Source organism: Pedobacter sp. W3I1 (assembly GCF_030816015.1).
In the GTDB taxonomy this organism is placed as follows: domain Bacteria; phylum Bacteroidota; class Bacteroidia; order Sphingobacteriales; family Sphingobacteriaceae; genus Pedobacter.
This window is the reverse complement of the sequence record NZ_JAUSXN010000001.1, coordinates 5,131,297-6,054,042: the sequence shown is the minus strand read 5'-3', so window position 1 is coordinate 6,054,042 and position 922,746 is coordinate 5,131,297. Positions and strand designations below refer to the sequence as shown.

General features: G+C 39.6%; 728 protein-coding genes, 11 tRNA genes, 7 rRNA genes, 1 other RNA gene and 5 pseudogenes (2 of these 752 cut by a window edge). 489 read left to right on the top strand and 263 right to left on the bottom strand.

Going from position 1 to position 922,746, the window contains the following annotated elements:
• Positions 1–330, bottom strand: partial view of an NAD(P)/FAD-dependent oxidoreductase gene (locus QF042_RS24735; protein ID WP_307532818.1) — the 5' portion only. Its footprint begins 1,152 nt before the window's first position; only the first 330 of its 1,482 coding nucleotides appear in the window; it begins with the start codon at positions 328–330; its stop codon lies beyond the left edge, outside the window.
• Positions 331–577: 247 nt separating this feature from the next.
• On the opposite strand from QF042_RS24735, the gene QF042_RS24730 reads away from it, so the two are divergent.
• The 3 genes from QF042_RS24730 to QF042_RS24720 all read left to right on the top strand — a co-directional run bounded on the left by QF042_RS24730 (position 578) and on the right by QF042_RS24720 (position 2,923).
• On the top strand, positions 578–1,108 hold the full coding sequence (locus QF042_RS24730) for a hypothetical protein (protein WP_307532817.1): 531 nt from the start codon (positions 578–580) through the stop codon (positions 1,106–1,108).
• A 1-nt stretch (position 1,109) separates the two neighbouring features.
• A complete protein-coding gene (locus QF042_RS24725; RefSeq protein WP_307532816.1) occupies positions 1,110–1,799 on the top strand; it encodes a lycopene cyclase domain-containing protein in 690 nt (229 codons plus the stop codon).
• Between the two features lie 881 nt (positions 1,800–2,680).
• Positions 2,681–2,923, top strand: a complete 243-nt coding sequence (locus QF042_RS24720) for a cytochrome b5 domain-containing protein (RefSeq protein WP_029280617.1) — start codon at positions 2,681–2,683, stop codon at positions 2,921–2,923.
• Positions 2,924–3,122: 199 nt separating this feature from the next.
• On the opposite strand, the gene QF042_RS24715 is transcribed toward QF042_RS24720, so the two are convergent.
• On the bottom strand, positions 3,123–4,043 hold the full coding sequence (locus QF042_RS24715) for a PfkB family carbohydrate kinase (protein WP_307532815.1): 921 nt from the start codon (positions 4,041–4,043) through the stop codon (positions 3,123–3,125).
• 144 nt (positions 4,044–4,187) lie between these two features.
• Here QF042_RS24715 and QF042_RS24710 point away from each other — a divergent pair.
• Positions 4,188–4,261 (top strand) — tRNA-Asn (locus tag QF042_RS24710).
• Positions 4,262–4,727: 466 nt separating this feature from the next.
• Positions 4,728–5,543: a lipoyl domain-containing protein gene (locus tag QF042_RS24705; protein WP_307532814.1), complete on the top strand. Its 816-nt coding sequence runs from the start codon at positions 4,728–4,730 to the stop codon at positions 5,541–5,543.
• 72 nt (positions 5,544–5,615) lie between these two features.
• On the opposite strand, the gene QF042_RS24700 is transcribed toward QF042_RS24705, so the two are convergent.
• Complete coding sequence (locus tag QF042_RS24700) at positions 5,616–7,802, bottom strand: SEL1-like repeat protein (protein ID WP_307532813.1); 2,187 nt, start codon at positions 7,800–7,802, stop codon at positions 5,616–5,618.
• 205 nt (positions 7,803–8,007) lie between these two features.
• Positions 8,008–8,160: a hypothetical protein gene (locus tag QF042_RS24695; RefSeq protein WP_307532812.1), complete on the bottom strand. Its 153-nt coding sequence runs from the start codon at positions 8,158–8,160 to the stop codon at positions 8,008–8,010.
• Between the two features lie 293 nt (positions 8,161–8,453).
• On the opposite strand from QF042_RS24695, the gene QF042_RS24690 reads away from it, so the two are divergent.
• From QF042_RS24690 to QF042_RS24660, 7 genes are all read left to right on the top strand, one after another.
• Positions 8,454–8,972, top strand: a complete 519-nt coding sequence (locus tag QF042_RS24690; RefSeq protein WP_307532811.1) for a hypothetical protein — start codon at positions 8,454–8,456, stop codon at positions 8,970–8,972.
• A gap of 508 nt (positions 8,973–9,480) precedes the next feature.
• Positions 9,481–9,804, top strand: coding sequence for a helix-turn-helix transcriptional regulator (locus QF042_RS24685; RefSeq protein WP_116253478.1), 324 nt, complete (start codon positions 9,481–9,483; stop codon positions 9,802–9,804).
• A gap of 6 nt (positions 9,805–9,810) precedes the next feature.
• The gene (locus QF042_RS24680) at positions 9,811–10,278 is read left to right on the top strand and encodes an SRPBCC domain-containing protein (protein WP_307532810.1); all 468 of its coding nucleotides are present in this window, start codon (positions 9,811–9,813) and stop codon (positions 10,276–10,278) included.
• A 6-nt stretch (positions 10,279–10,284) separates the two neighbouring features.
• On the top strand, positions 10,285–10,665 hold the full coding sequence (locus QF042_RS24675; RefSeq protein ID WP_307532809.1) for a DoxX family protein: 381 nt from the start codon (positions 10,285–10,287) through the stop codon (positions 10,663–10,665).
• 27 nt (positions 10,666–10,692) lie between these two features.
• Positions 10,693–11,544 carry a class I SAM-dependent methyltransferase gene (locus QF042_RS24670; RefSeq protein WP_307532808.1) on the top strand — a complete coding sequence of 284 codons (852 nt, stop codon included), beginning with the start codon at positions 10,693–10,695 and terminating at the stop codon, positions 11,542–11,544.
• 18 nt (positions 11,545–11,562) lie between these two features.
• Positions 11,563–12,147, top strand: a complete 585-nt coding sequence (locus tag QF042_RS24665; protein WP_307532807.1) for a YdeI family protein — start codon at positions 11,563–11,565, stop codon at positions 12,145–12,147.
• Between the two features lie 1,770 nt (positions 12,148–13,917).
• Positions 13,918–14,493 carry a DUF4256 domain-containing protein gene (locus tag QF042_RS24660; protein ID WP_307532806.1) on the top strand — a complete coding sequence of 192 codons (576 nt, stop codon included), beginning with the start codon at positions 13,918–13,920 and terminating at the stop codon, positions 14,491–14,493.
• A 5-nt stretch (positions 14,494–14,498) separates the two neighbouring features.
• On the opposite strand, the gene QF042_RS24655 is transcribed toward QF042_RS24660, so the two are convergent.
• A complete protein-coding gene (locus QF042_RS24655) occupies positions 14,499–14,999 on the bottom strand; it encodes a GNAT family N-acetyltransferase (protein ID WP_307532805.1) in 501 nt (166 codons plus the stop codon).
• 489 nt (positions 15,000–15,488) lie between these two features.
• Between QF042_RS24655 and QF042_RS24650 the strand changes: the two genes are divergently transcribed.
• The 4 genes from QF042_RS24650 (at position 15,489) to QF042_RS24635 (ending at position 24,157) form a co-directional block, all read left to right on the top strand.
• Entirely contained in the window at positions 15,489–18,740 is a 3,252-nt protein-coding gene (locus QF042_RS24650) for a carboxypeptidase regulatory-like domain-containing protein (protein ID WP_307532804.1), read from the top strand.
• Between the two features lie 341 nt (positions 18,741–19,081).
• Entirely contained in the window at positions 19,082–22,309 is a 3,228-nt protein-coding gene (locus QF042_RS24645) for a SusC/RagA family TonB-linked outer membrane protein (protein ID WP_307532803.1), read from the top strand.
• A 10-nt stretch (positions 22,310–22,319) separates the two neighbouring features.
• Positions 22,320–23,888 (top strand): SusD/RagB family nutrient-binding outer membrane lipoprotein, encoded by a 1,569-nt coding sequence (locus QF042_RS24640; RefSeq protein ID WP_307532802.1) that lies wholly within the window; start codon positions 22,320–22,322, stop codon positions 23,886–23,888.
• A gap of 195 nt (positions 23,889–24,083) precedes the next feature.
• Positions 24,084–24,157, top strand: a tRNA-Asn gene (locus tag QF042_RS24635).
• 758 nt (positions 24,158–24,915) lie between these two features.
• Here QF042_RS24635 and QF042_RS24630 read toward each other — a convergent pair.
• On the bottom strand, positions 24,916–25,305 hold the full coding sequence (locus QF042_RS24630) for a helix-turn-helix domain-containing protein (protein ID WP_307532801.1): 390 nt from the start codon (positions 25,303–25,305) through the stop codon (positions 24,916–24,918).
• Between the two features lie 109 nt (positions 25,306–25,414).
• Between QF042_RS24630 and QF042_RS24625 the strand changes: the two genes are divergently transcribed.
• Together QF042_RS24625 and QF042_RS24620 are read left to right on the top strand one after the other, a co-directional pair.
• Positions 25,415–25,789 carry a hypothetical protein gene (locus tag QF042_RS24625; RefSeq protein WP_307532800.1) on the top strand — a complete coding sequence of 125 codons (375 nt, stop codon included), beginning with the start codon at positions 25,415–25,417 and terminating at the stop codon, positions 25,787–25,789.
• Between the two features lie 51 nt (positions 25,790–25,840).
• Complete coding sequence (locus tag QF042_RS24620; protein ID WP_307532799.1) at positions 25,841–26,281, top strand: nuclear transport factor 2 family protein; 441 nt, start codon at positions 25,841–25,843, stop codon at positions 26,279–26,281.
• A gap of 281 nt (positions 26,282–26,562) precedes the next feature.
• Here the strand turns inward: QF042_RS24620 and QF042_RS24615 are convergent, their stop codons facing one another.
• The gene (locus QF042_RS24615; RefSeq protein ID WP_307532798.1) at positions 26,563–28,938 is read right to left on the bottom strand and encodes a TonB-dependent receptor domain-containing protein; all 2,376 of its coding nucleotides are present in this window, start codon (positions 28,936–28,938) and stop codon (positions 26,563–26,565) included.
• A gap of 109 nt (positions 28,939–29,047) precedes the next feature.
• On the opposite strand from QF042_RS24615, the gene QF042_RS24610 reads away from it, so the two are divergent.
• From QF042_RS24610 to QF042_RS24600, 3 genes are all read left to right on the top strand, one after another.
• The gene (locus tag QF042_RS24610) at positions 29,048–30,709 is read left to right on the top strand and encodes a histidine kinase (RefSeq protein WP_307532797.1); all 1,662 of its coding nucleotides are present in this window, start codon (positions 29,048–29,050) and stop codon (positions 30,707–30,709) included.
• Position 30,710: 1 nt separating this feature from the next.
• Positions 30,711–31,433, top strand: a complete 723-nt coding sequence (locus QF042_RS24605) for a LytTR family DNA-binding domain-containing protein (protein WP_307532796.1) — start codon at positions 30,711–30,713, stop codon at positions 31,431–31,433.
• A 524-nt stretch (positions 31,434–31,957) separates the two neighbouring features.
• Entirely contained in the window at positions 31,958–32,389 is a 432-nt protein-coding gene (locus QF042_RS24600; RefSeq protein ID WP_307532795.1) for an energy transducer TonB, read from the top strand.
• A 235-nt stretch (positions 32,390–32,624) separates the two neighbouring features.
• Here QF042_RS24600 and QF042_RS24595 read toward each other — a convergent pair whose 3' ends face one another.
• Positions 32,625–33,038, bottom strand: a complete 414-nt coding sequence (locus QF042_RS24595; protein WP_307532794.1) for a VOC family protein — start codon at positions 33,036–33,038, stop codon at positions 32,625–32,627.
• 161 nt (positions 33,039–33,199) lie between these two features.
• On the bottom strand, positions 33,200–33,814 hold the full coding sequence (locus QF042_RS24590) for a hypothetical protein (RefSeq protein WP_307532793.1): 615 nt from the start codon (positions 33,812–33,814) through the stop codon (positions 33,200–33,202).
• Between the two features lie 301 nt (positions 33,815–34,115).
• On the opposite strand from QF042_RS24590, the gene QF042_RS24585 reads away from it, so the two are divergent.
• Positions 34,116–34,934: an SDR family NAD(P)-dependent oxidoreductase gene (locus QF042_RS24585; protein ID WP_307532792.1), complete on the top strand. Its 819-nt coding sequence runs from the start codon at positions 34,116–34,118 to the stop codon at positions 34,932–34,934.
• A gap of 75 nt (positions 34,935–35,009) precedes the next feature.
• Entirely contained in the window at positions 35,010–35,900 is an 891-nt protein-coding gene (locus tag QF042_RS24580) for an AraC family transcriptional regulator (protein WP_307532791.1), read from the top strand.
• Positions 35,901–36,234: 334 nt separating this feature from the next.
• Here the strand turns inward: QF042_RS24580 and QF042_RS24575 are convergent, their stop codons facing one another.
• Positions 36,235–37,023 carry an AraC family transcriptional regulator gene (locus tag QF042_RS24575; RefSeq protein ID WP_307532790.1) on the bottom strand — a complete coding sequence of 263 codons (789 nt, stop codon included), beginning with the start codon at positions 37,021–37,023 and terminating at the stop codon, positions 36,235–36,237.
• Between the two features lie 93 nt (positions 37,024–37,116).
• On the opposite strand from QF042_RS24575, the gene QF042_RS24570 reads away from it, so the two are divergent.
• The 16 genes from QF042_RS24570 to QF042_RS24495 all read left to right on the top strand — a co-directional run bounded on the left by QF042_RS24570 (position 37,117) and on the right by QF042_RS24495 (position 61,040).
• Positions 37,117–38,175 (top strand): SDR family oxidoreductase, encoded by a 1,059-nt coding sequence (locus tag QF042_RS24570; RefSeq protein WP_307532789.1) that lies wholly within the window; start codon positions 37,117–37,119, stop codon positions 38,173–38,175.
• 117 nt (positions 38,176–38,292) lie between these two features.
• A complete protein-coding gene (locus QF042_RS24565) occupies positions 38,293–39,828 on the top strand; it encodes a SulP family inorganic anion transporter (protein ID WP_307532788.1) in 1,536 nt (511 codons plus the stop codon).
• Positions 39,829–40,506: 678 nt separating this feature from the next.
• The gene (locus QF042_RS24560) at positions 40,507–43,380 is read left to right on the top strand and encodes a SusC/RagA family TonB-linked outer membrane protein (protein WP_307532787.1); all 2,874 of its coding nucleotides are present in this window, start codon (positions 40,507–40,509) and stop codon (positions 43,378–43,380) included.
• A gap of 1 nt (position 43,381) precedes the next feature.
• Positions 43,382–44,545: a RagB/SusD family nutrient uptake outer membrane protein gene (locus QF042_RS24555; RefSeq protein WP_307532786.1), complete on the top strand. Its 1,164-nt coding sequence runs from the start codon at positions 43,382–43,384 to the stop codon at positions 44,543–44,545.
• Positions 44,546–44,573: 28 nt separating this feature from the next.
• Entirely contained in the window at positions 44,574–44,933 is a 360-nt protein-coding gene (locus QF042_RS24550) for a RagB/SusD family nutrient uptake outer membrane protein (protein ID WP_307532785.1), read from the top strand.
• 11 nt (positions 44,934–44,944) lie between these two features.
• Positions 44,945–45,583, top strand: a complete 639-nt coding sequence (locus QF042_RS24545) for a hypothetical protein (RefSeq protein WP_307532784.1) — start codon at positions 44,945–44,947, stop codon at positions 45,581–45,583.
• The gene (locus QF042_RS24540) at positions 45,546–46,055 is read left to right on the top strand and encodes a discoidin domain-containing protein (protein ID WP_307532783.1); all 510 of its coding nucleotides are present in this window, start codon (positions 45,546–45,548) and stop codon (positions 46,053–46,055) included. The genes QF042_RS24545 and QF042_RS24540 overlap by 38 nt, the downstream gene beginning before the upstream one ends.
• A gap of 35 nt (positions 46,056–46,090) precedes the next feature.
• The gene (locus QF042_RS24535; RefSeq protein ID WP_307532782.1) at positions 46,091–47,182 is read left to right on the top strand and encodes a DUF5007 domain-containing protein; all 1,092 of its coding nucleotides are present in this window, start codon (positions 46,091–46,093) and stop codon (positions 47,180–47,182) included.
• Positions 47,183–47,203: 21 nt separating this feature from the next.
• Positions 47,204–50,350, top strand: a complete 3,147-nt coding sequence (locus QF042_RS24530) for a SusC/RagA family TonB-linked outer membrane protein (RefSeq protein WP_307532781.1) — start codon at positions 47,204–47,206, stop codon at positions 50,348–50,350.
• A gap of 11 nt (positions 50,351–50,361) precedes the next feature.
• Positions 50,362–51,882 carry a RagB/SusD family nutrient uptake outer membrane protein gene (locus QF042_RS24525; protein WP_307532780.1) on the top strand — a complete coding sequence of 507 codons (1,521 nt, stop codon included), beginning with the start codon at positions 50,362–50,364 and terminating at the stop codon, positions 51,880–51,882.
• A 19-nt stretch (positions 51,883–51,901) separates the two neighbouring features.
• A complete protein-coding gene (locus QF042_RS24520) occupies positions 51,902–52,642 on the top strand; it encodes a fasciclin domain-containing protein (protein ID WP_307532779.1) in 741 nt (246 codons plus the stop codon).
• Positions 52,643–52,675: 33 nt separating this feature from the next.
• On the top strand, positions 52,676–54,295 hold the full coding sequence (locus QF042_RS24515; RefSeq protein ID WP_307532778.1) for a DUF5008 domain-containing protein: 1,620 nt from the start codon (positions 52,676–52,678) through the stop codon (positions 54,293–54,295).
• Positions 54,296–54,331: 36 nt separating this feature from the next.
• Positions 54,332–56,035: a DUF4983 domain-containing protein gene (locus QF042_RS24510; protein ID WP_307532777.1), complete on the top strand. Its 1,704-nt coding sequence runs from the start codon at positions 54,332–54,334 to the stop codon at positions 56,033–56,035.
• A 30-nt stretch (positions 56,036–56,065) separates the two neighbouring features.
• Entirely contained in the window at positions 56,066–57,502 is a 1,437-nt protein-coding gene (locus tag QF042_RS24505; protein WP_307532776.1) for a PA14 domain-containing protein, read from the top strand.
• Positions 57,503–57,515: 13 nt separating this feature from the next.
• Positions 57,516–58,358, top strand: coding sequence for a PKD domain-containing protein (locus tag QF042_RS24500; protein ID WP_307532775.1), 843 nt, complete (start codon positions 57,516–57,518; stop codon positions 58,356–58,358).
• 207 nt (positions 58,359–58,565) lie between these two features.
• Positions 58,566–61,040: a glutaminase domain-containing protein gene (locus QF042_RS24495; protein ID WP_373459108.1), complete on the top strand. Its 2,475-nt coding sequence runs from the start codon at positions 58,566–58,568 to the stop codon at positions 61,038–61,040.
• A gap of 529 nt (positions 61,041–61,569) precedes the next feature.
• Here the strand turns inward: QF042_RS24495 and dinB are convergent.
• A complete protein-coding gene (dinB, locus tag QF042_RS24490) occupies positions 61,570–62,670 on the bottom strand; it encodes a DNA polymerase IV (RefSeq protein ID WP_307532773.1) in 1,101 nt (366 codons plus the stop codon).
• A 91-nt stretch (positions 62,671–62,761) separates the two neighbouring features.
• Between dinB and QF042_RS24485 the strand changes: the two are divergent.
• Positions 62,762–63,100, top strand: a pseudogene (locus tag QF042_RS24485) (DUF6717 family protein); the annotation flags it as partial.
• A gap of 167 nt (positions 63,101–63,267) precedes the next feature.
• On the opposite strand, the gene QF042_RS24480 reads toward QF042_RS24485, so the two are convergent.
• The gene (locus tag QF042_RS24480) at positions 63,268–63,627 is read right to left on the bottom strand and encodes a PleD family two-component system response regulator (RefSeq protein WP_307532772.1); all 360 of its coding nucleotides are present in this window, start codon (positions 63,625–63,627) and stop codon (positions 63,268–63,270) included.
• Positions 63,628–63,921: 294 nt separating this feature from the next.
• Between QF042_RS24480 and QF042_RS24475 the strand changes: the two genes are divergently transcribed.
• The 17 genes from QF042_RS24475 to QF042_RS24395 all read left to right on the top strand — a co-directional run bounded on the left by QF042_RS24475 (position 63,922) and on the right by QF042_RS24395 (position 93,269).
• The gene (locus tag QF042_RS24475; RefSeq protein WP_307532771.1) at positions 63,922–64,935 is read left to right on the top strand and encodes a LacI family DNA-binding transcriptional regulator; all 1,014 of its coding nucleotides are present in this window, start codon (positions 63,922–63,924) and stop codon (positions 64,933–64,935) included.
• Positions 64,936–65,368: 433 nt separating this feature from the next.
• Positions 65,369–68,341, top strand: a complete 2,973-nt coding sequence (locus QF042_RS24470) for a TonB-dependent receptor (protein ID WP_307532770.1) — start codon at positions 65,369–65,371, stop codon at positions 68,339–68,341.
• A gap of 95 nt (positions 68,342–68,436) precedes the next feature.
• Entirely contained in the window at positions 68,437–70,041 is a 1,605-nt protein-coding gene (locus QF042_RS24465) for a RagB/SusD family nutrient uptake outer membrane protein (protein WP_307532769.1), read from the top strand.
• Positions 70,042–70,059: 18 nt separating this feature from the next.
• Positions 70,060–71,115 (top strand): SusE domain-containing protein, encoded by a 1,056-nt coding sequence (locus QF042_RS24460; protein ID WP_307532768.1) that lies wholly within the window; start codon positions 70,060–70,062, stop codon positions 71,113–71,115.
• Between the two features lie 123 nt (positions 71,116–71,238).
• The gene (locus QF042_RS24455; protein ID WP_307532767.1) at positions 71,239–73,083 is read left to right on the top strand and encodes a glycoside hydrolase family 13 protein; all 1,845 of its coding nucleotides are present in this window, start codon (positions 71,239–71,241) and stop codon (positions 73,081–73,083) included.
• A 91-nt stretch (positions 73,084–73,174) separates the two neighbouring features.
• Positions 73,175–73,873, top strand: coding sequence for a beta-phosphoglucomutase (gene pgmB, locus QF042_RS24450; RefSeq protein WP_307532766.1), 699 nt, complete (start codon positions 73,175–73,177; stop codon positions 73,871–73,873).
• Between the two features lie 100 nt (positions 73,874–73,973).
• A complete protein-coding gene (locus tag QF042_RS24445; protein ID WP_307532765.1) occupies positions 73,974–76,292 on the top strand; it encodes a glycoside hydrolase family 65 protein in 2,319 nt (772 codons plus the stop codon).
• A gap of 182 nt (positions 76,293–76,474) precedes the next feature.
• Complete coding sequence (locus QF042_RS24440) at positions 76,475–78,157, top strand: alpha-amylase family glycosyl hydrolase (RefSeq protein ID WP_307532764.1); 1,683 nt, start codon at positions 76,475–76,477, stop codon at positions 78,155–78,157.
• Positions 78,158–78,275: 118 nt separating this feature from the next.
• Positions 78,276–79,652: an MFS transporter gene (locus tag QF042_RS24435; protein WP_307532763.1), complete on the top strand. Its 1,377-nt coding sequence runs from the start codon at positions 78,276–78,278 to the stop codon at positions 79,650–79,652.
• A gap of 161 nt (positions 79,653–79,813) precedes the next feature.
• Positions 79,814–81,748, top strand: a complete 1,935-nt coding sequence (locus tag QF042_RS24430) for an alpha-amylase family glycosyl hydrolase (RefSeq protein WP_307532762.1) — start codon at positions 79,814–79,816, stop codon at positions 81,746–81,748.
• A gap of 205 nt (positions 81,749–81,953) precedes the next feature.
• The gene (locus tag QF042_RS24425) at positions 81,954–82,508 is read left to right on the top strand and encodes an RNA polymerase sigma factor (RefSeq protein ID WP_307532761.1); all 555 of its coding nucleotides are present in this window, start codon (positions 81,954–81,956) and stop codon (positions 82,506–82,508) included.
• 1,354 nt (positions 82,509–83,862) lie between these two features.
• Positions 83,863–84,930, top strand: a complete 1,068-nt coding sequence (locus QF042_RS24420; RefSeq protein WP_307532760.1) for a FecR family protein — start codon at positions 83,863–83,865, stop codon at positions 84,928–84,930.
• 186 nt (positions 84,931–85,116) lie between these two features.
• Positions 85,117–88,392: a SusC/RagA family TonB-linked outer membrane protein gene (locus QF042_RS24415; RefSeq protein WP_307532759.1), complete on the top strand. Its 3,276-nt coding sequence runs from the start codon at positions 85,117–85,119 to the stop codon at positions 88,390–88,392.
• Between the two features lie 19 nt (positions 88,393–88,411).
• On the top strand, positions 88,412–89,992 hold the full coding sequence (locus QF042_RS24410; RefSeq protein ID WP_307532758.1) for a SusD/RagB family nutrient-binding outer membrane lipoprotein: 1,581 nt from the start codon (positions 88,412–88,414) through the stop codon (positions 89,990–89,992).
• A gap of 187 nt (positions 89,993–90,179) precedes the next feature.
• Positions 90,180–91,595, top strand: coding sequence for a S10 family peptidase (locus tag QF042_RS24405; RefSeq protein WP_307532757.1), 1,416 nt, complete (start codon positions 90,180–90,182; stop codon positions 91,593–91,595).
• Positions 91,570–91,740, top strand: a complete 171-nt coding sequence (locus QF042_RS24400; protein WP_307532756.1) for a hypothetical protein — start codon at positions 91,570–91,572, stop codon at positions 91,738–91,740. The genes QF042_RS24405 and QF042_RS24400 overlap by 26 nt, the downstream gene beginning before the upstream one ends.
• A gap of 566 nt (positions 91,741–92,306) precedes the next feature.
• Entirely contained in the window at positions 92,307–93,269 is a 963-nt protein-coding gene (locus QF042_RS24395) for an acetyl-CoA carboxylase carboxyltransferase subunit alpha (RefSeq protein ID WP_307532755.1), read from the top strand.
• Between the two features lie 312 nt (positions 93,270–93,581).
• Here the strand turns inward: QF042_RS24395 and QF042_RS24390 are convergent, their stop codons facing one another.
• Both QF042_RS24390 and QF042_RS24385 read right to left on the bottom strand, forming a co-directional pair.
• Entirely contained in the window at positions 93,582–96,623 is a 3,042-nt protein-coding gene (locus QF042_RS24390; protein WP_307532754.1) for a DUF2723 domain-containing protein, read from the bottom strand.
• A gap of 216 nt (positions 96,624–96,839) precedes the next feature.
• Positions 96,840–99,866: a DUF2723 domain-containing protein gene (locus QF042_RS24385; protein ID WP_307532753.1), complete on the bottom strand. Its 3,027-nt coding sequence runs from the start codon at positions 99,864–99,866 to the stop codon at positions 96,840–96,842.
• Between the two features lie 370 nt (positions 99,867–100,236).
• Between QF042_RS24385 and QF042_RS24380 the strand changes: the two genes are divergently transcribed.
• The 3 genes from QF042_RS24380 (at position 100,237) to pth (ending at position 102,650) form a co-directional block, all read left to right on the top strand.
• Complete coding sequence (locus QF042_RS24380) at positions 100,237–101,178, top strand: ribose-phosphate pyrophosphokinase (protein ID WP_055909454.1); 942 nt, start codon at positions 100,237–100,239, stop codon at positions 101,176–101,178.
• Positions 101,179–101,267: 89 nt separating this feature from the next.
• Positions 101,268–101,852, top strand: coding sequence for a 50S ribosomal protein L25/general stress protein Ctc (locus QF042_RS24375; RefSeq protein ID WP_307532752.1), 585 nt, complete (start codon positions 101,268–101,270; stop codon positions 101,850–101,852).
• A gap of 237 nt (positions 101,853–102,089) precedes the next feature.
• Positions 102,090–102,650 (top strand): aminoacyl-tRNA hydrolase, encoded by a 561-nt coding sequence (gene pth, locus QF042_RS24370; protein WP_307532751.1) that lies wholly within the window; start codon positions 102,090–102,092, stop codon positions 102,648–102,650.
• Between the two features lie 1,283 nt (positions 102,651–103,933).
• On the opposite strand, the gene QF042_RS24365 is transcribed toward pth, so the two are convergent.
• Both QF042_RS24365 and QF042_RS24360 read right to left on the bottom strand, forming a co-directional pair.
• A complete protein-coding gene (locus tag QF042_RS24365; protein ID WP_307532750.1) occupies positions 103,934–104,599 on the bottom strand; it encodes a tetratricopeptide repeat protein in 666 nt (221 codons plus the stop codon).
• A 123-nt stretch (positions 104,600–104,722) separates the two neighbouring features.
• Positions 104,723–105,115: a hypothetical protein gene (locus QF042_RS24360; RefSeq protein WP_307532749.1), complete on the bottom strand. Its 393-nt coding sequence runs from the start codon at positions 105,113–105,115 to the stop codon at positions 104,723–104,725.
• A gap of 120 nt (positions 105,116–105,235) precedes the next feature.
• Here QF042_RS24360 and QF042_RS24355 point away from each other — a divergent pair, with 120 nt between their 5' ends.
• A complete protein-coding gene (locus QF042_RS24355) occupies positions 105,236–106,339 on the top strand; it encodes a DNA replication/repair protein RecF (RefSeq protein WP_307532748.1) in 1,104 nt (367 codons plus the stop codon).
• Positions 106,332–106,622, top strand: coding sequence for a DUF721 domain-containing protein (locus QF042_RS24350; protein WP_307532747.1), 291 nt, complete (start codon positions 106,332–106,334; stop codon positions 106,620–106,622). Before QF042_RS24355 ends, QF042_RS24350 begins: the two co-directional genes overlap by 8 nt.
• 115 nt (positions 106,623–106,737) lie before the next feature.
• On the opposite strand, the gene QF042_RS24345 is transcribed toward QF042_RS24350, so the two are convergent.
• From QF042_RS24345 to QF042_RS24335, 3 genes are all read right to left on the bottom strand, one after another.
• A complete protein-coding gene (locus tag QF042_RS24345) occupies positions 106,738–106,914 on the bottom strand; it encodes a hypothetical protein (RefSeq protein WP_307532746.1) in 177 nt (58 codons plus the stop codon).
• 392 nt (positions 106,915–107,306) lie between these two features.
• Positions 107,307–108,077, bottom strand: a complete 771-nt coding sequence (locus QF042_RS24340; RefSeq protein ID WP_307532745.1) for an FKBP-type peptidyl-prolyl cis-trans isomerase — start codon at positions 108,075–108,077, stop codon at positions 107,307–107,309.
• 134 nt (positions 108,078–108,211) lie between these two features.
• Complete coding sequence (locus QF042_RS24335) at positions 108,212–108,631, bottom strand: nucleoside-diphosphate kinase (RefSeq protein WP_307532744.1); 420 nt, start codon at positions 108,629–108,631, stop codon at positions 108,212–108,214.
• Positions 108,632–108,873: 242 nt separating this feature from the next.
• Between QF042_RS24335 and QF042_RS24330 the strand changes: the two genes are divergently transcribed.
• The 3 genes from QF042_RS24330 (at position 108,874) to QF042_RS24320 (ending at position 112,228) form a co-directional block, all read left to right on the top strand.
• A complete protein-coding gene (locus QF042_RS24330) occupies positions 108,874–109,884 on the top strand; it encodes a bifunctional oligoribonuclease/PAP phosphatase NrnA (protein ID WP_307532743.1) in 1,011 nt (336 codons plus the stop codon).
• Between the two features lie 46 nt (positions 109,885–109,930).
• Positions 109,931–110,926 (top strand): FKBP-type peptidyl-prolyl cis-trans isomerase, encoded by a 996-nt coding sequence (locus QF042_RS24325; protein WP_307532742.1) that lies wholly within the window; start codon positions 109,931–109,933, stop codon positions 110,924–110,926.
• A 333-nt stretch (positions 110,927–111,259) separates the two neighbouring features.
• Entirely contained in the window at positions 111,260–112,228 is a 969-nt protein-coding gene (locus tag QF042_RS24320; RefSeq protein WP_307532741.1) for an FKBP-type peptidyl-prolyl cis-trans isomerase, read from the top strand.
• A 52-nt stretch (positions 112,229–112,280) separates the two neighbouring features.
• On the opposite strand, the gene QF042_RS24315 is transcribed toward QF042_RS24320, so the two are convergent.
• The 12 genes from QF042_RS24315 to eat form a co-directional block, all read right to left on the bottom strand.
• Positions 112,281–112,553 carry a hypothetical protein gene (locus tag QF042_RS24315; RefSeq protein WP_307532740.1) on the bottom strand — a complete coding sequence of 91 codons (273 nt, stop codon included), beginning with the start codon at positions 112,551–112,553 and terminating at the stop codon, positions 112,281–112,283.
• The gene (locus QF042_RS24310) at positions 112,537–112,752 is read right to left on the bottom strand and encodes a CYTH domain-containing protein (RefSeq protein WP_307532739.1); all 216 of its coding nucleotides are present in this window, start codon (positions 112,750–112,752) and stop codon (positions 112,537–112,539) included. Before QF042_RS24310 ends, QF042_RS24315 begins: the two co-directional genes overlap by 17 nt.
• Entirely contained in the window at positions 112,752–113,144 is a 393-nt protein-coding gene (locus QF042_RS24305) for an ACT domain-containing protein (RefSeq protein WP_307532738.1), read from the bottom strand. Before QF042_RS24305 ends, QF042_RS24310 begins: the two co-directional genes overlap by 1 nt.
• 1 nt (position 113,145) lies before the next feature.
• Complete coding sequence (locus tag QF042_RS24300) at positions 113,146–115,095, bottom strand: beta-N-acetylhexosaminidase (protein ID WP_307532737.1); 1,950 nt, start codon at positions 115,093–115,095, stop codon at positions 113,146–113,148.
• A 272-nt stretch (positions 115,096–115,367) separates the two neighbouring features.
• On the bottom strand, positions 115,368–116,012 hold the full coding sequence (locus QF042_RS24295; protein WP_307532736.1) for a hypothetical protein: 645 nt from the start codon (positions 116,010–116,012) through the stop codon (positions 115,368–115,370).
• 30 nt (positions 116,013–116,042) lie between these two features.
• The gene (locus tag QF042_RS24290; RefSeq protein ID WP_307532735.1) at positions 116,043–116,645 is read right to left on the bottom strand and encodes a hypothetical protein; all 603 of its coding nucleotides are present in this window, start codon (positions 116,643–116,645) and stop codon (positions 116,043–116,045) included.
• Between the two features lie 59 nt (positions 116,646–116,704).
• On the bottom strand, positions 116,705–117,094 hold the full coding sequence (locus tag QF042_RS24285; protein ID WP_307532734.1) for an STAS/SEC14 domain-containing protein: 390 nt from the start codon (positions 117,092–117,094) through the stop codon (positions 116,705–116,707).
• A gap of 4 nt (positions 117,095–117,098) precedes the next feature.
• Positions 117,099–118,463 (bottom strand): aldehyde dehydrogenase family protein, encoded by a 1,365-nt coding sequence (locus QF042_RS24280; RefSeq protein WP_307532733.1) that lies wholly within the window; start codon positions 118,461–118,463, stop codon positions 117,099–117,101.
• 54 nt (positions 118,464–118,517) lie between these two features.
• On the bottom strand, positions 118,518–119,249 hold the full coding sequence (locus QF042_RS24275) for a gamma-glutamyl-gamma-aminobutyrate hydrolase family protein (RefSeq protein ID WP_307532732.1): 732 nt from the start codon (positions 119,247–119,249) through the stop codon (positions 118,518–118,520).
• Between the two features lie 123 nt (positions 119,250–119,372).
• Positions 119,373–120,521: an iron-containing alcohol dehydrogenase gene (locus QF042_RS24270; RefSeq protein WP_307532731.1), complete on the bottom strand. Its 1,149-nt coding sequence runs from the start codon at positions 120,519–120,521 to the stop codon at positions 119,373–119,375.
• A 428-nt stretch (positions 120,522–120,949) separates the two neighbouring features.
• Positions 120,950–122,311, bottom strand: coding sequence for a glutamine synthetase family protein (locus QF042_RS24265; protein WP_307532730.1), 1,362 nt, complete (start codon positions 122,309–122,311; stop codon positions 120,950–120,952).
• Positions 122,311–123,624, bottom strand: coding sequence for an ethanolamine permease (gene eat / locus QF042_RS24260; RefSeq protein ID WP_307532729.1), 1,314 nt, complete (start codon positions 123,622–123,624; stop codon positions 122,311–122,313). Before eat ends, QF042_RS24265 begins: the two co-directional genes overlap by 1 nt.
• Positions 123,625–123,878: 254 nt before the next feature.
• Here eat and QF042_RS24255 point away from each other — a divergent pair, with 254 nt between their 5' ends.
• On the top strand, positions 123,879–125,909 hold the full coding sequence (locus QF042_RS24255; protein WP_307532728.1) for a M48 family metallopeptidase: 2,031 nt from the start codon (positions 123,879–123,881) through the stop codon (positions 125,907–125,909).
• 39 nt (positions 125,910–125,948) lie between these two features.
• Here the strand turns inward: QF042_RS24255 and yiaA are convergent, their stop codons facing one another.
• Entirely contained in the window at positions 125,949–126,356 is a 408-nt protein-coding gene (gene yiaA / locus QF042_RS24250; protein ID WP_086549109.1) for an inner membrane protein YiaA, read from the bottom strand.
• Positions 126,357–126,525: 169 nt separating this feature from the next.
• Here yiaA and QF042_RS24245 point away from each other — a divergent pair, with 169 nt between their 5' ends.
• Positions 126,526–128,022: an NAD(P)H-hydrate dehydratase gene (locus QF042_RS24245; protein ID WP_307532727.1), complete on the top strand. Its 1,497-nt coding sequence runs from the start codon at positions 126,526–126,528 to the stop codon at positions 128,020–128,022.
• A 129-nt stretch (positions 128,023–128,151) separates the two neighbouring features.
• Complete coding sequence (locus tag QF042_RS24240; RefSeq protein ID WP_131027862.1) at positions 128,152–128,853, top strand: AIM24 family protein; 702 nt, start codon at positions 128,152–128,154, stop codon at positions 128,851–128,853.
• An 880-nt stretch (positions 128,854–129,733) separates the two neighbouring features.
• Here the strand turns inward: QF042_RS24240 and QF042_RS24235 are convergent.
• The 4 genes from QF042_RS24235 to QF042_RS24220 form a co-directional block, all read right to left on the bottom strand.
• A complete protein-coding gene (locus QF042_RS24235) occupies positions 129,734–130,591 on the bottom strand; it encodes an anti-sigma factor (protein ID WP_307532726.1) in 858 nt (285 codons plus the stop codon).
• A 2-nt stretch (positions 130,592–130,593) separates the two neighbouring features.
• Entirely contained in the window at positions 130,594–131,145 is a 552-nt protein-coding gene (locus QF042_RS24230) for an RNA polymerase sigma factor (protein WP_307532725.1), read from the bottom strand.
• Between the two features lie 113 nt (positions 131,146–131,258).
• Positions 131,259–132,152 carry a lipoyl synthase gene (lipA, locus tag QF042_RS24225; protein WP_307532724.1) on the bottom strand — a complete coding sequence of 298 codons (894 nt, stop codon included), beginning with the start codon at positions 132,150–132,152 and terminating at the stop codon, positions 131,259–131,261.
• A 214-nt stretch (positions 132,153–132,366) separates the two neighbouring features.
• Positions 132,367–132,798, bottom strand: a complete 432-nt coding sequence (locus QF042_RS24220; RefSeq protein WP_307532723.1) for a GNAT family N-acetyltransferase — start codon at positions 132,796–132,798, stop codon at positions 132,367–132,369.
• Positions 132,799–133,267: 469 nt separating this feature from the next.
• Here QF042_RS24220 and cysS point away from each other — a divergent pair, with 469 nt between their 5' ends.
• The 8 genes from cysS (at position 133,268) to QF042_RS24180 (ending at position 140,690) form a co-directional block, all read left to right on the top strand.
• Entirely contained in the window at positions 133,268–134,728 is a 1,461-nt protein-coding gene (gene cysS / locus QF042_RS24215) for a cysteine--tRNA ligase (RefSeq protein ID WP_307532722.1), read from the top strand.
• Between the two features lie 44 nt (positions 134,729–134,772).
• Entirely contained in the window at positions 134,773–135,315 is a 543-nt protein-coding gene (locus QF042_RS24210) for an aspartate/glutamate racemase family protein (RefSeq protein WP_307532721.1), read from the top strand.
• Positions 135,312–135,452, top strand: a complete 141-nt coding sequence (locus QF042_RS24205) for an aspartate/glutamate racemase family protein (protein ID WP_307532720.1) — start codon at positions 135,312–135,314, stop codon at positions 135,450–135,452. The genes QF042_RS24210 and QF042_RS24205 overlap by 4 nt, the downstream gene beginning before the upstream one ends.
• Before the next feature lie 152 nt (positions 135,453–135,604).
• Positions 135,605–136,993, top strand: a complete 1,389-nt coding sequence (locus tag QF042_RS24200) for an IS4 family transposase (protein ID WP_307527453.1) — start codon at positions 135,605–135,607, stop codon at positions 136,991–136,993.
• A 119-nt stretch (positions 136,994–137,112) separates the two neighbouring features.
• Entirely contained in the window at positions 137,113–137,502 is a 390-nt protein-coding gene (locus tag QF042_RS24195; RefSeq protein ID WP_307532719.1) for an endonuclease domain-containing protein, read from the top strand.
• Between the two features lie 147 nt (positions 137,503–137,649).
• Positions 137,650–138,630: a M28 family peptidase gene (locus QF042_RS24190; protein WP_307532718.1), complete on the top strand. Its 981-nt coding sequence runs from the start codon at positions 137,650–137,652 to the stop codon at positions 138,628–138,630.
• 88 nt (positions 138,631–138,718) lie between these two features.
• Entirely contained in the window at positions 138,719–139,576 is an 858-nt protein-coding gene (locus QF042_RS24185; protein ID WP_307532717.1) for a nuclear transport factor 2 family protein, read from the top strand.
• 229 nt (positions 139,577–139,805) lie between these two features.
• Positions 139,806–140,690 carry a glycerophosphodiester phosphodiesterase family protein gene (locus QF042_RS24180; RefSeq protein WP_307532716.1) on the top strand — a complete coding sequence of 295 codons (885 nt, stop codon included), beginning with the start codon at positions 139,806–139,808 and terminating at the stop codon, positions 140,688–140,690.
• Between the two features lie 78 nt (positions 140,691–140,768).
• On the opposite strand, the gene QF042_RS24175 is transcribed toward QF042_RS24180, so the two are convergent.
• The 6 genes from QF042_RS24175 to QF042_RS24150 all read right to left on the bottom strand — a co-directional run bounded on the left by QF042_RS24175 (position 140,769) and on the right by QF042_RS24150 (position 145,914).
• Positions 140,769–140,957, bottom strand: coding sequence for a hypothetical protein (locus tag QF042_RS24175; protein WP_029280597.1), 189 nt, complete (start codon positions 140,955–140,957; stop codon positions 140,769–140,771).
• A gap of 140 nt (positions 140,958–141,097) precedes the next feature.
• The gene (locus QF042_RS24170; RefSeq protein ID WP_307532715.1) at positions 141,098–141,619 is read right to left on the bottom strand and encodes a hypothetical protein; all 522 of its coding nucleotides are present in this window, start codon (positions 141,617–141,619) and stop codon (positions 141,098–141,100) included.
• A 241-nt stretch (positions 141,620–141,860) separates the two neighbouring features.
• On the bottom strand, positions 141,861–142,364 hold the full coding sequence (locus tag QF042_RS24165; RefSeq protein WP_307532714.1) for a DinB family protein: 504 nt from the start codon (positions 142,362–142,364) through the stop codon (positions 141,861–141,863).
• A gap of 644 nt (positions 142,365–143,008) precedes the next feature.
• Positions 143,009–143,971: a MoxR family ATPase gene (locus tag QF042_RS24160; protein WP_307532713.1), complete on the bottom strand. Its 963-nt coding sequence runs from the start codon at positions 143,969–143,971 to the stop codon at positions 143,009–143,011.
• A 5-nt stretch (positions 143,972–143,976) separates the two neighbouring features.
• Complete coding sequence (locus QF042_RS24155) at positions 143,977–145,335, bottom strand: peptidylprolyl isomerase (protein ID WP_307532712.1); 1,359 nt, start codon at positions 145,333–145,335, stop codon at positions 143,977–143,979.
• 54 nt (positions 145,336–145,389) lie between these two features.
• The gene (locus QF042_RS24150; protein ID WP_307532711.1) at positions 145,390–145,914 is read right to left on the bottom strand and encodes a hypothetical protein; all 525 of its coding nucleotides are present in this window, start codon (positions 145,912–145,914) and stop codon (positions 145,390–145,392) included.
• Positions 145,915–146,081: 167 nt separating this feature from the next.
• Here QF042_RS24150 and QF042_RS24145 point away from each other — a divergent pair, with 167 nt between their 5' ends.
• Positions 146,082–146,735: a hypothetical protein gene (locus QF042_RS24145; protein WP_307532710.1), complete on the top strand. Its 654-nt coding sequence runs from the start codon at positions 146,082–146,084 to the stop codon at positions 146,733–146,735.
• 117 nt (positions 146,736–146,852) lie between these two features.
• Positions 146,853–147,425, top strand: a complete 573-nt coding sequence (locus QF042_RS24140; RefSeq protein ID WP_307532709.1) for a non-canonical purine NTP diphosphatase — start codon at positions 146,853–146,855, stop codon at positions 147,423–147,425.
• Positions 147,426–147,556: 131 nt separating this feature from the next.
• Here the strand turns inward: QF042_RS24140 and QF042_RS24135 are convergent, their stop codons facing one another.
• Positions 147,557–149,992: an OstA-like protein gene (locus tag QF042_RS24135; protein ID WP_307532708.1), complete on the bottom strand. Its 2,436-nt coding sequence runs from the start codon at positions 149,990–149,992 to the stop codon at positions 147,557–147,559.
• Between the two features lie 65 nt (positions 149,993–150,057).
• Between QF042_RS24135 and tilS the strand changes: the two genes are divergently transcribed.
• From tilS to QF042_RS24110, 5 genes are all read left to right on the top strand, one after another.
• On the top strand, positions 150,058–151,389 hold the full coding sequence (gene tilS, locus QF042_RS24130) for a tRNA lysidine(34) synthetase TilS (protein WP_307532707.1): 1,332 nt from the start codon (positions 150,058–150,060) through the stop codon (positions 151,387–151,389).
• Positions 151,390–151,878 (top strand): hypothetical protein, encoded by a 489-nt coding sequence (locus QF042_RS24125; protein WP_307532706.1) that lies wholly within the window; start codon positions 151,390–151,392, stop codon positions 151,876–151,878. It begins immediately after the preceding gene.
• 175 nt (positions 151,879–152,053) lie between these two features.
• Positions 152,054–152,452, top strand: coding sequence for a GxxExxY protein (locus QF042_RS24120; protein ID WP_307532705.1), 399 nt, complete (start codon positions 152,054–152,056; stop codon positions 152,450–152,452).
• A gap of 139 nt (positions 152,453–152,591) precedes the next feature.
• Positions 152,592–153,734 (top strand): N-acetyl-alpha-D-glucosaminyl L-malate synthase BshA, encoded by a 1,143-nt coding sequence (bshA, locus tag QF042_RS24115; protein ID WP_307532704.1) that lies wholly within the window; start codon positions 152,592–152,594, stop codon positions 153,732–153,734.
• A 278-nt stretch (positions 153,735–154,012) separates the two neighbouring features.
• Positions 154,013–154,459 (top strand): KTSC domain-containing protein, encoded by a 447-nt coding sequence (locus tag QF042_RS24110; protein ID WP_307532703.1) that lies wholly within the window; start codon positions 154,013–154,015, stop codon positions 154,457–154,459.
• A gap of 51 nt (positions 154,460–154,510) precedes the next feature.
• Here QF042_RS24110 and QF042_RS24105 read toward each other — a convergent pair whose 3' ends face one another.
• The 6 genes from QF042_RS24105 to QF042_RS24080 all read right to left on the bottom strand — a co-directional run bounded on the left by QF042_RS24105 (position 154,511) and on the right by QF042_RS24080 (position 159,352).
• Positions 154,511–154,699, bottom strand: coding sequence for a hypothetical protein (locus QF042_RS24105; RefSeq protein ID WP_307532702.1), 189 nt, complete (start codon positions 154,697–154,699; stop codon positions 154,511–154,513).
• An 85-nt stretch (positions 154,700–154,784) separates the two neighbouring features.
• Positions 154,785–155,012 (bottom strand): hypothetical protein, encoded by a 228-nt coding sequence (locus QF042_RS24100; protein ID WP_307532701.1) that lies wholly within the window; start codon positions 155,010–155,012, stop codon positions 154,785–154,787.
• Between the two features lie 367 nt (positions 155,013–155,379).
• A complete protein-coding gene (locus QF042_RS24095) occupies positions 155,380–155,673 on the bottom strand; it encodes a GIY-YIG nuclease family protein (protein WP_307532700.1) in 294 nt (97 codons plus the stop codon).
• 222 nt (positions 155,674–155,895) lie between these two features.
• Complete coding sequence (locus QF042_RS24090) at positions 155,896–156,390, bottom strand: SRPBCC domain-containing protein (protein WP_307532699.1); 495 nt, start codon at positions 156,388–156,390, stop codon at positions 155,896–155,898.
• Between the two features lie 18 nt (positions 156,391–156,408).
• Positions 156,409–157,518 carry a lactonase family protein gene (locus tag QF042_RS24085; protein ID WP_307532698.1) on the bottom strand — a complete coding sequence of 370 codons (1,110 nt, stop codon included), beginning with the start codon at positions 157,516–157,518 and terminating at the stop codon, positions 156,409–156,411.
• Between the two features lie 247 nt (positions 157,519–157,765).
• Positions 157,766–159,352, bottom strand: coding sequence for a pseudouridine synthase (locus QF042_RS24080; protein WP_307532697.1), 1,587 nt, complete (start codon positions 159,350–159,352; stop codon positions 157,766–157,768).
• A 262-nt stretch (positions 159,353–159,614) separates the two neighbouring features.
• Here QF042_RS24080 and QF042_RS24075 point away from each other — a divergent pair, with 262 nt between their 5' ends.
• Entirely contained in the window at positions 159,615–160,397 is a 783-nt protein-coding gene (locus QF042_RS24075) for a lytic transglycosylase domain-containing protein (protein WP_307532696.1), read from the top strand.
• Between the two features lie 474 nt (positions 160,398–160,871).
• The gene (locus QF042_RS24070; RefSeq protein ID WP_307532695.1) at positions 160,872–161,918 is read left to right on the top strand and encodes a ferredoxin--NADP reductase; all 1,047 of its coding nucleotides are present in this window, start codon (positions 160,872–160,874) and stop codon (positions 161,916–161,918) included.
• A gap of 41 nt (positions 161,919–161,959) precedes the next feature.
• Here QF042_RS24070 and QF042_RS24065 read toward each other — a convergent pair whose 3' ends face one another.
• Positions 161,960–162,574, bottom strand: a complete 615-nt coding sequence (locus QF042_RS24065; RefSeq protein ID WP_307532694.1) for a hypothetical protein — start codon at positions 162,572–162,574, stop codon at positions 161,960–161,962.
• Between the two features lie 308 nt (positions 162,575–162,882).
• Between QF042_RS24065 and uvrA (QF042_RS24060) the strand changes: the two genes are divergently transcribed.
• The 5 genes from uvrA (QF042_RS24060) to QF042_RS24040 all read left to right on the top strand — a co-directional run bounded on the left by uvrA (QF042_RS24060) (position 162,883) and on the right by QF042_RS24040 (position 171,105).
• Positions 162,883–165,795 carry an excinuclease ABC subunit UvrA gene (uvrA, locus tag QF042_RS24060; protein WP_307532693.1) on the top strand — a complete coding sequence of 971 codons (2,913 nt, stop codon included), beginning with the start codon at positions 162,883–162,885 and terminating at the stop codon, positions 165,793–165,795.
• Positions 165,796–165,948: 153 nt separating this feature from the next.
• Entirely contained in the window at positions 165,949–166,716 is a 768-nt protein-coding gene (locus tag QF042_RS24055) for a TatD family hydrolase (RefSeq protein WP_307533332.1), read from the top strand.
• Positions 166,717–166,986: 270 nt separating this feature from the next.
• A complete protein-coding gene (locus QF042_RS24050; RefSeq protein ID WP_307532692.1) occupies positions 166,987–168,006 on the top strand; it encodes an asparaginase in 1,020 nt (339 codons plus the stop codon).
• 636 nt (positions 168,007–168,642) lie between these two features.
• The gene (locus tag QF042_RS24045) at positions 168,643–170,055 is read left to right on the top strand and encodes a rhodanese-like domain-containing protein (RefSeq protein WP_307532691.1); all 1,413 of its coding nucleotides are present in this window, start codon (positions 168,643–168,645) and stop codon (positions 170,053–170,055) included.
• An 84-nt stretch (positions 170,056–170,139) separates the two neighbouring features.
• Positions 170,140–171,105 (top strand): YpdA family putative bacillithiol disulfide reductase, encoded by a 966-nt coding sequence (locus tag QF042_RS24040; RefSeq protein ID WP_307532690.1) that lies wholly within the window; start codon positions 170,140–170,142, stop codon positions 171,103–171,105.
• A 263-nt stretch (positions 171,106–171,368) separates the two neighbouring features.
• Here the strand turns inward: QF042_RS24040 and QF042_RS24035 are convergent, their stop codons facing one another.
• Positions 171,369–172,361, bottom strand: a complete 993-nt coding sequence (locus QF042_RS24035) for a carboxylesterase (RefSeq protein ID WP_307532689.1) — start codon at positions 172,359–172,361, stop codon at positions 171,369–171,371.
• Positions 172,362–172,652: 291 nt separating this feature from the next.
• On the opposite strand from QF042_RS24035, the gene QF042_RS24030 reads away from it, so the two are divergent.
• The 3 genes from QF042_RS24030 (at position 172,653) to QF042_RS24020 (ending at position 176,320) form a co-directional block, all read left to right on the top strand.
• Positions 172,653–173,624, top strand: coding sequence for a polyprenyl synthetase family protein (locus QF042_RS24030; protein WP_307532688.1), 972 nt, complete (start codon positions 172,653–172,655; stop codon positions 173,622–173,624).
• The gene (locus tag QF042_RS24025) at positions 173,624–174,679 is read left to right on the top strand and encodes a TerC family protein (protein ID WP_307532687.1); all 1,056 of its coding nucleotides are present in this window, start codon (positions 173,624–173,626) and stop codon (positions 174,677–174,679) included. The genes QF042_RS24030 and QF042_RS24025 overlap by 1 nt, the downstream gene beginning before the upstream one ends.
• Before the next feature lie 192 nt (positions 174,680–174,871).
• Positions 174,872–176,320, top strand: coding sequence for a M20/M25/M40 family metallo-hydrolase (locus tag QF042_RS24020; protein ID WP_307532686.1), 1,449 nt, complete (start codon positions 174,872–174,874; stop codon positions 176,318–176,320).
• Between the two features lie 252 nt (positions 176,321–176,572).
• Here QF042_RS24020 and QF042_RS24015 read toward each other — a convergent pair whose 3' ends face one another.
• Together QF042_RS24015 and QF042_RS24010 are read right to left on the bottom strand one after the other, a co-directional pair.
• Entirely contained in the window at positions 176,573–177,001 is a 429-nt protein-coding gene (locus QF042_RS24015; protein ID WP_307532685.1) for a CBS domain-containing protein, read from the bottom strand.
• Positions 177,002–177,065: 64 nt separating this feature from the next.
• A complete protein-coding gene (locus QF042_RS24010; protein WP_307532684.1) occupies positions 177,066–177,542 on the bottom strand; it encodes a hypothetical protein in 477 nt (158 codons plus the stop codon).
• 380 nt (positions 177,543–177,922) lie between these two features.
• Here QF042_RS24010 and ahcY point away from each other — a divergent pair, with 380 nt between their 5' ends.
• Both ahcY and QF042_RS24000 read left to right on the top strand, forming a co-directional pair.
• Positions 177,923–179,239, top strand: a complete 1,317-nt coding sequence (gene ahcY / locus QF042_RS24005) for an adenosylhomocysteinase (protein ID WP_307532683.1) — start codon at positions 177,923–177,925, stop codon at positions 179,237–179,239.
• 309 nt (positions 179,240–179,548) lie between these two features.
• On the top strand, positions 179,549–179,890 hold the full coding sequence (locus QF042_RS24000; protein WP_307532682.1) for a DUF6370 family protein: 342 nt from the start codon (positions 179,549–179,551) through the stop codon (positions 179,888–179,890).
• Between the two features lie 119 nt (positions 179,891–180,009).
• On the opposite strand, the gene QF042_RS23995 is transcribed toward QF042_RS24000, so the two are convergent.
• The 4 genes from QF042_RS23995 to QF042_RS23980 all read right to left on the bottom strand — a co-directional run bounded on the left by QF042_RS23995 (position 180,010) and on the right by QF042_RS23980 (position 183,858).
• Positions 180,010–180,546 (bottom strand): hypothetical protein, encoded by a 537-nt coding sequence (locus QF042_RS23995; RefSeq protein WP_307532681.1) that lies wholly within the window; start codon positions 180,544–180,546, stop codon positions 180,010–180,012.
• Positions 180,536–180,991 (bottom strand): hypothetical protein, encoded by a 456-nt coding sequence (locus QF042_RS23990; protein WP_307532680.1) that lies wholly within the window; start codon positions 180,989–180,991, stop codon positions 180,536–180,538. The genes QF042_RS23995 and QF042_RS23990 overlap by 11 nt, the downstream gene beginning before the upstream one ends.
• An 844-nt stretch (positions 180,992–181,835) precedes the next feature.
• Positions 181,836–182,216 (bottom strand): GtrA family protein, encoded by a 381-nt coding sequence (locus QF042_RS23985; RefSeq protein ID WP_057931162.1) that lies wholly within the window; start codon positions 182,214–182,216, stop codon positions 181,836–181,838.
• A 1-nt stretch (position 182,217) separates the two neighbouring features.
• Positions 182,218–183,858, bottom strand: coding sequence for a glycosyltransferase family 39 protein (locus tag QF042_RS23980; RefSeq protein WP_307532679.1), 1,641 nt, complete (start codon positions 183,856–183,858; stop codon positions 182,218–182,220).
• 83 nt (positions 183,859–183,941) lie between these two features.
• Between QF042_RS23980 and QF042_RS23975 the strand changes: the two genes are divergently transcribed.
• The 3 genes from QF042_RS23975 (at position 183,942) to QF042_RS23965 (ending at position 186,436) form a co-directional block, all read left to right on the top strand.
• Complete coding sequence (locus QF042_RS23975; protein ID WP_307532678.1) at positions 183,942–184,658, top strand: pyridoxine 5'-phosphate synthase; 717 nt, start codon at positions 183,942–183,944, stop codon at positions 184,656–184,658.
• 124 nt (positions 184,659–184,782) lie between these two features.
• Positions 184,783–185,673, top strand: coding sequence for a DMT family transporter (locus tag QF042_RS23970; RefSeq protein WP_307532677.1), 891 nt, complete (start codon positions 184,783–184,785; stop codon positions 185,671–185,673).
• A 199-nt stretch (positions 185,674–185,872) separates the two neighbouring features.
• Entirely contained in the window at positions 185,873–186,436 is a 564-nt protein-coding gene (locus QF042_RS23965) for a hypothetical protein (RefSeq protein WP_307532676.1), read from the top strand.
• Positions 186,437–186,669: 233 nt separating this feature from the next.
• Here QF042_RS23965 and QF042_RS23960 read toward each other — a convergent pair whose 3' ends face one another.
• Entirely contained in the window at positions 186,670–187,521 is an 852-nt protein-coding gene (locus QF042_RS23960; RefSeq protein ID WP_307532675.1) for a hypothetical protein, read from the bottom strand.
• A 348-nt stretch (positions 187,522–187,869) separates the two neighbouring features.
• Between QF042_RS23960 and gcvP the strand changes: the two genes are divergently transcribed.
• Positions 187,870–190,746, top strand: a complete 2,877-nt coding sequence (gene gcvP, locus QF042_RS23955; protein ID WP_307532674.1) for an aminomethyl-transferring glycine dehydrogenase — start codon at positions 187,870–187,872, stop codon at positions 190,744–190,746.
• 499 nt (positions 190,747–191,245) lie between these two features.
• Here gcvP and QF042_RS23950 read toward each other — a convergent pair whose 3' ends face one another.
• Positions 191,246–191,563, bottom strand: coding sequence for a DUF4157 domain-containing protein (locus tag QF042_RS23950; protein WP_307532673.1), 318 nt, complete (start codon positions 191,561–191,563; stop codon positions 191,246–191,248).
• Between the two features lie 47 nt (positions 191,564–191,610).
• A complete protein-coding gene (locus QF042_RS23945; RefSeq protein ID WP_307532672.1) occupies positions 191,611–192,060 on the bottom strand; it encodes a hypothetical protein in 450 nt (149 codons plus the stop codon).
• A gap of 258 nt (positions 192,061–192,318) precedes the next feature.
• Here QF042_RS23945 and QF042_RS23940 point away from each other — a divergent pair, with 258 nt between their 5' ends.
• Complete coding sequence (locus QF042_RS23940; protein WP_307532671.1) at positions 192,319–192,906, top strand: YceI family protein; 588 nt, start codon at positions 192,319–192,321, stop codon at positions 192,904–192,906.
• Positions 192,907–193,156: 250 nt separating this feature from the next.
• Here the strand turns inward: QF042_RS23940 and QF042_RS23935 are convergent, their stop codons facing one another.
• Together QF042_RS23935 and QF042_RS23930 are read right to left on the bottom strand one after the other, a co-directional pair.
• Entirely contained in the window at positions 193,157–193,924 is a 768-nt protein-coding gene (locus QF042_RS23935; RefSeq protein ID WP_307532670.1) for an MBL fold metallo-hydrolase, read from the bottom strand.
• Between the two features lie 11 nt (positions 193,925–193,935).
• Positions 193,936–195,285 (bottom strand): Fic family protein, encoded by a 1,350-nt coding sequence (locus QF042_RS23930; RefSeq protein WP_307532669.1) that lies wholly within the window; start codon positions 195,283–195,285, stop codon positions 193,936–193,938.
• Between the two features lie 142 nt (positions 195,286–195,427).
• Here QF042_RS23930 and QF042_RS23925 point away from each other — a divergent pair, with 142 nt between their 5' ends.
• From QF042_RS23925 to QF042_RS23870, 12 genes are all read left to right on the top strand, one after another.
• Positions 195,428–196,753, top strand: a complete 1,326-nt coding sequence (locus tag QF042_RS23925; RefSeq protein ID WP_307532668.1) for a sulfatase-like hydrolase/transferase — start codon at positions 195,428–195,430, stop codon at positions 196,751–196,753.
• 102 nt (positions 196,754–196,855) lie between these two features.
• On the top strand, positions 196,856–198,556 hold the full coding sequence (recJ, locus tag QF042_RS23920) for a single-stranded-DNA-specific exonuclease RecJ (RefSeq protein ID WP_307532667.1): 1,701 nt from the start codon (positions 196,856–196,858) through the stop codon (positions 198,554–198,556).
• Positions 198,557–198,638: 82 nt separating this feature from the next.
• Positions 198,639–199,379, top strand: a complete 741-nt coding sequence (gene lptB / locus QF042_RS23915) for an LPS export ABC transporter ATP-binding protein (RefSeq protein WP_057931148.1) — start codon at positions 198,639–198,641, stop codon at positions 199,377–199,379.
• 158 nt (positions 199,380–199,537) lie between these two features.
• Complete coding sequence (locus QF042_RS23910) at positions 199,538–201,055, top strand: GH3 auxin-responsive promoter family protein (protein ID WP_307532666.1); 1,518 nt, start codon at positions 199,538–199,540, stop codon at positions 201,053–201,055.
• A 32-nt stretch (positions 201,056–201,087) separates the two neighbouring features.
• The gene (locus QF042_RS23905) at positions 201,088–201,312 is read left to right on the top strand and encodes a hypothetical protein (protein ID WP_307532665.1); all 225 of its coding nucleotides are present in this window, start codon (positions 201,088–201,090) and stop codon (positions 201,310–201,312) included.
• Positions 201,313–201,317: 5 nt separating this feature from the next.
• Positions 201,318–201,725: a putative toxin-antitoxin system toxin component, PIN family gene (locus tag QF042_RS23900; protein WP_307532664.1), complete on the top strand. Its 408-nt coding sequence runs from the start codon at positions 201,318–201,320 to the stop codon at positions 201,723–201,725.
• Between the two features lie 74 nt (positions 201,726–201,799).
• The gene (locus QF042_RS23895; RefSeq protein ID WP_307532663.1) at positions 201,800–202,426 is read left to right on the top strand and encodes a DUF2306 domain-containing protein; all 627 of its coding nucleotides are present in this window, start codon (positions 201,800–201,802) and stop codon (positions 202,424–202,426) included.
• 21 nt (positions 202,427–202,447) lie between these two features.
• Entirely contained in the window at positions 202,448–203,332 is an 885-nt protein-coding gene (locus QF042_RS23890; protein WP_307532662.1) for a YARHG domain-containing protein, read from the top strand.
• A 17-nt stretch (positions 203,333–203,349) separates the two neighbouring features.
• Positions 203,350–203,784, top strand: a complete 435-nt coding sequence (locus tag QF042_RS23885) for a YkvA family protein (RefSeq protein WP_307532661.1) — start codon at positions 203,350–203,352, stop codon at positions 203,782–203,784.
• Positions 203,765–204,085 (top strand): DUF2752 domain-containing protein, encoded by a 321-nt coding sequence (locus tag QF042_RS23880; RefSeq protein ID WP_307532660.1) that lies wholly within the window; start codon positions 203,765–203,767, stop codon positions 204,083–204,085. The genes QF042_RS23885 and QF042_RS23880 overlap by 20 nt, the downstream gene beginning before the upstream one ends.
• Before the next feature lie 8 nt (positions 204,086–204,093).
• A complete protein-coding gene (locus QF042_RS23875; protein WP_307532659.1) occupies positions 204,094–204,573 on the top strand; it encodes a CCC motif membrane protein in 480 nt (159 codons plus the stop codon).
• A gap of 97 nt (positions 204,574–204,670) precedes the next feature.
• A complete protein-coding gene (locus tag QF042_RS23870) occupies positions 204,671–205,081 on the top strand; it encodes a BrxA/BrxB family bacilliredoxin (protein WP_307532658.1) in 411 nt (136 codons plus the stop codon).
• A gap of 317 nt (positions 205,082–205,398) precedes the next feature.
• Here the strand turns inward: QF042_RS23870 and cdaA are convergent, their stop codons facing one another.
• On the bottom strand, positions 205,399–206,190 hold the full coding sequence (gene cdaA / locus QF042_RS23865) for a diadenylate cyclase CdaA (protein WP_307532657.1): 792 nt from the start codon (positions 206,188–206,190) through the stop codon (positions 205,399–205,401).
• Between the two features lie 272 nt (positions 206,191–206,462).
• Positions 206,463–207,314 carry a dihydropteroate synthase gene (folP, locus tag QF042_RS23860; protein WP_307532656.1) on the bottom strand — a complete coding sequence of 284 codons (852 nt, stop codon included), beginning with the start codon at positions 207,312–207,314 and terminating at the stop codon, positions 206,463–206,465.
• Positions 207,315–207,412: 98 nt separating this feature from the next.
• Here folP and QF042_RS23855 point away from each other — a divergent pair, with 98 nt between their 5' ends.
• The 5 genes from QF042_RS23855 to QF042_RS23835 are packed head-to-tail and all read left to right on the top strand — an operon-like array spanning position 207,413 to position 211,177.
• Complete coding sequence (locus QF042_RS23855) at positions 207,413–207,958, top strand: DUF1599 domain-containing protein (RefSeq protein WP_307532655.1); 546 nt, start codon at positions 207,413–207,415, stop codon at positions 207,956–207,958.
• Between the two features lie 35 nt (positions 207,959–207,993).
• Positions 207,994–209,145, top strand: coding sequence for a BT_3928 family protein (locus QF042_RS23850; protein ID WP_307532654.1), 1,152 nt, complete (start codon positions 207,994–207,996; stop codon positions 209,143–209,145).
• A gap of 2 nt (positions 209,146–209,147) precedes the next feature.
• A complete protein-coding gene (locus tag QF042_RS23845; protein ID WP_307532653.1) occupies positions 209,148–210,203 on the top strand; it encodes an ABC transporter permease in 1,056 nt (351 codons plus the stop codon).
• A 3-nt stretch (positions 210,204–210,206) separates the two neighbouring features.
• Positions 210,207–210,653, top strand: coding sequence for a DinB family protein (locus QF042_RS23840; RefSeq protein WP_307532652.1), 447 nt, complete (start codon positions 210,207–210,209; stop codon positions 210,651–210,653).
• A 23-nt stretch (positions 210,654–210,676) separates the two neighbouring features.
• On the top strand, positions 210,677–211,177 hold the full coding sequence (locus QF042_RS23835) for a shikimate kinase (protein WP_307532651.1): 501 nt from the start codon (positions 210,677–210,679) through the stop codon (positions 211,175–211,177).
• 201 nt (positions 211,178–211,378) lie between these two features.
• On the opposite strand, the gene crtD is transcribed toward QF042_RS23835, so the two are convergent.
• On the bottom strand, positions 211,379–212,851 hold the full coding sequence (gene crtD, locus QF042_RS23830) for a 1-hydroxycarotenoid 3,4-desaturase CrtD (protein ID WP_307532650.1): 1,473 nt from the start codon (positions 212,849–212,851) through the stop codon (positions 211,379–211,381).
• Between the two features lie 39 nt (positions 212,852–212,890).
• Between crtD and QF042_RS23825 the strand changes: the two genes are divergently transcribed.
• Together QF042_RS23825 and QF042_RS23820 are read left to right on the top strand one after the other, a co-directional pair.
• The gene (locus tag QF042_RS23825; RefSeq protein WP_307532649.1) at positions 212,891–213,664 is read left to right on the top strand and encodes a virulence RhuM family protein; all 774 of its coding nucleotides are present in this window, start codon (positions 212,891–212,893) and stop codon (positions 213,662–213,664) included.
• Positions 213,589–213,882, top strand: coding sequence for a type II toxin-antitoxin system death-on-curing family toxin (locus tag QF042_RS23820; protein WP_373459107.1), 294 nt, complete (start codon positions 213,589–213,591; stop codon positions 213,880–213,882). The genes QF042_RS23825 and QF042_RS23820 overlap by 76 nt, the downstream gene beginning before the upstream one ends.
• A 1-nt stretch (position 213,883) precedes the next feature.
• Here the strand turns inward: QF042_RS23820 and QF042_RS23815 are convergent, their stop codons facing one another.
• Together QF042_RS23815 and QF042_RS23810 are read right to left on the bottom strand one after the other, a co-directional pair.
• On the bottom strand, positions 213,884–215,587 hold the full coding sequence (locus QF042_RS23815; RefSeq protein WP_307532647.1) for a M28 family peptidase: 1,704 nt from the start codon (positions 215,585–215,587) through the stop codon (positions 213,884–213,886).
• A gap of 44 nt (positions 215,588–215,631) precedes the next feature.
• On the bottom strand, positions 215,632–216,090 hold the full coding sequence (locus QF042_RS23810) for a DoxX family protein (protein ID WP_057931136.1): 459 nt from the start codon (positions 216,088–216,090) through the stop codon (positions 215,632–215,634).
• A gap of 201 nt (positions 216,091–216,291) precedes the next feature.
• On the opposite strand from QF042_RS23810, the gene QF042_RS23805 reads away from it, so the two are divergent.
• The 3 genes from QF042_RS23805 to QF042_RS23795 all read left to right on the top strand — a co-directional run bounded on the left by QF042_RS23805 (position 216,292) and on the right by QF042_RS23795 (position 218,441).
• On the top strand, positions 216,292–216,402 hold the full coding sequence (locus QF042_RS23805) for a hypothetical protein (RefSeq protein WP_025145553.1): 111 nt from the start codon (positions 216,292–216,294) through the stop codon (positions 216,400–216,402).
• Positions 216,403–216,536: 134 nt separating this feature from the next.
• Positions 216,537–217,946: a 23S rRNA (uracil(1939)-C(5))-methyltransferase RlmD gene (rlmD, locus tag QF042_RS23800; protein ID WP_307532646.1), complete on the top strand. Its 1,410-nt coding sequence runs from the start codon at positions 216,537–216,539 to the stop codon at positions 217,944–217,946.
• A gap of 84 nt (positions 217,947–218,030) precedes the next feature.
• The gene (locus tag QF042_RS23795) at positions 218,031–218,441 is read left to right on the top strand and encodes a hypothetical protein (protein WP_307532645.1); all 411 of its coding nucleotides are present in this window, start codon (positions 218,031–218,033) and stop codon (positions 218,439–218,441) included.
• Between the two features lie 142 nt (positions 218,442–218,583).
• Here the strand turns inward: QF042_RS23795 and QF042_RS23790 are convergent, their stop codons facing one another.
• Positions 218,584–219,288: a head GIN domain-containing protein gene (locus tag QF042_RS23790; RefSeq protein WP_307532644.1), complete on the bottom strand. Its 705-nt coding sequence runs from the start codon at positions 219,286–219,288 to the stop codon at positions 218,584–218,586.
• A gap of 192 nt (positions 219,289–219,480) precedes the next feature.
• On the opposite strand from QF042_RS23790, the gene QF042_RS23785 reads away from it, so the two are divergent.
• The gene (locus QF042_RS23785) at positions 219,481–219,987 is read left to right on the top strand and encodes a phosphoribosyltransferase family protein (protein WP_029275623.1); all 507 of its coding nucleotides are present in this window, start codon (positions 219,481–219,483) and stop codon (positions 219,985–219,987) included.
• Between the two features lie 216 nt (positions 219,988–220,203).
• Here QF042_RS23785 and QF042_RS23780 read toward each other — a convergent pair whose 3' ends face one another.
• Positions 220,204–220,617 (bottom strand): transposase, encoded by a 414-nt coding sequence (locus QF042_RS23780; RefSeq protein WP_307533330.1) that lies wholly within the window; start codon positions 220,615–220,617, stop codon positions 220,204–220,206.
• 376 nt (positions 220,618–220,993) lie between these two features.
• Between QF042_RS23780 and QF042_RS23775 the strand changes: the two genes are divergently transcribed.
• The 9 genes from QF042_RS23775 (at position 220,994) to QF042_RS23735 (ending at position 227,648) form a co-directional block, all read left to right on the top strand.
• Positions 220,994–221,677, top strand: a complete 684-nt coding sequence (locus tag QF042_RS23775; protein WP_307532643.1) for a 1-acyl-sn-glycerol-3-phosphate acyltransferase — start codon at positions 220,994–220,996, stop codon at positions 221,675–221,677.
• Positions 221,674–222,771: a glycosyltransferase family 2 protein gene (locus QF042_RS23770; RefSeq protein ID WP_307532642.1), complete on the top strand. Its 1,098-nt coding sequence runs from the start codon at positions 221,674–221,676 to the stop codon at positions 222,769–222,771. The genes QF042_RS23775 and QF042_RS23770 overlap by 4 nt, the downstream gene beginning before the upstream one ends.
• Entirely contained in the window at positions 222,741–223,415 is a 675-nt protein-coding gene (locus tag QF042_RS23765) for a carotenoid biosynthesis protein (protein ID WP_307532641.1), read from the top strand. The genes QF042_RS23770 and QF042_RS23765 overlap by 31 nt, the downstream gene beginning before the upstream one ends.
• Before the next feature lie 31 nt (positions 223,416–223,446).
• The gene (locus tag QF042_RS23760; RefSeq protein WP_307532640.1) at positions 223,447–223,653 is read left to right on the top strand and encodes a DUF2683 family protein; all 207 of its coding nucleotides are present in this window, start codon (positions 223,447–223,449) and stop codon (positions 223,651–223,653) included.
• On the top strand, positions 223,635–223,916 hold the full coding sequence (locus tag QF042_RS23755) for a Txe/YoeB family addiction module toxin (protein ID WP_307532639.1): 282 nt from the start codon (positions 223,635–223,637) through the stop codon (positions 223,914–223,916). Before QF042_RS23760 ends, QF042_RS23755 begins: the two co-directional genes overlap by 19 nt.
• Before the next feature lie 16 nt (positions 223,917–223,932).
• Entirely contained in the window at positions 223,933–224,784 is an 852-nt protein-coding gene (locus QF042_RS23750; protein WP_307532638.1) for a 4-hydroxy-3-methylbut-2-enyl diphosphate reductase, read from the top strand.
• Positions 224,785–224,883: 99 nt separating this feature from the next.
• Positions 224,884–225,558: a fatty acid desaturase gene (locus QF042_RS23745; protein WP_307532637.1), complete on the top strand. Its 675-nt coding sequence runs from the start codon at positions 224,884–224,886 to the stop codon at positions 225,556–225,558.
• Positions 225,559–226,123: 565 nt separating this feature from the next.
• Positions 226,124–227,134, top strand: coding sequence for a ferrochelatase (gene hemH / locus QF042_RS23740; RefSeq protein ID WP_307532636.1), 1,011 nt, complete (start codon positions 226,124–226,126; stop codon positions 227,132–227,134).
• 7 nt (positions 227,135–227,141) lie between these two features.
• Positions 227,142–227,648 (top strand): gluconokinase, encoded by a 507-nt coding sequence (locus QF042_RS23735; protein ID WP_307532635.1) that lies wholly within the window; start codon positions 227,142–227,144, stop codon positions 227,646–227,648.
• On the opposite strand, the gene QF042_RS23730 is transcribed toward QF042_RS23735, so the two are convergent.
• Positions 227,626–228,885, bottom strand: a complete 1,260-nt coding sequence (locus tag QF042_RS23730) for a 3-deoxy-D-manno-octulosonic acid transferase (protein WP_307532634.1) — start codon at positions 228,883–228,885, stop codon at positions 227,626–227,628. The two genes, QF042_RS23735 and QF042_RS23730, sit on opposite strands and share 23 nt — an antisense overlap.
• A gap of 125 nt (positions 228,886–229,010) precedes the next feature.
• Between QF042_RS23730 and QF042_RS23725 the strand changes: the two genes are divergently transcribed.
• From QF042_RS23725 to QF042_RS23700, 6 genes are all read left to right on the top strand, one after another.
• Complete coding sequence (locus QF042_RS23725; RefSeq protein WP_307532633.1) at positions 229,011–230,342, top strand: UDP-glucose/GDP-mannose dehydrogenase family protein; 1,332 nt, start codon at positions 229,011–229,013, stop codon at positions 230,340–230,342.
• Positions 230,343–230,382: 40 nt separating this feature from the next.
• On the top strand, positions 230,383–231,411 hold the full coding sequence (locus tag QF042_RS23720) for a UDP-glucuronic acid decarboxylase family protein (protein ID WP_307532632.1): 1,029 nt from the start codon (positions 230,383–230,385) through the stop codon (positions 231,409–231,411).
• Position 231,412: 1 nt separating this feature from the next.
• Positions 231,413–232,435: a UDP-glucose 4-epimerase GalE gene (galE, locus tag QF042_RS23715; protein ID WP_307532631.1), complete on the top strand. Its 1,023-nt coding sequence runs from the start codon at positions 231,413–231,415 to the stop codon at positions 232,433–232,435.
• Positions 232,436–232,993, top strand: coding sequence for a hypothetical protein (locus QF042_RS23710; protein WP_307532630.1), 558 nt, complete (start codon positions 232,436–232,438; stop codon positions 232,991–232,993).
• 82 nt (positions 232,994–233,075) lie between these two features.
• Positions 233,076–233,501 (top strand): hypothetical protein, encoded by a 426-nt coding sequence (locus QF042_RS23705; protein ID WP_307532629.1) that lies wholly within the window; start codon positions 233,076–233,078, stop codon positions 233,499–233,501.
• A gap of 168 nt (positions 233,502–233,669) precedes the next feature.
• Positions 233,670–234,407 carry a tyrosine-protein phosphatase gene (locus tag QF042_RS23700; RefSeq protein ID WP_307532628.1) on the top strand — a complete coding sequence of 246 codons (738 nt, stop codon included), beginning with the start codon at positions 233,670–233,672 and terminating at the stop codon, positions 234,405–234,407.
• Positions 234,408–234,914: 507 nt separating this feature from the next.
• On the opposite strand, the gene QF042_RS23695 is transcribed toward QF042_RS23700, so the two are convergent.
• On the bottom strand, positions 234,915–236,144 hold the full coding sequence (locus QF042_RS23695; RefSeq protein ID WP_307532627.1) for an ABC transporter permease: 1,230 nt from the start codon (positions 236,142–236,144) through the stop codon (positions 234,915–234,917).
• A gap of 163 nt (positions 236,145–236,307) precedes the next feature.
• Positions 236,308–236,661: an iron-sulfur cluster assembly accessory protein gene (locus QF042_RS23690; protein ID WP_116252749.1), complete on the bottom strand. Its 354-nt coding sequence runs from the start codon at positions 236,659–236,661 to the stop codon at positions 236,308–236,310.
• A 92-nt stretch (positions 236,662–236,753) separates the two neighbouring features.
• On the opposite strand from QF042_RS23690, the gene QF042_RS23685 reads away from it, so the two are divergent.
• The 3 genes from QF042_RS23685 to dnaA all read left to right on the top strand — a co-directional run bounded on the left by QF042_RS23685 (position 236,754) and on the right by dnaA (position 240,948).
• On the top strand, positions 236,754–237,284 hold the full coding sequence (locus QF042_RS23685) for a hypothetical protein (RefSeq protein WP_307532626.1): 531 nt from the start codon (positions 236,754–236,756) through the stop codon (positions 237,282–237,284).
• A gap of 133 nt (positions 237,285–237,417) precedes the next feature.
• Positions 237,418–238,965, top strand: coding sequence for a methylmalonyl-CoA mutase (locus QF042_RS23680; RefSeq protein ID WP_307532625.1), 1,548 nt, complete (start codon positions 237,418–237,420; stop codon positions 238,963–238,965).
• Between the two features lie 552 nt (positions 238,966–239,517).
• On the top strand, positions 239,518–240,948 hold the full coding sequence (gene dnaA / locus QF042_RS23675) for a chromosomal replication initiator protein DnaA (protein WP_307532624.1): 1,431 nt from the start codon (positions 239,518–239,520) through the stop codon (positions 240,946–240,948).
• Positions 240,949–241,081: 133 nt separating this feature from the next.
• Here dnaA and QF042_RS23670 read toward each other — a convergent pair whose 3' ends face one another.
• The 5 genes from QF042_RS23670 to QF042_RS23650 all read right to left on the bottom strand — a co-directional run bounded on the left by QF042_RS23670 (position 241,082) and on the right by QF042_RS23650 (position 244,084).
• Positions 241,082–241,630, bottom strand: a complete 549-nt coding sequence (locus QF042_RS23670; RefSeq protein ID WP_307532623.1) for an NUDIX hydrolase — start codon at positions 241,628–241,630, stop codon at positions 241,082–241,084.
• A gap of 42 nt (positions 241,631–241,672) precedes the next feature.
• Positions 241,673–242,062 carry a hypothetical protein gene (locus tag QF042_RS23665; RefSeq protein ID WP_307532622.1) on the bottom strand — a complete coding sequence of 130 codons (390 nt, stop codon included), beginning with the start codon at positions 242,060–242,062 and terminating at the stop codon, positions 241,673–241,675.
• A gap of 132 nt (positions 242,063–242,194) precedes the next feature.
• Positions 242,195–242,971 carry a YgcG family protein gene (locus tag QF042_RS23660; protein WP_307532621.1) on the bottom strand — a complete coding sequence of 259 codons (777 nt, stop codon included), beginning with the start codon at positions 242,969–242,971 and terminating at the stop codon, positions 242,195–242,197.
• A gap of 3 nt (positions 242,972–242,974) precedes the next feature.
• Positions 242,975–243,418, bottom strand: coding sequence for a TPM domain-containing protein (locus QF042_RS23655; protein ID WP_307532620.1), 444 nt, complete (start codon positions 243,416–243,418; stop codon positions 242,975–242,977).
• 84 nt (positions 243,419–243,502) lie between these two features.
• On the bottom strand, positions 243,503–244,084 hold the full coding sequence (locus tag QF042_RS23650; protein ID WP_307532619.1) for a LemA family protein: 582 nt from the start codon (positions 244,082–244,084) through the stop codon (positions 243,503–243,505).
• 385 nt (positions 244,085–244,469) lie between these two features.
• Here QF042_RS23650 and QF042_RS23645 point away from each other — a divergent pair, with 385 nt between their 5' ends.
• From QF042_RS23645 to QF042_RS23565, 17 genes are all read left to right on the top strand, one after another.
• Positions 244,470–245,207: a FadR/GntR family transcriptional regulator gene (locus QF042_RS23645; RefSeq protein WP_307532618.1), complete on the top strand. Its 738-nt coding sequence runs from the start codon at positions 244,470–244,472 to the stop codon at positions 245,205–245,207.
• A gap of 69 nt (positions 245,208–245,276) precedes the next feature.
• Positions 245,277–247,412: a heparinase II/III family protein gene (locus tag QF042_RS23640; RefSeq protein ID WP_307532617.1), complete on the top strand. Its 2,136-nt coding sequence runs from the start codon at positions 245,277–245,279 to the stop codon at positions 247,410–247,412.
• A gap of 2 nt (positions 247,413–247,414) precedes the next feature.
• Positions 247,415–247,750 carry a cupin domain-containing protein gene (locus tag QF042_RS23635; protein ID WP_307532616.1) on the top strand — a complete coding sequence of 112 codons (336 nt, stop codon included), beginning with the start codon at positions 247,415–247,417 and terminating at the stop codon, positions 247,748–247,750.
• A gap of 33 nt (positions 247,751–247,783) precedes the next feature.
• On the top strand, positions 247,784–248,662 hold the full coding sequence (locus QF042_RS23630) for an alpha/beta hydrolase (protein ID WP_307532615.1): 879 nt from the start codon (positions 247,784–247,786) through the stop codon (positions 248,660–248,662).
• A gap of 21 nt (positions 248,663–248,683) precedes the next feature.
• Positions 248,684–249,970: an MFS transporter gene (locus tag QF042_RS23625; RefSeq protein ID WP_307532614.1), complete on the top strand. Its 1,287-nt coding sequence runs from the start codon at positions 248,684–248,686 to the stop codon at positions 249,968–249,970.
• Between the two features lie 110 nt (positions 249,971–250,080).
• The gene (locus tag QF042_RS23620) at positions 250,081–250,737 is read left to right on the top strand and encodes an SDR family NAD(P)-dependent oxidoreductase (RefSeq protein ID WP_307532613.1); all 657 of its coding nucleotides are present in this window, start codon (positions 250,081–250,083) and stop codon (positions 250,735–250,737) included.
• 171 nt (positions 250,738–250,908) lie between these two features.
• A complete protein-coding gene (locus tag QF042_RS23615; protein WP_307532612.1) occupies positions 250,909–253,953 on the top strand; it encodes a TonB-dependent receptor in 3,045 nt (1,014 codons plus the stop codon).
• A 10-nt stretch (positions 253,954–253,963) separates the two neighbouring features.
• Positions 253,964–255,352, top strand: a complete 1,389-nt coding sequence (locus QF042_RS23610) for a RagB/SusD family nutrient uptake outer membrane protein (protein ID WP_307532611.1) — start codon at positions 253,964–253,966, stop codon at positions 255,350–255,352.
• 261 nt (positions 255,353–255,613) lie between these two features.
• Positions 255,614–258,817 carry a TonB-dependent receptor gene (locus QF042_RS23605; protein ID WP_307532610.1) on the top strand — a complete coding sequence of 1,068 codons (3,204 nt, stop codon included), beginning with the start codon at positions 255,614–255,616 and terminating at the stop codon, positions 258,815–258,817.
• 42 nt (positions 258,818–258,859) lie between these two features.
• A complete protein-coding gene (locus QF042_RS23600) occupies positions 258,860–260,512 on the top strand; it encodes a RagB/SusD family nutrient uptake outer membrane protein (RefSeq protein WP_307532609.1) in 1,653 nt (550 codons plus the stop codon).
• Between the two features lie 14 nt (positions 260,513–260,526).
• Positions 260,527–262,104, top strand: coding sequence for a hypothetical protein (locus QF042_RS23595; protein WP_307532608.1), 1,578 nt, complete (start codon positions 260,527–260,529; stop codon positions 262,102–262,104).
• A gap of 4 nt (positions 262,105–262,108) precedes the next feature.
• Positions 262,109–262,555, top strand: a complete 447-nt coding sequence (locus QF042_RS23590) for a chondroitinase-B domain-containing protein (protein ID WP_307532607.1) — start codon at positions 262,109–262,111, stop codon at positions 262,553–262,555.
• The gene (locus QF042_RS23585) at positions 262,542–264,437 is read left to right on the top strand and encodes a polysaccharide lyase 6 family protein (RefSeq protein ID WP_307532606.1); all 1,896 of its coding nucleotides are present in this window, start codon (positions 262,542–262,544) and stop codon (positions 264,435–264,437) included. The genes QF042_RS23590 and QF042_RS23585 overlap by 14 nt, the downstream gene beginning before the upstream one ends.
• Positions 264,438–264,447: 10 nt before the next feature.
• Entirely contained in the window at positions 264,448–265,209 is a 762-nt protein-coding gene (locus QF042_RS23580) for a polysaccharide lyase family 7 protein (RefSeq protein WP_307532605.1), read from the top strand.
• Positions 265,210–265,325: 116 nt separating this feature from the next.
• Positions 265,326–266,867, top strand: a complete 1,542-nt coding sequence (locus QF042_RS23575) for an NAD(P)/FAD-dependent oxidoreductase (protein WP_307532604.1) — start codon at positions 265,326–265,328, stop codon at positions 266,865–266,867.
• 33 nt (positions 266,868–266,900) lie between these two features.
• A complete protein-coding gene (locus tag QF042_RS23570) occupies positions 266,901–267,368 on the top strand; it encodes a DinB family protein (RefSeq protein ID WP_307532603.1) in 468 nt (155 codons plus the stop codon).
• A gap of 33 nt (positions 267,369–267,401) precedes the next feature.
• Complete coding sequence (locus tag QF042_RS23565; RefSeq protein ID WP_307532602.1) at positions 267,402–267,761, top strand: CoA-binding protein; 360 nt, start codon at positions 267,402–267,404, stop codon at positions 267,759–267,761.
• Here the strand turns inward: QF042_RS23565 and QF042_RS23560 are convergent.
• Complete coding sequence (locus QF042_RS23560) at positions 267,758–268,867, bottom strand: acyloxyacyl hydrolase (RefSeq protein ID WP_307532601.1); 1,110 nt, start codon at positions 268,865–268,867, stop codon at positions 267,758–267,760. The two genes, QF042_RS23565 and QF042_RS23560, sit on opposite strands and share 4 nt — an antisense overlap.
• Entirely contained in the window at positions 268,867–269,823 is a 957-nt protein-coding gene (locus tag QF042_RS23555; protein ID WP_307532600.1) for a lipid A deacylase LpxR family protein, read from the bottom strand. Before QF042_RS23555 ends, QF042_RS23560 begins: the two co-directional genes overlap by 1 nt.
• Before the next feature lie 1,046 nt (positions 269,824–270,869).
• Here QF042_RS23555 and QF042_RS23550 point away from each other — a divergent pair.
• The 7 genes from QF042_RS23550 to QF042_RS23520 all read left to right on the top strand — a co-directional run bounded on the left by QF042_RS23550 (position 270,870) and on the right by QF042_RS23520 (position 279,462).
• Positions 270,870–272,391: ribosomal RNA gene (locus QF042_RS23550) — 16S ribosomal RNA — on the top strand.
• 289 nt (positions 272,392–272,680) lie between these two features.
• Positions 272,681–272,755 (top strand) — tRNA-Ile (locus tag QF042_RS23545).
• Between the two features lie 82 nt (positions 272,756–272,837).
• Positions 272,838–272,914, top strand: a tRNA-Ala gene (locus QF042_RS23540).
• Positions 272,915–273,339: 425 nt separating this feature from the next.
• A 23S ribosomal RNA gene (locus QF042_RS23535) occupies positions 273,340–276,216 on the top strand.
• 129 nt (positions 276,217–276,345) lie between these two features.
• Positions 276,346–276,457, top strand: a 5S ribosomal RNA gene (gene rrf, locus QF042_RS23530).
• 185 nt (positions 276,458–276,642) lie between these two features.
• A 5S ribosomal RNA gene (gene rrf / locus QF042_RS23525) occupies positions 276,643–276,754 on the top strand.
• The 16S, 23S and 5S rRNA genes sit together here with 2 tRNA genes alongside, the layout of an rRNA operon.
• A gap of 941 nt (positions 276,755–277,695) precedes the next feature.
• Positions 277,696–279,462: a S8 family peptidase gene (locus tag QF042_RS23520; RefSeq protein WP_307533328.1), complete on the top strand. Its 1,767-nt coding sequence runs from the start codon at positions 277,696–277,698 to the stop codon at positions 279,460–279,462.
• Positions 279,463–279,486: 24 nt separating this feature from the next.
• Here QF042_RS23520 and QF042_RS23515 read toward each other — a convergent pair whose 3' ends face one another.
• The 3 genes from QF042_RS23515 to QF042_RS23505 are packed head-to-tail and all read right to left on the bottom strand — an operon-like array spanning position 279,487 to position 282,384.
• Complete coding sequence (locus tag QF042_RS23515) at positions 279,487–280,269, bottom strand: polysaccharide deacetylase family protein (protein WP_307532599.1); 783 nt, start codon at positions 280,267–280,269, stop codon at positions 279,487–279,489.
• 1 nt (position 280,270) lies between these two features.
• On the bottom strand, positions 280,271–281,203 hold the full coding sequence (locus tag QF042_RS23510) for a glycosyltransferase family 2 protein (RefSeq protein WP_307532598.1): 933 nt from the start codon (positions 281,201–281,203) through the stop codon (positions 280,271–280,273).
• A complete protein-coding gene (locus tag QF042_RS23505; protein ID WP_307532597.1) occupies positions 281,200–282,384 on the bottom strand; it encodes a glycosyltransferase family 87 protein in 1,185 nt (394 codons plus the stop codon). Before QF042_RS23505 ends, QF042_RS23510 begins: the two co-directional genes overlap by 4 nt.
• Before the next feature lie 170 nt (positions 282,385–282,554).
• Here QF042_RS23505 and QF042_RS23500 point away from each other — a divergent pair, with 170 nt between their 5' ends.
• Positions 282,555–283,523, top strand: coding sequence for a phosphatidylinositol-specific phospholipase C (locus QF042_RS23500; protein ID WP_307532596.1), 969 nt, complete (start codon positions 282,555–282,557; stop codon positions 283,521–283,523).
• Between the two features lie 333 nt (positions 283,524–283,856).
• Here the strand turns inward: QF042_RS23500 and QF042_RS23495 are convergent, their stop codons facing one another.
• Together QF042_RS23495 and QF042_RS23490 are read right to left on the bottom strand one after the other, a co-directional pair.
• Positions 283,857–284,519: a Crp/Fnr family transcriptional regulator gene (locus QF042_RS23495; protein WP_307532595.1), complete on the bottom strand. Its 663-nt coding sequence runs from the start codon at positions 284,517–284,519 to the stop codon at positions 283,857–283,859.
• A 71-nt stretch (positions 284,520–284,590) separates the two neighbouring features.
• The gene (locus tag QF042_RS23490) at positions 284,591–284,815 is read right to left on the bottom strand and encodes a cold-shock protein (RefSeq protein WP_307532594.1); all 225 of its coding nucleotides are present in this window, start codon (positions 284,813–284,815) and stop codon (positions 284,591–284,593) included.
• A 454-nt stretch (positions 284,816–285,269) separates the two neighbouring features.
• On the opposite strand from QF042_RS23490, the gene QF042_RS26435 reads away from it, so the two are divergent.
• The 13 genes from QF042_RS26435 (at position 285,270) to QF042_RS23430 (ending at position 300,955) form a co-directional block, all read left to right on the top strand.
• Positions 285,270–285,347, top strand: a complete 78-nt coding sequence (locus QF042_RS26435; RefSeq protein WP_373459106.1) for a potassium-transporting ATPase subunit F — start codon at positions 285,270–285,272, stop codon at positions 285,345–285,347.
• Positions 285,348–285,387: 40 nt separating this feature from the next.
• Complete coding sequence (kdpA, locus tag QF042_RS23485; protein WP_307532593.1) at positions 285,388–287,106, top strand: potassium-transporting ATPase subunit KdpA; 1,719 nt, start codon at positions 285,388–285,390, stop codon at positions 287,104–287,106.
• A gap of 137 nt (positions 287,107–287,243) precedes the next feature.
• Positions 287,244–289,271, top strand: a complete 2,028-nt coding sequence (gene kdpB / locus QF042_RS23480) for a potassium-transporting ATPase subunit KdpB (RefSeq protein WP_307532592.1) — start codon at positions 287,244–287,246, stop codon at positions 289,269–289,271.
• 91 nt (positions 289,272–289,362) lie between these two features.
• Complete coding sequence (locus QF042_RS23475; protein WP_307532591.1) at positions 289,363–289,923, top strand: K(+)-transporting ATPase subunit C; 561 nt, start codon at positions 289,363–289,365, stop codon at positions 289,921–289,923.
• Positions 289,924–290,080: 157 nt separating this feature from the next.
• Positions 290,081–291,151, top strand: coding sequence for a porin (locus tag QF042_RS23470; protein ID WP_307532590.1), 1,071 nt, complete (start codon positions 290,081–290,083; stop codon positions 291,149–291,151).
• Between the two features lie 206 nt (positions 291,152–291,357).
• Positions 291,358–292,488: a sensor protein KdpD gene (locus QF042_RS23465; RefSeq protein ID WP_307532589.1), complete on the top strand. Its 1,131-nt coding sequence runs from the start codon at positions 291,358–291,360 to the stop codon at positions 292,486–292,488.
• Between the two features lie 489 nt (positions 292,489–292,977).
• Positions 292,978–294,072, top strand: a complete 1,095-nt coding sequence (locus tag QF042_RS23460) for a hypothetical protein (protein ID WP_307532588.1) — start codon at positions 292,978–292,980, stop codon at positions 294,070–294,072.
• Between the two features lie 140 nt (positions 294,073–294,212).
• Positions 294,213–294,815: an RNA polymerase sigma-70 factor gene (locus QF042_RS23455; RefSeq protein WP_307532587.1), complete on the top strand. Its 603-nt coding sequence runs from the start codon at positions 294,213–294,215 to the stop codon at positions 294,813–294,815.
• Positions 294,816–294,825: 10 nt separating this feature from the next.
• A complete protein-coding gene (locus QF042_RS23450) occupies positions 294,826–295,782 on the top strand; it encodes a FecR family protein (protein WP_307532586.1) in 957 nt (318 codons plus the stop codon).
• Positions 295,782–297,518 carry an STN and carboxypeptidase regulatory-like domain-containing protein gene (locus QF042_RS23445; RefSeq protein WP_307532585.1) on the top strand — a complete coding sequence of 579 codons (1,737 nt, stop codon included), beginning with the start codon at positions 295,782–295,784 and terminating at the stop codon, positions 297,516–297,518. The genes QF042_RS23450 and QF042_RS23445 overlap by 1 nt, the downstream gene beginning before the upstream one ends.
• Positions 297,519–297,836: 318 nt before the next feature.
• A complete protein-coding gene (locus QF042_RS23440) occupies positions 297,837–298,355 on the top strand; it encodes a DinB family protein (RefSeq protein ID WP_307532584.1) in 519 nt (172 codons plus the stop codon).
• A gap of 152 nt (positions 298,356–298,507) precedes the next feature.
• Positions 298,508–299,098, top strand: coding sequence for a YdeI family protein (locus QF042_RS23435; RefSeq protein ID WP_307532583.1), 591 nt, complete (start codon positions 298,508–298,510; stop codon positions 299,096–299,098).
• Positions 299,099–299,986: 888 nt separating this feature from the next.
• A complete protein-coding gene (locus QF042_RS23430) occupies positions 299,987–300,955 on the top strand; it encodes a YafY family protein (protein WP_307532582.1) in 969 nt (322 codons plus the stop codon).
• 124 nt (positions 300,956–301,079) lie between these two features.
• On the opposite strand, the gene QF042_RS23425 is transcribed toward QF042_RS23430, so the two are convergent.
• The gene (locus tag QF042_RS23425; protein WP_307532581.1) at positions 301,080–301,538 is read right to left on the bottom strand and encodes a DinB family protein; all 459 of its coding nucleotides are present in this window, start codon (positions 301,536–301,538) and stop codon (positions 301,080–301,082) included.
• A 173-nt stretch (positions 301,539–301,711) separates the two neighbouring features.
• Positions 301,712–302,104 carry a helix-turn-helix domain-containing protein gene (locus QF042_RS23420; protein ID WP_307532580.1) on the bottom strand — a complete coding sequence of 131 codons (393 nt, stop codon included), beginning with the start codon at positions 302,102–302,104 and terminating at the stop codon, positions 301,712–301,714.
• A gap of 93 nt (positions 302,105–302,197) precedes the next feature.
• On the opposite strand from QF042_RS23420, the gene QF042_RS23415 reads away from it, so the two are divergent.
• On the top strand, positions 302,198–302,938 hold the full coding sequence (locus QF042_RS23415; RefSeq protein ID WP_307532579.1) for an SDR family NAD(P)-dependent oxidoreductase: 741 nt from the start codon (positions 302,198–302,200) through the stop codon (positions 302,936–302,938).
• A gap of 366 nt (positions 302,939–303,304) precedes the next feature.
• On the top strand, positions 303,305–304,021 hold the full coding sequence (locus tag QF042_RS23410) for a DUF3667 domain-containing protein (protein ID WP_307532578.1): 717 nt from the start codon (positions 303,305–303,307) through the stop codon (positions 304,019–304,021).
• A 41-nt stretch (positions 304,022–304,062) separates the two neighbouring features.
• Here the strand turns inward: QF042_RS23410 and QF042_RS23405 are convergent, their stop codons facing one another.
• From QF042_RS23405 to QF042_RS23390, 4 genes are read right to left on the bottom strand one after another with little or no spacing between them, the layout of a single operon-like run.
• Entirely contained in the window at positions 304,063–305,385 is a 1,323-nt protein-coding gene (locus tag QF042_RS23405) for a HAMP domain-containing sensor histidine kinase (protein WP_307532577.1), read from the bottom strand.
• A gap of 1 nt (position 305,386) precedes the next feature.
• Entirely contained in the window at positions 305,387–306,061 is a 675-nt protein-coding gene (locus QF042_RS23400) for a response regulator transcription factor (protein WP_307532576.1), read from the bottom strand.
• Positions 306,062–306,066: 5 nt separating this feature from the next.
• Positions 306,067–306,918, bottom strand: coding sequence for a hypothetical protein (locus QF042_RS23395; RefSeq protein ID WP_307532575.1), 852 nt, complete (start codon positions 306,916–306,918; stop codon positions 306,067–306,069).
• Between the two features lie 4 nt (positions 306,919–306,922).
• The gene (locus QF042_RS23390) at positions 306,923–307,150 is read right to left on the bottom strand and encodes a hypothetical protein (RefSeq protein ID WP_307532574.1); all 228 of its coding nucleotides are present in this window, start codon (positions 307,148–307,150) and stop codon (positions 306,923–306,925) included.
• A 254-nt stretch (positions 307,151–307,404) separates the two neighbouring features.
• Here QF042_RS23390 and QF042_RS23385 point away from each other — a divergent pair, with 254 nt between their 5' ends.
• Both QF042_RS23385 and QF042_RS23380 read left to right on the top strand, forming a co-directional pair.
• On the top strand, positions 307,405–308,202 hold the full coding sequence (locus tag QF042_RS23385; RefSeq protein WP_307532573.1) for a DUF4382 domain-containing protein: 798 nt from the start codon (positions 307,405–307,407) through the stop codon (positions 308,200–308,202).
• Positions 308,203–308,233: 31 nt separating this feature from the next.
• Complete coding sequence (locus QF042_RS23380) at positions 308,234–308,743, top strand: hypothetical protein (protein ID WP_307532572.1); 510 nt, start codon at positions 308,234–308,236, stop codon at positions 308,741–308,743.
• A 51-nt stretch (positions 308,744–308,794) separates the two neighbouring features.
• Here QF042_RS23380 and QF042_RS23375 read toward each other — a convergent pair whose 3' ends face one another.
• Entirely contained in the window at positions 308,795–308,965 is a 171-nt protein-coding gene (locus tag QF042_RS23375; RefSeq protein ID WP_167346147.1) for a hypothetical protein, read from the bottom strand.
• Positions 308,966–309,230: 265 nt separating this feature from the next.
• Here QF042_RS23375 and QF042_RS23370 point away from each other — a divergent pair, with 265 nt between their 5' ends.
• Positions 309,231–310,049, top strand: a complete 819-nt coding sequence (locus QF042_RS23370) for an alpha/beta fold hydrolase (protein ID WP_307532571.1) — start codon at positions 309,231–309,233, stop codon at positions 310,047–310,049.
• Positions 310,050–311,007: 958 nt separating this feature from the next.
• On the opposite strand, the gene QF042_RS23365 is transcribed toward QF042_RS23370, so the two are convergent.
• From QF042_RS23365 to QF042_RS23355, 3 genes are all read right to left on the bottom strand, one after another.
• Positions 311,008–312,123, bottom strand: coding sequence for an acyltransferase (locus QF042_RS23365; RefSeq protein ID WP_307532570.1), 1,116 nt, complete (start codon positions 312,121–312,123; stop codon positions 311,008–311,010).
• Between the two features lie 216 nt (positions 312,124–312,339).
• Entirely contained in the window at positions 312,340–312,813 is a 474-nt protein-coding gene (locus QF042_RS23360) for a hypothetical protein (RefSeq protein ID WP_307532569.1), read from the bottom strand.
• 64 nt (positions 312,814–312,877) lie between these two features.
• A complete protein-coding gene (locus QF042_RS23355; RefSeq protein WP_307532568.1) occupies positions 312,878–313,096 on the bottom strand; it encodes a hypothetical protein in 219 nt (72 codons plus the stop codon).
• Positions 313,097–313,896: 800 nt separating this feature from the next.
• On the opposite strand from QF042_RS23355, the gene QF042_RS23350 reads away from it, so the two are divergent.
• Genes QF042_RS23350 through QF042_RS23340 form a run of 3 tightly spaced genes read left to right on the top strand, consistent with a single transcriptional unit; the run spans position 313,897 to position 319,458 of the window.
• Positions 313,897–314,580, top strand: coding sequence for an efflux RND transporter permease subunit (locus tag QF042_RS23350; protein WP_307532567.1), 684 nt, complete (start codon positions 313,897–313,899; stop codon positions 314,578–314,580).
• Positions 314,537–318,274 carry a CusA/CzcA family heavy metal efflux RND transporter gene (locus QF042_RS23345; protein WP_307532566.1) on the top strand — a complete coding sequence of 1,246 codons (3,738 nt, stop codon included), beginning with the start codon at positions 314,537–314,539 and terminating at the stop codon, positions 318,272–318,274. The genes QF042_RS23350 and QF042_RS23345 overlap by 44 nt, the downstream gene beginning before the upstream one ends.
• 11 nt (positions 318,275–318,285) lie before the next feature.
• Positions 318,286–319,458, top strand: a complete 1,173-nt coding sequence (locus QF042_RS23340) for an efflux RND transporter periplasmic adaptor subunit (protein WP_307532565.1) — start codon at positions 318,286–318,288, stop codon at positions 319,456–319,458.
• A gap of 155 nt (positions 319,459–319,613) precedes the next feature.
• On the opposite strand, the gene QF042_RS23335 is transcribed toward QF042_RS23340, so the two are convergent.
• A complete protein-coding gene (locus QF042_RS23335) occupies positions 319,614–320,120 on the bottom strand; it encodes a hypothetical protein (RefSeq protein WP_307532564.1) in 507 nt (168 codons plus the stop codon).
• Between the two features lie 459 nt (positions 320,121–320,579).
• Between QF042_RS23335 and QF042_RS23330 the strand changes: the two genes are divergently transcribed.
• A complete protein-coding gene (locus tag QF042_RS23330) occupies positions 320,580–321,698 on the top strand; it encodes a Gfo/Idh/MocA family protein (RefSeq protein ID WP_307532563.1) in 1,119 nt (372 codons plus the stop codon).
• A gap of 83 nt (positions 321,699–321,781) precedes the next feature.
• Complete coding sequence (locus QF042_RS23325) at positions 321,782–321,937, top strand: hypothetical protein (RefSeq protein ID WP_307532562.1); 156 nt, start codon at positions 321,782–321,784, stop codon at positions 321,935–321,937.
• Here the strand turns inward: QF042_RS23325 and QF042_RS23320 are convergent.
• Entirely contained in the window at positions 321,934–322,293 is a 360-nt protein-coding gene (locus QF042_RS23320; protein ID WP_307532561.1) for a helix-turn-helix domain-containing protein, read from the bottom strand. The two genes, QF042_RS23325 and QF042_RS23320, sit on opposite strands and share 4 nt — an antisense overlap.
• A gap of 117 nt (positions 322,294–322,410) precedes the next feature.
• Here QF042_RS23320 and QF042_RS23315 point away from each other — a divergent pair, with 117 nt between their 5' ends.
• From QF042_RS23315 to QF042_RS23300, 4 genes are all read left to right on the top strand, one after another.
• Positions 322,411–323,082, top strand: coding sequence for a VOC family protein (locus QF042_RS23315; protein ID WP_307532560.1), 672 nt, complete (start codon positions 322,411–322,413; stop codon positions 323,080–323,082).
• Positions 323,083–323,530: 448 nt separating this feature from the next.
• Positions 323,531–324,019: a hypothetical protein gene (locus QF042_RS23310; RefSeq protein WP_307532559.1), complete on the top strand. Its 489-nt coding sequence runs from the start codon at positions 323,531–323,533 to the stop codon at positions 324,017–324,019.
• 118 nt (positions 324,020–324,137) lie between these two features.
• A complete protein-coding gene (locus QF042_RS23305) occupies positions 324,138–324,572 on the top strand; it encodes a hypothetical protein (RefSeq protein ID WP_307532558.1) in 435 nt (144 codons plus the stop codon).
• 184 nt (positions 324,573–324,756) lie between these two features.
• Entirely contained in the window at positions 324,757–324,981 is a 225-nt protein-coding gene (locus QF042_RS23300; RefSeq protein WP_307532557.1) for a helix-turn-helix transcriptional regulator, read from the top strand.
• 109 nt (positions 324,982–325,090) lie between these two features.
• Here the strand turns inward: QF042_RS23300 and QF042_RS23295 are convergent, their stop codons facing one another.
• Positions 325,091–325,414 carry a nuclear transport factor 2 family protein gene (locus tag QF042_RS23295; RefSeq protein ID WP_307532556.1) on the bottom strand — a complete coding sequence of 108 codons (324 nt, stop codon included), beginning with the start codon at positions 325,412–325,414 and terminating at the stop codon, positions 325,091–325,093.
• A 137-nt stretch (positions 325,415–325,551) separates the two neighbouring features.
• Here QF042_RS23295 and QF042_RS23290 point away from each other — a divergent pair, with 137 nt between their 5' ends.
• The gene (locus tag QF042_RS23290; protein ID WP_307532555.1) at positions 325,552–325,917 is read left to right on the top strand and encodes a helix-turn-helix domain-containing protein; all 366 of its coding nucleotides are present in this window, start codon (positions 325,552–325,554) and stop codon (positions 325,915–325,917) included.
• A gap of 102 nt (positions 325,918–326,019) precedes the next feature.
• On the opposite strand, the gene QF042_RS23285 is transcribed toward QF042_RS23290, so the two are convergent.
• Positions 326,020–326,814, bottom strand: coding sequence for an SDR family oxidoreductase (locus QF042_RS23285; protein WP_307532554.1), 795 nt, complete (start codon positions 326,812–326,814; stop codon positions 326,020–326,022).
• A 301-nt stretch (positions 326,815–327,115) separates the two neighbouring features.
• Between QF042_RS23285 and QF042_RS23280 the strand changes: the two genes are divergently transcribed.
• Complete coding sequence (locus QF042_RS23280; protein WP_307532553.1) at positions 327,116–328,381, top strand: epoxide hydrolase family protein; 1,266 nt, start codon at positions 327,116–327,118, stop codon at positions 328,379–328,381.
• Between the two features lie 458 nt (positions 328,382–328,839).
• The gene (locus QF042_RS23275) at positions 328,840–329,106 is read left to right on the top strand and encodes a hypothetical protein (protein WP_307532552.1); all 267 of its coding nucleotides are present in this window, start codon (positions 328,840–328,842) and stop codon (positions 329,104–329,106) included.
• A gap of 254 nt (positions 329,107–329,360) precedes the next feature.
• Here the strand turns inward: QF042_RS23275 and QF042_RS23270 are convergent, their stop codons facing one another.
• On the bottom strand, positions 329,361–330,251 hold the full coding sequence (locus tag QF042_RS23270; protein ID WP_307532551.1) for a DUF2268 domain-containing putative Zn-dependent protease: 891 nt from the start codon (positions 330,249–330,251) through the stop codon (positions 329,361–329,363).
• A 363-nt stretch (positions 330,252–330,614) separates the two neighbouring features.
• On the opposite strand from QF042_RS23270, the gene QF042_RS23265 reads away from it, so the two are divergent.
• The 12 genes from QF042_RS23265 (at position 330,615) to QF042_RS23210 (ending at position 351,582) form a co-directional block, all read left to right on the top strand.
• A complete protein-coding gene (locus tag QF042_RS23265) occupies positions 330,615–331,208 on the top strand; it encodes an RNA polymerase sigma factor (RefSeq protein ID WP_307532550.1) in 594 nt (197 codons plus the stop codon).
• 99 nt (positions 331,209–331,307) lie between these two features.
• Positions 331,308–332,462 (top strand): FecR family protein, encoded by a 1,155-nt coding sequence (locus QF042_RS23260; protein ID WP_307532549.1) that lies wholly within the window; start codon positions 331,308–331,310, stop codon positions 332,460–332,462.
• Between the two features lie 287 nt (positions 332,463–332,749).
• On the top strand, positions 332,750–336,043 hold the full coding sequence (locus QF042_RS23255) for a SusC/RagA family TonB-linked outer membrane protein (protein ID WP_307532548.1): 3,294 nt from the start codon (positions 332,750–332,752) through the stop codon (positions 336,041–336,043).
• Positions 336,044–336,054: 11 nt separating this feature from the next.
• Positions 336,055–337,440: a RagB/SusD family nutrient uptake outer membrane protein gene (locus QF042_RS23250; RefSeq protein WP_307532547.1), complete on the top strand. Its 1,386-nt coding sequence runs from the start codon at positions 336,055–336,057 to the stop codon at positions 337,438–337,440.
• Positions 337,441–337,513: 73 nt separating this feature from the next.
• Entirely contained in the window at positions 337,514–339,004 is a 1,491-nt protein-coding gene (locus QF042_RS23245) for a TlpA disulfide reductase family protein (protein ID WP_307532546.1), read from the top strand.
• A gap of 592 nt (positions 339,005–339,596) precedes the next feature.
• The gene (locus QF042_RS23240; protein WP_307532545.1) at positions 339,597–341,570 is read left to right on the top strand and encodes a two-component regulator propeller domain-containing protein; all 1,974 of its coding nucleotides are present in this window, start codon (positions 339,597–339,599) and stop codon (positions 341,568–341,570) included.
• A 46-nt stretch (positions 341,571–341,616) separates the two neighbouring features.
• Positions 341,617–343,611, top strand: a complete 1,995-nt coding sequence (locus QF042_RS23235; protein ID WP_307532544.1) for a response regulator — start codon at positions 341,617–341,619, stop codon at positions 343,609–343,611.
• Between the two features lie 295 nt (positions 343,612–343,906).
• Positions 343,907–346,570 (top strand): SusC/RagA family TonB-linked outer membrane protein, encoded by a 2,664-nt coding sequence (locus tag QF042_RS23230; protein ID WP_307532543.1) that lies wholly within the window; start codon positions 343,907–343,909, stop codon positions 346,568–346,570.
• A complete protein-coding gene (locus QF042_RS23225) occupies positions 346,542–347,033 on the top strand; it encodes a hypothetical protein (RefSeq protein ID WP_307532542.1) in 492 nt (163 codons plus the stop codon). The genes QF042_RS23230 and QF042_RS23225 overlap by 29 nt, the downstream gene beginning before the upstream one ends.
• A gap of 26 nt (positions 347,034–347,059) precedes the next feature.
• On the top strand, positions 347,060–348,892 hold the full coding sequence (locus QF042_RS23220; protein WP_307532541.1) for a RagB/SusD family nutrient uptake outer membrane protein: 1,833 nt from the start codon (positions 347,060–347,062) through the stop codon (positions 348,890–348,892).
• 11 nt (positions 348,893–348,903) lie between these two features.
• Entirely contained in the window at positions 348,904–349,584 is a 681-nt protein-coding gene (locus tag QF042_RS23215) for a DUF3823 domain-containing protein (protein WP_307532540.1), read from the top strand.
• A gap of 78 nt (positions 349,585–349,662) precedes the next feature.
• Positions 349,663–351,582 carry a family 43 glycosylhydrolase gene (locus QF042_RS23210; protein ID WP_307532539.1) on the top strand — a complete coding sequence of 640 codons (1,920 nt, stop codon included), beginning with the start codon at positions 349,663–349,665 and terminating at the stop codon, positions 351,580–351,582.
• A 108-nt stretch (positions 351,583–351,690) separates the two neighbouring features.
• On the opposite strand, the pseudogene QF042_RS26430 reads toward QF042_RS23210, so the two are convergent.
• Both QF042_RS26430 and QF042_RS26425 read right to left on the bottom strand, forming a co-directional pair.
• A pseudogene (locus QF042_RS26430) lies at positions 351,691–351,957 on the bottom strand (DUF4397 domain-containing protein); the annotation flags it as partial.
• A 793-nt stretch (positions 351,958–352,750) separates the two neighbouring features.
• A complete protein-coding gene (locus tag QF042_RS26425) occupies positions 352,751–352,903 on the bottom strand; it encodes a substrate-binding domain-containing protein (protein ID WP_373459094.1) in 153 nt (50 codons plus the stop codon).
• Positions 352,904–353,215: 312 nt separating this feature from the next.
• Between QF042_RS26425 and QF042_RS23205 the strand changes: the two genes are divergently transcribed.
• From QF042_RS23205 to QF042_RS23175, 7 genes are all read left to right on the top strand, one after another.
• Positions 353,216–353,482, top strand: a complete 267-nt coding sequence (locus tag QF042_RS23205; protein ID WP_307532538.1) for a hypothetical protein — start codon at positions 353,216–353,218, stop codon at positions 353,480–353,482.
• Between the two features lie 131 nt (positions 353,483–353,613).
• Positions 353,614–356,667: a SusC/RagA family TonB-linked outer membrane protein gene (locus QF042_RS23200; protein ID WP_307532537.1), complete on the top strand. Its 3,054-nt coding sequence runs from the start codon at positions 353,614–353,616 to the stop codon at positions 356,665–356,667.
• Between the two features lie 18 nt (positions 356,668–356,685).
• A complete protein-coding gene (locus tag QF042_RS23195; protein WP_307532536.1) occupies positions 356,686–358,194 on the top strand; it encodes a RagB/SusD family nutrient uptake outer membrane protein in 1,509 nt (502 codons plus the stop codon).
• A gap of 740 nt (positions 358,195–358,934) precedes the next feature.
• Positions 358,935–359,768, top strand: coding sequence for a PAS domain S-box protein (locus QF042_RS23190; RefSeq protein ID WP_307532535.1), 834 nt, complete (start codon positions 358,935–358,937; stop codon positions 359,766–359,768).
• 59 nt (positions 359,769–359,827) lie between these two features.
• On the top strand, positions 359,828–360,190 hold the full coding sequence (locus tag QF042_RS23185) for a response regulator transcription factor (RefSeq protein ID WP_307532534.1): 363 nt from the start codon (positions 359,828–359,830) through the stop codon (positions 360,188–360,190).
• 17 nt (positions 360,191–360,207) lie between these two features.
• Entirely contained in the window at positions 360,208–360,735 is a 528-nt protein-coding gene (locus QF042_RS23180; protein ID WP_307532533.1) for a DUF892 family protein, read from the top strand.
• 463 nt (positions 360,736–361,198) lie between these two features.
• Positions 361,199–361,360, top strand: a complete 162-nt coding sequence (locus QF042_RS23175) for a hypothetical protein (RefSeq protein ID WP_307532532.1) — start codon at positions 361,199–361,201, stop codon at positions 361,358–361,360.
• Positions 361,361–361,508: 148 nt separating this feature from the next.
• Here QF042_RS23175 and QF042_RS23170 read toward each other — a convergent pair whose 3' ends face one another.
• Entirely contained in the window at positions 361,509–362,087 is a 579-nt protein-coding gene (locus tag QF042_RS23170; protein ID WP_307532531.1) for a hypothetical protein, read from the bottom strand.
• 11 nt (positions 362,088–362,098) lie between these two features.
• Complete coding sequence (locus tag QF042_RS23165) at positions 362,099–362,491, bottom strand: hypothetical protein (protein ID WP_307532530.1); 393 nt, start codon at positions 362,489–362,491, stop codon at positions 362,099–362,101.
• 909 nt (positions 362,492–363,400) lie between these two features.
• Between QF042_RS23165 and QF042_RS23160 the strand changes: the two genes are divergently transcribed.
• On the top strand, positions 363,401–364,642 hold the full coding sequence (locus QF042_RS23160) for a hypothetical protein (protein WP_307532529.1): 1,242 nt from the start codon (positions 363,401–363,403) through the stop codon (positions 364,640–364,642).
• A gap of 232 nt (positions 364,643–364,874) precedes the next feature.
• On the opposite strand, the gene QF042_RS23155 is transcribed toward QF042_RS23160, so the two are convergent.
• Positions 364,875–365,072, bottom strand: coding sequence for a hypothetical protein (locus tag QF042_RS23155; RefSeq protein WP_307532528.1), 198 nt, complete (start codon positions 365,070–365,072; stop codon positions 364,875–364,877).
• An 879-nt stretch (positions 365,073–365,951) separates the two neighbouring features.
• On the opposite strand from QF042_RS23155, the gene QF042_RS23150 reads away from it, so the two are divergent.
• On the top strand, positions 365,952–367,655 hold the full coding sequence (locus QF042_RS23150; protein ID WP_307532527.1) for an alpha-amylase family protein: 1,704 nt from the start codon (positions 365,952–365,954) through the stop codon (positions 367,653–367,655).
• 268 nt (positions 367,656–367,923) lie between these two features.
• Positions 367,924–368,541: a DUF4142 domain-containing protein gene (locus tag QF042_RS23145; protein ID WP_307532526.1), complete on the top strand. Its 618-nt coding sequence runs from the start codon at positions 367,924–367,926 to the stop codon at positions 368,539–368,541.
• Between the two features lie 121 nt (positions 368,542–368,662).
• Here QF042_RS23145 and QF042_RS23140 read toward each other — a convergent pair whose 3' ends face one another.
• The 4 genes from QF042_RS23140 to QF042_RS23125 form a co-directional block, all read right to left on the bottom strand.
• Positions 368,663–369,724: an SDR family oxidoreductase gene (locus QF042_RS23140; protein ID WP_307532525.1), complete on the bottom strand. Its 1,062-nt coding sequence runs from the start codon at positions 369,722–369,724 to the stop codon at positions 368,663–368,665.
• Positions 369,725–369,919: 195 nt separating this feature from the next.
• The gene (locus QF042_RS23135; RefSeq protein ID WP_307532524.1) at positions 369,920–370,798 is read right to left on the bottom strand and encodes a manganese catalase family protein; all 879 of its coding nucleotides are present in this window, start codon (positions 370,796–370,798) and stop codon (positions 369,920–369,922) included.
• A gap of 778 nt (positions 370,799–371,576) precedes the next feature.
• A complete protein-coding gene (locus QF042_RS23130) occupies positions 371,577–372,329 on the bottom strand; it encodes an SDR family NAD(P)-dependent oxidoreductase (protein WP_307532523.1) in 753 nt (250 codons plus the stop codon).
• A 92-nt stretch (positions 372,330–372,421) separates the two neighbouring features.
• Positions 372,422–373,009 carry a Crp/Fnr family transcriptional regulator gene (locus QF042_RS23125; RefSeq protein ID WP_307532522.1) on the bottom strand — a complete coding sequence of 196 codons (588 nt, stop codon included), beginning with the start codon at positions 373,007–373,009 and terminating at the stop codon, positions 372,422–372,424.
• Between the two features lie 203 nt (positions 373,010–373,212).
• Between QF042_RS23125 and QF042_RS23120 the strand changes: the two genes are divergently transcribed.
• Positions 373,213–373,407, top strand: a complete 195-nt coding sequence (locus tag QF042_RS23120; RefSeq protein ID WP_307532521.1) for a hypothetical protein — start codon at positions 373,213–373,215, stop codon at positions 373,405–373,407.
• A 156-nt stretch (positions 373,408–373,563) separates the two neighbouring features.
• Here the strand turns inward: QF042_RS23120 and QF042_RS23115 are convergent, their stop codons facing one another.
• Entirely contained in the window at positions 373,564–374,706 is a 1,143-nt protein-coding gene (locus QF042_RS23115) for an MFS transporter (RefSeq protein ID WP_307532520.1), read from the bottom strand.
• Positions 374,707–374,708: 2 nt separating this feature from the next.
• Positions 374,709–375,623: an alpha/beta hydrolase gene (locus tag QF042_RS23110; protein WP_307532519.1), complete on the bottom strand. Its 915-nt coding sequence runs from the start codon at positions 375,621–375,623 to the stop codon at positions 374,709–374,711.
• 126 nt (positions 375,624–375,749) lie between these two features.
• On the opposite strand from QF042_RS23110, the gene QF042_RS23105 reads away from it, so the two are divergent.
• Positions 375,750–376,079 carry a helix-turn-helix domain-containing protein gene (locus QF042_RS23105; protein WP_307532518.1) on the top strand — a complete coding sequence of 110 codons (330 nt, stop codon included), beginning with the start codon at positions 375,750–375,752 and terminating at the stop codon, positions 376,077–376,079.
• Positions 376,080–376,570: 491 nt separating this feature from the next.
• On the opposite strand, the gene QF042_RS23100 is transcribed toward QF042_RS23105, so the two are convergent.
• From QF042_RS23100 to QF042_RS23090, 3 genes are all read right to left on the bottom strand, one after another.
• Positions 376,571–378,637 carry a hypothetical protein gene (locus tag QF042_RS23100; RefSeq protein ID WP_307532517.1) on the bottom strand — a complete coding sequence of 689 codons (2,067 nt, stop codon included), beginning with the start codon at positions 378,635–378,637 and terminating at the stop codon, positions 376,571–376,573.
• Between the two features lie 465 nt (positions 378,638–379,102).
• The gene (locus tag QF042_RS23095; protein ID WP_307532516.1) at positions 379,103–380,137 is read right to left on the bottom strand and encodes a S41 family peptidase; all 1,035 of its coding nucleotides are present in this window, start codon (positions 380,135–380,137) and stop codon (positions 379,103–379,105) included.
• A 3-nt stretch (positions 380,138–380,140) separates the two neighbouring features.
• On the bottom strand, positions 380,141–380,578 hold the full coding sequence (locus QF042_RS23090; RefSeq protein WP_307532515.1) for a MarR family winged helix-turn-helix transcriptional regulator: 438 nt from the start codon (positions 380,576–380,578) through the stop codon (positions 380,141–380,143).
• Positions 380,579–381,099: 521 nt separating this feature from the next.
• Here QF042_RS23090 and QF042_RS23085 point away from each other — a divergent pair.
• The 9 genes from QF042_RS23085 to QF042_RS23045 all read left to right on the top strand — a co-directional run bounded on the left by QF042_RS23085 (position 381,100) and on the right by QF042_RS23045 (position 392,030).
• Complete coding sequence (locus tag QF042_RS23085; protein WP_307532514.1) at positions 381,100–381,423, top strand: hypothetical protein; 324 nt, start codon at positions 381,100–381,102, stop codon at positions 381,421–381,423.
• Positions 381,424–381,839: 416 nt separating this feature from the next.
• The gene (locus tag QF042_RS23080) at positions 381,840–382,673 is read left to right on the top strand and encodes an alpha/beta fold hydrolase (RefSeq protein WP_307532513.1); all 834 of its coding nucleotides are present in this window, start codon (positions 381,840–381,842) and stop codon (positions 382,671–382,673) included.
• Between the two features lie 684 nt (positions 382,674–383,357).
• Positions 383,358–383,966, top strand: a complete 609-nt coding sequence (locus QF042_RS23075; protein WP_307532512.1) for a TetR/AcrR family transcriptional regulator — start codon at positions 383,358–383,360, stop codon at positions 383,964–383,966.
• A gap of 44 nt (positions 383,967–384,010) precedes the next feature.
• Positions 384,011–385,384: a TolC family protein gene (locus QF042_RS23070; RefSeq protein ID WP_307532511.1), complete on the top strand. Its 1,374-nt coding sequence runs from the start codon at positions 384,011–384,013 to the stop codon at positions 385,382–385,384.
• A gap of 5 nt (positions 385,385–385,389) precedes the next feature.
• The gene (locus tag QF042_RS23065) at positions 385,390–386,436 is read left to right on the top strand and encodes an efflux RND transporter periplasmic adaptor subunit (RefSeq protein WP_307532510.1); all 1,047 of its coding nucleotides are present in this window, start codon (positions 385,390–385,392) and stop codon (positions 386,434–386,436) included.
• An 11-nt stretch (positions 386,437–386,447) separates the two neighbouring features.
• On the top strand, positions 386,448–389,498 hold the full coding sequence (locus tag QF042_RS23060) for an efflux RND transporter permease subunit (RefSeq protein WP_307532509.1): 3,051 nt from the start codon (positions 386,448–386,450) through the stop codon (positions 389,496–389,498).
• A 22-nt stretch (positions 389,499–389,520) separates the two neighbouring features.
• Complete coding sequence (locus tag QF042_RS23055) at positions 389,521–390,297, top strand: SDR family oxidoreductase (protein WP_307532508.1); 777 nt, start codon at positions 389,521–389,523, stop codon at positions 390,295–390,297.
• Between the two features lie 134 nt (positions 390,298–390,431).
• Positions 390,432–391,340, top strand: a complete 909-nt coding sequence (locus QF042_RS23050; RefSeq protein ID WP_307532507.1) for an NAD(P)/FAD-dependent oxidoreductase — start codon at positions 390,432–390,434, stop codon at positions 391,338–391,340.
• Between the two features lie 231 nt (positions 391,341–391,571).
• Positions 391,572–392,030, top strand: coding sequence for an isoprenylcysteine carboxylmethyltransferase family protein (locus tag QF042_RS23045; protein WP_307532506.1), 459 nt, complete (start codon positions 391,572–391,574; stop codon positions 392,028–392,030).
• A gap of 483 nt (positions 392,031–392,513) precedes the next feature.
• On the opposite strand, the gene QF042_RS23040 is transcribed toward QF042_RS23045, so the two are convergent.
• Positions 392,514–392,587, bottom strand: a tRNA-Met gene (locus QF042_RS23040).
• 1,041 nt (positions 392,588–393,628) lie between these two features.
• Here QF042_RS23040 and QF042_RS23035 point away from each other — a divergent pair.
• From QF042_RS23035 to QF042_RS23025, 3 genes are all read left to right on the top strand, one after another.
• Positions 393,629–394,009: an START-like domain-containing protein gene (locus QF042_RS23035; RefSeq protein WP_029278206.1), complete on the top strand. Its 381-nt coding sequence runs from the start codon at positions 393,629–393,631 to the stop codon at positions 394,007–394,009.
• A 39-nt stretch (positions 394,010–394,048) separates the two neighbouring features.
• Positions 394,049–395,464 carry an LptF/LptG family permease gene (locus QF042_RS23030; protein WP_307533326.1) on the top strand — a complete coding sequence of 472 codons (1,416 nt, stop codon included), beginning with the start codon at positions 394,049–394,051 and terminating at the stop codon, positions 395,462–395,464.
• A 139-nt stretch (positions 395,465–395,603) separates the two neighbouring features.
• Entirely contained in the window at positions 395,604–396,815 is a 1,212-nt protein-coding gene (locus QF042_RS23025) for a bifunctional 3,4-dihydroxy-2-butanone-4-phosphate synthase/GTP cyclohydrolase II (RefSeq protein WP_307532505.1), read from the top strand.
• A 933-nt stretch (positions 396,816–397,748) separates the two neighbouring features.
• Here QF042_RS23025 and QF042_RS23020 read toward each other — a convergent pair.
• Entirely contained in the window at positions 397,749–402,179 is a 4,431-nt protein-coding gene (locus tag QF042_RS23020; RefSeq protein WP_307532504.1) for a translocation/assembly module TamB domain-containing protein, read from the bottom strand.
• Positions 402,180–402,253: 74 nt separating this feature from the next.
• On the opposite strand from QF042_RS23020, the pseudogene tsaD reads away from it, so the two are divergent.
• Positions 402,254–403,256: pseudogene (gene tsaD / locus QF042_RS23015) on the top strand (tRNA (adenosine(37)-N6)-threonylcarbamoyltransferase complex transferase subunit TsaD).
• Between the two features lie 416 nt (positions 403,257–403,672).
• Positions 403,673–403,870, top strand: coding sequence for a hypothetical protein (locus QF042_RS23010; protein ID WP_307532503.1), 198 nt, complete (start codon positions 403,673–403,675; stop codon positions 403,868–403,870).
• Positions 403,871–404,084: 214 nt separating this feature from the next.
• Here the strand turns inward: QF042_RS23010 and recA are convergent, their stop codons facing one another.
• Together recA and nth are read right to left on the bottom strand one after the other, a co-directional pair.
• Positions 404,085–405,098 carry a recombinase RecA gene (gene recA / locus QF042_RS23005; RefSeq protein WP_307533323.1) on the bottom strand — a complete coding sequence of 338 codons (1,014 nt, stop codon included), beginning with the start codon at positions 405,096–405,098 and terminating at the stop codon, positions 404,085–404,087.
• Between the two features lie 135 nt (positions 405,099–405,233).
• Positions 405,234–405,899, bottom strand: a complete 666-nt coding sequence (gene nth / locus QF042_RS23000) for an endonuclease III (RefSeq protein WP_307532502.1) — start codon at positions 405,897–405,899, stop codon at positions 405,234–405,236.
• A gap of 544 nt (positions 405,900–406,443) precedes the next feature.
• On the opposite strand from nth, the gene QF042_RS22995 reads away from it, so the two are divergent.
• Together QF042_RS22995 and QF042_RS22990 are read left to right on the top strand one after the other, a co-directional pair.
• Positions 406,444–406,920: a DUF3347 domain-containing protein gene (locus QF042_RS22995; RefSeq protein ID WP_307532501.1), complete on the top strand. Its 477-nt coding sequence runs from the start codon at positions 406,444–406,446 to the stop codon at positions 406,918–406,920.
• 15 nt (positions 406,921–406,935) lie between these two features.
• Positions 406,936–409,221, top strand: coding sequence for a multicopper oxidase domain-containing protein (locus QF042_RS22990; RefSeq protein WP_307532500.1), 2,286 nt, complete (start codon positions 406,936–406,938; stop codon positions 409,219–409,221).
• Positions 409,222–409,235: 14 nt separating this feature from the next.
• On the opposite strand, the gene QF042_RS22985 is transcribed toward QF042_RS22990, so the two are convergent.
• A complete protein-coding gene (locus tag QF042_RS22985; RefSeq protein ID WP_307532499.1) occupies positions 409,236–410,195 on the bottom strand; it encodes a hypothetical protein in 960 nt (319 codons plus the stop codon).
• Positions 410,196–410,400: 205 nt separating this feature from the next.
• Here QF042_RS22985 and QF042_RS22980 point away from each other — a divergent pair, with 205 nt between their 5' ends.
• The 3 genes from QF042_RS22980 to QF042_RS22970 are packed head-to-tail and all read left to right on the top strand — an operon-like array spanning position 410,401 to position 413,160.
• Entirely contained in the window at positions 410,401–411,498 is a 1,098-nt protein-coding gene (locus tag QF042_RS22980; protein ID WP_307532498.1) for an acyl-CoA desaturase, read from the top strand.
• Positions 411,488–412,546: a fatty acid desaturase gene (locus tag QF042_RS22975; protein WP_307532497.1), complete on the top strand. Its 1,059-nt coding sequence runs from the start codon at positions 411,488–411,490 to the stop codon at positions 412,544–412,546. The genes QF042_RS22980 and QF042_RS22975 overlap by 11 nt, the downstream gene beginning before the upstream one ends.
• A gap of 20 nt (positions 412,547–412,566) precedes the next feature.
• Positions 412,567–413,160: a hypothetical protein gene (locus tag QF042_RS22970; protein WP_307532496.1), complete on the top strand. Its 594-nt coding sequence runs from the start codon at positions 412,567–412,569 to the stop codon at positions 413,158–413,160.
• Between the two features lie 245 nt (positions 413,161–413,405).
• On the opposite strand, the gene QF042_RS22965 is transcribed toward QF042_RS22970, so the two are convergent.
• Both QF042_RS22965 and QF042_RS22960 read right to left on the bottom strand, forming a co-directional pair.
• Positions 413,406–414,590, bottom strand: coding sequence for an MFS transporter (locus QF042_RS22965; RefSeq protein ID WP_307532495.1), 1,185 nt, complete (start codon positions 414,588–414,590; stop codon positions 413,406–413,408).
• A gap of 651 nt (positions 414,591–415,241) precedes the next feature.
• Positions 415,242–415,826 (bottom strand): RNA polymerase sigma factor, encoded by a 585-nt coding sequence (locus tag QF042_RS22960; protein ID WP_057933765.1) that lies wholly within the window; start codon positions 415,824–415,826, stop codon positions 415,242–415,244.
• A gap of 258 nt (positions 415,827–416,084) precedes the next feature.
• Here QF042_RS22960 and uvrA (QF042_RS22955) point away from each other — a divergent pair, with 258 nt between their 5' ends.
• Positions 416,085–418,898, top strand: a complete 2,814-nt coding sequence (gene uvrA / locus QF042_RS22955) for an excinuclease ABC subunit UvrA (protein WP_307532494.1) — start codon at positions 416,085–416,087, stop codon at positions 418,896–418,898.
• An 8-nt stretch (positions 418,899–418,906) separates the two neighbouring features.
• On the top strand, positions 418,907–419,560 hold the full coding sequence (locus tag QF042_RS22950; RefSeq protein ID WP_307532493.1) for a LysE family transporter: 654 nt from the start codon (positions 418,907–418,909) through the stop codon (positions 419,558–419,560).
• Between the two features lie 847 nt (positions 419,561–420,407).
• Here QF042_RS22950 and QF042_RS22945 read toward each other — a convergent pair.
• Positions 420,408–420,848: a hypothetical protein gene (locus tag QF042_RS22945; protein ID WP_307532492.1), complete on the bottom strand. Its 441-nt coding sequence runs from the start codon at positions 420,846–420,848 to the stop codon at positions 420,408–420,410.
• A gap of 196 nt (positions 420,849–421,044) precedes the next feature.
• On the opposite strand from QF042_RS22945, the gene QF042_RS22940 reads away from it, so the two are divergent.
• Genes QF042_RS22940 through QF042_RS22930 form a run of 3 tightly spaced genes read left to right on the top strand, consistent with a single transcriptional unit; the run spans position 421,045 to position 425,211 of the window.
• Positions 421,045–421,890: a metallophosphoesterase gene (locus tag QF042_RS22940; RefSeq protein ID WP_307532491.1), complete on the top strand. Its 846-nt coding sequence runs from the start codon at positions 421,045–421,047 to the stop codon at positions 421,888–421,890.
• Positions 421,891–421,905: 15 nt separating this feature from the next.
• On the top strand, positions 421,906–422,745 hold the full coding sequence (locus tag QF042_RS22935; RefSeq protein WP_307532490.1) for a hypothetical protein: 840 nt from the start codon (positions 421,906–421,908) through the stop codon (positions 422,743–422,745).
• A 24-nt stretch (positions 422,746–422,769) separates the two neighbouring features.
• Positions 422,770–425,211 (top strand): bifunctional YncE family protein/alkaline phosphatase family protein, encoded by a 2,442-nt coding sequence (locus QF042_RS22930; protein WP_307532489.1) that lies wholly within the window; start codon positions 422,770–422,772, stop codon positions 425,209–425,211.
• A gap of 599 nt (positions 425,212–425,810) precedes the next feature.
• On the opposite strand, the gene msrA is transcribed toward QF042_RS22930, so the two are convergent.
• Positions 425,811–426,299: a peptide-methionine (S)-S-oxide reductase MsrA gene (msrA, locus tag QF042_RS22925; protein WP_307532488.1), complete on the bottom strand. Its 489-nt coding sequence runs from the start codon at positions 426,297–426,299 to the stop codon at positions 425,811–425,813.
• Positions 426,300–426,848: 549 nt separating this feature from the next.
• On the opposite strand from msrA, the gene QF042_RS22920 reads away from it, so the two are divergent.
• A protein-coding gene (locus QF042_RS22920; RefSeq protein WP_307528534.1) for an IS3 family transposase occupies positions 426,849–428,002 on the top strand; the annotation gives its coding sequence in 2 pieces (ribosomal slippage) (positions 426,849–427,083 and positions 427,083–428,002; 1,155 coding nt in all).
• Between the two features lie 489 nt (positions 428,003–428,491).
• Here the strand turns inward: QF042_RS22920 and QF042_RS22915 are convergent.
• On the bottom strand, positions 428,492–429,139 hold the full coding sequence (locus QF042_RS22915; protein WP_307532487.1) for an XRE family transcriptional regulator: 648 nt from the start codon (positions 429,137–429,139) through the stop codon (positions 428,492–428,494).
• A 98-nt stretch (positions 429,140–429,237) separates the two neighbouring features.
• Here QF042_RS22915 and QF042_RS22910 point away from each other — a divergent pair, with 98 nt between their 5' ends.
• Both QF042_RS22910 and QF042_RS22905 read left to right on the top strand, forming a co-directional pair.
• On the top strand, positions 429,238–430,416 hold the full coding sequence (locus tag QF042_RS22910; protein ID WP_307532486.1) for a hypothetical protein: 1,179 nt from the start codon (positions 429,238–429,240) through the stop codon (positions 430,414–430,416).
• The gene (locus QF042_RS22905) at positions 430,391–431,251 is read left to right on the top strand and encodes a HEPN domain-containing protein (RefSeq protein WP_307532485.1); all 861 of its coding nucleotides are present in this window, start codon (positions 430,391–430,393) and stop codon (positions 431,249–431,251) included. Before QF042_RS22910 ends, QF042_RS22905 begins: the two co-directional genes overlap by 26 nt.
• Positions 431,252–431,549: 298 nt before the next feature.
• Here QF042_RS22905 and QF042_RS22900 read toward each other — a convergent pair whose 3' ends face one another.
• On the bottom strand, positions 431,550–435,596 hold the full coding sequence (locus QF042_RS22900) for a hybrid sensor histidine kinase/response regulator transcription factor (RefSeq protein WP_307532484.1): 4,047 nt from the start codon (positions 435,594–435,596) through the stop codon (positions 431,550–431,552).
• 354 nt (positions 435,597–435,950) lie between these two features.
• On the opposite strand from QF042_RS22900, the gene QF042_RS22895 reads away from it, so the two are divergent.
• From QF042_RS22895 to QF042_RS22865, 7 genes are all read left to right on the top strand, one after another.
• Positions 435,951–439,250, top strand: coding sequence for a TonB-dependent receptor (locus QF042_RS22895; protein WP_307532483.1), 3,300 nt, complete (start codon positions 435,951–435,953; stop codon positions 439,248–439,250).
• Positions 439,251–439,269: 19 nt separating this feature from the next.
• The gene (locus tag QF042_RS22890; RefSeq protein WP_307532482.1) at positions 439,270–441,030 is read left to right on the top strand and encodes a RagB/SusD family nutrient uptake outer membrane protein; all 1,761 of its coding nucleotides are present in this window, start codon (positions 439,270–439,272) and stop codon (positions 441,028–441,030) included.
• A gap of 433 nt (positions 441,031–441,463) precedes the next feature.
• Positions 441,464–443,494, top strand: coding sequence for a polysaccharide lyase family 8 super-sandwich domain-containing protein (locus QF042_RS22885; protein WP_307532481.1), 2,031 nt, complete (start codon positions 441,464–441,466; stop codon positions 443,492–443,494).
• Positions 443,495–443,597: 103 nt separating this feature from the next.
• Positions 443,598–444,782, top strand: coding sequence for a glycoside hydrolase family 88 protein (locus QF042_RS22880; protein WP_307532480.1), 1,185 nt, complete (start codon positions 443,598–443,600; stop codon positions 444,780–444,782).
• A 372-nt stretch (positions 444,783–445,154) separates the two neighbouring features.
• A complete protein-coding gene (locus QF042_RS22875) occupies positions 445,155–446,378 on the top strand; it encodes a DUF2264 domain-containing protein (RefSeq protein WP_307532479.1) in 1,224 nt (407 codons plus the stop codon).
• Between the two features lie 86 nt (positions 446,379–446,464).
• Positions 446,465–447,304, top strand: a complete 840-nt coding sequence (gene kduI, locus QF042_RS22870) for a 5-dehydro-4-deoxy-D-glucuronate isomerase (protein WP_307532478.1) — start codon at positions 446,465–446,467, stop codon at positions 447,302–447,304.
• A gap of 105 nt (positions 447,305–447,409) precedes the next feature.
• The gene (locus QF042_RS22865) at positions 447,410–448,174 is read left to right on the top strand and encodes an SDR family NAD(P)-dependent oxidoreductase (RefSeq protein WP_307532477.1); all 765 of its coding nucleotides are present in this window, start codon (positions 447,410–447,412) and stop codon (positions 448,172–448,174) included.
• Positions 448,175–448,303: 129 nt separating this feature from the next.
• Here the strand turns inward: QF042_RS22865 and QF042_RS22860 are convergent, their stop codons facing one another.
• The 4 genes from QF042_RS22860 to QF042_RS22845 form a co-directional block, all read right to left on the bottom strand.
• Complete coding sequence (locus tag QF042_RS22860; protein WP_307532476.1) at positions 448,304–448,930, bottom strand: carbonic anhydrase; 627 nt, start codon at positions 448,928–448,930, stop codon at positions 448,304–448,306.
• 148 nt (positions 448,931–449,078) lie between these two features.
• Positions 449,079–449,738: a hypothetical protein gene (locus tag QF042_RS22855; RefSeq protein WP_307532475.1), complete on the bottom strand. Its 660-nt coding sequence runs from the start codon at positions 449,736–449,738 to the stop codon at positions 449,079–449,081.
• Between the two features lie 236 nt (positions 449,739–449,974).
• A complete protein-coding gene (locus QF042_RS22850; protein WP_307532474.1) occupies positions 449,975–450,493 on the bottom strand; it encodes a hypothetical protein in 519 nt (172 codons plus the stop codon).
• 320 nt (positions 450,494–450,813) lie between these two features.
• Positions 450,814–451,455, bottom strand: coding sequence for a Crp/Fnr family transcriptional regulator (locus QF042_RS22845; protein ID WP_307532473.1), 642 nt, complete (start codon positions 451,453–451,455; stop codon positions 450,814–450,816).
• Positions 451,456–451,534: 79 nt separating this feature from the next.
• Here QF042_RS22845 and QF042_RS22840 point away from each other — a divergent pair, with 79 nt between their 5' ends.
• The 4 genes from QF042_RS22840 (at position 451,535) to QF042_RS22825 (ending at position 453,351) form a co-directional block, all read left to right on the top strand.
• Complete coding sequence (locus QF042_RS22840) at positions 451,535–452,230, top strand: HAD family hydrolase (protein ID WP_307532472.1); 696 nt, start codon at positions 451,535–451,537, stop codon at positions 452,228–452,230.
• Complete coding sequence (locus QF042_RS22835) at positions 452,227–452,889, top strand: chloramphenicol acetyltransferase (RefSeq protein WP_307532471.1); 663 nt, start codon at positions 452,227–452,229, stop codon at positions 452,887–452,889. Before QF042_RS22840 ends, QF042_RS22835 begins: the two co-directional genes overlap by 4 nt.
• A 58-nt stretch (positions 452,890–452,947) precedes the next feature.
• A complete protein-coding gene (locus QF042_RS22830; RefSeq protein WP_307532470.1) occupies positions 452,948–453,154 on the top strand; it encodes a hypothetical protein in 207 nt (68 codons plus the stop codon).
• A gap of 123 nt (positions 453,155–453,277) precedes the next feature.
• A tRNA-Ala gene (locus QF042_RS22825) sits at positions 453,278–453,351 on the top strand.
• Between the two features lie 510 nt (positions 453,352–453,861).
• Here the strand turns inward: QF042_RS22825 and QF042_RS22820 are convergent.
• The gene (locus QF042_RS22820) at positions 453,862–454,278 is read right to left on the bottom strand and encodes a hypothetical protein (RefSeq protein ID WP_307532469.1); all 417 of its coding nucleotides are present in this window, start codon (positions 454,276–454,278) and stop codon (positions 453,862–453,864) included.
• Between the two features lie 359 nt (positions 454,279–454,637).
• Between QF042_RS22820 and QF042_RS22815 the strand changes: the two genes are divergently transcribed.
• The 3 genes from QF042_RS22815 (at position 454,638) to QF042_RS22805 (ending at position 456,006) form a co-directional block, all read left to right on the top strand.
• Positions 454,638–454,838 (top strand): hypothetical protein, encoded by a 201-nt coding sequence (locus QF042_RS22815; RefSeq protein WP_307532468.1) that lies wholly within the window; start codon positions 454,638–454,640, stop codon positions 454,836–454,838.
• A 25-nt stretch (positions 454,839–454,863) separates the two neighbouring features.
• Complete coding sequence (locus QF042_RS22810) at positions 454,864–455,058, top strand: hypothetical protein (protein ID WP_307532467.1); 195 nt, start codon at positions 454,864–454,866, stop codon at positions 455,056–455,058.
• Between the two features lie 174 nt (positions 455,059–455,232).
• The gene (locus QF042_RS22805; RefSeq protein ID WP_307532466.1) at positions 455,233–456,006 is read left to right on the top strand and encodes a DNA-formamidopyrimidine glycosylase family protein; all 774 of its coding nucleotides are present in this window, start codon (positions 455,233–455,235) and stop codon (positions 456,004–456,006) included.
• 8 nt (positions 456,007–456,014) lie between these two features.
• Here QF042_RS22805 and QF042_RS22800 read toward each other — a convergent pair whose 3' ends face one another.
• The 3 genes from QF042_RS22800 to QF042_RS22790 form a co-directional block, all read right to left on the bottom strand.
• Positions 456,015–456,275, bottom strand: coding sequence for a hypothetical protein (locus QF042_RS22800; RefSeq protein WP_307532465.1), 261 nt, complete (start codon positions 456,273–456,275; stop codon positions 456,015–456,017).
• A gap of 183 nt (positions 456,276–456,458) precedes the next feature.
• A complete protein-coding gene (locus tag QF042_RS22795) occupies positions 456,459–457,187 on the bottom strand; it encodes a response regulator transcription factor (protein WP_307532464.1) in 729 nt (242 codons plus the stop codon).
• Positions 457,187–458,599, bottom strand: coding sequence for a sensor histidine kinase KdpD (locus QF042_RS22790; RefSeq protein WP_307532463.1), 1,413 nt, complete (start codon positions 458,597–458,599; stop codon positions 457,187–457,189). Before QF042_RS22790 ends, QF042_RS22795 begins: the two co-directional genes overlap by 1 nt.
• 159 nt (positions 458,600–458,758) lie before the next feature.
• On the opposite strand from QF042_RS22790, the gene QF042_RS22785 reads away from it, so the two are divergent.
• From QF042_RS22785 to QF042_RS22775, 3 genes are read left to right on the top strand one after another with little or no spacing between them, the layout of a single operon-like run.
• On the top strand, positions 458,759–459,670 hold the full coding sequence (locus tag QF042_RS22785; RefSeq protein WP_307532462.1) for an alpha/beta fold hydrolase: 912 nt from the start codon (positions 458,759–458,761) through the stop codon (positions 459,668–459,670).
• Between the two features lie 57 nt (positions 459,671–459,727).
• Positions 459,728–460,159, top strand: a complete 432-nt coding sequence (locus tag QF042_RS22780) for a RidA family protein (RefSeq protein WP_307532461.1) — start codon at positions 459,728–459,730, stop codon at positions 460,157–460,159.
• Positions 460,160–460,186: 27 nt separating this feature from the next.
• Positions 460,187–460,606 carry a cupin domain-containing protein gene (locus QF042_RS22775; protein WP_307532460.1) on the top strand — a complete coding sequence of 140 codons (420 nt, stop codon included), beginning with the start codon at positions 460,187–460,189 and terminating at the stop codon, positions 460,604–460,606.
• Positions 460,607–460,723: 117 nt separating this feature from the next.
• Here the strand turns inward: QF042_RS22775 and QF042_RS22770 are convergent, their stop codons facing one another.
• The gene (locus QF042_RS22770) at positions 460,724–460,894 is read right to left on the bottom strand and encodes a hypothetical protein (RefSeq protein ID WP_307532459.1); all 171 of its coding nucleotides are present in this window, start codon (positions 460,892–460,894) and stop codon (positions 460,724–460,726) included.
• Positions 460,895–461,255: 361 nt separating this feature from the next.
• Complete coding sequence (locus QF042_RS22765) at positions 461,256–461,846, bottom strand: GIN domain-containing protein (RefSeq protein ID WP_307532458.1); 591 nt, start codon at positions 461,844–461,846, stop codon at positions 461,256–461,258.
• A 464-nt stretch (positions 461,847–462,310) separates the two neighbouring features.
• On the opposite strand from QF042_RS22765, the gene QF042_RS22760 reads away from it, so the two are divergent.
• The 18 genes from QF042_RS22760 (at position 462,311) to QF042_RS22675 (ending at position 495,363) form a co-directional block, all read left to right on the top strand.
• Positions 462,311–463,201 (top strand): ROK family protein, encoded by an 891-nt coding sequence (locus tag QF042_RS22760; RefSeq protein ID WP_307532457.1) that lies wholly within the window; start codon positions 462,311–462,313, stop codon positions 463,199–463,201.
• 177 nt (positions 463,202–463,378) lie between these two features.
• On the top strand, positions 463,379–464,587 hold the full coding sequence (locus QF042_RS22755; protein ID WP_307532456.1) for a glycoside hydrolase family 88 protein: 1,209 nt from the start codon (positions 463,379–463,381) through the stop codon (positions 464,585–464,587).
• Between the two features lie 271 nt (positions 464,588–464,858).
• Positions 464,859–466,487, top strand: a complete 1,629-nt coding sequence (locus QF042_RS22750; RefSeq protein WP_307532455.1) for a glycoside hydrolase 43 family protein — start codon at positions 464,859–464,861, stop codon at positions 466,485–466,487.
• Between the two features lie 635 nt (positions 466,488–467,122).
• Positions 467,123–468,073, top strand: a complete 951-nt coding sequence (locus QF042_RS22745; protein WP_307532454.1) for a TonB-dependent receptor plug domain-containing protein — start codon at positions 467,123–467,125, stop codon at positions 468,071–468,073.
• Positions 468,051–470,285 (top strand): SusC/RagA family TonB-linked outer membrane protein, encoded by a 2,235-nt coding sequence (locus QF042_RS22740; protein WP_307532453.1) that lies wholly within the window; start codon positions 468,051–468,053, stop codon positions 470,283–470,285. Before QF042_RS22745 ends, QF042_RS22740 begins: the two co-directional genes overlap by 23 nt.
• A 12-nt stretch (positions 470,286–470,297) precedes the next feature.
• Positions 470,298–472,049, top strand: a complete 1,752-nt coding sequence (locus QF042_RS22735; protein WP_307532452.1) for a RagB/SusD family nutrient uptake outer membrane protein — start codon at positions 470,298–470,300, stop codon at positions 472,047–472,049.
• A gap of 22 nt (positions 472,050–472,071) precedes the next feature.
• Complete coding sequence (locus tag QF042_RS22730; RefSeq protein WP_307532451.1) at positions 472,072–475,155, top strand: TonB-dependent receptor; 3,084 nt, start codon at positions 472,072–472,074, stop codon at positions 475,153–475,155.
• A gap of 152 nt (positions 475,156–475,307) precedes the next feature.
• Positions 475,308–477,164, top strand: a complete 1,857-nt coding sequence (locus QF042_RS22725; RefSeq protein WP_307532450.1) for a RagB/SusD family nutrient uptake outer membrane protein — start codon at positions 475,308–475,310, stop codon at positions 477,162–477,164.
• Positions 477,165–477,191: 27 nt separating this feature from the next.
• Entirely contained in the window at positions 477,192–477,686 is a 495-nt protein-coding gene (locus tag QF042_RS22720; RefSeq protein ID WP_307532449.1) for a CHRD domain-containing protein, read from the top strand.
• Between the two features lie 192 nt (positions 477,687–477,878).
• Positions 477,879–479,267, top strand: a complete 1,389-nt coding sequence (locus QF042_RS22715; protein WP_307527453.1) for an IS4 family transposase — start codon at positions 477,879–477,881, stop codon at positions 479,265–479,267.
• A 364-nt stretch (positions 479,268–479,631) separates the two neighbouring features.
• The gene (locus tag QF042_RS22710) at positions 479,632–479,796 is read left to right on the top strand and encodes a hypothetical protein (RefSeq protein ID WP_307532448.1); all 165 of its coding nucleotides are present in this window, start codon (positions 479,632–479,634) and stop codon (positions 479,794–479,796) included.
• Positions 479,797–479,925: 129 nt separating this feature from the next.
• Positions 479,926–481,824, top strand: a complete 1,899-nt coding sequence (locus QF042_RS22705) for a glycoside hydrolase family 97 protein (RefSeq protein ID WP_307532447.1) — start codon at positions 479,926–479,928, stop codon at positions 481,822–481,824.
• 28 nt (positions 481,825–481,852) lie between these two features.
• The gene (gene fucP, locus QF042_RS22700) at positions 481,853–483,085 is read left to right on the top strand and encodes an L-fucose:H+ symporter permease (RefSeq protein ID WP_307532446.1); all 1,233 of its coding nucleotides are present in this window, start codon (positions 481,853–481,855) and stop codon (positions 483,083–483,085) included.
• Positions 483,086–483,414: 329 nt separating this feature from the next.
• Positions 483,415–486,738 (top strand): TonB-dependent receptor, encoded by a 3,324-nt coding sequence (locus QF042_RS22695; protein WP_307532445.1) that lies wholly within the window; start codon positions 483,415–483,417, stop codon positions 486,736–486,738.
• 9 nt (positions 486,739–486,747) lie between these two features.
• A complete protein-coding gene (locus tag QF042_RS22690; protein ID WP_307532444.1) occupies positions 486,748–488,556 on the top strand; it encodes a RagB/SusD family nutrient uptake outer membrane protein in 1,809 nt (602 codons plus the stop codon).
• An 885-nt stretch (positions 488,557–489,441) separates the two neighbouring features.
• On the top strand, positions 489,442–493,596 hold the full coding sequence (locus QF042_RS22685; RefSeq protein WP_307532443.1) for a hybrid sensor histidine kinase/response regulator transcription factor: 4,155 nt from the start codon (positions 489,442–489,444) through the stop codon (positions 493,594–493,596).
• Between the two features lie 154 nt (positions 493,597–493,750).
• On the top strand, positions 493,751–494,314 hold the full coding sequence (locus QF042_RS22680) for an RNA polymerase sigma factor (protein WP_307532442.1): 564 nt from the start codon (positions 493,751–493,753) through the stop codon (positions 494,312–494,314).
• A 20-nt stretch (positions 494,315–494,334) separates the two neighbouring features.
• A complete protein-coding gene (locus QF042_RS22675) occupies positions 494,335–495,363 on the top strand; it encodes a family 43 glycosylhydrolase (RefSeq protein WP_307532441.1) in 1,029 nt (342 codons plus the stop codon).
• Positions 495,364–495,619: 256 nt separating this feature from the next.
• Here the strand turns inward: QF042_RS22675 and QF042_RS22670 are convergent, their stop codons facing one another.
• Positions 495,620–497,449, bottom strand: a complete 1,830-nt coding sequence (locus tag QF042_RS22670; protein WP_307532440.1) for a glycoside hydrolase family 97 protein — start codon at positions 497,447–497,449, stop codon at positions 495,620–495,622.
• 220 nt (positions 497,450–497,669) lie between these two features.
• On the opposite strand from QF042_RS22670, the gene QF042_RS22665 reads away from it, so the two are divergent.
• From QF042_RS22665 to QF042_RS22590, 16 genes are all read left to right on the top strand, one after another.
• Positions 497,670–498,800 carry an alginate lyase family protein gene (locus QF042_RS22665; RefSeq protein WP_307532439.1) on the top strand — a complete coding sequence of 377 codons (1,131 nt, stop codon included), beginning with the start codon at positions 497,670–497,672 and terminating at the stop codon, positions 498,798–498,800.
• A 446-nt stretch (positions 498,801–499,246) separates the two neighbouring features.
• Positions 499,247–501,019 carry a right-handed parallel beta-helix repeat-containing protein gene (locus tag QF042_RS22660; protein WP_307532438.1) on the top strand — a complete coding sequence of 591 codons (1,773 nt, stop codon included), beginning with the start codon at positions 499,247–499,249 and terminating at the stop codon, positions 501,017–501,019.
• Between the two features lie 10 nt (positions 501,020–501,029).
• On the top strand, positions 501,030–502,235 hold the full coding sequence (locus tag QF042_RS22655; RefSeq protein ID WP_307532437.1) for an alginate lyase family protein: 1,206 nt from the start codon (positions 501,030–501,032) through the stop codon (positions 502,233–502,235).
• Between the two features lie 57 nt (positions 502,236–502,292).
• Entirely contained in the window at positions 502,293–503,897 is a 1,605-nt protein-coding gene (locus QF042_RS22650) for a hypothetical protein (protein WP_307532436.1), read from the top strand.
• Between the two features lie 27 nt (positions 503,898–503,924).
• Positions 503,925–504,947: a LacI family DNA-binding transcriptional regulator gene (locus tag QF042_RS22645; RefSeq protein ID WP_307532435.1), complete on the top strand. Its 1,023-nt coding sequence runs from the start codon at positions 503,925–503,927 to the stop codon at positions 504,945–504,947.
• Between the two features lie 27 nt (positions 504,948–504,974).
• Positions 504,975–505,097 (top strand): hypothetical protein, encoded by a 123-nt coding sequence (locus QF042_RS22640; protein WP_307532434.1) that lies wholly within the window; start codon positions 504,975–504,977, stop codon positions 505,095–505,097.
• A gap of 20 nt (positions 505,098–505,117) precedes the next feature.
• The gene (locus QF042_RS22635; RefSeq protein WP_307532433.1) at positions 505,118–506,572 is read left to right on the top strand and encodes a glycosyl hydrolase family 28 protein; all 1,455 of its coding nucleotides are present in this window, start codon (positions 505,118–505,120) and stop codon (positions 506,570–506,572) included.
• A gap of 236 nt (positions 506,573–506,808) precedes the next feature.
• Complete coding sequence (locus QF042_RS22630) at positions 506,809–513,912, top strand: cellulose binding domain-containing protein (protein ID WP_307532432.1); 7,104 nt, start codon at positions 506,809–506,811, stop codon at positions 513,910–513,912.
• 1,016 nt (positions 513,913–514,928) lie between these two features.
• On the top strand, positions 514,929–516,104 hold the full coding sequence (gene porV, locus QF042_RS22625; protein WP_307532431.1) for a type IX secretion system outer membrane channel protein PorV: 1,176 nt from the start codon (positions 514,929–514,931) through the stop codon (positions 516,102–516,104).
• 390 nt (positions 516,105–516,494) lie between these two features.
• Positions 516,495–517,727: a sugar MFS transporter gene (locus tag QF042_RS22620; RefSeq protein ID WP_307532430.1), complete on the top strand. Its 1,233-nt coding sequence runs from the start codon at positions 516,495–516,497 to the stop codon at positions 517,725–517,727.
• A 110-nt stretch (positions 517,728–517,837) separates the two neighbouring features.
• Positions 517,838–518,557, top strand: coding sequence for a hypothetical protein (locus QF042_RS22615; RefSeq protein WP_307532429.1), 720 nt, complete (start codon positions 517,838–517,840; stop codon positions 518,555–518,557).
• Positions 518,535–520,424: a helix-turn-helix domain-containing protein gene (locus tag QF042_RS22610; protein ID WP_307532428.1), complete on the top strand. Its 1,890-nt coding sequence runs from the start codon at positions 518,535–518,537 to the stop codon at positions 520,422–520,424. The genes QF042_RS22615 and QF042_RS22610 overlap by 23 nt, the downstream gene beginning before the upstream one ends.
• A gap of 74 nt (positions 520,425–520,498) precedes the next feature.
• On the top strand, positions 520,499–522,844 hold the full coding sequence (locus QF042_RS22605; RefSeq protein ID WP_307532427.1) for a TIM-barrel domain-containing protein: 2,346 nt from the start codon (positions 520,499–520,501) through the stop codon (positions 522,842–522,844).
• Positions 522,845–523,548: 704 nt separating this feature from the next.
• Positions 523,549–525,153, top strand: a complete 1,605-nt coding sequence (locus QF042_RS22600) for a glycoside hydrolase 43 family protein (RefSeq protein ID WP_307532426.1) — start codon at positions 523,549–523,551, stop codon at positions 525,151–525,153.
• A 743-nt stretch (positions 525,154–525,896) separates the two neighbouring features.
• Positions 525,897–526,262, top strand: a transfer-messenger RNA (tmRNA) gene (gene ssrA, locus QF042_RS22595).
• A 99-nt stretch (positions 526,263–526,361) separates the two neighbouring features.
• Positions 526,362–527,252, top strand: a complete 891-nt coding sequence (locus QF042_RS22590; RefSeq protein ID WP_307532425.1) for a toll/interleukin-1 receptor domain-containing protein — start codon at positions 526,362–526,364, stop codon at positions 527,250–527,252.
• Positions 527,253–527,517: 265 nt separating this feature from the next.
• Here QF042_RS22590 and QF042_RS22585 read toward each other — a convergent pair whose 3' ends face one another.
• Positions 527,518–527,688 (bottom strand): hypothetical protein, encoded by a 171-nt coding sequence (locus tag QF042_RS22585; protein ID WP_307532424.1) that lies wholly within the window; start codon positions 527,686–527,688, stop codon positions 527,518–527,520.
• A 518-nt stretch (positions 527,689–528,206) separates the two neighbouring features.
• Here QF042_RS22585 and QF042_RS22580 point away from each other — a divergent pair.
• The 10 genes from QF042_RS22580 to katG all read left to right on the top strand — a co-directional run bounded on the left by QF042_RS22580 (position 528,207) and on the right by katG (position 543,097).
• On the top strand, positions 528,207–528,542 hold the full coding sequence (locus tag QF042_RS22580) for a helix-turn-helix transcriptional regulator (RefSeq protein ID WP_307532423.1): 336 nt from the start codon (positions 528,207–528,209) through the stop codon (positions 528,540–528,542).
• Positions 528,529–529,008: an SRPBCC domain-containing protein gene (locus tag QF042_RS22575; protein WP_307532422.1), complete on the top strand. Its 480-nt coding sequence runs from the start codon at positions 528,529–528,531 to the stop codon at positions 529,006–529,008. Before QF042_RS22580 ends, QF042_RS22575 begins: the two co-directional genes overlap by 14 nt.
• A 4-nt stretch (positions 529,009–529,012) precedes the next feature.
• Entirely contained in the window at positions 529,013–529,516 is a 504-nt protein-coding gene (locus tag QF042_RS22570; protein ID WP_307532421.1) for an SRPBCC domain-containing protein, read from the top strand.
• Positions 529,517–530,303: 787 nt separating this feature from the next.
• The gene (locus QF042_RS22565; protein WP_307532420.1) at positions 530,304–531,647 is read left to right on the top strand and encodes a serine/threonine-protein kinase; all 1,344 of its coding nucleotides are present in this window, start codon (positions 530,304–530,306) and stop codon (positions 531,645–531,647) included.
• A 50-nt stretch (positions 531,648–531,697) separates the two neighbouring features.
• Positions 531,698–532,651 (top strand): hypothetical protein, encoded by a 954-nt coding sequence (locus tag QF042_RS22560; RefSeq protein ID WP_307532419.1) that lies wholly within the window; start codon positions 531,698–531,700, stop codon positions 532,649–532,651.
• Between the two features lie 94 nt (positions 532,652–532,745).
• Positions 532,746–534,191: a PP2C family serine/threonine-protein phosphatase gene (locus QF042_RS22555; protein ID WP_307532418.1), complete on the top strand. Its 1,446-nt coding sequence runs from the start codon at positions 532,746–532,748 to the stop codon at positions 534,189–534,191.
• A complete protein-coding gene (locus tag QF042_RS22550; protein WP_307532417.1) occupies positions 534,178–538,281 on the top strand; it encodes an FtsW/RodA/SpoVE family cell cycle protein in 4,104 nt (1,367 codons plus the stop codon). The genes QF042_RS22555 and QF042_RS22550 overlap by 14 nt, the downstream gene beginning before the upstream one ends.
• Before the next feature lie 107 nt (positions 538,282–538,388).
• Positions 538,389–539,189, top strand: coding sequence for an FHA domain-containing protein (locus QF042_RS22545; protein WP_307532416.1), 801 nt, complete (start codon positions 538,389–538,391; stop codon positions 539,187–539,189).
• Positions 539,182–540,567: a serine/threonine-protein kinase gene (locus QF042_RS22540; protein ID WP_307532415.1), complete on the top strand. Its 1,386-nt coding sequence runs from the start codon at positions 539,182–539,184 to the stop codon at positions 540,565–540,567. The genes QF042_RS22545 and QF042_RS22540 overlap by 8 nt, the downstream gene beginning before the upstream one ends.
• A 253-nt stretch (positions 540,568–540,820) precedes the next feature.
• On the top strand, positions 540,821–543,097 hold the full coding sequence (gene katG / locus QF042_RS22535; RefSeq protein WP_307532414.1) for a catalase/peroxidase HPI: 2,277 nt from the start codon (positions 540,821–540,823) through the stop codon (positions 543,095–543,097).
• A 201-nt stretch (positions 543,098–543,298) separates the two neighbouring features.
• Here katG and QF042_RS22530 read toward each other — a convergent pair whose 3' ends face one another.
• The 3 genes from QF042_RS22530 to QF042_RS22520 form a co-directional block, all read right to left on the bottom strand.
• Entirely contained in the window at positions 543,299–543,892 is a 594-nt protein-coding gene (locus QF042_RS22530) for a porin family protein (protein WP_307532413.1), read from the bottom strand.
• A gap of 282 nt (positions 543,893–544,174) precedes the next feature.
• A complete protein-coding gene (locus tag QF042_RS22525) occupies positions 544,175–544,939 on the bottom strand; it encodes a LytTR family DNA-binding domain-containing protein (RefSeq protein WP_307532412.1) in 765 nt (254 codons plus the stop codon).
• On the bottom strand, positions 544,920–545,957 hold the full coding sequence (locus QF042_RS22520) for a sensor histidine kinase (RefSeq protein ID WP_307532411.1): 1,038 nt from the start codon (positions 545,955–545,957) through the stop codon (positions 544,920–544,922). The genes QF042_RS22525 and QF042_RS22520 overlap by 20 nt, the downstream gene beginning before the upstream one ends.
• A 450-nt stretch (positions 545,958–546,407) precedes the next feature.
• Here QF042_RS22520 and QF042_RS22515 point away from each other — a divergent pair, with 450 nt between their 5' ends.
• The 14 genes from QF042_RS22515 (at position 546,408) to QF042_RS22450 (ending at position 574,510) form a co-directional block, all read left to right on the top strand.
• Positions 546,408–547,136: a hypothetical protein gene (locus QF042_RS22515; RefSeq protein ID WP_307532410.1), complete on the top strand. Its 729-nt coding sequence runs from the start codon at positions 546,408–546,410 to the stop codon at positions 547,134–547,136.
• 713 nt (positions 547,137–547,849) lie between these two features.
• Positions 547,850–551,050 carry a TonB-dependent receptor gene (locus tag QF042_RS22510; RefSeq protein WP_307532409.1) on the top strand — a complete coding sequence of 1,067 codons (3,201 nt, stop codon included), beginning with the start codon at positions 547,850–547,852 and terminating at the stop codon, positions 551,048–551,050.
• A 26-nt stretch (positions 551,051–551,076) separates the two neighbouring features.
• Positions 551,077–552,633: a RagB/SusD family nutrient uptake outer membrane protein gene (locus QF042_RS22505; protein WP_307532408.1), complete on the top strand. Its 1,557-nt coding sequence runs from the start codon at positions 551,077–551,079 to the stop codon at positions 552,631–552,633.
• Between the two features lie 925 nt (positions 552,634–553,558).
• Positions 553,559–556,702 carry a SusC/RagA family TonB-linked outer membrane protein gene (locus QF042_RS22500; RefSeq protein ID WP_307532407.1) on the top strand — a complete coding sequence of 1,048 codons (3,144 nt, stop codon included), beginning with the start codon at positions 553,559–553,561 and terminating at the stop codon, positions 556,700–556,702.
• An 11-nt stretch (positions 556,703–556,713) separates the two neighbouring features.
• On the top strand, positions 556,714–558,594 hold the full coding sequence (locus tag QF042_RS22495) for a RagB/SusD family nutrient uptake outer membrane protein (RefSeq protein WP_307532406.1): 1,881 nt from the start codon (positions 556,714–556,716) through the stop codon (positions 558,592–558,594).
• Positions 558,595–558,893: 299 nt separating this feature from the next.
• Positions 558,894–559,925: a LacI family DNA-binding transcriptional regulator gene (locus QF042_RS22490; protein ID WP_307532405.1), complete on the top strand. Its 1,032-nt coding sequence runs from the start codon at positions 558,894–558,896 to the stop codon at positions 559,923–559,925.
• A 252-nt stretch (positions 559,926–560,177) separates the two neighbouring features.
• Positions 560,178–561,053, top strand: a complete 876-nt coding sequence (locus QF042_RS22485) for a polysaccharide lyase (RefSeq protein WP_307532404.1) — start codon at positions 560,178–560,180, stop codon at positions 561,051–561,053.
• 415 nt (positions 561,054–561,468) lie between these two features.
• On the top strand, positions 561,469–562,308 hold the full coding sequence (locus tag QF042_RS22480; RefSeq protein WP_307532403.1) for a FimB/Mfa2 family fimbrial subunit: 840 nt from the start codon (positions 561,469–561,471) through the stop codon (positions 562,306–562,308).
• A 228-nt stretch (positions 562,309–562,536) separates the two neighbouring features.
• Positions 562,537–563,034 (top strand): phosphoheptose isomerase, encoded by a 498-nt coding sequence (locus QF042_RS22475; protein WP_025142534.1) that lies wholly within the window; start codon positions 562,537–562,539, stop codon positions 563,032–563,034.
• A gap of 140 nt (positions 563,035–563,174) precedes the next feature.
• Entirely contained in the window at positions 563,175–563,903 is a 729-nt protein-coding gene (locus tag QF042_RS22470; protein WP_307532402.1) for an acyl-CoA desaturase, read from the top strand.
• A 1,081-nt stretch (positions 563,904–564,984) separates the two neighbouring features.
• Positions 564,985–567,438: a TonB-dependent receptor domain-containing protein gene (locus QF042_RS22465; protein WP_307532401.1), complete on the top strand. Its 2,454-nt coding sequence runs from the start codon at positions 564,985–564,987 to the stop codon at positions 567,436–567,438.
• A 320-nt stretch (positions 567,439–567,758) separates the two neighbouring features.
• The gene (locus QF042_RS22460; protein WP_307532400.1) at positions 567,759–570,893 is read left to right on the top strand and encodes a SusC/RagA family TonB-linked outer membrane protein; all 3,135 of its coding nucleotides are present in this window, start codon (positions 567,759–567,761) and stop codon (positions 570,891–570,893) included.
• A gap of 11 nt (positions 570,894–570,904) precedes the next feature.
• Positions 570,905–572,338: a SusD/RagB family nutrient-binding outer membrane lipoprotein gene (locus tag QF042_RS22455; RefSeq protein WP_307532399.1), complete on the top strand. Its 1,434-nt coding sequence runs from the start codon at positions 570,905–570,907 to the stop codon at positions 572,336–572,338.
• Positions 572,339–572,422: 84 nt separating this feature from the next.
• Positions 572,423–574,510 carry a prolyl oligopeptidase family serine peptidase gene (locus QF042_RS22450; protein ID WP_307532398.1) on the top strand — a complete coding sequence of 696 codons (2,088 nt, stop codon included), beginning with the start codon at positions 572,423–572,425 and terminating at the stop codon, positions 574,508–574,510.
• A 231-nt stretch (positions 574,511–574,741) separates the two neighbouring features.
• On the opposite strand, the gene QF042_RS22445 is transcribed toward QF042_RS22450, so the two are convergent.
• On the bottom strand, positions 574,742–576,376 hold the full coding sequence (locus tag QF042_RS22445; protein ID WP_307532397.1) for an ABC transporter substrate-binding protein: 1,635 nt from the start codon (positions 576,374–576,376) through the stop codon (positions 574,742–574,744).
• A gap of 46 nt (positions 576,377–576,422) precedes the next feature.
• Here QF042_RS22445 and QF042_RS22440 point away from each other — a divergent pair, with 46 nt between their 5' ends.
• Positions 576,423–576,875: a hypothetical protein gene (locus QF042_RS22440; RefSeq protein WP_307532396.1), complete on the top strand. Its 453-nt coding sequence runs from the start codon at positions 576,423–576,425 to the stop codon at positions 576,873–576,875.
• Positions 576,876–577,075: 200 nt separating this feature from the next.
• On the opposite strand, the gene QF042_RS22435 is transcribed toward QF042_RS22440, so the two are convergent.
• Entirely contained in the window at positions 577,076–578,413 is a 1,338-nt protein-coding gene (locus tag QF042_RS22435) for a sigma-54 dependent transcriptional regulator (RefSeq protein WP_307532395.1), read from the bottom strand.
• Positions 578,414–579,003: 590 nt separating this feature from the next.
• Between QF042_RS22435 and QF042_RS22430 the strand changes: the two genes are divergently transcribed.
• From QF042_RS22430 to QF042_RS22365, 14 genes are all read left to right on the top strand, one after another.
• Positions 579,004–581,472: a PIG-L family deacetylase gene (locus QF042_RS22430; RefSeq protein ID WP_307532394.1), complete on the top strand. Its 2,469-nt coding sequence runs from the start codon at positions 579,004–579,006 to the stop codon at positions 581,470–581,472.
• Positions 581,473–581,527: 55 nt separating this feature from the next.
• Complete coding sequence (locus QF042_RS22425) at positions 581,528–581,749, top strand: hypothetical protein (RefSeq protein ID WP_307532393.1); 222 nt, start codon at positions 581,528–581,530, stop codon at positions 581,747–581,749.
• The gene (locus QF042_RS22420; protein ID WP_307532392.1) at positions 581,730–582,155 is read left to right on the top strand and encodes a putative toxin-antitoxin system toxin component, PIN family; all 426 of its coding nucleotides are present in this window, start codon (positions 581,730–581,732) and stop codon (positions 582,153–582,155) included. Before QF042_RS22425 ends, QF042_RS22420 begins: the two co-directional genes overlap by 20 nt.
• A 168-nt stretch (positions 582,156–582,323) precedes the next feature.
• Positions 582,324–584,018 (top strand): sodium:solute symporter, encoded by a 1,695-nt coding sequence (locus tag QF042_RS22415; protein ID WP_307532391.1) that lies wholly within the window; start codon positions 582,324–582,326, stop codon positions 584,016–584,018.
• Positions 584,019–584,107: 89 nt separating this feature from the next.
• Positions 584,108–584,731, top strand: a complete 624-nt coding sequence (locus QF042_RS22410) for a bifunctional 2-polyprenyl-6-hydroxyphenol methylase/3-demethylubiquinol 3-O-methyltransferase UbiG (protein ID WP_307532390.1) — start codon at positions 584,108–584,110, stop codon at positions 584,729–584,731.
• Positions 584,732–584,865: 134 nt separating this feature from the next.
• Complete coding sequence (locus QF042_RS22405; protein WP_307532389.1) at positions 584,866–585,384, top strand: DUF2911 domain-containing protein; 519 nt, start codon at positions 584,866–584,868, stop codon at positions 585,382–585,384.
• A 1,551-nt stretch (positions 585,385–586,935) separates the two neighbouring features.
• Positions 586,936–588,457, top strand: a 16S ribosomal RNA gene (locus QF042_RS22400).
• Between the two features lie 288 nt (positions 588,458–588,745).
• Positions 588,746–588,820 (top strand) — tRNA-Ile (locus QF042_RS22395).
• 82 nt (positions 588,821–588,902) lie between these two features.
• Positions 588,903–588,979, top strand: a tRNA-Ala gene (locus QF042_RS22390).
• Positions 588,980–589,404: 425 nt separating this feature from the next.
• Positions 589,405–592,281, top strand: a 23S ribosomal RNA gene (locus tag QF042_RS22385).
• Between the two features lie 129 nt (positions 592,282–592,410).
• Positions 592,411–592,522 (top strand): 5S ribosomal RNA (rrf, locus tag QF042_RS22380).
• A gap of 959 nt (positions 592,523–593,481) precedes the next feature.
• On the top strand, positions 593,482–594,348 hold the full coding sequence (locus tag QF042_RS22375; protein ID WP_307532388.1) for a DUF808 domain-containing protein: 867 nt from the start codon (positions 593,482–593,484) through the stop codon (positions 594,346–594,348).
• A gap of 489 nt (positions 594,349–594,837) precedes the next feature.
• Positions 594,838–595,029 (top strand): hypothetical protein, encoded by a 192-nt coding sequence (locus QF042_RS22370; protein ID WP_307532387.1) that lies wholly within the window; start codon positions 594,838–594,840, stop codon positions 595,027–595,029.
• A gap of 321 nt (positions 595,030–595,350) precedes the next feature.
• The gene (locus tag QF042_RS22365; protein WP_307532386.1) at positions 595,351–595,809 is read left to right on the top strand and encodes an NUDIX domain-containing protein; all 459 of its coding nucleotides are present in this window, start codon (positions 595,351–595,353) and stop codon (positions 595,807–595,809) included.
• On the opposite strand, the gene QF042_RS22360 is transcribed toward QF042_RS22365, so the two are convergent.
• Positions 595,798–596,901 (bottom strand): DNA alkylation repair protein, encoded by a 1,104-nt coding sequence (locus QF042_RS22360; protein ID WP_307532385.1) that lies wholly within the window; start codon positions 596,899–596,901, stop codon positions 595,798–595,800. The genes QF042_RS22365 and QF042_RS22360 overlap by 12 nt on opposite strands.
• A gap of 158 nt (positions 596,902–597,059) precedes the next feature.
• On the opposite strand from QF042_RS22360, the gene QF042_RS22355 reads away from it, so the two are divergent.
• The gene (locus QF042_RS22355) at positions 597,060–597,914 is read left to right on the top strand and encodes an NAD(P)-dependent oxidoreductase (RefSeq protein ID WP_307532384.1); all 855 of its coding nucleotides are present in this window, start codon (positions 597,060–597,062) and stop codon (positions 597,912–597,914) included.
• 145 nt (positions 597,915–598,059) lie between these two features.
• Here the strand turns inward: QF042_RS22355 and QF042_RS22350 are convergent, their stop codons facing one another.
• Both QF042_RS22350 and QF042_RS22345 read right to left on the bottom strand, forming a co-directional pair.
• A complete protein-coding gene (locus QF042_RS22350; protein WP_307532383.1) occupies positions 598,060–598,719 on the bottom strand; it encodes a hypothetical protein in 660 nt (219 codons plus the stop codon).
• Between the two features lie 427 nt (positions 598,720–599,146).
• Positions 599,147–600,193 carry a response regulator gene (locus tag QF042_RS22345; RefSeq protein WP_307532382.1) on the bottom strand — a complete coding sequence of 349 codons (1,047 nt, stop codon included), beginning with the start codon at positions 600,191–600,193 and terminating at the stop codon, positions 599,147–599,149.
• Positions 600,194–601,280: 1,087 nt separating this feature from the next.
• On the opposite strand from QF042_RS22345, the gene QF042_RS22340 reads away from it, so the two are divergent.
• The 3 genes from QF042_RS22340 to QF042_RS22330 are packed head-to-tail and all read left to right on the top strand — an operon-like array spanning position 601,281 to position 606,097.
• Positions 601,281–601,670: a BlaI/MecI/CopY family transcriptional regulator gene (locus tag QF042_RS22340; protein WP_307532381.1), complete on the top strand. Its 390-nt coding sequence runs from the start codon at positions 601,281–601,283 to the stop codon at positions 601,668–601,670.
• Positions 601,671–601,701: 31 nt separating this feature from the next.
• Positions 601,702–603,618, top strand: coding sequence for a M56 family metallopeptidase (locus QF042_RS22335; RefSeq protein ID WP_307532380.1), 1,917 nt, complete (start codon positions 601,702–601,704; stop codon positions 603,616–603,618).
• A gap of 31 nt (positions 603,619–603,649) precedes the next feature.
• Positions 603,650–606,097, top strand: a complete 2,448-nt coding sequence (locus QF042_RS22330; RefSeq protein ID WP_307532379.1) for a TonB-dependent receptor domain-containing protein — start codon at positions 603,650–603,652, stop codon at positions 606,095–606,097.
• A 984-nt stretch (positions 606,098–607,081) separates the two neighbouring features.
• On the opposite strand, the gene QF042_RS22325 is transcribed toward QF042_RS22330, so the two are convergent.
• From QF042_RS22325 to QF042_RS22315, 3 genes are read right to left on the bottom strand one after another with little or no spacing between them, the layout of a single operon-like run.
• Positions 607,082–608,371, bottom strand: coding sequence for a gluconate:H+ symporter (locus QF042_RS22325; protein WP_307532378.1), 1,290 nt, complete (start codon positions 608,369–608,371; stop codon positions 607,082–607,084).
• Positions 608,372–608,392: 21 nt separating this feature from the next.
• Positions 608,393–608,575, bottom strand: coding sequence for a hypothetical protein (locus QF042_RS22320; RefSeq protein ID WP_307532377.1), 183 nt, complete (start codon positions 608,573–608,575; stop codon positions 608,393–608,395).
• Positions 608,576–608,619: 44 nt separating this feature from the next.
• Positions 608,620–609,483 (bottom strand): helix-turn-helix domain-containing protein, encoded by an 864-nt coding sequence (locus tag QF042_RS22315; RefSeq protein WP_307532376.1) that lies wholly within the window; start codon positions 609,481–609,483, stop codon positions 608,620–608,622.
• 201 nt (positions 609,484–609,684) lie between these two features.
• Between QF042_RS22315 and hxlB the strand changes: the two genes are divergently transcribed.
• Complete coding sequence (gene hxlB / locus QF042_RS22310) at positions 609,685–610,314, top strand: 6-phospho-3-hexuloisomerase (protein WP_307532375.1); 630 nt, start codon at positions 609,685–609,687, stop codon at positions 610,312–610,314.
• Positions 610,315–610,343: 29 nt separating this feature from the next.
• Positions 610,344–610,976 (top strand): 3-hexulose-6-phosphate synthase, encoded by a 633-nt coding sequence (gene hxlA / locus QF042_RS22305; protein WP_307532374.1) that lies wholly within the window; start codon positions 610,344–610,346, stop codon positions 610,974–610,976.
• A 691-nt stretch (positions 610,977–611,667) separates the two neighbouring features.
• Here the strand turns inward: hxlA and QF042_RS22300 are convergent.
• Together QF042_RS22300 and QF042_RS22295 are read right to left on the bottom strand one after the other, a co-directional pair.
• A complete protein-coding gene (locus QF042_RS22300; RefSeq protein ID WP_307532373.1) occupies positions 611,668–614,202 on the bottom strand; it encodes an ABC transporter permease in 2,535 nt (844 codons plus the stop codon).
• The gene (locus QF042_RS22295; RefSeq protein ID WP_307532372.1) at positions 614,192–614,884 is read right to left on the bottom strand and encodes an ABC transporter ATP-binding protein; all 693 of its coding nucleotides are present in this window, start codon (positions 614,882–614,884) and stop codon (positions 614,192–614,194) included. The genes QF042_RS22300 and QF042_RS22295 overlap by 11 nt, the downstream gene beginning before the upstream one ends.
• A gap of 104 nt (positions 614,885–614,988) precedes the next feature.
• On the opposite strand from QF042_RS22295, the gene QF042_RS22290 reads away from it, so the two are divergent.
• The 3 genes from QF042_RS22290 (at position 614,989) to QF042_RS22280 (ending at position 617,241) form a co-directional block, all read left to right on the top strand.
• Positions 614,989–615,672, top strand: a complete 684-nt coding sequence (locus QF042_RS22290) for an arylesterase (RefSeq protein WP_307532371.1) — start codon at positions 614,989–614,991, stop codon at positions 615,670–615,672.
• Between the two features lie 420 nt (positions 615,673–616,092).
• Positions 616,093–616,587 (top strand): plasmid maintenance system antidote protein, encoded by a 495-nt coding sequence (locus QF042_RS22285; RefSeq protein WP_307532370.1) that lies wholly within the window; start codon positions 616,093–616,095, stop codon positions 616,585–616,587.
• Between the two features lie 6 nt (positions 616,588–616,593).
• Positions 616,594–617,241, top strand: coding sequence for a nucleotidyl transferase AbiEii/AbiGii toxin family protein (locus tag QF042_RS22280; RefSeq protein WP_307532369.1), 648 nt, complete (start codon positions 616,594–616,596; stop codon positions 617,239–617,241).
• Between the two features lie 36 nt (positions 617,242–617,277).
• Here the strand turns inward: QF042_RS22280 and QF042_RS22275 are convergent, their stop codons facing one another.
• Genes QF042_RS22275 through QF042_RS22260 form a run of 4 tightly spaced genes read right to left on the bottom strand, consistent with a single transcriptional unit; the run spans position 617,278 to position 619,711 of the window.
• Complete coding sequence (locus QF042_RS22275; RefSeq protein WP_307532368.1) at positions 617,278–618,165, bottom strand: hypothetical protein; 888 nt, start codon at positions 618,163–618,165, stop codon at positions 617,278–617,280.
• On the bottom strand, positions 618,165–619,154 hold the full coding sequence (locus QF042_RS22270) for a hypothetical protein (RefSeq protein ID WP_307532367.1): 990 nt from the start codon (positions 619,152–619,154) through the stop codon (positions 618,165–618,167). The genes QF042_RS22275 and QF042_RS22270 overlap by 1 nt, the downstream gene beginning before the upstream one ends.
• 51 nt (positions 619,155–619,205) lie before the next feature.
• Positions 619,206–619,370 (bottom strand): hypothetical protein, encoded by a 165-nt coding sequence (locus QF042_RS22265; RefSeq protein WP_307532366.1) that lies wholly within the window; start codon positions 619,368–619,370, stop codon positions 619,206–619,208.
• Between the two features lie 11 nt (positions 619,371–619,381).
• Positions 619,382–619,711: a DUF4870 domain-containing protein gene (locus tag QF042_RS22260; RefSeq protein ID WP_307532365.1), complete on the bottom strand. Its 330-nt coding sequence runs from the start codon at positions 619,709–619,711 to the stop codon at positions 619,382–619,384.
• Between the two features lie 230 nt (positions 619,712–619,941).
• Here QF042_RS22260 and QF042_RS22255 point away from each other — a divergent pair, with 230 nt between their 5' ends.
• The 4 genes from QF042_RS22255 to QF042_RS22240 all read left to right on the top strand — a co-directional run bounded on the left by QF042_RS22255 (position 619,942) and on the right by QF042_RS22240 (position 625,772).
• Positions 619,942–621,786, top strand: a complete 1,845-nt coding sequence (locus tag QF042_RS22255) for a hypothetical protein (protein ID WP_307532364.1) — start codon at positions 619,942–619,944, stop codon at positions 621,784–621,786.
• Positions 621,787–623,174: 1,388 nt separating this feature from the next.
• Positions 623,175–623,792, top strand: coding sequence for a YceI family protein (locus QF042_RS22250; protein WP_307532363.1), 618 nt, complete (start codon positions 623,175–623,177; stop codon positions 623,790–623,792).
• A 23-nt stretch (positions 623,793–623,815) separates the two neighbouring features.
• The gene (locus QF042_RS22245) at positions 623,816–625,132 is read left to right on the top strand and encodes a hypothetical protein (RefSeq protein WP_307532362.1); all 1,317 of its coding nucleotides are present in this window, start codon (positions 623,816–623,818) and stop codon (positions 625,130–625,132) included.
• A 49-nt stretch (positions 625,133–625,181) separates the two neighbouring features.
• On the top strand, positions 625,182–625,772 hold the full coding sequence (locus QF042_RS22240) for a YceI family protein (RefSeq protein ID WP_307532361.1): 591 nt from the start codon (positions 625,182–625,184) through the stop codon (positions 625,770–625,772).
• 31 nt (positions 625,773–625,803) lie between these two features.
• On the opposite strand, the gene QF042_RS22235 is transcribed toward QF042_RS22240, so the two are convergent.
• Positions 625,804–626,169, bottom strand: coding sequence for a helix-turn-helix domain-containing protein (locus QF042_RS22235; protein ID WP_307532360.1), 366 nt, complete (start codon positions 626,167–626,169; stop codon positions 625,804–625,806).
• A gap of 224 nt (positions 626,170–626,393) precedes the next feature.
• Between QF042_RS22235 and QF042_RS22230 the strand changes: the two genes are divergently transcribed.
• From QF042_RS22230 to QF042_RS22145, 18 genes are all read left to right on the top strand, one after another.
• Positions 626,394–627,269 carry a universal stress protein gene (locus QF042_RS22230; RefSeq protein WP_307532359.1) on the top strand — a complete coding sequence of 292 codons (876 nt, stop codon included), beginning with the start codon at positions 626,394–626,396 and terminating at the stop codon, positions 627,267–627,269.
• Between the two features lie 70 nt (positions 627,270–627,339).
• On the top strand, positions 627,340–628,359 hold the full coding sequence (gene adhP / locus QF042_RS22225) for an alcohol dehydrogenase AdhP (RefSeq protein ID WP_307532358.1): 1,020 nt from the start codon (positions 627,340–627,342) through the stop codon (positions 628,357–628,359).
• A 27-nt stretch (positions 628,360–628,386) separates the two neighbouring features.
• The gene (locus tag QF042_RS22220; protein ID WP_307532357.1) at positions 628,387–628,842 is read left to right on the top strand and encodes a pyridoxamine 5'-phosphate oxidase family protein; all 456 of its coding nucleotides are present in this window, start codon (positions 628,387–628,389) and stop codon (positions 628,840–628,842) included.
• A gap of 1,358 nt (positions 628,843–630,200) precedes the next feature.
• Entirely contained in the window at positions 630,201–631,982 is a 1,782-nt protein-coding gene (locus tag QF042_RS22215) for a hypothetical protein (protein ID WP_307532356.1), read from the top strand.
• A 55-nt stretch (positions 631,983–632,037) separates the two neighbouring features.
• Complete coding sequence (locus QF042_RS22210; RefSeq protein WP_307532354.1) at positions 632,038–633,228, top strand: PAS domain-containing sensor histidine kinase; 1,191 nt, start codon at positions 632,038–632,040, stop codon at positions 633,226–633,228.
• Between the two features lie 24 nt (positions 633,229–633,252).
• Positions 633,253–634,284 carry a response regulator gene (locus QF042_RS22205; protein WP_307532351.1) on the top strand — a complete coding sequence of 344 codons (1,032 nt, stop codon included), beginning with the start codon at positions 633,253–633,255 and terminating at the stop codon, positions 634,282–634,284.
• 676 nt (positions 634,285–634,960) lie between these two features.
• The gene (locus tag QF042_RS22200; RefSeq protein WP_307532349.1) at positions 634,961–635,389 is read left to right on the top strand and encodes a lactate dehydrogenase; all 429 of its coding nucleotides are present in this window, start codon (positions 634,961–634,963) and stop codon (positions 635,387–635,389) included.
• The gene (hemN, locus tag QF042_RS22195) at positions 635,389–636,735 is read left to right on the top strand and encodes an oxygen-independent coproporphyrinogen III oxidase (RefSeq protein ID WP_307532348.1); all 1,347 of its coding nucleotides are present in this window, start codon (positions 635,389–635,391) and stop codon (positions 636,733–636,735) included. The genes QF042_RS22200 and hemN overlap by 1 nt, the downstream gene beginning before the upstream one ends.
• Positions 636,736–636,747: 12 nt before the next feature.
• On the top strand, positions 636,748–639,132 hold the full coding sequence (locus QF042_RS22190) for a heavy metal translocating P-type ATPase metal-binding domain-containing protein (protein ID WP_307532346.1): 2,385 nt from the start codon (positions 636,748–636,750) through the stop codon (positions 639,130–639,132).
• The gene (ccoS, locus tag QF042_RS22185; protein ID WP_307532344.1) at positions 639,129–639,308 is read left to right on the top strand and encodes a cbb3-type cytochrome oxidase assembly protein CcoS; all 180 of its coding nucleotides are present in this window, start codon (positions 639,129–639,131) and stop codon (positions 639,306–639,308) included. The genes QF042_RS22190 and ccoS overlap by 4 nt, the downstream gene beginning before the upstream one ends.
• Positions 639,309–639,380: 72 nt before the next feature.
• Positions 639,381–641,522 (top strand): cytochrome-c oxidase, cbb3-type subunit I, encoded by a 2,142-nt coding sequence (gene ccoN, locus QF042_RS22180; protein ID WP_307532342.1) that lies wholly within the window; start codon positions 639,381–639,383, stop codon positions 641,520–641,522.
• Positions 641,523–641,525: 3 nt separating this feature from the next.
• Entirely contained in the window at positions 641,526–641,708 is a 183-nt protein-coding gene (locus QF042_RS22175) for a hypothetical protein (RefSeq protein WP_307532340.1), read from the top strand.
• Positions 641,695–642,663, top strand: coding sequence for a cbb3-type cytochrome c oxidase N-terminal domain-containing protein (locus QF042_RS22170; protein ID WP_307532338.1), 969 nt, complete (start codon positions 641,695–641,697; stop codon positions 642,661–642,663). The genes QF042_RS22175 and QF042_RS22170 overlap by 14 nt, the downstream gene beginning before the upstream one ends.
• Positions 642,647–644,020 carry a cytochrome c oxidase accessory protein CcoG gene (ccoG, locus tag QF042_RS22165; RefSeq protein WP_307532336.1) on the top strand — a complete coding sequence of 458 codons (1,374 nt, stop codon included), beginning with the start codon at positions 642,647–642,649 and terminating at the stop codon, positions 644,018–644,020. The genes QF042_RS22170 and ccoG overlap by 17 nt, the downstream gene beginning before the upstream one ends.
• A gap of 102 nt (positions 644,021–644,122) precedes the next feature.
• Positions 644,123–644,551, top strand: coding sequence for a FixH family protein (locus QF042_RS22160; protein ID WP_307532334.1), 429 nt, complete (start codon positions 644,123–644,125; stop codon positions 644,549–644,551).
• Positions 644,548–645,249, top strand: a complete 702-nt coding sequence (locus QF042_RS22155) for a sulfite exporter TauE/SafE family protein (protein ID WP_307532331.1) — start codon at positions 644,548–644,550, stop codon at positions 645,247–645,249. The genes QF042_RS22160 and QF042_RS22155 overlap by 4 nt, the downstream gene beginning before the upstream one ends.
• A gap of 287 nt (positions 645,250–645,536) precedes the next feature.
• Entirely contained in the window at positions 645,537–646,880 is a 1,344-nt protein-coding gene (locus tag QF042_RS22150) for a glycoside hydrolase family 27 protein (protein ID WP_307532329.1), read from the top strand.
• Positions 646,867–649,440 carry an alpha-L-arabinofuranosidase C-terminal domain-containing protein gene (locus tag QF042_RS22145; RefSeq protein ID WP_373459093.1) on the top strand — a complete coding sequence of 858 codons (2,574 nt, stop codon included), beginning with the start codon at positions 646,867–646,869 and terminating at the stop codon, positions 649,438–649,440. Before QF042_RS22150 ends, QF042_RS22145 begins: the two co-directional genes overlap by 14 nt.
• Before the next feature lie 130 nt (positions 649,441–649,570).
• Here QF042_RS22145 and QF042_RS22140 read toward each other — a convergent pair whose 3' ends face one another.
• The gene (locus tag QF042_RS22140) at positions 649,571–650,593 is read right to left on the bottom strand and encodes an IS110 family transposase (protein WP_307525625.1); all 1,023 of its coding nucleotides are present in this window, start codon (positions 650,591–650,593) and stop codon (positions 649,571–649,573) included.
• Positions 650,594–652,035: 1,442 nt separating this feature from the next.
• Here QF042_RS22140 and QF042_RS22135 point away from each other — a divergent pair.
• The 3 genes from QF042_RS22135 to QF042_RS22125 all read left to right on the top strand — a co-directional run bounded on the left by QF042_RS22135 (position 652,036) and on the right by QF042_RS22125 (position 657,078).
• Entirely contained in the window at positions 652,036–653,523 is a 1,488-nt protein-coding gene (locus QF042_RS22135; RefSeq protein ID WP_307532325.1) for a cellulase family glycosylhydrolase, read from the top strand.
• Positions 653,524–653,862: 339 nt separating this feature from the next.
• Positions 653,863–655,395, top strand: a complete 1,533-nt coding sequence (locus QF042_RS22130) for a glycoside hydrolase family 43 protein (RefSeq protein WP_307532323.1) — start codon at positions 653,863–653,865, stop codon at positions 655,393–655,395.
• 48 nt (positions 655,396–655,443) lie between these two features.
• Entirely contained in the window at positions 655,444–657,078 is a 1,635-nt protein-coding gene (locus tag QF042_RS22125; RefSeq protein WP_307532321.1) for a glycoside hydrolase 43 family protein, read from the top strand.
• Positions 657,079–657,365: 287 nt separating this feature from the next.
• On the opposite strand, the gene QF042_RS22120 is transcribed toward QF042_RS22125, so the two are convergent.
• A complete protein-coding gene (locus tag QF042_RS22120; RefSeq protein ID WP_307532320.1) occupies positions 657,366–657,863 on the bottom strand; it encodes a class I SAM-dependent methyltransferase in 498 nt (165 codons plus the stop codon).
• A gap of 177 nt (positions 657,864–658,040) precedes the next feature.
• Here QF042_RS22120 and QF042_RS22115 point away from each other — a divergent pair, with 177 nt between their 5' ends.
• From QF042_RS22115 to QF042_RS22070, 10 genes are all read left to right on the top strand, one after another.
• The gene (locus tag QF042_RS22115; protein WP_307532318.1) at positions 658,041–659,030 is read left to right on the top strand and encodes an AraC family transcriptional regulator; all 990 of its coding nucleotides are present in this window, start codon (positions 658,041–658,043) and stop codon (positions 659,028–659,030) included.
• 950 nt (positions 659,031–659,980) lie between these two features.
• The gene (locus QF042_RS22110) at positions 659,981–661,648 is read left to right on the top strand and encodes an RICIN domain-containing protein (protein WP_307532316.1); all 1,668 of its coding nucleotides are present in this window, start codon (positions 659,981–659,983) and stop codon (positions 661,646–661,648) included.
• Between the two features lie 1,554 nt (positions 661,649–663,202).
• On the top strand, positions 663,203–666,559 hold the full coding sequence (locus QF042_RS22105) for a hypothetical protein (protein WP_307532314.1): 3,357 nt from the start codon (positions 663,203–663,205) through the stop codon (positions 666,557–666,559).
• Positions 666,560–666,570: 11 nt separating this feature from the next.
• A complete protein-coding gene (locus tag QF042_RS22100; protein WP_307532312.1) occupies positions 666,571–667,026 on the top strand; it encodes a hypothetical protein in 456 nt (151 codons plus the stop codon).
• A 10-nt stretch (positions 667,027–667,036) separates the two neighbouring features.
• On the top strand, positions 667,037–667,573 hold the full coding sequence (locus QF042_RS22095) for a hypothetical protein (protein ID WP_307532310.1): 537 nt from the start codon (positions 667,037–667,039) through the stop codon (positions 667,571–667,573).
• 109 nt (positions 667,574–667,682) lie between these two features.
• Entirely contained in the window at positions 667,683–671,123 is a 3,441-nt protein-coding gene (locus tag QF042_RS22090; protein WP_307532308.1) for a DUF6443 domain-containing protein, read from the top strand.
• Between the two features lie 13 nt (positions 671,124–671,136).
• The gene (locus QF042_RS22085; protein ID WP_307532306.1) at positions 671,137–671,391 is read left to right on the top strand and encodes a hypothetical protein; all 255 of its coding nucleotides are present in this window, start codon (positions 671,137–671,139) and stop codon (positions 671,389–671,391) included.
• A 620-nt stretch (positions 671,392–672,011) separates the two neighbouring features.
• The gene (locus QF042_RS22080; protein WP_307532304.1) at positions 672,012–672,212 is read left to right on the top strand and encodes a hypothetical protein; all 201 of its coding nucleotides are present in this window, start codon (positions 672,012–672,014) and stop codon (positions 672,210–672,212) included.
• 94 nt (positions 672,213–672,306) lie between these two features.
• Positions 672,307–672,705, top strand: coding sequence for a hypothetical protein (locus QF042_RS22075; protein WP_307532302.1), 399 nt, complete (start codon positions 672,307–672,309; stop codon positions 672,703–672,705).
• Positions 672,706–672,791: 86 nt separating this feature from the next.
• Positions 672,792–673,211, top strand: a complete 420-nt coding sequence (locus QF042_RS22070) for a hypothetical protein (RefSeq protein ID WP_307532301.1) — start codon at positions 672,792–672,794, stop codon at positions 673,209–673,211.
• A 179-nt stretch (positions 673,212–673,390) separates the two neighbouring features.
• On the opposite strand, the gene QF042_RS22065 is transcribed toward QF042_RS22070, so the two are convergent.
• From QF042_RS22065 to QF042_RS22050, 4 genes are all read right to left on the bottom strand, one after another.
• A tRNA-Ser gene (locus QF042_RS22065) sits at positions 673,391–673,477 on the bottom strand.
• Positions 673,478–673,648: 171 nt separating this feature from the next.
• Positions 673,649–674,095 carry a DoxX family protein gene (locus QF042_RS22060; RefSeq protein WP_307532299.1) on the bottom strand — a complete coding sequence of 149 codons (447 nt, stop codon included), beginning with the start codon at positions 674,093–674,095 and terminating at the stop codon, positions 673,649–673,651.
• A gap of 70 nt (positions 674,096–674,165) precedes the next feature.
• Positions 674,166–674,990, bottom strand: a complete 825-nt coding sequence (locus QF042_RS22055; protein ID WP_307532297.1) for a response regulator — start codon at positions 674,988–674,990, stop codon at positions 674,166–674,168.
• Positions 674,975–678,145, bottom strand: coding sequence for a two-component regulator propeller domain-containing protein (locus tag QF042_RS22050; protein ID WP_307532295.1), 3,171 nt, complete (start codon positions 678,143–678,145; stop codon positions 674,975–674,977). The genes QF042_RS22055 and QF042_RS22050 overlap by 16 nt, the downstream gene beginning before the upstream one ends.
• Before the next feature lie 922 nt (positions 678,146–679,067).
• Between QF042_RS22050 and QF042_RS22045 the strand changes: the two genes are divergently transcribed.
• The 12 genes from QF042_RS22045 (at position 679,068) to QF042_RS21990 (ending at position 697,269) form a co-directional block, all read left to right on the top strand.
• The gene (locus tag QF042_RS22045; RefSeq protein ID WP_307525625.1) at positions 679,068–680,090 is read left to right on the top strand and encodes an IS110 family transposase; all 1,023 of its coding nucleotides are present in this window, start codon (positions 679,068–679,070) and stop codon (positions 680,088–680,090) included.
• A 367-nt stretch (positions 680,091–680,457) separates the two neighbouring features.
• On the top strand, positions 680,458–683,661 hold the full coding sequence (locus QF042_RS22040) for a TonB-dependent receptor (protein ID WP_307532293.1): 3,204 nt from the start codon (positions 680,458–680,460) through the stop codon (positions 683,659–683,661).
• A 19-nt stretch (positions 683,662–683,680) separates the two neighbouring features.
• Positions 683,681–685,585 carry a RagB/SusD family nutrient uptake outer membrane protein gene (locus tag QF042_RS22035; RefSeq protein ID WP_307532291.1) on the top strand — a complete coding sequence of 635 codons (1,905 nt, stop codon included), beginning with the start codon at positions 683,681–683,683 and terminating at the stop codon, positions 685,583–685,585.
• 14 nt (positions 685,586–685,599) lie between these two features.
• Positions 685,600–686,301 carry a DUF3823 domain-containing protein gene (locus QF042_RS22030; RefSeq protein ID WP_307532289.1) on the top strand — a complete coding sequence of 234 codons (702 nt, stop codon included), beginning with the start codon at positions 685,600–685,602 and terminating at the stop codon, positions 686,299–686,301.
• A gap of 189 nt (positions 686,302–686,490) precedes the next feature.
• A complete protein-coding gene (locus QF042_RS22025) occupies positions 686,491–687,474 on the top strand; it encodes a glycoside hydrolase family 43 protein (protein WP_307532287.1) in 984 nt (327 codons plus the stop codon).
• 122 nt (positions 687,475–687,596) lie between these two features.
• Positions 687,597–688,637 carry a glycoside hydrolase family 43 protein gene (locus QF042_RS22020; RefSeq protein ID WP_307532285.1) on the top strand — a complete coding sequence of 347 codons (1,041 nt, stop codon included), beginning with the start codon at positions 687,597–687,599 and terminating at the stop codon, positions 688,635–688,637.
• A 16-nt stretch (positions 688,638–688,653) separates the two neighbouring features.
• Entirely contained in the window at positions 688,654–689,733 is a 1,080-nt protein-coding gene (locus QF042_RS22015; protein WP_307532283.1) for a cellulase family glycosylhydrolase, read from the top strand.
• A 198-nt stretch (positions 689,734–689,931) separates the two neighbouring features.
• The gene (locus QF042_RS22010) at positions 689,932–691,785 is read left to right on the top strand and encodes a glycoside hydrolase family 2 protein (protein WP_307532280.1); all 1,854 of its coding nucleotides are present in this window, start codon (positions 689,932–689,934) and stop codon (positions 691,783–691,785) included.
• Positions 691,786–691,879: 94 nt separating this feature from the next.
• Positions 691,880–692,428 carry a GNAT family N-acetyltransferase gene (locus QF042_RS22005; RefSeq protein ID WP_307532278.1) on the top strand — a complete coding sequence of 183 codons (549 nt, stop codon included), beginning with the start codon at positions 691,880–691,882 and terminating at the stop codon, positions 692,426–692,428.
• Between the two features lie 184 nt (positions 692,429–692,612).
• A complete protein-coding gene (locus QF042_RS22000) occupies positions 692,613–693,575 on the top strand; it encodes a glycosyl hydrolase (RefSeq protein ID WP_307532275.1) in 963 nt (320 codons plus the stop codon).
• A complete protein-coding gene (locus tag QF042_RS21995) occupies positions 693,556–695,688 on the top strand; it encodes a glycosyl hydrolase (protein WP_307532273.1) in 2,133 nt (710 codons plus the stop codon). Before QF042_RS22000 ends, QF042_RS21995 begins: the two co-directional genes overlap by 20 nt.
• Positions 695,689–695,763: 75 nt before the next feature.
• The gene (locus QF042_RS21990; RefSeq protein WP_307532271.1) at positions 695,764–697,269 is read left to right on the top strand and encodes a glycoside hydrolase family 43 protein; all 1,506 of its coding nucleotides are present in this window, start codon (positions 695,764–695,766) and stop codon (positions 697,267–697,269) included.
• Between the two features lie 72 nt (positions 697,270–697,341).
• Here QF042_RS21990 and QF042_RS21985 read toward each other — a convergent pair whose 3' ends face one another.
• The 3 genes from QF042_RS21985 to QF042_RS21975 form a co-directional block, all read right to left on the bottom strand.
• Positions 697,342–698,163, bottom strand: coding sequence for an MOSC domain-containing protein (locus tag QF042_RS21985; protein ID WP_307532269.1), 822 nt, complete (start codon positions 698,161–698,163; stop codon positions 697,342–697,344).
• A gap of 101 nt (positions 698,164–698,264) precedes the next feature.
• A complete protein-coding gene (locus tag QF042_RS21980; protein WP_307532266.1) occupies positions 698,265–699,377 on the bottom strand; it encodes a Fic family protein in 1,113 nt (370 codons plus the stop codon).
• A gap of 418 nt (positions 699,378–699,795) precedes the next feature.
• Entirely contained in the window at positions 699,796–702,156 is a 2,361-nt protein-coding gene (locus QF042_RS21975) for a mechanosensitive ion channel family protein (RefSeq protein WP_307532264.1), read from the bottom strand.
• 296 nt (positions 702,157–702,452) lie between these two features.
• Between QF042_RS21975 and QF042_RS21970 the strand changes: the two genes are divergently transcribed.
• Positions 702,453–702,638, top strand: coding sequence for a hypothetical protein (locus QF042_RS21970; RefSeq protein WP_307532262.1), 186 nt, complete (start codon positions 702,453–702,455; stop codon positions 702,636–702,638).
• Between the two features lie 147 nt (positions 702,639–702,785).
• Here the strand turns inward: QF042_RS21970 and QF042_RS21965 are convergent, their stop codons facing one another.
• The 4 genes from QF042_RS21965 to QF042_RS21950 form a co-directional block, all read right to left on the bottom strand.
• On the bottom strand, positions 702,786–703,472 hold the full coding sequence (locus QF042_RS21965; protein ID WP_307532259.1) for an ATP-dependent Clp protease proteolytic subunit: 687 nt from the start codon (positions 703,470–703,472) through the stop codon (positions 702,786–702,788).
• A gap of 2 nt (positions 703,473–703,474) precedes the next feature.
• The gene (locus QF042_RS21960; protein WP_307532257.1) at positions 703,475–703,735 is read right to left on the bottom strand and encodes a hypothetical protein; all 261 of its coding nucleotides are present in this window, start codon (positions 703,733–703,735) and stop codon (positions 703,475–703,477) included.
• Positions 703,728–704,270 (bottom strand): RNA polymerase sigma factor, encoded by a 543-nt coding sequence (locus QF042_RS21955; RefSeq protein WP_307532256.1) that lies wholly within the window; start codon positions 704,268–704,270, stop codon positions 703,728–703,730. Before QF042_RS21955 ends, QF042_RS21960 begins: the two co-directional genes overlap by 8 nt.
• Before the next feature lie 1,044 nt (positions 704,271–705,314).
• Positions 705,315–706,310, bottom strand: a complete 996-nt coding sequence (locus tag QF042_RS21950) for a hypothetical protein (protein ID WP_307532254.1) — start codon at positions 706,308–706,310, stop codon at positions 705,315–705,317.
• A 630-nt stretch (positions 706,311–706,940) separates the two neighbouring features.
• Here QF042_RS21950 and QF042_RS21945 point away from each other — a divergent pair.
• From QF042_RS21945 to QF042_RS21935, 3 genes are read left to right on the top strand one after another with little or no spacing between them, the layout of a single operon-like run.
• Positions 706,941–710,234, top strand: a complete 3,294-nt coding sequence (locus QF042_RS21945; RefSeq protein ID WP_307532252.1) for an RHS repeat domain-containing protein — start codon at positions 706,941–706,943, stop codon at positions 710,232–710,234.
• A gap of 7 nt (positions 710,235–710,241) precedes the next feature.
• Positions 710,242–713,535 carry a DUF6443 domain-containing protein gene (locus tag QF042_RS21940; protein WP_307532249.1) on the top strand — a complete coding sequence of 1,098 codons (3,294 nt, stop codon included), beginning with the start codon at positions 710,242–710,244 and terminating at the stop codon, positions 713,533–713,535.
• Positions 713,522–714,079, top strand: a complete 558-nt coding sequence (locus tag QF042_RS21935) for a toxin-antitoxin system YwqK family antitoxin (protein ID WP_307532247.1) — start codon at positions 713,522–713,524, stop codon at positions 714,077–714,079. Before QF042_RS21940 ends, QF042_RS21935 begins: the two co-directional genes overlap by 14 nt.
• Before the next feature lie 869 nt (positions 714,080–714,948).
• On the opposite strand, the gene QF042_RS21930 is transcribed toward QF042_RS21935, so the two are convergent.
• On the bottom strand, positions 714,949–715,161 hold the full coding sequence (locus QF042_RS21930) for a hypothetical protein (protein ID WP_307532245.1): 213 nt from the start codon (positions 715,159–715,161) through the stop codon (positions 714,949–714,951).
• Between the two features lie 179 nt (positions 715,162–715,340).
• On the opposite strand from QF042_RS21930, the gene QF042_RS21925 reads away from it, so the two are divergent.
• Complete coding sequence (locus QF042_RS21925; protein ID WP_307532244.1) at positions 715,341–716,009, top strand: hypothetical protein; 669 nt, start codon at positions 715,341–715,343, stop codon at positions 716,007–716,009.
• A gap of 210 nt (positions 716,010–716,219) precedes the next feature.
• On the opposite strand, the gene QF042_RS21920 is transcribed toward QF042_RS21925, so the two are convergent.
• Positions 716,220–716,729 (bottom strand): PRC-barrel domain-containing protein, encoded by a 510-nt coding sequence (locus tag QF042_RS21920; RefSeq protein WP_307532241.1) that lies wholly within the window; start codon positions 716,727–716,729, stop codon positions 716,220–716,222.
• A gap of 286 nt (positions 716,730–717,015) precedes the next feature.
• Between QF042_RS21920 and QF042_RS21915 the strand changes: the two genes are divergently transcribed.
• Together QF042_RS21915 and QF042_RS21910 are read left to right on the top strand one after the other, a co-directional pair.
• On the top strand, positions 717,016–717,138 hold the full coding sequence (locus QF042_RS21915; protein WP_307532238.1) for a hypothetical protein: 123 nt from the start codon (positions 717,016–717,018) through the stop codon (positions 717,136–717,138).
• A gap of 18 nt (positions 717,139–717,156) precedes the next feature.
• Positions 717,157–717,309 (top strand): hypothetical protein, encoded by a 153-nt coding sequence (locus QF042_RS21910; RefSeq protein WP_307532236.1) that lies wholly within the window; start codon positions 717,157–717,159, stop codon positions 717,307–717,309.
• A 106-nt stretch (positions 717,310–717,415) separates the two neighbouring features.
• Here QF042_RS21910 and QF042_RS21905 read toward each other — a convergent pair whose 3' ends face one another.
• On the bottom strand, positions 717,416–719,689 hold the full coding sequence (locus QF042_RS21905) for a GH92 family glycosyl hydrolase (protein WP_307532235.1): 2,274 nt from the start codon (positions 719,687–719,689) through the stop codon (positions 717,416–717,418).
• A 330-nt stretch (positions 719,690–720,019) separates the two neighbouring features.
• Positions 720,020–720,619, bottom strand: coding sequence for a GIN domain-containing protein (locus tag QF042_RS21900; RefSeq protein WP_307532233.1), 600 nt, complete (start codon positions 720,617–720,619; stop codon positions 720,020–720,022).
• Positions 720,620–721,065: 446 nt separating this feature from the next.
• Here QF042_RS21900 and kaiC point away from each other — a divergent pair, with 446 nt between their 5' ends.
• From kaiC to QF042_RS21880, 4 genes are read left to right on the top strand one after another with little or no spacing between them, the layout of a single operon-like run.
• Positions 721,066–722,817, top strand: a complete 1,752-nt coding sequence (gene kaiC / locus QF042_RS21895; RefSeq protein WP_307532232.1) for a circadian clock protein KaiC — start codon at positions 721,066–721,068, stop codon at positions 722,815–722,817.
• Positions 722,817–723,104 carry a circadian clock protein KaiB gene (gene kaiB, locus QF042_RS21890; RefSeq protein ID WP_307532230.1) on the top strand — a complete coding sequence of 96 codons (288 nt, stop codon included), beginning with the start codon at positions 722,817–722,819 and terminating at the stop codon, positions 723,102–723,104. Before kaiC ends, kaiB begins: the two co-directional genes overlap by 1 nt.
• Positions 723,105–723,106: 2 nt before the next feature.
• On the top strand, positions 723,107–723,421 hold the full coding sequence (locus QF042_RS21885) for a circadian clock KaiB family protein (RefSeq protein ID WP_307532228.1): 315 nt from the start codon (positions 723,107–723,109) through the stop codon (positions 723,419–723,421).
• A 10-nt stretch (positions 723,422–723,431) separates the two neighbouring features.
• Positions 723,432–725,201 carry an ATP-binding protein gene (locus tag QF042_RS21880; protein ID WP_307532226.1) on the top strand — a complete coding sequence of 590 codons (1,770 nt, stop codon included), beginning with the start codon at positions 723,432–723,434 and terminating at the stop codon, positions 725,199–725,201.
• Between the two features lie 440 nt (positions 725,202–725,641).
• Here QF042_RS21880 and QF042_RS21875 read toward each other — a convergent pair whose 3' ends face one another.
• Positions 725,642–726,562: a hypothetical protein gene (locus QF042_RS21875; protein WP_307532225.1), complete on the bottom strand. Its 921-nt coding sequence runs from the start codon at positions 726,560–726,562 to the stop codon at positions 725,642–725,644.
• A gap of 70 nt (positions 726,563–726,632) precedes the next feature.
• Entirely contained in the window at positions 726,633–726,827 is a 195-nt protein-coding gene (locus QF042_RS21870) for a hypothetical protein (protein WP_307532223.1), read from the bottom strand.
• Between the two features lie 307 nt (positions 726,828–727,134).
• Here QF042_RS21870 and QF042_RS21865 point away from each other — a divergent pair, with 307 nt between their 5' ends.
• Positions 727,135–727,470 carry a nuclear transport factor 2 family protein gene (locus QF042_RS21865; RefSeq protein WP_307532221.1) on the top strand — a complete coding sequence of 112 codons (336 nt, stop codon included), beginning with the start codon at positions 727,135–727,137 and terminating at the stop codon, positions 727,468–727,470.
• Between the two features lie 10 nt (positions 727,471–727,480).
• On the opposite strand, the gene QF042_RS21860 is transcribed toward QF042_RS21865, so the two are convergent.
• Together QF042_RS21860 and QF042_RS21855 are read right to left on the bottom strand one after the other, a co-directional pair.
• Complete coding sequence (locus QF042_RS21860) at positions 727,481–728,011, bottom strand: antibiotic biosynthesis monooxygenase (protein WP_307532220.1); 531 nt, start codon at positions 728,009–728,011, stop codon at positions 727,481–727,483.
• Positions 728,012–728,085: 74 nt separating this feature from the next.
• Positions 728,086–730,857, bottom strand: coding sequence for a substrate-binding domain-containing protein (locus QF042_RS21855; RefSeq protein ID WP_307532219.1), 2,772 nt, complete (start codon positions 730,855–730,857; stop codon positions 728,086–728,088).
• Between the two features lie 335 nt (positions 730,858–731,192).
• On the opposite strand from QF042_RS21855, the gene QF042_RS21850 reads away from it, so the two are divergent.
• The 6 genes from QF042_RS21850 (at position 731,193) to QF042_RS21825 (ending at position 741,143) form a co-directional block, all read left to right on the top strand.
• On the top strand, positions 731,193–732,524 hold the full coding sequence (locus tag QF042_RS21850; protein ID WP_307532218.1) for a sugar porter family MFS transporter: 1,332 nt from the start codon (positions 731,193–731,195) through the stop codon (positions 732,522–732,524).
• Between the two features lie 18 nt (positions 732,525–732,542).
• The gene (locus QF042_RS21845) at positions 732,543–733,433 is read left to right on the top strand and encodes a carbohydrate kinase (RefSeq protein WP_307532217.1); all 891 of its coding nucleotides are present in this window, start codon (positions 732,543–732,545) and stop codon (positions 733,431–733,433) included.
• A gap of 31 nt (positions 733,434–733,464) precedes the next feature.
• Complete coding sequence (locus QF042_RS21840; protein ID WP_307532216.1) at positions 733,465–736,545, top strand: TonB-dependent receptor; 3,081 nt, start codon at positions 733,465–733,467, stop codon at positions 736,543–736,545.
• Between the two features lie 17 nt (positions 736,546–736,562).
• Positions 736,563–738,281: a RagB/SusD family nutrient uptake outer membrane protein gene (locus QF042_RS21835; protein ID WP_307532215.1), complete on the top strand. Its 1,719-nt coding sequence runs from the start codon at positions 736,563–736,565 to the stop codon at positions 738,279–738,281.
• Positions 738,282–738,621: 340 nt separating this feature from the next.
• On the top strand, positions 738,622–740,154 hold the full coding sequence (locus tag QF042_RS21830) for a glycoside hydrolase family 32 protein (RefSeq protein ID WP_307532214.1): 1,533 nt from the start codon (positions 738,622–738,624) through the stop codon (positions 740,152–740,154).
• Positions 740,155–740,513: 359 nt separating this feature from the next.
• Entirely contained in the window at positions 740,514–741,143 is a 630-nt protein-coding gene (locus tag QF042_RS21825; RefSeq protein WP_307532213.1) for a trans-aconitate 2-methyltransferase, read from the top strand.
• Here the strand turns inward: QF042_RS21825 and QF042_RS21820 are convergent.
• From QF042_RS21820 to QF042_RS21655, 34 genes and pseudogenes are all read right to left on the bottom strand, one after another.
• Positions 741,133–741,876 carry a polysaccharide deacetylase family protein gene (locus tag QF042_RS21820; protein ID WP_307532212.1) on the bottom strand — a complete coding sequence of 248 codons (744 nt, stop codon included), beginning with the start codon at positions 741,874–741,876 and terminating at the stop codon, positions 741,133–741,135. The genes QF042_RS21825 and QF042_RS21820 overlap by 11 nt on opposite strands.
• Before the next feature lie 2 nt (positions 741,877–741,878).
• On the bottom strand, positions 741,879–742,430 hold the full coding sequence (locus QF042_RS21815; RefSeq protein WP_307532211.1) for a WcaF family extracellular polysaccharide biosynthesis acetyltransferase: 552 nt from the start codon (positions 742,428–742,430) through the stop codon (positions 741,879–741,881).
• Positions 742,431–742,437: 7 nt separating this feature from the next.
• The gene (gene xrtY, locus QF042_RS21810; protein ID WP_307532210.1) at positions 742,438–743,058 is read right to left on the bottom strand and encodes an exosortase Y; all 621 of its coding nucleotides are present in this window, start codon (positions 743,056–743,058) and stop codon (positions 742,438–742,440) included.
• Between the two features lie 61 nt (positions 743,059–743,119).
• Positions 743,120–743,968 (bottom strand): glycosyltransferase family 2 protein, encoded by an 849-nt coding sequence (locus QF042_RS21805; protein WP_307532209.1) that lies wholly within the window; start codon positions 743,966–743,968, stop codon positions 743,120–743,122.
• On the bottom strand, positions 743,952–745,199 hold the full coding sequence (locus tag QF042_RS21800; protein ID WP_307532208.1) for an XrtY-associated glycosyltransferase XYAG1: 1,248 nt from the start codon (positions 745,197–745,199) through the stop codon (positions 743,952–743,954). Before QF042_RS21800 ends, QF042_RS21805 begins: the two co-directional genes overlap by 17 nt.
• Positions 745,200–746,594: a hypothetical protein gene (locus QF042_RS21795; RefSeq protein WP_307532207.1), complete on the bottom strand. Its 1,395-nt coding sequence runs from the start codon at positions 746,592–746,594 to the stop codon at positions 745,200–745,202.
• Positions 746,595–746,603: 9 nt separating this feature from the next.
• Positions 746,604–747,569 (bottom strand): glycosyltransferase family 2 protein, encoded by a 966-nt coding sequence (locus QF042_RS21790; protein ID WP_307532206.1) that lies wholly within the window; start codon positions 747,567–747,569, stop codon positions 746,604–746,606.
• Entirely contained in the window at positions 747,569–748,234 is a 666-nt protein-coding gene (locus QF042_RS21785; protein ID WP_307532205.1) for a class I SAM-dependent methyltransferase, read from the bottom strand. Before QF042_RS21785 ends, QF042_RS21790 begins: the two co-directional genes overlap by 1 nt.
• The gene (locus QF042_RS21780; protein ID WP_307532204.1) at positions 748,221–749,378 is read right to left on the bottom strand and encodes a glycosyltransferase family 4 protein; all 1,158 of its coding nucleotides are present in this window, start codon (positions 749,376–749,378) and stop codon (positions 748,221–748,223) included. Before QF042_RS21780 ends, QF042_RS21785 begins: the two co-directional genes overlap by 14 nt.
• Positions 749,375–750,664: a hypothetical protein gene (locus QF042_RS21775; RefSeq protein ID WP_307532202.1), complete on the bottom strand. Its 1,290-nt coding sequence runs from the start codon at positions 750,662–750,664 to the stop codon at positions 749,375–749,377. Before QF042_RS21775 ends, QF042_RS21780 begins: the two co-directional genes overlap by 4 nt.
• Positions 750,665–750,674: 10 nt before the next feature.
• The gene (locus tag QF042_RS21770; protein ID WP_307532201.1) at positions 750,675–751,403 is read right to left on the bottom strand and encodes a hypothetical protein; all 729 of its coding nucleotides are present in this window, start codon (positions 751,401–751,403) and stop codon (positions 750,675–750,677) included.
• A gap of 1 nt (position 751,404) precedes the next feature.
• Positions 751,405–752,628, bottom strand: a complete 1,224-nt coding sequence (locus QF042_RS21765; RefSeq protein WP_307532200.1) for a hypothetical protein — start codon at positions 752,626–752,628, stop codon at positions 751,405–751,407.
• Between the two features lie 38 nt (positions 752,629–752,666).
• Entirely contained in the window at positions 752,667–753,830 is a 1,164-nt protein-coding gene (locus tag QF042_RS21760) for a glycosyltransferase family 4 protein (RefSeq protein ID WP_307532199.1), read from the bottom strand.
• Positions 753,823–754,902: a glycosyltransferase family 4 protein gene (locus tag QF042_RS21755; RefSeq protein WP_307532198.1), complete on the bottom strand. Its 1,080-nt coding sequence runs from the start codon at positions 754,900–754,902 to the stop codon at positions 753,823–753,825. Before QF042_RS21755 ends, QF042_RS21760 begins: the two co-directional genes overlap by 8 nt.
• Complete coding sequence (locus QF042_RS21750; RefSeq protein ID WP_307532197.1) at positions 754,857–755,810, bottom strand: glycosyltransferase family A protein; 954 nt, start codon at positions 755,808–755,810, stop codon at positions 754,857–754,859. The genes QF042_RS21755 and QF042_RS21750 overlap by 46 nt, the downstream gene beginning before the upstream one ends.
• Positions 755,810–756,628: a glycosyltransferase gene (locus QF042_RS21745; protein WP_307532196.1), complete on the bottom strand. Its 819-nt coding sequence runs from the start codon at positions 756,626–756,628 to the stop codon at positions 755,810–755,812. Before QF042_RS21745 ends, QF042_RS21750 begins: the two co-directional genes overlap by 1 nt.
• Entirely contained in the window at positions 756,610–757,530 is a 921-nt protein-coding gene (locus QF042_RS21740; RefSeq protein ID WP_307532195.1) for a hypothetical protein, read from the bottom strand. Before QF042_RS21740 ends, QF042_RS21745 begins: the two co-directional genes overlap by 19 nt.
• A 1-nt stretch (position 757,531) precedes the next feature.
• Positions 757,532–758,608, bottom strand: a complete 1,077-nt coding sequence (locus QF042_RS21735) for an acyltransferase (RefSeq protein ID WP_307532194.1) — start codon at positions 758,606–758,608, stop codon at positions 757,532–757,534.
• An 11-nt stretch (positions 758,609–758,619) separates the two neighbouring features.
• Entirely contained in the window at positions 758,620–759,564 is a 945-nt protein-coding gene (locus tag QF042_RS21730) for a glycosyltransferase (protein WP_307532193.1), read from the bottom strand.
• Positions 759,554–760,777 carry a glycosyltransferase family 4 protein gene (locus tag QF042_RS21725; RefSeq protein ID WP_307532192.1) on the bottom strand — a complete coding sequence of 408 codons (1,224 nt, stop codon included), beginning with the start codon at positions 760,775–760,777 and terminating at the stop codon, positions 759,554–759,556. Before QF042_RS21725 ends, QF042_RS21730 begins: the two co-directional genes overlap by 11 nt.
• 11 nt (positions 760,778–760,788) lie before the next feature.
• Positions 760,789–761,925: a hypothetical protein gene (locus tag QF042_RS21720; protein ID WP_307532191.1), complete on the bottom strand. Its 1,137-nt coding sequence runs from the start codon at positions 761,923–761,925 to the stop codon at positions 760,789–760,791.
• 3 nt (positions 761,926–761,928) lie between these two features.
• Positions 761,929–763,080 (bottom strand): UDP-galactopyranose mutase, encoded by a 1,152-nt coding sequence (gene glf / locus QF042_RS21715; protein WP_307532190.1) that lies wholly within the window; start codon positions 763,078–763,080, stop codon positions 761,929–761,931.
• Complete coding sequence (locus QF042_RS21710) at positions 763,077–764,153, bottom strand: glycosyltransferase family 2 protein (protein WP_307532189.1); 1,077 nt, start codon at positions 764,151–764,153, stop codon at positions 763,077–763,079. The genes glf and QF042_RS21710 overlap by 4 nt, the downstream gene beginning before the upstream one ends.
• A 35-nt stretch (positions 764,154–764,188) precedes the next feature.
• Positions 764,189–765,265 carry a hypothetical protein gene (locus QF042_RS21705; RefSeq protein WP_307532188.1) on the bottom strand — a complete coding sequence of 359 codons (1,077 nt, stop codon included), beginning with the start codon at positions 765,263–765,265 and terminating at the stop codon, positions 764,189–764,191.
• Positions 765,249–765,939, bottom strand: a pseudogene (locus QF042_RS26420) (FkbM family methyltransferase). Before QF042_RS26420 ends, QF042_RS21705 begins: the two are co-directional and overlap by 17 nt.
• Positions 765,940–766,094: 155 nt before the next feature.
• Positions 766,095–766,706, bottom strand: a complete 612-nt coding sequence (locus QF042_RS21690) for a DapH/DapD/GlmU-related protein (protein WP_307532185.1) — start codon at positions 766,704–766,706, stop codon at positions 766,095–766,097.
• On the bottom strand, positions 766,690–767,955 hold the full coding sequence (locus tag QF042_RS21685; protein ID WP_307532184.1) for an ABC transporter ATP-binding protein: 1,266 nt from the start codon (positions 767,953–767,955) through the stop codon (positions 766,690–766,692). The genes QF042_RS21690 and QF042_RS21685 overlap by 17 nt, the downstream gene beginning before the upstream one ends.
• Positions 767,956–768,196: 241 nt before the next feature.
• On the bottom strand, positions 768,197–768,406 hold the full coding sequence (locus QF042_RS26415; protein WP_373459092.1) for a four helix bundle protein: 210 nt from the start codon (positions 768,404–768,406) through the stop codon (positions 768,197–768,199).
• A gap of 95 nt (positions 768,407–768,501) precedes the next feature.
• The gene (locus QF042_RS21680; RefSeq protein WP_307532183.1) at positions 768,502–769,356 is read right to left on the bottom strand and encodes an ABC transporter permease; all 855 of its coding nucleotides are present in this window, start codon (positions 769,354–769,356) and stop codon (positions 768,502–768,504) included.
• Between the two features lie 22 nt (positions 769,357–769,378).
• The gene (locus QF042_RS21675) at positions 769,379–770,488 is read right to left on the bottom strand and encodes a glycosyltransferase family 4 protein (protein ID WP_307532182.1); all 1,110 of its coding nucleotides are present in this window, start codon (positions 770,486–770,488) and stop codon (positions 769,379–769,381) included.
• A gap of 52 nt (positions 770,489–770,540) precedes the next feature.
• The gene (asnB, locus tag QF042_RS21670; protein ID WP_307532181.1) at positions 770,541–772,352 is read right to left on the bottom strand and encodes an asparagine synthase (glutamine-hydrolyzing); all 1,812 of its coding nucleotides are present in this window, start codon (positions 772,350–772,352) and stop codon (positions 770,541–770,543) included.
• Positions 772,353–772,590: 238 nt separating this feature from the next.
• Positions 772,591–773,094 (bottom strand): UpxY family transcription antiterminator, encoded by a 504-nt coding sequence (locus QF042_RS21665; protein WP_307532180.1) that lies wholly within the window; start codon positions 773,092–773,094, stop codon positions 772,591–772,593.
• Positions 773,095–773,382: 288 nt separating this feature from the next.
• The gene (locus QF042_RS21660; RefSeq protein ID WP_307532179.1) at positions 773,383–775,782 is read right to left on the bottom strand and encodes a tyrosine-protein kinase; all 2,400 of its coding nucleotides are present in this window, start codon (positions 775,780–775,782) and stop codon (positions 773,383–773,385) included.
• Entirely contained in the window at positions 775,782–776,606 is an 825-nt protein-coding gene (locus QF042_RS21655) for a polysaccharide biosynthesis/export family protein (RefSeq protein WP_307532178.1), read from the bottom strand. The genes QF042_RS21660 and QF042_RS21655 overlap by 1 nt, the downstream gene beginning before the upstream one ends.
• Before the next feature lie 277 nt (positions 776,607–776,883).
• Here QF042_RS21655 and QF042_RS21650 point away from each other — a divergent pair, with 277 nt between their 5' ends.
• The 7 genes from QF042_RS21650 to gap (QF042_RS21620) all read left to right on the top strand — a co-directional run bounded on the left by QF042_RS21650 (position 776,884) and on the right by gap (QF042_RS21620) (position 786,038).
• Positions 776,884–777,294 carry a hypothetical protein gene (locus tag QF042_RS21650; RefSeq protein ID WP_307532177.1) on the top strand — a complete coding sequence of 137 codons (411 nt, stop codon included), beginning with the start codon at positions 776,884–776,886 and terminating at the stop codon, positions 777,292–777,294.
• A gap of 1,459 nt (positions 777,295–778,753) precedes the next feature.
• Positions 778,754–779,152, top strand: coding sequence for a hypothetical protein (locus tag QF042_RS21645; RefSeq protein WP_307532176.1), 399 nt, complete (start codon positions 778,754–778,756; stop codon positions 779,150–779,152).
• Positions 779,153–779,519: 367 nt separating this feature from the next.
• Positions 779,520–780,092: a hypothetical protein gene (locus tag QF042_RS21640; protein ID WP_307532175.1), complete on the top strand. Its 573-nt coding sequence runs from the start codon at positions 779,520–779,522 to the stop codon at positions 780,090–780,092.
• Positions 780,093–780,234: 142 nt separating this feature from the next.
• The gene (locus QF042_RS21635; RefSeq protein WP_307532174.1) at positions 780,235–780,684 is read left to right on the top strand and encodes a hypothetical protein; all 450 of its coding nucleotides are present in this window, start codon (positions 780,235–780,237) and stop codon (positions 780,682–780,684) included.
• 123 nt (positions 780,685–780,807) lie between these two features.
• Positions 780,808–781,548, top strand: coding sequence for a glycosyltransferase family 2 protein (locus QF042_RS21630; RefSeq protein WP_307532173.1), 741 nt, complete (start codon positions 780,808–780,810; stop codon positions 781,546–781,548).
• A 1,068-nt stretch (positions 781,549–782,616) separates the two neighbouring features.
• On the top strand, positions 782,617–783,696 hold the full coding sequence (locus QF042_RS21625; RefSeq protein WP_307532172.1) for an MraY family glycosyltransferase: 1,080 nt from the start codon (positions 782,617–782,619) through the stop codon (positions 783,694–783,696).
• Positions 783,697–785,042: 1,346 nt separating this feature from the next.
• Complete coding sequence (gap, locus tag QF042_RS21620) at positions 785,043–786,038, top strand: type I glyceraldehyde-3-phosphate dehydrogenase (RefSeq protein ID WP_307532171.1); 996 nt, start codon at positions 785,043–785,045, stop codon at positions 786,036–786,038.
• Between the two features lie 279 nt (positions 786,039–786,317).
• Here the strand turns inward: gap (QF042_RS21620) and QF042_RS21615 are convergent, their stop codons facing one another.
• Complete coding sequence (locus QF042_RS21615) at positions 786,318–786,713, bottom strand: hypothetical protein (RefSeq protein ID WP_307532170.1); 396 nt, start codon at positions 786,711–786,713, stop codon at positions 786,318–786,320.
• Positions 786,714–787,083: 370 nt separating this feature from the next.
• On the opposite strand from QF042_RS21615, the gene QF042_RS21610 reads away from it, so the two are divergent.
• From QF042_RS21610 to pgk, 6 genes are all read left to right on the top strand, one after another.
• Positions 787,084–788,409, top strand: coding sequence for a paraquat-inducible protein A (locus QF042_RS21610; protein ID WP_307532169.1), 1,326 nt, complete (start codon positions 787,084–787,086; stop codon positions 788,407–788,409).
• Between the two features lie 35 nt (positions 788,410–788,444).
• On the top strand, positions 788,445–789,782 hold the full coding sequence (locus QF042_RS21605; RefSeq protein WP_307532168.1) for a paraquat-inducible protein A: 1,338 nt from the start codon (positions 788,445–788,447) through the stop codon (positions 789,780–789,782).
• A gap of 1,058 nt (positions 789,783–790,840) precedes the next feature.
• Positions 790,841–791,071, top strand: a complete 231-nt coding sequence (locus QF042_RS21600) for a hypothetical protein (RefSeq protein WP_307532167.1) — start codon at positions 790,841–790,843, stop codon at positions 791,069–791,071.
• A gap of 143 nt (positions 791,072–791,214) precedes the next feature.
• Positions 791,215–791,490, top strand: coding sequence for a hypothetical protein (locus tag QF042_RS21595; protein WP_307532166.1), 276 nt, complete (start codon positions 791,215–791,217; stop codon positions 791,488–791,490).
• A gap of 224 nt (positions 791,491–791,714) precedes the next feature.
• A complete protein-coding gene (locus QF042_RS21590; RefSeq protein WP_307532165.1) occupies positions 791,715–792,152 on the top strand; it encodes a GNAT family N-acetyltransferase in 438 nt (145 codons plus the stop codon).
• A 6-nt stretch (positions 792,153–792,158) separates the two neighbouring features.
• A complete protein-coding gene (gene pgk / locus QF042_RS21585; protein WP_307532164.1) occupies positions 792,159–793,352 on the top strand; it encodes a phosphoglycerate kinase in 1,194 nt (397 codons plus the stop codon).
• 77 nt (positions 793,353–793,429) lie between these two features.
• Here pgk and QF042_RS21580 read toward each other — a convergent pair whose 3' ends face one another.
• Positions 793,430–795,007, bottom strand: coding sequence for a SusD/RagB family nutrient-binding outer membrane lipoprotein (locus QF042_RS21580; protein WP_307532163.1), 1,578 nt, complete (start codon positions 795,005–795,007; stop codon positions 793,430–793,432).
• Positions 795,008–795,019: 12 nt separating this feature from the next.
• The gene (locus QF042_RS21575; RefSeq protein ID WP_307532162.1) at positions 795,020–798,175 is read right to left on the bottom strand and encodes a SusC/RagA family TonB-linked outer membrane protein; all 3,156 of its coding nucleotides are present in this window, start codon (positions 798,173–798,175) and stop codon (positions 795,020–795,022) included.
• A 601-nt stretch (positions 798,176–798,776) separates the two neighbouring features.
• Here QF042_RS21575 and QF042_RS21570 point away from each other — a divergent pair.
• Together QF042_RS21570 and QF042_RS21565 are read left to right on the top strand one after the other, a co-directional pair.
• Positions 798,777–799,751 (top strand): DUF1080 domain-containing protein, encoded by a 975-nt coding sequence (locus tag QF042_RS21570; RefSeq protein ID WP_307532161.1) that lies wholly within the window; start codon positions 798,777–798,779, stop codon positions 799,749–799,751.
• Between the two features lie 60 nt (positions 799,752–799,811).
• On the top strand, positions 799,812–800,333 hold the full coding sequence (locus tag QF042_RS21565; protein WP_307532160.1) for a hypothetical protein: 522 nt from the start codon (positions 799,812–799,814) through the stop codon (positions 800,331–800,333).
• A 207-nt stretch (positions 800,334–800,540) separates the two neighbouring features.
• Here the strand turns inward: QF042_RS21565 and QF042_RS21560 are convergent, their stop codons facing one another.
• On the bottom strand, positions 800,541–802,580 hold the full coding sequence (locus QF042_RS21560) for a beta-N-acetylhexosaminidase (RefSeq protein ID WP_307532159.1): 2,040 nt from the start codon (positions 802,578–802,580) through the stop codon (positions 800,541–800,543).
• 454 nt (positions 802,581–803,034) lie between these two features.
• Between QF042_RS21560 and mraZ the strand changes: the two genes are divergently transcribed.
• From mraZ to QF042_RS21475, 17 genes are all read left to right on the top strand, one after another.
• Positions 803,035–803,502 carry a division/cell wall cluster transcriptional repressor MraZ gene (gene mraZ, locus QF042_RS21555; protein ID WP_307532158.1) on the top strand — a complete coding sequence of 156 codons (468 nt, stop codon included), beginning with the start codon at positions 803,035–803,037 and terminating at the stop codon, positions 803,500–803,502.
• On the top strand, positions 803,492–804,397 hold the full coding sequence (gene rsmH / locus QF042_RS21550) for a 16S rRNA (cytosine(1402)-N(4))-methyltransferase RsmH (RefSeq protein ID WP_307532157.1): 906 nt from the start codon (positions 803,492–803,494) through the stop codon (positions 804,395–804,397). The genes mraZ and rsmH overlap by 11 nt, the downstream gene beginning before the upstream one ends.
• Positions 804,394–804,816 (top strand): FtsL-like putative cell division protein, encoded by a 423-nt coding sequence (locus QF042_RS21545; RefSeq protein ID WP_307532156.1) that lies wholly within the window; start codon positions 804,394–804,396, stop codon positions 804,814–804,816. Before rsmH ends, QF042_RS21545 begins: the two co-directional genes overlap by 4 nt.
• A complete protein-coding gene (locus QF042_RS21540) occupies positions 804,806–806,908 on the top strand; it encodes a penicillin-binding protein (RefSeq protein WP_307532155.1) in 2,103 nt (700 codons plus the stop codon). The genes QF042_RS21545 and QF042_RS21540 overlap by 11 nt, the downstream gene beginning before the upstream one ends.
• Positions 806,909–807,051: 143 nt before the next feature.
• A complete protein-coding gene (locus QF042_RS21535; protein ID WP_307532154.1) occupies positions 807,052–808,509 on the top strand; it encodes a UDP-N-acetylmuramoyl-L-alanyl-D-glutamate--2,6-diaminopimelate ligase in 1,458 nt (485 codons plus the stop codon).
• Positions 808,509–809,756, top strand: a complete 1,248-nt coding sequence (mraY, locus tag QF042_RS21530) for a phospho-N-acetylmuramoyl-pentapeptide-transferase (protein ID WP_307532153.1) — start codon at positions 808,509–808,511, stop codon at positions 809,754–809,756. The genes QF042_RS21535 and mraY overlap by 1 nt, the downstream gene beginning before the upstream one ends.
• Positions 809,757–809,953: 197 nt before the next feature.
• Positions 809,954–811,342: a UDP-N-acetylmuramoyl-L-alanine--D-glutamate ligase gene (gene murD / locus QF042_RS21525; RefSeq protein ID WP_307532152.1), complete on the top strand. Its 1,389-nt coding sequence runs from the start codon at positions 809,954–809,956 to the stop codon at positions 811,340–811,342.
• A 15-nt stretch (positions 811,343–811,357) separates the two neighbouring features.
• Positions 811,358–812,545: an FtsW/RodA/SpoVE family cell cycle protein gene (locus QF042_RS21520; protein WP_307532151.1), complete on the top strand. Its 1,188-nt coding sequence runs from the start codon at positions 811,358–811,360 to the stop codon at positions 812,543–812,545.
• A 261-nt stretch (positions 812,546–812,806) separates the two neighbouring features.
• The gene (gene murG / locus QF042_RS21515) at positions 812,807–813,910 is read left to right on the top strand and encodes an undecaprenyldiphospho-muramoylpentapeptide beta-N-acetylglucosaminyltransferase (protein ID WP_307532150.1); all 1,104 of its coding nucleotides are present in this window, start codon (positions 812,807–812,809) and stop codon (positions 813,908–813,910) included.
• A 132-nt stretch (positions 813,911–814,042) separates the two neighbouring features.
• Positions 814,043–815,398, top strand: coding sequence for a UDP-N-acetylmuramate--L-alanine ligase (gene murC, locus QF042_RS21510; protein ID WP_307532149.1), 1,356 nt, complete (start codon positions 814,043–814,045; stop codon positions 815,396–815,398).
• Positions 815,391–816,650, top strand: coding sequence for a cell division protein FtsQ (locus tag QF042_RS21505; protein ID WP_307532148.1), 1,260 nt, complete (start codon positions 815,391–815,393; stop codon positions 816,648–816,650). The genes murC and QF042_RS21505 overlap by 8 nt, the downstream gene beginning before the upstream one ends.
• A 5-nt stretch (positions 816,651–816,655) precedes the next feature.
• A complete protein-coding gene (gene ftsA / locus QF042_RS21500) occupies positions 816,656–818,014 on the top strand; it encodes a cell division protein FtsA (protein ID WP_086545007.1) in 1,359 nt (452 codons plus the stop codon).
• A 130-nt stretch (positions 818,015–818,144) separates the two neighbouring features.
• On the top strand, positions 818,145–819,776 hold the full coding sequence (gene ftsZ, locus QF042_RS21495) for a cell division protein FtsZ (RefSeq protein ID WP_307533321.1): 1,632 nt from the start codon (positions 818,145–818,147) through the stop codon (positions 819,774–819,776).
• Between the two features lie 166 nt (positions 819,777–819,942).
• A complete protein-coding gene (locus tag QF042_RS21490) occupies positions 819,943–821,184 on the top strand; it encodes an aminotransferase class I/II-fold pyridoxal phosphate-dependent enzyme (protein ID WP_307532147.1) in 1,242 nt (413 codons plus the stop codon).
• A gap of 261 nt (positions 821,185–821,445) precedes the next feature.
• The gene (locus QF042_RS21485; RefSeq protein WP_055915195.1) at positions 821,446–821,622 is read left to right on the top strand and encodes a hypothetical protein; all 177 of its coding nucleotides are present in this window, start codon (positions 821,446–821,448) and stop codon (positions 821,620–821,622) included.
• A gap of 308 nt (positions 821,623–821,930) precedes the next feature.
• Entirely contained in the window at positions 821,931–822,902 is a 972-nt protein-coding gene (locus QF042_RS21480) for a helix-turn-helix domain-containing protein (protein ID WP_307532146.1), read from the top strand.
• Between the two features lie 186 nt (positions 822,903–823,088).
• Complete coding sequence (locus tag QF042_RS21475; RefSeq protein WP_307532145.1) at positions 823,089–823,571, top strand: GNAT family N-acetyltransferase; 483 nt, start codon at positions 823,089–823,091, stop codon at positions 823,569–823,571.
• 246 nt (positions 823,572–823,817) lie between these two features.
• Here QF042_RS21475 and QF042_RS21470 read toward each other — a convergent pair whose 3' ends face one another.
• The 5 genes from QF042_RS21470 to QF042_RS21450 all read right to left on the bottom strand — a co-directional run bounded on the left by QF042_RS21470 (position 823,818) and on the right by QF042_RS21450 (position 828,553).
• The gene (locus QF042_RS21470; protein WP_307532144.1) at positions 823,818–824,093 is read right to left on the bottom strand and encodes a hypothetical protein; all 276 of its coding nucleotides are present in this window, start codon (positions 824,091–824,093) and stop codon (positions 823,818–823,820) included.
• Positions 824,094–824,280: 187 nt separating this feature from the next.
• Entirely contained in the window at positions 824,281–824,424 is a 144-nt protein-coding gene (locus QF042_RS21465; RefSeq protein WP_307532143.1) for a hypothetical protein, read from the bottom strand.
• A gap of 221 nt (positions 824,425–824,645) precedes the next feature.
• Positions 824,646–825,533, bottom strand: a complete 888-nt coding sequence (dapA, locus tag QF042_RS21460; RefSeq protein WP_307532142.1) for a 4-hydroxy-tetrahydrodipicolinate synthase — start codon at positions 825,531–825,533, stop codon at positions 824,646–824,648.
• A gap of 88 nt (positions 825,534–825,621) precedes the next feature.
• On the bottom strand, positions 825,622–827,634 hold the full coding sequence (ligA, locus tag QF042_RS21455; protein WP_307532141.1) for an NAD-dependent DNA ligase LigA: 2,013 nt from the start codon (positions 827,632–827,634) through the stop codon (positions 825,622–825,624).
• A gap of 241 nt (positions 827,635–827,875) precedes the next feature.
• The gene (locus QF042_RS21450; RefSeq protein WP_307532140.1) at positions 827,876–828,553 is read right to left on the bottom strand and encodes a hypothetical protein; all 678 of its coding nucleotides are present in this window, start codon (positions 828,551–828,553) and stop codon (positions 827,876–827,878) included.
• A gap of 119 nt (positions 828,554–828,672) precedes the next feature.
• On the opposite strand from QF042_RS21450, the gene QF042_RS21445 reads away from it, so the two are divergent.
• Together QF042_RS21445 and tyrS are read left to right on the top strand one after the other, a co-directional pair.
• Positions 828,673–829,974 (top strand): patatin-like phospholipase family protein, encoded by a 1,302-nt coding sequence (locus QF042_RS21445; RefSeq protein WP_307532139.1) that lies wholly within the window; start codon positions 828,673–828,675, stop codon positions 829,972–829,974.
• Positions 829,975–830,024: 50 nt separating this feature from the next.
• On the top strand, positions 830,025–831,311 hold the full coding sequence (tyrS, locus tag QF042_RS21440) for a tyrosine--tRNA ligase (RefSeq protein WP_307532138.1): 1,287 nt from the start codon (positions 830,025–830,027) through the stop codon (positions 831,309–831,311).
• Between the two features lie 125 nt (positions 831,312–831,436).
• Here tyrS and QF042_RS21435 read toward each other — a convergent pair whose 3' ends face one another.
• Both QF042_RS21435 and QF042_RS21430 read right to left on the bottom strand, forming a co-directional pair.
• Positions 831,437–832,228 (bottom strand): Fic family protein, encoded by a 792-nt coding sequence (locus QF042_RS21435; RefSeq protein ID WP_307532137.1) that lies wholly within the window; start codon positions 832,226–832,228, stop codon positions 831,437–831,439.
• 841 nt (positions 832,229–833,069) lie between these two features.
• Positions 833,070–834,272 carry a GTP-binding protein gene (locus QF042_RS21430; RefSeq protein WP_307532136.1) on the bottom strand — a complete coding sequence of 401 codons (1,203 nt, stop codon included), beginning with the start codon at positions 834,270–834,272 and terminating at the stop codon, positions 833,070–833,072.
• 86 nt (positions 834,273–834,358) lie between these two features.
• Between QF042_RS21430 and QF042_RS21425 the strand changes: the two genes are divergently transcribed.
• Genes QF042_RS21425 through QF042_RS21390 form a run of 8 tightly spaced genes read left to right on the top strand, consistent with a single transcriptional unit; the run spans position 834,359 to position 838,548 of the window.
• The gene (locus QF042_RS21425) at positions 834,359–834,748 is read left to right on the top strand and encodes a MerC domain-containing protein (RefSeq protein WP_307532135.1); all 390 of its coding nucleotides are present in this window, start codon (positions 834,359–834,361) and stop codon (positions 834,746–834,748) included.
• A gap of 13 nt (positions 834,749–834,761) precedes the next feature.
• Entirely contained in the window at positions 834,762–834,920 is a 159-nt protein-coding gene (locus tag QF042_RS21420; protein ID WP_307532134.1) for a hypothetical protein, read from the top strand.
• Positions 834,913–835,539: an ABC transporter ATP-binding protein gene (locus tag QF042_RS21415; RefSeq protein ID WP_307532133.1), complete on the top strand. Its 627-nt coding sequence runs from the start codon at positions 834,913–834,915 to the stop codon at positions 835,537–835,539. The genes QF042_RS21420 and QF042_RS21415 overlap by 8 nt, the downstream gene beginning before the upstream one ends.
• Positions 835,539–836,753 (top strand): FtsX-like permease family protein, encoded by a 1,215-nt coding sequence (locus QF042_RS21410; protein ID WP_307532132.1) that lies wholly within the window; start codon positions 835,539–835,541, stop codon positions 836,751–836,753. Before QF042_RS21415 ends, QF042_RS21410 begins: the two co-directional genes overlap by 1 nt.
• 19 nt (positions 836,754–836,772) lie before the next feature.
• Entirely contained in the window at positions 836,773–837,210 is a 438-nt protein-coding gene (locus QF042_RS21405) for a hypothetical protein (RefSeq protein ID WP_307532131.1), read from the top strand.
• On the top strand, positions 837,210–837,644 hold the full coding sequence (locus QF042_RS21400; protein ID WP_307532130.1) for a hypothetical protein: 435 nt from the start codon (positions 837,210–837,212) through the stop codon (positions 837,642–837,644). The genes QF042_RS21405 and QF042_RS21400 overlap by 1 nt, the downstream gene beginning before the upstream one ends.
• The gene (locus QF042_RS21395; RefSeq protein ID WP_307532129.1) at positions 837,641–838,090 is read left to right on the top strand and encodes a hypothetical protein; all 450 of its coding nucleotides are present in this window, start codon (positions 837,641–837,643) and stop codon (positions 838,088–838,090) included. Before QF042_RS21400 ends, QF042_RS21395 begins: the two co-directional genes overlap by 4 nt.
• Positions 838,091–838,110: 20 nt before the next feature.
• Positions 838,111–838,548, top strand: coding sequence for a Fur family transcriptional regulator (locus tag QF042_RS21390; RefSeq protein WP_307532128.1), 438 nt, complete (start codon positions 838,111–838,113; stop codon positions 838,546–838,548).
• A gap of 3 nt (positions 838,549–838,551) precedes the next feature.
• Here QF042_RS21390 and QF042_RS21385 read toward each other — a convergent pair whose 3' ends face one another.
• Genes QF042_RS21385 through QF042_RS21375 form a run of 3 tightly spaced genes read right to left on the bottom strand, consistent with a single transcriptional unit; the run spans position 838,552 to position 842,350 of the window.
• Positions 838,552–839,535: an acyl transferase gene (locus QF042_RS21385; RefSeq protein ID WP_307532127.1), complete on the bottom strand. Its 984-nt coding sequence runs from the start codon at positions 839,533–839,535 to the stop codon at positions 838,552–838,554.
• A gap of 19 nt (positions 839,536–839,554) precedes the next feature.
• Complete coding sequence (locus QF042_RS21380; RefSeq protein WP_307532126.1) at positions 839,555–839,914, bottom strand: hypothetical protein; 360 nt, start codon at positions 839,912–839,914, stop codon at positions 839,555–839,557.
• Positions 839,915–839,920: 6 nt separating this feature from the next.
• Positions 839,921–842,350 (bottom strand): penicillin acylase family protein, encoded by a 2,430-nt coding sequence (locus QF042_RS21375; RefSeq protein WP_307532125.1) that lies wholly within the window; start codon positions 842,348–842,350, stop codon positions 839,921–839,923.
• Between the two features lie 196 nt (positions 842,351–842,546).
• On the opposite strand from QF042_RS21375, the gene QF042_RS21370 reads away from it, so the two are divergent.
• On the top strand, positions 842,547–845,471 hold the full coding sequence (locus tag QF042_RS21370) for a TonB-dependent receptor (RefSeq protein WP_307532124.1): 2,925 nt from the start codon (positions 842,547–842,549) through the stop codon (positions 845,469–845,471).
• Positions 845,472–845,543: 72 nt separating this feature from the next.
• Here QF042_RS21370 and QF042_RS21365 read toward each other — a convergent pair whose 3' ends face one another.
• Positions 845,544–846,404: a nucleotidyl transferase AbiEii/AbiGii toxin family protein gene (locus QF042_RS21365; protein ID WP_307532123.1), complete on the bottom strand. Its 861-nt coding sequence runs from the start codon at positions 846,402–846,404 to the stop codon at positions 845,544–845,546.
• The gene (locus QF042_RS21360; protein ID WP_307532122.1) at positions 846,401–847,039 is read right to left on the bottom strand and encodes a hypothetical protein; all 639 of its coding nucleotides are present in this window, start codon (positions 847,037–847,039) and stop codon (positions 846,401–846,403) included. The genes QF042_RS21365 and QF042_RS21360 overlap by 4 nt, the downstream gene beginning before the upstream one ends.
• A gap of 338 nt (positions 847,040–847,377) precedes the next feature.
• On the opposite strand from QF042_RS21360, the gene QF042_RS21355 reads away from it, so the two are divergent.
• From QF042_RS21355 to QF042_RS21310, 10 genes are all read left to right on the top strand, one after another.
• Positions 847,378–849,840, top strand: coding sequence for a glycoside hydrolase family 31 protein (locus QF042_RS21355; protein ID WP_307532121.1), 2,463 nt, complete (start codon positions 847,378–847,380; stop codon positions 849,838–849,840).
• 58 nt (positions 849,841–849,898) lie between these two features.
• Entirely contained in the window at positions 849,899–851,848 is a 1,950-nt protein-coding gene (gene glgB / locus QF042_RS21350) for a 1,4-alpha-glucan branching protein GlgB (RefSeq protein ID WP_307532120.1), read from the top strand.
• A gap of 179 nt (positions 851,849–852,027) precedes the next feature.
• Positions 852,028–853,464 carry an ATP-binding protein gene (locus QF042_RS21345; protein WP_307532119.1) on the top strand — a complete coding sequence of 479 codons (1,437 nt, stop codon included), beginning with the start codon at positions 852,028–852,030 and terminating at the stop codon, positions 853,462–853,464.
• 513 nt (positions 853,465–853,977) lie between these two features.
• Positions 853,978–856,137, top strand: coding sequence for an Ig-like domain-containing protein (locus tag QF042_RS21340; RefSeq protein ID WP_307532118.1), 2,160 nt, complete (start codon positions 853,978–853,980; stop codon positions 856,135–856,137).
• A 38-nt stretch (positions 856,138–856,175) separates the two neighbouring features.
• On the top strand, positions 856,176–856,895 hold the full coding sequence (locus QF042_RS21335; RefSeq protein WP_307532117.1) for a hypothetical protein: 720 nt from the start codon (positions 856,176–856,178) through the stop codon (positions 856,893–856,895).
• 29 nt (positions 856,896–856,924) lie between these two features.
• Positions 856,925–857,863 carry a gliding motility-associated C-terminal domain-containing protein gene (locus tag QF042_RS21330; protein WP_307532116.1) on the top strand — a complete coding sequence of 313 codons (939 nt, stop codon included), beginning with the start codon at positions 856,925–856,927 and terminating at the stop codon, positions 857,861–857,863.
• A 20-nt stretch (positions 857,864–857,883) separates the two neighbouring features.
• Complete coding sequence (locus QF042_RS21325) at positions 857,884–858,855, top strand: type IX secretion system membrane protein PorP/SprF (protein ID WP_307532115.1); 972 nt, start codon at positions 857,884–857,886, stop codon at positions 858,853–858,855.
• 335 nt (positions 858,856–859,190) lie between these two features.
• A complete protein-coding gene (locus QF042_RS21320; protein WP_307532114.1) occupies positions 859,191–860,084 on the top strand; it encodes an IS982 family transposase in 894 nt (297 codons plus the stop codon).
• A 121-nt stretch (positions 860,085–860,205) separates the two neighbouring features.
• The gene (locus tag QF042_RS21315; protein ID WP_307532113.1) at positions 860,206–860,814 is read left to right on the top strand and encodes a Crp/Fnr family transcriptional regulator; all 609 of its coding nucleotides are present in this window, start codon (positions 860,206–860,208) and stop codon (positions 860,812–860,814) included.
• A 434-nt stretch (positions 860,815–861,248) separates the two neighbouring features.
• Entirely contained in the window at positions 861,249–861,497 is a 249-nt protein-coding gene (locus tag QF042_RS21310; protein ID WP_307532112.1) for a hypothetical protein, read from the top strand.
• A 296-nt stretch (positions 861,498–861,793) separates the two neighbouring features.
• On the opposite strand, the gene QF042_RS21305 is transcribed toward QF042_RS21310, so the two are convergent.
• Positions 861,794–862,348, bottom strand: a complete 555-nt coding sequence (locus tag QF042_RS21305) for a 5'(3')-deoxyribonucleotidase (protein WP_307532111.1) — start codon at positions 862,346–862,348, stop codon at positions 861,794–861,796.
• Between the two features lie 96 nt (positions 862,349–862,444).
• On the opposite strand from QF042_RS21305, the gene QF042_RS21300 reads away from it, so the two are divergent.
• Both QF042_RS21300 and QF042_RS21295 read left to right on the top strand, forming a co-directional pair.
• Positions 862,445–863,194 (top strand): DeoR/GlpR family DNA-binding transcription regulator, encoded by a 750-nt coding sequence (locus QF042_RS21300; RefSeq protein WP_307532110.1) that lies wholly within the window; start codon positions 862,445–862,447, stop codon positions 863,192–863,194.
• A gap of 32 nt (positions 863,195–863,226) precedes the next feature.
• The gene (locus QF042_RS21295; RefSeq protein WP_307532109.1) at positions 863,227–863,973 is read left to right on the top strand and encodes a metallophosphoesterase; all 747 of its coding nucleotides are present in this window, start codon (positions 863,227–863,229) and stop codon (positions 863,971–863,973) included.
• A 681-nt stretch (positions 863,974–864,654) separates the two neighbouring features.
• On the opposite strand, the gene gap (QF042_RS21290) is transcribed toward QF042_RS21295, so the two are convergent.
• From gap (QF042_RS21290) to pfkA, 3 genes are read right to left on the bottom strand one after another with little or no spacing between them, the layout of a single operon-like run.
• Positions 864,655–865,653: a type I glyceraldehyde-3-phosphate dehydrogenase gene (gene gap, locus QF042_RS21290; RefSeq protein ID WP_121282344.1), complete on the bottom strand. Its 999-nt coding sequence runs from the start codon at positions 865,651–865,653 to the stop codon at positions 864,655–864,657.
• Between the two features lie 7 nt (positions 865,654–865,660).
• The gene (locus QF042_RS21285; protein ID WP_307532108.1) at positions 865,661–866,503 is read right to left on the bottom strand and encodes a hypothetical protein; all 843 of its coding nucleotides are present in this window, start codon (positions 866,501–866,503) and stop codon (positions 865,661–865,663) included.
• A gap of 1 nt (position 866,504) precedes the next feature.
• Positions 866,505–867,491, bottom strand: a complete 987-nt coding sequence (gene pfkA / locus QF042_RS21280; protein ID WP_307532107.1) for a 6-phosphofructokinase — start codon at positions 867,489–867,491, stop codon at positions 866,505–866,507.
• A gap of 111 nt (positions 867,492–867,602) precedes the next feature.
• On the opposite strand from pfkA, the gene QF042_RS21275 reads away from it, so the two are divergent.
• The gene (locus QF042_RS21275; protein ID WP_051692040.1) at positions 867,603–868,292 is read left to right on the top strand and encodes an NUDIX domain-containing protein; all 690 of its coding nucleotides are present in this window, start codon (positions 867,603–867,605) and stop codon (positions 868,290–868,292) included.
• 200 nt (positions 868,293–868,492) lie between these two features.
• Here the strand turns inward: QF042_RS21275 and QF042_RS21270 are convergent, their stop codons facing one another.
• Positions 868,493–869,353, bottom strand: coding sequence for a hypothetical protein (locus QF042_RS21270; protein WP_055915110.1), 861 nt, complete (start codon positions 869,351–869,353; stop codon positions 868,493–868,495).
• 220 nt (positions 869,354–869,573) lie between these two features.
• On the opposite strand from QF042_RS21270, the gene QF042_RS21265 reads away from it, so the two are divergent.
• From QF042_RS21265 to QF042_RS21245, 5 genes are all read left to right on the top strand, one after another.
• Entirely contained in the window at positions 869,574–870,596 is a 1,023-nt protein-coding gene (locus tag QF042_RS21265) for a low specificity L-threonine aldolase (RefSeq protein WP_307532106.1), read from the top strand.
• Between the two features lie 102 nt (positions 870,597–870,698).
• Complete coding sequence (accC, locus tag QF042_RS21260; RefSeq protein WP_307532105.1) at positions 870,699–872,210, top strand: acetyl-CoA carboxylase biotin carboxylase subunit; 1,512 nt, start codon at positions 870,699–870,701, stop codon at positions 872,208–872,210.
• A 130-nt stretch (positions 872,211–872,340) separates the two neighbouring features.
• The gene (locus QF042_RS21255; protein WP_307532104.1) at positions 872,341–872,925 is read left to right on the top strand and encodes a riboflavin synthase; all 585 of its coding nucleotides are present in this window, start codon (positions 872,341–872,343) and stop codon (positions 872,923–872,925) included.
• A gap of 170 nt (positions 872,926–873,095) precedes the next feature.
• The gene (locus QF042_RS21250) at positions 873,096–875,744 is read left to right on the top strand and encodes a glycoside hydrolase family 78 protein (protein WP_307532103.1); all 2,649 of its coding nucleotides are present in this window, start codon (positions 873,096–873,098) and stop codon (positions 875,742–875,744) included.
• 234 nt (positions 875,745–875,978) lie between these two features.
• Positions 875,979–876,440, top strand: a complete 462-nt coding sequence (locus tag QF042_RS21245; RefSeq protein ID WP_307532102.1) for a DUF4268 domain-containing protein — start codon at positions 875,979–875,981, stop codon at positions 876,438–876,440.
• Here the strand turns inward: QF042_RS21245 and QF042_RS21240 are convergent.
• Positions 876,437–877,591, bottom strand: coding sequence for a lipopolysaccharide assembly protein LapB (locus QF042_RS21240; RefSeq protein WP_307532101.1), 1,155 nt, complete (start codon positions 877,589–877,591; stop codon positions 876,437–876,439). The genes QF042_RS21245 and QF042_RS21240 overlap by 4 nt on opposite strands.
• A 223-nt stretch (positions 877,592–877,814) precedes the next feature.
• On the opposite strand from QF042_RS21240, the gene QF042_RS21235 reads away from it, so the two are divergent.
• Both QF042_RS21235 and QF042_RS21230 read left to right on the top strand, forming a co-directional pair.
• The gene (locus QF042_RS21235; RefSeq protein WP_121282359.1) at positions 877,815–878,111 is read left to right on the top strand and encodes a hypothetical protein; all 297 of its coding nucleotides are present in this window, start codon (positions 877,815–877,817) and stop codon (positions 878,109–878,111) included.
• A 12-nt stretch (positions 878,112–878,123) separates the two neighbouring features.
• Entirely contained in the window at positions 878,124–878,615 is a 492-nt protein-coding gene (locus QF042_RS21230; RefSeq protein ID WP_307532100.1) for an outer membrane beta-barrel protein, read from the top strand.
• A 260-nt stretch (positions 878,616–878,875) separates the two neighbouring features.
• Here the strand turns inward: QF042_RS21230 and QF042_RS21225 are convergent, their stop codons facing one another.
• The 7 genes and pseudogenes from QF042_RS21225 to QF042_RS21195 all read right to left on the bottom strand — a co-directional run bounded on the left by QF042_RS21225 (position 878,876) and on the right by QF042_RS21195 (position 883,064).
• Positions 878,876–879,799 (bottom strand): YihY/virulence factor BrkB family protein, encoded by a 924-nt coding sequence (locus QF042_RS21225; protein WP_307532099.1) that lies wholly within the window; start codon positions 879,797–879,799, stop codon positions 878,876–878,878.
• 75 nt (positions 879,800–879,874) lie between these two features.
• Entirely contained in the window at positions 879,875–880,273 is a 399-nt protein-coding gene (locus QF042_RS21220; protein WP_307532098.1) for an META domain-containing protein, read from the bottom strand.
• Between the two features lie 76 nt (positions 880,274–880,349).
• Positions 880,350–880,800: pseudogene (locus QF042_RS21215) on the bottom strand (GNAT family N-acetyltransferase).
• 116 nt (positions 880,801–880,916) lie between these two features.
• A complete protein-coding gene (locus QF042_RS21210; protein ID WP_307532097.1) occupies positions 880,917–881,417 on the bottom strand; it encodes a DinB family protein in 501 nt (166 codons plus the stop codon).
• A gap of 49 nt (positions 881,418–881,466) precedes the next feature.
• Positions 881,467–881,817, bottom strand: coding sequence for a DHCW motif cupin fold protein (locus QF042_RS21205; protein WP_307532096.1), 351 nt, complete (start codon positions 881,815–881,817; stop codon positions 881,467–881,469).
• A 50-nt stretch (positions 881,818–881,867) separates the two neighbouring features.
• Complete coding sequence (locus tag QF042_RS21200; RefSeq protein WP_307532095.1) at positions 881,868–882,410, bottom strand: DUF4199 domain-containing protein; 543 nt, start codon at positions 882,408–882,410, stop codon at positions 881,868–881,870.
• A gap of 117 nt (positions 882,411–882,527) precedes the next feature.
• On the bottom strand, positions 882,528–883,064 hold the full coding sequence (locus QF042_RS21195; RefSeq protein ID WP_307532094.1) for a response regulator transcription factor: 537 nt from the start codon (positions 883,062–883,064) through the stop codon (positions 882,528–882,530).
• A 245-nt stretch (positions 883,065–883,309) separates the two neighbouring features.
• On the opposite strand from QF042_RS21195, the gene QF042_RS21190 reads away from it, so the two are divergent.
• Positions 883,310–884,098, top strand: a complete 789-nt coding sequence (locus tag QF042_RS21190) for a hypothetical protein (RefSeq protein WP_307532093.1) — start codon at positions 883,310–883,312, stop codon at positions 884,096–884,098.
• A 359-nt stretch (positions 884,099–884,457) separates the two neighbouring features.
• Here QF042_RS21190 and QF042_RS21185 read toward each other — a convergent pair whose 3' ends face one another.
• From QF042_RS21185 to QF042_RS21160, 6 genes are all read right to left on the bottom strand, one after another.
• Complete coding sequence (locus tag QF042_RS21185; RefSeq protein WP_307532092.1) at positions 884,458–885,066, bottom strand: alpha-ketoglutarate-dependent dioxygenase AlkB; 609 nt, start codon at positions 885,064–885,066, stop codon at positions 884,458–884,460.
• Positions 885,042–885,290, bottom strand: a complete 249-nt coding sequence (locus QF042_RS21180) for an Ada metal-binding domain-containing protein (protein WP_307532091.1) — start codon at positions 885,288–885,290, stop codon at positions 885,042–885,044. The genes QF042_RS21185 and QF042_RS21180 overlap by 25 nt, the downstream gene beginning before the upstream one ends.
• 6 nt (positions 885,291–885,296) lie before the next feature.
• Positions 885,297–886,136: a methylated-DNA--[protein]-cysteine S-methyltransferase gene (locus tag QF042_RS21175; RefSeq protein WP_307532090.1), complete on the bottom strand. Its 840-nt coding sequence runs from the start codon at positions 886,134–886,136 to the stop codon at positions 885,297–885,299.
• A 92-nt stretch (positions 886,137–886,228) separates the two neighbouring features.
• A complete protein-coding gene (locus QF042_RS21170) occupies positions 886,229–886,765 on the bottom strand; it encodes a MepB family protein (RefSeq protein WP_307532089.1) in 537 nt (178 codons plus the stop codon).
• A gap of 112 nt (positions 886,766–886,877) precedes the next feature.
• Positions 886,878–887,216 (bottom strand): n-acetylglutamate synthase, encoded by a 339-nt coding sequence (locus QF042_RS21165; RefSeq protein WP_307532088.1) that lies wholly within the window; start codon positions 887,214–887,216, stop codon positions 886,878–886,880.
• 230 nt (positions 887,217–887,446) lie between these two features.
• Positions 887,447–887,812, bottom strand: coding sequence for a hypothetical protein (locus QF042_RS21160; protein WP_307532087.1), 366 nt, complete (start codon positions 887,810–887,812; stop codon positions 887,447–887,449).
• 238 nt (positions 887,813–888,050) lie between these two features.
• On the opposite strand from QF042_RS21160, the gene QF042_RS21155 reads away from it, so the two are divergent.
• Positions 888,051–888,398: a single-stranded DNA-binding protein gene (locus QF042_RS21155; RefSeq protein ID WP_307532086.1), complete on the top strand. Its 348-nt coding sequence runs from the start codon at positions 888,051–888,053 to the stop codon at positions 888,396–888,398.
• Between the two features lie 55 nt (positions 888,399–888,453).
• On the opposite strand, the gene QF042_RS21150 is transcribed toward QF042_RS21155, so the two are convergent.
• The 5 genes from QF042_RS21150 to QF042_RS21130 form a co-directional block, all read right to left on the bottom strand.
• Positions 888,454–890,505 (bottom strand): TonB-dependent receptor, encoded by a 2,052-nt coding sequence (locus QF042_RS21150; protein ID WP_307532085.1) that lies wholly within the window; start codon positions 890,503–890,505, stop codon positions 888,454–888,456.
• Positions 890,506–890,586: 81 nt separating this feature from the next.
• Entirely contained in the window at positions 890,587–891,906 is a 1,320-nt protein-coding gene (locus tag QF042_RS21145; RefSeq protein WP_307532084.1) for a sorbosone dehydrogenase family protein, read from the bottom strand.
• Positions 891,907–892,317: 411 nt separating this feature from the next.
• Entirely contained in the window at positions 892,318–892,890 is a 573-nt protein-coding gene (locus QF042_RS21140; RefSeq protein WP_307532083.1) for a hypothetical protein, read from the bottom strand.
• Between the two features lie 212 nt (positions 892,891–893,102).
• A complete protein-coding gene (locus tag QF042_RS21135; protein WP_307532082.1) occupies positions 893,103–894,449 on the bottom strand; it encodes an ankyrin repeat domain-containing protein in 1,347 nt (448 codons plus the stop codon).
• Between the two features lie 9 nt (positions 894,450–894,458).
• Positions 894,459–895,661: an ankyrin repeat domain-containing protein gene (locus tag QF042_RS21130; protein ID WP_307532081.1), complete on the bottom strand. Its 1,203-nt coding sequence runs from the start codon at positions 895,659–895,661 to the stop codon at positions 894,459–894,461.
• A gap of 513 nt (positions 895,662–896,174) precedes the next feature.
• Between QF042_RS21130 and QF042_RS21125 the strand changes: the two genes are divergently transcribed.
• Together QF042_RS21125 and QF042_RS21120 are read left to right on the top strand one after the other, a co-directional pair.
• Positions 896,175–898,394, top strand: a complete 2,220-nt coding sequence (locus QF042_RS21125; RefSeq protein ID WP_307532080.1) for an NADP-dependent isocitrate dehydrogenase — start codon at positions 896,175–896,177, stop codon at positions 898,392–898,394.
• A 576-nt stretch (positions 898,395–898,970) separates the two neighbouring features.
• Positions 898,971–899,381: a hypothetical protein gene (locus QF042_RS21120; RefSeq protein ID WP_307532078.1), complete on the top strand. Its 411-nt coding sequence runs from the start codon at positions 898,971–898,973 to the stop codon at positions 899,379–899,381.
• A 59-nt stretch (positions 899,382–899,440) separates the two neighbouring features.
• On the opposite strand, the gene QF042_RS21115 is transcribed toward QF042_RS21120, so the two are convergent.
• Positions 899,441–901,264, bottom strand: coding sequence for a DNA polymerase III subunit gamma/tau (locus QF042_RS21115; RefSeq protein WP_307532076.1), 1,824 nt, complete (start codon positions 901,262–901,264; stop codon positions 899,441–899,443).
• A 136-nt stretch (positions 901,265–901,400) separates the two neighbouring features.
• Here QF042_RS21115 and QF042_RS21110 point away from each other — a divergent pair, with 136 nt between their 5' ends.
• A complete protein-coding gene (locus tag QF042_RS21110; protein WP_307532074.1) occupies positions 901,401–902,147 on the top strand; it encodes a hypothetical protein in 747 nt (248 codons plus the stop codon).
• On the opposite strand, the gene QF042_RS21105 is transcribed toward QF042_RS21110, so the two are convergent.
• The 3 genes from QF042_RS21105 to QF042_RS21095 all read right to left on the bottom strand — a co-directional run bounded on the left by QF042_RS21105 (position 902,144) and on the right by QF042_RS21095 (position 906,169).
• Complete coding sequence (locus tag QF042_RS21105; protein ID WP_307532072.1) at positions 902,144–902,902, bottom strand: DUF1570 domain-containing protein; 759 nt, start codon at positions 902,900–902,902, stop codon at positions 902,144–902,146. The genes QF042_RS21110 and QF042_RS21105 overlap by 4 nt on opposite strands.
• A gap of 23 nt (positions 902,903–902,925) precedes the next feature.
• Positions 902,926–905,229 carry a TlpA disulfide reductase family protein gene (locus QF042_RS21100; protein WP_307532070.1) on the bottom strand — a complete coding sequence of 768 codons (2,304 nt, stop codon included), beginning with the start codon at positions 905,227–905,229 and terminating at the stop codon, positions 902,926–902,928.
• Between the two features lie 76 nt (positions 905,230–905,305).
• A complete protein-coding gene (locus QF042_RS21095; RefSeq protein ID WP_307532068.1) occupies positions 905,306–906,169 on the bottom strand; it encodes an AraC family transcriptional regulator in 864 nt (287 codons plus the stop codon).
• Positions 906,170–906,351: 182 nt separating this feature from the next.
• Between QF042_RS21095 and QF042_RS21090 the strand changes: the two genes are divergently transcribed.
• From QF042_RS21090 to rplI, 4 genes are all read left to right on the top strand, one after another.
• Positions 906,352–906,945 carry a hypothetical protein gene (locus QF042_RS21090; RefSeq protein ID WP_307532066.1) on the top strand — a complete coding sequence of 198 codons (594 nt, stop codon included), beginning with the start codon at positions 906,352–906,354 and terminating at the stop codon, positions 906,943–906,945.
• A 249-nt stretch (positions 906,946–907,194) separates the two neighbouring features.
• A complete protein-coding gene (gene rpsF / locus QF042_RS21085) occupies positions 907,195–907,551 on the top strand; it encodes a 30S ribosomal protein S6 (protein WP_307532064.1) in 357 nt (118 codons plus the stop codon).
• A complete protein-coding gene (gene rpsR, locus QF042_RS21080) occupies positions 907,551–907,814 on the top strand; it encodes a 30S ribosomal protein S18 (protein ID WP_010599582.1) in 264 nt (87 codons plus the stop codon). Before rpsF ends, rpsR begins: the two co-directional genes overlap by 1 nt.
• A gap of 12 nt (positions 907,815–907,826) precedes the next feature.
• Positions 907,827–908,270 (top strand): 50S ribosomal protein L9, encoded by a 444-nt coding sequence (gene rplI, locus QF042_RS21075; protein WP_029277406.1) that lies wholly within the window; start codon positions 907,827–907,829, stop codon positions 908,268–908,270.
• A 459-nt stretch (positions 908,271–908,729) separates the two neighbouring features.
• On the opposite strand, the gene QF042_RS21070 is transcribed toward rplI, so the two are convergent.
• A complete protein-coding gene (locus QF042_RS21070) occupies positions 908,730–909,428 on the bottom strand; it encodes an SDR family oxidoreductase (RefSeq protein ID WP_307532060.1) in 699 nt (232 codons plus the stop codon).
• 30 nt (positions 909,429–909,458) lie between these two features.
• The gene (locus QF042_RS21065; protein WP_307532058.1) at positions 909,459–910,268 is read right to left on the bottom strand and encodes a DUF1080 domain-containing protein; all 810 of its coding nucleotides are present in this window, start codon (positions 910,266–910,268) and stop codon (positions 909,459–909,461) included.
• A gap of 185 nt (positions 910,269–910,453) precedes the next feature.
• Here QF042_RS21065 and mtgA point away from each other — a divergent pair, with 185 nt between their 5' ends.
• Positions 910,454–911,182: a monofunctional biosynthetic peptidoglycan transglycosylase gene (mtgA, locus tag QF042_RS21060; RefSeq protein ID WP_307532057.1), complete on the top strand. Its 729-nt coding sequence runs from the start codon at positions 910,454–910,456 to the stop codon at positions 911,180–911,182.
• A gap of 74 nt (positions 911,183–911,256) precedes the next feature.
• Here mtgA and QF042_RS21055 read toward each other — a convergent pair whose 3' ends face one another.
• The 3 genes from QF042_RS21055 to QF042_RS21045 all read right to left on the bottom strand — a co-directional run bounded on the left by QF042_RS21055 (position 911,257) and on the right by QF042_RS21045 (position 914,542).
• Positions 911,257–913,668, bottom strand: coding sequence for an AsmA-like C-terminal region-containing protein (locus QF042_RS21055; RefSeq protein WP_307532055.1), 2,412 nt, complete (start codon positions 913,666–913,668; stop codon positions 911,257–911,259).
• Between the two features lie 97 nt (positions 913,669–913,765).
• Positions 913,766–914,056: a YciI family protein gene (locus QF042_RS21050; RefSeq protein WP_307532053.1), complete on the bottom strand. Its 291-nt coding sequence runs from the start codon at positions 914,054–914,056 to the stop codon at positions 913,766–913,768.
• Between the two features lie 6 nt (positions 914,057–914,062).
• On the bottom strand, positions 914,063–914,542 hold the full coding sequence (locus QF042_RS21045; RefSeq protein ID WP_307532051.1) for an ABC transporter ATPase: 480 nt from the start codon (positions 914,540–914,542) through the stop codon (positions 914,063–914,065).
• Positions 914,543–914,592: 50 nt separating this feature from the next.
• Between QF042_RS21045 and QF042_RS21040 the strand changes: the two genes are divergently transcribed.
• On the top strand, positions 914,593–915,078 hold the full coding sequence (locus QF042_RS21040) for a hypothetical protein (RefSeq protein WP_307532049.1): 486 nt from the start codon (positions 914,593–914,595) through the stop codon (positions 915,076–915,078).
• Positions 915,079–915,808: 730 nt separating this feature from the next.
• Here QF042_RS21040 and QF042_RS21035 read toward each other — a convergent pair.
• On the bottom strand, positions 915,809–916,597 hold the full coding sequence (locus QF042_RS21035; protein ID WP_307532047.1) for a (Fe-S)-binding protein: 789 nt from the start codon (positions 916,595–916,597) through the stop codon (positions 915,809–915,811).
• Between the two features lie 80 nt (positions 916,598–916,677).
• Positions 916,678–917,973 carry a (Fe-S)-binding protein gene (locus QF042_RS21030; RefSeq protein ID WP_307532046.1) on the bottom strand — a complete coding sequence of 432 codons (1,296 nt, stop codon included), beginning with the start codon at positions 917,971–917,973 and terminating at the stop codon, positions 916,678–916,680.
• A 228-nt stretch (positions 917,974–918,201) separates the two neighbouring features.
• Between QF042_RS21030 and QF042_RS21025 the strand changes: the two genes are divergently transcribed.
• Both QF042_RS21025 and QF042_RS21020 read left to right on the top strand, forming a co-directional pair.
• A tRNA-Phe gene (locus tag QF042_RS21025) sits at positions 918,202–918,274 on the top strand.
• A 231-nt stretch (positions 918,275–918,505) separates the two neighbouring features.
• A tRNA-Phe gene (locus QF042_RS21020) sits at positions 918,506–918,578 on the top strand.
• A 61-nt stretch (positions 918,579–918,639) separates the two neighbouring features.
• On the opposite strand, the gene QF042_RS21015 is transcribed toward QF042_RS21020, so the two are convergent.
• Positions 918,640–919,089: an SRPBCC domain-containing protein gene (locus tag QF042_RS21015; RefSeq protein ID WP_307532044.1), complete on the bottom strand. Its 450-nt coding sequence runs from the start codon at positions 919,087–919,089 to the stop codon at positions 918,640–918,642.
• A 319-nt stretch (positions 919,090–919,408) separates the two neighbouring features.
• On the opposite strand from QF042_RS21015, the gene QF042_RS21010 reads away from it, so the two are divergent.
• Complete coding sequence (locus QF042_RS21010; protein WP_307532042.1) at positions 919,409–921,007, top strand: S41 family peptidase; 1,599 nt, start codon at positions 919,409–919,411, stop codon at positions 921,005–921,007.
• 67 nt (positions 921,008–921,074) lie between these two features.
• Here QF042_RS21010 and QF042_RS21005 read toward each other — a convergent pair whose 3' ends face one another.
• Positions 921,075–921,677: a hypothetical protein gene (locus QF042_RS21005; RefSeq protein WP_307532041.1), complete on the bottom strand. Its 603-nt coding sequence runs from the start codon at positions 921,675–921,677 to the stop codon at positions 921,075–921,077.
• 212 nt (positions 921,678–921,889) lie between these two features.
• Here QF042_RS21005 and QF042_RS21000 point away from each other — a divergent pair, with 212 nt between their 5' ends.
• Entirely contained in the window at positions 921,890–922,372 is a 483-nt protein-coding gene (locus QF042_RS21000; RefSeq protein WP_307532039.1) for a GNAT family N-acetyltransferase, read from the top strand.
• A gap of 100 nt (positions 922,373–922,472) precedes the next feature.
• Here QF042_RS21000 and QF042_RS20995 read toward each other — a convergent pair whose 3' ends face one another.
• A protein-coding gene (locus QF042_RS20995) for an outer membrane beta-barrel family protein (protein ID WP_307532036.1) crosses the window boundary here: on the bottom strand, positions 922,473–922,746 show its end. 2,144 nt of this gene lie beyond the right edge of the window; only the last 274 of its 2,418 coding nucleotides appear in the window; the start codon falls outside the window, past its right edge — the gene reads right to left on this strand; it ends in the stop codon at positions 922,473–922,475.

The following is a 922,746-nucleotide window of genomic DNA, read 5'->3' as shown; positions in this document are numbered from 1 at the left end:
ATATAAGTTATCTAATGTTGCCGGAACATCAATAGTATCTTTTTTGCCAAAATAAATCCGGTAAGAAGGATTTAACCTCTTTAACGTATAAAAATCAGAAGCAGTTTTTCCAAACAGGTTGTAATAATTTTCAAAGACATCGGGCATCCAGTACCAACTCGGACCCATATCGAAAAGGAAGCCGTCTTTTTGCCAGCTCCGGGCCCTGCCACCGGCCATTTCGTTTTTTTCGATAACTGTAACATCACAACCATCTTTAGCCAATAAAGCTGCAGCAGCCAGGCCTGCAAAACCGGCCCCTATAATGGTAACCGCGGGTTTTTTCTCCATGGTGTAAATAAAGGAATTTTATAGCGTTTTGTTTTTATTTTTTGTCATTCGGAACAGTTGTCATTCTGAACGCAGTGAAGAATCTTTAAAACATGTGGAGTATAGGCGATTAATAAAGTATATGTTTTACCATTAAGGAGTTAAGAAAGTTAAGAGGGATTATCTTAATGTCCTTAATTTCTTAATGTTGACGGGTGAATATCTGCGAAGAGAACTCTTGATAGATTTCTTACCTTTGCCCAAACTCATGATTAAACTACGCATTATATTTTTTCTGCTATTTGCAGTAAGCCATATTACTTACGCCCAGTTATCTACCCAAGAAATTGCGATATTAAAAACGAATATGATTAAAGCGGTAGAAAACTCAAAGCTAACCGACTCGTTGTTTACCCAGCTGAACAAACTGCCCAATAAAACCGCCCTAATTACGGGCTACACTGGAACGTTGGAGGCACTTAAAGCCAAGCACTCCTGGAATCCGTATAACAAAATCAAGTTCGTAGGCCAGTCGCTTAAAACCATGCAAAAAGCGATTGATATGGATAAGGAAAATCTGGAGATCCGTTTTATGCGGTTTTCGATCGAATTTTATACGCCTTCCTTTCTCGGTTTCAGTAAAGATTTAGCTCAGGATAAAAAAGAGATCATTAAACATTATCAACATGGAAATTTTGGTCTTGCCGATCGCGAACTGATTAAAAACGTAGCTAAATTTATGATCGACAGTAAAAAATGCAGCCCTGCTGAAGTTAAAATTTTGACAAAACACCTTTAGAATGAATTATATCTATCTGCTTATCAATCTTGCTGTAATTTTCTTTCCCTTGGTTTTATCATTCGATAAAAAGGTTCATTTTTTTAGCAAATGGAAGTTTGTATTGCCTGCAATATTGCTTACTGGTGTTGTTTTTTTAATTTGGGATATCCTGTTTACCAAACTTAATGTATGGTCTTTTAATCCCGATTACCTGATAGGGGTAAATCTTTTTGGACTACCCTTAGAAGAGATCTTATTCTTTTTAACTGTTCCGTATGCCTGTATATTTATTTACGAATGTTTAAACGCCTATTTCCCAAAAAACGATCTGCAAAAGTATAGCCTCGCATTAAGTAATTTGTTTCTGGGGCTTTGTATAGCCATTTTATTTTTTGGTTATAACAAGTGGTATACGCTAATCAATTTTGGCTTTTTATTTATGGTGCTGGCCTATGTAGAATATGTGAATGTGAAGTTCAGGTTTATGTACAAATTCTATAGGGCCTACCTGGTTTCGCTTATTCCTTTTTATATCGTAAACGGATTTTTAACTTCGATTCCAATTGTGCTGTACAACGATAAACAAAATCTGGGTTTTAGAGTGGGAACAATACCTTTCGAGGATCATTTTTATTTAATGGGTCTGTTGTTGATGAATATTTACCTGTACGAAGTTTTTAAAAACAAGGCTGGTAAAAGTCAAGCGTAAATAAAATTGTTTATTTTTTTTTAAACGAATATCCAGTAGCTTTTGGCGGGGTTCAGTACCGCTTTACGGTTTAGAGGTAATGGTTTCTGCAGCCTGCAACCCATCAAATGAAATGCTGCTTTGGCCACCTACCCCTCGGTTGAAGCGTTACCCTGCAGCAACGAGGTACGAGGATGCGAAGCGTAAAAGCATAAAACGGGAAGGAACCTGGTGTTTTGTACAGGCATTATTGCGCTCCAAATAATGAATATATTTTTATTTTGGAAATGAAAGGTTTGTGTTTCATAGGAGTGGGTTAGTCCTGCTGTACCTCCTGCCAATTGAAGGAATTGGCATCCGTCCCATCAGGTTTAGGAACAAAGTATTGCACCTACGGCCTATAAATGAAATGCTGCTTTAGCCACCTAGCCCCGGTTGAAGCGTTACCCTGCAGCAACGAGGTGTGAGGCAGCGAAGCGTATTAGCGTAAAACGGGAAGGAACCTGGTGTTTTGTACAGGCATTGCGCTCCAAATAATGAATATATTTTTTTTTGGAAATGAAAGGTTTGTGTTTAATAGGAGTGGGTTAGCCCTGCTGTACCTCCTGCCAATTGAAGGAATTGGCATCCGTCCCATCAGGTTTATGAACAAAGGTTTGCACCTACGGCCTATAAATGAAATAATGCTTTGGCCACCTAGCCCCGGTTGAAGCGTAAAAAGCGAAGAAACCTGGTGTTTTTGTAGCGCCTTGCGCTTCAAATGGGAATAATAAATTGATATACCCGGTATATAGGTCTTCGACTCCGCTCAGACTGACAATGGCTCCTTTAAAAAAGATGTCATCCTGAGCGTAGTCGAAGGACAATCTTTTTTAATTATCTTCAAGCCGAAATTAACTTAAATGGATTTACCCAGCTATACCAAACAGCAACTCGCCTTACGCAACGGACAAGACAAACCTCAAATATGGGTGGCTTACAAAGGTTTGATCTACGATATGACCGATAGCAGGCTGTGGCGGAACGGGAAACATTACGAGCACTGGGCCGGGCAGGATTTAACAGACGAACTACCCGATGCACCCCACACTGAAGCTGTTTTTGAAAAATTTATACCGATAGCCATATTGACTACACCTAATTAATTTTGGTAAGCGTTTTATGGTCATTAATTAATTGAGGGCTAAACAACCCGCAGCGGCTTGGTTTGATACAATCATTAGTTTGCCTTTTTCAGTTTGATGAAGGTTTACACGCTGCAATTGATATTGAGAGATGTCATGTTGAGCCTGTCGAAACAACTTGTGTGGAGTCCTTCGACAGGCTCAGGATGACAATTGAATATTAAACTTCTATCGTAAAAGCACTTAAGCTTACAAATTCTTGAATTCTGGCTGCAATTTCTTCATCGGTTAAGTTTAATAACCTTTCTGTTCCAAACTTCTCTACACAGAAAGAAGCCAGTGCAGAGCCATAAATGATTGCGTTTTTCATGTTGTTGAAGTTGATTGTACCCACTTTAGCCAAATAACCGATAAATCCTCCTGCGAAAGTATCGCCAGCACCCGTTGGATCAAATACTTCTGCCAAAGGCAAGGCCGGAGCGGAGAAAATCTGATCTTCGTGGAATAACAATGCACCATGTTCACCTTTTTTAATGATCAAATATTTTGGACCCATCGCCAAAATTTTCTTTGCTGCTTTCACCAACGAGTATTCACCCGATAACTGACGTGCTTCGGCATCATTAATTGTTAATACATCTACCATTTTAATGGTTTCCAATAAGTCATCCATCATAATATCCATCCAAAAGTTCATGGTGTCCATTACGATTAATTTCGGGCGGTTTTTAAGACGTTTAATTACGGTTTGCTGCACCTGTGGGGTGAGGTTGCCTAACATCAGGTATTCGCAGTCTTGATAGTGCTCTGGGATAATCGGGTCGAAATTTTCCAATACATTCAATTCCGTAATTAAAGTATCACGGCTATTCATGTCGTTATGGTATTTACCTGACCAGAAAAATGATTTTTCACCTGCTTTAATCTGTAATCCTTCGGTATCAATACCGTGTGCGGTGAAGATGTCGATGTCTGATTGATGAAAATCATCGCCCACTACTGCTACAATTTTTGCTTTATTATAAAAGTAAGAAGCCGCTAAACTTGCGTAAGTTGCTGCTCCACCTACAATTTTATCCGTTTTTCCGAAAGGAGTTTCAATAGCATCAAAAGCTACAGTACCTATGATTATCAGGCTCATATCTATGTGTTAATTTTTTTTTAAAATTTTTCACTGCAAATATTGCATAAATAATTTAAAAGCCCTAATATTGCATTCCCAAAACGAACAAGGCGATGTGTACTGCAAAGTACAAAGAACCTCGTTTTAGGAAACGACCAGTACTCCTTCTTAGCTCAGCTGGTTAGAGCATCTGACTGTTAATCAGAGGGTCGCTGGTTCGAGCCCAGCAGAGGGAGCTTCAAAACCCACAACGAAAGTTGTGGGTTTTTTGCGTTTATAGGCTGGGTGAGAAGTTTATCCTGAGCGTAGGCGAAGGGAGCCCAGCAGAGGGAGCAGAACCCGCAGCGAAAGTTGTGGGTTTTTTTGCGTTTAGGGCTGGGCGAGAAGTTTATCCTGAGCGCAGTCGAAGGGAGCCCAGCAGAGGGAGCTTTAAAAACCACTACGAAAGTTGTGGTTTTTTTGCGTTTAGGGCTGGGTGAGAAGTCTATTCGATTTATGACAAGGCGGATGCCTTTCAAGATATTGTGAAGGATGTTTCTGTTTTAGCTGATTCTATAAGCTTGAATCAAATCAAGCTTATATCTTGTTGTTAAGGTAAGTAATTGGTTTTTTGAAGAATATAGCGTCTTAAGACGGGCTATGATTTTTTCCGCCCTCAGCATGCGATTGGCAAATAATCTCTATCTTCGAGTATCAATAAGTATGCAGAATTATTATAAAATACATGCTGATGGGCTTCACCACTTCAAAAACGAAGCACGAAAAGCCTTTGCGGTTATCTGCAATAGTTTCGGTTTACAGGAAGAAAAGCTTATTCTAACAGATGCAGATAATTTATTTCAGGTAACATTTTCCAATAGTAAAATCCGGATTGTGGTAAAAGGAATTAACTGGGGCATGAATACAGACATTAATTTTGGGGTTAATGCCAGGGATGGTAATTTATATAGCATTTTGCAACTGATGAAAGAACGAAAACCTGAAATACCTGTTGACGGTAATCAGATTGATCAGCTTTTTGGATATGCTCATTACCTGTTAACCCATGCTGCAGATATTCTAAAAGGCGAAACCACATTCTTTAATCAGCAAGAAGCATTGATTAAGCAAGAAAAAGAAAATGCCCTTAGAGCTAAACAAGCCGAGTCGGACAAAAAACTTTCTGAAGGTTATTTGAAAATTGATGCACCTATAGGAGAACCCATCTGGCGAAAACCACGACCATTGCTGTCAACATATAACAGTATTAAAAATAAATTTCCGCATAGCTTTGAAGTGATATTTAATCCAGGTGATTTGCTAAGTTACTCTGAATATGGTGCAGCTTTCATTACCAATTGGAAAGTAGACCTGCATGACGCGGTTAAAGTGAATGAAATAATTTGTGAGATAAGTACAGACAAAGTTTCGATTGAAATTGTTGCTCCTCATACTGGCCGTCTTATATGGTTATTGGAAGAAGGTACAATCTTCAGATCTTCAACCTGTATTGCTTTACTAGATCTACATATTTATTAAATCCTGATCAAACACATCCCTATGGCAGCATCGCAGCCATCAAATGATCATTCTACATCCGGCATCTCCAGCTTAAAAACCAAACCAGCCTTTCTTTTTTACCAGAAGATCTTCAGGGATTTGCAAACCTGCTGCTCTTGCTGCATCTATATGCTGCTGTACTTTTTGTTCGTCATTAAAGCCCTTTTCATTTCGGTAAATTAAAGCAAGATCTATGTTTGCCTGATGATATCCACGATTTAACGAAAGTTTAAAGTTATCAATTGCCTTGGTTACATTTTTACTGGTTCCTAAACCATTTAAATGGAAAATACCAAGATTATAGAATGAAATGTCGATACCTTCATCAGCACCCAGCTGATAATATTTCAGGGCCTTTTCATAATCACCTTTTAAATCGTACAGGTATCCAAGCCAATTGTTTTCTGGCTCACCAAGCGCTGCAGCAGCCTGATAGTATTGAAGGGCCTTATCAGGATCAAATGGAAGCAGCAGGTTTTCAGAATATAAATCGCCAAGGTTATTATATGCTAACGCCAGTTGTGCATCAGCAGCTTTATTTAACCAGAATAAAGCATTTTCTATATTTACCGGGGTACCTATTCCATGTTTATAACACATTCCCAGCCCATTCATGGCATTTTCATTGCCGGCCATTGCACCTTTTTCGTACCAATAAAAAGCTTTATCATCATCAATAAAACCTTGAATATTATAGTAGATATGTGCAAGGTTATTCATAGAAAGGGCATATCCTTTCTCTGCTGCAAGGGTGTCATAATATATTGATTTTGCGTAGTCCTTATTATTAGAAGCGGCTATTGCCTTTACGCAAAGGTCGTAGGCTGTGCTAAGTTCATCTGTTACCTGTTCGCTGATTGTGCTAAGCCCCTTTCCATAAGCTAACAGCCTCTTTCTGATTTCGTACTCAAAATAATAAGCATAATCTTCTCCTGCATGTTCCAACGCAGCTGATTTATTAGCAGGGGCAATTGCATTTTCACTAACTGTATATACCTTGTCGTCTTTAAATGCATAGGCAAATCCATCCTCATTAGGCTTTTGTACAACCAGGTCAAATTCAAAACTGCTCATGTTATTGTTTGCTGCGTTAACGATGCCCCACATTTGGTTTTTTTGCAGCGCAAAAACGGTTTCATAAAGCCAAAGGATTTGCTCGTAATTGCCAAGGGGAATTAACCACGATGGCCTAATTGGATTGCCATCATAAACGCCCTTTTTGTCTGCCTGGTGGATTAATGCGATATCGCTTATTCCGCCATTAACCCTGGCACGAATATCCAGAATTGCATCATACTCGCAGGGCAACACATAAGATTCGTTTTTCCTGCTGATGGCACCGTGTTTTTTGTCTTTACGAATAACCAGCAGATCGTTGAAATTTGTTTGCCTGTTTACTTTTTCAAATCCGCTATCGAGCAGGGTTCCGTCCTTTTTATATAGCAAACTGGAATTAAGTCCTTTATAAGGTTTAATTAATATCAGCCCATTATCCAGATTTTCTACAGAATCAATTGGAAATTCACCCAGGTAGTTAAAAAACTCATTATAAATTTTTTGGCTTTTTTGTCCATTTGTTTGGGTATAATAAAAACCGTAGCCAGTTTCGACCATGTCCGCATGTTCGAAACCAATTACAACCTGTCCAGAGGCATCAATTACGCCCCAGTAAGATTCTTTTTTTGCATTAAAATAGCTTCCATCCCCAATAGTGTCTAGTTCGTCATAAACAAGGGGCGTAATTTCACGACCTTTTGTATCAATCAATCCTGATTTGGTTTGAAGTGTAACTACTGCAACACCTGAATATTCGAAATCAAAGGCATCTTCCCATATTAATGGAATTGCTATTCTTCCAATAGTGTGTACATATCCATATTTGCCATTTTTTGATACTACTGCCAGGTCCTGTGGGCCGAAGCTGTAAAATTCATCAAACTGGGGACTCAGTAAAACCCGGTCATCTTTATCCTTCAAGCCCCAAAGCTTGTTTTGCTCAAATATTTCATACAGCAATTCTTCTTCGGCAACTGCCCAGATACAAGACCAGCCATAATCATAGCCTTCGTAATTTAACAGTTCGGGAAAAGAGGTAAAACCAGGACTGACATCGTTAAAATCTTTATAATTCAGCAGGCTGATATCTCCTTTATCCATCGCCCTGGTAATTACCTGATTGTTATGGGCAATGTTAGCCAGCCAAATCCTGGCTTGTTCTGCATGAGATGTGTCGTCCATATTTAAAACATCCCAGATGTCTAAATGAAAGTAACTTCCTGTAAGCTTATCCAGGTAGCTGAACAGTTTGTTGCGGGCATCTTTAAACTTTTCTATATCAGTGATCAGGCCAGTCTGATTTTCAAGAAATTTATAAAACCGTTTCAGATTTTCAATTCCGGGTGCAGCATCATAGTATAATCCCGAATCATTAAATTCTACATGATTATTGTAATTGTTGCCTGAAATAAAGCCCCCCCGATATCAATAATGGCTGAAGCATAAGAGGCATTTCGTAACCCCATTCCATCATCATCTTATCTGAGTTTTCTGCAACAGAAGGGGTATTAATATTGTATAAATAGGTACGGTGTGACATTCGGTTTTATCTAAAAGCGGTTTTCAAATCGGATTCAGCAGAGCCAATTTTATGCCATTTATTAACGCAAACTTAATGTCTCATTTTTATAAACGTTAATGATAGCAGATGTCCAGAACCAAGCTTTAAAACAAACGGATAACTACACGGTTATAAAAAAAATGTGCAGTTTCGAAGTTTATGTATCTTTATATGAGATTAAAACCCTGACACTAATGCATACAGCATAAGCGGTAAACAATAATTTTTAAGAAAAGCAGATCAGCACTAAACGGTAAACTTGAATTAAATAAATGGCAGATTTTACTATCGACTACTTACAGGTAAAATTAGAAGAGAAAATTCCCTTAAGTGAGCAAGACATCAAACATATTGGTGAACAAAAAAGAGATTTTTTTAAAGATACTCCGGGGATTTTGCTTGCTTGTACACTTTTGATTATGGCTGTTGCTTATTATTTTTTACATGGCGAATGGACCAATTTACGGTACTACCATTATATTGTATTTGTTTTAGCCGGATTAGCATTGTTTAGTTTGTTATATTTAACTATCTGGCTGGTATTTCGAAATTTTAGAAATAATTGGGAAAGGGATATTAAAAATGGGAAAAACAAACTATCAAGTGTAATTATTAGCTATCACAAAACGGAACATGGAGAATACATTGTCACTTTTGCCGGACGGCATAAAGGAGAGAAAATTAGAATGCCGGTTAAAAAAACAGATTATTATAACTATCAAATAGGAACGAAAGTTCTTGTTACTTACTTAAAGTATAGTAAAGAAGTACTTGAGCTCACGGCAATCTGACACGACCAATCGGTTAACGCAGCATCTATCCAATCATAATACAAAAATATTAAGATTTTATTCAATCATATCATAAAAGGCTTTATTTAATAAAAAAGGTATCCATATTTAGCAAGAGAACAATACCTGGCTTACGCTGGCAAGTATTTATTAACTGCTAATAATCTAGAGCGCATACGTTATTAATGCTTTACCATCCGACCTGCCCTACTGAGCGTATCTGCTGATCAAGTCATCAATCAATTGCTCCCCTTTAAGCAGGCTATTAGGAGCTAACCCTCTTCTTTAACATGCGGCTATAGCAATTTCTAAAGAATATGCATAAACATTGATTGTAATTATGCAAGATGCATTAATGAGGCAGCTATTGCTCAAGCACGACAAAAACGCTCATTTTAAAAAAAAAAATAGAATTTGATGTGCCATCCTGCAGTTTTTTTTAAAAAAACGTTGAAAAAATTTGCGTAGTTAAATGACTACATGTATATTTGTAGTCAAATAGCTACATATGAATTTAAGAAGAGATGTATTTCAGGCCATTGCCGACCCTACCCGCAGGGCTATATTGTTGTTGGTGGCTTCGCAGTCTATGACAGCTGGTGCAATAGCCGCCAATTTCGACACGGCAAGGCCCACTGTTTCAAAACACCTGCAAATTCTTACCGAGTGCGAATTGTTAGCGCAAAAACAAAACGGTAGGGAAATTCACTACCACACTAACGCAAAAAAAATGAAAGAAATTGCCGATTTTATTGAGCCGTTCCGCAAAATGTGGGACGACAGATTTAATAAACTGGAAGATATTATGAAAAACTATAAACCAAGCAAATAGCATCACATGGAGCAGAAAACAAAAATTGATGCCGAAAATGGCAAACAGGAAATGATCATTACCAGAGAATTTGATTTACCTGTAGAATTGCTTTTTAAGGCTTATGTTGAACCTGAAATTATAGCACAATGGATGGGGACAAAAGTGCTGAAACTTGAAAATAAAAAGTACGGCAGTTACCAGTTCGAAACTGCTGATGCTAAAGGAAACGTCGCATTTGTAGCCACCGGTGTTATACATGAGTTTGTACTTGAGGAAAAAATTACGCGCACATTCGAAATGGAGCATACCCCTTTTGGGGTTCAGCTGGAGTTTTTAACCTTCGAAAAACTGACCGATGATAAGAGTAAACTCACCATGCATGTGGTTTACAGGTCTGTAGCGGTAAGGGATCAAATACTCGCCTTACCTTTTGCTCAGGGTATTAACATGGCACATAACCGTTTAGAAGACATTGTAAAACAAATAAAATAATACATCATGACAAAGAGAAATAAAATTATCTATTGGATTGCCACCGTTTGGCTTTCGCTAGGCATGTTATCAACTGGAATAGTACAATTGATAAAAATGAAAGAAGAAGTAGCGTTGTTTACCCAATTGGGCTATCCGCTCTATTTTCTGACGATATTAGGGATTTGGAAAATTTTGGGTGTTATTGCAGTGTTAATCCCTAAATTTACATTATTGAAAGAATGGGCTTATGCAGGCTTTTTCTTTGCCATGTCTGGCGCTGTTTTCTCGCACATTGCTATTGGCGATACCAGCATTTCGGCATATTTCGGGCCAATGTTACTACTTGTGTTAACTATACTATCATGGTATTTCAGGCCTGCAGATAGAAAGGTTAATTTCGCTTAAATTAATGATCAAAAGTTGAATGTTAAAATGAACCGGCACAAAAACACAACTGAACCAGATAATACGGCTGTAAGGACTGCTTTATGGAGAGCGCTACATGTGCAGGTAGATGCAAAGCCACATATTCTCGAAGATGAAATCGGGCTGAAATTGATTGCACCTCCTGACTATTGGATGGAACGCCCGGATATGAAATATACTAGGCGTCTTCGGGCTTCGATTGTTGCACGTAGCCGTTTTATCGAAGATTTAATTATAGCAGAAAGCAAGAAAGGAATTGATCAATATGTTACTCTGGGAGCGGGGCTTGATACTTTTGTGCAACGCAGACCGGATTTTGCTTCCAAACTGCAGATTTATGAAATTGATCAGCCTGGTACATTAACATGGAAACAAAAGCGCTTAGCTGATATTGGTTTGGCTAAACCCAATAATTTACATTTTGTGTCAGTAGATTTTGAAATGTCTTCATGGTGGAAAGAATTGTTGAAATCGGGTTTTGATCTTGGTAAACCTGCAGTTGTTGCATGTACAGGCGTAACTTTATACCTGAGCAGAGCAGCAATTATTGATACATTAAGTCAGATTGCGAAACTTGCATCCGGCTCAACCCTGGCCATGGCATTTTACCTGCCTATTGAGTTGCTGGATGAAGAAGATAAAGCCATGCAGGAAATAGCAGAGAAGGGTGCTCGTGCTGCCGGAACTCCATTCGAGAGTTTTTTTACACCACAGGAAGTATTAGATTTAGCGCATGCAGCACAGTTTAAAGAAGCAAAAACCATATCAACCAAAGATATGGAGCAACTTTATTTTACAGATAGAGCCGATGGTCTTTTCCCGGCGAGCGGAGAAGTATTTTTATTGGCAACAACATAACCACAAAATTCGACTGATATGCAAACGAATCCAAAAGTTGATTTTTATTTTAACAAAGCTAAAAAGTGGCAGGAAGAACTGCTGCTATTAAGGGCAATCGCACTAGATTGTGGCCTTACCGAAGAATTAAAATGGGGAGTGCCGTGTTATACCTTGGGAAACAGCAACATCGTTTTAATCCATGATTTTAAAGAATACTGTGCATTTTTGTTTTTTAAGGGCGTTTTATTGAATGATAGCGCTGGGATCTTGATTCAACAAACGGAGAATGTACAATCGGCGAGGCAGGCACGCTTTACTAATGCCCTCGAAATAGTAGAACTGAAGCCTATTTTGAAAACTTATATTGATGAAGCCATTGAGGTAGAAAGAGCTGGTTTGAAAGTAGATTTGAAAAAAACTACGGAATATAACATTCCTACTGAGTTTAAGAATAAATTAGACCACATCCCTGCATTGAAAACAGCATTCGAAGCATTAACGCCTGGTCGTCAGAGAGCTTACCTGCTTCATTTTGCTGCGCCTAAGCAAGCTAAAACCCGTGAGGCAAGGGTTGAGAAATTTATGCCGCAGATTATGAATGGCAAAGGGCTGAATGATTAGGAATTCTCCCGTTCGCCGGCCTTGCGGAGCTGGATGTTACCATTAGACGCTGGCATAATTATCCATCGATTTGTCATCCTGAGGGTTAATTTATTGTATAAAAATCAATATAAATGACGTATTAATTAATTATTCTTTACCCTACAGCACATGCTTTCCTCGGCTCACCGCCGCCGATGGGCTCTTTCTTTTTGGTGTCAAAAAGAAACAAAAAACACCGGCTGAAAATTTTTCTTTCGAAGTTAGTAGGTTGGCTGGGTCTGTGAAGCCCGAAAAATTTGTTAGGCCGGATTTAAGTAGAACGGGGATACGGTGCTACGGCCTTGTTGGGCGGAAATACGCGTCCGATATAAATAACGCATATTTAAGATAATTACAAATGTAGAGGTTAGAATTTTTCAAATACAATGGAGGGTCGATGACAGATTTGTAACTGATATATATAAAACACTTATTATCAGTCAAATAAAACATCTATCATTAATAGCGGAGTCGAAGGATTTTAGCGTAGCGTACAGGCGTTGTGCCTCATGTAGTAACTAGTTTTTAATATTAGGAAATGAGCGGCTTGTGGTTCTTGGAGTTATCAGTCCCGCCATTCGCTTTATCCAGATGAAAAATCTGGATGTCCGCTATTGTCGGGTTTAAGAACAAGGGCTTGTGCAGCTTGCAACCCCAAAATGAAATATTGCTTTGGCTATTTAACCCCGGTTGAAGTGTTACCCTGCAGCAACGAGGTACGAGGCAGCTAAGCGTAAAAGCGGAAAACGAGAAGAAACTTATTGTTTTGCAAGGTGTTGCGCTTCAAATAGAAATTGGGTGTTTTTGAAAATAGGAAATAAAGAATCGTGGTCCTTAAAGAGATGTTCGCATGAGCGGAGTCGAAGGATTTTACAGTGTAGCGTACAGGCGTTGCGCTCCAGGTGGTAACGAGTTTTTTAATATTAGGAAATGAGTGGTTTGTAGTTCTTGGCGGCTTGTAGTCCCGCCATTCGCTTTATCCAGATGAAAAATCTGGATGCCCGCTATTGTCGGGTTTAGGAACAAGGGTTTGTGCAGTTTGCAACCTCCAAAATGAAATACTGTTTTGGTCACTTAGCCCCGGTTGAAGTGTTACCCTGCAGCAACGAGGTACGAGGAAGCGAAGCGTAAAAGCGGAAAACGGGAAGAAACTTAGTGTTTTGCTCTGGTATTGCGCTTCAAATAGAAATTGGGTGTTTTTAAAAATAGGAAATAAAGAATCGTGGTCCTTAAAGAGATGTTCGCATGAGCAGAGTCGAAGGATTTTACAGCGTAGCGTATAGGCGTTGCGCTCTATATGGCAACTAGTTTTTTAAAATTAGGAAATGTGCGGTTTGTAGTTCTTGGCGGCTTGTAGTCCCGCCATTCGCTTTATCCAGATAAAAATCTGGATGCCCGCTATTGTCGGGTTTAGGAACCAAAGTTTGCACCCTGCAGCCCCAAATATGAAATGCTGTTTTGGCCACTTAGCCCCGGTTGAAGTGTTACCCTGCAGCAACGAGGTACGAGGAAGCGAAGCGTAAAAGCGGAAAACGGGAAGAAACTTAGTGTTTTGCTCTGGTATTGCGCTTCAAATAGAAATTGGGTGTTTTTGAAAATAGGAAATAAAGAATCATGGTTCTTAAAAGGAGATGTCCTCCTGAGCGGAGTCGAAGGACAATCTTTTTAGTTATATTGACTTTAAGTTAATTTACCAAACAGTTACGGCTTTGAGGGATGCGCAGCATATTTAACCGAAATATAAAACTTATGAGTAAAATAAATAACAATAAAAAAGAGTTATCGCCCGAGCAGGCCAAAGAACTACTCCATACTTTAAGAATCCGTTTCGAAAAAAACATGAACCGGCACAAAGGTCTTGAATGGACTAAAATACAGGCAAAGTTAGAAGCGAATGCCGAAAAGCTCTGGGTGCTCGATGAAATGGAAGTAACTGGTGGCGAACCCGATGTTGCTGATTATGATCAAAAAACAGGTGAATACATTTTTTACGATTGTTCGGCAGAAAGCCCTAAGGGCCGTAGAAGTATTTGTTATGATTTGGAAGGACTGGAATCAAGAAAGGAGCATCAGCCAGAAAATAATGCCATTGATATGGCTGCTACAATGGGGATAGCGCTTTTAACAGAAGAACAATATCGCTTTTTGCAGCAACTCGGAAAGTTCGATACCAAAACATCCAGCTGGATTGCTACTCCTCCGGCAATCAGAAAGTTAGGCGGTGCCCTTTTTGGCGATCGCCGTTACGATCATGTGTTCGTGTATCACAATGGTGCACAATCGTATTATGCTGCAAGAGCATTTCGTGGGTTGTTAAGCGTATAACTGAATTACAATAATTTTTGATAACAAAAGAAACGAAGTCCTGGGCGTTTAGCCAGGCTAATTTCACCGCTAAACAGATAACCAAGCTTCGGGAAAAGTGCCTGGGTGGCCATGTTTTCGCTATTGGTATCAACTCTTAAAATAGAAGTGTCCGAAGCTTTTGCTACCGCTTCCGCCTGGTTCATTAAAGCCTTGGCAATACCCATACCATGGCAGTCCGGGTCTACTGCCAAACGATGTGTAACAATGGCTTTTTCGTTAATATTCCAACCCGCATCTGCATACTCGGGATCTTGATCTGTAGTAATTGCAGAAACACCAACAAGCTTATCTTCCAATTCAGCTACCCATAACTGACCTTTGGTTATATCGTTGGCAAATACCTCGGGGTTTGGATAATCATCTCCCCACTGGAAATTTCCTGCAGCCCGCATTAATGGTACAACCTTGCTTACCAGGTACATTATTTTCGGAATATCTGCTGCTACGGCTAATCTAATTGTCATGACTGTAAAGATAATATATAGGTTCATTAGTTCATTTGTCATTGGTTAGTATAGTGCAGAAACTTGCATAATGGTTAACTGGTTAATTGTCAAATCGGTTAATCGACTCGAAACACCAAGCTCCCAACTCCCAACTACTCTGATGGTTCAATGGTCAATAGCTGATAGTCGAATTGTTCATAGATTCATTTGCTATTGGTTAATCGACTCTAAACGCTCAACGCCAAAAGCATGGCCGGTTAATCGACTTTAGACTTCCGGCTAATGACTTCGGACTAATTTAAACTTCATCAAAACTTCATCTTTCGTTTTCATATTTGAACTTTTATCCTTCATATGTTCCGGCCTGAAATATTGGTTATTAAGGAATTGTTTTCCTATTGTATTGTTCTGATTTTTATATTGTTAACATAGTGTTAAACTTAATTTAGTGTTAATATTGAATTAACATTAAGACTGTTGTTTTGTGCCAAAATAAAACAACAAAAAATGAAATCACGCATACTATTCCTGGTGAGTGCCTTGATACTCCTGGTCGGATTTGCTCAGGCACAGGTTACTACTTCTAGTATTAATGGAAAGATTAAAGATAACAAGGGAGTAATCCCAGGTGCAACCGTCGTTATGTTGCATGTTCCAACAGGCACCGTATCTAAAGGTTTATCAAACGAGAACGGCCTTTACCGTATCGGCAACTTAAACCCAGGCGGACCTTACAAAATCACGATAACCTTTGTTGGTTATAGTCCAGTGGTAAAAGAAAACATTTATCTAACCTTAGGTTCGGATGTAAAACTTGATATCGATCTTCAGGAACAGGGAAACCAATTGGCAGAAGTAAGTGTTAAGGGCCAAAAAGGCGGAACAAAGGCAGGTGCGGGTACCAGCATTGGCGAAGGTCAGATTAAAACCATGCCAACTATGAACCGCAGTTTGCAGGATGTAACCAGGGTTACGCCGCAGGGTAGCAAGGATAACACTTTTGGCGGAACCAATTTTAGATACAACAACGTAACCATTGATGGTGCAATTAATAATGATGCCATTGGTTTTAGTCCCTCATTAGGTGGTCAGAGTGGAAGTTCCGGTATGCCTGGCAGCAGTACACGTACCAACCCCGTTTCGCTAGATGCCATTCAGGATGTTACCGTTTTACTTTCCCCATACGATGTTAAAGTGGGTAACTTTTTAGGCGGTAGCATTAATGCGGTTACGCGCGGTGGTACCAATGAGGTAGTAGGTTCGGTTTACGGTTATGGTCGTAACGCATCATTAATCGGTAGAAATAAAATCGGCGATAACAGCAACGAGCCTTCCGCTTTTCACGATTACCAGACTGGTTTCCGTGTAGGTTTCCCGATTATAAAAGATAAATTGTTCTTCTTTACCAACGAAGAGATTACCCGACGTCAGGATCCGGTAATTTTAGGTGCAGGATCGTCTGACATGAAATTACTTACCTTAACTGAGGCACAGCAGATTTCAGACCGTATGAAAAATGCTTATGGGATAGATGCCGGTTCGTTCGGAGATTATAATATTTATTCGCAATCGAATAAGTTTTTTAACCGTTTAGATTGGAATATCAGCGAAAGCACCCAATTAACCATCAGAAATAACACCATTATTTCAAAAGCCACAAACTTGGAAAGAGATCAGTCTAACTTCAGGTTTGGGGGGATCGATTTCAGACAGAACAATAATCAGACATCAACAGTTGCCGATCTGAAAACACGTTTTGGGAATTCGGCGACCAACAACCTGATAGTTGGTTACTCTACTGTTCACGATTTCCGCAATCCGCTTTCTAATCCGGCATTGCCGCAGATCGAAATTGCTTCGAACGGGGGAACATTGTTTTTGGGTACCGACCGCGAGGCCAGTATTTTTAACATGAAACAGAATACTTTCGAGTTTACCGATAACTATACCTTCAGCAAAGGCAACCATACTTTTACCTTTGGTACGCACAATGAGTTTTACAACATCAATTATGGTTTCGTTAACTCATGGAACGGCCGTGTGGCCTATAGCAGTATTGCCGATTTCCTGGCCAACAAGCCAAACAGGGTGCGTACAAGTTATAACTACGATGATAATAGCCGTGATAATATTATTGCTAATCCAACAGCAGAGTTTAATGTAAACATGTACAGCGTTTATGGTCAGGATGAAATCCGCATCGGCGACCGTTTAAAATTAACACCAGGTTTACGTTTCGACATGACAAATCTACCTGATATGCCATCGTTAAGTACAAAAACAACCAATTCTCCGGTTGATGCAAATTACGGCACAACCTATACATATACTCAGCCTTCATCAATTACCGGGAAATTCCTGAATAAAATTCAGATTTCTCCACGTGTTGGCTTTAATTTCGATGTATTGGGCAACCAAAGTTTGATTGTTCGTGGTGGTACAGGTTTGTTTACCAGTCGTGTTCCTTTTGCCTGGATTGGTTATGCTTATTACAACAATGGTGTAAATTATGGTGCTTTCGATAAATCGTATGTGTATGCAAATGCAGACCCTACAAAAATAGTAACGCCTGCTGCTGGCTCAGATCCGATTAAAGATGCTTTAACCGGTAATGGCGAAGCGGGTTATGTAACCAAACAAGGTGTTAATGTTAAAGATGCTAAAGGTGCAACGCAGGTAGATTTAGTTGATAATAACTTTAAAATGCCAAAAGCATGGAGGAGTAATTTAGCCTTGGACTATAAAACAGACGATCAGTGGAAATTTACTATTGAAGGAATTTTTAGCCAGGTGATTAAAGATGTGCAGTTTCAGCAGATTAACTATGTTGATAACCCTACGTACATGGCTTATGATACCCAAAAACAACAGCCAATTTATTCAGGTACCAAAATCAATCCATTGTATACCAATGCTTACCTATTATCGAACACTGATAAAGGCTATAAATATAGCTTAACCGCTCAGGTGAGTAAATCGCTTCCTGTAGGTTTAGATATGATGGTGGCTTATACCTACGGAAGATCGAAAGATATTGCCAATGGTATCCGTAACTCAATGGAATCTAACTGGCAGTTAAACCAGGCGCTTAGTCCAAATAACCCAGGTTTGGCTTATTCTAACTTCGATATCCGCAACAGGATTATTTCGACCATCAATTACAGATTAGACTGGGCTAAAAATGGCAAATATGTGTCTAACTTCTCGTTATTTTTCAGTGGTCAGTCGGGCTCGCCCTATTCATTGGGTTTAGTTAATACCCGAATTAACGGAACCGGCCAAACCGTAAGTTTAATGTATATTCCGGCTGCAGGCGAAACCACTAAGTTTTTTGCCAATACACCTGATGGTATTGCGCAGGCTGCCGCATTTGATAACTACATTAACGGTGATAAATACTTAAGTACCCGTCGTGGCGATTTTACAGAGCGTAACGGTGCACGTACACCATGGAATGTTCAGGCCGATTTCCGATTCGCTCAGGATATTCAAGTAGCAAAAGGAAAACATCCACATGTACTTACTTTAACCTACGATATTATTAACCTGACTAATTTGGTAAATAAAGATTGGGGGATTCAGTATTTTTCTCCTAATACCTATAACTCAATGGCTAGTGTAGGCATTAAGGTGGCAACTGCAGGCACACCAACAGCATATCCGGTGTATACATTCGCACAAAAAGATGTGACCTCTTATTCAAAAGATTTCTTTGCCTCACGTTACCAGATGCAATTGGGATTAAGATATAGTTTCTAATCTTTTTTAATACATAAATGAAGCGGTCTGGCCAAAATAAGGTCAGGCCGTTTTTTGTTTTTTCTGTGGTCAGTCTTCACCCTGAACCGAGCTTACCGAAGGCAATTTAATTCAGGGTCTGTCTATAAGAAAGATGCTGACCACGAAGTAGCTACAAGACAATTGAAAATACTATTTTACTTGTAAAATAAATTCAGAATGACGTATATCCTCCATGAGTTGCATGTGTGGTAAGCGCATGACTAAATAGAAACAAGAGTTTTTGTTAACTGAAAGTTGGCATTAGGCTAACATGCACATCTTATCATTGCATCTATAAACCTAAAAATATTTATAGATAAATGAAACATCTCTACAAGATGAAGATGTGCATGGTAGCTTTGCTGCTATTGTGCCTCACGCCATATTTTACATGGGCGCAAACAAAGATTGCTGGTTTGGTTAAAGACGATGCGCAACAGCCAATTCCCGGTGTTAGTGTGCTGGTAAAAGGGACCAAAAAAGCTACCTCTACCGATTTATCGGGTCGCTTTACCCTCGATGCCAAAACAGGTGAAACACTTATTTTTAGTTCTATCGGATTTCTTCCGCAAGAGGTTCAGGTTACAGGTGCAAACCTGACCATAACTTTAAAAACAGATTCGAAAAACCTAAACGAGGTGGTGGTTACCGCTCTCGGTATCCGTAAAGAGAAAAGAAATCTGGGTTATGCCATTCAGGAAGTAAAAGGTGCCGACCTGGTAAAGGCCAGAGAAGCTAATCCGGTAAATGGATTGGTGGGTAAGGTTGCCGGCTTAACTGTTGGTGTATCTTCAGAGCTTTTGGGCCGTTCGTCGCTTTACCTTCGCGGTAACGATGTTAATTTAGTGGTGGTAGATGGGGTGCCCATTAATTCGGATACCTGGAACATCAATCCAGATGATATTGATACTTATACCGTACTTAAAGGCCCGGCTGCTGCGGCGCTGTATGGTTATCAGGCTTATAATGGCGCATTGTTAATCACTACTAAAAGAGGTAAACTGAGCGATAAAGTTTTTGCTGTGGAACTCAACTCGAGCACGCAGTTTAACAAGGGATTTATTGCATTACCAAAAAGTCAGGACGAATACGGACCAGGTGAGCACAGTGCCTATGCCTTTGGTGATGGAAAAGGTGGTGGTTTAAATGATGGCGATTATGATATCTGGGGACCAAAATTCGATGGGCAATTAATTCCACAGTACGATAGTCCTATTGTAAACGGTGTGCGTCAGGGTACGCCATGGGTAGCCCGTGGAAAAGATAACTTGAAGCGTTTTATCCAAACTGGATTGCTTTCTGCAAACAACATTGCGCTATCTTCTGCAACTGATAAGTATAATTTAAGGGTTTCTATTTCCAATAATTACCAAAAAGGAATAATACCGAACACACAATTAAATATCAACAATTTTAATGTGAGTGGTTCTTATAACATCAGCCCGAAATTAAGGGCTGAAGCTTATATCAATTACAGCCGTCAGTTTTCTGATAATATTCCAGATGTAAATTATGGTCCGAACAGTATTATTTATAACATGACACTTTGGGGCGGTGCCGATTGGAATATCGACGACATGAAAAATTACTGGCAGCCGGGCAAAGAAGGGATCCAGTCTATCTATGCCGAATACCAACGTTATCACAATCCTTATTTTATGTCGTATGAATGGTTGCGCGGACATCAAAAGAACGATATTAACGGTTATGCTTCATTAAACTATAATGTAATCAAAGGATTGGATGTATTGTTAAAAACACAGATTTCGACCTACGATCAGTTAAGAACCGAGAAAATGCCATTTTCTGCTCATCCTTACGGACGTGAAGAAGGTTTAGGCGATTACAGGGAAGACCGCCGTAGCATGTTCGAAAACAATACACAGTTGATTTTAAAGTACAACAAAAACATTGGCGATTTATTTGAGGTCAGCGCTTTTGGTGGAGGTAATGCCCGTAACTTCAGTTATAACTCGAGCTTTACCACAACCGATTATTTAAACGTTCCGAATGTATATAACTTCTCAAACTCTAAAAACCCGGTAAAAGCCTTCAATTTCAATTCTAAAATGTTGGTGTTAAGTGCTTTTTACTCAATTGATTTAAGCTTTAAAAAGTATCTGAATATCAACACTACTGGCCGTGTAGATAAAAACTCAGCGCTTCCTCCTGGCAACAACTCGGCATTCTATCCTTCGGTTTCGTTAAGCTCTGTAATTTCTGACTATGTAAAAATGCCTGCTTTTATTTCATTTGCAAAACTAAGGGCATCGTACGCAAACGTTAAAGATCCAGGTTTGGGTACGCAGGAATTTATAGGTGCAACGCCATTGCAAAGTTACCCAATTGGTTATGGTGCAGAATATACATCATCATATGGAGGTCCTGGTTATGGTCTTTCTTCACCATATAGCATCAGGCCAACCTATAATAACCAAACAGGTGCTTATTATACCAACAATCTTATCGATCTGAATGCGGTAAAAGCACAGAGCAGAACCAATTACGAAGGAGGTATCGATCTGAAATTCCTTAAAAACAGGTTAGGTTTCGAAGCTACTTATTTCAGGTATATTGATGGGCCGAAAATTATCAGGCAAAATATCTCAGCAGCTACAGGTTATCAAACCAATACCATCAACGGCCGTAAAACGCAAAACAGTGGTGTAGAGTTAAGTTTATCCGGCGCACCAATTCTGACTGATAAATTTGGCTGGGATGTGATGATCAACTGGTCTACCTACAAACAGACATATAAGGAACTTGCCCCAGGCGAAACATCAGTTGATCAGTTCTTTAAAACCGGCGACCGTATCGATAATATCTATGGTTCGGTATTGGCCAAAACGCCAAGCGGACAGGTGATCCATACCTCAAGCGGAACCCCAATTTCATTACTGGTAAACCAGCTGTTAGGCCATGCCGATCCAAACTGGGTGTGGAGTATCGGCAATAAATTCAGGTATGAGAATTTTTCTTTCAGCTTCCAGTTAGATGGTAAAGTGGGCGGCGTAATGCAAGATTACGTTAGGTTAAAATCCTTTCAGGGCGGTCGTCAGATCGAAACCATTCAGGGTAAAATGGGCGAGGCCAGATACCAGGATTACCTGCGTGTAAACGATCCAGCTTACAAAGGTACCTGGGTAGGTGATGGGGTGGTTATTGCCAATGGCGGTAAACTTAATTTCGATCCGGTTACAGGTGTAATTACCAATTACAGCGACCTTTCTTTTACATCAAACACTACTCCTCAATTATTGCAGGATTATCTGGGTGTTTTTTATGGTGCCAAAGAAAACACCATGATGAGCCGTACCTATGCCAAATTACGCGAAGTAACCTTTGGCTACCAGTTGCCCAAAAAGTTATTGGAACGCACATTTATCAAATCGGCCAATATTTCGGTAGTAGGGCGTAACCTGTTGTACTTTATCAATTCTACCTATAACGATGTGGATGTAGATCAGTATTCGGGTAGAGAAGGTACTTCTACGCTGCAAACACCCACTACAAGAAGTGTAGGTTTTAACCTTAATGTTACTTTTTAATCGCCAGAACATGAAATCAATATATAAAATACTGTTCCTCTTCATCATCGTTGCTGTTTGTGGCGGATGTAAGAAAGAATTTGAAGAAAATTTTAAAAATCCAAACCAGGCCGAAACCGTTCCGCCAAACTTATTGTTGAATGGTATTTTGTTCGATATGTATGAAGCACCGTTTTCGGGCTCGGAAAGGTGGAACCAGTACACGGCTGCCAATTATTTTTATTACGCAACCAATAACTATGATTGGACAGGTGCCACTTTAGATTATACGACTTTAAAAAATGTGGTAAAAATGGAAGAAGAAGCTAACCGTTTAGGTGGTGCAGTTGCGAAACCTTACCTGGCCCTTGCTAAATTCTTTAAAGCATATTTCTTTGTGAAAATGAGTTTGAAAGTGGGCGATTTGCCGATGACCGAAGCCTTAAAAGGTTTCGCTAACCTGACTCCAAAGTACGATACCCAAAAAGATATTTTTAAACAATCGTTAACCTGGTTAGAAGAATCGAACAACGATTTAACGGCTTTAATTGCTGCAGGCAACAAAGAATTAAAAGGCGACATCTATCTTAAAAATGACCTGATGGCCTGGCAAAAGGTAGTAAATACTTTTAAGTTGAGAACTTTGATTCAGTTGAGCGCCAAAGTAGATGATGCCGACCTGCAGGTAAAACAACAGTTTGCTGCGGTATTGGGTAATGCAACTAAATATCCGGTAATGGATAGCATGGCAGATAATCTGCAGTTTGTGTACAATGAAAGTTTTAATAAATACCCGAATAACAAAGATAATTTTGGTAACGATGCTTTGCGTTATAACATGGCTGGTACCTATTTAAATACCCTTTCGAGCTATAAAGATCCCAGGGCTTATATGGTTGCCGAGCCAGCAAGAGGAATAGCAGAAGCCAACGGTTATGCCATTACCGATTACCGCAATTTTATCGGTGCAAGCTCTGGTGAAGATCAGGGCGTAATGCTGGATAAGGTACAGAAAGGTTTATATTCGCTTATTGGCCGCAGCCGATACTACAGCGGTTATACTGCCGAAAATACCTTTATCATTTCTTATCCTGAACTGTGTTTTATTAAAGCCGAAGGCATTAACCGTGGCTGGGCTACTGGCGATGCTGAAAGCTGGTATAAAAAAGGGATCCAGGCTTCTATTGCTTTTTATGGCATTAAAGATGGCAGCAATGTGCTGACCTTTTTGAAAAAGGATGGTAAACTGGGCGAATTTGAAACCTTCAATGTAAACTTCACTTTCGAGACGGATTATTATGCACAACCTGTTATAAAATATGCAGGCAATACGGTTGCAGGTTTAACACAGATTCTTACCCAAAAATACCTGGCGTATTTCCGTAATTCGGGTTTTGAAGCTTATTATCAGTATCGCAGAACGGGTATACCAGAATTCCAGGTGGGGCCAGGTACAGGCAACAGCCAAAGGATTCCGAAACGTTTTCAGTATCCTGATATTGAAAGAACTACAAACGGCGAAAACCTAAAACAGGCTTTACTCCGCCAATATAACGGAACGGATGACATTAATCTGGCGCCCTGGATTGTTAAACCTTAATTGTTAATGATCTGATATTCAGTTTGAAGTATGAAAAACAATCCTCCGCTGTAAAGGGAGGATTGTTTTCTTAAATAATAATTGAATTAATTTTTGCATAAATAGTTTAAAAGCGCTAATATTGCACTCCCAAAACGAACAAGGGTATTAAGCTGCAAAGTGTAAATAAGCCTCGTTTTAGGAAACGACCAGTACTCCTTCTTAGCTCAGCTGGTTAGAGCATCTGACTGTTAATCAGAGGGTCGCTGGTTCGAGCCCAGCAGAGGGAGCTTCAAAACCCACAACGAAAGTTGTGGGTTTTTTGCGTTTGGGGCTGGGTGAGAAGTTTATCCTGAGCGCAGTCGAAGGGAGCCCAGCAGAGGGAGCTTCAAAAACCCGCAACGAAAGTTGTGGGTTTTTTGTGTTTAAGGCTGGGCGAGAAGTTTATCCTGAGCGCAGTCGAAGGGAGCCCAGCAGAGGGAGCAGAACCCGCAGCGAAAGTTGTCGGTTTTTTTGCGTTCTATGGAATTTTACATTTATATCCTCTATTCCCTTACTTCCGATATTTATTATGTTGGCTATACTAATGATTAGATGCGCAGGCTGGGTGAGCACAATGGATCTGAGCTGACAACTTTTACTTCTAAACACAGACCTTGGGCACTAAAAGCGGTATTCTCTTGTGGCGGGCAAGAGGTTGATGCAATACGGATCGAGAGGTTTATCAAAAGACAAAAGAGCAGGAGGTTGATTGAAAGGATGATCTGCGGTGAAATACTTAGAGGTCTACTCGCTCAGCTGGTTCGAGTCCCGCACGTGCGGGATTAATCAGAGGGTCGCTGGGGAGTAAGATCCCGATTCGTCGGGAAGCCCAGCAGAGGGAGCTTTAAAAAACCACTACGAAAGTTGTGGTTTTTTACGTTTAGCTCATTCTGAAATCGTTGCGTAGTGCAAATTTTCCCAACCATAATGTGCAAAGTCAATAGATTGCTATTCCATCATTAGGAAACGTCAATCAGAGGTTTGGATATTATACTGATATATCTTTTCACGAACTCTTGCTGGATCTCTCTTTCTTTATCTTCTCCCTGTGTTGCATACCCCATTTGGTCATTGCCTCTACAAGTTCCTCTAGGGTTTGGCTATATGGCAAAAGTTCATATTCTATAGTCACGGGATATCCCGATGTTACCTTCTTAACAATAAAGCCATTGGCTTCCAACTCCTTTAATTCGCTCGAAAGCACCCTTGCAGAAATCCCGGTTACCTGCCTTTGGAGTTCGGTAAACCTACTGTTGCCCCTTGCCATGGCAATGATGATCATCAATTTCCATTTACCGCCAATTACATACAGTGCATCACTTACCGCGAGCAAAACCTTTGTGCATTCCTCGGTAAATCCCTTGCCTTCTCCAGGTATTAACTTCTTTGTTTCCATCTTTATAACTTGAGTAACTTGATAACCTTTAGGTAATCACTAATAAATTGTAAGCAAATATACTTTAATTTTGTCAAACAATAAATAAGGAGATTCAATCAATAAAATTATGGCAATAAAAAATTTAAAAAAGATAATTATTATCGGACTTACCTCATTGGTAACACTGATGGTTAGCTTTAGCGGTTTTATGAAAGCAATTCATTCGCAGTGGTCGGTAGAAGGTCTGGTAAGATTCAATCTTCTCAATTCAGCAACCGTGCTGGGATTGATGGAGATGGCATTCATTATATTATTCGCTTTTTCAAAGACGATGCGTATCGGTTTCATTTTAATCAGTTGCTATTTAGCAGGTGCAATGGCGACTGAGTTATCGCACGATGGTTCTATGTTAAATCCAGGAATTCCCTTGGTATTAATCTGGGTAACAGCATTTCTGCGTGATGAATCGCTTTTCCTAGGTCCACCATCCACATTAAAATAAACAGGCAGATTAGCTCAATAGAAATATCAACAAACATTAATTTATATCATTATGACATTAGAAATTTTAAAAACAAAAGAAGAATTAAGAAACCTAATAGATGCCTACGCATCATTGGGAGATGAGAAAAAGATCGCGCAAATGATGGATGTATTCACGCCAGATGCCAATTACAAAGTTTATATGAACGGAGCATTGGTTGGAAATACAAACGGAAGGGATAATCTTGAAAAAGAATTTAGCGGCCATGCCTCGGTAGTAAAGACGTATTTTACCCTAAACGGACAACATACCGTGGAAATTGATGGTAATACGGCTACTGGAGTTTCTTTTACTCAGATCAAAATGATCAGGGAATCCGATGGAAAAGATATCCTTTCAGATTATAGCGTAAGATATGACGATAATTATATTTTTCAGGAGGGGAAATGGTTTATCAAAGAACGCGTTGCACACTTCTTAATTGTAGAGGCAAGAACATTAGGTAATTAGATAATCTTATCATCTCTGTCTTTTAGCTAGAGAACAACAATTTATGATATGTTGTTTTAAAATTAAGTCAATGAAATTTGCAAATTTGCATAATTTAAGCCATTTTTTTAATTATTCTAAATCATTCTCATTTATCCTTGAAATTCTAGTAAGGTCGTCAAGAAGGTTTCTAGAAAAGTAAATAGGCTTGAGAGCTTCAAAAACCACAACGAAATTTGTGGGTTTTTGCATTTAGGACTGGGCGAGAAGCTTATCCTGAGCGCAGGCGAAATTCTGCTTCTCTAACTCCTATTACCGCTCTTTGCCTGTCTAACCGCCTGATCTCCGGTTAAGTTAAGGCGATAAACAAAAGTTAGACGATATCTCGCTGCGTTTGGACTGTTTTCTTGAGTGATCTTGAAATCTTTTCCTACGGTAGTAGTGGAAAATCTTCGCAGGTTGAAAAGGTTGCTCACATCAAAAAGCAGACTTGCCTTATCTTTCAGGAAATTCTGAGCTATTCCCATATCAATAGCGTGTACCGCTTTCATATTATTCTGGGCATTATTGACTGCGCCGCTAAAATTGTATCGAGCCTGCAAGCTGGACTTGCTGGGCAATTTCACCTGAGCACCAAATCTCGAGGTGATCGTACTGCCTGAATAAGCGAAATCCTGACTTGCGTAAATCCCGGCCTGTCTAAAATGATAAGCATTAACTTCCATATTCATCTGTAGCCATTTGTAAGGATTATAAAGTATTGAAAGTTCTGCTCCCGAACGTTCTTCAAGGCTGATGTTGACCGGCATGGAAATAAAGAGCCCGTTTTCTCGGTAACTGTAATCAAGGATAACCCCAGTATTATGCTGGTAATACAAAGATGGATTGATAGTGAGTGTTCCGATGCGCTTCAACAAGCCTAGTTCGAAGACATTGGCATAGGACGGATTAAGATCTGGATTGCCTATGTACCTCGAATTGTAATCGGTGAGTTCGTTAAAGGGATACAGGCTGTAAAGCGACGGGCGGTTAATGCGTCTGCTGTAACTCCATTGAAGGGATGTGCCCTTGCCCAGTTCATAAGCCAAATGCACTGTCGGAAATAGCTTTACATAGTTTTTTTTATTGTCATATATTTCTTTCCTGTCGTTGATACTCACCTGTGTATATTCACTGCGAAGTCCTGCCTGGTAGGAAAAATGTTTGACCTTGCTTCTGAATTGCAGATAAGCACTACCTATAAATTCATTATAAGCCACGCCATTGTCTATATTATCAATGATGGTCCAAACGCTCCCTACTCTGCTTTCTGCTAAATAATTACTGCCTACTTTTCGGTTCTCACCCTTTACGCCGTATTCAAGTGTCGAATTACTATCTAATGGGATAACCATATCACTCTGGGCGGCAAAATCTTTACTCGAACCGATAGAAGTCGTCCTGATCTCAGGCCTTTGCTCTGGATATGGGCTTATTCTTTGAGTAGATAGATTCCAGTTTTTAGCGCTATTCCAGAAGTCATACTGCATATCTAAGGTTAATTTTTTGCCCGGTTTTTTGAAAAGCTTCGTATAGTTGAATTCAATCTGGTTATAATCTCTTTGCTCCCAGGATTCACCAGAACGGACAAGTGAGCTATCTGGAGCGGTGCTAAAATAATTATAGGCCAGTGTAGTTTTATCATGGTCTTTGGTTGCATTACGCAAATAGGCCATGGTAATGGTGTTTAAACTGTCAGGCTGGAAATCGGCACCAAAGTAAACCAACCGGCCGTCGTCATGCCGGTTCTCATCCTGCCTTTGGTTTAGCATGGAGTTTATGCCATTTTGATTTACGCTTTGATCGGTTTTGTATAGGCCTACATAGTCGGAAAAGCGCAGTCCGATGGTAGAAAAAAGATTTAATTTGTTTGATTTATAATTCAAGCTTGGCGAAAACCTAGTTTCGTTCGGGATACCTCCAACGACTCTTACCTGTCCGTTGAAGCCCCCTTTTTTATTCTTTTTAAGCACAATATTTATAATCCCTGCCGAACCTGAGGCATCATATTTAGATGAAGGATTGGCAATTACCTCTACTCTGTCAACCTGATCGGCAGATAACTGCCCCAAGGCTGTTCCGGCTGTTAAACCAGAACGCCGCCCATTGATGAGCACAAGCACACTGCTGTTGCCCCTAAGGCTTACTGCGCCGCCCGGAGCAACGCTTACCGATGGAACCCCAGAAAGCAGTTCAGTTACCGAACCCGATTGGGAGAGAATATCCTTTCCTACCTCAAAAACTTTTTTGTCCAGACTCAGGTTTACCGGCGATTTTATTGCCGTAACCGATACGTCTTTTAAAACTAAGGGATCAGGTTCCATTAAAATGGTTCCCAGATCAATTTTACTTTGGTCAGTATCTATTATCCGGCTTATTTTGCGGTAAGACATAAAGCTAAATTCGAGGGTAACTTTGCCTTGCAACATGGTGCTAACCGAAAACTTCCCCTTATCATCGGCCATAGCCGAGGCACCAGGTTTTCCTTCTGGGTTCAGGATAGCAATGCTTACAAATGGTATTTCTGCATTAGAAGATTTTTCCCTTATCTGGCCGAAAAACAGCCTTTGTTTCAACTGAGCTGAGGCATTTAATGAAAAGTAGATGATGAGCGTATAGATGATGGCAATATGTTTCATGCTGCAAGGTTAGCACGCCAAGGTGGGAGATCGATAAAAAAACATGCGAACGGCTCTATATCCTTTTGAAATGCACCTGCCCGAATGATCTTTATGCTACATTTGAATAATGAAACGCATACTCCTATCTGTACTTTTAACTATTTTGTTTTGTTCCTGTAAGCAGGAGGTGCTTTATGAAGAATATGATCCTGTTTTCAAAACAGGTGATAATGTAGCTTGGTCTGCGAAAAAGCTAAATGAAACGGGCTGGTCAAAGGACCGCGGCTTTACAGGCCACCATGTTTTCTGGGTCCGAGCGGATGTAAAACTAATTTCCAAACCTCCAAAACCCTTAGGGCTCCAGGTAGATGCTTTTGGCGCTCACCAGGTTTACTGGGACGGGGTTAAAATCGGCCTAAACGGAAAACCCGGGTCCCCATCAAGCAAAGAAGTTCCAGGAACAGAAGCAATGTGTTATCTGATCCCGGATTCGCTTTCCGGTCCAGGTATGCATAAGGTAGCTTTACGAAGTACACAGTTCGGTTATCCCAGGCTTCAGCGGGGAACAGGTTTAAAGCTCGATAGCTATGTCAATTTGATTAGAAGGCCACTGATGATTTCTTCGTTAATGTTTGTTATGGCCGGGGCTTTTCTTGTTGCTTCATTATACTATTTTTTTTTGTATTTCAACAGCCATAAAAAGCAATACTCGGTGCTTATCTTTTCGATAATCTGCCTGCTTTTCTTTTCGCTTCTGGTTATGGAATACCTTAAATTTTACATCGAAATTCTCTATACAGATTTTTTTATCCGCTTGAAAATTATCGGGTGGCTAACATTTTCCATTTCTTTACTCGTGCCGCTTTACTTCTGCATTGAGTTTGCGATAAAAAGAAAACACATTCTTCTTTTGCTGCTTTTTTGCGTGCTTTTGTTTCTGTTCATCAATAACTATGGACATTATGATCTTTCGGCGATGTATTACAGCAGAGCGATGTGGCTGGCGATGATGATTATTGCTGCAAATGCCATTTATAAAAAGCAAAAGGGTGGCCTGCTTGTAATGATAGGTGTTTTAGTCAGTGCAGGAATGAACTATTACCTGCTTTATGATTTTGGCATATTCATATTTTACACTTTCATTGTGCTGTCGATGCTTTACCTCCATACCATTAGAATGAAAAAAATAGAACAGGAACATTCTGACTCTCTGTTGCTTTCTTCCAGATTACAGCTTGAACTGATCAAGAAAAATATACAGCCTCATTTTATCAAAAACACTTTAACCTCACTAATGGACTGGGTAGAAGAATCGCCAAAGAAAGGAGCTGAATTTATTCAGGCACTGGCCAGCGAATTTGACATCATGAATTCAATTGCCGAACAGAGTTTAATCCCAGTCAGGCAGGAAATCCTGCTTTGTCAGATGCATCTGAAGGTTATGGGCTTTAGAAAGGAAATCCTTTATATTTGGGAAGAAGATATTTTAGAGTCAGAAAGTATCCCTCCTGCCGTTATTCATACCCTTTTGGAAAATGGGATTACCCACAATATGCCACAGAGGAATGGAACCATTACTTTTAGGCTTACTTTTATAAAAGCTGCAGACTATCGCGGATATATTTTTGAAACAATCGGAGAAAACAGGGAGGTAAGTGAAGGCAGAAATGGCGGAAATGGTTTCAAATACATCAGGGCCAGGCTGGAGGAAAGCTATCCGGGCAAATGGGAGTTCAGTTCCGCGGAAACCGAGCAGGGATGGTCAAGTAAAATTAAAATCAACAGCTGAAATGAGGATACTGATTATAGAAGATGAAGCGCGCATTGCCAGGAGGCTGGAGAGGATGGTGGGAGCTTATTTTGAAGGAAATGTTGTCGTCCATAGCTGTGATTCGCTAAAAAAAGGAGTCGATTTTCTGGAAAAAGAAACCATTGACATTTTACTGCTTGACTTAAATCTTAACGGAAAAGACGGGTTTGATATCCTACAGGCCTTTACCGTACGATCTTTCCAAACTATTATTGTTTCTGCAAATACCGAGAATGCAATGCGGGCATTTGAATTGGGGGTATTGGATTTTGTACCGAAACCTTTTGATCAGGAAAGGCTTTCGCTTGCCTTGAGCCGTGCAACAACTGGCAAAAAAGACATAAATAATTCGCTCCGGTTTCTTTCGGTTAGGAAAAATGGTAGCATTCACCTTATAGAACTTGCTCAGCTTAAGTTTATTAAAGGCGCGGGCATTTACAGTGAACTTCATCTGCTCGATGGCAGCAGCTTACTTCATGATAAGGGGCTAGATGCACTGGAGAAAATCCTGCCACCAGCTTTCCAGCGTATACATAAATCTTATATCGTTCAGATCAGCCAAACAGAGGTCATCTTGGTTTCTTCAGGAAGCAAATATTCATTGCGGCTCAAAAATGCAGAAATTATACCCATTGGCCGCTCAAGATACAGGGCTTTTAAAGCGGCTCTGGAGCCGAGAGGCGATGAAAATGAAATTGGTTAACTAAGAGCCTGTTTAAAATTGATATAAAATGTTTAGACTATCTGGCATAATTTACCCTACTTTTAATCACTTCCCCAGGCATTTCATATTTTAAATTCCATTCTTTCATGAATTAGTATAACAAAATTGCAATAAATTCCCATCTGGGAATCCTTGGTTCTACAGCCAAAACCTCGTTATTACCGTAAAACCCGTATGATTTCTCAAAATTGTGAATATTGCAATGATTTCTCCTAATGGCCTGTAAATTTTTTATTTATATCGATGTTTTCCGGCGGTGAATCCCAAATCGTTGCAATATTGTTAAGGTTGGTAAAGAGATTTTTCAAAAAATATAGCGTCTCGGAAGCAGAAGACGCAACGAAAGTTGTGGCTTTTTTTGTTTAGGACTGGGCGATAAATTTATCCTCATTTCAGATGGAAGAGCTAAGGAATTCATATTTTGTGTGAAAATTATTAAGTATATTCCCTACTAATTAGCTGGTAATAACTTTTAAGACTTGGTTGGTTTAAAAAATAATATTATGAAATATTTAATTCTGATTTTGTGTTTTTTAAGCTCGGAAGTGAAGCAGGATAAAAATGTCGAAACTTTTTTTCTATGCCGAAGCTATTACGATCAGTCTCTAAAACGTAATGTTTTTACAAGTGTCGATGAGATGCCCCTTTGTCCAGGTGGTATGCGCAAGCTTTCCTCATTTTTTGATAAGGTTAAATATGACGGAAGTTTTAACAACAGCGGTTGGCAACATGAAGTAGACCTCAATTTCGTAATCGATGAAAAAGGTTGTATAATAAATGCGGGCATAGATAAGAAAAAAACAGAAGAATATTCGAAGTTAGATTTGGAGTACATTCGCGCCGCAAAGAAAATGTCCAAATGGAAACCAGCCAAGTGTAATGGGAAAGCAGTACCCTATAAATTCAGCACTACTTTTAGGATAACTCCACAATAGGACAGATTATCCATAATCTTTAATTTAAAGATGGTATGAAAAGAACTATTCGTCCTGATTAGGAACTCTAACTCGTCTTAGCGTCTCGCTAAGGCCATATTCCCATATTCTTTCATAAAGCAAGATAACCTTACCACGGATCAATATCAGGTTAACCACATTCAAATAAATCCCAACAATAAAGGGCAAGCGACAAATTTTGGCGCTTGCCCTTTATTATTTAATTGATTATAAGTTACCCCTGGTGCTCAGGCGTTCCATTTGGATCCATCCATACATATTCCCAATGGTGTCCATCCAGATCGTCGAAACTGTGTTGGTACATAAAGCCATAATCGGTAGCCGGATTAGGGATGGTTGCGCCAGCAGCTACTGCTTTATCCACCATTTCGTTAACCGCATCTTTACTATCAGCCGATAAGGCGATAGAGCACTCTACCGCTTTGTGGGCATCAATAATTTCTTTTTGCGTAAAAGTTTGGAAAAAGGGCTTGGTAAGCAGCATTACATAAATGGTATCGCTGATGATCATGCAGGTTGCTTTCTCGTCGGTAAACTGAGGGTTAAAAGTATAACCAAGTTTGGTGAAAAATTCTACCGACTTGTTAAGGTCGCTAACGGACAGGTTCACGAAAATTTGAGTTGCCATATTGTTTTCTGATTTAGTTTATTCAAAGGTATAATAAAGCCATCCAGGTATTAATGTGTAAAAACGACAAGTTAAGGGGTTAAACGCGACTTAGATGACGAGACATCTTAAAAACCAAAAAGGAGGATGCATTTCGAACATGCTCCTTCTTTTATTTTCTATTAATCAATAAATTGTATCTGTTGTACCAAATAGGCTTTCCCAAATTTCTGCGGATCGTGTACCACTGTCGCTGTAATGGCCTTCCATTTTGGTCGCTGTCCTTTTTGCCAGTTCGCACGAATTTCCTGTGCATTTAGCCAGATTTCTTCAAGTTCGTTCTGAACGGTGCTGTTTGTGTAAGTAAGCTGCAACTTGTCTGGAATTAAATAATAATCGTCACCTGTTTTGCCCATTCTTATTACCGGTCCGCCGGGTATATATGAAGTAATCAGCTGAACTGGAAAAGATTCAGTCCCTTTGTATTGCGTTTTGTTGATAACCTTTTCGAACACAAAAGAATAACTTGGACCATCTTGAAGTGGGGGATCATAGACCTTAAATCTGGCTTTAACACGGTAAGTATAGCCTGGTTCTCTTTGGTCAAATTCTTCAAGAGAAGCACCCGCATTCACATTATCTGGATATTTTAAAAGCAGGTCCTTATCAGAGGCATAACGGTGGTCAACAAGCAATTCAACTTCCTGCCCGTTTTTTAAGTTCAGCGGACCATATCTTTCCGATTTTTTACAAGAAACAAATGTGAAAACAATTAATAGAATGAGTAGATTTTTCATCGGTGAGTGATTTTTAGATTAATGGTTGATCGTAAAACGTAAAAATGCCTATGGACGCTACAAAATATTGAAAGTTTTGCGCCATGCCCTAATTTAAGCGCTTGGTTATTGAACATCCTGATTTGGCAATGAAATAATTATTGATATTCCAATGCCTCAATATGGTTGATTTCAGGTTATTATTAAATATGTGTACACCTATTTGTCTAAACCTTGAAATGTGCTAATACTCCCGTGTTTTGTATAAATCGGTCTTAGCGCTCCACAATACTTTTGTTATCAATATTTAACAAAGAAAAAAATGTCGAAAATAATTTTAATTACCGGTGCCTCACGTGGCTTTGGTAAAATCTGGGCAAAGGCCCTTTTAGAGCGTGGCGATAAAGTAGCTGCAACTGCAAGAAATACAGCTGATTTAAACGATTTGGTAGAAACTTATGGTGATGCAGTGTTTCCGCTTCAGCTTGATGTTAACAATAGAGATGCCTGTTTTGCAGTAGTTGAAAAAGTAAAGCAACATTTTGGCCGCATTGATGTATTGATCAATAATGCTGGGTTTGGTTTATTCGGTGCAATTGAAGAAACCACTGAACAACAGGCCCGTGCACAAATGGAAACCAACTTTTTCGGATTGCTTTGGGTAACCCAGGCTGTTGTTCCGGTAATGCGCGAACAAAAAGCCGGACATATTATTCAGGTTTCCAGCTTCCTGGGCTTGGTGAGCTTGCCTGTATTGGGTTTATACAACGCATCTAAATACGCAGTAAATGGCTTAAGCGAAACGCTGGCTCAGGAGGTAAAAGGTTTTGGCATTAATGTAAGTTTAATCGAACCAAATGGTTTTTCTACCGATTGGTCGGGTGCTTCTGCTTTTCAAACAGAACCAATAGAAGTTTATGCACCTGTTAAAAAAGCATTTTTTGATGCTTCAACACCCGATAGTTGGGGTAAACCAGAAGCAACAGCACCTGCTGTATTGGCACTGATCGACAGCCCTAAACCTCCGTTACACTTCTTATTGGGCAAGGTAGCTTTGCCAGGAGTTAAACAGGTTTATGCAGAGCGCCTGGCCGAATTTGACGAATGGGCAACGGTAGCTGTTGATGCGCACGGTCATTAATAAATCATTTAAAATCTTTAACTACAGGCTGTACAGGGTAATTGTGTAGCTTGTAGTTAATCACCATTTAAAGGAATGAAACACTATAAAAATTTGGCCGAATTACATAGAGAAAATGCCTTTCCGCCGCCCGAGAACCCATTGTTTAGCATTTACAAATGCGACCATATGTGCACCATGGGCGACCGCGAATTTACCAGCGATTTCTATATGATCTGTTTTAAAAAAATCATTGCAGGTCATATCCTTTATGGGCGTACAAAATACGATCACGAGAGTGGATCGATGATGTTCTTTAAACCTCATCAGGTAATTGAAATGAAAAACCTGGAACTGGATGAAGATGGTTTCCTGATTTTTGTACACGAAGATTTTTTGAATGGACATATCTTACATGATACCATCAGAAAATACCACTACTTTGATTACGAAACTAATGAAGCGCTACATCTCTCGCCTAGCGAAGAAAGCACGGTATGGGAACTGTATCATAAAATTGAAACCGAATACCGCAACAACCAGGATGAATACAGTCGTGAACTGATTTTAGCTAATGTAGATACTTTACTTAAATACAGTCAACGTTTTTACAAAAGACAATTTCTTAATCGTACAGAGATTTCGGGCAAAACAGTAACCAGATTTAATGAAGAAATAAATAAATATGTTGCCAACGGATTATTGGCCACTAAAGGTTTGCCATCAGTGCATGATATGGCCGAACGTTTAAATATTTCGGCGGGCTACTTAACAGATGTTTTAAAACAGGAAAGTGGAAAAACGGCCTTAGAGCATATTCATATTTACCTGATATCTGAAGCAAAAAATCGGTTGATTGGTGAAAATAGGTCGGTTTCAGAAATCGCTTATGCATTGGGATTTGAAAACCTCTCTTATTTCTCGCGGTTGTTTAAAAAAGAAGTGGGGATTAGCCCGAATACATTTAAGAAGCAGTTGCTGAATTGATGTTTTAACCGCAAAGCACGCTAAGAGGAGGCGCAGAGATCGCAAAGTTAGGAGGAATTTTGCTTTGTAAACAGACTACTGTTGGCGCCGGGTGCTATTGATTTGTAATCCGTTTTAACTATTTATTTGTCCCGCAGATTTAAAAAATTAACGCAGAGGACACCAAGGCATGTTTTGTTCCTTTTGCAAAATAGATTTCGGACTTCCGACTAATCGATCATCCGTCTTTCATTATTTAACCACTAAGGCACCAAGCGCACAAATGGGTATTTCTTTTAGCAATAGACTCCGGACTTCCGACTCCAGACTTCGGACTAATCCACCTTCCATCCCTTCAGACTTTTCGTATCAGCTTACTTACATGACTTTCATCAACGAGTCCAAATTCAGCAGCAATTTGTTTTAACCCAAATCTTCCGCTTTCTATTCGTTGTTGAATTAAATTTTGACGGTAATCGTGGATATATTGACGTAAGGTTATACCTGTATTTCTTTTAAAATAAGGGCCTATGTAATCTTCTGAAAGATTGAAATGTGCCGCCATTACATTCGCTTTTAAATTTTTAGGCTGGTAAATGTATTTGTGCAGGTAACAGAAAATGGCTTGAATATCTTTCGTACGTTGTGCAGTGCTTTTAATTTCGGGCATGTTGCGCTGCATGATGGCAGAAAGCACTAAGATCTGTGTCCAGATTAAAGCTTCATTTTGCAACATGTTTATGTTGAGCGATAAGATTAATGTAATAATGTTTTCTACAATCGATTGGTCGGCGGGATTAAACTTAAAGCCAAGGGAATGTGTTTCCCGGCTTTTGATGAGGTATTCTAAATGCTGTATTTGGGTGAGGTTAACTTCTTTCTGATGAATGTATATATCGGTAAACTTGATATAAATGAAATATGTTTTTTCATCAATTTCGAACCTATGATTATCATCCGGGCTGATTAAGAAGAGGTTTCCTTTTTCATAAACAATTGGGAATTCATTAACGATATGAGAGCCAGATCCATTTTTAATGTAAATCAGTTCGTAATGGTTGTGCTGATGTACAGGGTGTTGCCATTTGCTTACTTCAAATGCTGAAATAACAATGGGTTGAAATTGGACGTATCGCTTCATCATAGATTTATACAAATCTATCATACTATTTTACAAAAACATATCTCTGGTTTGTCAGGATCTTTATAGTAAATGAATCAATTTAAATATAAAGAGATGAATAACAATAAAACAGCACTGGTTGTGGGTGCAAACGGGGTAATTGGAAGTAATTTAATTAGTTATTTAGAAAGTCTTGGCGATTGGGGTATTATCGGTTTATCGCGTCGGGGTGGACAGGATACGGCTAAAACAAAATACATTTCTGTAGACCTGCTCAATCCAGAAGATAGTAAAAGGCAATTAAGTTCCTTAACCAAGGTAACCCATATTTTTTATGCTGCGTACCAGGATAAGCCTACATGGGCGGAGTTGGTTGCACCCAATTTAGCTATGCTTGTAAATGTGGTTAACTCTATTGAAAGTATTGCAAAAGACTTAAGACATATTAGTTTAATGCAAGGCTATAAAGTATATGGAGCGCATTACGGCCCTTTTAAAACACCAGCAAAAGAAAGCGATGGCGGACATATGCCCCCAGAATTTAATGTAGATCAGCAGCAGTTTCTTGAGGCTCAGCAAAAGGGTAAGCAATGGAGCTGGTCTGCGCTCCGTCCATCAGTGGTTGCAGGTACTGCATTGGGCAATCCAATGAATTTAGTTTCTGTAATTGCAGTTTATGCATCCATATCGAAAGAATTGGGTTTGCCATTGCGCTTCCCTGGTAAATTAGGGGCTTATGATAAGCTTTTGGATATTACTGACGCTGGATTATTAGCTAAAGCAACCGTGTGGGCGGCAACAAACCCTGCATGTGCTAATCAGGCTTTCAATATTACCAATGGCGATCTGATCCGATGGAATGACCTTTGGCCTAAAATTGCAGGTTATTTTAAAATGGATATTGCCCCTCCACTTCAAATGCCTCTGCAAACCATCATGGCTGATAAATCGGCTTTGTGGACACATTTGCAAGAAAAACATAACCTGGTTAAACACAGTTATGAAGAAGTGTCTTCATGGGCCTTTGGTGACTTTGTTTTTTCATGGGACTACGATTTCTTCTCTGATGGTACCAAAGCCAGGCGAATGGGCTTTCACGAGTATATCGATACTGAAAAAATGTTTTTCGATCTGTTTGATGAACTTAAACGCAAAAGCGTTATCCCGAGATAGTTACATCATCTATCTTTTATTTGTCTTGCTGACGCTGAACTTTATTCAGCGTCTATTTTTATTGTAGAATTAATGTTCTTATAATTTAGATATTTGCAGCTGCAAATAATTTAACTGATGAAACCCTACCTGCAACTTTTCGATTTTTCTAAGAAAATAAATTATAAAACCGAAATTCTTGCGGGTTTAACGGTGGCCATGACCATGATTCCCGAATCGTTATCATTTGCTATTCTTGCAGGTTTTCCTCCTTTAACAGGTTTATATGCTGCTTTTATCATGGGTTTGGTAACCGCAGTTTTAGGTGGAAGGCCAGGCTTGGTTTCTGGTGGGGCAGGTGCAACGGTAATTGTACTTATTGCTTTAATGAAAAGCCAGGGCATAGAGTATGTTTTTGCAGCAGTGGCTTTAGCAGGAGTAATTCAGATTATGGTGGGGTTGTTTAAGCTTGGGAAATTTGTCAGGCTGGTTCCGCAGCCTGTAATGTTCGGCTTTGTTAACGGTTTGGCGGTTATTATTTTTATGTCGCAGTTAGAACAGTTCAAAATCCTTGTTAACGGCAGGATAGCGTGGTTAAGTGGTACTCCTTTGTATATTATGTTGGCTTTGGTATTGCTCACGGTAGCAATAGTGATTATCCTCCCTAAAATAACCAAAGCCATTCCATCCTCACTAGTGGCTATTATTGCGGTTTTTCTGATTGTTTTATGTTTTGGAATTGACACTAAACTGGTTAAGGATATTGCTTCAGTAAAGGGTGGGTTTCCTCCATTTCATATTCCTGAAGTACCGCTGAACCTGGATATGCTCAAAACCATTTTTCCTTATTCACTCATTATGGCCGGTGTGGGCTTAACAGAAGGCCTGCTTACCTTAAATCTGGTTGATGAAATTACAGAAACTAAAGGGAATAGGAACAGGGAGAGTATTGCACAAGGAATTGCCAATATTGCAAACGGCTTTTTTACGGGTATGGGTGGCTGTCCAATGATTGCCCAAACGCTGGTTAATCTTTCAGCTGGTGCGAGGGCAAGGTTATCGGGTATTATTGCGGCCTTAACTATACTGATTATTATTTTGGTAGGTGCTCCTGTAATAGATCGTGTACCTATGGCGGCCTTGGTTGGTGTAATGATGATGGTAGCCATTGGCACTTTTGAATGGATGAGCTTTAAAGTGATTAATAAAATGCCTGTGCAGGATATTATCATCGGTATTCTGGTGGCTGTAATTACAATTTGGCTGCATAACCTGGCCCTTGCTGTATTAATAGGTGTAATTATTTCGGCACTTGTTTTCGCCTGGGAAAGTTCTAAACGGATACGTACCAGTAAACATATCGATGCCGATGGGGTAAAAACCTACGAAATATTCGGTCCTCTGTTTTTTGGATCGATTGCTAATTTTAATGAGCTGTTTGATGTAGCCCACGACCCTCAGCATATCATAATTGATTTTAAGCACAGCCGTGTATTTGATATGTCGGGCATTGATGCGCTGAATAAGCTAACTGAACGCTACAGGTCAGTTAATAAGAAACTCCAGTTAAAGCACCTGAGTAACGACTGTAAGCGCTTGCTAAAAAATGCTGATCAGATTATAGCAGTAAACATAATAGAAGATCCTACCTACCGGGTGGCTACTGAAAGATAAATTAATTTAACCCTTCGTTTACGGTATAAACCACCATTGCCGCCCGGTTAATTTTTGCATACTATAATAAGGGTAATGGTTATGCTCGTGCCCGAACAATTACAAGCAGTTTAATTTTACTGCTTTCGCCATATTTCAGGTTTTTACTAAAACGTTTAAGTATTTTAAGAAATTACAACATAAAATTGTTCGAATTATTGTAATTCTTGGCTAAAAATATCCTTTTATGCTGTTTTATAGGATGTTAATTTTTTAAAGTATTCTGATAATATTTATTTTTTTACCTGTCTGGATGACAATTATTTTAATAGAATTAAATATTATTGCCCGGTTTTATAAAAATTTCATAAAAATGACAATTTGTTATTAAAACGTTTTAGTATATTATATATTTGAGTTAACCAAATACTAAATTTTATGAGAATACCTAACTACTACTACAGAAGTACCTATCCTTTTAACCTGGGATATATCTTGCCGTTTCCAAAAAAATAAGTTTTAGAAATCATTTTTTTACCAATTAAAGATCCATTAACTATGCGATACTTATGGGCGTGCCTTGTTTTTTTTGCCGCGTTTACATTAAACGTTTTACCTGTTTTTTCTGCGGGCAAAAAACTTCATAAAGGCCTAACAATTAATTATTTGATCTTTCAGGATACGACAAAAATTAAGTTCGTGTCACAGAAAGATTCATTACGAAAGGATAGCCTCGAGCAGATCAGGAAAAAAACAATTTACAACAAATTGTCTGGTGGTGTACAAAAAGAAACCAAAGATCTGTCGCTCTTCCCTGCTATTTCATTACAGCAAAACTTAAAGGGCAATTTTGCTGGTCTGTATGTTCAGGAGCCATCAGGCGAGCCTGGCTCTATCCAGAATATGTTTATCAGAGGGGCAGCAATGCCGCTATTGTCTAAAAAGGATTTATATGATGCACAGCCACTGGTTGTGCTTGATGGAATCCCGTTAGTACGTGAACATCCTTTTGCTTTTGATACGCAACAATTCGATTTTAATCGAATCGGCCCTGCAACTAATTTATTGGCAGGTATTGATATGAATAATATCGCATCCGTAGAAGTGCTTAAAGATTTAGCATCTACTTGTATTTACGGGCCAAGGGGTGTGAACGGCGTAATTGTTTTAACTTCTAAAACAGCTGTTGGTAAATATCGCGCCATATCCTTCAATTCATATATAGGAATGGTGCAAAAGCCAACTGTAAATACCATCAATGGTAAATATGAAAATGAGTTTAGACAGCGTTTTTATGATGTTTATACCACCAACGGAAGGTATTCTGATGATGAGGAGTATCCGGTATATTTAAGTGATTCACTAAATAATATATATAGTGGAAAATCAGACTGGACTGATTTATACTATAAAAACGCTTTAATATACGGTGTTAATTTTTCTCTTGCCGGTGGTACCGACAGGGCGAATTTTAGGTTTGCATTGGGCAACACCAAAAGTAAAGGTGTAGCGGATGATACGGGTATCGACCGTTATAGTGCCACTTTCAATATCAATATGAAGCCAACCAAATGGTTGCTGTTCTCCACAATGATTAATGCCAACAGGTTAAACCGCAATAGAAATAAAAGCTTGCGCGATCGGTTTACACAGCTTAATTATTTTCCTGATCTGAGTGCGCCACTTCCTCCAAATAAGGATTTCTATGGGTCTTATCTGCAGCAGTATACCAAGGGTTTTGATGATAACAAAACAAACAGTATTCAGGGCTATGCCAAATTAGAAGGAACTTTTGGCAAATTTAAAGTGATTTCCTCTTTTAATGCTGATTATAGTGAGGGCTACAGAGATGTTTTCTATGCCAGAACGCTTTTGCAGGGAAACAGTTACGCATCCAATTATTATGGTTTTAGCCAAAGATTAATAGTGGATAACAAGGTGACTTACGATTTAAATCTGAATAAGGTTCACGATTTCCATTTTGCCTTGGGACAATCCGTGCAATGGGATATTTATAAATACAGTAACGCTTATGCCTATAAAGGTGTTAACGATTACATCAAAATCAATTTGCTCGATTCGAAACCTAAAAACGATAACGGTTCGGATAATGGAAATTACTTAACTCCTGTGGCTTTCCCGAGAGAATTGACCTATCGTTTTCTTGATAAAACGGAAGATAACTTATTGTCTTTCTATGGAAAAGCCGATTATTCATTTAATGAAAAATACTTCTTGTCAGCCATATTACGTTTAGATGGCTCTTCAAACGCACAGCCAACAAGCCGCTGGTTTTATTCGCCAACTATTTCTGCAGCATGGAATATCAAAAATGAATTTTTGAAAGATAACAGGCTCGTTGATGATTTAGTATTACGTGCAAGCGTTGGTAGAATGGGACGTACGTTTAGTTACGATAATTATGCGCAGGGTCCACAATATACAGCCTCGGTTGGCTATACCGGTAATTTAACCGTGCCAGGATATAATGCGTTTGGTGTTTTAACCCGTTCTTACCAATTTGGTTGGGTAGGTTATGGTGTGCCATGGTCGTATTCTGATCAAGTTAATATTGGTGCTGATGCTGCGCTGCTAAAAAACCGTCTTCACCTTTCTGTTGACTTGTATAGCAAAACCGATAAAAATCAATTAATTGGTATTCCGGCTTATGCTGAATATGGTTACAAACAATCTATCGAAAGTGGTATGTCTGTTAATAATATGGGCATTGATGTAACCATTAGCGGTCAGGTAATAGCGAAAAGTAAATTTTCATGGAGTTCTGCCTTAAACTTTAACCACAACTCGAACGAACTGAAGGCATTGCCTAGAGGATTGGATCAGCTGATTGTAGGCAACAGGTTTTTAAAGGTTGGCCAGCCGGTAGACCAATATTGGTTATTGGTTAACAACGGTATTTATACCTCAGATGCTGATGTGCCGGTGGTTAACGGACAAAAATTAAAATATAAAGGAATCGCTTTAAAAGCTGGTGATCCACGTTGGCAAGATCAAAATGGCGATAATACAATTGATGATAATGATAAAGTATTAAAAGGACATTCTTTGCCAACCATTGCGGGTGGTTTTGATAACAACTTTAAATATGGCAATTGGAGTTTAGGTACAAGCTTTTACTTTAATTTAGGTAGAAAGCTAATCAACCAGGAAATGGCTAGCCGTTTCGATTTTGTAAACCGCGAAGGTAATACTGATATCAATTCTGTTAAAGAAATCACCTTCTGGGAAAAACGTGGAGATTACTCAAAATATCCACTTTATAACCCTTGGAGTACCGTAATTCCGTATCGTGCAGATCAGGATCTTTTCTTGGAGAATGCTTCATTCTTAAAATTAAGGCAAGTATCATTAGGTTACGAACTGGGTAACTTGCTCAATAAGAAAAACATCAAAATCAGCAAATTCTTCGTATACGGTTCAGTGAGTAACATTTTCACCATCACACCTTACACCGGTCAAGATCCTGAACTGGTTAGTTACGACGGTATCGATACCGGTTATGGCCAACCCATCCCAAGAACATATACCCTAGGTGTTAAAATGGATCTATAAGATGAAAACAAGAACTAACAATACATCAAGCGAGATGAAAAATATATTATACATACTTCTGATTTCTGTGGTAGCCTTTTCCAGCTGTAATAAAGCTTTAGAAACAGATTCTACCAGAGTTGTAGGCGAAAAAAATGCCTGGAATACGGTAGAAGATGCCCGCTCGGGAATTTTGGGTGTTTATGCCTTAACGCGCGCTGCTTTATCAGACAATAATGGGCACTGGATTTACGGTGATGTAAGAACCGGAGAATTTTTAAGCCCAAAAAGACAGGATCTGAAAGCGGTTATTGGCAATAATTTAAATGCTTCATATCCAGTGCTCGAATCGTTATCTGATTGGACAAGGTTTTACGCCATTGTAAACGGTGCCAATGTTTTCTTAGAAAATATTGCGCATGTTAAAGAAACGGATAAACGTTACACGAGCAATAACATGACCGTTGATATTGCACAAGCTAGATTTTTAAGAGCCTTTGCCTATTTCTATATGGTTAGGATTTGGGGTGATGTACCATTTATTACTTCATCGGATGAAGGTAAATTTACGAATAAGCCCCGCGAAAGCCAAGCCAGGATATTAGCATGGGCCGAACAGGAAATTTTAAAAGCAGCGGCTGACATGCCATTTATCTATAGTGGTGGTGATGTACAACAGCCAACTGATTATTACAATGAAACTTCGGGAAGATGGGGCGGAGCTCTGGCAACAAAAGTGACAGCCTACGCGGTATTAGCGCATTTAGCAGCCTGGAATAGCGATTATACCAACGTTGCTAAATATGCCAAGTTTGTTGAAGATAATTATGGCAGGAGTGCTGGCGGTTTTACCTCAACTGGTGACTTATCAAATTCTAACGGATTCTTCTACAATAAAAATACCAGGCAGATGTTCGGTTTCAACTCCGACTATGGGCATGTTGATGGTTCATCAACAGGACATATTGAAGAGTTAACCTTAGCGGAGCCGGTTATGACTAAATCAATTCCAGATATTTATCTTCCCAAAGATTCGATTCTGAAATATTTCAATATTGGAAAAGACCAGAGGTTTGCTGTTGATACTTTAGGACAGGCTAAATACGATGGGAGATATTTTACAAATCTGAACGGTAAGTATCCAATTTTCAGTAAAATTAAAGTGATCCAGGGCGGGTGGAACTGATCCGAACTTCAGATATTTTACCAGTGCTTTGATTTTTACCCGCCTGGAAGATATTATTCTTTTGCGTGCTGAGGCATTATCCGTTTTGGGCGATCAACTTGGTGCAATAAATGAGTTGGTAAGTGTTCAGGCAAGAAGGTATGAAGAAGGTACCGGATTCACTTTCAATCTCGGTACGGATGATATTATAAAATTAATCTTCGAGGAGCGTCACCGCGAATTGTTGGGCGAAGGCTCAAGATGGTATGATTTGATCCGCTACAACAAGATCAAACAAAACGATGCCAAATTTATGAACCTCATTAATTCTGGCGGAATTTACTGGCCAATATCAAGGAGGCTTATTTCTCAAAATAGTTTATTAACCCAAAATGCTTACTGGCGCTAATGATAACGGATATGAAAAATTCAATAAAATACATGAGCGCTTTAGCAATTTTATCGTTGCTAACGCTAATCCATTCGGCTTGCAAAAAAAACGGAGGGTTTTATGATGCTCCAGAACAGAATGTAACGTTTGCCGGAAATACTTACGAGTATTTGAAAAGTAAACCAGGGGTTTTCGATTCGCTAATCGTAGCGATTGATAGAATGGGCTTGAAAAAAACATTAACCGATAGTAATGTTACGCTATTTGCGGTTACCAACCCAAGCTTTCAGCTGGCTTTACGAAACTTAAATACCTTGAGAAAGCAGTCTGATAAGGATGCACTTTTTTTAGCCAATATTGATGCCGTTCAGTTAGATACCATGACTTCATACTATATCATCAGGGGTAAGAAAACGACCGATTCATTGACACTTCAGGATGGATTAGACCTAACCAGTGTACATATTGCTTACCCAATGCATGCGAGTGTAACTCATATTTCGGCTTCTGGCCAGGTTGGTGCGGGGCCGGCGATTATCAATTTTAACAATACCAAAAAAAGCAAGTTTATCCGCAACTGGGCAGCCAGTACAACCTCATCAAATAACATTAAAACCAAAAAACGGCATAGTGCATGTAATCAGTGCCGATCACGTATTTGGTTTTAACGAATTCGTTACCCGGCTAACCTTTGTACCGCCACCACCAAACCTGTTCCTTGAAATTGGCGGTGTATTTTCATCTAACCGCGAAAATGGCGGCGGTATAACCAGTGGAGAAAATTCGAGGAAAGTAATTGATGGTGATGATCACACTAAATTCCTAGCCGACTTACAGGGTGAGTTATGGATGAGGTTTGAACTTAAAACTCCGGCGGTTTCATCGGTATATACCTTAACCTCGGCAAATGATGCCAACGAAAGAGATCCTAAAGCCTGGACATATGAAGGCTCTATGGATGGTACGAATTGGGTAGAATTGGATAGAAGGTCTAACTTCTTCTTTGAAGAAAGATATCAGCAAAAGGTATTTAGATGTACAAACACTGTTGCCTATAAATTTTACCGTGTTGTTATCACCGAATTGAGAAACAGCGGAACATTCCAGTTGGCTGAGTTTACCATAAACAAAACGAAATAGTGATGCGAAATAGAAACATTAAAATAAATACTCCAATGAAATCTATCATAAATAAATATTTTGCGCTCCTTTTACTTGCTATCACTGTTTGCAGTAGCTGTAAAAAGATTTTCGACTTGCCAGATGAGAAAGATTATATCAGCAACAATGTGAATTTTAGCAATAAAATTCTTGAACCCATAATTGGTAGAACCAATCTTATCGGTGGTTTTAATAGTGATAACTCAACCAATCCAATTACGTTTGAAATTGTAAACGTTAGGTTTGGTGATGGAAAACCAGTGAACGATCTTTTTACAACGGCGCCTACTTATGTTTGGACCGCTCCTTACACGGGTTTAGAGAAAAGTCTGGCTGAAATTGAAGCGAAAAGAAAAATTGAAACGCATTCTATATTTGAAATACGTTCATCAGGTGAATTCATTTTGTGGCCTTCGGCAACCAATCAGATATTGAAGCCCCGTCCAACGGATAGTACCAATTTTGCACAGGATACCCGCTTTTTTGATGTGAAGGTTAAAAATACAGGCGGTGAAAGGCTGATCAGAGATTTTCAGATCAGACCTTTCAGAGAGCGCCCATACGAGCCATCGAATGATTTTAACGCCTATACGGGTTTGCCATCTCCTGACCCAAAATTTCCTTTAGATAAAAAATTGAGAGATTATATCCGCCCGTATTTAAATAACGTAATCGGCGCTACTTCTAACTTAAACTTAGTAAGTAACAATGATAAAAAGGATGCGATTGTTTACATCCGTCCATTTACTTCTGGAGGCAACGGACACTCATTGCGGATCGTGGTTTTGGGCAAAGATTCTTTACCGATTGATCCGAAGTTCTTCAATGAAACGGTTTGGGATAAAATGATCCATGGGTTTAATATGCAAAAAACAGATAAGTATGTTCAGTACGATGTTGCTTATCCAATTCCATTGGTAGAAATCCCTACATCTTACGCTAGAGGCGGATCGAGGGCAAAAGCAGAGTTGAGTTACTCCCGGATTGGTTTTGGGGGTACACGTACAGTGGGCAGTTTCGGTATCGATTTCGCTATTTACAAGGCTGGCGACTGGGAAATCGTCTTTTATTTCAAAAATGAGAACCCAAAATTTGCTAACGAATAGTTGATCAATAAAGCTAATATTATGAAAAGAAATATACTTTTATATACATTACTTATTGTATGTATAATATGTGGTACGAATGCCTATTCGCAAGAAAAAAATATTATTGTAAATGGTAGGGTTCTGGATAAAGATACCAAACAGGGGGTGCCAGGCGTATCGGTTATTTTGCAGAGCACAAATAAGGGCTTAACGCAAACCAATGGCGATGGAAAGTTTTCGGTTAACGTACCTGTTGGAGGAACACTTTTATTTAAATTTTTAGGTTACAACACCTCATCAGTTAAAATTACTGATCAAACCAATATTACAGTTAACATTAGCGAAGACCGTAAAGATCTGAGCGAGGTAATTATTGTAGCTTATCAGAATAGGCCGAAAGAAACTACTGCGGGTTCGGTAACCGTGCTAACCAATAAAGATGTAGCCGATGTTCCTGTATCCAATATAGAAACACTTTTACAGGGTAAAGTACCGGGATTAAATATCCAGAACAATACCGGCGCGCCGGGTTTCAGAGGATCGGTTCAGCTTCGTGGTTTGTCGAGTTTAAGTATATCTGGTAGTGGTAACGATTCATTTTTACAACCTACATCACCATTATATATTATTGATGGGGTGCCTTTAGATGCGGATAAAGCAGCAGAGTTTGGTTTTCAAACACAGGGCCCCGGGGTGAGCCCACTTTCGCTAATCCCTCAGGAGGATATCGAAAATATCCAAATCCTGAAAGATGCGCAGGCAACTTCCATGTATGGTTCGAGAGGTGCTTATGGCGTAATCATCATTACTACAAAAAGAGGTAACTCGAAAGTGCCGCGTATTAAATATGTCTCGAACTTTTTCGTTAATGCACCGCCTAAATTACGCGAAACATTAGGTGGTAATTCTGAACGTCAATTAAAGATTCAACAGATTATTTTAAACGCGCAGACCCTTAATCAAATCAGGGGGATTAGCAATACACCTTTCCTTGCCGACAGTTTAAACGCATATTGGAACAATTCCACTGATTGGCAGGATGTGTTTTACCAAACTACCTTTAACCAAAGTCATAACCTGGCTATGGATGGCGGTGATCAAAAGTTCAATTATAAAGCCAATATGGGTTATTATTCTGAAAAAGGCGTAATTAAAAATACAGGTTATAACCGTTACAATTTGAACATGAACATGGAGTTTAAACCGAATGATAAATTTAGATTTTTCGGTTTTGTTAACGGTTCGGTAGGTAAACAAAATAAAGGTAACGGTGCCGGCTTACTTCAATCGGGTGTAGCTGCAAACGGACAGGCATCAACACTATTACCACCTCCGTCGTTTTATCAGGCATCTGGTGGGGTGTTATCTGCTTTGCAAACGCTGAATGATAATAATTCGAGAAACTTAAGAGCGAATATCGATGCCCGTTATGAATTTATACCAGGTTTTGCGGCTTCATCTACCTTAAGTTATGATTATACTTCAGATACTGAAACAACATTTACGCCAGCTGCGGCCAACGGACAGTTTGCCAAACTTTATGATTATAACGGAAGAAACTTCCAGTTATATAATAGAAACGCGATCACTTACGCTAAAACCTTAGGCGAAAAGCATAATTTCTTTATTAACACATTTAACGAAATTTATAAACAAGGTTCACAATCATCCATAAGCAGACAGGAAAGAATTCCAAACGATCAGCTTCAGGGTCCAATCGGTTACGACGGTTATTACTCAAGGGGTGGTGGGGTTTTAAGTAGTTATAAAAATGCAACAATCGCGTCTTTTGCAGGTTCATTATCTTACGATTACGATAAGAAATATGTTGCTGAATTCTCTTACCGTTTAGATGGTACATCATCAAGCGGTTTGGAAAATCCATATTCTAAAAACTCTTCAGTGGGTTTGAGGTGGAATTTTAATAAAGAAAACTGGTTAACAGATCAAAAATGGTTAGATTATGGTAGTGTAAGATTAACATGGGGCCAAAATATTGTACCTACAGGTAATCTTCAAAGTATTTATGGTATTTATAACCTAAATGGAAATTACAACAATACGCAAACCATTGGTATCGACTATGATTTAATTCCAAATCCTTCATTAAAGCCAACTACTACCAGTCAGTACAATCTTGGTTTTGATTTAGGCTTCCTGAACAGATTCTCGATCGTTGTGGATACCTATTTCAAAAAGGTAGATAATTTATTGTTCGATCGTGTTTTATCAAATACCACGGGTTTTAACAAATTATCGAGTAATGATTTGGGTATCGCTAATTACGGTACTGAAATCAGCCTAAATGTAAAGGCCATCACCAGTAAAGATTTTGACTTATCTTTCTCCATAAACGGAGCGTATAACCGAGATGTGCTGTTAAAATTACCAGAAGAGTATAACGGGCAATATATCCGTTTCGATGGCTCTGGTTACCTGCAACACAATGTTTTCCGTGTGGGCAGAAATACCTTATCAAACTATTTAAGAATTAACCAGGGCGTTTATGGTACCGATGCGGATGTGCCAGTAGATCCGGTTACCGGAAAAAGATACCAAACCAATAACACCTTCTTTTACGGGGGAGACCCGATCTTAAAAGATGTAAATGGCGATTATATTCTGGATGGCAGAGATTACGAAATTACCGGAAACTCACAACCGTTGTTTACTGGTGGTTTATCATTTACCCTGCGGTATAAAAAATGGGGCCTAAATATGTACGCAAGTTATACCGCGGATAGAACAATCTTGAATAACGCTCTTGCCGATCGTATTGCCATCATGAGGGATCCTTTTGCCTTAAACGCGGTAGTACCTTTAGGTGATTTGAATATCTGGCAGGCACCTGGCGATGTGGCTAAATACCCATACCCTTACGATTTTGCCCGTTATGGAAATATTCAGCCATTAAGAGCCGATCAAACTTTATGGCAGGAAAGTGGATCCTATCTGAAAATTAACAACTTAACGCTTTCGTACATGTTCGATAAAAAGTTGATAAGCAGATTTGGACTTGCCAATTTAAGGATATTTGGTTCAACGAATAACTTGATTACATTTTCTAAGTACAGTGGTCCAAATCCAGAAAACGTAACTGCATTAGGTCGCGATATTTCTAACGGTTATCCTGTGCCACGTACGTATAACATTGGTTTAAACTTAGAACTTAATACAGGCAACTAAAAATATTTATTATGAAAAAAGTTATCATTTACACTTTAGTTATCGTGGCGTCTTTTTGCTTGCCTTCATGTAAAAAGTTTTTAAACATACAGCCTCTTGATAAATTAACGGGAAACAACTATTTCCAGTCTAAAGAAGACGTTGTGGCCAATATTTATGATTTATCGAGGATTGTTTTTAGCAAAATAAACGAAACACATTACATTGGTGCGGTTGGTGAATATAGGTCAGGCGAAGTATTGCACGAAAGCCAGTCAGACAACGCGTCATCGCGTGAATTCGTTGAATATTTAGGCAGAAACGATTTATTAAACCTGATCAGAAGAGGACAGCCATGGGATTACTACAATTTTGATAGAATAACAAATTGGACTAGCTATTATAGGGCCATTCAGGGCGCCAATATCTTGATCGCAAAATTAGATGAGGGCGTACCAGGAGTTACCGATACAGAAAAAGGACAGTTTAAAGCTGAGGCTGCGTTTATTCGCTCACTTTGCTACTTTACCATGGTTAGGTTATATGGAGATGTTGTTTATTATACAGATGCGTTTCATTCTACATCACTACCACGTGAAAATTTCGTATCGGTTCTCAATAAATGTATTGCCGATTTAAATAGTCACAAAAATGAAATTCCATTTACCTATAGCGACCCTGCTTTGAAAGGCGTACGGGCAAGTAGGGGAAGCATTATTGCTTTAATGATGGAAATGAATATGTGGAACGCTGGTTTTGACGGGGCTAACGCCAGCAAATATTATCAAGCTACCGCGGCTTTGGGCAAGGAATTGGTAGCGAGTAACGCCTATCGGTTATTGCCACTTTCAGAGTGGTCAACGGTTATTAAAGGCCGTTCCGAAGAAAGCTTATTTGAGTTTTATCAAAGTATAAACTATGGTGATGCGGTATTGAATGTTGCCCCTATTGCCGATATGTTTTTGCATTACCCATACAAAAGGCCTGAGTATACCCACCGTGTAAGTTTTGCTTACTACAGGGGAGAGTACATGCAGAAAATTTTTCAGGATGGCAGCGATAAAAGGATAACAACCTGGTTTAATGAAGATATTTTTTCAGATAATGGAAAGTTTATGTTGTTAAAATATGCCAAGAACTCTTTTATCGTTGGTGAGGAAGACGCCAATCCTGACAACACTTTTATGATTTTTAGGTATGGTGGAGAACTCCTGCTTGCGGCAGAGGCTCTTGCAAATATAAGTGAAGATACCGAAGCCATAAAACTGGTAAACCTGGTAAGAGCTCGCGCTGGTGCATCTCCATATACGCCTTCAAATGGAGACCTTAAAGAATTTATTTTTTACGAACGTTCAAGGGAATTGATTGGCGAGGGCCATCATTACTTCGATTTGGTAAGAACAAAGAGAATTTTAAATAGTCAATATTCTTACAATGTGCTTACATCAGATAAATTTAGTCGTGGTGCCTGGACCTGGCCTATAAGCCCAGATGCAGTGAACAACAATCCATATATGAAACTGAATGAGTATTGGGTTAATGGTGGTAATTAATTATTATAATAAAAGAAATATGAAAAAGCTAATTTTTGCTTGTGCTGCCCTATTGATATTCTTAAATGCTTGTAAAAAAGATGAATATTATCGAGATGGAGGCCTGGCTGATCCTAATTTCAAAGGCAATATGCTTCAATACTTGCAAGCTAAAACGGTACCCTTTGATACTGTGGCCAAAATTGTAAAGCTGGCGGGTTTAGAGAGTACCTTTTCAAATGAGGACTTTACTTTTTTTGCACCTGATGATGAAGTAATCAAAAAAACAATCGGAACAATCAGAACTGATGGATTAAATAATTTCCTTTTTTACTCCGGAAAAGATACCGTTAAAACTTTAGACCAGATTAGTCCGGTAATTTGGAGGAGATATTTGCAACGCTACATGTTTAAAGGGGTGAATAGATTAAAGGACTATCAGCAGATAGATTTTGATGTGAGGAGTGTGTATCCAGGTGGCTTATATTATTCCCTTGCAGGTAATATTTCTAACATAGGGGTAACCTATGCTACCGCAAATAATATCAAATATATTGGATACCGCCAACTCAATTTGACTTATATTCCTGATGCTTCAAAACCAAATGATAATTGGTATATCAATAAGGTATCATCATCTGATATAAAACCCACCAATGGTGTAGTGCATGCCTTGGCCTATAATGATATCGTTGGTGGTGCTTTTTTTGGATTTAACCGGAATGATTTTTTTAGTGATGTATATTTTAGTGGTTTAGCACCTTCTGATCCCTCAAAATAAGTCATAATTGGTTTTACCTCAAGAAATTAAACGATGAAAAAAATTAAATTTATATTCGCAATAATCACTTTGATTGCTTTTAGTTTTCAAGGATGTAAAAAGGCAGACGAAGTGCTGCCCGATCCTTATGCTGATGCAAAGTCACCCCTGGGTGTGGCCATTTCGCAAACCGATATACCTGTTCCGGCAATCGGACTGGTGGGTACAACTGTAACCATCAAAGCTGCTGGTTTTGATAAATATAAAGATCAGTTAAGCTTTATGTTTAACGGCGAAAAGGCCGAAGTGGTTAGTGTAACTGCCACTGAAATAAAGGTTAAAGTTCCCGAAAATGGAAGTACGGGCGTAACTTCAATCGCCATTGGTGACCAATTATTTATTGGGCCAACTTTTACCGTATCCGGGCTTATTCAAATCGATCCTACTTTTAAAGCGATAGCGGGTACAAATGGTTATGTAAGTCAGGTGTACGAAATGCTTGATGGAAGAGCTATTGTTGTAGGTAGGTTTACCAACTTTGATAACAAAGGCGGGGTGGTTCCAATCAATCGAATTGCCCGAACATCCATTGACGGAGAATACGATCGTACTTTCCGTACCGGAAAAGGGGCGAATGGTCCATTATTTAGGGTTTTGGAAATTGGCGGTCGCTTTATTATTGCGGGTAGTTTTAGCGGATTTAACCAGCGTACCGAAAATATCAGCAACATTACCAGTTTGTTTACTAGTGGAGCAATCGACACCATAAAAATCCAAACCAAAAGAAAGCCAACGCTTACCGATACGGTTACGCAAAAATGGTTCCCAAAATTTAATGGTGGTACCAATGGTTATATCAACCGTGTATATGCCCATCAGGGAAAAATTTTAGCAACAGGCGATTTTAGGTATTATGTAAAAAGAACCTATGATAAGTTTAATTATGATTTTTCCCGAGATACTGTAATACTGGACAGTACAGAAATTCGCCAGGTATTGCGCTTTAATTTAGATGGCAGCCTTGATAAAACTTTCCGTTTTAACACTACTACAAATAAAGGAAAGGAAAGTGGAAATGGAAATATCGATAGTTATATGCATACCGATGCCGAGAAATTGGAAAAACTGGTTGTATTTGGCAGCTTTAATACGTTTGATGGTCAACCGGCCAATCGTATTGTTCGCTTAAATCCTGACGGAAACATCGATCCTTCTTTTACTCCCGGTTCAGGGGCAGATAATACCATAAGTTCATGTACCTATAATGCTACTACAAAAAAATATGTAATCACTGGAATCTTTAGCCAATACAATGGTAAACCAGCATTTGGCATAGCGGTTTTAAATGATAATGGAACTTTAGATGAGACATTTGCTTCCAAATCATTTGAAGGTGGTTTTCCTGGTTTCGCCAAGCAGCTTAATAATGGATTAATTGTAGTGAGCGGCAACTTTATTAAATACAATAACGTTACCAGAAATGGTTTTATGGTGTTAACACCGACAGGAACATTGGCAAAAGGATACAATTCTACAGGTCCTTTTAATGGTGGCTTATCTGATGTGATCGAAACTAAATCTGCAGATGGTAAAAAAGCATTATTGTTAATTGGTGAATTCTATCGTTTTGATAATCTACCATTATATCACATTATCAGGGTAACCATCGAATAGTAGATTAAGCTAACCAAAATATAAATTAGGAAGAGTATGATGAAAAAATATAAATTATTGATTGGCTTAATCGCAGCAATAATCACCACGGCCATATTTTCTTGTAATAAGGAATTCGACAGAACAATTAGCGACAAGAATGCCAACGATACCACAACCGTAAAATTCGGTAACCGTAAGGTGCTCTATTTAGTGGTTGATGGAGCAAGGGGGCAATCGGTATTAGATGCAAATACACCAAATATCGATGCGATTTTGCCGCACGCTATCTATAGTTGGGTAGGTTTAAGCGATCCTGATGCAACTGCAAATGCAACCAATTGGGCAAATATGTTAACCGGGGTTAAAAAAGATAAACATAAAGTTACCACTGATGCATTAACGAATAACAATCTGCAGAATTACCCAATTATCTTCAATAGGATTAAAGAGGTAAGTGCAAAATCGAAAATTGTTACCTATACTTCATCAGCGGTTTTTAAATCGTTAAATACAGGAGCCGATGCGAGTAGCTTGGTGGCAGATGATGATGCCGTTAAAGCAGGCTTAATAAGTAATTTAACAAGCGATACAGCTGCTGTAGTTGTAGGCCACTTTACAGGGGTTAATGCGGCTGGTGCAGCTGCCGGATCTGGGTATGATATTTCTTTCCCAGCCTATAAAACAGCCATCGAAAAATTCGATACTTCGGTAGGTGAAATCTTAACAGCATTAAAAAAACGCCCAAACTATAATAATGAGCAGTGGTTGGTTGTGATCGCATCTAGCGCCGGTGGGCCGTATACATTACCTGCAAATGCCGATGACCAAACCATTTTTAGTCAGCCTAAAGCAAATTCATTTGTAATTTATTATGCACCAACCTACAGCAAACGAATTTTAACAAAGCCATTTACGGGTAACAGGTATTTAGGCAAAACCATCCGTTTTAAAGGAGAAGATGTGAGGGCACAGGTTGATGCTGCTGACGCAAATGTTTACAATATAGATGACACTACAAAAGTGACCATAGAACTTAAGGTTAAAAAGAACGAAGACAAATTTTTCTGGCCGAGTGTTTTAGGTAAACGTAACGAATGGTCTGGTGGCCACCCGAGCGTAGGTTGGGTAATTTATTTAGAAGAAGACTATTGGTATTTTGAGTGGCGAGGTACCAAAGATGGAGATTACCACCAATGTAGGGGGGGGAGTTTTACCAAGGGGAAATGGACAAATTTAACGGCAAAAATAGAGGTGCGTAATGGACAAAGGTTTGTTCGTACCTATACCAATGGTAGCTTTAATAATGAGCTCGAAATTACAGGTTCAGGTTCGTTGGCAAATTCGAATCCTTTAAAATTAGGATTTTTAAACGGAAATGGACACGGAGTACCAGATGTATATGTAAGTGACATCCGCTTTTTTAAATTTTCTGTTCCAGATGGAATGATCGGCAACTATGCCTGTCAAACTTCAATCGATCAAAGTCATCCATATTTTAATTTTCTCGTAGGGTATTGGCCCGCAACGGATGGTAACGGTAATATCATGGCTGATTTAAGTTCTCAGGCGCACGACTTTAAATTTCAGGGAACTTATACCTGGGAGAATTTTAACGATTTAATCTGCCCTCCTGCACCAGAAACACTCGCGATATTTGTTCCGCAAACATCAGATATTCCGGCGCAGATTATAAACTGGTTAAAGATTGCCAATAAACAGGCCTGGGGCCTTGATGGCCGGGTTTGGTTGGATCAATAACGATTATCTGATAATTTAAAACAGCATAAAATGAAAAAAATTATATATATCGCATTGGTAAGTTTAAGCATCATTGGTGTTTATTCTTGTCGCAAATCACAAGTAGATGATTTGAAGCTGCCAGATGCTGCCACCCGGAGTATAACAGGCGAGGGTATTGTGGTCGGAAATGTTTCAATCGATAATGAATACGTTAAAGTTCCCTTTAAAATCTCCTTAACCGGGGTGGCAGAAGAAGCTTTTCAGGTAGGTTTAACCTTAAATAACGATACGGTTACACAGTTAATTAACAACGGTACTATAGCAAATGGCGTACTCATGCCGTCTGCTGCGGTGGAATATCCCAATGTAATTAACGTTGCTTATGGAACCGATAACAGCGAAGGTATTGCCATTGTTCGCAGATCGGTATTGGAACGTAATTATGGTAAAAAGGTTGTTTTTGCCTTAAAACTATCAGCTCCGGGCAAAGGAAACAAAATTGCAGCAGGTAAATCGACCATTTTAGTAATTATTAATACTGCAGATCTGTTAAAACAAACTGATATACACTACTTAACTTTAAATGGTGGCGGTATATATAATGTGGTTTATCAGGGTGAATACATTGTAGGACCAGCTGGGGTAACCATTCCACTTATTGTAAGTTTAGAGAATCAGCCGTCTACTGCATTCAATATTAAAATTAAAGAAAATGTAGATACTATTGCCACTTTAGTAGGTAGGGGAACTTTGCCTGCAGATGCGATACATTTGGCTGCCAAGGATTACTCGCTTGATACTTTAGTTCGATTTGCTACAGGGGCATCCAGTGCAATCGTTAGACTTCAGATACCATGGCCGGTTTTTGATGCCAATATCGTTGCGAATAAGAAATTCGCGTTTGCTTTCAGTATTAGCGATGCTACAAACCATGTGATTCATCCTACAAAAAGCAAAATAATCGTGGTAGTAGATCCTAACGTAAATTTAGATAACAACTCTTATATCACGGGAACTGGTACAGGTTTGACAGCAAAATATTATACTAATACGCAATTGGATCCGGATGATGGGCGTGCACCATTTGTGACAAGAATTGATGAAACCATTAACTTTAGTGAGGATGGATGGCCAGACAATGTGAAAAATGCGGCTGAAACTAAATTAAGCCGGGATAACTTTGCGACCAGGTGGACAGGAGAGTTTTTAGCACCAGTGCGTGGTACCTATACTTTCTATCAAACCCGTTGGGATGATGGTGCCAGACTATATGTTAATGGCGTAGCGTTAGTAGACGATTATACCACCCAATGGAATAAAGATTCGCGTAAGGGTACCATATTTTTAGAACGTGGTAAAAGATATAAAATAGAAGCACATCACCGCGAAAATGTTGGCGGGCAGCAGGCTTATCTGGAAATTGAAGTTCCAAATATTTTGTCAAAAAGAGTAATACCAAAATCTCAATTATTTCCAACACCTTAAATATTAATAAGATATGAAAAATAACATAAAAAGATTATTCAGTATTCTATCTCTTTTAATACTTATTGTAATTACAACAGTAAAGTGTAAGAAAGATGCAGAAGAAGTGGTTCCAGTAGTAGATGAACCTAAACCTACAGCTGGTTTTACTTTTGTAAAACCCGATACATTGAAATTTTTAGAATACCAGTTCACCGGAAGTTCTACAAATTATAAAAGTTTATTGTGGCAGTTTGGCGATGACAGTACCTCTGTTGTGGTGAACCCAAAACATACTTACCGTTTCCCGGGGAAATATAAGGTAACCTTAACTACAAGAAATGGTCAGGGTTATACTGCAGCAAAAGAAGTAATGCTTAATGTGGTCGATCCGACCATAAATTACTCCATTTGTGGTGAAAATTACATGAAAACCATTGGCGGTAAATTTTCAGTTAACCTGGAAGCTGGTGCAGGGGCCGATTCTGGTGAAGGCTCCAAAAAACTGGTCGATCAGGATATCAATACGAAATTCCTACAGGCCGGTTTTGATGGTACGCAAAAATGTACCTTCGAGCTAAATACTCCAAAGATAGTGGGTGCTTATACGTTAACCTCGGGTAATGATGCACCAGACCGCGATCCAAGATTCTGGATTTTGCAGGGCTCATTAGATGGTATCCAGTATACCGATCTGCATACGGTTACGGTATGCCCTTGGTTAAATACAAATGAAAAGGATAGCAGAGGGGTTACTAAGCTTTTCCACTTCGATAACTACATTGCTTACAAATTTTACCGCCTTTACATTAAATCGAACAGAGGAAGTCGCGTGTTTCAATTGGCCGAGTGGACCATCAACAAAAAACAACCTTAGTTTATAGGTTTTATGCACAATTTGAAAGATACATGGAGCTTAATCACTTCATGTATTTTTTTGAGGGTTATTTTTAAATGTCATTTAGACAATTAAAAACAGACTTCTTTTGCAAAAAGTAAATTATATTTTATACTTTAGTAAAACGTTTAACCAGCGTTAAATCTAACCAAAATATAACATCCGATTTCAATACACACACAAATGATGAACAAAATCAACACTTTAAAATTCTTAGGCATACTGGGCTGCATGTTTGTAGGCGGGCTGCTAAAGGCACAAGAGCGAAAGGCACCATCTTATCCTTTAATTACACACAATACTTACTTTAGTATCTGGTCGAGCACCGATAAGTTAAACGAATCTTCTACCCAACATTGGACGGGTGCCGATCATTCTCTTTTAGGAATGATTAATGTTGATGGTGGTATTTATCGCTTTTTAGGTAAAGAAACCACTACCTATAAAACGGTTGTACCTGCTTCAGATGAAAAAGGTTACGAAGTAAAATATACAGAAACCGAACCTCAGGGCGATTGGAAGGCTGCAAACTACACCGCCAGTAACTGGCAAACAGGTAATGCACCAATAGGAGATGATGCCAAAAATGTAAAAACATTATGGAAATCGCACGATATATGGGTAAGAAGAGCATTTAACATCGCTAATCCTGCATCAATAAACGAACTGTTTTTAAAGATCAATCACGATGATAATATTGAGGTTTACCTAAACGGGAAGAAAATCTACACCAAAGAAGGCTGGACCAATAATTTCCAATATATTGCCTTAAGTAATAGCGATAAAAGTGCTTTAAAAGCCGGATCGAATGTAATTGCCATCCACCTGATTAATACTGCTGGTGGTCGTTTCCTCGATTTTGGTTTGGTAGAGCGTTTAAAAGATAATGCCGAAAAAGTACAGGTAGCTAAACAAAAAAGTGTTGATATTAATGCCACACAAACCATTTATAACTTTACCTGTGGTAAGATTGATTTAAAATTAACTTTTACCTCTCCCTTGTTAATGAACGATTTGGGTTTATTTGCACGCCCGGTTTCTTATGTTTCCTACCAGGTAAAAGCAAATGACGGTAAAACTCACCAGGTAAAAATATACCTCAGTGCGTCATCAAACATTGCGGTTTATCGTCCTACGCAAGAAGTTACGGCAAGTAAATACAACACAGCTAAATTATCGGTATTAAAAACGGGCACAGTAGAACAGCCGGTTCTTCAAAAAGCAAGTGATGATATGCGGATTGATTGGGGTTACTTTTATGTAGCTGCGCCAAAAACAAGCAATGCCATTCAGTTTGTAACGGCCGAAAAAGATGCTGCCGATGCTTTTAGGAAAGGCAATTCAGCTTCAACCGCTAAGCAGGGTAAAATGCTTGCATTAAATACCGTTATCCCTTTTGGAACAGTAGGTAAAGCCGCGGTAGAAAAATATGTTGAACTGGGTTATGATGAAATTTATTCGGTTCAATATTTTAACAAAAATTTAAGACCATGGTGGAATACCTCAGGTAAAGAAACCATTGAAGCACAACTAACCGCCGCTGCAGATGAGTACAAAACCGTGATCCAGAAATGCGAGGCCTTTAACCAAACTTTATATGCCGATGCTTTAAAATCGGGTGGTAAAGAATACGCCGATTTATGTGTTTTAGGTTACCGCCAGAGTATTGCAGCGCATACTTTGGTAAAGAGTCCACAAGGTGAGATTTTATGGTTATCTAAAGAAAACAACAGTGGTGGTTTCATCAACACCGTCGATGTAACTTACCCTTCGGCACCATTGTACCTGATTTATAATCCCGAGTTATTACAAGGCATGTTGAACGGTATTTTCTATTTCAGCGAAAGTGGAAAATATCCTCACCCTTGGGCAGCTCACGATTTGGGAACTTACCCATTGGCAAACGGACAAACTTATGGTGAGCCAATGCCGGTTGAAGAATCGGGTAATATGATTATTTTAACTGCTGCAATTGCCAAAGCGCAAGGAAATGCCGATTATGCCAAAGCACATTGGAAAACCTTAACCACATGGGTTGATTATTTAACCAAGGAGGGTTTAGATCCAAAAACACAATTATGTACCGATGATTTTGCTGGCCACCTGGCCCGCAATGCCAATTTATCGGTAAAAGCGATTGTAGGTATAGCCTGTTATGCGCAGATGGCCCAAACATTAGGTTATGATGATGTAGCCAAAAAATACAGGGCTATTGCCGAAAGTATGGTGCCGAAATGGATTGAAATGGCCGATGCCGGCGATCATTATGCCTTAACTTTTGATAATAAAAATACATGGAGCCAGAAGTATAACCTGGTTTGGGATAAGGTACTAAAGTTAAACCTGTTTCCGCAAAAGATATACGAAACAGAAACCAAATATTACCTGACTAAACAAAATAGATATGGCATTCCGTTGGATAGCAGAAAGGCCTACACTAAAAACGACTGGATTTTGTGGACCGCTACTTTTGCACCAACACAAAGAGAATTCGAGGCTTTGGTTCACCCGGTTTACAAACATGCTATCGAAACCGAATCGAGAGTGCCATTGAACGATTTTTATGATTCAAATACCGGTATCCGCGATAATTTTAAAGCACGGAGTGTAGTGGGCGGTTTTTATATGAAAATGCTTGCCGATAAATTAGCTGGCAAATAATTTACCCCTCAAAATGAATAATTAAAGGCTCTGTATCTGGTTACAGGGCCTTTTTCATTCCCCTCTTCAGAGGGGTGTCCGTAGGACGGGGTGTTAAACTTAGCCTATCAGTTAGTGTTTCGCTGACGAAATAAAGTATATTCCTATTCCTTGGTCTGTGTCCCCACAGACCGAAATTGACCATATTATATACACAAGTAAAAAAACTATTTAGTAGCTATTAGAATTAGGAAATGATTGGCTTGTGGTTCTTGGCAGGCTTCAGTCCCGCTTTACGCTTTACTCCGTTGCACTACGTGTTCGCTCCAATCTGGTTTAGTAACAATGGTTTTGCTCCTGCAACCCGTCAAATGACATTCTGCTGTGGCCACCTAGCCCCGGTTGCAGCGTTACCCTGTAGCAACGAGGTACGAGGAAGCGAAGCGTATAAGCGTAAAACGGGAAGGCATTTACTGATTTGCAGAGGCCTAGCGCTTCAAATGGAAATTGGCTTTTTAAATTACGAAATTCATGTATTAAGCATTAATCATCAAAACTCAAATTCCAGTTGATTGCTTTCTGGCTTTTCTATTTCCACATCATCATAAAATCGCGATAAGGTAATACCTAATAACCGTACCTGGGTTAAGCCGATAGCTGCCTCTTCCAAAAGTTTAATCGCCTCTGCATAAATTACCGCTGCTTTGTTTATTGGTGTAGCAAAAGAGCGGCTACGCGTAATGAGTTTAAAATCGGCGAATTTGATTTTTAAGGTTACTGTTTTTCCGCTTAGTTGATATTTTTCCAGACGTTTGGCTACCGTTTCACTGATCTGTTTGAGCAGATCGTGCATCACCGAATCTTCATTGGTGTCTTCTGCAAAGGTATCTTCTGCACCAACTGATTTGGTTTCGCGATGCGACTGAACCGGGCGATCATCAATACCACGCACAATTTTATAATAAAATCTTCCCGATTTCCCAAATTGGGCAATAAGCTGTGCTTCTGTTAATTTTTTTAAATCAGCACCCGTATTAATCTGCATGGCCTTCATTCTGGCGCCGGTAACTTTGCCTACCCCAAAGAATTTTTCTACCGGCAGGTCTTCCATAAAGGCTTTGATCTTCGATGGACCAATAAAAGTCAAACCGTCAGGTTTGTTCATGTCTGAAGCTACTTTGGCCACAAATTTATTAATCGATACGCCAGCCGAGGCAGTTAAATTTAACTCATTTTTAATGGCATCTTTAATGGATTGAGCAATGTCAATAGCCGATCCAATGCCGAGCTTGTCTTCAGTAACATCAAGGTAGGCCTCATCCAGCGATAGGGGTTCTATAATATCGGTGTGCCGACTAAAAATTTCCCTGATGGCTTTCGAAACCGCAGCATAAGCATCAAAACGGGGATATACGAAAATTGCTGTTGGGCAAAGCTGGTAAGCTTTACTGCACGACATTGCCGAGCGGATTCCATATTGGCGTGCTTCGTAACTTGCTGTAGCCACCACGCCCCGGCTATCGGGTTTACCTCCAACCACTATGGGTTTGCCCCGGTATTCAGGAAAATCACGTTGCTCTACAGATGCATAAAATGCATCCATATCAATATGAATTATTTTTCTTAAAACCGTTGGAGTTAAATCAGACATGCAATGATCTAAATTTCGTGATTTTTATCAGGATTATTGAGTTAGATTTTTTTTCTTTACAAAATATGGAAAGAGCAATTCGTTTTGTAAAAATGCAAAACACGAATGGTGTGCCGATTTACCAGAATGGGGTGGAGATATTGCCGATTTGCAAATGGTAGAAGGTGCCGATGATTTATTAAACTGGATAGCCTCTACCGAAAGTGAATGCAAATTATTGATGGCTGATGCGCCTATTGAAAATGCCGGGATTTTAGATCTTGTTTATGTACGCGAAGAGAATTTGGGCGGTGGTGAAGATTATCTGTTAGAAAACTTTAGAGGGGAATTTAATAACCATAAACTTTGGCTTTGCCAGGTAACGGAGTTTGTTTTTAAGCAATTGCCCCAATGGATTTATTTTAAGGAGATTAATGAACAGAAAGTTTGAGATTAAGATTATGTTATGTAGACCTCCCTTACGTTCGTCATCCTGAACTTGTTTCAGGATCCATTTAACTGCAATTCTTTAATTGATTCATTATTAATTTCCCTAACAGGATTATCATGTAAAAGACCCTGAAATAAATTCAGGGTGACGGTTCTAGGAATATTGAGCTAATCCAACAATACCTCTACCTTATTCAGTAACGAATCCATCTCAAATGGTTTCTCCATAAAATCATTTGCACCGGCATCCATTGCTGATTGCCTGATATCCCTGCTGGCGGAAATCATTAAAATAGGAATTTCCTTATATTGAGGGTCGTTTTTAAGCTGTTTGCATATGTCCCTGCCATCATGGCCACTCATCCAGATATCGAGCAAAATCAGATCTGGCTTATTTTTTACCGCGTCTATCACTGCCCCACCATCATATGTAAATTCAACATCATAACCCATCACTTCCAAAATCATCGTCACAGCATCAACAATTCCTTCGTCATCATCTGCGATGAGTATTTTCTTATTTCCCATTTTATAATTTATTTCATCTGTTTTGTTTTGCAATCGGTATAATGAGAAGATGATTAATAGCGTATAATAATTAATGTGGTAAAGATGCTTTTTGTTTTAAAAAAAAAGAATATTTATTTAAAGAATTTTACCAACGGATCAATCAAAGGCTTTTGAGACCAGATTTCTTAACAGAATGTTTAGCCACATAAATTCAATGCGAAATGCATAATTTTAAAGCTTATAAAATATTTCGGACATTTATAGTTTATATTTACAGCGTTTATTCAAATTAATTGGGTTTAATAGCCAAAAATGGATAGTATTAATATTAAGAAGTTAGCAGAAGCCTTAAATTTATCTACTTCTACAATTTCGAGGGCCTTTAGGGATAATAGTGACATTAATGGGGCTACCAAAGCGCGTATTTTAGCCAAAGCAAAGGAATTAAACTATCAGCCCAACCATTATGCCAGTAATTTAAGGGAACAAAAAAGTAAAACCATTGCCGTTATTGTTCCGGAGCTGGCCAATAATTATTTTTCGCAGGCCATTCATGGTATAGAGCGGGTAGCGCGGGAGAATGGTTACCACATCCTGATTTACGTTACCGACGATGATTACCAAAAAGAAGTAACTTTTATCCGCCACTTACACAACGGTAGGGCCGATGGCATTATCATGTCGGTTTCTGGAGAAGCCAACGATCATAATTACCTGAATAAATTTGGCAGTAAAAGATTGCCATTGGTGTTTTTCGATCGGATTTATGAAGACATTGATACCCCAAGGGTAATTACAAATGATTATAATAGTAGTTTTCTGGCAACAGAACATTTAATAGAGCAGGGCTGCAAAAGAATTGCTTATCTGGTGGTGAATAAAAGTTTATCAATTGGTAAAACCCGTATGCAGGGTTACATTGATGCCTTGTCCAAACACCAGATTCCTTTCGAAGAAAACCTTATTGTGGATTGCAGCAACAGTTATGAAGAAAATAGCGTTATCATCAAAGAGGCTTTAACACAATTAAAACCCGATGGTGTTTTCACCTCGGTAGAACGTTTGGCTTTTGCCACTTATTATGCCTGTTATGATCTCAGTATCATTATCCCCAAAGATTTAAAAGTGATCAGTTTCTCCAGTTTGGAAATCGCGCCTTTGTTAAATCCCTCACTCACCACCATCACCCAACCGGCTACCGAAATCGGAGAGGAATCGGCTAAATTACTGTTTACTATTTTAGATGATCATGCTGATAAAAACCTGTCAAATGAGGTGGTTTTAGAATCTAAAATTATCAAGCGGAATTCGACCGCAAACGGGTAAAAAAGACACCGAAAAAGAGGTTTGTTTTTAGCCTGAAATTCTCAAAAAATTTCTTCACTTAGTGTAAAATACGCAGAATTTTGATCGATTGTCGGGAACGTTCCCGAAAAATTGTTAAATTTTAACCTGCTTTTTTCGGGAACGTTCCCGAAAAAAGCCTTAAAAATTACTTAGTGTAATAGTTACACTTTAAATTAAAATTTAACTGTTTCAATATGTTGATTATGAAGTTGTTATAATTTTTGCAGTTATTTAATGCTGATTTTTACTTGTGCTAAAATGCTAATTTTTAGGTTCGTTTTCCTGCTGCAATTTTGATGCGAAATATATTTTTTAAATAAATTTTGAAATATCATTAACAGCTGTAAATTAGGCCTATGTGTAAATCACTATAATATTTAACCAAATTTTTATACTTAAACGAGCTTCAAATATGAGAGTATTTTACCTGTTAAAACAGGGGCTTTTGGTGCTGTTAGTTTTTTCAGCATTAATGGTAAAAGCACAAACCGGATCGGTGTCTGGTAAGGTGCTTGATGAAACCGGCCTGCCATTACCTGGCGCTTCTGTAGTTGTAAAAGGAACTACAAGAAGTACATCAACTGATGCGAATGGTAATTATAAACTAGCAAGTTTATCGAATGGTTCGATAACGCTATCTGCAAGTTTTATCGGTTATCAAACCCTAGATAAAACCGTAAGCATTTCAGCAAATGCTACTGTTAATTTTCAATTGGTACCCGATGCACAAAAACTGAACGAAGTTGTGGTAATCGGCTATGGTACTGCAGAAAAGAAAAACCTAACCGGATCTATCACCACAGTAAGTGCGAAAGATTTTCAAAAAGGTGCGATTACAACGCCCGAACAATTAATTCAGGGCAAGGTAGCAGGAGTGAACATCATCTCTAACAGTGGTCAGCCCGGAGTAGGTAGTCAGATCCGTATCCGTGGCGGAGCATCATTAAATGCCAGTAACGATCCATTAATTGTAATTGATGGCGTACCATTTAGCGGTAACACTATCGATAATGCACCAAGCCCGTTATCGCTAATCAACCCGAACGATATAGAAACTTTTACCGTACTGAAAGATGCAAATGCAACAGCTATTTATGGTTCAAGGGCATCAAACGGAGTAATTTTAATTACCACTAAAAAAGGTGGTTCTGGTGCACCAGTAATAAATTTCAGTACCAATAACTCCATTGCAACGGTTGCCAGAAAGGTAAATGTACTTTCTGCAGATCAGGTTCGCGCTTATGTTAATGCAAACGGAAACGCTACACAAAAGGCTTTGTTGGGAACGGCAAATACCGATTGGCAGGATGCCATTTATCAGCATGCATTTACTTCTGATAATAATCTGAGTATAGCAGGTTCATTCAAAGGTGTACCTTACCGTGTTTCTGCAGGTTACTTAGATCAGGATGGTTTATTGATTACTGATAAATTAAAACGTGGGACAGGTTCAATTACCTTGTCGCCTAGATTGTTTAAAGATCATTTAAAGATCGATTTAAACTTAAAAGGATCGCTAACCGATTCGCATTTTGCAAATGCTGGCGCAATTAACTCAGCCATTCAGTTCGATCCAACGCAGCCAATTAATGCTAATAATCAATACGGTAACTATTTCGAATGGACACAAGGTACAGGAAGTGCAATGGTTCCAAACCCAAATGCGCCACGTAACCCTGTTGCATTAATTAGATTACAGGATAATAACGGTAATGCAGCACGAAGTGTAGGTAACGCTAAATTCGATTACTCATTTCACTTTTTACCGGAATTACATGCCAACTTAAACCTTGGATACGATGTATCTAAAGGTTATGGAAACATCAGCGTGCCCACTTACGCGGCTCAGGCAGCAGCAACAAGTGGTTCATTTTCAAGGGCTTTAAAAACAGGAGCTGATAAGTTTTCCGAGTTCTATTTAAATTATGCACATACGGTAGAAAGCATTAAAAGTAGATTTGATGTAACTGCTGGTTACGGTTATTATGATATTGCAACCACTGGTTATAACTTTACCAATTACACGGGTTTAGGTGCGCCAATCGTTACACCGGTGTTTCCATTTTCTGTAGAACGTAATAAAATGCTTTCTTACTATGGAAGACTTAACTATACACTAGCAGATAAATATATCCTATCGGCCACGATGCGTGCTGATGCTTCTTCAAAATTTGCTGAAAGCAACCGTTGGGGATATTTCCCTTCAGTAGGTTTTACCTGGAGAATTATCGGAGAAAATTTCCTTAAAGACAGCAAAGTGCTTTCTGATCTGAAATTGAGATTAAGTTATGGCGAAACAGGTAACAAGGATGGTGCTGACATTGGTAACTACAATTACATTGCTAAATATTACGCCAGCAGCAATACCGGTCAATACCAGATTGGCAACACTTTTTACAATTATTATGCTCCAGCCGGATATGATCCTGATTTGAGATGGGAAACTACCACTACTTATAATGCAGGTTTAGATTATGGATTTTTAGGCGGAAGGTTATATGGTAGCATTGATGTTTATTATAAAAAAACCTCTGATTTATTGAGTAAGATTACCATTCCGGTAGGAACAAACTTCAGCAATGAACTGGTTACCAACGTAGGTAATATGGATGTTAAAGGCGCAGAAGTAAGCTTAAATTTTACAGCCATTAAAACTGAAAATACCACCTGGGATTTTGGTGTAAATGCTTCTTATAACAAAAGAAATGTAACCAATTTAACCTTGAACCCGAACTCTGGATTTAAAATCGATGCAGGCGATATCTCAGGCGGAACAGGAATCCACTTAAAATACAATGCGGTTAATCAGATTCCTCAATCGTATTTTGTGTACAAACAAGTTTACGATGCCAGCGGCAAACCATTGGAAGGTGTTTACCAGGATTTAAATGGTGATGGTAATATCACAACTGATGATCAGTATTTCTATAAATCGCCAGATCCTCAATTTACTTTTGGTTTCAATACCTCATTTACATACAAAAAATGGAGCGTTAATACGGTTTTAAGAGCCAGTTTAGGTAATTACGTTTATGATAACGTGAGTTCGAACTTTGGTATTAAATCAAATCTATTGAGCTCAGTAGGTATCCTTAATAATGCTAGCAGCGATATATTGAATACTGGTTTTACCAATACACAATACCTGAGCGATTACTACATCAAAAATGCATCCTTTCTGAAAATGGATAATTTAGGTTTAACCTATAATATTGGCAAATTATCTAAAGATGGAACTGCAACGATGAGACTTTCAGCAAACTGTCAGAATGTTTTTGTTGTAACGAAATATAAAGGTCTTGATCCGGAATTGGCTACAGGTATTGATTATAACCTGTATCCACGACCAAGAACATACACGCTAGGTTTAAACGTTGGTTTTTAATAGAAGAAATACAATGAAACCGTCATGATTTTCAAATCACACAATAGAATGAAATCATGGCAGCTTCATTACAAATGAAAACAAAATTTAAACAAATGAAAAACTCATTTAAAATAATATTGGCATCGGCGGTTTTAGTGCTATCATTAAACGCATGCAAAAAAGAAGCATTAAATCTAACACCAACCAATGATGTAACAGCAGATATTGCGTATGCTACGCCTGCAGGTTACAAACAACAATTGGTGAGGTTATATGCAAATTATGGATTAACAAGTCCATCGGGTTCAGATAATAGCGATGTTGGGGGCTTAAACGCTGGTTTCGCAGATTTTTTAAGGTTATTTTGGACCTCACAAGAATTGGTAACAGATGAAGCGGTATGTAATTGGGGCGATACAGGGATTCCTGAATTAGACAATGCTACCTGGTCTACCGATAACCAGTTTTTAAGAGGTTTATACTCACGCAGTATCTCGCAGATTACCCTGGTTAACGATTATTTACGTCAAAGCACTGCCGATAAATTGGCTTCCCGTAATATTACCGGAGCTGATGCAACTAGTGTTGCGCGTTACCGTGCAGAAGCACGTTTCTTACGCGCCTATCAGTATTGGGTGTTGTTAGATGCATTTGGAAATCCGCCGTTTGTAACGGAGGCTGATGAAATTGGAAAGGTTAATCCTAAACAGATTCAGCGTGCAGCATTGTTTACTTATGTAGAATCAGAATTAAAAGCTATAGAAAGCGACCTTGCTGAGCCTCGTGCTAACGATTATGGTCGTGCAGATAAAGGAGCAGACTGGGCATTATTAGCCAGGTTATATTTAAACGCTCAGGTTTATACAGGTACCGCAAAATACACAGAAGCAATTACCTATTCAAGCAAAGTTATTGCAGCCAGTTATAATTTAAATCCGAGTTACGCTAATCTGTTTAAAGCCGATAACAATATTGGAAACACCGAAAATATATTAACCATTAATTATGATGGTGTTAACGGAACCAATTATGGAGGTACCACTTTCCTAATCAATGCAGCAGTATACACATCAGCTGATGCTGCGGGTATGGTGGCAGGTGAGTATGGTGTGCCAAATGGTGGTTGGGCAGGTAACCGTACTCGTCAGAATTTGCCAGCCTTATTTCCAAATACCACAGGATCTATTGATAAACGCGGTGTTTTTGTTGGTCCGAAAGCAACAATAGATGCTATTTCAGATCCTAATGATGGTTTAAAGGTGACCAAGTTTAAAAATGTAACGTCAGGTGGTACAACTCCTGCATCATTAAATGGAACATTCAGCTCTTTAGATTTTGCCCTTTTCCGCTTGGCAGAGCAATATCTTATTTACGGGGAAGCCGTTGCCAGAGGTGGTTCAGGCGGTAATGTAACAGATGCTCTAACTTACGTAAATAGGTTGCGCCAAAGAGCTTATGGCAATACAAACGGTAATGTTACCGCAGCTGCTTTAACAACAGATTTTTATTTAGACGAAAGAGGTCGCGAGTTGTATTGGGAAGGTCACCGCCGTACCGATTTAGTACGTTATGGTAAATTTACAGGTGGTACTTACCTATGGCCGTTTAAAGGTGGGGTTAAAGCCGGAACATCTATTCCAGCTTACCGTAACATTTACCCGATTCCAGCGGCAGATTTAATTGCCAATCCGAATTTGGTTCAAAACACAGGTTATTAATTTCTAAAAATTAAAAAGATGAAATCGATTTTTTCTAAAATATTGATCTTTGGTTTGATAACCACTACAATTTGGTCTTGCAAAAAAGACGAAGTTCAAACTGTCACAAATGTAAGTCCGGCAGGTACTTTAACAGCATCGGCCACAGCTTTGAACCTAATACAGGCTAATCAAACAAGGCCTGCGCTAACATTGTCATTCCCAGCACCAACTGTAACCGGATACATTGTTCCGGTAAGCAATACGCTGCAATTTGACCTTAAAGGGAAGAATTTCAGTACAGCAAGAGAAGTAGTGGTTTCCAATGCCTCTTACACCCCAACGGTGAGTGAGTTTAATACCATGCTATTGGCCCTGGGTGGAGTAATTGGCACTTCGACACAAGTGGAAGTGAGATTAAAATCTGGCCCGGCAGTTAATGCCATGACGTATTCTAACGTGATTACCTTAACGGCAACACCATATTTAGCATCAGCATGGATTTATGCCCCCGGAGCTTACCAAGTTTCTCCAGATTGGAATCCACCAACAGCTGATAGTCTTGTATCTTTAACCAGTAATGGAATTTACAAAGGGGTGATCAACTATCCTACAGGCAAACTGGAATTTAAAATTACTCCTGAGAAAAAATGGGATGTGAATTACGGTGATGGTGGTAGTGGTACTTTAAATTCTACTGGCGGCAACCTTAATGCTGGTACAGCCGGATTAAAACAGGTGACTGTTGATATGAATGCCAAAACCTGGTCAATAAAACCTGTACTTCAACTTTGGTCAATTATTGGTGACGCTACGCCAGGTGGTTGGGGGACTGACACTGACATGAAATATATTAATGATGGAAAAGAATCCTGGAGGATTACTTTAGACCTCAAAGCTGGTCCGCTTAAATTCAGAATGAATCACGATTGGGCTGTTAACCTGGGAGGGGGAACTAACCTTACACTTGGAGGCGCTGATATTAACGTGGCAACTGCAGGAAACTATACCATCACCTTATCTGTGAATAACCCCGACCCAACCCTTGCTGCCACATCGGTTATCGGTGGTACCTATACAATAGTCAAGAATTAATCGTTAATTAACTTAATATTCCCCGCAGCGCGTTCTGTGCTGCGGGTTTTCTCCTTCTCAAAAGTTTTGCATGATGAATCCTCGCTCAATTATATCTATCACTTTAATAATGTGTAAACCCTAATGAAAAAAGTAATATTGGTGTTGGTTGTTTTTCTGGTCTGTAATAATGCATTCGCCCAAAAGCTGGAGCGTGTAGAGCCAATGTTCTGGTACGTGGGGATGCATAACCCTAAATTGCAATTATTGGTACATGGTGATAACATTGCCAATGCCACAGTTGCCTTAACCTATCCAGGGGTGAAACTCATTAAGGTTAACAAAGTAGAAAATCCCAATTATCTATTCCTAGATTTAACAATTGCCGCTACCGTAAAATCCGGGAGTTTCCCGATTAATTTTTCTGTAAAGGGCAAAAAGATATTCAGTTATACTTACGAATTAAAAAACCGCGATAAAAGTGCAGGCAGGATTCAGGGCGTAACCAACAAAGATTTTATTTACCTGCTCATGCCCGATCGTTTTTCGAACGGCGATAAAAGCAACGATGTGGTTCAGGGTTTAACCGAAACCGCATTAAACCGCGATAGCATGTATTACCGCCATGGCGGTGATATACAAGGCGTGATTAACCACCTCGATTACCTGAAGGATTTAGGGGTAACAACAGTTTGGATGACTCCAGAGGTAGAAAATGATATGCCACAAGCTTCATATCACGGCTACGCGGTAACCGATCATTATAAAATAGATCCCCGTTATGGTACGAATGCACTTTACAAAAAGTATGTAGAAATTGCCCATACCAAAGGATTAAAGGTGATTAAAGATATTGTACACAACCACATTGGCACCCAGCATTGGTTTTATAAAGATCTACCAATGAAAAGCTGGTTAAACCAATGGCCAAAATACACACAAACGAGTTACCGCGATCAGACTGTGATGGATGTGCATGCATCTGCGGCAGATCGTAAACAGATGTTAGATGGTTGGTTTGTGCCTTCAATGCCCGATTTAAACCAAACCAATCCTTATGTGCAGAATTACCTCACCCAAAACCACATTTGGTGGATCGAGTATGCTGGTATTGATGGTTTACGTTTGGATACTTACGGTTATAACGATCCGGTTTATATGGCCGATTGGGCTTTAAAAGTTCAGGCGGAATTTCCGCATCTATCCGTTTTTGGCGAAACATTGGTAACTGCGGTAGCTAATCAGGCCTTTTTTACAGGTGGAAATACCGTTAACCGTGGTTTCGATACTCATTTGCAGGGCATTACCGATGCCACTTTAAAAGATGCGATTTACGAAGGAATCAACGGCAAAAATGGTTGGGTAGACGGAATTAACCGTTTGTATGCAACATTGGCTCACGATTTTCTTTATAAAAATCCAAATACCAATTGCATCTTTTTAGATAATCACGATATGAGCCGCTTTTATTCGATGGTTGGCGAAGATTTTGATAAATACAAAATGGGAATGAGTATCTTGTTAACCATGCGCGGCATTCCCGAAATGTACTACGGAACAGAAATTTTAATGAAAAACTTTTCCAATCCTGATGGCTTGATCCGTTCTGATTTTCCTGGTGGTTGGGAAGGCGACAAAAAAGACAAATTTATGGCTGACGGCCGTACGAATAAAGAAAATGAAGCCTTCAGCTTTGTGAAAACCTTAGCCAATTTCCGCAAAAACAACGCAGCATTACAAACCGGTAAACTGATGCAGTTTGTGGCTCAAAATGATATTTATGTTTATTTCCGCTACAATGCAGAACCAAAAGGGACAGTAATGGTTATTGTAAACAATACCGAAAAAGAAAAAACCTTAAATACCGATCGTTTTGCCGAAAGAACAAAAGGGATTACAACCGCTAAAAACGTAATTACCGGTGAAAATATCAATTTTCAGAATATTAAAATACCAGCTAAGACTACTTTAGTGCTCGAATTAGGGTAGAAGGTTGAGGGTTTAAGGCGGAAGGTAATTGCCAATTGCCAAAAAAATGCTACGCCTTGAAACCTGATACGTAATTAAAATTATAATAAAGATGCAAAATAATAGTCATATAGAACCTTCTACCTTCAACCTTACGCCTTCTACCTCAATAAAGGCTTGTCTTTTCGACTTAGACGGTGTTCTAGTTGATACCGCAGTTTACCATTATAAAGCCTGGAAGCGTTTGGCCAACACCATGGGTTTCGATTTTACAGAAGAGCAGAACGAACAGCTGAAAGGCGTTAGCAGGGTAGAAAGTTTAAATAAAATTTTAACCTGGGGTGGCGTCGACAAAACTGATGCTGAAAAAGAAGAATTGGCTACTTTGAAAAATAGTTGGTATGTAGATATGATTACCAAAATGACACCTGCCGAAGTTTTACCCGGAACGGTTGATTTCTTAACCGCGATTCACAAAGCCGGCTACAAATTGGCTTTAGGCTCGGCAAGTAAAAACTCGGGTATCATTTTAGAAAAAACAAATTTGGCCCATTTTTTCGATGAAATTGTAGATGGAAACATGGTAACCAAATCAAAGCCCGATCCGGAGGTATTTTTAAAAGGGGCCGAACTTTTAGGTTTTAAACCTGATGAATGTGTAGTTTTTGAAGATGCTGTTGCTGGTGTAGAAGCTGCAAAAAGAGGCGGAATGAAAGCCATCGGTATAGGCGAAAAAAGTGTGCTTAGCCAGGCAGATGTGGTAGTAAGCGGATTAGACAAATTAACAGTTAAAGACTTAGAAGAGTTGTAAAGGAGTAGCAAGTATTAAGTAGTAAGGATCAAGTAGTAAATTTATCTTGATACCCGATTCTAATTACTTGATACTAGTTACTCGCTACTTGATACTAAATATGAAAAATTACATTAAAGCAGATGAGTGGAATATTATCGAAGAAGGCTTTGATCCTCATTTGAATAAAATTTCCGAAAGTATTTTCAGCCTGGGTAATGGCCGTATGGGCCAGCGTGCCAATTTTGAAGAAACTTATACCGGAGAAACCTTACCTGGAAATTATATTGCAGGCGTTTATTATCCAGATAAAACCCGTGTGGGCTGGTGGAAAAACGGGTATCCGGAATATTTCGCGAAAGTATTAAATGCGGCAAACTGGGTAGGTATTGAAGTAAAACTAGACGATGAAATCCTTGATCTGGCAACAGCTGAGGTAAGTGATTTCAAACGTACATTGAATATGCATGCCGGATACCTGGAACGTACCTTCATCGCAAAATTAAAAAGCGGTAAAACCTTAAAAGTTAAATCAACTCGCTTTTGCAGCATCGCCGATGATGAGGTTGGTGCCATCCGTTATAGCATTACCCCATTAAATTTCGATGGCAGATTAACATTAATGCCTTTTATTGATGGTGATGTTAAAAATCAGGACAGTAACTACGACGAAAAATTCTGGGATAAAATTGCAGATGAAATTTCGGGAACAGAAGCCTATATCAAACTAAGAACAAAGAAAACAGAATTTGAAGTTTGTACTGGGAGTAATATCGAATTGTATAAAAATGGGGAGAAATTAGATCTTAATCCGGAAGCAGTTCGCAAGGAGAAATTTGTTGGGCAAACTTTTTCTCTTGATGTTAAAGCAAACGAAGAGATCACCCTGATTAAAATTGCAGCGAATTTATCTTCAGAAAATTACCCAAAAGAATCACTTTTAAAAGAAACAAAATCGGTAATTGCCAAGGCGTCTGCCAAGAGTTTCGATACTTTATTAAAAGAACAGAGCGAAGCCTGGGCAAGCAAGTGGGAAGAAAGCGACATTATTATCGAAGGTGATGTTTCAGCTCAACAGGCTATTCGTTTTAATATTTTTCAGCTTTTTCAAACCTATACCGGTAAAGATGACCGATTGAACATTGGTCCGAAGGGTTTTACCGGAGAAAAATACGGCGGCTCTACCTATTGGGATACCGAAGCTTATTGCGTGCCGTTTTACCTGGCGACTGCTCCTCAGGAAGTGAGCAAAAACCTGTTGGTTTATCGCCATAAACAATTGGGTAAAGCGATTGAAAACGCAGCAAAATTAGGTTTTAAAGATGGCGCAGCGTTGTATCCAATGGTAACGATGAATGGGGAAGAATGTCATAATGAGTGGGAAATTACCTTCGAAGAAATCCATCGTAATGGTGCCATCGCTTTTGCCATTTTCAATTACATCCGTTATACTGGCGATGAAAGTTACCTTTCTGATTTTGGGTTAGAAGTGTTGATCGGTATTGCCCGTTTCTGGAAACAACGCGTTAACTGGAGCAACGATAAACAGCAATATGTAATGCTTGGTGTAACTGGTCCAAATGAATACGAAAACAATGTAAACAACAACTGGTACACCAATATTTTGGCTACATGGTGCATGAAATATGCAACCGAAGCTGCCGAAATCGTGAAAGTACAGCAGCCTGAAAAATACAATAGGCTGTTAAAAAGCCTAAATTTCGATCAAAAGGAATTTACCGACTGGGCCGATATCATCGAGAAAATGTATTATCCACAAGATGAAAAACTTGGTATTTTCTTACAACAGGATGGATATTTAGATAAAGAACAAACTTTGGTGAAAGACCTTCCTGCCAGCGAACGTCCAATTAATCAAAAATGGAGCTGGGACAGGATTTTACGCTCGTGTTTCATTAAACAGGCAGATGTTTTACAGGGATTATATTTCTTTGAAGAAGATTACGATCTGGATACATTGAAACGCAACTTTGATTTTTATGAGCCACGTACGGTACACGAAAGTTCATTGTCGCCATGTGTACACAGTATTTTAGCGGCAAAATTAAACGACGAAGCACGCGCATACGAATTCTACTTGCGTACCGCCCGTTTAGATCTCGATGATTATAACAATGATACCGAAGATGGTTTGCACATCACTTCGATGGCAGGAACCTGGATGAGTGTGGTAGAAGGTTTTGCAGGCATGCGTGTACGCGAGGGTAAATTGCAGTTTAATCCTTTCTTGCCGGGTAAATGGAAATCTTTTTCGTTTACCATCGGCTTCAGAGGAGCTACCTTAAAGATCAATATTACCGAAAGTGTTATCAGTATCAAAAACAATGCAGCTGTTGATTTAGAAATCAGTATCAGAAACCAGGTTTATAAATTGGCCGGAAATACCGAAATTGAAGTGAATAACGCAGCATTGGTATGAGAAAGGTAGAGGGTTTAAAGGTTGAGGGCAGAAGGGAAAACCCACAGTCTTCAATTCATAAGAGAAATTTTATCGCCCTATTCTTGTCCCCCTGTGGAGGGGGCAGGGGGAGGGTGTTGACGCTTTTTTCTATCTTTATAATACTCGCTACATCATCCTTTGCACAAAAACAGCATACAAAAATGAACGATAAGCAGATCGTTATTTACCAGTTATTGCCCCGCTTATTCGGGAATAAAAATACGACTAATACGCCTTATGGAACCATTGAACAAAATGGTTCTGGTAAGTTTAACGATATTACCGATAAAGCTTTAGATGGAATAAAAGAACTCCATGTAAACTACATTTGGTATACCGGCGCACTTGCCCATGCGAGTTTAACCGATTATTCTGCGTACGGAATTAAACCTGATGATGCAGATGTGGTAAAAGGTAGAGCGGGCTCGCCTTATGCCATCCGCGATTATTACGATGTAGATCCCGATCTGGCTGTTGATGTTAATAACAGAATGAAGGAGTTTGAATCACTGGTGAAAAGAACGCATGCCAAAAACTTAAAAGTGCTCATCGATTTTGTTCCCAATCACGTAGCCAGAAGTTACCATTCTTATGCAAAACCAAAAAAAGTAATCGATTTTGGAGCCCAGGATGATATAACGAAAGCTTTTAGTGCGAAGAACGATTTTTACTATACCCCGGGCCAGCCCTTTGCAGTGCCAACAAGTGGCGCAACACAAACACCGATTTCGGTTTTGCAGGATGGTAAGTTTAATGAGAACCCGGCAAAAGCTACTGGTAACAATGTATTTTCGCCACAGCCTAAATACGATGATTGGTACGAAACCATTAAATTAAATTACGGCGTAGATTATCAGAACGGCGAAAAACAATATTTTGATCCCATTCCACCTGTTTGGCTAAAAATGCGGGATATTTTAACCTATTGGACCAATAAAGGGGTGGATGGTTTTAGATGTGATATGGCCGAAATGGTACCTATTGCATTCTGGAACTGGGTAATTCCGCAAGTGAAAAAAGTTAATCCTGAATTAATTTTTCTGGGCGAAGCCTATAATCCAAAAGTTTACAAACAATATTTAGATGAAGGCAGATTCGATTACCTCTATGATAAAGTGGGTTTATACGACGGACTTAAAAAACTAATCAGAAATGAACCCACGGCAGATGTAGCTGCGATTAAACACGTATGGCAGGTAGAGAGTGCCGGTTTTGGCAAACACATGTTGCGCTTTTTAGAAAACCACGATGAAGAACGCATTGCATCTGCCGGATTTGCAGGCAAAGCCGAGCTAGCTTTACCTGCAATGGTTGTTTCGGCAACATTGGGCGCTGGGCCGGTGATGCTTTATTTCGGACAGGAAGTTGGCGAACCCGGAAAAGGACAGGAGGGTTTTGGCGGAGATGATAACCGGACCACTATCTTCGATTATTGGGGTGTTCCAAACCACCAGAGATGGATGAATGATGGCGCTTTTGATGGCAAAAAATTAACTGAAAACGAACAGAAATTACGTGCATATTATCAACAGTTATTAAAAGTTACTTCAACGAGCGATGCGGTAATGAATGGTGAAATTTATGAGGTGCCGGTTACAGGTAATATGAATAATCGTATATATGCTTTTATCCGTTATTCAGGCAAACAACGTTTATTGGTAGTGGTCAATTTTGATCGGACACAAACCTTAACCGCCAATATCGAAATTCCTGATCAGATTTTAAAAGTTAAACATTCATCTCCGGTTACAGAGCTGTTAACAGACAGAAAATTAAATATCCCGGCAGGAACAAGTATACCCGTAACCCTTACACCCGTTAGCGCACAGGTGATAGAATTTTAAAGGAATTAACCACAGAGAACACAAAGTAAAAGCACAGAGAAACACAAAGTATATTAGACCTCGGTACACTCTGTGTACAACTCAGTGCCCTCTGTGGTAAAACACAAAACCAAATACAATGAGCTTAAAAACAGTATTCGAGAACCCGAAATTAACACTTGTACAGATCATCAACATGAGCGTTGGTTTTTTTGGTATCCAGTTCGGTTGGGATTTACAGCGTGCAAACATGGGCCGTATTTACGAAAACCTGGGTGCCAATCCCGATCAGGTTCCATTATTGTTTTTGGCCGCGCCTTTAACCGGTTTATTGGTACAGCCGGTTATTGGGTATTTGAGCGACCGGACCTGGCACCCAAAATGGGGCAGAAGAAGACCTTATTTTATGATTGGGGCCATTGTGAGTAGCATTGCCTTAATCTTTATGCCGCATAGCAGTGTGTTATGGATGGCAGCTGGTTTACTTTGGATTCTGGATGTTTTTGGAAACATTGCTATGGAACCTTTTCGTGCTTTTGTGACGGATAAATTACCCGATAGTCAGGTTAACCGTGGTTTTATTATGCAGAGTATGATGATCGGTTTGGGTGGGAGTGTAGCCTCGGCCTTACCGTGGATTATGAATAATGTATTTCACTTAACCAATACTGCAGAACAGGGGAATATTCCAGAAAACGTAAAGTTCTCTTTTTATATCGGCGCATTTTTCTTCTTCGCGGCTGTATTGTGGACGGTTTTTACGACTAAAGAATATCCTCCACAGGATGTAGATTTTAAAGAAAAAGTAAAAGAAAGCAATAAAGGTTTTGGTGGCGGTGCGAGGGAAATTTTTCATGCCTTAAGGAATATGCCGAAAAGAATGCAAATTGTTTCTTTGGTTCAGTTTTTTACCTGGCCAGGTTTGTTTTTAATGTGGTTTTATTATACCACAGCCGTTGCTGTTAATGTTTTTGGTGGTAAAGATGCTGCTGATCCTGTTTATGCGCATGGCGCAGATTTTGGAAGTTTAACACTCGCGTACTATAGTGTTATTACTTTTCTTTTCGCACTGGTGCTGCCAAAAATTGCCGATGCGCTGGGCCGTAAAACTACACATGCCCTTTGTTTAATCTGTGGAGCCATTGGCTTGATCAGTGTGGCATGGGTGCATGATAAAAACATGTTGTATTTATGCATGACGGGTGTAGGAATTGCCTGGGCCAGCATCCTTTCTATGCCATACGCCATGTTGAGTGGATCTTTACCCAAAGATAAAATCGGGATTTACATGGGCATTTTCAACTTTTTTATTGTACTGCCTGAAATTATTGCTTCGCTCGGCTTCGGATGGCTCATGCGGAATGTATTAAATAACGATAGGCTTTTAGCCGTTCAATTGGGTGGTGGCTTAATGGTTTTAGCCGCTGTAATCTGTTATTTATTTATTCGCGAACCTAAGAAAACAGACGAAGTCTTAGCTTCTAAACTTGGAGTAGAAGAAAATAGATCGGTTTAATAAATCCATAGTTTATTCCGTGGTCTGTGTCCCCACAGACCACTAACAACATTTCGGTCTGTGGGGACACAGACCGAGGAGGTACGATAGTATTTCGGTATGTAGGTGACACAAATACTGAGGAGATAAACTGTGTCTAGAATTATAAAATCCCTAACCAAATGAAAAAAATAATTTACCGCCTCGGTTCGTGTCTCCACGAAACGAAAAAAGTAAGAAACATAGTCTATCTGTTTCTATTAGTAATGTTGTTTAATAGCGCATGTAAAAAAGCATCGACTGATGGAGGTATAGAGCCAACACGAACCAATCAAACAGCAGCTTTACCTGCAGGTGCTAAAGACGGTGTGGTATTTATCAATAATGGAACATCGGCTATTGTAACGCTTTATGCGCCGGGTAAAAAGTCAGTTTCATTGATTGGTGAACTTAACGATTGGTCTACGACTTCATTACCTATGCAAAATACACCAGATGGAAATTATTGGTGGATTCAGATAGATAATTTAAACCCAAATACAGAATATGCCTATCAGTTTTATGTAGATGGAAACTTAAAAGTTGCCGATCCTTATTGCGAAAAAATACTTGATCCTGATAATGATAAATACATTACTGCAGCAACCTATCCAAATTTAAAAACCTATCCAACAGGTAAAACAACTGGGATTGTAAGTGTGATGCAATCGAATCAGCCAACTTACACCTGGAAAAACACCAGTTTTTCCCGTCCGGCTAAAGATAACCTGGTCATTTACGAATTGCTGGTCCGCGATTTTACTACGGAGCATAACTACGCCTCAACATTGGCCAAACTCGATTATTTAATTGGTTTGGGGATTAACGCAATTGAGTTAATGCCCGTAAATGAGTTTGAAGGCAATTTGAGCTGGGGTTATAATCCGTCATTTTATTTTGCGCCCGATAAATATTACGGTGCCAAAACGGCGTTGCAGAATTTTATTGATGAATGCCATGGACGGGGTATTGCCGTGATTTTGGATATGGTGTTGAATCACTCCTTCGGTCAATCGCCAATGGTACAATTGTATTTCGATAGCTCAAAACCCACTGCAAATAGCCCATGGTTTAATGTTGAAGCTAAACATCCATTTAACGTAGGTTACGATTTTAACCATGAAAGCCCAGCCACTAAGAAATTTTCGAAAGATGTAATGAAATTTTGGATGCAGCAATATAAAATTGATGGTTTCCGTTTCGATCTGTCAAAAGGATTTACACAGAAACAGTCAGCAGATGATGCCCAATTTAGATTATATGATGCTGGCCGGATTGCAACATGGAAAGACTATAATGGCTATATCAAAGCCATTGATCCGAATTTTTACGTGATTTTGGAGCACTTTGCTGAAGAATCGGAAGAAAAGGTTTTGGCCGATGATGGCATGCTGCTGTGGAATAACATGAATTATAACATGAATGAGGCAACCATGGGTTGGTTGGATAATTCTAACTTTCAATGGGGTTTTTATGCTAATCACGGCTTTGCTAAATCAGAAAATTTGGTTGGCTATGGCGAAAGTCATGATGAGGAGCGGTTAAACTTTAAAAACATCACTTACGGAAATGCTTCAGGCAGTTATATAATCAAAGGAAATTTAGCCACTTCGTTAAAAAGGGAAGAATTGGTTGCCGCATTTTTATTCAGTATCCCCGGGCCAAAAATGATCTGGCAATTTGGTGAGCTTGGTTACGATGTCAACATCGATTTTAATGGAAGAACAGGCGAAAAACCGATTAAATGGGATTATTACGCTGATCCAAATCGCAAATCGCTGTACGATGCTTACGCTAAATTCATCCGATTGAAAAAGAATAACAGCATTTTTAACTCACCTAACTCAAGCTATAACCTTGCTGGTGGAATCAAATACATTAAATTAACAGAAGGTACAAATACGGTTATAGTAGTCGGTAATTTTGATGTGGTGAGCCAGGCAGCTAATATTGATTTTGGTTCATCAGGCACTTGGGTCGATGCGGTTGGAAGCAGCATTAACTTGTCATCAAATAGCTATAACCGAACTTTAGCGCCAGGAGAATATCACATTTTCAGTAAAACAGCTTTAAAATAAAGAGAGCTAGTCGGGATTTGTAATCCCGATTCTAGAACTAAGGATTTTTAATCCTTATAAAGTGCAAACATCATGTATAAATACCTTTATATAAATAGACTTACGATTTTTTATTTTCTTAGCCTCGGTTTGTGTCGCCACGAACCGAAACTTAGTAATAATCTTGTTGTTTTTAGTTAATATTGCGATAACAACTAACAGCTTAATGAACAGTAAACTAGCGCATCACTTATTATGGGAACGGTTACGGGTTGGCGATAAAGATGCGTTTTTTGATCTCTATTCGGCACTTTATTACCCGCTCGTAAATTTCGGGATCAGGGTTTGTGCCGATGCAGATACCGCTGGTGAAGCTACCGACCTTGTATTTACCACCATTTGGGAGAAACATGAAAGCCTAACCCGTGTTGATAATGTTGAAGCCTACCTGCGTACCTTTCTTAAACGCAAGCTGCTCAGGATATTAGAAAGAAAGCGCAAAATTAACGATGCACTTTTTAATGCAGGGGCCGATGGCGATTGGATGGAAATGAGTTATGAAGAGTTTATTGTTAAGGTGCAAAGCGACGAGCTGGTACAGCATCAGCTCAAAAATGCACTCGAAAAACTGACCTTTCGCCAGAAACAGCTCATCCATTTAAAGTTTTTTGACGGATTAAGTTACGAACAGATTGCCGAGCAAAGCAATCAGACCATTAAAACAGCCTACAACACCATTTACGATGCGCTTAAAATTCTGAGAAAAGAATTTAATGCGTAATCTCCGCGTTTCGTCATCTCCCGTAGTAGAGAGATCTATGGATAAATGGCCAATTGAATCTGATACCGATTGGCAAGCATGTTTTTATCTGAAAACGAACATTCCAGTCTTCGTAGGTGCTGTAGTCCCGTTATGCACTCCAATCTTTTTATTGCAGATAAACGTTATAGTTGAATATTGTTTTAAGCAATAAAAAGGACTTCCGTTACTACCGGGTTTAAGGATAAAAGGCTTGTACTTTTAATACCTATTTTGCACCCTGCAACCCCCAATAGTAAAATAAGCTGCGCCACCTAAACCTGACAGTAGCGGGCATCCCGATTTTTTTCATCGGGATAAAGCGAATGGCAGGACTATTGTTCCCTAAATATTACTGTCACTGCTTTCCAAAAATTGACTTGGATCCAGATTATTTAGGCGTAATGTGAAAACGAACATTCCAGTCTCCGTAGGTGCTGTAGCCCCGTTATGCACTCCAATCTTTTTATTGCAGATAAACGTATAGTTAAATATTGTTTTAAGCAATAAAAAGGATTTCCGTTACTACCGGGTTTAGGAATAAAGGGCTTGTGCTCATAATACCTGTTTTGCGCCCTGCAACCCTCAATAGTAAAACAGCCTGTGCCACCTAAACCTGACAGTAGCGGGCATCCCGATTTAAGCTCTATTTTTTTTGCCTTTTATGGTGTGCTTGCTTGTTTCACAGGTTTTCATCGGGATAAAGCGAATGGCAGGACTATTATTCCCTAAATATTACTGTAACTGCTTTCCAAAAATTGACTAGTTATCTAGATTATTTAGGCGTAATGTGAAAACGAACATTCCAGTCTCCGTAGGTGCTGTAGCCCCGTTATGCACTCCAATCTTTTTATTGCAGATAAACGTATAGTTAAATATTGTTTTAAGCAATAAAAAGGATTTCCGTTACTACCGGGTTTAGGAATAATGGGCATGTGATCCTTGGCGGTTTAACCGTTTTGCACTCTGCAGCCCTAAATAGTAAAGCAGGCCGTGCCACTTAAACCTGACAGTAGCGAGCATCCTGATTTAAGCACTATTTTTTTTGCCTTTTATGGTGTGCTTGCTTGTTTCACAGGTTTTTATCGGGATAAAGCGGATGGCAGGACGATCTCTCCCCATTGCTTCTGCACTTGCTTTCCAAAAACTTAAGATATTTAAACAATAAAAAGATCTGCCCGACTCTTTATAAACTTTAGAAACAGCATTCCTACAAATTTAATTTCTTTATTTAATCCACTTTCAGTGCACATATTTCGCCTTATTAAAAAAAAGTTAAAATTTCCTTAGGAAAAAGTAAAGTTTTTGGGCACTGATATATAAAAGGCAAATTAGAATGGTTGATAGAAGTAAATTTAATGCAGAAGATTTTCTTGTCGATAGTACTTTTCAGCAGTATTGCGCTGGAACCGATAAGCTTTGCATTGAATATTGGGAGAAATACATTAATGCCCACCCAGAGCAGGCTGCAGTAATTGCAGAAGCAAAAAAACTTTACGTGATATTGAGCGGGAATAAACGCCCATTAAATAAGCAGACTGAAAGTTTGAAAGAAACGATGTTTCCGGAAGCAAAAGTAGTTAAACTTAACCGTTATTTATGGCTTAAAATTGCAGCAGCATTAGTTTTAGTGTTGGGTTCGGTGTTGGTTTATAATACCTATTTTAATGATAGCCATACCAAAAACGTTGTGCAAGAGGTTTATACTTTTACTACAAAAAGTGGCGAACGTAAAAAAATTAAACTTCAGGATGGAACATCGGTACTCTTAAACGCCAAAAGTTCTTTATCGGTTACCAAAGGCTTTAACGATCAAAGTAGGGAAGTGACCTTAACCGGCGAGGCTTTTTTTGATGTAGCTCACGACAAAAATAAACCTTTTAAAGTGCATACAACCGATTTTAACATCAATGTACTGGGTACTGCTTTTAATGTAAAAGCTTATCCAGATGAAACAACATCAGAAGCGACTTTAATCCGTGGCCTAATCACCATGGAAGCTGTAAATGGAAATGGCGGAACCATTACTTTAAAACCAAGTCAGAAAGTTACTTTTTACAAGAGTGTTGCATCGCAACAAAAAAGCAAATTGCTTAAACCTACAGCTTTACAGCCCGAAATTACCATTAATCATTACACCAAAATTAAAGACAGCACCATTGTAGAAACTGCCTGGACACAGAACCGGATTGAAATATATGATCAGGATTTTGATGAGATTAAGAATGTTTTAGAAAAATGGTATAACGTAGAAATCAAATTTACAGATCCTTCAATTGAAAAATACCGTTTTACGGCAACCATAACAAACGAAAGTATTGAAGAAGTTTTACATGCTTTACAAGCAACCGAAAATAATTTTAAATATGAGATAAAAGGAAAACAGGTAACCATCTCGAAATAGGAAGAAAAAAGGACGGTGTTGGAGCACCGCCCTTAACAATTTCTCTTTTGATTAATTAATGGCAGTTTATGCGCAAACAGATTGCTGCCAAGAACTTTATGCAACCAAAAAAACAAAAATATGATTTATTATTACTTACTGCAAGGGCGCCCAAAATATAAAGCGCTTCTAAAATTCATTATGCTAATGAAACTAGCCTGTATTATGGTTTTCATTACCTGTCTTAATGTTTCGGCATCGGTTTTTTCCCAGGAAAAAATTTCTTTAGATGTTAAGAAAACAAAGCTAGCCAGGGTATTACAGATTATTGAGCAGCAAAGCAGTTACCATTTTGTTTACAGCTCTTCTTACGTTCCGGTAAACAAGGATGTAAGCATTACCGTAACCAATACTTTGGTTACTGATGTATTGGCAGCCATTTTAAACAGAACCAACTTGAAATATTCTGTTTCTGATGGCGGTTTAATTGTCATTAGCAAAAATAAAGAAGTCCCAATTTCTGGAACGGTGAAGGATGCACTTGGAGGTGCTTTGCCCGGAGCAACCGTTAGGGTTAAAGGAACAGGCATAGGCACTTCAACCGATGTGAATGGTGAATTCGCCTTAAATGCGCCTGAAAATGCCGTTTTAGTGGTTTCTTATGCAGGTTTTCAGACGAAAGAAATTTCAATTGGATCGCAAACCAGTATCTCGATCGTATTATCAGAAGATACCAAGCAACTTACCGATGTGGTGGTTACTGCTTTAGGTATTAAAAAAGAAAGAAGAGCTTTAGGCTATTCGGTTACGCAGATTGGGGGCGAAACCTTAACACAGGCACGCGAAAATAACATTACCAACTCTTTGGTAGGTAAAGTGGCAGGTCTAGATATTGCAGGTACTTCGGGTGGTGCTGGGGCTGCCACAAACGTTACTATCCGTGGCGTTTCGAGCATGGGGCCATCAAGTCAACCACTTTATGTTGTAAATGGTATTCCGATGGAAAGCGCTCCTGTTGGCTTTAATAGTGTTATTGGCATTGGTAATAATGGTGGGCAATACGATAATGCTCCGGATTTGGGCGATGCGATAAGTAACTTAAACCCAGATGATATTGAAAGTATTTCGGTATTGAAGGGAGCAGCAGCTTCGGCCCTTTATGGTAACAGAGCTAAAGCAGGTGTAATCCTGATCACCACAAAAAGTGGGAAAGGGAATAGCATCGAATTTAGCAGTAATTATGTTGCCGAGCAGGTAATGGATAGGACCAACTGGCAATATGTTTATGGTCAGGGCGCCAATGGTGTAAAGCCCACTGATGCAACAGCAGCCGCGCAAGTGGGCGGTTCGAGCTGGGGCGCAAAATTAGATGGATCTAATGTGGTTCAATTTGATGGGGTAAGCAGACCCTATTCAGCCCAGGAAAATAATATAGAAGATTTTTATAGAACAGGGGGAACCTTTACCAATACCCTGGCATTAAACAAATCTTTTACTGGTGGTGTAATGCGCTTATCGGCAAGCGATTTAACCAACAGGTCGGTTGTACCTAATTCTGGCTTAAACAGACAAAATTTTACCTTATCGGGCACTTTCGATCCCATTAAAAATTTGGTGATTGATGCACGTTTCAACTACATTTTAGAACAGGCAAATAATCGCCCAATGGTTTCAGATGGTGCAGGTAATGCCAATTATAATGCTGCGTTTTTACCAACCAGTGTTAACATCGAAACCTTAAAGCCTGGAAAAAAAGCTGATGAAAGCGAGCTTTCATACAATACAGGTAATACCTATGCTACCAACCCTTGGTTTGCCGCTTATGATTTTATCCACAATACAAAAAGAGAGCGTTTAATGAGCTCTGTTAGTGCAAAGTATACCTTCGACAACGGACTGTTTTTACAAGCACGAGCCGGTAGAGATGCTTATAACGATAATTATTTAGGCATTACCCCATCTGGTACGGCTTACGATGCCGATGGAGGCTATACCGAACAGATTAGTAAATTCTCCGACCTTAACGTTGATGCGTTGATTGGTAAATCATTTAAAATTGATGATTTTTCGATTACCCCTAATTTTGGTGCCAGTTATCGCCGTACGAAAGGTGCCGGAACCACCAATACAGGCGGATCTTTCCAGATTTTTGGCGTTTACAATTTAGCTAATACCGGAGGTAAGGCCGTTGGGATTTATCAAACTGATCAGGAAACACAATCTGTTTACGGAACTTTGGAGTTAACCTACAAAGATATTTTATATTTAACCGGAAGTGCGCGTAACGACTGGTTTTCTACCTTGGCAACCCCGGGGAAAGATAATAAACTCAATAGTATCTATCCGTCTATTAGCGGTTCATTTGTTTTCTCAGAGTTATGGAAACCATCTTTTTTGAGTTTTGGTAAATTGAGGGCGGGTTATGCAATGGTTGGACAGGCTACTTATCCGTTCCAAACCCAGCTATACTATAATTTACGTAGTGAAACAGTGAATGGAAACTCATTGGGTAATATTGTTAATTCTTCAATACCAAACGCTACTTTAAAAGCATCAAGTGCTACAGAATTAGAGATTGGTACTGAAATGAAGTTTTTTGGCGATCGCCTTAACTTCGATTTTACCTGGTACAGCAAAAAATCGAAAGATGAAATTCTGGCTGTTCCTGCTTCTACAACAACAGGTTATAGCGCTGCAATTTTAAATATCGGTCGATTACAGAATAAAGGAGTAGAAGCTTTAGTATCTGGTGTGGTGTTAAAGAATAAAGATTTTAGCTGGACCTCTACTTTAAATGGCTCTTATAACGATAATAAAGTGTTAACACTTGCTCCTGGTACAGCTTCTCAGCCACTAGCCACCTCAAGAAGCAACGTAGGCTTTTTACAAAACCTGGAAGGGCTTGCTATTGCACAGGTAATGGCTTACGATTATAAGTACGATGCCAATGGCAATATTGTTAAGGGTACCGACGGGATCCCGGAAAGAGGTGAATTGAAACCTTATGGTTCGGCCTATAATAAATGGACTGCTGGTTGGAATAATGAGTTTAATTATAAGGGCATTAATCTTTCCTTCCTGATTGATGGTAAATGGGGCGGTAAAATTTTCTCTGCCACTGATTATTATGGTTATGTATTTGGTTTGCACCAGGCCACTTTAGAAAACCGTGAGGCTTTAGGCGTAAATGCCGCAAATTATTACAGCACTTTCGCTAATAATGTTTCAAAACAGTTTGTTCAGGATGCAAGTTTTATCAAGTTCAGACAGGTTATTCTGGGTTATAATTTCCCTGGAAAGCTGTTCAATAATAAGATTAAAGGCTTAAATGTAAGTTTCGTTGGTCGTAACTTATTTATCATCATGAAAAAAACCGATAACATCGATCCCGAATCGAGCTATAATGCAACAATTCCGGGTATGGAGTTAGGTGGTGTGCCACCCGTGCGTACCTACGGTTTAAATTTAAGTGTTAAGTTATAATCCTTTAAACGAATTGAAAATGAAAACGATCATAAAATTATACGTACCACTTTTATTATCTGGATTAGTCCTGATAGCTGGTTGTACAAAAGACTTCGAAAAAATTAATACAGATCCAACAGCTATTGGCCAGGAGCAATATAATCCGAACTTCCTTTTATCTACGGCTCAGTTAAATTATACCGGGAGCATCGATTTTGCTTATGAAACCTGGAGAGGAAATTTAATTTATGCTTCTACGATGATGCAGGGCATGTCCTCCGTTATCAGTTATTGGGCAGGTGACAAATACATGCTAAATGAAGGTTATACAGCTGCTTATTGGGAAAAAGCTTATCCAGATCAGGTGAAGTACGCTGCAGATTTAGTGGAGTTTACCAAAGGAAAAACTCAATATAATAACGTCTATCAGATGGGTAGAATCTGGAAAGCCCTGATTTTTGAGCGATTAACAGATCTATACGGCGATATACCTTATTTTGATGCAGGAAGAGGATATTATACGGCAAACTTATATCCTAAATATGATACACAACAAGCTATATATACCGATCTGTTAAAAGAGGTTGATGAGGCGAGTACTGCCTTAAATGCCAGTGGTGATAAAGTAACAGGAGATCTTATTTTTGCTGGCGACATTGCAAAATGGAAACGTTTCGGAAATAGTTTAATGCTCCGCATGGCCATGAGGCTAACCAAAGCTGATGCTACTTTAGCGCAGGCCTACATCAATAAAGCAGTTGGCAAAACCATGACTGGCGATGCAGATAATGCTTTCTTTAAACACGATGCCAATGGTGCCCGGGTAACGCAAAATAGAAATGCGCAGGTTTTATTAGGCGATGGTGGTCAGGAGAATTATTACACCAGGTGGAGCAATACCTTTATCAATTATTTAAAGGCCAATAACGACCCTCGTTTAGGTAAGGTAGCGGTAACCAAATTGTATTTAACTGATGGCACCAAGGTTCAAAATCCTGCTTTCGTTACTAATCCTGCCGTACAAAAAGGGATGCCAAATGGTAAAGATTTAAGTGGTATTGGAGGAAGAGATGTTCGTCAGGACCCTTCTTATACCGATTTTACTGATTATTCTTCTCCAAACCCGGGGATGTTGAAAAGAGATGGCAATACCTTTATTCTTACCTATGCAGAAACCGAACTGCTTTGGGCAGAGGCGGCACAACGTTATGGTATTGGCGGTTCGGCTGCTACGCATTACAATGCTGGAGTTACCTCTGCAATGACTTATCTTTCTCAATATGATGCATCAATGGCGGTAAGCGGAACAGATGCCGCGACTTATTTAATCGCCCATCCATATGTAGCGGCCAACGGTTTAGATATGATCGGTACTCAATATTGGGCCCATACTATTACCATGCTCGATTTTTATGAGGCCTGGTCGAACTGGAGAAGAACAGGTATTCCTGCACTGGTGCCTATTGTATATCCAAATACCAATACGGGCGGTTCAATTCCGCGTAGGTTCCCTTATCCACTTTTCGAAGGCGTTACTAATGCAGTAAACTATAAAGCTGCATCAGCCGCTGTTCCGGGAGGCGATAAGCTCGTAGGAAAAGTTTGGTGGGATAAATAATTAATATCATCCCGGTTTTTTACTGGCCGACATTGCAATATGCAGTGTCGGCTTTTTTTATGCTTTTTGGTTTGTAAAACTCAAGTTAATACAGTACCACAAGCAATATGGGTTGTTTAGTAACATTTCTAATGCGCTTTTTGATTAACGCCGCAATAGTTTGATATTTAGAAACCAAACCAAAACAATGAAATTCAGATTTATACTCGCTACATTTTTAAGCATGGGCATTTTTGCATATGCACAACAAGAACCAAGGAAAAGCCAATCTAAAGAAACTGTAACCACTACCCAGGTTACCGTTAAAGACGAACCTAAATCTTCAGCAAACGAAAGGACCATTAAAGTGGAGAGCTCGGTCGTTACCAATCACGCGGTAACCATCGATGGTAAATCCGTTCCCTATAAGGCTATAACAGGTACGCTGCCTGTTTGGGATGAAGATGGAAAACCAATTGCAGGTTTGTTTTATACTTATTACGAACGCAGTGATGTGCAAAATCGTGATAAGCGACCTTTAGTAATCTCTTTTAACGGCGGCCCGGGTTCGGCTTCAGTTTGGATGCACATTGCCTATACTGGTCCTGTGGTTTTGAATATTGATGACGAAGGTTATCCCGTGCAGCCTTATGGTTATAAAGAAAATCCATATTCTATTTTAGATGTTGCCGATATTATCTACATCGATCCGGTTAACACAGGTTATTCGAGAGCAGTGAGCAAAGATATTCCCACCAATAAGTTTTTTGGTGTTCGTGTAGATATTAAGTATTTAGCTGAGTGGATCAATACTTTTGTAACCCGCAATAACCGTTGGGCATCGCCAAAATTTTTAATTGGCGAAAGTTATGGTACCACACGCGTTTCAGGCTTAGCTTTAGAGCTGCAGAACAGCCAGTGGATGTATTTAAACGGCGTGGTATTGGTTTCGCCAACCGAACTCGGCATTGAACGTAGCGGCCCAGTTGATGCAGCTTTGCGTTTACCGTATTTTGCAGCTACCGCCTGGTACCATAAAGCCTTGTCAGCCGATTTACAAAGTAAAGATTTAACGGCGATGCTTCCTGAAGTGGAAAGTTTTACCATTAATGAGTTAATTCCTGCAATTTCGCAAGGGGGGATGTTGAGCCCCGATAAAAAGAAAGCCATTGCCGTAAAAATGGCCCGTTATTCTGGTCTTTCAGAAAAAGTGATATTAGATTATAACCTTAATGTACCTGCTGATTTCTTTTGGAAAGAACTGTTAAGAGATAAAGGTTTTACCGTTGGCAGGTTAGATTCGCGCTATCGTGGTATCGATAAAATGAGTGCCGGCGAAGGACCTGATTACAATGCAGAACTAACTTCGTGGTTACATTCCTTTACGCCAGCCATTAATATGTACATCCGTAACGAACTGAATTATAAAACCGATTTAAAATACAATATGTTCGGTTCCGTGTATCCATGGGATAAATCTGGAGATCAGACCGGCGATAATCTCCGTCAGGCCATGGCACAGAATCCTTATCTGCATTTATTGGTGCAATCGGGTTATTATGATGGGGGCCTGCGATTATTTCAACGCCAAATACAGCATGTGGCAGTTAGATGCAGCTGGTAAACTGCAGGACCGTATGAGCTGGGAAGGTTACCGTAGTGGGCACATGATGTACCTACGTAAGGATGATTTGAAAACGGCGAATAACCATATCCGTGAGTTTATTAAAAAAGCATTACCAAAAGCAGGCGAGGCCGCTAAGTTCTAAAAATCGGTCGTCATTTCGACTGAAGTGCAACGGAATGGAGAAATCTTTGAGCGAATTCAGATAAATCGCTTAGAGATTTCACCTGCAAGCTAATTATTGTCAATGCTTTAAAGTAATTTTCGATTTATTCAGAGCGCAGGGTCAACATAAACATTATCGTTCGTCCTGCTTTACATTGCAAGTCCGCACTCGTGCCTCGCTTGCGTGCTTTCCATTGCAATCAGGGCTAGGTAGGTTAGGGCGGTGGCCCGGAAGCCCCTCATAGTTGCAGAAACCGGAATAAACTAAACCCGACCGGAGTGAGATGCCGATTTAAGCATCTGTTTTTGTTTACTTATGGTATTCTTGCTTGTTTCACAGGTTTTCAATCGGCAGAAACGGGGGCGGGACTGCTCTAACCGAAAAAATACTGTAATTGTTTTCCAAATCAAAAAAATGGAAAGGATAAACAGTGTATTTGCAATGCTAATTTGCCTATACGATAAAGCGATTTATTCCCTCAAAAACGCAAACAAAAAACTGTTCACTACAAACTAAAAATAATTACTTATTTTTGTGGTTCAATTATGCAGCAAATAAAAACATCATTCGATTTTGAAAAACCTATTGCCGATTTAGTTCAGCAGATAGAAAAGGTTAAGCAAGTTGCCGAAAAAACTAAGGTAGATATGTCTGCCACTTTAGACGAGCTTGATAGTAAATTAGATGAAACTACCAATAACTTATATAAAAATTTAACCGGTTGGAACAAGGTTCAGATGAGCCGTCACCCTGATCGCCCGCAAACCCTCGATTATATCAATATGATCTGCGATGATTTTATTGAAATGCACGGCGATAGAACGGTTAAAGATGATAAAGCAATTATTGGCGGTTTTGCTTCTATAAATGGTCAAACGGTAATGATTATTGGTCACCAAAAAGGTAAAAATACCAAAGAGCGTCAGTTTCGCAATTTCGGTATGGCCAATCCGGAAGGTTACCGTAAAGCTTTACGTTTAATGCGTTTGGCTGAAAAATTTAATAAACCGGTTGTTTCTTTTATTGATACTATGGGTGCTTACCCTGGTTTAGAGGCTGAAGAACGTGGACAAGGTGAGGCTATTGCCAGAAACTTATTGGAAATGTCTATCCTACGCGTGCCGATTATCTGCGTTGTTGTTGGTGAAGGTGCTTCCGGAGGTGCTTTAGGTATCGGTATCGGTGATAAAGTATATATGTTAGAGCACACCTGGTACTCGGTAATCTCTCCTGAATCTTGTTCCTCTATTTTATGGAGAAGCTGGGATTTTAAAGAGAAAGCTGCTGAATGCTTAAAATTGACTTCTGATGATATGTTTGGCAACAAACTAATTGATGGCATTATTCCTGAGCCGCTTGGAGGTGCACATCAGGATCCGGAGTTAATGGGCAGAACTTTAAAAGATTACCTGATTAAAGATTTAGCTGCTTTAGGTAAACTAAAAACGGATAAACTGATTGAACAAAGAATTGAAAAATTCTGCGCGATGGGTGTAGTAAACGAATAATCATTAACTAAAATAAATTTGAATCCTGTTTGGCAATGCCGAACGGGATTTTTTGTGGATAAATCCCTAGTTTTTAAGGATTTTACTAGGTTCGTCACCTGAATTTATTTCAGGGTCTTTGTAGCATGATAGATGCTGAAATAAATTCAGCATGACGATTGTAAGGATAACTGAGTGGAAAAATCAATTATTATTAATCCAACTTAGGCCATGATTCAAACCTATCAGGTTTTTAAAACCTGATAGGTTTGGCAAATAAAAAAGCAGCTACAAATTAATGCAGCTGCTCGTATAATCTATTTTCAGATCCGTTTACTGTTGTGGCCCCTGCTGTGGGAAAAACATCGACAAACGGCCTTCTAAACTGTTAAATGTTTTCTGCAGCTTATCGCTCAGTTTATCCTGACCTGCAGCTTTACTTGTTTTAATCATTCGATCCAGATAGTATAAGCCGGTTTGAATGTTCTGCGACCCGGTTAAACCTTTTGATTGTGAAATATCAGCCAGGTAGTTTAATTCCTTATTGATATAATCGCCGGATTTTTCCAAAATATCATTAGCCCTGACAGTTTCGCCTAGTTTATATAAATTTTCAGCCATGTAGAATTTCACTACAACCGTACGGATGCCGAAGAATTTATCAGGCATTACCTCGTAGTATTTATCTACTACTTTTTTGGCATCAGCAATTTTACCTTCTTTAATTAGGCTGTTAGTTAAGCTGCTGAAGAGATTGGTAAAAATGAAAGTATCATCTGATGACTGTGGATCTAAATATTTAGCAGTTTTCATATTTCCCCACTTAAATTTAGTCATCACATTATTATACAAAACAGGCGTGTTTAATTGCTCTGGTCTATCTTCTGATGATGTAGTATCAGCTTTAAGCGGTAATAAACGCATGGCTAAACCTTCGCTGTATAAATACTTATCTAAGCCGTTATACTGCTCAGAAGGCACTGTAGAAGCGAAATAAATCGGACGTTTCCAGTTGTTATGTGCAAGGATATCGAACATGGCTAACGTTCCTTTAGTCACATAACCTTTATTAAACTTCCAATCCATTGTGGTGGTAATTTTTGAAGCATCGGCTGCAGGTACTGTTCCTGTACTGATTACTTGTTGTGGATCTACCGTAATTTTAAGGTTCTTGGTTGGCAGGAAATTCGATTTTGTGCCATCCTGCATCGGTACTTTATCGCTCTCATTGTTTGATAACAATAAATCAACCACGTTTTTAAGCTCAACACTACCGGCAATTTTATAATCATCGTATGGCATTACATCTCTTTCTCCTTGTACATATTGCTCAGGTTTCATTGAAATTGGCAATGGAGCCGATTCATTTTGTTTTTGTCTTAATCCATTGATATACCAATCGGTATCAAACAAGCTTAAGTTTACAATACGAACATCAGGGCGAACATTTTCTACCTCCTGGATATACCAAAGCGGGTAGGTATCATTATCGCCATAAGTAAATAAGATGGCATTTGGCGCACAGGATTGTAGGTAATCCAAAGCAATATCATGCGGAACCATTTTCGTAGAACGGTCATGGTCATCCCATCCTTGCTCGGCCATAATTACCGGTGCTGCCAGTAATCCAATCACGGTTGCACCAATGGCACCGGCAGTTGGGGTTAGTTTTTTAAACAACCACTCTTTAATAGCGAGCGCCCCGAGCCCAATCCATATGGCAAAGGCATAGAAGGATCCTACGTAAGCGTAATCCCTTTCGCGAGGCTCCAATGGTTTTTGATTTAAGTATAATACAATGGCAATACCGGTAAAGAAGAATAATAATGCTACAACTCCGGCATCTTTCTGGTTACGTTTGAAATGCCAAAGTGCACCGATAACGCCTAAAATTAATGGTAAAAAGAAGAAACGGTTATACGCTTTGTTATCAACGGTTGATGGTGGCAGATTAGTCTGATTACCTCTCAACATGGCATCAATTGGTTTAATACCGCTAATCCAGGTGCCTTCATGTCCGCTACCCTGGCCTTGCTCGTCATTCTGGCGGCCGGCAAAATTCCACATGAAATAACGCATATACATGTAGCCAATCTGATAGCTGAACAAGAAACCAACATTATCTACTAAAGTAGGATTTTTAGTATCATCTAAGCGCATCCATTCTTTATAAAAAGCCGCATGTTTAGGATCATCGCTATACATACGAGGTAATAAAGTGTTGTTATTATACTCGTAGTCGGTTTTTTTACCTGCTACCTCATATTTGTCTTTTCCTTTTCTCCAGATGGTTTTACCTTCAGTTACACCTACTCTTTCAGAGTTATAATTAGGGCCGTAACCCAATGGCCTGTCGCCATATTGCTCACGGTTTAGGTAACTTAAGAAAGAGAAAGCATCTTTAGGCGCACTGTTGTTTAAGTTCGGGTCTGCCTTTGCCCTGATGATGATCATCGAGAAGGATGCATAACCGAAAATGATTAAAACGGTAGAGATTAAACCTAGGTTTAATAATTTCTTTTGGTGTTGGATCGAATAACGGATTCCCCAAACCAGCGCACCGATTAATAAAATGGCGAAGAATAAAACACCCGTTCCAAAACCTAAACCCAATGTGTTAACAAAGAATAAATCGAAATATGCACCAAACGAAACCAGGTATTGGATAATACCATATTGGATTACCGCCAAGATTAAAATACCAACAATAAGGGTTTTAATAATTCCTGATGTTGTTGCTTTATCTGTTCTTTTGAAATAATAAATAAAAGCAAGAGCCGGTATAGTTAACAAGTTTAACAAGTGGATACCAATTGATAAACCCATAATATAAGCAATAAACAATAACCAACGATCGGCGCGTGGCTCATCGGCATGTGCTTCCCATTTAAGGATGGCCCAAAATACAATCGCGGTGAATAACGATGATTGTGCATAAACTTCCGATTCTACTGCCGAAAACCAAAAACTATCAGAGAAAGTATAAGCCAAAGCACCAACGGCACCTGCACCCATAATACTGATCAATTTGCCGGTTGTCAGTTCTTCACCAGCTTTTAATACTGTTTTTTTAGCCAGTGCAGTGATGGTCCAAAATAAGAATAAGATAGTTGCCCCGCTAGAAACAGCCGAACCTACATTCATCCAGTAAGCGATTTTGGTTAAATCTCCAGCTGCAAAAATGGAGAAGAAACGTTGGAGCATTAAGAATAAAGGTGCACCAGGCTGGTGAACAACCTGCATTCTAAATGCTGATGCGATAAATTCACCGCAATCCCAAAAACTGGCAGAAGGCTCTAAGGTTAAAACGTAAGTTAGTGTAGCAATTAAAAAGCAGATCCAGCCTACTATATTATTAACTTTTGAATAATTCATTGGTTTATTTAATGATATTAAAAATTGTTTTCACATAAAAATGCTGCCGAAATTAACTATTCTAGTCGATAAAACAGGTAAAATTTCGGATTGATTTAACAATTTTTAACGGCTTAAGGCCTTTAACATAAAGGATTTTAATTTATTGGAGAAGCAAAAACCCATAAGCAAGAATGTAAAATCTGCCTATGGGTTAAAATTTAGAATGTTTTTTTGCTAACCCGTTGCAAATGGCGTAAATCTCGTGATTAAATCGTTGTATTGTTTTTCCAGGTTTTTACTCAACGCATCTTGCTTAAAAGCCTCGGTTAATTTTACCATTTGTCCTAAATAGCCAAGGTAGAAACGTACATCCTGCTCAGATGATAGTTGGTTTTTGCTCTCTGAAACATCAGCCAGGTGGCTCAGTTCCCTGCCTACATAATCGGCCGTTTTTTTGATCATCGCATTTGCACGATTCAGGTCATTTAAACGATAGAGACTTTCGGTGAAATAATAAGTGCTCATGACCTGGCGCATACTGTAAAATTTAGCAGGAATCACCTCAAAATATTTATTAGCCACTTTTTTGCTTTCAGTAATTTTACCTTCATTTATTAAGCCGTTTAATAAGCCATTAAACATATTCGAGAACATGGTTACATCATCAGCAGATTGCCTGTCTAAATGGTTGGCATTTTTAATGTTGCCAAAGCCATACACATTCATCAGGTTGTTGTACATTGGTTTCAGGTTTACACGATCAAAATCTTGTGTAATTGCCGTATCTGGTTTCAAAGGCAATAATCTTTTATTTAACCCCTCCATATAAAGGTATTTGTTTAACCCAATGTATTGCTCATCTGGCATTGCCCCTGTAAAATAAATTGGTCGTTCCCAGTTATTGTGCGCCAAAATATCAAATAAGGCCAATGTTCCTTTAGTTACATAATTCTGGTTAAAAGTCCACTCCATACTGCTTGCAATTTTACCTGCATCTTCTTTTGGTACCGTTCCGGTATCTAAAACCTGTTGCGGACTTACCGCCAGTTTAAGGTTTTTGGTAGGTAACACATTGTATTTAGAGCCATCAGTCATCGTTACTTTATCTTCATCGTGATCGGATAGGAGTACATCTAAAATTTCCTGCAATTCGATATGTTGTGCAATCTTATAATCCTGATAGTACATAATATCCCTGGTGCCTTCAACATATTGCTCATGCTTTAAGGTGATGGGTAAGGGAGCAGATTCATTTTGCTTTTTTCGCATTCCATCGATGTACCAATCGGCAGTAAATAAACTTAAATTTACCACACGTACATCCGGACGGATATTTTCAACCTCCTGTGCATACCACACCGGATAGGTATCATTATCGCCATAAGTGAACAAAATGGCGTTGGGTGCGCATGATTTTAGGTAACTGACAGACATATCTCTCGCTACATGGCTATCAGAGCGATCATGATCGTCCCAGCCCTGGTTGGCCATAATAATCGGAGCGCCAAATAAAGCAATAATCGAAGCAAAGATACTAGCCCGTACAGGCGTTAGTTTTTGAAAAACCCAATCCTTTAAACCCAATACGCCTAAACCTATCCAGATCGCAAATGCATAAAACGAGCCGACGTAGGCGTAATCTCTTTCGCGTGGCTCAACAGGGACAGAGTTAAGGTAAACCACAATAGCCACACCCGTAAAAACGAAGAGTAAACCGATAATACCTGCGTCTTTCTGGTTGCGCTTAAAATGCCAAACCGCACCAATTAAACCGATAATTAAAGGCAAAAAGAAAAATCTATTGTATGCTTTGTTTTCTACAATGGATGGTGGAAGATTTTTTTGATTGCCAAGCCTGATCGCATCCAAAGGTTTAATACCGCTTAGCCAATTGCCATCTTTTCCCCCAAACTGTCCATCTTCATTATCTTGCCTGCCCACAAAATTCCACATAAAATAACGCATGTACATTTGTCCGGTCTGGAAAGAGAACATGTATTTTAAGTTGTCCATCAAGGTAGGTTTGTACTCATCATCAAAACCCATGTAACTTTTGTAAAAATTAATATGTTCGGGTTTATCACTGTACATACGTGGCAGTAAAGTTTTATCGGCAAAAACATAAGCCGATTTTGTTCCGGCAAGCTCATATTTTTTTTCGCCTTTACGGATAATCTTGCCTGTTTCTTTAATGTCTATTTTTTCCGAATTATAGTTTTCTCCATAAAGTAGCGGCCTGTCGCCGTATTGGTCGCGACCAACATACCTCGAAAAAGAATATACATTATCTACGTTATAGTTATTTAAATTTGGTTTAGCCTGCGCCCTGATAATGAGGAGTGCAAAAGAGCTGTATCCAAAAAGCAGCAAAACGGTAAATAACATGGCCAGGTTTAAAACTCTTTTATTTTTAAGGATAGAATAACGGATGCCATAAACCAGACTCCCGATAACGAGCGCTGCAAAGAACAATATACCCGTTCCAAAGCCTAAGCCCATGGTGTTTACAAAAAAGTAATCAAAGTTTGCTGCAAAAGATATAACATATTGGATAATACCAAATTGCACGGCTGCCAGAACTGCAATTGAAACAAAAAATACTTTTAAAATGCTTTGCCAATTGGGCGATGGGTTCTTTTTGAAATAATAAACAAATATTAAGGCGGGGATGGTAAGAAGGTTTAAGATGTGTACACCAATAGAAATCCCCATGATATAAGCCACAAAAAGCAACCAACGGTCTGATCTTGGTTCATCAGCCTGCGATTCCCATTTTAATATGCCCCAAAATACAATAGCACTACAAAGCGACGATATGGCGTAAACTTCTGCTTCTACGGCAGAAAACCAAAAACTATCAGAAAATGCATAAGCCAAAGCCCCTACAAAACCGGCGCCCATAATGCCGATGATTTTTTGGTTGGTGATTTCCTCACCTTTTTTAATGACCGTTTTTTTGGCCAGTGCGGTAATTGTCCAAAAGAGAAAGAGGATGGTGCCTGCACTGGCAAGTGCAGAAGATATATTGATAAAATAAGCTACCTTGGTTTTATCGCCAAAAGCAAGTGCCGAAAATAACCTTTGAATCATGGAAACGATTGGAGCGCCCGGCTGGTGAACCACTTCCATTCGGAAGGCTGAAGAAATAAATTCGCCACAGTCCCAGAAACTTACAGATTGATCTAAAGTTAAGATGTAGGTGAGGGCGGCAACGATAAAACAGAGCCAGCCTCCAATGGTGTTGATCCTTGAGTAATTCATAGTTTAATTTTAGTCTTTGATAATAAATGATTTAAGTGGTTCGCAGTAAAAAAAGTCGCATAAAAAAATAAAATGTTGCACGCGATGTGATGATTTTTTTATCTTTGCATCGCAAACAGGAATAGCGGGAAAGAAATTAAAAATATTTTAAAATCACTCTTGCATATTTAAAATAAGGTTCCTACATTTGCATTCCCTTTCGAGGAGAATATCCTTGAGAAGTTTTTGTCCGATAGTATAAGGGTAGTACAACGGTTTTTGGTACCGTTTGTCTTGGTTCGAATCCAGGTCGGACAACGAAAATTTAATGTCGGATCATGTTTTAAATGGACATGATCCGATTTTTTTTAACCGTAAACTACACGAACCCATGCCATTGCAGTTTAACCCGGTAAAGCTTTTTTCCGGAACAGGTTCTAAGGGATTATCACTTAAGATTGCCGAACATTACGGCAAGCCACTTGGTAGCGTAACCATTCACAAATTCAGTGATGGCGAATTTCAACCTTCCTTTGATGAGTCAATTCGTGGTAGTGATGTTTTTCTAATCCAGTCTACTTATCAGCCCAGCGATAATTTAATGGAACTTTTGCTAATGGTTGATGCTGCTAAAAGAGCATCGGCACATTATATTACAGCAGTTGTTCCTTATTATGGTTTAGCTCGTCAGGACAGGAAAGATAAGCCGCGTGTAGCAATCGGCGCCAAATTGGTAGCTAACTTATTAAAATCAGCAGGCATTCACCGTATTATGACGATGGATCTACATGCTGCGCAGATACAGGGTTTCTTCGATATTCCGGTTGATCACTTAGATGGATCGGTAATTTTTGTGCCTTATATCAAAAGCTTAGGCTTAAAAAACTTAACTATTGCGTCGCCAGATATGGGCGGCTCGTACAGGGCACGTACTTTTGCCAAGTTTTTTAATGCTGAGGTAATTATTTGTGATAAACGCCGTAAACGCGCCAACGAAATCGAATCAATGTCGATTATTGGCGATGTAACCGGACAGGATGTCGTGTTAATCGATGATATTTGTGATACTGCCGGAACCTTATCAAAAGCTGCGGCTTTGATTATGGAAAACGGTGCAGCAAGTGTTAGAGCGGTTTGTACACATGCGGTATTATCGGGCAAGGCAATAGAAACGGTAGAAAATTCGGTATTAACCGAGTTGATCGTTACGGATACCATTCCATTAAGACAGGAAAGCCCGAAAATTAGAGTGCTAAGCACAGCCAGTTTATTTGCAAGGGCAATTGCCAATGTAAACGAACACGGTTCAATTAGTGATCTGTTTAGAGTATAAATTAAGGTTGAAGGTAGAGGGTTGAAGGCTTATGGTCTTGATACTCGATACTTAATACTGACTACTAATAAATATAAAATAAAAATAAAATGAAAACAATCGCAATTAGCGGTTCTCCAAGAGAGAACGTAGGGAAACGCGATGCCAAGGAACTTCGTTACGAAGGTAAAGTTCCGGCGGTATTGTATGGTGGAAAAGAGCAACAACACTTTGCTGTAGTTATTGCTGACTTAAGAGATGTTATTTATACCCCGGATGTAAACTTTGTGGAGATTGATGTTAACGGTACTAAAACTAAAGCTATCGTAAAAGACACTCAATTTCACCCACTTACCGACGTATTAATGCACATCGATTTTCTTCAGTTATTTGATGAGAAAGAAATCGTTATGGAGATCCCGGTTAAATTAACAGGAACTTCTCCAGGTGTTAAAATGGGGGGTAAATTAATCCAGAAATTACGTAAACTACGTGTTAAAGCATTACCAGCTAACATGCCACAAAACGTAGAGGTAAGCATAGAGAAATTAGAAGTTGGTAGTTTAGTTCGTGTTCGTGACCTTAAAGGTGATAAATACGCAATCACTAACACTCCTGAAGATACTATCGTTTCTGTTGCAATGTCTAGAGCATTAAAACAAGCAGAAACTGAAGCTGCTAAAGGTAAAAAATAATCAGGATTCTTAGGATTTCCTGATTTCAAGATTAAGCGTTTCGATTTAAAATCGGAGCGCTTTTTTTATTTACACCAAGGTTAATCAGCCAAACGCTTAGCGCTAACCACTCCACTATTCATTAAGAAGCTGTTTGAAAATAAATTAGTTAATTCGTGGTTTAGACTTCCGACATCGGACTTCTGACTTTTCGCTTTAGTCTTTGGTCTTTTCGCTTTAAGCTTCTACCTTTGCCCCATGAAATATCTTATAGTTGGCTTAGGAAATATCGGACCAGATTATGCACACACCAGGCATAACATCGGCTTTGATATTGCCGATGAACTGGTTAAAAATTTAGATGGCAGTTTCGAGAATATCCGCCTGGCTTATTATTCGGAAGTAAGCTTTAAAGGACGTAAACTTCATGTAATTAAACCAACCACTTTTATGAACCTAAGTGGTAAAGCCGTAAACTATTGGATGAAAGAGCTAAAAATAGCGCCAGAAAATGTGCTGGTTATTGTTGATGACCTTGCTTTGCCTCTTGGTAAGCTCAGGTTAAAACTCCAAGGTTCTAGCGCCGGCCATAATGGTTTAAAAAGCATTGAAGAGGTTTGTGGCGGACAAAACTATGCACGCTTACGCTTTGGTATTGGCAGCAACTATCCGAAAGGCAGACAGGTAGATTTCGTTTTGGGTCTATTCGATAAGAATGAACAATTGGAGCTCCCTGCGCTGATTGATAAAAGTGTTGAGTTGATTAAAAGTTATGTTACCGTTGGGCCCGCCCATACCATGACAGCTTTTAATAAGTAAAAGGTTCATTAGTCATTCGTTAATTGGCCATTGGTTACTAGCATTTCGTTCATTCTTCATGTACGTCGTCATTTCGACCGTAGCGGAGAAATCTACTGATAGTCCTGTTTTTGCTAAAATGCTGTTATCTTGAGCGAGGCGAAGGATCTTTTGTAATTTAAATCTCAAAGGTAATGTAGTCCAAAAAAGATCATTTGAAGAGCAATTGCAGAAGTTCTTTTTAATGTTCGTCCTGCTTTTCATTACAAGTCCGCACTCGTACCTCGCTTTCGGGCTTTCCATTTCAATCAGGTCTAAAGGGCAGTGGCTATACTGCTATTAAGGGTTAAATATCATAGTTTTATAGATTTCCTTTTCAAATCCGTGGTCTGTGTCCTCACAGACCACCTGATCTATTTTTCTGCAGTGGGTAATTCGGCACTGGGACAGATCAAGCAGAGTCCTTTCCTCTTTCTGCACTTGGCAACCCAAAATAGTATTGCTGACCGTGCCACCTAAACCCGATCGCAGTGGTTCCGATGCTTTTGATAAATTGGTTTTCAAAAAAATCAGCATCGGAAGGAACGGAGAGCGGGACTACACTAACCAAAAAGCATCTGCATCTGATTTCCAGAATAAATATATATATATTAAGCTTTCTATTGTTTGGTGAGTCACCAAACACGGAATAAGGAAAGCAATTGCAGAAGCTCTTTTTAATGTTCGTCCTGCTTTTTGCTTGTAGTCCCGATTAGAAGGAAATCGGGAGCTACCGCGTCAATCAGGTTTAGAAAGCAATGTCTTTACTGCTATTAAGGGTTGAATAACATAGCTTTATATAGATTTCCTTCCCCGAATCCAATTCCATGGTCTGTGTCCTCACAGACCATCTTGACTGATCTCTATGGAGGGGAAACGATACTATAGATCAAGCTGGGGCAATTTCCTCTTTCTGCACTTGGCAACCCAAAATAGTATTGCTGACCGCGCCACCTAAACCCGATCGCAGTGGTTCCGATGCTTTTGATAAATTGGTTTTAAAAAAAATCAGCATCGGAAGGAACGGAGAGCGGGACTATACAAGCCTAAAGCACCTGTACGTGATTTTCAAGAAAAATAATGATTAGGGGGAGGCTGTCTATCGTTTGGTGAGCCACCAAACACGGAATAAGGGGAGTAGCATCTAATTATCTAAAAAAAAGACCCTGAAATAAATTCAGGGTGACGATCAATTAACGCCGCTTCATTAAACAAAAAAAGACCATCTTTCGATGATCTTTTCATAAATATGTTTTAGTTAATGATTATTTAACTTGTTCTTGAGCTCTTGCAATGTAAGCATCAATTAATTGCGCTTCTGCGCTCTCAGGATATTGTGTTTTTACTTTAGTGTAAGCATCAACTGCGCCTTTAAAATCTTTTAGGTTTTCGTTAACCAATCCTAATTTCTTTAAAAACATTGGTGAAGTAAATTTACTTGCTTTATCTGCCGCTTTTTTATAATAAGTAGCTGCTTGTTTAAAGTCTTTCAATTCGCTGTAAGCATCACCTAGTAAACCTAAAGCCAATGGATCTGCAACTGGGCTGCCAGTAGCGCTATATTTACTTAATGCCTCTATAGCTTGTTTATATTCGCCCTTACGTAAGTAAATACCACCCAAATAAAGGTTAGCTAAATTTGCCGATTTTGTGTTATCGTATTCTTTAGCAATCTGTTCTAAGCCTGGGTAACCACCTTCGCCTTTAACAGCTCTGTTCGATAATGAATCTACCCCAACAAATTGCTCTGCTTTGTACATTTTGCTAGCGGCTTCTTCAGCACGACCTTTTAAATACACGCCTTGATACCAAAGATATATTAAAACTAATAAAACTACAGCACCTGCAATAAACAGTAAGCTCTTATTATTCTCTTGTAAAAATGAACCTTTTTTAGTTGGTTGAATTGTCTGGTTATCTGTTGTAGACATGTTTGTTTAAAAAATTTAAGATTGCAAAAATACATTTTTCAATCAAAGTATCAATCTTTATTTTGAAGTATTTAATTAAACATTAGTTATTTAGGCTTGTAGATTGTAAAATCGTCATGACCATTAGCGTAACAAGCTAATTAGTGTGTTAAACCAGGTTTGGTTATCGCTAAAAATACCAGTGTGGTTAATCACCAGGTATACCGTTTGACTTTCAGAGCGGCTTACAGTCGATCTAATTCTAATGGGCTGCCAGAATGCGCCGAAGTTTTTTGCTGATGAAGCTGGAAATAAATCGTCGAAGCCCATATAAACTTCTTCTATGTTCGATAATGGAAGTTCCAATTGTTCATCTCCAGTGATAAAAAGACCATTTGACGCCAATAAGATATTGCCCTCGTGATTATGAATTGGCTTTAAAAACGAAAACAAACCTGCGATTTTTTTAATCCAGCCCGAACTTTTCTCATCGGTTAGTTCATGATCATAAGACCATAGAACATTCCCTTCTAACATTTTTTGTGCAACCATCTAATTTTCCTTGCTATGAAAGTACAGTTTTTTTAAATGTTATTAACGTTTATTTTAAACAATGGATGTTAAGAGGCTAAAAAACGGTAAATTTGTGACATATTTATGTGGTTAAAAAATATTACCCTTCTAAATTTCAAGAACTATACCGATGCAGATCTCCATTTCTCGGAAACTGTAAATGTTTTTACGGGTAATAATGGCTCAGGTAAAACGAATATGCTCGATGCCATTCACTACCTCTGTCTATGTAAAAGTTACTTTAATCCCATCGATAGCCAGCAGATCAAAACGAATGAAGAAGTTTTTATGATTCAGGGCGATTTTGAGCGCAACGAAAGGAATGAAAAAATTTCTTGTGGCGTAAAACGCAATCAAAAAAAACAATTCAAACGCAATAAAAAAGAATACGAGAAATTGGCCGATCATGTTGGCCTTTTTCCGGTAGTGATGGTTTCTCCCTATGATGTAAACCTGATTATGGAAGGTAGTGAGGAGCGGAGAAAGTTTATTGATAATGTGATTTCGCAAACCGATGCTCATTACCTGGATCAGTTAATTACTTATAACCGTATTTTGTTAAATCGGAATGCCTTACTAAAGCAGATCGCCATTACCAGAAAGTACGATCCTACGCTGCTCGAAATTTTGGATGAACAGTTGATTATAGCCGGGAAAAAGATATTCGCCATCCGTAAAGCCTTTATGGATGAGTTTATTCCGCTATTTAATCAATATTATACCTACCTTACAAACAACAAGGAAACGGTGGAGCTGAATTATCAATCGCAATTGAATGAGGCAACTTTCGAAGAGCTGTTAAAAAAATCGGTAGAAAAAGATCGTGTGCTGGAGCGAACCACGACGGGCATTCATAAAGATGAACTGGCATTTGTAATCAGCGGAATGCCTTTAAAAAAGTTTGGCTCGCAAGGGCAGCAGAAGTCTTTTTTAATTGCTTTAAAAATTGCCCAGTATGCTTACCTTGCTAAAAACAAAGGATTTAAGCCATTGCTTTTGTTGGATGATATTTTTGATAAGTTGGATGATAACCGCGTTCAAAAATTAATGCAGATGGTTTCCCACCATGATTTTGGGCAAATATTTATTACAGATACAGGAAGAGAGAGAGTAAAATCAATTTTTGAAAAAATAGAAGTTGATGTAACTTTGTTCGAAGTAGATAACGGAACGATACAAAATGCGTAAACCCAATGATGTTACCGTAAAAGATGCCATCAGCAAAATGCTGGATGTATACCGTTTGCGCCGAAAATTCGACGAAACTTCGATCTTGTCAATCTGGCCAGAAATTATGGGCACCGCCATAGCAAACAGAACCAAGCAGATTTACATCCACGACAAAAAGCTGTTTTTGCGTATCGAATCTTCGGTAATCAAAAATGAATTGGTTATGGTGCGCCAGGGCATTATCCAAAAACTAAATGAACATGCCGGGAGCGAAGTAATTACGGAAATGGTATTTTTGTGAGGCTAATAAAAGGGCAAAAGTTTAAAACTCATGCCCTTTATATTTTAATAGGGATCCAAACTCCCGACTAAGAGCTGTAGACTTCGGACTCAGGACTAACCCCCCCAATTCCAAACTAACTTCTCCCTCCGCCAAATATCTTCGATAAAATCCAGATCAGCAGTGCAACCACTACTACAACTACAATAACGCCAACCCAAACGCCGGCTTTAAATATACCTTCTACTAGTTCACAACTGCTTAAGGTAGTGCATAAAAATGCGATCAGTACTAAAGGGAATGCTCTTTTCATATTCATGTTAATTTGTAATAGCTAACATTGAATACTGAAGAAAGTTTTGGTAAATACCAAGATTCGTCCTGCTGAACTTGTTCCAGCATCTTCATCGTGGTAACATCTGACTACCCTTTTAAGGCTACAGCCCGTTCTCTAATAAACCCGACAAAGCGGCATAGCCCGCAGCGTAGCGAGGACTATAAGCGGTGGCGGGACTACAGTTGCCACATCGCATTGAACGTTGTTTTCCAAAAAAAAAATACCTGCTCAATAAATAAGCAGGTATTTCGTAGTGGTGTCAAATGTTACGATCTGACACGATCTCTACTTCTTTTTCTAAAAGAAGTAATTATCTCACAATATTATTTGCATTAACAGTCAGATGGTAACATCTGACTGCACAAATCTTATTTCCCGTTCACTTTTAACAACTCAACCTCGAAGATTAACGTGCTATAAGGAGGAATGTCCTGTCCTGCGCCACGTTCGCCATAAGCCAGGTTGTAAGGAATAAAGAATTTATATTTTGAACCAGCAGGCATTAACTGTACACCTTCTGTCCAGCCTTTAATTACCTGGTTTAAAGGAAAAGAAATCGGTTCACCTCTATCGTAAGAGCTGTCAAATTGTTTTCCGTTTAATAATGTTCCTTTATAATGAACCAGTACCGAATCGGTTGCCAACGGTTTAACGCCAGTACCAGCGGTTAAAACTTCATACTGTAAACCGCTTGCAGTTGTTTGTACACCTGCACGTTTTTTGTTCTGTTCTAAGAAATCTTGTCCTTCTTTCATAATTGGTGCGTATTTAATTTTATTTGCTTCTGTTTCAGCTTTGTTTTTTACCGATGATGCCTTTGCTAATGCTTCATTTATACACTGTTGGGCCTGCTGCTGGGTTAACACAACCTTGCCGCCGGTAAATGCATCTTTCAAGCCTTTTAACAATACTTCGTAATTTAAGGTAGAAAGGCCAGTTGTTTTTAAGCCGGCACCGATTGAGGTACCAAAAGCATAACTGGTAGAATCTAACGTAGATTTTAAACCAGCAGATGCAAGAGTTGATGTTTTAGTGGCTGTGGTCGATTTTTTGGCAACAGGTTTCTTTGCCGTTTTGGTTTGTGCATAAGATGCAACAGCGATACCGGATAGACATACCGCTAAGAAAATTCTCTTCATTGATTATTTTATGGTGTAATTAATTCCAACAGGTTTAATGATGGATAATATTTAAAGCCCGAAAGATACAAAATAGATAAAACAATAAAACCCCGAATATTCGGGGCTTTATTGTAAATTTTTTGTGTGGAGAATTAGAAACGTTCGTCTGCTTTGAAGAAGAAGTTACCTTCAATTTCTGCATTCTCGTCAGAATCTGAACCGTGAACAGCGTTTGCATCGATTGATTTTGCATATTTCTGACGGATGGTGCCTTCTGCAGCTTCAGCCGGGTTAGTAGCGCCGATCAATTTTCTGAAATCTTCAACTGCGTTGTCTTTTTCTAAAATAGCAGCAACAATAGGTCCCGAAGACATAAAACTTACTAAATCTTTATAAAAAGGACGCTCAGCGTGAACAGCATAGAACTGACCTGCAGTTTCGGCTGTAAGTTTAGTATATTTTAATGCAATGATTTTGAAACCAGCATTAGTAATGTCGTTAATGATTGATCCGATATGGCCGTTTACTACTGCATCTGGCTTGATCATGGTAAAAGTTCTGTTAGTGCTCATTGTGCTTTTGATATCAAATTTTTTGCAAAAATACGTTTTAATTGATGAATAAGCAATAAACATTGTTCTTCGGTTGTGAATCGAGGTTAGTAATCGATCATTAGGCTTTAAAGGGATAATTGAGCTTTTTTTATGCTACATAATTCTGTTAATCTTAATCTCTTTTAAAACTATGATCTTACTAATCCTAAAATCCTTTAATCCTAATCTAAATTTACTTAGCTTTGCAGCGCAAAAAATATATGCTTACATTAACTGAATTAAAAACATTATTGGCTACGCCACAACGAATTGTGATCACTACGCATCACAAACCCGATGGCGATGCGATGGGTTCATCTCTTGGTTTATATGGATATTTAATTCAAAAAGGCCATCATGTTAAGGTAATCACACCAACAGATTACCCAACTTTTTTGCATTGGATGCCAAATAATGGCGATGTAATTATTTTTACTGAGCAACAAGAAGAAGCAGCCAGGTTAGTGGATGAAGCTTCGCTCATTTTTTGTCTTGATTTTAATACCCTTAGCCGCATTAATGAATTAGGCGAATTGGTTAGGGCTGCAGGTGCTAAAAAGATCATGATCGATCATCACCTCGAACCTGAAGATTTTGATGATTACCGCCATTGGGATATCAATGCCTGTGCTGCTGCGCAGTTGGTTTACGATTTTATTGTTAACCAATTGGAAGATAAAGCGGGGATCAATAAAGATGTTGCCGCTTGTTTGTATACTGGTATCATGACGGATTCCGGATCTTTCCGCTTTCCATCAGCAACAGCCGACGTTTATCGTATTGCTGCCGATCTGATAGATCTTGGTGCGGAGCATTCGAAAATCCACCAACTGGTATACGATAATGCGAGCGAAAATCGTTTACGCTTTTTGGGTTATTGCCTGTCAAACAAGTTAGAAGTAATAAGAGAATACAATACCGCCATTATTTCGGTTACAAAAGAAGAACTGGCACAATACCATAGCGCAACCGGTGATACAGAGGGTGTGGTAAACTATGCATTATCAATTAACGGTATCCGTTTAGCCGCATTAATTGTTGAACGTACGGATAAGGTTAAATTATCTGTGAGGTCTACAGGCGATTTTCCGGCCAACGAAATCTGTAAAAAGTATTTTAATGGCGGTGGCCATAGAAATGCGGCAGGTGGTGCAGCAGAAAAACCTTTAGCTGATGTAGTAAACGAATTTAAAACGATATTAGCAGAATACAAAGAACAATTGATTGCTTAAACACAAGAAATAAAACAATAAACTTAAAAAAGTCAAAATTAAATAAATGAAAAAAGGAATTATTATTCTAGCAGCAGCCACCTTAGGTTTAGCGGCATGTAACAAAGAGAAAAAGGGAGCCGGTGGGTTATTGTATACCATTCACCACTCGGCAGGTAACGAGAAAATCAAAGAAGGCGATATCGTTAAAATGAATTTTATCCAGAAAAACGATAAGGATTCAGTTTTATCAAGCACTTTCGATAGCGAAACTCCTGCAGTATTTCCTGCTCAGAAAAAAATGTATGCTGGTGATATGAACGATGTTTTAACATTGTTTGGAGAAGGCGATAGCGCTACTTTTAAAGTAAACTTAGATACTATGGCACTTCATAGTAAACAACCTAAACCAGAGCAGTTTAAAAATGATAAATACATTACTTTTACGGTTAAAATTGAAAAAGTGTTCAAGAAAAAAACTGGCGAAGCTGATTCTACCTTTAATAAAAGAGCCACAGAGTTTTTCCAGGCTGATTACAAAGCTGCTTCAGAAAAAAGAAAAGCTGCTGAACCTGCAAAATTGAAAAGCTATTTAGAAGATACTAAATTAGCAACCAAAACTACTGCAAGTGGTTTACACTACATCATTGAAAAACCAGGTAGTGCAGAAAAACCTGCTTTAGGCGATACCGTACTAATTGATTATACTGGTAGAGTAACTAAAAAAGGTAAAGATGGTAAATACAAAATCTTCGATACAAGTGATGAGAAACTGGCTAAAGCAGAAAACGAATTTAAACCAGGTAAACCTTACGGCCCGCAAAAAATGCCAGTTGGCGGTACAATCCCAGGATTTACTGAAGCTTTACAGTTAATTGGTAAAGGTGGTAAAATTAAAGTGATTATCCCTTCTAACTTAGGTTACGGCGAGCAAGGCGCACCACAAGTGGGTATCATGCCGTTCAGTCCAATTGCTTTCGATTTAGAAATCAAAGATATTATCAAAGGAAAACCAGCTGCAGCAGCTCCAGTACAAATGCCTGCGCCGGTAGTTAAAAAATAATTTCTTAAGATATTTTAAAATCCTGCTTATTATTTAGGCAGGATTTTTTTTTGGCTGTATCATAAGCTGTAATTCCATTCAATTTGTCACGTTGAGCTTGTCGAAACGCCTTTCGAGATATTTAAACAGTCCTTCGACAGACTCAGGATGACAATTCTATATTTATGATACAGTGGAGCCTCTTTTTTTGCCCATCTTTTTTTGATACTGGGCCGAGAAATAAAGCGTTTCAAAGATTTATAAAAACTTTTATAACCTATCTTTGTAGTGATCTAATAAAACAGTAAGCATTTTGAAATAGGATCTGTAAACTGTTTTTAATAAATAAACTAAATGAAAAAGGGAACTATTATACTCTTGGCAGCGGCATTAGGCCTGTCTGCCTGTAACAAATTCGAAAAGGGTGAAGGAGATATGACTTACAAGATCTATAAAAGTGATGGTAAGCCGAAAATTCAGGATGGCGATTATGTAAAGTTAAACGGTGTTCAAACGGTAGAAACCAATACCAACCCCGATTCGGTAATGGTAAATACCTATGATAATGAACGTCCGGCTTTCTTTGCCATTAGCAAATCGATGTTTAAAGGCGATTTAGCCTCTGGTTTAAAATTGCTTGGTGAAGGAGATAGCGCTGTTTTTAAGTTGAACCTGGATTCGATGGAGAAATATTCAGGTCAGCCTAAACCAAAAGGATTAAAATCAAATATTGCTTCTTTCACCATTAAAATTGAGAAAGTGTTGCATAAAGGGAAAGATCCCGATTCTATTTTCGAAGCGAAGAAACGTCTTTTTTTTGAATCGGAATACAAAGCACTAAATGAAAAAAATAAAGTAGTAGAACCTGCTAAAATTGCAAAATACGTTGCCGAGAATGATTTAAAGGTAACTACAGCGCCATCTGGACTGCAGTATGTAATTTATGCCCCAGGCAACTCAGAAAGAGCAACTTTAACCGATACGGTATTAATGGACTACACAGGCCAGTTTACCAATAAAAAATCGAATGGAACATTGAATGTTTTTGATACTTCAAATGCTAAAATTGCAAAAGAGGCTGGAATTTTCTCTGAAAGCGTTCAATATGTACCGCGCAGCTTACCATTAGGCCAATTGCCACAAGGGGTTATTCAGGGAATTCAGCTGATTGGCGTTGGTGGTAAGATTAAAATGATTTTGCCATCGAAACTGGGTTTCGGCGAAAACGGAGGTGGACCAATTAATCCATTTACACCCTTGGTTTTTGATGTAGAACTGAAAGGTATTATTAAGCCTGGCGTAACAACGCCCTTGGCTAAATAGAATAATTTTAGACCTTATAGGTTTTCGAAACCTATAAGGTCTCTTTATAAATCTAAACCCAATCTTTAAAAGGCTTAACCGTTAAATTGGAGTTATAATACTTTTCTTCTTTGGTAACTTCTGTGGTTACCCAATCTGGCAAATCGAAAACCTCGTCTTCGCTTTCAAGCTCAATTTCGGCAACGATTAAGCCTTTATTGTCACCTAAAAATACATCTATCTCCCAAACCTTACCGCTAACTGTAATTTCATAGCGTGTTTTCGAAAGCTCGGATAAGGAGAAATTATCTAATAATTCTGTGGCTTCGTCAACCCGGGATTTCATATTCGTACTCCATCCGTGTGGCACCAATCGTTTGACCTTTTATGGTTAAAAAGCCTTTGGTTGCTGTTGCTCTTACACGTATGGTTTTATCTTTGTCTGTAAGTAAATAACCTTGTCTAAAAAGTTTTCCTTCCGGTTTGCTCAGGTTATTCCACTTTTGCTGATCGATCAAAAACTTACGTTCTATTTCTTTACCCATTATTTGGAGAGTTGTTCTAAAATATTCATCGCTGCCCCGTTATCTTTCACATTCACAAATATATGGTCGTGATAATAGCCCGCGATTACATTGCAGCTTATGCCTTTTTCGGCTAGGGCAACTGAAAATGCTGCTGTTAAACCTACGGCTTCTAAAGAAGAGTGTACGGTTAATGTGATCCAAGAAGCGATAAAAGTATATTCAAGACCCAAATGATCTGCAATTTCTTTTTTTAAGACCACCGTGGTTGCTTCTTGTTCTTTGAATAAACAAATCGCCAGGTTGATATCTATTGTGTTTGGATGTTCAACCCTACAGAATACAAATTCGCCAGGGTTATGCACTGGTTTCATTGTTTTTAGCAGTTTTGCTAAACTTTTCTCTCCCGTCATTTTATCTTGCTCTTTTCTGCAGGTCAGCAACAGGCATACTGATCAATCTTCCAATCGGTTGTTTCCCACGATAAGTAATTACACGTAACATACTGGCATCTTTTGGTACCTGTAGTGCGGCTGTGTATTTCGGGTAAAAGCGATCAGGAGTAGAGTTGTCGAAGCTATAGTAGATATCCAAACCATCTATTTCTGGAGTTAATTCGATCATTAACTGTTTATCAGCACTGCGTTTTACCGTAAAAATCGGATCGTAAATAGCAGGTGAGTATTTAATCTCTGCTAAATCTAACCGTTTGAAGTGTTGTTGTGTACGGTCAACAAAATTTGTCCAGTTTTTCTTTTCAATGGGACTCCAGATCGATTCTGCAATGGCAAACGCACGTGGCCAAAGCATATATTCTACCTGGCGAAAAGTAAATACCTGTTCTGTCCAAAGGTTGGCCTGTGCACCGATAATATATTGCGCATTTACGCCTGCAGGTATCGGGTTAAACTGATAGGCTTTATTTAATCTTAGCGATGCGTAAACTTTAGGTTCGGTGATGGGGTCAGCCTGCATATAATCCAAGTAGGCGAAATCAGTCGGACTCATTACCACATTGTGTTTTTCGTTAGCTGCCTGGATGCCATATTTCATTCCTCTCCAGCTCATTACGGCTGCGGTTGGCGATACACCACCCTCAAGAATTTCGTCCCAACCCATAAACTTTTTACCTTTCGAAATCACGATTTGTTCAACACGTTTTTCAAAATAGGCCTGCACCTGAGGAATGGTTTTTAAACCTTCGCGTTGCATTAAAGCTTTAACCTGATCGTTCTTTTCCCAGAAATTATGAGGGGCTTCGTCGCCACCCATGTGGATGTACTCGAAAGGAAAAAGTTTCGCTACCTGGGTAAGTACCGAATCTAAAAAGACATAAACTTTCTCGTTTGCCGGGCAAAGCGTATTATCAAGCAAAGCTGTTGGCGGGGCACCACGGCTCCAATCCATAATTTTTTCGCCTGAGCGTACTTTATAATTAACCGCATCGGGTGTGCAGGATAATTCAGGGTAAGAAGCGATAATAGCTAAACTATGCCCCGGAACATCGATTTCTGGTAATATGTTTACAAAGCGGTCCTGTGCATACTGCACAAGTTCTTTAATATCTTCTTGTGTATAAAAACCCCCATAAGTACGGGGTTCATCAGGAGTAGGCGGGGTAAAATCGCCAAAAGTCCCAGTTTTTTTAACACTCCATGCACCTACTTCGGTTAATTTAGGCAAGCCTTTAATTTCGATTCTCCAGCCTTCATCATCTGCGAGATGTAAATGCAACAGATTGAATTTATAACGGACCATATCGTCAATAAACTGCTTTACTTCTTGCTTAGTAAAAAAATGACGGGCTACATCAAACATTAAACCTCTCCATCCTAATTTCGGATAATCTACCACATCAACACAAGGTGCCTTCCATTTAATATCATTTACCAGTTCCTTGCTTTCTATTTCGGCTGGGAAAAGTTGAAGCAATGACTGAACGCCATAAAAAATCCCTGCAGGCTGGTTAGCTGTAATTACAACCTGAGTGGGATTAACATTTAGTCTGTAACCTTCTTTACCTAGTTGAGTATCTTCCTGGGTGTTTAAGATCAGTTTAATAGTTGGGTGACTTGAATTACTTACGGTGCTTACAAATTTACCTGTTGCCATGCTAATCCGATCAGAAAGGTAAGTGATAGATTGTTTTAATTCTCCACTCTTAACAGTCTGGATGGTTACATTTTCTGGCAAGGTAAAAGTACCTGCCTTTTTCATTAAGGATACAGGCTCGGGGATGATGGCAATGGGTGTTTGCACAACTGCGCTTTCGGAATCGCCGATTTCAGTTTCTGTAACAATAGATTGAGCGAAGGTATTGGCTGCAAAAAAACAGCAGGAGATAATCAGGAATAATTTTTTCATTAAAATAATTAAAGCGGGTTAACCGAATAAGTATAATCCGCAATTTATTAAAAAAGATTTTAATAGGAGGTATTTGTGTGGAAGGAAATGTGCAAAACTAAATATTCGTCAGTATGAGCGGAGTCGAAGACTTAACCACAAATGGGTTGTATTGCTAGGTGATGAGCTAAGTTTACGGTGGTTCGTGAAGACACGTAAATGTTTTTGTCATTCTGAACGCAGTGAAGAATCTTTTAGAATAAATAGTGTTGTTTATTGGTTCCTTTTTGAGACTATTTTGCCTCAAATCCTTTTAATATCGTTTCAATAACACTGTATAAAACTCCTGTATTCCAATCATCTAAATAACTATATCCTTTATTGATATTTGATGGGTTTTGTTTTGAAAAGATGGCAAAATAAGTGCGGTAATTTTTGGTGCCTACATCAGGCCAAAGCAACGATTTTTCTTCTTCCTTAATAAATTTTGCGGATTTAATTTTGATGCCAGATTCCTCGAAAGTCACATTTGCCAAAATGAATGGTGTTTTTTGACTAAACAGTGCTAAATAATGGTCTACTAACCCATCGAAATAGCTTTCCCATAATTGATTTAATATTTCGGCATATTGATTATACAAATGGACTTTATTGATGCCATAATAAGAACCGAAACTTATTTTGATCATTTCCCCATCGCTGTTCTTAATCAATAATTGATACTTTCTTCCTACGATAAATTCAAATCCTCTAATCCATTTAATACCAAAACGGTATGCTAACGGCTCTTCTTTAGATAAATCAGTTATTGTAGGGACTGATAATTTTTGACTACCAAATAGTATTGATTGTGGCGTAAATGATAAATTTTTAGGCTTTCGATCAAAGTAGGTCTGTTTAATTAACCAATTCTTCTGATTGTTATCTGGAGCGATCATGCATTAATTATTAATATTGAATAACAAATTTTAGTCTTCTGCTTCTACCTTTTTTTTGTTAAATTTCTTAATAAGAGTTGTTAACGTACCTTTTCCTTTTTCCATACGTCTGATTTTTCCAGTATTTTCATGAATGAAATAGTCGATTACCTGCTGGCTGTACTTTTCCTTTCTGAAGATTTCTATGAGATCTGAAATAAGTGTGGCAGGTGTACCAAAAAGCCCTGGCCTCGACCACCAGCCTAATGCAAGTGTGGTGAGCATACTCTTTAAACGGAAACTTTTTGCACATGTTGAACATATGATCTGAAGTTTTTGTTCATGATTATACCAAATCAGATAGGATATTATCGTATTAAAGGTATAGCCATATAATTCGTTTTCATTGTTACAATGGGTACAAACAGAATTCTTGATCTCGTTAATTAAGTTCGTCCTTTCGATTCCCTCGTAAAAGTTAGTTTCCTCTGCTACAAATTTGATCAATTCTGTACCTAAATTCCTTTTTATGATTTCATCGTTCAATAAGGATACAACTTCTTTTCGTAACCCTTTAGCCTCTGAAATAATTTTTAGAATTGTAGTATCATCATACTTTTCATAGTTTTTGCGGATGTCTTCTAAGGGGATCATTGTGTTTTCTTCTTTTAAGGTTATCGGGATCAAAGCAAATTACACTGTTGAAGTTTAGTTTACAAAAATTGCCTTAACCATGCCCTGGCTTTTTCATCATCAGTAAATGATTTAATTGGGATAGGAGGGTTTTGAAACTTAAACAGGATCTTCATAATCAATTGAGCTAAGCCAGGTTTCGAAACCATTGCCATAGCCGTATAAATTTGAGGTAGCTGCTTTGTAGAAAATTTTCGTGTTTCTTTGTCCGGAACAGGGGAATTTTTTAAGTAAATTAACAATGGAACCCTCTTGTTATTGGTGATTTCCTTCACCAGTGCAACATTGGCCGAAATATTTTCTACCGTACGTAAAATGCTTTTACTGTAAGAAATCAGGATCCCATCATCAGTTAATAAATAATCGGCAATTTCGCCTTCAATAAGTTGATTATCGCTGTCGTTTCTCATTTTATTATCCCCTTAAATGATACGCTTTTGGTTTGGTAAAGGCTCTTAATCCCTGATGGGATAAGGTAGCGCCAATACCCGAATGCTTTCTTCCGCTCCAGGGCAGTGCTGCGCTTACCCTGTCGCAGCAATTCCAATAACCCGAACCAGCATCTAACTGGGCCAATATTTTTTCAGCCTTTGCCTGGCTGGCGGTATAAACCGATGCGGTTAATCCATAAGCGGTATCTTTCATCATATTTAAGGCCTCATTATCATCTTTCACCTTCATAATACCGATAATCGGTCCAAAACTTTCTTCCTGCATCACCAGCATATCGTTAGTAACATCGGTTAAAACGGTTGGTTCAAAATAATAACCTTTTCCCTCAATGGCTTTACCACCAGTTAATAATTTTGCGCCTTTACTTAAGGCATCTTTAACCTGATTTTCTAATACCGAAATCTGTTCTTTTCGTGTTAATGCACCAATGTACACACCATCGGTTGTGGGAAGGCCGGTTTTCCAGCTTTTAACCTCAGTAACGAAAGCATTCAAATAGTCATTGTAATTTTTCTCATGTACATAAATACGTTCTACAGCGCAGCAACTTTGTCCATTATTGTAAAAGGCACCATCGGCTGTGCCAATAGCAGCGGAGGTAACATCGGTTACATCTTCAGCTATGTACAATGGATCTTTTCCGCCTAATTCCAATTGGCAGGGAACCATTTTTGACGCCACTTTTTCGTAGATCAATTTCCCTGTTTTGTAGGAGCCGGTGAAGAAATAACCATCAAAGTCCATTTCTAATAATGCTGCTCCAGTTTCTTTTGCACCAACGGCAATTTGAAAAACATTGTCGGGTACCCCTGCTTTTTTTAATAGTTTTTCAATCTGTATTCCGGTTAAAGTGGCGTATTCTGATGGTTTATATAACACAGCATTGCCACTTAATAAGGCCGGAATAAAAACATTTAACCCAACAAGATAAGGATAATTCCAGGCAGAGATATTGCACACTACACCTAGTGGTTCATATTTAATTACTTCTTTTAAGCCTGGCTCATCAACCATCACTTCATCTGCCAGGTATTTTTCAGTATTGGCCAACATCCATTTGATACGGGCTCTTGCGCCATTAATTTCATTGCGCGATTGTTGCAATGGCTTGCCTACTTCGCTGGTTAGCACAGCGGCCAGTTCTTCTATTTCAATCTCCAGTAAATCACTAAACTGGATAATAACAGAAATTCTTTCGCTAAGGGTTTTGCTCGCCCATTGAGGTTGAGCCTTTTTTAAAGCATCAAATTTGGTTTGAAGCGTAGATGAATTGTCTTCCGCTAAACTGGTAATAATTTCTGCTGTTGCTGGGTTGATGATCTGCATGTTTTTGTATGATTTCTGGATTAAAGGGATTACACAGATTTAAGTTTCGTTAATTTATTTGCCTTGAATCTTAAAATCCAATAATCCGTTAATCTTAATTGAATTAATAAAAGCCTTGTGTATATTTTTACTAAAGGGCCCCTGTTGATCTTTTAACCTTTCGGGATGCCATTGTACAAATAACAGAAAGGATTTCCCTTCGGGTTCCATCCGCTCCATTGCTTCAGTAACGCCATCGGGAGAGATTGCACTTACCACCAAGCCTTTTCCGGTTTTATCGGTGCTTTGATGGTGGTTACTGTTTACTAAGCCTTTATCGGTATTCACAATCTGGTTTAGCCATGAGGATGGATTGATGATGATTTCGTGATAGCGGTCTGATTTATCGTGCATTTTGGAATGATCGAATTTTCCCCATGTTGGGATATCGGGAATCAAAGTTCCGCCAAAAAACACATTTCCCACCTGCATGCCCCGGCAAATGCCCAAAATGGGGATTGAATTGGCTTCGGTATAGGTTAAAACCTTAAATTCAAACTCATCACGTTCTTGGTCAATATCATCTTCATAACAATAAGGATAATATTCAGGTTGGTTGTAAAAACGAGGATGAACATCTTCACCTCCGGTTAAAACAATCCCATCGCATTTTTTGATCTCGTCGAAATTGTTAAGCTTGTACCCGAGCTGGATTACCTCTACATTTTTATTGTAGGATAAAACCCAATCCCGGTAGATGTCGAATTTACTACAGTCGGTAACACCAATTATTATTTTATCAGACATAGTCTTTTATATTTTAGCCACAGATTTTCACAGATGAGCACAGATTTAGATTGTAATTTTTTGATTTAAGTGATACAAAGACTTTATCCGTGTTTATCCTTTTTATCTGTGGTTAATATCGCTTTAGAGCGCATTTAGATATAACTGTTTAAAATCTTCTCTGCTTACCGGTTTAGGATTGTTTGGATGTGCAAAATCTGCAAAGGCTAAATCGGCAAGTGTTTCGATATGTTCATTTTTAACGCCAATATCACTCAATTTATGCGGAATATTCACCTTCGTGTTCAAATCGAACAGATATTTTACAACAGCTTCGCCATTTTCATCTTTGAGGTCCAATGTTCTGGCGATCTTTTTAAAACGGTCTTCAAAACCTGCAATATTAAACTGCATGCCATAAGGAATATTTACGGCATTGGCTAAACCGTGATGAGTATCTAACAATGATGAAAGGGGGTGAGCCAGTGAGTGCACCACACCCAACCCTTTTTGAAAGGCAATGGCTCCCATCATCGAAGCCATTAACATTTTACTACGGCTTTCTAAATCAGGATTGTTGGTTGCGCGCTCCAGCGAATCTTTGATCAGCGAAATTCCTTCCAATGCTATTCCATCACACATGGGATGGAAATTTTTGGCCAGGTAAGCTTCCATGTTGTGCGTTAAGGCATCCATACCTGTTGCGGCAGTGATAAAGGGCGGTAAATCCATCGTTAACTCCGGGTCTGCAAATACGATCTGCGCCATTAATTTTGGCGAGAACAGAATTTTTTTCTGGTGAGTTTCGTCATCAGCAATAATCGCACTGCGGCCAACCTCGCTTCCGGTGCCCGATGTGGTTGGAATGGTGATGAAATGCGGAACCTCATTGGTTACATAAATATCACCACCGATTAAATCATCATATTTGAATAAATCTTCGCGGTGGTTAACACGCAACACAATTGCACGGGCAACATCTAAAGCGGCACCACCGCCAATACCAATAATACTGTCGCGATTAGTGGCATCCCAAACCTCGGTGCCTTTGTAAACATCGCTTTTTACCGGATTTTTATGGATGTCGTTAAAAACCTCGACTGAAATGCCTTTTATCTTTAAATTTTCAACGATTTTTTTAAAAAAGGGAAGCTGTGCAATGGTAACGTCGGTAACAATTAACGGTGCCTTTAGATTGTTCTTAATGATGTAGGCAGGCAACTCTTTTACTGCGCCAGCACCAAAACGGATCGTTGTAGGGAAATTAAACTGATGGATTTTATCAAATATCATGACAATTGTTTTTTCTTTTGTTTAACCACCTTAGGTGTCTGAGTGCACCTAAGGGTGAGTTGTTATTTTACTGTTTATTAAAAACCTAACTATATACAGTTAGCTAAGGTGTTCTAAGGTGTTCTAAGGTGTTCTAAGGTGACTTAGGTGGTCAGACTTTTACTTGCTTTATTTTATCTTTTTACCACCTAAGCCACCTGAGTCATCTAAGATTGGGTGCTAAAAAACAAGTTTCTGAATCAAATGACTAATAACAGGTTAGAAAATCGATCGTCATTTCGACTGGAGCGCAGTCCCGAACTTTCGGGATAGAAATCTTTGAACTATGTTAAAAAGATTTCTCCACTACGGTCGAAATGACGATTCGCCTAAACTTATTATCCACCACTTTCCTTTCTTTTTCTTAAACTGCCTCTTAGAGCGATTTACTAAATAATTTCTAAATATCTTTTTAGCTCCCAGTCGGTTACTACTTTGGCATATTGTTTACATTCCCATTCGCGGGTCATGGTAAAATGATCAACGAAATCTGTACCCAATAATGCTGCGGCTAAGTCAGAATTTTTCATCTTTTGCGTTGCTTCAAATAAATTACGCGATAGTGTGCCGTTCGATAAATCGGTATATCCATTACCTTTGGTTGCCGGTTGTTCGAGTTTTAATTTATTTTTAACACCATACATTCCAGCAGCCAAACAGGCCGAAAGTGCCAGGTATGGATTGGTATCGGAACCTACTATCCGTGTTTCTAAACGCGAAGCCTTTTTGCTTCCAGGTAATGCACGCAATGCCGTTGTACGGTTATCAATTCCCCAGGTTACTGTTGTGGGTGCCCATGCGCCTTCAACTAAACGTTTATAACTGTTTATGGTAGGGGCTATCATTGGTAAAAGGTATGGAAGGCAATGCAGTTGACCAGCGATATAATTTTTCATTATTTCGCTCATTTTATCTGCATCTTTTTCATCATAGAACAAATTTGTCTTCTTGTCCGCATCCCACAGACTTTGGTGCACATGACCACTGCATCCCGGTAAATTTTCGCTTATTTTGGCCATAAATGTAGCGAGGATACCGTGTTTATAGGCGATTTCTTTTACGGCTGTTTTAAATAATATCGCTTGATCGGCAGCTTGTAAAGCAGGAGCATATTTTATAGCAGCTTCGTAAACCCCTGGACCGGTTTCGGTATGCAAACCTTCAATAGGGATGTCGAATTTGTTCAGCAGATCGAACAGATCACTCATAAATTCATTTTTGTAAGTACTCCTTAAAATAGAATAACCAAACATGCCCGGACTTAAGGGTTTTAAATTGGCAAAACCTTTCTCGTGGATGCTTTCTGGCGTTTCCGAAAAATTAAACCACTCAAATTCCTGTGCAAAAAGCGGCGAAAATCCTTCACTTTCACATTCGGTAATTACTTTTTTTAACAGCTGTCTTGGGCATACAAAATTTGCCTTATCCTGGTCATCAATAAAATCGCCCAAAAAGAAAGGTACTTCATTTTCCCATGGGATTTTCCGGAATGTCGACAGATCGATTTTAACCTGAGCGTCGGGATAGCCGGTATGCCAGCCTGTATATTTTCCATTTTCGTAAGCCACATCCCCCGCATCCCAACCAAAGGTAACGTCACAGAAACCCAGGCGACCTTCAACCAGGGATGCGAATTTTTCGGCAGCTACATATTTTCCTCTTAAAATACCGTCGATATCGGCAACGGCTAATTTTACTTTTCCAGCCGGGTGATTTTTAACGTAATCCAGAATTTCTTTGCTCGTACTCATTAATCTGCCTTTTTAAAGATTTTATATAGAAGAAATATGCCTAAAACAATGCCCGAATAAATTAAACCTAATTTAAGATTATATATCAGCATTGCGATGAAAGAAACGCAGGAAATAATTAAGGCAATAATGGGGAATAACGGATAAACCGGGGTTTTGAAAGGTCTTGCCATTTCGGGATTCTTTTTCCGCAGTACCATTACCGAAATCATCGAAATGATGTATAAAGTTAGTGCCCCAAACACAGAAATGATAATAATCTCAGCTGTTTTGCCCGATAAAAGGGCGATGATACCAATTACCATATTGCCAATTAACGCATTTGCGGGCGTTTGAAATTTAGGAGAAATTTTCCCTAGGAAACCCGGAATGCTTTTCACCCGTCCCATTTCGTAAGTAGAACGACCTGCTGCCAAAACCAGGCCATGGAAGGAGGCGACCAGACCAAATAAGCCAACTGTAATGAGTAAATGATACATCAGGTGGTTATCGCCTGTGATCATCGAAAGGGCAAGCGGTAAGGGCGAATCAGAGGTTTCGCCCGACTTTCCGTTTTTATATACGATGGCTTCCCAACCGCCAATGCCAACGGTGGAGATAAAAACAAGCACACATAATATCACCAACGTAAATATGCCCCAGCCAAAACCCTTGCTAATATCGCGCTGTGGATTCTTGGTTTCCTCTGCCACATTTGCAACGCCTTCAATGCCCAGGAAAAACCAGATGGCAAATGGAATAGCGGCAAAAACACCGCTCCAGCCATTTGGGAAATTGTTATGGATCAGGTTTTCTGTATGAAATTTAGGTAACGTAATTCCGGAGAATAACAGCAGTTCGCCAACAGCTAAAACGGTAATAATTACTTCGAATGAAGCCGCGGCTTTTACACCATATACATTTAGCGCTGTAAAGATAAAGTACACTGCAATTGCACTGGTAAGAATGGGTACCTGAGGAAAGAAAGCATTAAAATAAGCACCAATGGCAAATGCAATAGCAGGTGGTGCAAAGATAAATTCGACCATTTGGGCAATACCGGCAATAAAACCGATGTTTTTGCCGAGCGCCGCATTCGCATAATCGAAAACACCACCGGCTTTTGGTATAGCGCAGGCCAGTTCGGCATAACTGAAACTAAAGGTCACATACATGATCATGATGGCCACTGTGGCGATAGCCATGCCCAAGGTGCCACCTTTTTCGAGGCCAAGGTTCCAGCCAAAATACATTCCCGAAATCACATATCCTACGCCAAGCCCCCATAGCATAAAAGGGGTAAGTGTTTTTTTTAAGCTATCTTTTTGTTCCATTGGCAGGATTTACAAGATTGAAATAGGTTTATATTATTTGCTCGAAAATGATAAACTATTAGCCTCGGTATCTGATGTTTAAAGTAGTAATTATTTTTCGAATCATTTAGATAAACGGTGGCAATTGCCACAAGAATTTTATTGTTAATTTTTTAAAATACCTTTTAGGCATTTAGAGGTTTTGTTATCTTGCATGACCAAACAATATTTTTATGCACAAAAACGCTCTCCAGCCCTCCGAAAATTTCAAGAAGATGGCAGCCAAGTCTGTACAAGCCATTACCTTATTCGTTGCTACCTATATAGTATTAATAATATTTACATTGGCGCTAACCGCAGTTTCCTGTTATTTGGGGATAAAGCTGATGGAATACATCAGCTCTTCCATTACTTTTATTTTGGGCATCGGTTTGATAGGTTTTGGTTTTATGATCCTATTTTTTCTGGTCAAGTTTATGTTTAAGAGCAATAAGCTGGACAGGTCTCATTTATTGGAAATTACCAGGGCCGATCAGCCTGAAATCTTTAAAATGATTGATGAAATTGTTTTAAGCGTACAAACAGATTTTCCGAAAAAAGTATACCTATCGAATGAGGTTAATGCTGCCGTTTTTTACGATTCGAACTTTTGGAGCATGTTTTTTCCTGTGCGCAAAAACCTGATGATCGGATTTGGGCTGATCAATACTACCACTGCTGATGAACTGCGTGCAATATTGGCCCATGAGTTTGGCCACTTTTCGCAAAGGAGCATGAAGGTTGGTATTTATGTATACCAGTTTAATAAAATTATTTACGATATGCTTTATGATAATGAAAGTTATGATAAAGTAACACGGGGCATAGCGAGCGCAAGTTCTTATATTGGTATTTTTGTGTTAATTTCTGATAAGATAATCGGTTTGATGCAGCAGATCCTAGTGCGTGTTTATCAGGTTTTAAGTGAGAGTTATAGCAAACTTTCACACGAAATGGAATTTCATGCCGATGCAGTTGCCGCAGTAACCGTAGGTTCTAAACCGCTTGTTGATTCGTTATTGCGCATGCAGCTCGCAAACCGTTCAGTGGATATTATCTGTAACTACTACGAAAGAAAAATCGATGAGTGTGTTATTTCGGCAAATATTTTTCCGCAACAGATTTTAGTAATGAATTTTTTGGCTAAAAGGAATAAACTGCCTTTCGAAAATGGACTTCCGCAGGTAAGCATTGGCTATTACAACCGCTTTAACAAATCAAAAATATCCTTTTCCAATCAATATGGTTCACATCCCGAAACCGATGAGCGTATTAAAAGATTAAATGATCTCGGAATTCCTGTTGCAAAACCATACCATGAGATGGCGAACTCGCTACTTGTTGATCAGGAAAAAATAGCTGAAAAATTTACGGCACAGATATTTCAGCATGCGGTTTACCGAGAGCAACCATTGGTACAGCAATTTAGTGACTTTGAAGCGGATTTTTTGAAAGAAAATGATCAAAATTCTTATCCAGATATTTTTAATGGTTATTTCGATTATAGAAATCCCTATCATCAATTTAACATAGATGTATTTGATCTGCCAACAATTCCATCTGAATTGAGCGTTGAAGAGTTTTTTGATGATACCAACTTAAGCGTAATGTATGAGCTGAAGGCATTGGAAGCTGATCTGACTACGATAGATAATATAGATTCGCAGGTGATCAATGTTAAAACGTTTAATTACGACGGCAAAAAGTATTCGCTGGCTGATTGTAGGGCAATGATCGATTATTTGAAGGATGAAATAAGTAAAAAAAATGAGCAATTGGCCCTACTCGACGTAAAGGTTTTTGAATATTTCAGGTTTTTGGCAAAAGAAAATCAAACTGAAGCAACATTTAAATCGCTTTCAATCAAATATAAGCAGGTAGCTGAAGAGTTTACTGTTCAAGAGAATGCTTATTTAGATCTGGCCAATGCAACAAGATTTATGCATACATCAGCATCCAAAGAAATGATCAAAAGAAAGATGGTGGTGGTTAAAAAAGAAGAGAAAAAATTTAAGGATTGTTTGATTGCAATCGTTAACGATGATGAGTACGCCAATTTAATAACCGAAGAGGCAAAAACAGCCCTAGCGGAGTACTTAAAACATGATTACAAGTATTTTGGAGCAGATCTTTATTTTGATGAAGAGCTTAAGGACTTATTTTTTGCGATGAATTTTTTCGGAGGAGTAATATCCGAACGACATTTCCTTACTAAAAAAGAACTTCTGAACTTTGATGCAAAGTTGATAAATCCGGTATTTAGTTAACGTAAAAAAGCCAGTAATTAATCTTACTGGCTTTGATGCTTATTCCGAATCGCGGTTTTTATTCGCTATCTGGCTGTCTCTCGTGTTTTTCTGCACTGTAATGGCGCCAAACAGCGAGAGTAAAAAGGCAAAGGCATAAAACCCTTTTTCGCTGGGCAGCAAAGTAGCATTCCACAAACCAATCACCAATAAGGTAATGGTTAACAGCGTAGAGAACCAACTGATGCCGTAATAAATTTCAGTAACCGGAATTCCTTCCAATTTATCGCGAACAGCTTTTTGTAAAGAGATTACGGCGAAAAGGCCAAACATCAATACGGTAAAATAATATCCTTTTTCATTGAGAAGCATATCAGAACGCCACAGGCCTACAATAAAGCCGATCATTCCGATACCTAATGCAAGCCAGGCAGCTGCCACGAATGCATTCGATGGTTTTTGATTCATTGTTTTGAGATTTAATTTAATTCAATAGACAACGCTAAAGATTGGCAAAAGGTATAAAAATTAAAAGATAGTATTTTAAGTTATTTTAAAAAACTAGCTTACTGGGAAGTGCAGAACCAAACAAAATCAGATCTTTTGTATTATAGCTGTATAACCTTATCTTAGTTATATGCGAACATTGCTTACTTCTGCCCAAATGCGCAGTGCCGATCAGTTTACCATTGCCAATAAACCCATTGCCTCTATCGATCTGATGGAAAAAGCTGCAAGGGCTTTTGTTCAAACTTTTTTAAGAGATGAGTTCGATACGAATAAAAGTATTGCTATATGCTGTGGAAAGGGGAATAATGGGGGTGACGGACTGGCCATAGCTCATTTGCTGATTGCCAACGGATACGGGAATATAAAAGTCTATATTATTGACTTCGGTAAAAAACAGAGCGACGATTTTGCCATCAACCTGCAGCGGATTGAGGAAACACGTTGTAAAAAAACAATCATTACTCAGGCTTCTGATGTAAAGAATCTGAAAGCTGATTTAATTATCGACGCCATTTTAGGCTCTGGTTTAAATAAACCTTTAAGCGGAGAATTTGAGGCGCTGGTACAGGCCATTAACAAGCTGAATAAAAAAGTGTATGCGGTTGATGTACCTACTGGTTTTTTTGCTGAAGGTAAGCTGCCTAAAGATTACAATGGTATAAAAGCCTATAAAACAATTTGTTTTCAACGGCCGAAGATTAATTTTTTCTTCCCAGAGTCGGCCATGGCGACTGAAAAATATGAGGTGGTTGATATTGATCTGGATGAGGCTTTTATCCAAAAACAAGAGGCTGATTTCTATTTGGTGGAGGAAGGTGATATTGAAAAGATCCTTCAGCCCCGAAAATTGTTCAGTCATAAAGGAACTTACGGCCATGCACTGATTATTGCGGGAAATACCAATACCATGGGCGCGGCTTTGCTTTCTTCAATGGCCTGTTTAAATACAGGGGCAGGATTAACTACAGCCTGTATCCCACAGCATGGATTAACAGCTTTAAATACCGCCCTGCCAGAAGTAATGGCCCTGCCAAGGGATGAATATACAAGGATAGAAAACCCAAAGAAATATCAGGCAATTGCTATTGGTCCGGGCTTAGGTACCGAAGCTGAAAATGAAAAACTGCTGGAAAGCTTGATTATGGCCAACCTGGCAATGATCATCGATGCAGATGCTTTAAATATCTTAGGCGAAAGACCCGATCTAATCAATAAACTTGCCGCAAATACCATTATCACCCCACACATGAAAGAGTTCGATCGGTTATTTGGCGAACATGATAACTGGTGGGACAGGCTGCAAACAGCTAAAGGACAGGCCAGGAAGCAGAAGATCGTTATTGTGCTAAAAAACCAATATACCTTTATCTGCCTGCCTACAGGCAAGGTGCTCATCAATCCTACAGGCAATCCGGCGATGGCGCAGGGCGGAATGGGCGATATCTTAACTGGCATTATTGCAGGCTTTGTAGCACAGAAATATACCGCAACAGATGCCGCTATTTTGGCTTGCTACATCCATGGAAAAGCAGGCGATCATTTAGCACATGAACACTTTGTGGTTACTGCCTCGCAGGTTGCAGCCAGGGTGTCAAAAGAAATTAAAGTACTTGTATCCAAATAGTTTGTTTATGATGTCGTTAACCACAATTGTGGAAAAAAAACCGCATTAATCTACTATGCTTCTAGTTAATAATTTATAGTTTAAAGGAATATTAAAATAACAGATAGCTTAAAACGGAAAAAAATTATTATGGCACAAAAAGAGTATACACTGAATGAATTAATTCAGGAATCGGCAGAAAATCCAAATGAAAACGATTTTTTCGAATTAGAGAAACCGGCTATGCTGGAGGTAAATTTAAAAAATCAAAAAATCCTGGCAAAAGTAGGTTCGATGGTTGCTTACATCGGAAATATAGATTTTAAAAGAGAAGGGCTGTTGAGTAAAGGTTTGGGCGGTTTATTAAAGAAAGCCATATCAGGCGAAGGTACCTCATTGATGCACGCAACCGGAACAGGTAAACTATATTTAGCCGATGAAGGTAAGAAAGTAAAGATTATCAAACTACAAAACGAAGCAGTTTTTGTAAACGGAAATGATGTATTGGCTTTAGAAGAGAATATCAAAAACGAAATAAAAATGCTAAAAAGCATTGCAGGGATGATGAGTGGTGGTTTATTTCAGGTTAAATTATCGGGCAGTGGCTATATTGCCATTACCACGCATGGTGAGCCAATCTTATTGAGGGTTACAGGCAACCAGGCTGTATATACCGATCCTAATGCTACAGTGGCCTGGTCTGAAAACTTAACGCCAAACATTAAAACCAATTTAACTTTCGGTTCTTTTATCGGAAGAGGAAGCGGCGAATCTTTCCAATTGGAGTTTTTCGGAGAGGGTTGGGTATTGGTACAGCCTTACGAAGAGGTGAAGTACGCAGCTAAATCTTGATTTGGTAGAATCGTCATCTCGACCGCAGTGGAGAGATTTTAATCGATAAGGTTTCTCCATTTCGTTCACTCCAGTGGATAAGATTTACAAATTAAATGTATATGTATACGCTTTTTTTGGAAAGCAATTGCAGAAGCATTTAGGCAACGATAGTCCTGCCATCCGCTTTACCTCTCTGCGTTCGGTGCCCGCTACTGTCAGGTTTAGGGGGCACTGCTTGTTTTACTATTGAGGGTTGCAGGGTGCAGAATAATCACCTGCCCCCTCTATTCCTAAACCCGGTAGTAGCGGAAATCCTTTTTATTGCCTGGAAGGAAGTTTATCTATGCTTTTCGCCTGTAGGCAGAAATTGCAATAAAAAGATTGGAGTGTATAACGGGACTATAGTACCTACAGAGACTGGAATGTTCGTTTTCACATTACGCATAAATAATCTAGATAATTAGTCCTTTTTTTTGGAAAGCAATTGCAGGAGCATTTGGGGTTAGGTAGTCCTGCCATTCGCTTTACCTCTCTACGTTCGGTGTTCGCTGCTGCCAGGTTTAGGTGGCGCGGCCATTCATCCTATTTAGGGCTGCAGGGCGCAAAACCATTGCTTACAAAGGGCAGGCGAAAGGTCAAAACCCACAGCCCCATTGTTCCTAAACCCGGTAGTAACGGAAATCCTTTTTATTGCTTAAAATAGATTAGACTAAACGTATTGCCTGATGTATTGAATTTGCAATAAAAAGATTGGAGTGTATAACGAGACTGCAGCACCTACGGAGTCGGAACTGTTCGTTTTCTTATAATAAACATCAACGAAAATTAATGTTATAAAAACAAAAAATCCCAACATTAATAAATGCCGGGATTTAATATTTTAACTAATAATTTCTACTTAAACACCACCCATTACGGTTAGTTTTTCCATTGTTGGGTTAACACTTCCGCCCATAGGCTCTATAGTTACGGCGAAAGCCTGTGCTTCCTGAATGGCTTGCATTTTTAATAACGCTTCGTTGTTAGTTGAATCCGTTTTTCCGAATACGCCTAAACTTACCGGTTTGCCGTTTACCAAAGCCCATAGCTGGTATTGATGTTCTGCATCGGTTTTGGGTAAATCCATAGCTACATAGTTAATCAGTACACTTTTATCTTTCTTGTTCCAGTAAACTTTCATTTTCGAGCCAGGGCTAAAAGCCTGACCAGCCATTCTGATGGTTGCCCATTCTTTACTGTCGGCCATTGCAGCCATATTATCCAAGCCCTGGTTTTCAAATTCTAACTTGCTTACCAGGCCAGCAAATTTTTGTTTATCCAGGTTTAAACTTGCAATTTGGTCGTGTGCGGCATTTAGCTTGTTATACGTAATAAACAATGCTGCCGTACTTACCACCAATAAAGCTATACAAGCAACTAAGGCGTAACGCAAAGTTCTTACTTTGGCATCACTTCCATCTAAACGTATAATTCTTGGTTCTTCTGTATAAATAGGTTCGGGCTGAACATTCACATGCTCTTCAACTTCATTTAACCCCAACTTTTCGAATAATCTTGTTTCTACATCTGCAGATGGTTCCACAGCATTTTGCATAGCATATTGCTCCATAGCTTGCTCAATGGCAGCTATTTCATCTCTTACCTCAGGGTATTGAGATGCCATTTCCTCTACCTGCAACGCTTCTTCAGGTGATAAATCACCTAAAACGTACAGTTCGAGTACTCCAGATTCGATATATGCTTTTAAATTTTCCACGCTCAATTAAAATTCCTTCTCAATTCAATAATAGCCAACCGGATCCGGGTTTTCACCGTACCTAATGGCAGATCTAACTTTTCTGCGGCTTCCACATGGGTGAAACCCTTGTAATAAACTAAATCAAGAACTGCTTGTAAATCCGGTTTAAGGTTCTCTACAAGTTGCTTAACTCCAAGAACATCAGGATTAAACGTTACCTTGTTTTGTTCTTCAACGAAACTTACGTTATTTTCTATATCTTGGTTTTTGAGTGAATTCTTAAAGTCTTTAGAACGTAGTTTGTCGATCGATAAATTGCGGGCAATGTTCATCATCCACGTAAACAAACGTCCTTTAGTATTGTCATAGTGTGCAGCAGACTGCCAGATTTTTACAAAAGTTTCTTGTAGTACATCTTCAGCAAGCTCTGTGTGAGTGATAATACGCGAGATAACGCCGTAAAGCGCTGACGAATACATGCTGTACAGTGTTTTTAGAACCGCTGGATCTTTCGATTGCAGTGCTTGAACAAGTTCAGGCTCGGTTAGGGTTAATTTTTTTAATGCAGTCACTATTGGTTGCTAAGATACAATACAGAACAGTAAAAGCAAAAAAATGTTTTATAAAGGCATTCCGCTTAGGAGTACATTATAAAACGTTTGAAATTCCTGGTTAAATAAGTGAATTATGCAATTCCTTCAATCGGAAAAAGGTGTTTTTCGGCATGGTAAGATGAGCGTACCAGCGGACCACTTTCTACATACTTTAAACCTTTTGCTAAACCAGCCTCTTTATACATGGCAAAAGTATCAGGATGGATCCAATCTATAACCGGGTGGTGGTTGCGCGTAGGTTGTAAGTATTGCCCTAAAGTTAAAATATGCACACCATTGGCAACCAAATCGTCCATGGCTTCGAAAATATCTTCTTCGGTTTCGCCCAAGCCAAGCATAATACCTGTTTTTGTTCTTAAACCAAATTCTGAAATTCTTTTTAACGCTTCTAAACTTCTGTCGTATTTTGCCTGGATCCGCACTTGTTTGGTTAAACGCTTAACCGTTTCCATGTTGTGCGAAACCACTTCTGGTCTTTCTTCTAATACGTGATATAAATTATCCCACTGACCTTTAAAATCGGGGATTAGGGTTTCCAACGTGGTAATTGGACTTTCTCTGCGGATGGCCTGTAAGGTTTCTGCCCAGATGATTGAGCCGCCATCTTTTAAATCATCGCGATCTACCGAAGTAATTACGCAATGTTTAACACCCATTAATCTTACCGAATCGGCAATTCGGTTTGGTTCGTCAGCATCAACAGCCAAAGGACGTCCGGTTGCAACTGCGCAGAAAGAGCAGCTACGGGTACAGATGTTACCTAAAATCATGAATGTTGCCGTGCCTGCGCCCCAACATTCGCCCATATTTGGGCAATTGCCGCTTTCGCAGATGGTGTGGAGCTTGTGCGTGTCTACTAAACTGCGAACTTGTGCATATTCCTTACCAACAGGTAATTTTACACGTAACCAATCTGGTTTACGTTTAACTTCAGTCACAGCAGGTACTACCGGTAAATCAATCATGGTACAAAGTTAACGAATAGGATTGAAATGTTACAATGCTGAAATGTTTGAGGGTTGTAATAATTAGGGTGAATTGCTTAATTGTTTGAATTGGTTAAGCGGTTAACTGTGAGGGCGAACTTGCAAAGTCTGCCGGGCAGGAGCGGAGCTAGACTTCGCAAGTTTAGCAAGGGCCTGCTCTTAGTGTCAGATATTTCTATCTGATACGAAAAAGTTAATCCAGCTCCATTTCAAAAGCGATCTGCCGTTTATTCTCTTTAAAGCCAATCCGCTCATAAAACCGATGACTTTCGGTGCGTTTGGTATTACACCTTACCTTTAGTTTTTTTACCTGATGCGCTTTTGCCCAAAGGTTTACATGCTCAATCAACTGTTTGCCAATTTTTAGGTTTCGGTAATTTTCATCCACAATCAAGCCACCTATTTCGACAAATGGATCGGATTCTATCCGAAGGGTATAAAAACCATGAATCCAGCCTGCTACTTTGCCATCAACTAAAGCAACAAATGCGCAGTTTTCGTTACTGTTATTTATGCTTTTAATTCTGGCCGATGTTTGCTTGACGTCACTTTCGTAACCCAGTTGTGTAGAAAGTGCGGCTACGCTCTCGGCATCTTGCTCTAAAATTTCTCTGATCTGAACCATTTTTACTGATGTTTTGATAGATGAAGCTAAAATTAAAGATTAAATTTTGTTTTTACTGTCAGATGGTAACATCTGACAGCACACCGCGTGCCAGGGCAACTTGCGAAGTCTCACAAAGCCATAGGCTGGGCAGGCTTCGCAAGTTTGGCGCCGGTTTTTCACGCCAAAAGCACAGAAATAACCAAGCTAAACCCTATTGAAGCGGCAGCCTGAGCCCCTTCGGCGAAGCTACAGCGGAAAGAGGGACTGTTGTAACCGATAAGCAGCAATTACCTTTTCAAATGTTAAAGAAAAAACCCTAAGCTGGTAACAGACAGTATTAAATCATTTTTTTAAAGATCCTTCGACAGGCTCAGGATGACAATTCTAACGAAAGACTAATTGCTTTTCAAATGTTTGAGAAAAATCATAAGCGAAACATTGCAACTTTTAACGTTTCAACTTTCTAACTTAATCTTACATTTGCAATATGAATACTGGCTTACAGCTTTATAATACGCTTTCGCGCAAAAAAGAACTTTTTCAACCCTTAAATGCACCCAATGTTGGGATGTATGTTTGCGGCCCTACAGTTTATAGTGATGTGCACCTGGGTAATTGCCGTACGTTTATTTCTTTCGATTTAATTTTTAGGTATCTTAAATATGCGGGTTATAAAGTACGTTATGTACGTAATATTACTGATGCAGGTCACTTAGAGGGCGATAGGGACGAGGGTGACGATAAGTTTGCGAAACGTGCTAAATTAGAGCAGCTTGAGCCAATGGAAATTGTACAGAAGTACACTTTAGGTTTCCATGATGTATTGCGTATGTTTAATACCTTGCCACCAAGTATTGAGCCTACGGCTACAGGTCACATTATTGAGCAGATTGAAATGATTAAGGTAATTATTGCCAATGGTTATGGTTACGAGGTTGATGGTAACGTATATTTTGATGTAGAAAAATATAGCAAAGAATATAATTATACCATTTTAACCAACCGCAATCTGGAAGATATGCTGAACAATACCAGAGAACTGGGTGGCCAGGATGAGAAACGCGGAAGGCTGGATTTTGCACTCTGGATAAAAGCGAAACCTGAAACCCTAATGCAATGGCAATCGCCCTGGGGCATGGGTTTTCCGGGCTGGCATATCGAATGTTCGGCTATGAGTGCTAAATATTTGGGTGCCGAATTTGATATCCACGGTGGTGGAATGGATTTAGCGGCAACGCACCATACCAATGAAATTGCACAATCTGAAGCTTGTAGCCATAAACAGCCTGCCCGCTATTGGATGCACACCAATATGCTTACCGTAAACGGTACGAGAATGTCTAAATCAGCCGGGAATGGTTTTCTTCCTTTAGAATTATTTACTGGCGATCACCCTTTATTGAAAAAAGGCTTTAGCCCGATGACGGTTAAGTTTTTTATGTTACAGGCACACTACCGCAGTACTTTAGATTTTTCTAATGATGCATTGGATGCTTCAGAAAAGGGCTTTCGCCGCTTAATGGCTGCCATTGGTTTGTTAGATAAGTTGACCGTTTCGGAGCAGAACGATTTCGATATAGATGCACTGAAGGATAAATGCATCCACGCGATGAATGACGATTTTAACAGTCCGATTCTGATTGCCGAACTATTTGAAGCGGTAAGAATTATCAATACCGTTTACGATGGTAAAGGAAAAATCTCTGCCGAAGCTTTAGAAAAGTTAAAGCAGCTGATTAACGATTTCGTATTCGATATTTTAGGACTGAAAGATGAGGATGCCGGAGGTAACGACTTAAACGGCGTTTTGGATATGGTAATTAACTTAAGGACAGAAGCGAAAGCTAATAAAGATTATGCTACTTCTGATCGTATTCGTATCGGATTACAGGAATTGGGTATCCAGCTTAAGGATGGCAAAGAGGGTACGACCTGGAGTAAGTCTTAATTAGTCCTGAGTCTGTAGTCCAAAGTCATGAGTCGATTTTAATAATGAGAAAAATTGGTTTAGTAGGCGGCATTAGCTGGGTATCGACAATAGATTATTATCGTTTTATAAATGAGGGCGTAAATGAGCGGCTGGGTGGATTAAATTTCGCCGAATGTTTAATTTACTCCCTTAATTTTGCTGATGTTCAGGATAAAACCTGGGAAGGATCGTTTGATCTTTTGCTAGATGCCTGTGAGCGTTTAAAGCGTAGTGGTGTAGAAGCCATTGTGTTATGTGCCAATACAGCCCATCTTTTTGCCGATCAGCTTCAGGAAAAAATTGCTTTGCCGATTATCCATATCGGTACAGAAACTGCTAAAGCCATAAATGCTACAGGAATTAAAAAGGTAGGTTTATTGGGTACCGTACTTACCATGGAAAAGGACTTTTATATTAAAAAGCTCGAAGACCATGGATTAAACGTATTGGTGCCAGCCAGGAAAGAAACCCGTGATTACATACAGTTTACACTTAAAGAAGAACTGGGTAGAGGATTAATTTTAGCGGAAACCAGGGAGCAGTATATCAAAAAATTAATGATTTGATAGCAGATGGCGCTGAAGGCATTATTCTGGGATGCACAGAAATTCTAATGCTGATTAGTCAGGCTGACTTTGAAATTCCAATATTCGATACCACTAAAATTCATTGCCAGGCGATTGTAGATTATATTCTTTCTTAGAAGATTGCATTTATAAGCATCCCAAGCCCCCTTAAACTGAGAACGAGTTAAGCGCGGGAAAACAAAACCTGTACATTTAAAGTTCACCAAGGAATCCGTCCCCCTTTGAAGCTATCGTGTGGACACATCTTTTTATTTACTTTGCGCTTGATATGCATCGAGAATTTACAGATTTAGGGGATCATCGTTTACTTTTAAGAGGGAATAAGATTTTAAATGACCTTTTTAGCCGGAGTGTTCATTCGATACGGCAACTTACAGATGATGATGCATCCGCAAAAGGCTTCTACCGTTTTCTCCTGAATGAACGGATAAGCGAGGATGAACTCTTGTCCAACCTTATTGGGAACTGTAAAGCAGCATGTTCAGGCAGATATGTTATCTGCTTTCAGGACACTACCGAGATTAACCTTAGTAGTCACGGGAATAGGATAAATAAAACCAGTGGCCTAGGCACCACCAATGCAAACAAAGTTAAGGGGCTTGGCTTTTTTATACATCCAAGCCTGGTTGTTGATGCAGAGAACTGCATTCCCTATGGTTACTCTGACATTAAGATATGGAACCGACCGCTGGAGTTTAGCTCAAAATTTGAGCGTCAGTACCAATCGCTGCCTATAGAAGAGAAAGAATCCTATAAATGGATCGAGGCTTCGAACAATACCAAATCTGCATTAAGCGATGTTGTAAAGGGTATGCTGATCGTTCAGGACAGAGAGGGCGATATATATGAACAGTTTGCGCTCATTCCAGATGGGCACACCGATCTATTGGTCCGGGCAAGATCCAACAGAACGCTGGGCGATAAGACCAAGCTTTTCGATTGCCTTTCCGCCTATGAGTCAGCAGGATACTACGAACTTCCTGTAGCCGCCAAGGGGAAACGGAAAAAGCGGACTGCTAAAATAGAGGTCAGGTATAGAGATATCGAAATAAAAAGCACAAAGGGTACCAGCAAGGGGTTGCCCACTACAGTACCCCTGTTTATGGTAGAGGCAAAAGAGGTTGGCTACGCAGGAGAGGACAGTATCTGCTGGAGGTTGCTGACTACCCTTCCTGTAGAAAGTATCGAAATGGCAAAGGCCTGTATAGAATGGTACAGCTGGCGATGGACTATAGAGGAAGTATTCAAGATACTTAAGAAAGAGGGATACAACATAGAAGCATCGGAACTTGAATACGCCTCTTCGGTTAAAAAACTTTCTATACTGATCATGGAAGTGGTGATCAAACTGTTTCTCATGAGACTCTCCTATGCAGAGCCTGAGATAGAACTGTCAGCAGATTCCTGTTTTACGGCCCAGGAACAGGAGTTTCTTGATCATCGGATAATCCGTCTTGAAGGGAAAACCCAAAAGCAGAAAAACCCATATCAGGCAAAAGACCTAAAGAGGTATGTATGGGCAATAGCCAGACTTGGGGGATGGAAAGGCTACGAAAGTAACAGGCACCCAGGAATTACTACCCTTTGGATAGGCATCAAGTATTTTAAAGCATCAATGCAGGGTTGGGATATCCACAGAGATGTGTCCACACGATAGCCTTTGAAGGGGGCAGGGGGATGAAGAAGAGTACATTTATTTTAAAGATTAATAAAAAGAGCAGATTGATTGCTATATTCATTTCGACTTTTTACTTCTAAGAAAAGCGTTGAGATGTCATGGATAACAACCACTATAATTCTAAATTAAAAACTTTTGCCAGAGGCCATCGAAATGATAGTACCAAAGCCGAGATAAGAATGTGGTGTGAATTGTTGACGAATAAAAAAATGCTGGGATATTCTTTCTTAAGACAGCGGCCGATTGCGAATTATATTGCAGATTTTTTTTCAAAAGATTTAAAGTTGGTTATCGAGGTTGATGGACTTTCTCATGAATGGGAGGGGCAATTTGAAAAAGACAAAGCACGTGAAAATGTTTTGAAAGCATTGGGTTTTCATGTTCTGAGGTTTAGCGATGATGAGGTAATGAACGATATCGAGAATGTGAACAGGACGATTCAATGTTTTATAGAGAAGTGGGAGAAGGAGCATCCGAGATCCTGTTGAAGAAACAAGTTTTTGCCAGGTCATCCCCCTGCCCCCTTCAAAAGGGGGAATGGACTATTCTAGCAATTAATTCGTCCCCCTTTGAAGGGGGTAGGGGGATGAGAGATAAGTCACACTACTTTAAACAATTTTCCGTTAGATTAAACAATGAATAAAAAACTTTTCATCCTGCCTTTATTCGCTTTAATTGCATTTCAGGCTTGTCAGAATAAAACAAACCAAAATGCTGATGAAACTGGAGAGAAGCCACTAAGTTTAGCTTCTCCAGATTTTAATGCCGATAGTGCTTATGCCTATACCAAAACGCAGGTAGATTTCGGACCAAGAATTCCGGGAACGGAAGCACACCAAAAATGTGCAGATTATTTGGTGGCAAAATTAAAGTTGTTCGGTGCCGAAGTAAGTATCCAAGGCGAGAGAACGCAAACTTATGATGGGAAGAGCTTTCAACTGAAAAACATTGTTGCTGCATTTCATCCAGATAAAAAGAAGAGGGTTTTAATTACGGCACATTGGGATGCCCGCCCATTTTCTGATCAGGATACCGACCCTACAAATCATACAAAACCTTTTGATGCCGCAAATGATGGGGCGAGCGGAGTGGCGGTGATTTTGGAAATGGCACGTCAGATTCAGCAGAAACAGCCAGATGTTGGAATTGATTTCGTACTATGGGATTTGGAAGATTATGGCAAGGCCAATGATGAAACACCAGATGAAACCACATGGTGCTTAGGCTCTCAGTATTGGGCTAAAAAAGCAATTGCAACAGGATATAAAGCTCTGTATGGCATTAACCTTGATATGGTTGGTGGTGGTAGCGCACAGTTTACACAGGATGAAATTTCCCGTCAAGCTGCTCCAAACGTAGTAAACCTGGTTTGGGATATTGGTAATGAAATTGGCTATGCTTCTTACTTTACAAAAATACCAAGCGGAAAATTAGTTGATGATCATTTTTGGATGAACAAAGCCGGTGTTTCTTCTATCGATATTATCCATTACAGTGATAACAGTGGTTTTTATATTAATTGGCACACACAATTGGATAACTTAGCCAACATTGATAAAAATACCTTGAAGGCCACCGGGCAAACTGTTTTAGAAACCATTTATAGAGAAAAATAACTGGCCTTAATGTGTAATTGTTAATTACTTTTAAGGCCATACATTAAAGAAAATTTTATATTCGCAAAACATATTATCTTAATTAATAATGAAAAAATTATTTTCAACTGTAATAGCTTCGCTTTTAGCCCTAGGTGCTTTTGCCCAAAAAAGTGACGGAACAACCAAATCTTTAGTAAATGCGGAGAAGGATTTTGCTAAATCAATTGCCAAAAATGGAGATAAAGAAGCTTTTATAGACTATTCAACAACAAGCACTTTAGTGTTCAGGCCAAATCCGGTTAATGCCAAAACTTTTTACGCTGGTAAAGCAAATGCTGAAAACGACGTAACGTGGACACCAAACCTGGCGAAAGTATCACGTAGTGGCGATTTAGGTTTCACTACCGGGCCTTATGAAATTGGAACTTCGGAGAAAAAATACGGTCAATACTTATCGATCTGGAAACCAGAAAATGGAAGATGGAAATTAGCCATTGATTTAGGAACAGAGAGCAATAAACCTTTGGCTAAAGTTTCGCCACAGTTTATCGAACCTAAAGATCACGTTGCACCAAAGTTCTTAAATGAAAAAGAAATTAAGGCTGGGAAAGAAATTATCTTAACCACCGAGAAAACATTAAATACTTTGTTAAAAACGCATGGAATTGCAGCATTTGGAGGTTTTTTAACCAATGATGCCCGTTTGCTTTTCCCAGGTAACGAAGCCATTGATGGAAAAGGAAAAATTATTGCTTTTTATAACGGCATGATCAGCAAAATTAACCTGAAAACAACAGGCGTAGATAAAGCAATCGGCAGCGATTTGGCTTATACTTATGGTGTTGCTACTATCGATTACAAGGCCGATTTACGCGAAAGCTTTAACTATGTTTTTGTTTATGAAAAAGCAGCGGATGCAAGCTGGAACTTAATTGTACAAGCCTTTGTACCAGCAGAAAGATAAGTAACAAATGTGAATTAAAGAGGGCTCTCCATAAAAGAAGCCCTTTTTTTATTTCAGAACCTTGTTTTTACCAGCAGTTGCTTTGGGTTTAGCCCCGATTGAAACGGCATCCTCGTAGCGCAGCGAAAAGGATATAGTGGAAAGCGGGAGCAATGTTAAATATAAGCACAATTTTTGCGCTCCTGAAAATGATTATCATAATAAATTGTCCATTTTACGTTTAAAATTCATGCATAAAAAAGTACTTCTGCTCTCAATCCTAACTTTATTATTTTTTCAGGTTTCTGCACAAAAAAAGAAATTCGATGTACAGGGTAAAGCTGGTGCACGCGGTATTATGCCCGAGAATACCATTGAAGGCATGTTAAAAGCTATCGATTTAGGCGTTACCACCTTAGAAATGGATGCTGTGATTTCAAAAGATAAACAAGTGGTGCTTTCGCAAGAGCCTTATTTCAATAACGAGATTTCTTTGCAACCCAACGGGAAACCGATTACACTCAAAGATCAGAAGAATTATAACATCTACAAGATGGATTATGAGGAGATTAAAAAGTTTGATGTAGGAAGCAAAGTTCACAGCCGCTTTCCCGGGCAGATGAAATTTAAAGCTTACAAACCCCTGCTTTCTGAAACCATAAATGCGGTTGAGGCTTATGTTAAAGAACATAAACTCGCCAAACCTGTATATAGCATCGAAACGAAAACGATTAAAAATGGCGACAATGAATTTCATCCGGAACCTGCAGAATTTGTAGAGCTGATTATGGAGGTCATTAATTCGAAAAAACTTGCCAAAAGAGTCATTATCGAATCGTTTGATATGCGTACGCTACAATACCTGCACGAGAAATTCCCAAAAATACAAACCTCATTATTGATTGACGAAAAAGAACCTTTTGAAGATTATATTGAGAAATTAGGGTTTAAACCAACCATTTACAGCCCTTACTCGGTACTGGTAGGTAAAGGTTTGGTAGACCGCTGCCATGAAATGGGCATCAAAATTATCCCCTGGACGGTGAATACGGTAAAAGAAGTGAATTATTTTATGAGCTTGGGTGTAGATGGCATCATTACCGATTTCCCAAACATCATGGGGCAACTTAAATAGCAAGAATAAGGGGGTACAAAAAAAGCGTTCTGATTTTAAATCTGAACGCTTTTTTATGCTTTTATAACTGGAAACTTCCTAGTGATGTGCTTCTGGTTTTTCGTGCGCTGCTTCAGTTTTTTCATGGTGAGCAGGTGCTTCTTCGTGGTTAAAGATTGGTCTGGTGAAATAAACAACCAATAATAAAACCAGAATCCATGCCGTTAATGGTAAAGCCCAAATGCCTTTTGTTTGCTGAACCGGTGCGTGTGAATCGTGAGCTGACATATCGAATATTTTTGATTTAAAGATTTATGCTTTGTAATTGTGCGGTAAAGATAGTAACAAAATTAAAATAACAAGGGTAATTTGACGAATAGTATTTTAAGACAATCCAGCTAATTAAAAAGGATAAAAGGCAGCGCCTTTTATCCTTGTAGATCGTAAATCATTGCTTTTGTGCTATTCATTTTGCTTTTAATACGGTTTTGGTGCTCCAGTAAAGTGCTCTGTTCATCCTGAACGGCATTAAACAATTCTGCTTTTCTGAAATAGTTTGCCGCTTCTGCAAAATTTTGCTGTTGCTCGGCATGCAGCCCTAAACATTCGTAAATGTGCGCTTCACAAACACCAGGTACAAGCAAAGCCTTTTCTGCAACCTGCTTTACCAGTTTATGCATTTTAAGCGTAATCACAAGTTCCAGGTAGGGTTTATAAACCTCAGGAAAATCGGCATCCAACTCGATACAACGTTTGTAATAATAACCTGCAGTTTTATAATCTTTAAAATGATTCTGATAAATATCGCCTAGCTGAAAATAAGCTCTTGCATAATCAGGGTCGAAAACAATAATTTCGTTAAAATACTGAAGTGCTTTGGGTAATTCGCCCCAGTGCAATTCTTCAATGGCCTGTAGATATTTTTCTTCTACAGTGGTATAAATGTCCATAACGGATATAATTAATTTTGATAAGCGGTAAAAGGCTTAGCAAATGCGTAATAAAATGATTTTAATTTGGGTTTATGTGCCCTGGAGCTTAAAACCGCTTAAGGGTTTGGGAGGAAATTTAATTCAATACCCAAGCCCTTTATGCCACAAGACTGGCTAAAGTTTAATTGTTGGATATGTAGTTGACGTAGCATTTCTGTAAATTTTGATGCAAATATATTTATTTTCAGTGAATTGCAAATTATTTTTCTGCTAAGGACAAAAAATTAAACTTGGTCAAAGCATTTTTAATCTGCCTCCTATGTCTTAAAATATGAACAATAGCGTGCTCTAACATTTGTTCTACATCGTATTGCTGTCCCCACCTTGTGTTTATCTTTTTCGATTGATCGAACTCCTCCATGGTGATGTCGGGATTTCTGATGAAAAAGTCCTCGTTATATTTAAGTGCTTCCCCGAGTCTTGAAATATAAGGTGTAATGTGGTCAAACTTCAATCGGTCCGGCCTGACTGTTTTCAATCCAATAGAATTTTCGATATACACCGCATAACTAAACATCGAAGCAGTTACATGCGTTAAGATAGTTTGAATGGAAATGCAATCTGTATTTGAACTTTCTGGTTCAATGGTTTTAGTCAGTTGATGCGGACTAATTGGTTCGATTACCGCAATCAGTTCATCAACTGCTTTTTTATATTCATCCATTAGCGCAGCTATAGCGCCTGTAAGGTTATTGGTATCCATCTTAAAACAAATATAATTGTTTGGAATGATTTTATGTAGGTTCGGATTATAATCCCCACCAGCATAATGTAGATTTGTAATCCACAAATAGACAGTTGGAAATCCTGGCTCATCAGAGCTGCGTGTGGGCACATCTTTTTGAGGTTGATTTTTTAGGCGTTTTGCTAGCTCCTCAAATTACACATTGTCTTAACCGAAGAACGCCGTCAATCCCAAGGGCCCGAGAAATCAAAAAAACAGTTGCAGGAAATAGCAAATAGTACTACCAAACCTAAAACGCAGTGGTTTTGTGTTCATAGACGTTAACTTTAAAGCTTTGATAAGTATGAACACAAAACGAAGTGCCGCTGTTTTTTTGATGTGTGCAGGATTGTGTAAAAGGCCCATTGCTGGATTGACAGAGCGCTTTGGGTACTTTGGCGCTCCAAAGTACCATGCCCCGCGGCATAGAGCGGAAACATAATAAACATTTTTGTACTTAAAACGACAGTTTTTTGAACCGAACTTGTTAGTAGCACAAAAAGATGCTGAACTAAATTCAGCATGACGATCGCCTTAGGCAAGGGGCAAAACAAATATAGATTTAAAAGATGTCCACATGATAGCATCAGACTGGATCGTAAATCCCGTTTAGCTTAATGCTACTACAATAAATCTTTAATAATTTTTTCTATAGATAAACCTTCGGCTTCTGCGCGATAATTACGCACAATGCGGTGACGTAAAATAGGTTCGGCAACAGCTTTAACATCTTCGATATCAGGTGAGTATTTTCCGGTTACAGCGGCATGGCATTTTGCACCCAGTACTAAAAATTGAGAAGCCCGCGGACCAGCACCCCAGCTAATGTATTTGTTAATCGCATCTGTAGCAAATTCGCTGTTCGGACGGGTTTTAGCCGCTAATTTTACTGCATATTCTAAAACATTATCTGTAATTGGAATATCGCGGATCAGTTTCTGGAAATATTGAATATCATCTGCATGGATAATTTTCTGCAGCTGTATGGTTTTATTGCTTGTGGTGTTTTTTACGATGTTCAATTCATCTGCAAAGGCAGGATAATTTAATTGAATATTGAACATGAAACGATCTAATTGAGCTTCGGGTAGGGGGTAAGTTCCTTCCTGTTCAATCGGATTTTGTGTGGCCAAAACGAAAAATGGTTTTGGTAGGATATGGGTCTGGCCAGCTGCGGTAACCGATTTCTCCTGCATGGCTTCTAATAAAGCAGCTTGGGTTTTTGGCGGTGTACGGTTAATTTCATCAGCCAGGATAATATTAGAAAAAACAGGCCCTTTTATAAACTTAAAGTGCCTGTCTTCTCCTAAAATCTCTGCGCCAATAATGTCGCTTGGCATTAAATCCGGTGTAAACTGAATTCGATTGAAATCGAGATCTAAAACAGAAGCTACAGTTTGTACAAGTAAAGTTTTGGCTAATCCTGGTACGCCCACCAACAGACAATGTCCGTTACTAAATATGGCGATTAAAACAGATTTTATGATGTCATCTTGTCCAACTACTACTTTGCTTATTTCGGCTTTAATGTTGTTGAAAGATTGATGAAGTGCATCAACAGCTTCTACTTCGTTCTTATACTGCATTGGTGTTATTTTGCGGCTGTGGTTTTAGTCCAGATTTTTAATTCATCACAGGTATTAAATTCGTCATCGATTTTAATGTAAGTGCTTTCGCGACGTTTTTCAAACCATTCGCTTAAAGTACGATTAATTTTATCACTTTGTGCGGCATCTCTGATTTTTGGAAAATCTTGAGTTAAGTTTGCTTTGTGCGGTGGTATTTTAGATTTTAAATATAAAATACGGTAGCCTTGTTTTCCATCAGCTGCAGTAAATAAATCTGGTTTAGAAATGCCGCCAATTTTCATGCTATCGATGACCAAAAAAACCGAAGGATCTAATTTATCAACCGGAATAAAAGTACTTCTTGCCTGAACATTTTCGGCATTAAGCATCATACCACCATTGTATTTACTCTCTTTATTATCTGAATAAAGGTTTGCAGCAGCAGCGAAACTTAATTTTTTACCGATAATATTGTTGTAAATACTATCCGCATGTAATTTTAAACGGGTTAAACTTTCTGGTGTAGTTTTAGGCATAATTAAAATATGTCTAACGTGTACCTGCTCGCCTCTACGCTCTAAAACCTGTAAAAAGTGGAAGCCATAATCTGTTTCGAACACAGGCGAAATTTCTCCGGCTTTTAATTTAAATGCCCAGGCCGTAAATTCTTTAACCATCGTGTTCCTGTCAATAAAACCGTAATCACCACCATCGGCGGCTGAACCCGGATCTTCAGAATAAGTTTTTGCTAAAACACCCATATCCTCGCCACTTTTAACCCTTAAACGAAGGGCTTCAATTTTATCGCGGAATTTCTGTTTTTCTGCTCTGGTTAACTGCGGATTTAAAATCACCTCGCCAACTTCAACCTCCGTATTAAATTCAGGGATGCTATCACCTAAAGATTTGAAATATTTTTCAACCTCCATTGGTGTAACGTTAATGTTTTCGGTGATTTTTTGTTGCATTTTCTGTGCAATCAATTCATCTTTTACTGATGGTCTGATCTCGTCTTTGTACTGCAGAACAGATTTGTTTAAGAATTGCTCTAAACGCTCCTGGCCACCGGCACGTTGCATACTAAAGCGCATACGCTTGTTAACCTCATCATCAACGGCACCATCTTCAACCATTACCGAATCAATTTCGGCCTGTTGTTTAAGTAATTTTTGAGTTAAGGTTTGTTGTAATATTTTACACTTAATATCATTGTTAGCCTGGTTACCCTGATAAAGATATTGAGTATATTGTTGGTTTAAATCTGATAGCAGGATAATATTATTTCCTACAACAGCAGCAACTTTATCTACAGTGTGCTTTTGAGCGAAACTGTTTAAAAACAGGCAAATTAATGCGGTTGCTACTAAAAAAACTTTCTTCATTCTATTTGTTATATTTTGCAAATTTAATACTTATAGTCAAAAAAATCAGGTTGGCTATAACTTGGCAAGCTTTTTCAACTCGTTTTCGTTAATTTTGATCTGATATTTCTGTTTAAGGCTTTTTAGCCATTTTTCTTCTAAACTTAGTTGGTAATCGGCAATTACCTCTCCTCTAACTTCGCTTAAAGGTTTATTGTAATTTTGTTGGTTTTTGGTGTAAAATTCATTTATCGCCTGCTCGTCTTCCTGTGCCTTGTTCCAGATTTTCTGTTCAGAAACATTGAACATTAAAACCCCTTCGCGGTATTCATTCAATAAAAAATCGCGGTCTTTGTTACTTACCCCAACTTTTTTATGTGTGGTTAATGCATCTTCATAGGTTTTGATCTCCTCCTGGTAACTTGCATTTTTATCCAATCCCATCTCCCGGGCATCTAAAACTTTAAGTTTAAAATTTATGTACAAGTTTAAATAGACTTGTAAAGTATCATAAGCAGCACTAACGTTTCCGTTATGGCTTTTTTTGTATGCCCACATAAATTCTTTGGTACTTATTGATTTACCATTTATCACAGCCACGTTTTGCGCAAACGAAATGCTATAAATAAAGCTAAAAACAAATAGGCAGTAAGCTTTCTTCACGCAGAGCACTCTATAAATTTTAAGGGATAAAAGTAACAATTAGCGACGCTATTATAAGATATTTAACTAATTTTAACAGAAATTATTATCCGGCAAAAATACGAATGGAAAACCAGGTTACCAACAATGCGAATGCTTTACGTTTATTTTTTACAGAAGAGGTTTTCTTGGTGAAGGATGAAAGTGTTGAAATTCAGCCTTTACGTAGTCCAGAGCCAGTTTTTGCTATCGAAAATGTTTCTGTTACTGAAGCAAAAGAACCTGTTTTAAAACCAGAAATAACGCAAATTCCTGGAATTAATTCTACAAATGTGCCTAAAGTTTATCCGCAAGCTCCTGAAATTCCGCATATTGTGGCTGAACCTGCACCAGAAAAAACGTTTAAATTTTTAGGTGGAAATAAAAAATCGGTTCTGATTTTAGTGAACGATCATGAGCATGATGTAAGCACCGAACAGGGTAGGGAACTGCTGCGGAAAATTGTGAAGGCCGTTGATTTGGGTACGCCTGATTTTGCTATTCTAAATTATTCAAATTATAGGGGGACAGATTTTGCAGAACTGCATCAGTTTTTTAAACCTGCCATTATGTTATCTTTTGGAGTAGAAGTTGCCGACTTGAAACTGAACCTCATCTGGCAAAATGAAATCATCGTTTATGAAACCACCCGGATTATTTTTGCTCCTAATCTCCATCATCTGGATAGTGATTTAACCGCTAAGAAAACGCTTTGGGGCCACCTTCAGAAAATTAAATAGCAATTCGCAAGCGTATCAAGTATTGAGAATTAAGTATCAAGTGCTGAAATATCGCATTTCAATTCGGCTACAAAAAACCTTAAACCCTACGCCCTTAAACCTTTTACCTTCTCTAAAATGAAAAAACTTGTATTTGCAACCAATAATCAGTATAAAACAGAAGAAATACGCTCAGCGCTTGAAGGTAAATATGAGGTGCTGAATCTGGAAGATATTGGTTGTTTGGTTGATATTCCAGAAACTGCTGATACTTTTGAAGGAAATGCAACTTTAAAAAGTAACTATGTGGTAGAACATTTTAATTTAGACTGTTTTGCCGACGATAGTGGCTTAGAAGTAGATGCTTTGAACAACGAACCAGGCGTTTATTCTGCCCGATATTCGGGAAGCCGGGATAGCTTAGAAAATATTCAACTGGTTTTAATGAAACTTGAGGGCAACTCCAATAGAAAAGCAAGGTTTAAAACAGTGATCTCCTTAATGCAAGATGGTAAAAACCACATTTTTGAAGGCACAATTGAGGGAACCATCAGAACAGAATTATCCGGATCGAAAGGCTTTGGCTACGACCCTATTTTTCAGCCAGCTGGTTACGAGATTACCTTTGCCGAAATGGATATGGCTGAGAAGAATAAAATTAGTCACAGGGCTATTGCACTTAAAAAGATGATGGAATTTTTGAAGGGATAGGGGGGTAGGCTTTACCGGATTATTAAATTTTGATGGATCGTCATTTCGACCGTAGTGGAGAAATCTTTGAACTTTTCATCAAAAGATTTCTCCATTCCGCTGCGCTCCAGTCGAAATGACGATCACACTTACTACATTTTATCAACCACCTTTTTCATTTGAACAGAATCTTTTTTCACCTGCACAGCATCCTTTTTTGGTAAAATAGGTTTAATGCCAAAATTACTGGTGTCTGCCGGTTTGGTTTGTGGTATTTTATTGAGATTTAAACTATCTTTTCCTAATGTAACCTTCGGTTTTGGAATGGGTACCGTTGTTGGTGTTTTGCCTGCGGAAGTGGTTACTTTAGAACCAGTCACAGTTTTACCCACAACTGTTTTAGCCTTAACTTTGGGCTTTGGTTTCCCAGAAGAACCAATGGCATCTTTCTTTGATTTTGGCCTTTCTGTAGGTTTCCAGGAGAATCCTTTTAATACATGATCTTTTGCAATCGTGTTTTCGGGATTTAAGGCTCCTTCTATTCCTTTAATATAAACAATTTCCTCAATCGCATTTTCCTTATCCTTAAAAATGAATTTTATCCTGCTACTGAGAGTTTGGTTCATTTCCTTGTACACCTTTGTACTGTCATCTTGGGTATAATAAATGCTTTCGGCGTTGCCATCTACATAGAGGTTCTTAAATTTCCCATTTTTAAAGAAACCCGTCATCAACCGGCCTTTTATCTGATTAAACCTTAATGAATCTTTTGGTGTATTCACTAAAAATGCATTCCTGAAGGCCTGTAAGTTATTTAGTTTTTTATTTTTGAACTGAACAAATATGGTATCGCCAACCTGTTGCGAGCCTTCCGACCAGATGATCGGATTACTGTAGCAACGTAAAGTAGAATCGGCACTGGTATAAAACAGACTGTCGGTTTTGGCCTGTATGTTCGTTTTAAAAATCTTAACGCCATGATAAGCCTTAATGATTCGGGTTTGAACGGTATCAGCGGGGTTAAATTTGGTAGTATCAGTCTTTAATGCGCCGGGTTTTAAGTTTCCTAAAACTTTTGTTAAACTATCTTTTGCGCCAGACTTTGTTATCTTTTTTTGCAGACTATCGATCTTAGATTTTGAAATATCTTTAACCATCGGAGAAGCTTTGTCTGTGATCTTTTTTTGTAAACTATCGATTTTTGTTTTCGATACACCCTTTACTATCGAATTGGCTTTATCAGCTAGCTTATTCAGACTGTCTGTTTTAAGTTTAGGCAGGTTTTTGATTATAGAATCAGCCTTGCTCTTTAAGGTCTTATTTTTTTGCAGACTATCTGGATTAAGCGTTGGCAGTCCTTTAGCGAGTGAATCAACCTTTGACTTTAAGCTGTCTATACCCTTGTCTTTCAGATTAAGCGGATCATCTATTCCAGCATCGCCCTTGTTCTTTTTCTTTTTATCAGCCCTATTGTTTCGGGCTGCATTTCGTTTATTCTTGTCTTCCTTTTGGGTAGATCCAGTTTCTGGTTTATATTTTTCTTCCCCTTTTTCTTTCTTTTCGCCAGTTTGTTCATCATCTTCTCCAACCTGATTATCGGCTTTGATCGAAATTTTAGGAACTAATTTTAAGGTTTTTTGCAATACCATCTGGGTTTCTAAAGTATCGGCACCCATCCATAAACTATCAGGCCTTTTTTTATTCTTCACCATTATAGAATCTTCTGTGCCTATTCCTAAATATGCATTTCTGGTAACTAAAGTCCGCTGATCCAATTTATAGTAATAACCTAAATCGCCGAACATTTTCATCTTATCTTTCGTGTCAGAGAAAACGATGTTTTTTACAGCCTTGCCAATACCTTTCTTCCCATAATAATACAAACTATCACCTTTTAAAGATCTTGTACCTTGTGTATAAAGATTTTTCTTTCCAAAAAAGGCATCTTCACTAAGTGTATTGTATTGCCCGTTTTCGGTGTATAGGTTGTCGTCTTTTCCTTTAATATTGGTAGGGCCATAAAAATAGGTCCATTTATCCTGAGTATTGTAACTCATCGTATCCGATTTTATGACCGATTGAGGCGTAACCACTACCACATCATATTTAAAGTAGGCAACGTTTCTTTCACTAAAATAATAGCCGTTTTTACTTGTTAACGTTACTTCTTTGTTTACAATTTTACCCCCACTGGTATAAGTTCCTATTTTGGTAAGTGTATTATAATCTAAAATATTGGTCGTTAAAATCGATGTTGGATCAATCATTTTCACATTTCCGGTTAAATGTGCATGTTTTTTATTTCCATCATACTCCAGCTGATCTGAATAAATATCTGTTGTAAGCTGGTTGATGTGAACGTTTTTAAAAGCTTCGAAATAATTCCGTTCGCTGTAAAATACCGCGCTATCGCAGGTTAAAGTGGCATTGTCCTGTTGGAAAACGGGGTTGCGTAGATAACTGATTTTTTTCTTGGTATCTCCAGTTATTTTGGAAAACGAAACAATTTTAATCTTCGAAGCGGGTTGCTGGCCGAATAAAAATACCGGACTGATTAGAAAGAATAAAAAGACAAATAGTTTTTGCACACTACAAAGTTAGTTTTTTGTTCCGAACGTTCGGAATACCAGTTAAAATTAAATATTTTTGATGGATGTTACCCGTAAAACAATTTCAGGATTTTATTGAACAGCAACAGCTGTTTGTTCGGGCTAACAAGATTCTTTTGGCCGTAAGCGGAGGAAAAGACTCGGTATTAATGTTGCATTTATTTAAAGCAATAGGCATTGATATTGGTGTGGCACATTGTAATTTTAATTTAAGGACTGATGAAGCACAGCGTGATGAAAGTTTTGTTGCACTACTGGCCAAAAATTTAGAATTACCTTTTTATGTAACGCATTTTGACACCAAAAAATATGCTGCCGAAAATAAAATTTCTACCCAGATGGCAGCACGCGATCTTCGCTATAACTGGTTCGAAGAAATTAGAACAAAAGAAGGCTATGATTATATTGCCCTGGCCCAACACCAAAACGATGCGGTAGAGACCGTACTGATTAATCTTACCCGTGGTACAGGCATCAGCGGATTGCATGGTATTTTGCCTAAACGTGATTTGCTGATCAGACCCTTATTGTTTTTAAACCGACAGCAAATTGATGAAATTGTAAAGGCTAATCACATTGATTTTGTAGAAGACAGTTCGAACGCAAGCATAAATTATACACGGAATAAAATCAGACTACAGGTTATACCGCATTTGCAGGAAATCAATCCTAACCTCGAAAAAACATTTGCCGAAAATATCGCACGTTTTACTGAGTTGGAAGCTTTTTTAAATATTCAGGTTCAGAAACTTGCAAATAAAATCTTGAATAAAAGAAGTGATGGCATTTATATTCCCTTGGAAGAGGTTTCGAAATTAAACCCACAAAAACTGTTGCTTTACGAGCTGCTTAAACCTTTTAATTTTGGCGAAAACGTAGTGCAGGAAATTTTAGACAGTTTAAAAGCTTTAAGTGGTACACATTTTTTTAGCGCTACACATCAGGCCATTATCAATAGGCGTGATCTGGTTATTGTTGAAAAGAATACATCGGTTACAGCTAACCAGTTTATCCATCCAACAACAGAAAACATTGCTTTTGCTAATGATGAAATTTCGTTGACGTTTACAGATGAAGTGAAATTCGAAATGAATTCGAACAAAGCTTTTGTTAATGCCGATAAATTAATTTTCCCTTTGGTGCTGAGGAATTGGCAAAATGGAGATAGATTTATTCCACTGGGCATGCGTAACCCCAAAAAAGTGAGCGATTATTTTATAGACGAAAAAGTTCCTCTACATTTGAAAAGCGTTACGCCGATTTTGGTTAACGGGAACGGTGAAATTGTTTGGATTGCAGGTATGCGGCAGGATAACCGATATAAATTAACTACAGCAACAAAAAAAGTTGCTATATTCGAACTCAAAATTAAATAAGTGGAAAGCAAATACGCCTATATCGAAAAACAGTACATCGGCCGCGATTATGTCCGCATTTTTATTCGGTTGATTATGGCTGCTTTTTGTTTCGCCGTATACGTTTATGAGCGCGACCGCGACAATACGCAGGATTTATTCCTTGTTGTGGGTTTCGGAATTATGGGGGTTTCCATGCTTTTGCTTTTCCTGATCCAGTATAAAATTGTGGTAGATAATGGCAGCATGATCCTGGATGGCCTTTGGACAACCAAACGCGTTAAGATTGACTTGAACAGCATTGTTGATGTGCGTAAGGCAACTTATAGCCGTTATTTTTTTAATAATCCTGTTTATAACCTGCATACAAAAGGTACCATCCGCTTTTATTCATCGGGTAAGGATGCGGTTGTTTTAACCGATCGCGACGGCCTGGAATATTTTATCGGTACCCAAAGACCTAACGAACTGTTCCTTGTGATAAAAGAGGAAATGAGAAATCTCAAATAATAATTTGGGGAGAAATTTCCTCAATTTTCCTCATCTTACATTTTAGTGATTTCTATGTTGCCTGTTATTAAAGGTTACATGGAGGTTTTTTGATTTGGCATTTTAATTGAAAGTTTGCTGATATAAGGGAGGGTGTTTTTCGCCGCAGATTCGCAGATTAAATAAACTTATATTTATGGGAGATTCATATAGTGATATTGATTATCCTTTTCAGGAAGAATGTTATTTGTTAATTGGAATTACGATGGAAATACATCGTATTTTGGGGAAAGGATTTTCAGAAATTGTCTACAAAGATGCGCTAGAATTCGAACTTAGGAATAGAAATATCAAGTACGAAAGAGAGAAAGAATTTTCTGTAAATTACAAAGGGACTATACTTAAACATAAATTTTATGCTGATTTTGTTGTCGATGATAAGGTTATTATCGAGGTGAAATCTAAATCTGAGTTGATAAATGAACATTATGCACAAGTTTTGAATTATCTGGCTATATCAAAACTAAGAATAGGTTTGTTAATTAATTTTAATGAGAAATCTTTGCAGTACAAAAGAATCATTAGAAGCTATTAAGCTTCAATTTTTGAACTGAAATTAATCTGCGAATCTGCGGCAGTTGTTCTCGAAAAGCTATCTGTTTTTATTGCAATAAGCCGACATGCAATTATAGATTAAAATCGGGTACATTTGCGGTAACAACAATACATGTACAATGAAGATAGGAATTGTTTGCTACCCCACTTTTGGCGGTAGTGGAGTAGTTGCAACAGAGCTTGGCAAGGCACTTGCTAACGAGGGTCATCAGGTTCACTTTATTACCTATAGTCAGCCAGCGAGGCTTGATTTCTTTTCTGCCAACCTGTTTTATCATGAGGTTTCGGTAAGAGATTATCCACTCTTCGATTATGCACCATACGAATCGGCTTTGGCCAGCAAACTGGTAGATGTTGTCCGTTTTGAACAGCTTGATGTGTTACATGTTCATTATGCCATTCCACATGCCTCTGCGGCATTTATGGCGAAGCAGATTTTGGCAAGCTACGGTATCCATATCCCTGTGGTAACTACTTTGCACGGTACCGATATTACTTTGGTGGGTAAAGATCCAACGTATAAACCTGTGGTTACCTTTTCTATTAATCAAAGCGATGGTGTAACTACAGTGTCGGAAGATTTGAAAGAAGATACCTATAACCATTTCGAGATTACAAAAGAAATTAAGGTAATCCCAAATTTTATAGATTTTTCGCGATTCAGTTTACAGGCAAAAGGTCACTTCAAAAAAGCAATTGCACCAAATAACGAAAGGATTTTAATCCACACCAGTAATTTCAGGAAAGTGAAACGTACGGCTGATGTGATTAGGATTTTCGAAAAAGTACAGGCGGTTATTCCGTCGAAACTGTTAATGGTAGGCGATGGACCTGAGCGTGCTTACGATGAGCAGCTTTGCAGATCGTTAAATATTTGCGAAAACGTAAGGTTTTTAGGCAAACAAGATGCGGTGGAAGAAATCTTATCAGTTTCAGATCTTTTCTTAATGCCATCAGAATCGGAGAGCTTCGGTTTAGCTGCGTTAGAAGCAATGGCCTGTAAAGTGCCGGCAATTACGACAAACGCCGGTGGTTTGCCTGAGCTTAACGTCGACGGATTTTGTGGTTATATGAGTAATGTTGGAGATGTAGATGCAATGGCAGCCCATGCCATTGAAATATTAAAAGATGATGAAACCCTGAATCGTTTCAAAGAAAATGCTTTTGCTAGGGCACAGGATTTTGATCTGAAAAAGATCCTCCCGATTTATGTTAACTATTATAAGGAAGTAATCGAAAACTCATTACAGGCTAAATATTAACAAATTAACTCTTACGTTATATTTTAACCACGACCTGTCCCGATTTCGGGAGATAAAAACGATGCACACAGCTGATAAATCCGTGTGCATCTGTGATTAAAAAACTTAAGTAAGATACAGGAGAATTCGTTAGTAGATAATTCCTATCAGGAATATTTAAGAAATTAAACTTTCTCAAAATCAAATGATTATAAATCGTATCTTTGCGGCTTGAAACGGTTTTGCAGATTAAGATTCCTAAAATCATTTCGACAAAATTAAAAAAGAGGTTATCCCAAATGAAGAAAATAGTTGATTACAGAAAGCTTTTGAGCGTAGATAAAGATGCTGAATTAAAAGAGCTTAAATCTGTGTACCGTACATTGATGAAAGATTGTCACCCTGATAAATTTCAGCAGGAAGAAGAGAAATTAGATGCAGAAGCTAGGAGTAAAGAAATTATCGAAGCTTATCATTTCCTGGTAAGTATTGCGCCAGAAACACGCGAGCAGAATATCGAAACATACACGCAAACTACTACCTTATCGAATATTCAGGATTTCGAATACAAACAACAGGTTTTAAATATCCAGTTTTTTGATGGAAGTGCTTACGAATATTTCGATGTGCCAAAAGCAATTTATGTGAAATTGGTTAACGCCGATTCTCCAGGCCGTTTTGCCCGTAGACATATTTTTAATGAATTCCCTTATCGCAATGTAGCCAGGGTTGCAGAACCAGCATAATAAGCGATAGTATAATATTGAATGGCCTCGATTTTCATCGGGGCCATTTTTTTATTCTTTAATATTAAATAAAGTCAGTTTTTCCATCTCGTCTGTTTCCGGTAATTCTATTTTTATTTCAATATAGTTTTCTCTTTTATTGGATGGAGGAATAGGAACACCTCCTCCAAGACCAACAGAAGCTAAAAGAATCAGTAATACCAATCCAGTTAGCCTCATGGCTTTTTTGAACTGTTTCATGTTTCGATATAATGGTGCCTGTCGGTTAAATAACCAATAGACCTGTAAGTACTAATTAATGGCCTGATAATGGCTAGAGATTCAATTAGCTGATAAGAATTTCAGCAGGATATTGTGAGTTTGCTTCCTGAACAAAAAAGCGTGGTGTGTTTGATGTAGGTAAGAATGCTTTAGCAAGTTTTGTCAATTTAATTATTACTTTTTGGTTAAAAGTAGAAATTTGCAGATCGTATTCTTTTATTGAAATGGCTGTTTTTCTTGTTGACTTGTTGAAAATACTTGAATTAGAAAAACTCTTTTGTAATCCAGACACCCATTCTGTTTGAAAAACTGGATTCGATCGAAGGGTGATCGAACTGGCATGATTGCTCGAAAATGCGAACAAACTCAGAAACAGGACTAACATTGTCGTCCATTTTAAATGATTTTTTTCTAAGTATGTTGATTTACAATTCATTTCTTTAGCAAAGGTAGTATATTTCTGAGATTCGTCATGCTGAACTTGTTTCAGTATCTATCATGCTAGTTTGTTGTCATTAAGCCCCTGAAATGAATTCAGAGCGACGGGTCGAGTAGGCGTTTCGTCATACTGAACTTGTTTCAGTATCTATCATACTAATTTGTTGTCATTAAGACCCTGAAATGAATTCAAGGTGACGGATCGAGTGGGTGTTTCAGCTTTATTCTAGGGTTTCAAACAAATCCTCCCAATTTGAGTTATTTTGATTAATCAGATTAATTTTCCAGGCCCGCTTCCAGTTTTTCAACTGTTTTTCTTTCGCAATGGCTTCCTCAATAGAATCGAACTGTTCGTAATAAACAAGTTTGATACAATTGTATTTGGCTGTAAATGAATCTGGATATTTCTTCTTCGTGTGCTCAACTGTCCTGAAATATAAATCGGATGTTACGCCGATATACAAAACCGTATGTGTGTGATTCGTTAATATGTAAACGCAGCCGCCTCGTTCCATAACCTCTGTTGTTCTATTTCATTTCGTTTTCTGGCAATAAAGATGCTGAAATAAATTCAGCAGGACGCTCGCGTAAGATAATGGAACTTAATTTATTTACGCATTTACTCATATCGTCATACTGAACTTGTTTCAGTATCTATCATGCTATAAAGATCCTCGGCTGAACTCAGGATGACGATCGTATTTGGTGCTTTTTCTGCTAAAATTGTTTTTCAGTTCTCAATTATTCAGCATGGGTTTAAAGCGGTTATCCTTATTTCTTAAGTCCAACCCGCCTTCATAAACAGATTTTAGATTAATCAAATAGAAACTCCAGCCGTTATGGCAACCTAGTCGAATGTTTCTTTTTGCCTCATCATTTAAGGGGATGTCCCTCTGGGTCAACTCCACAATGGTGTATTCAAACTCTTCTCTAAGTTTAATATCAACAAAACATTCGCCTGCAAAAGTAAATTGAAGCTCATCTTTGCCATTGGCTTCGGTTATTGTCCCTTTTTCAATATCATCATACAGATACCAGATCCATTTGTATTTATCGCCTTTTAATACGTTTCGCGTTTTATTGAGCAATACGTTATTCTCGTCAGAAAATTCTGCCTCACTTAAAAACCATTTCTCAATTTCGCCGGCCTTTGTCCAGGCATTGTACATGTCCTCGAGTTTCGCTTTAACAGCAATCTTGATGGTGAATTTTGTCCAATCGAAGTTTTCCATTGGCTTAAATTTAGGTAATTAATTAAAAACCAAACAAACTGGTGCGCCGACATCAATGCGTTTGCCGCTATCGGTTAATTTACCTGTGGTTTTATTTCGGTTAAAAATAACGATGTTATTCGTGTATTGATGGCCGATCAATAGAAATTTTCCAGTCGGATCGATGGTGAAGTTTCTTGGTCCTTTGCCCAGTGTGCTTACTGTTTCGATAAATTTCAATTTTCCGGTCGGCAGAATTGAAAAGGCAGAAATGCTATTGGCGTCTCCACGGTTGGTTTCATAAAGAAATTTGCCATCAGCCGAAACATGGATATCAGCACCATCAACTTTTCCGGGAAAATCTTTTGGTGTAGTGCCAATTTCCTGAAGCTTGGTTAAGCTTCCATTCGAATAGGCGAAAACGGTTATGCTCCCATTAAATTCGTGCGCTAAGTAGGCAAATTTTCCATTTGGACTAAAAGTGATGTGCCTTGGACCAGTTCCCGCGTTGGTTTTAATTATTGATTTAACGGTGAGGATGTTTTCTTTTGCGGCAGGTTTGTAGTTGTAGATATAAGTTCGATCTTCTCCCAAATCGTTAACAATTAAATATTTGTGGTCTGGAGTAAATTTAACCATGTGTACATGCGCGCTTTCTTGTCTGCCTTTAGGATCTATGCTTTTTCCGGTATGTTTGATTATTTGTAAAGCTTCGGTTAAAGCTCCATCTGCTTTTCGTGAAAATACTGCTAAACTGCCTCCGCTATAATTAGCCACGATTACATTTTTGGCATCAACAGTAATAAAACAAGGATCAGCACCATGGCTGTCTACCTTATTTAAAAAAGTTAAATCGCCGGTTGCTGCGTTGTATTTAAAAGCACTGACTGTGCTGGTCGCTCCGGTTTCATTCACTACATAAACAAATTTCTGATCAGGAGAGATGGCCAGATAACTCGGGTTAGCTGTGTTTTTTGTGATGCTTTTTATCGTTGAGACTGCAGTTGAGGTGTTAAAATTATAGGTATAAATTCCTTCGCTTTTTCCTGGTGCGGTATAAGTGCCAACAATGAGGTTGTAATTGGTTTTTTGCGCAAATGTTAGGGTTGATAATATAGAGAGTATAAGCAATGAACTAAATTTTTTCATGAAAAAATAATATTGATTATAACAAATATGGGAAAAATTTTAATGCAAAGGAGATAACTATCATTCTGAACGCAGTGAAGAATCTGTTGTTGAGTTGCACAGGCGGTTGATGAATGCATTGATCTTTTTGCCGTACAGAAGTTGGGCATTAGGCTCCCCCCATTGACTAGGGATTCTTCACTGCGTTCAGAATGACAACCTCTGTTGTGTTCAACAAAAAAGGCAACCATTGGCTGCCTTTATATTTTTATTTTATTAAATGTTTAATCTGGATCAATTCATGATCTTCAAGATAGCGCCATCTGCCACGAGGTAGGTCTTTCTTGGTTAAATTGCCATATACAACACGATCTAATTTTTCAACATTGTAGCCCAGGTGTTCGAAAATACGGCGAACAATTCTGTTTTTACCGCTGTGGATCTGGATGCCGATTTCTTTTTTGGTTCCACCCGCAACGTAAGAAATGTTATCCGGTTTAATCAATCCATCTTCCAGCTCTAAACCAAAAGCAATTTTGTTTAAATCACCTTGTGATAAAGCTTTATCTAACTCAATATTGTAAATTTTGGTGATACCGTTTTTAGGATGGGATAATTTATCTGCTAAATCACCATCGTTAGTCATCAACAATAAACCTGTGGTGTTGCGATCTAAACGGCCAACCGGATAAATACGTTCACGGCTCGCTTTGTCAACCAATTGCATTACCGTACGGCGTTCCTGCGGATCGTCGGTAGTGGTGATGTAGTCTTTTGGTTTGTTCAATAAAACGTAAACTTTTTTCTCGCGTTTCAATAGCTCTCCGTTGTAACGCACTAAATCTTTTGCCGGGTCAACTTTATGCCCTAATTCGGTAATGGCTTCTCCGTTTACCGTAATAATGCCGGCAGCAATTAGCTCATCAGCCTTACGACGGGAGCAGATGCCTGCATTTGAAATATATCTGTTAAGGCGAATTAAGCCTTTGTCTTCATTGGTTTTGCGACCCTGGGCAATTACAGTACGCTCCGGGCGGTTAAATTCTGTATCTCTTGGTTGATCCTCGCGTTTTCTAAACGGACGAGTATCACCTTCCCTTGGTTCTTTAGGTTTTACATCTCTTGAACTTCCGGCACTTGGCTTGAAATCATCTGATTTGCCTCTTGATTTAAAATCTTTGTAACCACCTTCTCTCGGTTTGAAATCTCTTGGCCCACCATCTTTCGATTTGAAATCACGGTCGCCTGTTCTTGGTTTGTAATCTCTTGATCCGCCTTCTCTAGGTTTAAAGTCGCGGTCGCCAGTTCTCGGTTTAAAATCTCTCGAATCTCCATCCTTAGATTTGAAATCGCGTTCTCCTGTTCTTGGCTTATAATCTCTTGCACCACCTTCTCTGGGTTTAAAATCTCTGTCTCCTGTTCTCGGTTTATAGTCTCTTGATCCTCCCTCTCTCGATTTGAAATCACGATCTCCCGTTCTTGGTTTGTAATCTCTCGATCCACCTTCTCTGGGTTTGAAACTGCGGTCTTCTGAATTTGAGTTATTGTCTCTTGATTTAAATTCGCGGTCTCCAAATTTGAATCCCTTCGATTCTCCATCTTTCGATTTAAAATCACGGTCTCCCGTTCTTGGTCTGAAGTCTTTTTTGTCTCCGAAAGATTTTGATTTGAAATCTTTACCGTCTGAACTTCTAGGTTTGAAGCCGTCTTTTGAATCGGATGATTTTTTGAATTTGCTGTCTTTGTCGTCTGATCTTCTTCTGTCAGACCCGGCTGAACTACTTCTGCCTTCTGTTTTCCGACTGCCTGGTTTGGACTTGTCATCCCGACTGTTCCTGTTGTTTTTATTTATCATGATACACTATTAGCCACATAAAAATGCGGGTTGCAAATTTATGAAAAATTGATGAACATAACAATTTTAAGAGCGGAAAAATTAGATAAAAAAATAGCCTCTAAAATAGGAAAATTTGTCTGAAAATCAAAATTTAAAATCCACGTTTAAAGGGCTTTAGGGGCTGATTTTTGGGGTTGATTTTGTAACCATTTGATAATGTGCTTATTATTTTTTACCTTTGCCAACGTTTTTATATAAGTTCACCAAAAAAAGGAGGAAAATGTTAAAGAAACACATCGTACCATTTGCGGTAGTGGCAACACTATTTATTTTGGCAAAAGTGTTCGCTTACCAAATGCCCTTAGCACAAAAAAGTCTTTTAAAAGAAGAAAAATTAAACACTACAATACCCAAATCTGATAGCCTGAAAGTTGAAAGTGCGGAAAAGCCGCTATCTTTAATGGCACAGTTAAATTTTGCAGAAGAAACCTTGCCGTTAGGCGATAAAAAGGTAGAACGCAAAATGAAAAAAATCCTTGCAGCACACACTTACGGAAACACACAAACCAATAAATTGCATGCAAAAGCAGCAAAATGGTTTCCTGTAATTGAACCCATTCTCGCTGCCTACGGAATTCCTAACGATTTTAAGTATTTGGCCCTGGTCGAATCTGGAATGGCGGAAGGAGTTTCTCCAAAAGGCGCAGCCGGAATCTGGCAGTTTATGCCTGGCACAGCCCGTACTTATGGATTAAGAGTAAACGGAAATGTTGATGAACGCTATAATCTGCGTAAATCGACTATCGCTGCCTGCAAATACATTAAAGAAATGTATAAAGGTTTAGAAAGCTGGACATTGGTAGCTGCGGCTTACAATGTTGGCGACGGACGCTTACGCAAGCAGATCAATAATCAAAATCAGGATAATTACTACAAAATGAAGCTAAACCGCGAAACCGGAGGCTATGTTTATAAGGTAATTTCTATGAAACAGATTATGGAACATCCGAAACGTTACGGTTACGAAAAACCGAGAGTATTATTGGCCTACAACGCCGAATAACATATTAAGATAAAGACAAGCATTTGGTAAGGCGTCCCGGTTTAAATCGGGACGCTTTTTTTTGAAGATGATTACACAGATTGTTGGATTACACCGATTTGTTTTTGCTAACTGCTTTTTTCAGGAGCTACAGATATAACACAGAAATTTTCTGCATCACGCTAACCAATGAACCAATGGCAAAGAAACCAATGAACTATATTGCCACGGAAGCACAGATTAACACGGAATAGTTTACCATATAACAAATAGAAGGCCATTTAAGCGCATGTGTGTTTAAATACATTGGCCATTATCATATGTTTTTCATTATTATCAACACAAACTTGTGTCACAGTGTTTTCCCTAAACCCTAAACCCTAAACCCTAAACCCTAAACCCTAAACCCTAAACCCTAAACCCTAACTCAACATCATGCTAAACTAATGACCAATGAACGATTGAACTAATAAATCAATTTCTTTTCTTTGCATTATGTTCAAACTGCGTATCAATAAAATCATAAATCAGCCTGGCGATAATATTACTTTTCAATTTGAGGAGGTAGACCAACCATATCCAAAGTATTTAGCAGGTCAGTTTATTTCATTGATTTTTCAGGGAAAACATAAGGAAATAAGGAGGTCGTATTCTTTTAATAGCTCACCTGATGTGGATGAGCCTTTAGCGATTACCGTAAAAAGAGTGGAAAACGGAGAGATTTCGAGATTTTTGCACCATAAAACTTCGGTAAACGATATTCTCTTAGCGCTAGAACCACAAGGAATGTTCAGCTATTTGCCTGATGAAAACCTGGAACGTGATCTTTTTCTGTTCGCTGCAGGTGTCGGGATCACGCCATTATTCTCGATTTTGAAAACGGCCTTAGTGCGTGAGAAAAAATCGTTGATCACATTAGTATATAGTAACCGATCAATGGAAGAAACTTTGTTTTATGATGAACTGATCGAATGGCAAAACAAATATCCTGAAAGGTTAAAGATTGTTTGGGTTTTTAGTAATAGCAAAAACTTAATGACGGCCAGACTGAACAAATTCTATATCGAAAAGTTAATTAAAGAGCATTTACATTTTGATCGAAATGATGCACTTTATTATAGCTGCGGGCCGATAATTTACATGGATTTATGCCGGATTACTTTGCTTGGTATGGGTTTCGATATTAAACAGATTAAAAGAGAAACCTTTGTATTGCCAGAAGACGAGGTGGATGAAGATGATGGTTCGGCAGAAAAGGTGGTAGATAAAAATACCTATTCGGTCGTTTTAAACTTTAAAGGAGAAACTTACCATCTTGATGTGCCATGGCCAAAAAGAATTTTGGATGTTGCACTCGAAAATAAAATCAGACTCCCATATAGCTGTCGTGGAGGCGTGTGTAGTACCTGTGTGGCCAATTGTACCAAAGGTGGTGTAAGAATGGATTATAACGAAGTGCTTACCGATGATGAATTGGAAAGGGGTAGGGTGTTAGTTTGTACCGGGCACCCGACGGAAAATGGAACAACGATAGAGTGGTAAGATCTATTTCTATGGTGTGGTCAATCTATCATTTTATTGTACTAAACATATAATGACTTTACTTCATTGATTATTTCGTTGAAATAGTCAATATCTAAGGGTAATGCCCAGTTATTGATTAATTCAAAATCATTGCTGTCAAACAGTTCAGAAGACATTGGAGTTGTAGCTTCTGTGTACATGTTTTTTAATAATAGTTTCATTTCACTTAATTCTAACGGTGTGGCATCTTTGGATATCGCAACACCACAGCTACGATCTGGTATTGCCACAAAGTATCCTTCAGGAAAAAGCTTTTCAAGTTCTTTTGAAAGCAATATTCTACTCGATCCTATACCATCTTGATGCATGAATATAATAAAACTGAGATTTTTGGATAGTTCAGATTGCTGGAAATGAGTGCATAGATATTCATCCTCTTTTGTTAATCGCCTTAGATTTTCAAAAGACCTCCTTTGCCAATGCGATTGCGTTTCATTAAGATATTTATATTCTGCTCTGGTTAGATAGGTCATTGCTTCATCTCCTTGAAAACTTACCCATGTTAGAATAAACTGTGTTGCTGTTAAATCATGGTGGGGAAGATCCCATACCTCTGCTGAATAATAGCTTTGAGGAGCGATCAATGGGTATATGTGATCAATAAGAACTGGCATTTAACTATTTTATGTTTGGGTTCTGGAGATTCGGGTTATTGGTATGAATATATTCCTTTTTCTTTAAACATACAAAACCATTGTATCATTTACTGCGTTTGTGAAGTATGGCGAAAACTTTTTTTACGCTTTTAGTTCGTCTCTTCTGTTTACCTCTGATTTCCTACGAAATAGAAGTCGACATTATGACAATTAATCCTTAATCAAGATTGCATTAGACTTTCATTTTGATAAAATTTTTAGCATTTTTGCGGATTGGAATTTTGTCTTTTAAAAGACTCAATTTTGCCTCCAACTTTAAATAAAATATGAGCAATAAATCTATCGACCTCGGCGAGCAAAAAGATGTAGAAGTATATGGTGCGAGGGTACATAATTTAAAGAATATAGACGTTAGTTTTCCGCGAAACCAGCTTGTTGTTATAACGGGTTTAAGTGGTAGCGGCAAATCTTCACTGGCTTTTGATACCATTTACGCCGAAGGACAGCGCCGTTATATGGAAACATTTAGCGCTTATAGTCGCCAGTTTATGGGCGGAATGGAGCGCCCCGATGTAGATAAGGTTTCGGGTTTGAGTCCGGTTATTGCAATAGAGCAAAAAACCACCAGCAAAAACCCACGCTCTACGGTAGGTACCATTACCGAAATTTACGATTTTATGCGTTTGCTTTATGCGCGTGTTGCTGATGCCTATTCATACAATACCGGCGAGAAGATGGAGCGTATGAGTGAAGACCAGATCCTGCAGAATATCTTCAACAAATTTGATGGCGTAGCCGTAAATATCCTTGCGCCTGTTGTTAAAGGTAGAAAAGGGCATTACCGCGAGCTTTTTGAGCAGATTCGTAAACAGGGTTATGTAAAGGTTCGTGTAGATGGAGAAATAAAGGATATTTCTGCTAAAATGCAGGTAGATCGTTATAAAATTCACGATATCGAAGTGGTGATCGATCGCTTGATTATTGATGTGAAGGACAAAAAACGCCTGCTGGATTCATTGCAGATTGCTATGAAAATGGGTAAAGGCGTAATCAAAATCAGTGATAAGGATAACAACGTTGCGCATTTTAGTAAGTTTTTAATGTGCCCAACCACGGGTATTTCCTATGATGAACCCCAGCCGAACAGTTTTTCGTTTAACTCACCTTACGGTGCCTGCGAACGTTGTGATGGTTTGGGTTATATTTTCGTAGTGGATAAAGAATCGGTGATTCCGAATCCGAAGCTGAGTATTTTAAACGGTGGTTTAGCGCCTCTGGGTGAATACAGAGATATCTGGATGTTTCAGGTGTTAAAAGCCCTGGCTAAAAAATATAACTTTTCGCTTTCTACTCCGATCGAAAAATTGGGCGATGAAGTGATCAATATTATCTTAAACGGTACACACGATCTAATTAATGTAGCTGTTGAGTACAATAAATGGAACGTTCAGAATTATAATATCACCTTCGATGGTATTATTAAAATGCTCGAAGAGCAGAACGAAAAGCGGGGCGAGGCTGCGGTTGATGATATGGAAACTTTCCGTAAACTGAAAACCTGTCCGGAATGTAACGGCGCAAGGCTAAAGAAAGAAAGTTTGCATTTTAAGGTTGATGGTAAGAACATTTTCGAACTATCATCAATGGATATTTTCAACCTGAACACCTGGTTTGAAAAAGTAGATGAACGTCTTACCGACCGTCAGAACATTATTGCAAAGGAAATCTTAAAAGAGATTAAAGCCAGGATCGGTTTCTTAACTGATGTGGGTTTAACCTATTTAACGCTGGATAGAACAGCCCGTACACTTTCTGGTGGTGAGGCGCAACGGATTCGCTTGGCTACACAGATCGGTTCGCAGTTGATGAACGTGATGTACATTCTCGATGAGCCAAGTATCGGCTTGCACCAGCGCGATAACGAACGTTTGATCAATGCACTTAAAAATCTTCGTGATCTTGGAAATACCGTTTTGGTAGTGGAGCATGATAAGGATATGATTTTAGAAGCCGATTGGGTTATTGATGTTGGTCCGGGAGCAGGTATTCATGGCGGAACGGTAGTGGCAGAAGGAACAGCAGCAGATATCCTAAAATCGAAAACCTTAACAGCTGATTACCTCAACGGCAAAAAGAAAATTGAAACGCCAAAAACCCGCAGAAAAGGCAATGGACATAAATTATCAATTATTAAAGCCACCGGGCATAATTTAAAAGAGGTTTCGGTAGATTTTCCTTTGGGTAAGTTTATTGCGGTAACCGGTGTTTCAGGTAGTGGTAAATCGAGTTTGATTACCGAAACTTTGTATCCGATTTTAAATCACCATTTTTTCAGAGCGAAAAAACAACCTTTGCCTTACGAGAAAATTAACGGATTGAAAGAAATTGATAAGGTGATTGAAATCGATCAGGCGCCTATTGGCAGAACGCCTCGTTCTAATCCGTCTACTTATACCGGTGTTTTCTCTGATATCAGAAATCTGTTTGTACAGCTGCCTGAGGCGAAAATACGTGGCTATAAACCTGGTCGTTTCTCTTTTAACGTAAAAGGTGGCCGTTGCGAAACCTGCCAGGGCGCTGGTTTAAAGGTAATCGAAATGAATTTTTTGCCTGATGTACAGGTGCCTTGTGAAGAATGTGGGGGTAGAAGATACAACAGAGAAACTTTAGAAGTTCGTTTCCGTGGAAAATCGATTAGTGATGTGCTGGATATGAGTATCGAAGATGCCTGTAATTTCTTCGAAAACATTCCGATCATTTATAGAAAGATCAAAACATTGAAAGATGTTGGTTTAGGTTATATTACCTTAGGGCAATCGTCGGTTACCCTATCGGGAGGAGAGGCGCAGCGGGTTAAACTGGCTACCGAGCTTTCTAAAAAAGATACCGGAAAAACCTTCTACATTTTAGATGAACCTACAACAGGGCTTCATTTCGAAGATATTAATGTGCTTTTAGGTGTATTGCAAGAGCTGGTTGATAAAGGAAATACCATTTTGGTGATTGAACACAATTTAGATGTGGTTAAAGTGGCCGATTGGGTGATCGATCTAGGTGAAGAAGGCGGTGCTGGCGGCGGAAGGATTTTATTTGAAGGTACACCAGAAGGTTTAATCCAGAATCCGATTAGTTTAACCGGAAAGTTTTTGAAAAAGGAAATGGATTGGGAGAAGGGCTTCGAAAAGTCTGGAGTCAGTAGTCCGAAGTCTGAAGTCAAAGTGTCCAAGAAGAAGAAATAGTCCGAGGTTGGAGGTCAGAAAGACCGAGATTACAGGTTTTAGGCGATCGTCACCCTGAACTTGTTTCAGGGTCTTTATGTACAAAATAGATGCTGAAACGAGTTCAGCATGACGAACAAATTTAAACCCCACTACTCATTTTACATTATAAACATGATTTTCACCGATACCCATACCCATTTATATTACGAACAAGACACGGAGAAACAGGCGCAGTTAATGGAACGCTGTTTTGAGAACGACGTTAACCGTTTGTTTTTGCCAAATGTGGATGTAAAATCGATTGCGATGATTGATGATCTGGTAGCGAAATATCCGGCAAACTGTTTTGCAATGGCGGGACTACACCCCTGCGATGTAAAGGAAGATTATCTAAGCCAGTTAGAAGAAATTTACAAAAGTATTTCCGGGCGGAAAATTTATGCCATTGGCGAAATTGGTATCGATCTGTATTGGGATAAAACAACATTGGCTATTCAGCAAGACGCTTTTCGTAAACAGATTGCCTGGGCAAAAGATTTAGGTTTGCCAATTGTGATCCATTGCCGTGAAGCTTTTGATGAGGTTTTCGAGTTGTTGGAAAGTGAAAGAGACGAAAAACTGCGTGGAATATTCCATTGTTTTACTGGCAATTTAGCGCAGGCAAAGCGGGCCATCGATTTAAATTTCTATTTAGGCATTGGTGGGGTGGTTACTTATAAAAAAGCCGGATTGGATCTGGTATTATCAGAAATTCCTTTGGCTAACCTGGTTTTAGAAACAGATTCGCCTTATTTGGCTCCGGTTCCTTTCCGCGGAAAACCCAATGAAAGTAGTTATTTGATTTATATTGCCCAAAAACTAGCCGATATTTATGGTGTTCCTATTGAAGAAGTTGCAGCTATAACTACCGAAAATTCGAAGAAAATATTTGGGGTTTAGGATTGAGTCCGAAGTCCTCAGTCGGTTTAAGTCGGTCATCATTTCGACTGAAGTGCAACGTAATGGAGAAATCTCTTTCGCAAGATTTAGCAATTGATTTTTGAGACTACTTCATATTAATTAATTGTTAATTTGATAATTATTTGCTGTTTAAATTATTTAATTGGCAATTTAAGTGCTGTAATAACTCTTTTGGTTGCTAATTTAAAAATATCGTCCGATCATTTGTAATTTTTTAGTTTCTTTGCGGTGAGCAACCTTCACCAACAAATGACCAAAATACTTATAATTTATACCGGTGGTACCATCGGTATGATTAACGATCCTATAAATGGAATGTTAATTCCATTTGATTTCGAGCAGATAAAAGAAAACGTTCCCGAATTGAGTCGTTTAAATTACGATTTAGATGTGGATTCCTTCAATCCGGTATTGGATTCTTCAAACATGGATCCTGAAATATGGAAAACATTAGCAGAACTTGTTTACAATAAATATGATCAATACGATGGTTTTGTGATTCTACACGGATCTGATACCATGGCTTTTACGGCATCGGCATTGAGCTTTATGCTCGAAAATCTGGATAAACCTGTCGTTTTAACTGGATCGCAGCTTCCAATTGGCGAAATCAGAACAGATGCTAAAGAGAATTTAATTACTGCCTTGGAGATTGCAGCAACGAAAGAGGATGGAAGAGCATTGTTTCCAGAAGTATGCATTTACTTTGATGCCCAGTTATTTAGGGGTAACCGCTCTATAAAATACAACAGCGAAAAATTCGAGGCTTTCCGTTCTCCAAATTATCCGGTACTTGCCGAAGCAGGCGTTCACCTTCAGTTTTACAGGAATTATATTCTTAAAGCACCAACAGGAGAATTGAAATTACATACCAATTTTAATTCGAACATTGGTGTATTGAAATTATACCCTGGCATAACGCCACAGGCCGTTCAGGCGATAACAGATTCTAAAGTAGATGCCATTATTCTAGAAACTTTTGGTTCAGGTAACACCACAACTGCACAATGGTTTTTAGATAGTTTGCGTCAGGCTATTTTGAATGGAAAGATTATTATCGATATCTCTCAGTGTAAAAAAGGTTCTGTACAGTTAGGACGTTACGAAACCAGTAGAGAATTGCTGAAAATGGGTGTTTTAAGCGGTTACGATTTAACATTCGAAGCTACGGTAACCAAATTAATGTTTGTAATGGGCTTAGGATTATCCATAGAAGAAAGTCGTAAGTTAATGGAAGAATCGTTGCGTGGAGAGTTGACGAAGGATTAATGTTTCCAGCCGTTTAATTTCTAAGCTAATTGCGTATTATTTGTTTTTTAAGAAAATGAGCAGTTCCCCTCTTTTGGAGGTTTTCAGTCCCACTCACGCTTCTGCCGATGAAGAATCGGCATCTCGCTTCGATCGGGTTTAGAGATGAAGGATAAATGCAATTGGCTAAATTCAGCAAATTGCAGTATTTGATATCATAAAAGGAACAAGTCTTGGGTCATAAACCAGGCTCTTACCGCGGGTTTTGCGTTAGGAATTGTAAGGGTTTAGTGCCGATTAAGCATCTGTTTTTATTTAATTACGGTATGCTTGCTTGTTTCACAGCTCTTCATCGGTACCGGAGCGAAGCGCAGCCCTGGAAAGCCCGACCCTTGGGTAACGCCCAAATCAGTTGACAGTTGACAGTTTTCAGTTAGGGACTTTCCTAGACCTTATAGCTTTCGTAAACCTATAAGGTTTGTGTTATAATAAGTAAAACTTCTGCAATTATGACCAACATCATTTCGGTTATAAGTATTTAGCCCTATTTTTGCTAAGAAGGGTAGAGGGTGGTAAGGTTTAAGGCGTAAGGTTACGTCTTGATACTTGATACTCATGTCTCAACACTTGACACTCAACAACTCGATACTATTAAACATGAAAATAGAACAAATATATACAGGATGCCTGGCAGAAGCCGCTTATTACATCGAAAGTGATGGCGAAGCTGCAATTATTGATCCGCTAAGAGAGGTTGGAACGTACTTAAAGAAAGCCGAAAAAGCAGGAGCCACCATTAAATATATTTTTGAAACGCATTTTCATGCCGATTTTGTTTCCGGACATGTAGATCTGGCGGAGAAATCAGGTGCTGAAATTATCTATGGTCCAACCGCTAAAACGGAGTTTAAATCGCACATTGCTAAAGATGGAGAGCAGTTTAAAATCGGTAAACTAACGATTACAGCATTACACACCCCTGGGCATACTTTAGAATCGACCACTTATCTGCTAAGCGATGAAAATGGAAAAGACCACTGTGTTTTTAGTGGCGATACCTTATTTATAGGTGATGTTGGTCGCCCGGATTTAGCACAGAAAGGCCATTTAACGATGGAAGATTTGGCTGGAATGCTTTACGATTCGCTAAATGAGAAAATAAAACCTTTAGCTGATGATGTAATTGTTTACCCGGCACATGGTGCGGGTTCGGCCTGTGGTAAAAGCATGAGTAAAGAAACTTTCGATACTTTGGGGCATCAAAAAGAAGTAAACTATGCTTTAAAAGCCCAAACAAAAGAACAGTTTATTACAGAAGTAACCGATGGCATTATGCCGCCGCCGCAATATTTTGCTAAAAATGCAGCCATTAATAAAGGTGGTGTAGAAAGTATTGATGAAGTTTATGAGAAAGGTTTAAACGCTTTAACGCCTCAGCAATTTGAAGATACCGCCAACCAAACTGGTGCAATTATGCTCGATACCCGCGATCCGCAGGTTTTTGCCAAAGGTTTTATCCCAAATTCGATCAATATTGGCCTTAACGGACAGTTTGCACCCTGGGTTGGTGCTTTGATTACCGATTTACAGCAACCTATTTTATTGATTACTGATCAGGGTAAAGAAGAAGAAACCATTACCCGTTTAACCCGTGTTGGATACGATAGTACCATTGGTTATTTAGATGGTGGTTTCGAAAGATGGACAGATGCCGGTAAGGAAATTGATACTATTGAATCAATCTCCGCAGAGGCATTTGAAACAGCCAGTTTAAACGGGGAAATTACAGCGCTTGATGTGCGTAAACCAGGAGAATATGAAGCAGAACATCTGGAATTTACATTGAGCCGTCCTTTAGATTTTATAAATGATTGGACAGGCGAAATCAATCCAAAAGCTACTTATTACATTCACTGTGCAGGTGGTTACCGCTCGATGATTGCCGCATCTATTTTAAAATCGCGAGGAGTAGAAAATGTAATTGATGTAGCAGGCGGTTACGGCGCAATTAAAAATACCGGTTTAAAAAGAACCGATTTCGCATGCCCAAGTAAAGCAATGAAAGTTTAATAAAAGCAATTGTCACATTGAGCTTGTCGAAATGCAATTAAGGTTCTTCGACAGGCTCAGAATGACAACCTAAGATATAACCATTTGGCAAATCAAAATCATTACGACGTATTAATTATCGGTGCCGGCCCGATTGGGATGGCTTGCGCAATAGAAGCTCAAAAAGCAAACTTAAGTTATGTAATTGTAGAAAAAGGTGCACTGGTGAACAGTTTGTTTAACTATCCGGTTTTTATGACTTTTTTTTCTACTTCTCAAAAGTTAGAAATTGGAGGAGTGCCATTTGTAACCATTAGTCCGAAACCTAACAGAAATGAAGCGGTTGAGTACTATCGCCGTGTTGCAGAAAAATTTGATTTAAAAATTAACCTTTTCGAAAGGGTTCAGCAGGTAATTAAAAACGATAGCGATGTTTTCCAAATCAATACTTCTAAAACCAACTACACAGCCAATAATGTAATTGTAGCCACAGGTTTTTATGATGTTCCTTTATTGATGAACGTGCCGGGTGAAGAATTGCCAAAAGTGACCCATTATTATAAAGACCCACATTTATACGCCTTCCAGAATGTTGTGGTGGTTGGTGCCAATAATTCTGGTGTAGATGCTGCTTTAGAAACATATCGCAAAGGTGCAAACGTAACCATGGTTGTACGCAGCGGCGATCTCGGCCCTCATGTGAAATATTGGGTACGTCCGGATATACAAAACAGGATTAAAGAAGGTGAAGTTAAAGCACTTTTCAATTCTGAATTAATTGAAATAAGGGAGGGGGAAGTAGATATCAAAACACCAGAGGGAATAAAAACCATCCCAAATGATTTTGTAATTGCGATGACGGGTTACCAACCAGATTTTAACATGTTAAGAAAATTCGGTATCGAATTGCCCGAAACACTTTGCCCGGCTTATAACGAAGAAACCATGGAAACCAATGTAAAAGGTTTGTATCTGGCGGGCGTAGTTTGTGGCGGATTAGATACGCACAAGCTTTTTATCGAAAACTCGAGGGTACATGCCGAAATGATAGTGAAAAATATTTTGAGTTAAATTTCTTACGAAGTTTAGCCTGGGGATTAGCGATGGAAAAACTTCGTAAGGTTATAAGACTGCGTTCGATTAATCATTTCTTTAATTTTGCCTTTAAAGCATATGCAAGGCTAGGCGCTACGTCATGCTGAACTTGTTTTACAAGTAGAATAGTATTTTCAATTGTCTTGTAGCTACTACGTGGTCAGCATCCGTTTTGCAAGATATTAGTTAAATAGATCCTGAAATAAATTCAGGATGACGATCCTCCTGATATTACTAAATCAATGAGCTGGAATCTTTAACGTACTTTCCACAAAACCTTCAATAGCCTTTTCTACACTAGGCAAATCTTTGGAGGTAATATAAGATCCCATTACATGATTCCCTGCATCAGGGATGGCCACTTTTCTTTTTAAGTTGTTTGGCGTGCCGAGTTCATCAAACATCTTTAACATGGCATCTACACGAACAACGGGATCCTGTTCAAGTTCATTTTTGTAATAGTAGAGCATTAAAACGGGCTGTTTTACCTTTTTAAAAGTTGTTTTTACCATACTGCTCTCAATAAATTCTTCCAGTTCTACTAACGATTCAAGACGGTAATTGGTGTACCAGTATTTTTTATATTCGTCGGTGCGATCGTCTACTTTACGTTCATCGCCACCTACAACCTTTCTGGCAATTTGTAGCCCCCAGGGGTTGTTCAAAAGCCAGGCATTTTTATCGTTGATGGCTACATTTGGTGATAACAAGATTAAACTGTTAATTTCAGGATAGGTTGCCGCTAATTTTAAGGCAACCGTACCTCCTGTAGAAGTGCCCACTAAAATTACTTTTTTGCCTAATTTCTTACCAATGGCATAAGCTTGTTTGCTGGTTTCCCAAAGGCGATCGGCGGTAAAATATTGCATGGGAGCCAGTGTATCAATGCCGTGATCGGCCAATCGGGCGAGGTATAAATTGGCATTTAATTCTTTGGCTAAATTTAAATAGACCGGATTGCCTTCAGTTTTTGATGCCGAAAAGCCATGCAAGTAAACAATGGCATATTCGGTTTGCTGATGAAGGGTATCGGCCCAGATAATTTCTGCTTCATTGCCTGGCTTTATTTTATGCATCGATTCGATACTGGCTACATAACGGTCTAAATCTTCCAGATCGGGAACCTGGGTGAGTTCTTTGTTGTACACCGGCTTTTTGGGTTTTGGTCCCAATAAGTAGCCTGCAACAATTAATGCCGAAAGGCCGATAAGTACTTTGTAGCGTTTTTTCATCGTACAGTTAATATTGGTTTAAATGTAAAATTTGAAACTAAATAAAGCTAATATTTTTGAGGAATTAATTTCCATATTGAGGGGCTTTTGCCTGCACTTACCCCATAATGTTAAACCTGATAGCGCCAAATAGCCCACAGCCCGAAGCATGAGGGCGAGGACTATGGGCAATAGCAGGGCGAAAGATGTTAAGGATTACTGGCCATTGCTTTTCAAATCCTAATAATACGACTACACATTACCTTTTTATGGGAAATTAGCTTAAGTTTGCAATCAAAATTTTTCGACTTAATGCCGGGAATCGAACAGATAAAAACACCTATTGCTGCTGATATTAAAGCGTTTGAAAAAACCTTTAAAGAATCTATGCATAGCGACGCACCGTTGCTGGATAGGATTACCCATTATATTGTAAAGCAAAAGGGCAAACAAATGCGGCCAATGTTCGTGTTTTTTGCGGCTAAACTATGCGGTGGAATTACAGAGTCAACCCATCGTGGAGCTGCTTTGGTAGAGCTTTTACACACCGCTACTTTAGTGCATGATGATGTGGTAGACAATGCTTACGAGCGCCGTGGTTTTTTCTCTATCAATGCTTTATGGAAAAACAAGATTGCCGTTTTGGTTGGCGATTACCTCCTGGCTAAAGGATTGTTGCTTTCGGTAAACAATAATGAACACCGTTTGTTACAGATTGTATCGGAAGCGGTGAAACAGATGAGTGAGGGCGAATTGTTGCAGGTAGAAAAGGTACGGAGAATGGATATTTCGGAAGATTTATATTTTGATGTAATCCGACAGAAAACAGCTTCTTTAATTGCTTCTTGTTGTGCGGCGGGTGCTGCTTCGGCTGGTGCGGATGATGAAACGATAGAAAAAATGCGCTTGTTTGGCGAAAAAGTAGGAATTGCCTTTCAGATTAAGGATGATACCTTCGATTTTGGAACAGATGATGTAGGCAAACCTTTGGGGATTGATATTAAAGAGAAGAAAGTAACGCTGCCTTTAATTTATGCACTGAACAAAGCCGAAAAAACTGAACGTAAAAAAATAATCAACCTGGTGAAAAACCATCAGGATGATCCGGTTAAAATTCAGCAGATCATTGATTTCGTAAATGCCCAGGAAGGTGTGTATTACGCCAATCAGAAAATGCAGGAATACCAGAAAGAGGCATTTGATATTTTGCACAGTTTTGAGGCTGGCGAAGCACGAACTGGTTTAGAACAACTTGTACTGTACACTACTGAACGTAAAAAATAATGGGTAACGAATTACTTTTTAGCTTAGGTTTTCTCCTTTTTATTGTACTGATTCTCGCTTTAGATCTTGGTCTTTTTAGCAGGAAAGAGCATATAGTAAGCTTAAAACAGGCTGGAGTAATGAGTTTAATTATGGTGGCTTTGGCTATCGGTTTTTACTTTATTCTGTTAACCGAAGGACACCAGCTTCATGGAATAAAAGATTTTGCCCACCTACAACAAATTGTAACGCAGCACCAGCACCATATTAAATTAATCCCTAATGATTTTGAAGGCAGTTTAGCGGTTTATAAACAAAACCTTGGGCTTGAATTTTTAACCGGGTATGTGATTGAATATGCCCTTTCGGTAGATAATATCTTTGTGATTGTGCTCGTTTTTTCTGCCTTTGCCGTTGAAGAAAAATATTACCACCGCGTATTATTCTGGGGCATTTTGGGCGCCATTATCATGCGTTTCATCTTCATTTTTGTTGGTGCAGCACTAATTGCAAAATTTGCCTGGATACTCTATTTGTTTGGCGCTTTCCTTGTTTTTACGGGCATAAAAATGTTCTTCAGTAAAGATGAAGATGATAAGATTGATCCTGAAAATCACCCTGTGGTAAAATGGGCCTCGAAAATATTTTCTATCCACCCCAAGTATGAGGGCAAAAAATTCTTCGTAAAAATTAACCATAAAACGCTGGTGACGCCATTATTTTTGGTACTGCTGATTGTTGAATTTACCGATTTGTTATTCGCGGTCGATTCTATTCCAGCTATTTTTGCGGTAACAAAAGATCCTTACATTGTATTCTTTTCCAATATTTTTGCCATCATGGGTTTACGGTCTATGTTCTTCTTATTGGTGAATATCATTCATAAATTCCATTATTTAAAAACCGGATTAGCCATATTATTGGCCTTTATCGGCGTAAAAATGTTAGGGCATACCTATCTGGAAAAATGGGGTTTCACCACGGAGCATTCGCTTATCATTATATTGAGTATCTTGGTGATGAGCATTGTGGCTTCATTGGTTTTTCCGAAGAAAAAAGTGCAGGTAAAGCCTTAGTTTTATCGTTTTTGTCATTCTGAGCGCAGCGAAGAATCTGTTTCATCGGTTGCAGATGCTTCGTGCCTCAGCATGACAGCAAATAAGGGTTGGTGCGATAGACAATTAGTTCACCCCAAAGCAAAATATACGTTACAGCTAGCAATCTCTAGCTAAAATTTGTACTTTCAGCAACTAAAACTATTATTCTTAATGAAATATCTTTTCTCTGCAGCGCTTCTTTGTACAGGATTATTTGCAAATGCACAGGATAAATTCGGCGATGTTTTTACCAAAATCAACACCGATGTACAGCAAAACTCAAAAGCTTATCAAACACTTAAATACGAAACCGAAACCATCGGTCATCGTTTAACAGGTTCTACAAACGGCGCAAAAGCCGAGCAGTATGCTTTCGATTTATTAAAATCTTACGGTTGTGACGTGAAATTTCAACCTTTTGAAGTAGAAAGTTGGGCAAGGAAAACGATTAATGTAGAAATTGGTAATGATAAAAACAGTCTGACGAAAATGAAGGCTGTTACCTTAGCACATTCGCCAGTAAGTGCGGATGTTACTGGCGAAATTGTAGATGCAGGAAATGGACTGGAAGCAGATTATCAGACTAGTCCAGAGAAGTTTAAAGGTAAAATTGCCCTGATTTATTTAGGTGTATTATCAGGTTCTCCGGCCGGAACCAAATCATTGCACCGCTCAGAAAAGACTGCCATTGCAACAAAATATGGTGCGATTGGTGTAATCATCATCAATACGGTAAAAGGTGGAGTGCTTTTAACCGGAACTGCTTCGGTAACAGGTAAGTTGATCTCTATTCCTGCTATTTGTATTGGTTTAGAAGATGGTACAGCTTTGAAGGAAAAAATTAAATCACAACCGCAGATCGCGCATATTGCCATGACTAATTTCTCGGGTTTAATCAAAGCGAGAAACGTAGTGGCCACTTTTAAAGGAACCGAGTTGCCTAAGGATAAAATTGTAGTCGGCGGACATTTAGATAGCTGGGATTTAGCAACCGGTGCAATCGACAATGGAATTGGTTCTTTTGCCATTATGGATATGGCGCGTACTTTTAAAAAACTGAATTTAAAAACGAAACGTACCGTAGAGTTTGTGCTGTTTATGGGCGAAGAGCAAGGTTTGTTAGGCTCTAAAGCATATATCGATCAGGCGAAGAAAGACAACACGTTAAGCCAGGTTAAGTTTATGTTGAACTACGACATGACCAACGATCCGAAGGGTTTCTCTACCTCAAGATCAGAAATGAAAGAGCTGTTTACTGCCTGGGGAGCTGATATTGTAAAAATTGATACCGGATTTAAAAACCTGTTTAATGCTGGAGCGGGTTTACACAGCGATCACCAACCTTTTATGTTAGAAGGTATTCCTACTGGTGGGGGTTTCGGTGGTAAACTACCAAATAATTCTGGTCCGTTTTATCATTCAGATGGCGATAGTTTTAAACTGGTTGATGAGCAGGAATTGAAAAATACGGTACGGTACAGTGCCATGTTGACTTATGCTTTAGCCAATACACCAAAAATCCCGGTGGGTGTTCAAGGTGAAGAAGAATTAAGAACTTTCTTAGAATCTCAAAACCTAAAGGAACCTTTGAGTATTGCTGGCGAGTGGAGGTGGAAGTAATTTCATAGATTTTCTCGCCTTTTCCTTACGGGTTGATTACACAGATTTTGGGATTACACCGACTTTTATACAGTTAATTCGCGTAAGACAATTCGTCATTTCGACCGTAGTGGAGAAATCTTTGAGAACTGCCTTAAAAGATTTCTCGACTTCGCTGCGCTCCGCTCGAAATGACGGAAATAAAATTATACGCGGAATTTTTCCAACCGAAGCCTGCTGTAAACTAATTTAATACAATTACCCAAATCAGCGCTACCCGCTAATATAGCTTTCCAATTGCGAAATGGTCTGTTTTTGATCGGCAATAATAAATTTTACCACATCACCGATGGATACCATACCTTTTACTTCGTCGTTTTCTACAACAGGTAAATGGCGGATGTGTTTATCGGTCATCAGCTCCATGCAATAATCGATACTGTCGCTTAAACTTATGACGATCGGATTGGCCGTCATTGCTTCTTTAATCAGCGTATCTTTTGATGATTTACCCTGAAGGATGATTTTTCTGGCGTAATCGCGTTCCGTAAAAATGCCGTGTAGCCGATCGTTTTCCATGACCAATACCGCGCTGATGTTCTTTTCTGTCATTACCTTTAAGGCATCTAAAACAGAAATATTTTCTGATACCGAGATAATCCGTACCTGTTTGGTATCTAACAAGTGTTTTACGCTTTTCATAAAACTTAATTTGGTTATAACAATTTAAGAAATAATTAGCTGTAAATCAAAGTTATATTTAAGTTTAATTTGATTCTTTTTCAGTGTTTGCAGTCCCATCGCTATAAAGTTTTAACAGTTCAGATAGTTTTTTATTTCCAATGTCGAATCCCGATAGCTCGAAATCGTGCATGTATCCATCAACCCTATACTGCAAGTGATAGCTGCTGTTTTTCCCAATGCCTATTTTTACAACTTTTGCATTACTGATATTTTTCCAGCTGTAAAATGAAGCGCCTGCTGTCATTAAACCATTGTAGTTTATCACGATTTGGATTTTCCTGTTCATGATATTTTTAATGGCTATGTAAAGCGTATGTGTTCCGGCAAGAATCAACATTGTACCCATAAATTTTCTAAACAGTGAACCGAAAGTGAAAAAATACTTGTCTGGTACTAGTATTATAGTAAGTGCCAGGCCGATCATAAATACCGCTAAAAGAACATTTAAAAATTGTTTAAATCTTGAGAATCGAATGATCGTTTCAGGCGGTATTTCCATATCATCTTTAGCAGTGAGGCTATAAACTTAATTACTTTAACAATTTAAGGAATAATTAGCTGTAGTTCAATTTTATTCTAACACATTTCAGCTTATATACAGCGTAAATTTTATGTGATCTAAACCTGACAGGAACGGCAGCCTCCGTCTCGATTTTACATCGGGATTCATCGGAGCTATAGTGGATGGCAGGACCGAAGCTGAGCTAAGAACTACAAGATCTGCTTTTCAAAAAAAATAGCTAAGACATGAAGTATTGGAGCTTGTGGTGAAAAAATAGAAGTACTATTTTACAATCTGTAAACCTGCTTGCTCTTTTAATTATTTGGCTTTCACAAAGGGATGTGGTAACTTTGCATTTCATTTTAAAACAAATAATTATGTCATCAGTAGAGACTTCTTATATCCCTTACAAAGTTAAGGACATTTCACTGGCAGAATGGGGCCGTAAAGAAATCGAATTAGCCGAAGCAGAAATGCCAGGTTTAATGAGTTTACGTAAAGAATTCGGTCCAACACAACCATTAAAAGGTGCGCGTATTGCAGGCTGTCTGCACATGACCATCCAAACGGCTGTATTAATCGAAACATTAACTGCACTGGGTGCTGAAGTTACCTGGTCTTCTTGCAATATTTTTTCTACACAAGATCACGCCGCGGCTGCAATTGCTGCTGCTGGTATTCAGGTTTATGCCTGGAAAGGTTTAAACGAAGAAGAATTCGATTGGTGTATTGAGCAAACTTTACACTTCGGTCCGGAGCAACAACCATTAAACATGATTTTGGATGATGGTGGCGATTTAACCAACATGGTTTTTGATAAATACCCTGAGCTAATTGCAGCTATTAAAGGTTTATCAGAAGAAACCACCACTGGTGTTCACCGTTTATACGAAAGAATGAAAAACGGAACATTGCACTTACCTGCAATTAACGTAAACGATTCAGTTACCAAATCTAAATTCGATAACAAATACGGATGTCGTGAGTCATTGGTTGATGCGATCCGTCGTGCTACTGATGTAATGATGGCTGGTAAAGTGGCTGTTGTTTGTGGTTATGGCGATGTGGGTAAAGGTTCGGCAGAATCGTTAAGCTCGCAAGGTGTACGTGTTATTGTTACCGAAATTGACCCGATCTGTGCTTTACAGGCTGCAATGGAAGGTTACGAAGTTAAAAAATTAGCTACTGCAATTAAAGAAGCTGATATCGTGGTAACCACAACCGGTAACTGTGATATCGTTCGTGAACAACATTTCAGAGCATTAAAAGATAAAGCGATTGTTTGTAACATTGGTCACTTCGATAACGAAATCGATATGGCCTGGTTAAACGGCGCTTATGGCCATACTAAAGTGGAGATTAAACCACAGGTTGATAAATATACCATCGACGGTAAAGATGTAATTATTCTGGCCGAAGGCCGTTTGGTTAACTTAGGTTGTGCAACTGGTCACCCAAGTTTTGTAATGAGTAACTCATTCACCAACCAAACTTTAGCTCAATTAGAACTTTGGACCAACACTGGTGCTTACGAAAACAAAGTTTATACTTTGCCTAAACATTTAGATGAAAAAGTAGCACGTTTACACTTAGAAAAAATCGGTGTAGAGCTAGATGTTTTAGATCAACACCAGGCTGATTATATCGGTGTACCGGTAGAAGGTCCTTTTAAAGCAGATACATACAGATACTAGTTCAGTTTACAGTTTTCAGTTCGCAGTAACTGAAAATTAATAATATCAAAGGGATGTGCAAATTTTGCATATCCCTTTTTTTTATTCCCCTCTCCCAGGGGGGGTGCCTGTAAGGCGGGGTGTCCCTGAGATTAGGTGAGTTTCTTATTTTTTAGAAAACGTTAATACAGTGGTTCTTCGGAGGTTTCAGTCCTGCTGTACACTTTATCCCGATGGAAGAATCGGGATGTTCGTTTCCATCAGGTTTATTTTACAAAGAATTGTGGTTCTTTTGCCCTTGAAAACTTACATTTGAAAAAAGAAGAAATGATGAAAAAGTTAATATTTGCTTTAATTCTTTGTGTATTTGCTATTTCTGTAAATGCCCAAACCACGCCTCAAAAAGCTGCATCAGCAAAAGTAATCACCAAACAAACGGTAGATATTGCCTGTGGCGAATGCCAGTTTAAAATGAAAGGTAAAGATTGCGAGTTAGCAGTGAAAATAGATGGTAAATCTTATTTTGTTGACGGAAAAGGTATTGATGATTTTGGTGATGCCCATGGCGAACATGGTTTTTGCAACGCGGTAAGTAAAGCAGAAGTTACCGGCGAAATTGTGAGTAACCGTTTTAAGGCAACTTCGATAAAATTACTGCCAGTTAAGAAGTAGTTTTACCGCAAAGAAAGCAAAGTTTTTCGCAAAGTGACGCTAACCGGATTAAAAACTATCTGAACCCAGCTTTGCGTGCTCCGCGCCTTTCCTCTGTGTCCTTTGCGGTTAAAAGCAGGCTATTCGAATTCCTTTTCCAAGCCTTGTCTTAAGTCGAAAAGCAACCATTGTTTGTTTTTTACATCTGCCAGCCTGGTTTTTAATAACTGGATGAAATCTTTCACGCCAATTTCTTCATTCCCATTGCCGTGGATCAATACAATACTGCCGGTATTAGGTTGTTGTCCCTTGGCCAGCCAGGCATCACTCCCTACAGGAATTAATCCATAGGCTTCAATCTTTTCTACAATGGTCTTATCCGATACCAAACCGGGGAAACGGAAAAATACAGATGGTGTTAAACCATTTTTAAGCATCAATTTTTCGTTCTCCAATACTTCCACGTCTAAATTTGTTCCTGGAGCCAACAGAAAGTTTTCGGCTAAAGGCAGTTTATTTACTTCGTGGTTGTAGGTATGGTTTATCCAGGTGATGTCCAGTTCTTTTTTTGCTACCAGACTTTTCAGCCAGTTCAGGTCATCCTGATGCTTTAGCATCCATTTACCAGAAACAGAAACGGCTAGAGGGGCAGGCTGTTCTATCTTTTTAAATTTCATCAAAAACAGATTGAAAAATAATCCTGTCTAAAGCTTTATGCGATGGACAAAGATCGATGGTTAAGGTAATTCCTTTTTCGTTCGGAATGGCATGATCGATTCCTGCATCTTGAAGCTGGAGGTCTTTAGCCGCAGCGGCTTCGATTGATTTTATATAAGCCGTGTTTTTAAAAATCGCCAGTACATTCTGATACTGTAAGCTACTCGTGGAATAATTGCTGGCCAGATCTACTTTGGTATCTAAAGTTTCGGGATTCACCAACAATAAATATTTTTGATTATTGGCGGTGAAACTTCTGAATGCAATCAGTTTTTCATTAGCGTGTATGGCTACGGCAAAATTTACTTTATAGCGTTTAACATCATCGAAATTTTGTGCCAAAACTTTAACGCCAAAAAAGCTTATGGAAAAAATAATGAGGAGCAAAGATTTAGATAACTTCATATTTCCTTATTTAAAATCTTTCTAATTTAAGCCAAATCCATTATCTTTACAAACATCGCCATGAACAAAGAAAAAGTAAAATTATGGTTTAAACGGGTGGGGCTAGTTGGGTTTTTATTCTTCCTGATTAAAGGGTTGATCTGGCTTGTGGTGTTCTATGTTATCGGTAAAAACGTTACTTAATTGGTTCATTTGTTCACTGGTCATTCGTTCATTAGTCCGTGCCAATTACATAACTAAGTCTTTTAAGTCAATCGTCATCCTGAACTTGTTTCAGGATCCTCATTTGTAATCTATTCTTGAGGCATGAAACTTAGCTGTTCTCAGATGACAAGGTGGTCAAAAATTATGAGCAATTTAATCATGCTGTTTTTTCTTAATGCCCCTAATTCCTTCATGGTGAAGGTATTTTTTACCATTAAGCAGTTAAGAAAGTTAAGCTAGATTTTTGTGATCAAACTAGTTGTTCTTAGGTGACTAAGTGGTCGAAAAACAAAGCGTAATTTAAATCATTTGGTTTTTTCTTAATGCCCTTAATTCCTTAGTGGTGAAGCTATTTTTTACCATTGAGCAGTTAAGAAAGTTAAGCTGGATTTTGTGATCAAACTAGTGTTCTTAGGTGACTAAGTGGTCAAAAATTATGAGCAATTTTAATCATTCGGTTTTTTCTTAATGCCCTTAATTTCTTAATGGTGAAGGTATTTTACCATTAAGCAGTTAAGAAAGTTAAGCTGGATTTTGTGATCAAACTAGTTGTTCTTAGGTGACTAAGGTGGTTAAAATCATGAGCAATTTAATCCTGCGGTTTTATCTTATACTCTTAATTCCTTAATGGTGCAGAAATCTACCTAAAAGTAAATAACATATTCGCGAGGAAATTCCACACGAAAACAATTACTATTGCAAAGAATTTGGCCACATAAAAATTAGTTCCGTTTTTTCTTTGATGAAAGAGGTAAATAATAAAGGTATTTAGTCCTAAACCGATTAAACTCACCACTAAAAATTTGCTAAATTCTGTTCCCCAATGGCTATTGGTGCTCTGGAATGTCCATACGCGGTTAATGAGGTAGTTGTTGGTTACTGCCAAAGTAAAACCGATGGCATTAGAAATGTACTTATTTATCTTGATTTTCTCCTTACACAACCAGGTGGCGCCAAAATCGATTGCCATGCCGAGGAAACCTGTTAATCCAAATTTTAAGATGCGGAAGAATAAATCCATGTTAATGTATTTTAACCAGATAAAAGTGTTCTAAAACCTGAGGGCGAGTTTTCACGTTTAAAAATTTACCAGTCAGTTTCGTGGTATGAAAATATTCAAACGATTTTAGAATTTCAGCGTTGTATTCACTTTTCAATTTTGGCAGCTCCTGTTCCGAAATATAAATAACCAAATCTTTTAAGTGTTTTGATTTGTCGAGATCGTTGTAGTTATGCAGATATTTTACTTCTCCGGGCGCATAAAAATCAAAAGAGAAGGCATCTATATAATTTAATACTGCAGGTTTAGCAGCCGGATAATTTTGCTTTAACCAATTACCGGCCTGCATACCCGATTGATATTTTAAAAGAGATGGATAGAAAAAAACAAAGAGAAATACCATTAATCCAATTGATAAAAAAGCACTTCTGGCAATAATGGTTTCCAATAGAATGCCTTTAAACAGCAAGAATGAGATGGCGAAAACAACAATCAGAATCCCGATAATTAAATACGGGTTTTCGAACCCAAAGAAAAAGGTTAAGATGGAAAGTAAGGCAATAACTAAAATGAAAATGATGTTCTGGATAAAAAAGAAGGTTTTTAAGCCTTTGCTGCCAAGCTTCTTTAAGTACAGGGCTGTGATGATCGAAAACTGGGGAAAGATGATCAGGATATAATGGGGCAACTGAAATTTAGAAAGCGAAAAGATTAGAAAAGTAACCGCTGCACTTGCCCAGATCATCATGCTTTCGGGCGCTAAAGCAATTCTGTTTTTCTTTTGAAAAAGATTCACAACAGCCGTATAGAACAATACCGACCAAGGGAGAAATGCCCAGAGGGTAGTGTGTAGAAAAAATGAAATATCACCTTTCCCCTTAATTGGTCCATTATTAAAAAAACGCCCAAACTGACTGTCCCAGAAGAAGAATTTTAAGCCTGAAACACCTGTTCTTTCGAAAACAATTTTTTCAGGATGCAGATCGAATTGCGTGTAAAGCGAATACAGTTCTGGGGTAATGAAAACAAAAATCAAAAGGATAGCGATATACCATTTTGGTTTTAAAAGCTGCTGGTATTGTTTCGTAAGCAACCAATAAATAATGAAGCCCGCAAATACAGGGATCAGCACAAAAATTCCTTTGATTAATATCGCGCAGGCAGCAAAAAATGAACCTGCTACAATGTGCCAAAAAGAATTTTGGTGTGCCTTATAATAGTGGTAAATAGAGGCCAATGTGAAAGTGGTGAGGTAAATTTCGGCCCTCACATCAAAGGTAGAAGTAATAATATGTAATGCACTCAGAAAAATCACTGCGCTAATTAATCCGGTTTTTTCATCGTATATATCTTTGGCTAATTTGTATAAATACCACGCTCCCAGTAAACCGAACAGAAATGACGGTAATTTATAGGCAAAGGACGAAATACCAAAAATTTTAAAAGATGCTGCAGAAATCCAAAAAGTGAGGTGGGGTTTATCCAGCCAATCTGCCCCACGACCGTAAAGGTTAAACCAATCTTTAAAAAGGATGATGTTTTTAGACATGGAGGCATACAATGCTCCATCGGGCTCCATCACGCCTCCAAAAAGTGCTGGGATACTTGCAATTGCGAGTAAAACGATCAGGGATTTATATAATGTTGTATCTTTTAATTTCATTTACAAGAAGCAAATATGAGCAAAAAAAAGTCAATTTTTTTTAAGCTTTAAGATTAACAAAGGCAAAGCCTTATCTTTGCTTCATGACAAAGTTATCGGTTAATATCAATAAAATTGCTACACTTCGCAACAGTCGCGGAGGTAATAATCCTGATTTAGTTAAAGTTGCATTAGATTGTGAACGTTTCGGCGCTCAGGGAATTACAGTGCACCCACGCCCTGATGAACGCCATATTCGTTATCAGGATGTTTATGATTTAAAAGCTGTTATTGCTACTGAATTTAATATTGAAGGAAATTGTAAGGAAGATAAATTTGTCGATCTGGTTTTGGCCAACAAACCTGCGCAGGTTACTTTGGTGCCGGATGCCGAAGGTCAGATTACCTCTAATCATGGTTGGGATACAGTAAAACATAAAGATTACCTGAAAGAAATGGTTGCCGTCTTCCAGAAAGAAGGCATCCGTGTTTCTATTTTTGTAGATCCGCAGGTAGAAATGGTTGAAGGTGCAGTAGAAACCGGAACAGACCGTATTGAATTGTACACAGAGGCTTATGCGCATAATTATTTTGCCGATCGCGAGAAGGCTGTAGTGAGTTATATTGCGGCAGCACACCATGCTAACAAATTAGGCTTGGGAATTAATGCAGGTCACGATCTTGATTTACATAACCTGCATTATTTTGCACAGAGCACCCCCGGTTTACTGGAAGTTTCTATTGGTCACGCTTTAATTAGCGATGCACTTTACCTGGGCTTAGAAACAACCATTCAGAAATATTTGCAACAATTGGCTTAGTTATAACCGCAAAGACTGCAAAGAAGAAGTGCACAAAGAACGCAAAGTTAGGTGCGTCGGTTTAATCAAGCTCAGCGCTTCTTTGCAAAACACATAGCGTCCTTAGCGGTTAAAAAAGAAATATATGTTAAAAGGAATTCTCCTTGTTTTTTTCGGTGCCTGCAGTTTTGGTATCCTTTCTACTTTTGTTAAACTTGCTTACCATGAGGGCTATACCTTGGGTGATGTTACCGGTGCCCAGGCGTTCTTCGGAGCGGTGATTTTATGGGTGCTGTTTTTCTTCCAGAGCCGAACTGCTGGCTATAAAGCTAAAGCGACGGTTATTAAAACACCCTGGTGGAAAATGGTGCTGGCAGGAACCTGTACCGGTTTGGTAAGTATTTTTTACTATCAGTGTGTAAAACTTGTACCCAACTCGGTTGCTATTATTCTGTTGATGCAGTTTATTTGGATGAGTATTTTAATGGAGTACCTTATTTTTAAAAAGAAACCCACAGGCTTACAATTTCTGGCCATCTTATTGGTTTTAGGCGGAACGGTTTTAGCCAGCGGAATGGCAGAAACAAGTATTGAAAGTATGGATTTAAAGGGTATAGGTTTCGGATTATTGGCCGCAATCTGTTATGCCGGCTTTTTGTTGCTGAGTGGTAAGATTGGGAATGAATATGCTCCACTACAAAAAAGTGCGCTGATGATTACCGGTGCTTGTATGTTGATCTTCATTATTTTTCCGCCAACATTCTTATTTAATGGTGCCTTAACAGGAAGTTTATTGAAATGGGGTTTGATCATCTCCGTTTTCGGTACAGTTATTCCTCCATTATTTTATGCTGAAGGCGTACCCAGAATCGGGACGGCCATTAGTTCGATATTAAGTGCTGCAGAATTACCTGTTGCCGTAATGATGGCTGGTTTTGTGTTACAAGAACAGGTATCGTTTTTGAGGTGGGTTGGTGTTGTGGTAATTTTGTCGGCGATGGTTTTGCCTAACCTGAAATACTTAAAGCGAGATTAATCTCGCTTTTTACCGCAAAGAGCACCGAGTGAAGACGCAGAGGGCACAAAGTAGAGCTTTTGAAATTATTGTTATGCAATGAATGCAAACTTAGTGTTCTTGGTGCCTTTGTGGTTTAAGCCTTGAAGATTAATAAACTTCGCGTTCTTTGCGGTTAAACTAAAATTAAATATCTTTAAAAAGCATAAAGCGTTTACACATGAAAAAATTTACTGTTTATATCTTATCTGTTATCATCATTGGCTTAGCCGGATGTAAAACCAAAACTACCATCAATCAGGACGAGGCTGCTGAGGTAATCACTGATTATTTAAAAGCTAACCCCGAATATAAAACTACACGTTTCAACTTTGGGGAAATAAAATTTAACAGTACAAACGACATGTTTGAGCTTGGTAAATATAAAACTTTAGCGAGTAAAGGCTTGGTGACATTGGATTTGAAAGCAGCTAAAAAGAAGTTCCTTTCAAAAGATAGCAGTTTCGTTTATCAGATTACTTTAACTGACAAAGCGAGCCCATTGGTGTTGAAACAGGATGGAGATAAGGCAACCGTAAAAGTGGTAGAATATGTTTTAGCCGATGAAAAGCCTGTAGATTTTGCGCAGGTAAACTCGAGCACTGCAAAAGTTACCGTATCACTTAAAATGACAACTACCGATTTTGAACCCTTTGATAAAGACGCCAATAAAAACAGCAACTTCATTACCAAAACCTATAAATTAAAGTTGAGCAAAGATGAGGGCTGGAAAGTGCAGAAATAGCTAAAAGACTAAAGTTGAAAGACCAAAGATAAGAGCGTAATGCCTAATGCGCCCTGCAACCTCTGTTTCTTGTATTGTCTTGCGTGTTTAAACCCGACAGCAGCGAAAATCCTTTTTGTTTGCAGCAACCTTCAGCATGACAATGGAGTAGCAAAAAGATTGTAGCGAATGGCGGGAACAGACTTGAATTTTAGCACAGCCATTGCTTTTCAAACTTATATGATATGCAAAAATTAATTGCGAATTTTTTCCCACAGATAGGTTTTAATCTTCTTAAAAAAATCTTCTTTTTTTGGTTTTTCCTTACCATCATGAGTTAAATCATTGTCGTAATGCTTTTGGAGTTCAGTAGCATAATCTTTTTGAGATTGATTGCCTGAATTTAGCATCTCAATAAAGCGAACCACATTCGAATTCAGTGTACTGTTAAATGAAACGGCATAATACTCGCTCCGTTCAGATGGGGTTTTATTGTTATTGATTTCGTCTGAACCGTTTTCTGCAAAGCAATCGGCATGAAGAATTAAAGGGTTTAATTTTTTTAATCTTTGCGTGCCTTTGCGTTCATTTCTCCAGGGATGTTCGTTTTTATAAAGTTGAGCAAGTAGGAAATCTTTTCTCCAAAGTGTAATCTGGTGCGACATTAGAAATTGTGATGCTACATTGTCAAGCGCTGCAATATTAAATCCTTCGATAAAATTAGCCGTTTCTTTGGTTTTGTAAACGCTTGAACTATGGAGCTTAACCTGTTGCCAGCCGTTTTTATTAGCCTGTTCGAACAGGATTGTAAAAAATTTAGGATTAACCAGTTTACTTAACCACATATCTTCCTGGAAATAGAGGATATACTCCTCTTCTAAATTTGTTAATAGTGTTATTAAACGGTCGGCCCATTCGCCCTCACCTGATTTGATATTTCTAAAACCATTCACTTCCACTTCTTTTACTTCCGTAGCGAAATAATAGTTGCATGGTATTTTAAAATCCCAGTTTTCTGAGAAAGCGTAATCAAAACCTTTATAAAGAAATTCATAACGATCGCAGGCATGAACTAAAAGTGCGACGTTATTTTTAGCTATTGGCATAAGTAGGGCATGGTAGGTAAAATGCTTTTCAAATTTATAAAAATGCTTTTCCCCTTTCCTTTAGTAGCTGATATTTTACGTTGCAGACCTCTATTGATTTAGCGCAATTAGTTTCAAAAAGATTGAAGTTAACCATGGCGACAAACTTAAATTTCAGTACAGTTACTGCTTTCCAAATAATCAGTTAATGTATTAAAAATGAACAAACGTTTGTCTTCCTGTTTATGCATAAAATCTATCTACTTTGTCGCTTTTAAGTATAAATAGGACACCTTTTTTACACTGATTGATAGTGAAATACAGCTTCGTTTTTGCTACCTTTGCACGCAAATTTATTATTCATACCGCATGAGCTTAAATATCCATTACAAGGAAGATTTTCAAAATCGTCATATTGCACCAAATGAGGCAGATACAGCCGAAATGTTGCAAGCTGTTGGCGTAAATTCTATTGATGAGCTGATTGAACAAACTGTTCCGACAACAATTAGGTTAAAACAGCCTTTAAACTTGCCTGCAGCGAAATCAGAAACTGAATATCTTGGTGCTTTAAAACAAACTTCATTGTTGAATAAAGTTTTCAAAAGCTTTATCGGTCAAGGTTATTATGATACCATTACCCCAGGTGTAATTTTACGTAACGTATTCGAAAACCCAGGATGGTACACACAATATACGCCATACCAGGCAGAAATTGCTCAAGGTCGTTTACAGGCTTTGTTAAATTTCCAAACCATGGTTATCGATTTAACCGGAATGGAAATTGCCAACGCATCTTTATTGGATGAAGGTACTGCTGCTGCCGAGGCGATGTTTATGCAATACAGCTTGCGTAAAAATCAGGCAGCTAAAAAGTTCTTCGTTTCAGAATTGCTTTTCCCTCAAACAATCGATATTTTAAAAACACGTGCTAATCCTTATGGCATTGAGCTGGTTATTGGAAGTCATTTAGATTTAGTAGCTACTGAAGATTTCTTTGGTGCAATTGTTCAGTATCCGGCAGGAAACGGTGAGGTTTTCGATTACAAAGACTTTGCATCAGCGTTGCACAACCAGAATATTAAATTAACGGTAGTTGCCGATATTTTAAGCTTAACCTTATTAACGCCTCCGGGCGAGTGGGGAGCTGATGTAGTAGTTGGTACTACACAGCGTTTAGGTATACCAATGGGTTTTGGTGGGCCACATGCTGCATTTTTTGCAACTAAAGAAGAATATAAACGTAATATCCCGGGTCGTATCATTGGTGTAACCATTGATAGCCATGGCGATTATGCTTTACGTATGGCTTTGCAAACGCGCGAGCAGCATATCCGTAGAGATAAAGCAACATCAAACATCTGTACTGCACAGGCATTATTGGCCATTATGGCTGGTTTTTATGCTGCTTACCACGGTCCGAAAGGATTAAAAGCAATTGCAGAACGTACGCATGGTTTGGCCATTAGTTTAGCCTCTACCTTAAAGGGTTTAGGTTTTGAGCAGTTAAATGCTGCTTATTTCGATACGATTCGTTTCGATTTAGGCGATTTAAAAGGCGGTATCCATTCAGGATGTATCGATAACGAAATCAACTTAAACTATGTTGGTAACGTAGCAACCATTTCGTTCGATGAAACCAGCACTTTCGAAGATGTAGCTTTAATTGCTAAAATATTTGCTAAAGTCAAAGCTATCGCAGCAGATCAGGTTGAAGTGGTAGAAAATGTAGAAACCGTTATTCCAGCTACATTACAACGTACTTCTGCTTATTTAACACACCCAATCTTTAATCTGCACCATTCAGAACATGAAATGTTGCGTTACATCAAATCATTAGAAGCTAAAGATTTATCGCTTTGCCACTCGATGATTGCTTTGGGTAGCTGTACCATGAAATTAAATGCAACAGCAGAAATGATCCCGGTTACCTGGTCTCACTTCGGCCGCATCCATCCGTTTGCCCCTGCCGATCAGGTATTAGGTTATTATTCTGTTTTTAACGAACTGGATAAATGGTTAAGTGAAATTACCGGTTTCGCTGCGATGAGTTTACAGCCAAATGCTGGTGCTCAGGGCGAATATGCTGGTTTAATGGTTATCCGCGCTTATCACCATGATAGAGGCGATTTCCACCGTAACGTAGCGTTAATTCCTGCTTCGGCACATGGAACAAACCCTGCTTCTGCGGCAATGGCCGATATGAAAATTGTTGTAGTTAAATCTTTAGAAAACGGTAACATCGATGTTGAAGATTTAAAGGCAAAAGCAGAATTACACAAAGACAACTTATCGTGTTTGATGGTAACTTATCCATCTACTCACGGGGTATTTGAAGAAAGTATTATCGAAATCTGCGAAACCATTCACGCTAACGGTGGACAGGTATATATGGATGGTGCAAACATGAATGCGCAGGTTGGTTTAACAAGTCCGGCTAATATCGGTGCCGATGTTTGTCACTTAAACTTGCACAAAACATTCTGTATCCCTCATGGTGGTGGCGGTCCTGGTATGGGCCCGATCGGTGTTGCCAAACACCTGGTTCCTTATCTTCCTGGTCATACTGTGGTTGATATTGATAAAGGAAAATCAATTTCTGCAGTTTCATCTGCACCTTGGGGCTCGGCTTCGATCTTGATCATCTCTCATGCTTATATTGCGATGATGGGTGCTGAAGGTTTAACTAATGCCACTAAATATGCAATTTTAAACGCAAACTATATGAAAGCGCGTTTAGAGCAACACTACCCAGTACTTTATTCAGGTGCTCAGGGACGTTGTGCACACGAGATGATCTTAGATTGCCGTTCGTTTAAAGCGTTCGGAATCGAAGTTACCGATATTGCCAAACGTTTAATGGATTACGGTTTTCACGCACCAACGGTTTCGTTTCCGGTTGCGGGTACGTTGATGGTTGAACCTACAGAATCGGAGCCTAAACATGAATTAGACCGTTTCTGTGATGCCTTAATCGCGATTAAAAACGAAATTACCGCTGTAGAAAACGGTATATTAGATAAAATAGATAACCCATTAAAAAATGCGCCTCATACGGTTTCGGTAATTACGGCTAACGAATGGGATCATGCTTATAGCCGTCAAACAGCTGCTTTTCCACTCCCTTATGTGTTAGAACGCAAGTTCTGGCCTTCAGTTAGTCGTGTTAACGATAGCCATGGTGACAGGGCATTGATTTGTGCTTGTCCGCCGATAGAGAGTTATTTAGAAGAGATCGTACCTTAGTAAGGTAGAAGGCGGGAAGGTAGAGGGTTTAAGGTTTTTTGCAGGGTGCGTAAAGCATACAGCAGAAAATCTTAAACCTTTTTTTTGTGATTGTTACGCTGAACGTTGTTGAAGTTAAGAAGAGATCTTCTCTCGCGATATCGTCATTTCGAGCGGAGTGCAGCGAAGTCGAGAAATCTATCTCAAGATAGATCTCTCCATTCCACTGCGTTTCAGTCGAGATGACGATTTTTCTTATGAATATATCAATGGAAGATACAAAGCATTTTTTTTTGGAAACGAATGTCACTTTCCATCTGAGGCTGCAACCCTGCCATTCGCTTCAATCTTTTTGTGGTTTCTGCTCTCGTTACATCGTCATTGCGAGGAGGAACGACGAAGCAATCTTTTACTGTAAGTGCAAACAAAAAGGATTTTCGCTGCTGTCAGGTTTAGGAATGAAGGGGTTTGAAGTGTAAAGTAATAGGTCGAGAGAGCGATTCAATTATTCAATCTATCCTTAAAGATCAGCTGCTTTTGCCCCCATTTTGTCAGCTTCTTTTTCCAGGCCAGAATCATCAGTAATAACTTCATTAGATTTGAGCTGAGTGCTTGCTTTAACCCTGCCTTGTGTTTGTTGTACTACATGCCATGCTTCGTGCGGTAAATGTTCTTCCTGGCCCGATGCTAAATGGATGTCAATACCCTGTGCGTAGGCCAAAGCAGCCAATTGTGCAGGTTTATCCGAATTGAAGTGGACACGAACATCATCCATCGAAATACCCGAAAGTGCTTCAATGCCATTTTTTAACTTGTCTGGTAAATTTTTCTTAGCCATGCTTTAGTTGCCCGATTTCAATGCCTTTTATAGATCAAGGTTTCTTCCTATTTAAATAAACCTTCAGAATTAACATTATAACCTAAAACTTTAATCTGGTCGTTTTCTGCAGTTAAGGTAACTGTTTCTTTTGCTTGAAATTTTGCTCTTTCTACAACATAATATAGTACATACTTTGCAGATGGATTTGAGCCTCTGATTACTTTCGTTTCCCAGTGATCTAACTTTTTGTTTTTTATTTCACCTAGCTTGTTTACAGCCCCGGTTAAATAGTCATTTAATTTTTGTGTGCTGGTTGTTGCTTTAAATTGATCGCTAAGAAGAGGGCTTAGATTTTTCAAATCATTTTTCTCAACCAAAGCGTAAAATTGATCTGCTACTTTCTCTGCATCTTTTTTATCTTCCTCGCGATTGAGGTAAGCGCTATTAAAGTTGCATCCGGTTAAGGTAAAAAATAAGCATAGTAGGTACAGAGCAGCGTAAAATTTATTTTTCATGAATGGGTCTGGATTTTAATTTTTTAAAGATATGATATTATTTTTTCTAGAACGGAAAACCTTATGCCTTAAACCTTCAGCCTTCTACCTTTCTATATTTCACATTAAAAAGTAAACAAATTAAACCTTCACTACAATTGTGCAGTCAATAGAATGATTTTAAATAAATCCGATTACTTTTGAAAAAACTTAACATAGGTCAATAACAAGAGATCGGCAGTTAATCTATATTTGTATCAAATTTTAAAAAACCAGAAAATGAAATTAAAAATTAGCTCAATTTTTTTATTAGTAGCAGTAGTAGCCTTGTCAGCTTTTAAAAACCCTACTAAACCAGTAACTTATACTGTAGATGCAGCAAAATCGACCATCACTTGGGTTGGTAAAAAAGTAACAGGTTCTCACAACGGAACTGTAGCGTTACAATCAGGTACTTTAGCCGTTAACGGTAAAAATGTAACTGGTGGTACATTTGTGATTGATATGGCTTCAATTAAAGATGCTGATGGCAGCGCTAAATTAGAAGGTCACTTAAAAGCAGATGATTTCTTCGGTACAGCTAAATTCCCAACTTCAACCTTCGTAATTACTAAAGTGGTCGGTTCAGGTGCTAATGTAACGGTATCAGGTAATTTAACCATCAAAGGTATTACTAAACCATTAAGCTTCCCTGCAACTGTAACGGTTAATGCAGATGGTACAGCTTCAGCTTTGGCTGGTAAAATCGTTGTTGACAGAACTAAATATGACATCAAATATGGTTCTAAATCATTCTTCGACAGCATTGGCGACAAAGCAATCGATGATAACTTTGAATTAGCTGTTAAATTAGTAGCTAAAAAATAATTATTTCCGTCTCGGAAAAAGAAAAGCCTCGGCATGTGTCGAGGCTTTTTTTGTGCCAGCTGAAGCAGGCAACAATGAATGATTGGTAAGTAAATCAGGTGACGATGAATTTCATTGTGGTTCGGCTTTAGCCAACCACGATTTAAGAAAAATAATAAATCGCCTTTTTAGCCTCAAGTATACTAAATCCATTATAGGTCTGTTTTCCCCTAAACCCTAAACCCTAAACCCTAAACCCTAAACCCTAAACCTACCTAATCCTAAATCCGCCCTCAACAGCATCAACAAAACCGGTTGCGGCACTTTTGCCATGGTAAAATAAACATTCCCAGTTTTCTTCAGCTGCTCGTTTTCCAAATTCTTTACGCAGTTCCATTGCCTTGCGGCCATCGAAATCATATTTGGCTATAAAGTTTTTAACCAGCTCTTCAGGTTCAGGCAGTACGTCACCTCCAAAAAATATTTTCTGTTTGCCTTCTGTTAAAAGGAAAACCTGGTGATTGGGGCAGTGTGCGCCTGTAAATTCGAAAGCAGTGGTTTCATCTAATGCGCCATCGCCCTCTACAAATTTTAATTGAGCGTTACGCTGAACAAAATCGAAAATATCGGTATGGTAAGAAGATGAAGTGCTGCTAAATGCCGTTTCCCACTCACCACGGTTAATTACATATTCTGCATCAGGGAAACTCAGTTCGACTTTATCATTCCCCTGTTTATGGATCATTCCTCCGGAGTGGTCGTAATGTAAATGTGACATTAAAACCTTGGTTACATCAGTCGGGTCGAAACCCGCATTGCGGATATTTTTATGTAAAATCAATTCACCATGGTCATCACTAAACCCCAAACCTGTATCAAAAAGTATCAAATCATTCTTCAGCTCGACTAAAAAAGGCTGAACGCTAACAAATAGTGATGCGGGTCTATCTTTAAAATGATGTATGGCAGGGTCGAAAGGAACAAATTTCTTTGACGCATCAACTGAATAGGTGCCTTCGAATAGGGTATGAACTAGCAAAATGTATAAATTTATATGTTAAGATTTGTTGCTGATTTGATTTCATCTATGACATATGAAACTACTACTTTAACGATACTATCAATGTTGTGTTTTGATAAGAAAGTTTTATAAGGTAAAATGATTAACTCTTCATTTTTGAATTTATTTGAAATTCTATAATTATAGCCATCAAAATCAATCTGTAAAGTATAATTTATGTCTTTATGTCTTATTGTTTTCTTAAGAGCAGTACAATTAAAATTTATAATTGCTGCTTGTATTTCGTAAGCCTTGAAAGAACTTCCAAACAAAAAGTCATCTGACGTGAAAAATAATTGATCATGATATCCATTTGGCTTAACATGTGAGATTTGTATATTACATTCCGCTTTTACAAATAGATCTTTTATTTTGTCAATTTTTGAATTAAGCTCGAGAAACAAGGGGATAATACTGTTTTCCATAACGTTTGCAACATCCGAATAAGTTTTTTCTTGCTCAAATTCATTCGGGACTTGGTTAAGTTCCTGTTTCAATAATTCCAATTCCTTATCTAAATCATCATCCTCATCGATATCTTCTCCTTTAGCTGCTTTAATGCTCAAATCTAAACTCCATAAAAGCTGATTTCCAATATATTCAACAAAAGTACTTAAATCTCCAGTATCTGCACGGTTTAATGCAGCCAGATAATCTTTTTTAGCTGCACTTTTAATAATGACTAAAGGCAGATTATTTTTAGCAAAAACATAATTCATTAAAAGTCTCGCGGTTCTGCCATTACCATCATCGAAAGGATGGATCCGCACAAATCGGTAATGTAACAGTGCTGCTAAAAGTACAGGATCTTCTGTTCCGTTGTTTTCATTGAACCAGGCAACAAGTTCGGCCATTTCTTTTTGCACATCACCTGGAGCAGAATAACTAAAAATTTCTCCGTTAGAAAGTCTTACCGAATTTGGTGTTTTTTTATATTCACCTGGTATGATTTGTTTACGCGTATCTTGTCCATCTGCAGTGATGGCATCTTTCCAAAATGGTTTAACCAAGATTTTTGCATTTAAATCTCTTATGAAATTTTCCAATAAAGGTCTTTCTGTTTCGGCTGCTTCTTCTTGGATCATGCGTAAAGCAACATCATGTGCCTGCATTTCCTGATACTCACGATAATCGTGCGTTCCTTCTGTTTGATCAAAAATTAACAATAATTCAGTTTCGCCATAAGTTAGGGTATTGCCTTCTAAATGATTGGAATTAAAATTAAATTCTAAACGAAACTTCTTATCAAGTTTGGCTTGATTTTCAGGGCTTAAAGGCTTTAAGGAATTAAGCAGATCTGATTTTTCTTTAATTTCGGATAGCAAGTTTTTAGAAAGCATTGGCAAAGATTTAACTATTAATGAAAGATGTTAAATTAAGAATAATCTATAAACAAAGGTAACAATCTAAACTTGAGTATTTGTTTTGGTAAAAGCTTGGATACTTCCTTTTTTTGTAAAATATGATGCTTAAATTTCCAGCATGAATCTCCGAATCTTAATTTTTCTGCTGGCTATAAGTTTTTCTACACAGTTAAAAGCACAGCAAAAACCCAACGTAATTATCGTATTGGCTGATGATATGGGTTATGCCGATATTTCATGTTATGGAAGTCCGCTGATTAAGACGCCGTTTTTAGATGGAATGGCTGCGAATGGGATTAAAGCCACAAACTTTGTTACCACTTCACCAACCTGTACACCATCAAGAGCATCATTGCTAACAGGAAGATACTGTAGCAGGATGGATTTGCCATGGCCAATAGGCCCGGGCGATAAACGTGGCATACCTGAAGATGAAATTACCATTGCGCAGATGCTTAAACAATCAGGCTATGCTACTGCTTTAGTTGGAAAGTGGCATTTGGGCGATCATGGTGTTTCGCTACCTAATAAAAAGGGTTTTGATGAATTTTATGGTCTTTTGTATAGTCACGATTATAGAGCGCCTTACGTAAAAACGGATACCACGATTAAAGTTTTCAGAAATAATAAACCAGAAATTTACAAACCGCACGATAGTATTTTAACCAGTTCTTACACCCGCGAATCGATCAAATTTATCAAACAAAGTGCCGCAGCTAAGAAACCGTTTTTCCTGTACCTGGCGCAAAACATGCCACACTTACCTGTTGCCTTTGCGGCACAAAAAAGCCGAAGAATACCTTCGGCAGGTGGCGAACTGGGCGACGTGATTGAAGATATGGATGCCGGTTTAGCTGCAATCTGGAAACAGGTAGTCGCTTCCGGGCAGGCAGATAATACCATTTTTATCTTCACCAGTGATAATGGTCCCTGGATTAATGCGCCACAACGCATGTACGACGATGGTTTTACCAGGTTTTACCATGTGGGCTCAGCTGGAGTTTTTAGAGGATCGAAAGGTATTTCTTATGAAGGCGGACACCGTGTTCCCTTTATTGTATATTGGAAAGGCCATACACTTAATAATACCCAGTTAACCAAGCCCATTTCAAATCTGGATGTTTTTCCTACACTGGCCGAGTGGACAAAAAGCAAATTACCTCAAAAAGTGTATGATGGAGAATCGGTTTCAGCTTTGCTTACAACCAAAAATTACGATAAACCGCACCGCCCAATCTACTATCATAATTACGTTTTAGAAGGCGTAAAAGATGGCGACTGGAAACTGAGGATTACCAAAAAAGGCGATAAAGAACTTACTGAGCTGTACAATTTATCGTGGGATCCGGCTGAACGTGTAAATTTAATTGATGATGCAAAATATGCAAGCCAAAAGGCACATCTGATCAAGCTTTATCAAGAGTATCCCGGAAATTCCAAGTAAAATTTAACTTTTTGTTTTTAAAGGTCTTGTTCGTCAACCCATTAGATATTGCCTCCATCATATCCAATTAAAATGTATATTTACTGTTCGGAGACAGAATAAATGGAAAAAAGATGGGTACTGGCATCAGATTGCAATGATGCTGCGATAACAAAAATAGCAGAACAACTTAATATAGATCGCTCACTTGCACAAATACTCGTACAACGGAATATTTGTGATTTCGATCAGGCCAAAGATTTCTTCAGGCCAGATCTTGACCATCTTCATGATCCTTTTTTAATGAAGGATATGGATGTTGCTATAGCCCGCATTGAAACTGCATTGTCCAATCACGAAAAAATACTGATCTATGGCGATTATGATGTAGACGGTACAACTTCGGTTGCACTGGCCTTCAGTTTCTTTTCGCAGCTCACTAAAAACATCGAATATTATATTCCCGATCGCTATCTGGAAGGGTATGGCATTTCTACCGCGGGGATTGATTATGCCAGTGAAAATGGGTTCTCTTTAATTATTGCCTTAGATTGTGGAATAAAATCTATCGATAAAATTGATTACGCCAACAATTTAGGTGTCGATTTCATTATCTGCGATCACCATTTACCCGGAGATGAACTGCCTCAAGCCATTGCTGTTTTAGATCCTAAACGTTCAGACTGTGAATACCCTTTTAAAGAACTTGCAGGCTGCGGTATTGGCTTTAAACTTGCGCAAGCTTATGCGCAAAAACATCAGCTTCCGAAAGAAACTTACCTGCAATATTTAGATTTAGTGATGGTAAGCATCGCTGCTGATATTGTTCCGGTAGTGGGCGAGAATAGGATTTTAGCCTATTATGGCTTAAAAAAATTAAATACCAATCCATGCGAAGGTCTGCGTGCCCTGATGGAAGTGTCGGGTAAAACCGAAAACTACAGCATTACCGATGTGGTTTTTACATTAGGCCCGCGCATTAATGCCGCCGGAAGGATAGACCATGCTAAACATGCAGTTGCCATGTTGCTTTGCCAGGTAGATGGAAACGCATTGGAGCAAAGCGAACTAATAAACCTTAAAAATACAGAGCGTAAAACCTACGATCAGGACATTACCCGCGAGGCATTGGCTTTAATTGGGGAAAGTGATATCCTGATCAACAAAAAAACTACCGTTGTATTTAACGAAAACTGGCATAAGGGGGTAATCGGAATCGTAGCTTCGCGTTTAACTGAAAAGTATTATCGCCCAACAATTGTATTAACGAAATCTAACGGACATGTAGCAGGTTCTTGCCGATCGGTGGTTGGTTTTGATTTATACGAAGCTTTAAGCGGTTGTGCCGATTTATTGGATCAATATGGTGGACATAAATTTGCAGCAGGTTTAACTATGCAGCAACACAATGTAGATGCCCTTGCTGATAAATTTGAAGAAATTGTATCGGCCAGTATCACAGAAGAACTCCTTACACCGATGATCAGGATTGATGCTGAAATCGAACTGGCGCAGATAGATGGTAAATTCTATCGCGTTTTATCGCAAATGGGACCCTTTGGCCCAGAAAATATGGCTCCTATATTTGTTACCCATAACGTATATCTCGCACAGCACGCCATGGCTGTTGGCGCAAATCATTTAAAAATTAATATAAAACAACAAAATTCGCCTATTTTTGAAGGCATTGCATTCGGATTGGCCGAATTTGAAAATCTTTTACAACCAAAAGTGCCATTTTCGGTTTGTTATACGTTAGAAGAAAACGTATGGAGAGATAAGAAACGTTTGCAGTTAAATATTAAAGGAATAAAAGTTAATTAACTATTTCCAAGGTGTCATCCTGAGCCCGTCGAAGGACATTTCGACAAGCTCAATGTGACAGACCAAGGATAGCAATCAATATATGATATTAAGAGCCGAAAATCTCGTTAAAAAATATAAACAGCGTACCGTTGTAAACAATGTTTCCTTCAATGTAAGTCAAGGAGAAATTGTTGGTCTTTTGGGCCCCAATGGAGCCGGAAAAACAACTTCATTTTACATGATTGTGGGGCTGATCAAGCCAAATGAAGGCCGTATCTTTTTAGAGGAAGAAGATATTACCGAAGATCCGATGTACCGAAGGGCACAAAAAGGGATCGGTTATCTGGCTCAAGAAGCATCTGTTTTTAGAAAACTTACTGTTGAGGATAATATCCTGGCCATTTTGGAAATGAGCAAATTGACCAAGGAAGAACAGCGTGATAAACTCGAAGAACTAATTAACGAGTTTAGCTTGCATAAAGTGCGTAAAAACCGTGGCGATTTATTATCGGGAGGTGAACGTCGCCGTACCGAAATTGCGCGTGCTTTAGCCGCCAACCCTAATTTTATCTTATTAGATGAACCTTTTGCAGGGGTAGACCCAATTGCGGTAGAAGAAATCCAAAGTATTGTAGCCAAACTGAAACATAAAAATATAGGAATCTTAATTACCGATCACAACGTACAGGAAACACTTTCCATTACCGATAGGGCATACCTGCTTTTTGAAGGTAAAATTTTGGAACAGGGTGTTCCTGAAGTATTAGCTGAGAACGAGATGGTAAGAAAAGTTTATCTTGGGTCGAACTTTGTGCTGAAACGTAAGAAATTTGATGTTTAATATTAACCAATTCTTGTCCCGGTTTTCAGGAATAAAGATCATAAACACAGATAAAACTATTTCAGGTAAAGAGATCAGATTATTGTTGCAACAAAAACAACAGTATTTGTGTTTATCTGTCAACATCTGTGGTAAAAATCAGCTGTTTATTTTTTAATATGGCATTTGTAAATTCAATTTTTACCTGGTTAATGAAAAAGCGGATCCACCAGATCGAGCTTTTTATGAAATATCCGTACGATGTTCAGGAAGAGTGGTTCCATACCCTGATTGATAGTGCCGAAAATACCGAATGGGGCAAACTGTACGATTATAAATCAATCTTAACTCCACAACAATACCAGGAGCGTGTTCCGATCCAAAATTACGATACCTTAAAACCTTATATTGAGCGCATGCTTAATGGCGAACAGAATATTCTCTGGCCGTCTGATATCAAATGGTTTGCAAAATCATCAGGTACCACAAGTGATAGGAGTAAGTTTATTCCTGTTTCTCCGGAATCGTTAGAGGAATGCCATTTTAAAGGTGGTAAAGATATGCTTTCCATTTACTGTAATAACCGTCCCGATAACCAGATGTTTACCGGGAAAGGTTTGGTTTTAGGTGGCAGCCATCAGGTTAATCAGTTAAACGAAGATTGTTTTTATGGCGATTTATCTGCCGTATTGATTAAAAATCTTCCCATCTGGGCTGAATATTACCGAACGCCCGATATGTCTATTGCTTTGATGGACAATTACGAAATCAAGATGGATAGAATGGCTGAAGCCACCATCAATGAAAATGTAACCAGCATTTCGGGCGTACCCACCTGGACTATTGTACTGGCCAAAAAGGTGCTCGAACTTACCGGGAAGCAGAATTTACTGGAGGTTTGGCCAAACCTCGAATTGTATATCCACGGTGCGGTAAACTTCGCACCTTATCGTGAGCAGTTTAAACAGCTCATCCCATCCGATGAAATGTACTATCTGGAAACTTATAATGCCTCCGAAGGATTTTTCGGCATTCAGGATCAGGATAACTCAGAAGAAATGTTACTGATGCTGGATTATGGTATTTTCTATGAATTTGTGCCGATGGAGAATATCTGTGAAGAAAATCCAAAGGCATTGATGCTGGGTGAAGTTGAATTGCATAAAAATTACGCCATTGTTATTTCTACAAACGGTGGTTTATGGCGTTATATGATTGGTGATACCATTCAATTTACTTCTCTTTCTCCTTACCGCATTAAAATTACCGGGCGTACCAAACATTTCATTAATGCCTTTGGCGAAGAAGTGATTATTGATAATGCAGAACAGGCCTTAACCAAAGCTTGTCAGGAAACCGGTGCCGAAATTAAAGATTATACCGCCGGACCTATTTACTTTAAAGATGAAAAAGCTGGTGGGCACGAGTGGATCATAGAATTTGATAAACAGCCGAATGATTTTGAGAAATTTGTTGATGTTATGGACAATACACTCCGCGAGGTGAACTCTGATTATGATGCCAAACGTTTTAAGGATATGGCTTTAGCCCGCCCCAAAGTGCATAATGCGCCTGCCAATACCTTTTATAATTGGTTAAAAGCAAAAGATAAACTCGGCGGACAGCATAAAGTACCACGTTTAGCCAATGAGCGAAAATATGTAGATGATATTTTGGAGATGATGAAATCATCTTAGCATATTATTGATTATATTTGTTTTAGTTCACAATGAAAAATATGGAAGCGACAGGGAAATTGACAAATGTTCAGCTAGAGCTATTAAAATTATTTCAATATAATTTATCCGATAATCAATTGAATGATATTAAAGAAATGTTGACCAAATATTTCGCAAAATCGGCATCGGATGAAATGGATAAACTCTGGGATGAGAAAAATTGGGATGAAAGTACAATTGAATCTTGGAAGAATGAACATCTAAGAAAAAAATAAGATTAATGAAAGTTGTACTAGATATTAATGTACTTCTTGTCTCAATTCCTAAAAAATCAAAATATAGGCCGATTTTTGATGCTTTAATTAGTGGATATTTTCACACAGTAATTAGCAACGACATTCTTTCAGAATACGTCGAAATTTTAGAACAAAAAACAAATTTTCTTGTAGCAAGCAATATCGCTGAGTTGTTGCTAAATCTTAAAAATGTAGAAAAAGTTGACATATATTTTGAGTGGAAACTGATTTTATCTGATTTAGATGATAATAAGTATGTAGATGCCTATGTCTGTAGTAATGCTGATTACATTATAACAAATGACCATCATTTTAAAATATTAAAACAAATAGAATTTCCTAAAGTTAATATTCTAACAATCGATGAATTTCTATCAATAATCGAAGAATAACGCTGCTCAATCATGAAAAACATCCTCATCTTTTTATTCTTAGGATCATGAGTTATTACTGTTTAACAGAATAAATGAAAATCATCAGCTATAAACGCGTAGCCTGGCTATTGTTTTTTGCCTATTTCTTTGTGTTAATGGGGCAGATTACCCTACGTTATATTCCGCTGAGCAGTGAAGTGTCTTTTCTGCAGATTAAACAAACCGAAGTATCAGGGATCAAAGCCTATCTGCCTATATTTTATGTGCACGTTTACAGTGCCATATTTGTACTGCTGGCTGGTTTTACACAGTTTAATCCTAAAATTTTAGCTAAATATCCCAAAGTACATAAATGGTTGGGCTACTTGTATGCGGGCTTCGTATTGTTACTTGCCGCGCCGTCTGGTATTTTTATTGGCTGGTTTGCAAATGGCGGATTAATAGCTAAAACCTCATTTATTATTTTAGGAATTTCGTGGTTCTGGTTTACCCTAAAGGCGGTCCAGTTGATATTAAGCAGAAAAATAATAGCCCATAAAAAGTTTATGTACCGCAGTTTTGCTTTGGCAACTTCTGCGATAACATTAAGGCTATGGAAAGTTATTTTAGTATATTTATTTCACCCAGCCCCCATGGATGTTTACCAGATTATCGCCTGGTTAGGCTGGATACCCAATTTGTTAATCGCCGAGTGGCTGATCAAAAAGAAAATTATTTGACTTTAACATATATACATATCGATGAAAAAAATCTTATTATTCGCTCTGATTCCCTTTTTGATGCTTTCATGCAGAGATACCAAAAAAACGAAAAAAGAAAAAGTAACAGGCATTGCGCAGCAGGAAATTCACAAAGAACTTTATGGGTTTTGGGTTGGCGATTTTTACACAACAGATGAGTTAGAATATGAAGGAGATATGTCGGATGCGGTTAAAAAACTGAATATCAATATTAAAAAAATAACCAAAGATACCGTAATTGCACAAAGTGTAGTTTCAGGCAACAGCCGCCCGCTATTGGGCAAAATATCAGAAGATGGTGGTAAAATTACCTTCATTCTGGATGAACCTGGTACTGATAAATACGATGGGAAATTTGAAATTACCCTTGTTGGCGATACGCTGATCGGCAAGTGGAACGCTTATAAAAAGGAGCTGAAATGGCCTGAGAAAGAATTTAAATTATTAAAAAAAGCTTTCGAATATAATGCAAACCGTATGCTGCCAACAGAAATGGAATATGTAGACTGGAGCGACCACAAAATGGTAGAAAGTTTAGATACCCTTGAAGATGGAACAATTGATTCATTGGGAGCCAATACTTTTTACCGAAGTGCTTCTGAACAAATATTTAAATTGAATGCATCAACCGTTCTACTGAAGGAAGAAGATGTAAAGAATTTAAGGAAATTAGACTTACAGATTATTAAAAATACCATTTTCGCCAGGCATGGTTATGCCTTTAAAAAACAAACTTTTAGAAATTTTTTCGATCCTGTAGAATGGTATGTTCCCGTTAAAAACAACGTTGATAATGATTTAACCTCGATAGAAAATAAAAATATTAAGTTATTAGATCGTTTTACCAAATACGCGGAAGACAATTATGATGCTTTTGGCCGTTAATTTGTAAAGTATTAATTATGAAATTGAATAGAGAGAAAATACTTGGGTTCTTTAAGAAATCGCAAAGCAAAGCTTCGGTGATCTTAAGTGATAAAACCAAAGCCAACAATACGATTAAAGACGCACTTGGTAAGGCGGTAACCAATAAAAGTGATTTGGAAGGGGTTTGGGCGAAGCTGGTATTGTTGTTTGCCGTATCTAAAGATTATGTGAACGGCGATTATACCGAAATCCCTAAAAGATCTATTATTGCCATTTTAGGAGGGCTGATTTATTTCCTTTCGCCTATAGATGTAATCCCTGATTTTGTGCCAGTTTTAGGCTTTGTTGATGATATCTACATCTTAAACCTGGTGTATAGGCAAGTGCTTAAAGATCTGGAAAAATATAAAGCATGGAAAGATGGGCAAGTGAAATTTATTGGCAATATTGATGGCTCAACGGCAACATAGTTTTCTGGATTGGATAGGTGAGCATCTTTTTACCTGCCCGTTTAGAGCCCATTTTGGATTTGATTGCCCAGGCTGCGGCTTGCAGCGTTCGGTTCTGGCTTTATTTCGGGGCGATTTAATGGCTTCCATTAAGTTTTATCCTGCAACAATTCCACTTATTTTTGTCGTGGTATTTACCATTGTTCACCTTAAGGCCGATTTTATGTTTGGGGCACAGCTGATAAAAATCGTTTTTGCAGGAGTTGCAGTAATTATTTTAATCAATTACATTTACAAAATATACACTCACCAATTGATCTAAATATAACTATGTCAGAAGAACAGGAAAACCTTCAAGAAAATAAACCTATTGATCTTTCAAAAGATCAAAATCCAGAACCTGCGCCGTTTCAGCCTTTAGGTAATGGACCGGTAACCCCGCCGCCATTTCAGCAACCACCACCATTTGGACAGTTTGGGGGAGGAGGTTTTGGTCAGCAGAACCTGCCAAACGCTACAGCTTCGCTAGTATTGGGTATTATAGCTATACCCGCATGTTGCTTTTATGGCATATTTGGGTTAATATTTGGTGTAATTGCCTGGATATTAGGAGCAGGTGATATGAAAAAATATCAGCTTAACCCAAGTTTGTATACCGAATCATCGTATAAAAATGCTAAAGCAGGTAAAATCTGTGGAATGATTGCTACAATTTTAAGTTTACTTTTCATAGTAATCGTAGTATTGATAATAGCAGGTGCAATAGCTAATCCTCAGCTATTTGATGATTTTATAAAGGGTATGAAGTAGTTAATTAATTTTACCTTAAAAATATAAATCGGATGGTGCATGCCATTCGATTTTCTTATTTTTGTAGCATTGAAATTGTAAATAAAAAACTAAGATAATGTATCCAGAATATTTAGTAGAGCCAATGCGTAAGGAATTAACTAACGTAGGTTTTCAAGAATTAAAAAACGCAGAAGATGTAGATCAAGCTATTAAAGGCGAAGGGACTGTGTTGGTGGTGGTAAATTCGGTTTGCGGTTGCGCAGCAGCAAATGCACGTCCGGCGGCTAGAACAGCAGCAGCACACGAAAAACACCCTGATAAATTGGTTACTGTTTTTGCAGGAATGGAAAAAGAAGCGGTAGATCAGGCTAGAAATTACATGATGCCGTTCCCTCCATCTTCACCAGCAATGGCTTTGTTTAAAGATGGTAAATTGGTTCACATGATCGAACGTCACCAGATTGAAGGCCGTCCGGCACAAATGATTGCTGATAACCTGATTGGTGCTTTTGAACAATACTGCTAAAGATTGATTACACAGATTGAGGGATTACACCGATAAAAGGTGATTTAAATAATAATGAAATGGCGAGTGGAAACATTCACCATTTTTGCGTTTATTGTGATTTTTTGCCACGGAAACACAGAAAGCACGGAAACTCCTTTTGGTCTGTCAATCAAAATTTAACGCTTATTAAATTGTTTGCGATCGTCATTTCGAGCGGAGTGAAACGCAGTCGAGAAATCTAAAAGATAGATCTCTCCATTTCGCTGCGCTTCAGTCGAGATGACGATTCCTTGCTTTAATCTGTGTAATCACTAAAAATCCCCTTAATCGGTGCCTTAAAAATCTTTATTCAGTAATTTCTCCAGTTCTCCGAACGAAACATTCATCCTTACCCGGCCTTGTTTGGCATACGATATTTCTCCTGTTTCTTCAGATATGATTACCGCAACTGCATCTGTCGTTTCAGAAACACCAATACCTGCGCGGTGCCTTAGCCCAAATTGTGAGGGTAACTGGTCGTTATCTGTTAAAGGTAAAATACAACTGGCACTTTTAATTTTGTTTTCAGAAATAACCACGGCTCCATCATGCAGCGGACTGTTTTTCTGAAAGATACTTTCTAACAAACGTTTTGATATTTTAGCATCAACAAGCTCACAACTGTTGGCGAAAAATTGCTCGTCGTAAAATTTAACAAAAACGATTAATGCACCTGTACGGGTTTTTTTCATGCTTTTACAAGCATCAATAATGGGTTTTATTCTAGTTAAATTATTTCTTTCAATCTCTTTTCTACCGAATAAGTAACCCCACCAAGCTTTATTCTTTTGTAAAAAAGCATTTTTCCCGATCAGTAATAGGAAACGCCTGATCTCTGGATGGAAGATTACAATCAAAGCAATGATCCCCACACTCATAAATTTCTCAATGATAGCGGTAAGCAGCTTCATGTGCAAAGCATCAACAATACGATAGAATATCGCAATAATGAGCATCCCAACCAGCAGGTTAACAGCTAAGGTATTGCGGATTAGGGTATAAACGTAATAGATTAAAAGTGCCACAAGCACAATGTCTACCACGTCGGTAATGGTGAATTTTACGAAATCAAAATCTAATCCTTTCATCAACGGCAAGATAGTAAAACGGTTTTCAGTTTACAAGCAAGATAGGTTAACTGTTTGAACTGGTTAATCGGTTAATTTTTTTTGAAGATCGTCACCCTGATCTGTAGCGTAGCGGAAAGGTACGAAGTAAATTTATTTCAAGGTCTTTACCCGAAAAATAGATGCTGAAACCAGTTCAGCAGGACGAATCTATGGGGAATCGTCATCCTGAATTCATTTCAGGATCTAATAACAAATAATCGACCAATGTTGATTACTCCTATAACAGCCGCTTAACCCAGCATCTCCACCAACCGTACACACTCTGCCGCTTCCTTAACATCATGTACCCTTAAAATGCCCGCACCTTTTTGTAGTGCAATGGTATTGAGTACAGTTGTTCCGTTCAGGGCTTCTGCTGCCGAAGTGCCGAGTGTTTTGTAAATCATTCCTTTACGCGAGAAGCCCACTAAAATTGGAAGTTTAAAAATTTTAAAAGCTTCCAATTGGTTAAGCAACTCATAATTATGTTCAGTAGTTTTTCCGAAGCCAAAACCAGGGTCAATAATTACATCATGAATACGCAGCGCCTTAAGTGTCGCAACTTTTTTTGCCAGATAATCAATTACTTCTAACAATACATTGTTATAAACAGGATTTTGCTGCATATTTTGGGGAGTTCCCTGCATGTGCATCATTATGTAAGGTACCCGCAGTTTGGCTACGGTTTCTAACATTTGGTCGTCCAGGTCCCCAGCGGCAATATCGTTAATGATATGCGCACCTACCGAAATGGTTTCTTGGGCAACTTTTGCCCTGAAGGTATCGATAGAAATAACCGCTTCGGGAAATGCTTTTACTAAACTTTCTACCACGGGCACCAAACGATCAACCTCTTCATTGGTAGAAATATCTTTAGCGCCCGGTCTGGATGAGTATCCGCCTATATCGATAAATGTAGCACCTTCATTAAGAAACTGGGCAGCTTTGGTTAAAGCTTCGTCTATCGATTTTGTGCGACTATTGCTGTAAAAAGAATCGGGGGTGATATTTAAAATACCCATCACTTTTGGGCGGCTTAAATCGATAAGTTTACCTTTAATGTTTAAGCTTTGTTTGGGCTCAAAAAAGTTTTTTTCTGCCATAATAAACCTTTCGGGATTTGGGTTTCGCTTTAAAAATGTATCTTTAGCTTTTGTTTTTTCAGGACAAAAATACACTAAAAACTAAATAATTATTGGCTTTGGCACAAACAAATACCTCTACCGAATTTGATGAAGTGATTGCAGTTTGCAGATCATTATTTTTGAAAAAAACTAAAGATTACGGCACTGCATGGCGGATTTTAAGACTAAGTTCGATAACCGATCAGATTTTTATCAAAGCACAACGAATCCGTACCCTCGAAGAAAAAAAAGTAAGTAAGGTAGGAGAGGGTGTGATATCTGAATACATCGGGATTGTAAACTATTGCATTATTGCCATGATGCAACTCGAATTGACCGAGAGCGATCCGAACGAGATGCCTTATGCCGAAGTTGAAAAAAGATTTGAAGAAAAGGTAACGGAAACCAAAGATTTAATGTTTGCCAAAAACCACGATTATGGTGAGGCTTGGCGCGATATGCGCATTAGCTCATTAACCGACCTGATTTTGATGAAAATTTTTAGGGTAAAACAGATAGAAGACAACGAAGGGCAAACCCTGGCTTCGGAGGGTGTTCATGCGAATTATCAGGATATGTTGAACTATTCTGTTTTCGCACTGATCAAACTCGGCGTTAAATAAATAACGTAATAGCCTTTAAAAATAGATACATACAGATGCGAAACATACTTTTAAGATTCTCCAGGATTTTTGTCGGTGCTTTATTCATATTTTCAGGATTGATTAAAGCAAACGATCCACTTGGCTTTGGTTATAAACTACAGGAATATTTTGAAGTTTTTCACATGAATTTCCTGAGTGGAATGGCCACTGGTATTGCTATTTTACTTTGTACTTTAGAAATTGTTCTCGGTGCCTTATTGCTATTGGGTTTCTGGAGTAAAAAGGTAGCCTGGGGTTTATTGCTTCTCATTATCTTTTTTACCCTGCTCACATTTATATCGGCAGCTTTTAAAGTAGTTACCAGTTGTGGCTGTTTTGGCGATGCCATTCCACTTACCCCCTGGCAATCGTTCAGTAAAGATCTGATCCTATTAGCGCTGATTATTGTTGTTTTCTTAAACAAGAACCTCATTCAACCTTTATTCAAAAAAGAAACTACTCAGCGGAACATTGCCATCGCAGTTACAGTTATATCTTTAGGTTTTGGGTTATACACTTATAATGTTTTGCCGGTTATCGATTTTCTTCCTTATAAAGTTGGTGCACATATTCCATCATTAATGGTTATTCCTTCGGGAGAAAAACCAGATGAATTTGAGATCATGTATCACTTAAAAAACAAGAAAACCAATGAAGAGAAAGATATGAGCGATAAAGCCTATCTTAAAACTGAAATCTGGAAGGACAATAACTGGGAAATTATCGGAGAACCTACAAAAAGGCTGGTTAAAAAAGGTTTTGAACCTAAAATTAAGGACCTGAACATTACCGATGCTTCAGGTACTGATTACACCAAAGAACTGATCGAAAACCCTTATTATAATTTAATCTTTGTAGCTTACGATCTTCATGCGACAAACGAGGCGGCTATTGGTAAACTAAATGCCTTAGCTTTAAATGCTACGCAGCAGTTTAATATCCGCACGGTATTACTTACTTCCAATTCAGCTCAGGATGCACAGGCTTTTATCAAAAAGAACAACTTGTTTTCGGAGGTCTTTTATGCTGATGCTGTACCTTTAAAAAGTATGGTAAGGGCAAATCCTGGTGTTTTGTTGATGAGGAACGGAGTGGTGATCAATAAATGGCATTTTCATAACGTACCCACTTTCGACCAACTCAGCCGAAAATATTTCGATAAATAAAAATGATCGGGTACGCACTAAAAAAACTGATGTATGGGCTGCTGGTAATGGGCGGTGTAATATTGGTTGTTTTTGTGCTGTTTAATATTTTGCCCGGCGATCCGGCACGGATGACAATGGGACAGAGGGCAGATGTACAATCGCTCGAAGCCGTTCGTAAAGAATTTGGCTTAGACCGATCTAAGCCCGTTCAGTTCGTTTTATATATTAACGATTTATCGCCAATTAGCATTCTGGATAACGATAGCACCAATCAACAGAAATATCATTTCGCAAAACTGATGGCCTTTGAGAAAAAGGCGCTGGTAATAAAATGGCCTTATCTCCGCAGTTCTTACCAGACCAAACGCGATGTAACCGCTATACTTTCAGAAACGGTACCGAATACTTTTATCCTGGCTTTAACGGCGATGATTTTTGCCACCATAATCGGTGTGTTTTTGGGTGTGCTTTCAGCAGTTTATAAAGATTCGTGGATTGATAAATCGGCTAATGCATTTGCCATTCTGGGCATATCAGCACCTTCTTTTTTTGCCGGAATTATTATTGCCTGGCTGTTCGGCTTTGTACTGAGCAATTATACAGGCCTAAAAATGAGCGGAAGTTTGTATTCTTACGATCCTTTTAATGGTGAAGTATTAACCCTAAGAAACCTATGGCTGCCAATGATTACCCTTGGTTTGAGGCCTTTGGCGATTATTGTGCAGTTAACCAGAAGTGCAATGCTGGATGTTTTAGCACAGGATTATATCAGAACTGCCAGAGCCAAAGGCTTAAGTAGAAATGCCATCATTTATAAACACGCATTAAAAAATGCCATGAATCCCGTAATTACGGCCATTTCAGGATGGTTCGCCTCTTTGCTGGCAGGTTCTTTTTTTGTAGAGTATATTTTCGGTTATAATGGGTTAGGCAGAACAACAGTAACCGCTTTAGAAATGTCTGATTTTCCTGTGGTGATGGGATCTATTCTTTTTATCGCTTTCGTATTTGTGGTCATCAACATCCTGGTTGATATTTTATATGCCTACGTTGATCCAAGAGTTAAATTAAGTTAGGTTATGCGAGAGGAAGAAATTATAAATTATACTGAGCTTGCCGACCAACGTATTATCGAAATATTTAAGCTTTCAACAGTCGAAATGTCCGATGCAGAGCGATTGTTTAGTCACGTGCTTAATGCGCAGCATATATGGGCGCAACGAATTTCAGGTAAGAAGCCACTTTATGGTGTTTGGGATCTTCATCGTAAGGAAAACTTTGAGCGTATTGCTGCTGAAAATTTTAAGTTGATCAGGGAGGCATTGAAAGGAAATGCATTAGATAAAAAGATTTTGTACAGCAACTCACAGGGAGTTCAGTACGAAAACCGATTAGATGAAATTTTATTTCATTTATTTAATCATTCTACTTATCATCGCGGACAAGTTGTAACTTTATTAAAAAAAGAAGGCTTTACGCCACCTGTAACCGATTATATTATGTTAAAACGCGACCATTTATTATAAGGTCGAAGCTAAAAGAGAGATACATGAAAATTTTCCTTATCGGATACATGGGCTGCGGCAAAAGTACAAAAGCTAAACAGCTGGCACATCGTTTAGAATGCCCTGTGATTGATCTTGACGCCGAAATTGTTTCAAAAACTGGTAAAAGCATTGCCGAATATTTTGCTGAATATGGAGAAAGTGCTTTTAGGGATTACGAAAGTGAAACGCTTAAAACCTTCGATTATCCGGAAACTTGTGTGGTAGCTACTGGGGGCGGATTGCCGTGCTTCTTCGATAACATGGAATGGATGAATGCTAACGGTGAAACGGTTTACTTACAAATGGAGCCAGCGGCTTTGGTATCACGTTTACATAACCGTCAAAAACGTCCGTTAATTAAAGATTTAGATGATGAACAGCTTTTAGTGTTTATTAAAGAGAAACTCGAAGAACGTGATCCCTTTTATACCCAGGCCAAACTGATTGTAGACGCATTTGATTTAGATGGCGAAAAGTTGGAAGAAGCGATTAACAGGAGCTGAGTTTGGAGCTTGGAGTCAATTCACCGATTAAATATTCAGAAATCTGTAGCCTACGGCTAGAAGCCAATAAACGCTTTGCCTGTAGTTTGACCATCAAGAAGTTAAGAAAAGTTAAGGTTTAGCGATCGCTTTAACCTATGACTATTGAACTAATAAGCTATCAACCATAAACTATTGACCAATGAACCAATGCCTAATGAACTAAATATTATCATCAATTATCTTAGCCGATAGCAACGCAAGAGGAATTCCTCCGCCTGGATGTACGCTGCCTCCACAGAAATACAAATTTTTAACTTTCGAGCTGAAATTAGGATGCCTTAAAAAGGCAGAAAACTGATTGTTAGAACTGTTGCCGTATAAAGAACCCTGATACGATCCCGTTTTGCTTTCTATACTTCTTGGATCAAGGATCTGTTCGCAAATAATATCTTTTTGGATATTTCTGTTTAATACACGACTGATTTTTTTGATAATATTTGCCCTGGCTTCTTTAATCAAGAGATCCCAGTTTTGACCGTTATTGGCAGGGACGTTTATCATTACAAACCAGTTTTCGCTGTCAATAGGTGCATCATCCCTAATATGTTTACAGCTGATATTAATGTAAACGGTAGGGTCGTTGCTAATGGTTTTATCTTTCCACATCGAGTTAAACTCCTTTTTGTAATCCTCAGTGAAAAAGATGTTGTGTAAGCCCAGATCGCTATAATTTCCATCCATGCCCCAGTAAAAAATTAAAGCTGAACTACTCCGTTCCTGGTTTAATAATTTTTTCGGTTGAGATATGTTTTTAAGTAGGTTTTTATAAGTAAACCAGATATCAAGGTTCGAAACAACAACATCAGCCTTATAGGTTTTATCGTTAACTTTTGCACCCTGTATTTCGGGTTTATGTTCATTGGAATATATAATTTCTTCCACCTTTTGATTGTAATGAAACCTTATTCCTAACTCTTCTGCCAATTTTACCAAGGCAGTAACAATACTGTACATACCGTTTTTTGGGATAAAAGCGCCAAAATGATATTCAAAATGTGGAATTACATTCAATGTGGCTGGTGCCTGATAGGGATTGGAACCATTATAGGTTGCATAACGGTTAAAAAGCTGGGCTACTCTATCGTCCTTAAAGAAAGATTTATTTGCTTTTGCTTGTGTTCTAAAAGCATCAATCTGACCAAAACGGAGTATGGATTTTAAGGTATCCCAATACAGGTAGCTTTTAAGTTTATGCAAAGTTCTTTCCAGAAATACGCGGTGGGTGATATCGTAAATAGTTTTGCTTTTGTTTAAGTAATGATCAATTTCTTTGGCGGTCGAAGTTGTTTTTTCTTCAATTTCCTTTGCAAACTTATCGAGATCTGCGCTGGCATTTAGCCTTAAACCATCTTCATAAAAATAACGGCAAATTTCTTTTAGTTTTAAATATTCAAAATAATCTTTAGGGTTTTTACCGGCCAGCTTAAAAAGTTCATCCACGTACTGTGGCATCGTAAATAGACTTGGTCCTGCATCAAACCTGAAACCGTTCATTTTTATTTCCGACAGCTTACCACCTGGTTTCGAGTTGGCCTCAAAAACAGAGACTTCATAACCCTTCACAGCAAGGCGGATCGCAGATGCGATTCCCGCAATTCCGGCACCGATTACTATGGCTTTTGGTTTAGGCATGATGCGAAAATAAGATAAATATTTTACTAACTTGAAGTGATGATTAAGGATGAAATTATAATTTATAAAACAGAAGAGGGTCTACCTGCAATAGAAGTTACGTATGGAAATGAGACTGTTTGGCTAACGCAGCAGCAAATGCAACATCTTTTTAATAAAACTAAACAGAATATTAGTCTTCATATTAAGAATATATTTGAAGAGAATGAATTAGATAAAATATCAACTGTCAAGAAATCCTTGACAGTTCGAAAAGAAGGTAATAGGTCAGTTAGCAGAGAAATTGAATTTTATTCTTTGGATGTAGTTATTTCCATAGGTTACCGCGTAAAATCAAAAGAGGGTACCAAATTCCGTATTTGGGCTAATCAGATTTTAAAAGATTATTTAATAAAAGGATATGCGTTAAATAATAAAAAACTTAAAGCGCAGAACCAACAGCTGATAGAATTAAAGCAAGCGATTAAATTAGTTGGTGTTGTTCAAAATAATCAGTTGCTAAATGATGAAGAGCTAAAAAGTACTTTTAAAATTCTTACCGATTATGTTTATGCTTTAGATGTTTTGGACAGGTATGACCATCAGCAATTGGAAAATACTGTTTCTAATGTTAAAGGTAGTTTTAAAATCGATTATGATTCGGCAATTGAGGCGATAGATGATTTAAGATTGAAATTTGGAGGAAGTAAGCTTTTCGGAATGAAAAAGATCAATCATTTAAAAGTTCCTTATTCACCATTTATCAAACATTTGATGGAGATGAACTTTATCCGAGTTTGGAAGAAAAAGCGGCTAATTTATTGTACTTTGTAGTAAAAAATCATTCCTTTTCTGATGGGAACAAACGTATCGGTGCCTTTTTGTTCGTTTGGTTCCTCGATAAAAATAAAATGCTTTATCGCGCAGACGGAGCAAAGAGAATTGCCGATAATGCATTAGTTGCCCTTACTTTGCTTATAGCAGAAAGTGATCCCAAAGAAAAAGAAATGATGATTAAAGTTGTTATTAACCTAATAAACTATAAAAATTAACCTATTTCAACTCCTCTAAATATACCTTCGTTTGTTTTTCGATCTCGTTGGTGGCAAACTTAATTGCCGAACCAACTCTGGTGGTTTCGGATTTTACAGGCATTTTGTTTACTGTTGCCAAAGCATCTGTGTACCATTTGGCCCACACTTCAATAATGTGTTTCTCTTCCGTTGCGGTTTTCCCTTTTGCAATTTCTTTTTTGCTCAGTTCAAATTCAGTTCTTAAGCGGGTTAAAGCATCGGTTTTAACTTGCGAAACAGTAGCTATCGCAGTATTTTCATCTGCAGAAATTAAAGTATAGGCAGCAGTTAAACCACTTATCCCAACATTTTTCATTTCTGTAGGCGAAACTTTATCAATCCTGTCATTATCCGTATGGTAAAACACATCGGTAAAGTGCCACATCAATAACCCGGGGATTTTATTTTGCAAGAATGGCGTATGGTCGCTGCCACCTTCGAACGGATTATAATTAACCGTCCAGTTGGCAAATTTCCCCTGCGTTTTACAAATATCAAAAATGAAATCGTTAAAATAATGTGGGAAGAGATCTTTTTCGGTAACATCACCAGCGCCCCATTCGGTATGTTTATCTGTTCCTCTGGTCCAGATGGCCGATGGATCAGGCATTTTTTCAATCAGGAATGAGCAACCGGTTTTTTTTGTGTCCTCGCCAACCATATCCAAACTCATTCCCCACATAATGCCTTTGGCCCGGGTGGTATCTTCGGTAATATATCTTCTTGTTGACACAATTTCGTCGCCCCATAAAAAAGTTAGGGTACGGTTTGGCCTGATCTTTTTTGCCTGGTATAATGCTGCTGTTAACCTTGCCATTTCTGCCAATGTGCCAACACCACTGGCATTATCGTTTGCGCCCGGTTCCTGAACGTGAGCACTGAATACGAAGCGTTCAGTAGGATTTACACTTCCCTTAACATTTGCTATAATGGTTAATTCTTCTGAAGGATAAATTTTCGTCTGAATGTTTACTTTTAGTTTGGTTTCGCCTTTTAAGCAGGCCGCTTTTAACTTTTCTTTGGCAGCGTAAGATAAAAGCAATGTCCATACCTCACTATTGGCTTTCATACTCCCAAACTGGATAGACGTTTGGTGTACTTCTGGTTGCGTATATTTTGGCATCGAATAGCCCAACACGCCAATGGCTCCGGCTTTAGTGGCTATTTGAAGCAAACGTGATGGACTGTTCTCAGAAAATAGGATTTTCCCTTTCAGATCCATTTTTTCTATTTCGGCAGGCAATACGTTGGCAATGTAAACCACATTAGCTGTAACACCTCCTGCAGCTGTTGATCCGCAATTGATTGGAATCATGTTGCGATTGGTTTTATAAGAAATAAGCGGTTGAGATTCGCCAACGATATCAATATTGGCATCAACAGGTTCCCAAGTATTGTTTTTCATCGCTCTTTTTTCGATGCGATAAGTTAAAGGAGCCTCAAATTCATTCTGCTTCTGTTCAACAAAACCGGCCTTTTTAAGGATACTTTCTAAGTAATGGATACTGGCATTAAAGCCTGTGTTGCCGGGTACGCGGAAGTATTTTTCTACAAAAGCAGTGGTTTCGTAGGCATTTTTTTCTATGAAACCAGCCCGCGTTAGCTTGAAATATTCATCTGTCGAATTTTGTGCATAACATCCCAATCCCGCAAAAAGCAGTGCAAAAAGTATCTTCGTTTTCATGATCGTTTGTAAAAGCGAAAGATACTAAGAATATTTAACGTTGCTTAGGCGTACCGCTTGCCAGTTTTGCGTTTCAACCCTTCATCAACCGATAATGGGCCTGAACCTACTACCCAAAACATGATGAGCAGAAACAAGACCAATACCGAAAACCACAATTCCGAATTCGGTGTGGAGAAACCCGGCGTAAGGTTAACAAAAAATACCGCAAACAATAAGATTGGGATCTGAATTACAACGGCAAAGCGGGTAACTAAACCTAAAGTAATTAAAACACCCCCAACCAAATGCGCAAATGCAACAACATGAATGGCGACACTGATGAGCATGCCCGAAAAACCAAATACGTTGTTTTGTGTAATCATGTTCTGAAGAACCGAAGTGTCGCTAACAAAAGAAACACCTTTTCCAAAAATGATCAGGCCAAGTACAATCCGAAGATAATCCAGCCATTTTGAGTGATGAACATCTCCCCAATGTTCAATTTTACGGATAACGTTCATAATGAACCTCCATTTTTATGTGAATGATATATTAAGTTACGGATTTATATTGATTTGTCAAATAAAGATCTGAAAATCAATAAAATTTGATTAAGGTTATGCCAAGGCAGAGGTTTAACCATTTCGTGTAAAATTAATTTATACCGTTTCGGTTTTTGGTATGAATTTAGTATTATTGCTTAAATAGATAGGTTTTTTATCATGAGCAAAGAAATATTAGAGTTTTCTGTACAAGTAGATGAAAAATTTGACCTAAAATTTAATTGGTTAGATGGCTTTTGGGGCGCTGCATTTAAATTTTTTGGAAAATAATTTTTAATATCGAAAAATATGCTAAATCAGTCGTTTTGGACTGAATGGAAAAATATTGCCCAATCTTTCTTAATTTAAACCCTCCACCTTTCTACCTTCAACCTTTATCCTCTTTTTTCTATATTTGCAAAATAATGAGTAGAAGAAAACCTGGTACGGTAACTATTGTTCCAAACGTACATATAATTGATATTGCTGAAGAAGGAAAAGGTGTTGGCAAAGCTGACGAATTGGTCATTTTTGTGGATAAGGCCGTTCCTGGCGATGTGGTAGATGTTCGGTTGACCAAAAAGAAAAAGAATTTTGCAGAAGCAATTATTGAACAATTGCATGAAAAATCAGCATTGCGTACCGATCCTTTTTGTCCTCATTTCGGGACCTGTGGCGGCTGCAAGTGGCAGCACATGGGCTACGATGCTCAGTTAAAATTTAAACAGAAAAATGTTGAAGCAGCTTTACAGCGCTTAGGTAAAATAGATACTTCGGGAACTGAACCGATTTTAGGCTCAGAAAAAAACAGATATTACCGCAATAAATTAGAATTTACTTTTTCGAACAAACGTTGGTTAGAAAAAACTGATGTAGAACGCGATGAAGATTTCGATATGAATGCATTGGGCTTTCACGTACCCTTGCGTTTCGATAAAATTTTAGATATTGAGCATTGTTATCTGCAGGATGAACCTTCAAATTCGATCAGAAACGCAGTGCGTAAATATGCTTTGGAAAATGACTTGTCGTTTTACGATCTGCGTAATCATGAAGGCGTTTTGCGTAACCTGATTATACGTACTTCTAGTACCGGAGAGGTAATGGTTGCTGTGGTATTTGCTTATCCCGAACAGGCACAGGTTGATGGTTTGATGGCTTTCCTTCAAAATGAATTTCCACAGGTAACTTCATTATTGTATATCGTTAACCAAAAGAAAAATGATACCATTTTTGATCAGGATGTGGTGGTATTTGCTGGTCGCGATCATATTTTCGAAGAAATGGATGGCATCCGGTTTAAAATTGGTGTAAAATCTTTTTATCAGACCAATTCCGAGCAAGCCTTTGAGTTATATAAAATCACCAGGGATTTTGCCGGATTTAAAGGTGATGAGCTGGTTTATGATTTATATACTGGTGCTGGTACAATTGCGAATTTTATTGCAAAAAACGTGAAGCAGGTGGTAGGAGTAGAATATGTGCCAACGGCTATTGAAGATGCAAAATTTAACTCCGAGTTAAATGGCATCGACAATACTATTTTCTATGCCGGAGATATGAAAGATATTCTTACTTCCGAATTTATATTGGCTCATGGTAAACCAGATGTAGTTATTACCGATCCGCCACGCGCTGGTATGCATGCAGATGTAGTACAAAGATTACTGGAAATGGAATCTGAAAAAATTGTTTATGTAAGCTGTAATGCAGCCACTCAGGCACGAGACTTGGAGTTATTGAAAGAGAAATATGATGTGGTGCGCATTAAACCTGTAGATATGTTTCCGCACACGCAACACGTAGAGAATGTAGTATTGTTAAGGTTAAAGTAATAGAATGATTGAAGGATTAAATGAGAGAATTAAGGCAGCTGCTTTGAGCATTCAATCATTCAAAATTCGATTATTAGTTAAAGTATGGATAGAGAAGAATTATTAGGTGCAACGCCCGAAGAGAACGGAACACCACAAAAAAAGCAGGAAAGTCCGCTGGTAAGTTTAGAAAAAGACCTGGAGTTTTATGCTGATGCCATTAAAGAAGTAGCCTTTGAAATCTTGGTTGAAGGTATATCAGCCCATCCAATTTTTATTGCGCACCAGCACGAAGTAAACATTGGCGAACTTATTTTAAACAAAGAAGAACTTAATACCGATTGGACCATACAGGCTTCTACACTGGAAGAATTTGTAGAAAAAGGAATCATTAGTAAGGAGAAAAAAGAACCTTTCTTAAAGGTTTATAAAAAGCCTGAAGATTTTATGTGTGTATTCGTGGTCGTTCCTGAAGGTGCTAACTTTATTTATTATCCATACAAGAAGAGAGGGTAATTTTGAGTCGGAAGTCAGTTGTCGAAAAGTCTGAAATTTAGGCGATAAGACCTGATGAATACCAAATCTGTGCAATCATCCTTCAAAGATAACGCCGCTTTGCATCCACAAAGCAGCGCCTATTATTAACTAAACTAAACTTTTAATTTACGTGGTGCACATCTCCGCTTTTTGAGGTAGATGTTTTCTTGAGTGAAGCATTTCCTTTATAACTTACATCACCACCACCACTTGCACTTGCCTCCAGGCCTTTATTTACATAGAGATTTACATCAGAACCACCAGAAGCCTGCACCTTTGCATAATCTGCAATTAATTCATAAGCGTCAATATCGCTACCTCCACTAGATTGAATGGTCATATTTTCTGCTTTTCCTTTTAAATCGAGATCGCTGCCCCCGCTTGATTGAACAGATAGATCGTTGCAAACAACAGTTAGTTTTAAATCTGATCCGCCGGAAGAGCGAATGGCAAGTTTATCTGTCTTGATCTGGTTTTGCGTAAAAACATCCGAACCTCCAGATGCTGCAATTGCATTTAGGGTTTTAAAACTTACATAAGCTTTAATGGTGCGGTTTTTAAACATCCCGCCCCAGTTGATCCCGTCTTTGAACTTTATATTAACATTGCCGCCACTCTGTTCAACAACAATATCTTTTAATGTTTCCGAATCCGATTTTATGCTCACACTTTCGCTGCCGCCTTGGGTGAGGTACAAGTCAATTCCGCTGCTTACCCCAATGCTATTGAAGTTTTTAACTGTGAAACTTTTAGTTTCCTGTGCTTTAGCCATATAGCTGGTTACCACTATAAATAAAATGGCGGATGATTTGATAAGGATTTTCATAGTCGTTTTTTCGTTAAATGATTCTGAAGCTATCATTACACGGTATTTGTGCAACAAGGGCTTTGATTTGTGTTTTGGTTATTCATTAGACGCATCTCTGGCAGAAACGTTGCAAACAATCGAAATTATTTTTCAAATAGTTTGAATTTCATCCTTAAAATCGTTCTTTTTGTATTCAATCCTTTTTTATACATGGCATCGCAATTACTTATTCTTAACAAGAAACAAATTCAGCAGAAAATAGATCGTATTGCTTATCAGATTTTGGAAGATAACCTGAATGAGAAAGAAGTGGTGCTTGCCGGTATTTGGGACCGTGGTTACAAATTAGCGCTCAGGTTAGAAAAGGTGCTTAAAAAGATCTCAGGCTTTAAACTAACATTACTGCGCATCGACCTGCAGAAAGAAAGCAGCAAATTGGTTGCTTCAACAGATCTGGATGAAAGCCATTGGAAAAATAAGGTAATCATTATTGTTGATGACGTATTGAACAGTGGCAAAACACTTGCTTATGGCTTAGGCGTTTTCTTAAATACGCCGCATAAAAAGATCAGGACCGTTGTTTTGGTAGACAGAAGCCATAAAATTTTCCCTATTGCCACTGATTTTGTTGGTCTTGAACTGGCTACCATCTTAAAAGAACACGTAGATGTGGTGATGGATGTAGAGGGTGAAGAGGATAGGGTTTATTTGAGTTAAGTTGTTTTTTTTATGGCCAGATATCGTCCTTGTTTTTAACGAGGACGCAAGAGAATAGCGATTTAATCGCTAGGATACAGCTAAATTACAGTACTGTTGCACCACATTACAAATGTGGATCTCACTAATCCTCGTTACAAACGAGGACTATAAGACTGATATCGTCCTCGTTTGTAACGAGGATGCATGAGAACAGCGATTTCATCGCTATTATTTTTAAATTAACTCTACTTTCACTAGCCCCATAATTCCTGAATAATCTTTAGCGCTGCTGTAAGTATATTGTTCAGGAGATTCAACAATACCAGCTTTAACAGGATTTTCATGAATATAATGTAGCTTTTGATAAGGATCTATATCTTGTAAATCGATAGGATGATTGTCATCTTGCCAAATTTTGTAATTTTCTGCCCGATTGGTTTTCCTAGCTTCAAAACTAAACTTATCTAATAGCCAATCTCTTCTACTCTCTGGTATTTCTCTAATTGCGGCAGCAAGTTTTTTTGAGGTGAATTTTTTAAAATCCCTTAGAAAATCAGACATGTTGTATGGTTCTTGACACCTTCCAATAAAATGAATATGATTCGTCATCAGAACCCAGGCGTTTAATACTAATCCTTTATTGTCGATGCAATGGTTTAGCGAATCGACAATTATGTTCTATATTCAGGCCTTGTAAATAAATCAATCCAACCAACTATTGTACAGGTTACAAAATATGTCTGGTTTTGATCAGTAATAATATATCTGCTTCCTCCCATAATTGCATAAGTTTTTTTGTGGCTTAATTAAATTATTATCCCCATTTATAATGAGGATGTTTGGGAGATTTTTACTAAAGATAAGTAAAATATTTATTCATGTTAAAAATGCGATAATTATCGTCCTTGTTTGTAACGAGGACGCAAGAGAATAGCGATTTAATCGCTGATAATGAAATTGTTTTTAGAATTTTATCCCACATTACAAATGTGGATCTCGCTAATCCTCGTTACAAACGAGGACTATGATCATCGTAAAGAAAACCACATTTGCAATTCACCTCAATTTTTTGCAATTTCCCGAAATGTATCAGCCCAGAAAAAATAATCTGATTTTCAACTTTTTCTCTTGGTATATTCAATTCATTATCAAAAAAGATTTTGCTGCATTCAATTATGAGGGAGCGGAAACCAAACCGGATTCTTCAGTATTAATTTTAGCCAATCATTTCAGTTGGTGGGATGGGTTTTTCCTCTTTTATATCAACAAAAAGGTATTTAAAAAACAATTTCATGTTTTGGTAAATGCCGAAAATTACAATAAAGTAGGTTTCTTGAAATATCTTGGTGCTTTTGCAGCTGAAAATAAAGGGAAAGATGTTTTGGAAACGCTTAGTTATGCCGGCAAACTGTTAGATGATCCCACAAATCTGGTGCTTGTATTTCCCCAGGGCAAATTGTATTCGAACCACTTAAAAAATATCAGTTTCGAAAAAGGCGTAATGCAGATGATCAACGCAAGCCAGAAGAATATCAATATCATTTTTGCTGCTACCTTTATCGATTATTTTGCGAAAAGAAAGCCAACGGCTTATACTTATCTACAGCATTGGGAGAATGAGGAGTATGTGAGTTTGCAATTACTAAAAAGCGCCTACAATAAACATTACGATCAATCGGTTATTAAACAAACTCAGCTTATTGAATGACAATTTTTATTTACGCCGTTTTAATTTTCCTGGTAATTAGGTTTTCGGTTACCGTTTTCAATTTCCTTTCTAACCCGAAGTTGCCGAGAGTGGTTAAACACTATCATGATAAGGTTTCGATCCTAATCCCCGCGAGAAATGAAGACGAGAACATTTTAGAATTACTTGTTTCGATAAAAAATCAGGATTACACCAATTATGAGGTTATTGTTTTGGATGATAACAGCAGCGATAATACTTTCGGGGTAGTCGAAAAATTTTGCTTTACAAATCCGCAATTTAAAGTGGTAAGCGGTAAAGAGTTGCCTCAAAACTGGCTTGGAAAAAACTATGCTTGCCAGCAGCTTAGTGAACTGGCTACCGGGAAATATCTTTTGTTTATCGATGCAGATGAATCAATAAAAAGAGGATTGATTAATAGCCTGATTAACCGGATGGAAATTGGAAACCTAACATTGTTAAGTGTTTTTACCAATCAAACTATAAAATCGATAGGCGAGTGGTTAACCGTTCCATTAATGCATTTCATCCTATTAAATTTATTGCCTTTGCGTTTGGTTAAGCTTTCAAAAAATCCGGCATTTGCAGCGGCAAGTGGGCAATGTATGTTTTTTAATGCCAGTAATTACAAAGAAAACCGTTGGCATGAGCGGGTTAAACACCAGGTTGTAGAAGATGTGGAGATTATGAAGCTGGTAAAACAAGAAAAATTTAATGCTGAGGCCCTTTTAGCCAACGGACTGATTTATTGCAGGATGTACAAGAATTTAGGCGAAAGCTTAAATGGTTTTAGTAAAAATTTACTGGCAGGTTTTGGTAATAACATCATAATATTATTACTTTACCAGCTTTTGGTAACCATAGGGCCAGTAATTTTAATCTTAAACTTTAATGTTGCTTTACTTGTATTACCATTAACTTTAATCGTATTAAGCAGAATGATGATCTCTTATTTATCGGGACAAAATGTTTTGATCAATCTGATTTTACATCCTTTACAGATGTTATTCTTCTTAATCATTTCATTTATTTCTATAAAAAAACATATTTTTAAAACGAGCACATGGAAGGGCAGAACGATCAAAACGATTTAAAGATTAAAAGGATTGCAGTTGCTATAATTATCGTTTTTCATGTGGTTGGCTTGCTTGGCTTCTTAATCCCAGCTGCTCAGCCTTATTTTATCAAGCTTGTTCCCTTTCACTTGTTGTTAATGTTTGCAGTAATTGTTTTTTCATACAATGCCGATGTAAAACGTTTATTATTACTGGTTTCGGGTGTTTTTCTTTGTGGCTTTCTGGTGGAGGTATTGGGCGTGCATACCGGAAAAATATTTGGAAGCTATTACTATGGCGATACATTGGGCTACAAAGTTGCTGCGGTTCCATTACTAATGGGTGTAAATTGGGTAATCCTTATTTTCAGTGTTGGGCAAATGATGAAAAGTATGAAAATAAGGCATAGCATTTTGGCTTCGGTTATTGGCGCTTTTATACTTGTAGGTTTCGATTTCTTTTTGGAGCCTGTGGCCATGAAATTTAATTATTGGCAGTGGGACTGGCATGAAATTCCTGTTCAAAATTACGTGGCCTGGTTTATCGTTTCGGTAATATTGTTAAAATTTTACTATGCTTTGGGTTTAAAGCAACAGAAATATATTGGTGTCGCAATGTTTGCCTCACAGCTAATCTTTTTTGTTGTCTTATACATGACAACCGGAACAAATATTTTTGCTTAATTTTGTGATACTATTTGATAATTTTATAAAAATGGAAACACTAATCGTACAGCCTAAAAATAAAAAGCAACTTTTGGCAGTTGAGGCTGTGTTACAAGCATTGAACGTAACTTTTAAAAAAGAAAAAAGCTATAGTTCAGCATTTATTAATGAAATAGCTAAAGGTGAAGAGGATATTAAAAATGGACGTTTAACAAGAGTTAAGGATGTTCAGGATATATGGAAAAGTATTTTGTAGATATTACGGATCAAGCTAAAAAGCAATTAGCCATTATCCTTAAGTCTGGAGATCAGGCATCCATTAAGAAACTCCAACAAATTTTTATAGAATTAAGCATTCATCCTGCATCAGGTGTTGGTAAACCTGAAAAATTAAAATTTGAATTTTCTGGCTATTGGTCAAGACAAATAAATAAAAAAGATAGGTTAGTCTATAGGATCGATGAAGAGATTATTACAGTATTTGTAATTTCGGCAAAGGGACATTACGACGATAAATAACTAATCCTGGAAAAAAATGAGCAATTTAAACTTACAGGTCAACATCGATAAATCATCAGGCTTTTGCTTTGGCGTGGTATATGCTATAGAAATGGCCGAAGATATTCTGAATAACGAAGGTTATTTATACTGTCTTGGCGATATTGTTCATAACGACGAAGAAGTAGAACGTTTAACTAATCGCGGATTAAAAATCATCGATCACGAAGTGTTAAAAAACTTAAGGGATGAAAAGGTTTTGATCAGGGCACATGGTGAAGCGCCCTCAACTTATCAGCTGGCTTTAGAAAATAACCTGACTTTAATAGATGCTTCTTGCCCTGTTGTGCTGAAATTGCAAAACAGGATTAAAAATTCGCATGATGACGATGAGCAAGTACTTATTTTTGGTAAGCATGGCCATGCAGAAGTAATCGGGTTACAAGGACAAACTGATGGTAAAGCAATTGTTTTTCAGGATTTAGCTGAACTAGACAATGTAGAATTACCTGCTAAGTTTACCTTATACAGCCAAACCACCAAAAGCACCGATAAATTCTATCACATTAAAGATGAATTATTGAGCCGTGGTTATGAAGTTAAGGCAAACGATACCATTTGCAGGCAGGTATCTAACCGTTATGAAGAACTGGAAGATTTTGTAAGTCATTATGATAAGATCGTTTTCGTATCGGGTAAGAAATCTTCGAACGGAAAGGTACTTTATGATGTTTGTAAAAAATACAACGATAATTCTTACTTTATTTCTAACGTAGAAGAATTAGATCAAACCTGGTTTAATCAAAATGATAAAGTAGGTATCTGCGGTGCTACTTCTACCCCAATGTGGCTCATGGAGAAAGTTAAGGCTGCTTTAGAACAATATTAGATTTATCAAGAGAGGCGTCACCCTGAATTCAGTTCAGGGTCTTTATAATGGAGAAAGATGCTGAACTAAATTCAGCATGACGAAATAAAATAAAAGCCATTGAAAACTATAAATCCATATACTGGAATCCTGGTTGCGTTAACCGTAATTGCCTGTTGGTTTATTTCCCTTTATTTCTTGTTAACATGGGATTTCGCGTGGAATAATCCTTTGGTTTATCTGATGGTTTTTGTTCAGATGCATTTGTACACCGGTTTGTTTATTACCGCTCACGATGCCATGCATGGAACCATATCGCCGAACAAAAAAGCAAATAATTTTATTGGCTATCTTTCTGTTTTTCTGTATGCAGGTTTCTTTTACAATCGTTTGTATGCAAAACACCACCAGCACCACCGCTATGTACATACCGAAGAAGATCCTGATTTTGCACCACATGGCTTTTGGAAATGGTATTTCCGTTTCATGCTAAATTATGTCACAATTATCCAATTAGTGATTATGGCTATTGCATATAATGTGCTGAAAATCTGGGTTGATGAAAAGAATCTTCTTTTGTTTTGGGTACTCACTTCATTGTTAAGTACTTTTCAGCTGTTTTATTTTGGAACCTATTTGCCACATAAAGGGGAGCATGATAACGAATATCATTCTTCTACCTTGCAGAAAAATCATTTTATTGCCTTTATTACCTGCTATTTTTTTGGTTATCATTTAGAACACCATCAAAAACCAGCTATGCCTTGGTGGCAACTGTTTAAGATGAAGAGGTAGCACCGATCGTGGTATTGATGTTACCACCTGAACACTAATCAAACACTCACTTCTGATTTTAAGGACGTTCGAAACCTGCAGCAACTATGTTTATAAACCTGACTGTACGGAAATCCTTTTTGTGAACTGGATGATCAGGAATGTAATAACATTCACAAAAAGATTGTAGGAAAGGCAGGACTGAACCTTAATAGAATTACTGGATTTGCTTTTCTAATGATGTAACCAATTCTTTTTTGATTATCCATGGTGTTGGATGTTGCCATCCGACACTGACTAATTTCCACTATTGCAATCCAAGTTTTTTACTTGTTCGAACCGTCAGATGGTAACATCTGACAGCACGCTGAATGCGCTGATGTAATTTAAGTCCAATGTTAATAATTGCTGATAATCGTTGCATATAGCAGAAAGTTTCATTGTAAATTCAAAGTTTATTGCCAGATAGCATTTAGAAGTATGAAATAACAATTTTTGACTAAAAAATGTCGGCAATCACATTTTAAGCATAGGGAAAAAACAATAAAAAGGCGATATTTGCGCCACGAAACATATTCTTTATTAAATGAGCAAAAAGGGAATTTTACTGGTAAATTTAGGAACACCCGATAGTCCGGCAACGGCTGATGTAAGAAAATATTTAGATCAATTTCTGATGGATGAACGGGTAATCGATATTCCTAAACTGAACAGAACATTATTGGTTAAAGGTATTATTGTTCCTTTCCGTAGTCCTAAAACTGCTAAGCTATATAAAGAAATCTGGAATGAAAATGGTTCGCCACTATTGTTTTATAGTAGGTTACAGGCTAAAATGCTTCAGGAAAGATTAGGCGACGACTACCATGTAGAGCTAGCCATGCGCTACCAAAGCCCTTCAGTCGAATCAGCATTGGCAAATTTAAAGGCAGGTTTGGTAGAAAGTATACAGGTTATACCAATGTTCCCACAATATGCTTCTGCTAGTACGGGTTCGGTAATGCAACTGGTAATGGAACTGGTGAGCAAGTGGCCAACGGTTCCACCAATCTCGTTTGTTAATTCATTTCACGATAATGAATTGATGATTAAAGTTTTTGCAGAAAATGCTAAAAAGCATAACGTAGAAAGTTATGATCACGTGTTGTTCAGCTTCCATGGATTACCTGAGCGTCAACTGTTAAAGTGCGATCATACCGGAAGTTACTGCTTAAAAAGTACCGATTGCTGCCAGACATTAAATGACACCAATAAGTTCTGCTATTCTGCGCAAGGACACGATACCGCCAGGTTAATAGCCAAAGAATTAAATCTGTCAAAAGATCAATATACTGTTTGTTTCCAATCGCGCTTAGGGAAAGAGCCATGGGTACAACCCTATACTACCGATGTGCTGAAGAAATTGGCTGCCGAAGGCAAAAAACGTCTTTTGGTTTTTAGTCCTGCTTTTGTAGCCGATTGCCTGGAAACACTTTACGAAATCACGGTAGAATATCACGAAGAGTTTAAGGCTCTGGGTGGCGAGCATGTTCAACTGGTAGAAAGTTTAAACGATAGTCCTGTGTTTATCGAAGCTTTAGCAGGAATGGTTAAATAGTTTTACTATGGCAAGTTTTATTATTTTAATGGGCGTTTCGGGAAGTGGTAAAACAGTAATCGGAAAAGCTTTGGCGCCAAGAATAAATGCCGAATTTATAGACGGCGATAACCTGCATTCGCAACGGAATGTAGATAAAATGGCTTCCGGGATTCCCTTAACAGATGCCGATCGTTTAGATTGGCTACAGCTGATTGCTAAAGTGGGTCGAGAGCATGTTGCTCATGGTACCACCTGTATTATTGCTTGTTCTGCACTTAAAAAATCTTACCGAAATTTGCTGAGAACAGATAATACAACAATCCGGTTTGTTTATTTAAAAGGAAGTTTCGATTTAATTCACGATCGTATTGCCAAGCGTTCTCATCAATATATGCCTTCTAGTTTATTGAAAAGCCAGTTTGAAACATTAGAAGAACCACTGGATGATGAACGGGATGTTTTAACGGTCTCAATCGATCAAAGCATTCCTGAGATCGTTAATGAAATTGCTAAGGCTGATCTGATTTCGTAATCATCGAAATAATCTGATCGGTTGCACCTCTTTTATCTGCAACATATCTTTGAGCCTGGTCTGCAGCCTTTTTATTTTCTGCAAAGCTTTCAAAAGCCCTAATCAATTCCTCAACAGAAGAAATACTTTTGGCTGCCCCTATGGCAATTAAATCTTTTGCTTCCTGAAATTTATCGTATTTCGGACCGAAAATTACTGGCAATCCAAACGCTGCAGCTTCTAAAGTGTTGTGTATTCCCGTTCCAAAACCACCACCAATATACGCTACGTTTCCATATTGATATAGAGAAGAAAGCATGCCGATATTATCGATGATGAGCGTTTTGTGTTCGGCGTTTAGCGTTTGATTTGCGGAACTAAAAACTGAAAACCGCACACTGCCAACTGGAAACTGTTTCTCAATACTTTCGATATGACTTTCATGGATTTCATGTGGTGCGATGATAAATTTCCAATTTGGGTATTTTTGAGGCAAAGCCGATAATATTTTTTCATCTTCAGGCCAGGTACTCCCGCAAACTAAAGTAGGAGCGCTGCCAATAAAGCTTTCGATAAGGCTAAGCTGTTTGGGCGATTGTGCATTTTCATAAACACGATCGAAACGGGTATCGCCACTTATGGTTACATGATTTAATCCGATTGATTTTAAAAGGTTTTCACTTTCTTTATTTTGTACGAAAAAGTAAGTGACAGATTTTAAAATATTGCGGTAAAAGCCGCCATACCATTTAAAAAAAGCCTGACTTTCTCTAAAGATTCCGGATATCACATATAAAGGAATATGCTGAGCTTTCAGTTCTTTAAAATAAAAATGCCAAAATTCATATTTGGTAAAAATGGCCATTTCAGGATTAATGCTGGCTATAAAACGTTTGGCATTGGCTGCGGTATCAATGGGGAGATAAAATACATCTGCCATGGCATAATTTTTCCTGATTTCATACCCTGAAGGTGAAAAAAAAGTAACTACGATTTTCTTTGCAGGGTAAAGGGTTTTTATTTTTTCTAAAACGGGCCGGCCTTGTTCAAATTCGCCTAAAGAGGCAAAATGAAACCAAATATGTTTTTCGGCCGGATTAATTTTTTGAGCAATTTGTGTATAGACGTTTTTACGGCCATTTATAAACAGTTTAGCCTTAGGATTAAATAATGAAAATATCCTGACAAGCAAAGTGTAAAGCCGAATTCCGATTATGTAAAGCAAAAGCATTAGTGTAATTTCATATCTTCGTGCCAAGATAAAACGAATATATTTAAAAAGCTTAAAAAATATATGGAACCATCACGATTTGGCCTATCATTCAACGCAATAAATAGACGGGTCATGATCGCTCCAGGAAGCTAAAAAAATAAAATTAACAAATGAAGATAGCCGTTATTGGTACCGGATACGTAGGTTTAGTTACCGGAACCTGTTTAGCCGAAACAGGAAATGATGTAATATGTGTTGACATTAACGAAGCGAAAGTAAAACAGATGCAGGCTGGCGAAGTGCCAATTTATGAGCCTGGTTTAGACCTTTTGTTCCATAGAAATATTGAACAGGAAAGGTTGACTTTTACTACAAACCTTGCCGATGCCATAAAAGATGCACAGATTATTTTTATGGCTTTACCAACGCCTCCTGGTGGTGATGGTGCTGCCGATCTTTCTTATATTCTCGGTGCTGCAAAAGATATTTCCAAACTGATTACCGAATATAAGGTCATCGTAAATAAATCAACTGTTCCGGTTGGAACTGCCGATAAGGTTAAAGCTGTTTTTGCTGAAAATACTTCGATTGAAGTAGATGTAGTTTCGAACCCGGAGTTTTTAAGAGAAGGAGTAGCTGTTGATGACTTTATGAAGCCTGACCGTGTTGTGCTAGGTACAAAAAGCGAAAAGGCGAAAAAGTTAATGACAGAATTATATGGTCCTTACGTACGTCAGGGAAACCCAATTCTTTTTATGGATGAGCGTTCATCTGAACTGACCAAATATGCAGCAAACTCTTTCCTTGCCACCAAAATTACCTTTATGAACGAGGTTGCCAACCTTTGCGAACTGGTAGGTGCTGATGTTGATTCGGTAAGAAGGGGCATAGGTTCTGACGAGCGTATTGGTAAACGTTTCCTTTTTCCTGGCGTAGGCTATGGCGGTTCATGTTTTCCGAAAGACGTTCAGGCTTTGGTAAAATCATCCGATGATTATGCCTACGATTTTCAGATCCTGAAATCGGTAATGGAGGTTAACGAAAGGCAAAAAACAATCCTTGTTGATAAGGTATTGAAATATTATAAAGGTGATATAAAAGGCAAACATTTTGCACTTTGGGGTTTGGCCTTTAAACCGGAAACCGACGATATCCGAGAGGCACCAGCCCTATATATTATTGATGCATTGATTAAAAACGGCGCTACCGTTACCGTTTTCGATCCGGAGGCGATGACCAATGTTAAAAATATTATTGGCGATCAGGTAATCTACGCCAAAAATCAATACGAAGCTTTGGAAGGTGCTGACGCACTGTTGATTGCAACGGAATGGTCGGTTTTCCGTAACCCTGATTTTGATAAAATTGATAACATTTTAAAAAATAAAGTGGTTTTTGATGGTCGAAACTTGTACGATTTGCAAAAAATGATCGATCTTGGCTATTATTATAACAGCATAGGTAGAAAACTATTAACCCCTAGCCCCCTGGAGGGAAATTAAGTACAATGTGCAGTAGTAAGGGGGTTTTTTAAAAAAAAATATGAACGAAAGAAAGGAAAAGTCTCCGTCAGGGGATTTAGGGGGTCAAAAGAGAATATTGATTACAGGTGCAGCCGGGTTTTTAGGCTCACACCTTTGTGATCGTTTTGTGAAAGAGGGCTATCATGTTATCGGAATGGATAACCTGATTACCGGCGACATAGCAAATATCGAACACTTGTTCAAGCTGGAGAATTTTGAGTTTTACAACCATGATGTTTCCAAATTTGTGCATATTCCGGGTAAACTTCATTACATTTTACACTTTGCTTCACCTGCAAGTCCGATCGATTATCTTAAGATTCCGATACAAACACTTAAAGTAGGTTCATTGGGTACGCATAACCTTTTGGGTTTGGCCCGTAATAAAAATGCAAGGATGCTGATTGCATCAACCTCTGAAGTATATGGCGATCCAAGTGTAAACCCTCAACCAGAAGAATATTGGGGTAATGTAAATCCGGTTGGTCCGCGTGGTGTTTACGATGAGGCGAAACGCTTCCAGGAAGCCATTACCATGGCCTATCACACTTTCCATGGTGTAGAAACCAGGATCGTTCGGATTTTTAATACCTACGGACCGAGAATGCGCCTCAATGATGGACGTGTTTTACCTGCTTTTATTGGACAGGCTTTAAGAGGTGAAGATTTAACTATCTTTGGCGACGGAAGTCAGACACGTTCTTTTTGTTATGTTGATGATCTGATAGAAGGGATTTACCGTTTATTGATGAGTGATTATGCTCAACCGGTAAACATTGGTAATCCAGATGAAATCACCATCAAACAGTTCTGTGAAGAAATTATCAAGCTTACAGGTACTACACAGAAAATCGTCTATAAAGAACTTCCTCAGGATGATCCTAAACAGCGCAGACCGGATATAACGAAGGCAAGAGCGATATTGGGATGGGAGCCAAAAGTAGGTCGTGCAGAAGGATTGAAAATTACATACGAATATTTTAAATCATTGCCTGCAGAGGCCTTGGAGAAGATAGATCATAAAGATTTTACCACATTTAACCGTTAAAATGGCAAAAATATTAGTTACTGGTGGAACAGGATACATAGGTTCGCACACAGCAGTAGAGTTACACAACGCAGGATACGAAGTTGTAATCATCGATAACCTTTCTAACTCGAATATCAAAATTTTAACCCAGCTTCATGCCATTACTGGCAAATGGTTCGATTTTCATGAAATCGATCTGCAGGATGACAAAGCTGTTCAGGAATTTGCAGAAAACCATACCGATATTGATGGAATTATTCACTTTGCTGCATCAAAAGCGGTAGGCGAATCAGTAGAACAACCTTTAAAATATTATAAAAACAATTTCTACGGTTTAATTAACCTATTAACCTCATTTAACAGGAAGATTAATTTTGTATTTTCTTCATCTTGCACCGTTTATGGTCAGCCAGAAACTTTGCCGGTAACTGAAGCTGCTCCGGTACAAAAAGCAGAATCGCCATATGGAAATACCAAACAGATTGCTGAGGAAATATTGGCAGAAACTGCTGCGGTAACGCCTGACTTGAATGTTATCGCTTTGCGTTATTTTAATCCGGTTGGGGCCCACGAAACGGCTTTAATTGGCGAATTGCCAAATGGTGTACCTGCAAACCTTGTTCCTTTCATCACCCAATCGGCTATTGGCAAACGCGGTCCGATTACGGTTTATGGAAATGATTACAATACTCCCGATGGTTCTGCTATCCGCGATTATATCCATGTGGTTGATCTGGCAAAAGCACACGTTACCGCCATCAAAAAACTGGAAGAAGGAAATCCTAACGGTAATTATGATGTTTTCAATATCGGTACGGGTAAAGGTTCTTCAGTTTTAGAAATTATTGCAGCTTTCGAAAAAGTTAACGGAGAAAAACTTGATTATAAAATTGGCCCAAGAAGAGCTGGTGATATTGTTCAGATTTATGGCGATGTTACTAAATCCAACCAGGAGTTGGGCTGGAAAGCCAATCTTGATATCAATGAGATGATGCGCTCGGCATGGGAGTGGGAAAAATATATTAAGGCTAACCCTTTTTAAATGAAATTATCTGAGCATAAAGATTTAAAAGCTGCCATCACAGAATTGCCTGTTAAAGAAAAAGACAAGCTATTGCTTCGTTTGGTGGCCAAAGATAAAGTGCTTACAGAACATCTTCATTACAAATTATTAGAAGATGAAACCGATTTAGAAGATCGGAAGGAAAGGATTAAAGCCGATGTAGATGAACAGGTTATGGAACTGAAAAAACTAAACGCTAAAGAAGCTTTGGTAAAAGTTCGGAAGATGATTACATCGGTTAACCATTTCTACAAAGTGACCAAAGATCCGGTTGGTGAGGTTGAACTCAAATTATTTATCCTCAATGCCATCCCTTTTGATTATAAGAAATCAATTTTTGGTTACCGCGATTTTATGATGCTTTTTAGTATTTTTTACTTAAAAACGGTAGCGGTAACTATTAATAAATTCAAAAAATTACACGAGGACCTGCAGTTCGATTTAAGTGAAGACTTAAATAATTTGCTCGATAAAATCTATTCCTCTAAATTAGCTGGTGCAGCAGATGCAAGCAATTTGCCAAAAGAGATAAGTTAGCAGAAATTATAATAGACCATTAGTAACATTTAGAGATGTTAGCACTCATTTGAAAAAGATAGGCGAAACAGACAAATAAATTATGACAACTGATGACATGAATTTATGGCGAGAAAGGTGGCTTGTTTGCATTAACGAATTGACTTCGCTTAACCTTCAAAAGAAATCTTGGCTCGACATGACAAATGCGAATCCTCATTGGTCTTATGTCGAATTTATGTGTAGCTATTTTAACGACTTAGGAATTGACGACAACTATAAACATCCTTTGGACAAAGGTTGGCTGACAGACCAGGAGTTTGGAATAATTAAAGAATGGCACGAAGCATTAGACAAATATGACTCATCGAAAAATGACGACTACGGCCACATAGCAATATTAAACGACTCTAATTGGTTTGATATTTTGCAAATCGGGTTGACAATGAAAGAAAAATTAGTGGCGACACTAAGCGAAAGGGAAACGGAAATTTTGACTGAAGAAATTAACTATTTGAAGTTTGTTTAGAGATGACAAAAACGAATGTTAACACATGGATTCTTTTGTACCATTCGGGCTGAAGTGCAACGTTCAACATTTCTGCTTTCTTTGAACTTTTGTTCCAAATTCAAATTTTGTACATTTAATGCCTGAACGGCGCAAATCCCTGGCACATGAAAGCTATGATCTACCATTATGTTCGGAATATTTAAAAAGAAAAAAATAGCACCCGAATTTAATTTCTCTGGTATCGGAACAGATATGCATTCGCACATTATTCCGGGGATTGATGATGGTGCCCAGACCCTGAAAGATTCTTTGCTCCTGGCCAAAAAATTTAAAGCTTTAGGTTATAAGAAGCTTATTGCCACTCCGCATATTATGGCTGATTATTTCCGCAATACGCCAGATACCATTAACCGTGGATTAGATACGTTAAGAAAAGGCTTACAGGAAATAGAACTCGATTTGGAAGTTGATGCTGCTGCCGAATATTACCTGGATGAAACGCTGGAAAAAAAGATCAAACAAAAAGAGGTGTTAACTTTTGGGAATAATTATCTTCTGTTTGAATTATCCTATATAAATGCCCCTCAAAACCTGATCGATTTAATAAAGATGATGCAGGATGCCGGATATAAGCCTGTTTTGGCCCATCCTGAACGGTATCCTTATTACTACAATTCTTTTGAAAGCTATCATCAGATTAGAGCAACCGGCTGCCTGTTGCAAATGAACGGTATTGCTTTAACAGGTTATTATGGTGCTGGTGCAAAGAAAGTAGCAGGAGAAATGGTAGAAAACCATATGGTCGATTTTGTAGGCAGCGATATGCACCATTTAAAACATGCTGCAGCGCTCGAAGACAGCCTGAGTACGCCATTAATGCAACAATTACTTACTCAAACTCAATTGAATAATGCATTGCTTTAGCGCCGATTTGTAATATGAATTTTTGAGATTATGAGCGGTTTTTTTGCAGGTAAAGCATCCAGTCAAAAATAGCAACGCTTACCAAGCCACCTAGACCTGATTGGAGTGAACACGAAGCCGCAGGCAAAGTAAAACGGAAAGCGGGAGGAAACCCATATAGTTGCAGAAAACTGCTCTCCTAATTATTCTATAATCTTTATCCGAAAATGAACATTTCAGTACTGCTTCGGAAACAGCAGTCCCGTTATCCGCTTTAGCTCCGACGAAAAAATCGGAGGCTGCCGCTGCTACCGGGTTTATAAACAAAGGGTTGTCTAGGTAAGCACCCAGCCAGAAATAGCACTACCTAACGAGGAACCTAGACCTGATTAGAGTGAACAAGAAGCCGCAGGCAAAGTAAAACGGAAAGCAGGAACAAGCCTTAATAGTTGTATATAATTACGCTCCAAGCAATACCAAGATCAAAATTCAAATAACTTGTACCAAATTCTTCTTTTGGAGGCCGGCCTATTCGTATCTCAATGCCTCTACAGGATCTAGCTTTGATGCTTTTTTAGCAGGATAATATCCCGATAAAATTCCTACCAATACACATAATATAAAGCCGCCAATAATAAATAGCCAGGGGATTAAGAATGCACCACCCATTGCGAGAGAGATCAGGTTTCCTAAAACTATTCCCAGAAAAATGCCCAATGCACCGCCCATTAAACAGATTACTACAGCTTCAATTAAAAACTGGCGACGAATTACCTTCGGGTTTGCGCCAATCGCTTTACGGATACCAATTTCACGTGTACGTTCGGTAACTGAAACCAGCATAATATTCATTAAGCCGATTGAGGCCCCAATGAGGGTAATAATGCCAATGGCAACACCACCAATAGCCACAAAGGCCAAATTTTCGAATAATGTTTGCGCAATGGCATCACTCTTGGTAATCTCAAAATTATTGGTTTCATTCACTTTTACCTTGCGGATATTTCTGAATAGTGCAGTAGATTCGCCAATAATGTTTTCCTGCATCTCATTGCTGGGTACCATTACCGTTATGGTGTAAGAAGGGTTGGCATTGGCGTTAATCTGTTTGGCTTTTAGTAAAGGCACATATACGGCCCTATCGCCACTAAAGCCCATACTCGATCCTTTTTTCTCTAATATGCCAATAATTTTAAAACGGTTATTGCCTACATTGATCAGCTTATCTAATGGATCTGAATCTTTGAACAATTTTTCAACCACTTCGCCACCAACAATACAAACGTTGCTTCCGAGTTGTATTTCAGAAACACTAAAATTTCTTCCCTGTGATAAATTTAGACCTTGAGAGGCTAAACCATTTTCATCTATACCTTGAACGTTGATGTTCGGATTTGTTTTTAAACTGCCGTATTTTATGGTAGAACCACCGCTGGCAAACACACTTACGGCAACAGTTGCAGGGGTATTCAGGCTATCTTTAAATTTAACGGCATCTTCATAGCGGATGGCTTTAAAAGGTTTTGGCCGTTTGCCGTTTCCAATTCTAATTCCTGTACCGCGGTTTCTGATGGTAAAAGAGTTGGCCCCCATGCTACTAAAAGCATCAGTCATACTTTTCTTTACAGCATCCAGAGTGGTTAAAATCCCAACCAAAGCCATTAAACCAATGGCAATAATTAAGGCAGTAAGCATAGTACGCAAGCGGTTCGCTTTAATAGATTCTAATGCCAGTCTGATGTTTTCTCTGTAATTCATTTATTGTAAGTATCAAGTATCGGATCAAGTATTGAGTATCAAGTATTAAGATGGGTTAACCTTATACCCTATACCTTTTGCCTTCAACCTTTATGGGTAAAAATAAAAAAAGTCCCGATGTTTAGACAAGGGGACTGCACTATATGTTACAATAATATTTTATTTATGCCGAGAAACTCGTGCCACAGCCACAAGTGCTGGTTGCATTAGGGTTAACGAAGGTAAAGCCACGTGAATTTAATCCATCCTGCCAGTCGATCATCATGCCCATTAAATACATCTGGTGTGCTTTATTCATGAAAACCTTAATGCCATCAATAAAATACTCTTGATCGCCTTCTTTTCTTTGATCAAAACCTAAAATGTAATTCATGCCAGCACAGCCTCCACCCTCTACGCCAACACGTAATCCGTAATCTTCACTAATCTCCTGCTGATCCTTTAATTTATATAACTCTTTAGCTGCTCCTTCTGAAAAAGTAACTGGTGCAAATGCTGTATCAACTGTTGTGCTCATGTTATTTAAATTTTATCTGTTACAAATATAAATAATAATGCACATTTTTGCTTTTAACGGGCTGTTAATATTACCGTAATTAAACAATACTTATGAATACCCAACAAATTTTAGTTGATATAGTGATCTTATTTGCAGGCATTTTCGCTGCGCTAATAGCCGTTTATTATATTTTAAAGAACGATATCCAACGTTTCTTTAACTTAAAAACCCTCGAACTGAACAAAGAAAGCCGGGCACATATTTTACCCTTACGCTTACAGGCACACGAACGTTTAATTATATTTATCGATCGTATTAACCCGGCAAATTTGCTTGTTCGCCTGCACCAGCAGGGAATTGCCATTGCTACTTTGCAAGCTGGTATCTTAAATGAAATCCGCTCGGAATACCAACACAATGTTACCCAGCAATTGTATGTAGATTGTGTAACCTGGGGTGTAGTGCGAAAATTAAAAGACGATACCATTGCCATGATTAATAATGCAGTACAAGGTTTACCTGCCGATGCAAATGGAATTGAACTGAGTAAAGCAATTTTACAGCACATGGCCAGTATAGATGAAAATCCATATGACTTAACGATCGAGCTGATCAAAAAAGATATTCATAGGCTGTTTTAAGAGGGTTAACTGGTTAATTGTTTAAATCGGTTAATTAAAATCCGATCCCTAGCTAATTTTATAGTTAACCTCAATGCACAAGTTAACCAATTAACCAGTTTCAACAGTTAACCAAAGAATAAACTAACCAATTATGAGTGAAAAAAAGCACACTACCACCTCAGGTATTGAAATAAAGGCGCTGTACACCAAAGCGAAGCCAATGGAAGAGTTGCCGGGCGAATTTCCCTTTACCAGGGGAATCCAGAAGGATATGTACCGGGGGCGCCTATGGACGATGCGGCAGTATGCTGGTTTTTCAACCGCTGAAGAATCGAACAAGCGTTATCATTATTTATTGGCGCAAGGAACAACGGGGCTCTCTGTTGCTTTTGATCTTCCAACACAAATTGGTTACGACTCTGATCATGAAATGGCCGATGGAGAGGTGGGTAAGGTGGGCGTGGCTATCGACTCGTTAAAGGATATTGAAATTTTATTTGATGGTATTGAGCTAAAAGACATCACTACCTCGATGACGATCAATGCAACGGCTTCTATTTTATTGGCTATGTATATTGCGCTGGCCAAAAAACAAGGTGCAGATTTAAAGCAAATTTCGGGCACGATACAGAATGATATCTTAAAAGAATATGCTGCAAGAGGAACATATATCTATCCGCCAAAGCAATCAATGCGTTTGATTACCGATATTTTTGAGTTCTGTAGCAAAGAAGTGCCGAAGTGGAATACCATTTCCATATCGGGGTACCACATTCGCGAGGCTGGATCTACCGCGGTGCAAGAACTTGCTTTTACATTGGCTAACGGTAAAACCTATCTGAAAGCTGCTTTAGATAAGGGTTTAGATATTAACGTGTTTGCAAAACGCTTATCGTTCTTCTTTAATTGTCACAATAATTTCTTTGAGGAGATCGCAAAATTTAGAGCAGCGAGGCGCATGTGGGCCAAGATTACCAAAGATTTGGGTGCTACAGACGAAAAAGCGCAGATGTTAAGATTTCATACCCAAACCGGAGGCTCAACCTTAACGGCGCAACAGCCATTAAACAATATAATCAGGGTAAGCAATCAGGCTATGGCTGCTGTTTTAGGCGGAACTCAGTCTTTACATACTAACGGCTATGATGAAGCACTTTCACTTCCAACAGAATCGGCAGCAAAAATTGCTTTACGTACCCAGCAGATTATTGCCTTCGAGAGCGGCGTTACCGATACCGTAGACCCATTGGCGGGATCGTTCTTTGTAGAAAGCTTAACTGATGAAGTAGAGGTTGCTGCCTGGGCTTATATCGATCGGATAGACGCTATGGGTGGCTCGGTTAATGCCATCGAAAGCGAATATATGCAAAATGAGATTGCGGGTGCATCTTATCAGTATCAAAAAGAAATCGAAAATGGCGAAAGGATCTCGGTAGGGGTTAATAAGTTTACCCAGAAGGAAGAAGGCCTGACTGAAGTTTTTAATATTGATGATTCTATCCGTAAACTGCAATCTGAAAAGCTGGAACAGTTAAAAGCAACCCGCGATAACGATGCCGTAGAAAAAGCATTGCGAAGGTTGCATGAAGCTGCTAAGGGCGAAAACAATTTAATGCCATTGATTATAGATGCGGTTGAAAAATATGCTACACTTGGCGAAATTGCAGATGTATTTAGAAGTACTTTTGGTATTTATTAAATAAACTTAAATGTCTTGATTTTTGTGCTTCACTCCAGTTTAAAATTAAAGATATTCAGCTTTTGATGAAGTGATCATAATGAACAAATCTCTTGTTCATTAATGTTAAAAATATGGGTTGAACTGTCGTAAAATTCATACAAAAACAAAGCGTAATGAAATAATCTAAAATCAGTTTAAACGATCGGCTTAAATTAATATTAATTTATTTATCTTATAGCTTTGATTTTCAGTTTATTCGAATTTAAAAAAGACTAAAACGCTTAACTAGTTTCTAAAATGGCTTAGATTTTGCTTTTTCAACAGCTATTCGAAGTGATGGGGGTATATTGATGTTAAATAATGGTTAATGTGGATAACCAGTGTTAATAAATAGTTATCAACATAAAAAATTGAGGTTAAGCGGGCTACTATATTCCTTATCAGTGCGTTACGATTTATTTGAAATTTTTGTTTAAAATGTTGATAATTTTCTCAATATTCGTAGTCCCTAAACGGACCATCCCTTTAATTCGAATAGGCACTGTAAACCAATAAATTATAGAAATCGCAATGGAAAAAACTTGTACAGAAGTATGGAAGAACTGTCTTCAAATTATTAAGGATAACATTCCGAGTCAAAGTTTCAAAACTTGGTTCGAGCCAATAACAGCCCTTAAATTGGAAGGTAAGGTTTTAACTATACAGGTGCCAAGTTTGTTCTTTTACGAATGGCTTGAAGAACATTACGTAGGCTTGCTACGCAAGACTGTAAAAAAACAACTTGGAGAGGATGGCAGGTTGGAATATAACATCGTTGTAGATAAATCATCAAACAGCGGTAATCCTTATACTACCAATATGCCCTCAAATGGAAATGGAGCGGAGGCAAAGGTACAATCGATGCCGATTCCGGTTTCCATTAATAAGGATATTAAAAACCCATTTATTATCCCTGGATTAAAAAAATTAAATGTTGATCCACAATTAAACTCTAACTATACTTTCGAAAATTATATTGAGGGAGATTGCAACCGTTTGGCGCGTTCTGCAGGTTACGCTGTAGCTGCTAAACCAGGTGGTACATCTTTTAACCCTTTGATGATTTACGGTGGAGTAGGTTTGGGTAAAACGCATTTGGCACAGGCAATCGGTAACGAGATTAAACGCAGCATGCCAGATAAATTGGTAATCTATGTGAGCTGTGAGAAATTCTGCCAGCAGTTTGTAGATTCACTAAAAAACAATACCATTAACGATTTCGTTAACTTTTATCAGGCAATGGATGTGATCATTATGGATGATGTGCACAACTTTGCAGGTAAAGAAAAAACACAGGATATTTTCTTCCATATCTTTAATCACCTACACCAATCGGGCAAACAGGTAATCTTAACATCTGATAAAGCACCGAAAGATTTAGCTGGTTTGGAAGAGCGTTTGTTAAGCCGTTTTAAATGGGGTTTATCTGCAGATCTGCAGATCCCTGATCTGGAAACACGTATTGCTATTTTAAGAAAGAAAATGTATGCTGATGGTATTGAGTTACCAGGCGAGGTGGTAGAATATGTTGCACACAACATTGATAACAATGTGCGTGAATTAGAGGGTGCTATGGTATCTCTTTTGGCACAGGCTACTTTGAATAAAAAAGAAATCGATTTAGCTCTTGCTAAGCAAATGTTGAAGAACTTCATTAAAAATACTTCTAAAGAAATTTCAATGGAATACATCCAGAAATTGGTTTGCGAATATTTCGAGGTTCCTATTGACATGGTTAAATCGCAAACACGTAAACGCGAAATTGTTCAGGCACGTCAGATATCGATGTACCTTTCTAAAAGTCATACTAAATCATCATTGAAAACCATTGGTGCTTTCTTCGGTGGCCGCGATCACAGTACCGTAATTTATGCCTGCCAAACGGTAGAAGATTTAATCGATACCGATAAAAAGTTTAAAGCTTACGTACACGATATCCAAAAGAAATTAAAAATGAGCTAAACTAAGTTCAGGAACTGAAAGGTAGAAGGGTTTAAATAAAATCTTTCGTTCATGTTCTAAAGTTTATGCATTAATAATAAAGGCCAGGTATTTTATCTGGCCTTTATTGTATCTGTTTTGCTGGTAAAATAAATTAAAGTTTTTCCACTTCAGCCAAGCCATATAATAAGGCTGCAACATGTAATGCCTGAGCTATTTTATTGTCTTTTATCAGTTGCTTTACTTCCTCAACAGTATATTCTTCAACATTTAATATTTCATGCTCATCTAAATGCTGTTCATGCGTTTTAATCCCACCTGTTAAGAAATAGGTAAAGGTTCTGTTATTTGAAGTTGCAGGATTAGGATAAAGCTCGGCAATAAGTTTGCAGGTTTTAAAACTATAACCGGTTTCTTCTAAAAGTTCGCGTTTAACAGCGAACTCCGGTGCTTCATCGCCATCAATCACACCGCCCGGAACTTCAAGCGAGACAATATCAGCTGCATGGCGGTACTGGCGAACCATAATTATTTTTCCTGCTTCTGTAAGCGCAATCGCATTCACCCAGTTCGGATACTCTAAAACATAATAATCGTCTTTTATAATACCATCGGGAAGCTTAACCTCGTCTACCCTCAAGGTAGCCCACTTTTCTCTTACTAAATATTTAGAGGCAATTTTCTGCCACTTTTCTATAATCATTTATTTACGTTGTTTATTTGTTTAGCGCCATGCGCTTAGCGCTTAGCGAAGGTATTGCTGTATCGTTTTCTGACGGTGCAGGTTTACCAAATGTACAATCTTGTGCCGATCTGACAGGTATTGATAGACTAGATTCAGCTTTGGCGCAATCATTTGGTTTCTATCTTCACTTATACCCAACTCGTAATATAAAAATTCGCTGAGCGAGTCGAGTTTTTCGGGAGGGAGATTGCCTTCGGCTAACCAGTTTTCAAAAACGGAAAGATCTTCATTTTCAAGAATTTCTTTCGGCAATTGAAAGCCACCTTCCATGGTTTCGTCAAAAAGTTGATCGGCCTCAGCCAGTTTACCCTCTAACTTTAGTCCCATAATACGGGCCAAAACCTGTGCGAGTTTCTGTATTTCAGCTGTGATTAAATCTCTTCTGTACATTATTGTTGTAATGTTTTAATCTGTTGGAAAGTTGTAACGTTCAAAAGGGAACAGATTCTAACTTATGGACTATGGACTATGGACTATGGACTATGGACTATGGACTATGGACTATGGACTATGGACTATGGACTACCAGCTCCCGCTGCTACCACCTCCTCCAAAGCTTCCTCCGCCAAAACCACCGAATCCACCGCCGCCTCCACCAGAAGAACCACCCCCCCAGCCACCACTGCTTCGGCCACCGCCACCGCTTCCAAAAAGCATAGCCCAGAACAAAGCGTTAGATGCACCCCGACCGCCAATTACTTCGCTACCGCCCCCGCCACCTTTCCTCATGATGATGATGATGACGATTACAATAATGATAATAATCACAATACTGCCACCTCCGCCACCTTTCTTTGAAGAAGCTTTTGGGCTATCATTTTTATATTCACCTCTGGTATATTTTATAATCGATGTAGTACCTTCATCTAAGCCGGCATAATAATTTCCTGCTCTAAAATTGGGTTTAATATCATTATCAATAATACGCTTGGCATAAATATCAGGCAGTGCGCCTTCTAAGCCATAACCTGTTTGAATAGAGATTTTTCGATCGCCAACGGCCACGACAATCATAATACCGTTGTTTTTGCTACTTTGGCCAACTCCCCATTTTCTGCCTAGTTCTACCGCATATTCGTTAATATCATAATCGCCGACTGATTTAAGTATCGCTATAGCAATCTGTGTTGATGACGAATCATTAAAAGTAACTAATTTAGTTTCCAGTTGGTGCTTTTGATCGGCTGATAACACATTAGCGTAATCATTAACCAATGTGCCTGGTTTTTCTGGGAAATCCTGTGCAAAGGCGAAAGTGAATAATAAACTCAATAACGAGAAAAGGAATATTTTCTTCATCGCTTATTTATGCTCTAGGTTATCCATAAAAACAATATCATTTGGCAATTCATTAATGTCGCCTTTTTGAGGCGGGAAGAACAAGGCTAGCTTTTCTCCAGCCAACGCTACGCCTGCAATAATACCATCGGCTAAATTGCCTTTTGCAAAGTGTGCAGTCATCGCTATTTTGGCTGTTTCCCAAAAATTTTCAGGTACTACCTGGTTAATACCTATATCGCCAATAATGGCAAATTTATGATCGGCATGCGCCAGGTATATCAGTACCCCATTTCTTTTGGCTGTTTTGTCCATATCCAGCTTGGTAAAATACTCAATAGCTTTTTCGTATGGATCGCCTGTGCAATGTTTGTCAATAGCAATCCTAATTTCTCCAGAAGTTGCTCTTTCTGCATCGGAGATCGCGGTTGCTATTTTTTCTTGTTCAATATCTGAAAATAACGACATGTGCTTATTTTTGTATGAAGTAAAAAGGGTAATAAATGCCTAGTTAATAAACATTCACTACCCTTATATATTGTGTTGAGAATATTAAAATTCTACTTTAGGGGCGTCTTTTGCAGTAGCATCGGCCTCAAAATATCCTTTAGGTTTAAAGCCGAACATACCAGCAGTTAAATTGGTAGGGAATGATCTGATTTTGCCATTGTACTGTTGTACTGCATCGTTAAAATCTTTACGGGCAACAGTGATCCTGTTCTCGGTACTTTCTAACTGTGCCGATAAATCACTGAATTGCTGAGTGGCTCTTAATTCAGGGTAATTTTCAGTAATCGATAATAATTTACCCAAAGCCTGACTCAATTGTCCCTGAGCGGCCTGGTATTTCTGGATGTTTTCTGGTGTCAATTCATCAGCCTTAACCGTCATCTGTGTTGCTTTTGCACGTGCTTCGGTTACGGCAGTTAAAGTACCCTGCTCAAATTTAGCCGCTCCTTTTACAGTAGCTACTAAGTTCGGAATTAGATCTGCTCTTCTTTGATACTGGGTTTGCACAGTTCCCCATTTCGATTTAACGTTCTCATCAAGTTTAACCATGCTGTTATATCCGCATGAACTTAAAGTGCTCACTGCAATAACTGCAGCTAAAATTCCAAATATTAATCTTTTCATTTTTATGGTTTTTGTCTTTTTAATAGAATTGATTTATGGTCAATTTACGAATTAGATATCAAATTGCATGCCTTGTTACAATATGAATGATTACATGACAGGTTGGCAAGGACAGATTCGATTGTAAATCAGGTTGTCGGCCTAAATTAAGTGTTCATAAACCGTTGCTATCAGTATCTGTTTCTAATGCAGGAGTGCTTTCGGTTGGGCGAAATTGTATCAATGGTAATACATAAGCGGCTAAAAGGAAGCTTATTGGTGTTGTTAGCCTGATCTTTGAAATTTATCTGTATCAACGCATTAAATCTTCCAAAAAATATTTGGCACTATAGAATGTCTTTTATATATTTGGTTAACCAATTAATTGGTTAACCAAATATATATTATGAAATCCTTTATCGAAACTATCAAATCGATCGAAGTTGAGTCGCCGGTAGATAAAATCATCGGCCAGCTAAAACAACTTATTTCTACCGGGCAGCTTATGCCAGGTGATAGGCTACCGCCAGAAAGAATGCTTGCCGAAAAATTTGGCGTAGGCAGAAGTTATGTAAGAGAGGCGATTTTAAAACTTGAATTTTATGGTCTGCTAAAAACCAATCCTCAAAGTGGTACCTATGTAGCAGGTATGGGGATTAAAATCATGGATAATTTAATCACCGATATCATCAAATTCAATAAGGATGACTTTAATGCTTTGTTAGAGGCGCGTTATTATCTCGAACTTGATGCAGTAAAACTAGCAGCTGAGCGAAGAACCGAAGAAGATCTGGTTAGCCTGAGAGAAGCCATAGAGGATTTTGAACAAAAGATAGACAGTGGGCAGGATGCTGTGGAAGAGGATATGCTTTTTCATATTAAAATTGCAAGGGCTTCTAAAAACTCTGTGATCGAATCGATGATCCTCATCATTATTCCCGATCTGATTAAAAATATTAACGAAAACAAACTTTGCGGAGAAAATCGCGGACTTCAGTCAAAAAAAGAGCATCGTGAAATTTTAAGGGCGATAGAAAACCAGGATATTGATGCGGCCGAAAATGCGGTTGCCGGACACCTTCATGATATGTATCAGATAAGTAAAGCAGGCTATTTAGCACAAAAAATCATTCAGAAACCATAAGATAAAAAAGAAATAATCTACAGGTCTTCAACGCTTAAGACTTGTTTTTCATCCATTATTATTCCCTATATGAACGACTTAAAAAAGTTAGTAATACTATCCTTTTGCCTGATTTTATCATGGTCTGCAGGTGCTCAACAGCATCCAAGCATCATGATTACGGGTAAAAATGTTGCGGCTATAAGAAAGGGGATTCAGGCTTATCCTGTATTGGCAAAATCTTATTCAAAAGTGAAGGATGATGCCGATCAGGCGTTAAAAGAGGGGATTTCTGTTCCGCTACCTGCTGATGGCGGCGGTGGATTTACACACGAACAGCACAAAAAGAACTATATCCATATCCTTAACTGTGGTATTGCCTACCAGATTTCGGGCGATAAGAAATATGCCGATTATATCAAAAACATACTCTTAAAATATGCAGCAAGTTACGAACAATGGCCATTGCATCCTAAACGAAAAGATGGTCATCAGGGGGGAAGAATATTCTGGCAAAGTTTAAATGATTTTGTTTGGCAGGTTTATACCATTCAGGGTTACGATTTAGCGTATAATGCCATCGATGCCAAAGACCGGGAAACCATTGAGGAGCATCTTTTTATGCCCATCCTTCAATTTTTTACACAAGATTGTAAAGAAACTTTTGATAAGATCCATAACCATGGCACCTGGGATATTGCTGCTGTAGGTATGACAGGCTATGTACTCCACTTGCCAAATTATGTGGAAATGGCCCTTAAGGGCTCTAATAAGGATGGTAAAACAGGTTACCTGGCACAAATTGATCAGCTGTTTTCTCCTGATGGATATTACACTGAAGGTCCGTATTACCAACGCTATGCACTTTTGCCTTTTATTATCCTTGCCAAAACAATCAACAACTACGATCCTCAGCGCCAGATTTTTAATTATAGAAATCAGTTGCTTTCTAAAGCTATTAATACCTCTTTGCAGCTCACTTATACCACCGGTAATTTCTTCCCGATTAATGATGCCATAAAAGACAAAACTTTTGAATCAGCAGAACTGGTGTACGGTGTAGATATTGCCTATGCCGATATTAAGGCACAGCCAGAACTGTTGGATATAGCGCAAAGACAAAATGAAGTAATCGTATCAGATGCAGGTTTAAAAATTGCGGAAGCGATAAAGGCCGGAAAAAATCAACCTTTTGTTTACCATACCGAATGGATTGGCGATGGGTTAGATGGTACAGAGGGAGGCTTGGGTATTTTAAGATCGGGCAGTAATAGCGATCAGCAATGTGTATTGATCAAGGCGGCTTCGCAAGGCATGGGGCATGGCCATTTCGATCGGTTGAACATGCTCTACTATGATCATAGCGTTGAAGTTTTTCCTGATTACGGTGCAGCCCGTTTTTTAAACATCGAAACAAAAAAGGGTGGCGACTATTTACCTGAGAACAAAACCTGGGCTAAACAGACCGTGGCACATAACACGCTGGTTGTGGATGAAACCTCGAATTTTAATTTAGATGCTGATCTGGCCCAAACTGCCCATCCTGAAAAAATCTTCTTTAAAAACGATGGAAAGATAAAGGCTGTTAGCGCTGCTGAAACAAAAGCTTATCCTGGCGTAAATATGAAACGTACCACTGCACTGGTTACGATTGATGGTTTGAATAAGCCCATATTAATTGATGTGTTTCAGGCATTATCCAGCCAAAATCACCAATATGATCTCCCTTTCTGGTATAACGGACAATTAGTAATATCATCTTTTAAAATTAACGGGATTAAAAACAACTTAAAAGCATTAGGTGATGATAATGGTTACCAACACATTTGGCTTAATGCAGAAGAAACTGTACCTGCAAAAGGTGGTTACATTGGTGTGCTGAACAATAAACGCTTTTATACCACACACTTTACCACAGGATCAGAATTAAAGGTTAAACTACTTTCTTTAGGTGCAAACGACCCTGATATGAGTTTGGTAGAAAGTAAAGCTTTTATGCTCTCTCAAAAACAGGCAAAAAATCAGGTGTTTTTTAGTATTACAGAATCGCATGGAAAAGTAGACCCAGTTAACGAAACCACTGTTGGTGCAAATAGCAGCATCAGCGATTTACAGATTATTAGCGCCAATGAACAACAGGTAGCATTATCATTTAAAGTAAAAAACAAAACTTATCAATATACCATCAACTATCAGGACAAGAATAACCAAATACAACTCAAATAAATATGATACAGAGCGAATTATTTCAGATAGAGGCAGAAACTGAATGGCAGGATTTAGGAAACGGCGTAGCGAGAAAAATTTACGGTTACGACGACCGGATTATGCTGGTAAAAGCCCGGTTTGATGCAAAAGCTGTTGGTGTCTTACATGAACATCACCATACACAGGTTACTTATGTTGATAGCGGCGTTTTTGAAATGACTATAGGCGAAAATAAAAAAATAATCAGAAAAGGTGATGGCTATTATGTACCGCCTCACGAAATACACGGATGCGTATGTATTGAACCCGGAATCTTAATCGATATTTTTACCCCACACCGCGAAGATTTTTTATAGATAATTATACAACTTATTGAAAATTAAATAGATATGAAATATTTATTCATGTTATGTGGATTGTTATGCCTTAACTTTTCTACAAAAGCACAAGAGGCAGAGCCTAAGCAAGTTCAATTTCCTGCAGGTTTTACAGCACAGCTAGATGTGGTTTATACCAGGGTAAACGATTGGGAAGGCAAGATGGACCTTTATTTACCCCCTGCAACAAAAGGGTTAACGCCCATTGTCATCAACATTCACGGAGGGGGATGGAATAAAGGAACCAAAGAATCACAAAGCGGATTTAGTGGCTTTTTTAAACGCGGTTATGCTGTGGCCAATATCGAATATCGTTTAACCGGTGCCGCAACTGCACCAGCTGCTGTTGAGGATACCCGGTGTGCTTTAATATACCTCATCAAAAACGCAGCAAAACTGAATATAGATGTAAACAAGATTGTGATCATGGGCGGTTCGGCAGGTGGACATTTAGCCTTGATGGGTGGATATATGGAAAATAACCATCTTTTCGATACCAACTGTGGCGGCACTGAAAATATTAAAGTTGCAGCCATAATCGATAAATATGGCATTACCGATGTTTGGGATTGGGGCTATGGTGTACATAAAACAAGTAAATCGGCAACCAGCTGGTTGGGCGATAAAGCAAAAGATCAGGATTTTGCAAAATCTGTTTCTCCCTTATTCCAGGCGAAAAAAACAAGTCCGCCAACATTTATTGTACATGGTGATGCCGACCCGACAGTACCCTACGAACAATCTGTAGCGCTAAAAGCAAAATTAGATCAGCTGGGGGTGAAGAATGAGTTTATTACCGTTAAAGGTGGTTTACACGGAAAATTTACCAAAGAAGATAACGATGCGGTAAATGTGAAGATAATGGAGTTTTTAAAGGGTTTGGGATTATAAGCAGGTCAGAAATTAAGCGCAATGAAGATTAAAGGATTAAGGTGGTATATCATCGCATTGATTGCACTGGCAACAGTGATCAATTACATTGATAGGAGTGCCATTAATATTATGTGGCCATACATTTATAAAGATTTTGGCATTGCTGACTTGGACAATAAAAGTGCATTGGCACTGATTACCACTTTTTTTATGATCGCTTATGCACTTGGGCAAACCTTTACAGGAAAACTGATGGATGCAGTGGGCACCCGTTTGGGCATGACTTTATCGATTTTAGCCTGGAGCGTATCTATTGCACTGCACTCGTTTGCAAGGTCTTTGGCCTCGTTTAATATTTTCAGGTTTCTATTAGGCTTTAGTGAAGCGGGAAACTGGCCAGGTGCTACAAAAAGTAATGCAGAGTGGTTTCCTGCAAAAGAAAGGGCAATTGCCCAGGGGATTTTTGGTGCAGGCGCATCAATGGGCTCAGTAATTTCTGCGCCGATTATTGCCTTGTTGTATATCGCCTTTGGCTGGAAAATGACCTTTGTTCTGATTGCCATTTTGGGCCTAATCTGGATTATCCCATGGTGGATCATTAATAAAGCTACTCCCGATAAACATAGCTGGATCACACAGGAAGAAAGGGATTTTATAGCCGATAAATCATCTGGTAGAGAAAATATAGCTGATACTGCGCCTGTATTAACCTGGAAAGAACTTTTAAAGTTCAGAAATACCTGGGGCATCATTATGAGCAGGTTTTTTATCGATCCGGTTTGGTGGCTGTTTGTAACCTGGCTTCCTACTTTTTTAAAAGAACAGTTTATGTTCGATATTAAACAAATCGGATCATTTACCTGGGTACCCTATCTTTTTGCTGCAATTGGCGGTTTATTGGGCGGCTATTATTCATCGTGGAGAATTAAAAATGGTGCGACTGCTGTTAATGCCCGGAAAAATGCGATTGCAGTAGGCTGTGCCATTATGCTGCTTGCTTTGGTTGGCATCGTTTATTTTCTGGGCACTTTAAAGGAAAATCCGGGTTTAGCGATGGGATTAATAGGGGCTACCTTATTTGGCTTTCAGTTTCTGATCGGTAATATCCAAACCTTACCCAGTGATTATTTTAATGGTAAAAACGTAGGTACAGTTGCCGGCATGGGCGGAACAGCAGCTGTTGCCGGAACGCTTTTAACCACATGGGCAGTACCCATTATTACCAAAACAAGTTATGTATCCTTTTTTGTACTCGCCGCAGTGCTGGTACCAATTACCTGGATCTGTATAAAATACATTACCTCAAAAAAAACATTTACATCGTAACCAATTACATTTATGCGTTTAAAAAACAAAGTTGCCATCGTAACGGGTGGTTCTAGAGACATCGGCAGAGAGCCGTTTCCTGCCAACTGGCAGCACAAGGTGCAAAGGTGGTGGTCAACTACTACGGAAATATACAAAATGCAGAAGAAACACTTCAGCTGATCCAGGATGCTGGGGGTGAAGGTATCATCTTTAAGGCCGACGTAACCAAAGCCGCTGATGTTGAAAAATTAATAGCAGCCACACAAAGTGCATTTGGATCTGAAATCAATATTCTAGTCAACGTTGCCGGTGGCATGGTTGCCCGTAAACTTACAGCAGAACTTGACGAAGCATTCTGGGATCAGGTAATGGATCTGAATCTTAAAAGCGTATTTCTCGTTTCGAAAGCCACCATACCTCACATGCCTTCTGGCTCATCGATTGTAAATCTCTCTTCATTGGCGGGGCGCGATGGGGGTGGCCCGGGTGCCAGTGCCTATGCTACGGCAAAAGGCGGGATTATGACTTATACCAGGGCTTTGGCAAAAGAAGTTGGCCCTAAAAATATCAGGGTAAATGCGGTTTTACCAGGAATGATTGCGACCACTTTTCACGATACTTTCAGTAAGCCCGAAGTAAGGGTAAATGTGGCCAATGCCACTTTGCTAAAACGCGAGGGTGAGGCCAAAGAAGTGGCAGACCTGATCGTTTACCTGGCCTCTGACGAATCGAGTTATATCACCGGAACCAACATTGATATTAATGGAGGATTAAATTTCTCATAAGTATACCAGCTGTATTAAATGATAGGTTGACCAGGTTCTTACCAAAAAGCCAATCTGTTGTTTAATACAGCTCAAGCAAAATACCTCAGTTACAACCGCTGGGCTGCTACCGTAAATCTTGTATTTACCAAGTGCAAAAGATAACCTAACCAAATATAAACCAATACGATTATGAAAACGAAATTTTACTTTAGAGGCATATTGCTCTTAGTATTTTCCATTTTCCTGTTGAATCCTGTTTTTTCGCAAACTAAGCTAACCATTCAAGGCTTTGTAAAAGACGATAAGGGTGGTGTATTGCCAGGAGCATCTGTAACTGTTCAAGGTAGTAAGCAGGGAACTGTAACTGATGATAAAGGTGCTTTTTCGCTAACAATAGAAACAGGAAGCACTATTTTAATCAATTATCTGGGTTACCAATCTAAAACTTATGCGGTAACCAGGAGCGAAACCGTTACCATCAATCTTACTGCGCAAGAAAACACCATGAATACGGTTGTAGTAATCGGTTACGGAACCCAAAAGAAATCTTCTGTTACAGGTTCGGTAGCGAAACTGGTGAATGATAACCTGAACCAAATTCCGGTTTCGCGGGCAGACCAGGCACTTGCCGGAAAACTGGCTGGTGTACAGATCCAAACTACAGATGCCACTGCCGGTGCAGCTCCAGTAATTAAAATCCGCGGTGCAGCATCTATTACGGCTGGTACAAATCCCTTAATTGTTATAGATGGCTATCCGGTACCAACCGATTTATCGGCCGTAGATATGAACAATGTAGAAAGTATCGAGGTATTAAAAGATGCAGCTTCGGCTGCAATATATGGCTCCAGAGGGGCAAACGGCGTTATTTTAATTACAACCAAATCGGGTAAAAACGGTAAAACGGTTTTCGGTTTCAATACTTCGGTGGGTGTTAAAGATGTTTATAGAAGGTTAGAATTTCCAACATTATCGGAGTGGGCAGATCACGTAAAATCGGTTAACAATGGAAATCTTTCAGCCGAAATTATTGCGGCACAAAAATTTGATGTGCCGCTCGATCCTCAGGATATCGTTTTCAGGCAGGGTGCTTTTCAAAACGTACAAACTAACCTCAGCGGTGGAAGCAATACGGTAAAATATTATGTTTCGGGCGAAGCTTTGTTTGATAAGGGGGTAATTGCAACCAACGATTATAAAAGATATGGTTTGCAGGCCAATATTGATATTACCCCGAACAAAAAATGGAAAATCGGACTGAGTATTACACCATCTTATACGGTACAAAATGCACCAGTTTATAAAGTGCACGATTTGTTGAGGGCTTTTGCTACGTGGCTGCCACTATATGCAACTGAAAGCATTTCGCAGGCAACAGGATTGCCTGTTGGAAGCATGGTAAACCAAAGGGCGTTCGATCCTGCTACAAACACGAAGTACAAGGGCATTAATTTATCGGCCACAGCCAATAATAACGGTTACGCCAATTTATATGGTATTGACAATACAACCTACACTATAAAAACACTTGGTAATGCAAATGTCCAGTATAATTTTAGCGATGCCCTATCTTTAAAAATATCTGGAGGCGCCTTTATCAGCAATTCCAGAAATGAGTTTTTTCAAAAATCCTGGGCCACAAGAGATCCGGTTTTACAGGGTGCAGCAGTCGCACAGGCATCAACAAAAGGTACTTTGGCAAATACCCAAACAATTGATCTCTTGAATGAGAATATATTGAGCTATAACAAAAGTTTTAATAAACACGATCTGAATGTAATTGCTGGTTTTACCGCACAGAAAACACAGCTGACCAATAGCAGTTCAACAGCAACTAATTTTGCCACCGATAATATTCCGACGCTAAATGCAGGTACGTTAAGCGCTTTAACTTCTACCGAAGAACGCAGTGCACTGGCATCGGTACTGTTCAGGGCTAATTACGCCTATGACAATAAATACCTGCTATCTATCGGTTCGCGATGGGATGGCAGCTCGAGGTTTGGTGATCAGAACAGATGGGGCTATTTCCCTTCAGCATCTATTGGCTGGCGGATTAACAGAGAAGATTTTTACCCAGAAAATGCCTTTGTAAACGACCTCAAATTAAGGGCAAGTTATGGGGCAACCGGAAATAACAACATCGGTAATTACAGGGCCTTTGCCAATGTAAGCTCAGTGGGTGCCGTTTTGGGCGATGCGACCAGTTTAGGATTTAACTCTAGTTTTTATGATAACCCTGATTTAGGCTGGGAACGGAGCTTCAGTTTTAATGCAGGTGTAGACATGGCCTTTTTAAAAAACAGGTTTACCCTTACGGTAGATGCCTATAGCTCTTCGACCAAGGATTTACTTTTTTACCTGCCTATTAACACCATAACCGGGAGTAATGGTATTTGGACAAATATTGGAGAGGTGCAAAACCAGGGTTTAGAATTCGAACTGAGTGCTAAAATTATCGATAGCGAGAACCTAAAATGGAGCTTAAGTGCAAATGGTGCGACCAATAAAAATACCGTAAAAGCTCTGGGAAACAGCGATTTTATTATCGGAATCGGCGACCCTAAAAGGTTAAATTATTTCCTCACCCAGGTTGGGCAGCCCCTGGTTCAGTTTTATGGTTATGAATATGATAGTGATATAGAGGTGGCTGGTAATTATTGGCCTACCAATGTGCACTCCGACCGGATTATCGCGCGTGATATTAATGGCGATGGCGTGGTAAATGAACAAGACCGTGTGGTACTTGGACAGCCGACACCAAAATTTACCTGGGGACTAACGAGTAATCTGAAGTATAAAAATTTCGATCTCAGTTTTGTCATCCAGGGCTCAGAAGGTGCCAGTGTATTTAATGCCGATCCAAATTACTACGAAACACAGTTTTCGGCTACAGGAACTTCAGCTTATTTAAATCTATCTCCTGCTTTACAGGCCAGAACCAAATACAAAACAGAAAGCAGATATTCTATTGAAGATGCCTCTTTTATTGCGCTTCGGAACTTAAATGTAGGCTACACCATTAAAGCTAAATGGTTAAAAGCCATCAAAGCAAGCAATTTTAGGATCTATGCCTCGGCAGCCAACCTCTGGTACAAATTTGCGAAAGGTTACTCAAGCTACAATCCTGAAGGGGTAAATGAATATACCGAAGATCCGCTTAAAAATGGTTATCAGAGAGGGTCCGCTCCAATCACCAGAAACATCACATTTGGTATTAATGCTAACTTTTAAAACTTAAGCAATGAAACGTAAAATATGTATAGCAGCCTTAATCTTGTTGAATTTTACAGGTTGTAAAAAGTTTTTAGATGAGAAACCAATCTCCAACTTAATAGAGCAAACCTACTATGAAAATACCGAACAGGTAGAAACTGGTGTGATTGCCTGTTATGATGGTTTGCAGAAAGTATACGATATCGAGTTTAAACTTACCGAAATCAGAGCAGACAATACCTCCGGTGTTTCTTTGGAAGGCGATTGGGGTGCCATAAAATTCTTTCGGGATGCACCTTCCAATTTCTTTTTGCTCGACTACTGGCAACGCGCCTATAATACGATTGCTCGTTGCAATTTGGTGTTGAAATACATTAATAACGTAAGCGATCCTGTAAAAAAACGAAACTTCGAAGGCGAAGCTAAATTTATCCGATCATTGATGTACTTCAATTTAGTGCGGTTGTATGGCGATGTACCCTTACTCACAGAATCCATCAAATTTGATGATTTTGAAAAATTTAAAAGAATCAGTAAAGCGGAGATTTACACACAGATCAAAAAAGATCTTTTAACCTCGGTAGATTATTGCCCGGCATCATGGCCTACAGCGCAAGTGGCTAGGGTAACTAAAGGAGCATCGCAGGCCTTATTGGCAAATGTATACCTTACTTTAAAAGAATACGAAAATGCAAAATTACAGTTAATACCGTTATTGGGTACAAATTTTAAGGGTGGTACCTATGCACTTAATCCATCTTATGCGGCAATATTTAGCATTACCAGCGAAATGAGCAAAGAGATCTTATTTGCCGTGCGTTATAAAGCGAGTGCAAATGGAGAGGGCAATTCATTCTCCTACGAATATTCCAATAATGGCGATGCCAGAAACGTGAAAGCATCTGCTCCTTATCAAACCCTTTTCGAAACAAGCGATGTAAGAAAAGCAACTACATTTAATGCGGCGAATGGCCTGTGTACCAAATTTCTTGATGCAACAGCTCCACAAAGAGATGCAGGTAATGATTTTCCGGTAATTAGGTTTGCAGATGTACTTTTAATGTATGCAGAGGCATCGAACGAACTGTTAGCCGCTCCAAATAACGATGTGCTTGGTCCATTAAATGAAGTTAGAGCAAGGGCTGTTGCCAGTCAGTATATCACATTGAATACCAAAGAAGCAGCAAGGGAAGCCATTTTTAAGGAAAGAAAATTAGAATTTGGTTTCGAAAACTCAAGGTGGTACGATCTGGTGAGGATGGATCAGGCAAATACAATATCCACACTCAATGGCTACTTAACGGCAACAGGGAATCCAAATATTACCGTTCCGGCGTTTCGATTGATTTTTCCTATCCCACAAAGCGAAATAGATTTGAGCAAAGGGAATTTAAAGCAGAACCCAGGATATAATTAAGCTAGCTACATTAATCAGGAATGAATGATGAGGCCGTATCATAAATCGCAGTCAATTTAGATTTCTCATGTTGAGCTTCCCGATGAATCGGGACCAGTAGTCGAAATGCTTTGCAGGACATTTAAATAAATCCTTCGACAGGCTCAGGATGGCAATATATTTAAGATATAGCCTCACAAAACAATTAACTAAGGCGGTAGCTGGCCTTAGCTAATTTATGATTTACCAGTTGCACAGAAACTAACCAATTAATAAACCAATATGAAACAATTTTATTTGCAGCTGGTTGTGCTGGCAATATTATCATGTTTTCTGTTCCTAAATCAGGTAAGTGCTCAAAGCAAAGTTAAGGTGCAAGGAGTAGTTAAAAATACCGAAGGGGTAACCATGCCAGGTGCAACAGTGAAAGTGAAAGATGGAACACAGGGTGTAACCACAAATACCAAAGGCGAATTTTCAATTAATGTAGAAACCGGGAAAACACTGATTTTTAATTTTATTGGCTATCAGCCCCATGCACATCCGGTAAGCAAGAACGAAACCATCACCATTACACTTACCGAACTTAAAAACAACATGGACGATGTGGTGGTAATCGGTTATGGCGTACAGAAAAAATCGCATGTAACCGGCGCAGTAAGCAGGTTAAAAAACGATAACCTGGATGAGATCCCAACATCGAGATTGGATAATGCGCTGATTGGAAAACTTGCTGGCCTAACCATCCAGAATATCACATCAGAAGCAGGTTCAGACCCTACTCTGCGTGTGCGTGGCTCCACTTCTTTAAGTGCTAATGCCGATCCATTAGTGGTGGTAGATGGGCAACCCATTGCCGATGGTATGGCTTTTATTAACAGTTACGATGTAGAATCAATAGATGTTTTAAAAGATGCAGCTTCGGCCGCTATTTACGGCTCACGTGGAGCCAATGGCGTAATTTTAATTACCACCAAAAAAGGTGTTGCCGATAAGCCAAAGTACACATTCAAAACATTTTACGGTATAAAAGAAGCCTACGAGCTTCATCCTTTAATGACTACTTCTGAATATACCAGTCTGTTATTTGAGGAAGCTGCGCAAAGGATGACCGACCCAAGTGTTACCACCGGATTTAATAAAATAACCGACCTGGAAAGGACCTCCTATGTGATCGAAAATCAGATTAGCGGTACAGCTACCAATTGGCAACAGGAGGGTTTACGTAATGCTGCAATTTACAACGTACAACTTGGTGTTTCGGGAGGGAGCAAAAACCTGAGGTATTATATCTCCGGCAACATGCAGCAAGATCAAGGTGTAATGAAATACAGCGAAAACAATAAAGGTAATATCAGGGTAAAGATTGATGCCAATCTCTCGCCAAAACTTGCGTTGAGTGTAAATTTAAACCCTACCTATACCAAAACCCAGAAACCGGCAAATACCTATATCGATTATTACCGTTGGTATTCTTCTTTGCCAGTTTATCATACGGCATTTACAGCTGCTTTTGTCGATCAGACACCGCAATGGTCGAACATTCGCTCTGGCGATTATGTGCAGGCAAGGCATTTTGCAAGTTTAAATTATGCAGGTTTTATGCCTGATGGATCTTACTGGGCGAGTTCGGGAGCTTTAAATCCTTTTTCTACCAGTAACAACACCCCGGTTTCCATTGCATCGAGAGAAACACGCTTCTCGGAGGTGTACCGTGTGCAGGGTGGGGCAGATTTATCGTATACTTTCAGCAAAGGCTTAATTTTTAAATCTTCTTTAAGCGGTTATTACAGCGATTTGCAAAGTAACGTGCTTACGCAAAGCAATGCACGTAAAGATGGCGATGTAAATTCTGGTACCATTTACAACTCAAAAAATGTAGATGTGCTCTGGGAAAACACCTTAAATTATATCCACAGCATTGGTAAGCACAATTTTACAGGTTTATTGGGTTATACCATGCAAAAAACCACCCAGGAAATTTCGAACATGGTAGGATTAAATTCGCCAACTGATGATTTTACCACACTGGCCCAGGCTGCGCAGATTGATCAGGGGCAGACCTATACGGCAAAAGTTGGACCTGTTGGATTAATCTCCTACCTCGGTCGTATCAATTACGATTATAACGGAAAGTATCTTTTTTCGGCGAGTTTACGTACCGATGGAAGTTCTAAATTTAGTACGGGTAATAAATATGGCTGGTTCCCGGCAGTATCTGCCGGTTGGGTAATCAGCAGCGAAAAATTTATGGAAGGCAGCAAAAACTGGCTAAGCGGACTTAAGCTCAGGGCCAGTTATGGCGAAACGGGAAATAACCGGATTGCCGATTTCTCTTTCGAAGATTTACTCTACAAGGCAAATTATTCTTTTGGCGAAGGAACAGGAAATGTAAATGCAGGGCAGGCACCTAATGGAGCGGTAATAGCAGGGCGCAACATTACCTGGGAAACCAATAGATCGGCAAATTTAGGTTTAGATATCAGTTTGCTTAAAAACCGTATCATCCTTGGTGTAGAATATTATTACTCTACTACCAAAGACCTTTTATTGCAACAGGGGACAGAATCTTTTACAGGATCTGATTCGTATTGGAACAATAACGGAACCGTAAGAAATAAAGGAATAGAGATAGAGCTCAGTTCTACCAATATCAATAATAAAGCTTTCAGATGGAATACCTCCCTTAATTTTGCCGCTAACAGAAATAAATTAATTAAGCTAGGCGGCGAGCCCTATCAATACAATTATGGTGTAAGGAATGAAATTTATGCATCAATTGTTGGCGGTCCCGCGGTACAGTTTTTCGGCTATCAAACAGATGGCGTTTGGCTCTCGCAGGCAGATATTACAGCCAGCGGGCAAACAGGTTCTATCTTATCGAATTATTTAACACCGGGCAGCCTTAAAATCGTCGATCAGAATGGCGATCATGTAATCGATGAAAAAGACCGCACCGGTATCGGAAGCCCGTACCCTGATTTTACCTGGGGCATCACCAACACTTTCCGTTATAAAAATTTCGATTTAAGCATTTTACTTCAGGGGTCTCAAGGCGGAGATTTAATTAATGGAGATGTTTATTACAACGAAACCCGGAGATATGATAAAGCTTTTACCGATAACAGATGGGTGAGTGAGGCTTTCCCTGGCGATGGCAAAACACCTTATTATGGTATTGGTACCTATGCCGATGTAATGCTTACCGATTTTGTTGTCGAAGATGCTTCTTATGCCTATCTGCGCAACGTAATATTGGGTTATACTTTTAAACCAGCCTTTTTAAAGAAAGTGAAAGTGAACAGTCTGCGCATTTTCAGCTCTGCAGATAACGTTTATTTTATTACTGGCAAATCATACCGGGGCATTAATCCCGAAGCCAGAATCACAAGTGGCAATTACAGCTCTCCATTAGTTTCGGGTTACCAGAGCGGAGGCTTCCCCGTTAATAGAACGTTCACATTCGGTATCGATTTAAATTTTTAATGTATGAATGTCTTTCAAAAGTTAACCAGAAAATATAACCATATGATAACAACAGTTATTTTAATCAATAATATATGGTATCATAAAATTAAACACCAACCAGGGCATAAACTTTGTTATTTGTTTGCTGCGGTTTTTTTAACAGGGCTCGTATCCTGCAAGAAACTCATCGACGTTGAACCTCAGTCTAACGTTACCGTAAACAACTATTATCGAAATTATACTGAAGTAAATTCGGCACTTAATGGTTGTTATAACGGTTTGCAGGAGCCATTAAACTACGAATGGATGCTTACCGAATTGCGGAGCGATAATGTGGTGCAACATGCGCCCACAAGTGCATCGAGCATTAACGACGATTTTAATGATCTGAACCTTTACACGCTGAGTGCGCAGAACCCTCAGATTTACAATTACTATTTAAGCGTTTACAAAAACATCCGCAACATTAACTATGTGCTTAAAAGTTTAGGCGTAAGTTATAACAATGGCCAGTTAATTTATAGCGAAGCAACTGCAAAGGTAACAGCGGCTCAAAAAACACAGTTGATCGGGCAGGCTTTATACCTACGTGCGTACCATTACTTTAATCTGGTAAGGTTATTTGGTGGTATGTTTATCCTTACCGAACCCGTAATTCCGTCGGAGGCGAAACAGATTAACCGCTCTTCGGTACCCGCCACCTACCAGCTCATTTTAGCAGATCTTTTGGGCGCAAAAAACCAGTTCAGCAGAACTGCCTATGGAGCTATTGCCTCAGCCGAGCTTGGCCGTGCCAATGTTTGGGCCACCGAGGGTCTGCTGGCCAAAGTATATTTAACACTCAATCAGAAAACGGAGGCACTTGCCCTGTTAAACGATATAATCACCAACAGTGGTTATGGTTTGGAAAGTACTTATTCAAGAGTATTCAGCATTAACAACGAAATGAATAAAGAAATTCTTTTTGCAGTGCGTTATAAAGCTGGACTGGTTGGCCTTGGCAACCCCATGGCAAATTTTTATGCGCCATCAGGAAGTGGCGATGCCATAGTTCCAGGCGATGGGAGCTGGTACAACTGCCCTTCGCAGGTTGATCTGATCAGTGCTTTTAAAACACCTTCTGGAAACAATGCGATAGATAGTAGGAAAACAGTAAACATTGCTTCTTACGGTACAACATCAACCCCGTTTTACAACAACAAATTTATTTCTGCCGAACTGTATAAAAGTGATGCTGAAAATGATTTTCCCGTTTTACGTTATGCCGATATTTTATTGATGAAGGCAGAGGCTACGGGTTTTGATGGTGCTACAGGAACTGCTGTAACCATCATCAACCAGATCAGGCAACGTGCCGGAGCAGTAAATTATGTTAGTGGAACATTTAATACCGGTTTCTATTTGTATCCGGCTTCTGGTACCGGGGCAATTAGCGATGCCACATCTTTTCAAACCGCTTTGTTAAACGAGCGTCGGTTAGAGCTGGCTTTCGAAAATCAGCGTTTCTTCGATCTGGTGCGGAACAATGTGCTTGTTGCCACCATCAAAAATCACTATGTGCTTGATTATGCGCTTTTCTATACCAAATATAAAAGAGGTACGGCTGATGCATTGGGTGCAAATGTTACTGAGCAGAAAATGCTTTTACCCATCCCTCAGCGGGAAATTGATGTAAATAATGAGATCGTAATTCCACAGAATCCTGGTTATTAATGTATAAAAATTAAATGATGAGAACGTTATTAAAACCCATATGCTATTTTTTTGCAATAATTACCGTGTTAACATCCTGCAAAAAAAACGAGATTGAAAATGTAGGTACTTTTAGCGCCAAAGATTATACTTTCAACAGGGCAACCAAAACCTTTAGTACCCATACAGATGTAACGGCGAATATTACTTTGAGTGGAGGCATCCGTTATATATACTCTTATCTGGTAAGAAGTAATGCTACCGATTCGCTTATTTCGGTGGCCTCACCAAACAATGCATCAACCTATAGTTTAATCATCCCTACGGCTTCATTTCCGTTAAACAACATGAGCAAAGCCCTTGGCGTTAAAATATTAGCCAAACAGGATGATAACAGTACAATTGAAGGTTTTGTTAAAATCACTTACTTTGATCCCGCTTTCCCACAGTTAAAAGATTTACCGGCAAAAATCACAGCTGATCTGAATGGTGGCAAAACAGCGATAACAGCGAACATTAGCTCCGATTATGGATTGGCTCAGGTAGATATTTTCGACGATTACCAAACCGAAAGTACCTATGTATTGGTGAACAGCATTACAGGCTTAAATGCGGTAAAACAATATGCCTTAAATTATGCCTACACCTATCGCAGGGCATCTCAGCATATTAAAGTGGTGGCTAAGGATATTTACAACCAAACTACCGAACAGATTATCGCCATGCCGGTTGATGTTACTTTGTTCAAACCAAAATTTGTGGGTTTCCCAACCAATATTACGCCAAATTTAAGTGCTGTTACCACGGTATCAGGAAATATTACATCCGTAACCGGGCTTAAACGAATCGATATTTATGATGATTATCAGGGTGCTTTTTCACTCATATCGAGCCTTTCAAATTTAAACTCGAGCTTAAATTATAACCTGAGTTATAATTATACCTATCGTAAACGGGCAGCCAATTTAAAAATTGTTGGGGTAGATCTTGATGATGTACAGTCAGAATTAACCCTGCCGCTTAATGTAAATTATGCCAGTACGCTGTACCGTGATGTGGTAATGAATGCACAAACGACTGCTACTAACACCATTTTCTTTTCTGAAACCGGGACTACTTTGGGTAATTGCAATTTAAATGCAAGCGAGGCAACTATGGCCTTTTTATTTTATGGCACCAGTACAGGACCAGCATTTTACAGTCCAACAAATACTGGAAGTGTGGCAACAAACTTTAAGTGTAATGGCACATCGTGGACAATTGCCAACGCCGGCGCATTAAGGGCTACAAGATTCAGGGTTTTAGTACCAGGCGCTTCCGCAGGTATAGATAATGTGTATGCACAGTTTAACGCCAATAATATTGATGCCATAGATGATAATTTCTTTTTAACAATGAACAACATTGCGGCACCAGCAAGCAGCTCTTCGAGGTTTGATGCTACTGCTGCGGCAACTACAGGCATATTTAATACCACAACGGCTTACCTTATTTATGCCCGAATTCCGGATGTTGGTGCCAGCACCTACAAAAATGCATTGATCAGGGTAAAAGAAGCAACTTCTACTGCAGGTACATCAACCATCAAGTTTGATATTTATGTTCAAAAATAATGTTATGAGATTGGTTATTTTATTACTTCTTTCCTGCTTCAGTGTAAATGCCTTTGCACAGCTGGTAAAAGATAAAAGGGAACTCGAACAGTCACTTTCGAAAGCAAAGCCTGGCGACGTGATTACCATAGCCAACGGTGTTTGGAAAGATGTTACCTTAAAATTAAGTGCACAAGGGACAGCCCAAAAACCAATCAGGATAAAGGCGCAAACCCCAGGAGGCGTAATTATAAGTGGTGCATCAAACCTAAAAATCTCTGGCAATTACCTGGAAATATCAGGACTGCATTTTAAAGATGGATACAGTCCTGAAGGTGATCTTATTGTTTTTAAAACAGGTACCAATGCACTGGCCAATCACTGCAGGATAACCGATTTTGTAATAGAGGATTTTTCTCAGGCCGATCGTTTTAAGACTGATAATTGGATTGTGCTTTGTGGGCAAACATAACCGTATTGATCACTGTACCATCGGCAATAAAATGAATGCCGGGCCAACCCTGATTGTAGAGCTCAATGACGAAAGAAGTCAGGAAAACTACCACAGCATAGACCATAATTATTTTAACGGGCGGCAGCGGCTAGGCTCAAATGGAGGCGAAACCATGCGCATTGGCGTTTCACGTTATTCTTTAACGGCCTCGCGTACGATGATTAAGGATAATTATTTCGAGCATTGTAATGGAGAAGTGGAAATTGTTTCCATCAAATCCGGCGAAAACGAAGTGAGCAGCAATACCTTTTACGAATGCGAAGGAAGTGTAGTATTACGCCATGGCAGTAAAAATGTAGTAAACGGGAATCTTTTTTTAGGCAACGGCAAATCCTTTACTGGCGGGGTAAGAATCATTAATCCGGGGCATAAAGTTTTTGACAATGTTTTTAAAGATTTAAAAGGTTCTGCTTTCAGAGCAGCACTGGCGGTAATGAACGGTGTACCCAATTCAGCCATAAACCGTTATTATCAGGTAAAAGATGCCACCATTTACCACAATACCTTTATTGATTGCGATCATATCGATTTCGGAACAGGTAAAGATGCCGAACGTACTTTAGCTCCAGAAAATGTTCAGTTTAAACACAATTTAGTAGTTACAACAGCAGATGCTGTTTATACTGATTATAACCGGCAAGCAGGTTTGGTTTTTAGCGGCAATGCCGTAAGCACTACAAATAAATTAAATCCTCCACAAGGATTTGAATCTGTAAAAGTTAAAAATAAAACCATTAATGGAATCGGTATACCAATAAGTAATAAAACTTTTGGCATAGCGCAAACCGAAATTAAATGGGCCGAAAAGAAAAATGCAGGCGCTTCCTGGTTTAAGCCAAATGCTGCAGCTAGAACCTTAAAAAATAGAAAAGTAAGCATAAAACCTGCCGACGCAGAAAGCATCAACCAATTGTTGGCCGGACTTCAAAATGGCGATACCATCTTATTTAGCCAATCAGGCAATTATAAAGTTAAAGAAGAAATCATCATTAAAAAAGAATTGGTGCTAATGGCAGCGAAGGGGCTAAAGGAAAAACCTGTCCTTGTAAATGCAGCAACAGATCCTTTAGCTGCTTTTATTACGATAGAAAATGGAGGTAAACTATGGGTTGATGGTCTTGCCTTTTCAGGTACTTTCGAAAGTTTTGGCGATGTGCAGGCGGGCATTAAAAGTACCACTAAACCAATGAATAAACATTATAACCTTAATATATCCAACTGCCGGTTTTATAACTTTAGCGAAAGCACATTTAGTGCCATTAAAGCCACTAAAAGTACCTTTGCCGATAGCATCATCATCAAAAACACACTTTTCGATAATATTTCGGGAACAGCAATCGATTTTTCTGCAGAAAAGGAAGATAAAGGCATTTATAATGCAGAGCATATGCTGATCGAAAATTGCGTATTCAGCAATATTTTAGGTAGTGCAATTAATTTATACCGTGGCGGAAACGATGAAAGTACCCTGGGCCCGTTTCTAACCATCAATCAATGTAGTTTTAATAATGTAGATAACCGCGAGAAAGGTGCGGCAGTACGTTTAATCGGCGTACAGCGTGCAACTATTTTTAACAGTATATTTTATAAATCTGGTCAGGGCGGGAGCAGCATTAAATTTGAAGAATACCTTGCTGATGACCTGAATGTAAATTATTGCAATTTTTATCAATCCGGAAAAGTAAGTTCTACTTACGGTAAAGTAATGGGGAAACAAATCTATAACATCGATCCTGATTTTGCCCATGCTTCAGTAAATGATTTTACGATGAAAACCAATGATACAATAAAAAATAATACCCGAAATAAAAATTATCTGGGCGCCAACCTTAATCGCTAATCTTTAAGCAATGAAAATAAAATCGATATTCATTTTCCTGATCCTATTCTTTATTAATGGTTTTTCCTGGGCGCAAAAGGTCAAAAGTAATGAAACTGTTCCCGGCGAGGTATTGAATTTAGAAAACTGGAAACTTACGCTGCCGGTAAATACAGCGCACAATGGCAATCCCGACGAAATTAAGCAGCCCGAACTTAATCACTACAGTGATCAGAATTATTTCTTTCTGAATAAAAATAAAGATGCAGTAAGTTTTAAGGCTACGGTAGGTGGAGAAACGACTAGTGGTTCTAATTTTTCCCGATCAGAATTAAGGGAAATGCTCAATGATGGTAAAACGCCAGCTGCCTGGTCATCATCAGAAGGAAAACACAGCTTAACGATCGATCAGCGTGTGGTGCATCTTCCGGAAGTGAGAAAGCATATCGTAATCGGACAAATTCATGATGCCGATAAATATGTAATCTTTTTTCGGTTAGAAGGTTCAAAGCTATTGATATCGGCCAATGGGGCTGATCGGGTTACTTTAGATGCAAATTATATTTTAGGTACCAGGTTTACCGTTAAATTTGTAGTGGCCAACAATAAAACGGCCTGTTATTATAATGATGAATTAAAATATACTTTCGAAGGAAGTTACAGTAATGCTTATTTCAAAGCCGGTGCGTATGTGCAATCTTCTTGCAAAGGCAATAAAAAAGTAGAAGGAGAATCTTGTGATGCCTACGGAGAAGTTGAAATTTTCAACCTGCAGGTAAAACACGAAAACTGATTAAGAAATGGGTAATAAGGGCTGATGGTGAATTTCAATGCACTAGTTTAGCAGATGCTGTAAATCTTTTTCAGATGTTTATCTTTGTAGCGTTCGGGATAAAAACCCGACATGATATGCAAAAAGACATCGAAATTACACTGCTCCCGCATGAGGTAGAGCAAACAGAGGTGATTAATCAGAAGCTGGCTGAAACCTTAAAATTACCCGAATCAAGAATTAAGGGCTATGAAATCCTGAAGCGATCGATAGATGCCCGCTCGAGAAAAGTGATCTTCCGGCTTCAGGTAAAAGTGTTTGTGGATGAAGAAGCCATTCCCGAAGTATACACTATTAACTATAAAAATGTAAGCAATGCTAAACCTGTAATTATTATTGGTGCTGGCCCGGCTGGGTTATTCGCAGCCTTACAATGTATCGAAAATGGACTAAAGCCCATTATAATAGAACGTGGTAAAGATGTAAAGCAACGCCGGAGAGATTTGGCCGCCATAAATAAGCAGGGTTTAGTGAATACCGAATCTAATTATTGTTATGGCGAAGGCGGCGCAGGAACCTATTCGGATGGTAAACTGTATACCCGATCCAATAAACGGGGCGATATTAATAAGGTGCTCCAGGTTTTTGTAAATCATGGTGCAGAAGCTGATATTGCTATCGATGCCCGTCCACATATTGGCACGAATAAACTTCCACATATTATCACTTCCATTAAAGATACGATCCTAAATGCCGGGGGCGAAGTGATGTTCGATAGCCGAATGACTGATATTTTAATCGAATTTGGAAAAGTAAAAGGAATTGAGATCAATTTCGAAGAAAAATTGTTCGCAGATGATATTATCTTGGCAACAGGTCATTCCGCAAGAGATGTGTACGAATTATTGAACAGTAAAAATATCCTGATTGAGGCAAAACCATTTGCCTTGGGCGTGCGGATTGAGCATCCTCAGGAAATTATTGATTCAGCCCAGTATCATTGCGATATCAGATCGGAGTTTTTACCTCCCGCGTACTACAGTTTGGTGGAACAGGTGGGTACTCGTGGGGTGTTTTCTTTTTGCATGTGCCCCGGAGGTATTATTGCGCCTTGTTCCACTGGCGAAAATGAAATCGTGGTAAATGGTTGGTCGCCTTCTAAGCGAAATAATCCTTATGCTAATTCTGGGACAGTGGTTCAGGTTACCTTAAATGATGTTCAGGGCTACGATCCATTGAGGATGTTACATTTCCAGTCGGAAATTGAAAAAGCTGCCTTTGAGGCCGGAGGCGGTAACTTAGTAGCGCCTGCACAGCGGATGGTTGATTTTGTGAACAATAAATTGTCCATTGATCTGCCAAAGAACTCTTATCTGCCTGGTACCAAAAGTTCGATGCTGGATAATATTTTACCCGATTTTGTATCAGATAGTTTGCGCGCAGCATTACCTTTATTTGGTAAAAAAATCAGAGGTTATTATACTAATGAAGCCATTTTGGTTGGGGTAGAGAGCAGAACTTCCTCTCCGGTCAGAATTCCGAGAGATAAAGAGACTTATCAACATCCTCAGGTAAAGGGTTTGTATCCTTGCGCAGAAGGTGCGGGTTATGCGGGTGGAATTGTATCGGCCGCAATAGATGGAATTAACTGTGCAAATGCAATATTAAAGGCGTCTTAACAAACTTTATATTGCCCAAATTGTTGTTTTGGTATGTTTAATATCACGAATGAAATTAAAAAAGCATTTAATGGTGATGCCTGGCATGGCAACCATGTTATGCAAACCCTAAATAATGTTAACCCTGAAATTGCGTTTAGCCATTTAGTGCCGGGTGCGCATTCTATTGCCGAAATTGCGCTGCATTTAACCGCGTGGACAGAAGAAGTTACCTCAAGATTGACTGGTAAGCCATCTGCTGAGCCTACAAGAGGCGATTGGCCCGAACCAGAAGCGAGAACACCACAGGCCTGGGAACGCATCATCTTTGATTTTAAGATTGCAAACGAAGAACTCATCCGTCTGTGCGAAACCATGAAAAATAACCAATGGGATGATGAAGTAAAGAGTGAGCGAAATCCTGCTTCAGGTACAGGTGTAACCAACGTCGAACTCGTAAGTGGTTTGGCACAACATCATGCTTATCACTCAGGCCAAATCGCATTGCTATCAAAATTTTAATCTTTGTAATCTCTAAATCTGTGTTATCACATTATGAAAAAGACTTTGATTATTGGCGCTTCGCCAGATCCTTCCAGATATTCCTATAAAGCAGCCAATATGCTCAAACGTTTCAATCACGAAATTGTTAACGTGGGCATAAAAAAAGGAGAGGTTGCAGGCGTAGAAATTGAAAAACCTGGCGAAATCCACCACGATATTGATACCATAACCTTGTATATTGGCCCCGCGCTGCAACCACAATACCACGATTATATTCTGGCTACCAAACCCAAACGCGTAATTTTTAATCCCGGGACAGAAAATTACGAGCTAGAAAAATTATTGGATCAGCATGATATTGAGCCCGTTGAAGCTTGTACTTTAGTGTTGTTGAGTACCGGCCAATATTAAAACCGGTACACTACTCCCCAGTTTACATAGTCGGCCTGTGCAAAATGCATATAGGTTTTGGCCTGTAAGCCAATGTGCGGCGTAATATTAAAAGTAGGCCCGAATGTCCAGTACCAGGTTGCTTTTTCCATTAATCTATTATAGTGGATATATTTCCCAATCTGTGCCGCAACAGTTACCCGCCACAAGTTGATGTCAGCGCCAATACTGATCCCGGTACGCCATTTATCATAAGAAGTGCCGTAATTCTGGAAGGTTTCCCCATAATTATTAGGGTCAAATACAGTGTAATAGTAAACGGCATCCGCACCTGCCTTAAGCGATATTACATCGTTCAGGTAAAAATTGTAACCTGCATATAATCCGCTTTTGTATAAACTTTTTGTTCTGTTGGCAAATACCCCCCTTGCGCCTAAACCTGCACTAAGCTCAATTGAATTGCGTTGTAAAGTGGTATAGGTGCTTTTTCGCTCAGCTGTTAATGTTTTCTGATTATTAAGCTTAAGTCCGATATAAATATTTCCGGTATTCAATCCCCCATTCGGAACAGTGGCCCCTCCGTTGGATACATGCAGAAAACCGAAACCTACTAATAAATCGGTGTATTTACTCATGGGCAGTTCCATTCCTAAATCTGCTTTAATGGTTTCGTTAATCGGGCTTCCCAGAAATCTATTTTTGGTGTTGTTATAATAGTATTTATTCGTATAGCCTAAACCTACACCCGGGGTGAAGTTAAATTTAGTTTTTCCAACTTTGAATATTTGAAAATCCATCTGTGCCACTAAGCCATATACCTGTCCAAAGGCATTGGCTGAGGTATCTTGCGTTCCTTTCAGTTTGCTCAGATTTCTAAAAACAAATCCAATCCCGTAAGATTTAGCACCACTAAACCCGATCCATTTATCACTGTTCTGGCTGATATCCTTAAAGTAAGCAGCATCAAATCCTGTAATCTGATCCTGAAACAAGTGTCCCTGATCATTATTGATATGTGTGCCAAATATGGGTTTAAGAATAATCGAATGATTTTCCGGAGCAATTTGAGCCTTAGCAAATGTGCAGCCTGTAATAGCAAGAATAAAAGAGAGTAATTGTTTTTTCATTAGCTTTTACTAAAACGGTAAGCAAGACTATAAAAGGCATAACGGTAACCAGTAGCACTGTTTTTAACTTCGTTCGAAGTAAAGGTAGCAGTATAATTGGCTGTCCAGCGTGCAATGGCGAAAGTTAAACCTACCTGAGTGGTAAAAACAATCGGTTTAGGCTTAAAGGTGATTGGCCCTTTATCGTTCAAAAATAATCCGCCTTGCAAACTCGAATCGAAAGCAACGGCATGTAACTGAGGGCTAACCGAAAGGAAAAGTTCGTATTTGCGCTGCGCTTTGTTCGTATGGTTATTGCTTACCAGGCTGTTAAAAGCCGAGGAGCCATCCATATCATTAAATCTGCCAAAACGAAACATCGCGCCAAGGTTAGCTTTGGTAATCACATTACCAAGAGCTGCCGAAGTTGTTCCCGTAATATCGAATATTTTATTATTTGTACTCACTAAAAGTTTATTATACTCTGCCCCCAAGTTCAATGTTGGTTCGCTATTTAAACCGTATTCCCATCCTTCAATCTGGTTTTGGCCAACCAGTTTATGAAATGCTTTTTGAAACTCTTCGCCTAAAGCGTCTTTTCCGGTAAGTCCAATTTGTGCCGAAACCTTTAGCATTTGTTTGTTGGTATAAAAACGGCTATAATTTGCTTCGCCGTAAAGATATGCTGAAAAAGGGCGGTCGTGTAGGGCGGGGTTTGGTACAAAGCTGTAATAAGGGTTATATATTTTCTGGCCAAGCTCAAAACCGATAATCTCTTTGCTTCTCCCTGCTTTTAAATTCTCTCCATTCAGGGCATGCCTATATTTAATAAAAGCACCGTTTGTATAATAACGGTCGCTGGTAATATCGATATAAGCATCGTTCTCAGTGATAATAACAAGCTCGTTTTTATAATTTTGCGCATAACCGATTTCTGCTATGCATATAAATAGCAGAGAAAGGTATAGTTTGAGCATCAACTTCATTTATTGCAATGGTTTAATAAAGGCATAAAAGTATTAATTATTGTTCAAAATTCGATATGATAGTTGCCAATTGCGTGGGAGACCTTCCGAAGTTTAAAAAGGCCTAAGGGGTTGGAGAACTTCTATTCAGTCCATAGAGTGTTCCTACACTGTATATTTAGGGTGCTTTTGTTTTTTTAGCAAAGCAGTTTGGGTGCTACTATATAGGTTTGTTCCCGCTTTTCATTACAAGTCCTCGCATACGCTGTGGGCTTTTCATTCCAATCGGGTTTAATTGGCAGGGACTTCCGGGGTTTTAAACGGCATGGCGCAGGGAAAACCCGGGAAGTCTGAGGGAATAGGCAGCCTGAAACACCCTTTCGCTCAAAAAGTTTTATCTACGGTAACATTTTTTCTTGTTGAGAACCATGTGGTTACGTTGAACCCCGCATCATTCTATAAAAAAGCTTTGCAGGGGCGATTAAATTTCCTACTTTTGCATCCCGCTTCGGAGGAAGGGTTTTAATGAAAAGGTGGTAGGGTGATAAGGAGAGCGGATTTATTTTAAAATAGATCTTGCGAAAGAGGAAAAGATTGTTACCTTTGCAGCCCGGTTCGGAAGAACGGAAAGCCAGCTAAACCTGGCAATTGAAATAAAGGAGAGGAAGAAAAGAAGATCAGAAAATAAAATTTATTTTATTTGTGGTTTCAAAAAAGATCCTTACCTTTGCACTCCCAACGATAAGTAAAGGGAAAATAATCGGAACGGCGGATGTCGGGAAGATAGAAAAAAAAGATTGAAACGGGGTGAAACACAGGCTGGACGAAGAAGACCGGCTGAAACTGAAACCGACGATATATAAAGACCAACCGCGAGGTTAACGGTCAATAAGTTCTTAAAAGAGATGTCAATGTAGCGTAGCGAGGTAATGGAGTACTGATCAAAGTACATGATTACGTAGCTTTATTTTAAAGGTGGTGTCTAACAGACAACATAACAAAAAAGAAGACTATTTTTAACAATAGTTAAAACTGGTCAGCATCTTACAACACATTTTACAATGGAGAGTTTGATCCTGGCTCAGGATGAACGCTAGCGGCAGGCCTAATACATGCAAGTCGAACGAGATTATCCAGCTTGCTGGATATGAAAGTGGCGCACGGGTGCGTAACGCGTATGCAACCTACCTTAATCAGGGGGATAGCCCGGAGAAATCCGGATTAATACCGCATAAAATCACAGCACAGCATTGTGTAATGATCAAACATTTATGGGATTGAGATGGGCATGCGTGTCATTAGCTAGTTGGCGGGGTAACGGCCCACCAAGGCGACGATGACTAGGGGATCTGAGAGGATGACCCCCCACACTGGTACTGAGACACGGACCAGACTCCTACGGGAGGCAGCAGTAAGGAATATTGGTCAATGGAGGCAACTCTGAACCAGCCATGCCGCGTGCAGGAAGACTGCCCTATGGGTTGTAAACTGCTTTTATCCGGGAATAAACCTTTCTACGTGTAGAGAGCTGAATGTACCGGAAGAATAAGGATCGGCTAACTCCGTGCCAGCAGCCGCGGTAATACGGAGGATCCAAGCGTTATCCGGATTTATTGGGTTTAAAGGGTGCGTAGGCGGCCTGTTAAGTCAGGGGTGAAAGACGGTAGCTCAACTATCGCAGTGCCCTTGATACTGATGGGCTTGAATGGACTAGAGGTAGGCGGAATGAGACAAGTAGCGGTGAAATGCATAGATATGTCTCAGAACACCGATTGCGAAGGCAGCTTACTATGGTTTAATTGACGCTGAGGCACGAAAGCGTGGGGATCAAACAGGATTAGATACCCTGGTAGTCCACGCCCTAAACGATGAACACTCGCTGTTGGCGATACACAGTCAGCGGCTAAGCGAAAGCGTTAAGTGTTCCACCTGGGGAGTACGGTCGCAAGATTGAAACTCAAAGGAATTGACGGGGGCCCGCACAAGCGGAGGAGCATGTGGTTTAATTCGATGATACGCGAGGAACCTTACCCGGGCTTGAAAGTTAGTGAATTATCCAGAGATGGATAAGTGAGCAATCACACGAAACTAGGTGCTGCATGGCTGTCGTCAGCTCGTGCCGTGAGGTGTTGGGTTAAGTCCCGCAACGAGCGCAACCCCTATGTTTAGTTGCCAGCACGTTAAGGTGGGGACTCTAAACAGACTGCCTGTGCAAACAGAGAGGAAGGAGGGGACGACGTCAAGTCATCATGGCCCTTACGTCCGGGGCTACACACGTGCTACAATGGATGGTACAGAGGGCAGCTACATAGCAATATGATGCGAATCTCACAAAGCCATTCACAGTTCGGATTGGGGTCTGCAACTCGACCCCATGAAGTTGGATTCGCTAGTAATCGCGTATCAGCAATGACGCGGTGAATACGTTCCCGGGCCTTGTACACACCGCCCGTCAAGCCATGGAAGTTGGGGGTACCTAAAGTATGTAACCGCAAGGAGCGTCCTAGGGTAAAACCGATAACTGGGGCTAAGTCGTAACAAGGTAGCCGTACCGGAAGGTGCGGCTGGAATACCTCCTTTCTGGAGTAGCACCGCCTACTCGCCACGCAACATGATATTTCTAATTAAGGTAGAGGGTAATAAGGCTGAAGGTAAAAGGTATAGGGTTTAAGGCCTTACATTAATTAACCTGATACTTGATACTAAATACTTTATAAAAAAAAGAGAAAAAAAAGAAACACCCAGAAGAAACGGTGTGCAATAGCAATAGAGCGAAAGCATAACGGATATGAAGATGGGGAAAGCCAAAGGAAAAGCAGTAGCGGTAAGATACTATATACTGCATACTATAAGCCGACCTTAAATCAACAGTCCCGTAGCTCAGCCTGGTTAGAGCACTACACTGATAATGTAGGGGTCTCCAGTTCAAATCTGGACGGGACTACACGTTTTAAGTTTACGATTGGCAGTTTACAGTGGACAGTTTAAACTGAAAACTAACAACTGTTAACTGGTAACTAAAATCTGGGGGATTAGCTCAGCTGGCTAGAGCGCCTGCCTTGCACGCAGGAGGTCAACGGTTCGACTCCGTTATTCTCCACCATTAAAGGTTGAGGGTTAAAAGGTAGAAGGTGTAGGGTAAGACCTATAGCTGAACCACACCACAACAGAAATAACACCTTATTATCGGGATAGATAATATACATTGACATAAAGATTAAGAAAGAAGAAATAGCCGAAGGGGCAAGACAGGAAACTGTTGAATGGTTCGACTCCATGATTTTTACTAATAAGGCTGAACCGAGGCTTAGTTAGGGGACAATGAAACCCTCTACCTTTATACCCTCCACCTTCAACCTTAATAAAGTTCTTTGACATATTGGAAGAAGTTAAAAAAGAAGAGCAAACAACAATAGGCGACTGTTGTGTTTGTGCTCGCTTGAAGGGAGAGCAATCAACCAACAAGTATGAGACATCATAACAAGAGCAAAAAAAGCATACTGTACGGCGCAAAAGGCGTACAAGTAGAAGAAAGTAATAAAGAGTACACGGGGGATGCCTTGGCTCTCAGAGGCGATGAAGGACGTGATAAGCTGCGATAAGCTTCGGGTATTTGCAAATAGGAATTAATCCGAAGATTTCCGAATGGGGCAACCCGGCTAGTTGAAGACTAGTCACATATAATGAGCAAACCTGCCGAACTGAAACATCTAAGTAAGCAGAGGAAGAGAAAATAATAATGATTTCCTAAGTAGTGGCGAGCGAACGGGAAAGAGCCCAAACCTACTTTGTTACGGCAAAGTGGGGGTTGTAGGACTACAATGTGGCATTAGCAAACAGAAGTGGAATGGGATGGGAAGCCCAGCGATACACGGTGATAGCCCGGTACACGTATAGAATGCTAGCCTAGTAGTATCCTGAGTACCGCGAGGTCGGAGACGCCTTGTGGGAATCTGCCGGCACCATCCGGTAAGGCTAAATACTCCTGAGAGACCGATAGTGAACCAGTACCGTGAGGGAAAGGTGAAAAGAACCCCGAACAGGGGAGTGAAATAGAACCTGAAACCGTGTACTTACAAGCGGTCGGAGCGTACAAGTTGCGTGACGGCGTGCCTTTTGCATAATGAGCCTACGAGTTACTCCTCTCTGGCAAGGTTAAGTGTCTAAGGCACGGATCCGAAGCGAAAGCGAGTCTGAATAGGGCGTATAGTCAGAGGGGGTAGACGCGAAACCTTGTGATCTACCCATGGACAGGTTGAAGGTGCGGTAACACGTACTGGAGGACCGAACCGATAAACGTTGAAAAGTTTCCGGATGATCTGTGGGTAGGGGTGAAAGGCTAATCAAACTGGGAAATAGCTCGTACTCCCCGAAATGTTTTTAGGAACAGCGTGGATATTAAGTTTAATAGAGGTAGAGCTACTGATTGGGTGCGGGGGAGTCAAATCCTACCAAATCCAGACAAACTCCGAATGCTATTAAATATGATCTGCAGTGAGGCGCGGGGTGCTAAGGTCACGCGCCGAGAGGGAAAGAACCCAGACCATCAGCTAAGGTCCCCAAGTTACAGTTAAGTTGAACTAACGAGGTCCGATTGCACAGACAGCTAGGATGTTGGCTTGGAAGCAGCCATTCATTTAAAGAGTGCGTAACAGCTCACTAGTCGAGCGATCGGGCATGGATAATAAACGGGCATTAAATTGTACACCGAAGCTATGGGATTGAAATATATCGGTAGGGGAGCATTCTAGCGGCAGCGAAGGTATCTGGTAATGGGTGCTGGAGCTTCTAGAAAAGCAAATGTAGGCATAAGTAACGATAAGGCGGGAGAGAAACCCGCCCACCGAAAGGATAAGGTTTCCTGATCAACGCTAATCGGATCAGGGTTAGTCGGGACCTAAGGAGAACCCGAAGGGGAAATTCGATGGACAACTGGTTAATATTCCAGTACTTTTTATAACTGCGATGTGGGGACGGAGTAGTGACACTGCCGCGATCTGACGGAATAGATCGTTAAAGGCTGTAGGTATTAGAACGGTAGGCAAATCCGCCGATCTAGCTGAACGCTGATAGTACCACGAGGCTTCGGCTGAGTGGATAGCGCAGGTAATCAGACTTCCAAGAAAAACCGCTAAGCTTCAGGTTATAAAAACCCGTACCGCAAACCGACACAGGTATCCGGGAAGAGGATTCTAAGGTGCTCGAGTGAATCATGGCTAAGGAACTCGGCAAAATGGCCCTGTAACTTCGGGAGAAGGGGCGCTGGCAGCAATGTCAGCCGCAGTGAAAAGGCCCAGGCGACTGTTTAACAAAAACACATGGCTTTGCAAAATCGAAAGATGAGGTATAAGGCCTGACACCTGCCCGGTGCTGGAAGGTTAAGAGGGGATGTCATCCGCAAGGAGAAGCATTGAATCGAAGCCCCAGTAAACGGCGGCCGTAACTATAACGGTCCTAAGGTAGCGAAATTCCTTGTCGGGTAAGTTCCGACCTGCACGAATGGTGTAACGATCTGGGCGCTGTCTCAGCCATGAGCTCGGTGAAATTGTGGTCCCGGTGAAGACGCCGGGTACCCGCAACGGGACGGAAAGACCCCATGCACCTTCACTACAATTTAACATTGACATTGGATACAGGATGTGTAGGATAGGTGGGAGGCTTTGAAGCGGCGTCGCTAGGCGTCGTGGAGCCAACGTTGAAATACCACCCTTTCTGTATTCGGTGTCTAATCCGATCTTATCGGAGACATTGTTTGATGGGTAGTTTGACTGGGGTGGTCGCCTCCAAAAAGGTAACGGAGGCTTTCAAAGGTAAGCTCAGTACGCTTGGTAACCGTACGCGGAGTGCAATAGCATAAGCTTGCTTGACTGTGAGACAGACAAGTCGATCAGGGTCGAAAGACGGATATAGTGATCCGGTGGTTCTGCATGGAAGGGCCATCGCTCAAAGGATAAAAGGTACGCTGGGGATAACAGGCTGATCTCCCCCAAGAGCTCATATCGACGGGGAGGTTTGGCACCTCGATGTCGGCTCGTCACATCCTGGGGCTGGAGAAGGTCCCAAGGGTTCGGCTGTTCGCCGATTAAAGTGGCACGCGAGCTGGGTTCAGAACGTCGCGAGACAGTTCGGTCCCTATCTGTTGTGGGCGTAGGAATTTTGAGTGGGGCTGACCTTAGTACGAGAGGACCGGGTTGGACTAGCCTCTAGTGAATCTGTTGTTCCGCCAGGGGCATTGCAGAGTAGCTACGCTGGGAATAGATAAGCGCTGAAAGCATCTAAGTGCGAAACTAGCCACGAGATGAGAATTCCATATAGGACCGTAGAAGACTACTACGTTGATAGGCTACAGATGTAAAGCTGGCGACAGCACAGTCGAGTAGTACTAATCATCCGAAGCTTTCAAAGCAAACAGACTGTTGTTTGTTCTTCATAATAACTTCTTTCAATACTGTTTAAGGTTTAAGGCGAAAAGGCTTAAGGCGTAGGGTTTACCCTCCACCTTTATACCCTCTACCTTCTACCTCAATAAAATATTTAGGTGCCTATATCGGTGGTGTCCACCTCTTCCCATTCCGAACAGAGAAGTTAAGCCCACCAGAGCCGATGGTACTGCGGTAACACGTGGGAGAGTAGGTCGGTGCCAAATCTTAAAAGAAACCCTTTAGCAGTAATGCTCAAGGGTTTTCTTGGTTATATACAAGGCTATATAAATCCCGGAGCGGGTTTAGGTCCAATAAAATTGAAATAGAACAAAGGTTTAAGGCGAAAGGCTTAAGGCGTAGGGTTTACCCTCTACCTTTATACCCTCCACCTTCTACCTCAATAAAATATTCAGGTGCCTATATCGGTGGTGTCCACCTCTTCCCATTCCGAACAGAGAAGTTAAGCCCACCAGAGCCGATGGTACTGCGGTAACACGTGGGAGAGTAGGTCGGTGCCAAATCTTAAAAGAAACCCTTCAGCAGTAATGCTCAAGGGTTTTCTTGGTTTATAAGCATTTCTGATTTGCCTACCACTGTTCTTTCCACCATTAAGGAATGAAGAAAGTTAAGGGACTGTTCCATTATAATCTTCTTAATGCCCTTAACTTCTTAATGGTAAATAAACCTGGATGAGTTTCTGATCATTAAAGGAAGTAAAGAGCGTTAAGGTTTGTTCCCGCAGATTGCGCTGATCTCCGCAGAGTATATCCCATCAACCGTTTTACATCTTCCATCCCAGGTTAAATAGCCCTGATGGCAGCGTAAATCCCTTTTGGGCAGAGGTAGATTGTTTATCCCAAGGATTTCCCAAAAGGATTGTAGTGAACAGCAGGACGGAACCCAGCCTATATTTACTACTATTGCGCTCCGAAAATCTCAAAATAAATGGCTCTGGTTTTAGGTCTTGTTTGCATCCCTATAACTCCAAATGGTTATTTCTTCCATTAAGGAGTTAAGATAGTTAAGGTTTTGAATGAGTTATTTCTTAATGTCCTTAATCCCTTAATGGTAAAATGAATTGTAATAGAGTCTATTTCCACCATTAAGGAGTTAAGATAGTTAAGCGGTAGTATGCCGAAGCTTGCCCCATAGCCCTGATGGAAGTGACACGAAGCCAATTCTTCATTGGCGGAGTAAAACGGAGAGTAGGACGGAACCAGACATACATGTTACTGCTAGCGCGCTCCAAAAACCTTAAAATGAATGACTCTGGTTTTTAAGCCCTGTTGCATACCTATAACTTTAAATCCCATTTTTTTTAATAGCAGTAGGGAATACTAAGATCTAATGTTGTTAAAGCCATCTAAAGAAACATTACCTTACTCTTGTTAAAAAATGTAAAATCTTTCAGCCTCGAAGTAATAAAACCGTATTATTGTAGTATTACGTACATGTTATGATGATGAATGTGAATCTTAAGAAATTAACTTTTCTTGCTTTTATTTTGTGTATAAATTTGGGCGTTTTTGCCCAAAGTAAGAATGTACAACTCCCTGCAAACTGGTTTAATCTCGATTTATTGGAGAATGGATATTTCGGTATCAGTACGGAGAAAGCCTACCGCGAACTTTTAAAAGATAAAAAACCTAAGCAAAATATTATTGTAGCGGTAATTGACGGCGGAGTAGATACCAATCACCCTGATTTACAAGCTGTTTTATGGACGAATAAAAAAGAAATCCCGGGAAATGGAATAGACGATGATGGGAATGGCTATATCGACGATATCCATGGCTGGAATTTTATAGGTTCAAAAAAAGGTAATCTTGAATTTGACAATTTGGAATTGGTACGTTTATTAAGGATTTATACGCCAAAATATCAATCAACGACCAATTTAACACCTTTAGACAGTGCTCAAAAAGAAGAATTTAAACTATATAAAAAAATGGTTGGCGATTTCGGTAAGAAATATGAGGATGCCAGCAATACCTTTTCAGTTCTGATTGCTATTAACAAAGTTTTAGATTCCGTAGCCAAGATCAATAAAAAAGAAATCCCAACGATGGAGGATGTTGATCAATATAAAGCTGATGATGAAACTGAGGAGCAGGTGAAAAAAATTATCAGAAAAGGGTCTAAGGAAGATGGTAGTTTCGAGAAGTTTTATAAGAATATAAAGGAAGGGTATAAGCAATACGACGCTATGCTGAAGTACAACTTAAACCCAAAATATGATATGCGTGCAGAGCTGGTGGGGGATGACTACAGTAATCCTTACCAAAAAAATTATGGAAACAACGATGTAAAAGGCCCTGATGCTTTTCACGGTACCCACGTATCAGGAATTATTGGTGCTGATCGTACTAATTCGACAGGTATTTTGGGCGTAGCCAATTATGTAAGTATTATGGCCATTAGGGTAGTACCCACAGGTGATGAACGTGATAAAGATGTGGCCAATGGCATCAGATATGCCGTAGATAATGGTGCGAAAGTAATCAACATGAGTTTTGGTAAAAGTTACAAGTGGGATAAAAAAGCTGTAGACTCTGCAGTAAAATATGCAGAACTTAAGGGTGTATTATTGGTGCATGCAGCTGGAAACGATAACCAAAATAATGATCTTGAAGAGAATTACCCTAATAAGTTTTTTGACAGTAAAGAGGCCGAAGCTTATAAAGAAGCCAATAAAAAGCCTGGCAAGCCAGATTTTACTCCACCTAAGGCTCTGCCGCAAAACAATGGAATGGGTATGAGGCCATCTTATGACCGCTCTACATTAATAAAGCCTGTACCAATCGACTCCGCAAAGTTTAACCTACCTCATGCCAGTAATTGGATCGAAGTAGGAGCAAGTGCTTATAAAGATGACGACAATTTGAAAGCTGATTTTTCCAATTATGGCAAATATAGTGTAGATGTTTTTGCCCCTGGATTTTTAATCAACTCAACCATTCCTGGCAACAAATATGAAGAAGCTGATGGGACAAGCATGGCCTCGCCTGTTGTTGCTGGCCTGGCGGCGATGATTTTAAGCTATTACCCAGCGTTAAAACCAGTGCAGGTAAGAGAAATTATCATGAAATCTGTTTCGAAGGTTGCACACAAGATAAAGTACAAAAATGAAAAAGGTGAAAACGTTCGTGTACTTTTTAGCGAAATTTGTGTGAGCGGAGGAATTGTGAATGCTTATAATGCACTTAAATTGGCAGAGACGTATAAATAGTTATCAGTTTACAATTGGCAGTTTTCAGTTTGAAGAAATAGTACTGATAAAATCCTTAAAGGTTCCAAATGGATAATTTTTAGCCTTCATCCATGAAATAAGATCTTCCGTGCGCTTTACCATTTTTATACCTGTGTTTTTTCTTACATAACCCGGAAAACCAAAGCGATCAAAATCTTCTAAATCGGTAAATTCCCAGGGGTGGAAATAGATATTCAGGTATTTATCTTTTTTATAAGTCCAACTGGCTAATGTTTTGTAAATGCTTAGAGGCAAATTGTGAAAAGATAGCCAAAACAACGGGAACCTTATGATAGGGCTTACCGATGCTGGAATCTGCAGCACATTATTTTTAATGAAGTGTGTTCTGGAAATGTTGAAATTATTGTACCGCCCAGGCAAATAGGTTGGATTTATAGAAGTGTTATAAGTATATCCAGCCTTCTCAATTTCCCTTTCGTCAACAGGCATCATTCTCGCCATGCGGTAACCTGTAATTTCTTTACCAGAGAGTTCTTCTAGCTTCAGTTTCGATTGGAGAAGATGCTCGGGTTTAAAATCTGAATGATAATAACCATGCGAGGCAAGTTCGTGGCCTGTTTCGGTAATCCGTTTAATCAGATCTGGAATATTTTCGGCAAAAGTAACCGTACAAAAAAACGTAGCCTTCACCTCGTATTTATCTAAAATATCTAAAATAGCTATGGTACCTGCTCTCGAAATGGCGATCTGATCTTCAAAAGAAATATCTTTTCCATATTCAAAAGGCATATCAAACTCTTCGATATCAAAACTTAACAGAACCATTTTATTTTTGCTGAATATTGGTTGAACGGATAATATAATTAGGACGGTTTTTAGACTGCATAAACATTTTACCTACATAAATGCCTATAATGCCCAGGATAATGAGTTGTAGCCCTCCAAAAAAGACAATGGTCATAATTACAGAAGCCCAGCCTGAAACCTCTACATGGTTTACAAAAGCGTAAATAATGTAAGGGATATACAGTACAGAAGCAAACGACAGAATGAAACCCAGATAAACTGCCGAGTACAAGGGCTTTATACTGAAAGAGGTAACGCCATGCAGTGCCAGCCTTAACATCTTTTTAAAGGTATATTTGCTATTCCCCGAAAAACGTGCCGCAGGATTGTAGCGAATGGCAAATTGCTTAAAACCAAGCCACTTTACCAAACCACGTAGAAAGGGTTCGTTTTCATGAAAATTTCTGAAAACACTAACCACTTTTTGATCAAGTAAACGGAAATCGGCTGCGCCAGGTTCTAAATCAATATCCGATAACCAGTTTAAGGTTTTGTAGAATAAGCTTGAAGAGCTTCTTTTGCCTTTAGATAAACTTTTATCTTCTTCCCTTATCGTGTATACCACTTCGAAACCTTCCTGCCATTTCTGTAGCATTTCCGGAATCAACTCCGGAGGATGTTGCATATCGCAGTCCATAGAAATTACACAATCGCCAAAAGCATGGTCCATGCCCGCTTTAACCGCCAATTGATGACCAAAGTTTTTAGAAAACTCAAGGAAAAATATATTATTTGCTGTTGAGGCATAATCCTTTATTTTTTCGAGGGTATGATCGGCACTTCCATCATCCACCAGGATAATTTCATAATCATAATTGATGGTCGAAAAAACTTTTTTAATACTTTCGGCTATCACAAAAATATTATCGGCTTCGTTGTAAGCAGGGATTACTATAGAAACTAATTTATTCATTTATCGGCAATCAGATAAGACTCAAAATCTTCTTTCATCATTTGATAAATTATGGTTAGCCAAATGATAACGCAAGGTAGGGCTTTAAGCGAATATAGACGAATAAATTCTTTAACCGGCCTGGGGAAAATATCGGTTGGAGATAGGCTGGTTAATATAAACGCAAAAACAAACAAGGCTATTATCCATCCTTTTTTTGGGTTTTGCTGCACCATAAACCAAATGGCAACACCAGCAAAAGCTATAATATAGGTTGGCGATTCTGATCCACTGCTAAATATAACCGTAAAAATTAGGGTCGATGCCAATAACATTAACCTAAAGCCAATATGTTTATATTGCTTAATCCGTAAATAAGGCAAAGCAAATAGTATGAGGCCAACTAATAAAAACGGCGCATTAGGAAGGTTAATGTTTCCTGTTGCTCTTCTTACTATTCCCATCAAAGAAATATCCTGAAAGGAAGTTAATGATGCATTTAAATCATTTTTATGGGCAAGGGAATGATACCAATCTATATAAGACTGGATAACGAAGGCCGGTGATGAAATAAGCATTGGTAAAGCGAACAATACTGCAAAAGCAATTAAGCCACCTATGATAAATTTTAACTTATTTTTAGTGAAGAAGAAAAATGCCAATCCAACAATCCCGTAAAGTTTAACCAAGGTGCCGAAAGCAATAAAAAAAGCCGATTGTACTTCTTTCTTTTTAACCAGGCAGGAGAAACTAAGCAAGATTAATCCGGTTAATGCAATGTTAAACTGAAAACTGAAGAGTGCCGTTAAGGCTTCGTGCGCACAAATCCATGCAATAATAGTTCGTTTGTTTAACGATATAGGAAGACTATAAATTCCCCAAAGCAGTATCGATACATTGGCAATATTCCAAAGGATACAGCCTAAACCATCCGGCAATAATGCAAATGGAGCAATAAAAAGCGAAAACACCGGGCCATAATGGTTACTATCTAAGTATTCGGGATAATTATGATATAAGTTTTGAAGATCTGTGGTATGCCAGTAAACATACTTGAATATTAGGTAATTGTTATAAGCATGGTGATGGTACTGCTTAAATCCGGCAACTATAGCCAAGATGAGATAAACTACAATGACACATTCCTTTTTTAATAGAAATGAAGATAGCTTAGTCAGATTAATTTTTGTGAAAGTGTTCATTATGATTAATGCTGCTAATATAACCATTTCGGTCCGTCAATACGAAATAGATCAACTTACCCCAGCCAATATTAATTAATTATGAAATTATTTCTGGTATATCGATTTAGTAAAACCTTTTACTAGCTTTATTATCCTGAACCAAATAAATCATCAATCTTTTTAAAACTATGAGAAAATTACAACTGCCACTTTTTGTGGCCTTGGTGCTAACCTTTAGTGCCTGTAAAAAAGAAGAACAGCCAAAAGGTACCTTTTCAAATCCCAATCTAAAAAGCTCGGCAAATCCAAATGCTCAGCTGTTAAGCTTTTCATTAAACAATTGGATGAGTGTAGTAGCCGACCAAACCAGTATAGCTGCCATCTCCATTCCTGGTGCGCATGATTCTGGCGCAACACAAGAACAAGTTGCAGGTACTGCAAAATGCCAGAACCTGAGCATTACCGATCAATTAAATGCAGGCGTCCGTTATCTAGACATTCGCTGTAGGCACATTGATAATGCCTTCGCAATCCATCACGGGGCAATTTACCAGAACCTTAATTTTAATGACGTACTAAATGCCTGTATCAATTTTCTGAATAGCCATCCAACCGAAACGATCATCATGAGTGTTAAAGAGGAGCATACGCCATCAAACAACACCAGGTCGTTTGAGCAAACTTTTGATGCTTATGTTCAGCAAAATCCTGCAAAATGGGATTTGGGGAATAATATTCCAACACTGGGCAGTATACGTGGGAAAATCAGACTATTAAGAAGGTTTTCCGGATCATCACCGAAAGGAATCGATGCGACGGCCTGGGCCGATAATACTACATTTGACATCAATAATGCTGCTGCAAACTTAAAAGTCCAGGATTTTTACAATGTTAACGATGTGAATACCAAATGGACGAAAGTAGAAACCTTGTTAAATGAGGCAAAAAATGATGCTTCTAACAGGCTTTATCTGAACTACGCCAGTGGTTATAAGGCAGGCATATTCAGTATCCCAAGCATTACTACTGTGTCGAATTTCATCAATCCAAAAATCACTACCTTTTTTACCAACAATACCCATGGTAAATTCGGGATTATTCCACTTGATTTTGTTGATTCGGGCAGAAGCCAGTTAATCATTAATACAAATTTCTAATCTTAACGCATAGATTTATTGGTTCAGTATAATAAAAAGATGCACGGTATTGTAAAGTACGGTGCATCTTTTATAAATGCAACATCAAAGCAGATGTATGTGCCTATATGATTCCTAATTTTCACCGTAAAAACTTTTGCGATTGCATCTTACATGATTGGCCTTGATGGTAGCAATGAAGCTGCAGTAGATGAAATATCGATGATGATTGATATGATTAAAAAAGGTTAAACCCTTCGTGTTTACTGGAATTTTTAACCCTGTACAATAACTGGACGGGGTTTGTTTTTTGAAGGATTTTCATTCCAAACTAAAATTGCGGGGTTTAATGTACTAATCTTCTATTGATGCCGGAACGCCGCGATTTTTGGTTTTATGCAGCTCTTTGCTTCTGATCCTGCTTAAGGTTTCTAATCTCATTCCTAAATAGCTTGCCAGGTAGCGGAGCGGTATTTTGTTTAAGTCTACTTTTTTGCTTTCTGCCAACTTTTGGTACCGTCGCAACGCATTGGGTATTCTGGCCAGTATAGCTCTTTCGGATGCCGCATAATAGTGTACCGCTAACAGTTTTCGCCCGATAATGTTGGCCTCTTCGAAATGGGAGTACACATAGTCAATTAGTGTATAGGGAATACGGATCAGTTCACAATCTTCTAGCGCTTGTAAATATTCTATAGAGTGGTTAGCCTGTAAATCAGGATGACGAATGGCCCCTACAATATTATTCCCAAAGCAAAACCAGGTAGTAATGTCTTTGGTGCCATCTTTTACAAAACCACGAACAACACCACTATTTACAAAGTAAAGTGCTGCATTACTGTCAACAGGAGAAATAATGTGTTTATTCTTTCTGATTGATACTAAGGAGCAATGTTTTTCATACTGTGCGATAAGGCCATTCGAAAGCTCATGATATTGTTCCATATACTGGATAAGTGGTCGTACAAAAGAACTGTTGCTAGAATTGAGCATAATGTTATAAACTTTTAGGTTCAAAAAGGGATCTTTTTAAGATAAATAATCATCTTGCTATTTCATAATATACAAAATAATCTGAAAACTTGCATTTAAATAAGTAATAATACACGGAGGTTGGTTGCCTTAAGTCCATGCGCCATTAGTTCGATTTTAAATTCTACCAGGTCGCCGATATTAATATTTCCGTTAAGATTTGCTAAACAAAATGCGATTTCCTGTTCATTTTCATCTTGTATAAATCCGAGGCCAACCGATTGATCGATGTGTAGTATCGTGCCTTTCCTCATTGTATTTCTGTTGTTTTTAACTAACATACGTTTAACGCAGCAACAAAGTTTTTGGCATGCGCTGGTCTTAGCATCTCGATGGGCCTTAAGTTTTTGCCACGGAAACTCAGAAGACACGGAATTACATGATGAGTTTTTAGCGAGACGCTAAGACCAGCGCGTAGGACGTACAACCAGAGTATAACCAATAAAAGATTCTTCACTGCGTTCAGAATGACAAGAATATCGTCGTCTTCCCAAATGAAAAAAACCTTTCCAAAATGGAAGGGTTTTTTTATGATCAATTTTAATTAAGAAAATTTTTAAAGGTATAAATAACTGTTAGTCAGTTACTTATTTAGTATTTCTCTTTTGTGGTATAAGAGTTGGCTAATGGCATGCAAAAGCAATACAATCATGACCATACTAATTTTTTTAATCCTAATCCTGCTCTGCTGGGCTATTTACAAATCAATCGACTGGTTCGAAAAAATCTAACATTATGATCGCATTATTTATTATCGCCATCGCCGTATTGATCTATATGATCTACGTGCTGATTAAACCCGAAAAATTTTAATCTTTTTCTCCCTTACGGAGGGCAATTAACAAAACAAAAAATGAACACTGAATTAACAGGCATTATTGCCACATTCCTGCTCACCCTGGCCATTGCAATACCATTGGGTAAATACCTAGCTAAGGTTTTTGCAGGAGAAAAAGTCTGGACAGATTTTTTAAAACCATTGGAAACTGGTATTTACAAGCTTTCTGGAATCAATATTAAAGAACAGATGAACTGGAAACAGCAGTTAAAAGCACTGCTTACCATTAATATACTATGGCTGTTTTACGGTTTTTTTGTACTCATCTTTCAGGATAAACTCCCATTCAATCCGGATGGAAATCCTGGGATGACTCCGGATCTGGCCTTTAACACCATTATCAGCTTTGTTGCTAACTGTAACCTTCAGCATTATTCGGGTGAGAGTGGCGTAAGTTATCTTACCCAGCAATATGTATTGATGTTTCTTCAGTTTGTTAGTGCGGCGACAGGTATCGCCGCTGCCGTTGTCCTTTTTAAAGCTTTTAGAGATAAAACAACCAATGAGTTAGGTAACTTTTGGGAGTTCTTTGTAAAATCAATTACCCGTTTATTGTTGCCTTTATCTTTTGTGATGGCGCTAATCTTAACCTTTAATGGTACCCCCGCAAGTTATGAGGGCAAAGATCAATTTGTCTCCCTTCAAGGTGATACGGTGCATGTTTCGAGAGGACCAGCGGCTCAAATGATTGCCATTAAACATTTAGGCACCAATGGCGGAGGTTATTTTGGGGCCAATTCAGCTCACCCATTCGAAAACCCAAGCTACTTAACCAACATGGTGGAAATGATCGCACAAACGATTATTCCTTTAGCGATGATCATTGCCTTTGGTTACTTCATCCGTAGGAAAAAACTGGCATGGACCATTTTTGGTGTAATGACCATTGGTTTGTTTATGCTGCTTTTACCAACCTTAAGTTCGGAATTGGGCGGTAATCCGGCCCTGGCCAAAATGGGTATCTCGCAAACTACCGGCGCGATGGAAGGTAAAGAAGTACGTTTCGGTCCGGCAGCTACTGCTTATTGGAGTACGCTTACTACCGTAATTTCTACCGGATCGGTAAACGGAATGCACGATAGTACTATGCCTTTAACAGGATTATGGCAATTATTGGCCATGATGATCAACTCTTTTTACGGAGGCTGTGGCGTGGGGTTATTAAATTACTTTATTTACCTCATTGTTGCCGTATTTATTTCTGGATTGATGGTCGGCAGAACGCCGGAGTTTCTCGGACATAAGGTAGAAGCAAGAGAGATTAAGATTGCGGCCATTATCACTTTATTAAGCCCGTTTTTGATCCTTACCGGAACCGCAATTGCCAGTTACATCTTTACCTCCCACGGCGATGCTGCCTGGGCGGTGCAGCCTAAAAACTGGCTCAATAATTCCGGTTTCCACGGTTTCTCTGAGATGCTGTATGAAATGACTTCGTCCAATGCCAACAACGGTTCGGGATTTGAAGGACTGGGCGATAACAGTATCTTCTGGAATCTATCTACCGGTATTGTGATTTTCCTTGGCCGTTTCTTACCGATTATAGGGCCTGTTGCCATTGCTGGATTATTAGGTGCCAAAAAATTCATTCCAGAATCGGCCGGTACACTTAAAGCCGATACCAAAACCTTTGCCCTGATGACTTTTGCGGTAATCATCGTGTTAAATGCACTTTCTTATTTCCCTGCCCTGGCTTTAGGACCCTTGGCAGAATATTTTACCATGCTTAAATAAATGATAATTGTCATATTGAGCCTTCGGATAAAAAATCGAAACAAAGTAGTCTAAATGCATTCATCAAAGGTCCTTCGACAAGCTCAGGATGACAAACCACACCATAAATCTGTGAAATCACATAATAAATAAAAAAAATGAAACCCAATAATAAATTGTTCGAACCTGCCTTGGTGCAGACCGCACTAAAACAATCTTTCATCAAGCTTGATCCAAGGGTAATGGTTCGTAACCCGGTCATGTTTACTGTAGAAATAGGGACACTTGTAATGGCTTATGTTACCGTATATTCTTTCAGCCATAGCGGACAAGGATCACCTTTATACAATTTCTTCATCTTTTTAGTCTTATTGCTTACCGTGCTGTTTGCCAACTTCGCCGAGGCCATCGCAGAGGCAAGAGGTAAGGCACAGGCCGATAGTCTTCGTAAAACAAGAGAAGAAACACCAGCCAAAGTGCTATTGGCAAACGGAACCATCGAAATCCGTTCGTCCAACCAGTTGAAAAAAGGAGATGTTTTTGTTTGCGAAACAGGTGATACCATTCCAACTGACGGAGAGATTATCGAAGGTATTGCCACTATCGATGAATCGGCCATCACTGGAGAATCTGCCCCGGTAATTCGCGAGTCGGGAGGTGATAAATCTTCGGTAACCGGTGGTACAAAAGTTTTATCTGATGAAATTAAAGTTCAGGTGAGCACTGCCCCTGGGGAAAGTTTTTTAGATAAGATGATTGCTCTGGTTGAAGGTGCATCACGTCAGAAAACACCAAACGAAATTGCCTTAACCATTTTACTGGCCAGTTTTACCTTGGTATTTATCATTGTGTGTGTAACGTTGAAACCTTTTGCCGATTATGCTCATACACCGATTACCATTGCGGCATTAATCTCCCTTTTTGTATGTTTAATTCCAACCACCATCGGCGGACTTTTATCTGCCATCGGTATTGCCGGAATGGACAGAGCATTAAGAGCCAATGTAATTACCAAATCGGGTAAAGCCGTAGAAACTGCAGGCGACATTGATGTACTGCTTTTAGATAAAACCGGAACAATTACTATTGGTAACCGTAAAGCCACCAATTTTTATCCAACTGCAGGTATAAACATTAAAGTTTTTACCGATGCCTGCGTGCTGAGTTCACTGGCTGATGAAACCCCGGAAGGAAAATCGATCATTGAGTTAGCTGCTGAGCAAGGCATCAGATCTACTGGAACACCAGAAGGATCTACGTTCATCAAATTTACCGCCGAAACCCGTTCAAGTGGATTAGATACAGCCGAAGGGAGAAGGATTAGAAAAGGTGCTTTCGATTCGATCCGGAATATTGTTGAAAAAGCTGGAAATATTTTTCCTAATGATATCGAAAACCATGTAAAGGCTATCGCTACTAACGGAGGAACACCGCTAGTGGTATCTGAAAATGAGAAAGCACTAGGAGTAATCGAGTTACAGGATATTATTAAACCCGGAATCAGCGAACGTTTCGAACGTTTAAGGAAAATGGGTGTGAAAACGGTGATGGTTACAGGAGATAATCCGTTAACCGCTAAATATATTGCTGAGAAAGCTGGTGTTGACGATTTTATTGCAGAGGCCAAACCCGAGGATAAAATGAATTACATTAAAGATGAGCAGACCCTTGGCAAACTGGTAGCCATGATGGGTGATGGTACTAATGATGCACCTGCCCTGGCTCAGGCCGATGTTGGTGTAGCCATGAACAGTGGAACACAAGCGGCAAAAGAGGCCGGTAATATGGTCGATTTGGATAACGACCCTACTAAACTAATCGAGATCGTAGAAATTGGTAAACAACTGCTGATTACCCGTGGTACATTAACCACTTTCTCCATCGCGAATGATGTGGCCAAGTATTTCGCCATCGTTCCTGCATTGTTTATCGCTTCAATCCCTGCCTTGCAGAGTTTAAACATTATGGGACTACATTCACCAGAATCCGCCATCATGTCGGCTGTGATTTTTAACGCCATCATTATCCCTATCCTGATCCCGTTGGCATTAAAAGGTGTGGCTTATAAACCTATCGGCGCAACAGCTTTATTACGGAGAAACCTGTTTATATATGGTATAGGCGGGGTAGTTGCTCCATTTATAGGCATTAAAATTATCGATTTATTGGTCGGTTTATTTGTGTAAAAGAATCTGTCACGTTGAGCCCGTCGAAACGCAGCAACAAAAGTCCTTCGACAGGCTCAGGATGACAGCAAAGAAAAATAAAAATATCATCATGAAAAAGTATATCATTCAATCTATCCGCTTAACCTTAGTCCTATTGGTACTGTTATGCGTAGTATATCCAATCACTGTGGCCTTTATCGGCAAAATGTCTAAAGGAAACGGTGGAGGAGAAAAAGTCACTAAAAATGGTAAAACAGTGGGGTATGCCTTGCTGGGCCAATCTTTTACCAAACCAGAATATTTCTGGGGAAGACCATCGGCGGTTGCTTACAATGCAGCGGGTTCCGCAGGTTCTAACAAAGGCCCATCTAATCCTGATTATTTAAAAGAGGTACAGTCGCGTATTGATACTTTATTAAAATACAATCCGGGGATTAAAAAATCAGATATCCCTGCCGATATGGTTACCGCATCAGGAAGTGGACTTGACCCCAATATTTCTGAGCAAGGCGCCGCGATTCAGATTCAAAGGGTAGCAAAAGCCAGAAAGATAGATGAGAAAAAGGTGAAAGAACTTATTGCCATGAATACCCTCAAACCATTTATGGGTGTTTTTGGCCCTTCATCGGTAAATGTGCTGAAATTAAACCTTGCCCTTGATGAGCTTTAATTAGGGGTTTTAGGGAGAAATCGTCATCTCGACCGTAGTGGAGAGATCTAATTAAACCAGTTTAAAGATCTCTCCATTCCACTGCGTTACAGTCGAGATGACGAATAAGCTATACCATACCCAATAAAACAATCAGATAAAAATAAATAGAATACAGATGAAAAAATTACTATTACTTGCCGCTACACTTATTACAGGATTCTTTGCAAAAGCACAGGATGAACCAAAAATTAAAGTAAGCGGTTACCTTGAAGCCTATTATGGATACGATTTTAACAAACCAGCCGACCATAATCGTCCGGGTTTTATTTATTCTCATAACCGTGCAAACGAGGTGAACCTGAACCTTGGTTTTATTAAAGCGGCGTACGATAGTGGGAATATCCGTGCAAACTTAGCGGTAATGGCCGGAACTTATGCCAATGCAAACCTTGCGGCCGAGCCTGGTGTATTAAAAAATATCTTCGAGGCCAATGCTGGGGTAAAATTATCCAAATCGGAAAACCTTTGGGTGGATGCCGGAATCTTTTCTTCGCATATCGGTTTCGAAGGTGCGGTTTCAAAAGACTGTTGGGTACTCACCAGAAATATCTCATCGGAGAATACACCTTATTACGAGTCGGGTGCAAAAATTACTTATGGTACCCAAGATGGTAAATTTACCGCCACCGCACTTTACCTGAACGGATGGCAGCGCATTAGCCGCCAGAACGGAAATGATAAGCCTGCCGGCGGACTGCAACTCAGTTGGAAACCGACTGATAAAATCACGGTGAATTACAGCAACTATCTTGGAACTGAAGGTGTTGATTCGGTTAGGGTAAACAGATTTTATCATAATGTTTACGGTATCTTTCAGCTTACCGATAAATTTGGTGTGACCGTTGGATTTGATTATGGAACTCAACAGAAACAAAAAGGCAGTAAAGATAAAAACGAGGTAATCTCACCTGTAGCCATCGTTCAATACAAATTTGCGCCGAAATGGGCTGTTGCCGGAAGGTTCGAATATTATGAAGATAAAAACGGAATTTTTATTGCAACAGGAACTCCAAATGGCTTCAAAACAAAGGGCTATTCGTTAAACCTTGATTATGCGCCAATATCCAATGCGGTTATCCGCCTGGAAGGGAAAGCTTACGATAGCAAGGACCAAGTTTTTGCAAGAGATGCGGCAGCGGTAAATGCCAATGCAACGCTTACGGCCAGTATAGCAGTATCGTTTTAATAAGAGTCAGTTCGTCATTTCGAGCGGAGCACCGCGTAGTCGAGAAATCTATTATAGATCTCTCCATTGCACTGCGCTTCAGTCGAGATGACGACCATTTTAGAAATGAAATAACTTTTAAGACAGCTCTTTAATAAAAAACAATGCATCCTTACATAGAAATCTTGTTCAGCCTGTTTCTGGCTATATTGGGAACATAAAAGATCATGGAAGAAGAACAAAAAGAAGAATCAGTCAGGCACTTTTTAGATTTGGTTAAAAAATCCAGACGCGGAAAGCTCAAGATCTATATTGGCATGAGTGCTGGTGTGGGTAAAACTTACCGGATGCTCCAGGAATCGCATGCCTTGTTGCGAAATGGTGTAGACATTTGCATCGGCTATGTTGAAACCCATAAAAGAGCGGAAACAGAAGCACTTGTTGCAGGTCTTCCAATTATTCCTCGACGAAAAATCTTTTATCGGGGCAAAGAAATCGAGGAAATGGACCTCAAGGGGATCATGAACCGCCATCCAGAGATTGTTATTGTAGATGAACTTGCCCATACCAATGCCGAAGGCAGCAAAAACACTAAACGCTGGCAGGATGTTTTCGACTTGCTTGAGGCAGGGATTAGTGTCATCTCCGCCGTAAATATCCAGCACCTGGAAAGCATTAATGAGGAAATTGAGCAAATTACGGGTATAGTGGTTACGGAACGTATCCCTGATAAGATACTGGAGATTGCCGATGAAATCGTCAATATTGATCTTACCGCTGACGAATTGGTTACCCGCCTTAAAGAAGGCAAAATTTACGATCAATCAAAAATCGAAAAGGCACTGGCCAATTTTTTTCAATCTGATAAAATCCTTCAATTGCGCGAACTGGTGCTTAAAGAGGTGGTGCACCAGGTAGAGCGGAAAATCCAGACCGAAATTCCAAAATCCATTAAACTCCGGCCCGAACGTTTTTTAGCCTGTATTTCTTCTAATGCTGAAACCGCAGGGGTAGTGATCCGGAAAACAGCAAGACTGGCTTCCTATTACCGATCGCCATGGATTGTACTGTATGTGCAGCGTGATAGTGAAAGCATGGAACGCATTAAACTTGATAAACAACGCCATCTGATTAATCATTTTAAACTGGCTACCGAACTTGGGGCTGAAGTGATTAAAGTAAAAAGTAATGCCATAACCAAAACCATCATTGATATTGCAAATGAAAAAGAAATTACCACCATTTGTATAGGCAAACCCCATCTTAATATTTTTCAGGTCATCCTGCGTACTGCGGTTTTTAATGGCTTACTGAAGAATCTGGCGGTGAAAGATATCGATCTGGTTATTCTCTCTTAAAAAAGATGATCATTGTAATAGCCCTTCGACTACGCTATCAATGATAGATATTTTATTTGACTGATAATAAGCGTTTTGTATTTATTTACGAATCTTTCATCGACCCTCCATTGTATTTGAAAAATTCTAACCTCTATCAATGACAGAATCCAATAGAAGGATCGTCATTGCGAGGAGGAACGACGAAGCAATCTTTCCTGCTAGTGATCCTGCTATAAAGATTGCTTCGTCGGCTGAAAAAGCCTTCTCGCAATGACGATAATCTGAGGAGATTTACCCCTTAAAACCTCATGTTATTTATATTGATTTTTATGAAATAAATTGTTCCTCAGGATGACAATTCTATATGTATGATTACAGACTCTTTTATTTGGGTTTACGCTGGTATAATGTAATATCGGTGAAGGTATTGGCGAGCAAAGAAATATTTTTTTGCTGCACGTAGGGGTAAGTGTTGTATTTGTTGTCTCATTTTAAAATTAGACGGAAATGAATATAACTTCGACAAAAATTAAAAACAGCTTTACAGCAAACATCAATTTCAAAAAAGTACCTGGTGTTAAAGCATTAGGTTTAGCTATACTCTTAAGTGCAGGTTTAAATGGTTTTGCGCAGGAAAGCAAAAAAAATAAAGTAAACATTGGTTTGGTATACCCCGTAAGTACAAACGGAACCCATGCTGCGCTTGATACCAATGTATTTTCTTTAAATGCATTGGTTGGCGTTTCGGCAGCAGAAAAAGGACTCTCCTTCGCAGGCCTTTCCAATATCGTGCGTAAAAATGCAAGCGGTACACAGTTCGCAGGTTTTTCTAACCACATTGGGGGCAAAGCAAGTGGGGCACAGTTTGCTGGTTTCATTAATACTTATGGCGGTGGAAATGGAGCTGCTATCGCTGGCTTCGCCAATATCTCAAAAGAAAACAGTGGTGCCCAGGTAGCTGGTTTTATGAACTGGACTTCGAAAAATGTTTCTGCCGTGCAGGTTGGAGGTTTTATGAATAAAGCGGGCGATGTAAAAGGATCACAAATTGCTGGTTTTATTAATGTGGCAAAGAAAGTAAAGGGTGTTCAGCTTGCCGGTTTTATTAATGTGGCCGATAGCAGCGATTATCCGATCGGGATTATCAATATTGTTAAAAATGGGGAGAAAAGTATTGCTTTAACCACTAACCAGAATTTAACCACCATGGCCACATTCAGATCAGGCGGGAAAGTATTATACGGTATTATTGGTGCTGGCTATAACTTTAAAAATAAAGATGAAGTTTATGCTTTCGAAGCTGGTTTAGGGGCCCATTTTTTTCAATCAGAACACTTTAGGTTAAATGCAGAACTTACCGGGGGTTCATTACAAAACTTTAAACGGGGCAATTATTTCAAATCTACCTTTCAGTTATTGCCTTCACTTCGGATAGGCCAAAATTTAGAAATATTTGCGGGTCCGTCGTTCAATTTTGTATCAACCAATACCGAAGAAGGAAAAACCCTGCAGAAACACTATGTGAAAAGTTGGGATAGAAAAGACAATACCCTACATGCTTTGTTTTTAGGTTATACAGGTGGTTTGGCGATTAGTTTTTAAGATGAATGATTGAATTTTGAATGATTGAATTTGTGTACTCTCTAACATTCCATCATTCAATCCTTCAGTCATTCTCTCCTTCTCTCATTCAATTATTGTTCTCTCTCGTTCAAAATTCAATCATTAATAAACCTATATATTTGATTACAATTAAACCCGTGGAATTAACAGCTGTAGCTTCCGAAATTAACCATCACTATCATGATGATACCGCATTTGAACATTTGTTCAAAACGCATTATCATGCGCTGCACGCTTATGCTCAGGTAATTTTAAAAGATGAAGATGTTGCTGAAGAAATTGTACAGGGAATGTTCTTAAAGTTTTGGGAAAAAAGGGAAAGCCTTAAAATACAATCTATAAAAGCATATCTCTACAAATGTGTTTACAACGATAGCTTAAATTATATTAAACAGGAAAAAACCAAGAGTAAATACCAGGAATTTACGGTACACACCATGAACACAGAACATGAACCTGCCGCTGCAAAAGTAGAATTTACAGAGCTTCAGCAGCATTTAAGAGAAGCCCTGAATCATTTACCCGAGCAATGCCGCACCATTTTTCAAATGAGCAGGTTCGAAGAATTGAAATACCGCGAAATTGCCGATCATTTAGGTTTGTCAATCAAAACGGTAGAAAATCAAATGGGGAAGGCTTTACGGATTTTAAGACTAAAACTGGCTGATTTCCTCGTGTTTATTTTACTTGGGTTATGGTATTATAATGATTTTTTTAATTAGAAGAAAGCGCATGACTGATGAATTATTGATAAAGGTTCTTCTAAAAGAAAGTACTGAAGAAGAAAACGAAAAGGTCGAAAAGTGGCTAAAGGTTACCGAAGCCAATAAAAAACATTTCTCGCAGCTAGAAACCATCTGGCAGGTAAGCAATACCCTGAAAAACGAAAACAAAAGGGATGAAGAACAGGCATGGACAAGTTTTAAGGTGAGAAGAGCTGAAAAATTGCAGAGTGACAACGTCAAGCCGTTAAATGCTGGTAAAGTTTGGCTAAGGATAGCTGCGGTATTGTTTATTGCCGTAGGCGGATGGATTGCATACAGTTTATACGGCCCTGGAAAATATACTGAACTCACCGCTACTTACGAGGTACGTACCGAAACCTTACCTGATGGATCGGCACTTACCTTAAACAAGCATACTAAAATAAGCTATGCAGCAAACTTTAAAACCAACAGAAAACTGAAATTGGAACAAGGTGATGTGTTTTTTGATGTAGCCAAAGATAAAATCCATCCTTTTGTAATCGATATTGAAAAGATTAGTGTAGAAGTAGTGGGTACCTCGTTCAATATTAAGCACATAAAAAAGGATACCGAAATTAACGTAGAAACCGGAATTGTGAAGGTTCGCCAGGCCAATGATGAGATTAAGCTTTATAAGGGCGAAAAGCTACATATTGATGGCAATACCCGTAAACTGGTAAAAGAACAAAGCACCGATCAGCTTTACAACTATTATCGCAGCAATCTGTTTCAGGCGAATAACATTGCTTTATCCAAACTGGTGATTACCCTTAATGAAGCTTATGGAAGCAACATCACTTTGGATGAAAAGATTAAAGGCTTAACCATCAATACCACTTTAAAAATGGGATCGATTAACCAGAATCTTGAAATTATCTGCCAAACCTTAAATTTACAATTATCCCGTAACGGCAACACCATTTTGTTGTCTGATAAAAAATAATGAAGACAAAACTGATTATTTTATTGCTCTTTATTTCGGGCTACTGTATCGCACAGGTCACCACAGTTGATTATCGAAGAAATTTATCAAAAGGGGTAAGTTTAAATGTTAAGCAAGAACAGGTTAACCATGTTTTGCAGATGCTAAGCAAAGCCGGCGGTTTCTATTTTTCTTATAATGGTGTGTTATTCAAACAGGACAGTCTGGTTAACCTGAATGTGAAAAATGTTCCGGTACGTGAAGTTTTAGATCAGCTGTTTGATGGTAAGGTAGATTATAAAGAAAATGCCGAATACATTATTCTACGCTATGCCGTAAATCATTTAACAATAGAAGCAGAGCACATTGCTAACGGCGACAATGAATATGCAATAAGCGGTTATGTGGTTGATACCCGAACGGGGAATAAAGTTAAACAGGCCAGTGTTTATGAAAAAAAACTGCTCCAGGCTGCACTTACAGATGACAATGGCTATTTTACATTGCGTTTTAGAGGCGAGCACAGTGGCGTAATTTTAACGGCAAGTAAAGAAACCTATCGCGATACGACCCTGGTTTTCCTGGCTGATATCAATATAAAGCCTGAGAAATACGAAGATCCAGACAAAGAGAAAGGCGCATTTTTTACCAACACTTTTGGAGGGCGGGGCATATGGCGTTTTTTGCTCTCCTCAAAGCAACGCATCCAGAATCTGAATATTCCTGATTTTTTGGCAGAGACACCTTTTCAGGCATCGTTTACCCCTGGGTTAAGCTCTCACGGCAGCATGAGTTCTAGTGTAGTGAATAAAGCATCGTTAAATATCCTTGGTGGTTATACCGCCGGAACAAATGGTTTTGAAATAGCGGGTGTGTTTAATTTAACCAAAGGTGATATTAAAAAGATTCAGGTGGCGGGTCTGTTCAATGTAGTGGGTGGATCGGTAAAAGGTATTCAATTGTCAGGTGTGTACAACGATGTAAATATGAATGTAGATGGTGTACAGGTGGCCGGTTTGTTAAATAGGGTAGAAAGTAAGGTAAGGGGACTGCAATTGGCCGGGGTGGGCAATCTTGCAGGCAAAGATGTTAAAGGAGTGCAGGTAGCTGGACTGATTAATGTGAACAAAAATACCACAGGGGTTCAGCTGGCAGGTGTATTGAATAAAACCTCAGGCCGTTTAAGGGGTATGCAGCTTGCCGGATTAGTTAACCATGCTCAAAACATGAACGGTTTTCAACTTGGTGTGGTAAATCTGGCCGATTCATCATCGGGAATTAGTATTGGGTTAATCAATCTATCCAATAATGGCTACCGCAAAATAACAGTATATAGCAATGAAGTAATCAATACCAACATCGCTTTTAAAACCGGAAATGCCAAATTATATACCTTATTAATTGCAGGTAAAAATTTTTCAGATACTGCCCGGGCATTTACTTTTGGATTAGGTCTCGGCCATGATTTTATATTAAACAAACATTTTGCTATCTCCGTCGAAGGAACGATCCAATCCATATATCCCGGCAATTTTGAAGAAGCAAACAACCTCTATAGGTTACAGGCAAACCTGCAGTTTAATGCTTTGTCGAGACTTGCCTTTTTTGCCGGACCGGCCTATTCGTATTATGTGAAGGGAGAAGCTATTCCTGGTGAAAATTATAAAAAGGAAGTGGCGCCTGCCTGGCATCATAGCTTTAGAAACGGCACACAAGGTTGGCTAGGCTGGAACTTTGGGGTTATCGTTTCACTGTAAATTGCCTAATTTATAGGCCTCTAATTAGCCGCAATTAGGAAGTGGTTAATCAAATTTGTTTATATTAGATTACCAATTTTAATCTTATGTTATTATTCGCGGTTCCCTTATGTTTTATTGCCTTTTTTGGTTGGATCATTTACGCTGCCTTAGTTAAGAAAAACCTGAAACAACATATGCCTATGGTTTATTTTGGCGGGGTTTTTAGCATGATCTGGATTGTGATTATAACGATCGCATATATTTAATACATCAATCATTACCAAAATGAGGGTTATGGTTTCTTTAAATCGGATTTAAAGTTTTTAAAAAATATTAATGTCGCAGCAATTAGAAGTTTGGCAAAGAGGGTCACTGCCCGAAATTATTCCGATGTTACAACCTGTAGCACATGCATTATTACAGGCAAGAGAAGAGATTAATGAGTATATGGGTGGATTTCCAGTCGAACTGCTTTGGCTACGCCCTGCCGGGATGGCATCTACAGGTTTTCATCTTCAGCATTTAAGTGGGGTGCTCGATCGGGTATTTACTTATGCCAGGGCAGAAGGTCTTTCTGAATTTCAGTTTTCCCAGTTGGCAGAAGAGGGTAAAGATTCCGCAGAGGGCTATACCGTGGCAGATCTTGTTAACCGATTCAACAAGCAGGTAGATCTTGCATTAATGCAAATCAAAAATACAGATGAGTCAACATTGCCCGATTATAGGGGCGTAGGACGTGGAGGACTTCCTTCAACAGTTATTGGCTTACTCTTCCATGCCGCAGAGCACACCATGCGCCATGTAGGGCAATTGATGGTTACCGTAGCTGTAGTGAAGAATAATAAACAAGTTTAAATAATCTGGCAACCAATTATCGCCGTTAGTTTTATAAAAAATAAATCACCACTGCCATAGGGTTGTCACTAAGCCTACTAAATTTGCTTCATGGTTAAAAATTGATTTATGGATAATCTGTTCATGAAAATTATTTTATTGATTGCGAAATAGTGGAAAACAAAGTAAAAGATATAGAGACTTTTTGCCCAGGCAGCATCAAAGAATGGCGGAATTGGTTAGCAGCCTATCATGATCTTAAATTGTCGGTTTGGCTTGTTTATGGCAAGAAAGGTTCTGGTTTGCCCAGCATTACCTGGAGCGAAGCTGTAGATGAGGCCCTCTGTTTCGGCTGGATAGACAGTATAAAAAAGCCCATAGATGGGGAAAAGTTTATGCAGTTTTTCTGTAAACGGAAAGCCAATAGCGTTTGGTCGAAAATTAATAAAGAAAAGGTAAAGCGCCTGTTGGCACAAGAACTTATTGAAAAAGCAGGGTTAGAAGCCATTAAAAGGGCTAAGCAAAATGGATCATGGACAGCCTTAGATGCAGTAGAAACACTTAAAATACCTAAAGATTTAGCCTTAGAATTTAAAAACAGAAAAGAGGCAAAGATTTTTTTTCTTGGCCTAAGTAAATCGGTTAAGAAAGCCATCCTACAATGGATTATGCTGGCCAAAAAAAGCGAAACCCGGCAAAACAGAATTCTTGAACTCGTAAAATCTTCATCGGAAAACATATTGCCAAAGCAATTTCTCCGCTAAGGGATAATGTGATTAAGTTTAGGAGAATACAAAAACATTGTAATCCGGGGGTTTAATTTATTGTATAAAATCAATATTAATGACGTATATAATTGATCATTTTTTTACCCTACAGCACATGCTTTCCTCGGCTCACCGCCGCCGATGGGCTCTTTCTTTTTGGCGTCAAAAAGAAACAAAAAACACCGGCTGAAAATTTTTCTTTCGAAGTTAGTACGTTGGCTGGGTCGGTGGAGCCCGAAAAATTTGTTAGGCCGGATTTAAGTAGAACGGGGATACGGTGCTACGGCCTAGTTGGGCGGAAATACGAGTCGGAATAAACCGCTCATATTTAAATGATTACAAAATAACGTCAAATAGTAGGGTTAATTTATTGGATAAAAATCAATATAAATGATAAAGTGGATTTTAGTGGATCGATAGGCTGCGAGGGATCATTATTCCCCAGAAGTCAGTTTTTTAGCAAAAAACAAAGGAGTTGGGTGACAGGTAAGATAAATCGTCATCTCGACCGCAGTGGAGAGATCTTTTAACATAGTCCAAAGATCTCTCCACTCCCCATTTGCTTCGGTCGAGATGACGCCAATTTTAGAATCTGTCATTGGTAACTCGATTGGGAACCACGAAGTGCTCATCGCAGATAATCGTAATGCAAGCGCTTTAAGATTCCCGCCTTCGCGGAAATGACGACCTTTCTATAGGGATCTGTCAATGATAGCCAGCCTGCACTGAGCAAAGCCGAAGTGAAGGGCAAACGCTTTTTGTTTTTGGACTGGTAAAGCTCTTCGGGAGGCTCAGACTGACAACATGTATACTTAACTTAATGACATTCCACTAAGGGCAAACAAGCTAAATTAACTGTTAAAGTAAATACCAACATTTTTAAAAATGGATATTACCAAAAGATTTGACCGGATACTACAGATATTTTTTCTATTGCAATCTAAATCTGTAGTCACTACAATAGAATTACAAAAGCGGTTCGAAATCAGTTTAAGAACGATCTACAGGGATTTAAAAGCTTTGGAGATTGCCGGCATTCCGATCGTAAATGAATCAGGATCTGGCTATTCGATTATGGAAGGTTTTAGGCTGCAGCCATCGAGGTTTAGTCAGGAAGAAATTCTCAGCTTAATGGTTGCCGAAAAAGTGATGCAGAAACACGAAACCCAATTTGTCAAAAAACATTTTGAGGCAGCACTTATCAAAATAAAAAGCTCTTTTCAGGTGAATCAAAAAAGAGATTTCCTGCATCTAGAAGATGCCATACATCTTAAAAACGACTTTAAATCTAATGATTACCTGCCTAACATTATCGATGTTTTACTCAATAGTACTTTAAAGAAAAAAATAACCCGTATCGATTACCTCAAAAGTGGTGATGTTCATACGGTGGGCAGATCTGTAGAACCAATAGGCATATTCTACGAACACAGTCTTTGGTATGTTTTAGCCTATTGCCATTTAAGAAAAGATTACCGCAATTTTAGGTTAGACAGGATTAAAAAAGTTTTGGTACTCCAGGAAAACTTTACCATTACACACCCGCCAATTAATGAATTCCGCGATAAAGGCCTATCCGAAAATATGATTAAAATCGAAATCAGGGTGGACCGGAAGTATGCACATTATTTCTATTGGGAACGACAGATGTTCGGATTTACAGGAGAAGAAATTTCAGATGATTTTGTGGTCATGTATTTCGACTGTTCCCTTTCTGTGATTTCTTTTGTCCGCTGGTTTGTTAAATTTGTTGATGTGGCCGAAATTATAGAACCAGCCCATTTAAATAATGAGCTGGTTGAAATAATGGAATCTGGTTTGAAGAGAATACAGAACAAAGAGGTTGTATCATAAATATAGAATTGTCATCCTGAGCCTGTCGAAGGACTTATTTAAATACCTCATAAGGTGTTTCGACAGGCTCAACATGACAGCATCTGAGGTGAGATAGCCTTTATGATACAGTCTCTTGCTTTTTTTAATACCGGTCCCAAAAAAATGGAGGTTCAATACCTAAGGCCCTTAAATACACAAAGCCCTGACCGCGGTGGTGTATTTCGTTATCAATGAAATACAAAAGGTGGCTAATGATCGTAAACTCGTACTGCCCGAATAATTTAATTGTTTCGTGAAGCTGATCTTCAGAGATTTGGTTAAAGTACTCCACGATTTTTGGGGTATCCTCATCCCATTTGGTTAGGATCTCTTCCTTGGTATTCAGCGGAAGATCATGGCTAAAAGGCGCTGTTTCTCTGGTAACCATTTCTTTTAAACCGGGAACATTAATCGATAATAGCTCTTTAATTAATGCAGAAAAAGGCCTCATTTCACCGATCGAAAATTCGAACAAATCTTTTTCAGGAAATTTTTCAATGGTTTTTCTGGTTAGTTTTCTGTGGCCTAACCAATGCTGTAGTAATTCGCTTTTAGTAATCATAGTTGCTGACATCTTGTTATATTAATTTAATAGAACAAAGCTATGGCTGAACTATGACAGCGGTTTGTCAGTCGAAAAAGAGCATTATTATTTTTATTAAAATTTCCTTTTATTTTTTGAATCCGGAAAGCAGGACCAAGATCAAAGGCGGGCACAAGTTCATCAAGGTACCTTTATTGTGCTGGCACTACGGCAGCAGATAAATCTAGGGTATGGTTGATATGCTTCCGGTACATATTGCCCCAGTCAGACATCGCATCCAGCATTGGTTTCATGGTACGGCCTAAATCGGTTAGGCGGTATTCAACCCTTGGTGGTACCTCTGGAAAAACAACTCGGGTAATAATCTGGTCTTTCTCCAGTTCTCTTAACTGTGCCACTAACATCCGTTCTGATATACCAATAATGTCTTTTTTAAGTTCGCCATAGCGCATGGTGCCATAAGAAAGGCGACATAATATTGCAGGTTTCCACCTTCCACCTATTACCGCCAGCGATGAGGACATGCCACAACTGTCGATCATCATTTTTTCGTTCAAAGCATTGGTTGATGTTTCCTTTCTCATTTCTTACTTTTTTGTTAGTACCTAACAATTTGTTGCTTACCTGCAAATGTAAAGTATCTCTTTTACTTTAGCAGAAAATTTAAAAAAAGATACATGAAAAAATTAACAGATAAAATTGCGCTGGTAACAGGAGGAAGCCGGGGCATAGGTGCAGCTATTGTAAAAAGGTTGGCTGCAGAAGGTGCAAAAGTGGTGTTTACTTATGCCCATTCAGCCGAAAAAGCTTTGGACGTAGTGGCTGAGGTTGAAGCTGCTGGTGGAGTTGCAGTTGCATTAAAAGCAAGCAGTACAGTACCTGCTGAGGTAACCGGAGCAGTGGATAAAACCATTGCCGATTTTGGTCATATCGATGTGCTGGTCAGCAATGCAGGTATTTACATTGGCAAAGCTTTTGAAGAACACACCCTTGAAGATTATAATGAAATTATGGCTGTTAATGTACAGGCGGTTTTTGTAGCTGCTTTAGCCGCTGTAAAAGGCATGCCTGAGGGTGGCCGGATCATTACCATTGGCAGCAATATGGGCGATAACGCTGTTGGTCCTGAAACCACTTTGTATACCATGAGCAAATCAGCACTTCAGGGTTTTACCCGTGGTTTGGCACGCGATCTTGGCGCCCGAAAAATTACGGTAAACCTGATTCAACCCGGGCCAATCAATACCGATATGAATCCTGCTGATGCACCATTGGCTGATTTTCTGAGAACCCGCATGGCGTTGCCAGATTATGGAACAGTAGAAGATATTGCGGCATTTGTGAACTTTATTGCAAGTGAAGAAGCCAGATACATCACCGGTTCGTTTTTAACCATCGACGGTGGATTGAACGCTTAAGGCGATCTCCAATAAACTGAGTTTTGGTGGGGATGGCCTAATCATAAATTTTACACTAAAGTGTAGCCTTTGAAATATTTTTGTGCCCATTTTACAGTGAATATTTTTGTAACATGAAAAAAAATCCACAATTAAACTTAGTAGAATTGATCAGTGTAAATTGGCTTTAAAGATGCTATATTGTCCCTGATGATACTAGGTTTAGTTGTGGTATTTACAATATTTTTTTCTAAGCAAAAATTTATTTTATATATTCAGGCCATGTTGCTGTTTATGGCCTGGATACTCTTTAATTTTTAAAAATCGAAAGGTGAGGGAATCAAATAGGCAATACACCAAACTATAGTCATTTATGATACCCAAAACATGAACTGTTTAAATTGTAGCCAAACCGTTAATACTAACTTTTGTGGCCATTGCGGTCTGCCAATGCGTGTTAAAAGGGTAGATGCGCACTATATTCTGCACGAAATGCAACATATTCTACATTTCGAAAAAGGAATATTGTTTACCGTAAAAGAGCTGCTCATCAGGCCTGGCCAAAATATCCGAACATTCATTACCGAGAACAGGAGCCGATTGGTAAAGCCAATTATATTTATCATCATTAGCTCGTTAATTTATACAGTAATTAGTCATTTCTTCCATATCGAGGAAGGTTATGTTGAATTTAAAGAGGTAAAAAAAACAAGCATTGGTTTAATTTTCAATTGGGTGCAGGGACATTATGGTTATGCCAATATTTTAATGGGCGTTTGCATTTCCTTGTGGTTAAAACTATTTTTTAAAAAATACAGCTACAACTTTTTCGAAATATTAATCCTGCTGTGTTTTGTAATGGGGATTGGAATGTTGATCATTTCCGCTTTTGCCATTGTCGAAGGACTTAGTAAAATCAGTTTCATGAAGGTTTCGGGTATTACAGGGGTAGTCTACAGTACTTGGGCTATTGCACAGTTTTTCAACGGGAAAAAAGTGGTAAACTATTTGAAGGCAATTATTGCTTATAGCCTGGGGATGTTAACCTTTGGGCTTTTGTTAGTGCTTTTGGGCGTTTTAATCGATGTGTTGATAAAACATTAATTATTCAAATAGTAAGACATTGCCATTCCTTCCTGATCAAATTATTCGCGTTGCGTTGCTTCGAAAATAACTTTAAAAATTGTCCCTTCCCCCGGTCTTGAACTTACCTGGACCTTTAGGTTAAGATAATTGGCTATACTTTTAACAATGGCAAGGCCTAATCCATAACCTGTATTTTCGGCATGTCCGGTCTTTTTAAAACGATCAAATACATGCGGTAGATCTTCTGCTTTAATTCCCTGGCCACTATCGCTAACCTGAATAGAATAATAACCTTTTTCAATAAGATCAGAAATCTGGATATGCCCGTTTTCTTTGTTAAACTTAATGGCATTGTTAATTAAGTTATAAAAGAGCTGAAATAAAAGATCATGATTGATATGGCTTAAACGCTTGTTATGACTAAGGTTGATGTTGATCTGAATGTTTTTCTCTTCAAGCCTATGGCCAATTTCTTCTGCTATTTCATTAAAGAGGCTTTGCGGTTCTATTTCTTCCTGTTTGGAGAACTGCTCATTTTCTATTCTTGAAATCAGTAAAAGTGAACGCGATATTTTTTTTAACCGCTCCAGTGTTTTCATCATATCAACAATATGTTCCTGTACCGTTTCGGATGCCGATTCTTCAGTAAGCAGGTTTTCCATCTTGTTTTGTAATATACTAATAGGCGTCATAAACTCATGTGAGGCATTGGCTGTAAATTCCCGTTCTTTTTCAAAAGCCTCGTTGATCTGATCCATTAACGAAATGAGCGAATGATCGAGGTATTTAAAGTCTTGTGTACTGGTGTTAATATGGCCATGCTTCTTTTTGAAAGGAAACCGGCTATTGGTTAGCCTTAATTTGATGATGTGACCAAGTGGTTTAATTAACTGCCGGGTAAAAATCAAATCTATAATAATACTTAGCGCGATAAGAATGATGAGCACATATAAGGCAAAGCGCTGGAGCGCATCATTGTAAAGGTTGATACTGGCAGTAGTTTTGCCGATTTCTAAGAGATAGTTTTTTTTATTTTTTTGAAAGGTAAAACTCAGTACCCGATAAGCGATGGTATCTTGTTCTACAATACGTTTGGTATTGCGGATGGTATCTAATTTCAGCCTCCGCGCTACTGTTTCGAGTGCAATGTATTCATCTTTCAGCATGGTATAGCTCCCATAACTGTTATCGCCTTCGAAGTAATAATCTATTCCTTTTTTATTGATGTTTTGAAGTACTTTTTTCTGCTGGTTTCTAAGCGAAAAGTTGGTGTAGTTAAAAGCAATCTGCCCGATCAGAAAGGGGAGCAATAGAATAAACAGACCCACAATGGCGAGTTTAGATCCGGTAATAAATAAAATGAGTTTAGTAGATAGTTTCAAATTATTTTTTAATTCTATAACCAACGCCTCTAACGGTTTCTAACCATTCGGTAGGGGCGTAAACATTTAATTTTTTTCTGATATTTTTAATATGTGCATCAATGTAGTTCGAATCGTAATCATCATCTGCAAAGTTGCCCCAAATATGTTCGCTCAACTGCATCCGGGTAAGCACCCTGTTTTTGTGCAGTAAAAGGTAACTTAAAAGGTCAAATTCTTTGCGCGAAAGTTCAATCTGTTCCTCTTCAAAAAATACAAAGCGTTTTTGCAGATCGATACTAAAGTTTCCTAGGGGAATCAACTCTTCGGCAACTTTAAATTTTCGCCTGGCAATGGCCTGCATCCGCGACTGAAGTTCGGGTAAAAAAAAGGGTTTCGCTAAATAATCGTCTGCACCCATGTCTAAGCCCGCCACCCGGTCTTCTAATTTACCTCTGGCCGTAAGAATAATGTAAGCTGCATCCGGATTGCTTTTTTTTGCCTTGCCTAGCAGTTCAAAGCCGTCGCCATCCGGCAAACCTAAATCAATAAGCACATAATCATATTGGTTTAGCTCTAGTTTATTAAAACCCTGTTTAAAACTATGGGCCAGATCGCACAAGAAGAAAGCCTTTTTAAGAAACTTTTCCATTTCAAAGGCAAGTGTTTTTTCATCTTCTATGATCAGTACCTTCATGCCAATTAAAATTGATAGTAAACTGCTAAACCAAAGAAAGATTGCTGGTGTTTTACACCTTCTTCTTTTCTGTTGCCAAGTATAGAGAATTGATAACTGGCCTCTGCCAGGAAATTTCCATTACTCCAGTTTAAAGGTAACTTAAAATTGTACGACAGTAGTTTAAACTGATTCACTGTATTTTCGATTACTTCTGTCGTGTTTCCGTTAATGATTCCGGGTGCAGTATCACTTTTTCCCTTTCCGTTCCCATTCGAGTTCTGCCTTTTGTTTTTTTCGATGATATAGCTTTCGTAAAAATGGGTGGTACCTGCTGTAATCTCTACAGCTGGCGTAATTGAAATAAGATTCTTTTCGTTGAGCACCGTTCCAAGTTCGATTTCTTTTGAATTTCCAAAACTGATAAATCCATCGGTTTGCTTTCCGAAGGCCAAATCGAGGCTAAGATCTGTTTTAAACCAAGTCCATTGGTAGGCGGCCGATGCATTGATGTTATTGTTATTGGATGCCTGGAGCAAAGGAGAATTAGCAGGAAAAAAAGAATGGGTATAGGCTAATCCTGCAGTTAAGTTTTCGTTAAAATCATGATCGTAACCTATGCCTAAATCTGTTTCCGAAATGGTTGAACCGTAGTTTAAGAGTTTATAACCGCCGCCTGAAAAATACAAGCCGTTAGGGAATCGTAATGTGGCGTTAAAGAGTACATACGGATATTTTTCAGGCGTAACCTGTCCGTAATAGTTAATGTTACTATTGTACATGGCCGCAACGGTAAGGGTCGCTTTTGTCGAATCTTGCTGTGCCTTTACATTCGATACCATCAAAAACGAGAAGAAAATTAAGAGACGGATGCGCATATATTTACGGCCTTTTAATCTTTGGTTTAATAATCTTGATGGGTTTTACCTTTACATTAGGCTTTACTGCCATGGGTTTTAGCTGTTTTTTAGCTTTTGGCACTTCTTTAATTTGAAGCGGCTCGGGTTTTTGATTTTCAGGTTGTTTGTCTTTTTTTTCTTTATCCTGTTTTTTTATCACTTGTTCTTCTTGGAGATTGGATAGAGTTGAAGTGATAGAATCTTGTTGCATGGCTAAAACACCCGATAACGGGGCAATTGCCAGGCAAAAAATAACGGTGAATCGGATCATTTTATAAATATAAAAAAAGTTTACCCCCGAAGAGGTAAACCCTACCTAAAAACCACCATACATGGTGCGCTCACATTTCAAAAGTAGATAGGCAACATGAAATTAAGATGAAAAAAATAAAATTTAAATTTCATGTTGGTTTCATCTTCGGCCCTCAACTTTGAAGCGTAAAACTTTAAATAAAATCTACAATTATGAAAACAAATTTTATAAATACCATTTTTGCCGTCTTCGTCGTAATCGGGATGATTGCCTTTTATGGATGTAAAAAAAATGAATCAGGGCAGGGAACAACTAAAGTTCAGATTAAAATGACCGATGCCCCGGGTAACTTCGATAAGATTAACTTAAGTGTAAAAGAGATTGTACTGGTATCAGGCGATAAGCCTTATGTATTTGCAGCCAGTACCGGTATATTCGATATCCTTGATTTTAGAATTGGAACCAGCAACCCTGATATTTTGGTGGCTTCAGGCGAAATGCCATCTGGTGAAATTACCGAAATCAGACTGGTACTTAACGAAACCGGAAATACTATTGTGGTAAATGGTGTTCAGCAGGAACTTAAAACGCCTAGTGCACAAACATCTGGCTGGAAGGTGAAATTAACAGCTAATCCTGAACTGGTTGAAGGCGCTGCTTATACATTACTATTAGACTTTGATGCAGCGAAATCCATCGTAAGCACCGGAAACGGAAAATATTTATTAAAACCAGTAGTACGTGGAATTGCAGCAGCAACTACAGGATTAATTTCGGGAACTGTTTTGCCTTTGGCAAGTCATCCTGAAGTATTGGTTATTGCAGGTACAGATACTGTCGGTACTGTTGCCGATCCTTTAACGGGTAAATTTACTGTTGGTGGCCTGTCTTCTGGTACCTACTCGGTTAAATTTGTACCCCTTGTTGGTTATAGAGATAGTACCATTACTGCTGTTAAAGTAGCTTTAGGGCAAAATACACTGTTAGGAACGGTTACTTTAAAACCGTAAAAACGAATTATTCACATCTAAATTTAAACCGATGAAAAAGTTATTCCTATTGTTGTTACTGTTGGTAAGCAGTGGCCTTACTTTTAAATCTCAGGCTCAGGTAAGTGTAAACATAAACCTTGGAGCGCAGCCTGCATGGGGTCCAACTGGCTATGATTATGTAGATTATTACTACCTGCCCGATATTGAGAGCTATTATTATGTACCTAAAAAACAGTTTATTTATATGGGTGCAGGAGGCTGGGTTTTTACCACATCCCTACCGCCAAGATATAGCGGGTATGATTTATATAATGGTTACAAGGTTGTGATTAACTCACGTCAACCTTACCGTTATTTCGAAACCCACAAAGTAAAATATGCCAAATTTAAAGGCAACCATGGGCAATCGGCAATTGGGAAAAGCAAAGGCCGAAAATATTCACCTGCTAAGGGTAATGCCAAAATTTATAAAGGCGATAAAGGAAAACCCTCACCGCAGTTTAATAAAGGAAACGGAAATGGCAACAAAGGCCATGGAAACGGTAAGGGAAAACATTAGTTGTTTGTGTAATAAAGAAAGAAACCCTCCAAATTTGGAGGGTTTTCTTTTTTAATTTCTTTTTTGTTGCCCCGGAGCAAAAGGTCTGGCCGATTTTGAACCCGTTCCTTTTTTAGCCTGCCCTGGAGGAACTTTTCCGCTGTTACCAGCAGTTCTGGTACTATAACAAGCACTGGTAAGCAACATTGCTGATAACGCTACAATAAGATATATCTGTTTCATAATAAAGGATAAGCGATAACTGTGCCAATTGCATTCCTTCCTGTCTGTAGTGTTAAGCTTCGCATCTTTTATAGCGAAATGTATTGAGTTTCTAGACTCAATAATGCTTGCAAATTTGCGATTTTCTAAAGCATTTAGTACAAACAACCGAATTTGTAATGTCGCAATTCGCCACCGAAGTTGTCGTTTTTACGTCGCGTTAAAGCCCCGAATGAATCTCATATTTGTATAGTTAATATCGTTCAAACTAAATTTAAATAGCGTTATGAAAAATCTATTCCAAACAGGTAATATGCTTAAATCAGTACTATTCCTTGCAATCGTTATGTTTGCAGCAACTCAATCAAAAGGACAACAGCTTAAACCTGCCGAACGTGGTTATGCACCGGTTAATGGCCTTAAAGTTTATTATGAAGTATATGGCGAGGGTAAACCGCTGGTATTAATCCATGGCGCATTTATGACCATCGAAACAAACTGGGGGCAATTAATACCCCAATTGTCGAAAACCAGAAAAGTGATTGCAATCGAATTACAGGGGCACGGGCACACACCATTTTCAGACCGAAAATTAGATCAGGCTACCCTGGCAAGTGATGTGGAAGGCGTAATGAAACATTTAAAAATAGACAGTGCTGATGTTGCAGGGTATAGCATGGGTGGCGCTGTAGCTTACCAGTTGACCATACAAAGCCCTAAACGCGTAAAAAAATTAGTGATCATTTCTGCTACTTATAAAAGTACAGGCTGGAGGCCCGAAGTAAGAAATGCATTTAAAAATATGAAGCCCGAAATGTTTGCGAATACGCCTATGAAAACTGCCTATGATGCAGTAGCCCCTGACAAAACAAAATGGACAAAATTTATAGAACAGATGATTGTTTTTGCAGGGACAACATTCGACATGGGAGACGCCAATGTTGCGAAAATTACTTCACCTGTGTTAATCATTGCAGGAGATAATGATGGCCTGGATAAAATAGAACTGATTAAAACCTATCAGTTATTAGGCGGTGATAAATTTGCCGATATGGGACAATGCCAAAATCACATCTCGCTATTGTTCCTGACCAGGGGCATGTAAGTCTCATGATGCAGACGGAAACCATATTGGGTTACCTGAATGGTTTTTTAAAGTAACATAGACTAAAAGAAGAGTCTGTGTCACAAGTTGTAATTCCATTCGAACTTGTCAAGTTGAGCTTCCCGAAGAATCCTATCGTGTGGACACATCTTTTTCAAGAATGGTTTAGGCATCATGCTAGCTGGCTTTAATAAACCACAGTCTTTACCGAAGGACGCCGTCAATCCCAAGGGCCGGAGAAATCAAAAAAACAGTTGCAGGGAAGAACAAATAGTACTGCCAAACCTAAAACGCAGTGGTTTTGTGTTCATAGAGGCTAATTTAAAGCTTTAAGAAATATTGAACACAAACCCCGAAGGGCTCAATCAGCCCAAAGAAAACACAAACAAAACTGATTAAACGAAGTGCCGCTGTTTTTTTGATGCGTGTAGGATTGTGTAAAAGGCCCATTGCTGGATTGACAAAGCGCTTTGGGTACTTTGGCGCTCCAAAATGCGCTAGCATTCTTGAGCACAGCTAAAAACAACGTTGACTGCGAAAAACTACCATGCCCCCGCGGCATAGAGCGGCAAAAAAATCAACATTTATCTCCAAACTATAGTTTTTAAGATATCAAGCTTGTTATTAGCAGGAAAGATGCTGATCCCGAAGATTCGGGACAGCAGTACACTCGCCTTAGGGATATGCGCTAAAAACAATTACAGGCTGATGTAGATGTGTCCACACGATAGGAAGAATTGGGACAAGTAGTCGAAACGCTTTACGGGAATTTAAAGGCCCTTCGACAGGCTATCAATGACAGACCCAATAGAAAGATCGTCATTGCGAGAAGGAATCCCGAACTTTCGGGAAAGCAATCTTTCATGCTAGTGATCCTTGCCATAAGATTGCTTCGTCGGCTGAAAAAGCCTTCTCGCAATGACGATTCCTCACAGCTTCTTTTAAGCCTAACCCAATCTTAGGCAAGCTTTTTCCGCAACCATTTGCGTACCGGCTCATCGTACCATTTCAATGCGGCATAGGCCAAAACAACGCTGCCTATTAAAATGAGCAGGGCATACGGCCAGGCCTGAACAATAGTTGTGCCTTTATGATTACTAATCCAGGCTACATAAAAATAAACCAGCGGATAATGTACCAGGTATAACGGATAGGAGATCTCACCTAAAAATTTGCATATCTTGTGCTCCCTTTGTGTTTGCAGCACACCACTGGCGCCAAGATATACGATGAGCGGGAAAACGATGATAATACAAATAGATTCATAAATTCCGTTCATCCAAAGATGCCCGGCACCGCCGATGCGTGGCATATAAAGTACCAGAGCTACTAAAAGACTACACCATAAAAACGCGTTTTTAATCCGGGTCGGCTTCGCGATACGCGAAAGCAACAAACCCGCAAAGAAAGGGTATAGGGTACGGGTAAAGCCAATGCGAACCTGTTCTACATTCAGTGTCCAGCCGCCGCTTACGTCGCCGTTTGTAATGGCCAGATGTGCCAATGCGATGGCAGCGATAACCACTAAAATACTTAATGCCGTTTTAGAAAATTTCCTGATCCATACTGCATAAAGAATGTTAGCAATGTATTCAAAAAACAACGACCAGCCTACACTATTCAGGGGATGCATCTCCTGCCAGCCACGTATATCAAGCGATAATGGTATAGGCAGGATGGTATAACCAATCAGCAGCACCAGCAGCATCTTCCAGATAGAGATAGTATGAATGAGTGGCCATATGGTAGAATCTGTAAAATAGAATCCAATAGCACCGAGTGTCATCCCCAAAATTACCATGGGTTGAAGACGTACGATACGGCGTTTGAAAAAATTGCCGACCGTCATTTTAGGCCATCGGTCGTCATAGGCATAGCCCATTACAAAGCCTGATAATAAAAAGAAAAAATCTACAGCCAGATAACCGTGGTTAACCAGGATGTCCAGGTGCCCGGTTCCTAAGGGCTCGGTAAGGTGAAAAGTGACAACGATGATGGCTGCTACACCGCGAAGGCCATCTAATATAGGGTAGTGTGGCTTGGTGGCCAGCTCATTATTCAGGTTAGTACTCATGTAAGGGCTTGTAAAAATCGCAAGCCATAAAAATAACCAACATTCTTTACCCTATAACTTTGCATCTATAATGATACGTAATACATTAAGGCTGCGTGAAGAGGTTGATGGATAAGCCGATTAGGAACATTTTTTTAGGACTGTTAAATCTTGAAGGAGCTGAGTGTTTGGATAACAACAAGGCTTCTTTTGAAAGTCATTTCATTGGATAAGAAACTACCACTCGCTTTCTAACATTCTATCGATAACCCAAGGCACCATGATTTCAATTTCAATCTGAATCAAATCATTTTTGTCTTTAAAGTAGGTTAGATCATCGCCCTTCATAAAACCGATTTTAAAAGAATCTGTTATAGGATTTAGTTTAATTGCTTGTGAGTCATTAAGTGAGACTAAACAATCAGTGCCCTCAAAGCTTCCTTTAAAATGAAATATTACACTATAGCGGTGTGTACCGTCATTTTCTTTACACATTCGCCAAACCTCACTTTCTTTGTGGTAATCTACACCAAGTTGATTGAATAAACGTTTAACCTGTTCTGGGAATATCGTGCCTCTGTTCTGAATATAATTCAAGCAGTCATTACAATTACAATCCTCCGCACTACCATTTTCAACGGCAGCATAGGTTGATTTCGTGCTTTCATGATCAACTGTTAAAACCCAATTTTTAAATGTAAGTATGATCATTGGCATTATAGTCTAATTCTCCTTTCTAACGTTAGGTCGGTTTGTTAGTGATATGTGGTTTTAATTATTCAAACCACTCTTTTCGGTTTTCTAAACATTCTAAAAAATCGGTAAAGGAAATTCCTATTTCAATATGGGCATCTTCCTCAATTAGGAAGGGAGATAACACAATTCTTAAACTATTATCATTTAATTGTTCTATTGCAATGTACTCTCCACCACCATTTCCCCCAATTGCTAATGTGTTCGGTAAATGCTCGAAAATTTGATAGTCGATATTCATTTCAATTACTTCGTCGAAGTCCCAAAGTCTAACATATTGCTCCCCAATAAAACCCTCAAGTTCAGAATAATTAAAGCAAAAATTTTATAATCGTTAGGAAGTTTGAAGTTTATTATTTTTTCAGATTCCTCAAAAGTGGTCTTTGGTTTGTTGGTCCGTTTGGTAAAATTATATTTTGTTAGTATTTCTTCAAATCTTTCCATACAGATAGAGCATGATTGTTAATTTAGTTCCACAAGATATTAATTTTCGAGGGGAATGGTTATCAATTAATAAATAGACAGATGGTTTTTTAACGATCGAAACAGAACATGAATTAAAAGGGGCTTTATGAATTAAAAACTTTAATCATTACATTTGCCCTTAGTGAAAAACTTTGTATTCCTTTTTTCTCTTTATCTGATCCTTCTGGGCCTCATGCCCTGCCAGGACAAGGAAGATATGGTTTCCAAGTCCCACACTGAAAGCACTGAGCACAGCGATCAATCAAAAGCTGAGCATATGCATGGAGAATCCTGTCCGCCATTCTGCAGCTGTGCCTGCTGCTCGGTCGGTCAGCACTTTCCATCCGAAAAATTAACAGACCTGATTGTTCCGGTATTCAGGAAACCATATCCGGTTTTCCAGTGTTCGGCATTGAAAAAACAACCACTCGATATTTGGCAACCACCTAAACTCGTTTAATCAAACTCTTTTATTTCAGGGTTCTATCCATGAAAGTATGCTTTTTTGCATGCAGAATTTTGCACCATACTGTGCAATGGTATTCTGCTATTTATTGATTTTTGATTTAAACGACGATGCTGAACAGAATAATACAGTTCTCTATCAGGCAGAAACTGCTGGTGGGAATTATGATGCTGGCGCTGATTGCCTGGGGTATATACTCCCTTAAACAGTTGCCCATAGATGCCCTTCCCGATATTACCAATAATCAGGTGCAAATTATTACCTCCTCGCCGAGCAACGGTGCGGAGGATATAGAGCGCTTTGTAACCTATCCGGTCGAACAAACCATGGCCACCATTCCCGGAATAGAGGAAATCCGTTCCTTTAGCAGGTTCGGGCTTTCTGTTGTAACTGTGGTGTTTAAGGAAAATGTAGAGATTTACTGGGCCCGCCAACAGGTAAGCGAAAGGCTTGCCGGGGTGGAAAAGGCCATTCCGAAGGGGATCGGTACGCCCGAAATTGCGCCATTAACCACCGGACTGGGAGAGATTTATCAATACGTGATCCATCCCAAAAAAGGATACGAAAAGAAATATGATGCGACCGAGCTCCGTACCATTCAGGATTGGATTGTTCGCCGCCAGCTCCTGGGTGTAGAGGGTATAGCAGACGTGAGCAGTTTTGGGGGATACCTGAAGCAGTACGAGATTGCGCTCAATCCCGACAAGCTCAGGAGTATGGATATATCCATTAGCGATATTTTTAAGGCACTTGAAAAAAAACAACCAGAACACCGGCGGCTCTTATATCGATAAGAAGCCCAATGCTTATTTTATTAGGAGCGAGGGACTCATCAACAGTATGGAGGATATTGAGAACATTGTGGTTCGGACCAACGAAAACAGCATTCCGGTGCTAATCCGAAATGTGGCCGAAGTGAGGATCGGTGCGGCCACCAGGTACGGTGCCATGACCAGAAATGATCAGGGTGAAGTAGTTGGGGCCGTAGTGATGATGTTAAAGGGCGCCAATTCTTCCAAGGTTATTGCAAACGTAAAAACCCGGATGGATCAGATTGCGAAGAACCTTCCAGAAGGAGTGGTTATCGAGCCATTTCTCGACCGCACCAAACTGGTAAACAGTGCTATTGGTACAGTGACCAAAAACCTGGCAGAGGGCGCATTAATCGTCATCTTTGTGCTGGTACTGCTTTTGGGGAATTTCCGTGCCGGACTGATTGTGGCCTCGGTTATTCCACTTGCGATGCTTTTTGCGGTATGCCTGATGAACCTTTTTGGTGTCAGCGGAAACCTGATGAGCCTTGGTGCCATTGATTTTGGACTGGTTGTAGATGGTGCGGTAATCATTGTAGAAGCTTCACTTCATCATCTGGGGATCCGGAAAAACAAAAACAAGTTAAGCCAGCAGGAGATGGATGCAGAGATTTTTGAATCTGCTTCCAAGATCCGGAACAGCGCCGCCTTCGGTGAGATCATTATTCTCATCGTTTACCTGCCGATTCTGGCTCTGGTTGGTATAGAAGGCAAGATGTTCAGGCCAATGGCCCAAACAGTGGCTTTTGCTATCCTTGGTGCTTTTATCCTGTCGCTCACTTACGTACCGATGATGAGTGCACTGTTTTTAAACAAAACCATCAGCACCAAAAGAAATATCTCAGACAAAATCATATCTTTTTTTCAAAGGGTCTATACCCCAATGTTGAATTTTGCCCTTCGGGCAAGGCTAGCCGTTGTGGGCATCGCAATAGGATTATTTGCCATTTGCCTTATTATTTTCAATTACCTGGGCGCTGAATTTATTCCAACACTAGAAGAGGGCGATTTTGCAGTAGAAACCAGGGTGCTTACCGGAAGCAGTCTTTCACAGACTATTGAAGCGGCTACACGGGCTGCGAAGGTATTAAAGGCCAACTTCCCTGAAGTTAAGGAAGTTATTGGAAAGATCGGCTCTAGCGAGATTCCTACAGACCCTATGCCGGTAGAAGCCTGTGACCTGATCATCATCCTAAAGGATAAGGGCGACTGGACAAATGCTTCGACCAGAGACGAGCTTGCGGGAAAGATGCAGGCCAAGCTGGAACAGTATATTCCTGGAGTTACCTTCGGGTTTCAGCAGCCCATCCAGATGCGCTTTAATGAACTCATGACCGGTGCAAGGCAGGATGTTGTCATCAAGGTTTATGGAGAGGATTTTTCAAAACTGAGTACTTATGCATCAAAGATCGGTGCTATCGCCAGAAAAATCGATGGTGCCCAGGATGTTTATGTGGAACAGGCCTCAGGACTTCCGCAGGTCATTATCAAATTTCATCGGGAAAAGATCGCGCAGTTCGGATTGAATATTGAGGATGTGAATACCGCTATCCGCTCGGGATTTGCCGGAGAGGTTGCAGGCCTTGTATTTGAAGGAGAAAAACGATTTGATATGGTTGTTCGCCTGGAAAAAGAGAACAGGCAGTCGCTGGAAGATGTGAAGAACTTGTTTGTAACTGCACCCAATGGCAACCAGATCCCGCTTGAACAGCTTGCCGATATCGAGTACAAGGAAGGTCCGAACCAAATCCAGCGCGATGATGCAAAGCGGCGGATTACCGTTGGCTTTAATGTGAGGGGAAGGGATGTGGAAAGTATCGTGAAGGAAATCCAGCAGAAAATTGATGCGGAGGTTAAATTTTCGCCAGGATATTACCCAACCTTTGGCGGAACTTTTGAGAACCTGCAGGCAGCCAATAAAAGATTGGGTATTGCCGTGCCACTGGCCTTATTGCTCATTTTACTGTTGCTTTACCTCACCTTTTCATCCATTAAACATGCGCTTTTAATTTTTACCGCAATTCCATTGTCGGCCATTGGTGGCGTATTCGCCTTATGGGCAAGGGGCATGCCATTTAGCATCTCTGCAGGCATAGGCTTTATTGCACTTTTTGGTGTAGCGGTACTAAATGGTATTGTACTGATCAGTGAATTTAACAGGTTAAAAAAAGAAGGAATGAAAGATATTCAGGAAATAATTAAGACAGGAACTTCGGTCAGACTTCGCCCGGTGATTATGACGGCGCTTGTGGCCTCTCTGGGATTTCTGCCAATGGCTATCTCGGGCGGAAGCGGGGCTGAAGTGCAGCGCCCTCTGGCAACCGTTGTCATCGGCGGACTGATCTCTGCAACACTGCTCACCCTTTTGGTACTTCCGGTGCTTTATATCTGGGTAGAAAAAATGGGACGCAAAAAAGTACGCGTTGCGCCCGTAGCGGGAATAATCGTTATGTCTATTACTTTGTTTGGATTGCAGCCAGCTAAGGCCCAGACGCCATTAACCCTTGAACAGGCGGTATCTTCGGCATTGCAAAACAACAGGTCGATCAGCGGGGCGAGCCTTGGTGTAGGATTGCAGCGGGCGCTGCGGAAAAGCGCCTTTGAAATGCCCAAAACCGAAGTATCTATGCTTTACGGGCAGTACAACAGCCTGGTTAAAAACGACAACAACTTTACCGTTTCGCAAAGCATTCCTTTCCCAACACTTTTCGCTGCAAATGCGGCATTGGGCGATGAACGTATCAAAGCAGGCCAGCTTCAGGTTGCTTCGAGCAAAAATGAACTCATTTTCCAGGTTAAAACTGTTTATACGAATCTTCAGTACCTGTATTCGAAAGAAAAACTGCTGCTCGAACAAGACAGCATTTACAAGGGGTTCGTAAAATCGGCTTCGTTAAAGTACAAAACAGGCGAAGGCAACCTGCTTGAAAAGGTAACTGCTGAGACACAGCTCAAGGATGTACAGAACCTGCTCGATCAAAACAGATCTGATATAGAAATTTATAAAGCGCAGCTTGCTACGCTTCTGGGCAGGAGCGGGCTACCTGTAATCGCTGACAAGTTTTTAAGGGAAACGCCCGAGATTTCGGTTGGAGATACAGCACTTTTGAATGAAAATCCAGCCATTGCTTATTTCAGGCAACAAATTGTGATCGCCGAAAAACAGCGCAAGGTAGAGCTTGCTAAAGCACTTCCCGATTTTACCCTTGGCTATTTCAACCAGTCGCTAACCGGTTTTCAAAACGTTAATGGGAGTGATGTTTTCTTTAATCGCGCTAAACGTTTCCAGGGCTTCCAGGTTGGACTTTCTGTTCCGCTATTTTACAAATCTTATGCTGCAAAGGCAAAAGCTGCATCAATTAACAGGGATATTGCCTCGAACGACCTGGAGCTCCAGCAGCGAAAACTAACAGGCCAGTATCAGCAGGCCCTGGGAGAATATATGAAAAACAGGAAACGTTACGACTATTTTCTGACGTTGGCCCTGGCCAATGCGGCACTGATATTAAAAAACAGCCGAATTGCCTATCAAAACGGAGAAATAGGCTATTCGGAATACCTGTTGAGCCTTAAACAGGCAAATGGTATTTACGAATCGCGGCTGGTGGCGCTGCTTCAGTTAAGCCAGAGTATCAACCAGATTGAATTTTTAACCGGTAATAACAAATCATTTTAAGCATAAATCTCATGAGATCCATATATAAATATTTTATCCTGGTGTCTTTTCCGTTTTATTTAGCTGGCTGTAGCAGCCCCAATGCAGAAAAGGAGCCCGAAAAAGAGGCAGTTCACGAAAAAAGCGATATCGTAACCCTCACCCCAGAGCAATACAAGCTTTCGGAAATTACCCTGGGTGATATTGAATTGAAGGAATTAAGCGGAACAACAAAAGTAAACGGCGTACTTGATCTTCCCCCGCAAAGTCTGGTGTCTATTTCTACACCGCTGGAAGGGATTGTAAAAAGCACCAGTATGCTGCAGGGAAAGCGGGTAGCTAAGGGAGCCCTGGTGGCGGTAATGCAAAATCCGGAATTCATTCAGATGCAACAAGACTACCTGGATTATAAAAGCCAGCTGCAGTTTTTAAAGCAGGAGCTCGACCGCCAGGAAGAATTGGCAAAGGAAAACGTAAATTCCAAAAAAGCATTACAGAAAGCAAGGAGTGAATACCAGAGTGTGAGTGCCAGATTGCTGGGACAACGTTCAAAACTTTCCATTATGAATGTCAGTTTTTCGACACTGGAAAAAGGACAGATACAGAAGACTTTTAACCTCTATACACCAATGGCAGGTTATGTTACGCAGGTGAACACCAATATTGGCGCCTTTGCCAGCACAACCGATGTACTCTTCAAAATCGCCGATACCGAACACCTGCATGCCGAGCTTACAGTATTTGAAAAGGACGTTCCCAAGCTTAAACTGGGGCAAAAAGTCCGTTTTGTACTGGCCAATGAGGAGAAAGAACGCATGGCTACAGTTTACCTCATCGGCAGGGAAATTAGTAAAGAGCGTACCGTGCAAATTCACTGCCACCTGGACAAGGAGGATACACAACTGCTTCCGGGTATGTACCTTAAGGCTTATGTAGAAAGCGGCATGAACAAGGTAGAAGCATTACCGGATGTAGCTATTGTTGAATTTGAAGGCAAAAAATTCGTATTTATTGATCAACCGGCTGCTAAGGGCAGTAACACTTACCGATACCGGATGATGGAAGTGAAAACAGGTGTTGCTGAGAACGGTTATACCCAGGTTTCTTTTACCGGGCCGATCAATGATGTAAAGGTGGTGGTAAAGGGCGCTTATGATCTGTTGAGCAAGGTAAAGAATGCCGAAGAAGAAGGTGAGGAACATTAAATCAAGCCAAAAATGCCAGTATAGTAGCGGTGCGTCTTTTGGTGCTTGATTTTCTCATCAATCAACAGGTGACCATCGCTTTACCATTATAGAACTTGCTACAGGAAACCGATGAGACCATTAAAAACCTTTAAGGAAACTGGCCTCATCCACAGTTATGGTTTAGCAGCTACTTGTACCACAGGGATGCCAAGACTTTTTTTAAAAAGTACACAGAAGGCCTCATCTGCTTGTCCATATAGTTTTTCATAATCTACCAGATCATCAATATAATGACTTAATTCCTTGTTTGTTAAAGTGGTTGTTTTGGAAAGATCTTTTATTGTCCAGGGAAAGTTTCTATGATTCGGATTTGGTGTGTGTAGAAATAAGGCATCGTTATAACTGTTAAAGTCGATCAACGTTGCCCATATTTGATAATCAGTCTGTAAAGACTTCGCTTTTTCTGCGAGTAGATCAAAATGTCTAAATAGTTTGTCAAGATGAGGTTTACGTTTTTTAAAACTTTTATTACCATAACCGCGCCAGTCAAAATGTGTGTGCCATAAGTCAAACCAAGCCTGTTCAGGGGTATCGAAGTTCAATCCTGACCAGTTGCTGTTTTTTATCTTAAGATTTTTATAATAACGTCTAAGTCCCCTATGTTTTTTTATTCCGTTCATATTACTGTATTGTGGGCCTGCAATTATTGTGAATTTATACTTTTATCCGCCTGATGCAAAATCCATGGTAGCGTTTCGCCTTAATTTGTCGAAGAACTTTCCAGTCTATACACGTTGTTTGCTGTCAATAAGTCAAGTAATTCATTTCATATTTTTCTAAAAATAAGGAAATTCGAAAGATCTTCGAATCCGACTTCAAGATAAACTTCTGTGGGCTTTTTCCGCTCATGAAATACTGCCCTAAAGGCATCATTACAAAAAGGAATCGGGAGATTTTTGAGATGATCATGCAATTATTTTGTAGTTCAGACCAAGCTGCAAATCATATCGTGAAAACTAAATGGAACCGATTGGTGTTGTGTATCATGAAGTAAATCAGTTAATTAAGTAGCAAAAAAAGGGTGATCGCATATATTGCTTAATGTTTTGCTGAATAGGGTACATAGCTACAGGATGAAAATGAATACCAGAAGAGATTTTTTACAAAAAATGGGCGCATCAGCATTGATGCTGCAATTAGGTTCAATATTGGCATTTGCAAACGCTCCTGATCCAATCGAACAGCCTTACGAGGGTAGGGTACTCAGAGTAGCCATTATGGGTTTAGGTGGATATGGCACCCGTGTAGCAGAAGCTATGAAGGCCTGTACCAAGGCGAAGCTGGTAGGGGTAATTAGTGGCACGCCTTCAAAAATTAAAGAATGGCAAACGAAGTATAACATCCCGGAAAAGAATTGTTATAACTATGACAACTTCGATCAGGTAAAAAATAATCCGGATATAGATGCGATTTATGTGATTACTCCAAATGCACTGCACCGTAGTCAGGTTATCCGGGTAGCAAAAGCAGGAAAACATGCCATATGTGAGAAACCGATGGCATTGAATGCCAAAGAGGGACAAGAGATGGTTGATGCTTGCAAAAAAGCAAATGTAAAGTTACTGGTTGGCTATAGGTTACATTTTGAACCCCGTACACTCGAGGTGATCCGAATGAGAAATGCGGGCGACTTCGGTAAGATCATGTTTTTCCAGGGACAATGTGGTTTTAAAGCAGGCGATCCTTTGCAATGGCGATTAAACAAAGCGCTTGCAGGTGGGGGATCAATGATGGATATCGGAATCTATGCAATTAACGGGGCAAGGTATATGGTGGGCGAAGAGCCGATTTGGGTGACGGCTCAGGAAACCAAGACCGACCCGGTAAAGTTTAAAGAAGGTGTAGATGAAACCATACAATTTCAATTAGGTTTCCCGGGCGGTGCGGTAGCCTCCTGCTTGTCTAGTTATAACATCAATCACCTGGATAGATTTTTTATGAGCGGCGACAAAGGATTTGCAGAAATGCAACCTTCTACTGGTTATGGTCCGATTAAGGGTAGAACACATAAAGGAGAACTCACACAGCCCATCACTACTCACCAAACCGTACAGATGGATGAAATGGCAACTATTATTTTTGAAGATAAGAAGCCAGTCGTTCCTGTAAACGGCGAGGAAGGCTTGAAAGATCTTAAAATTATTGATGCCATCTACGAGGCTGTAAAAACAGGAAAAAAGGTCAAACTAACTGCTTAGCTAATGAGGGTTTTAAAGCATAAGGTAAAGAATGCCGAAGAAGAAGGTGAGGAACATTAAATCAGGCCAAAAAAACCAGTACAGTGACGCTGCGCCTTTTGGTGCCTGATTTTCTCATCAATCAACAGGTGACCATCAATTTTACCAATGTAGAACTTACTACAGGAAACTGGCCTCGTCCACCGTTATGGCTTAGTGGTTATTTGTACTACAACGATGCCCTATCCAGCCAAAATTAAATAGTGCTTTTTTCAATATTATCTGCTTCCAGCGTAATTAAGAGTTCACCATATTTTTTCAATGCCTCTATTGTAGGGAAAGCGTCCAGGGCACGTTGCATCAATGCATATTCAACCCTTGGAGGCTTCTCCCTGAAAACTTTCCGGCTGATCATTCGTTTACTTTCCAATTCCCTCAACTGCGTATGCAGCATCTTATCTGTTATGTGTGGGATCCTGCTCTTCAAGTCGCCGTATCTTACCGGACCTCCCTCCAGGCTAAGCAGGATGGGTATTTTCCATGTGCCACTGATATGGGAAAAGGCAAATTCAACCGGGCTGTAATAAAGTTTTTTATCGTGTATAAAATCCTGCATGATCAAATTTATCCAATTATTTTTAAAAGACCGGTAGCTTATCCTTTACTGTAAAAAAAGTATGTAAAGCAACGGAGTCATTTTGTACTTATACTTTTGACACTTTAAATAAAAGTTATGAAAGACAGAGAATGGATGAGCATACCCGTATTGAAATACGTTGCCATAGATGCAACACTTGCTTTTTGGGAAACACTGGGTTTTAAAATCACCTATAGACAGGACCGGCCATACAAATATGCGGTTATGGAAAGAAATGGATGCAACCTGCATCTATATCATAACAAAAGTATGGATATTTCAACACCAGGTAACGGTTGTCTGATCATCGTTAATGATATTCAAAATATTTACCAGGAACTTTCCGGCAGCCTTAAGCGTAAACTCGGAAGGGTCCCTTCATCAGGTTTACCAAGGATTTCAAGAATGAAACCTATGGGAACACGCTTCACGGTAACCGACCCTTCCGGTAATCCTGTAATACTCATACAGCGTGGAGATAAAGATAAAGCCGATTATGAAATCGCAGATCAAAAGGGCCTAACCGGGCTCGGCAAGTCCATTGCACTTGCTGTAAGGTTAAGAGATTTTAAAGAAGATTACCCGGCTGCTGCCAAAACACTCGATAATGCCCTTAAAAAACACCTGAGTGAGGTTGAGGAAGGCCAAAAAGCAGAAGCCCTGATTATACGAGCTGAACTTGCCAGGACATTAAATGACTACATCAAAGAAACGCAATGTTATAAATTACTGGCCGATCTTGATCTCTCCACCAACAAAAAAAGATGAGAGATGCAATAAAAAGGAGTATCAATATTAACACAGTCCTGTTTAAGGCGTTAGTTAGTTTTTTATCTATTGCTGCTTGTTTCATTACATTTTACCTCATTGCCAAGTCAGATCACAGCCCGGTATTTGATAAAGGTAGTTTTACACTATTGCTCTGTTTCAGCCTACCAATCCCAATATGTGTCTGGTTATATTGCGTGACTGATAAAGAGTAGAAGTAGTATATGAGAGGTAAAAAATCGCGGCGCTAAGATTTGCGCTAGAATGGTTGGACTTCTACGAATTGGTTAATAACCAAGCGTCTCTACAGACAGCGTGGTAGTCTGGCAACAACACACCCAGTCATTCTTGAACGAGATTACCAATTAATTGAACGAATAAACCAAACCCCTTAACCTTACTATAGCCACTTTTGTAAACAACAATTACATACTCAACAACAAAGACTATGGGACTATCAGGTTTAGGAATTTTTCATACCATAATTGGTATCGTAGCCATTGCAGCGGCAATCATTTCATTTGTACGCTTTGGCAAAATTAATTTAACGCATCTAAGCGGTAAAATATACTTTTATACGACTACTGTTACGGCTTTAACTGCATTAGGAATCTCCAAACATGGAGGCTTTAATCCAGGGCATATTTTTTCGGTATTTATTTTAATTTTAGTGTTGGTGGCTTTTTGGCTGTCGATAAAGCGAAATGCCAATAATAAGGCCCGTTATATAGAGAATTTATTGCTTTCTTTCAGCTTTTTTCTGTCGCTCATTCCCACCGTGAACGAAACCTTTACCCGGGTTCCACTGGGGCATCCACTGGCCAAAAATCCTACCGATCCTATCATTGCTCAAACGTTGCTGGTGCTCTTAATCGCGTTTATTGCTGGTGCCATCTACCAGTACATTAAACAACGCAATGCGGTTAAAATACCGTAAACCAAAGCTTGTGATTTTCAGATAAAGGATATGCTATACAGGATAAGCTCATGCATGGACGCAGAAAAGCCCAAACCATGCATTAGTTTTTCTATTTTTATAACTGAAGATTTTTAATATGATCATTGACCATAAAAAATACGATTTGTTTGGTAAAGCCATTATCCAAAACATCAGGATAAAGGCACCGTTTACCTTCGATTTTCCCATTACCGATAATGCCTGCTTTTTGTACATGTTACAGGGTGAAATGCAGTATCACCGCGACGAAGACCGGGTAAATATACCGCATAAACATGCTTTGTTTTTAAATTGTATACAAGCCAGCAAAACCATCAGTAACTTAAATAGGGGGGCTATTAACGAAATTATGGTTATTAATTTTCATCCCGATATTTTAAAGCGGATCTACGATCGAGAGATGCCTGTTATTCTTCAGGCACCCGATCAGCTGGTTTCGAACAAAAGTGCTGAAGTTTTAAACAGCAATTTTCTAATCGAAAAATATATCGAGGGCTTGCTGTTTTTATTTTCAGCATCCGGCACTGGTTAATGAAGATATACTGGTTTTAAAGTTAAAAGAAATTATTCTGCTGCTGGCTCAAACCGCTAATGCCCAAGCCATACAAATCATATTTGCGCAGCTTTTTTCGCCTACGACCTATACCTTTAAGCAGATTATTGAGGCCAACCTGTTTGCCCAACTCAGTATCGAAGCCCTGGCACAGCTTAATAATTTGAGCTTATCGTCTTTTAAACGCGAATTTGCCAGACATTACAACGATACACCAGCCAATTATATCAAAACCAAAAGGCTCGAAAAAGCTGCCGAACTGCTGTTAATTTCAGACGAAAGAATTAAAGACATTGCTTTTAATTGTGGTTACAATGATTTGGCCAATTTTACCAAAAGCTTTCGTGAAAGGTATAGCTGTACACCTAGTGATTTTCGGGAGCGCTGATAGAGGTAGCTAGCCAAAAAGATTTCAATAAGCAAATAGCAATGCTGCAAGATCTGTAGAACCAATATTGCGGCATCGCTACAGATGGTTACGTTTTGAATCTTTGGTGTTAACCAGTGATCTTAAGCGAATGGATTAAGCCATGCTCCAGAACCAGGTTAAAGTTAAGTATAGCCGGACTACCTGGAAATGTTCCCGAGATCTCAGCTGTAAATACCGAGCCCTTTTCACCTTCCTTATAACTAATCGGTTTTAAAGTAGTTTGATACGCCTGGTTCGAATCTTCAATCCATTTTTGAATGGCTGCTCTTCCTGTATGGTTCTTTCCCTCGTCAAATACTTCGGCGTTTTCAGCAAAAAGCGATGAATAGGTTATTGCATCATGGCTGTTCTGTGCTTCAACCAGGTCTGTTATTACTTTTGGTAAGTTCATGATATTATTTTTAGATTAACTTATTGTTGTACAAATTTCGGTGGTACTAGCGTGATGCACAAGTAGGGGGTTACGATTCGGATAGGGAAAAATTTATCCGTATTGTTTCATTAATGGCCTACATGTATCTTTGTTAGATGTACGAGAAAAAAACTTTTCCCAATTTAAACTGTGGCCTCGATTTAGTTGGAGAAGTGCTTTATGGCAAATGGAAAATACGGTTGTTGTGGTTTATCAACGAGGGTTACCTGCGTCCGAGCGAGCTGCAACGTAAGATACCTGATGCAAGCCGTAGGGTAATCAATATTCAGCTAAAGGAATTGGAAGAACATGAATTGGTGATCAGAACAATCTATCCGGTAATGCCACCAAAGGTAGAGTATTCACTTACTGCATTCGGCAAAACCTTGATACCGGTGATCGCCGCTATAGGAAATTGGGGAGATGAGTATCAGGATAGTTTGAAGCGTGTTATTCTGAAAGGATATCCGCAGTTGGCCTGATCTTTTCTGAGTGAGCATTAAACTAAATTATTGCCCAGGTCGATTTCGGTTAGCATATTAAGCTGACCCCAAATACAACCCAGGCTGGTATTGTCGTAATTTTTAAACGGTGGGCATGGTACCTCCGTCAATTACAAATTCGGTTCCGGTAATATAACTTGCCCTTGGTGAAACAAGAAAACCAACCATTTCTGCCACCTCTTGTGGCATAGCAGGCCGGCCGTATGGAATGCCGCCAAGTGCATTCATCACACTTTGTGTAGCCTGTTCTATTGTTATTGCTTCGCGCTGCGATATGCGTTCCATCATTCTCTTTGCGCCGTCAGTCATAATCCAGCCCGGAGAAACCGTTAAAACCCGAATTCCTTTTGGAGCAACTTCGTTAGAAAGTCCTTTGCTGTAATTAATCAGTCCGGCCTTTGCCGCCGCATAGGGTAGCGTACTCTCATATAAAGGCAGTTTCCCTTGAATAGAGGCGATGTGGATAATTACACCAGTTTTTTGTTTAATCATTTGTGGTAAAAAAGCCCTGTCCAACCTTACTGGCGCTAAAAGATTGGTCTGCAATGTTTCTTCCCAGTGTTCATCGGTCAAATTAGCAAAACCACCCGCAGGAGTTTCAGAACCACCAAGGCTATTGATCAGGATATCGAGTCTGCCAAATTTTGATAATACCGCTGTTACTACTTTAGCTGTTCCATCTGGCTTGCTTAGGTCTGCCGAAATAAAATATAACTTTTCATTGGGCGCTTCAGGCTTGTTCCTTGCGGTGATGATGACCTCTGCCCCGGCTGCCAGTAGCCTTATGGCAATTGCTTTTCCAGTGCCTTTAGTACCACCCGTTACCAGGGCAATCTTTCCCGATAGTTCATTATTGAAGTTAAATTCCTTTTCCATTATATATATTTTTTATGCAAAATTCAGGTATACTACAGGTTCCTACAATTACGGCATTACGATTCGGATAGCGTTAAATTTCTCCCTATGCCATTCTAAAATTACAGTCAGCCGGTATGTTGCTGTTATCAGTTTAAAGAAATGATACTGGCCCTTGTATCCTTCCGGAAACATAAAATTCAAGTCTGAAAATGTCCGATTCACGCTCAAATTTGGCTATTTAAGATGCTTCTTTATTGTCTCTGATGGGGTAGTAGAATACCTTCGTTATACAAATCCAAGGAATTTAAATATATAAAAAATGAAAACGTACAAAAACACATTCAGTAAAATGGCCACTGGTGCATTGGTACTGTTGTCGACTGCTGGTTTTGCACAAACCGTTCCGGCATCTGATGCAATCCGTCCCTTTCATGTCAACATCCCGGAAAAAAAACTCACTGATCTTAAACGCCGTATTTTGGCAACGGAATGGCCGGAGCGTGAAACAGTAAAAGATGAAACGCAAGGCGTGCAGTTAGCGACTATTCAGGAGCTTGCACGTTATTGGTCTAAAAATTACGATTGGCGTAAAACCGAAGCGAAATTGAACTCCTATCCGCAGTTTATCACCAATATTGACGGACTGGATATCCATTTCATCCACGTCCGTTCTAAACACAAAAATGCGCTACCGGTTATTATTACACATGGCTGGCCTGGTTCTATTATCGAACAGTTGAAAATCATCGCTCCCCTTACAGATCCAACAACGTTTGGTGGAAAAGCAGAAGATGCTTTTGATGTCGTTATTCCCTCACTGCCAGGATATGGTTTTTCAGGTAAGCCAATTACTACTGGCTGGGATCCTCAGCATATTGCACGGGCATGGACCATATTGATGAAACGTTTGGGATATAAACAGTTTGTAGCACAGGGCGGCGATTGGGGCAATGCAGTTACCGAACAGATGGCGCTACAGGCTCCGGCAGAGCTGATCGGTATTCATACCAATATGCCCGCTTCAGTTCCTGCCGATGTAGCTAAAGCGCTCCAGTTCAATGATCCAGCCTCATCCAATCTTTCTGCCGATGAAAAATATGCCTATAATCAGCTCGACTTTTTTTATAAACATGGATTGGGTTATGCCAGTGAAATGGCAAACAGGCCACAAACCTTATATGGTATCCAGGATTCACCTGTTGGCCTTGCCGCATGGATGCTTGACCACGATGCAGCAAGCCTGGCACTCATCACGCGCATTTTCAACGGTCAGTCTGAAGGTTTGACTAAGAACGATATTTTGGAAAATATCACTCTCTATTGGTTAACAGGAACAGCTGTGTCTTCGGCCCGTCTTTACTGGGAAAGTAAGCTTGCCTTCTTTGCACCAAAGGGTATTGCTATCCCGGTAGCGATAAGTGCCTTTCCGGATGAACTTTATCAGGCTCCAAAAAACTGGGCCGAAAAAGCCTATCCAAAGCTTATCTACTACAATAAACTCGAAAAGGGAGGCCACTTTGCTGCCTGGGAACAACCAAAGGTTTTTGTCGAAGAACTCCGCGCATCATTTAAAACATTGCGCTAGCCGATGCGAAGCCGGCCTTAATTCTTTTTATATCGCAAAAAACAAAAAGAAGGAACGGTTTCTTATGCAGGCTTTGCGCTATGGAAAGAAAATTAGCTGGTAAATGGTGATATTATTTATTTTATTGACTGGAAATGAAAAGGCAGCTTTTCATTGGAGATTGCAGCCCTGCTGTCCGCTATAGCCCTCATTCTTCGGGGCTGTCGCTGCCATCAGGTTTACGAAGAGCGTAAGTGCACCTTGTAAAGCCTAAAAGTGAAAGACTGTTTGCTAGCTAGCCCCGGGTGAAGCGTACCCCAATGTTATTAAGTTAAGGAGAAAACAAAAAAACATTGTCATTCAGAGCATACACAAGGACAGATGTTTTTTTGTTTTCGGTTATTAAAAGGTCTTCGACTACTCGTCCCGACTCATTCCTATGGTGTGGACACATCTTTTTTAAGAATGGTTTAGGCATCATGCTAGCCTGCTTTAAAAAGAACACAGGCTTTACCGAAGAACAGAGTCATCCCAAGTGGCAGAAGAATCAAAAAAACAGATGTAGAAAAGAACAAGTAGTATTACCAAGCCTAAAACGCAGTGGTTTTGTGTTCATAAGCGCTGCATTAAGGGTTTTAAGAATATTGAACACAAACCCCGAAGGGCTCAATCAGGCCGAAGAAAAACACAAACAATACCTGATTAAACAAAGTGCCGCTGTTTTTTTGATGAGTGTTGGGCGGTGAGAAGCCACGTGGTTAGATTGACAAAGCGCTTGGGTACTTTGGCGCTCCAAAATGCGCCAGCATTCTTGAGCACAGCTAAAAACAACGTTGACTGCGAAAAACTACCATGCCTCCGCGGCAGAGAGCGGTCAAAAAACGATCCCCTGATTGGGTTGTAAAAAGTCATTTATAGTATGCTACAGGTTAGATTTTCTTTATTTTTATGAGATAGACGGGGGATTTAACTTTAGTTTTTGCAATGGCGACTCTATAAGTTATTTAAACTTTGAAGCATATCCACTATCATTTAGAAATTTTTCAAAATTTCTGATATGAAGAATTTCTGAAATTGCTTTCTTCTTATCCATAGCCTTTCTATAATAGGCTTCCGTAATCTTATACCCCATCCAATATCCTAAATCAGCTGGGTACCCATTTTTAGGCTTGTAAACATACATCCAGTCATGGCTATCTTCACGGTCATCCATAATTTCTTTAAATTCCGCCCATAATTTCGCTTCATTTGCATTGCCGTAGAGGTGAGTTTGTCTATTTGGACCGCCTCCAGAAATGAGTTCTCCTATAAAATCAGCGCTGCCCTCATTAATGCAGGCCGCAAGTAAATTGAGGTTTTTCTTTGGTATGCTATCTTGTTGATAGTGAATAAGTTCATGAGCAACCATATATGGTACTGCTGATGATTGAGTCATTTCGGCTCCAATGATCAATCCTTTTGGGCTGGAGTGCCCTCCAGAATTAAATCTCCCTATCACAAAATATACATTCGGGAAAACTGCTTTAGGGTAAAGATATTTCAGTGCCATAAATGATGACCGGCATTGCTTTTCATTATCGAGAATTTTTAAGGTATTTGCTCTGACTTTTATATATTCATCCCTCTTTTCCGTAATTGTATTAAGTAAGTAACCCGCATTTTCTATTCTGCCTTTTATAAATGCTTGTATACCAGCGGACCCGGGCTTTAGATAGCCCTCCTCAAATGGATTAGTATGTGGATCAGCATCGATTTTATCGAAAGCATTCCAAAAGTTAGTAATGTCTTTTGTAACGAATGATACCTTTAACGGATCAGACACCGTTTGTGCAGAAGAGAAATTGAATTGGGTGGCTATGGCGAATATCGTTAACAAACAGTATTTCATCATGAATTTGTTTATCTACCTTAGGATACGGATGAACACTTAAAGACCTTTCAAACTATCACGAAGATAAAAATTTTCAACCAAAAAAGGGTCGTTTTAAGAGTGCTTTTATGTCTTGATATTTATAACCATCCTGTTCCCTGGCCTCACCATTTTGTAACATGAATACCCCATACCTGGGGAACCCATCGAAGTCACTAATTATTCCTGATTAGTTGCCATTTGTTTGTGCTTATTGTCAACAACTTTAAAATGGGTTTGACGTAAGCATTCAAGTGTTATGTAACAAAGTCAACTGAGGCAGCTATTCCATTATCTTAGCCTTTTAAATTTATTTTGTGCTTATATTCGTGTTCTTAGAAATCTATGGCTTCCCTTTTACATTTATCGGATAATGAGCTGCTGCTTTTACTGAAAAAGGGCGATGAATCTGCTTTTTCTGAAATTTACAATCGTTATTGGGAAAAGATGGCATCATACTCCATCAGATTAACAAAATCTGAAGATGAATCAGCTGATATTGTTCAGGAGATTTTTATTTCGCTCTGGCGCAGAAAAGAAGACTTAGTAATTAAAGGCAGTCTCGCTGCCTACCTGATTAAAAGTACTAGGAATTTGTCATTGCGATATATTGAAAGGAATATAAATGTAACCGATTTTGTAGAAAAACTGGCCGAATTTATTTCGGATAAAAGTCAGGATATTGAAGAAAACATTTCTTTTAGAGAATTACAGGAGCAAATAGACAAAGGAGTGGCAAAGCTTCCAAAGAAAATGCAGCAAATTTATCTTCTTAGTAGAGATGAGCAATTATCTTATCGTGAAATATCAGAAAAGCTGGGTATTTCGGAAGGAACGGTTAAAAAACAGATCAGTAATTCCCTTAAAATTATCTCAGAATCTCTAAAAGGCAAGCTTTCGATTACGATGAGCGCCATATTATTTCATTTTTTAAGATGAAATAATTTTATTTTAATTTTTTTTAAAATAAATCTACCACCAAAACATCTTTTTTGGAATATCTAAATATAACACGCATTCAAAACGTTTTATATATCTATGAAAACCGATCAAGCTAAAGCATTATTAAAGAAATATCTGGATGAGAGTGCAAGTCCTGGAGAACAACATGTAGTCGATTCTTTTATAGAAGAACAGTTACTGTCAAATTACTGGAACAGGTCAGAAACTGAAAAAGAACTTTTTGGAAAAAAAATAAAGCAAAAAATTGATCGCCAGGTTTTGGGTTATGATTCGGTTGTTTTGGTGCCCGAAACTAAAGGCAAACCCAAATTCCAAAAGCTTTGGTTTATTTCTACGGTAGCTGCGGCTATTGTTGTTTTGCTTCTTGGAGGATTATATTTCTTCAAAACCAGAAATGAATCTGTCGATAAAAGATACGCAAATGATGTTCAGCCAGGTAGTAATAAGGCCATCTTAACCTTGGCCGATGGCAGGAAAATTAATCTTGATAATAGCAATACAGGTGAACTTGCAAAGTTGGATGGAATAAGTATTCAGAAAGCGGCCAATGGTTTATTGGTATTTTCGGTATTGAAGGGTGCGGACCGAAAAAGTGCGGTAAGCTACAGTACTATTGAAACTCCTTTGGGTGGACAATATCAGGTAAACCTGCCTGACGGCACAAAAGTTTGGTTAAACGCAGGAAGCAAACTGAAATTTCCCAATCGTTTCGACGGTTTAAAACGTAATGTAGAACTTAATGGTGAGGCCTATTTTGAGGTTGCAAAGGATAAAGTACATGCATTTCTCGTAAACAGCGGTTCGCAGGAAGTAGAAGTTTTAGGAACGCATTTTAATATCAACAGTTATAGCAACGAACCCGTAATTAAAACTACGCTTTTAGAAGGTTCAGTAAAGTTAAGGAACGCTGATACTGAAAAAATTATAGCTCCAAATGAGCAGGCAATTTTAACCGGAAATAATTTCGATGTGAAACAGGTTGATGCTTCAACAGCGATTGACTGGAAAAACGGAGAATTCCGCTTTAAAGATGAAGGATTGAAAAGTATTCTGCGCAAGCTATCAAGATGGTATGGAGTAGATTTTGTGTTGGAAAACAGGCTCGATAATTTACCATCTTTTTCAGGTTCGGTCTCCCGTTTCGATCAGATTTCAGTTGTACTTAAAATGCTCGAAGAAACAGGAAATATTAAATTTTATATAAACGGTAAGGTGATAACCGTAAAATAATACGCCTCAGGGGTTAACCACCCTTGTAAAAAAATAAATTATCAACAAATTAAACCAAAAACATGAAGCAAAAACTACTCCAGCCGCGTTAAGGAACAGACAGGTTTACAGGAAAAAACCATGAATGTGTTACCAGCACATCCATGGCTAAAATATCTGAGTTAACCCTTTAAAAACAAATTTCAAGGTCCATTTTCGCATTAACCCAAACAAACAAAAATATGAATTTTAATCCTTATCATCAAGGAAGGCATTCCTCGTGCCTGCCCAAAAAAATCCTGCTTATTATGAAGCTCACCATTATGATCATGACCACCATTATCATGCATGCTAGTGCCAGTAGTTTCGCTCAGAAATTAACTTTTTCTGGAAAAAATGTAACCATTGATAACTTATTCAAGGAAGTAGAAAAACAAACCAACTACAGGATTTTATATGCTACCAATATCTTAAATGATGAAGCGAGAATTACTGTTAATTTCAAGGGTACGCCACTCGAACAGGTTTTAAATACAGTGCTTAAAAATAAATCGCTTACTTATACTATTGAGCAAAATACGATCCTGATTAAAAAAGAAGTCCCATCTTTCTTTGAAAAAGTGGCTTCTGTTTTCGCTTCATCACGATTTAATGGAAGAATTGTAGATGAAGATAAAAACCCGCTTGCAGGTGCAACAGTTACCGTAAAGGGAACTAAAAAATATGCAATAACGGGCTCAACAGGTGCTTTCGTTCTGGATTTAGAAGAAAACGATATTCTGGTGATTTCGTATATTGGTTATGAAACAAAAGAACTGAAAATAAGCCAGGGTTTGTTGCAAAGTGGCGTGGCAAGTTTGCTTGATATCAGCCTTTCAGTTTCGGCCTCCTCTCTAGATCAGGTTCAGGTAATTGGTTACGGAACCACAACAAAAAGAAACAATACAGGTTCGGTAAGTTCTATTACTGCTGCCGAGATTGGTAAACAAACGATCGAAAACCCATTACTGGCTCTTCAGGGAAGAATTTCAGGTGTGCAGGTTACCCAGGATAATGGTTTGCCGGGCGCTGGTGTAAGAATGAATATCCGTGGTGCTTTCACCGGGCTTTCCGGCGCAGGATTTATTCCACTATATGTTATCGATGGTGTTCCGTTTACACTTTTTAATGGTGCTCAACCCGCTACAGATAACCTTAACGCCAATGGTGTTTCGGCGGCAAATGGAGCAATTAGCCCATTTAGTATGATAGCTCCTGAAGATATCGAACGCATCGATATTTTAAAAGATGCTGATGCCACCGCTATTTACGGTTCGCGGGGTTCGAATGGTGTGGTATTAATTACCACCAAGAAAGGGAGCAAAGGAAAAACAAGCTATAATTTTAACTTAAACACTGGTTTGTCTGATGTAGCCAACTATATCCCGATGATGAATACGCAGGAATATCTGGCCATGCGTAAGGCTGCTTTTGCCAGGTCGGGCGTAACACCAACTGCCGCAAACGCTTTAGATTTGGTTACCTGGGATCAGAATGCCTATACCGACTGGCAGAAATATTTCATCGGACATACTGCACACACCACAAACCTAACGGCTTCAGTTTCTGGTGGCAATGCACAAAATTCTTTTCTGTTTTCTTCCACTTACCGCAAGCAGGGGACAGTTTATGGAAGTGATTTTGGTGCCACCACATTCTCCAGCAGGTTAACCGCAGGACATAAAAGTGCAGACGGAAAGTTTAGTATAGATGGTTCGGTAAACTATGCCTACATGAAAAATTTATTGCCGAATACCGATTTGAGCAGCATTTATACACTTGCACCAAACTATCCGCTGTATAATGCAAACGGAACGGTTAACTGGACATCAACCAGCCCCTTGTCTTACGATCCGAAAAGAACGGATGCACAAACTACAAATCTAATTTCTAACCTCAACTTATCGTATAAAATATTAAGCAACCTTACCTTAAGGGTAAATTTAGGTTATACCACTACCCGGTTAAAACAACAACAAATCATTCCGGCAAGCTCACAAAATCCTGCCACCTCGCGGGTGAGTACATTGCAGTATACAGATAACAATAACGATAATTACATTATTGAACCGCAGGCTGTTTATAATGCCAGAATTGGCGAGGGTAATTTAGAAGCTTTAGTAGGTACAACATTTCAAAAAACCAATGCAACCGGAATTTCCCTATTGGGTACTGGTTATAATAATGAGGGTTTATTGAACACACTAACGGGTGCATCTGCAATAACTACGTCTGGTAATGCAAGCAGCATTTATAAATACAATGCTGTTTTTGGCCGTTTAAATTATAACTGGAAAGGAAAATATATTGTTGATGGAACCTTTAGAAGAGATGGTTCTTCACGTTTCGGAGATAATAACAAGTTTGGTAATTTTGGTGCAGTTGGCGCATCGTGGATATTTACGCAGGAAGATTTTGCGAAAGATTTAACTTTCTTAAGCTTTGGTAAATTAAGGGCGAGTTATGGTATTACCGGTAACGATCAGATTCCGAATTATCAATACCTTGGGCTTTACGCCACTTCTGGCTCTGCTTCTAATTACGATGGTTCAACAACGATTATTCCCTCAAATATTCAAAATCCTGATCTGAAATGGGAAACCAATAAAAAACTTGATGTTGCTATAGAACTTGGGTTTTTGAAAGACAGGATTATGCTGAAAGCTGATTACTTTCGAAACCGTGTTTCTGACCTCTTAAATTTTGTCACAATCGCATCTCAAACCGGCAGTACCGGATACACCGCTAATCTTGATGCAACTGTACAGAACAAAGGTTTCGAATTTGAATTAACGACTGTTAACGTAGCAGCTGGCGATTTCAGGTGGACAACCAATATCAACCTGACCATAATCAGAAGTAAACTCCTTAAATTCGATAACCTGGCAAATACTTTTTATGCGAGTACTTATGTTGTGGGGGAACCGACTGATATCAAACGCTTTTATAAATACACTGGTGTTAATCCAGCCACAGGACTTCCAACTTACCAGGATTTAAACGGTGATGGTGCGATTAGTTTTGCTGCAGACCGTTATATCGGTTACTATGGTCACCCATATTTTGGAGGGATGAACAACAGCATCAGCTATAAAGGTTTTGCGCTGGATTTTATATTTCAGTACAATCACCGCTATGGTATTCTAAATTCTACATTAGGCTCAAATCCGGCAGGATTTAATTATACTAACCAAAGCACAGCGTTGCTGAACCGTTGGGCTGCGGTAGGCGATAACGCGCTTTTCCCGGCTGCATCTGTAGCAAGTGATCCATCGTATAATAATTTAACTTCTTCGGATGTAAACTGGGGCGATGCTTCTTACCTGAAACTAAAAACGGTAAGCTTAAATTATTCATTTCCTAAAGCTTTGGCCAATAAGCTAAAAATGTCAAATCTAACTGTATACGTTCAGGGGCAGAACCTGTATACCTGGGCCAAACAGAAATATACTTACGATCCTGATTCAACAGTGCCGGGCACTGGTCCTGCACTTGGAACCGGACAGTACATTGCTGCACCTCAGTTACGTACAATTGTTTTTGGTTTAAACTGTTCACTTTAATTCGGAGCGTTATGAAAATTAATTATATGTTTTTTAAAAAGATTATGATGCTGGGCGTACTTGTTATCGCTTTATCCTCATGTAAAAAATATCTGGAAGCTGATCTGGCAACAAACCTGATTTCCAGAGAAAATGCCTTCGCAAGTGATGCTTCGGCCACAAGCGCTACATTGGCACTATACTCTTATTATCCAACGGTAAATTCACTTCAGTACGTAAGCTGGTTAGGCGGCCTTTCTGCTGATGAATTACAAAATACCACCTCCACTTCCGATTTGATACAGTATAGTCAGAATGTGGTAGCCCCAACAAATGGGCTTTATGTCTATCTATGGGATTATCCTTATCAGGTGATCAGAGAAAGTAATCTGATTATCGATGGTATAAATAAATCAGCAGGGGTAACTGCTGCTGTAAAAAACCAGCTCACGGGCGAGGCTAAATTTTTTAGGGCGCTTATGTATTTCAACATGGTTAATTTTTATGGCGGTGTGCCCATTAGTTCGGATGTTACCGAACTGAACAATGCACTTACGCCACGATCAACCGTTGCAGAGAATTATACGCAAATAATTGCCGATTTGAAAGATGCACAGAGCCTTTTACCTTTAACCTACGCAGGTACAGCAACCTTAAAAATTAGGGCCAATAAATGGGCAGCTACTGCGCTATTAGCTAAGGTTTATCTATATAACAAAGATTACGTAAATGCAGAGGCTGAGGCCAGTAAGGTTATTGGATCTGGAGTGTATACTATGGCAACTTTGGCTAATGCCTTTATTAATACCAGCCCTGAAACCATTCTTCAGTTATCAACGCTTTATGGTGCTTCGGGTTTTTCCAGGTATCGTACAACTAGTTCTGCTAATAATGTTGCGCCTCCAGATTATGTGTTGTATAATAATTTCACAAAAGATTTTGAGTTAAATGATAACCGTAAAACAGCCTGGGTTGATTCTACCACTTTCAATGCGATTAAATATTACAGAATCAATAAATACAAAGTGCAAACAGCTACCGCAGCAACAGTAGGTAATGAATACACCGTACTTTTACGGCTTGCAGAGCTATATCTTATTCGTGCTGAGGCCAGAGCGCAACAAACGGATATAGCGGGTGCACAAAGTGATTTGAATATAATTCGTACAAGAGCAGGGCTGCCAAATACAACAGCTTCAACACAAGGCACATTGCTAACTGCAATTGCAAAAGAAAGAAAGCTGGAACTCTTCGGCGAATTTGGCAACAGGTGGTTCGATTTAAAGAGAACGGCAACGGCTGATGCAGTATTGGGTCCTTTGAAAACGACTTACAAAACCACAGCTCAACTCCTGCCAATTCCTTCCGCACAGTTATTATTGAATGCTAATCTAACTCAAAATCCGGGTTATAATTAAATGTTTTAATCTGTCCATCCGGTTTTTAAATCTGATGGACAGTTTCATTTACAATACTAAACAGAAAGTTACTATGAAATTTTTAAAAACGATCTGCGCTTTGCTTTCGCTAGTTGCAGTATTTAATGTGGTTAATGCACAAAGCAAACCAGCTGCAGATACAACCATAACCTATTTAAACAGATTGGTTTCATCTAAAGATTCATCCGATAAACAATTATTGAGAACCAAACTGGCCGAGCTGGCTGATGGCAAAACGGAGAAGATGGTGCTAACCGCTGCAAATTATTATTACAGATTGGGCGACGCAAAACAATCTGAAAAACTTTACAAAGATGTTGTAACCCGGTTTCCATTAGGAACACAGGCTAGGGGTGAAGCGTCAAAGGGTTTTTATGAACTAAAAACGGCCGCAGAAGCAGAAGCTGCCTACAGAACATGGATCAAAAAATTTCCACCAGAAAATTACGAAAACATAAAGGTTGATGACCGTTTAGCTTATGATTATGTCCGGGCTATGATAGCTGGAAAGTTTGCCGCAGAAAAAAATGTAGCTAAAGCCAATGCTTATGCAAAAATGCTGGAAGTAGATTTCTGGAAGGGAAACGCATACTCGGGACTTACAACTGCTTTTTATAAAAATGGCGATTTGGCCAATGCAGAGATTTACGCTAAAATGGCGATGGATAATGCTTTTTCTTACTTAGATGGTAAAAAAGGCAATGAAAACTGGGCAAAGTTTTCAGCATCGGGTTATGCAGGCTTAACCAGCACTTATGCCAATATTCTTTTCGAGCGTAAAAAGTATACAGAAGCATTAAAGTATTCAGAGATGGCTTATAAGAGTAGTACAGCGCTTAATCCACAGTTAAATTATCGCTATGCACAAATTCTCATGGGTTTAAACAGAAATCAAGAGGCTTACGAAAAACTGGAAGAGGTAGTTAAAGCCGGAAAAGCAAATACAGCTATGGCCGATGATTTTAAAAAACTCTATGTTAAGGTTAAAGGTAGTGATGCTGGTTTTGATGAATTTGCAGCTGCAATAAGAAAAAGCTACCTGGAAACTTTAAGTAAAAAACTGACAAAAGATATGGTTAAAGAGCCTGCAGCAAACTTTACTTTGACAGATTTGGATGGCAAGCAGGTTTCACTAACTGATTATAAAGGCAAAATTGTTATTCTTGATTTTTGGGCTACATGGTGCGGTCCTTGCAAGGCCTCTTTCCCGGCCATGCAAATGGCTGTAAACAAATACAAAGATGATTCGAACGTTAAATTTTTATTCATCCACACCTGGGAAAATGCTGCCAATCCTACAGAAGATGCAACCACTTTCATCAAAAGCATGAAATATAACTTTGAGGTTTTAATGGATCTTAAAGATGTACAAACTAAAAAGAACAAAGTGGTAAGCAGTTATAATGTGGCGGGTATTCCTGCTAAATTTGTAATTGATGGCATGGGTAACATCAGATTTAAGTTAACGGGTTTTGATGGAAGCAATGAAGCTGCCGTTGATGAATTAACCATGATGATCGATATGGCGAAGACCAAATCTTAGTCAAAAATGTGCAAACCCATATCAGGATCAGAAGTTTTTCCTCCTGGCCTGATCTGAAAAATCCATATCTTAAAGAATATGTCATAAATGCAGAATTGTCCTCCTGATCCCGTCGAAAGATTTAGTTATATTCACTTTAATGTGTTTGGACGGGTTCAGGAGAACAGCATCTGAGAATAACGTCTTTACGACATTTATCATTTGAAATTGATACATTTGATTTTGTCAACAACGCTTTCGCTACTTGTTTAGATCAACAGCGTTGAATTTCATCAATTGGCAATCGAAACCGGATATTTATAACTATGCTTTTACATCTAAACTTTACCAGACCTATTTTTGGCTATGGTTGTCCTCGTCTCATGCGCTGACAGTCCCAGGATACAGAAACAAACTTTGTATGGAAGATACTTAAGATTGACATCGTAGCTTATGGCGAGAAAAATAATGGATAGCTCATTATTATGGTGTTAAGACATATTTTTCCACTAACCTTCTATTTGAGAAATAAGAATTGTACCGAGATGATGAGTTCTACCAGGAACCGAAAATAGATTAAAGCTTTCTTGACCAGACTATTATATACAAGAGAATGAGGGTAATGCTTTTTCTGATTGCTTTTTTTTATGCTGCATCGCTGTTTGCACAGACAGGCGTGGTGAAATATTTGTCTTTGCAAGAAGGATTATCAAGCCAGCAGGCAATAGATGTTGCACACGATAAACATGGTTTTATCTGGGTTGCAACCGAACTTGGATTGAACCGGTTTGCGAGTAATTCATTTAAGCAGTATTACAAGACAAAAAAAGCAGTTGGGCTGTCAGTTAACAGCAATGAAATAAATACACTTTTGTGTGATAACGACCAGCTTTTTATAGGTACCCGTGCTAGCGGGTTGAATGTACTCGATATGAAAACGAACAGGTTTTCATACTATCTTCATGATCCTAAAAATAGTCGATCTATAGCAACAAATGATATTACAGATATCATAAAGAGTAAAAGTGGCAAGTTATGGTTGTCAACCTATCATCAGGGAGTTCAGTTGTTCGATCCGTTAACTAAGGAATTTGAGTGTTTCAACAGAAAAAATATCCCTTCTCTTCCAGAAAACAGTATCTGGACTGTAGCTGAGGACAAACAAGGGTTTCTTTATTTGGGGCATGTTCACAAGGGGGTTTCAATTTTAAATACCAGAAATCGGAAAGTTGAACTACTCAATACAGAAAATACCCATGGTATGTTACCCGAAAATGAGGTGAAAGCACTGTTTTGTGATAGTAAAAACAATATCTGGATCGGGACCCGGAAAGGTTTGGCGGTTTACAACCCTTCCACAAAAAGCATCCGAAGCATTAATCTGGCTGGTCAGTCTAAAAACGCGGATGAACCGTTTGTCCATTCCATAAAGGAAATCAATGGCGCTATATGGATAGGGGCTGAGTCGTCGCAGCTATTTATCCTAGAGCCTGATTATCATCCCAATGGTGAAATCCATCAGATCCGGAAAATAACTCCGGTTTATCTGAATAGTGGCAGCAATTCCTCGGTACAAAATATTGATCGTGATGAATTTGGCAATGTTTGGTTGGCTATTTATGGAGGAGGAGCAGCTTTTTTTAGTCATATAAAACCCTTTTTCTCGGTTTTCCCGACACAGGATATTATGCACGGTTCAGCTAAGCTGGCTACCGTGACAGGAATAGTGTACGATAAAAAGCGCACTGTCTGGTTAGCTACAGCCGGAGATGGTATTTTGCAGATACAGGCCAATGGAAAAGTGATCAAAACAACCATGCGCAACAGCGGCATTGGGGATGACTTCCTGCTATCTTGCTTTGAAGATAGCCAGAACAACAAATGGTTCGGACTGCAAAAGGGAGGTGTTTCTGTTTTGAATGCAAAAACCAACAACTGGCAGAGAATAAATGCTGGGGAAAAGATGTCAGCGGTAAGGGCTATCATAGAAGATACCAATGGGAATATATGTTTTGCAGCAGAAGAAGGGTTATTTATCCATAATCCAAAGCTAGGGACATTTCGAAAAATAATTACGAACACACCTATGCTCGGAGACTATGCTCCGCGTACCATCGTTGAGGATAGCAAGGGATATATGTGGGTGGGCACATATGGACAGGGCCTTTATATATTTGACCGCAATTGGAAAATTGTTCAAAAAATTTTAAAAGGGCATGGAATTAATAGTAATACGATCAATCACCTGTTCCGTGACCGGGGAAATAATATCTGGATTGCTACCAATGAAGGTTTGGCGTTTCAAAGCATCAATAGGGAAGTAGGTAGACTTGAAAACATTATTCTGCCCGACTCAGATGCGTGGTTAACTATAGATGCCGTTGCGGAGGACAATAACAGAAACATCTGGTGCTCTACCAGATTAGGTATACTGCGATATCTGCCAAAGGAAAAGCGACTGTTGCGTTATGATGAGTCTTTCGGCCTGCCTTTGGGCGGTTTCGCCAACAATAGTACTGCTGTTGATAAACGGGGCCGTTTGTTTTTTGGAATGCCGGGTGGGAGTCTGCTATTTCGACCCGGCTGAAATCCCATTGAAGCTTCCAAGGTCGCCCATAAGAATAAGCCACCTTATGGTGTTTAATACAGGGGAAAGAGAAGCACAATCTGAAAAATACCCTAGTCTAACCGATATGATAAGCCTGGAGCACGAAGAAAACAGCTTCCGGGTAGAACTTGCGGTGATGGATTATGCGTTGAATGACATCGTCGAGTTTAGTTATAAATTACAAGGTCTGGATGATAACTGGATTTTTCTTGGTAATGAAAAGAACCTGGACTTTAGGAATATCCCCTATGGAAAGTATGAGCTTCGGATACGCACACGTCAAAAAAATGAAAACTGGTCGGCCGATTATGAGCGTTTGTTCATCACCATATCACCGCCTTATTATCTGAGCATTCCTGCGCTGGTACTCTATAGTATTCTTATTGCAGTTGTTTCCTTTATTTTGCTCTCCTTGTACGTAAAAAAAATAAATGCAGAAGCTCAGCTCCGTGTGAAGAAGCTCCAGCTCGAACAGGATGGAAAACTGCACATGGAACGGATGAACTTTTATACCAACATTACCCATGAATTAAGGACACCACTAACCCTTATTCTCGGTCCCTTGGAGGATTTGCTGCATGAAGAAAAGTTGTCCTCTAAACATAAAGACTGGGTTTTTATTGTTCAGAAGAATGCAAACCGTCTTTTTTCACTGGTCAATCAATTGCTGGAATTCAGAAAAGTTGAATCCCAGTACAAACCGCTTGTACTGGGCGAAGGCTTTTTGAGTGAACTAGTGGCCGAAACTGTTCATAAACATGCGGTGGCTAACAATAATGACCGGTTAGAGATCATTTGTAAAATTGCACAAGTGGATATCAAAACCAATTTTGATGCAGAAATTGTACAAATGATACTGGATAATTTATTGTCTAACGCCTGCAAATACACTGCATCTGGTACTGTAGAAGTTTGTTTGCGCTATGAACACGAAACTTTGAGTACATGTGCACTAATAGAAGTGAAAGATACAGGCTGTGGTATTGCGCCGGAACACCTGAATAAAATATTTGATAAGTTTTATCAGGTACCCCGGTCGGTTAGCCAGGGAACTGGTGTCGGACTTGCGCTGGTTAAGGAACTCGCGGCAATCCATCATGGGAAAATTACGGTAAAAAGCGAACTGGGAATAGGAAGTGAGTTCTGTGTCCGTTTGCTGACCAGTGCGGTGGTTATTCCGCAAAATGAACCTGTAGTTTTGCTTCCAGAGGCAACTATGCCCAGCCCCGGTGAAGGCCCGCAGCAACTTCTTTTATTGGTAGAAGACGACAGAGATCTGCGGGAATATTTAAATTCGGTGTTATGCTCAAAATTTGAGGTGATCAAAGCTGAAAATGGAATTGAAGGGCTTGAGCTCGCAAAGAGCCGTATCCCCGACATTATAATAAGCGACCTCATGATGCCTGATATGGACGGCTTTGGTTTGCTCCAGGAGCTAAAAGGAGAAAGGGAAACCAGCCATATTCCAGTAATATTGCTAACAGCCAAAGATACCGAGCCTGATAAGGAGCGTGGATATGCCCTGGGGGTTGACTCGTACTTAACCAAGCCTATCAGTCCGCAACTGCTGCACCGCCGGATTGAAAACCTGCTCAGTAAACAAAAGAGCATGTATAACAAAGTATTAGCCCAGCTCTCCACTCAGATTAAGCAGGATAGTGCAACCGAATCGATCAATAGTCCTGAACTTTGGCGAGAGAATGCATTCGTACAGGAATTTGCTAACCTGGTAGAAGAATGCATCCAGGATGAGGTAATGGATACGGCTACACTCGCCAATAAAATGAACATGAGCCAGTCTACCCTCTACAGAAAACTTAAAGGCCTTACGGGAAAAAATATCAACCAGCTTGTGCGTAAAGTGCGTATCCAGAAAGCAGCTCAATTACTGCGTTCGGGGCAGTACAATATTACCGAGGTATCCTTGATGGTAGGCATCAACAGTTCTATTTATTTCCGTCAATGCTTCAAGGAAGAATTTGGACAACTGCCCTCTGAGTATCAAAAAAAGAAGCTCTAAAGTAAACAAAAGACCGTTTTTGACGAAAAAACAAATGTAAATTGACGGATCTGTATATGTCCATCGAAGGAAGATTCTATTATGTTTGACCCCGAAACCAACTATAAACCCATCTTAAAATAAACGCAGGCAATTCATGAGCCTTTTTTATTTTGATGGTTTCCAAATGAGCGAAATAGGGTCAGGATCACTAACTATGGTGTTGATTCACTTTTACAGAGCAATAATTACGCATTACGGAAAGGGTAAATATTTGGCGTCAGCTATTCATTACACTTAAAAACCAAATATTAAAATGAGAATTCTGAAGATTTTATTTATCTGCGTGATGATATGGGGAGTACCTACATATTCATTTGCACAACGTAAGATTTCAGGGCAGGTATTTAGCGAGAAAAATGAACCCCTAACGGGAGTCACCGTTTTTGTTGAAGGCAAGCCCACTGAAATCACCACCACAGACCAAAACGGCCGTTTCCAAATCCAGACAAGCAAAACAGCATTGGTATTCACCTACATAGGCTACAAAAACCAGCGTGTGCTTTTGGGTGAAAAGAGTGAACTCAACGTTATTCTTGAAAGTGACAACAAGGATCTGGATGAAGTAGTAGTGGTGGGCTATGGTAAGCAATCCAAACGCAATATTACCGGTGCTGTAAGTAACATCAAATCGGAAGATATCGTAAGGACTTCCTCCACAACAGCTGCAGGAGCATTGGCTGGTAAAGTACAGGGTATTTCGGTAAGGGCAAAAGATGCCCGTCCGGGAAGAGGTGCCGCCATTGAAATCCGTAACATGGGAAATCCATTATATGTAATCGACGGCGTAGCCTACGGCGGACAGACCGGAACAGATTGGGTTGGAACTCAAAATGCATCAGGAGCCGACATATTTAATGCACTGAATTTAGAGGATATTGAAAGTATTTCCATCCTTAAAGATGCGGCAGCAGCTGTATACGGTTTCCGTGCAGCAAGAGGGGTAGTCTTAATTACAACGAAGAAAGGTAGCAAAAACGAAACTGCGAAAATAAACATCAATGGATATCAGGGCTGGCAAAATATAACACGCTTCCCAACAATGGCCAATGCTGCCCAGTATACCAGGGGTTTAGTGGAGGCTGCCCAGAATGAGAACAGAAATCCCAGGTCTGTCTATACCCCTGCAGAACTTGCAAAATGGCAGGCAGGAACAGAACCAGGGTACCAAAATAACGATTATTATGACATGGTAATCCGCAAAAATATTCCACAGCGTTATATCAATGCGAATGTTACCGGAGGGTCAAAGAATTCGAACTATTTCCTTTCTGTAGGCAATCTGGATCAGGATGCGATGATCAAAGATTTTTCTTACAAACGAACAAATCTGCAGGCCAACATAGAAGCTACTATTCTGGAAGGTTTAACTGTTGGAGCACAAATTTCGGGCCGACAGGAAACAACAAAAGATGTAGGACTACCGGGAGGAGATGGTTATTTCTCTTCTATACTCGCTATTTTCAGAAACAGACCAACAGTCCCTGCTTACGCCAATGGGAATCCGGCATATCCTAACCATGTGAACGACTTTGCCTATAATCCAGCCCTGTTTAGCAGAGATATTGTAGGTTATAAAGATAATAAATATATCAGCGGCAACGTCAATCTTACCACATCATACAAAACCAAATTTGGTTTGTCAGCAAAAGGAACAGTATCCTATAACTATACCAATAATAAATTTGATGGTTTCCAGTATACTTATGATGTTTACCGATTTGAAAACAACAACTATAACCGTACCGGTGGTAGCGATGCCGGCTGGAGATATAAAACCGACCGTGTAGCGGTATCAAGATTTGCACAGTTCCAGTTAGATTATACGAAACAGATAGGCGACCATAACTTTTCGGCCACGATAGGTTATGAAAAATCAGATTGGGACAGAACTTATTCTGCATTAGGTTCAAACCCTACCAATAACTATATTCCATTAATGAAATTAGCTGAGCTGAATAGTCTTGGCGATGACTGGTCATACGAAGCCAGGGCTGGTTATATTGGTCGTTTTAATTACAATTACAAAGGCAAATACTTACTTGAAGTCCTTGGTCGTTACGATGGTTCATATTTATATTACAAAGGGAAGGAATGGGGGCTCTTTCCAGGTGCGAGTTTAGGTTGGCGTATTTCTGATGAGTCATTTTTTAAACCGCTTAAAGGTGTTGTAAATGAAATGAAAATCAGGGCATCAATCGGTCAAACAGGACTGGAAGAAGGTGTAGGTATGCACGGTTATTTAGCCGGCTATAACTTCGGCTCAGGAGATGCGGTACTTAACGGAACTTATTATCCGGGCATTCAGCCCAAGTCTCTTCCGGTAAGAAACCTTTCCTGGGTAAAAAACACCAACTATAACGTTGGTCTGGATTTGGGATTATTCGACAACAAATTGACCATCACAGCAGATGCATTTAAAATTATACGTACTGGCTACCCTGCACAGCGGTACGATGTATTGCTACCTAGCGAAATCGGATACGGATTACCAAATGAAAATCTGAATAAAAATGGATACTATGGCGTAGAGGGTATTGCAACTTATACCAGTAAGATAGGCGAATTGAATTATGTGGTGAGCGGTAATTTTACATTCTCACGTTATAGAGCTATCGAGTCATATAAACCACGTTTCAGCAATTCGTTGAATGAGTATAGAAACTCAGCAGAAGACCGCTGGGGTGGCGTTTGGTGGGGCTACCAGGTAGTTGGCCGTTTCGAATCGGAAGAACAGATTCGAAACTACGCGATAAACAACGATGGAAACAATAACAGAACGCAATTACCAGGCGATTTTATTTACAAAGATGTGAACGGCGATGGGGTGATTAACGGAATGGATGAACGTCCTATCGGTTATCCTACCGGATGGGCACCAATGATGACCTTTGGGGGGCAGAATTGGACTGAGTTATAAAGGAATAGACCTGAATGTAGATTTTGCAGGAGGTGCAATGCAATCATGGAACCAGGATTATGAGTTAAGAAACGCTTTTCATGGTGGTGGTAACTCACCGGCATATTTGCTGGAAGACAGGTGGCACCGGGCAGATCCCTACAATCCAAACAGTGAGTGGATTTCGGGTTACTATCCAGCCATTCGTAACGGAAATACTGGGCCAAATAGCAGAAACAGTGATTTCTGGTTAACCAATGTAAGATACCTGCGCGTTAGAAATTTAGAGCTGGCTTATACTTTGCCACAAAAGATTTCACAGAAGATTAAAGCACAAAAAATCCGTGTATATGTTAATGGCTCCAATCTGATCTCTTTTGACAATGTAAAAGACTTCCAGATCGATCCTGAAATTGAGGCTGCAGCAGCTGTTGTTTATCCTCAGCAAAAAGTTTTTATGGCTGGTTTCAATATAACGTTTTAAACAAGGACACCTTAAAATTGAGTAAAATGAAAAAAAATTATATATCTATCACTTTGCTGGCTTGCCTGATCATGAGCAGCTGTAAGCATGAAGACTGGTTTGACCGTGAATCAAAAAGCACGATCACTGATGAACAGTTATGGAATGATCCCAAATTACTGACCTCTTTGTTGGCCAATTATTATAACAGGTTACCTTCTCTACATGGTGTTTTTAATACCGGCGGGATGACTGAACTTGATGATGCCATGTGGTCAGGCCACCGTGACCAGAACTGGAGGAACGATTTTCAGTTCGGGGATGATTATGGGCGCTATTGGGACTATGGATTGATCAGGGATATTAACCTGTCTCTTGAAAATCTGGAAACGCAGAGCGTAAAGTTAACTGCAGACCAAAAACGCTTATTCAGAGCTGAATTTCGTTTTATGAGGGCATTTGTTTATTTTGAAATGGTAAAACGTATGGGTGGGGTACCGATTGTAGAAAAACAACTGATCTACGATTTTAGTGGCGACCCTACACCGCTTCAGGTTCCCCGTGCAAAAGAGCACGAAGTTTACGACTTCATCTATCGTGAACTGGAGGCAATTAAAGAAGACCTGGCACAAAACAACAGTAGCAAAACCAGATCAAATAAATATACCGCCCTTGCATTGGAAAGCAGAGCCATGCTTTACGCCGGATCAATTGCCAAATACAACAGTTTAATGGCCACCCCAATATCAACCCCTGGTGGCGAGGTTGGTATTCCAGCAGCAATGGCTACTGATTATTACAATAAATCATTAACCGCATCTAAGGAAATCATCAGCGGTCCATATTCACTTTTTAATGAGAATCCAGATAAAGGCGCTAATTTTTATGACATGCTGAACAAGAAAACGGGAAGTGAAGTTATTTTTGCTAAAGATTTTGCGCCCAGTGTTAAAGTACACCGTTTTGCCTATGATAATATTATCAAAAGCATGACAGAAGACAATGAATCTTCATCGACCATCTCACCATCACTGAGCTTTGTAGAAAGTTTCAACTATTTAGATGGATCTAAAGGTACGCTTCGTGACAAAGATGCAGCTGGTAACTACATTACCTATACAGGTATGATGGATATTTTTGCAGGTAAGGATGCCCGTTTATTTGGAACGGTAATTTACCCTGGTACAAACTTCAAAAATAATCCAGTAAGAATACAGGCAGGTGTTGCGGTTTGGAACAATGGAACCTATCAGCTAACTACTTCAGCAGAATTGGGTAAAAACTATACCGATGGGCAGCTTTGGACTGGATTTGACGGACCAAAAGATGATGCCATGGATGTAAGTAATACCGGATTTTACATCCGGAAATTTGTAAGTGACGCTTCGGCAGCAAGTACAAGGGGTACCGGTGCATCAAACTGGTGGCCATGGTTTCGTTTAGGGGAAATTTACCTTAATGCCGCAGAGGCGGCCTTTGAACTGGGGAGACCTGAAGGCCTTGGATATGTTAATTCGATAAGGGCCCGTGCCGGATTTCCTGCAAATAGCCTTGGTGCACTAACGACAGATATTATCCGTAATGAGCGGCGTGTAGAACTTGCTTTTGAAGATCATCGTTATTTTGATCTAAAAAGATGGCGTATCGCGCATATTGTTTGGGACGGTTCTGAAAATGATCCCAATGCAGTGGTTAGGGGACTTTACGGATACAGAGTGGTAAGACCAGGGCATCCTGATAATGGCAAATATATTTATGAACGCATCAGGCCAAGCCGTTTCCGCAGGGCAAGATTTTTCCGACTGGCCAATTATTATTCTTCAATCGCTCAGGATGTGTTAAACAACAATCCAAAAATTGTCAGAAATCCATTCAACTAATTTTTATGAATATGAAATTTAAATTCTTAATGATATTTGCTGCAACAACTAGTATATTGCTGGCAGGCTGTGAATATGATAATTTTGAGGCCCCTGAAGTAACCCTTGCAGGAAAAGTGGTTTATCAGGGAAGAGTGGTTGGCGTACGTAACAACGGCCCTCAGTTAGAGTTGTGGCAGGATGGTTATCCACTTAAATCACCCATTACGGTATATCTTAATCAGGATGGAACTTTTTCGGCAAAACTGTTTGATGGCCAGTACAAGTTGGTACGCAGAGCGGATGCACCCTGGTTGCAGCAGGCTACAGATACGGTAAGGATAGAGGTAAAGGGGGATACCAATCTTGATGTTCCTGTTACGCCTTATTTTACCATCACAGGTGAGTCTTTTCAAAAATCCGGAGATAACATCATTGCAAAGCTGGTGGTTAATAAAGTAGTGCAAACTGCAAATCTGGAGTTTGTACGGCTCTATCTTGGAAAATCGATTTTGACCGATCAGGTACAACGTGAAGTTCGGGTAGACGCGAACATAAGCAGTGTTGTGCTTGGCCAACAGATTGAAATATCTTCAGGAGCGTTGCCCGATAATTTGAAATCGTTGGATTATGTATATGCCAGATTGGGGGTTAAATCTACCGCTGCAGGAGAATATTACTATACCCAGGTACAAAAAATAGCTTTAAAATAATAGCAGAAAGGGTGCGGGTTCTCTTAACCGCACCCTATTTAATTCATACAGAACCTTAAAAAAATCTAGCCATCAAAAATGAAAAGTCTTCGATGTCAACGCCTGATTCTCCTTGCTTTATTACATATAGCTTTTATCGGAAACTTATCCGGTCAGGACTATAAATCTGGTCCGGCAGAAAAAGATTTTGCAGGATACCTGTTTACCTACTTTAAGGGTAATGCAGTGCAGGATGAGGCGGTCTGCTTTGCCATCAGTACCGATGGATACAATTACCGTGCGTTAAATAATAACCAGCCTGTTCTGGATTCAAAAATTATCAGTTCTACCGGAGGTGTACGCGACCCGCACATCCTTCGTGCGCAGGATGGGAAATCTTTTTACATGGTACTCACCGATATGACCTCCTCCAAAGGATGGGATTCCAATCGGGCATTGATTATGATGAAATCGGATGACCTGTTGAACTGGAAACATACTGTGATCAACATACAGAAACGTTTTAAAGGAAATGAAAATTTAAAACGGGTTTGGGCTCCTCAGACCATTTACGATCCGGCAAAAGGAAAATACTTGGTCTATTTGTCGATGCAGCATGGCACTGGTCCGGATATCATTTACTATGCTTATGCCAATAATGATTTTACCGATTTTGAATCTGAACCTGCCATACTGTTTCATCCGAAAAATGGCAAATCCTGCATTGATGGCGATATCATCAACAAAAACGGGTTGTTTTACCTGTTTTATAAAACCGAAGGCAATGGAAATGGGATAAAACTTGCACTTACTGATTCACTGGTTTCAGGGAAATGGATTGAGCAGGCAGGATATAAACAGCAGACAACAGACGCTGTAGAAGGTTCGGGTATATTCAAATTAAACGGCTCGGAAAAATACATACTGATGTACGATGTTTATGGCAAAGGAAAGTATCAGTTTTGCGAAAGTTATGATCTGGACAAATTCAAAGTGATTGACCACGAGGTGAAAATGGATTTTCATCCACGGCACGGAACGATTATCCCTTTATCCCGTAAAGAATTAACTGCACTTACTACCCGATGGGGCGTGCCTCAAGGCATGGAGTTGAAACTAAAAAAGAATCCTTTACTGGATGGCTTTTATGCAGATCCGGATGTGTTATATTCCAATAAAACTAAGAAATATTATATCTATCCAACCAGTGATGGCTTCGACGGTTGGGGAGGTACTTATTTTAAAACTTTTTCTTCTACAGATCTGGTTAACTGGAAAGATGAAGGCGTTATTCTTGATCTGAAAAAAGATGTTACCTGGGGCAAACGCAATGCATGGGCTCCCACTATCGCAGAGAAAAAGATAAAAGGTAATTACAAATATTACTATTATTTTACAGCAGCACAAAAAATCGGTGTAGCTGTATCAGATCTCCCGACAGGCCCGTTTATGGATTCTGGAAAACCGCTGATTAATTTTAAACCTGAGGGGATAAAAGGCGGACAGGAGATTGATCCAGCTGTGTTTACCGACCCTAAAACAGGTGCAAGTTATTTATATTGGGGAAATGGATACCTCGCGGTAGCTGAGCTGAATAAAGATATGGTATCCCTAAAAGCCAATACAACCAAAGTCCTCCAAACGGATAAAACTTTTAGAGAAGGTACCTATGTATTTTACCGTAAGGGAACTTATTATTTCTTATGGTCTGATGAGGATACTAGAAGTGAGAATTATCGCGTACGTTATGGTACATCAAGTTCTCCCACAGGACCTATTAAGATTTCAGAAAATAACCTGATTCTTCAAAAAGACCCATCCAGGGGTATTTACGGAACGGGCCATAATTCGGTGTTACAAATTCCGGGAAAAGATGAGTGGTATATTGTTTACCATAGATTTAGTTATCCCGATGGAATAAAAATGGGCGATGCGGCAGGCTTTAATCGCGAGGTTTGCATTGACCGGATGTATTTTGACGAACAGGGAAATATTGTGCCTGTAAAACCTACGCACTAAAATAAAGAGAATGATCCGATCGATTAAATATTCAATTTTTGTACTGGTTATATATTTATTTAACCCGTCAAACCTTTTTAGCCAGCCTGGATTCGGATAAGAAACATCTTTCTTAAAAGGAAAGGATGTTTTTCCGCTTATTACCATTTCTCCTTTTTTGATCATACTGAATTCGTTTGCTCCGGCATTAACCAAGCTATAATTGACAAATGAACCATAAGTGATCGGATCTTTTAACATAGCCTTACCGTTAAGGTTAACGGTGTAGTCTGGTGATCCTGGTGAGGCATGTAAAACGGCAACGCTCGCACAGCTTACAGGGGAGACTTTTGCATCTTTTTTACATGAAGTAAAACTTAATGCAATCAGCGCCAAAGATGCTAATGTTCCTGAAATGATGTTTTTGTTTCAAAGTGTTCATGATTTTTTTTTCAGATTATTTATGTGTAATTGAATCTTGTTATCTGTTATAACGGGATGGGCAGATCAAAGGCAACAGTGAAGAGTAAATATTTTATTCTTATAAAAACACATGTGGTGCTGCTGTCAAAATGGATAAATAAGGTAGGTCGTTAAGAAAAGGCGTATTTGTCTGCTTGCTTAAGGTTTTCTATAAATTATACAGTCAGTGTCCTGATTAGTAAGATCTAGGGCTACTGTTAAACCAGGCTTTTGGCCAGATTGTAATAAAACCTGGTCTTAGTCTACAAGAAGAAATCGACGGTTCGCAATGATCTTCTATTCTAGGGTGTCTGTACGGCCGATTAAAGAGATGCTGATGATGGTTCAAGGGTACCTAATTAATCTAATGAGCTTCCAAAGCTTAATACGAATGCTTTTTAAATTGAAAAACTATCGGGTTAAATTCCTTTACCTCCAAAGTGGGGAAGAAACCACTTTTGCCAAAATACACCTTATCGATAAGGAAGAAAATCGGTGCTTAAAAGCCTCACAAGTGTTACTGGAAAGGATCTGGACAAGTTTGCTCAATCGCAGTGTTATTTCGAAAATATCTAGCAGCTAAGGCTGTACCTCTCCTCTTCAGTATAAACGCTAATTTACTCCCATTCATTCAAGATCACAATGAACCTCCAGATACCAGTATTGATTGATCAATAATGGTTTGCGCTAGGAACTCCTGCAATGCATTTTATCATCCTGGCAAAAGCTAATTACCCAATTTGAACCCATTTGTTTCAGCATAGGTAATTTCCGGATAGAAAAGCTGAGGAATCACCCTAGCACTGATTGCGATAACGCCAATATCTTCTGGAACTTTAAGCCCTTTTCTCTGTAGGGCCTTCATTGCCCCGGCTAGCATTTCATCACTTAAAAAATGGCAAAATCCTTTTTAACAGGATAGAAAGCCCGTTTAGTACACTAAGTTCCCCTTCTTGAGAACTTTTTGCATGTATGATTCTCATTTCGATATCGGCATTTCCTTTAAAAAGAACCTCAGTAAACTTCGACAGGCGAACGTGGATGATAGACATATTCCGATCACCAAGGCCATTATTTCGCTTTTAAATAGACAAAGAAAAAATGACGGGCAGTTAGATCAATAAATACAATACATGCTTACATGTACTACATTTTTAGTAATTTAACAAAGTTGTATTCCAGAATATGAGTTATGAGATACATAAAAACCTATTTGATTTTTTCATTTGCAACCGCTTCAATAATCCTTTTTGGGCAAATACCAAAAGTTAATGCACCGGGTCAGGGCACAGAATCACCATTTGCAGCCATCAGGAACGGTGCATGGTGGAAAGAAGCTATCATTTACCAGATTTATCCCCGAAGTTTTAAAGATAGCAGTGATGATGGTATTGGCAATCCGAACGGAATTATTGCCAAACTGAATTACATTAAATTCCCGGCACATTCCCTAGTCTAGATAAATACAATATATTCTCAACTAACTAAAACTAAACATCATGAACAAGAGCAGAAAAAACAAATCCCCCTAGTTTAACCGATCACCTTTATATGGTCAATTAAATTTTTCTAACCAAAAATAAATCAACGATGAATATTACTTTACCAAAAAGCAATTGGGCTGTTTTATCCAACAAACAGAAATTGTATTTTTTGCAGAAACTTATGATGATAAGTTGCTGCATGCTGCTGCTCAGCGCACCAGCTTTTGCACAAAGTGTAATTAAGGGCACTGTGCTCGACAGCGATAAATTGCCAATGGCCGGTGTAACCATTCAAGTGAAACCAGGTACCGCAAAAGCACAGACAGATGCTGAGGGAAAATATGCCATTACTGTTCCCTCAGGCTCCACACAGCTCGTTTTCAGCTTTGTCGGTATGGAAACACAAACTGTAAGCATTAATAACCAAACGGTAATCAATATCACTATGGCATCCTTAAATAATCTGGAAGCAGTAGTTGTTATAGGTTACGCTTCAGTAAGGAAAAGCGATTTAACCGGTGCGGCTACAACTGTTTCGGCAAAGGATTTTAACAAAGGACCTTTAAACGCTCCGGATCAGTTAATTCAGGGCAAAGTTGCCGGTGTACAAATGATCAATAACAGCGGTCAGCCAGGTGGTGCCTCAACAGTACGCATCAGGGGGAATTCTGCTATAACCGGTACCGGACAGCCGCTGTATGTGGTAGATGGTGTCGCATTGGATGGAAGGTCGGCCAGACCATCAACCAATGCCGGTGTTGCAGGTTTAACTGCCAGTGCAGGTACCGGAACCACTCCTGATGGAAATCCTTTAAACTTTATAAACCCTGCCGATATCGAATCGATGGAAATCTTAAAAGATGCATCGGCAACGGCAATTTATGGTTCACGTGCAGCTTATGGCGTAGTGCTGATTACCACTAAAAGAGGAAAATCGGGAGAAACTAAAATTGATATCAGCGCATCAGCAGGTGTAGGCAGTATTGCCAGAAAGGTAGATGTTTTAAGCGGGGATGAATACCGGGCAGCCTTGAAAAAATACAACCTCACCACTGGTGATTTCGGCAATAGTGTGGATGCATTGGATGCCATTACGCGTACGGCTTACAACCAGAATTATGCTGTTGGCATCAGCGGTGGCAGCAACGGAAATACTTTCCGTGCCTCTCTGGGCTATCAGGATCAGCAGGGGATTATCAAATCGACCGATTTTAAAAAGTACAGCGCGGGCTTTAATGGTAATTTTAAATTTCTGAACAGTAAAAAACTAGGATTGGATGTTAACATGATCAGCAACCAGTACTTAGAGAATATTGCTCCTATTACCACCGATGCAGGCTTTACTGGCAGTTTGATCAGCCAGGCCTTGTCATGGAACCCAACACAGTCATTTTATAAACCCGATGGCAGTTTATTTATAGATTATGGCTCAACAACCATTAATCCACTTGCTGCTCTTGCCGCAAACAACGATAAGACCAAAGTATCTACCATTTTGGGCAGTGTTTCTCCTTATTACAAAATTACACCTTGGCTGGAATATAGAATGTTGGCAGGTGTAAATTACAGCAGCGGGATCAGAAGAGCGTCGACAAGGAGTTTCCTTAATTTACAGGGCATACAGCCCGACGGTAATTTTCTTGGCGGTTTTGCCAGTTATTCAACGACCGAACTCATTACCCAACAGTTTACCAACACCTTAAATTTTAACAAAGAAGTTGTAAGCAAGCTTAATCTGAATGCCATCATCGGCTATGAATATTCTAGTTTCATCAATAAAGGAACGATCAATACCGCTACTGGTTTTGGCGATATCGATGCGGATTATACCGATGCCTTCCAGACTACCGCTCCTGCAAACCGTATATTCGCAGCTTTTAACAATCCAACAACAGAATTACAGTCTTACTTTGCAAGGGCGATCTTCAATTACGACAGCAAGTATATTTTAACAGCTACCTTCAGGGCAGACGGTTCAACCAAATTCGGAAAGTCGAACCGATATGGTTATTTTCCATCATTTGCTGCTGCCTGGGATATCAAAAAAGAAGCATTTCTTAGCGATGCTGTCTGGATAGATCAACTAAAGCTAAGGGTTGGTTATGGCAAAACCGGTAACCAGGATTTTCCATCGGGATCTGCACAGCAGCGTTATGATTTCGGCAATACCAACGGACAGCCTACTTTAATAGCCATCAACAATGCAAACCCGAACCTGAAGTGGCAATCTGACAAACAGACAAATATTGGGGCTGATTTTGGTTTTTTAGGAAACAAGCTTACGGGATCTATCGATTATTTTAACAAAACCACTAACGATTTGCTATTTCCACAGATTTCGTTCGTACCTGCGGTCGGCGGCAATGTACCTACATGGGTAAATCTACCAGGGCAGATTATCAACAAAGGGCTGGAGCTAACATTGAATGGAACGATCATCGAAAACGATAACGTATCATGGTCTTTGGGAGGTAATGCAACCTTCATTAAAAATAAAGTCCAGAACATATCGGGGATCATCAAAACCGGATCGCTGAATGGTCAGGGATTAAGTGGAGTTACCACCGAGGTGATCCAAAATGGCCTGCCACTATTTGCTATGGTTACCAGACAATATAATGGTTTGGATGCCAGTGGATTTTCTATATACACCGATGATGGTTTTACCAATTATTATGTGGGCAACCCAAACCCAAAGGTAATTTTGGGCTTAAGTACAAATGTAAGGTATAAGAAATTTTCGTTTTCGGCCAATTTCAATGGTGCATTCGGACAGAGCATTTACAACAACACAGCAAACTCAGTACTGGCCATCTCAAATTTAGGTACACGTAATATTTCATCCGCGCTGGTTAACCTTCCAATAGCAGAATCCCTTGCCAACCCTATAGCAGCATCGTCAAGGTATATCGAAAAAGGAGACTATGTAAAACTGGCCAATGCAACCATCAGTTATAACTTTGGTAACATCGGCACCTCGATCAAATCCTTAAACCTCTACGTTAACGGCCAGAACCTTTTTGTAATTACCAATTACACCGGTTTCGATCCGGAGGTAAATGTAAACAAAAGTGTAAGCGGTGTGCCGTCTGCAGGTATAGATTATACTGCTTATCCCACCGCCAGGACTTTCAACTTTGGTGTTAATTTTTCTCTTTAATTTTTTAATTGTAAGCACATGAAAAATAAATGTATTATCAGTTTTGTAGTGGTTGCCCTGGGTTTATCGGGCTGTACCAAACTAAACGAAGACCTGAATGGTCAGGTAGGCAATTCGGGGGTAACATCAGGAAATGTTGCCAGTGTTTTGGGCGCGAGTTATGCGGCCATGGTTGGTCCCTATCAGGCCCCATGGAACTGGTCTGCCCTGCAGGAAGTAACCTCAGATGAGACCATTGTACCCACACGGGCAGGCGATTGGGATGACAACGGTGCCTGGCGTGCGCTGCACCTGCATAAATGGGCACCAGACCATTCCAGGATATCGGACGTATTTAGGGACTTAAACAGTATCAGTTATGTTGCAACAAGCGTTTTGGGTAGCAGTCCAACTCCAAGCCAGGCAGCACAGGCCCGTTTCTTACGTGCATTCGCCCAGTTTTCCATATTGGATGGCTGGGGACAGGTGCCTTACCGGGATGCAGGTGAAGACGTAACCAAGCCATCAAGGGTTAGAAATGCGGCTGATGAGTTGAGTTATCTGATCAGTGAGCTGACGGCAATTATCCCGGATTTGCCTACCGGACCTGCAAATATTGCAAACAAGAATGCCGCCAGAACACTTCTGATGAAAGTATACCTGAACAAGGGCGCATTTTTAAACCGCACTGCACCAACTTTTGATGCTGCTGATATGGCAAAAGTAATATCGCTCGCCGACGAAATTGCTACAGGAGGTTATACACTGACGGCAGGTTACTTCGATAATTTTGCACCCACCAATGATATTTTATCGAAAGAAAATATATTTACCGCACAAAATATCGCAGGTTCTTCAGGAAGCGACCTGGATGGGATGTGGAAATGCACCACACACTATAATCAGAACCCGAACGGCTATAACGGCTTTTCTACACTATCTAACTTTTATAATAAATTTGAAGCGACCGATACAAGAAGGGGTGGGAATTATACCGGGCAAACCAACGTCTCTGGAATCAGGGTAGGTTTTTTGGTAGGCCAACAATTTGATCAGAACGGTACTGCACTGAAAGACAGAAAAGGAAATCCTTTAGCCTTTACGCCTGAGGTAAGCATTATAGAACGTGATCCCAACCACCTGGAAGTTGCCGGCATAAGGGTGATCAAATATCCTATTGATTATGCCAATACCGGATCGAAAAAACCGGATAATGATTGGGTTTATTTCCGCTATGCTGACGTATTATTAATGAAAGCAGAAGCACAGTTGCGCACCTCGCAGGCGGCACAGGCGCTCATTACCGTTAATCTGATCAGAACCACAAGAGGCGCTTCGGCATTTACGAGCCTAACCTTAGACAATCTCCTTGATGAAAGGGGAAGGGAACTTTATTGGGAAGGCTTCAGGAGACAGGATCTGATCCGCTTCGGGAAATTCCTGGCCGCATGGCAGGAAAAACCTGCAAGTGAGGCCAAGTACCTATTGTTCCCTATTCCTGACAACCAACTTGGAAACCAGAACCTTATTCAAAATCCAGGGTATTAAATTTTATATTTTTCTTGCAGATAAGCCCGATATTAATCGGGCTTATCTGCTTTTATCCTACCCCCCTCACTGGCGTAAGTCTTAGCGCATAAGACAGTGGGCTGGATGAATGTGCATTTACGATATTTAACTATTAAATTTTCTATTGAAAGAATTTGTTAATTTAACGAAAGCACAGAAATATAGGTTAACTTCTGTATCTTTAATTAAAATAGTCTTACTTTCTTTACCATTAAACACTGTTATTGTGGTTTCTGCATCGGTAGCACCAGGTTTTGGATAATAGGTCTACACATCATACTTTCCCTGATTACCTTTGAGCGGAAATTCTCTATACTAACGCACAACACGATTTGCTCTAACCAGATGAGCAGGTTTTCCGCTGAAGCATTTTGGAGAACGGCATTTCCTTTTTTGCCGATGGCTGGTCACCTTGGATTCAAGAGCGGAAAGGGCAAATTGTAGCAGTAATTTTAACATTTTTTTGCAAGATAATAGAACTGAAGGTATATAACTCTTTGGTATTTGAGCAAGTCAATCGGACATATTATTTTCAATAGGTCTATAGGCATGGAATTGCAATTTTATTGACTTGGTCACAGAGCTGCCGAATGTGTTCGCAAAATTGACATAATCAATACGTTAGTATTGAATTAAAAACAATTTGGATAAGATTTGTATTTCAATTATGTCAACAAACAACAATTATTTAAAGGTAAGGATATGAGCCAGAATATGGAATGGGCAAGTTAAAATCTCAAAAGGTTTTTGACCTGGAGTATTTCTTTGAAGTTGCACCCGACTTGTTGTGCGTTGTGGGATTTGATGGGTATTTCAAAAAAATCAACCCGGCGGTTTGCAATGTGCTTGGTTATACGGAGGATGAACTATTTGCTTCGCCGATAAACGATTTTATCCATCATGATGATAGGGAACGGACGGCAGAAAAAGGGGCTGCGCTTTTGGAAGGGCGTTCGTTGCTTAACTTTGAGAACAGGTACGTTGCCAAGGATGGTAGCGTGATATGGCTGAGCTGGACATCGGTACCGATCAAAAGGGACAACTTGGTCTTTGCTATTGCAAAGGATATTACCTACCGCAGGCAGTTGGAAGAATATGAACGGATTTCTTCCATCCTCGGTATGATCAATGATGACCATCATAATCGTTTCAAACAGCATAGGCCTGCTGTAAACAGGACTTTTGTTGCATTTAAGGCAGATGATGGACAGAAGATGATTGAAGAGCCTTCCCAGTCGGACCAGTTCTGGCTTAACAGCCTGGAAACTATTGTTCGCCAGAATGCTGCGAAAACTGAACTTAATCTCGATCTGATCAGCGATGCTTTGGCGATTAGCCAGCGGCAGCTTTTTCGAAGGGTGCACAGTATATTGGGCATTACGCCAAATAAGCTGGTAAGGATCATCCGTTTGCAACTGGCATGGGAGGCGATTGCGTCAGGTAAATACCGCTCAGTCAAGGAAATAGCAAGTATAGCAGGCTACAGTTCCAGAGGTCATTTTAACAGGCTTTTCTACGAGGTTTATGGCATCCGGGTTGCCGAATTATTATAAGTGGTTGGACGTTGGCACTGAAATTTTGATAAACATTATGTAACCATATAACTATCCAAATGGCTAAACGTATATTAGTGATCGATGATGATGAGGATATCCTTTCTATTTTAGATATTCTTTTTGCAGAAGAGGGATATGAGGTTGTGCTTCAAAATACGGGCACCACTGCTGATCAGGTGAAGCTAATTGGTCCCGACCTCATTCTTTTGGATGTAAGGATTGTTGGATTTTCCAAAACCGGGGATGAAATTTGTGCGGAAATTAAGCGTGAGCTGGAGCTTAACGATATTCCGGTGCTACTGGTCTCTGCTGAGCATGATGTCCATCAGCGGGCAAGCACATGTGGGGCAAATGGTTATGTGAACAAACCATTTGACATCAATAAACTTCTTGAAAAAGTGAAAGAATTCATAACTTAGTACTATAAAGTGCTATTATGTCTGAAACACATGGAAAATCCCGCTCCTGGAAGAAAATTAACCTTGGCTCCGATAAGCTTAAAGTTTTTTTTATCAAGCATCTTGACCGTATATATGGTGCTAAGCTCCATTTGGTATCTAAACTGCCAACTCTAGCAAACGAAGTAGAGTTTGCCGATCTAAAGAATGCAATTAATGAGACTGTTGCGGATGTAGAAAAACAGATCGCAAGGATGGAAGTCATCTACTCGCTACTGGACGCTGAAGTTTCCAGGGGAAGTACTCACGGATTAATCGGCCTTATTCAAGATGCTTTCGAAGCAATTAATGAACAGATTGGCGAACCTGAACTCCGTGACCTATCAATTATTTTCTATCTGCAAAACATTGAAAGTGTTGAAATGGCGTCCTTTCAGATTCTACAGATGGCGGCTGTTAAACTCAAAAATAAGCATATTAACCAGCTCTTAAAAGAAAATTACGATGAGGCCAAGGCAGACCGTACTTTGCTGTTACTAATCTCCTCGAAATACATAACCAATTAATGCAGATCGTACGCCCATCAACTCCCTTCGTGTTTACTAAAATCTTGTTTACATCTTGTGAGAAGGCACCAGTTAATAAATTTCTAATGAGAATAATTTGTTAATTTAATTAGAGCACAACCCTCACTGCTCATTCTTAGTGCATAGGGCAAGCGGGCAGGATGAATGTGTATCTACGATATTTAAATAATAAAATTTAATGAAACCACAAGTCTGGCCATTGTTCAGAGCCGGGGCACTATAATGCGCTAGATAGGACCATATCTTAAGAATTCAAGGAGTTAAACAATAAAGGTCTGTTATCTGTTATCAGAAAAATTAAAAACTCATGCCGGAATAGTTGATAAAAAGACTGGAAGCTTCAAAGTCGCGATAGTCAATCTGCATCTCAGCACCTTTCATTAAAACCATCCTTTCTTTAGCATTGTTATCATATTATCATTTACCAAAGAAAGGAACAATTATGCCAAGAGGAACAAAAGTGGAAAGGAATTCGGTATCGAATCAGCCACACGAACTTAAATACGAAGCTGAAAAACTAGGTGTGAAAACATCGGACATTAGGGATGCTAAAAAAGATGGTTCGAATCAGCGGAAGGAGATTGAGAAAAAGACAAAAGGTTAAAAAGCAGTTATAACAATATCCGGCTGTTGTATTTAAATACAAGCCTTTGTTGAAATGAGCGGGGAAAGATCAGAAATGGTCATTCCCCGTTTTTTTGGTGCACCCGCAGGTGACCTTTTGAATAATCTAGCCAAGTATAGCGGTATAATTATTTTGCTTCGTTACCCTGTTTCCAATTGGTGAGCATCACATTCAGGCCCACTAAAGCTGTTAAGGCAATATTAAACATCAGTTCTTTTTTCGATTTACGAAATGGTCTGAAAAAGCTTTGCAATGCAAATTGACCAACATTTAACAGATCAATTTTACCGTGTGTATTAAATGGGATCAACCCTTTCACAGCCAGGGGTTGCCTGGTTAAAGCAATATAAGGTAATAAAATCAATGCTTCAGCTGCAAAGGTGCGCTTTGTTTTTTTGTTCAAGCTAAGTAAGGATGGTAAAACCAGTAAGCTTGCGACAAGTGCATAGTCAATTAACGCATGGCCTTTAGCGGATATTGGTTTGCCTATCGGGTGATTTGCATGGACAGGCCGTTCACCCTTATCAACAGTGAAAGCGGCCGGGGTACCTGCCTTGTCTCTTTCTGGCGCCGGATTATCTTTGGCGCTTTGTTGCATCTGTTCAAGCTGATCGGTCTCCTTGGCACCTTTTACAATATCCAGATCATCCTCACGAAATTGCTTTTTTGAGGTAGGCGACACCCTTTGGTTTTGTGAATTTTCCATCTTCTTTTAGTTTAGTCAGTTGCATCTGATTCTCTGGCCTGCTCCAGTTCTTCATTATCTTCAGCTATTACATCGGTATCCAGATCTCCGTCATCAAGACCGCTGCCGGGTTCTTCCTGATCCTGGCCTTTAGAAATGTCTGTTTCTGCGTCCTGATCCCTTGAAGCGCCTTGGTTAGTTAAGTTATCGCTTGCGGTTATAGCATCTGTTTCTTGGGGTATGCCGCCAAAGCCGATTCCTGCATTTTCTTCACTGTTTTCAGCGCTTGCATCAGTTAGGTCATTGCGCGCTGTTCCCTCACTTTTGCTAACAGGCCCATCGGATACCAGGGAGGAATTTTTGGTTGCTTGTTCCTGCTGCTGTTCCGGCAAAAGCTGCTCAGCGTTTTCTGGTGTATTTTCCATAGTTGTGATTTTGTCTAAGAAAAACATTTAGCAGCTAAAAACAGTTTCAATAAAATCTGGGATTTAACTGGCATTTCTACCTGTTTTTTGATGCGGTAAATACGTAATCTTGCAAAAAATTACCAAGGCATATAATAAATGAAGTTGTTGATCGTATTAGATACCGAGAGCGTTAATTTAGATGAGCGGGGAAAGATCGGGATGATTTTTCTCCGCTTCTTTTTTTTTAAACTGCTTGCTGAAATTCTTGAAGAAATATTTCTGCTCAGCGTCCGTTTCGCTTCCTTCATGAGCTGCGTCAGGTACTCCATCTGCTGATCGCTGCTTCGCCTCAGTGCTTTAGACTGCTCCATCAGATCACGCACCTTAGTGTAAATTCGACTTCATTAATCTGTCTTTGTTTTTGGTTACTCCCGGGCATACTTCCTGATAGCGCAAGTCATAGTGAAAGGGTAATGTGCTGGATGACTTGTGCATACAGAGTAATAATCAATTAAATCTTTCACAAAGCGATTAATTTAAATAAAGCACAAGTCTGGCCTTTTTTTGAGGACATGGCGTTAAGACTTCGCCAGCTGCGGCTTTGATCTAATCATTCTAAATTCGGTGAGTTAGCTTGTAAACTTAATTTTTATTAAATGTATTTATTTAGTAGTGATTTATGTCTGATTAATTTTTTTTGTTGAATCTCCATTCCATTATAGAACATTTGTGTGGAAGATGTACTTTTTATGATGATATGATGAATTAAATTTAATTATTTACTCACGATAGATGTACAAAATTGTACAAAGTAAAGCCCTTAAGAGTTAAACATATTTGCTAGAAAATTGGCTAATGTATCCATTTACAAAACAATGTAATGGCTAATTTTATGCGAATAATATTTATCTAACCAAAAAAAATCACATGAAAAAAAAACTATTTAGTGTATTTGCAATTGCGCTTATAATGGCTGGTTGTTCAAAAAATGAGACTGACATGTCGGATAAAAACGTCAATATGCAAGCGGATTCTTCAAAAAAGGCAACAGTAGAAGGAACTGCATCTATTGATGCATCAACAGTACAGCAAACCATTAAAGGCTTTGGCGGAGCAAATATTGTTGCCTGGACGGGAGATTTAACAAGCACACAAAGAACCACAGCTTTCTCACCAACAAATGGTATAGGTTTGAGTATCGTGCGGGTACGAGTGCCCAATTCCAGTTCAGAATTCGCCGCTGAAAAAGCAACTATTGATGCCTGTAAATCATTCGGCGGATCGGCTATTGCATCGGCATGGTCTGCACCCGCTTCTATTAAAACAAATAACAGCGTTGTAGGTGGTAAAATTAATACCGCCTCTTATGGTGCTTATGCTGCACATTTAAGTGCTTTTAATAGTGCTGTTGGAGGGCTCGCAGCCATTAGTCCTACCAATGAACCAGATTATAAGGTAAATTATGAATCAATGGAACTGACGGCATCAGAAGTGGCTGATTTTGTAGCCGCACAAGGTAACAATTGCGGTGCCCCCATTATGGCACCAGAACCTTTTCAGATGAATCAAACTTACATCAATACCTACCTCAGCAATGCCACAGCCAAATCTAAAACCAGTTTTATTTGCGGGCACATCTATGGCAAAACGCCTTATAACTTAGGGAATGTGGGTAAACCGGTTTGGATGACAGAACATTATACCAATTCCAGCATTAGTGGTGATGACTGGGCAAATGCCATGAATGCTGCCAAAGAAATCCACGATTGTATGAATGCCGGCTGGAGTGCCTATGTGTGGTGGTACATCAGAAGAAGCTACGGTCCAATGAGTGAAAGTGGCAATATCCAGAAAGTAGGTTATGTGATGGCGCATTATGCCCGTTATGTACGCCCCGGATATAGCAAAATATCCTGTACCTCCAATCCAACCCCAGGGGTTTACGTAACCGCATACAAAAGCGGATCTAAACTGGTTATTGTAATCGTAAACCAAAATAACGCAGTAACCTATCAAACATTTGGCTACAGCGGCATCAGCGTAAGTGGATTTGATCGTTACTTCACCACCAGTACAACCAACCTGGGTGCCAACAGTTTTGCTGTCACGGGGGGAAGCTTCGGGATTAACCTCGCGGCTTCAAGCGTAACCACCCTGGTATCTTATTAATGTAATTCGATATTTAGTTTATTTACATTTTACCCCCACTAGCGCAAGTCTTAGTGCATAGGAACTGGTCTGAGTGATGTGCATCACCATATTTAAATAGTAAAATTTTCTATTTAGTAATTTGTTAATTTAACGAAGGCACAAGACTGGCCGTTGTTTTAGGCCAGGGCACTAAACTTGCGCTAGATTGGGGTAGTACAAAAAAAGCAGCGGTTTTACCGCTGCAATCAGGTTATAATAGGCCTGCGATCCCGTTTGATGGCACCTTCCATTTCAGGTTGGCGATGGTGCCCGTAACCTCTTTTGGACGGCCCCGATCCTTTGGAGCTACCTGAGCGCTATCCTGCTGATGGAATTCTCTGCGCTTGTCATCATTGTTTTCTGCTATGGAGATCCTATCCCTTCTGGCATTGCTTTTCTCTTGTTCCATAATCTTTTTTTATTAGAAAACTGGCAGGACGGGAGGCTGGTTTTATTCTTTTGGATTTCAGGTAGTTTATGCCCTCTATTTAAATATAACACAGGTATTAAACGTTGCGTGAGACGGTATTTCGCTTCCAAACTGCATAGGCCTCGAACTGTTATGTTCAAATGCTTTATCGTATTAGCTAACGCATGTATAAAATCAAATCAGTGACAGGGAATGTCGTCTATCAGATTATCCAAGATCGTTTAAAAAACAGCAACGCGGATGGTATCGGTGATATCAGGGAAATACTTGTTAAACTGAATCTGAGCGGCTATATATTTACTGGGTAAGCTGTAAGCTAGCGGCCGAGATCTATATCGGATATATGCCGCTCTAATCTGTTACATCCTTCGGCACTGGCAATTAAAGGATAATGTTAAAACCAGGCACCTACAAATAATGTTTTTAATAAAAACTGGTAAAGCGATAAAGAGTTTACCAAAAGGTTGATCTCGGTCATCCGCCATAAGGAGCTCTTCCGATATTATTAACAGCGCGCTAATTGTGATCACTGGTTTTTTAGTAAGTCTATTTGTTTCACGCTATCTGCTGATAGCCTCAAATTTCGATTATGATTAAATTCCCTTATTTTTTTCTTGTTTTGATGGCCTTTTGTGCCTCAGGGTTCTGTCAGGTTCCAACCGGAACCAGACAACGGAGTACCGATGATACGCTAATCAAAAAAACTGTTCCAGGGGCTAATAAATATAATGCAAGATCCAGTAAATGGCCAAAGCATGACAGCCTGAAAAGCGTTGGTGCAAAAAAGGATACCAGTGGGCGCGGGCCGGTCAAACACCCTAAAACCAAAATTAAGCAGAATCTTTAATGCATTCGGTTATGAAGATTATAGATCAGCATGGATTCCTGTTAAATCACAAAATAGTGCTTTTTCTTTGTCTTTTCGGTATGGTTTCCTGCAGGCACGAAACCAAAGAATTCTCAGCATCAGTTCCTGATGAATGGTACCGCAATAGTATCGTGTACAATCTGGACGTTGACGTTTTTAATGACAGTGATGGTGATGGGATAGGAGATTTTAAAGGGCTGGCTGAAAAACTATCCTATCTGGATTCATTGGGGATAGAGGTGCTGTGGCTCTCTCCGTTCCAGCCAACTCCTGACAAAGATGACGGCTATGATGTGAGTGATTATTATGGTATCGACCCAAGACTTGGGACCATGGCCGATTTTGACGGTTTTATATCTGAGGCAAAAAAGCATAATATCAAGATCATTATGGATATGGTACTTAACCATACCTCCATTGAGCACCCCTGGTATAAAAAAGCACGTTCGGATAGTAGCGTGAAATACCGTTCCAGATATGTTTGGTCAAAAACCAAGCCTCGGGATTTTGATGAGGGGATGGTTTTTGAAGGATTCCAGAGCGAAACATGGTCTTATGATGAGGTAGCAGGTAGGTACTATTTTCACCGCTTTTATGATTTTCAGCCTGACCTGAACTACCGGAATAGGGAGGTACAGCAGGAAGCGATCAAGATTTTGCGGTTCTGGTCTGCAAAAGGTATAAAGGGTTTTAGACTTGATGCTGTGCCTTTCATCATCGATGTACCTGAATCTGGAGCGGCAAAACCGGCCAAGATGTTCGGTGTACTGGATTCAATCGTTAGGGGAGCAAAGTCAATTGATAACCAGACCCTTCTTTTAGGAGAGGCTAATGTAGAACCAAAGGAAAATATAGACTATTTCGGGGAAAAAGGCGAGCGGTTGCAGATGATGTTCAACTTTTATGTCAATCAGTACCTGTTTTATTCTATGGCTACAGGAAAAACCGGTACACTGATCAGGGCATTGAATGAAACCAGACTAAAGCCCCCACACTCACAATGGGCCTATTTTTTGCGGAACCATGATGAGATTGATTTGGGAAGGCTGAGTAAATCTCAGCGCAATAAAGTTTATGAGAAATTTGGACCGGAAGCTAATATGCAGCTTTACAAGCGGGGCATTAGGCGGCGTCTGGCGCCGATGCTGCACAATCCGGAACGGATTAAAATGGCTTATAGCATACTTTATTCGTTACCAGGGGCGCCGGTGATCCGCTCGGGAGAGGAAATTGGGATGGGTGATGATCTGACTTTGGCTGAAAGACTGTCTGTACGCACCCCGATGCAATGGAATAGTATGGAAAATGCCGGGTTCAGTACTGCACAGAAAACCTTTAGGCCTGTCGTTTCCATGGGAGAATATGCCTATCAGAAAGTTAACGTTGCCTCGCAATTATCAGATAAAGAGTCTTTACTGAATTTTATAAAATTGCTGATATCGGTACGCAAATCCCTGCCCGAACTGGGCGTTTCGGATTGGCAGGTGTTGGATTTGGGAAATGATGCGGTCCTGGCCATTGCGTATAAGACCCCATCTGGAAAAATCACTATCATCCATAATTTTGGTGATAAAGCCACCGAAGTAACGCTTCCACTTACCGGAAAACAAAAGGTGCTTGTTGGTAGTTGGCAGGCCGGAGAGAACGGGAGGCTGAAAATGGAGCCCTATGGACGGCTTTGGCTTAAAGGATAATTTTGGTTTGATAATATGGAGGGGAAACAAATTACATAAATAGAGCAGTGCTGATTAAACCTGCTGTTCAGTTCGGGTTGGTTACCTGGTTATGTTCAAAGTATATGTAGGCGCCTACACCGACGGGATTGCATTTATGCCAAATGGAGATGCTATGAAAAGTTAAATACCTGCAAATCCTGGAAATGTACCTGTTTTTTCTTTTGCAGGGCATCTGGGTCAACAATACCTAAAAGAGCTTGTTTTACTAGTAAAAAAACAAAATGTTATGATTAGAAGAACTTTCAAATTTACATCTGTAATTGCCATCACTGCAGTGGCAAGTCTGAGTTTGGGTTGCAACATGGCCGATAAGCGGTCATCAATGGAAAAAGATAGTGTTTCAAACGATACTGCAGTTAAAGATCATGTTGGTGGGGTTGAGACTTTTGAAACAAATATGGAAGAAGACGCTGCAGATTATTTAAAAGATGCCAGCCAGGCGCTGGTTATTCAGGATAGCTTGCTCACTGTTGCCTTGTCTTCAAAGGGCAATGCGGATGTGAAAGCCTACGCTAAAAATGCCAGGGATCGGGTTCGGTTTCAAAAGAAAAATCTGGAGAGCTTTTGCAATAAAAACAAAGTGCTTTTAAATGAAGACTTACGTACCGAACAAATTGATTCGCTCCGCTGGTTATCCCGGCAAGCAGGTGTTGTCTTCGACCGGCAATTTTATAATTACTTATCAGCAGAGCTGAATAAAAACATTAAAGCCTACCAGGCTGCAGCAAATGCCAGACAACAGCGGGTTAAAAACTTCGTAAAAGATGAGCTACCCAGAGTTAAAAAAGAACAGGAACTTTTAAATGTATTAGGAAGCAAGATTAAACAGAACAAAGCTGGTTAAATGCCCTGTTATGCTGCCAGGTGTCATTCATTGCATGAATACTTTATCACCATTGTATCTCAAATGGCCAGGAGCGGCAACTGGCCGTTGCCCCGGAGAGGGAATATAGAAAGGCAAACAGCTAATGCTTATGTTGCAGTTCCTTTTCTTTTTTTATTCGCTTTCGTACGCCATCGTCAACGCCGGTACCTTCCTTCATTGGTTTAAAAACTGAACCAGAAGTCGTATCCGCAGGTGGTGCCTTTCTGATCTGGTAGCGGTGAGCGATGTTTGCAGAAATACGTTCGGTAAATCCCGGCAAAAGCCAATGCGAAAATTTAGCCCCTTTGGCTTTCCATCCAACGCTAAGTTCTCTTCTTGGCCTGATTGAGGCACGGATGACCGCATTAACTACTTTAGACGGCGGATCTATAGCGGCCATTCTCGGCGTTCCGCCACTGTAATTGGCGGCATGACGCCAGAATGGAGTGTCTACAGCCCAGGGCTCAATTGTAACTACCTTAATTCGGTCATAACCCGCCAGCCTCAGCTCTTGACCGATTGTTTTAGAAAGATTCAGGACGCCGGCTTTTGTAGCTGAATAAGAAGCATGATAAGCAAGTGGATTGATACTTTCAATTGAGCCCATGTTTATCAATGTTCCAAAACCCTGATTTTTGAAGATCGTGATCGCGGCGTGACTTGCATAAATAAATCCCGTGAGATTTATTTCTACAATCCTCGCCTGATCTGCTATGGGAATTTCCCAAAATCTCCCGATGGCACCTACACCCGCCATGTTAATCCATACATCAACATGGCCAAATTCTTTAAGGGCAAGTGCCTGAATTTTGGCCAGATCTGCTGGCTTGCTGATATCCATTGGCATAGTGATCGCGGTTCCGCCATTAGACCGGACCGTGTGTGCCACCTCTTCCAGGGCCTCACCCCTTCGAGCAGCTATGATCACTTTTGCGCCGTAACTGCCCAGTTTTTCTGCCACTCCTCTGCCAAATCCGCTTGAAGCACCAATAATCACATATGTTTTCTGCGCTATTTTCTTCTGTAAGCCAATGCCAGGCGCAGAGGTAGCACAGCCACTGCATATTATGCCTAACAATGCCGCAAATCCCCCGTACAAAAATAGATTTCGCTTCGCTAAAAAGTTGGCCCTGGCCATGCTGTTTATGTATTTGATTTTCATCTTAAAAAATTTCTGTTTTGCGCCTCCATCCAGGCTGGAGGGATTAATTAGCAGATAAATGTATTTTTCAGTGCGGAATCGGGCCTATTTTAACATCCTTTCAAAATTGTTTTATTCAGGTATTCCTATTGAGCTAGAACTGATTGCGCAAACTCAGGTTTCGGCCTAAGTTTGCGCAATCAGGTGATGGAGTTTTTAAGGTAGGATGGTATCTTTAATATTCTCAATCAATCCTTTATCCCCACCAGTCATTTGCTGCTGCTGTGCATAACCTTTCACATCTGGAATACCCAAATCCGGAATCGGAGGACCAGGCTGAGCGGTAAGTACATGGAACTCACCTTTTCCATCAATTGATGGCCCACTTGACCACCTGCCCTGTGACTCTCCAGGCTTTTCGATATTGGTTGATACGAAAGCATAATCAAATCCAGGCACATGGTTTTCTCTTGGAAAAGTATTAGGAATGGGTAAATTCTCGCCTACACCACCCAAATCTTCCAGTACAGCAAGCCATTGATTTTGGTGCATGGCATCTCTGGTAATCAAAAAAGAAAGCATGTCCTTCATTCCTGAATCGTCGGTCAGTTCGTAAAGTCTGGTTGCTAAAACCCTCCCTGTTGATTCAGCCATCACGTTTGCATACATATCGGCTGCAATGTTTCCGCTACCTACCACCCACGATCCATTGAAAGGTACACCGTTACTGTCTACGGCCATAGCAGCTAAACCCGAAGATAAAACCTGGCGAGGATCCATCCCGCCAAGGATATTGCTGACAATCGGATTTTCCCCGGCAATTTTATCTTTCAGCTCATGGGTAGCGCCATCCAGATTCAATGCTACAGCGGTACAAAGCATTTCAATGTGGGAGATTTCTTCAGTCCCGGTGTCTAAAAGCATGTCGCGGTATTTATTTGGTCCGCGATTTCCCCATGCCTGAAATAAGTACTGTAGGCAAACCCTGATCTCTCCTTCAATGCCGCCGATAGCTTGCTGCAATAGTTTTGCAAATGCAGGATTAGGTTTGTCTACCCGAACCTTGTACTGCAGGTTGTTGTCATGATAAAACATAGATTAAGAATTTAGTTAAAAAATATTGATTGATTTTACACGTTCTACTGCTGCTTCACGACCCATCTGCCCATGTAACATCAGGATGCTTAAGGAACCATGGTGTTAATAAAACAGTCATCAACGCTGATTCCGTTTGTTGAATTACATTAGCAGCTGAAATATAAAACCCAATAAATGCGCTAAAAGTTGCTGGTGTAAATACCTGTTTTGAAAAGGGATGTACCTGTTTAAGGTGAATGTTCAGGTCAATTGGCATTTGTTCTGAGTATGTCACACAAAAACGTACCGTTTGCAAATTTCGAAAAACTGGTAGTTTTCGGCGACTTCCTCAAACAGCTTCTTCACCAATACGGCATTTTCTTTTACGATATTTTTGATGGTACATGACGCCAAAGTTGAGCAGGCCTCAAAAACGAAATGACCAAGGATAACGGTCCTTATTTTCTCGCGAGTTTGGTTCAAACCGTCTCTGCATGGATTGCCCGTTCTTTGTAGTTATTTCCATTTAACTTGTTGTCCTTCACTCAGGAGAACACCAAAGTTATATTTAAACAGACGGCTCCCCTGATGGCGCGTGCCAAATATGGTTATCCCGCCATGTTCAACCCTTTTTGAACACGGTGAAGCAATAGTGAATTTTGAAAAAGCATGGAGAAACAAGGTTGAAATAGCACTGAATTACACAGATGCATAACATTCTCAATATTTTATTACCGATTCATTAACATTTGGTAATCCCTGGTACGAGTTTGAATGCATACCAGGGAATAAGAAATTACTTAGCTAAGTAGGTCATGCCACCATCAACAAGAAGTTCGGCGCCAAGCAAGAATGAAGAATCTTCAGAAGCGAGGAAAACCGCTGTTTTACCAATGTCAGACGGCTGCCCGATCCTGCCTATCGGCATCACACTGGCAAATTGTGTTTTCACAGCCTCTATTTGTTCTGCAGGAACGAACTTATCAAATGCAGGTGTGTCTGTAGTACCCGGTGTGATTACATTTACCCTTATCTTTCTTGCTAACAAGTCATTTGAAAAGCTTTTCGCCAAAAAGATCACTGCAGCTTTTGCAGCGCCGTAAAGCCCAAATGATGGATATGCCCGATGTGCGGCATTTGACCCGATAAGAATGATAGACCCGCCATCATTCATATAAGGTAAGGCTTTTTGTACAGTGAAGTAAACGCTTTTCAGATTAAGGTCCATGGTTTTGTTGTAGTCAGCTTCGCTCACATCTGCCACTGTTCCGGTTGTTCCTGCACCGGCGTTGGCTACCAGTACATCTATTTTGCCAAATTTTTCGGCTGTATTTTTAAAAACTCTTTCTAAATCGGCAAAGTTAGTTACATCTGCATTGATGGCTATAAAATCATTGCCCAGTTGAGCAGCAGCAAGTTCTAAAGTTAGGTGATTTCTACCCACAATAGCTCCGGCAGCGCCTTCACTTTTAAATGCTTCAGCAATACCAAATCCAATACCGCTATTGCCGCCCGTAATTACGGCTACTTTGTTTTTTAATTTACTCATGATCTTTACTATTTAATGTTAGTCCAAAGATGCACTTGCGCCACGAACTGCATCTTATCAAAAGTCATTAAATAGGCTTGACAAAGATCAAGTTATTTTGAGGCGTTCTTCCTGATCCGGCTCAAGGTTTCCGGTGTTAAACCCAGGTAGGAAGCAATTAAGTTTTGCGGAAACCGCTGTATAAAGTGCGGATAATCGTTAACAAGTTCTTGAAATCGTTCTTCACCGGTTTGACTGATGGAAGATTGCATTCTTTTCTGAGCAGCTATGGTGTTGTTTTGACTCAGCACGTTCTGCATTGCTGAAAAGGCAGGAATAGGTTTTATGAATTCCTCTACCATGCTATGGGTTATTTGTAAGATCTCCATGTCTTCCAGCGCTTCTATGTTAAAGCGGCTTGGTGTCAACTTGTAAAAACTTTCAAAATCAGCTAACCACCAGTTTTCAATGCTTAATTTTAATATATGCTCATGTCCTTTTTCATCTATCGTAAACGTCTTGGCTGCGCCTTTCACAATGAATCCGGTATATTTACATACATCGCCTTCCTGTAAAAAGTATTGTCGCTTCCGGATTTTTTTAGGTTTGAAATGTGCGATAAATATTTGCTTATCGTCTGCTGAAAGCGTTTTGCCAGAAAATTTTTGAACGTAATCGAACAGCGCTTGAAAATTATCCATCTTTAGAGTTCTTGAGGAGAATCCTCAAAAATAAAACTTTCAGCTTATTTTTTGCTGCCCTTTTTTTTTATTCAAGCTGATTCTACTTAGTGGTATGAGTGCTACCTGCTGTGTGGAATACCTGGCACATGTGCTGACTACGTGATTTTTATTTGGTGCAAACCATGCAGTATGCCAGTTGTCGTATAAGAAAAGCACATGCCATGAAAAAGTATATCAAACTTATTTTTATTCCAATAACCTTACTGCTAACCAACTGTACTTCCGGACAGAACAGCCCAGCGGATTCCCATCCTGGAAGCGGATCAGTAAAAGCGGGCCGTAACGATAAAGCTGCAGAAAAGAAAGATACCAGTAAAGCAGATTCGACGAGGACAAGTAGTAAAAAGGTGCAGTAGTAGCTAGAATGTGAAATTCTTCTTGTTCAGATGAACTAAACTTTATGCCTGGAATTAATCCCCAACTTTTTTGCTTGTTCCGATGGAAAGAATCTTCCTTATTATTAAGTGTTTCTAAAAATTATCTAAGGTTTTCGCAACTGCCTTTTCTTGCGTCTAGTGTTTCTCTTCCAAAAAACTTCTTAACGCTATCATGAGAAATGCCAAAATACCGAAAATCAATCCTATCCACGGATTATATTCCACACCTTTTGTAATGATCATCCAGCCGCCTAAGGTTGTTCCCAACGTTACCCCCAAATTGCCGAATGAAGTTGCTAAACTGTTGGCAAATTCCAAACTATCGGGCGCGGATGAAATCATATAAGTAGAAGCGTTTAGAAAACTTGGTGAATAAAGAAAACCCCATATTCCAATGGCGATAATGGTCGCTATTGTATCTCCGCCTGAGAAATGCAATAATATGGGGATCAGAATAGTTCCCGACAGGAAAAAAGCGGTAGTTTTTGCTATGTTCTTGTTCAGCATTTTTCCTGCAACCCAATTGGAGAATACCCCGATAACGCCAAATACAAACAGCATGTAGCTGACCATTGTATTGTCCATACCTTTTGCTTTGTTCAGATACTCGGCAAAATAACTATATGTTGAGAACCAGGCCGTAATCATAAAAAAGTTCATTGCGGTACTGATGATAAAAGTAGGTTTCGTCAATATTTTCAACTGGCTTCCGTAAGATTTTTTTTCTTTTACGGGCATTGAGGGCAACAGAAAGAAAATTCCTGTTAAGGCCACAAAACTCACGATTGCCTGCACTACGAAAGAGTATTCCCAAGACCTTAAACTTGCCAGGAAAGTGGCAATCGGAACGGTGGTAACCATGGCAATAGCAACACCGCTGAATACGATACTCATCAGTTCGTTTTCGCGGTTTTTATCTGCCCTTGAAATTGCAACAGCCAAAGCAGTGGCAATATAAACAGGTTGCAGGAATGCAGGTAATATTCTAACTACCATCAACAGCCAGAAAGGCGGTGAAAAAGATGATACAATGCCTGTTATTAGAAAAATAAAGATAGCGGTAAGCATAACTTTTTTACGGTTAAAACCCGATGCCAATAAAGTCATAAAAGGACCGGTCAAGGCGATAACCAAAGCAAAGGCACTTAATAAATACCCTGCCTTATCGATGCTAATCTGGTAATGTTCAGCAACTTGTGGCAAAATGCCTATGATACCAAATTCAGTTGTAATTACTGCCAAAAAACCAAGACAACCGATGTACGCGTATTTTTTCATGATTAAGAATTTTGAGTTTTAATAAATTCGGCCATATCCTGCATTAAAACTTTTGTGTCATCAATAAAACCACCCATTTGAAAGAAACCGTGGGTTGTCCCCTTGTACAGCTTCAGGTTAATGTTTATGCCGTTTGCTTTGAGTTTTTCAGCATAAAGAATACCCTCATCTCTCAAAGGGTCATATTCGGCGACTGCAACAAAAGTTGGGGGTAAATTCTGTAAATCATCTGCCAGTAGTGGAACGGCATCTGGATTGTTCCGGTCCGCTGATCCGGATAAATACCAGTCCCAGGCCTGAATGCCCCCTTTTAAATCTAATAGAGGACCATTTTGAAACTCTTTCCAGGAAGGTGTTTTCAAAGAATTATCTGTTACAGGATAAATAAGTAGTTGAGCATTTATGTTTTTACGAAATTTTCTGGTAATTGTAGCTGCCAGAGTACCTCCTGCACTGTCTCCTGCTATAGTTATTTTAGTTGGATTGAGATTAAGAAAAGATGCATTTTCAATAATCCATTTCACGGCAAACTCACAATCATTTAAGCCAGCCGGAAAGGCATGTTCCGGTGCAAGCCGGTAATCTATCGCAATGATAACCGCCTGTGACAAGTTGGCTAGCTGGCGTAACGGAGTATCGTGGGTTTCAAGATTTCCGGCATTGAACCAGCCTCCATGAAAATAAATGATAAAAGGTGATCGGTCATGATCATTCGGCCGATAAATTCTTAGCCTGATCGAATGCGCATTATTGGTTAATTCTTTTTCATCGATTTTAAAAACAGTTTCTTTTTCTCCTGCTAGTGGTATAAATTTTTCATAAAAAACTCTTCCTGCTTCCCAGGGGCTTAGACCCTCCGGTACTTCAATATTTTGTATTTTCGTCAATACCTTTTGTACTTGTTCTGATAATTTCATTCTTTTTTATTGTAAAATAGACCACAAATTTATTGGGTAATCTTTATTTTTGCACGGTATACATTCAAATGTATGGTACTAACAAATTTGTAAGTAATGGGAGTCAGGAAAGAAAATTCAACCAATATGCAAAACGAGAAATGCATTACCGAGGGATGCAATTTGACGTATGCTGTCTGTAAAATAGGTGGGCGGTGGAAGTTAATCATCTTGTGTAAATTGGAAGAAGGTAAGTTGAGATTTAGTGAAATAAGAAAACAAATTCCAGGCATTACGGAGAGAATGCTCACACTTCAATTGCGTGACATGGAAAAAGAAGGATTGGTAAAACGTACCGTTTATGCGGAAGTTCCACCACGAGTAGATTATGAACTTACAGAAATTGCAAGCGATTTAATTCCGATTTGGCGCCAGTTAGAAAATTGGGGTGCAAAACATAAAGTTTTAATGAAATGATATTGTGGTAATAAGTAGTTTTCCCTAACCCAAAGATTTTGATGAGTTTAAAAGAAAGTTGATGTGCGGATAAATTTTTCTCCGTTCGCAATAAAAACAAAAGAAAATCTGGATGGATGAGCCATAGCCAGCGTATGCAGTTTGTGGCTTCCGCTTCTAATACCTTTCCTGGCCCTTACTAGCATCAATTAAGGCTTTCGCAAAGAGATTAATTTAAATAAAGCACAAGTCTGGCCATTGTTTTGGGCCGTGGCACTAAGACTTGCGAACTGGTGGCGAATTACAACTTCTTTAATCCTGCCAGGACATATGTATAGTATTTACGTTGAAACTGACAAATGCAAATTTATATAGGCCATTAATTAGCTGATTTCCAACACTCACAAGTTATTTCAGACGATAAAGTCTATATTTTGAACACTGAGCATAATCACAAAAAAACTCAATTACTTTCAAAAAGGTAAGTCCGCACTTAGTTGAATGAAGGTTCTCTAATTTTTAAGTGAGGCAATTTTCACATTTTTAATAACGCTTTTTTCCGACCTTAATAGCAAGTTTTCAACTTTTAAATCGGGACGGAAAGAAATCATCGTGCGCTGACCAGCAATTTCAGTATCAATTAATGATCCGCCAAATTTGTCTTCATATTTAACAATCATTCGAACTGTAAACGGTTTATCTGTACCAGACAAATTTTCAATAGCATAATTACGCACACTGTTTGGCGATCCCCCCTCATGTAAGGATTTCTCCGTACCAGAAAAATTCTGAAGCTGTCCATTTCCATATTGCGCCCTTTTATAGTTTGGACTGATTTGAACTTCAGAAGCATGGTCTTCATTGCCTGCGCCTAGAAAAAGTGCGCCTAGTTTTCCATTTAATTCGGTGCCAGGTTCTACGTCGAAGGTCAATAGGAATGAAGAAGAACCTGTAGGAAATGTGGAAGTTTTTTTAATTTCTTTTGACAGTAACCTTTCTTTTTGGATTGCAGGTATGATCTCGTTCATCCACTTTGTTCCAATTCTGCCGTCTGGCGCCTGTACCATTTCATGTATAGCTAGTGTTCCACCCCAAACTGCTATTGGAATCCAGCCAGCCAGCAAAAACCGGCCGTTGCTTATTTCTGTTACGGCTGGCACATTCATTCCATTGTAAAAGTCAAGCCCTGCTTTAACACCATCTACAAATTTGTCCTCTGTTGCACCTGCTGGTTTTGACCAAAAACCGGTAAAACCACCAATAACGTAGTCATAATTTTGCCAGCGAAAGAAAAATGTACAATCGCCGCCAGGAGGGAAGTTTGGATTTACGGATTGCCAGCCACCATTAATGGACTTAGATTCCCACGTCCCTTTTGCTCCATAATTCGCCAACATGCGCAAGCGTCCCTCCGGATCCGTATAAACACTAGGATTTTCGCAAGGATGAAATAAGATTTTTGATTTCTTAAAATTACTGATTCCATCTTCACTAATGGAATAGGTGGATCCGGCAGGATAGCCAGGAATGGTGTCGTATCGGAAAGAGCCCGTAATGCCATGTTTATTGTAGTAATCCCACTGTAAAGGCAACATGGTTTGTTCCTTAGGGTAGATCCGTGTGGTATGCAATCCGTAACTGATACAAAGTTTATTGTCAAAGATAAAAGGTGTACCAGTTCCAAACATCTCCCATTGTTCCTCTATAGGTGTGGCGGCATCGTGTTCAACCCAGGTTTTAAAATCAGTGGTGGAGAGGTGCTCAAAATAATGACCTCCTTTTCCAAATTTGCTGGCGTGACCACGGCGGTCAAATAAATAGAATAAATGGTAACGTCCCTTGTAAAAGAAAGTAGCAACATCTCCCACCCAGGCATTATGTCCCTGAGGTGTCCAGTATTGAATTTCAGCCACAGTTCTGGGTTTTTTCAAAGCCACTCTTTGTGGCTGCATTCCGGGGAAAAAAATTTCCGCTTTTAAAACAACGGAAGGATCTATGCTCCAGGTGCTTTGTTCGCCCCATTTTGGATATCCTATGGGAAAGTCATTATCAAGAAGCTCATTATCAACGTATAGCGTCCACCGAACTCCGGAAAAATGAAGCACGAGCTCATGTTCTCCATTTAGTTTTTCTAACATCGCTAAGGGAATACCGATAGACATATCCCGTGGACCATTAGGCTCCGTTAAAGAATGAAGCCGAAGAGACGCTTCTAACACTGGATCAGAACCATCTGGCAATAAATAGGCAGGATAGTTTTGACGTTTTCGATCTTTTGCGTCGTGCTGAAACATAGTCACTTTTAACACTTCAGGGATGTCAATAAGGGTCTTATTCGCACTTCCTGCTTTAAGATTAACCAGTAATTTTATGGTAAAGCTACTGCTGTCTGACGGGGATTTGAAAATTACGCTTCTTGTTTTTGACGAAAGCGTACTGAGCGCAGATCCTCCGGTAAATGTCCATGGTGTTGAGCGCAATACCAATTTAACAGCCTGTTGTTTTGATTGTGCATAAAGCGTGATGGATAGTCCCATCATCAATACCAGGCAAACAGATATTTTAGCGATTAATTTCATAACTTATCATTTTAGATTTTCCAATTCTTAAGAATTGTTGATTTTCTTTATTAATTTTTTTCTCTTTATCGGAGCAGGTAACAGGTTCGAAAGATAAACATTAACCCAATGGATATTGACTAACTAAGTGGAAATTATTCGCTAATCTAACTCGTCTTAGCATCTCCCCCAAAAATCAACATGTTCAGCAGATTTTTAACCAAAAAAAGCCCATCTTTCGATGAGCTTTAATCAGTAGAGTCAATCCGCTGAAGTTCGACCCTTTTTGAACATTGTGAAGCAGTCGTGAATTTTGAAAAAGTACTGGAAAACAAGGTAGCGGGACAATACAGAAAAAATAAAAATGGGTAAATAATTGAGGTGCTTATCTTCATACATTATTTTGGTTACTTTGGCTTTTTGGAGATAATTTAGTAACTCTGCCCCCATTTTGCCAAACCCTGGTTAGCAATAGGAAAAATTGGCCTACAATTGTTTTTCTAATTTCAAAATCTTTTCTTTAATTTCATTTTCCGTTAATTCTGTTTTTGTGTTTGATTTTAACAGATTTTTAAGTGCTATAATTTGCGCTTTTATTAATGCTTTTTCAGAATTTACTTTTTCATCAACATTAATACCTGTATGCTCCCAATTCGTTTTTGTGACCGCATTTTTTTCAACTGATATTGGGATGAATAACTGATATTTTTTGCCAATAAAAAATACTTTTACAGGATTTGCTGCTCCATAGGTTTTATCTCCAATTACCTTTGCAATTTTATTTTGCTGTAAATTATATGCTAATGCTTCAGCGGCAGAAATGGTATTATTGTTTACAAGGAGGTATACTGGTTTATCTAAATACTTTTTGCCATTTACTTTTTTATATGTGTACTTCTCTTCGGTTTTATTATTATATCTGGTGTAAATCTCACTTAATTTAATTCTTTCATTAAAAAAATAACTTAAAAATAGCCTTACCATTTTGCCATCACCGCCTCGATTGTTTCTTAAATCTATAATCAAAGCATTTGTATTTGAGACAAAATTCATTGTAGCAACTAAAATTTGTTGAGCAGATTTATTTCCTTCGGGAAATCCGGTATATTCAATATAACCGATATTCCCATCTAATCTCATCACTTTATCAAAACCATAATTCCACTGTTTATTAATAGCATCGTATTTTTTTAGCAATTCCTTTTCATTGACTGCTTTTTCTTCTTCTTTACCTGGACGGTATAATACATTGAAATGTAAATCATTTCCGTTTTTTGTTAAATAGGAGGAGAGCGATTTTGCAAATTCTGCATCAGTAAGATTGTCAAAAGTTTTAAGATCTATTTCTGATTTTAATTTTTTAGAAAGTTGATTTGCAACATCTTCAAAAATGTAATATTCATTAATGTTATCTGCTATTTCCAATATTTGTTTATTTCGTTCTGTAAAATCCTGGGCATTCGCTTTTGAGTTGAAGCAGATTACAACGTAGATTAATAATAGATTAAATACTTTTTTCATTTCTTAGATTTTACAATTAGTAATTATTTTATTTAATGTTTTTTCGAGTAAATTAATCTCTTCTAACGACAGACCATTTAGTGCCGTTTCTCTATTTAGTTTTGCAATTGGGTTTATTAATTCTAGCGTTTTTTTTCCTTTTTCGGTTATTTCAAGATTAAATTTCCTTCTATCTTCTTTATGAATAGTTCTATTTAGATAATCTTTTTTAACCATTAATTCTATCATTCTCGTGATGGATGCATTATCCTTAAATACAAGATTTGCCAATTCATTTTGAGAAATTTTGTCATCCTTGTTAAGGATTATTAAGACTAGACATTGATCTATTGTAATATCTTTTACAATTTTTGAGATATTCCTCTGTGATATTTTCCTATACTCCTTAATTGCTTGTTCAATCAAATAAAGTACTGTTGCTGTTGGGTTTTTGTTATTCATATCAATTATATTGATGCAAATATAATTGATATATCAATATAAAACATAAAAAACTGATTTTTTGTTTTAAGAGTTTTACAGAATTGTACGAATTGCTTACTGCTAATTTGAGTATAGGTCTGAGGGGGCAGGATTATCTATCTGAAAATGAGCATGTAGGCTTAATAAAGTAGATCCTTTTAATAAAACATCTAAAAATAATTCTGTAAATTAGTTGAAGAAACTGTTTACCATTGCACTAAAATGATTTAAGCCTGGATTAAAGTTCATATTTGATTAAACTACAAATTATCAAAAAACGGTCGTAAACAGAAATGGTTATATTTGAAGTAAGCAGAAAATACTTTTAATGCGATAGAAAACTCACTCAATGCACCCTTAAACAAAAAAAGCCCATCTTTCGATGAGCTTTTGATCAGTAGCGGGGAGCAGGATTGAACTGCCGACCTTAAGGTTTATGAATCTTTTAATAAAAATCTAAATTATTCAACTTGTTCAATTTTCCTATATTAGAAAGTAATATGACATATAGCTTTATTAGAGAAAAGGTAAAAAGTATTGTTGAGTTACTGATCAATGGAGAATTTAATCTTTTGTGGTTAAATGATCTTGATCAAAGGATAACTGCTGAAGAAATGGCATCAGCCATCGATGGTTATGGTCAGATGACAATGCCACCCTCTAGTTTGTTCGACGAAATTACAGCCTATCCAACGAATAATCCGGATGAGCTCGGAGTGGATTTTGATTTATGGTTCGATGGAATGAGAAGTGATCTAACGCTAAAGTGTACGATTAATTCGAAACAAAAGAAATATAGTATCGATGACATTAGGATGCTATAGGGATAGCTCATACGGAGAGCTTCTAACCAGTGCATTCTTTGAGAAATAGGGCAATTCCTTGGCGAATGTGAATTAATTATTTAGTTAAGCTTGATTCAAGCCTAATATATCTTAAACAAAAAAAGCCCATCTTTCGATGAGCTTTTTCTCAGTAGGGTCGAGGCGCATCTTGTCGACCCTTTACGACCATTGCGAAGCTATCGTACACTTCGAAAAAATCAGTCGCCAATCGCATTGAAGGACAATATCGAAAGAAGAAGTAATAGCTAGTAAAACTACTCCATTAAAGCCAAATCAAAGCTTCCTGTTCTAGTCCTTTTTTATATTTATGCAAGAGTGTGATAATTTGCGGAATTTCTGGCTCCTCTATTGTTTCCAATGCAAAGTTGGCTTTCTGGTTATTGGCTTAAAATATTATGTTTGTAAAAAAAATCATGTATAAGCTTTTTGCGTTTTTAACAGTCCTGTTTATCTTAGTGTCCTGCAAAAAAGACAAATCACCGGAAGTGTCTTTTCATGAAAGTATATTGCAATTAAGTACGCACAACCTGGCAACCTATTCCATTGGATCAAACAGCAAATATCTGGTTGTTTTTGAATCAGGGCTTGGCAATGACCATTCAATATGGCAAACCAAGAGAGTTGCTGAAGATATTGGTGCTAAAATGGATGTGGTGATTTATGACAGGGCCGGCTATGGAAAATCTACTATTGATCATACACCAAGGGATATCAATAGACTTAGAATTGAGCTCCAATCAGTAGTAGACAAATACGCTAATGGACGAAAAGTGATATTGGTTGGTCATTCTTTAGGAGGCATGGTTATAAGGGATTTTGCCATTAAAAACCCAGGTATGATTGCAGCATTATTGTTCGTTGATCCCTCACACGAAAATGTTCTTCGTCTTACACAGGAGGCGGAGGATATACTTTATAATTCCATCAATAGCAGTAATGGTCCAGATTTTGGCGGAACGAAAGAAACCAGACAATTAATTGAAGATGCACAATACATGACAACCTTACCCAATCTGCCGAATGTTCCAGTGGTTGTTTTGACTGGGATGAAATCAGATCCCGGTTCAACGGGAAACACTCAGGATCTGTATAACGCCCACGAATTGTTAAAAAGCGGTGTTACGGACTTTACTCATATCCCGGATACAAATTCCGGGCATTTTATTATGATAGACAACCCAGGTCTTATAATTGAAAAAATTAATTTGTTGATTTCTAAATTGCCGTAAAATCAGGTTTTTTATACAGCATTGTATTCGGCGAATCATGTAAATTTTGGATATAATCAAGTGACTATCAAAAAGCAGTACGGAAACCTATTAAGGTAAGCAAATGGATGCAAGAACATAAGCGTCTGGAAGGAGATTTAGATTAAAATTTTATTTATGGACTGGAAAGTTTGTAAGCGTTTAATAATATTAGTATTTGTTGATCAACCTTAATTCATTTTCAGTTTTTATGTATTTTACTGAAAAATGCAGTGTCACTTTGAAAACGGAACACGCGGTCATTTTCCCTGAAATACCCACTTCATCATCTTATGTTGTTAATTAATCAGTTAACATTTAGAAGGAACGATTTAGCGGTACAACTTATTTCTTTTCAATAGTGGCGAAAATTGCATTGAAAACCATTGGTGTTTAAGAGGTTCATGCCCAGTGCGTAACAGATTTTGTTATTATACCCAGCCATAAATCAGTCATCATGGAACAAATATTTAGATTTCTGTATAATTTGAGATTTATAATGGCGACAATTTGTCATGATTACGTAAAATGCAATATAGTTATATACTAATATTTGTGTTTTTGAACAGTGTTCAATACGTTTGTAGTGTCAAATAATTTGACATGTTGAAGATGAAAGGAGAGATTTGCTAGATTCGATCCCTATCTTTACAAATTATTTTATCCATGGGCATAATAGAAAGAAAGCAAAAAGAGAAACAGGAAATGCGACAACGCATCTTGAATGGTGCGAGAAAGGTATTTCTTCAGAACGGCTATCAACAGACCAGTATGCGTAATATTGCCAGTGAGATCAGCTATAGTGCGGGAATGATCTATTTCCATTTCAAGGATAAGGGCGAAATCTTTCAACATCTTCATAAGGAAGGATTTGCTTTATTGCTCAAACAATTTCGGGTACTTGACTCTGTAAAAGATCCATTTGAGCGCTTGAAGGCCCTAGGCATGGTGTTTATTGAATTTGCCCAAGAGAACAGGGATTATTATAACCTGATGTTCCTGGTAGAAGAACCCATAAAAAATTCAGAAGATAGCGGTTTCCAGATTGCGAAGGAAGCAATAAAGCACATACATGATCTGGTAATTGAGTGCCAAAATGCTGGTCGCTTTAAAGATATGGATACGGAGTACCTAACCTTTATGATTCTGTCTGTTACCCATGGCATCTGCGCACTTTTCTGTAAGGACAGGACGGTCAGTTTTGAAAACAAGACCAACAAGGAACTGATGGAGAACGGCTACGCAAGCTTTGTTGCCCTACTGGAAAAAGGCTAGCTTTTTTTTTAACCAAAATTTGAACAGTGTTTTATTTTATTACAATGATTAATATATTTAAAGATTTACCAAAAAAAACAACTTTCGGCGTGCTGCTATTTTGCATGATTTTCATGGCGAAACAATCAAGCGCCCAGAAGCAATTGAACAGCTATATCCAACAGGGGCTGGTTTCAAATGAAAGCATCAAAGAGCAGGAATTTCTGCTGAAAAGGAGCATCTATGCGCTCCAAGAGGCAAAAAGCATGTTCCTTCCAAGTGTAACCTTCTCGACCACCTATACAAAGGCCGATGGGGGAAGGACTATCGACTTCCCAACAGGTGATCTTTTTAATGCCGCCTATGCCACACTGAACCAGCTTACCGGGAGCAATTCCTTTCCACAACTCCAGAACCAGAGCATACTACTGAACCCCGATAACTTCTACGATGCCAAGTTCCGCACGAGCCTTCCCATCCTAAATGCAGAGCTGGTGTATAACAAAAGGATTAAATCCCAACAGGTGGATATTCAGAAAGCAGAAGTGCTCATGTACAAACGTGAATTGGTCAAGGAAATCAAGACGGCATATTATAATTATCTCAAGGCCACCAATGCCATCCGTATCTATCAATCATTTCTGAAACTGCTCGAAGAGGGTGAAAGGGTAAACCAGAGCCTCTTCAACAACAACAAGATCAACCGTACGGCGGTGATCCGTAGCCAGAATGAAGTGTCAAAGATAAATGCATCGCTTATAGCTGCCCAAAAAACAGAGGAAGCTGCCCGATACTACTTCAATTTCCTTTTGAACAGACCACTGACCGATACAATCCTGACCGATGACGTTCCATCGTTGCCAGCACAGGACAATCTGTTGATAGGTGATGTAAGCAGCCGTGAGGAACTGGCAAAACTGGAGATCGCCAAAGGGATCAACCAAAACCTTACCGGTCTTGCTAAATCCTATCTCATACCAAAAATCGGTACCTCGCTGGATCTGGGATCACAGGGTTTCGACTGGAAGTTTAACGACAAGAGCCGATATTATCTACTGGGGGTTTCATTGGAATGGAATCTGTTCTCTTCTGGACGAAACAATTATAAGATCAGGCAGTCCATTGCCAGTGAACAGGCCACATCGGCACAGACCGATCACGTGGCACAGCAACTACTTACCGAACTGAATGTGCGCAGGGCAAACCTGCAAAGTGCTGTCGCACAGTATAAGGCGGCACAGTCACAGCTAAAGACCAGCCAGACCTATTATAACGACATGACCAAACTTTATAAGGAGGGGATGGCCATATATATTGAGCTGCTTGATGCCCAGAATCAGTGGGTAGATGCCCAGCTACAATCCAACATTGCATTATTTGATACCTGGGTATCGTTCACGGCAATTGAGCGTGCGAATGCCAGCTTTAACCTACAATAAATAACATGAAGAAGATCCAACTTACATTAATTGCGCTTACATCCATTTTGTTCGCCTGCAAGGAAAAGCCAAAAAATACAAATCCCCTGGGCCAGCCGGATATCATTTCGGTGAGGGTTGCCCCAGTTTCCTTATTTGGTTCAACCAAGTCAATCCAGGCCACTGGCCTGGTTGCTACAGAAAATGAGGCCAATTATTCATTTAAGATTGGCGGGGTAATCAGGAGCATACTGGTTGATGAGGGGCAGTTCTTTAAAAAAGGACAGTTGCTTGCCACATTGAACACTACCGAAGTCGCGGCCGGCCTGGCACAGGCAAATCTGGGTGTGGACAAGGCTGCACGGGATTACGCCAGAGCGGTAAACCTTTACAGGGACAGTGTATTTACACTTGAACAGCTTCAGAATACCAAGACGGCACTGGATGTCGCAAAAAAAACCAGTGAGGCAACCGCCTTTAACCTGCGCTATGCCCAAATCTATGCTGCATCTGATGGTTTTGTGAGCCAGAAGATAGCCAGTGAAGGGGAAGTGATCGGGCCTGGTATGCCAGTGCTAGCCATTAACGAAACAAAGCAAAATAACAACTACATACTTAAAATTGGCGTAACTGACCGGGAGTGGGCAACGATCAATCCTGGACAAACGGCAACAGTGACGCTGGATGGGTATGCTGATAAGAAATTTGAGGCCTTCGTATTTCGTAAATCACAAGCGGCAGATCCTACACTTGGCTCCTTTCAGGTAGAACTGAAATTGAAATTAAACGACATAAAACCGGCAGTGGGCATGTTTGGCAAAGCGGAGATAGCTACAAACCAGGATGAAAATGTCAAGGTTATCCCATATGGATCGTTAGTAGAAGCGGATGGTGATAAGGCATTCGTATTCACACCTGATGGAGCCAATAAGGTCAGGAAAATTCCGGTAATTATTTCAAGGTTCGACAATCAACAGGTTTATCTAAAAGATGGACTTGAAGGAGTGAAAGAAATTGTGGTATCCAATAGTGCCTATCTCAACGAAAAATCTACAATAAAAATCATCAGGTAATAATAACAGATATGAAGATTACAAATTTTGCCGTCAAAAATTATCAGTTCACCCTCATTATATTTCTGCTGTTTGCAGTAGTTGGTGTACTTACTTTGTTTACAATGCCCCGTTCGGAAGACCCAACTATACATCCACCCGAATATCTTATAACTGTGATCTATCCGGGCACAAGTCCTAAAGATATGGAAGAGCAGGTGGTAAAACCAATTGAAAATAAAATTTACGGTCTGGAGAACATTGACAAAATACTTACTACAATTGAGGATGGTGTAGCGGCATTCCAGGTGAAATTTAAATATGGCGTTGATATAGACAATAAATACCAGGAGATATCAACAGAAATAAACGCCTTAAAAAATAGTGCGCTCCCTAAGGATATCTATTTGATCAAAACAGAAAAAATTTCTTCTTCCGATGTCAAGATTTTACAGGTTGCATTGGTTTCGGACAACGCTTCCGATAAATTGTTGAGAGATGAAGCTGATATCCTGAAAACACACCTGGAGAAAATAACAAACCTGAAAGAAGTCAAGTATTCCGGAATGCCGGAACAGGAAATCCGTGTTGATGTGCAATTGGATAAGCTGGCGCAAATGAAAATTCCGCTCAATATAGTTGTAGGCAGTTTACAAAGTGAAGCAGCGGATATTCCCGGTGGAAGCGTCAACCTTGAGAGTAAAGTTTTTAATGTAAAGACCAGCGGTAAGTTTAAGAGCACTGAGGACGTTGCCAATACCGTTATCTACAACGCCAATGGAAAGATTGTTTATTTGAAGGATGTGGCGGATGTAAGTTATAAAAGCGAAACGGTCAACCATATTACACGGGTGAATGGGCATCGTAGTGTACTGGTTACCGCAGCCATGAAAGACAATGTTAACATAACGAAAGTGCAGGAAGAGTTTTTGCCGATAGTGGAAGAATTTTCTAAAAGATTGTCTGCCAATATTCAGCTTGTCAAAACTTTTGATCAGGGTACTATGGTTTCGCAGCGTTTAGGACATCTTGGATTTGACTTTACCTTAGCCATTGTTTTGGTAGTTATTACCTTATTGCCTTTAGGATTTAGGGCATCACTCATTGTAATGATTTCTATTCCGCTTTCGTTAGCAATAGCGCTTATAGCACTGAATCTATTAGGGTATTCATTAAACCAACTTAGTATTGTTGGGCTCGTTGTGGCTTTGGGATTGTTGGTGGATGACAGTATCGTAGTTGTTGAAAATATAGAAAGATGGCTTAGGGAAGGACATTCACGAATGGATGCTGTTCTGAAAGGCACTAAACAAATAGGTGTAGCAGTTGCTGGATGCACAGCCACTTTGGTAATTGCATTTTTGCCTCTTGCCTTCCTGCCGGATTCAGCCGGTGAATTTATGCGCAGCCTGCCTATGGCTGTTATCACCAGTGTGCTTGCATCAATGATTGTGGCTTTAACGCTCGTCCCTTTCATGGGAAGCCGGTTATTGAAAACACACACAGATGGGGAAGGCAATTTTTTTCTGAAGCACCTGCAAAAATTTCTCACCTACAGTTATCGCGGTATTATGCCACGAGCTTTAAAATATCCTAAAACAACCATTGGAATATCATTAATACTTAGTGTTTTCGCTTTTTTCTTATTTACAAAAGCAGGATTCAAACTTTTCCCCACTTCTGAAAAGCCAATGTTCCTGATCAATATCAAAATGCCATTGCAGGCTGCTATTCCTGAAAGTGATCGTGTGACTAAACTTGTAGAAAATGAACTAAAGCAACACAAACAGATTGTATATTATACAAGCAATGTGGGCAAAGGAAACCCTCAAATATATTACAACGTACACCAACAGGATGTTAAGCCCGACTTTGCCCAGATTTTTGTACAGATGGATAATGAGGCAAGTCCTCACGCTAAAGTAGAGTTGGTTAAGCAGCTAAGGGAAAAGTTTAAAGATTTTCCTTATGCCAAAATTGAAGTGAAAGATTTTGAACAGGGCCCCCCGATAGAAGCCAACATAGTTGTAAGAGTATTTGGTGAAGACCCAAATAAGTTGCGTGAGCTTTCCTTTAAAGTGGAAGATCTGTTACGCAAACATCCAGGAACTGTTTACATCAATAATGAACTAAACACCTACAAGTCGGATGTTAAAATAGAAATAAACAAAGAAAAAGCCCGCACGTTAGGTGTGCTAACAAGTGATATTGATAAAGTAATTCGAATTGCCGTAGCGGGATTAACCGTGGGTGACTATATAGATGACAGAGGTGATTCACGCAATGTTGTTTTGACGCTTACCAGGGATAAATTCTCAAATTTGGATGCATTCAAAAACCTGTATGTAAATAATATACAAGGTGTTCCGGTATTGGTCAGTCAGATCGCAGCCATTTCCTTTGAGACATCGCCTACAGCCATCAATCATTTCAATAAATCCCGTTTCGCAAAGGTTACCTCTCTAACCAAGGAAGGTGTATATGCGAACGATATACTCAAGGACATTGTTCCGCAACTCGACAAACTTAAAATGCCGCCAGGCTACTATTACAAGCTATCGGGTGAAGCGGAATCGGAAGGTGATACACTTGGTGGGAATTTCCTGTCGGTTATCCTGTTAAGTACATTCCTTTTTGTTGGAGTTCTATTACTACAATTTAAAACGTTCAAAGGCATCATCATTGTACTATCTATTATTCCACTGGGGATTTTGGGCGGTATTATAATGCTATTGATCACCGGCAATCCGATGTCAATGGTTTCTATCATTGGTTTCATTGGCTTGTCCGGTATACAAGTCAAGAATTCGCTGTTACTCGTTGATTTTACCAACCAGTTACGGGCTGAAGGATATAGTATAGACGATGCAATTAATAAAGCAGGAGAAACCCGTTTCTTACCGGTTGTGCTGACGTCCATAACAGCTATTTGCGGATTAATTCCCCTTGCCTGGAATCCCAATCCACTTATCGCTCCATTGGCGATTGTGCTGATCGGTGGATTGATCAGTTCAACCATTCTTTCAAGAATTGTGACGCCTGTTATGTATAAGCTTATACCACCTTCCATTGAAAGTATTTAATCATTCATAAAAAGAGAACAAAATGAAACAATACATTCTAATAACCGGAGCATCATCTGGAATTGGTTACGAAATGGCCCAACAGCTTGCGGCTTTAGAATACAATCTAATCCTCACTGCCCGCAACGAGGATAAGCTGCTAGCTATGCAGCAGGAATTAACTATCAGATACGGAATTGATGTGCACTACATACCCAAAGACTTAGGCAGAACAGAGCAAGCGGCTCAGTTATTTGATGATATCAAGAGAGGCGGCTATCAGGTATCTCATTTGGTTAACAATGCAGGATTGGGCGACTATGGAAGTTTTCTGGAAACCTCACTGGAAAAGGAGTTGGAAATGATTGATCTCAATATCAGCAGCCTAGTTATCCTTACCAAATTGTTTGCAAAAGACATGGCAGCCCGAAAGTCAGGCAGGATTATGAACGTGTCTTCAGTGCTTGCATATTTGCCTTTCCCTTATATGTCGGTCTATTCCGCTACCAAGGCTTTTGTCTTAGCCTTTTCACAGACACTTGCCGCCGAACTGGAAGGAACCGGCGTAGTGGTTACCACACTGGCTCCCGGTACAACCGAAACCGCTTTTGTTTCGCCGGAAATGAGGGAGACCAATCTGCTGAAATCCAATAAGCCTACCCCAGTAAAGACAGTGGCTACCGAAGGAGTGAATCTTTTGCTACACGGAAAAGGAAAGAAAATTGTCGGTTTTCAAAACCGGTTTAATTCTATTTTAGCAGGAATACTGCCAGACTCGGTGATGATGAAAGTAAAGATGAAGCTGGCAAGTGCCAAGTGATATTGCACAAGTCTAAAAAACAAATGACCGGACCGAAAGAAATATCAAGACAAGAACTAATTAAATAAGGGGGACTTGCTTTATCAGTATTAGCTTTACCTTTATCATTAACAACATTTTCAAATTTTAACGAAATGACGGATAACAAAAATTTTGACGTAATCATAGTTGGCGGAAGCTATGCAGGACTTTCGGCAGCGATGGCTTTGGGACGAGCATTAAGAAATGTTCTGATCATTGACAGCGGTTTGCCTTGTAACCGACAAACACCTCACTCGCATAACTTCATTACGCAAGACGGAGAAAAACCAAGTGTTATTGCGGAAAAAGCAAAAAATGAAGTGTTGAAATACGACACGGTAAAATTCATAACTGACCTTGCCGTTAAGAGTACAAAAACCGATAAGGGATTTGAGATTTCAACTCAATCAGGAAAAATATTTTCTGCTGAAAAACTGGTTTTCGCAACAGGGTTAAAAGATAAAATGCCAAACATCGAGGGGTTTTCTGAATGTTGGGGAATTACAGTGCTTCATTGTCCCTATTGCCACGGATATGAAGTAAGGAATCAAAAAACAGGGATTTTTGCAAATGGATATGGTGCATTTCATCTGGCTCGGCTTATTCGTAACTGGACAAAGGATCTGACGATATTTACCAATGGAAAACCGGAACTGACACAGGAGCAAACTGACGAAATCAAAAGACACAATATTTCAATAGTTGAAAAGGAAATCACCTCATTGAAACACAAAGACGGAGTAGTTGAAGAAATAGTTTTTTCAGATAATACAACTTTTCAACTAAAAGTTATCTATTCAAGACCTCCTTTTGAACAACACTGTAAAATCCCCGAATCATTGGGCTGTGAATTGTCAGAACAGGGACTTGTCAAAGTAGATGCATTTCAGAAAACAACAGTAGACAATATATTCGCTTGTGGAGACAGTACCAATCCTCTTCGTTCTGTACCATATGCTGTATCAACAGGGAGTAACACAGGCGTGTTTTTAAATAACGCTTTGGTAGAAGAAGAATTTTAAAAATAACAATAAAAGCTGCACGTAACATGCGGTTTGGCGTTGTGGCTGGGCCAAACGCTGCATCAGTAGTAGTTCGCTTTTGTGCTGCATATCCAGGTTGACCGAACGGTACTGAGCAGTAGAATAAGACTTTTAGATAAATTCATCATTCGGCCTAAGCTGCGGCAGACAGAACACGGGTTACCGCAAGCCGTTAATCGTCAGCAGCAAGGAATTTATAATCAAATCATCATGAACACTTCAATACCTCGTATTCCTCCTCCAATTTATTTTCTTATAGGATTAATTGTGATGATATTACTCAGTTCATTTATTCCAATCGGACGCTGGTTGCATTACCCTTGGAGATACCTTGGTATCATATTTCTTGTTTTAGGATTTTCTCTCAGTCTTGGGAGCGGCTTATATTTCCGAAGATTAGGAACAAATCCTCGTCCCGGCGCTAAAGCAACTTTAATTGTCACTACAGGACCTTTTAAGTACACAAGAAACCCAATGTATTTGGGGTTAACCACAATGCTGATCGGTATTGCGGTACTTTTAGGGACATTTTCACCTGTGCTTGTAGTTCCCATATTCTTTATCCTCGTGCAAACACAATTTGTATTACGAGAAGAGAAATTGATGGAACAGTGGTTTGGCCAACCATACTTAGAATATAAAAAGAAGACTCCGAGGTGGTTAATTTAAGAAAGATACCTCCGCTAACATTGCATTACCAAAAGTGAGGCTGACGGACAAGTGCTGAGCAATATATTGTATGCTATTTATCTAATTAATAACCGGAATTTAATTGAACAAAAATGTCTATTTATGGAAACTAACTTTATCGAGAAAAATATTTCGGTTAAAAGGGCAACTCTATTTTGGCCAAGAACGGCATTGAAGTTGATGAAAGAGAAGCTGACGTAATCTTGGATTTTTTTATCTGATCGCAAGGAATTATGGGAAAGATGAAAAAGCTGAAAATAGCCATAACCCAAAGGAGAAGTCGAACTCGCTAAAATCGGCATCTACAAGTATATGAAGCTATTTTTTAGACTGCATTAGAAAAAAGTTTAAGAAGTTTTTAGTGATTGTCGAACACGATTTGGCCGAATAGTAATAATTTGAGCCACAGATTTTTATTGGTAAAAAAAAAGGAAACACTATAATTACAAGTGTTTCCTTATGTAGCGGGGAGCAGGATCGAACTGCCGACCTCAGGGTTATGAATCCTGCGCTCTAACCATCTGAGCTACCCCGCCGGGTTCATATTTACTAAATAATGTAAATATCGATGTGGTTATTTTTAAGAGTTGCAAATATAGAATAAATATACATTCTATTAAAAAGAAATGTGAAAAATACTTTAAAGTACTATTGCTCAGTAAATTTGATTGTTTTTAAGAGGCTGTAATCGTCATTTTAGGCCTTAAGGGAGCCTGTTTTTAGAAATTAATAACACAACAAAGGGCAGTATTTCGGCGGATACCGCAGAATTAACCGCATTCCTGGTCTTAGCATATGATCAAGCCTATTGCTTACGGTATGTACGAAAGATATTTCAGCTGGCCATTTGTGCTCATAAAATTGATGGTTTCAAAGATTGATTACCCCCTGGTGCTACCAAGTCATCCCCAAGGTAACTTTTTCCATAGCTGATATTCGCGAATCCTTTACCTTTTAGGTAATAAATTAGGTAACGCCAAGGTAAAGAATTGGTAAGCAAAGGGTTAACATGGGGTTAACCTGGTGTAGAGAAAGGGTAAAGAAAAGGTAGGGAATGGGTAAAGGAATTAGTCTGGAGTCCAGAGGCGGTAGTCTTGAGTCGTTTAAAGGGGTTTGCGTTTGGCGGTAGGCGTTTGGTGTGAATTAAGCGATTAGTCATCTAGCGCCGATTACCACGTGGTTTGTCATCCTGAATGTAATGAAGGATCTGTATGGTGATAGGCATTGCCCATTAATAATTCTCGCTTTGGTTTTGGTTTATTTGAGGCCTGGTTTTCATAGCTTAGAGGTTCTTCACTGCGCTCAGAATGACAGGGGAAAGCGAACTTAGCGATCGTTTTAAGATTGCTTTACCCGATGAAGGATCGGCCTCGGAATGACGCAATAGGAGGTAGGTTGGAGTCGGTAGTCAGTTAACCTATTAACCCCAATAACCACTAAACCAATGGCAAATGAACCGATGCACCACCCCCGGGAACCAATAAAAATTATATTGTTGCAGATATAGAATAAATTACCTTTCTTTAGAAAAATAATATTAAAAAATAGTCCGGAAATTATCCTGGTAGTGTACTAACATGGCAGAAAAGAAAAAATTTACACTAGAGTACGAAGTTAGATCGTCACCAAGAATATTGTATAGTTTTATAAGTGAGCCAAACGGCTTATCGCAATGGTTTGCGGACGATGTGAATTTCCGCGATCAGGTGTATACTTTTACCTGGGATGATGAGCAGCAAAAAGCAAAACTGGTTTCCATTAAAGAAAATAAGCTGGTTAAATTTAAGTGGCTTGATGACGAACCTCAATGTTATTTTGAGATGGAAATTGTACAGGATGAACTAACCAATGATGTTGCCCTCTCGATTACTGATTTTACTACCGATGAGCTTCTAGCAGAGAAAAAATTAATCTGGGATAACCAGATCGATTATCTGATTAGCGTATTGGGTGCATAAATTACCTTCGTATTGTTTACCTTTGTAGGGTGAAAAAAAATACATCTTCTATTAATAAAAGCATTTGTGAAGCCATTCATAGCAACATTTTTTGTTATGATGTTTATTCTATTAATGTTTTTTCTGTTTAAATGGATTGATGATTTAATTGGAAAAGGTTTCGAATGGTACACCATTCTGGAGCTGATGTATTACGCCTCGGCAGCCAATGTATCAATGGCGCTGCCACTATCGGTACTGCTTTCTTCCATCATGACTTTTGGTACACTCGGCGAAAATTATGAGCTGGTGGCCATTAAATCGGCAGGTATTTCTTTGCAGAAAGCCATGCGCCCCCTGTTTGTGGTGATTTTGATGCTCACCATAGCCTCCTTCTTTTTTGCCAACTATATGCTGCCCAAAGCCAACCTGAAATTTGGCTCGCTACTGTACGATATCAGGAATAAAAAACTTTCATTTTTAATCAAACCAGGGGTTTTTAACAACGCCATTCCGGGTTATGCCATCCGTGTTGATTCGAAAGAGGAAGACGGTACCTTGCACAATATCATGATTTACGATCACCGCGAGAATAACGGAATTCCGAAGGTAATTCTGGCGAAAGAGGGTAAAATGAACAAAACCGCCGATGGTAAATATTTGGTGCTTAACCTTAAAAATGGCGTGCAGTACGAAGAGCAATCTTCGAAAAACGGCATGTATAACCCGCGGCAGATTTTTACGCGGAACCGTTTTAAAGAAACCTCACCGCGTTTCGATATGTCGTCTTTTGATGGCAGTACCACCGATCCGAATGCATTTGGAAACAGTACGCCCATGTTAAACCTGAAAGGGATTGTTAAAAAGCGCGACTCACTGACCAAGCAATTGGATACCATGAAAATGCGAACCATTGCCAATCTCACCAGCAACTTCAAACAGTTTAATGTGACTAAAGGTTATACAAGTATAAAAGCTGTTCCGAAAAAGATTGATGATGTAATACTGAAGAGTATTCCTAACGGATCGCGGAAACTGGCCCTTGATAATGCAAACAATACGGTTGCGAATATTATGCAGCACGTACCCAACTGGGGCCCGCGCCAAACCGATTTAACCGGCGAAATTATTTTTACCACCGTAGAGTACCAACGTAAATTTACCCTGGCTGCGTCTTGCATCCTGTTGTTTTTTATTGGTGCGCCATTAGGTGCCATTATTAGAAAAGGAGGGATGGGTTTACCCGTTGTGGTGGCCATTTGCTTCTTCTTAGTGTACCACATTATTACCACGGTGGCCGAAAAGTCGGCTCGCGAAGGTAATTTGAACCCAATCTTCGGGATGTGGATTGCCGTAATTGTTTTATCGCCTCTGGCGGCCTTTTTAACCTATAAAGCTACCGTAGATTCGGCCTTATTTGATGTAAATTACTACAAGCAACTCTTCCTCAAACTATTTAAAAAGAAGGAAAAATAGGCGCCTTTTCCTTTACTTACAGATGATATTTTAATCCAAATATTGCTCAATAAGGTTGTACATTTGTACGGGTTATTGTTTGTGGTATAAATTGATTTTAATACGCCTTACACACCATTTGCCCCATAATGTTTATAAAATGCAAACAAAATTAAACACAATAGAAGAGGCCATCGCAGATATAAAAGCTGGTAAAGTTATTATTGTTGTAGATGATGAGAATAGAGAGAACGAAGGTGATTTTTTAACGGCAGCCGAAAATGCAACGCCCGAGATTATCAATTTTATGGCTACTTATGGCCGCGGTTTAATCTGTGCGCCCCTAACAGAAGAACGTTGTAAAGAATTAAACCTGAACCTGATGGTGGGTAAAAATACGGCCGCTTACGAAACTAATTTTACAGTTTCAGTCGACCTGGTTGGCCATGGTTGTACCACGGGGATTTCGGCAAGCGACCGCTCTAAAACCATGCTGGCTTTGGTTAATCCTAAAACCGACCCTGAAGAGTTGGGCAGGCCAGGACATATTTTTCCTTTAATTGCCAAAGACGGTGGCGTAATCCGCCGTGCAGGTCATACAGAAGCTGCGGTAGATTTAGCGCGTTTAGCCGGCATGAAACCTGCAGGTTTATTGGTAGAGATTTTAAAAGAAGATGGCGAAATGGCCAGACTTCCTGATTTATTTAAAATTGCCGAGCAGCACCAGTTAAAAATTATATCAATAGAAGATTTAATCGCCTACCGTTTAACCATGGATAGTTTGATTAAACAAGAGGTTAGCATCGATTTACCTACGGCTTGGGGCGATTTTAAAATGACAGCCTATACGCAGTTAGATAACAATGCCACACATTTAGCTATTTCTAAAGGCGAATGGAATGCCAACGAACCTATTTTAGCACGTGTACACAGCTCTTGTGTAACAGGCGATATCTTCGGTTCATGCCGTTGCGATTGTGGTCCGCAGTTGCACAAAGCATTAGAAATGATTGAAAAAGAAGGTAAAGGCATTGTGGTATACATGAACCAGGAGGGTAGAGGTATCGGGCTGATCAATAAATTACGTTCGTATAACTTACAGGATGCCGGTTTCGATACGGTAGAAGCGAATATTAAATTAGGCTTTAAAGGCGATGAACGCGATTATGGTGTAGGTGCGCAGATCCTGCGATCGGAAGGGGTGAGTAAAATGCGTTTAATGAGTAATAACCCAACCAAGAGAGCAGGCTTAATTGGTTATGGCTTAGAAGTGGTAGAAAACATCCCGATCGAAATTGCAAGTAATGTACATAACGAACGTTATTTAACGACCAAAAGAGATAAAATGGGCCATTCGATTATGAAAGGATAATTCAGTTGGCAGTTAACAGTTTGCAGTTAACAGTTTGGATTGTGCGAACTGAAATTACTAATTGAAAACTTATACAAGACCAACAGTTGAACAGATGTTCGATTGTTGGTTTTTTTTATGCGTATACTGAGATTCGTCATCCTGAACTTGTTTCAGGATCTTAGTAATTCCATAGCCATCACTGAGTTTTTACCATATAAAATCATTTAAGTCTTGATTCGGTTAATTTCTCCTCGGCTCGTCCTCCTGAACTTGGTTCAGGATCTTTATCGTTAACTCCATAGCAACGGATTTGGTTTTACCATATAAGACATATAAGATCATTTAAGTCTTGATTCGGTTAATTTCTCCTGCGGTTCGTCACCCTATCAGACATCTGAGGATCAGGATCTGTAAGCGTGGCGCCGATTATAAATTTACCGTTTCGATGTTGTGATTTGTGGTTCTGTGTATTATAGGTAGGAGATTCTTCACTGCGTTCAGAATGAAAGTGCGAATGAGAAATTAATTAGTCTGGAGTCTTGACTTCCAGGTCTTGAATCTATAAATTCTCCCGAGATCGTCCTCCTGAACTTGTTTTATTAGTTGTTTATTGTTTTCAATGGTCTAATAGCTACTTCGTGGTCAGGATCTATATAACATGATTATAACGATTAAAAGAGACCAGAATGCAATGGCATTAAGATTCCCACCTGCGTACCAATGACAGATTCTAAATTGGCGTCATCTCGACCGAAGCAAATGCGGAGTGGAGAGATCTTTGGACTATGTTAAAAGATCTCTCCACTGCGGTCGATGACGATTTATCTTACCTGTCACCCAACTCCTTTGTTTTTTGTTAAAAAGCTAACCTCTGGGAATGACGACTCCGCACGAACTAATCAACTATTGAACCAATGAACTAATGACTACTCAACAAATGAACCAACCTCTTTACCTCCGTTGGTTCCCTTTGCTTTGATTAATAATCGCGTCTTTATTAATCGATTTATTCGTTTTAACAGGAACCTGGCTTTGGTTCCTTTTCAGGTTCCGGCGGTAAGCGCCAGAAATTTTCTGAATAAACTCCTTAAACGTATCAAACTGCTGGGTATACACCAAACCAAAAGAGGTAACGTTTGCCGTTGAACTGATCCCGCTGTTTAAGAATATACTCTGTTGCGTAGGAGGTTTATTTGCAGCTTTTACGGTTAAGCTACCATCTTTTTTAATCAGGAAAAGTGCCTCAACCTCTCTGCCTACATTGTCTTTAGAGAAATCGATCACGGTAAAATCGTTCACACTGTTTCGATCTACAATACCTGCATTAATAATTAAACGATCACTAAAGAATTTAAACGATGCATTGGCCTCGCTCAACGAGCGTACGTTCAGATCGACAAAGTTTAGGTTTAATGAAGAAAGTACATTGTTAAACTGGTTAAATACCAACTCTGTAGCTGTACTGGTTGCGGTAGAACTGAGCTGGTTTCCGATCGATTCGCCACCATTTCCAGGGGCAAAACTTCTTCTGATAATTAAACTGAAAGCCTGCAGGTTCAGGTTGTTCTGATCGCTGAAATAGGTTTGCAGTTCTTCTTTAATAGAAGGTTGTGCAGGGAAATTGATATCGAGCTTAATATCTGGTTTTAACAGTAAACCCGTTAACCCCATCTCTACCTCGGTATTTACCCTTTGGTTGGCATTGCTGCTGGCATCGCGGTTGGCTGCTTTGTAAAGGTCGTTTAAACTTGCCCTCAAAGCGTATACTGCTTTTAAGTTAATTTGTGCGGCAGTAGGGTTACCCGTCCAGCGGATGGTTCCACCTTGCCTGATTTCGAATTTTTTGTTGATTACCTCCTGGGCTGTAAAATCGAAACTTCCGGTCTCGATGATATAATCGCCAGACATTTCGAAATCGCCGAAACTGTTGATGTTTAAGTTTAGATCGGCATTACCCTTGCCACTTAAATTACCCAGGGTGGTAAATATATTCGCGGTGGTATTCGGGTCGATGGTTAATTTGAAGGTTAGGGTTAAACCATCAAAGTTGGTTTTTTTCTTAACCAGAACAGTCGAATCGCGGCTTACAAAATTAATAAAATCTTTATCCGATATGGTTTCAGAACTATTTAGAGGCAAGTTAAACACGGTTCCTTTCTCCGTTTTTGCCTTGATATCGATCTTCATTTTATTGGTAGGGCCTGTAAACGTAAATACGCCCGTGCCATATGCACGGCCATAGTATACCGAATTGTCTTTCGCGGTAGTGTTTAAGGCCATTAAACTGTTTGCATTCACCGTTACTTTCAATGTAGGGTAGTTAATGTCGTTTAAATCAACACTACCGCGTGCAGTAGCTTCATGGCCTTCCAGGTCCTTAAGCTCAAAATCGTCGAGTTTAATTACGCTATTATTCACCTCTACCTGATCAGTAATTACATAGGTGGTTTTAAGGTAGTTCACCATCAGCTGTGCCTTATTTAACGATACATTTCCATTAATTTCAGGCTTGTCAAATTTACCTTTTACGGTTAAATCTGCCGAGATATTTCCTTTTAAATTGGATACCAGTTGTTTAACAAAAGGCTCGAGAATGGTAAGCTTACTTTCGTCCATTTTTACAGCAAGGTCGATCGCTTTTTCTTTTAGATCTAGATTTCCGGTCAGTTTAAGAGTCTCTGAACCGTCGGCCATGATGCGTGTAAATACATTTATTTTTTTGCTCTCGTTGCTGTACGATGAAGTATCGGTTAAGGTGCCGATATAGATATCGTTAAAGTTTAACGAATCAATCTTTAAATCGTCGGTTACCCTGGGTGCTTTTAATATGCCATACAAATCAGTTGCCCCGTTAACGTTTCCGCCTAATTTAACTCCAAAGCCTTTGGTAAAAGGATTCAGGGTTTTTAAGTTAAAATCTTTAAAGCCAACACTAATTAAATCTTTGGGATCTTCCGAAATTAATCCATCAATAGTAAGTTGCTGTTTCCCGTTGGTTAAATCGAAATTACTGATTTCGGTTTTACCATTGTTTAATACGATGCGTACTTTTTCCTGAATGCGCCACTCTTCATTATTAATTTTTAAGATCGATGGCAATACGCTTAACCTTGCCGTGGTATCCTGGTTTTTGGTAAATTCTACCAGTCCGTTTAAATCAAGCTGATTGTCTTCGTCTGCGTTCGACATTTTTACGTTGAAGGCCAAACTGTCGTTCCGCAGGATATTGGAAATGTTTACATCTTTAATAAATAAACTATCGTTAATCTGCACACGATCGGAGGTTACAATCAGTTGAAGCTGTTGTGTAGTGGTATTTTCATCGAGGATAATATTGTTTACCACAATGCCATTGTATTTTAGTTTCTTCACAAAACCGTTCAGCGTTGCGGTATTGTTGCGCGAATCGAAATCTCCTGTTAGTACAGCACCCTCTTCTAATTCCAAGCCTGGTAGAAAGATCTGCGCAAGCGGTTCGAATTTTTTAACCTTCAGGTTAAACTGAAAAATCTGGTTCTTGTATTTAATAATATCGGCTTTTAACGAAGGGATATACGTTTTGGCAATGGCTTTGTAATACGAAACAATAGAATTTAAATCATATTCACCTTTAATGCTGGCATCTAAAATATCTGACCGGATATCCAGTACGCGGCTGGCACCCGTACCGTTGGCCATTAACTGTACCGAATCTACACTGTAAATGCCTTTCGGGTTTTGTAGTCTGATTTCTTCAATTAATAATTTGCCCGATATATTGTTCAGGTTGGTGCCCGAGAAATTGGTCGTAAATTTAGCATCAACCTGTAACGAATCTTTCAGGAGTTTTAAGGCCTTTAATTTTGCTTTTGAAATTGTAGCATTAAAGTTAAATACAGGCAGTTTTGGATTCAGGTTTACCCCGCCATCAAAAACCAGTTTCACGTTGCGATCGTTAATGCTTAGCTTACCATCGAAATACTTTTTATTAAAAGTTCCATCAATTTTCACATTGTGGTATCGGTAATTATTAAAATCGATATAGTCTATATCGCCGTTTATCTTCTCGGTTAACTCTTTAAGCTCAGTACCACGTCCCTTAACATATAAAGAAGAACTGATGCGGCCAAGACTTTTTTCATCAATCAGATTACCCAGGTTAAAATCGTAGCTTTTTACATTCCCGGTATAGGATGGAACATCGTTTTTGTCGATTTTCATGTTCACATCTGAAACAATACGGCCAAGTTTGGTTTTAAATTCGCCATAGGCAATAAAGTCGTTCTGGAAACCGGTGAAGCTTCCATTAAAGTTAATGTTGCCAAATTTGTTTACAATTACAGGAACAATTTTCTTCTTGCTGTTGGTAATGCCTGCCAGCACTTCCTCCAGGTCGGTTTTATTAGTCCCCGCCATTTCAATGTTGAGGTCCATAAAGGTCTCTTTCCATTTCGGTAGTCCCTTTATAATAAAATCTCCTTTAATGTGTGTGGCTTTTCCTGTTCTTAATGATAGTTTTTTGGCTTTAAGGTTATTCACTAAACCCGTAATCTGACCATCAACATCCAGGTCGAGTTTCATGGTGTTCATTTCAGGCGCAAAGAATGCAATGTCTCTTGAGGTGATATGGCTATTTTTAAAAATAGCTTTCATCCGCACATTATCTACGTAGTGGTTAAAATCTTTATAACTTTTAAACCGCATTTGGTAATAATCGGTTAAACGGCTCTGATTGGTTTCGAGCAATAGATTTTTCAGCTCAATAGCATTACTGTCTATAGTAGTTTGCGCTGTTAGATTTTTCAGGTAAAATCCGCTCCGCTCCTTAAAGGTTAGGTTTTTGATATTGGTTTTAACCAGGTGCTTTTTCGTGTCGAGCCCCTCAAAAATACCGCTGAGTTCTTTAATATCAATATTCTCGAAGTTTACACTTTTGCCTTGCGTAGTATCTTTTGCTCCGTAATTTTTATACCTGAAGGCAAATTTGTTTAAAATAATACGGCCAATATTGATATCGTATGGCTTGCTTTTCTTTTTCTTTACAGTGGGTTTACCAGAATCGAAGTAGTTTATAATGAAATCGAGATTAGAAGACTTATCTTTGAAATCCTTTAGGAAAAACCGCCCATTGTTGATTTGAATGGTATTGATATCGATAATCTTTTTATCGATGGATAATTGATTAATATCGACCATGAACTGAGGGGTTCTCAATAAAGTGTCTTTTTGTAAATCCAATACCAATAAATCTTCCAGTACGATAGATTTAAAGGGTTTAATATAAAGACTTCTAATTGAAACGGTGGTTTTGAGCTCTTTTGACAGGTACGCAGCAGTTTTCTGCGCTAAATAAGTTTGAACGGACTTAAATTGCAGCGAAAAAATAAGAAGCGCAAGCAGCAAAATTATTGATGCGATTACCCAAAGGAGTATTTTAAATAGTTTTTTAATAATTTTGCAGCTTAAATATTAATAATTTGTCTGTTATACTTGCTATCGAGTCTTCTTGCGATGATACATCTGTTGCTATTTGTAACAACGGCAAAATTACTGCCAATGTTATTGCAAACCAAACAATTCATCAAAATTATGGTGGTGTTATACCTGAATTAGCTTCAAGGGTACATCAACAAAATATTGTACCTGCCGTACAACAAGCTTTAATTAATGCTAAAGTTACAAAACAAGACATTGATGCCGTAGCTTTTACACGTGGCCCTGGCCTTTTAGGATCCTTACTGGTTGGCGTCTCTTTCGCGAAATCTTTTGCATTAGCTTTAAATATACCTTTAATTTCTGTCAATCACATGCATGCGCACATCTTAGCGCACTTTATTGATGATCCTAAGCCAAGTTTCCCTTTTATCTGTTTAACCGTTTCAGGCGGACATACACAGATTGTACTGGTAAAAGATTACTTTGATATGGAAATTGTTGGCGAAACATTAGACGATGCGGCGGGAGAAGCTTTTGATAAAACCGCTAAATTACTAGCCTTGCCTTATCCTGGCGGACCGCTGATTGATAAACATGCACAACATGGAAACCCTTTGGCCTTTAAATTTGCCGAACCACAAATTGCCGATCTGAATTTTAGCTTTAGCGGTTTTAAAACTTCTATTCTGTATTTTATCAGAAAGCAGGAAAAAGAGAACCCTAATTTTATTGCCGAAAATTTAGATGATATTTGTGCATCGGTTCAACACAGTATTGTGCAAATTTTGCTGAACAAGTTAAAGAAAGCAGCAAAACAATACGGGATTAAAGAAAATTGCTATTGCAGGAGGTGTTTCGGCAAACTCTGGTTTAAGAAATGGCCTGCAACAAACAGCTGACGAACTGGGCTGGAAAATATATATACCGGCGTTCCAGTATTGTACTGATAATGCGGGCATGATTGCCATTGCAGGTTACCAGAAGTACCTGAAGCAGGATTTTGTAGGGCAGGATGTTTCGCCAATGGCGCGCATGGAGTTTTAGGGGAGGGTTTATTGGTCATTGGTTCATTAGTCATTGGTCAAATAGTTCATCATTAATTGCCTAATTGGTTAATGGTTGAAATTGGTTAATCGACGCTAAGCGCCAAAACCCCAAACGCAAGGCTTGTTCATGGATCTTTCCCCTCGTTCGTCATTGCGAGGCTGAGTTATGTGAGCCGAAGCAATCTTTTAAGATAATTAACCGTTGGGTAAGATCCTGACCACGAAGTAGCTATTAGACCATTGAAACAATAAACACAACATAAAACAAGTTTAGGATGACGACTGTGTGTATGGGATGACGACCAAGTGGAGAACCATGTAATGTACTCCGTGTTTCAGTGCTTTCGTGGCAAAAAATTGTAAACCGCCAACTGAAAACTGGCAAAGAGATTTTTTTAAATTGAATTTATATATATGACTGGAGCATCGTTAATATTTTGGATTGTTTGTGCGGTACCGCTGATCGGTATTTTATATTGGTTGATCAGAAATGATAAAAACAAACTGAAGGGGAGTTGGGGGGTAATTATCCTGGGTGCTTTGGTTATTGCTGCACTTTTGGTAATTGTATATGTAACCAAAGATTTTAGCGCCGTTTTTAGTCAAAACTAAAGCTATGCTTTTTTAGCAAAGGCTTCTTCTAGAAATAAGTATAACCTATAAAGCATAACGAGGCTGTATCATAAATATAGATTGTCATCCTGAGCCTGTCGAAGGACCTGTTTAATGCCCCTCAGGCGTTTTCGACAAGCTCAACGTGACAAATCCGAACAGATTTACAAATATGATACAGCCGGGTTTTAATCTTTTAGAATTTAAGCTCAGCTTATTTCTCAGCCAATTTATCGCCGGTTACTTCGGCTTTAATTTTAATTTCTAATTCTTCTGCAAGTTCAGGGTTGTCGCTTAACAGTTGTTTTACGGCATCTCTACCTTGACCAAGTTTGGTATCTCCGTAAGAGTACCAAGATCCTGCTTTTTTGATAATGCCGAAGTCAACACCTAAATCTACAATCTCTCCGTTTTTAGAAATACCCTCACCGAACATTACATCAAATTCTGCAATACGGAAAGGTGGAGCTACTTTATTTTTAACAATTTTTACTTTAACACGGTTACCAGAAACTTCGTCAGAATCTTTGATCTGTGAAATACGACGGATATCTAAGCGTACAGATGCATAGAATTTCAAAGCATTACCACCGGTTGTGGTTTCAGGGTTACCGAACATCACACCAATTTTATCACGTAACTGGTTAATGAAAATACAGCAACATCCGGTTTTAGAAATTGTTCCGGTTAATTTACGTAGTGCCTGACTCATTAAACGGGCATGTAAACCCATTTTACTGTCGCCCATTTCGCCTTCAATTTCACTTTTAGGAACCAAAGCGGCAACAGAGTCAATCACAATTACATCAATAGCACCTGAACGGATTAAGTTATCGGCTATTTCTAATGCCTGCTCACCATTATCGGGTTGAGAGATTAAAAGGTTATCAGTATCTACACCTAATTTCTTCGCATAAAACTGATCAAAAGCATGCTCTGCATCGATAAAAGCAGCAATACCACCTTGTTTCTGTGCTTCGGCAATAATATGTGTAGCTAAAGTTGTTTTACCAGAAGACTCCGGGCCATAAATTTCGATTACACGACCTTTTGGTACACCACCTATACCTAAAGCAATATCTAAACTGATTGATCCTGTAGAAATAAAATCTATTGGTTCAATAGCGGTATCGCCAAGTTTCATGATGGTGCCTTTACCGTAAGATTTCTCTAGTTTATCTAAAGTAAGTTGTAGGGCTTTTAATTTATCTGGATTTGCGGTACTCATTTCTTTTTTCATTGATGGCGTAAATATAATCGATTCTCGGCTAATATGATCAAATGTTAATATTTATAATACTAATATATTTAGCTAAGTTATAAGTTTTTTGGCTAATGTCAATAGTAAAGTGAAAATAATTTTTTAAGCTTTTAATTTATCTCTCTCGTTTTGAGCGGTTAAACGTTCGAAGTACCTGCACATGTAGGTAATTTCGCAAATAGCGCATTTGGGGTTTCTGGCCACGCAAACGTAACGTCCGTGCAGGATAAGCCAGTGGTGTGCAATATGGATGTCGTGTTCGGGCAGGTTTTTAACTAAATCTTTTTCAACCGCCAATGGGGTTTTACCATTAGTTAAACCTAAACGGTTGGCCACACGGAAAACATGTGTATCAACCGCCATAGCTGGTGCATTGTAAATTACTGAGGCAATTACATTGGCGGTTTTTCGGCCCACACCTGGCATTTTCTGTAAATCGTCAATTCCTGAAGGCACCACGTCGTTAAATTCGTGAAGCAAAATATTAGCCATGCCCACCAGGTGTTTTGCCTTATTGTTGGGGTAGCTGATACTTCTGATGTAATCGAAAACAATATCGGGCGTAGCTTCGGCTAAAGCCCTGGCATTAGGAAAGCGTTGAAAAAGTGCAGGGGTTACCATATTTACCCTTTTATCGGTGCACTGTGCAGAAAGAATTACCGCTACTAAAAGCTGATAGGGATTATTATAATGTAACTCGGTTTCTGCATCAGGCTGCTTGGCCGAAAAATGTTCTACAAAAAGTTTGTAGCGTTCTTTTTTAAGCATGTGCAAATATAGGGTAAAGATGGAAAATGTACTATGAGAAATGCAAGATGGATGATGTAAGATGGGAGAGGTGTGGGGGTAAAACTGCGATTTGTCATCCAGAGGGTTAATTTGTTGTATAAAATCAATATGAATGACAGAGGGGGTTAGTGCTATGTTCCGTCGAGGAATGGTCATTGCGAGGAGGCCTTTTCAGCCGACAAAGCAATCTTACAACTATCGCTAGTAGCGAGCGCTTTAAGATTGCTTCGTGCCTCGCAAAGATCTTTCTATTGGGGCTGTCATTGATAGTGCAGTCGAAGGGTTTTTAAGTTAGGGAGGTTAATTGTTAGAGTCGCTTAATCCACTCCAACCCCCAACCGCTTAACGCCAAACCGTAAGAGCGATAATTATATAAACATTTTCCGTAAAAGTATAACATCCGGAAAGGCCATGCCGCTAGTTTTGTTTAAAATAAAATTTAATCCAGCTGCCGGGCTAAAGTGAAAAAGTGCGTGCTACTGGTTCCTGGAAATATATTGCTAACATTTAACTTAAACACAAAATGAAAAGGTTATTTAAATTATGGTCAATCAATGTCCTTGTACTAATGATGGCTGGCAGCGCCTCAGCACAGGAAAAATCAGCAGCGGTTAACCCTTTGCAGGCTTATTATGAAGTTAAAGATGCCTTAATTAGTAGCAATGCAAGCGTGGTAGGCACCAAGGCTACTGTATTAATTAACGCCATAAAAGCCAGCGAAAAAACCAATGCTTCGAAAGTATGGCGTGATAAAATATTAGTTGATGCCGGGCACATTGCCGATAGTAAAGATATTGAACAACAAAGAGATCATTTCGCCTCCCTGTCGACCAATTTTTATGCCCTGGTAAAAGCAGTAAAACTTAGCGATAAGCCTATTTATTACGCTTATTGTCCGATGAAAAAAAGCTATTGGTTAAGCGAAGGAGAGGCGATAAAAAATCCATATTATGGTAACAAAATGTTAACTTGTGGTAAGGTTGCCGAAGTACTTAAATAAAACACAAACCGCAAAATGAAGTTTATTTTAGTTTGTTGCCTTAGTATTTTGCTTAGTAGTTTTGCTTTTGCCCAACATCAGCACAACGAGGTAAAAGCAGCTGCCCCAAAAAAAACCACACAAAAAGCAAGTGATATCGAAATTTCAGGCAATAACAGGCTGCCAAAGGTTGTACGCTATGATTTGTACATTGCCGATACAACAGTAACTTTTGGTGGAAAACCTAAAAGGGCCATTGCGGTTAATGGCCAAATACCGATGCCAACGTTAACCTTTACCGAGGGCGATACAGCAGAAATACATGTGCACAATAAGCTAAAAGAGTCAACTTCCCTACATTGGCATGGGCTATTTCTCCCTAATCAATATGATGGGGTTCCTTATTTAACACAAATGCCTATTGAGCCCAATAAAACCCATGTTTACCGTTTTCCTATTATACAGAACGGTACCCATTGGTACCATAGCCACTCGGGTTTGCAGGAGCAAATAGGGATGTATGGCACTATGATTTTGAATAAAAGAAAAGAGCTGGCTATCCCTTCAGTACCTGTTGTTTTAAGTGAGTGGACCAATATGAAACCTCACGAAGTTGACAGAAGATTACATAATGCCAATGATTGGTTCGCGATAAAAAAAGGTACCACACAAAGTTATGTTGAGGCCATAAAAGGCGGGCACTTTAAAACCAAGCTAACCAACGAACTGAAACGAATGACCGCTATGGATGTGAGTGATGTATATTACGAAGCATTTTTAGTAAACGGGAAAAATCAATATCAGGTACCAAACAATCTTAAGGCAGGTGACAAGATAAGATTGCGTATTGCTAACGGAGGGGCATCTACCTATTTTTGGCTCACTTATGCAGGAGGTAAAATAACGGTGGTGGCTAATGATGGTAATGATGTAGCGCCTGTAGAAGTAGACAGACTGATTATTGCTGTATCAGAAACTTATGATGTAATAGTAACCATCCCTGAAAATAAAAGCTACGAGTTTTTGGTAACGCCTGAAGATCGTACCAAATCTGCCTCTTTATGGCTGGGTAGCGGGCAGAAAGTATTTGCTCAGAAATTACCTAAACTGAAATATTTCGAAGGCATGAAAATGATGAACGAAATGATGGATATGAACGGTAATCTGGTACAGATGGACGGTATGAAAATGCAGAACCAGGTGATGGATATGAATGTCATAATGTATGCTGAACTGGATGATGCTGGTACAGATACAGCTGATGCACACAAAGGTCATAATATGGGTAATGATAAAGGCATGAAAGGTCCCATAACAACATTGAACTACGATATGTTGCGCTCGCCTGAAAAAACGGTTTTGCCTAAAGCGCCAACCCAGCAAATGGAGTTTCAGTTAACGGGCAATATGAACCGTTATGTTTGGACTTTGGACAATAAAACCATCTCCGAAGAAGATAAAATTCTCATCAAAAAAGGCGAAAACCTAAGGATCATTTTATATAACAACAGTATGATGCGCCATCCTATGCACCTGCATGGGCACGATTTTAGGGTAATTAACGGCCAGGGCGATTATGCACCTTTAAAAAATGTGCTCGATATCATGCCCATGGAGCGCGATACCATTGAGTTTAGCGCATCTGAAAGTGGCGATTGGTTTTTTCACTGCCATATTTTGTACCACATGATGAGCGGCATGGGTAAAATTTTCAGCTATGAAAACTCGCCATTAAACCCCGAAATTCCGGATCTTAAACTGGCGCAGCGAAAACTTTTTGCCGATGACAGGATGTTTCATTTTATGGCCGAAAATGATTTTGCCAGCAATGGAAACGACGGTATGGCCATGTTGGCAAATACCCGCTGGAGCATTGGCGCCGAATGGCGCTTAGGTTACAATAAAATGCACGGCTTTGAAACCGAAACCCATATTGGCCGGTACATAGATAGAATGCAGTGGCTAATGCCTTTTGTGGGATTCGATTGGCGCTACCGGAAAATGGAAGCTGGTGAGCAGGAAAGCAATATTTTTGGCCAAAAAAGCACAAAAGATAACAGAAGTATGTTTAGTGTGGGACTTGCCTATACCTTACCCATGCTGGTAATCGCGCAGGCAGAAGTGTACCACGATGGTAATGTCCGCTTGCAGTTAATGCGGGAAGATATACCGATTTCTAAGCGCTTAAGAGGAAATTTTATGGTAAACAGCGATAAAGAATTTATGGGCGGACTTAAATTTATTGCCACTAAATACATGGGTATTTCTGCTCACTATGATAGTGATATGGGTTTTGGTGCAGGTTTAACGCTTAATTATTGATGTAGTGTTTCAGATTAACCATTAGTAATCTCCCTCAACAATTTATCGCATTCAGCAAAGGCATTATACAGATATTTATTACGGTGTTTTTCGCCCTGGCCGCTAAAAGAAACCGATTTCATCATCAGGCCCTGCATCCATTGTTTGGTTTGTTTGCAATAGGCCTGGTCTTCGGTTCTTAAATAATTAAAAGTATTAAACCTGTTGTAGCAGGCCATGCGGTCTTTAAAATCGACCAGGTAAGCGATGCTTCCCAGTACATCGCAATTGTACCAGTTAAAGGTATGGTTTGGGTCGATGGTTTTTTTGCTGCTAATGGCGTACATATTCATATCGGTGAGGCAATACCTTACCTGTTCTACAACTTTCACAGCCAGCTCGGTATCGGTAAGGTGTCCGGCTTCGAATGCATATCTGATCTGTTCAAGTGTGCCTGTTACGGTATCTTTAGACCATATTTCGGTACTCGGTATCTCCAGATAGGTGGCGTGCAGCTCTTGCGAAATTTTAATAATCTCATCGGATAGGAAGGAAGAACTGAACGGCATTTCGAGATTATTGGCACTATTTGCCCAAAAGAAGAGTTTAAAACTAGTAAGTTCGGGATACTTAAAAAAGTGAAATAAAGGAATGTCGTCGGTAGTGATGGTAATGTGTTTTTTATGGCTGTTCTTAATAGCCTTAATGTTCTCCAATAAATTCCGGAGATAGCCAATCATATCTAAATCTTCATTTACACTTAAATAGCTAAAGGTAACCGATAATGATTGTTTCGGACTGTACAGGAATGGGACATCAAAACAATCAGAAAGCCTAATGATTTGCTTGAAAGTAAGGTTACTGTCGCCCCTGATTTTCTTATAGGCTTCATTGGTACTTATTCCTAATTCTTCGGCTACACTCAACGCCAGGTTTTGGTACTCGGGCAGGGCTGACTTGATTGCCTGAAAAAATAATGCTTGTTGATTATTCATAAAGATTAATTTATAAATGAAATAGTGAGGTTTTTAATAATCGAAAGGGTTATTGTCGACTGTTAATTTAATGATTATAATTTATAATCATATTGTTTGCTTGTAAATTGCTTTAAAGGATGATTTTTTGATATCAGATAATCTTTAAGGATAATTTAGCATTGTGAGGTGTTTTAGATTTGATTAGGAATTAAAACACACTATTATGAACAAATTAAGATTTATAAAAGATGAAGGCTCCGAATTCTATAAAGAATTAAATGAGCAAATAGAACAATATTTTACACAGAATGGATTGAGGAAAACGGGAAACGCAAAAATGTTTTTCAAGATATTCCTGTATTTCGGTATGGATACCCTGTGTTACGCCTTAATGATTACCAGTCATTCGGTATTGGCATTCTATGTTTTTTACCTGCTGATGGGACTTTCGGTTTTGTTAACTGCTTTTAATGTTTCGCATGATGCCGCCCATGGTGTAGCGGTTAAAAGTAAATTCTGGAATCAGTTGTTATTTTCGTTGAGTTTTAATCTGCAGGGCAATAATGCTTATGTATGGGATAAGAACCACAACGAATCACACCATTTATATACCAATATAGAAGGTAGTGATATTGATGTACTAAATAATCCCCTGTTTAGGATGACCGAATCGCAGCCTTTGCAATGGTACCACCGGTATCAGTTTATTTATGCGCCGTTTCTATACCTCTTTTATTCTATTAACTGGTTCTTTTTTAGGGAAACCCTGATGTTGTTCAATTTATCGAGCCGTACCATTAAAGTGGAGATTCCCCGTATTGAAGCGGTAAAGCTGGTCATATATAAGCTCTTGTATATAGGTTATATGATCGTTTTGCCCATTTATCTATTGCCTTTCGGTTGGGCAATAGTTCTGATGGCTTTCCTGCTGAACCATTTCATTATTTCTCTGCTGTTTGTATCGGTGTTAGGCGTTGCACACTTATCAGATTATGTATCTCATCCGATGCCCGATAAAGATAATAAATTGAATATGAGCTGGCCAAAACTGCAGTTGCTTACTTCAATAGATTACCATGCAGAAAGTAAATTTCTAAACTGGACACTTGGTGGTTTTAATGCTCATGCGGTGCACCACCTGCTTCCGAACGTTTGCCATGTGCATTATCTTGATATTATTCCAATTTTTAAAGCGCTGGCTAAAAAGCACAAGCTTACTTATATGGAAATGTCATACGGCGAATCTTTAGCCTCACATTTCAGGTTTTTGAAAATGATGGGCAGAAGTGAACACCTAATCCCGATGCGATATGAAGGATAAACATATCTATGTAGCGGCTGATAGTCAGTTGCTAAAAGCAATATACAAACGTGTAGCACAGGAGCTGGTAATTGATAAATCTGCTTTTATGAGGATAATTGCAGCTAAATTCGTTGTGTATTTCTTGCTCACCTTATTGTCCTATTTAGCTTTATACCGTACGGTTAACCCAATTGGTTTTATTGGCTGTTTTATGGTATATGGTTTTATTGCATTGCTTTTTGCCTTTAACTTTTCGCACGATTTTTCACACAATACCATTTTTAAAAGCAGGCGGCTTAACCATATCTGCTTTGTGGCTATTTATACATTGGTTGGTGCGCATGCCGAGGCATGGAAACTGCGCCATGTTAATTCTCATCATTATGCGCCAAATGTAGAAGACTATGATTCCGACCTTAAAATATCAAAGCTGATCCGTGTGGTACCTGACAGTAAACATTATTGGTTTCATGCTTACCAACACCTGTATGCACCATTGGCTTATACTACCTATTCGCTATTCTGGATTTTTATTAAAGATTTTGTGATTCTGTTTGGCAATGATGGCTTTGTGGTTAAAAAGAGCTTTAAGTATTATCTGTCTTTTGTGCTTCAGAAAATTACTTATATCAGTTTGTTATTGGTGTTACCCTTACTTTTTTCTGGTCAGCAATGGTATGTGGTGGTGCTTGGTTTTTTGATAATGCATTTAAGCCAATCGCTGTTTTTGCTGTTTACATTTTTTATGACACACCATGTTGAGGAAACGCAGTATCCGAAAGCAGATGCGCAGGGTTATATCAATGCTTCGTGGCTGATGAACCAGGTAAAAAGTTCGAACGATATGCATCCTTTTAGTAATATGGTAAATTTTATTTTGGGCGGCTTCAACAATCATATTGCCCATCATTTGTTCCCGCACTACCATCATGTGTATTATCCGCAGATCAGTAAAATATTGTACGAAATGTTAAATGAGAACGGAATAACGCCCAATTGTACCAGTTATTTCGGAGGGATAAAATCTCATTTAAAGCTGCTTAAAAGAATGGGAGCTGCTGCATAGTCTACATCTAAATTAACGTTATGAAATATTTATTGATATGCTTTTGTTTACTACTGTTTGCAGATGCATTGGCACAGCAGGATACCTTAAATAAAAAAAGGAAAATTTATTTCGGTCTTGGCTTTAGTCTGGGCGGTGGAGGAAACAGACGATTGTATGGAGATGTAGATTTTTACCTGCAGAAAAGAAGTAATTATATCTCGCTTAAAACATCAGCTGTAGAACGTATCAGGATTTTTTATTTTGGCGGTTTGCCAGAACCACATATTTCTGACGTTGGTATTTTAGTGGGCAAAAGTTATACTTTTAACCGTTACCATTATGTTAAGTTTGGCACAGGAGTTTCTTTGGTTGATCAGGTAAGCCCTGGTGCATTTCTGTATAACGATTGTGATAGGCCGGGCGGATGCCTTTTCAGTAATAATGTGTATGAAACGATCAGAAGAAAAACGGTTGGTTTGCCGCTCGAAATGAAATATGGACTGTACCTGGATAGGACAGCGGCTGTTACTGCTGGTTTTTCGGCAAACCTGAACAATCTGCAATCTTTCTATGGAATATCACTTGGTCTGGTAGTAGGCAGGTTGAAAGATAAAGTAGGTCGCAGGTATTAGGCATGAATGGCTTTAACAAGGTAAGCCTACTTTTAGTACGGTGGGTTTTATGCTTAGCACAACCTTTCATTATAAACCTGATGGGAACGGCAGCCCGAGCTTTTTTTGCGAGGCTACAGTGTACAGCAGGATTGAACATTTTTACTTGCACAGGCCTTTCGTTTTCTACAAAGTAAACTGGCAACTAATTTTGAATGATTGAGTTTTGAATGAGTGAATGATTGGAGCCTCTAATTCACATTGGTCTAATGAAAAGAAGTAGCTGGCACTTTAACCTGTTCGGTTACGCCCTGATTGCTCTTAATTAACCAGAATGCAAAGAATGCGCCTACCAATGCCATTGCTGCACCTACATAAGCAGGCGAGCTATAATCAAAGCCATAAACCAGTGGAAGGCCACCAAAGAAAGCGCCCAAAGCATTACCAATATTGAAACTGGCCTGACTTGCAGATGCTGCCAACATTTCGGAGCCTTTGGCACTCTGGATCATTAACATCTGTATTGGTGCAGCTAAAGCAAAAGATACGGCACCGGTAACAAAAGTCATGATTAAGGCTAATGGCTGACTTGCAGATACGAAGTGTACAATGGTTAAGGTAACCACCATGGTGAGCAATAAGGCTGCAGAGGCTTTTGCAGGTGAAAACTTATCGGCCAATCGGCCACCGACATAATTGCCGAACATCATGCCCAAACCCGCCAGCATTAATATATAGGTTACGGCATTTGGTGAAAAGCCTGCAACATCTGTCATTAATGGGGCGATATAACTGTACCAGGTAAATAAGCCGCCTGTTCCAATCGAAATCATAAAAATGATGATCCATGCTTCTCTTTTTTTGAAGAAACTTAGTTCTGCTTTTAAATCGCGGTTTTTTGTGGCTTCTAAAGCGGGTAGCCATAATTTTAAACTTAACAAAGTAACCAGGCCAACAAATACGACAACGGCAAAAGAGATGCGCCAGGAGAAATTGTGCCCAATAAAGGTGCCCAATGGTACGCCGACAATATTGGCGATGGTTAAGCCCATAAACATGAGCGATACGGCTTGAGCTGCTTTCCCTTTTTCGGCTATCCTGCTAGCCACTACCGATCCCACTCCGAAAAATGCACCATGTGGTAAACCAGAAAGTAACCGGGCAATAAACAGGGTATCAAAAGTTGGGGCAAATGCAGAGAAGGCATTGAAAACCGTAAACATGATCATCAAAGCAATCAATATCATTTTTGGTGGATATTTACCCGCAATCATAATTAATAATGGTGCACCGATTACCACACCTAAAGCATAAGCAGAGATTAAATGCCCGGCCTGTGGAATGGTTACTGCTAAATCTTTTGAGATATCGGGTAATAAGCCCATCATAACAAATTCTGTTATTCCGATGCCTAAACCGCCTAAAGTGAGTGGGAGCAAGTTCTTGTTCATAGCGTACTTAGTGTTAAAATTACACTATGCAAAGGTAAGGCTTTTTGTTTTAGGGGATTGTAAAAATTAGGCCATTTATAGGGATAGATAAGGAAAGGCTAAGAGGTTGATGGCTGATACCAGAAAGTTCATTGCTGAATTGTTTCATGGTTGATGATCAGATCATAGATAGTCTATGGTCAAATGGATGATAGCCAAGTAGCAAGGATATACGTAAGTGGTTATAAATGATAAAGCTGTATCAGTTATGAACTGGTAGCCGGTTTTGCAATTACCAATAAACTAATGGCAAATGAACCATTGAACTCATAAAATAAAAAAAGCTTGTCCCACCCTGTGGAACAAGCTTTTTTGGCTCATGTAATTTACTACTTTGTTCGGCTGTAAGCTAAAATCTTGTTGATGGTTTCATCCTGAGGATTTTTAGCCAGCCTATCTAACTTACCTTTTATTTGATCATAAAATAAGTCGATTTCTGTGTCCGATTCAATATCAGTTCTAGGCTGAAACATGTTAGGTGTAGGTAAATTTACATTTGTTTTTGATGTAGAGGTTTTTGTCATAAGCAACTAAATGTGATAAGTTTTATAAACTTAACGATAGTTCAGATGCTTTATTTCAACCCCTAAAAAATTTTATGTAACAATTTTACTACCCTTTGTAAGTCATCTCCTTTGTTTTAAGCATTTTACGCAAATTACTCAATGCATAACGCATACGGCCTAGTGCTGTATTGATGCTTACATCGGTTAAATCTGCGATCTCTTTAAAGCTTAAATCGGCGTAATGGCGCATGAGGAGCACTTCTTTCTGCTCATCAGGCAATAAATGGATCATTGCTTTCAAATCTTTATGGGTTTGGTCGCGAAGCATTTTGTCTTCTGCGCTCTCATCATAAAAGTGTAGCATATTGAATACATCCATTCCATCAGCACTGGTGATGATTGGTGTTCTCTTTTCTTTTCTGAAATAATCAATAACCAAGTTATGGGCAATACGCATTACCCAAGGCAAAAACTTGCCTTCTTCGTTATATCTTCCTGATCGCAGGGTATTAATTACTTTTATAAAAGCATCCTGAAAAATATCCTCCGCCAGATATTGGTCTTTAACCAATAAGTAGATAGAGGTATAAATTTTGCTTTTATGTCTTCTTAAAAGTTCCTGCAATCCATTCTCGTTCCCGGTAATATATACCTTTACCAGGTCCTGATCATTATATGATTGTAAATTCATAGGTTTACCTACACTAAATCCCGTACTATTTGCTAAAAATTAATTTGTAGATGTTTAATTTCTATAGCTGCTCTCCTATGTTTTTGATATGTGTTAGTTTGGTTTTGAGGTTGTTAATGTTCAAAGAAAGTTATTTTTTTATCAAAAAGCAAAAAATAAAATGTTAAAAAATAAATTAACCGTCTCAGTACCCTATTTTTGTATGTTCTTAAAACCCTAACAGCATTCTGGGGTTATACATTATATTCGTTACCATACATGAGCAAAAAAGAGGCCGAAAAAGATCCGCATAAAAATATTATCATAAAAGGTGCCCGTGTGCACAACCTCAAAAACATCGATGTTGCCATTCCAAAAAACAAACTTGTGGTGGTAACAGGTATGTCTGGCTCGGGGAAATCTTCGCTTGCATTTGATACTTTATACGCAGAGGGGCAGCGCCGATATGTTGAAAGTTTATCTTCTTATGCCCGCCAGTTTATGGGCCGGATGAATAAACCCGATGTAGATTATATTAGAGGTATTGCGCCGGCAATTGCCATCGAACAAAAGGTTATTACTTCTAATCCACGTTCTACCGTTGGTACCTCGACCGAGATTTATGATTACCTGAAACTGCTTTTCTCTCGTATCGGGAAAACCATTTCGCCTGTTTCGGGCAAAGAAGTGAAAAAAGATTCGGTAAGCACGGTGGTAGATTATGTAAATGCCATGCCCGAAGATACAACGGTAACTATTTTTTGCCCGTTATATCCGCATAACAACCGTACAATTAAAGAAGAACTGGCTATTTTATTACAGAAAGGATTTTTACGTGTTCTGATCAATGATAAAATAGAAAAAATAGAAGCTGTTTTAGACGATGCTGATTTTAAAGATGCAGAACTAACAGATGATAAAACCGTTCAGATTCTGATCGATCGTATTGTAACCAACCAGGAAGAAGAAACATTAAGTAGACTGGCCGATTCGGCACAGACAGCTTTTTTTGAAGGTAAAGGCGATTGTTATGTAGAGGCCCAGGGTAAAACGAAACATTTTAGCGACCGTTTTGAACTGGATGGAATCAAATTCGAAGAACCTACGCCAAACTTTTTCTCTTTCAACAATCCTTATGGTGCCTGTAAACGCTGCGAAGGTTATGGAAACGTAATCGGTATTGATGAAGATCTGGTTATTCCTGATAAGAGCAAAAGCATTTACGATAATGCCATTGCCCCCTGGCGTGGCGAAAAAATGAATGTGTGGCTGCAGAATTTTATTAAAGCTGCTCCGAAATTCGAATTCCCGATTCACCGGCCTTATAGTGCCTTAACAGAAACGGAACAACAGTTACTTTGGACAGGGAACAAATATTTTGCAGGTCTGGATGCTTTTTTTAAAGAACTGGAAGAGCAGACCTACAAAATTCAGTACCGCGTAATGTTATCACGTTACCGCGGCAAAACTACCTGCCCTGACTGTAAAGGTTCGCGTTTACGTAAAGATGCATCTTATGTAAAGATTGCTGAAAAATCGATTATCGATGTGGTGCTGATGCCTTTGGCCAAAGCCCTGGTTTTCTTTAACGAGCTGAAATTAAATACCAACGATACCAAAATTGCCAAACGTTTATTGGCAGAGATTGATAACCGTTTCCTTTATTTAAACAATGTAGGTTTAGGCTACCTTACCTTAAACCGTTTATCGAACACGCTTTCGGGTGGAGAATCGCAAAGGATTAACCTGGCTACCTCTTTAGGTAGTAGTTTGGTTGGTTCTATCTATGTGTTGGATGAACCAAGTATTGGTTTGCACCCAAGGGATACCAATAAGCTGATCGAAGTGTTAATCTCGCTCCGTAACGTAGGTAATACGGTTATTGTGGTAGAGCACGAAGAAGAAATGATGCGTGCGGCCGATTACATTATTGATATTGGCCCTGAAGCTGGTACTCATGGTGGTAATTTAGTTTTCAGCGGTAACTACGAAGAGATTTTAAAAGATAAAAATAGCTTAACAGGCCGTTACCTGTCGGGATTGGAAAAAATTGCCATTCCGGATAAACGACGGAAATGGAAGGATCATATCCTGATTAAAGGAGCGAGAGAAAATAATCTTCAGCATATTGATGTGAAGTTTCCATTAGGCGTTTTTACTGCGGTAAGTGGCGTTTCTGGATCGGGTAAAACCAGTTTAGTTAAAAAAATATTATATCCGGCACTGCAAAAGGCAATAGGAAACTATGCTGGTGAACAAACGGGTGCTTATGATGGCATTTTTGGCAATTACGATCTGGTAAGTGCTGTAGAAATGGTCGATCAGAATCCGATTGGTCGTTCTAGCCGTTCTAATCCGGTTACTTATGTTAAAGCCTGGGATGATATTCGTGCGCTGTTTTCGGGCCTGGCATCGGCAAAAGCTGCGGGCTTAAAACCAGCTGCTTTCTCTTTCAACGTAGAAGGTGGTCGTTGCGATGTTTGCCAGGGTGAGGGCGAAGTGAAGATTGAAATGCAGTTTATGGCCGATATTTACCTGCCCTGCGAAGCCTGTAACGGTAAACGTTTTAAACAACAGGTTTTAGATGTAACCTATAAAGAGAAAAACGTATCTGAAATTCTGGATATGACCATTGAGGAAGCGGTAGATTTTTTTAAGGATGAACAGAAGATCCTCAATAAATTAAATCCTTTGGTTGATGTTGGTTTGGGTTATGTGCATTTAGGTCAATCATCAAATACCTTATCGGGTGGTGAGGCGCAACGTATTAAACTGGCTTCGTTTTTAATTAAGGGCAATAATGCCAATAAAACGCTTTTTATCTTCGATGAGCCAACAACTGGTCTGCATTTTCATGATATTAAAAAACTGTTAAAAGCACTGAATACACTGATAGAACAAGGGAACACTATTTTGGTGATCGAACATAATATGGACATGATTAAATGTGCCGATTGGGTAATCGATATCGGTCCTGAAGGGGGCGATGGCGGCGGTCAGGTAGTGTTTGAAGGTTTACCAGAAGATTTAGCTCAGGTAGAGAAATCGTACACCGGAAAATATTTAGCATCGCATTTAAATTTAAATCCATAATTTCGGCAATGCTTTTTCTAACGTTTTTCATCGGCATCGTTCTCAATGCCATGGGCTATATCCCCCCGGGCAACATTAATCTCACCGTTGCACAGCTTGCCATTAACAAGGGCATGCGGCAGGTTTGGTATTTTATTCTATCGTTCTCTTGTGTAGAAGTGTTTTTCACTTTTGGAATGATGCGTTTCGCGAGATGGGCTATGAGCGATATCAATCCAAACGAGGCGGTAAGCGAGGTGCGGTTAAGCACCCTGGTTGATTGCTTTATGATTTTAATGTTTCTGGTGATGGGTACAATTACCTGGAAAAACCGAAAAAAAGTACCTAAAACGAGCAATAAAAAAGATGATAAACGCAGCGGAAGCGTTTTATACGGATTAATTTTAGGGGTGTTAAACCCCGTACAGATTCCATTCTGGCTGTTTTTTGGCAATTATGTAATTTTACACCAATGGATCGAAACCGATTACCTCTCCCTGGTAATCTTTAGTTTAGGCTCTGGGGTAGGTTCTTCTCTGGCACTTTACGTATATGCACATTTTGCAACTTATATCCAGGAGAAATTTGCGCTGAGCAGTTTGATCATCAATAAATCGATTGCTATATTTTTATACGCACTGGCAGCTTATCTGGTTGTCAAACAGGCAATCGTTATTCTATAGTATCCAGGGTCTGTGTCTCCACAGACCTTTTGTTTTTCACTCTTTTATTGAATTTTTTCATTGCAAACTGTTGTTTTTCGTTCTGTGAGGACACAGACCGAGGAATGGGTCTCTAAGTATCGTCATCTCTAAGTGGAGAGATCTTTGTACTTTTCATAAACATAGTTCGTCATTCCCGCGCAGGCGGGAATCTTAAAGCGCCCACTGTTATAAAGTACAATTAAATATTTTGAAACGGCTCATTGCCGCCGTGGCTAGTCCTTTTTCCTTGATGAAAAAGGAACCAAAAAACCAAGGCTTACACCTTTTCTTGAACTAAGCTATCTAAATTCTTATTGCGGCAATATGGAGGCCCCGATGAAAAATCGGGACTGTATATTGCCATGGGCTGTAAGGTATTGAGGGGGTAGTGCAAGAATTTCAATGCTTATTTCTACGAAAATCTGCCAGGCCGGATAGCACGGAGCAGAGGAATATACGCGTGATCTCTATTTCGTTTAATTACTTAGGTTCCTGTCGTCCTGCTTTCCATTGTATTCCGATAGAAGCTCTCCGGTTCCTTATTCCCGAAGGATTGAGTACTATAAAGCTATTGCATTAGGATTCCCGCCTGCGCGGGAATGATGTCCAGTTTTGGGGATTTGTCATCCTGAATGCAATGAAGGATTTTCCTCCTTTAGTAACAGCCATGAAAAACTGGGGCAAGGTTTCGGTAGTTTCAATTACTAATCCAAGGTCTGTGAATTCACAGACCTTCAAGTTGGCTTTTATCATGTATTCAATAGGAAGAATTATTTGCTTGCCATTCTGTGCGGACACAGACCGATGAATAAGCGTTTTCATTATGCTAGGCCTTTTTTAAGCGGTTAAAAACCGCTGCCGTTACCAGCCCGCCTATAGCATACCAAACCACCGTTAGGATCTTTGTTTTATCCGTTTTAGTAACCGGAGTATCATCTAATCCAATTTTATCGGGGATGCTTATTGCGCCCAAACCAGCGGTAATACCAGCAATTGCACCTTTCAAATAAATGTTTTTACTGTCTCCGAAACCAATAGCACTATAATATAAGCTGTTGCTTATGATATCACCGGCGAGGGTGGCCAGATAGAGATTATTGCCGCCAGGTGCTTCAAGCTTTAAACGGTTCATTGATTTTGAGAGTGCCTGTTCGCCCAAAAGGTCGATCCGGGGTGCATCAGGATCAAGCCGCCTTACACTTTCATGCAAAATATTAAGGGCTGCAGCACCTGCAAAGCCAGCGAGTAATGATTTAAGTAGTTTCATAATAGAATAATCCCTGCAGGAGCTAAATTGTTTTGTTGGATAAATATTATGCCTTGCCTAGCAGTTGCAGATCATTTTTTGTTATAAAATTGATACACAGTTATGCTTCGGTTAACCTAATCATAACATTAAATTTATGTTTAAGAAGCCTGATCGTCCTAATATTGGGCTTTGATACAAAACATAAATTATCCTGATGTCTAACAGACGATTTTTCCTGAAAAATAGTTTGGCTGCTGCCATTGTAGCCAGTATTTCGCCAGTTCTTTCCTCATTTGCTGATGAACAGCATCCTCTTTCTGTAAAAACAGGTAAAGCGCCAAAGTTGCGTTTCGCCATTGCATCTGATGGACATTATGGCCAACCCGGAACAGATTATAAGCTCAATCATGAAAATATTGTAAGGTGGTTAAACGAAGCGCACGATAAAAATCCGTTAAACTTTGTAATCATTAATGGAGATCTGGTACACGATCGCCCGGAACTATTATCAGAAGTAAAAAAAGAGTATTACGATAAACTTAAATTTCCTTTTTATGCCATCCCGGGTAACCATGATCATGCTGACGCTAAGATCTGGAAATCTGTTTTTGGTTACGAGGATAACTTTTCTTTTGAGAAAAATGGGGTTGGCTTTGTTTTGGCTAACACTTCTGATACCAAAGGAACTTACTTGTGCCCGAACAACGATTTTTTAAAGCTGGAATTAGATAAGTTTAAAAGCCTGAAAACTGTTTTCGTGGTATTACATATCCCGCCTCATTTTTGGGTGCCCGAAAGCCCTTTTATAGAATGTCAGGATACGATTAAGCTGCTGCATAGCTATGCAAATGTAAAAGCAGTATTCCACGGGCACGACCACAGTCTTGATGCTGTTTTTTATACCGATAAACTTCCTCATTTTTTCGATGCACATATAGGCGGAAACTGGGGCACAGCTTATAAAGGTTACCGGATAGTAGAGGTTGATGAAAATGATAAGATCCAAACTTATCAGGTAAATGCAAGTGGATCGCCATTATTAAATGAAACCAAATTTTAACGAATAAATCATCAGATGAAAAAGACATTTTTGTCAATTATTTTTGCCGGCATTGCTTTAAACTGTGCCGCACAAAAGATAGGAGCAGAGAAGCCTGAATTGAAGACGGGAACTGATGCTGCCCAGCCTTTTTTGTTTTCGCTGAATACACTAACTGCAGAAAATCACCGTTGGAATATCCATTATTCGGGAAGTTACGGTGAAAGAACCAACGGACAGTTCGGTTATGATGGCTTAGGGCAACAGTTTGGTGTTAAAGGATATTTAGGAAGTAGGCTTACCTTATATGCTACCGCGGCAATCGGTTTTGCCAATTCAGGAGGTGTAACCTCTGCAGAACAAGCTGAAGTAATCAGAGATTTAGTGGGTGGTAAAAGCATAGCTGGTTTCAGGTTAGGTGCTGGTTTAGGTTTAAGCAGAGATTGGTCGAACGTTGGTTCGGCGATTAGCCGGATCACCGCTTCATTTGATCATACAAACTGGAGAATGGCGGGAAACCTTCGTTTTGAAAAAGCTTTTGATAAAACCAGGGATAAGCTAGATTTTATTAGCAGTTTTGGGTATCAGCACCGTGTTTCTAATGTTTTATACCTTGGCTTCGAAGCCTTAGGGCAGGATTTAGAAGGTTTTTGGGAAAAGGATGAAGCAGAAGGCGGTGCAAAGGTAATGATTGGGCCATCCATCAATCTGGAACCAAATCATTCAAAACTTTCCTTCTCTATTTCCGGCGGACCTGTTTTTTACGCCACGCGTAGTCAGGCTATTCCATCAGAGGCCATCCGCGAGATCGGTTCCGTAGCATCGGGCAATGGTTATACCATCAGGGCTTTGGTTAACTTTAATCTTCATCGATAGTATTTCTATCTTCAATTTAAGAAAATGAAAAAATCATACTTATTTATATTGTTGGGCTTCCTGTTCATCCAAAAAGGATTTGCACAATGGCCTGGTAAAAACGGAAGCACTCAGCAGATCTTACTCCCTAATGGATGGAAGCTGAGTCCGGCAGGGCATTCACTGCAATTGGGCGATTTGCCTTTAAATATGCAGCTGAGTGCTTCGGGTAAATACCTAGCCATTACCAACAACGGACAAAGTACACAGTCATTGCAATTGCTTGATGCCAAAACAGAAAAGATTATCGATGAAAAAGTACTAAGCAAATCGTGGTATGGAATTGCTTTTAGTAAAGATGAAAAACACCTGTATGCCTCAGGTGGTAACGACAACTGGATTTTGGATTTCAATATCCAGAACGATAAACTTGGCAAAAGTGATACGATTAAACTCGGTCCGGTTTGGCCAAAGGGAAAAATTAGTCCGGCGGGGATTGTGGTAAACAAAAACAACAGTAAACTATATACTGTAACCAAAGAGGATAGCAGTTTATACATTATCAATCCTACTGCAAAGCAAATCCTGAAAAAAATTCAGCTTCCTGCAATTGCCTACAGCTGTGTTTTATCAGCAGATGAAAGCAAACTCTATGTTTCGCTCTGGGGCGGAAAATCTGTTGCTGTTATCAATTTAGTTTCAGAAAGCATTTCACAGCAGATTCCTGTTGGCGATCACCCGAATGAATTATTGCTTAATAAAAAAGGTACTATTCTTTTTGTAGCCAATGCCAACGATAATACCGTTTCCGTAATCAATACTTTGAACAATAAGGTAATTGAAACCATTGCTACTACCCTTTATGCCACACAGTTAACGGGTTCTACCACTAATGGTCTGGCTTTAAGTGCCAACGAAAAAACTTTGTACATCGCCAATGCTGACAATAACTGTTTGGCTGTTTTCGATGTAAGTAAACCTGGATTAAGCCTGAGCCAGGGCTTTATTCCGGTAGGCTGGTACCCAACAAGTGTTAAGGTGCTCGGTTCGAAAATTTTGGTTACCAATGGTAAAGGCAATACATCTATGGCCAACCCTCAAGGGCCACAACCGATTTCTAAAGTAGATAATAGCGGTTACCACATGGGCAGTACGGCCAATAGCAGATTGCAATATATTGCTGGTTTGTTTAAAGGCACCTTATCTTTTATTGATACGCCAAAGCCTGAGCAGTTAAAGCTATATACCAAACAGGTGTATGCCAATACCCCCTTTACCGATAAACGGACTATTACTGCCGATGGTGAAGCAGGAAATCCTATTCCGCGTAAACAGAACGAAAAATCGCCCATTAAACACGTTTTTTATATCATTAAAGAAAACAGAACATACGATCAGGTGCTTGGCGACTTGCCAAAAGGAAACGGCGATTCTACTTTAACACTTTTCGGTAGAAAAATTACACCTAATCAGCATGCTTTTGCCGAAAACTATGTGCTGCTTGATAATTTCTATGTTGATGCGGAGGTAAGTGCCGATGGGCACAACTGGAGTATGGCCGCATATGCAACCGATGTGGTAGAAAAAACCTGGCCAACCAGTTATGGTGCTCGCGGTGGGAGCACAACCTTTGAAGGCGGCCGACCTGTTACTTATCCAAAAGGTGGTTTTATCTGGGATTACTGCCAAAGGGCAGGGGTAAGTTACCGCAGTTATGGTGAGTTTGGTGATTATGGCAAGGCGAATATTAAATCGCTACAAGGGCATATGTGCACGGCTTCGCCGGGTTTTGACATGGATATTAAAGATCAGGTACGGGTAGATGCCTGGCAGCATGATTTCGATTCGTTACTGGTTGCAGGTGTTGTGCCTCAGTTTAATACTTTAAGAATATCTAACGATCATACCAGTGGACAAAAAAAAGGGAAATACTCGCCACAAGCCGCAGTTGCCGATAACGATCTGGCTGTAGGTCGTATTTTGGAGCATTTATCGCATAGCAAAATCTGGAAAGAATCGGTTGTTTTTATTCTGGAAGATGATGCACAGAATGGACCCGATCATGTCGATGCTCACCGTTCGCCGGCATATGTGGTTGGTCCGTACGTAAAAAGAAATACGCCTGTGCATACCATGTACTCTACTTCGGGATTTTTAAGAACAATGGAACTTATTTTAGGTTTACCGCCAATGAGCCAGTACGATGCTGCTGCTATGCCATTATACGAATGTTTTACGGCTACACCAGATTTTACGCCTTATAATGTGATTCAGCCGCTTATTGATTTAGATACAAGGAATGTGGCGGTAAATGAGAGCAGCAGACGTTCTGAACTGTTTAATTTTGCCAAAGAAGATTCGGCACCAGATTTAGATTTAAACGAAGTGGTATGGAAATCGGTAAAAGGGGAACAATCGGTAATGCCGGCGCCAAAACGGAGTGCTTTCGTAATCCTAGAGAAGAAGAAAAAAGATGACGATGATTAGTGATCTGTTATGATTATGTTTTAAACAAAAAGGCAATTTTCGATTAAGAAAATTGCCTTTTCTATTTAAGGTTGTTATTGTTTTAAGAGCTTGTCAGTCTGAGCGGAGTCGAAGACCCATTTTTCGATGTATTAAAAGCACTTCGACTCCGCTCAGTGTGACAAAAATGTTAGATAAGTAAAATGATAGCATCAAATTTAAACAGGCTATTATTTTAGTTTGGAAAGCAATTGCTGTGCTCAATTAACGTTTGTCCTGCTTTCTGCTACAATCTTTTTTGCCCTTCGACTACGCTCAGGGTGACAAAAAAGGATTTCCGCGGCAATCAGGTTTAAAATTGGAGAGATTTGCTACTATTTAAGGTTGGTTAGCATGGTGCAGATAGATAGGGTCTATTCCAGCATCGTGCAGCCCCAAATAGCATTGCTTGCCGCGCCACTTAAACCCGATCAAAGCGAGATGCTCCCGATTCTTCATCGGAGCAGAAGCGAGAGCGGGACCGAATAAATCTAAATGCCACTGTATCTGATTTCCGGAAAACTAAACTGATTCTCCTGTTTTCTGTCAAATTGCTTCGTGCCTTTTAATAACGACCTTATTTATAATTTCCAGTCTGGTCTTTCGAAATGGCAGGTATAACCGTAAGGATTTTTCTGTAAATAATCCTGGTGTTCTTCTTCTGCATTCCAAAAATCGGTTTCAGGTACAACCTCGGTTACAATTTTGCCAGGCCATTTGCCAGAAGCATCCAGCTCTGCAATTAATGCATTCGCGGTATCTTTTTGTTCTTCGCTGTTATAGAAAATAGCTGAACGGTAAGAGGTGCCTACATCATTTCCCTGTCTGTTGCGTGTGCTCGGATCGTGGATCTGGAAGAAATATTCTAATAATTTGCGGTAAGTTAAAATAGTTGGATCAAAAGTAACTTCAATGGCTTCGGCATGTGTGCCATGGTTCCGGTAAGTGGCATTGGGAACATCACCACCAGTGTATCCAACAACTGTTGAGATAACGCCAGGGTAATGACGGATCAGTTCTTCTACTCCCCAAAAGCAGCCGCCTGCAAGAATGGCTTTTTCAGTATTCATATATCTTTCCTTTTTTTTGATTAAATAAAGGTACGACGAAGATGTGTAAAAGGAAAGTAATTAGTTATCGGCTGACAGTTTACGGTTGGCAGTTTACAGCTCTGTAATTTTCTAAAAATCTGCGAAAATCCGTTGATCTGTGGGAAACGTTTTACATTATTCCCGCTGATTTAAGATGATGACGCAGATCCAGTTTGTGAATCTTACTCATATTTGTTATTTACTCCGAATTTGTCACGTTGAGCCCGTCGAAACGCCTTATAAGATATTTAAACCAGGTCCTTCGACAAGCTCAGGATGACAATTTATAATAAGACTCCTACATGCTTTTTAAAATCTGCGAAAATCCGTTGATCTGCGGGAAACCTTTTTTAGATTCCACTGATTTAAGATGATGACGCAGATCCAGTTCGTGAATCTTACTCATATTTGTAATTTACTCCGAATTTGTCACGTTGAGCCCGTCGAAACGCCTTATAAGTGGAGTTGCTATCTTTGACTAGAGGTCTTGTTTGTCAGATTTAAACTTAAAACTTTAAATTTGAATATATGAGCAGACAAATGTTTGATGAACCCTTTAGAAAAATGGCCTTAGATTTAGCTATGGTTCGTGGATCGATCAAAGAGGTTGCAAAAGAATTAGGTATAAGCCCTAATCTACTAAGTAAATGGAGGGAACGGCAAGGAACAGCTAAACAAGATTTAGTAAACCTTACCGAAGACCAGAAACTGATCAATAAGCTTCAAAAGGAGCTTAAAGAGGCACAGCTAGAACGTGACATATTAAAAAAGGCGGTAGGCATCTTTTCCAAGGGAGACGGGAGATATTCGGATTTATAAAGGAACACCGGCAGATATTTCCTGTTGAAAAGATGTGTAGAACGTTCGCGGTAAGCTGTAGTGGCTTTTATTACTGGCTGAAACATCCATTGGGTAAGCGGTCCATTGATCAGGCTGAACTTTTGGTGCAGATCAAAAAGATTCACAAGGATAGTAAATACCGTTATGGCGCGCCCCGTATAACCTCAGAATTAAAGGCACAAGGAATCCTTGTTTCTAGACCAAGAGTAGCCAGATTGATGCGGAAAGCAAACATAAAAAGTATTACCCGCAATAAATATCGGGTGCAGACTACTGATCCTGACCATTTATATCTGCCTGCAGAAAATATTCTTAACAGAGATTTTTATGCGGCGGAGATTAGCCAAAAATGGGTCTCTGACCTTACTTATATCCGAACTGGTGAAGGCTGGCTTTATCTGACGACAGTAATGGACCTGGCAGATAGAAAAATTGTTGGCTGGGCGCTTAGCGAAACCATGGATGCCGGACAAACAACGATCGCAGCATGGAAAATGGCGATAAGAAACCGTCCGATTACCCAGGAATTAATTTTTCATTCAGACAGAGGATTGCAATACGCCTGTAATGAATTTAGAAAGCAATTGATGAAATTTTCAGTAAATCAAAGCATGAGCAGAAAAGGTAACTGCTGGGACAATGCAGTGGCGGAGAGTTTTTTTAAAACAATGAAAACAGAAATGGTATACCACGAAAATTTTCGCACCAGAAGCCAAGCCAGATTGGCGATATTCGAATATGTGGAGGTCTGGTATAACCGAAAAAGAAGGCATTCTACTCTTGCATACATGACTCCAAAAGAATTTGAAGAAATGCTAAGTAATAGAAAAAATGTTGCTTAAAAGAAAGCCAAGTAATGCTTCTCGAAATAATTGATCTGACAACGAAAAAACTCTAGTAAACTATTGCAATTCCATAAGATATTTAAACCAAGTCCTTCGACAAGCTCAGGATGACAATTTATAATAAGACTCCTACATGCTTTTTAAAATCTGCGAAAATCCGTTGATTTGTGGGAAATTCTTTTACATTATTCCCGCTGATTTAAGATGATGACGCAGATCCAGTTTGCGAATCTCACTCATATTTGTAATTTACTCCGAATTTGTCACGTTGAGCCCGTCGAAACGCCTTGTAAGATATTTAAACCAGGTCCTTCGACAAGCTCAGGATGACAATTTATAATAAGACTCCTACATGCTTTTTAAAATCTGCGAAAATCCGTTGATTTGTGGGAGACCTTTTTACATTATTCCCGTGCATTCAGTTTTCAGTTTGCAATTTTCAGTTAGAACTGTAAACTGGGTACTGTCAACTGAAAATAGCTTTGTCTAAATAATATTCCGTGTAATTTTTCCTTTGATAATATAAAGTGCCTGGATGTTTTTTTTGCGGATTACGGTATCGCCTTTAAAATTTGGATTTGAAGAACGAAGGATTAGTTTGGTATCATCGGTGTGCTGAAAAATTAACTTTATGGTGCGTAAACTGTTACTATCTTCATCTGTCATCACCACATAAGCTTCTCCCCACTGTAGAATTTCGTAATTGGTAATCTCTTTTATTGCTATAATTTCGCCTGCGGCATATTTGGGGTACATGCTATCGCCATAAACCGGTAAATAGGCCGTGCAATCGTTAAAAGGAAGGTAATTTACCAGGTATTCTGCGCGTTGTTCTTCTACTATGAGATCTTTAGCATCTGACAGGCTCATATCGAAATAGGGAACGCCCTCTTTGCTTTCACCAACAGCTGGTCTCTTTTTGAAAAAAGGTTCACCTGTGCCGTTTTCTAGCCAGGTTAAATTGACGTCGAATTTAAGTTCGAGTTTATCTTTAATAGCGTTAGATACATTGACCCTTTCCCTTAAAATATCTGAAAGAGAACCTTGCTGGATATTCAACGCCATAGCAAAATCTTTTTGGGTTTTAAATCCCAACAAATCCATTAGTGTTTTTAAGCGTTGATTTTCCTTCATAAAAAATATGTTAGTAAGTTAAGCGTATTATTTATAGTTTAACTTATTTTATTTTGCTAAATTCGTTAGCTAATATAATCATTTAATAAATATACGCTATGGAAGGGAACGCAAATTTTAAAAAAGAAACGATGGCATTTATTGATGCCATTGAAAGTTTTTTTTCATTAAATGGTGTAGACCATCATTTAAAGTTTTTAAAAAACTGGTTAAACCCACCTCAAAACGAATTCGATTATTCGCCGCAAAAACATCCTGCTAAACTATTGGGTTTTTACGAGAAACTGTTGCCCCTGTTCGATTATTCGGATTTAATTTTTAATCGGAGTGAAACAGATGTTGCTTTTATAAAGGCCATTGAAGCCGATGAATGTAACCTGGAACGCGAATCGGTTCTGCTAGATTATTGTCCGAAATTATTGAGCAAAGTGGAGATGAAAAATCCAAAACTTACCTTTCTGGATATTTTTATCTTCTTTCAATCAGATAATTATAAGTTTATTTATAAAGAATGGTTGTTGGCCGGATTGGAAAATAACCTCAACCTGGATTGGGATCAGTATATCTTTCCATTTTACGAGAACACCGGAAAAATGTTGGAGGCTTGCTGGCTCATCCACGAAAGGCTCATCACTAAAAATAGTTTTAAAAGTATCGATCGCTATTATCATATGGCCATGTTCGAAAGTACATCGCCTTTGGCTTTCGGTCAGGAATTATTTGATAATCCGTTTAGTGTAATTGAGTTTTTTTTTAGTTTGGATAACCTTGCAGGGCACAAAACATACCTGAAAAAATGGTATAAAATGGCCTTATCAGAAGAGAACCGTGTAAACGATGTTGCCGATTATTTTTTCCTCTATAACCAGTTTACGAAATTGCTTAATGCGGGTTATTTAATTGCAACCAAAAAACTAATTTATCAGGCAGCCTTAAACGAAGGGTTAATGACTACGAAAGATCGTTTTATTACAAACGATGTATATAACAAAGGCCTTTGCGAAATAAATACACTAGCAGCCGAACACATTGAAAACCCTTATCGATTCTTGGAGTCCTTTTTCGTTCTTGAAAAAATCAAACAATTGCGCTTAGGTCTTTTAGAGTGGTTGTATGCCGCATTTAGTACCAGAAGCAGCATTAAAATGATGGACAAGGAATTTTTATTTGAGCAGTATGAAGCCATGCTGATGATCATGGAAGCTTTCTTTGTGATGATCGGTAACCCTACATTAAGTGATGATATAAAAGATGAAAGGGGCCATTATGCGGAATAAATTTTTAAACCTTAGCCATAGTGCGATAAAAGAAGAAAACATAATGCGTTTATTAAAGGGCATTACCGCTGCGGTACCCATTCAATATATTTATCTCCATACCAATTTTTTTGCCAGTGAGCCGGCGCCAGAAATGCTGATTATGGTTTCGTTTAAACATGTGCGTATTTTAAACGAATTAACGCCAGTATTAAATATTGTATTTAATGAGCAAATGGAATTTACTTATCGGGTTTTCCATGTGCACGAGGTTGAGCAGGCTTTGCGACAAGGGAGTTTGTTTTTTTACTATGCCACTGCAGCTCAGAATTGCTTATTTAGTAAATCTGGAAGTTTTCTGGAAGGCGGCGAACCTAAGCTCATTGCGGATCGGGTTAGCACTACCTATCGGCAAGAAACTAATAAGGCCAACAAATTTTTATCTGGCGCAAAGTTCTATTTTAAGCAACAGAATCTCGAATACTGCGCTTTTATGCTGCATCAGGTTTTCGATTTAATGTACCGGGCCATTGAAGTTTTGGTAATGGGAAAGGATAAAAAAACGCACCGCATCAAAACCCATCAGCTGTATGTTAAACCTTATGTAAAGCAGCTTTCTACGCTATTTAATCACGATGAGGAAGAGGTTAACCTGTTGCATTTGCTTGATGAGGCTTATCTGGCTGTTCGTTACGAAAACAATTACGAGATCGGTGAACCGGAGGTAGTAAGCCTGTTTGAAAAAGTAGATTTATTGTATCATGTTGCAGGACAGGTTTATCAGGGAGTGATGAATAATCATTTCGATCAGCAGGTTACCCAAATGTTTTTAAGCCCGAAGCTGGTATCTCAATAACAGACCATCTGTAGTCCAAAGATCTCTCCACTCCGCGTTGCTCCGGTCGAGATGACGATTTTTATTGGAGTCTGTCGATGGTAGAGATCATTTTTTAGCCAAAAACAAAGGAGTTGGATGACAGATTTTGGCGGTTCGTCATTCCCAGCTTGATTGGGAATCGTAATGCAAGCGCTTTAAGAATCCCGCCTGCGCGGAAAAGACGACCACTCTATTGGAGTCTGTCATTGATAGAGATTAATTTATGGGATGAATCAATATAATAACGTTTTTAAATGTTTTGCAAAGCGTTTGCAGGCTAATCACTACTCATGAACTCACTCGGGGTTTTGCCGAAATGTTTTTTAAACTCTGAACTGAAATATTTTCGATCGTTAAAACCTACTGCATAAGCAATTTCAGCAATATTTCCTGTACCTTGTTTAAGTAATTGGGCTGCTCTTTTTATCCGCAACGATTTAATAAAGTCGTTTACTGAAAGATCGGTCAGTGCTCTTATTTTTTTATAGAGTACAGGCTGGCTCATACCAATTTCTGATGCCAGGGTAGGTACGTCAAAATCAGGATCGGCAATGTGATCTTCGATCAGCTGGATAATTTTGTTTAAAAAATTCTGTTCGGTCGTATTAATGACCATGTTTTTGGGTTCGAGCGTAATTACCTGCGCAAATTTTTGTTTAATGGTTTCACGGGCATTGAGGAGGTTCTGGATGTTCAGTTCGAGTATTTTTAAGTTAAATGGTTTCATAATATAGGCATCGGCACCATTTTCGAAACCGTTTACCTGATGTACATAGGCCGATCTTGCGGTTAATAAAACTACAGGGATATGGCTGGTTCGCTCATCTGTTTTAAGTTTTCGACATAATTCTAAGCCATCCATCACTGGCATCATTACATCACTGATAATTAAATCGGGAATCAGATCTAAAGCACAATCTAACCCCGTAGCCCCATTTTCGCGTTCGTAAATCTGATATGAGGGGCTTAAAGCTTGTTTAATGAAAGTTCTTACATCTTCGTTATCTTCTACCAGTAAGATGCTGTTCTTTCTGTTTTTTCCTGAATCGTCTGGCATCGCATCGCCCACCTTAAACTGTTCGGTTAGCTGCGGTGCATTCAGGTTATAATTTAAGGCATCGTCGTAATAAATATAATCGGGGATAAAATCGGATGGATTAAAATGTTCTTTCCCTGTTTTTAAACTAACGGTGAAAGCCGTATTGCCAAAGGCTTTGTCGTTTTTAGGAGTGCTTTCGACACTAATCTGGCCATGATGCAGTTCTACAATACTTTTAGAGAACGATAAGCCCAAACCTGTACCAATGGTTGTAGTGGCATTGGCCTGATAAAAATTAGTGAATAAATTGGCCTGGTTCTCTAAAGGAATGCCTTTGCCGTTATCGCAGATTTTGATATTAACCAATTGTTTTTCCACTTCTATTTTTAAGCTAATTTTCCCGTTTACAGGGGTAAACTTAAAAGCATTTGAAAGTAGGTTAAACATCACTTTTTCCATTTGAACCTTATCAAAATAAAGTTCAATTTCTGCCTGTTCGGTTTCAAACTGGTAATCGATATTTTTAGAAATGGCCATGTTCTGAAAAGCCAGAAATATTTCCCTACAGAATTTTACCACATTGCCAGGACTTACGTGTAATGCCATTTTTCCGCTTTCAGCCTTTCTAAAGTCGAGCAATTCCGTAACTAAGTTCATCAAACGGTCGGCATTATGTTTGATCGGTTGCAGGTCTCTGTTCAGGGCAGGGTCGTCCTTAGCATTCTCGATCAATTTATCTAACGGACCAACAATAAGGGTTAAAGGTGTGCGGATTTCATGAGAGATATTGGTGAAAAACTCAAGTTTATGCTCGTTAATCTCTTTTTCTTTTTTAAGTACAGCTTTTATCAACAAATAACGTATAAATACAAACGAAATGGCTGCAAAAGCACAAAAGTAAAACAGATAAGCCCACCAGGTTTTATAAAATGGTGGCAAAATCTTAATATCTAATGTGCTTGTTTTGTTGGTCCAAAGGCCATCATTATTACTTCCCTTTACCATAAGGGTATAGTTTCCAGGCGAGAGGTTGGTATAACTGGCCGATGGGTTATCTACATAGTTCCAATTTTTTTCAAAGCCCCCTAATTTATAGGCATAATGGTTTTTATCAGATTTTATAAAGTTGAGTAGCGTAAAATCAATAGAAAACACATTCTGGTCTGATTCAAAAGTGATTGATTTAATGGTGCTGATGTTTTGTTTAAGTAAGCCATCATCGGTATTCAATGTTATTGGTTTATTAAATAATTTTAATCCTGTAAAAATAACAGGCGGGGTGTTTTTATTCTCTTTAATCTCGTTTGGGAAAAAACTGACCATTCCACTTAATCCACCAAAGAAAAAGGCCCCCTTACTGTCTTTCAAAAATGATTTGTAATTAAATTCGTTGCCTGGTAGTCCATCTTTAATGTTGTAAGTTTTAAAAGTTTTCTGCCTTGGGTTGTATTTACATAAACCTTTGTCTGTAGTTATCCATAGGTTATTAAAATCATCTTCGAGTATACCCATAATGGTGTTGCGGGGTAAGCCATCAAAAGTGGTCATTCTGGTATAACGATGTCGATCTGCATTGAGCTTAAATAAGCCATTACGCAAGGTGCCCATGAGCAAATACCCTTCTTTATCGGCAGTTAAACAAGTGATTTCATTATATTTTAAAATTTCCGGATCGGCAGCAACACGGCTAACAAATCGTTGACTCCCTTTTTTCAACTGGTAAAGCCCCGAGTTGGTAGCTACCCACAGGCTTCGTTTGGGATCTTCAAAAATGTAAAGTACCGCATTCGTTAAACCATTTACCCGGTTGCGGATAAATTTACCTGTAGTACTGTTAAAGCTATTTAAGCCACCGTTAGTGCCGACCCAAAATCGCCCGTAACTATCTTCAAAAACGGTTGTAATTTCATCACTGCTAATAGATGAAGTATCGTTTATGCGACTGGTATATCTGATAAAAGTTTTGGTTTCTGGTTGAAAAAGGTTTAATCCGCCATAATGGGTTCCAACCCAAATTCTATTTTTTTTATCTCGTATAACCGATTTTACCAGGTTTGCACTTAAGCTTTTAGGATCGTTCGGGTTGTTTTTGTAACGGGTAAAAGTATTGTTTTTCCGATCGTAATAATTTAGTCCTTCTCCTTCGGTACCAATCCAAAGGTTTTGGTGTTCATCCTCCATAATTGAACTGACTACGTTACTGCTTAAGCCATTTGTTGCGGTAGTGCTTCTATAAATCTTAAAGGGCGTATAATTGGGATAAGTCATATTAATGGCGCCGTAATAGGTGCCTACCCATATTATGCCCTGCCGATCCTGATAAATATCATAAACAGAGTTTTGGCTCAGGCTGGAAGGATCTTCGGGTATATTATGCAGGGAACCGAAATTTTTGGTGGCTGGATTGTAGATATTAATGCCATGTAGTGTTCCGATCCATAATTGACCTTCCTGGTCCATCATAATTTTTCGGATATTGTTACTACTGATCCCCTGTTTATTAAGACTAGAATATTTATAGGTGGTAATTGTTTCTGTGTTAAGATTTAGCTTGCTTACGCCAGTTTGTTTGGTTCCGATCCATAAATTATTTTCACGGTCTTCAACCATGGTGGTAATGTGGTTGTCTGTCGCTTTGTTCAGCTCTTCACTAAAATGCTTAAAATACCGGAAATAGATTTTTCCTTCCTTAAAGCTCATGTTTATTAAGCCATAGGTAGTACTGAGCCATAATGTTCTGTTATGGTCTTCTGTAATGGCATAAATTTGCTGAGTCTGCTTTTGCCCATACAGAAAGCGTTTAAATTTATACTTTCCATTGATGTTGAGCAGGTTTAAACCATTTTCCGTGCCGATCCATACACGGCTCTTTTTATCCTGAAAGATGCAATTTATTCTAGAATTGCTAATGCTGTTGGGATCTTTGTCGTTGTGCCTGTAACAGTCGAAGTTATCATCCCCTTCATTATATTTATTCAGCCCTCCTTGGGTGCCAATTAATAAGGTTCCATTTTTTAATGCTAAAATAGACGAGAGAAAGGCAGCATCGCTCAGGCTTTTCTTATTATTATTTTCGTGATAATATGCCTTAAAAGATTTAGAGTCATATTTATTTAATCCAAATCGTGTTCCGAACCAGATAAAACCCCTGGCATCCTGAGCGATAGACAGTACCGAACTTTGTGTGAGCCCGTTTTCTACATTGAGGTGTTTAAAAGCATATTTGTTTTGTGCATTACTTGCAATGATAAAAAATACTAAAGCAAATGTTAGCAGGGATTTCATGTTGACAGAAAATGAGGAATGGTTAGCTTTTACCTGACTAAAAGTACAAAATGTTTCTATTATAAATCAAATACGTTTGGCGGTGGCAATTTTAACAATTTATCCGCTTATTTGCCCTTTTTAATGCTTTTTTCTGCTTTTATTTAGGATTTTATACCTATTTGTTTAGGATTTTATCCCTTCAGTTCGCCTCCAAAGCAACAATTTTGAATAACCAAATATTAAAGCAAAACCAACCGTTTAAGCCGATACCTTTTTCATAGTCGCCAGGATAATTCTGGCTGGTGATAGCCGCAGGTTGTGCCCATAATTTTTTGCGATTAAGAAAACCAATGTTAATCAACTAAACAAAAAATGGATAAACTTTACAAACATCTCAAAATTGGAGAAGCAAAACTGAGCCGTTTTTACTGCCAAGTAAAACTATGCTCACTAATTATGCTTTTGAGTTTTACGGCATTTACCGCCTTTGCTCAATCTATAAAAATTTCAGGAACAGTGAATGATGCTCAAGGCGGGACAATTCCCGGAGTGAGCGTAAAAGTAAAAGGAACATCAACAGCAGTATTAACTACTGCTGATGGTAAATTTTCTATAACTGTGCCCTCATCACAAAGTGTACTTATATTTTCTTTCGTTGGTTACGATGTGAAGGAGGTAGGTGTAGGTAATTCTACAAGTCTGAATGTAACCTTACAAGATCAGAATAATAGTTTGAACGATGTTGTGGTTGTTGGCTATGGTGTGCAAAAGAAAGTAAACGTTATTGGCTCAGTTGCAACAATAGACGCCAAATCAATTGAAAACCGTCCTGTTACAAACCTTTCGTCTTCTTTGGGAGGTTTAAGTTCGGGTGTTTCTGTTAGACAGGCTTCTGGTAAACCTGGATCAGATGGAGCCACAATTAGAATTCGCGGTACGGGAACACTAAACAGTAATAATGCTTTAATCATTGTTGATGGTATTGTTGGTAGCATGGATGCCGTCAACCCAAATGATGTGGAAACGATTTCTATTTTGAAAGATGCTGCTGCTGCCTCTATCTATGGTTCATTAGCGGCCAATGGCGTAATACTAATTACCACAAAAAAAGGTAAACAAGGGAAAACGACAGTTACGTACAGCGGACTTGGTTCGGTAGCTAAGCCCGCAAACCTGCCAACTTTTGTAACCGATTACATTACGCATATGCAATTAGTTAATGAAGGTTACAGAAATCTGGGGCAAACGCCAATTTACACAGATGCAACAATGGCATTATGGGCTGCAGCTAATGCTAACCCTGATGGTTTCACCACACAGGGAATCCCAAATTATGTTGCATATCCAAATACAGATTGGGGTAAAGTAATTTTCGATAATAATTTCGCTCAACAACATAATATCTCGTTAAACGGTGGGAGTGAAAATACACAATATTTGCTGTCTGCATTTTACATCAACAACCCTGGCACAATGGCAAATACAGGTTCAGACAAATACAACCTGAGGATTAACTTACAATCGAAAGTTGCAAGTTTCTTAACTGTGGGTACACAAACTTTTGCATCAAATCAAACTTACGGTTTGGCAAGTACAGATAATGCATTTAATTTTTTACGTCAAACTACACCTGGTGTTTATCCGGTTTACAACGGTAAATATGGTTTTCCTGCCGCTACAGAAGAATCTTCTACAGCAAATAATATTTCTTCTTACTTATATAGTACCGGTGGTGATGATAATGAAACCCGGATCAATACCACTGTTTTGGCAAGGTTTGATATTTTAAAAGGATTAAATTTTGAAACAAGATTTAATTATCAGGCTCGCCAGGAAGAGTTTAACAACCATTCGATAACTAATGAGCGTTGGAACTTTGCTTCAAATATTCTAAAAAGTGCTGCATCAACCCCCGATCAATTAAGTACAAACTATGGTTTTAATAAAAACTATGCTTATACAATTGATAATATCTTAAATTACAAAACTACAATTGCTAAAGTACACGATATTAGTATTCTGGCAGGTTATAACCAATATTATTATAACTATTATAATTTTGGTGCGAGCAAAAAAGGCCTGATTGATGAAACCATCACAACCCTGAATGCTGCAACTACATTAACTTCTGCATCAGGTGATGAATATGATTATGCGCTACGTTCTTACTTCGGCCGTTTAAATTATGCATTCAAAAACAGATATTTATTAGAAGGTGTTTTCAGATATGATGGCTCATCTAGATTTTCAGCTGAAAATAGATGGGGTTTCTTCCCTGCATTATCTGCGGGATGGCGTATTTCGGAAGAACCTTTTATGGACGGCCTTAACAAGTATATAGGTAATCTGAAACTAAGAGCATCATGGGGTAAAACAGGTAACAATGCTTCAGGTAATTATGATTATCAGGCTGTTTACGGGGCTACCAATTATTCTTTCAATGGATTACAATCAACAGGTTTAGTTTCAACTAAGTTTGCAAACAACGATTTGAAATGGGAAACCACCACCACAACTAATATTGGCTTAGACGGTAACTTATTTAAAGGCGCACTGACTTTCGAAATCGATTTGTATAAAAAATATACTGATGGTATTTTGTTTACACCAACCATTCCATTAACCACAGGAACGGCAACAGCTGCAACTCAAAACATTGCAGAAGTATCGAACAAAGGTGTGGAGCTAACCCTTGGGTATAATGGGAAAGTTGGCGATTTCAAATATGGTGTATCAGGAAATTTCGCTTATAACTTTAACAGGGTTTCTAAATATAAAGGCTTACTTAATGCAGGTTATACAACCGATGCATTAGGAAACAGCGTATACACCTCAAATTTGGGTAATGTTTCTAGTGGAAGTACAAACAGAATTTTGGAAGGGCATGAGATTAATGAATATTACCTCCAAACCGTTTATAAAGGAACTGAGAATTATTTTACTGATGGAAAAGTTAACGTAAATGGTGGGCCAAAAGACGGTATGATCCGTACACCTGATGATATGGCCTGGTTAAATGCCATGATAGCGGCCGGTTATACTTTCCAGCCAACTGCGGGTGTAAGCAAAACTAAAATCTATTATGGGGATTTAATTTATGCAGATAATAATGGCGACGGTTTGTATGGTAATGCTTTTGATTCCCAGTTCCTGAACAAATCATCAACACCAAGATATAATTACGGCTTCAGTTTGAACTTATCTTATAAAAATATAGATCTTTCTATGCTGTGGTCGGGTAGTGCAGGCATGTGGTATTACTGGAATTCAACAGGCTATAACAACTCAATTGTATCTTTAGGTAATGCCGTAAGTACATTGATTGCAAATGACCATTATTATTACAACGATGCAAATCCAAGTGACCCAGCTAACAATATTACAGCTCACTATCCTCGTTTAAAAAACACTGCTGATGCACAGAATGCTGGTGTAGCCAGTGATTTTTATTTATATAACGCCTCTTACCTGAAATTGAAAAATTTACAGATTGGTTATACCATTCCTGAAAAGATTTCGAAAAAAGCTTTAATTAACAGGGCCAGGATTTATGTTTCTGGAGAAAATCTTTGGACTATAACGAATTACCCTGGTTTAGATCCTGAAATTGGTTCTGGTGTTGGTTACCCAACTTTGCGCCAATATTCTGTAGGATTAAATGTTACTTTTTAACGATTTAGAAAGAAAAAAAATGAAAAAGATTTTAACCATAATATTTACAATCATTGTTTTAACAGGTTGTAAAAAAGATTTACTAGAAACCGTACCATATTCGCAGATTGCCTCAGAAACGATGTGGACAACCGACAACTTAACTGATCAGGGCGTAACTGGTGTTTATGCGATTTTAAGATACGGATGGACATCAGGTGGTGCTTCAGGCCTGGAGCTTTACCAAATGGATGCCTTAGGTTTTACAGGACAAACTTCAGGAGCTGAGTCGCTACTTTCGGGAACAATCACTGCATCAAACGGGTATTTTAGTTCTCATTGGCAAAACCTTTATGAAGGTATTCAAAGAGCCAACGATGCGATCAAAAATATTCCTTTAAAATCGCCTTCAGCAGCAGAAAAAAAAGCAAGATATATTGCAGAGTGTAAATTTTTGAGAGCGTATTTTTATTTGAGGTTAAACCAGCTTTATAAAGGTGTGCCAATTTATTTAGAACCATTTACTGCTGCTGATGCAACAAAAGCACGTTCAACTGAGGCAGAAGTTTGGGCGCAGGTTGTTAGTGATCTTAATGCAGTTATTGCTGAACCAAATTTACCTGATAGATATGTAAGCGGTAACGCACAATATGGTCACATAACAAAAGGTGCAGCTTATGCATTACGTGGTAAAGCTTATCTATATACTCAAAAGTGGGATTTGGCAGCGGCAGATTTTAGTAAAGTTAAAGACGCTGGTTATACCTTGTTTGCCAACTATTCCAATTTGTTTAAAACAGCGAATGAGCAATCAAGCGAAATGATATTCTCCATTCAGAATATAGGTATAACTGGTTTTGGTTCTGATACCCAGTTTTATTGTGGTACACGTTCTTCTTTTGGCTCTTGCTGGAACACTTACCATGTTTCGCCTAATTTGGTTGATTTATATGAAAATGCAGATGGTTCTAAATTTGATTGGGAAATTGCAATTCCGGGTTATTCTTCCTTAACGGTTGCTGAGCGAGAAGTTTATTTTTTAAGAAACAACTTAACTGCTTCAGAAATTACCGCAGCAACTGCGAGAGGAGCAAAAATGAGTCTTTATTTGCCAACTGGTAATGAAGCCCGCTTGCTTAAAGCTTACGCAAACCGCGACCCAAGACTTGCAGCCAACGTTATTACTCCATATTCTACTTACCTTGGTGTATTTAGTGGTGCAAATGCCGTTGTAACATCTAGATGGCCTTATCGTGCAGAAGCGGCTACAAACGGCGATTTACGCACAGATACACAAAGTTTATTTTATTACTTGTACCGCAAATATGTTTATGAGGGTACAACAGAAACACCTGCTAGAGATTATGGGCCAACAGACCTTGTTTTAATCAGATATGCTGATGTATTATTGATGTGGGCCGAAGCTTTAAACGAGCAGGGTTTAACTTCTGAAGCAATTGCTAAAGTAAACGAAGTGAGGGGCCGTGCGGGTGTAGCTTTACTTCAAAATACAAATAGCATATTGCCAACATTTGTTTCTGGCCAAACTGATTTAAGAGAAAGAATTCGTAACGAAAGGAGAGTGGAGTTTCCTAATGAAGGTATTAACTTCTTTGATGAAATGAGATGGAAAAGCTGGAAGGATAAAGTTTTTTATGCTGGTAATGGCGTAAAACAGGCTTGGGGCAAAGTTGTATACGCTTATTCATTTAAAGGCGATTTTCTTTACAATTGGGCAATTCCAGCTGTAGAGATAGAAAGAAACCCTAACCTGACTCAAAACGCAGGTTGGATAAATTAAATGGTTTGTAGAATGAGTTTAGAGGGTGTTATAATTATAAATTGCCATCCTGAGCTTGTCGAAGGACTTAGTTAATTATGCTTGCATGTGTTTCGACAGGCTCAACATGACAAAATTTTGCTTTTGGTCAGTGCAAATACTGCATTGATCTAAATCCAGGCAGATAAACAATAAAGACATCAGTCCAAGCTGATAAAAAAAATGATTAGTATCGTTAGTTTGGGGCCACCTTGCCTAGCCCGGTGGCTTTTTTAAATGAAATAGCGAAAAATGGGCCTTGAAATGCCTTCTGACGATCCCTTATTGCGAATATCAAAACGGGTTTGTGCTTAAATAAAAAATAAAGATGTTTGCCATAAATAAAAAAACAAACGATAAAATAAAGGTTCGTCAAAAAGTTAGACTTGGATTCCTGGCGGGTTGCCTAATGCTGATGAATATAGCAGTGAAGGCACAAAACGAACCGTTTAATACCATTCTGCAACGTATTAATAACGATTTGCAGACTTTTGTTAAAGATAAACCCTTAGCTGATGAGGTTACCCGTTACCTTAAAAATCTAAATACAGATGGAAGTTGGCAAGATGTTAATTATATAGATGTGCAATACGATCCCTTAAAACGGATTAAAGATATGGCCACGGTTTATATCCGCCCATCGAATAAGCTTTATAACAATACCGAACTTCATCATGCCATTGTTAAAACTTTACAGAACTGGCTGGATCAAAACCCGAAGAACAAGAACTGGTGGTACAATGATATCTTTTATCCGCAGGCTATTGGGCAAACCTTAATATTAATGCGCAATGCAAAAACCGGGCTTCCTGCAGAGCTTGAAGCCGCCCTGATTAAAAGAATGATCAGAAGGTTAAAAACCGGAGATGGTGCTAATACCTCAGATGAAGCTTTACATTACCTATATCGGGCCTGTTTAACCAAAAACAAAGCAACTTTAGATTCTGCCGCGAGATATTTATTCGAACCCATTGCCGTAGCAGATGGAAAAGAAGGCGTTCAGGTTGATGGCAGTTATTATCAGCATGGCAAACAACAGGCTATTGCCAGTTATGGGCGGGTATTTGCCGGAAATTCGGTTAATGCGGGTTTTTATTTAAGAGATACCGAATATGCTTTGCCGAAAGATCAGTTGGCTATTTTGGTCGATTATCTTAAAAATACCTTTCTAAAAACGGTAAGAGGTTCATTCTATGATTTTAATGTGCGTGGCCGCGGCATTAGCCGCAAAGATTCGTTAAGTAGTGGCATGGGCGGAATGGTGAGCAAAATAAAACGCTTTGATCCGGAAAATGCTGCGTATTGGGATGCCTCGGTTAAACGGACTTCAGGAGCCGAGCCGCCTGACTATAAAATTACATCTGCCCATAATCAATTTTGGAAAAGTGAGTATACGCTGCACCTTCGTCCAGCCTACACCTTTAGTGTGCAAACTGCATCAACGAGAACCCTAAGGACAGAACGCGGCAACAACGAAAACATTTTGGGGAAATTTCTCCCCGATGGGGCAACCAATATCCAGCGTAGTGGATCGGAATACGCCAACCTGATGCCTGTTTGGGAATGGGATAAAATTCCGGGAACCACCAGCAGAGATTATCCTGATGATTATGGTGCCACAGTATTAAAAGAATGGGGAATTCCGGGTACAACCAAATTTGTTGGTGGAGTTAGTGATGGCATTTATGGTGTTTCATGTTATGATTTAGATTACGACAGCGTTCAGGCAAAAAAAGCATGGTTCTTTTTTGATCAGGAAGTGGTGTGCCTGGGAGCTGGGATTAACAGCAATGCAAAAGAAAATATTACTACAACAATCAATCAGGCCTGGTTGAGGGGCGAGGTGGCTTCTTCAAATGGAGCCCAGAGCACTGGTAAAAACGAGATTTGGGCTGTTCACGACAGTATTGGATATATTTTTCCCCAGGGCGGGAATGTAGAAATCAGCAACAAAGCACAAACTGGAAGCTGGTACCGCATCAATCATTTTCAGAGCAAAACCGAACTGAAACATAACGTATTTAAAATCTGGTTAAATCATGGCAAAAATCCTCAGCATGCCAGCTATCAATATCTGGTGGTGCCGGGAATTGATGCTGCAGGTTTAAAAAAATACAACCGATCGATGATACAGGTATTAAAAAACACCGATGAACTACAAGCTGTAAAACATACTGGTCTGGACATGTTGCAAGCCGTTTTTTATAAAGCGGGAACACTTACAGCTAATGGCTTATCGCTTCAGGTAGATCAGCCATGTATGGTTTACATTAAAGATTTAAACGGTAAAAACCCTACGCTGTATATCGCAGATCCCGCACAGGAAAATGCAATTATTAAGGTGTTGCTAAAGCTGCCAGGATTACCGAAAACAAAAAGTATAGATTGTACTTTGCCAAATGGCGCTTTTGCAGGTGCTACAGCAAGTTTTAATATAAAAGAATAAAACTAATTATAAACGATAAAACCATCATAGTCTCAGCACCAAAGAATAATAAACATATTTCCTGACGAAGGGCTTCATTACCTATAAAAACACAAATATACAGATGAAAAAAATCAATTTAATTGCCGCATTACTCATGCTTACGGGGGCCAGTTCATTTGGCCAAACCACCAGGAAGCCAATGGCTCAGTTAATTAACGATGAATTTAAATTCGCAGTTGACCAATATAAAGTACTCGCTAAAAATATACCCGAAGGCAAAACACCTCAAAGTTTCGAAAAAGGTAAATCTATAAATTACGATATTAAATGGTGGTGTAGTGGCTTTTATTCGGGCAGTTTGTGGTACATATATGAACAAACAAAAGACCAGCGTATTAAACAAGAGGCAGAGGCAGCCTTAAAAGTAATAGAACCGAACCAAACTTATACCGGAAACCACGATTTAGGTTTTATGATGTACTGCAGTTTTGGGAATGCCTACCGTTTAACAGGCAAGCCAGCATATAAGGCAGTAATTCAGCGTTCGGCAGAATCTCTCGCTACACGTTACCGTCCGGTTGTAAAATCAATCCAATCGTGGAACAAAAGCAAAATGTGGGAGTGCCCGGTAATTATTGATAATATGATGAACCTGGAAATGATGAACTGGGCAAGTGATAATGGTGGAGATAAGAAGTATAAAGAGATCTCTATCACACATGCCAATACTACTTTAAAAAACCATTTCCGGCCAGATTTTAGTTCTTATCATGTAGTAGATTACAACCCTCAAACAGGCGAGATCATTAAAAAAGTTACCTGGCAAGGCGCTGCAAATTGCTCTGCATGGTCGCGTGGACAGGGCTGGGCTTTGTACGGCTATACCATGATGTACCGTTTTACCAAAGATCCGGTCTATTTAAAACAAGCTAAAGGCATTGCACACTTTGTATTGAACCACCCAAATTTACCGGCCGATAAAATTCCTTTCTGGGACTTCGATGCACAGGGTATTCCTTTCGCCAAACGCGATGCTTCTGCAGGTGCGCTAATGGCTTCCGCATTGTTAGAACTTGGTCAGTATACATCAGGAAGCGAAAAAACGGAGTTTAAATCAGCAGCTGAAACCATGATCTATTCGCTATCAAGCAGTACTTACCATGCCAAATTAGGCGAAAATGGAGGCTTTTTGTTAATGCACAGTACAGGTGCTTATCCACTAAACAGCGAAATTGATGTGCCTTTGGTGTATGCCGATTATTATTATTTAGAGGCTTTAGCGAGATATAAAAAATGGTATTTGTAGAAATTACATGTTTTTTGGTAAAGTAGTCTCAGACGCATATTTAGTTCTTTGTTTTTATGGAAATGGATTCTTCTGGAACAGCAGTCCCGTTATCCGCTTTATCCCGATAGAAAAAATCGGGATGTCCGCTACTACCGGGTTTATGAACAGCGGTTTGTGTAAAACCACTAAAAATTAATGTTTATTGTTAGATACCCAGCCAATATTAGTAATGCATGCCGTGCCACCTAGACCCGATTGGAGTGGACATCCTGATCCTTCATCAGGATAAAACGTAAAGCGGGAAGAAATCTGAATCGTAGCACAGAAACCTGCTCTCCAAATAATTAAAAATAACCAGAGTAAGCCATCACACTCACATATATAATGATAATGAAATATAAACTGATTTTTTCTGCCCTGCTGATTTTTTCTCAGTTGGCAAACGCACAAAAGAAAGCTACAACCGGCGCTGAAGACCGTGCTTTCTGGGTTAAAACCTTAAACCGGATTGCCTATCCGGTGATTCACAACCTGGCCAATGAAACTTTAAAGAAGAACATGCCTCTAGAAAAAGCACCTGGTTATGGCCTAAATGTGGCTAAAGTTACCTATCTCGAAGCCTTGGGACGTACCATTGCAGGTGTTGCCCCATGGCTGGCTTTACCAGATGACGATACCGCAGAAGGTAAGCTTAGAAAAACCATGCGTACTGAGCTTTTGAAAGCTTTGGCCAATTCGGTAAATCCCGAGAGCCCTGATTATATCAGTTACCGCTCCGAAAGTCAGCCCATTGTTGATGCTGCTTATGTTGCTCATGCCTTTCTCCGAGCGCCAAAAGCATTGTGGGAACCGCTTGATGAGCTCACCAAAAAAAGATTCATAGAAGAATTTAAATCTTTGCGTACCCGTAGTGGTGCTTATAATAACTGGTTGTTATTTTCGGGTTTAACCGAAGGTTTTTTATTAAGCATCGGCGAGCAATATGATCCTGCCCGTGTTCAGTTCTCCATCAATAAAATGAAAGAATGGTATGTAGGTGATAGCTGGTATAGTGATGGTGAAAAATTTAGCATGGATTATTATAACTCTTATGTAATTCACCCCATGCTGGTTGATCTTTTAAAAGTATTGGTTGATCAGAAAAGAGCATCTCAGGCTGATTATGATGTGACCTTGAAAAGAATGGTACGCTATTCTGAATATTTAGAGAGGATCATTTCACCCGAAGGCACTTACCCAGCTTATGGTCGTTCCATCACTTATCGTACGGCAGCCTTTCAGGCATTGGCCCAAACGGCCTTAATGGAAAAATTGCCTGAATATGTAAAACCATCACAAGTTCGTGGTGGCTTAACCGCGGTAATGCATAAACTGTACGATGGAAATCAGAATTTCGATGATAAAGGATGGTTGGTGCTGGGCTTTAACGGACATCAGCCAGAAGTAGCAGATACTTACACTTCTACCGGGAGTTTATACATGGCCACCTTAGGCTTTTTAACGTTGGGACTGCCCGCTGACCATAAATTCTGGACAGACGCACCTGCACCATGGACCAGTTTGAAAGCCTGGAGTGGAGAAACCATAAAAAAGGATTATAAAGTTGAGTATTAATACAAATAATAAGTATCGTATAAATATATTTGCGGATAGGATCTGATCTCGGTTCAGGTCTTATTGCAAATCTCAATTTTTAACCAATGAATAAATTCGAAAGCCGTTACGCTCAAAGCCCTAAAGAAGTTAAACAAATGGATACCGCAGCTTTGCGGGATAATTTCCTGATTGAAAACGTATTTGAGCCAAACCAGGTAAACCTAACCTTATCTCATTTTGACAGGTATATTGTTGGGGGTGCCATGCCTGTTGATCAGAAGATCGCACTTCCAAACCCTGATGATTTAAAAGCAACTTACTTTTTAGAGCGCAGGGAACTGGGTATTATTAATGTTGGTGGAAAAGCAATCGTTACTGCTGATGGCGAAAAATACGAATTGGATTATAAAGAAGCTTTATATATTGGTAAAGGTACTAAAGAAGTGTTTTTTGAATCTGCTAGTCCCGGCAAAGCCGCAAAATTATACATCAATTCTGCTCCTGCACACCATACTTATCCTACTAAAAAAGTAAGTAAAGCGGAAGCTGAAATCGTAGAATTAGGTACGCCTGAAACAGCAAATCATAGAATAATCAATAAATTATTGGTGAATAGTGTTTTACCAACCTGTCAATTACAAATGGGCATGACCGAGTTAAAATCGGGCAGTGTTTGGAATACCATGCCGGCACATACACACGATAGAAGGATGGAAGCTTATTTCTATTTCGAAGTTCCGAAAGGGCAGAGTGTTTGCCATTTTATGGGCCAGCCGCAAGAAACCCGTCATATTTGGATGCAAAGCGATCAGGCCGTTATTTCGCCAAACTGGTCAATCCATTCAGGTGCAGGTACAAGCAACTATACCTTTATTTGGGGTATGGCTGGCGAAAACTTAGATTATGGCGATATGGACCATTGTGCCATTACCGAATTGAAATAAAAGTACATTCGTCATCTCGACTGAAGTGTCGATTTTTCATCGGTAGCGGAATGCCTGCCCATACAGGCGGGGAGAGATCTTTTAAATCCATCATAAAATACAAACATGTCGAACATATTTAATTTAGCAGGTAAAACTGCATTAGTTACCGGTTGCAAAAGAGGAATTGGAAAAGCCATGGCTTTAGCATTGGCTGAAGCAGGTGCCGATATTATCGGCGTTTCTGCAAGTCTTGAACTGCAAGGTAGCGTTATAGAAAAAGAAATTTTAGCACTGGGTAGAAAATTCTATGCTTACCAGTGCGATTTTGGTAAACGCGAAAATACCCTGGCTTTCGCCGCTCAGGTAAAAGCCGATCATCCTGTTATTGATATTTTAGTAAATAATGCAGGAACCATTTTACGTAAACCAATTGCAGAGCATCCGGATGAATATTGGGATGAGGTAATTGCTGTAAATCAAACAGCACCATTTATATTAACACGTGAAATTGGCAGAGAAATGATTGCAAGAGGAAGCGGAAAAGTGATTTTCACTGCATCACTATTATCATTTCAGGGTGGTATTACCGTTCCCGGTTATGCAGCGAGTAAAGGCGCAATTGCATCTTTAACCAAAGCTTTTGCCAATGAGTGGGCATCAAAAGGGGTAAATGTAAATGCGATTGCACCTGGTTATATTGCAACCGATAATACTTCTGCTTTACGCGAAGATCAGGACAGGAGTACATCTATTTTATCACGTATCCCTGCAGGAAGATGGGGAACACCAGAAGATTTTAAAGGGCCTACATTATTTTTGGCCTCAGCAGCCAGCGATTATGTTCACGGGACAATTTTGACCGTTGACGGCGGTTGGATGGGAAGGTAGGTTAGTCCTGAGTCCGAAGTCTTTAGTCATCAGTCAATGAATCAGTAATTAATAAACCTCGCAGGTTTTTAAATCTGCGAGGTTTATTTATGTCATTAGGACTAAAGACTTCGGACTTATGACTGTGGACTAATAAAGGTTATAAATCTCCTTAATATCTTTCAAAATCTTTTCGAAATCGATTTTTAGGTCGATTAAACGGCCAGTGTGGATATCAAATACCCAGCCATGAACGGTTAATCCGCGTTGGGCAATTGCCTCCTGCACTGCTGCGGTTTTTAACAGGTTAACGCATTGCTCCTGGACATTAAGCTCTACTAATCTGTTATAACGAAGACCTTCGTCCTCAATGGCATTCAACTCTTCTTTATGGATACGGTATACGTCGCGGATATTTCTTAACCAGGGATTTAATATACCTAAATCTGCAGGCTGCATAGCTGCTTTAACACCACCACAGTTGTAATGGCCGCAAACCACAATATGGTTTACCTTTAAATGGCGTACAGCGTAATTTAGAACAGTCATTACGCTCAAATCCACATTGTTTACCAGATTAGCCACATTTCGGTGTACAAAGGCCTGTCCGGGTTGTATACCCATTAAATCTTCTGCTGTAACACGGCTATCTGAACAGCCGATGTACAAAAATTCAGGGCTTTGACCTTTAGATAGTTCAGTGAAATAATCAGGATTGATGGCCAGTTTATCGGCGATCCATTTTTCGTTGTTCTTGAAAACTTCTTCTACATTCATGCTTTTGCTTAAATAGAATTTAGGGATATGTTATATTGGTAAATTGTACATTTATGATGCTATAAAACTAAAAAAAGATTTTCTGATTTCAGAAAATTCTTCGTTTTCGCTTTAGTTAGCTTAACTAACAGCTTTTTCGGTTAAATGTTTAGTGGTTTGACAGGTATTGTGGAAGAAAACCAGCAATAAATAGTATAAATGTAATAAAGGCTGTGAAAAATAAAAAAGGTTTAATGCCAGCGGTACTGCTGCCATTCTTTAACATCAGTTGTCTAGCTACGTCTGAAGTGAGCAGTGATATACAGATTAAAAATACGAAAGCAAGCGCCGTACCAACACCAATACCAAATATTTCTGTCTCTTTTCTGGTGTAAAATACATTGAAAAAATCGGATAAAAACAGTAAGTTCCAGATCACCACGATACCAATGGCAACTGGAATTTTAATCGGGAAACCAGTTTGAGCCTGAAGTTGGCTGATCTCCTGGTCAATATGATTTGGGGTAGGTTCGGTATAATTAAGAAAACCGGTTTGTATAATCTCTGCCATCCGCTCCTCTGCATTTCCCCGAAAGGTAAAGAAGATGTCTTTATTATATTTTTTAACACGGTGGGTAATCCTGATTGAACTACCTAATATAGAAGTGTTGGGAGTAATGGCGATAATATCTGAGCGCTTAAAAACAAAATTACCCCTGATGGATGCATTAAGTTCGAGTTTAAATTCGCTTACTTTTAAAGTAGCAAAAGGCCAGGTTGCCTTAAAGCCGCCTATTCTAACGCCACCTGTTTCTTCAAATGTATTCATTTATCGAGCAATTAATCTGTTCGAATATATCCCATTTAATCTGATTTTTTACAGTTCTCGATTAAATTTATCTGAAGAAAAATAAAAGCCAATATCAATCACCGTTATTGTTTAACGCGGATTAATATTGGCTTTAAAAATGCTTTTAACTGGCAACAGCTACCGCATTTTTGTTAATGTGGTTAGGCAGTTCTTCAAGTGTATACAGGTTAACCAGCGATTCTCTTAATACATTTTTAGCATCGTACCAAACGTTTTCCTGGGTAAAATGACAAACACCATTGCTTAATTCGGTAATAATTGCACCAATTTAAGGTTGCAAAATGGTTTTCGAAAACATCGCCTGAATGATATTTTAAAGAAAATACTTTGTTGTAATGCTGTAGTTGGCTTTCAACTTCTGCACTCAGTTTTACGGGTTTTGCTACTTTCTTTTTTTTCTTTTTAAATAACCCTAATATTTTCTGAACGGCGCTTTGTTTAATGATTTTTTCTTTAAAAAGTTTTTTCTTGTATTCCTTCAGGTCGAATGATTTAAGAGATACACTAAAATTTAATTTTAAATTATTTTCGTTAAATATTTCCAGGCTGGGTTTGTCCCATTTAAAAACAATCGGAAGGCTTCCGTTTGCATTTCTAAATGAAAAAGAGGAGTTAATATCCAGAACATTTTCATGTTCATTTAAACGTTTTAAGATTGTTGGGATAAGGTCGTCTGTTAAGGAATTGGTGTAGATGTTTATATAAGCACTCATGTTTAATTAAGATTAGCTGAAATCAATTGTCGCGAATGGGCAATTGCCATAAGCTTTATTATAAATGATAGTTAAGGATATCATTACATTGCAGAGTGATCTATTCTAAATAGATACCACTCCTCAAAATCGATTAACTTGGGAATCTTAAGGTGAATTGGTGGTTGTAGTTCTTCATTTGTATATATGGTTATTTGTGTGTCGTCATATGGGCAAAAACAGCACTTAATTTTTCTTACATAAACGGGTCGAATTACCGAAACGCTACAGCTAATTTTTAAATAGCTCCATAGCAATAATTATACCACAAATATCATTGATTATTTTAATCTTTCCAGCAGCTTTTTCATGTTTGTTAGCTGCAGGATATTTTTAAATTCCGGCGTATCAAAACCACCTTTATCTATTACCAGCTTTAAGCTTCTGTTAAAGCTTCTTACAGAGATGCCTAGGTAGGCAGCCATGTCTTCTTTGGAGATGGAAATATGTTCATCAGCCTGCAGTTTGAGCAATTTTAAAAGTGCATATTCTAAGGTGTATAGTTGTTGAAAAGAGGCTCGTGTACTGGTTTGTATAATTCTGGTAGACAATTCCTGGAGTAAGATTGTAGTAAATTCACTACTTTTATTGATCAGGGAAAGGAAAAGATGATCAGGAATAACATAGGCGGTAACATCGCTTATTGCAGCTACGTTGCACAAACAATTGATTTTTTTTAAAGCCTCTAATTCACCAACAACTTCGCCTTTCCCCAAAAATTCGATAATAAAATCCTTGCCGTTTTCTTCAGAAATAAAACATTTGCTGATCCCATCCTTAATGATGTAGATATTGCTGATTTTTTCGCCCTGTTCAATAAATCTATACCCTGCTTTAAAGTTTTTTAGCGTAATTTTTTCTTCACTATTCTCTGTACAAAAACGTTCGATAAAAGATAAAAAAGTAAGATTGGTACGAAGCATATTTATTTGAGTTGAGACAAATGTCCTTTTTTAACGGTATTTGTTGCTTTAATTTTGTGGCACTAAAGTAAGCATAACCATGAAAAATCAAATTACTGTAATTGCTTTTGATGCTGATGATACCCTTTGGGTAAACGAACCTTATTTCCGCGAAACGGAAGAACAGTTTGCCGGTCTTCTGGAAGATTTTATGCCCCATCACAGCATCTTAGCAGAGCTTTATAAAACCGAGATTGCTAATTTGCCACTTTATGGTTATGGAATTAAAGGTTTTATGTTGAGTATGATTGAAACTGCATTGCGGATTACTTCGGGCAAAATAGATCCAATCATTATGACCAGGGCGATTGAACTGGGGCAAGAAATGCTCAATAAGCCAGTCGAACTGCTTGACGGAGTAGAAGAAGTGTTAAAAGCCCTGCATGGGAAATACAGATTAGTGGTAGCCACCAAAGGCGATTTACTTGACCAACAACGAAAACTGACCAAATCAGGACTGGATCACTATTTTCATCATATCGAAATTATGAGCGACAAGCAGGAACGCGATTATCAAAAACTAATCAAACACCTGGATTGTAAACCTGAGGAGTTTTTAATGCTGGGCAATTCTTTAAAATCGGATGTGTTGCCCGTACTAAATATCGGTGGGCATGCCGTTCACATTCCTTTCCATACTACCTGGGTGCATGAGCATATCGACCATACTATTGAACATCCTAATTTTTATCAGATGGAAAGCCTGTCTGAAGTTTTACCAAAATTAATTGAATGAAAGAAAAAATAGATATAAACACCTGGATCAGAAAAGATCATTTTAAATTTTTTAGCGCTTTTGAAGAACCTTTCTTCGGCGTAACCGTGGAGGTAGATTGTACTGCTACCTACGAAGAAGCAAAAGAACATCAGGTTTCTTTTTTCCTGCTTTATCTGCACAAATCGCTGGTTGCCGCCAATCAGGTAGAACCTTTTAGTTACCGCATTATTGAAGGAGAAGTTTGGAAGTACAATAGCGTGAATGCCGCGGCTACCATTAACAGGCCAAATGGGACCTTTGGATTTGGATACATGGATTTCTACCATGACTTTGAAGATTTTAGAACGGCAGCCAATAAGGAGATTGAAAAAGTACAGGCCAGTACAGGTTTAATCCCTTCTTCATCAGGCGAAAATGTAATCCATTATTCTGCACTGCCCTGGTTAAATTTCACTTCTTTATCGCACGCCCGCAATTATGCTTATCAAGATAGCTGCCCTAAAATATCTTTTGGCAAGCTTAGAGATGAAAACGGAAGAAAAATAATGCCAGTTTCTATACATGTAAACCATGCTTTGATGGATGGCTATAACGTTGCCCAGTTTGTAGATCGCTATCAGGATCTGTTAAACAAAAAAGAGGTTAACGAATACATTAACTTAAAACTTAAAACTTAAAGAATTAAACCTAAACGATATTTAATGTTCGGTTAATATTAGGAATTTATTTTCGGAGATGTTTATAACTGCCGTTATTATTCCTTTTTACCTTTTAGCTGTTGTAGCCATGTGTTATATGGATACCGCTTTTAAGGCCATTATGTTTTTTGTACTCTTACTTATTGCCACATTTGTACTTTTTCTGTTCATCAATTATCCTATGCAGTCGGTTTTTGCGGTAATCTGTTTTATGGCATTGTTTGCTTTTAAACTTAAAGATTAATTAAAAAGATCAATTATCATTTGCATTCGAGAAAGTATTTGCTATTTTTGCTGCACAAGCCAGAGGCTTGTTTTCAATAATTGGTTTTGTTATTCTTAATTGCTTATTGAACATTCAAAATTTGGGGGATTAGCTCATTTGGCTAGAGCGCTTCGCTGGCAGTGAAGAGGTGATCGGTTCGAATCCGATATTCTCCACATGTAAATTATCAAGTTGAAAATCAGTAATTTAACTGATTTTCAACTTGATTACTCTGATACAATTCTGTCCCTAAACGCCCTGGGAACTCAAAATTCACCCCGGTCGGCAAGGCGAAAAAACCGAATTCTAATAAATAAATTCCTTAATTGCCATATGCAATTACCCCTTATCGCAAAGGGAAGATGCATAACCAGGCTCCCAGTGCGAAGTATAATGAAAAAAGAAGTTGGCAAACAAGTGGTAGGTGGAGTTCTTTTTTCATAATACAGCCGAAGAAAAGGATAAGGGTGATCAGAAATCTTAACCGGATAAAAGATACAAAGCAAAAACTTAGCAATCAATAACCTATACGAAGCTTACCAGATTGCTCTTGAAAGCCTTTGGAGCCCTTTAAATAGGCATGCCAAATGCACGACTAAAAAAGGAAATCATAAATGCGGAACGCGCGGCCATTTTGCCGATATGCCCAATATGTGGCTTTTTGTAACCCATCAGCGGATAAGGTTCTAGAGGCCTCGTTGCTTCAATATGTTGCTATACCGATCAATTCGTCTTTTGTTTTGCTGTTGCAATAAACTTGGATATAGATTCATTAAAATATTGATCAGCAGCATCACCATGGCAAACAGGTACAGACCCTGGAATATTTTAATGAAGATGAAAATTCCCATAAAGATAAAGGCGAAGAGGTGATTGAGTTCAGCGGTGGTCATTTCTGATCTATATGCTCCTAACTCACTCGCCAAAATTCTTTTTTTGATTGATAGCTTGGGATTAAAAAACTTAAAGAAGCTGTGCATGATGATCCATTTGAACGGTTTAAGGCCAAGCATGTCGTTGACCTTCTCATCTTTCATGAAATTAAGGCCTGATAGCCTTTTCCGGTAAAAGTCAGTTTTTGAAAGCAAGGCTGTAATGATCATGCCAACAATCCAGGAAATAAAAGCGATAGAGATACTAAAGGTGAGATACTTAATCATGATTTGAGGGAGTGCAATTATCTTGTAGACTACTTGTTCGTCAAGCGAAAATAGCAAATTAGAATTGGATTTTATACTCTTATTCGGCAGCTTGATATAAGCGGTGAACTAACTATCCATTTTTATAGTTTGGATCGGGTCCGAGTACTGCGCAACATGAATTGCCATCCTTAAAAAGCAGTGGCTGAAATTCTTCTACCTACTTCGGCAGACTAAACGGGCTGAAATCAGAACTTATGATACAGATATAAAACATTGTTCACTTTGCGCTTGTTTTAAAGTTGTAACCTAATAGAAAAAATATGCCATGGTATAACGGAGATTATCCACCATCCTATAAAAACCAGCCCGCTGCCTTAAGAGAAAAGGCAGTTGAGATTGCGAATGCACTTTTGGGCGAGGGCATGGAAGAAGGGGTGGCGATTGCTACCGGACTAAAACGTGCCAGGGAGCATTTTGAAAAGGAAAAAGATTTGGATGATGATGATTCTTTTAACCGATAGAAATTAATCAATAAAAAATATAATTATGAGGACTGTACACACCATATTTATTGCAGCGGCCTTTTTAGCCTCTGTTTTAACTGCATGCCAGAATCCTTCGGACAGGCCGGTAAAAGGAAACCATAAGAAAGATTACAAGGACACCGTGAAAAAGAGCAGCGCCGATTCTGCTGCATCGCAGCCCAGGGTTGATCCGGGAGATACCGTAAGAAAATACTGATTTAGCTAATCGAAGTAAAGGCTTTGGAAGCCCGGCTGAAAAGCACAGCATAAACCGGGAAGGGAAGATCAGGCATTTGGCTGACGAATCCCGGATTGATGCTGATGAAAAAAGCGTTTATTGCCTTGCATGGTGACTAGATTGCTGAAATTAAAAAAAATATCTGTTTGACTTATGGCCGAATTACCGGATTTAACCGTTTTTGCGCAGATCCTTTCGCGCAGGTTCAAGGGAAAAACCCTTGAAACCCTTGAGGTGAGCATAGCGAAAAAAATAAATGTTACTGCAAAGGAGCTAAAAAAAGCTTTGGAGGGCAGGCAGCTGATCAATGTTGATAGGGTGGGGAAAACCCTCCAGCTATCCTTTTCTGGTTCACAGGTGTTGGGCCTTCACCTGATGCTAAGGGGAGAACTGGTATTAATCGATCAGGATGAGCCGCCAAGGTTCCAGATCCTGGGCTTTCATTTCGAAGGAGGTGAAGCTTTTGCATTGATCGATATGCAGAAACAGGCTACTCCAACTTTGAACCCTGAAAAGGTAGAGGTACCCGATGCGCTGGACATGGATATCGATTATTTTAGGGCTTTGCTTGCCAAAAAAAGAACGGTGATCAAGACCCTGCTGATGGACCAGCACAAGATTCGTGGGATAGGGAATTCCTATAGTGATGAAATTCTTTATCATGCAGGTATTTCGCCGTTTTCAATTGCCGGGGCTATTCCTGAAAAAGCGATAAAAAAACTTTTTAAAAGCATCTCTACGGTTCTTGATAAAGCAATAAAAGAAATTTCTGAAGAGAACGGAAACGAACTCCGCGGGGAATTAAGGGATTTTATGGTTATTCATAATCCTGAACTTAAAGAAACCAGTAAGGGGGAAAAAATACAGACCGGAAAAATAGGCGGACGCAAGACCTATTACACGGATAAGCAGGAACTGTTTGAATGATATTTCGCTTAAACTTTGTAATGCTTTCCACCAAATGGAAAATGAGCTTCCAAATGGTCGGCAATCATATGCAGCATGGGTTCCTCAATGCCTGCGGGGTTTTGGCATAGGTGGAGCAGGTAATGGCTGTCAGGCTGGAAAGCTGCAACAAATTCACCGTCTTTAAAAACCCTTAGCTTACACGTTTCTCCGTTGTGATGAGCATATTCATGAACTTCAAAGTCATGGCGCTGATCATTCATTTCGATTGTCAGTTTATAGTTTTCCATTTATTTATAACCGTTTATTCTGCCAAATGTTTGGCTGCTGTTAGATCTGCTTTCGCCCTGAATGAATGCTGGAATAAATACCCAGGAGAAGCAAGTGTTGTTTAAGATAAGGCGGCAAGATGCCCAAACACTTAAGTTATTGCCAGGATCCTGGAGTATCTGAACGGCAGCTGGAGAAAAAAATCATGATTGTTCCATTCCAGCAACTGAAAATATAAATCCAACCCCATATACGTTGGTGATTTTTACATTTGAGGAAACAGCAAGCAATTTTCGAAGTCTGGAGATAAAAACATCAAGACTTCTTCCTAAGAAATAGTCGCTTTCTCCCCAGATCTGAACCAGGATCTCTTCCCGCCTGGTGATTAGGTTCCGGTTTTTGTTAAGATATTCCAGTAACTCCGCTTCCCGCTGTGTCAATGTTATTGGGATTTGACCGGATATGCTAAGTTCCAGCAAGTCTTTGTTGAGGCATAGGTCACCTATGTTCAGCACATTCGATATTAATTCCTTTTCCCGCTGCGCACGTGGGATTTGATGCCAAATAATGTTATTAATTCTCAGCACCAGTTCATCAATATCAAAAGGCTTACAGATATAATCTATTGCCCCAAGTGTAAGTCCTTTAACCCTGTCGGGTTTCTCCTTGCGTGCGGTAAGAAAAAGAAAGCATGCCTCACGGTTCCAGTCCCTGATTTTTCCAGCAACCTCGAAGCCATCGATATCGGGAAGTTGAATATCGATGATGACCAGATTGTAATCAGCATGATTTTTTTGGTACAGGCTGATGGCTTCTGCTCCAGAACAACACCAATCCACCGAAAAATCCATCAGTTCAAGATACTGCCGGGTCACATTGCCCAGGTCTGTTTCATCTTCCACATAAAGTAGTTTTCTCTTTACAGCCGGCATTAAATTATGATCAAAATTTCGCTTCCCAAACCAATGGTACTTTGCACCTGCATCGTCCAGTTATGGATCTTGATGCATTGCTGAACATAATACATGCCAAGACCTAAGCCACTAACATGTTCCCTGCCCAAATTTTTGCCCCTATAAAACTTATCGAAGAGGTGTTTAATGGTATGTTCTTCCATTCCTATTCCATTGTCTCTTATGCTGATCCTCAAACCATTCGGTGTCCCATCAACGATGATCTGTATTTCCTTAGGTGTTTTATCACTATATTTTATAGCGTTGTCAAAGATGTTTGATATCATGGTAGTAACCCAAAATCTATTCAGCGATACCCGCGTTTCATTATTTATACCCTGGGTATGAAAATATACATTTTTGTCATTCATTTTAATTCGATAGTCCTGGATTACCTCAGTTAAAAGTTGGCAGAAAATAACCTCGTTTTTTTCTATTTCGGTATTAACACGGGTAATGTCCATGACCTGATCGAATAAGGTCTGCAATTGTTTAGTTTGCCTTGCAATAATTTCCGTAAATTCAGTAACACTTTCTTTGCTTTTAAATACTTTTTCATTCTGTATAGCCCGGTTCGCAACCATAATTGTGGAGATAGGGGTGCTGAACTCGTGAGTTATGCTGTTTATAAAATCAGATTTCATGTCCGAGATCTTTTTCTGTTTGGACCAGCTTTTAAATGTAAAGTAATAGACAAAAACGACCAACAGCAAGGCGAATAGGGTAAGTAATAAAACCGGAAGCGCACTTTTGAAAATCTGAGACTGCCTGTCATTGCTGTCGGCAAAGAAAGTAACGTTGATATCATAGCTATAAGGAACGGCGGGGCCCATGGAAACCGAAGTTACGGTGTTTTGTTGTTTGGGCGATTTAAGTTTTCCGCCGATGATATATCCTTGAGCTGACTGTAAATTTGATTCTAAAAAAGGGTATTTCTTCAGATGGTCATATAAAGGGATTGGCTTGTTATCTCTGAACCGCAGGCTGATGCTGTTTATGACAATGAGATACTCAAGCTTATCATTCAGCTTATGTCGTGTTCTTATCTTTTCTAATAGCGAATCGATTGGATTTCTGACCCTTAACTCTTCAAACATAACTGCAAGCAGCGAATCAGTGTACTTGTTGTTTGTTGAACCAGACTTGAGGTATTCACTTTCCAGTGACCGGATATTTTTAATGAGATAGCTGTCGATGAGAGAAAATCCCCCGGAATAGATATTTTCCTTACTAATGTTTTTTACATAAAACTGTTTCAGCTTTTCTTTAACATCGATCTGATATTGTCGGTCCTTTAGTTCAAATGTATTATAGATCAGGTACAGTAAAATCCCGATCAGGATTACAAATCCCGTGAAGGCAGTGAGTTTATACTTCTTGAGTTCGGTCATTTTGCGCTAAAATAATAAAAAATTAAGGCGGTCTGGATCCATTAACATTTTGTTATGATTTCATTAACAGGATTTACAAGAAATGCCGGATAAATTTGCGAACCGATAGGGGCAAACCATATTGCACCATTATAACATCTCTTAACATAATTTATAAAAATGAAAAATTTGACATCAACAATCGGATTGCTGATAACATTATTGACTACCGTTACTACCTACGGACAAACAAACAGGCCAGCTGCGGCGTATGGGCGCGCGGAATATATTGAAGTGGAGAAAAATGTAAAACTTCACGTAACTGACCTGGGCGAAGGCCAGCCTTTAATCTTAATCCATGGCTGGCCGTTAAGCGACGCCATGTACGAATACCAATACGCTTATTTTGTAGAAAAAGGCTTTAGGGTAATAGGCATTACGCTACGAGGATTTGGCCTGTCAGACAAACCCGGAGGTAAATATAATTACGATGTTTTTGCCGATGATATCAAGGTTATTCTTGATAAATTAAAGATCCAAAATGCCACTATTGGCGGATTTTCGATGGGAGGGGCAACAGTGATTCATTATGTGGCTAAGTATAATGGCGCTCACGTATCTAAAATGGCTTTATTTGGAGCAGCTGCACCAATATGGACAAAAAGAGCCGATTTTAACTTTGGGCTTTGGACAAAAGAGGACGTAAACGGATTAATCAAATTGAATAATACAGACAGGCCTCAATTGTTGCAGAACTTTGGTCAGATATTTCCGGCGAACCAGAAAAGTGTTGCTCCAGGCTATGGTGCCTGGTTGGGGACAATCCAGGTGCAAGCCTCACCTTATGCAATGGCAGAAGGTCTTAAGACTTTAAGAGATGAAGATCTGCGTCCTGACCTGAAAAAAATTCAATTGCCTACATTGATTTTACACGGTAAATCAGATAAAATCTGTTCTTATGATTTGGCAGAACAAATGAATAAACTGCTTAAAAACTCCAAACTGGTCCCTCTTGAAAAAAGCGGACATGCCTTATTCATCGAAGAGATGGAAAAATTCAATACTGAGCTTTTGAACTTTATTAAACAGTAAAAACCATAGGATAGATGTAGAACTCAGACGCTACATCTATCCTAAAAATTAAAGGAAATGAACAGAATTGTATTATGGCTATTTCTTATGGTATCTGTTTGCTCCTGTAAACCGTATGCTGGTATAATAAGGTATGCCTTGAGCGAAGAGAATGTACTCTATTCAAAAGCTGTTATTGCCAATGGGTTCCTATATAGTTCGGGCCAATTGGGCATAAATCCCAAAACAAAATTGCTGCAGCCAGATCTGGAATCGCAAACAAGGCAAATCATGGATAATCTAAGGATCTTATTGGAACAACATCATTCAGACATGGAACACCTGGTAAAAATTAATATATATTTAAAAGATATTTCACAGTTAAGGCAGGTAAATGAAATTTATACCAGTTATCTTTCTGAAAGAAAGCCCGCCAGAACATCTGTTCAAATTAACGCTTTACCTCAAGATGCTTTAATCGAAATTGATTGTATAGCACTGGTTCAATAAATTTTAAACCATCAAATTAAAAAAAAAATGAAAGCACATAGAAGTTATTTGTTACACATCATTGCAGCTTTAGGTATGTTTGGCTGCTTAATTTCGAATGAAGCGATAGCACAACAAGCTGGTATTAAGCGTACAGATCTTCAACGACATGATCTTACCGTGCCGGGATATGAAGCCATCCAGGTACGTGTTGACTTTGAACCAGGTAAAGCCTTTGGCCTGCATTCACATCCGGGCGAGGAAATTATTAATGTTTTAGAAGGGGAGCTGGAATATGTAATTGAGGGAGAAAAGCCTGTTGTTGTGAAAGCAGGTGGAGTACTTTTCATTCCCGCTGGGAAAAATCATTCCGCCAGGAATATTGGCAAAGTAAAAGCTTCTGAACTGGCCACTTATATCGTAGTAAAAGGGAAACCGCTATTAACATTAAAAGTGGAGAAACCTTAACTATCAGCTAGATCTGCTTTCCAGTCTGGATATAGCTAAATTCAGTATGAACTAGCTGACGAGATTTAGTTCGGGGATATGCGATTAGACACCGTATCACGGATAGAATTGATCGGGTTATGAAGGGCAGGTGCGTTTTTCCCTGTTTCCAGAAATGATCCAGAAACAGGCCATCCAGCTTAATAAAGCGGTCGAAATCCCTAATTCTGGATCGGCTAAGGTAAATGAAGATAAAATAGCTACAATCGAAATAGCGGAAGCAAATAAATAGGGTGCAAACTTTTTCATATGGGCAGTTATTCAAAAATCAAACCAATAAGGGCAGCTGGCAGTATTAGCTAATCAATATTTCTTTATCCTGACATTTCTACCAAAAAAGTCAGTTTTATGGTGAATGTTCATTTTGCATTTGAATTAAATTATTGTTTTAATTAGACATAAGATGTCCAGATAAACAATCACAATTTATCCATTATTGCGTGAGCGAGTTAATTAAAAAGCAATGCTGCAATGGAGTCATTGTAGCATTGCTTTTTATCTGTTTTTTTGTGATTTTTAGTAGAAAACAGATGTAACCCAGGCAGGTTTTTAGGGCGAACAAAAAAGGCGGTCCGTAAACAGACCGCCTGAACCAAAATATAATTCTTTTTTATTTGCTAAGGGATGCTAGTGCATTTTCAGTGTTTAAGCTGGTTTTTGTATTAGCTGCAATGAATTTATCCATGGTCAGCTTTTGTCCTTTGCTCATTACGAGCATATGGTCGCCAGTTGAACCACTTAAGGTCAAATCAGCGTGATCTTCAATCACAGTATACAATCCTTCAGTCTGTGAGTTTAAGTCTAACGATGCATTTCCGCTTAAGAAAACCTGTAAATATTTAGTATTGATTTTACCCTGTGTTTTCACTTTAGCATTATCCATTGCATGGATGCGGTAGATATCATTTACATAAATGGTAAGTTTTGGATTGCTGTTATCCAAAGCGGTAATTTCTAAACCATCTCCGCTCTGCATTACCTTAACTTTGCCGGTGTTTTCATCTGCATAGCTGATGCCGGTACGGTTTCCCTGTATGATGGTCAGTTCTACATTTCCTTTTACTTTGATACGTTTGAAGCTTAATGCTTTTGGAGCGTGAACAGGTTTGATGGTTTCGGCTGCGTTAGTTGATAATACTGCTGAAGTAGATAATACTAATGCCAAAGATGATGCGAATAATGTTTTGAATAAAGTTTTCATATGCTTGAGTTTTTAATTTTTATAATGTTTTTATTGATTGTTATGATATTGAGACGCGCAACCACTGGAAACGTTTCAGCGCAAATCACAGCTTTATACCAGCTGTTGAAGCTAATCGACAAACGCCAGGAATTCAGAGACAAAAAGATGGTGGTCTCCGGGGATTTTCTACGTTTTCTTTCCTGAATGGATGAAGTAGATTCTTTTTTTACTTTGAATAAGCCTTATCGTTATCTATGTGGTGATGCTTCTCCTTTCCAACGTCAATCAAATCTATGAGGAGACCTAAGATTTTTACTGGTTTTTAACGTGAGCTTTTTAGGAGCGATAGCGGACGCTGGATTAATGGTTTACGGTTAGGAAATAAAATCTGAAAGAGTATTGAACAGCATTTTTTATGTCTCTGTTCATATGGCAGATACTGTCGCTACGGTATAGACTGTGTCATGAAAAACTTCAATTAAATGAATAGAAAAACAAAGCCACTTATGATAGGTGTTGATATCGGTGGCTCACACATTACAGCTGCAATCATTGATTTTCAGTCGCATTCAGTTATAGCTCACTCACGTGTGCGCAGTCATGTGAATACGCATGGCACAAAAGAAGATATATTGGCCACATGGATCGGCGTACTTAAAAATATTATCGGAAGTCATTCCAGCGACCAGATTCTTTTGGGAATTGCTATACCAGGCCCGTTCGATTATGCAAATGGGATATCGTTGATCAGGAACATGAACAAATACGAATCGCTGTATCTTGTGGATATTAAGGCCGTTTTGATTGAGCACCTGGGGCTGCCACCGGAGAATATTATTTTTAGAAACGATGCAGAAGCTTTTCTCCATGGAGAAGTTAACGCGGGTAATGCTTTGGGATTCGACAGGGTTATAGGGATTACATTGGGTACTGGCCTGGGGTCGGCAGTAAGTATTGCCGGTAAAACCACCGATGCAAACCTGGGGGTTAGTTCATTTAAGAACGGGATAGCAGAGGATTATATTTCTACCAGATGGTTTGTGAAACGTTATGAAGAACTTTCCGGAAAGAAAGTAAAAGATACAAAAGCGCTCGTCGATTTGTATGATAGTGATCCTGTAATCCCCGTACTCTTTAATGATTTTGCCAGAAACCTTGCAGACTTTCTTTTTCCTTTTACCGTGGCGCACGATGCAGAAGTGATCATCATTGGAGGAAATATTGCCAAAGCACATTCTTTGTTTCTAGGCACGACCCAGAACTCACTCCATCAGCAGGGAATTCGGGCTGAACTGAGGATAACTGGATTATGGGAAGACGCTGCAATGCTTGGCGTTGCTTACTCACATGCAGCAGGAACTTTGGCTTCATAAAAAGACGGTTTGCATTCTCTTACTGATCTCATTTAAGAAGAAGGGTACTTTCTGCTGCCAAGAGAAACAGGTATTCCAATAATGGTCACTAACGAGGCCTTATGATATCTGAAAATCTTTTACAGCTCGTTCGGATTTAATGAGTATATCTTTCTTTATTTATTGTCTAGGTAATATATGCAGAATACGAAATATATAACTTTTGCGATCATTACCTTACTGTTTTTTTCAGGCAAACCTGTTTCGGCGCAGATTAATGCGGCCAGACAGCTGGCTTACTGTACGGAACAGGTAAAAAAGACTTTAAAAATTATTCCCCAACAGGCTGATCATATTCCAAGGAGCATTGTTCCTGGTTCATCCAAATGGAAGTTTGTAGGGTATAAAGACTGGTGCAGTGGTTTTTGGCCAGGCATATTATGGTATAGTTACGAGGCGAACCGATCAAGCGTGTTTTTATCAAAAGCAAAGGCTTTTTCCTCAGCGCTTATACCGCTTTCGCAGCAGCCGGCTTTCGATCATGACCTGGGTTTCCAGATATTCAACAGTTATGGGAACGGATACAGGATTACCAAGAACCCTGAATATAAAAAGATTATACTCAAAACAGCGGATACGCTGGCCACCCTATTTAACCCAAAGGTGGGTACCATCCTGTCATGGCCAAGGGAGGTTCCCGGGATGCAGTGGACACAGCATAATACCATTATTGATAACATGATCAATCTGGAAATGCTTTTTTGGGCATCCAGGAATGGGGGTGGGAAAAGATTGTATGATATTGCTTTTTCTCATGCCAACATTACCATGAAAAACCATTTTAGACCTGATTATTCTGCCTACCATGCCGTCATTTATGACCGTAAAACGGGTAAAAAAATTAAAGGACTAACCCACCAGGGATATGCTGACGACTCGATGTGGGCGCGAGGCCAGTCATGGGCCATTTATGGATATACCATGTGTTTCCGCGAGACTGGTAATCCTGCATTTCTTGAATTTGCCCAAAAAGTAAGCGATGTTTATCTGGCCAAATTGCCAGCAGATGGAATCCCTTATTGGGATTTTAATGATCCTTCTATTCCCAATGCGCCAAAAGATGCATCTGCAGCGGCAGTGGTTGCATCCGGGCTATTAGAACTTTCTACTTTTGTTAATAACAAGGCCAAATCACAAAAATACAGGAAAGCTGCCGAGCTCATGCTCACCTCCCTTTCTTCATCAGCGTACCAGAGCAGAAATAAAAATACAGCCTTTTTATTGCATTCAACAGGCCATCAGCCTAATGGATCGGAAATAGATACGTCGATCATATACGCAGATTACTATTACATTGAGGCGCTGTTGAGATTGGACAAACTTCAAAAAGGAAGGAAGCTAAATTAAACCTTTAGTATAAAAATAACCGGTATAACGCGCTCACCGGAATATTGCTGGGCGGGACGTCTGATTTAATTTCTTGCTGCCATTTTTTTCATATTTAGTTTTAGTCGATTTATATGCCTGGAGCAACCAGAATACCGAGACTTAATTCAACAGTCCCACCCACAATATTTTAAATGAAGTTGTTGCTCCAAAATGAATTTAGGAAACCTGTTCAGGTTTCAACATTACGATAACCGCAACAGGATGGGTCACTCCTTAATAATGATGTAAAATGAAAATAGTACAATATGCTTTAATCATACTTTTAATCTTAGGTGCTCACCAGGGCTATGGTCAGGATAATTTATCAAAAGTATGGACTGCCGACCTGGGAAACGGGACATATAAAAATCCGGTTATACATGCTGATTATTCTGATCCGGACGCCATCAGGGTTGGAGCGGATTACTATATGACTGCATCCAGTTTTAATTGTATTCCAGGCCTTCCCATTTTACATTCCAGGGATCTGGTAAACTGGAAATTGGTAAACCATGCGCTCAAAGTTCAGGAACCCGCTGAAGTTTATGATATTCCACAGCACGGCAAGGGGGTATGGGCACCTAGTATAAATTACCATAAAGGCGAGTTTAGGATCTATTATCCGGATCCGGATTATGGGATTTTTATGGTCAGCACTAAAAACCCGCTTGGAACTTGGGAAAAACCTGTCCTTATTCTTAAGGCCAAGGGAATTATAGATCCAAGCGTATTCTTTGATGATGATGGACAGACCTATCTGGCTGTAGCATGGGCAGCAAGCAGGGCCGGTGTAAATAGCCTGTTGACCGTTTTTAAGATGAACAGTGATGGCACACAGGTAGAAGATGAGGGAAGACACGTTTTTGACGGACATGGTAAAAACCATACAGTAGAAGGACCGAAGTTTTATAAACGAAATGGGTATTATTATCTTTTTGCGCCTGCAGGTGGAGTAGCTACAGGCTGGCAACTTGTACTGCGTTCAAAAAACATATATGGTCCTTATGAGGAGCGTAAGGTTATGGAGCAGGGTAAAACAGCGATTAATGGTCCGCATCAGGGGGCTTTGATCCGTACGCCAAAGGAAGAATATTGGTTCCTCCATTTTCAGGATAAGGGGCTTTATGGTCGTGTAGTTCACCTTCAGCCTGTAACCTGGAAGAATGACTGGCCGGTTATCGGGTCAGATGAGGATGGCGACGGAATAGGAGAACCGGTTTCTGTTTACCCTAAACCATCGGTTTCAGGAACTTTTTCAATCTCTGCACCATCAGAAAGTGATGAATTTAATGGCAGCGAGCCGGGGCTGCAATGGCAGTGGCACGCCAATAAAAAAATACAATGGTCGGCAATGATCCCTAATAGCGGGTATCTAAGACTTTTTGCTTTTCCCGGTTTACAAATGGAAAAAGGTCTGTGGAATGTACCGAACCTGCTCCTCCAGAAGTTTCCTGCACCTACTTTTACTGCTACCACCAAGCTCAGCTATAATGTAGAATGGGATACCTGGCAAGAAAAAAAGACCGGTCTGCTCGTTATGGGAAATGACTATTCCTATCTCTCTGTTTATAAAAACGAAAAAGGATTCCAGATTGGGCAGGTCATCTGTAAAGACGCTCCTAATAACGGAATCGAACAGGTTTTGGCGCAAAAACCATTGAAGTCTGGTACCGTTTATCTTCGGGCCGAGCTTGCTCAGGAAGGAATGGTGACCTTTTCATACAGTGAAGATGGCCAGCTGTACCACAAAATAGGAGAGACATTTAAAGCCCAGCCTGATAAGTGGATCGGCGCAAAAATCGGGATTTTCTGTACAAGCGGGAGCGGGGTACGTACCGGAGGCTATGCTGATTTCGATTATTTTAGGATAACCAGATAGTTGTGAATGCCAGCATTGCTAATCTATTTTACGGAAGGTTCTATAAATGCATAAACTGCGCATTGTCATCCTGAGGGTTAATTTATTGTAATAAAAATCAATATAAATAACAGGATTTGAAGAAAGTGAATAGTGTTTAGGTATCGTCATTTCGACCGTAGTGGAGAAATCTTTTAACATAGTTTAAAGATTTCTCCATTCCACTACGTTCCAGTCGAAATGACGCCCAATTTTAGAAATCTGTCATTGATAGCCTATCGAAGACCTTTTAAGTAATCGAAAACAAAAGAAAACATTTGTCCTTCGACAGGCTCAGGATGACAATGTTTTTTGTTTTCTCCTTAACTAATGACATTGGGCTCAGGATGACAACTATATTTATGATAAGCCTCTTTAATTTTTAAGCTTACCATGTGTTTGTTCAATTTTTTTCTCCCTAAATGAGTATCAAGTAAAGTCAACTGTGTCTATAAAGGGTCGGTACCCTATGCCCGGCCAAACCAAATAATTTTTATGAGATCAAACGCTATTCCGATGCGGCGCACTTGTTGATGCCCGATCATTTGGGCACCCATTACAGGCAAGAAGGCCTGGCCCTCCAGTCCTAATTTATGCTAACCATTTAAATATCATTTATGATAAACGATTACATTTTAGATAAGAAAAGCCTTGCATTAGGTTTTGTTTTTCTATTCCTTAATGCCTATAGTTTTGCGGCAAACCGACTTCCCCAGAACCATAAAGTTACTGAAAAGATTTTTTTGGATTCACTGAAAGGAACCATAGTAGATAATAATGGAAAGCCTTTAAAAGACGTAAAAATTTCCAATACCATAAGTGGAACCGTTGTATTTTCCAGTATCAATGGATATTTTGCTCTGTCGGGAACAATAGGCGATAAGTTAAAATTTGAACATCCTGATTTTTATACCCTTGAAAAGATATATACAGCTGAGAAAAGATCATTATGGGTTCAGCTCGCCGGACGTTACCTTCCTTCGAAGGATATTAACGGGATAAATCCGAAGGATTCTCTGGCAGTTGACAGGGCTTCGGTTGAAGTGCTGCATGGGCGCCAGTTAAAGGAAAACCTTCTTCAGTCTGTAGCTTCTGTTAATACCAACCAGCTTAACACTACTCCGGCATCTCAGTTTCTTCAGGCATTGCCCGGAAGGATTGCTGGCCTGAACATCGGTTTTACCAGCGGTGGGCCCGGACTTGATGGAAATGGCGTAAACTATAATGTAAGATCAGCACTTGGTGCAAACATCATCCTGATTGATGGCGTGCAACGTCCCTATATTTCTATCGATCCAGATCAGATAGAGTCTGTTTCTGTTTATAAGGATGCCCTTGCTACGGTAATGTACGGTATGCGCTCTTCAAACGGGATTATTGCCATTACAACAAAGAAAGGTGATAAGGGAGCTCCCCGAATTTCATTTTCTGCACAAGGGGGAATCGAAAGACCTATTGTCCTTCCAAAATCCCTTGATGCCGCCAGCTATGCCATGCTTTACAACGAAGCCAAACAGAACGATGCACCGCTTGGCGTAACCTTTATTGCCCACCTATTCTGCCAATGATATTGCCCTGTATCAGAATGGAACAGACCCATTCCGCCACCCAAACATTGACTGGTACAATACCGTGTTAAAAAAACAGTCTTATATCAATCGGTATAATTTTAATGTTCAGGGCAGTGGTAAAGGGTTCAGGTATTTTGTTGATCTCGATAATTTAAAAGAAACAGGCCTTTTTAAAACGGATGATTCCTTAAATACCTATAATACAAATGCCCAACTCGACAGGTACATTGTAAGAAGCAACCTTGGAGTTGATCTGACTAAAACGACAGTAATGCAACTGAATCTTTTTGGCCGCATCGCCAAGAACAACCAGCCCGGAGGTAGCACCGCAACGGTATTTTCCGGACTTGCAGCCACCCCTAATAATGCCTATCCGATCTATAATCCTAATGGTACGTTAAGCGGAACGAGTACCTTTGCACAAAATGCCAACCTCTATGGTCAGATCTTACAACGCGGATACCAATTTCAGGATTCACGAGATGTATCGGTTGATCTTCAGTTAACGCAGCGCCTTGATGTTTTTATCCCCGGACTTTACGCCAAAATCCAGGGGTCTTATAATAATTCAACATTATATAATACCGATAGATCTAAAAACTTTGCCTCGTTCCAATATAACGCCAATAATACCTATACTGCAGTAGGAACCATTTCTGCTCAGGGAACAACCGGTACCCCAGGTGTTCGTAGCCGCGTAATCTACACCGAAGCCGACCTTGGTTATGAGCGCAGTTTTGGAAAACACAATGTATCTGCCCTGGCCTTAAGAAACCAGCAGAGTACCACGCAATTTGATGCCGGAACCCTTCCGGAAATTTATACCGATTATGCGACAAGACTGACCTATAATTATGACCAGAAATATTTATTCGAGGCTGCAGGAAGTTATGCCGGGTATAACTGGTTCGCGCCTAACCAGCGTTGGGCGCCCTATTGGGCACTTGGCACAGGTTGGAATCTTCATAACGAAGCATTCATTAAAAACAACCTGAAATGGATAAGCAACCTTAAACTTCGCGGTACATATGGCCAAACCGGACAGGCCAATGCCGGGTATTACAGTTATATACAGGGCTACTGGACCCCAGGTTCCAATACCAACAACAATGATGGCTATTATTTTGGAAACACGGGGGTAGGGGTAACCAGAAGTACAGGCGAAAACGGACTGGCCAATCCTGACCTTGCTTCTGAAAAAGCCCGGAAAACGAATATTGCCCTTGATCTCGGTTTCTGGAATAACAAACTATCCATTACTGCCGAATATTTCAACAACAGATTTTTTGACCTGGTTGGAGCGGTTGGAACAAAAACCAATATATTGGGTAACAGCTATCCGAACAAAAACCTTTATATCTACAACTATAAAGGTTCTGACCTCTCGTTAACCTATCAGGATAATATCAGAAATTTCAATTTCTTTATTACAGGTAATTTCTCAATCGTCCAGTCGAAAGTGATATTCATAGATGAAATACCTAGAAATTATGATTATCAGCGACAAACAGGAAACCAGGTAGGAATTATTTATGGTTATACGGCAATGGGGCTTTTTCAAAGCCTGGCAGAAATCAACGACCCTTCAACAGCTGTACTGGCTGCCACTCCTAAATCTTCGCTCAGACCAGGTGATATCCGTTATCTCGACAGAAACGGAGATGGAATTATTAACGAGAACGACCGGGGACCAATCGGCAGCGGTAAGCCAACGGTTTATTATGGGGCCACGATCGGATTTAACTTTAACGGATTTGATTTCAGTGCACTTCTTCAAGGCGTGATGAACCGCCAGACTGCCTTAGGTGGAACAACCGGACAATATGGAGATTTTTATAACGGATTTGGTAACGGTGGTGCTGCAAATGCTTTTGAATTCAATCTCGGCCGCTGGACTCCTGAAACAGCCGCCAGTGCTACGCAGCCACGCTTGTGGTTAGGTTCTAACGTAAACAACCAGCAGGTATCTAGCTATTGGCTTCAGAATACAAGCTTTGTCAGGTTGAAAAATGTAGAGATCGGTTATACACTGCCATCGCATCTTACCAGGAAAATTGGTGTACCATCCATCCGCATTTTCAGTAACGGATTGAACCTTGTAACCTGGTCGCCACTTTCAAAGTTCAGGGATGATGTTGATCCCGAATCGCTGAACCCCACCTATCCGATGTTAAAGGTTTTCAATTTTGGAATCAATGCCAGGTTTTAATCAAAAAATGATATGAAAAAATTAGTTATAAATACAATACTTACCTTTCTTCTGATTTCATCAATATCATGCAAGAAAGTACTTGAAGATCATCCCCTTAATATTACCACCGAGGATTATATATGGGACAAAACCGATGCAACCGGTGCCTATGCCCAGGCCTGGGTGATTAAGATCTATTCGCAGCTACCCACCGGATACATACGGCTGAACAGCATGGAGCTGGATTGTGCCTCAGGAGATGCCGTACCAAGCAACAGGGCAAACGCGGTTTGGAATGTAATCAATGGTGGATATAATGCTATCAGCACCTTTGATGATAACTGGTCAAACAGTTACAGTGCCATCCGCAAGGCCAACATATTCCTGAACAATTATCAGCAGGTTCCCTGGAGCGATCCCACTTTACCAAAATGGTTGGCCGCCGAGGTACGCACCATGAGGGCATTTTTCTATTATGAAATGGTTAAGCGTTTTGGTGGTATACCCTTATTAGGCGAAAAGGTTTATGGCCCCAATGATCCTGAACTGCTCCAATTAAAACGCAATAGTTTTGCCGAATGTATCAATTACATTCTTTCAGAACTTGATGCAGTAAAAGATCAGTTGCGCCCTGATGCCTCTTTAGCCAGCCGGGGAAATGGTAACGGTGTTGCTGAAGGGACGGACAATGATGCCGGACGTATGCGCCCGAGTATTGCCCTGGCCATAAAGGCAAAGGTATTGCTTCTGGCAGCCAGTCCACTCTTTAATCCTTCTGCTACTCCTTCGTTAGATTTTACAGGATATCCTACCTACGATCCGCAAAGATGGAAAAATGCAGCTGATGCCATGAAGACCATAATGGATATGAATATGTTTGCCTTAGAGCCAAACCGCTATATATTGAATACTACGCATGTGAATAAGGAATTTGTTTTTATGCGTTTCGGTGCAAGTTATCAAACAACCTGGGGCAACCTGATTTCTCCGGTAGGTTATACGGTTGGAAATGTGGTAAGCAGTGGTATTGTGAGTCCGACTCAGGAACTGGTTGATGCTTTCCCAATGGCTAACGGAAAAGCAATCTCCGATCCTAATTCAGGCTACAATGCAGCAAATCCATACAACAGCCGCGACCCCCGGCTTGCACAAACTATATTCTTTAATGGGACCACCTGGCTTAGAAGAGCGGTGCAAACTTATGAGGGGGGGCTGGATAAACCCAATAGCAGTAATGTTGCAGGAGGGATTCAGACCCAAACAGGATATTATCAAAAAAAGTTTTTGGCACAGGACGATAATAACACCGCTTTTACTGCAACAATGTATCACCCTGGGGTTACCCCAACTTTCTGTATCATCAGATATGCCGATATATTGCTCAACTATGCCGAAGCGCAGAATGAATTTTCAGGTCCCGATGCAACCGTTTACTCGGCTGTGAACGCCATTAGGCAACGTGCCGGACTCAATCCGTTTGTACTTCCAACCGGATTGAGCAAAGAGCAGATGCGAGAGGTGATCCGCAACGAATGCAGACTGGAATTTGCATTTGAAGAACGCCGTTTTTATGATATCCGCCGCTGGAAGATTGCCAAAGATGTTTATGGCACTGGGTCGTTACACGGCGTCAATATCATCAAAAATGCCGATGGTTCTTTTACCTATAGTCAAACAACGGTTGCCACACCCTTTTTCAATGCTTCCAGCATGTATCTTTTGCCGATAGCCAATAGTGAGATTCTGGCCAATCCCAATATCGTTCAAAACCCAAACTACTAATTGATAACAATAAATATCCGTTATGAAATTTATAAAGATAATGTGCCTGTTTATCCTGGTCGCTGCTGTCACAAAACTACAGGCCCAGGTTAGGGCTGTAACTGGCCAGATCCTGGATGAAATGAATCTTCCAATGCCTGGTGTTACGGTTTCCGAAATCGGGAACCTGCGCAATGGTACAATCAGCGATGAGAACGGGAATTTTGTGCTCACGCTCAAATCGGCGAACAATGCCATCCAGTTTAGCACAGTGAGTTATATTACCCTCACACAACAGGCGGTTAGCGGCAAAAAAATGACGGTAAGGATGAAGCCTGATACAAAGGGGCTTGATGATATCGTAGTGGTGGGATACAGTACGCAGAAAAGGATCACCAATCCAGGGGCAGTAAGTTCTATAAAAGCTGCGGAGATTGAGAATATCCCGACATCCAGTATCCAGAATACACTGGCTGGCCGATTGCCCGGATTTACAGCAATTCAGCGTAGTGGACAGCCAGGTTCGGATGCAGCCGAATTTTTTATCCGTGGCGTAAATTCAATCAACAATGATAACCAGCCACTGATTATTGTAGATGATATACAGTACACCTATGCGCAGGTGGCACAGCTCGATCCCAATGAGATTGAAACGATAACCATTTTAAAAGATGCATCCACAACTGCAATTTACGGGGTTAGGGGCGCGAATGGCGCTATGGTGATCACCACCAAACGTGGGATGATATCAAAACCTTCGATTAACGTTTCCACCCAGTTTGGTGTGAACCAGGTGATCCAGTATCCCAACTATCTTGATGCCTATGCAACAGCAGTACTTCAGAATGAGGCCTATATTAATGATAGTTATAAACTGACCTCGCCACTTACCCTGCCCTGGACAGCTGCGGACCTGAAAATGTTTAAGGAGGGTTCTGATCTCTATGGACACCCGAATGTGAACTGGCAGCAAGAACTGTTAAAAAACAGTTCGACCCAAAGCAACTACAATGTCGATATCCGCGGAGGCAACAGTAAAGTGAAATATTTTACATCTTTCGGTTATTTTAAGCAGAATGGACTTTTGCGCGATTTTACTCCAACCAATCCAAATGATGTTGGGGTTGAACCTAATTATTTTTATAACAGGATCAATTTCAGGTCAAATCTGGATATCACCCCAACCAAAACACTGAATATCCGGTTTGATTTAAACGGACGTTTTGAGACTGTAAATACGCCCAATGGCCCTATTGATGGTGATGGACTATTTAAGGAACTAATTTCTTTTAGAAATCTTTCGGCGTTTTCTATGCCATTGATCAATCCTAACGGCACATACGGTTATGCAAACCAGAGCTGGGGAAATGGTAATGTAAATCCGGTGAGCAGATTGGCCAACAGTGGCTATAAACGCAATTACAATAATAATTTTAATATTGTTGCGGGTGCAAACCAGAAACTTGATTTTCTTGCCCAGGGGCTTGAAGCGAAAGTAAACATATCCTACGCAAGTACGATTAATGAACACCGTTTCCTTCAGCGGGGACCAGCCAGTTTACCTGCATTTTACTACAACTCCGCAAATAATACCTATACCACCAAAGGCAATAACCAATTTCCTGTATTTGGGCAAAATATCGGGAATGATGCTTTTAACAATTCAGTAAATAGCCAGTTCTCTCTTAATTATGATCACAATTTTGGTATTCACCGCGTTTATGCTCTCGCACTGATTAATGATATCAGTACCGTGTCAGGAGGAAATGTACCATTAAACTTTAGGGGGATTTCGGGAAGATTAGGTTATAATTTTAAACAAACCTATGGCGTTGAGTTTGATGTTGCCAGGAATGGCAATGACCTTTTTCGTGAAGAGCAGCGTTATGGGGTTTTTCCTTCCATTTCCGGGTTCTGGAACCTTGGTGAAGAAAAGTTCTTCAAAAGACTGTTTCCTTTTATCGATCTTTTCAAGTTGAGGGGCTCTTACGGCCTGACCGGTAGTGATAACGGTTATCCTACTGTTTTAACCTCCATTGCGTACACATTACCGGGATCGGGTACACTTTTCGGAAATGGAGCAACAGAGGGGGCATTGATCAATTCTGATGTAACCTGGGAAAAATCAAGAAAGACCGATGTAGGAGTAGACATTAATATGTTTGAAGGTAAACTCACCATGTCTGCCGATTATTTTTATGAATACCGGTATGATCAGCTAATCTCGCAGGGTGCCATATCTGCCATAATTGGGCAGGCTGTTCCGAGGAGGAACGTCGGCATTTCTGATAATAAAGGTTTTGAGGTTGAATTTAATTACCGCGATAAAATCGGTGCCGTGTCCTATTCCATAGGTGGCAATCTTTCACACTTTAAAAATAAGATCATTTATATCAGTGAGGCACCAGATTATCCATACCTGGCACAAACTGGCCGGCAGATCGGTTTAACAAAGGGTTACCAGTTTACAGGCTTTTATCAGGTTGCTGATTTTGATGCAAACGGGTCTGTAAAACCAGGGGTGGCCTACCCGCTCTGGAGTACCATTCAACCCGGTGATATGAAATATGCAGATCTTAACAACGATGGCTTTATTACAGCAGCCGATCAGACCTTTTTGGCCCAACCCAATATTCCAACTTATACCTATGGTATTAACCTTGGGCTGAATTATAAGGGATTTTCATTGCGTGCACTTCTACAGGGCGCTCTTGGCTATTCTATTAACGTTTTTGCTGAAGGAACCGATATCTTTAACGGTGTACCACAACCACTGCAGCTTCAAAGCTGGAGTCCCAATAATCCTGATCATGCCATTTTTCCGAGGATCGGTTTTAATAATAATATTAACAACAGAACCTGGCAAACCATATCAGACTTTAGTCTTTCTCCGGGGAGTTATATCCGCTTGAAATCACTGGAGTTTGGATTTCAGGTACCAAAACAATGGGTGGCCAGAACCCGGTTTATTCAGAGTTGCAGGATTTATTCAGCAGGCTATAATCTGCTAACCATCAGAGATACGGGTAAATTTCAGGTAGATCCTGAGATTGCCAGAGGGAGCAATGCCGGAACAGCGTATCCCATTACTGCAAATTACACATTTGGCCTCCAGGTAGGTTTTTAATTTAAAAGAATCAGAGATGAAACCATTATGAGCAAACGCTCACAAACAGCAATAAACCAGGCTTGCGAGCTCTTGAACACCTATAAAGAAATAAACAAAGGGTGAAAAATATGCGCATGATAGCTTCATTACTGATAAAAAAATATATTCCAATGAAAAATTTTATTTCAATGTATAAAAATAAGGATATCAATCCGCTGGGGGCGATCACCAGAGCAGGAATACTTTGTGTATGGACTGCCGGGCTTCTGGCCAGTCTGTCTTCATGTAAAAAATCAGGTTTTCTTGACCAGAAAACATTGAGCCAGATTGATGAGAATACTGTTTTTACGGATAGTTTAAATAGCTGGAACTATGTAAACAGCAGGTATAGCAACCTAACTTATTCATGGGAACCGACAAGGTGGGGAAGAGGGGGAGTGGATGCGGCAAGTGATGAAGTACAGGCGGCAAATGCACCTACCGAACAGCATGCCTATTGGGCAGGTGGGGCAGTAAATCCAAGTAACGTAAGTTCGGAGATATGGACAACCACATGGCAGCAGGTGCGTGCGGTTAATATATTCCTTAAGAATCAGTCGCGTATTCCCATGACTGAAAATACCAAAAAACTTCTTGAAGGGCAGATGCGCTTTTTAAGGGCATGGTACTATGCAACTATGCTCAAAACTTATGGCGGATTCCCGCTAATAGATAATACGATATTCAGCGATAGCGACGTAATAGACCTGTCAAGGAATACCTATGCAGAATGCCTGAACTATATTATTTCAGAATGTGATGCTGCTGCTAATCTGCTACCTTTAGATTTTGTTATTGCTTCGGGCAATCTAGGAAACTATGGCAGGGTTACAAAAGGAGCAGCGCTGGCATTGAAGGCCCGTTTACTTTTATACGCGGCGAGCCCTTTAATTAATGCTTCAAGAGGAGACGACCCTGCGCACCTGGTTTCTTTCGGTAATGCTGATCCCAACCGCTGGAAAGCTGCAGCCGATGCTGCGCAGGCAGTCATCAATCTCGGTCAATATACTTTGTTTAGAAGGGTAACGCCATTTTTCTATAATCAGTTCCTAAATGGGCTCACTGCTACAACACCGAATTCGGAAGCGATCTTTTCTTATTTGCCAGCTACCAGTACGCCAAATAACATGATCAGGGAGACACTGGCAAACCCTGCAACCAGAGGAACCAGATATCAGACTGGTGGCCCAAGTTGTTTTCCGCTCCAGGAACTTGTTGATGCCTTTGGTATGGCAAACGGTAAGGCAATTGATGATCCTACATCAGGTTATCCCGGCATAGGGAACAATATGTACCTCAACCGCGACCCACGTTTTTATGCCACAATTACATACAATGGAGGCTTACGTTTTCTCAGTGGCAAAGCAACCGACCAGCCAGTTTGGACCTATACCGGTGACATACCTGCATCATCTACGAATGATGCGGCAATAGCTGGTGCACGTACTGATGGAATTTATACTTCAACGGGAACCAGTACCGGTTATTTCGCCTATAAAATGCTTGCCAATAATGTGGCTAATGGAGGAGTGGAACTTAACCGTCCGAGAATACTCATCCGCTATGCTGAAATTCTTTTAAATGCTGCTGAAGCAAACAATGAATTTGCCGGGCCTTCACCGCAGATTTATACCTGGCTGAAGGAAATTCGTGACCGTGCCGGAATTGCCCCCGGTGCCAATGGGATGTACGGAATGAATTCAAATATGACACAATCGGAAATGAGATTGTTTCTGCAGCGCGAGCGGCAGGTAGAACTTGCCCTTGAAGAACATCGTTTCTGGGATGTGCGAAGATGGAAAACTGCACCCCAGGTACTCAATCAGGATCTTCATGGGATGGAAATTACCAGAGCCGCCAATGGAAGTTATAGCTATAGAACTATTGTGGTGAGAAAAAATGTATTCAGAGATAACATGTATTTCTTCCCAATTCCGCAGGCCGAACTCACTAAATCTGCTGCGCTAAAACAAAACCCAGGCTATTAACATATTTCTCATTTAGAATATAAAATCATGAAAAACAACATATTCAAAATTCTGGTTTTCTGCGCAGTGTTAATTCTTGCCGGATGTACAAAAGGAAAAGAGCTGGAGTCCTTAACCGGTGCTACCTATACAGTTACAGGTGCCGCTGATGCAGTCCAGATGGTACCTGCTACCGGAGTTAATACAACCGGAACCTTCAACGGCTGGTACGATGAACAGGTAAATGTACTAACCTTTACCCTGGCCTGGAGCAATGTTTTTACCGGTACGCCTGCTGATGCGATCACATCGGTAAAATTTTATGGACCTGCAGCCGCAGGAACCAACGGCACACTGATTAAAACAGTAGTTTTTGCTAATGGCAATGCATCAGGTTCAGTTAACCTCGGTCTTGGAGGATACGCCGAATTAAGCGCAACCGAAATACCGGTTTTACTTAACGGAAGCTGTTATTATGTAATCTGTACCCAGAAATATCCCTCAGGTATCATCAGGGGGCAACTTAAGTCGATCAGGAACTGATTGTAAACTGTAGGGGGCAATATCATGTAGTGGGAGAGGGTGTATCATAAAGGCGATTTCACCTCAGATGCTGTCATGTTGAGCCTGTCGATGAAAATCGGGAGGCTACCATTAACAGATTCCAAAGAACGGTCGTCTTTCCCGCGCATGCCTATCGTGTGGACACATCTTTTTATTTACTTTGCGCTTGATATGCATCGAGAATTTACAGATTTAGGGGATCACCGTTTACTTTTAAGAGGGAATAAGATTTTAAATGACCTTTTTAGCCGGAGTGTTCATTCGATACGGCAACTTACAGATGATGATGCATCCGCAAAAGGCTTCTACCGTTTTCTCCTGAATGAACGGATAAGCGAGGATGAACTCTTGTCCAACCTTATTGGGAACTGTAAAGCAGCATGTTCAGGCAGATATGTTATCTGCTTTCAGGACACTACCGAGATTAACCTTAGTAGTCACGGGAATAGGATAAATAAAACCAGTGGCCTAGGCACCACCAATGCAAACAAAGTTAAGGGGCTTGGCTTTTTTATACATCCAAGCCTGGTTGTTGATGCAGAGAACTGCATTCCCTATGGTTACTCTGACATTAAGATATGGAACCGACCGCTGGAGTTTAGCTCAAAATTTGAGCGTCAGTACCAATCGCTGCCTATAGAAGAGAAAGAATCCTATAAATGGATCGAGGCTTCGAACAATACCAAATCTGCATTAAGCGATGTTGTAAAGGGTATGCTGATCGTTCAGGACAGAGAGGGCGATATATATGAACAGTTTGCGCTCATTCCAGATGGGCACACCGATCTATTGGTCCGGGCAAGATCCAACAGAACGCTGGGCGATAAGACCAAGCTTTTCGATTGCCTTTCCGCCTATGAGTCAGCAGGATACTACGAACTTCCTGTAGCCGCCAAGGGGAAACGGAAAAAGCGGACTGCTAAAATAGAGGTCAGGTATAGAGATATCGAAATAAAAAGCACAAAGGGTACCAGCAAGGGGTTGCCCACTACAGTACCCCTGTTTATGGTAGAGGCAAAAGAGGTTGGCTACGCAGGAGAGGACAGTATCTGCTGGAGGTTGCTGACTACCCTTCCTGTAGAAAGTATCGAAATGGCAAAGGCCTGTATAGAATGGTACAGCTGGCGATGGACTATAGAGGAAGTATTCAAGATACTTAAGAAAGAGGGATACAACATAGAAGCATCGGAACTTGAATACGCCTCTTCGGTTAAAAAACTTTCTATACTGATCATGGAAGTGGTGATCAAACTGTTTCTTATGAGACTCTCCTATGCAGAGCCTGAGATAGAGCTGTCAGCAGATTCCTGTTTTACGGCCCAGGAGCAGGAGTTTCTTGATCATCGGATAATCCGTCTTGAAGGGAAAACCCAAAAGCAGAAAAACCCATATCAGGCAAAAGACCTAAAGAGGTATGTATGGGCAATAGCCAGACTTGGGGGATGGAAAGGCTACGAAAGTAACAGGCACCCAGGAATTACTACCCTTTGGATAGGCATCAAGTATTTTAAAGCATCAATGCAGGGTTGGGATATCCACAGAGATGTGTCCACACGATAGGCGCATGCGGGAATCTTAAAGCTTATGGCATTACGATTATCTGCGATGAGCACTTCGTGGTTCCTAATCGAGTTACCAATGACAGATTCTAAAATTGGCGTCATCTCGACCGAAGCAAATGCGGAGTGGAGAGATCTTTGGACTATGTTAAAAGATCTCTCCACTGCGGTCGAGATGACGATTCCTCGCGGATTATCATCTATTAAAAATCCCTCGTCATTTATATTGATTTTTATACGATAAATTAACCCTCAGGATGACCAATCTATATTTATGATACAACCTCTTTGTATCAGGCATTTTCAAATTATTCTTTTTTACAGGTAAATAGAGTATTAAAAACGCTAGCCTGTGTCTTATTAATATGAAAACGAAAATTCTGCCAGAAACATTGGAAAAAGAGGAACTGCCCTTTGGTTTTAAAAGGCAACCCGTTTCGGATGAAGACATCAGAAAGCATTGGGACCGAATAGCGGCCAGAATTTCTGGAGGTGGAGGAGCTAAACATGCTCAGATCATCAAAAAATGACAATCAGGCGAACGAGGTCTGATATGACTTAGCCGATAACGAAGTTTTTCTCAATACTATATTTTTTACCTGCACATACTTTTTTTTAGAACAATTGAATCCCCCTACCACCAATACGCCTGATATTTTATGAAATTTTACCGACACACTTTTCTTATCCTATTTTCCTTACTTGCTTTTTTTGAGGTATCAGCACAAAATACCAAGCCCGGCGCAGAACAGATACTTTATTCGCCTGATAGATCTCTTATGGTCCGTTTTTTTCAAAAAGAATCTGCAGATCATAAAAAGACGTTTTTTTATCAATTGTCTTATAAAGGAAAAAATGTTATTCTGGAGTCGAAACTTGATCTTGAACTTGATAACCACCTTTCAGAAAGTGCAATGGCATTAAAGGTAGATACCCATCAAAACTGGTTTGAGAATCTTGAGATCAAGAATTCAGTGCGCACGCAAAAAGATACGACCTGGACTCCTGTTTATGGAGAGAGGAAATTTATCCGTGATCATTACAACAGTCTGGTGATTAAAACAGTGAAGGATGATAATCCGATATATGAGATGAATATCGAATTCAGGGCCTATAATCAAGGTATTGCCTTTCGTTTTTTCTTTCCTGAAAATGTTAAGGGAACCTACTATCGGATCATGTCAGAAAATACTGAATTTAAATTTGAAGAAGGTGCATTAGCCTGGAAGGCAAATTGGGCGCAGGCACCGTATAAAAAGGTTCCACTCGAGAATTGGGACGCAGAGGCTGAACGACCACTGACCCTCGAACTAAAAAATGGTCTGTTTGTATCGCTGTTAGAGGCACAGATGGTAGATTATTCAAGAACGAAATTTAAACTTAAAGAAAAAAATACAGTAATCACCTCTATGTTTACCCCTGTAGATCTGATTTCTCCGGTGGCAACGCCGTGGAGAGCGGTAATGGTTGCCGAAACTGCCAGCGGGATTGCCGGAGGAACAGACCTGATCTTAAACCTTAATGAACCATCAAAGATAAAAGATCAAAGCTGGGTAAAACCGGGTAAGATAATGCGCGTGATGTCGCAAACTACAAAAGATGCGCTGGAGAATATCGATTTTGCGGCAAAAAGAAGCCTACAGTATATCCTGTTCGACTGGAAATGGTACGGTCCTGCTTTCAGCTTCAGTTCTGATGCGTCAAAAGTCGCAATTGCAGATTTCGATCTGCCTCAAATCATCAGTTATGGAAAAGAAAAGGGAATAGGGGTGTGGTTATATGTAAACCAACAGGCCCTGTTGATGCAGAGCGATAGCCTTTTTTCAATCTATAAAAAGTGGGGTATTGCCGGGGTTAAGTTTGGCTTTGTACAATCAGGATCACACCGTTGGACAACCTGGGTAGAAAAGGCGATACAGCAAGCTGCTCAGAACCAGATAATGGTGAACATTCACGATGACTGGCGCCCAACAGGCGAGCAGCGCACCTGGCCCAATCTGATGACCTCGGAAGGAATAAGGGGAAATGAAGAAATGCCCGATGCCACCAGTAACACCGTAATGCCGTTTACCAGGTATATCGCAGGAGCTGCGGATTATACCATCTGTTATTTCGATCCTAGGATAAAAACAACCCATGCCCACCAGTTAGCACTTGCCGCAATTTATTTTAGCCCGATTCAGACCCTGTATTGGTATGATAAACCTGCCTTTTATAAAGGTGAACCCGAACTTGAATTCTGGGACAAGATTCCTGTTACCTGGGATGAAACAAAGGTTTTGTCGGGGCGCCCTGGTGAGTACGTTACAACAGCAAGGCGCAGTGGCGAGGAATGGTTTTTAGGCAGTATTACCAATAATGAGGCCCGTAAAGTAGAATTGAAGCTGGATTTTCTTCCGAAAGGACAAAAATTTGTCGCCCGGATTTATAATGATGACAGCACTGTTGCCACTGCCACCAAAGTAGGAATAAAAGACATAGCGGTTGATTCAAAATCTATCCTGAAACTGGATCTTCAGGCTTCAGGAGGTGCTGCAATCTGGCTACACAAAAAATAATCATCAAAAGATTACAACAACAATAAAAATGAACAATAAACCTGCTTTTACCGAAAAGAAATTCCTTTTAACCTTTATCCTGGTTACTTCCCTGTTTATGTTATGGGGAGTGGCGCACTCGATGAGTGATGTACTGAATAAACATTTTCAGAATGTACTTAACGTATCAAAAGCACAATCCGGACTGATCCAGTTTTCTGTATTTGGAGCCTATTTTATCATGAGCATTCCAGCCGGAATATTTCTGAAACGCTTCGGCTACAAGGCAGGTGTAATATTAGGGCTTGGACTTTTTGCTACCGGGACTTTTCTTTTTGTTCCCGCTGCAAATGCAGAAAGCTTTGGTTTTTTCAGGATAGCACTTTTTATTCTCGGCTGCGGAATGGCAACGCTTGAAACTGTTGCACACCCTTTTGCGGCCTCATTGGGTGATCAGCGTACCAGTGATAGAAGGGTAAACTTCTCCCAGTCTTTCAATGCCATAGGTGCAATAATTGGTCCGGCTATAGGAACATTCTTTTTGCTACGCGCAACTTCCGGTGGGCACGAAAATTCCCTCGATTCGGTAAAATTGCTTTACGCAGGACTAGGAGGTTTTATTTTGATGGTTGCGGTGGCTTTTTTCTTTATCCGCATTCCGGATCTGATCGATCCCCATAGTATTTCCGATACACCAATATCTGCACAGAACATTGACATCGCTCCGGGAAAAAGACTTTTTCAGCACCGGCACTTTGTTTGGGCAGTAGCGGCTCAGTTTTTTAATGTAGCGGCACAGGCTGGTACCTGGAGTTATTTTATAAACTATGGACACGAGAAAATGGGCTTTTCTGATGAGAAAGCAGGAAACTTTATGGTATTGTTTATGGTAATGATGGCGCTTGGAAGATTCGTTGGAACTTACCTGATGAAATTTATAGCCCCAAACAAAATTCTCGCTGCATTTGCCATTGGTAGCATTATTGCCTGCCTTATTGTAGCCCAAAGCTGGGGCTGGACATCATATTGTGCCCTGCTAAGCATCAATTTTTTCTTTAGTATTATGTTTCCTACTATTTTCAGCCTCGGACTGAAAAATCTTGGTTCACATACCCAGCAAGCATCTTCATTTATCTCTATGGGGGTAGTTGGCGGAGCTGTAATGCCTTACTTTATGGGTAAGATAGCCAATGTAGATGTGGCCCATGCTTATTATCTGCCCATCATCTGTTATGTGGTGATCTTTCTTTTTGCCGCCAGATTTTTTAAGGTAATCAGATAAACGATTTCAGCATGGCTAACAGGTCTTTGCTTTCTGCGTAATGGATTTGAGCTTATATGCAATGAACAGAATGGCAAAAGCAGAACATTTAGTCGATTTATTTGAAAATTATGCGGTTTTGTTTTTTATGTATTTTTAATCGTACAGGTTTAAATAAAAAATGTTTTTGTCGCGGCGATGTCTTTATTAACTTCTAATCTGGAAAAAAACTTAAAAAAAGAGTATACAGGCAATCTCTCTGTGTCATTAAGATAATCCAGCCTTTCAACTCCATTATAAACTCGCTCTTGTTGTTGGAGGGCAAATACCAAATATTAAATACAAGAATTATGGATATTTTTTACAAAAAATTATGGCAGGTAAGTGCAGTGCACTTATTTCTACTGCTGTTTTTTTGTTGCACCTCTGCTTTTGCACAAACGCAGGTAGTAACAGGGAAAGTTGTAGATGCGGAAACAGGCGACCCGATTCCGGGTGCTACAGTTAAAGTGCTCAGCTCCAATATAGGCGTTTCGGCCGACGTTAATGGCAGCTTCACCCTTAATGTGCCTGTGGGTGCTTCAATACAGTTTACTAGCATTGGTTATAAAAATGTAGTATTAAAAGCAGAAACAGGCAGGCCGATGTTAGTCAAATTATCTTCCAGTACAGAACTGGATGATGTTGTAGTTGTGGCATATGGCACACAGAAGAAAGCAACGGTTACCGGTGCGATTTCTACCATCAATTCAAAGGTATTTCAGGATCGCGGGCCTACCAACAATCCAATTGCAAATATCCAGGGACAGGTTCCGGGAGTTGTGGTCACCAGAACATCTGCACAGCCGGGACGGGAAAACTGGAATTTTCAGATCAGGGGAGCTACCTCTATTAATAACCAGGATCCATTGATCATCCTCGATGGGGTAGCATTGAACAATAACAATGCGTTAAATTCGATCAACCCGGATGATATTGATAACATCTCAATTTTAAAGGATGCAGCAGCATCTATATATGGTGCAAGGGCAGCTTACGGTGTGGTACTGATTACGACAAAAAAAGGCAAGAGCGGACAGTTTGTGGTACAATACAGCCCGACAATTTCGCGCAAGCTGATTGGTCTTCAGCCTGAAATGGCAAATATGGAGCAGTGGGCAAAGGGTTTGATTGAGGCGAAAATTAATGACAATTATGGTGTAATACCTGCAACAGATTTGTGGTACCAAATGGCCAATTTTGCCATCGCGAACAACGGTAATGTGATTTTGGCTTCACAGATTCCGGGTTATAACGGATCATCTATCACTTCCGGACTTTTTTACAATGGATTGCCGGTTCCTGCTTTCGGTGATGTAAAAGAGCTTAATTTTACCGATACCAGAATGTCAGAAATCCTATGGGGGGCAGCCACTTCTACACAGCATAATCTAAGCCTGGCAGGGGGAAACGAAAAAAATACGTTTCGGGCATCCCTTGGATATCTCAATGACGGCAGTCAGCTCCAGTTTGGGAATAACGGAAATCAACGTTATAACCTGAGGTTGAACAATGGCTTTAGGTTCAGTGAAAAAGTTCAGCTGGAAACCAATATCTCGCTTGAACAGAATAATATTCAACAGCCAACATTATATACTACAGGTTCATACAGTGCCCTTGGTAATGGCTTTCAGCCCGGAATCCCGGCATTTACCCAATCTGGCAAACCTTACCAGTGGGGTGGTGTAATCAGTCCACCGGGATCATTAAGGGATGGTGGTGATAACCTGGAGAATAATACCAGGATTTTATTAAACTCTACCATAAATTATAGACCTGTAAAACACCTTACCTTTTCGGGTACTGCAGGGTATAACATGTGGTATCAGGATAACAAGGTGCAGGCGAAAGCAGTACAGTTTTATTCCTATGATGACCGTTACCTGATCTCCACAACACCAAGCAGGGGCGCAGCTGGTAATGTTACCGGAAATGCCAATTATTTCAGGCAAACGGTTAACGATAAATATTATAACCTCATCGGTAGGGTAAGCTATGAAAATACATTTGCGAAACACCATAATGTAACACTAATGGCTGGAGGATCTTACGAAAGAGACGAATATAACATGTTTAGTGCCCGTACCTATAACCTGGGTAGCGACGATATTCCATCATTGAACCTCGGTTTGAATAGCCTTACCGGTGGCTTTGTAACCGATGATGAGGCCAGGAATCATTATGCCATTGGTTCGTACTTTGCAAGGGGCACTTATGATTATAAAGGAAAATATCTTTTTGAAGGCAGTATAAGATATGATGGTTCATCTAAGTTTATCGATGATAAACGCTGGAAAACTTTTTATAGTGCTCAAGTGGGCTATAGGCTCTCAGAGGAGGATTTTATCAAGAAACTGGATGTGTTTTCTGACCTTAAAATCAGGGCATCTTATGGTACAGCAGGTAACCAGGGTGGCATTGGGCTCTATGATTATTTGCTGTCGCTGAATGTGGGAAACAGTGGAGTGCTGCTCGGCCCCAACATTGCAACAGCAACAACCACTACAGGAAACCTGGTTTCCCTAAACAGGACATGGGAGACGGTTGTCAACAAAAACCTTGGTCTTGATTTTGGACTTTTAAAAGGAAAATTGACAGGGACTTTCGAGCTTTTCGAAAAACGCAACAAAAATATGCTTATCAGTATAACTTATCCTGGAACGCTTGGAATCGGTGCACCTCAATCAAACAACGGGGAGCTAAAAACATGGGGCTGGGAGGGGATCGTAACCTGGAGGGATAAGATCGGAAGCGTTAATTATTCTGTTTCGGCCAACATTACTGATAGCCAAAACAAAATTATTTATCTAAACGGAGCACCGCTGATCAATGCCGGATACAACGGGGCAGTAGAGGGCTATTCGATTGGATCTTATTTTGGCCTCCAATACGCCGGCCGCCTTCAAACGCAGGCCGAGGTTGATGCTTATAATAAATTTTATGCACCCGGAGGAGTTGTGAACGGGATCGGAATTCCGATTGCTAGTCCATTAACCAACCTTCCAGGGCAGTTATCAGGTCTTCGCCCGGGAGACAATTCATTCGTAGATGTAAATGGTGATGGAAAACTGACAAATGGTACATCTACCTCTGATATGGGTGACTTTGTTTACCTGGGAAGTGATATCCCACGGTATACATTCGGTTTAAACCTCGGGGTGCAATGGAAAGGTTTCGATGTGACTACCATCTTTCAGGGAGTTGGAAAACGTACTATCTTCAGGGCAAACGGAAGCGCGAATAACTGGCGTACACCGTATCAGGCCCTGGGCCAATCACAGGTTACTGCCTGGATAGGAAATACCTGGTCGCCTGAAAACACTGGGGCTTATTTCCCGAATCTTCATGCCAATACGGCCATCAATTCTTACAATTATCAGGCATCTACCTGGTCGGTTGAGAATGGAGCTTATCTGCGCCTGAAGAATGTTGTGCTGGGTTATACCCTTCCAAAAGCGCTAATGGCCAAATCACATCTTTTTAGCGGTCTTAGACTTTATGCTTCTGGAAGCGATTTATGGGAAGTTACCGGAATCAAAGACGGCTGGGATCCGGAAGTTACCAGAACGACCTCCGGAAATGAGCGTTACCCTTTTTACCGTTATCTAACCTTTGGTGCTAACCTTACTTTTTAATAAAAGGTCATGAAAAATATAACATATCAAACAGTACTCTCCCTGGCGATGATTTTCCTTATGGGTGCATCGGGATGTAAAAAATCATTGGATCTCCTTCCTCAGGATCAGCTTTCAGAGATTGCATATTTTAAGAATGCAAATGATTTTAAAACTTTTGCCAACCAGTATTATGGTTATCTGAGGAACTTTAATAATTCTTTTGCCGATAACCCGCATTATGATGGCAGGGCCGATATATTTGGTGGCGGTGGCGCCTTTGGATCTGGTACGAACACCGTTCCTGTTACAGATGGAAATTGGAATAGCAATTATACCAGGATCAGGGCTTGCAATTTTCTGCTTGAAAAAGCAGTTGGTTTTGCCGATAAGGCAAGCGTTGCTCAATATGTAGCCGAAGCGAAGTTTTTCAGGGCATACGCATATTTCGATCTGTTACAGCTGTATGGTGGTGTTCCGCTCATTACCAAGACTTTGGATCTGGAATCACCTGAGCTTTATGGCGCAAGGGCGACCAGGGAAGCAATAGCAGATTTGATTATTGCCGATCTGGAAGCAGCCATCCCTGACCTTCCAGCATCAATTACTTCCACTTCAGTAGATTTTGGAAGGATAAGCAAGACTGCTGCACAAGCTTTTTTAGGACGGGTTGCACTTTATGAAGGTACATGGTTAAAGTTCAGGAGCGGAGATGCAGCAAGGTTTAACAATCTCCTTGATAAATCTGCAGCTGCTTCCAATGCGGTAATCTTAAGTAACCAGTTTGCGCTTTTTGGAACGGCTGCGTCAAACTCCCTTGGAGGAAACAGTACCGTTTTGGGAGATTCAGCACAGAAATATCTGTTTATCCTGGAAAACCCGAAATCTAATCCAGCAGGTGTAAATAAAGCTGCCAATCACGAATACATCATTTCTTACCGATACGATGATGTGATCAAAACAATCAATACCAACATTAGCCGCCAGGGAACCCAGATTGGTCCCCAGCAGAAATTTGTAAATGCTTTTCTATGCCAGGACGGACTACCGATTGAAAAATCTCCTCTTTTCCAGGGTTTTCAAACTTATGCTTCGCAGTTTGCCAATAGAGACAACAGGCTTAAATATACCGTTAGGGTGCTTAACGGGTATTACTGGTATGGTAATGCCAACTTTCGGGTAACCTGGTTAAACGATGCTGCCGATAATGCCAATTCTACAGGTAAAGTGGTACAAATTGGCGGTTATACTAACCAAAAATGGGTTTCCGAGCGTAATGTACCAGATACAAAAGAATCTGAAGATTATCCTGTACTCAGGTATGCTGAGGTTTTATTGAACTATGCCGAGGCTGTTTACGAAAGAAACGGAGCCATCAGTGATCTAGATCTTGATAAATCACTAAATCTTGTGCGCCTGCGTGCCAACAAGACCATGCCTAAACTTTCGAACGCGTTTGCCGCTACAAATGGACTTGATTTCCGTACTGAAATCAGAAGGGAACGCTTTACAGAGCTTTACTATGAAAACTTCAGGTTCGATGATATCAAAAGATGGCATAGTGCGGGTACTGATCTGATTACAAATGTTGGCGGATCGGCCTATGGAAATGCTGCTGGATTTATCAGCCCTTGGCCCGTTTCCATCAGGTTTACCGGCACCCAGGCACAATTGGGGCCAAATCAGTTGGCACCTGCACCAACAAATGCCAAAGACGCCAATGGAAATTTGATTTTGGATAATACGGCCCGTACCTTTTCTGAACGACATTATTTATATCCCATCCCGACACAGCAGCTGACTTTAAATCCAGCGCTGATCCAGAATCCTGGATGGTAGTTTTTAGATTTTAGTTCTTTATTAACCCGGTTACCGAATGGTGGCTGGGTTTTTAATTTTTCAATTTTTGAAAAAGCCGTGTTTTATCAATCTATTAATAGCTTATTCAACCTGGCTACAGTTATGTCTTAAGTTAAGTACCATCCGCTGTCAGTCTGAGCTTCCCGAAAAATCCTATCGTGTGGACACATCTTTTTGAGGTTAATTTTTTAGGCGTTTTGCTAGCTTCCTCAAATTACACAGTGTTTTAACCGAAGAACGCCGTCAATCCCAAGGGCCCGAGAAATCAAAAAAACAGTTGCAGGGAAGAACAAATAGTACTGCCAAACCTAAAACGCAGTGGTTTTGTGTTCATAGACGCTAATTTAAAGCTTTAAGAAATATTGAACACAAAACAAAGTGCCGCTGTTTTTTTGATGCGTGTAGGATTGTGTAAAAGGCCCATTGCTGGATTGACAAAGCGCTTTGGGTACTTTGGCGCTCCAAAGTACCATGCCCAGCGGCAAAGAGCGGCAAAAAAATCAACATTTATCTCCAAACTATAGTTTTTAAGATATCAAGCTTGTTATTAGCAGGAAAGATGCTGAAATAAATTCAGCATGACGCTCGCCTTAGGGATATGCGCTAAAAACAAATACAGGCTGATGTAGATGTGTCCACACGATAGGAAAAATCGGGACAGGTAGTTGAAGACCTTTTTATAGTCGAAAACAAAAAAAATGTCCTTCGACAGGCTCAGGATGACAATGTTTTTTGTTTTCTCCAACTTAATGACATCGGGCTATAGTCAGCCATTTAGTTTTGGCGACAGCGTATGATTTAAGCTTAAATATGTCCCTATTATAATAATGTTTCGTTATTTTAGTAACCAACAATCCCAGAACTGTGCGAAGAATACTGCTGCTGACCTTTCTTTTCCTATATGCCGGTCTAAGTGTCGCCTCACAGCGAGACTCGCTCAGTGTACGCCATCTTGAAATAGAAAATGGGCTATCCAATAATTATGTTCGCTGTGTTTATCAGGACAGAAAAGGATTTTTTTGGTTTGGGAGCAGGGATGGCCTTAACCGTTACGATGGGTATGGTTTCAAGGTGTTCAGAAATGAGATTGGCAATAAAACTTCGCTTATTCACAATATCATCCATGCAATTAACAGTGATACTGACAATAACATATGGATAGGCACCAGGAAGGGACTAAGTATTTATAATGATAAAAAAGGCATCTTTACAGAAGGTTCATGGCATGATCCTGTAAAAGGGACAGATTTGCCGATTACAAAGGTAATCAGAGACCTTATTCCCGGTACAAATCACACTATGCTTGTTGCTACCGAAGGGCTTGGACTTCTGAGGTTCAGGAAAGGGACAACCGTAGGTGAGCAAATTCCCCTTCTCGTAAATGGCAGGCGCACTTTTTCTTATGGTGTGCAATCTGTCAGGCTGGATGATAAGGGAAGGGAGTGGGTGTTTGTACAAAATCTCGGACTTTATTATTTTGATCCTAAAGCCCATGCACTGGTACTGGGTAACGCTGATATTGTTCTTGCGCTTTCTTTGGGGGTAAGTGGCGGACAGGTGTATATTGGTACCAACAACGGTTTATACCGCTATGATCCGGTCAAAAAGAAAAATACGGCCGTTCCAGGCGATGGAATTGGACTCGCGGGCAAAGCAATTTCAACCATTTCACCCGATAGTCATCATATGATTTATCTGGGAACAAATGGAGATGGAGTATTCCGTTATGATCCGGCAAATGGGAGGGTGCAGGTGTTGGACAATGAAGTTAATAACGGCCTGAGTGGTGAACAGATCTACTCCATATTTATCGATAAAAACGATAGAAAATGGATCGGGACTTATTCAGGGGGAGTAACCATTCTTGACCCAGTAAAAAAAATATTCCATACATGGGCACATGATCCGCAGGGCAATTCTATCCCCGGAAACTCCATTTCATCATTTTTAGCCCCAAAAGATGGAAAACTTTATATCGGCACTGATGGTACCGGACTTAGTATCTGGGATAGGAAATTAAGCCAATTTACCAATTATAAGCACAGTTCAGATCCTACAACGATCTCCAGTAATTTTATTTCATCTATGGTCTCTGACAGACATGGCAACATCTGGATCGGGACTTTTACAGAAGGCACTAACCGCCTTGATCCAAATACAGGGAAATTTACCAGGTATAAGATTATTGATCCACAGACCGGAGTAGAAAGCAAGGTCGCTTTTACGGTATTTAAAGATAGAGACCATGACATCTGGGCGGGAACCCTCAGGCGTGGAAGCCTTCTTGGAGGGCTTTATCGCTTTAACGCTAGTTTGGATAAATTTGAACTTTTCGACCAGAAGCTGGGTGATCTGTTTACCATGATGCAGGCCAGGGACGGACACATCTGGGCGGGCAATCTTGACCAGCTGATTGAGGTGGATAACAAAGGAAAGAAACACCGATTTTATGATCTTGGTTATACCGTTAGAGTGATATTTGAAGATAAAAAAGGATTGCTCTGGATAGGGACCGAAGGTGGTGGGCTCATCATTTTTGATCCTTTTAAAAGAAAGATAGTCTCCAGGTTAACTACTGCAAACGGCCTTTGTAATAATTCAGTACTGAGCCTGATCCCTGACAACCAGGGGAATCTCTGGATGAGTACCTATTTCGGCGTTTCGTGTTATAACCCTGATAAAGGTACTTTCAGAAGTTTTTATCAGAGTGACGGTTTGCAGAGCAACCAGTTCCAGATCAACGCGGGAATCAAACTTGGTACGGGGGAAATCGTTTTCGGGGGTATAAAAGGGTTTAGTCTTTTCGATCCCAGGGAAATCATTCCACACAGCCAGATGCCAAGCCTGTTTCTTACCGGAATAACCATTAACAATACGCCACTGGAAGACAATCTGAAACTGATTGTGGATGAAGACAATATTGCCATCAGGGAAATAGAGGTGCCTTATGATCAGGCAGTATTTACCTTTTCTTTTACGGCACTCGAATTTTCATCCCCGGAGAAGATTTCCTATCAATATTTTATGGATGGCTGGGACAGGGGCTGGACAAATTCGGGGAAAGACAGAAAAGCGACTTATACCCATATTTCAGAAGGCAGTTATATCTTTAAGGTTAAAAGCACCAATGCGGAAGGAGTATGGGGGCGCAATGAAATTATCCTGAAGATCAAGGTGCTTCCGCCATGGTACAGAACGTGGTGGGCCTACCTGGGGTATCTGGCCATTATCTCATCAGTTATCTATGTATATCTTAGATACAGGTCTGCACAGACCCGTCTAAAATATGAAGTTCAGATTGTGGGTCTTGAATCCCAGCGGAAGAAAGCTGAATATGATACCCAGGTAGCCAGGCATAATATGGAACGTTTGGCGCATGATAAAGAAAGACTGATCAATGAGCAGGAAAAGGCACTTGCCGAGAAACGTATGTCATTCTTTACCAATATTTCGCATGAATTCCGTTCTCCGCTTTCCCTGATCATTAATCCAATTAATGACCTGATCAAAAGCGGAAGCGTAGAAGGTAACGGAAATGCAGCACTCAGTATGATCCAGCGCAATGCCAAAAGAATGCTGTCACTGGTAGATCAGCTGCTGCTCTTCAGAAAAGCAGAAGAAGGTTTTGAGCACATTACAGCTGTCAAACTCGATCTTGAAAAACTATCCAGAGAGGTTTTTTATTGTTTTGTTCAACAGGCCTCAGCCAAAGGGATCGATTACCGGTTTGAAAATGCTGCCGTTGATAGCGAAGTTTATGCCGATAGGATAAAGATCGAAATCGTGTTGTTTAACCTGATTTCTAATGCACTCAAATATACCCCCAAAGGCGGAGAAATAGTGGTAAGCTTAACCGAAGAGGATCAAACTCTTTTGATTAGTGTACAGGATTCCGGGCCAGGGGTTCCCCTTACGGCCGGAGAAAAGATTTTTGATCGTTTTTATCAGGCGGAGCGGACGGACGGAAATCATAAATCCGGATTTGGGATCGGCCTCTACCTGGCTAAACAGTTTATGGAAGCGCATGCTGGCCATATTTCTTATGCAAACAGGGCCGAAGGCGGAAGTATATTTAATATCTGTCTCTTAAAGGGAAAAGCGCATCTTGCTGGCCAGATCATAGAAGAAGAACAGGAGGGGGCAGAAGCGCTTTTTAATGAGATGTATACCATCGAGCATACTGAATCTGCAGCGCAAAATAACATCAGTCTGGATGTAAACCTGGTTAGCGACCGGCAATCTATTCTGGTTGTCGATGATGAAAGGGATATCAGGCAATACATTTCCAATCTTTTCTCCGACCTCTACACAGTCTATCAGGCAGAAGATGGCGAACAAGGACTTCAGCTCGCTGCGGAAAAACTTCCGGACCTGATCATTACAGATTTCAAGATGCAAGGGATAGATGGGATAGAATTCTGTCAGTTGATCAAATCCAATCCTACGCTTTCTTATATCCCTGTCATTCTATTAACGGCAAGTTCATCTCAGGAAGTAAAGCTGAAAAGTGTTCACGGTGGTGCCGATGATTACATTAACAAACCCTTTGAACGCGAATACCTGATTGCAAGGGTAGCCAATCTGCTGCGCAACAGGAATAATCTCCAAAATTACTTTTATAACGAAATCACGCTCCAGAGTAATGCTGTGGTGGTATCTGAAGAGTATAAGAAATTTTTGGATACCTGTATCTTAGTTGTTGAAAATCACCTTACAGATTCTGACTTTGGCATCAAAGCGCTTGCCGACGAGATAGGCATGAGCCATTCCAATTTATATAAACGTGTAAAAAGCATTTCAGGGCAATCGGTGAATTCCTTCATCCGCTTTATCCGTTTGAGGAAGGCTGCAGAGCTGATGATCAACTCTGACCATAATGTAACCGAGGTGGCTTTCCGTTCGGGATTCAATGATGCCAAATATTTCGGCAAACAGTTCTCAAAACTTTTTGGGAACACCCCTTCAGAATTTATCCGAAAACACAGGAAGACTTTCAATAAAAGGTATAAAATGAAATAGATTATTTAATCAACCGCTGATTTTAGTAGGGTAAAAAAGGCTTTTTTGGCCTTGCTAAAGCGGTTAGGCGAAAATACACTCCTATTTTACGAATTTATACCCATCATTTTTTTTAGCGCGTACCATCTTCGTATCAACCAAATATTGATACGTTATGATGACTGAGAAATTAATTGCATTATGGGAAGGTACACTAGCGGGAAATGAACATGATTATGCACAACTGCATGCAAAACTTTATCCAAAGCTTTTCGTTTTTACCTCCAGAATGTTAGATGATGATGATCTGGTAAACGATCTTTTACAGGATCTTTTTATTAAATTCTGGGAAAACAGGGAAAAAATCGGGACGATCAGAAATGTGGAAGCTTACTTTTACAGGTCTGCCAGGTCGATCGTACTTAACCATATCCGTTTAACCAAACACCGTGAATCTAAACTGACTTTAATGCCTGTTCCAGGTTTAGTCTTTTCAGCAGAGGATATCATGGTATCTAATGAATCTGACTCCCTGATGAAGCAGCAAATGGTAACGGCACTCAATTCGCTTCCAGCCAAACAGCGGGAAATACTCACCATGCGTTTTTATGATGAGCTCAGCTATCCACAGATTGCCGAAATCCTCAAGATACGTTATCAGTCTGTGATAAACCACGTTTACCGTGCGGTACAAACCCTTCGACAGGTCTCAGACCTTTCATCCGTTTACGCAGCTTAGTAAAAAAGAAACCACATAAAATGAAAATGAACCATGCAGGCAAATGTCTGTTCAGATTTGCCTTTGCCCTGTTTGCGTTATTATACACTGCAACAGGTATGGCACAGCAGCGAAAATCAATCCTTCCCGGCGAACTTTGGCCAGACGATAAGGGAAACCATATCCAGGCACACGGCGGAGGGATTACTAAGGTGAAGAATACTTATTACTGGTATGGAGAAGAGCGCCGCCAGGGATTGGATTCTAATTACAGGTATGTGAGCTGCTATTCCTCAAAAGATCTGATGAACTGGAAATTCAGGGGAGATGTATTTAAAATGACCGATCCCGACAGCCTTGGCAAAAAATGGGTATTAGAACGCCCAAAGGTTTACCATAACATCAAGACCGGAAAATACATCATGTATATGCATATCGATGGGCAGGTAAAGGGTCAGAAAGGTAATTATAGCTATGCGCGGGTAGGTGTGGCTATTGGCGATTCTCCTACAGGACCTTACAGGTTTATTCGTGCTTTCCGCCCCTTAGGTAAGGAAAGCCGTGATATAGGCCAGTTTATAGATGATGATGGATCTGCATATCTTATTTTTGAAGACAGGCCGGTTAAAGGTTTTCACATTGCGAAACTTTCTGAAGATTACCTGGATGTTGAAAAAGATATCTGTATCATTAAGGCACCCCTGGAAGGCGGAGCCGTGGTCAAATATAATGGACTTTATTATGCAATTGGTTCGGCACTGACCAGTTGGAACCCAAACCCCAATAAGTACGCAACGGCTAAATCCCTGGAAGGACCATGGTCTGAGTTCGAAGATATTGCGCCACCTGCAACCAATACCTACGGATCACAGTCGACCTTTATGCTTAAGGTTGTGGGTACAAAATCAACTGCTGTCATCTTTGTGGCCGACAAATGGAAACCCCGTACCCAATGGGATTCGCGGTACCTTTGGATGCCCCTGGAGATCGGTGATGGTAAACTCAGGCTTCCTGGACCTAAACCATGGCGCATCAATGTGAAAACAGGAGAAACAGCGATCATAAAATAATTAGATAAATAGCCCTACCATTGACAGACTTCAATAAAAAGCGTCGTCATCTCGACTGAAGCGCAGCGAAACGGAGAGATCTATCTAGGCAGATTTCTCGACTGCGTTGCACTCCGCTCGAAATGACGATAGCTTGAGGGAGCTATCTCCTTAAACTTCCATGTCATTTATATTAATTTTATCCAATAAATTAACCCTCAGGATGACAAATCTATATTTATGATACAACCTCTTTTTATGCTGATTTCGGTAAAGACTAATTTAGTGTGATCTCGATCGCTATACCGCCTGCAGCCCTGATCATAAAAGGCATTTGATAGCCTCTTTTTACTATGATCGTTTTTTTTGAAAGTTTTTGATCACCAGCATCCTCCCAGATTGTTGCGGTATATGCCTTATTGGCATCAAGAAAGTCCATAACCATTGTATCTTTCCAGTCATTTTCTCCAGCTGCCGAACCTATAAACCAGCTGTTTCCGCTTTTTCTTGCAACACTGATACTTTTTCCTATCTCCCCCTGAAGGTATATCGTGCGGTCCCAAACCGTAGGTACCTTGCGGAAAAATTCTATCTCATCCCAATTGGTATAATCTTTTGGCCGGCCGTACCAGAAAATAGACTGTAGCGGGCTAAAATTAATTACGGTAAGTGCAAGCTGCTGTGCCTTGCTTACTTTAAGGTTTTTATGGAATTGATCTTTTGGATTGGGGAAACAAAAAGTAAAATCAGCCGCCCCTGCCAAAAAACGTGTGAAGGGAAGTACAGTGGTATGGAATGCATCAGGGCAATTTTCATCACCACGGATTCCTTCCTGGGTTAATAGAAACGGATAGGTTCTGCTCAGGCCCGTAGGTTTATAATTGTCATGGATATTCAGCACTAACCCCTTATCATTAACCTTCTTTATTGCAGAGGAAAGCCACTGCAGTCCTTTTTGACTCAGGCCATCGATAAACCCAAATTTGATGCCCTTAACGCCCCACTTTTTATACAAGGGAAGGATCTCGTCAAGATGTGCTTGTAGTCCGATATAATTTACATAGAGGATCAGTCCAACCTGATGTTGCCTACCATAATTGATTACTTTTTCCATGTCGATGTCTGCAATCGGAATTCTTGGATCAGAGGATTTACTTCTTTCCGGCCCATACCAACCCGCATCGAACATGATATACCTGAAGTCCATTTTTTCTGCCAGGTCTATACAATCAAGGGCGGACTGCGTATTGAGCTGGGCACGCATTAGTTTTCCAGCAATTGGCTTGTCTGGGCGATGAGATGAAGGGGCACCAGAAAGCTTGAAAGGCAGTTCGCTAAAGTGATGAAGACCAATCGCATTTTCTGAAACACTTATAGTTCTCCAGGGACTCTGAAAAGGCAGTGCTGCTCTTACCTGGCTATCTTTTTCAAATGAAACCTGGAGCGATCCCGGAGCTATACCGTGGGTAAGTTCTGCTTTGGTATATCCGGTGTTTTCTGCCTCTCCAATACTTAAGTAGGAGTCCTTTGCTGCCAAAGTGGAAGGAAGGTCAGAACTTCCCTTTAGTGAATCAACAGGTAGCGGTTTGAATACAGATTCCTGGTGGTACTGGTAAATCAGGTATTGGTTATTGAGATGGAAACCCGTGTTTTCCCGTAAAATGGTTATTTCCTTTTTTTTCTTTTGCCGGGGTATAATATATCTGATGGCCAAACTGCCATCAAACACACGGAAAAGTATTGAAGAAGAATAACCTTGTGATTTTAAGTTAATCCTGCGTTCATTATAGTTATTACTAATGATCCTGTTCTCTCCAAGCAGGTTGATGATATCTTCCCGGTGCGAACTTCCGGATGTGCCTGTAATGCTCACCTCTGAAGCCGCTTCCTTCGAATCAATTTGCAGGCCCAGAGCAGACCAGCCCAGTATTTCTTTTCCATTTTTGCTCATGCGGTACCTGATCTCCTTTTTTGAAAATAAGCCGATATCCACTTTTGTTCCCTTTTCAGGAGACTGAATCGAAATGATCTGCTGAACCTGTGCAAATGAGGGGGAAATCCCGAAGCCTAAGGCGATCAGCAATGTGAAAATTTTCTCTTTTTTCATGAATGTTTAATTTGAATAGGGTTACGATTTTTGTTTTTTGATCATATTCTGCTACAATCGGGGATTGGCCGGAGGTCAGATTGGTGAATATTGACAAAAGGAAAAGCGTGGGATACTCTGAAAAATATGTTTATATCCGAGGTGTTACAAGGTGAGTATGGTCTTCTATTTTTCGTGTCGTATAATGTATATTTCAAAATCTCCATTTAACCGCAAAACAATGAAAAAAATACAGCGTCTTTATTTGATTGTCTATTTTCTGTTTTTTTTAAGTTCTGTTTCATCAGCACAGAAGAAATTTATACATCCCGGTATCCTTTTTTCCAGCGCAGATCTGCAAAGAATATATCACACCGCTCAGGATAAAAACTCGGCCGGATACGCATCGTTTCAACTGCTAAGGGATAATCCACTGGCCAGCTCAACTTATGTAATGAAAGGGCCGTTCAGGGTAATATCAAGGGATGGGGAATTTGGGAATACCAAGAGCCTCATGGAAGCAGACTTCAGCGCGGCTTATCTTAACAGCCTTATGTGGATAGCTACACACGATCAAAAACATGCCGAAAAGGCCATTTCGATATTGCTGGGCTATGCAGATTCCCTGCAGCGCATTCCGGCTACCAACGACGCACCATTATTGGTCGGTTTAGAAGGGACCAAGATTATCAATGTGCTGGAAATCCTGAGACACGATTTTAAAGGTGCTGATCCCAAAAAGCTTGAACGGATAACCCGCATGGTAACCGGGATTTTTCTACCAGTTTGTGAGCAGTTTTATGCAAGTCCTCCCTACACAAATGGCAATTGGGGTCCAATAGTAACAAAATTCTACCTCTCAGCTGCAATCTATCTTGATGATCAGAAAATGTATGATAAAGCGGTACATTTTTATCTTCATGCTAACGATAACGGCACCATAGCCAATTATATAGATGGGAAAACCGGACAGATACAGGAAAGTGGCAGAGATCAGGGCCATTCTCAGTTAGGTATCGGGGCAATGGCCACTGTTTGTGAGATTGCATGGAAACAGGGTGATGACCTTTATGGTGCGCTTAATAACCGGCTGTTAAAAGGATTTGAATATACCGCCAGCTATAACCTTGGCAACCAGGTCCCGTTTAAAAAATGGAAGGATATTACCGGGAAATATAGTGAATGGGAACAGATATCCGTTCAGGGAAGGGGCAGATTTATACCCATCTACCAAATGGTTTATAACCATTATGTACGCAGAAAGGGACTTTCGATGCCCTTTACCCAGCAGGTAATAGCAAAAATGGGAGCAGAAGGCTATGATCGTGACCAACCAGGCTTTGGTGGCTTACTTTACCTTGGCAGCAAATAAGCTTCGCTACCAATCGTCTTTTATCTGATTCCTTTTTTCGACTGCCCAGGGCAGTCATAATCATTAAGTTAAGCGCGGCGGTCGTCAGTAGAAAGGTCGTCCTCTCGACCGGAGCAACGCGGAGTGGAGAGATCTTTGGACTATGTTTAAAAGATCTCTCCACTGCGGTCGGGATGACGATTTATCTTACCGGTCACCCAACTCCTTTGTTTTTTGCTAAAAAACTGACCTCTGAAAAATACGCTCATTTTGCTAAACCGGTTTTGTTTAATTAAGTTTGAGTAGCCAGATATAAGTAAATACCACATCACCAGGATATTCTCTGGCAAACAATTTTTGGATATTTAGAGTATCCCAGCGGCAACCTGGTGTCATTATTTCATGGAATCCGAAAATATTTTATCCTGTCGGATCTTTCATTAACAAAAGAAACCCTATAACCATTGATGAATAAAATTATCATATTTCTGATTTTTCCCTTACTGATGCAATTTGCGGACAAGGCTTTCGAACATGTCCCGGCTCCAGTTCCCCCAAAAAGTATTTATGTTTCCATATCTGGGAGCGATAAGGCAGACGGCTCGGTAGCTAAACCTTTAAGAACGATCAGTTATGCTGTTTTAAAGGCAATGCCTGGAGATAAGATACTCGTCTCGTCAGGAGTTTACCGTGAATCGGTGGTATTTGCACGTGGTGGAAGTTCTGAGGACAAAAGGATTACGCTGCAAGCTTTAAACCCGGCAAAAGTCATGATCAAAGGTTCTGACCGGAAGACAGGCTGGATAAAGGGTAAAAACAAACTCTGGCAGTGTACGCTGGATGCTGCTCAAACCGGGATGATGCTCTTCATTAATGGTCAAAAACTGGTCAATGTACCTACCCTTCAGGAGTGCAGCAATGCGCTGCGATGGACTAAAACCCTGGAGCATGGAAAAACGGTAATCTGGGCGAATTTCGGTGCATTGGACCCTAATGTCGGACTAACGGAACTATCAATCAGAAGTGTCGGCATCAGTGCCCTGCCTAGTGTAGATTATCTTACCATTGAGGGGATTGCTATCAGTCAGATTTTTAATGATTATGCCTCTATTTATGCCGAACAGCCCGGTGCAATAGATACTAAAAATGGAAAGTATTGGAACATAATAGACTGTTCCATCAGTGAATGCCACGCTGTAGGTATTTCTATAGGCGTAACGGGGCATGTTTATGCCGATGCTAATCCAGGACGACCGGAGTTTAACGATTATACAGATCTGGCTTCGGTTGGACATCATCAGATCAAAGGAAACCATATTTTCAATTGTGGTCAGGCCGGTATTTTTGGATTAATTGGTGGTACTTCAAGCACTATCCAGGATAATCTGATAGAGAACATCAACCAGGATGGCAGTTATACAGGTAATGAATCTGCAGGTATCCGGCTGGCCATGGCGGTTGATGCCACCATTACACATAACCTGATCCGCAGGGTTTATGGAAAAAACGGTTATGGTGTATTTTTAGGGCCAATTTTTCAGGGCGCCCGTCTATCCAGGAATATTATTTCAGACAGTGATGCCGGGTTGTTTTACCTGTTTAAAAACCATGGGCCCGTTTTATTTGACAACAATATACTTGCAATGGCCGATACTGCAGATAAAGATATGGCGGGAGTAAAGATGGAGGCATCAGAAGCAAATGTTTTTGTTCAAAACCTGTTCTATAACTGTAGTTTCTACAATGGCCGGCAACCCGGGAAATCAGTATCAACCTCCAATTTTTTACCGCATAGCCTGGTGATCAAACAGACGATTCCTGCTCTTGATATCGACCACCGATGGTATGGAAATCTTTTTATCGGTAAAGGGGCAGGCATAGCAAAGCCAGCAGGAGGTGAAGCAGATTTTAATCTTTATGCAGATGGAGCCCTTCCGCTAAGCTGGGCAGATCTGAACAGCTCAAAAACCAAAAATAGTTTTTCCTTTCGCCTGGAACACAACCAGAAAGGGGTAGCATTATTTTGGAAAAAAGAAGCACTAAAGCCAATAAAAATCCCGGCATTAACAGCTGATTTTTTAGGCTTTTTTGCGTTGAGCAAGCAGTATATAGAATATCCTGATGGAAAAAAGATAACGATTGACAGGGATTTCCTGAATACGGTGGGCGGGGCTTCAGCAAGGTTTCCAGGGCCTTTTTATCCCGGGCATAGCCTTAAGCAAAGAATAAAATTATTTTAAAATATTGAGCATGCATAGTTTAAATGTATATCACAGGGTAATCCGTAATGGTAAATGGATGTTAACCTTTATCATCTTCTTTTCCTATATGGCAAACACTTATGGGCAGGTGCTAAAATTGGAAAAACCGATGGCCTACCATCCCAAGCCTTTTACCCATCCCGGCCTGTTGCATTCAGGCAGTGATCTCCAGCGGATGAAAGATATGGTCGCCATGGGCAGGGAACCATGGAAGAGTGCATTTGAGAAATTCAGGTTGCATCCATGGTCGAGCGCTTCCTGGGAACCTCATGCCGTCCAGCATGTAGAGCGTAGCTTACTGATTGGTGCCGGCAAAAATATCGGAAACCTGGAGAAAGATGTTTGCGCCGCTTATCAAAATGCAGTGATGTGGACTATTACGGGCGATGAAGCCCATGCCAAAACGGCGATAAAAATTATAAATGCCTGGTCTGAAACCTTTAAGGTTTTTGATGGAACAGATGTGGAGTTAGGAGCTGGACTAAATGTTTTTAAGATGGCCAGTGCCGCAGAGATTATGCGCGCTACTTATCCAAAATGGAAACAGGAGGACATCGAAAAATGCAAAGTGATGTTCAGGGATGTGTTTTATCCCCCGATTCAATATTTTGCGCTTTGGGCCCACGGTAACTGGGATCTTGCCTGCATGAAGGGTATGATGGCTATTGCCGTTTTTAATGATGATCATGAAATGTTCGATCGCGCAGTTGATTTTTATTATAAGGGCCCTGGAAATGGTAGCCTGCTGCATTATATTGTAAATGAAGATGGCCAGGGGCAGGAGAGTGGACGTGACCAACCGCACAGTATGCTTGGGATCGGCCATCTGGCAGAAATGTGCGAGATTGGATGGAACCAGGGGATGGATATGTACAGTTTTGCGCAAAACAGGTTGCTCAAAGGCTTTGAGTATACAGCCCGTTATAATCTCGGGGAAGATGTGTCCTTTCAGCCTTATACCGACATCAGCGGCAGGTTTCCTGCCGATAAGATATCCACCAGTGGAAGAGGCAACCTACGTTCGATCTTTGAACAGGTATATAACCATTATGCTTTTCGGATAAAAGGTATACCGGCAGACGAGTACCGCTACACTAAACAAGCAGCAGATGAACTTAGACCTGAAGGGGCAGGATTCAATGCAGACAATGCAGGTTTTGGAACGCTTTTCTTTTCCCTGCCGCATCCACAATAATCCGGATAGCCATATAATTTAAAATAGACTGACCGATAATGCGCTAAACTAATTTCTATGACCAGAATAATTTTTATCTGCTTTGCTTTTTTATTGCTGTGCCAAAACATTTTTGCTGCAGAATGGCAATGGTCTGTTCCGGTAAAGAGCAGCATTTCTTCCGAGACAGGAGAACTGCCAACAGCATTTTTATGGATCCCGCCTGATTGTAAACAGGTAAGGGGGGTAGTTATAGGGCAGCACAATATGCTCGAAGAAGGGATATTGGAACACAGTGCTTTTAGAAAAAACCTTTCTGCCCTCGGCCTTGCTGAAATCTGGATTACGCCTTCAGTGGATATGGTCTTTAATTTTAGCTCCTCGGCGGTTTTTTTCGCAACAATGAAAAACCTGGCAGAAATATCGGGTTACAGTGAACTGGCATTTGCCCCTGTTATACCTATAGGACACTCTGCTGCAGCAAGCTATCCCTGGAATTTTGCAGCTTATAATCCTGATCGGACAATCGCCGTGTTATCCATACATGGAGATGCACCATTAACCAATATGACTGGTAGCGGTAAGCCCAATCCAGACTGGGGGGGAAGGAACCTAAACGGCATCCCCGGACTTTTTGTGATGGGCGAAGATGAATGGTTGGAGGGCCGGATTAGCCCGGCAATGAAATACAGAAAAGATAACCCCGATTCGCCCATTGCACTGTTCTGTGATGCTGGACATGGCCACTTTGATTATTCAGATGAGTTGATAGACTACCTTAACTTGTTTATCTCTAAAGCAGTAAAAACCCGGCTTCCCAAAAAAATACCTTTAAATACTTTTCCGATTCTTTCTGCTATTCAGCCCCAGAAAGGATGGCTGGTTGATAGATGGAGAAAAGACGAATTGCCAAATGCTGTTTCGGCGCCCTACCATGATTATAAAGGAAACAAAGCCGAGGCCGGATGGGTATTTGACGGGCAAATGGCAAAGGTAACCGAGGATCTGTATAAAGTCGCGCGGGCTAAAATAAAGCGGTCAATCGGATTCATGCAAAATGGTAAACTCTTACCTCCTGCAGGCTTTGCTGGTTTCAGACCTCTTTTCGATCCCCTTGCGGATGGGATTACCTTTCATGTTTCGGCAATAAATACTGATACCGCAACCCATGCCATTAATGTACTTTACCGTCCCGAAGAGAAAATCGTGATCTCCCGGATCTGTGGTCCGGTCAGGAAAATCAATGACACTACATTTCAGGTAGCTTTTTACCGAATGGGCTTCAATAACACCAAGCGGAGCAATGATATCTGGCTAATGGCCAGTCAGAAGGGAGATGCAAAATACCGCTCATCCGTGCAACAGGCAAATATGAAGATACCTCTTTCCAATCTGAAAGGGATACCACAGAAAATTACTTTTCCGGAAATCGCAGACCAGAAAAAGTCTGTAAAATCCATGAAACTAGTTGGCCGCTCTGATGCCGGACTGCCATTACAGTATTTCGTAAAGGAAGGGCCAGTAGAAATCGTAGACGGTATCCTTTATTTTACAGCCATCCCGCCCAGAAGCAAGTTGCCTTTAAAAGTTACGCTGGTAGCGTGGCAATATGGAGCTAATACGCCCGCGCGACAGGTCCAATCGGCTGTTCCGATACAAAGGACATTTTCGATAATCAACTGATCTGTCACTTCAATCTAATTTCCGGTAATGGCAAAAAAGATCTCCATAGGCGATATAGCAACTGCCCTGAATATTTCAAAGTCTACAATTTCCTTCATTATCAATGGTAAGGCCAAAGAGAAACGTATCAGTTTGGCTTTGACCGAAAAAGTACTGCAGTACATTGATGAGAACGGCTATAAACCAAGTCGCCTGGCCCAGAGCCTGAGCACCGGTAAGACTATGATTATTGGCTTGATGGTGGAAAAGATCTCCGATTATTTTTTTGCCCAGATGGCTTATCATATCGAGGAAATTGCCTATCAGAACGGATATAAGATTTTCTATTGTAGTACCGATAACGATCCGGATAAAACCAGGGAGCTCATCCAGCTTTTCAGAGACCGCAATGTAGATGGTTATATTATAACTCCTCCGCCCGGGATGGAAAAAGAAATACAGTCGCTTATTGATGAAGGATCTCCGGTTGTACTGTTCGATAGGTATTATCAGGATATTGAATCAAGTTATGTAATCCTTGATAATTTTAAAGCCAGCTATAATGCTTCGAAATACCTGGCAGAGCATGCTTTTGCTCATATTGCATTTATTACGCTGGATAGCAGCCAGAGCCAGATGGAAGATCGGAAACTGGGCTATATAAAGGCAATGGCCGAACATGGGCTGGAGGTTATTGTAGAAAAAGTGCCTTATGGAAATGATCCGGCTCAAACGGTTAAGCAGCTTGTGAGGTTCCTCAGACAGAACAAAAGGGTCGACGCTGTTTATTTCGCTACAAATTACCTTACTTTTAGTGGCATAAAGGCGATCAATCAGCTTGGTTATAACATACCGGGCAACATGGGCATTGTTGCATTTGATGATCACCAGGTCTTCGATTTTTACGAACCGACCATAACTGCAGTCGCCCAGCCTATATCTGAACTTGCGCGGCAATCGATCAGGGTACTGCTCAGTTTACTCAACAAACCTTTAGAAGAGCGGGCTGTCCAAAAAGTAACTGTTCCGGCCCATTTCATTATCAGGGATTCAACCACCAGACCGTTATAAAAAACGATTAAAATCATTTGATAAAGAATGAGTATAGAAGGCAGGGTGGAGTGTCTTATGATGGAAACAGGGCAGAATTTTACGGTTTGGGCCATCAAGGCCGGAAACATGTGTTTTGCCATCATCAAGGCCAGGTATTATCCGGCCTGATTTTATCATACAGCCATTTTATGAAGCATTTATTCAACATCACAAGATGTTTTGTTGCCATAGGTTTAATCCTATTGGGCGCACCGTCTTTAACTGCACAAACCAAGCCGATATTAAAAGCATATCCTGCACCAGCATCCGTTCCGCAGAATACCGATTTTACTGTTAAAGTTCGGATGCCTGGACAACCCTGGCAGGATCTCCCTGAATATGCCGTAATGGTTGACCGGGTCAAGGGATTGGACCATTCAGTAGAAAAAGCCTCAATGGCCTATTTTGATTTTTCAGGGGCAGTAGAGATTTCCGTACAATTTAATAAAGGTGCTATCAGTACCTCGCGGATACGTCCGCTTTCCTATCATATTCCGAATAAAGTATCGGGCAGGACAATTACCTTTAAACTGGAGAAACCCGCAAATCTTTCTGTTGAGGTAAACGGTGATCTTTTTCACAACCTTCACCTCTTTGCAAATCCCGTAGAAACGTTCATTCCTGATAGTACAGATAAAAATGTTGTTTTTTTTGGACCCGGTTTACATGAAATTCCCAAAGGGAAATTAAAGGTTTTATCCGGAAAAACCGTATATGTTGCTGGCGGCGCTGTTCTTAAGGGGCAGATCCTGATCGACAAGGTTGAAAATGTTAAGGTTCTCGGAAGGGGAATGATCGACCACTCCATTAAAGGCGCCATCAAGATTGCGAATTCCAAAAATATCGAAATAGACGGGCTCTTCGGTACCCAGTGTTTTACAGGAGGATCAGACAACGTAACCATACGCAACTTTAAATGCATGAGCTACTATAAATGGGGCGACGGCATGAATGTTATTTCAAGTAATAACGTACTCATTGATGGCGTTTTTAACCGTAATTCCGACGACTGTACTACCGTTTATGGTACCCGGCTGGGATTTACCGGAGGCTGTAAAAATGTGACCATGCGCAATTCTACCCTTTGGGCTGATGTTGCCCACCCTATTCTCATTGGGACCCATAGGAATACGCCCCGGCCCGAAGTGCTGGAAAACCTGAGCTATATCAATATCGATATTTTGGACCATAAAGAGCCACAGGTCGATTATCAGGGCTGTATGAGCATCAATGCCGGCGACAGTAATCTGATCCGCAATGTCCGGTTCGAGGATATCAGGGTTGAAGACTTCAGGGAAGGCCAGTTGGTTAATCTCCGGGTGTTTTTCAATCCCAAATATTGTACTTCTCCTGGCCGTGGTATTGAAAATGTTTTATTTAAAAACGTAAGCTACCATGGTAAAAATGCAAAACCTTCGATCATATTAGGTTATGACGACCAGAGAAAGGTTAAGAACATTGTATTTGAGGACCTGAGGTTAAACGGGGTATTGTTTTCTGATGATATGCCTGGCAAGCCTGCCTGGTTCAAGACTTCCGATATGGCCGGCATGTTTGTCGGCGATCATGTTGACGGTGTGATTTTTCGCAGGACCGGAAAGTAGCTGAGATTATTGGGGCCAATAAGGAAAAGCCTGTTATTTAAAATGCACATGAGGTTATTCAGTCCGGCTTGCTTTTATAGACAATGAAAAGGCCTCGATTTAAGACACGTTTTTTTTATGGATTAGTGACCAATGTATGCTTATTTTTTTTATATGAGTATCAAAGGGTGATATCATGCGTCTTTATGGAAATCGGCTCTCAAAAATCTGATTTATAACCAACTAATTACATCCTTATGAGAAAATTTTTACTTTATCAGTTAAAACTGATGGCAAAAAAGAACCGTATTTTTTTCTTTTTTGCTGTTCTGACTTTTTTGGGCGCTCAATCAACGGCACAGGCACAAACATTAATTCATCCGGGTATTGCCTTAAACCAGGCAGACCTGAATCAGTTGAAAGCCAACATTACCCGGGAGCCCTGGCTTTCGGCTTATAATTCATTTAAGAACGATGCACGGTCTAAACTTACCTATGTAATGGCAGGGCCATTTGCCACTGTTACCCGTGCCCCCGATTTAAACAATAGTCAATGGAGAAATGATATGGTGGCTGTCCATAACCTGGCATTTATGTGGTGGTTTACCGGCGATTCGACTTATGCCCGTAAAGCGACCAATATACTGGATGCCTGGGCGGTTACCAATACCACCTGGGGAGGCGGCGAATCTATGCTGGATATCGGCGATTATGCCCAGTATTGGGGCGTAGGGGCAGAAATCCTGCGCTATACCTTTCCTGGCTGGACTGCAGCCAATACACAGCATGTAGAAAAATATTTTTCTGAAGTTTTATTTCCAACCTCATTTGTTCCATTTCCGTTGCGGGATCAGAACAAGGGGGCTATCCAATTAAAAATTGCCCTCGCAGCATCGGTTTTTTGTAATGATGTAACCAGGTTTAACCAGTCGATAGAAGTGTATAGGATGGATGCCGGCGGGGGCATGCGTAACTCGCTGCCCAATGGCGAAGTAGGAGATACCGGCCGCGACGACCACTGGCGTGTGCAGGCAGCAGCCCTGGCATGGGGTGCTGAAGTTGCCTACAAGCAGAAGATAGATATGTTTGCCGAACTTGATAACCGGGTATTGGCTATTGGTGAGTTATATCATCAATATGCTTTTGACGGGGCTACCATGACCTATATTCCCTTTGGTGGTTATGCCAGTTATTGGACCAACTGGGGCATCAATCCGGGAGCGAGGGTTGGCGATATGACTAATCTTATTTATAATGCTTACAAGATTCGTAAAGGAATACCTACCCCTCATACCGACAGGATGCGGGCTGCTTTGGGCGGTGCCGGGGGCGATTTTTTGTATCTGAAATCGTCTGACACTTCTACAGCGATTACTTTGCCTCCGGTGTTTTATCCTGCTGACCATGTGCAGCCTGTAAGTAACCTCACCAATACTGATATTGGTAACCCTGGACTGACAGGCAGTGCTGCATTCAATAACGGTATCTGGACATTAAAGGCGGCCGGAACTTCAACCAGCAATGCCTTCAGCTTTAACTTTAAAAAAGTTAGTGGCAATGCTGGCCTGGTTGTAAAAGTTGATAATATGTCGCTGACTACCGGAGGCTGCGGTGTGATGTTACGCGAATCGTTAGCGCCCGGTTCTGCTTTTTGGGACATTTTTCTCGGAGCAAACGGTGGCGTAGGCAGGCATGGCCAGCCCAAAGCACCCTGGTGGTTAAAAATTGAACGTGTAGGTACCCGAATATTTGCTTATCATTCGCAGGACGGTGTTAACTGGACCAATCTTGTTTGCTGGTATTCAGCTACAGGGTTTCCAGCTAATTTGTATGCAGGGTTTTATACTGTTTCTAATAATGTATCTGCGCAAAATACAGCTACATTCAGTAACGTGGGTTATAGCCAGTCTGCACCAACAGGCTCACCAGAGATCAGTAGTGCCACAACGGCCGCAGCTACTGTGGGTGCACCTTTCAGTTACAGCATTAATGCCAGTGGCAATCCAGTTTCCTATAGCGCCAGTGGCTTGCCCGCAGGCCTTACCTTGGATGCAGCAACCGGTATTATTTCCGGTACACCTACCGAGTTGGGAAAGAGTGAAGTTACCCTGGCCTCTACCAATAACATGGGCAGTGGTACGGCAACCCTAATACTGAATGTAATTGCTGCCCAGGCACCAGCAGCGCCTGCTTCGATGGTTGCATCGGTAGTTAATTCAACACAAATCAAACTGAGCTGGGCAGCTTCTGCCAATGCGACTACTTATTCGGTGAAACGTTCACTAACACCAGGAGGAACCTATACAACTATTCAGTCGGGTATTACAGGCACCAGTTTTACAGACCTTGCTCCTGCATCGGAAGTGAATAACTATTATGTTGTCACCGCGCTTACCGGAGATAAAGAAAGTGTTAATTCCAACGAAGTTTTCGCATCTGTGCCTCCGGCAATTCCCAGCCAGCCTATAGTGGTTAACCAAAGCGACCGGATTAATCTCACATGGGATGCCGCTTCGGGCGCTGTTTCGTATAAGGTAAAACGCGGTACGGTAAGTGGTGGTCCATATACCACCATTGCAACAGTTAGCACTACTGCCTATGAAGATACTGCTGTTGCCAGTGGCAGTCCATATTACTATGTAATTTCTTCGGTAGGAACGACAAAGGAAAGTGCCAATTCGATTGAAACTTTTGGTGTTCCGGGTGCAAGCTCCTCGGTATGGAGCTCAACACCACTTACAGATTCATTAAACCTGGCCAGCAACTGGATCGGAAATACGCTTCCGGTAAACCCGGCTATATTAACATTCAATGCCACTACCGATTCGCTACTGACCAACGATATAAACGGTATCATAGCATCGAGAATTCAATTTGGAGCCGAAGCGAATACTTATACGATTTCAGGTAACGCTTTAACATTAAAGAATGACCTGGTTAACAACTCCTCAAATCCTGAAAAATTAACCATGCCTATCATTTTGGGCGGACAATTAAATGTGGCTGCAAAAACAAACAGCATTGAGTTAAATGGCATGGTAAGCGGAACCGGAAGTTTACTTAAAACAGGAAACTCGGCGCTTGTGCTATCTGGCGCGAACACTTATTCCGGTAACACAATTATTAGGGGTACAAGAGGTTATGCCTGGGGTTCAACTGATGGTATCCAGGTTCTGGGTATAGGTACAGGCACATCAGGTGCTCCAACCAGCGGCCCTTTGGGTACCGGAAAAATCATCATGGAAGGTGGTGCTTTGTATACCGGATTAACTACTGAAACGGCCACTTTGTACAATGATATTGAAGTTCCTGCAGGTCAGAGTGGTTTCTTTTATGAGCGCATGGGACATTTAAATTTATATGGAAAAATCTCAGGGAGCGGGGGGCTATATAATGATGGATCGGATAATTATGCTACTATTAGCCTTTATGGCGACAATAGCGGCTTTACAGGCACTTTCATTACCAAACTGCGCAGCGGAAGCCACCGCCTGGCTTTTGCTACGCCACAATCGGGCAGTGCGAACGCGGCCTGGCTCCTGGACGCTCAGGGTATTGATTGCCACCGGATTATGTTTGCCTCAGGAGTGCTTGAGTTTGGTTCACTTTCAGGAAGAGGCGGTATCCGTTCCAATGTTGCCGGAACGCCTGTGATCAGAATCGGAGCGCTGAATACCAACACCAATTTTGGTGGAACAATGGCCAATGCAGCAGGCACGCTATCAGTAGAAAAAGTTGGAACAGGAATCCTCACTTTTTCAGGAAACAGTACGTTTGGAGGATCAACAACTGTTTTAAACGGAACATTTTTATTGAACAATGGTTCTGCAGGTACATATAACAGCCCCATTGTTGCTAAACAAGGCTCCTTAGGTGGAGGTGGAAAAAATACCAGTACAATAACCATCGGTACCGGCTCGGGTGCTGGAGCTACATTAGTGCCAGGCACTGATGGAACCATTGGTACTTTAAGCACAACAGGACTTATTACCCTAAATACGGATGCAACCTATAAAGTTGATGTGAATGGCCCGGCCGCTACCGCTGACAAGGTAATTGTAGGCGCTGCTTCATTAAACCAGTCGCGATTGCTTTTAAACAGCCTTGTTTCAGGTTCATTGCCTATGGGTACCAACTTTACCATTTTAGACAATACAGGAACTAATTCAATTAATGGTATTTTTAAGGATCTTCCTGAAATGTCACTTATTTCGGCAGGTAGTTATAACTTTCGTATTACTTATAAAGGAGGATCTGGCAACGATGTACAGTTGCTTGATGATAGAACCCTTCCGGTAACAATTACCAGCGCGTTAACCGATACTGCGCTGATTGGCAAGAATTTTACTTATACCATTACAGCCATCAAATCGCCGACCAATGCTACTGGTCTTCCTGCCGGATTGAGTATAAATACTGCTACAGGCGTAATCTCCGGAACGCCAGGCGAATCCGGTCTTTTTTCCATTACGTTAACGGCTTCAAATGAGACCGGCGCCGACACAGCAGCCCTTTCTTTAAAGATTTTAAGCACTACGGTAAGTGGCGTTCTGGTTGCCGCTGGAGATGCTAAAAATATAGTCGAATGGGATGCTATTCAGAACTTCACTTATCATGTTAAACGCTCAGCTACATCGGGCGGACCTTATACTACTATTGCAAGTGTGGGTACGCCTACGTTTACCGATACCAATGTGAGCAATGGAACTTCGTATTATTATGTAGTGGCCCTGGTGGATAGCACCGGAGAAATGTCATCAAGCGCAGAGGTGGTGGCAACACCAAATATCGGTCAGGTTTCTTACCTGAAATTTGACGAGACAAGCGGAATGCGAGGTATCGACAGTTGGGGGGCAAGGCATGGATTATTAGCAGCCACTGCAGGCCGCGATGTAGGCAAATACGGGAAGGCGCTTAAACTTGACGGAACTGCCAACGCTTATGCCACGCTTCCAACAGGCATAGTCAGTGCCTTAAATGACTTTACCATTTCAACGTGGTTAAAGATGGATGCCAAAACAAACTGGATGCGTGTATTTGACTTTGGTGCCGGAACCAGTAAATATATGTTTTTATCTATTCAGGCAGGAAGTGCCAATGTAATGCGCTATGCCATTAAAAATGGAGGAGCGGAGCAGGTTGTCAGTTATAATTATACTTTGCCGCTTAACACCTGGACTCACTTGGCCATTACCCAATCAGGCAATACCTGCACACTGTATATCAACGGAACTGCTGTTGCCGCTAATACGGGCCTTACCATTAAACCTTCTGCCATTGGCAGTACAACGCTGAATTATCTGGGCAGATCGCAGTTTAACGATCCGTTGTTTAATGGTTCAATTGATGAGTTCAAACTCTATAGCAGGGCTTTGACCGCCGCGGAGATTGCCCAGAATATGAAGTTGGGCCAGAACATAATATTTAATGCCCTGGCTGCAAAAGGTACTGGGGATGCTGATTTTGACCCTGCTGCTACTGCAACATCAGGCCTTCCGGTGACTTATGTAAGCTCAGATCCATCAATTGCAACTATTGTGGATGGAAAGATCCACATTATAGCTGCCGGAACCTCTAACATTACCGCATCACAGGCCGGAAATACAGATTACACGGCAGCACAGCCGATAAGCCGGATCTTGACCGTTAAAAATGTACAGACCATAAGCTTTCCTGCTATGGCCAGCAAAGTTACCGGTGATGTAGATTTTGATGCAGGCGCTATTGCAAGTTCGGGTTTAACCCTAAGTTATAACAGTTCAGATCCTAATGTTGCAACAGTAGTTGATGGAAAGCTGCATATTCTAACTGCGGGTACCACAACAATCACAGCATCACAAGCCGGAAACGCCCAATACCTGGCTGCAACCCCGGTATCACAGGTATTAACCGTTAAAAATGTACAGACCATAAACTTCGCTGCCATTGCGCCAAAAGTTCTTGGCGATGCAGATTTTACCCTTGAGGCTTCAGCTACTTCGGGTATTCCTGTAAGCTTTAGCAGCTCAGATGAAAATGTAGCAACGGTGATAAATAGCGTGGTACACATCTTAAAAGCCGGAACGACCACATTTACAGCTACTCAGCCAGGAAATGGGTCGTACAGTTCAGCCAATGCAACTCAAAGCCTCACTATTCTGCCTTTAAATTTAAAGGTTTTATCAGCGGATGGCGATAACGGACAGCAATTGAACAATGTGATCAGGCCAAAACTAAAAATCGTAAACGAGGATACAACCTCGACAAGTTACAGTCAACTTACAGCCCGGTATTGGTTTACGGCTGAAAATTTTGCCGGCATTAATACCTGGATCGATTATGCCCAGATGGGCAACAGCAAGGTTAAAACTAAATATATCCAGTTGAACCAGCCAAAAAAAAACGCATATGGATATGTTGAATACAGTTTCGATGCTACAGCAGGAACACTTGCCGCTGGGGCAGGTTCGGGCATTATCGAATCGGGCATTGCCAACACTAACTGGGCAAACTTTACCGAAAGTAACGACTTTTCTTACCAGGCCGGTTCTACTTACGTTGCCAATAGCAAGATTACTTTATACCGTAACGGAGTTCTGGTATGGGGAGTTGAGCCTCAACTTATAGCCGAAACCAAAAGCGTTAAAGTACTTACGGAAAGCAAAAACGCTGGAAACAGCACAATCAGTACGTATTTAAAGGTAGAGAATACAGGCAATACTTCAATTGATTACAAAGATATCGCCATCAGGTATTTCTTTACGCCTGAAAGCGCAGCAAGCCTGGACTTCTGGGTAGACTATGCTAATTTGGGCGCTGCTAAAATAAAGGGACAGTTTGTGGCGATCAGTCCATCGCTAAGTGTTACCGGTAGCACATACCTCGAACTGAAAGTAGATTCAAGCGCTGGTAAGCTTTATCCCTTAAGCGGAACAGGAAACATCCAGTACCGGATTGCCAAGTCAGACTGGTCATCATTTAACCAGTTGAACGATTATTCTTACCAGACGGGCAATTTTGCTGAAAATAACCATGTGTGTGTTTACTACAAGGGAGAGTTGATTTATGGTACAGCCCCAGCCGGTTCAAATAACCAGTTGGCCATTGCCGCACAAAAAGAACTCAGCACGAATGTAGCCAGCAGCACCGTAATTTATCCGAACCCGGTAACCAACAGCAGGTTTAGTGTTACCACAACTGCAAACCTGTTAAAGAAGGATGTGGAAGTGAAATTAATAGATTTAACCGGACGCACCGTCTATTCAAAATCTGCGGTCAACAATTCTGGCAATATAGAAGTACAGTTACAACGGCAGGTATCTGCAGGAGTTTACGTTTTGCTTCTTAATAACCAGTATGCAGGCAAAGTACTGATCAACTAATGTGAGTTTGATTTAGCGCTTTACAGGGAAGAGGTTGTCTCATAATATAGAATGTCATCCTGAGGGATAATTTATTGTATAAAAATCAATATGAATGACAGGAATTTTAATAGATGATAATCCGATAAGAATCTTATTCCCAGAGGTCAGTTTTTAGCAAAAAACAAAGGAGTTGGGTGACAGGTAAGATAAATCGTCATCTCGACCGCAGTGGAGAGATCTTTTAACATAGTCCAAAGATCTCTCCACTTCGCATTTGCTTCGGTCGAGATGACGTCAATTTTAGAATCTGTCATTGTTAAATGATTGGGAATTTTAAAGCTTATGCATTAAGATTCCCGCCTGCGCCTATCGTGTGGACACATCTTTTTGAGTTTAATTTTTTAGGCGTTTTGCTAGCTTCCTCAAATAACACATTGTTTTAACCGAAGAACGCCGTCAATCCCAAGGGCCGGAGAAATCAAAAAAACAGTTGCAGGAAAGAACAGATAGTACTACCAAACCTAAAACGCAGTGGTTTTGTGTTCATAAATGCTAATTTAAAAGCTTAAATAAGTACTGAACACAAAACAAAGTGCCGCTGTTTTTTTGATGCGTGTAGGATTGTGTAAAAGGCCCATTGCTGGATTGACAAAGCGCTTTGGGTACTTTGGCGCTCCAAAGTACCATGCCACCGCGGCATAGAGCGGAAAAATCAATATTTGTATCTGAAAATTAGTTTTTTAGAACCAGAATCTTTTAATAGCAGGAAAGATGCTGAACTAAATTCAGCATGACGATCGCCTTAGGCAAGAGGCAAAAATAAATTTAGATTTAAAAACATGTGTCCACACGATAGGCCTGCGTGGGAAAGACGACCGTTTTTTGGAGTCTGCCAATAGTAGCTTCCCGAAGAATCGGGACAAGTAGTCGGAATGCTTTGCGAGGCATTTAAACAGGCCTTTCGACAGGCTCAGGATGACAATCTATATTTATGATACAGCCTCATTTTAGTACATATCTATATATCTAACACAATGAAAATACGATCAACCAGTACACCTACAAAAAAGTGGGTATTATTAATTCTGATTTTTTTGCATCAAATAGTGTCCGCGCAGTCCATAAATGGGATACAAACGGATGCTAGCGCAAGGAACAATATTTACACGGCAGTACCATTTTTGTTGATTACGCCACAGCCAAGGTCTGGAGCAATGGGAAACGCCGGGGTTGCCCTTGATCCCGATGCCAATTCGACAGTAATGAATACATCGTCATTGGCATTTCTTCCGGATGGGGATTTCGGTATCTCTTGCTCCTATAGCCCCTGGCTTAAGCAGTTGGCGCCTGATATGAGCATCTCATACCTGAGCGGCTACTATAGAGTGAACCAGCGAAATACCATTTCAGCTTCGCTTAGGTATTTCTCAATGGGAGAAGTTAATTTCAGCGACGAGAATTTTCAGAGTCTCGGTGTTTACAGTCCCAACGAAGCTGCATTTGATCTGGGCTATTCGCTCAAACTTGGCCCTGATTTTGCCCTTGGCGGAAATATACGCTACATCAGCAGCAATCTTTTTGGTGGTGGAACAATTAATGGTAATAGCGGCTCTGGCAAAGCCCTGGCGGTAGATGTTTCTGCTTTTCAGCGATTGGATATCATGCTTGCAGGCACTCCTGCAGTTTTAAGCTTTGGGCTAAACCTGTCTAATATAGGCACAAAAATGACCTACCGGAATACCGCTCAGTCTTATTTCCTCCCGGCCAATATGAAACTAGGATCGGCACTTAAGATCGGTGAAGGACAAAACAAACTTACATTATTGCTTGATTTTAATAAACTGATGGTTCCAACGCCGCCGGTCTATGATTCAAACGGGAATATAATTAAAGGCAGAGACCCGGACCGGTCGGTGCCATCTGGGATTTTTGGCTCTTTCAGTGATGCTCCGGGAGGCTTCAGCGAAGAATTAAAAGAGGTTGGCATATCAACAGGTGCGGAGATGAGTTTCAAGGAGACTTTGTACATTAGGGCCGGCTACCTATACCAGCATCCTGAAAAGGCAAATACTTCTTATCTCACCCTCGGTCTTGGGATTCATTACAGCAATCTTTCCCTTGATTTTTCATACCTGGTAGGCTCAGGTTATAATCCACTTCGCAATACCCTGCGGTTTGGGATACAAACAAGGTTCAGCAGATTTAAGTAAACCTATAGCCTTGAGTCTTTAAAGGCATCTTCAGCATTCCGGTATCCTGGAAATGTTATAACCTCTTGGTGGCTAAGCCAAAAGCTAATTTGGGTATCTATCTGTTGGATCTGGAAACAAGTAGATACCCTCTGAAATATTTTTAAGCAATCGATTGCTTAAATTAATTATTTTACTAAATTCGTTTAACCAAATATTAATATTTCCAAAAGATGTAAAGAAAATAGGCATCTATTGGTTGATGGAGCAAGCTCATCTGTCAGATTTCGAAGGTTGATATTTTTACAAGTGACATTACAATACCTGTACCGGATAAACAACGCTTTTTTCTTAAGAGATTGATGGTATATGCGTACAAATGAACTGCTAAGCTAAACAAACTAACCATATATGAACGAAAACATCAACAAAAGTGCTTTATTTAACGGAAGTTGTTTTGCCGTTATTACAACAGCCTTTACCTTCTCCATCAGGGCTGGTATTTTACCCCAGCTGGGCAAACAATTTAACCTCACTGCAGAACAGCTTGGATTTATTAACAGCATGTTCTTTTTAGGATTTCCTATTTCCATGATCATTGGTGGATTAGTGTACCATAGTTTTGGTCCAAAAAATATTATGAAAGCTGCATTTGTAGCCCATACTATCGGTATCGTATTAACCATATATGCCGGAGGATATGTAGGATTACTTGTTTCTACACTCTTTATCGGGTTTGGAAACGGATGTACAGAAGCTGCTTGTAATCCCTTGATTGCTGATGCCTATGCAGGCCCAAAAATGAATAAAATGCTGAGCAGGTTCCACATGTGGTTTCCCGGAGGAATTCTTATTGGAGCCCTTATCTCTAAATTTATGACAGATTTCGGAATGGGATGGCAGGCTCAGATGTGGGTTACCATGGTTCCAACTGTAATATATGCGGTTTTGTTTTATGGGAAAAAATTCGTTGAGCCGAGAGCGGATGGAAGTCCATCAATTGCTGAAAATCTTAAAGCAATGCTTAATCCTGTTTTTATATTCTTGTTTATCTGTATGGCGCTTACTGCAATTACCGAATTTGGCCCTAACCAGTGGGTAAGTGTAATTATGAGTAACAGCGGAGCCAGTCCGATGTTGATTCTTGCGCTAACAACAGGGTTGATGGCAGTAGGTCGATTCTTTGCAGGTCCGGTTGTTCATTCATTAGGTCAAACAGGTGTATTATTAACCTCGGCAATCTTAGCAGCCGTTGGTATTTACATGTTCAGTAGTGTTACAGGGCCTCTTGCCTACGTTGCAACCGTAATATTTGCTTTAGGTGTATGTTATTTCTGGCCAGTGATGATTGGAGCAGTTGCCCAGCGTGTTCCGCTAAGCGGTGCTTTAGGAATGTCGATCGTTGGCGGAGTCGGGATGTTCTCAACTGCCATTTTTCAACCTTTTATCGGAAGCTGGATTGATTCAGCAAGAGCAGAAAATGTAGCACTAGGTTTAAAAGGAGGTGCATTGGAGCTGGCTGCGGGGCAGGATACCCTAGTTAAAATGATTGCTTTTCCCAGCATATTGGTCGTGCTATTCATTATATTTTTCTTTTGGCAAAAAAACGTAAAAACTGCAACAATTACAGCACCTGTACATTGAGTAATATTGAAAAATTAGCTGGTGCTGAAAAATTAATAGGGAACCGACATTAAATAAATTCAATTTTATCGGCAATTGTACTGAAATTTCATGAGCACTTTGAAGCCAGAATGAAGCGAACGATCTTCCTTATTTCAATCTTTCTTTTTTTGTTTTCTGATGCGAAATCGCAGGAATTTGTATTTACACCACTTAATGTTCTTCACGGACTGAGTGACAACCAGGTTCGTTATATGCTGCAGTTACCTGATGGCCGTATGGTTTTCAAAACGACTGGTAATATCAACATTTATGATGGGGCAGGGTTTAAGTATATTCACCGAGATTCACAACGTAAATATCCGTTAAAAGCATACGATGGTTTTTACAGGATTTATCTGAGTGGTGATTCCATACTTTGGATTAAGGATTATCAGGAGCTTTTGCGGGTCGATTTGCGCAAGGAGAAGTACACACAAGATTTAGTGAGCTATTTCAAAAAAATAGGTTTTCCAAAGCCAATAGATAATTTCTTCATGGATCCAAAGCAACGGCTGTGGTTGCTTGTCGGTGATAAACTTGTGCTAAGCGATCATACTCATGAATTTGAGTTGTCAAAAGATCAGGGAAGATTACAGGATGTGAGCTGCCATGAAGAAAAATTGTATCTTTTCTACAGTACAGGAAAGCTGATATGTTACGATCTGGGCTCGAAACGCAAGTTGTACAGTGCGGCTGCATATCCCAATACGCATTACTCCAGGTTTGGCAATACTTCCCTGGTTGTTAAAGGTCGCAATGGTTTTTATCAGTTGCGAAATGGGACCCATGGCGGATTCTTTTTTCTTTGATCTCCAAAAACAAACCTGGAGAAAAATCCTGGAGACAAAATATAGCTTAAATACCCTGGTTGTGGATGCAAAGGGCAAAGCATCTATCAGCTGCGCCAAAGGAATTTGGATAATTGATTGCTTTAGTAGTGAAAGACGGTATTGGCCGCTGCTAAACAAAACCGATGGGAGTAAACTTAATACCGAGATCAGCACACTGCTTTATGATAAACAAGGTGGATTTTGGCTGGGAACCCTAAATCAGGGAATACTTTATGATCATCCGGAAAGATATATTTTTAAGCATATCGGCGCATCGTATTTTTCAGGTGCCTTATCAGGCGATATCACGGTGCAAACATTTTCTGAAGATCTATCGGGGAACATTTACCTAAAATGTAAATCCGGATTTTATCGTTACAAGCCCTCTTTAATTAACGGTCATACCCTTGAGAAAATTGATGTTTTTTCAATCCCCTCAGCTGCACGCCGTAAATTGCAATCCCCCCAAATGTTGGTGGATTACAACATCAATCACACTGCAGAACTTATTGATTCCAGGGGCTGGAAATGGACAGGAACGGGAGACGGACTGAGATTGCTTAAACCTTCCGGGAAATTGCATATGTTTTATACCAAGGATGGGTTGTCAAACAATTTTATCCAGGCGATATTACAAGACAGCCATCATAACATCTGGATCACCACCAGCTATGGTATTAACAAACTCCAGATTGATTCGCTCAGTGGAAATGTTCACTTTACGAGTTTCGATTCAAATGCGGGAACACTAGACGGCGAATATACAAATCAGGCTGTTTACGAAAGTTTGAGTGGTGACCTTTATTTTGGAGGAATAAATGGATTTAGCGTTTTGAAACCCGGTCGCCTTTTGCAACGCAAGTTGCCGTTTAAGCCTGTTTTTACTAACCTGTTTTTAAAGGGAGAAAAGGTTGAGCTGGGCAAAAATTATGGTGACCGAGTAATTTTAATCAACAGCGCACCCTATGTGAAGAAGATACACCTTAATTATGACCAAAATTTTCTCACCTTCCAGTTTTCAGCGCTTAACTATCAGAATCCCTCCCAAACCTTTTATCGGTATCAACTGGCCGGGATAGACAAGTCCTGGCGCGAAACCTTCAGTCGCAAGGATGATGGTGTAAACGGGCATGGCGTTCTCGAAATATCGTATACCAATCTGCCTCACGGAAGTTATAAGTTAAGGGTAATGGCTTCTAATAACAATGAAGAATGGAATGGGCCGGTTGCTGAACTTGATTTAACGATTAATGCACCCTGGTGGCGAACGTTGCCTGCAATTATTTGTTTCGTAATATTGGCTTCAGTCCTGATCTTAGCAGCAATATTTGCTTATATTTCTCACACCAGAAAATCACTGGAACGCACCCATCGGGAAGAGCTTTTATTGCTCAGAATCCGTAACCTGATTGATCAGCAAAATGTTCTTCTGGCAGAAAAAGAGAACCTCCCTGCAACAGTTGAGGAGCGTATTGACGCTTTGGAAACCAGAGCCGGCCTCAACCAGGCCGAATCTGAATTTTTAGAACGGGCGATGAAGTTGGTGGAATTGAATATTGAGGTTACTGATTATTCTGTAGAGCAGCTCAGTCGTGATCTTAATATGGACCGTACCGGGCTTTATCGCAAACTCATTACACTGCTCGACAAATCACCATCGTTGTTCATCCGCAATGTTCGCCTGGAGAAAGCGGCGCAGTTAATTCTGGAAGGTAAACTCAATATTTCAGAGATCACTGAAAAGGTAGGATTCAGCAGTTCAAGCTATCTGGGTAAATGTTTTTTCGAACAGTATGGCTGCAGGCCTTCGGAGTACGCCCGCAAGATGAAAAATCAACATCATTGATACTTTTTGCAACATAGTTGTTGTCTTAACATCACCGCTCAGCGGTATGTTTGCTATGATCAAATAAAAACTTTATGATGCTTAAGAAATTTTACAACAAGGCCGGTGGGCTGTTTATGCTTTTTGCATTTTTGCTGACCATGAACGGACGGGCGCAACCTATACAAAAGACCGTACAAGGGCTGAAGTTTGCGACCAGGCAAATGGATATCTCAATCGAATTCTATTCAGAAAATACCGTAAGGGTATACAAAACGCCTACTGGCAAACCTTATCTTAAAACGAGTCTTTCAGTGGTATCTGTACCAAAGAAAGTGTCCTTAAAGTATGCAAAAAAAGGGCAGAACCAGGTCGTAAAAAGCAGCAAAATTCAGGTAGAGGTAAATGTAGAGACCGGAGGGGTTTACTTCTATGATACTTCGGGCAAGGAACTTTTGCAGGATAAGGATGGAGGCACGTTGTTTTCTCCCGTAAATGATGCCGGAACCCCGTCTTTCAAGGTCAGGAATGCTTTTTCGCTGGATAAAGATGAGGCCATTTATGGCGTAGGTCAAATCATGGATAATAAATTTAACCGGCGCAACTCCTCACACCTGATGAAAAATGAAAATATGTCAACTTATTCGCCCTATTTTCTTTCTGTAAAAGGCTATGCGGTATTCTGGGACAATTACTCCATTTCTAAGTTTGAGGATAAACCAGAGGAATTGTCTTTTGAAAGCCTGGGTCACTGTGCTGATTATTATTTCATGTTTGGTGACCATACGGATGGGGTAATCGCTGAGCTGCGCGGACTAACTGGTAAAGCTCCAATGCTTCCGCTATGGGCCTATGGATTCTTTCAGAGTAAGGAACGTTACAATACACAGGATGAAAGTTTAAATGTAGTTAAAAAGTACCGCGACCTGAAAGTTCCACTGGATGTAATCATTCAGGATTGGCGCTACTGGCCGGAATATAATAAAACGGATAGCGCCTGGAATTCGCAAACATTTGATAAAGTGCGTTTTCCCGATCCAAAAAAATGGGTTGATGAGATTCATAGCTTGAATGCGAAGCTATTGATTGTAACCTGGCCGGGCTTCGGTCCAAAAACACCTCAGCGCAAAGAATTCGACAGTAAGAATATGATCATTAATTTTGATACCTGGCCCCCAAAAAGTGGTGCAAGGCCTTATGATGTATTCAATCCAAAAGCACTTAATATCTACTGGCAATACCTCAACAAGGGAATATTCAGCTATATTGGTAACGATGGTTGGTGGCTTGATTCAACAGAACCTGATCACATTAATGCCAAAGAATCCGATTTTGATCTGCCTACACATTTAGGCAGCTACAGAAGTGTAAAAAACGGGTTCAGTCTGATGCACAATAAAGGGATTGCAAGTCATCAGCGTGCTTCAAATCACGACAAACGTGTGGTGATCCTGACCAGATCAGGTTTCATCGGCCAGCAGCGTTTTGGATCCAACACCTGGAGCGGCGATGTTACATCAAGTTGGGAGATGCTTCAAAAACAGGTGCCGGCAGCTTTAAACTATACCTTGATGGGAATACCTAACTGGAATAGCGATATTGGTGGTTTTTTTGCAGGGCGCTGGCGGGATAATGGTGGTAATAAAAATCCTGAATTTCAGGAATTATATGTTCGCTGGATGCAATTCGGGGCTTTTTGTCCAATGATGCGTTCTCATGGAACTGATTTACCACGGGAGATCTGGAATTTCGGTGAACGTGGTTCATGGTGTTTTGATGCCCAGGAGAAATTCATAAAACTCCGCTACAAGCTGTTGCCTTATATATATGGCACATCATGGGATGTAAGCAAAAATAACGGAACCTTTATGCGCCCGTTGATGATGGATTTTCTTGCTGACCAGCAAACCCATGAGATTGGTACGGAATATCTATTTGGCCGTTCGATCCTGGTAGCGCCGGTAACAAAATACCAGGTAAAGAAATGGCCTGTTTATTTGCCTAAAGGAAGTGGCTGGTATAACTTTTGGACGAATAAGTATATCACCGGAGGTCAGACGGTCGAAACAGATGCTCCGGTTGACATCGTTCCGCTATATGTAAAGGCTGGCGCTATCATCCCATTTGGTCCTGATGTACAGTACGCTACCGAGAAAAAATGGGATAATCTCGATATTCGGGTGTATGAAGGCGCAGATGGAAATTTTACCCTTTATGAGGACGAAAATGATAATTATAATTATGAAAAAGGGGCTTACACGACCACGGTGTTTAAATGGGATCAAAAATCGAGAACTTTGAATATCGCCGATCGAAAGGGAAGTTATGCAGGAATGCTGGTGAAGCGAAACTTCAATGTTGAGCTTATCAGCCCAAACTCAAATACAAAAAATACCAGATCGGTCGCATATAAAGGAGAAAGGATTTCTGTGAAATTTTAGTTGAAGCTTTATGTGTGCTTACGAGTATATTAATTGGTGTTTATTGTCAATAAGCTATATACATTAGCCCAATGTTGTTAAGTTAAGAGATAAATCGTAAAAAAGATGTCAAGCTGAGGGATAATTTATTGGATAAAAATCAATATAAATGATGTTTAAATTTCAGGCGGTATATAATTCCCCTCTTTTAGAGGGGTGTCCGCAGGACGGGGTGTTTTGTTTGTCCTAGCCGACACGCTTCTTTCTTTTTGGTGTCAAAAAGACCAGCGTAGCTAGCTTGAACGCAATTGAAAATATGAACACATGTGAAGAAACAAAAAACACCGGCTGAAAATTTATTCATTTGTATTATAGTTTTCAGCTGCATTCATGAGGGCTTCGCCGTTTTCTTTTGAAGCTAGTGGGTTGGCTTGAGCAGTGCGGTCCGAAAAATTTGTTAGGCCGTATTTAAGTAAAACGGGGATACGGTGCTACGGCCTAGTTGAGTGGAAATACAAAATCGGAATAAGTAGCTAATATTTAGATGATTACAAAAAAGTCAATGGTAGCGCAGTCGAAGGGCGTTATTTGCGTTTTATCAATCTCAAGAAGTCTTCGACTAAGCTCAGATTGACGACCGCGGTGCTTTATGCCTGCTGATTAGCTTGATGAGAGTATAATACTAATTTTACAAGGCTGTGTAACCTGAACTGAAACTATAATAAATGAGGGCGCTATTTAGAATACTGAATTTTTGGATAATGATCATGCTGATTTCACCATGTGTTTTTGCACAGGATGGTGCTGAAAAAGTAAAGTGGGGAGCCTGGGATAAGTGGGGAGATCTGGGAGATGGGACTTACAGGAATCCCCTGCTGCCCGGCGATTATAGTGATATTGACTGCATCAGGGTTGGAACTGATTATTATGCCATTTCTTCTACTTTTCAATTTTCTCCGGGCATGGTCATACTCCATTCAAAAGACCTGGTAAACTGGACAATAGCCGGGCATGCGGTAAATGACCTCACGCAGATCTCGGCTAAACTCGGATGGGAGCATATGGACAGTTATGGAAAAGGGATCTGGGCAGGGGCCATCAGGCATCATTTAGGGAAATTCTGGATTTATTTCGGAACGCCTGATGATGGGTATTTCATGACCTCCTCTAAAAGTATAAATGGACCCTGGGCACCCCTGGTTAAGGTTTTGGCAGCCAAAGGCTGGGATGACTGTTGCCCGTTTTGGGATGATAACGGACAGGGCTATCTGGTCGGGACAAATTTTGCGGATGGCTATAAGATCCACCTGTTCAAACTTACACCAGATGGAAAAAAGATCATTACCGGATCAGATCAGGTAATCTATCAATCGAAGGGGAGCGAGGCGAGTAAACTTTACAAGATTAATGGCCTGTACTACCACTTTTTTAGTGAAGTAAAGGATGATGGAAGGGCGGTGATGATCAGGAAGGCGAAAGCCATAACAAGGCCGTACGGGCCTGCAAAACAGATCGGGCATGCACAAAAGAATTTTCACGAACCCAATCAAGGTGGGATAATCGATGCACCTGGCGGGAAATGGTACTTTCTTACCCATCATGGCTCAGGCGACTGGTCAGGCCGTAATATGAGCCTTCTGCCGGTTAATTGGATTGATGGCTGGCCTATACTCGGCAAAGTGGGTGCCGATACCATTGGCAATATGGTGTGGGCTGATAAAAAGCCCATTCAGTCTTCCGGTAAAGTTTTGCCACAATCAAGCGATGAATTTGATCAGGGCAAAATCCAGCCACAATGGGAATGGAACTATCAGCCACGGGCAGAAAAAATTTCCCTAACGGAAAGGAAAGGCTGGTTAAGGTTAAAGGCTTTCAGACCGCTCGAAAAAGACAATTTATTGAAGGCTGGGAACACCCTTACACAACGTTCCATGCGGACTGTTAAAAATGAATCAGTTGTTAAACTTGATTTGAGCGGGATGAGCGACGGCCAAAAGTGTGGCCTAACCCATTTTGGATCTCCCTTATACGCCGCATTCGGTGTATCTCAAAAAGATGGTAAAAAGATACTCGAACTGAAGGTAAAAAAGAATGTTTTTGCCGGCCCTGAGATTAAGGGCAATATGCTCTGGCTAAAATCTACCTGGGGCCTCGATGGATTGAGCCAATATTATTATAGTACAGATGGATTGCATTTTACCGCCTTTGGTACGCCATACCAGTTAAGCTGGGGGAGTTATAGAGGCGACCGTATCGGCCTGTATAACTATAATAACGAAAACGACTCGGGATATGTTGACATTGATTATTTTAGGTATACCTATCACTAATAACTTATCGCGATTAGTAACCTATCGTGTGGACACATCTTGTGGTTTGGTTTTTTTATACGTGTTGCTAGCTTGCTTTAATAAATTATAGGTTTTACCGAAGAACGCCGTCAATCCCAAGGGCCGGGAGAATCAAAAAAACAGGAGTAGTTCATTACAATTAGCACGAACAAACCTGAAACGCAGTGGTTTTGTGTTCGTAAGCACTGAATTAAAGCTCAAAAAAGCATTGAACACAAACCCCGAAGGGCTCAATCAGGCCTAAGGAAAACACAAACAACACCTGATTAAACAAAGTGCCGCTGTTTTTTTGATGAGCGTGAGATTGTGTAAAGGGCCCATTGCTGGATTGACAGAGCGCTTTGGGTACTTTGGCGCTCCAAAATGCGCCAGCATTCTTGAGCACAGATAAAAATAACATGATGTGCGAAAAACTACCATGCCACCGCGGCATAGAGCGGAAGAATAAATAAATATTTGTGTCGACACTTGATAGCTTTTTTAGAATCAGGGGACTCTTAAATAACAGGAAAGATGCTGATCCCGAAGCTTCGGGACAGCATGACGATCGACCTAGGCAACGACGCCAAAAACAAATGTAAATTAACAGAGATGTGTCCACACGATAGGATTAGTAACCCATCAGATTTTATTCTTTACAGGCTAATGAATTGAATTGTTATTTAATACAGTTTTTCGTATATTTGTGGTCTGGTATTTTTTTTACCAGTAAAACTTTCTCTGGGGCCGTTCTTGGATTTGACGGGGTGGCGAAAGTTATGTTAGCATGCAGTGCGTTGTTCGGAGAGCACTTAAAGTGAACGATCACATTTTAGTTGGCGAAAATACTTACGCCTTAGCTGCTTAGTTTAGAACTAATTAGCTTTTGTCCCTCTAACTGCTGCATTGTTGGGTTAGAATCCGGGGCATCGAAACAACAAAGCTGGCTTTAAGGAGATACGACTTAAAGTGAGATCAAGTATCTAAGGATTTAAATAAGGTCGGTTTTCAGCCCGTTTATCTCCCGAAAATCAATTGAAAAATAAGCATGTAGAAGGTATAATTTATCTCACAACTGGACAAGGGTTCGACTCCCTTCGGCTCCACAAGAAGCGGTTTAGAGACCCTCTAAACCGCTTTTATATTTAAGAAATAGTGCCGCTTCTGAATTTGTTTTAGTTTGATTTCCCACAACTTCTTATTATGTTATGTCAAGTATTTTTTTGAGCCACACAAGTTTTGATAAGCCCTTTGTTGAAAAGCTTGCTAATGACCTGACACGATTAGGCATTAATGTATGGTTTGATAAATGGGAAATAAAAGTAGGGGAATCTCTTTTCTGGAAAATAGAAGAGGGGATTAGAGCCAATGAATATCTGGGTATTATTTTATCACCACAAGCACTTACCTCAGAATGGGTACGTAGCGAATTGGGTGCTGCATTTGCAAAGCAAATTAGGGGAAAGAAAATTGTCGTTCTGCCTATCCTTTACCAAGATTGTGATATACCATTATTATTTCAGGATAGAAAGTATGCAAATTTTAAGAATGATTACAATGAGGGGCTATGTGAATTGGCAAATGTTTTTGGCATAAAAAACACAGCGGTTATTTCTGTTAATAACTGGAGGAATTTCAAGCGAGATAAATCAGTCAATTGGAAGATTTACAGAGAAAATAAATTTGAACTCATAGTGACAAAACTTGTTGATCATGCCACTGAATACAACTGGTCTTCATGGGTAGGAGCAAAAACATCTTATTCAATTACTTTACGTGCTTTTATAGATCAGCATAAGGAAAAAGCCATTAGTATTAAATTGGATGGAAAAACCAATGCTTACTGGGCTACTATGGAAAGTACCTGGAACCCAAATCATTTTAAATCGTCAGATTTTAATATTTATGTAGGAAATACAATCAATGAAGTAGAGGAGTTTGTATGGCGGCAAATGGAGGATTTTAAAAAAGCTTATGGGAACCCAGTCGAGAAAGGTACGAATCATACTTATAAGTTCCTTTCAAATGATGAAAAGATGGATGTTATAAATATGCTTACTCAAAAAATGAATTGGTATAAGGGGACACAAGTTCCCTAATTTAGGAGATGCTGATATTCCCGCTATCTTCAGGAAGCACTCATTTATTAACTTCCGCTTGCCACACAATGGGAATAATGCATTCGGGTGCCGGCTTATAGGATTTGTATGATAATTAGATTTTTTTAATTGATATTGTAATCTAGAAACAAACATTCGATCACACTATTAACTTTATTGACCTAAACAGCTTTAATAACTTACCAAATGGTTCGATTGAACCCCCCTCTACTCCACAAAAGGGAATTGAAATTCCCCCTTCTTTTTATAAATTAGACAACCTTTCTTCTTCATTATCAACATCTCTCTTTTGCATAATATCCGCTTTTAAATAAACAAACCTGATATGATCCAGGGTTAGCGTACTTAATCGTTCGTAAACCCTAATAATTAAAATATTGTAATTATTTACCAATCGAAGAATTAAAAGACCCATTTTTTAGGGCTTTTGATTCCTTAAATGGTAATTATGGCTGACAGCGTATACATATCTGAAAATTTAACGAAGACCAAATAGAGTTTTTAAAACTATTGGATGATAAGGAAATACAATTGTTTAAATGAAATAATAACAAAATGCTAATAACCTCGCTGTCGGACATTATAGGTGGGTGTCTGGAAACTCTTCCAATTATGAAGTTTTTAGTGTTTCGCTCAAAGTTCTTGTAGAATTCGTCAACTATGCAGAGAATATCGGTAACTTTATCGTATGTAATCATGCTTTTTGTAAAGTTAAATATTTGAATTTCAGATACTTAAATATAAGTATTTACTGGCATGATTACAATTTTCTTAAAAATAATTATCGAACTCAGGTTAAAAGGTTTCATTTATACGTCAAGCCTTATTTTCACCCCAGAGCAACTGACAATTTTTAGACTTCAAAAATAAATAAGTATTTACTTGCGCAAGTAAATACTTGCGCTTATATTTGCAAGCATATACTTGCGTATTATGGAAACAAGAAGAGACGTATTTCAAGCGATTGCCGACCCAACCCGAAGGCATATCATAGGCATGTTATCCAAAGAGCCACTAAATGTAAATGCGATTGCCGAAAAATTCGATATGACCAGACAAGCCGTTTCTCTCCATGTAAAAATATTGGAAGACTGTGGATTAGTTGCCATTAACCAGCGAGGAAGGGAACGATTTTGCGAAGCAAAATTAGACCAGCTAAATGAAGTGAGCAATTGGATTGAAGAATCACGAAAACAATGGAATTCCAGATTTGACAGATTAGACAATTTTTTAAAAGAAATTAAAGCTAAAAACAATGGAGAAAAGTAAAGAATTATTAATTACACATCTGTTTGATGCACCACAAGAGTTGGTTTTTAACGCGTGGACAGATCCTGAAAAACTTCAGCATTGGTATGCACCCAGCGGTTGCACCATAGCGTTTAAATGGATTAATGCTGTACAAGGCGGTGGATTTCATTCCTGTATCCACGATCCTGTACATGGCGACTGTTGGATCATCGGAGATTATCTCGAGGCTAAATTTCCCGAAAAACTAGTGTTTACTATGACACTTTCTAACGAACGGGGCGAAGTTGTAAATGCCAACGCAGCCTCAAAACCAGAAGATTGGCCACAAACTATTATCACAACAGTTACATTCGAGCCGGTTGGAAATCAAACTAAACTCACACTTCATCAAACGGTTGATGAAGCCCAGGCAAAAAACACCGGGGCTTATCAAAGTTGGTTCAGTATGTTCGATCGTTTGCAAATGATATTAACCCAAAAATAGTCTTATGAAAAATGAAACTTTAATTATTACGAGAACTTTCGATGCTCCTCAGGAACAAGTTTTTAACGCTTTCAGCAATGTCGAAGCTTTAAATGCCTGGTGGGGCCCTGTGCAAATGAAAAACACGGTCATCAGTTTGGATTTTAAAGTAGGAGGCATCTTCCATTATAAAATGGAAGGACATGGCCAGGTAAATTATGCGAGATTTTTATATACCGAAATTAATCCTTTCTCTAAATTAGTTTTCAGGCTTGCATTTGTTGATGAAGAAATCAATATTATTCCACCTCCCTTTCCGATTAAATTCCCAATGGAAATTCTTTATGATTTCAAATTCGAGGAAACCAACGGAAAGACCACAATGACGATGACGGGAGTACCTGTGAACGGAACAGCTGAAGAGATTGAAGGTTTTATCGGACTGAACGAGAGTATGCAACAAGGTTTTGGCGCTTCATTAGATCATTTGGAAACTTATCTGAAGGGAGACGTGATTACCCATCCATAAAACTGATAGTAATCTTCAATATCCTAGAATTGGCTTTTAGTTGTTAGAGCCGAATCTGCAGTACTATCTGAATGGGACTTAACAGAGAATGGAGACCCATCATCTGGTATAACTAAATTACCTGGAAATGCAATAAACACATCATTGGAAAAAATAGATTATATCTGCAATAAGGGATGCTTTTATTCCCTTGTTGCAGATCAAACCTTAATTTAATTTTAGCTAATTATTCAAAATTTAAGGCTATCGAAAAAGGTCAAGGTGTTCGACTATGATCTTCTCAATCCACTGGAATCAGTATCAGAAATTAGTGATAAAAACTAAAATCCTGCAAATCATTGATTTGTGGGATTTTGTGTTTGGTGGGCTTTTTCGACGAGATAACACATATACGAGGTGGTTAAGTGGTGAGTCGGACTACGAAAGTTTCGGACCCACCGCTTTGAACCATAAATCCATTAATTTCTAGCTAAGGTAGTTAGAATAAAAAGTTCACGAATCACATAGAAACCTAATCATAATCGGTGAGCGCGTGACAGCCAAAACTTTGGCGAATGATTTTTCAGGAAAAGCAAGAAATTGTGAAAATTGGCAGAAATTTTTAGAGAACACAACAAAGAAATGGCAGAATTAGTGGGAATAGCGTTCGCACTATGATTTGTTGCGTTACCAGCCTGGGTTCTGGCACAATAATGGCTTCGTGAATAAGATAGGAAACTGAAGCCTCGATCACATTTAAATTATTATTTGGCAACAAAAAATCCCTATAATTGTTACTAGGAGAAATATGAGTAAAGTATTTACAATTACAGAAGGGCTGGAGAATTTAGGAGCGCTGCGAACGGGCGGACAGGGATCGGTATATAAAGGGAAACGCATAGGTGCCATTTACTCCGCAGTAAAATTAATCCCTACGCCAATATACACCGAGGACCGCGATGATAAAAATTACCGCAATTTTGAAAACGAGGTAGCAAAGTTGCTTAAGGTAAATGAGAATCCCAGTCCGAATGTGGTAAAAATGCTCAGTTTCGGCATAACCGAAAGCGGATCCTTCCCATTTATAGAAATGGAATACATAGAAGGGCCTGACCTTTGCGAGCTGCTCCAACCCCCTCACCAAAAGATCTTTACGCTAAGCGAAATTATAAAAGTAGCACAACACCTGGCTGCTGCCCTTGAGCACTGTCATAAACTTGGGGTAAAACATGGCGACGTGAAGAGCAATAATGTTAAATACAATTTGCACACAGCCAACTATGTACTACTGGATTTTGGACTGGCCATTATGAGTGAGGAGCAGCGTAGAAGCAGTATCCGGCATGCAGGTGCGGTGGAGTTTATGGCGCCAGAACAAAATGAAGGCAAAATGCTTCTGCAAACCGATGTGTACAGTTATGGCATCATCTTATATGAATTACTTGGAGGTCAGGTTCCCTTTCCCTTGCCTGGAAATAGCGATACCGGGCGTAATTCGGTAATGATCGGTCATATGGAGAGCGAAGTGCCTGATGTAGTGGGTCTGCGCCAGGCAAACCTACCCACAGGCTGGACCGAGGAACAGAAAATTCAGGAAATGCAGGTTCCGGATTGGCTCCTGAAACTGATCGGGAAATGCCTGCAGAAGGATCCTATGCTGAGGTACAGCGATGGAATGGCCTTGCATGAAGCGGTGCTTAGCGGAAGCTTATCAGGCAATGCTTTACCCATAGACAACACAGCTATAGATCTGCTCAAAACGGAGAACGAAGCGCTCCGCAAACAGGTATCGGCATTAGAAAGTATAGCGCAGGCCCCGGAAAGAAAAGGCATACTGTTGCCTCATTTTGCGTTTGCCCTGATGATCATCTCCATTATCGGATTGATCGCTTTCCTGGGTTATTCCCAGTTTGGCAGCAAGCCACAGGCACAACAAGTTGTACAGCCCATTGATTCGATCCCACCGGCAGTTGATACCACAGCGCAGGAAAGAAAGAGATTGGCGAAGCAGCGGAAGCTGGCTGAAGCAGCGGCAACAAAGCGGATGGTGGATAGTGCAATTAACGCGGAGATCAAAAAAGCCAGAGATAAAGCTGCCGATAGTACAGAAGACCTTAACCCTGATACTTCAGTTAGCCCTGTACAGTTTTAATTTTTTAAAAAAAACAATTGCCCTTAACCGCCGCATAGGCACCCTAACTTATGGAAACAAAATCAAATTTCTGGCAGCGTATTGGTATTCAGGATTGGTTTCTAACCGATGAAAACAAGAGCAGTGGCCAAAAAGCACCGCAACTCACTCCGGAAACCATCTACAGCTTTATCGTGGATAAATTTAAGGAGTCTATCAGGGAATTATCTTTTGCCGATCGCATCGTTTTTTATCATGAATTTATTATCACCTTCAACGCTGAAGATTACCGTGAATTTATAGATAATAAGCAGGGGATTTTGGGGTTGATTGTACAGGAAACAGTCAAAAAATTCTATGCAATTTTAAGGGAACACCGGCAAGCCGGGAAAAATGTGGAACCATCCGGCTCAAAATGGGTATTCCGGTTGGTATCACATCCGGATTACGCAAGGGGCGATAAGGGTTTTATCGGAAAACTGCTGCCTGACAACAATCAGAAATCGGAAAATCTGCGGGTAACATTTATTCCCCGCCAGACCGGTATTGCGCAGACATTCGATATCAACAACGACATTTTAAAGGGTTTTACTTACTACAGCGAAGGTTATATGGAAATCCCCTACGATGCGCAATTGGAATATGTTGATGGTAATACCAATACTTCCCATGACCAGGCTGTTATTGGCCGGCTGGAAGCCATCATACCCGACAAGCAGTTTTCAGGCAAAAAAATCGAGTTCCTGATTAAAACAGAAGATACCATCGTTTCCGGAAACGATGACGAACGTGAAGATTCCAATATTTTCAAGATCGCCTCAGAATGGGCCAATTCACCACACCTGCACATCCGCTACAACAAAACAGACGGTAATTTCTATTTAGCCTCTCTCGGCGAACTTACTACTTTAAACGAGGTGTTGGTACCACGCAGCGAAATCAATTCACCACAATGGGTTTCTTTGCCGCTGAACTCCAGGATGTTGCTCAACGGTATCATCGGTATAAACCTATTTAAATCCTAACATATGTCGCAACTTCTGTCAATTTTATTGTTAGCACTGGTCGTTGCGCTGATGATCGTTCATTTTAAAGACATTAAAAATTCCCGTAATAAAAATGGATAAACACTTTTTTGGCCTCACAGACACCGGCAAATCCAGAGACAACAACGAGGACAGCTTTATTGTTAAGTCCCTCACCAGCGATCAGTTGATTTTGGCAGCTGTAATAGATGGCGTGGGTGGCTATCATGGCGGCGAGGTAGCAGCAGGTATTGCAACCGAACAGATTTCGATGCAATTTTCCGGTCGTCCAGCCGATCCAATATCACAGATGATCAGGGCGTTCAGGAATACCAATGAAATGATCGTGGCCAAAAAGCAAACCGCAACAGACCTTTCTGAAATGGCTTGCGTGGCTACTATGGTAATTGCGGATATTGAGCACAATCAATTTTATTATGCGCACGTTGGCGATACCCGGTTATACCTGCTACGGGACGGATCGCTGATCAAAATCTCTAAAGACCATTCATTTGTGGGTTTTCTGGAAGATTCGGGAAGATTAGATGAGGCCGCTGCCATGCAGCATCCAAAACGCAATGAAATTAATAAGGCGATCGGTTTCAGTGATCAGATCGCGACCGATGAGAGTTATATTGAAACCGGTCAATCTCCTTTCCTGCCGGGCGATCTCCTCTTATTATGCAGTGATGGGCTGACCGATATGGTAAACAGGCAGGATATTACCACTCTGCTTCTCCAGGGAGATACACTGGCTAAAAAAGCAGGCAATCTCATCGCGCTTGCCAATGAAAATGGCGGTCGTGACAACATCACCGTTGTGTTGCTGCAGAACAACAAAGCGCCTCAAAAGGTAAACCCCACCAGGCCAGACTATAGACAACAGGCCCAGGCAGTAGTAGGAGCAGAAAGAAATGAGAGCATACGGCCGCCTGAAAATCCAGAACCGGCAACTCATGCAGCGCCCAAAAGAAATTACCGGTTCACCGCGCTCGTTATTTTATGCCTCATCCTTCTGGGCACCACCATATGGATGTACCTGCAGCGCCAGCACGCAGCAGCCCCTGTTTCAACACTAAATCCATCACCAAAACAAAAAGTGAGAAATAGCCAGGAGCAGTTACTACAAGATGCATTTGACCATAGCCTGGGGGATACCCTGGTACTATCCGACTCAATTTTTAAAAGTCCGGTCTTGATCAGCGACACTTTACGTCTGCGGAAAGACACCCTGTATGTTGTCGCGAATGGCATTGTGCTGCAAGCGGATAGTGGATACAAAGGTGCAGCCATCACGATGCTGGCTCCATCCAGGCTAATGAAGCTGGACAGCCTGCAGTTTAAGGGCTTCGCTACTGCTATCGCCATTTCAAACCAGGCACTGTTACTCAAAAATGTCACTTTCACCAATTGTTTAATCCCTGTACAAAACAGCATCCATTTTCCTGATCGGAAACCGGTAAATGCAGAACTGATGAAGCTTAATCCACTAAAAGATAATACCCCTAAAACCGCAGATTCAAAAAATGGAACAGAATAAAGGAACTGCCAAAGTGAGCCGGGTTCAGGAAAGGATCTTCATATTAGCCACCGCAACCGTTCTCGCGCTCTTCTTCTATCAGTTATACGCGATCATTCAGCCCAGATTTGCAGAAGTTGCGCCACGCTTAAAAGCTGGCACGATGGTCAACCTGAATGCCGAAAAACCTGCCGGACATATCGCGAACTTACTTAAAAAAGGCTATTATTTCGAAGATCAGCGCGACATTGATCTGATCGAAAAAACCATTGCATCTGCAACACCTGATACCCGGCAACTCGACAACATCGGCGAAGTGAACAAACGCAGGTACTTTTTACCTGCAGAAGAGGCCTTTGCAAAAGGCGGTAGATCATTTAAAGCTAGGGTGCTGGCATCACGGGCATTGCTCGGTTATACGGGTGATGATTCGCTTAAATTCGATCAGGAGCAAAATAAACCCCGTCCGTATCCCTCCAGGGTAAATCTCGCCCTGGGTGAGCATGGTATCAGTGGGAAGATCATAGAAAATAATAAGGCAGCGCCAGGTGTACTGGTCCGTTTGGAAATGATTTTGCCGCAGGACAGTATTTACAACGACGAGCCGACAGAAACCATTAAAAATATAACTGAACAAGCAAATGGCATCACAAAGGTTTATACTTTGGATACGGCCGGTAAACGGAAATTACTGCAGCTTACCGCCTATGCCCGTACCGGTACTGCGGGAGAATTCACTTTTGCCAACCTGCCCGGCCACCAGGCATTCAAGATATTGCCTTTAAAACCAGGTTTTCAGTTTGGCGCCTCAAAGGGCGTACAAGACCTTGATGAAAATACGGTTTTCACATTTGAACAGCGTCCACATACAATAAAACTTTTCTCTACCAGGGACTTCAATATCCTTAAAAAGGAAAAATCACTGATCATCAGAACACCCGAAGAATTCAACAAGTGGTTTATGATCATCTGCGGAAGCCTGATTGGTGGATTTTTACTGCTCCACCTCATCCTGTCATGGAAATTCAGTACGGTCGATCAGGTCATATTGCCTGTAGTGATGATGCTTACGGGCATATCATTCCTGATGCTGCTGAGTTTGCAGGATCCGCTGCGCGACCGTTTTTTAGCTAAAGATTCCCTTCTATACCTGCTGATGGGTTTCGGGGCCATTTTATTGATGCTGTGCATTAAACTGCGCCGCTTCAATACCGATACCTGGGTTTATCGCCTGCTGTTATTTAAAAACATCCAATCAGCCGCAAACGGCTGGCCCTGGGCCTTTACTGCCATTGGATTACTGGCACTCACTATCCTGTTTGGAACCGGGCCGGAAGGAAGTGGCGTAAAGGTAAACCTGTTCGGATTTCAGCCTAGTGAAGTGGTGAAGTATCTGATCATTTTTTTTCTGGCAGGATTTTTTGCCGTAAACGAGAAACTGATCAGTGAATATATGAGCTGGAAAAAAAGATGGTCATTTTTCTCCTTTGCCCTATTGGCCATATTGTTGACCCTCATGTTATTTCTGATATTGGGAGACCTTGGTCCTGCGATGGTGGTTTGTTTCACCTTTATTGTACTATTCTCATTCTCCCGGGGCGATTTTATGTTCATGGCAGGCGCTATCGTGTTGTACGTATTGGCCTCATGGATTTTTGAAAACATATGGATATCCACCGGAATTACCTTGCTTTTGGTTGGTACGCTGATGTTTTTCGGGCGCAGGCAGCTCAGTGAGTCAGCCATTATGGTGCTGGTGATCATGTCGGCTTTTTTAACGATTGATCAGATTCCATATCTGGATCGCGTCTTCCCCGGGCCGGTACAGCGCCTGGGAGATCGGAAAGCAATCTGGCAGGATGCCTGGAACAATGAGGTTTATGGCGGCGACCAGGTGGCCAATGGCCTGTGGGCCATGTCTACAGGTGGCGCAACCGGCCAGGGCGTGGGCCAGGGCTTTGCCAAAACCATTCCTGAAGCACATACCGATATGATCTTACCTTCAATAGGTGAAGAATTTGGATTAACGGGTATGTTATGCATCTTCCTGCTGTTCCTGTTGTACCTGCACCGCTCCATTATTATCGGAAGGAGGACCGGATCACCATTTCTCTTTTATTTAAGTGCGGGGATCGGCGTATCCACCTTTGTACAGTTCCTGCTCATCGCAGGCGGTTCTACGGGAGCGCTACCGCTATCGGGGGTATCCTTACCCTTTCAAAGTTATGGGGGATCATCACTTGTACTCAATTTTTTAGCCGCCGGATTTTTAATGTCGGTATCTGCTGTCAGGGGCAGCGAAGTACAAATGCAGTATATCGCCAAAGCGCAGGACAAAAACCTGGTGCCGGCCTTAATTGCTGCCTGTTTGGGCATCCTTTTATTAGGCGCTAATGTAGCGGGTTATGTGCTGAACAACCGGAAATGGGTTGTACAGCCGGCCCTGGTAGCCGACCGTAGCGGCGCGAGAATGTTCAGTTACAATCCCCGTATCGCAATATTGATGAGCCGTTTAAAAGCCGGAACCATACACGACCGCAAGGGGATTTTAATGGCAACCAGCAACGTTGACAGTGTGAGGGCGCAACACTTTAAGCTCATTGGTGCAGGTATCCCGAATTACAATCTCGATTCTGCGGTACATCAGCGTTTAGACCGGTATTATCCTTTCGAAGAACAACTGTTTTTTTGGACAGGCGATGCCAATTCAGGCATATTTAACGGAAGTGTTAACGGCTATTTTGCAGATTATGAACACGCAGCCGAACTCCGCGGCTTTAAACTGCCTGTAAAGAGCTTTACCGTACTTGCCAAGCGATATAGCGAAAACCGTTTCCTTGCACGGGGAGTGAAGGAAATGACGGTCGTTAAAAAAGATTACGCTGCACTTTCTCCCTTACTCCTTGCCGGAATCAGCAGTAAAGAAGTAGAAGATTTTAAAAATAAAAACCGCGATGTACAGTTAACAATAGATGCCGGCCTGCAGACCAAAATACAAAAGTCAATTGCCCGGGATACATCACTATCGGATAACCGCGTTTCTGTAGTGATCATGGAAGCAGGTTCTGGTGATGTCCTTACTTCAGCCGTATATCCGCTGCCACCCATACATGATTGGGAACGGTTGACCATGACCAATGCAGAACAGAACCAGCTTTCGGGGTGGACAACGACCGCAGACCTTGGCTTTACTAATTTCACACAGCCAGGCTCAACCGCTAAGCTGATTACCGCCATGGCATCCTTCAATAAACTGGGCATGGCCGCTGCCGAAAAAAAATACCAGGTGGCCTCCTGGGAGCGTATCCGAACAAAAGGTATCGAGCCGGATGAAACGGGATGGATCGATCTGGAACGGGCGGTGGTGAAATCCAACAACGTCTATTTCATCAAACTTGCAAACCAGGAGCAGCTGCAGGAAAACATGGGCGAACTGTACTTAAAAACAGGCATGTTCCTGCATGGGGCCGGAGGATATTATTACAATAAACCCGGCGAAAACGCAGCACAGGAAGAAAAATGGAAACAGCTTTGGCGCAGAACCGAATTTAATACCAAACCAAAGTATGATCCCAACAATATCCGAAAGACTAGGGCAAAGGGAATTTCGGGGATGTCTTGGGGGCAGGGCGCACTTATTGCAACCCCAGCGGCAGTGGCAAGATTGGCTGCCGGGATTGCAAATAACGGAAACATGATTGCAAACAGGTTTGTACTTAAAGTAAGCGATCAGCCACAGGCGATAAAAACTGGTACGAAATTGGTAAACAATCCGGTATACGCCAGGCTGATGCAGGAGTATATGATCAAACAAAGCAGTCCAAAAGCGCAAACGCTTGGACTGGCCGTTGCCGGTAAAACAGGTACGCCGGAGCGGATCTGGAAGAAACAGCAGATTAATGATGGCTGGTATGTATTTTTTGCACCGACTGCAACGGGCAATGGTCATGTTGTAGTCTGTATACGAATTGAGGCGACCAAAGGATCATCGGACGCTGTACGATTGGCCGGCAGACATGTAATCCCGTTTTTAAAAGAGGGCGGCTATATCAAAAGTATTGTGCCATCGGCCAAAACGGATAACAATGCACCTGTACCGGAACTTAATTGAAGGGATGAAGCATTTTAACTCAAATCTATAGATGGTGTGGCTTCACCACAATTGGGAACATCAACATGATTTAAAATACAATAGCAAAGCACTAACAAAATATACAGATGAAAATGATATTCGACCTCTTCAAAAGCGCAAGTGGGGAACATCCCGATGATGTGAAGGGAATCAGGCACGCATTACTACAATTTGTAAAACAGGAATTACAAAAAGCGGAGGGCGGGGAAGGCGCAAATATCAAAGGTTTGGGTATTTTTATCCACTGCAGCCCTGCGGAGCGCCATGTGTATGAAGCTGCCGTGTTTACCGAGGATCCCGATCAATTAAAAAATGAGATACAACGCACCAGCGATGACTATTCCCTGGATCTGCCCTCGGGCTGGTCGCTCACAGTTGCTTTCGATGAAGCTTTTCCGGACGACGCGGTAGAAATGCAGCAGCTGCCGGTAGCCCTGTTGGTGAAAACCAAAACCCATTTTGTTAAGCAACAGGCAAAAGCCTACCTGAAAGCACTTAGCGGCAAGACTTTACAGCCAGTCTACGAAATAACTTCAGCGGGTGGAAAATACAATATCGGCAGAGATGAAAAGGCACAGTCTGATGAAGGTTATTTTCGCACCAACCACATTGCATTCCCATCAGAAAGTGATGATGAACGAAATAAGTACATCAGCAGACAGCATGCGCACATCGAATGGGATGCCAGCATAGCCAAATTTGTAATCTTTGCAGATGAAGGTGGAATACCACCCCGCAATAAGGTTAAACTGCGTTCAGCGCTTACCGAAAAGACAGTAAAACTCCATGCTACCCAGATCGGGCAGGAATTAGCCGAGGGAGATCAGATTATTTTAGGAGAATCGGTCGTATTGGAGTTTAGTTTTAAGCCGCAGCATCATGAGTAAAATTTTTACAATTGCAGAAGGGCTACAAAACCTGGGCGCATTAAAAACCGGTGGGCAGGGATCTGTTTACAAGGGAATGCGCATGGGGCCGGTTTATTCTGCCATCAAACTTATTCCTACACCGATCTACGTGGAAGATGAGACCGATAAAAACTACCGGAATTTTCTCAATGAAGTGAATAAGCTGCAGCAGGTAAATACCCATCCCAGCCCGAATGTGGTGAAGATACTCAGTTCGGGGATCACCGATAGCGGATCCTTTCCTTATATAGAAATGGAATACATCGAAGGCCCCGAACTTAGCGAACTGCTATTGCCTCCGCATCAAAAAGTTTTCACCGTTAAAGAACTGTTGAAAGTTGCGGAACAACTGGCTGCAGCACTTGCACACTGTCATCAGTTTGGGGTTAAACATGGCGATGTTAAAAGCAATAATGTAAAGTACAATATGCAGACCGCCAATTACGTGCTATTGGATTTTGGCCTGGCCATTATGAGTGAAGAGCAGCGCAGAACAAGCATTCGCCATGCCGGGGCAGTAGAATTTATGGCACCGGAACAGCATGAAGGAAAAATGCTGCTACAGACAGACATTTATAGTTACGGTATCATTCTGTATGAACTCCTGGCCGGGCAGGTTCCTTTTCCACTCGAAGGGGGAGGTGATACCGCCCGCAATACGGTCATGATATCACATCTTGAAAAGGAAATCCCGGATGCCATGTTACTGCGTAAAAGCAATCTGGAAAATACCTTTCAGGACGATATTCTGCATACGGAAATGCAGGTACCCCACTGGTTGATCGAGCTGATCGGGCGATGCCTGCAAAAGAATCCAGTTGAACGGTATGCCAATGGAATGGAACTGCAGAAGGCAGTTACTGCCGGGCTATTGTCTGCATCACAAGACATTGGGCGCACAGAAAACACCATACCCAATGAAGCCTTCCATTATGGCGCCTTATATGCTGAGACACAGCAAAAGAACGAAAAACTTGAAAAAGAGCTGGCCACATTAAAACCCCTGGCCCTGAAGGCTGGAATAAAATACAATATTTCGACTGGTGAATATCACCAGGAAAATTACATTCATGCGCCAAGAAAGGCTTTTTTAGGCTACGCTGCCGCCTGCACCTTAGTTGTTGCCTTTGTAGTTTACAGCTTAACTAAGACAGAAAACAATGTTCTTACCGCCTTGCCGGCAACCCCATACCGGTCGCCATTTGAAATCGCAAATCAGCAATACAGACAAGCGCTGCAAACAGCAAGGGAAGACAGTATCCGGAAAGCAAAAATGCAATGGACGCAGCAAGTAAAAGAAACGGAAAAAGCCAGGAAAAAGAGCGGAAAGAAAAAGAAATTTCTGGGAATATTCTGAGAAAGCCAGTTTCATCATACCCCAAGTTAAATACTTAATGGAGCTTTTTTATTTTAAGGAAGGGTTAACATAAGGTTAAATTTTATGAATCAAAGCCCTGGCATCCTCCTAAATTGCTGATATAGCATAGTAATAGATTCTAACTATTCCATTATAGAATTAAATGATTGTGATTAGTTCTTTCAATTCTCTAAATTTATAATAATCTGATAAAGTTTTAACAACGGATCGGATTTTACTAACAAATTGATATATGGAAAAAGAATCGAACGATATTAGCAAATGTCCGTTTCATAACGGCAGCATGAAGAGTAATGTAGGTGGTGGTGGTACCAGAAATGGCGACTGGTGGCCCAAGCAGTTAAAGTTGAGTATTTTACGCCAGCATTCCAGCTTATCCAACCCAATGGATGTTGAATTTAGTTATGCCGAAGCTTTTAAAAGTTTAGATTTAGCAGCATTAAAAGCAGATCTTCATGCGCTGATGACCGATTCGCAAGATTGGTGGCCGGCAGATTTTGGTCACTATGGAGGTTTATTTATCCGGATGGCATGGCACAGTGCCGGAACCTACAGAGTGGGCGATGGCCGTGGTGGTGCTGGTGCCGGATTACAACGTTTTGCGCCGCTGAACAGCTGGCCAGACAATGTGAGTCTGGATAAAGCTCGCAGATTACTTTGGCCAATTAAACAAAAATACGGGCGCAAAATTTCGTGGGCAGATTTAATGATCTTAACCGGTAATATTGCCTTAGAATCGATGGGTTTTAAAACCTTTGGCTTTGCCGGTGGGCGCGAAGATGTTTGGGAGGCTGATGAATCGGTATATTGGGGCTCAGAAACAACCTGGTTGGGTGGCGATCTTCGTTATGCACACGGATCTGACGGAGTAGATAAAGCACATGGTGTAGTGGTTACCGATGATGATGCCGATGGCGATGTGCACTCCCGTAATTTGGAAAAACCACTTGCAGCAGTGCAGATGGGATTAATATATGTAAACCCAGAGGGACCGGACGGAAACCCGGATCCGATTCTTGCCGCTAAAGATATCCGCGATACTTTTGGTCGCATGGCCATGGATGATGAAGAAACTGTGGCATTAATTGCGGGTGGGCACACCTTTGGTAAAACCCATGGCGCAGCTTCAGCGGATCATGTAGGCAAAGAGCCTGAAGCCGCTGGTATCGAAAACCAGGGTTTGGGATGGAACAATAGTTATGCTTCTGGCAAAGGTGCTGATACGATTACAAGTGGATTAGAAGTCACCTGGACCACAACACCAACGCAATGGAGCAATAATTTTTTCGAAAACTTGTTTGGATTTGAATGGGTATTATCGAAAAGCCCTGCGGGTGCACATCAGTGGACAGCTGTAAATGCAGCCGCCATTATTCCTGATGCATTTGATGGATCAAAAAAACACCTGCCAACGATGCTGACCACCGATCTTTCTTTAAGATTCGACCCGGCTTATGAAAAAATATCGAGACGTTTCTTAGAAAACCCTGATCAGTTTGCTGATGCATTTGCAAGGGCATGGTTTAAATTAACGCATCGCGATATGGGGCCTTTGGCGCGTTACCTGGGACCAGATGTGCCACAGGAAGAATTGCTTTGGCAAGATCCAATACCTGCCGTTAACCATGCATTGATCAACGAAAGTGATATTGCCGCATTAAAAGCAAAAGTATTGGCTTCAGGATTGAGTGTGGCCGAACTGGTGGCTACCGCCTGGGCTTCGGCTTCAACCTTCCGTGGTTCTGATAAGCGCGGTGGCGCTAATGGTGCACGGATCCGTTTGGCACCACAAAAAGATTGGGCTGTTAACAATCCCCTACAATTACAAAAAGTATTGGGCGTATTAGCGGGGATTCAAAATGAATTTAATGCAGCACAATTTGATGGCAAAAAAGTTTCCTTAGCCGATTTAATTGTACTGGCGGGCGCTGCTGCAGTAGAAAAAGCTGCCGCCACCGCCGGACATTCAGTTACAGTACCTTTTGCGCCAGGCCGGATGGATGCTTCGCAAGAACAAACCGATGTAGGATCCTTTGGTTATTTAGAGCCAGCTGCAGATGGTTTCCGTAACTACCGTAAATCAAAATCTCCCGTTTCTACAGAAGAATTCCTGATTGATAAAGCCCAGTTGCTTACTTTAACAGCACCTGAATTAACGGTGTTAGTAGGTGGTTTGCGTGCACTGGATACCAATTTCGACGGTTCTAAAAACGGTGTCTTAACTACAAGACCAGGTCAGCTTACCAACGATTTCTTTATAAATTTATTAGATATGGAAACCGCATGGAAAGCTGTTGCAGAAGATAAAGAACTTTATATCGGAAGCAGCCGCCTAACTGGTCAGCCAAAATGGACGGCGACCCGTGCAGATCTTGTATTCGGTTCTAATGCAGAATTAAGAGCAATTGCAGAAGTATACGCAAGTGCAGATGCACAAGGCAAATTCGTAAAAGACTTTGTAGCCACCTGGAATAAAGTAATGAATTTAGACCGTTTTGATTTAAATTAATTTTAAATACAGCGCAACATTCAAAGGCACCGAAAATTTCGGTGCCTTTTTTTTACAGTTATCTTAGCTGGTGAGTTTTGTGATCAACGTTAAACGCAAAGGTATCCACCACATGCGTTACATTTTTCAAAAAAAAACGGCTGCTTAGGGTAGCAACCGTTTTCTAATGGGTATAAAACTGAGTTTAAATTATAGTTAGGGCTAAAACATATAGAATAAGCTCGCCTGGGCAACATTGTTTTTCAGATCGGGGCTGATATTACCCAGTTTAAAATCGCCTACTTTCTGTAGTCCGGCAATATACCTTGCCCCAACACCAAAGCCGCTCCTTGTTTGGAAGCCGATGCCGCCTACAGCACCAATATCTAATTTTTTGGAAAAATCACTACCGTTTAAGCCTTGAAGATCTTCCTTTACACGGAAACCAACCTGGGTTCCGGCCTCAACATATAATCCGAACTTGGTTTTATATTTCAGTAGAACAGGAACACTTGCATAATACAGCTTGATATCCTGCCCGCCAAAAGTACTGCTGGTGGTTTTTGCGCCCTGAGTAGAAAACAGAAATTCTTGCTGGACAGAAAAACTGTCCGAAATCCTGAAATTCACAATCGCGCCCGCATGGAAACCAACAAGACCTTCTGTTTCGAAATTGGCATCGGTAAAATCACTGTAATTTACCCCTCCCTTTAGTCCAAAGCTTAGACGTTTAACAATATTTTTCATCATACTCTGACTATAAGCACCAGTAGATGCTAAAACAGAACAAATACAAACTAGGATCAACTTTTTCATTATCTTTTCTTTAATTTTTTTTGGTCGCCATGACCATTATTTTTTCTTTTATCAAAGGTGGATCTTTCATCCTTTCTTCTCAAGATAAATGATACCGAAGCGGGCAAAATAGCGGTTAAATAAACCGGTTAACCGTTTATGATTTTGAGACGAACCTTTATACTGTGCTTTGTTATTCTGTTCGAAAAAAATGATATATGGCGAAGCCACTTGCATTTAATTGTAGTGAACAAGTTGAAAAGTGTTTTGAATTGGAATATGGAGATCAGGTACGCTTGGGGGTTACATACTGGAGAGCCATTCAAGAAATTGTGTGGCCTTCGCCTTGCTCACAATCACTTTTTCATCAAATGGAATATTGAGATTAACCGAGAGCTTTCTGGAAAAGAAGCTGGATACATCAGTTATCGCTTTGCGGCAAATGAGAAACTGCCTGTTAGCACGGAAAAAGTGACTGCCCGACGATCTTTCCAGTTCATCGAGGTTTTTATTGGGGTAATAACAGGTTCCGGAAAAGGTGATCAAATGCGTAATCTCGTTCCTGACATAGAACATAGCAATGTCTTCTATCTTCACCGGGATAATTTTATCCTTGGCATGTACTAGAATAGAAGAAGCCTGATGGGTTTCTTTAAGCCCTAGCATCTGTAGCAGTGCGTCGTACTGGGGCGTTTGATCGGAAGAAAGTACCTTTTTTAGGTCTTGGTATTTTTGAAGTGCAGCACCAAGTATGCCAATAGTAAAGGGTTTAAGAATATAATCGATCCCATTGGCTTTAAACGCATCTAAGGCGTATTCATCATAAGCTGTACAGAAAATAACGGGAACTGACATTGGTTTGGCCACAAATATCTCAAAACTGAGCCCATCGCCTAGCTGTATGTCACTAAAAATAAGATCAGGCGCAATGGCTGATCCGAAATAATCGATAGATTCTTTCACCGACCTGAGTTGTACAATTTCCAAAGGGCCATTGGTCAGTTTCCTGATGTTTAGTTCAAGATCATGCGCAACCACTTCTTCATCTTCAATGATTACTATTTTCATTTTTTAACAGTTTAATGCTTACCGAAAATGACTGTTCATTCTCTTCTATGATGATATCATCGTTACAACACAGCCGATAGCGCTCAGCAAGATTGGCAAGGCCATAATTTGTAGATGGTGATTTTATCTTCTTTCGTTGGATGTTATTCTTGAATACCAGCCGTTCACCCGTCTCTATGACAGTGATATTTAATGGAGCCTGCTGCGTAAAATTGTTGTGTTTGATGGCATTTTCCAATAAGGGCTGAAGGGAAAACGACGGGAGATTGTAATTTTTAATATTCTCTTTGCTTATATCAATCGAGCAGTTTAAAGCCGTGCCGAAACGCATCCGCTGCATAGCCAGATAATTGTTCAGAAGCTCGAGTTCATCTTCCAGACTGGATACATTCGATGCATGACGGAAAACACAAGCCCTCAGGAAATTTGCCATGTGCACAATATAGGTATCAGCAGTATCGGTATCGCTATGATAAAGTGCTTTAAGTGTGTTCAGCGCATTGAATAAAAAATGTGGCTGAATCTGCTGTTTTAACAAGAGGTTGGCCGCTTCTGCATTTGCCGCCTTCAATCTCGAAAGTTCCAGTTCGCTTTGCAGTTTATGTTCGTAAAGCAGAACCGAATCGTGGAGGGTCAGAATCATGGTATTGATTACCAAGCCTGAGCCAACAAAGGCAAGAAATAACCCGCCATCCGAATACGACCATTGATTGTGTGCTGCATGGGCAAAAATTGGCCATACCAATAGATAAATGATGATACTGAAGGGATAGGTAATCAGATACCTGAGCACCCTGAACCTTCTTGGTTGAGTTTTGTAAACCCTGCTCAGGATAATCATGATAAACACATCAGCAAAGCCGATCAGCACGACGCCTAAAACAGTAAAAAAAGTAAAGTAGTGTATTTTTGGATTGTTTGAATTATGCGAGACGATAATATAAAAAATAATGCCTATAATGGCAGCCAGTAAGCAGCTAAGAAGATTTAACCGTTTTACCGGGAGTTGCGCTTTCATAGTAACAAATATACCTATTGACAGTGGAGTTAAAGCACATTCTTCAGTGAAGCGGGCAAAAAGCAGGTTGAAATGTAAATTTAAGGTTCTGGGGTGTTTTCGATCTGAAAAACAAAGCAGCTATGCCTATTGATAATTTCAGGTGGCCAACGTTTCAATTAGAATTTCTTATTTCTGTAAAATCCCGAAAATTCATTAGCTTTGTGGTATTCCTGATAAACGATCTTTTTTAATGTTTGGGAATTATGACAGCATATACCTACATATCATCTCCTTCACAGATTGCCTAATAGGCGGTAAAATAATGTAATTTGTTTTTATTTGATTGGTTGCCTTGAGGGCAGTTCAATTTGTTATTGCACAACATTTATTTTTCATTGAAGGGGTATATCCTTGCTCAAGGACGAATTGAGATCCACATTCAAGTAAAGGAAATTAAATGAAAGTCCGATGGACACATATGAATTGTCGTGCAGAATTAGAAGCGCACGACAGAAAAAACGGTTGGTAAAAGCAGACCGCGACAAACAATTAATCAGGCTGAGTAAAAGAAGATTGGAGCTTTGGATACAAAGACGTGCACTGCCCATGGTACCTCTTGAAAAGCCCTATCAAAGCGGCTGGAAAAGATATTTTGTACTCAGAGCAGATATTGCATTTAGCGTAAGAGCCGAGTTTTATACCACATTGCTTGCAAAGATCAATACAGTTGAATACCATCACGACAAAACATTTAAACCAAAAAAACGCCGTAAAGGAAGGTATGGATACGAAATCAAAAAGCAATTGCTGCGCGAACTCACGCCATATTTATGGGATAGCAGCAATTTAGACCTTACCGAACAGGAAAAAGCGTGTTTTAGTCAAGTGGAAATGTACAATGTTAAAACACGCCCACAGGAAATCAGGTATGTTTTTAACGAACCGTGGCGGTATAGGCTAAAAATTGTACCCAATATGGTTACACACAAAAAATTATTGGATACCGACCTTGTAAAAGAGTTGGATCTTATTAACAACCACATCGAACGTAATAATTTGGGCGGGCGCATACATTTATTAACCAATGGACGAAAGTATAACTTTTGGCGGTATTACCAGGGTTTGGCAAAATACAGTACGGTGAAGAAAATCCCGAAATACAGCACCAAGGAAGCATATTTGGAACTAGATTTTTAAATTTAATCAATAACCTAAAACAATTCTCAAACTTATTTGTCTTTTAATTTCATTAGTTTGTTTGGTTTAGTTTTATTGGTGGATGCGAATAAAACAAAATAATTAGCCTCATAGAAATATGAGGCTTTCTCGTTTATATACAGCAATAGTCCAAACACCATTGGTAATCGCAATGCGGTTCAATGTTATCTATAAGAAACCTGATGTGCTTCCTTTTGAAAAAAAACTAAATTTTTTTCATCTAATTCTTAGAAATAGACTTAAGTAGGTGAGACATAATGAATTCGGGCTGGGCCATTTTTTAATTACCTGGAATATTTATTCAAAAATTTTAGCACCTGTAAAAGTAATCATACTGTTATCGGATTTATGCGATAGCGTACCTGTAATAATCAAAATAATTATTCTTGATTTTGTGATAAAATATTTAATATTGAATTGATAAATCGATTTATCAACAACCAAATATGATGATGAGCTTAGGTATATTACTCGCCATGGTGCGTTATATGTCTGTGTAGTTTATTTGTGTGGAGTTTTTAACCTGTTTAAAAATACGATCTCCCATCACACAATTGCTTTTAACTCAAAGCCTTCTGATTAAAAATGATTATTGGCCATCAATTGTTTTTTATTGAATAATTGATAAAACGTTTTAGCTGCTAGCAGCTGAATTATATATTATTAACTAACCATTTACTAAACCTAAACCAATGAAAATCAATCTACTAAAGATTTCAGGGCTTTCTGTGCTTTTTTTGCTCAATAGCCCTGCTTTTTCGATGAATCTGGTTGCTGAAAAATCCGAGGGGTTTTTCGAGCTAAATATGCCTTTAGTGCATATCCAAAACCGAAAAGTAATTACAGGAACCGTATTAGACGAAAAAAACATGCCTATTCCGGGAGTGGGCATCAAAAACATTTCTTCAGGTAAAACTGCTGTAACTAATGAAGCTGGTAAATTCAGCATTGAGGGCAACCCAAACGAGGTGATCCGTTTTTCTTATGTGGGCTATCAAAATAAAGATATTACAGTAGGCAACGAAGCTAATATCAATGTTAAAATGACACCTGCCGAAGCCAATAAGTTAGATGAAGTAGTGGTAATTGGTTATGGATCGGTGAAAAAAACAGACCTTACCGGTTCTGTTGGCGTAGTAAAAGCCAGCGAACTACAAGAACGTCCGTCTTCATCGCTAAACCAGGCACTAGCTGGCCGTATTTCTGGCGTACAGGTAAACACCAACTCGGGTAGACCGGGCGGTCAGACTAATATTAAAATCCGTGGATTTAGTTCGATCAATACGAGTAACAATCCACTTTATGTGGTAGATGGTGTGGCTTTGCCAGTGGGCTCGCAAACGCAGAACAGTAACGCTATCGATTACATTAACCCCAGCGATATTGCTTCAGTAGAGGTGTTAAAGGATGCTTCTTCGACGGCCATATACGGTGCAAGGGGTGCAAATGGCGTAATTTTAATCACCACTAAAAAAGGAACTGCAAATGCCCAGCGTATAACTTATGATGCTGACTTTGGCGTAAATACATTGGCGGCACACCATGTTAAGATGCTTGATGCCTTCGAGTATGTTAAAGTGCAGGATCTCGCTTATGAGAATATTAAAGTTTACGATCCGGTAGGATGGGCAGCAGGCAGTTATGCATCTACACCCGTTCCAAAAGCAGCCAGGATTGCCTTGCCTCAGTTTTTCGATAGCAGTGGAAATCCATTATATAACACCGATTGGTTGAAAGAATCTACGCAGAACAAACTTTCCCAAAATCACCAGCTGGGTTTTACAGGTGGAAACGAAAATAGCACTTACGGTGTTTTTGCAGGCTATCGCGATGACCAGGGACTTTTACTAAACTCTTATTTAAAACGTTATTCGGGCAGATTTAATTTCGACAGTAAAATTAAACCATGGTTAAAGGTAGGCGGTAATTTAAGCTACAATAACCAGAATGAAAACATTGTTGATCAGGGAACAGGTGGATTAAATTCAGTTCGAATGATTACAGAAGCATTTCCTTTTCTACCAATTAAACTGGCAGATGGCAAGTGGGGCGATAATAAACTGATTCCATGGGCAGAGGGAGGCTCCAATCCGGTGCACATCTTAACCGATCAAAAATATGGAATGGTTACCCAAACTGCTTTGGGGAGCATTTATTCTACCATTAGCTTTAGCAAAGATTTAGAATTCCGTACCCAGTTAGGTGCCAATATTGTAAGCCGTAACATTAACGAGTACAATGCCAAACAATTATACGGTATCTCTGATGGACAGAATGGAACAGCCAATGTAACCGATGATAGAGAAACCTTCTGGTCACTGGAAAACTATTTAACCTATAACAAACGTTTTGCCGAATCGCACGCCATTAATGCGTTATTGGGTATCTCCTGGCAGGCCACCAATTTCTTTAGCAATACCAGCCATGCCGAGAATTTTGTAACTGATTTTTACGGAAACAATAATATGGGCTCTGGTAGCAAATCGATTACGGTAGGCTCTAGCCGCAACAGATCGGCTTTTAACTCTTATTTTGGCAGGTTAAACTATGCCTTTAAAGATAAATACCTGGTTACTTTTACGGGTAGGGTAGATGGGTCATCCAAATTTGGAGAGAACCATAAATTTGCCTTTTTTCCTTCAGCAGCATTGGCCTGGAAAGCTTCAGACGAAGATTTTCTTAAAGGAAACAAAACCATCTCTAATTTAAAATTAAGAACCAGTTATGGCTTAAGTGGTAACTCAGAGCTTCCTGCTTATCAGTCGTTAGCCACATTGGTTAATAACTCAGCCATTATTAATGATAGTAAGGTAACCGGTATTGGTATAGGCCGGTTGGCCAATCCTGATCTGGTTTGGGAAAAAACAGCACAGGTTGATGCGGGTTTAGAGCTTGGCTTATTTAACAATCGCATTAATTTAGAGGCCGATCTTTATTACAGAAAAACAACCGATATGTTATTGGATGCGCCAGTGCCACGTACCACAGGATACTCGGTGATCAGAAAAAACGTCGGGTCTATGCAGAACAAAGGTTTAGATTTGGGCATCAATACCGTAAACGTACAAACTGACGATTTTACCTGGAAAACCAGTTTCAATATCTCCCTTAACCGCAACAAGGTACTTTCATTGGCCACTCCTGATGATATTTTTGGTGTGGGTAACCCGAATTTCACTAATCAAACCGGTATTATCAGGGTTGGTGAGCCTGTGGGCTCATTCTGGGGTCTTGTACGTTTAGGAACCTGGAGCGAGGCCGAAAGGGCAGAAGCAGCTAAATTTGTAAGTTACCGCGGTGGTAAAACTTTGCTTCCGGGTGATATCAAATATTTAGATGTAAACGGCGATCATGCCATTACAGATGCCGACCGACAGATTATTGGTAACGGAACACCAAAAGGCTGGGGATCGTTTAGTAACTCATTCCGTTATAAAAACTTAGAGCTGATCGTAGAACTTCAATATTCTTATGGTAATGATGTGTTGAATATGACCCATCACTCGGGTGAAGACAGACAGGTACAGGCCAATAGTTTCGCCAGCGTGTTAAATGCCTGGACTCCCCAGAATCAGGATACACCAATTGCTGCAATCAGGGATCAGTCTGCCGGATATGTAACCAACGTAGATACACACTGGTTAGAAGATGGTTCTTTCATTCGTGGAAAAAACCTTCTACTAGGTTATACTTTTGATAAAACACTCGTCGAAAAATTACGCTTAAGCAAACTTCGTGTTTATGCATCTGTTCAGAATTTCTTCCTGGCCACCAAGTATACAGGTAACGACCCTGAGGTGACTACTTATGGAAATGTATTTGCACAAGGTCAAACATTTTTCGATTATCCAAAGCCAACTACTTTTATGGTCGGGTTAAACATTGGATTATAAACATTAACTAAAGAAAGGATATCAAAATGAAAATAAACATAAAAAATATCGCTGCTTTGTTGTTGCTAAGCGGTGCTATAATCGGGAACTCGGGATGTAAGAAGTTTTTAGATGAAACAGATCCCACCAATCTTTCGCCCAATAGTTTTTATACTTTACCAGAACATGCAGAAGCAGGTATTGCTGCTGTTTATGCAGAGATCAGGTTTATTGGAAACGGTGCCGGTATTTATTCCAACAACTGGCAGATGCTTGATGCACCAACCGGAATACAATCTACCGAAACAGCACAAAACTCCGACCTGAACAATTTGTACTCCCTAATTTATGATGGAACAAACCTTCATGTTAACCAAAACTGGAACGGTTTCTATAAAGTAATTGGCCAGGCCAACCTGGTGTTGGATAAAGTTCCGGGCATTAACCCAATGGACAATGCACAGAAAAAAAGGATTTTAGGAGAGGCATCTTTTATTAGAGCCTGGGCCTATTTTTACCTGGTACGTTTATGGGGCGATGTGCCTTTAATTACAAAACCGATTACCAGTCCTAACGATCCCAATTTTTCTCCTTCCCGTACACCACAAGAACAGGTTTACAAACTAATTGTTGATGATCTGGTTGCCGCAGAAGCGGCTGGTTTGCCTTTTATGGATGCAAGCGGACGTGTTTCTACTGCAGCAATTAAATCTGAACTGGCAAAAGTATATTTAACCATGGCCGGGCAACCCCTTAACAAAGGAGCGGCTTATTATAAATTAGCTGCAGATAAGGCCAAAGAGGTAATCGATTATTCAACCGGGAATCCAGCAGCACTTGGCCTGTTCCCGGGTTATGGAGCCCTGCATGATGCAAAGAATGACAATAAAGTAGAGCATTTGTTCGGAATCCAGTACAACGATGCTGCCGGATCTGGTAACCCCTTACAGTCATCTTATTTACCTTTACACCAGCCATTGGTTTCTAAAATTGATGGAATTGGAACGGCTATTCCAACCGCAAGTTTTTATGGCTCGTATGAGGCAGGAGATTTAAGGGCTAAAAACAGAGAAGGTTATTTCTTTACCGATTATTATACCGATGGATTTAAAATGCCGCTGATTAACCGTGGTAAGCCTTATGTTTTCAAACACTTTGATTTGATTGCTAATGGAACATTGGGGGTAGAAGGTACCAGCAGGAGCGATCTGAATATTCCACAGATCCGTTATGCCGAAACCTTATTAATTTATGCCGAAGCACAGAACAGGGCAGATGGTAGTCCGAATGTTGCGGCCTATGCTGCGGTAAATGCCATACGGAAAAGAGCACAATTGGCTGATCTTGCAGGTTTGAGCCAAACGCAATTTGAAGAAGCGGTTTGGAGAGAACGCTGGCACGAGCTGTGTTACGAAGGCATTACCTGGTTTGATATGGTCCGCTTGCGTAAAGTGTACAATGAAACCACCAATGGTTTTGATAATTTTGTTGGCCACATTAATAAAAGTGTGAACCAGCCTTTGCAAACCAAACACCTATTGTTCCCAATTCCTACTTCCGAAATCAAAAACAATCCTAACCTGACCCCAAATCCGGGTTATTAGTAAGGGTATGCTAAGGGTCAGTGTTACACCAACCATAAATAATGTTTTAGCAAAACGGGTGCCCGATATATTCAGGCACCCGTTTTTTTTCAATAGAAAAATCGTCATTATAAGGAGGAACGACGAAGCAATCTTTCGTTCAAGCCAACAAGATCTGTGTTTATCTGTCCCATCTGTGGTTAATACACCAAAAAAGATCCTTCGACTGCGCTCAGGATGACAAACGCATAGTATTCTGTATTTCTATAAGCTTCCATGGCTAACAATTAAACGATGCCGCTAATAAGATCTATGTTTATCTGTTCCATCTGTAGTTAAATACACCAAAAAGATCCTTCGACTCCGCTCAGGATAACAAATTACAAAAATTGGGCGTCATTTCGACTGAAGCGTAGCGGAATGGAGAAATCTTTGAACTATGTTAAAGATCTCTCCACTGTGGTCGAGATGCCGATACCTCACAACCTGTAACCATCACTCCAATATTTTTCTAAAATCTAACCCCTCAAGATGACAAAGGCGTAGGCATTCCGTGTTCTCTGTGCCTCCATGGCTAACGATTAAAATGCATGTTAATAAAATCTGTTTTGTCTTGTTGTCTGGGGTAATGAAGGCAATAAAGTATAAAACTGAAATTAATTACATCGTTGTAAATGCAATCTAAGGCACATTTTTAGCTTATTTGAATCATAGCCCTTTACATCGGGCACTACAGATTTTTATATTAGATAAAATAAGTCTAACCAAACTATTCATGTTCAAGAGTCAACCAAGGCGTCCATTTGCTGCCATTCATTTTTTTTCAGGCTAATTCCATTTGATTTCAGCAGCCAGTTTGCCATTTAACTATTGTGATCTAAATTTTGCACATCAGCATTTGGCAGATGCTGATTATTTAACAGATAATCTTAACTAAACTATAATTATGAGTAAAATTTACAACCAAAAAGTAGTATTGCTATACCTCAGGCGCATCTGTGCGGGTAAAGCAAAAATTTTAGCGGTATTACTTCTGACGATGTTCGGGAGTTTTAGCGCTTTTGCCCAGACCGTTATTGTGGGTACCATTAAAGATAACAAAGGCATAACGCTTCCAGGAGTAAGCGTAAGGGTAAAAAATACATCAGTAGGCACCTTAACCGATGCTGCGGGGAAGTATACCATAAAAGTTCCTGATGGCAATCAAACCCTGGTATTCACGTTTATCGGCTTCACCACACAAGAAGTTGCCTTAAACGGGAGAAGCACCATCAATATTACAATGGACGACGGGGCGCAAGGCCTAAACGATGTAGTGGTAATTGGATATGGTACTGCACAGAAAAAAGATGTTACCGGTGCGGTTTCGAGCATTAAAGCCACGCAGCTGGAAAACGAAAATCCAAACAGTGTGACTGATATCCTTCGTGGTAATATCCCGGGCTTAACCGTTGGCTTTAATAATAGTGCCAAAGGTGGGGGAGATTTGCTTGTGCGTGGAAAAACAACGCTTACGGGTACCACAACACCCCTGATTGTGCTAGATGGGGTTATTTTTATCGGACAGCTGTCTGATATTAACCCTAACGATATCGAATCGGTTGACGTACTTAAGGATGCAAGTTCGCTTGCGGTTTACGGTGCAAAAGCAGCAACCGGTGTGGTAGCCATTACCACTAAAAAAGGAAAAAGCGGCGCGCCAACCATTACCGTAAATACAAACTTCGGAATGGCTACCCTGGCTCAGGATCAACCCGTGTACGATGGTCCGGGTTTTCTAAACTGGCGTGCCGATGTACAGCGCAGTGGCGGGGTAAATCCAGCTTATATCTACAATGATCCCAATAATTTACCGGAAGGAGTAACGCTTACCCAATGGTTAAACGGGCAAACCACCACCAATCCAACTGATCTTTGGTTAAGCCGCCTTGGCCTTTTGGCTAACGAGAAAGCCAACTATCTTGCCGGAAAAACAACAGACTGGTACGACATGCTTTTTGTAACCGGCCAACGCCAGGATCATACCCTAAGCCTCAGCGGGAAAAAAGAAGAAGTTTCCTATTACATGTCTTTAGGCTATCTTAAAAACGAAAGTATTATTGCGGGTGGCGGCTTCAGCACTTTCCGTACCCGGTTAAACCTGGAAGGTAAAGCGGCTAAGTTTTTAACCCTTGGCATGAATCTCCAATTTGCTGACCGTGATGAGGGCGCTATTGAAGCCCAGTTTTCGCAACTACCTGATTTATCTCCCTACGGCGATTTTTATAATGCAGATGGTTCTTTAAGAAGGATCCCTACGGATGATAACGGCCTCAATGCCCGTAATCCTTTCCTTGACCGAACTTATAATTCGAGGTTGCAAAAACAGAGTACTTTGTTTGGTAGTCTTTACGCCAAAGTACAGTTGCCTTTTGGGATCACTTATCAAGCTAATTTTAGTCCGGGTTTAGATCAGTACCGCACTTTTAACCATCAATCTTCTAAAAATCCAAATGTAACTATACCTGGCGGTTCAGCATCAAGGGCGCAGGAAACCAGGTACAACTGGCAGCTGGATAACCTTTTAAAATGGAACAGAACTATTGCTACAGATCATAACATTGATGTAACGTTATTGGTTAATGCCGAAAAATATTCTACCTGGTATACCATTGCAAGTAACGAGGGTTTTGCACCAACTGATGTGTTGGGTTATCATAACATTCAAAGCGGGAATAAACCTACCGTGAGCAGCGATGATAAGGTGTACACCGGCGATGCTTTACTGGCCAGGGTAAATTACTCCTACAAAGGCAGGTATGCCGTTACGGGCTCTGTGCGTAGAGATGGGTACTCTGCTTTTGGGGCATCTAAAAAACGTGCAAATTTCCCTGCCGCTGCAGTGGCCTGGACGGTAAGTGAAGAAAGCTTTTTAAAACCGGTTAAATGGATCGACTTCTTAAAACTGCGTTTATCTTATGGTATTAATGGAAACAGAGAAATCAGGGATATTAACAATGTAATCGACCCTTATGTTGCCATTCAGACTTTAACCGGAGGCAAGTACCAATCGGTTAGCGGCAGTGGTACACCAGGAGAGGTGAATACCGTTGTAAACAGCTCGCGTTTGGGTAATCCAAACCTGGAGTGGGAAAAGACAAAGTCGTTAAATCTTGGTTTGGATTTTGGATTTTTGAACAATAGAATCAGCGGATCTATTGAACTTTATGATAAGAAAACATCAGACCTCTTAATTGGTCAAACGTTACCGAATGTTTCGGGCTATGTAAATGTAATTGCCAATTTAGGCCGCGTAAACAATAAGGGTTTTGAGTTTAGCATCACCAGTAAAAACTTTACGGGCGGAAATATCACCTGGAGCACGTCAGCCAACCTTTCACTTAACCGCAATAAAATTGTTGGTTTGGCTACGCCGAATGATGATCCGGGTAACGGATGGTTTATCGGTAAAGACATTGATGTAGTTTGGGAGTATAAAATTTTAGGGGTATGGCAGGAGAATGAAGTAGCAGAAGCCAATAAATTTAACAAGGGCATTAAACCGGGTGATTTTAAATTATTGGATGTAGATGGCAATTATGTATATAACGACCTGGATAAACAGTTTATCGGCTACAAAAGCCCAAGGTTCAATTGGTCGTTCCGAAACGATTTCAATATCTATAAAAATTTCGATTTTTCATTCCAACTCATCTCAAGCTGGGGCCAGCTTAGGGCCGATAATCAAACTAAAAACCAACCGGGAAGTGTAGGTTTTGGCCGGTCAAGTTCATATGTTGTGCCTTATTGGACACCAGGCAACCCCGTTAATGATTATGCCCGCCTAAATTCGGGTTTAAGTGGGGTAAGTTTTAATGCTTATCGTAAAAGCTCGTTTATCAGGTTAAATACCATTGCGCTCGCTTACAGCCTGCCTAAAGATTTTCTGGGCAAACTCAGGGTTCAGGGTGCAAAAATATATGCCAATGTAAGTAATGCAGGTGTATATGCGCCAAACTGGAACCAATGGGATCCGCAAACTGCAGATAATAATGGAAATCCTGTTCCAACACCAAGAGTTTACACTTTCGGACTGAATGTTACCCTTTAAAAATGACAAAGATGAATATCACATATAAAAAAATAATTCCGTTTGTGGCCCTGGCCGTTCTACTGTCAGCAAATGGATGTAAAAAATCAAATCTCGATTCAGAATTATTATCGCAGTTAGAACCTCAAACAGCTTTAACCAGTGTAGCAGCTATGAAAGCGGCTATCGCAGCGATCGGAGCCAATGTAAGGAGAGAATTTACCGGCGATATGGCACCCATTGTTACCGAATCTATATTCTCTGAAGTGGCCGTAGATGGAACTACCGACAAAACCACACAGGCCCAGGATATGGATACCCGGGTAACGCCCGATGCCAATCTGGACAACCCTGATTTTAACAGGATTGGGTTTTACTGGACAGAAGGTTTTAGGGGGGTACGCATGGCCAATACCGTAATTACCTATATCGATAATGTAACTTTTAAGGATGAGGCCGAAAGAAATGCTATTCTTAGCGCGGCCTATTTTTACCGGGCCTATTATTATTACCGTTTGGTACACCAATTTGGCGATGTACCATTGAATTTAAAAGATATTACATCTCCTAAACTGGATTATTTTTCGACCAGGCGTGAGGTGATATTGAAAAAAATGCAGGAAGATCTTTTATTTGCTGAAAAATGGTTAAAAGATAATGTAGACCGTGGAGATGTAACCAAAGGTGCCTGCAGCCACCTGCTTACCAAAGTTAATCTTGCACTTGGCGATTTTGATGCTGCAATTACATCGGCCAATAATGTAATCAACAGTGGAACATATAGCTTAATGCGGAACCGTTTCGGCAGTACCGCCGGTGATGCAAGTAAAAACGTGGTTTGGGATTTGCACCGGATGGATAATAAAGCTATTGCGGCTAACCGGGAGGCACTTTTTTTAACCATCGACAGGGAAACGCTTGCTGGGGCTACCGATTTAGGATCGCAGGTGATGCGTAACTGTGTACCTGCCTGGCATTTTGCCAATTTGAAAACACCATCTGGTGCCACCCAGGCCATTGTTGATGGGATAAATGTCGAAATACCTTTAACTTTAATGTATGGCAGGGGAATTGGACGTTATCGTGGAACTGCCTATAGTACTAAAAATATCTGGACAGACAATACCGATTACCGCCATGCACCAGGCATGTGGATGAACATGACCGATCTGGTTTATAACAACCCTGCCATTAAAACAGGAAGTAACGTTGCCGAAAGAGCGTTATATGGCAAACCTTTGGTAGATGTAACCCCAGGTAATGTAAATAACATGTTTTTGAACAAAGGTTTAGATACCATCCGCCATTTTTTTGGGTGGCCACACTATAAAACTTTCATTAATTCTACAAATGCACTTGCGGTTGATAAATATTGGACGCCACCAAGAGGAACCAATACCGACTGGTATATCTTCCGTTTGGCCGAAACCTATCTATTACGGGCCGAAGCCTACTATTGGAAAGGGAATTTAGCCCTGGCTATGGCCGATTTAAACCAGGTGCGTTCCAGGGCCAATGCAGCACTGTTAACTGATGCCTCAGCAGTTACTATTGGAACGATATTAGACGAAAGAGCGAGAGAACTCTTTTACGAAGAGCCGCGTAAAACCGAACTTACCCGTATTGCTTACATCTTCGCAACTACAGGAAAGCCGGCCTATAACGGAAAAACTTATAGCCTTGCCTCCTTCTCTGATAATAATTTCTTTTACGACAGGATTATCGAAAAGAACGATTTTTACCGCAACAAAGTGCCAACAGTATTGGGGGTAAACTTCAGGATTTCGCCATACCATGTGCTTTGGCCTGTTCCGGCAGCGGCGCAGCGCTTTAATACAGCGGGTCATATCAATCAAAATAAAGGATATACAGGTTACGAAAACAATGTTCCGGCCTTGGATAAGATTCAATAGTTAATTGGTTCAATGGTATACCGTTTAGTGGATTTGGGGTTAGTTGATATAGGCTAACCCCAAATGTCATTAAGTTAAGCACCCCGGTTGTCAGTCTGAGCGTAGCCGAAGACTTCTTGAGATTGATAAATTGCAAATAAATGCCCTTCGACTACGCTCAGGGTGACATCTTTTAGAGATTTATCCCTTAACTTAAAGACATTGCACTAACCCCTAATCCCCTAACCTTTAAAGGTTACGAGACGCTAAACCCCAAACGCTCACCGCTTACCACATTGTAACGCTTACCTCCCGCACCTATGGAAAATAAACCTGTTACATTAAAATTAATTGCAAAAGAGTTAAAGTTATCTATTTCTACCGTTTCCAAATCGTTAAAAGATTACCCACGGATTAAAGAAAGTACAAAGTTGCGGGTAAAAGAACTCGCCGCCAGGTTAAATTTTACACCCGATATTTCTGCACTAAGACTTAGAGATCGTAAATCGAGGATTATCGGTATTATATTGCCCAATCTTTCCGACCATTTTTTTACGCGTAGCATTTATGGCATGGAACAGTTGGCTACGGCGAACGGTTACAATATTATTATCAGTCAATCGCACGATAATTTTGAAATAGAGGTAACTGCTGCGGCCACACTTTTAGGATCGAGGGTAGATGGGTTAATTGTAGCTATTTCCAAACATACTTCCGATTTTACCCACCTCGATCAATTCGAGAAAATCGGGATTCCGGTGGTTTATTATACCCGTAACCCAAGCTTTAACCTTAACTGCCATAAAGTGTTAGGCAATACACATCAGGGCTGCTACATGGCCACCGAATACCTGATTAACCGCGGGCATAAAAGAGTAGCTTATCTCGGCGGACCAAAAATGGTCAATTTCAGTCACGATCGCTTCTCCGGATACATTAATGCACTTAAGGATAATGACATCCCTTTTAATGCTAACCATGTAGCTTATACCGATTTTGATGAAGAAAATACCCGTGTAGCCATTAAAAACCTATTTAGCGATCCTGAAAACGGACCCACAGCTTTAGTGGCTTTTAAAGAGAAGTTATTATTCGATACGATTAAATTTTTGCGTTCAGTTGAACATCCTTATGCTAAAAAACTCGAATGCATTGGTTTCGGTAACGACCCTATTATTACTTATCTCAGTGCTCCGCCAATTGCATCGATCGAAGAAAACCCCGAGGCCTTAGGCGAACAGGCGGTTATGTTGCTGGTTAAGCTCATTAACGGCGATATTGAAGCCAGGGATTATAAAAAAGTAATTGTGAACTGCAGTTTAAAGATCCACGAATCTTATACCGGGTTATAAAATAAGCTTTACTAATACTTTAATTGCAAATATTTCAATCGTTGTAACATCGATTAAATCACATTTAGCTGTTTTTAAGGTAGTTGTCGTCTGTTTGGAGTTACGTTTTTGACTAAGTTAGCGTATCAGATCAAGCTAACCAAAAGAATAAAAAACAGCTGCAAATCAATCAGTAATAAACTATCAAGGATAGGGTATTACACCTCACTCAAAAAAATCACTAACCAAATTTAAATCTAAACTAAAATTAACATGAGTCAGAAAATGAATTCAACGCATTTTATCGCATCAGTAGTGCTTGTACTTTCCCTTAGCTTTTATGGTTGTCAGAAAGACAAAGTAGCAGAACCAGTCCCGGAAAACATTGATGTTGTAGCGCAATCAAACGCTAAAGCTACTACCGAGGCTATTCCAAGTAATATCAATACCGGTTTTACACACGCCGATGGCACATACACCTACGGCGAAGCCAGTGCCGATTTTGGTGGTGCAAACTTAACGGGTTGGAACGAAAGCAGGGCCTATATTTCGGGTAATTGGGCCAGGGCTACCCTTGCACCTAATTCTGTTTCGAATGGTTTAATCGCAGGTGCTGATATATCAGACGGTTCAGCATACGAGGCTACCTTTAAAGTACGTTTTCATAGTCAGTTCGATTGGAGCAGGGGTGGTAAAGTTGGCTTCGGCTTCTTAATTGGCGAAGGCAATACCGGATGCGACATTGCCAGCGATGGTAATGGAGGAAGCTTACGTTTAATGTGGTACAATACCGGTAGCCGAGTATTTTTTCAACCCTATGTTTACCACAGGGATATGGCTGGCCCTTGCGGCGATACCTTTGGCAAGTCTTACCCTTCGTCAGGTAGCCTGGTAAAAGGTGATACTTATACCGTGCATTTGTATGTAAAAAGCAATACCGGATCGAATAAAAATGGTCAGGTACAGGTCATCATCAATGGAACTACCGTATTGGATCAATCTATCCGTTGGACGACCAATGATGCACAACGTTTAATTAACAGGTTATCATTCCACAATTTTAGAGGTGGAAAAGATGTTGCGGTATGGGGCTCTAGCCAAACCAGTTACATTTATTTCGATGATCTTGTGGTAAACAAGGTTCAGTAATTAAAAAAGATTATCAAGTGTAGAATCTTAATCAAAGTCGTCATCTCGACTGAAGCGCAGTCCCGAACTTTCGGGAGAGAGATCTATAATAATTAGATTTCTCGACTGCGTTGCACTCCGCTCGAAATGACGACTTCTGCCGGCCAGTTACTTCTTCACCACTTCTGCCTTTACATGCTTAAAACGGTTCCTGTATCATTTTAATGAGAATTCTAGTGTTTATCAAACATACTGAAGCTAAGGGTATATTAAGATCTAATCATGGTTTTTATAGGCCTTTTTTTGTTTGGTATTCTAATTTTACACAGATAAAAGTGTGCATTTTTCGTTTCACAGCTTTGCAATTTAGGATACAGTTTTAAAGGTTGTCCTTCATTAGATAGCGATTATTTTAATTTTATTATTAAAAGGCCTTATGAAAAAAATCATGCTAACAATGTGTGCTGTAGCGATAATGCTCTCAGCATGTATAAAAAATCTCGGTGGACAGGTGGAATCTGTGAAAAAGAATAAAATCGGTTTCAAGATCGGCGGGGTAAATCACAATGTAGGCGAAGCTAATGTTGGTTTTCCAACCGAGCCGCTAAAAAATTTTATTGCACAGTTAACTATTATTGTTTACAACACAGCGGATGGGACTGAAGTAATCAGGCAAACGCAATTGTCTACAAGTTCTACATTTGGTCAGATCAACTTCGAACTGCCTAATGGAACCTATAATTTTGTGGCAATCGGATCAAATAGCGAATTTGGCATAAACCAATTTTATGATGCGGATAAAGATAAGCCTGTTTATTTGCCTTATGCTGAAGCGAACTTTCAATACTGGCAGCCAACGCAGTATTTTTTAGATAAGCTTTATAAAACATCAGATACCTTTTTCGCAAAAAAGGTAGGGATAGCCGTAACCAATAACCAAACCCTGGAGATTATTATGGAACGGATTGTCGGGTTATTAAACGTTGTAGTAACCGATTTACCCACTTATACTGTTGACCTGCAAAATGACTACACGGCATATAAAATTGATACGCAGACTTCTTATAACCCAATGGAAAATGATTTTGGATCTGGGCTCAGATATAGTAAAGATGGTTCAATCAGCTACTACATCATCAGAACTCATGTTCCGGTAGGCATGCGGATCAGGTATGGCAGTACAGAAAAATATATTGAGGTAAACGTTCCTAAAAACAAGAGAACTACCTTAAGTATCCAATTTTCAACAATGGCATTCACCACTGTGATAGAATAGGCAATTTACGCTGTAGCGTATTTCAATTGACATATTGCTTTGTTTGATCTTACCTGTGGCTTAAATATGCAATTCAAATACTTGATAAAATATCCGAAGAAAAAAATAAAGGGCCCGAAAGGGCTTTTTTAATTTATTAGGCTTATTTTTGCGGCAATTATAGAACCACATAGGCGATTAATTGTGCCTATGAACCTCGACAATCATTAGAAAACAAATATTTTATCAATGACAAACGACAAAAAAGAAATATTCGAAAGCGTAGCACAACGTTTAAAAATTGAAGGTTTTAATGTAGTAAACCGCGATGAAACCCGCCCCTGGGGTGGGTTTTTTGTAATAGATGAAGCGCAGGCGCAACAATTTGCCGATACTTATTTTGATGGATTAAATGTTGAAGACCTTAAAATTGGTGGTAAATTAAGCCCGAAAATTTTAATCGTTGCACCAAATACACGTCTATCGTGGCAATATCACCACCGCAGAGCTGAAATCTGGCAAGTGGTTACCGGTACCGTTGGCATTAAAACCAGCCAAACCGATGAAGAAGGTGAAGTGAAAAAATACGCACCAAAAGACCAGATCAAATTACAACAAGGCGAACGCCACCGTTTAATTGGTTTAGAAGATTGGGGTGTTGTTGCAGAAATATGGCAACATACCGATGCTTCAAACCCATCAGATGAAAGCGATATCGTCCGCGTTCAAGACGATTTCGGTAGATAATAAAATAATTTAAAAATGGAATCCTGTTCTATACATTGGAACAGGATTCTTTTGTCTAAACCCTTAAACATCGTAGTTTTTATACATGATGAAAAACTAAACGCCCTCAAAATACGTTTATATAGCATACACACCCATACATGATTATCTTCATTTTTTTTCTTTGCCATTGGTTTTTATCCCTGTTTAGCCAAACCTTTTTCCTTCACCGTTACTCATCACACAAAATGTTTAAAATGGAGCTTTTTTGGGAGCGGTTTTTCTACCTGATATTGCTGATCTCGCAAGGCTCATCATTTTTAAACCCCAGGGCTTATGCTATCCTGCACCGGATGCACCATGCTTACAGCGACACTAAAAAGGACCCGCACTCTCCACATTTTTTTAAGGATGTTTTCGGGATGATGATTGCAACGAAGAATATGTACATGGATTATCTGCAATTTAAAATACAGCCAGAGCCAGCTTTCCAGGGAAATTATCCTGAATGGCCGGTTGTTGATAAGATTGGAAATTCATGGGCCTGGAGAATTGCATGTGGACTGTTTTATATCGGCTTCTATGTCACCTTTGCCAATCATTGGTGGCTGTTCATTTTATTGCCGATTCACTTTTTAATGGGCCCTTTACATGGTGCAATTGTAAACTGGTGTGGTCATAAATATGGCTATTCAAACCATGATAATGATGACCATAGCAAAAACTCATTACCTTGGGATTTCTTGTTAATGGGCGAGCTTTTTCAGAACAACCACCATAAAAAACCAAACAGCCCTAACTTTGCTACCAAATGGTGGGAATTTGATCCAACTTATCCGGTAATGAAGGTATTGCACTGGATGCGTATTATTAAAATCAGAAAGGTTTAAAGAGGGGGGAAGGCTAAAGCTAAAAGCTAAGCACGCTCCGTCTTGTCTAATTTATTTTCTATTCCATGGTCTGTGTCCTCACAGACCATTTTTTGTGCCCTCTTTGGTTCACCAAATAAGCGTTAACATCGCAAATAATCTTAATGCAAGCGCTTTAGATTCCCGCCTGCGCCTATCGTGTGGACACATGTTTTTAAATCTAAATTTATTTTTGCCCCTTGCCTAAGGCGATCGTCATGCTGAATTTAGTTCAGCATCTTTTTGTGCTACTAACGAGTTCGATTCAAAAAACTGTCATTTTAAGTACAAAAATGTTTATTGTTTTTCCGCTCTTTGCCGCGGGGGCATGCTACTTTGGAGCGCCAAAGTACCCAAAGCGCTTTGTCAATCCAGCAATGTGGCTTCTCACTACCCACGCTCATCAAAAAAACAGCGGCACTTTGTTTTGTGTTCAAATACTTCTAAAACTTTAAGTCAGCCTTATGAACACAAAACCACTGTGTTTTAGGCTTGGTAGTACTACTTGTTCTATTCTACACCTGTTTTTTTGATTCTCCTACCACTTGGGATTGACGGCGTTCTTTGGTAAAGATTGTGGTTTATTAAAGCTAGCTAGTATGATGCCCAAACCATTCTTAAAAAAGATGTGTCCACACGATAGGCCTGCGCGGGAATGACGACTATACTAACGGATGCTATCAATGATAGCCTATCGAAGGATAATGCAAGCCCCATTTGATGATTTTTGTCTCCTTAGATTCTGTTTCTTGCACAGTTTTTACGTTAGCTAAACCTGACAGGAGCGAACACGATTCCCGACGTTAGTCAGGGTGAGTAAAGCGGATGGCAGGACTATCGGAACCGATATGAATAGAAACCTGCTTTCCAATCAAGAGGAAAATTGAATACATCTATTTGTTTTTTGCTACAAAAAGGGAAGCACGGAATTGAGTCGCATTCCTTTTACCGATAAAAGACTAGTGTTTGCCGACTAATTAAAATAGTTTGGGTGAAAAGTATAGGTTATAATTGTAACAAAATGCAATTTGCGTAGACTAATTACAAAAGACTAACTTTTAACATGAAAAAACTTTTACTACTTACTTTTATCCTTGGAATATTTTTTACCGCACATGCCCAATTTCCGGGCGGACTTGGCGGAGGACCAAAAAAATCAACTGTTACCGGCCGTATTACTGCCACTATAATTGATTCTTTAACAAAAAAACCGATTGATTATGCTACTATATCGTTGGTTACTGCAAAAGATAACAAATCTGTAAACGGTGGTGTAACCGATGCAAAGGGAAAATTAACCTTACAAAATGTATCGCCTGATTCTTATAAGTTAATGATCGGTTTTATGGGCTACAAAACAAAATCTGTTTTGGTTACCACTACACCATCAAAACCCGACAATAATATAGGCACAATTTATATTTCGTCAACAGAAAATACACTGGCCGATGTTCAGGTTCAGGGAACGAAAGCAGTTATCGAAAATAAAATCGATAGAATGGTTTATAACGCCGAAGCCGATGGAACGAATGCTGGTGGCGACGCTACTGATGTAATGCGTAAGGTACCTATGCTTTCTGTAGATGTTGATGGAAATGTTCAGTTACGCGGTGGCGCTGTTCGTGTGTTAATCAATGGTAAACCATCTGGAACGATGGCTAGTAGTGTTTCGGATGCATTGAAAATGATTCCTGCAGAGCAGATTAAAAGTGTGGAGGTCATTACCAGTCCATCAGCAAAATACGATGCGGAAGGTTCAGGAGGTATCATCAATATCATTACCAAAAAATCTAATGCGCAAGGCGTAAGCGGTACGGTAAATGCATCTGCAGGTACACGTCAAAACAATGGCGCATTTAACCTAACTGCAAAAACCGGTCGTTTAAGTGTAAATGCAAGTCTGGGTACAAACCTGGCTTATGCTCAGGATTCGAGAGTCTTATTTGAAAATAGTACACGTACCGATACCATAGGCAAAACAACTATAACTAACATTATGCAGGACGGGGTTTCTAAATGGAGCCGTAAAGGTTATAATGGTAGTTTTGGTGTTGATTATGATTTTAACGCCTATAACAACGTAAGCTCTAATATAAAATACAATAATTTTTCAAACGGTGGTCCCGGAAGTGCGGATTATAAATTAAATGGCGTGCCATTTAAAAATATCAGTGACATGGACATGGGCTTTAATAACTTCGACTGGAATGTAGACTATAAACATACCACTAAAAAAGAAGGAGAGGAATTCACGATTTCTGGCCAATTATCATCGGGAAGAAATACAACAGATTTCCAAAACGAAATTATTGGAAGTTCATTTCCTGCTGTAAATAATAACAATACCGGTAAAAATCAGGAATACACTATACAAACAGACTACACCTATCCGTTTAGCAAATCGACCATTTTAGAAGTGGGTGCAAAGGGGATTTTCAGAAACATCAATAGTGAATTTTCTAATAATGCAAACCAGGATTTTGAGTACAAGCAAGATGTAGCCTCTGCATATGGGGTAATCAGCTTTAAATTGAGTAAAAAATTAAACTTTAAAGGTGGTTTAAGGTCAGAATATACCAGTATCGATTTCAATACTGTTAATCCAGGCATCCAGAAAAATAACTATTTCAACATATTTCCAAGCGCCATCATTTCGCAAACACTTAAAGGCAATGCAACTTTGAAATTAAGCTACAACCGTAGGGTGCAAAGACCAAGTTTAGCTTATTTAAATCCTTTCCGTAATGAGAGCGATCAGTTTAATATCAGACAAGGAGAGCCAACATTAAGTCCTGAGTTAAGTGATAACCTTGAACTTGGTTATTCAACCTTTATTAAAGGATCTGTGATCAATGCATCAGTATTTTACCGTCGCACAGGTGGGGTAATTGAAAGTTCTATCACTCCATTAAAAGAGAACGGATTTGAGAAAACATTATCCACATATATAAATGTGGGGGTGGCACAAACTTATGGAGCGAATGTTTTTGCCTCCTACAATCCAAAACCAAAATGGACTTTAATGACTAACCTGGGTGTTAATACTTACGAGGTGAGCAATACACAAACAGGAATAAGTACAGGTACCTTTTTAAACTATAATATATTTGGACGTTCTGCATACGGATTTGGTAAAGGTTATAATTTCGAATTGTTTGGTGTGGTAAACTCGCCAAGAAGAACTTATCAAGGTAAAACCGATGCAATGGTGTTTTATGGTGCATCGTTCAAGAAAGATATCCTGAACAAAAAAGGCTCAATCGGCATCAATACTTTAAATCCATTTACCCGCGATCTGCATATTAAAACTGTAAATAATTCTGTTACAACGCTTGGAAATAAAGTAAGTACACTTTATCAGAGCACTAACATTTATTATCCATTACGTTCTTTTGGTGTTAACTTTAGCTATTCATTCGGTAAACTGAAATTTACCGAGAAGAAAAAGATCAAAAACGACGATGTGAAACAAGATCAGCAACAAGGTGGTGGTATGGGCGGTGGCGTTCAGCAATAAAAACCCAATCTAGATATATCATATAAGTCTTTCCGGTAATTCGGAAAGACTTTTTCGCTTTAAGGGCATTGCTATTTGCCCATAGTGTGAAATTTACAATAAGTAGGGTTTTAAGCTCCTTGTTTATGTTATAGCAACTGATTTTGCTTGAGTATTTTGCGTTTTTTATCTTGAATTTTGCATGTTTTTGCAGGTTGCAGGCTTTTTGTATCAAAAATTGTACAGAATTTAGTCTGGCTGGTCGTGTTTTGTGCGTGTTCTTGTTTTTAAAAACCTTATATTGCAATAACTAAACAAATCATTAACCTAAATATTGAGATATGAGAAAAATCTTTACTTCACTTTTTTTTCTGTGTATTTTACTTACAGGCCTTTCAGCTCTGGCCCAGGTAAAAACGATTACAGGGAAAATTACCTCTGCTGATGATGGAGGTCCCTTGCCTGGTGCAAGTGTGAAAATTAAAGGTACTACAACAGGTACCTCTACCGATGGGAATGGCAGTTTTACCATTCAGGTGCCATCACCAAATGCAGTGCTTGTAATTAGCCTTTTAGGATATAAAACACAAGAGCTTACTGTGGGTAATAAAACCAGCATCAATGCAATACTTGCTTCAGATACTCAGGAACTGCAGGAGGTAACCATCTCTACGGCTTTGGGTATTACCCGGCAGGCCAAATCTCTGGGTTATGCCGCACAGTCCGTTAAATCTGAAGATCTGAATTATAATCACCAGCCTAACTTACTTAATGCATTACAGGGTAAAATTGCCGGTGCTACAATCTCAAGTACTGGTGGTGGCCCTGGTCAGGGAGCAAGTATCCGGATCAGGGGGGTTAATTCCATTGATCCTAATATTTCTGGTGATCCTTTATATGTTATTGATGGGGTACAGATTGATAACTCTACCTCTACTACCGGGGCTAATCCCGATGGAACTGCATTTGGTTCAAGAGGCGTAACCAATAGGGCTTCAGACATTAATCCAGAGGATATTGAAACGATCAACATTTTAAAAGGAGGGGCAGCTACTGCGCTTTATGGATTAAGAGGTGCAAATGGCGTTGTGGTAATTACCACCAAAAGAGGTAAACAGAATGGTGTTAGTGTTAACTTCAACAGTAGTTACGGCTTTGATGAAGTGCTGAAATCTCCGGCAGTACAAACAGAATATACGCAGGGGGTTTTAGGTGTTTATACCAATCCGCCAGGAGGAATCGGACCGGCATGGGGCCCAACCATTGCCGAAGCGAAACTGATTGATCCGACTCACCCTGATCAATTGTTCAATAATTATGACCGTGCTTTTGGTACCGGGCAGCAGGTTAAAAATTCCCTCTCGGTTACCGGAGGAAGTGATGCGATTAAATTTTTCTCTTCTATTTCTCAGCTTTACCAAAAAGGGATGATGCCGAATACCGATAACAAAAACTTTTCGGGGCGTTTGAATACGGACTTTACGATCAGTCCAAAATTTAAGGCATCTCTAAATATGAATTTCACCAATTCTGGCGGATATACCTACAGTGCAGATCGTTTTGGTGAAAGTTTGGCTTATTGGTCGCCACGTTATGATGTAGCAGATTATCAGAATGCAGATGGCTCACAAAAATACTTTGGTACCAATAACCCGATATGGGGTACCGCGAATAACAGGTTTAAAGGTGATGTTAACCGTTTTATCGGTGGGGCAAGCTTAAGTTATGATCCTGCCAAATGGCTTAATTTTTCTTATCGTTTAGGTGTAGATACCTATAATGATAACCGTGTGCGCACCGCACGTGGACCGATGTATGCTACTGAAGCCATGTACGATAATGCTCAGGGTTTTTATGGTGAATACAATACTAAGTTTAGAACCATCAACAGCACTTTCGTTGCCACGCTTACCTCTAAACTAACAGATGATATTACCGGGACTTTAAGGCTTGGACAAGAACTTTACGACCGTAAGTCGAAAGAGATCGGTACTTTGGGCAGTATCCTCGGTGTGTACGATTTTTTTAATTTGGCTAACGCCGGCGTACTTACACCAACGCAGACCCTGAAACAAAAAAGACTGATCGGTTATTTTGGAGAAGCGACTTTTGATTACAAAAACTATCTTTTCTTAACCGTAACCGGAAGAAATGACATCACTTCTACGCTGCCAAAAGCAAACAGGTCATTTTTCTATCCTTCAGCAAGTTTAAGTTATGTCTTCTCTGATCAATTTAAGTTGCCTGCTGTTATTAGTCAGGCCAAGTTACGTTTGTCTTATGCAAGGATTGGAAAGGATGCATCCGAGTATTCTACATTTACCGGATATTCGCCTTATACCTCGCTACCAACAGGAACAGGAGGTTTAACCATTGCGCCAAATCTTGGTAATCCTGATCTTCGTCCTGAGTTTACCAATACCTACGAGGCTGGTTTAGAGATGTCGTTCTTTAAAAATCGTTTAGGTTTCGATTTTACGTACTATTATTCATTAAGCAAGGATCAGATCATCCAGACACAGATTTCTTCAGCTGTAGGTTATTTAACCAAATCAATCAATGCTGGCGACATCCGTAACAGAGGGGTAGAATTAGTGTTAAATGGTAAGCCTATTGTGTCAAAAGATTTCAAATGGGATGTAAATGTAAACCTGTCTGCCAATAGAAACATGGTAATGAGTATGCCTAATGGAATCTCAGAAATTGTATATGGTGCGGCAAGGGGATATGGCAACGCTGGGGTAACCATGAAACTGATCCCGGGGCAACCTTATGGCAATATTTATGGCAGTTATTTTAACCGTTATTATGGAAGTACGCCAGAAGATCCTGTAGTTCTCGATAAAAATCTGCCGTTGCTAATCGGTGCAAACGGATTCCCAAGCATTTCCGGCGGAAAACAAAAATTACTGGGTAATTCTCAGCCTAATTATATCATTGGTATGGGCAATACTTTCAGGTACAAAAATTTCAGCTTAAATGTATTGTTTGATGCTCGTTTAGGCTTTGAAAAATACAACTGGTTAGAAGATTTTTATTCAGCTTTCGGATTACCTGATTATACTGCTGATAGAAGAACGGTAAAAGTATTTGATGGGGTTTTGGCTAATGGACAACCAAACACAAAGCCGGTTTACATGGGACAGCGGATAGGACCAGATAATGTTGATTATGGTGAAGGATATTACCGCATCTACTACCGCAACGTTTCTGAACCGTTTGTAAGTGATGCCTCATGGGTACGTTTACGTTCTGCAAGTTTAACCTATAATTTACCGGAGAACTGGTTGCCTGCTAAATCAATCAAAAATGCTTCACTATCCGTTACCGGAAATAATTTATGGTTGTGGACAAAATATTACGGTGTAGATCCAGAATCAAGTTCTTATGATTCTGGTAGTAATAATGATGGCTCGGCAGGATTTACCTATCCTTCTGCCCGTACAATTATGTTTACACTTAATGTTGGTTTTTAAATAGAATTACGATGCAAAAAATTATAAAATATACATTGTGCACAGCTTTAATTGCAACCCTAGGTTTGCAAGGCTGTAAAGACGATTATTTTGATAAGTTATCCGATAATCCGAATCAGGTTCCCGCGCCAACGCTCAATGCGCTGCTGGCTACATCAACTTACAAGATCGGGAATAACAATTACCTTATTGGAAGTATTGTTGCCCCTTATGTGCAATATACCGCCAATCCTACTGCCAATGGCGCTGGAGATACCTACCAGGCAATAGATTTTAGTGCTACCTGGGATGCACTTTATTTTGCGATGGCCGATGCTAATGAAATGAAAAAACTGGCAACAGCTCAAGGTTCAAGCGAATATAAAGGCGTAGCCGATGTAATTATTGCTTATAACCTTACCTTGGTTAATGATCTATGGGGAGATGCACCATTTTCACAGGCTTTTGATATCAATAATCTTCGGCCTAAATATGATAAACAGCAGGAGGTTTATAATCAGGCTAATGCACTTTTAGATGAAGCCATTGTTGAACTTGCCAAAACCAACGCAACAGTTAAGCTGGCACCTACCAGTGATTTAATTTATGGAAAAACGCCCGCAACCGAAAGAGCAAACTGGCTGAAAATGGCTTTTGCTTTAAAAGCCAGGCTATTGAACAAAATAAGTAAAACCAGTTCATATAATCCTACCGCAGTATTGGCAGCGTTGAGTAATTCCTTTACCGCAAATGCAGATGATGCAGGTATGGCAACTTTTAAAGAGCGTAATCCCTGGGCCAATGTGGCCCTATCTAATTCGCAGCAATCGTTGGGTGGATGGCTTTCTGAGCAGTTGATTGATGCCTTGAACGGTGTAACTTTTACCGTTTTCGATCCACGCATCGAAAAAATTACCGATAAAACCGTTAACAATACTTATATCGGAACTGTAAATGGTGCGGGTAATAGATTGCCTGGAGCAAATACAACCAAAGATGAGTGTTATATCTCAAGTAACTCTCCATGGACCAGCAATACTTCTCCGGTACTTATTGTTACCTATGCAGAGCTGAAATTTATTGAAGCTGAAGCTTATTTGAATACCGATAAAACGAAAGCCTATGCAGCATATTTGGCTGGTATTAGTGCAAATATGGATAAATTAACGGTTTCGACTACTGCAAGAGATGCTTATCTGGCAAATCCTGTAGTTAATGTTGGTGCTGCGGCTTTAACGAAAGACCTCATTTTTAAGGAAAAGTATATCGCAACCTATTTAAATCCTGAAGCCTGGAATGATGCCCGCCGTTTCGATTATAAGTACAAGGATTTTGGTATGCCGGCTAACGCTGCGCTTCCAACGTTTATTCGTCGCCTGGATTATCCTCAGGGCGAAAGAAGTAAAAATGGATCCAACGTTCCGGCAGATGTGTTAAGAACAACCAAATTGTGGTGGGATCAGTAACAATCTTATAAAAAATAGTTTCCCGGGCCCTGATCATCTAATGATTAGGGCTTTTTTTTATAATTTATCTCAAAATCTTAAGGAATGAAAAAATCGCTGCTTATCCTGTTTATTTTACTTTCTACCTCCAATATATTCGCACAGTCATTTAGCCTAAAGTCGGTTCTGTCTTATCCTTTTCCTACCCAGTTAGTAGCTTCGCCTGTCGGTTCTAAAATTGCATGGGCAGCCAATGAGCAAGGAAAAAGAAATATTTATATGGCGCAAGCACCCGATTATAAAGCCATAAAAATTACAGATTATAACGATGATGACGGACAGGAGCTAAGCAGCATGTCTATTTCTGCTGATGGTAAATGGATTGTGTATGTACGTGGGGGAGATCATGGGGGTCGGGATGGTGGTCCGGTTAATGCAAATTCATCTCCCATAGCCCCAAAAGTTCAGGTGTTCAGCATTCCTTTTGAAGGCGGAAAAGTGGTTCAGATAGGTGAAGGCGATAATCCGGTTATCTCTCCCGATAGCAAACAGGTGCTTTTTAGCAAGGCCGGGCAAGTGATGATCGGTTCGGTTGATGGTTCCTCGGCAGCGAAAAGCTTATTTTATGCCAAAGGCAATAACGGTGCTTATAAATGGTCGCCAGATGGGAAAAAAGTTGCTTTTATTTCCAACCGTACTGATCATGCTTTTCTGGGCATCTATACCGATCAGCAAACACCAATCAAATGGCTGTTGCCATCTTTTTCTAAAGATAATGCACCTGTATGGTCGCCTGATGGCAATGATATTGCTTTTATAAGAACACCTGGAACAGGGGGCGAAACAGATTCTATCTTAACCAAAAAACATCAGCCCTGGGCAATCTGGACTGTTAACGTAAATACCGGAGCGGGAAAACAGATATGGAAAGCGCCCGAAACGCTGAGGGGCTCTTATCCCTCAATAGATGGTGGGGCAAATTTACTGTGGGGAGCAGCAGGCAAAATCATTTTTACCTCTTACGAGGATGGCTGGCCACATCTTTACTCCATAAATGCTGATGGATCGAAGCGTTTATTACTCACTCCAGGAGATTTTGCCGTAGAAAACGTCAAATTAAGCAATGATAAAAAAACAGTGGTTTTTGCAGCCAATACAGGTGGTGATGCAGATGATCTGGATAGAAGGCATATTTATAAAGTTTCGGTTGATAAAGCAGATATGCTGGCCCTAAGTTTTGGCAAAGGAATAGAGGCTTATCCGGTAATTGCAGGCGATAACCAGACCTTTTTCTGCCTGAGTTCTACTGCAGAAAGACCGCTGTTGCCGGCAATAATCAGCACCAAAAAAACATTAAATCTCATTGGCGAATCACTTATCCCACAGGATTTCCCGCTTAAAGAGATGGTAGTGCCCAAACATGTAAGTTTTAAGGCCCCTGATGGAAACATGGTTTACGGCCAATTGTTCTCGCCAAAAAAGGCTGCCAAAAACCATCCTGCAATTGTTTATGTTCATGGTGGACCACAACGGCAAATGTTTTTGGGGTGGAACCCGATGGATTATTATTCGATCGATTATGCGTTAAATCAATACCTGGTTAACCTGGGTTTTACAGTACTCTCTGTAAATTACCGCTTAGGAATAGGCTATGGTTATGAGTTTCATAAACCCATAAATGCAGGTGCTCAAGGCGCGTCAGAATACCAGGATATTAAAGCCGCTGGTGAGTGGCTTGCTGCACAGACCAATATTAACAAAGATAAAATAGGCATTTATGGGGGCTCTTATGGCGGCTACTTAACCGCATTGGCACTTGGTAAAGATTCTAAGTTGTTTGTCGCCGGGGTAGATATTCATGGTGTAAACAATAGGTTTTCAAGTCAGGATCAGGAAGGAAGAAAGCCTGCCCCAGACGCGCTACTTGCTGCAAAGATAGCTGATGAATCTTCACCAGTGAGCTATGTGGCTACCTGGACATCTCCTTCGCTAATTATCCATGCTGATGATGACCGGAATGTTGCCTTTAATCAGAGTGTTGATCTCGCCAAACGTTTTGAAGACAGGAAAATCCGTTTTGAATTTCTGGCCATTCCGGATGATACCCATCATTGGATGAAATTTGCCAACGGTTTAAAGGTCAGTGAAGCAACGGCCGATTTTCTCACACGGAAACTGATGGATAAGAAGTAAATACTTTAATTAAAGGAAAAACAAAGTGCATGGTCATCCTGGAGGGTAATTTATTGTATAAAATCTATATAAATAACAGAGGAATTTAAAGAGGTTAATCGATTAGCAGCATCGTCATTTCGACCGCAGTGGAGAAATCTTTAAATTTGATTTCAATAAGATATTTCAAAGATATCTCCACTCCGCGTTGCTTCGGTCGTGACGATCTTTCTTTTTAAGTTGACAATTCTTCTATTTCTTTTTAATCCGTTTTAAGATCATCAAGCTCAATGGATTGAACGAATATCCGCTAATATTGTTCTGAAGCATTACAACGGATTGATCATAAAATAGAGGTACAACAAGAGCATAATCCATTACCATCTGGTCCATTTTGCGGTACAGCTCAAAGCGTTTTTCATTATTGGTTTCGTAATAGCTTTTCTCAAACAGCTGATCGAATTCCTTGTTGTAAAAAGCGGTATAATTTGGTCCATAGGGGACTTTGTTTTTTGAATAAAACATCGAAAGGAAATTCTCTCCATCGCCATAATCGGCCAGCCACGAGCCACGGAAAAAGTTTACATTGTTTTTCGACATTAAGTCCCTTAAACTGGCACTTGGACTCACATCAATTTTAGTTTTAATACCTACTGCAGTAAGCTCGCCCTGGATAAATTCGATCAGGTCTTTATAAGTTGTGGTGGTATTTAGCGTTACTTCTGCCATGCCTTTTCCTTCAGGAAAACCTGCCTCCTCCAAAAGTTTGGCAGCAAGTTTTGGGTTATAGGCATATCCTCTAACAGCTAAACTATCAAAACCAGGCATGCCTTTAGGAATGAAACCAGATGTTGCGGCTATGCCAATGCCATTCCTTAAGTATTTAATTAATCGATCACGGTCTATAGCATAATTAATGGCCTGTCTGATTTTTTTTAAGCGCAATGGCGATTTCTTCACAATCGAAAGATTGGTATCAACCAATATACCAACATACTCGGTACACAGATATGGGCTTTTGGTTAATGTAAATTTTCCTTTGTATTTCGAGGTCATCTTTCCGCTTTTGGTCAGGATATCATCGCGGTAACTGCCGTCTACATTATAATAGAAATCCAGGTCCTTTTTCAGGAAACTCATAAAACCGCTCTGTTTATCGGTAATGAAACTGGCTTTTACGGCATCAAGGTAGGGTAGTGCTATTCCTTTGGCATCTTTTTCAAAATAATGCTCGTTTTTTAAAAGCACCAGTATTTCGCCTTCTTTCCAGTATTTAAATCTGAAGGGTCCGGTGCCGACAGGATGACTCCTGAAATCTTTACCGTAATGTTCTACAACTTCTTTCGGTACAACAGAGCAATATTGTGTAGTGAGCAAACTCATAAAGGGCGGGAAAGGACGCACCAGCTTGATCTGGAAAGTAGAATCGTTTAAAGCAATAAAATTATGTTTATCCTTCACTTTATCACTAAAAATCCATCCACCTGACGAAGCTACTTTTGGATCAATTAAGCGATAAAAACTATATACAAAATCGCTGGACACAACTTTCCTTCCTTTTCCATTTTTAAAAATCGGGTCATCATGAAAGTAAACATCATTACGCAGATTAAAAGTATATGTTAACGCATCTTCTGAAACCTGCCAGCTTTTGGCTATGCAAGGGAGGGTTTGCAAGGACGAATCGATCTGTACCAAACCATTAAAAATCTGGTTGGTTATCCAGATCGCATTCTGGTTGCGCGCAAAGGCCGGATCAATAGAGGTTAAACCCTGATCGAGATTGATATTGAAGACTTTTTTATCTTGATGATCAGTATTCTCCTTACATGAAAAGAATAAGCCTACACAAAAAAACCAAAATATATAATTAAATGAGCCTCGCATGCGATCAGGAATGTTATTTTTGCACAAATTAATAAATTTAATGCAGATGTCTTTTTTAAACGATTTATTTATTGGCCTTGATGCTACTAAACAGGAAGAATTACAGGAACGTTTAGATTTAGTAGAGCATAAAATTAAATTTATGGATAAAATGCCTGTAGCCTGTTTAGATACTGGTAATAATCCAACTTATCTTTTATCGGAAGAAATTTCGATGGCAGGGGGGATGGTAGAAACAGATATTCTGAGTGCTGTTTTTATTATTTATTATCAACCCGGTAAAACCCTGACGGATTTAATGAGAGAAGTTCCGGCAGCATTAAATACAGACTGGCAGGCCGTACAGAACAACCGCATCATTTTATTGAATGATGATGTTAATCGCGAAAGAACTGCTGAAAATGCTGTTTCGCTTATTGAGGATATTGCCGAAATGTTACATCCAGGTTCTTTTATCTTTGGCCACGAAGGTGATAAATGGATCAGGTTTGGCGCTTAGGGAGAAGTGAGATTTTAGATTTGAGACGAGTGAAAAAATGAAAATCCCGTTTGCTCATTAAAAATGGCTTCAGCTAAATCTTAATCCGCTGGGTGAGTTTGCAACCTTTAAACCTTCCAACCTTTCAACAAATAAAAAACTTTTCTGACAGCACGACAAACTTTCCAACCTTCAACCTTCTAACTTTTACCTTTCATCCTTTAAATTTCTTTAATCTGATACTCCTCTATTTTACGATAAAGCGTAGTTAGACCGATACCCAGGAGCCTCGAAGTTTCGGTTTTATTCCCTTTGGTATGGATAAGTACTTTTTGGATGTGCTGTTTTTCTATTTGTTGTAGATTATAATCGTTTTCTACCGGTGCAAATTCAAAAAATTCTGGCGGTAAGGCAGTAGCGCTCAAAGTATCACCATCTGACAGGATGACCAAACGTTCAATCACATTTTTAAGTTCGCGGATATTTCCTTTCCAGTTATGATCACTTAATATAGATAAGATTTTATCATCCAGTTTTGGTGTTGATCGGTTTACCTTATCGGCAAATTCTTTCAGGTAGTGCTTTGCCAATGCAGGAATGTCTGCTTTTCGCTGGCGTAGCGGCGGTAAGGTGATGGTAAAAACTGAAAGCCGGTAATAGAGATCGGATCGGAATTTTCCCGATGACGAATCAGCTTTTAAATCTTTATTTGTGGCTGCTAAAATCCGGACGTTTACTTGTTGTGTTTGGGTATCGCCCACTTTGATAAAAGTCTGGCTTTCGAGTACACGTAATAATTTTGCCTGTAAATCGAGGTTCATCTCGCCGATTTCATCCAGTAACAATGTGCCACCGTTCGCTTCTTCTAATAGTCCTTTTTTGTCTTTATTGGCACCCGTAAAAGCCCCCGCTTTGTATCCGAATAATTCGCTTTCCAATAAATCCGGACTAAAACCGCTGCAATTTAAGGCCACAAAAGGTTTTACAGCCCTTGGGCTTTCGTAATGAATAGATTGAGCGAAAACTTCTTTTCCAGTTCCTGTTTCGCCCAGTAACAAAACAGTAGTGTCGGTTGCGCTTACTTTTTTAGCCAGATCGATCGCTTCCATCAAAGGCTTTGATTGACCAATAATGGTTTGGAAACTATGTTTTTTAGCGATTTTGTTTTCCAGGTCGGAAATCCTGCGCTGCAGATTTGATTTATCCATCGCCTTGTACAAAAGCGGAATAATCTTGTCATTATCATCACCTTTTACAAGGTAATCAAATGCTCCGTTTTTAATAGCCAAAACGCCGTCGGCAATGGTACCGTAAGCGGTAAGGTTTATAATTTCGACATAAGATTTTATAGCTTTAATATCCTTAACCAGTGCAACCCCATTAACATCAGGTAGTTTTACATCACTAATGACAATGCTAACATCGTTGCTTTTAAGTAATTTAAGGCCGTCTTTTCCAGTGTTGGCCTGTAAGGTTTTAAAACCCTCTAATTCTATAATCCTGGAAAGTAAACTGCAGATTTTCTTTTCATCATCGATGATGAGCACCATGCCATTCATAGGTAAAATTTATGCTGCAATATTAAGTATAAAAATACCGAAAGATGATGAGGTAGATAAAATTTGAGCAAAAACGTTTTTGTGAGGTTAACTGGTTAATGTTTATCGTTTGGCGGTTTTTGGGTTTTTGCTCGTCTTCCTCGGTCTGTGTCCTCACAGAACGAAAGGATATAGAAATGAGTGGTCTGTGGGGACACAGACCACGGGTTGATATTTTTTCTTCTTCGACTACACTATCATTGACAGCTTCCTATAGAAAGGTCGTCATTGCGAGGAGGAACGACGAAGCAATCTTTCCTGCTAGTGATCTTGCTATAAAGATTGCTTCGTCGGCTGAAAAAGCCTTCTCGCAATGACGATAATCTGAGGAGATTTATCTCTTTAAAATCTCATGTTATTCATATTGATTTTTATACAATAAATTACCCCTCAGACTGACAAGTGGATGGTTCTTTAAATGGCTTTGGTCTTTAAGCTTTGCACTTTGGACTTCGGACTCTCAACTCCGGACTTATTTTGTACCTTTTTCGTTTCCGAGGCATCAAAGTAAAAGCTTTTTGAGCATATTTGGTTTTTGCAAAACAAATTCTATGTTTAAGAGACTAACCGCAATATTCATATTTTGCTTTCTGGCAGTTTTTTGTGTCGCCCAACAAGTACGCCCAGCCAAATCTTCAGAAATTTACAGAGAGATAAAAACATTAAAACATCTTCCGAAAGTTTTATACCTGGCTGCTCACCCCGATGATGAGAATACTGGTCTATTATCCTGGCTGATTAACGACCAAAATGTAGAAACAGCTTATTTGTCGCTTACCAGGGGAGACGGTGGACAAAACCTTTTGGGCACCGAACAAGGTGCGGCATTAGGCCTGATCAGAACGCACGAACTTTTGGAAGCCCGTAGATTAGACGGTGCACAACAATTTTTCACCAGGGCAATTGATTTCGGCTTTTCTAAGAATACCAACGATACTTTTAAACAGTGGGATGCCGATAGCATTACAGCTGATGTGGTTTGGGTGATCAGAAAATTTAGGCCCGATGTGATTATCTGCCGCTTCCCGCCAACCGCTGCTGCGGGTCATGGACAACATGCAGCTTCTGCTGTTGTTGCGGAGAAAGCATTTAAGGCTGCTGCCGATAAAAATATGTTTCCCAATCAGCTTAAATATGTTTCTGTTTGGCAGCCAAAAAGATTGTTGTGGAATACTTTTAGGTTTGGTTCGGTAAATACAACAGCCGAAAATCAATTAAAGGCAACCGTTGGTCAATACGATGCGCAATTGGGAATGGGTTATGGTGAGTTAGCAGGATTAAGCAGGAGCTTGCACAAAAGTCAGGGGGCAGGAACACAATCGGTAGCCGGAGTACGTTCAGATTATTTTACCCATGTTTTGGGCGATCCTGCCAAGAGAACTCTTTTTGATGGCTTAAGCATCAACTGGTCAGATAAAGGTATTGGGGATATTGATGAACTGATTGATATTATCTTATTATCTTTCAATTATAACCAACCCGATAAGAGTCTGCACGGACTGTTGATGCTGAGAAAGAAAATAGCCGAATTGCAGGATGTAGCGTTGAGAAAAGATAAACTGGCTGCTATTGATAATATTATTTTAAGCTGCGTAGGTTTTATGGGCGAAGTGGTAACCAATCAACCTGAAGCGATTGCCGGCAACAGTTATAATTTTCGTTTAAACTTAATTTCAAGATCGGCTACGCCCGTAACTATAGAAAGTGTGAATTGGTTAAACCAAACGGATAATTTAAATAGAAAGCTGGCCAACGACTCGCTGATTACCATTGAACGCAAGATTCAGATTCCTGCAAATGTAGCGCCTACTGAACCTTATTGGTTAGCCAAGCCTGCAAAAGATGCGGCAACTTTCAGTGTGGCAAATGATACATTAATCGGACTTCCGGAAATGCAATCGCCCGTTAATGTACTGTTGTCGCTGAAAATCGAATCGGAAAAATTTGAGATCAGATTGCCTTTATCTTATAAAAAATTAGATCCTGTTAAAGGTGATGTGGTAGAAGCCCTGAGGATTATCCCTGTACTCGATTTAAGTTTTAGTGAGCCTGTTTATTTTGCTAAAGAAAAAGAAGCTTTAAATGTCAGCCTTCGCTTAAAGGCTAATAAGAACATTAATTACGGCAAGATTACTTTCAAAATCGGCAACCAGGTAGTGAAAACCTTTCAGGGAATCAACCTTGCAGAGAACACCATTAATATCATGAATTTCCTTTTGCCAATTGAAGATTTAGCCAGAATTAAAGCCAGCCAGAATAAACTGGAAGCTGTTTTTTCATCAGAAGCGAATGAATATTCAAAAGGACAGGTATTAATTCAATATCCTCATTTGCCAACCCTGCAGTATTTTGTTCCGGCCACAACCTGGTTGATTAAAGGAGACGTAAAGGTGCTGGCCAAAAAAGTGGGGTATATTGAAGGTGCAGGAGATCTGATTCCCGAATTTTTGCGACAGGCCGGTTTACAGGTTGATGTATTGACTGAAGCCGATATCCTAAACACGGCAAAACTGGCCAGCTACGATGCCCTGGTAACGGGAGTAAGGGTAATCAACACCGAAAAAAGAATTAAAAACTGGCAAGTTGCTTTACGCAGTTATGTTGAAAACGGTGGAACCATTGTAATGCAGTACAATACCACACAAGATATGGCACTGCAGGATTTTGGAATCTATCCTTTTAGCATCAGTGGCAAAAGGGTAACCGAAGAAAATGCGGAAGTTAAATTTTTGAAACCTGAACATAAGCTGTTAAACTACCCGAATAAAATTACCGCCGAAGATTTTAAAGGTTGGGTGCAGGAACGGGGTGCTTATTTTCCTGATAAGTGGGATGCCAAATATGAACCGCTTTTCGAAATGCACGATACTGATGAAGAACCGCTTCAGGGATCAACCCTATACGCGAAATTTGGAAAAGGGAATTTTATTTATACACCATTAGCCTTTTTCAGGCAATTGCCTGCCGGAAATGTTGGTGCAACCAGATTGTTCTTTAACTTTTTATCGGCTGGGAAATAGACGATAACTAAAGGCGGAAACAAGGAAAATTAGTTTCTTTTATTTAAATTTGAATATGGACACGATGCGAATTAACATATTAAACCCAAAAGCTACTAAATTATTGAAAGACTTAGCTGCTTTAAAACTTATTGCTATTCAAGATGTTTCCAAAAATGGATTTGCAGAGGTATTGAAAAAACTACGTTCTAAATCTCAAACCATCCCTACATTCGAAGAAATAACAAATGAAGTAGAGTTGGTTAGATCTAAACGTTATGCAAAATCTGAAAAGTAGGATAATTCTCGATACTAATCTTTGGATTAGCTTTCTAATCTCAAAAGATTTTTCCAAACTTGATGAAATAATTTTCTCGAAAAAGAGCATTTTAATCTTTAGCCAAGAACTATTAGAAGAATTTCTTGAAGTTGTTAAGCGGCCAAAGTTTAGGCGTTATTTTGCTCAAACAGACATTGAAGAATTACTTGAAACTATAGATGAATATGGAGAATTCATTGTAGTCAAATCTAAAATTGAAATTTGTCGAGATGCAAAGGACAATTTTTTACTTTCACTTGCAGTTGATGGGAAAGCTGACTTCTTATTAACTGGAGATCAAGATTTATTGATGATAGAAAAGATCGGCAAGACAAATATTAAAACAATTTCATCATTTTTTGAAGATGAGATTAACAAAGTATAACCAATCAAGGACTTTTGAATGTAGTTGTCATTTTGTGATCTAATTTTTCAGAATGTTGTCCTTAAAAATGAAAAATCAATTCAAAAACTGGAATACCTGGTATATTTTACTCGCTTTGGCGCTGGTATTTCAGATTGTATTTTATTATCTGTTTACTAAATTCTGGGCATGAGTAATATCGATTGGGCAGTATTGATATTTACCTTGCTAGTTGTGGTAACATATGGTGTTTTTATTGGTCGCGGGCAAAAAAGCAATGCATCCTATTTAAAGGCCGATAATAAAATGCCCTGGTATATTGTGCTTTTAGGTATTATGGCTACACAGGCCAGTGCCATTACTTTTTTATCAGCGCCCGGGCAGGCTTATACCGATGGGATGCGCTTCGTACAGTATTATTTTGGTTTGCCGTTGGCAATGATTGTTATCTGTATTACTTTCATCCCGATTTTTCAACGATTGAATGTATATACGGCATACGAATACCTAGAGAACCGTTTCGATAAAAAAACAAGGGTTTTAACTTCATTGCTGTTTCTGTTCTCGCGGGGATTATCGACCGGGATTAGTATTTATGCACCAAGTATTATCCTCTCCAGTGTTTTAAACTGGAATATTTATTTAACCAACATCCTTACCGGTGGGATTCTATTGATTTATACTTATGTTGGTGGTGCAAAAGCAATTGCACACACACAGAAACTGCAATTTTTGATCATTTTAGGAACAATGGCCTTTGCCGGATATCTTTTGGTACAGAATATGCCTAACGGAATCGGATTTAAAGATGCGCTTTACCTGGCCGGGAAATCGGGTAAATTAAATGTAATTACCACCGAATTCGATTGGAAGGATAAATACAATATCTGGAGTGGTTTAATTGGGGGCTTTTTCCTTGCCCTTTCTTACTTCGGTACCGATCAGAGCCAGGTGGGAAGATACATTACCGCGAAAGACAATACTAATGCTAAAATGGGATTACTGTTGAACGGATTGGTTAAAATCCCGATGCAGTTCGCTATCCTCTTAATCGGCGCGTTATTGTTTGCTTTCTTCTCGTTAAAACCGGCACCAATTTATTTCAATGAACGCTCCTATCAGTATTTAAAAGAAACGCAGCCCCAAAAGGCGGCCGCTTTCGAAAAAGAACACGATGCTTTAGCGCAGAAATTTAACCAGCAATCAAAAAATATCCTTGTAGAAAAGGAAAAGCAATCACCATCTCTGAATTCTTCGATAGCGAATTTTAAATCGACCCAAAAGCAGGTGAAAGAACTGCACGGCAGGGTAGAGGAGGCTATTAACAAATCGAATTATAATGCAGAGAAAACCGATACCAATTATATCTTTTTATACTTTGTAAAAAATACCCTTCCGGTTGGGATGATCGGTCTGCTTTTCGCGGTTATCTTTTTGGCCAGCTGGGGCTCTATTTCTGCAGCGCTGAATTCCCTGGCTGCCTGTTCCTTAAAAGATGTACACCTCATTTTTGGTAAAAAAGAAGTAGATGACGAAACCGAACTTAAATATAGCCGTTTGCACACTTTGGCCTGGGGTATTTTTTCAATAGCTGTTGCCATGTTTGCAACACAAATGGGCTCGCTAATAGAAGCTGTTAATGTACTGGGTTCGCTTTTTTATGGACCCATTCTGGGTATTTTTTTGGTGGCATTTTATTTTAAAAAGATAAACGGACCTATCGTATTTATTGCGGCCATCTTATCCGAAATTACCGTTGTCGCTGTATATGAATTCGATATTGTTTCATTCCTATGGCTCAATGTAATCGGCGCAGCAGCAGTAATGATGTTTTCGGTAGTTGGCCTCTTGTTTTCCAGCCCAAAGACCGTAGCCGACAGATAAAATAATTTTACTTGAAGCAGATATTTGTTTCCTAAGCGCAAACCTGAAATTTGATACCTTTATTTTAGACAAAATAGATAACGCTAAATATGAACGAAGCTTGGGTTGATAGGTGGAATGACCGATATAGTAACAATGAGTTTGCTTATGGTGAACAACCGAATAACTATTTAAAAGAGCAGTTGACACAGCTCAAGACCGGATCTATACTTTTTCCAGCAGAAGGCGAGGGCCGAAATGCTGTTTTTGCAGCAAAACTCGGTTGGAAGGTTTCGGCTTTTGATATCAGCATTGAAGGAAAAAACAAAGCAATTCAACTCGCAGAAGACAATAATGTTAGCATTGATTACCAGATGGGCGAACTTCAGGAGCTGGACTATAAAGCTGAACAGTTTGATGCCCTTGCCTTGATTTATGCACACTTTCCATCGGCAATTAAATCAACCTACCACAAAACACTGAGCAATTATTTACGCAAGGGTGGTTTGGTTATTTTTGAAGCTTTTAGCAAGAAACACCTTGATTATCTTGCCAAAAATGAAAAAGTTGGTGGACCGAAAGAAATCGATATGCTCTTTTCGATCGAAGAAATAAAATCTGATTTCGAAAATTATGAGATTATCGTACTGGAAGAAAAAGAAATCGAATTGAATGAAGGCTTGTTTCATAACGGACAAGGCTCGGTAATCAGATTTGTTGGAATAAAGAAATAATGCGGCTCGATCTACAACTTAAAAACAGTAAAAGTTACGCTCAATTTTTTTCGGCACCAGGATTATAGTTTTTATCAACCTAAAGCCATAAATTCGTAAAATCAAAAACAACAAAAACAGATAAATACAATACTATGAAAACGATGATTAAATCAATCGCGTTGCTATTTACAGCAATTACTATTTCTGTAAGTGCAATGGCACAAGATGCTCAGCCTAAGCCAAGTCCTGCGGCTACAGTAACAGGGAAAGTTAAAGGTGCCACCATTACCATCAACTACAGCAGTCCGGCAGTAAAAGGACGTAAAATCTGGGGCGGTTTAGAAGCCTTTGATAAAGTATGGCGTGCAGGTGCAAACGAGGCTACTACTTTCGAAACCGATAAAGACATTTTAGTTGAAGGCAAAGCTTTGGCAGCTGGAAAATACAGCTTCTTTTTAATCCCTAAAGAAAGCGGAACCTGGACAGCTATCTTTAACAAAGAGCCAAAACAGTGGGGCGCTTACAAATACGAAGAAGCTAAAGATGCCTTACGTGTTGATGTTAAAACGAAAGCATTAAAAGCTACACAAGAACGTTTGGTTTACAAAATAACCAAAAGCGGCTTCGCTTTAGAATGGGATAAAATCTCAGTTCCGGTTAACATTAAATAACTAAGATAAAATTATTTAAAAGCCGTCCCGGTTCATATCGTTGACGGCTTTTTTATGCATATTTTTTTTTGGAAAATGACTGTGTAGTAATTCTTGGCGGCTTGTACTCTCACTCTTACCTTTATATTTTATAATATAATAATCAGAGAAGGGAGGCAAGTTGAGGTCCCGCTAGACACGAAATGTCAAAGATGTCGATGTAAAAGGATTATCTTCCCTTTTTTACTTCTTAAAGTCTGAACAGTACTTATTGACCATTGATTGTATTTGGATCAGCTATTCCTGTGAGCAAAGACTAAGAGCGCGTTTACTGATTATCTAATTTAACTATGAGTAACTTAAAGTATTCAATTGGTATTGATGTATCTAAAAATGATTTTCATTGCTGCCTATCTGTATTGATACAGAATAGTCGATTAAGATAAAATCGAGCCACAAATTTACAAATTTAAACTTGGGCTTCGAATCTTTTGTAGACTGGTTAAATCGCAATAGAAAGGAGCATTTACCAATTAGCATGGTAATTGAAGCAACGGGTGTCTATCATGGGACAATTTGTTTGCTGCTTATACTATATATATGTATCGGATGCTTCCGAAGTTTTAATGGGCTAGGCGCAGAGGGAATTTCTGAAGTCTATTCGTGCTGCCCTTAATATTCTTATACTATATATAGCGTAGTCGTTTTTTTTTTGAAAAGCAGGTTCTGTGCTATTATATAGGTTTGTTCCCGCTTTTCATTACAAGTCCTCGCTACGCTGTGGGCTTTTCATTCCAATCGGGTTTAGCTGGCAGGGACTTCCGGGGTTTTAAACGGCAGGGCGCAGGAAAACCCCGGAAGTCTGAAAGGGGAGGTCACCCGAAACACCTTTTCGCTCAAAAAATTTACCCATGGTAACATTTTTTCTTGTTGAGAACCATGTGTTTACGTTAAACCTCATATCATTCTATAAAAAAGCTTTGCAGGGGCGATAAAATTTCCTACTTTTGCATCCCGCTTCGGAGGAAGGGTTTTAATGAAAAGATGGCAGGGTGATAAGGAGAACGGATTTATTTTAAAATAGATCTTGCGAGTGAGGAAAAGATTGTTACCTTTGCAGCCCGGTTCGGAAGAACGGAAAGCTAAATCAAATTAGCGTATTGAAATAAGGGAAGGGGAAGAAAAAGAAGATCAGAAAATAAAATTTATTTTATTTGTGATTTCCAAAAAGATCCTTACCTTTGCACTCCCAACGATAAGTAAAGGGAAAATAATCGGAACGGCGGATGTCGGGAAGATAGAAAAAAAAGATTGAAACGGGATGAAACACAGGCTGGACGAACAAGACCGGCTGAAACTGAAACCGACGATATATAAAGACCAACCGTGAGGTTAACGGTCACAAAGTTCTTAAAAGAGATGTCAATGTAGCGTAGCGAGGTAATGGAGTACTGATCAAAGTACATGATTACGTAGCTTTATTTTAAAGGTGGTGTCTAACAGACAACATAACAAAAAAGAAGACTATTTTTAACAATAGTTAAAACTGGTCAGCATCTTACAACACATTTTACAATGGAGAGTTTGATCCTGGCTCAGGATGAACGCTAGCGGCAGGCCTAATACATGCAAGTCGAACGAGATTATCCAGCTTGCTGGATATGAAAGTGGCGCACGGGTGCGTAACGCGTATGCAACCTACCTTAATCAGGGGGATAGCCCGGAGAAATCCGGATTAATACCGCATAAAATCACAGCACAGCATTGTGTAATGATCAAACATTTATGGGATTGAGATGGGCATGCGTGTCATTAGCTAGTTGGCGGGGTAACGGCCCACCAAGGCGACGATGACTAGGGGATCTGAGAGGATGACCCCCCACACTGGTACTGAGACACGGACCAGACTCCTACGGGAGGCAGCAGTAAGGAATATTGGTCAATGGAGGCAACTCTGAACCAGCCATGCCGCGTGCAGGAAGACTGCCCTATGGGTTGTAAACTGCTTTTATCCGGGAATAAACCTTTCTACGTGTAGAGAGCTGAATGTACCGGAAGAATAAGGATCGGCTAACTCCGTGCCAGCAGCCGCGGTAATACGGAGGATCCAAGCGTTATCCGGATTTATTGGGTTTAAAGGGTGCGTAGGCGGCCTGTTAAGTCAGGGGTGAAAGACGGTAGCTCAACTATCGCAGTGCCCTTGATACTGATGGGCTTGAATGGACTAGAGGTAGGCGGAATGAGACAAGTAGCGGTGAAATGCATAGATATGTCTCAGAACACCGATTGCGAAGGCAGCTTACTATGGTTTAATTGACGCTGAGGCACGAAAGCGTGGGGATCAAACAGGATTAGATACCCTGGTAGTCCACGCCCTAAACGATGAACACTCGCTGTTGGCGATACACAGTCAGCGGCTAAGCGAAAGCGTTAAGTGTTCCACCTGGGGAGTACGGTCGCAAGATTGAAACTCAAAGGAATTGACGGGGGCCCGCACAAGCGGAGGAGCATGTGGTTTAATTCGATGATACGCGAGGAACCTTACCCGGGCTTGAAAGTTAGTGAATTATCCAGAGATGGATAAGTGAGCAATCACACGAAACTAGGTGCTGCATGGCTGTCGTCAGCTCGTGCCGTGAGGTGTTGGGTTAAGTCCCGCAACGAGCGCAACCCCTATGTTTAGTTGCCAGCACGTTAAGGTGGGGACTCTAAACAGACTGCCTGTGCAAACAGAGAGGAAGGAGGGGACGACGTCAAGTCATCATGGCCCTTACGTCCGGGGCTACACACGTGCTACAATGGATGGTACAGAGGGCAGCTACATAGCAATATGATGCGAATCTCACAAAGCCATTCACAGTTCGGATTGGGGTCTGCAACTCGACCCCATGAAGTTGGATTCGCTAGTAATCGCGTATCAGCAATGACGCGGTGAATACGTTCCCGGGCCTTGTACACACCGCCCGTCAAGCCATGGAAGTTGGGGGTACCTAAAGTATGTAACCGCAAGGAGCGTCCTAGGGTAAAACCGATAACTGGGGCTAAGTCGTAACAAGGTAGCCGTACCGGAAGGTGCGGCTGGAATACCTCCTTTCTGGAGTAGCACCGCCTACTCGCCACGCAACATGATATTTCTAATTAAGGTAGAGGGTAATAAGGCTGAAGGTAAAAGGTATAGGGTTTAAGGCCTTACATTAATTAACCTGATACTTGATACTAAATACTTTATAAAAAAAAGAGAAAAAAAGAAACACCCAGAAGAAACGGTGTGCAATAGCAATAGAGCGAAAGCATAACGGATATGAAGATGGGGAAAGCCAAAGGAAAAGCAGTAGCGGTAAGATACTATATACTGCATACTATAAGCCGACCTTAAATCAACAGTCCCGTAGCTCAGCCTGGTTAGAGCACTACACTGATAATGTAGGGGTCTCCAGTTCAAATCTGGACGGGACTACACGTTTTAAGTTTACGATTGGCAGTTTACAGTGGACAGTTTAAACTGAAAACTAACAACTGTTAACTGGTAACTAAAATCTGGGGGATTAGCTCAGCTGGCTAGAGCGCCTGCCTTGCACGCAGGAGGTCAACGGTTCGACTCCGTTATTCTCCACCATTAAAGGTTGAGGGTTAAAAGGTAGAAGGTGTAGGGTAAGACCTATAGCTGAACCACACCACAACAGAAATAACACCTTATTATCGGGATAGATAATATACATTGACATAAAGATTAAGAAAGAAGAAATAGCCGAAGGGGCAAGACAGGAAACTGTTGAATGGTTCGACTCCATGATTTTTACTAATAAGGCTGAACCGAGGCTTAGTTAGGGGACAATGAAACCCTCTACCTTTATACCCTCCACCTTCAACCTTAATAAAGTTCTTTGACATATTGGAAGAAGTTAAAAAAGAAGAGCAAACAACAATAGGCGACTGTTGTGTTTGTGCTCACCAACCCGACGGGCAACTGGAAGGAAGGTATGAGACATCATAACAAGAGCAAAAAAAGCATACTGTACGGCGCAAAAGGCGTACAAGTAGAAGAAAGTAATAAAGAGTACACGGGGGATGCCTTGGCTCTCAGAGGCGATGAAGGACGTGATAAGCTGCGATAAGCTTCGGGTATTTGCAAATAGGAATTAATCCGAAGATTTCCGAATGGGGCAACCCGGCTAGTTGAAGACTAGTCACATATAATGAGCAAACCTGCCGAACTGAAACATCTAAGTAAGCAGAGGAAGAGAAAATAATAATGATTTCCTAAGTAGTGGCGAGCGAACGGGAAAGAGCCCAAACCTACTTTGTTACGGCAAAGTGGGGGTTGTAGGACTACAATGTGGCATTAGCAAACAGAAGTGGAATGGGATGGGAAGCCCAGCGATACACGGTGATAGCCCGGTACACGTATAGAATGCTAGCCTAGTAGTATCCTGAGTACCGCGAGGTCGGAGACGCCTTGTGGGAATCTGCCGGCACCATCCGGTAAGGCTAAATACTCCTGAGAGACCGATAGTGAACCAGTACCGTGAGGGAAAGGTGAAAAGAACCCCGAACAGGGGAGTGAAATAGAACCTGAAACCGTGTACTTACAAGCGGTCGGAGCGTACAAGTTGCGTGACGGCGTGCCTTTTGCATAATGAGCCTACGAGTTACTCCTCTCTGGCAAGGTTAAGTGTCTAAGGCACGGATCCGAAGCGAAAGCGAGTCTGAATAGGGCGTATAGTCAGAGGGGGTAGACGCGAAACCTTGTGATCTACCCATGGACAGGTTGAAGGTGCGGTAACACGTACTGGAGGACCGAACCGATAAACGTTGAAAAGTTTCCGGATGATCTGTGGGTAGGGGTGAAAGGCTAATCAAACTGGGAAATAGCTCGTACTCCCCGAAATGTTTTTAGGAACAGCGTGGATATTAAGTTTAATAGAGGTAGAGCTACTGATTGGGTGCGGGGGAGTCAAATCCTACCAAATCCAGACAAACTCCGAATGCTATTAAATATGATCTGCAGTGAGGCGCGGGGTGCTAAGGTCACGCGCCGAGAGGGAAAGAACCCAGACCATCAGCTAAGGTCCCCAAGTTACAGTTAAGTTGAACTAACGAGGTCCGATTGCACAGACAGCTAGGATGTTGGCTTGGAAGCAGCCATTCATTTAAAGAGTGCGTAACAGCTCACTAGTCGAGCGATCGGGCATGGATAATAAACGGGCATTAAATTGTACACCGAAGCTATGGGATTGAAATATATCGGTAGGGGAGCATTCTAGCGGCAGCGAAGGTATCTGGTAATGGGTGCTGGAGCTTCTAGAAAAGCAAATGTAGGCATAAGTAACGATAAGGCGGGAGAGAAACCCGCCCACCGAAAGGATAAGGTTTCCTGATCAACGCTAATCGGATCAGGGTTAGTCGGGACCTAAGGAGAACCCGAAGGGGAAATTCGATGGACAACTGGTTAATATTCCAGTACTTTTTATAACTGCGATGTGGGGACGGAGTAGTGACACTGCCGCGATCTGACGGAATAGATCGTTAAAGGCTGTAGGTATTAGAACGGTAGGCAAATCCGCCGATCTAGCTGAACGCTGATAGTACCACGAGGCTTCGGCTGAGTGGATAGCGCAGGTAATCAGACTTCCAAGAAAAACCGCTAAGCTTCAGGTTATAAAAACCCGTACCGCAAACCGACACAGGTATCCGGGAAGAGGATTCTAAGGTGCTCGAGTGAATCATGGCTAAGGAACTCGGCAAAATGGCCCTGTAACTTCGGGAGAAGGGGCGCTGGCAGCAATGTCAGCCGCAGTGAAAAGGCCCAGGCGACTGTTTAACAAAAACACATGGCTTTGCAAAATCGAAAGATGAGGTATAAGGCCTGACACCTGCCCGGTGCTGGAAGGTTAAGAGGGGATGTCATCCGCAAGGAGAAGCATTGAATCGAAGCCCCAGTAAACGGCGGCCGTAACTATAACGGTCCTAAGGTAGCGAAATTCCTTGTCGGGTAAGTTCCGACCTGCACGAATGGTGTAACGATCTGGGCGCTGTCTCAGCCATGAGCTCGGTGAAATTGTGGTCCCGGTGAAGACGCCGGGTACCCGCAACGGGACGGAAAGACCCCATGCACCTTCACTACAATTTAACATTGACATTGGATACAGGATGTGTAGGATAGGTGGGAGGCTTTGAAGCGGCGTCGCTAGGCGTCGTGGAGCCAACGTTGAAATACCACCCTTTCTGTATTCGGTGTCTAATCCGATCTTATCGGAGACATTGTTTGATGGGTAGTTTGACTGGGGTGGTCGCCTCCAAAAAGGTAACGGAGGCTTTCAAAGGTAAGCTCAGTACGCTTGGTAACCGTACGCGGAGTGCAATAGCATAAGCTTGCTTGACTGTGAGACAGACAAGTCGATCAGGGTCGAAAGACGGATATAGTGATCCGGTGGTTCTGCATGGAAGGGCCATCGCTCAAAGGATAAAAGGTACGCTGGGGATAACAGGCTGATCTCCCCCAAGAGCTCATATCGACGGGGAGGTTTGGCACCTCGATGTCGGCTCGTCACATCCTGGGGCTGGAGAAGGTCCCAAGGGTTCGGCTGTTCGCCGATTAAAGTGGCACGCGAGCTGGGTTCAGAACGTCGCGAGACAGTTCGGTCCCTATCTGTTGTGGGCGTAGGAATTTTGAGTGGGGCTGACCTTAGTACGAGAGGACCGGGTTGGACTAGCCTCTAGTGAATCTGTTGTTCCGCCAGGGGCATTGCAGAGTAGCTACGCTGGGAATAGATAAGCGCTGAAAGCATCTAAGTGCGAAACTAGCCACGAGATGAGAATTCCATATAGGACCGTAGAAGACTACTACGTTGATAGGCTACAGATGTAAAGCTGGCGACAGCACAGTCGAGTAGTACTAATCATCCGAAGCTTTCAAAGCAAACAGACTGTTGTTTGTTCTTCATAATAACTTCTTTCAATACTGTTTAAGGTTTAAGGCGAAAAGGCTTAAGGCGTAGGGTTTACCCTCCACCTTTATACCCTCTACCTTCTACCTCAATAAAATATTTAGGTGCCTATATCGGTGGTGTCCACCTCTTCCCATTCCGAACAGAGAAGTTAAGCCCACCAGAGCCGATGGTACTGCGGTAACACGTGGGAGAGTAGGTCGGTGCCAAATCTTAAAAGAAACCCTTTAGCAGTAATGCTCAAGGGTTTTCTTGGTTTATAAGCATTTCCTTCCAGCCGTTCGCTATTTTTTTCCACCATTAATGAGTGAAGAAAAGTTAAGGGACTGTTCCATTATAATCTTCTTAATGCCCTTAACTTCTAAATGGTAAATAAACCTGAATCAGTTTCTGATCATTAAGGGAAAGTAAAGAGCGTTAAGAGTTGTTCCCGCAGATAGCGCTGATCTCCACAGAGTATATCCCATCAACCGTTTTATATCTTCCATCCCAGGTTAAATAGCCCTAATGGCAGCGTAAATCCCTTTTGGTTGAGATCAATCGTTTTATTTAGGGATTTCCCAAAAGGATTGCAGCGAACAGCAGGACGGAACCCAGCCTATATTTACTACTATTGCGCTCCGAAATCTCAAAATAAATGGCTCTGGTTTTAGGTCTTGTTTGCATCCCTATAACTCCAAATGGTTATTTCTACCATTGAGGAGTTAAGATAATTAAGGTTTTGAATGAGTTATTTCTTAATGTCCTTAATCCCTTAATGATAAAAGGAATTGTAATAGCGGTTATTTACCATTAAGGAGTTAAGAAAGTTAAGCGGTAGTATGCCGAAGCTTGCCACATAGCCCTGATTGATGGAAGTGGGCACGAAGCCAATTCTTCATTGGCGGAGTAAAACGGACAGCAGGACGGAACCCAGCCTATATTTACTACTATTGCGCTCCAAGTCATCAGATATTTAATAATCTGTATTGCGCTTCGCACCATAAGTTAAACTATGCTTTAACCATTTAAAAGGTATGTTCTTTCGCGAATATATTCCCAATGACTGTGTACATTGATATTTAACTGGCTTATCTATAAAATACTGTTTAGCCTATATAGCTTAAAGATTTGAATATGATTATCCGAATCTGAAAAGGATTTGATATTTTGCGGCATAATTGATTTAGATATGGCTTCAGGTTTTTTTGCAATTTTGGATGATATAGGTGCTTTAATGGACGATGTAGCGGTAACAGCTAAGGTAGCAGCCAAGAAGACTGCGGGGATTTTGGGCGATGATTTAGCAGTAAACGCAGAAAAATCAACTGGTTTTCTTTCCTCTAGAGAATTGCCCGTATTATGGGCAATTACAAAGGGATCATTTGTGAATAAGCTTATTATTGTCCCCATTGCATTATTGCTCAATTTCTTTTTCCCGATAGCGATCAAAGTGATTTTGGTGCTAGGCGGGCTGTATTTGGCATACGAGGGAGTAGAAAAGGTTGTTGAATATTTCTTTCATCGATCAAAGCCCTCGCATGTGGAAGCAAAAGAGGTTATCCAAGAAGGTGAGGCAGCAGAAAAAGCAAAGATCAAATCTGCAATTATTACCGATTTTATTCTATCAATAGAAATTGTAATTATTGCCTTGGGAAGCGTGCTCGAAGAAAAGCTACTTATACAAATTCTGACTGTATCAGCTGTAGCTTTGTTAGCTACCGTTGGTGTTTATGGTATCGTAGCCCTAATTGTAAGGATGGATGATGCCGGATATCGCTTAATGAAGGCCTCGGATGAAAAAGGTATATTTTCATTCATCGGAAACCTACTGGTTCGTTCTTTACCGGTTATCATAAAAATATTAAGTGTTGTAGGCACGGTAGCATTGATCTTGGTTTCAGGGGGGATTTTTGCTCATAATATTGGTTTTCTACATCATATTCTTCATACTTTGCCTTCGATTCTTAGGGAATTTGCTTTTGGATTAGCAGCTGGACTTGCCTCAGTGCTTGTTGTTACTGTGGGTAAAAAGCTTTTAGCCATTGTCAGAGCATAAGGAAAGTGGTAGTTATTCCATTTTTAAGGTTAATTTGTTTATTATTTTTTAGCAAAGCAGGTTCTTGCTACTATATAGGTTTGTTCCCGCTATCCGCTTTATCCCGATGAAAAATCGGGTTTAAAAACACGGGGTTTCGCACCTTGCAACCCCAAAAATGAAATATAGTTTTAGCCACCTGGCCCCAGTTGAAGTGTTACCCTGCAGCAACGAGGCATGAGGCAGCGAAGCGTAAAAACGGAAAACGGGAAGAAACTTGTTGTGGTGTACAGGCTTTTGCGCTCCGAATAAAAAATCGTGTTTATTAAATCGTTTTTTGCCTCCTTTTTGTAAAGCACCTAAACATAAAATCGTGAATTCGGCCGTTCCCATTAAAATTTCTGATACGGAAACCGGATTTCGAATCTGGAAAAATAATTTTAAAAAATTAACAAAAAACGGCAAACTTATTCCACGTAATTCTGTTGTTCAATTATAAATTTCAAGATCATGGCACCTTTAAAATTAAGCGAAGAACAGCATGCTACATTAAGCAATAGAAGCACATTAGAACAAATTAACGAACAACCTTTAGAACTTCATCCGGAAGCCTATAAAGTGAAAGGCCCATCTCCGGATAAGATGAAGACGGTATCATCCTCATTAAGGAATTATGCCCATGGTTTGTACGGGTTGTTGTAAAAAACGCCTCCAATAAAATCTCATCATACCAGATTATATAAAGCAGCCAAGATTTAAAAACCTGGCTGCTTTTTTATTGCAATAAACCGTAGACCCATATTACATATTATTGTTCCCAGACACTTTTATGTCACTGAATGTAATCAAAGACCTCCTGTTGCAAAACAGATGCTGAAACAAGTTCAGCAAGACATAACGTGGGATCAGGCATTGTTAATTCCAATAGACTATCGTCATCCTGAACTTGTTTCAGGATCTTGATCAAAGATGTGAAGGCAAGTTCATTCTCTCTTTTTAATTCCAAATACCTACCTTACCCTTATGAAACAAAGTGCCGGAATACTGCTCTTCAGAAGAAAAGATCAGCAAGTAGAATTTTTTCTGGTTCACCCCGGTGGGCCGTTCTTTACTAAAAAAGATCTTGGCTTTTGGACAGTGCCCAAAGGGGAATTAAATGAAGGTGAAGAAGCTTTAACGGCTGCTATCCGCGAATTTAAAGAAGAAACAGGTCACAGCTTAACCGGCAATTTCATTGAATTAACTCCTATTATACAAAAGGGAGGTAAAAAAGTACTGTGCTGGGCTATAGAAGGAGAACTTGATCCCTCTACCATTGTTAGTAATACCTTCGAAATAGAATGGCCGCCCCGATCGGGTAAAAAGCAAAGTTTTGCCGAAATAGATAAAGCCAAGTGGTTTGCCTACAGTGATGCCATTAAATATATCAACGAAAAGCAGGTTGCCTTACTCGATGAATTAAATGCCAAACTAAGCCGTTAATTCGAAATGTGAGATTTCTTTTTCGGCTCCGTTAATAATCATCGAAACCTGGTGGTTACCCAAATGAAATTTACGTGTGGTAATCAGCACGAATTTTTGTTTGCGGATTATGTTTATCGTTGCACCTGGAGGATAAATCCGCTCCGAAATCTTGTACACTTTTTTGGCATTCTGCCCATTTTGCTTTTTATAGTAAACGGCATATTCCAACCTCACTTTTTGTTCATAAGGATTTTCATTAAGGATAGAAAACGAGAACTCCAGACTTTCGCCGATTTTGACTTGCGGCGTTAAGATTTTGAAATCTTTTAATAAAATTCCCGCGTCATCTAAGCCATAATGTTTAAGGATATCGGCATGACCTTGTTTAAGTAATGTACGGCTACCATGTTTAATAATGGCATCTGTTTCGGCACCCAAACCCGACCAGTTCTTAGCAATATTTAAAACAACCTGGGGATGATCTTTGGCAATATCATTTAAGCTATTGGCAACGCTCCGCCTTACATATTCTGATGGGTCTGTTTTAAGGTTCTCCAGTATTGGTAAAATGGATGTAGGGTCTTTTTTCAGAAATGGAATGCCCATGGCCCAGGGTAATCGCGGACGGCTGCCTTCACTGGAGAGCCTTCTCACTTTATGGCTTTCGTGCAGCGACCATTTTTGCATTTTTAAAATCATCTCATTTTCGTATTTTAAAATGAAAGGTCGAACAGCAAATTCACAGCTTACAAACTGCGTAACAAATTCGAGTGCTTCAACTGAGCCTTCGAAATCATCAATGCCATAGGTTTCGATATAATCAGGTAAAAACATATAGGCCAGGCCATCTTCTCCAATACCATGAATCCTTAATTGTGCGATTGTTTTTTTGATGAGCGCGATTGTTTGAGCATAATCTTCAGGTAAAAAATCGTGTAATACCTTCGAGGTATGTTTCATCCGCTCTTTCAATTCTTTTGATTCAAATTCGGATGTGAAAATTTTTTTGATAAATTTTCCTTTGTCGAAACCTGGTATGGTAACCGTCAACGCATTGGTTAATCTATCGTAAAAAGCAGGTGAATATAAATCTTTAAGTGGACTGGCCATATCGCTTGGTAATTATGGAGTAATATACCACTAATTTACTAAAAATATTAGTATGTTAAAGCTGTTAATTTAATAAATAGTTCATTGTATCATTTTTACCTTTGTTTATAATTTTAGCTTTTTCTTTGGCACATTTGTTTAATCATAAAAAGGACGAAATGAATCATACAAAAATAGGTTGGATCGGCTTAGGGAACATGGGTATCCCGATGGCAGAGCAATTGATAAAAGCAAATTATACGGTTAGGGTTTACAACAGGAGCAAGGGTAAGGAAGCTTCGTTGAAAGAGATGGGTGCATCAATCGCCGAAACGCCTAAAGAACTGATTGCTGTTACTGATGTCGTAATCGTTATGGTTTCTGATGATGCCGCAATAAAACAAATTTTTGATGGAGAAGAAGGCCTTTTTAGTGTAGAAACTTCGGATAAGATTATCGTTAATATGAGTACGGTTTCTCCTTCAATTTCAAAAGAAATGGCAGCGCAGTGTAAAGCAAAAGGAAATCTTTATTTAGACGCACCGGTTTCAGGAAGTGTAAAGCAGGCAGAAACAGGTCAGTTGGTTATCATGGTGGGTGGTGAAGAAGATGCATTTAATCAGGTTAAACCGATTCTCGAAAAAATGGGCAAACTTGCCAAACTTGTTGGTGGCAATGGTGCAGGTAACAGTGCAAAACTGGCCATTAATTCGCTTTTGGCCTTATATGCACAGGGCTTGGCCGAAACCGTTTTGTTTGCTAATCAGCAGGGAATTAAAACGGAAGACCTATTGGAACTCATCAATAATGCTGCTATCGGCAACGTTTTTACCAAAATTAAAGGTGATGCTATAATTGCTGATCATTACAAAGCTGTTTTCGCGCTTAAACATATTGTAAAAGATCTGAACCTGGCGAAAGCGGAGGGGATTTCATCGCCCCTGGCTAAAACTGTACTGAATACTTTCGCAGATGCCGCTGCAAAATATGGAGAAGAAGATATCATTGCAGTGATTAAACAGGTTAAGGCATAAAAAATGAGGTAACCATCGAAGGATAGATAACTGAAAATACCATTTAAACAAGGCAGTTTCAGCTGTTCTTATAAATTATAATGGTTTTAATTGGGTTTTGCTGTTGAATATGAGGGAATATATTCAACAGCAATTGATAATTCGCTTAATCGAGATACTGTGCTTTTAACTTTTTATTTTGAAAATGAGTAACCATGTCTTCGTTGTATGCACTATTGATCTGTAAGGTTTGCTCACCTGTTAAACTTAAATCAATATCGAAATAAGACAACAACAGATCGGTAGACATCCGGTCATATAGTCCTGGGTAAATACGTTTAAATAACGATATCCTGTTTTCTATAGTCTGCAATCTATACAAGATGTTTCTGTTGTTCACATCAGATACGGCAGTCTGAAGAAGGCAACTGTTAAATAGCGAATCAAGAGCGGGATACCACGCGCAGCCTTCGGCCAATTCAGTTTGGTCTATGAAGAAAACGATGGTATCTTCTATTGCAAGAAGATTGAAGTTGTGGTCTGTTTGTTTAAAATTATCACAAATGTATACACTGCCTTTCATGCCCAGCCATATATTGGCCTGCCCGGCTTCTACATTCGCTATGTAGCCATTAACCAGTCCATCTGCAACGATTATTAGGCTGCCAACAGCGGCTGAACTATTTGGCTTAAAAAGCGTTTTCCCCTTACTAATGCTGAAAAAAGCAGTGTGCCTGTATATAAAACGGATGGCTGCTCTATCTTTCTTCCGATCTAGTAGTGGAAGAAAGATCTTTAAAAAATATTTGATGTAGCCTACATCCATGGCAATTTAATTAAGTTGTGTGGTAGCATATTGATTTGTTTTTATTGATAAATCGCATTTATAAACCGATCATGCCAAAAACTCAGATTCATGCCCAAATTAAGGGTATGAATCTTATCAGGTTTCAATGGCACTGCACAGTGCTGCTGGGAGGATAATTAGTTAGAAACTCATCAGTCCCCCTAAGCATTAGCTTTGGAACATTTTCACACCACTCTAAATCGATTTAGGATTTTCGTGTGAGACGATCGCTTTCTGGTATAAATGCTAACCTCCCTTAAGATCAGCTACAACTAAATTCTATATTTAAAATTAATTTTCCTCTGATTTTGATCAACGCTTATCTTGATCTTTCTCATTAATAAGGCTGGGGAATGATAATGGTGGGTCGATAGATTTTCAGATGGATATGCAGTATAGATTTATGCTAGTTTTTCATCATTTTTAATGAATTCATATCCAGTACAATGATGTTATTGCCATCTTTTTCAATCAATCCTTCTCTTGTAAAATCGCTTAGTACCCTGCTCAATGTTTCAGTTGCAATGCCTACTAAACATGCCAGATCATGCCTGGGAAGTATAAATCTGTCATTCTCTGCAGATTCATGGTTCAATTTGGTTAGTTCGATAATCGCTTTTGCTATTCTCTTTCGTACAGAGTAATAGGCAATATCCAGCAGCTTTTCATCACGGTTATTTAATGTATGAGCAAGATTTTTAGCGAAAATACTGAACAGATCTGGGTAGTCTGAAATTAAATTCTGGACATCGGCATAAGGGATTGTAAGTATTTCGGTGTTATTAATGGCTTCTGCAATTTCCCTGTTTTCATTACCCAATAATGTTCCCTGAATTCCGAAATACTCATGAGGGCCATAAATACCAGTGATAAGTACATGACCAGCAGCGTCAGATATATAAGTTTTTATCTTTCCTGATATAATGTAATGTAGGCCGAGCGACCGTCTTTCGCCTTTGTTGTAGAGAACCTGACTTTTCTTAAAAGATCTTGGTAAATAGCCTTCAAACCTCGATCTTAACCAGGAAAGTTCATCACTGGTGTTGTGGATATTCCTTAACTGAATGTGTTGTTTTAAAAATAATTCGTGTTGAAGTCTTTTTTTTCTGAGTTTTACTTCTACATGATTAAGCAGTTCGCCATCATCAAAAGGGGGCATAAGGTAACCGTCTGCACCCAATTCCATCACTCTGCGGGCAAGATCATAATCCTGATTGGCCAAGAGCATAATAACACTAATGCCTGCGGTTTCCATAAATTTATTAACCACACGCAATACCCCAAATCCGTCTATTTCGGCTACGTTTATCCCTGAAATGATGATATCTACCGGACTTGTTCTAATGATTTCAATCGCCTGCTTACCACTATTTGTTGATTTTACATTGTATTTGCCAATTGTAAGTAGCTCAGTGATTTTTATCCTTAAATCAAAATCCTCAAGTATAATCAAGATTTTAGATCCCTCCATTTAAATTTTTATGTTTGATCCTGAAGGCAATAGTCTCCTTTGGATTGGTAAAAAGGTGTTACACCTGATTTCCGGACCTTGTTGTTGCATTATTAAAGCTTTTCAGCAGACTAAACTTAAGACTTCTGGAAAAAGAAGATAGACAATTGGAAATAGTAGTAGTGTTGCAGCAAAACTTCGGACGCAATGCGTCGAAATTAAACCCGCCATTTATCGAATAAAATTGAATGAAATTTGTGAATGCTGATGTATCCTCATATAATGAAGTGAAAGTCTTCATTTATTGCCTTGTAAGGAGAGCGGGCTCCATGTAGTTGTTTGCTGAAGGATATCTGGGCAGAAAAATTATCTTGACGGAAATAAAGACAATACTGCTGGCCTTGTTAAAAAAATGGTATAATCTTTTAACAAGCGTTTTTAAAAAAGGCATTTCTTAAAGGTTTGCATAGGGATTAATAGACAATATCAAATAAAAATCGTCATTCAAATGAATAAATGGATTGATAATTATCAAATATACCTTTGATTGTTGTCAATATGGCAAAAAAATAAATAAAAGGTTGACTCTGTGGTTCGGAGCTAGCTTAAAAAGCCATTTTTTGTTTGTTTTAGGAAGAATGATGCTCCTTGTTGCATAGGTGAGTAATAAAGCCCGAAAGAGGTAGTGCTGCCCATAAACAACGGCGTTATCTGCCAAAATTGGAGTTTATTTTATATGGATTTGGTATTTATAAATGTAATCTTTAAATAAGAATAGGCAACATGGGGGGATAGATTTTGTTCCCAAATTTGCTTACGTGTCATTTTATTTTCATTGACAGAAATTAATATGACTGATAGTTGTTATCAAAGTAGCGCTAATTTCATTGCTATTCTGGTTTTTAGGCGGGGTTAGATAAATAAAATTGGTTAGTTTTTAATTTGCATTTACATATCTGTCAGAGTTTTTTAAGTATTTAATTTTTTATTTAATATTATTTTTTGCTTAAAATCAATGTTTTAATTGCTTTTTTGTAAAAATTTTATACATAATATTTGCATCGTACGAAAAACATCGTACCTTTAAAATATGAAAAGTAATCGAATTGAAAATAATCTGCCTGAACCTACTAAAGCTGAATTAGAAATTCTTCAGGTATTATGGGAGTTCGGTCCATCTACAGTTCGGTTTGTAAACGAAAAATTGAACGAACAGCGCGAGGTGAATTATACCTCAACTTTAAAGCAGATGCAGATCTTAACCGAGAAAGGGATATTAAAACGTGATGAAAGCCAAATGAAGCACATTTATATTCCTGTTGAAGCTGAAGAGAAAACCAAAGTCCAGTTGTTAAACCGTTTTGTAAATACCTTATATAAAGGATCTGCTTCACAGTTAATGATGCAGCTTCTGGGTAATGAGAAAACCTCAAAACAGGAGATAGAAGAGATAAAGCGGCTATTGGATAGCATGGAATAATAATAACAGCAGATTCTAAAGAACCACAATTATGGAATTTAAGTTAATTAACCTTTTACCCGAAAATTGGCTTCATGCCCTCGGTGCTACTTTATTCCACTCGCTGTGGCTTGGGGTAATATTGGCCTTGCTTGCCGGTTTGGTTATGTTTACCACCCGAAAAGCAAGTGCTGCAACGCGCTATAACTTACTCACTGTTTGTTTAGCATTGTTTGTTGTCGCCATATTCTTCACCTTTTACAAAGAACTGCAAAAGCCTATAGGTTCTATAGCCGGTGAGGTGGTGATTAATCTCCATGGTGGGGCCGCCGATCAGCCTGTAATTTCAAATGTTCAGCATGATATGTATTCAGGGCTGAACAAAATTCTTTATTTATGGAATGCATATGCTTATCAGATTGTGCTGATCTGGTTTTTAATTATATGTGGAAAAAGCATTCAGTTGATGGTAGGTTTAAATGGTGTATATCATTTACGTAAACATAAAACCTATGCTGCAGGTAAAAAATGGGATGAAAAGTTAGCTATGCTGGCCGGAAAATTGGGTTTAAGTCAACCGGTTAAAATCATGCAATCGGGCATTGCGCAGGCGCCAATGGTTATAGGCCATTTTAAACCCTTAATTCTGATTCCATTAGGCTTGTTAACCGGCCTGTCAAATGCTGAGGTTGAGGCAATTCTTTCTCACGAACTGGCCCACATTAAGCGTAAAGATTATCTGGTAAACCTATTACAAAGTTTTATCGAAATCGTTTTTTTCTTTAACCCAGCGGTACTTTGGGTATCACAATTAATAAAAACAGAACGCGAACATTGCTGCGATGATTTGGCCATTGCCTGTGTAAGCGATCGCAAAAACTACGTTCAGGCCCTCATATTCTGTCAGGAGTTTAAGCAGCGTGCACCTGCTTATGCCATGGCGATAACGGGTAAGAAAGGTAGCCTGCTGCATAGGGCAAGCAGGATGTTATTTAATACCAATTCAACTTTAAACAAAATGGAAAAGACAATATTAACCATCGCCCTGGTATCGGTAGTGGTTTGCAGTGCCGCTTTTAAAAGCGTTGGCTATGCAAAAACAGTTACCAGAAAAAAAATATCCACTTCACTACAGGTTTTACAGGATACAGCTAAAAAATCTAAACCTGCTGAAGGGAAATCTGCTGATCAATTGGAAAAAGAAATCAATTCTAAAATGGATCGCCAATTGAAAGTTTTAGAGGAAAAGCGTAAAAAAGATGAAGATGTGAAAGCCAGAGTTGCAGATAAAAAAGCTATAGAAGGCGATATCAATAAGGCAAGAGAAGATGCAAGGATGAGAAAAGTAGATGCCAAAGCCAGAATTGCTGACGAAAATCTGAGAATAGCGGACGAGAAACTTGCTAAAGAAGATGCTAAATTAGCTAAGGAAGACGCCAAATGGGCAAAAGAAGATGCCAAGTGGACAAAGGAAGTTGATAAATGGGCAAAAGAGGACGCTAAATGGATTCAGGAGGGTAAAGATGGCGATGGTCCCCGCGTGCCAAGAGCACCGCGTCCGCCACGCCCACCAAGAGCGCCAAAGACACCTCGTGCGGCATATGCTACACCATCGTTACCTCCGGCTCCACCAACTCCAGCTAATATGCCTACACCGCCTACACCACCAACTCCTCCGGTTTATAACGAAACAAAGGGTGCTAAAACAAGTTCGCAGCGTACTGTTACCACAAAAAGTGTAACCAATGGTGATGGTCACGATTATACCAACCAAATCAATCAGGAATTGATGAAAGACGGTATCATTAGCAGTACCAATAAACTCTCGTACAAGCTCAATAAAGATGAATTGATCGTAAACGGTATCAAACAAAATACCGACGTGCAGAAAAAATACAAGCAAAGGTTTTTAAAAAACGATAAGCATTCGCTGATGTATAATTTCCTGATCGAAAATCATAAAAACTAAATTCTAAAAACGCTAATCCAATCAACACCTCATGAAATCTAAGCTCGTGGCTTTTTTAGCCGTATGGATAAATATTGCCTTTACCTTTGCTCAAGCCCAAACTTCTCCATCCAGAATTTACGGCCGTGTAACGGATGCCGAAGGAAAAAATATAGAATATGCTACTGCTGCGCTGCTTAAAGATTCGGTGTTGGTTAAAACGACCTTCACTGAAAAGGATGGATTGTTTAGCTTTGATAACCTCGCTTATGGTAAATACCTGATTAAAATATCGGTGGTCGGATCGCCAATATATCAAACCGATACCTTGGTTTTAACCGCCAATAAGGCTGTTATCAATTTGGCCGACATCAAGATCAAAGCTGGAGCTACCAATTTAAAAGAGGTTAATATTTCAGGACAAAAGGCTTTTGTAGAGCGAAAAATAGACCGTACGGTGGTTAATGTTGACGCTTTGATTTCGAATGCAGGCACAACTGCACTGGATGTACTGAGTAAATCACCTGGGGTAAACGTAGATCAGAACGGGGCAATTTCGCTGAAAGGCAAAAACGGAGTCGCCATTTTTATTGATGATAAACCGACTTATTTATCGGGCGCCGATCTGGAGAATTACCTGCGTTCGCTGCCTTCCTCATCTCTTGATCAGATTGAACTGATGACTAATCCACCGGCCAGATATGATGCGGCGGGAAACGGAGGCGTAATTAACATCAAAACCAAGAAAACCAAAACCGCTGGGTTTAATGGTGGGGTTAATCTGAGTTTGAACCAGGGTGAGTTAAGCCGGTCGAACAACAGTTTTAATTTTAACTACCGCAAGGATAAAATCAATGTTTTCGGAAACCTGAGTTATAACCTCAATAACAGTTTTACCGATCTCGATCTGAACCGGAAATATAAAAATGCTGATGGTAGTGCCAAATCCTACTTTAATCAGAATTCTTATTTCCGCAGGCATGGCAATACCTTTAATTTGAAAACAGGGCTTGATTATTATGCATCCGACCGTACAACATGGGGCGTGGTACTTACCGGAATGAACCGGATTTCCAGACAGGTAAACAACAATACTAGTAACCTGTCTAATGCGTCAATGCAGTTAGATTCGGTAATCAGGGCTGAAAATATCGATCAGATTAAATATCAAAATGCAGGGGTGAATTTAAATTACAGGCATAAGTTTAAGCAGGCCGGGCGAGAATTAACTTTCGATGCAGATTATTTGCTTTACCGCAACCAGACCGATCAAACCTATTACAACTTTAGTTATCTGCCTGGCGGAACATTAAAATATCAAGATATTTTAACCGGTAATTTGCCTTCGAATATTGATATTTACACCGCTAAAGCGGATTATTCACATCCACTGGAAAATAAGTGGAAGCTTGATGCGGGTGTTAAAACTGCTTATACCAAAACCGATAACATTGCCGATTACTTTAATACAGCAAACGGAAAAACCAGTGCTGATTATGAAAAGAGTAATCACTTTTTATATGAAGAAAATATAAATGCAGTTTACCTGAATATGAGCAGAGAAGGGAAGCGGTTTTCACTTCAAGCCGGTCTGAGATATGAAAACACGGTTTCTAACGGGCACCAGTTGGGGAATCTGATTAAACCCGATTCGAGTTTTAAAAGAACCTATAACAGCTTATTTCCAACGCTTTATTTCTCCTATAAACTCGATACCGCCGGGAATAACCAACTAGGACTGAATTATGGAAGAAGGATTGACCGGCCATATTATCAGGATCTTAATCCATTCTTTTCTCCTTTGGATAAGTTTACCTATTATGTTGGTAATCCTTTTTTAAAGCCTTCTTTTACACAAAGTATCGAACTTTCTCATACTTATAAAAATAAGATTACCACAACATTTGGTTACAGCTGGGTGAGAGATGAGGTAAATGAAACCATCGAAATTTTAAATGGCACCTATTATAGCAGACCAGCAAATGTGGGCAAAACAAGAGTGGCCAATGTTTCGGTAAATGCGGAGATCGATCTTACGAAATGGGCGAAATTAAATGCCTACATGGAGTTTGCCAAAATAGTTTCGAAAACCGATTTCTATACTGGTTTTTTGGTTACCAATGGCAGTTACTTAAGAGCAAACCCAAATGTACAATTTAAAATCAGTCCGACATGGAATGCAGAAATGAGCATGAGCTATCAGAGTAAACTTTCTAATGTTCAGTTTTTACTGGGATCGGTGCATGAGTTTGGTGCAGCGGTACAGAAAAAGCTCTCTGCAAAAAGCACCTTGAAATTAGCTGCAAACGATATTTTTAGAGATCGGATATTTAATGGCGTAATTAACAATCTGGCTGCAACTGAAGCCAATTGGACAAACAAGCAAGACTCAAGGAACTTTGTTTTGAGCTATAGCTATCGTTTTGGTAAAGCTTTTTCTGCGCCTGCTAAACACGAATCTTCTGGTGCCGATGCAGAAAAGAACAGGGTGAAGAATTAATGGAACGATCCGTCATCCCGACTGGGTGTAGAAAACGGGGGATCTATAGCGTTGATCTTTTTTGGAAAGCATTACCTGTGGTGCTTCGGTTGCGCTAGTCCCGCCCTTTGCTTAATCCCGTGAAGGACCTATCGTGTGGACACATCTTTCGAGTTTAATTTTTTAGGCGTTTTGCTAGCTTCCTCAAATAACACATTGTTTTAACCGAAGAACGCCGTCAATCCCAGGGGCCGGAGAAATCAAAAAAACAGGTGCAGAATAGAACAAATAGCATTGCCAAACCTAAAACGCAGTGGTTTTGTGTTCATAAACGCTAATTTAAAGTTTTAAAGAAGCATTGAACACAAAACGAAGTGCCGCTGTTTTTTTGATGTGTATAGGATTGTGTAAAAGGCCCATTGCTGGATTGACAGAGCGCTTTGGGTACTTTGGCGCTCCAAAGTACCATGCCACCGCGGCATAGAGCGGAAAAAAAATCAACATTTATCTCCAAACTATAGTTTTAAGATCAAAGTTTGTTATTTGCAGGAAAGATGCTGAAATAAATTCAGCATGACGATCGCCAAGGAATATGTGCTAAAACAAATACTAGTTAATTTAGATGTGTCCACACGATAGGTGAAGGACGGGATAACGCTGTCGGTCGGGTTTATTTTACCCTGGATACAGGCACAGTTTTAGGTTTATAAACCCGATCGAAGTGGTTTCGATCCTTCATCGAAAAGAACGGAGAGCGGGACTGTTTTAGCCTAAAAGCTGCTGCAATTGCTTTCCAAAAAAATCTTATCAATTGGTCTTTACCCTAACTGGGGCACAATATATTTTTCTATTTCTCTTGGTCGGTGTCTCACCGACCAAGAAGATAACTATTTATTCACTATTATTTTGTGTATGCTGATTAAGTTCGGTCGGTGAGGCATCGAACGATAGGTGAAAGTCTTTTGACCACCTAAGTCACCTGAGCGCAACTAAGTTTTTAATTTTTCACACAAACTGATTCAACACCAATACCCCAACAAGCCCTAAAACGGAAACCAGGCTTTCCATCATGGTCCAGGTGCTAAAAGTTTCTTTCAGGCTTAGATTAAAGTACTCTTTAAACATCCAGAAACCGGTATCGTTTACGTGAGAAAACATCAAACTCCCTGCGCCAACTGATAATACCATTAACTCTGGAGGTGTTCCGGGACCAATTAAAGGGAGTACCATACCCGAAGCGGTGAGTGCGGCCACTGTTGCTGAACCCAGGGTTACCCTAAGTGATGCAGTAATTAACCAGGCGAGTAATAATGGCGATAAATTTAGGCCGCCGGTAAGTTGTTTTACGGTTTCACCCACGCCACTGTCGATCAAAATCTGTTTAAAGGCACCACCTGCTGCAATAATGAGGATAATCATAGCAATGCTTTTAACCCCTTCAGCACACGATTCCATTGCTTTTATAATGGAGGTTTTTTGAACTGCTAAAGCAATAATAACCGAAATTAATAGCGCTGCGGTAGGATCGGCTAAAAATATAAACAGCGGTTTACCGATATAATCTATTTTGAAACTGCTTCCTATGGTTCCGGCGATGATTAAAAACACCGGCAACAATGCGGTAATAAAACTCCTTGAAGTCGAAGGAAGGTTTTCTTCTTCGTTAATGCTGAAATTGTGAACAGTTACGGATTGATCGCGTTTGAGAATCAATCGTGGGAAATAGATTCCGGCAATAATAGCGATAGGTATGCTTAATGTTAAACCATAAATTAATGTTTTACCAATATCGGCATGGAAAATACCTGCTAGTGCAACAGGGCCCGGGTGAGGCGGTAAAAAACCATGTGTTACCGAAAGGGCTGTAGCCATCGGGATGCCAATGTACAATTTTGATAATCCTGTTGTGGCTGAAATGGCAAAAACCAAAGGAATTAACACCACGAAACCAGCATTATAAAACAAAGGAATCCCCACTAATAAACCGGTTAACAGCACTGCCCATTGGATGTTCTTTTTGCCAAAAGCCCCGATCAAAATGAAAACGATTTTTTTTGCCGATCCGCTATCTTCAATCAGTTTACCCATCATCGCGCCGAGCGCCAAAACCATTACCATGCTTCCCAGGGTGCTGCCTACTCCATTGCTAATGGAACTCATTACCTTTGTGGCAGGCATGCCTAGTAAAAGGCCTGTAATAATCGCCACGGCAATTAAGGCAATCATTGGGTTGATCTTTTTCAAGATCAGTACGAAAAGCAAGAGGATACCGAAAAGCAGGATAAGTAATGACATTTGGTTAGGATTTAGGGTAATTTACTTTTTAACGGTAATGGTCCTTCCGGTTACAAGATGAAATTCGTAAACCCGGTACAGGCCATCATCACTAATCTCTATGTTTTCTACCAGGCCCGTTTTGCTGAAGGTATCGGTTACCATATCGCCAATTTTTACATCCTGAAGAACATCGCTCGGTGTATCGTTGTTTAATCTGATCATAAAAGTAAAAGTATTCAATTATTGGTAAAACCTGCGGCATTGTTTTAAACCAATGTGTTAAATTTTGATTCGATGTGCTTTCTTGCTTCTTTTTGAAACTCTTCAGGCGTTTGCTGTGTTTGTTTCTTGAAAAAACGACTGAAGTAGGGGCGGTCTGAAAAGCCCAGCTCATAGGCAATTTCTTTGATGGTTTGTTCACTGTGGATAATTTTTCGTTTGGCTTCCAGTATAATACGGTCGTGGATAATCTGCATGCCGGTTTTGTTCAGCTTTTCTTTTAAAATCTGGTTGAGTCTTTTAGAGCTAATGCCAATCTTACCTGCATAAAAATCGGTATTTCTAACCTGCTGATAATTGCTTTCGAGTAACATCAGAAATTCGTAAACCCTTTTCTGATGAACATCATGACTGGTAAATTCATGTTCTTTAACCTGGATCAGTTTTAAAAGAAATACCTTTAAAAGTGCTTTGGTAATGATAAAAGTATTGCCTGCCTTCTGGTATTCGTTCTCAATTAATTTATAAATATTACTCAGTTCTATTGCTGTTTCCTGATTCAGCCTTAAACAGGAAAATTCACCCTGCACATTAAAAATCTTAAACAGATCAAGCAGGAATTCTTTTTCTTCCCCTTCCAGCACCGATCTTTTGAAAGAGATTAATACTCCATTTTTGCCTGCTTTATTTAGCTGGTGCACACGATAAGGCGGAATCAGGTAAATCCAATCACCCTTGCTGTCAAATTCTGATTGCTGCAGGGCATGTAAAGGCTCCTCATTTTTAAGCCATACAATTTCAAAGAATTCTTTTCTACCGGGATCATTTAGGTAGCTGGGAGGGCAGTTGCTTAAATCGCGGATGTAGATTATGGCCCTTTCCAGTTGCGTTGTTTCTGTTGATAAACTCATGATTAAAGTTAAAAACTTAAATTTTTAACGATTGGATTAATTGATAATTATGGTGGACTATTCGGAAATGGTGCTTTAATTATGGCTAATGCATGACTTTTGATTGAATTTATTTCCAAATTGTCCCATATAAGTGGCTGAATGTGTAACGCTCGTTTTAAGTGGCCACTATACCTTTGAACTATTAAAGCATAAGCGGAAATGGAATTAAAAGAATCAGCAGAAATGGTCAATAATGAAGCCTTAACAGATGAGTTGGATAACCAGCAATTGGCCTGGGATCTGCAAATAAACCTGGACAGGATTATCGAGGAGAACACGCAACTGGCCAAAAAAGTACAGCTTGATCAGCTTATTCCTTTCATCTACCAGATCCAGCAGGCCAGGCGGATTTTTATTGTTGCAGCTGGCCGTTCAGGTTTTACCATGCAATCGGCCGCTATGCGTTTGATGCACCTTGGGCTAACCGTATATTATGTTGGCGATACAACCAGTCCGGCTATCGGGGTGGATGATTTATTGATTGCCGCATCCGGTTCGGGAAGTACTGGTGCCGTTGTTAAAGCAGTGGAAAAATCGGTCAGTGTAGGGGCCAACGTAGTCGGCATTACCACCAATGCCGAATCGCCTTTGGCAAAATTGTGCAATCACCTGGTATTGGTTCCGGCAGCAGAAAAAGAAGATCATAGTAAAAAAGTATCTGCCCAATATGCCGGAAGCCTTTTTGAACAATTCCTGCTCTTGCTTAACGATGCCGTTTTTCAATCACTTTGGAAACTGAGCGGCCAGCCTGCAGAAGAACTGTGGAAAAGACATGCAAATCTAGAATAACAAATCATTTAATTATATCAAATACCATCATGGCAAAATTACAAGTAGCAATAGATTTATTAACGACAGAGGAAGCATTGGCATTAGCAGCAAAAGTTGCGCCTTATGTGGATATTATAGAATTAGGAACTCCATTGATTAAAAATATGGGTTCAACAGTGATTACGGCAATGAAAGCAGCACATCCGGATAAACTAGTTTTTGCAGATTTAAAAACTGCTGATGCGGGTGAACTGGAAGCTGATATCGCTTTTAAAGCAGGAGCTGATTTAGTGACGGTAATGGGCGCTGCAGGAAATGCAACAATTATTGGTGCGGTTAAGGCAGCAAAGGCACATGGTAAAGGAGTGGTTGTAGATACTATTGGTTATCCTGACCGTGTTAAAAGAGCTCAGGAAGTGACTGCTTTGGGTGTTGAGTTTGTAGAACTGCATGCCGGTTTAGATGAACAGTGGACTGCAGGTTATTCTATCCAGGTTTTAATTGACGAGGCCGCAAGGGCAGGTGTTCCGGTTTCGATCGCAGGTGGGGTAAATATCAATAACGTTGCTGCTGTGATCAAGGCAGGTGCAATAGTGGCTGTTGCGGGTGCTGCCATTTATGGTGCCGAAGATCCGGCTGCTGCTGCAAAAGCGCTCCGCGAAGCGATTGATGCTGCGTAGTAACTAAGGGTTATTTTGTTACCATAAACTTTTGCTTTATGGTAACATCCTTTTGTTTAGCTTCCAGCATCGTTTGCGAAGCCGCCAGAGACGTATGTTTTGACACATGTATATTTGTATTCAGATAACCAGTCATTTAGTCATCCTGAAGGCTAATTTATGGTATAAAATCAATATAAAAGACAGAAGAATTTAAAGAGAATTAAAGTTCTCTATATATCGTCATTGCGAGGCACGAAGATAACCGAACGAAGCGAAGCTCATGAATGCCTTTAAAAACAACTGCACAAATGAATAATCTTAATGCGCTCGCTAATAGCGATTGTTGTAAGATTGCTTCGTCGTTCCTCCTCGCAATGACGACCTTTCTTAAAAGAAATTTCATTGATAGCGGAGTCGAAGGGTCTTTACCATATAATATATCTTATATTATATGGTTAACAATGTAATCAAAAGGGTCTTTGACTACGCTCAGACTGACAAACGGGGAAGGGATCATCAAAAAGAAAACATCACAATAGTGCAAGAGAAATCTAATTGGAATAGATTTCTCCATTTCGCTACGCTTCAGTCGAAAGGACGACTTTTCTATAAGGATCTGTCAATGTAAACTCTGTTCTCTCTGTGCCGTTCTCTGTTTCCATTGTGGTTAACGCCCATCGCCTATCGCCATACGCCGCTCGCTCACCGCCTAACTCTCCGTCCTTAATATCTTTAACGGTGGTTGGTTCAGGATGCTTCTTGTACTTAATACACCCGTAATTACAACGAGCAGAATTATTGAGCTAAATAACAATAAGGTTGGTATAAATGGAGGCACAAAGATTGCATCGAATGTGAATTTAGCTAATGCCCAGCTTCCACTGATGGCTAAAATTAATCCGACGGCTGCGGCAAAAGCACCTAAAAAGAAATATTCAATCGCATTTATAGCTAAAATCTGTTTTCTGCTTGCACCCATGGTCCGTAATAAAATACTTTCTTTTATCCGCTGGTTTTTACTGGTTAATACTGAAGATATTAAAACAATCCATCCGGTAACCATGCTAAAGCCAGCCATAAACTGAATCACAAAACCGATCTTGCTTAACAACTCATCCAAGAGTTTTAATACTAAATCTAAATCGATGACTGAAACATTCGGGAATTTTTGCACCACTTCTCCCTGGAAACGGGCTGAAACTTCGCCCGATTGTACCCTGGTCATCAATACATGAAATTGTGGTGCTTCTTCTAATACGCCGGCTGGAAAAACGACCCTGAAATTGGTCTGCATCCTGCTCCAATTTACTTCCCTTAAACTTCCAACAACCGTAGGGATCATCATGCCTTGTACATTGAAAAGGATTTTATCGTTCAAACCAACATTAATGGATTGGGCATAACGCTGATCCAGTGAAATATAAACCGTTTCATTGGGTTTAATTTTTCCGATCCATTTACCCGATGTAATTTTCTCTGCTGCGGTTAAAGTATCCTGATAAGTAGCCCTGATTTCGTTGCGATAAGCCCTTCTGTTATTGGTATCCGCACTCGCTTTCTTCCCGTTAATTTCTTCAATGCGCATGGTAATAACAGGCACCTGATTCATTAGTGGCAATTTGAAAGCTTTGGTTAAACTGTCCAGTCCTTCTTTTTGCGTATTCTGGATATCGAACATCACCATATTGGGCTGGTTGGCGCCAGATGAAAGTGTAACGCGACTCATTAAGATCCCCTGAACAAAAAACAGGGTACAGATAAATGCAGTTGATAAACCTATAGAAACGGTAAGCATTAAGGTTTGGTTATTCGGACGGTAGAGGTTAGCAAAGCCCTGTCGCCATAAATAAGAGGCTGAATTGGGCAAGAGTTTTCTCACCAGGAACATCAATAATTTAGACAGTATAATCAACAGCACAAAAGCGATGGCAATACTTGCCGTGAAAGCCAGCGTTTGTATCCATGTTTTCATCTGCAAGTGCGTAAAAGCCGTAATAAAGCCGGCCATAAGCAGATATACCAGCCAGGTTAGCGGATCTCTTTTGCCAGTTGCTTTCTCGAAAGATATGCGGATAGCATTTAACGGCGAAATTCTCCTAACGGATAGGAGTGAGGGAAGGGCAAAAAGGATCGAAATGATCAACCCCAATAAAATACCCTGGCCAACTGCAGGCCACGAAACCTGCATGGTGATCTCGATCGGTAAAAAATCTTTTAACACCAGTGGAAGTAAAAATTGTATGCCTGTGCCTAAAGCTGCTCCTAAAACAGCGGCAATTAAGCCAATGAAAAAAACCTGAATGAGGTAAATTAAAAAAGCATGACGTGATTTTAGTCCTAAACACCTGAGGGTAGCAATAGCGCTTAATTTTTCCTGGATGTACACATGGATGGCACTACCTACACCAACGCAACCCAGCAATAAAGCGATAAAACCTGATAAAGCCAGAAAACGGTTTACATCTTTAAACGATCTTCCGGTCTGCTCTTTCCTTGATTCAACCGTATCGGCATCAAAGCCTTCTTTTTCTAATTTGCTTTCCTGCTTTTTTACCCATTCATCTATTTTAGACGGATCATTGTACCTGAAATAAAATTTATTGTTGATCCGGCTTCCGGTTTTAATCAGATTGGTTTTATCGAGTGTTTGTAATGGAATATAAACGGTAGGCGCTATGCTTGCACCAATACCAGTTTGGCCCGGAGCTTTGGTTAAAGTGCCCAGGATATTAAAATTGAGATCGCCGATTTTTACCGAATCGCCAACTTTTGCATTAAACTGTAGCATGAGTGTTTGATCTACCAATGCGTTTCTTCCAGATTGAAAATGCTTTGCAGCGGCCAGTGGAATGGTTTCTATTGTGCCATAATAAGGGTAATTCCCCTCAAGGGCTTTCATTTGTACCAAACGGCTGCCTCCACCTTTCTGAAAATAGATCATCGAAGCAAAGGTTTTCTCCTGCGATCGCTCATCGCCAAGTGTATCGAGCATTTTTTGCATGGCTTTGCTCACACCCTTCCTGCTATCTAAAACCAGGTCTGCTCCGGTAAGTTCTTTTGCCTGCGCATCGATATCCTTTTGCAGGTTATCTTTAAACGAATAAACTGCAACAAGGGCTGCAATGCCCAAAACAATAGATGAGATAAAGAGCAATAAACGTGCACGGTTTTTCCTGCTATCGCGCCAGGCCATTTTAAACAGCCACGAAAACTTAATAGATTGTTTTGGGAGATTATGAGGCATATGCAGGGTTTTCGTCTGAAATGATTACACCACCTTTAATTTTAATGCTCCTTGCCGTTCTGGCAGCCAGTTCAAGATCATGTGTTACGATAATCAATGTGGTTCCCGCATCTTTATTTAAATCAAAAAGCAATTTGATTACTTTTTCACTGGTTTCTGCATCAAGGTTTCCGGTAGGTTCATCTGCAAAGAGAATAGCAGGTTGATTTGAAAATGCCCTTGCCAGCGAAACGCGTTGTTGCTCGCCACCTGATAATTGTACAGGATAGTGATGCGAACGATCGGCCAGGCCCACTTTATCCAACAGTTCCAATGCATGCGTGCGGATGTTTTTTGCGCCTCTCAATTCTAAGGGTACCATTACATTTTCGAGTGCAGTTAAAGTGGGCAACAATTGGAAGTTCTGAAAAATGAAACCTACATATTGATTTCTAACCGCTGCCCTTTCATCTTCATTTAATTTCTCTAAGGCAATACCATTCAGCTCAACGGTTCCGCTACTGGCCCTGTCCAATCCGGCACATAAACCGAGTAAGGTTGTTTTTCCGCTTCCCGAAGGACCTGTTATGGCTACCGTTGAGCCAGCCGTTATCGAAAAATTAATGTTATCCAAAACGGTGAGTTCCCGTCCGGCACTTTGGTAAATTTTGCTTACATTTCGGATGTTCAATATGCTTTCCAATAGCTGAATTTTTAGGGTTTGTGTATAGATTGTGGCCAAACATAACCAGGCGCTGCCTGTTAAGGTAATGGTTTAAACAATAATTAGATATAGATTAATTAGATATGTTACGAAAACGATTAATGGGGCTATTTGTTTTGAGCCTTGTACTGCTAAGCTGCGGAAACCGGGAAAGTAAAAGCAATACGGATAAAACTTTAGATTCGGCTGACCAAAAAACGGCAATTGCAGCTACTAAGCAGAAGAATATCCTCTTTTTTGGCACCAGTTTAACAGCAGGTTATGGGCTCGATCCAACGGAAGCTTATCCGGCATTGATCCAAAATCGGATCGATTCTTTACAAATGCCTTACAAAGTAATTAACGGTGGTTTAAGTGGCGAAACTTCTGCTGGTGGAAAAGGGCGGATTGATTGGTTACTTAAACAACGTGTGGATATTTTTGTGCTCGAACTTGGCGCCAATGATGGTTTACGTGGTTTACCTGTATCGCAAACGATTAAAAACCTTCAGGCGATTATTGATCGTGTAAAGGCTAAATACCCGGATGCTAAAATGGTGTTGGCCGGTATGCAGGTTCCGCCAAATATGGGTGCGAAGTATGCAGCAGACTTTAAAAATATGTTTCCTGATTTGGCGAAGAAAAATCAGATGGCGCTGATTCCGTTTTTATTGGATAAGGTTGGTGGTGTTCCTGAATTAAATCAGGCCGATGGCATACATCCAACTGCCGAGGGAGATAAGATCCTTGCCGAAAATGTGTGGGTGGTATTGAAGGATTTGTTATAGTCAACCGAGCTTGTAAATGTTGACAGGGGCAAACCGGCGATTGGTATCATATTGAGGCTACACCAGCATTCGGCCAGATTTACGGCCCTTTTCAGTTGGCAAAAAAAGATCATTTTAATGGTAAGCTCCTGGTTTTGATCGATGGGGCTACCTTTTCGTCTGGAGCACCGCTTAATGCCGCTCTAAAGGCTCAGCGGAAAGGCATAAATTTATCGGAGGGAAAACTGTGGGCGTGGAAGAAGGCTGCAATTATGCCGATTATGTTGTAAACTACAAACCCGAAGATGTGGTACGCATAACGATGTAGATTTAAGAAAGGCAATGGGTTTGGTTAGGTAATAGCAGCTTTGTGATTCATTCTAACTTTTGACAATAGCTAATGTTATTAAAGTATAAACAATATTGTTTATATTTGTGTCTATGTTCGAAAAGCTATCAATATTGAAAGGACTTCATCCCGGCTTTTTTCTGGAGCATGAGCTAAAGAAAAAAAAGCTTTCTAAAAGGCGTTTTGCCATTTCTCTGTCGGAGTATCCCCAAACCATTGGGGCCATTACTAAAGGAAAAAGGGATATGAACACTAGCCTTTCGTTGCGGATTGAAAGGGCTTTGGGCTTAGAGGAAGGCTTTCTGATGACACTTCAGGCATTTTATGATATTAAGAAAGAAAAGGAAAAACGAAAGCTAACCCCTAATCTTTCTGTTTTTAGTTCGGCGTTGTTCTGGGATACCAAAATTGAAAATATCGACTGGGATCTTCATAAAAAATTTATTGTACACCGTATTTTCGAATATGGAAACGAGAAAGAAAAACAAGAGATTTTGAATTTTTATGGAAAGGATGTGGTAGAAAATCTGCTTATGAAATCCTTAAATATACGTCCAACCACCATCAATGGAACTAGTATAATTTAAGCTGTTATGGTTTATTGGAATACTGTAAACAACGAATTGAAAGATTGCTTGTTACTTTTAATGAATGAAACCTTATTTGAACGGTTTAGATTGGTTGGTGGCACAGCATTGAGTTTGCAATTGGGTAATCGAATCTCTATCGACATTGATTTGTTTACAGATGTACCCTATGGTTCAATAGATTTCAAAGAAATAGATACTTTTCTAATTAATCATTTCAACTATGTTTTTGGCGTAAATGATCTGCCTGTGGCGATGGGAAAATCTTATAGAGTAGGAAAGGATGCAAACGCTACAGTTAAACTTGACTTTTACTACACTGATGAGTTTATATTTGAGCCGTTTACGGTTGATGGTGTTCGCATGGCAACTACCGAAGAAATTTTGGCCATGAAAGTGGATGTAATTCAGCGAGGCGGTAGGAAGAAAGACTTTTGGGATCTGCATGAGTTGTTGGAATCATTCTCATTTCAAGAAATGTTAGCATTTCATCAACAGCGTTATCCATATAACCATGATCCTTTACTTATCACCAGAAATATGAACAATTTCGATTCTGCCGATCAGGATCCTGATCCAGTCTGTTTGAAGGGGAAACATTGGGAACTCATTAAGTTTGATCTGATTATGTTTTTAGAGGATTCTGGTAAGTAACTATCCTTATTCATCATCTTCCAAACTATTCATTTTTCATTCTTGCCTAAAGCTCTTTAGCGTACCATCGTTATTGAATTGCAGATCATAACGTTCGCGGCTGCCGTTAATACTTGATGGAAACCAGCGCATGCCATTATCCCAAATGGAAATGTAAACCAAAGTGGTGGGCTTTGCACCTTCAATCTCAGCGGCCTTTTCGTTATAAATTTGTATCACTTTTTGTGCAGCTGCGAAATTCATTTTATTTAATGGAAATATTCTGCGCTCCACATTTCGGGCCAATACTGGTTTTGGTTCAGACCAAGCGCCATCTTTAAACGAATATTCATCTACATATTCAGGGTTCTCGGGATGCTGCAGAGCCAGATGAATAGATCCATCTGCGTAAAAATGAACAGATTGATATACCATTATTTCTTTATTTCGGTACTGTGGTAATTTTCTCAGTTTCTCCTCTGCCTGTTCTAATTCAGAGGAATTTAACATTCCTTTTTTTGCCTTTATTGTCGCTTTTTCTACGCCAGCATCTTTTATTTTGGTTTGTGGCAGGTTCATTTCCTTTAAAAATTCATTTACTCTTTTTTGGATTTCCTTGCTACCTGCTGGTGTTTGCTTTTGTTTCAACCGTTCAAGATCATGAAAAAGTTCTTTTGCCTTGTTCTGAAGTTCTGGTGTTTTAACCGTGTCGCCGTTTATCACTACAAATTTCTCCTGATAATGCTGTGTAGAAGTTGTCGTTGTTATTTTAGTGGTTCCGGTATATTCGCTTTCTGATCCAATATGGTTTTTTTTATTATATTTTTTAACTAACGAGTCGTTTGGATGAAAGGTTTCATCTACACTTTTTGTAATCTGTTTACAACCAGCGCCAAGGAAGCAGCATAGTATCATCAGCCAGGAAATTTGGGTTAAGTTTTTCATCAAAATTCTCCGTTAATTTCGTTCAGGTCTTTTTCAAAGGCAATTTTATCGGGATTTTCTTTGAGGTAAAAAATAGATATGTGTTCCTGTTTGGTCATATCAAGATCGAGCAGGTCTACAATTTTTTTAACATTTGCCTTGTATTTGTGGTTGTACTGGTCGGTAAATTCCAGTTCAAAGTTAATCATCGGCTGTTCGTTAATATAGGTTCCCGTCTGGCTGGCCTTAAGCAAACGGGCATTTGTCCGGATACCTTTAAATTTAATCAGGAAAGATTCGTTAGGTTTGCCGATGAACTTTCCAAAAATAAAACTTACTAAAAAACTGTCAAGGAGCAGCGCTGCAGCACAGGTTAATAGCGGATGGCCTACACTCATGAAACGCCAGCCCGCACCCTCGCTTTCTGATTGGTAAGAATAAACAAAATAGCCTGCAACAGTACATACAAATGTGAGCCAAGCTAAATTAATCAATACAATGATGGTTTTATTAATGCTTACTTCTGTACTGGCGATAATGAAATAAGGGACTTTGTTTGCTTCCTTATCCAACAGTATGCCGACGGTTTTACCAATCTCATATCGGCGTTCGTAAGGTTTTGCATCATTTATTGTGGTTTTTTGCCTGATTTCACTACCTGACAGGTTTTTAAACTGGAGTGTGAGTTCATAGGCATCATAAGCCGCATTAGGTTTTGATACTTTTACAGCCTCTATAATTTTGGCCTCACGGGGCTCCCCTGTGTTTTTGAGTTTTTCTATATTCCTTATGATGGAAAACGTGCGGATTACCCATTTACGGTAATAGCCTACTAAGAGAATAATCCACAATAACACAGAAACTGCTACCAAACTTAACGATAGCCATGGGGCTCTTTCCATCAGGTTCGGCATGTTTTCGCTCTTGATGTTATAATATAACAACATCGGGAATGGAATCGCAAAAAACAACATGTAAAGTATCCAAAATATCGAAAGTCTTTGTTTCATGGTTATCCGATTGAGGAATGACTGAATTCTGGAGCGACTGAATAATAATTATTAAAAAGGGTAACCTTCAAAATAGTAGGTGCCAAAACGAGATATGTCATTGGCATTTAAGGCTGCCCGGTCAAAATATTCTTCAGGGGTATTTACCGTAAAGTTGCATGCGGTGATGGTTAAAACCATCACCATAAGCATGACATTTTTAATGTTGAGGCGCATAAACTTCTTTATTAATATTTACCAGCAAATGAAGATCTGTCTTCGAACCATTTACCAATAAGCGGAACAGGTTTTAATGCGCCGTTGGCTGCATTGATGATCCCCATAATCCAAAGAATGATAAATGCATAACCCACAAATCCCAAAAAGGATAAACCAGGTACTACACTGGCAATAATGGTAAATGCTACGTTGAAAATAATACTTACAATGGCAAGACCTAACGACTGCCTTAAATGATATTTAAGTAAAGCATCAGCTTTATCTTTTCCAATGAAATAAGCGACTAACCAACCGATAAGTGTGATGTAAGAAATGATTGAAAGTGTTTTGTTGTCCATGATTTCTGTTTTTTTAGATTGAAAATTATTCAGGTCAAATTTGCGGTTAATCATCATCCTCTAAAAGAATTTACCACCTACAAAGCGTCTACTGTATTTTAATAAAACGTCTACAATACATCTACATGTGTTTTTAAAGCGCTGATTATTAGCTGTTTGTTTATTTTATTCTTTTTTTGTTTTCGTCTACAATATTATCGGGGCTTCAATCTTTATGTTAATTTTACGGTATGAAGCATCAGGTTTTTAAAAACATATTATTCTTAATAGGCATGAACATATGTTTCTTCACAACTCATGCGCAAACATTATTAGATAGCACAGCGCTCGATAAATTAAGTGAAAAAGATAAACCAGCACTGCTTACGCAGCTGGCAGAAAGATATAGGATTAATGCTAGCTATGCCGCCGCAATTGTAAAGGCGCAACAAAGTGCAGGTTTGGCTATAAAACTCAAAAACTTTACTGAAGCCACAAAGGCATACGCCATGCTGGTTAACGTTTATGCAAATACAAAGCAGTTTGCTTTGTTGAAAAAAATGAGCGATACCGCTTTATCTATGGGGCAACAGGCACGGCAGTCCATTGCTTTGGCTTATGCCTATTACGCACAAGCTTTATTTTATAATGCCATTGATAACAACGAATTGGTAACCAAGTATTGCCAGATGGGCCTTAAAATGTTGGAGAAAAAATACGATCCATACCTTACTGCCAAAATATATTACCAGTTGTATGCCCTGAATACACGGTGGGATGATGTGAAAAATGTAAATAGATATGCCCAAATGGCTGCTGAAAATGCACTGAAAACTGCTGATTATAACTTGTTGAGCAACTGTTACATTGCACTTTCGGTAGCGGCCGATTATAATTTTGCAGCAACCAAAAATGAATTACAGCGCGATAGTATTATTTACTATTTAAATAAAGTACAGCATCTTTATCAGCAGTACCCTCAATATATTGCCCGAAAAGCATATGCGATGTCCTGTATCAATAGTGCAGATTATTATTTGAAGTACTTCCCTGATACAGATCAGGCTGCGAAAGCCAATGCCATTCGGTATGCCGGCATGGCCAACGAAGTAATGAAGGGAGCCATAAACGGTGAAGAAATTAGGGCCAGCAGTTTGGGGATTTTAAGTGAATATGCCAAGAGAGACAAAAATTTTGCTATGGCTGAAGGTTATCTGCAAGAAGCCTATAGTGTGTTGAAAACCCAAAAAGTACCTTACTATTATACTTTAATCAATGTTGTAACCTCCCTTTCTAATTTTTATGAGCAACAGGGTAACTATGAAAAAGCATTGGGATTTCAGAAAAAAGCAACCGAATACAACAGCAAATATTTTGATGAAAAACGGACTTTAAATGCTCAAAAACTGGAAGTGCAGTACGAAGCTGAAAAAAAAAACAGTGAAGTCCGGTTATTAAAACAAAGTGAAAAATATGCGCAGCAACAAAAATATCTATACTTCGGTATTGCAATTGCCTCATTACTGGGCCTGATATTTATGTTTCGCTCTTATCATTTCAGACTTAGGTACTCCTTACAACGCGAAAAACAATTGCACTTAGAAAAGCAGGAGGCAGAATTGCAGATGAAACTTGAAAAAGAGGCACAGGCAAGGCTGAAAGCTGAACAGCAATTATTGGAAAGCCAGCAGCAGCAGTTGCAGAAAGAAGTAATGGCCAGCCAATTGCAGCTGGAACATAAAAAAGAGATGCTTTTTCAGATCAAAGAAAAATTTAATGATCACCATCAACTGAATATTAATAAAATTTGGAATGAAGAACTCCTTTTAGATAATGATTTTGAAGAAGCAAAATTTCAGATCCAACAGGTGCATCCAGAATTTTTCTCTTTGTTAAATCAAAGGGCACGACAAAAACTGACCACGCTCGACCTGAAACTTTGTGCTTACCTTCATTTAAAAATGGACACCAAAAAAATTGCACATATTATGCATATTGAGGCCAAAAGTGTGCGTATGAGCCGTTACCGGATAAAACAAAAACTGGGTTTGGCTAAAGAAGATGACTTAAATTTATTTTTGCAAAACATAGGTTAAAATATAATCTAAAATTAAAGCCGGAATTAAAAATCCAGACCTTTTGATATTAATTTTTAGCGAGCATTGCATTCGGACGGTAATAATACTCCTCTTCTTTTGTAGTTTTTATTTTCACAAGCAATATTATTCCAAAAATAAAATTTAAGATTTCTCTGAATTAAGATAGTTGGGAGTACTTATTCTAAGTGTTTTAACCGTGGTGTTGAGGAGGACATTCTAACTTCTTTACGCTCTTTAGGAGAAGATAACTTGTAAAACAGCAGCCAATAAGTGATGGCCATAATCAACATACCTAAGAGCGCACTGATTATATCATTCCTTTTCATACTTGATTCATAACAAAAAAAATGCCGATACGCCTGTATCGGTCTTAATAATTTTTATTTCTCCTGTTTTTTAATGATTTCTTAATTTTTCAAGAACAATGCTGCATTTTGAATTTCGTAAATGAGGGGTTTTGAACACGATGTAAACAAAAATGCTATCAATGACAGATTGCAAGTAACGGTCGTCTTTCTCGCGCAAGCGGGAATCTTAATGCGAGCTGCAAATCCTACTAAGGCATTACGATTATCTTCGATGAGCAGTTTGTGGTTCCCAATCATTTACCAATGACAGATTCTAAAATTGGCGTCATCTCGACCGAAGCAAATGCGGAGTGGAGAGATCTTTGAACTATGTTAAAAGATCTCTCCACTGCGGTCAAGATGACGATTTATCTTACCTGTCACCCAACTCCTTTGTTTTTGCTAAAAAACTGACCTCTGGGAATGACGAATACCGTATGCAAATGTCATCGCCATTCAAATGTTTTTCCAAAAAAACTGGACTCTATCTATGAAATGACATTTTTCTTAGGTCAGTATGCTATTAATACGCAAAGGTTGCCTTAAAGTTTTTATTCCTGCGGTAGCATGTTGGGGTTATTACGGTTTTGATTGATATTTTTGTCCTAAATAATGGGCCTGCAATCTTTTGTTTAGCAACCTGATGGGATGGTGGTTACATTTCATCTCTGAGTTGCTTTATAATGAGGCGATATGATTTCTACTCCAGCTGGTTAAACTGGCCATTTATCTGATGAGGTCTCCGTCTTGCTTAACCCTGAACGGATAACGGCTCAGGGTTTCCAGTCTCATTCCATTGAGGCTACTTATTGATCAGTCTATTATCCAATCTTATCAGTAGCTTAGGTAAAGTTTGGTACACAACGGATACACAGCCATTTCCGACATGTAAGCTATGTTTTTAAATATTTTATTGATTTTCAGTATGTTATTTTCATTAAAAAGTGATGACGATCAATTTTTCATCTGGCCATCATCATAAGATCTGACGCAGAACAGGGGTAGGTTTGACCAACAGTTTAATCCAATAACCCTGCTATGAAAACATTTAACATATTCCAGAAAAAAATCAGACCTATCATCCTATTATTTATGCTGTCTCCGCTGGTAACAGTTGCGCAAACAGCATATCAGTTTTCTAAAATGGGGAGCGGTTCAGTCAAGGTAACGGGCACTTCGAATGTTCACGATTGGTCGATGACATCCAAACAGTTCGAAAGCACAGGTACATTTAATTTCAATGCCTGGGGTGAAATGACGGATGTAACAGCCCTAAGATTTACCCTGGCAGCAAGGAGCCTTAAAAGCGGGAAATCTTCCATGGACGACCGTACCTACAAGACGCTTAGCGCAACTAAATTTCCTAAAATAAGCTATCAACTCACCTTTGCAACAGTTACCATGATACAGGCAAAAAGGTATTCGATTGAGACAACAGGAATCCTGACCATTGCAGGAAAAACACAAAGCCTTTCAATGAAGGTAATGGCTTTGGTAAATGCAGATGGTTCCATCAGTTGCCATGGCAGCGAAAACTTAATGCTAACCGACTATGGTATTGAACCACCAAGTTTTATGCTTGGGGCAATGAAAGTGGGTAATAACCTCAATGTCCAGTTCGAATTCGATTATGTTAAGACATCGGTAGCAAAATAACTGTTCATCACTAAGATAAAATCATGAAAAATAAGTTTACACTACTTTCTGCCCTCGTGGTAGCCATTATAAGTTCGTATAGTTTTGGGGTACAGGCACAGGTTTCCAACCTGAGGCCTTATGATAAATCCGGTATCAATGTTTTTGAGGCACCCAAAGATAGTAAAGCCGTGTTTGATAAAATAAAAGTTCGCTTTGGTGCGGGATTTACCCAGTCTTTTCAGGGGCTGAAACATGAAAACACTTCTGGCGGACTATATAAAATGACCCCGGGTTTTAATACTGCCAATGCCAATCTGTTCATGGATGTACAACTCTCAGATGGGATCAGGCTGAATCTTACAAGCTATCTTTCTTCCCGTCACCACAACGAAACCTGGGTGAAGGGTGGATATATCCAGTTTGATAAGCTACCGTTCAAGGGTAAATTGTGGGACGATATTATGTCGGTAACCACCATCAAAATCGGGCACATGGAAATCAACTATGGCGATCAGCATTTCCGCAGGTCCGATGGCGGGCAAACGATTTATAACCGATTTATTGAAAATTACATCATGGATGGATTTACAACTGAAATTGGCGGAGAGGTTTTAGTGAGAAAAAATGCACTGTTTGGTTTAATTGGTGTTTCCAATGGAATGATTAAAGGTAATATTGATAGCCTGATCGCTACTCCTCAGGATGCAAACGTGCACAAATCACCAGCTGTTTATGTAAAAGGTGGTTTTGATAAACAGCTGAACAGCGATTTGAGGGTGCGTTTCGCGGCCTCTTATTACAGCAATAACAGTTCTGGCGGACAGACCTTATATGGCGGCGACCGTACAGGATCGAACTATTTTATGGTGCTGGAAAAAGTCGGCGCAGTAAATACCACCAATGCCTTCTCCGGACGGTTTAACCCTGGTTTTACCAAAAAAGTGAATGCCCTTCAGCTAAACGCATTTATAAAATTGCAGGGACTGGAACTTTTTGCAACTTATGAAAATGCGAAGGGCAGATCAAAAACAGAGACAAGCAGTCGGGGAGCTGAACAGATAGCAATAGATGGTATATATAGATTCGGCAAGACAGAAAACTTTTTTATCGGTGCAAAATACAATGTGGTTACCGCCGCCATGCCTGATGTGGCAGCTGCCGGAACAACTCCTGCAATAACCTATACCGGTGACGTAAAAATAGATCGTATTGCCATTGCTGCAGGATGGTTTATGACCAAAAACATATTGTTAAAAGGCGAGTATGTGAGCCAGAAATATAAAGATTTCCCAACTGCAGATTTCCGCAGCGGAGGAAAATTTAAAGGGTATGTGATTCAGGCTGTTGTAGGATTTTAGCCAATAAACCATTAGGCGGGAACGATTTGTTCCTGCCTTAAAAAAAAACATGATGAAGCTACTGTTAACCATCTTTTTTTTGCTGTTGGCCGGCTTGAGGCCTGCAGGTAAAACCAAAAGTACCTCAAGATGGGTAGTGAGTGAAAACAGCATGCTCACTGTTAATGGAACCACCAATATAAACCGCTTTTCCTGTGCAATCCTGCGTTATCCCAAAACCGATACCGTTCTGGTCTCGAAAGATAAAACAGACCATATTGTGCTCTCCGGAACCTTAAATCTTGAGGTAAAGAATTTTGACTGTAACAGTACAATGATGACTAAACAGCTACTAAATACGCTACAGGTGAACAAGTTTCCAGTGCTAAGAATCAAATTCTTGTCCTTAAAAGAAACCCCGTCCGCAGGTCAGCAAAGTTTTGTTAAAGGTGATGTGGAGATTACACTATCTGGTGTATTAAAAAGATTCGAAATCTGTTATCAGATCAATGCTAAACGGGGCGCCATGGAGCTGATCGGGCAACAAGTCATCAATTTTTCTGATTTTCATCTGACTCCTCCAAAAAAAATGGGCAGGCTCATCCAGGCTAAAGATCAACTGGTTGTGGTTTTCTTTTTAAAAATGGAAATGGCAGGATAATTCAGATGTGTTACTGCATCTATGGTACATTTTATCTAAACTGTCCTTTTTCCAAGAGTGAAATCGTACTGAGCTGAATCTTATTTAACCTTTCCTGGAGTTCGAGGGCTTTGTTCTTTTCGGCGAGTAATGCCTTCAACCGGTCAACTTCTGCTGTTAACTGGTTTTTTTCCTTTAAACCGATCTTCGAAAAAACCTTTCCGCTTTCGTAGTAACTGAAAAAATTGTAGTTCAGGATTTCACTTACACGGACCAAAGTAAGGATATCGATAGTCGCGGTATTCAGCATCTCCTGTGCTTTTGTTTTGCTGATCTCAAGGGCGGCAGCAATGTCTGAAACAGAGATATCTTTCTGCTTCATTTCCTTCCAGATCATTAAGCCTATATGGACACTCATTTTATATAATGGGATAATTTTGAAACATTGAAATTACGGAAAGCATAATGATTTAATCATTTTTTGTGGTAATGATAATTAGTCTAAATATTTCTTTAGCATATCATAATAATGATGGCGTTTAAATGGCAACACCGGGAGATAATCATTTTAATAACTGATGCGGCTCATATTTTGTACGTCCGGTTTTTCTAAACTTTATGCACAATTAAAAAGAGCTCAATATGAAAAAGATCCTGGTACCTGTTGATTTTTCTGCAACGGCAGAGAACGCAGCTGATTATGCAACTGATCTGGCCCATGGTATTGGTGCCAGGGTAGAATTGTTAAATGTTTTTCAGGTTCCTGAGTTTTCTCCCGCTGCGGCCTCTCTGGTATGGCCGCTTGAAGAATATAAGCTTATAGAAGATGATGCTAAAAAAGCGCTGGGCAAACTGGTTGAAAGGGTTGAAGAAAAATATAAAAAGGCACATCATGAGCTTGGTTTTAAAGCAGAAGTGTTTGGAAGATCTGTTAGTGGCGAGGTTGAACAGGAAATTAGTAAATATTTTGCTGAATGTAAAATGAACCTCGTTGTGGCCGGACTAAACCGGGCAGATAAGTTAACCAAAACACTTATGGGCAGTGTTGCCAGGAAAATCATCGAGCAGGAAATACCTGTTTTGCTTATACCTGCGGGATACCGCTTTAAGAAGCCTAAAAAAATTGCTTTTGCTACAGATTTTCACCATAGTGATATCCCCGTTTTGTGCGCACTTGCTGAATTTGCAAAACCTTTTAATGCCGATATACTCATTACACATACCGGTAATGCCAATTCAGATCTTGCCCTTCACAAACAAGCGACAGAGGATTTTTTAAACCGGGTTGCCGATAGGGTTAACTATAGAAATATCTACCATAGGCATATAAACAGTGAACGGATTAAGGATGGTTTAGATTGGATTGTGGAGAATGGACAGATCGATATCCTGGCAATGGTGCACCGAAAACACAGTTTTTTTCACCGCCTGCTTAAAGGGAGCTATACGCTAAACATGTCTGATCATATTCAGATCCCGCTTTTAGTTTTACCTCCTGAACACCGTATTCCAATGTAAACTAGCCGATTATTAAATAAAATTCAATTCGTACAATCTATTGTAAACAGCATATATGTATCCTAAAACAATGAAAGCCGCAGTTATCCATGAGTATGGTGGACCACTGGCTATAGAAGAGCTGCCGGTTAGGCCGCTCAATCAATATGAGATTTTGGTTAAGGTAATTTCATGTGGTGTATGCCATACCGATCTTCATGCCTGTAATGGCGACTGGCCGGTAAAATCAAAAATGCCATTGGTGCCCGGTCATGAGGCCATAGGCTTGGTAGCCGCAATGGGGCACGATGTTAAAAGTGTAAAAGAAGGTGATGTAGTTGGTGTGCCCTGGTTGTACAGTGCCTGTGGCTGTTGCGAATTTTGCTTAACAGGTTGGGAAACATTGTGCTACGAGCAGCAAAATGGAGGCTATAGTGTTGATGGAGGTTTTGCAGAATATGTAATTGCCGATTCGAGATATGTTGCCCATTTCCCTTCGCATGTAAATTTTGCAGAAATGGCACCGATTATCTGTGCCGGCGTTACCGTGTATAAAGGTTTAAAAGAAACTGAGGTAAAAGCAGGCGAATGGGTTGCGATATCGGGTATTGGCGGGCTCGGCCATCTAGGCGTTCAATATGCAAAAGCTATGGGCTTTCAGGTTGCTGCAATTGATATTTCGAACGATAAACTGGAGATGGCCAGAAAACTCGGTGCAGACATTGTGGTTAATGCGCTTGAGCATGACCCTGGTGAATTTCTTAAAAAACAGACAGGAGGTATGCATGGCGTACTGGTAACTGCAGTAACACCTGTTGCTTTCAGTCAGGGGCTTTCTGCATTACGCAGAAAGGGTACCTTATCGCTAAACGGACTACCTCCCGGCAGTTTTGATCTTCCCATATTCGATACCGTGTTAAACAGATTAACCATCAGGGGTTCTATTGTAGGCACCAGAAAAGATATGCAGGAAGCCATCGAATTTGCGGTGGATGGAAAGGTAAGGGCGCAGGTTAAATCAGCAAAACTGGAAGACATCAACGAAGTATTCGGACAGATGAAAAAGGGTGAGATTGAGGGCCGGATAGTTTTGGATGTTGCCGGAACTTAATTCATAATCAACATTAATTCTTGTAAGATGTTAGGAAAACTAGAAGAAGGAGAGATTGAAAAACTCCTTAAAGAACAATATATTGGCCGTTTGGCCTGCCATGCCCATGGGGTAAGTTACATTGTGCCCATTAATTATGTGTACAATAGCGGCACGGTTTACGCCCATTCTGCTCCAGGGCAAAAAATCAGGATGATGAAAAGTAACCCTCAGGTATGCTTTCAAACCGATCAGATCCGCGACACCTTTAACTGGAAGAGTGTGGTATGCTGGGGCAAATTTGAAGAAATCACTGATGCTGCAGAAAAGCAAAGAGCGCTTCAGGGGATTATCCACCGGATGATGCCTTTAACCAATACCCCCTCCACGCAACCATCACATGGAACTGGCAAAACAGATCCTCATGACGAAGATATTATCGTGTTCAAAATTATTCTGCACCTTAAAACAGGTAGATTTGAGGTTAACGATAGTGTTGATTGACAGGAATAACAGATTCCAAAATGGGACATCATTGCGAGAAGCAACGACAGCCTGTCCCGACTTTTCCTATCGTCTGGACACATTTCTGTTAGCTGCATTTGTTTTTATAGCACATATTCCTAAAGCGATTGTCATGCTGTCCCTAGGCTTCGGGATCAGCATCTTTCCTGCTAATAACAAGCTTTGATATCTTAAAAACTATAGTTTTTAAGATAAATGTTGATTTTTCCGCTCTTGCCGCGGGGGCATGGTACTTTGGAGCGCCAAAGTACCCAAAGCGCTTTGTCAATCCAGCAATGTGGCTTCTCACCGCCCACGCTCATCAAAAAAACAGTGGCACTTCGTTTTGTGTTCAATTGATATTAAACCTTGAATTCAGTGCTAATGAACACAAAACCACTGCGTTTCAGGTTTGGTAATGCTATTTGCACCATTGTGCACCTATTTTTTTGATTCTCCCGCCACTTGGGATTGACGGCATCCTTCGGTAAAGACTGTGGTTTATTAAAGCCAGCTAGCATGATGCCCAAAACCATTCTTAAAAAAAGATTGGTCCACACGATAGGACTTTTTTGGAAGAGCAATCCTTCCTGCCTACGATAAGATTGCTGCAGCAGATGAAAAATCAGCTTCAAATGACGATTTTAGGGAAAACTGCCCTCAATCATCCAAATCTAGGATCTTGATCCACTAAAAATGTTCCAGTTCGTTTTTTGCTTTGACAGGCAACATCGCCAGGTTAGTTCAACTTCGATATTTTTGCTGTGGAAATTAATAACCTGAGTTCGATTAATATTTGCAGTAAGTATCTGCTTTTTATCGCTTCTAGGCTAGGCGTCGCGTCATGCTGAATTTATTTTATTAGTAGATTTTATTGTTTCACAGGCCTAATAGCTACTTCGTGGTCAGCATCTTATTTGCAGAAAAGACCCTGAAATGAATTCAGGGTGACGACCCGTTCATGCAAAATGTTCATACAGAACAAATAAAAGAACATTATCAATCGAACTCAGGTTAATAGCTTTTTTTAGGAAAGGCCATATCTATATAACGAAATACCAATTCCATTCTATCATAAAATCTCATGCTAATAGTCAGAAAAAACTTATATTGTATTATCGCAATGTGCATTACCGTAATGTTTATTGCGATAATGAAATTATCTCTCACCTTAAAACAGGTAGATTCGAGATGAACGATAGCGTTGAATAAATGGTTTCAGTAAAATTATTAAAAAGTGATCTCACTCATTTTTTGCTTTGACAGGCATCATAGTCTGATTGGCACAACTACGATAGTTTTGCTGTCGAAATCATCGGCTTTTTGTTATAAAAGGCCAAACCTATATTACTAACATTATGCCACATTCATTCCATATCCCTGTATTGGGCTTAGGCTATTCTATTGATACTCCATTAAAAGTAGCCAGGTACGGTATTTCATCGGTTTTATCTATTGTTGATGACGAACTGATCGAGCGCATGCGAGCTCATCATTCAAAAAATCGGTCGATTCATTTCGAAGCGATTCCGAAAGATGCTATCGAAAGCCGGAGTAAACGCATCACCGCCTACCTGAACTTTTTGCTGGAAGCCATCACCGACGATTTTAGAGCATTAAAACAACAGGATTTTACTGCTGGAAATGATATTTGCCGTTATTTCGAACTTCTCCCTGATACTTCTAAATTAAAACATGGATATGACCTGATGTTGGATTATCCTGAAGGTGAAACTAAACAGACCTTTCAATCGCTTTTAAAAAATGCGATGAGGATGGGGGCTATTGATGTGAACATTATGGCCAAGGTAGATAAAATGAATTATGTAGATGGTGAATATTCTGGCGATACCCATACTGATGCATTAACTGCGCTACGCGGTTTTGCCGAAAGTAAGCTGAACTCTTCAGTCGTGTTATCTGCTGGTATGAACCCGAAATTATACAGCTATATGGAAAACTTTGAAGATTTTTTCCCTGATGAAGATGGCAAGCTGAAAAAGAAAATCATCTTAAAAGTAAGTGATTTCAGGTCGGCTTTAATCCAGGCTAAATTTTTGGCTAAAAAAGGTTTGTGGGTTTCAGAATTCCGGATAGAATCGGGTCTGAACTGTGGCGGTCATGCATTTGCAACAGAAGGGTATTTATTGGGGCCGATTTTGGAAGAATTTAAGCTCAAAAAAAACGATATGCTCATTGAGCTTTTTAAAATGTACCAATCTGCTTTGGCACAAAAGGGAATCCAAACACAAAAGCAGCCCAAACAACGGATCAGCGTTCAGGGTGGAATCGGTACTGCAGCTGAACATGATTTTCTCCTTCAATATTACAATCTCGATGCCACAGGGTGGGGAAGCCCTTTCCTGTTGGTACCCGAAGTAACCAATGTAGATGCCGAAACATTGGCAAAACTGGCCAGCTCGGCAGAAGGCGATTTTTATCTAAGTGGAGCCTCTCCGCTGGGTATCAGGTTTAATAATTTTAAAAACAGTACAATAGACCGCCAGCGTACCGAGCGGATTGAAAAGGGCCGGCCGGGAAGCCCATGTACCAAGAAATACCTCTGCAACAATACCGAATTTACCGAGCAGGCCATCTGTACGGCATCACGTGAATATCAGCACTTAAAGATCAAGAGCCTAAAAACAGCCGGATTATCGGCAGATGAATATCAAAAGCAATTTAACCTGGTAACCGAAAAAGTTTGCCTTTGCGAAGGTTTGTGTTCCTCCACCTATTTGAAATACAATATCGCTAAGCCAAAAGAAAATACAGCGGTAGCCATTTGCCCAGGCCCGAACCTAGCCTATTTTTCTGATGTATATTCATTTGATGAGATGGTTGGCCATATTTATGGGAAAATTAACCTGTTGGCGCAAGTGGAAAGACCGCATATATTTATCAAGGAACTTAACCTCTACATCGATTATCTTCAGGAGGATATCAAACAGCAACTTCAAAACTTCAGCGATAAAAAAAGGAAGCAGTTAAACGGATTTAAACTCCAGCTGGCCGAAGGGATTAATTATTATAAAAAACTATTCAATGAGGTTGCCGATCAGGCATCTGGTGAGTTAAAAGGGTTATATGAACAATTGGCAGATTCGAAAGACAAGCTTGACGGATTGATTGTTGAATAAGAGAAAAAAGATCGGGAATAACTTTTCTATATTTACAAGGATATACTTGAAACGAATGGATAGGTCGAAATTTTTGGATGCGATTATTGAAAATGCCATTGATGGAATTATTACCATTGACGATAAAGGGATTATAGAACATTTAAATCCTGCTGCGCTTGAGCTTTTTGGCTATGGCAGGGAAGAACTGGTAGGCAAAAACGTATCGGTTTTGATGCCAGAGCCCGATCATTCACGCCACGATGGATACCTGTCCCGATATGAACATACCGGTGAAAAACATATCATCGGAACTGGAAGAGAAGTTTCTGGAAAACGCAAAGACGGATCGGTTTTCCCTTTTAGACTGGGCGTAAGCGAAATAAAATTTAGCGACCGTAAAATCTATACTGGTTTTATCCACGATCTGAGTAAGGAAAAAGCCAATGAAGAACAGATTAGAAGCTATACCGAAAAACTCGAGGTCAAAATAAAAGAGCGTACGCACGATCTGGTAAAGCTGGTATCGGAACTCGAGATGGCCAAAGAAAATATGCAGGCACTTTTTCAGAAAGAGAAAGAACTCAATCAGCTTAAAACCAGGTTTGTTTCGATGGCCTCGCATGAGTTTAGAACCCCACTCAGTTCTATACAATTATCGGCTTCTTTAATAGATAAATATACCTCCAAGCAGGATGTGGCCAGTGTAGAAAAACATACGCTGAAAATCAAAAATTCGATTAATAACCTTACTACCATCTTAAACGATTTCCTCTCGCTCGAAAAACTCGAGGCCGGAAAAGTAGAAGCATCGGCCCAATCTTTCAATATCATCAGCTTTGCTGAAGAAATAGCTGAAGAAATGCAGATGATGACCAAAGAGAACCAGCACATTATTTACGAACACACCGGTACAACTGCCGAGGTTTACCTCGATCCGAACCTGTTAAAAAACTGTGTGATCAATCTGATTTCCAATTCTATAAAATATTCTGGTGCGGATACTTTAATCCAGTTTAATTCCATTTTAAAAGATGATGAACTCATTTTGGAGGTGAAAGATAACGGTATTGGCATTCCAAAAGTAGATCAGAACAATCTGTTCGAACCTTTTTTCAGGGCCCATAATACGGGCGATATCCCGGGCACAGGCTTAGGTCTGAACATTGTAAAAAGATATGTAGGTCTGATGAGCGGCACCGTAGCCTGCCAGAGCGAACAAAATTCAGGTACGGTTTTTACGCTTAGCTTTACCTTCAATAAATAATTTTACAGTTTAATATCCATTCCCATGAACAAGAAAGTTTTGATTATTGAAGATAATGATGATATCAGGGAAAGTACGGCCGAAGTGCTCGATTTGGCCGGTTATGAAACTTTTACTGCTAAACATGGTAAGTTAGGTGTAGAAATGGCCCTGAGTCATTTACCCGATGTAATACTTTGCGATATCATGATGCCGGAACTGGATGGTTATGGGGTGCTGTACCTGCTTAACAAAAACCAGAAAACGGCAAACATTCCTTTTATTTTCATTACCGCAAAAACAGAGCGGGCAGACATGAGGAAAGGTATGGAAATGGGCGCAGATGATTACCTCACTAAACCATTTGATGACATTGAGCTCTTTAAGGCCATAGAAAGCAGGTTTAAGAAAAAACAGCAATCGGCTAGCTTTAATTCAGCTACGGGCAATAGCGAAACGGTGATGGAGGAACTTCGTAAAAGGGGCAAATCAAGGCCAATTGCCAACAAACAAATTATTTATGTGGAAGGGGATGAACCGACCCATCTTTATTATGTAGTTAAGGGACAGGTAAAAACCTACAAACGTTTTAAGGATGGCAGGGAACTTTCGTCGAGCCTGTATCATGATGGTGATTTTTTTGGATATGAAAGTTTATGCAATGGCGAAGTATACACAGACAATGCGGCAACTTTAATAGAATCGGACATTATCCAGATTCCTAAGGCAGATTTTATGGAATACCTGCTCAACCATCAGGCCGTATCTAAAACTTTTATCGGTTTATTATCTGGAAATGTGCGTGATAAAGGAAAGCAGATGCTTCAACTCGCCTATTCTTCGGTACGAAAACGTGTAGCAGAGGCATTATTGCAGGTTGCAACAAAATTTGGTGATGGTATTTCAGATAGTTGTACGATCCGGATTTCGCGTGATGATCTTGCTGCATTAGTAGGTACGGCCAGCGAAACGGTAAGCAGAATGCTCGCTGATTTTAAAGATGAAAAACTGATTGATAAAACAGGCAATGCCATAAATATTCTCTCGATCGAAAAACTCAGAAATATTAAACAGTAATTTGTTCGCTAGTCAATAGTTCGTGATGATGATCGTTTATAAAACCTGTCATTCTGAACGCAGTGAAGAATCTTTAATCTATAAATGCTGAAATAAGTTCAACGGGATATAAGACATAGTCCAAAGATCTCTCCACTCCGCATTTGCTTCGGTCGAGATGACGCCAATTTTAGAATCTGTCATTGGTAGAGGCTAGAATTTTTCAAGTACATCGGAGTATTGATGACAGATTTTGGCGGTTCGTCATTCCCAACTTGATTGGGAATCGTAATGCAAGCGCTTTAAGATTCCCGCCTGCGCGGGAAAGACGACCACTCTGTTGAAGTCTGTCATTGGTAATTGATTTGGAACCACGAAGTGCTCATCGAAGATAATCTTAATGCTTTAGGATTCCCACCTGCGTGAGAATGACGATCATATTATAAAAATTAGTCAATAAGTTCATATTTATTGCCGGGATGATTCATCAGTAAATTGTTAAATCGGTTATTCAACGCTATGCCCTGAGCCCTAAGCTCCAAACTCAAAAATTAATTATTTAAATCAGTTAATCGACTCCAAGCGCCCTACTCCAAGCGCTAAACTAAGAAATGTAACAAAAATCACTTTTTTCTCTAAGCATCCTCACCTGTTGCCGCTCACTTCCACTATAGTTTTGTATCCATAAACTCTGTATATGAAAGCTATAGCTTACAACATCAAACCCGATGAAAAGGAATGGTTGGTACTGGCCAATTATAAAAAACACGACATTACTATAATTGCGAACAGCTTAACCGCCGGTACACTTTCATTTGCAGCAGGAAAAGAGGCATTATTGGTTTTTAATAATGATGAGCTGAGTGAAGCCATGATTGTAGGCCTAACAGCATTGGGTATAAAATATATTGCCACCTCGTCATCTGAGACCGATCATCTTGACTTAAAAGCCGCTGGTGCTGCCGGAATAAAGGTAGCAAATGTTCCTTTGGCAGCCGTCGATATGGACGCTAAATTACGGATGGAACAGGTAATCAAAAACCTCGATCAATGGGCTGCTGGTAAATGCGTAGGCAAATCCTGCTGCTGTCAGAACGAATGTGCAACCGTTAAAACTTCGAAATAATGGATACATCAGCGCTACTGAAAAAGTATAATGTTGCCGCTCCAAGGTATACCAGTTACCCAACCGTTCCATATTGGGACAATGAGAACTTTAATGGAAAGGATTGGTTAAGTACAGTAACTAAAAGCTATGCAACCTATAAAAAAGAGGGGATAAGTTTATACATTCACCTTCCATTCTGCGAAAGTTTGTGCACCTATTGTGGTTGCAATACCCGCATTACCAAAAATCATGCTGTAGAGATACCCTATGTCCTGGCAGTTCTTTCTGAATGGGGAATGTATGTGAAAGCTTTAGGTGAAAAACCGAAACTAAAAGAGCTGCATCTCGGTGGCGGGACACCTACTTTTTTCAGCGCCGAAAACCTGGGCTTACTGATCAATGGCATTCTGCAAAATTCAACTTTGGCTCCTGATGCAGAATTTTCTTTTGAGGCACATCCAGCCAATACTACCAGTGAACACTTAACTACGCTGTACAGTCTCGGTTTTAAAAGATTAAGTCTGGGCATCCAGGATTTTGATCCTAAAGTTCAGTTTTTAATTAACCGGTTCCAAACGCCTGAACAGGTTGCACTGGTTACCGAAAAAGCAAGGGAAATTGGCTATACCTCAGTTAATTTTGATCTGATTTATGGTCTCCCAGGACAAACAATATCTGGCTTATCAGCTACCATAAAAGAGGTAATTGCGCTGCAGCCCGACCGGATTGCTTTTTACAGTTACGCCCATGTGCCATGGTTAAAGCCTGGCCAAAGACATTATACCGAAAAAGATATCCCTACTGGCGATGAAAAGTTTGCGCTTTACCAATTGGGCAGGCAGTTACTTGATGGAGCAGGCTATAAAGATGTGGGCATGGATCATTTCGCATTAAAAAGCGATTCTTTGTTTAAGGCAATAACCGAACAGAGACTGCACCGTAATTTTATGGGCTACACCAATCAGCATACCCATTTGCTTATCGGATTGGGTGTTTCTTCCATCAGCGATAGCTGGACAGCTTTTGCACAAAACCCCAAAACGGTGGAAGCTTATCTCGATAAAATTGAACAAGGTATACTTCCGGTAGAAAAAGGGCATCTCCTTACAGGCGAAGATCTTGAGGTAAGAAAACATATCCTTAACATCATGTGCAGGGAAAATACAATGTACAATGAAGGTATTCCAGAACAAGTATATGGCAGGCTGTTACCCTTATTACGCGATAAGCTGATCTGGGTAACGGAAAAAGAAATCAGGATTACCACAAGAGGAAAATCTTTCCTCAGAAATATTTGTATGGCATTCGATGAAAAACTTTGGCTTAAACAGCCCAAAACCCAATTATTCAGTTCATCAATTTAAGTAGGGGTTAACATGGAAGATCAAAATAAAACTGCGACCAAAGTTGTCTGTTATCACTGTGGCGAAGATTTGCCTAAGGTAAAATACCAGACAGCAGGTAAAGATTTTTGCTGCGCGGGTTGTATGGCTGTTTTCAAGATCCTTTCAGAGAACAACCTATGCAATTATTATGTGTACAACAATAATCCGGGCAGGCAGTTTAAAAATGAGCATCATTTAGCATATCTCGACGAACCTAAAATCATTGACCAACTGCTCGATTACAAGCACGAAAGCTCGGGCATTATTACTTTTTATATCCCGGCCATCCACTGCAGTTCATGCATCTGGCTGTTAGAACACCTTTATAAAATCAACCCCGCTATATTCAGCTCCCGGATCGATTTTCTTAAAAAACAGGTTACCATAAGTTTCAATCACGACGAAATTTCGTTAAGGCAACTGGTAGAAACTTTAAATCAGATTGGTTACGAGCCTTTGATCAGTCTTCAGGATGTAATAAAGGAACATAGCATTTCTGTAGATAAAGCTTTGGTTTTAAAAATAGCCGTTGCCGGATTTTTAATGGGCAATGTCATGCTTTTTAGTTTTCCGGAATATTTTGGCCTTTCGGGCTTTGAAAAACAATTTCAATCGTTGTTTGGCTGGCTAAACCTTGCTTTCTCTATTCCTGCGGCTTTTTATTGTGGCCGCGATTATTTTACCTCAGCAATAACAAGTCTTAAACACAGGCATATTAACCTCGATACCCCTTTGGCACTGATAATTGCAGTGCTTTTCCTGCGTACAGCTTTTGAAGTTGTTTTTGGCACAGGCCCAGGTTTTGCTGATACCCTAACCGGGTTGGTGTTTTTGCTTTTAATGGGCAAATGGCTCAAACAACGCACCTATCATCACATTTCTTTTGATCGCGATTACCGTTCCTACTTCCCAATTGCAGTAACTACATTGCAGAACGGTAAAGAAAAACCAGTTGCTATAAACGAAATCAAGATCGGCGATAGGTTGTGGATCAGGAACGGGGAGCTGGTTCCGGCTGATGCCATTCTGATGAAAGGTGAGGCCTGGATGGACATGAGTTTTGTTACAGGCGAATCAGAACCCGTACACAAAGTTTTGGGTGAGATTATTTATGCCGGTGGCAGACAAACCAGCGAGGCCATAGAACTTGAAGTAATTAAACCTGTTTCGCAGAGTTATTTAACCGGTTTATGGAACAACGATAACTATAAAAACAATACTGATAAACAGAATTTTAACGATACCGTAGCCAAATACTTCAGCCTTGGTGTTTTCCTGATCGCATTTGCAGCTACCGCGTATTGGCTGCTCCAAAACGACAGCCACAAAGCCTGGTCGGCATTTACAGCTGTAATTATTGTGGCCTGTCCATGCGTACTGGCTTTAAGTACCCCTTTTACCTTATCTGCTATTTTATCTGTTTTTGATAAAAAGGGTTTTTATGTAAAAAATACAGATGCTGTTGAAGAACTTGCCAAATGCGATACCCTGATTTTCGATAAAACAGGTACGTTAACCAGTAACGAAAATGCCGAAATTGGTTTTAACGGATCTTTAACAAGCGAAGAAAAAATTATTGTGGCCTCGTTGCTGCGAAACTCTATCCATCCCTTAAGCAGGCATATCTTAAAAGCTTTAAATGTTGACCGGTTTTATTCGCTAAGCGATTATAAAGAAGTGGTAGGAAAAGGTTTGACTGCCAGCATAAACAACCACAGCATTTATGCAGGGCATTTATCCATGCTACCCATTGCTGTAAAGTCTGCTAGTGAAAGTGGAGTGCATATTGTAATCGACCATGTTTATAAAGGAAGCTTTGACATTAAACAGCAATGGCGTTCAGGATTGGCGCAGTTGATCTTAAAACTTTCGGAATTCAAACTACAGGTTTTATCTGGCGATACCGATAAAGACCGTTATATGCTGGATACCATTTTTACGAAAAATACAACCATCAGGTTTCGCCAGAGCCCGCTCCAAAAACTGGACGCTGTTCTGCAGCTTCAACAGCAGGGAAATAAAGTAATGATGTTGGGCGATGGGTTAAACGATGCCGGAGCCTTAAAACAAAGTAATTTTGGAATCGCATTAACGGATAACATCAACAATTTTACGCCAGGCTGTGATGCCATTCTGAAAGGAAATGCCTTAAATTTTCTGCCAGATTTTATTCAGTTAAGTAAGGACGGCTTGAAGATCATTAAAACAAGCTTCGCTATAGCCATCGCGTATAATTGTATTGGTATTTATTTTGCCGTGCAGGGTACCCTTTATCCTTTGGTGGCCGCAGTGCTGATGCCGATTAGTACGGTTACCATTATTTCCTTTACAACCCTGGCAACCAGATGGTTTGCCCGTAAAAATAAACTGATATGAACATCCTTTACTTTTTAGTGGGTTGCAGCGTTTTAATGGCACTCATTTTTCTGGCCGCATTCTTCTGGGCATATAAAACCGGACAGAACGATGATGTACATACCCCAGGCATCCGTATGCTCTTCGATGATGAGGTTATTGCTGAAAAAAGTGAAGAAGATCACTTTTCCAGCTAACTGCCGTCATACTTTATCAGCCCACTGCAGAATACCTTTGGTGTACAAAACATACAAAATTCAGCTTCTATTATGCAGTTAGAAAAATTTACTTACGATAACAAGATTGTTCGAAACTTTGGTATTGCCACCCTGGTGTGGGGAATTATAGGGATGACAGTTGGCCTGCTTGCAGCCATGCAACTGTTTAAACCGGCAATGAACTTAGGCAGTCAATACACCACATTTGGTCGGATCAGGCCGCTGCACACCAATGCCGTAATTTTTGCCTTTGTGGGCAATGCCATTTTTATGGGTGTTTATTATTCCCTTCAGCGTTTGTTAAAAGCACGGATGTTTAGCGATGTGCTGAGCAAAATCCACTTCTGGGGCTGGCAGCTGATCATTTTATCGGCAGTAATCACACTTCCCCTGGGTTTTACTACCTCACATGAGTATGCGGAACTCGAATGGCCGATTGATATTGCCATCACCATCATCTGGGTGGTTTTTGGCGTTAACATGTTCGGAACGATTTTTAAAAGAAGAGAACGCCATTTATATGTGGCCATCTGGTTTTACATTGCCACTTTCGTTACCATTGCGGTATTGCACATTGTAAACTCTTTCGAATTACCCATTTCTTTCATGAAAAGCTATTACGTGTATGCTGGTGTTCAGGATGCATTGGTGCAATGGTGGTATGGACATAACGCGGTGGCATTTTTTCTAACTACGCCTTATCTGGGCATGATGTATTATTTCTTGCCAAAGATGGCCGGAAGACCCGTTTACTCTTATAAGTTAAGTATTCTGCATTTTTGGTCGCTTATTTTTATTTATATCTGGGCAGGGCCTCACCATTTATTATACACTTCATTGCCTGGTTGGGCACAATCATTAGGCGTTGCCTTTTCGATCATGTTGATTGCCCCAAGCTGGGGTGGTATGATCAATGGTTTGTTAACCTTACGCGGTGCCTGGGATAAGGTAAGGGAAGATGTAACCCTTAAATTTATGGTGGTTGCCCTTACAGCTTATGGTATGGCCACCTTCGAAGGTCCGTTGTTGTCCTTAAAACAGATTAACGGCGTAGCCCATTTTACCGATTGGATTGTTGCCCACGTGCACGTTGGCGCTTTGGGCTGGAATGGCTTTTTAACATTCGGTGTGCTGTACTGGTTAATTCCCCGTATTTACAAAACAGAATTATACTCTAAAAAACTGGCAGGTTTTCATTTCTGGATAGGTACTTTGGGCATACTTTTTTATGCCGTGCCGATGTATTGGGCTGGCTTTACGCAGGGGCTGATGTGGAAAGAGTTTACGCCAGAAGGTTTATTAAAGTACCCTAATTTCTTAGCCACCACACTACAGATTATCCCGATGCATGTTTTACGTTCAATCGGCGGGGCACTATATTTAACAGGGGTAATTGCCATGACTTATAACCTGGCCAAAACCATGCTAGGTGCTAAACTGCTTGCTAACGAGCCTGCCGAGTCCATGCCATTAACCAAAATAATTGTGGAAACTTCTTCCGCTGATAAAGCCTGGCACAGGGTTTTAGAACGCAAACCGATGAAATTTATGGTGTTATCGTTGATCATCATCCTCATTGGGGGCATGGTAGAAATGATGCCCACTTTTACCATTCAATCTAATGTGCCAACCATTGCCAGTGTAAAACCTTATTCAGCGCTCGAACTTCAGGGGAGAGATCTGTACATCAGAGAGGGCTGTGTAAACTGCCATTCGCAAACGGTGCGGCCTTTCCGTTCAGAAACCGAGCGATATGGCGAATACAGCAAAGCCGGAGAGTTTGTTTATGATCACCCGTTTTTATGGGGAAGTAAACGTACCGGACCCGATCTTCACCGCATAGGCGGGAAATATTCTGATGCCTGGCACTACAACCACCTGGTCGATCCTACGTCAATGTCGCCGGGAAGCATTATGCCGCCTTATGCCTGGCTCATCGAACAGAAACTGGATATTACAACAACTGCAAGTAAGATCAGGGCGATGCAAACATTGGGTGTTCCTTATCCTGATGGTTATGATAAACGTGCAAATGATGATTTAAAAGTTCAGGCCGAAAAGATTGCACTCGATCTGAAACAGAACAACATTAAAGTTAAAAGCAACAAAGAAATAATAGCCATTATTGCTTACCTGCAACGTTTGGGGACCGATATCAAAGCGAATAAAGAAACCATTCCTTCAAATCAATAAAATATGTTCAATCAGATTAAAGATTTAGCCGGTGGCGAAATATACCTCATCACTTCTCTGCTCATGTTTATGGTGTTTTTTGTAATCGTGGGTGTTTACCTGCTCAAATTAAGCAAAAAACATATTGAAGTGATGAGCGAAATCCCATTACAAGAAAATCAACCTAATGCACATGAAGAAGATTAAACTATTGTTATCGTCCCTGCTTTTATCAATTACAGCATTTGCCGCTGATGAGAAAGCGGCAGCGGTTGTAATACCTGCCCGGGCAGGGTTAGGGTTAAACCAATCGGAAATGCTGATCGTAATCCTGTTGCTTTTTGTAACCGTACTTCTTGTTGTTTCCCTAACACTGCTAAAAGCATTTAAGGTAATGTACCAGGAACAGTTAAATCCTACACCGTACAGCAAGCCTGTAAAAGAGCCGGTTTTGGATTACGATGCCTGGTTAAAACAACAACCGGTTAAACCCTCAATCTGGATTAAACTCTTAAGTTTAAGGCCAATTGAAGAAGAAAAGGATCTGGTAATCGATCATACGTATGATGGCATTAAAGAACTGAACAACCCGGTGCCGGCCTGGTTTAACTTCCTGTTTTTCGGGACTATGATTTTCGCGGCAGCTTATCTTTTTTATTACCACATCGGTGGATATGGAGACCTGCAGGACAAAGAATACGAAAATGAAATGGCCAAAGCACAGGTAGAAAAGGCAGCCTATCTCGAAAAATCGGCCAATACCATTGATGAGAATTCGGTAAAGTTTGATGACACACCTACAGTGCTCGAAGAAGGTAGAACTGTTTTTACAACCAACTGTGTGGTTTGCCATGGTGATAAGGGCCAGGGCATCATCGGGCCAAATTTAACCGATGAGTATTGGTTGCATGGTGGCGGTGTAAAAAATGTATTCAAAACCATTAAATACGGTGTTCCTGAAAAGGGAATGATTAGTTGGGAGAAAAACCTGAATCCAAAACAGATCAGTGCCGTTACCAATTTTATTCTGTCGTTAAAAGGAACAAATCCAGCAGGAGCCAAAGCACCACAGGGTGAAAAATATGAAGCAAAAAATCCAAAAGACAACGAGATGAAAGCTCCGAAAGACAGTGTGAACAAAGCCGATGTTACCAAGAAATAAAGCAGAAAGTAAGGGCAGAAATTTTATCTATCCTAAAAAGCCATCAGGCAGGTTGTATACCTACCGGAAATGGGTAAGTTATCTGCTGCTGTTGTTTTTGTTTTCCTGCCCCTTTTTAAAACTTAACGGCGAGCAGCTGGTACTCCTCAATTTTATAGAAAGAAAATTTGTATTCTTTGGATTGATCTTTACCCCGCAGGATTTTTACCTCTTCGCCCTTGCCATGCTTATTTTCATCATGTTCATTGTGTGTTTTACAGTAGTATTGGGCAGGTTGTGGTGCGGATGGGCCTGTCCGCAAACGATCTTTATGGAGATGGTTTTTCGCCGGATCGAATACTGGATTGAAGGCGATGCCAATCAACAGAAGAAGTTGGACCAGGCTGATTGGAATGCAAAGAAGATATTCAAAAAAGGAAGTAAACATTTCATTTTTCTGGTGATTTCTTTTGCCATTGCAAATACCTTTTTGGCATACATGATTGGTTCCGATATACTCCTTAAAATTATGACGGAGCCCGTCTCAGGCCATATTTCGGGCTTTATATCCATCTGGTTGTTTACTTTAATATTTTATGGGGTATTTACCTATGTACGCGAAGTAGTGTGTACGGTAATTTGTCCGTACGGCAGGTTACAGGGTGTTTTGTTAGATAATCAAAGTTTGGTAGTAGCCTATGATTTTACCAGGGGTGAACCACGTGGGCATCTTCAAAAAAATGCTGATGAATTAACAGCCGGCGACTGTATAGATTGTGGGCTTTGCGTACAGGTTTGCCCCACTGGTATCGATATCCGCGAAGGAACACAGCTGGAATGTGTAAACTGTACCGCCTGTATCGATTCATGCAACGAGGTGATGCTTAAAATAAACAAGCCCAAAAATCTGATTGGTTTTTTTAATCAGGATTTTATTAACGAACGTAAACCCTATAAAATTGGCTTAAAATCTTACGGTTACGCTGCAGTGTTGTTTGTGGTAGTGATGGTTTTTTCTTCACTGATCTATAAAAGAGAAGATATTCAGACTACGGTTTTAAGGGCTAGCGGTACTTTGTACCAAAGCAGGGGAACAGATAAAACGAGCAATCTTTATAATGCAGAACTGATCAACAAAACCAATAAGACTGTAAAATTTACTTTCAGATCGAAGGATAAGGGAGACGAAATTAATTTTATCCAAAAAGCTGATGTTTTGCCAAAAGAAGGTTCGGTGCACCTCACTTTTTTTCTGATCAGGAAAAACAATTCCATTAAAAAATATAAAACCGATGCGGTTTTCGAAATTATTGCAAATGGCGAGGTTTTAAGCACGGCAACTACAAGTTTTTTTGCGCAACCGGAAGGAATGGAGTGATTGAATGAGAGAATGATTGAATGAGAGAAGGATTGAGTGATTGAATTATTGTCACCATTCACTCATTCAAAATTCACTCATTCAAAATTAAAAAAGAGAGATATGAACTGGGGAACAAAAATAGTATTGGGTATGCTTACATTCATGATGTTTATTGTGGGAATGGTTATCTATATGTTTCATGTACACGGCCGGGATGCCTTGATCGAAGAGAATTACTATGAAAAGGGAATCAATTATAATGCAGAATATGATGCCAAAGTGAATGTTATAAACGATAATGCCAGACCCAAAATTACCATTACAAAAACTCAGATTATTATCGAAATTAAAGATAGTGCTTCTTACGACCTCATTTTAATGCGGCCTGGCAATAGTGATGATGATGTTAAACTAAAAGGAAATACCTCTGGCACAGCCAATCTTATTCTGGTAGATAAAACTAAAATGGCCAAAGGAATGTGGTTTTTGAACCTTCAATGGCGCTCTTCAGGCAAAGATTATCTGTTTAAAAATAACATCACCCTATGATGAATTTTTTGCCACTGGCATTTTTGATGGGCCTTTTCGGGAGCCTGCATTGCGCCGTAATGTGCGGGCCGATTATGCTGGGTATGCCGTTCGCGAAACAGAATTTCTTTCGAAGCGGGTTTCAGCTTTTGCTCTACCAGTTTGGCAGAATTTTAATATACACCCTTTTAGGAGGCTTGGTGGGCACTTTGGGAAGCAGTATCCGCATATTCAGCGATCAGAAAACGCTAAGTATGTCAATCGGTTTTATACTCATACTGTTCACTGCCCTCCAGTTCAGTCAGGCTTACACCAATAGATTTTCAAAACTACAGTTAAAGGTATTGCATCCACTAGGTAAGCTCATGGGCAAAGTATTCGGCCTGCCCTTTTGGGGTTTGTTTGCCGGAATGCTTAATGGCATTATTCCTTGCGGAATGGTTTACCTGGCGCTTGCAACAGCTTTAAATACCGATAGTATTAAATCCGGGGCTACTTTTATGTTCCTTTTTGGTTTGGGTACCGCGCCACTCATGCTCATGATTTCGCTAGGCGGGATCTACCTGAAGAAATACATTCGCTTTAATACCAACAAACTTATTCCTTGGTTTATGTTTTTTATGGGCGCATTGCTCATATTACGGTCGGCTGATTTAGGTATTCCCTTTATATCACCTAAAACCATTGATACCTATGATCATGCGGTAGACTGCCGATAAAAAAAATCGCTAATAAAAGCTGAATCGCTGGATAAACTAAAGAACCTTAATGTATATGTGGAACGGGATGATCTCTTATTTATGATGCCAGATTTTGGCGCACATAAGGTATTGAGGCATGGATAAACAACAAGCATGGTTCAATGGATTATTTGTATCCGAAATGCACAAAATTGCTGGTACTGAAGGTGGAGGCTTTTGAAAAAGCGGGTGCTAAAATGATTCAATAATAATCGTCGTTTTAACGTTTATTATTTATATTTGTGAAAGACCAAATATATAAACGGATGAAAATAACAGCATCAGTATTGATTTTACTTTGTTCAATATTCACAATTGATCAAACTTTCGCGCAGCAGAATTTTAAGAATTGGGCGAAGACTCCTCCAATGGGCTGGAATAGCTGGGACTGTTACGGCTCTTCTGTTACAGAAGCTGAAGTAAAAGCCAACGCAGATTATATGGCTTCCAACTTGAAATCTTCCGGATGGGAATATATCGTTGTAGATATCCGCTGGTTTGTGGAAAATGATAAAGCGGGGGGATATAACCAAACGAATCCAAAATATGTGATTGACAAATTCGGCCGTTATCTGCCTGCCTTAAACCGGTTTCCGTCAGCTGCAGACGGACAGGGCTTTAAAAACCTGGCAAAATATATACATGCTAAGGGATTAAAATTTGGTATCCATATTATGCGTGGCATCCCTACACTTGCCGTTAAAGAAAAGATGCCTGTTATGGGTACAACATACACTGCCGATCAGATATATAGCACTGATTTGCAATGCAAATGGCTCACCGATAATTATACGATAGATGCTACAAAACCCGGTGCACAGGAATATTATGATTCAATAATGAAACTTTACGCTGGTTGGGGTGTCGACTTTATTAAAGTAGATGATCTTTCCCGTCCTTATCATCAGGGAGAAATAGAACTCATCCGAAAAGCAATAGATAAAACCGGTCGCCCGATTGTGCTGAGCACCTCACCAGGCGAAACACCGATAGAAAAAGCAGGGCATGTTCAGCAACATGCAAATATGTGGAGAATGGTGGATGATGTATGGGATACCTGGCCTCATATTACTCACCTGATCAATGTTGCCCAGCCATGGGCGCCGTATATTAAGCCCGGAACCTGGCCTGATTGCGATATGATTCCTTTGGGTAGAATTTCCATTCGCGGAGAAAGGGGCGGCGACCGTGCGAGCCGATTGACCAGGGATGAGCAGCAAGTGCTGATGACCTTCTTCACCATATTCCGCTCGCCCTTGATGTTCGGTGGTGATATGCCTAGCCTGGATCCCTTTACCACTTCGCTGCTTACCAATAAAGCTGTGCTTAAGATGCATAGAGAAAGTACGGATGTAAAATTTCTTTTTAACGATCGTAAGAAAGTTGCGGTAACATCAACAAATGCTAAAACCGGGCAACACTATCTCGCCCTGTTCAATCTTTCTGATGAACCGGATCCAAATGAAATTTCGGTGAAACCCTCCGATTTAGGAATAACTAAAGTATCGAATGTTACCAATAGCTGGACAGGAAAAGTTGTTCAGCATGATGGAAAACAAATAACCGTAAATCTTAAACCACATAGCTGCGTTTTGTATGAAGTTAAGTAAGCTATTTATAGTGCTGGTGTTTCTGTTGTTTAGCACAAACTCATTTGCATCAACATCAAGGCAGCATGCTGCAGCTGATTCTGTTTACCTGTTTTCATACGGGACTGATGGATTACGGTTTGCATGGAGTGATGACCGAAATAATTGGACACCTGTTGGAACAGGACAGGTTTACCTTCGCTCAGACTTTGGCCGCTGGGGATCAGATAAAAAAATGTTTGCTCCATATGTGATTCTGGGGCGCGGGGGAGTTTGGCAATGCGTCTGGAGTTTAAATGATCGGGTAAAGCAATTTGCCCATGCTCAAACAAAAAATCTGATTGACTGGGGGCCGCAAGGTTATCCCTTTTTTGAAAAAGGTAAGAATATCCTTCGTCCCATAATTAGTTACCAAAAAGACCTGGACATTTATCAGATTGTATACACGGATAGCGAGGGCGCCTATTTTCAGACAGAAACAAAAGACTTCAAAGTCTACAGTCCGGCAAAAGAAGTACCCCGCTCGGCCTACAAAAGCAATACCATCACCACTACTATTCAAAACAATACGGTAAGCGGACAGTTGCACCGTGTTAAATGGGCGGTGGTTGAAGAGTTGAATAAAACTGCGGAGCTCAGGAATTTCAAGGGGCGGCAAGATGCGGAGACGACCAAAGATGATCCGGTACGTTTTGCAAACTTAACAAAACCGGAGCTGCATATTTCGGCGGAGCCTGAAAAAGCTAAAGCCATCAGCAAGCTGTTAACAGGGATCTTCTTTGAAGATATCAACTATTCAGCAGATGGCGGGCTTTATGGTGAACTGATTCAAAATCGTGACTTCGAATATCAGCCTTCAGATAAAGAAAACCAGGATACAAAATGGAACAGCAATCATTCCTGGACATTCAAAGGCAAAGAAGGGGATTTTGCAATTCAAACAAAGCAGCCACTACATCCAAATAATCCACATTATGCGGTACTAAATTCGACTGTTGAGGGTGGTTCACTATCCAATTCTGGTTACGACGGAATTGCACTTAAAAAAGGGGAAAATTATCTTTTCTCCAGTTTTGTCCGGGTTGCAGAAGGAAAGAAATCTTTTGAAGTCAGGCTTGTTAGTGAAAAGTACGGCTTGCTTTCGAAGGGATTGATCAGTTGCAGTTCTAAGTCCTGGAAGCAAATAAAAACAACGCTTAAATCATCGGTCACCGCCTCGGATGTTAGCCTGCAATTGTGGCCATTACAAAATGGCCGTATCGATCTCGACATGATTTCGCTATTTCCCCAAAATACCTTCAAAAATCGCCAAAATGGCCTTCGGGAAGACCTTGCAGATACAATTGCAGCTATAAAACCGCGATTTGTGCGTTTTCCCGGTGGATGTGTGGCTCATGGAGATGGGATCCATAACATTTACAGATGGAAAAATACAATAGGAGCCTTAGAGGCCCGGGTTCCTGACCGTAATTTATGGGGCTATCACCAGAGTATGGGGCTGGGATACTTTGAGTACCTTCAGTTTTGTGAAGATATAGGCGCAACTCCAGTACCAGTTATTGCCGCTGGAGTGCCTTGCCAAAACTCAGGCGCTAATGGTGGCGGGCAACAGGGTGGAATCCCGATGGCAGATATGCCTGCATATATTCAGGATATCATCGATTTGGTTGAATACTGTAACGGAGCCACAAATACAAAATGGGGGAAGGAACGTGCAGCAGCAGGACATCCGAAACCATTTAATTTAAAATATATCGGTATCGGAAATGAAGACCAGATAACAGACGTCTTTCGTGAGCATTTCGCCATGATCTATAAAGCACTTAAAAAAGCGCACCCTGAAATAACCATTATTGGAACTGCAGGACCATTTTTTGAGGGAACAGATTATGAGGAAGGTTGGGCCCTTGCAAATGAAATGAAGGTTGACATGATAGATGAACATTATTATCGCCCACCAGGCTGGTTTATAAACAATCAGGATTTTTATGATAAATATGACCGCAGTAAATCAAAAGTTTATCTGGGAGAGTATGCGGCAAGCCTCCCTGGGGGAAATAGGACAAACCTGGAGACCGCGTTAGCTGAAGCGCTATATCTCACCTCCCTGGAGCGTAATGGAGATGTGGTATCTATGGCCTCTTATGCGCCATTGTTGGCAAAGGAAAAACATACGCAGTGGAATCCTGATCTGATCTACTTTAATAATACAGAAGTTAAGCCCACCATTGGATATTATGTGCAACAGCTTTACGGTCAAAATGTAGGAGATGAGTTTATTCCTGCACGAGTTGATTTTTCAGTGAAGAGAGAAGATGCAATTAAGCGGGTGGCATACTCAATTACCCGTGACCAAAAATCAGGAAAATTATTCATCAAAATTGTAAATATGCTCCCAGTTGCGGTTAAGACTAGTATTGATCTGTCTAAGTTAAGTTCAGTGGGCAAACAAGTAATTAAAAAAGAAATATCAGGTCTGCCAGGCGACTACAAAATCCGGCCTGTAAAAACAACTATGGACTATTTGAATCTTAAATCTTTCGAACTAAAACCTTATTCCTTTACTGTATTTGAACTGTAAAACCAAATAAAACCACGTTAAATGATCTCGAAGTATCGTCATCTCGACCGTAGTGGAGAGATCTTTAGTCCAAAGATCTCTCCGTTTCGCTGTGCTCCAGTCGAGATGATTGTTATGATAAAAACAAATTTTAAGCAGCTATATTATAATTATTTTTATAGCTAGCTTGATTTTTTATAACTGCAGCAACTCTTAATGCTATCTTGTTTCTAACGGCATTAATTATGCTCATGCTGTGCTTCCCTTCATCCTTTTTTCTATTGTAATATGTCTTGAATTCCTGATTGTGTTGAATTAGAGATAATGCACACATATGCAGCAATCTTTTAAGTTCTTTATTGGCCATCCGGTGTACCTTGGATTTACCTTTGATACTTATACCACTGCTGTGTTCAAATGGAGCAACCCCTGCATAACAGGCCAGTTCTTTTCCGCTGGGCCGCCCTGCAAAATTTCCCGTGCAGCCAATCAGGTATACTGCTGTAACATGCCCTATCCCAGGGATACTGAGCAATAATTTGTAGTTCTGCTTGAAATCCTGGTTTCCTGTAATGATTTTTTTGATCTGATCTTCGAGGTTCTTGATTGATTTGGCTATACCCTCAATTGCATTTTTAAGTGCTTTTTCAATCAGTTTCTGATGTTCTTTACCATTGACATTACCAAGTTCTTTTACCGAAACGCTAATGCCAGACCTTTGTTTGAGCAGCTTTGTCCGAGCTGATATCAGATCTTTCAGGAGCATCAGCTCGGGATCCAGGGCAGCTGTCGCCTTTAGATCATCCGCTTCCTTAAATGCATAGTTGCATAAACGTATGCTGTCTATTTTATCATTTTTACCCCTTGCTATCCCAAAGCTCCATTTGATATGGGCTGCATTGCCAATATGGATGGGCAGATTTCTGTTGCTGCAGAAAGTCCATATTAAACGGTGATAGATCCCGGTATTTTCTATGACAATCAAGGAGTCCTCATTGAACGTGGTTTTCTGCGATTTCAACCACTTCTCAAATAGCTTTATCCCTGGTGCTGTGTTGTCAAACCGTGCGGTTGCTATCTCCTGTTTTACATGGTTCACAACGGCCATCAATGCAACATCGAAGTAAGGTTTGGAAACATCAATCCCGATAAAAAATTTTGTAGTGCCAATCATCCTGTTATTTTTTATGTTTGTAGTGGTTACCTAATTTTTACCCCATCGATCCTAGTCCTTAATAATGGGTATTGCCCTAATTGTTATCTGGTCACTAAGGGAAAAAACGGTAGCGGATTGCATCATCTCATAGGTATAAAAACCTTGACGAACTTTTAATGTGCCGCTACCGTTTTAGGTAATCTGATTTATAATTTAAGCAAAGTAAATAGTTATTATCCTTAAATAAAATATCAAAACAAATCTAAAGGACGACCTTTCTTTAGGAATCTGTCAATGGTAGGAATCGTCATTATAAGAAGGCTTTTTCAGCCGACAAAGCAATCTTTATAGCAAGGATCACTAGCATGAAAGATTGCTTCGTTGTTCCTCCCGTAATGACGACCACACTAATGGGGTCTGTCAATGAAGAAGTTAGTATTTAGCCAAAAACAAAGGAACTGGATGACAGGTTTACAATGAATCGTCAACTCGACTGTAGTGTTCCAAAGGAACTCCTTTGGAGGAGAGATCTTTTAACATAGTCCAAAGATCTCTCCACTCCGCGTTGCTCCGGTCGAGATGACGCCGATTTTTAGTGTCTGTCATTGGTAGCCTGTTGAAAGACAAATGTTTTTGTTTATGAACTCGCGCCAGCATGTGGTTAATTATTTAGCTGGTTGCAAATGGGCATACCACCATCAATAAGGAGCTCAACACAAACATAAACAAAGAATCATCAGAAGCAAGGGAAACTACTGTTTCACCAATGCCAAATGGTTGCCAATCCCTTCTACAGCATTACATCTGCCCACTATTTTTAGCTTTAAGTTGTTCTGCAGGCTATTGTACACTTGCATTTGCCAGGGTTTTTAATGAAAGTTCTCCTATTCGTTCTTGCCGGTTTATAAATCGGGAAAGCTGGATGCAATGTTCTAATTCAAATGGGAGCATTTAGCAAAAGGAAAGGATTTTTAGCACTTAATTCAACGTTTTTGTTAACATTTTTCCCAGAAATTGAAAGATATGATCCATTCTAAATTGTATCCTTGACCTAATTTTGACGCTAATAACCAATTATCCAGAAGAGAAACTTATCCAGGTTCTTAGCAATATGAGAAAAAACAAAGAAAGCAGTAAAGTGATACTGTACACTAAAACTTCATTAATCGGTAATGTACCAAGACTCAGGTTTCAAATTTGATCTTGAATCCTGGAATAGCTTCAACTTAAGAAGTTAATCATAAAAATCTAAAGCCAATTGAATTAATAATATATGCAACTAACCAAAACAATTCGTTCGCAATTATGGCTACGCTAGGGAATCTGTCTACCATGTCATTACAATACTTCCTACAGACAAGAAAAATTACCGTCATGGTGATAGAAGAAAACGCTGAGACTGGTGATGAAAAGCCTTCGTCAATTTGAGGGGTAAAAAGATAAATTATAATCTAACCAAAATGAACAATATGATAAATATGAAAAATTGGAGTCAGGGGATATTTTTAGGTTTCCTGATCGTGATCGCCTTATTCTCCTCATCCTGTAAGAAATCGGAGGTTGCAGCAGCGCTGGAAGTTTCTTCACTGGATATTAAAGCGCAGGCAGATGGCGAGCGTACAGAAGTGACGATTACCAGCAACGACGCATGGACAGCAGCTATTAATGATGCGGTACCTTGGATAGAAATAGGTCGTACAGCGGGCGGAGCAGGTGCTACACAGTTACAGCTAAAATTTTCCGGTAATGGTACAGGTGCATCACGTTATGGTGTGGTTACGATTAAATCTGGTAATGGCCAGGCCAGGAGAATTAAGATTACACAAATAGGTAATTTATATCCAACATATAATTTATCACCAAAAGCACCCGATGCAACTGGTATGAGCAGTACTGCTGTACAACTGGCGGCAAAAATGCATTTGGGAATAAATTTTGGCAATACCATGGAATCACCAGTCGAAGGTGAGTGGCAGAATAGTAAACTGACCGAATCGTATGTGAAATTTGTAAAGCAAATGGGATTCAATACGGTACGGATTCCTTGTAACTGGAATTGGAGTCATTTAAGTGATCCCGATAAAGTAGAAATTGACCGGGCATGGCTTAACCGGGTGAAAGAAGTAGTTGGATGGTGTGTAGCTAATGATATGTATGTGATGCTGAATACGCATGGAGATAATGGCTGGCTCGAAAATAATGTCAATGCGGCGAAGCAAGAGGAAATTAATGCGAGACTCAAGGCCCTTTGGGAGCAGATTGCTACAACCATGCGTGATTTTGACGAACACCTTATTTTTGCCGGCACGAATGAACCTGCGGTTGAAAATGCTGAGCAGATGGCCATACTCAATAGTTATCACGAAACATTCATCAAGGCGGTTCGTTCTACAGGAGGCAGGAACAGTTACCGGGTGCTGGTTGTGCAGGGCCCCAGCACTGACCCTACTAAAACTTTTACTTTGATGAATACGATGCCAAAAGACGAAATTCCTAATAAGTTGATGGTCGAGGTGCATGATTACACGCCTTCTACATTTACGATACTAACGGATGGAGATGTAAGTTGGGGTAAAATGGCTTACTACTGGGGAAAAGGGAATCATTCTACTATTGAGCCAGAACGCAACGCTACCTATGGCGAAGAGGATGTGATCGATACTGAATTCAAAAATATTAAACAGAAGTTTGTTGATAACGGTGTCCCTGTGATGCTGGGTGAATATGCAGCCTGGAGAAGGAATGCGATTAACAACCCGAATTATCTTCCTAAGGATCTGGCTATGCACAATAAGTCTGTAAATGACTGGACATATTATCTGACCAAACAGGCTAAAGCGAATGGTATTCTGCCATTCTATTGGGAGATAGGTTTTATGTTAGACAGAGCTAATAATGTGGTAAAAGACCAGGCTATGTTAGATGCCCTTATTGCAGGATCTAAGTAAATAGTATAGTGTAATTGTAACATCAGGTTATTTCGCTTCCCTGAGATTGGTTAAGCATTTGCCCAATGTCATTAAGTTAAGGAGAAACAAAAAACATTGTCATCCAGAGCCTGTCGAAGGACAAATGTTTTTTGTTTTCGATTACTTAAAAGGTCTTCGACTACCTGTCCCGATTTTTCGGGAAGCTCAGACTGACAACAGCGGTGCTTAACTTAATAAAATTAGCGTTCGCCAGTCCCGCAGAAGGGGTCGCCTCTTCGTTACTTAGCTTAAAGAATAATTAATCAATTGAATAAACCCTTAACGAGTATCCGTTTTTTTAGGGAAAATAAAAAAAACATGTTTAGAAAAAAAGCGTTGTTAAGTACGGTTTTTGTTATCTCTTTTTTGGGATGTCAAAAAGATGTAAAAGCTCAAACTAATGTAGAAAAACCAAAAGTAGTTAATGGAAGTTTGGCGGAAAAATTCGCAAATGTTTCGCCGAAACTTACCTCCAATAATGTCAATCCTTTATTAGATTTTATGTTTACGGCCGACCCAACAGCTGTAGAATACAAGGGAAGAATTTATGTATATGCCACTAATGATCATCAACAGTATGAGCATGTAGGAAAGGATGGGAAAAATTCCTACGAGCATATCCGTACGCTGGTGATGATGTCTTCCGATGATATGGTTAACTGGACCTATCATGGCCTCATCAATACTGCCGGGCTGGCACCATGGAGTCAAAATTCCTGGGCACCTTCCATTACATCCAGACTGGAAGCAGATGGCAAGACGCACTTCTATCTGTATTACTCCAATAGTGGTATTGGCACAGCCATGCTTACTTCCACCTCTCCGGTTGGCCCATGGAAAGACCCATTGGGAAAAAACATAGTTGACCGTTCTGTTCCCGGTGTGGATGTCGATGCTCCATTCGATCCCGGAGTTGTGATTGATGACCAGGGCACAGGCTGGCTTGCTTTTGGAGGCGGATCGCCTAAAACGAAATATATGCCAGATAATGCCAGAATCGTCAAATTAGGAAAAGATATGATCAGTTTGTCCAGCGACGTTGCTAAAATACCCGCTCCTTATTTTTTTGAGGCAAGCGACCTTAATTTCATCAACGGAACCTGGGTTTATACCTATAATACAAGTTGGGAAGAACGCACAGAATGGCCTTATAGCAATATCGACAAACCAACCAAATGCAACATGTCTTATATGACGAGTAAAACACCTTTAATTCCCGAAAGCTGGAAGTATCGCGATAATTATTTTAAAAACACTGGCGATGATAACGTGGGCCCCTTCACAAACAACCACACGCACTTGTTTAAGTTTAAAGAGAAATATTATATTGCTTACCATGCCATGTATTTACAGGATTATTTTGGCACCAAAGGTGGTTTTCGTAATGTGGGTATCGAAGAAATGCAGGTGGATGAAAAGAATGTGAATATCCCTATGAGCAAAGCAACTTTTAAAGGTACGTCACAACTTAATCCATTAAATCCATTCGCCCTTCAGCAGGCAGAAACCACCGGAGGCACTTCGGGGCAGGTCCAGTTTGAAGCTGTTGGTCATCCGGGAAATATGGTTGCAAAAGGAAAAGCAGATCAACAATGTGTTCTGGTGAGAGGAGCCGATTTTAGTAAACAGGTCCCTGCCAAATTCGAAGCCAGGGTAAAAGGAAAAGGTAAAATTGATGTTTATGTAAATAACCTTAAAGGTAGTCCTATTGTTTCCCTTATAGGTAATGAGAAGGAATGGACTACACTTTCAAAGAAAATAGAACTGAAAATAGATAAAGGAATAGAGAATATCTATTTTGTATTTAATGGAGAGGGTTTTTTGTTTGATGAATGGAAATTCATTCGTTAGTTCCGGTTGCAGGTTTATTGATGTAATTACAATTAAAATCGGTTAAGAATGAAAAACCCAAATGAAAATATGAAAAATGCGATTTACAGGTTATGCATAATAGCCTTAATGATCACCCTAATAGTGCCATGTTTATATGCACAAAAAGCCACCAATCCCATTATTTATGCAGATGTACCGGATATTTCAATAATACGTGTAGGCAATAACTATTACATGAGCAGTACAACGATGCACATGAGCCCCGGTGTACCCATTATGAAATCGACAGATCTTGTCAATTGGAAAATTATCAACTATGCCCATGATGCTTTGGCAGATGTGCCGGAGCTAAATTTGACAGAAGGAAAAAACGCCTATAGTAAAGGCACTTGGGCAAGTAGTTTACGCTATTACAAGGGGATGTACTATGTAAGTACTTTTGCACAAACCACAGGTGAAACCTATATTTTTAAAACGAAAGATATAGAAAAAGGAAATTGGGAACGAATTTCTTTTAAGCCAGCATATCATGACAATTCTTTGTTTTTTGATGATGATGGCAAGGTATATTTAATTCATGACGCTGAAAGACTAAAAATTGTTGAATTAAATGATGATCTAACAGGAGTTAAACCAGGCGTTCCGGAGCGGGTTCTCATCGAGCACGCCAGTGCACCAACAGGAAAAGAAGTAGGTCTTGGAGCTGAAGGATCTCAATTATTTAAAGTAAAAGGGAAATATTATTTATTTAATATTTGCGCACCACGCGGTGGAATGCGAACTGTAATTATACATAGGGCAGATCATATCAACGGGCCTTGGGAAGGAATAGTTGGCTTACAGGATAGAGGAATTGCTCAAGGCGGACTGATCGACACTCCCGATGGACGTTGGTTCTCTTATCTTTTCCGCGATTATGCTGCTGTTGGCCGCGTTCCTTATCTCGTTCCTGTCAGGTGGGAAGATGGCTGGCCTGTTTTAGGCATCAATGGCAAAGTGCCCGATACACTCGATCTGCCGGCAGGTAAAGGTTTAATTCCAGGCATTGTGTCTTCTGATGAGTTTACCCGTAAAAAAGGCGAACCTGCTTTGCCGCTGGCTTGGCAATGGAATCATAATCCGGATAATGCGCTGTGGTCTATAACTAAAAGAAAAGGATTCCTGCGCCTCAAAACAGGAAGAATCGACACTGATTTTCTTCAGGCCAGAAACACACTTACACAACGCACTATTGGTCCAACCAGCTCAGCTTCTGTTGCCCTGGATGTTTCCAAAATGAAAGACGGCGATTTTGCCGGATGTTCAGCTTTCCAAAAAGAGTATGGATCCGTGGGCGTTAAAATTGATGCGGGTCAAAAATCGATCGTAATGATCACCACTGATCATGATAAGCCTGTCGAAGTAAGGCGAATTCCATTGGATCAAGACCAAATTTACTTCAGAATCGATTGCGATTTTACCGGCAAGAACGATGAAGCCAATAACCTTTACGCGCTTAACGGGAAAGATGAAGCTAATTTCTTTTACAGTCTTGATGGAAAAGTCTGGAAACCAATAGGGCCACCTTTGAAGATGAAATATAACATTCCGCATTTTATGGGCTATCGTTTTGCTTTGTTTAATTATGCGACTAAAAATATAGGCGGCGCGGCTGACTTTGACTTTTTTCATATAACAGATTCCATTTCCATAGAAAAATAAGGTATACATTTATATGAACTTCTAAACGCCATATATTTCTTTCCTTTTTGAAGAAGGGATAGGAATGAGTCAAACAAAGTTTTGGAGGTTCATTTGAATGAAAATTAACCAAATCATGATTGCAGGTAAGTTTAAAGTGCCGCACATCTTTAATTCCGACATTAAATGAGGAATATTGCCTGGGTCTAATATTCGTGATTATTAACATTTTTCCTCATCCTTACGATACAATTCTGGTATATATGAGTTGTTGAGGCATGCATAAACAACACCATGGGTTCAATAGATTATTTGTATCCGCTGATCAGCGTGAAAGGCCTTTTAACCATTTTTCCGTCAACACTGCTGTTTTCGACGGTCATCTGTTTTATTTTGATATCAACAAAGCCTGCTTGTATAAAAAAGAATTTTACTTCATCTGGATGGTAAAAATTGAAGTCTAATTGTGTCCAGGGTAAATCACCCCCGTATTTTTTTTCTATAAAGGCCATCCTCAATATGCCACCACTCTTTAATATGCGGTATATTTCCTTTAGGTGGGATATAGGTTCATCCCAGAAGTAAAGGGTGTTTTCAGTAAAACAGTAATCAAATGAACAATCATTGATATTAAGACGACCATCTTTTCTCGCCTGGATAAAATATTTGTCATGCCAGTCGCCACTAAAATTCTCATTAACCGTTGGAAAAAGATGTGGAAGGTCCTGGATATTTTCTGTGCCAATTTCCAGGAGTATCCCAGCATCCCGTTGTATTTTTGTTTCTATATATGTCGAGTTATCCATAATGCTTTCTAATTTCCGGATTTGCCAAACGACAGTTTATCCGTATAAAAGATGTATTCCTGCAAAAATGACCAATGACGAACTCCCGGGATTACATAAAAAGGATTTTCTTTTACACAAAATGTAATTTTTTGAATCCTGACTGAATAATAGCACATTTTTTGTCATATTGCATTTATGGCAATCAATGTGGGTAAGGATTATGGAGCCTGGAAAAAGGTGGGTGGCGAGTTAGAGGAACTTCCTCTTCAGTCGCGGGTAATTAAGGAAAGCAGCAACAAGTATGCTTTTTCTTTCAGCGACGCCGAATTACTGCAGATCACCACCCCAGATCTTTATATCGTATATGGTGATGTTAAGTTTAAGGAGCACAAAATGTATTTCAGGCCAACCAATGAGTTGCCGGATATGGTTAAATTGCGATTTACGTTGTCTGGTAATGGATCCATATATAACCAGGTTAACAAGCGGCAATATATTTTCAACTCAAACCAGCAAAACATTATTTATATGCCCGAGCTGGATGGAACAGGGGAATATGATACCACACGTCCTTACCAGTTTTTTGAAGTCCATTTCGCTAAGGAAAGGTTTCTGCAACTTGCTGAAAATTCAAATCCTTCCCTCCAGGCATTGGCTGATCACCTGGATGCAGGACAATATTCGCAGTTAGCGGATTACAATCTTCCCGTCTCCTGGGCGATGAAGAACTGCATCTATGAAATTATCAATTGCAACTACACAGGTAGTTTAAAATTGGCTTTTATCGATTCGAAATGTATAGAATTGCTGGTGCTGCAGGCGGAGGCTTTTGAAAAAGCGAGGGGCAAAACGGAGCGTTCACCCGTGTTGGCTGCCTATGACCAGGAGCGTATTTATCATGCCAGGGAATACCTGGTTAACCATCTTGACGCGCCTCCCTCTATTACCGAACTTGCAAAGATTTGTGGCATTAATGAATTTAAACTTAAACAGGGATTTAAAGGACTATTTGATCGCAGTATATTTGGCTATCTGACGGATTATAAACTGAATTATGCCCGGGAGCTGCTGCTTGAAGGTACGCCCATAAAGGCGGTTGCATTTCAGTTGGGTTATTCTTCCGTTCCTCATTTTAGCAATGCCTTTCGGAAAAAGTTTGCCGTTTCTCCGGGAAAGTTAATTTAGGAAGATGTACAAATCTGGTCTTAGTGTCTCGCTAAGACTTTTTACTGCTACTAGCGCAAGTCTTAGTGTTTGGGGTAACGGGCTGGCTGACTTGTGCCTCCTGAAATTTAGGTAGATATTGATTAGATAACGTGAGTTTTAGGTCTTAATTTCGTCATTGCGAACCGAAGAAAGGGCTTTGCATAAGAGTGAAGCAATCTTTTTTGATAATAAATATAGGATAGATTGCTTCTGCTCGCTCATAGCTAGCCTCGCAATGACGGAATATTTCGTAACAATCTAATAATTATATATGAATACCCAAAATTCACGTTAGATATTATTAAAGCACAAGTCAGGCCATGGCTCAATGTCATTAAGTTAAGCACCGCGATAGTCAGTCTGAGCGTAGTCGAAGACTTCTCGAGATTGATAATACGCAAATAAATGCCCTTCGACTACGCTACTATTGACAGAATCCATTAGTGTGGTCGTCATTCTCGCGCAGGCGGGAATCTTAAAGCCCTTGCATTAAGATGATTCCCAATCGAGTTGGGAATGACGATCCCTCGCAGCCTATCAATCCTCTAAAATCACGCTGTCATTTATATTGATTTTTATACAAGAAATTATCCCTCAGGGTGACATCTTTGCTATTTATCCCTTAACTTAATGGCATTGGGCCTTGGCTTAGGTCGTAGGCGCTAAGACTTGCACCAGATAGGGCCATTCCCATTTATATTTCTTCTAAAAGAAAAAACGGCCGCGTTGATTGGGGCCGCGTGTTCGATATAAAATGAGCTATATCAAACTGTTTTTAGCCACATTGCAATGGTTAATTTAGAACTCGTAAACGGGTATGTTCCGGAGATCAAAGTTTATATATGGTTATAACATTGTTTTGTAATGGAGTATAGATCAATAGGTTTTGTGTCATATCGGTCTCTTACCTAACCAAAAATATAACCGATATGAAAATGAAAAAAATGAGTTTATTTCTTTGTATGCTCCTGTTAATTTTAAGCAGCTCGTGCAAAAAAGTAATAGAATCTGATACTCAGGAACCTAAATTAAATGGAGTGATAAGATCAGCTGAAGTTAACGCTGGGATTTTATTGGCAGGCAACCATACAGGAGGAATCCTTCACACTGAAGCAGATTTCGAAAGGATGAGGGTAAAGGTAAACGCTAATACCCAGCCATGGAAGGGAAGCTGGGATCTGCTATTGCAAAGTCCTTATTCTGCATCAACATGGACATCCCACGCTACCTCGATCGTAATCCGTGGCGGTACAGGTGATAATGTGGCAGTGTTGTACCGCGATGTTGCGGCAGCTTATCAGAATGCCCTAATATGGAGAATAACCGGTAATACGGCGAATGGAGATGCGGCAAAGAATATTTTAAACGGATGGGCGAACACTTTAACAGAATTGAACGGAAATGCAGATCGTTTTTTGGCCGCAGGGATTTTTGGCTATCAGTTGGCTAATGCTGCAGAAATGATGCGCAACTATAGCGGCTTTGATGTTGCTGCTTTTAAAGCGATGTTGTTGAATGTTTTTTATATTCGGAACAATGACTTTTTACTGAACCACAATACCGCGTGCATCACAAACTATTGGGCAAATTGGGACTTGTGTAATATGGCCTCTGTTTTGGCAATCGGCATTTTTTGTGATGATCAGGCAAAAATTGATCAGGCTGTCAATTACTTCAAAACCGGTGCTGGCAATGGATCGATTTTGCATGCGGTACCTTTTCTGCATCCTGACGGCCTTGGGCAATGGCAGGAGAGTGGACGAGACCAGGGACATGCACTATTGGGTATAGGTTTGATGGGCTCGATCTGTGAAATGGCATGGAATCAGGGAATAGATCTTTACGGATATTCCAATAACCGTTTCATGCAGGGAGCTGAGTATGTGGCCAGTTATAACAATGGCAATACTGTACCTTTTACTACCTACAATTGGGGCAGCGGCACAACCTGTGCACCTATGTCGCACACGGTAGTGTCTGTAGCAGGACGCGGCGAAATGAGGCCGATATATGAAATGGTCTATAATCACTATGCAAACAGGATGGGACTTTCTGTTCCAAATTCGGCAGCAAGGGCAGCGTTGCACCGCCCGGAAGGTGGGCCTGGTGGTCATGCAACTACCTTTGATCAGCCTGGCTACGGGTCTTTGACATTTTACCGTGATGCATCAAGCAAGCCAATAAACAACGGGACTTATAAACTGAAAAACAAGGCCAGTAACAAGATGCTGGATAATGCCGGTTCTACTGTAAATGGTGCTATCATCAAACAATACGGCAATGGAACCAGTAACAACCAGAAATGGGTAGTTGCCTATTCGAATGGTTTTTATAAGATAAACTGCGTAACGGGAGGGAAATACCTGGACAGCGGGGGCAATACGGCTAATGGTTCCAATGTCTTGCAATGGCAAAGTAGTGCGAGCCTTAATCAACAATGGACAATTGTTGATCTTGGTAACGGGTATTGTAAAATATTCAACAGGGCAAATGGAGTCTGTTTAGATAGCGGCGGCGGAACTGCTGATGGCGCTTCAATGGTGTTTTGGTCCAATTCAAATAGTAATAATCAACAGTGGGCATTTGTAGCCCCATAATCATTAATTCAGATAAATCAACCTGTTAGGTAAGAGTTTTTTTGCCCTGTTATTTATGCTAAGTCGAGGCTGTAAAAGCAATTTATAAAAACAGAGTATCTCTTTGATTATTTGTTGTCTCTACTACAAAAATGCAATTACAAATGAGATACCTGTTTTTTACGATTGTTACCTTCACTAGCGCAAGTCTTAGTGTTTAGGGTAACGGGCTGGAGGACTTGTGCCTCCTGAATTTAGATAGATAAATTTTATTCGAGATTATTTTAAAGCACAAGTGAGGCCATAGCTTAGGCCGTGGGCGCTATGACTTGCGCTAGAATGGGTAGAAGACTCATAATCTTTTGGTCCCTGGTTCGAGCCTAGGTGGACCCACTGCTTTAAACCCCTTTAAGTAACACTTAGAGGGGTTTTTTGTTGCTCAAAAAACTATGCTACAGGTCAATTAAAGGCTGTTTTGATGATGGCAGACTTAACTGCTGCCAGTTTAATTTTAATTATTTGTATTTACACTTGAAACTCTGTTTTACATTTCATTGGGTTAATATCTATGCGAGTGTTTATCCGGGAATTTCTTGAAATGTGTTGAAGGGAGAAGCTTATCCCAGGATAGAGCGGCAAGGAATTTTCCTGCTGCTGTGCCAAACCTCACACAAAAATAGTTGATCACAGTAAAGATGTGTTTGACTGCCCGATTCAGTTTTATCAGAATGTTAAAGATGCTTCCAATCGGTACCACCGGTGCAGACAGAATGATACATGTTTAACGTAATTGCCGGAACAGGAACACCTACAACGATCCTGTACTCGCGGAAGAAGTACCATTGTAAGAAGCTCTAACGAACCCGCTCTCGCTCGAATTTATACTGACCGTAGAAACGGTGACAGACCCTGATGTGCTAGATACAACATTCAATCCAGACGAAGTAGTCCAGCTTATTGTATAACCTGCTGGAAGATGGGGCATGTTATAGGTTGCAGTTTGCCCGAAACAGATACCATTTGGACCCGTGATCACGCCCCTGTCAAGTTTGCCGATTTCAAATGATTGCCGAATGATGCGTATTATATTCCTTTCCTTTCAGGTCACAGACTAAATGGGGAACCCGCTTTGGCGAAATGACCACATGGTCCATTCATAATATTGATTGGGGTCTAACTGATAACCGTTAATATGACGTTTTTTTTGTGATTTGAGCTAAATAATATAGGTTTTGTCAGGTAAAGGAGGGTGTTGGTGTAATTTTTTTGCAAAAGGATGATTACATCGAGAAATTAACTAAAATAAACATTTAAGATATGCCATCTAACATTACAGCTCCCCACTCTCTTTCAATGGGTATTTACTACCCCAATCGTAAACATCAAAAAATATTTAGGCATCTAATCGGATGCCGCGCGAATTTTTGCGACAATGGTTAATTGTTGTGGTCGTTTGACGATTTCCACCTAAGACTGTATTGCTTTATAGTATTGTTTCAAAGTAAATTGGAAACAGTGCAGGCATAAGCTTTGGTCAATCCCACTTTATATTCTCAAAAATAAAATTCACTCTCTATGAAGAATAACTATAAATTTCTTTTTGCGCTGTTGTTTTTATTCCTACAACATCAACTTTCTTTTGGTCAGTTTGAAGTGCCAAAGGTGATTCCACCATCACCTGATGTAGCATCCTTAACAAGATATGCAGAAATTCCTGTTAGCTACAGCACAGGTGTACCTGATGTAAGTGTCCCTATCTATACGGTTAAGACCGGAAAAATTTCGCTGCCTGTAAGTATTTCCTATCATGCGAGCGGGATAAAGGTTAGGGATATTGCGAGTGTGGTCGGCCTTGGCTGGGCCCTGAATGCCGGGGGAACAATAGCAAGGACAGTTTTGGGAAGAAGAGACGAGAGCCTTGACTATATCTCGCCCTACAAAACTGTCGATGACCTCCAGACTGCCCGAACCTCTGTTACCAGTGAAGGTGATGCAATCAATCTGATGCATCATTTTCAGAACATGAACAAAAATAATTTTGAGACACAGAGTGATAGGTATGCCTATAATTTTGGGAGTAAGTCAGGATTTTTCAGGCATGATTGGATTAATGGTTCTGTACGGTTGATTCCGTATGCCCCACTCAAAATTACAAAGGAATATATTGACAATAATGTAACTCCCCAGAATCTTTATTATGCCATAACGGATGAAACTGGTACAAAGTATTATTTTCAGGCAGCAGAGTCGACCACACAGAACGGGATGTCGCCGACTACTGCGTGGAACCTAACAAGAGTGGTTTCAGCTGACCAAAAGGATGAGATAAAGCTGCATTATTCTTCTGGTGAGGTTATTGTTCAGCTCTCGGAAGTTGTCACCGTAGTTAGGAATCCAGGTAACGGGTTTGGTTCCTATGGAATTCCATCTTCAACAGAATTTTACAGGACCCCTATAGGCAGCCAGAATTACCCCAAGCGGCTGGACAGCATAACCACTACAGACGCGGTTGTTAAATTTGAGTACAGCAGTGATCGGGTGGATGGAAGACAGATGCGCTTGGTAAAGATTACTGTAAACAACAGGGTATCTAACGATGCGATAAAAGAAGTTACTTTGGGGCAAAGTTATTTTGGTACCTCGACAGACCATACCTTGAGGATGCGACTCGATGCGATCCAGGTGAAAGGTGGTCCAGGTTCACAACCAGAGAACTACTCCTATTTGTACAACAATAATGTGCCTCCGGGATATTATACTACCAGTGGATATGTATTTCCTGGCGGAAGTTCATTCCCGCCATATATATTAGAAGATTATTGGGGGTACAGTGGTGGGGGTAGTGGGATTCCCAGTGAGTTTCTGGGTTTTTTAGATTCTTCGGAATCAAACCTATATGGAGGTAGTAGAAATCCTGTGGCGGCCCTGGTCCAGGATTGCATCTTGCAACAGATAAAGTATCCAACAGGTGGTAAGACGGTATTTGAATTCGAAAATAACAGGTCAGAAAACCCAAATTTTTATAATTATCCAAATCAGACCAATGCGAATAATGGTATAGTGGGCGGTCTGAGAATAAAAACAATAAAAAATTATTCGGATGAAAATTCACTAGCATTTCAAAAAACATATACTTATGATGGTGTTGGATCTGAACAGACCATTTCATCTGTACTGTTCAGGTACCAACAGCCAATAAACTACGGTAGAAGTGTAATGGATGGTGAACGCTATACTGGATATGTCCCTTTAGGAGTGGTTAGCAGTAATGTTGCAACCTCTTCAAGCGTTTATCCATTGTCAATCCTGTCGGGTTCCCCTGTTGTCTACGGACAGGTGTCAGAATACAATGGGACATTAACAGAAAACACGGGAAAGTCGGTCTTTACTTACTATCTACCTTTTGACTCTAGGCTGGAATCTACAAATATATTAAGTGCCCCGAAATTCATCAATGAATTTACGATCGATAGGGGGACAACGAACCCATTGCTAGCATCTAAAACAGTCTATAAGAATATCAACGGTTTATATACCAAGGTAAATCAGATAGAAAACCGGTATTCTCCTAGAAGAATGAACGAATTTCTAACTGGCATACGTGTCGATCAGGAGGTTCAGTTTAGGGATCTAACAGGGTACTTCTCTCCTGATCAGTACGACACCCCATATTGGTGGGAATATTTAAACTCATATACTTGGGAAGCGACGAAAGGGTATGAAGATGTAACGACACTTGATACCACGATAACAACGGATCTTTCAGATCTAAATAATCCGGTGAGCCAAACTACTGTCTACAATTATGACAATCTTGATCACCTGATGCCTACCAAAAAGACCGTCACTGATAGTAAAGGAGGCAACATCACAACAGAGATGAAATATCCACATGATTTTACCGGAACGCAGCCCTACACCGATATGGTAGATACCTATCATATGTGGGCTCCGGTTGTTGAACAGTTAGATTACAAGAATTCGGTTAGCCCGTTGAGTTCGGTTAAGAACAACTATTACAATTGGGGGAGTAATATTATCGCACCGATAACTATTGCGGGCAAGACCGGAACGGGAAGCTATGAATCCCGGGTTACTTTTGAGGGCTATGATGATCATGGGAAGATAAAGAGTGTCTCTAAAACACGAGCTTCAAAAACATGCTATCTCTACAGTTACAGATCACAGCATCCTATTGCTGAGATTAAGAACGCTGATTATTCAACTGTAGAATCGCTTTTGGGAGGTAGTCTTGCTGTTACCGCTTTTAGTAATCTGGTCAGTCCTGATAAGACTGCAATCGACAACTTTCTTTTGCCGTTGAAGAACAACCTTCCTGATGCACTCATATCGAGCTATGTGTATCAGCCTCTTGTAGGCATGACGAGCCAGACGGATGCGAAGGGTATGACCACTTATTATGAGTATGACAGTTTCCAGCGTTTAAAACTGATCAGGGACCAGAATAATAATATCATCAAGAGCTACTGTTACAACTATGCGGGCCAGGTTACGGACTGTAACGCTGGCGGAGTGACGACTCCTCAACCTACTCAGGTTTATGCTCGTGTGGAGGTGCTGAACCCTAGCTGGAGTGCACCGGTTGACGGAAGTACCAGAGAGGCAGATATCTATATCGCCCTTTACAGCGATGCGGGCTGCACGCAGCCGATTTCACGTCCGCAGAGTTTTGATATGAACGTAAGCACTACGGGTACTTATTTTGAGAACAACAATTCTTCGGTTTCGAGCTGGACGAATAGCTACAGTGTACCGGCGAATAGTACCCGGGTTTTACTTGGCCGTTTCGTGACCGATTCCTGGTATTCCTATTACGACCCTTATTATGAGCAGGTTATCAATTCCTATAACTATATCTACCAGGTAGAAGACAATGGAATGGGCACCTATATCCCTTCACCCACTTATTAGATCAGAAGAAGATGAGCAAACACTTATATTTTCCATTATTGGTCCTGTTGATGATGTTGACAGGTATCTCGAATACATTTAGCCAGGAGGCTGTCAAACAAGAGGCTATCAAAAATAAAAAAGAGAGACAAGAGTTGCTGTCTAAAGAGCTGGGGTTAAACCAGGAACAGTCGGCCAAGCTGCTTGAGCAGCAGGAAAAGTACCGCGAGCAGGTTGCACGCGTATTGCAGGATACCTCACTGCGTGCGCCGCAGCGGAGCGTGCAGCTAAAAGCGCTTTCGCAGCAGTACCGTGCTTCACTCAGTATGTTATTGAGCCCCCAGCAAAGAGAAAAGATGTCGGCATCGATTAGGGGGCGCAGCCAGGAAAAAGCACAGCAGCACCGTCAGCAGCTTGAGTCGAGGTTGCCCAAAGGCAGGAACAAGGCATTGACCGCAGATAGCACTAAAGTTAAACCAAGGAATTAATGTCTCTCAGATGAAAACAAGAATAAAGATTATCAGCATATTTACAGGGCTCTTTTCCCTCTGTGCGGGCATTGCAGGCCATGCACAGCTTTCGGTCAGCTATTCGTCCGCTATCCAGAGTTATAGTACCGGGAGTGCTATCACTACACTTTCACCTAACTTGAGTGGGGGTACTGCATCAGCTGGTGGACAGACAACGAGTACTTTTGTCAGCAGCGGGCTTTACAAGCCGTTGAACACGGCAGTGGACGCCTCAGGCAATGTTTATCTGGCCGATCGTTTGAATCATATGGTCCGCAAGATCAGTGGGGACACGGTGAGCACGGTTGCCGGCAACGGATCAATGGGTTCGGCGAATGGTTACGGTACTTCTGCTACTTTCCAGTATCCCAACAACCCGGCGGTAGATGCCTCGTTTCACGGTTCAACATACAATTCTAATATTATAATAAGTGAACGTAATAATTTTGACACACCAAGTGCGTGGTCTTATTGTAGTTATTCTTATCAATTTCAAAATAATAGTCGATATATCATAGTTTCTTAATTACTTATTTAGTTTAACTAGGACCAATACAATTACCAACATAAGCTTCAAAGACGAGAATCTAATATCATGAAACAAACGGATTATCACTATAAAAACTAACGCCTCCATGAAACAACATCTAAAATATTTCTGTGCCGCGGCCTTGCTATTGCTCTGCAGCCGCTCTTCGGCCCAAAAGGTTGTATCGGCTTATAACGGGGAAAGCGAAATCAGTGCACCGTTAAGTGTAACACTGATCGATGGCTTTCATACTATGGGGCCTGTACGTATTTTCACCACAGGGCTGAGTTATGTAGACTGCGTGCCCCTGACCTCAACGCCAAGTACCAATCAGAACTTTATCCTAACGCGTACCTTTAAACAGCCCGTAACCGATGCTACCATTGGCAACAGCCGTAGTGTCTGCGATGAAAACCAGAGTATCCAATATTTCGATGGCCTTGGGAGACCATTGCAGACCGTTCAGGTAGAGGGAAGCCCTGGTTTTAAGGACATTGTACAGCATATAGCCTATGATGCCTTTGGCCGGGAAGCGGTGAAATACCTGCCTTATGCTGCACAGTCAACAAACAACGGGGCTTATCAAGCGGATGTACTAACCCATCAGGCGGACTATTACAGCAACAGCACCGGCTGGGACGCAAATGTGGTTAAAACGCCGGTACCTTACAGCGTAACAGTGTTCGAGGCTTCACCTTTGAACCGGGTGGAACAGCAGGGCTCGCCGGGTGCAGCCTGGCAACCTGTTACAGGCCGGACAGTAGTAAGCGAATACGGTACCAATGTGGCGGGGGATGTCAGGAAATGGACCGTGAGCAGTACAGGTGCGAGTTCAGTGTACAGTTTTTATGATGCGGGGAAACTTTACAGGTCGACTATAAAAGATGAGAACTGGGTACCGGGAGATGTAAGGACGGGTACAACAGATGAATACAAGGACCTGGAAGGACGGGTAGTGCTGAAGCGTGTCTGGGAAACGGATATTAAAAGCCTTTCTACCTATTATGTTTATGATGATTACGGCAATCTGCGCTATGTACTGCCACCGGCAGTCAACCTGAACACTGATAGGTTATCCGCTGAGATCGATGGTTTTAATGAAGCCGATGATGTGTTTAAGGATTTTATGTACGGCTATCATTACGATGACCGGAAACGGTTAACCGAGAAAAAGATCCCTGGCAAGGACTGGGAATATATGGTGTACAATACCCTGGACCAGGTGGTATTGACCCAAGATAAAATACAGCGTAATTCGGGCCAATGGCTGTTTACTAAATATGATGCTTTTGGCCGTGTGGCGATCACCGGGCTATATACCGATTCAAGGGAACGTGGGCCTATGCAGGATTATGTAAACAGTCTGCTCAATGATAGCTCCTATCAGTTATGGGAGGTGCGCAACAACGGTAATGAAAGCGGTACCTATACCGGTTATAGCAATAATGCTTTTCCAAAGATTGTGACCTATTACCATGGTATTAATTACTATGACAACTATAATTTCTATAACAATACTTTCGGGCTGCCGGTGTTGCCGCAGGTTGGGAATGATCGTGCCAAAACCCTGCTAACGGGCACTCGGACTACAATACTGGGTACGGGCACGATGCTGCTGAGCGTGAACTACTATGATGAGGACGGACAGGTTATCCAGTCGAAGAGCGAGAACCACCTGAACGGAGTCAATGTAGGTACCGATGTGGTGGATAATGAATGGAATTTTGACGGTAGTTTAAAGAAAAGCACACGTGTGCATGTAGGGAACGGTTCCACGACCACCATTGCCAACAGTTATATCTATGACCATGTGGGCAGGAAAAAAGCAACCAAATCCCGGATCAACGGCGGCGATCTGGTAACCTTAAACAGCTTCAATTACAATGAGATCGGACAGCTGATCGATAAGGCGCAGCACAGTACAGATGACGTGAACTTTGCGCAGCACACGGCTTATACCTATAACGAGCGGGGCTGGCTAACTAGCCAGAACAGCGGGCTGTTTACCTTCAGCCTGGGTTATAACAGCGGCAGTGCGCCGCAGTACAACGGAAATATATCCCGTCAGACGTATACCAATGGCGGACCGTCCAATACTTTTAATTATAGCTATGACCGGCTGAACCGTTTAACAGTGTCCAGTGCGGGTAACAACCTGGGTGAGAGCCTGAGCTTTGATGTGATGGGGAATATAAAAACCCTCAGCAGGGATAACTATGGGACAAATGACTACCACATCGATCAGTATAAAGGCAACCAGTTAAAGGCTATCAGTGGTTTTACCAATGGGACTTACACCTATGATGAGAACGGCAACCTGATCATTGACGGCCCTAATGGAAATAATATCAGTTATAACTATCTGGACCTACCCCTACAGGTAAGCGGGAACAAGAGTGTAAGTTATACTTATGATGCTACTGGGAAAAAACTGATCAAGGTCAGTGCAGTAAATGGCAGGATCGATTACCTCGATGGGATTGTGTACAAACCCGATGGAACTATTGATTTCATCCAGACCGAGGAAGGGATCGCGCGTAATAGCAGTGGGACTTACAGTTACGAGTATAACCTGAATGACCACTTGGGCAATGTGCGGGCGAGTTTTCTGAAGAACCCAACCTCAGGAGTAGTTGAAGCTGTTCAGCGGAATGACTATTATGCTTTTGGGTTGACGAAGGTTGCAACTGGCGGAACAAATAAATATCTTTACAATAGCAAGGAATTGCAGGAAGAGCTGGGGCAGTATGATTATGGAGCAAGGTTCTATGATCCGTTGATCGGAAGATGGAATGTGGTGGATCCATTAGCGGAAAAAGTTTATTCAGTTAGTCCTTATGCTTATACTGACAATAACCCCGCAAATAATGTAGATCCAAATGGAATGGAGACTTATAGCGGGCAACAGGCTCAGGATTGGTTCCGCCAATTGCAAAGTCAATACTCTTCTAAGGAAGATGGGGACGATGGCTGGCTGCAAAAAGTTCTTGCAGCATTAGGTATTGGCCCTAAGAATGGCCCAAGGAGTACGGATGACGCGAAAGAAATCTCGGAAAATTGGGGGCCTGTCAACCAACTAACAAAGCGCGCAAATCATGCAGACGAAAAAGTAAGTGATATGTTCGTTATTGGCGGTTTGTATCAGGTCATGAAATATGGTACTGGTACTTTCTCTGAACGACCAAGCTATTTTGCTGCTGCTATGGGTTTAACGTCGGCAAGTTTTGATGCACTGGGAGCATTTGAGCTTGCAGGAGCTTATAAATCTCTAGCTGAACTTGGCTTGAAAGATGGATTAAAGAAATCAGCTGATGAGGTACTAGAACTTGCTCAAAAGTTTTTAGGGAAAGGTTATAAAGAACCTGTACCAGGAAGCGGAAGATTTATTTCAGCAGATGGGAAACGTGCATTCAGAATGGGAGAAAGGGATATAACTGGAGCACACGGAGGGGGACCACATGTTAATTTTGAAACTTTTGTACCTAATCCTCAAAAACCAGGTAAGCTGATGAGAGAAGATAATTATCATATTTTTTTAACTAACTAACTAACTAACTAACATGGAAATAATAGTTGAAATTCCTGAATATACCGGTGAAGGACTTAGGTCTGAATGGGAATATGGCTTTGAAATTGAGACCAAAATTAATGACGGAGAGTTTTTAATCTCAGCTAATAAGGCTGGGCTAATCTCTCTGGCTAAGCAATTGCTTACACTAGCGCAAGATAGTGTTCCATCAAACTACCATTTGCATTTTGATGAATACAATTCCTTAGAAGAAGGCTCTGTTGAATTAATAATTCAGAAAGTATGAATTGCACAACATATACAATATTCGGCGGTTCTGGCTAACTTTACAAAGTTGGTGTAACAGATGCTAACTTAGCTAGATAGCTCAGTCTCTTACAGAGGTAGGACCCCGTACTTATGGAGGATTTTCTTCTGTTATGCAGAAGAATGAAGCTCATATCTTGGAAAAATATTTAAGAGTTTACAATACAATTCTACCGGGCTGTGTGCTTTGCCCGGTATGAAAGGGGAAGTCGTTTCAGATAGAAGCGTTTCTGGGGTTATAATTATCAGTTTCCCGCAATTTGTCTATAGCCTCTGATCGGATGATGACTACTCGTAGTGGAGATGATATATTTTGATAATCCTGAAGAAGCTAAGGCTATATTTTTGCAATTTCAAAGTCAATATTCTTCAAGACTTCCTAATGAATATAACGTAGATGCATCTGGAGAGACAACCAAGATTAGCGATAAAGGAGAACATCTGTATGATTACTATAACTATGCATACATAACCGCTAACCCATCGTCGGGAAAACTGTAGCTAAAGATGCAATAAGTGGTGAAATTTTTGATATAGCACCTATAGGAAAAGATAAAGTTTTTTATGTTCTTACTGGCCCATCACTGCGCAAAATAGATAATGATTATTTTTTTTTGGCTACTGGTTGGCGGAACAGTAATGATGCCTCCAGAGGCAGGATTGAGTAAAGTCGCTGGGATGTTAGCTGGTTGTTTAGGACTAGGAACAGTTGAAGGAACAGGAAGTAATATGGCTCTAGGTATTACTGAGCATTTGGATGATTTTGCAAAATCCGTTGGTAGAAATACATGGAAGACTTAGGGAGCAAAATTATTCTAATCCTGGTGCACTACAACGGGCTATTTTTTACAATGGTAGTAAGGTCGTGCCCAATCCATTTAATTAAAAAAGAATTATGAAAGCTAAGATCTTTAAATCAGATAGGTATTTTACAACTTTTGACATACTCGTTACTCACGGACAGTTACTTCTACGGTCACAAAAGAATGAGAATTATTCTCATAATATTGATATTATATTCTTTAACACGGCGTATATCCAATTGTTTAACAGGCTTAACGGGATTAGTATAGAAATAGTCGATGGCAATAAATTTTTAGACTATCATTCAGTTTCTGATTATTTAAGTAATGACAATAATTACTTGTTTGAAATTACAAGCGGCTTAGAAAAGTATTATATAGCTGCTTCATTTGCGAAAGTATTTGAGAACGAATTAGATTTTAATGAAACTAGCTTAACTTTTGGAAATGAGGGTAAAATAAAAGAGATAGCTTCTAGTCTTATCGATTAATCTTAATTTGATGGATCTTTAGGGAGGCAGAAAACAAATTGATGTATATTTATTGATCTTTTATCCGCTCATTATATTAACGCCCGATGTTCAATTGGCTCTTCGGTAAGAAAAAAATTAAACCTGTTTTATCCAAACTAGATTATTGGGAGGCATTTGAATTATATGCACTTTTTGATGACCTGGATAGGGTAAAGGCCGTTTTGGAGCATACAGATAATACCCGTATTGATTTTATTGCTTTTAAGGACTGGTTTACCGAAGAACTGGGTGAGCTTGAAGGGGCAAACAATCCTGATTTTTCAATGGTACGGGAATGGTTTGCACCAGGCGCCGATTGGGATAGCTTGATGGGGATGCAGGGGTTTGAGCTGGGCAGGTCTGTTTTTAAAAGGGCTGACCGGTGGAAGCGCAACCAAGAGTTCGTGCCGGGCAGTATTGTTTGGCTAAGTGGAGAATATGGGCTGGTGTTAAGAATCCTCACTAGCGCAAGTCTTAGTGTTTAGGGTAACGGGCTGGATGACTTGTGCCTCCTGAATTTAGATAGATAAATTTTATTCGAGATTATTTTAAAGCACAAGTGAGGCCATAGCTTAGGCCGTGGGCGCTATGACTTGCGCTAGATGGGTTGATCCGGAAACGAATAAAGCCTGAAATATCTCTATTTCAGGCTTTATTTATTCAGCGGAGAGTGGGGGATTCGAACCCGCGGACCCTTTAACAAGTCAACAGTTTTCAAGACTGCCGCAATCGACCACTCTGCCAACTCTCCGCCGCAAAAGTACAAACTTGAAGCAAATCTGCAAATGATTTCTAATTAAATTTTTTAAAAAATATTCTAAGCCTTGCTAATCATTTAGTTAGCGCCTTTTAAAAAATAAAAAAAAGCAGATAAATAGCTCAAATGTGCCATCTATCTGCTTTTCGATCGATATTTATTGCGCTAAAGCGCCTCTTTGGGATAAACTTTGTCTCTGTCGACAGATAATATTCCGTTTCCTTCAATGGCGAAACAAACCAATCCGACCAATACAGAAAGCGAAAACCAAAATTCTGAGTAAGGCTTAAAAATACCACCAGAGCTATTGATAAAGAATACTGCACCAATGAGTATCGGTAAATTAACCAAACAGAATATGCGGGTGTGTGTACCTAAGGCAATGGCCAGCCCCCCGATGATGTGTAACATAATGATCAGGTGTGCCAGTAAGCTAATGCTCACAGCTGTGCCTAAGAAAGCGCCCCTCATTAAATTACTAAAGGCTTGCATATTGATATAAAAATCAATGCCCTTCCAAATTAAAATAAGGCCTAATAAGATTCTAAAATAGTCTAACCATTTTGGGTGATGATGATCGCCCCAGTTTTGGATTTTCTTAAGCATGTTCATAACTTCTATATTTTGGTTATGACAATTTACAGAAAATTAAAGAAAAAAACAATGGGTTAACTGTTTGATTTTAAGGCTTTTTTTTATCTGAAGTTTTACTGTTTACATAGTCGGTTGGCGACATGCCGAACTGTTTGGCAAAGTTTCTTCCAAAGTGAGATTGAGAGCTATAACCAACCATTTCTGAGATTTCATAAATTTTTAGGATCCCTTCATTTAAAAGTTCTGCAGCTTTTTTTAGTCGGGCTAAATTAATCAGTTCATTCGGACTCAGGTTAGAAATAGATTTGATTTTCCGGTATAAGGTTGGCCGGCTCATGTTCATCTTTTCTGCCAGATGTTCTACATCCAGATCCTGATCGCTAATGTTTTTGTTAATGATATCCTGTAATTTTTCTAAAAACAACTCATCTGCCTTAGAATAGGCAATGCTTTTAAGGTGGAGGAGGGGGGAACTGGCGAAATATTCCTTAATCTTATTCCTGTTTTTAATCAGACTCGAAATCTGCACTTGAAGAAATTCTGGCGAAAAGGGCTTTTCTACATAGGCATCGGCGCCCAGCTCTAAACCTTCAATTTTAGATTGCAACGAATTTTTCGCGGTAAGCAAGATCACGGGGATATGGCTGAATTCTAAGGTAGATTTAACTTTTGCACAAAATTCGAAGCCGTCCATTTCAGGCATCATCACATCGCTGATAATGAGTTGAACAATTTCATGATGTAATATTTCTAATGCTTCTATGCCGTTCCTGGCTTGTAGAACACGATATTTTTCTTCCAGATCATCTGAAATGAAATCAAGGATATCTTCGTTGTCATCAACCAATAACACTACAGGCCTTTCCATATCTTCAGTATCTTTTATGGTAAGCGTGCCTACAATTTCTTCCATTTTCCGTTCAGGTTAAATTCTATAAGTTGATGGATAGGCAGTTCTAATACAAATATATTAAAATCACCATCATTAAAATCTAAATAAAGTTCCCCGCTATGCAGTTGTGCAAGCGATTTTGAAATCGATAAACCTATTCCGGTTCCTGCCTTTATTTCTGTTTCCTTAGCCCTAAAAAATGGTTCGAATATCTTGTCCTTAATTTCTACAGGGATTCTGTTTCCATCGTTTTTAACCATCACAGTAAATTTATCGCCATCCTGCAATGATAAGTTGATTTGTACAGTGGTTTTCCCATATTTGATGGCATTGTCTGTCAAATTGCTGATCATTTTGTAAAAAGCCTCTACATCGATATAAGCCAGGAGTTTTTTTTCGGGTATATGAAGGTTGTACTTAATGTCTTGCTGTTCTGCAGCGGGTTGAAACTGGAGAAATACATCTTTTAGGATCTCAGCTATATCGGCCTTTACAAAGTTCAGTGAAAATTCGCTGGTTTCAGTTTTTCTGAAATCCAATAACTGATTGGTTAATTTGAGCAATCTATCGGTGTTTCGGGCCATAATCCGTAAATTCTTTTCTATGGCGGGTACGGCATCGGCCTGTTTAATCAGTTTCTCCATCGGCCCGATAATCAAGGTGAGCGGAGTTCTGATTTCGTGGGCAACATTCGTGAAGAATTCGATTTTTGCCTGATAAACTTCTTTTTGTTTTTCATGCTCAAAAACTTCCATCCGCCTGCTGTTTTTTAGCGCAATTTTTCGGTGGTACCTTCGCACCAGGAAGAAAATAATTGCACCTGCAGCAATCAGGTAAAGCAGATATGCAATGGGGCTGAGGTAAAAAGGAGGACGAATTTTGATCAGAAGTTTAACATTTTTGGTGCTCCATGTACTACTTCCTTCAACCAAAGCTTTCACTTCAAAAATATAATTCCCTGGGGCTAGTTTGGTAAAGTAAACCTTCCTGTTGGTTTTTAAATATTCCCAGTTTTTATAAAGCCCTGTCATTTTATAAGCATACTCTGTCATTTCGGGCGATAAATAGCTTAAGGCTGCAAAATCGATACTAAAAGATGATTGGTTATAATTAAGTTCGATAGTATCGGCATAAACGATCGATTTGTCAGAAATAGAATCTGTCCCATTTAAACCTATTTCTGAACTGTTGATCTGAAACCCGGTTAAAAATACAGGGGTTTGGTAAGATGTTGCTTTTAAATTAGCCGGATTGAAGCTGACCAGCCCTTTTACGCTCCCAAAATAGGTTCGGCCGTCCTCATCCTGATAGGCAGAACTGTAGTTGAACTGATCGGTAAGCAATCCGTTGGCTTTAGTATAGGTTTTGTTTAAACCCATAGAGGGGTCAAAATGGATAAGGCCCCTGGTACTACTAATCCAGAACTTATTTGCGGCATCTTCCTCAATGCGGAAAAGGTAATTGCTGGGAAAACCATTTTTTATGCCATAACGCTTAAATTGATGCGTTTTCTGATCAAGCCTGCAAAGTCCACCACCGTCTGTGGTTACCCAAATCTGTTGTTTACGATCTTCAAAAACACTATTTACGGTGTTATGACTTAAACTTTTCGAATCTGTCGGAATATTTCGGTAGTTCACATAGCCTGATTTGGATAAGTTAAACTGGAATAAACCATCGTTAAAGCTACCTGCCCAGATATTACCCTTGCTGTCTTCGATAACCGAATAGTAAAAAATAAAGGGGAGACCGGCAATAGGTTCAAAATCATCGCGTTTGCGGTTATAGCGGTAAATCCCGTTAATGGTTCCAACTAAAATTTCACCCGACCGTGTTTTACAGAAAGTAACAATAAAGTTGGTGCGTAAGGCATTTCCAACACCTGCCTGGTAATGTTTAATTACCTTTTCTGTTTTCAGGTCTAAAACATCCAATCCATGTTCGAAAGTGCCAATCCAAAGTTTGTCTCCATCAACTAATAAGCCGTGGATATTGGAATAGGCAATGCTTCCGGGTTTTCCATCGGGTAAAAAGTGTTTAAATATCCCTGTTTTTACATCAAGTTTATTCAGCCCGGCATCTTCCGTACCGATCCAGAAATTTCCATTTCTATCTCGGGTAATTTCCCTTACATCGCTTCCACTGATCGAGTTTGTACCTTTTTGCGGAAAGTATTTGGTAAACAGTGAAGTATGGCTCGAATAATAATTTACGCCTCCAAAATAACTGCCCGTCCAAACCCCTCCTTCACGGTCGAGGCAGATGGTATAAATAGCATTATCACTTAAAGAATAATCGTTATTATATTGTTTTTTAATGTGGATAATCGATTCATTTTCATCATTGTAAATGTAAATGCCTGATTCTGTGGCAATCCAAAATTCATGAGGTCCTGTTTTTTTGATATCCCGTACAAAAATTGGCGTTTGGTCGTCGTTTAACCTGAGTATATTTTTTGATGCTAAAGTGACTGGATTAAAGAGTTTAACACCCTGATTGGTGGTGCCAACCAGTAAATTTCCATTTTCGGTTCCTGCAATTCTCGATACCCAGCCATATTCGGTTTTGGCATTTTTACCATTAATATTAAATCGTTGAAAATTATTCGCTTTGGGATTGTATTTTTCTAAAGTTCCCTTTCCGGTACTGATCCATACGCTACCATCTTTTAAAATAGTTACCAATGATGCATCAAAAGGGGCATTATGAGTAAAAGCCTGTATTTTCTTGCTGCGCTTTTGATATAAATATATTTTAAATGAAGATAAGATCCATAAATTTCCGCGCTGATCGCTAGCCAGATCCATAATGCGCATGCCCTTGGTTTCTTTAATAATGGCAAAGCTTTCTTTTATGGGATTGTATTGATATACACCGTTATTGGTGCCAACCCAGAGGGTTTGTTCCTGATCGTGGTGGAGCGCGTAAATTAAATCGTTGCCTAAACTGCCAGCCTGATCCGGATCGTGGCGGTAAGTTTTAAAAGAATAACCATCAAACCGGTTTAAACCATCTTTTGTGCCAAACCACATAAAACCGTTTCCATCCTGCACACTACAAAATGCCGTATTGTTAGAAAGTCCGTTTTCTACCTGATAATGCCTGAAATAATAAGGTTGCGCCCAAAGCAGGTGGACCGAAAACAACAGACATAAAAGGATGAAGAGTTTTTTCAAGAGATCTTGGTCAGCTGCATCAAATATATTAAAGAAATGCTTTGCTTTCAGGCTAATTTAAATTTGAGCGGATAAGTAGAAAGATTGAGACAGATTCCATTTTTATTTGGGAAAGCCTTAAAGAAGTAAGGAACTCAATTTTTATAGACCTGAAAACTGTCAACTGCAACCTAATCTGAGTGTTATTCTTCTTTATAAAACTGTCAACTGCCAATTGCAAGCTAATCTGTGCGTTACCTAAGCTTTATAAACCTTAAAACTGCCAATTGTCAACTGCCAACTGATTTGGGCGTTCCCCAATCCCGTGAAATACGGGAAAAGGTCGGGCTTTTCAGGGCTTCGCTTCGCTCCGGTACCGATGAAGGACCGGTACTGAGCCCTTACAACCCCTAACGCAAAACCCAGCGTAAAAAATCTGCAAGATTTGATTTCAATAGCGCCACAGGCCTGTGTTAAATAAACCTGATAGAACGGAAAGCCCGGAGCGAAGCATGAGTGAGGACTTGAAGTGATAGCAGGGCTTCCCTAACCGAAATGTGCCAGCCCCATCATTTCCGAAAAAACTGTTGCTATTAAGATCCTGAACTTGTTTCTTAATCTATCATGTTAGTCTGTTGTTATTAAGATCCTGAGCTGAACTACCATTGACAGACTTTAATAAAAAACATCGTCCTTTAGATTTGTTTTGATATTTTATTTAAGGATAATAACTATTTACTTTGCTTAAATTATAAATCAGATTACCTAAAACGGTAGCGGCACATTAAAAGTTCGTCAAGGTTTTTATACCTATGAGATGATGCAATCCGCTACCGTTTTTTCCCTTAGTGACCAGATAACAATTAGGGCAATACCCATTATTAAGGACTAGGATCGATGGGGTAAAAATTAGGTAACCACTACAAACATAAAAAATAACAGGATGATTGGCACTACAAAATTTTTTATCGGGATTGATGTTTCCAAACCTTACTTCGATGTTGCATTGATGGCCGTTGTGAACCATGTAAAACAGGAGATAGCAACCGCACGGTTTGACAACACAGCACCAGGGATAAAGCTATTTGAGAAGTGGTTGAAATCGCAGAAAACCACGTTCAATGAGGACTCCTTGATTGTCATAGAAAATACCGGGATCTATCACCGTTTAATATGGACTTTCTGCAGCAACAGAAATCTGCCCATCCATATTGGCAATGCAGCCCATATCAAATGGAGCTTTGGGATAGCAAGGGGTAAAAATGATAAAATAGACAGCATACGTTTATGCAACTATGCATTTAAGGAAGCGGATGATCTAAAGGCGACAGCTGCCCTGGATCCCGAGCTGATGCTCCTGAAAGATCTGATATCAGCTCGGACAAAGCTGCTCAAACAAAGGTCTGGCATTAGCGTTTCGGTAAAAGAACTTGGTAATGTCAATGGTAAAGAACATCAGAAACTGATTGAAAAAGCACTTAAAAATGCAATTGAGGGTATAGCCAAATCAATCAAGAACCTCGAAGATCAGATCAAAAAAATCATTACAGGAAACCAGGATTTCAAGCAGAACTACAAATTATTGCTCAGTATCCCTGGGATAGGGCATGTTACAGCAGTATACCTGATTGGCTGCACGGGAAATTTTGCAGGGCGGCCCAGCGGAAAAGAACTGGCCTGTTATGCAGGGGTTGCTCCATTTGAACACAGCAGTGGTATAAGTATCAAAGGTAAATCCAAGGTACACCGGATGGCCAATAAAGAACTTAAAAGATTGCTGCATATGTGTGCATTATCTCTAATTCAACACAATCAGGAATTCAAGACATATTACAATAGAAAAAAGGATGAAGGGAAGCACAGCATGAGCATAATTAATGCCGTTAGAAACAAGATAGCATTAAGAGTTGCTGCAGTTATAAAAAATCAAGCTAGCTATAAAAATAATTATAATATAGCTGCTTAAAATTTGTTTTTATCATAACAATCATCTCGACTGGAGCGCAGCGAAATGGAGAGATCTATCTAGGCAGATTTCTCGACTGCGTTGCACTTCGCTCGAAATGACGAAAGCTTGAGGGAGCTATCTCCTTGAACTTCTATAGTGATTTTTATAAAATAAATTAAGCCTCATGATGACGCATTGAGCAGCATTTTCCGTGTTTCTGAGCCTCCGTGGCTAAACAGACTCCATAAATACAAATCGAGACAAAATGAAGAAAGATTGATACAAATGCGTATCCCTCCGAAAAGCTAAAAACCGAATCTTTGGATAAGAATTAAATAGAACTAAATCCATTTACCTCTTTAACTAACCAAATCCCTAACCTAATATGAAAAGAAGTTTATTCTCTTATGGCGGCTTTGTACGCGTGGATTGGTACTTGCTTCAAAAAATGTTTTTGAAACGCAAAATCCTCTCCGTTATTTTTACTTCCATCACCCTGATCTTACTTTCATTTCAGCTCAGTGCCCAGGAGCAAACGGCTGTTACCGGAACCGTAACCGACGAAAAAGGAGAAACGGTTGTTGGTGCCAGTATTAAAGTTAAAGGTACCAATACAGGCGTAACTACCGATGGCGATGGAAAATTCAAGATTCAGGTAGCTGATAAAAACGCCACACTGATCTTTATTTATGTGGGCTATATAAATCAGGAAGTTGCATTGGCTGGCCGTACGCAAATCAATGTTAAACTTAAACCATCTAATAACGATTTATCAGAGGTTGTTGTAGTGGGTTACAATACGCAGAAAAAGGAGGCCATTACAGGCGCCATTTCATCAATCAGCAGTAAAGACCTCGAAAAAGTGCATGGCGGTTCTACCGTGAGTACAGGGTTAGCAGGAAAGTTACCTGGTGTATCTTTCAGGATGCCTGATGGAAGACCAGGCTCGAGCGCCAATATTCAGATCCGTAACATGGGTAATCCGTTATACGTTATTGATGGAATTCAACAGGATGCAGGGCAATTTAATAACATTTCTCCAAACGATATCGAAACCATTAGTGTACTTAAAGATGCTTCGGCAGCTATTTATGGTAGCAGAGCCGCAAACGGTGTAATTTTGGTTACCACCAAAAGAGGCAAAAACAGTACCCGCAATACCTTTAGTGTTGATGCCTATACCGGTTGGCAAAACTGGGTACGTTTTCCGGAAACCACCGATGCTTATACGTGGATGTTAGGTAAAGCTACTGCAGACATGAACCAGAACGGCGTAACGAATATTACGCAGACCGAATTGGATAAATGGAAAGCAGGCACAGAATACGGCTATCAGAGTCAGAACTGGAAAGATATTATTATTGCGCCAAATGCACCACAAACATCAGTAAACTTAAGTGCTTCGGGTGGAAGTGACCGCGTAAACTATTACTTTTCTGCTACCCGTTTAGATCAGAAAGGCGTATATGGCACAGCGAGGGAATTCGATTTTAACCGGACCAATATCCAAAGTAATATCGAAGCTAAAATAACCGACCGCTTTAAAGTAGGTATGCTCATTAATGGCCGTATCGAAAGTCGCGATCAGCCAGGTGTACCAGGCGGAGATGATTACTGGGCTGCCCGTTTTGCTTTATTGAGAAACAGGCCTACTGAACAGGCTTATGCCAATGGCAATCCAAATTACCCGAACGATATCGGGCACAATACCGAGCAGTTTGCCGTGCAGAGTAAAGCGCTAAGCGGATATTGGAAATCAGACTGGAGAGTTTTACAGACCAATTTATCAGCCTCTTATGAAACACCAATCAAAGGTTTAGAAATAAAAGGTTTATATTCTTATTACATTGCTGATAATGTAATCAATGGGCATGAGTATACTTATAATGTATATACCTACCATCCGGAAACAGGCATTTATGAAGAAAAAGTAGGCAGTTCAAACCCTTACAGAGAGCGTAGAAACGAAAAAGTATACACCAATACCTATCAGCTTCAGGCCAATTATAACCGCACTTTTGGCAAACATACCGTTGGTGGAGTGTTGGTAGCTGAGCGTTTAGACCGTTTTAGAACCTACACCTTTCAACACGCTGTACCACAGACTAATATTTTACCTGTGCTGCAGTTTGCCGATATGGACGGGCAGGATTTTGCTGACCTACAGGAAGAGCAGGCGCGTATTGGTTATGTGGGCAGGTTAAACTACAACTACGACAATAAATATTACCTGGAGCTTTCTGGTCGTAGAGATGCTTCCTGGAAGTTTGCGCCAGATAGGCGCGTGGGTTATTTCCCTTCGGCATCAATTGGGTGGAGAATTACGCAAGAGAAATTTATGAAATCGCTTTTGGGTGAAAGCAATATCTTAAACGATTTGAAACTCCGTGCTTCTTATGGCGTATTGGGGGATGATGATGTGGATATCGATCCCTTTGCTTATATCCCAGGTTATAACTACAATCAGGGCAGCGTGATATTGGATGGGAAAAATATTACCACTTCAAGGGATAAAGGCCCTATTATTAATAACCTGAGTTGGTTTAAAAGCAAAATTACCGATATCGGTATTGATTTTTCCATGTTCGGCAGTAAACTTTCCGGAACAGCAGATTATTTTTATAGAAAACGCACTGGTTTAAAAGCCATTAAAAACGACGTAATTGTTCCAATTGAACTGGGATACCCGCTAAATGCTGAAAACCTGGAGAGCGATGCACAGTTTGGAGGTGAATTCTCTTTAAACTATAGAGATAAAATCGGTGAGTTTAACTACAATGTTGGTGGAAACATTTCCATTAGCAGAAAGAAACTTTTAGAAAGATATAAGCCACGTTTTGGCAACTCGTGGGAGAATTACAGAAGTAATGGTACCGATAGATATGCCGATATTTTTTGGGGTTACGAAGTAACCGGTCAGTTTCAAAGCATTGATGAGATTAATAACTCCAAGGTGAATATTGATGGAAAAGGTAACCGTTCTTTATTGCCTGGCGATTTAATCTACAAAGATCAGAATGGCGATGGGATTATTGATGGTTTAGATGAAAGACCAATAGGTTATACCACGGCAGGGCAACCAAATATAGGTTTTGGATTTACCATTGGTGGGTCTTATAAAAACTTCGATTTTACCGCCGATTTTTCTGGCGGTGCGATGTATTCATGGAACCAGAACTGGGAGCAGCGCTGGGCATTCCAGAACGGAGGCGCTTTGCTGCAGAATTTTGCTGATGACAGCTGGCACCGTACCGATCCTTTTAACCTCAACAGTCCCTGGGTGGCTGGCAAATATCCTGCAATCCGTTTTAACGATCGCGATCATAGTAATAATAACAGAAACTCGACTTTCTGGTTACACAATGTGAGATACCTGAGAGCGCGTACACTTGAAATTGGCTATACCTTGCCAAAAAGATGGGCAGAAAAAATCAAGATCCAGAATGCAAGGGTATATGTAAACGGGTACAACCTGTTTTCGATAGATAACCTGAAAGATTATGGTGTAGATCCTGAAATTGCAGACGATAATGGATTGCAATATCCACAAAACAAGTTTTTTAACATCGGCCTTAAATTATCGCTATAACATGAAAAAGACTAATCAAATGAAAAAATATATATACGCATTTGCTGCCATTGCATGTTTAAGTTTTGCGCAGTCATGTAAAAAAGATTCTGAGTTTTTAGATAAACAACCCACCAGTACCTTACCCATTGATGCGGTTTGGAAAGACCCTAACCTGGTGCTTACTGTGGTTGGTGATCTGTATGATCGTTTCCCTGATTTTCAGCGCGTCGAATCGTGGTGGTTATTTGCCGATTTTGATGAAGGTTTTGCCTCGGCAAGTGGAGATTATTTTCGCCACCAGAATTTAGAATATGGATATGATGCCTGGAGATATTGGGATATAGGTGTTTATAGACTGATAAACGACCTGAATCTGTTTATTAAACGTGGGCAGGAAGCTACTGCTTTAAAAGCCGAAGACCGTGACCGTTTTTTAGCTGAGGCACGTTTTATCAGGGCTGGTGTATATTTCGAGATGGTAAAAAGAATGGGCGGTGTTCCTCTGATTACTGTTCCCCTGGCGTACGATTATAGCGGAGATCCAAGTTACCTGCAATATCCAAGGGCAAAGGAATCAGAAATTTATGATTTTGTGATTGCTGAATCGGAAGCGATAAAAACTATACTTCCTGATAATGCAACCATACAGAGCAGGGCTACAAAAGCTGCGGCCCTGGCTATGGAATCGAGAGCTGCGCTTTATGCCGGTTCTATTGCAAAATATAGCAATGCCCAATTAACCCTTCCAGGAGGAGAGGTTGGCATTCCTGCAGCAATGGCCAATGATTATTTTACCAAAGCCTTAAAAGCGGCAAAAGAAATTATCGATGGCGGTAAATATTCGCTTTACAAAAAGAACCCAAACCTATCTGATAATTTTGCAGCCCTTTTTACTGATAAAGGCAGCAATCCGGAGGTAATATTTGCCAAAGATTTTAAATTGAAAACCAATGAAGTACATGGTTTTACAATCGATAACCAACCCCGCTCTTCTGCCGAGGAAGCACAGGGTGGAAGGTTAAACCCTTCGTTAAATCTGGTTCAGTCTTTCGAAAAACTAGACAATACCTATGCTTCTCTTGCCTCTGTTGATGGCAGTGGCAATCCGGTCTATTATACCAATGTTACCGATATTTTTGCAGATCGAGATGCGCGTTTGGCAGGCACGGTAATCCTTCCCGGAACACAGTTTAAAGGTAAAACAGTTGATATCTGGGCTGGCTACCAATTGGCTAACGGTACAATTGTAACCGGAGATAATTTTGCGCAGACTAAAACTAATGTACTTCCCGGTAACCCAGGTTCGGTGCAGGTAGTGGGTGGCGATGGTCCGGTTGATGGACTTGAATTCAGTGCACAATCGGGGTTTTATGTCCGCAAATATTTAGATCCGGCAACAGGTTCAGGCCAGATTGGTACCCGGAGCGATGTATGGTGGATTCGCTACCGTTATGCTGAAGTATTATTGAATGCTGCCGAAGCCGCTTTTGAACTCGGTGATGCAGCTACAGCAGCCAATTACATCAAACCGGTAAGAGACCGTGCCGGTTTAACCACAGCCTTAACACCTGCGCAGATCACTTTCGACCGTATCGTACATGAACGGAAAGTAGAATTTGCTTTTGAAGGCCATCAGCTTTGGGATATGAAACGTTGGAGACTGGCCGATAAAGTATGGAATGGCAACAATATGTCGGCTGCTGATTTTACCAATGCCAGCAATATCGGAAGCGCAACGCGCACCAGTACACAAGTGTTTGGTTTGTGGCCATATAAATACTATAACCCGGGTAATGCAAACCATTTAAAGTATATTTTTAAGGTGATTAAACCCAGTCGTGTTACTGCCGCACATCGTTTCCGTATTGGCAATTACTACTCTTCAATCGGACAGGATGTGCTTAATGGCAACCCGAAAATTATCAGAAACCCTAATCAATAATCAATTATATAGATATGAAAAATAGATTTTATTTCATCATAGGGGCAATTATAGCCGTGTTTTTCTCCTCTTGTAAAAAGGATAATTACGAGGCACCTGCAGCCGATTTTACCGGAAGGATCGTATATAAGGGCGAAGCAATCAATGTTCAGCAAGGCCAGGTAAATTTCGAACTTTGGCAGTCAGGCTTTGGTAACTACTCTGCACTAAACGTAAATGTAAGTCAGGATGGAAATTATTCAGCTAAGTTATTTGATGGCAACTATAAATTGGTTTTCTCCCCAAACCAGGGCCCGTTTTTATGGAAAAAGAACGCGGCAGGTAAACAAGATACCCTAGCGGTAAATATTAGTGGTAGCAAGGTGATGGATATTGAAGTAGTGCCTTATTACATGATCCACGGTGCCAGCTTAACAGCCGCTGCTGGAAAAGTGAACGGATTCTGTAAACTGGAAAAAATTATCACTGATGGCAATGCAAAGGATATAGAAAGTGTATCACTGTATATCAATAAAACGCAGTTTGTTGATGGAGGCAATAATATTGCGATACAACAGCTTACCGGAGCAGCTCTTGCCGACCTGAATAACTTAAACATGAGTGTAAATATCCCTGCAATTGTACCTGCGCAAAATTATGTTTTTGCCAGGATAGGGGTTAAAATTGCAGGCGTAGACGACCTGATTTTTACGCCTGTAACTAAAATAAATTTTTAAAAGCAGGTGCTTGAAAAGTTAAAACTGTATTTATTCCGATCGTACCGTCATTCCCGCGCAGGCGGGAATCTTAATGCGCATGTAACCAATCTAATCATTAAGCATTAAGATTCCCAATCAGGTTGGGAATGACGATCAATCGAAGTATTATTAATAATCAATACCTTACCTTTAGTAAATCATTATTAAATGAAATATCTTTTCGCCTTGTTTTTATGCTTTTCCATATTTTATATTGGTGAAAAAGTGTTTGCCAAGCAACTAAACGACACTATTTACCTGGCCGATCCAACCATTTTTTTAGATAAAGGCGTATACTATTTATATGGTACCAGCAGCGATGAAGGTTTTCTGGTTTATTCCTCAAATGATCTTAAAAACTGGATTAAACCCGTTGGAAAAAATAAGGGCTTTGCATTAAAAAAGGGCGGTGCCTTCGGAAGCAAGGGTTTTTGGGCCCCACAGGTATTTAAAAGAGGTAAAACCTATTTTATGGCCTATACCGCTGATGAACAGATTGCTATTGCACACAGTAATAGTCCGACAGGCCCTTTTGTACAGGAAGAATTAAAAGCAATATCAGGTATAGGGAAACAGATCGATCCATTTGTATTTACCGATACCGATGGGAAAAATTATCTCTATCATGTGAAGCTTGACCGTGGCAACCGGATTTTTGTAGCAGAACTAAAAGATGATTTTTCGGATGTAATCCCGGAGACAACAAGTGCTTGTTTAGCAGGAACAGAAACCTGGGAAAATACGGCGAAAACCGATTGGCCGGTAACCGAAGGACCAACGGTAATCAAAAAGGAAAATCTTTACTATCTTTTTTATTCGGCAAATGATTTCAGGAATCCCGATTACGCAGTGGGTTATGCCACTTCAAGCTCACCTACCGGGCCATGGTTAAAATATGCAGGCAATCCTATCATCAGCAAAAAGATCTTGCAAATAAACGGAACGGGACATGGAGATTTTTTTACCGATAAAAGCGGCCAGCTGCAATATGTGTTTCATACCCATTACAATAACCACAAAGTATCGCCAAGGGCTACTGCCATTATAAAAGCCGGTTTTGTAAAGGATAAAAACGGAACCTATCAGATGCAGATCAATGCGGAGAGCTTTCGGTTTTTAATGCAAAGTGCAGCAAAAACATTCAAGGATTAAATTGATTGCTTTTGTAGAAATATTGAAACAAAAATAGGCCGGTTTAAGAAAAGAAATCGCTTTTTTTAAAGATTGGGGAATACAATAATTTAAGGGATACCAAATGATGTAAAACTTTATAAATGAATAAACTGCAGATAAAATACCTACTTACCTTATTATACCTACTGTTTGCAGGAGGATTGTATGCACAAACATTTACCAATCCTTTATTACCTTCAGGCGCCGATCCTTATAGTTATTATAAAGATGGTTATTACTATTATACCCATACCACGGGAAACCGGGTAGATCTTTGGAAAACCAAAACCCTTGATGGTTTAAAAGATGCAGAGCGGAAAACCATTTGGCGCGCACCTGCAGGAACCATGTACAGTAAAGAAATCTGGGCGCCAGAGGTGATGTTTTTAAGAGGTAAATGGTACGCTTACTTTGCTGCAGATGATGGGAGAAACGAAAACCACCGCATGTATGTTTTAGAAAATGCTTCTGCCGACCCCATGAAAGGTGAGTGGGTATTTAAAGGCAAAATTACCGATCCGGCCGATAAATGGGCCATTGATGGCGATGTAATCGATTTTAAAGGTCAGTTGTATATGATTTGGTCTGGATGGGAAGGAGATGAAAACGGCAGACAGGAAATTTTCCTCGCCAGGCTTAAAAACCCATGGACAGTAGAGGGTAAACGGGTAAAGATTTCTACTCCTAAATTTAGCTGGGAAAAAATCGGGGATCTTGGTGGGGGAGCGCACGTGGATGTAAACGAAGGGCCTCAGTTTTTGCCGCACGGTGATAAAATATTTGTCATTTATTCAGCCAGTGGCTGTTGGACAGATTTTTATGCCCTGGGGATGCTTTCCGCTTCGGCTAAAAGCAATCTGCTCGACCCTGCGTCCTGGACAAAATCTGATCAACCTGTTTTTCAGCAGTCGCTAAAAGACGACGTTTATGCGCCTGGCCATAACTCATTTTTTAAATCGCCGGATGGAAAAGAAGACTGGATCCTATATCACGCCAATGATAAACCGGGCCAGGGCTGCGGAGGTTTCCGCTCTCCCCGGGCCCAAAAGTTCAACTGGAATACCGATGGTACACCAAATTTTGGAACTCCGGTAAAAGCAGGATTGAGCTTGGCATCACCATCAAACCACAATAAAAAATAATCAGATAAATACCGATATGAATTTAAAAAACTACGCGCTTCTTGCTGTACTGAGCTTTAACATCAGCATGGGCTTTGCGCAAAAAACAAAAAAAAGTACCGAGCCAGCAAAGGTTTGGACAGTAGAAAAAGCCAATGCCTGGTACAAAGAACATAAATGGTTAACAGGTGCAAACTACATTCCTTCCAATGCCATTAACCAGCTGGAAATGTGGCAGGCCGACACCTTCTCACCCGATCTGATTGATAAAGAGCTGGGTTGGGCCGAAGGAATTGGTTTTAACACGCTGCGCGTATTCTTGTTCAGTAAAGCCTGGAGCCAGGATCCCGAAGGTTTTAAAAAGAGAATGGATCAATTTTTAACCATTACCCAAAAACATGGTATTAAACCGATGTTTGTTTTTTTCGACGATTGCTGGAATAAAACTTCGGCCATTGGCAAACAGCCTGAACCAAAAACCGGTATTCACAATTCTGGCTGGCTGCAAGATCCTGGTGATCCTGCTTTTAAAGAAGAAGCAAATTTTCCTGAACTCGAAAAATATGTAAAAGACGTACTTACCCATTTTGCGCACGATAAAAGAATTTTACTTTGGGATTTGTACAATGAACCTGGAAATAGCGGAAAGTTAGAGGCCACGATACCCTTGTTAACCAAAACCATTGGCTGGACAAGGTCGGTTAATCCCGATCAGCCCATTTCGATCGGATTGTGGAGCTGGGGTTTCGAAAAGCTTAACGAAATACAGCTGGCTAACTCAGATATTGTAACCTACCATAACTATGAGGCACCAGATTGGCACCAAAGAACCATCGATCTGTTAAAAGCCAGCGGCCGGCCATTGATCTGTACCGAATACATGGCCCGATCGCGCAACAGTCGTTTTGCTAACATTTTGCCAATGCTAAAAAATGAGAATGTTGGCGCTATAAACTGGGGTTTTGCTGCAGGTAAAACCAATACTAAATATGCCTGGGATACGCCACTTGCTGATGGCTCTGATCCGATTGAGTGGTTCCACGAAATCTTTCAGCCCGATGGCACCCCGTACCGCCTGGATGAAGTTAACCTGATTAAAAAACTCAATAACAAATAAATCATATTCTGGTTGCGAGCCTCAATGTAATCAAAGTAGTAGTAGAAAAACAAAAAAGATGTCATCCTGAGCTTGTCGAAGGACAATCCTTTTTGTTTTTCTATAGTGACGGTCTTCGACAAGCTCAGACTGACACTAGAAGTACTTAACTTAATAGCGTTAGGCGAAACCCTAACTTTAACACACAAATTTAAACCAATGAACAAAAAAGTATCCATCCTTTTCTCGCTGCTAGGGCTCTCGCTTTCCCTTTCTGCGCAGCAGCAAGACAAATCGTGGTCGATGGTAAAAGGGAAAATCTCTTCACCATGGGCACAGGAAGTTAATCCTAAAAATGTTTTGCCGGAATATCCCCGCCCGCAATTAGAGCGTAGCGGTAACTGGAAAAACCTGAACGGACTTTGGGATTATGCCATCTCCGAAAAATCACAACGCCCCCCAATTAATCAGGGCAAAATCCTGGTTCCCTTTGCAGTAGAATCTTCACTTTCAGGTGTTGGTAAAACAGTTGGCAAAGATAGTCTGCTTTGGTACAAAACCAGCTTTACTGTGCCTGCTCATATGAGAGGCAAAGAAATTATGCTCCATTTCGGTGCGGTTGATTGGAGAAGTACCGTGAGTATCAACGGTAAAGAGGTAGGTAAACATGAAGGTGGTTTCGATCCTTTCAGTTTTAACATTACCCCATTTTTAAACAAAGGTGGAAGCCAGACTTTAACCGTAGAAGTTTGGGATCCGACAGATGAAGGCCCTCAGCCAAGGGGAAAACAGGTGAAAAAACCAGAAGGCATCTGGTATACCCCTGTAACCGGCATCTGGCAAACGGTATGGATTGAGGCGGTAAATAAAGTACATATCGATCACATTAAAATAACACCAGATATCGATCAGCAAACGGTAGCGGTTACTCCATTTTTAGCAGGCGCCGCTGCAGGCGATCAGGTTAAGGTTTCGGCATGGGATGGCACGACTAAAGTGGCTGAACAGATCGCTGATGGTAGTGGCGCAATCAGTTTAAAAATTGCGAATCCTAAACTTTGGAACCCAAAAAATCCGTTTTTATACGATTTAAAAGTTGAACTGATTGCTAAAAACAAAAAGGTAGATGAGGTGAAAAGTTATTTTGCCATGCGCAAAACCTCAATGGGCAAAGATCAGAACGGTATTCAGCGCATGCTGTTAAACAATGAATTTGTTTTCCAGTATGGTCCTTTAGATCAGGGTTGGTGGCCAGATGGACTTTACACCGCACCAACAGATGCGGCCTTGAAATTCGATGTAGATAAAACCAAAGAAATGGGTTTTAATATGATCAGAAAACATATTAAAGTAGAGCCAGCACGTTGGTATTACCACTGCGATAAAGCAGGTATGCTGGTTTGGCAGGATATGCCAAGTGGCGACCTGGGTAACGGCTGGGAGAACCGCCCTGGCATATTGGACCACGGATCGGATCAAAATAGAAGTGCCGAATCTGAAGGATATTATAAAAAAGAATGGAATGCCATTATCGATGCACTTTACAATGTGCCTTCAATCGTAGTATGGACACCTTTTAATGAGGCTTGGGGCCAGTTTAAAACCGTAGAAATTGCCAAATGGACAAAAGAGAAAGATCCTTCAAGATTGGTAAATACGGCCAGTGGAGGGAATTTTCATCCGGTAGGCGATATTATCGATCTACACAATTATCCACATCCGGCTATGCCTAGTCCTGATTATTTTGGGAAAGACTATGCCCTTGTGTTGGGTGAGTTTGGTGGGCTTGGCCTCCCTATAGATGGACATGTTTGGCAGCAGAAGAATAACTGGGGTTATCAGAGTTTTAAAAACAAAACCGATCTGTTTAATAAATACACTCAGTTTATGAAACGTTTAGAAGAATTAATCCCATTAGGACTTTCTGCCGGAGTATACACCCAAACCACCGATGTAGAAGTAGAAACCAATGGCTTGATGACCTATGACAGAAAAGATATTAAGTTTTCGGAAACACAGATGAAAGCATTACATGATAAACTGTACAACATAAATATACCCGTGCAGAAATAATCTCATTATCTAGGATAAAGAAGCTGGATTGTTTTTAAATGATCTGGCTTCTTTGTTTTGATATTATTGGATAACTTTAAGCTTATTTAATCAAATGAAACAACTCGATTTTTCCACCTTTCCAATACTCGAAACCGACAGATTGATCCTTCGCAGACTTTCGCTGGAAGATGCGCCGGTAATTTATCAATTACGTTCGGATGTTGAAGTAGCTGCCTTAACAGGAAAGGCGCCCTTTCTGCATATCGACGAAGCCATTGCATACATCAATAAAATTAACAACCTGATTAATAAAGATGAATCTATATACTGGGTTGCTTCTTACAAGGGTGATACCGCTATGATAGGTGCGGCTTGCCTCTGGGATTTTGATATCCAGAAGGAGACGGTGGAAATTGGATATGAGTTGCTTCCCGAGTTTCAGGGTAAAGGTATAATGGTAGAAATCGTTACTTGTATACTCAGGTATGCATTTGAGGTAATGGGAGTTAAAACAATCGTTGCTTTCCCATCCAGTGATAACCCACCTTCGGTGAAACTGCTCGAAAAACTGGGATTCCAGCTAGCCCCAGGCCATTTTAAAAATACACATGTAAATGTTCCGGGTTTGCTCACCTATATCTTCGCTGGTTCAATAGATTAATCTGCTCCTACCTCTCAGCCAAAATTTTATCAAATACCGTAAAATAAAATACATTTCGGTAAAAACAGCTGATGTGAATTATGATATATTTGTTAATAAAACGATTTACTTACAGCTTGCTTTATGAAGTAGTGCTATATTTAGAGTAAGCCGATTTTTAACCAAATATAATATATACCGGAAAATGAAAGCGCTCAACTATTCAAACAACATGGCATTTTTGAGAAATAAATATGTTTATCTGATTTTATGCTTTTTTGCGACCAATGTTGTAAAATCGCAGATTAGTGTGCCAAAAGAGCGTGTAAGTGAAATGAAGACTAACTTCCTCCTTCCAAAGGATAGCTATAAGCCAGGGGTATACTGGTATTTTATGGATGGGAACCTTTCTAAAGAATCGATAAGCAAAGACCTCGAATCCATGAAAAAAGCCGGTATTGGTAACCTGGTTTTTTTGGAAGTTAATGTGGGCATACCCCGAGGTAAAGTAGATTTTTTAAGCAAGCAGTGGATCAGTCTTTTTGCACATGCAGAAAGAGAAGCCAGACGGCTTGGCATCGAGATCACTTTAGGCATAGGACCGGGATGGACAGGAAGCGGTGGCCGCTGGGTAAAAGCCGAGGAATCTATGCAGCACCTGGTTTCCAGTCAGGTAGTGGTTTCATCAACAGATAAAGGCAGGATCATACTGCCTGTACCGATGCCAAAAAAGCCATTTTTCGGTGAAGACAACCTCCCCGCGGATTTTAAAAAGGAGTGGATGGCTTATTATAAAGATGTGGCGGTGTTAGCTTTTCCTTTTGAAGAACAAACAATCAAAATAGCAGATATTGATGAAAAGGCCCTTTACTACCGCGCGCCTTATAGTTCTGGAACGGTAATACCATATTTACCATCTCCAGTTGCGGGGCAGGTAGGGAAAAGTAAGGGTATAGAAAAATCAACAATTTTGGACCTCACTTCCAAAATGTCCTCAGATGGTTCGCTGAACTGGACCCCGCCTTCTGGTAAATGGACGGTTATGCGCTTTGGTGCACGCAATAACGGGGCGATTACCAGGCCCGCACCTGTTCCTGGCCTGGGCTTTGAATCCGATAAATTCGATACCCTTGCGTTAAAACCATCATTTGGATACCTATGTGGGTAAACTGTTGGGTAGTATAAACAAAACCAGGAAAGATGTTCCCGGGGGACTTAAGCGGCTGCATATGGACAGCTGGGAAATGGGTGCACAGAACTGGACAGGCAGTTTTAGGCTAGCTTTTATCAAAAGCAGGGGCTACGATCCGCTAAAGTATTTTCCTGTCTATTCAGGAAACATTGTAGGTAGTTTGCAAGAGAGCGAACGCTTTTTATGGGACCTGAGAGAGACTGCCCAGGAACTTATACTGAAAAACCATGCAGAACAGGTAAAAGCCTATGCGCATCGTCATGGCTTATCCCTTTCCATCGAACCTTATGATATGAACCCAACCGCCGATCTTCGGCTAGGCGCGGTGGCAGATGTACCCATGGCTGAATTCTGGAGTAAGGGATTTGGATTCAATTCTACTTATAGTGTTATCGAGGCCAGCTCGATTGGGCATGTGATGGGGCGTTCGCTTATTCCGGCAGAAGCTTTTACCGCTCAGGATAATGAAGGTTGGAAACAACATCCAGCCAGTATGAAAAACCAGGGAGACTGGGCATTTGCAGCTGGGGTGAACCGCTTTGTATACCACACCTTTCAGAATCAGTTTTTGCCAGATTCGCTTAAACCTGGGGCAACGATGGGGCCATATGGTGTACACTGGGACAGAAACCAGACCTGGTGGCCCATGGTAAATGCTTATCATGCCTATGTAAGCAGATGCCAGTACCTGTTGCAACAGGGAAGAACTGTAGCCGATATTCTTTATCTCACTCCCGAAGGTTCACCGCATGTTTTTGTCCCTCCTTCTTCAGCGCTGAGAGGCGATACCCTGGCCGATCGCAGAGGTTATAATTTTGATGGGTGTGCGCCCGCACAGCTTATGAAAGCGCATGTAGAAAACCGCTATATCGTATTTCCAAGCGGTGCCAGATACCGCATACTGGTACTTCCCGAAAGTGAAACCATGACACCCGAACTGCTTACCAAAATTTCATCACTGATCGGCAACGGTGCAACCGTTATCGGCAACCCACCAAATCGTTCGCCAAGTTTGATAGGTTATCCTGATTGTGATCAGCAGATTGAAAAGATCGTTCGCGAAATATGGGGGCAGGGGCAATTGCCCGAAACGCAGGAGACAAAGCGTTACGCTAAAGGAATAATCATTTGGGGAGAAGCGTTGCATAAACAACAGGACCATCTTTATCCTCATTACAGGCAAACAGCTGAGGTATTGCATAAATTGCCATTAGAAGAGGATTTCGTTACAACGGCTCCCGTAAGATATACCCATCGTACCAACGGGAATTGGGACATTTATTTCCTTTCGAATACCAGCGATAGCGCCATCAGTTTTAAAGCTGCTTTCAGGTCGGTAAAAGGTGCTCCGGAAATTTGGGATGCGGTTACCGCTAAGATTAAACAGGTAAGTGATTTTACTGTTACTAAAACAAAAACGATGATCCCGATAGCATTGGCGCCTTACCAAAGCTGCTTTGTGGTGTTTTCGAAGGAAAACCGCAATAGGCAGGTAGCTGGTCTGCATGAAACACAGCACCAGGAACTGCTTACCCTCAAAGGGCCATGGGAAGTGAATTTTGACCCGAAATGGGGAGGGCCAGAAAAAGTGGTTTTTGATTCCCTGTCTGATTGGTCTAAAAACAAGCTTGAAGGCATCAAATATTATTCGGGGATTGCGGCCTACCACAAAACTTTTGATTTTAAAGCAGGTAAGCCTAAAGGTGAAACCTACCTGGAGCTTGGAAAGGTGAAAAACCTTGCCCGGGTAAGCCTTAATGGGAAAGTGGTTGGCGTGTTATGGACACCACCTTGGAAAATCGATATTTCCGCTCAGGTTAAACCAGGGAAAAACGAACTCACTATAGAAATTGCCAACCTTTGGGCAAACCGGCTGATCGGCGATGAAGCAAAACCCGATGATGGGATTGCCGGTGGTCAATGGCCGCAATGGTTGTTAAACGGCAAGCCACGAACCAGTGGCAGATTTACTTTTACTACATCTAAGCAATACAGTTCAGATTCGCCTTTATTGGAATCTGGACTTTTAGGTCCGGTACGGATTATAAATGAAAGCATAAACGTCAAAAAAGAAGTTAAACCAAGGTAATGTCCCTTTAGCGCTATAACAATTTTGAAATCGTGCCAATAACTGGCCTTTAGTACAAAAAACTAAATAATTAAAATGAAGTCTTTAAAATACCTAATATTAGCGATAACAGTTAAACTGCTCCTGGTCGCGAATCTTGTATCTGCACAGAATGTCATACAACCGGTAATTGCCGGAGATTTCGCTGATCCATCTATCATTAGAGCTAATCATCAGTATTATGCCATTGGTACTTCTTCTGAATGGGCACCACATTTTCCTATTTATACTTCTAAAAACTTAACGCACTGGAAGCAATCTGGATATGTTTTTGACCGTGCACCCCAATGGACTTCGGGTTCGTTCTGGGCACCTGAATATGACTATCATGACAAAACTTATTTCATCTATTATACCGCAAGGCGAAAAAGCGACAACGTTTCGTGCATTGGCGTGGCGACTTCGAAATTCCCTGACCGGGGCTTTGTAGATAAAGGCGTAGTAATCGATTACGGTAAAGAGTCAATCGACGCATTTGTTTACCTCGATGGTACCACAAGGTACATTACCTTTAAAGCATACGGTCTTGATCAGCGTCCAATTGAAATTTTAGCCTATAAACTTTCGCAGGATGGCCTTCACATCGAAGGAGAACCTTTCTCCCTGCTTAAAGATGAACAGCGTATTGGTTTGGAGGGACAGAGTATCCTGAAAAAAGATGGGTATTACTATCTTTTTTATTCTGCTGGAAACTGCTGCGGCGCGCAGTGCGATTATAATGTTAGGGTGGCGAGATCAAAATCATTCGCCGGGCCATATGAATTTTATGCGGCCAATCCCTTATTGGCAGAAAATGTGTACTGGAAATGTTCGGGGCACGGAACTTTCGTCAAAACAGCAGATGAAAAATGTTATTACCTCTATCACGCCTATAATAAAAAGACCAATGTTTTTAGCGGTCGGCAGGGCATGTTGGCGCAACTGGTTTGGCCACAAAAAAATGCATGGCCGGTACTCAAAGCACAAAGTGGACCAGCCATTAATAATGATCTGAAAATTACCTTTACTAAGCCTGGGGTTGATAAAAAATGGCAGTGGGATTTTAGGAACTCCTCTCCAAAAGTTTCACAGCATAATGATCAGATCCATTTGTCGGGAGATATAAAAAAAGATAATCTAAGCGGAATTGCATTAACCCTTAGACCCGTATCAGGTGTTTTTGAAGTAAACGCAACAGTTAAAAATACCAACAATGCCTTAAAAGGTCTGGTGTATTATGGCGATGCTAATGCTGCTGTAGGTGTAGGGGTAATTGGAGATGAAGTAGAATTTTGGAAGGTAGATAATAAGGGTAGAACTGTGCTCTCGAAAACAAAGTTATTGGCAAAAGGCCCGGTAGAACTTAAAATGAAGGCCATGGCTGATTCAGCTTTGACCGTGTTTTTTAGACAAGGGGTTCAGGAATGGCAAAAGCTTATCTCAAAAGAAAAAGTTACCGGTAATTTTTTGCCACAGTGGGATAGGAGCCCTCGCGTTGGTCTTCATTTTAATGGAAATCCAGCGGAAAACGCCTCTTTCTCATCGTTTGAACTAAAGTATTAAATTGACCCGGTTGATGAATGTATAGATTTATCAATTGGATCCGGTTTGTGTGCTACAGGCCTTTACAGGAAGTTAGTTTTCGTCCTTCCAGCTGATAACCTTTAATTCATCTCCGACACTGATAATTCCAGTATGCTGATGAAGCAGATTCTGTCCGAACATGATTTTTTTGCCTGCTGTGCGGTAACTGGCCAGCGTTCTTAAAGGTTCCTGACTTTTTTCGCCGGTTTGCTGATCAATTGTGATAAGGACACACCTGGCACATGGTTTTACAGCTGAAAACAATACTTCACCGATTTGGAAGTCTTTAAAACTGTCCTCAACATGAGGCTCCCCACCAGTAAAAACAAAATTTGGGCGGAAACGATCCATAAGAATGGGCTCGTCTAGTTTTTCATTTAGTCCATCAAGTGAAGACTGGCCTATAATCAGACAAGGATAACCATCGGCAAAACTCACTATTTCATCATTCGAAGCATAATCCCTATCTACCAATCTCTTTTCAGTTAAAGGCATTTTTACCAATCTAACTTTAAACTTCAGGAAATCAGAAAACCAATCGCTTACCGCTTTATTTACTTCAAGTGCAGTGGCGGTATCGTTCCATATCACAACTGAAAATTGTTCTCCGGTATCCTCATCTAAAGAAAAGGAGATGCTTTGTTCAGGTGATGTTTTATGAGAAACCGTTAATTTACCATCTGCAATATTTACCTGCAGTAGTGCCAGTTCAAAATATTTCCGTTGGGTAATAAATATGCCTTCCTCATCAACAAGCATCCATCTTCTATCATATTGCAGACCTCTTTCTTCAAGTTGTGCTTCTCGAAGACTTATGCCTCCCAGCGATTTGATGGGGTAAATATTGATTTCAGAAAGGATAAACTTGTTCATGCTTTAAAGATAAATCACTTTTTTGATTTTATCTCATTTGTCACACTGGATTGGACAAAATGAAAAAGTCAAAGTTCTTCAAGATGGCTTAAGTGATTTGTTTATCCCTTCAAAATTTGGATAAGATCATTATTAATGTAAAATACTTCTCTGCCATCTTTAGCGGCACTCAATATCTTAGCATCTTCGAGTTCTCTGAAGTATTTAGTAAGTGTCGTTCTTGAGGTAACACCAAGAAGGTTCCCAATAAATTTAGGTCTGATATAGGGCTGGCTGAAAATGGCTTCATTAATTTCTTTATTGTACCATTTGATCTTAGATTTTCCATATGATAGGGTGGCTTCCATCTGATTCAAAATACTTATGATTAGCTGGTTAGTTAATACAGCAGTTTTTTCTACTGCATCAAGCATATATAGGAGCCAGGGTTTCCATGAATTCCGTTGAGTAACTACCCCTAAGTGATAATAATAATCATCTTTGTTTAGGATAATGTATTTGGACAGATATAATACAGGTTGTTGTAATAAATCTTTGTTTACCAAATATAAAAGATTTAAAATTCTTCCAGTTCTTCCATTTCCATCGGTGAACGGATGTATTGCTTCAAATTGATAGTGGGCGATGCACATTTTTATCAGCGGGTCTGATGGATACTTAATATCATCGTTTAGATATTCAATCAAATTCTCCATTTTTGTTTCAATTATTCCTTCTCCTCTGGGTGGGGTATATACAATTTCGCCTGATCTGAACTGACTTTGTCCTCTTCTGATCACTGTTAAACTTTGTTGAGGTCTGAAACTTGCCGTCGTGTTTTTGATTTGTCTAAATGTACTAATGATACAATCTTTATCTATTTTCCCATTCATTAGGATCAGTTTATACCCTTCCCAAAGGGCCTCACGGTACCGTAATACCTCTTTTGTTGCCGGCTTAATGTTTTCTTCTGTAAGTGTGTCTGAAACAGCCTTGTATAGTTCATCTTCAGTTGTGAATATATTTTCAATAGCAGTTGAGGTTTGCGCTTCCTGTAGTGCTATAGTATTAACCAACATCGTTGGATTGGGCAGGCGATGAAGGCTACTATTTGTTGTAGCCAATGCTCTTGATGCTGTTACTAATTTCTTTAAAATATCTATATCCTCGTCTATACTTTCTGAAGGGGGTAAGAGCGGGAGATCATTGAAAGGACGTGTTCTGTCATATACCATAAATGTTCATTTTTATTATGCACTTAGGCATGTGTTTATAATTATACTTATTGATGGACATGCTTTGACGATGTGTTCATATTTTAAAAAATATTGGACATATGACAAAAATATATAATATTTTGTACAAGAAGGCATTATATGTTCATTTTTTTCAAAAAAATGAACATATAATGCTGTCAAGTATTATCGCATTCATTCATTCCCCTATACTTAGCAAAAATGGAGAGAACAGCTACTCTTATTGCATAAATAATAACCAACCAAATCAATTCTAAGAATGGTGATTATTCCATTAGCATAAATGTGAACGATTTATGAATCAAAAACGACCGTTTTTACGAACTTGAAAACAACAATATTAAAAATGAAAGAAATTCTTAAAAGTTAAAAAGGTTTTTCAAAAATGCCTGAATAACTATAAAATTTCAATGTTCTTCTGCTCAAATACCTCAAATATTTGCGCATTGATCATGCTTCTGGTCAAATCTGCCTTAGAAATATCTTTACACCAGAAATAGATATTGATATTGCTCGCGAGTTTACTCACTGGGCTGATCATAATAATCGGTTCTTTGCTGATAAAAACATTGCTGTTCTCTACAATAATTTCTCTGACCAGGTTTACCACTTCAGTAGAGTTAAAAGGTTTTGCAATCGATAAAGAAATATCTACGCGCATCTGGTTATTGCTCAGCGTCCAGTTGATAATGTTGTTAGAAAGAATAGATCCGTTAGGAATGATAATCTCTGCACCCTCATCGCTGAGCAAGGTACTGGCGCGTACGCCAATTTCTTTTACTCTCCCTTTTTTATTGCTCAGCTCTACAATATCGCCGATACGGATGGTTTTATCGAAAATAAGGATAATCCCTGAAACGAAATTGCTCACGATATTCTGCAGTCCCAATCCAATTCCCACACCCAATGCACCGAGGATAACCGTGATCTTATCGATTGGCAGTCCTGACGCTGCAACGGCGATTAAAAAGCCGCCAATTAATAACACCAAACGGGTTACCAGTAATTTCGAACGTTCTCCTTTGTTATCATCAAAACTATCATCTCCGGTATCTCCAAAGAAATAAGCAATGTATTTTTGCAAAAAGTTGGCAATCCAGATAATGCCCAAAAACAATACAATGCCCCCGAAGGTAAAAGAGAAGTTGCCTATGGTTCTTTTTTCAGTCAGGATTTCCATCACCGATTCATATATCCCATTAAAAATATTCAGGTTGGTTGTAAATATGACAAACCAGATTAGGGTAGCACCAATGCCTGTGAGCCTTTTAAGTCCTGCAATTACAGGCTGCCAATCGAAATACTCCGGAAATCCCTTCCGGATTCTGCTGCTTTTCATCTGTAGTAAAAAGGCTTCTACCAATACTTTCGCCAGGATAGTTAACGATATGGCATTTAAAAGCGAGCTTACCCCGGTAGAATAAAAAATCTGAGTGAGGGTGAAGCGGCCAAATAGATTACAAAACGTGGCAATGATAGCAAAGACAACATAAATAAAACCCGTGATCAGGATCATTTTATATCTTTTGGTTTTTTCATCGAGCATTTTCCAAACCAAAATACCATAGGCAACCGAACTGGTCGTAAGGAACAGCAGGAGCCAGCGCTGGTATCTGGGCGGCATGCCCAAAAGACGTAAGAAAACCGGGGCAAGAAGCAGTACCACAAATAAGCACCAATAGTAAAATAACTTTGAGTTTAGCTTTTTGCGGAAAAATACAGTGAGCAAAATAGCGAGTATAATCTCTACAGCTTCTATGTATAGTGCAGGCGCCCTCAGGTCGAAAATAGGCGCTAGTGCAAAGAGCATGATAAAGATGATTAAATAAGGCTGCGGACTGATCAGTGAAAAACCATCCAGAGTTTCTAAACGGCCCCGCTGTTTTACGCTTTTAAAATTGAAGAATACCCAAAAGAAGAATATGGTACAGGTGAAAAGCAGCAAGAGTCGGCTGCTTCGGGTGTATACAAAATAATAACCCGATATTTCCTGCTCTCCTTTAATAAACCTACGGAAGCCCATGCTTTTATTGGCCGGTTTGTTTACCGATTCCCATAAATAACGGCGCTCTTTACCAAAAGCTTTAATGCTTACCGCATCTAGTTGGCTATCGGTAAGGTACATTAACTCTTTAATATTGATGAGGTTAGAAGAAGTTCGAGCCTGAAGGTTGTTGATTGATAAGGTAGTCGTTTTTAATAAACTATCCATCAATACACGTTTCTTCTTTAACTCTGCAAACTGATCTTTAAACATAACCTGTATGGCAGGAACTGTAAACAATTTAATCAGTACGGTATCTTTACGCAGGTTAAGAATTTCGGTTTTTAATGCCCGCAATTCCTTTTCATATTCATCTAGGTCTGATAAACAATCTTTGTTATTGCTCTGTAGTTCTGCCAACAGGGTTTGGTTCATCTGTAGATTTTGCAAGTTCAGCGATCTGTCGCCTTGCGTTAACCGACTTTTAAGCAGTGCCAGCGCCGCTTCATCCTGAGTTAAATGTGCTTCTATAGGCTTAAGTTTCTTAAATGAACCAACGGTTACCGGAACTTTATTAACAGTTTCAAATACTTTTTCCAGGTGCGAGAGATAATCGCCCTTGGTCAGTGTCGCAGAATCGGAAAGAATAGATACATCCTGACCCTTATCTGGTAGCCTGTCTTTTTGTGCAAATGCATTGCCCGTAATAAGAAAGGTAAAAAGCAGGGGTATCAGATTTCGGATCAGTATCGGTAAATTATTTATTGTTATCATTGGATTTACAGCAGTATTGGGAAATATCCTTTACTATAAGATATAGGTTGCCAAAAATAAGGATTAGAATTGATTTTACGGCCGGTGGTTTTGGCTATCTCATTTACACTGAACCTTAAAAAATACCAGAGCATTAATGCCAGAGAGGATTTAATGAAAATTAATACTGGTGTTCAATAAAAATTGAATAATTTCAATTAGCATTTGCTATTTACAAGCTTAAAATCGCACTGATGAGCCCTATCGCGAATAATTTTTTAATTAAATACGTTTTGTTTTATTCTTAGCCAGATCTGTTGACAAACAAATACAGTTCACAATTTAATGTGGTGCGTAACAACAAGATTGTTAAATTGCCCCTCATCACAGCCACAATGGTGTTCCCGAAAACTTATCTGCAAACCCTTGGCGATGATATTAATTTTAGCTACGAGGCGAAGTGTGTAGCCATTTACAACAGTTACCAGCTAAAAAATAAATAAAAGCCGCAGGAGATTTACCATAACCTCTATACCAACGGGTGTTTTCCCTACAAAAAGATGGACCACAGGTGCTGATGCATTAATACCCCCTTGACTTAGGCTTTGTTTTTTTGGCTTTAAGTTTAAATCATTTTCCCGGAACAATACTTAATCCATATCACCCAATACCTCATCAATAAGGCCATGCGCTTTAGCTTCTGGGCCAGTCATCCAATAATCCCGGTCAGAAGCACGGTGTACCCACTCATAAGGCTGGCCGCTATGTTTTGCGATAATATTATACAAATCTTGCCTTACCTTTACCACCTGCTGCGCGGTAATCTCAATATCGGCCGAAACACCCTGCACCCCACCAGAAGGTTGGTGGATCATTACCCGCGAATGCTGAAGTGCAGCACGCTTTCCGGCTTTACCTGCACACAGTAGTACAGCGCTCATAGAAAAGGCCATTCCAATACAAATGGTACCTACATCAGGTGTAATCAGTTGCATGGTATCGTAAATGCCCATGCCCGAGTAAACATCACCCCCAGGCGAATTGATGTAAAGCTGAATATCTTTATTGGCATCCACTGATTGGAGAAATAACAACTGGGCCTGAATAATATTAGCCATACGGTCGGCAACAGGTTCGCCTAAAAATATAATCCGGTCCATCATCAACCGCGAAAAAACATCCATCTGCGCAACATTCAACTGGCGCTCTTCGGTAATATAAGGCGTCATATTTTTTGGAATGTTTATCGAACGGTTAAGATAATGATCTACATACTGGCTGCCTATACGGTGATGTTTTACAGCATATTTTCTAAATTCGTTACGGTTTATATTCATGGTTAATGTCTTTTAAATAAGTTTGCAATACGCTTTATAAATCCCTGGTGCTCGGGTAAGGCAGCAAGTTTCTCTTGTGCAGCCAGTATTTCTGCCTTGATTTTTTTTTGGCTATATTGTTTAATAATGGCATAGGCAATGCGTTCTTGAGCCACATCCTCAGCCAGATTTTTATTCAATAGCACATTGGCCTCAAAAATAAGGGCATCATCAGTTGCCAAACGGCCAAAACAGTAATCTTCAATAGCTTTAATGTTATTCAATGAAGTCCGCATATTTTAATGAATTATATTTAACCGTTTCTCTCACTTTTTCAAGGCATTTATATTTTGCTACAGTTGCCGAATGTGTACCCGAATAGCCAAATCTCGTAGCGAGTTTACCCACCGGCAAATGGTCGTAGTAAAAAGCCTTAAGTAACTCCATGCAGCGCTTACCTGCAGTTTCGAGGTAATGAAGTATTTTATCCGTAGAGAGTTGTTCCTCCGCTATCGCTTCCAGGTCAAAATTATTTAATGGCTGGTGCTTACAGTCTGCTTTATAATGCTGTAACCACAGTTTTTTCGCAATGCCCAGTAAATAAGCTTTTTCGTTTACAATGTTTGTAGTCTCTGCTGATGTAACTTTCTCATAATATATAACCAATGTATCCTGAAAAATATCTTTGGCTTCATCAAGGCTGCCACCCCTCCTTGCTACATAATGTGCAACAGGAGAAAAAGCCTTTTTGTAAAGCCCGGTAAAAAATGCTTCACGCATTTCAACCGTTAATAATCTGTTTTGATCTTCTGCCATCATCTTGTTTATTACTATGTGCACAATAAGTTCCAAATATCACCCATGGAATTGCTTTTTTTTGATTTTTACATTTTTAATTAATTTTGGAATAAAAATGTATTATATAAATTTCAGCGCCCCTCGATAGTATTTTTGACGAACAACTTGAAAATTCATAAATCAATGTGCTATTTACAAACAACAAGTTTTAAAGAATTTGTAGGTGTGAAGATAAAAAGCAAAATCGTCAGATGCAGTACATCCCTTAAATTATTTATCTAAACATACAGAAAGTATATTTTGAGGTAGCTGCCTGTTTCACCACGTTTGTGCTAGGTTTTTGGTTTCTGTTACCTAATTTCTTTTTCTGAATTTAGACGGGATCAGTTTTCTATGGTAGTCTGGTTTAATTCGCTGTTATGAACTGGTAGGAGAAATTTATACTGACTGTTTTTGTTAGCTTTTGCTGTATGATTTGGTGTACTTCGGCAAAAGTGTCCGGTTTTGGTTTTGTTGTTTTGATGGCTAAGAATTGTTGGGCGTTTTTTGTGGTCGCTTTTTTTTGGAATAGGGATAAAAGGCGGCGGCGGAGGAGGGAGTTTGAGAAGTTTATGCGGCGGTGAGGAAGGGACTGGGTTTGAGGGGGGATTAGGTTCTAGGGGGTAGGTTTGTTTTTTTGTTTGCGCAAGTAAATGGAGCCTTATTTTGGTTGTTGTTTAAGAAGGTGTTTGGTTTTCTTTTGGCTATCCCCTGAGGACCCATTTGCTGTATCTTTTGTTCCAAAAGGATGCCGCGTCTGTCCCTGACAGGAGAGTAAGTAAATTAAGATCAAAGGATTTCGCTGTTTTGCATCAAGTCAGTTTTTTTGTCTTGACAACTCCAGGCCTTATCCTCTGGCCAGTATCGGCTACTATCCCTGTTGCAAAAAAAAAAATCTATACGTTTGAATGATATTTAGCGGTTTTCCGTTTGGCCTCTTTCCATGTGTTAAGCTTGGAATGTTCATCATTAATGAGTTTTGAAAGGAGTAGTATTCCTTCGTATTGGAACCGAACTTCACAGTGGTTAGTTCTTTGTTTGTTGCTTCCCAAGTTTATTTATCTGATCCTGTAATGACTTGTTTATTTTTTTTTGCTCAGTTAACTGCCTGCTTTGATCACTTACTTGTTTATCTTTTTCTATCATGTATAGCGTCAATTCCTCGACTTTTTTTAGCAGCTTAAGGTTCATTTCACTAAGATTCATTCCGTTTTTATTCATTTCTGCAGCCGACGGGATTTCAGGTAGATGATGGTTGGCTTCAACATAAGTTTTTAATTCACTCAATTGAGGAAGTTTATAAGTCGGCTCGAATACATAATCTGGTACTGGTATGCTAGCGTCCACTTTTACTTCTTTAGAATGGATTGTGCCATTGACCGTTAATTTAGCATCGGGTTGGGTAGTTCCGATACCCACGTTACCACCGCTCGGTTGTAGGGATAAATTAGTCCATTGATGCTGATACCATCCTGCTTTTATGAAACCAAAGCCCGCACCGTTAACATCATAGCCGATCACCAATCTTTTCGCATCGTCTGTAGCGCCGGTTATGCTGAGTTGTTGTGCATCTACATCTGCATTCATAGAGATGTCTTGAGCAATGTGTAATCGGGATTTGGGGACGATAGATCCCATCCCTATGTTGCCGAGGCTGTTGATTACCAGTCGGGACAAACCTGCGCTGGCATCATAAACAGCGAAGTTTCCCGATGCGCCTGTAGCACCAGCATCAAGTGCTGCTGAACTAGCCAATCCCCATTGTCGTCCGTTTGTTCCTGAAGTAGCATCCAAATAAACAATAGGACCATAGATATTACCAGTACCCGTAGTTTTAATATTTAATGAGGCATAATCATTACCCGGGTCTGTTCCTCCGCGAACAATCTGAAGAGCTGTTGACGGAGAAGTGGTGCCGATACCGACGTTGCCGGTAGAAGGCCATGGATTACTGTTGTTTTGTGCATGCGAAAATTGGACTATAGATGATATAGCTACGAGGGTTGCGTAGATTTTTTTCATGATGAGGTTTTATGATTGTGATACTGAACGAAAGTCGGTACAAATAACCGGAAAGTCAAATATATATTGCTCGAATAACGACTTATATTATGGTATCAAACTTTGTTTTAAAGTCTGACCGGTGATAAGCAGAGTGCATTTATTTTTGTAGTATTAAAGCTATAATTTTTAATACTTTTGATATTTAATTTTGCACGGTGAGCAGGTTTTTTGTTGTAATCATCCGTATACGTTATAGTAAGGTGAAATTTGTATTATTTGTGTTTGTTTTTGGTCGGTTCCTTTTTTTTATGGATATTGCCGGCTCAAATCAACAAGGATGGACCCTCTAATATTAACGCTTCTCCCGCCTGCTGCAAAGCAGTTGTTTTTATCACAGATCATAATGAGCCGATCGGTTTTCATTTATATTATAATCAAAAGCAGTCTGTTTTAAATGTGCCGAAATCGGCAACTCATATTATAATTGCTCCCTGATCAGCTGTTTTTCTAGATTAAGTCTTTCAATATGGCAGATAGTGAAACCGTAGAATAATTTCGCCACTTCAAGACGCGCGCCTATATAAATCAGCATCGTCCGTATAATTTCTTTTAAATAAAATAGCTTAACACCATTGACAAATTTACCTGATGAAAATTTTTAACGCCGCCTTAATAGGCTATTTATTTGTGGGCACTGTATCTGCTCAGACACCCATAACTCTTAATCCCAGCTTTGACAATGTTATACCACCCTCTCCAAATGCATCATCGATCGGGAAATTCGGCAGTATACCGGTAGGTCTCTCAACCGGTATCCCTTCAGTCGGTGTTCCCATTTTCGAATGGAATGGCAAAAACTTCGGCCAGTCGGTCAAAGTTTCCTTAGACTACCACGCTGGTGGGGTGCAGGTCGACGAACAGCCATCGAATGTAGGGCTTGGCTGGGCACTGAATGCCGGTGGGGTAATATCGAGAACCATGCGCGGTATTTACGATGAATACCCGATTGATGGTTTCTTGTACAAAACCATGCCTGATGAATATACTGGCAATGGTCCTACGGACTATCCAGCGAACGAAAGGATATTTAATAGGATGTACGCTGGTAAAGCAGATTCACAGAACGACATCTTCAATTTCAATTTCAATGGTCGCAGCGGTAGGTTTGTGCTGGGAAGAAACAACGATATTCTATTGCTCGACCGTTCAAAACTTAAGATCGAAAAAGTAATCACTGATCCAAGTTCCTATAGTGCAAGAATTACCAGTTTTATCATTACCGATGAAATGGGCTATAAGTTTGAGTTTTCGGACTATGAAGTAACTGCATCATCTACAGTGGGTCTGCCGCCTCCACATAGTTCGGCATGGTACTTAAGCAAAATTATCAATCCGGCAGGAAACGATCAGATTATCTTCCAGTATGATGACTATCAACTGGGAGCGATACAGACAGGAAGAAACCAGGGGCAGGCTATACCGCTCACTCTTGATGGTGTCAACCAGTCTGTAAACTTAGGTGGAAATTCAGCTCAGAGTGTTTTCGGGAAACGCATCAGGAAGATAATTTTCAATGACAATCGTTCGGTTTCTTTTCAGTACAAGCAAGCCAACCGCTCAGATTACCCCCAGGGCAGTACCGATAAGGCGCTGGAGAAAATCATCATCGATAATGGTACCCAGAGTTATGGATTTTTGCTTAACACAGATTATTCATTGGGTGGCCGACTGACCTTGCGCTCGGTGCAGCAGTTTGGAAGCGCTGAATCGCAGACGCTGAATCCGTATGTATTCACCTATTCAACAGTTCCACTTCCTTCGAGGTTTAGTTGCCAGAAAGATCACTGGGGCTACCCCAATAATAATGGCTCTGAAAGTATGGTACAAAAGGAATACCTGCTTGTAGGAGCCAATAATGGTCCATATTCACCATATAGAGAATTTTTAGGTGGTAATAGAGACACCGATCCAAATCTTATTTTGGCTGGAAGTCTCACCCGTATCACATATCCCACCGGGGGCTATACCGAATTTCAGATGGAGGCAAATAAAGCCGTAGATACTTGGCTCAATAGAGCTATAGTGGCTCAGATACCAAATCCATATACAGAATTTCAGGATGGAATATCTTTTAATAGTTCTGGAACTGGTACAAATAACCCTTCATTTACTTATACAGGTGCCAGTAATACTAATGTTCAGTTCACACTTTCTGCTTCACCGATGGTGATGGGCTGTCTTAGCTGTTATTTAAAGATAGAGATATACAAAGCTTCAAGTTCATTAATGTATACTTCACAAACGATGAACCTTAACTCCTCTAGTTCAGCAGATATTACAAGGAATTTTACGATAGCAAATTTACAGAATGGAGACAGTTTTTATGTCCGGTCTTTTCTAATCGGATATTCTGAAAGCGGGACCTACTACGGATATGCATCGTTAAGTAGAAGACAGCAGAATCCTGAAGGAACAACCACTCCCATAACCTTAGGGACAAACCAGATCTATGTAGGTGGGCTCAGAGCAAAAAAAGTAACAGACTATACTGCTATGGGCGCCGTTGCCAGTTCGAGGGAGTATGAATATGTTTTATCCGACGGAAGCACATCTTCAGGTACATTAGGTTATCATCCAGTGTATTCGAGGTTTGTAAAGTATGACTTTAGGGCTATAAAGAGTGCAGGTGATGACGGTGGGCCTTATTATCAGTTTCATCCACATGCAGATTATGTGATCCGTTCTTCATCTTCAGCCAATGAAATACCTTTGATAAGTGGAAGTCCGGTAACCTATAAACGCGTAATCGAAAAAATAGGTCAAAATGGAACATATAGTGGGAAGATAGTGAGAACATTTTCTTCTTTTGCAGATAGCCATCCCTTTATTTCTGAAGAATTTCCAACTACTCCTGCCCAGTTTTCACCTTGGAACTACGGATTATTGCGCACTGAAGAAATATATGATGCGAGCAATACTATATTGAAGAAAACAGAAAATCAATATTTTAATTTTTCCGATGGCTACTCGACCGACCAGACAAGAGTAGAAAACTTTAGATCGATCAGCTTTTCACCAGCCTCTTTCACTACCAGCGCTTATGAACCTCCAAAGATTGATCCATCTGCATACCCTGGTTATTTTCAGGCAAAAAGCTTCACTCCTGTAGCAGGGAGGGCAGAGCTTAGTCAGTCTACAGTTACAGATTATGTTACCGGGCAACCTGCCGCAACACGCACTACTAAATATAATTATGATCCTAATAATTTTTATGCCATTGATGAACGTGTAAATGACAGTGAAGGAAGAGAACTGAAAACTGTTTTTATCCGTCCAAAAGAAATGGTTGATGCGAATGAGGAAGTCACACTACATACTGGAATGCTAAACTTAAACATGATTAATCCGGTAATTAAACAGGTTCATTTCAGAGACAATGTTCAGGTTTTTATGACCAAGACTGCTTATAAAAACTGGTCTGGAACTTTATTTGCCCCTGAAAAGGTAATTACTAAGACATATAGCAATGATGAGGAAATCAGATTGCGTTATTTGGCTTACGATGTTCACGGGGCACCAGTTTCTGTTCAAAAGGAAAATGGAGCTAAAACGACATATATATGGGGGTATGGAGGGGATAAGCTTGTTGCTGTATTGGAAGATTCGCCGGATTATAACTCTGTATCGGCCCAGCTTGGTGATATAGAGGCGTTCAGAAATATCAAAATACCATCTTCTTCCCAGATTGATAATTTTCTGTCCCCTTTGGGTAATGGCTATTTGAACAAATTTAAATATAACACACTCGGAGGCCCTGTAAGTATTACCGATACCAAGGGTATGACCACGTACTACGAATATGATGAATTTCAACGATTAAAAACCGTTAAAGATCAGAATGGTAATATTTTAAAACAAACAGACTACCACTACAAAAACTAACGCCTCCATGAAACAACATCTAAAATATTTTTGTGCTGCGGCATTACTATTGCTCTGCAGCCGCTCTTCGGCCCAAAAGGTGGTATCGGTTTATAACGGCGAAAGTGAAATCAGTGCACCATTGAGCGTAACACTGATCGACGGTTTCCATGCCACTGGCAATGTGCGCATTTTTACCACAGGGTTGAGCTATGTGAATTGCCAGCCCTTTGTATCGGCGGTGAGCAGTGGCCAGAACTATATCAGTACGAGGATATTCAAACAGTCGGGCATGGATCCGAACAATCTTTCAGGTCGCAGCATTTGCGAGGTAAATGAAACGATCCAGTATTTTGACGGATTAGGAAGACCTCTGCAGACGGTGCAGGTTCAGGGAAGTCCGGGTTTCAGGGATATTGTACAACCTGTTTCCTACGATGCATTTGGCCGCGAAGCGATAAAGTACCAGCCATACGCAGCACTGACCGGAACGGCAGGGAATTATCGCCCAGGCGCACTTACCGATCAGGCAAGTTTTTACAATTCCCCTACAGGCGGGATAAAGGCAACAGCCTTTCCATTTGCAGAAACCGTGTTCGAAGCTTCGCCTTTAAACCGGGTACAGCAGCAGGGGGCACCGGGCGAAGCCTGGCAGATCAGCGGCGGGCATACCCTGAAAAGTGAATATGGCACAAATGTTGAAAACGAGGTGAAGCTGTGGACAGTCAACGTTGCCGGTAACGGTGCGGGGGCAAGTTTTTACCCACAGGGGAAGCTATTCAAAACTACCATTAAGGACGAGAACTGGATGCCAGGCGACCTGAAAGCCGGTACTACAGATGAGTTCAAGGACTTTGAAGGTCGCGTGGTGCTGAAACGAATTTGGGAAACGGATACGAAAGGGCTGTATACCTATTATGTTTATGATGATCTGGGCAACCTGCGTTATGTGCTACCTCCAGCAGTGAACGAGAACGGACAGGCAACATTAAACGGTTTTGATGAAACGCAGCCGGTGTTCGATCAGTTTATCTACGGCTACCACTATGATGGCCGCAAAAGACTGGTGGAAAAAAAGATACCTGGTAAGGGCTGGGAGTTTATGGTATACAATAAACTCGATCAGGTTACGCACACGCAAGATGCCAACCAGCGTTTGGCTAGCCAGTGGAGCTGGATCAAATACGATGCTCTTGGCAGGGTAGTGCTTACAGGCATGGAGAACGGTCAGGGTATCGGCCGTGTCGGCATGCAGAACTATAATGATGGCGTAGCGGCACAGTGGGAAGAGCGTACAACTGCTAACTCCGAAGGCTATACGAGGAATACGCATCCTTCAGCTGGTGAAGAGAACCCAAATATTGTTTTTCATACGATCAACTATTACGATGACTACGATTTTCCCGGTAACAGCTTTGGCCAGCCTACAGGCACCCAGGCGCCAAAGGAACGGACCAAAAGCCTGATGACGGGTGCAAAGGTGAAGAATCTGGGTACAGGTAATATGCTGCTTATGGTAAATTACTATGACCTGGAAGGGCGTGTGGTGCAGAGCAAGAGTGACCACCATATGAACGGTAGCGACGTAGTGGACAATAGCTATAACTTTAGCGGTGAGCTTACCGCCAGTACCCGCACACATACTGCAAACGGAACGATAACAACCATAGCCAACCGTTATGAATACGACCATATGGGCCGTAAAATAGCGGCCTTTGAAAACATCAACAGCCAGGGAGAGGTGGCACTGAACCACCTAGAATATAACGAGATCGGGCAGTTGAACAAAAAGAACCTGCACAACGATACCCAGGCGACCACTTTTACCTATAACGAACGCGGCTGGATGAAGAACGGTATATCCGATCAGTTCAGTATGGAACTGAAATACAACGATGGCACTTTACCACAGTTCAATGGAAATATTTCTGGCCAAAATTATACCAATGGTGCATCAAATGCTTTCAGTTATACCTACGATAAGCTGAATAGGCTTACCAACGCAGTTGCAGGCAACAACCTTGGCGAAGCCATTGCTTATGATGTAATGGGCAATATCAGCACTTTAACTCGTGATAATTTTGGTGCGAATAATTATACGGTTTACGAAGGCAACAGGCTTAAAACGATCAGCGGTTTTACCAATAGCAGTTACGATTATGATGCCAACGGCAACTTGAAAAGTGACAGTCAAAAGAATATCAGCTTAAGTTACAATTTCCTAAACCTGCCACAATCAATAAGCGGAAGCCAGAATCTGAATTATACCTACAGCGCAGCGGGTGAAAAACTGAAAAAACAGAATGGAGGAACCACAACCGATTATGTAGATGGCATCCAGTATACTAATGGTAATATCGATTTTATTCAGACGGAAGAAGGGATTGCAAGGAACAGTTCAGGAAGTTATAGTTATGAATATAACCTGAGCGACCATCTGGGCAATGTGCGGGCTACTTTATATAAAAACCCCAATACTGGCCAATTGGAGGTGCTGCAGCGTGATGACTATTATGCATTTGGATTAAGAAAAGTTGCAACTGGTGGAACAAATAAATATCTTTACAATGGCAAGGAGTTGCAGGAGGAGCTGGGGCAATACGATTATGGAGCAAGGTTCTATGATCCGGTTATTGGACGTTTCAATACGATAGACCCACTTTCAGATAAAATGCGGAGGCACTCACCATATAATTACGCATTTGATAACCCAATTAGATTTATTGACCCTGATGGGATGGCGCCTACAGACATTTGGAGATTTAATACTGAAACAAAAGAACTTACTTTGGTTAAAGAGACTAAAGATAAGTTTGATACCTTCATAAATCAAGATGATAAGGTTATAACCAGAACAAATGATAAAGTCGGAGATTCCCAAAAGAATATTGACAATTACGGAGGTGTTACAAAGGAGAAAAATTGGTTTAAGGATTTAGGAGAACTGGGTAAAGCACTTAAGAGTGATGAGGTTTCTCGGAATACAATGGAGAAACGGGCGGAGAAAAATGGTTACGAAACATCTGGGCTAGACAGATTAGAGCAACTTGGAGAAAAAAGAGTGTGGAGTGATAGAATTAGTGTCGTAAGAGATTTCTTAGCAGGAAAGGCAGTTCCAGGAGAATCTGCATTTGCAATAGCCAAAGATATCGTAGATGCACCACAAACATATAGCGATTTAAGAGGCAAGTCGATTGACCAAGATGTGAATTCAGCATCTAAATTTATACAGGGATTGCCAAAGGCTATAAGTGATTATTTGAAAGATTTAAAAGGTAAAACCACATCAGGATTAAAAGGAATGCAAAATGGCACATACTAGACTATCTATCTATAATATTTGTTTTATGTTTTTAGTGTTTGCTGCCTGCAAGAGCAACATAGTGAAGTATTATCCGAGCGGTAAGAAATTTGAGAGCGGAAAGGTTGTGGGCGGAGAAAAAGAAGGTTCTTGGACTCGTTGGTATGAAACGGGTGAGAAACAAGGTGAGTACGTGTATCATAAAAATCGACTTAACGGTTTCTCTACGCAATGGTTTAAGGATGGAAAAATTCAAGCATTGGCTAGATATAAGGATGATCAATTCGTAGATACGTTAAAATTCTTTTTCAGGAATGGTAAATTAAATTATATGAAATATTTTACTTCTGAAGGCCTTCAGGATGGTGATTTCACCGTTTGGCATGAGAATGGAAACATTAGTCAAACAGGGCGTTATATAGGAGGAAAAGAAGATGGCGAGTGGAAAACTTATTATGAAAATGGAAAGCTTGAAACAGTATCATACTTTAAACTTGGGAAAGAAATCGGTGACTGGATTACCTATAGTAGTGATGGTAAAATCATAGGGGAAACACATCATTGAGATATGAGTTTAGACTTTGTTATAAAATTATCTACAGTACTTTTTCTTATTTTATTTGGTATTTATTTAATCAAAATTAGTTCGAAGGAATCTGAAAACTATTGGTTAAGAGATACTCGCAGTAGAATAAAAATATTTATCCTAGCCGTGGTCCTAATTGTATGGGGCATTACATTGGTCTTCAAATATTTCCCCTTCTAGCGCAAGTGTCCGCCCACGCTGGTGCGAGCGTGTCGCTCATATTAATATACAGAGCCAAGCAGCTTAAAAGTTGCTTGGCTCTGTTATTTCTGTATAAGTTCGAGTTTAAGCAATCTGGCTTTGATTGCCCCGTAGGTCCGAGAATGTAGTTTGGCGAGTTGAGTAATCTTGATCCCTTCGCTGAAACGCTTTGTAATCAAGTTGTCTTCTTCTTCACTCCTTAGTCGAAAGTTAGTGGTGGCAACTGGAATGGTAAAAAAAGTTTCCGGAGGGTGCTTGGTCAAATTGTTAATAAGGCCTTACAAAATGCCACAAACGATAAAATAAAAAACGAACAATAAGTTTAAATTATGGATAAGTTAAAGGTTGTTCTTCTATTTATAGTGATTATAGGTATTATTGGCTCTTTTTTATATTGGGTTGCAAATAATGCGGATCAACAAAAAAAGATAGAATAGAAAAAGTTGAAATGGGCTATGAATACTCAAAAGGAATCATTACAGCCATACATTCTTACAAAGGACACAGTGGTGGATAATTCACCCCGTTCAATCTCGGAAACAATCTGATGTTTAAAGGATAAAGAATAGTCTTTTTGGGTACGCTTTTGGTATCCCGATTTAATTATACTTGTCATAACGATTCATTTTTGTATCGCTATTTCAGGACTAGACAAGCTGTTTATCATCAAATGTCCACTGCGATTTTACAGCATCTGCTATGATATGGCTAACTTTGATGCCCGAAGAGTTGTAAAGCTCAAGGTCATAGCCACCTGTCGACCATTTGCCACTCAGGGTTTCGTTCGTAGTATTATCGGTGTCTTTCTTGCAACCCGATATATTGACTATTATAAATAACAGAAATAAAATACGTTTCATGCTTGGCCTTTAGATAGTTAAAGTTAAATAAACCAAAAGGAATTCGGAAATCTAATATATGTGTTAACTCAATTATCTCTAATTTGATAGCTTTTTAGGCTCATTTAAATTTATTTACCTCAGCTTGTAGCAAGTAACGCTGTATACACGTTTATACCTTAAATTAACACTAACTATTAATGAAAAAAATTTTACCAATTTTGCTCTTATTATTTTGTATCGCAGGATGTAAAAAGGAAAAACAGGGAAATTATGCTGAAACCATAACCAAGGGAGAAAAATGGGGAATAAAGATAGGCAGTTCACATGCTGAAGTGTACGCCCAGCTGCAAAAGGCGGGATCAACCCTCGACTTTCAATATGTGGCAATTTTTGGCCATAAGCCCTACAGTTCGCCAGAAAGCCTGGGCCAACTCCTTCCTTATTATTATGCGCTCACTATTTATAACAATACCGGAACCCCAGATCGTGTAGTACTGCTTTTTAGCGGAGATAAAGTGCAACAGATTGCCACAGGCGGTGGCCTCACCACACCAGTAACTAAATGGCCCGAAAATGCACCTGATGATACCGCAATAAAAGTTGATGATCCTGTTTCAGGTTTAACAGCAAAGCTGATTAAAATCCATCAGTTAACAGCCTATGCAGCTTACGGATTTGTACTTTCCGATAAACCATTAAACAAACCGTACGATCCGGATATGAATAATCACGATGACTGGCAGTTTGGCTTTTCAGACTTTGTAAGTGCAAGCATCAGCGGATCTTCAACAGTAACTCTTCATTTCAAGGCAGGTAAGCTGGAAAGTATAGACCACGATTATCGCGAGGGGCAAATATTTAATTAATTCGAATCCGATGAAAAGCAAGTGCCATAAATGGAACCTTCCCGGAAGAATGATCGTCATCTTGACCGAAGCACCGCGGAGTGGAAAGATCTTTGAACGATGTTATTGAAATCAAATTTAAAGATCTCTCCACTACGGTCGAGATGACGATACTTTTAATCAACTCACTTCTAGCGATGCATGTGCATCATTTACAATTTAACGTGTCAATTAAATTAATGGGTCAGCATCCTGACTGCGGGAATTATGCTCCGGGAAACTATTCTTATCGAAATGATGGTGTCGATAAAAGTTTGCACGATCAATCTCTACAATTTCATCTTCCATCCGCAATGCCGCCGGACTTCCAATCACGTTGCGGATCTGGTTCTCCGACTCAGGCGTAACCTCACCAATAATATATCTCGGCATTGCCCTGAACTGGTCATGGTGGATATCGGGTAAAATAACTTCTTTTTTACCCTCACCTAAATTTGCGAGCCCGATGGGGATCAGCACAGCCTTTTCCTCCAAATCTTCGCCCATATCAGCAAGCTCCACAATAACGTACCGTATTGCATTTTGCTCGGGATCAAATAGGAGGTCGCGTACCTTTCCAACCGAATCGCCGGCTTCATTTCTTACTGGCCAACCTTTAATGTCAGCTTCGCCGTCTGTTAATTGATAACTACTTTTTGAGAGCTCTTCTAAATTGCTGTATACTATAGTTCCTGAATCCATAATTGCTTTTTTTAAAGGGGCTATTAATAACGATGCCCATTTTTACAACAAGTTTTTTTGGAGATGGTTTTTATGCTAATGCCCCAGTTTGCAAAGATTGGGCGGCTTAAACGAATATTGTAAAGCACGAAATTAGCGGTAAATATTTGTGATTTAGTGTTTTGTGTTCCTATTGCAAGATGTGGAAAACAACAAAATATTAATAGAAATAAATTTTTTTATCAGGTGCCTATCATGCTGTTTTTACCTTTATTTTGTATAATAGTTAAAATAGAATCAAAAGTTAATGAAGAATATAGCTGAATTTAAAATGTTATTAGAAAAAGATAAGCCCGATAGCAACATGTCGGTTCAGCTGCGGGCACTCTGGTACGATGGAAAAGGAGATTGGCATACGGCCCATAATTAGGTCGACCATTTAGGCGATGTGGCCTCTGCCCGCATCCACGCCTACCTGCACCGCAAAGAAGGCGACATATGGAATGCCGATTATTGGTATGCTAAAGCTGGCGAAAAACGACCACAGTTATCATTGGATCAGGAATGGGAAGAGTTGGTACAGCGTTTTTTAACATCATAGGCATAACTCACCTATCATTTAGCTAATCAAATGGCAAATGATATTAGGTATGCCGGGAGATAATACCTGAACACGATATTAATCTCCCTACAATCTCCAGTCCTTTTTATTTCGCAGGCATTTTAAATGAAGGTGGGAGTGAGGCTTCATCCGCTGCCCAGCGTTTATTTGGATGTTTGCCCATTACCAACTCTAATTTACCTCCTCGCATTAAATCCTCGTGAGTAAACCACGATTTGTTCCATACCTGCCCGTTCAGTTTGGCCGATTGAATATATTTATTTTCAGGGGAATAGTTTATACAGTTCAGTTCAAACTTTTTGCCATCTCCCAGATCCAGTTTTACGTTGGCAAAAGTGGGGCTGCCAATTACATACATGGGCAAGCCCGGGGTTATCGGGTAAAAACCCATCTGCGAGAATACGACAAACGAAGTAAGGCCACCGCCATCTTCATCGCCAGGAATACCCATTAAATCGTTACGGAACCATTGGCTTAATAAACTCCGTACCCTTTTTTGCGTGCGCCAGGGCTGTCCCGCATAATTGTACAAATAAGGAATATGCATGGCGGGTTCATTACCCATCGAGAACTGCCCAACATTACCCGTATGGTCGGGCAATTGCGAATAAAAATCAAACCTGCTTTTACCAAGCGGGGTATTATACATTTTCTCCAGTTCATCAACAAAGGCCTGTTTGCCGCCAATCATATCTACCAAATCGCCCAGGTTGTGCAGCACATCCCATCGGTAAAGCCAGCCATTATTTTCGTCGTAAGTTTCTCTTGCACCAAGTCCGCCCGAAAAGCGGTAATCCAGCGGTTTAATAAACCTGCCTTCTGCATCCTTCGGATGAAAAAATCTTGTCTCCGGATTGAACACCGTATGGTAGCTGGTACTTTTATCTAAAAAGTATTTTGCCTCATCGGTTTTACCCAACTGTTGGGCAATATTACCCAGGCACCATTCATCATAAACCGTACCCAGGGTTACCGCTATAGGTTGGCGTTTTTCAAAACCATGAACTTCTGCTGCGGTTTCTTTTTCGCCTTCAGGTAAAGCAGGGAAATAGCCCTTATCTTTAAAAAACTGATCTAAAACACTTGCTTTTTTTGACGACCATGGCGCCAGGGTCTTTTCGGTAATAGCTGCTTTACAATACTGATAAGCTTCCTCTAGGTTAAAACTTCTCAAACCCTTGTTATAAGCATCAATTATAGTAGCTACGCCATGGTTGCTGTTCATTCTCCGGCTATCACCAGTTACCTCCGGAAAAGTTGGCATCCAATGGTCGTTCATCTGTTGCGCCATTCGCAGGTAAGAATTAATCATATTGCCTTCCATTTTCGGCTCAATGATCACACGGAGCGGATGTGTTGCCCGGTAGGTATCCCAAATCCAGTCGTCAGTAAAAAATGGCATGCCATTGTCATTGTGCACTTTTCCGTCGAAGGCGCTAAAATACTTTCCGTCTTCCGATAAGCTGATCATTCTTTCATAGGTGCGATAAAGAGAAGTGTAAAATATGGTTTTGGCTGTTTCATCAGTGCCCGTTACCATGATCTTTCCAAGCGTGGCATTCCAGATATTTTTTCCCGTCTGCGCCACCTGGTTCAGGTTATAATCCTTGATTTCGCGGCGGAGATTGTGTTTTGCCTGTTCTACACTGATAAATGATATGCCATAACGTGCCTTAATCTGCCTGGTTTGAGCAGGAAATTTTAAAATAAGATAAGCATCACGTCCGGAAGCAGATTGTTCCCCCGATTCGATTTTATTTCCATGATACGTGCCCGATTCAGCGGGCGTTAAATCAGTTTCGAAGTAGAGATAAACCTTCGTATTATTGTCTAGTTTCTGAAAACCACTTACTACATTTTGACTCACCTTTAGCGCCCCGTTTCTGGTGTTTAAAACCAGATAAGCAGGAACATTTGTCTGCGAAAAATTAAGCGCATATATCCCCGATTGGTGCGAGGGAGCAAATTGTACATTTATCCCGTAATCATCGAGGTCAACTTCGTAATAATAAGGCTTAATCACCTCATTGTCGTAGCCATAAGAAATTACATTACCTGCATTTTTGAGATCGCCCTGAAAAGGACTCAAATTAAAGGCCGAACTTCCCCTGTGGCTGGTAACCACAACAGGTAGACCATTTATAATATTACTGGTAAAATTATCACGCTCCGGATAAACCCGTAATAAGCTGTTAGGTAAATGAACAGTAGGGTAAGTGGGTACCAGTAAGTGGCTAATGTTGCCAATGTAAGGGTTAACATAGTCTACCGGTTGTTTTTTGGTTTGCGCGTGCGTAAAATTGATACAAGCTGTTAGCAAAAATATTGTGCTCAGTAAAGGATATGTATATTTTTTCATGTCGGGGATTTTGATTAGATGTGGCAAACTTAACACTTTTTAAAAACGATATTTAGCCGCTGATGGATGCCAACTGTATCATTAATGATGTAAATCTTTTTAACTGGCTTAAATGGTAAAACGATTTATCAAATCTAATGGAAAGGATCAGTTTATCAAAAAATCCACAGCAGAAAAAACCTTTCCTGTTTGGCCTGTTTGCATCTTACTTTAGTAAAATCACAATGCTTTTGCCAGAAAATTATGTTACAGCTTACAACTAAACGCTATATGAACAAAAAAAGAGCGATGAATAGATTTCATCGCTCTTCGAATGTTAAATTTTATTTATTATTTTGCTAATGAAGCAGTTTGTGTTGTCCCGGTTACTGGTGAGCTCATTTGTGTTTTCATTGCTGCAAATCTGTCCAGGTTCAATTTTGGTGTGCTTCCCATTACCAGGATATGCTCACCTGTAGCACCACTTAATTTTAAATCTGCATGATCTTCAATTACGGTATATAAACTTTCTGTATCTGAATCGATTTCAGCAACCGCATTTCCTTTTAAAAATAGCTGAAGGTATTTCGAATCCAATTTGCCTGCAGTTTTTACTACTGCATTTTCAGAAGCCTGTACTCTATAAATATTGTTTACATAAACGGTAATCTTAGCTGTATTTCGATCGGCCGAACTAATTTTTAATGCATGTCCATCCTGGATAACTTTTACTTTGCCGGTGTTATCATCATTGTAACTTACACCTTCTTTTTCGCCTTGTATTAAAGTAATTTCTACATTTCCGCTTACAATAACCTGGCTGATGTTTTTAGGTGCCGACATTTTGATTGGCTGTTTCTCGCCTGCCATTACACTTGTTGAGAAAATAGCAGAACTTAAAACGATGGCTGCTAATACTGATTTTGTTAGGGTTTTGATTGAGGTTTTCATAATGCTGTTGTTTATATTTTTAATTAATATTTTGTGATTGTTTTGTAGATAAGACGCCACTACAGGCGAAACGTTGCAGTAGAAAACCCGCCATTATACCAACACAGCGTAACTCTCGACGAACGGGTTTAAAAATCGGGCGAAAAGAAGTTCATTTTCAGGGATCATTCTTATTTGAAGTTTAATACAGATACTTTGGGATTAACATTGTCAGTCATATTCGTTCCAGTAATTTGAGGGCAGACCTGAAAATATCAGCGATACTTGGTGGATCCTGATGCCTGTTGCTATCTAACGGTAATCTGTATGTTTATGAGTTCAATGCCTTTTAAAGCGGGTATATATGTGTGCGGGCTGCAAACATTTTTTAATATTCCCTGTTTGTTTGAAAGAACTAATCTGAGATTATAATTAATTAATAGATTTAAGTTTTAAAATTTAAATGAATGGCTAAATCAAAAAAGCAATTGGAAGCGCGCTCATCTGGTACAATTCCTAAAACACTTACTGGTATTTCCGGACTGGATGAGGTTACACTGGGTGGGCTGCCCTCGGGAAGGCCTACACTTGTTTGTGGCGAGGCGGGTTGTGGTAAAACACTTTTTTCCATAGAGTTCATTGTAAAAGGGGCCCTGTATTATGATGAGCCTGGGGTATTTATGGCTTTTGAAGAAAAAGCTGAAGAACTTAGAGCGAATGTAGCCTCACTCGGATTTGATCTGGAGCGTTTAGAAAAGGATAAGAAGATTAAGCTGGATTATGTGCACATCGACCGTTCGGAAATAGAAGAGACAGGAGAGTATGATCTGGAGGGACTTTTCATTCGTTTGGGCTATGCAATTGACAGTATAGGTGCAAAAAGAGTTGTGCTTGATACGATCGAGAACCTGTTTTCAGGGCTGAGTAATGTTGCCGTGCTACGGGCGGAGATCAGGAGACTTTTCCAGTTTCTAAAATCGAAGGGTGTTACGGCAATCATTACGGGAGAACGTGGTGGAAGTGGGCTCACCCGCCAGGGGCTGGAAGAATATGTGTCCGACTGTGTGATTTTACTTGACCATCGGATTACTAACCAGATTTCTACCAGGCGGCTTCGGATTGTAAAATACCGTGGATCGGTCCACGGAACTAATGAGTATCCCTTTCTGATCGATGATGAGGGCATTTCTGTGCTTCCGGTTACCTCTCTGGAACTGAATCATGAGGTTTCTTCGAAAAGCCTGTCTTCAGGTATTCCTGCGCTTGACAAAATGCTGGGAAATTCCGGCTTTTTTAAAGGAAGCAGTATATTGGTTTCAGGTACGGCCGGAACGGGGAAGACCAGTATAGCGGCCACATTCACCAATTCCGCCTGTCTGCGTGGTGAAAAATGTCTTTACTTTGCTTTTGAAGAATCCCCGAAACAGATCATCAGGAACATGCATTCTATCGGTATTGATCTTCAAAAACACGTAACAGAAGGCAGCCTGGAGTTTTATGCTTCACGACCTACTTTATATGGCCTTGAAATGCACCTGGTGGCGATACACAAGGCGATCAAAAAATTTAAGCCCTCGGTGGTTGTGCTTGACCCGATCACCAACCTGATCACGATAGGATCTGTAAGTGATGTGAAAACCATGCTTGTTCGCCTTATCGACTTTCTACAGGCTGAGCAGATTACGGTAATGTTTACTGCACTTAGCCTCAATAATATAGTGAACGAACAGACCGACGAGGGGGTATCTTCGCTTGTTGATGCATGGCTGTTGATTCGGGATATTGAGAGTAATGGCGAAAGGAACAGAGGACTATATATCATGAAATCCAGGGGTATGAAACATTCCAACCAGATAAGGGAGTTTGTTATTACCGATCAGGGGCTAAACCTGATAGATGTATATCTTACAGAGGATGGTGTGCTTACCGGTTCAGCAAGAGAGGCACGGGTGCTTTTGGAGCAGACCGGTGAAATTATCCATGCCCAGGCAGTTAGCCGTAAAGACCGGGAACTTGAACGTAAACGGAAAATTTTAGAATCAAAGATTGAAAGTTTAAAGTCAGAATATGAGTCTGTAGAAGAAGAACTCAATAAAGTTTATGTAGAGGAAGCATTAAAAAAACAGATTATGGGCGAAACGATCAGTAAGATTGCCGACCTCAGAAGAGGGAATACTGGTAGTGAAGAAAAAAATATAAATAAAAAAAGAAATAAATAGTGGGGAAAGCATATGAACTCCGGCTGTACGTAGCTGGTAAAACAAGTAAATCGGTAGCTGCGCTGGAAAACCTGAAGAAGCTCTGCGAAGAACATCTGAAGGGGAAATATAGCATTGAGGTGATCGACCTTTTGGAAAAACCGCAGCTGGCTGAAGGGGATCAGATATTTGCGATTCCAACGCTGGTGAAAAAAGTTCCAGAACCCGTTCGCAAAATCATTGGTGACCTTTCAAATGAGGAAAAGGTTCTGGTGGGACTGAATATACGTGCAAAGGTTAATCATTAAATATGTCAATAGGAAATCCAGATCATCAAGATCATACCCAAAGCGTTGAATTTTTTTCGCTTAGGCTTTTCATTGCTGGTGCATCACCGGTTTCCGCAAGGGCAATTGTAAATATCCGCGCAATCTGCGAGGAATTTATTGCCGGCAGGTACGAGCTGGATATCATTGATGCGCATCAGCAGCCCTTATTGGTTCAGCAGGAAGATGTTACGGCTATTCCGATGCTGATTAAAAAATCGCCTCTCCCTACCAAAAAGCTGATCGGAGACTTCTCTGATCGCGAGAAAGTATTAAAAGGGTTAGGTATCAGCTATTAAATTATAAGTTATGCAAAAGACAAGTGAACATATCAGTCTCGAGCGTGCCTATGAGGAACTTCGTCTCCAGCTAGAGGAAGCTAACGATATTATTCATGCCATCCGCTCGGGCGAAGTTGATGCCCTGGTTGTAAATGGTGAGAATGGTCACCAGCTTTTTACGCTGAAGAGTGCTGACCATACCTACCGGATCTTTATCGAACAGATGTCGCAAAGTGCACTAACCCTTGATGCATCTGCCCGGGTATTGTACTGCAATTCGCAGTTGGCCAAGCTTTTAGAGTTGCCTTTGGAGAAAATTATCGGCCTAAACTTTTTGACATTTTTTTCAAAAGAAGACCAGGCCACTGTCAGAGAGATAATTGATGTCGCCTGGGAGAAGGACACCAGGACAGAAATTAATATCATAAGCAGCTCAGGTGCATCCTTGTCCGTTCAGCTTTCTTTAAAGGTGCTTAATCTTGATGAGGGTACCGCGCTAAGTGTTATTATTACTGATCTGAGCGAGCTGAAGAAAAACCAGTTGCTTTTAGAGACCAGGAACAAGGAGCTTGAAGCAGCAAGAAAAACAGCGGATGAACTCAATGAGAATCTTGAAAATATCGTGAGGCTAAGGACGCGGGAACTGGAAGCGATCAATGAAGAGCTCGCGGCTGTCAATGATCTCCAGACAGAAATCAATAATCAGCTCAACAATGCAGTTCATGCGTTAAAGGAAAGTGAAGATAACCTACAATCTGCCTTCGATGCAGCTGAGTTGGGGAGCTGTAATCTGGATGTTAAAACAGGACGTGTAGAAGTATCAGAAAGATTCAGGGAACTCTGCGGTCTGCCTTTAGGCGAAGAGGTAAGCTGGGCAATGGTACTGGATTGCGTTGGTGCCGAATATCTTTCAGATCTCGAGCAGGTTTTTCAGGATTGTATCCATCTTAGAAAACCATTAGATTATACCTACCCGATAAGGCATTTTATTTCAGGTGAGCGCCGTTGGGTGAGAATAGTTGGCAAGGCTAAAAAAGGTAGTGATGGCGATTTTGACAGCATTTATGCGGTTCTGATGGATGTAACAGATCAAAAACGTGACGAACAGCGGAAGAATGATTTTATTGCAATGGTTAGCCACGAGCTTAAAACCCCGCTTACTTCCATGAAAGGTTATATCCAGGTGATGCAACTGAAAGCCAGGGGTAATCAGGACGCCTTTGCAGATAAGGCCCTTCAGCGGGCTGAACGTCAGGTTAATAAAATGACAAGCATGATCAATGGTTTTCTAAACCTGTCTCGCCTGGAGTCAGGGAAAATGCTGATGGATTTCCAGACCATAGAAATGTCTGTGCTGCTTGAAGAAGTGGTTGAGGAGTATATTGCAACGGTAAACAGCCACAATATAAAATTTGCATTCCAGCCCGGTTTTTTTGTGAGTGTAGATAGAGACAAGGTTGGGCATGTGGTTAATAATTTAATCAGCAATGCGGTGAAATATTCACCTGTAGATAGTGAAATAACTGTTGAGAGTTATCTTGAAGGCGAGACAGCCGTATTCCGGATAGAGGACCATGGAATGGGAATAGATGAAAGCGACATTCCAAAACTTTTCGAGCGGTTTTACCGGGTAGAGAACAATCGAATGTCTACTGTTGCCGGTTTTGGAATAGGTCTTTATCTATCTGCAGAGATTATTCAAAGACATGGGGGAAAGATCTGGGCAGAAAGCCAGCTCGGAAAGGGATCTGTTTTTTATTTTAGCCTGCCTCTAGTTAATCCTTCAATGAGCCTTTAGCGCGAAATCAATGGATTAGGTCATCTTTTGATCGCAAATCTCCCGGCATATTGCCGAGCTGTCTTAGAAACCTGAGTTCGATTAATAATATTCTTTTATTTGTTCTGTATGGACAATTTGCATGAACAGGTCGTCACCCTGAATTTTTCATTGTCTGTTTATATTTTCAATTGTATTCAAGAGTGCTGCGCAGTTTATTTCAGGGTCTTTCCTGCAAATATGATGCTGACCACGAAGTAGCTATTAGGCCTTTGAAACAATAAAATCTACTAATAAAATAAATTCAGCATGACGCGACGTCTAGCCTAGAAGTGATAAAAAGCAGATAATTACTGCAAATATTAATCGAACTCAGTTTAGAAAGAAAGTTGTGCGCAATATGGCCAGGCACTTTTATGTTAGGAATATAAGCAGTTGGGTTTCTAGGGGATTATAGCAAACTAAAATTTAATCGACAGTTTTTCTGAAACCAGAACATTGTTTTTGTAGTACTCGAAAAACCAGCTTCCATTCTTTTTTAAAACAACACCGTTTGCATTCCCGTTGTTCGAAATATAACAATCCTCTACTGAGGTTTTTAGTAGGGTCATTACAATTTTAGGTGTTGCATCTATCAGCTGGTAGCCATTGCTTATCGGTTGTGCATATAATATCGCCTCTTGTTGTTCTGGTTTCGTAGTAGTTATTGGTTCATTAGCAGGTACAGGCGCTGCTTTAGCTGCTATGTTTGCAGTGGTTGGTGTCGGTGAGTTGGTCACCACCGATGGGTTGCCTGCTACGTACTTTAAATCATTCAAGGAGGTAAAAGCGTCTTTCAATGCCAAATTATAAGAAGTTTCGTATTCTTTCTCCCTGCTTTTGCCTGCCTTGCTCTTGATCACGACAGCGCCCTTACAATCTTTAAGTAAAAGGGTAAGATTAGTAACAAACATGCTGTTGTTTTCCTGCAGTTCTACTACCAGCGCCTTGCATCTATCGTTTGCAATTTCTTCCGGTATTTCAGCATTATCAAAGTACACTGTAAAACCCTTCTCCTCAAAAAAAGACTTGGTGAGGGTGTTTAAGCCATATTGATTAACCTGTTTGAGAAAATTGAATTTCTCTGGCACAAGTATGTATTTGTAATTGGCGGTATTAGACTGTGCCTGTACAGAAAAAGAAATAGCTAGAAGGACAATAAAAAGATATCTTTTCATAATGATCAGTGGGTTTGGGATAACATTCCGCCTCAATTTATACAATGAAACGGAGAAAATCAAATTTAACATTTTTAGGATTGATCCGGTAATGGCCGGGTCTATCCCTCTTGCGCCAACATGGCTGACAAACAGAACAGGTATCAGCTGCTGTTCCTGTTTCAAAGAAAAGTTTTTTTAGTTGTCTTGGGCTAAAACTGATGTCCTTGTTGTATTATTTCCTGAAAAAACTTGGTCACTGGCCGAGCCTTCTCATTTGTCCCGGCAGTACACGCTTTATGGATTTTACAGGTTTTGAAATCATATTCCCTGCAAGTTGTTTATAGGCATCTTTTGCAGATTTGTCTGCGGGTATCATACCTGGAAAGGAGATGATGGCCAGCTCAAAGGCGCAGTCGATTATTTTACCTGGTAATTCGTTGTTCTTCATAGTAATGGAGTTCATTCAAATCTGATGCCACTGCCAGTCTGAAAATGAACTTTTGACATTTTTTTCTGAAATTTTTTCATAAGAAAAGAATTTTTTTCACATTATATATGCGTGTGGCGGAGACTAGCTCGACGGTCTATTCTGCAGTTATGCCTTACTTACAGCTTGCTGAAAAAACAGTTCTACAATAGCGTCTTTGAAACTTGTTGCAGTTTCCTTTGTTATTTATTTCTGATAAGGTCTTCAGACTGGAAATGGGATTGGAGCTAAAAAGGTTTATTTAAACAAAGAGTGAAGTAATAAGCAGGTGCTAGAAAGTGCCAAAGCGGCTATTGCCAAAGGCGATTATGAAGGTTTTTTATCGTACTGTACGGAAGATACGGTCTGGAACTTTATTGGCGAGCAGGTTTTGAATGGAAAAGATGCTGTGCGAAAATACATGGATGAGGTATACGCAGAACCGCCAAAGTTTAGGGTGGAAAACCTGATTACCGAGGGGGATTTTGTGGTTGCTGTTGGCAAAATCAATTTAAAAAACAAGGAAGGCAACTCCGTTGATTACGCCTATTGTGACGTATGGCGATTGCGCGATGGTAAGCTACACGACTTGAAGGCCTTTGTTGTGGAAGAACCGTCGGCTTAGGGTTTGAAAATCATTGTCGATGATTACGGGTTAGCCAGCTTTTCATCATTTTGGTTATCATTGGCATTACTACCCATGTCAGTATTCCAACCATCAGTGTCGCTGTTGTTAATAACCTCAACGGAACGGGCAGGTTTTTCAGAAGCCACCCGGTAGCGTAATAGAGGAAAAGACTTGTTGGAAATACGCCGCATAGCGTAGCAATGGCCATCTTCCATCTTGGTGGTGGGGTCGGGGAACGAAACCATGCTTCCAGTCCCTCTAGTTTTCTATATACAGCGGGTTCGGCAAGCGTGGAAGCATAGGCTTCCCATTTGGTGAACTGTTCAGAATTATAAAATGCATCACGTTCGTTTTCGTCTTTAAAAGTTCTTAAGATGCCAATTTCGTTATGGTCGGCTCCTGGAAAGGAGCGAATGATTGCAGCTCCATGAACGCCGTCCTGTATAAACGATTGCCCCAGAAAATTCCGCAGGGATTCCTGGAATTCCTCTTCTTTGCCAGGAAGGATTTTGCGCGTAATTGCAACGTGTATAGCCATGGTTTCAGATCGGTTACTAATTTAAGGAATTGCTTTTATTCTGCAAACCTCATTTGGCTTGTGGCAGCTTCCGGCTAAAGGGGAGCCTGCTTTCTCTTGAATTCACTCGGCCTCATGCCATATTTTGATTTGAATACGGTAGAAAAATAATTTGGTGAGGAGAATCCAACCATATAAGTAATTTCTGCAATTGTATATCTCTCATTGATCAATAGAAATTTTGCTTTTTTCAGCCTTCTGTTGATGATGTAATCCGTAACGCTGCAATCGAGTAAAGCTTTTACTTTCCTATACAGCTGTACCCTTGAAACGCCCAATGCTTTGCTGATTTCATCGACGCTGAAGTTCTCATTGCCCAGGTTCTGCTCCACCAGGCCAGAAAAATCGTTCACAAATTTTTTGTCCAGACTCTTTGAAATAGGTTGCCTGTTTCCGGAGCTGATGTCGCTTGTGTAATGGGATTTGAGCAAGAGCCTGTTTTTCATCAGGTTTCTCACAGTCGCAAGTAAATATTCATAATTGAAGGGTTTGACGATATAGGCATCTGCCATACTTTCGAAGCCATTGATTTGCTGTTCCACACTTCCCTGTGCAGTGAGCAGGATAATGGGAATGTGCGAAGTACGGATATCAGACTTGAGCTTTTCTGTGATCTTTTTTCCTGAAAGATCGGGCAGCACCACGTCGCAGATAATCAGATCGGGTACCTGCTCGTATGCGGAGTTGATCCCGCTTTCGCCGGTATTCGAAATAAATACTTCGTATTCACCTCCGAGCTTTTCACCCAGGTAATATAGAAGATCCGCATTATCTTCGATAACTAATATAGATTGTTCCCTTATCTGGCGAAAAGCACCACTGTTTTTTTCTGCCTGGATATACTCCAGTTCACTCGTATATATTTTTGCATTCTCGTAAAGTTCGTCTCTTTTCTCCACTTGAGTCTGCTTCTCTTCCTCACGGAGGTGTTCGGAACCCAAAGGGAGCGAAACAGTAAAAATCGTTCCGCGCCATTTCTGGCTTTCTACGCTGAGTTCGCCATGCAAAAGCGTCATCAGTTCTTTGGAAAGAGAGAGGCCCAGCCCGGATCCTTTTTTCGCGTTAGATTCCGCCTGGTAAAAATGTTCAAATATGTGGAGGGTTTCTTCCTCGTCCATTCCAGGACCATTGTCTTCGACCTTGATGTACACATGGGAACTATCCATGGTGAGGGTAATGTGGACCTTTCCATTCACAGGGGTAAATTTCAGTGCGTTGGAGATCAGGTTGAACATAACTTTGTCGAGCATGTTCACATCAAACCAAACCGTTATATCCGATTCTTTAGTGTAGAGTCTCAGATCTATATTCTGTTTTTTTGCAGCGAGCTGAAAGGTTTCGATGATGTCCGAAATGAAATCTATCAAATTGTTCGGTGTCGATCTTATTCGCATCTTACCGTATTCAATCTTTCTGTACTCAATGAGTTGGTTGATCAGCCGCAACAGCCGGAAAACGTTTTTATTAATTAGTTTCAGGTTTTTTCCTGCGAGTGCATTGATTTTTTCATGATTAATCAAATCTTCCAGAGGCGAGAGGATCAGGGTTAGCGGGGTGCGGAATTCATGAGATATATTGGTGAAAAAGTTAAGTTTGGCCTCGGTAGCCTCTTGAGCCTTTTTAGACAGCTCAATAAGTTTGTTTCGCTGATCCAGGATCTCCAGATTGTTCGCCTCCAGGTTTTTATTTATTTTTCTGTTTTCCAGCAGGGAAAAGAAGGCTAAACCCCCGAAAACTACAGAGAGCACTAAGGTGACAATGGTTACATTCAATATAATTTGCTGGTTCTGGAAGAGCGAACGCTGTTCAAAAAGAAGAGATTGCTGGCGCTCAATATCTCTCTGCTGACTGCTGAATTTGTTCCACTGCAGCTTCATTAGTTGCACATTCGATGAATCAATGACCACAGACTGCAGGATGTTTTCTTTGAGTACGGATTCTTTTTCCAGAATGCGGAATGCTGTGGAGATGGCCTCCCTGCCTCCGGTAGGATAAAGCATGCTTGCATCTATAATCTTACTATCGATCATCTGCAGCCCTCCGCCCTGGCCGGGCAAGGCGTCAACCCCAACAATGGATATCTTACGCTTTATTCCAAGTTTGCTAATGACTTCGCTGGCTGCAGCGGCCATCTGGTCGTTGTGTGCAAAAATTAAATCCGTTGCATCCAGTGCATCGCGCATTTTCAAAAGCTCACGCGTTGCGTGCGACTTCAGCCAGTCTCCATAAACCTGATGGGAAATTCTAATATTGCCGGTTTTCCTGAGTCCCTGTGCGAATCCTCTCTCTCTTTCTACAGTAGGGGATGAACCGGGAAGTCCCATGATCTCCATAATATTTCCCTTTCCTTTAAGAAGACCGGAAACATACTGCCCGGCCATTTTGCCAATCTGGTAGTTGTCTGCACCCACATAAGCGGTATAGGCTGAAGATGACGTTTTCCTGTCGATAACAACCACAGGTATACCACTACTATATGCCTGGTCAACTATTGGCGTAAGCGGGCGCGCCTCATTAGGAGAAATGATCAGCAGATCAACATTCATCTTTAACAGTTCGCCTACCTGGGAGATCTGTTTGCTGCTGCTGTTGTTCGCATCCCGATAAACCAGTCTGGCACCCGGATGCAAAGAGAGTTCCATTTTCATTTCCTCTAACATCGTCTTCCGCCAGAGATCTGAGCCCACGCATTGTGAAAAACCAATTACATATTCAGTTTCTTTTTTCTTTTCACCGCAACCGCAGAGCATAGCAATAAGAATGATTAAGCTAAATATTCTGGAAAGAGTGTGAAACTTCGCGGCCATGTTAATCATTCAAATAATGGGAGAGATTGAATTCCCGGTGATATCTGGTTAGTATCCTTTTATAACAATACATTCTAAAGGTAATGAAATTTGAAAGCTTTAAAAAATGATGCCTACCGGCTGATTCAACCGGGACTTTGTCCGATGTATCAAAACCTTAATAATGATGTCTAAAAACCATAACCCATCTAAAAAGTTAAAATTTATTTTGTGTTAAACATCTGTTTATCAGTGCATTGTGATTTGGTTTGAAATTGTATTTTTTTGAAACAAATTTGTTGTCCTTCCTTCCTGTTTTTGTCCAATTTGCAATCCTTAACCAATAATAGACCCTTATGAAAAAACATTCCGTCCTGGCCTGGTCCATGGTCGTAGCCCTAGGCGGCTTTCTGTTTGGATTCGATACAGCCGTGATATCAGGAGCTGAAAAATCCATTCAACAGTTTTGGAACCTTTCCGCATTTGCGCATGGGCTTACCATATCCATTGCACTTATCGGTACGGTGATCGGCTCTCTGATAGGATCCCGCCCATCTGATTATTTCGGAAGAAAAAACACACTTTATTTCGTGGCTGCTGCATACTTACTCTCTTCCCTTGGTACTGCTCTGGCGGATAACTGGTATATCTTTTTGGCATTCCGCTTTTTGGGTGGCCTGGGCGTGGGCATATCGTCTGTAACGGCACCTATTTATATTTCAGAGGTATCCCCGGCACATAGAAGGGGCCGGCTTGTAGGGCTTTTCCAGTTTAATGTTGTACTGGGGATATTGATATCCTATCTGTCAAACTATTTGCTAAGCCAGGGTGGCGAGGCATCCTGGAGATGGATGCTTGGTGTTCAGGCATTTCCTTCACTAATATTCCTGGTGCTAATCTACTTTATTCCTGAAAGCCCAAGATGGCTTATACTCAAACGTGGTGCCTACGATAAAGCATTGGAAATCCTTCGCATCATCAATCCACTAAACTGCAATGAAGAACTTGCCGCTATCAAGAAGTCTGGTCAGGATATGCAGCAGGATAAATCTTCAGACGGACTTTTTTCAGGAAAGTACAAGACACCTGTTATTCTGGCCGTACTGTTTGCCTTCTTCAACCAGGTATCCGGAATAAATGCCATCATTTACTATGCGCCAAGGATATTTGAGATGGCAGGGCTTGGTGCACATTCTTCGCTTTTATCCACTGTCGGTATTGGAATGGTCAATTTTATCTTTACGCTACTGGCTATTAATATCATCGATAAAGTTGGTCGAAAAACCTTGATGCTGATCGGTTCCATAGGCCTGATCATATCCCTTGCACTTGTTGCATTTGCTTTTCTGGGCGGTTCATCCAGCGGTTTCGAGATCCCGATTTATGTCATGCTTTTCATTGCTTTCTTTGCTTTTTCTCAGGGAGCGGTTATCTGGGTATTCATTTCCGAGATCTTCCCCAACCAGGTCAGGGCAAAGGGGCAGACACTCGGCAGTTCTACCCATTGGGTAATGGCAGCACTGATTGCATTCTGCTTCCCCTACTTGGCAGAATCATTTGGAGGGGCAAACATCTTTTTCTTTTTCTCTGCGATGATGGTCTTGCAGTTGATATTCGTTTGGAAAATGATGCCGGAGACAAAAGGCAAGTCGCTGGAGCAGATAGAAACCGGAATTGTAATGCACTAAATAAATAAAGACAAGAACATGATTACACCTGCTATATGCTTTGGCGAAATATTATGGGATGTGCTGCCTGATGGAGCTATGCCGGGCGGTGCGCCATTAAATGTCGCCTATCATTTAAACAAGCTTGGACTGCCCACCAGTATCATCAGTAAGATTGGCAATGATGAAAAGGGATTGGAACTGGAACGTCTGCTTGATGGCTGGCAAATTAACAAAAGCCTCCTTCAACGCGATACGATTCACCCGACCAGCGAAGTAATTGCCCGGGTGGGTAGCAGGAATGAGGTTTCTTATGAAATCGTGTTTCCTGTTGCATGGGATTTTATAGATCACCAGTCCATGATTGATAGTGCACTGCAATCATCCATATATTTTGTATACGGAAGCCTGGCCTCCAGAAATACACTTTCCAGAGAAACGCTGTTCAATTTCCTGGAAAGCGATGCGATAAAGGTATTTGATATTAACCTCCGTCCTCCTTTTTTTAATAAGCGCCTGTTGGCAGACCTGATGGAGCGGGCAGATATCATCAAATTTAACGAGTCGGAGCTCCAGATGGTTCAGATCCTTTTCGGGGGAAGTTTCGTCAATGAAAAGGAGCAGGTCGGTTTTATACAGGAATGCTTCAGTATTCCCGAAGTGATCGTAACGAAAGGGGAATTTGGGGCTTCCTATTATCGGATGGATCAATCCTACCATGCCTGGGGGTCGGAGGTGAAGGTTAAAGATACCATTGGGAGTGGAGACTCTTTTCTTGCAGCCTTTATTGCCAATCATCAACTGGGCTTGTCACCAAAAACCATCATAAAGAATGCGATCGGGATGGGGGCTTTTATAGCCACTAAAAAGGGGGGCTGTCCGGAATATGAGATTGAAGAATACAAAAAGTTTATTGAACAAATATTTTAACCAAACATAATACTAACCAAATCTGAATTTTATGAGAAAAATTTTCCTTACCTGGCTTTTTGCCTGTATGGCAACAGGCCTGGCTTTTGGCCAGACCAGGCTAATCAGCGGTGTTGTCACCGACAATGAATCCGTTCCCCTGGAGGCTGTAACGGTAGTTATCGTAGGTACCCAGAAAACAGTGACTACAGATGCTAAAGGCAGTTTCAAAATTGAAGCTTCTGCAGGTCAGTCGCTCAGGTTCATCTATATCGGAGCTGAACCATTAACTATTCCCATTACCGCAGAATCAGCCAATCTAAAGGTGAAGCTCGACATCACGATCAATAACCTCAACGAGGTCGTGGTTACGGGTTATCAGAAAGAACGCAAGAAAGATATCACCGGAGCGGTCAATGTGGTTGATGTATCGAAGATCAGGGACATCCCATCTGGTAATGCCGTAAAATCCCTGCAGGGACGAGTTCCTGGGGTGCTTATTACCACAGATGGTTCTCCAAGCGGCCAGGCCACGGTTAGGATCCGTGGTATTGGGACCCTGGGCAATAATGATCCACTGTACGTAATCGACGGCGTACCTACTAAGAACGGACTTGAACAGCTTAACCAGAATGATATCGAATCCATTCAGGTACTAAAAGATGCATCTTCTGCAACCATTTATGGTTCACGTGCTGCAAATGGTGTAATCATCATCACTACAAAAAAGGCTAAGAAGGGGTACTCGAAGATCGACTTCAACGCCTCGACATCTATTCAGAATTATGCCACTAAACTTAAAACGCTAAATGCCGGGGAACGAGGCCGTGCCTATTGGCAGGCAGCCGTAAACGATAAGGCCAATCCCAATAATAACCAGATCTATCAATATGACTGGAACAATAATTTTAACAACCCGGTACTTAACCGCGTAATCTTTCCGGAGTATATCGATGCGGCAAAGACTATGAAAGCGGCAGATACGTACTGGTTTGATGAGATTGCGCAGAATTCAATCATCCAATCCTACGATGCAGCCCTTTCAAATGGCGGGGAAAAAGGCAACAGTCTTTTTTCAGTAGGTTATTATGATAACAAAGGCATCGTGAAGGAGTCGAGAAGCCAGAAATATACGGCGAGATTCAATTCTGACTATAATTATCTCGACAACAAGCTGAAAATCGGCGAGAATTTTTCGGCAAGCTATATCAAGAATGCCCAGATCCCGGCAAGCGATATCCTTTTCGCCTCGCTCGTACAACAACCCGTTGTTCCGGTATATACCGTAAACGGAGGCTGGGGAGGTCCTGCAGCAGGAATGACAGACAGACAGAACCCGGTTAGACTCATAGAGGACAATAAACAGAATACCTATAATTTCTACAGGTTTTTTGGAAATGCCTACGCAGATTACCAAATCATTCCAGGGCTGAACTTCAGGACAAATTTCGGTGTAGACTATAACGGTAGCTATCAGCGCCTGTTAAAGAAATCATATGTTTCTGGTTTCTTGGCCGATCCTGCAAACCAGGTAAGCAATTCACAGACTTACCAGGGCAACATCATCTGGCAGAATACCCTTAATTATAAGCTCACCAGGGATAAACATAACCTGGAAATACTCGCCGGTCAGGAATACATCAAGAACATCAGCCAGGAGTTTTCGGCAAGCAGACAAGGTCTCGCAATAGAAAATATTGATTATGCCTACCTTAACGCAGGTGCCACCAATACCCTCAACGGAGGAAGTGGGGCTGGAAACAGGCTGTTGTCTTATTTCGGAAAGGTCAACTACAGCTACAACGACCGTTATATTGCCTCTGTAACCTTGAGGAGAGATGGCTCATCGCGTTTTGGTAAAGAAAACCGGTATGGTACTTTCCCTGCTTTCTCCCTGGGCTGGAGGATGAGTGAAGAAAAGTTTATCAAGGATCTGGGGCTATTTTCTGATCTAAAACTAAGATATGGATGGGGCCGCTCCGGAAATCAGGAAATTCCCAATAACGCTACCCGCTCCCTATATTCGTCTATTTATGGTACGGATCCAACATGGGACTTTGACAAAGGTACAGCCTACGATATTACCGGTGCCGGTACAGGCCAGCTGCCATCTGGTTTTGCCCTTATTCAACAGGGGAACGACAACCTGAAATGGGAATCGCTGAGAGAATCGAATTTTGGTCTTGACTTTGGCTTATGGAACAATAAACTTACAGGATCTGTTGATTATTTTATTAAGAAAACCTCAGATATTTTAATCAGTCCGGCTTACCTGGCTGTACTTGGAGACGGTGGGAACAGCTATAGCAACGGCGCTTCGCTCCAGAACAAGGGGCTTGATGCGATTCTTACCTATGAAGATAGGATTGGCGAGGATTTTAGCTTCAGCCTGACGGGTAACTTTTCGCTCTACAGAAACAAGGTAACCTATCTGCCTAAAGATGTACTGGCTTCCTATCCTGGTAATGGTACCGACAAAAACGTACTCGGAAGGCCCATAAATTCCTATTTTGGATATGTTGCCGACGGCCTCTTTACCTCCCAGGCCGAAGTGGATGCCTATGCCAGCCAACCGGGAAAGGGTTTAGGCAGGATTAAATATAAGGATCTAAACAACGATGGGGTGATTAACGATCTGGACCGCGACTTTATAGGCGACAATAGCCCTAAGTTCACCTATGGGCTGAATGTTTCACTCAGCTACAAAAACTTCGATATGAGTTTTTTCCTTCAGGCCATTCATGTGGATGTGGTGAATGATTTTAAGACCTATACCGATTTTTCTTCGCTTTGGACAGGTACGAACTGGGGCAGCAGGACACTTGAGGCCTGGAGTCCTTCGAATCCCGGCTCGACTATTCCGGCGCTCACACTTGTTGACCGCAATAACGAGGGCAGGTTCTCGACCTATTTCATAGAGAACGGATCTTACCTCAAGCTTCGCAACCTGCAGATCGGTTATAACCTGAAAAAGGCATTGAACATGAAAATACAAAACTTCAGGATATTCGTACAAGGCAGTAACCTGTTTACCATCAAGAGCAAATCCTTTACCGGTACCGATCCGGAAATTCCTAATTATGGATTTCCTGTGCCTGTTGTTGGAACCATTGGACTTAATATCACATTGTAAAATCAGATATAAAAAAAATGAAAAAGTTAATATATACACTGGCATTCTTTGCTACGCTTTTCTTCTCATGCGAAAAAGCCCTTGATGAACCAGCACAGGGTGTGGTTTCAGGAGATGATTTGAACACTCCGGAGAATATTGATAAAATGGTAATTGCGGCTTATTCAGCGCTTGGAAATGATCACTACACCTCACCGTATTCCAGCATGTGGCCGTATGGGAGTGTCCGCGGAGGAGATACCTATAAGGGAGGTGATGGTCCCGGGGATCTTTCAGAATTCCATCTTTTTGAGACATTTTCACTTAACAGGCCTGATAATGCACTTATTGATCAGGTGTGGTTCAGGCTGTATGTTGGTGTCGGTCGGGCAAATGATGCGCTGAGAAGGATCGATGCCATGTCTGCTACTGATTACCCCAATAAGGTTCAGCGTCAGGGCGAACTTCGGTATTTAAGGGGCCACTTTTATTTTCTGCTCAAAATCCTTTTCAAATACGTACCCTTCATCGATCAGAATACGCCAAAGGCAGACTATCCTACAATTTCCAACAGGGCGTTGAGTAACGATGCGCTTTGGACAAAGATTGCAGATGATTTCAGGGCGGCCGCAACGGCGCTGCCAGTAGATCAGGCCGATAAGGGCAGGGTAAACAGAAATGCTGCGAAAGCTTATCTGGCCAAAGTGCTGTTGTACCAGGCCTATACCCAAAGCGAAAATAACGCGGTAAGCGGTATTGATGCTGCTAAACTAAATGAAGTAAACACTTTATGTGATGAGATCATCGCATCAGGTAAATTCAGCCTGAGTGCCGATTTTGCCAACAACTTTTTAGCTGCTTCTGATAACAGCCCTGAATCTGTTTTCGCCATCCAGTATTCAAAAGATGATGGTACGCCAAAGGGAAGACTGGATTATGGGCATGCACTCAACTATCCGATGAATCAGGAATATGGATGCTGTGGTTTCAATGTGCCCAGCCACGATCTGATAAATGCCTTTAAAACAGGAGCCAATGGCTTGCCGCTTTTCTTGACTTACAACAATAATGATGTTGCCGCTTCCTTAGATTTTCAAAGCAGTTCATTTGATCCGCGCCTTGACCACACGGTAGCCAGGCCAGGAGCGCCCTTTAAATACAAATCAACCTTTCTTTTCCAGCGTTCCTGGTCAAGGGCACCAGCTATATATGATGCATTTGCCAGTATGAAAGAGGCTGTGCTTCCCGATGATCCTTCTTTTCAGAAAGTTCCACCCTTCATCGGAAGTTCCAAAAACTGGGAGATCATCCGTTATGCTGATGTCCTGCTCTGGAAAGCGGAAGCGCTCATAGAGCTTGGACGGCCATTAGAGGCGGTTCCATTGATCAACCAGGTTAGAAACCGCGCCAACTTAAGCCGAAACCTGTTGAAAACTGCTGCGGGTAATCCCACCTCAAACTATAACGCGCAGACTTATCAGCCTGGGGTAAACTGCGACTGGACCCCCGATTTTGCAAGGCAGGCGTTGAGGTTTGAAAGGAGACTTGAATTTGCAGCAGAGGGCTATCACTTTTTTGATTTGGTGAGGTGGGGGATTGCCGCGCAGACTATGAACGCTTATTTTACGGTCGAAAAATCAAGGGTTGTCCATCTCGCAGATGCCAGGTTTACGGCAGGAAGGGATGAATATTTCCCGATCCCATTAAATCAGATTAACTTTAGTAGCGGGGTATATAAACAAAACAACGGATGGTAGCATTTTAAAAGAGGCTGTATCAAAAGATAAATTTAAGAATTGTTAAAGAATTAAATTTGGGATTTTCGTCATTCCCACGCAGGTGGGAATCCAATGTCCTTAAGGTTAAGGAGAAAACAAAAAACATTGTCATCCTGAGCCTGTCGAAGGACAAATGTTTTTTTGTTTTCGATTACTTAAAAGGTCTTCGACAAGCTCAGACTGACAACAATGGTACTTAACTTAATGACATTATGCCCAGTCAAGCTGAGCATGACGACTTTCCGGAATTTATTTTGTTAATCAATCAAGAAAATGCTTTTTGATACAGCTTCATTTGCTAAAACTTAAATAATAAATTATGAAAAACAAATTTATAAGACCAGCGATCTTTTTACTTTACAGTCTGTTTTCTATTGGCACCAATGCCCAATCTACCAAAGGTGAAAAATACAGGCCGGCTTTCCATTTTTCGCCAAAGGCACATTGGATGAACGATCCCAACGGCATGGTCTATTACAATGGGGTTTATCATCTTTTCTTCCAGTATCACCCAGGAGGAACAACATGGGGACCTATGCACTGGGGACATGCTACAACCCGCGATTTATTCAACTGGGAGGAAAAGCCAATCGCACTTTATCCCGATAGTCTTGGGATGATTTTCTCCGGAAGTACCGTAATCGATAAAAACAATACCGCAGGATTTGGAAAGAATGCCATGGTTGCCATATTTACCCACCATAACCAAAAGATTGAGGAGGCCAAAACCGGCTTGCACCAGTATCAGAGTATTGCCTATAGTATAGATGAGGGGGCGCACTGGGCGAAGTATAAAGGAAATCCGGTGTTGCCGAATCCCGGGATTACCGATTTCAGGGATCCAAAGGTGATGTGGTTCGAACAGGGAAAAAAATGGATCATGACCCTGGCTACAAAAGATAGGATCACTTTCTACTCTTCCCCGAATCTAAAAACCTGGAAACGCGAGAGCGAATTTGGAGCCAACTTGGGCGCGCACGGTGGCGTGTGGGAATGCCCGGATCTATTTCCACTTAAAAGCAATGGTAAAACAGTATGGGTGCTGTTGGTCAGCATCAATCCGGGAGGTCCTAACGGAGGTTCTGCGACGCAGTACTTTACCGGAAGTTTTGACGGGAATAAATTCACGCCAAATTCTATAAAACAGAAATGGGTAGATTATGGTACTGATGATTATGCAGGGGTTACCTGGTCTAATACCGGTGACCGGAAGATCTTCCTTGGATGGATGAACAACTGGCAATATGCCAACCAGGTGCCTACCAAGGCCTGGCGTGGCGCTATGACAATCCCAAGAGAATTATCGCTTGAAAATGTTGGGAACGACTATTACCTTCGTTCAGTTCCTGTAAAAGAAATCGCTCCACTGTTGAAATCTGTATACAACAGTACTAACGTTTCTACAGGCAAGGAGCTAAATCTCTCTTCTTATATTAAGCCCCTCAATGGAAAATTCAAACTTGAACTAAGCCTTGCCAAATTAGCAAAGGTAGATATTGTGCTGGAAAACCGCGATAAAGAGCAGCTCATCATTGGCTATGATGAAAAGAATGACAGTTATTTTATCGACAGGAGGAGCGCTGGTGATGCATCTTTCGAAAAGGGATTTGCTAAAAAACACGTTGCTCCACGGATTTCAAAATCCAAAAATCTAAAGCTTAGTTTGATTCTCGATGAAACCTCGGTAGAGCTATTTTCGGATAATGGACTAACGGCGATGACCGATATTTTTTTTCCAAATAGTTACTGGGATACATTGAAGATCCGTACTTCTTCGGGTGTTAAATTGAGTGCTGTTTCGGTTTGGAAGATTGATCTGAAAAAACCGGTAGATAACAGGCATAAAAAGTAGATAGGTTCCCATTCTCCTATCTGTTCAAATTATTTATCCTATTCTTCCCGGTTGATCAACCAATAAAAAAGAGGCTGTCATTTTTGATCCAGCCTCTTTTCTTTTTTACGCAAATAAATAAAGAGAGGTGAAAAAGAGAAACAAGTGGTATCAGCCAGAAACTTGAAACCGGGTATATCCCTACCAATGTGTTTAATTATTGTTTTAAAGTAAATTTAGTATTATTAATAATACAAAAATAAATAAAAATGTTTTTTTATTCTTGATCCCTCCATTAGGAAAATTATATTTGTTCACTAATATTTATGATTCTTGAAGAACTAACCTTCCAGAGAATTATTCGTCTATCAATCCCGATTATGAACATGGAGGTCCTTTTCGATAAGATCAAAAATAAATTCAGACGCTTGCTTTACACGCTCGTGTTATCTAAGTTTGGCTTCGGTAATAGGGTATCTAAAAGGATATGGGAAAAACAGTTTTGTGGAAACGACTGGGATTATCTTTACACTGAAGCCGAAAAAGGTCATTATCTTGCGATAGCGGATCTGTTTAAAAAGCATGGCTTGGGTAAGATTCTGGATGTAGGCTGTGGCCAGGGAGTACTTTATAATTACCTTAAATCTGAAATAAAACCATTGAATTACCTTGGGATCGATATTTCTTCCAATGCGGTAGCGAATGCAAAGGTCTCGTTTCCTGGGGCAAGTTTTCTGCAACTTGATTTTGAGTATGACACCCTGAATGTGAAATTCGATGCCATTATCTTTAACGAAACCTTGTATTATTTCAACAGGCCGTTAAATACCATTCAGAAATGTATAAAGCAGAACTTAAATAAGGGTGGGTATTTCATTATTTCCATGTGCGATTTTTTAGGTCATGATGTGATCTGGGAGGTACTTAAAAAGCACTTCAATTTTATCTCCTTTCAAGAGATCCTCAATGAAAACGATCAAAAATGGAAAGTGGCAATATTTAGACCCTGATGGCCTTTTTTATCCAGAGAATTGGATCGAAAAATGTACGCATAAACTGATAGGATCTACTCAGTTTAAAAGATAGGGAGCTTTCCGTATCGGATGCGTGAATACCTATCCTACGCAGCGCGAACTGATTCGATCTCCATTGATAGATTGAAAGTCCAAAAGTGTAGCCTGCCTGGCTGACCAGTTTTTTGTAGTTTTTGGGAACCTCGCCATAGGGATAGGCCAATGTTTGAATTTTTTGATTCAGTAGCTTTTCTAGCGTTTTTTTTGATGCTGTAATTTCTTCAACGAATTGCTGTTCACTAATCTTGTTTGCCCTCAAATGTTGTTGGCCGTGGCTCGCAATTTCCATACCCAGACTGGAAAGATATTGTAATTGTTCTGCATTCATTAGTGTTACGCTTGCGAACCCTTGTTCAGCTACATCCCATTGGTTAAATCCTCCGATCTGTGCAGTGGGGATAGAAAATACAGCTTTCATATTTCGTTTCAGCAGTTCAGGAATAGCGAATTCAAAAAGTGCACCCGGGCAATCATCAAAACTCAGGATGATTGCCTTTGCCCGCCTTTGATAATTATGCGCTTGTAACAGTTTAAATGTAGTGGTAGTAAACCCATGCTTTTCAATGGTGTTGAGTAAAAGAATGAACTTTTCTTCGCTGATGCTCCAATTTTCCAGGCCTGGGCCGGGAAGATTATTGATATGGTGGAGCATAATAATTGGAATGTTCAAGACTAGCGGATTTCCCTTTTTCTTGTTTTTATGGCAGGGTTGCCTTGATAGATGGAATATGCTTCAAGATCGTTGGTTGCAACACTACCCATGGAAAGTACCGCATGACTGAATAAATGAAGGCCGGGAGCAACTTTGGCTTCGGCACAGATCCATACGCCATCTTCGATTAAAATTGGTTTAGTAATCAGATCAAAACTGGTTTTGGCATAATTATGATTTCCCGTCATTAGCGTGGCGTTCTGCGAGATGCAGCAGTTTGCACCAATGTGCACGAGATCTAAATTTTCAATATAACAATCGGCAAGCCAGCTGTAATCACCTATAATAAGCTTCCATGGATATTTGATATGAATACCAGGTTTAATACGTACTTCTTTTCCGATCTTCGCTCCGTATAATCTCAATAAGAATACAAGGACTGAACTGCTTGGCATAAGCCTGCTTTTAAAAAAGAATACATCGGTAAAGTACCATAAAAACTGTTTCAATAGTGATGTGCCGATCTTAAAATCGCCGGTATTAAAGTTTTTATGGAGCTGAGTTTTATTCATTGGAATATCAATCTACTTTTGGTTGATCGTTCTCTTCTGTTTTTATTTTACCGGTTGTCCTAGTATTTTGCTTGATCCAGAAATACAAAAGCGCGAAAATGCAGATGTAAACAATAATATTGAAGATTTCGTGGTGGTAGGTAAAGTTTTGTCGTTGCGATTCAAAAAAGCCAAGTAAAACACCTAAACCAGCAATCCGACAAATATTTAAAATATAGATGGTTAAAATCCCAATAGCCAGCATCTTAAAGGTCGATTTCCACGGTGCTGGGAAGGCAAGCACAAAGGCCGCCAGAAAACTCATTACACCAAGGCCCAAACAAGAATAATTAACGCGGAGGTATGGACCTGCCACAACCATCACATCCGATTCATTGTAAATGGCATAAAAGCCAAACGCTTTGATAATCCACACCGCCGGTACAATGAGTGCAGTTTTAAGGCCCTGTATATAATTAAAGTGATCGGCGATATAGGCATTGTGAAACCTGGCACCAGGCGTCATTACGCTGTTCATAAACAAATTTCCCTGACTAAATAGGATATAGAGTACAAAAAGCGCGATCACGAATTTGATTGCTTTTTTATCCGCCTGTCTCTTGGCTTGTTTGTTCAGGGCTTCGTTCATATATTTATTTGGATGCTATAAAGGTACCAGTTTTCTTTTTATACATAACTAACCAAAACAACTAAGGATTTCGCAGCCTGGTTATCTTTTTATCAACTAGTTTTCTGAACCAGAGTCCCTGTATATAATGAAATTTTCTGGCGGTTTTATTGTCCAGGATACCGAATTGAAATACCATGCGGTAGCCATAATACAAATATGGGCGCAACCCCAATGGCAATTTCCACCAAAACCTTTTTAGCGAGGCTTTTTTTTCATCTGGATTGCCCCAGATACTTGGCTTTAATGTTTGGATCCGTAGCTTTTGCATCCTTTCAATTTCTTCCTGGGCAATCAGATCGCTATATTTTTCGTGCTTTTTAAACCAGAAATCAATATCGTTTTCTTTTAAATTTTCTTCCAGTATATGGCCCTTCTTCCAGATCATGGTTTTTCCGGGAACAATAAAACGGTGATCCATATTCTCGTTAAGATCTGAATAGCCAATTCCTGTTCTGAACATTTTCAACAGGTAAATAGGGTAGTAGCCCCCATAGCGGATCCAACTCCCCTGAAAATAGTTCTTCCGGTTAAAATAGATTCCGTTTATACTGGCATAATCTTCATCCCTAAATTGCTGCAGCATTTCAAAGAGCTCGGGTGTAACCACCTGGTCTGCATCCAGTCCGATGGACCAGGGTGTTTTAACTTCAAAGTTATTTAAGGCAAAATCCCACTGTTTGGGATGGTTTACAAAAGCATTGCTTTTTACTGTTGCACCATAATCAGCGGCAATTTTCAAGGTGTTATCTGTGCTGCCACTATCTAGAATAAAAACTTCGGCATGCAGATCTTTAATAGATTCCAGTAGTCGCGGCAGATGGATCTCCTCGTTAAAGGTCAAAATGATAAAGCTAAACTCCCTGTTCATTACTCAGTCCTTTATACATCTCCAGATACCTATTAACTAAAAGCCGGCCACCAAAATCTTTTCTGATTATCTCCGGTGCCAATTGTTGGATCTTTTGTCTTTTTTCATGGTTAGAAAAAGCATTTGACAGTTGTGCTTTAATATCCTGGATGTCCAAATGACTGATCCAGCCCAATTGCTTTTCACTAACATAATCAGATAAACCAACCTGATCAGAAACCAAAACAGGTGTTCCAACACTTAGGCTTTCGATCACCACGTTGGCAAAGTTTTCGTTAAAGGAAGTCAGTACCAATAAATCGTGTTTGGCCATCAACCCATATTTGTCCTGATCTGAAACCTGTCCAATCCAATTGATGCGATGATCTAGTTTTAGGCTTTGCGCCTTTACCTGTAAGCTATCTATATATTCTTTTTTGCCTGAACCTGCAATAGTCAGCTGCCAATCTATATCGAGTAAGGATATGGCATCGAACAACAGCTCCAACCCTTTCTTTTCTTCTATACGCGAAAGAAAAATGAGTTTGAAACTTGATGGTTCAAGGTTATTTCCACTTGATACTGTATACCTGGTACTTGGGACTTCTGAAGTTAAATTGACCAAATTCGGGATTACCGTAATGCTTCTTGGCGTAATAATCTCAAGGATATCGCGCTTCTCCTGCTCACTGGTGGCGTGGATATGGCAATATTGCAAAAGCTTTTTTCCGATCAGCTTGTGCAGAGTCTTTTTAGAAAATGAACTTCGGTTATGCTGCGAATAAGCCGTAAGCATACCCCTTGGTGATAGCACCACCTGCACCCCATAGCACTTTGCCACCAAACAGCTTAAAACCGAAACGAGGTTCCACCAGGCGTGAATGTGGATAATGAGTTTGGAGTTTGGAGTTTGGAGTTTGGGTATTTTAGTATTCTTGTCATCCTGAGTGCAACGAAGGATCTCTTTTCTCAATCCCCACAATAACCCAGGAGAAAAATGACTATGGTCTTTAGTCCAGCGTTTAAAATAGCTAACTTTTACACCATGAACCAAAATAGGTTTAATTATGCTTACATCTAATTCAGATGCTCCGTTTGCTGTAGTTGTTAAAACCTGTAAGTCAACTCCGCTTTCCGCCTCACGCTTGTCGCTTGGCGCTGCTATCGCTTCGCACAGTTTCGCAACGCTCTGTATAGGCCCGCCATAGATGTAGGCAGGTTTATAAGAGGCAGAAATGTGAATGATTTTCACTTATATTTTAATCTGTTTTAAAAATGTTTTAAGTGCGAAACGACGGATAAGTTCATATATGAGGAGGTACATCAGCAAGCCACCGATCAGTTTATTTAGTGCAGATTCGAAAAGATAAATTAAAATAAATAAGGGTATAATCATTGCCGTTCCAATCAATTTATCTGGACTGCTGGTCATGACGTATTTATAAACCAAACCGATCAATAAGCCATAACCAAATAAACTGATAAACATGCCGGGTATCCCAAAATCAATATAGTTTTCCGTCATATAGCCTAGGCTGATCGATGTGGCGGATTCGGCTCCAGCAACTTGCATACCGGAATACTTTCTGGTTGTTTCAGAATCATCAATAATTTGTTTATTTGGAAAGAAGAGTCGGGGTTGGAGTACCCGTCCTATGGCATCCCCCCATAAACGTCCATGTGTATGAGGAACTACTCTAGGTACATAATCTACAGTCGCAGAAAAGAAATCGATGTAAGATAGCCGTTCAACAGTTTGCTTTAAGCCAGCGTTAATGTTTTCGTCATTAACATTACGAACCAATTCATTAAGCTTCGTAAGCGATTCAGTACTTGTTCTCATCGAACTTTGAGATATCGTACCACCATTTAGATAGCTTCGGTATTCTGGCTTAACATATTGCCAGATAATCAACATATATACAAACATGATGCCCAGTGCTGCTAGAGGAAGTATTTGTTTAAAGCTTAAGTTTTTTGAATATACAATGGCCAAACCTCCAAATAAGACTAAAAAGTAATCTTTAAAGCTTGAAAAAAAACCAGTTAGACTTAATATAATCTCTAGGCCCGTAATTAAAAAGAAGAGTTTATACTGTTTGGTGAAGAAAGTACTCATCATAAAGATGAAGAAAATCATCCATTTAAAATCTGCAAGTTTCGTAATGGGTTGCTGAAGCCCTCCCATAGAATAAGAATAACTAAGGATCAGAGGGTACAAAAAGATAACAATAATATACAATGGAACCAATTTTCTGGAGTCGTATCTCAGTGCTATTACTGCATAGTCGTCTTTCTCCATTGAATACCTTTTAATAATTAAATGAATGCCTAATGCAACTGACAATATTCCAATTAAACTAACGTAATAGGTTTTTTCAATTTCCTTATAATTATCGAATACCTCTGTTATATTTAAACTTTGGAAATTTGCATAGAAAACTTTAATTGTAACTGATAACCACTGCAGGCAAAAAGCAAGAAACAAAAATGAACTTTCATCTCTTTTCCATAACAGTTTTAATAAGAAAAAAGGGAGTAAAACGGCACAAGTTGTAGCTAAAGGGTTGTAACTTGTAATAGAATAAATAAGGAGTAAGAACATTAGTATTGCCCCTATCTTGCCTATATCTTTAAATCGTTCCATTTTATTTATTTATCTATCTAGAATATTCAGATAAAATTTAATATCTAATTTCAAGAATCTTAGTGTTCTTACAATTGACCATCTAAAAAATAGACCGATGATATTTGTTTCTGAATATAATAACGCTGCTAGTTTTTTACCTTCATCGTATTCTTTTACTGAAATTAAATACAATAGATCATTAAAATAGGTTGGCTGGGTTTTCCAGCGCCAAAAGCGTTTAGCTATGTTAAAATCATCTTTATTCTCCGCAAGTAATCCGATAATTCTTTTTTGTATTAGCGTATCTTCTTCAATTCTTAACGCAATACTTTTGTAATTTCTACTTAGTTGTGCTGCATGTAAACGAAGATAGGTAAGTTTATAAGGAATTCTTCCAATATCTCCTACAGCTGCCAACTTAGTCCATAAATCGAAATCGGCACTCAAAGTCATCTGATCATCAAATAGTCCAACTGCAATAATTGACGAAGTATTTATGGTTATATTAGAAATATTGCCTGGTATACAGCCCCATTTTGAAGATAATATAGCATACAATTTTGTATCAATTATGGACGGGGTACCATCAATTTTTTCCGAAGGGTTAACCAATCCATTTTCATCAATATACTCTACTCCGTGATAACTCATTGTTATATTCGGATAAAGATTGTGAAAATTAAGGCATTCTTCGAGACAGTTTGGCATCATGATATCATCTTGTGCCCACAAATGTATCAATGGTGATTGGCAAGCTTTAATTAGTTTGTTAAGTGTTTTAAAAAGCCCTAAATTTTTATCATTATATAAAATCCTAACATTGTGGTTTAGGTTTTCTAACTGTTTCAAATAGCTTAGGCTTCCGTCAGTAGAAGCGTCATCACAGATAAGCACTTCATAGTTTTGCTCTGTTTGGTTTAAAATTGAATAAATAGCACTATCCAAATATTTTAAACCATTATAAACCGGAAGTACAATAGAAATTTTTGGCATTAATTGCATTCTAATTCAAAAAGAAGTTCTGATCCAAATAAAGTAGGTGCAATGAAAAAAAGAAACTGATTAATTATTTTAAGGGGTTTCTTCCCTAGTTTCCCTAATATACTGTAAAGTGGAGGCAAGCCATTTACAGATGAAGACTTAACATTAAAGTTGTATTTTTCAAACATATGGGCGGCCGATTTCTTTGTATACCATCGCAAGTGCGTATAGTCCATAATGCCATCATGAGTATATTCGAATTTTCCTAAAAGAAGATTAAACCTTGTTTTGAAATACATAATGTTTGGTAAAGCAATAAGAATTGTCGCCTTATTTTTTGATGCTAGATTATAAATATCTACCAACAGTTTTTCAGGAAATGCGATATGCTCTAATATATGCGAACATATTATATAGTTATATTGGTTCTTGTATACTTCATCTGGAAGTCCATTTTCTAGGTTAAAATTGTAAATATTTCCACAAAATTTAGCCGCTAACTTCATTTCATCGTTCGAAATTGTAATGCCATCTATTGTGTTGCCCAGTTCTTTTAATAAGCTGGCATTATTCCCAGCGCCACATCCTACATCTAATATTTTGCTAGGTAACTTTTTGATCAACCTGATAATGCCAAGATTGCCGCTGTTATTGTATATTTTATCAGATACTTTCATAAAGATGTTTGATGAGTTTTTCAGCTTGGTCTTCAAAACTCCAAGATGCAATAATTTCTGAGGAATTTTGTCCAAAATTTCGCAATTTTGGTAAATTGCTTAAAAGTATTAATTTTTCCTTAAGACTGTTAAGGCTTTGTGATTGGAAAACATAACCATTATAACCTTCTTTTACCAAATCTTGATAAGAGCCAACTTTATTTGAAACCAGTACAGCTTTCCCTGCAGCCATCGCCTCATTTACAGCTAATCCCCAAGTTTCACTAGGCCCCTGTGAGGGCAGACAAAATAAATCGCATGCCTGATAAATGCTAGGCATTGTAGTCTGGTTTTGAAAATCAAGAAAATGTATTCTATTTGAGCTTCGGCTGTTTTTGCTATCGGCTTTTAATTCGTATTCGAGTTTACCATTCCCCACGAAAGCTAAATGGATTGTTGGATTATCGATCTCCAAAAAAGCCTTCATTAATAAGGTTGGATTTTTCTTTGCCTCAAATTTACCAGCAAAAAGAATAAGAATATCATTGTTACCTAATCCAAACTTTGTTCTTAATGCGAAGGCCGCTGCATAATGATCAGTTTTAAATCTTTCATTATCAATTGAATGGGGAGCAAAAGCAAGTTGATTTTCTTTTAAACCATTTTCTTTAAAATAAGCTTTATTTGCTTTACCAACATAAAATGCTTTGTCAACAGCATTATATACCCATCTCAACAGTATTTTTCTTAGTGTTTTTTTTAATAAGTGCTGATCATCAATTAAGTTCGAATCCCCTCTAAACCAAATAGGAATTTTATTTTTAAAATGCCTGATTGCCTTGAGGTGACTATAATAAGACCAACCGAAAAATAATATAACATTGGGATTAAAGGCCTGGATCTCGCTGATCAGATTTGAATTTACAATCCCCAAAAAGTGGTTATAGCCAGGTTTTTTCGCTTGGTTTTCTAAAAAACTATATTCATAGCTTTCTAAAAGCGGAATATCCCATTTAATTTCTTTTTGAAAATCGACATCATAGTGATTATCAGATTTACCTAAAGTGTAAAAAACTTTTAGATTACATTTTTTTGATAATCTTTGAAATAAGGGACTGTAATATTGAATTGGGTGGGATATTACAATTGCTAATCTTTTACTCATTTAATAGCTAGATCAAAAAGATTGCATTGTCTTTCAGTTGTTGCTTTTGCTCTATATTGTTTAAATTCTTTCCAATTAGTTTCAGGTTTGGGCATTTTGCTTTCTGCTACAGCATTTAAGAAAATATAAATGGTATCCATAGCTGATTTAAAATTTAATATATCTGCAACATATCCAGCCTTGCAATCAATTATAGATTGAGATGCACTACTTTCAAGATTAAATATAGCCAAAATAGGTTTTTCAGTCATAATATACGGGTAAATTTTGGAAGCCGTGTAAGCCGGTTTTATATGCCCTGGGATAAATAATGCATCTGCAGTCTGCAAATTATAGATGCTTTCGTAAAAAGAGATACGGTCGGTTTGTTCTGTAACATAGCTACCTAGGCCTAACTTTTCTGCAACGATCTGCAATGTTTTTTGCCCACTACCCAGGGGGGCATAACTTGTCCCAATGAAATGAAATCTTAAATTTTTAAAATTGGCTGCGTTCTTTTTTAAACCTATTTTAAATCCTTTTAATAAAAGCATAACTGCTCTTTGCATATCGAAGCCTCCTCTGCCAACATATACGATGTGTTTGTATTTCGGATCGTTATTAAAGGCAAGTTTTAGCGTTTCTTTATTATTTTCTGCAATTTCCAGATCTTTTTTAAAGCCACCAAAAGTAATCGTATCAGATGGAATGGTTTTTAAATGAGGGTATCTTAAAACCAGATCTTCAATGTAAGCATCAGAAACTGACACCAAACCATTTACTGATTTCATGGCTATTGGTTCTAAATATTTGTCCAGTCTATAAGAAAACCAATATTTTTTTGGCCGTTTATGTTTGGGTTTATCCTCGTAATAATTGGTAAACCAGGGGTCTTGTATATCGATTACATAAGGGATTCCAAATTTTTTCTTCCAATACGGACCTAATACGCATACAGGAAACTGTGTGGTAGAAAAATAAATTAGATCGAAATGCTCTTTTTTTAATAAACGGTCTACATACTGCTTGTAAAACCATAAGGATCTTAATGCGATACTACCCAAACCGAATTTTTTCGTCAAATTTTGTGGCAGCGCACTTATGTGGTGTATCTTAATATAATCCGGAATGGATTTATTTAATAAGTAATCGAAAACAGCATCTGTATACTGTTCTTTTACGGCCACAATTTCTACATCCCAGCCTAAATCTTTATAAAAAGGTAAACTCATCCTTATTCGCTGCATATCTGCAGCATTAGAAGGGGCAAAATAGGGTGAAATGATTAATGCTTTTTTATTTTGCATTGTTCTTTAATTATTTAAAGATTCTTGAAAAAAAAGCAGGGTAAGGGCCACGGATAAGGTGCAAACCGTACGCATTTTTGATATTCCTTTTATTCTTATTTGCGAACGGAGAAAGTAAACTAATGTAATATCCAAGTCTAAAAAATCTATCACTTTGCCATTTATCCCAACCTTTTCCCTGGATGAAATATTCTAATATGGGTTGATAGTTCCATCTAAAATCCAGTTTAAATATCTTATTGTGGGTAAATAATACGTCATTTAAAATTCCTTGATCAAAAGGTCCCCATATCTTTTTATCGCTGTCATCTTCGGCTCCATAAGGATATATACCTCGTTCGTAGGCTAAGTCTAGCAAGTGTAAAGCTTGTTGGTCAAAAACAAGAAAACCAGTGTTCGCAGTCCATTTTACATGTACTGCCCTAGTATGCCGCTGCTCTGCATCCATGCAAGCACCAATAAAACCTGCAGGGACGTCTTCCATGGCGGGTGCATTTTTACTGATTAAGATGTCATCATCAACAATAATGTATCTTTTAAAGTATGGTAATATTTTGTGTACCTGTAGCTTGTTAAAATGTGGAGCCCTATTTAAAGGATTATGAGGTTTCTTTAACAATATGCTGCTATAACCATGTTTTGCTGCCCACACACTAAGCCTTTTGAATGTATACGAACTCAAATGTTCCCGATTTCCGATCGACACCATAACAACGACAGTATCCTCTGCTTCAGTCATATTAAATGATATTATTTAAAGCATTAATAAATTTTATTTTTTCGATCTCCCAATTAAAGTGTGTGTTACCCAAAAGCGAACAATATTGTTTCGCTTTAATTAAGCGTTCGGGAAAAAGTTGATAATCGTGTATAATTTTGGTTAAGGAACGGATATTATCATTCTGATATAGGTCTCCCATATCTGGGTAAGACATGTATAATTTAGTTTGAGCTAATGTATCACTGGCTATTACAGCTAAGCCACACTGAATATATGTGAAAATCTTGTTGCTTAATGCGATATTATTATTAATGCAAAAGCCAGTTTCGGTAGCTAGACCAATGTCATATCTTTTACAAATTTTGAAAAGGTTATCTTGGTTTACGGGTTTATGCCATACCAGGTATCTTGGATCAAATTTGATAAGTGCATTAATATGGTTTTTGTATTCATAGCTTACGTCGCCTAGAAGATGAAGTTTGAAATCACCTTGTAAATCATTTAATGCGTTAATAATGTTTTCTATCCCTCTATTGTTTCCAATTGTTTGAGAGAACCAAAAAAGTTCGAGCGGCCTGCTACCTATGGCAGCTTTAATGCTTAGTTCTTGTTTAGGAAATACATTGAGTACAGTGGTAAATTTCTTATGATATATTTTTTCGTATGCCTCTGCGATTAATTCACTTGCGGCTGTTAGATGGTTAGCCATAGGCAAGTAATGATCCTCTATGTAAATTAAGCTTTTTCGTTCAGTTATTAGAAGATTTTCTCCCCTATGAAAATCTTCTGCATCAAAACCGAAAGGCACATCGTTTTTTTTTGCAGCATCAGCGGCTATTGCTAGTGCCCCAGAATTGTGTGCAATATATAAATCTGCTTTTGCTTCCACGGCTTTTTTGTACTGCCATAGATAATGTCTGTTAAGTATAAATTTATGAATGGTAGTTTTGTTTGTGAATACTTTGGCGACTCCTTTAAAAAATTTTTGAACAATTCCATGCGAAATTCTGTACTTATTGTTTTTCTTTACCCATCTTAAAGCATCATATGTTAACTGTGGATATTTCGACAGTAACAGATCGTCATCTTTTAGAAGATAATCCATATACTGTGTGAATATTACGTGCACTTTAAACCCTGATTCCAATAAGGCATTAACTTCTTTCATTAACCGTGGATCTGTGGAAATGTGACCTGGCGTAATCAGGCAAATAGTAGTAATTTTGCTTTTTTTACTAAGCATAATGATTCATTTTATAGCTAACTACTAGATTATCATTTTTATAGTGAGTTAATAAAATCGGCTAGTTTTTCTCCATAATTATCCCAGCTAAATTTTTCTGATTTGCATATCGCATTTTCAGACATTTTCTTTAATAATATGTGATCATTATATAACATTTCTATTCTGTTGGCTATAGCAGAGGCATCTTTAATAGGAACAATATATCCTTCTTTTCTATCATCAATAATCGCATCTGCACCAGCATTTGGTGTGCTGATTATTGGTAAACCACAGGCCATTGCCTCAAGTTGCACCAAAGCTAGGCCTTCATCTAGACTAGGTAACACAAATACTGAAGCTTTATTGTAATAATTAACCAACTCTTGGTGGGGGATGTAATCATAATGCGTAAATAAATGTTTATATTGGTTATAATAAGCGATAAACTGATCCTCCACTTTGCCTATTAGGATACATTTAACTGCAATTCGCTGTGCTAGTTGCTGCAATGCTTCGAATAAATAATATTGACCTTTACGTACACCAATGGTTCCAACACAGATAATTGTGAATTCGTCCTTATGCAGGTGATATGCTTTAAAAATATCCTTATTAACCCCATAAGGAATGAGTATACACTTAGCCCGGTCAATACCGTTTTCAACAAAGGATCCAATAACGTGGTTGGAAGGGCAAAGGAGATAGTCAGCTAGTTCTGCTTCAGTAAGTTGCCTTTTAACAATAAAATCGGGTGTAGGGCTTTTAAATGTTAAACCTAACTTCCGGTATTCTTCATCCAATATCTCATTTTGATATTTATTGCATGAACCACATTCTTCTACCAACGCGATTCCACCATTTTTTTTTACTGTTTTTATCGACTCAAGGGCCGACCACGCATAAGCCAAGATAATTTTGCTCCGTTTAACATTTTTTGCCGCAAGTAGGTCAAATAAGATAGGCATATTATTATCTAACCACTTAACCATAAAGTTAGAACCCGAAAATATTCTGGAAAGTAAATAGGCAGGCACGAAAATTGGCGCTAAAAATTTGGCGCGCTTTTTCTCAATGGACACGCGGTTAAGATATTTTTTACTTGGGTGAGCGGTAATTACTTTTTCAAGTAAATTATGTTGTTGGAGCTGAAAGGCAGTATAATCTGAATGAAATTTGGTGCCGCAGGTTACCGTAACCATATTATTGCCTACTTTATCCATGTTTGTTGATCAGATTGCTATATAAACTTAAATATTCTTGAATAATTACTTCGGCGGAAAATCTTTTTTCTGCATCTTTTCTAACCTCATATCTGCTAACCTCCCCAATCTTTTTCACGTACTTGATCATTTCATTAACATCATCGCACTTAAATCCGTTTCTTCCGTTTATAACGATTTCTGCTACCGACCCACGGTTAAAACCAATAACTGGTGTGCCACAGGCCAATGCCTCGGCCATTACTATTCCAAATGGTTCGTTCCACTCTATGGGCATAAGAAAAGCGAGCGCACTTCCTAATAAGTCGTTTTTTTTTGCATCATTTACCGCACCAATATATTTAACTTGTTCGTTAAGTCTGGGTTTGATAGCCTCATCAAAATAGTGTTGATGCTCCTCAGGGACATTACCGGCAATAATCAATTTTTTTTCCGTCTGTATGGCAACCTCAATTGCAGTATGTGTTCCTTTAATAGGCTCAATTCGCCCTAAGAAAACCAATGGAGCATCTTGATCAACTTTTTCCTGAAAATGATAAAAGTCTAAATCAACCCCATTAAAAATTGCTGAAGAAGGGGCATATGGAGTAATCTGTTGGCTTATATATTCACTGCAACCGGTAAATGCCAACGAGTTCTGTTTCGCATAACGCATAGCCCCTGTAATTGAAGATACCGTTGGCTCTCTTTGATAGCTCATCAACTTGGGTAACTTAAATGGTAGCTGTGGAAATAAATAAACTAATCTGCCAAAGTTATGTACAATGTCATATTGATTTTTATACAACTCTCTATTGATAAGCAACATATTTTTAAGCACATCTGTTTTATTTGTACTCTTTCTTCCTACGTAAGGGAAGAGTTTAGCATTTGTTAAAGAATCGGAGTGTGCAAATAAACTTACCTCATGGCCTAATGTACAATAACCTTGTACAAGCATAAATATAACCCTTTCAATTCCGCCATATAGTATCGGCGGTACAGGAAGCTCTGGGTCGGCTATTATGGCGATTTTCAGTTTACTTTTCATTGGATGTGGAGATACGATTTGATTCGTTTTGTTATTTTCCATCCGAATAAGTTTACAAGGAATTTGGTTTTTCCACCTGCTGGAAAGGCATAATTGGATCCACCAAGTTCATTAACCAAGTTATTTGTTTCTTTGTATAAATCCATATGCTGCGGGTAAAAGATATAACACCAATGTTTTAAAGCATCGGCACAGATAGGTTTTGTTCGTTCAGAGTTTTCAAATTTTAAAATATTTTCAACGCCCAGCTTAGTAGATAGAAAGGCCGATTCTAATGCTTGCCTGGTTTTTTGATTTGATAATGAATTCGTCAATCCTGAACGGTAATATAAAGTTGCATTTTTTGTAAACATTATTTTTTTACTTGCTAATAATACCCGTATAAAAAAATCAAAATCATTAATTAATGATAAGCGTTCGTCCCATAAACCTGAAGTTAAAAGTATTTTTCTAGGGATAAGCCATAAAGCACATTGCATCATATTTGGGCCATTTCCTAACGATTCTACGAGCCAATCAATGGGTAACATATCACGCCATACGCTCTCATTATTTAATTGAAAGGTATTTAAATCGTCATTATAAAATCTACCCCATGCGCTGGAGGCAATTGTATTTTCGGTATTGGAGAGTGCATTTACCTGGTTTTTTATAAAATCAGGCGATAGGATATCATCAGCATCAAAGAATTTAATATATTCTCCTTTAGCATACTTAAATGCTTCATTCGCTGCTGCACATTGGCCTTTATTATCTTGGTCAATAATGTGTAGTTTTTCCCACTTATACTCATTAAGTATATCCAAAGTTTTATCTTTCGAACCATCATTTACTACAATTACCTCAATATTTTTATAACTCTGTGCAAATAATGAATCTAGAGCTGTACTTATATGTTTTTCTGTATTGTAGGCAGGTATACAGATTGATACTAAAGGTGTTAAGCTCATTAATTACGATCGAATCTAATTTTCAATGTTTCATATAAACTTAATGAATTCATCGTTTCGTATTTATTGATCTCATAAGTATTCCACATTTCGTGACAGAGATGAATCGCTTTTGTATTTTTCGTAACAAAATATCCCTTGCTCTCGTATATAAATGGCAATAATTTTCTAACCAGTAATTTAATATGAAAGATGCGATCAATTTTTTTATAAGCAATGAGCTTATTAACCCAGCGCCAGGAAATAGGGTTGATCACGTCATATTTTAATATTTCAACATTTAATTCTGCTGCACATTTTTGGATAACGAAAGGACCAAATTCGCAATAATGAAGGTCGTTGCCTGTCTCTATATAATTGATCAATCTTCTATTGGGCTCCTCAAGTAAAAAGGTTGAAATTTTTGAGTTTTTTTCGAGCTTCATGAGGCAGCCATTGGCCAGTTCCCCATAATTATATTCGTATGTGGAGCAGAAATATGCTGTTTTGTTTAATTGATAGATATTATCTGTGAAGATAATATCTGTATCAGAATAAATTCCGCCAATTTTATGCAGCAGTCTGTAACGGAAAAGATCACTGATATTAGGGATGGGCAGTTTTAGCGCCTCAATATAATAGTTAACTGTATCTATAGGTAAAATAGTATTCGCATCTTCTATAACAACTCCCGCTGGTATCCCCTTAATTTCTTGATAACACCATAAAACAGGTGTCATCCCTTGTTTTAAGCACGACTTACAGCAAAGAATCTCAATAGGAGAGAACTTTGAGCCTATCCAAAATAAATGTATCGGATTTAAATAAATCTCTTCCATGCGGTATTAAAGTAGTATTTTTTTGAAATGTCTACGTAATGGTGCAATTTGACTTCGTTTAAATTAGGGTTTGATCCTTCAGGGTTGACAACGTATTCTGCCTTGTTTAAAACTATATGGTTTTTACCTGCTACCAACATAGCTGAGAGCGCCTGCTCTAAAAAATATGATGGACTTTGTTTTTCTTCTAAAGTTTTACTCCAAATTTCTAAATCATCCCAATTGATTATATTTGAATCGATACCAAATATTCCAACATTCAATAAAGTTGGGATATCTTGCCCACAAAGAGATTTCATTAACTGTTTATCAAAGCCATACGATTCGACAGTATCCAACATATAGGTACAATCCTTTGGATCTTGTAGCCATGTAATCATTTCAGTAGGATTACTCCAAAATAGCATGTCTGAATCGAGTACTAATTTATAGGTATCTGGACTAAGCGTATGGATATCTGTTAACTTTTTAATGTGCGGATAAACTTTTCGTTTGTAATGCAGGTAAGGATATTTAGCTTTCGGCAATACTTTATAAAGATTCAATTCGATTTCGTCGTTTAAAATTAATTCTACGTTTGGCATTTGCTGTTTTATCTCATTTATTAAGTATTCATCAAAACTTCCATCATCAATAAGAATAAATCTGAATTTCTGTTGCGAATTTTTTACAAGCGAATGCGCGCAGAAGAGCGTCTGGTAGAGATAGTTTTTTCCAGTTAAGAAATAAATTGGTAAACCATTGGGATATGATATTATTTCTGGTAGAAAATGACTTGATCTAATCATTTCTTTTTTTCCTTTTAACATCTTATAGTAACTATATAAACCACCAAAGCGTTGAATGTTTTTCCAATTAGATTTTGGATAACGATATACATGGTTGATTAATTTTTGAAGCATGTTAAATGTTAACGGTGTTCGGGCGCAGAGAAAAATAACGATCAACTATTTTTACACCAATTTTTTGCCCTGGCTTTTCAATTATCAAAAAAGAGATGTAAGCAGTAAAAGTTGTGAAAGTAAATAAAATAAGATAGTTAATTACAAAGTTGATATACGCGCTACCTGAAATATTGATTGAAAATAGGTTATAAATACCTATCTTCCTTATTAAAAAAATCATCGCATATTGCCATAAATAAGCACTATAGCTGATCTTTCCAATAAATAACAAAAGTCTATTTTCTAACCAAGGATAGCTTTTACTTCTGCCCAAGAAAGCAAGAAAAATAGCAAATCCAGCTGCAATTATAGTGTTATTTTCAAAAATAGGAAGAGCGGTCATAATTGAAAATATGACAAGAGCTGCTATTGTTAATGATGCGCTAATTAATTGTTCATCATTGCTATGAATTTCTTGTAAATAAAAATATAATACAAAACCAATTGCAAAAACAGGGAGCTGATTGGGAAACCAGAAATACATAAAAGATCCATCGACAGCTACGCTTGAAAATAATGGCAAATTTATGATGTAATAAGCTAATATTTTAACGATGAATGTGATAAAAAGAAAATAAATTGCCTTAGGAAGATTTGTGATATAGTTAAATAGAAAAGGGACAAAAAGATAAAAAAACATCTCAATACCAATTGACCATCCCCCAGGCACGATGCTATTGATATATTTAGGTGAGAATCCATGTAAAAATAAAAAATTCGTCATAGTACCAAAGCCCCAATATTGATTATAAAAAGAATAGAATAATACCGCTGCATAATATGCTGGAGCAATCCTGAAAAGACGGCGTAAGTAGAAATTCGTATTGCTTTTTCTATTGTGCTGTAGTGTGTAAAATAGCGTATATGCGCTGATAATGAAAAATAACTGTACGCCAAAAACGCCAGATTCAATAAAGTGTTTAATCATTGGTTTTAAATTCGCAATATTACTGAGTTCAGTAGAATGAGCCATTAAAACCATTAATACTGCAACACCCCTTATGGCATCTAAATATTTTAATCTGTTATTTGCCAATGATCGAACGCTTATAATTCACTTAAACCTTTCATTTTACCAAAATTTGATTGCCATTCCAATTGATACTTTTCGTCAATCCAAGGTTTTGTCCGAAGATATAAACGTATTAATCTTAATATTAATCCAATTTTACTAATAGGCCGCCAAGGATTGATTTGGTGTATTTGAAGCACTTTTACCCACGATCTATTGCTTTCAAAAGCCATTCTTTTGAGATACTGCAATTCAAATCTATTTTTTGGAATGAGATGAGTTACCACCATATCTGGAAAATAACCAATTTCATAACCGTTTTTAATAGTGGTTAGAACAATATCATTATCTTCACCTGATGTGAGTGATTTTCCTTTACGTCCTAATGCTAATCTAATGGTAGAATTCTCTATTTCCTCGAAATAAGCCATAAATGCCTTTTTTCGAATGACCATCCCTGTACCAATGGGCGCAAATAGTGGATAATCAGATATTAAATACTTTGTTTTATCAAAATTGGAGATATATTGACATTCTCCAAAGTCCTGACAACCTAAATTAATGCCTGATGTAAAAAACCAATCCTGTGGTCTTTCCTCATACTGTGGAAGAGATTTGCCTCCAAAACACCCAATTTGAGGAAAATTTAAACTATGCTTGATGGCTGTTTCTAAATAGTTCATTGTCAATACATTGTCGTCATCTACAAAGATAATAAGATCGGTCTTAACAATTTTTACGCCTGCTATGCGAGCATTAGATAAACCCATATTTGGCTCAAATATAATTTGAGAATTAGGGTGCCAAGAAAAGTCTGCATTTATCTCTAAACGAGGGGAGCTATTGTTGTCAACAATAATTAATTCCCAATTATTTGGTGAGATTGTTTGTATAGATAAAGCATCTACAACCTTTTTTAATATATCTAGCCTAGGGTTATATGTACATATAACAACTGAAGCAACCAGATTAGATTTCATTTTTCACACTTTTAATCGCAGATTCATAGTTTTCTAATTGCATCTTTAGAATTTGTTCACAATTGTACGTTAACTCTATGCGTTTTCTTGCTCTGTTGCCTAAGGATAATCGTAATTCGTCGTTTTCGATTAAAGTATTAATTTTAGCAGAAATCTGATGTGGCTGTTTTGGTTCTATCAATAATCCGCATTCTCCAAAATTTAAGATTTCGGCTAAGCCTCCTTCTTTACTGCCGATAATAGCCTTGCCTGCAGCCATTGCCTCGCAGCACGCAATACCAAAACTTTCATAGTGACTAGGGAAAACAAATATATCTCCTGTTTGCAAAAAATCAATGATATGGCTATGAGGTACTTTTCCTATGAACTCTACACTTCTTTTGAAATTTATTAGCTTTTCCTTTAAAAAATCATCCATAAGTGTTTCATTTTTTGGACTAAATGAAGGTGCTCCTACAAACGTGAAAATAGCATTAGGATATTGCTTGAGGACTTGAGGTATGGCATCAGCTAAATCAATCACCCCTTTACGTTTTTCAAGCCGACCGAAATAAATAATAGAAATTTTGTTCTCTAAAGTTATTCTAGGTTTAATTAACTGTAATTGTAGATTGATATCAAAGGGCAACGGAATAATATCAGTCTTATTTTCCACGGCAAAACCCATGGATTTTAACTTTTCGTAGATTGAAATACTTGGACTACTTATTTTATCTGCTGCTGCAATAATATCAAATTCGTGTTTATAGTTTTTTTTAATTGGCGACGAGCTAAGTTTGGGGATTTTAAATCTTTTCAGTGATCCTAGTATAAAGCGAATTTTTGCCATTAATGGTAATGGTTGGTAGGATAGTTTATCTACTAAGTAAAGAGGAGTATGTAATCTTACAATTAAAGGGATTTGTGGAAATGATTTTTTAATGGATAGCCCGCATCCCTGAAAGTCAGTTCCTTCTATTACATTAAATTCATAGCGGTGATGATAATGCTTGAACACTTCAACAACCTTGTTATCAAACTCCCTCCAATTTGATGATGGGACTCTAATTACATTTTTACGCTCTTCTTTAACTTCTGTCTTATCCGTTCCACAGAAAACAATTGCTAAGTGCCCAGTCTCATTAAACTTGTTAATTGCTAACTCTAAATATGTGCCAATTCCACCTCCACCTGTTTCTGGTGGGAATTCGTAAGAAATAAATGCTATATTCAACTATTAACTATTTATTTTAAAGATGTATTGATGAAATAATGAGCAACTGCTTCGGGGTTTAACCAACGTTCAAAAACAGTTTGGTTAATGGCTTTGATATTTCCCCAATCCTCAGGAGTAATTTTAATAAGTTTTTCATTAAGTAACTCCCAACTTTCATCTTCTACCTCCCATAATTCAAAAGCATTTATATCAAAATATGGTTCGGTAAGCAGGCGATCAGTAACTAGAGGAATACCAAGAAAAAGGGATAATGTTAAAATATTACGCCAACCCCAATGAAAACCACAGGTAAATACACCTAATTTTGACGAAGCTAGCATTTTTTCATAGTCTATAATTTCTCCAATTTTCATCGGAAATTTTTTTTTGTCAAAGCGTTGTGAAATGCTATTGTCACAAACTGATGATTCTGTTAGTTTTAAAATAGAATTGATCTTGAATCCTTTTTTTGAAAGTTCCTTTAATTCCTGATGTAATTTAATTCGATGTGCTGGCCATCCCCATGATGTATCACTCAAGGTAATATCAAACTGCAGTTTTTCATTTCTTAAATTTAAAAGATCATTGTACCTCAAACGCAGAGCTTTATGTACTGTTTGGTATGGGTTCGACAACCTGAATGTTTTTCGGATACGATGCTGAATGTTTAAACTGAATTGCGTTATCCTATTGATTTGGTGCTTCTTAGATAGGTTTGGACCTATAGGAATAAATTTTCTGACTTTATGAAAATGGCTTTCAAAGAGTGGAATTTTTTTTGACAGCAAGTCGGTATACCATCCCACATCTTCTACAGTTTGCCATTTGTAGAACCTGGGCATCGATTTCCGCTTAAATACATCACTATTATAACCAGCACAAAAATATACCTCAGCATGTACAATCAATCCCGAAAATAAAGCGAAAGAATCCTCATTGTCTATTATACATTTAATTTTTCGGTCTCCATTTTCAACTATCAGAAATGATAAATGACGGAGGCTTGGATAAGATAAGATTTCTGCAGAAAAACCATATTCGGTCATCTTTTTTAAATCCCATTCGGCATAGCGAATTTCTTTTTTTGCAGCAAGTTCCATCAATCCAAAACGTAACCAATCGTTCCGTTCTTCAGGTGTATCTCTAAACCAATGAACCTTAACCATTAATCAACTTTCATTATTAAGAAATTTATAAAAGAGTGTGGTATCTTCAGTTTTTATAAAGTCTTCACTAATGGCCAATGCCTCGTCAATTACGTGATGCATATCCATGTATCTATATGTGCCTAAGCGGCCAATGAAAGTTACTTTGCTTTCCTCATCAGCTAATGCTCTGTAGTTTTTCAAAAGTTCTTTATCAGCTTGTAGCCTTTTGGGGTAATAAGGAATATCCTCTGGTGTGGTTTCTTTACTAAATTCCTTGAAATAAATACTTTTCTCATGTGTCTCCCAGGGTGTGAAATGTTTATGTTCATGGATTCTGGTATAAGGAACATCCTTTGAGCAGTAATTGATGACAGGATTACCTTGATAATCATCTCCATCAAATATATTTTTTTCAAAGATACTCGTGCGATAGGCAAGTCTTCCTAGTTTGAAGTTGAAATAAGTATCTAGAGGGCCCGAATAGAAAATATGATCGAAAGCTACATTGTCATCACTAGTATATTTTAAACCTAATTTTACTTTTATGTTTGGGTGATTAAGCATTTTTTCCACTATTTCTGTATAACCATTTACTGGAATACCCTGAAATTTAGAGTTGTAATAATTATCATCATAATTGAAACGAATAGGTAATCTACTCAAAATGCTTGCAGGCAATTCTTTTGGATCGCATCCCCATTGTTTCATGGTATAACCTTTAAAGAAATTCTCATAGAGCGCTCTGCCCATAAGCTTTAAAGCTTGATCTTCAAAATTTTTAGGATTAACGATTGAAGTATCTCGTTGTTCTGCTACAAATTCTTCAGCTTCTCTAGGGTTAAACTGTTTTCCGAAAAACTGATTAATCGTTAAGAGATTTATGGGAAGGGTAAATAAACCTTTTGGGGTGACTGCTTTTACACGATTAACGTACGGTCTAAACTCACCGAATTTTTGAATGTAGTTCCAGACTTTTTCATTGCTGGTATTAAAAATATGAGGTCCATAAACATGTTCCATTACATTAGTTTGATCATCGCGTTTAGTATAACAATTCCCTGCTAAATGATTTCTTGAATCAACTATTGTTATTTTATATGCCTCTGTAATTGCAAGTTCATGAGCAATTACACTCCCAGAGAAACCAGTACCGACAATTAAAATTTCTATCATGAACGTTTAGAATTAAGTATAGCTCCAATAGTCATTTTCAGCTTTCTATATAATCTTTCTAAGCAATCAAAGCCTTTCAATGGTAAAAGGTAATATCGTCTTTTCTCAAGTTTATATAATTCAGGTTGAATAGACGAACCAGCATTTTTTTTTAGGAAATCTAACGATTTTTTAAAGCGGCGAATATTTCTAGTCCTAAAGTCCTCTTTTAATAGAACAAAAAGATATTGGTCAAACATTGATGAAGTGTTAACTCCTTTTATTTGCATGCCTTTGTTAAATTTTATTTCTTTAGAATTAAAATCGAAGTCTTTTGAAAAATACTGCTCCAGTAACTTTGCTTTGACTTCTGATATATTCTTAAAAAAACTCCAAAAAATCAAATTATGTTCATCAAAAAAGTTTGGACCTAAATGATTAAAGAGCTCCTTTTTAATTGATCTACTAGTTTTAGAATTTTCATGTCTTCTAAAGTAAACAGAAGTATAGTTTTCTATTTTAAAGGCACTTGCATCTTGTGTGAGCCAAAAACAAAACCAAATGTACTGATCCATTGTAAAATGCAATTGATTGGGTAGAGGGGAGAAAAAATCCCAAATTTCTTTTTTAAAAAAAGTTCCAGGTTGATTATTAAAGCCCTTGGCTATATAATCTTGTTTCTCACTGAAAAAAGGCGTAACCTCTTCCCAGCTACCATTATTATCAAAGTTATTTACAATACTTGTCACAGCCAATACATCATGCTTCAGAAAACTATTACTGATGTTTTTTAAGGCATTCTTGTGTAAATAATCATCACTATTTAACCAGTTGATTATATCGCCTGTCGCAATCTTATAGCCTTTATTAATTGCGTCTGTTTGACCAAAATCGGGTTCAGATATCCAATAGGTTAATTTATCCCCATACTTCTTAATAATATCTAAAGTATTATCGGTACTCCCTCCATCAATTATTATATACTCTAAATTTTCATAGTTTTGATTCAACACAGAAATGATAGTTTGCTCAATAAATTGACCTTGATTAAAGGTTGGGGTGATTATGCTGATTTTAGGTATTTTCGAATTCAATAATAATAGATGATTAACTACATGGAAATTCAGTATTAAACTACCTTCTTAAAATCTAAAATAATTACCAGATCTTTAATGAAATCTATAATTCTCTGTAACACTTTTTTAGGCAAAAATTTAATTACTAAATTTATAAATTTTATTTTGCGAGGAGTGATACTTCTGTTGCTAATATTATTCGTAAGGTAATTTTGGAAATCTATTTTAAAAGAAGGCTTTATGGTCTTTAAAAAAGTAATATTATGATTATCTAATTCTCTTCTGTAATCAATCATCATCGTATGTATAACCGGCCATTGTGATTTGGAAATATTGTGTGCTCTTCTTGATAAACTAGATAAGCTGTAATCAAATGAACTAAAATGAAAGAATGTCAATTCTTCAGCTCCGTTAACTATTAACTCCTTTTTTTCTCGAGCGATATATCTTTCATTAAGATTCCAGTAAGCCACATTAAGCCCAACATTTTTTGAAACAATTACTTGATCATAATAAATCGGTATCAAATTGATCCATAACTGATCTACAAATAATCCATCACTTGGACGGTTAAAACATAGATTTAAGGTTCTTTCTTCCCACCAGTTTAAAAAATCTAAAGAATTTTTGTCGGAACGAAGCATAAGAAACCCTAGATTGTATAAGCCGTAATTGAGGAAAGTACTTTCAGTAGGGATTGAATCTATGGGTTTTGGGTAAATAACATGTGGAGTAAGTAAGATCGAAGAATTGCCAAGTTCAGTAATTAATCTATCTATATTTCTAAAAAAGTATAGATCTGGATCTAAATAAGCAAATATCGTTTCCTTTAGCTCACTGATCAAGTATTTAAAAACTGACGGCTTAACAGATGTGCATAACTCAACCAATTGATATTTTTTAGTAATGATATCGAAATTGGGAACAATATTATTATCCAGAGGGATTATTTTATGATTGTAACTATCGTATTTAATTTGTTCGTCCTTAATATCACATAAAAATATAATAAATTGATGTGATTGGGAACCAGTTCTAATTAAGGACTGTCCAAGCGTAAGAGCTTCAGCCAAATAATTATTAGTACAAATTGTAAAACTTACCAAAGGTGTATTATTTTCTAAATGCAAATATATTTAATTGAAGGTCCCAAAAAGGTTTATATAACCTGTGTTCGAAAGGGATTGGTAAATTGTCCCAAGCCTCTTTGATATAAAATCTAAAACCAGATTTTGTTAAAATCCCTAAAATCTCAGAGAGGGTCTGTTTACAATCAGGTGAACTATGATATTCTATAAAAAGATTTTCTACATTCGAAAGGTTATCCTCTATATCCTTTAATACTAAATATTCAGCCCCTTCTATATCAATTTTTAAAAAGTCTATTTTTTGTGTCAAAAAATCTTTTTAGCCTTATTGTCTCAACATTTATTATGTTATCAACATTATCTTCATTTAACCTGCCAATATTTCCACCGATTGACCCTGTTGACGAAAAAGGAAGTGTTGCAATTTCGTTCCAAACGGCCTTATTTTCAAGTATTATATCTGTATAGCTAAAAATTTTAAGATTGTGTTTCAGGATTTCATAAATTTTAGGATCTGGCTCAAAACCAAGGACTTTTGAATTTGGGAAAAGTTTTTTAAAATAAATAATACTGAGGCCAATATTAGAGCCACAATCGATTATATATGGCTCCTCATTTGTACTTGAAAATTTATAAGTATTTAAATAGAAAATTTCTCTTAATGAATGAATATACCAAAATGAATCAATGATTGTTATTTCCTTTTTAAATATCATTGCATTCATGCGTGGCTTGTTACTATTCATTAATCTGGCCAGTTCAAAAAAAGAAATTTCCAAGTTTTGTTTACAATAGTTACTAAAATGTTCTCCTTTTCTTACCTTAAACCTGATAAGAGTTTTAATATTTTTGATGAAAGGTATTACATTTTCTAATCTATATTTTCCCATTGAAGCTTTTCGAATGAATACTTTTTTATTAGTTTAGCGGGATTCCCAGCTATCATAGAATAATCTGGAAATGATTTTGTGACAACACTATGTGCTCCAACAACGCAATTTTTTCCTAGTATTACTCCTGGCAATATTGAAACACGATATCCGATAAATGAATTTTTACCAATTACAACTTTTCCCTTTGATATAAGATCTTGGGTTGCAATTCTATTAGGTGAAGTCGGATCAATGCCATGCGTATGGTCAGAAATGTAGACATACTCACTCAATAGACAGCATTCTTCTATTGTTATTTCTTCTATAGCTGTAATACAAGGATAATTTCCAATATTTACATGATCACCAATTGTGATTTTTGGATTAAATTTTTGCGAACCATATTTTTCGATAGCACTAAGCCAAGCATTTCTTCCGATCGTAGAATTAACTCCAATCTTGATGTTTTCTCCTCCATCAATCTGCATTGGTGAATATAGCGATGAATTTAAACCAAAATTAATACCGAAAGGATTGTATGAGGAATTATAATTTTTTATTAATAAACTAATTATCTTGTCCCTGATAAACGATTTAATTTTTTTTATCATAAGAAAATATAGATGGTTCATTTAATATTCCAACCCACTTATCCTCCAGAACGGATTCATTATGAGTAATAATAGTTATTTTTTTTCTTGGCTGCCAGTGATCAATTATGACATTGTTGCTAACTATGGCTATGTCAACTTCATAGCTTCCTTTACTCAAAGGTAATCTTAAAGAGAAGTGTAAATCATAATTTCCAGGTTTCATCTCTAAATATTCTTTGCCATTGTCTCTACTGTTACAGCTAAATATAATATTTTCTCGATGATCCCTTATTATGAAGCCAAATTCACAATTTATTAAATTAGTATTAATGGTTAATTCGAAAACAAATTCGCTATAATCCCTTGAATTTGCTACAAATTTCTTTTTATTGCCATCTGTGAGATAGTATTCTTTAAATGAAGCAGCTTTATTGAGCTCCGTATTAGTTCTTAAATTACTTTCATTTATTTCCGATAAATTGAAATATTGTTCAATAACGAGCGAAGCCTTATCCGCAAATGTGATCTTTCCTTTATTTAATAAAATTCCATGACTACACAGTGCATTAACAGCAGCCATATTATGACTCACAAACAATACCGTCCTTCCTTCCCCCTTACTTACTTCACCCATCTTACCCAAACATTTTTTCTGAAACTCTGCATCACCCACAGCCAATACTTCATCTACAATTAAAATCTCTGATTCCAAATGCGCAGCAACAGCAAAAGCCAAACGGACATACATACCTGAAGAATATCGTTTAACAGGAGTATCGAGATAACGTTCAATGCCCGCGAAATCTACAATTTCATCTAATTTACGTTGGATTTCTTTTTTACGCATGCCCAGGATTGCGCCATTTAAAAAAATATTTTCCCGGCCTGACAATTCAGGATGAAAGCCGGTGCCCACTTCTAATAAACTGGCTATTCTGCCTTTACCACTAATTTTACCGGTAGTAGGGGAGGTAACTTTACTCAGTATTTTAAGCAACGTGCTTTTGCCTGCACCATTACGGCCAATGATTCCAACGGCATCACCTTGTTCAATTTCAAAATTGATGTCCTTTAAACTCCAAACGATATCGCTCTCACTTTTGGTGTTTTGATTATTGCTCTCGCCAATGCGTAAAAAGGGATCTTCTTTGCCACGAATTCGGGCGTACCAACGCTCCAGATCACGACTGATTGTGCCTGTTCCGATCTGTCCTAATTGATAGGCTTTACTTAGGTTTTCTACTTTAATAGCAATATTTTTTGACAATGTTTAGCGGTTAGGGTTTAGAGGTTATTGAAGAATGGTTAGGGTTTAGGTGGTTAGGGGTTTGTTGTGAAGCTTATATTTCTCAACTTTTCGCATTAATCTGTGAATTTCTGAGCCCACTCAGCTTAATCGTTATGTTTTTTAATTTTCGATCGGTACGTTAAATATTCTTCGTCGGTTATATAATCAAGGTCCATGGCTGCGATTAAATGATTTAGGGTTTCGAGGGTAGTGGTATAAGTCATATTTGTATAAGCGCTTTGTCTCTCATTGTGATTTTTCCTGACCCTTCGGCTAAACAAGCACCAATGCTGCTTACTGACCTTTTAATTTGGCTAATCAACCCAAATGTTTCTTCTTTCGGAAACTTAAGTGTTAATTGATAAATGTCTTTTCTAAAAGATCTGGATAGTTGCCAGACTTCTAATTTTTCAAATGAGTAGGTGTGCATATTCCTTATTTTTTATAGATAAAATAAATAAGGGATGATTGATATGAATATATAAATTTTTTACTAACCCTTCTAAACCCTAACCCTTTAACCCGCTACACCGTATCAACAAAATTCCGCTCCACTTTATTAAAAATCACGATTCCAAATACCAATAAGGCCAGTGAAACACCAGTGGCATAACTTAAACTTCCCCAGCTAAAACTTCCTTCACCTAAGAAGCCATACCTAAAGGTTTCAATAATGGGAGTCATTGGGTTATATTTAATCATCCAGGCATATTTTGGATATTTTTCGATTGCGGTAGATAGGGGATAGATCACAGTGGTAGCATACATCAATAATTGCACACCAAATCCCACTAAAAATGCAAGATCGCGATATTTTGTGGTCATGGCTGAAATAATCATTCCAGTGCCCAAACCCAGTAAAGCCATTAATACTACAATAAGAGGGAATAAGCAAATTGCCCAGCTAATGTTAAAATTTGCGCCAGAGAAATAATAATAGGCCATTAAAATTAGAAATAAGAGCATTTGTACTCCAAAGCGTACCAAATTGCTCACCACTATGCTCAGTGGCATGATTAAGCGGGGAAAATAGACCTTCCCAAAAATCGCGGCATTATCTCTAAAAACGGTTGATGTTTTGGTCAGGCAATCTGAGAAATAGTTCCAGGCGGTAATACCGGCCATATAAAAAAGTGGCTTAGGCAGGCCATCCGTAGATATTCCTGCTAGATTCCCAAAAATAAAGGTAAAGATGATGGTCGTAAACAAAGGTTGGATAAAAAACCAAAGCGGACCCAATATCGTCTGTTTATAGAAAGAAACAAAATCGCGCCTAACCAACAGCCAGAGCAGATCGCGGTAGGCCCAAACTTCGTTCAGCTTTAAATCGAATAAGGAAGCTTTAGCCTCAATGGTCCAGCTGTGCTCTTCGTTATGCATGATTGTTTATATTCATCGGCTTTTAATTAAATAATAAGGTCAATATCTTTTCTCGATATTTTTGGTAACCAAATGTTTCAAAGCACATGTCCTGAATCGCTTTGGCCTCATGCTTTTCTTTTTGCAGAGCCATAATGATTGCTTCACCAATTGCTACAATATCATTTGGATCCAGCAGAGTACCCAGTTCGCCATCTAATAAGGCATCTCTACTGCCATCTGCATCGCCACCAATTACTGCGCAACCATAAGCAGCAGCTTCGATAAAAACGAGTCCGAATCCCTCTGCTTTACTTGGCATTACAAATGCATCAGCCAATTGATAATGTAAGGCAAGCTCGTGTTCTGGCACAAAGCCGGTCAGTATTACGTTTTTTTTGAGGTTAGCTTGAGCTATGAGTTTTTGAATACGTGCTGATTCTGCCCGATCTGCTTTTCCAACCAACAAGTAAACCAAATCTGGATAAACCTTAATTACCTGCTCTAAGCATTCGATCACCAGATCATATCCTTTATACTGTTCTGATGATGATAAACGACAAATGCTTAACAGTACTTTTTGGTTATCGCGAACGCCATATCTTGAAAGGAGTGAAGCAGGTTTTAAAAAGGATTCGCTTAATTTAAAATAAGGGTCTAAACAGTTATTTAATATTTTTATCTGAGCACTGGCTATTCCATGTTGCTGTATAATTTGATCTGCCGTATAGCGGCTTACCGCCCAAATCTCTATTTTATTAAGCATTTGCTTTTTCCAGCTGGCAAGCGAATTCCAGATTTCTATCCCATGCGCAAAAAGTACGATACGGATGTTTGGTTTTAGCGTTTTGATGATCCGGGCAAAAAGCAATAAATGTACATGACTTAAAACAACCACATCTGCTTTTAGTCCCGCTTTGATGGCAGCTAAACCAAAAGCTAATTTTTTACCATTATATCCTTTAAATGAACTTTGTGATACATAAGCCAGGTCGGGTTGATCATCATACATCGACAATACCTGGTATGACTGGATTTGGGAACCAGCTTTGAGGTCGTCAAGTGTTTTCGCAAAGGTTTTACTTACCTTTTCTATTCCTCCAGTTAAATTGAATGTATGTAAAGTAAGAAATAGAACTTTTTTGTCTTTCAACTTGTTTTCCCTAAACCCTAAACCCTAAACCCTAAACCCTAAACCCTAAACCCTAAACCCTGTTAAACACCTGATAAAGCACCATCACTTTGCTCCAGTGTAAATTTCCCTGCCTGAAATCATCAACCATTGCTGAAGCGAATGTATTATCGCCTGTTTTTATCGAACGGAGAAAATGCTCGTCTTTTTTCAACCAATCCTGAAAAGGGAAGGTAAAGCCCATTTTTTTGCGGTGCCAGATTGCCCTGGGGAGCATTTTCGAAAAGGCTTCTATCAAGAGCGATTTTGGACGCTCACCTTTAAATTTCAATTCACTATTTATTGCGGCCAGGGTTACAAGTAAATCCTGGTCTAAAAAAGGAACCCTGACCTCTACACCATGTTGCATGCTCATGGTATCGGTATCTTTAAGCAATTGATTTTGCATGTATAAATTGCATTCTAACCAACTTGCTCTTTCACCATCATTTAAGTGATTAGGAATAGGGTTGATCGATGTATTTTGAAGTACCTGGTCAACCTTTGCAATTGAGCAAGATAATAATTTTGCGATTTCGTCAGGGGTGAATATCCCCCTTAAAAAAAGATACTCACCCACGGTGTTTTGGTAACTTAAATAATATCCCCTTTTTAATGCAGCCTTTTTAAAACGTAGGCTTTTTCTAAGAATAAATGGAGGCAATCTTTTTAATTGTTTAATCCATCCCATCCGTTTAAAAGAAGGGTAGCCGCCAAATAATTCATCTGCGCCAATGCCAGACAGAACAGCTTTTAAGCCATTTTCTTTAGCGAAATAATTAACGAACCACGAATTAATGCCATCGGATGTGGGTTGATCCATGGCTTTTAAGGCTGCAGGAAAATGTTCAGCGAAGAGGTTAGGGGTGATGGTATACTCCGAATGATTGCCCTGAAGCCGTTGAACGATAATGTCCTGAAAAACTTTCTCAGAAAATGCTGTTTCTTCAAAGTTGATAGATATGGTGTTAAGCATGCCAGAGCCTGAAGTAGTTTTAGTTTGAATTTCATCAGCCAGCAAACTCAAAATGCTGCTATCAATCCCACCACTTAAAAAAACACCGATTTTGGCATCAGCTGAAAGATGTCTTTTAACCGAGCGATATAAATTTTGTTGTATGCCAGTTTTGGCCTCTTCATAATTTGTGATCTTCTTGAATACCTGTTCCGGAACATAATTTTTGATCTCAAAAGTATCAGATTGATGTTGCCAGATCAGATAGTGGCCTTTGGCCAGCATTTGCACTTCGTTTAAAGTAGTATAGGGCTCTGGTAAGTGTCCGAAGGCCAGGAAATAGATTTTCCAGTCTTGCTGTTCGGTATAGGAATAATCGGTTTCTGCAAAAGCTTTAACTTCCGACGAAAAAACCAGATGTTTTTCAACGGCTCGATAATATAGAGGTTTTATCCCTGACGGATCGCGGACCAGAAAACTCTGTTGGTGGTCAGCATCGTACAAACAAAATGCAAACATTCCTTTAAATCGGTCGAAACTTTCAACTCCCCAGGCGGCATAAGCTAATAGAATAACTTCAGTATCACTTTCGGTTTTAAACTGAAAGCCTAAATCCTGAAGTTCCTTTTTTAACAACAGGTAATTATAGATTTCGCCATTAAAAGAAATAACCACTTTACCGTGCTGATAAATCATGGGCTGGTGTCCTTTGGGCGATAAGTCGATCAGTGCTAAACGCCTGTGCCCCATTACAATCCCATCGCCGGCATTGGCATAAAAGCCCTCACCATCAGGGCCGCCATGCGCCATGATATCGCACATGCCTTTAACCTTCTGTTCGATTTGATCTATTGATCTGTTTTTATCAATTATACCTGCAATCCTACACATAACGCCCCATTTTCCATCTCACCTCATTCCTCTTACATTCCACCAGGACACAGCTTCGCCCTCTCAGTCACATTTTCTTTTAAAAAAATAACTGACGTTTTATAAAAATAAGTCCCTTTCACACATCTCCCTGAACACAGTTCAGTATTTTTTATTTAAATTTTGCTACTTTTAGCCCCATGTTTTCTGACCCCGGACCTCCGTCTTCTGACTATCTCAAATCTAATATCTCACATCTTTAAAACGGTTCTACAAACGCAATAGAAGTATTAATCTCAATCGCGTAGCCCATATTTTGTAAACGTAAAATAATACGTTGTTTATTTTGTATCGATACCAGTTCGGCCAGGATCCCTTTAAATGGACCTGCTTTAATCAGCACACGTTCACCTGGTTTGATGTCGTATTCAAAAACCTCAAGATCTGCATCAGTAGCGAGCAGAAGTTTAAGATCTCTAATTTGTTGTTCGGGTATAGACGCTATTTGGCTGGAGAAATAGATAAACCTGGCAATGCCATTGGTCATCAAAACTTCAGCATATTCTTTGGCCGAAATATACACAAACAGATAAGACTTAATCAAAGCTTCCTCGACTATTTTTTTACGGTCGCTCCATTGTTTAACCGTCTTTTTTAGTGGTAGATAAGAAGTAATGCCCTTTCTCGTTAACTCCTCATGTGCCTTTTTCTCAGCCCTAGAACGCGTATATACCGGATACCACCTGTAATTTTGATCAATCATTAAGCTTAATCTTTATAATGAAACCTTCGTACATATGCACCCCTTATCCATTTTACCTCTTCCATATCCTGTCGTAAGCCAATAACCAGTTATCAATTTCCAGTTGACAATTTTAACCAATTAACCTTTTCTTTATCGATTTCCATCTTCAGTTAACCACTCAAGCAATTAACCATGAACTATTGACCAATGACCAGGTATCAGTTTTCACATGGCAGTTTTCAATTAACCAGTTTCAATAATTAACCAATTAAGCTTCCATCATCCCTTTTCCATATTACATTCTATTTACTTCTTCTTCCAAAACATCCACCACTTACGGTTTTCATCTTCATAATAGCCTGAGCCCGAGTATCCCGAATAATCAGAATAATAATAGGTGCTGTTGCCTCCACCGCGGCTGTAATCAGTGGTATAGTAATTAGCATATAGGGCATCATCGCCAAAGGCGTTTAACACAATGGCCATATTGCTTAATCCATATTCGCGCGATAATCTTTCTGGTATAGCAGCTGCCTGTGTTTGCGAAACGCCTGAGCGGATGACAAATAGATTTACATCTGAATTTCTGATCAATGGAATGGCATCCGAAACCAGCCCCACTGGTGCAGTATCAATCAAAACATAATCATATTCTTTTTCCAGGGCTTTCAATAAATCGCGCATGGCGGCGGTGTGTAAAAGCTCTGAAGGATTTGGCGGTACAGGGCCTGACGGAATAAAGTCGATATGGTGTACTTCATCATGTATGAGCACATCTTCCAACTTGTGCTGTCCGGATAAAACAGAACTCAAGCCTCTAAGGTTATCGTTTCCAAAAACTTTGTGTAACCTCGACTTACGTAGATCGGCAGCAATTAAGATTACTTTTTTCTCAATTAGCGCAAGCGTACCAGCCAGATTTACGGTCACAAATGATTTGCCCTCACCAGATATTTCAGAGGTAATGCAGATCACCTTGCTTTTTTTATGGCTAGCCAAAAAGCTTAAGTTGGTTCGGACGGATCTGACCGACTCGGCGAAAACTGATTTAGGTTTAGCTATTGATAAGGCCTGACGGTTATCCTGATCGATATAGTCCGGAAACTTGCGGATTACACCAATAATTGGAGTGTTGGTTAAACCCTCAACAGTTTCCTTATCGTAGATGTAAGGATTTAAAAATCTGACCAGTAGGATTAAACCCATGCCGGCACCTAAGCCAAATAAAATGGCGAAGGTATAAACCTTATTCGAGTTTGCGGAAATAGAATAATAGGAAGGGTAAGCCAAATTGACGATGGCTGCACCAGATACCGTAGCAGCAGCGTTCATTTCAGCTTCTAATTTTTTCTCTGATAAATAAGAACGCACCTTGTTGTTCACCTCAAAATTAGTGCTGAGTTTTACAAAGTTTTGTTCTTTGGCAGGGATGGTGCTGATGTTTTGATTTACACCAGAAATTTGGCTGTCAATATAACGAATGGTCTGCTCATTATTATTGCGCATGGCACGTACATTGCTCCTAATGCTCGCTTTTACATTGGCAATCTGTTGGTCTATTTGTTTTACAGGTTGTGAATCTGCATTAAACTGATTGAGTTTAAGTATTCTGTTGGCTAATAAGGTATTGAGCTGAGTAATCAATGTACCCAGTCCGCTATTTAAATCGCCCTCAATATCCAAACCAATCTCAACCTTTGATCGGTTATTGTTCACCTGGTCTTCGAGTTGCTTAATCGCGAGCTGTTTAATATTCAACTCTGTTTTCTGCTTCTCAAAATCTGATAGTTTACCAATAGTTAAAGAGGTCGCAGATCCAAGATCAATCATTTTGTTTTGGGTTTTGTAGTTTGCCAAAGTGTTGCCAGATTTACCCGCCTCAGTATTGATAAAACCCAATTGCGTATCGATAAATTGCACGGTTTGTTTAGCCGAACGCTGTCTCTGGATCAGATCGTAGCGCACATATTCTTTCATGATGGCATTAAGCATATCGGCAGCAAAAACAGGATTGCCATCCGTTAAACTTAAACTCATTACATTGGTAAATCGTGCGGCCTCTGCCATATTTAAACCCATGGCCCGTCCTATAAAATCTTCTTTGGTATTGAATTTAAAGCTATAATCGCCTTTTGGAACAATAGATTTAATGCGGAATTGCATATTACCCATGTTTAGCACTTCACCATAACGGTGTACGGTCTGTTTAGCTTTTTCGTTATTTGGATCGCTAATGCTAAAGCTTTTATTGTCAATAGCTTCAATATTATATAAACCCCTGCTAAAGTTAACTGAATCCTGTTGTATAATTTCGATCTGGAAAGGAATATTTGGATAGAGTTCGGTAATGCGGATACGGCCTTTTAAATAATAAGAGATTTTGTAATCCAGGTTAGCAATGGCATTGAGTACAACATCATTACTGCGGATTACAAAACTTTCTGCCTGAATTTTATCCGTATAATTATAAACCTGTGTGGGCATCTGGTTATTGGTACTCACACTTGGGTTACTGTCCTGAAGTTTAAGCGATGCTCCGGTTTGGTATATGGGTGGTGTATAAAGTACCTTTACTTTGGCTACAATCAGTGCAATGGCAATGCAGCCTGCAATCCAATACCACCTGCTCCAAAATACCCGGAATATTTTATAAAAGTCGATTTGTTGACTAACAGCCTTAACTTCTAAATCTTCTGCTCTTTCCATTAGCGTGTTACTGTAAAAATTAATACGGCAAGGTTAACAACCACGAGTAAGGGTTGTACAATATTATTAAAACTCTGCAGTTTCTCACTTAGTGCGGTACCCTTAGTGGGCTGTAGCACAATGATATCATTATTCTGTAATATCAGTTTTTTGCTCGCCAAACTATTAATATCAGTTAAGTTTACGTAAATAATTTCAGGATGGCTGCGGTCACCGCGGATAATTTTTAAGGTTTTAGGATCTGCAGTTTTGGTAATGCCTCCTGCTTCCCCGATAATTTCAATTAAGCTGGTATTGTCTTTTTCCAATAGAAAGTTTCCTTGTTTACTAAATTCGCCCAATAAGGTAACCTTCAGGTTAACCACAGTTAAGTCGATAATGGGATCTTTAAGTAGTTTTTGCTTATAAATATCCTGAATTTTGAGGGCAGCTTCCCGCCGGGTTAAGCCAATTACTTCTACTTTTCCAATAGCAGGTAAGTTCACCATGCCATCAGGCTCTACAGGATAGGAAAGTGTATTTTGACCATTTCCAGTGGCCACAGCATTGCTTGTTGAACTTCCAGAAAGATTGGTGCCAGATGTTGCCCCAAATTCGGGATTTTGTACATTTCTGATGGCCAATTGATCGCTGACCTTGATTTTATAATATGCGTCGCTTATGCCCTGATCATTCACTACGTAAACCTGCTTTATGGTATCTGTTACAATATCGCTTGGCGCATTAAATAAACTATGTTGTTTGCGTACTGTGCAGCCTGATACTATACTAAGAATAATGATGCAGAAGAATAATAGGTAGGGAACTAAATTATATCGGGTCATAATCTTAAATATACATGTCTGGTTTTTACTTTCATGTATTTAAGCAAAAATACTTGTTTAAAGGGAATAATGGCATTAAAAAACAGACTTTAAAGAATAATCATCTTTTGACTAAGTTAAATCCTCGAAAAAACAAAAAAATAATCTGTTATGCATATCTGGGGCTCTGTATAACTATTTGTTCAATGGAAAATAGCAGTTGATAATTGTCAATTATAGGTGTATTTGTAATATTTATAATACAGATTTTAAGTAAATTTGTTTAATTTATTTGATCATGCGAATTATTAAACTACTTATTTTTCTCTGTATTTTCTTTTTTGCAGAACAAAATGTATTCGGACAGCAGGGGTGTTATGTTTCAGCAGAAAACACCATATACATTACCGATGCAAATGTAAATTATACTTATTATTTTTTGTTTATACCAATTGCCGGACCCTATAGGGTATATAGTAATCCCTATTCTACAGTTGGCCCTAGTTGCCCGCGGGCACAATTGGGAGCGAATACAGGAGTGTCATGCTGGAAAACCCCAACTTCGTCGTTAACTTTAGGAACTGTTTACAATTACACCTTGTTAACGCCACCAGCATCGTGTCCAATTGACAACCTTACCATATTTATGATCGTTTTTTCTGCCGTAGGGGGATTTTTGATTATTAAAAGAACGGTTTTGTATCAATAGGCATTCATTCTCCTAAGTTGTTAAATCGATTGAGGTCGGAATCCAACAATATATGCCAGGTTTATCTTAATGTGTTCATAAAATATGATTAAGAATGGAGGCTATCTTAAGATTTTATAACGCCCAGAAAGTTTAATCTATTGAGATTGATAGCGGTACCCCGCATGAGATCATACATGAAGTCCAATTGTTGTTATTAAGGTCATGCTTATGTGATATTTTATTAGGCTGTTCGTTTATATAATGCACGAACGAGATACAATTCCGCTACCCAGCAGAATGTGACTTTATCAGGCTGCACAGGAAATAACCGCAAATTACTTGGGGCTGATCCAGCCGATGTGTAACAGCCCTCTCATTTAATCCGATTTTGTAAGTAATTAGGGTTGGAGTGAAGGCTATGAGGCAGATTATGGTTATTAATCCGGCAAATGGAAGAGTCTCAAAGCAAATACATCTGAAAAGTGGCTATGATTATTGCGCCTCAACCCAAAAGGGAGTATGTTTTAGTTTTGGAGGTAAAAATAATACCGGTTATTATGTTGTAAAATCATTATCAATTGATTGGCTTTACATGTCGCATTTCTTCGCTAAGTTTAACTCGCTTACTCATTTATCGCTATAATGGCGCTTATTTTGTCTGATTTAACAGGTTTATTCGTGTTCTAACTTATAAACCGTTAGCTTTGTAGTGAATCATCACAATTCGTCGTCCCTTATGAAGTTTTTATTAGTGGTATTGCTGCTACTTGTCAGTTCGTTGACATTTGCACAAACCAATCCTTCGGGATGTATCATTGTTTTCCTTATGGTACTGTAGCAGCATATAAAAATGTATACTCAACTCCACTTCCATCAGTTTCTGTACCAGCCGGCCAAGCCGCTGATATCTTGGGTAAACCTGTTTATGATGGACAAGGGCTTAGTTTTGCCGTTGATTTAGCTTGTTATAAAGATCCTGTTCCTAATACGACAAGAGAATGTGTTGTAAGAGCCGGGACATCTGGTTCTTACTGGTTCAGTGTTATCATGCTCAACGTTTACTACTGGATCATATGATCCAAGTGCGCCATACAAAATAGAAGGCTTGAATAGTTCATATTATAGCAAGCAATAACGAATTTAATTTATCCCTGTCCCATAGATGATTATATTCCCTTTATTATTGATTTCATGTTTGGGATTTGCGTTATTAAAAAGAAACACATTTAACAGTATTATTTAGCAAATTACAATAATTGTAAGGTTATATGAAAACAATGTCTTATTTGCCTTAATTAATTCGTAATGTCGATTAGTTTACCTCCATATTGATAAGCTGTTAGATAACAATAAAGTCTTAGTTTATTGATACTCATAATTAAGTACAAAAATATGATTTCTTGTATGATTATATATCTTTACGGGTGCTTTTAGTAAGGTATTTGTACTTTTGTATAAGTCCCTATCCTTAATCTTCATGAAGTGTCATTTAATATTAATTGTATTACTATCCCTAATTACCTCATTTTCTTATGGTGCGATAGTTACCGGTTGCCAGGCAACATTAGGATCTAATACTATTTACTATGTCCGCGATGGTACGATTTTATTTAATGGTGTTCCCCAATATCGGAATGATAATTTTACAAATAGGTACACGCTGGCTGAGGTTTACTGTTATGGCGGACTTGGCAATGGGCAGGGATCGTGCTATATAAAAGGTTATAGCGGACCAGGAGACGATTTTGGTACGTTGGTTTCTTTTTCCACCAGCCCTACTGATTGCTCAATAGACGACTATGCTCCCCTTGCATTGTTTGCTTTAGCCGGAATTGGCACATTTTCGCTCACCCGTTTCAGGTTTAAAACCACTTAATTATTAAGGTTTTATTAAAATTTTTTTAGCCTTGTTCGTTTTGTTCATGATAATTGTCAAGGATTTCTGACTTTGTTTCAAGCTAACTCTTTATTTTTTCTTGGTTTAATCGCTCCCTGAGGCGTTTTTGTGTAATTATAACGAGGAATAAGAGTGTCATATTCTATTCATATTCATTCCTTGTAATAATTTAATTATGTCTTTTTGGTTAATTTTGTAATATTAATCTTACTATTATTTAGGAATTGTGTTTGATTTATACCATCACTAGTTCCAAAATTTAGTTGTCTATTATTATAATTTTTTTGCCGCAGAACATCTCTGATAATGGGAGTTACGTATGTGCACCCATTAGTACCAAACAATAATGTCGAAATATCTCCTTTTAACTGTATTGTCAACAGTTTTATTTTTCTTGTTTATATCACCATCATTTTGTCAAGTCACTGGCCGTGGCTGCAATCTGGGAAATTCTGTAGCAACACAATTTTTGGGGACTGCCATTTACAATAGTGATCCTAGTCAATCTGTTCGTATCTATAAAGCTAACTCTCCTATTGTGCCTATCATCACAGGCAATGGCTACAGCGGATACAGATGTGGGTATATAAATGTATATCCTGCAGGTTCTAGATATGTTTCTGCTACAAATTCTACAGTATCCTATAACGCAGCAAATGAAATTACTGCAACCTTTAGTACAAGATGTGCAACTGCCACTTCTTATTCTTCAAATTTTATTAGCGGCAGCGGTAATGAAGGAACTGAGGTAGATTATAAGTATAACGATCCCGCATATTATTCTGATGCTGATCCAAGTTATTCGTGTGCCAGCCAGCCAAATAATTTACCTATTGATGATTACATTCCTTTTATTATATGTTCTACTGGAGTTTTTGGCATCATCATTATTCGTAAAAAAAGGTCAACTCATATATAGTCATAAGCAATTACTTTTGTTCTTTCTTGTAGTTGTAAATTTGCATCACCAAGGGCCATAGTGCTGATATAGTATTGAACAAAAAGAACAAGCTTTTTAAGGGCTTTCAAGGGTAAATTTGAATAAATCATTCCCGTGGTTTATGAAAATGTTAAAGCTCTTTCTTATAGTATTTATTTTGTTTGTTCCTTGCAAACTGTTTTCGCAAGTGGTGGGTGAAACTGCGTGCAAATCAAATGTTGATGGGTTGATATATCGCGATCCTGCATCAGGTTTGGTAAATACTGTGTTAGGCTTATTGCTGGGTCCTGGTTATGGTTCGCAAGTGAGCGGAACATTTAATCAATATGGGCCATGTGTGTCATATAAACAATATTACTATAAACCTATAGGTGGGGCTTGTCGAATCTGTGCCACAGGGTTTGTTCTTAATGTGGTACTGTTGTGTAATGGTGCGATAAGTACAGGAACACCCGGTACTTTAGTTGAATATGATATTATAGACTGCAATCTCGACGATTATTCCTGGACCCTTGGCGCCGCCGCAGGCATCTTTGGCGTATTTGTCATCAGAAGAAGAAATAAACAATAATAATCAGTTTCCATCTAAATTAATATTGTCGTTTGGATGTATCTATCAGGATTGAATGGTGATTGATTATATTTACCGCAGGTTTCTTTCATTCGTTAAAATGAGATGACCCCTGTAGATTAAATGAAGATATCCCTTATTACAGTCGTTTACAATGGAGAAACCTTTTTACAGGAGTGTTTTAATTCTGTAATGGCGCAAACTTACCTGGATGTAGAATACCTGGTGATTGATGGGGGATCGACAGACCGAACGTTGAATATTATTCAGGAGAACCAATCTCATATTGATTATTTTGTTTCAGAAAAAGATAAAGGTTTATACGATGCCATTAATAAAGGGATCCAGAGGGCAACAGGAGAGGTGATCGGGATTTTAAATGCCGATGATGTATTTGCAAACCCTGATGTATTGGCATCAGTAGCCAAAACCTTTATCGATCAGCCGGAAATAGATGGACTTTATGGTGACCTCAATTACATCCATCCCACAACACCTAAAATTATCAGGACGTGGAAATCACGGCAAAACACCTTTCAGGATCTTAAAAAAGGCTGGATGCCTGCACACCCCACGCTGTATTTGAAAAGATCTTTGTTTGAAAAAAACGGCGATTATGCCTTAGATTTAGGTACTGCAGCCGATTATGAATTGATATTACGTTTTTTTTATGCCCATAAAATAGAAGCAGTTTATCTGCCTGTTTTAATGGTGAATATGCGCACAGGTGGTGTAAGTAACCAATCATTGATGAGCAGGGTCTCTGCCTTTGTTAATGATTATAAGGCCCTAAAAAGAAACCGCGTGCCATACCCACTTTTGGTCGTGATCAGGAAAAAGCTGAGTAAACTCAAACAATTTTAATCCTTTATCCAGGCGGTATTATCAATATAGAATTGTCATGCTGAGGGATAACTATTGTATAAAATCAATATAAATAACAGCGGGATTTTAAGGAGATAAACGGTCTCGAAGTATCGTCATCGACCGCAATGGAGAACCCGAAGGCTCTGCGAAGCAAAATCTTTTAATATAGTCCAAAGATCTCTCCACTCCGCGTTGCTCCGGTCGAGATGACGCCGATTTTAGAATCTGTTATTGCGAGAAGGCTTTTTCAGCCGACAGCCTGCCCTGATTTTCGGGGAAGCAATCTTACAACGATCGCTAAGCCTGTGCTTTAAGATTCCCGCCTGCGCCTATCGTGTGGACACATCTTTTTTAAGAATGGTTTGGGCATCATGCTAGCTGGCTTTAATAAACCACAGTCTTTACCGAAGGACGCCGTCAATCCCAAGTGGCGGGAGAATCAAAAAAACAGGTGCACAATGGCCCAAATAGCATTACCAAACCTGAAACGCAGTGGTTTTGTGTTCGTTAGCACTGAATTCAATTTTAATATAAATTGAACACAAAACGAAGTGCCACTGTTTTTTTGGTGAGCGTGGGCGGTGAGAAGCCACATTGCTGGATTGACAAAGCGCTTTGGGTACTTTGGCGCTCCAAAATGCGCCAGCATTCTTGAGCACAGATAAAAACAACATGATGTGCGAAAAACTACCATGCCCCCGCGGCAAAGAGCGGAAAAATCAACATTTGTATCTAAAAATTAGTTTTTAGAACCAGAATCTTTTAATAGCAGGAAAGATGCTGAAATAAATTCAGCATGACGATCGCCTTAAGAAAAGAGGTTATAAATACAAATCTAGGTTAACGAAGATGTGTCCACACGATAGGCCTGCGCGGGAAAGACGATCACTCTACTGGATCTTTCATTGATAGCAACTCCGGCCTTTCTGAGGCAATCTGATGTGGCGATCAGCAAAACACCATTATAAATCCACCTCACATTTGATTTATATCATGTTAAACATTTTACAGCGCAATCTTGTTAATCTAAGTATAGTTATATTTGCTCCTAAGTCCCAATAAGTTTTGCTTAAAGATATCCTGAATACCAACCCAAACTATTTCTGTATCGCCATATTTATTTTGGCTTTTTCAATCGTAATTATTAGTATTCCAAGTATAATCTATACTTCTTTAAAGTATGGCCTTTTTGATCAGAACGACCTGTACCGTAAAAACCATAAACGCAATATTTCACGTTTAGGTGGCTTGGCCATTGTAGGTAGTTTTACCATATGTATTTTGCTGTTTTCTGCTATTATTAATTTTAAAGAAGCTAACTTTTTAATAGCATCGTGCATCATCCTTGCGGCACTTGGCTTAAAAGATGATGTTTATGGTACCAATACCAGTACAAAATTTATTCTGCAAATAGTGGTCGCCTTTATTCTTGTTTTTTTTGGTGCCTTTCGTTTAACAAGTTTGTATGGTGTGCTGGGTATAGGAGATATGGCGCCGTTATGGGGAAGCCTTTTTTCGATTGCATTGATTATTTTCCTGAATAATGCATTCAATTTAATAGATGGGATTGACGGATTAGCAGGTGGAATAGGCATCTTAACCAGTCTTGTTTTCGGTATCTTGTTTTCTTCAATGGGGCAGGTACCTTATGCATTTATTGCCTTTGCCCTGGCAGGTGCTATAGCAGGCTTTTTAAAGTACAATTGGTTTCCTGCTAAAATATTTATGGGCGATACAGGCGCACTGATCATCGGGCTTATTTCTGCTGCGCTCGCGATTAAGTTTATAGAACTTAATAAGTTTACCGGTGTGATTAAACCAGCCTTTTATTCTGCGCCAGCAATAACGGTAGCCATACTGATTGTACCTGTGTTCGATTCTTTAAGGGTCTTCACCATCCGAATTTTAAAGGGAGGCTCTCCGTTTAAGGGCGATCGTAACCATATCCATCATCGTTTAGCGCAGTTGGGATTAAAGCCCAGCCTGATCGTAATTTCTACTGCCGGGTTTAACCTGGCTACAATAGCTGCCACCATCTTCCTTCAGCATCTTGGAAATTTCGTGTTGATTTTGCTTATTATTGGTCTCTGCATTGCGTTTAATAGTTTGCTTACCTTAAGCTTATTTAAAAAGAAAGGTAAGTAAAATTAATTCAGCAGGTGTTCTCGCACTTTAGAAATTAGTCTAATTTTTTGGAAAGCAGGTATAGTGCCCATCGGTTAAGGCAGTCCTTCTTTGCGCTCCTATCTTTTTGTGAAGGGAAGTGGGTGATGTTAGCAGTGCAACAAAAAGGATAGCCGCTACAATAAGGTTTATTTAACAAAGGCTTGTGGGGCAAAACCATGCAGGATATTATCTGTAAAATTAAAGGCTGTCTAATATCGCTTTCCTTGCAAAAAGGAAGTTTCCAGCCCCGGTCGCAGCGACATCCCCGGAGCGTAGCGCAGGGATATAGCGGAGAACGGGAATAAACTTTAATAGTTATACAGTCTTAGCGCTCCTAAAAACGAAATTATTTTTTAAGCAGATGTTTTTGTGCTCTAGAAATTAATTTATGTTTTTTGGAAAGCAAGGGTAGTGCCTGTCGGCTGCCGTAGTCCTTCTTTCCGCTTCTATCTTTTTGTGAAGGTTAGCAGGATGTTGTTGGTTGGTGCAACAAAAAGGATAGCCGCTACAATAAGGTTTATTTAACGAAGGCTTGTGAATAAAACCACAGTCTTATATTAGTCATAAAACAATGGGCAGCTTTGTATCGGTTTTCTTGCAAAAAGGAAGTTTCTAGCCCCGGGCGCAGCGGCATCCCCATAGCGCAGCGAAGGGATATAGCGGAGAACGGGAACAAACTTTAATAATTGCAGAGGCGCTGTGCTCCTTAAAACGAAATTATTTTTTAAGCAGATGTTCTTGTGCTCTAGAAATTATTTATGTTCTTTGGAAAGCAAGGGTAGTGCCTGTCGGCTGCTGTAGTCCTTCTTTCCGCTCCTATCTTTTTGTGAAGGGAAGTGGTTTATATTAGCAGTGCAACAAAAAGGATAGCTGCTACAATAAGGTTTATTTAACAAAGGCTTGTAGAGCAAAATCACAGTAAGGCATTAACGGTAAAAATAATAGGCAGCTTTGTATCGGTTTTCTTGCAGATTAGACGTTCCTAGCCCCGGGCGCAGCGGCATCCCCGGAGCGTAGTGCAGGGATATAGCGAAGAACGGGAACAAACACTAATAGTTGCATAGGCGCTGCGCTCCTAAAAAAGAAATTATTTTTTAAACAGGTAGCTGCGTTCTCAAAATTAATCTAACTTTTTGTGAAACAGTATAGTATCTATCGGCTACCGCTGACCTTCTATTTTTCGTAATGGTATTAAAATATTTTGACCTAACAACGCACAGCATAGCCGCTTGAATAAGGTTTCATCATCCCTTTTCCATCTTATAGCATCAGGTCTTTGCTTTGATAAATAAATACTAATTTTGCGCTCTAATTTTATAATAATAATGAGGCTGGCAATAAATGGTTTTGGTAGAATAGGAAGAACATTTTTACGCTTAGCACTGGCTGAGGGATTTGAAGTAGTGGCCATTAACGACCTGGCAGATGCCAGGACGATGGCTCATTTATTTAAATACGATACTGTTCATGGTGTTTTCGCAGGTAGTGTTTCTGCCAAACCCGATGCATTGGTCATCAATCAGCTTTCTATTCCGGTTTTCGCCATCAAAGATGCCAATGAACTGCCTTGGTCGGCACTTAGAGTAGATCTGGTTATTGATTGTACGGGTAAAAATTTAACCAAACCTTTAGCAGAAAAACACATTACCTCAGGAGCAAAACAGGTGCTGATCTCAGCGCCGGCATCCGAAGATATTCCGATGGTGGTATTAGGTGTAAACGACCAGCTGATTGATTTGACGAGTCCTGTACTGTCAAATGCGAGTTGTACCACTAATAATATTGCCCCGATGATTAAGATTTTGAACGACAACTGGGGTGTTGAAGAAGGTTATATCACCACCATCCATTCGATGACAGGTGATCAGAATCTGCACGATGCCAACCACAAAGATCTGCGCAGGGCAAGGGCTGCCTCATCTTCCATTATTCCAACTACAACAGGGGCAGCAAAAGCCATTACCCATATTTTTCCAGAACTGGATGGCCGTTTAGGTGGAGCAGGAATCAGGGTTCCGGTTTTAAACGGATCCTTGACCGATTTTACCTGTCTGTTAAAGAAAAAGACAACGATCGAAGAAATTAATGCCGCTTTTAAAAACGCAGCAGAAAATGAAATGAAGGGACTTATTGAATATACAGAAGATCCAATTGTATCAGTCGATATTATCGACAACCCACATTCCTGCATATTCGATTCGCTTTTAACTTCTATTGTTGGCGATCTGGTTAAAGTGGTGGGCTGGTACGACAACGAATTTGGTTACAGCAGCCGTTTGATTGATGTGGTAAAGAAAATTGAGTCATTACAAAAAGGTTGATATTTTAAGATATTTTGTTTACCTGTTCTGTACCTGTTTATTACCATTTGTTTACCTTTTCTGTACACCAGGTTAACCCTACGGTAACCCTTTGGTTACCTTTTCTGTACCTTTTGGTTACCTTTTCTGTACCTTTTGGTTACCTAAAAGGTAAAGGATATCTGTATATAAGGAGTAGCTAAAGCAATGATAAAGCCTGGTTAAAGTATGGTTAGTGTAGGCTTGGTAACTACACTGTATTAATCAATTCGAAAATAATGTTTAGCTTTTGCTCAGCTGTTAATGACGTTTATCTGTTGCTTTTAATGCCCAATACACCAGCACAGGCTGAAAAAACAAGCGTAAAAACCTTTTTGTATCAGTATTGAGACCAAAAGCACTCCTTTTATGCCTGAACTGTGAAATGTTACCAGGCAAAACAGCCACAAATAAGCCCGCTGCTATTTTGCCAACCGCATCTTCATATTTTTTTGGACTAAGTATCAAAGCGGTGCCCAAAGCAATCTCAACCAGTCCGGAATAAACAACTGTATCATCCTTTTTTAAAGGCACCCAATCAGGTACCTGTGCCTGGAAAGCTTTCCGAGCAAAAGTTAAATGCCCTATCCCTGCTATCATTAAACCTGCGCCTAATGCTATTTTTGCTGCCTTTTTGATGTTTTTTTCTTTTACCATAAATTAGATCATTACGATAGATATACTACCAACAAAACATAATAAGATCTGTTTTATGATACCACAATAAACCTGCTTATTCTTTGTTATACAAATCGATTTACCATCTGCTTCCGTATTTGTAGATTAACATTCTACTCCAATTATATATCCAGCCCAGCGAGCTTCGTGCCTTTCCTATGTGTGCGATGCGGTAAAAAGGAGCTTTTTTAAAATCTCATACCTAAACCATTCTCTTTTCAAAAACCTTTTGGTGTTTTATTGGTTCTATCTGCCGATAGCTGACCAGATATTGCCATTCCATACGCTAATGGCTTTTTATGATCTGGACAGAAAGAAGAAAAGAAATTAAACGTGTAAAAGAATCGGCTTGGAAACACAAAAAACACATCTTACAGACCGGAAGTCTTTTCTTCCCAAATTCTTGCTGATCCTCTCGCTCGCTGCACTGCTTCTTGCAGAAGGATATTTTGGTCTCAGGCTGCATCAACTTTCCGATCAGCAGGAGCGCATAAAAGAAGATTATTCCGATATCAATAACATTACCTACGGACTGTTTTCTGTGCAGCAATGGAAAGATAATGTTTCAAGGATTGTACACCATCAGGTCCGCAACCTGAAAATGACCAAAAAGCAAAAGAAGATATTGCAAACAGAAGTACAGAACGTGTTGCTTGCACTTATAGATAAAGCCGAAGCCCTGGTTAACAAACCCAAAAAAACAATCAGTGGTAAGATTCAAAAATTTGCAATACGCAATTTTGTAAACTCCGATAGCATCAGGGCGCAGGTACCGGCTTTTGCCAAAAAAATTATTGCAGAGGTAGATAATCCCAAAAACAAGCGCCAACTGAGCAAAATGGCCATGGGCGAGTTTAACGAACTGGCCAATGAAGAAAAGCTCGATAGTGCATTTGTTTCTAATGGTGCTTCTATAAGGGCTATGTATAAAAAGTATCATGTATCTTCAACCGATGCACTGAATAAAAACCTGGTTCAAACGTTATCAAATATTCGTGGTAAAACTTATGGTTATTCATTTGGCATGCTCGCTTGCGTGGTTGTTGTATTGGGTTTTTGGTGGGGGCTCCGCAAACGCAGCGACCTGCATGTAACACTCTTTGTAATGTCGTTGCTCTTTGCATTTATCCTCCTGGCTGTTGGCCTTACCGCATCAATGATAGAGGTAGATGCCCGTATCCGTTCGCTCGATTTTGTATTGCTTGGCGAGCATGTGGTTTTTAAAGATCAGGTGCTGTTTTTTCAGAGCAAAAGTATAATGGATGTGGTAAAAGTACTCATCAGCCAGCCTGGAATCGATTCTATCCTGGTCGGCGTGTTGATATTAGTGTTTAGCATCCTTTTTCCGGTAGTAAAGCTGAGTTCGACAGGCATACACCTCCTGGGCAATAAAAAGCTGGCCGAAAATAAAGTAATTAAATACTTCGCTTTCCAGTCGGGTAAGTGGAGTATGGCCGATGTAATTGTAATTGCCATCCTCATGGCTTACATCGGGCTAAATGGCTTGCTCGAAGGGCAGCTTCAGGCACTCAACATCAAAAACGATTCGCTAACCATTCTAACAACCAATAATACAGCATTGCAGCCCGGATATATCATATTCATCAGCTTTGTGTTATATGGCCTCATTCTCTCAACGATATTGAAGTTCATCACACCGCACGATGCCCATTAATTCAAATTTTACGCAGCTGTTTGATTCATTTTTTTATGGCAACAACAATACATACCCCTAAAAATACCCTGACTAAAAAGAAATGGTTAGCACCTTTTGCGCTAATTACCACACTTAGCCTGCTTTTGATTGGAGAAGCCTATTTTGGTTACCGCTTCCATCAGCTTTCTTACGAACAGAAAAGGATTAAGGAAGATTACAGTTTATCCAACAATATTACTTTTGGCATTTTCTCGGTAGATAGGTGGGGAGAAAAGATTTCGGCTGTGGTAGATCGACGCGTAAAAGGCTTCAGGTTAACTACAAAACAGAAAACAGAGATGCGCAAAGGGATTGAGCAGGAGCTTCATGGATTGGTTAACAAAGCAGTTTCGGAAGTAACTAAGCCACAGAAAACCCTTGGTGGCAAACTTAAAAAACTAGCCTTTAATAGTTTTGTAGATGTTGATGAACTTCATGCACAAGTGCCATCATTTGCAAAAACGATCGTAACAAAGATCACCAGTCCGGCCAGTTTAAACCGGCTTAAAAATGTTGCTGCAAGTAAAGTAGACGAGTTGGAAGAGCAAACCTACGATAGTACCGATACCACCATTACCACTGTAGAACATAATATTTACCAAAAGTACCATGTTGCCGGAGCTACAGCTTACAATAGTTGGGTAGAAACTAAACTGGCGCAAATTAAACAAGATACTTTGCAATGTGCATTGGGCATGCTGGCTTGCGTAGCCATTGCATTAATGCTTTGGCTCTTTTTAAGAAAACAGGTGCAACTGCATGTTCCATTATTCGTCATGTCGTTGCTTTTTGCTGTTGTTTTGCTTACTGTAGGGGTTACTTCCCCAATTATCGAGGTTGATGCGCGTATCAAAACATTAGAGCTTGTATTATTGGGCGATAAAATTGCCTTTACCAATCAAGTTCTTTTTTTTCAGAGCAAAAGCATACTTGGAATTATAGGTACATTAATCGAACAGCCCAAACCCGATGCCGTACTCGTTGGTATTTTGTTGCTCGTATTTGTTGTGGTATTGCCGCTACTCCGTATCGTGGCAAGAGGTGTGCACCTAGCCTGCGGACATCTTTTCGGCAGCCCGAAAGTGCTGCGGTTTCTGGCATTCGATCTTGGTAAATGGGACATGGCTGATGTGATGGTAGTAGGCATAGCAATGACCTATATCGGCTTAAACGGAATATTGAAGAGCCAGCTCTCCGGGCTGAACATCAAAAATGAGACACTAAACACTATTACGGCCAATAATTCGGCACTGCAACTGGGCTTCTTTGTATTTGTAGCCTATGTGATTTACGCAAAGGTATTGTCCTTTTTACTTAAGCGGATTGATGAAAGGAACGGACCGTGTGAGTAAACAGCAGGAAAAATATTGTGCTTTAAAATAAATTTACAAAAGATAGAGCGGAAAGAAGGACTGCTGTAACCGAGTGGCACTACCCTTGCTTTCTTAAAAATTATACATTAGGCATTTGCTTATTCTTTTTCTGGAGCGCAAAGGCTGAGGTACTATTCATGTTTGTTCCCGTTCTTCGCTGTATCCCTGCGCTTCGCTATGGGGATGCCGCTGCGCCCGGGGCTAAACACTTTGGTACTGCAATAAAATACAAAACGCTTGATTAATTTCTTTCTTTTAACAAGAATTTATTTTTGGCTTTCTTGCACTGCCTCCCGTTAAATAAACCTTATTGCAGCGCTATCCTTTTTGCCCCGCCAACGTACAACATCCCACTAACCATCACAAAAAGATAGGAGCGGAAAGAAGGGCTGCCGTAACCAATTGGCACTACCCTTGCTTTCTTAAAAATGATACATTAGGCATTTGTTTATTCTTTTTCTGGAGCGCAGCGCCTGTACAGTTATTAAAGTTTGTTCCCGTTCTTCGCTGTATCCCTGCGTTGCACTCCGGGGATGCCGCTGCGCCCGGGGCTAGATAGTTCTTATCTGCAAGGGAACCGATACAACGCTGCTCATTGTTTTTATAGCTGATAAATACTGTGGTTTTGTTCCACAGGCCTTGATTAAATAAACCTTATTGTAGCGGCTATCCTTTTTGTTGCAGTGGCAACCATCAGCTTCTTACAATCGCAAAAAGATAGAAGCGGAAAAAAGGGCTACCCTAACCGAGAGGCAATGAACCTGCTTTAAAAAAAAATAGAATCAATTTTTGGAGTGCAGAACCAGTACAACTATTCATGTTTGTTCCCGTTCTTCGCTGTATCCCTGCGCTGCGCTCTGGGGATGCCGCTGCGCCCGGGGCTAAAAATATCTGATGAGCAAGAGAAAGCCTGGTTAATTTCTCCTAAATGCTTAAACCTGTTATTTGGTCGTGGAGACTAGCATTAGATCTCTGAATATGGATAATTATGATGTGCTTTGGGTTTTGATGAAATATAAAAAAAGGTATATTTGAATATGGCATTGGATTTAGATATTGGTACTCATTTAAATGAACAACAGGTTTTGATGTTGCGCTTGTTAAAAACTCCTCTTCCGGAGAAAGATTTTCAAGAGATGCGTAAACTTGCCGTGAAATTGCTATCGAAAAAATTAGATGAAGTAATTGAAACCTGGGAAGAACAAACAAATATTACTGCTACCGATTACGAAAACTTAAGTAAAGGGCATTTCCGTTCTAAAATATAATTTTTACACATGAGAATTGTTCTGGATTCTAATGTGCTTATTTCTTGCCTGGGCAAACGAAGTTATTTAAGGCCTATATGGAATTCATTTATCGAAGGACATTATCAAATTATAGTTTCTGAAGACATACTTATGAGGAAATAATGCACGAACATGCTGCTCCGGGTGTAGCTGAGATTGTTATGGAGATTTTTATCGAATCGCCAGATGTTATTACACAAAAGGTTTATTACAATTGGAATGCAATTTTAATTGATACAGATGACAATAAGTTTTTTGATATAGCAGTTGCTGCTGATGTGGATTATTTGGTGACTAATGATCGTTATTTTGATGTGGTGAAAGAAATTAGCTTCCCTAAAATTAATATTATAACTGCAGAGGCATTTTTAAATCTCCTTTTAAGAAATAATACCTAAAATTTAACAAATTTTTAGGTGAATCAATCAGATTTCTTATTTCTACTATGAATTAACAGTGCCTAATCTATTTTGGTCACATACCCTTGTCAGTATCAGCAAATGTTGAAAATTCTAGCCAATATTATGATCGGGTTTCAATTGCTTTATTAACTTTGCAAACGTTTGCGGTGCATCCCAAAGCTGTATAATGCTGTCCGATACAAGCTAACGATACTAACAATATGGTCAAATTTATTCTTCCGGAAGAAGTACTGCCTTTAAGAAGTCTGGTTTTACGCAATGGCAAACCATTCGAAGCATGCGTTTTTGAAGGCGATCTTGCCTACGATACCTTTCATCTGGGTTTTTTAAAAGACGGAGAAATAAAATCCATTGCTACTTTTATGCGGAATGATTTTTTCCCGGAAGAGGGAGAGGGTTATCAGCTTAGGGGGATGGCTACACATCCTGATGCCGTTGGTAATGGTTATGGTGCAGCATTGGTTATGTTTGCGATTGAATACTTAAAAGAATATAAAACCGATTATTTATGGTGTAATGCCCGCTCAACGGCGGCAGCTTTTTACAAGAAAATCGGCTTTACTACCGAATCGCCTGAGTTTGATATTCCAGGCATTGGTTTCCATTATGAAATGAAATTAAATTTAAATCAAAAATAATTAAACATGAATACAATTGACCAGTTTGACTTTAAAGATAAAAAAGCATTAATCAGGGTAGATTTTAATGTGCCTTTAGATGACGAATTTAAAATTACAGACGATAAAAGAATCAGGGCGGCTTTGCCAACCATTTCTAAAATCTTAAAAGATGGTGGTGCAGTTATTTTAATGTCTCACTTAGGTCGCCCGAAAGATGGCCCTACCGATAAATATTCTTTAAAACACATCTTATCTGATTTATCTGTGCTTATTGGTGTTGAAGTTAAATTTGCTGACGATTGTATTGGCGAAAGTGCAGTAAAACAGGCGGCTGATTTAAAATCAGGTGAGGTTTTATTGTTAGAAAACCTTCGTTTTTACAAAGAAGAAGAAAAAGGTGATGTTGCCTTTGCAGAGAAATTATCAAAATTAGGCGATGTTTATGTAAACGATGCTTTTGGTACTGCTCACCGTGCACATGCTTCAACTTCAATTATAGCCCAGTTTTTCCCGGATGCCAAATACTTTGGGTATTTAATGGCTTCAGAGGTAGAAAATGCAGAGAAAATTTTATACCATGCAGAAAGACCTTTTACTGCAATTATGGGTGGTGCTAAAGTATCTGATAAAATTCTTTTGATCGAGAAATTGCTAGATAAGGTAGATAACCTGATTATTGGTGGTGGTATGGCTTACACTTTTGCTAAAGCACAAGGTGGAGAAATCGGCACCTCGTTATTAGAGGCTGATAAACAAGCACTTTCGTTAGAACTGATCGAAAAAGCAAAAGCAAAAGGTGTAAACCTGATTTTACCTGTTGATACGGTAATTGCTGATAAATTTGCAAATGATGCCGATAAAAAAGATGTGGATTCTGGCAAGATCCCTGCTGATTGGATGGGATTAGATATCGGTCCAAAATCGGTAGCATTGTTCCAGGATGTGATCAAAAACTCTAAAACCTTGTTGTGGAACGGTCCGATGGGCGTTTTCGAAATGGAAAGCTTCCAGGTAGGTACCAAAGCTGTTGCAGAAGCAGTTGTGGCGGCTACGAAAGATAACGGTGCATTCTCCTTAATTGGTGGTGGCGATTCGGCTGCAGCAATTGCAAAATTCGGTATGGAAGATGAAGTAAGTTATGTTTCTACTGGTGGTGGTGCTTTACTCGAATATATGGAAGGTAAAGAATTACCAGGTGTTAAAGCCATTAATGGATAAAAACAATCAATCTTTATACCAATAAGGCCCTTGCAGATCTATTTGCAAGGGCCTTATTGTTTAATATTTCAAAAAAATTAAAAATTATTGGCGTTGGCGGTATCCCACCATAAGCGTGATGCGATGTCGTCTTTACCTGAACTTAAAAAAGTCGAGGCTTCTGCAACAGCAGCAGTATTTCCGGTTCTTTCGGCAGGCACAAATACAAGTCGCTTTATCCATTGATCTGCTGTAATAACACCCCAATCCGGGCTGCTGTCATTTTTAGCAACATGTGGAATTTTAGGATAACCTGTCCTTCTAAAATCTACCCAGGCCTCTAAGGTATTGGTAAATGTAGCTAAGTACTTTTGTGTGATAATTTTTTCGAGTTTCAGCTCATTAGTGTCTCCTGCATTCCAGGCTACTGTAATGGTAGAAAGTGGCGTGAAATTATTTCTGCTATCTTTTGGGTCAACGTAGTTGATAGGTTTGCTTGTTGCATCAGCCAGGTAGGCATCAACACCTGCTGCTCCCCAGTCGGCAAATGAAAGGCGTACTCCATTTTCATAATTTGTTTTGGCATCACCTGCGTTTGCCCAACCTCTTAAAGCTGCTTCGGCTTTTAAAAAGGCAATTTCTGAGGCCGTGAATCCTCTTCTGTTTTGAGCAGATTTGAAATCTGTGCTCACGGTAGAGTAGGGAACCCTGTCATCTTTGGCATTGATATAAGCCCCACCACGGATACCTTTATATTTGTATGTAGGATGATCTGCAGCTAAAGTCGCATCACTCACTTCGGCAAAATATTTGGTTATGCGCCCATCTTTTAACCCTACCAAAAAAGATTCCATTGTTGCGCCCATACGGGTATCGTTCCAATCAAAACTAATCATCGAAACAGGCATTACCTCTCCATTTAACGAAATCAGAAAATTCTCAGCATTGGTAGTAATTAACCCAGCCGGATCGGCCAGGGCTTTTTCTCCTTGTGTTTTAGCAATTGCAGGACTAACCTTAACCAAACGCATGGCCAAACGCAGGCGTACTGAATTAAGTAATTTTAACCATGAAGCGATGTCGCCTTTATAGCTGGGATCGAATTTGGTAAAACCCAGGTACGATGTATTGGCTTTAAAATTGGCTTCAATCTGATCTAACTGGGTAAACAGGTTGTTATATAGATCAGACTCTTTGTCGTATTTAATAGAACCTAAGCCCGAAGTGCCATAGTTCGAATAAATTACAGGACCATAAATGGCTGTTAATTTAGATATTGCCAATATCCTGACTAATTTCGCCCAATCGCCAAATAAAGGCAACTTTTTTTCTACGGCAAGCTCTATTACCTGTTTTGATGGAGACATTACACTGCCGTATATACGGTTCCAGTAGGCGTCTATCCAACGCAGGTAATAGGTTGTATTATTCACATTCGCTACAAAAGGGGTCGGTGTACCCATATATCCCATCCAGTTATCATAACATAGATCTTCTTCAATCTGGTGTCCCATCAGGTTAAATAACATACCCGAGAAGGAAGATCCAACCAGGTTAAAATCCTGCTCTAACATTTTGTCAGATATCTGATTCGGATTTGTATTTATCTCTTCGAAATTCTTGGTGCAGGAGTTGAGTAAGATCAAAGCAAGCACCATTAAACATAATTTTTTCATTATTTTAAGATATTAGAAGTTTAACTTAAGATTTAGCCCGTAAGAACGTGTACCCGGTACCGCAAAAACGTCGTTAGCCTGCATGCTGTTGCTTGTACTCATTGCTTGCTCCGGATCGAAAGGCGATTTTTTATAGAAGAAAAATAAGTTACGGCCGATTAAAGAAACAGATGCCGATTTAATAGCCGAACCTTTAACGGGAATGGTATAAGCGAGTGATACCTGCGCTAAACGAACATTGGTCCGCGAAAATACATAAGGCTCCATAATCCCATTTCTATCGCCAATTGTTGAGTAGTAAAGTGCGGGATCAATCGATGTTTGAGGGGTAGTGCCCTTAATGGCATTAATAGGAATACTTCCTGCATCTCGTGCATCGCCAGTTCTTTTGCTTACACCATACGAATCAAGGAAAGCCTCGGTTTTAGAGAAAGCAACGCCGCCAAACTTAGCCGCTACCAAAGCGCTTAAACTGAAATTTTTGTAGGTGAATGTGTTATTCCAGCCAGTGATGAAATTTGGATTCACATTTCCAACATATTCTTGCGTTGCGGCCTTGGTTGGTTTTCCTGCATCATCCAGTATAATCTGACCAGATGCATTGCGTGCAAATTTGAAAATATATAAATCATTGAAAGAACCGCCAGCTTTAATGATGGAATTAAAACCTTCGCTATCGCTACCTACCTGATAAGTGGGGTTGTCGGCAATCAACTCTACGATCTTGTTTTTGTTCTGCGATAGGTTAACGGAGGTGTTCCACTTAAAATTTTCATTTTTTATAGGGTCTCCACCTAATGTTAGTTCAAAACCCTGGTTGGTAACTTTACCCGCATTAACATAGTAAAAGGTATAACCAGAACCAGAAGGGGCTGGTAAGGACAAGAATTGATTGGTACTTGTATTTTTATAATAGGTAAAATCGAGACTTAATCTATCGTTTAGAAAGCGGCCTTCCAAACCAATTTCATTACTCTTTATTTTTTCAGGTACGAGTGTTGCAAAAGGTGTCTGGGTATTTCGGGTAATTCCGCCTATGCCGTTCGGTCCACCCGCACCACCGATAGTGTTGCCAGGGTTTACAATATTATAGGGTACCTCGTTTCCAACCTGCGAGGTAGATGCCCTTAATTTTAAAAAATTGATTTCTTTGGGCAGGCTTACCATTTGGCTGATAATAGCAGAAAGTCCCGCCGAGTAATAAAAGTAAGAATCGTTTCCGGTAGTTGCCAGGGTAGAGGCGTAATCGTTACGCCCTGATAGATCTACATAAATCATATCTTTGAACCCCAGAGACGCATTGGCAAATAAGCCTTGTTTCTGTACCCTGCTGTAGGTCTGGTTGATGACCAGGTTATAAGGCAGGTTAGCAAAACTGAAAAAATTTGGGTATTGTAACGGTGTGGTGCCGTTTGCAAAAGTCATCCCGTCGTTAAATGTATAGTCCTGAATACTTCCTCCTGCTACACCGTTCAAACTGAATTTGCCGAAAGTATTGTCATAGCTTAAAAGTGCATCACCGTATAAGGCCTGGTCATTGTACTTGGCGTAATTCCATGTGCCGTTAGAACTCACGCTTACCGAGTTGCCGCCTGCGGCATAACGATAGTCCAATAATCTGTCATTATAATCAATGTTTCCACGTACATCAAATTTAAAGTGCGGTAAAAAGGCGTATGATGCTTTTGCCGTAGCAATTACCCTTTTGCTGGTAGACAGTTTTGGATCGTTATATAATTCCCAATAAGGGTTGTTCTGTTTTTCTTCAGTCGAATACCAGTTTTGTACATACAGGTTCCTTGTGTCGCTAAACTTTTGATAATTGGTTTTGTAATCATCAAAATTTCTTTCCCTGGCAAATAAATACAACCCCGTTAACGGGTTGTTATAATAACCTGCACCAGAACGATTCATTGATTTTTCGTAAGAAAATCTTACGTTTCCACTAAGTGTAAGTTTATCATCAAATAATTTTGTTTCCTGACTTAAAGTAACATTATGTTTGTTGTACGTACTGGTTGGTACAATACCAGATGCGTTATTGTTTCCATAAGAAAAATAGGTAGTTGTCCGCTCATTTCCTCCAGATACTGATACAGAATTAATGGTGTTTACCCCCGTCTGAAAAAAATCCTTTATATAGTTGTTTTGATAATCACCTTTCGTTTTAGACCAGCTGTAATCGCTACCGGCTATTGCGCCATAATTATACTGGAATTCGGGTAATGTTGCCGCCTGGCTAAAATTTAGGGTAGAATTTAAAGCGATAGCGATTTTGCCGTTCTGACCTCTTTTGGTGTTGATTAAAATTACACCATTGGCACCCTGGCTGCCATATAAAATGGCCCCGTTCGCACCCCTTAAAATTGTAACCGACTCAAAGTCATCCTGGTTCAATGCAGAAAGGCCATCTCCACCATCGGTTCCTCCATAAGAGCCAGGTTGTCCGCCTTTGTTGTTTACTACAGGTACTCCATCAATTACGAAAAGTGCTTCGCTATTTCCTGTAATTGATTTTGAACCTCTTAGTACTGTTTTTGTTGAACCCCCTACGCCAGAATTACTAATTCCCACATCAACACCGGCAGCCTTGCCACTTATAGCTTCCATGAAATTCGGACTTCCGGCCTTGGTTAATTCAGGGCCTGCGAGTTGCTGCGCAGCAAAGGTTAGTGCCCTTTTTTCGCGTTTTACACCCAAAGCGGTAACCACTACTTCTGTTAGGTTTGCATTACCTGATGGTAACAACTTTATGGTCACATTGGTCAGGTTGCTGATGTTTACCTCCTGAGAATTCATACCGATATAAGAAACCACCAATGTTGTGGCATTATCGGGAACGTTTAATACAAACTTTCCATCACTTCCGGTAACTGTTTTAGCGTTCGTTCCTTTGGCTGATACAGTTGCGCCAGGTAGGGGGAGCCCGGTTTCGTCAGTTACCAATCCATTAATCGTCTTGGATAGTCTCTCGCTGATGCCATTAGAATGGTTTACCATAGCGAATGGAATTGGAATGATCTTTTTGTTTCTTACAATGTCTTCGCCCTTAGCCGCATTCTGTAAGCCAAGGCCAGCAACAGCTACGAGTGTTAGGTTCCGCAGGCCTCTGGTTGCGCTAGGAAATTTGATCTCCAGGGCATTGATTGCGGAAAAAATTTTCCTCATTTTCATACAATTTGTTGGTTTAGTTTAGTTAATGTTCACTCAATTAAATTGTCGAGGCTTATGCGATAACCCGCTATCAAAAGATCTTTTTGCACTATTGAATAAAAAAGGTAAAACGTTTTACGCCCACTAATACGATTATTTTGGTCGTTCCTATGAGAATTTTTAGTTTTAGTCTCTATTATAAAGTATTCAAATCTTTAAGTTTGTAGTTGTTTGTTATCGGGTTGATAAGACGATATTTAATTTTGTTAATCTAATTTAGTAAAAATATTGATACAATAAAATCAATTGAAAAAATAATTTTTAATTGGTCGACTATGTGCAGAATTTATACATGCGTTTTACATATAGCTGTCTTCCCAGAATATGCACGCTTACCAGGAAAAAGGGACAAAAACAAATTGCCAGACAAGCTTAGAAATTTATGCTTCGAAACTTCTTAGGTGGTAAATATTAAAATTAAAAATTAATGAAACGCAGATCTAATTTTTCGCGCCAAGGGTGTAAGTATTGTACTTAAAAAAATAAGTTTTATCTTCCTCAAATTATCCTTAGTCCTGATTAACAGACCAGGATATCATATGACTTACTTACATCTATGAGAAAAAAAACCTTTTTACTTGGTATGGGCTGCTTGCTGATTGCAGGCCTGTCTGAAAAAACATTTGCAGCAACAATTACAAAGCCCGATCATATTCGGTTGGTTACAGCGCCTGCAGCACTAATAGGTCGGTGGGATATCACGGTTGATATCAACGGAAAACCGGCACCTGCCTGGTTGGAGGTAAAACTATCCGGAGTAAAAACATTAGTGGGTTACTTTGTATCCACCGCTGGTAGCGCGCGTCCCGTTTCTGAAGTAAAGTTTGATGATGGAAAATTCAGGTTCGAAATCCCGCCACAATGGGAAAGCGGTACCTCGAATTTGATTATTGATGGCTCGGTGGCCGATGCCGGAATTCAGGGAACAATGACGGATTGCAATGGTAAACAATACAGCTGGAAAGGTGTCAAGGCGCCTTACCTGAAAAGAACTGCTGCACCAGCATGGGGTAAACCCATCAATTTGTTCAATGGTAAGGATCTCTCGGGCTGGAAAACCAACGGGCAAAACCAGTGGATCGTGAAAAACGGTGTTCTAACCAGTCCGAAAGCAGGATCGAACCTGATTACTGAACAGAAATATAATGATTTTAAGCTCCATGTTGAATTCAAATATGCTAAAGGAGGAAACAGTGGAGTATACTTAAGAGGGCGTTATGAAGTGCAGATCGAAGACAGCAAAAAAGATGCGCATCCCAACAGCGTACTATTCGGGGGTGTTTATGGATTTTTAGCAGCCAATGAAATGGCCACACTTGGTTCGGATCAATGGCAGAGTTATGATATTACCCTTGTTGGTCGCTTAGTTACGGTGGTAGCCAATGGCAAAACCATTATCTCCAACCAGGAAATTCCGGGCATTACCGGAGGGGCATTGGATAGCAATGAAGGCGAACCTGGGCCTATTTATCTTCAGGGAGATCATGCACCTATTGAATTTCGGAAAATCGTGATTATACCTGCAAAATAATTGTTTACGTAGAGGCCTGGAAAATGCCTGGCCTCTATAATTCTAAATAAATATCTTACCATGAATTATTATAATTTAAGGCAAATTCGCAAACCTGATCCTAAGTTGGTTATTACCAATACGGAAGGGCAGGAATTGTTTTCGTTCATCTTTACAGAAGAGGAGGAAAAAATACTTACATGTGATATGGCCGGAAGCGAATATAGTCTGGTGAAAAATCTCCAAAGCGAAAAAAGCAACTTCCAATTAAAAAAGGGCGATTTTGTGTTTTGTGATATTTTAGGTGGTAGTATCCCCATGATAACCATAACTAGCCTAATATCGGATGAGAATAACAACCAGATTAGTGTTAATCTGGATATTTCTGCACATGTTAGCTTTTGGACTAAACAACCCTCTATTAATCTGTTTTATGATGGCACAAGATTATTTAAAATAAAACATACGTTTTTTAGTGGCTGGGAGCTTGAAAGTACTGTAGCTAGAGACGACAAAAATTTTGATAATTTTCTGTTTACCTTTATCTCCTTGTTCGTAATTTCACAACGTGAATTATATTTTAGGGTGTTAGGTGATTACTAAATGATCTGAATGCACTTGCTTTATCATCTTTAAAACAGGTAAATTTCCCTTGCATATATACAGCTATATAGCAAACCAAAAAGGCAGTTGATAATGCAAAATATCGTAAAATATTTCGCTATTAATTTTGAATGCATGCAATAACAATAGTTAAAAACACTTTTCGGTTACATGCACCGAAAAGTGTTTTTTAAGATTAAATGTTATTTATTTAGGTTCAACAACATTCAGTCGGTCAAAAGGGTTTAAATTATAAGTAAAATTCCCTCTGCTGTCTGTTCCGTTAATCCCTTTTGCACTTATCCTTAGCGTATATTTAGCTTTAGGATTGTAGTTGTTCAATTGCAAATGGTACAAAAAGCTTTTCTTTTTATGCGTTCCCCTAAATTTATCTGCTGTTCCGATATGCTCATCCTGGGCTACAACTTTTCCGCTCTCTAACAGCTCAACTTTTTTAATCTCCATAAAGTTGGCTCCGCCTGTGTAGTAGAACCCGGTCGTGATCCGTCCGCTGGCGTAGGTTTTTTTGGTTACATCCCATTCTATATTTTGATAGTCGCTGCTTAATTGTGCAGGTTCCCATTTGCCTGTAATGTATCCCCCTGGTTTATAATAATCAATTTTTAACGCATTAAGGCGGTTCCGGTTGATGATTAGGCGGGCCTCGAAATTGTCAAGGTTACGTTCTCCCTTTGGAATCCAGCCCACTTCAGCAAGCGCCAAAAGCCTCGGGAAATTCTGCACATTCATATCTTTCAGCTCCTGGGTAATGGCCGTCCACTGGTTCGCCTGTACGCCCAGGATAAACTTTCCTTCTTCAGCACTTAGTCCCGTTTCAGGCTCGTAATTGTATATTTTTTCCAGCGAATTGATATTGCCATATGCCAGATCGCTCATGGTACCGTCGTTCCGGTCGGCCTGGGTAATGTCGAAATAAAACGGATCAGTAGGGGTGGCCACAACGTAGAAGCCATTTTTTGCAGCATCGGCAATTGCTTCATCACCCAGCCACGACATAATTGCTGTTTCTTTGGTCAGGTTTTTGGCATCACTTAAAATATCATTCCACCCAATCGGCTTTTTTCCTTTTTCTTTAATAATAGTCGAAATTCTGCTTACAAAATAGCTTTGAAGCTCATTTGTGTTTTTTAGCGATTTTTCCTTCATAAATTGCTGTACATGTGGTTCTTTCTCCCACAGTATATGACGTACCTCGTCACCGCCAAAGTGAATGTATGCTGCGGGAAATAACTGGGCCAGTTCGGTAAACACGTCATCCAGAAATTCGTAAACCTTTTCGTTGGTGGGATCTAAGGTGTTTGGCGTAAACTGATTGCCCCAATGCGACCAGGAATCTAAGAACGGAAAGATATAATCCGGTTTGCTGTTTTGGTTTACTCCAAGTTCCGGATAAACGAGTACGGTTGGCCATGAATGCCCGGGAACATCGATTTCTGGTATGATGGTGATATTTCTTGCTGCGGCATATTTAACCAGGTCACGGATCTGATCCTGAGTATAAAAACCACTTCTTTCGGCAGGCTGTTTCGAACTTGCATCAAAAACCGTCGTCTTTTGAGAAGTGAGTTTAGGATACTTTTTAATCTCTATCCTCCAGCCCTGATCGTCGGTTAAATGGAGATGGAGCACGTTCAGTTTATAAAGCGCCATCACATTCATGTATTTCTTCATTACATCAACGCCGTAAAAAGTACGGCTCACATCCTGCATGTATCCCCGCCAGCTGTAACGTGGTTTGTCGGTAATCTCTCCACAGGGAATGCGCCAGTTTATTTTGCCATTGCTTTTCTTGCTTTCAATATCTACAGGAAGCAACTGCCTTAGGGTTTGTGTGGCATTAAAAATTCCGGCCCCGGTTTTAGCATAAACATGTATCGATTGAGTGCCGATTTTTAATTTATAGCCTTCTTCACCCAGACTGTTTAATGTATCCGATACGATAAACAGAATGCCTGGTTTTTCTCCGTTTAAAGGGACGGTTTTAAAGTTAATACCTGTGCTGTTTTTTAATAATGCAGTGAAAACGCCGGTCGGAACCAGTGCATCTTTGCTGTAATAAAGTGGTGTTGTGGTTTTTAATTCAAATCTGCCCGAAGCAGCACTTACCAATAGCGGTTTTGGGATGATATGGTTTAAAAGGAGGTTGTTTGGCTGCGTTTCCTGCGAAAAACTGGTAGAGGTGGCGAGGCCCAATACAAGTATAATTTTTAAGGATCTGGTCATCATTTATTTGGTTTTACGTTTGTTGCTCACCCAAATTAAAGATAAACAGCCGATAAAGAAAATCTAAATAGTGGTCAAACGTTTGCGTAATTTTTATACTCATCGCCCTTATTTTCCGGCTGGGAGAACGTTTTAATATTTTTTCTGTAGGCAGGTGCATAGGAATAAAATGAATGCTCTTGGCACCCTTTTATCAGTCATTAAGGCACTCATTTTTAGCGCTATTTAAATTTTATGGGAAAAGCTGGGCGAACGTGACACTTTTTAGTAATTTATTTTTAACCTGCTTATTATCAGTTAATAATGGGTTTTTGATTGTGCAAATAAGCTTATTCTAACTATATTGAGCGACCATTACTGTAACAAAAAAGATGTGGAAAACTTTTTTGTGGTAAAAAGTGGTAAAAAGTGGTAGAACTATTTACTTTTACACTAGATATAAAGTGTAGATACCACTATGACCCAACTTTTAGGAGAATTCGATTGTAAACTTGACGCAAAGGGCCGCCTTATGGTACCCGCTGCGCTTAAGAAACAATTGCCTGAATCTGAGAAAGAAGGGTTGATTATTAACCGTGGTTTTGAGAAAAACCTGGTGATCTATCCAAAGGAAGTTTGGGATGCTATCGTTACCGATTTAAGCAAACTGAATATCTACGAAAAAAACAACAGAGAATTTATCAGGTCGTTTACCCGTGGCGCAACCGAGCTTTCGCTTGATGCGGCAGGTCGTGTGCTTTTGCCAAAATCGCTGGTTGATTACGCAGGTATCGGAAGTGATCTGGTGTTGGCTTGTCAGTTAGATCGCATCGAAGTTTGGGATAAAAAATCTTATGAAGATATTTTTGATGACGTGCCAGAGAATTTCGCAAACCTTGCCGAGCAGGTAATGGGTGGAAAGAAAGGAGGCGCTGATGGCGAATAATTACCACGTGCCTGTAATGTTGCAGCCTTGTATTGAGGGGTTGAATATTAAACCTGATGGGGTTTATGTTGATGTAACCTTTGGTGGTGGTGGTCATTCAAAAGAGATTTTGAAACATCTTGGCCCTAAAGGGCGGTTAATTGCTTTTGATCAGGATCCTGATGCACAGGCGAATATTCCTGCCGATGATCGTTTTATTTTTATCGATCAGAACTTCGGTTTTTTGAAAAATAATCTCCGTTTAAAAGGTTTTAAGCAGGTTGATGGTATTCTGGCTGACCTTGGTGTTTCCTCTCATCAGTTTGATGTGCCGCAACGTGGTTTTTCCATCCGTCATAACGCCGATCTGGATATGCGTATGGATCAGCACCGCGATTTAACCGCTGCTGAAATATTGAATACCTATACAGAGGATAAGCTGCATAAAATATTTGGGATTTATGGAGAGGTGAAGAATGCTAAATCGCTGGCCCGTGCCATCGTGACCTCGCGTTTAGAGCAGCCTTTTACCGATATCAACAGTTTGAAGTCGGCAATTGCTGGTTATATCCCGAAAGGAAAAGAGAATAAATATCTGGCGCAGGTGTTTCAGGCGTTGCGTATAGAGGTGAATGCCGAAATCCAGGTGCTTGAAGACTTTTTACAACAAGCTGCCGATGTATTGAAGCCTGGTGGCCATTTAGTGGTCATATCTTACCATTCTTTAGAAGACAGACCGGTTAAAAACTTTATGGCGAAAGGTAAATTTCAGGGTGAGGTAGAAAAGGATTTCTTCGGAAATCAGCAAAAGCCATTCAATGTAATTACGCGGAAAGCAATAATTGCCACTGATGAGGAGATTGCTCAAAACAATAGAGCCCGCAGTGCGAAACTAAGAATTGCAGAAAAGATATGAACAGGTTTAGGGAGGATATAGAAGAGGAAGAGGTTGGGCCCGAACCAGAGCTAAAGGCTGTGCCTAAAAGGCCAAAAACTGCTGAAGAAAAAATGGATAGTAATTCATTTATCAGCAAGCTTTTTAATGACGGATTAGTAAGTAAAGAGGCGGCAACTGATGCTTTGCCCTATTTGTGTTTTCTGGCCCTTTTGGGGATGATTTATATTGCCAATAGCCACTTTGCGGTAAACAACGTTCGCCGCATTGATAAATTGAATAAAGAAGTAAAAGAATTAAGATGGGAGTATAAATCTCTTAAGGCTGACCTGATGTTCAAGAGTAAATTGACAGAGGTTGCCAAAAAGGTAGATACCCTTGGGATAAAAGAACTGATTGAACCACCAAAAAAAATAATTGTTAAAAGCGATGAATATTAGGGCAAACATCTTGCTTCGTGTATATCTGGCATTTGGCTTAATTGTGCTTTTTGCTTTCGCGGTGTTTTTGCGCCTCGGTCAGGTACAATATGTGCAAGGGAAAAAATGGAAAGCTATGGCAGATAGTCTTTCTACACGATATGTAAATGTGGAGGCTACCCGTGGGAATATTTATTCTAACGACGGTAGTTTACTGGCAACTTCGATACCGGAATATGAACTGCGTATGGATATGTTTGCCGGCGGGATTGCTGACGATAAAGTGTTTAACGAGAAGGTAGATTCTTTAGGTTTTAAATTAGCTCAGCTTTTCCAGGATAAAACAGCTAAAGAATATGCGCGTTATCTGCGTAAAGGCCGTCAGGATAGTGCACGTTATTTGTTGATCCATCGTAAGGTAGGTTATGCTGATCTTAAAACGATCAGAACTTTTCCATTATACAACATCGGTAAGTTTAGCGGTGGTTTAATCGCTGTTCAGCAGAACAAACGTATTCTTCCTTTTCAGGCTTTGGCTGCCCGTACCATTGGTTATAAAAACGAGAATGTTAAAAACGGTGTGGGTTTAGAGGGCGCCTATAAAGAGTATATCAACGGCGAAACCGGAAAAAGATTAATGCAGCGAATTGCCGGTGGGGTTTATATTCCGGTTAATGAAGAAGCTGAGGTTGCTCCGAAAGATGGTGCCGATATTATTTCGACCATTGATGTGAATATGCAGGATCTGGCGCAAAGTGCTTTAGAAAAACAGTTGATCAAATCGCAGGCCGACCATGGGACAGTGATTTTAATGGAAGTAGCCACGGGCGAAATCCGTGCGGTAGCCAATTTCTCTAAAGTAGAAGAGGGTGTCTATAAAGAAAAGTTTAACTATGCTATCGCGGGTAATCAAGATCCTGGATCGACTTTTAAACTGGCTTCTTATATGGCGCTTTTAGAAGACAAATTGATCGATACCAATACCATGATCGGTACAGGATATTATCAGATTCCAGGTAAGCTGATCACGGATTCACATCCAAAAATTGAAACAGTTACAGCAAAAAAAGCTTTTGAGACCTCTTCTAATGCGGCAATTGCGAAACTGATCAATACGCATTATGGCAGTGATCCGATAAAATTTACTGATCACCTATATGATTGGGAGCTGAACAAAAAAATGCAACTGCAGATTCCTGGGGAGGCGATGCCTGTGGTTAAAAACCCTAAAACGAACAGAAGCTGGAACAAAAACATGACCCTGCCGCAAATGGCTTATGGTTATGAGATGCAATTAACGCCATTAAAAATGCTTACCATGTATAATGCCGTGGCTAACAATGGCAAAATGATAGCACCAATTTTTGTAAAAGAGATCAGAAGGTTGGGTAACCCGATAGAGCAGTTTAAAGCCAGGGTGATCAACGATAAAATCTGTTCTGATGTAACCCTGAGCAAGATCAAGAAAATGCTTGAAGGAGTGGTAACAGAGGGCAGTGGAAAACAGATTGTTTATAATCCTTTATATCCGATTGCAGGTAAAACAGGTACAGCGCAGGTGGCTGATGCGAATAAGGGATATAAAGCCAATAAGCAGTATCAGGCTTCTTTTGTAGGATATTTTCCTGCTGATAAACCCAAGTATTCCCTGATCGTAGTCATTAACGATCCAAAGGGTGCTTATTATGGTGCTACGGTTTCAGGGCCTGTGTTCAGGGAAATCGCCGACCGTATTTACGCCAGCGACATGCAGATGTACAATGATGTACCTACACGTTTGGTTGGGAATACCGGAACACCACCTACAAAAGCCGGACAAAGTAAAGCTACTCAGAAAGTGTATAAGGCCTTTGGTTTTAAACCGCTTTTTGCTTCAAAATCTGAGTATTACAATATTATAGATACCAGCGCAGGAACAATTTTTCAGGAAAATAACGAGCGTAAAGGTGTAATGCCAAATGTAGCAGGAATGGGGCTGAAAGATGCATTGTACCTTTTAGGAAATGCAGGCTTGAAAACAAAAGTTTTCGGGTCGGGAAAAGTAATTAGCCAATCAATCACCGCCGGAACAAAGGTAGGTAAAGGATTGGGTGTACAAATAGAGTTGAATTAAAGTGTATGGTAAAAGGTATAGGGTTAAGGTCTTGCTACTCGATACTCATTACTTAATACTAAAAGAAAAGGTAGAAGGTTGAGGGTTAGAAAGGTTTAAGGTCTTGCTACTCGATACTAAATACCTGATACTAAAAGAATAAAATGCAATTACAAGATTTACTTTACGGCGTAACGATTAAAGAATTGGTTGGTAAAACCGATAGGGAAATCAATGCGCTGAATTTCGATTCACGTAAAGTAGGTAAAGATGATATTTTCTTTGCAATAGTGGGTACAGCAGCAGATGGGCACCAGTTTATCGGGCAAACCGTTCAGCAAGGTGCAGGAGTGATTATCTGTGAGAATTTGCCAGAAATCCATGATTTTACGGTTACCTATATTAAAGTAGAAAACACATCGGTTGCTTTAGGGATCATTGCCGGTAATTATTTTGGCAATCCATCAGCAGATTTAAAACTGATCGGTATTACCGGAACAAACGGGAAAACCACCATTGCCACCATTCTTTTTAAATTATTTAAAGATTTAGGTTATAAAACCGGACTCCTGTCAACAGTAGAGAATTATATTAACGATACGGTAGTGCCGGCAACACATACTACACCGAATCCAATTGCCTTAAATCAGCTTTTGAGGGAAATGGTAAATGCGGGCTGCGATTATTGCTTTATGGAAGTGAGTTCGCATGCAGTAGCACAACACCGGATAGAAGGATTGACTTTTTCTGGCGGGGTATTTTCGAATTTAACACATGATCATTTAGATTTTCATAAAACTTTTGATGCCTATTTAAAGGCTAAAAAGGCATTTTTTGATATGCTGCCTAAGTCGGCATTTGCACTGACTAATATCGACGATAAAAACGGTGTGGTGATGTTGCAGAATACCAAAGCGCATAAAAAGACCTATGCCCTTAAACAACTGGCTGATTTCAAAGCAAAAATTATTGAAAACCAGTTCAGTGGCTTGCATTTAGAGATCGATAACGAAGACGTTTACTTCAAGCTTGTAGGCTCGTTTAATGCGTATAACCTACTGGCTGTTTACGGAACCGCAATTTTGTTGGAGCAGGATAAATTAAAGGTGCTGACTTTGTTGAGCCGTTTATCGGGTGCTGAAGGAAGGTTTGATTATATCACTTCTGCCGATAATATTATTGGTATTGTAGATTATGCGCATACGCCAGATGCTGTTCAGAATGTGTTGAGCACCATCGCCAATATCCGTAAAGGAACCGAGCAGGTAATTACAGTAATTGGATGCGGAGGAGATCGTGATAAAACCAAACGTCCTATTATGGCCCAGGTGGCCTGCGATTGGAGCGACAAGGTAATTCTCACTTCTGATAATCCACGAACAGAAGATGCACAGACAATAATTAACGACATGGAAGCTGGCGTTTCGCCAACAAATAAGCGTAAAACCTTATCCATTTTAGATAGAAGAGAAGCAATAAAAACAGCCTGTCATTTAGCGAAGCCAGGTGATATTATTCTGGTTGCTGGTAAAGGGCATGAGAAATACCAGGAAATTAATGGTGTAAGGAACCATTTTGATGATAAAGAAATTTTACTTGAACAATTAAAACCAATCAGCTAATGTTATATTTATTATTCGAATACTTGCATAAGCATTATGATATCCCTGGGTTAAGGTTGTTTCAGTACATCACTTTCCGCGCATCTATTTCTATTATTTTATCATTGATCATTACCACCGTTTACGGGCGTAGGTTGATCGATTATCTGCATAAAAAACAGGTTGGAGAAACGGTGAGGAATTTAGGGTTAGAAGGACAGATGCAAAAACAAGGTACACCAACCATGGGGGGGATCATTATTTTGCTGGGTATTCTTATTCCAACCTTGTTATTTGCCAATATTTCCAATATCTACGTCATTCTGATGATCATCACCACCATTTGGATGGGTGCAATCGGGTTTCTGGATGATTACATCAAGGTTTTTAAGAAAAATAAAGAAGGTTTAGCTGGTCGGTTTAAGGTGGTTGGTCAGGTAGGTTTAGGTCTGATTGTAGGAACTACAATGTATTTCCATCCTAATATAGTGGTAAGAGAAACCGTTCAGGATAATGTTAAAAGTACGTCTTCGGTTCCGATGGTATTGCGCCAAAAAGGAGAAACCTTTTATTATACCCAGGATGTAAAATCGACCAAAACCAATATGCCTTTTTATAAGAACAACGAGTTCGATTATGCCAAGGTATTAAAATTTTTAGGTGGCGATTATCAGAAATATGCATTTATCATATTCCTCATTTTTACGGTATTCATTATTACAGCTGTTTCTAACGGTGCCAACATTACCGATGGTATTGACGGCCTGGCTACCGGAACATCAGCTGTAATTGGGATTACACTGGGTATTTTAGCCTATGTATCCGGTAATACCATTATGGCCGATTACCTCAACATCATGTATATCCCCAACTCGGCAGAGCTGATGATTTTTGCCGGGGCCTTTGTGGGGGCATGCGTAGGTTTTCTTTGGTACAACTCTTATCCAGCTCAGATTTTTATGGGCGATACCGGAAGTTTGGCCATTGGTGGTATTATCGCCGCATTTGCGCTCATGATCCGTAAAGAACTTTTGATCCCGATTTTATGTGGAATATTCCTGGTAGAACTGGTATCGGTAATTATGCAGGTATCTTATTTTAAATATACCAAAAAGAAATTTGGCGAAGGTCGCAGGATTTTCCTGATGTCGCCTTTGCATCACCATTACCAGAAAAAAGGATATCATGAAGCCAAAATTGTAACCCGCTTCTGGATTATTGGAATTATGCTGGCGATTATGACCATTGTAACATTGAAACTGAGGTAGTTCAAGGTAGAAGGTTTAGGGTTTAAGGTGATTAACCCTGGAAAAATATAAAACTAAGATGCCCTCAGGTGCCTTAGATGGTGAAAAAAATAGAATTAAAATACCCTAGTGGTAAATGAAAAATAACTAAAAGTTAAAATGTGATGGTATCCATGTCTTGATACTCGATACTCGCAACTTGATACTAAAAATAAATAATGAGCACAAATAACACCATATCAAGCAATACTAAGTCAGTGATGACCGGGCAGGGCCGTGTGGTTATTCTTGGTGCCGGCGAAAGTGGAGTTGGCGCAGCAAAATTGGCGCAGGCAAAGGGTTTCGATGTTTTTGTTTCCGATTACGGTATAATTACCGATAAATATAAAGCTGCATTAGAGAAACTTTCCGTTCCGTTCGAGTCTGAAAAACATACTGAGGAGCTGATTTTAAACGCTAACGAAGTAATTAAAAGTCCGGGCATCCCGCCTACAGCACCAATTATTAAAAAATTGATAGCAAAAGGAATCCCGGTAATTTCGGAAATTGAATTTGCCAAAAGATATACCAATGCAAAAACCATCTGCATTACGGGTTCCAATGGTAAATCAACTACGAGTTTATTAACCTATCACATCCTAAAAAATGCAGGGTTAAACGTAGGGTTGGCCGGCAATATCGGGCAGAGCTTTGCGGCGCAGGTAGCCACAGAAGATTACGAATATTACGTGCTGGAAATCTCGAGCTTTATGCTTGATGATATGTTCAAATTCAGGGCCGATATCGCAGTTTTACTGAACATCACACCAGATCACTTAGATCGTTACAACTATAAATTGGAGAATTACGCTGCATCTAAAATGCGTATTGTTCAAAACCAGACAGCTAAAGATGTTTTCATTTACTGTGCAGATGACGCAGAGAGCCTAAAAGCCATTGCGCTGACTAAGCCTGTAGCAAAAGCCTTTCCCTTCTCAATTACTAAAAAAGTTGAACTGGGTGCTTATTTAGAAGAAACGACCATACATATCCTTACAGAACCAAATAACCAACTAACCATGTCTATTTCAGATTTAGCCTTACAGGGCAAGCACAACATTTACAATTCTATGGCCTCAGGCATTGTGACGAAAGTTTTAGAATTAAGAAATGAGACCATTCGCGAGAGTATGGGAAATTTCAAAAATATTGAGCACAGGTTAGAGCATGTGGCCAAAATTTCGGGGATCGATTTTATCAACGATAGTAAAGCCACCAATGTGAACTCTACCTGGTATGCTTTGGAAAGTATGACCAGCGATGTAGTGCTGATTATGGGGGGTGTTGATAAGGGGAACGATTATGACATGCTTAAGGATTTGGTTAAAAGTAAGGTAAAGGCTATCGTTTGCTTAGGTAAAGACAACAAACGTATTCACGATGCTTTTGAGGATGATGTAGAAGTAATCGTTAATACTTTCTCGGCAGATGAGGCAGCACAGATTGCTTTTCATTTGGCTAAGCGTGGCGATGTAGTATTGTTATCGCCAGCCTGTGCAAGTTTTGATTTATTTAAAAATTACGAAGACCGCGGTAACCAGTTTAAAGCGGCAGTTAGAGAATTATAATAGGAGGCTTAATATATGTTTCAGGCACTACTTAATAAAACAAAAGGCGATAGATGGATCTGGCTGATCATCATCCTGCTGTCGCTTATATCTGTAATGGCAGTGTATAGTGCAACTGGTACCTTAGCGTATAAAAAAGGAGAAACCGTAGAAAAGCTTTTGCTCACCAAACACTTAATTTTTGTGCTGATGGGCATCGGGATGATCTATATTGCCCACCTGCTCGATTACCGTTATTATGCCGGTATTTCGAAGGTGTTGATGATCGTAACCATTCCTTTGCTGTTTTATACGTTGATATTCGGGACGAATTTAAACGATGCTTCCAGGTGGGTTAAAATACCGGTAATCGGATTAACCTTTCAAACCTCCGATTTGGCCAAACTTGCATTGATTACCTTTTTGGCCAGGATGCTGACCAAAAAGCAAGAAAATATTAAAAATGTTAAAGAGTCATTTATACCAATTATGGGCTCGGTTTGTGTGGTATTTGTTTTAATCGCACTGGCCAACCTGTCTACAGCCTTAATGCTGTTTGGTGTAAGTATTTTGCTGTTAATTATCGGTAGGATCAGTATTAAACAGATCGCGATTGTTTGTGCAGGCGGTTTCGTACTGCTGCTGTTTGTTTTCTTTTTGGGCCCAAGGAGAAAAACTTACATGTCGCGTATCAATACGTTTATACATCCTGAAATGCAGCATTCTGATAAAACTTTCCAGGCAGATCAGGCAAAAATTGCCTTGGCTACTGGTGGTGTTTTTGGTAAAGGACCAGGTAATAGTACACAACGCAATTTCCTGCCGCACCCATATTCCGATTTTATTTTCGCCATTATTATTGAAGAATGGGGAACCGTGGGAGGAATTGTAATCATGATACTATACCTGGTGCTTTTATATCGATGTATCAAGATCGTAACCCGGGCGCCCAAGGCCTTCGGTGCACTCCTGGCAGCCGGACTGAGTTTCAGTCTGACCATTCAGGCTTTCGCGAATATGGCAGTAGCTGTAGGGCTGGGGCCGGTAACAGGGGTTCCGCTTCCATTGGTCAGTATGGGGGGTACATCAATGATCTTTACCAGTGTAGCCTTTGGGATTATACTCAGCGTAAGCCGCGATGTAGAAGAAAATGCAAGTGCATTAACAAAAGAAGAAAAAGTTAAAAATAAAGTTATTGTTGGAGAGATTCCAGCGATAGCTTAAGGATTGGTCGTCATTGCGAGGAAGCATGACGAAGCAATCTATTATAAAAGATAATAATGTAAAAAAATTAACCACAGAGAACATAGAGGTCGGCACAGAGATACACAAAGAAACTGTTTACTCAATTCCCAGCCTTAAATGTGAAATCCGATAGAAAAACCTTGGTACTCTTAGAGCCTTTGTGGTAAAAAAAAGAATAAAACTCAGCGCCCTCCGTGAAAACTTTGTGCACTCTGTGGTTAAAAAAATATAAATATTAAAATGAATAATTCCCCAAAAATTATCATATCAGGTGGTGGCACCGGCGGGCATATTTTCCCCGCCGTGGCCATAGCCAATGCGCTAAAACGCATGGTGCCAACCTGTGAAATTTTGTTTGTGGGTGCTATAGGCCGAATGGAAATGGAAAAAGTTCCTGCGGCTGGATATAAAATTATAGGATTGAATATTAGTGGGATGCAACGTGGCTCGATTATTAAAAATCTCGCGCTCCCGTTTAAGGTAATCGGTAGTGTGCGCAAAGCTATGCAGATTATTAATGATTTTAAGCCCGATGCAGTTGTTGGTGTTGGTGGTTATGCCTCAGGACCACTGTTGTATGCAGCCTCTTTGAAAGGAATTCCTTACCTCATCCAGGAACAGAATTCTTATGCCGGGATAACCAATAAATGGTTAGGTAAAAAGGCTTCAAAAATCTGTGTTGCCTTTGATGATATGGATCAGTTTTTTCCAGCTGACAGGATATTGAAAACAGGAAATCCTGTCCGCCAGGAAGTGATTGATATTAAAGGGAAACGTTTTCAGGGGGCCGAACTATTAAAACTCGATCCATTGAAAAAGACCATTATGGTTACCGGTGGAAGTTTAGGCGCAGGCACACTGAATAAGGCAATTGAAAAACACTTGCCCGATATTCTTGCACAAGATGTGCAGGTGATCTGGCAAACGGGTAAATATTACTACAAGGGGATTATAGAAAGATTGGGTTTAGCATATCATCCCAATGTTCGGATCCTGGAGTTTTTAAATAAAATGGATCTGGCTTATGCGGCAGCGGATATAATTGTGAGTCGGGCAGGTGCAGGAACCATAGCAGAACTTTGTTTGATTAAAAAACCGGTGATATTGGTGCCTTCGCCAAATGTAGCAGAAGACCATCAAACTAAAAATGCGATGGCACTGGTTAAAAATGGAGCTGCAATATTAATTAACGACCGCTCTGCAGAAGATACCCTGGTTAAAGAAGCACTGGCATTAATAAATAATAAAGAACAGAGTGAAAAGCTTTCAGAAAACCTGGCTAAGATGGCATTGCCAGAGGCAGATGAGATTATTGCGAACGAAGTATTGAAATTGATTAAATAAGCTTAAAGACTAAAGCGAAGGCAGGTCGTCATTGCGGGGTGCGGAGCAATCTTAAAGGGATAGAAAATAAAAAATACAACAGTAGAAAGGCAGCTTTAAGCTTTGGTCTTTCCGCTTTTAGCTTAAAATAAAATGGAACTAAGTAAAATAAATAGGGTTTTCTTTGTAGGTATCGGTGGTATCGGCATGAGTGCGCTTGCCCGTTATTTTGCTAAACGCGGACAGGTGGTTTGTGGTTACGATAAAACCAGGACTAAACTGACCGAAACTTTAGAGCAGGAAGGCATTCTCGTTACTTATCTTGATGAGGCCTCTTCATTGCCTTGTGCATTTTTGGATAATCATGATGATACCCTGGTGGTTTATACACCAGCGATTCCAAAAGATGCTAAAATTTTAAACCATTTTATAAACAAAGGTTTTTCGCTTAAGAAACGCTCTGAGGTTTTAGGGATTATCAGTAAAGGGATGTTCTGTATTGCGGTTGCAGGTACACATGGCAAAACCACAACTTCCTCTATTGTTGCACATCTTTTAAAAGATACCGGCTACGATTGTACTGCTTTTTTAGGTGGCATAACCAGTAACTATAACAGTAATGTGCTTTTCGGTAAAAACAATGTAGTGGTGGTAGAGGCCGATGAATACGACCGTTCCTTTTTAACCTTGTATCCTGATGTGGCGGTGGTTACTTCTATGGATGCCGATCATTTGGATATTTACGGAGATAAAAGTCACCTTGAAGAATCTTTCCGTCTGTTTGCCAGCCAACTGAAAGCCGAAGGTATTCTTTACGCACATGAAGGATTGCCGCTGGAAAAAAGCATCAGTTATGCCGCAAGTTCAACGGCAACAGCAAAGGCAGAAAATTTAAGGGTTGAAGGATCTAAGTTTGTTTTCGATTATACCGATAGCACTCAAAGTATCAAAGACATCAGTTTAATGCTTCCCGGTAGGCACAATGTCGAAAATACAACGGTTGCCATTGCTATTGCCTTACAATTGGGTATTGATGCAGAAAAAGTGAAACAGGCAGTTGCAAATTTTAAAGGGGTTAAACGCCGCTTCGAATATATTGTGAATAATGGCAATCAGATTTATATAGATGATTATGCACATCATCCTGAAGAACTGAGGGCTTGTTTTGATGCAGTGAGGCAGTTGTATCCTGATAAAAAGTTAACGGTAGTTTTTCAGCCGCACCTGTTCACACGGACAAGGGATTTTGCAGATGAATTTGCAAAAGTTTTAAGCACGGCTGATGAACTGATGCTGCTGGAGATTTATCCGGCAAGAGAATTGCCGCTTGAGGGAATAAATGCACAGTTTTTACTGGATAAAATCACTTTAGCCGATAAAAAAATATGTGGAAAAGATTTTGTGGTTCAGCATGTTAAGAACACAAAACCTGAATTACTTTTAACAGTAGGTGCGGGAGATATTGATACGATTATCGAACCCCTTAAAAATACTTTAACCAATGCTTAAACGGATAAACTGGAGCGCAATTTTTACTGGCTTTGCCTGGCTGATCAGCCTGGCAGGGGTGGTGGTGCTTTTGAGTTTTATCAATGTGAAGAAACAAACGATTAAATGTACCGATGTTAAGATTCTGATTCCTGGAGCGGATAATTTAAAAAATTTTATTGAGCGAGAAGAAATCGATGCCATTTTAAAAGAAGATCAGGGTGTTCTTTTAGGTCGCAACCTCGAAAATATCAATATTCATAAGATCGAGAAAAAACTGCAATCTAACCCTTATATCGGCTTTGCAAAGGTTTACGTAGATATGGATGGTGTACTGCACATTGAGGTAAAACAACGTCAGCCTATCCTCCGCATATTGAATGAGAACGGACAGGATTTTTATATTGATAATGATGGACTAAAAATGCCTACTTCATCAAACTTCACGGCTAATGTGCTTGTGGCAACAGGACATATCACAGAGGTTTTTGGTAGCCGTGTAGATACCTTGCATACACAATTGGCAAGAGATTTATATAAAACTGCACAGTACATTAAAAAAGATACCCTTTGGGATTCACAGATTGAACAAATTGTGGTTGATCAGAAAAATGATATCGAGCTGATTCCTAGAGTGGGCAACCAACGCATCATTTTAGGTAATGCAGATTCGTTAGAAAAGAAAATGAAAAACCTGTTGTTGTTTTATAAAAAAGCAATGCCACAGGTAGGATGGGATACGTATAAAACCATCAACATTAAATACACCAACCAGATTGTCTGCGAAAAAAGAGATTCTACAGAAATAGGAAGAAAAGCAAAAACAATTTCTGCAGCCGATAGTTTGAGGATACAGCGAAGCGTGACCGACTCGTTGATTAAAAACACAATTGTTGCAGCAATGGATGATCGCCCGGAGGCGGATGAAGCTGAGAAGCCGGCGCCTAAACGGGAAGAGCCCAAAAAGACTGAGCCTAAAAAGCCAGAACCAAAAAAAGTAGAGGCCAAAAAGGTTGAAGTTAAAAAAGCCGCACCTAAAAAGGTAGAGCCGAAAAAAACAACACCAGTTAAAACAGCAATAAAAAAGCCGGCGGTTACGTCAGCTACAAAACCAAAGGAAACGAAACCTGCGGATAAAAAAGACAAACCGAAGCAAACGGTAACAACACAGCCAAAGCCGGCAAAATCTGAGGCTCAATTAAAAAAAGAGAAAGAAGCAAGAGAGAGAGAAATCAGAGCCCTGGAAAAACAATATAAAACTCAGCAAAATTAACGAATATGGACAAGGCAAAATTTACCAGTCAGTCGCCCATCGTAGTAGGATTGGATATCGGTACTACAAAAATTTGTGTTATCGTTGGTCGTAGAACACAACACGGTAAGATAGAAATCTTAGGAATAGGCAAGGCAGAATCGGCGGGAGTGACACGTGGAGTGGTTTCTAACATTCAAAAAACCGTACAGGGTATTGCTCAAGCAGTTGAAGTAGCAAGCGGACAATCCAATGTAGAGATACAGGTGGTAAATGTGGGTATTGCTGGTCAGCACATTAAGAGCTTACAGCACAGAGGAATTTTAACAAGAAGAGAATTAAACAACGAAATCGGTAAAAAAGATATCGATAAGTTAATTGATGATATGTTTAAACTGGTAATGCCACCGGGTGAGGAAATCATTCATGTATTGCCACAAGAATTTACCATCGATAACGAGCCGGGAATCAAAGATCCGATCGGTATGGCAGGGGTTCGCCTTGAAGCTAACTTCCATATCATCTCCGGACAGGTTACGGCTGTGAAAAACATTATCAAATGTGTAAACAATGCAGGCCTGCAAACTCAGGATTTAATTCTTGAGCCATTGGCTTCTTCTGAATCGGTGTTGAGCGAGGAAGAAAAAGAAGCTGGTATTGCATTGGTTGATATTGGTGGTGGTACTACAGATATTGCCATTTTCCACGAAGGTATTATCCGTCACACGGCAGTTATCCCTTTTGGTGGCAATAGTGTTACTGAAGATATTAGAGAGGGCTGCTCTGTAATGCGTAACCAGGCTGAGTTGTTAAAAACACGTTTTGGTTCGGCATTAGCTGAGGAAAATAAGGAAAACGAAATTATCTGTGTTCCGGGCTTACGTGGCCGTGAACCAAAAGAAATTTCGGTTAAAAACCTGGCTTACGTCATTCAGGCCCGTATGGAAGAGATTATTGAACACGTGTATTACGAAATCAAATCTTCCGGATACGAGAAAAAACTGATCGGTGGTATTGTAATTACAGGTGGCGGTGCTTTATTAAAACACTTATCTCAGGCGGTTGAATATGTAACCGGTTTAGATTGCCGTATTGGTTACCCGAACGAGCACTTATCTAAGTATGAAGATATGCCTAAAGCCATTTATGATGACCTGAAAAGCCCGATGTATGCAACCAGTGTAGGTTTACTGATCAAAGGAATCCAGAAAGCAGAAGAATTAATTGAAGAAATGAAACAGCCTGGTGTTTTTGTAGAAAAACCAAAAACAGCAAAAGAAAAAGAGAAACGCGGACCAGGTTTGTTCGATAAATTACTGGCAAAAACAAGAACTTTCATTCAGGACGACATGAATGTAAGCGATGAAGATTACTTAAAAAGTTAATTATTTTTCCACAAAAGATGAGTTTTCCACATTATTAACAGTTGTGGAAAACGTCTGTTGAAAAAGTGTTAATATTACATTGAGTAATGAACAGAATTTAAAAATTTTTAAACAACTGATTCATAAAGATATGCAGTTCGAAATGTTAAAAGATAAGTCTTCAATCATCAAGGTAATTGGTGTTGGAGGCGGTGGCGGCAACGCAGTGAACCATATGTACCTGTCTGGTATTACTGGTGTGGATTTTATTATTTGTAATACAGATGCCCAGGCTTTGGAATCTAGTCCTATACCTAACAAGGTACAATTAGGGGCTAGCTTAACCGAAGGAATGGGAGCTGGTTCTATCCCTGAGGTTGGTAAAAACTCAGCTATAGAAAATATAGATGATATTAAGGCAATGTTAGGTAGTACAACCAAAATGCTTTTTATTACAGCAGGAATGGGTGGTGGTACCGGAACAGGCGCTTCTCCAATCATTGCGAAAGCAGCTAAAGAACTTGATATTTTAACTGTGGCCATCATTACTACACCATTTTCTTTCGAAGGAAAAAGACGTAGACTGCAGGCCGACGAGGGAATGGAAGAGTTGAAGAAATATGTAGATTCTTACCTGGTTATCTCTAACGATCGCCTGCGAGAAATCTTCGGAAACTTAACCTTAGGTTCTGCTTTTGGTCAGGCCGATGATATTTTAACAACAGCTGCAAAAGGTATCGCAGAAATCATTACCGTTCCGGGTTATATCAACGTGGATTTTAAGGATGTGCGTACCGTAATGAAAGATAGTGGCGTAGCCATTATGGGTAGTTTTGCCGCTGAGGGTGAAGACCGTGCATTACAGGCCGTTGAAGGCGCTTTGGCTTCTCCGTTGTTAAAAGATAATGAAATTGAAGGTGCCCGTTATATTTTATTGAACATCAGCTCTGGTTTGCGTGAAGTAACCATGGATGAGGTTTCGATCATTACCGATTACATTCAGGAAAAAGCCGGTTTATCAGCTGATCTGATCTGGGGTAACTGTACTGACGAATCTTTAAGCGATAAACTTTCGGTAACCATTATTGCAACAGGTTTCCAAACATCAGAGGAACGTGTAAACGAAGAAAAAAATAAAAAGAAGATATCATTATTAACACCAGAAGAAGCACCGCTAGTTCGTCCCGTTGAACCAGTAAACTCTTTCATTCAGCCTAAAACAACGCCATCTTATGAGCCTGTTTTAAAATCGAAGGAAGAAGTTTCGCAGGCAGATCTTTTTGGTGGTATGTTTAATAAATCGGAACCTCAAAAAGTTCAGGAGCCAGAAAATAATGTGGTTCGCCATACTTTAATGGAAGAAGAGCCTCAGGTAGAAGAAGCAAAGGAAACCGGATTTGAGTTCGAAGTTAAATTAGCTGAAACTAATTTTGTATTCGAAACGCCAGTAGCCCAGGCAGTTCCTATGCCACAGCCTGAACCAGAAATCGAAAAGCCGGTTGTAGGTTTAGACGATGACAAAAGTGATGAATCGATGGAAGAGCAATTGAAAAAATCAAAAGAGCGTATTTTACGTTTAAAAGATTTAAGCATGAAATTGCGTACAACCAATGGTTTACAGGAACTGGAAAACGAACCTGCCTATAAACGCAAGCAAATGCAGTTACAGCAAGTTCAGCATTCTTCTGAATCGCAGGTAAGCAGGTTTACTTTAAGCAACGATCAAGACGGTGGGACTGAGATCAGACCGAACAATTCTTTCTTGCACGACAACGTTGATTAAATCAAACCAAATATAATTTTAAAGCCCCGATGTAAAACCGGGGCTTTTTTGGCATAAAATTAGCGTGTTAAAAAATCTTAATTAACACCTAAAAGATCATTTGGTTGATTTTAAGCCGAATAAAGCTTAAATTCGCAAAATTTTATTATAAAAAACACATATTACATTGGATATATTTGATAAGATAGCAAAGCACATGGGGCCACTTGGCCAACACCAGAAATGGTCTCATGGGTATTTCTCATTTCCAAAATTAGAGGGAGAAATTGCACCTCACATGCAGTTTCGTGGAAAAGAGCATTTGGTTTGGAGTTTAAACAACTACTTAGGTTTAGCCAATCACCCGGAAGTTAGAAAAGCAGATGAAGAAGCTGCTGCACGGTTCGGTATGGCTTACCCGATGGGTGCCCGTATGATGAGTGGTAACTCGAGCTATCATGAACAATTGGAGCAAGAACTGGCCGAATTTGTAGGTAAACCTGATGCATTTTTATTAAACTACGGTTATCAAGGCATGGTATCCATTATCGATACTTTAGTTGATAGAAACGATGTAGTGGTGTATGATGCCGAATCTCATGCCTGTATTGTAGATGGATTACGTTTGCACATGGGTAAACGTTTTGTTTACAAACACAATGATATAGAAAGTGCCCGTAAGCAATTAGAGCGTGCTACCAAACTGGTTGAAGAAACTGGTGGCGGTATCCTTTTAATTACTGAAGGTGTTTTCGGAATGAGTGGTGCGCAAGGAAAATTAAAAGAAATTGTTAATCTTAAAAAAGATTTCAACTTCCGTATCCTGGTTGATGATGCACATGGTTTTGGTACCATGGGTAAAACGGGTGCTGGTACACACGAAGCTCAGGATTGTATCGATGGAATCGATGTTTATTTCGGAACCTTTGCCAAATCAATGGCAGGTATTGGTGCTTTTGTTGCTTCAACAGAGCAAATCACCAATTTCTTAAGGTATAACATGCGTTCTCAGACTTTTGCTAAAGCATTACCTATGCCAATGGTAATCGGTTTGTTAAAACGCTTAGAATTGCTGAAAAGCCAGCCTGAGTTAAAAGATAAACTTTGGGAAATTGCAATGACCCTGCAAAAAGGATTACGCGAGCGCGGATTCGATTTAGGTGTTACCGATTCAGTAGTTACTCCGGTTTTCTTAAAAGGTGAACTTTCTGATGCCACGGCAATTACTTACGATTTACGCGAGAATTACAGCATCTTTTGCTCAATCGTAGTTTATCCGGTAATTCCAAAAGGTATGATCGAACTCCGTTTAATTCCTACAGCTGTTCACACACTGGAAGATGTACAACGTACGCTGGATGCTTTTAGCGAAGTTGCTGAAAAATTGGAAAACGGATATTATAAAGAGAATCTTTTCGCTACCGTTTAAGATCAATGAAAATTTTACAAAGCCCTTAAAACGCATTTTAAGGGCTTTTTTGTAGTTTTTATTTTTGTAAAAATCTGTATTTCAGTTATTTGGTGTAATTTTTTTTATAATTATATGTTTATAAATGCATAGAATGTGGAAAAAAACGGCGTAGAAGGCTATTTTTTATTGTTCTAAAAGTTTTTTTATTTCATCAAACCCTTTAAATTAGAGTAGATAATTAAAAACTAAAACCTTAAAGAACCATAGGAGTAATTAAAGATGAAAAAATTCGAAGAAGTAAAAAGTTTAGTGACAGCTTTAGAAGCTGATGCAGACAAATTTTATAACAAAGGCAACAGCGCAGCCGGGACCCGTATACGTAAAGGTATGCAGGATTTGAAAAACCTAGCCCAGGCCATCCGTTTAGAAGTTCAGGAAACCAAAAATAAAGCTTAAGCGACCAAAATATTATTAAGAAGGGCCTCAGAATATTTTCTGGGGCTTTTTTGTACACTATGTTTTCTTATTTACCACTAAATGTCATCTTTACTGTAAAATATATAAGACAAATTATCTTTCATTGCATAAGTTTCTTAGCTTTCTTTTTTGCGGTAAGTGTCTTTTAGATTATAGACATTAAGCAGAAATTTTGATTTACGATATATTGGAAACTTTGTGTTAAGGCAAAGTAAGTAAAATGCTTAGGTGCACCAATCTTTGGTATGAAGTGATAACATGATTAACAATATAAGGTGTCAAAACATTTGCAATACTATAAAGCAGAAAATAAAGATGTAGGGTATGTGCTGAATGTGCTGAGTAGAATACATCCTGTAGATATTAAATTGAAAGAAGAATTTGAGAAACATCTCTTAAAGCTAAGTATTAAAAAAGGCCAAATACTGTTTAATGAGAACGAAGTATGCGGATACATCTATTTCATTGTTAAAGGAGCCGTAATGGGCTGCAGCACTCATAATAAACAAAACATAACCACCTATATCTCAGTTGAAAATGATTTTGTAAGTTCGATATCCGGCCTTCATGGATCGGGTTATTCGCAGGAATATGTGGTAGCTGTTGAGGATACAGACCTGTTGGCCATACACAATGATGAACTCAATCGTCTTTTTGCACATCACTTCGAGCTCAATTATATCTTTAGGGTTGTTTTGGAGAAATATTATAAAGATGCGCAGCAAAGGGCGCATATTATCCGTGTGGGGAATGCAAAGGAAAGGTATTTGTATTTTGCTAAAACTAATCCTGGTTATTTAGACCGCCTCCCTTTAGCGCTGGTAGCTTCTTTGTTGAATGTTAAGGCTTCTACACTTTTATCCATCAAGAAAAATTTTTCAAAACCTGAGGAGCGAAGCAGAGACCTGGAAGAACATGGGCGGAAATTGGAGCTCTACGTAAATAAACATCAATTATTCAGGCAAAAAGATATCAGACTCCATTCTCTGGCTCAAAAGATAGGCCTGAGCAGTCATGAACTTTCTGTTGTATTAAACAGCTATTTCAATAAAAGCTTTATCGATTATATTAATCAGTATCGGGTAAACTGGATTAAGGACAGTATTCGCAACCCGGAGATTATGCAAAATTTCACCCTGGAAGCATTGGCTTATAGTGCAGGTTTTTCTTCCCGGAGTGCCTTTTATAACTCCTTTAAAAAACTGGTAGGAATGAGTCCTGTGGAATATTCGAAAACCTTAAATCAAGAAAAACGTTAGCCTAACGTTCCTGTTACAGAAAGGCACTCTTGCGGTACTTTTTATTGTATAGTTGTGTTGATTTATAATACAGGACAAACTTGCTTCTGTATTATGCGCTGTAAGGTGCATGTTTGGCTAATTTCGTGCAACAAACATAAACTAATAGATTTCATAGGCTGCTATTGGCCAAAATTGATTAAAACTATGATAAGAATAATGCGTGCAGCAGACTGGGGGGAGGTTAGTGCCATTTATCAGGAAGGGATCGATACTGGTACTGCGAGTTTTAGAACCCCTGATATTTCATGGATAGACTGGGATTCATCACACCTTAAAGCTTGTAGGTTTGTGGCCTGCAAAGATAAAGAAATTATAGGCTGGAGCGCTCTTTTACCAGTATCGGCAAATTATGATATTGGTAGAGTAGGCGAGATAGAAGTGTATGTTAAACATGGCCTCAAAGGCCAGGGATTAGGTTCTTTATTGTTAGATGCCTTAGTTAAGGAAAGCGAAAATAAAGGTGTTTGGATGCTTCAGGCGGGAATATTTTTGCAAAATTCAGCCTTATTAAAAATCCATGAAAAAGCCGGATTCAGGGTAGTAGGATACAGAGAAAAAATAGGAAAGGCCAAAGGCGTTTGGCAGGATAACCTGCTGATGGAAAGAAGAAATAAATTGATTGCTTAACTAATAATCTGAGTTCGATAATTATTAGCTGAAAATCTTATCTTATATACACCTAATCCAGCTTTATCGTCCTGCTGAATTTATTTCAGCATCTTTTTAGCGTGAAAGACCCTGAAATAAATTCAGGGTGACGACCGTCTTAACAGAAAACTTGATTAAAACGTCACAAAGTGAGATTTAATAATCGAACTCAGGTTAATATTATTAAAGAAAGACCTTTGAATTATTTCAAAGGTCTTTTTAATTTTATTGATATCTAATGAGCTGGTAGTCATCTGGATATGTTCCTTTTTCAAATCGGACAAGTTTTTCTTTTTGAAAGAAGAAAAATTTGTAATTCGTTCGTGCGTAATAGGTTCTGTAGATTCTGGTACCATCATCGGTAGCAGAAACCAGTTCAGGCCTATTTTTCTGTTTAAAGTCGGATTCCGACATCCCCATTGTAAAAGTAGGTTCAAAGCCATACATGGCTCTACAGCTCAGCATTGTTAATGCTAAAGCAATTAAAATTATATTTTTCATGTTTATCTCCCCTATCTTTGATTAGCTTTTGATTCTTCTACTTTCACAGTTGTGTTATTGAAGTAATGTGTTTTTTGCTCAAATTTGTATAGTTTTTTTTGTGCAAAATAATAGAAATCAGAAAACGTTGATCTTTCTCCCGAACCTTTATAAATTTCATAGATTGTCGAATCATTGGCGAGGTAAACTAAAGTGGCCCGGGATGAGAATCCTTAAAATCATTTTCGTTCATTCCAACATGGATATTGGATGATTCACTGTTCGGCTTAGCGCGTAGGGCGCAGCCGCTGACCATTACGGCCAACATGGCAATACATAATACATTTTTCATTGTGTGTGTTTATTTGTGTGTATCGAAGCCAATTCAATAATGATGCCTTTAATATTCTTAAAACTTGTAATGAGTTGAAGTTTTGAGGATTGTTTTTAAGGTATTGATTGTCAGTTAATTTATTTACGTAATTTTTTATTTACACACAAAAAAACAGATTGTCCTCATTTGCTTTTTAGCAAAATCAAACAATCTGTTCTGAATTTAATGTGGATGGTGATTTATACTACCTCACTTAGCTTTTCTATTTCTGCTATAATTGATTTTTCTAAAGATAAAGAAGCTTTAACCAATGGTAATCTTACTGTATCGCCACAAACACCTAAATGTTTTAATGCTGCTTTTATTCCAGCCGGATTACCTTCTGCAAAAGCTAAGCGAGTGAATTCTATTAAGCCTAAATGAGCAGGCAACGCCGCTTTATAATCCCCAGCTAAACAAAGATTCACCATGTCAGAAAGTTGTTTAGGTAGAGCGTTTCCAATTACTGAAATAATACCTGCAGCACCTAAAGCGATCATTGGCAAAGTAACAGGGTCATCACCAGAGATTAAAAGAAAATCTGCAGGTTTATCTCTCATAATCTGGTTAAACTGGTCAAAACTACCTGAAGCTTCTTTGGTAGCGATGATATTTTTAAAATCATGAGCCAGTTTGCAGGTAGTCTCCGGACTCATATTGCTTCCTGTACGACCTGGTACGTTGTATAAAATTAAATCTAGAGGAGAAATTTCAGCTAAATACTTATAGTGCTGATAAATTCCTTCCTGAGTCGGTTTGTTGTAATAAGGACTAACTGATAAAATTGCGCTATAACCAGCAGTATCGAGAGATTTAATATCTTCAGCAACTGCTAATGTGTTATTGCCACCTATGCCGGCAACTAAAGGTAATCTGTTGTTGTTAATTTCAGCAGTATAGGCCCACACCTTCTTCTTCTCGTCCTTGGTCATTGTAGCGGTTTCGCCGGTTGTACCTAAAGAAACGAGGTAATCTATCCCTCCGTCTACCAAATGATTAATCAGGTTTTTTAAGCCGTTATAATCAACTGATCCATCTGTGTTGAAAGGCGTAACCAATGCTACACCAGTACCCTGAAATTTGTTCATTTTAATTTATAATTATTGAATTTTGAATGAGAGATTGAATGAATGCCTTGTACATTCTATCATTCACTAATTCAATCACTCTCTCATTTTATTTTATCATCTCTAAAAGCTCGGCATCGCTGATGATCGGAACGTTTAGCTTACTTGCTTTTTCGAGTTTGGACGGGCCCATATTGTCGCCTGCAACCAGGTAATTCAATTTGCCCGAAATACCGCTCAGCATCTTTCCTCCATTGGCCTCAATCATATCTTTTAGCTCATCGCGACTAAAGTTTTCAAAAACGCCCGAAATTACGAATGTTTTTCCAATAAGTCTATCACTATCAAGCGTAATTATCTTTTCTTCAATTTCAAACTGTAATCCTGCAGATTTTAATAATTCTATCTGTTTTAAATGCTCAGATTTTCCAAAATACTCAACAATACTTTCTGCAATGCGCTGCCCAATTTCATCAATTGCGATTAATTCCTCTACCGTAGCTTTACAAAGGTTGTCGATATTCTTCATCCCGGCAGCAGTTTTTTTCGCAACGGTTTCGCCAACGTAGCGGATACCCAGTCCGAAAAGTACTTTCTCAAAAGGCATCTCTTTCGATTTTTCAATCCCGGCAAGCATGTTTTCTATCGAACGCTCTCCGAAACGGTCTAAGGTTTTTAACTGATCAGATTTTTCGTATAGCGTATATAAATCGCTGATGTGCCTTACCAGGCCATGTTTGTAAAAGGTTTCGATGGTTTCATCACCAAGCCCGTCAATATTCATGGCCTTGCGTGAAATAAAATGCTGGATTTTTCCAACAATCTGTGGCGGGCAGCCTTCATCATTAAGGCAGTAGTGTACCGCTTCACCTTCTTTTCTGATCAATTCAGTTCCACACTCCGGGCAATGATGAAGATAGTGCACTTTGATGGATCCCGGTAAGCGTTTCTCGAGATTTACCTTGATGATTTTGGGGATAATCTCACCACCTTTTTCAACATAAACAGTATCGCCTTCATGTAAATCTAAACGATCTATCTCGTTTGCGTTGTGTAGGGTAGCGCGTTTAACGGTGGTTCCAGCCAATAAAACAGGTTTCAAATTTGCAACTGGCGTAACTGCTCCGGTTCTGCCTACCTGATAGGTTACTTTTTCTAAAACAGTTTCAACTTCGGCAGCTTTGTATTTGTATGATATGGCCCAACGTGGAGATTTGGAAGTGAAACCCAATTCTTGTTGTTGCGCAAAACTATTTACCTTAATTACAATGCCATCAATATCGTAACTTAATTTAAAACGTTCGTTTTCCCAGTGATGGATAAAATCAAGCACCGCATCAATGTTCGTCACCAGTTTATTGTGTTCGCAAACATGAAAGCCCCAGTCTTTTACTGCATTTAAACTTTCCCAATGGGTTTTGAATTCATTTCTATCCGTGTATAAGAAATAAATAAAACCATCTAAAGGCCGTTTTGCTACTTCCTTGCTGTCTTGCATTTTTATGGTGCCCGATGCAAAGTTACGGGGATTTGCGTAAGGGATTTCACCCAATTCTTCACGGGCAGCATTTAAGCGTAAAAAAGCAGCCTTGTGCATAAAAATCTCCCCACGGATTTCGAAATGTTCAGGTGCAACAGTCGATTTAATTTGGTGTGGGATGGTATGAATAGTTTTTACATTATTGGTCACATCATCACCCTTGGTGCCATCACCACGGGTAACCGCACGTAAAAGTTTGCCATTTTCGTAAGTAAGACTGATAGACAGGCCATCAAATTTTAACTCACATACATATTGGAAATTATCGCCAATTGCTTTACGGATGCGTTCATCAAAATCGCGGAGATCTTGTTCATTATAGGTATTCCCCAACGATAACATGGGGTATTTATGTTTTACCGTAATAAAATTTTTGGTGATATCGCCACCAACACGCTGTGTAGGCGAATTCGGATCGGCAAAATCAGGATTTGCTTTTTCGAGCTCGGCAAGGCGCTTTAATTTTTTATCAAACTCATAATCGCCAATGGTAGGCATAGCCAACACATAATAGTTATAATTGTGCTGGTTTAATTCGGCCACCAGGGCATCCATTTCTTCTTTTATTGCAGTTAGCGACATGCACAAATATAAAAAAAGGATGAAAGGGTTTTATAGTGTGGAAAACAAAAAACTGCTCTGTTTAATCTTTTTTATGACATTGCGAGAAATCGTCATTGCGAGAAGGCTTTTTCAGCCGACGAAGCAATCTCCTACCATGGGTTATAACGATAGTTGTAAGATTGCTCCGTCGTTCCTCCGCGCAATGACGGCTTTTTTAGATCTCTCCATTTCACTGCGTTTCAGGAGATGACGATTTCTCTTACAAGTCTATTTTCCCTTCAATTTCCCTAAAAATATCCATATAGTCTTTTTCTAAAGCAGTTTTAAAGAGTGCTAACTGAAACGTAAGCGCCTGAAGTTGTTTTTCACTTAACGTTTCAGGCCATAAACGCATACAGATCCTGTTTAGGGCATAACTGATATTTTCGAGTTTTTGGTAACTCAGCAGGTATTTACTGCTAATGAATTGCGCTAAAAATTCAAAAAATACTTCAGGATCTTTTAGTCTGCAGTGTTCCAGAAAATCGCTTAACGATTCTTTTTTTACCGCTTCGAGTTTATCGTAAAAATGGCCCACCTGAACCAGATTGTGCTCTACCAATAAATGATCCAATAAAAGTTCTAAGCCAATATGTGCAAGGAATGACGGGCGAACCGCAGTATTTTCTACAACAGGTTTAATGAGCTGCTTAAGTTCGGTGGTTTTCTCGAGGAAGAAATTAGAGGAATGAAAAAGCAAGTCAACAGCTAAATGTCTTTTCCAGCCCATAAGCAGGTTTTCCTCATCAGGGTTTCCTTTAAATAGAAATTCGTTTTTCTGGGGGTATAAATTTGCCTCTTTTGCAGCATTTTTAACCAGATCGGGCAAAACTGTTCCCATTACCACGTTGGCATCATTATTTGTCCGGTCGAAATAATAATGGGATAAAAAGTTCATCTTGCAAGGTAATGTTTTCTTGCATGTTGTAAAACCCGAATTCGAAATATTGACTGTAAACCTATATTGTTTTGAATGGTAATTATGTATAGCTTTAATTGTTCTAAAATCAATGCATCATGCCTAATGCTAAAACTTACAGAATACTATCGCTTGATGGTGGTGGTTCCTGGGCGCTTATCCAGGTGAAATGTTTACGTAAACTGTTTGCCGAAACTTTTAATAATCCAGATCCCACCGGACACGAGGTTTTAGCCGAATTTGATCTGGTATCGGCCAATAGCGGAGGTAGTTTAGTTGCGGCAGCTATGGCCGAAAACCTGAAACTTTCTGAAATAGAAAAAATATTTGATGATGAAAAACTGCGGAACAGGGTTTTTTCAAGACTGAATTTTTTCGAAAAAAGTTTACTGGCAAGTGTGGCCAGGATATTTAAGATCGGTGCCAAATATGCGACCAAGCGAAAACACATCGCTTTAAAGGAAATTTTGCCCGGTATTGCGCAAATCGATATGATGGATATTCCAGCACACATTGCTGTAAACGGTAAAATTAAAACCCAGTTTCTGATTATCGGTTATGATTATTATCGAAATAGGGCCGAGCTGTTCAGGTCTGATTGCGACAGTATGGCCGCAACTTCGGTTATTGAACGGAAACTTAAAAACTTACGTCCACAGGCAGCAACACCATCTGATTGTATGGTGAGTTTGGTTGATGCCATCCATGCTTCCAGTACTGCGCCGGTTAACTATTTTAATGAGCCAGCTACTTTTATGGTAAATAATAAGCCGAAATATTATTGGGATGGAGGTGTTACTGGCAATAATAATCCTGTTTTGGTTGCCGTTACCGAAGCCATTTGCAACAGAGCGCAGTATGAGATCGAGAATGTACAGGTACTTTCTATTGGTACGGGAACCGTTTCGCAACTGCAATATGATGAGGAAATTCCGGTAAAATACGATGAGCTAAAAGCCAAACAAGAAGCGCCCGGTCTGATCAGGGATATTCAGAAAATGGGAACGAGTATTTTAAACGATCCACCCGATACTGCTGCTTTTGTGGCCTACATGATCCTCAATCCTGCCATGCCAGCCAAACCGGTAGATTTTATCCGCATGAACCCGGCATTGAGGCCGCTGTTGGTTGATGATGCCACTGGCAGGTATTGGGATCTGCCGACAGGGATAAATAAAGATGAATACACGAAGCTCAACACAATGGATATGGATGCGGTAGAAGAGGACGAAGTTCTATTGATCAAAAAACTATGTAATAATTGGTTAAATGCTGAGGGTGTTCCCAATCAGTCCATTCGAAGTAGTTCGAGTTTAGACTGTCTTATTGGTCATGCAGATTTTGAGGCAGCAAAGGCCGATTTTAAGAACTGGTTTACAAAACCAAGTAATTTGCTTTAAACTAAGCTAAAATTTTATCTTTGCACGCACATTATTAAAGTGTTTGTACAATGACGAATTTTGTTGAAGAGTTAAGATGGCGTGGCATGCTGCATGATATTATGCCGAATACGGAGGAAAAGTTAAACGAGGGTATGACTTCTGGTTATATCGGTTTCGACCCTACTGCAGATTCGTTGCATGTTGGTCACTTAACACAGATCATGACACTGATTCATTTTCAAAATGCTGGTCACAAGCCGTTTGCTTTGGTTGGTGGTGCCACCGGTATGGTAGGCGATCCATCGGGAAAATCTGATGAACGTAATCTTCAGACACCTGAAATGATTGAGCACAACCTAAAAGGAATGAAAAGCCAATTAGCCAAATTCTTAAAATTTGAAGAGGGCGGAAATGGTGCAGTAATGGTTAACAATGCCGATTGGTTTAAGGATATGAACCTTTTCACCTTTATCAGGGATGTAGGTAAACACATTACCGTAAACTACATGATGGCAAAGGATAGTGTTAAAAGACGTTTGGAAGGTGATTCTGGCCTGTCTTTTACTGAGTTCTGTTACCAATTGATTCAGGGCTACGATTTCTATCATTTATGGAAAAACGAAAACTGTTTGGTGCAGATGGGTGGATCTGATCAATGGGGCAATATTGTTACGGGGACGGAGCTGATCAGAAGAAAAGACGCAGGTACAGCCTATGCCATTACCACACAATTGATTAAGAAGGCAGATGGAACCAAATTCGGTAAAACCGAAAGTGGTGCAGTTTGGCTTGACCCAGAGAAAACTTCTCCATATAAATTCTATCAGTTTTGGTTAAATGCATCAGATGATGATGTAAAAAAATGGATCCGCATTTTTACGCTTAAAAATAAGGCAGAAATAGAAGCTTTAGAAAAGGAACATGATGCCGCGCCACATTTGCGTATCCTTCAAAAATCTTTGGCCGAAGATATCACCATAAAAACCCACTCAATAGAAGCTTTAGAAACGGCCATTAAAACTTCAGAATTCTTGTTCGGAAACGGATCACTGGAGTTTTTAAGAGGACTATCTGATAAAGAAGTATTAGATATATTTGACGGTATACCACAATACAAAATCCTAATTGAAGAACTTGGTGCGGGAATTGACGCGGCAACCCTTTTGTCAGAAAAATCGGCTATTTTTCCATCAAAAGGAGAGGCTAAGAAAACCATTCAAGGTGGTGGTGTTTCAGTAAATAAGGAAAAGGTAGCTGAAATGGGTCAGATTTTTAACGCAAACCATCTGATTAACGATAAATTTATTGTGGTACAGAAAGGAAAGAAAAACTACTTCCTGTTAATCGCTGAATAATATTTTTGAGCCCAATGAAATTAAATATAAAAGATTTATTCATTGGGCTCGAATTTAAAATACAAAAGTTAATATACACAACAGGAGATAGCGTGAAACTATTGTACTCTGTAGATAAAATAAAGCTAACTATCTTTTAAAAATTTTTCTTTGACTTTGAGGCTTTCGATCAACCGGTCGGCCATAAAGCTAATCATTGATCCTGGGCTATTCTCTTCCGCTTCAAAACTGTTCATATAATCCAACTTATTTATCGATTTTATGAATATTGGTGGGTATTTAGATTTAAGTAGGATGATGTTCATAATGATCCTTGCGATTCTTCCATTTCCATCACCAAAAGGATGGATAGTGTTTAAGAATTGAAAATGAAATTCTGTTACAATTTTTAAGATATGGTCATCAGTCGCATTTAATACTAATGCTGATAAACGATGATTCGTCTTTTTAATTAACTCTGAGATAGCTGCGGGTACATCATTAGGCTGTATGTAATAATGGATTTTACCAGATGAGCGTGTGGTTACATTCTCTAGGATTTTGTACTTCCCTGGGTCATAGTGGATGGAATCGGACCATTGATCGGGACTTTGCATCAATACCTTATGGAGGCGTTTAATATTTGCTTCTGTAATTTCGGTTGCTTGGTATTGCCCAAAAACCTCATCCAGTACTTGTTGATGATTTAAGATATCCAGACAATCGCCTGTGGACGTATTTTTGGGAGCTACAAATTCTTTTAATAATTGTATGGTCTGCCCGTAAGTTAGTGCATTACCTTCAATCTTATTTGAGTTGTAAGTGAAATCGATCTTGATCTTTTCGATAAAGTTATCGTCCCAATCTTTACCAATACTAAAGGCATCAAGTTTTTTTTTTAGGCGATCAATCTTTTTTAATTTTGCTGAAATATCCATTAAAGAAACTTAATATCATAATCAAAACCCTTTGTTTTGATCTTAAAAAGCCAGTTTTTGTAAAGATTTTTTCCAATTACGGGTTTTCCATCTTTGATGACTAATGTTTCTCCAAAAATAAATTGCTGGAGATCCTGTCGGAATTCCTTATGGATATCATCCAGAAAAATTATTTCCTTTTTATCTGAGATTTCAGATAGTTGCTTCAACCGCTTTGATATTACATTCAGACTTGGCATTTCTTTATTTTAAGATTATCCCGTACCATCAAAATTAAGAAATATTTGCTGACTTTTTTCTATAAAGGACATGATTTACTTTCTTTCAAAAAGATTTTTTTAGTATCCTAATGATAGGATCCTTCATTAGACCTGTGTTTGTAAATTTACTCCTGATCTGGTAACCTATCCTTTTCATCTTTCTTCCGGTTATAACGATAAACCAGCATTGCGGTAGTTAGCCTTCCAGTCCGCAGAATACAGATTACTTTTAGTGCAGCTGCAACTTAAAACAAAAAAAGCCACTAGCGTGGCTTAAATGAGGTGCTAACTTATAGATCTTAATTAAATACGTAAAACTTATTAAAGCACTTATAACATTTGTATCTCCTAACTGAAATCCACGGCATAAGCGTTTTAAAGATAAAGCCCCTTGGTACCCTATAGGTTTCGAAGTTTTTACACTTTGGGCATGATAAGCGGGTTTTAACTAAAGTTAATTCTTCTGAAGGTTCCATAATAAGCATGAGTTTGGTTGGGCAAATCAAATTTACGTAAAAAAAAACCTAAGAATATCAGAGAAAAACTACCATTTTGTTCATTTCATCGACTATTATTTCATTTTAAGACAAAATATGCTCAAAAGGGTTCTTAAAGCTGTTTTTTGTTTTGTAATTTTTTACTTCTGTATCAGTTAACAGACAGTATTCGAGTGATTTTTTTAACTTATCACTGTTTATTTCTTGTCCAATAAAAACAAGCTCATTTTTACGGTCTCCAAAATCATTATCCCAATTTGCATCAATTTCAGTTCTGTTTTCCAGGTAATCGGGGTATTGTTCACGTTCCTCCTGGGGCATACTCGCCCACCATAGCCCGGCCAGATCGATGCGTAAAGAGCCACCTGCCTGCGAGAAATTAATGGCCTGCTCGGGTATGGCAGCAAGATAGAATATACCTTTTGATCGGATAATGTTCTGTGGAAATTCCTTATTGATGTAATGCCATAATCTCTCAGGGTGAAAAGGCCTTTTAGAACGGAATACAGTAGAACTTATCCCATATTCTTCAGTTTCGGGCTGATGGATTTCTTCGAGTTCCTTTTTCCATCCGGCTCCTTCAGATGCTGATTCAAAATCAAATAGTCCAGTGTTTAAAATCAAGGCTGGATCTATTTCCCCAAAAAGTGTCTGATAAATTTTAGCTGTTGGGTTCAGTTTTGCAATTAACGCCTTTAGTACTTTAAGATCGATATCGCTTACCAGGTCTGTTTTGTTCAATAAAATTACATTGGCAAATTCGATCTGGTCGGTAAGTAGGTTTACAATAGTTCGTTTATCAGTAGTATCATCAACCATATTGCGATCGGCCAATTTTTCTGCTGAGCCGAAATCCTTGTAAAAATTATAGGCATCTACAACGGTTACCATGGTATCTAATTGGCTAAACCTACTCAGGTCAATGCCCGAGGCTTCATCAACAAAAGAAAATGTTTGCGCTACCGGGATAGGTTCAGATATTCCGGTACTTTCAATCAGCAGGTAATCGAACCGATCTTCTTTTGCCAATTTCTCCACTTCAATCATCAAGTCTTCCCGCAGGGTACAGCAGATACAGCCATTGCTCATTTCCACCAGTTTTTCTTCGGTTTTAGATAAGGTATGCTGACTTTTAACCATAGCAGCATCAATATTTACCTCACTCATATCGTTTACAATCACAGCCACTTTTAAATCTTGTTTATTCCTTAATATGGCATTGAGCAGTGTGGTTTTACCACTGCCTAAAAAACCGCTTAACACGGTAACTGGTAATTTCTTTATCATTTTAATGCAATTATGTTGCAAATATAGGTGTGATTATTTCAAATGCAACTAAATTGCTTTTATATTTGTGGACTAAATTTATTTTAATGAAACTACGGAGCTACAAAATCAACCTCGATCGGATAGGCATTACGGCCTCAACGCTTTGTGCTATACACTGCGCTGCATTGCCATTTTTAATTACCGTTTTACCCATGTGGGGAATGGGTTTCCTGGCCAATGAAGCGGTTGAAATTACAATGATTGCAGTTTCATTGATTATTGGTATCTGGAGTTTAAATTCCGCATACCGCAAACAACATCGCCGTATTATGCCAATTCTGATATTGATTGCCGGCTTTACCTGTATTGCATTTGGGCATTTTTCGGGCATTGAATCCTTAGAGCCAGTCTTGATCCCAATTGGTGGATTTACCATTGCTGCAGCCCACTATGTCAATTTACGAATGCTTAAGTCTTGCCCATTGGGTCATTAATAATCAATTATCAATGAACTATAAAATCTTATTTATCCCTGCATTATTGTTTATGACGATGTTAAGCCCTGCCTGTAAGCATGGTACAAATGACGGAGTAGAACTTTACAGGCGTTATGCTATCAAAAATCTGGTCGTTAAAAAAGTGCAAAAGATGGTGTATCATGATTAAGATCGGCTCATTAGCACATGTTTATGAGAAAGGTAGGAGGCTGAAATTTCCGTACTGGGAGATCGCCGATATGGAACAATGGCTTTTACTAGGCGCATCTGGCAGCGGAAAGAGTACACTACTCAACATTATTTCTGGTCTTTTGGAACCAAGCCAGGGTGAAGTTTTAATTAACGGAACTGATTTATATACTTTGACTGCAAGAGGGCGCGATAGGTTTAGGGGACGGCATATCGGTATCATTTTTCAAAGGCCACATCTTATTCGTTCACTTGATGTGATCGATAACTTAGCGCTTGCGGCGGTAATGGCTGGGTTACCTGTAGATCATGAACGGAATCTGTCACTTTTACACGATCTGGGTATTGCCGGACTGGCTAAAAATTATCCTGACCAATTAAGTGAGGGGCAGTTGCAAAGGGTTTCGGTGGCTCGTGCATTGGTAAACAAACCTGATCTGTTGATTGCAGACGAGCCTACGTCGAGCTTAGATGATGAAAATGCCAATCAGGTAATTCAGCTGCTCACTACCCAGGCCAAAGATAATGGTGCTGCACTGATTATTGCCACACATGATAGGAGGGTGCAGGAATATATTACTAAAACCTATCTACTCTAATGAATATTTTTAAAATCAGTAGCAAAAACCTCATCAGGAATAAGCTAACAACAGTTTTGAATATTATTTTAGTGGCCTTCGGTGTAGGCATCCTGTCTATTCTTTTCCTGGCTGCTAACCAGATTGGAAATAAACTGGAAAAAAATGCCAGAGATATTGATCTGGTTGTGGGAGCAAAAGGAAGTCCGTTGCAGTTGATATTGAGCAGCATTTACCACATCGATTACCCAACTGGAAATATCCCTGCAAAAGATGCTTACAAATTAATGCGGAATCCTATGGTTAAGCGGGCTGTTCCATTGGCATTGGGCGATAATTATAACGGTTACCGGATTGTTGGCACGGATAGCACTTTCACTAATCTTTATGGCTTATCTATCCAAAAAGGCAGTTTTTGGCATAAAGATTTAGAAGTAACGCTTGGCAGTACCGTTGCATTAACCTCGGGACTCAAGATTGGTGATTCTTTTTTCGGCGCACATGGCTTAACGGGCAATGGAGATATTCATAAACAACATGCTTACCTGGTAAAAGGAATCTTAAAACCACAGGGAAATATCACCGATAATCTGATCCTCACCAATATTGGAAGTGTATATAAAATGCACGAAGAAAAGCATAATGAAAATCATAGCCATGTTTCCGAAGAAGCAGCCAAAGAAATTAATGATCAACAGATTACTTCCTTGCTGATCCAGTACAAATCGCCCATGTCGGTTATTCTGTTTCCGCGGATGGTTAACCAAAGTACAAACATGCAGGCCGCCTCTCCGGCGATGGAAAGTGCAAGGCTATTTTCGCTGATCGGCGTTGGGATTGATACGCTACAATGGTTTGCCATATTTATTATGGGGATTGCTGCTCTGAGTATTTTTATCAGCCTTTATAATGCGATGAAAGAACGGAAATACGATCTGGCAATTATGCGTTGCCTGGGCGCATCAAAATCGAAACTGTTTTTCCTGGTCATGTTTGAAGGAGTTCTGGTTACGTTTATCGGCGCCTTGTTAGGTTTATTGATTGGACATGTGGCACTTGAGGTAATCGGGGCCTATCAAGAATCTTCACAGGCAAAGTTAACAGGGCTTACCGTAGTTCCACAGGAAATCTATTTAATCTGGATCGGGCTGTTTATCGGTGCTTTGGCGTCTCTCATTCCTGCTATGCAGATTTATAAAGTTGATATTGCCGAAACTTTAACCAAAGACAGATAAGTTTATTGAGGTTGAGGCGATGAAGAAATTGATTTTATTGGTTGTTTCATGTTTAGTTATCCATGTAGTAGCGGCGCAGGTTAGGGTACATACCGACCTGCGCACGCCTACCTGGAACCTGATCGGTTTGAGGTACGATGCCGAAATTGCGCCAAAGAAATGGGGAAGTGTTTTTCCGCCGGCACTAAAGGCATTACACAATAAGGTTATCGAGCTGTCCGGTTACATCATTCCCACAAAGGTAGGGTCGAAATTTAGCGAATTTATGCTCTCTATTGTCCCCATTGCCTCCTGTCCGTACTGTGGCTCGGGTGATATTCCGTCAATGGTGCAGGTGAAAATGTTAACGGCCATCCCCATCACAGAAAAACCAATCAAACTGAAAGGGATATTCATTATTAACGATTCGGGTGATGATAGAAGTGAGTTTTTTCTTTTAAACGCAAAACAGTTATGATGAAAAAATATATAACGGTTTTATTGATATTGATCTCGTTTACGGTTGCTGCGCAGGTAAATGTACATACCGATATGCGCACGCCCACCTGGAACCTGATCGGCTTAAAATATGATAAGCAGGTAAAACCCCTCGTTTGGCAGGCCGTTTTTCCAGCTGCATTAAAGGCAATAAACAACAAGGTTATCGAACTCCCGGGCTATATTATCCCCACTAAAGTTGGCAACAGTTTCAGCGAGTTTATGTTTTCTATTGTGCCGATTGCCTCCTGCCCGTATTGTGGTATGGGCGATATCCCTTCGATGATAGAAGTGAAGACTTTAAAACCCATTAACTGGACAGAGGAGCCCATTAGCCTTCAAGGGAAATTTATTATTAACGATTCTGGCGATAGCCGGTCTACTTTTTTTCTTTTAGACGCTGTAAAACGATGAGACATTTATATTTTATTTTCATGCTATTTTCGGTATGTACAGCTGCTGCACAAACGCAAAAACACAACCCAAAAGATCAGTTGCGATCTTTAAACTGGGATGTAATTGGCTCGGTGAAATTTGAACTCACTGAAAAGAACGAACTTTTGCCCCTGTTTACAGAATCGATCAGACGTTTTGAGAAAAGGGAGTTTGACTTGACAGGCTACCTGATCCCGATAAAAAGTGGGCAGAAACAGCAGAAATTTCTTTTGGCCACCCTGCCCATTAACCAATGTTATTTTTGCGGGCAAAATGGTATTCCGGTAATGATTATGGTTGAAATGGAAAGTGCAGTTCCCTATAGCGAAAAGCCTATCCGTGTGAAAGGGATTTTGAAACTGGAGCAAAAGGATGCTAGTTATGCGCCACCAATAACCATCAAAAATGCCAAACTGATTAATTAATTGCTTATTTTTGTATTGCTATGGAAAATAATACAGCGCGTTTCGAAAAACTTTTGGTTAAAAACGGACTAAAAAGAACTGCCCCGCGTTTACAGGTGCTGGAGATTTTGAGTGGAAGAGATTCTGCAACATCTCAGCCTTATTTAGAGCAGGTGATGGGCAAGGATGCAGACCGTGTTACCTTGTACCGTGTTTTGCAGGCTTTTGAAGAAAAAGGGATTATCCATAAGGTTTTAGATCAACAGGGTACGGCCAATTATGCCATTTGTTCTGACGGTTGCAGTGCACACGAGCATCATGATGAGCATGTGCATTTTAACTGTGATAACTGTCATAAAATTTACTGTTTGGATACCGTTAAAATTCCGGCATTAAAAGTTCCGGCAGGCTTTAAAGTAGCGCATCTTAATTTGATTGCTACTGGTTTATGCGCGGGCTGCTCGGATAAGGTAAATTAACGTTTATTGCACCAAAAGGTTACAGCCTCTTATATCGGCGTTGTCAAATCTGCCCAATACTTCAAAACTTTGATCGGGATTAATCCTGCCCAGATCCTGTGTGGCAATAAATGAGCACGAATTAAGATTGGCCAGGTCGATTACATTAATGCCCCCAGTTCTGCCATTTTCAATTAAACTTAAAGGATCATTCGTATCGCGGATTAAAACCTGCATCCAGCTGGGGCAGTTAAAAATGCCCTCACCTAAAGAATAAGCCTGAGAAAGTAACTCGGTCATTCCATATTCACTATGGATTGCTTTTACGCCAAATCCTTTGGTTAACTGTTCATGTAGCTCTTCGCGTACCATTTCTTTGCGTTTTCCTTTCATTCCTCCGGTTTCCATTACAATCAGCTCGGGGAAATCGATATCAAACTGTTCTATAAAATCAAGCAGGGCATAAGTAACACCGATTAAAACAGTTTTCTGTTTTTTTGATTTAAGATATAGAAGGGTTTTCAGCAGCTCATCATGGTTGTATAAAAAGTAACCACTTTGTGGATGTCTGCTTTTTTCGATCAGATCGTTAACCATATAAATCAACGATGAACCAGATCGCTGCTGATAGGACGGAAGCAAGGCCAAAAAGCAATATTCGGTAATGTCTCCGTAAAATTGAGCGAAAGCCTGTAGATAGCTCCGCTCATACAATTTAACATCAGTTACATGATGGCTGCTCTGCACCATACCTGTAGTACCAGAACTGCTAAAAGTAATTTCGACAGGATTGGTACTACTCAGAATACTATGGCTTTTAAAAAAACTGATCGGTAAGAAGGGAATTTGTGCAATTTCATTTACCTCATCCGCATCAACACCTAAGTGAAAGATATATTCACGGTAAACATTGCAGTTTTGGGCCTGTAACTTAAAAATGCTTAAGGCAAGCGCGTTAAACGTATCGGTACTTTTTACAGAAAATATATCGTTAGCGGTTAAATTCACAGGGCAAAAGTACGAAGCATTATGCTATTTTCTCATCAGTTTTTTTCGCCAGCATCGCCATGCGGAACTGATAACCACAATAACCACTTATTCCGGCAACCAGACCACTTAAAATCCCGGTAACCAATAACAATGCCCACCAGAGTTTTATGCCCGTCATTACAGCTACACGGCCAGCAAGCACATTATCGTTAGGTAAGCTTTTAAATAAAGCATAACCTATCCAAAGTAAGCAAATAGCAAGGAAAGATTGCCAGAAGGCTATTTTTCCTGTTTTACCGATAATACCACAGGTAGCAAAAGAAATTACAATGATAATCCACCAAGGGGCGATCATTTGCAATAGAAAACAAATTATTAATATAACGATGAAAACCATTTTAGCCTATTTAGAAATTTTTAAACGAGAGATAACTATGCCCGACTTGTCATCAGGACTTTGCATATAAAACAGATCGTACAATTTGCCATTTGCCCAGGTATCGATCATATTATCATAAAATTTGCTTCCGGGATTACCCGATTGGCCACCGGGATACACGCCATGCCCTTTTGGTGTTTTGCCCAGCTCTATAACCATTCTCCAGGAAGGGCCATTGGCTTCGCTCAATGCGTTAATGGTTGTTTTTGCGCCTCCTATCTGTAAAACCTTCGATCCAAATCCAGGTATTTTGGCCAGATGCGGCACATTGGTCTGTTTTACATTTGCCCAGTCCCAATCTTTGTTTATCGGCCCAAAGCGTCTTTCCAAACTATCGCAACTATATTTAAAAGCTTCATTAACCAGGTCAGATAATGTCTCTTTTTTGCTGGTATTGATGTTATCATACCATGTTGCATTGGGTTCTTTCAAAATCATTTCAACTGTACGGTCTCTTGATGGGTAACGCATCGGGATTCCTTTTACCTCAAATTCATCCGCCCAGATATTATACGATAAGCGTTTGGTCCATATTTCGAATACGCTGGCTGCAATTTCATGGGCATCATAACGTTTGTTCCATTTACCCAGGTAAGCTAACGCTTCCTTTTGTGTTGCATTTAACTGTTCGTTGTTTAGTAACGGTAACAGTGTAGGGACCAGGTTTTGTGCCATGATGCTGTAATTGTCGGTTTGCATCAAGCGGATACTGTCTAAAGTAGCCTTGTTCATCGCCGACAAGCGATCGTTGATCCGTTTACCCCGCTCGTAAGGTGCAAATTCCCAATTAATGTAATATGGGTAAGTGGTATCAGTAGAAGACTGGTTGGCCGAGCTCACAAAACCGCGTGGCGGATTCTTAACTGTTGGATTCTGTGCATTTGGGATCCATCCCTGCCAATCGTAGGCCGGATCGGTACCATCCAGTATAAATTTGCCCTGGTCTTTCCATTTTAAAGGGAATTTCCCATTGGGCGTAATGGCGATATCATTATCTACACTGGCAAAAACGAAGTTTTGCGCAGGTGCAGTGTAAAAAGTTAAAGCCTTGCGGTAGTCGTTATAGTTTTTCCCACGGTTTAGGTAATAGAAAGTCATGAGCTCGTTAGACTCATCATGTGCAATCCATCTCAAAGCATCGCCAACAGGTACATTGTTGGCCCTGCCATATTTTGGTTTTTGAAAATATACTACCGGCCCGTGATGGGTGTAGTAAACGGTATCGACTTCATCTTTTCCGCCACGTATTTTAATAGTTTCTAACCGTTTGGTTGTGGCTTTCCATTTATTGTCGTACCAATATTCATTGTGGGTCGAATCCTTAAACTTGATCTGATAAAAATCCAGCACATCGGCAGCAACATTGGTTACACCCCAGGCTATTTTTTGGTTGAAACCTATAATTACCCCGGGCGCACCAGGTAAAGAAACACCATAGGTATTTACGCCAGGTGCATGCAGTTGAATCTGGTACCAGATTGATGGAAGTGTTAAATCTAAATGCGGATCGTTTGCTAAGATCGGGTATCCTGAAGCTGTTTTAGCTCCTGAGAGTGCCCAGTTATTACTGCCAATCCCTTCTATTTTTTCAGTGGTTTTTACCTCACCGGTTTGAGCCTGAGTGAAGCTTTCTGGCGTTTTAGGTGTTGGTAAGGGAGAAAAATCCCATTTGGTGCCAACCGGGATGATCGGGTCTTCGCGGAAAGGATAATCAGGGAAAAGATTTTTGGTCACCTCCGGACCGAATTTTTTCAGGATGTTGGTCATGTAAAATTCGTCGGAACCCATAGCCAACACTGCCGACATCTGTTTTAGGAGCAAGGCACACTTTACAGGTGTCCAGTTTTCGGGTTTAAAATCGAGTATTTTGTATTCTAAGGGATAATTGGCTTTAGAAAGTGTTTTAATGTAGGCATTGATCCCCTCGGTATAAGCTAAGATCATTTCTTTTGCTTTAGGATCGGCCATCATACCCTTTAATGAGTTTTCTGCACCATAAACCATACCCATTCTGCGCTGATAGCGGTCTACCTCTATGGCTTTATCGCCCACCACTTCACTGATTCGCCCGGCTGCAAAACGGGTTTGGAAATCCATTTGCCAAAGGCGGTGCATGGCGGTTACATAACCTTGTGCCAGATACAGATCGTGATCATTTTGTGCGAAAATATGTGGGATCATGCGGTCGTCAAAAACGATTTCGATATTATCTATCGCCCCTTTAATCCTCGCTTTATGGTTAAACATAAAATGATTGTTCTCTGCATTTTGCCAGAAACCCATAAAAGGATTTAGGAATTTTAACAATGGAGGCGTACTGCCTAGTTTGGTGTTAAATAAAAAAGCTAATGCTATCGGAATGATGATGCAAAACAGGGCTTTAATTTTATTCATAATGGCTAGCTAACAAGTCTTTTGCTAAGATAGGGCAAAATGACGGTTTATGTTTAATGCAAAATACAACAAACTGTATATCAATCAAAATTATAATTTGAATTGAAATTATTATGCTAACATAATTTGTTTAATTCAAAAAAAGAATTTAAGTTTATATAACTAATAATACAAACAACCAAATTAATAATCGTTTATGAGCAGAATTTTTACACAGATCTTCTATGTGTTATTATTTGTGTACGCAGGCAACATCGCGGCACAGGCACAAAGCATTACGGTGAGCGGAACCGTGAAAGATAAGCAATCGAAAGAAGGCCTAGCAGGCGTGAGTTTAACTATCAAAGGTCAGTCTGGCGGTACAGCCTCCACAAGCAATGGTAGTTTTACGTTTACAACAACAGCTAAGCTTCCCTTTACACTAGTAGCGTCTTACGTAGGTTATGGTTCTGTAGAACAACAGATAACCGGAAGCACTTCGGGTATTAATTTGGAGCTGGAAACCGCGGTTGTATTGGGGGGCGATGTAGTGGTTTCGGCGTCGCGTACACCTGAGCGTATATTAGAATCGCCGGTTTCTATTGAGCGGATGAGCGCAGCCTCTATCAGGGAAATCGCAGCACCATCATTTTACGATGCACTTAACAATATGAAGGGTGTAGAAAGCAGCATGCAAAGTTTAACCTTCAAGTCGATTAATACACGTGGTTTCAATTCGAACGGTAATACCCGTTTTAATCAATACATCGATGGAATGGATAACCAGGCTCCGGGACTTAACTTCTCGGTGGGTAATATTGTGGGCATAACCGAACTCGATGTAGATAATGTAGAACTTTTACCAGGTGCTTCATCTGCCCTTTACGGTGCGGGTGGTATTAATGGTACCTTGTTGATGACTTCTAAAGATCCCTTTAAATATCCTGGTGCAAGCTTTCAATATAAAACAGGGGTAAACCATGTTAACGATGATAATAGCAGTGTGCAGCCTTTCAATCAGTTAGATGTACGCATGGCAAAATCATGGAACAATAAGTTTGGCGTAAAAGCTGCATTTTCATTCCTGCAGGCCAAAGATTGGATGGGTAATAATTACGCTAATTTTGATCGGGTTTCCAGAAGTGTAAAAGGTGGTGATAGAAACAGTGATCCAAATTATGATGGTATAAACAGTTATGGTGATGAAGTTAGCCAGAATATGCGTAATGTAGCCTTAAGTGTGCAAAATGCAACCATTGCTGGGATAAGTGCTGGTTCGGGTGGTTTAATACCAAACATTAAAGCATCAATGGATGGGGCTTTTGGTGCTGCTATTCCAAATGCAGCACAGCAAGCCGGATTTTTGGCAGGCTTGCCTGCAGCATTGCGGGGACCAGTACAGAATTATTTCCCTTTTTATGTTGGTTTAAAAGCAGGTTTAATCCCTGATCAGAATATTTCCAGAACAGGCTATAATGAAGAAAACCTGGTTGATTATGATACCAAATCGTTAAAGGCATCCGGAGCGTTGTATTACAACATCAGTAATACTGTTCAAGTGGTTGGACAGGCCAATTGGGGTACCGGAACTTCAGTTTATACTGGTTCTGACCGTTATTCTTTGCGTAACTTTAATATAGGACAGTATAAATTAGAGGTAAAAGGTGAAGATTTTTTTGTGAAAGCCTATACCACTCAAGAGCGTTCGGGCGATTCTTATATTTCTTCTATTTTGGGTAGTTATGTTAACGAGATATCTAAACCCTCAACAAGTTGGTTTCCGCAATATATAGGTAATTATGTTGGGGCAAGAGCAGCAGGACAAAATGATGCTGCCGCACATACATTTGCAAGAGGAATCGCCAATCAAGGTCGTTTTGAGCCGGGTAGTCCACAATTCGAAACTGCGAAAGATAAAGTGATGAATACCACGATCAGTGCAACAAGCATTAATTCTGTCGATCCATCAAAAAGTGTATATGGAGCGAAATTCGATGATAAATCAAATCTATATCACTACGAAGGTATGTACAATTTTACCAACCTTTTCGATAAAGTGGTAGAGTTTCAGGTAGGCGCATCTTATCGTTTATATGACTTAAATTCGGCCGGAACTATTTTTAACGATTTAAATGAATCGATCGATATTAAAGAATATGGTGCATTTGCACAGATCGGCAAAAAGCTCTTTAATGATAAAGTTAAGTTTACAGTCGCTGGCCGTTATGATAAAAGTCAGAATTTTGAAGGCCGGTTTACACCTAGGATAACCGGAGTATTCACGGTTGCTAAAAACAACAACATCAGGGTTTCTTATCAAACAGGTTACCGTAATCCAACCACACAAAACCAGTACATTGACCTTTCTGTAGGTGGAGGATCTCAAAGATTGATTGGTGGCCTGCCGGAAATTATGTTCAATAAATACCATCTTGATAATAATAAGGCATTTACTGATGTAAGTTACCGTGCATTCTTAGCATCAGCAGCTGCAACAGGAACGCCTAACCCGGCATTATTGCAACAATATACTTTTGATTCAAGAGGTGTACGCCCCGAGAGTGTGCAATCTTATGAGTTAGGGTATAAAGGCTTGCTTCTTCCAAATTTATTGATTGATGCTTATGGTTATTACAATATTTATAAAGATTTTATCACCGCAGTTGATGTTTATCAGAATGTTGGCGGAAGCTTTGTGAAATATGGTGTTCCGGTTAATGCAGAAGGTAAAGTAACTTCTTATGGTGCAGCTTTAGGTTTAGATTATTTAGTGGGTAAATATACCATCAGTGGTAACGTATCCTATAACAAGATAGGCGATTTACCAGTTAATTACATTAACGATTTCAATACTCCGAAAATCCGTTACAACCTGGGTTTTGGCAATAAGGAAATTATTAAAAACTTTGGTTTTAATTTGGCATATCGTTGGCAAGATCAATTCTACTGGAATTCTTCTTTTGCCTCAGGCCAGGTACCTGCATATAGCTCTTTAGATGCGCAGGTAAGTTTAAGAATCCCTTCGGTACAATCAATTGTTAAACTTGGTGGTTCTAACGTACTAAATAAATATTATTTTACTTCTTACGGGAACCCGCAGGCCGGTGCAATTTATTACGTGGCCATTAGTTTTAATCCATAATGCTCTAATTACGCTTGGAAGGCCCTCCTTATTTAAAATATGGGGGGCTTTTTTGTGAGCTTATTCAGGTTATTATTTTGCTTTTTGAATTTTTAGTTTTGCTGTCAAGTCATGAAAATAGCCAGCAGACCATATTTCAAGTGCTTTTGGGTTCTTGATAAAACGGGAAATATCGGCCTTTACGAAGTCGAATTTAACGCTGTTAATCTTCTCGGCCAATAGTTCCCTAAATTCGGCTTCACTTATTGTCTTTTTTTTCCAGTCCCCACTATTGATGGCTCTGAGAAGAAAGTGTTCGAGGTTGAGCTCGTATCCCTTTTTAATGTACCATTCCATGTCATACCAGTCGCGGCCTTTAACGTTGGTGCCCCACTTACGGAATAGGAGTGCATGCATTTTTCCAGCAAAAAGGTCGGGTAGCGAGAGACATTTTACGTAGAAAGAAAAAGGTTGGAGCAACAGTTTTTCTTCCGTTGCGAAGCCTAACGGCGGTTCCGTATCCACTTCGATCTTAATTTTAATGTTGGCTACTTCTTTGAGTCCGTTCTGGGGAATGATTTCTTCCAGTATAAGTTCTTTCCAAATGGTTTCTGATTTTAGAAAAGCAGAGTTGATATTTGTCTTCACTGCTTTCTGTTTTTCAGAAATAGATACCTGCATGCCCAGTGCCGCAAATTCATTTATAATTGCATCCTGATATTTTTCCAGTGAGAAATCAGGATCAACAGCAAGTAATGAGAAGTCAAGATCCTCCGAAAAGCGATCCAATCCATAAAATATCCTAAGAGCTGTTCCCCCATAAAATGCTGCCTTCTCAAAAAAACCTGCACGGTTTAGTCCTGCAAGAGCAATTTCCTGCATAATTTCTCTTAATGCATCTTTAGCTTCCTCCTTATTTGTGGGATGATAACTGTCCAACCAATCCTTTATCATATTTTTTCGATCATTTTAATCAATATTTCAATACTATCTCTTTTTGGAGCATCTTCCAGCCAACTGTTCATCGCTATCGTGTCGAACTTAGTAAGGTCGCTTTCTTCCATCCGCAGATTGCCCAGTACATAGTCCCTTGCTGCGGTCAGGCTTCTTAAATTAATCCCGGCTGTTGTGGCTATCTTATCACAAAGTGCCTTTTCAGGGCTTGCAACCATCGCCATTTGGTCTGTCGAAAAACTCACCATCTTTAGTCCAAAAGCATAATAGGGAAGTGGCAGGTTGGTGTAGGTATATAGTCCGATACTGGTTTCAAATTTTCTTGATGATTTTGTCGTCATGGAAGTTACTGCAAAAACTTTTTCCGGAATGAGTCCGTAGTGGGAGAGTGCACTTTCCATCGAAAGGTAGCTTGGTCCAAGTATATGATTTGCCAATAGTGCATTTTCGGGCCTTTCAGATCTGATCGATCTGCCTGCAATATAAAGTCCCTTTTTTATTGGTTCAATCAGGCCATGAGCCTTTAATGAAAGTATTTTATCATTGGGCCTTTTGTAGTTCTTCAATAAATCGGTCAGCAGTTGATGAGTTAAGGGCTGATGTGATTTGTTTGCTATTGCTTCTCGGATATCCATATTGATAAAATTTACTAAGATAAACGGTTATTTGTCGTTTATCTTGTTTTAAAATTACATAAAATATATTGTAGTGCAAAATAATGGTAAGATAAACGGTTTTTTATCGTTTATCTTGTGATTATTTTACGTTTTAAAGCCACTCAATTCAACGTAAGTATTTTTTCAATAAAAAGGTTTAATTTGTAAATTAACATCAGTTAGTGTAAAACTTACACTATTAAATGCATCTTTTCAAAAAAAAGCTACACCCCTTTTATAAAATATTTGTATTATAGTACTTTCTTAAGCACATCCCGGTTTAAGAACCATGAATTTAAAATTTTGAATAAATAAGGATGGAAGCGCAAAACGACAAACCGAATGATGCTGATGAGCTCATCGAAAAAGAGCAGGAAATACAGCATTTAAACAATCCAGTTGATATATCGGTAAAACCAATTGTAAAACAATATCTTGGTGCAGTTAAAAAAGTGAAGAAGGAGGGCAACCGTTTTTACTTTTCTGATGGCGATGCAAGAGTAGAAGTTCGGGTGGTAAGCGACGATATTATTCGCGTTCGCCTGGCTCCTCATGGCGTTTTCTTAGATGATTTTTCTTATGCCGTACCCGAAGTAGATCAAAAGGTTTCTGTTTTTAAAATGCAGGAACACGATGATCATTACACCGTTTCTACCCATGCGGTAACCTGTAAAATAGAAAAAGCAAATTTCCATATTTCCTTTTCTGATAATATTACCAACGTGGTAATGGTTGATGAGGCCAATTCTATGCACTGGGAAGAAAATGTAGATTTTGGTGGTTATTATATCTATGCAACCAAAAAATGTCACCCTGAAGAAAATTTCTTCGGTTTGGGTGATAAATCTGGTAATTTTAACCTGCGTGGCAGGCGGTTCGAAAACTGGAATACCGATGCTTACTCTTTCGGTTGGAATCAGGACCCACTTTACCGCACCATACCTTTCTATATTGGTTTGCATAATCAGGCTGCCTATGGTATTTTTTTCGATAATACTTTTAAATCGTATTTCGATTTTGGTTCGGAAGATGTAAATAAAACCAGTTTCTGGGCCGATGGGGGAGAACTGCAATACTATTATATCCATGGCCCACATATTATGGACGTGGTTAAACGTTATGCATCTTTAACTGGAACGCACCCAATGCCACCAAAATGGACTTTGGGCTATCAGCAGTGCCGTTGGAGTTATTATCCTGAAACAAAAGTTAAAGAAATAGCCAAGCAGTTCAGGGATCGTAAAATTCCTTGCGATGCCATTTATCTGGATATCGATTACATGGATGGCTACCGCTGTTTTACCTGGAATAAAAAATACTTTCCAGATCCACGGAGAATGATTAAAGAACTTTCTGATGATGGCTTTAAAACTGTGGTAATGATCGATCCGGGAATTAAGGTAGATGATGATTACTGGGTTTTTAAAGAAGGTAAAGAGAAAAGATTTTTCTGTCGCCGCAGCGACGATTATTATATGGAAGGACATGTTTGGCCGGGCCGTTGTCAGTTTCCCGATTTTACCAATCCAAAAGTACGGAGCTGGTGGGGTAATTTATACAAAGAGTTGGTAGATATGGGTGTTGCAGGTTTCTGGAACGATATGAATGAGCCAGCCGTGTTTGGTTCAGGAACTTTTCCTAACGATGTTCGTCATAATTATGATGGTTACCGCGGCTCGCACCGTAAGGCACATAATGTTTATGGTATGCAGATGGTGCGATCTACCTATGAAGGACTAAAAAAACTGATGCGCAATAAACGTCCGTTTACCATTACAAGAGCTGGTTATTCGGGCATGCAGCGTTATGCAAGTGTTTGGACAGGCGATAATATTGCAACCTGGGAGCATTTAAAGATCGGAAATATCCAGTGCCAGCGTTTATCAGTTTCTGGTGTGCCTTTCTGTGGAACAGATATTGGAGGGTTTAGCGGCGAGCCAGATGGTGAATTGTTTACCCGTTGGATCCAGTTGGGTACATTTTCTCCTTTTATGCGTGCACACTCTGCAGGCGATACCGCTGAACGGGAACCCTGGAGCTTTGGCCAGTTTTTCGAAGATATTAACCGTAAGTTTATCGAATTAAGATACCGCTTAATGCCTTATCTGTATTCGGTATTTTGGGAGCATCACCGTTATGGTTTCCCTATTTTAAGGCCACTGGTAATGCTTGAGCAAGAAAATATCAGCAATAGTTTCCGTCAGGATGAATTTTGCTATGGTGATAAATTATTGATCTGCCCGGTTTTAGAGCAAGGTGCAATCTCTAGAAAGGTTTATCTTCCAAAAGGAACCTGGTATAACTTCTGGACCAACGAAATTCTAGATGGCGGTAATGAATATACAGTTGATGCCAAAATAGATAGTATGCCCATGTTTGTGCGTGCAGGTACCGTTTTGCCAGAATATCCGGTAATGCAATATGTTGATGAGAAATCGATTACCGAAGTCGTATTGAATATCTATCATAGCGATTATGAGGTAAATTCATACATGTACGAAGATCATGGTGATACATTTGCGTACGAGCAGGATATTTATCTGGAAAAGAAATTTACTGTAAAAGGCGATACCCAGGCCATTAAGGTGAACCAGCGTAACGAAGGATTGTACACGCCTAATTATGAATTTTATGTTTGCAATGTTATTGGTGTAAAATTCCAGGTGAAAAAGATCATTATCGATAATAAAGAGGTTAAAGATTTTTATACCGACGATCAGAATATCCTACATTTTCAGTGCAATAAAAACTTTTTAGAAATACAGATCTTAAGTCTGTAACTTTTAGGCCCAAACACTGTTTAGTGTTTGGGCTTCATCTATTCTAGCCAAAACACCTATGCCAGCAGTAAAAAAAGCATCTCAACCAAAAACTGATAAACAGAAATCCGTTTGGATCCACAGCTTATTTACCGATTACGATATCGATCTTTTTCTTGTAGGAAAGCATTTTAGGCTTTACGAGAAAATGGGCTCGCACTTAATTACTGTTGATGGGACTGCCGGAACTTATTTTGCTGTTTGGGCGCCAAATGCCATTCGTGTAAGTGTAGTGGGTAATTTTAACGATTGGAACAATAGTTCGCATCCGCTGAGCATACGTTGGGATAAATCGGGTATTTGGGAAGGTTTTATTCCCGGTATTGCCAAAGGGGAGGTTTATAAATATTTTGTTAAGGGTTTTGATGAATCAGAACATTTAAAAGGCGATCCTTATGCCAGAAGATGGGAGCATCCTCCACAAACAGCTTGCATTGTTTGGGATACCGATTACACCTGGAAAGATAAAGCCTGGCTCAAAAAAAGAGCAAAAGTAAATGCTTTAGATCAACCCATTTCGGTATACGAGATACATTTAGGCTCTTGGGAACGCGATCCGGATAATCCAGAGCGCGTATTAAATTGTAGGGAGGTGGCCAGCAGGCTTGTCCCTTATGTAAAGGAAATGGGTTTTACCCACGTAGAACTGATGCCTGTAATGGAATTTCCATATTTTCCAAGCTGGGGCTATCAGATTACAGGTTATTTTGGGGCAAGTTCCCGTTATGGCTCTCCACAGGATTTAATGTACCTGATTGATGAGCTTCATAAAGCTGGTATTGCGGTGATATTGGATTGGGTTCCTTCTCATTTTCCTGGCGACAGGCACGGTTTATATGAGTTTGATGGAACACATTTATATGAACACGCTGATATGAAAAAGGGATTTCATCCCGATTGGAAATCATATATTTTCAATTATGACCGAAACGAAGTACGCTCTTTCCTGATTAGTAATGCGTTGTTCTGGATAGATCAGTACCATGCAGATGGGTTAAGGGTAGATGCAGTGGCATCGATGTTATATTTCAATTTCTCAAGAGAAGATGGTGATGCCGCTACAAACGAATATGGCGGAAGTGAAAATTTAGGAGCGATCCAGTTTTTGCAGGATTTAAATGTCGCTGTTTATGGAAATTTTGATGGGGTGCAGACAATTGCTGAAGAAAGCAGTACCTATCCCGGTGTGACCCATCCGGTACATGCCGGTGGGCTTGGTTTTGGAATGAAATGGATGATGGGCTGGATGAACGACACCCTTAAATATTTCAAGGTAGAAACGCTTGGCCGGAAACACCATCACCATCAGTTGAGTTTTAGCATGACTTATGCCTTTACCGAGAATTTCATGTTGCCTTTTTCGCATGATGAAGTGGTACATGGTAAGTCGCCAATGCTTTATAAAATGCCTGGGGATGACTGGCAGAAATTTGCCAATTTAAGGGCGCTTTATGGTTATATGTTCACCCATCCGGGTGCAAAACTCCTATTTATGGGCAACGAGTTTGGCGAAACTAACGAATGGAACTTCACTCAGTCGTTAGATTGGCATTTATTGCAATACCCGCCCCATAAAGGCATGCAGGAAACGGTTAAGGCTTTAAACTTCCTGTACAGGAAAGAGCCAGCATTATATCATTTCAATTTCAGTTATGAAGGCTTCCAATGGCTCGATGCTGATAATGCAAACGAATCTGTATTCACATTTATGCGCAAAGGACCAAAAGCAAAAGATACTTTGGTTATTGCGATAAACTTAACACCAGTGGTGCGTGAGAATTACAGGATCGGTGTTCCTTTTAAAACCAAATGGACAGAAATTTTTAATACCGACGATATTGTATATTATGGAGGCGGGATTAATAACAGGGGAGATATTGTTCCTGATCTGGAAAATTATAATGGACAGGAATATTCAATAGTTGTCGATTTACCACCATTGGCGGTAACGATTTTTAAGAGCAAGTAAAAGATTATTTGCAGTTATACCACGCCAAAACTATATGTAAAAACATGGTTTTGGCGTGGTATATGTTTTTATATTACGCCAAAAATGCATATAAAATCATAGTTTTGGCGTGACATAGTTTTTTATATTACGCCAAAACTAAATTTTTGATTACTTTTGTTGCTGTAAATTAAATGTTTATGGAACAGGTTGTAGGAAGGACCGAAGAAAAATTGCTGCTAAACAAGATTGAGAAATCTGGTGAAAGTGAGCTGATTGCTGTGTATGGGCGAAGACGGGTAGGGAAGACTTATCTAATCAGAAACGGATTTAATAAAAAAATTGCATTTGAATTTTCAGGGATTCATCATGCCACGTTGAATCAGCAGTTAGAAAATTTTAGCTTGGCACTTGCAAAAGTAACAGGAGGTCTTCCTTTGGCGAAACCAGAAAGTTGGATAGCTGCCTTTGATATGCTGATTCAATACCTCACGCCCTTAACAAAAAAAGAAAGAACAATCATTTTTATTGACGAATTTCCTTGGATTAATACGCCTCGCTCAGGATTTTTACCTGCATTTGAAAGCTTTTGGAACAGTTGGGCTTCGAGAGAAAAAAAACTCATTGTTGTGATCTGCGGTTCGGCAGCTTCCTGGATGATCAATAAAGTGATCAATAATCGTGGAGGATTGCATAATCGTGTAACCAGAAGAATAAGACTCCTTCCTTTTACTGTAGGTGAAACCGCGGCCTACCTTAAATACAGAAAAATAAAACTCGATAAGTACCAGCTCTTACAGGTATATATGGCCATGGGCGGGATACCGCATTACCTTAAAGAAATAGAACCGGGAGAGAGTGTTGCTCAGATTATAGACAGGCTTTTTTTTACCAAAGACGGTTTGCTTTTGGAAGAATTTAAGAATCTTTATTATTCATTGTTCGACAAAGCAGAAAATCATATTGATATTGTCCAGGCATTGGCAAAAAAAGGCAAAGGATTAACACGTACCGAAATTATTAATACCTGTAAGCTAAGTAGTGGTGGTTACGCTACGCAACTACTTGCAGAACTTGCAGAATCTGGTTTTATTACGCCTTATATTCCCTTTGGAAAAAGTAGTAAAGACTCTTTATATAAACTAACCGATGAGTACTCGATATTTTACCTCAAATTTATTGAGGGCAATAAAGCAACGGGCGCTGGAACCTGGCTGAAATTTTATTCCGGTACATCATGGAAAAGCTGGAGCGGATATGCCTTTGAAAGTATCTGTATGAAACATACTTCTCAGATTAAAAAAGCAATAGGGATAGATAATGTTTATACCGAAATATCTGTTTGGCGTTATTTGCCAAAGAGCAGAGAAGAACAAGGTGTGCAGATTGATTTGCTTTTTGATCGAAATGATTCTTGTATCAACATATGTGAAGTTAAATTCTCTGTTGTACCTTTTGAAATTACTAAATCTTATGAAAAGGAATTAGCCAACAAACTAAAGGTATTTCAATATCAAACCCGAACAAGAAAAGCGTTGTTCTTAACTATGATTACAACTTATGGAGTCGCAAATAGTGAACGTTATCCAGGTTTGGTACAAAAAGAGATTACGATGGAAGTGCTGTTTAACGATTAAACAGACTGGTGAAGCAACTTAAATAAGAAAAGCCTCCCATTGCTGGAAAGCTTTCTTAAACTCTGGAGTGGAAGCTTCCAGAGAGGGTGCAAAGATACAATAACTCTTTTCTCCTGCAAGTATTATTTGCTAAAAAAAATATGGCAGTCTCCCGCCGTAAGTTATTCCTATCGATTGGTATTTCAAATTCTTTCCATTATCAGCAAAAAAATATCGGTTATTATCTACCAAAAACATTGCCATGTCAAAAACGTCATTGTAGAAAATTTCTAACATTGGCTAGCTATTGAGATGCTTGCAATCTTGAGGTTTGTTCTGTTTGTTGATAAATGTCAATAACAAGCTTTTACGGTTCCGATAAGGAGGTAATGAATGAAGTGAACGAATAATGTGGTGCTGGCTCAGCGTACTTTTGTATCAACGAGCAAACAAACTATTTTTTTACGTCCACATCCCAAACTTACATTGAAAAGACGCTCTTGTCTATCTTTCTTAGTGTTTGTGCTTTGTTTCATGCCTGCATATTTACATGCACAGTGTGAAAATACAGCACGTACTTATGCAAACTTTCAAGGTTCATACGTTGATGGGTTAGGTATTTTGGGCGCAAATTTATATGGTAGTATCTCAGACGCACCAAACGCCATAAATGGGCAAGTTAAAGATGCATCAACATTATCTGTACCGATTGGGATTCTTGGTCTTACAGGGTCGGCTACACAATTTCTCGAATTTACTACCGATGGTACCAACGCCAATAAACGTATAATAGCTGCAAATACACCTGTAACGGTGAAATTAGCACTTCCAAAAGAATTACTGGGGCTTTTAAGCAGCTTTGAAATTGGTAGTTTTACTGGCCTCCATGCAGTTGCCGGAAACAAGCCTTTAATCGGATACGGAAATGATCCGGGCTATGATGCAACCCGGACTCCAATTTATACATCTGCAAATATTGCCGGCGTAATCGGGGGGGGAGGCGAGGTCGAAATTATTGTAACGCCAACGCAGGCTTTTAATGGAATCTACATCAAAATTGCCGGTGCTGTTGTTTCTACTGCATTGTCAATGAAAGTTTTTCATGCTTATATCATGGAACTCAGCACAGGTTCTATTAATTGTGATGAAGCGATAGATGTACTCTCAGGTGTAAAGCCAACTGCTTTGGGAGGAATTGCAAACTTAACAGGTACCGTTACCAATCCCTTTAATGCCATTGATTCGGATCCAGATAGTTATGCACTGATTGATGTAGGGGCATCTATTCTAAATCAGGTATATCTTACAACAGTCTTCAACAAACCTTCACAGCCTGCTGATTCTGTTACCATTATCCTTGAAAATCCTGGAGGGGGGCTATTAGATCTTAGTCTTTTAACAGGCTTTACCATACAGCCCTATTTAAATGGCGTTGAGGCTGGGCCGGCATTTAAAAACACAAGTACGTTTTTGAACCTGAAGCTATTCCCGGGCTCATCCAGTAGATATTCGCTTACTTTTCCCGTAACCGATGTGTATGACCGTTTAGAGATAACCATGGGTGGATTAACAGGCGCTTTTAGCCGTTTAAGGATTTACGATATCAAACGTAAGTTAGCGAAACCGAGAACACTGATAGATCCATCTACTACTGATGAGAAGATCATTTGCCAGGGAGGATCAGCAACCTTTTCGGTTCAGAATGCGCAGGCATGTACCGAATATAAATGGTATGATGCCGAAACAGGAGGTAATTTATTACATACCGGTTTAACCTATACACCATCATCCACACTCGCTGCTGGCGATTATAATTATTACGTTCAGGCCAGCAGAACTTATTGCGTTACCGCGGTTTCAGATCGGTTAAAAGTAAAGCTTAAAGTTAATCCTCTGCCAACGCTTGCCGTACCGGGTGTTACAATCTGCAGCGGATCTACAGCACTACTTACTGTTACCACACCTGATGCTGGTTTTACTTATAACTGGTATTCATCATCTTCCGGCGGAACGCCATTTAATGTTGGTACAACTTACACTACACCTGCCTTAACGGCTGCTACTATTTATTATATAGAGGCTGTTAACACAACAACAGGATGTAAAAATGCAGGCGGTGCCCAACCTGTAGAGGTAAAAGTAAAACAGTATGCTCCTGTTCCTGCAATTGTTGGTGCTGTTACGATGTGTGGTGGTACAAGTGCAACATTTACAAATGCTTATCCAAATGGAGTATGGAGTGCTAATGATGCAACTATTGCGACGATAGATGCCACTGGAAAAGTTACTGCAATTGCGGCCGGAAGTGTTGTAATTAGTTACACCGTTGCTGATGATGCCACCTATTGCGGGAAGAAAGTAGACTTTAACTTAACGGTAAATCCGCAGCCAAATTTAACGTTAGGGCCAGATCCGAGCATTTGCGAAGGATTAACCACAACCAAAATTACTTATACCAATCCCGTTTTTGATCCCATTACCTATAGCATTTCTTGGACAGGGAATTTACTTCCCGCTGTTTCAAACCAAACTTTACCTGCAAACGAAATTACCATTACTATCCCCCCAACCACGCCTGTTGCTGTGTATCAGGGGAATTTAACCATTAAAAATGCCTATGGCTGCGAACGCGTTCTCCCTTTTAGTTTCAGGGTAAAGCTCGTGCCACATAAACCAACAGTATCTATTAATTAAAAAGAAAATAAATTATTCATCCCTAACAAATTAAAATCATGACAAAAAAATCTACAAAACCTAATTTAAGGATCTTTGCATTCTTACTGTTTTTATTGCCTCTGGGTGCTTTTGCACAAACTCCAAATGTGTACCTCTGTGGAACAGGTACAGTGAAATTAAATCCAACTTTTACAGGGTACACGCCGGTTAATGGTGATAAAATTGTGTGGACTGTTGATGGAACTGCACAAACTCCGGTTGTATTTGACGGAACAAATGCATTTTACCAGGTTCCTACAGGATTAGCTGTAGGAAATCATACTTATGCTGTTCAAGTTCAGCCAGCTGATGCGAATCTTTGTCCTAGTGATGCTTCCGATAACACAGTGGTAGAGAAATTGCCTACACCACTAATTGCTGTAGCTGCACCTGGAAGTGTTTTTTGTACTGATCAGACAGCCTCAACTATATTTACAGCAACTAAAGATATTTCCATTACCTTACCTACTGGTGTAACCATGACTTATGTTTGGGCTGCAACTCTCGGCGGTACTGCAGTAACCGATATTACAACTTTAGGGGCAGCCTCCGCTTCTGGAGATACTTTTACGCTTAAAGCTGGTGTAGCTCCAGGTGCGTATATTTTCACTGCTGTTGGAAGTTATGCCACAGGTGGTGTTCAGATTGTGCCGGCAACAACTTGTACTGCAACTGCATTTAAAGCAATCACTGTTACTGTTAAACCAGGTAAAGCCACTATCGCTGTAGCGCCATAAGGTGTTATTGCTTACAAGGTTTAGCCATCATGATGTTTAACAGATTAGGGGTAATTGTGTTCGGCGTGCTCCTGTTTTGTACAGGGGCATGCTTTGCGCAATCTTCCAATCCGAATACGCTTAACCTTAAACCTGGCGTCACCGTTAAACTCAGGGCCAACGGTACTGGCGCTACCTCTTATCAATGGTTCAGAAATGGAAACGCCATTTTAGGTGCCACCACGCAAGATTATGTGGTAAATACCGCAGGAAAATATACCGTTATCACTTTTAGCTTAGGCGGCTGCAGTTCCGATCTGTCAGAAGAAATGGAAGTGGTTATGGAGCCGGTTATATCAGCAGATGTGTCTATTGTTAAAAGGTCAGAAAGCAGGCCTGTAATCAATACGGAGGTATTTAAATACAATTTATTGGTACGCAACAACGGACTTGGTGAGGCTACCAACATACAGGTAAAGGATGATCTTCCTGAAAACCTGACGTTTGTAAGTGTCGATCCTACGATTGTAGGTGCTGCAAGTTATAACGAGCAAACCAAGACCGTTTCCTGGGCGATCCCATCGCTAGCCAATGGCAGTTTTGTTGAGCTGATTATTAATGTAAGGGCAATGAAACCTGGTAATGTTGTGAATAGTGCCACGGTTACCATCAATGAAATAGATCCGGATCCGTCAAACAATATATCGGTTGATACCAAAGAAATTACCGGACTTAAAATTCCGAATGTATTTACGCCGAATGGTGATGGAAAAAATGAAACCTTTTTTATCGAACGTCTCAATAGTTACAGCGAAAATCAACTTACCATTATTAATCGCTGGGGTAGTACGGTTTACGAGAAAGATGGCTATTTAAACGATTGGGCAGCGAATGGTTTGGTAGATGGAACTTATTTCTATGTACTTAAAGTTAAAACCACAACTTCTAAATGGCAGGAATTTAAGGGCTATGTTACAGTTATCAGATAATGGAGCTAAAATGTGAGGATATGAAAAAGATAATTTTAACAGCATTATTTAATTTAATCGGCCTGTGCCTCTTCGCGCAGCAAAATGCACAGTTCGGTCAATATGTGTTCAATGGTTTATACATCAATCCCGCTTATGCAGGCTATAAAGAAGAACTATATATGCAGGCCTTTGTACGTGCACAATGGACAGGTATTCAGGGCGCCCCCCAAACGCTGTCTATCGCTGTAGATGAGGCAATTAAAGAAGAAAGTTTAGGCCTGGGTTTATTGGTGTCCAAAGATAAAATAGGTGCGCAGAGCTCGCTAAACTTATCTGGAAATTTTGCCTATCGCATTAAGTTAGACCGTACCGAAACCAATGTGCTCGCATTTGGTGTTGGAATTGGTGTATTGCAGATGGGCCTTAATGGGAGCCTGCTGGATCCAACTGAAACCGGCGACAATAGAATCCCTACAGGGTATGAAAGCCGGATTGTACCTGACATTAGGGCTGGCGTACATTACTCGAATGAAAAGTTCTTTATTGGTTTCTCAGCCAATAACCTGCTTACGCAATATCTCCCAGCTTTTAGGGATAATAATTTGCTTAATATTACTTCTAAGCCACATTTTTATTTAACGGCGGGAATGGTATTTCCCATAAACAATGATTTTATGTTTAAGCCGACTTTTTTGATCAAAGACGATCTGAACGGTCCAACTTCTTTAGATCTGAATGCTTTTTTAATGATCAAAGAAAAACTTTGGTTAGGTGGCGTATACAGAACCTCTGTAAAGCTCTACCCTAAACCAGAATTACCAGACAATTTAACGGCAAGAAGTGCCATCGGGTTAATTGCCGAATTCTTCGTGCGCGAAAACCTCAGAATTGGCTATGGTTATGATTACAGTTTAAATAAACTCGGTAATTATGATTATGGATCGCATGAAATATCTATTGGCTACTACCTGCAAACTGCAAAAAGCCGAAGGCCAAAGTGCTATTTTTAGTAGCAATCTATCCTCATTCCTTACTCAATTGCTTTTATTAACGATTACATATCTCTTTAGAGTAGTTCTAGAGTGATTTGTAGTTTTACTCCTATGGATAAATGAATATTTTGAATCTCTTTACTTTATCATATTCTTAAGGGGTACCTAGGATTTTATGCTCAAAAATAAATTAGTGAGATTTGTTTTCTATAATCGGTCGATCACTCTGCAAGGTTAAAAAAAATGCTTTATAACCTGAGTTCGATAATTATTTTATGATAAAATTGTAATCATGCTAGTAAATATTTATATTTAAGTATCTGACATTCAAATATTTATATTTACAAAGAAGCATGATTACATACGATAAAGTTACCGATATTTTCTGCATAGTTGACGAATTCTGCATGAACTTTAAGCAAAACACTAAAAACTTCATAATTGGAAAGGTTTCCAGACGCCCACCTACAATGTCCGATAGCGAGGTCATCAGCATTTTGCTATTGTTTCATATGAGCGGATTTAAATGCTTTAAGCATTATTATATCTTTTACTTACAGAAGCATATGCAGGATGATTTCCCAAAAACGGTATCCTACAATCGCTTTATAGAACTTACCCAAAGTGTGATCATGCCATTAACCATATTCCTTAAAACATGTTGTTCGGGTTCGTGTACCGGGATCTCGTTTGTAGATCCTACTCCGATCAGGGTTTGTAAGAATAAGCGTATCAAAGCCAACAAGGTATTCAAAGGCACCGCAGAGGTTGGGAAATCTACAATGGGCTGGTTCTATGGCTTCAAGCTTCACTTGGTTATCAATGACAGGGGCGAAATACTGAATTTCCTTATCAGTCAGGGAAATATGGATGACAGGGAACCCTTAAAAAGGGAAAGCTTCCTTAAAAAGATATTTGGGAAGCTGTTTGGAGACAAGGGCTACATCTCTAAAGAGTTATTTGAAATCCTTTTTACCGATGGCTTACATTTGGTCACGGGCATCCGTAACAATATGAAAAACAGCCTTATGAGTATGAATGATAAGATTATGCTCAGGAAGAGATCTGTTATAGAAACCGTGAATGACGAACTGAAAAACATCTGTCAGATTGAGCATTCCAGACATCGTTCATTCATAAACTTTATCGTAAATATCCTAGCAGGATTGGCCGCATATAGTTTTTTCCCAAAGAAGCCATCTATAAAATATGAAACTGTCAAAACCAATCAATTGTATGCTTTTTAATTGTCGAGTTCAGGTTTATAGTAGACTTTAAACCTTATAATGGTCTTAATAGTCTACTATATTTTTATGTTTCAATTGAATTCGCTATTATTAAGGGTCTAAAGTCTATCCCTATTTGTGTATGCTCGAATCCCGTAAGGTATTTTTGGTGAACGCTGTATTAAATTATTTCAGCAGTTTATGCCCTATAACCTCTGGATTTATCCAGGAAATAGAAAAAAATGTAGAGCCTCTTTTAATCAGGAAGAATAAATACATTTTATCGCCTATTGATAATAATGATTATGTTTTTTTTGTAGTGTCAGGTTTGGTAAGAGGTTTTATTAAAGATGGTAATAATGAGATTACCACCTGGATCAGTTTAGGAAACGAATTTATTGGGGCGATTCAGCATCCTGATGAAAACATTCAGCACTCTATTGAATATTTGCAGGCATTGGAAAATTCAGAATTAGTTGCCATTCCGCATTTATTGATTGAAAAGCTTTACGCCAGTTATCAGGAAACGAATGTTATAGGCAGAAAGATTTTAGCACACCAGTATCATGCCGCCGCAGAGCGGGCCATAATTGCACGGATTCCTTCAGCAGAAAGACGTTATGAAAAATTCCTGGAACTAAATACTTTTGATGTATCCAGAGTACCTTTAAGGTGCATAGCCAGTTATTTAGGCATGCGTTTAGAAACACTTAGCCGCATACGCAGTAAGTTGGTAAGAGAGCTGCCGTAGTGAAATAAAAGAAAATGTTTCTCAGTTGATCATGATGATTATAACAGGTTAGCCCGATTCATGCGGAAAGAATACTCATTTAAACACTATGTTTACATAACATTATACACTTTTTACATATTGATGTACAAAATTAAATTTTGCATATTAAACACTGCTTTTGTGTTTAAATTTGGTTAAGTAAAAATTAAATCAACGGGACGATTTAGATTACCACTATAAGCCACTCTGCTAAGGGAGGCTTATTTTGTTTTTAGCTTATAGTTTCCAATCCAATTACGCCTTCATGTAATACCATGTATATTGTTAATGTTTCTGATTAATAGTATATTTATGGTATGGAAGTACTCGTTATATTATTGGTTTTTTTACTTAGCATTCCCTGGAAAAAGATAGGGAAGTTGCTTGAATTCAAAAAATAGCGCAAACAAAGTATGAACGAAACGCTCTGGAACAGCGTACAGCAATTTGATTTCGATCATCCATCGGGCGAATACATTTTTTCGATCAGATTGGCCAGCGCAAACCGATGGACAAAAGACTTTACCGAAAAAGCTATCCTCGAGTATAAGAAGTTTATGTATCTGGCCGCCATTTCGGATGTAATGGTTCACCTTCTGCCATTGTTGATGTGGTTCGGCAGCAGCACCTCATATTCTCTCAATCTTATCAGGCAAGGGTGATAGTTTTGACGGCGGTGGCGGTCCATGACATTTACCTTGTAGATTTGTGAATAGAATATAAACTAACCATTTCAATATTCTGATTTATTAACAATAAATTCAAATCTTCATCAAATCTTAATCTTTCTGCTGTAATATTGCAGGCATAAGGGGTGAGAGCCTTATATCAACTTCACTGTTGAGAGCGTTAATTTAGATAGAGGATGTAGCCAGAGGCTACATCCTTTTTTCATTTAAGCGAACAACTTTTATTTTTATTAAAGCACCCGATAAGCAATAAAAAGGCCAGTTAAATATTAATATACTGGTGTGAGATTTGTCTCTTCCAGCTCCTTCAACAAACCTGGCACCTCGTTCCAATGATTTATTCTTTGATGATGATCTTTCTCAATGTTGTGAAATGCTGTAAACATTAAGGGCTTTCCTTTGCAGAAATCGAGATTTTTACAATGATCATCAATTAAATAATCGGTATCTATAATGCTTTTGTCACCACAAAAGATGATATTTTTCCAGCTGATAAAAGGGAAATGCTCTGCAAGCCATTCGCGTTTTTCGAAGAGCGATAAGGGGAATTCCATGGCAGCCGAAACGATATAGATCTCATAGTCTTCCATAAGAGTTTTTACAGCTTCAACTGCACCTTCCATTACGGGTAGGTTTCTGAAAAAGCCTGCTCTGTTGCAGATCTTCATGACCATTGCCCTGTCTGGAAAAAGTTCTTCTTCCGATTTACCTTTTATGTCATTTCGTGTAAGCGAAATACCTGTTTCTGCCTCGTAAGTTTGGAGTATATGGTCTTCTATGTCAGCGAGAACGCCGTCCATATCAATGCCTATTGTTCTTTTCATGATGTGCTATATTTTGCAACAAAAGTATTTATTATTGCATAATATCGCAAATAATTATCGCGATAAATTTATATATTTGCAATATATTGCAGTATTATGGTAAAAGAAGAGCGCCTACAGATCATTATAAATACCCTGGAAAAAGATACTAAGGTACGGTTGAACGAATTGAGCACATTGTTAAATGTATCAGAAGATACTGTACGCCGTGATATTAAAGAACTCGATATGCAGGGGCTACTCAGGGCGGTTAGGGGTGGTGCAATTTCCCCTTCGCCCATTCCACAGCACTACCGTGATCGGGAAAAGTACAATCAGCAGCATAAACAAGCCATTGCAAATAAAGCCCTGCAGTTTTTGAAAGATGGTCAGGTGGTGTTTTTCGATGGTGGTACCTCGGTAGTAGCGCTGGCTGCCGCTTTGCCTAAAGATTTAAAAATCACCATTATTACCAATAGCTTTCCGGTTGCCAATATTTTGGAAGATCATCCCAGTGCCGAAGTGATATTTGCTGGCGGAAGATTGCATAAAACAGCATTTACCACGATAGGACAAGAAACTATCGATGCCTTCAAGAAGGTTCGGGCGGATGTATGTATGCTGGGTATCTGTAGTTTGCACCACAGCATGGGCATCACCTCTATTGTATATGAAGATGCTCAACTAAATAACATCATGATTAACCAGGCGCAGAGGACTATTGCGCTCTCGGCACTCGAAAAAATTAATACCGTTGAGCCCTATTATGTTTGCCCGGTTACCGATGTAGATGTAATTATTACGGAAACAGATCCTGATAATACGATCCTGGAGCCTTATAAACATTTGGGGATAGAGGTGGTTTAAATTATATCTTATAGAAAGATAGACGATTTTTTATGAAAATACAGATCATAAGTGATCTACATCAGGAATTTGGTGTTTCTGAATTATCTTTTGAAAATGCTGATCTGGTCATTCTGGCGGGCGACATCAATTTAGGAACAAAAGGTATCGAATGGATTAAGGAGAACATTCCAGACAAACCTGTAATTTATGTTTTAGGTAATCATGAATATTATAAAGGGACCTATCCTAACACGCTTAATAAAATAATAGAAGCGTCAAGAGGTTCGAATGTTAGCGTGCTGGAGAATGATAGCATTGAATTCGAAGGAATAAGGTTTCATGGAGCAACTTTATGGACAGATTTTTCTCTTTTTGGTAATCCTGTAGAATATGGTATCATATGTCAGGCTAAGATGAATGATTATAAATTGATCAGGAGAGATCCTTCATATTCAAAATTAAGGACAATTGACACCTATAAAATCCACCAGATTTCTAAAAACTGGTTACAAAAAAGTTTAGCGGAGTCAAAGTCTGATAGAAATGTGGTTATTACCCATCATGCTCCTAGTGTAAGATCTATTCATGGGGAATATATAAACAATCCTGTTTCATCAGCTTATGCTTCAAATCTTGAGGATATCATAATCAAATACAAGCCTGCTTATTGGATTCATGGTCATATTCATACTCCGCTAAGGTATAAGGTTGATCAAACGGAGATTATCTGTAATCCACATGGATATATAAATGAAAAATATAATGGTTATGAAAAAGAATTGATCATTGAAATCTAGATCAACTAATTGGTGATGGATATTCTAGTAAAAAATAACCGATCCTTAAACTCAGCTTTCAGTTCGCGTCATAACGGTGCAAATACCCCTTAAATAAGAAAAGAGACAATCTATCCAGACTTGTCTCTTTTTTCTAACCAAATATAAACCTGTTATGAGCCAGGCTTTGTCTTTAATCTTCTATCTAAACCTGGGTTTTTCAAGAAAATGATTTATCTTTTTTAGTGGTGATAAACATCGTTCCGTTTATTACTCTACAAATATAGTAAAAAATTTGATAGTGTAAAAAATACACTAAGAAAAATTTAAGTATTTTTTTTGTCATTTTTTATTTACTCACTACTTTATTGAATGTTTTAGTGTTTAAAATGACTGCGTTGCAAATATAACTCAAAAATATGTTAAGGAATTGTTAAATATTGTCAAATTATAGTACGATATAAGCAAAGCGTAGTATTATTCTTAAATTAAATGGTGTTTACTAGTTTTTTATGATGTTTTTAATGTTTTTTTTGAGCAAAAATTAAAATTTAGGGTCTAAAACTGTTGCTTAAATTTTTTAAGGACTAAAATATAATAGTATTTCATAGGTGAAAACTATATTTAAAATAAAAAGGCAACATTAATTGAATAATGTTGCCTTTAATATGATTTAAAAAAGTGCTAAGTGCTCTTTTTTTATTACAAACTTGCGTAATATTCTACAAATTTAGCTAATGCAGAAGAATATCCCCATTCGTTATCGTACCAAGATACCACTTTAACGAAGTTATCATTTAATGAGATACCAGCTTTAGCATCAAAAATCGAAGCGTGGTCATCACCGATAAAGTCAGAAGAAACAACTTCATCTTCAGTATAAGCCAATACGCCTTTTAATTCGCCTTCAGAAGCTGCTTTCATAGCTGCTTTAATTTGCTCGTAAGTAGCCGGTTTTTCTAAACGTACCGTTAAATCTACAACTGAAACATCAGCAACAGGAACGCGGAAAGACATACCGGTTAGTTTACCTTTTAATTCAGGTAAAACCATACCAACTGCTTTAGCAGCACCAGTAGAAGAAGGGATGATGTTAGAGAAACCACCACGGCCACCTCTCCAGTCTTTAGCAGAAGGACCATCAACTGTTTTTTGAGTTGCTGTTACTGCGTGGATTGTGCTCATTAAACCTTCAACAATACCGAAATTATCGTTTAAAACTTTAGCAATTGGTGCTAAACAGTTTGTAGTACAAGATGCATTAGAAACAATAGTTTGATCTGCAGTTAATTTATGGTGGTTAACGCCCATTACATAAGTAGGGATATCGCCATCTTTAGCCGGAGCAGAGAAAACTACTTTTTTAGCACCAGCAGCGATGTGTTTTTCAGCATCAGCACGGGTTAAGAATAAACCTGTAGATTCGATTACTACTTCAACACCTACAGCATCCCATTTTAAATCAGCTGGATTTCTTTCTGCAGTTACGCGGATTGTTTTGCCATTAACAACTAAATTACCATCAACAACTTCAATAGTACCATCAAATTTGCCATGTGTAGTATCATATTTTAACATGTATGCCATATAATCTGGCTCGATCAAATCGTTAATCGCTACAATATCTAATCCTCTTTTTAATGCGGCTCTGAAAACCAGTCGGCCAATACGGCCAAAGCCGTTTATTCCAATTTTGCTCATTGTTCTGTTAATTAATGTAATGTTTTAATAAATTTTGTATTGGTTCTTTAATAATGCTTTTAATTTTTATGTCGTATCTGCCGGCCACTAGTCTTAATCGGTCTTCGAGTTCGGCACCTACTTTACCTACAATATATATATCCTGGTCGTTGTATTTTTCTGCAATAGGCAAAACATAAGTTTTGATATAGATTTCAAAGCCCTCATCAATCAGCTTACGGATATAGTCGTGTTTGCTGTTTTGGGTAAAGAAATCGAAAAATGAGGTTAAAAATATATTGGCCTGTGGCTTATTGTATATACGTTCTAATATTTGAGGGCGGTCTAGATTGTAGGTTAAGGTAAACTTGGTTTCAATGTCTTTAGGCATTTTTAGGCTTAAAAATTCTTTGAGGAGTATTTTTCCAAAGTAATTCGAAGAACCTTCATCGCCTAAGATATAACCTAATCCAAAGTTATTACTTATTGGCTTTTTTCCGTCGAAGTAGGCGCAATGTGCACCACTTCCAAGCATGCCAACAATACCAGGTTGATCATAACAGGCTGCTTTAGCGGCGCCGAATAAATCATCTTCTACTACAATTTTACTGTATTTGAAAAATGACGCCAGGGTTTTGGCTAATTCCTCTTTTCTATCTGCTGATGATGCCCCGGCTGCAAAAAAATAAATTTTCTTTATGTTTTCTGCATTGTTAACTAAAGCAACTTTTTTATTTAAAATATGTAAAATCGTTTTGGGATCAACAAAGCAAGGGTTTAGGCCTGTAGTATTACAGTGTGCTATTACCTGACCATTTTGTGTTATTTTCCAAAATGCTGTTTTCGATCCGCTATAAACAACTGCTACCATATTATATTGAAAGTACTTCTGTCATTTCCATTAAATCAGGCTCGAGTTTAAAAGAATGAGCTGTTAAAGCCTCTCTTATGCTGGTTAATTTTATTTCGTTTCCTTTTAAACCTACCATTTGCTCTGTTTCGCCTGCAATTAACGCATTTACTGCGGCAAAACCTAAACGACTGCCCAGAATTCTGTCGAAACTGCTTGGGCTACCGCCGCGTTGAAGGTGGCCAAGTATGGTTACTTTGGTGTCGTAATGATCGAAAGTTTCTTTTACCTTTTTAGCAATATCGTAAGCGCCGCCTTGTTTATGGCCTTCAGCCACAATAACGATACTTGATGATTTTTTTGTAGCTGCGCCTAGGGCCAGTTTTTCAATCAATTCGTTAACGCTGGTTTCCTTTTCAGGTAACAAAACAGCTTCCGCACCGCTTGCAATCGAACTTCTTAGTGCAATACACCCAGAATCGCGCCCCATTACCTCTATGAAGAATAAACGGTCGTGCGCATCGGCAGTATCCCTGATTTTATCAATCGCTTCAATTACGGTGTTAATAGCAGTATCGTAACCTAAAGTAAAGTCAGATCCAACTAAATCATTATCAATAGTACCCGGTATACCGATTACCTTAACACCAAAAGTTTCCGAAAAGCGTTTGGCGCCGGTAAATGTTCCGTCACCGCCGATTACCACTAGTCCATCAATACCGTTTTTCTTTAAGTTATTGTAGGCAATCTGTTGACCTTCATCTGTTTTAAACTCTAAACAGCGCGCAGTTTTTAATATGGTACCACCCAAGTGTAAAATATTACTTACAGAACGGGCGTCCATTGGTTTTATGTTGTCGGTAATTAACCCTTGGTAACCTTGCATTACACCAAACATATTAATGCCATGGTAAATTCCGGTACGAACAACAGCTCTAATTGCAGCATTCATTCCGGGGGCATCGCCTCCAGAAGTAAGTACAGCTATATTTTTTATATTTGGCTCCATCTTTATAACACGAATATAGTGTGTATTTTTTACACTAAGTAATTTATTTTATTTTTTTTACTTAATATTGAAAGTCATACCTTTATCTGCTTAAAATAACTAAATTTTACTTTGGAACAAATTTTACCTCATTTAGATTCTGTATTCTCGATAGATTGCGTTTTGTTTGGATTTGATGGTAAGGAATTAAAAATCCTGCTCATTGAAAGGAATGAAGAACCATTTAAAGATTGGTGGGCATTGCCCGGTAATATTGTTGGGCCTGATGAAAGTTTAGATCAATCAGCCTCCCGGATTTTGTATGAACTTACCGGTTTGCGCGGTATCTATATGGAGCAATATTATGCTTTTGGCGATCCGCACAGGCACCCGCAGGGTAGGGTAATTACTTTGGCTTATTATGCTTTGATCCGTTTGGGCGGAGATAAAGAGCTTAGGCCAATCAGTACCTATGCCAAGCGGGCCAACTGGTTGCCGATTACCGATCTGCCTAAACTGGCGTTCGATCACCAGAAAATTTACGATAAAGGATTAGAAAAAATAAAGCGCCGGATCAAACACCAGCCAATTGCCTTCGAACTCTTGCCTGAGAAATTTACTTTAACGCAATTACAGCATGTTTATGAACTGGTGCTGGGCAAAAAACTCGATAAAAGGAACTTTAGAAAGAAGATTGTGAGTTTTGGTGTGCTGAAAGAGCTTGATGAAAAACAAAAAGGTGTTTCTTACCGCGCGGCTACTTTGTACCGTTTTGATAAACGTAAGTATGCGAAACTTTTTGGTAAAGAGATTTCGTTCTAGCGGAAAGCGTTTGGCGCTAAGCGGAAAGACTAAAGACTAAAGCTGAAAGACCAAAGCGGCATAGTCTGTTATAAATAGAAAAATCCCGGTTTGAATTTCAAGCCGGGATTTTTTATGCTTATATTATATTTATGTGAATCTGGACTAATGACTCCAGACTTAGGACTGAAGACTCAAAACTGAAAACTCCCAACTCCAAACTAAGCCTTAGGGGCTAACTCCAGGTGGTAATGTACCAAATCATCTATAGGTGAGCGGATAATTTTGCCCACGCCCATTTCGTAACGGTCAGCCACGATACTTAAAATATCACGGAAACTATAACCTACTGAACCTACACAGTTTAATTTGTGGTCTTTGTAGTTAGGATAGTGGATGACCAAAGCTTCGAAAAATGCAGTAAAAGCATAATCAATGGTAGCAAAGGCATAATCCTCGTAGTTATCTTTAAAATCGTATAAGAACTTACTAAAGCTTGCGCAGAAACGGTTTGGCAATGGCTTATTGTAAATGTTATCGAAAATATCTTCGTTGGTTAAAGCATAATTATCGTAAAAAGCCTCACGTAAGCCTTTCGGCATGTAACCTTTCATGTAATCGCTTAAAATACGTTTACCGATGTACGAACCGCTACCTTCATCACCCAGAAAATAACCTAATGAATCGATGTTCATGGTAATTTCAGATCCATCGTAAAGGCATGAATTTGTACCTGTGCCTAAAATAGCGGCAAATCCTGGCTCGTTTCCAAGGAGTGCTCTAGATGAAGCAAGTAAATCATGGCCTACAAAAATGGTTGCATTGGTAAAGATCTGTTGCATGGCATCAGCCACAATCTTAACATTTGCAGGTGTAGAACAGCCGGCACCGTAGTAATAAACTGCTGTTAATTTCTCTCTTTCCAAGTGGTCTGGAAGAGTTTCATTCAAAGACTTTACAATGTACTCTCCTTTTGAAAAATATGGATTGTAACCTTCGGTGTTAAAGTAAATTTTTCTGCCGGCCTCGTTAATCAAACACCAATTTGTTTTGGTAGATCCGCCGTCTGCAATTACTATCATTTTATTTATTTTTGGTTTTAGCACGATAAAAGTATAAAAAGTCTTATATTTTGTATCCTTTTTTTTAATAATTTTTTAACAATTTGTTATTGTCGAAAACTAAGTGTGTAAAAAATACACTATATAGGGCGTTTAATCGCCGAAAAACCTTAAAATTATACCAGAAAGGGCATTGGTCTTTTTTTTAAACATCAACAATATTTTACAAGCAGATAGCGAAATGAACAACAGATTTTTAGATTTCAGGAGTGATACGGTAACCAAACCAACTGCCGGAATGTTGGATGCCATGATGAATGCAAAAGTGGGCGACGACGTTTTTGGTGAAGACGAAACGGTGCATGCATTGGAAACAAAACTGGCTTCGACCTTTAACATGGAAGCCGGATTATTTTGCCCATCAGGAACGATGACCAACCAGATTGCCATCAAGTGTTTTACCCAGCCTATGGACGAGGTGATCTGCGATCAGACTGCACATGTTTACCGCTACGAAATTGGCGGAATTGCCTATCACTCTGGGGCATCGGTAAGGTTGTTGCATGGCGAACGTGGGATTTTGACCCCAGATCTCATAGAGCCCGAAATCAACGAGGATAATATCCACTATCCCAACTCCAGTTTGGTTGTTTTAGAAAATACAGTAAATAAAGGTGGAGGAAGCTGTTATACCTTATCGCAGATTGCGCCTATTCATCATCTCTGTAACATAAAAGGATTAAAGCTGCACTTAGACGGTGCGCGTATTTTTAATGCACTTGTAGCCACAGGCGATGAGGCAGGCGAATACGGTAAATATTTTGATGGCATTTCAGTTTGTTTATCTAAGGGGCTCGGTGCACCAGTAGGTTCGGTATTATTAGGGAGCAAACAAATGATCCATAAAGCCCGGAAGATCAGAAAGGCTTTTGGTGGAGGCATGCGCCAGGCAGGTTTTTTAGCTGCGGCCGGTATTTATGCGCTCGATCATCACGTAACACGCTTAAAAGACGATCATGCCCATGCGCAGGCATTAGCCAATGCACTGGCCAGCGCAAAATATGTAAAATCGGTAATGCCAGTAGAAACCAATATTGTTATTTTTGAAGTGGAAAAAGGTTCAGCAGAGAAAATTGTAAATCAATTGAAGGAAAAAGGTCTGCATTGCAATACCACCAGTGCCAGCACCATTCGTTTGGTAACACACCTGGATCTAAGTGCCGAAATGATCGATCAGGCAATTGAAATAATATTACATTTGTAGGTATAGTCGGGAGTCTGAAGTCAGTAGTCCGAAGTCAATAGTTCATGGTCAATAGTCAGATAGTTCATTTACAATCTGCATATATATTAAAGTCTAGCCAAAATGCCTGAAAACTCCAAGCCCCTAACGCCAATATCCAAACTCTTAATCGCTAACCGTGGTGAAATTGCTTTGCGCATTATGCGCTCGGCGAAAGAAATGGGAATTAAAACAGTTGCAGTTTTTTCTGAAGCCGACCGTAATGCACTGCATGTACGTTATGCCGATGAAGCGGTTTGTATTGGGCCAGCTCCATCTAATCAAAGTTACCTGGTGGGCGAGAAGATTATCGAAGCCTGTAAATTAACTGGTGCGGAGGCGATCCATCCAGGTTATGGATTTTTATCTGAAAATGCCGGTTTTGCACAAAAAGTTGCTGATGCCGGGTTGATTTTAGTCGGTCCTTCTCCCCAGGCGATGGAAACGATGGGCAATAAACTCTCGGCAAAGGCAGCAGCACTAAAATATAACATCCCAATGGTACCTGGAACCGAAGAAGCCATTCAGGATGTAAATGAGGCCAAACAGCGTGCTATCGAAGTTGGTTTCCCCATATTGATCAAAGCAGCTGCAGGCGGCGGGGGCAAAGGGATGCGTATTGTGGAGCGGGCTGAAGATTTTGAAGAACAAATGCAGCTTGCGGTAAGTGAGGCTACCTCGGCTTTTGGTGATGGGGCTGTTTTTATCGAACGTTATGTTACCTCGCCAAGGCACATCGAAATACAGGTTTTGGGTGATAGCCATGGCAACATCGTTCATCTTTTTGAACGTGAATGTTCTGTACAGCGGCGTCATCAGAAAGTGATAGAAGAAGCACCTTCGTCGGTTTTAACTGAAGAAATCAGGCAACGGATGGGCAAGTGCGCAGTAGACGTAGCGCGTTCCGTAAATTATACCGGAGCGGGTACGGTAGAGTTTATTTTAGATGAGAACCTCGATTTCTTTTTCCTGGAAATGAATACCCGATTGCAGGTAGAGCATCCCGTAACCGAATTAATTACCGGTATAGATCTGGTAAAAGAACAGCTAAAAATTGCCGCTGGCGAAAAGTTAAGTTTTAATCAGGAGGATTTAAAAATCAATGGACACGCCATAGAGCTTCGCGTTTATGCTGAAGATCCGGCCAATAATTTTTTGCCTGATATTGGTACATTGCAAACTTATCATACGCCCAAAGGCAACGGGGTTAGGGTTGATGATGGCTTTGAGCAAGGCATGGAGATCCCGATTTATTACGACCCGATGATTGCGAAACTCATTACTTATGGTAAAGATAGGGAAGAGGCTATTGAGCGGATGGTGAGGGCTATTGAAGAATATGATATTACGGGGATAGAAACTACTTTGGGTTTTGGTAAATTTGTCATGCAGCATGAGGCTTTTAAAACGGGTAATTTCGACACGCATTTCGTAGGCAAATATTTTAAACCCGAAAGTTTAAAGGTGCAAGATGAAACAGAAGCCCTGATTGCTGCGGTAATTGCTGCAAAGCTGTTCGAGAAGAAGGATGTGAAATTGGGTGATGCGGTAGTTAAAAATACTTCGGATTGGAGAAAAAATAGATTGAAGTACTAGAGAATAGTTTTAGCGCGATCGTCATTCCCAACTTGATTGGGAATCCTAATGCCTCGGTAGGTTTATATGGCATTATGATTCCCGCCTGCGCGGGAATGACGGGTTGATAGTAAAAAATGATAAAAACAAAATGTTCACAGGAATTATAGAAACACTTGGCGAAGTTACTGCCATCAAAAACGATCATACCAACATCCACTTTACCATCTCTTCTGCAATTAGCCACGAGCTGAAAATAGATCAGAGCGTGGCTCATAATGGGGTATGCCTAACAGTGGTGGCCTTAAATGATACAACACATACTGTTACCGCTATAGATGAAACGCTAAATAAAACCAATCTCGATGGTTTAAAAGTAGGCAGCAAGGTTAACCTCGAGCGCTGTATGCAGATGAACGCCCGTTTGGATGGTCACATTGTGCAGGGCCACGTAGACCAGACAGCTGTTTGTGTAAAACGTGAAGCACTGGACGGTAGCTGGGAGTACCGCTTTAAATACGATGCTTCTGCAGGAAATGTAACCGTAGAAAAAGGATCTGCCTGTGTAAATGGCATCAGCTTAACCGTTGTAAATTCTGAGATTGATGAGTTTTCGGTATTTATTATCCCTTATACTTTCGAACATACCAATTTACAGGAAGTTGAAGTTGGCGATACCGTAAATTTAGAGTTCGATATCATCGGCAAATATGTTGCCCGATTAATGAACCGATAACCATTGTTTTTTTAGCATGCGTTTGTTGTTGTAAGTATTTGAAAAGTAGTAGTTTGCTGAATTATTGGCGTTAGGTTAACGCTTAACATTTCATAACAGTGCAGGATGGTTAGTAAAATAATATTGCTGATTATCGTATAGTTAAGACTAAAAAATTAACGCTAACCAATATGAACAAGAATTTCCGTACCTCAGGCGCAATAGCTACTCTTGCCTTATTCTTTTTATTTACAACAAATGTTTTAGCACAGAAAATTTCGGTAAAAGATCTTACTGTGGAGCATTTGGTAAATCCTTTTAGTATTGATAATCCAAAACCCAGATTTAGCTGGAAAATCATTTCTGATATCAAAAATACCAGGCAGAGCAATTATGAAATCAGATTGGGTACAACAGCAAATAGTGATAAAGTTTTATGGAAAGCAAGCGTAAACAACGATCAATCGGTACTGATTGCATATGATGGCCCTCAACTATCGTCGAAGACTAAATATTACTGGCAGGTTAGGGTAAAAGACAACCACGGAAATGCATCTGCATGGTCGCCCGTTCAGTTTTTTCAAACAGGTTTAAAACCTGAGGATTGGACTGCAAAATGGATCGCGGTAGAAGGAAAGGATACTTCGTTAGCCAGTCCGTTATTCAGAAAGGAAATTAACCTGAAAAAAGAAGTAAGGTCTGCAATGGCTTATATTACTGCTAAGGGTTTATATGAGGCCAATATTAATGGCGGGCGCGTTAGCGATACTTATTTTGCACCAGGCTGGACAAGTTATAAAAATCATATTCAATATCAGGTTTACAATGTTAAGCAATCATTAAAGAAGGGGGCTAATGTAATTGGTGTTTCACTAGGCGATGGCTGGTACAAAGGCCGCATTGGGTTTAGTAATCAAAAACAATTTTATGGCGATACCAGGGCCCTATTGTTGCAACTGGAAGTAGAATACACCGATGGAACGAAAGAAACCATCATCACTGATAATAGCTGGAAAACAACTTATGGACCGATACTCGCCTCCAATATTTACGATGGAGAAACCTACGATGCCCGATTAGAACTTAGTGGCTGGAACAACATTGGCTTTAAAGAAAACACGAGCTGGAAACCTGTACAGGAACTCGCGAAGGGCCCGGAAAAGCTTGTTGGGATGAGCGGACCGCAGGTAAGCAAACACGAAACGTTTAAAGCCTTAAAAATATTTAAAACCCCAAAAGGCGAAACAGTTGTCGATTTTGGGCAGAATTTAGTAGGCTGGATAATGTTAAAAGCCAAAGGTGCAGCCGGCACCAAAATTACCATCAGCCATGCTGAAGTATTAACCAAAGAAGGAAATTTTTATACCACAAACCTTCGGTCGGCCAAACAACAGAACAATTATATTTTAAAAGGTGAAACTGAACAGGTATTCGAGCCACATTTTTCTTTTCAGGGGTTTAGGTATGTAAAAATAGATGGATATCCTGGTGAACTGAAACTGGAAAACCTCACTGCTGTAGCTGTTTATTCGGATATGAAAACCAGTGGGAAATTCAGTACCTCAAATCCGTTGCTCAATCAATTGCAGCACAATATTAGTTGGGGACAGAAGGGAAATTTTGTTGATGTACCCACAGATTGTCCACAAAGAGATGAACGTTTAGGCTGGACGGGTGATGCTCAGGCATTTGCCACCACAGCAGCATATAATATGGATGTGTCGGGCTTTTTTACCAAATGGCTAAAAGATGTTTCTGCAGATCAGCTTCCTAACGGGAGTGTTCCTTTTGTAGTACCAAATGTGCTGAACCAAAATGATGCAGGTTCTGCCGGCTGGGCTGATGTGGCCACCATTATTCCCTGGGATATGTATGTATCATACGGAGACAAAGGCATATTGGAAACGCAGTATGGTAGCATGAAAAAGTGGGTCGATTATATTTCATCCGTAGCAAAAAATAACCTTTGGAACACGGGCTTCCACTTTGGCGATTGGTTGTTCTATCGTCCTAATGATGATAACGATGGCCGTGCCGCAGTAACGGATAAATATATGATCGCCCAAACATTTTACGCACATTCTACACAGTTGTTGATAAATGCTGCAAAAGTATTGGGTAAAACAGACGATGTAACGAGGTACAGTGCACTATTGGAGCAGATTAAAGCGGCTTACATCAAAGAAAATATGACGCCTAGTGGAAAATTGATCTCTAACACCCAAACGGCCTATGTATTAGCCTTACAGTTTGATATGCTGCCAGAAAACCTACGTGCACAGGCTGCACAAAGATTGGTAGATAATGTAAAAGATTATGGAAACCACCTGACTACAGGTTTTTTGGGCACACCATACCTTTGTCATGTATTGAGCCGTTTTGGGCACGAAGATGTAGCTTACGATCTGTTGTTGCAGGAAAGTTATCCTTCATGGTTATATCCTGTTAAAATGGGGGCTACTACTATTTGGGAGCGTTGGGATGGCATTAAACAGGATGGCTCTTTTCAAACGGCTGATATGAATTCTTTTAACCATTATGCTTATGGAGCCATTGGCGATTGGATGTATAAAAATATTGCCGGTATTAATCCAGTATCAGCGCAACCAGGTTACAAAACCATTTTAATTGCACCAAGACCGGGTGGAAAATTAACCAATGCATCGGCAGAACTAGAAACGGTGTATGGTACGGTTAAATCATCGTGGACAATTGTAGATGGCATTTTTAAACTGGATGTAACTGTTCCAGCCAATGCAACCGCAACTGTAGTATTGCCAAAAACCGATAAAAAAGAAGAAATAGGATCAGGTAGCTATCATTTTGAATCTAAATATTAATCGCTTATAATTGCAGCATTGCTAAAAGAACACGATCGTCATTTCGAGCGGAGTGCAACGAAGCCGAGAAATCTACCTCGATAGATCTCTCCGTTTCGCGTTGCTCCAGTCGGGATGACGATTCTTTTATTGGATTTTGTGAATAGGACCAGCTTAATGTATGGTAGGCGTTTCGACAGGCTCAACGTGACAGATTGATTATGATAAAGTCTCTATTAGATGTGGTAAAAATAAATGTACAGTAAAGAAGAAGCAGCCCGCCTGCGCCAACAGTTTTGGATCAGTTTCGGGCAATATATGAAACCCATCCCTTCAGCAAGTGGCTCAACCGTAAACTGGACGAACTACAAAACCGGCGTGAAGAATATCTTCTTTAAAATGGATGTGGATAATAAAAAAGCTTTTATCAGCATACAGCTGTCGCATCCCGATTCCGAGATCAGGCATCTCATCTTTGAACAGTTTGAAGAATTTAAACTCTTGTTCACCAATACCCTAAACGAGGAGTGGGACTGGATTAAAGATGCAACTGATGACTTCGGCAAAGCAGTGTCACAGATTTCAATCACTATTGATGGTGTAAGCATATTTAACCAGCAACACTGGCCAGCGTTAATCTCCTTTTTTAAACCCAGGATTATTGCCCTCGACGATTTTTGGGATAATGTAAAACCCGTTTTCGAAGATCTGGTTTAATCTGCCAGGTTTAGCTGTGCGATCCTGTCTTTAGAAAATTTAATCTCTTCCTTATCATCCATCACACTGGGCCTGCTTTTTAAATAAAGATTATAATATTTAAGTGCATTTTTACCCTGTTTTAAGCGTGTATCGTAAAATACGGCCAGGCGGTAATACAAGGTAGGAGTGGCTTTAAACTGCAGGCCTTTTTTGTAAGCGGCGCTTGCCAATGTGAGCTGGTTATTTTCTTCATAAACCAGTCCCAACAACGAATAATAGCTTGAAGTATTGGGTGAAATGGCCTCCTCTATGGTTTTCTTAGTATAAACAGCCGCCTGCGGATAATCTTTTAAAGCCCGGTAACTGAGAGATGTGTAATATAATGTGGCCTCATTCTCCATCGCGGCTACCTCCAATAGTTTAAAAAGAGCTATCGCTTTTTGATACTTCTTGGTATAATAATAGGCTTTTGCCACATCTTTTATTACCCCTGCATCGGCACCATCTTTCAATAATTTCTCGCCTGAAGCAATCACTTCACCGTACTTTTTAAGTTGGTTGGCAATGGGAAGTTTCGCCCTTTGCAGCACCAGGTTATCACTGTCTCCCTTAATCGCAATATCAAGTACGTTATAAGCTTTTTCGTATTGCTGATAAGCAGAATGGATCTCAGCGAGATCGGTAGCAACATCGCCTTCCAACGGATTGATCACGTTAGCCTTTAAGAGGTGGATAAGTTTGAGCGAATCATCTTTTGGAGAACTGTACAAATTGGCTAACAGTTTGTACACATTAAAATTATTGCTGTCTATTTTTACAATTTCGCCGTAATACAGTTTGGCTTTTTCGGTATTACCTCTTTTGGTATTAATACTACCGAGACTGAAAAGAATAGGCAGGTTCTGTGGCTGCAGGGTATACGCTTTGCTGTAAAATTTTTCGGCTTCTACATTATTGCCAGCCATTAAAAAACAATAACCAATCTGGCTGAGGGTTTTAAAATCGTTCACTTCTTCTCCATAAATACCTTTGAGGTATTGACCAGCATCTGCATAACGCTGGGTCTGATAGAAATCGAAAAGCTTCTCCTTATCAACAGCAGTTGCACTTTGTGCATAAACTGCTAAACTTAAGCCAAATAAGACCAATAGTGTAAAAAGATTTTTCATTTGTATAAAATTGTTTTTTAATGGCAATGAAGCTATCATGATTTATTTGCTACATTTTTAATGACTTGAAAATCATGATGGTTTCATAAGGGATAATTATTTAACTAATTTATTAGTTGTTTTTGGTAATTCCAAATCTGTTTTGTTAAAAGATGTGCGGATTAAAAACAAAATGAGGGTTGAGGGGTTTATACAGAATAGTTAAACTAAAAAATAAGAACCTATGAATACTTTAAAGAAGTTTGAATTAATGGAGAAGATTGTGCGTGAATTGGAAGACTTGCAAAACTCTCAACAGGCACTTATTCAGAAAATTGGTAAAATTGAAGTAGATAATATTGAATTAGGCGATAGCCGCCTGGAAAAAGATTTACCAGACATTCATCAAAATTTAGCTGATAACTTAGATACTATTTCGGGAATTTTAGATTACTTTGCAGGTAAAACACAAAACTTTGGTGATAAAAACAATGTTGATGCTTTAAAAGAACAGGAAGCCATTAACAATGCCACCAGCTAAAATTAATCGCATATGAAATTTTTATCTTTAACCGTTGCCTTTTTGCTTGTTGGCTTATTTGCCAGCGCACAGGTATTGCCATCTTTCCAGCTGGGCATTAAAGCTGGTGCAAATTTTTCGAAATTTGATAGTGAAAACACTTTTAACAGTAACAACCGCACAGGTTTTTACGGTGGCCTTTGGGCAAGAGTAGGTGCAGCAGGCGTTTACTTCCAACCTGAACTTTATGTATCAGGAAAAAAAGCAGATTTGGTAAGCGATGCAACGGGTGAGGTAAATAAAGTACGTTTTACTAGTTTGGATGTACCTTTGTTAATTGGTACCAAAATTGGTGCAGTTGGTATCGGGGTTCGTTTAAATACCGGACCAATGTTTTCGTTAATATTAGATGAAAACCAGAGTTTTGGGCAGGCAGCAGGAAACGTTTTTAAAGCCGATTTTAAAAAACCAGGCTTTGGCCTGGCAGTTTGGGGCAGGTTTAGATTTGAAAAAATTAAGCTTTGATGCGCGTTACGAACTTGGCTTATCAAAAATTAATAAAGCAGGGTATCCTGGTACTAAGCTGAATTTATTTACAGTTGGCTTGGGTTATCGGATTTTTTAATACGGTAGTATTATACCCTTGATAAGTTACAATAGAACGATCGTCATCTCGACTGAAGTGTAGCGAAATGGAGAGATCTATTAAAGATTTCTCGACTGCGTTGCACTCCGCTCGAAATGACGATTTTTTTGTGCTGTGGGTGTTCCCATCTGACAGTAATTTAATCCTCTTTTTCTGGTTCAATCTCCGTCATTTCATAAGCAAACGACCCATTTTTAGGTACAATAGGTGTGGCCCTACCAATGCTGAGTGCTTTAATAAACGATGCCCCAAAATAAAATATCAATGAGGAGTAAAATACAAAAAGCATAATTACGATGATTGATCCTGCTGATCCGTAAATGTTGCTGATGTTGCTCAAGGGCAATAGAATTCTTAAAATGTACTTTCCTGCGGTAAAAAGGCATCCGGTTAACAATCCTCCAGAAATAGCGGCCCGCCAGGTAGGGCGCCCGTTTGTTAAGTACCTAAAGAGTATGGTGAACCATGTAGTTACAATTACAACAAATACCAATTGGTTAATCACCGAAGTTAAAATTAAGCTAAAAGATGGTGATCCGGATTTCAAATAGGCACCAATATAGGCCTGCACGCTATCGGCCAATAAACCTATAAAAAACAATATCCCTACTAAAAGTATAATGGTAATCGATATGGCCCTTGATTTAAGTGTATCGATAATCCCTTTTTTATCTTTCTGACCAATATTCCAGATCTGCTCTAAGGAGTTTTTGATTACATTGAATAATGTAGTGGCTACAAAAAGAAAAAATATAAAACTAAACAAAGTAACATACCAGGCCTGATCGATACCGCGGATGTTCTTCAGTGTAGTTCTAATCTGTACAATACTTTCATTGTCGAGAATACTAGCCAAACGTTCGAATAGGTGTGTAGCCAATAGCCTTCTGTTGGTAAACATGCCGAAAAGCCTGATGAGGATAATTAATATTGGGGGTAAGGCGAAATTGGTAAAAAACGCAGTAGCACCGGCCAGGCGTAAGGGATCATTCTGCTGAAATAAATTAAATGCTTTTCTTATGGTTGAGAAAAAAAACTTTAGATCTTCTGTTATCGATGGCATCACTCCTGCGTTAAACTCAAAAGGCCGAAAATAGTAAAAATACTTTATTCAGCCTTTTTTATGCATGTAAAGATTCTAGTTTGTTTTGTTGAAAACCAGCAAGGTTTTATCGCCATTCAGCAGATATAGCTTATTATCAGTTATTTTGGCGCTATTAACCTGGTTAAGGGCATGTAAGTATGCACGTTCGGCAGCATCAGTTTCCTGACAGAACATTTTTGTACCAAAAACATTTTTAACGGTTATTTTATTGGCTGCAATTTCGCCCTGGCCGCCATAGTTGTTACAGAATGATTTTCCGCTGATCTTCAAACTATCAGCGAAGTTGAGGGTTGCTTTTGCAGCGGTGGGTAAAGTTAAGCCGGGCAGTTCGGTCAACTCCCATTTGGTATTGGTAAAGCTTGCCGGATCTAATTTTTCTTTACAAGAACTTAATAGTAAAATTAGCATTCCGCAAAAGATGAGGTGTTTCATAAGGTAAGGTTTAAATGATTTCCTTTTTAATATCAAAAACTAAACCATAAAAGATAAAATTGCCTTTTGATTAAAGCTAAACTGATTTTTCTATTTTCATCCAATGGTGTTTTATGCCATGGTAATCGAAAATAGAGATCCGTTTTAAACCTGCTTTTTCCAAAACACGGATAGACACCAGGTTATCGATATCTGCTATACCTATAATTTCATTCAGATTTAGTTCATTAAAACCATAATCTCGTGCAGCCACTGCCGTTTCTGTAGCATAACCCTTTCCCCCAGAAACGTTTGCTGAACCGATAACCCAAATCATAATAATTGCTATGGTTATTATTGGTTTCTTTAATCAATTTTAAACCTGACCAGCCTGCAAATTCACCAGTTGACTTCTCTATTACCGCCCATCTGCCAATCCCGTTCTCTATATACTGCTTTCTTATAAATTCTATATCGGCTATGCTTTGTGTAATGGATTTTACGGGCTTATTGCCCAGGTAAAGGTGTACTTCAGGATCGCCATCCATTTCAAACATACCTTCGGCATCAGCAGGTGTTAGCTCGCGCAAAATTAAGCGTTCGGTTTCAGCAAAAATCTTCATTTGTATTATATTCTTGATCTAAATTATGATAATTTAAGGGCCTAGCGGAAGCTTTCTTCGTAAACCGGTCCGTATAAGCCCGGTACCTTATTTCCTGTAGCGCGTAGATACACGATCATTTCGCCGCGATGGTGGTAAATATGATTCATTAAGAAGCCTCGTACCACCTGGATCCTGGGCATTGGCCCGAGAAGGATTTTACCTCCTGCGGTCATTTTCCAGTCTTCGAACATGCTTTCGTCAGTTGCCGATTCAATACTTTCCTTTGCCCGGTTAAAAGCACGCTCAAATTTGCCAAGGAGATTCCCGATTTCACTAATATCAACTTCGTCGCGCTTATAAGTATCCAAACTAAACTCATTGCCCTGAAAGGTTCCCGGGTACCAATCATAAATTTCGGCAATGTGCGATGCCAACTGCGCAGTGGTCCACGAGTGGGTTGCAGGTATAAAATCCAGCGCACTATTGGGTATTGCTTTTAAAAGTTTGCGGGTGTTTTCTGCCTCTTGAAGAAATTCGCCCAAAAGAGATTTAACCAACATGATTTATTTTTTCTAATTAGCCAAACAAGATGGTACTTAATAAATCACCCTAAGCATCTTTTGGTTTTAGGAAATTACCATCAATAATCAAAAGTTGCACACTATCTGCCGATACCGACCGATGCGAACTTAAATCGTCAGAAACCACATAAGTCATTCCTGCGGTAAGCGCGAATGTTGTTCCGTCTTCCATTTCACTTATAAAACTACCTGTTAAACAATGCACAATGTGCCCCTTCTGGCACCAATGGTCAGCAAGATAACCTGCAGAATAGCTTACCAGCCTGATTCTTAAACCATCAAAATTTAAGGTTTGCCAGGTCGCTGTACCCGTTTCGCCCGGATATTCTACTTTTTCTACATTGTTCCAATCTATATTGGTAAAGGGAATGGTGTACATGGTTGTTTAATGATTAAATTAGTAAGGTTGAATCGGATGTCGAGGTCACCCTAGGCGGCTTCTGCTGTTAGTGGTACACTTGGTTTTCTTTTCAAAATGAGTGCAGCAACAAGCGAGACCAATATGCCGACAGGTAAAATTTCCATATAGGTAAATAATATTACCATTATCGGGTTTTTATACAATTTTTGATTAACAGCAAGATCTTTAGCTTTTTCTGCAAGTTCCGCTGCTGATGCACCACTGGCTTTGGCTTCTTTCATCGCCTGAGCTACATATCTATCCATAAAATCTGGCATGAATACATAATAATCAATTAACCATACCAAAACGTAAATGGTGGAGGCTATTAGACTGATGTACAATCCGATTTTAAAGGCTTTGCCAAAAGTGATCAGGCCATCGTTATATTGATCACGATAGTTTTTTATGCCCACAAAAATAAAAGAAAATGCCAACACCATAGAAGCATAGCCAATAAGCATGCTGTGTTCCAGGTTCGGGTCGCTATAACATCTTGCCATAGAGAGTACCATTAAAACGGATACAATTAAGCCAGCGATTAATCCGAATACAATTACGTTCTTTTTCATCTGTTTATAATTTAAGAGGTGTAGACCACAAAATTGCTCTGATTATTTATATTAACCCTCATACTTTAGGGTGATTTTTAAAAATCAGAAATATTTTAGTACTTAAGTACTAGCCCTCTATGGAATAATACTGAGTTTTTTAGCTGTTTCTATAGCTTGTGTTCTGCGCTTTACTTCTAGTTTTTCGAAAAGCCTGGCATTGTGTGTTTTGATGGTATTTAGCGAAACGAATAACTTTAATGCAATTTCCTGGTTGCTCAGCCCTTCGGCCATAAGCTGTAATACTTCTAACTCTCTTTTACTGATATTAAGCCTGATAAGTTCTTTTTCGTTGAGGATAAATGTTTCTCTTTTGGTGAAAATCTCCTTCTCAATTAATATGGTTTTAGGTTTGGTTAATTTAAGCGCCAGCCAAATGCCTAATGCAGTAAAAAGAACGGCTATTGAACCAGCATAAATTTCGAATGCATGGTTAATGATGATAAAACGAAGCTCAAGCCACTTTAATAAAAAAAGCAATGCAGCTAAGAAAACCCCATAAAGGATGATGCTTTTGTTTTTACCCAGAATATTCGAAGTGCCTGCCATTGGGATGATCCTTTGATCAAAAATAAGGAATTTAGTTTGAAGTGTGGGAGACCAAATTCTTGCCATGGAAACACAGGAATTTCCTCGGTTCGTTATTCTGAATTCATTTCAGAAGCTATTAAGAAGGTAATGAAATTATTGAGCATATTACCTGGTGAACCTGGTGCCTTCCTTTTTGCGCTTTGAGATTAACGCAATTATTCTATTATTAATTTAAGTTTTCATCAGATGCCGTAATTTTCTGGTGACTTAGCTAAAAGAAAAGCAATAAAGATTATAAATTAGCGAAAAATATATAAATAGCTATACTCATGAAAATTACGCTTTATGCACTCTTACTTTCCGTTGCTTTATTTGGCTGTGGTAAATCAGAAAAAGCCTACAAGGCCAGGCCATTTGCTACAACTGACGATTTTAACGTATTCCCTAAATCGAAGAAAAATGTACTTACGATCGTAAAAACAGATTCGGGTGCTTTAGCAACAGCCGATCGCTTTGCCATACAATACAAAGATACCACTATCGTTATTGACGACGCTCCAAATGCTGCTGCGCAGAAATTTCTGGTTGCATCATTCATCAATACACAAAAAACTGCCGTATTGGTTCAGGTATCGAACGAAACCGGTAAAATGGCCCCGTTTTATATCATTTCTGTTAACGATGGAAAAACCGAAGTGGTGAGCCTGAATAAGCCATCAAAAGGTGCTGAAGATAAAAAATATACAAATGGGCTAGAGGAATTAACCCGTAGCAATATTTTGGTGAATAACGATTTCTTTATTACGACTATAAATTCAAGGGTTTATCCGGTTAAAAGACAAAATCCTGATGAACGTATCCAGGGGAAATTTTTTATGTACTCTAGTGATAAAACTACATTAGCCTTTTTAACCGCTAATTCTTTGTACCAGGTAAATACGGCAACAGGCGAAACTTTTAACCTGCCTTTGCCAGCAGCATTAACCAATGAACCTGAAACCCTTGTTGGAAATATTCAGAGAGATTACACCTGGGTAACGAATGCAAACGGGACTTCTTTCTTAAAGAAAAGTGCCGATGATGACCGCATTGTAGATATTAAAGAGTTTAAACATTAAGATTTTTTTAAAGTTTTATTGGCTAGGATTATACTATGTTTTAACTCAGTAAAAATTGTTGTCGATCTGAGGTAATTTATTGTATAAAAATCAATATAAATTACAAGAGAATCTAAAAGAGGTGAGTCGATTAGGTGTATCGTCATTTCGACCGTAGTGGAGAAATCTTTAATTTGATTTTAATAACACAGTTAAAAGATCTCTCCACTCAGCTGTGCTTCGGTCGAGATGACGATCTTTCTATTGGATTTTGTAAATTTGAGCCTGTCGAAGATCTTAATTGTTGAAACAAAAAACTTTGTCCTTCGACAGCCTCAGGATGATAATATTTGCGTTTCCTTAAGTAAATCCCAGTTAAATTAAACCACCATTGTTCTAAAGGTTAGGTTTATCCTTGGTTTATTTACTTTTTTGGTTGGTGGAAGGCGATGCAGCCAATTGGTTTGCGTTTCATCTTTCATCACCAATAAACTTCCGTTTTCTAAAAATAAGGTTACCGTTTCTTTAGTTTTTTTGTGTTTGAAAAGAAATCTTCTTTCTGCACCAAAACTTAGTGATGCAATGGCAGAATCTTTTGCTAAGGCTTTTTCATCATCACTATGGTAGGCCATTCCCTCATCACCATTGTGGTATAAATTAAGTAAACAAGAGTTAAATGCGGTGCCTGTTTGCTCCTCTGAGATTTTTTTTAACTCCAGTAATTCCTTTGTCCAAGGTAAGGCCATTTTCGATTTATTGGAGTAGGTATAAGAATAGGCTTCATCTCCATACCAGGCTACCTTTCTTTTGGTGATAATGTGTTTGCCCATAATAAAGGCTTCGTCGTTCTTCCATTCAATCGTATTCATCAGTACATCGAAATAATGATCGGCTTCTGAAACCGGGAATAATTTGCCAAAATAATTTACTGTTCCGCCTTGTGGAAGCAGATTTTGGTTAGTATCTATTGTAGTGTTGAATAAATCCATTGTTTATATGCTGTTTTTAAGCAATGCCCACACGGACGGTAACCTTGTTGAAGCGCTTCTTCTACAGAACGAAAAAATACGCGGTTTTCTTTCTTCATCCGCTTTCCCGATCTGCATTTAAGGAGCCCGTAAATCTTCAACCTGGCATTTCCGCCGAAGCAAATATCTTTGTTTTTAATATGCTTTTTTAATTCTTCTGTTGAAATATCGACATGTTTGATCACGCAGATTTAGGTATTGGTTTTTGCTGCTTCCCAACCAATCATGGCTGTTTTTCGGTTCACTCCCCAATGGTAGCCGCCCAAAGCACCGCTTGATTGTATTACCCTGTGGCAAGGAATGAGAAAGGCTACCGGATTATCGCCGATTGCAGTGCCCACCGCTCTTGATGCATTTGGGTTTTGCAATTGTTTGGCAATGTTACCATAAGTGGCTAATTTGCCCATAGGGATTTTTAATAAGGCTTCCCAAACTTTTAACTGGAAATCAGTGCCTTTTAAATGTAGTTTAATCTGGTGTAATTTGCTCCAATCGTGACTGAAAATATATAAAGCATTTTGCTGTTCTTTATCCAATATTTGCTGATATTGAGCTGCTGGGAATTGGCGTTGCAGATTTGCAAATGCCATGTTTTCGTCGTCGTAAAAAGCGATATGACAGATTCCTTTTGAGGTGCCGGCTACAATAATATTACCGAACGGACTTTCTGCAAAACTATAATTGATATGAAGGTTTTCGCCGCCATTCTTATAGTCGCCAGGTGTCATGCCTTCAATGTTTACAAAAAGATCGTGCAGTCTGCTGGTTCCCGATAAGCCGGTTTCCAATGCGGTATCGAATAAACTTTGGTTTTCTTTCAGCATTCCTTTGGCGTAACCAATGCTAATGTATTGCAAAAAACGTTTAGGGGTAGTACCGGCCCATTCGCTAAATAATCTTTGGAAATGAAAGGGGCTTAAATTTACTTTATCTGCAATTTCTTCTAAACCAGGCTGTGTTTTAAAATTCGCCTTGATATAGCTTATGGCTTCGGCTATCCGATTGAAATTGATTTCTTCTTGTGCTTTCATGGTCTTGAATAATTTATATCCAAAAGTAGTTTGGAAAGAAACGGCAAACTACCCGAAACTTGCTAAGTTTATCCGGGATTTTAAAATCCTGTTTATTTAATTCCGTTGCCAATTAATTTCTTCGCCCTTGCAAGATCGGTATTTCCATTGATGTCTATCTGAAGAAAATAAGGCGTTTGCCACTGTTGGGTTTTCCCGGCCTGTTTACTGGTTACTAGATCCCAGGGAGGATAAACCCTGATCCCTCTTTTACCTTCTATTCCATTTTTGGTAATAATTTTATGTTGTGCCAATATGGCTTTTGGAAAAATGAACTGGCCAGATCGGTCAGCACCATTAGCTGATATTATTAATAGGTCAAATTCATCCTGGTCATTAAAAGGTGCGGTAATTCCAGCTTCATCCCGTTTCCATATAGTTACAAATTGACCAGTCTTGGTTGGGGTAATTTTAGAAAGGCGATGTTTGATTTTTAACCCGTTTAATTCAAAAGTACAGGCTGCATATTCCTGACTTTCACTTTCTATTTGCAGGTTATTTATTTGATAATCTAAAGGGCTGTAAACTAAATTGGATGCAGTTAGTAATATAGATGATATTTTGTCTATGGGACTTTCTTTTGGCGGCATGCTGGCTAATAAAATAGGTGATGAAAGAAATTGGACAAGAACAGGGCTTGCGTGTGATTAATTTTTTTGTAAAAAAAATGCACTGGTTTTAGCTTGTTAACCAACCAAGCCTTTATTGTTCTTCGATGATCGATTGCCCTTTCGATTTATCTCCCGAAGTCCACTGCCAGGTTTCATGGAGTCTGATTTTGCCATTGGCTAATCGTTCTGGCTTTGAATGGCAAATCCCGGTCATTAGTTCTCCTTGATTATTTACCTGGTGATAGCGCATTTCGATGTTACCGCTTTCATCAACTAAGCCAATTAAATGACCGAAAATAATTTTTCCTCCTGTATATTCAGCAGTCAGGATATTTCCTGTTTGTTTATATTTAAAAATGGTTTCATTTGACGTTTCACCATTTTCTGCATTGCTGGTGGGTTTAAAGAATTTGTTGTTATAGTTTATCATAAGCTGATAAATCTAACCAACTCCTGCTGAATAAAAAAATCATACGATTAGCCCTTTACAATTTTAGGTGTTTAATCTAGTGATAAGTTAATTGTATAATGGTTATTAATTTCCCGCTGATCACACAGATTAATGCAGCGTAAATTACAAATCAGCACTTTTTTGCGAAATTTTCGGGAAATTATATGCGTCTTTTATGCTGAACATAACACTAGCAAACCAAAATTAAACTAGGCCAGCCAAAGCTTTTCTTCCCTTTTTACCAGCAGATAACTGTCTTCACTTAAAATCAAATAACCGTATTCATAGCAGAAAAAGTAGGTGTTCCCGTTCTGGGTTTTATAACTATAAGTATGGTATTCAAAATTAAAGCCTAATGAAATTAGCTTTTTACTGGTAACCTTTGTTTTACCATTTGGATTAAGCGCAGCAAGGATAGCACGATTCTTTTTGAGTATGTTATTCACCCTTTTAATCACGAGATTATCCTCAATCTTTAAACGATTGTTGTAATTGTTGCGACAAGCGTCATCGCAGTATTTTTTATCGGCCCTTCCTCTAATCAGGGTTCCGCAGTCTAAACATAAACGTTCCATAATAATTCTTTTTTTATTATGGGATGATGATCTAATTTATAAAATAAAATGATGAAATAAAAAAATATAAAACCTCGCCTTGAGGCTTCAAACGCATATTTTCCGTGTATAAACGTTTATAAACGACTATAAGTGTTTACCATCCGACTAATTTTTGACGCAGTTTACAATTTTGTCCTGTCGGTTATCGAGGTGATGACTGTTCGTTAAACATTTAGAAACTTAAAATTTAAAGATCATGGAAAGTGCAGTTAACAAAGTAGTATTGAGCGGATTTGCAGGAGCAGATGCAGAAATTAAAACATTTGGAAATCAAAAATTAGCAAGGGTTAACCTCGCCATAAACGAAACCTATAGAAATTCTGCAGGTGAGGAAGTGAAAAAAGTACAATGGTTTAATTTAACTTTCTGGAATGCAAAGGCCGAAATTGCCGAAGCTCAGGTTAAAAAGGGTACAGGCTTAACTGTAGAGGGCAGGTTACAGGCTAATAGTTATGATGGTAGTGACGGGAAAAAGCGTTATTCAGTAGACATCGTAGTTAGCGATGTGGTCATTAGGGAAAATGAAAAACAAGTAGCCTTTTAGCCTGTGGAATAATCGCATCATGTAAATGTTCGATTTATATGATGCGATTTAAAGATTACAATTTAACAGAGAGACCCATGTAAAAATTAATTCCCGGGGCTGGGTTAAAATACCTTCCATTTGCGGCATTTAAATCATTGCCTAAGCTGTAATCAGCATTTAGTAGATTGTTTAAGCCTGCAAATAAATCAAGACGGGTTCTGCTTAACTTTAGGTTTTTTATTCCTGCTTTTACTTCAAGCAGATGGTACCTTTTGGAAAAAGTAGTATTGGCATCATTTAGCGGAATGGCAGAGGTGTAGTTGTGTTGCGCAAAGAGGTAAAGTTCTTTCCTGAAGTTAAATTCGATACTATTAACCCATATATTTTTTGGAACACCGGTAAGTTGGTTACCCGCATAATTGTTATTGCCGCTTACAAAGTCTTCGAATTTAAACTGGCTCCAGGTGTAATTGCTTCTAAGTTGCAATCCTGTTAGCCATGAAGTGTTGTTTTTGATAATCCATAAGGCTGTTTCCAATTCTATGCCATCTTGTTTTGTGCCGCCAGCATTTATAAAATATTCAGCATCATTTTGATTTAGCCTTCTTACAATAGCATTTTTTAACTGATAATGGAATATATTTCCGTTGGCGTAAAAGCGGTTATTAGCTGTTTTATACCTTAGCCCCAGTTCATAATTCCAACCCAATTCTGCCTGCAGGTTATTATTGATATTGTTATCAGATGACCTTACTTCTGCAATGGTAGGCGTTGAATAACCTTTACTTACCGAGGCCCTAATTGAGAAATCGTTTGAAATTAAGTAAGATAGCGCAGCCTTGGGCATAAATTGGGTGTTAAATTTACGCTCTTTTGTAGTAATGATTACAGGGAAGTAGCTTTCATAGTTGTAGCTAAAGAAGTTTAAACTCGATGCAAGTTCGATCAGAAATTTATTGTTGATATCAAAGTTTAATCTAACATAAGCAAAATCCTGCTCCGCTTTTAAGCGGTCTGAAGCCTGCATTGCGGTAGCCTGCCCACCATTGTTATTAAAGTTTTTAATCTGACTTTTGGTGGCAGAACTTTCTAATCCAATTTGAGCATTAAATTTAATGTCTTCTTTTGCCTGAGCGTATTCTAAAAATGTTCTTAATCCAAGCGTACTTTCGTAGCGCTGTTCGTAATTGGTAATAAAGGGATTCTTGAAATCGGTATAAGAGGTGAATAAAGCAATAACATGTTTTAAATGCTGGCTGATCTGATAGGAATTAGATATTCCCCCGAAAATAGTTTTATTGTAAATGGCAGCTTGCTGCGAAATGGCCCCAGGTAATGTTGGTGTTGCCGGGCGGGCCAGTTTAGGATCTTGATCCAATTGCGCAGCCGTTAATCCACCTGGTGTTTCGTAATTTAAATCGCTATAAAAAGCAAAAGCCTTTAAAATCCCGGCATTGCTATAATTCCATTGCTGCAAAGTTTGAAAATATTTTCTGTCCATTGCACTGTTTTGTCGATACCCATCACTTCTCTGATACCCTTCGCTAAAACTGAAACTGTACTTTTTATATTGCTGTATGATTGATGCCGTTTGATGGAAGAGACCATAGGAGCCGCCAGTAGCTGAAATATTAATTTCGTTGTGGTTTATGGTAGGAGGGTTGATTAAAATAGCACCACCTGTGTTTGCACCAAAAATACTGGCTTCAGGCCCCTTATAAATTTCCATCATACCTACCGCAGAAACATCTAAGGCATTTAGGTAGGTATTTCCACCAGCATCAGTGAGAGGGAAATCATCGATATAAATTTTAATATTTCGAATGCCAAAAGGAGACCGGAGTAAACTGCCACGAAGCGATAAGCGATAGCTGCCTGGCGAACGCTCTTCCATTCTTACGCCAGGTACCGTGTTTAAAGTACTCACTAATGAACTGCTGGGTTGATTTTTTATTAAGTTACTATCTATCAGGTTTACAGCCGATACCGATCTTAGTAAGGTTTGGTGATTATAGTAACCTTTTACGGTAATTTCTCCGAGTTTTTTTACGGAATCGGGTTTAAGGGTCTGCGCTAAGCCAGTAAAAGAAAGTAGGGTAAAAAGTAAGGTAAAGTTCGATTTCAAAGTGAAAAGGGATTAGTAGTTTAGCCACAAACCGGCAGATAAATTTACTGCATATTCTGCTAATCTGGGGCTAATTACAAATTATTTTGCAGCTACCTTCCAGATCACACCACTAACATCATCGGCAACCAATAAGGCTCCATCAGGCGTTAGGGTAACGCCAACCGGGCGACCATAAACTTCTGCCTTATCCTGGTCGGCGATAAAACCAGTTAAAAAATCTTCAGGTTTTCCGGTTGGTTTGCCATCTTTAAAGGGTACAAAAGCAACTTTATAGCCAGAAATTGCCGATCGGTTCCATGACCCATGCTGACCAATAAATGCACCGCCCTGGTATTTTTGTGGAAACTTGCTGCCTTTATAAAAGGCCAATCCTAATGATGCGGTATGCGCACCAACGGCAACATCAGGAGCAATGGCTTTTTTAACCATTTCGGGTTTTTTGCCTTTTAAGCGGGGATCTTCATTTTGGCCATAATAGGAGTACGGCCAGCCATAAAAAGCACCTGGTTTAACACTGGTAATGTAATCTGGAACCAGATTATCGCCTAATCCGTCGCGCTCGTTAACAGCTGTCCAAAGCATATTTGTTGATGGTGCCCAATCTATCCCTACAGGATTTCGCAAACCACTGGCATAAATTTTTTCTCCGGTCCCATCAGGATTTATTTCTAATATATTGGCCCGTCTTACTTCATTTTCCATTCCATTTTCTCCAACATTACTGCCCGATCCAACGGTAATATAGATTTTACTTTTATCGGTATTAGTAATCAGGTTTCTCGTCCAGTGGTTGTTGTATCCACCAGCCGGTAGACTCAGGATTTTTTTTCCTGTAGCCGTGATTTTAGTATCGCCGGTTTTATAGGGATATTGCCATAAGCCATCAGTATTAGCCACATAAAATGAATTACCGATAATCAGCATTCCGAACGGTTGGTTCAGGCCATTTAAAAAGGTGGTAACGGTTTCGGGTTTACCATCATTATTCTCATCGCGATAGAGAAGAATGGTATTGGCACTTTTTCCTGGTACTTCTGATTTTGCCTTGCCCGTTACTGCATTGACGACTGCTTCTTTAGTACTTCTTTCGGAGTTGGAAAGTGCTACGAGAACATCGCCATTTGGCGCGATATAGGTATTGCGCGGACTTTTAATATTGGCTGCAAATTTGGTTACTATAAAGCCTGCTGGTGCAATAGGTGTTTTTCCATCGGGCCAGCCAATTACCTTGCTAAATTTATTTTTAGCGGCATTGGTATCTGGAGCAGGTAAATCTATTGCTCCGGTTTTGGTAGTCACGGTTGTATCTTCTCCCTGTTTTTGTGAATTAGAATTGGATTGGCATCCAAAAAGAACGGCAGTAGAAAGCATTGATACGTATAAAATCTTGTTTTTCATGTCAACTCGTTTTGGTAAAGGATTAGTTTTAGAAAATATAACAGAGATTGTGGACAGATGTTTGCTTGACGCAGAATTACGCAACCATGAAAAATAATAAAAGGAAGGTACCCTGGAGTACCTTCCTGGAGAGCGCATATTATTTTCCCCGGTTCAATGCTATGATGATAACAGGGAAGTACTTTTATATAATTCTTTTAAAATGGAGATGTTGCTTGACCAATAAAAATCTGATCACCGAAAAGAGGATTCACTTTTAAGGTTATGAGAGTAGTGCAAAGGAATTTGAGCATAGATTTCCAGTTGTTAATTTGAAAACGATTAGTTAAAACTAAATTACAGTATTACACCTAATTTTTTAGTTAAATTTTGTTAAATCGTTTTTAATCAAGCCTGGATTATTCCTGGTCTTTATTTAACCAGATTTTCCTGTAGTTTTTTCTCGATGTCTTTAGCGTTTAATATCAGCGCAGAGAATTGTGGATCTGATTTTACCAGTAAAAATTTTCCGTTTGGAAGGATGATTGCTGAGGTTCCGCAAGAAGTAGCCTCTTTAAATAATAATTTTCTAAGAAAACCTGAATCAGTTTCTATTTCTAAACCTTTCGATTTAACCGGACTGAAACTTTTTCCTTCCTCCCGATATTGGTAAATGGCAACTTTTGGTCTGGCCTCGGCTTTTTCGAGAATATTTTTTTGAAAGGTCCATCTTACATTATTCAGGAACTCTACGTTCTGATAGCTAAGGTCTTTCCAGCAGTCGTCTTTATTGAAATCGTATTTGATGATAATGGTATCTTTTAAGGCAAGTCTTTGGTTTTCTTTTAAAAAAAGATGCAGGGAATCTACTTGCGCATCAGTTAATGTTCCTGCCTGATAGCGTTTGGCTTCATCCACATAGAGTTTTGGCGAACAGCCGTAAACAAAGATGGAAAGAAGGAGAAGGGTAAATAATTTTGACTTGATTGGGGTGATATTTTTCATTATGCGAGCGTTAATGTCGAATTTCCTGATCAAATTTAGATTTTCTGATCAGGAAAGTTCTTAAAAATAAATTTATAACTAAAATTTTATCAGACAATACTTTTCAGTAGATTAATCGTCATCTTCGGAGCAACGCGGAGTGGAGAGATCTATACTTACTGGATTTCTCGACTTCGTTACACTCCGCTCGAAATGACGACCGCGGGATTAACTCAACCTTTCAAAATCTTCGCTTTCTCCGTATCAAATTCTTCCTGAGATAATATTCCGGCATCCAATAATTCTTTCAGGTCTAACAAAGCCTGTTTTTTCGCAGCCATATCATTTTTTACTGGTTCAGCACTGCTTTCTGCAGGGGCAGTGTTTTTAACTGGTTGAGAAGCAATATTGGACGGACCGAATTTTAACAAGAGTTCTGTAATTTCATTAAAACCCTTGATATTCGAATAGTCTATTGCTTTCTGCTCTTTCACGTTCACCACTAAGGGATCTGCCGAATTTTCCAATAAGAATTTAACTGCATCTTTTTTACCATTGGCAGCCGAATAATGTAAAGCGGTATTTCCGCTTTCATCCTGGATGTTCACATTCGCACCTCTTTCTATTAATAGCTTTAACATACTTAAATGGCCGCTTTTGGCTGCTACATGCAACATGCTTTCGCCCCCGTAGTTGTAATTGTTATCGAAAGAAAAGCTTGCCGAAATGGAAATGTTATTGGCGGTTTCTACCCACTCAAGGTACGAATACATTGAATCGTCATTGCCTGAAAGCGGTTTGGCATAATTTACATCTACACCATTGGCTAAAAATAAATCGACAATTTCTTTCTGGTTATTGGCGCAGGCATACCAGATTGGGGAGAGACCATCTTTTGAAGAAACGAATACATCAGCTCCTTTTTCTACCAATGTTTTAGTGAGCATGCGGTTGGCATCATAACAGGCAATTAATAAAGCCGATTCCCCAGCATGATTAATGTGATTGATATTTCCACCTTTTTCGAGAAGAAGCTCAACCATTGGTGTGTTTTTAGATTTAACCGCAAAAATTAATGGTGAATCGCCATGTTTATTGGTGGTGTTGATATTGGCGCCAAATTCTAATAATTTGTGAACAATTTCTTTGTTCCTATAGCTCGCAGCAATAAGCAAAGGGGTTTCCGCCTTGTTATTTTCATCGTCAACTTCAAGGCCTTGATCGAGCAGTTTTTCTAGCACTTCAATCTGCCCGCTTTGTGCAGTAAGGTGTAATAAGCTATTGCCTTTAAAATCCTTAATGTCAACTCTAGCACCTTTATCTAAAAGAAACAGTGCGGTTTGTTTCTGTTTTTGCAAACAGGCAAAGTATAAAGGGGTTTCGCCGGCATGATCTTCGTAATCTAAAGCTGCCCCACGATCTATTAAAATCTGTACAAGATCTAAATACCCACGGTGGGCAGCATAATGGAGTGCTGTTCTGCCTTTTTCATCTGTATATCCTACCTCTACCTCTTGGTTGGCCAATAAAAGTTCGGCTATTTTGCGCTTGCCACTTTCGCAGGCAATTATAAATGACATCGACATATATTAAGATTTTTTCATGAGCAGTTCAACGGTTTTTATTTTCAGGTTATCGTCAGAGGCCAGCATTAAAGCGGTTTGATCCTTATCATTGGTTAAAGCAATATCTGCTCCATTTTCGATCAATAGTTTTACTTTACGATAAGTTTCTTTGGCTTTTTCTACTTCGTAATTTACATTATAGGCGCAAACTTTGTGCAACAGTGTATTCCCTTCATTATCGGTTCTATTTACCTCTATCTGTCCGGTTTCAAAAACAGCCTGTAAAATATCAGCTTGTTTTTCGGCAATTACATCCAGTGGTGTTTTATCAGCGCCATACCAGGTACCGGCCTGATATAAATCAGCACCGTCATTAAGCAGTTTTTTAAGAAAATTACTCCCACTTTCACTGTTCGACATCATCCGTACATATTCGAATAAAAGTGTTTGACCGTTTTTATTAACCTGATCGAAAGCTGGTGAAGCAAAATCGCGTAAAGTGTCGTAAATCTGTTCGCTTTGCAGGTGCGCCACTGCATAAAAGAAAGCTGAATTTCCATCCCGGTCTGTATGATTGGGATCTGCACCATTTTCGAGCAGGTGAGCAATTAAATTTTTCTTGTTAAATTTTATGGCGGTAATTATTGGGGTTTCCTGCACTACATTACCTTCATTAATATCTACTCCCTCGTTTAGGAGAATATCGATATATCCTTTAAGTAGATTGGTGGTCTGCTCATCGTTTAGGTTATAGCGGCGGAAACTGCTTTTCACTACCTGATGGATGTAGTTTTCTTCTGCATTGTTTTTGAATTTAGTACTGCAGCCCACATTGATACAGGCTTTGATTACTCCTAAGCTAACCCCATTTTCGAAGAGGTAACCTAATAACGTTTTGGTGTTTACCTCATCATTTAAGTTATCGAAATGAGTTATAAATTCATTGAAAAATGCGATATCTTCATCATCGTTGCCAAGGTTCCGAACAATAGCCTGAAAAATACTTTTGTCAAAATTGTCGAATTCGTAAATATCGGTTTCGATGGTTTTATCTTTGAGCATCATGTTTAGGATTTCATATTGTTTTTCTCTAACCAGGTTGTCAAAAATCGATGATCTGTGATGTTCTTGTAAGCTTTTGGAGAGTTTTTCGCCGTTCTGCATGAGATTTTTGGCCTCTTGGAATTTGCGGGCATTTAACTGTTGATCTAAGGTAGTTTCGGTCATTTCAATTAAAATATTTAAAATAGATAGATATATGGCTTTAGCGCTACAAAAGTTTAGCCAAAGAAAAGGTTAGTGAAAAAAATATAGATCTTGAACTAAAAACAGATAAACCCATACCTTATTATATTGCTGCTTATTTTTTGGAAAGCAATTGTTGTGTCCCATCGGTTAATTTCTTCCTGCTCTACCTTCTGCCATGAAAAATGGCATCCGTTCGATCAGGTTTAGTTTAGTTAGTTCTGTGCAATTGGGTTGGGTTTCTGTACATGGCCCTAAGTTTGGAGAGCAGGACTAAATTAAACATAGCAGATGACCTTGCGCTCCAAAACAAATTCCGTCATTAATATTTTACTTGTCACCTAAAAAGTAATGCCACAATTCAAACCATAAATAACATTACGATGTTCCTTAATTCATTCGATTATTTTATCTTTAGGCGATTTTAAAAAGATCGGTTTACAAACCTGAAAATTGATCTGATCGTTAACCTTAATAAGCAAAATCAATATAAACATGTCAAATACATCAAAAATTATCTACACCAAAACCGATGAGGCGCCAATGTTGGCAACCTACTCACTTTTACCTATCGTACAAGCTTTTACCGCATCAGCTGGTATTGATGTAGAAACCAGAGATATTTCTTTAGCAGGAAGAATTTTGGCAAACTTTCCTGAGTATTTAAAAGACGATCAAAAAATTGGTGATGCTTTAGCAGAGCTTGGTGCTTTGGCTACCACTCCAGAAGCTAACATTATCAAATTACCAAATATTTCTGCTTCTATCCCTCAACTGGTAGATGCAATTACGGAGCTACAGTCGCAGGGTTTTGCCATTCCAAATTATCCTGATAATGCACAGAGCGACGAAGAAAAAGCAATTAAAGCTAAATATGCAAAAGTTTTAGGCTCTGCTGTAAATCCGGTTTTACGTGAAGGTAATTCTGATCGTAGAGCACCTAAAGCCGTTAAAAACTACGCTAAACAAAACCCACACTCAATGGGTAAATGGTCGGCAGATTCGAAAACCAAAGTGGTGAGTATGACTGAAGGCGATTTTTATGGTTCAGAGAAATCTACAACTGTGGCTGAAGCAAGTCAATTTAAAATAGAATTTGTAGCTGCTGATGGTACGGTAACCGAATTAAAAGGTTTATCGCCACTAAAAGCAGGCGAGGTGATTGATAGTTCTGCATTGAGCTTATCTGCTTTGAAAACTTTCGTAGCCAAAGAAATTGCGGAAGCTAAGGCAGCAGGCGTTTTATTATCTGCGCACTTAAAAGCAACGATGATGAAGGTTTCTGATCCGATTATTTTTGGTGCCATTGTTGAAGTTTATTTCGCAGATGTTTTTACTAAATATGCTGACCTTTTTAAGGAACTTAACATTGATACGAGAAATGGTTTAGGTGATGTATATGCGAAAATTGCAGGTAATGTTAAACAGGCTGAAGTTGAAGCTGCTTTGGCTCAGGCTATAGAAAACGGACCAGCTTTAGCTATGGTAAACTCTGATAAAGGAATTACCAACTTACACGTACCATCAGATGTGATTGTTGATGCTTCTATGCCGGCAATGATCCGTACTTCGGGACAAATGTGGAATAAAGAAGGTAAAGCACAGGATACGATTGCTTTAATTCCAGACCGTTCTTACGCTGGTGTTTATACTGCAACCATTGATGACTGTAAAGCAAATGGCGCTTTTGATGTAACCACGATTGGTTCGGTACCAAATGTTGGTTTAATGGCTCAAAAAGCTGAAGAATATGGTTCACACGATAAAACTTTCCAGGCTACCGATGCAGGGATTATCCGTGTTACCGATGCTGATGGTAAAGTGTTTTTCGATCAGAAAGTAGAAAAAGGCGATATCTTCCGCATGTGCCAAACTAAAGATGCACCAATTCAGGATTGGGTAAAATTAGCCGTGAACAGAGCGCGTTTATCTGAAACGCCTGCGGTTTTCTGGTTAGATGAAAACAGGGCACACGATAGAGAAATCATCGCTAAAGTAAATACTTATTTAAAAGATCACGATACTACTGGTTTAGACATCCGTATCCTTGCGCCAATAGAAGCGACTAAATTTACTTTGGAGCGTATCCGTAAAGGTTTGGATACCATTTCGGTTACCGGTAACGTATTGCGCGATTATTTGACAGATTTATTTCCGATTTTAGAATTAGGAACATCTGCTAAAATGTTATCTATTGTGCCTTTAATGAACGGTGGTGGTTTGTTCGAAACCGGTGCTGGTGGTTCTGCCCCAAAACATATTGAGCAGTTTATCGAAGAAGGTTATTTGCGTTGGGATTCATTAGGTGAGTTCCTGGCACTTCAGGCTTCTTTAGAGCATTTATCTCAAACACAAAACAATACAAAAGCGCAGATATTGGCCGATGCTTTAGATGAGGCTAACGCTAAATTTTTGGCAACCGATAAATCTCCAGGTAGAAAATTAGGTACTATCGATAACCGCGGTTCTCATTTCTATTTAGCTTTATATTGGGCTGAAGCTTTAGCTGCCCAAAATAAGGATGCTGATTTGCAAGCAAGATTTGCACCATTGGCTAAAACTTTATTAGCAAACGAAGCGAAAATTAATGAAGAGTTAATCGGATCTCAAGGTAAGCCTCAAAACATTGGCGGTTATTATAACCCTAACGATGAGTTGGCAAGTAAAGCCATGCGCCCTAGTGAAACCTTAAATACTTCTTTGGCTTCTTTGTAAGCTAAATTTGAGTTGTCAACTTTATAATGCTTCTAGTATGGAAGTTGACAACTCTTAAAATATTTTGGCGTCCTGATATAAAAATCGGGACGCTTTTTTTATGAAGAATAGTTTTAAACCAATATGGGTGGCCAATAAAGATTGTTCCATTTTTACTATTTTTTGTTTTTGGAAAGCAATGCCTGTGCTGCTTAGGTTCTGCCAGCCCGTCCTTTGCTTAATCCCGATAAAAATAACGTTGAAATAATAATATTAATAAATCGGGATAACGCTGTCGGTCGCCCGCCTGCAACGGGCAGGTGTTTATTTTACATCCGATAGTAGTACTGTATGAGCTACCTAAACCCGATCAAAGCGGGATGCCGATATTTTCAATCGGCAGAAGCGGGAGCGGGACTATTATAACCCAAAAGCTTCTGCCACTGCTTTTCTAATTAATAAGGGAAATGTTTTTTGTTTTTTCCTTAACTTAATAGTGTTGGGGGCACGCCCAAATAATAGTAATATTCTATCACCAAAACAAACCTTATCCGTATCAGTTTGTTATCTTCATATAAATTATAGGAGACCCATATCATGGCAAATAACGAGAATAAAGGATCGCAGGATAAAATACATAGTACTACAGAGAATAGCGAAATCAATAAAGAGAATCTCGCTTATGATGAAAATAAGCAAAGTTACGAGTTTGATGTAAAAGGTACCGATAAGGATTACGACCACCCGATGGGATATGAAACGGTTGCTGCAGGTGCAAAAGATGACGATTCGACTTACGATGAGGCTAATCCTTATGTTGGTGATGAATACGCACGTAATGAAGAAGTTGCCGAAGATAATCTGGAAGAGTTGGGCATGCACGTGGATAACGGAGAGAGTGTAAAACTAAGTCCGGAAGATGAAATTCTTGCCCGCACTCCCGAAGATAACCGTGATGATTTAGATGAAGAAGGTTATCCGGTTAACGATACGCCTAAGATCAGTTAGCAGTTTCCAGGCTGTAGTTTTAGCCTACCGAGAACTGAAAGCTGTGAAATGAAAACTGACTAAGGATTGATATCTAAATTAAATCTCCGGCGCAATTCATCAAGCTTTGGATTTTTGTTTACCAGATAATCATACTTTTCGCGGTTGCCGTAAAGCCTGTTTTCTATCTTGCGCTCCATTAATTTATAGGTTACCTCAACACCAAAGTTCCGGAGCTCGTTCCGTAAGAAGTTTAAAAGCTCAACAGATTCTTGTTGTACGAGATGTTCTTGCGTTTTACTCTCTACCGAAATTTCGATCAGCTCAGGATTTAAAAGTGTTGGCGCAAAATTATTTAAGATTGTGAAGAGGTTAATTTTGTCGGTAGCTTTAAGTTTTTGCGTAAAAGCACTCCAAACCTCCAATAAACGATCATAACTAAATGCTTCACGTGCATCGCCGGTAACTTTCTTTGGTCCGTCATCATCATCTCCCCGGGCTACACGTTCCAAATCGTTTAATGAAGGGATAAGGGTACTTACCGCGTTTACTTTTGGAATATTGATGCTGATGGAAGTTGCAGATGGTGGCGGACCAACCTTAGCGGTTTCCTTAGGTTTTTCTTCTGTAGGAATATGAGGTAAAACAGCACTTTTAGCAATAGGAGCTACAGCCTGAGCCGTATTTTCGCTTTCTGTATTTGACTTTGGTGTTTCTGCCTGTTCGGCTACGACATTAGTTTTTTTTTTATCCTGATCTACGTCAGTTGCTGTGTTATTAGGGCTTAAAGGCTGTTGTGCTAAATTGACGACCGACCGGATATGGCACATTTTAATCAGCGCCAGCTCTACCTGTAAACGTTGGTTTTTAGAATTCTTGTAATTTAGATCGCAGGTATTGGCCAGGTTCAATGCCGTTAACAAAAACGATAATTCTGTTTGCCTGCACTGATCAAGGTATTTTTGTTTAATGTTTTCGCTAACTTCTAACAGTTTGATGGTTGATGCATCTTTACCCACCAATAAATTACGGAAATGTGAAGCAAGGCCATTTATAAAGTTATTGCCATCGAAACCGTTATTTAATATTTCGTCGAACAGGAGCAGGGTTTGGCTAACTTCTGCTGCGGTTAAATAAGAGGTAAGCTTGAAAAAATAATCGTAATCTAAAATATTAAGGTTATCGATTACAGCCTTATACGTAATGTTCTTGTTTGCATAACTGGCAATCTGATCGAACATCGAAAGTGCATCACGTAGTCCACCGTCTGCCTTTTGGGCAATAATGTGCAAACCATCACTTTCGAAAGCAATATTTTCGCGTTGTGCAATGGTTGATAGGTGACTGGCAATATCTTCTACCTGGATACGGTTGAAATCAAAAATCTGGCAACGCGATAAAATGGTTGGCAAGATTTTATGTTTCTCGGTTGTGGCCAGGATAAAAATAGCATAAGAAGGCGGTTCTTCCAGTGTTTTCAAAAAGGCATTAAATGCACTTTGCGATAACATGTGAACCTCATCGATGATATAGATTTTATATTTTCCGGCTTGTGGCGGTATTCGAACCTGCTCAATTAAGCTACGGATGTCATCAACTGAGTTGTTTGAAGCGGCATCTAATTCGTGAACATTAAAAGAATGCCCGTTCTGGAAAGAAAGGCAGTTGTCGCATTGGCCACAAGCTTCCATTTCTGCTGTAAGGTTGGTGCAGTTAATGGTTTTTGCCAGGATACGTGCGCAGGTTGTTTTACCCACTCCACGAGGCCCGCAAAATAGAAATGCCTGGGCAAGCTGATTGTTTTTAATGGCATTTTTTAACGTACCTGTAATATGCTGCTGGCCAACAACGGTTTCGAAGGTGGCTGGGCGGTATTTACGGGCAGAAACGATAAAATTTTCCATCGGCACGAAAATAGGAAAAATTTAGGTGTTGTAAGATTGAAAAGTTGGAATGTGGAAAAGTTGAAATACAAAAACGATTTGTATAAGATCATGTAACATTTATTAAGGAATTTGATCTAATCATAAAGTTTTATAAATGAGGATATTAATTTTTATTAACGCGATATTGTTGTCTTTTGCAGGCACTTCGATGGCACAGGTTGATACTATAAATGCACAAAACCATAAACTGGTGATGAGCAATCTGAAAGAGGGAAAAAACACTTACCTGGTTTATATGACTGATTCTCTTGAAACGAAACGGACTATTGGAGATATATGGGAAAGAACAGTCGCTTTTAAAATAAGAGATAAAAATGAAGTTGTAGAATTTGGTTGGAAATGGCTTCACAACGATTCTCTTTTCGCCACAATAACGAATATTTGTGATCGAAAAACAATGTCTCCAATTTATCATTATGCCAGTTATAAACGCAGAGGCATTTTTGCTTACGATTATAAAAATGGCTTCATGCAGCCTGCTGATACAGTGAAAAATAATGATGCAATCAAAAAGGGTCGGGTTAAATTGGATATTCCAATCATTTCGTGGGAGCAGGATTTAGAAACCTATCCATTATTGCCAATTAAAAAGGTTGGACAGCAATTTGATATTTCCTTTTTTGATCCCAACGAAAAATCAGCTACCTATCATCGTTATGAAGTGATCGGCAAGGATAATTTGAAATTGAATGCAGATATAACAACTACGTGTTGGCTGCTTAAAATTAATTACAGCAAAGACAGTTATGCTATTTTCTGGCTAACCGAGAAATCAAAAGAGGTAATTAAAATGAAAGAATATTATAAAGGTAACTATCGTATAAAAGTTAAGCAATATTAATGATGCAGGTTGTAAAATAGCTTATATCTTTCTTCAAACGAGTCAAAGCTGCCAAAAGTCAGTTCAATCGCTTTTTCAGTATCGTAACCCTGCGTATTTAGTTTTATTATTTTTTTAAGCAGGTCTGTTCTTTTGGATTTTATAAAAAAGTAGATCACACTGTAGGCCGTGTTGTAGTTGTCGTCTACTCCATGCCCGTAAAATGAACCGCTGTATATTTTAAAGAAATTTTTTAACCTTTCGGTGTCTTTTGAATCTATTCCTGCTTTTATACTCTTAATTCTACCACTTTGTGGATAGGAGTATAAATTCCCCTCACTGTCAAAATCTAATGTTTCGAAAAACTCTGCAAGCCCTTCATTAAGCCATTTGGGTGATTTTTTAAAATTAAACTGAAAAATACTATGACTGGCCTCATGGAGCGCTACTGAAATGAAATCGCTGCTCTTGTATACAAAGGCTTCGTTAATGGCGGCAATGTAAAATCCGGCACTATTTATCGGTGCACCATATGTTTTTTGCACCACTCGATAATCTTTACTTTTTCCATACAGGTTTATTTTTACCGGGGCAGTAATGTTCTCTCTGGTTTCAAAAATTTCATTGCAAAACATACGCTCGTAAGCAATCAGTTTCTCTATCTTCTTCTGCTCGGTTTCACTTATTTTGCAGTTTACGAGATTGATCTCAACATATTGGGCATAAAGGGATAGGCTGATGAGGCTTGCTATTATAAGTAGCAGAAATTTGTTCATGTTTGTTGTTTTAAACCTCTCTGTTACAAGTGTTTTTCTAACAATTTTTTAATTTGTCCATTATCCATAAATCCCAAAGCTGGGTTTACCACTTTTCCTTCTTTATTAATCAGTACTTGATGCGGAATGCCTGTAATTTTAAATTTATCAGCTAAATAACGCCATTCATCACTTTTTAGCCTATAGTGTTGTCCTTTTATAGTGGGTACTAAATTCTGGTAGGCAACCAACGGTGAGCTTTCATCAGTAATGTAAATAAAAACCACATTGCTATCTTTCATTTCTTCTTTCAAAGGCCTGATTTCTGCAATTCCGTTAAGGCAGGGACCACACCATGTTGCCCAAAAATCAACTAAAATAACCTTGCCTGTATGTTTGCCGATAATGTTATCTAAAATTTTATCCGCTTCTACTTTTGGTGTTGGATTTACAAAATATCCCCCATTTTTTTTATTGGCAATGAGCTGTTTCTGAGTGTCGTTGTTCTGGAGTTTGATATAATCTTTTAGAAATTGATTATTAATATCTGATAGGGCATAAGGCAAATTGTTCTCGTTGATTGGGGAGAGTTCGGTAACCATTGGCCTCGAAATATCTTGGGCGTTCATAATATCAATCAAAATGCCTTTGTTAATGTTAAATGCCGAATCGATTAATTTGATGTAATATTTTGAAGCATTTTTCGTGTTGAAGATTTTGATAAAATCACCACGTTCCTGCAGCCATGCATCTTGTGTGGGTTTATCAGCACTATCTGTTTTCAACGAAGCCCCATCTGATGATATTAATTTTTCGAAAGATTGGTCTAAATCTGTAAGTGCGATATTACTCGCTTTAAGAGCATTTAACATATCAGCATAATTATGGATATAACTATATCTGTCAGGTCGTACTCCCGGTAAAAATTTAAATCTGTTAATAAAGGTATTGTAATTTCCACTGATTACAGAAAGTTCGTCATTGATGATTTTTTGATCGAAAAAATTATAATAATCATTGGGATATTTTTCAGCCGGTTTTTTACTCTCTTTATTCGCATATTCATAATTCCAGTTATACTCTATAATGTGATTGGCATAACTGAAGACAATGTCTAACTTTTTGATTTGATAGGCTTTTTCTGAAAGGTATCCAAGCTGGTGGATAGAGTCTAATTTGGAAAGTTCTGTTTTTTGAAGGTTCAGTAAATAAGTTTTATAGTCGTTCGGCTTCATATCGACTATTTTCTTTCTCATGTCTTCATAGTCGAATAAATTAGTTTTATTTAAAAGCGAAAGATCCTCATTTAATCGCGCCAGCTCACCAATATACCTTGAGTTTTCATCACCAATAATCATGAAAAGTTCTTTGCCTGGTTCCAGATAGATATCATTTTCATTGCATATATCCGACCTCAGAAAAACCCTTTCAGGGTGATAGATACCTACTTTAGTTGAGAAATAACCATTCTTCTGTATTGCTATGATCTGGTTTTCTTGTTTTCCAGTGATAATATTGTCTACATATAACATTAAGGTTTTTGTGGCTAATTTCGGGCTGTAGTTTTTAATGTAACCACTAAAAATAGCGCTATCGTTTTTGAAGATGGGAAGTCGATAGGTTTTTTTATCGATGATTTTTTTACAATCAGCCTGATTTTTGCTTAACTGAATCGTTTTGTTGTCAATAATAAGGTTAATGTTGTTGCCTTGTAGCTCGCTAATTAAAAGCTGTTTGGTTTCTTTTCCGTTGGTAATAGATATAGTGGTGTTATCGCTGTTGGTTTTTTTAACGATATTTTTATACCACCAAATTTTATTGTTGTAAACTACTTCTTTATTGAAAAAAGCAACTTCGAGATTACTATTTTGTTTATTATACCAGCTTGTATAGATAAAGTTTGGAAGTAAATTTTTGCTTTTCTGCAGGGCGATGTCGTAAATCTTCCATGCATTGTCGCCTTCTTCTCCATAATCAATGCTTGTGGCTTTTGCATTTACTTTTGGGAAAATGAGCTGATAGGATACTGTACCACCTGATGGCATAAAATACTGTTCTGCCAGTGGGATGCCAACGGCTTTCCTGATATAGTATTTAGTAGTACTCGTGTTGTCTTGAACATAAGTATCCTTTGGAATTCTGATCCATTGCCCGGCGGGATGTGTAGTGGTAAACCATAATACAGTAGCCGTATCTGAATTGACTATTTTTGTAATTTTTAGGGTTGATGAGGCGCTGTTAAAACCAATCAAGGGATTGGTTATTGTTTTTTGCGCGTGCAGGCCTATTGTAACTATTGATAGAAAAAAGGCTAGTACAATTTTTTGATAGAGAGAGCTGTTTTTCATGTTTTTAGATTATAAAGCAATTATAACTAAAAAACGGATTATCGCCTGTTAAATTCTGTTAAATAAGCGTTGTAAACTACTTAATTACCGATTTAAGTTCGTGCCTGTATTCTGAAGCACTTTTGCCTGTAAACTCTTTAAACAATTTATTAAAGTGGCTAAAGTTGTTAAAACCGCTTTCGTAAGAAATATTGGCAATGCTGGTCGGTTTTTCGGCTAAAAGTTTTGACGCGTGCACTACGCGGTATTCGTTTACGAAATGTGTAAATGTTTTCTTGGTGATTTTTTTGAAATAACGGCAAAATGAGGGAACAGTCATACTCGACATTTCCGCGATATATTGTAAGCTAATCTGCTCCTGGAAGTGATCTTTCACATAGTTAAAAATCATATTAATGCGGTCATTATCCTGTACCTGCATTTCCATCGAAAATCCGTCGGCATTTAAGATTTTATAATCTTTCGCATGTTCCAATTCCTTTAATACGCTGAGTAAAGTTAAAAGTCTTTCAAAAGGCGGCTGATCGTCCATCATTTCTATCCTGTCGCCAACCATCTGCATCGTTTCACGGCCAAAGGCAATTCCGGCCTTCGATTTATCGAACAATTCTTGTATCCCTCTGATCTCCTGCAGACCTAAAAAAGTGCTGCCCAAAAAATCGGGCTTCATCTGGATAACGGTTTCATTTTTGTTGCCGGTATTGGTATCGGTAAAGCCGCAATGGGGGAGATTGCTGCCGATCAGGATCAAATCGCCTTCGGTGTAATAGGAAACGTGACTGCCAATTTGCCTTTTTCCAGCTCCGCCATTAACAAATACCATTTCAATTTCAGGGTGGTAATGCCAAAGGTGCGCCATATTATTGGCGTTCTCTACATATTTCGAATAATAAAATGAACTTCCGAAAGAAGGTTCAACAACCTCAAAACTTGGCTTCATGTTTTGCTAAATTATTGTTCTAAAATACATAAAAAATATGCTTTATTATAGGTTTTATTAAAATAACAGTCAAACTGGGGTAATATAGCATAGATATCGGAAAATATGCAATCATCTATCTTTCAGATAGCTCCATACCTTAGTGGTGTCATATAATTATTAACTCTTTAAAAATATTGGTTATGAAAAAGTTCTTAAAAATCGGTTTAATAGCAGCCTCACTTTTTACTGCTACGGGTGTACACGCTAACGATGATAATTTTACTTTAAAAGTAAAAGGCGAAAAAGAAAAGTTTATCCGTTTTTCTGTAGATAAAGCAGAAAACGTTAATCTGTCACTGATCGGTGCAGATGAGGAAGTTTTATTTGAAGAAAATATCCATGCTTCAGCTTTCTCAAGCAAGGTTTATGATTTAAACGCACTTCCTGATGGAAACTACGTGCTTAAAGTTGAATCTGAATTAAAACTGGCTAAATATACAGTAACCATCAAAGATGGTGAGGCCCTTGTTTCAGAGCCAAAAGTTTCTAACATATTTAAACCTGTTTATACTAAAAAAGATCAGGTAATTACACTTAACCTTGAAAACCTGGAGAATAGTCCGGTAGAAGTTAAAGTTTATAACGAATACAATGATGAGGTTTATAATGAGGTATTCAAAGATAAATCGCAACTGGTAAAAAAATTCAATATCGGTAAAACAGATTCTAAAGAATTAACCTTTGTGGTGAAGTACAAAGAAGAGAGTTTTGTTAAAACGATAGGAACGTATTAAACATTTACAGCTAATTGATATGGGAGATTGTCTTGATAGATAGTCTCCTTTTTTGTTTATAGCTCTTGTTAAAAGTAGTTTATTTGCGCTGAAATGAGGAAGATATTTCCTTTGTGCCAATGTTTCTGTATTAGTTGATTGGTATTGCGCTTTTTTCTGATTAATCCTTTGATTTTAAGAAATATATTGTTACTTTTGCATCCCCGTAATATACCTCGGGATTAAAAATTAAAAACATAATTTATAACAATGAATCAGTACGAAACTGTTATCGTTCTAACCCCTTTGTTATCAGAAGAAGTTGCTAAAGAGGCATTAGCCAAATATAAAGCAATCCTTGTTGATAACGGAGCCGAAATTATCCAGGAAGATAATTGGGGTTTGAGAAAATTAGCGTATCCAATTGAGAAAAAATCAAACGGATTCTTCAACTTAACTGAATACAAATCTTCAGGTGATTTGATCGCAAAATTAGAGCTTGAATTAAAACGCGATGAGCGTGTGTTGCGTTTCTTAACTATCCGTTTAGACAAACACGCTGTTGCTTACAATGAGAAAAAGCGTAGTGGTGCTTTTAACAAAAAAACTAAGGAGGTTGCAGCGTAATGGCAAGAGAACAAATACAATACGTAACTGCCCCTAAAGTAGAGGATAACCGTAAAAAATATTGCCGTTTCAAGAAAAACGGAATTAAATACATCGATTACAAGGATGCAAATTTCTTGTTGAAATTTATTAACGATCAAGGTAAATTATTACCACGCCGTTTAACTGGTACTTCGTTAAAATTCCAACGTAAAGTGGCTCAGGCAGTTAAACGTGCCCGTCACATCGGTTTGTTACCTTTCGTTGCTGATCAATTAAAATAGGAGGCTAGAGATATGGAAATTATTTTAAAACAAGATATTAAAGGCCTTGGTGAAAAAGATGATGTAGTTACAGTAAAGCCAGGTTATGGCCGTAACTATTTAATCCCTCAAGGATTTGGCGCATTAGCTACTTCTTCTGCTAAAAAAGTTTTAGCTGAAAACTTAAAGCAAGCTGCTTTTAAACAAGATAAAATTAAGAAAGATGCTGAAGGTGTTGCTGAGCGTTTAACTGATGTTAAACTTTCAATCGGCGCTAAAGCAGGCGAAAGCGGAAAAATCTTCGGAGCGGTTAACACCATCCAGATTGCTGAAGCATTAAAAGCACAAGGCTTTGATGTAGACCGTCGTCGTATTACTTTCGAAACTGAGCCTAAATTTGTTGGCGAATATGTTGCTAACTTAAACTTACACAAAGAAGTTAAAGTTCAGGTTCCTTTTGAAGTAGTAGCTGAATAAGCATTCTTTAAGAATCAATAAAAATGGCCTCTTGATGAAAATCGAGAGGCCATTTTTATTGGATGTAAGATGTAATAATGTAAGAGGGATGACGGTGTATGATTTTACAGTGATTGATTTGTTAACCACTCAGCATATTCTGCAATTCGCGTTCCAGGTAGTATGGAAGGTTTAATAAGAGATATGGCTTGCCTGCTGGAGTAATTGTTTTTTCTAGCCTAAACTCGCTTCCATATACCATGAATCGTTAAAGGTCACTATTTCCTGTTTTGTAACAAAGTCAACCCAGATATAAGATGTTTTTGTAACAAAGTCAGGGCATTTTAGCGCATCGACAGTGAGAATATGATGAAAATGTAATGAACTGCTAATAAAAATGCTTAATGGGCGCTGAATCAGCAAACCCGTGGGAAACCTTATAGGTTCCCACAGACTTAAGTGAACGTCTATACAATAAGGTTACCCTTTCGGCGTGGTTGGCCTGATTTCTACCTTACTCGGTAATGTTCTTGCTGGCATGGCCAATAAATCAACAATCAGTTTACCCATATCCTCTGGCTGGATTTTCCAGGCATCATCTTCAGTATTGGGTTGGTGATCGTTAAAATGGCTCGCTACCGATCCGGGCATAATGGTACTCACCTTTACGCCATATTTTCTTAAATCGAGCATAACCGATTGGGTAAAGCCCGTTAAACCAAATTTACTGGCATTATAAGCAGAACCTCCTGCAAAAAAGTTTGTGCCTGCTAAACTTGATATCGTAAAGATATGCCCTTTCGTTTTTTTGATTTCTTCAACAGCGGCTTTGATACTGTAAAAAACACCGGTTAAATTGGTATCAATGGTTTCTTTCCATAAATTAATGTCTAATTCATCAATGGGTGCAAAATGACCAACACCTGCATTGGCGATGAGTACATCCAATTGTCCCCATTTTTCAAGTATTAATTTTACGGCATCCTGCTGAGAATTAAAATCTGCAACATCTGCCTCAATGGCCAATACATCACCATGTGCCACCAAATGTGACGCCGCCTGGTTTGCGCTCGCAATTGTTCTGCTGGTAATGGCTACCTTATAACCTTCTTTTAAAAGGGCTTCGGCAATGCCGAAACCAATTCCTTTACTTCCTCCTGTAATTAATGCAACTTTCATGTTGTTGTAACGTATGATATCGAAAAATGTTTAATTAGATTTTTTCTTGCCATGGTGTGGGAGTTCCATAATCTGGATATCCTTAAAATCTACCGGCTGTCCTTCACTTTGTAAGGCAATAAAACCTTGTGTAAGCGCTTTTCCATCGATTTTAATTTTCGGGTCGAAACGATTAGCTACGCCTCCGCCAATTTGTGGCTTGTTATACTGCAATACGGTATCACCATTAATAATATGCTTTACGATCGAATCGCCCATAACAATAAGTTCGGCAGATACCCACTGGTCGCCATCGTACGTTTTTGATTTTGAATCCAGGCAGTGGCCCGGAAACTTACTGCCGTTATAAAAAATCTCCGTTCCTGGCGAACACATATTTCCGGTAGGGCGGGGACGGCCATCGCTCAAACCACCTAAAAACTGCATTTCGATTGAAATTGGCCAATCTTGTTCTTTAGGCATGGTTTTCGGATCTTGAGAATGGAACATTACCCCACTATTACGCAAGGTATAACTTGGCGCACCTTTTTGCAGCTCACCAACAAAACGGTATTTTAATTTTAAATGATAATAGGAAAAAGGCATTTTGTAATAAAGATGACCAAACTGATCATTGAAATCGCCGTATTGATCGTATCGTACCTGTATTATTCCATCTTCAACCCTAAAGGTATTTCCGAAATTTACATTGTAATCGTGATGGTGGATTTTAACGTTCCAATCTTTAATGTCTTTCCCGTTAAAAAGCGTTATCCACTTTTCCGATTGGTTATTCATGTTTTTCGTTGTGCTGCAGCTCCATAGGGTAACGGCAAGAAGAAGATAACCCAGTTTTTTCATTTGGTTAATTTTGTTTAAAAATCTGAATCACAAAATACATAAACAAAGTGATTTTAATGTGCATTAAAGGTTTACAACGAGAATTTTGCATTTTAGCTTTGTTTTTTGAGTACAAAAATATTTTTTTTGCATTATTCCCATCTGCTGTACTTCCCATCTTCCATCCCTTTAATTACCTTTGCACCATGGCGAAAACGCGGACAACCAGAACTAAAAGCAAGGCAAAACATCCCCTTTTAAAGAAGATTATCAATATTGCGACGAAAGTATTTTTATATTTTCTGCTGGTTTCTGTGTTTTGGGTAATCGCCCTACGTTTTATCAATCCTCCTATTACACTTTTAATGGTACTACGGAACATTGAGCGTAAAGCCGATGGAAAACCTTTTAAAACGGAGAAAAAGTGGGTGAAATTCGAAGATATGTCTGATAATATGAAACGAGCTGCAGTATCTGCCGAAGACCAACTCTTTTTAAAACATATTGGTTTTGATATGAAAGCCATTGAAAAAGCTTTTGCCAGTAACGCCAAAGGGAAAAAGGTAAAGGGTGGAAGTACCATTTCACAACAAACAGCTAAAAACGTTTTCTTATGGCCTGGCCGATCGTGGATAAGAAAAGGTTTTGAAGCGTATTTTACCTTATTGATCGAGCTCTTCTGGAGTAAAGAAAGAATATTGGAAGTTTACCTGAACGTAATTGAAATGGGTGATGGGATTTATGGTGCCGAGGCTGCTGCCCAGGAGTATTATGGTAAGTCTTGTACAAAACTGACTAAGAAACAAGCTGCTTTAATTGCTTCTTGTTTTCCAAACCCGAGAAGATGGACGCCCAAAAATGCAACCCCATACATCAGGCACCGCCAATATCTGATTTTAAGAAATATGAACAGGTTAGGACCGTTGGATTTTTAGTCTTAAGTCCTGAGTCCAAAGTCCTTAGTCGATTAATTGACTGAAGACTCAGGACTCCAGACTTGGGACTAAAACTATTCATGATCCTTATTCCACCTGATCTTTATCCCACCTTTTTCGTCATCTACGGCTTTTAAGTGCAATACAATACCGCGCATACGGGCTTCTCTTTTTTCTGATCTGGTTAGGTTTTCATCCCCTTTAGGGTTTCTCAATGGAATGTCCATCTCTACATTTGTGCCATTTCCTAAAGCATAAGTACCTTTTACATTAAAGTTTAAAGCACTTGAGTTTACCAGCATCGGATTGATTTCTACCTTGTCGCCATGGATATTAAGGGTCCCATCGAGGTTTTTGATTTCTACGTTTGATAGGTTTCTATTGGCAAAGGCAAATTTTCCTACCCTAATCATAGGGTCGAAATTAACCAGGGCTGCATTGTTTAGGTTAAACACTACTTTGCCGTTTATCGATCGTGGAAGAATTTTTCCTGTATGCGATATTCTTCCGGAAATGTTAACCAACGATGATAAATAACCTTTTAAATTTTTGTTGGTAATGGTATTCTGTCCGAAGTTATCAAACGAATAAAAGAAGTCTTTAACACTTACATGGCTGATCTTTGAGTTGATTTTAAAGCTATTTGAGGCAGCTTCCTGCATAATACTTCCATTTAGTGATAGCTGTCCCCCGGCATGGGCCACACTTATTTTGTTGAAAAATATACCTCCGCCACGTAAAGAAATGTCAGCATCGAGGTTTTTGGCCAGAAAATTATCATAAATGGCTTTATTAACTGTTAAGCGGATATTCATTTTCGAAAGCTCCAATACATTACTGAGCTCTTTCGAAACCACTTGTTTGTTTCCGCCCGATTTTTTCTTTGCTGTTCTTGGTCCTAAGAAAGGTAAAAATTCTTTTAGGTAGAGCTGAGGGCTTGACATTTTTAGGTTCACCAATATTTTCTCGGGGGCAGTGTAATACAGGTTGGCAAAATTGGCGATGCTACAGCTTACATTAAGTTCGCTTTTGCCCAATTGGAAATGCCCATTCTGGATCGATAAATCATTTTGGTTAAAGTTGATGTTTAGCGCACTTTTTACCAGATGGAGCCTCCGGGGGATGTAAAGAATGTCGGCATCGGCGATCTGTACTTTCCCCGAAACAACTGGTTTGGTAAACCTGAAGTTATCAATATCAGCCTTGCAATATAACCTTAAGTTGGCTGTTCCGTTTTTAAATTCGAAATCATTCGTGCCTAATGAATTGTTTAAATTGGATAGGGGAAATTGTGAAGTTACCAGTCCGGTGGCAATTGGACGAGATAAATTATTTACCGAGAAAGTGTCGATTTTAAGCGGTGCATTAAAATATTTTGCCGTAAGCCTGTGGAATTTGATAGATGAGTTTTCATCACCAATAATACCACCAACGGTATCCCGATTGGTAAAGGAACCATCAAAATTACAAGCCGTTAATTTACCTGATGGAATAGAAACCACATTATCCCGAACGGTTATACCCACTTTGATCAATGGATCTCCATATTTTCCTGATCCATCGTCAATAATATTTCCCTGGATATCGATCGGTTTTTCTATGCCGAACTTTAAGAGTTTGGAAGAGATATTAGGCGACAGGAGTAAAGCAACATCTCTAAATAAAATATTATCAACAGCTATGCTAATGGCAAAAGCAGATTTATCTAATCCTATTTTAGCACCGATTTTAAAAGGGTGGCCGCCAATGTTTAATATTTCAGGACTAAGAATTACCGCATGCATATCGCGGCTGTAATGTGCATTTAATGTTCCATCCAAGGTCTTGTCTTTCAAAAAGCTACCTTTACGCGTATTAAAGGCGAAACTGTTTACCTTAGTCATTAACTTGATTTTACCTGTCCAGCCGCTATCAGGGTATTCCATTCTGCCCTGGATCTGATCGATATTAAAATTGAATAACTTGAATCTCTTTTTGTTGTCCAATATTAAACTCACCTGGTTAAAATCAATTTTCTTAACTTCTAATGCTGAGGATTTTGATGACGATGTTTTCTCCGTTTTAGGCTTGCTTTTAAAAATACTGGTATTGCTATAGCCTGTAGAATCGGTGTAGATATAAATAGATGCGTTATTAATCGCAATCTGTTTAATGTTAATATTGCCCACAATAAGCGAAAGTACATTTAGCGATACATCTATATCCTGCGCTTTTAAAAGATCGTGTTTATGTTGGTTCCATAGGCTATCTCTAAGTAATACACCATTTAAGGATACCGAAACGCCTGGGAAACTTTTAAGGAGTGTGGGCTCCATGCTTGTAGCAGTAATTTTTCCGTTTAAATTTTTATTGAGCTGCGACAGGATAGAAGCAAGTACTTCTTTTTTATTTCTGCTGATATAAAATGCACCTGCCAGCCAGGTTAGGATAATCAGAACAACAACAACAGATATAATTTTTAAAGAGATTTTGAGCCAGCGCTTCATAAACATTAGTTTGATTTAACCAATATAATGTTTTTTGCCAGCTAATTGTTTGACTAATAGCGAAAATAATGTAGAATACCGCTGCTGGTTTTAAGAATTAATTTCCTAAAAGTGATTCGAGATCTGGATGATATTGTGAGGTTAAGAAATGTGTAATGGAGAAATCGGCTAACCGGTGTTTGTAAAACGGATCTTCCATCAGGATTTTTTTTAAAGCCTCTTCATCTTTTGCCAGGGCTAAAATAATTCCACCGGTACGGGGTACTTTTCTACCCGAGGCCACGAAAATGTTTTTTTTATAGTACTTCTTTAAATATTGAACATGGGCATCCATATGCTCATCTAACTCGGTTAGCGGAACAATATATTTAAGATCTATGATAAACATACTTTTTTATAATAAATGGGCAAAAACAGTAGAATGCCAGCTATTTTGAAAGGGTACTTCCCATTTGTTCTCCAGTTCTGCCAGGTTCTGCACCATATTGTTAAACACTGTAGTTTCTGGTGTTACCTGTTTAATATTGACCAACGTTTCAAAATCTTCTTTGCTGTTTACCACAACTGCTCCATTTACTTTGTAGGCAATGTTGAAACGGTTAAAAAGATCTACATGGTATTCCTGTTCAATTTCTTTAATTAAGCGAACAGAGCTATCAATAGAGCAACCGGTAACACCCGCCTGACTTTCGTCGACTGTTAGGATAATAAAAAAGCCATAGCGGATTTCTGCTTTTGCAAGCAATTCATTTCCATGTGCTTTCCATTGGTTTGTAAAAGCTGCTAATTTGTTTAAGATCTCATTTTCTTCGGTCGAAGTAAATTTACGATCGCTTTGGTATACCCAAACTCTTGATTGTGGAGAAAAACTCATATACAAATTTACGATTTTAATTAAATTGGTGTGTTTAAAACGCTAACCTGATGAAAAAGTTTACACTCTGCTTGAAAATATCCCTGCTTTCGGCTTTTTGTATGTTTTTATGTGCTTTTTCCGACCCCGAATCCATAGCGCAATCGATTAACTTTCTTCAAAAAACATTTACCGATCATTACGATAACAGCCAGGAAAGCGACCAGGTAAAACGTTATGAGCTAAATGTTACCAACAATGGCTTTTGCCGTTACAAGCGGTATTTTAATAACGGTAAAACCGAGTATTTCGCATTTAAGTTATCGAAATTTAAAGATATGGACTATTATGGTACAAGCACTTCTGGTAAATTGTATATCCACACCAAAGGTGATGACGTAATTGTGCAGACCTATAAAGACAGGGGAGGCGATGTAGATTCGATGGCTACACAGATCATTATTCCTTTAAAAAACGTGGAAGCCGAAGATTTGAATCTCATCCGTGATAACCTGAATAAAATTAATGCAGAGGTTTCAATTTCTCAGAAACCATAGACTGCCGCTGATGATGAGCATTTGAATTTTAGTTGATTACATACCTTATTAATTTCTTATTAAGCTCACTGGTCGGTTCTGGAGCGCAGTGTCAATTGCTTTTTTTTATTTAGTCCTGCTCTTCGCTTTATCCCGATGAAATATCGGGGATGCCACTTCGATCAGGGCTATGAACTTGGGCCTGTGGCACGGAAAACTGACATCGTAGCAGAAAAATAACAAAACTAAACCTGATCGAACGATCCCGATTTTCATCGGGAAAGGCAGAGCAGGGAGAAATTAACCTATTGAATGCTGCTATTGCTTTCCTAAAATAAGAAGCTATTAAATCTGTCCGATGAATCGGGACAAGTAGTCGAAATGTTTTGAGGGGCATTTAAACAGGCCTTTCGACAGGCTACCATTGAAAGAATCCATTAGTGTGGTCGTCATTCTCGCGCAGGCGGGAATCTTAAAGCGCTTGCATTAAGATTATCTGCGATGAGCACTTCGTGCCCCCAATCGAGTTACCAATGACAGATCTAAAATTGGCGTCATCTCGACCGAAGCAAATGCGGAGTGGAGAGATCTTTGGACTATGTTAAAAGATCTCTCCACTGCGGTCGAGATGACGATTTATCTTACCTGTCACCCAACTCCTTTGTTTTTTGCTAAAACTGACTGGAATGACGAAACCCCGACAAGTTATACTTGTGATACAGCCTCTTTGTTTATTTAGTTAAAATGATGGCTACAGGCCATTTGCCCTTGCGGTAATCTCCGCAATATCCATTACCTTAACTTCCTGTTCTTTATCTTTTAATTTAATGCCATCACTTAGCATGGTCATACAGAAAGGGCAACCAGCGGCAATAACCTGTGGATTGGTTTGTAAAGCCTCTTCAATACGTTCTACATTAATATCTTTATTTCCCTTTTCTGGCTCTTTAAACATCTGTGCACCACCGGCACCACAGCATAAACCATTGCTTTTGCAGCGTTTCATTTCCACCAACTGTGCATCAAGTATCTCTAAGGCTTTTCTGGGCGCTTCGTAAATTCCATTTCCACGACCCAGATAACACGGATCGTGATAGGTGATTTTTTTGCCTTTGAAACTTTCGCCGCCCTCGGCTTTTAGTTTGCCCTCGTTAATTAAATCCTGGATCAGTTGCGTATGGTGAATCACTTCGTAAGTGCCGCCTAAACCCGGATATTCATTTTTAATGGTATTAAAGCAATGTGGACAGCCTGTTACAATTTTTTTGATATTGTAAGCATTCAATACCTCGATATTGGTCATGGCCTGCATCTGGAAAAGGAACTCGTTACCAGCCCTTTTAGCAGGATCTCCGGTACAGCTTTCTTCCGTTCCTAATACAGCGTATTTTATACCTACATGATGTAAGATCTTGCAAATGTCGCGGGTAATTTTCTGCGCTCTTTCATCGTAACTTCCAGCACAGCCAACCCAAAATAATATTTCCGGTTCTTCACCTGCGGCCATTAACTCGGCCATTGTAGGGACTTTAAATTCCATTTGTCTAGTATCTAATATCAAGTATCAAGACCTGATGTAATTATATTTTTAATTCAATGTCGACTGAAAACTGTCAATTGCTAGCTTTCTTGTGCCCAGTTAAAACGATCGGCTGGAGAGTATTTCCAGGGTGCCTGGTTATTCTCAATATTTCCCATCATCGCATTAATACTTCCAGGTGCCTGCGATTCTTCCATCACTGCAAAACGGCGAAGCTCCATAATAATCTGTAATGGATCGATGTTTACCGGACAGGCCTCTACGCAGGCGTTACAGCTGGTACAAGCCCAAATTTCTTCTCTGCTGATGTAATCGTCTAATAAAGATTTTCCATCCTGGTGTTCTGCGCCGTGTTTATCAATATTTTGGCCCACTTCTGTAATACGGTCGCGGGTATCCATCATAATTTTTCGTGGTGATAAAAGTTTGCCTGTAATATTTGCCGGGCATACCGAAGTACACCTTCCACATTCAGTACAGGTATAAGCATTCATCAGGTTTACCCAGCTTAAATCGGTTACATCTTTGGCGCCAAATTTGCCAGGTTCGGTCTCTGCCGGAACAAAAGAAGGATCGAGCATGGCCTTTACTTCATTGGTAACCGAAGCCATGTTGGTAAACTCACCTTTAGGTTCCAAATTAGAAAAATAGGTGTTTGGAAAAGCGAAAAGAATATGAAAATGTTTCGAATAAGGCAGGTAATTTAAGAAAGCCAAAATGCCTATAATATGGAACCACCAGCAGCTGCGCTCTACTATAAGCAAGGCGCTTTCTGATGAAGGCAGGAGATTAATTAAATACTGGCTTACCGGAAATGCACCTGCATTAACATAATGGCTGGCGCCCAAAAGTTGTAATTTTGCATCAGCTGCATTCATGAACAAAAAAGCACTCATTAATAAAATCTCGGTGATGAGAATATAATTAGCATCGGATTTCGGCCAGCTTTTCATCTCTACGCCACTAAAGCGTTTAAGTTTTAGAATATTCCTGCGGATAAGAAAAATAGCGCATGAAACCCAAACGGTAAAAGCAAGGATTTCGAAAGACCCGATCAAAAAATTATATAAACCACCTAAGCCGTTAAAAATACGGTGTGTGCCGAAAAGGCCATCGATCATAATTTCCAACACCTCAATGTTGATGATTACAAAACCGATATAAACAAAAAAGTGGAGAAAAGCCGGGATAGGGCGGACAACCATTTTAGATTGTCCAAAAGCCACGCGAAGCATGGTCATTAATCTTTTTTGCGGCTGATCGTGTCGATCTACCGGTTTACCTAAACGGATATTGCGAATTATTTTACGCAGATTAACTGTAAACAGCGCAATTGCTGCAAGTGTAAGTACTAGAAAAAGGATCTGTGCTACCATGCAATATTAGATTGTTACGCTAAATTAGGATATTAATCTAAATAAATTACTATGCATGCATAAAAAAAATAATAAAATTGTTTGTTTGTACTCATTCTAAGCAATGATTAAGGCTTATTTTAAGAAAGGCGAAAAATTAATTAATTGATAATCAGCGTAGCAATGAAATAATCGGAAAAAAGTTTTGCTTTTGAAAAAAGAACGCTACATTTGCAATCCCAAACGGATGGTGCCATAGCTCAGTCGGTAGAGCAAAGGACTGAAAATCCTTGTGTCCCTGGTTCGAATCCAGGTGGCACCACTTCCAAAAGCCTTTCAGAAATGAGAGGCTTTTTTGATTTCTAGCCTTTCGCTATTGTTTTACGGAAAAGAAAGAAAGTAGCAGATTTGATCAATATTTTTTTGATTGCATTTTGCTGATTATCAGAAAAATGAATTCATATGGCTAAACAGGTCGTTATTTTTTTAAAATAAATTTGAATCCTTTTTTGGATTTGGGAAAAAGAACACTACATTTGCAATCCCAAAAGGGGGTGCCATAGCTCAGTCGGTAGAGCAAAGGACTGAAAATCCTTGTGTCCCTGGTTCGAATCCAGGTGGCACCACTTAAAAAAACAAAAGCCTTGCAGAAATGTAAGGCTTTTTACGTTTTGAGGTAGCGAACATTTATGTTTCTACGTGATATTCATTTCGTTTTTCGGCTATTTCTTTAACCTTATCTAAGGCTTTTGGCCAGATTTTCTCAAAATACGCTTTCCAATCTTCGCTGATATCCATATCAATAGTAAGCTCCGTTTTTCCATCTTTTTCATTGAGGGTATAATTCTCGAGTGTTTCGCCCCAATCTCCGCTGAGATCTTCCTTGCCATCTTTTATTTCGCCCAGGTGTTTGATAGACATGTATCGGTTAGGGATATTGTCTTGGATCACAGCTACCATTCCATCTCCGTTATTACCGAGAAACAGGGCTTTGCTTCCTTTTTTCCAATCGGTTTCTACACGCGAGCCTTCCATAAAAGCAGCTGTCCACTTGGGGTAGGTTTCTACGCCAAAAAGAACATCCCAAACTTTTTCTGCTTTGGCGTTAATTGTGGTTTTAAATTCGATCTTTTCCATGGTTCTTAGATTTTTAAATCAGATAGTTAGTATAACAAATTTGCAGAGGATTTGATTAACTTAAGCGGTGCAAAGGCGACAATTTATGGGGGCATAAGGACTTTCGTCTGGACACCGTTTTGAAATATCTTTTTTGAAATTTAATAAATATCTCAGCGAAAAGTAATTTAATCGGTAGATTTACGTAATTCACCGATACATATGCGCAAGAGCACAATATTTTGAATTAAATTTAGTTTGTTGGTTGATAAAAGTTTCTTCCTGAACAACTTAACTATTATCCAATACGTATATAAAAGATAACGTTACCATAATTTCCATGAGAAATAAGAGATTCCTTTACCTGGTTGCACTAGGTTTTTTAAGTTTTGGGGCCATTACTGGCTGCAAAAAGAGCAGTAACGTGCCCGATGAGCCTGTAACTCCACCCGTAGTGACAACGCCTAACGGAACACGGGATGAATTGACTAAAGATTCTATTTTTTTATACGGTAAAGAACTTTATTATTGGAATACTTCACTGCCGACTTATGAAGTATTTAATCCACGCGGATTTAGTTCGAATGAAGCTGAGTTATATGCCATGACACAATATTCTTTAGATCCGGCAACAGGAAAACCTTATGAATTTGTAAGCACTTCAAGCGAACCTAAATATTCGTTTTTCGACTATACGGCAGCTACAACAGGTAAAACAGGAGTACTTAAAGCAGATGTAAACGGTTCGGCCAATGATTACGGTTTTTCTGTTCAGTATAATAGCACGGCAGATTTAAGGGTAAAATATGTTTATCCAAACTCACCGGCAGCATTGCAGGGGTTAACCCGTGGCTGTAGGATAACCAGTGTAAACGGAAGAACAGATCTAACCTATCCTGGTGCCGTTAACTTTTTAAATAACGCCATTTTTGGTACAAATGCAAGTGTGACTTTAGCTTTTAATGATATTGGAGGCAACCCGAAAACAGCGGTTATAGCTAGCAGTTTATATACTGTTAATCCGATATTATTTACCAATGTTTATACGGTTGGTACAAAGAAAGTGGGTTACATTGTATTTAATAGTTTTACCAATAATGCTTCTGCAGCCATAAATGCAGTTTTTTCTAATTTTGCTACCCAGGGGGTAAGCGAATTGATTATTGATTTACGCTATAACGGTGGGGGTTATGTTTCAACAGCTACCCAGATGATTAATTTAGCAGCACCAGCAGGAGAAACAGGTAATACGATGTTTACTTCTTATTACAATAACTATCTACAGTCTATCACTACTGCTCAGCGTAAAGCCTCCATTTTGGCACACCAACCATTGTTAGATGATGCGGGTAAATTACAGACCTTTACCACGGGTGTAAATGGAAAGTATGCCACTTATGCTGATTTAAATTATTCGCCTACAGCTACCGATAATATAGAGAAATTTGCAAAATCAGGTAGTTTAACATTAAACAGGGTTTATTTTATCGTAACGGGATCTACTGCATCTGCAAGCGAATTAACCATTAACAGCTTAAAACCGGTAATGGATGTAAAGTTAATCGGTAGAACAACTTATGGTAAACCTGTTGGTTTCTTCCCGATCAGAATAGACAAGGTGGATATGTATATCCCAGAATTTGAAACGAAAAATAAACTTGGCGTTGGTGGCTACTATTCAGGCCTCACGGTTGATAAAGAATCGGCAGAAGATTTAACCAAAGCCTGGGGAGATGAAACAGAGACTTTGCTGGCTTACGCATTATTGTATGCCAAAAACGGTAGTTTTGTAACTACAGCTGCAAAAACAGCTAGTTTAAGTGCAACCACAACAGCAATGCCATCAAAACTATCGGTTGCAGAACTGAGGTCGCTGGATGAAAAGTTGGATCCAAAAGGAATTAAGGGGATGATCATGACACCTGACAAAAGATTTTAATCAATCTTTTAACGAAAATGCCCGCTTAACATGCTTGTTAAGCGGGTATTTTTATTTATGGTTATATTTACAATAATATTTTACTGCTGATATCTTTGTTAATGGTAATGTAACCAGGATATTTAACAGGTGTATTGCCCAGCATAAAGGTTGGCTTTATTTTAATGGTTAATAGGCCTAGTTTTTCATCTTTTGAAGATGATCCTTTCTGAGCAGCCTTGATAATATCATTAAAAACATTTCCGTTAGATACTAACCCATAAATGTTGCTTACCAGCTGCACCGGAACAGTAACCGTTTGACCTTGTGCAATGCTTACATTTTGGTTAACAATGCCTTCTGCCAAATCCGTATTATTGACCAATATTTTATATTCGAACTGGTTTATGGCTGCTAAATTGCTCGATGGGTTGGTTATTTCTAAATTCAGATTGGCTCTAAGCGGAATGTCTTTTCTTAACAAACCTAATGCAACCCCAGGTAAACTGGTTAAGCTAAAGCTTTGCTGTTCCATTAACTTTTTTACATCTGTGCCTGCAATCGATACCTGTTGTACACCTGTAATTTTATAAGTGCAGTCTTCCAGGGCTTTTATCTGCTGTGCCTGCCTGTTTATTCCACAGCCAAAAAGGCCAACAGTTAAAAGGCATATTAATAATCTTTGTTTCATTTTATGTGTGTTAGGTGATAGTATGTACCCAGAAATTTGGATATTTATGTACTGCAAACATAACGCCAAAATAATAAATCTATTTCAGAAGGGGCTGCTTAAAAACCAGGTTGCCCGTTAACTGCAGGTCAATCTCAACAATTAACTCAATTAATCGTTTAGCCGATTTAAACAATTGATGCAAGTTACTAACTTTACAAAAAATAAAATACATGGCCATTACCATCCGTAAGATAACTGCACAAGATAATACTGCTACTGCTTCAATGATCAGGACGATTTTAAGAGAATTTAAAATAGACAAGCCTGGCACTGTATACACCGACCCTACAACCGATGCATTGTCTACAGTTTTCGAACACCCTCAATCGGCTTACTGGTTGGCCGAAGAGGATGGTGTTATTATTGGTGGCTGTGGTATTTATCCAACCGAAGGCTTGCCAGATGGTTGTGTAGAGCTGGTTAAATTGTATACCTCTGCAGCTTCACGCGGTAAAGGTATTGGCAAAATGCTTATGGAGAAAAGTATAGAATCGGCACAGCATTTTGGTTATAATGAAGTTTATTTAGAGTCGTTTCCTGAGCTCTCTACAGCAATTGGTATGTACGAAAAAGCAGGATTTAAAAAACTCGCTGCCCCATTGGGTAATTCGGGTCATTTTGCCTGTAATGTTTGGATGTTACTGGTTTTATAGGTTGTTAATCGGTGGAACTGGTTAATCGGTTAACTGTTGATCGGGAAATACAGCTCAATTAACCAGTTAACCGATTTATACAATTAACCTTACTCAAAGCTTAATTTTTGCCTACTCTGTTTTCTTCGTCGCTTGTTCCGGTTTGTCTGCTGCGGGCAGTTTTGATTTTCATATTCCCAAATTTATAGGTGAAACTTAAGTTTATCCTGCGGCTTTCCCATTCGTTCTGCCAATACGTTTTAATATTATTGTATTCCAGGTTGGCTCTGAATTTACTGGTGTTAAACACATCGTTCACTTTTAAGGCCAGTGTTGCATTTTTGTTCCAGAAAGATTTTTTAACACCAACATTGAACTGGTAATTCCCTAAACTG

What these genes read in the sequence shown, in the direction of transcription:
- QF042_RS22570 (WP_307532421.1), top strand. Translation starts at nt 529,013, where the DNA reads ATGAAAAATGAAACTTTAATTATTACGAGAACTTTCGATGCTCCTCAG.
- QF042_RS23795 (WP_307532645.1), top strand. Translation starts at nt 218,031, where the DNA reads ATGGATAGAGAAGAATTATTAGGTGCAACGCCCGAAGAGAACGGAACA.
- QF042_RS21655 (WP_307532178.1), bottom strand. Translation starts at nt 776,606, where the DNA reads ATGACCCGATATAATTTAGTTCCCTACCTATTATTCTTCTGCATCATT.
- QF042_RS21850 (WP_307532218.1), top strand. Translation starts at nt 731,193, where the DNA reads ATGAAAAAACATTCCGTCCTGGCCTGGTCCATGGTCGTAGCCCTAGGC.
- QF042_RS21015 (WP_307532044.1), bottom strand. Translation starts at nt 919,089, where the DNA reads ATGGAAAAGATCGAATTTAAAACCACAATTAACGCCAAAGCAGAAAAA.
- QF042_RS24020 (WP_307532686.1), top strand. Translation starts at nt 174,872, where the DNA reads ATGAAATATCTTTTCTCTGCAGCGCTTCTTTGTACAGGATTATTTGCA.
- QF042_RS21355 (WP_307532121.1), top strand. Translation starts at nt 847,378, where the DNA reads ATGGAAGCGCAAAACGACAAACCGAATGATGCTGATGAGCTCATCGAA.
- QF042_RS22260 (WP_307532365.1), bottom strand. Translation starts at nt 619,711, where the DNA reads ATGGACAACAAAACACTTTCAATCATTTCTTACATCACACTTATCGGT.
- QF042_RS24345 (WP_307532746.1), bottom strand. Translation starts at nt 106,914, where the DNA reads ATGAAAAGAGCATTCCCTTTAGTACTGATCGCATTTTTATGCACTACC.
- QF042_RS23575 (WP_307532604.1), top strand. Translation starts at nt 265,326, where the DNA reads ATGCAAAAAGACATCGAAATTACACTGCTCCCGCATGAGGTAGAGCAA.
- QF042_RS22845 (WP_307532473.1), bottom strand. Translation starts at nt 451,455, where the DNA reads ATGCTTCGTACCAATCTTACTTTTTTATCTTTTATCGAACGTTTTTGT.
- tyrS (WP_307532138.1), top strand. Translation starts at nt 830,025, where the DNA reads ATGACGAATTTTGTTGAAGAGTTAAGATGGCGTGGCATGCTGCATGAT.
- QF042_RS22505 (WP_307532408.1), top strand. Translation starts at nt 551,077, where the DNA reads ATGAAAATAAACATAAAAAATATCGCTGCTTTGTTGTTGCTAAGCGGT.
- QF042_RS22085 (WP_307532306.1), top strand. Translation starts at nt 671,137, where the DNA reads ATGGAAATAATAGTTGAAATTCCTGAATATACCGGTGAAGGACTTAGG.
- QF042_RS24495 (WP_373459108.1), top strand. Translation starts at nt 58,566, where the DNA reads ATGAACAAAATCAACACTTTAAAATTCTTAGGCATACTGGGCTGCATG.
- QF042_RS24175 (WP_029280597.1), bottom strand. Translation starts at nt 140,957, where the DNA reads ATGTCAGCTCACGATTCACACGCACCGGTTCAGCAAACAAAAGGCATT.
- ccoS (WP_307532344.1), top strand. Translation starts at nt 639,129, where the DNA reads ATGAACATCCTTTACTTTTTAGTGGGTTGCAGCGTTTTAATGGCACTC.
- QF042_RS23940 (WP_307532671.1), top strand. Translation starts at nt 192,319, where the DNA reads ATGAAATTAAAAATTAGCTCAATTTTTTTATTAGTAGCAGTAGTAGCC.
- QF042_RS23630 (WP_307532615.1), top strand. Translation starts at nt 247,784, where the DNA reads ATGAAATATTTATTCATGTTATGTGGATTGTTATGCCTTAACTTTTCT.
- QF042_RS23330 (WP_307532563.1), top strand. Translation starts at nt 320,580, where the DNA reads ATGAATACCAGAAGAGATTTTTTACAAAAAATGGGCGCATCAGCATTG.
- QF042_RS23415 (WP_307532579.1), top strand. Translation starts at nt 302,198, where the DNA reads ATGAAAAAATTAACAGATAAAATTGCGCTGGTAACAGGAGGAAGCCGG.
- QF042_RS21130 (WP_307532081.1), bottom strand. Translation starts at nt 895,661, where the DNA reads ATGACCGAAACTACCTTAGATCAACAGTTAAATGCCCGCAAATTCCAA.
- QF042_RS22970 (WP_307532496.1), top strand. Translation starts at nt 412,567, where the DNA reads ATGAAATATTTATTGATATGCTTTTGTTTACTACTGTTTGCAGATGCA.
- QF042_RS22760 (WP_307532457.1), top strand. Translation starts at nt 462,311, where the DNA reads ATGAATAGAAAAACAAAGCCACTTATGATAGGTGTTGATATCGGTGGC.
- QF042_RS23365 (WP_307532570.1), bottom strand. Translation starts at nt 312,123, where the DNA reads ATGAGTACTAACCTGAATAATGAGCTGGCCACCAAGCCACACTACCCT.
- QF042_RS23580 (WP_307532605.1), top strand. Translation starts at nt 264,448, where the DNA reads ATGAAAATAAAATCGATATTCATTTTCCTGATCCTATTCTTTATTAAT.
- QF042_RS22715 (WP_307527453.1), top strand. Translation starts at nt 477,879, where the DNA reads ATGCATCGAGAATTTACAGATTTAGGGGATCACCGTTTACTTTTAAGA.
- QF042_RS24590 (WP_307532793.1), bottom strand. Translation starts at nt 33,814, where the DNA reads ATGAAAAATCTACTCATTCTATTAATTGTTTTCACATTTGTTTCTTGT.
- QF042_RS22020 (WP_307532285.1), top strand. Translation starts at nt 687,597, where the DNA reads ATGAATAAACTGCAGATAAAATACCTACTTACCTTATTATACCTACTG.
- ligA (WP_307532141.1), bottom strand. Translation starts at nt 827,634, where the DNA reads ATGTCGCTAACTGCAATAAAAGAAGAAATGGATGCCCTGGTGGCCGAA.
- QF042_RS21285 (WP_307532108.1), bottom strand. Translation starts at nt 866,503, where the DNA reads ATGGTAGCAGTTGTTTATAGCGGATCGAAAACAGCATTTTGGAAAATA.
- QF042_RS22440 (WP_307532396.1), top strand. Translation starts at nt 576,423, where the DNA reads ATGTCTTTTTTAAACGATTTATTTATTGGCCTTGATGCTACTAAACAG.
- QF042_RS22145 (WP_373459093.1), top strand. Translation starts at nt 646,867, where the DNA reads ATGAAGTTAAGTAAGCTATTTATAGTGCTGGTGTTTCTGTTGTTTAGC.
- QF042_RS21755 (WP_307532198.1), bottom strand. Translation starts at nt 754,902, where the DNA reads ATGGAAAATAACAAAACGAATCAAATCGTATCTCCACATCCAATGAAA.
- QF042_RS23195 (WP_307532536.1), top strand. Translation starts at nt 356,686, where the DNA reads ATGAAAAATAAATGTATTATCAGTTTTGTAGTGGTTGCCCTGGGTTTA.
- QF042_RS24000 (WP_307532682.1), top strand. Translation starts at nt 179,549, where the DNA reads ATGAAAAAGTTAATATTTGCTTTAATTCTTTGTGTATTTGCTATTTCT.
- QF042_RS24155 (WP_307532712.1), bottom strand. Translation starts at nt 145,335, where the DNA reads ATGAAGAAAGTTTTTTTAGTAGCAACCGCATTAATTTGCCTGTTTTTA.
- QF042_RS24385 (WP_307532753.1), bottom strand. Translation starts at nt 99,866, where the DNA reads ATGAATTACTCAAGGATCAACACCATTGGAGGCTGGCTCTGTTTTATC.
- QF042_RS23245 (WP_307532546.1), top strand. Translation starts at nt 337,514, where the DNA reads ATGAAATTTTTAAAAACGATCTGCGCTTTGCTTTCGCTAGTTGCAGTA.
- QF042_RS23870 (WP_307532658.1), top strand. Translation starts at nt 204,671, where the DNA reads ATGTATCCAGAATATTTAGTAGAGCCAATGCGTAAGGAATTAACTAAC.
- QF042_RS23215 (WP_307532540.1), top strand. Translation starts at nt 348,904, where the DNA reads ATGAAATTTAAATTCTTAATGATATTTGCTGCAACAACTAGTATATTG.
- QF042_RS23775 (WP_307532643.1), top strand. Translation starts at nt 220,994, where the DNA reads ATGATCATCGTAAAGAAAACCACATTTGCAATTCACCTCAATTTTTTG.
- QF042_RS21830 (WP_307532214.1), top strand. Translation starts at nt 738,622, where the DNA reads ATGAAAAACAAATTTATAAGACCAGCGATCTTTTTACTTTACAGTCTG.
- QF042_RS22550 (WP_307532417.1), top strand. Translation starts at nt 534,178, where the DNA reads ATGGAACAGAATAAAGGAACTGCCAAAGTGAGCCGGGTTCAGGAAAGG.
- QF042_RS22610 (WP_307532428.1), top strand. Translation starts at nt 518,535, where the DNA reads ATGGCGGATTCTTTTTTCTTTGATCTCCAAAAACAAACCTGGAGAAAA.
- QF042_RS24555 (WP_307532786.1), top strand. Translation starts at nt 43,382, where the DNA reads ATGAAAACAAGAACTAACAATACATCAAGCGAGATGAAAAATATATTA.
- QF042_RS22725 (WP_307532450.1), top strand. Translation starts at nt 475,308, where the DNA reads ATGAAAAATTTTATTTCAATGTATAAAAATAAGGATATCAATCCGCTG.
- QF042_RS23370 (WP_307532571.1), top strand. Translation starts at nt 309,231, where the DNA reads ATGAAAAATCTATTCCAAACAGGTAATATGCTTAAATCAGTACTATTC.
- cysS (WP_307532722.1), top strand. Translation starts at nt 133,268, where the DNA reads ATGAATACTGGCTTACAGCTTTATAATACGCTTTCGCGCAAAAAAGAA.
- QF042_RS24455 (WP_307532767.1), top strand. Translation starts at nt 71,239, where the DNA reads ATGAAAAAAGTAATATTGGTGTTGGTTGTTTTTCTGGTCTGTAATAAT.
- QF042_RS24390 (WP_307532754.1), bottom strand. Translation starts at nt 96,623, where the DNA reads ATGAATTATTCAAAAGTTAATAATATAGTAGGCTGGATCTGCTTTTTA.
- QF042_RS23390 (WP_307532574.1), bottom strand. Translation starts at nt 307,150, where the DNA reads ATGCAACAAGATTCTATCACTTCAACTCTATCCAATCTCCAAGAAGAA.
- QF042_RS24300 (WP_307532737.1), bottom strand. Translation starts at nt 115,095, where the DNA reads ATGAAAAAATTATTCCTGATTATCTCCTGCTGTTTTTTTGCAGCCAAT.
- QF042_RS22880 (WP_307532480.1), top strand. Translation starts at nt 443,598, where the DNA reads ATGAAAAAAATCAATTTAATTGCCGCATTACTCATGCTTACGGGGGCC.
- QF042_RS21170 (WP_307532089.1), bottom strand. Translation starts at nt 886,765, where the DNA reads ATGCCGCCAAAAGAAAGTCCCATAGACAAAATATCATCTATATTACTA.
- QF042_RS22160 (WP_307532334.1), top strand. Translation starts at nt 644,123, where the DNA reads ATGAACTGGGGAACAAAAATAGTATTGGGTATGCTTACATTCATGATG.
- katG (WP_307532414.1), top strand. Translation starts at nt 540,821, where the DNA reads ATGGAAAAAGAATCGAACGATATTAGCAAATGTCCGTTTCATAACGGC.
- QF042_RS24110 (WP_307532703.1), top strand. Translation starts at nt 154,013, where the DNA reads ATGAAGAAAATAGTTGATTACAGAAAGCTTTTGAGCGTAGATAAAGAT.
- QF042_RS23735 (WP_307532635.1), top strand. Translation starts at nt 227,142, where the DNA reads ATGGCAAGTTTTATTATTTTAATGGGCGTTTCGGGAAGTGGTAAAACA.
- QF042_RS22915 (WP_307532487.1), bottom strand. Translation starts at nt 429,139, where the DNA reads ATGAAGGAAAATCAACGCTTAAAAACACTAATGGATTTGTTGGGATTT.
- QF042_RS24655 (WP_307532805.1), bottom strand. Translation starts at nt 14,999, where the DNA reads ATGACAATTAGATTAGCCGTAGCAGCAGATATTCCGAAAATAATGTAC.
- QF042_RS22415 (WP_307532391.1), top strand. Translation starts at nt 582,324, where the DNA reads ATGAGTAATATCGATTGGGCAGTATTGATATTTACCTTGCTAGTTGTG.
- QF042_RS23275 (WP_307532552.1), top strand. Translation starts at nt 328,840, where the DNA reads ATGCTAGCCTGCTTTAAAAAGAACACAGGCTTTACCGAAGAACAGAGT.
- QF042_RS23220 (WP_307532541.1), top strand. Translation starts at nt 347,060, where the DNA reads ATGAAAAAAAATTATATATCTATCACTTTGCTGGCTTGCCTGATCATG.
- QF042_RS24690 (WP_307532811.1), top strand. Translation starts at nt 8,454, where the DNA reads ATGGCAGATTTTACTATCGACTACTTACAGGTAAAATTAGAAGAGAAA.
- QF042_RS22820 (WP_307532469.1), bottom strand. Translation starts at nt 454,278, where the DNA reads ATGATCATTACAGCCTTGCTTTCAAAAACTGACTTTTACCGGAAAAGG.
- QF042_RS23840 (WP_307532652.1), top strand. Translation starts at nt 210,207, where the DNA reads ATGCGAGAGGAAGAAATTATAAATTATACTGAGCTTGCCGACCAACGT.
- QF042_RS24015 (WP_307532685.1), bottom strand. Translation starts at nt 177,001, where the DNA reads ATGAAAAGCGTAAAACACTTGTTAGATACCAAACAGGTACGGATTATC.
- QF042_RS21925 (WP_307532244.1), top strand. Translation starts at nt 715,341, where the DNA reads ATGAAAAAAATTTTACCAATTTTGCTCTTATTATTTTGTATCGCAGGA.
- QF042_RS26425 (WP_373459094.1), bottom strand. Translation starts at nt 352,903, where the DNA reads ATGCTAGCCGGGGCAATGAAGGCCCTACAGAGAAAAGGGCTTAAAGTT.
- QF042_RS23425 (WP_307532581.1), bottom strand. Translation starts at nt 301,538, where the DNA reads ATGATTACTAAAAGCGAATTACTACAGCATTGGTTAGGCCACAGAAAA.
- hemN (WP_307532348.1), top strand. Translation starts at nt 635,389, where the DNA reads ATGGATACATCAGCGCTACTGAAAAAGTATAATGTTGCCGCTCCAAGG.
- cdaA (WP_307532657.1), bottom strand. Translation starts at nt 206,190, where the DNA reads ATGAAAGGATTAGATTTTGATTTCGTAAAATTCACCATTACCGACGTG.
- QF042_RS24675 (WP_307532809.1), top strand. Translation starts at nt 10,285, where the DNA reads ATGACAAAGAGAAATAAAATTATCTATTGGATTGCCACCGTTTGGCTT.
- QF042_RS26415 (WP_373459092.1), bottom strand. Translation starts at nt 768,406, where the DNA reads ATGCACACCTACTCATTTGAAAAATTAGAAGTCTGGCAACTATCCAGA.
- QF042_RS21795 (WP_307532207.1), bottom strand. Translation starts at nt 746,594, where the DNA reads ATGGAACGATTTAAAGATATAGGCAAGATAGGGGCAATACTAATGTTC.
- QF042_RS24055 (WP_307533332.1), top strand. Translation starts at nt 165,949, where the DNA reads ATGATTTTCACCGATACCCATACCCATTTATATTACGAACAAGACACG.
- QF042_RS21175 (WP_307532090.1), bottom strand. Translation starts at nt 886,136, where the DNA reads ATGAAAGCACAAGAAGAAATCAATTTCAATCGGATAGCCGAAGCCATA.
- QF042_RS21100 (WP_307532070.1), bottom strand. Translation starts at nt 905,229, where the DNA reads ATGAAAAACAGCTCTCTCTATCAAAAAATTGTACTAGCCTTTTTTCTA.
- QF042_RS23350 (WP_307532567.1), top strand. Translation starts at nt 313,897, where the DNA reads ATGCTGAACAGAATAATACAGTTCTCTATCAGGCAGAAACTGCTGGTG.
- QF042_RS22840 (WP_307532472.1), top strand. Translation starts at nt 451,535, where the DNA reads ATGAAAAATCAAATTACTGTAATTGCTTTTGATGCTGATGATACCCTT.
- QF042_RS23555 (WP_307532600.1), bottom strand. Translation starts at nt 269,823, where the DNA reads ATGCTCAAACTATACCTTTCTCTGCTATTTATATGCATAGCAGAAATC.
- QF042_RS24240 (WP_131027862.1), top strand. Translation starts at nt 128,152, where the DNA reads ATGGCACAAAAAGAGTATACACTGAATGAATTAATTCAGGAATCGGCA.
- QF042_RS24165 (WP_307532714.1), bottom strand. Translation starts at nt 142,364, where the DNA reads ATGGATACCAATAACCTTACAGGCGCTATAGCTGCGCTAATGGATGAA.
- QF042_RS23175 (WP_307532532.1), top strand. Translation starts at nt 361,199, where the DNA reads ATGCCAAGAGGAACAAAAGTGGAAAGGAATTCGGTATCGAATCAGCCA.
- gcvP (WP_307532674.1), top strand. Translation starts at nt 187,870, where the DNA reads ATGAGCTTAAATATCCATTACAAGGAAGATTTTCAAAATCGTCATATT.
- QF042_RS24610 (WP_307532797.1), top strand. Translation starts at nt 29,048, where the DNA reads ATGAAACGCATACTCCTATCTGTACTTTTAACTATTTTGTTTTGTTCC.
- QF042_RS21870 (WP_307532223.1), bottom strand. Translation starts at nt 726,827, where the DNA reads ATGAAGAACAACGAATTACCAGGTAAAATAATCGACTGCGCCTTTGAG.
- QF042_RS21055 (WP_307532055.1), bottom strand. Translation starts at nt 913,668, where the DNA reads ATGAAGCGCTGGCTCAAAATCTCTTTAAAAATTATATCTGTTGTTGTT.
- QF042_RS22460 (WP_307532400.1), top strand. Translation starts at nt 567,759, where the DNA reads ATGAGAAAAATCTTTACTTCACTTTTTTTTCTGTGTATTTTACTTACA.
- QF042_RS23130 (WP_307532523.1), bottom strand. Translation starts at nt 372,329, where the DNA reads ATGAGTAAATTAAAAAACAAAGTAGCCGTAATTACGGGCGGCAATAGC.
- QF042_RS21740 (WP_307532195.1), bottom strand. Translation starts at nt 757,530, where the DNA reads ATGCTTCAAAAATTAATCAACCATGTATATCGTTATCCAAAATCTAAT.
- QF042_RS23375 (WP_167346147.1), bottom strand. Translation starts at nt 308,965, where the DNA reads ATGAAACAGATATATCTTATTGTAGCGTTATCAGCAATGTTGCTTACC.
- QF042_RS24445 (WP_307532765.1), top strand. Translation starts at nt 73,974, where the DNA reads ATGAAAAATTACATTAAAGCAGATGAGTGGAATATTATCGAAGAAGGC.
- QF042_RS22060 (WP_307532299.1), bottom strand. Translation starts at nt 674,095, where the DNA reads ATGAACATGCTTAAGAAAATCCAAAACTGGGGCGATCATCATCACCCA.
- QF042_RS22070 (WP_307532301.1), top strand. Translation starts at nt 672,792, where the DNA reads ATGTTCAATTGGCTCTTCGGTAAGAAAAAAATTAAACCTGTTTTATCC.
- QF042_RS21930 (WP_307532245.1), bottom strand. Translation starts at nt 715,161, where the DNA reads ATGAAACGTATTTTATTTCTGTTATTTATAATAGTCAATATATCGGGT.
- QF042_RS22665 (WP_307532439.1), top strand. Translation starts at nt 497,670, where the DNA reads ATGAAAAAAATACAGCGTCTTTATTTGATTGTCTATTTTCTGTTTTTT.
- QF042_RS23785 (WP_029275623.1), top strand. Translation starts at nt 219,481, where the DNA reads ATGGCATCGCAATTACTTATTCTTAACAAGAAACAAATTCAGCAGAAA.
- QF042_RS21845 (WP_307532217.1), top strand. Translation starts at nt 732,543, where the DNA reads ATGATTACACCTGCTATATGCTTTGGCGAAATATTATGGGATGTGCTG.
- QF042_RS23285 (WP_307532554.1), bottom strand. Translation starts at nt 326,814, where the DNA reads ATGGAAAAGGAATTTAACTTCAATAATGAACTATCGGGAAAGATTGCC.
- QF042_RS22850 (WP_307532474.1), bottom strand. Translation starts at nt 450,493, where the DNA reads ATGAGTGCTTATATAAACATCTACACCAATTCCTTAACAGACGACCTT.
- QF042_RS22525 (WP_307532412.1), bottom strand. Translation starts at nt 544,939, where the DNA reads ATGAAAATAGTAATCATTGAAGATGAAGAAGTGGTTGCGCATGATCTT.
- QF042_RS24280 (WP_307532733.1), bottom strand. Translation starts at nt 118,463, where the DNA reads ATGCAGATCATCAACCCAGCAACAGCAGAAATTATTACCAGTTTAGCG.
- pgmB (WP_307532766.1), top strand. Translation starts at nt 73,175, where the DNA reads ATGCAAAATAATAGTCATATAGAACCTTCTACCTTCAACCTTACGCCT.
- QF042_RS22355 (WP_307532384.1), top strand. Translation starts at nt 597,060, where the DNA reads ATGAATCATACAAAAATAGGTTGGATCGGCTTAGGGAACATGGGTATC.
- QF042_RS23320 (WP_307532561.1), bottom strand. Translation starts at nt 322,293, where the DNA reads ATGCAGGATTTTATACACGATAAAAAACTTTATTACAGCCCGGTTGAA.
- QF042_RS23420 (WP_307532580.1), bottom strand. Translation starts at nt 302,104, where the DNA reads ATGAGAAAGGAAACATCAACCAATGCTTTGAACGAAAAAATGATGATC.
- QF042_RS22370 (WP_307532387.1), top strand. Translation starts at nt 594,838, where the DNA reads ATGGCACCTTTAAAATTAAGCGAAGAACAGCATGCTACATTAAGCAAT.
- QF042_RS21590 (WP_307532165.1), top strand. Translation starts at nt 791,715, where the DNA reads ATGGTCAAATTTATTCTTCCGGAAGAAGTACTGCCTTTAAGAAGTCTG.
- QF042_RS21545 (WP_307532156.1), top strand. Translation starts at nt 804,394, where the DNA reads ATGAACAGGTTTAGGGAGGATATAGAAGAGGAAGAGGTTGGGCCCGAA.
- QF042_RS24105 (WP_307532702.1), bottom strand. Translation starts at nt 154,699, where the DNA reads ATGAAACAGTTCAAAAAAGCCATGAGGCTAACTGGATTGGTATTACTG.
- QF042_RS21345 (WP_307532119.1), top strand. Translation starts at nt 852,028, where the DNA reads ATGGAACAGGTTGTAGGAAGGACCGAAGAAAAATTGCTGCTAAACAAG.
- QF042_RS22600 (WP_307532426.1), top strand. Translation starts at nt 523,549, where the DNA reads ATGAGGGCGCTATTTAGAATACTGAATTTTTGGATAATGATCATGCTG.
- QF042_RS23205 (WP_307532538.1), top strand. Translation starts at nt 353,216, where the DNA reads ATGAGATACATAAAAACCTATTTGATTTTTTCATTTGCAACCGCTTCA.
- QF042_RS22120 (WP_307532320.1), bottom strand. Translation starts at nt 657,863, where the DNA reads ATGGATAACTCGACATATATAGAAACAAAAATACAACGGGATGCTGGG.
- QF042_RS23660 (WP_307532621.1), bottom strand. Translation starts at nt 242,971, where the DNA reads ATGAAGAAAATATTCCTTTTCTCGTTATTGAGTTTATTATTCACTTTC.
- QF042_RS21445 (WP_307532139.1), top strand. Translation starts at nt 828,673, where the DNA reads ATGCCTAATGCTAAAACTTACAGAATACTATCGCTTGATGGTGGTGGT.
- QF042_RS22975 (WP_307532497.1), top strand. Translation starts at nt 411,488, where the DNA reads ATGAAGGATAAACATATCTATGTAGCGGCTGATAGTCAGTTGCTAAAA.
- QF042_RS23125 (WP_307532522.1), bottom strand. Translation starts at nt 373,009, where the DNA reads ATGGATAATTTTCAAGCGCTGTTCGATTACGTTCAAAAATTTTCTGGC.
- QF042_RS24415 (WP_307532759.1), top strand. Translation starts at nt 85,117, where the DNA reads ATGAAACTAGCCTGTATTATGGTTTTCATTACCTGTCTTAATGTTTCG.
- QF042_RS23670 (WP_307532623.1), bottom strand. Translation starts at nt 241,630, where the DNA reads ATGATTATAGAAAAGTGGCAGAAAATTGCCTCTAAATATTTAGTAAGA.
- QF042_RS21770 (WP_307532201.1), bottom strand. Translation starts at nt 751,403, where the DNA reads ATGACTGAAGCAGAGGATACTGTCGTTGTTATGGTGTCGATCGGAAAT.
- galE (WP_307532631.1), top strand. Translation starts at nt 231,413, where the DNA reads ATGGCAAAAATATTAGTTACTGGTGGAACAGGATACATAGGTTCGCAC.
- QF042_RS22780 (WP_307532461.1), top strand. Translation starts at nt 459,728, where the DNA reads ATGAACAGAATTGTATTATGGCTATTTCTTATGGTATCTGTTTGCTCC.
- QF042_RS23475 (WP_307532591.1), top strand. Translation starts at nt 289,363, where the DNA reads ATGAAAAAGTATATCATTCAATCTATCCGCTTAACCTTAGTCCTATTG.
- QF042_RS24365 (WP_307532750.1), bottom strand. Translation starts at nt 104,599, where the DNA reads ATGTCTACAACAGATAACCAGACAATTCAACCAACTAAAAAAGGTTCA.
- QF042_RS23615 (WP_307532612.1), top strand. Translation starts at nt 250,909, where the DNA reads ATGAAAACGAAATTTTACTTTAGAGGCATATTGCTCTTAGTATTTTCC.
- QF042_RS22245 (WP_307532362.1), top strand. Translation starts at nt 623,816, where the DNA reads ATGAAAAATAAGTTTACACTACTTTCTGCCCTCGTGGTAGCCATTATA.
- murD (WP_307532152.1), top strand. Translation starts at nt 809,954, where the DNA reads ATGAGCACAAATAACACCATATCAAGCAATACTAAGTCAGTGATGACC.
- QF042_RS23440 (WP_307532584.1), top strand. Translation starts at nt 297,837, where the DNA reads ATGTCGCAGCAATTAGAAGTTTGGCAAAGAGGGTCACTGCCCGAAATT.
- QF042_RS23230 (WP_307532543.1), top strand. Translation starts at nt 343,907, where the DNA reads ATGAGAATTCTGAAGATTTTATTTATCTGCGTGATGATATGGGGAGTA.
- QF042_RS23610 (WP_307532611.1), top strand. Translation starts at nt 253,964, where the DNA reads ATGAAACGTAAAATATGTATAGCAGCCTTAATCTTGTTGAATTTTACA.
- QF042_RS23895 (WP_307532663.1), top strand. Translation starts at nt 201,800, where the DNA reads ATGAAAATCATCAGCTATAAACGCGTAGCCTGGCTATTGTTTTTTGCC.
- QF042_RS22335 (WP_307532380.1), top strand. Translation starts at nt 601,702, where the DNA reads ATGGAATTTAAGTTAATTAACCTTTTACCCGAAAATTGGCTTCATGCC.
- QF042_RS24545 (WP_307532784.1), top strand. Translation starts at nt 44,945, where the DNA reads ATGAAAAATTCAATAAAATACATGAGCGCTTTAGCAATTTTATCGTTG.
- QF042_RS24270 (WP_307532731.1), bottom strand. Translation starts at nt 120,521, where the DNA reads ATGATATTTGATAAAATCCATCAGTTTAATTTCCCTACAACGATCCGT.
- QF042_RS21265 (WP_307532106.1), top strand. Translation starts at nt 869,574, where the DNA reads ATGAACAACAGATTTTTAGATTTCAGGAGTGATACGGTAACCAAACCA.
- QF042_RS24580 (WP_307532791.1), top strand. Translation starts at nt 35,010, where the DNA reads ATGAAACACTATAAAAATTTGGCCGAATTACATAGAGAAAATGCCTTT.
- QF042_RS23170 (WP_307532531.1), bottom strand. Translation starts at nt 362,087, where the DNA reads ATGGAAAATTCACAAAACCAAAGGGTGTCGCCTACCTCAAAAAAGCAA.
- QF042_RS22805 (WP_307532466.1), top strand. Translation starts at nt 455,233, where the DNA reads ATGGCCGAATTACCGGATTTAACCGTTTTTGCGCAGATCCTTTCGCGC.
- QF042_RS22990 (WP_307532500.1), top strand. Translation starts at nt 406,936, where the DNA reads ATGAAGTTTATTTTAGTTTGTTGCCTTAGTATTTTGCTTAGTAGTTTT.
- QF042_RS24190 (WP_307532718.1), top strand. Translation starts at nt 137,650, where the DNA reads ATGAATAAAAAACTTTTCATCCTGCCTTTATTCGCTTTAATTGCATTT.
- QF042_RS22705 (WP_307532447.1), top strand. Translation starts at nt 479,926, where the DNA reads ATGAAATTTTACCGACACACTTTTCTTATCCTATTTTCCTTACTTGCT.
- QF042_RS24705 (WP_307532814.1), top strand. Translation starts at nt 4,728, where the DNA reads ATGCAGAATTATTATAAAATACATGCTGATGGGCTTCACCACTTCAAA.
- QF042_RS21235 (WP_121282359.1), top strand. Translation starts at nt 877,815, where the DNA reads ATGAATACTTTAAAGAAGTTTGAATTAATGGAGAAGATTGTGCGTGAA.
- QF042_RS21505 (WP_307532148.1), top strand. Translation starts at nt 815,391, where the DNA reads ATGCTTAAACGGATAAACTGGAGCGCAATTTTTACTGGCTTTGCCTGG.
- QF042_RS22520 (WP_307532411.1), bottom strand. Translation starts at nt 545,957, where the DNA reads ATGAAAGCGCAACTCCCGGTAAAACGGTTAAATCTTCTTAGCTGCTTA.
- QF042_RS24605 (WP_307532796.1), top strand. Translation starts at nt 30,711, where the DNA reads ATGAGGATACTGATTATAGAAGATGAAGCGCGCATTGCCAGGAGGCTG.
- QF042_RS21665 (WP_307532180.1), bottom strand. Translation starts at nt 773,094, where the DNA reads ATGATTGATCAAAATTACAGGTGGTATCCGGTATATACGCGTTCTAGG.
- rlmD (WP_307532646.1), top strand. Translation starts at nt 216,537, where the DNA reads ATGAGTAGAAGAAAACCTGGTACGGTAACTATTGTTCCAAACGTACAT.
- QF042_RS23515 (WP_307532599.1), bottom strand. Translation starts at nt 280,269, where the DNA reads ATGGTTCTGTTAAGTTTTGATATCGAAGAGTTTGATATGCCTTTTGAA.
- QF042_RS24140 (WP_307532709.1), top strand. Translation starts at nt 146,853, where the DNA reads ATGAAAAAACTTGTATTTGCAACCAATAATCAGTATAAAACAGAAGAA.
- QF042_RS22265 (WP_307532366.1), bottom strand. Translation starts at nt 619,370, where the DNA reads ATGCGCCTCAACATTAAAAATGTCATGCTTATGGTGATGGTTTTAACC.
- QF042_RS21825 (WP_307532213.1), top strand. Translation starts at nt 740,514, where the DNA reads ATGAACATGGAGGTCCTTTTCGATAAGATCAAAAATAAATTCAGACGC.
- QF042_RS23150 (WP_307532527.1), top strand. Translation starts at nt 365,952, where the DNA reads ATGAAGATTATAGATCAGCATGGATTCCTGTTAAATCACAAAATAGTG.
- QF042_RS21905 (WP_307532235.1), bottom strand. Translation starts at nt 719,689, where the DNA reads ATGAAAAAATATACATATCCTTTACTGAGCACAATATTTTTGCTAACA.
- QF042_RS23980 (WP_307532679.1), bottom strand. Translation starts at nt 183,858, where the DNA reads ATGAAATTAAAAGATACAACATTATATAAATCCCTGATCGTTTTACTC.
- QF042_RS23835 (WP_307532651.1), top strand. Translation starts at nt 210,677, where the DNA reads ATGAAAATTTTCCTTATCGGATACATGGGCTGCGGCAAAAGTACAAAA.
- QF042_RS21095 (WP_307532068.1), bottom strand. Translation starts at nt 906,169, where the DNA reads ATGAAGCCAAGTTTTGAGGTTGTTGAACCTTCTTTCGGAAGTTCATTT.
- QF042_RS22035 (WP_307532291.1), top strand. Translation starts at nt 683,681, where the DNA reads ATGAAAAAATATATATACGCATTTGCTGCCATTGCATGTTTAAGTTTT.
- QF042_RS22450 (WP_307532398.1), top strand. Translation starts at nt 572,423, where the DNA reads ATGAAAAAATCGCTGCTTATCCTGTTTATTTTACTTTCTACCTCCAAT.
- QF042_RS22765 (WP_307532458.1), bottom strand. Translation starts at nt 461,846, where the DNA reads ATGAAAACTTTATTCAAAACATTATTCGCATCATCTTTGGCATTAGTA.
- QF042_RS21425 (WP_307532135.1), top strand. Translation starts at nt 834,359, where the DNA reads ATGAAACTACGGAGCTACAAAATCAACCTCGATCGGATAGGCATTACG.
- QF042_RS24685 (WP_116253478.1), top strand. Translation starts at nt 9,481, where the DNA reads ATGAATTTAAGAAGAGATGTATTTCAGGCCATTGCCGACCCTACCCGC.
- QF042_RS23035 (WP_029278206.1), top strand. Translation starts at nt 393,629, where the DNA reads ATGGCAGAAAAGAAAAAATTTACACTAGAGTACGAAGTTAGATCGTCA.
- QF042_RS21400 (WP_307532130.1), top strand. Translation starts at nt 837,210, where the DNA reads ATGAAAAAATATATAACGGTTTTATTGATATTGATCTCGTTTACGGTT.
- QF042_RS22045 (WP_307525625.1), top strand. Translation starts at nt 679,068, where the DNA reads ATGATTGGCACTACAAAATTTTTTATCGGGATTGATGTTTCCAAACCT.
- QF042_RS22800 (WP_307532465.1), bottom strand. Translation starts at nt 456,275, where the DNA reads ATGGAAAACTATAAACTGACAATCGAAATGAATGATCAGCGCCATGAC.
- QF042_RS21470 (WP_307532144.1), bottom strand. Translation starts at nt 824,093, where the DNA reads ATGAAAAATATAATTTTAATTGCTTTAGCATTAACAATGCTGAGCTGT.
- QF042_RS23875 (WP_307532659.1), top strand. Translation starts at nt 204,094, where the DNA reads ATGTCAGAAGAACAGGAAAACCTTCAAGAAAATAAACCTATTGATCTT.
- QF042_RS23025 (WP_307532505.1), top strand. Translation starts at nt 395,604, where the DNA reads ATGCAAACAAAATTAAACACAATAGAAGAGGCCATCGCAGATATAAAA.
- QF042_RS21220 (WP_307532098.1), bottom strand. Translation starts at nt 880,273, where the DNA reads ATGAAACACCTCATCTTTTGCGGAATGCTAATTTTACTATTAAGTTCT.
- QF042_RS24180 (WP_307532716.1), top strand. Translation starts at nt 139,806, where the DNA reads ATGCATAAAAAAGTACTTCTGCTCTCAATCCTAACTTTATTATTTTTT.
- QF042_RS23845 (WP_307532653.1), top strand. Translation starts at nt 209,148, where the DNA reads ATGATCGGGTACGCACTAAAAAAACTGATGTATGGGCTGCTGGTAATG.
- QF042_RS21880 (WP_307532226.1), top strand. Translation starts at nt 723,432, where the DNA reads ATGCAAAAGACAAGTGAACATATCAGTCTCGAGCGTGCCTATGAGGAA.
- QF042_RS22350 (WP_307532383.1), bottom strand. Translation starts at nt 598,719, where the DNA reads ATGGATGTAGGCTACATCAAATATTTTTTAAAGATCTTTCTTCCACTA.
- QF042_RS22410 (WP_307532390.1), top strand. Translation starts at nt 584,108, where the DNA reads ATGAACGAAGCTTGGGTTGATAGGTGGAATGACCGATATAGTAACAAT.
- QF042_RS21660 (WP_307532179.1), bottom strand. Translation starts at nt 775,782, where the DNA reads ATGGAAAGAGCAGAAGATTTAGAAGTTAAGGCTGTTAGTCAACAAATC.
- QF042_RS24025 (WP_307532687.1), top strand. Translation starts at nt 173,624, where the DNA reads ATGGGTAACGAATTACTTTTTAGCTTAGGTTTTCTCCTTTTTATTGTA.
- msrA (WP_307532488.1), bottom strand. Translation starts at nt 426,299, where the DNA reads ATGAATACTGAAAAAGCCATTCTTGCAGGCGGCTGCTTTTGGGGAGTA.
- QF042_RS23985 (WP_057931162.1), bottom strand. Translation starts at nt 182,216, where the DNA reads ATGGATTTATTCTTCCGCATCTTAAAATTTGGATTAACAGGTTTCCTC.
- QF042_RS21310 (WP_307532112.1), top strand. Translation starts at nt 861,249, where the DNA reads ATGAACGAAACGCTCTGGAACAGCGTACAGCAATTTGATTTCGATCAT.
- QF042_RS22790 (WP_307532463.1), bottom strand. Translation starts at nt 458,599, where the DNA reads ATGACCGAACTCAAGAAGTATAAACTCACTGCCTTCACGGGATTTGTA.
- QF042_RS23010 (WP_307532503.1), top strand. Translation starts at nt 403,673, where the DNA reads ATGACTGGAGCATCGTTAATATTTTGGATTGTTTGTGCGGTACCGCTG.
- QF042_RS21365 (WP_307532123.1), bottom strand. Translation starts at nt 846,404, where the DNA reads ATGATAAAGGATTGGTTGGACAGTTATCATCCCACAAATAAGGAGGAA.
- QF042_RS24195 (WP_307532719.1), top strand. Translation starts at nt 137,113, where the DNA reads ATGGATAACAACCACTATAATTCTAAATTAAAAACTTTTGCCAGAGGC.
- QF042_RS21305 (WP_307532111.1), bottom strand. Translation starts at nt 862,348, where the DNA reads ATGAAAAGAACAATAGGCATTGATATGGACGGCGTTCTCGCTGACATA.
- QF042_RS22270 (WP_307532367.1), bottom strand. Translation starts at nt 619,154, where the DNA reads ATGAAACAAAGACTTTCGATATTTTGGATACTTTACATGTTGTTTTTT.
- QF042_RS23310 (WP_307532559.1), top strand. Translation starts at nt 323,531, where the DNA reads ATGGGACTATCAGGTTTAGGAATTTTTCATACCATAATTGGTATCGTA.
- QF042_RS24285 (WP_307532734.1), bottom strand. Translation starts at nt 117,094, where the DNA reads ATGAGAAACGACAGCGATAATCAACTTATTGAAGGCGAAATTGCCGAT.
- QF042_RS22340 (WP_307532381.1), top strand. Translation starts at nt 601,281, where the DNA reads ATGAAAAGTAATCGAATTGAAAATAATCTGCCTGAACCTACTAAAGCT.
- QF042_RS23065 (WP_307532510.1), top strand. Translation starts at nt 385,390, where the DNA reads ATGAAGAAGATCCAACTTACATTAATTGCGCTTACATCCATTTTGTTC.
- QF042_RS24035 (WP_307532689.1), bottom strand. Translation starts at nt 172,361, where the DNA reads ATGAAAAAACGCTACAAAGTACTTATCGGCCTTTCGGCATTAATTGTT.
- QF042_RS22905 (WP_307532485.1), top strand. Translation starts at nt 430,391, where the DNA reads ATGAAAGGGGCCATTATGCGGAATAAATTTTTAAACCTTAGCCATAGT.
- QF042_RS21615 (WP_307532170.1), bottom strand. Translation starts at nt 786,713, where the DNA reads ATGGTAAAAGAAAAAAACATCAAAAAGGCAGCAAAAATAGCATTAGGC.
- QF042_RS23135 (WP_307532524.1), bottom strand. Translation starts at nt 370,798, where the DNA reads ATGTTTTATCATGACAACAACCTGCAGTACAAGGTTCGGGTAGACAAA.
- QF042_RS21005 (WP_307532041.1), bottom strand. Translation starts at nt 921,677, where the DNA reads ATGAAACAAAGATTATTAATATGCCTTTTAACTGTTGGCCTTTTTGGC.
- QF042_RS24085 (WP_307532698.1), bottom strand. Translation starts at nt 157,518, where the DNA reads ATGAAAAAATTTAGTTCATTGCTTATACTCTCTATATTATCAACCCTA.
- QF042_RS24185 (WP_307532717.1), top strand. Translation starts at nt 138,719, where the DNA reads ATGAAAAAATTATTTTCAACTGTAATAGCTTCGCTTTTAGCCCTAGGT.
- QF042_RS22775 (WP_307532460.1), top strand. Translation starts at nt 460,187, where the DNA reads ATGAAAGCACATAGAAGTTATTTGTTACACATCATTGCAGCTTTAGGT.
- QF042_RS21320 (WP_307532114.1), top strand. Translation starts at nt 859,191, where the DNA reads ATGATTACATACGATAAAGTTACCGATATTTTCTGCATAGTTGACGAA.
- fucP (WP_307532446.1), top strand. Translation starts at nt 481,853, where the DNA reads ATGAACAATAAACCTGCTTTTACCGAAAAGAAATTCCTTTTAACCTTT.
- QF042_RS22660 (WP_307532438.1), top strand. Translation starts at nt 499,247, where the DNA reads ATGAATAAAATTATCATATTTCTGATTTTTCCCTTACTGATGCAATTT.
- lipA (WP_307532724.1), bottom strand. Translation starts at nt 132,152, where the DNA reads ATGATTGATTTACCGGTAGTACCTGCTGTGACTGAAGTTAAACGTAAA.
- QF042_RS22965 (WP_307532495.1), bottom strand. Translation starts at nt 414,590, where the DNA reads ATGAACAAGAACTTGCTCCCACTCACTTTAGGCGGTTTAGGCATCGGA.
- QF042_RS24725 (WP_307532816.1), top strand. Translation starts at nt 1,110, where the DNA reads ATGAATTATATCTATCTGCTTATCAATCTTGCTGTAATTTTCTTTCCC.
- QF042_RS21210 (WP_307532097.1), bottom strand. Translation starts at nt 881,417, where the DNA reads ATGTTGGTTAAATCTCTTTTGGGCGAATTTCTTCAAGAGGCAGAAAAC.
- QF042_RS22170 (WP_307532338.1), top strand. Translation starts at nt 641,695, where the DNA reads ATGAAGAAGATTAAACTATTGTTATCGTCCCTGCTTTTATCAATTACA.
- QF042_RS23260 (WP_307532549.1), top strand. Translation starts at nt 331,308, where the DNA reads ATGAAAACCGATCAAGCTAAAGCATTATTAAAGAAATATCTGGATGAG.
- QF042_RS21205 (WP_307532096.1), bottom strand. Translation starts at nt 881,817, where the DNA reads ATGTACACCATTCCCTTTACCAATATAGATTGGAACAATGTAGAAAAA.
- QF042_RS24660 (WP_307532806.1), top strand. Translation starts at nt 13,918, where the DNA reads ATGAGTAAAATAAATAACAATAAAAAAGAGTTATCGCCCGAGCAGGCC.
- QF042_RS24145 (WP_307532710.1), top strand. Translation starts at nt 146,082, where the DNA reads ATGGAAAACCAGGTTACCAACAATGCGAATGCTTTACGTTTATTTTTT.
- QF042_RS24520 (WP_307532779.1), top strand. Translation starts at nt 51,902, where the DNA reads ATGAAAAAGCTAATTTTTGCTTGTGCTGCCCTATTGATATTCTTAAAT.
- QF042_RS24515 (WP_307532778.1), top strand. Translation starts at nt 52,676, where the DNA reads ATGAAAAAAATTAAATTTATATTCGCAATAATCACTTTGATTGCTTTT.
- QF042_RS23380 (WP_307532572.1), top strand. Translation starts at nt 308,234, where the DNA reads ATGAAAAAGTTATTCCTATTGTTGTTACTGTTGGTAAGCAGTGGCCTT.
- QF042_RS22040 (WP_307532293.1), top strand. Translation starts at nt 680,458, where the DNA reads ATGAAAAGAAGTTTATTCTCTTATGGCGGCTTTGTACGCGTGGATTGG.
- QF042_RS23890 (WP_307532662.1), top strand. Translation starts at nt 202,448, where the DNA reads ATGAAAAAAATCTTATTATTCGCTCTGATTCCCTTTTTGATGCTTTCA.
- QF042_RS23185 (WP_307532534.1), top strand. Translation starts at nt 359,828, where the DNA reads ATGGCTAAACGTATATTAGTGATCGATGATGATGAGGATATCCTTTCT.
- rplI (WP_029277406.1), top strand. Translation starts at nt 907,827, where the DNA reads ATGGAAATTATTTTAAAACAAGATATTAAAGGCCTTGGTGAAAAAGAT.
- QF042_RS21050 (WP_307532053.1), bottom strand. Translation starts at nt 914,056, where the DNA reads ATGTTTATCATAGATCTTAAATATATTGTTCCGCTAACCGAGTTAGAT.
- QF042_RS22645 (WP_307532435.1), top strand. Translation starts at nt 503,925, where the DNA reads ATGGCAAAAAAGATCTCCATAGGCGATATAGCAACTGCCCTGAATATT.
- QF042_RS24575 (WP_307532790.1), bottom strand. Translation starts at nt 37,023, where the DNA reads ATGATGAAGCGATACGTCCAATTTCAACCCATTGTTATTTCAGCATTT.
- QF042_RS23100 (WP_307532517.1), bottom strand. Translation starts at nt 378,637, where the DNA reads ATGAAATTAATCGCTAAAATATCTGTTTGCCTGGTATTGATGATGGGA.
- QF042_RS22935 (WP_307532490.1), top strand. Translation starts at nt 421,906, where the DNA reads ATGAAAAAGACATTTTTGTCAATTATTTTTGCCGGCATTGCTTTAAAC.
- QF042_RS21035 (WP_307532047.1), bottom strand. Translation starts at nt 916,597, where the DNA reads ATGGAATTTAAAGTCCCTACAATGGCCGAGTTAATGGCCGCAGGTGAA.
- QF042_RS23815 (WP_307532647.1), bottom strand. Translation starts at nt 215,587, where the DNA reads ATGAAAACGAAGATACTTTTTGCACTGCTTTTTGCGGGATTGGGATGT.
- QF042_RS22710 (WP_307532448.1), top strand. Translation starts at nt 479,632, where the DNA reads ATGAAAACGAAAATTCTGCCAGAAACATTGGAAAAAGAGGAACTGCCC.
- asnB (WP_307532181.1), bottom strand. Translation starts at nt 772,352, where the DNA reads ATGTGTAGGATTGCAGGTATAATTGATAAAAACAGATCAATAGATCAA.
- QF042_RS21920 (WP_307532241.1), bottom strand. Translation starts at nt 716,729, where the DNA reads ATGGATTCAGGAACTATAGTATACAGCAATTTAGAAGAGCTCTCAAAA.
- QF042_RS21540 (WP_307532155.1), top strand. Translation starts at nt 804,806, where the DNA reads ATGAATATTAGGGCAAACATCTTGCTTCGTGTATATCTGGCATTTGGC.
- QF042_RS24510 (WP_307532777.1), top strand. Translation starts at nt 54,332, where the DNA reads ATGATGAAAAAATATAAATTATTGATTGGCTTAATCGCAGCAATAATC.
- QF042_RS23140 (WP_307532525.1), bottom strand. Translation starts at nt 369,724, where the DNA reads ATGAAAATCAAATACATAAACAGCATGGCCAGGGCCAACTTTTTAGCG.
- glgB (WP_307532120.1), top strand. Translation starts at nt 849,899, where the DNA reads ATGCCAGCAGTAAAAAAAGCATCTCAACCAAAAACTGATAAACAGAAA.
- QF042_RS24620 (WP_307532799.1), top strand. Translation starts at nt 25,841, where the DNA reads ATGACATTAGAAATTTTAAAAACAAAAGAAGAATTAAGAAACCTAATA.
- QF042_RS24525 (WP_307532780.1), top strand. Translation starts at nt 50,362, where the DNA reads ATGAAAAAAGTTATCATTTACACTTTAGTTATCGTGGCGTCTTTTTGC.
- QF042_RS24080 (WP_307532697.1), bottom strand. Translation starts at nt 159,352, where the DNA reads ATGATAAATAAAAACAACAGGAACAGTCGGGATGACAAGTCCAAACCA.
- QF042_RS22100 (WP_307532312.1), top strand. Translation starts at nt 666,571, where the DNA reads ATGAGCAAACACTTATATTTTCCATTATTGGTCCTGTTGATGATGTTG.
- QF042_RS22485 (WP_307532404.1), top strand. Translation starts at nt 560,178, where the DNA reads ATGAGTCAGAAAATGAATTCAACGCATTTTATCGCATCAGTAGTGCTT.
- QF042_RS24505 (WP_307532776.1), top strand. Translation starts at nt 56,066, where the DNA reads ATGAAAAAAATTATATATATCGCATTGGTAAGTTTAAGCATCATTGGT.
- QF042_RS23105 (WP_307532518.1), top strand. Translation starts at nt 375,750, where the DNA reads ATGCAAAACGAGAAATGCATTACCGAGGGATGCAATTTGACGTATGCT.
- QF042_RS22900 (WP_307532484.1), bottom strand. Translation starts at nt 435,596, where the DNA reads ATGAAATCCCTGCTAACATTTGCTTTAGTATTTTTTATCATTGCAAGT.
- recJ (WP_307532667.1), top strand. Translation starts at nt 196,856, where the DNA reads ATGGAAAAAAGATGGGTACTGGCATCAGATTGCAATGATGCTGCGATA.
- mtgA (WP_307532057.1), top strand. Translation starts at nt 910,454, where the DNA reads ATGGCGAAAACGCGGACAACCAGAACTAAAAGCAAGGCAAAACATCCC.
- murG (WP_307532150.1), top strand. Translation starts at nt 812,807, where the DNA reads ATGAATAATTCCCCAAAAATTATCATATCAGGTGGTGGCACCGGCGGG.
- QF042_RS23680 (WP_307532625.1), top strand. Translation starts at nt 237,418, where the DNA reads ATGAGTGAAAAAAAGCACACTACCACCTCAGGTATTGAAATAAAGGCG.
- QF042_RS23710 (WP_307532630.1), top strand. Translation starts at nt 232,436, where the DNA reads ATGAAATTATCTGAGCATAAAGATTTAAAAGCTGCCATCACAGAATTG.
- QF042_RS22585 (WP_307532424.1), bottom strand. Translation starts at nt 527,688, where the DNA reads ATGGGTCTTTTAATTCTTCGATTGGTAAATAATTACAATATTTTAATT.
- QF042_RS22405 (WP_307532389.1), top strand. Translation starts at nt 584,866, where the DNA reads ATGAAAACGATGATTAAATCAATCGCGTTGCTATTTACAGCAATTACT.
- QF042_RS21195 (WP_307532094.1), bottom strand. Translation starts at nt 883,064, where the DNA reads ATGGCAAGAATTTGGTCTCCCACACTTCAAACTAAATTCCTTATTTTT.
- kdpB (WP_307532592.1), top strand. Translation starts at nt 287,244, where the DNA reads ATGAAACCCAATAATAAATTGTTCGAACCTGCCTTGGTGCAGACCGCA.
- QF042_RS23290 (WP_307532555.1), top strand. Translation starts at nt 325,552, where the DNA reads ATGTACGAGAAAAAAACTTTTCCCAATTTAAACTGTGGCCTCGATTTA.
- ftsA (WP_086545007.1), top strand. Translation starts at nt 816,656, where the DNA reads ATGGACAAGGCAAAATTTACCAGTCAGTCGCCCATCGTAGTAGGATTG.
- QF042_RS24570 (WP_307532789.1), top strand. Translation starts at nt 37,117, where the DNA reads ATGAATAACAATAAAACAGCACTGGTTGTGGGTGCAAACGGGGTAATT.
- QF042_RS22640 (WP_307532434.1), top strand. Translation starts at nt 504,975, where the DNA reads ATGAGTATAGAAGGCAGGGTGGAGTGTCTTATGATGGAAACAGGGCAG.
- QF042_RS22795 (WP_307532464.1), bottom strand. Translation starts at nt 457,187, where the DNA reads ATGCCGGCTGTAAAGAGAAAACTACTTTATGTGGAAGATGAAACAGAC.
- QF042_RS21690 (WP_307532185.1), bottom strand. Translation starts at nt 766,706, where the DNA reads ATGATAAAAAAAATTAAATCGTTTATCAGGGACAAGATAATTAGTTTA.
- QF042_RS23450 (WP_307532586.1), top strand. Translation starts at nt 294,826, where the DNA reads ATGACTGATGAATTATTGATAAAGGTTCTTCTAAAAGAAAGTACTGAA.
- QF042_RS22240 (WP_307532361.1), top strand. Translation starts at nt 625,182, where the DNA reads ATGATGAAGCTACTGTTAACCATCTTTTTTTTGCTGTTGGCCGGCTTG.
- QF042_RS23080 (WP_307532513.1), top strand. Translation starts at nt 381,840, where the DNA reads ATGTTTGTAAAAAAAATCATGTATAAGCTTTTTGCGTTTTTAACAGTC.
- QF042_RS21225 (WP_307532099.1), bottom strand. Translation starts at nt 879,799, where the DNA reads ATGCCATCGATAACAGAAGATCTAAAGTTTTTTTTCTCAACCATAAGA.
- QF042_RS23280 (WP_307532553.1), top strand. Translation starts at nt 327,116, where the DNA reads ATGAAAACGTACAAAAACACATTCAGTAAAATGGCCACTGGTGCATTG.
- QF042_RS22445 (WP_307532397.1), bottom strand. Translation starts at nt 576,376, where the DNA reads ATGCGAGGCTCATTTAATTATATATTTTGGTTTTTTTGTGTAGGCTTA.
- QF042_RS23340 (WP_307532565.1), top strand. Translation starts at nt 318,286, where the DNA reads ATGAGATCCATATATAAATATTTTATCCTGGTGTCTTTTCCGTTTTAT.
- QF042_RS24095 (WP_307532700.1), bottom strand. Translation starts at nt 155,673, where the DNA reads ATGGAACGAGGCGGCTGCGTTTACATATTAACGAATCACACACATACG.
- QF042_RS24160 (WP_307532713.1), bottom strand. Translation starts at nt 143,971, where the DNA reads ATGCAGTATAAGAACGAAGTAGAAGCTGTTGATGCACTTCATCAATCT.
- QF042_RS23090 (WP_307532515.1), bottom strand. Translation starts at nt 380,578, where the DNA reads ATGAATAACAAAAACCCAACAGCAACAGTACTTTATTTGATTGAACAA.
- QF042_RS21635 (WP_307532174.1), top strand. Translation starts at nt 780,235, where the DNA reads ATGAAAATGTTAAAGCTCTTTCTTATAGTATTTATTTTGTTTGTTCCT.
- QF042_RS22025 (WP_307532287.1), top strand. Translation starts at nt 686,491, where the DNA reads ATGAAATATCTTTTCGCCTTGTTTTTATGCTTTTCCATATTTTATATT.
- QF042_RS22115 (WP_307532318.1), top strand. Translation starts at nt 658,041, where the DNA reads ATGGCAATCAATGTGGGTAAGGATTATGGAGCCTGGAAAAAGGTGGGT.
- QF042_RS23975 (WP_307532678.1), top strand. Translation starts at nt 183,942, where the DNA reads ATGACAAAGTTATCGGTTAATATCAATAAAATTGCTACACTTCGCAAC.
- QF042_RS22510 (WP_307532409.1), top strand. Translation starts at nt 547,850, where the DNA reads ATGAAAATCAATCTACTAAAGATTTCAGGGCTTTCTGTGCTTTTTTTG.
- QF042_RS22135 (WP_307532325.1), top strand. Translation starts at nt 652,036, where the DNA reads ATGAACAATATGATAAATATGAAAAATTGGAGTCAGGGGATATTTTTA.
- QF042_RS23115 (WP_307532520.1), bottom strand. Translation starts at nt 374,706, where the DNA reads ATGAAAAAATACGCGTACATCGGTTGTCTTGGTTTTTTGGCAGTAATT.
- rpsR (WP_010599582.1), top strand. Translation starts at nt 907,551, where the DNA reads ATGGCAAGAGAACAAATACAATACGTAACTGCCCCTAAAGTAGAGGAT.
- QF042_RS24325 (WP_307532742.1), top strand. Translation starts at nt 109,931, where the DNA reads ATGAAAAAAGGAATTATTATTCTAGCAGCAGCCACCTTAGGTTTAGCG.
- QF042_RS22475 (WP_025142534.1), top strand. Translation starts at nt 562,537, where the DNA reads ATGACAAACGACAAAAAAGAAATATTCGAAAGCGTAGCACAACGTTTA.
- QF042_RS21200 (WP_307532095.1), bottom strand. Translation starts at nt 882,410, where the DNA reads ATGAAAAAGAACGTAATTGTATTCGGATTAATCGCTGGCTTAATTGTA.
- QF042_RS21045 (WP_307532051.1), bottom strand. Translation starts at nt 914,542, where the DNA reads ATGAGTTTTTCTCCACAATCAAGAGTTTGGGTATACCAAAGCGATCGT.
- QF042_RS21720 (WP_307532191.1), bottom strand. Translation starts at nt 761,925, where the DNA reads ATGGTTAAGGTTCATTGGTTTAGAGATACACCTGAAGAACGGAACGAT.
- QF042_RS22575 (WP_307532422.1), top strand. Translation starts at nt 528,529, where the DNA reads ATGGAGAAAAGTAAAGAATTATTAATTACACATCTGTTTGATGCACCA.
- QF042_RS22695 (WP_307532445.1), top strand. Translation starts at nt 483,415, where the DNA reads ATGGATATTTTTTACAAAAAATTATGGCAGGTAAGTGCAGTGCACTTA.
- crtD (WP_307532650.1), bottom strand. Translation starts at nt 212,851, where the DNA reads ATGCCTAAACCAAAAGCCATAGTAATCGGTGCCGGAATTGCGGGAATC.
- QF042_RS24425 (WP_307532761.1), top strand. Translation starts at nt 81,954, where the DNA reads ATGAACAGTAAACTAGCGCATCACTTATTATGGGAACGGTTACGGGTT.
- QF042_RS23160 (WP_307532529.1), top strand. Translation starts at nt 363,401, where the DNA reads ATGAAAAAAAAACTATTTAGTGTATTTGCAATTGCGCTTATAATGGCT.
- QF042_RS24650 (WP_307532804.1), top strand. Translation starts at nt 15,489, where the DNA reads ATGAAATCACGCATACTATTCCTGGTGAGTGCCTTGATACTCCTGGTC.
- QF042_RS21375 (WP_307532125.1), bottom strand. Translation starts at nt 842,350, where the DNA reads ATGAATAAAATTAAAGCCCTGTTTTGCATCATCATTCCGATAGCATTA.
- QF042_RS22590 (WP_307532425.1), top strand. Translation starts at nt 526,362, where the DNA reads ATGTCAAGTATTTTTTTGAGCCACACAAGTTTTGATAAGCCCTTTGTT.
- QF042_RS21990 (WP_307532271.1), top strand. Translation starts at nt 695,764, where the DNA reads ATGAAGTCTTTAAAATACCTAATATTAGCGATAACAGTTAAACTGCTC.
- QF042_RS23805 (WP_025145553.1), top strand. Translation starts at nt 216,292, where the DNA reads ATGAGCAAAGAAATATTAGAGTTTTCTGTACAAGTAGATGAAAAATTT.
- QF042_RS23355 (WP_307532568.1), bottom strand. Translation starts at nt 313,096, where the DNA reads ATGAATATCGACTATCAAATTTTCGAGCATTTACCGAACACATTAGCA.
- QF042_RS24200 (WP_307527453.1), top strand. Translation starts at nt 135,605, where the DNA reads ATGCATCGAGAATTTACAGATTTAGGGGATCATCGTTTACTTTTAAGA.
- QF042_RS21640 (WP_307532175.1), top strand. Translation starts at nt 779,520, where the DNA reads ATGTCGAAATATCTCCTTTTAACTGTATTGTCAACAGTTTTATTTTTC.
- QF042_RS23750 (WP_307532638.1), top strand. Translation starts at nt 223,933, where the DNA reads ATGAGCAATTTAAACTTACAGGTCAACATCGATAAATCATCAGGCTTT.
- QF042_RS22815 (WP_307532468.1), top strand. Translation starts at nt 454,638, where the DNA reads ATGCCATGGTATAACGGAGATTATCCACCATCCTATAAAAACCAGCCC.
- QF042_RS22255 (WP_307532364.1), top strand. Translation starts at nt 619,942, where the DNA reads ATGAAGCATCAGGTTTTTAAAAACATATTATTCTTAATAGGCATGAAC.
- QF042_RS23165 (WP_307532530.1), bottom strand. Translation starts at nt 362,491, where the DNA reads ATGGAAAATACACCAGAAAACGCTGAGCAGCTTTTGCCGGAACAGCAG.
- QF042_RS22015 (WP_307532283.1), top strand. Translation starts at nt 688,654, where the DNA reads ATGAATTTAAAAAACTACGCGCTTCTTGCTGTACTGAGCTTTAACATC.
- QF042_RS23430 (WP_307532582.1), top strand. Translation starts at nt 299,987, where the DNA reads ATGGATATTACCAAAAGATTTGACCGGATACTACAGATATTTTTTCTA.
- QF042_RS22810 (WP_307532467.1), top strand. Translation starts at nt 454,864, where the DNA reads ATGAGGACTGTACACACCATATTTATTGCAGCGGCCTTTTTAGCCTCT.
- QF042_RS21985 (WP_307532269.1), bottom strand. Translation starts at nt 698,163, where the DNA reads ATGAACAAGTTTATCCTTTCTGAAATCAATATTTACCCCATCAAATCG.
- QF042_RS22205 (WP_307532351.1), top strand. Translation starts at nt 633,253, where the DNA reads ATGAACAAGAAAGTTTTGATTATTGAAGATAATGATGATATCAGGGAA.
- bshA (WP_307532704.1), top strand. Translation starts at nt 152,592, where the DNA reads ATGAAGATAGGAATTGTTTGCTACCCCACTTTTGGCGGTAGTGGAGTA.
- pth (WP_307532751.1), top strand. Translation starts at nt 102,090, where the DNA reads ATGAAATATCTTATAGTTGGCTTAGGAAATATCGGACCAGATTATGCA.
- kaiC (WP_307532232.1), top strand. Translation starts at nt 721,066, where the DNA reads ATGGCTAAATCAAAAAAGCAATTGGAAGCGCGCTCATCTGGTACAATT.
- QF042_RS22835 (WP_307532471.1), top strand. Translation starts at nt 452,227, where the DNA reads ATGAAAGAAAAAATAGATATAAACACCTGGATCAGAAAAGATCATTTT.
- QF042_RS24290 (WP_307532735.1), bottom strand. Translation starts at nt 116,645, where the DNA reads ATGATCCCCTTAGAAGACATCCGCAAAAACTATGAAAAGTATGATGAT.
- QF042_RS22495 (WP_307532406.1), top strand. Translation starts at nt 556,714, where the DNA reads ATGAATATCACATATAAAAAAATAATTCCGTTTGTGGCCCTGGCCGTT.
- QF042_RS23395 (WP_307532575.1), bottom strand. Translation starts at nt 306,918, where the DNA reads ATGCGCATCCGTCTCTTAATTTTCTTCTCGTTTTTGATGGTATCGAAT.
- QF042_RS23725 (WP_307532633.1), top strand. Translation starts at nt 229,011, where the DNA reads ATGAAGATAGCCGTTATTGGTACCGGATACGTAGGTTTAGTTACCGGA.
- QF042_RS22630 (WP_307532432.1), top strand. Translation starts at nt 506,809, where the DNA reads ATGAGAAAATTTTTACTTTATCAGTTAAAACTGATGGCAAAAAAGAAC.
- QF042_RS22945 (WP_307532492.1), bottom strand. Translation starts at nt 420,848, where the DNA reads ATGAAACTACTTAAATCATTACTCGCTGGCTTTGCAGGTGCTGCAGCC.
- QF042_RS22275 (WP_307532368.1), bottom strand. Translation starts at nt 618,165, where the DNA reads ATGAAAAACTTAACCCAAATTTCCTGGCTGATGATACTATGCTGCTTC.
- porV (WP_307532431.1), top strand. Translation starts at nt 514,929, where the DNA reads ATGAAAATACGATCAACCAGTACACCTACAAAAAAGTGGGTATTATTA.
- QF042_RS23810 (WP_057931136.1), bottom strand. Translation starts at nt 216,090, where the DNA reads ATGAACGTTATCCGTAAAATTGAACATTGGGGAGATGTTCATCACTCA.
- QF042_RS23410 (WP_307532578.1), top strand. Translation starts at nt 303,305, where the DNA reads ATGAACTGTTTAAATTGTAGCCAAACCGTTAATACTAACTTTTGTGGC.
- QF042_RS21415 (WP_307532133.1), top strand. Translation starts at nt 834,913, where the DNA reads ATGATTAAGATCGGCTCATTAGCACATGTTTATGAGAAAGGTAGGAGG.
- QF042_RS21645 (WP_307532176.1), top strand. Translation starts at nt 778,754, where the DNA reads ATGAAGTGTCATTTAATATTAATTGTATTACTATCCCTAATTACCTCA.
- QF042_RS24420 (WP_307532760.1), top strand. Translation starts at nt 83,863, where the DNA reads ATGGTTGATAGAAGTAAATTTAATGCAGAAGATTTTCTTGTCGATAGT.
- ftsZ (WP_307533321.1), top strand. Translation starts at nt 818,145, where the DNA reads ATGCAGTTCGAAATGTTAAAAGATAAGTCTTCAATCATCAAGGTAATT.
- QF042_RS21805 (WP_307532209.1), bottom strand. Translation starts at nt 743,968, where the DNA reads ATGAACAGGGAGTTTAGCTTTATCATTTTGACCTTTAACGAGGAGATC.
- QF042_RS21010 (WP_307532042.1), top strand. Translation starts at nt 919,409, where the DNA reads ATGAGAAATAAGAGATTCCTTTACCTGGTTGCACTAGGTTTTTTAAGT.
- QF042_RS23460 (WP_307532588.1), top strand. Translation starts at nt 292,978, where the DNA reads ATGAATATAACTTCGACAAAAATTAAAAACAGCTTTACAGCAAACATC.
- QF042_RS21255 (WP_307532104.1), top strand. Translation starts at nt 872,341, where the DNA reads ATGTTCACAGGAATTATAGAAACACTTGGCGAAGTTACTGCCATCAAA.
- QF042_RS24275 (WP_307532732.1), bottom strand. Translation starts at nt 119,249, where the DNA reads ATGTCTGATAAAATAATAATTGGTGTTACCGACTGTAGTAAATTCGAC.
- QF042_RS22980 (WP_307532498.1), top strand. Translation starts at nt 410,401, where the DNA reads ATGAACAAATTAAGATTTATAAAAGATGAAGGCTCCGAATTCTATAAA.
- QF042_RS23210 (WP_307532539.1), top strand. Translation starts at nt 349,663, where the DNA reads ATGAAAAGTCTTCGATGTCAACGCCTGATTCTCCTTGCTTTATTACAT.
- ahcY (WP_307532683.1), top strand. Translation starts at nt 177,923, where the DNA reads ATGTCATCAGTAGAGACTTCTTATATCCCTTACAAAGTTAAGGACATT.
- uvrA (WP_307532494.1), top strand. Translation starts at nt 416,085, where the DNA reads ATGAGCAAAAAAGAGGCCGAAAAAGATCCGCATAAAAATATTATCATA.
- QF042_RS22455 (WP_307532399.1), top strand. Translation starts at nt 570,905, where the DNA reads ATGCAAAAAATTATAAAATATACATTGTGCACAGCTTTAATTGCAACC.
- QF042_RS21240 (WP_307532101.1), bottom strand. Translation starts at nt 877,591, where the DNA reads ATGAAAAATCTTTTTACACTATTGGTCTTATTTGGCTTAAGTTTAGCA.
- QF042_RS23070 (WP_307532511.1), top strand. Translation starts at nt 384,011, where the DNA reads ATGATTAATATATTTAAAGATTTACCAAAAAAAACAACTTTCGGCGTG.
- QF042_RS23505 (WP_307532597.1), bottom strand. Translation starts at nt 282,384, where the DNA reads ATGAACACTTTCACAAAAATTAATCTGACTAAGCTATCTTCATTTCTA.
- QF042_RS22140 (WP_307525625.1), bottom strand. Translation starts at nt 650,593, where the DNA reads ATGATTGGCACTACAAAATTTTTTATCGGGATTGATGTTTCCAAACCT.
- QF042_RS24695 (WP_307532812.1), bottom strand. Translation starts at nt 8,160, where the DNA reads ATGTCACACCGTACCTATTTATACAATATTAATACCCCTTCTGTTGCA.
- QF042_RS23120 (WP_307532521.1), top strand. Translation starts at nt 373,213, where the DNA reads ATGAAAAAGTATATCAAACTTATTTTTATTCCAATAACCTTACTGCTA.
- QF042_RS22785 (WP_307532462.1), top strand. Translation starts at nt 458,759, where the DNA reads ATGAAAAATTTGACATCAACAATCGGATTGCTGATAACATTATTGACT.
- mraZ (WP_307532158.1), top strand. Translation starts at nt 803,035, where the DNA reads ATGACCCAACTTTTAGGAGAATTCGATTGTAAACTTGACGCAAAGGGC.
- QF042_RS21945 (WP_307532252.1), top strand. Translation starts at nt 706,941, where the DNA reads ATGAAAATTTTTAACGCCGCCTTAATAGGCTATTTATTTGTGGGCACT.
- QF042_RS21040 (WP_307532049.1), top strand. Translation starts at nt 914,593, where the DNA reads ATGAAAAAGTTTACACTCTGCTTGAAAATATCCCTGCTTTCGGCTTTT.
- QF042_RS23850 (WP_307532654.1), top strand. Translation starts at nt 207,994, where the DNA reads ATGCGAAACATACTTTTAAGATTCTCCAGGATTTTTGTCGGTGCTTTA.
- QF042_RS22435 (WP_307532395.1), bottom strand. Translation starts at nt 578,413, where the DNA reads ATGAATGGCATGGTGCTCATCATCGATGATGAAAAGAAAATCTGCAGT.
- QF042_RS24090 (WP_307532699.1), bottom strand. Translation starts at nt 156,390, where the DNA reads ATGGAAAACTTCGATTGGACAAAATTCACCATCAAGATTGCTGTTAAA.
- QF042_RS22125 (WP_307532321.1), top strand. Translation starts at nt 655,444, where the DNA reads ATGAAAAACCCAAATGAAAATATGAAAAATGCGATTTACAGGTTATGC.
- QF042_RS24720 (WP_029280617.1), top strand. Translation starts at nt 2,681, where the DNA reads ATGGATTTACCCAGCTATACCAAACAGCAACTCGCCTTACGCAACGGA.
- QF042_RS21840 (WP_307532216.1), top strand. Translation starts at nt 733,465, where the DNA reads ATGAGAAAAATTTTCCTTACCTGGCTTTTTGCCTGTATGGCAACAGGC.
- QF042_RS23825 (WP_307532649.1), top strand. Translation starts at nt 212,891, where the DNA reads ATGATTAAGGATGAAATTATAATTTATAAAACAGAAGAGGGTCTACCT.
- QF042_RS24315 (WP_307532740.1), bottom strand. Translation starts at nt 112,553, where the DNA reads ATGAAATCCCGGGTTGACGAAGCCACAGAATTATTAGATAATTTCTCC.
- QF042_RS23110 (WP_307532519.1), bottom strand. Translation starts at nt 375,623, where the DNA reads ATGAAATTATCAGAACAAGTACAAAAGGTATTGACGAAAATACAAAAT.
- QF042_RS23180 (WP_307532533.1), top strand. Translation starts at nt 360,208, where the DNA reads ATGTCTGAAACACATGGAAAATCCCGCTCCTGGAAGAAAATTAACCTT.
- QF042_RS21605 (WP_307532168.1), top strand. Translation starts at nt 788,445, where the DNA reads ATGGCAACAACAATACATACCCCTAAAAATACCCTGACTAAAAAGAAA.
- dapA (WP_307532142.1), bottom strand. Translation starts at nt 825,533, where the DNA reads ATGAACAAATTTCAGGGTACTGGTGTAGCATTGGTTACGCCTTTCAAC.
- QF042_RS22010 (WP_307532280.1), top strand. Translation starts at nt 689,932, where the DNA reads ATGAACAAAAAAGTATCCATCCTTTTCTCGCTGCTAGGGCTCTCGCTT.
- QF042_RS22300 (WP_307532373.1), bottom strand. Translation starts at nt 614,202, where the DNA reads ATGCCTCATAATCTCCCAAAACAATCTATTAAGTTTTCGTGGCTGTTT.
- QF042_RS24640 (WP_307532802.1), top strand. Translation starts at nt 22,320, where the DNA reads ATGAAATCAATATATAAAATACTGTTCCTCTTCATCATCGTTGCTGTT.
- QF042_RS23690 (WP_116252749.1), bottom strand. Translation starts at nt 236,661, where the DNA reads ATGAGCACAACAGTTGATACAGCATTTGCACCAGTTACTTTTTCAGAA.
- QF042_RS21070 (WP_307532060.1), bottom strand. Translation starts at nt 909,428, where the DNA reads ATGAAAGTTGCATTAATTACAGGAGGAAGTAAAGGAATTGGTTTCGGC.
- QF042_RS21940 (WP_307532249.1), top strand. Translation starts at nt 710,242, where the DNA reads ATGAAACAACATCTAAAATATTTTTGTGCTGCGGCATTACTATTGCTC.
- QF042_RS21155 (WP_307532086.1), top strand. Translation starts at nt 888,051, where the DNA reads ATGGAAAGTGCAGTTAACAAAGTAGTATTGAGCGGATTTGCAGGAGCA.
- QF042_RS21935 (WP_307532247.1), top strand. Translation starts at nt 713,522, where the DNA reads ATGGCACATACTAGACTATCTATCTATAATATTTGTTTTATGTTTTTA.
- QF042_RS23965 (WP_307532676.1), top strand. Translation starts at nt 185,873, where the DNA reads ATGAAAAAATTTACTGTTTATATCTTATCTGTTATCATCATTGGCTTA.
- QF042_RS23510 (WP_307532598.1), bottom strand. Translation starts at nt 281,203, where the DNA reads ATGAATAAATTAGTTTCTATAGTAATCCCTGCTTACAACGAAGCCGAT.
- QF042_RS23590 (WP_307532607.1), top strand. Translation starts at nt 262,109, where the DNA reads ATGAGATTGGTTATTTTATTACTTCTTTCCTGCTTCAGTGTAAATGCC.
- QF042_RS23925 (WP_307532668.1), top strand. Translation starts at nt 195,428, where the DNA reads ATGAATCTCCGAATCTTAATTTTTCTGCTGGCTATAAGTTTTTCTACA.
- QF042_RS23360 (WP_307532569.1), bottom strand. Translation starts at nt 312,813, where the DNA reads ATGATCATACTTACATTTAAAAATTGGGTTTTAACAGTTGATCATGAA.
- QF042_RS21190 (WP_307532093.1), top strand. Translation starts at nt 883,310, where the DNA reads ATGAAAATTACGCTTTATGCACTCTTACTTTCCGTTGCTTTATTTGGC.
- QF042_RS23240 (WP_307532545.1), top strand. Translation starts at nt 339,597, where the DNA reads ATGAGGGTAATGCTTTTTCTGATTGCTTTTTTTTATGCTGCATCGCTG.
- QF042_RS23400 (WP_307532576.1), bottom strand. Translation starts at nt 306,061, where the DNA reads ATGAAGGTACTGATCATAGAAGATGAAAAAACACTTGCCTTTGAAATG.
- QF042_RS24330 (WP_307532743.1), top strand. Translation starts at nt 108,874, where the DNA reads ATGCTTACATTAACTGAATTAAAAACATTATTGGCTACGCCACAACGA.
- QF042_RS22360 (WP_307532385.1), bottom strand. Translation starts at nt 596,901, where the DNA reads ATGGCCAGTCCACTTAAAGATTTATATTCACCTGCTTTTTACGATAGA.
- xrtY (WP_307532210.1), bottom strand. Translation starts at nt 743,058, where the DNA reads ATGAACGAAGCCCTGAACAAACAAGCCAAGAGACAGGCGGATAAAAAA.
- QF042_RS22950 (WP_307532493.1), top strand. Translation starts at nt 418,907, where the DNA reads ATGCTTTTTCTAACGTTTTTCATCGGCATCGTTCTCAATGCCATGGGC.
- QF042_RS24465 (WP_307532769.1), top strand. Translation starts at nt 68,437, where the DNA reads ATGAAAAACTCATTTAAAATAATATTGGCATCGGCGGTTTTAGTGCTA.
- QF042_RS24030 (WP_307532688.1), top strand. Translation starts at nt 172,653, where the DNA reads ATGCCGGGAATCGAACAGATAAAAACACCTATTGCTGCTGATATTAAA.
- glf (WP_307532190.1), bottom strand. Translation starts at nt 763,080, where the DNA reads ATGATAGAAATTTTAATTGTCGGTACTGGTTTCTCTGGGAGTGTAATT.
- QF042_RS23910 (WP_307532666.1), top strand. Translation starts at nt 199,538, where the DNA reads ATGGCATTTGTAAATTCAATTTTTACCTGGTTAATGAAAAAGCGGATC.
- QF042_RS23255 (WP_307532548.1), top strand. Translation starts at nt 332,750, where the DNA reads ATGAAGCTCACCATTATGATCATGACCACCATTATCATGCATGCTAGT.
- QF042_RS23635 (WP_307532616.1), top strand. Translation starts at nt 247,415, where the DNA reads ATGATACAGAGCGAATTATTTCAGATAGAGGCAGAAACTGAATGGCAG.
- QF042_RS21395 (WP_307532129.1), top strand. Translation starts at nt 837,641, where the DNA reads ATGAGACATTTATATTTTATTTTCATGCTATTTTCGGTATGTACAGCT.
- QF042_RS23500 (WP_307532596.1), top strand. Translation starts at nt 282,555, where the DNA reads ATGAGAAAATTACAACTGCCACTTTTTGTGGCCTTGGTGCTAACCTTT.
- QF042_RS22150 (WP_307532329.1), top strand. Translation starts at nt 645,537, where the DNA reads ATGAAAATAACAGCATCAGTATTGATTTTACTTTGTTCAATATTCACA.
- QF042_RS24410 (WP_307532758.1), top strand. Translation starts at nt 88,412, where the DNA reads ATGAAAACGATCATAAAATTATACGTACCACTTTTATTATCTGGATTA.
- QF042_RS22430 (WP_307532394.1), top strand. Translation starts at nt 579,004, where the DNA reads ATGTTTAAGAGACTAACCGCAATATTCATATTTTGCTTTCTGGCAGTT.
- QF042_RS23625 (WP_307532614.1), top strand. Translation starts at nt 248,684, where the DNA reads ATGAAGATTAAAGGATTAAGGTGGTATATCATCGCATTGATTGCACTG.
- QF042_RS23900 (WP_307532664.1), top strand. Translation starts at nt 201,318, where the DNA reads ATGAAAGTTGTACTAGATATTAATGTACTTCTTGTCTCAATTCCTAAA.
- QF042_RS24305 (WP_307532738.1), bottom strand. Translation starts at nt 113,144, where the DNA reads ATGACGGGAGAGAAAAGTTTAGCAAAACTGCTAAAAACAATGAAACCA.
- QF042_RS22250 (WP_307532363.1), top strand. Translation starts at nt 623,175, where the DNA reads ATGAAAACATTTAACATATTCCAGAAAAAAATCAGACCTATCATCCTA.
- QF042_RS24255 (WP_307532728.1), top strand. Translation starts at nt 123,879, where the DNA reads ATGGCAGCCAAGTCTGTACAAGCCATTACCTTATTCGTTGCTACCTAT.
- QF042_RS24360 (WP_307532749.1), bottom strand. Translation starts at nt 105,115, where the DNA reads ATGTTAGAAGGGAATGTTCTATGGTCTTATGATCATGAACTAACCGAT.
- QF042_RS22735 (WP_307532452.1), top strand. Translation starts at nt 470,298, where the DNA reads ATGAAAAAATTAGTTATAAATACAATACTTACCTTTCTTCTGATTTCA.
- QF042_RS22670 (WP_307532440.1), bottom strand. Translation starts at nt 497,449, where the DNA reads ATGAAAAAAGAGAAAATTTTCACATTGCTGATCGCCTTAGGCTTCGGG.
- QF042_RS22540 (WP_307532415.1), top strand. Translation starts at nt 539,182, where the DNA reads ATGAGTAAAATTTTTACAATTGCAGAAGGGCTACAAAACCTGGGCGCA.
- dinB (WP_307532773.1), bottom strand. Translation starts at nt 62,670, where the DNA reads ATGTCTGATTTAACTCCAACGGTTTTAAGAAAAATAATTCATATTGAT.
- QF042_RS24715 (WP_307532815.1), bottom strand. Translation starts at nt 4,043, where the DNA reads ATGAGCCTGATAATCATAGGTACTGTAGCTTTTGATGCTATTGAAACT.
- QF042_RS23685 (WP_307532626.1), top strand. Translation starts at nt 236,754, where the DNA reads ATGAATACCCAACAAATTTTAGTTGATATAGTGATCTTATTTGCAGGC.
- QF042_RS22325 (WP_307532378.1), bottom strand. Translation starts at nt 608,371, where the DNA reads ATGTCATTACTTATCCTGCTTTTCGGTATCCTCTTGCTTTTCGTACTG.
- QF042_RS21900 (WP_307532233.1), bottom strand. Translation starts at nt 720,619, where the DNA reads ATGAAAACCTCAATCAAAACCCTAACAAAATCAGTATTAGCAGCCATC.
- QF042_RS22885 (WP_307532481.1), top strand. Translation starts at nt 441,464, where the DNA reads ATGAATATAGCAGTGAAGGCACAAAACGAACCGTTTAATACCATTCTG.
- QF042_RS22480 (WP_307532403.1), top strand. Translation starts at nt 561,469, where the DNA reads ATGAAAAAAATCATGCTAACAATGTGTGCTGTAGCGATAATGCTCTCA.
- QF042_RS23945 (WP_307532672.1), bottom strand. Translation starts at nt 192,060, where the DNA reads ATGAAAAATAAATTTTACGCTGCTCTGTACCTACTATGCTTATTTTTT.
- QF042_RS21730 (WP_307532193.1), bottom strand. Translation starts at nt 759,564, where the DNA reads ATGAAATCTAATCTGGTTGCTTCAGTTGTTATATGTACATATAACCCT.
- QF042_RS22830 (WP_307532470.1), top strand. Translation starts at nt 452,948, where the DNA reads ATGTTTATAACTGCCGTTATTATTCCTTTTTACCTTTTAGCTGTTGTA.
- QF042_RS23950 (WP_307532673.1), bottom strand. Translation starts at nt 191,563, where the DNA reads ATGGCTAAGAAAAATTTACCAGACAAGTTAAAAAATGGCATTGAAGCA.
- QF042_RS22200 (WP_307532349.1), top strand. Translation starts at nt 634,961, where the DNA reads ATGAAAGCTATAGCTTACAACATCAAACCCGATGAAAAGGAATGGTTG.
- QF042_RS24220 (WP_307532723.1), bottom strand. Translation starts at nt 132,798, where the DNA reads ATGGTTCAGATCAGAGAAATTTTAGAGCAAGATGCCGAGAGCGTAGCC.
- tilS (WP_307532707.1), top strand. Translation starts at nt 150,058, where the DNA reads ATGTTACCCGTAAAACAATTTCAGGATTTTATTGAACAGCAACAGCTG.
- QF042_RS23760 (WP_307532640.1), top strand. Translation starts at nt 223,447, where the DNA reads ATGGAAACACTAATCGTACAGCCTAAAAATAAAAAGCAACTTTTGGCA.
- QF042_RS23560 (WP_307532601.1), bottom strand. Translation starts at nt 268,867, where the DNA reads ATGAAAAAACAATTACTCTCTTTTATTCTTGCTATTACAGGCTGCACA.
- QF042_RS23270 (WP_307532551.1), bottom strand. Translation starts at nt 330,251, where the DNA reads ATGATGAAATACTGTTTGTTAACGATATTCGCCATAGCCACCCAATTC.
- QF042_RS23465 (WP_307532589.1), top strand. Translation starts at nt 291,358, where the DNA reads ATGGAAGAAGAACAAAAAGAAGAATCAGTCAGGCACTTTTTAGATTTG.
- QF042_RS21185 (WP_307532092.1), bottom strand. Translation starts at nt 885,066, where the DNA reads ATGGATTTATTCAACACTACAATAGATACTAACCAAAATCTGCTTCCA.
- QF042_RS24595 (WP_307532794.1), bottom strand. Translation starts at nt 33,038, where the DNA reads ATGGCAACTCAAATTTTCGTGAACCTGTCCGTTAGCGACCTTAACAAG.
- QF042_RS21250 (WP_307532103.1), top strand. Translation starts at nt 873,096, where the DNA reads ATGAACAAGAATTTCCGTACCTCAGGCGCAATAGCTACTCTTGCCTTA.
- QF042_RS21760 (WP_307532199.1), bottom strand. Translation starts at nt 753,830, where the DNA reads ATGGATAAAGTAGGCAATAATATGGTTACGGTAACCTGCGGCACCAAA.
- QF042_RS21565 (WP_307532160.1), top strand. Translation starts at nt 799,812, where the DNA reads ATGAATTATTATAATTTAAGGCAAATTCGCAAACCTGATCCTAAGTTG.
- QF042_RS23960 (WP_307532675.1), bottom strand. Translation starts at nt 187,521, where the DNA reads ATGCCAATAGCTAAAAATAACGTCGCACTTTTAGTTCATGCCTGCGAT.
- yiaA (WP_086549109.1), bottom strand. Translation starts at nt 126,356, where the DNA reads ATGAATCAAAAACCATCGAATGCATTCGTGGCAGCTGCCTGGCTTGCA.
- QF042_RS22220 (WP_307532357.1), top strand. Translation starts at nt 628,387, where the DNA reads ATGTTAGGAAAACTAGAAGAAGGAGAGATTGAAAAACTCCTTAAAGAA.
- QF042_RS23190 (WP_307532535.1), top strand. Translation starts at nt 358,935, where the DNA reads ATGGGCAAGTTAAAATCTCAAAAGGTTTTTGACCTGGAGTATTTCTTT.
- QF042_RS22770 (WP_307532459.1), bottom strand. Translation starts at nt 460,894, where the DNA reads ATGAAAAAGTTTGCACCCTATTTATTTGCTTCCGCTATTTCGATTGTA.
- QF042_RS23055 (WP_307532508.1), top strand. Translation starts at nt 389,521, where the DNA reads ATGAAACAATACATTCTAATAACCGGAGCATCATCTGGAATTGGTTAC.
- QF042_RS22860 (WP_307532476.1), bottom strand. Translation starts at nt 448,930, where the DNA reads ATGAATGTAGAAGAAGTTTTCAAGAACAACGAAAAATGGATCGCCGAT.
- QF042_RS22730 (WP_307532451.1), top strand. Translation starts at nt 472,072, where the DNA reads ATGAAATTTATAAAGATAATGTGCCTGTTTATCCTGGTCGCTGCTGTC.
- QF042_RS21475 (WP_307532145.1), top strand. Translation starts at nt 823,089, where the DNA reads ATGATAAGAATAATGCGTGCAGCAGACTGGGGGGAGGTTAGTGCCATT.
- ccoG (WP_307532336.1), top strand. Translation starts at nt 642,647, where the DNA reads ATGTTACCAAGAAATAAAGCAGAAAGTAAGGGCAGAAATTTTATCTAT.
- QF042_RS23640 (WP_307532617.1), top strand. Translation starts at nt 245,277, where the DNA reads ATGAACGACTTAAAAAAGTTAGTAATACTATCCTTTTGCCTGATTTTA.
- QF042_RS24340 (WP_307532745.1), bottom strand. Translation starts at nt 108,077, where the DNA reads ATGAAGAGAATTTTCTTAGCGGTATGTCTATCCGGTATCGCTGTTGCA.
- QF042_RS22470 (WP_307532402.1), top strand. Translation starts at nt 563,175, where the DNA reads ATGATTATCTTCATTTTTTTTCTTTGCCATTGGTTTTTATCCCTGTTT.
- QF042_RS24460 (WP_307532768.1), top strand. Translation starts at nt 70,060, where the DNA reads ATGAAATCGATTTTTTCTAAAATATTGATCTTTGGTTTGATAACCACT.
- QF042_RS22530 (WP_307532413.1), bottom strand. Translation starts at nt 543,892, where the DNA reads ATGAAAAAGTTGATCCTAGTTTGTATTTGTTCTGTTTTAGCATCTACT.
- QF042_RS23655 (WP_307532620.1), bottom strand. Translation starts at nt 243,418, where the DNA reads ATGTCGTTATTTTCAGATATTGAACAAGAAAAAATAGCAACCGCGATC.
- QF042_RS22095 (WP_307532310.1), top strand. Translation starts at nt 667,037, where the DNA reads ATGAAAACAAGAATAAAGATTATCAGCATATTTACAGGGCTCTTTTCC.
- QF042_RS21165 (WP_307532088.1), bottom strand. Translation starts at nt 887,216, where the DNA reads ATGATAAACTATAACAACAAATTCTTTAAACCCACCAGCAATGCAGAA.
- QF042_RS21915 (WP_307532238.1), top strand. Translation starts at nt 717,016, where the DNA reads ATGAAGAATATAGCTGAATTTAAAATGTTATTAGAAAAAGATAAGCCC.
- QF042_RS21465 (WP_307532143.1), bottom strand. Translation starts at nt 824,424, where the DNA reads ATGAAAAATGTATTATGTATTGCCATGTTGGCCGTAATGGTCAGCGGC.
- QF042_RS22565 (WP_307532420.1), top strand. Translation starts at nt 530,304, where the DNA reads ATGAGTAAAGTATTTACAATTACAGAAGGGCTGGAGAATTTAGGAGCG.
- QF042_RS24435 (WP_307532763.1), top strand. Translation starts at nt 78,276, where the DNA reads ATGAGCTTAAAAACAGTATTCGAGAACCCGAAATTAACACTTGTACAG.
- QF042_RS23930 (WP_307532669.1), bottom strand. Translation starts at nt 195,285, where the DNA reads ATGCTTTCTAAAAACTTGCTATCCGAAATTAAAGAAAAATCAGATCTG.
- QF042_RS21450 (WP_307532140.1), bottom strand. Translation starts at nt 828,553, where the DNA reads ATGAACTTTTTATCCCATTATTATTTCGACCGGACAAATAATGATGCC.
- QF042_RS21780 (WP_307532204.1), bottom strand. Translation starts at nt 749,378, where the DNA reads ATGAGTAAAAGATTAGCAATTGTAATATCCCACCCAATTCAATATTAC.
- QF042_RS23765 (WP_307532641.1), top strand. Translation starts at nt 222,741, where the DNA reads ATGGAAGGGCAGAACGATCAAAACGATTTAAAGATTAAAAGGATTGCA.
- QF042_RS23295 (WP_307532556.1), bottom strand. Translation starts at nt 325,414, where the DNA reads ATGAACTTACCAAAAGTAATAACAGACCTGGTTGAAGCACAGAACAGC.
- QF042_RS24210 (WP_307532721.1), top strand. Translation starts at nt 134,773, where the DNA reads ATGAGAAAAATTGGTTTAGTAGGCGGCATTAGCTGGGTATCGACAATA.
- QF042_RS24265 (WP_307532730.1), bottom strand. Translation starts at nt 122,311, where the DNA reads ATGAGTACGAGCAAAGAAATTCTGGATTACGTTAAAAATCACCCGGCT.
- QF042_RS21370 (WP_307532124.1), top strand. Translation starts at nt 842,547, where the DNA reads ATGAGCAGAATTTTTACACAGATCTTCTATGTGTTATTATTTGTGTAC.
- QF042_RS24730 (WP_307532817.1), top strand. Translation starts at nt 578, where the DNA reads ATGATTAAACTACGCATTATATTTTTTCTGCTATTTGCAGTAAGCCAT.
- QF042_RS22515 (WP_307532410.1), top strand. Translation starts at nt 546,408, where the DNA reads ATGGACACATATGAATTGTCGTGCAGAATTAGAAGCGCACGACAGAAA.
- QF042_RS22000 (WP_307532275.1), top strand. Translation starts at nt 692,613, where the DNA reads ATGAAAGCGCTCAACTATTCAAACAACATGGCATTTTTGAGAAATAAA.
- QF042_RS23335 (WP_307532564.1), bottom strand. Translation starts at nt 320,120, where the DNA reads ATGAACGGAATAAAAAAACATAGGGGACTTAGACGTTATTATAAAAAT.
- QF042_RS22605 (WP_307532427.1), top strand. Translation starts at nt 520,499, where the DNA reads ATGATGCTTAAGAAATTTTACAACAAGGCCGGTGGGCTGTTTATGCTT.
- QF042_RS22290 (WP_307532371.1), top strand. Translation starts at nt 614,989, where the DNA reads ATGTTACGAAAACGATTAATGGGGCTATTTGTTTTGAGCCTTGTACTG.
- QF042_RS22620 (WP_307532430.1), top strand. Translation starts at nt 516,495, where the DNA reads ATGAACGAAAACATCAACAAAAGTGCTTTATTTAACGGAAGTTGTTTT.
- QF042_RS22720 (WP_307532449.1), top strand. Translation starts at nt 477,192, where the DNA reads ATGAAAAACAACATATTCAAAATTCTGGTTTTCTGCGCAGTGTTAATT.
- QF042_RS24700 (WP_307532813.1), bottom strand. Translation starts at nt 7,802, where the DNA reads ATGGACGACACATCTCATGCAGAACAAGCCAGGATTTGGCTGGCTAAC.
- QF042_RS23990 (WP_307532680.1), bottom strand. Translation starts at nt 180,991, where the DNA reads ATGAAGTTATCTAAATCTTTGCTCCTCATTATTTTTTCCATAAGCTTT.
- QF042_RS21855 (WP_307532219.1), bottom strand. Translation starts at nt 730,857, where the DNA reads ATGGCCGCGAAGTTTCACACTCTTTCCAGAATATTTAGCTTAATCATT.
- kdpA (WP_307532593.1), top strand. Translation starts at nt 285,388, where the DNA reads ATGAACACTGAATTAACAGGCATTATTGCCACATTCCTGCTCACCCTG.
- QF042_RS21230 (WP_307532100.1), top strand. Translation starts at nt 878,124, where the DNA reads ATGAAATTTTTATCTTTAACCGTTGCCTTTTTGCTTGTTGGCTTATTT.
- QF042_RS22960 (WP_057933765.1), bottom strand. Translation starts at nt 415,826, where the DNA reads ATGAATTTACAATCATATAATGATCAGGACCTGGTAAAGGTATATATT.
- pgk (WP_307532164.1), top strand. Translation starts at nt 792,159, where the DNA reads ATGAATACAATTGACCAGTTTGACTTTAAAGATAAAAAAGCATTAATC.
- QF042_RS23075 (WP_307532512.1), top strand. Translation starts at nt 383,358, where the DNA reads ATGGGCATAATAGAAAGAAAGCAAAAAGAGAAACAGGAAATGCGACAA.
- kduI (WP_307532478.1), top strand. Translation starts at nt 446,465, where the DNA reads ATGAATAAATTCGAAAGCCGTTACGCTCAAAGCCCTAAAGAAGTTAAA.
- QF042_RS22580 (WP_307532423.1), top strand. Translation starts at nt 528,207, where the DNA reads ATGGAAACAAGAAGAGACGTATTTCAAGCGATTGCCGACCCAACCCGA.
- QF042_RS22190 (WP_307532346.1), top strand. Translation starts at nt 636,748, where the DNA reads ATGGAAGATCAAAATAAAACTGCGACCAAAGTTGTCTGTTATCACTGT.
- QF042_RS22855 (WP_307532475.1), bottom strand. Translation starts at nt 449,738, where the DNA reads ATGAATACATTTGAAGAAACAGGTGGCGTTAGAATAGGCGGCTTTAAG.
- QF042_RS21360 (WP_307532122.1), bottom strand. Translation starts at nt 847,039, where the DNA reads ATGGATATCCGAGAAGCAATAGCAAACAAATCACATCAGCCCTTAACT.
- QF042_RS24480 (WP_307532772.1), bottom strand. Translation starts at nt 63,627, where the DNA reads ATGGGAAATAAGAAAATACTCATCGCAGATGATGACGAAGGAATTGTT.
- QF042_RS26435 (WP_373459106.1), top strand. Translation starts at nt 285,270, where the DNA reads ATGATCGCATTATTTATTATCGCCATCGCCGTATTGATCTATATGATC.
- QF042_RS23470 (WP_307532590.1), top strand. Translation starts at nt 290,081, where the DNA reads ATGAAAAAATTACTATTACTTGCCGCTACACTTATTACAGGATTCTTT.
- QF042_RS23095 (WP_307532516.1), bottom strand. Translation starts at nt 380,137, where the DNA reads ATGAAAAAAGTATTTAATCTATTATTAATCTACGTTGTAATCTGCTTC.
- QF042_RS21410 (WP_307532132.1), top strand. Translation starts at nt 835,539, where the DNA reads ATGAATATTTTTAAAATCAGTAGCAAAAACCTCATCAGGAATAAGCTA.
- QF042_RS21300 (WP_307532110.1), top strand. Translation starts at nt 862,445, where the DNA reads ATGGTAAAAGAAGAGCGCCTACAGATCATTATAAATACCCTGGAAAAA.
- adhP (WP_307532358.1), top strand. Translation starts at nt 627,340, where the DNA reads ATGAAAGCCGCAGTTATCCATGAGTATGGTGGACCACTGGCTATAGAA.
- QF042_RS21340 (WP_307532118.1), top strand. Translation starts at nt 853,978, where the DNA reads ATGCCTGCATATTTACATGCACAGTGTGAAAATACAGCACGTACTTAT.
- QF042_RS21575 (WP_307532162.1), bottom strand. Translation starts at nt 798,175, where the DNA reads ATGAGGAAAATTTTTTCCGCAATCAATGCCCTGGAGATCAAATTTCCT.
- QF042_RS23305 (WP_307532558.1), top strand. Translation starts at nt 324,138, where the DNA reads ATGATCATTGACCATAAAAAATACGATTTGTTTGGTAAAGCCATTATC.
- QF042_RS21110 (WP_307532074.1), top strand. Translation starts at nt 901,401, where the DNA reads ATGAGGATATTAATTTTTATTAACGCGATATTGTTGTCTTTTGCAGGC.
- QF042_RS21750 (WP_307532197.1), bottom strand. Translation starts at nt 755,810, where the DNA reads ATGAGCTTAACACCTTTAGTATCAATCTGTATACCTGCCTACAATACA.
- QF042_RS24440 (WP_307532764.1), top strand. Translation starts at nt 76,475, where the DNA reads ATGAACGATAAGCAGATCGTTATTTACCAGTTATTGCCCCGCTTATTC.
- QF042_RS22875 (WP_307532479.1), top strand. Translation starts at nt 445,155, where the DNA reads ATGAAATATAAACTGATTTTTTCTGCCCTGCTGATTTTTTCTCAGTTG.
- eat (WP_307532729.1), bottom strand. Translation starts at nt 123,624, where the DNA reads ATGGAACAAAAAGATAGCTTAAAAAAAACACTTACCCCTTTTATGCTA.
- rsmH (WP_307532157.1), top strand. Translation starts at nt 803,492, where the DNA reads ATGGCGAATAATTACCACGTGCCTGTAATGTTGCAGCCTTGTATTGAG.
- QF042_RS22745 (WP_307532454.1), top strand. Translation starts at nt 467,123, where the DNA reads ATGATAAACGATTACATTTTAGATAAGAAAAGCCTTGCATTAGGTTTT.
- QF042_RS24045 (WP_307532691.1), top strand. Translation starts at nt 168,643, where the DNA reads ATGAAAATAGAACAAATATATACAGGATGCCTGGCAGAAGCCGCTTAT.
- QF042_RS23700 (WP_307532628.1), top strand. Translation starts at nt 233,670, where the DNA reads ATGTTCGGAATATTTAAAAAGAAAAAAATAGCACCCGAATTTAATTTC.
- QF042_RS21595 (WP_307532166.1), top strand. Translation starts at nt 791,215, where the DNA reads ATGCACGAACATGCTGCTCCGGGTGTAGCTGAGATTGTTATGGAGATT.
- QF042_RS23265 (WP_307532550.1), top strand. Translation starts at nt 330,615, where the DNA reads ATGGCTTCCCTTTTACATTTATCGGATAATGAGCTGCTGCTTTTACTG.
- QF042_RS22175 (WP_307532340.1), top strand. Translation starts at nt 641,526, where the DNA reads ATGTTCAATCAGATTAAAGATTTAGCCGGTGGCGAAATATACCTCATC.
- QF042_RS23235 (WP_307532544.1), top strand. Translation starts at nt 341,617, where the DNA reads ATGGTGTTTAATACAGGGGAAAGAGAAGCACAATCTGAAAAATACCCT.
- QF042_RS23970 (WP_307532677.1), top strand. Translation starts at nt 184,783, where the DNA reads ATGTTAAAAGGAATTCTCCTTGTTTTTTTCGGTGCCTGCAGTTTTGGT.
- QF042_RS21520 (WP_307532151.1), top strand. Translation starts at nt 811,358, where the DNA reads ATGTTTCAGGCACTACTTAATAAAACAAAAGGCGATAGATGGATCTGG.
- hxlA (WP_307532374.1), top strand. Translation starts at nt 610,344, where the DNA reads ATGGCAAAATTACAAGTAGCAATAGATTTATTAACGACAGAGGAAGCA.
- QF042_RS23695 (WP_307532627.1), bottom strand. Translation starts at nt 236,144, where the DNA reads ATGAATTACAGAGAAAACATCAGACTGGCATTAGAATCTATTAAAGCG.
- QF042_RS24320 (WP_307532741.1), top strand. Translation starts at nt 111,260, where the DNA reads ATGAAAAAGGGAACTATTATACTCTTGGCAGCGGCATTAGGCCTGTCT.
- QF042_RS22110 (WP_307532316.1), top strand. Translation starts at nt 659,981, where the DNA reads ATGAAAATGAAAAAAATGAGTTTATTTCTTTGTATGCTCCTGTTAATT.
- QF042_RS23905 (WP_307532665.1), top strand. Translation starts at nt 201,088, where the DNA reads ATGAAAAATATGGAAGCGACAGGGAAATTGACAAATGTTCAGCTAGAG.
- QF042_RS21090 (WP_307532066.1), top strand. Translation starts at nt 906,352, where the DNA reads ATGAAAAAGTTCTTAAAAATCGGTTTAATAGCAGCCTCACTTTTTACT.
- recA (WP_307533323.1), bottom strand. Translation starts at nt 405,098, where the DNA reads ATGAGTACCGCAAATCCAGATAAATTAAAAGCCCTACAACTTACTTTA.
- QF042_RS21955 (WP_307532256.1), bottom strand. Translation starts at nt 704,270, where the DNA reads ATGATGGCAGAAGATCAAAACAGATTATTAACGGTTGAAATGCGTGAA.
- QF042_RS22425 (WP_307532393.1), top strand. Translation starts at nt 581,528, where the DNA reads ATGGACACGATGCGAATTAACATATTAAACCCAAAAGCTACTAAATTA.
- QF042_RS21420 (WP_307532134.1), top strand. Translation starts at nt 834,762, where the DNA reads ATGAACTATAAAATCTTATTTATCCCTGCATTATTGTTTATGACGATG.
- QF042_RS22365 (WP_307532386.1), top strand. Translation starts at nt 595,351, where the DNA reads ATGAAACAAAGTGCCGGAATACTGCTCTTCAGAAGAAAAGATCAGCAA.
- QF042_RS21330 (WP_307532116.1), top strand. Translation starts at nt 856,925, where the DNA reads ATGATGTTTAACAGATTAGGGGTAATTGTGTTCGGCGTGCTCCTGTTT.
- QF042_RS23250 (WP_307532547.1), top strand. Translation starts at nt 336,055, where the DNA reads ATGAAAATTAATTATATGTTTTTTAAAAAGATTATGATGCTGGGCGTA.
- QF042_RS22680 (WP_307532442.1), top strand. Translation starts at nt 493,751, where the DNA reads ATGATGACTGAGAAATTAATTGCATTATGGGAAGGTACACTAGCGGGA.
- QF042_RS22910 (WP_307532486.1), top strand. Translation starts at nt 429,238, where the DNA reads ATGGAAGGGAACGCAAATTTTAAAAAAGAAACGATGGCATTTATTGAT.
- QF042_RS22235 (WP_307532360.1), bottom strand. Translation starts at nt 626,169, where the DNA reads ATGAGTGTCCATATAGGCTTAATGATCTGGAAGGAAATGAAGCAGAAA.
- QF042_RS24475 (WP_307532771.1), top strand. Translation starts at nt 63,922, where the DNA reads ATGGATAGTATTAATATTAAGAAGTTAGCAGAAGCCTTAAATTTATCT.
- QF042_RS22155 (WP_307532331.1), top strand. Translation starts at nt 644,548, where the DNA reads ATGATGAATTTTTTGCCACTGGCATTTTTGATGGGCCTTTTCGGGAGC.
- QF042_RS24120 (WP_307532705.1), top strand. Translation starts at nt 152,054, where the DNA reads ATGGGAGATTCATATAGTGATATTGATTATCCTTTTCAGGAAGAATGT.
- QF042_RS22490 (WP_307532405.1), top strand. Translation starts at nt 558,894, where the DNA reads ATGGAAAATAAACCTGTTACATTAAAATTAATTGCAAAAGAGTTAAAG.
- QF042_RS21125 (WP_307532080.1), top strand. Translation starts at nt 896,175, where the DNA reads ATGTCAAATACATCAAAAATTATCTACACCAAAACCGATGAGGCGCCA.
- QF042_RS22285 (WP_307532370.1), top strand. Translation starts at nt 616,093, where the DNA reads ATGTTCGAAAAGCTATCAATATTGAAAGGACTTCATCCCGGCTTTTTT.
- QF042_RS21975 (WP_307532264.1), bottom strand. Translation starts at nt 702,156, where the DNA reads ATGATAACAATAAATAATTTACCGATACTGATCCGAAATCTGATACCC.
- QF042_RS23605 (WP_307532610.1), top strand. Translation starts at nt 255,614, where the DNA reads ATGAAACAATTTTATTTGCAGCTGGTTGTGCTGGCAATATTATCATGT.
- QF042_RS21965 (WP_307532259.1), bottom strand. Translation starts at nt 703,472, where the DNA reads ATGAATATAAACCGTAACGAATTTAGAAAATATGCTGTAAAACATCAC.
- QF042_RS23995 (WP_307532681.1), bottom strand. Translation starts at nt 180,546, where the DNA reads ATGAAATTTAAAAAGATAGAACAGCCTGCCCCTCTAGCCGTTTCTGTT.
- QF042_RS24245 (WP_307532727.1), top strand. Translation starts at nt 126,526, where the DNA reads ATGCGAACATTGCTTACTTCTGCCCAAATGCGCAGTGCCGATCAGTTT.
- QF042_RS21785 (WP_307532205.1), bottom strand. Translation starts at nt 748,234, where the DNA reads ATGAAAGTATCTGATAAAATATACAATAACAGCGGCAATCTTGGCATT.
- QF042_RS24065 (WP_307532694.1), bottom strand. Translation starts at nt 162,574, where the DNA reads ATGCCAGTTCTTATTGATCACATATACCCATTGATCGCTCCTCAAAGC.
- QF042_RS24335 (WP_307532744.1), bottom strand. Translation starts at nt 108,631, where the DNA reads ATGAGCACTAACAGAACTTTTACCATGATCAAGCCAGATGCAGTAGTA.
- QF042_RS24645 (WP_307532803.1), top strand. Translation starts at nt 19,082, where the DNA reads ATGAAACATCTCTACAAGATGAAGATGTGCATGGTAGCTTTGCTGCTA.
- QF042_RS23385 (WP_307532573.1), top strand. Translation starts at nt 307,405, where the DNA reads ATGAAAACAAATTTTATAAATACCATTTTTGCCGTCTTCGTCGTAATC.
- QF042_RS24380 (WP_055909454.1), top strand. Translation starts at nt 100,237, where the DNA reads ATGCCATTGCAGTTTAACCCGGTAAAGCTTTTTTCCGGAACAGGTTCT.
- QF042_RS22750 (WP_307532455.1), top strand. Translation starts at nt 464,859, where the DNA reads ATGAAAATAGTACAATATGCTTTAATCATACTTTTAATCTTAGGTGCT.
- QF042_RS21380 (WP_307532126.1), bottom strand. Translation starts at nt 839,914, where the DNA reads ATGGTTTTCATCGTTATATTAATAATTTGTTTTCTATTGCAAATGATC.
- QF042_RS23665 (WP_307532622.1), bottom strand. Translation starts at nt 242,062, where the DNA reads ATGTACAGAAGAGATTTAATCACAGCTGAAATACAGAAACTCGCACAG.
- QF042_RS21950 (WP_307532254.1), bottom strand. Translation starts at nt 706,310, where the DNA reads ATGAAAAAAATCTACGCAACCCTCGTAGCTATATCATCTATAGTCCAA.
- QF042_RS23705 (WP_307532629.1), top strand. Translation starts at nt 233,076, where the DNA reads ATGACAACTGATGACATGAATTTATGGCGAGAAAGGTGGCTTGTTTGC.
- QF042_RS21140 (WP_307532083.1), bottom strand. Translation starts at nt 892,890, where the DNA reads ATGAAAAATATCACCCCAATCAAGTCAAAATTATTTACCCTTCTCCTT.
- uvrA (WP_307532693.1), top strand. Translation starts at nt 162,883, where the DNA reads ATGAGCAATAAATCTATCGACCTCGGCGAGCAAAAAGATGTAGAAGTA.
- QF042_RS24500 (WP_307532775.1), top strand. Translation starts at nt 57,516, where the DNA reads ATGAAAAATAACATAAAAAGATTATTCAGTATTCTATCTCTTTTAATA.
- QF042_RS24670 (WP_307532808.1), top strand. Translation starts at nt 10,693, where the DNA reads ATGAACCGGCACAAAAACACAACTGAACCAGATAATACGGCTGTAAGG.
- QF042_RS23045 (WP_307532506.1), top strand. Translation starts at nt 391,572, where the DNA reads ATGAACACTTCAATACCTCGTATTCCTCCTCCAATTTATTTTCTTATA.
- QF042_RS22075 (WP_307532302.1), top strand. Translation starts at nt 672,307, where the DNA reads ATGAAAGCTAAGATCTTTAAATCAGATAGGTATTTTACAACTTTTGAC.
- dnaA (WP_307532624.1), top strand. Translation starts at nt 239,518, where the DNA reads ATGGAAAAAACTTGTACAGAAGTATGGAAGAACTGTCTTCAAATTATT.
- QF042_RS22500 (WP_307532407.1), top strand. Translation starts at nt 553,559, where the DNA reads ATGAGTAAAATTTACAACCAAAAAGTAGTATTGCTATACCTCAGGCGC.
- QF042_RS23770 (WP_307532642.1), top strand. Translation starts at nt 221,674, where the DNA reads ATGACAATTTTTATTTACGCCGTTTTAATTTTCCTGGTAATTAGGTTT.
- QF042_RS23200 (WP_307532537.1), top strand. Translation starts at nt 353,614, where the DNA reads ATGAATATTACTTTACCAAAAAGCAATTGGGCTGTTTTATCCAACAAA.
- QF042_RS22675 (WP_307532441.1), top strand. Translation starts at nt 494,335, where the DNA reads ATGAAAATGAACCATGCAGGCAAATGTCTGTTCAGATTTGCCTTTGCC.
- QF042_RS21885 (WP_307532228.1), top strand. Translation starts at nt 723,107, where the DNA reads ATGTCAATAGGAAATCCAGATCATCAAGATCATACCCAAAGCGTTGAA.
- QF042_RS24535 (WP_307532782.1), top strand. Translation starts at nt 46,091, where the DNA reads ATGAAATCTATCATAAATAAATATTTTGCGCTCCTTTTACTTGCTATC.
- QF042_RS23570 (WP_307532603.1), top strand. Translation starts at nt 266,901, where the DNA reads ATGTTTAATATCACGAATGAAATTAAAAAAGCATTTAATGGTGATGCC.
- QF042_RS23145 (WP_307532526.1), top strand. Translation starts at nt 367,924, where the DNA reads ATGATTAGAAGAACTTTCAAATTTACATCTGTAATTGCCATCACTGCA.
- QF042_RS21405 (WP_307532131.1), top strand. Translation starts at nt 836,773, where the DNA reads ATGAAGAAATTGATTTTATTGGTTGTTTCATGTTTAGTTATCCATGTA.
- QF042_RS21335 (WP_307532117.1), top strand. Translation starts at nt 856,176, where the DNA reads ATGACAAAAAAATCTACAAAACCTAATTTAAGGATCTTTGCATTCTTA.
- QF042_RS21535 (WP_307532154.1), top strand. Translation starts at nt 807,052, where the DNA reads ATGCAATTACAAGATTTACTTTACGGCGTAACGATTAAAGAATTGGTT.
- QF042_RS21485 (WP_055915195.1), top strand. Translation starts at nt 821,446, where the DNA reads ATGAAAAAATTCGAAGAAGTAAAAAGTTTAGTGACAGCTTTAGAAGCT.
- QF042_RS22940 (WP_307532491.1), top strand. Translation starts at nt 421,045, where the DNA reads ATGTCTAACAGACGATTTTTCCTGAAAAATAGTTTGGCTGCTGCCATT.
- mraY (WP_307532153.1), top strand. Translation starts at nt 808,509, where the DNA reads ATGTTATATTTATTATTCGAATACTTGCATAAGCATTATGATATCCCT.
- QF042_RS21135 (WP_307532082.1), bottom strand. Translation starts at nt 894,449, where the DNA reads ATGTCATTTATAATTGCCTGCGAAAGTGGCAAGCGCAAAATAGCCGAA.
- QF042_RS22130 (WP_307532323.1), top strand. Translation starts at nt 653,863, where the DNA reads ATGTTTAGAAAAAAAGCGTTGTTAAGTACGGTTTTTGTTATCTCTTTT.
- QF042_RS24680 (WP_307532810.1), top strand. Translation starts at nt 9,811, where the DNA reads ATGGAGCAGAAAACAAAAATTGATGCCGAAAATGGCAAACAGGAAATG.
- QF042_RS21765 (WP_307532200.1), bottom strand. Translation starts at nt 752,628, where the DNA reads ATGCTTAGTAAAAAAAGCAAAATTACTACTATTTGCCTGATTACGCCA.
- QF042_RS21295 (WP_307532109.1), top strand. Translation starts at nt 863,227, where the DNA reads ATGAAAATACAGATCATAAGTGATCTACATCAGGAATTTGGTGTTTCT.
- QF042_RS21790 (WP_307532206.1), bottom strand. Translation starts at nt 747,569, where the DNA reads ATGCCAAAAATTTCTATTGTACTTCCGGTTTATAATGGTTTAAAATAT.
- QF042_RS22555 (WP_307532418.1), top strand. Translation starts at nt 532,746, where the DNA reads ATGGATAAACACTTTTTTGGCCTCACAGACACCGGCAAATCCAGAGAC.
- QF042_RS21115 (WP_307532076.1), bottom strand. Translation starts at nt 901,264, where the DNA reads ATGGAAAATTTTATCGTTTCTGCCCGTAAATACCGCCCAGCCACCTTC.
- QF042_RS22315 (WP_307532376.1), bottom strand. Translation starts at nt 609,483, where the DNA reads ATGAGTTTATCAACAGAAACAACGCAACTGGAAAGGGCCATAATCTAC.
- QF042_RS24430 (WP_307532762.1), top strand. Translation starts at nt 79,814, where the DNA reads ATGAAAAAAATAATTTACCGCCTCGGTTCGTGTCTCCACGAAACGAAA.
- QF042_RS22545 (WP_307532416.1), top strand. Translation starts at nt 538,389, where the DNA reads ATGAAAATGATATTCGACCTCTTCAAAAGCGCAAGTGGGGAACATCCC.
- QF042_RS24375 (WP_307532752.1), top strand. Translation starts at nt 101,268, where the DNA reads ATGAAAACAATCGCAATTAGCGGTTCTCCAAGAGAGAACGTAGGGAAA.
- QF042_RS21745 (WP_307532196.1), bottom strand. Translation starts at nt 756,628, where the DNA reads ATGGAAGAGATTTATTTAAATCCGATACATTTATTTTGGATAGGCTCA.
- QF042_RS22930 (WP_307532489.1), top strand. Translation starts at nt 422,770, where the DNA reads ATGAAAAAATCATACTTATTTATATTGTTGGGCTTCCTGTTCATCCAA.
- QF042_RS21315 (WP_307532113.1), top strand. Translation starts at nt 860,206, where the DNA reads ATGCTCGAATCCCGTAAGGTATTTTTGGTGAACGCTGTATTAAATTAT.
- QF042_RS24615 (WP_307532798.1), bottom strand. Translation starts at nt 28,938, where the DNA reads ATGAAACATATTGCCATCATCTATACGCTCATCATCTACTTTTCATTA.
- QF042_RS21980 (WP_307532266.1), bottom strand. Translation starts at nt 699,377, where the DNA reads ATGGTATATGACAGAACACGTCCTTTCAATGATCTCCCGCTCTTACCC.
- QF042_RS22690 (WP_307532444.1), top strand. Translation starts at nt 486,748, where the DNA reads ATGAAAAATATAACATATCAAACAGTACTCTCCCTGGCGATGATTTTC.
- QF042_RS24010 (WP_307532684.1), bottom strand. Translation starts at nt 177,542, where the DNA reads ATGGAAATACCGCCTGAAACGATCATTCGATTCTCAAGATTTAAACAA.
- QF042_RS22375 (WP_307532388.1), top strand. Translation starts at nt 593,482, where the DNA reads ATGGCTTCAGGTTTTTTTGCAATTTTGGATGATATAGGTGCTTTAATG.
- QF042_RS23085 (WP_307532514.1), top strand. Translation starts at nt 381,100, where the DNA reads ATGACATATAGCTTTATTAGAGAAAAGGTAAAAAGTATTGTTGAGTTA.
- QF042_RS23755 (WP_307532639.1), top strand. Translation starts at nt 223,635, where the DNA reads ATGGAAAAGTATTTTGTAGATATTACGGATCAAGCTAAAAAGCAATTA.
- QF042_RS23060 (WP_307532509.1), top strand. Translation starts at nt 386,448, where the DNA reads ATGAAGATTACAAATTTTGCCGTCAAAAATTATCAGTTCACCCTCATT.
- gap (WP_121282344.1), bottom strand. Translation starts at nt 865,653, where the DNA reads ATGAGCAAAATTGGAATAAACGGCTTTGGCCGTATTGGCCGACTGGTT.
- QF042_RS24400 (WP_307532756.1), top strand. Translation starts at nt 91,570, where the DNA reads ATGTGGCAGTTAGATGCAGCTGGTAAACTGCAGGACCGTATGAGCTGG.
- QF042_RS22650 (WP_307532436.1), top strand. Translation starts at nt 502,293, where the DNA reads ATGACCAGAATAATTTTTATCTGCTTTGCTTTTTTATTGCTGTGCCAA.
- QF042_RS22080 (WP_307532304.1), top strand. Translation starts at nt 672,012, where the DNA reads ATGATTATTTTTTTTTGGCTACTGGTTGGCGGAACAGTAATGATGCCT.
- QF042_RS24070 (WP_307532695.1), top strand. Translation starts at nt 160,872, where the DNA reads ATGTTCAAACTGCGTATCAATAAAATCATAAATCAGCCTGGCGATAAT.
- QF042_RS22055 (WP_307532297.1), bottom strand. Translation starts at nt 674,990, where the DNA reads ATGGAAGAAATTGTAGGCACGCTTACCATAAAAGATACTGAAGATATG.
- QF042_RS22655 (WP_307532437.1), top strand. Translation starts at nt 501,030, where the DNA reads ATGCATAGTTTAAATGTATATCACAGGGTAATCCGTAATGGTAAATGG.
- gap (WP_307532171.1), top strand. Translation starts at nt 785,043, where the DNA reads ATGAGGCTGGCAATAAATGGTTTTGGTAGAATAGGAAGAACATTTTTA.
- QF042_RS22995 (WP_307532501.1), top strand. Translation starts at nt 406,444, where the DNA reads ATGAAAAGGTTATTTAAATTATGGTCAATCAATGTCCTTGTACTAATG.
- QF042_RS23645 (WP_307532618.1), top strand. Translation starts at nt 244,470, where the DNA reads ATGAAATCCTTTATCGAAACTATCAAATCGATCGAAGTTGAGTCGCCG.
- QF042_RS21570 (WP_307532161.1), top strand. Translation starts at nt 798,777, where the DNA reads ATGAGAAAAAAAACCTTTTTACTTGGTATGGGCTGCTTGCTGATTGCA.
- QF042_RS23600 (WP_307532609.1), top strand. Translation starts at nt 258,860, where the DNA reads ATGATAACAACAGTTATTTTAATCAATAATATATGGTATCATAAAATT.
- QF042_RS21390 (WP_307532128.1), top strand. Translation starts at nt 838,111, where the DNA reads ATGGAAAATAATACAGCGCGTTTCGAAAAACTTTTGGTTAAAAACGGA.
- nth (WP_307532502.1), bottom strand. Translation starts at nt 405,899, where the DNA reads ATGCTTAAAAAAGAACGCTACAAACTTTTTGTAGAACATTTTTCGGCC.
- QF042_RS24350 (WP_307532747.1), top strand. Translation starts at nt 106,332, where the DNA reads ATGCGTAAACCCAATGATGTTACCGTAAAAGATGCCATCAGCAAAATG.
- QF042_RS22230 (WP_307532359.1), top strand. Translation starts at nt 626,394, where the DNA reads ATGAAAAAGATCCTGGTACCTGTTGATTTTTCTGCAACGGCAGAGAAC.
- folP (WP_307532656.1), bottom strand. Translation starts at nt 207,314, where the DNA reads ATGGCAGAAAAAAACTTTTTTGAGCCCAAACAAAGCTTAAACATTAAA.
- QF042_RS22330 (WP_307532379.1), top strand. Translation starts at nt 603,650, where the DNA reads ATGAAATCTAAGCTCGTGGCTTTTTTAGCCGTATGGATAAATATTGCC.
- QF042_RS24565 (WP_307532788.1), top strand. Translation starts at nt 38,293, where the DNA reads ATGAAACCCTACCTGCAACTTTTCGATTTTTCTAAGAAAATAAATTAT.
- QF042_RS24665 (WP_307532807.1), top strand. Translation starts at nt 11,563, where the DNA reads ATGCAAACGAATCCAAAAGTTGATTTTTATTTTAACAAAGCTAAAAAG.
- rpsF (WP_307532064.1), top strand. Translation starts at nt 907,195, where the DNA reads ATGAATCAGTACGAAACTGTTATCGTTCTAACCCCTTTGTTATCAGAA.
- QF042_RS24170 (WP_307532715.1), bottom strand. Translation starts at nt 141,619, where the DNA reads ATGGACATTTATACCACTGTAGAAGAAAAATATCTACAGGCCATTGAA.
- QF042_RS21580 (WP_307532163.1), bottom strand. Translation starts at nt 795,007, where the DNA reads ATGAAAAAATTATGTTTAATGGTGCTTGCTTTGATCTTACTCAACTCC.
- QF042_RS23315 (WP_307532560.1), top strand. Translation starts at nt 322,411, where the DNA reads ATGAAAGACAGAGAATGGATGAGCATACCCGTATTGAAATACGTTGCC.
- QF042_RS21325 (WP_307532115.1), top strand. Translation starts at nt 857,884, where the DNA reads ATGAAAAAGATAATTTTAACAGCATTATTTAATTTAATCGGCCTGTGC.
- QF042_RS21030 (WP_307532046.1), bottom strand. Translation starts at nt 917,973, where the DNA reads ATGGTAGCACAGATCCTTTTTCTAGTACTTACACTTGCAGCAATTGCG.
- QF042_RS21600 (WP_307532167.1), top strand. Translation starts at nt 790,841, where the DNA reads ATGGCATTGGATTTAGATATTGGTACTCATTTAAATGAACAACAGGTT.
- QF042_RS22615 (WP_307532429.1), top strand. Translation starts at nt 517,838, where the DNA reads ATGAAGCGAACGATCTTCCTTATTTCAATCTTTCTTTTTTTGTTTTCT.
- QF042_RS23155 (WP_307532528.1), bottom strand. Translation starts at nt 365,072, where the DNA reads ATGGAACAAGAGAAAAGCAATGCCAGAAGGGATAGGATCTCCATAGCA.
- QF042_RS22280 (WP_307532369.1), top strand. Translation starts at nt 616,594, where the DNA reads ATGGTTTATTGGAATACTGTAAACAACGAATTGAAAGATTGCTTGTTA.
- murC (WP_307532149.1), top strand. Translation starts at nt 814,043, where the DNA reads ATGGAACTAAGTAAAATAAATAGGGTTTTCTTTGTAGGTATCGGTGGT.
- QF042_RS23520 (WP_307533328.1), top strand. Translation starts at nt 277,696, where the DNA reads ATGAATGTGAATCTTAAGAAATTAACTTTTCTTGCTTTTATTTTGTGT.
- QF042_RS21270 (WP_055915110.1), bottom strand. Translation starts at nt 869,353, where the DNA reads ATGATAGTAATTGCAGACGGCGGATCTACCAAAACAAATTGGTGTTTG.
- pfkA (WP_307532107.1), bottom strand. Translation starts at nt 867,491, where the DNA reads ATGGAGCCAAATATAAAAAATATAGCTGTACTTACTTCTGGAGGCGAT.
- QF042_RS23490 (WP_307532594.1), bottom strand. Translation starts at nt 284,815, where the DNA reads ATGTTAGTTAAAAACAACAGAAATACAATGAGGAAAGGCACGATACTA.
- QF042_RS22105 (WP_307532314.1), top strand. Translation starts at nt 663,203, where the DNA reads ATGAAGAATAACTATAAATTTCTTTTTGCGCTGTTGTTTTTATTCCTA.
- QF042_RS23445 (WP_307532585.1), top strand. Translation starts at nt 295,782, where the DNA reads ATGAAGACAAAACTGATTATTTTATTGCTCTTTATTTCGGGCTACTGT.
- QF042_RS24585 (WP_307532792.1), top strand. Translation starts at nt 34,116, where the DNA reads ATGTCGAAAATAATTTTAATTACCGGTGCCTCACGTGGCTTTGGTAAA.
- QF042_RS21105 (WP_307532072.1), bottom strand. Translation starts at nt 902,902, where the DNA reads ATGAACAAATTTCTGCTACTTATAATAGCAAGCCTCATCAGCCTATCC.
- QF042_RS21120 (WP_307532078.1), top strand. Translation starts at nt 898,971, where the DNA reads ATGGCAAATAACGAGAATAAAGGATCGCAGGATAAAATACATAGTACT.
- QF042_RS22895 (WP_307532483.1), top strand. Translation starts at nt 435,951, where the DNA reads ATGGATAAACTTTACAAACATCTCAAAATTGGAGAAGCAAAACTGAGC.
- QF042_RS24395 (WP_307532755.1), top strand. Translation starts at nt 92,307, where the DNA reads ATGCAGCAAATAAAAACATCATTCGATTTTGAAAAACCTATTGCCGAT.
- QF042_RS21680 (WP_307532183.1), bottom strand. Translation starts at nt 769,356, where the DNA reads ATGCATAACGAAGAGCACAGCTGGACCATTGAGGCTAAAGCTTCCTTA.
- hemH (WP_307532636.1), top strand. Translation starts at nt 226,124, where the DNA reads ATGAGCAAAAAGGGAATTTTACTGGTAAATTTAGGAACACCCGATAGT.
- QF042_RS21860 (WP_307532220.1), bottom strand. Translation starts at nt 728,011, where the DNA reads ATGGCTATACACGTTGCAATTACGCGCAAAATCCTTCCTGGCAAAGAA.
- QF042_RS22635 (WP_307532433.1), top strand. Translation starts at nt 505,118, where the DNA reads ATGAAGCATTTATTCAACATCACAAGATGTTTTGTTGCCATAGGTTTA.
- hxlB (WP_307532375.1), top strand. Translation starts at nt 609,685, where the DNA reads ATGGAATTAAAAGAATCAGCAGAAATGGTCAATAATGAAGCCTTAACA.
- QF042_RS22320 (WP_307532377.1), bottom strand. Translation starts at nt 608,575, where the DNA reads ATGATCAGATTAAACAACGATACACCGAGCGATGTTCTTCAGGATGTA.
- accC (WP_307532105.1), top strand. Translation starts at nt 870,699, where the DNA reads ATGCCTGAAAACTCCAAGCCCCTAACGCCAATATCCAAACTCTTAATC.
- QF042_RS21435 (WP_307532137.1), bottom strand. Translation starts at nt 832,228, where the DNA reads ATGGATATTTCAGCAAAATTAAAAAAGATTGATCGCCTAAAAAAAAAA.
- QF042_RS22755 (WP_307532456.1), top strand. Translation starts at nt 463,379, where the DNA reads ATGCAGAATACGAAATATATAACTTTTGCGATCATTACCTTACTGTTT.
- QF042_RS22030 (WP_307532289.1), top strand. Translation starts at nt 685,600, where the DNA reads ATGAAAAATAGATTTTATTTCATCATAGGGGCAATTATAGCCGTGTTT.
- QF042_RS22215 (WP_307532356.1), top strand. Translation starts at nt 630,201, where the DNA reads ATGCCACATTCATTCCATATCCCTGTATTGGGCTTAGGCTATTCTATT.
- ccoN (WP_307532342.1), top strand. Translation starts at nt 639,381, where the DNA reads ATGCAGTTAGAAAAATTTACTTACGATAACAAGATTGTTCGAAACTTT.
- QF042_RS23595 (WP_307532608.1), top strand. Translation starts at nt 260,527, where the DNA reads ATGATGAGAACGTTATTAAAACCCATATGCTATTTTTTTGCAATAATT.
- QF042_RS24625 (WP_307532800.1), top strand. Translation starts at nt 25,415, where the DNA reads ATGGCAATAAAAAATTTAAAAAAGATAATTATTATCGGACTTACCTCA.
- QF042_RS23720 (WP_307532632.1), top strand. Translation starts at nt 230,383, where the DNA reads ATGAACGAAAGAAAGGAAAAGTCTCCGTCAGGGGATTTAGGGGGTCAA.
- QF042_RS22985 (WP_307532499.1), bottom strand. Translation starts at nt 410,195, where the DNA reads ATGAATAATCAACAAGCATTATTTTTTCAGGCAATCAAGTCAGCCCTG.
- QF042_RS21630 (WP_307532173.1), top strand. Translation starts at nt 780,808, where the DNA reads ATGAAGATATCCCTTATTACAGTCGTTTACAATGGAGAAACCTTTTTA.
- QF042_RS21815 (WP_307532211.1), bottom strand. Translation starts at nt 742,430, where the DNA reads ATGAATAAAACTCAGCTCCATAAAAACTTTAATACCGGCGATTTTAAG.
- QF042_RS24355 (WP_307532748.1), top strand. Translation starts at nt 105,236, where the DNA reads ATGTGGTTAAAAAATATTACCCTTCTAAATTTCAAGAACTATACCGAT.
- QF042_RS21650 (WP_307532177.1), top strand. Translation starts at nt 776,884, where the DNA reads ATGCGAATTATTAAACTACTTATTTTTCTCTGTATTTTCTTTTTTGCA.
- QF042_RS23885 (WP_307532661.1), top strand. Translation starts at nt 203,350, where the DNA reads ATGAAATTGAATAGAGAGAAAATACTTGGGTTCTTTAAGAAATCGCAA.
- lptB (WP_057931148.1), top strand. Translation starts at nt 198,639, where the DNA reads ATGATATTAAGAGCCGAAAATCTCGTTAAAAAATATAAACAGCGTACC.
- QF042_RS22420 (WP_307532392.1), top strand. Translation starts at nt 581,730, where the DNA reads ATGCAAAATCTGAAAAGTAGGATAATTCTCGATACTAATCTTTGGATT.
- QF042_RS24295 (WP_307532736.1), bottom strand. Translation starts at nt 116,012, where the DNA reads ATGATCGCTCCAGATAACAATCAGAAGAATTGGTTAATTAAACAGACC.
- QF042_RS24050 (WP_307532692.1), top strand. Translation starts at nt 166,987, where the DNA reads ATGACCAAAATACTTATAATTTATACCGGTGGTACCATCGGTATGATT.
- QF042_RS23880 (WP_307532660.1), top strand. Translation starts at nt 203,765, where the DNA reads ATGGCTCAACGGCAACATAGTTTTCTGGATTGGATAGGTGAGCATCTT.
- QF042_RS22090 (WP_307532308.1), top strand. Translation starts at nt 667,683, where the DNA reads ATGAAACAACATCTAAAATATTTCTGTGCCGCGGCCTTGCTATTGCTC.
- QF042_RS24405 (WP_307532757.1), top strand. Translation starts at nt 90,180, where the DNA reads ATGAAATTCAGATTTATACTCGCTACATTTTTAAGCATGGGCATTTTT.
- QF042_RS22210 (WP_307532354.1), top strand. Translation starts at nt 632,038, where the DNA reads ATGGATAGGTCGAAATTTTTGGATGCGATTATTGAAAATGCCATTGAT.
- QF042_RS21835 (WP_307532215.1), top strand. Translation starts at nt 736,563, where the DNA reads ATGAAAAAGTTAATATATACACTGGCATTCTTTGCTACGCTTTTCTTC.
- QF042_RS22865 (WP_307532477.1), top strand. Translation starts at nt 447,410, where the DNA reads ATGTCGAACATATTTAATTTAGCAGGTAAAACTGCATTAGTTACCGGT.
- QF042_RS23050 (WP_307532507.1), top strand. Translation starts at nt 390,432, where the DNA reads ATGACGGATAACAAAAATTTTGACGTAATCATAGTTGGCGGAAGCTAT.
- QF042_RS22560 (WP_307532419.1), top strand. Translation starts at nt 531,698, where the DNA reads ATGGAAACAAAATCAAATTTCTGGCAGCGTATTGGTATTCAGGATTGG.
- QF042_RS22890 (WP_307532482.1), top strand. Translation starts at nt 439,270, where the DNA reads ATGAAAAAGATTTTAACCATAATATTTACAATCATTGTTTTAACAGGT.
- QF042_RS22465 (WP_307532401.1), top strand. Translation starts at nt 564,985, where the DNA reads ATGAAAAAACTTTTACTACTTACTTTTATCCTTGGAATATTTTTTACC.
- QF042_RS24075 (WP_307532696.1), top strand. Translation starts at nt 159,615, where the DNA reads ATGTTAAAGAAACACATCGTACCATTTGCGGTAGTGGCAACACTATTT.
- QF042_RS22005 (WP_307532278.1), top strand. Translation starts at nt 691,880, where the DNA reads ATGAAACAACTCGATTTTTCCACCTTTCCAATACTCGAAACCGACAGA.
- QF042_RS24630 (WP_307532801.1), bottom strand. Translation starts at nt 25,305, where the DNA reads ATGGAAACAAAGAAGTTAATACCTGGAGAAGGCAAGGGATTTACCGAG.
- QF042_RS23565 (WP_307532602.1), top strand. Translation starts at nt 267,402, where the DNA reads ATGAAAAAGACTTTGATTATTGGCGCTTCGCCAGATCCTTCCAGATAT.
- QF042_RS23790 (WP_307532644.1), bottom strand. Translation starts at nt 219,288, where the DNA reads ATGAAAATCCTTATCAAATCATCCGCCATTTTATTTATAGTGGTAACC.
- QF042_RS24470 (WP_307532770.1), top strand. Translation starts at nt 65,369, where the DNA reads ATGAGAGTATTTTACCTGTTAAAACAGGGGCTTTTGGTGCTGTTAGTT.
- QF042_RS21775 (WP_307532202.1), bottom strand. Translation starts at nt 750,664, where the DNA reads ATGCAAAATAAAAAAGCATTAATCATTTCACCCTATTTTGCCCCTTCT.
- QF042_RS23650 (WP_307532619.1), bottom strand. Translation starts at nt 244,084, where the DNA reads ATGAAAAGATTAATATTTGGAATTTTAGCTGCAGTTATTGCAGTGAGC.
- QF042_RS24530 (WP_307532781.1), top strand. Translation starts at nt 47,204, where the DNA reads ATGAAAAGAAATATACTTTTATATACATTACTTATTGTATGTATAATA.
- QF042_RS21145 (WP_307532084.1), bottom strand. Translation starts at nt 891,906, where the DNA reads ATGAAAAACAAGATTTTATACGTATCAATGCTTTCTACTGCCGTTCTT.
- QF042_RS21430 (WP_307532136.1), bottom strand. Translation starts at nt 834,272, where the DNA reads ATGATAAAGAAATTACCAGTTACCGTGTTAAGCGGTTTTTTAGGCAGT.
- QF042_RS21000 (WP_307532039.1), top strand. Translation starts at nt 921,890, where the DNA reads ATGGCCATTACCATCCGTAAGATAACTGCACAAGATAATACTGCTACT.
- QF042_RS24310 (WP_307532739.1), bottom strand. Translation starts at nt 112,752, where the DNA reads ATGGGTAAAGAAATAGAACGTAAGTTTTTGATCGATCAGCAAAAGTGG.
- QF042_RS24600 (WP_307532795.1), top strand. Translation starts at nt 31,958, where the DNA reads ATGAAATATTTAATTCTGATTTTGTGTTTTTTAAGCTCGGAAGTGAAG.
- QF042_RS21160 (WP_307532087.1), bottom strand. Translation starts at nt 887,812, where the DNA reads ATGGAACGTTTATGTTTAGACTGCGGAACCCTGATTAGAGGAAGGGCC.
- QF042_RS21245 (WP_307532102.1), top strand. Translation starts at nt 875,979, where the DNA reads ATGTACAGTAAAGAAGAAGCAGCCCGCCTGCGCCAACAGTTTTGGATC.
- QF042_RS21560 (WP_307532159.1), bottom strand. Translation starts at nt 802,580, where the DNA reads ATGATGACCAGATCCTTAAAAATTATACTTGTATTGGGCCTCGCCACC.
- QF042_RS21065 (WP_307532058.1), bottom strand. Translation starts at nt 910,268, where the DNA reads ATGAAAAAACTGGGTTATCTTCTTCTTGCCGTTACCCTATGGAGCTGC.